This is a genomic window from Pseudolabrys sp. Root1462, from assembly GCF_001426945.1.
Taxonomy (GTDB): Bacteria; Pseudomonadota; Alphaproteobacteria; order Rhizobiales; family Xanthobacteraceae; genus Pseudolabrys.
Window position 1 is genome coordinate 595,746 of record NZ_LMFS01000001.1, and the last position, 881,197, is coordinate 1,476,942.

An 881,197-nucleotide genomic window follows, 5' to 3' on the forward strand; every position below is an offset into this window, starting at 1 on the left:
CTCGTCATAAAAAACACCGGAGAGAGCGCTCTCTCCGGTGTCGGTTGTTGGGGTGATGGCGTTACGTCCTGTTTCCTAGAAAGCTCCCAGCAGAACAGCGCCAACAAAAGCGAATACGGCGCACACAGCCAGGACGTTCAAGCGGAGAGCAAGGTTCACAAGCGCCTCCCTGGTTGTTTGACCGGAATCTATCAGGCCAATTGTGACATCCGAAGGATGTTGCGCTGCGAAAAAGCAAAAACGAAATAAAACGTCATGCGTTGCCGTCATGTCCGCGGCAAGCGTCTGAAACCGCGTCGCAAATGCGACCGCTGCCGAACCTTTCGGCAATGACGAGTGCAGTTCGCCCGCGCAATTGCCGACAAAGCAGCCGGTTTCGTCGCGTTGCACGTGGGCGCGAATGCTCCGTGCCCGCCCGAACTGCAAAAAATGCATGGGCGCATTCGCCCCGGCGGGCCGCGCAACCGGCACTTGACGCTGGCGAGAGGACTGACATACCGAGCAATCACCGCCGTTCGGCGTCAGGCCGTCGCTCGAATGGACGCGATCAAATCATACAATGCCGGCCTGGGAGGTTTCATGCGGTTCTTTCGAACGCTTGCCGTTGCCTTGCTCGTCGTCGGCGCCGCCGCGCTGTCGGTCCTTCAATCGCAAGCCGCTGACTGGCCAAGCCGGACGGTGCGCTTCATCATTCCGCTCGGACCGGGATCCGGCGCCGACATCACCGCGCGCATCCTCGCCGACAAGCTGCAGACCAAGTGGGGCCAGTCCGTCGTGGTCGAGAACCGCCCGGGCGGCGACGCCATGATCGCGATGAACGCCGTCATCGCCGCCAACGACGATCACGTGTTGCTGTTCGCGCCGGCCTCGACTTTCACCGCCCATCCGCTGCTGCACGACAAACTGCCTTATCAGCGCGATGCGCTGGTGCCGGTCGCCCGCGTCACCAATACGCTGATCGCGCTCGGCGTGCCGGCCGACCTCGGCGTTTCCTCGATCAAGGAACTGGTGGCGAAGATCAAGGCCGAGCCGGGCAAACTGAACTACGCCTCGGTCACCGGCGCGAACGACCTGTTGTTCGCCGCCTTCCTCAAGACCGAGAAGCTCGAGATGACGAAGGTGCCGTACAAGGATCCGGTCAGCGCGATCAATGACGTCGCGGAAGGCCGCATCCAGGCTTTCGTCGGCGCCTACGCGATCATGCGGCCGCGTGTGCAGCAGGGCAAAGTGAAGGTCATCGCGTTGACCAATGTGGACCACGCCAAGTCGCTGGACGACATCCCGACCGCGGCCGAAGCCGGCTATAAGTCGCTCGAACTCGACGGCCTTGTCGGCGTTCTCGGACCGAAGTCGGTCGCGCCCGACGTGCGCAAGAAGATCGCGAGCGACATTCGCGGCATCCTCGACGATCCGGCGATCAACGCCAAGCTGGTCGCCACCGGGCAGGTGGTCAATCCCGGCTCGCCTGACGAGTTCGCCGCGGCGCTCAAGGATCAGACCGACAAGGTCGCGGACATCGGCAAGATCCTCGGAATCAAGGCCGCCGAGTAGCGCAGGCGGTTTGTCGAAGACGCGTCACACATTTTGATCACCGGGCATGGCTCGTCGAAGACGGGCGTGAATGTCCGGTGATCGATGATGAGTGGCCCGATTTTCACTCGTGCCGATAACGTCGAAGCGCAGCGGCAAACGCTTTTAACGGTTCCTTAGCCTTACCGCTTTCCTGCGGGAACGCATTGAAGTCTCGTTAAAGATAACCGCCGCAATTTACCGGCCATGAAAGCCGGACCGCGTTTTTTCCTTGGCTGTGGCTTTGCTGTGCTGCTGGCGCTCGCCGGCTGCGGCCGCAGTTCGTTGTGGCAAGGCGAGCGCGCGGCCTGGCGCGGCGAAGCCGAAGCGCAATGCATGCAGTCGGGCGCCGTGAAGCTGAGTTCCGGCGTCGTGCGCATCGCGCCGATCGAAGGGCCGGGCGTCTGCGGCGCCGATTTCCCGTTGAAGGTCGCCGCGCTCGGCGACAGCGATACGGCGACCGGCTACGCCGACGCGCCGCCGCGGCCGCCGGGCGGCGTCGGCCGCGGCGCCATGCCGGACTGGTCGAATACGACCTCGCGTGCGCCGGTGACGAATTCGAATTACGCGCCGTCGCAAAGCGGCGAACAGATGCGCTGGATGCAGGGGCCGCCACCGGTCAATGCGCCGCAGAGCGGGGCGCCGCAATCAATCGCGCCGCCATCGGCCGCGCCCCAGGTGGGCGCGCCGCAGACCTATCAGCCGGCCTACAACGCCCCGCCCAGCTACGAGCCGCAATCGCGCGCGCCCGCTGGCGGTGCGCCGATGTCGATCTATCCGCCCGGCGTCAATTCGCCGCCGGCGGACGATGTCCCCGATGATGCCGAATTGCCGGATGGCGAGCCGATGCGGCAGCAGCCTGCGTATAATCGGCAGCCGTCGCGCAATCAGGCGACGTACAGTCCGCCGCCGCTCGGGCCGTCGCGCGGTTCGCGCTTCGATGCGCCGATCCGCACCGGCTCGATTGCTCCGGCGACGCTGACGCCGGCTGCGACCTTGTCCTGTCCGATCGTCTCGGCGCTCGATCGCTGGGTCAGCGGCGGCGTGCAGCCTGCGGCCTTACATTGGTTTGGTTCGCCGGTGGTGGAGATCAAGCAGATCTCGGCCTATTCCTGCCGCGGCATGGTCGGTGCGGGCACCAGCCATATCTCGGAACATGCCTTCGGCAACGCCCTCGACATCGCCGCTTTCGTGCTCGCCGACGGCCGCAAGGTGTCGGTGCAGACCGGTTGGCGCGGCTCGCCGGAAGAGCAGGGCTTCCTGCACGACGTGCAGCTTTATGCCTGCGAGACCTTCAACACCGTGCTGGCGCCCGGCTACAACGCCGCGCACTACAATCACATCCATGTCGATCTGATGCGGCGGGCCTCGGGCCGCAAGCCGTGCCGGCCGAACGCCATCCCCGGCGAGGTGGTCGCCGCCAAGGCGCGCGCCGTCTATGCCGCAAGACACGGCGGCAAGGACTACACCGGCTCGATCGGTGGCAGCGACAAGGACAAGCTGAAGAAGCTTATTGACGCGATCCCGGGTGCGGACGGCTACTATGAGGATGACGCCGAGGACGTTACCGGCTCGATCGGCGGCAAGGAGAAGGTGGTCATCCCGATGAATGACGACGATCCCGAGGAGGTCGCCAGGAGCGGCAAGAAGCCTCGGGGCTGGCCGGTCGTCATCAAGTCGCGTGCGGCCGCGACCACCAAGAACCCGGCCGACTTCTGACCCGGCGCCCGCTCACCGGTAGCCGGCGAGCACGCTGCGCGCGCCGAACATCCGCATGCCGTATTTCATCAGCGCCTTGCTGAACAAGAGCCGGATCGTCAGCCGCCGCAGCCACGGCCACGACGACGGTTGCGGCACGAACAGGCTGGCGTAGCGCGCCGACTGGCGGCGCTTGGCATCGACATGCGGCTTGAGCACCGCCTGATAAGCGGCAAAGGCGCGCGCGTGGTCCGGTTGGCGCTTGAGTTCGCGCGCCAGCACATAGCCGCCGGCCATCGCCATGTGCGAGCCCTGTCCGGCGAGCAAGGTCAGGCAGCCGCAGGCATCGCCGATCAGCGCGACCCGGCCGCGGTGCCACTGCGGCATCTCGATCTGCGTGGCGCTGTCGAAATAGATCGCGGCGCCGCCGTCATAGGCGTCGGCGACATCCTGCGCGATCCACTGCGCGCCCGCGACCTGTTGGCGCAGGAAGGCGAGGTGATCGGTACGGCGGAGGTCGATTTCGCCGTGGCGCAGGATGTAGGTCGCGTCGATGCGCTCGCGGTCCAGCGGATAGAACATCGCCATGCGGTCCGGCTCTTCGTAGATCTTGACCGTGTCGGTGATCGGGAAGCCGCTACGCGGCATATGGAAGGCGACGACGTAGAGACCGAGAAAGCGCGCGAATTGCGGCTCCGCGCCGAACACGAGTTCGCGCACCCGCGAATGCACGCCGTCGGCGCCGATCACGACTGCGACGTGCTCGCGCCCGCCGCCGTTGAACATGACCGTGACACCGTCGGCGTCTTCGCTCAGGCTTTCGATTAAGGTTGCGTAGCGGATGTCGACCTTGGCGCGGCGGGCCTCGTCGAGCAGGATGCGTTCGAGATCGGGCCGCCGCAAATAGGTGTAGCGGTTGTCGAGCGCCTCGCGCAGCCGATCGACCGGCGCGCGGCAATAGGGCGTGCCGGTGCGATCGACGAAAGCGAGCCACTCGATCGGGTAACGGATCTGGCGCAGCGCTTCGGTCAGTCCCATGCGCTCGGCGACGTCCCAGCCGGTGCCGAAGAAGTCCATCATGTAGCCTTCGGCGCGCGGGCCCGGCTCCTTCTCGACGACGATGGGGGTGAAGCCGTGGCGCTTGAGCTCGATAGCGCAGGTGAGACCGGCGATTCCGCCGCCGGAAATGAGCACGCGGGTGCGGTTCATGGTGCAGGCTCCATCCGCCGCCCCCGACGCCAGACCCTGCACTCTTAACGCTTAAAGCGCCGCATCGATCAACAGGGCCGCGAATAAAATGAGGCCGGCCTCGCGGTTCGAGCGGAACAGCATCAGGCACAGCGCCGGATCGTCGATGTCGATGCGCTTGACCTGCCAGGCGAGATGCCCGGCGAACAGGGCAAGGCCCGCCAGGGTGATCCAGCCGGCGCCGGCCATCAGGCAGGCGATGCCGATCAGCAGCACCGCCGCGGAATAGAAGATCGCCAGCGCGCGCTTGGTATTGGCGCCGAACAGCAGCGCGGTCGACTTGATGCCGATCATCATGTCGTCCTCGCGATCCTGGTGCGCGTAGATCGTGTCGTAGGCGATGACCCAGCAGATCGAGCCGGCGTAGAGGACGATCGGCGCCCAATCGAGCCGGCCGAACGCCGCCGGCCAGCCCATCAGCGCGCCCCAGGAAAAGGCGAGGCCAAGAAAGATCTGCGGCCAGTAGGTGATCCGCTTCATGAACGGATAGATCGCAACCACCAGCAGCGAGGCGAGGCCCGTCAGGATCGTAAAGCGGTTGAACTGCAGCAGCACGGCGAGTCCGACCAGCGCCTGCGCCACCATGAATGCCGCGGCTTGCTTCGCGGTGACCTGGCCCGATGGGATCGGCCGCGAGCGCGTGCGCTCCACTTTGCCGTCGAGATCGCGATCGACCAGGTCGTTCCAAGTGCAGCCGGCGCCGCGCATGGCAAAGGCGCCGATCAGGAACAGCACGATGTGCCAGCCGCTGGGCGAACGATCCATCGCCAGACCGGTCAGGCCGACCGACCACCAGCATGGCATCAGCAGCAGCCATGAGCCGATCGGGCGGTCGAGGCGAGCGAGTCTCAGATAAGGGCGGAAGGCGGCCGGCGCGCGCAGATCGACCCAGTTACCGGTCGCATCGGCGACGCGTCCGCCGCTGTCGGTCATTTGCCGAGCGCGCCGCCGCTGAGCGTATCGAAGGTGCCGCCGCGGCCGGTTTTGATGTTGCCGGAATCCGGCACCGGGGCGCTGAGGGCGTCGCTCAGGCTCGGGCCGCGCGGCTTCGGCGGGCCGGAAGCTGCCACTTCGCAGACGCGGGTGCGGATCTCGTTGGTCTTGCTGTGGCTCTTGGTGAGGTTGTCGACGATCTCTTTCGGGATCTCACACTTCGTCGCGTTGGTGCTGGCGTATTTCACCAGTTTGGCTTCCGACGCTGAGTAGTCGTTGAACAGCTTGCAGGCGACGGTCGGCGGAACCTTCTTCTTGCTGGCCTCCTGGATCAGGCGGCCTTTCTTGTCGGCCTCCTGGCGCAAGGCCATGAAGTCCTTGTAGCAGGGCGGCTCCTGCGGCTGCTGTGGCGCCGCCAGCGACGGACCGAAGCCGGTCGGCGGCGGGATGAAACCTTGCTGCGGCGCCGGAGCCGACGCGTTGGGCGCCGGCCAGGCACCCGATTGAGCCGGCTGTGACGGCGCGGGCCAGGCGGCGGCGGGCTGCTGCTGGGCAGACTCCTGCTGCGGAGCGGGCGCCTGCTGCTGGGCTGCCGGCGCGGGCCAGGCGGACGCGGGGGCTGCCTGCTGCTGGGGGGCCGGCGCAGGCCATGCGGTTTGCGCGGCGGCAGCGCCTGCAGCCAGCGGCGACAGGTAAACGGCAATGGTCAAAGCCCGGCACAGGCTCATGGACGGCTCCTTTCCCGGTCTTCGCTCAATTGACAAGCGAGGGACCGCGGACAGGCTTATAACAACCCATTGAATGCGTCGGGAAGGCGGCAATTTGCGTTAAATCGCCGCCGTGGCCGTTATTCCGCCCGCCGCGAGGTTTCAAAGCTAAGTTCGGACCAATCTCCACCATGCCCCGTTACGATTTCCGTACGCCGCGCATCTATGTCGATGCTGCTTTGGCGGCAGGCGCCGAAGTACCGCTCGACCGCGACCAGACGAATCATCTCTGCAACGTGCTGCGGCTCGCGGCTGGCGACGCCGTGCTGTTGTTTAATGGCCGGGACGGCGAATGGGGCGCGGAACTCGCGGGTGCCGGCAAGCGTACGTTCGCCAGGGTGGACCGGCAGCAGCGGCCGCAGCCGGCGCGGGCCGACCTCGATTTCCTGTTCGCGCCGCTCAAGCACGCCCGGCTCGATTACATGGTGCAGAAGGCCGTCGAACTCGGCGTCACGCGGGTGCGGCCGGTGCTGACCCAGCACACCCAGGTCACCCGCATCAATCTCGAGCGCATGCGGGCCAACGTCATCGAGGCGGCACAGCAATGCGGCGTGCTCGCGATCGCCGAGGTCGCCGAAGCTGTTCCACTCAAGACCGCGGTTGCCGCCGATCCCGAGCGGTTGCTGATCTTCTGCGATGAGGACGCCGAGGTCGCCGACGCGGTCGCGGCGCTGAGCGCGGCTGCCGCGTCGCCGCGGCCGCTCGCAGTGCTGGTCGGTCCGGAAGGCGGCTTTTCGGAAGCGGAACGGGCGCTGCTGTTGCAGCGGCCGAATATCGTGCGGCTGTCGCTCGGGCCGCTGATCCTGCGTGCCGATACGGCTGCGGTCGCGGCGCTGACATTGACACAGGCGGTGCTGGGCAACTGGCGCCCGTAGGCGGGCCTGCGTCACGCGCTTGAATGAGCGAAAAAGATTTCGGCGCGGCTGCCGGCAAATGCCGGCAGCCAACGCCGCAACGCCTGATGGCCAGTCAGTATGACGTCTCGATACGCAACGCCACGCGGCCAACGCGTTACGCCACTCACGGACAACGCATACAAACAAACGCGACGAGTACGCTACGAACGCACGGACAGACGCACACGAACGACGCGACATAAATTGACGACAAACGCAAACGACGCGGTCGCATGCGGCCACGCAACGCGCGAACAAGTTTTAATCGACGCAACAGACGGGACGCTACGGACGCCGCTCATCACGCAACGCGAGCGGCATCGACAAGGCGAATCCACAAACGCGACTCGATTCGAGTGCGCAGGATCATGGTGCGCTGCAAGTGGAGTCGCGAGTCCTGAGAGCACCGAATCTGTGGTCAACTCGGTGATGGCTTCGCCGAATCTGTGGCTAACGTCAGGCGTGGCGGCGAAGCATGGTACCCTCGTCTCAGCCGGCACCGGGCGGGCCGACTTTTTTCCATCTTTCCGCTGGCCGACGGCCTGCGCTAGGATGCTGCCTTAGTCGGAGTGTGGTTCATGATGACGTTCGATCGTTTTGCCCGGCGTGCGGGAATGGCGGCGATGGCCGCGCTGGTCGCGGCGGCCTTCGGTGGCGGCCCGGCGCAGGCGGCGAGCTGGCTGGAGAAGAATTTCTATCTCTCCGGTCCCAATTACGATGGCGACGTCCCGTCCTGCGAAGCGGCGCTTGGCACCATTTCCGACCGGTTCGAGACCAAGGAAAGCCGGTTCTGGAACTCGAACGCGCAGATCCTCGGCTACGAACGGGTCCGGCAGGTGGCATTCCGCCCCTGGGCCCGCGGCACCATCCCGCGCCGCTTCTGCCGGGCGGTCGCGACCGTCAACGACGGCCGCAAGCATGTGGTCAATTACTACATCACCGAGGACGGCGGCGACATCGGCGCCACCTGGGGCGTGACGTGGTGCGTGGTCGGCTTCGACCGCAACATGGCTTACAGCCCGGCCTGTAAGATGGCACTGCCCTGACGGCCGGTTGCTCGTTACCGAGACTGGTCGGACGCTCGCTGCAATGCAGCGACGCGCTGTGAAATAGCGCAATTTTGATCTTTGTTTGTTCTTGATATGTTCGAATATTGAGGCTAAACTGTGATGAAACTTTGCCCTGGATCAATTCGGGCTTTGTTCTTCCGAGGAACCGAGATGTCGTCAGGCCAATGGCGGTTGCGAAGGCTGGGGCAAGCGGCGCGCACCGTGGCGGTGGTCAGTACCTTTACGTTCCTGTTAGCAGTGGTTGCCTTCGCTCAGACCGACCGGCGGCAGAATGCGCCAGGACAGTTCGATTTCTATGTGCTGTCGCTATCGTGGTCGCCGTCATACTGTGAAGCAGCCGCCGAGCGCGGGAGCCGCCGCAACTCCGACCAGCAATGCGCCGGACGACCTTACGCTTTCGTGGTGCATGGGCTGTGGCCGCAGTACGACAAGGGCTTTCCGTCATACTGCAGAGTGCCGGCGCCGCGCCTCAATCGCGGCATCGTCAGCACCATGCTCGATCTGATGCCGAGCCCGCGTCTAGTTTATCACGAGTGGGACCGGCACGGCACATGTTCGGGATTGTCGGCCGGCGCCTATTTCGAAACGGTGCGCAAGGCGCGTTCGGTAGTGAAGATCCCGGAAGAATATCTTGATTCTGACAAGCCAGCGATGGTGTCGCCCGGCGACGTCGCCAGCGCATTTATCAAGGCCAATCCAGGCCTGTCGCACGACGACCTTGCCGTCACCTGCGACAGCAAACGACTGAGCGAAGTGCGCATCTGCATCGGCAAGGACTTTTCCTTCCGCGCCTGCCCTGAAACGACGCGCAGCGCCTGCCGCCGCGACAAGGTGGTGATGCCGGCGATCCGCGGCGGCTGAAGACTGTTGTTTATTCGTCTGCGCCTGCGTCGCCTCGATCGGCGGTTCGCCTCGTCACTCGACTGCGTTCAGCTTCGCTTGTTTCTGCGACCGCGTTAAACCGGCGCTAACGTTCGCCGCCATTGGCAGGGGACAGCGCGTGCCCTCGCGTCAATTGCCCTTAAATTTGAATCACGATTGACGCAGATTAACGCCGCTTTCTGGTACCGGTGGGCGCGGGCGGATGGATCGAGTCAGAAATTACGTCAGTTTCATTACGTGGTTCGTCGGTCTCAGCTACCTGGCGCTGTGGCCGCTGGCCGTGCCGTGCGCCGGCCTGACGATGGAGTCATGGCGGGATACTTGCCAGTCGCATTCCGCGCTCGTGTTGTCGCTCGGCCTGCACGTGATCGGTGCCACTGCTGCCAGTTGGGTGGTGTTGCGCTTGGGCTTATTTGGGCTGCGCCGGTTGTTGCGGATCGTGTCGCCAAAGGCGGAGCGCGGCGGTGCCTGGCGTCAGGCCCTTGCCGCATCGCTGAAGCAAAACCGCAAGCCGTTGCCGCCACCGCGCTGGGTTCCCCGCCGCCGCGAATTTGGCCTGCGCCGGGGTTCGCGTTGAAGCCGCCGCGATAATGGCGTAACCGGTCGTCAGCGCCGCCGCACCGATGAGCCGCCGTTGAATTACCGCCACGCCTTTCATGCCGGAAATGTCGCCGATGTGTTCAAGCACGCGGTGCTGTGCCGCATCCTCAGTTATCTCACCGAGAAACCGGCGGCCTTCCGCGTCATTGATACGCATGCCGGCGCCGGGCTTTACGATTTGTCGAGCGCAGAGGCGCTGCGCGGCGGCGAGTGGCAGGCCGGCATCGGCCGGCTGATGGCGGCGGTCGCCGCCGGCGATGTGCCGGAGCGCGCCGCGGCGCTGCTCAAGCCCTATCTCGACGTCATCGGCGCGCTCAACGAGCGCGGCTCTCTGAAGACCTATCCCGGCTCGCCGGCGCTGACCCGCGCCTTCCTGCGCGCCGAGGACCGGCTGATCGCCTGCGAGGTCGAGTCCAAGGCCGAGGTCCAACTGTCCCGCCATTTGCGTAATGACGCCCGCATCAAGGTGATCGGCATCGACGGCTGGTCGGCGATGACGGCCTATGTGCCACCGCCGGAACGCCGCGGTCTGGTGCTGGTCGATCCGCCGTTCGAAGAGGAGGCCGACTTCCATCGGCTGTCGCATACCTTGGGGCTGGCGCACCGCAAATGGGCCACCGGCATATATGCCTTATGGTATCCGATTAAGGGCCGCGGCGAGGCTGACGCCCTTAGCAAACGAATCCGCAAGCTCGGCATCGCCAAGGTCCTGCGGGCCGAGTTGTTAGTTTCCCCGGTCAAGGACCAGAGTCGCCTCAATGGCTCCGGCCTCATTCTGGTCAATCCGCCCTGGACGCTGGAAGGCGAGTTGCAGGCGATGCTGCCGGAACTGGCCCGGCTCCTTGAGCGCGAACCCGGCGGCGGCAGCGTCCGGATCGACTGGCTGGCCGGCGAGGCGGAGTCTGCTGCACCGCGCAACCGCTCGCCTCTCTCTCACTAATCTCTTTTCACGCGGACGGACTTGGTGTGTAGTTCGTCGGTTGGCAATGGCGTTCCGCCTCCTTGTGGGGGGCTCGGCGGAATAACTAGGCCCGGTCAGGCCAGAGATTTCTCCGTCCGTGAAAGCCGTGTCGATTCGCCGCGCGTGGGGCCGGCGATGAAGCAGTGCGGGAGGAACTTCTCGATGGCGCAGTCTGGTGTCGTCAAATTTTTTAATACCGAACGTGGCTACGGGTTCATCAAACCGGACGACGGCGCGCGCGATGTGTTTGTGCACATCACCGCGGTGGAGCAGGCCGGATTGAAGAGCTTGAACGAAGGACAGAAGATCACGTTCGACGTCGAGCCCGACAAGAAGGGCAAGGGCCCGAAAGCGGTCAACCTCATCGTGAGCTAGCCGGAGCCGGCATCGGCCGCTTGCGCCAGCGGCCGCCTTGTGCGGTAAAGGATCGTCAAGCGCGCACATTCCGTGCGCGTCAGCCGACAACGGTGCCATCAGCAGCGCGGGTCGAAGGCGGCCCGTGCGCGGGTGTCCTGCGGCAACGATGGAATGCGCCCATGATGATCCTGCGTCACAGCCAAGCCTCGCCCTTCGTGCGCAAGGTGAAGATCGCCGCCGAGATTCTCGGTCTTTCCGATAGAATCGAGCTGCGCGATGCCGACACGGCCGCGCCGGAGCCGGGCTTTCTCGGACAGAACGCGCTGGGCAAGATTCCGACGCTTGTGCTCGAGGACGGCACGACGTTGTTCGATTCGCCCGTCATCCTCGAATATCTCGATCATCTCGCCGGAGGCGGGCGCATTTTGCCTACGGAGCCGAAGGCGCGGTTCGGCGCCTTGCGTCTGCAGGCCTTGGGCGATGGCATTCTCGATGCAGCGCTGCTCATTGTTTACGAAGGTCGTTTTCGTAAGCCCGAGATGAAAGTGCAGAGCTGGATCGATCGTCAGTTGGGCAAGATCGATCGTGCGCTCGCCGTGCTCGAAGCGGCGCCGCCGGCGATCGGCGCGGCGCCGGATGTCGGGCAGATCACGCTCGCCTGTGCGCTGGGTTATCTCGATCTTCGGCTCGAGGGTCGCTGGCGCAACGAGCACCCGAAGCTGGTCGTCTGGCTCGATCAGTTCGCCGCGGGCGTGCCGGCTTTCGCCAAGACGAAGCCGGCCTGATTTCGGCGGACGTCGTGGCTCCTACGCTGCAATGAAAAAGCCCCGGCGTTCTGCCGGGGCTTTTAGTTTGCTCAGTCGCCGTCGCAGTAATCAGAAGCGGTAGTTCAGGCCCGCACGAACGATGTTCGTATGGTACTCGGAGCCAACGCCGGCGAGGCTCGGGCCGTCGCCGAGATCGACATACAGATATTCGATCTTGGCGGTCAGCGGACCCGAGATCGCCGCTTCGATGCCGCCGCCCAGGGTCCAGCCGCTCTCGTTGTCGCTCACCATGCCGATACCCGTCACCGTGTTGCTGACATCGCCGAACGCGGCGCCGCCGGTGACGTAAGGCAGGATCGAACCGGTCGAGCCCATGGCGTAGCCGATGCGGCCGCGGATGGTTGCCAGCCAGTTGTTGCGCACCGAAGCGCTGGTGTGGCTAAGCCAGTTCATGTCGCCTTCGAGGCCGAACACCCACGGGCCGCTCTGGAAGTTGTAGCCGAGCGTGCCGCCGACGAGACCGGCGGAGTTGCTGCCCGTGAACGAGCCGCCACCATTGATGCCGATGTAAGGGCCGCTCCAGTTATAGAACGAGACCGCCGGTGGCACATAGGCCGGCGCCTTGGTCACGGCGCGCGGCATGTCGGCGGCATGCGCCGATGCTGCCCCGAGCGCAACGATCGCAACTGTGGCGAGAAGAAACTTTTTCATGACGCACCTCATCAGAATGTGAAACCATCCGGACGGACGCGCCTGCGCCGTCCCCCGATGCAAATTGAAACGCCAATGAGATTGTTCAGTTCCGGGCCCTATCGGCGATTCGGCCCGATAAACACGAAACTCTGGGGCTGTTGCGCAGAGGCAACAAAAAACCCCGGAGCAAGCTCCGTGGTTCGTTGCAGTGTTTTTGTTTGACGCTGCTTAGAAGCGGTAATTGATGCCGCCGCGAACGATGTTGCTGCGGAAGTCGGTGGTCGAACCGACCGGCGCACCGGCATCCTGCAGATCGACATAGAGGTACTCGACCTTCGCCGACCAGGGACCGGCGATCGCGGCCTCGACGCCGCCGCCCAGCGTCCAGCCCGCCTTGGTCTCGGACGAGCTGCCGAAGCCGGTGGCCGAGGTCTTCACGTCGCCGACCGCGAGGCCGCCCGTTACGTAAGGCAGAAAACGATCGAAGGCGTAGCCGATGCGGCCTCGCGCAGTGCCGAGCCAGTTGTTCTTGGCTTCGCAGGAGATGCCGACGGCACAAGGCGCAGAACCCTTGAGGTTGCTCCAGTCAACGTCGCCTTCCAGACCGAACACGATCTGGTTCATCTGGTAGTTATAACCGACCGTGCCGCCGACGAGGCCGCCCGAGGTGTTGAAGTCGCCGCCGGACGAGAGCGGACCGCTGACCGAGGAGTGACCCCAGCCGCCACCGCCGTTGATACCGAGATAGAGGCCCGACCAGTTGTAGATCGGAGCAATGTAGGCCGGCGCCTTGGTTGGCATCGCCTGACGACGCGGCAGATCCGCGGCGTTGGCTGCGCTCAGCGAGGACACGATCGCCACCGCAGCGGCCGCGAAAACGAAACGCTTCATCTCAAACTTCTCCGTACGTGAAGCCCCAAAACCTGGCCGCACAGTATTCGGTTTTCAAATCGCGTCTAGTGCAAATAAGTCACAGATAACAACAAGTTAGAGTGAACTTTGAGACACGTCTCCGACAATCTAAAGTCACGGAGTTGTCTCAATCTGGACGAATGAAGGCCATGAAACATGCATGCGAATACTTGGGTACGGCTAAATTAACGCTCGATTTACAGCAAATCGGCCGCCCCACCTTATTCGGTAACTGATCGAGGCAAGAAAAAGGCTCCGGACCAGCGGTCCGGAGCCTGATCAGTGGTCAGAGGAGCGGGCCGCCCCGCATCTCCGTTAGAAGTGGTAATTCACCCCGACGCGAATGAAGTTCGTCTCCAGGCCATTGCTGGTGCCGGTGATCGAATACGCACGGTTGCCGAGATCGGCATAGAGGTACTCGATCTTCGCCGACCACTGCCGCGCGAGGCCGAGTTCGACGCCGAGGCCGAGGGCCCAGCCGACATGGGTCTTGGATTCGGAAAGAGCGCCGCTCTCGCCCTTGATACCGCCATAGGCCAGACCGCCCGTGCCGTAGAACAGGATGTTGTTCCAGGCCATGCCGATGCGGCCGCGCAGCGAACCGAACCAGGGGTTCGAGAACTTGTAGGGCGCGAAGGTGTCGTCGGCTCCGGAGAGCTGGAGATCGGTTTCGCCACCGAACACGAACTGGCCCTGCTGCCAGTTGTAGCCGCCGGTGAGGCCGCCGAGGACGCCGCTCGGCTTGGTATTGGTACCGGGAACGTCGCCCCACTGGTAACCAATCATGGCGCCGGCATACCAGCCGGCCCAGTTGTAGTAGGAGCCGGCCGCCGGCTGCGAATAGTACGGCGAGGGGCCACGCGGAATATCGGCGGCAGTCGCGGCGCCGGTCGCCGCAGCGGCCGCCAGCATGGTCAATGCCAGAATTTGCTTCTTCATCTTACTCTCCACCTACTCACGCGTCTTGCTCGCGACGCTCGTTCCACGCGCCTTGTCGCGCCGGCGCATCGCGTTGACCGTCAAGAATTGCCCGGGCCGTCGTTACCAAACTTGGACAATTTTCCGTCGCCGAGTTATCGCGCTTTGTCAGTTAAGCGGTTATTACCCGCTAACCCTGACGCCGCGTTATCCCTAAAGAACGGTTGCGCTTTATGCTTTCCGCGGCGTTTACCATGTCGGCTTCAGCCGCCGTGCTTGCAGGCAGCGCGCATTTCGGTTTTCCATCGGCAAATGCGGTATGGTTAAGAATCTTTCGAAGACGGGTTGAATCAAGCAGTGCGAAATCTTGAAAAGGATGCGCCAGGTGCGGCGCTGATTACCGGCGCAGCGCGCCGCATCGGGCGAGCCATCGCTCAGGCCCTATCGCGCCGGGGCTACGCTGTCGTGCTGCACGCCAACCATTCACGCGAAGAGGCTGAAACGCTCGCCGCTGCGATCGTGCGCGACGGCGGCCGCGCTACAGTCGTCGCGGGCGATCTCGCCGATGCAGCGGCGGTGTCGCGCATCGTTCCGGCTGCCGCGTCCTTCGGTAAGCTGACGCTGCTCGTCAACAATGCGAGCCTGTTCGACGAGGACGAGGCCGCGACCATGACGCGCGAGCGGTTCGAACGCACGCTCGCCGTCAATCTCACGGCGCCGCTCTTCCTGGCGCAAGCCTTCGCCGCCCAGGCGCCGCGCGACGCGTCGTCGTCCATCGTCAATATCGTCGATCAGCGGGTGCTGCGGCCGACGCCGAAATTCTTCTCTTATGCAATGAGCAAGTCCGCGCTCCACGCCGCGACCACGACGCTTGCGCAGGCATTCGCGCCGCTGCGCGTCAACTCCGTCGCGCCGGGCCCGACGCTGCCGAGTCCGCGGCAGAACGCCAGCCAGTTTGCCGAGCAGGCCGCGCTGATGCCGCTCGGACGGGGACCAGCGCCGGAGGAGATCGCGGCGGCGGTGGTCTACCTCGCAGACGCCCGCAGCGTTACCGGCGTGACAATTGCTGTGGATGGTGGTCAGCACCTCGCGTGGAAAACGCCGGATACCGACTTGATCGAATGAGCCGCGGAGTAGCCAACCAGCCCGCGCAGCCTATATTCCAGCCATGAGCGGCGGCAAGAAAGACATCGACCCGGCCAGCGAACTGCGCGAAGACGACGATGCGCCGACGCTGCCCGAGCTCGATCTCAGCGAACCCGAAGCCGAGGCCGGCACCTTGGCCCACGGCCGGGCCGCGATCGCGCGCGCCGTCAAGCATGCCCCGGCCGGCCCCGGCGTCTATCGCATGATCGATGCGAAAGGCGAGGTGCTTTATGTCGGCAAGGCCAAGAGCATCAGAAAGCGCGTCGCCAGCTATACGCGGCCGGTCGCTTATGACGCGCGTATCGCGCGGATGATCTCGGCGACGGTGTCGATGGAGTTCGTCTCCACGGCGACCGAGACCGAGGCGCTGCTGCTCGAGGCCAATCTGATCAAGCGCCTGCGGCCGCGCTTCAACGTGCTGCTGCGCGACGACAAATCGTTTCCCTATATCCTGATCACCTCGGATCACTGGGCGCCGCAGATTCTCAAGCATCGCGGTGCGCGGACGCGGCAGGGCCATTATTATGGTCCGTTCGCCAACGCCGGCGCGGTCAACCGCACCATCAACGCGCTGCAGCGCGCGTTCCTTTTGCGCTCTTGCTCGGATTCGTTCTTTGAATCGCGGTCGCGGCCCTGTCTGCTCTACCAGATCAAGCGCTGCTCGGGGCCGTGCACGCAGGAAATCGATTTCAAGGGTTACGCCGAACTGGTGCGCGAGGCGAACGCCTTTCTCGACGGCAAGAGCCGCACGGTGCAGCAGGAACTGTCGGCCGAGATGGAGCAGGCTTCGCAGGCGCTCGATTTCGAACGCGCCGCGATCTATCGCGACCGCCTTGCCGCATTGTCAGCGATCACATCGACGCAGGGCATCAATCCGCGCACGATCGAAGAGGCCGATGTCTTCGCCGTGCATCAGGAAGGCGGCTATTCCTGCGTCGAGGTGTTCTTCTTCCGCACCGGACAGAACTGGGGCAACCGCGCGTATTTCCCAAAGGCCGATCGTGCATTCGGTCCCGCCGAGGTGCTCAGCGCATTCCTGGCGCAGTTCTACGACGACAAGCCGCCGCCTCGGCTGATCATCGTATCGCATGATTTCGATGAACGCGCGCTGCTGGCCGAGGCGCTATCCGCCAAGAGCGCGCGCAAGGTCGAGGTGGCGGTGCCGCAGCGCGGCGAGCGCAAGGATCTGGTGATGCATGCGCTCGCCAATGCGCGCGAGGCGCTCGGCCGCAAGCTTGCCGACACGGCGTCGCAGCAGCGCCTGTTTGCGGCGCTGAAAGAAGCCTTCGGCCTGACGAAGCCGCCCCAGCGCATTGAAGTCTACGACAACAGCCATATTGCCGGCACCAACGCAGTCGGCGGCATGATCGTCGCCGGGCCAGAAGGCTTCCGCAAGAACCAGTATCGCAAGTTCAACATTCGCTCGGCCGAACTGACGCCCGGCGATGACTACGCGATGATGCGCGAGGTGCTGCAGCGGCGTTTCAAGCGGCTGCTGACCGAAAACCCGCGTACTTCCGTCGATGTCACGGCCGCCGCCGCGATGGCGGGCGCGGTCCCGCTCGATGGCGCAGAGGAACCCGCCGACTCCCCCTGGCCCGATCTGTTGCTGATCGACGGTGGGCAGGGGCAACTGCGCATTGCGCAGGAGACGCTCGCGGAAATGGGCGTAGCCGACGTGCCGCTGGTCGCTATCGCCAAGGGCCGTGACCGCGAGGCCGGGCGTGAAACCTTCTTCATGCCGGGCAAGACGCCGTTCAAGCTGCCGCCGCGCGATCCGTTGCTGTATTTTGTCGAGCGATTACGCGATGAGGCGCACCGCTTCGCCATCGGCTCGCACCGCACGCGGCGCAAGAAGGACATTCGCGAAGCCGGCCTTCAGGAAATCGAGGGGATCGGGCCCACCCGCAAGCGCGCCTTGCTTCACCATTTCGGGACGGTGAAGGCGATCGAGCGCGCCAGCCTCGCGGATCTGTCGCGAGTTCCTGGAATTAGTGCGGAGACGGCGCGGAAGGTTTATGAGTTCTTCCACGAAAAGGCGCCGGACCGAACCGGCACCTGAAGCCGGGAGGTGCCTTTGATCATCAAGAGTGAGGCCGACGTCACACCGGCCGTTCTCGAAGCCTACAGCAAGATCGACGATCCTCGGCTGCGGGAGATCGTTGCCGCGCTGGTCAAGCACCTGCACGCCTTTGCCCGCGAGGTTCATCTCACGGAAGAGGAATTCCATAAGGGTGCGGCGATCGTCGCGCGGCTCGGGCAAATGACCAATGCCACGCACAACGAAGTGGTGCTGATGTGCGGCTCTCTCGGCTTCTCGGCGCTGGTATGCCTCCTGAACAATGGCAATAACGGCCAGACCGAAACGACGGCGAACCTGCTCGGGCCGTTCTGGCGGCTGAATTCTCCGCGGACCGAGAACGGCGGATCAATCGTGCGCTCGCCGACGCCGGGCCCGGTGCTGTTCGTCACTGCTACGGTCAAGGACACGCAGGGCAGGCCGGTCGCCGGCGCTGAGGTCGATGTCTGGCACTCCTCGCCGGAGGGCTTCTACGAGCAGCAGGACCCCAGCCAGGCCGACATGAACCTGCGCGGCAAATTCATCACCGATGCGAGTGGGCAGTTCAGCTTCCGCAGCGTCAAGCCGGCAGGGTATCCGATCCCGATCGAGGGTCCGGTCGGCGATCTCCTGCGCCACGCCGGGCGGCACAATTACCGCCCCGCGCATCTGCACTTCCTGATCTTCAAGGAGGGTTTCAAGACCCACATCTCTCAAATCTACACACCGGACGACGATAAACTGGAAACCGACGTCCAGTTCGGCGTCACCCGCGCGCTGATCGGTAATTTCGTCCGCCACGACGGCCCCGCGCCCGCGGCGGACGTCGCCGGCGAGTGGTATTCCCTCGATCAGACTTTCGTCATGGAGGCCGGCCTCGCCAAGCTGCCGAAAGCCCCGATTCAGTAGCGGTAAAAGTCGCTTTTCGGCTGCATGCGAGATGATTGCGTGAAGCGGTTGACCTGATGGCGGTCGCGGTGTTCCTTGTCACCGACATGAATGCCACCCAAACCTCCAAGCTGCCGGCGCACCCGCTGTCGCTGCCGAATATTCTGACCTACGCGCGCATCGCCGCGGTGCCGGTCGTCGTCGGCCTGCTGTTCTGGCAGAGCCTGTTCGGTGGTGGATTGTGGCTGCGCTGGGTCGCGCTCGCGGTGTTCATCGCCGCCGCGGTGACCGACTTCTTCGACGGCTATCTGGCGCGGGCTTGGGGCCAGCAGTCGTCGCTCGGACGGATGCTCGACCCGATTGCCGACAAGCTGCTGGTCGCCTCGTGTCTCCTGATGCTGGCGGCGGGAACCACGATCCGCGGCTGGGCGCTGCTCGCCGCCATCATTATATTGTGCCGCGAGGTGCTGGTTTCGGGCCTGCGCGAATATCTCGCGGAACTGCGCGTTGGCGTGCCGGTAACGACGCTCGCCAAGTGGAAGACTTTCGGCCAGCTCATCGCCATCGGCTTCCTGATCGCGGGCGAAGCCGGCGAGAAGGTGCTGCCCTTTACGATCGAGATCGGCATCACGCTGCTGTGGCTCGCGGCGATTCTGACGCTCTACACGGGCTGGGATTACCTGCGTGCCGGCCTGCGACACATGATCGATGACTGAGCAAACGAGAATGGCGATCAAGCTACGCTATTTCGCCTGGGTGCGTGAACGCATCGGCAAGCCGGAGGAGGAGGTCGAACTCCCCGCCGCCGTTGTCACCGTCGGCGATCTGATGACCTGGCTCGTCGGCCGAGGCGAGGAATATGCATACGCCTTCGAGAACGCCAAAGTCATCCGCGCCGCCATCGACCGCCGCCACGTGAAGCCGCAGGCCGCGATTGCGGGCGCCAAGGAAATTGCCTTTTTCCCGCCGATGACGGGGGGGTGATCGCGCCAGCGTACGCCTCGGGATGACGAGAGGGGCGCGATCCACTAGATTATGGCCATGCCGGCCACAATTTCGGTCAAAGTCCAGCGCGAGCCCTTCGACGTCTCGGCCGAGACGGCGCTGCTGACGCGCGGTCGCACCGATGTCGGCGCCCTTGTCACTTTCACCGGCATCTGCCGCGGCGACGAGAACGGCCAGCCGATCGCGGCGCTGACGCTGGAACATTATCCCGGCATGGCCGAAGCCGAAATCGAGAGCCACGTCGCCGAGGCGGCGCGGCGCTGGCCGTTGGCCGGCGCCATCGTCATCCACCGCTATGGCCGAATCGCGCCCGGCGAGGACATCATGATGGTCGCGACGGCGTCATCGCATCGCGCCGCCGCCTTCGCTGCCGCCGATTTCCTGATGGCCTATCTCAAGACCCGGGCGCCGTTCTGGAAGCAGGTGGAGAAGGCGGGTGGAAAAAGCTGGGTCGAGGCCAAAGCCGATGACGATGCGGCGGCTGCGCGCTGGACCGGCCCCGCCGGCTCGAACGATCAGGCCGCCGAATAGCCGGAGAACGTCGATGATCCCGTTCGTGATGGCGGCAGTGGCGGCGATAGCGCTCACGGCTCGGCCGGCGCCGGCGGCGGAGGTGTCGTATTTCGACGTGACCAAGGGCGCGCATCCGCACGATGTCGCCCCGGCGCCGGACGGTACCGTCTGGTACACCGCGCAGCACCAGGGCGCGCTCGGCATTCTCGATCCGAGGACCGGCAAGGTGACACAAGTGTCGCTCGGCGCGGATTCGGCGCCGCATGGCGTCATCCTCGGACCGGACCGCGCTGCCTGGATCACCGATGGCGGGCTCAACGCCATCGTGCGCTATGACGCGACCACCAAAGCAGTGAAGGCGTTTCCGCTGCCGGCGGCATTCCCCAACGCCAATCTCAACACCGCGACTTTCGACCGCAAGGGCGTCCTCTGGTTCACCGGCCAGAACGGCGTCTATGGCCGCGTCGATCCGGCAACCGGCAAGGTCGACGCGTGGAAAGCGCCGAAGGGCGTCGGCCCCTACGGCATCACCACGACACCGAACGGCGAGATTTGGTACGCCTCGCTCGCCGGCGATCATATTGCCAAGATCGACACCGTGTCAGGCGATGCGCTGGTGGTGGCGCCGCCGCGCCCCGGCGTTGGGCCACGCCGCATTTGGTCCGACTCGAGAAACATCTTGTGGGTGAGCTTCTGGAACACTGGCGAGGTCGGTCGATACGATCCGCTCAACAAGGTGTGGCGTGTCTGGAAACTGCCGGATGCCGACAACGGCGCCTATGCCGTATTCGTCGATGACAAGGACAAGGTCTGGCTGTCGGACTGGAATGTGAACGCCATTGTGCGTTTCGATCCGGCGACGGAAAAGTTCGAGCGCTTCCCCAGCAACCGCAAGCGCTCTGACGTGCGCCAGATGCTCGGTCGGCCCGGCGAATTGTGGGCTGCCGAGTCCGGCACCGACCGCCTGGTTTTGATCAAGGACTAGCGGCGCGACGCGATGACACCGGGCGCCATCACCCGACGCAACATGCTGGCCGCGATGGCCGGCGGCGCGGTGGCGATGAGCGGAATTGCGCCGGCTGCGGCACTGACGCCGGTCCCGGTGCGCGATGCGCGCATCAACAAATTGATCGGCCAGGCGTCGCACCTGCCTTCGATCGCGATGCGCGTCGCCTTTATCTCGCACGCGCTGCTCGGCTCGCCCTATCGCGCTCACACCCTGGTCGGAGGACCGCGCCGCCCGGAGCGTCTGGTGGTCCGCGACGACGTGTTCGATTGCGTGACCTTTCTCGAGACCGTACTGGCGGCGGCGCGATCGCGCGATACGTCGCAATTGCCGTCGCAACTCCGCCTGATCCGCTACCGCGACGGCAGCGTCGAATGGCACGCGCGAAATCACTATTTCGCCGATTGGTGCGCGAACAATATCGCTAACAAGGTCTGTCGTCCGCTGGCGCTGCCGGGCAGCACGACGGTGAACAAACGGCTGACCTCGGAGCCGGGATTGCCGCCGCACCGCGTGGCGATGACCGCGCTGCCGGTTGGTGCCTTGTTCGAGCACAAGTTGCTGTTGGCGACCGGCGACATCATCGGCTTTATGTCACGGCGGCCCGGGCTCGATTATTTCCACTCCGGCTTCATCGTCGTCGACGACGCCGGCGGTCTGTGGCTGCGCCATGCCGCGGAGAGCCGCGGCCGTGCGCTCGACCAGCCGCTGCCGCGTTTCCTCCGCGACAATCGCACGCAGGCGGTGACGCTGCTGCGCGTGCGGGAACCTGTGCCCGGCCCTGTGCTTATATAAGCAGGGGCATCATTCAGAGATCAACTTAATGCGCGCTCTGACGGTCCAGCCCGGCAAGCCTCACTCCATCACACTTGAAAACGTACCGCCGCCGCCGGCAAGCGACGGAGCGGTGCTTGTGCGCACGTTGGCGCTCGGACTCTGCGGCACCGATCGGGAAATCATCGCCGGCGACTACGGCACGGCGCCGCCTGGCCAGGCCCGTCTCATCATCGGTCACGAGTCGCTCGGCCGCGTTGAAGAAGCTCCCGCCGATTCCGGCCTGAAGGCGGGAGACCTTGTCGTCGGGATTGTGCGCCGGCCGGACCCGGTACCATGTCCCGCTTGCGCCGCCGGCGAATGGGACATGTGTCGCAACGGCGGTTACACAGAGCGCGGCATCAAGGCGCGCAACGGCTATGGCAGCGAATATTTCCGCGTCGAACCGGAATTCGCCGTCAAGATCGAGGCGAAGCTCGGCGAACTGGGCGTGCTGATTGAGCCGACCTCGGTCGTCGCCAAGGCCTGGGAGCAGTGCCTGCGCATCGGCCAGCGCGCCGCCGCCTGGCGACCGCGCACGGCGCTGATTACCGGCGCCGGTCCGATCGGCTTGCTGGGTGCGATGATCGGTGCTCAGCACGGCCTCGACATTCATGTTTACGATCGCAACAAGGGTGGCGTTAAACCCGGTCTGACGCGCGACCTCGGCGCGACCTATCACAACGAGTTTCCTGATCTCGAGGCACTGCAGCCCGACATCGTGATGGAGTGCACCGGCGCCGCGCCCGTGGTGGAGGAGACGATCGGACGTGCCGCGGCGGCCGGCATCGTCTGTCTTGCCGGCGTATCGGCGGGCCACGAGATCACTTTCGATATCGGCGTGTTCAATCGGGCGATGGTGCTCGACAACCAGACCGTCTTCGGCTCGGTCAACGCCAATCACCGCCATTACGCAGCGGCGGCCGATGCGCTGGCAAGGGCGAACCGCGACTGGTTGTCGCGGCTCATCACCCGGCGCGTGCCTTTGTCGCGCTGGTCCGAAGCCTTCGAGCGGCGCGATGACGACATCAAGATCGTCCTGGAATTCGCCTCGCATTGATTACATTTGAGGTTGCATGAGTTTGCCCATCGAAGACTACGCCCTGATCGGCGACCTCGGCAGCGCCGCGCTGGTCGGGCGCGATGGTTCGATCGACTGGCTGTGCTGGCCACGATTCGACTCCGACGCGTGCTTCGCCGCGCTTCTCGGCACGCCCGAGAATGGCCGCTGGCTGATCGGATCCCACGATCCCACGGTCAAGGTGAGCCGGCGCTACCGGCCGGGCACACTCATTCTCGAAACACGATTCGAGACCAAGACCGGCGCTGCGACCTTGATCGACTTCATGCCGCCGCGCGACGGCAACTCGCACGTCATGCGCATGCTGGTGGGCGAGCGCGGCGTGGTCGATTTGCATGGCGAGCTGATTTTGCGCTTCGGCTACGGGGCAACCGTCCCGTGGGTGACCCGCATCGGCAAGCAGACGGCCCGCGCCGTGGCGGGGCCAGACATGGCGGTGTTGCACTCTTCGGTGCCTTTTCGTGGCGAAGGTTTCAGGACGGTCGGCGACTTCTCGATCAAGGCCGGAGATACCTACACCTTCAGTTTATCTTACGCCCTGTCGCATCTCGATATTCCCGAGCCGCCCGATGTCGAAGCGAGTCTCGAGCGCACGGAGTGTTACTGGCGCGACTGGTCGGCCACGAACAAGATCGACGGGCCGCACGAGGCCGCGGTGGTGCGCTCGCTGATCACCCTCAAGGCGCTGACTTATGCGCCTACCGGCGGCATGGTGGCGGCGCCGACCACTTCGCTGCCCGAATGCATCGGCGGCGTTCGCAATTGGGACTACCGTTTCTGCTGGTTGCGCGATGCGACGTTGACGCTGCTGGCCCTGATGAATGCCGGATATTACGACGAGGCCCAGGCGTGGCGCGACTGGCTGCTGCGGGCCGCCGCCGGCAGCCCGCGCCAGATTCAGATCATGTACGGCATCCGCGGCGAGCGGCGCCTGACGGAATGGACCGTGCCCTGGCTCGACGGTTACGAGAAATCGCAGCCGGTGCGGATCGGCAACGCCGCGCATTACCAGCTTCAACTCGATATCTTTGGTGAAGTCATGGACGCGCTGCATCAGGCGCGCACCGGCGGCCTCGGCCATCACGAAGCCGGCTGGGACCTGGAACGCGCATTGCTCGATCATCTGGAAACCATCTGGACTCAGCCGGACGAAGGCATCTGGGAAGTGCGCGGCGAGCGCCAGCACTTTACCTATTCGAAGGTCATGGCTTGGGTGGCCTTCGACCGCGCCATCAAGAGCGCAGAGATGCACAACCTACCAGGCCCGGTGGCCCACTGGCGCGCCGTGCGGCACCGCATTCATCGGGACGTCTGTGAGCAAGGCTATAACGCCGAACTCAACAGTTTCACGCAGGCGTACGGTTCGCGCCAACTCGATGCCAGCCTGCTGCTGCTGCCGGTGCTGGGTTTCCTTCCGCCCGAAGACCCGCGCATTCGAGGCACGGTCGAGGCGATCGAGCAGCGCCTCATGCGCGACGGGCTGGTCTTGCGGTATGACACGGGCGAAACGGACGACGGCCTGCCGCCGGGCGAGGGTGTATTCCTGGCCTGCAGCTTCTGGCTTGCCGATGCTTTGCTGATGCTCGGCCGGATCGATGATGCCGAGAATCTGTTCCAGCGGCTGCTGGCGCTGCGCAACGATCTCGGCCTTCTCAGCGAGCAATATGAGCCGCGCTCCGGCCGGCAGGTCGGTAATTTCCCGCAGGCCTTCTCGCATCTGGCGCTGGTCAATACCGCGAGCAACCTGTCGCATTATCGCAAGCCGGCGGAACAGCGGTCCGAACGGGCGGTGGCCACCAAAGGGCGGCCGCACGAAACTGTGCCATCTACCACAGGCTGATCGTCGGCAATCTCTATTGACCGCTGCGGTGCTGCCCGGGACAGTGCAGCGAACCGCGCAATCGATGACGCGGCCGTAACACGGATGGAAACAGGGAGGGCCGCGCGTGCTGCTCGACGTTCGAACCTACAAGATCAAGCCGGGCTGCATGGCGCCCCATCTCGAGCTCTACGGCAGGCTGGGTTATCCGGTGCAGCTGAAGTACCTCGGTGAGCCGCTATGCTTCGCACAGGCAGAAACCGGCGAACTCAACAGCATAGTGCACGTCTGGGTCTATGATAGCGCCGCCGATCGCGAGCAAAAGCGCGGGCGCATGGCGCAGGATCCCGATTGGAAGAATTACCTCAGCGAGAGCGCCAGGGCCGGCTATATCCTCGAGCAGAAGAATTCGCTGATGACGCCGACGGCCTTCGCGCCGCCGATTCCGAAGCGCAGCATTTAGCCCCTCGCGGGCCTGCCGCCGATCGTTTATAGAGGGCGCGTTCAGGCGACGGCGGGCCCGACCCGCGGCGATATCGGAGCTTTCCCTCATGCGTTCCAACGACGGCACCCGCACCGGCGGCGAAATCCTGATTGATCAACTGGTGCTGCATGGCGTGAAGCACGCTTTCTGCGTGCCGGGGGAAAGTTATCTCGCCGCGCTCGACGCACTGCATGACGCGCCGATCAAGCTGACGATCTGCCGGCACGAGAGCACCGCCGCGATGATGGCGGAGGCCGTCGGCAAGGCAACCGGCAGGCCGGGCATCTGTTTCGTCACGCGCGGTCCGGGCGCCACTAACGGGTCGGCCGGCGTCCACATCGCGCGGCAGGATTCGTCGCCGATGATCATGTTCGTCGGTCAGGTCGGCCGCGACATGCGCGAGCGCGAAGCGTTTCAGGAACTCGATTACCGTCAGGTGTTCGGCGGCATCGCCAAATGGGCGACCGAAATCGACGATGCGGCGCGCATTCCCGAGATCGTGTCCCGCGCATTCTTCACCGCCTGCAACGGCCGGCCCGGTCCGGTGGTGGTGGCGCTGCCGGAGGACATGCTGACGGACCGGGCGGTGGTGCCGAACGCCACGGCGTTCGAAGCCGTCGAGACCTGGCCGGGTCTCAATGACATGAGCCGGCTGCAGAAGATGCTGTGGGCGGCGAAAAAGCCGATCGCGCTGATCGGCGGCTCGCGCTGGTCGGAAGCGGCGAGCGCGGCGATGATGCGTTTTGCCGAACGCTTCGCGCTGCCGGTGGCGACGACGTTTCGCTGCCAGCCGCTGTTTGACGCGATGCATCCCTGTTACGCAGGCGACTTTGGCATCGGCCCCAATCCGAAATTGCTGGCGCGGGTCAAGGAGGCCGATCTGGTGCTGCTGATTGGCGACCGCATGAGCGAGATGTCGTCGCAGAGCTACACGCTGTTCGATATTCCCGTGCCGCAGATGAAACTGGTGCATGTGTTCCCGGGCTCGGAGGAGCTTGGCCGCGTCTATCATCCGGCGCTGGCGATCAACGCCTCGCCGACCGCGTTCTGTGCGGCGCTCGAAGGGTTGCAGCCGCCGAACGAGATTGCCTGGAAGGGCGCAGCCGACACCGCGCATGCCGATTTCCTCGCCTGGGGCGAGAAGGCGACGTCGCAGCCCGGCACGATCAACCTCGGCGAGGTGATGGTGTGGCTGCGTGACAACCTCGGGCCGGACGCGGTCATCACCAATGGCGCCGGTAACTTCGCCACCTGGATCAACCGCTTCTACCGCTTCCGCCGCAACAACACGCTGATCGCGCCGACCTCGGGCTCGATGGGTTACGGCCTGCCGGCGTCGCTGGCGATGAAGACACTCTATCCGGAGCGGACGGTGGTCTGCGTGGCCGGCGACGGCGATTTTATGATGACCGGCCAGGACTTCATGACCGCGGTTCAGTTTGGTCTCGGCATTATTGTCGTCCTCTGGGACAACGGCACCTACGGCACGATCCGCATGCATCAGGAGCGCGAGTATCCCGGTCGCGTTGTCGGCACCGACCTCAAGAACCCGGACTTCGTCGCTTACGCCAAGGCCTTCGGCGGCTTCGGCGTCCGCGTAGACAAGACCGCCGACTTCCCGGCCGCCTTTGCCGCCGCGCAAAAGTCTGGCCTGCCGTCGATCATCCACCTCAAGGTCGATGCCGAGCCGCTCACTCCTGGTTTGTCGATGAGCGCGATCCGGGAGAAGGCATTGTCGGGCAAATAATCGCAGGCGCCGGGCCGTCCACCGGTCCGGGCGCTTGCCAAGCTTGGGTGAATCACTATTCACTCATTCCGATGCCGTATCGCCGCACGGAAAATATCGTCCGCCGGCTCGCCGAGCGCGAGAAGACCATCCTGGACGCCGCCATGGCGCTGGCCGGCGAGGGCGGCATGGCGGCGGTGCAGGTCGCCGCGGTCGCAAGCCGGGCGGGGATCGCCGCCGGGACGGTCTATAGGTATTTCCCAACCAAGAACGACCTGGTGGCGGAACTGATCGCCGCTGTCGCCGGACGTGAACTCGAGGCCATGCAGACGGCGGCCGACGCCGCGCCGGGGCCCTTGTCGGCGCTGGCGTCGGCGATCGCGCGCTTTTCGGCCCGGGCGCTGGCCGAGCGGCGGCTGGCCTGGGCGGTCATCGGTGAGGCCGTGGATCCGCAAGTCGATGTCATGCGGCTCGACTTCCGTCAGTCGCTGGCCAACGAACTGGAGCGGCGCATCAACATAGCCATCGGCCTTCGTTTCCTGCCGGATCAGGACGCGCGGCTGGCGGCGCCGGCCATTGTGGGGGCGCTGATGGAAGGCCTGCTCGGGCCGCTGGCACCCGTCTATGAGGACGCCGCCGCGGCGCGCGAGGCCGTGCAGACGGTGACCCTGCTGTCGCTGCGGGCGCTCGGCGTCTTTGATGCGCGGGCGCGCGGTCTCGTAGCGCAGGTGGTGTTGCCCTGAGCCTCACGCCATCGCGTCTTCGGGCACTTCGGCGAGCGGCAGTTCGACGCGCTTGACGCCGGGCTCATCAGGGTCGTTGGTGCTGTGGAAGCCCAACTCGTCGCACATCTGCAGCATGGTGGTGTTTTCGACCAGCACCTGACCATGCACGGTCTTGAGGCCGTGCTCCTTGGCGTAGGCGATCATGTGCTTCATCATCAGCCAGCCGAGCCCGTGCCCCTTGAGATGCGAGCGCAGAAGGATGGCGAATTCGCCGGCCTTGCCGTCATCGTCGTCATGCAGCCGCACCACGCCGAGCATGCGGCCGTCGGCGTCGAGCGCGATGAAGGCCATGGCGTGGGCCGGATCGTAGTGCACCAGCTTGTCGATCATCTCAGGGGAGACTTCGCGCATCACGGCGAAGAAGCGCAGCCGCAGATCCGGCATCGTGACGTCGCTGAGAAAATCGGGATAGAGCGCGGCGTCCTCGGGCTTTAGCGGCCGGAAGAACACCATTTCGCCGTCGAGCAGTTTGACGTGGCGGCTGAGCATGTTCCTCCACAGGTCTCCGCCAATGCGGAGACCGGGTGTTGGTTCCTGTCTCAATCGGCAGTCATTCCTGCGCAGGCAGGAATGGGCGTCAAGCCGGACCGTCGCTAGTGCGACATCAGGACCGGGACGGTCATGCTCTCGAGGATACCGCGGGTGGCGCCGCCGAGGACAAATTCGCGCAGCCGCGAGTGGCCATATCCGCCCATCACGATCATGTCGGCACTGGAATCGGCGGCGTAGGACAGGATGGTCGAGGCGACATCGATATCGGGCGAGGTGATGCGCTTGACGTCTACCTTCAGCCCGTGTCGCGCGAGATGCTGGCCCAGATCGGCACCGGCAATTTCGTTATCCTTGCCGGCCTTGCTGCCGATGATCACGATTTCAATCTGCTTGGCCTTACGCAGGAAAGGCATGCTGTCGGCAACGGCGCGAGTCGCCGCCCGGCCACCATCCCAGCACACCATGACGCGGTCGAGCTTCAGGCCGCCTTTGTGGATGAAGGGGACGTGGATCACGGGTCGACCGGATTCGAACAGGGCGGCCTCGTCGATCACTTCGTCCTGGATGCCCTCGGCGGGATCGGCCTGGCCGACTACGGCAAGATCGAAACGCCGCGCGATGCGGGCGAACTGGTCGGCGGCGCCGGAGACGCTGGCGCTCACGACGCGCGTTTCCGCGGAGAGGCTGGAGCGCTTGGCGGCGGCTTCGAAACGCGCAATCGCGTCCTTGGCCTTCTTGTCGGCTTCATTGCGCTGCGCTTCGATGAATTCCGGCGGAATGCCGCCCATCACGGCGCCGGGAATGATCGGCTCATAGGATACTGCGATGCCGGCGACATGCGCCTCGAATGCTTCGCCGACCGCGACCGCGAAATCGCCTGCGGGATCCTTGGCGCCCAAGCCCAGATTGACGATGATATCCTTGATCATAATGACAGCCTCCCTTGCGACCTGCGCCCGTAATTGGCAGCTGGTTTATGCTCGGTTCTTTGCACGGCAGCTTTGACCAAGGTCAAATGCTACCGCGCTTTGCGTTGTCATGTCCGCCGCCAGCGCCGCGCGACCAATAGCACAGTTTCGTGAGATTGGCCGATTCCGGATTTCCGCTGCAGCGGTCTTGGCGCTACTTCTTCTTGCCGGAGGCGTCGAACTGCTTGAGATACGCCCAGAGGCTTTTTGCTTCGGTCTCGTTCTTGATGCCCGGGAAGATCATCTTGGTGCCCTTGATCTTGGCGCGGGGGTCTTTGATGTAATCAAGGAACTGTTCTTCGTTCCAGGTGATGCCGGAATTCTTGTTGGCGTCCGAGTAGGCATAGCCCGGCGCCGTGCCGGAATGACGGCCGTCGATGCCATTCAGTTCAGGGCCCACCTTGTTCTTGGCGTCTTCGCCGATCGAGTGGCATGGCAGGCATTTCTTGAAGGAATTCTCGCCGGCGGCAACATCCTGAGCGGCTGAATTTTGCACGGTCAATGCGAGCACCGCCGCTGCCATCACCGGGGCCCAGAAACAGGTCTTGCTCATTGCGTCTTTCCTCTCGCGGTTCGGGCGACAACAGGCCCTGGTTCGTTTATATTCCAATAGCTGAATGCTTCTGCCGGCGCCCTGTGTCAACCCGAGCGATTGGCTGATATCGTCGCTGATGACAGTTGCTGAGATATGACCTGAGACCGGAGACTTATTGATGTCGGTCAAAATGCCGGAAACCGATGCGGCAGTCCTGAGCCGCCGCGCCCAGATCGTCAAGACGCTGCGGACCATTGTGCCGGGCGAGGGCGTGATCGACCGCGAGCGCGAGATGAAGCCGTTTGAATCGGACGGTCTCACCGCCTATCGGCAATTGCCGATGGTCGTGGTGCTCCCCGAGACCACCCGACAGGTCGCGGAAATCCTCAAATATTGCCAGGACAACGGCATCAAGGTGGTGCCCCGGGGCGCCGGAACCTCATTGTCCGGTGGGGCTCTGCCCCTTGCAGACGGCGTGCTGCTCGGCATGGCCAAGTTCAATAAGGTCAGAGAGATCGATTTCGAGAACCGCGTCGCGGTCGTCGAACCCGGCGTCACCAATCTCGCGGTATCGAATGCCGTGGCGCATGCGGGCTTCTATTACGCACCGGATCCGTCGTCGCAGATCGCCTGCACCATTGGCGGCAACGTCGCGGAAAATTCCGGCGGCGTGCATTGCCTGAAATACGGCATGACGACCAACAATGTGCTCGGTTGCGAGATCGTGCTGATGACCGGCGAGGTCCTGCGACTCGGCGGCAAGCATCTCGATGCAGAGGGCTATGACCTGCTCGGCCTCGTCGTCGGCTCGGAAGGCCTGCTCGGTGTTGTCACCGAAGTGACGGTGCGCATCCTCAAGAAACCAGAGACGGCGCGCGCGGTGCTGATCGGTTTTCCGACGTCGGAACAGGCGGGCGCTTGTGTGTCGAAGGTCATTGGCACCGGCATCATCCCCGGCGGCATGGAGATGATGGATAAACCGGCGATCCACGCCGTCGAGCAATTCGTTCACGCCGGCTATCCGCTCGATGTCGAGGCGCTGCTGATCGTCGAACTCGACGGGCCGGCGGCGGAGGTCGATCACCTGATCGCTCGTGTCGAGGCGATCGCCAATGATTGTGGCGCGGTGTCATGCCAGGCCTCGACCTCGGAACAGCAGCGGCTTCTGTTCTGGGCCGGGCGCAAGGCGGCATTTCCGGCCGCCGGCCGCATCTCGCCGGATTATTACTGCATGGACGGTACCATTCCCCGGGCCAAGCTGCCGCTGGTGCTCAGGCGCATGAAGGAATTGTCGGAAAAATACGGGCTCGGCGTCGCCAATGTCTTTCATGCCGGCGACGGCAATCTGCATCCGCTGATCCTCTATGACTCCAACAAGCCTGGCGAACTCGATCGCGCCGAAGAGTTCGGCGCCGACATCCTGCGGCTCTGCGTCGAGGTCGGCGGCGTGCTCACAGGTGAGCACGGCGTCGGCGTCGAAAAACGCGACCTGATGCCAACGATGTTCTCCGAGATCGATCTCAATGCCCAACAGCGCGTCAAATGCGCGTTCGACCCCAAGGGGCTGCTCAATCCCGGCAAGGTGTTCCCGCAATTGCACCGTTGCGCCGAACTGGGTCGCATGCACATTTCGGGCGGCCAGGTGCCGTTCCCGGACCTGCCGCGGTTTTGACGTCAGTCATGTCCAATCGTTTTTGTCCCTGAATTGTCGAGACCCGTTCGTGACCGACGTCCTCAAGCCTGCCGATATCCATCAAGCCGAAGAAGCCGTGCGCTGGGCGGTTGGCAACGACAAGACCCTTGAGCTCGTCGGCTCGGGCTCGAAACGCGCGCTGGGCCGGCCGAGCCAGACCGATATCACGCTCGACCTATCGTCGTTCACCGGTGTCACGCTCTACGAACCCGACGAACTCATTCTGTCCGCGCGTGCCGGCACGCCGCTGGCCGAGATCGAAAAACTGCTCGACGATAACAACCAGCAGCTTGATTTCGAACCGATGGATTATGGGCCGCTGCTTGGCCAACCGGCGGGGCAGGGCACCATCGGCGGCGTCCTTGCGACCAACCTTGCAGGACCGCGCCGCATCAAGGCCGGCGCGGCGCGCGACCATTTTCTCGGCGTCACCGCCGTCACGGGCCGCGGCGAAGCGATCAAGTCCGGCGGCCGCGTCGTGAAGAATGTCACCGGCTACGACATGTGCAAGGTGCTGGCCGGCTCCTGGGGCACGCTCGCGGCGATGACCGATGTCACCATCAAGGTGCTGCCCAAGCCGGAGACCGAAGCGACGGTGGTTGTCGAAGGCCTGAATGACGGGCAGGCCTGCGCCGCGATGGCGGCGGCCCTCGGCTCGTCCTGCGATGTTTCCGCCGCCGCGCATCTGCCGGATCATGTGGCGTCCTATTTCGACGGTCTGCTGAAGGCGGAAGCCGCGACCGTGCTGCGGCTCGAGGGCGTGGCGCCCTCGGTCGCGCATCGCACCGGCATGCTCGCCAAGCTGCTGCAGTCGTTCGGTTACGTCGTGACGCTCGACGCAGCCGGTTCACAAAAGCTCTGGCGCAGCGTGCGCCAGGTGGCGCCCTTCGCTGCCGACAGCGCGCTGGCGCGGCCGCTTTGGCGCATCTCCACGCCGCCCGCGCAGGCGCACCGGTTGGTCGACCTCATCACACCGGCGGCGCAGATGTTCTACGACTGGGGCGGCGGTCTGGTCTGGGTGGCGATGCCGTTCGAGGGCGAGGCCGATGCCGGCTCGATCCGGCGCGCCGTGGTTGAGCTCGGTGGCCATGCCACGCTCGTCCGCGCGCCAGCCGCGCTGCGCGCCTCGCTCGACGTGTTCCAGCCGCAGGAGCCGGGGCTCGCGGCCCTGAGCAAGCGGGTGAAGGAAAGTTTCGATCCCAAGGCCGTGCTCAATCCCGGCCGCATGTGGGCAGGGGTATAAGAGACGTTATGCAGACCAATTTCTCGCTGGCCCAGCTCGCCAATCCGCAGATCGCCGAGGCGGATCAGATCCTGCGGGCTTGCGTGCACTGCGGCTTTTGCACCGCGACCTGCCCGACCTATGTGCTGCTCGGCGACGAGCTCGATAGCCCGCGCGGCCGTATCTATCTGATCAAGGAGATGCTGGAGAACGACCGGCCGGCGGATCGGGAGACGGTCAAGCATATCGACCGCTGCCTGTCGTGCCTGTCCTGCATGACGACCTGTCCGTCCGGCGTGCACTACATGCATCTGGTCGATCATGCCCGGGACCATATCGAGAAGACCTACAAGCGCCCGCTGGCGGACCGCCTGATCCGGTCGATACTGGCGCGTGTCCTGACCGACCAGAGCCTGTTCCGCCTCGCGGTGGTCGGCGGCAAGCTGGCGCGGCCATTCGCGGCGGCCTTAGCCGCTCTCGGCCTGTCGCGGCTCGCCGCCATGGTACGGCTGACGCCGGCGACGTCGCCGGCGCCGCCGTCGGACCGCACCCGCAAGGTGTTTCCGGCGGCGGGCGAGCGGCGAGGGCGCATCGCGCTCCTCGGCGGCTGTATCAATCCGGTGCTCAGCCCTTCGACCAACCAAGCCGCGATACGCACGCTCAACCGGCACGGCATCGAGGTCGTCATCGCCGAGGGTGAAGGCTGCTGCGGTTCGCTGACCCATCACATGGGCCGCGAGGAGCAGGCCTTTGCGCAGGCCCGCGGCACCATCGACGCCTGGATCCGGGAGATCGAGCGCGAACCGCTCGACGCCATCCTGGTCACCGTATCGGGCTGCGGCACCACGATTAAAGACTACGGCCACATGTTCCGGAACGATGAGGCTTATGCCGGCAAGGCGACGCAGATTTCAGCGCTGGCTCAGGATATCAGCGAGTATCTCGCTACGCTCGGACTTGCCGCTCAGGCAACGGCGCGGCCGCTCAACGTTGCCTATCACGCCGCCTGTTCATTGCAGCACGGTCAGAAGATAGTGCATGCGCCGAAAGATTTGCTTTCCAAGCTCGGCTTTGTCGTCAAAGATATCGGCGAGGGGCATTTGTGTTGCGGCTCGGCGGGCACCTACAACATTCTTCAGCCGGCCATCGCGGCCAGGCTGCGGGACCGCAAGGTCGCCAATATCGAACAGCTCCAGCCGGATGTGATCGCGGCCGGCAATATCGGCTGCATGACTCAGATCGCGTCCGGAACGTCGATACCGGTCGTCCACACGGTCGAACTGATCGACTGGGCGACCGGCGGCCCGGTGCCGGAGCCGCTCGCCCGACAAGGTATCAGCCTTGGCGAAGCCAGCGCCGGCTAGGGCGCGAGGTGGCCGAGGTGCGGGTGCGGCAGGGCGCAAGCCAAGTGACGGCTCCGGCAAACGGTCATCGGACAGGTTTGATGTAGGCCGCGGAATCAGTGGCCGCGGCATTTGATTGGATTAGCCCAAACCGATCGGAGGTCGATCATGGCGAAGAAGCGCAAGAAGGCTGCAAAGACGTCAAAGAAGAAGACCAAGAAGGCTGCACCTGCCAAGAAGAAGGGCATGGTGAAAACCAAGAAGAAGTCGGCAAAGAAGACCGCCAAGAAAGCCACCAAGAAGACCGCGCCGAAGAAGAAAGCGGCCCGCAAGGCTGCTCCCAAGGCCGCTTCCATGGCCGCCCCGAAGGCCGCGCCCGCGGTCTCGCCGCCGATGGGTTCGGCGCCGGTGATGCCGAGCTCCGACGGCCCGGGCGAGGGCAACTAGGCGGCGGGTCGTTCGCCTCAGCAAACATGAGACGGGCGGTTGCCGGCTGGCGGCCGCCCGTCATGCTTACGGATAACGTGGAAATTCGGCCCTCTGCCGTAAGCAAATCATTACCAAGGCCCGGCTACGATCGCGCATCCTAACGACGCGAGGACAGGCTCTTGGAGTTCTTGTGGGCCGCGCTGAAGCGCAATTTCGACCACCTGACGAATGTACTGTTCTCGGTCGGGTCGGAATTCTCGATCAATTCGCTGCTCTGTGCGCTGGCCATCGCCGCGACGTTTCTTATTTGGCAGCGTCTTCGCCGCGGCCGCCGCTTGCGCTTGCCGGCACTTCTGAGGGCGCTGTTCCCGCGCCGCATCCTGCGCAGTCCGTCCACCGTTGCCGATTTCGGCTTTTGTCTGTTCAACACATTCGTCTATGGCGGCATCTTCGGCCTGGCGGCGATCTCGTACCAGTTCCTGACCAACGGCGTGCTCGATGGGCTCGTCGCGGTGTTCGGCAAGCCCGCGCCATCGACCTGGCCGGTCTGGGCGTCGCGGTCTGCGATCACTGTGATGATGTTTCTCGCCTACGAGCTCGGTTACTGGATCGATCACTACCTGAAGCACCGCGTGCCGTTCCTCTGGGAACTGCACAAGGTGCATCACAGCGCCGAGGTCCTGACGCCGCTGACCACCTTCCGCATGCATCCACTCGACACCTACGTCTTTGGCAACATCCTGGCCGTGACTGCGGCGATCGCCAATGGCGTCGGCGCCTACATGTTCGGCGATACGACCTATCAATACGTGCTCTCCGGCAACAACATCATCCTCGTGGTTTTCATTCACGCCTATGTGCATCTGCAGCACACGCATGTGTGGATCGCGTTCCGTGGGGTTCTCGGTCGCCTGTTCATCAGCCCGGCGCATCATCAGGTCCATCATTCGACCAACCCGATCCATTTCAACAAGAACCTCGGCAGTTGCCTGGCGATCTGGGACTGGCTGTTCGGCACCCTGCATGTTCCCTCGAAGGCGCCCGAGAAGCTCACCTTCGGCGTCGAACCGAGCGAGGCCGGTGCGCACACGATCACCGGCGAGTTCATCGCGCCTTTCGGGCGCTCCTTCGCCGCGCTCGCCGCGATGATCCCGGGTTTGCCGCGGCGCACCCCGCCGCTGATCGCCGATAACGAGCGCTCCTGAGGCCCGCGGCGGCGCCAATTGCATCGCTGCGGCATGCCGCCTAGATTGCCTGCTCTGCGGCCTGCGGGCCCGCACCCAGAATGGCACCGTCCAAAAAAGCGAGAGGGAGACTCAATCCATGCCGCACAAAATTCTACTCATGGGCGCATCTTATGGGTCGCTGCTGGCCTCGAAGCTGCTGTTCGGCGGACATTCGATTCACCTGGTCTGCCTGCCGGCGGAAGCCGACCTCATCAATGCCGAAGGCTTCAAGGTGAAGTTGCCGATACGCGGCCGCGCCGAGCCGGTGCTGCTCGAATCGCGCAAGCTGCCGGGCAAGGTCACCGCCGGACCGGCGGCCGGCGTCAACCCGGCCGACTACGACCTCATCGGCCTGTGCATGCAGGAGCCGCAGTATCGCTCCGAGGGCGTGCGTCAGTTGCTCGACGCGGTCGGCAAATCGAAGAAGCCGTGCATGTCGATCATGAACATGCCGCCGCTGCCTTACATCAAGCGCATCCCGGGTCTGGACTATGAGCCGTTGAAGGCGGCTTACACCGACGCGTCGGTCTGGGACTCGGTCGACCCCAACAAGATCACGCTCAACAGCCCCGATCCGCAGGCGATTCGTCCGCCCGACGGCAAGGCCAACGAGCTCCTGGTGACGCTGCCGACCAACTTCAAATGCGCGCGTTTCACGGACGACAAGGATACCGCGCTGATCCGCCAGCTCGAGAAGGATGTCGATGCCGCACGCTTCGACGCGCCGGAAGGCAAGATCGAACTGCCGGTGAAGCTGAAAGTCTACGATTCGATTTTCGTGCCGCTTGCCAAGTGGTCGATGCTGCTTGCCGGCAACTATCGCTGCATCACAAAGGACGGCATGCGCACGGCGAAGGAAGCGGTGCATACCAACATCGAGGAGTCGCGTTCGGTCTACAATTTCGTGTTCGACCTGTGCGTAAAGCTCGGGGCTGCGCCGTCCGATCTTGTGCCGTTCGAGAAATATGCCGCCGCGGCGGAAAGCCTGTCGCGTCCGGCGTCGGCCGCCCGCGCCCTCTATAACGGTGCGCCGAACATCGAACGGGCCGACAAGCTGGTTCAGCTCATTGCCAAGCAGAAGGGGCTGAGCCATCCGGTCATCGATGCCGGCGTAGCGCTGGTTGACGAACTCCTGGCCGCCAACCGCAAGAAGGCGGCTTAGTCCCTCGAATCGGGTCCCGATACCGGAATGAATAAGCCGGCCTGTTGTAACAACAGGTCGGCTTTTTTATTTGTTTTATACGGCCGAGGGGGCGGGCGCCGTCCATGCCCTTAAGGAATCGATGACCACCATTCCGAAAAAGCCAGCAAAAATGGGCCAAATGACCGGTCTGGTTCGGGCTTTGCTTGTTTGAAATATGTGGCATCGGTGCAACACAGGTTTTTGAATCTCTGGAAAGTCGGCCCGTTCGCCTAATAAGGCAGCAACTGCCAATGTTTTTGGCTTGCTGATTTGCATGACTCCAGACGAAAAATATCCCAACGCGCGCCAAATTGCGTCAAGGCATCTACAGCATCGGCCGGGGGTATGGCCTGCTGAGAACGCAAAGGGGTGGTGTTGGTGGATCGGCGTTGCGTCGATCGAAATGCAAAGGGGCAGGGTCCTATGAAGAAGCTTTTGTTGTCAGCTCTCGCCGCGGTCGCTTTGTCCGCCGCGCCCGCGTTTGCCGCGGATATGCCAGTGAAGGCCAAGAAGGTCGTCGCTGCGCCCGCGCCGAGCATCTTCGATATCGCCGTCGGCGGCGTCGTGATGTCGGATTATAATTTCCGCGGCGTCTCGCAGTCGAACCGGGGCTTCTCGGGCGGCGCTTATTTCGAGCCGCAGCTCTCGATCGGTTTCGGCACGCTCTACGCCGGCATCGCGGCCTACGGCGTCAGCTGGCCGACAAATCTCGGCTTCACCGATCCGTCGGCTGAAGTCGATCTGTACGGCGGCTGGCGCAACACCTTCGGCGCCTTCTCGGTCGACCTCGGGTTCATCTACTATTACTACCCGAAGGAAACCTTCAACGGTTTCACCAGCGACAGCGATTTCTATGAAATCTACGGCAAGTTCGCCTACGCTATCACGCCGGACCTGTCGGTCGGCGCCAACGTCTTCTACACTCCGGACCTGCTGAACTACAGCCAGACCTTCAGCACCGTCGGCGTCGGCGGCGGCAATGTCGGCGCAACCTACGCATCGCTGACCGCCAAGTGGACGACGCCATGGACCTACAACGGTATCGGTTCGTTCATCAGCGGCGAACTCGGTCACTGGTGGATCGACGGCAGCCGCTTCGTCGCCGCTGGCTTCGGCCCCGCCGGCGCGGTTGCGGGTGGCGGTCTCGATCCGGACTACACCTACTGGAACGCCGGTATCGGCTTCACCTACAAGGCTCTGACCCTGGACCTGCGCTATCACGGCACCAACCAGAGCGACGACAAGTGCGCGGCGTTCCTGGCGACCAACTCGCCGAACTCGTCGAACCGCTGGTGCAGCGACACCTTCATTGCGTCGCTCAAGTTCGACACCACGCTCTCGGCCCTCAAGTAAGCCGAACGGCATCGGCCTTCACCGGCCAAAGCAAGACCTAAAGAAAACGGCGGTCCCGCAAGGACCGCCGTTTTTTCTTGCTTCGTCGTCAGACTGGGCGGGCGTGGCAGCCGATCCGGTCACTCCGCCGCGGCGAGCGTGCCCTCGCTAAGCCGGCCGCCCTCGGCATCGCGCTCGACATTGAGGCGGCGGCGGTGGAACGCGGCCAGCGTCGAGCGGTGGCCGATCGAGACGATGGTCGTTCCCGGCAGCCGCTCCTGCAGCAGGCGATAGACGCTGGCCTCCGCCGCCTCATCGAGCGATGCCGTGGCCTCGTCCAGAAACAGGTAATCCGGCTTGAGGAGGAGGGCGCGGGCGATCCCCAGGCGCTGCTGTTCGCCAAGCGACAGCATCCGGTTCCAGTGCGCCTCCTCCTCAACCCGTGCCGCCAGCGCCGGCAGGCCGGCGGCGGCGATCAGTTCGCCAATGGCCGCGTTATCGGCGCTGTCCGGTTCGAGCGGATAGGCCACCGCGGCGGCCAGCGGCGCGATCGGGAAGTACGGCCGCTGCGGCAGCATCATGATCTTGGCGTCCTTGGGCACATGGATGGTGCCGGAGCCGAACGGCCAGATCCCGGCCAACGCGCGGAAGAAGGTCGACTTGCCGGACCCGGAGGGCCCGGTGACCAGGACGCGGTCGCCGGCAGCAATCGTCAGGTCGCGGGCGGCGATCAACGGCGTGCCGTTCGGCAGCTTCACCGCCAGCTCCTTGATGGTGACGGCGCCGCCGTCGCCGGGTTCGACCGCGACCACCGGGGGCGTCACGGCCAGCGCCTGGGCGCTCGCGACCGAACGGTCGAAACCGTCGAGACGCTCGATGACGGCGCGCCAGTCGGCCAGGCTGCGATACAGCGTGACGAAGATCGACAGCGCATCCTGCACGCGGCCGAACGCATTGGCGGTCTGCATCAGGCCGCCGAGCTGCATGGCGCCGGCGAAGTAAGCCGGGCTCACCATGATGAACGGAAATACCACAGCCGCCTGCGAATAGGTGGCGGTGAAGAAGGTCAGCTTCTTCTGCCGCGACATGATGGCGAGCCAGTTCGACACCACATTGCCGAATCGCATCAGCAGCCGGTCGCGCTCGGCGGGTTCGCCTTCGAGCAGGGCGATCTGCTCGGCGTTCTCGCGCACTCGGACCAGGTTGAAGCGAAAGTCGGCCTCGTAGCGCTGCTGCTGGAAATTGAGCGCGATCAGGGGCCGGCCGATCAGATGCGTCAGCGCCGTTCCGATGACGGCATAGAACAGCGCGGCCCACAGCAGATAGCCGGGGATGTTGTAGTCGATGCCGAACAGATGCAGCGGCGCCGCCGCCGACAGATTCCACAGGATCACCATGAAGGAAAACAGCGTGACCAGCGAACTGAGTAACTGGATGCTGATCGACAAGGTGCTGGAGACGAACGAGGTGACGTCCTCGGCGATGCGCTGGTCGGGGTTGTCGGCCGCTTCGCCCGACAACTGCATGCGATAGTGATTGGCGCCGGCCAGCCACTCGTCGAGATAATGCCGTGTCAGCCAGCGTCGCCAGCGGATCTGCAGCCACTGGTTGAGATAGAGCTGATAAACGGCGAGGCCGACGAAAAGGGCCGCCAGAATTGTGAAAAAGCCAAGCTGGTAGACGAACGCATTCCAATCCTTGTTCTGCAGCGCATTATAGAAATTGGCGTTCCAGGAATTGAGCAACACCGTGATGCCGACGATGGTCAATTCGATGGCGATGACCGCGCCGAGCAGCAGGCGCCCGGCCCAGCGGTCCTCGGACCAGAAATAGGGGCTGGCGATGCGCCACACCGTGGCGAGCGTTGCAATGATGCCTTTCAAGGGAGCTCCTCTTAACGGCTAAACAGGCGGGCGAACGGCCGGCCGGCGGCTGTACGCTGGATTAGAACAGATTGGCTGATCTTCGCTGGCTTCTGCAAAATAAGGCTTCGTAACCATCGGCCCAGCATTGCCCAACATTGCGGCACACGGGATCGATCCATAGGATGGTCCAAAGGGTGGCTTTAGCGTGGCGGGACTGCCTGCAAGGCCACCCCCTACGATTACAATTATGTAACAACCAGTGCGAGTTGAGTGTGACTGACGAGGAATTGACCGGGCTGACCGCGATCGAAGCGGTCGAACACATCGCCAACGGCGACTTCAGCTCAGAGGAATACGTCGGCGCCTGCCTCGACCGCATCGCGGCGATCGACGGCGAGGTGCATGCCTTCGTGCATCTCGACCCGGACGCCGCGTTGGCTCAGGCGCGGGACGTCGATGAGCGCCGTCGTGACGGTCAGCCGATCGGCCTGCTGCATGGCATCCCGGTCGCCATCAAGGACATCTTCGACACCGCCGATTACCCGACCGAGTGCGGCACGGCCGTGCTCAAGGGTCGCCAGCCGGTGCAGGACGCGACGGCGGTGGCGCGCCTGCGCGAGGCCGGCGCCATCATCATCGGCAAGACGGTGACCACCGAATGCGCGTATTTCTCGCCCGGACCGACGCGCAATCCGCATGATCTGACGCGCACCCCCGGCGGCTCGTCATCGGGTTCGGCCGCGGCTGTGGCAGCGGCCATGGTGCCGCTCGCCGTCGGCTCGCAGACCAACGGCTCGATCATCCGGCCGTCGGCGTTCTGCGGCGTCTATGGCGTGAAGCCGAGTCACGGCCTGATCTCGCGCCACGGCGCCTTGATGCTGTCGCAGGCGCTCGATCATGTCGGTGTCATGGCGCGCTCGCTGGCCGATGCCGCGCTGATCCTCGAAGTGCTGGCCGGTTACGACGCCGCGGACAGCGATACGCGGCCGGTGGCCGCGCCCGATTATCTCGAACTCGTGGCCGACGTCCCGCCGGTGCAACCGCGCCTCGCTTTCGTGCGCACGCCGGTTTGGGACAAGGCCGATGCTGCGACACATGCGGCGTTCGCCGAGCTCGTCGCAAGCCTTGGCGATCAGGTGACCGAGATCGATTTGCCGGACGATTATGCTGCGGCCTGGGACGATCATCACGTGGTCATGGCGACGGATATGGCGCACAACCTCAATCCATTGCTGGAGCGCGGCGGCGATGTGTTGAGCCAGCAGTTGCGCGACCTGATGGCCGAGGGACGCTCCATACCGGCGGTGCGTTATCTCAAGGCCCGCCAGAACGCCAAGAGCTATGCTGCGGGGATCGACCACCTGTTCGACGACTTCGACGCCATCATCACGCCGTCGACGCCCGGCGTGGCGCCGGTCGGCGATGCCACCGGCAGTCCGGTGTTCAATTCACTCTGGAGCCTGACCGGCTTGCCGGCGGTGACGCTGCCAATGCTCGCCGGCGAGGGCGGCATGCCGCTCGGCGTTCAACTCATTGGCGCGGCGCGCGGCGATGCGAGGTTGCTCCGCACGGCGAACTGGCTGGTCGAACAGGTCGACAGTTAAGCCGGCGGGGTGCCGAGCCGATCCTTGAAGAAGGCGATGGTTCGGCTCCAGGCGAGGTCCGCCGCCGGCTTGTCGTAGCGGCTTGTGGTGTCGTTGTTGAAGGCGTGGTTGACGTTCGGATAGACGTAGACCGTGAACGTCCTGCCGGCGGCTTTCAGCGCCTCTTCGTAGGCCGGAATGCCGGCATTGATGCGGCTGTCGAGCCCAGCGTAATGCAGCAGCAGCGCGGCGTGGATCTTCGGCACGTCCGCCGCCGGCGGCTGCGCGCCGTAATAGGCGACCGCGGCTTTCAGGTCCGGCGAAAGCACCGCCACGCGGTTGATCATGCCGCCGCCCCAGCAGAAGCCGACGGCTCCGACCTTGCCGGTCGATTCCGCGTGCTTCTCCAAAAACGGCACGGCGGCGGCGATGCGCTGCGCGGTGTCGCCGAGATTGAGCGTCGCGATCATGTCGCGCGCTTTGTCTTCGTCCGACGGCGTGCCGCCGAGCGGCGACAGTGCATCGACTGCCAAGGCGAGGAAGCCATCCAGCGCTAGGCGCCGCGCGACGTCCTCGATGTGCGGATTGCGGCCGCGGTTCTCGTGGACAACGACGACCGCCGGCCGTTTGGCGCCGCCTTTCAGCCGCACCAGATAGCCCGACATGCGCGTGCCGCCGGCATCGTAAGATGCCGTTTCCGTTATCAGCCGAGAGTCGTTGGCGGGAACGGTCTCGGCCCGCGCATAGTTGTTCTGCAACAATGGCAGCAGCGCGAGAGCCGCGGCGGCCGATCCGGCGATTTCCGTCAGGCGATCAAGAAAGGTGCGCCGATCGATAATCCCATGGGTGAAGCTGTCATACAGATCGACGACACGTTGGTCGGTCAGGTGCTGATCCATGCAAGGCTCCCGGCTTCCGCAATTCTAACAAGATACGAAGGTTCGATGCGTTCAATGCTGCGTGAAATGCGCGCAGCGGCAAAATAAAAATGTCGTATCCGGGTCGTCCACTGCCGCCGGTGCAACGGCTTGACGCGAGAAGCCGCACGCGTCATTTCAAGGCCTCCTTCCCAGCGCGCCCGCGTCCGCGGGCGGCGCGATGCCCGGAGACGCCATGAGTTCCCATCGCCTGACCGCGAACCGGTTTGTCGTTGCCGCGGCGCTTTCGATCAGTGCGCTGGCGGGCGCGGGGTCGGCGGCGCTTGCGCAGTCATTTCCGTTTGGCCAGGTGCTGGTGCTCGACGCGCCGCGCATCGGCGCGCTCAAGCGTGTTCCGGTGATCACGACCGAGACGGATGGCACGGCAACGATCGACCTGTGGTGCAAGACTGTCCCCGCGCGGCTCACCGTGGAGGGCGCATCGCTCAAGGTCGAGACGGCGCCTCTGCCCGAAGCCATGCCGCAATACATGATGTCCGGGCAGTGCAGCGACGAGCGTCTGCAGGCCGATGTCGAGACCCTAACCGCCCTGACGCAGGTGACCCAATGGCAGCGCCGTGGCGATCATGTATCGCTCAGCGGACCGGATGGCGCGCCGGCCTTGCGCTTCAGTCTGTCGAGCCACTAGGGCTTATTCAGCCGTCGCGCGCGGCCGGGGAAACGGCCGGGCAGGGTGAGCTGCGAGGCGCTTGCCTGCGGCTTGACGAAAATCGCGATCACCTCCGGGTGACTGTCGTGAATGGCGCGCTCGAGCTTGTCGATCGCCTGCTCGATGTCCGGGGTTTCCAGGTCGTCCCTGAATTCGAGGCTGAGCGCGGCGATCACCTGGTCCGGCGCCATGTGCACGGTGAAGGCAATGTGCGCGCTGACGATGCCGTCGATCTCGCGCGCCGTCGTAAGAATGGCATCGCGCAGGAGCGGGCTGGCCGGCTCGCCGATGAGCAGGCCTTTGCTCTCACGGGCCAACGTCAGTGCCGTGACGCCGAGCACCAAGGCAATGCCGATCGAAGCCGCGCCATCGAATTCGGGTCTGCCGAAATAATCGGAAGCGAAGGTGCCGAGCGCCGCCAGAACCAAGCCAATCAACGCCGCAGAATCCTCGAACAGGACGATGAAGGCCGGCGGATCCTTGCTGCGGATCACCGCCTCAATGTAGCCGACGCCGCCTTTGGCGCGTCGGAATTCGCGCAGCGCGATGAACCAGCTCGCGCCTTCGAAAACCATGGCAAAGCCGATGACGATGTAATTCACATGGGCCGAGACGATCCCGGTCGGATGCAAAACATGCTGGACGCCTTCGTAGAAGGCGACCCCGGCGCCGAGCGTGAAAAGCAGCAGCGCGACGATAAAGCTCCAGAAGTAGAGTTCGCGACCGTAACCGAGCGGATGCGACGCATCCGGCGGGCGCGCTGCCTGCCGCATGCCGTAGAGCAGCAGGAGCTGGTTGCCTGTATCGACCACGGAATGGATGGCTTCCGACAGCATCGCCGACGAGCCGGTCAACCATGCGGCGACGAACTTGGTCAGCGCTACGAGCAGATTGCCCGCGGCGGCCGCGTAGACGACGGTTTTGGATTGCGAGGCGGCCATGGGGTTCCTGCGGACGGAACTCAACGCCCCGCTGTGCCAGTAGTTTCAAACAAAAGGCCCGGCTTTCGCCGGGCCTCTCCGATTCTTGAGGCAGGGCAGAAGTTACATCATCCCGCCCATGCCACCCATGCCGCCGCCGCCCGGCATTGCCGGCGCAGCTTCCCGCGGCAGCTCGGCGACCATCGCCTCGGTGGTCACGAGCAGACCGGCGATCGAGGCCGCATCCTGCAGCGCGGTGCGCACCACCTTGGCCGGATCGATGATGCCCTTGGCGACCATGTCGACATACTCTTCGTTCTGCGCATCGAAGCCATAGGTCTCCGACTTCTCGTCGAGGATCTTGCCGACGACGATCGAGCCTTCGACACCGGCGTTCTCGGCGATCTGGCGGATCGGAGCTTCCAGCGCCTTGAGCACGATATTGATGCCGGCCTGGACATCCGAGTTATCGTTGGTCAGCTTGCCGACCGCCTTCTTGGCGCGCAGCAGCGCGGTGCCGCCGCCCGGCACGATGCCTTCCTGCACGGCCGCGCGGGTGGCGTTGAGCGCGTCTTCGACGCGATCCTTCTTTTCCTTGACCTCGATCTCGGTCGCGCCGCCGACGCGGATCACCGCGACGCCGCCGGCGAGCTTGGCCAGACGCTCCTGCAGCTTCTCGCGGTCGTAGTCCGAGGTGGTTTCCTCGATCTGCGCCTTGATCTGCTGAACGCGCGCTTCGATCTCGGCCTTCTTGCCGGCGCCGTTGACGATCGTGGTCTTTTCCTTCTCGATCACGACCTTCTTGGCGCGGCCGAGCATCGAGACGGTAACGTTCTCGAGCTTGATGCCGAGGTCTTCCGAGATCAGCTGGCCGCCGGTCAGGATGGCGATGTCTTCAAGCATGGCCTTGCGGCGATCGCCGAAGCCCGGCGCCTTGACGGCCGCGACCTTGAGGCCGCCGCGCAGCTTGTTGACGACGAGCGTGGCGATGGCTTCGCCTTCGACGTCTTCGGCGATGATGATGAGCGGCTTGCCCGACTGCACGACGGACTCGAGCACCGGCAGCATCGACTGCAGGCCCGACAGCTTCTTTTCGTGCAGGAGGATGTAGGCATCCTCGAGCTCGGCGATCATCTTCTCGGCGTTGGTGACGAAGTAGGGCGAGATATAGCCGCGGTCGAACTGCATGCCTTCGACGATCTCGACCTCGGTCTCCATCGCCTTGGCTTCTTCAACCGTGATGACGCCCTCGTTGCCGACCTTCTGCATCGCCTGGGCGATCATCTTGCCGATCTGGGTGTCGCCATTCGAGGAGATGGTGCCGACCTGGGCGACTTCAGCCGAGGACGAGACCTTCTTGGCGCGCTTTTCGATGTCCTTGATCACGGCGGCGACCGCAATGTCGATGCCGCGCTTGAGGTCCATCGGGTTCATGCCGGCGGCAACCGACTTGGCGCCTTCGCGCACGATGGCCTGGGCCAGCACGGTCGCGGTGGTGGTGCCGTCGCCAGCCAGATCGTTGGTCCGCGAAGCGACTTCGCGCACCATCTGCGCGCCCATGTTTTCGAACTTGTCCTCGAGCTCGATCTCCTTGGCGACGGTGACGCCGTCCTTGGTGATGCGCGGGGCGCCGAAGCTCTTGTCGATGACGACGTTACGGCCCTTCGGGCCGAGCGTCACCTTCACGGCGTTGGCGAGGATGTCGACGCCGCGCAGCATGCGGTCGCGCGCGTCGCCGGCGAATTTTACGTCTTTGGCAGCCATGTGAACTCACTCCGATCGATGTTGAGATTGACCCTCATCCTGAGGAGCGTGCGCGGCACGCGTCTCGAAGGATGAGGCCGATAATTCATTGTCCTCGTCCTTCGAGGCGGCGCTTTCGGCGCCTCCTCAGGACGAGGTCTGGCGTCAACCGACGACGCCCATGATGTCGCTCTCCTTCATGATCAGGAGATCTTCACCGTCGATCTTCACTTCCGTGCCGGACCACTTGCCGAACAGCACGCGGTCACCGGCCTTGATGTCCATCGGCACGAGCTTGCCGGCTTCGTCGCGGCCGCCGGGGCCAACGGCGATGACTTCGCCTTCGGACGGCTTTTCCTGAGCCGTGTCCGGAATGATGATGCCGCCCTTGGTCTTCTCTTGGGCGGTGATGCGGCGCACAACCACGCGGTCGTGCAGCGGGCGGAACTTGGTCTTGGCCATGGGGGCCTCCTCGTTGACTAAAATCACTGGAGCGAAAATCGGCGGAGCCGCTTTTCTGCGTCACCTGAAGCCGGGACGGAAAGTGCAGGGTTGAGAACCCTTTAGCACTCTGTCGTTTAGAGTGCTAATTGCGCCTGCGGAGATATTGCCTTAAGGGTTGAGTGTCAAGTTTGGCCGACATAAGCGGTCGGACGGCCGCAATCCGGGCACAGGTGTTGGTTATTGACGATTTGCGGCTTTTGCTTGCACTCATTGTCAATGCCTCGCAATGTCGCCCCGCCCACGTGTTTTCCAGGAGTCCCGATGAGCTTTCTCTCCCACCAAGGTTCGTTTGGCCAAACCCGCTTCAACTTCGGCCTGCGGACAGCTTTGGTTCTCGGTGTGATGGCCCTCGGCATCGCGGGGTGTAGTACGACACCGAGCGCGCCGCCTGAACCGCCGGCACCGCCTGTAACGCCGACGCTGCCGCCGTCCTTCCCGCCGCAGGACCTGGTCGGCAACTGGGGTTTGGCCGCCTATCATCGCGATGAAGACCGTGTCCGCACCGAATCTGCCGCCGCGAGTCAGTGTCGTCAGCCTTACGTCATCACCGCCGGCCCGACCGGGGGCATCATGATGCACCTCGCCGACCAGTCGACGCCGTCCGAATTGCGCGTCAAGGGTGCGCCCGGCGGCAAGAACTACATCGGTCCGGCCGAGGATCCGCCGGGCAGCCAGCAGGACCGCGAAGTCTTGCAGTTCGACGGCCGCATCCTGGTCCTGCGCTGGATCGATCCGGAAGTGCAGGGCCGTTACGGCAACATGGTCTACGTGCGTTGCGGCGCCGAGGGCGGCAAGAAGAAGCCGGCCAGCAAGCCGCGGCCAAAGCCTGCGGCGAAGCCGAAGCCTGCCCCGGCGCGGTAGGCACTCGAGCGCGCACGTCCTATAGTGGTGATGGCCGGGCTTGTCCCGGCCATCTCGCTTAGGAGGGCACGGTGCCCGACTTGTCGGGATGCCCGGGACAAGGCCGGGCATGACAGTCTCTGGTACTGCGCGCGCTCATGACGCCCCTTCACAATTTCTTCTCCGGCCCCTGGCGCGCCGTGCCGGTGCTTGGCGTCACGCAGATTCTCGCTTGGGGCGGCATCTATTACACGCCAGTGCTGATCGTGCCGCTGATCGCCCGCGAGCACGGCTGGTCGATGTCGTTCGCCATGGGCGGCTTTTCCTTTGCCTTGCTCGCCGCCGGCCTGGCGGCGCCTTATGTCGGCCGCTCGATCGATCGCTTCGGCGGCCACGTCGTCATGACCATCGGTTCGCTGCTCGGCGCACTCGGTCTGGTGCTCATCACCGTTGCCGACAACCGCATCGCCTATGTCGCCGTCTGGATCCTGCTCGGCGTCGCTCTGTCGGCAAGCTTGTACGACGCCGCTTTCGCCTCGCTCGGCCGCATCTTCAGCGCCGCGGCGCGGCGGCCGATCACCGCGCTGACCTTGGCCGGCGGCTTTGCCTCCACGGTCGGCTGGCCGGCGACCCACTTTCTCACCGAAGCGGTCGGCTGGCGCGGCACCTACTGGATCTATGCGGCGCTGCTGCTTGTCATCGCCGCGCCGCTGCACGCCTTTCTGTTGCCGCGTGACCGCGTCGAAGCGAGCGCGCCGCCGGCCGCCGGCGCCAAGCCGCCCGACCGCGTGCTGCCGGCGCGTGGCGCGCCTTTCATTCTCGTCGCGGCGGGGTTTGCCATCTACGCCTTCGTGCCGTCGGGCCTCGCCGCGCATCTGCTGGCGATCTTCTCGCGCGCCGGCATTGACGGCGATACCGTGGTGTTGATCGGCGCGCTGTTCGGACCGGCGCAGGTCGGCGCCCGCGTTGTCGAATTCGCCTTCGGACGCAACCTGCATCCGTTGTGGATCGCGCGCATTGCGCTGACGACGCTGCTCGCCGCATTCGTGATGATCGGTGTGCTCGGCATCGCAACGCCGGTCGCGGCCACCTTCGCAGTACTGTTCGGCGGCGCCAACGGCCTCATTACCATCGCACGCGGCGCGGTGCCGCTGGCACTGTTCGGCGCGGCCGGTTACGGCCGGCTGATGGGAAGGCTCGCCTTTCCCTTCCTCATGGTGCAGGCGGCCGCGCCTTTGGTGATGGCGGTGGTGGTCGATCGCGCCTCCGACGCCGCGGCGCTGGCCATGGCCTCGGCCTTCGCCGCGGTCGGCCTCGTGTGCTTCGTCGTTATCCGGCGGCCGCGCTGAGCGCGCTCAGCCGAAGATCCGGTCGATGTCCTGCTGGGTCGCGTGACCGTCATCGCCGGCGAGCTTCGGTCCATTCAGCAGCCCGTCGTCAACACCTGTCGCCATCGCGAGCGGCTGCGCCGCCGCATGCGCACCGTTGCAGCGCGCGAGGATGGAATCGAGCTGGTGCTCCATCGCCGCCAGCATTCTGATCACTTTGCCGATGTGCTGGCCGGTGATGTCCTGGAAATTGCAGGCCTCATAGACCTTCACGATCTGATCCTGGATTTCCTGCGCCAGGCCGCGCTTGTAGTCGTCCTTCAGGCTTGCGGCGAGCGCGCGCGCATTGTCATCGGCGGTCTCGGCGAGGCTGAGGATTTGATTGGTCGCGGCGCGCATGTCGTCGACGGCAGCACCGAGTTCGGCGGCGGCACGAGCGAACTGGCGATCCTTGCCGTCGCCGACCAGGGCGCTGAGATCCTTCCGGTTGCGGGCGATCGCGTTCTGAACGACGGCGAGTTCGCGCCTCAGTCCGGACAGCGCGGTCGTCCGCTCGTCATCGGCGCCAGGCGTATGCGATGGCGTGGCCGACAGGCGCGGCGCCAGCATCGCTTCGATCCGGAAAGCCTTGCGCTGCACGGCGGGGTCCCTTTGCCACTCCGCCATAACGTCTAGCGTATGGTGAATTAACGGCGCGTTGCGGCAGTGCGATGCTCCTGAATTTGCCGTAGCGGCGGCAAGGATCGATTAACCACGACGTTTTCCATTTTACGAAAAATAAACGCTAGCGAAACGAAGCGGGCCGGCGAGCGCCGTAAAGCAGCGACGGCTTCTGGCTGATTTACCAATCGATGCTTGATTGTGAGACGGTGCGGGCGACGCCTTTTTTGTGTGCGGGTTAGCGTAATGCGTCAGCGTTCTTTATTGATCGGTTTCGTGCTGCTGGCGGGCGCCGCCCCGGCCTGCGCGCAGCAATACTACGTGGCCCAGCCTTATCCGCAGGGCTACCAGCCGCAGCAGTATTACGCCGTACCGGCATATCAGGCCGCGCCGGCGCAAGCGCCCCGGCGTGCCATGGCGCAGGCGCGGCCGGCGACGCCGCCGATGGTCGTCGTCGCTCAGCCGCAGCGTATGCGCAGCGAAATGGGCGGCGGCTTCATCGAGGCCATCTTCGGTAACGGCGGCGACCGTGATCCGGGCTATGCGCCGCTGCCGCAGCAGCAATACATCGCGCCGCCGCAGGCTGCTTACGGCAACCCCGGGTCCATGCAGCAGGTCTATGCCAGCACCGGCCCGGTCGCGGGCGAACCGCCGTCATCGCAGAATTATCCGATCAATCCGGTCTACGAGAAGCAGGAAGTCGCATACCAGACGACGGAAGAGCCGGGCACGATCATCATCGATACGCCGAACAAGTTTCTCTATCTGGTCGAGCCGAACGGCCGGGCGCTGCGCTACGGTGTCGGCGTCGGCCGGCCCGGGTTCATGTGGGCGGGCACGCATCACGTCTCGGCGAAAAAGGAATGGCCCGACTGGACGCCGCCGCCGGAGATGCTGGAGCGCCAGCCCTACCTGCCGCGTCATATGGACGGCGGCCCGACCAATCCGCTCGGCGCGCGCGCCATGTATCTCGGTTCGACGCTGTACCGCATTCACGGCTCGAATGAGCCCTGGACGATCGGCACCAACGTGTCGTCGGGCTGCATCCGCATGCGCAACGCCGACGTCATCGACCTCTATGGCCGGGTCAAGGTCGGCGCCAAGGTCGTGGTGATGTAGCCGTCAGGCGTCGCTCGAGTCGCCGCCGCCGAAATCGCCACCGAAGTCATCATTGTCGCCGCTATCGGCGACGTCGTAATCGCCACTGGTGTCGTTACCGCTGTTGTCGAACAGGCCGGCGCTGCGGTCGTTGCCGCCAACATCATTGAGCCCGGCGTCGCGCGACAGATCGCTGCCCGCCGCATTGTCATTGCCGCCCCAGGGATTGCTCGAGGTTGCGCCCTGATCGCGCGGCGCGTCGGCAAAGGCGCTGCCGCTGCGGTGACCGCCGAACATGCCGCCAAGCGCGTTGAACAGCAGCGAGCCGCCGATGACGCCGACCGCGGTCGACGCGGCCGTGCCGAGGAACGAACCGCCGCCGCCTTGCGGCGCGGCGTTGAACGGCGAGGCGGGCTGTCCTTGTCCGGCTTGCGGCGCGGATTGTGGCATCGCGCCGCCGGTGTTCCAGCGCGGATCGGGCGCGTTGCTGCCGCCGCCCGGCGACACGCTGGGTACTGAGCCCCGGCCCAAAGCGCTGCGCATGGAATCAAGGAAGCCGCCACCGGAGGGTGCAGTGGCGCCGTTGAGATCACGGATGCGCGCTTCGGCTTGCCTCAGCGCTTCATCCTGCACGAGCACGGTCTGCACCAGTGCGTAGAGTGCATGCGGCGCGCGTTGCGCGCCCGCTGCGATGGCGCGCTCGGCTTCGGCATCGCGCGGCGATGCCTCCAGCCGCGCGATGCGGTCGAACAGGTCGTCGATCAGTTGGCGTTCCTGCGGCGTCATAACCTTCCCTCCATCGGCGCGCATAGGATGCGCACTGAAGATCTAGGCAGTGTCGCCGCGGGCACCAGAGGGGTCGATCAAGGTAATCCCATGGGCGGCGAGCACGGCGGGAAAAGCATCCGAACTGAAAAAGGCGAATTCGTGCTCGCGCAGTGTCGTCAGCGAGTCGAGCGATGTTAGCTCGGCATCGACGAAGCCCGGATGACACATGACAAGGCCGCCATCGGGCAGGCCTTTGAGGAAACGCGGGAAAGTCGTGGCGAAATTGGCCTTGGCGCTGAAGGCGTAAACCCCGGCGAAGGCCGGGTTGGTGACGACGCCAAGACGGGTCGCCCGGCTGCGGAAGCCGAGGTTGAGGATATCGATGATCAGGCCCTTGCGGTCGTGCAGCGGCCGTGCGCCGCGCGGCCTGCCGCATTGGCGTACCCAGGCCCCCGGTACCGTCTCGGCTGCGACTTTGAGAAAGGCATCGCGCACTTGCGGCAAGAGCTGCACGTGCTGATGGCCGTCGAGATAGGCGGGCAATGAGCCGAAGGTCTCGACGAAGGCCTCGACCTGGGTCGCGATCTCGACCGTCAGCATCTCGACATCGAGCCGTCGCGTCATCGCCGCGCGCATCAGCTCGGGATGCGGGAGGAAAGCGCCGCCGCGCAGCGGCGCGAAGTTGGCGCTCAACGGCTTGAACGGCGCGGTCAGCGTGATGTGGAGGCCGATGGCGGCATTGCCGGCGCCATTGGCCTCGACCAGCGCGTCGGCCTCATCGCGGTCGATATGGCCCGCCGCCGTCATCACCGATGTGGCGTTGAGCCGGCGCGCCGCGATCAACTGGCGGATCGCGTTATTGACGCCCGGCGCGATGCCGTAATCGTCGGCGCAGAGCCAGATGCGGCGGACCCTTTTGCTCAATGCGGTACGACTCACTCAGCCGCGCGCGACGTTGCGTTGCGCGGCACTACGTCTTCTTCTTTGGTCTCTTTGATGGTGTGTTCGGCGACGAAATAGACCGGCCGGCCTTTGATCTCCGACAGCAGCTTGCCGATATACTCGCCGAGAATGCCGATCATCATCAGCTGCACGCCGCCCAGCACCATCATGCCGATGACCAGCGACGGATAGCCGGGCACGTCCTCGCCGAACAAAACGGTCTCCAGGAAAATCCAGAAGCCGAACAACAACGCGGAAGCGGCGATAATGGCGCCGAGCAAACTGGCGACGCGCAGCGGCGCCACCGAGAACGAGGTCAGGCCCTCGATCGACAGGCCGACCAGCGACCAGATGTTCCAAGAGGTGACGCCGTGCTCGCGGTCGGCCGGTTCGTAATCGACGCGCACCTGGCGGAAGCCGATCCAGGTCGACAGGCCTTTGAAGAAGCGGTTGCGCTCCGGCATCTGCCGCAGCGCCTCCGCCGCGCGCGGCGACAGCAGACGGAAGTCGCCGGCATCTTCCGGGATCTTGAGGCGGGCGCGCCAGTTGAGCAGCCAGTAGAACCAGTGCACGCCGGTGCGGCGCAGTAAGGATTCGTTCTCGCGGTGTGCCTTGGCCGTGTAGACGACGTCGTAGCCGTCATCGAGCCAGCGCGCGACCAGGGTTTCGATCAGGCTCGGCGGGTGCTGGCCGTCGGCATCCATGAACATCACGGCGCCAAGCCGGCAATGGTCAAGGCCGGCGAGCAGTGCGGCTTCCTTGCCGAAATTGCGCGACAGCGTCACCACCTGGACGTCGAGCGCAATGGCCGGCAGCGACAACGCCACCTCGCTGGAGCCGTCGCGGCTGCCGTCATCGACATAGACGACTTCGACGGGGAGGCCGTATTTGCTTTTGAGGAACCGCGCCACCTCGGCAACGCGTTCGTGCAGACCGGGCAGACCCTTGGCCTCGTTGTAGACCGGGACGACGATCGACAGCCCGCTTTTGGGCTCGGCGCGACCGCGCCTGGTCTGGCCGGTTCGGCTGGCCGATTTCGTGGTTTTTGCCGGCGTTTTAGGCACGCAATCCTCCGCTCATCGCGCGATCTATAGCGCATGACTTCGGCCTTGTCGCCCCGCCGCCGCGTCACCGGTCCGCACCGGGAACCGCCTTTTCGGGCAAGACCTTGGCCATCCGAGGTGGTATGGAGGCGGCATGAATTCGTCGCTCGAAAATCTCCGCGAACGGCTGCGCGTCGCCTGGGCCGAACGCGCCGTGGCCGTGAAAGCCATCAGCTTCGCGCTCATCGGCGTCGTCAACTCCGCGATCGATTTCGCGGTGTTTTCCTTCGCCTACTATTTCCTGGCGCTGCCGATCCTGGTGTCGAACAGCATGGCCTGGGTGGTCGCCGTCACCGCCTCCTATGTGATGAATTCGACTATCACCTTCGCCACCGAGTCCGGCCGCAAGCTGGCCTTCGACCGCTATTTCGGCTTTGCGCTGTCGCAGTTCGCCGGCTTCCTGGCCAACACGCTGACGGTGTGGTGCATCGTCGAACTCGCCCACATGCCGGCCTGGGGCGGCAAACTGGTGGCGATCTTCGTCAGCTTCGCCGTCAATTTCTCTCTCTCGCATTTCGTCGTGTTCAGAAAGCGCGAGACCGCCGAGTAACAAGCCCCGCGAGGGAGTTGCAGATGCGCCACGACGATAATCTGACGGCCGATCGGCCGACCTTCGTCACGCATCTCGAATGCTCGATGACCGGCGAGCGCCACGAGGCCGACCAGGTCCATAATTTGTCGCGCGCCGGCAAGCCGCTTCTGGTGCGCTACGACCTTGCCGGCGTGAAGAAGGCGCTGACCAAGGACGCGCTGGCCAACCGGCCGGCCGATCTTTGGCGCTATCGGGAATTGCTTCCGGTTCGGCGCAAGGAAGACATCGTCAGCCTCGGCGAGGTGATGACGCCGATGGTGCCGATGCCGAAACTGTCGAGGAAGCTCGGCGGCGGCGAGATCCTGGTCAAGGACGAAGGCCGGCTGCCGACCGGCTCGTTCAAGGCGCGCGGGCTCGTGATGGCGGTGTCGATGGCGAAAGCGCTCGGCATCAAGCACATGGCGATGCCGACCAATGGCAACGCCGGCGCGGCGCTCGCCGCCTATGCCTCACACTGCGGCATCAAGACGACGATCTTCTGCCCCGAGGACACGCCGGAGGTGAATGTCAGCGAGATCGCGTTGCAGGGCGCGACCGTGTACCGCGTCAACGGGCTGATCGACGACTGCGGCAAGATCGTCGGCGAGGGCAAGGCAAAGGTCGGCTGGTTCGACACCTCGACGCTGAAGGAGCCCTATCGCATCGAGGGCAAGAAAACGATGGGCCTCGAACTCGCCGAACAACTCGGTTGGGATGTGCCTGACGCGATTTTCTATCCGACCGGCGGCGGCACCGGCCTGATCGGCATGTGGAAGGCGTTCGACGAACTGGAGAAGATCGGCTTCATAGGCAGCAAGCGCCCGCGCATGATCGCGGTGCAGGCGGCCGGCTGTGCGCCGATGGTCAAGGCCTTCGACGAGGGCAAGGAGCACGCGCCGCGCTGGGAGAACGCGCACACCATCGCCTCCGGCATTCGCGTGCCACAGGCCGTCGGCGACTTCCTCATCCTGCGGGCCGTTCGCGAGAGCGGTGGCTTCGCCATTGCGGTGGAAGACCCGGCGATTGAAGTGGCGCTCGACGAGATGGCGCGCGAGGAGGGCTTCCTGTTGTGCCCCGAGGGCGCCGCGACCTACGCCGCCTACAAGCAGGCGCTCGCCGACGGTCGCATCAAGAACACCGACCGCGTCGTGCTGTTCAACTGCGCCAGCGGCCTCAAATATCCGCTGCCGAAAAGCGAGAAGAAGCTCGATCGCCTCAAGCCGATCGACTACGGGGCGCTCTGAGTCTTCTCGCCTTCGTCCGGTATCGGATCTCGAACGGATTCCGATCCGCCGCAGGTTTATGCCGCCGCTACGCGGCAGCTACGCCGCGGCTATGCAGTCCGCTGCATATTAAAGACCGTTTTATCGTTTCAGCCGCGCTGCCGCCTTCTAGGTTCACAGGCAATTGCGGCGCGATCGCGCAGGTGTTGTCGGTTCGATGAACCGCAAAGCGCGGCCGCCGCGTGACCTTTGGGGGCGTCACGGAGCCAGATATGCGTTGCCTGACCTTGGCCGTCATTGCCGTGACAGCAGGGATTGTTACCCCTTGCTTTGCCGAAGACTCCTTCACCCAAACCTGGCATCCGCTGAGCGAAAGCGCCTCGGCCAAAATCGCTGCGGATGCGCCGACCTATGACGAGTGCTTCCGGCTTGGCTGGATGCGCGGCGTCCACGTCGAACGCGACGAGTGGGATGACTTCTATCAGCAGTGCATGGAGGGCGAGGTGCCGTTCGAGAGCGGCATGGCGGTGGATTCGGTTAAACTCGAGCACGGCGAGCACCCGCCGCATTCCTGACCCCGGATGGCGCAAGACGAAAGCGTTCGGCGTCGCTCGAGGCGCCGGATGGCTTTCGTGCAGACCGGAAAATGGCCGCAGCACCATCGGGGCGCGGCAGGCGGGCCGCTGCCTTGCTGCCATCGACCAACCTTGCGCGCGCGGGTAAGTTGCGTCAGCCCGGCAGCACGGAAGGAAACCGCCATGGCCGCCCCACGAGTCTCCAAGACCAAGATCGGCAACCACGTGCTGAAGCCCGAGACCCTGATGCTCGGCTATGGCTACGATCCCATGCTGTCCGAAGGGGCGGTGAAACCGCCGGTGTTTCTGACGTCCACCTTTGTGTTCGGCTCGGCGGAAGAGGGCCGCGATTTCTTCGATTACGTGTCGGGCCGCAAGAAGCCGCCGGCCGGCACCGGCGCCGGTCTGGTCTATTCCCGGTTCAATCACCCCAACAGTGAAATTGTCGAAGACCGGCTCGCGGTTTACGAAGGCGCGGAATCTGCCATCCTGTTTTCTTCGGGCATGTCGGCGATTTCGACATCGCTGATGGCCTATGCGCGTCCCGGCGACGTGATCGTGCATTCGCAGCCGCTGTACGGCGGCACCGAAACCTTGCTGACCAAGACATTCGCGCAGTTCGGCATCAAGTCTGTGCCGTTTGACGACGGCGTCAGCGAAAAGGCCATTCGCGCGGCGCTTGCCGCGGCGCAAAAGCTGGGCCGTGTCGCGGTCGTGCTGGTCGAGACACCGTCCAATCCGACCAATACGCTTGTCGATATCGCCTTGGTGCGCCGTCTCGCCGATGAGGTCGGCGCGGCGCAAGGCCATCGGCCGATTATCGCCTGCGATAACACGCTGCTGGGACCGGTGTTTCAGCGCCCCCTCGATTTCGGCGCCGATCTGTCGCTCTACTCGCTGACCAAATATGTTGGCGGCCATTCGGATTTGATCGCGGGTGCCGCGCTCGGCAGCCAGGCGGTGATCGGACCCGTCAAGGCGCTACGCAGCGCGATCGGTACCCAGCTCGACCCGCATTCGTGCTGGATGCTCGGCCGTTCGCTCGAGACGCTGGCGCTGCGCATGGAGAAGTCCAATGCGAACGCGAAGATCGTCGCGGAATTCCTGCGCGATCACCCGCGGGTGGAGAAGGTGCACTACCTGCCGTTCCTCGGCGACGGCGCGGCCCGCGCCACCTATGAGCGCCAGTGCACCGGGGCAGGCTCGACCTTCTCATTCGATATCAAGGGCGGACAGGCGGAAGCCTTCGCCTTCCTCAATGCGCTCCAAGTGTTCAAGCTCGCTGTCAGTCTCGGCGGCACCGAGTCGCTGGCCAGCCACCCGGCGGCAATGACGCACTCAGGCGTGCCGGCGGAGGTGCGGGCCCGCATCGGCGTGCTCGAGACGACGATCCGTCTGTCCGTCGGCATCGAGCACCCGGACGATCTCGTCGCCGACATCGCGCAAGCGCTGGCCCAGGGCTGAGTGCGCCGGCACTGCCGCGATACTCTTACTTGTGTGTTGGGCGGCCGATGCTAAGCTTCCCGCAAATTCCGGGTTCACGGAAACTACAAATGGGGGGAACTATGGCACGCCATATCGGAACGCTCGCTGCGTTGTTCGCGGCCTATGTGATCGGCACCGCAGCGGCGCCGACGCAAGCTCAGGCGCAGGATTGCCAACGCGGCGCGCTTGACGCGGCGTATTGCGATGCCGATGGCGACATGGTGGCGGATACGCCGACCGATCCGAAGCAGCGCGTCAATCCTTCGGTTCTGGTATTTGCGTATACCCCGGTCGAAGACCCTGCCGTCTACGGCAAGGTCTGGGATGGCTTCATCAAGCACATGGAAAAAACGACCGGCAAGAAGGTCGTGTTCTTCCCGGTACAATCCAACGCCGCCGAGATCGAGGCGATGCGCTCGGGCCGCCTGCATATCGCGGGCTTCAACACCGGATCGAATCCGATCGCGGTGAATTGCGCCGGCTTCGTGCCCTTCGCCATCATGGGCGGGAAAAACGGCGAATTCGGCTACGAGATGGAAATCATCGTGCCGGCCGACAGCGCCATCAAGTCGCCGGCCGATCTGAAGGGCAAGAAGATCGCCTTCACCGAGCCGACCTCCAACTCCGGCTTCAAGGCGCCGTCGGCGATCCTGAAGGCGGATTTCAATCTGGAGAAGGACCGCGACTACACCGCGGCATTCTCCGGCAAGCACGACAATTCGGTGATCGGCGTTGCCAACAAGGATTATGAAGCCGCTGCCATCGCCAACGAGGTGATGTTCCGCATGTTCGCGCGCAACGTCGTGGACAAGGCGAAGATCCGCACGATCTACAAATCCGAGACCTTCCCGACGACCGGCTATGGCGTCGCGCATAATCTTGATCCGGCGCTGACCGAGAAGATCAAGCAGGCCTTCTTCACCTTCCCCTGGGAAGGCTCGGCGCTGAAGGCCGAGTTCAAGGAGCAGGACCGCTTCGTGCCGATCACCTACAAGAAGGACTGGAACGTCATCCGCAAGATCGACGCGGCGAACGGCGTGAAGTATTCGTGCAAGTAGCCAGTCCGGGCCCATGCTGCGCATCCGCGGACTGACCAAGCGCTACCGCACCGGCGATCTGGCGCTCGACAAGATCGATCTCGACGTCGCGCAGGGCGAGGTCGTCGCGCTGATCGGGCCGTCGGGCGCCGGCAAGTCGACGCTGATCCGCTGCATCAACCGGCTCGTCGAGCCGACCGCCGGCACGATCGCGCTCAACGGCGTCGAACTCACCACCTTGGGCAAGGGCGCGCTGCGGCGCGCCCGCCGCAAGCTCGGCATGATCTTCCAGGAATACGCGCTGGTTGAGCGGCTGACGGTGATGGAAAACGTGCTCAGCGGCCGGCTCGGCTATGTCGGCTTCTGGCGCAGCTACATGCGCAAGTTTCCGCAGGCCGATATCGACGAAGCCTTCCGGCTGCTGGCGCGCGTCGGCCTCGATCACATGGTCGACAAGCGCGCCGACGCATTGTCGGGCGGCCAACGGCAACGCGTCGGCATCTGCCGCGCGCTCATCCAGAATCCGGATCTGTTGCTGGTCGATGAGCCGACCGCCTCGCTCGATCCGAAGACGTCGCGGCAGATCATGCGGCTGATCACCGAGCTGTGCCGCGAGCGCAACCTGTCGGCCATCGTCAATATCCACGACGTGCAGCTCGCGCAGATGTTCGCCTCGCGCATTGTCGGCCTCAGGCAAGGCATCATCGTCTATGACGGAGCGCCGGACGGCCTGACGTCGGACGTCCTGACCCGCATCTACGGCGAGGAAGACTGGTCGGCGACCACCAAGCGATCGCCGGAAGCCGACGAGGACGCCGACCACGAAGAGCCTGGCGCGCTGGAGCCGGCGCCGCTCGATCGCGACCGTATGGCGGGGCTGACGTGACATGAGCGCCGCCAATGCAGCGTCCGCCGTGCCGCGGGTCTGGCGCAAGCCGCCGCTGATCAAGAGCGCGGCTCTGCGCTGGGGCATCGGCATCGCCGTGGCGCTCTATCTTGCCGCCGCCTTCGGCACCACCGAGGTGAACTGGGGCCGCGTCTGGGAAGGGCTGCCGCGCGGCGCGCGCTTCTTCGCCGCGTTCTTTCCGCCCGACTTCACCACGCGCTCGTCCGAGATATTTGACGGCATTCTCGAGAGCATCTGGATGACGGTGGTCGCCACGGCGATCGGCATCGTACTGTCGATTCCGGTCGGGCTCGGCGCAGCCAAGAACATCGCGCCGGCGCCGGTCTATTATATCTGCCGCGGCTTCCTGGCCGTGTCGCGCAGCTTCCAGGAAATCATCCTGGCGATCTTCTTCGTCAAGCTGTTCGGCTTCGGGCCGTTCGCCGGCGTGGTGACGCTGGCCTTCGCCACCATCGGTTTCTACGGCAAGCTGCTCGCCGAGGACATCGAGGACATGGACTCCAGCCAGGCCGAAGCCGTGCGCGCGACCGGCGCGAGCTGGCTGCAATGGGTCAATTTCGGCATCCAGCCGCAGGTGTTGCCGCGCATGCTCGGGCTGGCGCTGTACCGCGTCGACATCAATTTCCGCGAGTCGGCGGTGGTCGGCATCGTCGGCGCCGGCGGCATCGGCGCCACGCTCGACACCGCCTTCAACCGTTACGAATTCGATTCCGCCGCCGCCATCCTGCTCGTCATCATCGCCATCGTGATGCTGATGGAATATTTTTCCGGCTTCGTCCGGCGCTGGGTGCAGTGATGACGGTCGCGATCCGGGACGGCCTGAAAGTCTGGCAGCGGCGCGAGCGGGCCGCGCAGTTCGCCATCTGGGCCGCGTGGCTCGTCGGCGTCGCCGTCCTCGTGGTGAGCTGGAGCTTCATCAGCGAGAAGACGATCTGGCCGTTCGTGCTCGACGCGCCGCAACAGGCGGCCGATCTCGGCGTCCGCATGGTGCCGCCTGACTGGAGCTCTATCGGTCAACTGTGGCGGCCAATGTGGGACACCATCAACATGGCGACGCTCGGCACGCTCATGGGCGTGGCGCTGGCGGTGCCGGTCGCCTATTGCGCGGCGCGCAACACCACGCCGAGCGCCGTGCTGCGGCCGATCGCAATGTTCATCATCGTGGCGTCGCGGTCGATCAATTCGCTGATCTGGGCGCTGATGCTGGTGACGATCATCGGCCCCGGCGTGCTCGCCGGCATGATCGCGATCGGGCTGCGTTCGATCGGTTTCTGCGCCAAACTGCTTTATGAGGCGATCGAGGAGATCGACGAGTCGCAGGTGGAAGCGGTGCGCGCCACCGGCGCGAGCGCGGCGCAGGTCACGGCCTATGGCGTCGTGCCGCAGGTAATGCCGGCCTTCGCCGGCATCTCCGTGTTCCGCTGGGACATCAATATCCGCGAGTCGACCGTGCTCGGCCTCGTCGGCGCGGGCGGCATCGGCCTGCCGTTGAATTCGGCGATCACGACCTTGGCGTGGACCAAGGTGTCGCTGATTCTGCTGGTGATCATCGCCAGTGTCGTGCTCAGCGAGTGGGTCTCAGCCAAGGTCCGCCAGGCCATCATCTGACGCCGTGACGACCTAGAGCGCGGCTTCCAGCTTGGCGTACAGCGGGTTGTCCTTCGAGAACACGTAATCGAGGTCCGCGACCGCGACCGCTTCGGCGCCGCGCTCGCGCAGGAACGACGTCAGCGCATAGACTTCGGCGGGCGGGCAATGCAGCGTCAGCATGCCCGACGAGGTCGGTCCGCCGAACGGCGTCGCCACCCCGAATTTCGCTTTGGCGTCGTCGACCAGCTTGCCGTCGCAGGCGGCAAAGCGCGAGCGCACCTCGCGGAAGGCGCGGGCGCGCGCCTGCGCCGCGATGCGGTCGAGGATGACGCGCGCGGTGTCGCGCTGCTCAGCGGTCCATTCCGCCTTGCGCGAGGCGACGAGATTGGCCTGCGAGCGCAGGATGACGCCGTCATCGACGATCTTCAGCGCATTGGCCGCGAGCGTCGCACCGGTGGTGGTGATGTCGACGATCAGTTCGGCAGTGCCGGCGGCCGGCGCCCCTTCGGTGGCGCCGGCGCTCTCGACGATGCGATAGTCGATGACGCCGTGCGCGGAGAAGAACTCGCGCGTCAGGTTGATGTATTTGGTCGCGACCCGCATCTTGCGGCCGTGATGCTGGCGGAAGCCGGTGGCGACGTCGTCGATGTCGGCCATGGTGCGGACGTCGATCCAGGCCTGCGGCACGGCGACGATGACATTGGCAAAACCGAAGCCGAGCGGCTCGATGAGCACGACGCGCGCATCGGCATCGGCGATCTGCTCGCGGATCAGGTCTTCGCCGGTGACCCCCATGTGGACGCTGCCGGCGGCGAGTTGCGCGGTAATTTCCCCGGCCGAAAGATAGGCGACCTCGACGCCGTCGAGTCCGGCCACGGCGCCGCGATAGTCGCGAGCGCCGCGCGGCTTGACCAGTTGCAGTCCGGACCGAGCGAAGAACGCTTCAGCGTTTTCCTGCAGCCGCCCCTTGGCCGGCACGGCGAGAACGAGCGGCGCGGTCATTGGCCGCCTCCATAGATGGCGAGGCGTTCGATCCAGACCGAGAAGCCGACGGCCGGAATTGGCGCGGCGGCGCCCAGCCGCGTCAGCAGCCCGTCATAGCGTCCGCCGGCGACCAGCGGATCGCCGGTGCGACTGGGATCGGTGAGTTCGAAGACGAAGCCGGTGTAGTAATCGAAACCGCGACCGAAGGCCGTGGAGAACTGGACGCGCTTCAGGTCGATGTCGCGCGCGGCGAGAAACCCGTTGCGGCTTTCCAGCAGATCGAGCGCGGGCCCAAGTTCGCCGGCGAGATTGGCATCGGTGGCAAGCGCGCGCAGTTCGGCTGCGGCGTCGTCGGGATCGCCCGCGATGGCGAGGAAGCGCTCGATCAGGCCGCGCACGTCGCGCGGCAACTTGGTCGAGGCGCCGAGCGCGGATTGCTCGAGGAAGCGGTCGGCGATCTCGGCGACCGAGCGGCCGCCTACGGCGGTAATGCCGGCGATCGACAAAAGGTCAGTCACCAGTGCATGCGCGCCTTTCGGATCGGAGCCCGCCAGCGCGGCGAGCACGCCCTGATACTCCGGACGGCCATTGTTGCCACCGAGCATCAGGCGGTCGAGGTCCTGCGCCAGATTGGTCTTGCGGTTGAAATCCTTGATCAGGCGGCGCTTCCACGCCGGCGCCAAATCGAGCGCGGCGATCAGCGCGGCGAACAATGCGACGTCGCCGGTGCGGATATCCGGGATGGCAAGACCGTAACTGGCGGTGGTTTCCAGTCCGAGCGCGAGCATTTCCGCGTCAGCGGCGGCGTGATCGGTCCGGCCGAAACTCTCGATGCCGGCCTGCAGAAATTCTGCCGGGCCGTCGGCGCGGTGACGGAAGACGGGGCCGAGATAGGAGAACGAGGCCGGCTGGCCGGCGTTCGCCGATGCGAGGTAATCGCGCGACACCGGGATGGTGAGGTCGGGGCGCAGGCAGAGTTCGGAGCCGCCGGGCGCCGTGGTCAGAAACATGCGGCGGCGGATGTCCTCGCCGGACAGGTCGAGAAACGGCTCAGCCGGCTGCAGGATCGACGGCGACACGCGGGCATAGCCGGCGCGCTCATAGGAGGCGACGAGCGCTTCCGCGCGCGCATCCGGGGCACCCGCCCGCAGGCCCAATTGTTCGAGATTCGCGTCCATTTCCGTCCTGGATCCCACCACGTCGCCGGCCCTTTAGCACGTCAGGTTTAAGGTTTCGACGACGAAAGCCGGCCGCCGTTAACGGTGCGGCTCGGTAAACGTCTGGTGTCGTTAACAAATTTTCCGCGTTGGTCCGCCTTGGTAATTTTCCGCGGTGCCGGGCCGCTGGCCGGATAAATCGCTGCGTTGTGGGTAAGAAAATTTCAACGTAAGGCGGCTTCACTGGGTACAGGAGGCCAGTGTGCCGAGATGACCTATGTCGTGGCCCAAGAGGTGGTGGACGCTTTCTACGACGCTTTCGTGAAGCCGGATGGCGACAAGCTTGCCCAACTGGTTCACGACGACGTCCGCTGGACCACGCGCGGCCCGATCGGTGTCTTGAGCTTCTGCGGTACGCATCACGGCAAGTCGCAGGTTCTGGAACTGGCGACCCAGACACTTCCCACTGTGTTCAGCGACATCCGGTTGGTGCGCGAGTCGCTGGTCATCGAAGGCGACCGCGCCGCGGCCCTGAATTTTCAGACGGCGCGGCGGCGCGCCGACGGTCGCACCATCACTTATCGCTTCGCTCACTTCTTCCGCTTCAAAGACGACAAAGTGATCGAAACGATCACCATCATCGACAGCTTCAACGCCGCCGAGCAGGTGCTCGGCCATGCGCTGCCGATCGACAGCGCGAGCGCAGTCACGCCGCCCGACGCTCTGGCGGGCGAAGTCAACGATCTGGTGTTCCTGTGACGCTGGCGCCCGATGCAACGGAACACGTGGTCGATCGCTCGCTCATCGAGGCCTATTTCGACGCCTTCGCGGCGCGCGATACCGACACCTTCGCAACTTATCTGCATGACAACGTGCGCTGGATGATCAGCGGGCCGGTGGATGTCATCCCGTATTGCGGCGTTCATGTCGGCAAGGCCGCGGTCATCGACGTGATGGCGCGCCGGGCCCGCAATGTCCTGAAAGTCAGCAATGTCGTTCGCGAACATTTTCTGGTGCAGGGCAATCGCGGCGCCGCGCTGACGCGCATGACCGCGACGCTGACGGCGGACGGCCGCATCGTGAGCTACCGCATTGCCAACTTCTTCCGATTTCAGGACGGCAAGCTGATCGATAACGTGTCCTTGCTCGACAGTTTCGATGCCGCCGAACAGGTGCTCGGCCATTCCATCGATCTGGATGACGCGCCGCCGCTGGCGAACGGCAACATCGTCGTTCTCTGACACTTCGACACTGTGATGGCCGTCACGTCGCGACCGGGCGGCGCTGCGCTAGCATTCGTGCGGGACAAGCGCCGGTCCCGCCCCATCGATGGGAGATCGAGCATGCGCCATTTGTCCGCTATCGCCGTCGCGCTCTTCGCCGCAGCGCCTGCCATAACAACCGCGCTGGCCCTCGATATGCCGACCCGCAAGGCCGGTCTCTGGGAGTTGAAGCTGGACTTCGTCGGCCGCAACCTGCCGGGGCAGACCATGCAGCAATGCGTCGATGCCGCGACCGACAAACTGATGAACCAGGCTTTTGGCGGCACCACCAAGGAGGCCTGCAGCCGGCAGGACGTCTCCAACGCCGGCGGCGTCATGACTATCGACAGCGTTTGCAAGTTCGGTCCCGCCACCGTGACGACGCACTCGACCGTTTCCGGCAGCTTCGACAGCGCCTATTCGGTGGACGTCGAATCCTCGCGCGAGGGCGGCCCGCCGGTGCCCGGCGGGTCCAGGAATCACACCCGGATCGCGGCGAAATGGCTCGGACCATGCGCCAGCGGCCAGAAGCCGGGCGACATCATCATGGCGAACGGCATGAAAATGAATGTGCTCGAAATGGCGCCGCCCGCCGCGCCGCGCCGCTAGCTCAATGGTGCGCGGTTTCGGCAGCGCTTTCGGATTTGGCGGCGCCGCCGATGTCGTCGCGACCCGCTTTGTCGGGAACGGCTGAAGGCGCGACGGACGGGCTCGTTACGGTGCGCGGCTTCGGCGCCGACCCGGTCTGGCGTTGCATGGCCATTGGAATGGGATAAGCCCAGCGATCATCCATGGACCGACTCCCCACTTTATTGTTGGTTGGATCGGTGCGGATAATGCGCCGGAACGGGTTTCGTTCCGCGCGTCGTAACGGATTTCAGTTGCTGCAGCGTTACCGGTTTATGACGCGGTTATGAAATGGCACACGTCAGGAAGCGGCGCGCGCCAGCACCTTGCGCACGGCCTCGACAAGGTCAGCTTCGTTGACCGAAAACTGCGCCTCGGCCTGCTTCTTCAGATAATCCTCGCGGTCGCCAGCATTTTCGGCCGCCAGTTCGGCGCCGAGGATCAGATCCTTGATGACGACCTGGCCGGCCGCCTTTTCGTCCGAGCCCTGAATGATGGCGCAGGGACTGTTGCGCTTGTCGGCGTATTTGAGCTGCTGGCCGACATTGTTCTTCGGATTGCCGAGATAGAGTTCGGCGCGGATATTTGCCTGGCGCAGCGCGGAGACCATTTTCTGGTAATCGGCGACACGGTCGCGGTCGAAGATGGTGACGAGAACAGGACCGGGCGCGGGCTTGTTCGACAGTTTGCCGAGCGCGGTCAGCGCGGCCTGTAGCCGCGACACGCCGATGGAGAAGCCGGTGGCGGGCACCGGCTGGCCCATGAAGCGCGACACGAGGCCGTCGTAGCGGCCACCGCCGCCAACCGAACCGAAGCGGATCGGGCGGCCCTTTTCGTCCTTCACCTCGAAGGTGAGTTCAACCTCGTAGACCGGGCCGGTGTAATATTCGAGACCGCGGACCACCGACGAGTCGATGCGAACGCGGCCATCGTCGTAACCGGCGGCGTTGATCAGATCGGCGATGCCGCGCAATTCATTGACGCCGTCGAGGCCGGCATTCGAGCCCGAGACCAGCGCTTCCATCTGGTCGAGCATTTGCGGCACGTTGTGCGTCTCGACGCGCAGGAAGCCGAGCACGGTGTCGCAGGCTTTCTCGTCGAGACCGGCGCCCTTGGTGAAGTCGCCGCTGTCGTCCTTGCGGCCGGGGCCGAGGAGGTCGCGCACGCCGTCGAGACCGAGGCGATCGAGCTTGTCGATCGCGCGCAGCACGGTGAGGCGGCGTCCCGCATTGGCGTCACCGCCGAGGTCGATAGCTTCGAGGATGCCGTCGAGCACCTTGCGATTGGAGACCTTCACCACGTAATCGCCGCGCGGCACGCCGAGCGCTTCCATTGCATCGGCGGCCATCATGCAGACCTCGGCGTCCGCGGCCATGGTGCCGGCGCCGACCGTGTCAGCGTCGAATTGCATGAACTGGCGAAAGCGGCCGGGGCCGGGCTTCTCGTTGCGGAACACCCAGCCGAAGCGGTAGCTGCGATAGGGCAGCGCCAGGTGCTGGTAGTTCTCGGCGACGTAGCGCGCCAGCGGTGCGGTCAGGTCGTAGCGCAGCGACAGCCACTGCTCGTCGTCGTCCTGGAACGAGAACACGCCTTCGTTCGGGCGGTCCTGGTCGGGCAGAAATTTGCCGAGCGCGTCGGTATATTCGATGGCCGGCGTCTCGACCGGCTCAAAGCCGTAGCGCTCGTACACGCCGCGGATGGTCTCGACCATCATGCGCGTCGCGGCGATCTCGGCCGGGCCCCGGTCGGCCAGGCCGCGCGGCAGGCGCGCCTTGAGTTTCTGCGGCTTTTTGCCCGGTTTTGCGTCAGCCATATTTGCTTTGAATATCTGGTGGTGAATTTGCGCGGTGGTAGCAGCCGTTTCCCGCTTTGTCATTATCGTCAAAAGCGGATATCTCAGGGGTCTATCCGATCATCCGCCGCCCGGCGCGGCAGGAAGCGAGTGCACCCCCATGGCCTTGGCCCCGAAAATCGCATCGACCTCCGTCCCCAACGACCTCGAACCCTTCTGGATGCCGTTCACCTCGAACCGGGCCTTCAAGGCACGGCCGCGTATGGTCGCGAGCGCCAAGGGTATGCATTACTTCACGCCGGAAGGTCGCAAGATCATCGACGCATCGGCCGGCCTGTGGTGCACCAATGCCGGCCACAACCGCGATTCCATCGTCGCAGCGATCCAGAAGCAGGCGGCCGAGCTCGACTTCTCGCCGACCTTCCAGTTCGGCCACCCCAAGGCGTTCGAGCTGGCGAGCCGCATCGCCGCGCTGGCGCCGGGCGATCTCGACCACGTGTTCTTCTGCAACTCCGGTTCGGAAGCCGACGATACCGCGATGAAGATCGCGCTGGCCTATCATAAGGCCAAGGGCAACGCCTCGCGCGTGCGCTTCATCGGCCGCGAGCGCGGCTATCACGGTGTCGGCTTCGGCGGCACCTCGATCGGCGGCATGGTCGCCAACCGCAAGCAGTTCGGCACCTTGCTCCCCGGCGTCGATCATCTGCAATCGACCTATAACCGCGCCGAGCAGGCCTTCTCGGTCGGCGAGCCGGAGTGGGGCGAGCATCTCGCCGACGAGCTCGATCGTTTGGTGGCGCTGCACGATGCCTCGACCATCGCCGCCGTGTTCGTCGAGCCGGTGGCCGGTTCGACGGCGGTGCTGCCGCCGCCGAAGGGCTATCTCAAGCGCCTGCGCCAGATCTGCGACAAGCACGGCATTCTGCTGGTGTTCGACGAAGTGATCACCGGGTACGGCCGTCTCGGTCATGCCTTCGCCGCCGAGCGTTACGGCGTGGTGCCGGACCTCATCTGCTTCGCCAAGGGCATCACCTCGGGCTCGGTGCCGATGGGCGGCGTGATCGCGCGCAAGGGCATCTACGATGCCTTCATGAACGGACCGGAGCACGTCATCGAACTGTTCCACGGCTACACCTATTCGGCGCACCCGCTGGCCTGCGCCGCCGGCCTCGCCACGCTCGATCTCTACCGCGACGAAAATCTGTTCGAGCGCGCGCGCAAGCTCGAGCCGGTCTGGGCCGACGCGGTGATGAGCCTGAAGGGTCTCCCGGGCGTTCTCGACATTCGCGTCGTCGGTCTGATGGCGGGCATCGATCTCGCCAGCAAGCCCGACGCGGTTGGCAAGCGCGGTTACGACGCGATGGAAAGCGGCTTCCACGACCACGGTATCATGTTCCGCACGTCGGGCGATGCAATCGCCATGAGCCCGCCGCTGATCGTCACCGAAGAGCAGATCGACGAAATCATCTCCAAGGTGGCGGCGATCATCAAGCAGGGGGCGTAGCCCTCAGCCGCCTACCAAGGACGTCGTCATGGCCGGCCTTGTGCCGGCCATTTCGTTTTGGGGATGCCTTGCGGTACGTCAATGCGCCGGCCGGCGCGGCCGGTAGCGTCGCCGCATGCAAATACGGCGCATTCTCTTCCTCGCTCTGCTGCTGATCGCGGTCGCCGGCGGTGCTTATTGGTGGCAGGCGAGGGGCATCCCCCAGGTGACGGCGGTCGCCGCCGCGCGCGGCACCGCGGTCGAGATCGTCTATGCCACCGGCGGCGTCGAGCCGGTGCGCTGGGCCAAGGTGGCCAGCGTCATCCGCGATCGCATCGTCGAAATCTGCGACTGCGAGGGCAGGTCGGTCGCCAAGGGCGACGTGCTGGCGCGGCTCGACGACCGCGAAGTGCAGGCGCAGATGAAAGAGCTGCGCGCCCGCGAGGGCTTCCTCAAGAACGAGATGTCGCGCGTCAGCGCGCTGATCGAACGCGGCGCCGCGACCACGCAGGCCTATGAGCGCGCCGCCATGGATCTGCAACAGGTGCAGGGCCTCATCTCGGTGCAGCTCGAGCGCATCGCCGATTACACCATCGTCGCGCCGATGGCCGGCGTCGTGCTGCGCCGCGACGGCGAAATCGGCGAGATCGCCGAGGCCGGACAGATCCTGTTTCGCGTTGGCGTGCCGGCGCCCCTGCAGGTCGTGGCCGAGGTCAACGAAGAGGACATTCCGCGCGTCCAGCTTGGCCAACTCGTGCTGCTCCGCACCGATGCGTTTCCCGAACGCCGCCTCGAGGGCAGGATCAGCGAGGTCACGCCGATGGGCGACGTGACCGCCAAGACCTTCCGCATCAAGGCGGCGCTGCCGGCCGACACGCCACTGAAGCCGGGCATGAGCGTCGAGGCCAATATCGTTACCCGCGAGAAGGAGAATGCGCTGCTGCTGCCGACCGATACGGTGCAGGACAATGCGGTGTTCGTGATCGACGGCAGCCGCGCGCGCAGGCGCCCGGTGACGGTCGGCATTCGCGGTACGCGTGCGGTCGAGATCGTCGCCGGGATCGCGGAAGGCGAGCGGGTCGCCTCACCGGCGCCGGCTGGCCTCAAGGACGGTGCACGTCTGCGTGTGCTCGCCGCGCCATGAACCTCATCTTCGACATCGCCTGGACCCATGTGCTGGCTCGCCTGCGGCAGACCGGCGTCGCGATCGCGGGCGTCGCCACCGGCGTCGGCTTTTCCATCATGATGGCGTCGCTGATGCAGGGCTCGCAGGACGACTTCATCAAGCAGCTCGTCAATGCCATGCCGCATATCACCGTGTCGGACGAGCGCCGCGCCCCGCCGCCGCAGCCGGCCGAACGCTTCTATGACGCCGCCGAAATCCACAACCTGACGCCGGAGGCGCGCCGGCGCGGAATAAAGAATCCGCTTGCGACCATGGCGGCGCTGGAGCCGTGGCTGCCCGGCGGCATCGCGCCGACGGTTCGCGTGCAGGCGATCATCCGTTACGCCAGTCACGATGTCGCCACCGCCGTCGTCGCCATTGACCCGCGACGCGAGGCCTCGGTCTCCGATCTGCCGAAGCAGATGCGCGGCGCGACTCTGGCGGCGCTGTATCGCGCCACGAATGCAATCATCCTCGGCGATCGGCTGTCGGAGAAGATCGGCGCCCGCATTGGCGCCAACATCACGTTGCAGACCAGCGAAGGCGCGCGGATGAACGCGCAGGTCGTCGGCTTCTTCCATACCGGCGTGCGCTCCGTCGACGAAAGCACCGCCTATGTCCTGGTCAAGACCGGGCAGATCCTGGCGCAGCAGACCGGGCTGATCAACGAACTGCGCATCCGCCTCGGCGACCCGATGATCTCGCGCGAGATCGCCGACCGGGTCGAGCGCGAGACCGGCTACAAGTCGGTGTCGTGGCAGGAGGCGCACGAGGATCTCATGTCCTCGTTCGTCATCCGCAATCTCATCATGTTTACCGTGGTCGGCGCCATTCTGCTGGTGGCGAGCTTCGGCACCTACAACATAATCTCCACTATCACGCACGAGAAGGCGCGCGATATCGCCATCATGAAGTCGCTGGGCTTGAGCGAATTCACCGTGCGCTCGATTTTCGTTGTCGAGGCTTCCATCATCGGCGTCGCCGGCGCGGCCGTCGGCTTTGTGCTGGGCTATCTGCTGTGCGTCGGCTTGGGTTCGATCGAAATCAAGAGCCCGTTCCTCGACACCGATCGCTTGCCGCTTGCCTACAGCTATGTGCATTACCTGCTGGCGGGCATTGTGGCCTTGCTATCGTCGGTGGTCGCCGGCTATCAGCCGGCGCGCAAGGCGGCGCGTCTGCATCCGGTCGAAATCATCCGGGGTGCGACATGAGCATCGATGCCGCAACGCCGCTGATCGAGGCGCGCAAGGTGACGCGCATCCTGCCCGGCATCGTGCCGACGACTCTGGTGAGCGATGTCGATCTCGTCATCCGCCCGCACGAATTCGTCGCCATTACGGGACCGTCAGGGTCGGGCAAGTCGTCTCTGCTTTATCTGCTCGGCCTCCTGGACGTGCCGACGTCCGGCGAGGTGCTCATTGAAGGCAAGGTAACGACGGTGATGACCGAGGATGAGCGGGCGCTGGCGCGTCTGACCATGCTCGGCTTCGTCTTCCAATTCCACTTCCTGCTGCCGGAACTCACCGTGCGCGATAACGTCACGCTGCCGATGCGGGCGCTCGGGCGGCTGTCGCGGGAGCAAATGCTCGAACGCGCCGAGATGCTGCTGTCCTCGCTCGGTCTCGCCGACCACATGAAGAAGCGGCCGGATCAGCTATCGGGCGGTCAGCGCCAGCGCGTTGCCGTGGCGCGTTCGCTCGCCAACGAGCCGCCGGTGATCCTGGCCGACGAGCCGACCGGCTCGCTGGATTCCAAAGCCAGCGAGCAGGTGTTCGAGGTGCTGCAGGAACTGGTGGCGGTGCAGGGCAAGACCGTGGTCGCGGTCACCCACGATCTGGCGATGGCCGAGCGCATGGACCGCCAGATCGAACTGCTCGATGGCCGCATCATCTCGGATCACGCGCACCCGGCGGCGCAGGCACCAGCCTAGCGCGAAGCGAAAGACGGCTTCGGCAGCACGATCGCCCAGCCGATGGAGATCTGTCCGGGGCCGCGCCGATAGGGCAACGTGAATGACGGCTGCACCGCGGCGTCCGGCGCCACGCTGCGATAGGCCGGCGGCACGACGTTGAGATCGGCATCGGTCCAGACGATGACAGCCCCGCGCGACCGCAGATCGTTGAGGTCGATCCATGGCGCGCGCTCCGGCTTGCCGTCGATCAGCACCCGCGGATGGCTCGGCGCGTAATGCGCGATATTGCCGCCGTCCCACATCGTGCCGATGACATAAGCGAGCGTCTGGCCGGTCACCGCGCGATAGCGCAGCGCAATCTCGTCGGCCAGCGCGCTGCCGGGGAAGAACACCGCGCGATAGCGGTGATCGAAGCGCGGCAGGATTTCGTAGTTGGTGACGAAGGCGAGGGCGAGCATGACGAGCACGATCGCCCAGGTCAGGACGATGCGCGCCAGGCGGAAGCCGGCGATGGCATGCCGCGCCATCAGCACCAGCCACAGGCCGAGGAACAGCCACAGCGGATAGCCCCACATGGCGATGGCGCCGCGGCCGGAGACGAAACCGAGCACCAGCACGGCGACGAAAGGTCCAAAGGCCAGCCAGGTGACGATGCGCCGGTCGAAGGCGTCGGCGGTGCTGGGATCGAGCGGCGCCTCATCGGCCCGGCGCTTCGGGATGAACAGCGGCCCGGCGATCAGCAGCGACGGGATCAGGAAGAACAGTTGGCCGATGCCGAATTCGAACGGATGCAAGAGGTGATCGTACCAGCCGCGCGGCAAGACGGCGCGGTGCTCGGCATAGGCAAAGGGCAGGAAGTCGTTTTTCACCAGCCAGATGAGATGCGGTGCGGCGATGATCAGGGCGATCGCGGCGGCGATGTACGGGCCGGGCGTCTTGAGCGCCTTGCGCGCGTCCGGGTCGACCAGGGCGAACACCGCCATCGGCGCCACCAGGACGACGACGAAGTATTTCGCCCACAGCGAGATGCCGACGGCGAGGCCGAGCAGCGCCCAGTGGCCGATTTTGCCGCCGCGCAGGCCGCGGTGCAGCGCATAGCCGGCCAGCGCCCAGAACGGCAGCTGGATGACGTCGTGGTTGAACTTGGCGGCGGTGTAATTGAGGTAGTGCAGGCCGTCGACGATGAGGACGGCGACCAGCGCCCCGATCGGACCCACCAGCGGCCGGGCGGTGACGAAGACCAGGGCCAGCGCGGCGACGACGGCGATCTGGGCCAGCAGGTAATAGGCGTAGTCATGACCGATGGTCAGGTTTGCGGTCTCGACCAGCCACCACGGCAGCGGCGGCAATTTATCGTAGCCCAATTGCCACTCGCGGCCGTAGGTCAGCGCCTCGATCAGGTCGAGCGGCAGGTTCGGGTAGAGCAGGTCCGGCAGTACCGTCCAAACCACGGCGTGAATGCCAAGAATCGCCACCAGCGCGCGCTCCGGAGCGGCAGCGATCGTGGCGAGAATCGAAGTCGAGCGGGAAGCCTGCATCGGAGTGGAGTTCCGGTTGGGTCGGCCCTTGGGTCCGGACTTAGCCGCTTAGCCGGCGCGCGCCAAATGTGCTGGGGAAGGATGGCGAAGCGCCCCTACCATATCAGGAATTCCCGGTTGCACAGGCGCGCCGCCTCATGGACATTGGGGCGGGCGGATGCGAATCACCTGCCACCGCCCAGAGACTGCCCGACTGCACAGACCCTGGCCGAGGCTCCGCGGGATCCTGAATCGAATGCTTCGTCTCAGCGCCATCTTCATCGCGATCTGCATGGTGCTCGTCGCGGGCTCGATCGGCGTCGTGCTGTATTTCGGCGTCAATCTCGACGTCCGCACCGCGGCGATCATCGCGCTCGGCGCGCTCATCGTCATGGCGTTGTACAATTCGATCAGCAACCGGCTGCGCGACCGCGGCCTTCTCGGCGACCAGATCGCCGATCTGTCGCGCGGCACCGCCGACCTGTCGCGACAGATGGCCGAGATGTCGCGGCGCCTGGCCGCGGTGGAGAGTCGGGTCGAGCAGACCGTGAACCGCGCGCGCGGGGCGGTCGATCCGATCGCCGCCGAGATCGGTGAACTCGGCGGACTGGTGCGGCAACTGGCCGAGACAGTGGCCGCGCACGAGACCATGCTCGGCACGCCGAACGGCATGCAGCAGGCCGCGCGGGTGGAAGCGCCGATAGCTGCAGCCGCAGCGCCAGCCACTTCGTTCGAACCGGCTCCCGAGGCGCCGCTGGCGCTGAAGGAGACCGATGCCGTCAGCGGTCCGCTCCGCTTCCAGGGGATGTCGCGCGAGCAGATCAGCGAGATGGTGGCGAAGGCGGCCGACGCCAATCGCATCGACCTTTATCTGCAGCCGATCGTCACGCTGCCGCAGCGTAAGGTGCGCTTCTACGAAGCGCTGTCGCGGCTGCGCACCGAGGACGGCGAGATCATTCCCGCTGTCGATTTCGTCGACATCGCCGAAACCGCCGGGCTGATGCCCAAGATCGACAACATGCTGGTGTTCCGCTGCGTGCAGGTGGTGCGGCGGTTGCAGCTCAAGAGCCGCGACGTCGGGCTGTTCTGCAACATCAACGGCACGACGCTGACCGACGGCGTGTATTTCAAGCAGTTCCTCGATTTCATGCGGGCCAACCGCGCGCTTGGCGGTTCGCTGATGTTCGAGTTTACCCAGGCCGCCTATCGCGCCTTCGGCCCGATCGAACATGAAAGCCTCGCGGCGCTCGCTGACTGCGGCTTCCGCTTCGCCATGGATCACGTCACCGACCTGCGTTTCGAGCCAAAGGAACTGGCCGACCGTTCGTTCCGCTTCATCAAGGTGCCGGCCAACCTGCTGCTCAACCGCGCTGCCGCTGCGCAAAGCGACATTCAGGCCGAGGATCTCGCCGATCTTCTGGCGCGCAATGGCATCGACCTGATCGGCGAGCGCATCGAGAACGAAAGCACGGTGGTCGATCTGCTGGATTACGACGTGCGCTTCGGCCAGGGTTTCCTGTTCTCGGCGCCGCGCCCGGTGCGCGCCGAAGCGCTGCAAGGCGCGGCATCGCCGCCGGCGGCCGAAAATCCCGCCACCACCAAGACGCTCAGCGAATATCTCGCCGCCAACGCGCATACCGTCTGACGGATATCGAATTTGCCAAACCTCGAGCCCCATTTCTCGGCGCTTGCGTCCGCCTATGACGTGTTCCTGTCCGATGTCTGGGGCGTCGTGCACAACGGCGAAGTGTCGTTTCCTGACGCTTGCGACGCGCTGATGCGGGTGCGCGCGATGGGCAAGGTTGTGATCCTCATCACCAATGCGCCGCGACCGGGCGAAGCAGTAATCCGCCAGATCGATCATCTGCACGTGCCGCACGAAGCCTATGACGGCATCGTCTCCTCCGGCGACGTCACGCGCGACGTCATTGCGCACCGTAAGGGCCAGACCATCTGCCACATCGGCCCCGAGCGCGATCATTCGATCTTCAAGGATCTGCACGTCGAATTCGCGCCGCTGGAAAGCGCCGATTACATCGTCTGCTCGGGACTGTTCGACGACGAAGTCGAGAAGCCGGAAGACTATCGCGCGCGGCTCGAGATTGCGCTGAAGCGCAAGCTGTTCATGGTCTGCGGCAATCCCGATCTCGTCGTCGAGCGCGGCTCACGGCTGATCTACTGCGCCGGCTCGATCGCCGATCTCTATGCGACGATGGGCGGCGAAGTGCTCTACGCCGGCAAGCCGTATCGGCCGATCTACGACATGGCGCTGAAAAAGGCGGAAGCCGCGCTCGGCCGCAAGGTCGATATGACGCGTGTGATGGCGATCGGCGACTCCGTGCGCACCGATCTCAAAGGCGCGCGCGCCTTCGGCATCGACATGCTGTTCATTGCCGCCGGCATTCACGCCGAGGAATTCGGCGGCCGCGATACGCCGCAGCGCGATGCGATGAAGACGGTGTTCGCCGCGGCGGGCGAAGCGCCGACGGCGGTGATGAAACACCTCACCTGGTGATCAGGTGATCGGGGCCGGGTTGAACAGCGCCAGCTGATTGTACAGGCCCCACTTGTCGGTGCAGGTCTTGGTCCTGCCGCTGGCGACGTCGAGGATCAGGCGGAAGATCTCCCAGCCGACTTCTTCGATGGTGGCGTCGCCCGAGGCGATGGTGCCGGCATTGACGTCGATCAGGTCGGCCCAGCGCTGGGCCAGTTCGTTGCGCGTCGCCACCTTGATCACCGGCACCGACGACAGGCCGTAGGGCGTGCCGCGTCCGGTCGTGAAGATGTGCACATTCATGCCCGACGCCAGTTGCAGCGTGCCGCAGACGAAGTCGGAAGCGGGGGTGGCGGCGAAGATCAGGCCCTTGTCCTTGACGCGTTCGCCCGGCGCCAGCACGCCGCTGATCGCCGACGAGCCGGACTTCGCCGACGAGCCGAGCGCTTTCTCGACGATGTTGGCGAGGCCGCCCTTCTTGTTACCGGGGGTGGTGTTGGCCGAGCGATCGACGCCGCCCTTGTCGAGATAATCGTCGTACCACTGCATCTCGCGAATGAGGTCGCGCGCCACCTGTTCGTTGGCGGCGCGCGGCGTCAGCAGGTGGATGGCGTCGCGCACTTCGGTGACTTCCGAGAACATCACGGTGGCGCCGGCGCGCACCAGAAGGTCGGCGGCGAAGCCCAGCGCCGGGTTGGCGGTGACGCCGGAGAAGGCGTCGCTGCCGCCGCATTGCATGCCGACCACGAGATCGGCGGCCGGGCAGGTCTCGCGCTCGCGTGCGTTGAGCACCTTCAGCCGCTCGTCGGCCATGCGCATGATGAGTTCGATCATGGCGCCGAACGAGGTCAGGCTCTCGTCCTGCAGCCGCATGATCTCGTGATCGGCAGTCTTGCCGGCGGGCAGCAGACGCTCCGGCGCCAGCTTCTCGCAACCGAGGCCGACGACCATCACCTCGCCGCCGTAGTTGGGATGGCGGGCGAGGTTCTGCAGCGTGCGGATCGGGATTTCGGATTTCGGCGCGTTGATGGCAACGCCGCAGCCATAGACATGCGTCACGGCGACGACGTCATCGACGTTCGGGTATTTCGGCAGCAGTTCGTCCTTGATGCGCTTGAGCGCGATCTCCAGGGTGCCGGCGACGCACTGCACGCTGGTCGAGATGGCGAGGATGTTCTTGGTGCCGACGGTGCCGTCGGCGTTGCGGAAGCCCTCGAAGGTGAAGCCCTCGAGCGGCGGCAGGGCCGGCGGCGTGCGGGTGGCGAGTTCGAGGCCGTCGAGGCTGGGCGGCGCCGGCATGCGCACGCGGGCTTCCTCGACCCAGCTGCCGGCGGCGATGTCGTCCACGGCGTAGCCGATGACTTCGCCATAGCGGACGATGGGCTGGTCCTTGGGGATGTCGACCAGCGCGACCTTGTGGCCCTGCGGCACGTAGTCCCTGAGCGTCAGACCGTCGGGAAACCGCGAGCCGGCCGGCATGCCGAAGGCATTGGCGACGATGGCCACGTTGTCGGCGTCGTTGAGCTTGATATAGCGCGGCGCTTCGGCGGGCGGCTTTACAGGTATGGTCATCATACGTCTCCGGGCAGGCGTCCAATATAGCGCCTGCGCCGGATGAGGGAAGGCCGGGAGCTCGTGAGCCGGTTCGGCCTCATGGTGAGGAGCCTGCGGAGCAGGCGTCTTGAGCCATGGAGGCCGCCCATCCTTCGAGACGCGCACGTCGTGCGCTCCTCAGGATGAGGCGGATCGGATGTCTGGCAGAAGTGGCTTAAGCCGCCGGCGCGTCGACGGCGGGATCGAACACGGCGTCGATCTTGGACTTCAAGGTCTGCGCGTTGAACGGCTTGACGATATAGTTCGAGACGCCGGCCTTTTTGGCGGCAATGACGTTCTCGGTCTTGGATTCGGCGGTGATCATGATGAAGGGCGTCGCCGCCAGTTCTTCGTCGCCGCGCACCTGCTGCAGCAGGTCGTAGCCGGTCATCGGCTCCATGTTCCAGTCGGAAATGACGAGGCCGTATTTGCGCTCGCGCATCTTGGCCAGCGCCGCATTACCGTCATTGGCCTCGTCGATTTCGACAAAGCCGAGCTGCTTCAACAGATTGCGAATAATGCGGACCATCGTGGAATAATCGTCCACGACCAGCACCGGCATCGAATGATCGACAGCCATGACTCTAATCCACGCCCCCGTCGGGGCGTCCCCGTCGCTATGGTTGGCACTCTAAGGTTCGGCATTTGAATATCCGGTTAACTTGAAGGTTTGGTAACGGACTAATAACTCTTAACACTGTCCATACCCGGATGTGGCAGTTGCCTAAGGCTGGGGCGGAAGCGTAAAGACCGGCAACCTGCTGTAACATCGACCTTCTTTGGCCCAGAATTTGATCCGACCATGAGCGAAGTTTCGTCCGACCGGCCCTTTACCGTCGTGACCGACGGCGAGCCGGGCGCGCTTGCCGGCGCAGTGGTCGCCATCGGCAATTTCGACGGCGTGCATCGCGGCCATCGCCAGGTGATCGGCGCGGCGCTCGACCGCGCCGCCCAGTTCGGCCGCAAGGCGGCGGCGCTGACGTTTTCGCCGCATCCGCGCAAGTTCTTTCGTCCCGAGGTTCCGCTGTTCTCGCTGTCGAGCGAGCGCAACAAGCTGCGGCTGCTGGCGGCAACCGGGCTCGACGGCGCCATCGTGTTCCAGTTCGACGCCGCCTTTGCCGCAACCACGGCCGAGGATTTCGTGCGTCGGATCCTGGTGGAGAAGTTCGGCGTCGGCGGCGTGGCGATCGGCTACGACTTCCACTTCGGCAAGGGCCGTGCCGGCTCGCCGAACTTCCTGTCGTTCGAAGGCACGCGGCTCGGCTTTCCGGTTGATGTCGTGCCGCCGCTCGAGGACGAGGGCCGGCCGGTATCGTCCGGCTCGATCCGCGAGACGCTGGCCCAGGGCAAAGTGGTGGAAGCCGCCGAGCTGCTGGGCGCGCCATGGTTCATTTCCGGCGAGGTGATCCACGGCGAGAAGCGCGGCCGCGAGCTCGGCTTTCCCACCGCCAATATCCGGCTCGACCCGTCCTGCGCGCTCAAGCACGGCATCTACGCGGTGCGCGCCGATATCGACGGCCAACGTGTCGATGGCGTCGCCAGTTTCGGCACGCGGCCGATGTTCGACGACGGCGCGCCGCTGCTCGAGATCTTCCTGCTCGACTATGAGGGCGATCTCTACGGCAAGACGCTCGACGTCGCCTTCATCGGGTGGATCCGCCACGAGCAGAAATTCCCGTCGGTCGAGGCGCTGAAGAAGCACATGATGGCCGACGTGGCGCAGGCGCGCGCGGCGCTGCAGCGCTCCGGCAAGGCGTTTCCGCGGTTGGGGACTCTCTGACTGTCGTCCCGGCCGAGCGCAGCGAGAGCCGGGACCCATGGCCCCGCGCCGTCGATAGGGCGCGGCGGTATGAGTCCCCGCCTTCGCGGGGGACGACACCGCCATGATCCATCGCCCCTGTTATCAGGCCCAAGGTTGCCTTTGTCCCTTGATCCTTCCCCTGAGGAATGGAGCAGGCGCCGAAGGGATTGCGAGGCCTTTTCCGGGCTTCCCTAGGATTATGGACATTTAAGCGTGGCTGTCCTGCCGCCGCCGTTTACCCGGCCGAAGTCTTTGCGCGGCCATATGCGCCCTGCTAAACACCCCGCCGACCCCAGAAATTTGGCCGAAAAATCGAATGTCGAAGCCCGAACGCGATTATTCCGAGACCCTGTTCCTGCCGCAGACGGAATTTCCGATGCGCGCCGGCCTGCCGCAGAAGGAGCCCGAGCTGCTCAAGCGCTGGGAGGAGACGGACCTCTATGCCCAGCTCCGCGCCGAGGCCAAGGGCCGCGAGAAGTTCGTGCTGCATGACGGTCCGCCCTACGCCAACGGCAACATCCACATCGGTCACGCGCTCAACAAGATCCTCAAGGACGTGGTGACGCGCAGCCAGCAGATGCTGGGCTTCGACTCCAATTACGTGCCGGGCTGGGACTGCCACGGCCTGCCGATCGAATGGAAGATCGAGGAAGAGAACTACCGCTCCAAGAACAAGCAGAAGCCGAACTTCTCCGATCCGGCAGCGATGGTGGCGTTCCGCCAGGAATGCCGCGCCTATGCGCAGAAGTGGCTCGACGTGCAGCGCGAGGAGTTCAAGCGGCTCGGCGTCGAGGGCGACTGGGATCATCCCTATACGACGATGAGCTATCCGGCCGAGGCGCAGATCGCGCGCGAACTGATGAAGTTCGCCGCCAACGGTTTGTTGTATCGCGGCTCGAAGCCGGTGATGTGGTCGGTCGTTGAAAAGACCGCGCTCGCCGAAGCTGAGATCGAGTACGAAGATTACACCAGCGATACGGTGTGGGTGAAGTTTCCGGTCGTCAACGGCTCGGGCGACCTGGCGCAGGCCGCCGTGGTCATCTGGACCACGACACCGTGGACGCTGCCGGGCAATCGCGCCGTCTCGTTCTCACCAAAGATCAGCTACGGACTCTACAAGGTCACCGACGCTGCGCCGGAGAACTGGGCGAAGTTCGGCGATCTGTTCATTCTTGCTGAAAATCTCGCCGGCGAAGTGTTCAAGCAGGCCAAGGTCGCGGCCTATGACAAGATCGCCGACGTTTCGGCCGAGATGCTGGCGTCAATGACGCTGAAGCATCCGTTCGCCGGCAAAGGTTACGACTTCCAGGTGCCGCTGCTCGCCGGCGATCACGTCACCGACGACGCCGGCACCGGCTTTGTGCACACGGCGCCGGGCCATGGCCGCGAAGACTTCGAGGTGTGGATGGACAACAAGGCCGCGTTAGAGGCGCGCGGCATCAGTTCGGCCATTCCCTACACCGTCGATGAGAACGGCGCGCTGACCGCGCAGGCGCCCGGCTTCGAGGGCAAGCGCGTCATCAACGACAAGGGCGAGAAGGGCGACGCCAACAACACCGTGATCGCCGCGCTGGCCGACGCCGGCATGATCATCGCGCGCGGCCGTCTCAAGCATCAGTATCCGCATTCCTGGCGCTCGAAGAAGCCGATCATCTTCCGCAACACGCCGCAGTGGTTCATCGCCATGAACCAAGCCTTCGTCGGCGCGTCGTCGGTCGCCGCGATCGCGGCCACGCCGCAAGGCGTCGCGTCAAACGACCAGCGCACCTTGCGCGAACGCGCGCTGGACGCCATCGCCAAGACCCGCTGGGTGCCGGCCGCGGGCGAGAACCGCATCAACGGCATGATCTCGGGCCGCCCCGACTGGGTGATCTCGCGCCAGCGCGCCTGGGGCGTGCCGATCGCGGTATTCATCAAGGAAAAGCCGGACGGCACGGTCGATATCCTGCAGGATCCGGAAGTTGAACTGCGCATCGTCGAGGCGTTCGAGGCCGAAGGCGCCGATGCCTGGTACAAGGAAGGCGCGCGCGAGCGTTTCCTCGGGCCGAAACTGTCCGCCGATGCGTGGAAGAAGGTCGACGACATCTGTGACGTCTGGTTCGATTCAGGTTCGACGCACGCGTTCGTGCTCGACGATCCCGTGCATTTCCCGCAGCTTGCCGGCATCAAGCGCAAAGTCGATGGCGGCGACGACACCGTGATGTATCTGGAAGGCTCCGACCAGCATCGCGGCTGGTTTCATTCGTCGCTGCTCGAGAGCTGCGGCACGCGCGGACGTGCGCCGTTCGATGTCGTGCTGACGCATGGCTTCGTGCTCGACGAGAACGGCCGCAAGATGTCGAAGTCGCTCGGCAACGTCGTGGCGCCGCAGGATGTCATCAAGCAGTCCGGCGCCGATATCCTGCGCATGTGGGTCTGCGCGTCGGATTATGCCGACGACCTGCGCATCGGTCCTGAAATTCTCAAGACCACGGCCGATACCTATCGCAAGCTGCGCAACACGATCCGCTGGATGCTCGGCTCGCTGGCGCATTTCCATGACGACGAGCGCGTCAAGGCGGAGAACATGCCGGAGCTGGAGCGCCTGATGCTCCATCGTCTGGTCGAACTCGACGAGATCGTGCGCAAGGCCTACGCCGATTTCGACTACAAGAAGATCTTCGCGGCGCTGTCGGCCTTCATGACGTCGGATCTGTCGGCGTTCTATTTCGACATCCGCAAGGACGCCTTGTATTGCGATCCCTATTCATCGATGACACGCAAGGCGTCGCTCACGGTGATCGATTATCTGTTCCGCTGCACGGTGACGTGGCTGGCGCCGATGCTGTGCTTCACCGCCGAGGAGGCCTGGCTGTCGCGTTATGGCGCCGATGCCAAATCGGTGCATCTGGAGCCGTTCCCGAAGGTGCTGGCGGCCTGGCGCGACGACAAGCTGGCCGAGAAGTGGCGCAAGGTGCGCGCGGTGCGCCGCGTCGTCACCGGCGCCATCGAAATCGAGCGCGCGGGGAAACGCATCGGCTCCTCGCTCGAGGCGCATCCGATCGTGCATGTGTCGAACGGCGAACTCTACGAGGCGGTGCTCGATGTCGATCTCGCCGAGATCTGCATCACGTCGGCGCTGACCTTGGTGACCGACGAAGGCCCGGCCAATGCGTTCCGCTCGCCGGACGTGCCGGGCGTCGCCGTCATCTCCAATCTCGCCGAGGGCACCAAATGCGCGCGGTCGTGGAAGATCCTCACCACGATCGGCGCCGATCCGGAGTACCCGGACGTCAGCCCGCGCGACGCTCAGGCGCTGCGCGAGTGGGAGACGATGAAGAAGGCGGCGGAGTAACAATGGTCGTCCCCGCGCAGGCCGTGGCTCGCGCCTTGCCGAACTGCGACGACGCAGCGTATGGGTCCCCGCTTGCGCGGGGACGACGGTCTAAATGAATCTCAAATCCTATCTCGCCGGGCCGCTCACCGCTTTCGGCGTCACCGTCGCCGCGCTGGCCCTGGTCATCGACCAGGCCTCCAAGCTCTACCTCGTGTTCGTGCACGACCTCGACGCCAATCCGATCCGGCTCGGGCCGTTCTTCGACTTCGTGCTGACCCGCAACTACGGCATCAGCTACGGCCTGCTGCAGATGCCGGGCGAGGCCGGGCAGTGGGCGCTGGTCGGCTTCAAGCTGCTGGCGGTGCTCCTACTCTGGGTGTGGCTGGCCAAGGCCGAGGACCGGCTGACGGCGCTGTCGCTCGGCCTGATCATCGGCGGGGCGGCCGGCAATACCGTCGACCGCCTGCTCCATGGCTGGGTGGTCGATTTCGTGTTTTTTCACGTTTCCGGGGCAGGTTGGCAGTTCAAATGGTTCGTTTTTAACCTCGCCGACGTGGCCATCGTTGCCGGGGTGGCGGGTCTGCTGTATGAGTCCTTCTTCGGCGGACGTGCCGTAAAAGCGCCCTGATCCCAAGGCAATAGGCCGGGTCAGGTGAGTTTGGTGCCCAATCCGGCGGACACCCGAACAGAAGGGGCAAGTTCCATGATCGCTCGTCGCTCCTCCCGTCAGGCCGCTTTGGCGGCGCTGGTTCTCGGCTTCTCCGTTGCTGCGCTGGCCATGCCGGCGCGCGCCGCCGATGCCGGCGACGACCGGCCGTGGGATTCCAAGATGATCGGCAACCTTCTGGAAGGCCTCGGCCTGCAGTCGCCGAACAAGGATACGATCGTCTACCAGGAGCGCGCGCCGCTGGTCATTCCGCCGTCCACCGATCTGCCGACGCCGGAGAAGTCCGACGCCGCGATCGCCGGCAACCCGGCCTGGCCGAAGGACCCCGACATCGCCCGTAAGCGGGAAGAGGCCAAGCGCGCCCGCGTCGAGGCGATGAAGTCGGCAGACGCCAAGTTCCGTGACGAAAACCGAGTTCTCAACCCGAGCGAGATGACGCCCGGCGTCAGCGCCACCAATCGCATGCCGACCGTCGGCACCGGGAACCGCACCGCCGGCACCTTCAGCGAATCCAATCAGCGGCTGACGCCGTCGCAGCTCGGCTATAACGGCGGCATGTTCGGCAGCCTGTTCGGCGGCAAGAACGACGATGAACAGGCGCGCTTCACCGGCGAGCCGCCGCGCGCGTCGCTGACCGACCCGCCGGTCGGCTATCAGACGCCGTCCGCCGATCAGCCCTACGCCGCCGGCGGCGATCGGGACAAGGCGCCGAAGGCGACCAATTACCTGGAAAGCAAGGGCGGTGACATCCAGCACTGACGCGGACCTCGGCCCGCTGCGCGGGCCGCTCGCCGCATTCGTTGCTTGAGGGCCGCCGCGTTCCAGGACTCTGAGCTGTCGCAAGCGGGGCGACGCCACCTCTAACGCCATAGGGTCTGCTTCGTGGACTTCAGAAAATTCGTCGAACGCGCAGGCGCTGTGACCATGGCGGCTGCGGTTACGCTTTTGCTATGCCCGGCCGGAGCCGGCGCGGCCGAACAATCCGGGCCGAAGATCTCCGACTTCAAACTCGACAACGGTCTCGAACTCGTCGTCATCCCCGATCACCGCGCGCCGGTGATCACGCACATGATCTGGTACAAGGTCGGCGCCGCCGACGAGACGGCCGGCAAGTCGGGGCTCGCGCATTTTCTCGAACATCTGATGTTCAAGGGCACCGCCATGCACCCGGCCGGGCAGTTCTCGTCCGTGGTCGCGCGCATGGGCGGCCAGGAAAACGCTTTCACCTCGAGCGACTACACCGGGTATTACCAGCGCGTGCCGAGCGAGAAGCTCGAGGAAGTGATGGGCTTCGAAGCCGATCGCATGACCGGTCTCGTGCTGACCGACGCGGTGGTGCTGCCTGAGCGCGATGTCATCCTCGAAGAGCGCAATCAGCGCATGGAGAACAACCCGCGCGCCCGCCTCGGCGAGCAGATGGACGCCGCGCTGTTTCTGAATTCGCCCTATGGCCGGCCGGTGATCGGCTGGCGCCACGAGATGGAAGGGCTGACCAAGGACGACGCCATCGGCTTCTATCGCCGCTTCTACGGACCGAACAACGCGGTCGTGGTCGTGGCCGGCGATGTCGACCCGCAGCAGGCGCTGGCCTTCGCCAAGCAGACCTACGGCAAGCTCAAGCCGCACGCCGACATCGCGCCGCGCGCGCGCCCGCTGGAGCCGCCGCCGGCGGCGGTGCGTTCGCTGACATTGGCCGATCCGCGCGTCGAACAGCCGACGCTGCAGCGTTCGTATCTGGTGCCGTCGTTCCACACCGCCAAGCCTGGCGAATCCGAGGCGCTCGAAGTGCTGGCGCATATTCTCGGCGCCGGCTCGAACAGCCGGCTCTATCGCGCGCTGGTCGTCGACAAGCATGTCGCCGTGAGCGCCGGCGCCTATTACGATTCCTCCGCCTACGACATGTCGAAGTTCGGCGTTTACGGTGCGCCGGTCGAAGGCGTGAGCCTCACCGATCTCGAAAGCGCGACCGATGCGGTGATCGCCGAGGTCATCGACAAGGGCGTGACCGCCGACGAGCTCGACCGCTCGAAATCGCGGCTGGTGGCCGACGCCATTTATGCCCAGGACAATCAGGCGACCATGGCGCGCTGGTACGGCCAGGCGCTGATGACCGGCGCCACCGTCGCCGATGTGCAGTCGTGGCCGGATCGCATCCGCGCCGTCACCGCGGCGCAGGTGCAGAACGCAGCGCGGCAGTGGCTCGAAAGGATCCGTTCGGTGACCGGCTATCTGGTCAAGGACACGGGACCTGCCGTCAACAAGGCGGAGCGGACGGCGCCGGCCAAATCCGGCAGCACCGGGGAGAAGCGGTCATGATGCGGCTCCTGGGTTTCATCGGCGGCGCGCTGACGCTCGCGCTCGTTCAGGCCGCGCCGGCTGGCGCGATGACGATCGAGAAGATCGTCAGCCCCAAAGGCATCACCGCCTGGCTGGTGCGTGAGAAGGCCGTGCCGCTGGTTGCGCTGAACTATGCGTTCAAAGGCGGCGCGGCGCAGGATCCGGCCGGCAAGAGCGGCACCGCCAATCTGGTGGCCGACACGCTCGACGAAGGCGCCGGCGACCTCGACAGCAAGGCGTTTCACGACCGGATCGAGCGTCACGCCATCGAGCTGTCGTTCAACGCCTCGCGCGACGAATTCCGCGGTTCGCTGCGTGTGCTCAACGAGCATCGCGACGAGGCCTTCGATCTGCTGCGCAAGGCGTTGACCGAGCCGCGTTTCGAACCGTCCGCGGTCGAGCGCGTGCGCGGCCAGGAACTGGCGGGACTGCGCCGCGAGACCACCAACCCGAACAGCATCGCCGGCCGCATCTGGTGGGAGACCGCGTTCCCCGGCCATCCTTACAGCTTCGAGACCAAGGGTTCGCTCGAGACCGTGCCGGCGATCACGCCGGACGATCTGCGCGACTTCACCAAGCGCGTCTTCGCCCGCAACGGACTGACCGTCTCGATCGTCGGCGACATCGATGAGAAGACCGCCGGCGAGATGATCGACAAGGCCTTCGCCGCGCTGCCGGCGGCGAACGACCTCAAGCCGGTCGCCGACGTCAAGCCGAAGGGCCTCGGCCGGCGCATCGTCGCCGAACTCGACGTGCCGCAGGCCGTGGTGATGTTCGGCGGTCCCGGCCTTGGGCGCCACGATCCGGATTTCATGGCGGCCTATATCGTCAATCACATCCTCGGCGGCGGCTCGTTCTCGTCGCGACTCTACAAGGAAGTGCGCGAGAAGCGCGGCCTTGCCTACGGCGTGTCGGAGAACCTCGCCTGGTTCGACCACACCGCGCTGATCATGGGCGGCACCGCGACCCGCGCCGACCGAACCGCCGAGGCGCTGGCGATCATCGAGACCGAGACCAAGAAGATGGCCGAGGAGGGCCCGACCGCCGACGAACTCGCGGCGGCCAAGGACTATCTCAAGGGCGCCTATGCGCTGTCGCTCGACACCTCGTCGAAGATCGCGGCGCAGCTCACGCAGATCCAGCTCGACAGGCTCGGCATCGACTACATCCAGCGCCGCAGCGCCATGATTGACGCGGTGACGCTCGACGACGCCAAGCGCGTCGCCAAGCGGATCTACGGCAGCGGCATGCTGGTGACGGTCGCCGGCCGGCCGAAGGGGCTGGCCTCGAGCACGCAGTGAAACTTTTGTGGAGCGGACGCGTTAGGCCTCTCGGGTCTTCCCATTAACTCATTTCGGTCATGGCCGGGCATAGCCCGTCGAAGACGGGCCTCAACGCCCCTTTTGTCCCGGCCATCCACGTCTTATTACTTTTGTCCTGTGATGTAAGACGTGGATGCCCGCAACAAGCGTGGGTATGACGCTGGAGAATTCCAACCATGCCTCTGATCCAATCCATCGACAGCGCGCTTCACACCAACATCGGCCAGCACGGCGTCCCGACCGAGGCGCTGGACGCCGCGCTGGCGCGTACCGAGGCCGCGCTCGACTGGCTGCGCGCCCGCCATGCCGATGGCGGCCTGCCGCTGCTGCAACTGCCGGCAACCCACAGCGATCTGCCGGAATTGCGGGATCGCGCTGTCGCGCTTGCCGACCGCGCGACGGACATCGTGCTCTTGGGTACCGGCGGCTCCAGCCTTGGCGGCCAGACCTTGGCGCAACTCGCCGGCTACATGGTGCCGGGCGTCGGCGCGCTGCGCGCCGGACCGCGGCTGCACTTCATGGACAATCTCGATCCGGACTCGTTCGGCTCGCTGCTTAAGCACCTGCCGCTGCAGACCTCGCGTTTCGTCTCGATCTCGAAATCGGGAGGCACCGGCGAGACCTTGATGCAGACGATTGCCGTGCTGTCGGCGCTGCACGAGGCGAGCCTCGGGCCACGCATTCCGGACATTTTCCTCGGCCTGTCCGAACCGGCAAAGCCGGGCAAGAAAAACAGCCTGCGTGAATTGCTCGGTCAATACAAAGTACCGATGCTCGATCATCACACCGGCGTCGGCGGCCGCTTCTCGGTGCTCACCAATGTCGGCCTGTTGCCGGCGGCGATGCTCGGTCTCGACGTCGTGGCGATCCGCGAGGGCGCCTCGCTGGCGCTGAAGCCGGTGCTCGACAAGAGGCCGGCGAAGGAAGTGCCGGCCGCACTCGGCGCCGCGTTGTCGGTGGCGCTGGCCGAGACCAAGAACAAAGGCATCAGCGTCGTCATGGCCTATGCCGACAGGCTGGAGCGCTTCACCCGCTGGTACGTGCAGCTCTGGGCCGAAAGCCTCGGCAAGGACGGCAAGGGCACGACGCCGATCGGCGCGCTCGGCCCGGTCGACCAGCACAGCCAGCTGCAACTGTTCATCGCCGGACCGCGCGACAAGCTGTTCACCGTCATCACCACGGACCGCGCCGGCAAGGGCCCGCGCATGGACAAGAAACTGTCCGAGGTCGCCGGCGAGCCGGGCTTTGGCGGCAAGACGATCGGCGATCTGGTTGGCGCGCAAGGCCGCGCCACCGCGGAGACCTTGGCCAAGAACGGTTGCCCGGTTCGTACCATGCACGTGCCGCAAATCGACGAAGAGAGCATGGGCGAACTGTTGATGCATTTCATGCTCGAGACCATCATCGCCGCGCATCTGTTGGGCGTCGATGCCTTCGACCAGCCGGCGGTGGAAGAGGGCAAGGTGCTCGCCAAGAAATATCTGACGGCGTGACGCCATGCCCGCTTATGTCATCTCCGAAGTGCGCATCCTCGACGAGGATCTGATCCACAATTACCGCGATCGCGCTGCGGCCAGCATCGAGAAATACGGCGGCCGCTATCTGGTGCGCTCCGGAGCCGTGGAGCTGGTCGAGGGCGAGCGCGATCGCGACCGGCAATTCATCATCGTCGAATTTCCCGACATGGCGAAGGCGCGGGAATGGTACCGCTCGCCGGAATACGCTGCGGCGCTGGAATTCCGCTACGCCGCGCTCGACCGGACTTTGGTGTTTGCCGAAGGGGTCGGCGAGGGCTGAGGCTCTGTCATTCCGGGGCGCGCCGGCAGGCGCGAACCCGGAATTCCGGCGCAGCGCCTGCTTTTTTGTACGCGCCTCTGTTTTTAATCGCCTGCAGGGGATATGGATTTCCGGGTTCGCTTGCCGTGCAAGCGCCCCGGAATGACGAAGTCATGCACCGCGTCACGAACTCCATCAGCATCGACGACAGCGAACTCGAGGAAAGCTTCGTGCGGTCCTCGGGACCCGGCGGGCAGAACGTCAACAAGGTGTCGTCGGCGGTGCAGCTTCGCTTCGACGCGCGACGCTCGCCCTCGCTGCCGAACGACGTCGCCATCAGGCTGATGAAGCTGGCGGGCTCGCGGCTGACCAAAGACGGCGTCATCGTTATCGTCGCCCAGGAATACCGCGACCAGTCGCGTAACCGGGCTGAGGCCCGCGAGCGGCTGTTCGAGATGATCCGCCAGGCGGCGGTCAAGCCGACCGTGCGGCGCGAGACCAAGGTGCCGCGATCCGAGAAAAAGAAGCGGGTCGAGGGCAAAAAACGCCGTAGCGAGGTCAAGGCAGGGCGGGGCAAGGCGAGGTGGGATTAGTTCCGCCTCATCCTGAGGAGCCGCCGCAGGCGGCGTCTCGAAGGATGGGGCGGCCATGGTTCGAGACGCCCGCTTCGCGGGCTCCTCACCGTGAGGCAAGTCGGTCCACGGGATAACGGGCATACCCGCCCCCGCCGCCTCGCGGGGGACGCTTTAGGCCACTAGATTGGCCCCGATCCCCGAATCAGGCCTGATTTTCAATGCCCGTCCGCCAGCTCTCCGAAGCCGTCGTCAACCGCATCGCCGCCGGCGAGGTGGTCGAGCGCCCGGCCAGCGTCGTCAAGGAGCTGGTCGAGAACGCGCTCGACGCCGGCGCGCGCCGCATCGACGTGCTGACCGACGGTGGCGGCCGCCGCCTGATCCGCGTCACCGACGACGGCGCCGGCATGACGCGGGACGACCTCGATCTCTGCGTCGAGCGCCATGCCACCTCCAAGCTCGATGGCGACGATCTGCTGGCGATTCACACGCTCGGCTTTCGCGGCGAGGCCTTGCCCTCGATCGGCTCGGTGGCGCGGCTGACCATCACGACGCGGCACGCCAGCGAGCCGCATGCCTGGTGTCTGACGGTCGATGCGGGCGACAAATCCGAGATCAAGCCGGCGGCGCTGAGCCAGGGCACCACCATCGAGGTGCGCGACCTGTTTTATGCGACGCCGGCGCGGTTGAAGTTTTTGAAGACCGACCGCAGCGAAGGCGAAGCGGTGCGCGAGGTGGTGCGGCGGCTGGCGATGAGCCGGCCGGATGTCACCTTCACGCTGGCGGGCGAGGAGCGCGCGCCAGTCACCTGGAGCGCGGCCGGCGAGGAAGAGCCGCTGGTGCGGCTCGGCGACGTGCTCGGCGCCGACTTCCGCGCCAATGCCATCGCCATCGATGCCGAGCGCGACGGCGTGCGTGTGGCAGGCTTTGCCGGGTTGCCGACGCTGTCGCGCGCCAATTCGCTCGGCCAATATCTGTTCGTCAACGGCCGCCCGGTGCGCGACAAGCTGATGGTCGGCGCAGTGCGCGGCGCCTATGCCGATTATCTGCCGCGCGACCGGCATCCGGTTTTGGCCTTGTTCGTCACGCTGCCGACCAGCGAAGTGGACGTCAACGTGCATCCGGCCAAAACCGAAGTGCGCTTCCGTGACTCCGGTCTCGTGCGCGGCCTCATTGTCAGCGCGCTGAAACATGCGCTGGCGCGCGAAGGCCAGCGCGCGGCAACGACCGGCGGCGGCGCCACCATTGCCGCGTTCCGGCCGGTGTCGCGACGTGCTCCCTATGACTGGCGCAATTCGCCGTCACGCCCGACGCCATGGTCGCCGGCGCATGGCAATGTCGCGCTTGGCTTCGAAGACGCGCCGCAGGCGGCGTTCGATGTCGGCGGGCCGTCGGCCGACGCGCGGGTCGAAAGCTTCGCGCCGGCGCCCGATCTCATCGACAGGCCGCTTGGCGCGGCGCGGGCGCAGATCCACGAGACCTACATCGTCACGCAAACGCGTGACGGCCTGGTCATCGTCGATCAGCACGCCGCGCATGAGCGCATCGTCTATGAGCGCATGAAGGCGGCGCTGGAGAAATCCGGCATCGGCCGGCAGATCCTGCTCATTCCCGAGATCGTCGAGCTCGACGAAGCCGATGCAGCGCGGCTTATCGCACGCGCGGAGGATCTGGCGCGCTTCGGCCTCGTGCTCGAAACTTTCGGACCCGGAGCGGTAGCGGTGCGCGAGACGCCTTCGTTATTGGGCGACGTTGACGTGCGCGGCCTCGTCACCGACCTCGCCGAACATATGGCTGAGTGGGACGATTCTCTGCCGCTGGAGCGCCGGCTGCTGCACGTCTCGGCAACCATGGCCTGTCACGGCTCGGTGCGCGCGGGGCGGCGCCTGAAGCCCGACGAGATGAATGCGCTGCTGCGCGAGATGGAATCGACGCCGAATTCCGGCCAGTGCAACCACGGCCGCCCGACCTATGTCGAGCTCAAGCTGGGCGATATCGAGCGGTTGTTCGGCAGGAAGTAACGATCAGACGGCGCGCAGGAAAATCAGCTCGCTGTCGTCATAGGCTCGCCGTTCAAGTTCCTCGAAGCCTTCCGGCGCGGCGAACTTGGCGCTTGTCGCTTCCTCGACCACGACCAGGGCCTCCTTGACCAGCCAGCCGCCGTCGCGCGCCGAGATCAGCGCCTTTTCGGCGAGACCCTTGCCATAGGGCGGATCGAGAAAGACAAGCGTGAACGGCTCGATCGGATGCGCCGGCCCAAGCTTGGTGGCGTCACGGCGGAAGATGCGGCTGGTGCCGCCGAGCCCGAGCGACTCGGTGTTGTTGCGGAGCAAAGCGCGCGACTCGACGCCGTCGTCGACGAACAGTACATAGGCCGCGCCGCGCGACAGCGCTTCAATGCCGAGTGCGCCGGTGCCAGCGAACAGATCGAGCACCCGCGCGCCTTCGACCGGATTGTCGTAGCCATGCGCCAGGATGTTGAACAGCGCCTCTCGCAGGCGGTCTGCGGTTGGCCTCAGCCCTTCGCCCTTGGGGCCCGCGATCGGACGCGAGCGCAAGCGGCCGCCGACCACGCGCATTATTTCGATCTCGGATAGGCGGGTCGCGGACCGCTCTTGCTGCGGTCACGGCGCGGCGGCTTTTTCTTGAAGCGTCCGGTGGCGATCTTGTCGTTGGCGTTGCGGGCATCGGCTTCGGATTGTGGGCCCGATTTCATCCCGCGCTCCGGAGCACGTTGCGGCATACGGCCGTCGCGCCCGGGTACGCGCTTGTCGCGCAGTCCTTTGCCGTCCGGCTTGCGCGGCATCCGCTCGTCATCGCTCATCAGCGGCGCCGAGAAATCCGCGCCGCTCTCATGCACGATCTTCTCGCCAAGTTCGGCGCGCAGCGCCGCCGTCTCGACTTCCTTGACGCTGCCTTCCGGCAGGTCGCCGAGCATGAACGGCCCGTAGGACACGCGGATCAGTCGGTTGACCCGCAGGCCGAGCGACTCCATGACCTTGCGGACTTCGCGGTTCTTGCCTTCCCGAATGGCAAAAGACAGCCAGACGTTGGCGCCCTGCTGGCGCTCGAGCAGCGCTTCGATGGCGCCGTAGTGAATGCCCTCGATGGTGATGCCGTCGCGCAGTTTGTCGAGCGCGGCCTGGTCGACGCGGCCGTTGGCGCGCACGCGGTAGCGGCGCAGCCAGGCGGTCGAAGGCAGTTCGAGCGCGCGGGCGAGCCCGCCGTCGTTGGTCAGCAGCAGCAGACCCTCGGTGTTGATGTCGAGGCGGCCGACGCTGATCAGGCGCGGCAGCTTTTTCGGCAGCGCGCCGAATATGGTCGGGCGGCCCTCCGGGTCGGAATGCGTGGTCACCAGGCCGCGCGGCTTGTTGAAGAGGAACAGCCGGGTGCGCTCGCGGCGCGGCATCGGCTGGCCGTCGATGACAATGCGGTCGGACGGGGTGACGTTGAGGGCCGGCGAGGAGATCGGCTTGCCATTGACCGTCACGCGGCCGGCCTCGATCCAGGCCTCGGCCTCGCGGCGCGAGGCCAGGCCCGCGCGGGCCATGACCTTGGCGATACGCTCGCCGGATTTGTCGTTGCTGCTCTTGTCCGCCATGGTGGCCGCCTGATAGCAGACCCGGGGCCCGTTGTCCCGGGGCCGTCCGGAGCCGGAATGCCGTTGCCGTCGTTCATGCAACTCGCCCTCGAGGAAGCCCGCGCCGCGGCGGACCGCGGCGAGGTGCCGATCGGCTGCGTGATCGTCCGTGACGGCGCCGTGGTGGCGCGCGCCGGTAACCGGACGCTGGCGGACAAGGACCCGACGGCGCATGCCGAGCTCATCGCCATCCGCGTGGCGGCGGCCAGAATCGGCACCGAGCGGCTGACGGACTGCGACCTCTACGTCACGCTGGAGCCGTGCACGATGTGCGCGGCGGCGTCGTCGTTTGCGCGGATCAGGCGGCTGTATTTCGGCGCCACCGACCCGAAGGGCGGGGCGGTGGAAAGCGGCGTGCGCTTCTACGACAACCCCGCCTGCCACCACAGACCGGAGGTCTATGGCGGCATTGGCGAAGGTGAATGTGCTGCGCTATTGCGGGAATTCTTTGCGGCGCGCCGCTGAAGCAGCGCCTGCCGCCGCTCACACCGTGACGTCGAGCTGATGCGCCGAGCCGCTCGAGGGCGCGCGCTGCTGCTCGTCCTGCTGCTGCTGCTCCTGCTGCTGCGCGAGCTGCGCTGCAGCCGTCTGCGCGCTCTGATCGCGAAACGCTTCGTTGCGGCCCTGGGACGTGCCGCTGAACGGCGAAATCGCCTGGATCCCGATACTCGAGTCCGTCATGGCTTGACCTCCGATCGGTCAAACTAGACAGGCGCGTATAAAGGAACCACGGACGAAACCGTTCGGATTCGTATCAAATAAACAACTTATTGTCCGATTGTTTATTCGCCGGCGCCGGCTTGCCGCGCGAAGTCCCAGCCGGTCTCGGCGAGCGGGCGGATCAACTCGGCTCTCGCCGGCGCGAATTCGGACGTCGCGGTGCCGTCGCGGACGCGGCCGATGATGCCCTGCAGGATCGCGGCGATGCGGAAGAAGTTGTAGGCGAGGTAGACGTTGAGATGCGGCCGCGGGTCGAGCCCGGTGCGCGCCACGTAGTCGTCGACGTAATCGGCCATCGACGGGATGCCGAGGGCGCCGAGATCGTGGCCTTGCAGCGTCGCGGTGCCGGCGGCGGTGTCGGTCGGCGGCATGTGCCAGGCCATCAGGTGATAGGTGAAGTCGGCGAGCGGATCGCCGAGCGTCGATAGCTCCCAGTCGAGCACGGCGATGACGCACGGCTCGTCCTTGGCCATGATCAGATTGTCGATGCGGTAATCGCCGTGCACCAGCCGCACCGGGCCGGGTGGCGGCAGATGCTGCGGCAGCCATGCGATCAGCCGCTCCATCGGCTCGATCTTCTCGGTCTCCGAGGCACGATATTGTTTGGACCAGCGATCGACCTGGCGCGCGACATAGTTCTCGCCCTTGCCGAAGTCACCAAGGCCGAGCCCGGCCGGATCGAAGGAATGCAGGCGCGCGATGGTGTCGTTCATCGCGTCGTAGACCGCAGCGCGTTCGGCCGGTTCGGAGCCCGGCATTTGCGGCTCCCAGAACACGCGGCCGTCGGCGAAGCTCATGACGTAGAACGCCGTGCCGGCGATGGCTTCGTCGGCGCAATAGCAGAGCGGTTCGGCGACGGGAAAGCCTTGCGCGAAGAGCGCGCCGATGACGCGATATTCGCGATCCACCGCATGCGCCGACGGCAGCAGTTTGCCCGGCGGCTTGCGCCGCAGCACGTAACGCCGCGCCGGTGTCTCCAGCAGATAGGTCGGATTGGACTGGCCGCCCTTGAACTGCCGCGCCGTCAGCGGACCGGCGAAGCCGTCGATATGGACGGCGAGATAAGCGGCGAGCCGCGCCTCGTCGATGCGCAGCGCCGCCGGGGTTTCCTTGGTGCCGGAGAAGGCTTGCTGGCGGTCAATCGGCATGATGCGTCAGGCCGTGAAGAATGTGAGCAGGGCTTTTGCGGTCTCGTCCGGATTTTCCTCGGCGAGGAAATGACCGGAATCGATGGCGCAGCCTTCGACCTTGGTGGCCCACCGCCGCCAAGTGTCCAGCGGCCCGGAGGTCTCGCCCGGAATCCCGGCATCGCCCCAGATCGCCAGCATCGGGCAATCGATGGTCTTGCCGGCCTGGCGATCGGCATTGTCATGAGCGAGGTCGGTGGTGGCCCCGGCACGATAGTCTTCGCACAGGGCGTGGATGTGCGGCTCGACATAAGCGGCGCGGTAATGCGCCAGCGCTTCGGGCGCGAAGGCGGAAAGATTCCTGGCCTTGGTCCAGCTCGCCAGCGTCCACTCGAGATAGTCGATCGGCATCCGGCCGATCATCTGTTCGGGCAGCGGCGCCGGCTGCGCCAGGAACAGCCAGTGATATGTCTTCATCGCCATCTTCATGTCCATGCCGGCCCACATCTCGGCGGTGGGGATGATGTCGAGCGTGGCGAGCCGTTCGACGCGCGCGGCGTGATCGAGCGCCAGACGATAGGCGACGCGGCCGCCGCGGTCGTGGCCGGCGAGCATGAAGCGCTCATGGCCGAGCGCGATCATCAACTCGACCAGCGCCTTCGCCATCGAACGCTTGTCGTAGGGCGCGTGATCGCGGTTTGCTTCCGGTGCCGACGAGGCGCCGTAGCCGGGCAGGTCGGGAATGACCAGCGTGAAGCGCTCGGCCAGCGCCGGCGCCACGCGGTGCCACATCGCATGCGTCTGCGGATAGCCGTGGACCAGCAGCAGCGGCGGCCCTTTGCCGCCGACGCGTGCAAACAGTCGCGCCGCCGATGTATCGGCGTGGCGCGTCGCAAATTGCGGGAACAGATCGGGCGGCACTGTCATCGGACCTCCGGCTCAGGAGGATCAATTATGCCGAAAAACCAGCCCGATAACAGCGCTGAAGAGTTGGCAAAGCCCGGCAACGTGCCGGGCTTTGCAGCGGTCGGTCGCGGTGGCGGCTTAGTTGCCGCCCTCGAGGTCGCCCGGGTTGCCTTCACGCTGGAGCTGTTGGCGGATGAACGGATCGGGATCGGCGCCGATCACCTTGCCGTCCGACACGACAGTCGTACCGGCCGAAGGACCGTAGGCCGAAGCGAACGGCGAGGACGGTGCATAGTCATAGGACTGCGTCGCTTCCGCGCGATGACGGTTCGAGGCGGCGAGCGCGGGCGACGCAGCGACAACCGCGAGAACACCGGCGATCAAGATCTTCTTCATAGTCGACTCCAAAGCTGTGGTCTGCCCTTGGCCGGGAGTTAGTCAGACCACCGATGAAGTGAAGAGCATGGCGATGCATGCGAGATATGCGTGTGTTTGTTTACGCCGCGATTATTCCGACGTATCCCGGCGATACGCCGTCGTTGCGTGCGTGTTTTCGACGAAAGACGAATCCGCGCGCGTCTTTATTAACGAACTTGTTGTTCGCGCGTGATCGCTTGCCAGCCGATGTCGCGGCGGCAAAAGCCATCCGGCCAATCGATCTTGTCGACGGCGGCATAGGCGCGTGCCTGGGCTTCCGCCACGGTCTTGCCACGCGCACAGACATTGAGCACACGACCGCCATTGGCGACGATCGCGCCATTCTCTTTTTTGGTTCCGGCGTGGAATATCTCGACGCCGTCGAGCTGGGCGGCGGTATCGAGACCGCCGATCACGGTGCCTTTTTTGTAACTGCCTGGATATCCCTTCGCGGCCATGACCACGGTGAGCGCCGCATCGGGGTACCAACGCAGATCGAAATGCTTCAACTGTCCGTCGCGCGCGGCGATCAGCGCCGGTAACAAATCCGACATCATGCGCAGCATGATGACCTGGGTTTCCGGATCGCCGAAGCGGACATTGTATTCGATGAGCTGCGGGCCATCCTTGGTGATCATCAGGCCGGCAAACAGCACGCCCTTGAACGGCGCGCCGGCTTTCTTCAGCGCCTTGACCGTGGGGATGACGATTTCATCCATGACACGCCGGTTCATGTCTTCGGTCATGATCGGCGCCGGCGTATAGGCGCCCATGCCGCCGGTGTTCGGCCCCTTGTCGCCGTCATACACGCGCTTGTGATCCTGAGCGGAAGCGAGCGGCAACGCGGTGTCGCCGTCGCACAGCGCGAAGAACGAGGCTTCCTCGCCGACGAGGCAATCCTCGATGACGATCTCCCAGGCTTTCTCGCCGAGGCCGCCGCCGAACATCATGTCGATTGCGGCTTCCGCTTCTTCGACGCTCGCGGCAACGACCACGCCCTTGCCAGCGGCCAGACCATCGGCCTTGACCACGATCGGCGCGCCCTTGCTGCGGACGTAGTCCTTGGCGAGGTCGGCGCTCTTGAAGCGCTCATAGGCCGCGGTCGGAATGTTGTTGGCCTTGCACAGATCCTTGGTGAAGCCCTTCGAGCCTTCGAGTCGCGCCGCCCATTTGGTCGGGCCGAAGGTCTTGATGCCGGCCGATTCAAGATCGTCGACGATGCCGGCGACCAGCGGCACTTCCGGACCGACGACGACGAAGTCGATCTGGTTGGCCTTGCAGAACGCGATCACGGCTTTGTGGTCCGCGATATCGAGCGCGACGCATTCCGCCTCCTGCGCGATGCCGGCATTGCCGGGGGCGCAATAGAGCTTCGTCGCCAGCGGGCTCGCGGCGATCTTCCAGGCCAGCGCGTGCTCGCGGCCGCCGGAACCGAGAATGAGGATATTCATGACTGCCCCGTCCGAACCGGCTGCTTATTGCGGGAGTGCGGCGAACATAATTCGCTGTCATTCCGGGGCGCGGGACCGTTTCACGGGCGTCCCGGAATGACGAGTTCGTCGTTAGCGGGCGGAACCGCCGGGGACAAGGCCCAGCGGAGGCGGTATCGACAGGACTGTGGACTTAATCGATCGAGCGCTCGAAATGCGGGTGGGCGGTGCGCTCTTCCACGTGATGCACGTAATCCTGGAGGGTTTCGTAGTCGTGCATGCTGCCGATGCCGTGGAAGCGCAGTTCGGTACCGCAGGTCGGGCAGTGGATCCGGTCGCTGTGGACGACGCGCTGGAGGCGCTCGTGGAAGGTGGTGCGGCAGTCCCCGCAGCGGACCCTCACTTTGATGTTTTCGGCCTGATGTTCCAGTGGATTGGTCATGGCATCGCTCCCGGGGGCAGTATCGCCAGCGATTATTGACGAGACCTTATGGGGACGGCGGTCAGCGCGGTATTCCGGCGCAGGGCTGGAGCGCGTATATCGAATGCGATGCCGAGCTCCCGTCCCCCCACCGAAAGCCGCGCCGAGGCGCCTGTGTCCAATCTGATCGAATGGACCGTCTCGGAACTGTCCGCCGCGCTCAAGCGCACGGTGGAGGACGCCTATGGCTTCGTCCGAGTGCGCGGCGAGGTGTCGGGGTTCAAGGGACCGTCGCCGTCCGGGCACTGCTATTTCCGTCTCAAGGACGACCGGGCCGTCATCGAAGGCGTGATCTGGAAGGGCGTCTACGGCCGCATGCGCGTCAAGCCGGAAGAGGGCCTCGACGTCATCGCCACCGGCAAGCTCACGACCTTCCCCGGCTCGTCCAAATATCAGATCGTCATCGACAGCCTCGAGCCGGCCGGCGTCGGCGCGCTGATGAAGCTGCTCGAGGAGCGCAAGAAGAAGCTTGCCGCCGAAGGCCTGTTCGATGAGGCCCGCAAGCAGCTCATCCCGTTCCTGCCCGAGGTGATCGGCGTCGTCACGTCGCCGACCGGCGCCGTGATCCGCGACATTCTGCATCGCCTCGCCGACCGCTTTCCGCGCCATGTGCTGGTGTGGCCGGTGCGCGTGCAGGGCGAACAGTCGGCCGCCGAAGTCGCGGCCGCGATTGATGGCTTCAATGCCTTGCCGGAAGGCGGGCCGATCCCGCGTCCCGAACTGATCATCGTCGCCCGCGGCGGCGGTTCGCTCGAGGACCTGTGGTCGTTCAACGAAGAGATCGTGGTGCGCGCGGCCGCGGCCAGCATGATCCCGCTGATTTCCGCGGTCGGCCACGAGACCGACATCACGCTGATCGACTTCGCTTCCGACCGCCGCGCGCCGACGCCGACCGCGGCGGCGGAGATGGCGGTGCCGGTGCGTTCCGAGCTGCTGCAGACGCTGAACGGCCTGGCGTCACGCAAGCTCGCCTGCTGGCAGCGCGGCATGGAGCGGCTGAAGCGCGAACTGACCATGCTGACGCGGGCGTTGCCGAAGGACATCCTGGCCGATCCGCGGCAACGGCTCGACAGTCTGAGCGAGCGGCTGCCGCGCGCCTTGCGTGCCAACGCCCATGTGCATCACACACAGTACACCCGTGTCGCCACGAGGCTGTCGCCTCCGCTGCTGATCAACACCTTCGAGCGGCGCAAGGAGCGCTACGCCAGCCTCAACCAGCGGCTCAAGGCGAGTTTGCTGGCGAATGCGCAGGCGCACCATGCGCGCATCGAGCGCGCGAGGGAGCGCGTCACCGCCTTTGGCGAGCGCGGCAAGCGCGCCACCGCTGCGCTGCTGAAGCAGCATCACACGCGCATCGAGCGCGCCGAACGGCTGCTGGCCGCGTTCTCCTATCGCGAGGTGCTGAAGCGCGGCTTTGCTCTGGTGCGCGACGAGCACGGCCAGCCGCTGCGCGCGGCGGCGCAGGTGTCTGCCGGGGCGATGCTCGACATCGAGTTCGCCGACGGCCGAGTCGCCGCAACCGCGGAAGGCGGGCCGACCGTGGTGGTGCGGGAGACGGTGGTGACCGAAACCACCGTCGTCGAGGTGACACCGAAGCCGCCGGCCAAACCGAAGAAACCGCGCGACGAGGGCGGCGGCGGGCAGGGCAGTTTGTTCGGCTAGCGGAACGCGACGAAAGGTCGGCGTTTTCCGCCATTTTCGGGGGTTTCACTTGCGCTCCGGAGCGATTATCTTCGGTTTGTCCCTGCGCAATGCCTTCGGAGACCGCCCGTGCTCAACCGTTTCGATCCCAGTCAGCCGTCCGGCGGTGAGGCCGAGGTCAGATATCTCGACGGCGATTTCCGCGTCGTACGGCCCGGCAATTTCGTGCGCTGCGCGGTGACCGGCGCGCCGATCGCGCTCGACGAGCTCAAGTACTGGAGCGTCGATCGCCAGGAGGCCTACGCCACGCCCGAGGCGGTGCTGGAGCGCTATCGCGACGCGCCGCGGCCGTAACTCAGGCCTGTCGAGAATAACTCCGTTCGTCCCCGCAAAAGCCGGGACCAAGAACTCTTCTTTTATCTGGAAGGATGGATTCCCGCTTTCGCGGGAATGAACGGAGTGTGTTGCCGCGATCAGCGTAACGCGCGGGCGACGAGTTCGCGCAGCGCTTCCTTGTCATCCACCACCATCGTTACCGGCAGCACATGCGCCTTGGCCGCGAGCGCGGCGAGCGCCGGATCGCCGGTCATGCGCGCGTGATCCTTCTCGGTGGTGAGAAGCGCCAGCGCATCGTGCTCGGCCGCCATCACCATTTCGGCGGCTTCCTCGGCGTTGAAGCGATGATGATCGGCGAAGGCGCGGCGTTGCGCGATGGCGATGCCGGCCGCCTCGACCGTGGCGAAGAACTTGTCCGGATCGCCGATGCCGGCGAAGGCCAGCACCGGCCGCTGGCGCAGCGCGGTGACGGCCGCGTCGTCCGGCACCAGCCGGCCATGCAGTACCGGCCGCGCTCCGGCGCGCGAGACGACAAGCCGCGCGCTTTCGCCGCCATCGCCGACGACGAGCAGCGCATCGCAGCGCGCCATCTGCGCGGCGAGCGGCGCGCGTAAGGGGCCGGCGGGAAACACCTTGCCATTGCCGATGCCGCGGCGGCCATCGACCACGGCAATGGTCAGCGTCTTGACCAGCGACGGGTTCTGCAGGCCGTCATCCATGACGACGACGCCGGCGCCCATCGCCTTGGCGAAAGCGGCGCCGAGCGCGCGATCGCGCGCCACCACGGTCGGCGCGGCGCGCGCCAGCAGCAGGGCTTCGTCGCCGACCTTTGCGGCGCTGTCCTTGTCGGGATCGACCAGGTGCGGGCCTTGCACCGAGCCGCCATAGCCGCGCGTCAGGCAGAACGGCAGCGCGCCGAGCGCACCGAGCGCACCGAGCACGCCGAGCACGCCCAGCACGGTCGGCGTCTTGCCCGTCCCCCCGAGCGTGAAATTGCCGACGCAGATGACGGGAATGCCGGCGAGCGCGCCGCGCTTCGCCATGCGTTTGGCGGCGATCGATCCGTAAGCCAGCCCCAGCGGCGCCATGAGGCTCGATAGGAGCCCCGGCCGGCGCCACCAGAAGCCCGGCTCACGCATGGTCGCCTCGCTGACGCAGCATGATGAGATGCATCAGATAAGGATCGAGCGATTGCAGCGTGCGCGCAAGGGCGCCGCCGAGCGCATCGACCGTGGTGCGCGCCGCGGTGGCGACGCTGTCGCGCGTCTCGGCGCTCGACAGCATGGCGGCGAAAGCGGCGGTCAGCCGGTCGGCGTTATCGACCGGTTCGGCGCCGTGCGCGGCATCGAGCGCTTCGTAGATGTCGGCGAAATTCCAGACATGCGGGCCGTGCAGGATGGCGGCGCCGAGCTTGGCTGGCTCGATGGGGTTCTGGCCGCCATGCTCGACCAGCGAGCCGCCGACGAACACGGCGAGCGCCAGCCGGTAGATCAGGCCGAGTTCGCCCATCGTATCGGCGACGTAGATATCGGTGTCGGCCGCGATCGGCTCGCGGCGCGAGCGCAACGCCGCCTTGAGTCCGGCGCCATGCGCGAGCTGCATGATCTCCTCGCCGCGCTCAGGATGGCGCGGCGCGATGACGGTGAGCAGCCCGCGGAAATTGCCGCGCAGCCGCTGATGCGCCTCGAGCATCAGCGCGTCCTCGCCGGGGTGCGTCGAGGCGGCGGCGATCATCGGGCGGCCGCCGATGGCGTCGCTGAATGCCTGAAGCTTTGCGGCATCGGCCGGCGGCGCCGGCACGTCGAGCTTGAGATTGCCGGTGGTGACGACGCGCGGTGCGCCGAGTTCGCTGAGCCGCCAGGCATCGGCCGGCGTGCCGGCCAGACACAGGTCGAAACGGCGCAGCAGATTGGCGATCGTGCGCGGCAACCGACGCCAACTGTTGAACGAACTTTCCGACATGCGGCCGTTGATCAAGATCATCGGCACGCTGCGGCGTGACGTCTCGATCATGATGTTCGGCCACAGATCGGATTCGACCAGCAGCGTCAGGTCGGGTTGCCAGCGATCGAGAAAGCGCCGCACGAAGGACGGCGTGTCCAGCGGCACAAACTGATGGATGACGCCAGGCGGCAGCCGTCGCTCTGCCATTTCGCTCGACGTCACGGTGCCGGACGTGACCAGCACATTCACATGCTGCCCGGCGATGCGTTCGATCAGCGGCATGGCGCTAAGCAACTCGCCGACACTGGCGCCATGCAGCCAGACCAGCGGACCGTCCGGCCGTGCGTCCCGCGATTTGCCGTAGCGTTCGCCGAGACGCGCGGCGTTTTCCTTGCCGCGCTTGAGCCGCCGCGCCAGTAGCAGCGGTGTCAGCGGCGTCACCAGCCACGACAGCAGGCGGTAGCCGTGCAGGGTCAGGGTCAGGGTCGCGTCGCTCATGCCGCGGCGTCTCCGCTGGCGGCTTCCGCGATCTTCATCTTGCCGTCGACGATGGCATAGGCGCGGGCGGTCATGTCGTTGAGCGCCGCCTCGACTTCCTGACGCTTGGCTTCGACGGTGGCGCTGTCGGCGTCGCGCGGTACCAGGAAAGGTCCGCAGCCGCAGAACGCGACGCGCGAGAACGGCAGGTTGATGGCGCTCTTGTCCCAATTGTCGAGCTCGATGCGCCGGCTCGAGGCGAGCGCGATCGGATAGATCGGCCGGCCGGAATGCTGCGCCAGTTTGATGACGCCCATGCCGCAGACCCGCGACACTTTCGGCACGTCGGCGGTGAGCGCGACATTGAAGCCCTGCTCGAGCGCATCGAGCATCGCGGAGAACCCGGCGGCGCCGCCCTTACGGTGGAATTCGCCGTTATGCGCGCCGGAGCCGCGGATGGTCTCGATGCCGAGTTTCTCGGCGGCGCGCGCGTTGATCTCGCCATCGCGGTGGCGTGAGATGAGCACCTTGGTGCGATGGCTATCGTGGTTGCGCTTGATGAACGGCGCGAGGAAGTGCTGACCGTGCCAGAAGGCGACGATCGCCGGCATCTCGACTTCCTCGTACATGTGAGGCGGATCGCAAACGAGGTGGCTGGTCTTCCAGACCAGGCGCAAATAGTTCGCAGCCAGCGAGCCGGCGGCGGATTGGAATGCGGCCGATGCGACGATCCGCTTCATCAATGGCATCGGCACTCACTCTTCGTCAGCTTCGTAAAGTGGTTTCGTCGCGACAGCCGTCAGGCCTTTTCCGGCTTATCCGGGTCGAGCAGGCGGTGCATGTGCACGATGAAGTATCGCATCTGCGCGTTATCGACGGTCTGCTGCGCCTTCGACTTCCAGACGGCGTAAGCCGACGCATAGTTCGGATAGACGCCGACCAGGTCAACCTTGTCGAGATCCTTGAATTCCACACCGTCGAGGCTGGTCAATTCGCCGCCGATGACCAGATGGAGCAGTTGCTTGGCAGGTTGCGTCATTATTGTTCCTTCGGGGAAATCCCGGCGGGGACCTAATAGGCTACCGCAGGACCAGGCTGGACCCGTTCTACGCGAATTCGGGCAGGCGGTCCCGCATCAATTCAATGAGGGTACCATGGCGGGCGGGACCGGCGGCGATCAAGGCGCCGTGCGTCGTTTTCGGTTGATTATACCGCAGGCTCTGACCGGCAACATCGGTCAGAATGCCGCCGGCTTCGTGCACCAAAAGATCGGCTGCGGCAAGGTCCCAGTCGTGGCTGCCCGGTGTGGACAACGCGGCCTCGAACGCGCCCTCGGCGACCCGCGTCAGTCGCAGCGCCAGCGAGAAGACCTTGGCCTGGGGCTGCGCCTCCGGTGACACGGCCGCGAGTTGTTCGAGCACGCGCTTGGGTCCGGCGAGTCGCGCGCCGCTCAAGCCGGCACCGGGGCTGACGCTGATGGCCACGCCATTGCGGGTCGCGCCGCGTCCGGCGACGGCAAGAAACATCTCATCGGTCACCGGCGCGAACAGGGCAGCGAGTCGCGGCCGGCCCGCCTCGACCAGCGCGACCGACACCGTCCAGTCGTCCCGGTGCGTGATGTAGGCGCGCGTGCCGTCGATCGGATCGACGATCCAGGTTCGCGTCATCGCGCGCGCGGCCGGATCGTCCTCGGTTTCTTCCGACAGCCAGCCGGCCTCCGGCGCCAAAGCACCGAGCCGCGCCCGCAGGAAATTATTGACGGCGATGTCGCCCTCGCTCACCGGCGAATTGTCATGGCCCTTGGTCCAGCGCTTGAACTCGCCACGCGCCGTTTCGCGGGCGATCTCGCCCGCTTCGCGCATGATCAATTCAAGCGGCTCGCGCAGCGAAAGGACGTCACGTGCCGGCAACGGTCAAACCCTCCAGACGGATCGTCGGTGCGTTGATGCCGTATTTGAACACGAGATCGTTGGCCGGCGTCAGATTTTTGAACATGTCGATGAGGTGGCCGGCGATCGTGACTTCGCTCACGGCATAAGTGCGCTTGCCGTTCTCGATCCAGAAGCCGGACGCGCCGCGGCTGTAATCGCCGGTGACGCCATTGACGCCGCTGCCGATGAGGTCGGTAATGTAGAAACCATCCTTGATGTCGGCGATGAGATCTTCCGGCGACACTTTGCCGGCTTCCATGTGCAGATTGGAGGCCGATGGCGCCGGCGATGACGACACGCCGCGCGAGGCGTGACCGGTTGTGGTGAGGCCGAGTTCGCGCGCGGTGGCGCAATCGAGTATCCAGGTCGTCAGCACTCCGTCGTCGATCAGCGCCAGCTTCTTCCCGGCAACGCCCTCGCCGTCGAATGGATGCGAGCGTAGCCCGCGCTTTCGCAACGGATCGTCGATGATGCGAATGCCGTCGGCAAACAATTTGGCGCCCATCTTGTCGCGCAGGAACGAGGTCTTGCGCGCGATTGACGAACCGTTGATGGCGCCGGCGAGATGCGACACCAGCGAACCGGCGACGCGGGGGTCGAATACGACAGGCACCTTGCGCGTTGTCACCTTGCGCGGATTGAGACGCGCGATGGCGCGCTCGCCGGCGCTGCGGCCGATCGATTGCGGATTATCGAGATCCGACGCGTGGCGCGTCGAGGAATAATCATAGTCGCGCTCCATGCCCGTGCCCTCGCCGGCGATAGCCATTGCCGAGACGCTGTGGCTGGAGCCGAGATAGGCGCCGCGAAAGCCGTGGCTGGTGACCAGCACCATGCCGCCGATGCCGGCGGACGCCGAAGCGCCGCCCGACTTGGCGACGCCCTTCACGGCAAGCGCGGCTTCTTCGGCCTGGCGCGCCATGGCCTCGAGCTGGGCGACGGTCGGCAGGTTGCAGTCGATCAGATCGAGATCCGGAAACTCATGCGTGAGCTGCGCCGGATCGGCGAGCCCCGCGAACTTGTCCTCCGGAGCGACGCGCGCCATGGCGACGGCGCGCTCGGCAAGAACCTGGAAACCATCGCTGGCGGTGTCGTTGGTCGAGACCACCGCCTGACGTTTGCCGATGAGCACGCGCAGACCGAGATCGTCACCCTCCGAGCTCTCGCTCTCCTCGACCTGACCGTCACGCACTTCGATCGACTGCGACAGGCCGCGCACCGCGACGGCATCGGCGGCATCGGCGCCGGCCGCGATTGCGGCCTTCACCAGGCGCTCGGCGCGATCGGTGAGGGTGGACTGGTCGAACAGCGACTGAACGGGTGCGAGCATGGGTTCACTTTCGTAGGGCGTTGTCATTCCGGGGCGCGACCGTGGCAGGCGAACCCGGAATCCCGAAACAACCTCGTTTGTATCCGGATTCCGGGGCCAGCGCTAAAGCGCCCGCCCGGGAACGATGGACAGGCTTCAGATGGCGCTTGCGCCGGTCCGGTGCAACTCTATTGGCTCGATTTGTGCCGCCCACATCAACACCTCGTCAATCATGGTCGGCAACGCGGCGTCAAGCATGAGCCGCAATCCCCAGAGTGCTAACGCCGATTAACCGCGAAATTTAAGGGGTTTCGGACGTTCGTGCGGCAAAGTGGGCCTCAAGCGATACGGGCAATAAGCCCGACGCTGGGAGAGTTTGAGGCGTCAAATATGCGAAGTGGCGGGGGTCCCGCCGGGTCGAGCCGTCAGGAGCGGCTCGACCCGTTCGCCCTACCGGTGACGTTCGCGACAAGCGACGGCACGGCTGGGGTGCGGGTAGTCGAGATTTATCCTGAGCGCGTGGTCGTGCGGCGATCGCTGTCCGGTATGGTGATGGCTCTCAACATGCCGATCGCGGCCTATGAAGGGGTCGCGCTCAAACTGATCCGTGGCCCGCATGGCGGCGACGGAACAGCCGAAATCACGCTCGAGCACAAGGATCCCGGGCTGACGGTCGTGCTCTATGCGTCCGAGCACGGCGGTGGGGTCATGACCGAGTGGCAGAACTGGAGCGACGTGCTCGGCCTGCCGATGCTGGTCAACGACAACAAGGATGGCTGGCGCCGGATCGGCGAGGTGAGGGCGACGAAGGTGCGTCCGCGCCGCCGCCGTCACAGCGGGCTCAAGCGCCGCCGGCCGCTCTTTCTCGCGCGGCGCAAGGCAGGTTCCGCGCCGCACGCGATGGCGGTATATCGCGGAGAACACGAGATCATCGCAAGGAATTAGATAGCGTCTCCCGGGCGAGCGTCAGCGAGACCCGGGCCCTATAGCCACCGCGCCATCGACAGCAAAATGGATATGAGTCCCTGCGTCTTCGCGGGGACGGCAGTGGGAGTTATTTGCACTTCCTGAGCTTCACCAAACCGCCGCGCTGCTGGTTCATGTCGACGCGGTCGGCGTCGATGAGCTTGAGAGTGTAGCTCGTGTGCGCGTTGCTGATCTGCCCGGTGGTGAAGACATCAACGACGCTGAACTCGGTCGTGCCGTTCGGCCTCACGGTGCGGTTCCGGTAGGTCGGCACGCCGCTGCCGGTATCGGTGCGCTGATTGCCGTTGAACGTGATGACGCGCAGTTGGGCGCAGTCGACCGGGCCAGGTGCGGACGAGGTGCTGACGCCCCAGCGGCCGGAAATCGGGTAATTGTCGGCAAAGGCCGGCGTGGCCGCCAGAACGAAAGCGGCGAGGGCAGCGACGCGTCTGAATGATCCGGCCATGCGCCTGTCTAACACGACGACGGCGCCGGTGGTTTCAAAAAAACCCGGCGCGCTATGATTAACGAACCTTGTACGCCCTCAGGAACGTGCGCACGGCAATGCCGACGACATAGGCGATGCGCTCGTCCGTCGGCGGTGGGCCGAAGTTGAACAGCATCGGCTTTAGCATGGTGGCGTGGCAGGTCTCGATGAATTGCGCCGCCGCGATCTCATGGTCGTCGATGGCGAGGACGCCAGCTTCGGTCTGCGCCTTGAGATAGGCGGCAAGACTGGCAACGCCGCGGGCCGGGCCGGACTCATACAGCTTGCGCCCGACTTCCGGCATGCGCTCGGCGACTGCAATCACGGTGCGCCATGACGACAGGCGCTGCGGATTGCCGAGCGCCTTGACGAAGGCCTTGCCGCGGCGGAGCAGCACGGCCTCGACGTCGTGGTCGTCGTGGTCGAAGTCGAACACGCCGTCGAGCTGCATGATGCACTCGCCGCGCACCATGCCGTCGAACAGGTCGTCCTTGTCCTTGAAGTAGACGTAGAGCGTGCCCTTGGAGACGCCGGCCGCCTTGGCGATGTCCATCATGCTGGCGGCATCGAAGCCGCGCTCCAGGAAGACCTGGCGGGCACCATCGAGAATCTGGCGCCTCTTGGCGCTGTCATCAGCGTTGTCGCTTGGACGGTCCAGCAGGCTGGTGGCCTGAAATTCACTCATCACCGTACTCCCCGAGACGAATTCTATCGTCACGTCAGTCGTTTGCTGGGTTCCGGGCGGGTTGTCCCCCGACGAATCCGCTCGTTGCCCACAGAATTTTATATGGCGCAATCCATCGAAAGAATCAATGACCGAACCGTTCGGTCAATCTTGACAGGTGACGGATACCGGCGTATTTCCGACGTTGACCGAACGGTTCGGTCATTTGGAGCCATTCTATGTTGCAGCGCGCCAAGAACTCCGACGGGTCCCGGCTCAGCGTCGTGACCCCGGACCAGGCCGCCCCGGCCATGCCGGCGGGCGACGCCGCGGGGCACGCGGCTACCGCCAAGGAAAGCGGCAAGGAAAGCGGCAAGGAGGACGGCAAGCCAGGGCAGCCTGCAGCCAAAGGCGGCCTCGGCGCGGTGGTCAAGGCGAACCGCAAGCGCGTGCTCATGGGCGTCGGCGCCGTCGTCGCCGTCGCGGCGCTCTGGACCGGCTACAATTACGTGGCCATCGGCCGCTATCTGGTTTCGACCGACGATGCCTATGTGCGGGCCGATGCGACCACGCTCGCCGCCAAGGTTTCCGGTTACGTCTCGTCGATCGCGGTCGACGACAATGCCTACGTGCACGCCGGCGACGTGATCGCCCGCATCGACAACGGCGACTACCGTCTCGCGGTCGATGCCGCGCGCGACAAGGTTGCCACGCAGGATGCCACGGTCGAACGCATCGGCCGGCAGATCGACGCGCAGCAGGCGCTTGTCACGCAGGCGCAGGCGCAGTTGGTATCGGCGGAGGCGCAAGCCAAGCGCGCCGAACTCGAACTCGCGCGCCAGCAGAAGCTTGCCGGCAATGCCTTCGCCAGCCAGCAGACCCTGGAGCAGGCCGAGTCGAATCGGGATCAGACCGTTGCCGCCGTCGCGGCCGGTAAGGCGCAGGTCCTGGCCGCTCTCGCCAATGTTGATGTGCTCAAGGCGCAGCAGCTCGAGGCTTCGCGCACGCTCAACGAACTCAAGACCGCGCAGGCCAAGGCCGAACGCGACCTGAGCTTCACCGAAATTCGCGCGCCGATCGACGGCGTCATCGGCAACCGCGCCGCCAAGATTGGCGACTTCATGCAGACCGGCCAGCGCTTCGCCAGCCTGGTGCCGCTCGACGATGTCTATATCGACGCCAACTTCAAGGAGACGCAACTGACGCGTCTGCGCCCGGGCCAGCCGGTCGAAGTCAGCGTCGATGCGCTGCCTGAACACGATATCAGGGGCCAGGTGGAAAGCATGTCGCCGGCCTCGGGCTCGGTGTTCTCGCTGCTGCCGCCCGACAACGCCACCGGCAACTTCACCAAGATCGTTCAGCGCATTCCCGTGCGCATCAAGGTGCCGGCCGACGTCGCCAACCGCAAGCTGCTGCGTCCCGGCATGTCGGTGGTGGTGAGCGTCAATACCAAGTCGGCCTCGAATTCGTCCGTCGCGGACGGTGGCTCCTGGTTCGCGGCGCAAGCCGCGACGGCCGCTACCCGGTCCGCACAGATCGACCAGTCTCTCCGGCGGTAAGCGAAGCGTATCATGAGTACGCTTACCGCCAACGACGCGCTTCCGGTCGCCGCCCGTTCCCCGACAGGCGGTGCCGGAAGCGCGGAATCTCTCGCCGCCCGCAGGCGGCTGCTGGGCTTCGTCGTGATGTGCTTCGGCATGTTCATGGCGATCCTCGACATCCAGATCGTCTCGGCATCGCTGAGCGAAATCCAGGCCGGCCTGTCGGCGTCCGCCGACGAAATCCCGTGGGTGCAGACCTCGTATCTGATCGCGGAAGTGATCGCGATCCCGCTCTCGGGCTATCTGTCGCGCGCGCTCGGCACCCGCGTGCTGTTCACGGTTGCCGCCGCCGGCTTCACTTTGGCCAGCGTGATGTGCGGCCTGTCGTCCTCGATCAACAGCATGATCCTGTGGCGCGCGCTTCAAGGTTTCATCGGTGGCGGAATGATCCCCACCGTTTTTGCTGCCGCCTACATCATCTTCCCCGGTCCCCGGCAGAAGATGGTGGCTCCGGTGGTCGGGCTGATCGCAACCCTTGCCCCCACGATCGGCCCGACCGTCGGAGGTTACGTCACCGAAGCGATGTCGTGGCACTGGCTGTTCTTCATCAACATCGTGCCCGGCATCGCCGTGTCGCTGCTGGCCTGGATGCTGATCGACATCGACAAGCCGGATTACTCGTTGCTCAACCGCTTCGACTGGTGGGGCCTCCTTTCGATGGCCGGCTTCCTCGGCGCTGCCGAATATGTGCTAGAGGAGGGGCCGCGCAAGGGATGGTTCGACGAGGACGCCATCCTGATGCTGGCGGTGCTGTCGGTCGGCTGTGCCATTGCCTTCTTCGCGCGATCGCTGATGGCGAAGAACCCGATCGTCGATCTGCGTGCCTTCACCAATCGAAACTTCGCAGTCGGCAGCCTGTTCTCGTTCGTACTCGGCATCGGCCTTTACGGCCTGACCTATCTCTATCCGGTCTATCTGGCGCAGGTGCGCGGCTATAACGCGCTGATGATCGGCGAGACCATGTTTGTCTCCGGCGTCGCCATGTTCATGACCGCGCCGGTGGTCGGCCAGCTCACCCAGCGCGTCGATCCGCGCTACATCCTGATCACCGGCTTCCTGCTGTTTGCCATCGGCACCTGGCAGATGACCGGCCTGACCAAGGACTGGGACTTCTACGAACTGCTGTGGCCGCAGATTTTCCGCGGCGTCGGCCTGATGGCGGCGATGGTGCCGGTGACCAACACTGCGCTCGGCACGCTCGACCCGGCGCGGCTCAAGAACGCGTCGGGCCTGTTCAACCTGACGCGCAATCTCGGCGGCGCCATCGGGCTTGCCGTCATCAACACGCTGCTCAACGACCGCATGGACCTGCACCTCGTGCGCCTGCACGAAGCAGTCAACGGCGCCAGCGTTGCGGCGACCGAGACGCTCGATCAGTTGACGCAGAAATTCGGCGGCTCGGACGGTGCGCTGCAGGCACTCAAGCAGGTGTCGATGATGGTGCGCCAACAGGCGCTGGTGATGAGCTTCGCCGACGTGTTCTGGATGCTCACCGTCATGTTCGTGATGCTGGCGGCGATGGGCATCTTCATGCGCAAACCGCAGGCGGCCGGCGGTGGCGGCGGCGGGCATTAGCGATTAATCGACTGGCTGCTACGTGGCGCAGGTCTTCCGCGACCCACGTAGCAGGTGAGAAGCCAGTGCAGTTCGGCCGTTTGTGGCACCTGCTCAAGCTGAAGCAGGTCTCTGGTCTTCGGTCCGCGGAGGTACATCCGTCCTGGCGCAAATTGAGAGATGGAACAAAGCTCCCGGTCCACCCGTTCACAGCGCACATGGCCTCACGCCAATTGACCTGTTTGCGCGATTTCGTTGTTTGTTAGTTTATTGTTAGCCGCTTCATATTGCCGATCCTTTCTCCGAATTGCTCGTAATTACACATTTAGCGAGACCGCCGCACGGCTAATCCGTGTGATGACTCAACGGGCTATGACGAGCCGCGCATTCGATTCGAAGACTAGTCGCGAGGCCTGAGGCGACTGCTCGGCAAGCGATGCGTGCTCGACGGACAATCGTACCGCAACTGACAATAGTCGTCATGCAGCCCCACCTAATGTGGATGGCCTGCTGCAAGGGGTTACAGTGTGAACGTTAAAACAACCGCTGACGTGGCTTGGCGCGTCGTCCCGGCCGAAGGAAGCCTGACACGCGGGCAGACTTCTCCGGTCGGCCGTCTCGCGCCGATTGGTTTGGCGATTGTTCTCGTCTTGTTGCTCGCCTTTGCCCTGCTGTCCGCGCTTTTGACTTATCAGGTAGGTTCGGCCGCGAAACAGGCCAGCAGCCTGAGCGACATATTCAATGGTGCCCGCTACGACGTCGGCGCCGAAGAATCGCTGGAGCGCAAGTATCGGCTGGAGCCGAGTCCCGAAGTCCGCGGCCGGCACGCCACGGCTGCCTCTTCATTGGTCTCGGCGCTCGGCCAAGCGCACGACCTTGGCGATGCTGCCGACCGCGCGCTGGTAGACTCGGTCCTTACTACTCACCGGCAATATTTGTCGGCAATCGAGCACATGTTTGCCGCGGTTGATGCCGGCAACATCGAGCTCGCAACCAAAATCGATGGCGAAGAGGTTGATCCCTCATTCGCCGATATCGAGACCCGGATTGACGGCGCTGCGAACACTCACCGCGCGCTGGCCGAGAATAATCTCAACAAGCTCGCGACTGTTCAGGCAAGCGTTCTCATTGCCACCCCGATCGTGTTCATTGTCGGTCTTGGCTTGTTGGTTCTGTTTTGGCGGGCGCTGCAGGCCTACAGGAAACAGGCTATTCTCGCCATGACGAACGAAACCGCGGCCATTGCACGCCGCGAGAGGCGCTTTCGTGCCCTGGTTCACAGCTCTTCCGACGTCGTAATGATCTGCGCCGCCGATGGCATAATCACCTACGAAGGGCCGACGGCCCAAAGTGCATGGGGTTATGCCGTTGGTGCGCTTCTCGACACTCCGATCGCGGAACTGGTCCATCCAGACGACCATGCCGCTTGGCGGGATTTCTTCGGACAACTGTGTGGCTCGCCGGGGGCGACAAGAAGCGCGGAGCTTCGCCTCCGAAATGCCGGCGGGGTCTGGGCCGAGAGCGAAGTCACGCTGACGAATATGTTGGCCGATCCGGCCGTGCTGGGGCTGGTCGCCACGGCCCGCGACGTTACCGAACGCAAGGCGTTCGAAACGCAGCTTACCCGACAGGCACTTTATGATTCGCTGACGCTGCTGCCGAACCGAGTGCTGCTGCGCGACCGCATTGAGCAGACTCTTTCCCGTGCCAGTCGACTAAAAACGAAAATTGGCGTGCTCTTCCTGGATCTGGATAATTTCAAAGCCATAAATGACAGCCTGGGCCATCGAGTTGGCGATGAACTGCTTACCCAGGCCGCAACGCGCCTGCGCTCCTGCGTTCGGGAGGAGAGCACTGTGGCCCGGTTAGGGGGCGATGAGTTTGTTATTCTTCTGGAACACGTCTCAAGCGAAGTTGACGCGGTTCTTGTGGCCGAACGTGTCGAAAAGCAATTCAGTAAGCCATTCAAGCTGGCGGGCCGTGAATTCGTCGTTACGACAAGCATCGGAATCGCGCTCAGTGACGCAGGTCACGATGCCGAGAAAATAATGCGCGACGCAGACATCGCCATGTATTCGGCAAAAGGTCGCGGCAAAGCGCAACATATCGTGTTCAACGCCAGTATGCAGACCGATACCCTGGCGCGACTGGTGTTGGAGAATGACCTTCGCCATGCGATCGAGCGGCATGAACTGCGTCTGCACTATCAACCCATCGTTCGACTCGACACTGGAGAGGTCACGGAGGTCGAAGCGCTGTTGCGCTGGGAGCATCCAACCCGCGGCCTGCTCGCGCCAATGGTTTTCATTCCGCTCGCCGAGGAGACCGGCTTGATCGTCACGATCGGCGGCTGGGTGCTGAACGAGGCCTGCCGTCAGGTGGCGGCCTGGCAGGCCGACTTTCCGCGTGATCCGCCGTTGACGGTCAGCGTCAACCTTTCGCCGCGCCAGTTCCAGCAACCCAATCTGGTCCAGCAGGTCGGGCAGACGCTACGGGAAACCGGCCTTGATGCGCGCAGCCTCAAGCTTGAGATTACCGAAGGCACAATTATGCGCGATGTGGAGACGACCGCCGCCGCACTTTCAGGCCTTAAGGCCTTGGGAGTTCAATTGGCGGTCGATGACTTCGGCACAGGTTACTCTTCGCTGTCCTATCTCAGCCGGCTACCGCTCGATATCTTGAAGATCGATCGCTCATTCGTCAAAGGGATCGATCGCGGCGGCGAAGACACGGCCATTGTTCGTGCCATCATTTCGATGGCCAAATCGCTGCACCTGTCCGTTACCGGCGAGGGCATCGAAACCGCCGAACAGGCGGCATTGCTGCGGAAATGGGCCTGCGATCTCGGACAGGGCTTCTATTATTCACGACCACTCGAGGCGGCAAGTCTCGAAGCTTTGCTGGGAAAAATCGTTCTGCCGCGCGACCAGGAAGAAGTCGCATAACTATCGCCGGCAGTTCGGGATGCGATGCTCCGGCGCGACCGATCATTTACAATGCTGGCAGCGGACGTCGTCGATGAATTGACGTGCGGTCGCGTCATCCTGCCACCAGGAAATATTGCGATAATTTAATGTTCGGCCGCGTAAATGCGGCGAAGCCGTCTCCCAATTTCGTCAAATTTATGCGAGAGACGAGCATCGTTGCCACGGCGTTCGTCGTGGCTTTCACATGGGGGCGACGTCATCGAGTGCACGGCCTTGTTAAGGCCGGGCTCTGGGATCGCTCGCCATGAATTACCGATTGCTTGCCATCGCTGCGGCGCTGTGCACCTTCGCCGCGCCTGCACTTGCCGCCGACACCCATGACGTCAAGGGTCTCTATCTGCTGAGCGACTATCCGGCTGTCACGGTACAGCCGGGCGCGACGTCTACCATCAATATCAAGGTGCATAATTACGATATGGCGCCGGAGCGTTTGGCGCTGTCCGTCAACGGCGTGCCGAAGGGCTGGACCGCGACGCTGCTCGGCGGCGGTCAGCCGATCGCCGCGGCAATGCCGGCGGCGGACGACACGACTTCGATCGATCTCAGGCTCGACGTGCCGAAGGACGCGCAGATCGGCACGCAGACGATTACAGTGAACGCCGACGGTCCGACCTCGCATATCGCGCTGCCGGTCGCGGTGTCGCTCGCTAAGGAATTGCCGGCCAAACTGTCGCTGTCGTCGCAACTGCCGGAGTTGCGCGGCAATGCGCATTCGAGCTTCGAATATACCTTCACAATCAAGAACGACAGCGGCAAGAAGCTGCTGGTCAGCCTCGCGGCACAGGCGCCAAACAATTTCGACACCTCGTTCACCGAAGCCTATGGCACGCAGCAACTGACTGCGATCCCGGTCGATGCCGGCAAGACCAAGGACGTCAAACTCAAGGTCACGCCGCCCGACACCGTCGATGCCGGGCATTATCCGGTCAAAGTGAGTGTTGTCGCCGACGACGCCAAGGCGGCTTCCGAGGTCGCGCTCGACATCACCGGCCAGCCGAAGCTCTCGCTGTCCGGACGCGACGGCCTGCTCAGCGCCACCGCGACGGCCGGCAAGGAAGCGTCGATCCCGGTCGTGATCAGCAACACCGGCACGGCGCCGGCGGAAAACGTCAAGCTGTCCGGCAATGCGCCGAGCGGCTGGAAGGTGAGCTTCGAGCCGAAAAGCATCGAGCGCATCGCACCGAACCAGCATGCGCAGGTGCAGGCGCTGATCACGCCGCCGGCCAAGGCGATCGCCGGCGACTATGCTGCGGTGCTCAACGCCTCCGCCCATAGCGAGACCGGCAGCGCCAATTTCCGCGTCGCCGTTACCACCTCGACGATGTGGGGCATCGCCGGGGCCGGCCTGATCGGTGCAGCACTGCTGATCATGGTTGGCGCGGTTGCTCGTTTCGGACGACGCTAATGGACGCGGTCGTCATGCCCCGCGCCGGATCGGCCGTTTCGGCCGGGCCGGCGCAGACGGTGATCGCGGTGAACGGGCTCACCAAGCGCTACGACACGACCACGGCGGTCGACGGCATCACTTTCAACGTCGATGCCGGAGAGATCTTCGGTCTGCTCGGGCCGAACGGCGCCGGCAAGACCACGACCATCCTCATGCTGCTCGGCCTGAGCGACATCAGCGCCGGCACGGCGCGCGTCTTCGGCCACGATCCGATGCGCGAGCCGCTGCAGGTGAAACGGCTGATCGGCTATCTGCCGGACACGGTCGGCTTCTACGACAACATCAGCGCCGCCGATAACTTGCATTACACCGCGCGGCTGATCGGCATTGCGAAGGCCGAGCGTGCCGGCAAGATCGCCGCTGCGCTTGAGCGCGTCGGCCTCAAGGATGTCGCCAACAAGAAGGTCGGCGCCTTCTCCCGCGGCATGCGGCAGCGGCTCGGACTCGCCGAGATCGTGATGAAGGAGGCGCGCATCGCTATCCTCGACGAGCCGACCAACGGGCTCGACCCGCAGGCCAGCCTCGAACTGCTCGATCTGATCCGCTCCTTCAAGGCTCAGGGCATGACGGTGCTGCTGTCGTCGCATCTGCTCGACCGCGTGCAGAGCATCTGCGATCGCGTGGCGCTGTTCAACGCCGGCCGTATCGCGCTGATGGGCACGGTCGGTGAGCTCGGCGCTCAGGTGCTCGGCGGCGGCTTTGCCGTCGAGGTCGAAGCCGACGGCGGCGATCATCTGGCGAGGCGTCTGGCGGCTTTGCCCGGTGTGCGCCAGGTGACCGAGCCGGCGCCCGGCCGCTTCCGCATGATCTGCGACCGCGACCTGCGCGCCGAAGCCGCCGCTGAAGTGGTGGCGGGGAAGGGGCGGCTGACGCAACTGTCGCTCGACCGGCCGAGCCTGGAGACGATCTATACGCGCTACTTCCAGAGCCACGACAATCCCCGGGAGGTGCCGCATGCGGCGTGAAGGTTCGGCCCTGCGCGGCCTCGGCGTCGTGACGCTCAAGGAGTTGTCCGACCACATGACCAGCGCGCGAATGCGCGTGCTGGAATGGCTGGTGGTGCTGGTGGCGCTGGCGGCGGTCTATGCCGCGATCACCCAGGTGCGCGACGTGACGGCGGAAGATCCGTTCCTGTTCCTGCGCCTGTTCACGACGGCGCGCGAACCGTTGCCGTCGTTCACCGCCTTCCTCGGCTTTCTGGTGCCGCTGATGGCGATCGGCCTCGGCTTCGATGCGGTGAATGGCGAGCACTCGCGCCGCACGCTGTCGCGTATCCTGTCGCAGCCGATCTATCGCGACGCGTTGCTGTTCGGCAAATTCCTCGCCGGGCTGGCGACCTTGTCGGTGAGCCTGATCGTGCTGTGGCTGATCACCATCGGCCTCGGGTTGATCATGCTCGGCGTGCCGCCGGGCGCCGAGGAGATGGCGCGCGCCTTCATCTTCCTGCTGGTGACGATCGCCTACGCCGGCGTGTGGCTGGCGCTCGCCATGCTGGCCTCGATACTGTTCCGCTCCGCGGCGACGGCAGCCTTGGTGACGCTCGGCTTCTGGCTGTTCATCACGCTGATCTGGCCGGCGCTGTCGCCGGCGATCGTCACGGCGTTCGTGCCGAGCAATGACGAAGCAACCTTGGTGATCGCCGCACAGTCGCTGGCGCGGCTGTCACCATCGACGCTGTACGGCGAGGCGGTGATGGCGATACTGCATCCGGCGACGCGAACGCTCGGTCCGGTTTACGTCAGCCAATTGGAGGGCGCGGTGATGGGTTCGCCCTTGTCGCTGTGGAGCAGCGTCATGGTGGCCTGGCCGCAGATTGTCGGCCTGATCGCCGCGAGCATCCTCCTGTTCGTCGGCGGCTATGTCGCGTTCCAGCGGCAGGAGGTGAGGGCGTAACCTTCGGCGCCGCCATCGAAAGAGAACGGCCCGCGAAATCGCGGGCCGTTTCGTTTATTTGGCCTTCCCGTATCCGCCCGCGGTCGGCGTCTGGATGATCACCGCTTCGCCGGCGTCGATGGTGGTGTCGTCGCAGCCTTTGAGCCGCTCCATCGTCCCGTCCTTGCGGCGCGCCCAGTTCTCGCCGACCTGACCGGCCTCGCCGCCGGCCAAGCCGGGTGGCGGGACGCGGCGATGGCCGGAGAGGATGGTGCATTCCATCTTCTCGAGGAAGCGGATGGTGCGGCGGATGCCGTCCCCGGCGTGATACTGGCCCTTACCGCCGGAGTTCTTGCGGATGTGGAAGTCCTCGAGCAGGACCGGATATCTGAACTCGAGAATTTCCGGATCGGTCAGCCGCGTATTGGTCATGTGCGTGTGCACGGCGTCGGTGCCGTTGAAGCCGGGGCCGGCCGGCGAGCCAGAGCAGATCGTCTCGTAGTACTGATACTTGGCGTTGCCGAAGTTGAGGTTGTTCATCGTGCCTTGCGCCGCCGACAGCGCGCCGAGCGCGAGGAACAAGGTGTTGGTCACCGCCTGTGAGACCTCGACATTGCCGGCGACGACCGCGGCCGGATATTCCGGTGTCAGCATCGTCTGCTTCGGAATGACGATGTTGATCGGCCGCAGGCAGCCGGCATTCATCGGGATGTCGTCATCGACCATGACGCGGAACACGTAGAGCACGGCCGCGCGCGTCACCGGCTCCGGCGCGTTGAAGTTGGTCGGCTGCTGCGCCGAGGTGCCGGTGAAATCGACGGTGGCCTCGCGCTTCTTCTTGTCCACCGTGATCTTGACCTTGATCGCGGTGCCCTGGTCCATCTCGTAGCTGTATTCGGAATCGTGCAGGCGATCGATGACGCGACGCACGCTCTCGGCGGCATTGTCCTGCACGTGCTGCATGTAGGCCTTGACCACCGGCAGCGTGAACTGCGTCACCATCTTGCGCAGTTCGGCGACGCCCTTCTCGTTGGCGGCAATCTGCGCCTTCATGTCGTTGATGTTCTGGATCGGATTGCGCGCCGGATACTTCGCGCCGGTGAGCGCCGCCATCAGCTCCTTCTCGCGGAACTTGCCGCGATCGACCAGCTTGAAGTTGTCCATGTAGACGCCTTCCTGCTCGATCGTGGTCGCGTTCGGCGACATCGAGCCAGGCGAGATGCCGCCGACATCGGCGTGATGGCCGCGCGAGGCGACCCAGAACAGGATGTTCTTCTTCTTGTCGTCGAACACCGGCGTGCAGACGGTGATATCCGGCAAATGCGTGCCGCCGTTATAGGGCGCGTTGATGGCGTAGACGTCGCCGGGCGCGATCTTGCCCTTGTTGTCGCGGATGACGGTCTCGACCGAGCGGTCCATCGAGCCCAAATGCACCGGCATATGCGGCGCGTTGGCGACCAGCGTGCCGTCGGCTGCGAACACCGCGCAGGAGAAGTCGAGCCGCTCCTTGATGTTCACCGAATAGGCGGTGTTCTGCAGCGACACGCCCATCTGCTCGGCGATCGACATGAACAGGTTGTTGAAGACCTCGAGCATGATCGGGTCGGCATGGGTGCCGATCGCGGCGACGCGCTTCAGTTTCTTGATGCGCGCGAGCACGAGGTGGTTCTTCGCCGTCAGTTCGGCCTGCCAGCCGGGCTCGACGACAATGGTCTGGTGCGGCTCGATGATGATCGCCGCGCCCTTGACCTTGGCGCCGATCTTCAACTGGTCGCGGGTATAGACATTGGCCTGGTGCCATTCGCCTTGCGAGAAGAACCGCGTCTTCTTCGCCGGCTTCGGCAGCGCCGCCGCCGAGCGCCGCGCCGCTTTCTCGTTGAACTTGGCGCCGCCGCCGACGGCTTCGACCGAAACGGCTTCGATCACCATCTCCTTGTTGCGGTCGATGAAGCCGAAGCGCGCCTTGTGTGCCTTCTCGAACGCGCGCTGCATGGCGGGCAGGGTACCAGCCGTCACCACCAGCGCGGTGTCGGTGCCGGCGTAGCGGATATGCGCACGCACGATCAGCTTTGCCTTGGCGACGCCCTGGCCGGCGACTTCGGCCATGGCTTCCTTGCCGAGGCGCTTGGCCGTGCGCCCCAGCGCCGCGAGGCCCTTGGCGCCGAAGCCGAGTTCGATCGCCTGTTCGCGCGTGGCGCGAATGTCGGCGAGCCCCATGCCGTAGGCGGACAGTAGCGACGAGAACGGATGGATCAGCACCTTGGTCATGCCGAGCGCATCGGCTACCAGGCAGGCGTGCTGGCCGCCGGCGCCGCCGAAACAGTTCAGGGCATAGCGGGTGACATCGTAGCCGCGCTGCACCGAGATTTTCTTGATGGCATTGGCCATGTTCTCGACAGCGATCTTGATGAAACCGTCGGCAATCTCTTCCGCGGATTTGTCGCCGACATCCTTGGCCATGACGGCGAAGGCAGATTTCACCGCCTCGGCGTCGAGCGGCTGGTCCTGCTGTGGGCCGAAGATCTTCGGGAAGAAGTCGGGAATGAGCTTGCCGGCCATCACGTTGGCATCGGTAACGGCGAGCGGGCCGCCGCGGCGATAGCAAGCCGGGCCCGGATTCGCGCCCGCGGAATCCGGGCCGACGCGGAAGCGCGCGCCGTCGTAGTGCAGGATCGAGCCGCCGCCCGCGGCGACGGTGTGAATGAGCATCATTGGCGCGCGCATGCGCACACCGGCGACTTCGGTCTCGAAGGTTCGCTCGTACTCACCATCGAAGTGCGACACGTCGGTCGAGGTGCCGCCCATGTCGAAGCCGATCAGGCGGTCGAAGCCGGCCTGCTTGCCGGTCTCCGCCATCGACACCACGCCCCCGGCGGGGCCGGACAGAATGGCGTCCTTGCCCTGGAACAACTCGGCCGCGGTGAGCCCGCCGGACGACATCATGAACATCAGCCGCGCGCCTGACTCCTTTGTGTCGAGCGCGTCGGTGACGCGGGCCACATAGCGACGCAAGATCGGCGACAAATAGGCATCCACGACCGTGGTGTCGCCGCGGCCGACCAGCTTGATAAGCGGCGAAACCTCATGGCTCACCGACACCTGGGCAAAGCCCATGCCGCGGGCGAGTTCGGCGACGCGCTTCTCGTGCTCCGGAAAGCGGTAGGCATGCATGAAGACGATGGCGACGGCCTCGATGCCGTCAGCCTTGGCCGCCTCCAGCGCGGTGCGCGCGCTGTCGATGTCGAGCGCCTGCTCGACGGTGCCGTCGGCGCGCACGCGCTCATCGACTTCCGCCACGCGCTCGTACAGCATGTCGGGCTTGATGATGTGGCGGGCAAAGATCTTCGGTCGTGCCTGATAGCCGATCTTGAGCGCGTCGCGGAAACCCTTGCTGATGAGCAAAAGCACGCGGTCGCCCTTGCGCTCGAGCAGGGCATTGGTGGCGACGGTGGTGCCCATCTTCACGGCACTGACGAGCCCGGCCGGGATCGGCTCGCCAGTCCCGAGCCCGAGAAGATCGCGGATGCCTTGTACTGCCGCGTCGGCATAGGCTTCGGGATTCTCGCTCAGCAGCTTGTGTGCGGCCAAAGTGCCGTCGGGCCGCCGTCCGACGACGTCGGTGAAGGTGCCGCCGCGATCGATCCAGAAATCCCAGGCGCCGCGGGGCGCTCGGCCTGTGCTTTGGCCCGCGCCTTGCTTTGCAACCTGTTTTTTCGCAGCCTTCTTCTTCGCCGCCTTTAAAGCCATGTCGCCCTCCTTGCCTGACGCGAATAAACCAGAGCTGAAAAAAATCGTCAATAAATCGTTGACAATTTATCGGCGGTCGATACGCTTTTCCAAATCTCGCGAGGGGCTGGGATGACGAAGGCTGAGGGGTCAGCAAAGAGCGGCGCGGATTTGACGCTGGGACCGATCGTGTCGTCGGCGCATCTGGCGTCGGGCGCCTTGCCGGTACTGTCCGAGCTCGAATTCGGATTGATCCTGCTCGACCACGCATTTGAGCGGTGGATGGTGCGTTGCATGGCCGCCGCCGGCGTGCCCGACCTGTCGCCACTCGATGTGCTCGTCCTGCACACCATCGCGCATCGCGCCCGCGCCAAGCGCGTCGCCGACATTTGCCTCGTCCTCAATATCGAGGATACGCATCTCGTGACCTATTCGCTGAAGAAGCTCGACGGGTACAAACTTCTGGTGAGCGGCAAGAAGGGGAGCGAGAAAACCGTCAGTCTTACGGCCAGGGGTGAGGAGATGGTTCGCCGCTATCGCAAGGTCCGCGAGGCCTTGCTGGTCCAATCGGTGAAAAGCGCCGGTATGGACGAGAAGCGGCTGTCCGAAATCGCTGCGCTGATGCGGGCGCTGTCGGGTCATTACGACCAGGCGGCGCGCGCCGCTGCGAGCCTATGAGAATCAAGCGAATGATGAATCAAAACTCTAAACCGGATGCCGCCTGCGCGAATTGCGCCGGAACCGCACCTGCGGCCATCAGCAAAATGGAGATCGCATGATCCGCGTCGCATTGGACAAACTCTATTTGTGGTCGGGATACGCCGCCGGCTTCTTCCTGGTGGCGATCTTCGGCATCATGATGTTCATGTCGGTCGGCCGCGAATTCGACATCAACATTCCGGCGGGCGACGATTTCGCTTCATGGTGCATGGCGGCGATGGCATTCCTCGGCCTTGCCCATACCTTCAAGCGCGGCGAGATGATCCGCGTCGGCATCGTCGTGGAGAAAGTGACCGGCAAGAAGCGCTGGGCGGTCGAGGTGATCGCGCTGAGCGTCGCGACGGTCTTCACCCTGTATTTCGCCTGGTTCGCAGTGCGGATGACTTACGACTCGTTCCGTTTCCATGACATGTCGACGGGTGTCATTTCAGTGCCGCTGTGGATTCCGCAGCTCGGTTATTGCGCCGGTCTCATCATTCTCGCGATCGCGCTGATCGATGAGATGATCAACGTGCTCAAGGGTAACAAGCCGAGTTACGAGAAAGAGCCGCCGACTTCGCCGGACGAGTTCGTCGAGCTCGTCGCATCCGGAGGGGCGGGCTGATGTCGCTCCCCCTGGTCGACCTGGCGCTGGTTCTGCTGGTAGCGCTCATCTTCATCCTCGGCAGCGGCATCTGGATCGCGGTCGCGATCGGCATCGTCGGCTATATCGCGATGATCCTGTCGACCAGCGTTCCGGTCGGCTCGGTGCTGGCGACGACGGTGTGGAGTGCGAGCGCGTCGTGGACCCTCGCCGCGCTGCCGCTCTTCATCTGGATGGGAGAAATCCTGTTCCGCACGCGGCTGTCCGAAGAGATGTTTCGTGGCCTGTCGCCCTGGCTGCAGTGGCTGCCGGGCCGCCTCGTGCATGTAAACGTCATCGGCTGCGGCATCTTCGCCGCGGTTTCGGGCTCGTCGGCGGCGACCTGCGCCACCATCGGCAAGATCTCGCTGCCGGAACTGGAGAAGCGCGGCTACGACCCCGGCCTGAGCCTCGGCTCGCTTGCCGGGTCGGGCACGCTCGGCCTGCTCATTCCGCCGTCGATTCCGATGGTGGTTTATGCCGTGACCGCGAACGTCTCGGTGCTGCAGGTCTTCCTGGCGGGCTTCCTGCCGGGGCTGCTCGTGATGGTCTTGTATTCGGGCTATATTATGGGCTGGTCGCTGCTCAATCCGTCGAAGGTGCCGCCGCGAGATCCGCCGCTGCCCTTCCGCGAAAAGCTGCGGCAATCGACCAGGCTCATTCCATGTCTCGTGCTGATCCTTGCCGTGTTCTTTGCGTTGGTGCTCGGATTCGCCACCGCCACCGAATGCGCCGCTTGGGGTGTCTCGGGATCGCTGATCCTGGCGTGGTGGAGCGGCACGCTGACGCGAAAGACGTTCTTCGAAAGCGTCATGAGCGCGACGCGGCTCACATGCATGATCATGTTCATTCTCGCCGGTGCGGCCTTCGCCACCGCGGCGATGGCCTATACGGGGATTCCAGCGGCGCTGGCGGAGTGGGTGAAAGGTCAGAACCTGACGCCGAGCATGCTCGCGCTGTACCTCTCGGTCATGTACATCATCCTCGGTTGCCTCATCGACGGTATTTCGATGATCGTTTTGACCGCGGTTGTGGTGCTGCCGATGGTGCAGCAGGCCGGCCTCGACCTGATCTGGTTCGGCATCTACCTCGTTATTCACGTCGAGATGGCGCAGATCACCCCGCCGGTCGGGTTCAACCTGTTCGTGCTGCAGAACATGAGCGGCAAGGACACGATGACGGTGGCGAAGGCGGCTTTCCCGTTCTTCATTCTGCTTCTTGTCTCCGTGTTCATCATCACCGAATTCCCCCAGATCGCTCTCTTTCTGCCACGACTGGCTTTCCCGACCGGATGAGGGGGCTTGCTTCGGCGGGGCCGTTTTCTGCTAGGATTTGATCAATCAACAGCAAGGTGTGAGGCAACAATGACAAAACAGATAACCCGTACTGCCGTGCTCGGCCTGTTGGCGGCCGCTGCGCTCAGCGTGGCGCCGGCGGCGGCGCAGACCAAATGGAATCTGCCGGCCGCCTATCCGGCCGACAATCCGCACAGTGTCAATCTGACGATGTTCGCCAAGGACGTCTCCGACGCCACCAAGGGCAAGCTCGAGATTACGGTTCACCCGGGCGCATCGCTGTTCAAGGCGCCGGACATCAAGCGCGCGGTGCAGACCGGTCAGGCACAGGCCGGTGAAGTGCTGATCTCGATCCACGAAAACGAGGATCCGGTGTACGGCGTCGACGTCGTGCCGTTCCTTGCCACCAGCTTCGCCGATGCGAAGAAGCTGTGGCTCGCCTCCAAGCCGGTGATCGAGAAGAAGCTGGCGGCGCAGGGCCTGATGGTTCTGTTCGCTGTGCCGTGGGCGCCGCAGGGCATCTACACCAAGAAGGATCTCAACACGATCGAGGATATGAAGGGCCTTAAGTGGCGCGCCTATAACGTCGGCACCGCCAAGATCGGCGAGCTGGTCGGCGCCCAGTCGGTGACGATCCAGGCGGCGGAACTGCCGCAGGCGCTGGCCACCGGCGTGGTCAATTCCTTCATGTCGTCGGGCGGCACCGGCTACGACTCGAAGGCCTGGGAAACGCTGACCAACTTCTACGACGTGCAGGCATGGATCCCGAAGGACATCACCTTCGTCAACAAGGCGGCGTTCGACTCGCTCGACAAACCGACGCAGGAAGCCGTGCTGAAGGCCGCGGCGACTGCCGAAGCCCGTGGCTGGAAGATGTGGGAAGAGAAGGCCGGCTGGTATCTCGATCAGCTCAAGGCCAAGGGCATGAAGGTCATGCCGCCGAGCGATGCGCTTAAGGCGAGCCTGAAGAAGATTGGCGAGCAGCTCACTGCCGACTGGAAGAAGAAGGCCGGCGCCGACGGCGAAGCGATCCTCGCCGCCTACAACAAGAAGTAACTTTCGCCGCTATCCGAATGAAAAAAAACCGGCGCATGCGATCCGCATGCGCCGGCTTCAATTTGGAAGGTATTGCTCTGACTATAGCCGCCCCATCAGGAGCAGGACCAGCAGCACGATAATCACGAGGCCCAAGCCACCGCCGCCGTAATAACCGGTGCCGTAGAATGGACCGCCGCCGATGCCGGAAAAGCCGCCGAGCAGGGCGATGACCAGAATAATCAATATGATGGTACCGATAGACATCGCGCGATCTCCTTGGAAACGTTTGTTGCCTCACGGCCGTGAGGCCGTCCGCCTTAGTTCCGACGCGCCTGTCAACGGAACAAAGGGCTGAAAGTTCCCGTCGTTTTGACGAGATATGGACCCCTCATAAAAACAGCCCCCGGGATTGCACCCGGGGGCTGTCTGCTTGGCTCAGAAATCCTGAAAGATCAGCGATTTGCCTGCTGGTCGATCAGCGGCGTAATGCGGCGGACCGCAACGCGCCGGTTTTCAAGGGACGGGCCGTCGGTTTGCACCTTGAGGTATTGCTCGCCATAGCCCTGGGTCACCAGATTTTCCGGCGGCACCTGGAATTGCTGAGTGAGCGCCACCGCCACCGCTTCGGCGCGGCGGTCGGACAGGGACAGGTTGTCTTCCGGCTCGCCTACGGCATCGGTATGACCTTCAATCAGGAACACCTCGCGGGGGTTACGCGACACAGCCCGCTTGATGCCGTCGGCGATCTCGGCCAGCCGGCTAACCTGCTCAGGCCCCAATTGCCAAGAGCCGGTCTCGAAGTGCACATCGAGATCGACGCGTGGCATGTAAGCCCGCAGCGGCTCGCTGTAGCGCACCTCCTCGAGCGTATAACGACGATCGATGCGCTGGATCGGTGGCGCCTCGAAGATCGTGAAGATGGCGTCGCGCGAAGCGTTGTCGCCGTCGAGGATGTAACGCTCGCGCGGGCCTTGCCAGCGCGGCGGCGGCACGTCGACGAAGAAGCTCTGCCGTGGGCCGGTATAGCGATTGTCGATGATCACGACGTCGCGACCGTCATTGCGGCGAACGCGGCGCAGCAGCCGGCCTTGGCGGTCGGTCGTTGTGACAATCTGCGAGCCGTCGGGCCGCACGATGATGCTCACCGTATCTTCGCCGCGTCGTGACACGCGCACGTCGCGTGCATCAACAGCGAAGCGGTCGGCTTCGTTGTGACGGATGAAGGTGCGATCGCCTTGACGGACGATGGTCCGATCGCCCTCGGTGATGATGGTGCGATTGCCATCACGCACCTCACGGCGTTCGCGGCGCAAATCATCGACGCCGCGCGTCGGCCCCTGGTTGTCGCGGCGGATGAAATCGGCGGACGAGCGCGGTTGTGTCGGTGGCGGCGGCGGCGCTGCAGCCGATCCTCCAACCTGCACGGCGGCGCGACCGGCCAAACCGGCGGGCGCCTGAGTGGGCGGCGGCGGCGTTTGGGCTGACGGTGCCGGCGGGGCGCCTGCGGCGGCCGGCGGCGGCGAAGCGCCGTTTCTGGTTCGCGCAGCCGGAGCCGGTGCACCCGGTTGAGTTTGGGCAGCGGGTGGCGGAGGCGTGCCGGGCTGTGTCGGCGCAGCCGGCGGCGGAGGCGCAACCGACCTCCGCTGTGCGTCAGCGGGCGGCGTGGCCGAACTCGGCCGTGCAGCCGACGGCGGCGGCGCAACCGGCTTGGGCTGAGCGGCCGCAGGCGGCGGCGGCGCAACCGGCTTTGGCTGCGTGGCGGCGGGAGGCGGCGGCGCAACCGGCTTTGGTTGCGTGGCGGTGGGAGGCGGCGGTGCAACCGGTTTAGGCTGTGCAGCCGGCGGTGGCGGCGGCGCGGGACGCTGCACGGCCGGAGGCGGCGGCGTCTGCGGACGTTGAACGGCAGGCGGCGGCGGTGGCGCAGGTCGCTGCACGGCGGGCGGCGGCGGCGCCGGCGGGTGGGCGGCCGGCGGCGGTGTCGGTGGTGCGGGTGGTTTCGCGGCCGGCGGCGCAGGTGGTTTCGCTCCGGGGGCCGGCGGCTTCCTGTGTTCTTCTTTTTTCTTATCCTCCGGCTCTCCCGGCTGGGCAGGCGGCTGTGCCTGGGCGATCAGCAAGTCCGTCGGCGCGCGCTGAGCGTGTGCGCCCGGGATTATGTAACCCGCGACCGCGGTCATCGCGGTGCAGGCAAGCAAAAACGATCTGGCTGACGTCATCGTGGCAGGACTCCGGATTGAGGAATTGCGTCGCAACATCGGCTGGAAGCATGTTGCGTTTGATCGGACCGCAAGTGGGCCCAGCGAAATCTCCCGTTAACGCTGCCGGCATGATGCGGTTCCGCGGGTGAATTGCGACTGAACGAATTGCGGCTGAATTGTCGCCAACTTTTTTGCAATCGCGGCGATGCAACACTAATGTCGCGCCCGTGGAAGTTGGGAGTACGGCTTGCCGAGCGAAGATCAGGATCAGCGCCTTAACCGTGCGCTCGCCGCCTATCTGCGCCAGGAGATCCAGGCTCCGGCGCTGGCGATCGGCGATTTTCTCGATATCCTGAGCGAGGACGCGCGTCGTCTCGGCCGTGACGACATTCTGAGCGATCTCGATCGCATGCAGAGTGCCGCCGCGAAGCTCAACGCCTTCGTCGCCGCGGTGGTGGATCAGGGATCCGGCCACGGCCTCGGCGAAAACGATCACGAATTCAACCGCCGCCTGCGCCACGACCTGCGCACGCCGCTCAATGCCGTCATCGGCTACAGCGAGATGCTGATCGAGGATCTCAATGGTGCCGGCGACAACGGCTTGCGCGAGGATCTGACCAAGCTCAAGCAAGCCGCCGATCAGTTGCTCGGCCAGATCGACGCCATGGTCGCGCTCACACGCGCCGACGACGCGCCGATCGCGCGCGAGGAAAAGCTCGCCGGCCATGCGGGCATCGTCGCCGAGGTGCTGCGCACGGTGCAGCCTCTGAATGTCGGCGCCTCACATCTCATCGACCGGCAGAGCCGCATTCTCGTGATCGATGATAACGCGGCCAATCGCGACGTACTCGAGCGGCGGCTGACGCGCGAAGGTCACGCCGTCGTCACCGCTGCCGATGGCGCGGAGGGATTGAAGCGCGTCGGCGAGGGCGAGTTCGATCTGGTCCTGCTCGATCTCATCATGCCGGAAATAAGCGGTTTCGAGGTTCTCACCCGTCTCAAGGGCGACGAGCGCACAGCGCATATCCCGGTCATCGTCATCTCGGCGCTTGACGAGCTCGACAGCGTCGTGCGCTGCATCGAGGCCGGCGCCGATGACTACCTGCCGAAGCCGTTCGATCCGATCCTCTTGCGCACCCGCATCAACTCGTCGCTCGAAAAGAAGTGGCTGCGCGACCGCGAAAAGAAATTCATCGCCGACCTTGAGACCGAGAAGAAGAAATCCGAGACGCTGCTGCTCAACATCCTGCCGTCGAGCATCGTCAGCCGCATGCGTGAAGGCGAACTGAAGATCGCCGACCGTGTCCAGGAGTCGACCATCCTGTTCTGCGATCTGGCCGGCTTCACCGTCCTGTCCGGCACGATGCCGGCCGAGAGCGTGCTCGATTTCCTCGGCCGCATCTTCACCGTATTCGACGCCCTTTCCGCCGAGGCTGGCGTCGAGAAGATCAAGACCATCGGCGACGCCTACATGGCGGCGGCCGGCATCCCCGAGCCGCAGCCCGATCACGCCGAGCGCATCGTTGCGCTGGCGCCGCGCATGATGCGCGCCGTGCAGGACGTCGCCCGTGAGACCGGCCTCGCCCTCAACGCCCGCATCGGCATTCACACCGGGCCGATCGTCGCCGGCGTCATCGGTACGCACAAATTCGCCTATGACGTCTGGGGCGACAGCGTCAACACGGCGAGCCGCATGGAATCGCATTCGCTCACCGGCCGCATCCATCTGACCGACGCGACCCGGCGGGCGCTGAACGGCCGCTTCCCGCTGGAGCCGCGCGGCATCATCGAGGTCAAGGGCAAAGGCCCCATGGAGACGTATTTTCTGCTGGAGGAATGAGCGCGGCTGGCCTAAAGCTCGGGCCGAGCGCTGCCAAGTGGGGCTGATCGGTGCAGGCACATATGAAGCGGACATTGTCGCCGGAGGAAGAGCACGCCTTCCTGCGCGCGACCCTCGACTATATGCAGCACGGCGTCGCCATGTACGACGCCGACCACAAACTGGTCACCTGGAACGAGCGCTTCGTCGATTATCTGCAAATGCCCGAGGAATTCCTCGGCACCGACCGCACCTTCTCCGACTATATCCGCTATCTCGGCGCCCGCGGTGAATTCGGCGAGGATGCCGACATCGAGAAGGAGCTCGAGAAGCGCCTGAAGGTGCTGGCGACCTCGCATTCCTTCGAGCGCGTGCGGCCGGACGGCATGGTGATGGAAGTGCGGCGCGATCCGGTGCCGGGCGGCGGCTTCATCGCCATCTACACCGACATCACCGAGCGCAAGAAGCAGGAACTGGCGCTGCGCAAGGCAATGGAGGACGCCGAATCCGCCAATAAGGTGAAGTCGTCCTTCCTCGCCAATATGAGCCACGAGCTGCGCACGCCGCTCAATGCCATCATCGGCTACAGCGAGTTGCTGGCCGAGGACGCGCAGGATCGGGGCGACAAGGCGGCGCTCGGCGACCTGGAAAAGATCAGCGCCGCCGGCAAACATCTGCTCGGCCTGATCAATGAGATTCTCGATCTCTCCAAGATCGAAGCCGGCAAGATGGAGATCTATCTCGAGCGCGTCGATCTCCAGAAGGCGATAGCCGACGTCAAGACCATCGTCGATCCTATGATTGCCAAGAACGGCAACCGGCTGGTCATCGAATGCCCGGCCGATATCGGCAGCGTGCGGACCGACATCACCAAGATCAAGCAATGCTTGATCAACCTGTTGAGCAACGCCGCCAAGTTCACCAAGCAGGGCACCATTCTGCTCAGGCTGTCGCGCGACAAGGACGACCACGGCGTGGACCGCGTCCGCTTCGATGTTGGTGACAGCGGAATCGGCATGACTCCGGAGCAACTCGGCCGGCTGTTCCAGGCTTTCACCCAGGCCGATTCATCGACCACGCGCAATTTCGGCGGCACCGGCCTCGGCCTGACGATCACCCGGCATTTCGTGACGATGCTCGGCGGCACGATCGATGTCGTCAGCGAGCCTGGAAAAGGCACGACCTTCAGTATCGTGCTGCCCGATCGAGAAGGGGGCGAGGCGGCACCGACCGTCGCCGATGATCTCGGCCTGGCTCCGGAAGGCGTCGCTTCGGCGATCACCGTGCTGATCGTCGATGACGATCCGGCGGTGCACGATGTGCTGTCCGCGACGCTTGGGCGCGAGGGTTATGTGCTGCTGCACGCGCGCGATGGCGCCGAGGCTCTAGCGATCATGCGCAAGACGCCGCCCGACATCGTGACGCTCGACGTGCAGATGCCCAAGGTCGACGGTTGGTCGGTGCTCGGCATCATGAAATCGGAGCCGGCGCTGGAGAATATCCCGGTGATCATGCTCACGATCGTCGATGATCGCAATCTCGGCTTCTCGCTCGGCGCGTCGGAATTCATGACCAAGCCGATCGACCGCAACCGGCTGACGGCGCTGCTGCGCAAGCTGGCGCCGGCCAAGGCGGACGCCGTCATCCTCATCGTCGATGACGACCCGGATGTGCGCGAGGTTGTGGCCGCAACGGTCAAAGCCGCGGGGCTCACCCCCGCGCAAGCCGCCAATGGCCGCGAGGCGCTGGGCTGGCTCGCCAGCAACAAGGCACCGGCACTTATTTTGCTCGACCTGATGATGCCGGAGGTCGATGGCTTCGAGTTTCTCGAGAAGGCGCGCGAGATCGAGAGCCTGAACGAAGTACCGATCGTGGTTCTGACCGCCAAGGATCTCACCGAGACCGAACGCAGCATACTTGCCGAGCGCACCTTGCTGGTGTTGAGCAAGAGCGGCCAGCCGATCGGAACGCTGGGTACGGCGCTGTCGGCCCTTGCACGCCGGCATCACGACGCGGCACACCGTCATGATGGAAAGTAAGAAGGTACTGCGATGAAAGTTCTGCTGGTCGAAGACAACGAGATGAATCGCGACATGCTCTCGCGCCGCCTCGCGCGCAACGGTTATGAGGTGGTGATGGCGGTCGATGGCCAGCAGGCGGTGACCATGGCGGCTTCCGAAAATCCCGACATCATTCTGATGGATATGAGTTTGCCGGTGATCGACGGCTGGGAAGCGACGCGCCGCGTCAAGGCCGATCCGGCGACGCAGAAGATTCCGGTGATCGCCCTGACCGCGCACGCCATGGCCGAAGACGAGAGCAAGGCGCGCAACGCCGGCTGCGACGACTTCGACACCAAGCCAGTCGATATCCAGCGCCTGATCGGCAAGATGAAGGCGTTGCTCGACGGCGCGCCGTAGCCGCCGCGCGCGCTTAGGAAGAGCCCGAATTGGTGAGGGCCCGGTGATTTCCCACCGGGCCCTCGTCATCGTATCAGCCAGCCTATAAGCCGGGTTTTGTATGGCCTGCTGTCGTAAGCAGACGTGACGGCCATTCCTCTAGTCCGCCGGTTACCCGGCGTCTCAAGCAACCTACCCGAATGACTGGCCCGGACGGACCTAGAGCTTGCGCTCCTGCGTCATTCCTATTCGGTTTTGCTCCCGGTGGGGTTTGCCGTGCCGCTGTCATTGCTGACAACGCGGTGGGCTCTTACCCCACCGTTTCACCCTTACCTTGAGCCAATACACAACGCGGCCAAGGCGGTCTGTTTTCTGTGGCACTTTCCCTGAGGCCAACACGGCTTGCGCCGCGCCATCCCCGCCGGACGTTATCCGGCACCGTTCGTCCATGGAGCCCGGACTTTCCTCTCCGGCCGCCTTTCGGCATTGGCGCGGAGCGGCCGTCCGGCCGACTGACGCTTCAAGGAATGGAGACCCAACGTGCCGCCGTCAAGGCAGACGCCAAAGCGTGAAGGCAAAAAAAATCCCGGACCGGTCGAGGGGAGACCGGCCCGGGGGGTGCCTTGGGAGGCAAGTCAAGCGCGCCAACTGGAGGGAACGGCGCGCTATCTCAACATCTCGCAGGAGGTTCAGCCTTCGAGAATTCGCTTAGGCGGCAGCGCTTTTGCGCGGCGCGGGACGGTGAAAGCCGGTAAAAAAGCGCTTGATCGCGGCGGTCAGTTCGCCGGCGGCGGCGCGGGTCACTTCAGCGCGGGCGGCACGGGCCGCGGCAACGACGCGATTGATGTCTGCGGCGGAAGGATTGGCCGGAATATGGGAGGTATACATCTCTAGCTCCGAACGCCTGAGGGGCTGGTCTTTATTCCCCATGCGTTGACTGCATAGTATTATCTTTCATTGGAATTATAATCCGCTAAGATGGACATACATCTGTGAACGGATGGAACAGATATGGATGCCACATCTGACCTGCGGGTCTTTGTCCGCGTCATGGATCGCGGCAATTTCTCTCAAGCTGCCAGCGACTTAGGGATTACCCCATCGGCCGTCTCGAAGCTGGTATCGCGGCTCGAGGACCGGCTCGGTGTCAGGCTCCTGGAACGGAGCACTCGGCGCTTGGCGCTGACGCCCGAAGGCGAGACGTTCCTCGCCCGTGCCCGGCAGATCGTCGCCGATATTGAGGAAGCCGAAGCCGAGGTGGCACGGGTGCGCGGGGCGCCGCGCGGCAAACTGCGGATCAATGCCGGCACAGCATTCGGTTTGCACCAGCTGACGCGGGCGCTGCCGGAATTTCTCGCGCGCTATCCGGAAATCGACATTGAATTGTCGATCACCGACCGGCTGGTCGATCTCATCGATGAGCAGACCGACATCGCCGTGCGTTCCGGACACATTCCGGAAGGTCCCTTCGTCCAACGCAAACTGGCCGAACTCGAGCGCGTGATCTGCGCGGCGCCGTCCTATCTCGAAAAACGCGGCACGCCGCAGACGGCGGCTGACCTCAAAGCGCATGATTGCATCGTCGTCGCCGGCCCGGGACTCAATCGCTGGCCATTCAAGACGCGCGCCGGCATCGATGTCGTCGAAGTGCGGCCGCGCGTCACCACCGATAGCGCGGAGGCGGCGATGCGTATGGCGATCGAAGGCGCCGGCATCATTCGCCTGTCGGATGTCATTGTCGGCGATCCGCTCAAGAAGGGCGAGTTGGTGCCGCTGCTCACCGCGATCCATCACGTCGAGCCGTTTCCGCTCGCCGCGATCTATCCGACCGGACGCAACCGGCTGCCGCGGGTTGCCGTGTTTCTCGAATTTCTGCGCGAGCGTTTCGGACATGCGCCGTGGCGCATCGCCAATATGGCCGAAGCGCGCAGCAGCACCTAGGCGGCGCGGCTGCCGTTGCGATATTCGCTCGGCGTCGTCCCCATCAGGCGGCGGAAGCGGCGGTTGAAGGTAGACAGATCGTTGAAGCCGGCATCGTAGGCGATCGCCGCCACCGGTTCGTCGCCGGCGCAAAGCCTGAGCGCCGCGCGGCTGAGCCGGGTGCGCAGGATATATTGATGCGGCGTCAGGCCGACGACCTGCCGGAACGTGCGCAGGAAGTGATAAGGGCTCATCGCGGCCTCGCGCGCCAGCGCGGCGACGGTCAGTTTGCTGTCGGCCTCGGCTTCAATGCGACGCGCCGCCAGGCTGACGCGGCGCTCGTCGCGCGCGCTCGGCGTTGCTCGCCGCCGCGCCGGTGTCAGCAGCAAGGCGACGGCGCCGGAGAGCCGCAGCATGATCTCTTCAAAGGCGCCGCTGTCATGCCGGTCGCGCGCAGACTCTGCGGCGGCAAAGATCGGTGTGAGCTGTGGCAATGGCGGCAGGGCCGGGCGGTCGAACTTAGTCGTCGTTGCACCGGCTGCGGCCACCGTGTCCTCGAAGCATTGCGGCGTGATGTGGAAGGCGAGACAGCGATCGCCGGGCGCGTGCTCGTGGCCGCATTCGAAACAGGCGCCGGCATTGCCAAGCAGAAGTGAACCCGGCACCAGCACGGCGGAACCGGCGCGGGTGCGATATTGAAATGAGCCGTGCGTCACCAAGGCGATCGAGACGTCGCGATGCTGTTCCTCGAACGCCTTGTCGCGCGGGCCGCTGTCGCAAGCGACGTCGCGGACCTGCCAGCCCAAGCCTTCGGCGACGATATTGGTGGTGACGGCCATGAACTCGATCCAGCCCGTTGGCGAGGCGTTTTGGTGAAACGCCTCGCCGCAGAATAGCAATTTTTCCCAAGCACGACAAAGCCCGGGCGGTTAGCTCTGTGCTGTAAAGACGGAGCAATGCGATGGCCCTGCAAACTTCCCGATTCATCGAAACCTTGACGTCCGCCGGTCCGGCGCCGGACCGCGCCGACAAACTGGCGCTTTATGGGCAGTTCATCGGCGACTGGACGTTCGACGCCACCGTCAACAAGGACGACGGCACCCAGCATCGCGGGCAGGGCGAGATCCATTTCGCTTGGGTGCTCGACGGCCGTGCCATTCAGGACGTCTGGATCCTGCCCGGCATCTTTTACGGCTCGACCTTGCGGGTCTACGATCCGGGCATCGACGGCTGGCACATTCTGTGGAGCGATCCGCTGAAGCAACTCTACACGCGGCAGATCGGCCGCGCCCAAGGCCGCGATATCGTGCAACTCGGCAATGCCGATGACGCTCATATCCGATGGAGCTTTACCGAAGTCACGTCCGATTCTTTCCGCTGGCGCGGCGAACGCTCGGCCGACGGCGGCGCGACCTGGTTTCTGCAAGCCGATTTCCGCGCCCGACGCAACTGATCAACACGGAGGCAAGACATGTTCGACCATATTTCGATCGGGGTGCGTGATCTCGCACGCACGCGCCGCTTCTACGATGCGGCCTTGGCGCCGCTCGGCGCGACGTTGAAATACCAGCGCGATGACATGCTCGGCTATGGCCGCGACGAAATTCAATTGTGGATCGGTCCTGCGAAGCGGCCGGTGCCTGCCGACATGGAATCCGGTTTGCACTTCTGTTTCACCGCACCGAGCCGCGACAGTGTCGCCGCGTTCCACGCCGCCGCGCTGAAGACGGGCGGCACCGACAACGGCAAGCCCGGCCTGCGCAAAGACTATGGCGACAACTATTACGCCGCCTTCGTCATCGATCCGGATGGCTATAGGCTCGAAGCCTATTGCGGCAAGTAGCGGCGGTCAGCCGAGCGGCGGCGGCCGCGTGTCGACCAGTGCGCGCAAAGTCATCTGCGTCGACGGATCGGCGATGCCGTCGACGCGCGCCGGCCGGAAGTGGCGCTGGAAGGCGATGACGACATCGCGCGTCGTGTCGTCGTACTGGCCGGTCTCCTCGACGCCATAACCGTAAGCGGCGAGCATCCGCTGCAGCCGCGCCACACCGTCGCTGCGGTCGCCCGGGTGCAGCTTGACGCCGTCCATGTTGGCGGGTGCCGGGCGGACCCAGTGGCCGATGCCGGAGTCGCTCAGCAGTTCCCACGGAAACTTTTCGCCGGGGTCCTGCTTGCGCGACGGCGCGACGTCCGAATGCGCGAGCACACGGTCCGGGCTGATGGGGCCGCGCCGCGTGATGATCGCCTTGCAAAGTGAAATGACGGCGGCGGTCTGGCGCAACGGAAAGTCCGCGTAGCCGAATTCATGACCGGGATTGACGATCTCGATGCCGATCGAGCACGAATTGATGTCGGTCTCCCCGGCCCAGAACGACACACCGGCGTGCCAGGCGCGCTTGGTCTCGGGTACGCACTGGACGATGCGGCCGTCCTCAAACACGACGTAATGCGCGGACACCTTGGAGTCGGCCGACGTCAGCCGCTCGAGGGCGGCTTGGCCGGTCTGCATGCCGGTGTAGTGCAGGAGGATCAGGTCCGCGCGCCGACCGTCGGCGCGTTCGTCCCAATTTGGGGACGGCACGACATCGGCAACGACGAAAGAGTCCGGCTGAAAGGCGGCCATGGCCGGGAATAGTCCAGTTCGACAGGAGGTGAGGTGGGTTCTATTTGCCCTCGCCGCCGCGGAAATCAACCCGCGCCTCGTTTTGGCCCCGGAATCGAAACAAATCCTTAAGTTTAAGAGTGGCTTAATGGCGAACTCGCGCTGCGTCGGTCCTTTCTCGAAAGTTCCGTCGCGGGTCCGTCCATTAATGCCGCTTTTTGCCCATGATCGCCGCCGCAATCTCGTTCAGGAAGGCCAAAGCCTGCTGCAATGAGGTCCCGGCACTCGGCCGGGCGCGGTGGCACCTTGGCGGCCAAAGCCGGGGAAGCCGAAACAATTCGCGGGGATTGGCTCGAAGCATGATGGCGCTGCGCGACGATTCCCGGTTCGCCATGCCGCATATCGCGGTTCTCGAACGCCAGGCGGTCGAGTTCCTGGCGGTGCGCGACGGCGGCGTCTACATCGACGGCACTTTTGGCGCCGGCGGCTACACCCGCCTGATTCTCGATGCGGCGCCGGATGCGCGCGTCATCGGCATCGATCGCGATCAGAGCGCGGTGGCGCGCGGCGCCGATCTGGTCGAGGCGGCAACGGGCCGCCTCACTCTGGTCGAAGACCGCTTCTCCAATCTCGACGGGGTCGCCGGCGATTGCGGGGCGTCGGCGGTCGACGGCATCGTGCTCGATATCGGTGTGTCGTCGATGCAGCTCGACCAGCCGGAGCGTGGCTTTTCCTTCCGTTTCGATGGGCCGCTCGACATGCGCATGGGCGGCGACGGCCCCGACGCCGCCGACGTCGTCGCCGCGGCAAGCGAGCGCGACCTCGCCGACATCATCTACCGGCTCGGCGAAGAGCGGCATTCGCGCAGCGTCGCGCGCGCCATCGTCAAGGCACGCGCTGAAGAGCCGATCCGCACCACGGCACGGCTCGCCGCGATCGTCGCCTCCGTGGTCCGCGCCAAGCCGAACGAGATTCATCCGGCGACCCGCACGTTCCAGGCGCTGCGTATTTTCGTCAATGACGAACTCGGCGAACTCGCGGCCGCATTGCTCGCCGCCGAACGAATCCTAAAGCCGGGCGGCCGTCTGGCCGTGGTCTCGTTCCATTCGCTCGAAGACCGCATCGTCAAGTCATACCTTGCCTCGCGCGGCGAAACTCGTGCCGGTTCGCGCCATATGCCGGATGTCGCGCGCAACGAAGCGCGCTTCGTCACGCTGACCAAGAAGCCCGTCATCGCCGATGAGGACGAAGTCGCGCACAATCCGCGCGCGCGCTCGGCCAAGCTGCGCGCTGCCGAGCGCACCGCCGCACCGGCGCTTGCCGGCGATCTCGACGACCTGCTGCCGCCGCTGCCGCCCATCGACGACGTGATGAGAGGCGGCTGACATGATGCGTCTCGTGCACATCCTGGTCATCGCCGCGCTGATCTCGGCGGCAACCTACGTCTACAAGATCAAGTTCGATTCAACGCTGCAGGCCGAACGCGTCGCCAAGCTGCGCAACGAGCTGCGGCACGAACACGACGTCGTCGCCAACCTGCGCGGCGAATGGGCCAGGCTGCAGACGCCGGCGCGGATCCAGGGCCTCGCCGAACGCCATTTGAAGTTGCAGCCGATGCAGACCAATCAATTCGACACTTTCGATAATCTGCCGCCCCGTCCGCCTGAGGTGCCCCCGCAGGAGGATCCGATCGCCTCCATGATCGCGCCGGGCCAGAAGGCGCCGACGGAGACGACGGGCAGCATCGCTAACCGCGGAGTGACGCGATGAGCGCGGTAGACACCGGAGCACAAGCCGCACCGGCAAAGCGTGGCGAAACGCGACTGCAGCGCCTGTTTCGCACCATGCTGTACGGCGCCAACGTCGATCGCAACGTCAAGGCCAAGGCGCGCCTGCTGCTGGCCATGGTGGTCTTCATCGGTCTGTACGGAATCATCGCCGGCCGCCTGGTGATGTTCGCGGTCATCAGCGACGGTCATAGCGGCCGGCGCAGCGTCACCCAGGATGCGGTCGCCACCGCTCGTCCCGACATCATCGATCGTCGCGGCTCGATCATTGCCACCGATGTGAAGACGCCGTCGTTGTTCGCCGAGCCGCGCAAGCTGATCGACGTCGATGAAGCGGTCGAGCTTCTCACCGCGACATTGCCCGATCTCGACGCCAAGGAATTGCGCGAACGGCTGTCGTCGAACCGCGGCTTCGTGTGGCTCAAGCGCGAAATCACCGCCAAGCAGCAGAAGGAAATCTACAGGCTTGGCCTTCCCGGCATCGGCTTCCTCACCGAGAACAAGCGCATCTATCCGAACGGCCCGGTGGTCTCGCACGAGATCGGTCACGTCAACGTCGACAACCAGGGCATTGCCGGCATGGAGAAGTGGCTCGACGGGCAGGGGCTCGCCGCGCTGCACATGGCCGGTCTCGCCACCGATCGTTTGCAGCGGCCGGTCGAACTCGCGCTCGATTTGCGTGTGCAGTTCGCCCTGCGCGACGAACTGGTCAAGGCGCGCGAGAAGTTTTCCGCCAACGCCGCCGCCGGCGTTGTGCTGAACGTCAACACCGGCGAAGTGGTCGCCATGGTGTCGGAGCCGGACTACGACCCAAATAACCCGCGCGAGGCCAACGATCCGACCCGCATCAACCGGTTGACCACCGGCGTGTTCGAGATGGGCTCGACGTTCAAGATCTTCACCCTGGCGATGGGGCTCGACTCCGGGCGGGTTACGCTCAATTCCCAGTTCGATGGCCGCCAGACTTTGCGTTACGGCCGTTTCACCATCCATGACGATCATCCGCTGAACCGCATGCTCAGCGTGCCGGAGATCTTCACCTATTCATCGAACATCGGCGCCGCGCGCATGGCACTGTCGCTCGGCCCGGAATATCACCGCGCCTTCCTGAAGAAGATGGGCCAGCTCGACAGGCTGCGCACCGAAATTCCGGAAAGCGCAGAGCCGATCGTGCCGAAGCGCTGGGGCGAACTCAACACCGTGACGATCGCCTTCGGTCACGGCCTCTCGGTCGCGCCGCTGCAGGCGCTGATGGGCGTCGGCGCGGTCATGAACGGTGGTCTCCTCATTCCGCCGACCTTCCTGAAGCGAACACCGGAGGAGGCGCGCGCCCTGGCGACGCAGGTCCTCAAGCCCGAGACTTCGAAACAGATGCGCTATCTGATGCGCCTCAACTCGGAGAAGGGTACCGGCACCAAGGCCAACGTCGCGGGTTACTATATTGGCGGCAAGACCGGCACGGCAGAAAAGGTCATCAACGGCCGCTATGCCAAGAACAAACTGTTGACCGATTTCATCGCTGTCATGCCGGCCGACAAACCGAAATATTTGCTGCTGATCATGCTCGACGAGCCTCATGGAAGTAAGGAAACCTACGGCTTCGCCACCGCCGGCTGGAACGCCGCGCCCACGGCGGCCAAGGTGATTTCGCGCATCGGTCCGTTGCTCGACATGCAGCCGCGCTTCGATCTGCCCAACGCCGACCAGTTGATCCTGGCGAGCGACAAGGTGGTGCGGTGAACCTCGGCGATCTCTTACCCGAGGCCAAGATCGATCCGGGTTTCGCCGCTGTGGCGATCACCGGGGTCTCATCCGACAGCCGCAAGGTAAGGCCGGGCTTTCTCTTTATCGCCATTGCCGGCAACAAGGCCGACGGCGCGGAGTACGCTGCCAAGGCGGTGGAAGCGGGCGCCGTCGCGGTTGCCGCCGAGCATCGGCCGGCCGAACTGCCGACTCATGTGGTCTTTATCGAGGTCGGAAACGCACGGCGCACGCTGGCGATGGCGGCCGCGCGCTATTATCCGCGGCAGCCGGAGACCATCGCCGCCGTCACCGGCACCAGCGGCAAGACGTCGGTCGCCGCTTTCACGCGCGAGATCTGGACGACCCTGGGCTATCCGGCTGCCAGCATCGGTACCGTCGGTGTCGTTTCGCCGAAGGGCGAGATCTACGGTTCACTGACCACGCCAGATCCGGTCGACCTGCATCGGTCGCTCGATGAACTGGCGGGCGAGGGCGTGACCCATCTGGCGCTGGAGGCCTCCTCGCACGGGCTCGATCAGCACCGGCTCGACGGCATTCGCATCGCTGCCGGCGCCTATACCAATCTGTCGCGCGATCATCTCGACTATCATCCGACGCTGGAAGCCTATCTCGCCGCCAAGCTGCGGTTGTTCTCGGATCTGATCGCGGCGAACGGCACCGCGGTGATCAATGCAGATGACGCGCACGCGCCGCAGGTCATTGACGCAGCGGTCAAACGCGGCCTCAAGCTGATGACGATCGGCGAAAGCGGTGATGGCATTCGCATCGCCCGCGTCGCCATAGACGGGTTCGCCCAGCGCGTGACATTTGCACACGCCGGCGAGACCTATGACGTGAAGCTACCGCTGGTCGGCGCGTTCCAGGTCTACAATGCCGCCGTGGCGGCGGGGCTCGTCATCGCCACCGGCGGCAAGCCTGCATCCGTCTTCACCGCGCTTGCGAAACTCACCGGCGCCAAGGGCCGGCTTGAGCTCGCCGGTAGCTATCGCGGCGCGCCGATCTTCATCGACTATGCGCACAAGCCGGATGCACTGGACAAGGCGCTCGAGGCGCTGCGGCCCTATGCCAGCGGAAGGCTCGTCGTCGTGTTCGGCGCCGGCGGCGATCGCGATCCAGGCAAGCGTCCGATCATGGGCGAGGTGGCGCGTGCCGGGGCGGATCGCGTTATCGTCACCGATGACAATCCGCGCAGCGAGCAGCCGGGTGCGATCCGCGCTGCGATTCTTGCCGCCGCCCCTGGCGCCACGGAGATCGGCGATCGCGCCGAAGCGATCCGCGCCGGCATCGCCGGCCTCGAAGCCGGCGACGTGCTGTTGATCGCCGGCAAAGGACACGAGACCGGCCAGATCGTCGGCGGGAAGGTGCTGCCGTTCTCCGATCATGAGGCCGTCGCAAAGGTACTGAAGGACTTGGCGAGATGACCGCGCTTTGGACCCTTTCGGACATGGCCCGCGCGATGCACGCCGATACCACCGGCACGCCGGCATCCGATGTCACCGGCATTTCGATCGACACGCGCACGATCGCCAAAGGCGAAGCATTCTTCGCGCTCACCGATGCGCGCGACGGGCATGACTTCGTCGAAGCCGCGTTGCAGGCCGGCGCCGGCGTGGCCGTGGTCGCCCGCGAGCGGCGTTCGCGCTTCGCCGCCGATGCGCCGTTGTTGTTGGTCGATGACGTGCTCGAGGCGTTGCGTGATCTCGGCCGCGCCGCACGCGCCCGCACCGACGCCAGAATCGTCGCCGTCACCGGTTCGGTCGGCAAGACCGGTACCAAGGAAGCCTTGCGACTAGCGTTGTCAGCGGACGGCGCGACCCATGCCTCGGCGGCTTCATATAACAATCACTGGGGCGTGCCGTTGTCGCTGGCGCGCTGCCCGGCCGACGTCAAATACGCGATTTTCGAAATCGGCATGAACCACGCCGGCGAGATCACGCCTTTGGTGAAGATGGTGCGCCCGCACGTCGCCATCGTCACCACGGTCGAGCCCGTGCATCTGGAATACTTCGGCTCGGTCGAAAAGATCGCCGATGCCAAGGCCGAGATCTTTCTCGGCATCGAACCGGGCGGCGCCGCGGTGATCAACCGCGACAATGCGCAATATGAACGGCTGGCGGCGGCGGCCAAGGCGGCCGGCGTCAGCCGCATTGTCAGCTTCGGCGAACACGAATCCTGTGACGCGCGGCTGATGCGCTTCGCGCTGCGTCCCGACACCTCCTGCGTTCACGCCGATATCCTCGGCAACGAAGTGCATTACAAACTCGGCGCTCCGGGCCGGCATCTCGTCGACAACTCGCTCGCCGTACTGGCGGCGGTGTCGCTGATGGGCGCCGATCTCGCGCTCGCGGCGCTGGCGCTTCGCAAATTGCGGGCGCCGACCGGGCGCGGTGCGCGAATCGTTCTGCGCGTGAATGGCGGCACGGCGCTCCTGATCGACGAAAGTTATAACGCCAATCCGGCGTCGATGGCGGCGGCCATTGCGCTGCTCGGCCAGGCCGAAGTCGGCCCGCGTGGCCGGCGCATCGCTGTTCTGGGCGATATGCTGGAACTGGGCGGCGACGGTGCGGCCTTGCACCGGGCGTTGGCGGCCAATCTCGAGACCGGCCATATCGATCTTGTATATTGTTCTGGACCGCTGATGCATTCGCTGTGGGAGGCTCTTCCCTCGGGCCGCCGGGGCGGCTATGCCGGGACGGCGGCGGAATTGGAGCCTGCCGTGCTCGGCGCCGTGCGTCCTGGCGACGCGGTGATGGTGAAGGGCTCGTTCGGCTCCCGAATGGCTCCTATCGTCAAGGCGTTAGAACGAGTCTATGCGGGCAGCCCGGCGCCTGAGGCGGATGCCGGAGCCTGATCGAAGCTCCAGGGCGGCAATGCCTGACGATACAAGGCGACCTCGATGTTTTATTGGCTGACAGAACTTTCCGACAAGGTCTCGTTCTTCAACGTATTCCGTTACATCACCTTCCGGACCGGTGGTGCGGTCGTCACCGCCCTGGTGTTCGTCTTTCTGTTCGGCAGTCCGATCATCGACATGCTGCGCCTGAAACAAGGCCGCGGCCAGCCGATCCGCACCGACGGACCGCAATCGCACCTCGTCACCAAGAAAGGCACGCCCACCATGGGCGGGCTGATGATCCTGTCGGGACTGCTGGTCGCCACACTGCTGTGGGCGAATCCGATGAATCCCTATGTCTGGATCGTGCTCGGCGTCACGCTCGCTTTCGGCCTGATCGGCTTCTACGACGACTATCTGAAAGTGACCAAGCAGACCCATGCCGGGTTCTCCGGACGCACCCGCCTGCTCGCCGAGGCGTCGGTGGCGGTCCTCGCCTGCACCGCGATCGCCTATATCGGCAAGGGATCGATGGCGACGTCGCTGGCCTTTCCCTTCGTCAAGGAACTGGTGATCAACCTCGGCTGGATGTTCGTCATCTTCGGCGCCTTCGTCATCGTCGGCGCCGGCAACGCGGTGAACCTGACCGACGGCCTCGACGGCCTCGCCATCGTGCCGGTGATGATCGCGGCGGCGAGCTTCGGCCTGATCTCCTACGTGGTCGGCAACGCCCTGTTCTCCGAATATCTGCAACTGCACTACGTCGCCGGCACCGGCGAACTCGCGGTGGTCTGCGGCGCGGTGATCGGCGCCTCGCTCGGCTTCCTGTGGTTCAATGCGCCGCCGGCCTCGATCTTCATGGGCGACACCGGCTCGCTGGCGCTCGGCGGAATGCTCGGCACCATCGCGGTGGCGATCAAGCACGAGATCGTGCTCGCCATCGTCGGCGGCCTGTTCGTGCTCGAGGCGGTGTCGGTGATCGTGCAGGTGGTGTCGTTCAAGCTCACCGGCAAGCGCGTCTTCAAGATGGCGCCGATCCATCATCACTACGAGCAGATGGGCTGGACCGAACCGCAGATCGTGATCCGGTTCTGGATCATCGCCGTGGTGCTGGCGCTCGCCGGACTGTCTTCGCTCAAGCTGCGCTAGATGATCCCCGTCACCACCTTTGCTGACAAGAAAGTTGCCGTCTTCGGCCTCGGCGGCTCGGGGCTGTTGACCGCGAAGGCGCTGAAGGCGGGCGGCGCGCATGTCATCGCCTGGGACGATGCCGCGCTGAAGATCGAGCAGGCCAACGCCGCCGGCATCGAAACCGCCAATCTCGCCGATATCGACTGGTCGGACGTCGCCGCGCTGGTGCTCTCTCCCGGCGTCCCGCTGACCCACCCGACACCGCACTGGACGGTGCAGCGCGCCAAGCGCGAAGGTGCTGAAGTCATCGGCGACATCGAGCTGTTCTGCCGCGAACGCGCGGTGCAGGGCCCCGACTGTCCGCTGGTCGCGATTACTGGCACCAACGGCAAGTCCACGACGACCGCGCTCACCGCCCACCTGATCACACACGCCGGCCGCGACGCCCAAATGGGCGGCAACATCGGCACGCCGGCTCTGGCGCTCGAACCTTTCACGCCGGGCCGGCACTACGTGCTCGAAGTCTCGTCCTACCAGATCGATCTCGCGCCCTCGCTGCGGCCGACGGTCGGCGTTTTCATCAACCTGACGCCGGATCATCTCGACCGTCACGGCACCATGGAGAACTACGCCGCTATCAAGACACTGGTGGTTGCGCAGGTGGAGCCGGGCGGCACCGCCGTGCTTGGCGTCGACGATCAGTGGACCCGCGCCGCCGCGGACCGGCTCGAGCGCGCCGGCCGCAACGTCGTCCGCGTCTCGATCGAGAGCACGCTGCGCGATGGTTATTTCGCCGACGGCACCCGCATCATGTACAGCGTCGGCGGCAAGCCTTATCCGGCGGCGCAACTGACCGGCATCGGCTCGCTGCGCGGGTCGCACAATGCGCAGAACGCCGCCTGCGCGGTCGCGGCCTGCGTCGCCCTCGGCATCGACCTCACCGCGATCCAGAAGGGTCTCATCTCATTCCCCGGTCTGGCCCATCGCATGCAGACCGTCGGCCGCAAGAAGACCGCGGCCGGCGACATTCTCTATGTCAACGACTCGAAGGCCACCAATGCCGACAGCACGTCGAAGGCGCTGGCGAGCTTCCACGATATTTTCTGGATCGCCGGCGGCAAGCCGAAGGCCGGCGGTATCGAAAGTCTCTCGGAATATTGGCCGCGCATCCGCAAGGCGTATCTGATCGGCGAGGCGGCGGCGGAGTTCGCCCGGACGCTCGACGGCAAGGTTGATTACGAAATCAACGGCGTCTTGTCGGCCGCGATCGATGCCGCGACTCGCGACGCCGAGGCCGCGGGGCTGAAGGAAGCCGTTGTGCTGCTGTCGCCGGCCTGCGCCTCCTTCGACCAATACCCGAACTTCGAAGTGCGCGGCAAAGCCTTCGTCGATCTCGTGCTCGCGATCCCCGGCACAATCCCGGTCGGCTGACAGGGCTTCCTCTCTTCAATCGGCGGCTGTATCGTTCGCTTCACCGGGCAGGTGAGGGGACTATGGTGTGGCTTGAATTTCTGGCCGCCGCCGCGACCGCTGTCGGAGCCGATCAGGTTCTGAAGGCGCGCGTCCTTGCCGCTCCGCGCCTTGCGCCGGCGCCGTCACGGTGGGGCTACGTTTCGATCCGCTGCACGATCAATCGCCGCATCGCGCTCGTGTCGCAGTCGGACAGCGGCATCGCCATGGTGTGGGTGCTATGCGCCGCGCTGAGTTGCTTCGCGCTCGGTCAGGAGCCGCTCGCCGACAACGCCCTCGGCGCGACCGGCCTTGGTCTCGCGCTCGGCGGCATCACCGGCAACGTCATCGATATCCTGCGGCGGCGTGGCGTCGTCGACTTCATTGCGCTGGGCTCGTGGACGATCTTCAATCTCGCCGACGTCGCCATCCTTGGCGGCCTGGCGCTCGCCGCCGCATCATTGGTGTAGCCATGCTGCCGGTGCTGTTCGCCTGGCGCGGCATCGTCCTTCATAGCTTCCCCGTGATGATCTATGCCGCGCTGCTGACCGCGCTCATTGTCACCGTGCAGCTTGGCCAGGCCGCCGGTCTTGATCCTGACCGCATCGCAGCCGCCGTGCTCCTGTCTTACGTTCCGGCTTTCGCATGCGCACGCGCGCTCTATGTCGCGCGACATTGGGATCACTTCCGCGAGGATCCCATGCGGATGCTCCGGCGCTCGGAGGGCGGGCTGTCGCTGTTCGGCGGCATGTTCGGCATGTTTGCCGGGATCGCGCCGCTCTCCTGGATGTTCGGGCTGCCGCTCGCGCCGCTGTTCGACGCGCTGGTGCCGGGCGTGCTCGCCGGGCTCGCGGTCGCCAAGGTGGCTTGCGTGCTCAATGGCTGCTGCTGCGGCCACGAAAGCGATCACTGGTGCGCCGCCAAATTGCCGGATGAACGCGGCCGGTGGCGTCGGCGGTTGCCCGCTCCGTTTCTGGAGATGGGGTGGGCGCTTATCGTCTTCACGCTGGCTGTGGCAGCGCTGCAATCATCGCCGCGGCCGGGTTTGGTCGCCTGCGGGGCGCTCGCCTTGCATACGGCGGGGCGTATGGTCCTGCAGGGTCTGCGCGACGAAGGCGCCCGCGAAGACGCCGCCGTTCGTCGCAATTGTCTGATCCTGATGGCCGCGGCCGGGCTCACGGGTCTTTTCATTCTTCTGTGACCGCCGCCCGCCGGTCATTTGACATCACACGCAGTAATAGTATCGTTCCATCGATCTCTTCATAATTGCAATGAGCTTTCGGCCCGTTTTTCGTCCGCGCTGGTGGGGGAATTCATGACGGCGTCACTTCTTGCGATCGTGGCGATCGCGCTTCTTGCTCTTATTTCCGGTGTCTGTTTCGTAGGCTGTGTGTTGCAAACCGGCGGGCTCGGCGGCGATCCGGAGCCGCGGAAGTTCACCAAATACAGTGACGTCGATGTGCTGCAGAACACGTCCTGCGTCGCGTACTGGCCACTCGACGAAGCCTCGCCGGCCGATCCCAGTGGAATCATCAAGGCCCATGACGCCAAGGGCTCGAACAACGGCGAATACAAGCACAAGGGCAATGCGGCCGCGCTGTTTCCCTGTCCCGGCTTCGAGGTGTCACCCGGAGTCAACTCGGCGCAAGCCAACGGATTTCTCTCGTTGGGAGTCGAGTCGCTTCTGCCCGGCGACGCGAAGCAGCCGGGGAACGATCCCAACGTCCTGACGACGGGCATGCAGGCCGATGGCGCCTTCGTCACCGTGCCGCTGAGCAGCGTTATCAATCCGCCGCCGCCATTCACCATCGAAGCCTGGGCGCGTCCCGAATGGGCTGATGGTGGCCTGCCGACTTTGCATGTCCTTCTCGATGCCCGCGGCAATGTCGGCATGTCGCACGGCGGCTATGCGATCTGGGTCAACACGGATGGCAACTGGGAAGCTGTGGTCATCGGCACCGGCCCGTCCAATGCCGTTGTCACCGCAGACAAGGCGGCTCTGTCCACGGTCACGCATGTGGTGCTGACTTACGACGGGACGAATGCGACGCTGTTCACGAATGGCGTTCGTGCTCCGCAGTCCGCATCCTTGCCGATGGGGCAGACCTTCAGCCCCAACGCAACTGTGCCGCTGGTGATCGGTGTCGGTAATCCGTCCCTGCCGCCGCGCACGCAGCAGGGCGATCTCAACTTCTTCCCGCTGTTTCCGTTCAAGGGCACGATCCAGGATGTCGCGGTTTACAATGCTGTGCTGTCGGATGACGTCATCAAGCAGCATTTCGACGACGGCAGCGGTAAGACGACGTTGCCGGCGGGCTGATCGTGGCTTCCACACCGTGCGACTATGTGCGCAGTCCGCCCGGTGAAATCGTCAACGGTCTGCGGCGCGGCGATCTCGTGCTCATTCGCGGGGCCGGCTGGCTCGGCCGCGCCATCCGGCTCGGCGCGTGGCGGCGTTTCGGGCCGGAGTTTCCTCGCTACGGCTACTGGAGCCATGCCGCTCTCGTCGTGAATGACCACGGTCATCTGCTCGAGGTCCATGCGCGCGGCGTCGCGCTCTGCGACATTGAAAAATACCGCGACGTCGATTTTTGCCACGTTCGCCTGCCGCTCGGCGACCGTGCCCGCTACGATGCTTCGACCTTTGCCTGCGCCTTTCTCGGCCAGCGCTACGACATCTGGGGCTTCGTCCTGCTGGGCCTCTCCGTCACCCTCGGCGACGTTTTCCGGGTGCCGGACACTGGCAGGCCCGGCTGCGTGTCGCTCATCGTGCGGGCGCTCGAGCGGGCCGGGCTTTCATTCGACCGGCCGCCGGCCGACATGATGCCCGCCGATCTGGCCAGGCAATTCGGGGTCGTGCCCTGAACCATGAATGTCATCCCCGCAATAGCGGGCGGTCCTGACAAGCGGCGCTGCGATGAGGTCGAACGCCGGCTTTCGTAAGCAATGACAGCAGTTGTTAACCCTTCGCTAACCGTCCCGCGTCAGCTTGGGTCCTCACGGGGCCCCCGGAACGATCAATATGATTTCGCGCGCACAACGCACCCCAATCGGCGAGTGGTGGTGGACGGTCGATCGTCTGACCATCGCCGCGGTCGGCGCTTTGATGCTGGCCGGCATCGTGCTGTCGCTCGCCGCGTCGCCGCCGGTGGCCGGTCGCATCGGGCTGGAGCCGTTCTACTTCGTCAACCGCCACATCTTCTTCCTGTTTCCGACCATCGCCATCATGCTCGGCGTCTCGTTTCTGACGCCGCACCAGATCCGCCGCCTGGCCCTCATCGTTTTTGCCATCAGCCTCGTCATGGTCGCTGTGACGCCGATCTTCGGCCAGGAGATCAAGGGTGCCAAGCGCTGGCTGGTGCTGTTCGGCGTCAACATCCAGCCGTCCGAGTTTCTCAAACCCGCTTTCGTCATCCTGATCGCCTGGCTGTTCGGTGAATCGGCCAAGCGCCCGGAAATGCCGGCCAACACCTTCGCGCTGATCCTGCTGCTGACGGTCGTCGCACTCCTGGTGATCCAGCCCGACTTCGGCCAGACCATGCTGATCGTGCTGGTGTGGAGCGCGCTGTTCTTCATGGCGGGCATGCGTGTGATCTGGATGTTCGGCATCGCTGGCGCCGCGGGCTTCGGCCTGCTGGTCGCCTATTACACCGTGCCGCACGTGGCGACCCGTATTCAGCGATTCCTCAACCCGCAATCGGGTGACACCTTCAACATCGATGTGGCCACCGAAAGCTTCATGCGTGGCGGCTGGTTCGGTCAGGGTCCGGGCGAGGGCACCGTCAAGCGCATGCTGCCGGAAGCCCACACCGACTTCGTGTTCTCGGTGGCGGCGGAAGAATTCGGCGTCGTGCTCTGCCTGGCGTTGGTCTCGCTCTACACTTTCATCGTGGTGCGCGCGATGCTGCGCGCCATGCGTAACGACGATCCGTTCTGCCGCTTTGCCGCCGCGGGCCTCACCATGTTGTTTGCGACGCAGTCGGCGATCAACATGGCGGTGAACCTGCATCTGATACCGGCCAAGGGCATGACGCTGCCGTTCATTTCCTATGGCGGTTCGTCGATGCTGTCGCTGGCTTACGGCATGGGCATGTTGCTGGCGCTGACGCGCGAGCAGCCGCGCGGCGCCATGCTGACCGCGCCGGACGATTTGCTGCCGGCCGGGAGCAGACCCTGATGGCGCAGGCGGTTGCGCCGCTCGTGTTGCTGGCCGCCGGGGGCACCGGCGGCCATCTTTTTCCCGCGGAATCGCTGGCCGTGGCGCTCAACAAGCGCGGCGTCGCGGTCGATCTCGCCACCGATGTGCGCGCCGCGCATTTCGAATTTCCGGCGCGTAACGTCCATCTCATTCCCAGCGCGACGTTGCGCGGCCGCGACCCGGTGGCGCTGGCGCGTACGACCTTGATGCTCGCGCGCGGCGCGCTGAAGGCGTGGAGCGTTATCGGTCGCATCAGACCGGCCGTCGTCGTCGGCTTCGGCGGCTATCCGACGGTGCCGCCGCTCATCGCCGCGTCGTGGCGCGGCGTGCCGACCGTGCTGCATGAGCAGAACGGCGTCATGGGCCGCGCCAACCGCCTGCTGGCCTCGCGTGTCACCGCCATCGCCACCGGTTTCCGCGTGCTCGCCAAGGTGGACGATGCCGTGCGCGCCAAGATGACTTTCACCGGCAACCCGGTGCGGCCGCTGGTGATCGAAGCGTCGAAGGTGCCGTACGACGCTCCGCATGGCGACGGCACTTTGCGCCTGTTGGTGTTCGGCGGCAGCCAAGGCGCGCGTGTGATGTCGGACGTCGTGCCGCCGGCAATTGAAAAACTCGATGCGAGCTTGCGAGCGCGGCTGCACGTCGTGCAGCAGGCGCGGCCCGAGGATATCGACGCCGTCTCGGCTCATTATGAAAAACTCGGCGTCGCTCACACCTGCGCCGCGTTCTTTTCCGATTTGCCGGTGCGCATGGCGGCGGCGCATCTCGTCATCTCGCGCTCGGGCGCTTCGACCGTTGCCGAACTCTCCGCCATTGGCCGACCGGGCATTCTGGTGCCGCTGCCGCACTCGCTCGACCAGGATCAACTCGCCAACGCCGGAGTCCTGCAAGAAGCGGGCGGGGCGGTGCGCATCGTGCAGGCCGAGTTTACGCCGGAGCGTCTGGCCCGCGAGATCGTCGCCCTGGCGGCGGAGCCGGCGCGGCTCGCCGCCATGGCCGCGTGCGCCAAGAGCGCCGGAACCGTCGATGCCGCGGAGCGGCTGGCGGATCTGGTGATGAAAACCGCCGGGATTTGACATTTCGCGCCGCGCCCGGGAAAAGCCGTCCGTTACGGATAAACAGCTGAGGTCGTCATGAAACTGCCGCGCGAACTGGGACCGGTGCACTTCGTAGGCATCGGCGGCATCGGCATGAGCGGCATCGCCGAGGTGCTGGTCAATCTCGGCTATACCGTGCGCGGTTCCGACGTCTCGGAGAACGCCAACGTCAAGCGCCTGCGCGACAAGGGCGTCATCGTCGAGATCGGCCACAAGGCGGAGAACCTGGACAGCGCCGACGTCGTGGTCGTGTCGTCCGCGATCAAGCCGGACAATCCGGAGCTCGTCGCGGCGCGCGCCCAGCGCCTGCCGGTGGTGCGGCGCGCCGAGATGCTCGCCGAACTGATGCGGCTGAAATCCTGCGTCGCCATCGGCGGCACGCACGGCAAGACCACGACGACGTCGATGGTGGCGACCTTGCTCGATTCCGGCGGCTTCGACCCTACCGTGATCAACGGCGGCATCATCAACGCCTACGGCACCAATGCTCGACTCGGCGGCGGCGACTGGATGGTGGTCGAGGCCGACGAATCCGACGGCACCTTCCTCAAGCTGCCGGCCGACATTGCCATCGTCACCAATGTCGATGCCGAGCATCTCGATCATTTCAAGACTTTCGCCGCCGTGCAGGAGGCCTTCATCCACTTCGTGGAGAACGTGCCGTTTTACGGTTTCGCCGTGATGTGCACCGATCATCCGATCGTGCAGCGCCTGGTCGGCCGTATCGCCGACCGCCGCATCGTCACCTACGGCGAGAATCCGCAGGCCGATGTGCGCCTGACCGACCTCACCAACAGCGGCGGCACGCAGCGCTTCACCGTGCGGTTCCGCGACCGCGACGGCAAGGAAATACACGCCATCACCGGCCTCGAACTGCCGATGCCGGGACGCCACAATGCGCTCAATGCGACCGCCGCAGTGGCGGTCGCGCATTCGCTCGCGATCCCTGACGACAAGATCCGCAGCGCGCTCGCCCGGTTCGGCGGCGTCAAGCGGCGTTTCACCAAGGTCGGCGAGTGGAACGGCGCCACAATCATCGACGACTACGGCCATCACCCGGTCGAGATCGCCGCGGTGCTCAAGGCCGCGCGCGAGTCGACGGCGAACAAGGTGATCGCCGTGGTGCAGCCGCACCGCTATACGCGCTTGAAGAGCCTGTTCGAACCGTTCTCGACTTGCTTCAACGATGCCGATGCCGTGGTCGTCGCCAATGTCTATGCCGCCGGCGAAGCGCCGATCGAGGGCGCCGATCGCGATCATCTGGTGCAGGCCCTGCGCGCGCGTGGTCACCGTCAGGTGATCCCGCTCGACGGACCGGAGCAGCTCGCCGGCATCATCAAGGGCCTGGCGAAACCAGGCGATTATGTCGTCTGTTTGGGGGCCGGCTCGATCTCGCAGTGGGCCTACGCGCTGCCCGGCGAATTGAAAGCGCTGAGCTGAGGCCGCGTCACAGGCATTGCCGCGTGTACATGGCCACCGCGGATTCGTACTGACGATAGGCCGACTGCAAGCGCGCGAATTCCCTGGCGCATTTCTTGCGGCCCAGGCTGTCGGCGACGCAGGCGGTAAATTCCTCGTTCGCGGTATGCAATTGTGCCAGGATGTCATTGTAATCCCGGACGGCATCGCCGCATTCATCGGCTGCGGCGGCCGCCGGTAAAGCCAGCGTCAGCGCGAGAACAACGATACGGATCGCACGGGTCATGCGCTTCCTCCTTGCCCTGTTCGTGCAAGCCTGCCGCCGGCGCAACCACCGGCTCCACGAATTGGACCGCCCCTGCCGCTATGCTACAGGAACATCGACGGTCGGGGCCACCGGCGCGATCGCAAGTGATGTGAGATGACCTTTCCCGACCTCGTCCCCGACCTGAAAGCGAGAATGCCGGCGCTGCGCGGCCGCCTGTCGGCCAACCAGCCGCTCGGGCCGTTCACCTGGTTCCGGGTCGGCGGCCCGGCGCAGGTTCTGTTCGCGCCCGAAGATACCGAGGACCTCGCATATTTCCTGAAAAATCTGCCGGCTGATATCGCCGCCACCGTGATCGGCGTCGGCTCCAACCTGATCGTGCGCGACGGCGGCGTCGAAGGCGTGGTGATCCGGCTTGGCCGCGGCTTCAACGCGATCGACTGCAAAGGCGACACCGTGCGCGCCGGAACGGCGGCGCTCGACAAACGCGTCGCCGAAGCGGCGGCGAACGCCGGCATCGGCGGGCTCGAATTCTACTTCGGCATTCCCGGCACCATCGGCGGCGCCGTGCGCATGAATGCCGGCGCCAATGGCGGCGAGACCAAGGACGTGCTGGTGTCGGCGACCGGCGTGACACGTCAGGGCGAGATCGTCAGCTTCGACAATGCCGGCATGAAATTCCGCTATCGCGGCAACGGCCTCGATCCGTCGATCATCTTCACGCAGGCGACGTTCCGCGGTCAGTTGAAGAACGCTGAAGCGATCCGCGCCCGCATGTCCGAGGTGCAGCAGCATCGCGAAACGGCGCAGCCGATCCGCGAGAAGACGGGCGGTTCGACCTTCAAGAATCCGCCCGGCCACAGCGCCTGGAAAGTCATCGACGCGGCAGGCCTGCGCGGCTTTGCCATCGGCGACGCCCAGGTCTCGGAAATGCACTGCAATTTTCTGATCAATCGCGGCAGTGCCACGGCCGCCGATATCGAGAAGCTTGGCGAGACCATCCGCGAGCGCGTCCAGGCCCATTCCGGCATCGTGCTCGAGTGGGAAATCAAGCGTATCGGCGAGCCGGACTGACGGCGATCAGACGCCGCCGTTCGGCCCTTGCAGCTTCAGCAAGTCGAGCAGCGGCTCCGGTCCGACGCGCACCGCGCCGGAAAACGGATGCTCCTGCAGCGCGATCAGGCCGAGCGCCACGACCGCCGACACTGAAAACACGACGAGCGCGGCGATCTGCGGATTGCGCTTCTGCAGATGCACGACGCCGATTGCGACCTGCGTCATGATGCCGAGGATCAGCACGATCGACCATTTCAGTTCGCTGGTCGAATCCGACGCCAGCGACAGCCGCTCCGAACGGGCGCTGGATACCCGCACCGCGGCATTGATCATGGCGACGTTGACCGCGGTGCCGGCATTCGCCGCCATCGACGGCTCGCTCAGTTCACGCAACAATGCGTCGAACGCACGATCCACCGATGCCGCGCTGTCGCCGGTCGTCATTGCCGGCCATTCGTCGCGGGTGACGGCTTTGATATAGTCGGTCCAGTCGGCGCGGATCGCGGCCATGTCGGGCTTTGACGCGACGCTCAGCGTAAACACGTTGCGCAGTTCGGCCGCCTCGGTCTGCACCGCGCGGGCGGCCTGCCGGTTGCGGTCGGCGATGTCGCTGGCGAGAAAACCGGCCATCAGCGCGAACAGAATGGCGACCGCGCCGAAGAACGGCGGGGCCACGCCGTCGAACCGCCGTATCGAGGCCCCGAGCGACCGGCCGAAGGTGGCCCACACGATCAGCGCGCCGGTTGCGGCATAAAGCGCGGTCAATAAGGCAAATACCGCCGGGGCGGGCAGGTCGATCCAGCTTTCGATCACGCCTCACCTCGTCTTTAATATGAGCACCACCGCGTTTCGACGATCCGGGGTAGTTTGGCCGGAAATTTAACGGTGATCGTCCTATAGAGAGTGGGCAGTCTAATGCTTGATTCGGAGAGCCGCCATTAGCGCCCGGAAGCATGTCGCCGTTCTCATGGGTGGCTGGTCCGCCGAGCGCGAAGTATCGCTGCGCTCGGGCAAGGCCTGCGCCGATGCCGCCGAGCGCGCCGGCTATCGCGTCAGCCGCATCGATGTCGGCCGCGATGTCGGACAGGTGCTGAGCGCGCTCAACCCGGATTGCGCCCTCAACGTGCTGCACGGCCGGCCCGGCGAGGACGGCACCCTGCAAGGCTTGCTGGAAATCATCGGCATTCCCTACAGCCATTCCGGCGTGATGGCCTCCTCGGTGGCGATGCAGAAGGACGTGGCCAAGATCCTTCTGAAAGAAGCCGGCGTGCCGGTGCCGGGTGGCAAGGTCGTCGACCGCCTAGCAGCGGGCCGCGCGCATGTCCTGCCGCCGCCTTACGTCATCAAGCCGATCGCGGAGGGCTCCAGCGTCGGCGTCTTTATCGTACGCGAGGATCATGAGCATCCGCCGCAGGAATTGATGCGGCCCGACTGGAAGTATGGCGAGCGCCTGCTGGCCGAACCGTTCATTCCGGGCAAGGAACTGACCTGCGCCGTCGTCGCCGGCAAGGCGACGGGCGTCATCGAGATCGTCGCCAACACCAGGTTTTACGATTACGAAGCGAAATACGCCCCCGGTGGCTCGACCCATCTGTTGCCGGCGCCGATCGCGGACGAGGTCTATGAAGCCTGCCGCCGCTTCGCGCTCATGGCGCACCAGGCGCTCGGCTGCCGCGGCGTCAGCCGCGCCGACTTTCGCTACGACGACAGCAAGCCGGGCATCGCCGGGCTCGCCTGCCTGGAGGTCAACACTCAGCCAGGCATGACGGAAACCTCGTTGGTCCCCGAACTTGCCGCCCATGACGGCATGAGCTTCGAACAGCTTGTCGCTTGGATGATCGAGGACGCCTCGCTGGGGCGCTGAAGCCCGTCGCTCCTGACCACGTCATTGCGAGGCCCGGAGACCAGGAAGGGCGCCGGGTTTTGGAACCTCCAGTGCCTGAAATGCCACGACCGGCAGAAGTTACCGAAGTCTCAGCCCAATCCATCAAACTTTACTAATCGTTTACCAAATGGCCGGAAGACTAGGCCTGAGCGGCGCCTCGTGCGCCGCGCTGGGGTGGTGCGCCTTCGCCGAGGCGACGGACCCGCCACCCGTCGATGGATCAAACTTTGGAAGAACCGGTTGCGATGGATCGTCGGGGATACCTCGCTCAATCGCTGAACACGTACAACGCCCGCTCGCCGGGCCGGTGGCGGCGTCCGTTGCGCCGCTGGTTCACCACGCTTGTTTCGCTCGACGTGCCGCGCGGCGTCGGCTCCGCCGCGGTGGCGATGCTCCTGCTGGGCAGCGTTTGCTACGGCGTCGTCAAGGGTGAGCACACCGACGATATCGCCCAGAATTTTCATGACATTTGCGATGCCGCGGCCAACGCCGCCGGCTTCCGCATCGCCGAGGTGGCGCTCGCTGGCGAGCACGAACTCGGCCGCGACGACATCCTCAAGATTGCCGGCATCACCGAGCGATCCTCGCTGCTGTTCCTCGATGCGGCGCAGGCCCGGACGCGGCTCCTGACCAATCCGTGGATCGCCGACGCCACCGTGCTCAAGCTCTACCCCGGCCGGCTGCGCATCGAGATCAAGGAACGCCAGCCTTTCGCGCTCTGGCAGAAAGACGCACGCACGGCGCTGATTGCCGCCGACGGCACCGTGCTGGAGCCGGACGTGCCGGCGCGCTTCGCCAGGCTGCCGCTTGTGGTCGGGGCGGGCGCCGAACGTACGGCGCCGAATTTCCTCGAGCTGCTGGCCCACTATCCCGCGATCTCCGGGCAGGTCGGCGCAGCGGTGCTGGTCGCCGAGCGGCGCTGGAATCTACATCTGAACAACGGCGTCGAAGTGCTGCTGCCGGAGAATCACGCGGAAGCGGCGCTTCAGACCCTGATCGACCTCGATCGAGACAAGCGCCTGCTGTCGCGTGACATCGTGCTGGTCGATCTGCGCCTGGAAGACCGCGTCACCGTGCGGCTGTCCGATGCCGCGGCGGCGGCGCGCGCCGACGCACTCAAGGCCGCCGAAAAGGCTCGGAAGAAGACGCGCAAGGGGGGCGAAGCATGACCGTGCTGCGCTTCGGCCTGACGCCCAAGATGAAGCCGGTGTCGCCGCGCCGCAGCGCGGTCGTCGCCGGTCTCGATATCGGCACCAGCAAGGTCGTCTGCGTTATCGCCCGGCTCGAGCCACAGGCGCCGCAGGACGTGCTGCGCCGCCGCAGCCATGGCGTCCGCGTCCTTGGCTTCTCCCACGTCGCGGCCAGCGGCATGAAGGCCGGGCAGGTGGTCGATCTGGTGGAAGCCGAAGAGGTGGTGCGCCAGGCCATTGACGCGGCCGAAAGCACGGCCGGCGTTCAGCTCGAATCCGTGGTCGTTTCGCTGTCCGGCGGCCGGCTCGGCTCGGAACGCTTCATCGCCGACGTTGATCTCAACGGTACCGCCGTCACTGACGGCGATATCGCCCGCGTTCTGGCGGCCGCAAGCCATCATTCGGTGCGCGGTGGCCGTGCCGTGCTGCATTCGCTGCCCATCGGCTACGCCCTGGACTCCGCCAAGGGCATTCGCGAGCCGCGCGGCATGCTCGGCAACAGGTTCGGCGTCGACATGCACATGGTCACGGCCGATGTCGCGACCGTGCGCAATCTGATGCTGACGGTCGAGCGCAGCCACCTGGACGTCGAAGCCATGGTCGCCTCGCCCTATGTCGCGGGACTTGCCTGTCTTGCCGACGACGAGGCCGATCTGGGCTCGGCCTGCATCGATCTCGGCTCCGGGACGACATCGGTCGCGGTGTTTTCGGGCGGGCGTTTCGTCCATGCCGACGGCTTCGCCTTGGGTGCCCACCACGTCACTATGGACATCGCCCGCGGACTCAACACGCCAATCGCCAGCGCCGAGCGAATCAAGGCAATTTATGGCAGTGTTTTGAGCGGTGGTTCGGACGAACGCGACATGATCACGGTGGCCTCGGTCGGCGACGATGAGCGGGAGCCGCCGCAGTTCGTGTCGCGCGCCTCGCTCGTCCGCATCATCAAGCCTCGGGTCGAGGAGATTCTCGAATTGGTTCGTGACCGGCTGGCGACTTCTCCTTTCGCTGCCGAGACGCGTGCTCGCGTAATTCTCACTGGCGGCGGCGCGCAATTGCCGGGTCTTGCCGACCTGGCATCGCGCATCTTGCGCCGTCCGGTGCGGATCGGACGTCCGCTGGGTATCGCGGGGCTTCCCGAAGCGGCCAAAGGGCCGGCCTTCGCGGTGGCCGCCGGCCTGCTCGTGTATCCGCAGGCGGCGCATCTTGAACACTTCGAACCGCGGCGAACGCGGCAGTTGATGACGGGTACAGGCGGGTACATTTCACGGGTCGGACAGTGGCTGCGCGAGAGTTTCTGACCCTCGGTCTAACGCAAGGACGAATCTAACAAGCGGCCGGCGTGGCCGGAAACAATTCGGTGGCACACCGCGAGCGCCTGACGCGCTCGTTCAGCGGGCCACCCGTGCAATCGAGAGGCAGATGACATGACGATTAATCTGAAGATTCCGGACATTCACGAGATGAAGCCGCGCATTACCGTGTTCGGCGTGGGCGGCGCCGGCGGCAATGCCGTCAACAACATGATCGCGGCCGGTCTCCAGGGCGTCGATTTCGTCGTCGCCAACACCGACGCACAGGCGCTGACGCTGTCGAAGGCCGAGCGCATCATCCAGATGGGCACGCAGGTCACGGAAGGCCTGGGCGCCGGTTCGCAGCCGGAAGTCGGCCGCGCCGCTGCTGAAGAAGTGCTCGACGAGATCCACGACCATCTGTCCGGCGCCCACATGGTGTTCGTCACCGCCGGCATGGGCGGCGGCACCGGCACCGGCGCCGCGCCGGTGATCGCCAAGGCCGCGCGCGAGATGGGCATTCTCACCGTCGGCGTCGTGACCAAGCCGTTCCACTTCGAAGGCCAGCGCCGCATGCGCTTCGCCGAGACCGGCATCACCGAGCTGCAGAAGGTGGTCGACACCCTGCTGATCATCCCGAATCAGAACCTGTTCCGGGTCGCCAACGAGAAGACGACGTTCGCCGACGCCTTCGCCATGGCCGACCAGGTGCTCTACTCGGGCGTTGCCTGCATCACCGACCTGATGGTCAAGGAAGGTCTCATCAACCTCGACTTCGCCGACGTCCGCGCCGTGATGCGCGAGATGGGCAAGGCGATGATGGGCACCGGCGAGGCGACCGGCGAGAAGCGCGCGCTGACCGCGGCCGAAGCCGCGATCAACAACCCGCTGATCGACGACGCCTCGATGAAGGGCGCCCGCGGCCTTCTGATCTCGATCACCGGCGGCAAGGATCTGACGCTGTACGAAGTCGACGAAGCCGCCACCCGCATCCGCGAGGAAGTGGACGTCGACGCCAACATCATCGTCGGCGCCACCTTCGACGAAACCCTGGACGGCACCATCCGCGTGTCGGTGGTCGCCACCGGCATCGACAAGATCGGCCTCGTCAATCAGCCGCTGCCGGCTGAGAACGCGCTGAAGGAACTGGCCGGCAAGATGCGCCAGGAAACCAAGCGTATGGTCGAGCGTCCGGCGCTCAAGCCGCATAGCGGCATGAATGCCGGCGTCGCCGCGGTCGAGCAGGCCGCTCATGCCGCCGTCGCCGCTGCGCTGGCGCCGGCCCCTACGGCCATGTCGGCCCCGAGCACGATCGAAGACGTCTCGATCCGCCCGATGCCGATCAAGCCGTCGCTGTTCGAGCCGGCTCCGATGGAGGCGCCGCACGCTGAAGCCGACATGCCCGAGGCCTTCATTCCGCCGGCCCCGGAAATGGTGAAGCGGGCGCCGCGCATGCCGCGCATCGACGAACTGCCCATGCCGGCGCAGAACCAGATGGCCCCCCGGCCGGAAATGAGCGACGACCATCCGCAGAAGCAGCGCATGTCGCTGATGCAGCGGCTGGCGTCGGTCGGTCTCGGCAAGCGCGAGGAAGCGGAGCAGGCGCCGCCGCGTATGGCCCGCCCGATGCCGCAGTTCGAGCAGCCGCAGGCCCGCCCGACGGCCCGCAATCCGGAAGGTCGCTATCCCGATTCGCGGCCGGTCGATCCGGTGTCGGAATACGCGCGCCGGGCTCAGCCGCAGGGTCTCGACCCCCACGGCCGCACCGCGCCTGTGCATAACCCGGGAACCGAGGATCAGCTCGACATTCCCGCGTTCCTGCGCCGCCAGGCCAATTAACCAATCCGCTGCCCCGCCAGAGACTTATGGCGGGGCAGCCAACCTCGTGTCCGCGTGGTGGAAATTTATAAGTATTTGTTTTTATTGAATGTTTTAATTGCGTGGCCGCCGAGAATGGCGCCATCTCCCGCCTCCGAGTAACGTAAATCCCAGTCCGACCGTGCCTTCTTCCTTAAATTGCGGCAGAAAAGAGTAACAGTCGGTAAGAAACCGTGTTTTGGACGAACCCGGGCCACGGCCTAAGTTGCGGACGCGGCAGGGGCTTTTCGGTCTTTCGGGGGATCGCCCGCATCTGCTGAAGGTTTCGTGCGTGGGCTCGGCTGTGGCCTCGCGTTGGCTGAAGTGGGATTGCGAGAGGGCAGTTCCGCGGAAATGGGGTCGATGAAGGGCGCTAAGCAAACGACACTCCGTGACGAAGTTGCCGTCACCGGCGTCGGCGTGCATTCCGGCCGTACTGTCACGCTGAGCTTGCTGCCAGCCGATGACGACGCCGGTATCGTTTTCCAACGTGTTTCCGCTGACGGTTCGATCGAGCGCGAAGTCCGCGCCGACGTTCGCGCGGTTACGGCGACTGAATTTGCCACCGTGCTCGGCGATGCCAAGGGTCCGCTGTGCTCGACCGCCGAGCATCTGCTCGCCGCGCTGCGTGGTCTGCACGTAGACAACGTCGTCGTCGAGATCGACGGCCCCGAAGTGCCGATCATGGACGGCAGCGCCATGCCGTTCGTCGAGGCGCTCGATCAGGCCGGTCTCACCGACCGCGCATCGCCGCGGCGTTTCATCGAGGTCATCAAGCCGGTGCGCGTCTCGATCGACGGCGCGTTCGGCGAACTGCGGCCCTATGAGCATGGCTTCCGCGTCGAGGCCGAAATCGAATTCAATCATCCGCTGATCGGCAAGCAGGATCTGGCGCTCGATGTCACGCCGGACACCTTCCGCAACGAGATCGCGTGGGCGCGCACCTTCGGCTTCATGAAGGATGTGTCGAAGCTGTGGAGCGCCGGTTATGCGCTCGGCGCCTCGCTGGATAATACGCTGGTGATCAGCGACGACCGCGTTCTCAACCCGGAAGGCCTGCGTTTTGCCGACGAGTTCGTGCGCCACAAGGTGCTCGACGCCATCGGCGATCTGGCGCTGGCCGGCCTGCCGCTGATCGGCGCCTACAAGACGGTCCGTGGCGGTCACAAGCTGAACAACGCCGTCCTGACCGCGCTGATGGCCAATACCGCCGCATGGCGGGTGGTCGAGGCTCCGGTCGAGCGGCCGCGGGCCGCGCGCGGCCATGCCGAACTGGCGGTCGGCGTTCCGGCGGCGGCCTACGGCCCCGACGTCTCCTGAATCCCCACGGATCCCCAACGGGCGGCGGCCATATGTCGCCGCCTTATTCCCGGCCGATTGTCCCCCTAATTGCTTGGCCCGGCCGCTGTTTTTGCTTTAAATCGCAGCGTATCGAACGCGGGCCCCCGGCCCGTTAACGATATTGGTCACGAAGCCCGCAAACCGGCGGGGCGAGGGTTAAAATTGCGCCCATTGGCAGCGTCGACGGAAAAGCCTGGCATGAGTTTGCGTTCAACCACCACAGCCCGGTCTGGTTTCACCCGGCGCCTGACGCGCGGCGCGGTGCTGGTCGTTCTGGCCGTGAGCCTCGGTGCCTGCTCCAGCCTGAACATTTTCGGCAGCAAGGACGAAACCCCGCCCGACGAGCCGGCCGACCGCCTCTACAACGAGGGCCTGTTTCTTCTTAACAACAAGAAGGACACCAAGAAGGCGGTGGCGAAGTTCGAGGAAGTCGATCGCCAGCACCCCTATTCGGAATGGGCGCGCAAGTCGCTGCTGATGTCGGCCTATGCCCAGTACGAAGCCGGCAACTACGACGAATGCGTCACCTCGGCGAAGCGCTACATCGCGCTCCACCCGGGCAGCCCGGACGCGGCCTACGCCCAGTATCTGATCGCGGCCTCGTATTTCGACGAAATCCCGGACATCACCCGCGACCAGGATCGCACCGAAAAGGCGCTGTCGGCGCTCGACGAGGTGATCCGCAAATATCCGACCAGCGAATATGCCGTCAGCGCCAAGCAGAAGGTCGAGGTCGCCCGCGACCAGCTCGCCGGCAAGGAAATGCAGATCGGCCGCTATTACCTCGACAAGAAGGACTACACCGGCGCCATCAACCGCTTCAAAGTGGTCGTGACGCAGTACCAGACGACGCGCCAGGTCGAAGAGGCGCTGATGCGCCTGACCGAGGCCTATATGGCGCTCGGCATCACCCAGGAAGCACAGACCGCGGCGGCCGTGCTCGGCCACAATTTCCCGGACAGCCCCTGGTACAAGCACGCCTATGCGCTGGTGAAGAGTGGCGGGCTCGAACCTAACGAAAACACGGGTTCCTGGATCAGCCGCGCCTTCAAGAAGGTCGGCCTGGGCTGATTTCCAGTTATTCCGGGGCGACGCAGGCGCGGACCCGAGATCCAACCGGACCGCCACTGCGTGACGTCCGGGAATGACCGATTCACAGTGACACCGTTGGCCTTGTGCCCACCATCGCCGTCTTTAATGATGAGCACGAATCGGCAACATGCCGATGCAGTAACGGCCCTTAGGGTTCGACCATGCTCTCCCGTCTTTCGATCCGCGACATCGTCCTGATCGACCGGCTCGACATCGATTTCGCCGCGCACCTCGCCGTGCTGACCGGCGAGACCGGCGCCGGCAAGTCGATCCTGCTGGATTCCTTCGCGCTGGCGCTGGGCGGCCGCGGCGACCAGTCGCTGGTGCGCCAGGGCACCGAGCAGGGGCAGGTGACGGCCGTCTTCGAAGTCGGTCCGCGCCATCCCGCCCGCGCCATCCTCAAGGCCAACGATATCGCCAATGAAGACGCGCTGATCCTGCGCCGCGTCCAGCTCGCCGATGGCCGCACCCGCGCCTTCGTCAACGACCAGCCGGTCAGCGTTCAGGTGATGAAGCAGCTCGGTGCGGCGCTGGTGGAGATCCACGGCCAGCACGACGACCGCGCTTTGGTCGATGCCGCGACGCATCGCAGCCTGCTGGACGCCTTCGGTGGCCTCGATGACGAAGCGGCCAAGGTCGGCGCCTTGTGGGAGGCGCGCCGCGCCGCGCAGGAGGCGCTCGAAACGCACAAGGCCGACATCGAGCGCGCCCAGCGCGAGAGCGAGTGGCTGCGCCACGCCGTTCAGGAACTGGACAAGCTGGCGCCGCAGGCCGGCGAGGAAACAACGCTCGCCGAGCGTCGCACGGTGATGATGCAATCGGAGAAGGTGGCGCAGGATTTGCGCGACGCTTACGACGCCCTTGCCGGTTCGAATTCGGCGGTGCCGGCGCTGGCGGCGGCGGTGCGTCGCCTCGAGCGCCGCGCCACCCAGGCGCCGAGCCTGGTCGAGCCGTCGGTGAAGGCGTTCGACGTCGCGCTCAACGCGCTGGAGGAAACCCGCGGCCATCTCGAGGCCGCGCTGCGTGCCGCCGACTTCGATCCGGCCGAACTGGAGCGCAACGAGGAGCGGCTTTTCGCGTTGCGCGCAGCGGGGCGCAAATACAATGTGCCGGTCGATAATCTCGCCGCACTGGCCGCGAAATACAAAGACGACATTGGATTGATCGACGCCGGCGAGGCCAGGCTCAAGGCGCTGGACAGGGCCGCGGCAAAGGCCGACGCCGATTTCCGCGCCGCCGCCGACGCGCTGTCGAAGGCGCGCGTCAAGGCCGCCGCCAAACTCGACAAGGCGGTCAACGGTGAACTGCCGCCGCTCAAATTGGAGCGCGCCAAGTTCTCGACTCAGATCGACACCGACCCCAATGCGCCCGGCCCGAACGGCATCGACCGCGTCGAGTTCTGGGTGCAGACCAATCCCGGCACCAAGCCGGGCCCGATGATGAAGATCGCGTCGGGCGGCGAACTGGCGCGCTTCCTGCTGGCGCTCAAGGTGGTGCTGGCCGATCGCGGCTCGGCGCCCACGCTGGTGTTCGACGAGATCGACACCGGCGTTGGCGGCGCGGTGGCGGATGCCATCGGCATGCGGCTGGCGCGCTTGGGCAAGAACGTGCAGGTGCTCGCCGTGACCCACGCACCGCAAGTCGCGGCGCGCGCCGCGCGGCATTACGTCATCTCCAAGGATGCGCTCGACAAGGGCAAGCGCGTGGCGACGCGGGTCACCGAGGTGGCGGAGGATCACCGCCGCGAAGAAATCGCCCGCATGCTGGCCGGCGCCGAGATCACCAACGAGGCGCGCGCGGCGGCGGAACGTCTGATCAAGGCCGCGAGCTAGCCAATCCAGGGCGGAACCCCGGACCGCGATAATCCCCTTTCTTAGTCATGCCCGGCCTTGTGCCGGGCATCCACGTCTTTAGATTGCCGTCAAACAAAACGTGGATGGCCGGGTAAGCCCGGCCATGACGGAATCGAATGGCCAAGAAATCGACCCAGGTCCGCACCGATAAAACCCCCATCGAACTGCTCACCAGGAAGCAGGCCGCTGCCGAGCATGCGCGGCTCGGGCAGGAGATCGCCGGCCACGACAAGCGCTACTACCAGCTCGACGCACCCACCGTGTCCGACGCCGAGTACGATGAGCTGCGCAAGCGCTACAACGCCATCGAGGCGCGCTTTCCCGAATTGCGTACGCTGGAATCGCTGTCTTTGAAGGTCGGCGCGGCGCCGGCGCGCGGCTTTGCCAAGATCAAGCACGCCGTACCGATGTTGTCACTCGACAACGCCTTTGCCGAAGAGGATGTCGTCGATTTCGTCGGCCGCATCCGCCGCTTCCTGAGGTTGTCCGAGGAAGAGCCGATCGCGTTTTCCGCCGAGCCGAAGATCGACGGTCTGTCGATGTCGCTGCGCTATGAGAACGGTGAGCTGGTCACCGCGGCGACGCGCGGCGACGGCCAGGAAGGCGAGGACGTCACGGCGAACATTCGCACGCTCAAGGACGTGCCGCACAAGCTCAAGGGCCGCAACATCCCGCAAGTCACGGAAGTGCGCGGCGAGGTCTATATGACCAAAGCCGACTTCCTCAAACTCAACGAGCGGCAAAAGGAAGCCGGCGCGCAGATCTTCGCCAATCCGCGCAACTCGGCGGCCGGTTCGCTGCGCCAGAAGGATCCATCGATCACCGCGTCGCGGCCGCTCGGCTTCTTCGCCTATGCCTGGGGCGAAATCAGCGACATGCCCGCCGACACTCAATCCGGCATGATCAAGTGGTTCGAGCATTGCGGTTTCAAGACCAACCCGCTCACCAAGCTTGTCCGTTCGGTCGAGGAACTGATCGCCTTCCACCGAAAGATTGGCGAACAGCGCGCCTCGCTCGATTACGATATCGACGGCGTCGTCTACAAGGTCGACCGCATCGACTGGCAGGAACGCCTTGGCTTCGTGTCGCGCACGCCGCGCTGGGCCATCGCACACAAATTCCCGGCGGAACAGGCGACCACGACGCTCATCGGCATCGACATCCAGGTCGGACGCACCGGCGCGCTGACGCCGGTCGGCAAGCTGGAGCCGGTCGGCGTCGGCGGCGTCATCGTCCAAAATGTGACGCTGCACAACGAGGACTACATCAAGGGTATCGGCGGCGATGGCGAGCCGCTGCGCGAGGGCCGCGATATCCGTATCGGCGACACCGTGATCATCCAGCGCGCCGGCGACGTCATTCCGCAGGTGGTCGACGTCGTGCTCGACAAGCGGCCGAAGAACGCCAAGCCCTACAAGTTTCCGACCGAGTGCCCGGTGTGCGGCAGCGAGGCGGTGCGCGAGCACGATGCCGAAACCGGACGGCTCGACGCCGTGCGCCGCTGCACCGGCGGCTTCATCTGCAAGGCGCAGGCGGTCGAACATCTCAAGCTGTTCGCGTCACGCCGCGCCTTCGACATCGACGGTCTCGGCGAAAAGCAGATCGAGCTATTCCACGAGAAGGGCTGGCTGAAGGAGCCGGCCGATATCTTTTCGCTGGAGCGAAAGCATCGCAAGGAACTTCTGGAGGAAGAGGGCTATGGCGAGACCTCGGTGCGTAATCTGTTCGCCGCCATCGACGCGCGCCGCGAGATCGCGCTCGACCGTGTCATCTATGCGCTCGGCATCCGTCATGTTGGCGAGACCACGGCGCTGTCGCTCGCGCGCGGCTACGGCTCGTGGCAGTCGTTTCACGATGCGGCCTTGAAGGTGGCCAAGGGCGATGCAGAAGCCATCGCCGACATGGATGCGCTGGATCAGATCGGCGATACCGTCATCGAGGCGGTGACCGACTACTTCAAGGAGAAGCGCAACCTCGCGGCCGTCGAGCGGCTGGTGAAGCAGATCAAGGTGCTCGACGCCGAGAAGCCGAAGACCGACTCCAAAGTCGCCGGCAAGACGGTGGTGTTCACCGGCTCGCTGGAGAAGTTCACCCGCGACGAAGCAAAAGCTACCGCCGAACGTCTCGGCGCCAAGGTGTCGGGTTCGGTGTCGAAGAAGACGGATTACGTCGTCGCCGGGCCGGGTGCCGGCTCCAAGCTTGCCGAAGCGCAGAAGCACGGCGTCACGGTGCTGAGCGAGGATGAGTGGCTGGCGTTGATATCTTGATGCGCGTTTCACCCTCCTTCCAGAGGAGGGTAAGTAAAATTACAGCGCCCGCGTCGCGCGCTCCAGCCAGCTCTGCGTCGCCGGGTCGATCAGCGGCATAATCGCTTCGCGGACGCGTGCGTGATAATTGTTCAGCCAGTGCAATTCCTGGCTCGTCAGCAGCCGCGGATCGACGAGGCGGCGATCGATCGGTGCGAACGACAAGGTCTCGAATGCATTGAGCGGCTTTTCGCCGCCATCGGGCGAAGCGGCCGCGATCACCAGCACCAGGTTCTCGATGCGGATGCCGTAGGCGCCGGTTTTGTAATAGCCGGGCTCGTTCGACAGGATCATGCCGGGCTTGAGCGGCGTGTGGCCGAGCTTGGAAATGCGCGCCGGGCCCTCATGCACCGAGAGATAGCTGCCGACGCCATGGCCGGTGCCGTGATCGAAATCGAGACCCGCCTGCCACAGCGCGACGCGCGCCAGCGGATCGAGCTGCGCGCCGGTGGTGCCAACCGGAAACACTGCTTCGGCGATGGCGATGTGGCCCTTGAGCACGCGGGTGAAGCGGTCGCGCATTTCGTCGGTCGGCGTGCCGTTGATCACGGTGCGCGTAATGTCGGTGGTGCCGTCCTCATATTGTGCGCCGGAATCGATGAGGAACATTTCGTCAGAACCGATGACGCGGTTCGACGCGGAGGTGACGCGATAATGCACGATGGCGCCATTCGGTCCGGCGCCGGAGATGGACGGGAATGACACATCCTTCAGGAGGCCGCTATCGCGTCGGAAGGATTCAAGCGCGGCCACGGCCTCGATCTCGGTGAGCTTGCCGGACGGCATTTCGTGGTCGAGCCAGCACAGGAAGCGTGTCATCGCCGCGCCGTCGCGCAGATGCGCGGCGCGCGTGCCGGCGATCTCGGCATTGTTCTTTACCGCCTTCATCAGCGTGATCGGATCGGCACCGCGCATCACCTTGCCGCCGTTCTCCGAGACGATACGGGTCAGGGCGTCGGCGGCGCTCGCCTGATCGAGCAGCACGGTCTTGTCCTTGTACGTCGCCAGGTCGCGCGCCAGGTCGCCGGTGGCGTGAACGTCGGCGACTTCCTCCAGCGCGTGGCGCACTTCGTTCGACAGCTTTTCCGGTTCGATATAGAGCCGAGGGCGGCCGTCGCGCGGGATCGCGGCGAAGCCGAGCGCCAGTGGTGTATGCGCGACGTCGGAGCCGCGGATGTTGAAAGTCCAGTCGACGTTCTGCGGGTCCGAAACGATCAGCGTGTCGGCGCGCAGCTTTTGCAGTTCGTCCGTGATGCGAGCGAGCTTGTCGGCGGCGGCCTCGCCGGCGAGCGCCAGCGGACGGAGGGTCACCCGCGAATGCGGCGGCGCCGGCCGGTCGGTCCACAAGGCGTCGATCGGATTGTCCTCGACCGGGACCAACGTTGCGCCGGCCTTGGCGCAGGCCCGCGCGAAGCGTTCGGCGCTGTCGCTGGTGTGCAGCCAGGGGTCGAAGCCGATCTTGTCACCGGCCTTGACGTTGCTCTCGAGCCACACCGCCGGCGGGTTGTCGACGAAATGTTCGATCGTGAACACCGTGGTGTCGGCCTGGGATTGGACCTGCAGCGTGTAGCGGCCGTCGACGAACAGCGCGGCGCGCTCGGTGAGTACGATCGCCGCCCCGGCCGACCCGGTAAACCCTGTCAGCCAGGCCAACCGCTCCTCGCTCGCCGGCAGGTATTCGTTCTGCTGGCGGTCGGCGCGCGGCACCAGGAAGCCGTCGAGGCCGCGGCGCTTGAGTTCGGCGCGGAGGGCGGCGACGCGGCGGCTGCCTTGGGCGCCGTCGGCGGCGTCGTCGAATGTCTGGAAACGGGCTTCGAACATGGCTGGCACTCTAATCGTCCTGAATGTACCGGCAACGCGGGACGCCCGTGCTGCCGGCAAATGATGCATAGCCCGGCCCGCGGGCGGCGGTGGGTGAAAGTTTTGCAACGCCGCGCCGCCTCTTTGCGCAAGCTTGATGCGTGCCGGACCGCTCGTGACTCACATTTGTGCATTGCACTAAAATTGACACGCCGATGCCTTAAATATTGACGCCAGGTAAGGGCTTAGTCACTGATTTGTCAGGGCTTCTATGCAATGTCGTACGGTGTTCGCAGGCGCAATGTAGCTTATATTGCATTGCAACAGCGCGATTCGAGACCGGATCGCCGATGGAGAGTGACATGGTTGCCCTGACTTACAGCGAAGCCCCGGCCGTATCCGCCAAGAAGAGTGCGGCTGCCAAGGCTGCTCCGGCCACCGACATTCCGACCACGCAGAAGGGCTTCTTCGCCCGCTTCCTCGACGCGATGATGGAAGCGCGCATGAAGCAGGCGCAGCGCGAGATCCGCCTTTACGGCCGCCACCTCGGCGAGTGATCGGCTTCGCGCCGCGTCAGCGGCGGAGGATGAGCGTCGTCCAGCCTTCGAGGTCGCGACGGCGCTCAAGGTGCAGGCCCTGCGCCGCATAGATCGACCGCGCCGCATTGGCGTGGCTCGGCAGCAGTCCTGACAGCACGACGCGGCCGCCCGGCGCCACCAGCCGGGCAATCGGCGCCGCCAGCCGCGTCAGCGGCCCCAGCAGAATATTCGCAAAAATCAGGTCGTAGGGCGCGCCCCGCAATATCCGCGGATCGCGCGTGCCCGGCGCATGGGCGAGCGACACGAGCGGCCCGACCCGGTTGAGCCGGGCATTGTCGCGCGCCGCGGCGACCGCGACCGGATCGATATCGCTCGCCAGCGGCCGCGTATGGAAGATCTTCGCAGCCGCGATCGCCAGCACGCCGCTGCCGGTGCCGATATCCAGCACGTGAAACCGCCGCTTCTTCTTGGCCAGCATATCGAGCGCCATCAGGCAGCCGCGCGTGGTGCCGTGATGGCCGGTGCCGAAGGCGAGCGCCGCCTCGATCTCGATATTGAGGTCGTTATTCTTGAGCCGCTGCCGGTCGTGAGAGCCGTGGACGACGAAACGGCCGGCCCGGACCGGTGTCAGCCCGGCGAGGCTTTCGGCCACCCAGTCGCGCGTCTCCACCGTCTCGATGATCAGCGCCGCCGCGGCGTCCTCGCCGGCCGCGCTGGCCACCAGCCGCCGCAGCTCCGCCTGATCCGGCAGATCGGCGAAATGCAGCGCCACCTGCCAGGACCCGTCGTCGGCCTCGAACGAGGCGCAGGCGACCTCGTCGCCGTCCAGCATCTCGTCGAGCAGATCGGCGATGCGCCGCGCCGCCGTTTTGTCGGCGCAGACCAGACGGGCAACGGTGGTGGAATCGCTCGCGGGCAGGTTCATGCGCGGACATTCGCGCGGCGGCCGGAACTTGGCAACGCCCCATCCTTCGGCTCTGCCGGACGAGGCGGTGCGCTCAGTGCCGCTTGAAGTACTGCACCGCGCGCTCGTGCTTCTCGGCCGCCTTGCGCGAGGTGAAGGTGCCGAGGTTGCGGCGCTTGCCGGTCGACGGGTTCTTCTTGCGCGAATACAACCGGTAGCGGCCGTCCGCGAGCTTGCGGATCATGACGGACCTCCCTCGCATGCATTGCCCAGACCGGGCAACGGCGCGGGCCGCCGGCCGTTCCGATCAGCGGCCGTCGTAGTAATAATAGCGCTGCGGTGGCGGCACTTCGTAGCCATAGGCGCGCGGCACCACGAAATAGCGCTGCTCGACCGGGCGCGGCGGCGCCTGGAACAGGCCGCGCGGCCGGTCATAGACATAGCCCGTGCCATCGGCGGTTTCGCGGTAGCCGCTGATGACGCGGCCGCGGCGCTGCGCCACCGGCGGCGCGATCTCGGTGCCGGCGAGGTCGTCGGTCGAATAGGTCCGGTCGAACTCGGCATTGCCGGCGCGCACGCGCGCCGGCACGGAGCGCCGCGCCACCGCGGGCGCCGCATCCGGCACGGTGCCGGTGAGCACGACGCGCGTGTTCGCCATCTTGTTCTGCTTGACCAGCGCCCACAGCGTCGCCGCATGCGCCACCGACAGCCGCACGCAGCCGTGCGAATGGGCGAGGCCGTCGATCTTGTGATTGGTGCCGTGGATGGCGTGGCCCTTCATGGTGAAGAACATCGAATAGGGCATCGGCGCGTCGTCCCACTCCTTGGAGAAGTGGTCCTTCTCCATGCGGAACGGCTTGAACTCGCCCGACGGCGTGTCGTAGCGCCCGGCGCCGGTCGATACCGGCCAGGTGTGCAGCACCGCGCCATCCTCGCTCACGGTCATGGTCTGCGTCGATTTGTCGACGGCAATGAGGAGCGCGGCCTGCGCCGGCGCGGCGAAGGCGGCCATGGCGCAGCCGGCGAGCAGCGCGGCGAGCCAGGTGGCGGAACGGATACGCATTGAACTTTGAACTCCCGAGCCCCTCGGATCCGAGGAGCGGTACGATGGAAAGGCAGCGCGGCGGCATTGTGGCGCGGTGGCGCCGGGGCGGCCGCCGCGGATCACTAACGCGCGAGGCTCGGTTTTCGCCAGCCGTCGCGGGCCTTTTTTGCCGCGCTATGGTAACCGCAGGCGGCGAGCGGGGAACCGAGCCGCGCGGGGCGGATTAGCTCGTCTCCATCCCTGCCGCCCAGCCATGAAATGCTCCCCAGCCGTGAACAGCCCAAGCGTCAAACCGTCCAAGCCATCAATCGCAGCCGTGGATCCTCCAAGTCGTGAAAAACCGATGACGCCGCCTTCCATCCCGACCCGCACCGATGCCGCCGTGACCTGCGGCTGCGGCGGCATTGCCCGCATCACCGCCGTGGCGCCGATCCCGGACCGCGACGAGCGCATGCGCCACACCTATCACTGCCCCGATTGCGGCAAGGATCTCGTGTTCGAGGTGATGAAGAAGGGCGTGGGGTAGGGGCGGCGAGGGCAGGCCTGCTGCCCCCGCACCGCGCGTTCTACAAGGCGGCTTAGTTACCCAGCTCGAGCACCCAGTAGCGCCGGCCGTTGTCGCCGCGCGCCGAGGCGATGCCGTACGACGTGATGCCCTTGAGCAGCATGTTGGCGCGATGCCCGGCCGAGCGCGCCCATTGCTTGATGGCGCAATCCTGATCCTCGCAGCCGAACGACACGTTCTCCGCCGCCATGCCGCTGACCAGCCGGCCGACGCGCTGCTTGAAGCCGTCGTGATCCAGCCGCTCGCGCTTCGCCAGGCTGTGCGCGTGCTCATAGGCCGCGCCGGCCAGCGCGGCCGAGTGCGACAGCGGCGGCAGTCTGTGCTGCGCGCGGAAGGAATTGACATCGAGCGCGAAGGCGGACGTCGTCGCGCATGTCAGCAAGGTTGCGGCGAGCAGCGCGCGGCGCATCTCAGCCGACGCAGACATATTGCGTGCCGCTCATGCCGAGCCGGCGCGCCGCGCCGCGCGCCAGATCGAGCCGCGCGCCCTTGGCGTAGGCGCTGCCCCACGGGCCGGTGTCGTTGATGCGCACGGTGAGCGTGCGGCCATTGTGCGGATTGGTGACGTTCAGGCTGGTGCCGAGCGCCCATGTCCGCGCCGCGGCGGTGTTGCCGTTGGCGTCGAAGCGCTCGCCGCTCGCGGTGCGTTTGCCGGTGTGATAATAGCTGGCGAGAATTTCCTGCCCGGCGCAGTTGCCGGTCGGTTTGACATAGCGGTGCACCGAGCCCCAGCCCGCGGCATTGGCCGCCGTTGCGGTGATCAGTACTCCGGCCGCCAGGCCCAGTCCCAGTCCCATTCCCATCGCCAGACGCTTCATCGGCACATCCTCTCGTTGCCCCCAACCTCCCCGGAGGGAAGAAGGAGGGCAAACGGGGCGGGAAGATGGCGGGGGCTTTAGATAATGACGGACGACCTCACGCCGTCATGGCCGGGCTTGTCCTGGCCATTCACGCCTTCTTGCGTCCTGTCGCGCGCACGACCATAGGCCGCGTCGAACTAATGTCTCGCAGTAGGACGGCGCCGGCAGTCTGTGTTCGGGCGGAAGGAATTGAGATCGAGGGCGAAGGAGCCAGGAAGAAAAACGGAGGGGCTTTGCGCAACAGCAAAATTTTGAGGGAGACATTGCCGTCCTCCCGGGAGAGACATAAGTGACCTTCCAAGGAAGTCACGGGTGTCCTACGAATAAACACGCATGTCATACAGCACATATTACGAGTAGCACACAGTATTATCCAAGGTAGGCCCTAGTCAGATCTGACCTCCCTTATCGGCGCAGCGGCACTTGTTCTTACTATTTTGAGAGAGCATATCCGAACCATGGCAAACGCACAGAAACCCCTAGACGCTTCGGCTAAAGTGATTGCCCTTCCGACGAAGGCAAAGTCGGGGAAGCGTGCAGAAGACAAATGGTCACCCCAAGTTCTAAAATTTGGGTACACCGCACTACCGAATTTATTGCTGCGGGCGCAGGCCAAACTGGGAATAACTCCGACCCAATTCAATGTTCTCGCACAGTTGGTCGAGCATTGGTGGGATGCAGACAAATATCCATTCCCCGCCAAGGACACCATTGCGCGTCGGATCGGTAAAAGTCCAAGGCAAGTCCAGCGTTACATCACGGAGTTGGAAACGGCCGGCTATGTGAAGCGGATCGAGCGTTTTTCGGGTCGAAAATCACAAATTAACAACGGGTATTCATTCGCCGGCTTGATTAAAAAGCTAAAGTCCATTGAGCCGGAGTTCACAAAGGCTGCCGACCTAAAAAGGCAGAAAGCAAAAAAACTAGAGACTGCGGCAGCCAGCTGAATTTTTTCACTGCGGCGTAGCTCAACTGGATAGAGCGCCTGCTTTCTACCGATTCTCATCCTCGACAAGGGAGAATTTAGGGGCAGGAGAATGTGGGTTCAAGTCCCGCCGCCGCGCCCAATAGGCAATCGTTCCAATGACAATGCTGAATGACGATCAGTTTGCAGAAAAACACAGCATAGTGAATGAGCTGTTCATTAATACTGCGGATGACAACTATATTGCGGCGCGCTGGTGCTTCCATGAGAATCTAAATGTCGATTTCTTCTGGCTGGCCGTCCACTGCCTCGAAAAGTATCTCAAGGCGGCGTTGCTCCTGAATGGACATTCATCAAGGTCATATCGTCACGATATTATAAGACTGTACGAGGCCGTGAAGCCCTTGGCGCCAGAGCTATTGCCCAAGACATTAGTCAAGCCGTCCGACATGCCCATTAACGTTTGGCGCCAGGAAACGGTCGAGCAATTCGTCAGGCGCCTTTATCGAGATGGGCAAGCTGACAATCGGTATCAGTTGTATGGCTATAGCAGGCAAGCCGAAGATCTTTGGAAATTGGACCAACTTGTTTTCAGTGTGCGACGGCTTTGTCAGCCTTTGGAATTGCATTTCTTTGACGAAAAGATCGTCGGTCTGCCCGACGAAACACGACGCCAAAGAATGTCAAAGGATCACCCATGCTCGTGGGTGTTGCGTGCGAGGTTGGAAGAAACAATCGAAGGCAAACGCGGCACATCTTTGCAGCATGCGGCTTTAAATTGGAATCGTCCGTTTGCTCCCGAAAACTATAAGCATACTGAAATGGAATATCGATCTTCTGTTCAAAATCCGGTCCTTGTCCGACGCATCTACGACCCATTGGCAGGAGGCGCAGAAAATCTTGCTGATGCGGACAGGCTTTGGGATTGGGTGAAATCAAGTATCCAGTTGCCAAAGGATTTGATCGACGAGATTGAGATCGAACGAGAGAATATGAAAAATAAATATTCATGAAACGGTGCGGGAGGTTTCAGTGCCGATAGCTAATGACGCCGAACTGGCTCTATCCGTTGCGCATGCAAGTCGACTTGTACAAGATATTCAAGACTACTGCGGAAAAGCGCCGCGCCCCGGGTCGCAGTTCAGTTTTCCGCGCGGTCTAATCGGCACAGCTGAAGAATACCGCCAAACTTGCCCGGGCTATCTAGACCAGCGGCAGCAATCGAGTTGTGCCTACGGCTTTATGTATCTTGACGTTATTTGGTGGCTACTAGCGCGAACCGATTTGTCCGGAATAGCGAAAGAGATGGTAATAAAATCGGCAATCATCACCCTTTCTTCAATTCTGGAGGCCCTACTCGAAATTTCGGCTGGTGGAATTTTTGCCTCTATAAAGGGCGTAAAGCCCAGGTTAGATAGGGCATGTGAGAACAAATGGATTTCTGAGCAGGAGCGGGATAGTCTTAAGCAGTTATGGGATCATCGCAACAACGTCCACATTCGTCTTCTTGATACGCACGAATTTAACAAGTATCGGCCTGAGCATTTTAATGTGCCTCGCCAGGCCTTTGGCGTCCTGATGCAGAATTTGAAGCGCTGGCACGAACGTCGCGAGAGTGGAGAAGCGTTGAAATAGCCCTCACGCCCTCTCCACAAAACTATCGACCACCCGCTTCTCGCCCGCCTTGTCGAACGCGATGGTCAGCTTGTTGCCGTCCACGGCGGTGACGTTGCCGTTGCCGAATTTCAGATGAAACACGCGGTCGCCGGGCTTGAAGCTTGAGGCCGGGCCGGACGATTTGGCGATCAGTTCGCCTTCGATGGTCAGCGGCGCGCGGGGTTTGGTGTCGCGGCGCGGCGCCGTCCTGGGCGCAGACTTGGACGCAGACTTGGGCGGCGCGACGTCATCGCCGTACTCGTCATCCTGATTGAACACGCCGTCCGGCACATAACGCGGCGCGCCGTTTTCCGAGAAGCCGCCGGCGCCGCGGCGGCCCTGCGCGCGCTGCCAGCCGGGCGTGGTATATTTCGAGCCGAAGGCGCCGGCCTCGTCGAAGCGCGACGGGCCGTAGCCCGACATGCCGAAGCCGCCGGTGCCGCCGGCTGCTTCCTTCACCTCGACATGCTCGGCCGGCAGCTCATCGAGAAAGCGCGACGGGATGTTGCTCTGCCACAGGCCATGCACGCGGCGGTTCGTGGCGAAATAGATCCGGGCGCGCTTGCGCGCGCGCGTGAGGCCGACATGGGCAAGGCGGCGTTCTTCCTCGAGCCCGGCCTTGCCCTGTTCGTCGAGCGAGCGCTGATGCGGAAACAGGCCTTCCTCCCAGCCGGGCAGGAACACGGTGTCGAACTCCAGGCCCTTGGCGGAATGCAGGGTCATGATGCTGACCTTCTGCTCGCTGTCGCCCTCGGCCGTGTCCATCACCAGCGAGATGTGCTCGAGGAAGCCGGCGAGGTTCTCGAACTCCTCCATCGAGCGCACGAGTTCTTTCAGGTTTTCGAGACGGCCGGCGGCGTCGGCGGAACGATCCTTCTGCCACATCTCGGTGTAGCCCGACTCGTCGAGCACGATCTCGGCCAGTTCAGTGTGCGGCAGCGTATCCTTCTGCTTGCGCCAGCGCGCGAACGAGTCCATCAGCGCGCGCAGCGCGTTGCGCGGCTTCGGCTTCATCTCGTCGGTGGACGCCATGATGGCGGCGGCTTCGGCCAGCGGAATGCGTTGCTTGCGCGCGTAGTCGTGCAGCATCTGCAGGGCGGCGTCGCCGAGGCCGCGCTTGGGCGTATTGACGATGCGCTCGAAGGCGAGATCGTCGGCCGGCTGGGCGATGACGCGCAGATAGGCGAGGGCATCGCGGATTTCGGCGCGCTCGTAGAACCGCGGGCCGCCGATGACGCGATAGGGCAGGCCGAGCTGGATGAAGCGCTCTTCGAACTCGCGCATCTGGAACGAGGCGCGCACCAGGATGGCGATCTCGTCGAGCGGATGATCCTCGCCGCGGTCGCGGGCGTCGCGCTGCATCTGCTCGATCTCTTCGCCGATCGAGCGGGCCTCTTCCTCCGAGTCCCAGGCGCCGGTGACTTCGACCTTCTCGCCGTCGACGTCCTCGGTGTGCAGCGTCTTGCCGAGGCGGCCTTCGTTGTGCGCGATCAGGGTCGAAGCGGCGGCGAGGATGTGACCGGTCGAGCGGTAATTGCGTTCGAGGCGGATGACCTTGGCGCCGGGGAAGTCGTGATCGAAGCGCAGGATGTTGTCGACCTCGGCGCCGCGCCAGCCATAGATCGACTGGTCGTCGTCGCCGACGCAGCAGATGTTTTTCTGCGCGGGCGGCGCGGCGGTCTGCTCCCTCTCCTCGTCCTTCACGGGGAGAGGGTCGGGGTGAGGGGCAGCTTTGCTTTCATCCGGCGCGTCCCAAGTATCTTCAAGCGACAGCCCCCCCCCCCCCCCCCCCNTCAAGCGACAGCCCCTCACCCGCCTCGCCGCTGCGCGGCTCGGCACCCTCTCCCCGCAAGCGGGGCGAGGGAAGAGAAGTCGGCATCTGCGCCAGCAATCTGAGCCACAGATACTGCGCGACGTTGGTGTCCTGATATTCGTCGACGAGGATGAAGCGGAAGCGCTGTTGATATTGTTTGAGCACATCCGGGTTCTCGCGGAACAGGCGGATGCATTCGAGCAGCAGGTCGCCGAAGTCGGCGGCATTCAGCGTCTTCAGCCGCTCCTGATAGGCGGCATAGAGTTTCTTGCCCTTGCCGTTGGCGAAGGATGCGGCTTCGCCGGCCGGCACCTGCTCGGGCGTGAGGCCGCGATTTTTCCAGCCGTCGAGCATCATGGCGAAGACGCGCGCCGGCCAGCGCTTCTCGTCGATCTTCTCGGCCTCGATGAGCTGCTTGATCAGGCGGATCTGGTCGTCGGTGCCGAGGATGGTGAAGTCGCTGCGCAGGCCGACCATCTCGGCGTGACGCCGCAAGATCTTCACACCGATGGCGTGGAAGGTGCCGAGCCACGGCATGCCCTCGACGATGTCGCCGACCATGTGGCCGACGCGCTCCTTCATCTCGCGCGCCGCCTTGTTGGTGAAGGTGACGGCGAGGATCTGGCTCGGATGGGCGCGGCCGAGATTGAGGATGTGAGCGATGCGCGTGGTGAGCACGCGCGTCTTGCCGGTGCCGGCGCCGGCCAGCACCAGTACGGGCCCGTCGAGCGTCTCCACCGCCTCGCGCTGCTCGGGATTGAGCGCGGCGAGATACGGCACCTCGCGCTTGGCCTGGGCGCGCGCGGCGATGCCGCCGGCGGCAGGGCGTGCCGGCGCGGGCGCGGGTTCGAAGCGTTTGGGTTCGGCCATGGGGAATTCGATTCCTTCAAGGCCAAGATGGCACTCAGGGGCCGCAATTTCGAGGGCAGGCGGGCAAATTTACCGGCGGTTTCAGGCCGGAAATCAGCGGTTTAGGCGTGCTTGTGGATTATTTCGGCGCCGGCATCGCAATTCGCCGGCCGACGGCGGCCGGCATCTGCAGGGCGGCGTGGGCGCGGCGCACGCTCTCCAGCGCCGCCATGACCGCGGGCGGGAACGGCGCCACCTTCTTGGCCGTCATGTCGACATGCACGGTCATGGTCTCGCAGGTCGCCGAAACCCAGCCCTCCTCGGCATGCAGCAGTTCCTCGTAGACGTGGAAGCGCTTGGCGTCGAAGCCGATGAGCTGCGCGCTGATCCGCAGCGGCGTGCCTTGATGCACCTCGCGCAGGTAGCGCACATGGCTCTCGACCACCATGGTCGAATGCTGCGTTGCCTTGAGGTAGTCCGGACCGAGCCCGATCGGCAGGTAGAACTCGTCGATCGCGCGGTCGAACAGCACATTATAATAGGCGACGTTGAGGTGGCCGTTGTAGTCGATCCAGGCCGGCTCGATCGTCATCACCGATGACAGGAACGGTGCCGCGATCGGCGGTATCGGGTCGGACATCGGGCCTCCTGCCACGCAAAACGATCCCTATCTATAATAGAGTGTGCGGCACATCCACCCTGGGGCGCCGCGTCAAGAATTTGGGGCGACATGGCCAGAATTCCGATTGTCGGCGATATTCCAGGTTTGCGCGATCTGCCGGACTGGCTCGGCGACGCAGCCAATCTCACCGAACTGGCGAAGGGCTCGACGGTGTGGCTCNGCCGTCACGGGGCTCTCCCGTGCCGGCAAGACGGTGTTCATCACCTCGCTCGTCCACAATCTCCTGAGCGCCTTGCACAACCCGAACCACATGCCGCTCCTCAAAGCGGTCGGCGAGGGCCGCCTGCTGGCGGCGCAACTCGAGGCAGCCCGCGCGCGCACGCTGCCGCGCTTTCCCTATGCCGCCAATATCGAGGCGATGGCCGGCACGCCCGCCGTGTGGCCGGAGCCGACCGCCGACATCTCGGAGATCGGCGTCGATATCCGTTTCGCGCCGACCGGCTTCATCGGCCGGGCGCTCGGCCAGATCAGCGGTCATGCCGCGACGCTGAAACTGCGCATCGTCGATTATCCGGGCGAATGGCTGCTCGACCTGCCGCTGCTGTCGCAGAGCTATGCCGAATGGTCGCGCACGACGCTGGCGTTGTGGAAGCGCGGCCTGCGCGCCGAGCTGGGCCGCGATTACTTCACCTTTATCGCCGAGCATCCGGCGACCGAGACGGCCAGCGAAGCGGTGGCCAAGGAGGCGCACGATCTCTATCGCGCACTGCTCGTCACCGCGCGCGACAGGCATGGTCTCAGTTATCTGCAACCGGGCCGCTTCGTGCGGCCGGGCGTGCTGGCCGATGCGCCTTATCTGTGGTTCGCGCCGCTCGAAGCGCCGGAAGGCACCGACCGGTTTGCGTCCGGTTCGCTCGGCGCGCTGATGGCCGAGCGCTACGAGGTCTACAAACGCGAAGTCGTCGAGAAATTCTACGACAGCTATTTCCGCAATTATGCGCGGCAGATCGTGCTGGTCGATGTCCTCGGCGCGCTGCTGGCCGGCCGCGAGGCCTTCGAGGATACGCGGCTCGCCACCGAGGCGATCCTGCAAAGCTTCCGCTACGGCCAGCACAATATCCTGACGCGGCTGATCGGCGCCTCGCGCGTCGAGAAGGTGCTGTTCGCCGCGACCAAGGCCGATCACATTCCGGACAGCCAGCGCGAGCACATGAGCGCGCTGCTGCGCCACATGGCGGCGCTGCCGGTGCTGTCGGCGCGCGGCCGCGACGCCGATATCGACGTGATGTCGATCGCGTCGGTGGCTTCGACGGTTGAAGCGACGCAGCAGATCGACGGCCGCGAGGTCGAGGTCGTGGTGGGCCGCAAGGTTGGCGCCGCGAAGCAGGCGAAATTTCTGAGCGGCACCGTGCCGGTGCGGCCGCCGCGGCCCGATCAATGGGGCGCGCCTTTTCTCGAGGTGCCGGTGTTCGAGCCGCCATTGATCGACCCCGCGCCGGTCGATGGCATTCCGCACATCAATCTCGATTCGGCGCTCGATTATCTCATCGGAGACCGGCTGCAATGAGCGACGCACGCGAGCCGCAAGGCGGTCCTCAGGGCCGACCCTTCGTCATTGAAGAAGACGTCCTCGAGGCGGCATCGGCGCGGCCGTCGTCGCCGATGGTGTTCGCCACCGAGGAGACCGAGCGCGTGGTGCCACGCGAGCGCGCCGTGGTCGCGCCCCCTGCGCCGGCGCCGCGCAAGCGCGACGGCTGGAAGCGCGTCGGGTTCTGGGCGATCGGTGCCGCGATCGCCGGCTGGATCGGCGTTGACGCCTGGCAATGGATTTCGGACGCATTCGCGCGCGGCACGACGCAGGGCTGGGTGGCGACCGGGGTCGTCGGCATCGGCGTCGCCGGTGCGCTGCTGATCATCGGCCGCGAGTTGCGCAGCTTCTGGCGGCTGACCAGCGTCGAGGACAACCAGCGCCGGCTTACCAACAAGGCGTTGCGTCCGGCGGAGATGCGCGACGCGATCCGCGACGTGCTGGCCATCGTACCGAAAGACCGCGAGGTTGAAGCGGCGATCCAGAGCTATCAGCGCCAGTTGCAGCAGCATCACACGCCGGCGCAGCAGCTCGAGATGTTGTCACGCACGGTGATGGCGCCGCTCGATCGCCGCGCCGAAGCGGTGATCCGCCGCTCGACCGCGGGTGGCTTCGGCATCACCGCGGTGTCGCCGACGGCGTTCACCGACGTCGTGTTCTTCGTCGCCATGGCGGTGCGCATGGTGCGCGGCGTGGCTTCGGTCTACGGTCATCGGCCGACCGCGGCGGCCACGATTCATCTGCTGCGCCGGCTGACCATGGAAGCGGGCCGCCTCGGCGCTGTCGATCTTGCCGGCATGACGCTGACCCAGCATCTCGGCGGCGCTATCGCAGAGCGCATCGCCGCGGGAACCGCGGAGTCGATGTATGCCGGCCAGCGCATGGCCCGGATCGGCCTCATCACCATGGGCATGTGCCGGCCGGTGCCGTTCGAGGCCCAGGAGATGCCAGGGCTGTTTTCGTCGCTGATCGGGAACCTGTTCGGCCGCAAACCGGCGGCCGACCGATCGACGGGCGAAAAGTAATCCACAGCGGGACGCCCGCGTTAACCAATTCTTAACTAAGTCGGCTCCCCGCCGACCCGCTCGGCTATCCTCGCCTTGTTCAGGAGTGGCCAGGATGACGAGCCAGGTTGCGGCGGTCAAAAACGCGTTCCAGCAGATCGTTTCCCGCGATTTCAGCGTCGCGCGGTCGGTCTTGCGCGTGGGCGCCAAGGGCGCCTTCCTCGTCATGCTGGCGCTGATGATTGTGGCTTATGCCGTTTCGGTCAGCCAAAGCGCGCCGCCGCCGCCCGAGCCGCTGCCCGATTTCATCTATTCCTGACCGATTCCGCGGCGCGGCGGCCTCGCCGCCCCCAACCCTTGACGGCTGTGCCACGCCCGGACAGGTTGCGGCTGATGTCCGCCATCCAGCCGGGGCGTTGCCGTGACCGTCGATACCGTTGCCGAACAATCCAGTCCGACCCGTTTTTCCGCCGCCATCGCCGATCTGACGGCCGCTTTCGGCAACCGCGTCGTCACCTCGCGGGCGGTGCGTGAACAGCACGGCAATACCGTGACCTGGATCGCCAATCAGGCGCCGGACGCCGTGATCTATCCGCAATCGACGGAAGACGTGCAGCAGGTGGTGCGCATCTGCGCGAAACACAAAATGCCGATCATTCCGTTCGGCACCGGCTCGTCGCTCGAAGGTCACGTCAATGCGCCGCATGGCGGCGTCTCGATCGACTTCCGTGACATGAACAAGCTGCTCACGGTGCATGCCGAGGATCTCGATTGCGTCGTGCAGGCCGGCATCACCCGCAAGGAGCTCAACGAACAATTGCGCGACAGCGGGCTCTTCTTTCCGATCGATCCCGGCGCCAACGCCTCGCTCGGCGGCATGGCTTCTACACGCGCCTCCGGCACCAATGCGGTGCGCTACGGCACGATGAAGGACAACGTCCTGACCATGAAGGTCGTGCTGGCGAATGGCGAGGTGATCGACACCGCGCGCCGCGCCAAGAAGACCTCGGCCGGTTACGATCTGACGCGCCTGATGGTCGGCTCCGAAGGCACGCTCGGCATCATCACCGAACTGACGTTGAAACTCTCCGGCATTCCGGAAGCGATTTCCGGCGGGCGCTGCCCGTTCCCTTCGGTGGAAGCCGCGTGCAACGCCACCATCATGACCATCCAGAGCGGCATCCCGGTGGCGCGCATTGAACTGCTCGACGCCATGCAAGTGCGTGCGCTCAACCTCGGCTCCCAGATGGGCCTGCCGGAAACGACCTTGCTGCTGATGGAATTCCACGGCACCGAGGCCTCGGTGAAAGAACAGTCGGAGCGCTTCGGCGAGATCGCCGCCGAGTTCGGCGGTGGACCGTTCGTCTGGACGGCGCAGGCCGAGGAGCGCACCAAATTGTGGGAGGCGCGGCACAACGCGGCCTTTTCCAACTTCCAGCTTCGGCCGGGCGCGGCCATGGTCGCGACCGACGTTTGCGTGCCGATCTCGCGACTGGCCGAATGCGTGACCTTGACGCAGGCCGATATCGAGGAGAGCCGTATCATCGCGCCGATCGTCGGCCACGTCGGCGACGGCAATTTTCATCTCACCATGCTCGTCGATCTCAACGATCCGGATGAGGTCAAGCGGGCCGAGGCCCTTTCCGAGCGCCTGGTCAAGCGGGCGCTGTCGATGGATGGAACCGCGACCGGCGAGCACGGCGTCGGCCAGGGCAAGATGAAGTACATGGAAGCCGAGCACGGCGCCGCCGCCGTCGCGGCGATGCGCGCCATCAAGCAGGCGCTCGATCCGCTGAACATCCTCAATCCCGGCAAGATGCTGCCGGCGGGGTAAGCGTCGTCCCAGGCGTTGGCCCGATCCGCCTCATCCTGAGGAGTGCGCACTTCGTGCGCTCCTCAGGATGAGGCCGATCGAGGTCCGAACTCCGTTTGCCTCCCGACATAGATTTGCCAACGGAAACCGCGAATAATGCCGTATATTGAGGGGCGGTAAGGCGCGCCGGCCGGGGGGGCTGGCGTGCCGCGGGAGACGGCGTGCAAACGACTTTGCTCACAGTGGCGATTGCCATCATCCTCGCCGTGGTAGCGGCGCTGGTCGGCCCGCTGCTGATCGACTGGAACGGCTATCGCTCGATTTTCGAGACTCAGGCCAGCCATGTGGTCGGCGCGCCGGTGCGCGTCAGCGGCGCCATCGATCTCCGGCTTCTGCCGTCACCGCGGCTGACCCTCAACGATATCCAGATCGGCGCAGCCGATGGCAAACAAGCCGGCACGCCGGCGGCTAAAGGTGCTGACGAGACCATCAGGGCGCGTTCGCTCGGCATTGAGTTCGCGCTGGCGCCGCTGTTGCGCGGCGACTGGCGGGCCACCGAACTGACCGTGGCCGGCCCGCGCGTCAACCTGAGAACCGATGCCGCCGGTCATGTGCGCACGCCGGGGCTTTCATTCGCCTTCAATGCCGACGATCTCGCCATCGACAAGCTCAGCATCGAGGACGGCACTGTGACGGTGGCCGAGGCCGATGGCGCGACTTTGTCGCTCGAGCGCGTCTGGTTCAACGGCGAGGCGCGCTCGCTGCTCGGCCCGTTCAAGGGCGAAGGCGCGGCAACCATCGGCGGCGAACTCTATCCCTATCGGCTGTCGTCCGGGCGCTATGGCGAGGATGGCACGGTGAAGGTCCGCCTCAACGTCGATCCGGTCAATCGCCCGCTCAGCATCGAGACCGAGGGCGTCCTTACGCTCGCCGGCGTGCCGCAATTCGAGGGCACGCTCAAGCTCGCCAAGCCCGTCGGCATCGCGCCGAAGGCCGGCGGCAAGCTGACGCAGCCATGGCGCGTGACGTCGAAGCTCAAAGCCAATGCCCAGTCGGCGCTGCTCGAACAGGTCGAATTTCTCTACGGCCCGGAAGAGCAGGGGCTGAAGCTTACCGGCGTCGCCGACTTCAAATTCGGCAAAGCGCCGCGCTTTGAGGGCGTGCTGTCCGGGCGGCAGATCGACCTCGATCGCGTGCTGGCCGCCGAGAACGGCGCTCGTCCGCCGCCGGCGGCAGCGATCCGCGATTTGATCCAGCTCGGTGGCGGCGCCTTCGCGCCGTCCTTTCCGATCTCACTCGGCATCGGCATCGATCAGGTGACGCTCGGCGGCAACGTGGTGCAGAATCTGCGCGGTGATCTGTCGAGCGACGCCAGCGGCTGGAATCTCGATCGTTTCGAATTTCGCGCGCCCGGCTACACCCAGGTGAAGCTGTCCGGCCATCTGGCGGTGGACGCCGCCGGTGTCGCCTTCACCGGCCCGGCCGAGATCGACGCCAGCGATCCCAAGCTGCTAGCGGCGTGGCTTGAAGGGCGCAGCGACAAGGCGGCGCCCGCCGCGCCGATCGACATCAGCCCGTTGAGCATCCGCGGCGACGTCACGGTGGGCAGCGAGAAGGTCGCGATCGACGGCCTGAAGGCCACCTTCGACCGCAAGGTCGTGTCCGGCCGCTTCGCCTATACGTTTGCCTCACGCACCGCGCCGTCGAAGTTGGATGCCGCGCTCAACGCGCCCGATCTCGATCTCGACGCCACGCTCGGTTTCGGCATGGCACTGGTCTCCGGCTCGACGCTGGAGCGGCCGCGCGACATGACCATCGCCTTCGATATCGGACGCGCCAGCGTCGGCGGCTTCACCGGCCGCAACGCCAGCGCGCGTCTCAAGGTCGATGGCGACGGCCTGCAGATCGACAAGCTCAGCGTTGCCGATCTCGGCGGCGCCGCGTTTTCCGCCAGCGGCCGCATCGATACCCGCGCCGCGACGCCGCGCGGCAGCATCAATGTGGATCTCAATGCGCCGGACATGGCGCCGGTGTTCGCGCTGCTGTCGCGCTTTGCGCCGGCCACCGTCGGCGCGCTCAGTGCCAACGCGGCGGCGATGGCGCCGGCCAAACTGCAGGCGCGGCTCAATATCGACGGCGCGGCGCCGGCGGCGGTCGCCAAGCTCGCCGTGCAAGGCCGGCTTGGTCAGGTGCGTCTCGCGCTCAACGCGCAAGGCAATGCGGCAACCGATGTGCTCAGCCGCGGCGATCTGAAGATCGACGGCACGCTCGATGCCGATGACGGCAAGACGTTGCTGGCGATGCTCGGGCTCGACCGCGCGTTCGTCACCGATCCCGGACCGGCCTCGCTGAAGATCAATCTCAACGGGCCGGCGAGCGGCGACCAGCGTCTCGACGCGAGACTTGCGGCCAAGGGGTTCGAGGCCACGGCCAAAGGCACCGCGCAGCCCTTCGCCGCCGCGCCGACTGCGGCGCTGCGCACCACGATTGCGCGCGCCAATATTTCACCGATGCGCGGCCGCGGCGCTGTGGATGCGGCGGCGCTGCCGCTGACGTTCGACGGTCGGGTTGTTCTGAGCGGCGATCAGATTGCGGCAACGGATATCAATGCGGCGGTCGGTGGGGCGGCGGTGCGCGGCAAATTGGCGATGACGCTCGCGACGCCGCGCCGGCTGTCCGGCGACATCGAAGCCGACAATGCCGATGCCGGCGGTCTGCTGGCCGCCGCGATTGGCATGCCGTCAGTGGCGAAGGGCAACGACAAGTCGTGGGTGTGGTCGACCGAGCCGTTTACCGACGGCGTGTTCGGCAACTATGCCGGCAGTGTGTCGTTCAAGGCGCGGCGGCTCGATCTCACGTCGCAGATCGCGGCTCGTGAATTCCGCGCCAAGCTGGATTTTGCCGATCGCGCGCTCACCATCGGCGAGCTGGCCGGCGACATCGGCAGCGGGCGGCTCAGCGGCTCGATCGCCTGGCAGGACACCGATCTGGGTCTGAAGAGCGAAGCCAAGCTGGCGCTGAACGGCGCCGATGCGGCGGCGCTGTTGCCGGCGGGCCCGCGGCCGCCGGTCACCGGCAAACTCGATCTGTCCGCCGACATCCATGGCTCCGGCCTGAGCCCGATCGCGCTGATCGGCTCGCTGCAGGGCGAGGGCAAGGTGGTGCTGGTGGACGGCCAGCTCGCCGGCCTCGATCCTCGCGTTTTTGACACGTTGACACATGCGGTCGACCAGGGTGTCAGCCTCGACAACGAGCGCGTTGCAAACATTGTCACCAAGGCGCTCGACAGCGGGCGCTTGGCGGTCAAGCGCGCCGAACTCGATTACGCCGTGAGCGCGGGTCAATTGCGGCTCGCCAGGTCGCAGGTCGAGAGCGCCGCCGCCGATCTTGCCGTGACCGGTAATGTCGATCTCACCGACGGCACCGTCGATGCCCGGCTGGTGCTGTCCGGTCATGACCGAGAGTCAGGTTCCCGGCCGGACATCTTCCTCGCGCTCCGCGGCCCCGCCCCCGAGCCCTCGCGCAGTGTCGATGTCTCGGCGGTGACAGGCTGGCTCACCTTGCGGGCGGTCGACAACCAGGCGAAGCGTTTGAAGGCGTTGGAAGCGGCGCAACCGAAGCCAGAGCCGGTGCCGGCTCCCGTGGTGACGCCGCCTCAGCCACCGGCTCCGGCCGGCCGATCGGAAGCGCCCGACACCAGCGGATCGATCCCGGCGCCGCGCACGGCGCCAGTGGTCGCGCCTCCGGCGCCCCGCGCGGCACCAAAAAGAGAAATGGCGCCGGCTTTGCCAGCGCCACTCGATATCAAGCCGGCGCCGCAGCCCGGCCGAGCCGTCGACAGCCGTGGCGGTCCGACGTTGTTACTCAGCCCGCAGAACTGACGTCACCATGCGCGACGAGGGGGCATTGCGGACCGGCTCAGAGCCCGACCCCGCATCGCTTTGCGCGCGATAGAAATCGAGAACGAACAGGCGGATCGCCGACGACAGGTTGCCGTGATGGCGGCCGGTGTCGATCGTCGCCACGAGATCCGACAGCGTCAGATCGCGACGCGCGGCGATTTCCTTCAGGCCCTGCCAGAACGCGTCTTCGAGGCTGACGCTGGTCTTGTGGCCGGCAATGACGATGGAACGCTTTACAACTGGAGAACTCATGAGGGATCTCCCGTGCCAAGTTTGTGCCCGTCGAGGGTCCGGTCTCGCTGCTCGCGCCGTGCGGCATCGAGTTGCCGCAGATGCTGGGGGCGTCCATGAGCAAGGCGCTGCGCTTCTGCGTCCTGTTCGGCATCGCGCCGCTTTGCCCGTTTTCGCTCTCTGCGCAGGTTGACTACCTCAGCCATCTTTTACTCGTCACTCGCGTGGACCGTGAAAAATCTGCACTCCCACCACTCGGCAACGCATTCGAACCCAATCGGGGTGCGCAGTGCCGAGAGCGATTGAGAGCATTAATTGCGAAAGACTGTGGCGGAATTTCAATCTGCGCAGTTGATCATAATAATTCGTCGCCGTCATTTCCGGTATGACTTGCAACGGGTAGGGGAGCACGGACTTTTACACGGTAAATTGAAGTATAGTTCGAATGACTTCATGAAGTTATTTGGGATCATTAAATATATTCTACAGCGGCGGAACCAGCGCCGGACCGGCCCGAATATTAAAACAGCCGCGGCCAGTAAATTAGTATCCGGATACATTTACCGCTGGGCTGATTTTACATTCAGTGCCCTGAATGTTCGGCTCGAATAAACAGCGCGCCGCGAGGTTGCTGTTCCAAACCTTCGCGGAAGTTCCGCGACGGTCAGCGCGATACCGCGGTCATCTTCGCGTTATTCAACGCCTGGGTGTGTCATGCTCTCCGGACGCACGATGCGGTCGAAGTCGTCGCCGGTGACGTAGCCGAGCCGCGTCGCCTCTTCCCGCAAAGTCGTGCCGTTGGCGTGCGCGGCCTTCGCCACCTGGGTGGCCTTGTCGTAACCGATATGCGGCGCCAGCGCCGTCACCAGCATCAGCGATCGGTTCATCAATTCGGTGATGCGCTCGATGTTCGGCGTGATGCCGACGATGCAATTGGCGGTGAATGAATTGGCGGCATCGCCGAGCAGCCCGATCGATTGCAGCATCGCATTGGCCATCACCGGATTATAGACATTGAGTTCGAAGTGGCCCTGGCTGCCGGCGACGGTAATCGTGGTGTGATTGCCGAACACCTGACAGCACACCATGGTCAGCGCTTCAGACTGCGTCGGATTGACCTTACCGGGCATGATCGAAGAGCCGGCTTCGTTGCTCGGCAGGTTGAGTTCGCCGAGGCCGGAGCGCGGGCCGGATCCCAGAAGGCGGATGTCATTGGCGATCTTGAAAAGCGCGGTGGCTGCCGCATTGATGGCGCCGTGCGCGAACACGTAAGCGTCGTGGCCGGCCATGTGCTCGAACTTGTTCTCGGCGCTGACAAAAGGCAGGCCGGTCAGCGTCGCGATGCGCTTGGCGAAACGTTCGGCGAACTCCGGATGGGCATTGAGACCGGTGCCGACCGCAGTGCCGCCTTGCGCCAGCGGCATCAGTTCTTCTTGTGCCATCTTGAGCCGGGCGATCGACGATTTGACCTGGGCCGCGTAGCCCGAGAATTCCTGACCCAGTGTGATCGGCGTCGCGTCCATCGTGTGGGTGCGGCCGATCTTGACGATGCCTGAGAAAGCTTGGGTCTTGGCGTCGAGCGCCGCCTGCATTGCCGCCAGCGCCGGAATGAGGTGATGCGCGATGCGCATGGCGGCGGCGATATGCATCGCCGATGGGAAACTGTCGTTCGACGACTGGCCCATATTGACGTGATCGTTGGGATGCACCGGCTTTTTCGCACCAAGCGCGCCGCCCAGCGCCACGTTGGCGATATTGGCGATCACCTCGTTGACGTTCATGTTGGTCTGCGTGCCGGATCCGGTCTGCCAGACCACCAGCGGAAAGTGCGCGTCCAGTTTGCCGTCGGCGATGTCCTGCGCGGCCGCAACGATGGCATCGGCCTTTTCCGCATCGAGCAGGCCGAGGTCGCGATTGACCTCCGCGGCGGCCCGCTTCACCAGGCCGAGCGCGTGAATGATCTCGGCCGGCATGCGTTCGGTGCCGATCTTGAAGTTGCGCAGCGAGCGTTCGCTTTGCGCCCCCCACAACCGGTCGGCGGCAATGTCGAGCGGGCCAAAGGAGTCGCTTTCGGTGCGGGTCGTCGGGGACTGTCCGGATGATGTCGTCATGAAGCAAACCTATGCCGGCAGACGCCGCGAACAAGTCTGCGCGCGCTGGGAAAATTCGGCCGCGGCTATTTCTTGCGGAACCGGTCGAGACGGACGACCTCGCCGCCGCCCGACGGTTTGTCGGGATCGGGATCGGTCGGCTCGGCCGAACCGGTCGGCGTGATCGAAGGGACGGAAGCTGCCGTGTTGACGGTGGGTAAAGCCGTTGGTTTGGCCGCGGGCTTGGTGGATGGCTTGACCGGCGATTTTGTCTTCGGATCGTCGGACGGCGACGCCTTGCCATCGGTCGGGACCTCGGCTGGCCCGATGCGCGCCGGCTTCGCCGCGCCCTGCGCCGGCGCTTGGCCGTCGCCGATTTCCTCGAACTGCAGGCCGAACTGCACTGACGGATCGAAAAATCCGGTCACGGCGGCAAACGGCACGTAGAGTTTTTCCGGAATGCCGCCGAACGACATGCCGACCTCGAATCCCTGTTCCGTCACGGCCAGGTCCCAGAACTGGTACTGGAGAATGATTGTCATCTCTTCCGGATACTGACCGCGCAGGCGGTCGGACAGGCGGACGCCTTCGGCGCGGGTCTGAAAGGAGATGTAGAAGTGGTGGTCCCCCGGCAGGCCTTTTTTGGCCGCATCGGTGAGCACATTGCGGACGACGCCGCGCAGGGCCTGCTGGGTGAGAAGATCGTAGCGAATATGGTCGGCCATTGAAGTTCCGAGAGAGTACCGCACAGAGTCGGCCCCCACCTTAGCGCAGATGGTCGCCCTGCGGGAGGCGCTCGCCACCCGGCATCAACATATTGCGGCCATTGGATAAATCGGAAAGGAAGTGGAGGCTTCTGTTGCCAGGTGCCTCCGAACCCCGCCTAACGGAGCTTATCCCGTTAGGACTTGTAGGCTTGGTTTTTCAGGACCGCTTAGGCGGCCTGAGCAACCGGAGCATAGTTGTCGTTGGCAACTATGAGATAGGCCCGATAACGGCGGAACCATGCCGAGCGAAAGTATGCCCTTTACGCCCTCGTCGATCCTAGTTCGCCCCCGCCGGTGTCGCCCGCAAAGTCCCCCCTTACGGGAAAGACCGGCCCCGCTACAACGAACGGGTGTGCCTGGTATGGCGAGCGACACGGGTGGAGGCGCCGGGTACTGCCCCCGGGTCCGAAAGGTTTATTTCGACATCCGTTTATCGCCATAGACCGGGTTGCCCCGGCCTCATCAATATAGGCGGAAATCCTTGACGAAGTAAGGGCGGACCGCCGGCGCCGCGCAAGATTATTTCGGTAAAGGGCGTTTACGGCCCGAGGTTGAGACGGATAACCCCGGATAAACCAAGTCATTTCGAATTGGCTGCATACCGCAGCCGGGCAATCGCCCATTAACGGTCAGGGCACAGGGTGCGGTCATCCGATGCAGAAGGCGTCCGGTGAGTCCCATGTTTCGTGCCGTCCTCGATCTTGCCCGTTCTTTCGTCTGCGATCGGCGCGGCAACATCGCCATCACCTTCGCCATTTTGTCGGTGCCGATTGTGGTGTCGGTCGGCGCCGCGGTTGACTACAGCCTGGCCAACCGGACCAAGGCGGTGCTCGACTCCTATGCCGATGCAGCGGCGCTATCGGTCGTCAATATCAACGCGATGTCGATGACGGCCTCGGCCGCGCAGGCTTCGGCGGTCAAATTCTTCAAGGCGCAATCCGCGAACCTGAAGCGCGGCAGCGTGGGAACAGTCACCGCCACCGTGACCGACACGTCGAATGGGCGGGCCGCGGTCGTCAGCTACACCGCCTCGGTGCCGACGACCCTGGCCAATGTCGCCGGCATTCATCAGATCAACATCGCCGGTCAGGCAACCGCCAATTCGGCGCTTCCGACCTACATGGATTTCTACATGTTGCTCGACAACACGCCGTCCATGGGCGTCGGCGCCACGACGAACGACATCACGACGATGGTGGACAACACGTCGGATCAGTGCGCCTTCGCCTGCCATCAGTTGGACGCCTCGCCCAATGACTATTACGGGCTGGCGAAGTCGCTGGGCGTCACCATGCGCATCGACGTGGTGCGTAGCGCCACGCAACAGCTCATGGACACCGCCAACTCCAGTCAGGTCGTCTCCAACCAGTTCCGCGCCGGCGTCTACACCTTCGGCGCCAAGGCCGAGTCCATGGGGCTGACGAAAGTCGCGTCGCTGTCATCGAACCTGTCGCACGTGAAGTCGCAGGCGAGCGCGGTCGACCTGATGACGGTGCCGTATCAGAACTACGCCAGCGATACTGACACCAACTTCGATTCGATCCTCGCCGCCATGAACAATGAGATCGCGACGCCCGGCGACGGCTCGACACCGGGCAAACCGGAGAAAGTTCTGTTCTTCGTCTCCGACGGCGTGCAGGACGCCGCCACATCGAGCTGCCTGAAGACCACCGTGCAGGGTCAGGATCCGCAGACAGGCACCAAATACACGCGCTGTCAGGCGCCGCTGAACACCGCGACCTGCACCACGCTGAAGAATCGCGGCATCAAGATCGCCGTGCTTTACACGACCTATTTGGCGCTGCCGACCAACGGCTGGTACATGAGCTGGATCGACCCGTTCAACAAGGGGCCGTACGGTCCGTCGCCGAACAGCGAGATCGCAAAGAATATGGAGTCCTGCGCCTCGGACGGGCTCTATTTCGAGGTCAGCCCGACCCAAGGCATTTCCGACGCCATGACCGCGCTGTTTCTTAAAGCCTCGCAGCAGGCCCGGCTCAGCAAATAAGCCGGGACCCGCGAAGGCGTAAAGCCGGCGCGCTCTTCGGAGGCGCCGGCTGACGATTGTTTCAGGCGGCGGCCTGCACCTTGCCGCGCTCGAGTGAGGCGATCGCCTCGTCGATGGTCTGCACATCGCCGAAGATTGCATAGAATGCGCGCAACGAGGCGCCATGCTGCTCGTCGGTGTAGGTGGCGAGCGCGTCGGACACCATCGTGACCTTGAAGTTGAGCATCATGGCGTCGCGGGCCGAACTCTCGCAGCAGACCTGCGTGGCGGTGCCGCCGATCAGCAGATTGTCGATTCCGCGCGCGCGTAGATGGTTCTCGATATCGGACGAGCCCTGGATGAAGGCGCTGAAGCGCTTCTTCACGATCTGCGCATCCTCCGGCTTGGCCTCGAGTTCGTCCCAGAGCCGGTGGCCTTCGTGTGCCAGCTCCATTGTCTGGTAGCGGGTGTCACGCCGGGTCGGCGTCATGAGGTGGTCGTGGAAAACCGACCAAGAAGTGCGCGTGTCGTTGGTGGTGTTCTTGATCCACACGACGTGGCCGCCCTTTGCGCGCAGCGCCGCGGCCAGCTTGTTCACGTTGGGCACGATCTTCCGGGCGGCCGGCACTTCGCCCTGGAAGCCCGGCTTCATGAAGTAGTTCTGCATGTCGATGACGACGAACGCGGTCTTTGCCGGATCCATCACGTCGAAGGGGTGCGCGCGTCCGGTTCTTTTCGTGACGCCTTCGATCAAATCGGACGGCAGCGAGAATTCGTGCATGGTCAGCTCCTGTCATTGCGATTGCCGCGGCAGAACGGTGCTCTAACTCAAGCACGTTCCATGCCATTGATGCAAAATGATGCAGCGACGCGTCTGACCATGCGCACGCGCACGGTTCCGCTTTCGCTCAACGCAGACGTCGTAGAACGTCAGAGCATAGCGGCGAGCCGCTTGCCGAATGCTTGTGCATCGCCGCGCGCGTGCTGCTTATGAAGTGCGCCATGTGCCGATAATCGTAGCGTTGCTTGTCTCGCCGAAGGCTATGCGCCGAAGCGATGACGAATGGCCCGGTTGTTGCATTTCACAACGCAGCAGAAGAAGGACCATGACGATGATCGGATTGCCTCAAATGTTCCGCTCGCTGGCGACTGCCGGTGCAATTACAATCGCGGCAATCGGTTCGCCGTCCAGTGCAACCGCCGCCGATCTCGTCAAACTCAAGATGGCGGAGGTCGTGCGCTCGCAGTTCTACATTCCGATGTATGTCGCGCTCGGCAAGGGCTTCGTGAAGGAGCAGGGACTCGACGTCGAACTCGTCACCACCAACGGCGGCGACCGTGCCGGAGCGCTGGTGCTCTCGGGCCAGGCGGATTTCGGCCTCGCCGGCCCTGAGGTGCCGATCTACATCTACAACGGCGAGTCGGCCGACAAGCCGTACATCTTCTGCGCGCTGACGGCCACCGACGGTCTCTTTCTGGTGTCGCGCGAGAAGATCGAGAACTTCAAATGGTCGATGATCGACGGCAAGAAGATCATGGGCTGGCGCCCGGGCTCGACGCCGGAGCTCTATCTCGAATACGTGCTGAAGAAAAACGGCGTCAACCCCGACACGATCAAGAGTATTGTCACCAATATCGGTCCGGCGGCGCGCGATGGCGCCTGGATTGCCGGCGCCGGCGATTTCGCCATCTTCAACGAGCCGAATTTCACCAAGCTGGAGCAGGCCGGCAAGGCGCACCTGGTTGCCTCGATCGGCAAGGAAGTCGGCCGCGCCGACTACACCTTGTTCTTCGCCAAGAAGAGCTGGCTGGAGAAGAACCCGGGACTGGCGCAGAAGTGGACCAACGCCATTGCCAAGGCACAGGCCTGGGTCAAGACCGCGAGCGCGGATGATATCGCCGAGGTCATCGCGCCGTATTTTCCGTCGCTCAGCAAGGACGACAACATTGCCGTCGTCAATCGTTACCGGACGGTCGGCGTCCCGATCTGGGCGACGAGCACGATGCCGGACAAGGATGGTCTCGCCAAGGCGCAGGACATCATGGTCGAGGGCGGCGTGCTCACCGCGGACAAGAAGGTGCCGTTCGACAAGCTCGTGATTCCGACTTTCGCCGAAAAGGCGCTGGCCAGCCAGTAGCGATAGGCGAGGGAGACACGAGGATGTTACGCAATACGCCAATTCCCGCAGTCGAAATTCGCGACGTGACACTGAACTACTTCACGCCCGAACGCGAAACGCTGGCTTTGTCCAACATTACCCTGGATGTGGCCAAGGGAGAGTTCATCGCCCTTGTCGGCTCGTCGGGCTGCGGCAAGAGCACGTTGCTGACGCTGGTATCCGGCCTGATGCCGCCGTCGCGCGGCAGCATCAAGGTCGATGGCCTCGATGTGACGGCGCCGTCGCCCAGTGTCGGGTTCATGTTTCAGAAGGACACGCTGCTCGACTGGCGCAGCATCGTCGACAACGTCATGCTGGGCGCGGAGCTTCTGGGACTCGACCGACGTCGTGCACGTTTGCGCGCCGAAACCCTGCTGACCCGATACGGCCTCGGCGAGTTCATGCACAGCCTGCCTCATCAATTGTCAGGCGGCATGCGGCAGCGCGCGGCGCTGGCGCGAACCCTGTGCTGCGAACCGGATCTACTGCTGCTGGATGAGCCGTTCTCGGCGCTGGATTACCAGACGCGGCTGGCGCTGTCGGACGAGATCGCCGCCATTCTCCAGGCGGAAGGCAAGACCGTCATTCTGGTGACGCACGATATCGGCGAAGCGATCAGCATGGCGGACCGCGTCATCGTCATGAGCCGGCGGCCCGGCCGCATCAAGAGCGAGCATCAAATCTCGTTTCCGTCCTTCGGCGACAAGCGGCCGACGCCGTTCGAGGCGCGCAAGTGCCCGGAGTTCGCGCAATACTTCCAGACCATCTGGGACGAACTCGACCTGCACGAAGTCCACTGACCCTGTGAGGATACGATGAGCAGCGAAGCGTTGGTCGACAGCAAGATCGCCGGTCAGGGCCAGACCGCACCGAGCAGCCGCAGCGCCGCCTACGAAGCCTATCTGCGCGCGCTACGCTGGCGGGCCTGGTCGATCAATCTCTGGCAGATCGGTCTCGTGGCAGTTTTCCTGGTTGCCTGGGAGGTGGCGCCGCGCGCGGGCTGGATCAACCCGATGCTGACCAGCTATCCATCGGCGGTCGCCCGCACCTTCATGGCATCGGCGAGCGATGGGACTCTCCTGATGCACACCTGGGTGACCCTGTCGGAAACCATCATCGGTTTCGCGGGTGGCATGTTCCTCGGGCTGTTATGCGCGATCGCGCTGTGGTGGTCGGATTATCTCTACCGCGTGCTCGACCCGTTCATCGTCGTGCTCAACGCAATTCCGAAGATCGCGTTGGTTCCGATCTTCTACATCTGGCTCGGCGATGCCGCGTCGATCTATGCAATGGCTATTGCGGTCAGCGTGTTCGTCACCGTGCTGATGCTGTTCACGGGCTTCAAGGCCATCGACCCGGATAAGGTGAAGCTGGCGCGGCTGTTCGGCGCATCCAAGCGGCAGATTCTCGACAAGATCGTGCTGCCGGGTAGCGTGCCGACCATTATTTCGGCGTTGAAGGTCAATGTCGGTCTGGCGCTGGTCGGTGTCATCGTCGGCGAATTTCAGGCCGCGAAAGCCGGTCTTGGCTATTTGATCACCTACGGAAGCCAGATCTTCCAGATGAACCTCGTCATGACCGCGATCGTCGTCCTGGCGATGATCTCGACGGTGCTGTTCGCTGCTATCCAGGCAATCGAGGCGACGGTACTTCGCCGCCACGGTGTGTCGCGCTGAACTCAAGCTTTACCGGCGTGGCGCTCTTTGATCGCCGCGCCGAAGGCTTCGAACAGCGCGCGATTGATAGGGTTGGTCTGGGGATCGTACTCGGCGTGCCATTGCACACCGAGCGCAAAGCCCGGGGCTTCGGCGACGCGGATCGCCTCGATGGTGCCGTCGTCGGCCAGCCCTTCGACGATGATGCGTCCGCCAGGCTCGAGAATGCCTTGGCCATGCAGCGAGTTCACCCGGATGCAGTCGCTACCGAATATGCCGGCGAATACGCCGCCGGCTGTGAGATGGACGTTGTGCCGGTCTCCGAATACGACCGCCTGGTCGGGATGGATCTCGCCGTTCGGCAGCCGCGGCATGCGGTGATTGATACGGCCGGGCAGCTCACGGATTTCCGGGTGCAAGGTTGAGCCGAAGGCGACGCCCATTTCTTGGAAGCCGCGGCAAATGCCAAGCAGTGGCACGCTGCGCTCGACGCAGGTCTTGATGAGATCGAGGGCCAGCGCGTCGCGCGGCTCGTCATAGGGTTCGTAGCTCGTGTGGGCTTCCACGCCGAACCGCGTGGGATGCACGTTGGCGCGGGCGCCGGTCAGCACGATGCCGTCAACGACGTCGAGCAGGGCATCGACATCCGTGATTTCCGGCGAGCCGGCAAAGATCAGGGGTAGGGCGCCGACCACGTCATGCACGGCGCGCAGGTTGCGCTCGCCGACACGCTGTGCCGGAAACCGGTTTTCGGCCAGATGCATACTGCCGATAATGCCGACGACGGGCCGCTTCATGGATTTCGACTCGAATGATGACTTTATAGCACCTACCGCCTCAGATCGGCGAAAGCCTCGTCGAGCCGCGACAGCGCCTCAACAAGAATTGGTCGCGGCGTCGCAAGGTTGAAACGCAGCCAGGTGTCGCCGCCGGGCCCGAATTGCGGACCGGGGCTGGCGAAGATGCGGGCGCGCTCGGCAACGCGGGCGGCGACGTCGTCGGGCTTCAGACCGGTGCCGGAAAAATCGACCCAGGCGAGATAGGTGGAATCCAGCCGCATCGACCGCGCCCCCGGCGCCGCCTTCTCGATCGACGCGTTGAACAGGTCGCGGTTGCCTTCGAGATAGACCAGCAGGGCGTTGAGCCAGTCTTCGCCGGTCCGCCAGGCGGCCTCGGTGGCGATCATGCCGAACGACGGCAGCGAGGTGAGGTTGGCGGCCGCGACGCGAGCCTCGATCTTCTTGCGCAACACCGGGTTCGAGGTCACCAGCGCGCCCATATGCGCACCGGCGAGGTTGAAAGTCTTGGTGGCGGCGAAGCAGGAGATGAGACGGTCGGCGATCTCCGGCGCCGCGGTCAGCGTCGGCGTATGCTTGGCGTGGCTGAAGATCAGATCGCAGTGAATCTCGTCGGAGGCGAGATAGAGATTGCGGTCGGCACAGAACCGGGCGAGCGCCTTGAGCTCATCGGGCGACCAGACCGTGCCGCCGGGATTATGCGGGCTGCACAGGAACACGATTTTGGTACGCGGGGTGATCAGCTTTGCCAGAGCCTCGAGGTCCATCGCGTAACGGCCCTGCTGGTTGACGAGCTGGGCGTCAAGGATGCGGCGGTCATTGGCGAGGATGATCTTGCGGAAAGCATGATAGGCCGGCGGAAACAGGACGATCTCGTCGCCCGGTTCGCTGAGCGCCTGCAATACCATGCCGAGCCCGGCGACGATGCCGGGCACCGGCGTCACCCAGGCGGTGTCAATGGTGAGGCCGTGACGCCGTTTCAGCCATTGGGCGAGCGCCTCGGCCCAGCTCCCGGTGTCGGCATAGTAGCCATGCACACCGCGGTTGACCTCGGCCGTTAGCGCCGCGGTCACGCCGGATGGCGCAGCGAAGTCCATGTCGGCCACCCACATCGGGATGGCGTCCGGGGCGGTGATGCCGGAAAGCTTGGCGATATTGTCCCATTTCGACGAGTGGGTGCCGCGGCGCTCGATGATGCGGTCGAAATCAAACATGCGGCAGTCGCTCCCGAAAGGACAAGAAATGCAGTCTTTGATGAGCGCCGCCGGGCGTCGGGTCAAGGTACCTTTGCATGGCGGAAGCTTCCCGGAGCGCCGGCGGCGGGTTAAGTCGTAGGGGCGGTTTCGCCCGCGATTCCCCGCCTTTCCGGGACGTGCTCATGACCGATCTTGCCGAGCCTGACAGCGCCGTCGTCCGTCCCTCTCTGCTTGAACTGTTCCTGGCCTTCGCTCATGTCGCGCTGTCCGGCTTCGGCGGCGCGCTGCCGTGGGCGCGTCGCATGATCGTCGAGCGCAAGCGGTGGATGACCGCCGAGGAGTTCAACGAGGACTTCGCGTTATCGCAGTTTCTGCCGGGGCCCAACGTCGTCAATTTTTCGGTTGTGTTCGGTGCCCGCATCGCAGGCGCGGCCGGCGCGGCCGTGGCCTTCGTCGGCCTGATGGGGCCGCCGCTGGTGATCGTGACCATCCTCGCCGTGCTCTACCGTCACTATGGCGATCTCGAAGCGCTAAGCCGCATCCTGTCGGGCATCGGCGCCGCGGCAGCCGGCCTGATCGTGGCAATGACCATCAAGATGGCGCTGCCGCTGTTCCATCGGCGCATCGGCTGGCCGGCAGTCATCGCTATCATCGCCTTCATCGGTGTTGCGATCATGCGATGGCCTTTGCCGCTCGTGCTGGTCGTCCTCGCACCTTTCGCTTTCGCGCTCGCCTGGTTCTATCCGGCTGGCACGGTGAAACGATGAACGACGACAGTCCGCTCACCGCGCTCGCAAGTTATTTTGCGTTGCTCTCGCTGGTCGCCATCGGCGGCGCCGTCGCCGCGATCCCGGATATGCATCGCGTCGCCGTCGACACCATGCACTGGATGAACGACCGGCAGTTCACCGACAGCTTCGCGATCGCCCAATTGTCACCTGGGCCAAACGTCATGATCGTGGCGTTGATCGGCTATCACGTTGCCGGTCTTGCTGGCGCATCGGTGGCGACGGCGGCGATGTGCGGACCGACCTGCATCGTCGCTTATTTCGCGGCGCACACCTGGAATCGTTTCCGGACGGCTCGCTGGCGCATCGCATTGCAAGCCGCGCTCGTTCCGGTGTCGCTTGGCTTGATCGGTGCGAGCGCATTCGTGCTGGCGCGCGCTGCCGACAAGAACCTCGCCGCCGCCGCCATCACGATCACGACCGTTGTGGTCGCCATTTTCACGCGGATCAGTCCGTTGTGGTTGTTCGCGATCGCGGGACTGCTGGGACTGACTGGCTGGTTGTGAACTTGTCAAATTGTCGCACCTTGGCCGCGCCGGCCATGTGTTAGACGGCCTCCAGATACTGCGCTCAAGCAGGCGGAGAGGGCGACGATGGCGGAGGAGACAAAAACCTCCCGCTCGGGCGGGAGTGTTTTTCCATTGAAAATAAAGGGTCCGCGCGATTTTTTCGGTGGACTCGTGTTGATCGCCCTGGCCCTGTTCGCGCTATGGGCCGGCAGCGATTTGTCGGGTGTCAGCGGCTATTCCATGGGCCCCGGCACGGTGCCGCGACTTTTCGTCTCGCTGCTCATCCTGATCGGCGCGGTGGTCACCCTTACCGGGCTGTTTGTCGAGGGGCCGCCGCTGGAAAGCTATGCGCTGCGCGGGCCGCTGTATGTGGTCGGCGCCATCGTTACTTTCGCCTTGCTGATCCGCGGCGCGCGGTTCTCGATCTTCGGCGCCGGCATCCGCATTCCCGAATTCGGCCTGATCATCGCAACCTTCCTGGCCTTCATGATCGCGGTCATGGGCGGCACCAAGGTCCGGTGGGTGGAAAGTCTGATTGCGGCGGCGGCGATGACGGTGTTCTGCGTCGTCCTGTTCCGCTATCTGCTGCAACTGCCGTTCCCGCTCTGGCCTAGTTTTTAAGCAGGGACGAGGCAATGTCCGATCTTCTTTCCAATCTGTGGCTCGGCTTTTCGGTCGCCGGTCATCCCGTCAATCTCGGCTTCTGCCTTCTCGGCGCCCTTGTCGGCACGCTGGTCGGCGTGCTGCCGGGCATCGGCACCGTGGCGACGATCGCCATGCTGTTGCCGATCACCTTCGGCCTCGATCCGGTCGGCGCGCTGATCATGCTCGCCGGCATCTATTACGGCGCGCAATATGGCGGCTCGACCACGTCGATCCTAGTCAACATTCCCGGCGAAGCGACTTCGGTCATCACCTGTCTCGACGGTCACGAAATGGCCAAGCAGGGCCGCGCCGGCGCCGCCTTGTCGATCGCCGCGATCGGCTCGTTCATCGCCGGCTGCTTTGCGACCGTGCTTGTTGCCGCACTGGGTGAGCCGCTGACCAAAGTCGCGCTGGAATTCGGCCCCGCCGAATATTTCGCGCTGATGCTGCTTGGCCTCATCTTTGCGGTGGTGCTGGCGAAGGGTTCGGTGGTCAAATCCATTGCAATGGTGACGACCGGCCTGCTGCTGTCGACGATCGGCTCGGATATCGATACCGGCGTCGGCCGCATGACGCTCGGCATGCCGGAACTGCTTGACGGCATCGGCTTCACCAACGTGGCGATGGGCCTGTTCGGCTTCGCCGAGATCATCCGCAATCTGGAAGCTTCGGCGGTGAGCCGCGAAGTCGTCCAGAGCAAGATCAAAGGGCTGATGCCGACGCGCAAGGACCTGAGGGATTCAGCTTGGCCGATCGCGCGCGGCACCGTGCTTGGTTCGATCCTGGGCATCCTGCCCGGCGGCGGCGCGGTGGTGTCGTCCTTTGCCGCTTACACACTGGAAAAGCGCCTTGCGAAGGATCCCAAGCGCTTCGGCCATGGCGCCATCGAAGGCGTTGCCGGGCCTGAGTCGGCCAACAACGCCGCGGCGCAGACCTCGTTCATCCCGCTACTGACGCTCGGCATTCCGCCGAATGCCGTCATGGCGCTGATGGTCGGCGCCATGACCATTCACGGCATCATCCCGGGTCCCCAGGTGATGACCAAGCAGCCCGAATTGTTCTGGGGCATGATCGCCTCGATGTGGTTCGGCAATCTGATGCTGGTGATCATCAACCTGCCGCTGGTCGGGCTCTGGGTCCGCCTTTTGCGGGTGCCTTACCGCATTCTGTTCCCGTCGATCATCGTGTTCTGCTGCATCGGCATCTACTCGATCGACAACTCGGCGAGCGATGTCATCATCGCTGCGCTGTTCGGCCTGTTCGGCTACTGGCTGATGAAGCACGATTTCGAGCCGGCGCCTTTGGTGCTCGCCTTCGTGCTCGGTCCGCTGATGGAGGACAATCTGCGCCGTGCCATGCTGATCGCGCGGGGCGATTCATCGATATTCGTGACGCGGCCGATTTCGGCGGTGCTCATTGCCATATCGGTGGCGCTGCTGACGATCGCCATTCTGCCGATGATCCGCAAGCGGCGCGAAGAGGTGTTCGTCGAATCGGAAAACTGAAACGATCGAATCACTGCAACGCCGGGCCGATCCTCGATCGGTCCGGCGTTTCTTTTTGCCGGTTAGCGTTTGTTGCTGTCGCTCGATCCACCGCCGAACAGGATGCGCTGCGGGTTCTTCGCCAGGTCGGTGACAGCGCGGTCGATATTGGCGATCGAGCGGTGCAGATCGTTGCCGACGACGTTGATGTGTTTGTTGGCCGTATCGGTCACCTTGGTGATGCCTTCGGTGATCTCGGCGGTGCGGCGATCGAGATTTTCGGCCAGCATCGTCGTCTGCTTGTCCAGATTGGTCGTGAGCTTGTCGAGATTGGTCGCGACCCGGCTGGTGTCGGTCTTGAGGCTGACCGCAAGATCGTTGATCGAGCTCATCGCCTGAGCGCCGTTGACGACCAGGTCGTCGATCTTCTTGCTGTTGCGGGCCAGTGCGTCGGTGAAGGTTTCCAGATTCTTGATGGTGTTGCGCAGCGAGTCCTGGTTCTCGACGATGAGGGCGTCGGCCTTGGCCAAAGTCTCGCGCACCGCGGTGCCCATGTCGCCGGCGGTCGAAGCAGCGCGCAGCGTCGGCAGATCGCCGCGCTTGGCGCCCGCCAGCGCCGGCGCCGAGGCGGTGCCGCCCTTCAGCGACACCGAGGCGATGCCGGTGAGGCCGGCATATTCCAGCGTCACGACAGTGTCGGAGCGGATCGGTGTCGACGGCGCGATGGCGATGACGGCGGCGACCTCCGACGGCTTGTCTGTCAGTCGCATCTCCGTGACCTCGCCGACCCGGATGCCGTTGAACAGCACCGGACCGCCGACCCGAAGGCCGGACACCGAGCCTTCAAACACGACAAGGTACGGTTTGGTCTCCTTGCTGCCCCCGGCCGTGTGGATCCAGTAGACAAACCCGAACGCGGCGGCGATCACGGCGAACGTGAACAAACCGATCAATGCGAATTTCGCCCTATCTTCCATCGCTTAACTCCACATCATGCGCGCCGTTCAGTGACGCGCCGTCCTTTTATTGCTACCTGGAAATCGGTATGGGCCCGCTCGCCGTGGAAGTACTCTTTCAGCCACGGATGCTGCGACGCCAGCATCACGTCCATGTTGCCGGCCTCGACGATCTTTCCCTCACTCAGCACCGCGATGCGGTCGCATGTGCGATGCAGGCTGTCGAGATCGTGGGTGACCATGAACACGGAAATGCCGAGCGTTTCCTGCAGCGTCAGCAAGAGGTGATCGAATTCGGCGGCGCTGATCGGGTCGAGACCGGAGGTCGGCTCGTCGAGAAACAGGATTTCCGGGTCGAGCGCCAGGGCGCGGGCAAGCGCCACGCGCTTGATCATGCCGCCCGACAGTTCGGATGGATAATTTCGATAGACGTCCGGCTTGAGGCCGACCATTTCCAGTTTCGAGATTGCGATTTCGGTCGTCAGTTTCGGCGAAAGCCTTAAATATTCGCGGATCGGGAATTCGACGTTCTTTCCCGATGTCAGCGAGGAGAACAGGGCGCCTTGCTGAAACAGCACGCCCCAGCGCCGGTCGACGGCCTGACGTTCGGCCTGGCTGGCTTTACTCAGTTCGACGCCCAGCACCTCGATCGATCCGGCCTGCATCGGCAGCAGACCGATGATGGTGCGCGTCAGGACCGATTTGCCGGCACCCGATGCGCCGACGAAACCGAGAATTTCGCCACGCTTGAGATCGAGGTCGACGCCGTTCAGCACCCGGCGCGCGGCAAAATCGACCACCAGATCGCGAACCTTGATGACGGGATCGCCCGAACGCGTGGCCATGATCAGATCCCGACCGAAGCAAAGAAGACGGCGAACAGACCGTCGATGACGATGACGAGGAAGATCGACTTCACGACCGAGTCGGTGGTCTTGGCGCCGAGCGACTCCGCCGAGCCTTTGACCTGCATGCCCTCCATGCAGGCGACCAGGCCGATGATGAGCGCCATGAATGGGGCCTTGATCATGCCGACGGCGAAAGTCTGGCCGTTGATCGATTCATGCAGGCGCGACATGAAGATCTTCGGATCGATGCCGCCGTATAGCCACGCCACCAGGCCGCCGCCGTACAGCGCCGCCATCGAGCCGAGGAAGGTGAGGATCGGCACCGCGATCATCAGTGCGAGGATGCGCGGCAGCACCAGAACTTCGATCGGATCGAAGCCCATGGTGCGAAGCGCGTCGACCTCTTCGCGCATCTTCATCGAGCCGAGTTCGGCGGTATAGGCCGAGCCCGAGCGGCCGGCGATCATGATGCAGACGATCAGGACGCCCAGTTCGCGCAGCACCAGCACGCCGACCATGTCGACGACATAGATGTCGGCGCCGAAGGTGCGGAAATGGAAGATGCCCTGTTGAGCGATGATGGCGCCGATCAGGAACGTGATCAGCACGACAATCGGTACGGCATGCCAGCACACGCGCTCGAGGTGATTGATCATCGAGGTGAAGCGGAAGCGCCGGGGATGCGCGCATACGCTCAGGAACGCCACGATCAACTGGCCGGCGATCTGGAAAATCATCGTCAGATCGGTGAAGACCGCCATCATGGTGCGGCCGACGCTTTCGAAGGTGGCGACGATGCCGGTCTGCTTGTGTTTCAACGGCGTCAGCTTGTGCTCGCCGGCGCGTACCTTCTCGAACAGGTTGCGATAGTTGGGCTGCAGGCCGATGAGTTCGGTTTCGGCGCCCCGGCTGGACCAGACACGCAAGGTGCGCTCGATGAGCCAGGCGCCATAGGTATCCAGATGCTCGACGCGGGTGGCGTCGAACACGATGCGACGGATCTGGGTCTGGTCATGCTTGCCGGTGGCGTGGCTCGCGGCGTCGATCAGGGGTTCCAAAAGGCGCGCATGTTCCGCCGTCCAGTGCCCGGCGGCTTTCAGATCGAGGCCGTCGTCGCGCGACGGGCCATGGTCGAGGGTCGCTGCGGTCAAACGCGAGTCTCACAGTTGCGGAGGTCATGAACAGCCGCGGGCGCCCAAACGTGCCCGCAGACGTGGAAATTAACGCATTATTAAGGTTATGATATGCCGATTAACTTTTACGGTTAACGGCGGCTCGGAGGGAACTTGTTGTTTTTGCGAGCCTTTTTCGACCGTTGATAACGCGTGTAGGATCGTTGCCGGGCGGGGTAATCTTCCCCATGTTCTGACGAGTCGCCGAACCCAGAGCCCGCCGATGCGCCAGTACCTCGACCTGATGGACCATATCCTCCGCGACGGCGTTGAGAAGCGCGACCGCACCGGCACCGGCACGCGTTCGGTGTTCGGCTATCAGATGCGGTTCAACCTCGGCCAGGGCTTTCCGCTGCTGACCACCAAGAAGCTGCACCTGAAGTCAATCGTCCACGAGCTGCTATGGTTCCTCGCCGGCGATACAAACATCAAATACCTGAAGGATCACGGCGTCCGCATCTGGGATGAATGGGCGGATGAGCGCGGCGATCTCGGCCCGGTCTACGGCCATCAATGGCGCTCGTGGCCGGCCAAGGACGGTCAGACAATCGACCAGATCGCCAACGTCATTGCCATGATCAAGCGCAATCCGGATTCGCGGCGGTTGATCGTCACGGCATGGAATCCGGCCGACGTGGACAAGATGGCGCTGCCGCCATGTCACTGCCTGTTCCAGTTCTATGTCGCCGACGGCCGGCTGTCGTGTCAGCTCTATCAGCGCTCGGCCGACGTGTTTCTCGGCGTGCCGTTCAACATCGCATCCTATGCGCTCCTGACCATGATGGTCGCGCAGGTCACCGGCTACAAACCCGGCGACTTCGTGTGGACCGGTGGCGACACGCATCTCTATTTCAATCATATCGAGCAGGCTGAACTGCAATTGTCGCGTGCGCCGCGCGCGCTGCCGACAATGCGGATCAATCCGGACGTGAAGGATATCTTCGCCTTCCGCTACGAAGACTTTGTCCTCGAAAACTACGACCCGCATCCGCACATCAAGGCGGCTGTCGCGGTATGAGCGTCATCGTCCGTTCTGCGGTCCCGAGCGATGCTGCGCTGATCTTCGACCTCGTCCGCGAACTGGCCGAATACGAAAAACTCTCGCACGCCGTCGATGCGACGCCCGACATGATCGCCAATGCGTTGTTCGGCGAGGCGCCGCGGCTGTTCTGCGATATTGCCGAGTGGGACGGGAAGGCGGCCGGGCTCGCCATCTGGTTCCTGAACTTCTCAACCTTTCGTGGCCGTCACGGCATTTATCTCGAAGATCTGTTCGTGCGGCCGCACTATCGTGGCAAGGGACTCGGCAAGGCGCTGATGACGCGGCTCGCCGCGCGTTGCGTCGAACTGGGCTATGCCCGCTTCGAATGGTCAGTGCTGGACTGGAACGCGCCATCGATTGCGTTTTATCAGTCGATTGGCGCGGACGTGCTGCCCGACTGGAAGATCTGCCGGATGAGCGGCGATGCGCTGAGCGCCTTTGGCGGTGAGGCCAAGCGATGAACGCGCAGCCCGTTCACATCATTCTGGTTGCAGCCATTGGCGAGAACGGCATCATCGGCAGTGACGGCCAGTTGCCGTGGCGGCTGAAGTCGGACCTGCAGCACTTCAAGCGCGTCACCAGCGGCCGGCCCGTGGTGATGGGGCGCAAGACCTTCGAGTCGATCGGCCGGCCGTTGCCGAACCGCACCAACATCGTGATGACGCGTGACCTCCAATTTGCCGCTCCCGGCACGACACTCGCCACCAGTCTCGACGCCGCGCTGGCCATCGGCCGTGACGATGCACGGCGCCGCGGCATCCATGAGATCATGATCATCGGCGGCGGCGACGTGTTCGATAGCACGATGGCGATGGCCGACCGCCTCGAGATCACCCACGTGCACGCGAGCCCGAAGGGCGACGTTGCGTTTCCGGCGATCGATCCCGCGGTGTGGCGCGAAGCAGCGCGCCAGCATTACGATGCCGGGCCGGACGACGACGCCAGCTTCGACACCGTGACTTACGAACGGCGCTGACGACCCCTCGCGCTACGCCATCACCGAATAGCCGCCATCGACCGGGATCGCCGTGCCGGTGAGGAAGTCGGAGGCCGGCGACGCCAGGAACACCGCGATGCCGGAGAAGTCGTCGGGGAGGCCCCAGCGTGCGACCGGCGTGCGCGCCAGCACGCGCTCGTGCAGGCCGGGCACCTGCTCGCGGGCCTTCGCGGTCAGTTCGGTGTCGATCCAGCCGGGCAGGATCGAGTTGACCTGGATGTTGTCCTTGGCCCAGGCGACCGCGAAGGAGCGCGCCATCTGCACGATCGCGCCTTTGCTCGCGCCGTAAGGCGCGGCATAGGACGACGCGAAAATTGTCATCATCGAACCGATATTGATGATCTTGCCGCCGCCCACTTTCTTCATGTGGGGGTAGACCGCCTGGGAGCACAGGAAGGCGCTGGTCACATTGGTGTCCATCACCAGGTGCCATTCCGCCGCAGTCAATTGCTCCGGCGGCTTGCGGACGCTGGTACCCGCGTTGTTGATGAGGATATCGAGCCGGCCGAACTTGTCGGCTGTGGCATTGACCCCGGCGCGGCAGGACTCTTCCTTCAGTGCGTCAAGTTCGATGAAGTCAGCCTTGGCGCCGAGGCCTTTGAGCGCGGCGAGCGCTGCCTCCGCCTTGGCTTTGTTGCGCCCGGCAATCATCACCGTAGCGCCGGCCTGCGCCAGCCCCTTCGCCATGCCGAGACCGATGCCGCCATTGCCGCCGGTGACCAGGGCGACCCGGCCGGTCAAATCGAATGCTTTCGTCAAAACAGTCCTCCCGCGCGCTCTCGCTTTTGCTTTGTCACGACGGTCGGTATTTACCACACCCGGACGCGGACCGGGACGAGCGCGGCGAATGGCCGATTGATGGGCCGCGCATATGCCCGACATTCCGCCCGAAATGCGGCATGTCAGCGCGTTGTATCGAGCCCTTGCGTCCCCTATAACCCGTCCCAACTAAAGGCAGACCCGCCATTCGACGCGGCGTCGGGAGAGATTTTTCATGCCATGGAGCAATCAAGGCGGCGGGAGCGGCGGTAGCGGCGGCCCGTGGGGTTCGGGTGGCGGCGGCAAGAGCCCATGGGGCTCCAATCCGCAGACGCCCGGCGGCAAGCCGCCTGATCTCGAGGAGATGCTCCGTCGTGGCCAGGACCGGCTGCGCGGCGTGCTGCCTGGCAATATGGGCGGCAAGGGCATCGCGCTCGCTGCACTCGCCGCGGTCGTTCTTTGGGGCTTCTCGGGTTTTTTCCGCGTTGAGCCGGATGAACTCGGCGTCGTGCTGCGCTTCGGCAAGGAAGTGCGCGAAGTGCAACCGGGCCTGAATTATCACCTGCCTTATCCGATCGAGACGGCGCTGACGCCGAAGGCACTGCGCGTCAACAAGATCGACATCGGCATGCGCACCAGCGAAGACGTGCGCCGTGGCGCGACGGCTCGCGACGTGCCGGAAGAAAGCCTGATGCTGACCGGCGACGAAAACATCGTCGACGTCGACTTCTCCGTACTGTGGAAGGTTAAGCCGACCGGCGTCGGCGAGTATCTGTTCAACATCCAGAACCCCGAAGGTACGGTGAAGGCGGTCGCCGAAAGCGCGATGCGCGAAGTGGTCGGCCGTTCCGACATTCAGCCGATCCTCACCGGCGCGCGGCAGACCATCGAGAACGCCGTGCACGAACTGATGCAGAAGACGCTGGATAGTTACGGCGCCGGCATCGTGATCCAGCAGGTGCAGCTGCAGAAGGTCGATCCGCCCCAGCAGGTGATCGACGCGTTCCGCGACGTTCAGGCGGCGCGCGCCGACCTCGAGCGCGCCGTCAACGAGTCTCAGACCTATGCCAACCGCGTCCTCCCGGAGGCGCGAGGCAAGGTGGCGCAGATCACGCAGGCCGCCGAAGGCTACAAGTCGCAGACCGTGGCGGAAGCCACCGGTCAATCCGCGCGCTTCAACCAGATCTACGAGCAGTACAAGAAGGCGCCCGACGTGACGCGTGAACGTATGTATCTCGAGACCATGGAGCGCGTGCTCGGCGGCGCCGACAAGGTGATCCTCGATACCGGCGCCAACGGCTCTGGCAGTGTCGTGCCTTATCTGCCGCTCAACGAATTGTCGCGGCCGGCGCAACCGCGCGGCACGGGAGCCAAGCCATGAGACTGAATTTCATCGGCGGCGTCATCGCCGTCATCATCGCTGCCGTGCTCATCGTCGGCTATTCGTCGCTTTTCACGGTCTATCAGACGCAGCAAGCGCTGGTCGTCCGCCTCGGTGAGCCGAAGCGGGTCGTCAGCGAGCCGGGCCTGCATGCCAAGCTGCCGTTCGTCGACAGCGTCATCTTCGTCGACAAGCGCATCCTCGATCTGGAGGCGCCGGCGCAGGAAGTGATCGCTTCCGATCAGAAGCGTCTGGTGGTCGATGCCTTCGCGCGTTACCGCATCAAGAACCCGTTGCAGTTCTACCAGACCCTCGGCTCGGTGCAGGGCGCCAACTCGCAGCTCGCCATTCTCCTCAACTCGGCGCTGCGCCGCGTGCTCGGCGAGGCGACCTTCACCCATGTCGTACGCGACCAGCGCGCCGATCTGATGGAGCGCATCCTGCAGCTCGTCGACAAGGAAGCCACCAGCTATGGCATCCAGGTGGTCGACGTCCGCATCCGCCGCGCCGATCTTCCGGAGCAGAACAGCCAGGCGGTCTATCAGCGCATGCAGACCGAACGTCAGCGTGAAGCGGCCGAATTCCGCGCGCAGGGCGCTCAGCGTGCGCAGGAAATCCGCTCGCGCGCCGACCGCGAAGCGACCGTGCTGGTGGCGGAAGCCAATTCCCGGGCCGAGCAGATCCGCGGCGAGGGCGACGCCACGCGTAACCAGATCTTCGCCGAAGCCTTCAACAAGGATCCGGACTTCTTTGCCTTCTACCGATCGATGCAGGCCTATGAGGCGAGCATGAAGGCGGGCGACACTCGGCTAGTGCTGAAACCGGACAACAACTTCTTCCGGTTCTTCAACCAGCCTTCAGGCACGACGGCGACGCCGCCGACGGCGCCGAAGCCGGCCGCCCCGGCGCAATAACGACGTGCGCGGGGGGATGTCGGACTTTCTGGCCGCACTGGGGCTGGTCTTCGTGATCGAAGGCCTGATCTTTGCTGCGTTCCCCGGGCACGGCAAGAAAGCCTTGCAGAGTGTCACAGAGACGCCGGAAGGCACGCTCCGCGTCATTGGAATATCTTCCGCGGTAGTCGGTCTCCTGGTCGTTTGGCTGGTACGTGCTTAGGGCGGCGCGAGGCGCCGGCAGCCGGTTTTGAGCCAACTTCGGTGGCGGACGTCATTTGTCTGCCGTCGCCGCCCTTGAATCGCCGCTAATTCGGGGTCACCTTGTCGTTGACCCCTTTCCTGGAGAATCGACGCCAATGGGCGCCCCTTCGCTTCGTTTCAAGACGACTTTTGCATTCGTGCTGGCGGCCACGCTGGTGGCCCCATGGTTCGCGCAGCCGGCAATGGCGCGCGGACCGGAAGGCATCGCCGACGTCGCCGAGCAGGTGATCGACGCCGTCGTCAACATTTCGACCAAGCAGACGGTCGACCTGAGCAACGACAAGATGCCGCAACTGCCGCCGGGCTCGCCCTTCGAGGAGTTCTTCGAAGAATTCTTCAAGAACCGGCGCGGTCAGGGCGGCACACCGGGCGCCCCCGGCACTCCGAACGGCCAGCAGTCGCGCCGGGTGAACTCCCTCGGGTCCGGCTTCGTCATCGATTCGTCGGGTCTGGTCGTCACCAACAATCACGTCATTGCCGACGCCGACGAGGTCAGCGTCATCCTCAATGACGGCACTACGCTCAAGGCGACGCTGATCGGCACCGACAAGAAGACCGACCTCGCGCTGCTCAAGGTGGATTCGCCGAAGCCCCTCAAGGCGGTGAAGTTCGGCGACTCCGACAAGCTGCGTCTCGGCGAATGGGTGATCGCGATCGGCAATCCGTTCTCGCTCGGCGGCACCGTGACCGCGGGCATCGTGTCGGCGCGTAATCGCGACATCCAGTCCGGCCCTTACGACAACTACATCCAGACCGACGCCGCGATTAACCGCGGCAACTCGGGCGGACCGCTGTTCAACCTCGATGGCGAAGTCATCGGCGTCAACACCGCGATCATCTCGCCTTCGGGCGGTTCGATCGGCATCGGCTTCGCCGTGCCGTCGAAGACGGTGGTCGGCGTCATCGATCAGCTGCGCGAATTCAAGGAAGTGCGTCGTGGTTGGCTCGGTGTGCGCATCCAGCAGGTAACCGACGAAATCGCCGACAGTCTCAACATCAAGCCGGCCCGTGGTGCGCTGATCGCTGGAATCGACGACAAAGGCCCTGCGAAGCCCGCCGGCATCGAGCCCGGCGACGTCGTCGTCAAGTTCGACGGCAAGGACATCAAGGAGATGCGCGACCTGCCGAAGATCGTGGCGGAGACCTCGGTCGGCAAGGACGTTAGCGTCGTGATCATCCGCAAGGGCAAGGAAGAGACCAGGACCGTAAAGCTCGGCCGTCTCGACGACGGCGAGAAACAGGCGGCATTGACGCCGAAGAAGGACCAGCCCGAGGAGGACAAGACCTCAGTCAAGAAGGCCCTGGGTCTCGATCTTGCCAATCTCAACGATGCGTCGCGCAAGAAGTACAAGATTCAGGACAAGGTGAAGGGTGTGCTGATCACCGGCGTCGATCCGAACTCGCCGGCCGCGGAAAAGCGCCTGCAGCCGGGCATGGTGATCGCTGAGGTGCAGCAGCAGGCGGTGAGCAACGCCGCCGATCTGCAGAAGCGCATCGATCAGTTGAAAAAGGACGGCAAGAAGGCCGTTGTCCTCTTGGTGGTGTCGCCCGAGGGCGATCCGAGCTTTGTCGCCATCGGTCTGCAGTAATCGGCTCGCCGCTCAAAAATAAAAAGGCCGGGCGATTGCCCGGCCTTTTTTTCATTGGCATGGAGTTGGTCTGTTCAGACGGCGGCGAACTCGTCGCGGCGATAACCTTGAATATAGAGCAAGGCCGTGAGATCGCCGTGCTCGATGCGCGCGGGCGCTGCGGCCGCGACCTTCGGCTTGGCGTGATAGGCAACGCCGAGACCCGACTCGGTGATCATGGCGAGATCGTTGGCGCCGTCACCCGTCGCCATCGTCTCATGCTCCGCAAGGCCCAGGCGATCGCGCAGTTCGATCAGCGCCGCGCGCTTGCTGTCGCGACCGAAGATCGGCTCGCGGACAACCCCGGCAAGGGTTTGCCCGGCAATCTTGTCGCCGTCGATCTCCAGCGTATTGGCGCGCGCCTCGTCGAAGCCGATCATCGCGGCGATGCGGTCGGTGAACAAAGTGAAGCCGCCGGATACGAGGCAAGTATAGGCGCCATGCGCGCGCATGGTGGCGATGGCGAGACGACCGCCGGGCGTCAGCGTGATGTGGTGCTCGATAACCTCGTCGACCACGGCAGCGGGCAGGCCCTTGAGCAGCGCGACGCGCTCGCGCAACGCCGGTTCGAACTCGATCTCGCCACGCATGGCGCGTTCCGTGATGGCGGCGACGTGCTCCTTGAGGCCGACAAAGGCGGCGAGTTCGTCGATGCACTCCTGACCGATCATGGTGGAGTCCATGTCCGCGAGGAACAGCTTCTTGCGTCGTCCCGCCGACGGCTGCACCACGACGTCGACGCCGGGGGCGAGTTCGCGCAGCGCCTCGCCAAGGGCGCGTTGGTCGGCGTCGGGGCTTGCGCTAAAGGGGATGTCGGCGGCGCGGCCGGGGTCGAGCCAGACGGCTTCGCCGGCGGCCGGCAGGGCGGGGCGGACCCTCGCCAGCGTGGCGTGGTCGATCAGGGTCGAATTCGCGATCAGGGTCGCGACGAGAGATGTGGGTGAGGTCATAGGATGCCGGATCTCAAACAGGCGGTGCTTATCGCCGGTCCGACCGCCAGCGGCAAGTCGGCTTTGGCGCTGGCGCTGGCCGAGCGCCTCGGCGGCACCATCGTCAACGCCGATTCAATGCAAGTCTATGCCGGTTTGCGCGTCCTTACCGCCCGGCCGACGGCTGAGGAGGAATCACGCGCGCCGCACGTTCTCTACGGCCATGTCGATGCCGCCGAGATCTATTCGACCGGACGGTGGCTGCGCGAGACCGCCGGAGCCATCGCCGATGTTACCGCCGCTGGCCGCCTGCCGATCGTGGTCGGCGGCACCGGGCTTTACTTCAAGGTCCTGACCGAAGGTCTCGCCGCCGTGCCGGAGATCCCGGCCGAGGTCCGCAGCAGCGTGCGTGAGAGACTGGCGCGGGACGGCGTGTCCGCGCTGTACGCGGATTTGACGGTGCGCGATCCGGTCATCGCGGCGCGACTGATGCCGCTCGACCGCTCGCGCATCGCACGGGCGCTCGAGGTGGTGCTAGCGACCGGCCGCTCCCTGAGCGACTGGCACGGCGAGGGGACCCAACCGGCGCTGGCTCCCGAGCGCACGGTCCGCGTCTTCGTTACGCTGGGGCGCGCCGAACTGGTGTCGCGCATAGAGGCGCGCTTTGCCGCGATGCTGCAGGCCGGCGCCCGAGACGAGGTCCGGGCGCTCGCCGCGCGCAATCTGGACCCGCTGCTGCCGGCGATGAAGGCGCATGGCGTGCCGTGGTTGATCCGCCATCTCAAAGGCGAGATCTCGCTCGACGAAGCGTCGGCTGGTTCGATCATGGATACGCGGCGCTACGCCAAACGCCAGCACACCTGGTTTCGTGGCCAGATGAAGGACTGGCCCTTGGTCCCGGCCGATCAGGCACTGGCCCGGGTCCTCACCGATATCGGCCGCTGACAAATCTCAATTTATTTTATCAATCCAGTTTTGATGCGGTATATTTGGTAAATTCTACCTGTAGTTTATCTGTCTTTAATGTCGGCCATAGAAACTCGTTCAATCTACAGAGACTGAACGCGATTTCTGGAGTCGATGATCATGGCATCTCTTGCCTTCCGGACTATTTCAACCCGCATTGCAGTGACTTTTGCGCTGGTCGTGCCGATCGCCGTTTGGGCGCTGTCGGCCGAGACCTATCGTTCGGTCGAACTCTACAGCAAGGCGCAGAAGGCCGATCGTCAGAACACGGCGGCGAACGCCTTGATCATGGGTGTCTATGACATCCTGATCGAACGGGCCTATGTCACCAGCGCGCTGCAGGCGGCGAACCCGGCGAACGACGCCGCGATCAAGGACATTCAGAACCAACGCGCCGGCGCCAAAGCCAAGATCGACGCCGCATTCGAAGCGCTGCTCAAAGAAGATTTCCCGCGCAAGTCGGAGTTGGTCGCCGAATTCAACGAGGCTCGCCAGCAGGCCGAAGTTTATCGCAAGAAGTCCGATGAAGCGATCAAGCGGCCGAAAGCCGAGCGTGAGGCGGACACGATCAAAAATACCGTTCCGGCGCTATCGCACTTCGTCGGCGCCGCGCAGAAACTTTGGAATCGCGTGTTGAGCAGCACAAGCGCCATGGATCCGGAACTGGCGCGGCTCGCCGACATTCGTATCTATGCCTGGAACATGCGCGACATCGGCGGCAGCGAGCGTTCGACGCTGGCGCAGTCCTTGTCGTCGGGCAGTGCCATTCCCGCGGGCAATCTGCAGAAGATCCATATCATCCGCTCTCAAGTCGATCTGCTGTGGCGCCTGCTGCAGGCCTCGTTGATCGACGGCGAGCACGCTGCGGTGGCTGGCGGCGTCAAGGCGGCGACGGAAAGCTATTTCGGCAAGTTCAGATCGCTGTCCGACGAGATGCAGAAGATCTCGGCCGCCGGCGGCAAGTATCCGATAACGACCGATCAGTGGGTCGATACGACGACGCCGCTGCTGGCGACTCTGCTCGATGTCATGAACGGCGCCGGTGCGGCGAGCGAGGCCTACACGGCCAATCTCAAGAGCTCGAGCCTCAACATGGTCATCCTCAGCGGCATTCTGCTGGCCGCTTGCATCGCCATCTTTTTCGGCGCCATCGCCTTCTCGGTGATGACGGTGGCCCGGCCGCTGCGCGCGCTGACAAGGCCGCTTGGCGAAATAGCCGAAGGCAATTTTGCCGTCACCGTTCCGCACGTCGGTCGGATCGACGAGATCGGCCAGATCGCGGTTGCCGTGCAAGGCATGGCGGGCAGGGTGCGAGAGGCGCTGTTGCACATCAAGGTTGCGGCGCGCGAAGTCACGAACGCTTCGGTTGAGATCTCGACCAGCACGACCGATTTATCGCAAAGGACCGAAGAGCAGGCCGCGAGCCTCGAGGAGACGTCGGCGGCGATGGAGGAAATATCGTCCATCGTCAAAAAGAACGCCGAAAACGCCCGCGAGGCCAGCCGCTCCGCCGCGGAGACCCGGGACATCGCCGACAAGAGCGGTGCGGTGGTTGGCAAGGCAGTCGAGGCCATGGCCCGCATCGAGGACTCTTCCAAGAGTATCTCGGAGATTATCGTCGTCATTGACGAGATCGCGCGGCAGACCAATCTGCTGGCCCTTAACGCCGCGGTTGAAGCGGCGCGTGCCGGCGAGGCCGGACGCGGTTTCGCCGTGGTCGCCTCCGAGGTGCGTAGTCTGGCGCAACGGTCCTCTCAGGCCGCCAAGGACATCACTGCGCTGATCACCAAGTCGGGCGGGCAGGTCCAGGAAGGCGTTGAACTGGTCAATCGGGCCGGCGAGGCGCTGGGCCAGATCACCACGTCGATCCAGAAGGTGACCGCGCTTATCAACGACATCGCCAATGCCAGCGCCGAACAATCGAGCGGCGTCGACGAGATCAACAAGGCGATGACGCTCATGGACACCGCAACCCAGCAGAACTCGGCGCTGGTGGAAGAGAATGCCGCGACGGCGAAGGTCCTTGAGGAATCGGCCAGGGCTATGGATGGCCAGGTCGGCTTCTTCCGTATCGGCGCCGAAGACGAGGCCGACGCTGATGTGTCCGCAGCCGAGGACCGGTTGGCCGTGGCGCCGGCCACGCCGCGGTCTTCGCCGGCGGCCATTGGCAAAGCGGCGTAATTCCACCGTGCGCGGCGACCGATAGGCCGCTGCGCACGTCCTTCCGAATTTACAGCGAAATTCCGCGCTTAAGACTTCGTGGGCTTTGCGGCTGCACACCTGATGTGCAGCTGTGGTGCAAGAGCGCCTGCACCGTCGTTCGGCGCGCCGAATCTTAAAGTAGTTGAATATTCCGGCACATCGAAAAACACCAAAGGTACCGATCTACTATTATCGATGCGTTCAATTTTACCAAGGATATTGGCGGCGAATATCGCGTCTTCCGCATCCTTGTGAGAATGAACATGCTCAACCGAATGTCGGTCAATGTGCTCCTCAAGTCGGTCATCGGACTGATGGCGGGCACGATCATGGTCTTCGTCGCCTACAGCGCCTGGCAGTCGTGGCAGCAGTATCGGCACGCCAGCACCTTGTCGAAAGTGTCGGTGGCCTCGGCAAACCTCTTTACCGGCTTGCACAATCTGCGCGTCGATCGCTCGCAGTCGGTGCGAATGCTGAAGGCCGAAAAGGCTTCGACCGGAAGCAAGATGCTGGATGAGGTGCGTGCCGCCGAAATACCGGCGCTGAAGGCAGGGCTTGCGGCACTGCGCGAGGTCGATATGCCGGGCGTGCAGGATGACGCCGCCGCCCTGGCCGCCGCGTTGCAGAAGCTTGAGAAATTCCACGGCGAAGCAAATGCCGCCTTCGCTCAGGATTTCTCCGCCCGGCCGCCCGCAATTGCCGACGCCTATTTCGCCATGGACAGCGAGTTCATCGCGCTGCTCGACCGCATTTCGTCGAAGCTGGTCAATCACGTCAAACTTCAGGACTCCTACGTCGACCTGATGCTGGAAATGAAGCAACTCGCCTGGATGGCCCGTAACTCTGGCGGCGATGCTTCGGTTCTGATCTCCAATGCCGTGGCCGGTCTGAAAATGCCATCGGACACGATGACGACCTACAAGGCGAACATCGCGGCGACCGAAGCGTCGTGGCAGGCTATCGAAGGGATAGCCAATGGCATGTCGCTGCCCGCGCGGTTCAACGACGCGCTGCAGATCGCGAAGAAGGAATTCTTCGCGCCCGAATACAGCAAGATGCAGGTCGACACCTTGACCATGGCGCTCGCGGGGCAGAAGCCGCCGATCAGCTCCGAGGATTGGGTACGGGTGTCGGTCAGTAAGCTCGCCTCACTGCTGCGCGTCGCCGAAGTGGCGCTGTCCAGCGTCACCGAGTATGCCGGGGAGCAGGCTAGCAAGGCAGGCTGGATGCTGGCCATCCAGCTTGGCATTCTGGCGATCGCGGGTGTTTTGACCGCGGGCGTAGTATTGTTGCTCTCGCGCCGCGTCACCAAGCCGCTGCGTCAGATCCAGGACGGCATGATGAAGGTTGCCGAGGGCGACTTCAACGTGTCGCTGCCGACGATGAATGCCAAGGACGAAGTCGCACAGATCGTCAATGCGTCCGGCGTAATGATCGAAAAGGTCCGCCGCACCATCGTCGAGATCAAGGGCTCGTCACGTGAGGTGACGAACGCCTCGGCCGAAATCTCGCTGAGCACCGCCGACCTGTCACAGCGCACCGAGGAGCAGGCGGCCAGCCTGGAAGAAACCTCGGCGTCGATGGAAGAAATCGCCAATACCGTGCGTCGCAATGCCGAGAGCGCGCAGGAGGCGACGAAGTCCGCACGGGCTACCCGCGAGGTCGCCGATCGTGGCGGCGAGGTGGCCGGGCGTGCGGTCAAGGCGATGGCGCGGATCGAAGAATCCTCGCGCAAGATTTCGGACATCATCAGCGTCATCGACGAGATCGCGCGGCAGACCAACCTGCTGGCGCTGAATGCGGCGGTTGAGGCCGCGCGCGCCGGCGAGGCCGGCCGCGGCTTCGCGGTTGTGGCGTCCGAAGTTCGCAGTCTCGCGCAGCGTTCCTCCCAGGCGGCCAAGGACATCGCCGAACTGATCACCAACAGTACAGGTCAGGTGAAAGAAGGCGTCCAACTGGTCAATCAGGCGGGCAGCGCGCTCAACGAAATCGTCGAGTCGATCCGAACGGTGGCCGATGCCGTCGCCGAGATCGCCAGTGCCAGCTCCGAGCAGGCGACCGGCATCGATGAAATCAAAAGGACGCTCGACCAGATGGACGAACTGACGCAGCGAAACTCGGCGCTGGTCGAAGAGAATGCCGCTACCGCGCAGACACTGGAAAGCCAGGCCCGAACCATGAACGACCAGGTGTCATTCTTCCAGGTCGACGATTCTGCGGAGGTGCCTGTCGCTCAAGCAACGGCAGCCGTGATCCGCAAGCCGGAACAGCAATCCCAGATCAAGCCGCGGCGCAAGGCCGCGGCCTGATCCTACAACTGCCCAGCCGATTTTCTCCAGGAAAGAAACTGAAATGTTCGGACTGTCGATTCGCTCGGCTTTGATGGGTGCCTTTGCCCTCATGGGTCTCATCATCGTTGGCCAGGGCCTCTACGCTCTCAATCAGGTCTCCAAGGTCAACCGCTCAACGGTCGACTTCGCCACCAACTGGATGCCGTCCGCTAACACCGCGCTTAATCTTGGCCTGTCAGCGTCGCGCGCGCGTTTGGCGATCGCCAAGCATGTCATCTCCACCGATGACGAAATGGCGCAGACCGAGAAAGATATCCAGACTCAACTCGATGCCGTCGAACGCTACCGGAAGAAATACGAGACCCTGCTTTCTTCGCCGGAGGAGAAGGCGGCCTATGAGAGCTTCCTCAAGGACTGGGGTGAACATCAGAAGCAGTCCGAGGCAATGATCCAGTTGTCACGGCAGCACAAGCAGGTCGAGGCCGCGGCGAAGTTCAAGGCCATCGTCTCAACATTCCGCGCCGCGATGAATGATGTCGGCAAGCTGGTGGAAATCAACGAGACGGGCGCAGGCCAGTCGGCGGAGGCCGCGGCCACGACCTATAACCAGATCTGGTGGATGACGATCGTCATCATCGCTTGCGGCGCGTTGATCGCGTTAGCCGCCAGCGTGTTCGTTCTGGTCCATATCTGCCGCCCGCTCGGCGCCTTGACCGCACCGATAGCCGCGCTCGCTCAGGGTGACTTCCGCGTCAAGATTGCCGGCGTCGAACGCCGCGACGAAGTCGGCCAGATCGCGCAGGCGGTCAGCGATATGGCGGCGCGCGTGCGTGAAACCGTCGACAACATCAAGGGGTCGGCGCGGGACGTGACCAGCGCCTCTGCTGAAATCTCGAGCAGCACGACCGATCTGTCGCAGCGCACCGAAGAGCAGGCGGCCAGCCTGGAAGAGACCGCCGCGTCGATGGAGCAGATTTCCGCGACTGTGCGGAAAAACGCAGAGAACGCCGAGCATGCCAACCGGTCCGCGGCCAACACCCGTGAAGTGGCGAGCCGCGGCGGCGAAGTGGTGGCTCAAGCGGTCAGCGCGATGGCGAAGATCGAGGACTCCTCGCGCAAGATTTCCGACATTATCGGCGTGATCGACGAAATTGCGCGGCAGACCAACTTGCTGGCGCTCAACGCCGCGGTCGAGGCGGCACGCGCGGGAGAGGCCGGCCGAGGCTTTGCCGTCGTGGCGTCGGAAGTGCGCAGCCTGGCGCAGCGCTCGTCGCAGGCTGCCAAGGACATCAAGAGTCTGATCGGCAGCTCGAACGATCAGGTCAAGGATGGGGTCGATCTGGTGAACCGGGCCGGCACCGCGCTCAATGAGATCGTGGAATCGATCAGCGCCGTGGCATCGATCGTGTCCGAGATCGCGACCGCCACCAACGAGCAGGCCACCGGTCTCGACGAGGTCAGCCGGGCGTTGTCGCAGATGGACAGCGTGACCCAGCAGAACTCGGCGCTGGTGGAGGAAAATGCCGCCACCGCCAAGACGCTGGAGCAGCAGGCGCAGGCAATGCGCGAGCAGGTCGCCTACTTCCAGACCGGCGAGGCGGCGCAGGCTGCCCAGGCGTCATCCGCCGCGGCAGCTCGGCCCCGGCCGGCCAGGCAAGCTGCCCAAGCCCGCGCGGCCTGAACGCTCGCAGGCGTCCTTTTGACCGCCCAGGAACGGCGCTGACGTTCCTGGGCGTCGTTCGTTCTGGAGCCGCGGGCCGGGCCTTGCCGCCTTTAAGGTCCGGCAGTACGCTCCCACTTACCGCTTGACCGGGCAAAATCACGCCCCTATAAGGCGCGCAACGAAAGTTCGGACCTTGGACGCTATGCGCAACATTATTATTCTCGTAGGTACGGTTCGGACACTGGCTGGGTAGCCCGCGCGGCACCCACAGTGAGTGTCCGAACATGGCCCTTCGCGGGCCTTTTTTATTGGCCGCACGACAAAGCAGACAGAGACGAAAGAGAAGGAAGCCGACGATGACGAAGGAAACGGCATCGACCCGAGAAATGACCGGCGCGGAAATGGTGATCCAGGCGCTCGCCGACCAAGGCGTGAAGCACCTGTTCGGCTATCCCGGCGGCGCCGTACTTCCCATTTACGACGCGCTGTTCGCGCAGAAGGAAGTCCGACACATCCTCGTCCGTCACGAGCAGGGCGCGGTGCATGCCGCCGAAGGCTATGCGCGCTCGACCGGCAAGGTTGGTTGCGTGCTAGTGACCTCCGGACCCGGCGCGACCAACGCCGTGACCGGCCTGACCGACGCGCTGTGCGACTCGATCCCGTTGGTCTGCATTACCGGTCAGGTGCCGACGCATCTCATTGGCAACGACGCCTTCCAGGAATGTGACACGGTCGGTATCACGCGGCCGTGCACCAAGCACAATTACCTGGTCAAGCGCATCGAAGACCTGCCGCGCGTTCTGCACGAGGCGTTCCATATCGCGGCCAGCGGCCGCCCCGGTCCGGTGGTGGTCGATATCCCGAAAGACATTCAGTTCGCCACCGGCACGTACTCGGTGCCGAAAACGTTCCCGCATGCCGGCTATCATCCCAAGATCAAGGGCGACAGCGCTGCCATCAAGGCCGCCGTCGAACTGATGGCGCGGGCGAAGAAGCCGATCTTCTACACCGGCGGCGGCGTCATCAACTCCGGCAAACACGCCAGCCAACTGCTGCGCGAACTGGTCAAGACCACGGGCTTCCCCATCACCTCGACATTGATGGGCCTCGGGGCCTTCCCGGCTGCCGATCCGCAATGGTTGGGCATGCTCGGCATGCACGGTACGCTGGAAGCCAACATGGCGATGCATGATTGCGATGTGATGATCTGCATCGGCGCGCGCTTTGACGACCGCATCACAGGCCGCATCGACGCCTTCTCGCCAGGCTCGAAGAAGATCCACATCGATATCGATCCTTCGTCGATCAACAAGAACGTTCACGTCGATATCCCGATCGTCGGCGATTGCGCACATGTGCTCGAGGACATGCTGCATTTGTGGAAGTCGGAGAAGAAGCAGGCCGACAAGAAAGCGATCGGAGACTGGTGGAAGCAGATCGACAAGTGGCGTGGCCGCAAGTCGCTGGCCTATCGGCCGTCCAACGAGGTGATCAAGCCGCAATACGCCATTCAACGGCTCTTTGAGCTGACCAAGGACAAGGACACCTACATCACGACCGAAGTCGGTCAGCATCAGATGTGGGCGGCGCAGTTCTATCACTTCAACGAGCCGAACCGCTGGATGACGTCCGGCGGCCTCGGCACCATGGGCTACGGCCTGCCGGCCTCGGTCGGCGTGCAACTCGCACATCCCAAGTCGCTGGTGATCGACATCGCCGGTGAGGCATCGGTGCAGATGACGATGCAGGAGCTGTCGACGGCGGTGCAGTATCGCCTGCCGATCAAGATCTTCATCCTCAACAACAGCTACATGGGCATGGTCCGTCAGTGGCAGGAACTGCTGCATGGCAGCCGATATTCGGAGAGTTATTCGGAGGCCTTGCCGGACTTCGTCAAGCTCGCCGAGGCAATGCATGCCGTCGGCATTCGCTGCGAGAAGCCGGGCGATCTCGATCATGCGATCAAGGAGATGATCGAGATTGATCGCCCCGTGCTGTTCGACTGCGTCGTCGACCAGAAGGAAAACTGCTTCCCGATGATCCCGTCGGGCAAGGCACACAATGAAATGATCCTCGGTGACTCCGGCGTGTCTCTCGACGACGCCATCACCGAGGAAGGCAAGATGCTGGTTTAGGAAGGATACGTGTCGTGAACGCCAACGCGAACATCCCGTCGAGCACGTCGCATTATCCGAGCGCGCCGATGGCGCAGAAATCGGAAAGCCACACATTGTCGGTGCTGGTCGATAACGAGCCGGGCGTTCTCGCCCGCGTCATCGGTCTGTTCTCCGGTCGCGGCTACAATATCGAGTCGCTGACGGTGTCGGAGACTGAGCACGCCAAGCACCAGTCGCTTATTACCGTCGTTACTACCGGCACGCCGATGGTGATCGAGCAGATCAAGAACCAGCTCGACCGGCTCGTGCCGGTGCACCGCGTCGTCGATATGACGCTGTCGGGTCGTTCCATCGAACGCGAACTGGCAATGGTCAAAGTGAAGGGCAAGGGTGAGAATCGCGTCGAGGCGCTTCGTCTGGCCGATGCGTTCCGCGCTCGCGTCATTGACGCCACCACCGAGAGCTTCATTTTCGAAATCACCGGCAAGAGCGAAAAGATCGAGCAGTTCGTCGCGCTGATGCTGCCGCTCGGCCTGGTCGAGGTGTCGCGTACCGGAATCGTGGCGATCGCGCGTGGCCCGGACACGATGTAAATGCCGTACGACGTCTTCGCGGCGCTGGTGCTGTTCGTTTTCGTGACGGCATTCACGCCCGGACCGAACAACATCATGGTGACAGCCTCGGGCGTCAATTTCGGCTTCCTGCGGACCGTTCCGCATATGGCCGGAATCACCGTTGGATTTGTCGTGCTGGTGGTGGCCGCAGCCGCCGGGCTGGGCGCGGTTTTCGCCGCCGCGCCTGGGCTGCAAACCGTGCTCAAGATCGCCGGCGCGCTTTACATGCTGTGGCTGGCCTGGAAGGTGGCGAATTCGCGCCCTGCCGACAATACCGATGTTGATCTTGGCAGTCCGATGACGTTCTGGGAGGCGCTGGCCTTTCAGTGGGTCAATCCGAAGGCGGTGGTCATGGCTCTCACAGTGATTGCCATTTATGTGCGGCCGGAACACCGCCTCAACGACGTCCTGATCGTGCTCGCAGTCGAAGTCCTGGCCACGGTCGGCACCGTCGTCGCCTGGACCGGCTTCGGCGTCGCACTGCGCGGCCTTCTGGCCGATCCGCGCCACGCCAGAACCTTCAATATCGTCATGGCCTTACTGCTGGTCGTCAGCATCGTGCCAATGCTCCTCTAACGGGACCTTTTGGGCTTGTGGGCGCGTCCGGGGCGTCCTAGAAGCAGGGCCGAATTTCCGGTTAAGGCAACAACACCGAGTAGAGGAAAACCATGCGGGTTTATTACGATCGCGATGCCGACATCAACCTGATCAAGGGCAAGAAAGTCGCCATCATCGGCTATGGCAGCCAGGGTCACGCGCACGCGCAGAACCTGCGCGACTCCGGCGTCAAGGAAGTCGCGGTCGCGCTGCGCAAGGGCTCGCAGGGCGTCAAGAAGGCCGAAGGCGCCGGCTTCAAGGTCATGGAAGTCGCCGCGGCCGCCAAGTGGGCCGACGTGATGATGATGCTGACCCCCGACGAATTGCAGGGCGACATCTATCGCGAGCACCTGCATGCCAACATGAAAGAAGGCGCGGCACTGTTGTTCGCGCACGGTCTCAACGTGCATTTCAACCTCATCGAGCCGCGCGCCGATCTCGACGTGTTGATGGTTGCGCCGAAGGGCCCGGGCCACACCGTGCGTTCGGAGTACGCCCGCGGCGCCGGCGTGCCTTGCCTCATCGCGATCCATAAGGACGCGTCGGGCAACGCCCACGACCTCGGCTTGTCCTATGCTTCGGCGATTGGCGGCGGCCGCGCCGGCATCATCGAGACCTCTTTTAAGGAAGAGTGCGAGACTGACCTGTTCGGCGAGCAGGCCGTGCTGTGCGGCGGCGTGGTCGAGCTGATGAAGGCCGGCTACGAGACCTTGTGCGAAGCCGGCTACGCGCCGGAAATGGCCTACTTCGAGTGCATTCACGAAATGAAGCTGATCGTCGACCTGATCTATGAAGGCGGCATCGCCAACATGAACTACTCGGTGTCGAATACCGCCGAATATGGCGAATACGTCACCGGCCCGCGTATCATCACGCCGGAAACCAAGGCCGAGATGAAGCGCGTGCTGAACGACATTCAGTCAGGCCGTTTCACCCGCGACTGGATGCTGGAGAACAAGGTCAATCAGACCTCGTTCAAGGCGACCCGCGCCAAGCTTGCCGAGCACGGTGCCGAAGTTGTCGGCGCCAAGCTGCGCGACATGATGCCGTGGATCCGCGAACGCGCCATGGTGGACAAGAGCAAGAACTGATGTGCGCCTGGCGCATTGCGTTGATGACAGCGGCCGCCCTTACCGGGGCGGCCGTTTCTGCTCATGCCGGCGACCAAGGTGACCCCGAGCTGAGTTGCGACGGCAGCACCTACGAGATGGTGGAGTGCCTCCAGGCCAAAACGGCGCAGTGGGACCAGCGCATGAACGCTGCCTACCAGCGCATGCGCAATGCCGGCCCGGTCAAACAGCGCGAGCAGTTGCTGCAAGCGCAACGGCTCTGGATTCAATACCGCGACGCCAACTGCCTATATTATGGCCTCGGCGACGGCACCATCGCTCGCATCGAGGCCGGCGATTGCATGTATCAGATGACCAAGGCCCGCGCGCTCGAACTCGAGGGCAAGGAAGACCGCAACTAAGGCTTCGCCGAGCGATCGCTCAACCAGCGCGCCACTTCAGCGGGCGAACTGCCGGTGGATGCGCGCAGATTGGCCTCGCGCATCGTCGCGACGTCGATCTTTCCGACTAGCGGCTTGAGCGCGTCGATGAACGTCCTATCCTCGGCGCGCGAGGGTGACACCATCAGGATCGCGTCGTACGGCGGCAACGCCTGCTTGGGATCTTCCAGCACGACGAGGTCGTATTTAGCGATCAGGCCGTCGCTGGAGAAGGCGCTGATGACGTCGACGTCGCCATGCGCGGCCGCCGGATACATGAACTCCGGCTGCATCTGCTGTTGCGACGCGAAATTGAGGCCATAGGCGGCTTTCAACGCCCGCCACTCCGGCCGGGCGAAGAATTCGTAATCGCCGGCGATCTTCATCTGCGGCGCATGGCGGGCAAGATCGGCGATGGTGCGGATGCCGAGTTCTTCGGCGCGCTTGCGCGCCATCGCCAGCGCATACGCATTCTCAAAGCCGAGGCCGCCGACCATGGTGATGCCGTGCTTTTCCTTCACCCAGGCGCCGACTTCCGCGAGCACATCCGCGCGCGATTTGATGTCGGTGCGGCCCATGGCGTTAGCCCAGAGGGTGCCGGTGTATTCGACGTAGGCGTCGATCTCGTTGTTCGCCAGCGCATTGAAAATGACGCTTGAGCCAAGACCCTCGCGCCGAGACGTTGAGAGGCCGGCGGCGCCGATACGCTGCTCAAGGAGCGCGGCGAGAATGTATTGTTCGGTAAAGGTCTTGGAGCCAATGGAATACGTCGATTGGCCGCGTGCGAAATGCGGCGCCAGCGCCGCCAGCACGATGATAACCACGCCGCCGGCCCCGAGCGCGAATGTCCGCCGGTCGCGCCGTTCGACGCCCGCTTCCATCGCTGCGAGGCAACGATCCACAATCAGCGCCAGTGCCGCTGCGGCGAAGCATCCGAACAGCACGAACACCCAATTCTGCGTCTGCAGGCCGGCGAAAATGTAGTTGCCAAGGCTGGTCTGGCCGATTGGCGTCGACAAGGTTGCCGTGCCGATGACCCAGACCGTGGCGGTGCGGATGCCGGCCATGACCACCGGCATGGCGATCGGTAGATCGACCAGCCAGAAGGTCTTGCGCCGGGACAGACCGAGCGCGTAGCTCGCATCATGGACACCCTGCGGCACGCCGGACAGCCCGGTGACGGCGTTTCGCAGGATCGGCAGCATCGAATACAGCGCCAGTGCCAGCACCGATGGCAGGAAGCCTAGCGCCGAAAAGCCGAAGCCGAACGCCTTTTCGGTCAGCGCCGACAGCGCCAGCAGCAATGGATAGAACAATGTCAGCAGCGCCAGCCCTGGCACTGTCTGGATGATGCTGGCGGCGCCAAGCAGCAGCCCCCGTAGGCGAGGGCGGCGCAGCGCATAGACGGCGAGGGGCAGGCTGACGCCGAGGCCGAGCGCCATCGCCACCATGCTGACCAGCACATGACTGCCGAGAAAATCCGGCAGTCGCGCGAACGCTTCGGAAAATTGGGCGCCGAACATCTGCGACATATACTGCGATGGATCGCGTATGTATCGCAACCGGCAGATGCGGGCGCCGATCGCGCCCGGAGGCGGAGCGATGCCGATGACAGCGGATCTCGTCGTCCGTTCGCGAGGTTCTTGATGGCCTTCGCCACAGCGCTTTGCGGCAATCTGGCCGGGTGGCGCCATCACCAAGTCTGACCGCAAGGGTCCTCGGTCACGCAGGACCTCACAGTTTATCGAAAGCGCGGCCGCCCGCCGACCCATGTTCCGGACGATGAGGAGCCGTGCTCTACGTGGGGCTTTGCGGTTTGCATTACCGGCGTAAGCCGCTAGGTTGCGCCCGCTTGCGGGGAGAGACGTGAGGAACAAGGCATGGCGGGGACGACGACCGCAACAGCGGCGACCGACGAAGCGGCTGTGGCACTGAATGCCGTCGATGTGGCTTTCCGCCTGGCAGATGGCGCTATCTTTCGCGCGGTCAGCAACGCGACGCTGAATGTCGCCGACGGCGAATTTGTTTCCATTGTCGGGCCGACCGGTTGCGGGAAATCGACGCTGCTCAATATCGCCGCGGGTCTGTTGCCGCCAGCGGCGGGCGCCGTCAATATCTTCGGCAAGCGGCTTTCCGACCTCAATCGCCAGGCCGGCTATCTGTTTCAGGCCGACGCGCTGTTCCCCTGGAAGACGGCGCTGGAGAATGTCGCCATCGGTCTCGACATCGTCGGCGTGCCGCCAGCCGAGGCGCGGACGCGCGCGAAGGACTGGCTCGGCAAAGTCGGGCTTGGCGCTTTCGGCGATCGCTATCCGCACATGCTGTCCGGCGGCCAGCGCAAACGCGTCGGGCTCGCCCAAGTGCTCATTCGCGACCCGAAGATATTGTTGATGGACGAGCCGTTCGGGCCACTCGACGCGCAGACCCGGCAGATCATGGGCAACCTGCTGCTCGAGTTGTGGAGTGCCGACCGCAAGGCGGTGCTGTTCGTCACCCATGATCTCGAGGAGGCAATCGCGCTGTCCGATCGCGTCGTGATCATGTCGGCGGGGCCGGCCTCGCGCATCATCGGCGACTGGCACGTGAACCTGCCGCGGCCACGCGACATCTCCGAGATCAAGCTTAGCGCGGGGTTCCACGAGCTGCACCGCGACATCTGGCACATGCTCAAGGAAGAAGTCATCAAGGGCTACGCCCAGGCGGAGGGCCGCTGATGTCACGCGTAACGTTGCTTAGCCTGCAGATCGCCGTCGCTGTAATTTTCGTGGCCGCCTGGTACGTGTTCTCGACCTATCCGGTGTTCGGCCACATCCTGCTGCCGCCGTTCTTCTTTTCCAACCCTGTTGATGTGGTCAAACAGATCATCGCCTGGTTCGTCTCCGGCGTGATCTGGAAGCATCTCTGGGTGACCCTTGTCGAATCGATGCTCGCTTTCGTCATCGGCTCGGTCGGTGGCGTCCTGGTGGGCTTCTGGTTCGCGCGCCAGCCGCGCACCGCCGCGGTTTTCGATCCCTACGTCAAGATGGCCAACGCGCTGCCGCGCGTGGTGCTGGCGCCGATCTTCACGCTGTGGCTCGGCCTCGGCATCTGGTCCAAGGTCGCGCTCGGCGTCACGTTGGTATTCTTCATCGTGTTCTTCAATGTCTATCAGGGCGTCAAGGAAGTCTCGCCCACCGTGCTCGCCAACGCTCGCATGCTCGGCATGAAAGAGCGCCAACTCATGCGACACGTTTACTGGCCGTCGGCACTGTCCTGGATGTTCTCGTCGCTGCACACGTCCGTCGGCTTCGCCGTGGTTGGCGCGGTGGTCGGTGAATATCTCGGCGCCGCGGCCGGCCTCGGCTATCTCATTCAGCAGGCGGAGGGTGTGTTCGACGTCGCCGGCGTGTTCGCGGGCATGTTCGTGCTCGCGGCGTTCGTCATAGTCATCGACCTGATCGTCACCGTCGTCGAGAAGCGACTGCTGGTCTGGCGGCCGACCGTCGGCGAGTCCCGGCCTTAGACCTGTCCGCTATTGCAGGAGAACCGTGTCCTTCGGGTCCTGCGGCGGCGTCTTGATGGCGATCGCCTTGAGCGTCCGACCGTCCGGCTTGGTGCCGCCATGCGGCGTGCCCTTGGGAATGATCACGAGATCGCCGGGCTTCACGTGTACTTCCTTGTCGCCGAACCAGATCGTGCCGGTGCCTTCCAGGATGTACTGGACCTCGTTGGCGTCGCGATGCAGATGCTTCGGCACATTGCCGTCCTGCACGGCGACGGTCGCGCCATCGGCCGACACCAAGGTCTTTGAGCGCAGGCCGGTGGCCGAGGCCGCTCCCAGCGCCTCGCCGTTGAGATCGGTCACGTTGATGATCATGGGCGTGATCTCGGTGGCGGCGACGGCCGGCGACAGCACACGCATGCCGGCGGCGCCGGCAACGAATGCCGCGGCGACCGAACCAAGAAAGAAAATGCGGTTCATCGAAATTGCCTCCCGGTTTTGGTTTTTGTGCTCTTAAAGGCTATACCTGCGGTCAGGCATTCGCTAGGGCAGGACTTCTCAGGGCCGAGCTGGTACCCTATCTTGCGCCCGAAACGCCGTTTATGCGGTGTCGTTCAAGAAAATGAGGAGGAAACCGATGTCCAGGATTTTCCGGCGTGCCGTATCGGCCGCCGCGGCGCTCGTCGTTTCGACCGCTCTGATGGCCGGCGCAGCGCTCGCCCAATCCAAGATCACGCTCGCCGTCGGCGGCGGCTCATGCCTGTGCTACCTGCCGACCATGCTGGCCAAGCAACTCGGCGAGTACGAGAAGGCCGGCGTCAATGTCGATGTCGTCGACTTCAAGGGCGGCTCGGACGCGCTCAAGGCAGTGATCGGCGGCTCCGCCGACGTCGTCTCGGGCTATTTCGACCATTGCGTCAACCTTGCCGCCAAGGGCCAGCACCTGCAGGCCTTCGTGGTCTATGACCGCTATCCGGGCCTGGCGCTGGTCGTTTCGCCGAAGCAGACCGACAGCATCAAGTCGGTGAAGGACCTTGCCAACAAGAAGGTCGGCGTTTCGGCGCCGGGCTCCTCGACCGACTTCTTCCTCAAATATCTCCTGAAGAAGGAAGGCGTCGATCCGAACTCGGTCGCCGTCATCGGCGTCGGCCTCGGCGCCACCGCCGTGGCTGCGATGGAACAGGGCCAGATCGATGCTGCGGTCATGCTCGACCCGTCGGTCACCGTGCTGCAGGGCCGCAACAAGGGCCTGCGCATCCTCAGCGACACCCGCACCCAGCACGACACGCTCGGCGTGTTCGGCGGCGAATATCCCGGCGGCGCGCTCTATACCCGGGCCGACTGGATCGCCAGCCATGAGAAGGAAGTGCAGGCGATGACCAACGCCATCATCGCCACGCTGAAGTGGATCCATTCGCATTCGCCAGAAGAGATCGCCGACAAGATGCCGCCGGAATATGTCGGCAAGGACAAGGCGGGCTACATCGCGGCGCTCAAGAACACGATCCCGATGTTCTCGGAGACCGGTCGCATGGATCCGAAAGGCGCGCAGGCCGTGCTCGCCGTGTTCTCGCAGGGCTCGCCGGATGTCGCCAAGGCGAACATCGACGTCACCAAGACCTACACCAACAAGTTTGTCGATGAGGCTCACAAGAAGCTTGGCATGAAGTAACGCTTCGGCGACCATCAAACAGGCATGCGGAAACGGCGGGGAACTTCCCCGCCGTTTCTGTTATTGTACGCGGCATGAACCTCATCTCCATCCAGTCCCACGTCGTCTTCGGTCATGTCGGTAATTCGGCCGCCGTATTTCCCCTGCAGCGCATGGGGGTCGAGGTCTGGCCGATCCACACCGTGCAGTTCTCCAACCACACCGGCTATGGCGACTTCACCGGCGAGGTCTTCGGCGCCAAGCTGATCAGCGATTTGATCGCGGGCCTTGAAAAGCGCGGCGTGCTGCCGGAATGCGACGGCGTCCTGTCCGGCTACATGGGCAGCGCCGAGATCGCCGAAGCGATTCTCGAAGCGGTCGCCACCGTCCGCCGCGGCAATCCGTCCGCGCGTTATTGCTGCGATCCGGTCATCGGCGATGTCGGTAAGGGCGTCTTCGTGCATGAAGGGATTCCGGACTTCATCAAGAAGAAGGCGCTGCCGGCTGCCGACATCGTGACGCCGAACCAGTTCGAGCTTGATTTCCTTACCGGCCGGCCGTCAAAGACGCGCGCGCAAGCGCTGGATGCCGTCAAGGCGCTGCACGATCTGGGCCCGCACGCAGTCCTGGTGACGTCGCTGCATACCGACGAGACGCCGGAGGACGCAATCGACATGCTCGCCTCCGACGACACCGGCTGCTATTTGTTGCGGACGCCGCGTCTCCAGCTCGTCGCCAATGGCGCCGGCGATGCAGTGGCGGCGCTGTTCCTGGCGCATTATCTGCGGCAGGGCGGAGCCAAGGAAGCGCTGGCACGCGCAGGCAACAGCATCTTCGGCATCCTGCAGAAGACGCTCGACGCCGGCGCCGCCGAGATTCAGGTCGTGCTCGGCCAGGACGAGGTCGTCCAGCCGAGCAGCGAGTTCGACGTCGAACAGCTCGTCGCGCCGCCGTTGAAGGAGACCGAAAGGCAATTGTAATGCGCCGTCGTTTCATCACGCTCGATGTTTTCAGCCGCAAGCGCTTTGCCGGCAACCCGCTCGGTATGGTGTTTGAATCCGAGGGTCTCGACACGTCGGCGATGCAGACCATCGCTCGCGAGTTCAATTATTCGGAAACCGTGTTCATTGCGCCACCGCAGGACGGTGGTCATCGCGCCTCCATGCGTATCTTCACGCCGTCGTCAGAGTTGCCGTTCGCGGGCCATCCGACGGTCGGCGCTGCCGTGGGCCTGGCGCGTGCCTCGGGTGGCGGGGAGCAGAGCTTCGTCATCGCCGAGAAGATCGGGCCGGTCGCTTGCGACGTGCGCATGCACGACCCGGATACGGGCTTTGCCGAATTTAAATTGCCGCAATTGCCGCAGCCTGCCGGGGACCTGCCGGACGCCGCGACGTTAGCGGCGGGGGTCGGCCTCGACGCGGCCGATATAGACATCAAGGCGTTTCCGCCGTCCCGTTGGTCGGCCGGCGTGCCGTTTGCCGTGGTCGCTGTTCGCTCGCTAGCGGCGGCCGGCCGCGCCAAACCAAACGGCGAGGCCTTTACCCAGGCGTTCGGGCAGGGCGGGCCAGCCAAGGCCTATGTGGTGTGCGAGGAAGCCGCCGAGGCCGGCCACCAGCTCCACGTCCGCATGTTTGCGCCTGGCATCGGCGTTGCCGAGGACCCTGCGACCGGAAGCGCGCTGGCCGCATTCTCAGGGCTCTACGTCGCGCACAAACGTCCCGCCGACGGTGTGCACAAGCTCGCGATCGAACAGGGCTACGAGATGGGCCGGCCGAGCGTGCTGCACCTGTCGCTCGACGTCGAAGGCGGCAGCCTGCGCGAAGCTTCGATCGGCGGCGATGCCGTCGTCGTCACCGAAGGCGTTATCGAAGCATGACCGGCACGCCGCGAGTCGTCCACGTCGATCGCCTCGAACTTGTTTTCGAGCCGAAGCCCTGGGCCTTTGCCGACGCCAACCGCCGCAAGATCGACGCCGTCTTCGCCGAGGCACAAATCGAGAAGCCGGCGCTGTTCAATGGCCGCGTTCTCACCATGCACCGCTGCAGCATCGAGGATGGCGTCCTCAGCGGTGGCTTCCTGGAAACCGATTATGCGAGCTTCACCTACTGGATCGCTTCGGGCCGGCCCGAGGCTGGCATTTATGACTGTTTCGGCGCCGCCGCGGTGATGTCGGACGACGGCGCCTTTCTGCTCGGCGAAATGGCGGCGCATACTTACAACGCGGGCCAGATCTATTTTCCCTGCGGCACGCCGGACCGTAGCGACATCGTCGGCAGCACCGTCGATTTCGATTTCAGCGTCCGCCGAGAACTCAAAGAAGAGACGGGGCTCGATCCGGCCGACCTCACCGACGAGCCCGGCTGGACGCTGGCGATGGACGGCGAGGTGATCTGCGCCGTCAAGGTCATGCGCTCCATGCTCGCCGCCGAGACGCTTCGCGCACAGATGCTGCAGAACCTCGCCCGCGAGCGTCAGCCGGAACTGGCGGACATCAAGATCATCCGCGGCCCCGACGATTTCCATCCGAAGATGCGGCCCTTCGCCCGCATCTTTCTCGCCGCGCGTTTGGGCGGCTGAAGCGACCAGAGGCACTCATGAAGCTCGATCAGATCGCCAAGCGGTTCCGCATAGACAAACCGGAAGCATTCAAGCTGGCGGAGCACGATCCGGACGATACCGCGGGCCTGTCGGTCGACAAAGGCGAAGCGAAGGACCTGCTCAAGGAAGGCATCGAACGTCTTTCCGATCTCCAGGAAAAACTCTACGCCGATAATCGCTGGTCCGTTCTGATCGTGCTGCAGGCGATGGACGCCGCCGGCAAGGACAGCCTGATTGAGCACGTGATGAGCGGCGTCAATCCGCAGGGCGTACAAGTGTTCTCGTTCAAGGAGCCGAGCAAGGAAGAGCTCGATCACGATTTTCTCTGGCGGATCGCGCAGCGAGTGCCCGAGCGCGGCCGCATCGGTATCTTCAACCGCTCGCATTACGAGGAAGTGCTGGTGGTGCGGGTGCACCCTGAATATCTCAAGGCGCAGCGCCTGCCGAGCGTCGGCAATGGCCAGAAGAATTCGGATAAGGACATCTGGCATCAGCGCTTCGACGACATTCGCGGTTTCGAGAAGCATCTTGCCCGCAACGGCACGCTGATTCTAAAGTTCTTTCTCAACGTCTCACGCGGTGAACAGCGCAAACGCTTTCTCGACCGCATCGAGGAGCCCGGCAAGCGCTGGAAGTTCTCCACCGCCGACGTCAAGGAGCGCGCACTGTGGCCGAATTACATGGAGGCCTATGAGGAGATGATCCGCGAGACCTCAACCCCGGAAGCGCCGTGGTACGTCGTTCCAGCCGACCATAAGTGGTTCACGCGCCTGGTGGTTGCCGGCGCCATGGCCGATGCGCTGGAGAGCCTGAAGCTCGAATTCCCCAAGTTGGAAGGGGCGGCGCTTGAGGAACTGCAAAAAGCGCGTAAACTTTTGACTGAAGAGCGTGATCAATAACTTTTGAGCGGCGCGCGCTTTGCTGCCGCCATAATCTGCCAGCTATAGTGGAATCGGCTGCCATCGCGCAGGCGTGCGTGAGGAGCACAGCCACCCATCAGTGAGGCAGATCATGCATTACGCGCTCACGATCAACGGCAAACAATATGGCGTCGACGTCGATGACGACACCCCTCTGCTTTGGGTGTTGCGCGACACCGTCAAGCTCAAGGGCACCAAATTCGGCTGCGGCGCCGGCTTGTGCGGTGCCTGCACCGTCCATGTCGGCGGTCAGGCGGTGCGCGCCTGCCAGACGGCGGTGTCCGACGTCGGCAATAACGCGGTCACCACCATCGAAGGCATCGGCGACACGGCGATCGGCGCGCGGCTGCAGAAAGCATGGCTCGCGGTCGATGTCGTGCAGTGCGGCTATTGTCAGGCCGGGCAGATCATGTCCGCCGCGGCGCTGCTCGCTCAGAACAAGGCGCCCAGCGACGCCGACATTGACGCGGCGATGGACGGCAACATCTGCCGTTGCGCCACCTATTCGCGCATCCGCCAGGCCATCAAGCAGGCAGCCTCAGGCGCCGACTTTGGCGCCAATGGCCAACAGCGCAAGGGAGCCTAAGCCATGACGCTCCAGGATCAGTCTTTGGTGGACAATCCGTCTTTGCTGAATGTTGCCAAGCTGCCGGCTTCGCGCCGCGCGTTCCTCAAGGCCGGCGCCGCCGCCGGTGGCGGCCTGTTGCTGACGCTCACCGTTCCACAGCTCGTCAAGGCGGCCGCGGGCGCCGACTCCGGCAGCGCTTCGACACTTAACGCCTATGTAACGATCGCGCCGGACAACACCGTCACCATCATGTCGAAGAACCCGGAAATCGGGCAGGGCATCAAGACCATGCTGCCCATGCTGATCGCCGAGGAACTCGATGTGGCCTGGAGTCAGGTGCGCATCGACCAGGCGCCGCTCGATCCCGTAAAATACGGCAGGCAGTTTGCCGGCGGCAGCCAGGCGACGCCGCTGAATTGGGACCCGTGCCGCCGCGCCGGCGCCGCCGCGCGGCAGATGCTCGTGGCCGCGGCCGCGGCGCAGTGGAATGTGCCGGCGAGCGAATGTACGACGTCGGAGGGTCGCGTCCTGCACCAGTCGTCCGGCCGTTTGGTGACCTATGGCGCCGTGGCGGAGAAGGCGGCGGCGCTACCCGTGCCGAATCTCGGCAAGGTCGAACTGAAGGATCCGAAAAAATACGCCATCATCGGCCATTCGGTCCCGGGCTATGACAGCCCGAAGGTCGTCAAGGGCGAACCGCTGTTCGGCATCGATCATGAAGTGCCGGGCATGCTGTACGCGGTGTTCCAGAAATGCCCGGTCTTCGGCGGCAAGGTTGTGACCGCCAACGTCAACGATCTCAAGAAGCTGCCCGGCGTGCGCGATGCCTTCGTCGTCGAAGGCGGCAGCGACCTGCACGGGCTGATGCCCGGTGTCGCCATCGTCGCCGACAGCTGGTGGCGTGCCAGCAAGGCGCGGGAGAAACTGCAGGTTACATGGGACGAAGGCGCGACCGCCGCACAGAGCAGCGAGGGTTTTGCCAGGCAGGCCGCGGCGTTTCGCGACCAGCCGCCGCAGAATAGCCTGCGCAACGATGGAGATGTCGCGGCCGCGCTGTCACAGGCGGCGCAAGTGGTCGAGGCCGATTACCACTATCCCTTCATTGCCCATGCGCCGCTCGAGCCGATGAACTGCACCGCGCACGTCGAGGGCAACAAGGTCACCTTGTGGGCGCCGACGCAGAATCCAGGCCCTGGGCGAACGTTGGTCGCCAAGACGCTCGGTCTCGACGAGAGCAAAGTCATCGTCAATATGACGCGTTGCGGCGGTGGCTTCGGCCGTCGGCTCGACAGCGACTTCATGGCGGAGGCGGCGTGGATCTCCAAGGTCGCCGGTGCGCCGGTCAAGCTCGTGTGGAATCGCACCGACGACATGCAGCATGATTTCTATCGGCCGGCAGGCTGGCACTTCTTCAAGGCCGGCCTCGATGGCGATGGCAAACTGATGGCCTGGCAGCAGCACTTCATCAGCTTCGGCAAGAACGGCAACTATGCGCGTTCGGCCAATATGGAATCGACCATCTTCCCGGCCGGTCGCGTGCCGAACCTGTCGATGGGCGTCTCGCTGATGCCGCTCGGCGTGCCGACAGGGCCGTTGCGCGCGCCGGGTTCGAACGCGCTCGCCTTCGTGTTTCAATCGTTCATCGACGAATTGGCGCACAAGGCCGGCAAGGATCCGCTGCAATTTCAGATCGACCTGCTCGGCAAGGACGAATTGCTGCCGGGCCGCGGCGTTGGCTTCCACACCGGACGCGCCCGCGGCGTCATGGAAAAGGTGCGCGAGGTGTCCGGTTGGGGCCAACGCACGCTGCCCGCGCGCACCGGCATGGGCGTGGCGTTTTACTACAGCCACCTCGGCTACTTCGCCGAAGTGGTGGAGGCGGCTGTGGGCAATGACGGCCAGATAAAGATCAACAAGGTGTGGGCTGTTGGCGACGTCGGCAGCCATGTCATCAATCCGACCGCGGCCGAGAACATGGCGCAAGGCGGCGTGCTCGACGGTCTCGGCGAAGCGTTGAACCAGAAGATCACGATCGACAAGGGCCGCGTGGTTGAAGCGAACTTCGACTCGTTCCAGCCGTTGCGGCTGACACAAGCGGCACCGGTGGAAGTGCACTTCGTCACTACCGACAACCCGCCGACCGGGCTCGGAGAGCCGCCGTTGCCACCGGCGATACCGGCGCTGTGCAACGCCATCTTCGCCGCCACCGGCAAACGCATCCGCTCGCTGCCGATCGACACGGCGTTGCTGAAGGCGTGAGCCGCGACGACCGCGGCGGCGGCTTCGGCCGTCGCCGTCACCACACGCCCGGCACCAACCGGTAGCGCACCTTGTCGCAATAGGCCGCGTAGCCGGGCAAGTCGCGCTTGAGCACGCGCTCCTCGTCGAGCAACCGCCAAGCGAACACCGCGGCGAGCGGAATGACAATCAGCAGGCTCCAATATGAACCGAGCGCCAGCGGCGTCAGGCCGAACATCAGAAGCGCGCCGGAATACATCGGATGCCGCACATAGGCGTACGGGCCGGTGCTGATCACCGGCTGATCGGCGCCGGTTGTGATCGTCGCCGCCGCATAGCTGTTCACCGACAGCACGTAGCAGACCAGTCCATAGGACAGCATCACGGCGATGTCGGCGGCGATCACCAGCCAGGCCGGCACATGCGACCAGCCGAACAGGTGGTCGAGGCCGGGCAGGGCGAACAGCAGCACGACGCAGACCGACGCGGCGCTCATGATGATCTTCTGGCTCTTTTCGGTTTCCGCCGTCGGGCCAACCGCCAGCCGCCGCTCGACCAGCGCCGGATCGTACTTGAGGAAATACAGCGAGCCGCCGATCGTGAACGCCGCGAACAGCGCCCAATAGAGCCAGCCCTGCCAGTAGGTCAGGCTCAGCGATGGCAGCACGATGATGACGCCGAGGGCGACGATGAACTTGGCCGAGCTTTCCAGGGTACGGCGGCGCAACTCAGGGCTGGCTTGCGGGGCAGCGGGCATGGCGGGGGCTCCATCATCAGAACGCACACGACGGGCTCCGGTTTGGGGGGCTAAACCGTCAGCAATGCTGACCTAATACGCCGCTTGCCCCGGCCGCCTGCAATCGGCTAGAAACCCCGATATCCGGTAGCCGCTTAACGCGGGCTTTACCGGAATCCGCGACCGTCAGGGTCGTTATTGAGGGTACTTGAGCCAATGCCGACGCGGCAGACCATCTGCGCGATCGACCCGGTGGCCGCCAATCTGATTGGCAAGGCCAAGCCGGTGGCTACCCTCATTCTGGGCACGCTCCTTCTCCTTACCCGCCCCTGAGGGCCGGCTGGGCATTGCGCCTGGGCACTCGGGGGACGGCGGCAGATCAAGCACCCTGAAACGCGCCCCTCGGTCATGAACCCGCGGCGCAGGATCCAGAGAAGGACAATTCCAATGGCTACCCCGACCCAGTCCGATAAGGACCGCGTGGTTATCTTCGACACCACCTTGCGCGACGGCGAGCAGTGCCCCGGCGCCACCATGACCCACGAGGAAAAGCTCGAGGTCGCCGAGCTGCTCGACACCATGGGCGTCGACATCATCGAGGCCGGCTTCCCGATCGCCTCGGAAGGCGACTTCGCCGCCGTCAACGAGATCGCCAAACGCGCCAAGAATTCGGTGATCTGCGGCCTGTCGCGCGCCGCGCCCAAGGACATCGACCGCTGCGCCGAGGCCATCAAGCCGGCGAGGCGCAACCGCATCCACACCTTCCTGTCCACCTCGCCGGTGCACATGAAGTACAAGCTGCAGAAGGAGCCGCACGAGGTCTTCGAGATGGTGATCGCGCAGGTGACTCGCGCCCGCAGCCACACCGACGACGTCGAGTGGTCGAGCGAGGACGGCACCCGCACCGAGTTCGACTTCCTGTGCCGCTGCGTCGAGGCCGCGATCAAGGCCGGCGCCACGACCATCAACATCCCCGACACCGTCGGCTACACCACGCCGGAGGAATATCGCGACCTGTTCCGCCGCGTGATCGAGAATGTGCCGAACTCCGACAAGGCGGTGTTCTCGGTGCATTGCCATAACGACCTCGGCATGGCGGTCGCCAATTCGCTCGCCGGCGTCACCGGCGGTGCGCGGCAGATCGAATGCACCGTCAACGGCATCGGCGAGCGCGCCGGCAATGCCGCGCTGGAAGAGATCGTGATGGCGATCAAGACACGCAACGACGTGTTTCCGTACGCCACCAATATCGACGCCACCATGCTGACGCGCGCTTCCAAGCTCGTCGCGGCGGCGACGTCGTTCCCGGTGCAATACAACAAGGCCATCGTCGGCCGTAACGCCTTCGCGCATGAGAGCGGCATCCACCAGGACGGCATGCTCAAGAACGCGCAGACCTACGAGATCATGACGCCGGAATCGGTCGGCGTGAAACAGACCTCGCTGGTCATGGGCAAGCATTCCGGCCGCCACGCCTTCCAGCACAAGCTGGAAGAGTTGGGCTATCAGCTTTCGGACAACCAGTTGCAGGACGCCTTCGTGCGCTTCAAGGCGCTGGCCGATCGCAAGAAGCAGATCTACGACGAGGACATCGAGGCGCTGGTCGATGAAGAAATCGCCACCGCGCATGACCGCGCCAAGATCGTGTCGCTCACCGTCATCGCCGGTACCATGGGGCCGCAGACCGCGACGCTCACCATCGATATCGACGGCAAGCACACCACGCATCAGGCGACCGGCAACGGCCCGGTTGATGCGATCTTCAACGCCATCCACGCCATCGTGCCGCACGAGGCCAAGCTCGAGCTCTATCAGGTGCACGCGGTGACCGAAGGCACCGATGCGCAGGCGGAAGTTTCGGTGCGGCTGGCGGCGGAGGGCCGCTCCTTCACCGCCAAGGGCGCCGATCCGGATACCCTGGTGGCGTCGGCGAAGGCCTATCTCGGCGCGCTCAACAAGATGATGAGCAAGCGCGGCAAGATGCCGGGCGTGGAGAAGCGCATTCACGCCAACGAAGGCGTCTGAACCGCCCACTGTTTCATCGGAAAGCATGCTGCGCCGCGTCCAAATGTTGGGCGCGGCGTTTTGCTGTGCCGCGGTGCGACGATTGCGCCCGGGTGGGCAGGGGCTCGGGGCGGAGCTGGGGCCTTGCCGGGCTCCGGATTTGATGCGAACCTTTCGTCAAGAGCCGTCAAAGGCTTATAAATAACGGAGGGAACGTCGATGCGCTTGTGGATCGTCGCAGCCGCTGCGGCTGCTGTTGTTGCTGCCTCTGCTGCTCCCGCTGCTGCAGCTGACCCCATCGTCATCAAATTCAGCCACGTCGTCGCCCCCGATACGCCGAAGGGCAAAGGCGCCGAGAAGTTCAAGGAGCTCGCCGAGAAGTACACCGCCGGCAAGGTCAAGGTCGAAGTCTATCCGAACTCGACCTTGTACAAGGACAAGGAAGAGCTCGAGGCCCTGCAGCTCGGCGCCGTGCAGATGCTGGCGCCGTCGAATTCGAAGTTCGGCCCGATCGGCATCAAGGACTTCGAGGTGTTCGATCTGCCGTTCCTGCTCCCCAACCTCGACGCGCTGCGCAAGGTGACCGAAGGCCCGATCGGCAAGCGCATGCTCAAGCTGATGGATGCCAAGGGCATGGTCGGCCTGGCTTATTGGGACAACGGCTTCAAGCAGATGAGCGCCAACAAGCCGCTCAAGACGCCGGCCGATTACAAGGGCCTCAAATTCCGCATTCAGTCATCCAAGGTGCTCGAGGCGCAGTTCCGCATGCTCGGCGCGGTTCCGCAGGTTATGGCTTTCTCGGAAGTCTATCAGGCGCTGCAGACCGGCGTGGTGGATGGCCAGGAGAACACCTGGTCGAACATCTACACGCAGAAAATGCACGAAGTGCAGAAGTTCATCACTGAAACAAACCATGGCTATATCGGCTACGTCGTGGTCGTGAACAAGAAGTTCTGGGACGGCCTGCCGGCCGACGTCCGCCCGCAGCTCGAAAAGGCCATGGCGGAATCAACCCAGTTCGCCAATAGCCAGTCGGCCAAGGAAAACGACGAGGCCAAGGCCGAGATCATCAAGACCGGCAAGACCACGATCGTGACGCCGACCGCCGCCGAGAACGCCGAGATGCGCAAGACCATGGCGCCGCTCTACGAGGAAATGGGCAAGCGCGTCGGCAAGGAGCTGATCGACGAAGTCGTCAAGACCGTCGGCGGCCAGAGCTGATTGGAAACCGGAGCCGCGGCATCGCCCGCGGCTCCGTCCATTCGGCTCAGCGAGCGGATGGCGAAAGGGGCGCCGTCGGCTTATCCCTCCAATCCAGTTCCGATGTGCTCGTCGTGACGACGAGGCGATCCCCCGTCAGTGCACGAGGCGCCGATGTTCCTTCGCATCCTTGACCGGCTCGAGGAAATCCTGATCGCGACGCTGATCGCGGCGGCGACCATCATCATCTTCATCGCCGTCGTGCATCGCTACGCCGTGGGCGTTCCCTGGCTCTATCCTTATGTCTTCGGCATCAATCTGACCTGGGCGCAGGAACTGTGCATCTACATGTTCGTGTGGATGGCGAAGTTCGGCGCCGCCTACGGCGTGCGTACCGGCATCCATGTCGGCGTCGATGTCGCGGTCAACATGCTCAAGCCGGCGGGCCGCAAGCGCATCATCCTGTTCGGTCTGATGGCCGGCGCGCTGTTCACCGCCCTGGTCGGCACCATGGGCGCGCGCTTTGTCTATGAACTCTATCCGACCGGGCAGGTGTCGCCGGACATGGAGATGCCGCGCTGGATCATCTTCCTCGCGGTCCCGCTCGGTTCCTACCTGATGTGCTTCCGCTTCCTGCAGGTGGCATGGACGTTCTGGCACACCGGCGAACTGCCGCATCATGACCCCGGTCACGTCGAAGGCGTGGTCGAGAGCCCGTCGGCCGCAAGGGATCTTCGCGCCGAAGAGCTCGCCGACAACGCGCCGAGGGCCTGAGATGAACACCGCCATCATCTTCGGCCTGCTGATCGTGCTGATGCTCACGGGCATGCCGATCTCGATCGCCCTCGGTCTCACCGTGATGTCGTTCCTGTTCGTGATGACCACGGTGCCGATCGAGTCGGTGGCGCTCAAGCTGTTCACCGGCATCGAGAGCTTCGAGATCATGGCGATCCCGTTCTTCATCCTCGCCGGCAATTTCCTTACCCATGGCGGCGTGGCGCAGCGCATGATCAATTTCGCGGCGTCGATTGTCGGTCACTGGTATGGCGGCCTCGGCCTCGCGGCCGTCGTTGCCTGCGCGCTGTTCGCGGCGATTTCCGGCTCGTCGCCGGCAACCGTCGTCGCCATTGGCTCGATCCTCATTCCGGCCATGGTGCAGGCCGGCTATCCGAAGCGCTTCGGCGCCGGCGTCATCGCCACCTCCGGCGCGCTCGGCATCCTCATTCCGCCGTCGATCGTCATGGTGCTTTACGCGGTCTCGACCGGCGGCAGCGTCGCGCTCGATCCGGAAGGCAAGCGGGTGCTGTCGGCGTCCGTCGGCCAGTTGTTCATGGCCGGCGTGATTCCCGGGCTGATGCTCGCCTTCCTGCTCGGCATCACGACATTCTACCGCGCCTGGAAGAACGATTATCCGCGCTTGCCGCGCGCCGACTGGCGCGCGCGCCTCAAAGCGTTCCGCGAGTCGGTGTGGGGCCTGCTGCTGATCGTCATCGTGCTCGGCGGCATTTATGCCGGCCTCTTCACGCCGACCGAGGCGGCGGCGGTGAGTGCGGTGTATGCCTTCGTCATCGCCGTCTTTGTCTACCGCGACATGAGCCTGCGCGATGTGCCGAAGGTTCTGCTCTCGTCGGCCAATATGAGCGCGATGATCCTCTATATCATCACCAATGCGGTGCTGTTCTCGTTCCTGATGACCAGCGAACAGATTCCTCAGACCATGACGGCCTGGCTCAAGAGCAGCGGGATCGGCTGGGTCGAGTTCCTGATGATCGTCAACGTCATCCTGCTGGTCGCCGGCAACGTGATGGAGCCGTCATCGATCGTGCTCATCACCGCGCCGATCCTGTTTCCCATCGCCGCGAGCCTCGGCATCCATCCGGTGCATCTCGGCATTCTGATGACGGTGAACATGGAGGTCGGTCTTTGCCATCCGCCGGTCGGGCTCAATCTCTATGTCGCGTCCGGTATCGCCAAAATGGGCATTACCGAATTAACGATTGCGACATGGCCGTGGCTGATGACGATGCTGATTTTCCTCATCATCGTGACTTACGTTCCCGAATTATCGCTGTGGCTGCCGCGAATGCTCGGCATGTTGTAGGCGGATAAATTGTCGCACCGGTATGGCCGTATGTTCGTGCATGAACGCCGGTTCATGCACATTGCGATCATTTAATGTCTGTCCAATCATTAACTTGATAAGGCGCCGCAGGGTTTCTCTACTGGCCTCCGTTGAATGGCTATCACTCGAAGCTGTTCACCATGGAGGTGGCTTATGTTGAAGACTATTCTTGCCGGCGCGACTGCACTCGCGATTGCCGGTGGTTCGCTGGCTTACGCGCAGAAGGCGCCCGACGGTCCCAAAGGCGCCGAGCGCTGGCGCCCGACCGCGCAGGACATGGCGGCGTTCGGCGATGCCCGCATCGCCGCGCTGAAGGCCGGCCTGAAACTGACGCCTGACCAGGAGAAGAACTGGCCGGCAGTTGAAACGGCGATGCGCGATATGGCCAAGCAGCGCTCCGAGCGCTTTGCGGCGCGCGCCTCGGCTGACAAGCCGGCCGATCCGATTGAGCGCATGAGCGCGCGAGCCGACGCCATGACGCAGCGCGGTACGGCGCTCAAGAAACTCGCCGATGCCGCCGCGCCGCTCTACAAGAGCCTCGACGAAGGCCAGAAGCATCGCTTCATGATGCTGGCGCGTCTGGGCGGTGAGCAGCACCACGGCTGGCGCGGTCGCCATCATGGCGACGGTCCGCGTCACATGCGCCACCACGGCCCCCGTGGCGGCCAGGGCCCGATGGGCCCGGGCAGCGACGCACCGCAGCCGCAGTAAAAGCAGGCTAATTCCGCCAAGTGGGCGAGGCCTGGCTTTCTCCCGGAAGCCCGTCTCGTCCCAAGAACCGCCGGGGTCACCCCCCGGCGGTTTTTGCTTGAAAAATAAGAAGTTAGATCAGGGGCAAAGTCGGCTTTTCCGGCCCTTTGACGCTTGCCACGGCGGGATCGCTTTGCTACACGGGCCGCCTTGCTGATGGAGCCTGCTGGCCGTCGGCAATCCGGGCGCTTAGCTCAGTTGGTAGAGCAGCTGACTCTTAATCAGCGGGTCGTAGGTTCGATCCCTACAGCGCCCACCATTCACTCCGGATTGAGACCAATGGCCGGAAGGCCGCGAGAGGCCGGCGCCGCGGTCCCGGTCAGCTTTCCACGACCCACTTCATGACATGGACGCCGGCGAGGCAGAGTTCGCCGGTCGATTTGGTGACTTCGACCTTCGAGCGGCTGCGCGCTGCGTTTGCGTCGATCTCCTCGACCGTGTAGCGCGCCGTCAGCGTGTCGCCGATGAACACTGGCGCGATGAAGCGGATCTTGTCGTAGCCCAGCGATACCGACACCGCCTTGGCGCCGCGTTCGGCCGAGCGCTTCGACATCATCGAGGCGCAGGACGACAGCAGGCCGAGCACCAGACCACCGTGGGCGATGCGTTTGCCGAACGGCGATCGTCGGGCATAGTCGTCGTTGACGTGGATGGGGTCGAAGTCGCCGCTGATCGCGGAGAACATCGCGAGGTCGGTTTCGGTGACGGTCTTGGAGAATTCCGCGGTCTCGCCGACCTTGAGGTGACACTCAAACACGGGCTTTCTCCGGGATGAGATAGCCGGCGATCATCGCCGCCTGGGCCTGATACATCTGCACGCCGGTCGAGATGCGGCAGCCGCAGGCCTTGGCATGCGCCAGCAGCGGCGTGATCTCCGGCGCGGTGACGACATCGGCCACCACGATGTTCGGGTCGAGCTTGCCGAACTGCGCCGGCATGCTGGTGTCGGGCGCCATGCCCGTCGGGCTGGCATTGGCAATGAGATCATGGCCTTCCGCGACGGCGGCGCCGACCGTGAATTGGCAGTGGCTGTGCGCCTTGCCGAGACGGCTGGCGACGTCATTGGCCTTAACCGTGTCGAGATCGACGATGGTGATGGCGACCGCGCCGGCTTCGGCCAGCGCATCGATGATGGCGCTGCCGGCGCCGCCGGCGCCGAACACCAGCGCGCGCTTGCCTTTCGGCTCGAAGCCGGCCTTGCGCGCGGCGCCGACGAAGCCGACGCCGTCGAGCATGTCGCCCGCCCAGACATTGCCGCTCTCGCGGCGCACGATGTTGACAGCGCCGACGCGGCTGGCGCGCGGCGAGGGCTTCTCGACATGCGGCAGCGCCCGCAGTTTGTGCGGCACCGTCAGGATGAAGCCATCGCAGTTCACGGTGGCTTTCAGGCCGCGCACCACAGTGTCGAAGTCGGCCGGGCGCACGTGCATGGGAACGCACAGCGCGTTGTGACCGAGGGCGTGGAATTCGCCGCTGATGCCGGCCGGCGATTTCACCTGCGCGATGGGATCGCCGAGGATCGGGAACAGGCGGGTGGCGCCGTTGACGAAGGGCGCCTTGGATTGCGGGTCGGTCATTCGGCGGCCTTCGGCATGTCGAGACGCGGCGAGCGCTGCGGCCGCTGCCGTTTGATGAGATCGTCGGACAGGCGCAGCCGCCCGGGCTGGAACAGCCGCGCGTCCATGGTGGTGAGCTGCGGCGATATCGTCGGCTTGAAGCCCATGCGCGCGACGATGTCACGCTCGAGATCGACGCCCGGCGCGATCTCGATCAACTCGACGCCGGCCTCGCCAAGCTGGAAAACCGCGCGCTCGGTGATGTAGAGCACGCGCTGGCCGCGGCTGCGCGCATATTGGCCGCTGAAGGTGATTTGCTCGACCTGCTTGACGACCTTCTGGCCGTCGCCGTCCTGGTCGATCTTCATCCTGCCGCCAGGCCAGGCGAAGGCGCTCTTGCCGGCGGTGAAAGTGCCGCTGAACACCGCGGTCTTGGCATTCTGGCTGATGTTGATGAAGCCGCCCGGGCCGACGATGCGGCCGCCGAAGCGGCTGACATTGACGTTGCCGGCCTCATCGAATTCGGCAAAGGACAGGAAGGCGAGATCGAGGCCGCCACCGTCGTAGAAATCGAACTGGTAGGGCTGGTCGACCAGCGCCGCATAGTTGCGCGCGGCGCCGGCTTCGTTGCCGGAGGCGGGCGCGCCACCGATCAGCCCCTGTTCGTTGGTGAGGCATATATTGTCGAGGACGTCTTCTTCCGCCGCGATATTGGCGATGCCGGTCGAGATACCGGAGCCGAGATTGCAGATCGCGTCGGGGAACAGTTCGAGCGCCGCGCGCCGGGCGATGATCTTGCGGGCGTCGAGCGGCAGCACCGGGATATCGGACAGCGGGATCTTCAGTTCGCCGGCATAAGACGGGCTGTAATAGGTGTCGTAAGTCTGGCTCTGCTGCGGCTCGACGACGACGAGATCGACCAGGATGCCGGGGATCTTGACCTGCTTGGCCGGCAGCGTGCCGGCGCGCGCCATGCGCTTGACCTGGACGATGACGACGCCGCCGCAGCGCCGCGTTGCCTGCGCCTCGGACAGCATCTCGCCGAACACGGCTTCTTCTTCCATGGTGACGTTGCCGTCCTCGTCGGCGGTGGTGCCGCGCAGGAAGCAGACGTCGAAGTGGAACGGCTTGAAGAACAAATAGTCCTCGCCGCGAAAATTGACGAGCTCGACCAGATCCTCCCTGGCGCTCCGGCTCTGCCGGCCGCCGCTCTGCCGCGGATCGACGAAGGTGTGCAGGCCGGTCTTGGTCAGGAGCCCGGCGCGGCCGGCGGCGATCTCGCGCATCAACTGCGACAGCGCCCCCTGCGGCAGGGTGTAACCCTCGATCTTGTCGGCGAGCGCCAGGTCGGAGATTTTCGGCGAGTTGACGAAGGTGCCGGACACGACACGCTTGAGGAGGCCCTCGTGAGCCAGATGCCCGGCGCCGAGGCCCTTGCCGTTGCCGAGACCGACCGGATGCACCGCGGTGATGTTGGCCGGGGCACCTTCGGCAAGGAAGCGCTTCTCGAGCGCCGCCATCAACGCCTCCGGCACAGCGTGGCCGCCGCCCGAACCGCCGAACAGAACCGTGTCGCCGGACCGCACGATCCGGACCGCCTCGTCAGCCGTAACGCGTTGCACGGATAGTCTCCTCCTTCAGAACTGGCCCGGGAAGTGACAGGCCACGAAATGGCTGGGCCGAACCTCGGCGACCGGGGGCATTACCTGCGCGCAGATCGCCTGAGCGATCGGGCAGCGGGTGCGGAACGGGCAACCGGACGGCGGATCGACCGTGCTCGGCGGTTCGCCCTGCAGCGGCAGGCGCTGGCGCGCCGCCTCGATGGTCGCGTCGGGAATGGGAACGGCGGAAATCAGATAGCGCGTGTAGGGATGCAGCGGCTCGGCGAACAGCGTATCGGCCGGCGCGATTTCCATGACGCTGCCGAGGTAAAGCACGACGACGCGATCCGATATGTGCCGCACCACGGCGAGATCGTGGGCGATGAACAGGTAGGTGAGGCCGAAGCGTTCCTGCAGGTCGATCAGCAGGTTGATGATCTGCGCCTGGATGTTGACGTCGAGCGCCGAGATCGGCTCGTCGGCGATGATGAAGTCGGGCCGCACCGACAGCGCGCGGGCAATGGAAATGCGCTGGCGCTGGCCACCGGAGAACTCGTGCGGATAGCGAGTCGCGGCCTTCGGCGTCAGGCCAACGACATCGAGCAATTCGGCGATGCGCTCCCGCGTCTCCTTCTCGCTCTGCGTGATCTCGTGAAAGCGCAGCGGCTCGCCGAGAATGTCGCCCACGGTCATGCGCGGGTTGAGCGAGGCATAAGGGTCCTGAAACACCATCTGCATGCGCCGGCGCAGCGGCCGGATCTGCGCCTGCGAGGCGCGGGCGATGTCCTGGCCGTGGAACATCACCGAACCCGACGTCGGCTCATGGATGCGCGCCACGACGCGCGCCAGCGTCGATTTCCCGCAGCCGGATTCGCCGACGAGTCCGACCGTCTCGCCCTGCGCGACATCGAGGCTGACGCCGTTGATGGCATGCACCCACTTCTGCTTGCCGAACAGGGTGGTCTTCGGCAGCGGGAAGTGCTTGACGACGTTGCGCAGTTCCAGGAGGCGTTCGCCGCGCTTGATCACGGTCTCGCCGTGATGGCCTCCGGTGCGCGCCTTGGCTTCGGCCGGCGCGTCGCGGCTGGTTTCCGGAGGAGGCAGGTCCTGTCCGGCCTGGGTGACCCAGCATCGCGACTTGCGTCCGGGACTGATCTCCAGAAGCTCAGGATGCTGCTCGCATTTCTCGATGCGGAACGGGCAGCGCGCCGCGAAACGGCATCCCGCCGGCAGATTGAGCGGATCGGGCGGAGCGCCCTCGATGGTGACGAGACGTCTTTGCCCTGGCACATGGCGGTCGATGCGCGGCACCGCGTTGATCAGGGCCCAGGTGTAGGGATGGCGCGGGTCGGCCAGGATCTTGTCGGTCGGGCCTTCCTCGACGACCTCGCCGGCATACATCACGACGACGCGCGAGCAGACGCTGGCGATGACGCCGAGATTGTGACTGATCAGGACGATCGCGGTCTTGAAGTCGCGATTGAGCTCGACGATCAGTTCGAGGATCTGGGCTTGGATGGTGACGTCGAGGGCGGTGGTCGGTTCGTCGGCGATCAGCAGCTGCGGCTCGTTGGAGAAGCCCATGGCCAGCATGACGCGCTGGCGCATGCCGCCCGAGAACTGGTGCGGATAGCTGTCGACGGCGCGCTCCGGCGCGGTGATGCCCATGCGGCCGAGCAGTTTGATGGCGCGGTCGAGCGCCTGCTCTTCGGTCAGGCGGCCGTGCACCACCATGGTCTCGACGAGCTGGCGCGCGATCTTGAGAACCGGATTGAGCGATGTCATCGGGTCCTGGAAGACCATGGCGATGCCGGCGCCACGGACCTTGCGCAATTCCTCGAGCGACATCGTCACGATGTCGCGGCCGTCGAATTTGATCTCGCCGCTGACGATGCGGGCCGGATCCTCGATCAGGCGCATCAGCGACAGCGCAGCGACGGTCTTGCCCGAGCCGGATTCGCCGACGATACCGAGGGTCTCGCCGGGCGCGACCGAGTAATTGATGCCATCGACGGCGCGTACGACGCCTTCATCGGTGTAGAAATAGGTGCGCAGGTTGCTGACGTCGAGAATGCTGGCGGCGTCCTGCGGCGTCGTCGTATCGGTGGGCGCGATTTTGGTGAGGTCCTGCATCGCCATGCCTCACCAGCGCCGCGACTTCGGATCGAGCCAGTCGCGCACGCCGTCGCCCATGAAGTTGAAGCCGAGCACGATCGACAGGATGGCAAGGCCGGGGAAGGTGGCGACCCACCACTGCTCGATCAGTTCGCGGCCCTCTGACACCATGGAGCCCCATTCGGGGGTCGGCGGGACGACGCCGAGGCCAAGGAAAGACAGCCCGGCGAACGTAATGATGGCATTGCCGACGTCGAGCGTGACCAGCACGATCAGCGGACCGACCGAGTTCGGAATGATGTGGCGCAGGAGAATGCGCGCCGGGCTGTAGCCGACCACCACCGCGGCTTCGACATATTCCTGCGAGCGCTGCACGATGATCATGCTGCGCGCGAGGCGGGCGAATTTCGGCCACCACACCACCAGCATGGCGATGATGGTATTCGTGGCGCCGATGCCGAGCGCGGCGGCGATCGCCAGCGCCAGGATGATCGGCGGGAAGCACAGCACGAGGTCGGTGATGCGCATCACCACTTCCTCGGTCTTGCCGCGCGCATAGGCGGCGATGCCGCCAACCAGCGTGCCGAACACAGCCGCGACAAGGACCACGACGATGCCGGTGAACAGCGAGATGCGCGCGCCGAAGATCAGACGGGTCAGCACGTCGCGGCCCAGCATGTCGGTGCCGAGCCAGTGCAACTGCGACGGCGGCTGCAGACGCTTGGTGACATCGACGAGTTCGGGGGTGTAGGGCGTCAGCAGCGGCGCGAAGATCGCCACCAGCACCCAGAGCACGATGATTGCGGCGCCGATCCCCGGCAGTCCGTAGCGCCGGAAGTTGCGCCGCCACAGCGATTTCGGCTTGTCGACGGCGATGACGCCGGCTTGCGCGGTCACGCTCATCGGATCACCCGCGGGTCGAGCAGGGCGTAGCTGATGTCAATCAGCAGATTGATGATCAGATAGGTGACGGCGACGACCAGCGTGATACCCATGATCGCCGGGAAGTCGAGCGCTGCGGCACTGCGGAACGTGTAGCGACCAAGCCCGGGCCAGGAGAAGATCGTCTCGGTCATCACCGCGCCGGTCAGAAGGTTGGCATAGGCGAGGCCGCCGAGCGTCACCACCGGGATCAGCGCATTGGGCAGAATGTGACGCATCACGATCTTGCGCTCGCTCAAGCCCTTGGCGCGGGCGACGCGGACGTAATCCTGGTGCATGCATTCGAGGACGCTGGCGCGCGTCGTGCGCGTGATCAGGCCGAGCGTTGCCGCCGCGAGCACGATCGAGGGCAGCACGAGATGCGCCAGCGCGTCGCGGAACGTGTTCCAGTCACCGGCGAAAATACTGTCGATCAGAAACAGTCCAGTGACGTTGGGCGGCGCGAATGCGATCGGATCGAGACGCCCGGGCCCCGGCGCGATCTGCAGTTCGCCGTAGAAGATCGCCAACATAATGAAGGCAAGCCAGAACGTCGGCGACGACACGCCGATAAGCGAGACGAAGCGGGCGACGTGGTCGACCCAGGAATCGCGGCGCACCGCGGCGATGACACCGAGCGGCACGCCGATCACGGCCGATAGCAGGAAGCCGACGGTGGCGAGCTCGATGGTCGCCGGCGCGTAATTCTTGATGTCGTCGAGCACCGGGCGCTGCGACGCGATCGACATACCGAGGTCGCCGTGCGCCAGTTCCTTGAGGAAGATGAAATATCGCGTCCACAGCGGCTCATCGAGCGCCCATTTGGCGCGGAACGCTTTGAGGAAGTCCGGATTGGACGCGGCGAGATCGCCGAGTTGCGCCAGCGCCGGATCGCCGGGGACGGTGTTGGCAATGAGGAAGATGACGAGTGTGGCGAGCAGCGCCATCACCACCGCAAGGCCGAGCCGGGAAACGATATACCGCGGCATGACGTTACGATCCGCCAATTCGGTTGGCGGATGACGCCGAACACGGGTCCTGTACGCGTCTTTGGACGGTCAGTGCTCCCTCCCATAAAAGGCTTGTTTTACGCCTTTTAGATCGTTCTAAATTTTTGGTGACGGCTTGTCAAATCCCGCTTAGGATATCCGTCAATCACAACAGCCCCGCCGCACGACATGGTGCGATGCGTGGATGGGACGGAAGCCAAACCGGGCCAGCAGGCCGCCACATCATGAGTATAGCAGAAATCGAAAGCGACGCAGCCGATCGCCACCAGATGATGCGCGACACCGCGCGTCAATTTGCCGACCGCGAGATCAGGCCGATCGTCGCCGAGCTGGACGAAACCGAGCGGTTCCCCGCCGAACTCTACGCCAAAATGGCGCGGCTGGGCATGTTCGGCATCACTGTGTCGGACGAGCTGGGCGGCGCCGGCGCCGACGTCGTCGCCTACGCGCATGTGATGGAAGAATTGTCGCGCGGGTATGCCTCCGTCGCCGATCAGTGCGGCCTCGTCGAATTGGTGGGCACTTTGCTGTCAACCTACGGCACGCCCGAGCAGCAGCGCACGTTCCTGAAGCCGCTGCTCGCCGCCGAGCGCCGCTGCGCCTACGCCATCACCGAGGCCGAGGCGGGTTCGGATGTATCCGGCATCAAGACCACCGCGGTCGAAACCGCGGATGGCTGGCGGCTCAATGGCGGCAAGCTGTGGATACACAACGCGCCGGTCGCAGACTTCGCCGTGGTGCTGGCGCGCACCGCGCCGGAACTCGGCAAGCGCGGCATGAGCATCTTCATCGTCGAGCGCGATCGCAAAGGCTACCGCATCGGGCGGCAGGAACACAAAATGGGCCAACGCGCCTCGCAGGTCGGCGCGCTGCATTTCGACGATATCGAACTGCCGAAGAGCGCCTTGCTCGGTCCGCTCAACCGCGGCTTTCACATGATGATGAGCGTGCTCGACAAGGGCCGTGTCGGCATCTCCGCGCTCGCCGTCGGCATCCTGCAGGGCGCGCTCGATGCTTCGGTCGCGTACGCCAAGGAGCGGCGGCAGTTCGGCCAGGCCATCAGCGAATTCCAGGCGGTGCAATGGATGCTGGCCGATATGGCGAAGGATCTGCACGCGGCGCGGCTGATGACCTTGCATGCCGCTGCCGCGCTCGACAGCGGCGAGCGCGCCACGACGGAATGCTCGATGGCCAAATGCTTTGCCGCTGACGCTGCGGTAACGCACGCTGCCAATGCCGTGCAGGTGCACGGCGGCATGGGCTATATCCGCGGCATGGAAGTCGAACGGTTGTACCGCGACGCCAAGATCACCCAGATCTACGAAGGCACCAACCAGATCCAGCGCATGCTGATCGCGCGGCAGTTGCTGGCATGAGCGAGCGGCCGCGCGTCTTTATCACCGGCGGCCGGCGCGGCATTGGCCGCGGCGTCGCCTATGCCTTCGCCGAAGCGGGTTACGACGTCGCGATCAACGACATCGTCCGCGACGAAGCGGCCGAAGAGACCTTGGCGGGGCTGCGCCAGCGCGGCGCCGGCGCGGCGTTTATCGAGGGCGATATTGCCGATCTCTCCGGCCACCCGCGGCTGATCGATGCGGCCTGGGGTGCTTTCGGCAGCATCGAATGTCTGTTCAACAATGCAGGCATCACGTCGCGGGAGCGGGGCGACATGCTCAATCTGACGCCGGACAGCTACGACGCCGTCATGGGCATCAATCTGCGCGGGCCGTTCTTTCTGACGCAGAACGTCGCCCGCCGCATGGTTGCGGCCGCCGCCGGCCCGCATCCGCGCTCGATCATCAACATTTCTTCGGCCAATGCCACTTTGGTCGCGCCGGATCGCGCCGACTACTGCCTGTCCAAGACGGCCATTTCGATGATGACCAAGCTCTATGCCGTGCGCTTGGCGGAGGCGGGGATCGGCGTCTTTGAAATCCGCCCCGGCATCATCCGCACCGATATGACAGCGGTGGTGCGCGAGAAATACGACCGCCTCATCGGCGAAGGCGTGGTGCCGGCAAAGCGCTGGGGCGAGCCCGCCGACATCGGCAAGGCCGCAGTCACGCTGGCGTCGGGCAGCCTGCATTACAGTTCAGGCGACGCCATCCATGTGGATGGCGGTTTGCATATCCACCGATTGTAGGAGCGCGCGGCGTGCCGGCCAATGGCGGCTCAGCCTCACTTGCCCGCAGAGCGCCGCGCCGGCCGGGCGCGGTCGTTGATCGGCTGTCCGCTGGACGCGCGCACCACCAGTGTGGGTTCGAGCACGGTTTCACGGCGCGGCGCCTTGTGATCTGCGATACGGTCGAGCAGCATCTGCGCGGCGAGTTCGCCCATCGCCGTGGTATCGATGGCCACCGTGGTCAGCGCCGGGCTCCACAGCGCCGCCTCCCGGATGTCGTCGCAGCCGGTGACGGCAAAATCCCGCCCCGGCTCGATTCCCAATTGACGCAGGCCCAGCATCACGCCGAAGGCGACGACATCGTTGAAACAGGCCGCCGCTGTCGGCGGGTTCGGCAGTTTGAGCAGCGCCTTGATCGCCTCGGCGCCGTTCTCGCGCGTCGGCGTCGTGTGGATGATCAGTTTTTCGTCGAGAGCGATGCCGTGGGCGGCGAGCGCCTCGGCGTAACCGGCGCGGCGCTCCCAGCCGGTGGAGATCAGGTCGAGGCCGCCGACCATGGCGATGCGGCGGTGGCCGAGCGAGATGAGATGCTCCGTTGTCAGAACCATGCCGCGCCGGTGGTCGTTGCCGGCGAAGTCGAGCTTGGCGTCGCGCACATAGCGCGAAATCTGCACGCAGGGCATGTCGATCTTGTTCAGCCGGTGCAGCGCCTTGGCGGTGGTGCCGGCGGCGGGGCAGATGATGATGCCGTCGGCGTTGTATTCGCGCATCGTGTCGATGAACTGATCCTGCCGCGCCGTGTCCTCAGCCGAATTGCTGAGGAATACCGAATAGCCCATGCGGTTGAGCGCGCGCTCGATGGCGGCGGTCAGCTCGGCGAAATAGGGGTTGGCGAGTTCGTTGATGGCGACGCCGACGGTGTGGGTGCGCTGCGTGCGCAGGCTGGCGGCGCCGCGGTTATACACATAGCCGAGTGTGCGCATCGACTCGACGACGCGCTCACGCGTCTTTTCGGCGACCAGCGGGCTCTTGCGCAGCACCAGCGACACCGTCGCCGGCGACACGCCGGCGTGCTCGGCGAGATCGCGCAAGGTCAGGCGGCTGCGCGTACGGCCGGTTGGTTTAGGTCCCGATGCCATCGCTACTCACGATTCGCGCCGCGCCGGATGAAGTATCCGTCGCGGGTCCTATGAATTCGCAAGATGCCGGAGGTCGTCATGACAGAGGAAGTCACATTTACCGTCGCCAATTTCGTCGGCGAGATAATGCTCAATCGTCCGCAAAAGCACAACGCCATGACGCCGAAGATGGCCGCGGAACTGCAGGCTATTTGCGCCGCCGTCGATGCCGACGACGCGGTCAGCGTCGTTCTGGTCAAGGGCGCCGGTGAACGCGCGTTTTCCTCGGGCAGCGACCTCAACTCCCTAGCCGAATACCCGAGCGCCTGGGCCTTTCGCAACCGGGTCATCTACGAGAGCGCGATCCGCAACATCAAGAAGCCGGTGATCGCCGCGCTCAAGGGCTGGGTGCTGGGCGGCGGCGCCGAGATGGCGATGGCGGCCGATATCCGGGTCGCTGGCCGCAGCATGAAGCTCGGTTTTCCTGAAGTAACGCGCGGCTGGGTCGGCGGCGGCGGCGCCTCGCAGATGCTGCCGCGCATTATCGGCTACGGGCAGGCGATGCGGCTGTTGCTGACCGGCGAGCCGATCGACGGCGAGGAAGCCTACCGGCTCGGCCTTGTCGAGTTTCTGGTCGATGACGCCAACCTGGAAAGCGAAGCGCGGGCGTTGTGCGCGAAGATCGCCGGTTACAGCCCGGTGGCGTCGCAGTCGGTGAAGGCGGCAGTGCGCATGGCGCTGTCGTCGACCCTGGAGGCGGGCCTGCGCTACGAAAACGAGATGAATACGCTGTGCTTCTCGGCTGGCGATCATCTCGAAGGCATCAACGCCTTCCGCGAGGGGCGCAGCGCCGAGTTCAAGCGCTAGCTGCCACGTATCAAACGAAAAGGGCGGCCCGGTTAGGCCGCCCTTTGATTGCAAGCCTCGCTGCTCAGGCTTTCGGCTTGACGTCCTTGACGTCGAGCATCCAGCCCGCGGCGGTGAGCGGGAAGTCGCCGATCGTCTGACGCACCGCGATCTGATACACCGGCTGGAACAGGATGAAGTGGTTGGCCTGATCGACCAGCACCTTCTGCCAGTTCACCCACATGTCGGCGCGCTTCTTAGCGTCCTGTTCGACATAAGCTTGGAACGCCAGGTCGTAGACGTCCTTCGGCACCTCCCAGTGCACACGCTTGGCGACACGCTGCACAACGGCGGCCGCCCACAGCAGATTGTCCACCGCCGGCGGATTCCAGAAGGTCAGGACGCCGCCTTGCGACTTGCCGCCGGTGAAGGTGGTGCGCAGGTTGACCTGATCCATCGGCTTGAGCTGCGCCTTGATGCCGACCTGGGCGAGGTCGGATTGGATCTTCTGTGCGAGGTCCTGATAGGTCACACCCTGCACCGCGGCGTTGCCGTAGGAAATTTCGAACTCGAACCCGTCGGGATGACCGCCCTTGGCCAGCAGTTCCTTGGCCTTGGCCGGATCGTGGCGGAAGCCGATCTGTCGCGCGATTTCCTCGGTCGAGCCTTCGACGCCGATCGGCAGGAAATGCGCGGGGCGCAAAGCCGCGCCGCCGAGCATCGAGTTCTTGATACCGTCATAGTCGATGGCGTAGCCGATCGCCTGGCGGCATTCCTTGACGGCGAGCGCCTTGTTGAATTCCGGCTCCTGCGTCAGCGCCATGTAGACGAAGTCGAGACTCCTGAGCGGATCGAGGCGGACGTCCTTGTCGCCCTGGAGCGACTTGATCTGCTCGGGGATCAGGTTGAAAGCCGCATCGATGTCGCCGCGGCGAACAGCGAGCAATTGTGCCGCGCCGTCGCTGATGTGACGAATGACGATGCGCTCATAGGGCGGCTTGCCGGCCCAGTAGTGATCGTTGCGGACCAGTTGGATCTGCGCGTTTCGTTCCCAGGCTGCGATCTGGTAGGCGCCGGTGCCGGCCGACTTGGTATTCAGCCATTGCGTCGCCTTGTCGGCGGTCTTGGCATCGGCAGCCGCCGAGCCGCCATTGGCCTCGACCACGGCCTTTTCCATGACGACGAATTCCGGCGCCGCCAGCACCGTAAGGATGGGCTGTTCCGGCTTCTTCAGGATGATGTCGAAGGTGTTCTTGTCGACCGCGGCGACGTGATCAATGTTCTCGACGTATTGGGCGGGCTGATCTTTCAGGTTGAGCAGGCGCTCAAACGACCACTTCACGTCCTCGACCGTCATCGGCTTGCCGGAGGCGAACTTGACGCCGTCGCGTAAGGTGAAGCGCCAGCCTTTGCCGTCGGGCGTGCGGGCCCACTTGGTCGCCAGCGCCGGCTTGACGTTGATGTAATCGCCGGGCGCCATGGTGACGAGCGGCTCGTAGGCCGTGTTCACCGTCATCGGCGAGGTGTATTGCGCCAGCCGCGCCGGATCGAGGGTGATGGTGTCGCTGATGTCGATGCCGAGCACCAGCGTCGTCTTGCGCGTCTGCGCGAAGACCCGTGACGGCAGCAAACCCGTCAGCGCCGCTCCCCCGATGCCGAGAAGTTGCCCGACCTGACGGCGGTTGAGCCACATGCCTTTTTCGGATGCCATTAGTCCCTCCCTCACGAATTTTTTGTGTGCGGCTTGAAGCCTTTACCGCTTGCGTCACGGGTGGCTGCGCATGTTTGCAACAGCCCCCATTTCGGCTGTTTATCACGATTTAGATCGATTTAAAATGGGCAAACCACCGCCGTTCCGCGTGCAGCGCAGTAAGCACGCCCGGCGTGAGCCGTTTGGTTGCCTCGCGCGTCCTTGCGAAACAGGATACGGAATGCCGGCCGATGCGACCCGACTCGAACGCGAAGAACAGGAAGACTGAGTTGCGCAGTTACTCCGCCGCCGAAGTGAACGCCGCTCTCGATTATCCGCGCCTGGTCGAAGCCCTGCGCGCAGCGTTCAGACCAGGCGGCGAAGCGATGCCGGTGCGGCAGAGTTACGAGGTCGGCGTGCCCGGCGCGCCGGCGCATCTATTGACGATGCCGGCGTGGCAGCGCGGCAAGACGCTTGGCGTCAAGCTGGTCACGGTGTTTCCGCAGAATGCCGCAAAGGGCATCGGCGCGGTGTCCTCGCTCTATATGCTGTTTGATGGCGAAACCGGCGTGCCGCTGGCTATGATCGACGGCGAAGCGCTGACCAATCGGCGCACCGCCGCGGCGTCTGCGCTGGCCTCGTCGTATTTGTCTCGGCCCGACTGCAACGTCCTGCTCATGGTCGGCACCGGGCATCTCGCCGCGCATTTGCCGGCGGCGCATGCGGCGGTGCGGCCGATCGAGACGGTGCTGGTCTGGGGCCGGCACCCGAAGCGCGCGGCGGCGCTCGCGGACAAGCTCGGCAAAGAGGGAATGAACGCCAAGCCGGTCGCCGACCTGACGGCGGCGATGGGTCAAGTCGACATTATCAGTTGCGCCACGACCTCGACCGAACCGCTGGTGCTGGGTCGGCATTTGCGTCCTGGTACGCATGTCGATCTGGTTGGCGCCTTCACGCCGCAGATGCGTGAATGCGATGACGAGACCATTGAGCGGGCGCGCGTCTATGTCGATACCTATACCGGGACCAAAGCGGAGGCCGGCGACCTGCTGCAACCGATCGCCGCCGGCCGGTGGAGCGCCGACAAGATTTGCGGCGATCTCCACGAACTGACGAGCGGCGCCACCGCCGGTCGTCGTGATGCGAGCGATATCACGCTGTTCAAGTCGGTTGGCGCGGCCATTGAGGATCTCACGGCCGCAGCGCTCGTCGATGATATGCTCGGTAAGGCTGTAAATCAGCCCGGCGACGCAGGCCGAGCAGCCCCGATCTGACATCCTGATCCGGAAATTCTTACCGATGAAAAACGATCCCCGCAGTCACGGTCTTTGGGAACGCACCGCGCCGCCGCCCCCAGTGACACGCGCGCTCGACGGCGAGGTGACGGCGGACGTCGCGGTGATCGGCGCCGGTTTTACCGGCCTGTCGGCGGCGCTGCACCTGGCCGAAGACGGTATGAAAGTCGTCGTTCTTGAAGCGGCCGAGATCGGCTTCGGCGGTTCGGGCCGCAATGTCGGCCTGGTCAATGCCGGTCTTTGGGTGATGCCCGACGAGATCCCGGCCGTGCTCGGCGACACCTATGGTCCGCGCGTGCTCGACCTGCTTGGCGGCGCGCCGCGCGTCGTGTTCGATCTGATCGCTCGCCACAATATCCAATGCGAAGCGACACCGGTCGGCACGCTGCATTGCGCGGTCGGCGACGACGGCCTGGCCGAACTGAAAGAGCGGGCGCGGCAATGGCAGGCGCGGGGTGCGCCGGTGCGGCTGCTCGATGCCGCCGAGACCGCGCACAAGGTCGGCACCACGGCCTATACCGGCTCGCTGCTCGACGAACGCGCCGGCACCGTTCAACCTCTGGCCTATGCGCGCGGGCTGGCACATGCCGCGATCAAGGCCGGCGCGACGATCTACACGGAAAGTCCCGTTGTTGGCGCGGATGACGATGGCACGCAATGGCGGCTGCGCACGGCATCGGGCAGCGTGACGGCCCCCTGGGTGATCGTCGCGACCAACGCCTATACGATGGCGATGTGGCCGCAGTTGCGCGCCGAGCTCGTGCACCTGCCTTACTTCAATCTTGCGACGCGGCCGCTCTCCGACAATCTGCGTCGTTCCATTTTGCCCGAGCGGCAGGGCGCGTGGGACACCAAGGAGATCCTCAGCTCCTTCCGCTTCGATCAGGAAGGCCGCTTCATCTTCGGCAGCGTCGGCGCGCTGCGCGGCCCGGGCCTGCCGATCCATCGCAATTGGGGGCGCCGCGCCATGGCAAAGCTGTTTCCGCAGCTCAAGGACGTCGAATTCGAAACCGAGTGGTACGGCAAGATCGGCATGACCGTGGACAACGTGCCGCGCTTCCATCGCCTCGGCCGCAACGTCGTCAGCTTCAGCGGTTACAACGGCCGCGGTATCGCCCCCGGTACGGTGTTCGGCCGCTGTCTGGCGCAGCTCGTGACAGGCAAGATCGGCGATGCCGATCTGCCGCTGCCATTGACCGAGCCGCAAGCGGCGCCGTTGCGCGCCGCGAAGGAAGTCTACTACGAAGTCGGTGCGCAACTGGCGCATGTCGCCAGCGCCCGCTTCTGAGCCGTGAACGACGTCGCAGGCTGTCGCTGGCTCCGGGCATCGAGTTCGACATCTGGATGTTAGCTACGCGCTGGCGAGCCGTCCGCCGCGATGCCGGCGACTTTTAGCCGGCTCGATTATCCACGACGCTTCTAGCGACCCTGATAGGACGGTGTGCGCACAATCAGGCCATCGAGCGCTTCCGTCACCTTGATCTGACACGACAGCCGCGAATTGGCGCGGACGTCGAAGGCGGCATCCAACTCGGCGTCTTCGCTGGGTGAGGGCGGGCCGACCCGCTCGAGCCAGGCCTCATCGACATAGACGTGGCAGGTCGCGCAGGTGCAGCCGCCGCCGCATTCGGCGACAATGCTGCTGATGTCGTTGCGCAACGCAGTTTCCATCACCGAGGCGCCGAGTTCGGCGTCCACGGTGTGAACGGTGCCGTCATGTTCGATGAAGGTAATCTTGGGCATAATTGAACAACTCTCGTGCGTCGATGCGGGCAGGCGTTACGCCACGCCGAGTTTCTTCTGCAGGCTGGTTGATGACGTCGTGTACTGGAACACCAGCCGTTTCTCCGGATAGACGTAGTGGTGTACGCGCTGCGCGCACAGTGCACCCTCGTGGAAGCCGGACAGGATCAGCTTGAGCTTGCCCGGATAGGTGTTGATGTCGCCGATGGCAAAAATGCCGAGCCGGTTTGTTTCGAAGGTCGAGACATCGACCTTGATCAGTTCGTCGTCCATGTCGAGCTTCCAGTCGGAGATCGGACCGAGCTTCATGGTGAGTCCGAAGAAGGGCAGCATGGCGTCGCAATCGACACGCACGATATTGCCGTCCTTGTCCTTGATCGACGCGGCCGTGAGCTGGCCGTCGGCGCCTTCCAGTTCGGCGACCTGACCGATCCTCAAATCCATCGCGCCGCTGGCGACCAGCGCGCGCATCTTGTTGACGCTGTCGGGCGCGCCGCGGAAGTCGTCGCGCCGGTGCACCAGGGTGACGCGTTTGGCGATCGGCTGCAGGTTGAGCGTCCAGTCGAGCGCCGAATCGCCGCCGCCGACAATGAGCAGGTTCTTGCCGCGGAAATTCTCCATCTTGCGCACGGCATAGAAAACCGACTTGTCCTCGTAAGGTTCGATGCCGGCAATCGGCGGCCGCTTCGGCTGGAACGAGCCGCCGCCGGCGGCGATGATCACCGCCTTGCACTCGAAGGTTTTGCCGGCGTCGGTGGTGACGCGGTAGAGCGGATCGCCGATGTTCTCGATGCCGGTGACCATCTCCCCGAGATGAAACGTGGGATTGAACGGCTTGATCTGCTGCATCAACGAGTCGGACAGACCCTGACCGGTGATCTCGGGAATACCGGGAATGTCGTAGATCGGCTTCTCCGGATAGAGTTCGGCGCACTGGCCCCCGACCTTGCCGAGGATATCGACAAGATGCGTCTTGATGTCGAGCAGGCCGAGTTCGAACACAGCAAACAGCCCGCACGGTCCGCCGCCGATAATCAGAACGTCGGTCTTGATCGTTTCGCTCATCGGCTCTTACCCGGCCTTGGCCGGCTCCTTGCTTCGCGCGGCCGGCGCTATCATGCGCACGAGTTCGCTGAGGTTCTGCTCGGGCGACCGGCCCGTGGTGGTCAGGGTCGCGTCGGCCCTGGCATACAGCGGCTCGCGGCTGTTGAGAATGGAGATAAGGTCGTCCATGGCGCGCGAACTGTTGGCCATCGGCCGCATGTCGCCCTGCGCCATGACGCGCTTCATGTGCTCGTGGGGCTCCGCCCTGATCCAGACGGTGAAGCACGACGACAGCAGCATTTCCAGCGTGCCCGGCTCGGTGACGATGGAGCCGCCAGTCGCGAGCACGAAGCGGTCGTGGCGGTTGAGCACGTCTTCGAGCGCCTCCCGCTCGGCGCGGCGGAACGTTTCCTGGCCGAACATGTCGAAGATCTCGCTCAGCGTGGCGCCCGAGCGACGTTCGACCTCGCGGTCGAGTTCAATGAAGGGAGCGTCCATCTGCTCGGCGAGCAGGGCGCCCAGCGTGGACTTGCCGCCGCCGCGCAGGCCGATGAGCGCGATGCGATTGCGCTGCTCCGGCTGGTCGTTGCGTAATGAGCGGAAGCGTTCGGTGAGAATGCGGCGGGCCTCGACGAGGTCTTCCGGCGGCAACCGCTCGAGAAACTGCGTCAGCAGCACAAGGTCGAGCGGCGGATCGCTGCCGTCGTGCACGAGCTGGGTCACCGGCATGCCGATGGCCCGGGCGATGCGCCGCAGCAGCACGATGGAACAGTTGCCGAGCCCGGCCTCGAGCTGCGCGATGTAGCGCTCCGACACCTTGGCCTGCCGTGCCAGCACCTTGCGCGACATGGCGCGCTGGCTTCGCAGCATCCGGACGCGTTCCCCCAGCCGACGCAGGTAAGTGTCGGATTCGCGTGGGGGTTTCCTCGGTGCGGCGTTCGTGGCGGCCGGATTCATGGCCGATCCATACCATGCATTATAATGCTGAGGCAATCGCATTTCCGAACTATTATGAACTAAAATGTTGTCCGTTACCGGAAACGATGCTAGCGCTATGCAAAATAGTGCATGGCGCTGAACGCGTCCTGTTCGCAGGGAAGACACGCCGGGATGACCGACATCATCGATTATCGCACCGATCCCTCGCGCTACCGGCACTGGCGCATCGAGATCGACGGCAACGTCGCGTCGCTGATCATGGACGTCGATCCGGCCGGCGGCCTCAAGCCCGATTACGAACTCAAGCTCAATTCCTACGATCTCGGCGTCGACATCGAGTTGAACGACGCCGTGCAGCGGCTGCGCTTCGAACATCCCGAAGTGCAGACGGTGGTGATCAAGTCGGGCAAGGACAATGTGTTCTGCGCCGGCGCCAATATCCGCATGCTGGGCAAGTCATCGCATCAGTGGAAGGTGAACTTTTGCAAGTTCACCAACGAGACGCGGCTCGCCATCGAGGACGCCAGTGCCCATTCCGGCCAGAAATACATGGCGGCGGTGAGCGGCGCCTGCGCCGGCGGCGGCTACGAACTCGCGCTCGCCGCTGAACATATCATGCTGATCGACGATCGCCGCTCCGCCGTGTCGCTGCCGGAGACGCCGCTGCTCGCGGTGCTTCCCGGCACCGGCGGCCTCACGCGCGTCACCGACAAGCGCAAGGTGCGCCGCGACCGCGCCGATTTCTTCTGTGCGACCGAAGAGGGGCTGCGGGGGGCCAAGGCGGTCGAATGGAAACTGGTCGATGAGACGGTGCCGCCGTCGAAATGGCAGGACGCGGTCAAGGCGCGCGCCACTGAGCTCGCGAAGCAGTCGGATCGCCCGGTGGGCGCCAAGGGCATAAAGCTCAGGCCGATCGAGCGCACCATTGCCGAGGCCCGCGTCAGCTATGCGCATGTCGAGGTCGAGATCGAGCGCGACAAGTCAATCGCCACGATCATCGTCAAGGCGCCAACCGAGGCCGCGCCGGCGTCGGTGCAAGCGGTGCACGAGAAGGGCGCGGCGTTCTGGCCATTGGCCATGGCGCGCGAACTGGAAGACGCCATCCTGCACCTGCGGACCAACGAACCGACGATCAACCTCGTCGTTCTCAAGACCGAGGGCGATGCCAAAGCGGTGCTGAGCCACGACGACGTGCTGCTCGATGGCCACAATGACTGGCTGCTGCGCGAAATCCGTCATTATGTGAAGCGCGTGTTCAAGCGCCTCGATGTCACGCCGAAGACTTTGATGGCATTGGTGGAGCCCGGCTCGTGCTTCGCCGGCACGCTGGCAGAACTGGTTTTCGTCGCCGACCGCTCCGCCATGTTGATCGGTACCCGCGAAGGCGACAATCGCGCGCCTGCGGCGATCACGGTCGGCAAGGCGAATTTCGGGCCCTACCCGATGGGCAACGGGCTGACCCGCCTGCAGACGCGCTTCCTCGACGACGACAAGTCGCTCAAGGCGGCCGAAGCCAGGATCGGCGAGCCGCTCGAAGCCGACGACGCGATGGAGCTCGGCCTCGTTACCTTCACCTATGAGGATTTCGACTGGGACGATGAACTGCGCGTGATGATGGAAGAGCGCGCCTCGTTCTCGCCCGATGCGCTCACCGGCATGGAAGCCAATCTGCGTTTCGCCGGGCCGGAAACCATGGAAACCAAGATCTTCGGCCGGCTGACGGCCTGGCAGAACTGGATCTTCCAGCGCCCCAACGCCATCGGCGAGCAGGGCGCGCTGAAACTTTACGGCAGCGGCGTCAAGCCGACGTTCAATAAGGAAAGGGTGTAGTCATGAACATCGTCAACGTCGATTACGACGGCCTGATCCCGAACAATGTCGGCCTCAACTCCGATACGCGCGTCAAGCGCGCGCTGGAGAAATGGCATCCCGGCTACATCAACTGGTGGAACGACATGGGGCCGGAAGGCTTCCAGGAATCGCTGGTCTATCTGCGCACCGCGGTGTCGGTCGATCCCAAGGGCTGGGCCAAGTTCGACTACGTGCGGATGCCGGAATATCGCTGGGGCATTCTGCTGGCGCCACAGGTCGAAGACCGCAAGGTGCCGTTTGGCGCGCACAAGGGCGAGCCGGCCTGGCAGGAAGTGCCGGGCGAATACCGCGCGCTGCTGCGCCGCCTCATCGTCATCCAGGGCGATACCGAGCCGGCCTCGGTCGAGCAGCAGCGCCACCTCGGCAAGACCGCGCCGTCGCTCTATGACATGCGCAACCTATTCCAGGTGAACGTGGAAGAGGGCCGTCACCTCTGGGCGATGGTCTATCTGCTGCACAAGTATTTCGGCAGCGAAGGTCGCGACGAAGCCGATGCGCTGCTCGAGCGCCGCTCCGGCGACGCCGACACACCGCGCATGCTGGGCGCCTTCAACGAGAAGACGCCGGACTGGCTGTCATTCTTCATGTTTACCTACTTCACCGACCGCGACGGCAAGATGCAGCTCGAAGCGCAGGCCCAGTCCGGCTTCGATCCCCTGTCACGCACCTGCCGCTTCATGCTGACCGAGGAAGCGCACCATATGTTCGTCGGCGAGACCGGCGTGACCCGCGTCATCGAGCGCACCTGCGAGGCGATGAAGAATGCCGGCATGGAAGACCCGTACGACATCGCCGGCGTGCGCAAGCTCGGCGTCATCGATCTGCCGACCGTCCAGAAGAAGCTCAACCTGCATTGCTCGCTGTCGCTCGACTTGTTCGGCAACGAGATTTCGACCAATGCGGCCAACGCCTTCCATTCCGGCATCAAGGGCCGCTTCCGCGAGGAGCGGCTGAGCGGCGACGACCACAAGCTCGAGAACGACACCTATCCGGTGCTGCGGCTCAAGAGCGGCATTCTGGTCAATGAGGACGCGCCGGCGCTGTCGGCGCTCAACATGCGCCTGCGCGACGATTATCTGAAGGATTGCGAGCTCGGCGTTTCCCGCTGGAACAAGGTCATCGACCAGTACGGCATCAAGTTCCAGATGAAGCTGCCGCATCAGGCCTTCAATCGGCAGATCGGCGAGTTTTCCAAGATCAAGGCTGATCCGCAGGGCAATATCCTGAGCGACGCGCAGTGGGAGCAGCAGAAGGCCGACTATCTGCCGAACGACAATGACCGCGTTTACATCGAGAGCCTGATGCAGCCGGTCACCGAACCAGGCAAGTTCGCCTCGTGGATCGCGCCGCCCAAGGTCGGCATCGACAACAAGCCGGGCGAGTTCGAGTACGTGAAGCTGGCGTGACTTTGGCAACTTCATCCCGGCCAACGCCGCTCTCGCGGCCGCGAGCCGGGATCATATCCTCAGGGCTTAGTTCAGGCCGGTGGAATGGCGGCTACGGATCCCCGCCTTCGCGGGGATGCCCCTTACTCGAATGCCGCGATGACCTCTGCCGGTATCGGCGCCGTCTTGATCCGCTCGGGATCGTCCGGGTGCTTGATCGCCCATACCCGCGTCTCGTTGCCTTCATTGCGCAGGTCGCCGTCGAGAAAAATCTTGTGCTCGACAACCAAACTGGTGCGACGGAATTCGGCAACCCGCGACACCACCTCGATCTTGTCGCCGAATTTGACGGGTTTCATGAAATTCGCGCCGGCATCGACCAGGGCGATGCCGATGATGCCGTAATGCGGGTTGATGTCGTGCACCTTCACGCCGGTGGCGGCTTCGAACATCAGCCAGGTGTTGGTGTCGAAATAGGTGAAGAATTTCGGATTGAAGACGATGCCGGCGGGATCGCAATCGCCCCACGGCACTTCGAACGAACGGCGGTAGGTGAAAGACGGCACGCGTGAAAGTCTCCGGCCTGGCGGGGTGATGCGAGTGTAGCGGCTCAGTCGCGCCGTTTCGAGGTGTTGCCGCGGGCTTTCTTGCGCGGATCGGCCCATTCGGTCTGATTGTGCGCCTGGCGCTCGAAGGCGGTGGAGCGCCGCTGCCGCTTCAGCGAGGCCTTCGGCGCGATCGGCAAATGCGGCGCCTCGTCGAGCGCCACCATCAACCAGTCGAGATCCTCCTCCGGCGTCAGCCAGCGCTCGGGCGCGTAGCGCGTGAGCGCGAAGGGCCGCGAATATTCGAGCAGCGATTTCTTGCCGCCGGGCAGGCAGTATTCATGGACGTAGGACATCACGAGCTCGCGTGGCGAGCGGTAGACCGGATCGCGCCAGCGCAGCACCGGGTGGTTGGTCTTGCTGATCGCACCCCACAGGCCGCGCTCCCTGAACACGGTGATGATGTGGTCCGAGTCGCTCGGCAGCGCCCGCAGATCGATGAGCCAGGACGGCCGGCCGTGGAAGGCGAGCGCGGCGACGGCGAACACCGCGCCTTCCGAGCAATGCGCCACCTTGGCTTTCAACATGGTGCGCGGCGACATCGCGGTGTCGCCCGCGATGCCGAAATTGGCCGGTACCGCATCGATGAACGCCTGCACCTTCTGCGGCGTCTGTAGCCGCGCAAACAGCCGCTGCTCCTGCGGCGTCAGCAGGGCGGTGAGGCGCTTGCGGTAGGCGGGCGTGACCATGTCCGGGCAATCTAGGCGGTTCGGCGGGGCGATCGCGGCTCCGGGTCGGCAAGGTCCACAACTTCCTAGGCCGCGGAGGGCCCGCTGTTTTGCGCCGACAGGGCTTTTTGGAAATAAGATCCTGCGAATGCAGGCTATGAGGAACGCTCGTTCTTATTTCCCAGCTTGTATTGCCGTTTGACAGAATATCTTTCTATTTAGAGGGCATAGCCCAGTAGGCGGACCTGCCCATGTCCTCGATTTTCGCGACCATTCCCAAAACAGCGCCCTTTAGTGAAGAGGACGTCGCCCTGCTCAACCAGGTGGTCGGGCCTGCGAGCCCGATCCAGCGCGCCTGGCTGGCGGGCTTCTTGGCCGGGGTCGAGTCGGTGCAGGGCGGTCAGGCGGAAGCCGTCCAACCCGCCGCGCCGGCCAAACCGGCCGAGCCCATCACCATCGTGTTCGCCAGCGAGTCCGGCAACAGCGAGAAGCTTGCCTCCGACTTCGCCAAAAGCGCGCGCAAGAATGGCCTGAAGCCGACCGTCATCGACATGGCCGATCTCGAAACGGCCAATCTCACCGCCGCCAAGAAACTCATCGTCATCGCTGCGACCTGGGGCGAGGGCGAGCCGCCGGCGCGCGCCGTGCGCACCTACGGCACCCTGATGGCCGACGACGCACCGCGGCTCGACGGTGTCGAGTTCGGTGTGCTGGCGCTGGGCGACACCGCCTATGCGGAGTTCTGCGCAATCGGTAAGGCGATCGACGCCCGGCTCGAAGCGCTTGGCGGCAAGCGCGTCATCGACCGCGTCGATTGCGATCTCGATTTCGCGTCGCCGGCCGAAAAATGGATCGGCGATGCCATCAAGAAGCTGGCGCCGGAGGACTTAGGCCGCGGCCGCGTCATCGAGGTCGATTTCGGAGTCAAGCCTTCTGGCTCGCCGAACACCGAGATCGTCGAGGCCGAGGTCACCGAACTCATCAATCTCAATTCGTCGCGTTCCGACAAGGAGACGTTCCATCTTGCGCTGTCGTTCGACGGCCACGCGCCGAACTACAAACCGGGCGACTCGCTCGATCTCTATGCCGAGAATGATCCCGCTTACGTCGACGAGCTGCTCAAGATTGCGGGACTGACCTCCGACGCCAAATTGCGGGACGAGCTGATCCGCACGCGCGATGTCACCACCTTGTCGCTGAAGACGGTCGAAACTTATGCGACGCAGACCGGCCACACCTATGTCCGCAAGTTGCTCGAAGATGGCGACGCCAAGGCCTGGATCGTCGATCGCCAACTCATCGATCTGATGGCCGAATTCCCGACCGTGGTGACCGCCGATACGCTGCGGACGCTGACGCGACCGTTGGCGCCGCGCGCCTACTCGATCGCATCGTCGCGCACCGAAGTTGGCGACGAGGCGCATCTGCTGATTTCCGCGGTGCGTTACCGCAGCAAGGGCCGCGGCCGCAAGGGCGTCGCCTCGAACTACATCGCCGAGCGCGTCAAGCGCGGCGGCAAGGTGCGCGTCAAGCTCAAGCCGAACAAGCATTTCGGTTTGCCCGGGGCGGACAAGGACGTCATCATGGTCGGACCCGGCACCGGCATCGCTCCGTTCCGCGCCTTCGTGCAGGAGCGCCGCGCCACCGAAGCCAAAGGCCGCAACTGGCTGTTCTTTGGGGACCGCCAGTACACTCACGACTTCCTGTACCAGCTCGAATGGCAGGACGCGTTGGCCGATGGCTCACTGACGAGGCTCGATGTAGCCTTCTCCCGCGACACGCCGGAGAAGGTCTACGTTCAGCATCGCATTATCGAGCGGCGCAAGGAGCTTGTCGAATGGCTCGACAACGGCGCCTCGTTCTATGTCTGCGGCGATGCCAAGAGCATGGCCAAGGATGTCCGCGCCGCGCTGGTGTCGGCCTATGCCGACGTCAAGCAGCTTTCACCGGAAGCGGCCGAGCAGGCGGTGGCGCAGCTCGAGAAAGACAAGCGCTATCTCACAGATACTTATTGAGAAACTTTTGAGATGACTGACGAACTCTCGCGCAACGAATACATCAAGGAAGCCAGCGCCTATCTGCGCGGCACGCTCAAGGAAGGCCTTGCCGACAACGCCACCGGCGCCATCGTCGAAGACGACCAGCAACTCGTCAAATTCCACGGCATGTACCTGCAGGACGACCGCGATTTGCGGCCGGAACGCACGCGCAAGAAGCTGGAAAAGGCTTTCGCCTTCATGATCCGCGTGCGCATGCCGGGCGGCGTGGTCACGCCGCAGCAATATCTGGCGCTTGATCACATCGCCAAGACCCACGGCAACGATACCATGCGGCTGACGACGCGGCAGACGGTGCAGTTGCACGGCATCATCAAGTTCAATCTCAAGGCGACTTTGCGCGCGATGGACCACGTGCTGCTCGACTCGATCGCGGCCTGCGGCGACGTCAATCGCAACGTGATGTGCAATCCGAACCCGTATCAAAGCAGCGCGCATGCTGCGGCCATCGAACTCGCGCGCACCATCTCGACGCATCTGATGCCGCGGACGCCGGCCTATCGCGAGGTCTGGCTCGACGGCGAGCGGGTCGCCGGCGGCGAGGAGGAGGTTGCCGAGCCGATCTATGGCAAGACCTATCTGCCGCGCAAGTTCAAGACCGTGATCGCGGTGCCGCCGTCGAACGATGTTGATGTCTATGCCCACGATCTGGGCTTCATCGCCATTCTCGACGATAACGGTGCTGTCGGCGGCTGGAATGTCACTGTCGGCGGCGGCATGGGCATGACTCATGGCGAGACCGACACCTATCCGCGCACCGCGGACATGCTCGGCTTCTGCCGCACCGAAGACGCCGTGAAGGTCGCCGAAGCGGTGCTGACGACGCAACGCGACTGGGGCGACCGCAAGAACCGCAAGCACGCGCGGCTCAAATACACCATCGAGGATCGCGGCCTGGATAACTTCCGCGCCGAGGTCGAGAAGCGAGCCGGCATCACATTCGAAGCGGCGAAGCCGTTCAAGTTCACCTCCACCGGTGATCGTTACGGCTGGTCGCAGGGCGACAACGGCAACGGTCACCTCACTCTGTTCGTCGAGAACGGCCGCATTGCCGATCGTGCCGGCGCCTCCCAGATGTCGGCGCTGCGCCGTATCGCAAACATCCTCAAGGAGGTTCCGGGCAGCGACCTGCGCATGACCGCGAACCAGAACATCATAATCGCCAATGTTCCGACGGGGCGGCAGGCGGAGATTGAGACCATCGCGCGCGAGGCCGGTTTGCTGGCGCCATGGTCGGGCCTGCGCCGCAATTCCATGGCCTGCGTCGCGCTGCCGACCTGCGGTCTGGCGCTGGCGGAGAGTGAGCGCTATTTGCCGTCGTTGATCGATGCTCTCGATGAAAGCCTCGGCCGCCACGGACTGTCGGCGGACGACATCGTCATCCGCATGACCGGCTGTCCGAATGGCTGCGCGCGGCCCTATCTCGCCGAGATCGGTCTCGTCGGCCGTGGCCCGGGCCGCTATCACCTCTATCTCGGCGCGGCGTTCGATGGCTCGCGACTGTCGAAGCTCTATCTGCCGGATGTCGATCACGACGGCATTGTCGCCGCGCTCGAACCGCTGTTCGCGGCTTATGCGGCGAGCCGCGAGAAGGGCGAGCGCTTCGGCGATTTTGTCATCCGTGCCGGCTACGTCGCGAGGACCGGCAATGGCGCCGACTTCCACGCCAACATCGGCGCCCAGCGCCCGGCCGCTGCATAAATTTGCAGCGGTTGCGCAAATGCCGGGCAGCGCGGTTTTGGCGAAGGCGTAATGACTGCGAAATCAATCAGATACGGCGCGGCACAGGGATTGCTCCATTAGAGGCCGACGGCTTGCCGAGAAGAGGACTTCACGCGTGACGATGGCCCGCACACCAGAAGAGACGCGTCCCGGCCGCATGCCGGCTCTGGCCCGGCTGCCGGTGTTCTTTGCCCTGACCGGCAAGCGCGTGGTGCTGGCTGGCGGGTCGAACGCCGCGGCCTGGAAGGCGGAGCTGATGCTCGCCGCGGGCGCGCGCCTCGAGGTCTATGCCGAAGAATTTTCCGACGAGATGCAGGCCGTCGCCGCCGATACACGCGACGCCGCCATCACCCTGATAAATCGCGCCTGGATGCCGGACGATCTTGATGGTGCGGCGCTCGCCATCGGCGCGTTCGAGGATGAACAAGGAGCAGCGGCTTTTGCTAAGGCCGCGCACGACACTGGCGTGCCGGTCAACGTCATCGACAAGCCGGCCTTCTGCGACTTCTCGTTCGGGGCCATCGTCAACCGCTCGCCACTGGTGATCGGCATCTCGACCGACGGCGCCGCGCCGGTGTTCGCCCAGGCGATCCGCGCCAAGCTGGAAGCGCTGCTGCCGACCGGCTTTACCGCCTGGGCCGGCGCGGCATCGCGCTGGCGCGACAAGGTCAAAGCGTCGGGTCTATCTTTCGCCGGCCGCCGCAAGTTCTGGCAGGTATTCACCGCGCACGCGATGACCAATGCCGAGCACGCGCCATCGGATGCCGACTTCGAGCGTTTCGTTGCTGAGGTGAAAGGCCTCGGCGCGGCGGTCGAGAGCGGTACGGTCACTCTGGTGGGTGCCGGTCCTGGCGATCCGGAATTGCTCACGCTGCGCGCGGTGCGCGCGCTGCAATCGGCCGATGTCATCCTGTTCGACGATCTGGTGTCGCGCGGCGTGCTCGATTTCGCCCGCCGCGAGGCGCGCAAGCTGCTGGTCGGCAAGACCGGTTTTGGACCGTCCTGCAAGCAGGAGGACATCAACGTGCTGATGGTGTCGCTCGCCAAGCAGGGCAAGCGCGTCGTCCGCCTCAAGGGCGGCGATCCACTGATCTTCGGCCGCGCCGGCGAGGAGCTTGACGCCTGCGAAGCCAACGGCATCAAGGCCGAGATCGTGCCCGGCATCAGCGCGGCGCAGGGCGCTGCCGCTTCGCTCGGCCTGTCGCTGACCGACCGCAAGCATTCTCGGCGCCTGCAATACATTACCGGGCACGCACAGAACGGTCAGTTGCCGTCCGACATCGATTGGCGGGCGCTGGCCGATCCGGTCACCACCACGGCGATCTATATGCCGGTGCGCACGCTGGCATCGTTGGTCGCTCACGCGCAGGCCAATGGTCTCGACCCGCGGACGCCGGCGGTCGCCATTGCCCGCGCCACGCGGCCGGACCAGCAGGTGGTCCGCAGCGCCATCGCCGATCTGCCGGCGCGGCTTGCTGAGGCTCAGCTTCCGGGACCGGTGCTGGTAATGCTCGGCGCGACCGTCGGCGATCTCGCTGCCCGCGCTAACGGCCCAGCGCAACGCGCCGCGGTTTAAGCCAGAGCCTCTGTTGAGATCCTAGCGCAGGCTCAGCACATTGCGCGGCTTGGGCCGCGCTTGTGGTAGCTGTTGCTGTGGCGGCCTGCGCGAGGCCGAGGCACGGCGCGGCGCCTGGTGTGGACGGGCTTGCGGCATCGGCACCGCCTCGGCGTCAGACGCCTGGGCATGGGCTGATGTCGCGCTCGGCGCTTCGGCCCGCGGTGCCGGAGCCTGGGGCGGCGCGTCTACCTTTACCTCTGGTTTTACTGGAGAGGCCGGCGCCGCCAGCAGCGGCGGGTTCGGCGGCAGGAAAGTGTCCGGCGAATAGGCGTAGCTGTTGTACTGGTTGTTGCGGATCGGCTGGCTGGCGTCGCGGATGATGCGGTCGCCCTCGCGACGGTTCTCGTAGGCCACGCCGCGGCCCGAGAAATTCATGGCGTAGGTAGGTTTCTTTTCGACCATGGCGTCGGCGGCGACAACGGTGCGATCGAAGTCGCGCCGGTCGGTGGTCAGCCCGCGGTCGAGGAAGGCCGAGGCGAAGTTGGCGTTGAGCTTGATCGCCTGATTCATGTCCCGACTGGATTTGTCGAAATCACGCGTATCGTAAAAGGCGAAGCCGCGGTTGTAGAGCGCCAGCGCATAGTTGGGGTCGATCGCCAGTGCGGCATTGTAGTCGGCGATCGCGCGCTCCATGTCGCGCTTGTTACGCCAGGAGAAGCCGCGATTATTCAGGGCGCGGGCGTTCTTCGGCTCGAGCTTGACCGCCTGGTTGAAATTCTGGATGGCGCTGTCGAAATCGCCCTTGGCGTCGTAAGCCAGCCCGCGGCCGTTATAGGCGTCGGCGAAACTGGCATCGAGCTTGAGCGCGGCGTCATAGTCGGCGATGGCTCGGTCGAAATCGCGCTTCTCGACAAAGGCGTTGGCGCGGTTGAAGTAGGCGAGCAGATAACTGGTGTCGATCTTGATCGCCTCCGAAAATTCGGCGATGGTATGATCGATGTCGCCCTTGTTGCGTAAGGCGAAGCCGCGATTGTTGTGGGCGATGGCGTTGCCGGTGTCGATCTTCAGCGCGGCGTCGAAATCGGCGATCGCCGCGTCGGTTTCGCCGCGCAGGCCGCGCGTGGTGCCGCGGTCGGTGTAAGCGGCCGACGACTTCGGATCGAGCTTCACCGCCTGGTCGAAATCGGCGAAGGCATGCTCGACGTCGCCCTTCATGCGAAGCGCACGGCCGCGGCTCTGATAAGCCAACGCTTCTTTGGGCTCGAGCCGGATCGACTGGCTGAAATCGCCGATGGCGCGGTCATAGTCGCGCTTGTCGCGATAGGCGATGCCACGCCGGTAATAGACTTCGGCGGAATTGGGATCGTAGCGCAGCGCCTCGGTAAAGTCGGCGATAGCACGGTCGACGTCCTTGCGGTCGTAGCTGGCGCTGCCGCGCTGCTGGTAGGCCAGCGCGAACTTGCCGTCGATCTTGATGGCGTCGCTGAAGTCGGAGGTGGCGCGGTCGAGATCGTTCTTCAGCCGGTAGGCGATGCCGCGGTTGTAGAAAGCCAGTGCGTTCGTGCGGTCGTAGCGGATCGCCTCGGTGAGATCGATGATGGCCTTGTCGGCGTCACCGGTCGCGCCGAAGCTCAGGCCGCGGTCGTAATAGGCGATGGCGTAATCAGGCTTGAGCTTGATGGCGGCGCTGAAGTCAGTGATGGCGCGGGCGTAATCGCGCTTCGCCTGATAGGCACTGCCGCGGTTGTAATAGGCGACCGCATAGCCGGGATTGAGCTTGATAGCCTGGTCGAAACTGGCAATCGCCTGGTCGATCTGCCGCTTGTCGCGCTGCGCCAGGCCGCGGTTGTAGAACGCGAAGCTGTTGGCCGGATCGAGCTTTACCGACTGTTCGAAATCGGCCAGGGCGCGCTCGACGTCGCCGCGTGCGCCGTGAGCGACGCCGCGGTCGTTATAGGCCTGGGCGAAGCCGGGACTGAATTTGACCGCCTGAGAAAGATCGGCCAGCGCCTTGTCGAAATCGCGGACATTGGCATAGGCGTTGCCGCGGTTGTTGAGCGCGGCGGCGTCGGCCGGCGACAGTTTCAGCGCGCTCGAATAGTCGGCGGCGGCGCCGGCATAGTCGCCCTTGTCGTATTTGGCGTTGCCGCGGTTGTAGTAGGCGGCCGCGTAGCCGGTGTTGAGCTTGATCGCGTGATCGTAATCGGCGATGGCGCGATCGAGCTCGCCCTTGGCGGCATGGACGATGGCGCGGTTGTTGTAGAGCGGGGCGTATTGGCCGCTGATGGCGATGGCCTGGTCGAAATCGGCGATGGCGCGGTCGGTCTCGCCTTTGATGCCGAAGACGATGCCACGATCGTTGAAGGCCAACGCCTGGCCGGGGCTGAGGCGGACCGCCTGGGTCAGGTCGGCCAGCGCCTTGTCGTAGTCGCCCTGGCTCGCCAGGGCATAGCCGCGCGCGCTGTAAGCCACGGCGAGCTTGCCGTCGACGGCCAGCGCCTGATTGTACTGCTGGATGGCGCGGTCGAACTCGCGCTGCTCCTGGTAGGCGGTTCCAAGATTGTAGAAGGCCTGGGCGTTCTTCGGATCGAGCTTAACGGTCTGCTCGAAATCGGCGATGGCGCGATCGAACGATTCGCGGTCATAATAGGCGACGCCGCGGTCGTAATAAGCGAGCGCATCCTTGGGATTGAGCTTGATCGCGGCGCTGTAGTTCGTGATCGCCTTGTCGAGGTCGCGCTTCCGGTAGAAGGCGTTGCCGCGGTTGTAATAGGCCGCCGAAAAATTCGGGTTGATCTTGAGGGCGCGGTCGAAATCGGCGATCGCGCTGTCGTAGTCGTTCTTGGCGGCAACGGCGATGCCGCGGTCGTTATAGGCGAGTGCGAAGATCGGGCTGACCTGGAGCCGCATATCATCGTCCTGGGTGTCGCGATCGTAGCCGCGCTGGCCGCGGATGTCGCTGCCCCGCGGGCTGGCCGCGATTGCATAGCTCGGCGCCAGCTTCGCCGCCGCCTCGAAGTCGGCAATGGCATGGGAGTAATCGCGCTTTTCGTAGAACAGCACGCCGCGGTCATGCAGCGCGAAGGCGTCCTTGCCGTCGATCTTCAGCGCCTTCTCGAAATCTGCAAACGCCCGGTCGTTATTGCCTTTGTCGGCATTGGCGTTGGCGCGATTGTAATAAGCCGCCTCGTAGCTCTCGTTGAGCTTGATCGCCTCGCCGAAGTCGGCGATGGCGCGCTCGGTGTCGCCCTTGCGCCGCCAGGCGACGCCGCGGTTGTTGAAGGCGATGGCGTTCTGCGGGTCGAGTTTAAGCGCGGCGTCGAAATCGGCGATTGCCTTGTCGGGGTCGCCTTTGGCGCCATAGGCGATGCCGCGGTCGTAATATGCGCGTACCGCGGCTGGGTTGAGCTTGATCGCCTGCGTCAGATCCTGGATCGCGCGATCATAGTCGCGCTTGTCGTAGTACGCGGCGGCGCGGTTGGAGAAGGCCATGGCGAAGTTCGGATCGATCTTGGCCGCCTGGCTGAAATCCGCGACGGCACGCTCACGTTCGCCACGGGCACGGTAGGCAATGCCGCGGCCGTTATAGGCCGCAGCCAGCTTGCCATCGAGTTTGATGGCCTGACTGAGATCGGCGATAGCGCGCTCGTAGTCCGGCTTGCCGATATAGGCCTGGCCGCGTGCCAGATAAGCCTCGGCACTGCCAGGATTGAGCTTGATGACCTGGTCGAGGTCGCGGATGGCGCGGTCGTTGTAGCCGCCAGCCTGCAGGGTCTCTCCGCGGTTGAGTAGCGCCGCGGCGAAGCCCGAATTGATCGCAATCGCCTGGTCGAAGTCCTTCAAGGCTTTTTCGGTCTGGCCCTTGCTGCGCCAGGCGAGGCCGCGGCTGTTATAGGCGAAGTCGGAATGCGGATCGGCTTTGATGGCCCGATCGAAGTCGGCGATGGCGCGATCGAACTCGCCGCGCTCCTGATACAGCGTGCCGCGGTTGCTGAGGGCCAGCGCAAAGTTCGGATCGAGTTTGATCGCCTGCTCCAGGTCAGCGAGCGCCTTGGCCTGGTCGCCCTTGCGCAGCCAGAGCTCGGCCCGGCTATTGAAAACGCCGGCATAATTTGGGTTGAACTTGATCGCCTGCTCGTAGTCCTGAAGCGCGCGATCGATCTTGCCGCGCAGTGCGAAGGTATTGCCGCGCTCGGTGAAGGCGGCTCCGTATTTCGGATCGAGCTTGATCGCCAGGTCGTAATTGGTGATGGCGCGGTCGTAATCACCCTTGCCCTGGTAAGCATTGCCGCGATCGACGTAGGCGGCGGTGAATTTCGGGTCGAGCCGGATCGCCTGGTCGAAGTCGGCGACGGCGCGGTCGTAGTCGCGGCGCTCGCGATAGGCCAGGCCGCGGGCATGGGCGGCAATCGGATCGCGCGGGTCAAGCCGCACCGCCTGCGACAGGTCGGCGATGGCGCGGTCATAGTCGCGGCGTGCATAATTGGCGATGCCGCGGTTGTAGTACGCGACGCCGAAATTCGGGTTGAGCTTAATCGCCTGATCGTAGTCCTGCAGCGCGTGGGTGTCGTCGCCGAGGCTCTGATAGGCGAAAGCGCGGCCGTTATAGGCGGCGGCATTGTTCGGATCGAGTTTGATCGCCTGGCTGAAGTCGGTCACGGCGGCCTTGAAGTCGCGCTTGTCTTGATAGGCGAGTCCGCGGTTGAAATAGGTGCCGGGATAGTTCGGATTCGCCCTGATCGCCTGATCGAAGTCTGAAATGGCGCGATCGTACTGGCGCTTCTTCTGGAAAGCGTCGCCGCGATTGGCGAGAGCGGGCGCGTAGGCCGGGTCGATGCGCAGCGCCTGGTCGTAATCGGCGATGGCGCGGTCGCCATCGCCCTTGTTGCCGTAGGCGAGACCGCGCTGGTTCAGGGCGGCGGTGTAGTCCGGCTTGATGTTGATCGCCTGGTTAAAATCGCTGATGGCTCGGTCGTATTCGCGCTTCTCGTAGAGCGCCGCGCCATGTTCGTACCATGCCTGGGCGTTGTTCGTATCGAGCTTGATCGACTGCTCGAAATCGGCGACGCCGCGTTCCAGTTCACCGCGCGAGCGATAGGCGAGGCCACGGTTGAAGTAGGCGAGGGCGTTCTTACCGTCGAGCTGGATCGCCTGGCTGAAATCAGCGATCGCTCGCTCGGGATTGCCTTGTGCCCGTAGAGCCAAGCCGCGGTTGTAGTAGGCCTGGGCGTTCTTCGGATCGATCCTGATCGAGCGGTCGAAGTCCGCGATGGCATTGTCGTTGTCGCCGCGTGCGATATTGACGACGCCGCGATTGTAGTAGGACAGCGAGTCCTTGGGGTCGAGCTTGATCGCCTGCGACAGGTCGCTCAGCGCACGGTTATAGTCGCGCTTGGCGAAATACGAGACGCCGCGGTCGTAATAGGCAAGCGCGTATTCGCCATCAAGGCGGATCGCCTGATCGTAATTGCTGATGGCGCGGTCGTAGTCGTGTTTGTCGTAAAAGGCGTTACCGCGATTGTAGAAGGCCAGCACGTAGTTCGGGTTGAGCAGGACGGCCTGGTCATAGTCCTTGATGGCGCGATCGGTCTCGCCGCGGTTCCGGTAGGCGAGGCCGCGGTTGTTGTAGGCAAAGCCGTCGCGCGGATCGAGCAGGATCGCCTGGTCGAAATCCTGGATAGCGCGCTCGACTTGGCCCTTGGCCGAATAGGCGATACCACGGTCGTTCAGCGCCAGGATGAAATCGGGTTTCAGCCGGATCGCCTGATCGAAGTCCTGGATGGCGCGCTCGTAGTCGCGGATGTCGCGATAGGCGAGGCCGCGGCTGTGAAAGGCGACGGCGTCGGTGGCGTTGAGCTTGATGGCCCGGTCGTAATCGGGAATGGCGCGGTCGGGTTCGCCTTTGGCGCGGTAAGCCATGCCGCGGTTGTAATAGGCGATGTTGTCGTTGGCGTTGAGCTTGATCGCACTGTCGAGCGTGGCGATGGCGGCGTCATATTTGCGGCGATCATAATAGAGGTGGCTCAATGCCTTCAGTGCTTCGCCGTTGCGCGCATCGTACTTGATGGCCTGTTCGAAATCCCGCACCGCGCGGTCGCTGTCGCCGCGGTCGCGTAGCGCCAAGGCGCGATTGTAGAATGCGTCGGCGTTCTTTGAATCGAGTGCAATGGCCTCGTCGAAGTCCCGGATCGCGCCTTCGGCGTCGCCGCGGGAGCGCTTTTCCCTGCCGCTGTCCAGGAGCCCGGCGGCCTTCTTCTGTTGCTGGACGTTCTTGGTTTTGGCGAATTTCGCCTTGTTGCGCTGCGCGGTCGCGCGCTGCTTGGCGTTGTGCGATCCGGCAATGATGGCATCGCAGGCAGCGATGCGCTGTTCGGCGGTCGCGTCTCCCGCGCCGTCGCATTGTTTGATCTGATCGCGAGTCACGGCAGCAGCCGGCGTCGCCGCGATCGTGACGGCCACGGCCAGCGCGAGTTGCAGAGCGACGATGCGCACTCCAGAAATCATGGCGGCTTGTCTCAATTCCCCCGGGTGACCGGCCTTCATGACGAGGTCTTCCGCACGGGACGGAAGATCAGGGCAATCATGCAGTGAGCGGGATGGAGATGCGCGTAGAAGCCGCAATTAACATTAATCCGGCCGGTGCGGGTTAACGTTTCCGAAGTTGTCTATTAATGGAATAAATAACGCGCCGCCCGGGGTCGGCGCGGCGCGTTCATGAAGGTACAGTGAAGAGTTACTGCAGTTGTTGCTGTTGTTTTATCGCCGCGGCGCGCGCCGCGTTGGTGATTTCTTTCAGCACGTAATCCGGCGGCATGACGTAGGCGAGGACCTTTTCCTTCGGATAGGCCGACTGTCGCACCATATTGCCGCTATTGCCGGAAATCAGGATAGGGTTTCCCTGGCCGTCGGTGCCGCGGACGACTCCGACATGGCCATTCTGCGGGCCGCCACGACGCAGGATCGCGATGGCGCCGACGCGCGGCCCGTCAAGCTTCCTGCCGAATTCGAGGAACGAGCGCGCCGCGCGCGAGTGGGTACCCTTGGCGCCGGCCTTCTTGATCACGTAATTCATGAAGTCCGCGCACCAGAGCTGCGCCGGCAGGCCGAGCTGCTTGGCGTTAGCGCCACGATAGCGCAGCGCTTCGAGCAGGATCGAAGCGCCGCCCGGCACCTGCGCTGCCTGGTCGGCGGCCTCGGCGCGGCTGCGCGAGATCGTTTCGAGCGGCTCGACATTGGCGAATCGTTCGGCGCGCTTCGTCGTCGCGGCGGACGCTGCCGTTGCCATGGTGACGACCAAGCAGCAAATGAACACTGGTGCGTACGATCGTTTCATGATGTCCCAACCCGTCTTGCCGGGAAATCCCCCGTTATTCATTCCCCACGATGTCACAAGCGACGAGAAACCCGCCTGTGTTTTGTCATTTGTTATCCTTCACAAGGCTGCGGCACGACTGCAAGCGTGGACAGCGGTGGCGCGCTACACGTTTATCGAAATGGTTAATCAGCGCCCGGTATATGCGTCGTTTCGGGACGGCAGGGCGCGCGCCTGAGACAATTAGCCCGTTTGTTTATAAATTAGCGGATGTTGTAGCTGATCGGTATGACGATAGCGATGCGGCTGCCGGCTATGTCATCGGGGGGCGGCGGCAGAGGCGCGGCTCGTTCGATCATCGCCAGGGTCTCGCGATCGAGGATCTGCGAGCCGGAGCTGCCGACCACGCGCGCATTGTGCACGCCGCCCTGGCGATCGATGCTGAAGGCGAGCTTGACGACACCGCGGTCGCCGCGCGACTGCGCTTCCGCCGGATAACGCTTGTTGCGCTCGATCTGCGCGAATAGCCGCGATTTCCAATTCGGCAGCGCATTGGAGTCGCGGTTGGCGCCGGCGGCCGGAGCTGCGGCGCGCTCGGCGCGCTGGTCGGCCGAACTCGGAGCGGAAGCAAGTACGGCACGCCGCGGCTGAGGCTTCTTCTTGGCCTCCTTCTTCTTCGGGTCCGGCTTGTCTTCCGTCTTCTCGACAGGTCGCGGCGGCGGCAGCATCGCGAGTTCGGCCTGAGGCTCGGGCTTCGTCTCGACCGGTTTTTCGGGCGCGGGCTCGGCCTTGGCTTCTTCGATCCGTTTTTCCGGTTCGGGAATGGGCTCGGCCTTCTCGACAACCTCTTCCGGCTTGTCCGGCGCCTTGTCGACGCCGGTCTGCATCGGGCGGGCAACTGGATCCGGCGGCATGTCGGTCGGCGTCGTCTGCGGCGCGACCGCAACCGCAGCGAGGTCGAGCATGATCACCGGCGCATTCGCCACCTGATCGGCGTCGTCGCTCCAGCGCGCCAGCAGGGCTGCCGCGCCTCCGGCGTGGATGCCGAGGGCAGCGACGAAGCACAGGCTCCAGCGTGCGAGCGATCCGGGCTTCATCGGGATGGCGCCGCGTCGGCCTCGAGCCCGACCAGCGCGACATGGAGATAGCCGCCGCTGCGCAATTCGTTCATCAGCGTCATCAGCTCGCCATACGGCACGGTCTTGTCGGCACGCAGGAAGACGCGCTGTTGCCGGTCGCCGGCGGTGGCGCCGTCGAGCGCGGTCGTGAGCGATGAGCGCGCCACCGTGTCGTTGTTAAGCGCCAGCGACAGATCGGCTTTCAGCGTCAGGAAGAGCGGCTGATCCGGCCTCGGCGTCTTCTCGGCATTGGCCGACGGTAGATCGACCGAGACGTCGACAGTCGCCAGGGGCGCGGCGATCATGAAGATGATCAGCAACACCAGGATGACGTCGATGAACGGCGTGACGTTGATCTCGTGGATCTCGCCCAAGCCCTCGTCGCCGTGGTCGAGCCGCACCGCCATTGTGGTTTACTCCGCGGCGGCAACGCCGCGGCGCCGCCGGTCAAAAGCGCCGCGCTCGAGCTCGCGGCTGACAAGACGCATGATCGACGCGGTCGCATCGGCGTTGAGCCCGCGATAGCCGGCAATCCAGCGTGAGAAGAAGTTGTACATCACCACCGCCGGGATGGCGGCGACGAGGCCCAGCGCGGTGGCGAGCAGAGCCTCGGCAATGCCCGGCGCGACTACGGCGAGGTTGGTGGTGTGCGCCTTGGAGATGCCGATAAAGGCGTTCATGATGCCCCAGACTGTGCCGAACAGGCCGACGAAAGGCGCGGTCGCGCCGACGGTGGCGAGAATGCTGGTGCCGCGCATCATGGCGCGCCCCGCCGCCGCCTCGGCGCGCTCGAAGCGCGACGCGATGCGTTCCTTGACGCCGTCTGGCGAGACTGCGTGCGGCGCGGCCGTTTCCACCGATAACTGCAGTTCGGTGTCGGCCTCGCGCACCAGCGGCCCGACGCCGCCATTGGCGCCGATTTGGGCCCTGGCCTCGTCCCAAGTCCGGGCTGCGGCGATCGCAGCAATGCCCGCGCGGAGTCTGACGCTAGCACGCGTCAATTCGAGAAGTTTCGCCAGCCAGATGGTCCAGGTGAGCACAGATGCGAAGGCCAGGCCGATCATGACCGCTTTGACGACAATGTCCGCCGCCATGAACATGCCCCAAGGAGACAGATCGCGCGGCAATGTGATTGCCGCGGCGGGTGTCGCAGGCATCACCGGCGAAGTGACGGTAGGCGCGGACGTGGTGATCGCTGGTGCTGGAGTCGCTATGGCCGGGCCGGACGGTGGCGCCGTCTGCGCGGAAGTGGGCAAAGGGTGCATCAGCGCAACACACAACGACGCGGCGCATACGAAGCGACGGACCACGGCTGGCTTGACCGCTGTGAGTTCTCGAATAACCGACATTGTCATTCCACTGGGAGAAACGTGGGGCGACTGCCGATGCCAACGGCGTCATGCTAGCCGACCGATGGTCGCGACCCTATAGCAGCAATGTGATGGCGCAAACCCTTATTCGCGTACTTCGTGTAGATTTTAGCCATTCAAATCAGTGCTTTAGAAGAATTTCAAAGAACGAAGACGGGAGCTTCTGCCATGCCGAATGCGGCGGCTGGTCTGTCTTGCCCACTAATTGCGCCGCGAATTGCCGCCGTGCCATTGTCCCGCCGCCGTCCCTGGACGGCGCATCCAACCCAAGGAAACGTCTATGTCCTATTCGATGTCGCAAGCCCTGCTGCCGATCGTCACGATTGAGCTCGAGGCGCTCGCTGGGGTTATCGACAAGGCCGCGGCCCATGCCGCGGCCAAGAAGTGCGATCAATCCGTGCTGCTAGGCTGGCGTCTGGCGCCCGACATGTTCGCCTTCGTCCGCCAAGTCCAGGTGACCTGCGACCAGGCGAAGAACGGCCCGTCACGTCTCGCCGGCATCGATCCGCCGAAGTTCGAGGACAACGAAACCACGATCGAGCAGCTCAAGGCGCGCGTCGCCAAAACGCTGGCGCACGTCAAGACGCTCGACCCGGCCGCCATCGATGCCTCGAGCGAGCGCGACATCGTGTTTCCGCTGGGTCCGAAGAAAGGCAAGATGAAGGGCGTTGATTATCTCAACCACTTCGTGCTGCCGAACTTCTTTTTCCATCTTACCGCCTGTTACGCCATCGCGCGCAACTTCGGCGCCGACGTCGGCAAGCAGGATTTCCTCGGCAAGATCCCGCTGACTTTGGTTGAGTAACCACGGCGGGCCGGGGGGGCTGGTTCCCCTTTCAAACAAAAACCACCCCGGAGGCTTTCGCGTCCGGGGTGGCTTTGTCCGTTTGTCCGTAAACGAGAGGCTTATTCGCGGTACGAAACCCGCTGGCCTTCGTAGCCGCCGCCCGAGTAGCGTGCGCCGCCATCCGGACCGCAGTTACAGTTGACGCCGCGAACTTCGCGCCGTTCGTTGATCACTCGGGTACCGCCCTGAACGTAACGGTTGACCGTTTCGTTGCGGTTCACGACTTCGGTCCTGTTGGTGGTGTTGACCTTGTGCAAGGTGATGTTGCGCACCACCGTGTTCTGACGGTGCACCACCACTTCGCGATTGATCACCGGCTGGACGTGAACGACCAGTCGGTTTTCCTGGATCAGACGCGTCCGCTTCACCTCGCGGGTGTGGTCGACGTAACGCACGCGGGTGTTGACCCGGGGCGTCGCGGCGCGGAGCACCCGCTTGGTATTGTATTCGGAGTCCGGCCTGCGGCAGTTACAGACCGAGTCATAGTAGGTGCCGCCGGCGGCAGCCGCGGGTGTCGGGACGACATTCGCCAATCCGATCACCAACAGCGCACCGCCGATGAGTGAGGTGAGGTGTTTCATTTTGATACGCCCGTTAACCATATAAGTGATGCCGTCACCTGCGTTTTTTGCCTTGTTAACCATCTTTGTAAAGCAGTTTTTTACGCGGCCGGTCGCCGCGCATCATTTGTCGCAAGCCGTAGTGCGTGACTGTTTATTCTCGGCCCGTACAAACACCATTAGTAGCGGTGCCGCGACAACACCGGCGGCGACCGTTTGCATCGCGCGCCGATCGGAAGATGATGTTCGGAGCCAAACAGCGATCTCAGGCCGCTCAATCAGCCTTTGAGCTTGTCAATCGCGTTCAGCATTTGTGCCCGGTCCTGATCGAGCGTCACCCGGACGCTATCATCCTTGCCGAGGTGGCCCATCTCGCGCTGGTGCGCGACCGTGCCTTCAACCATCAGCGGCTTGAACCCGAGCTCGCGTAGGGTGGCGGCCGACTCTTCCATCTCCGCAGCGCGGCGCTCGCCGTGAACCGCCATGCGCTCGATGTTGTAGGTTGCCGTCTCGACCCAGTCGATGCCGGGATAGTTATTCTTCAGCGACACGGTAACTTCCTCGAGCAGGCCGGCGCGTTGCGCAGCGAGGAAGCACTCGTATGTCAGGGCCTCCATGCCCTTGATCATGACGCTGCGGATCATTTTGATCGCCGCCGCCTTGCCGGTCTCAGGGCTGGCGACTTTGAATTTCATCTCCAGTTCGTCGAGCAGTGGCGCAATCGCGTCGGCGTACGGCCCGGCGACCAAGAGCGGCGTCTGGTGGCGCTTGGGATGGATCGGGGCGATCACCGCGATATCGACATATCGCGCCTTGCCGGCGAGAAGTTTTTCGGTCGCCAGCTTGCGGCCGGGCGAGACTGAGTTGATGTCGAGGTAATACGGATTGCCGGCAAGATGCGGTTCGACCGATCGAGCGGCTTCAAGGCTCGAGGCAGCGGTCACCGCGGAGATAATGATATCGCTGTTGACGACCGCATCGGCTGCGGAATTGGCGAGCCGAACGCCGGCCTCCGTACCAGCAGCTTTCAGCTTCTCGCCTTCCGGCTTCGGAAACAGGATATCCCAGGCCGCGATGTCGGCAACGCCCTCTTCGCGCAAGCCGGACGCGATCGCCTGGCCGGCCTCGCCGAAGCCGATGAAGGATATGCGCGGGGTGTTGCGGCGGGTCATGCGACGGTTCTCCTTGCAGGCGAGGCTTTATAACATGTCGAGGGGCGTGGCGCGTTTCGGCGGCGGGAACCGCGCGTCGAGCGTCTTCAGGTCTTCGGCGCTCAGTTTCAAGTCGAGCGCAGCGATATTGTCATCGAGATGGCTGAGGCGCGTCGCCTTGGGAATGGTGACAACGCCGTCCTGTCGCATCAGCCAAGCCAGCGCGATCCGCGCCGGCGTTGCGCCATGGCGCCTCGCGACATCTTTCAGCGCCCCGTCGTCGAGCATGCGCGCTTGTTCGAGCGGCGAATAGGCCATGATCGGAATGCCGCGCTTGGCGCAGAACGGCATCAGATCGAACTCGATGCCGCGCCGCGTCAGGTTGTACAGAACCTGATTGGCCGCGCATTCCTGTGCGGTATCGAGCGCGGCGAGTTCGCGCATGTCGTCGATGTCGAAGTTGCTGACCCCCCAATCGAGGATTTTGCCGGCAGCCTTGAGCTCGGTGAAGGCAGCAACGGTTTCGCTCAGCGTCGGCCCGCCCCGCCAGTGCAGCAGATAGAGATCGAGCCGGTCGGTCTTGAGCCGTTTCAGGCTGCGCTCGCAGGCGGCGATGGTGCCACTTTTCGACGAGTTGCTTGGCAGCACCTTGCTGACGATGAAAAGGCCGTCGCGCCGGGAACCCACGGCGTCGGCGACTATGCTCTCGGCTTCGCCGTCACCATACATCTCGGCGGTGTCGATCAGCGTGATGCCGCGGTCGATGGCGGCGCGGACGGCTTTGACTTCATCGGCGCGGGCGCGCGTGCTTTCCCCCATGCGCCAGGTGCCGACGCCGAATTTCGGCATGGCGCGGCCGGAGGGTAGGGGAACTGTCGGTATATTCTTCATGCCGACGTTATACGCAATTTGAAGGCTGCGTATAACGTCGGAGAATGCACGGCAGCACGCCTACTTATGCGCAACCGCGGGCATGCCGTTGGTGTGGAACGACTCGATGGTCTTGAGGCCCCAGGCTTGACCCTTCTTGCGCTCTTCCTCGGTCCAGGTGATTGGCTTCCAATCTGGCGCCAGCACCAGCCGCGCGCCGGCATTTGCCACCTCGACACGGTTGCCGCCGGGCTCGTAGACGTAGAGGAAGAACGTCTGCTGCACCGCGTGTTTGTGCGGGCCGGTTTCGATGTGAACCCCGTTTTCCAGAAACACGTCCGCCGCGAGCAGGATCTCCTCGCGCGAGTTCAGCGCGTAAGTAATGTGATGGAAGCGGCCGGGCACGCCGGTGTGGTCGCGCGTATAGGCGAAATCATATGACTTGTTGGTCGCGGTCAGCCAAATGCCGGCTTCGCTGCCGTCGTTGAGTACGATGCGCTCGGTGAGCCGGAAGCCCAGATATTTCTCGAAGAACTGCCGGCATTCGGAAATGTTGACCGCGAGGCCGTTCCAGTGGTCGATGCGGCGCGGGTTGATGCCGCGGCCCGGGAAACGCTGCGCCTGGTTCTTCAGCGCCGGCTTGAGTTCCGGCGGCGCCTCGTACCATTCGGTATCGTAATAGAGTTCGATGACATGGCCGTCGGGATCCTTGCAGATGAAGGTCTTGCCGTGGCCGATGTCCCCGTCGCTCCAGCCGATTTCGAATGGCGTGCCTTTCAGCGCCGCCGCGCGCCGTTCCAGCGCCTGCGGTGAACGCGTGCGGTAGGCGACGTGCTTCATGCCGTTGGTGTTGGACGCGGTGAGCTTGAGCGAATAGCGCTCATAGTCGTCATAGGCGCGCAGATAAACGCTGTCGCCCTTTTCGGCGGCGACGGTCAACCCGAATACCTCGGTGAAGAAACGCACACTCGCATCGAACTTCGGCGTCAGCAGTTCAAGATGACCGAGATGGGCGATGTCCATGTTCGGTTCGGGCGGATAATTCTTTTCGGTCATCGAAGCCTCGCTTTTTGTCGGCGCGTTTTAGCGGCGTTCGAACGCCAGTACCAGATTGTTGGCCGGCATCGCGACTGTTTTGACAAGAGCCAAACCATTCTGCGCCGCAACATCGGCCACGGTTTCGAGGTCCCGGATGCCCCAGTCGGGATTGCGCCCCCGCAGAGAGGTATCAAATGCCTCGTTGCTTGGTGCCGTGTGGGCGCCGCCCCGTTTGTAAGGGCCATACGTCAGAAGGAGGCCCCCGGCTTTCAGGTGGCGGCCGGCGCCGCGCATCAGATTCTGGGCCACTGTCCACGGCGCGATATGGATGACATTGAAGCAGAGAACGGCGGCCAATGCCTGATCGGTATCCCGTTGTCCGAGCCATTCCCAGTCCGGCCGCATCAGGTCGATGCTTTGCGGGGCGCGCAGGTTGCCGAGCGCCGCGTCACGCCGGTACGCCTCGATCGAGATGCGATGCGACTCCACGATGTCGCTCGGCCAGAAGACCAGATGCGGCGCGCGCGCCGCGTAGGTGACGATGTGCTGGCCGGTGCCGCTGCCGATTTCGAGCACGGAACCGGTCTGGCCGGCGAGAAATTCCGCGATCGCGTCCCAGATCGGTTCGGCATTGCGATGGAAGGCCGGCGCGTCGAGCCGTCCGTCGACCGCAGCCGGCGGCGATCCGTTCTTGCCGAATTCGAACCGTGCTTCGGTCATCCTTGACGTCCTTCTCGGAACCGCGGGGCAACTCGGGTCTTAGAGGCATATGGCCACGAAACCCGAGATCGTCAAAAGCGCGGAGAAGCTCAAGGACAGCGCCGCCGATATGAAGGGCAGCACGGCGCGGATGGAGCGCAAGACCGCGCGCATGGAGGACAGTGCTGATCGGCGGGCCCAGCTTGCCGCCAACCGCACCGTTTTCGCTGCCGAGCGCACGTATGCCGCTTGGGTCCGCACCGGCCTGGTGTCCCTGGCGAGTGGCGTAGGCGCCAAGGCACTCCTCGAATCGGCGCTGCCGCACTGGATTATCGTGCTGACTGGCACGGTTCTGGTGATTTTCGCCGCGTTCTGTTTTGCCGCCGCGGTGTGGCGCAACCTTCAGCCGGGCCCGCCGCCCCCTGAGCCTGACGCCAAACGCATCAATTCCTGGATCCTCATCGTCGTGAATGGCTTCCTCGTCCTGGTGTCGCTCGCGGCCCTCACCGGGATCTGGTTCGGTCACGCCATTGGATGAGGTGAAGTGACTTTCGCCGTATTGTCTCGGTCATCGACCCGGGCGAAACTAGTCCCGTCCACGACGACGGAGACTGTGCATGAGCGAACCACCTATCTCCCGTGGCTTCCAGGGACGCGGCAATGCCGCGCGCAGTGCGCGCGTGCCGCCCGGTCAGCATCTGGTCGAGGACTTTCCGGTGCTTTCCGCCGGGCCGACGCCGCCGGTCGACCTGGCGAACTGGCAGTTGTCGCTCGACGATGGCGAAACGCCGCTCGCGCAATGGTCCTGGGCGCAGTTCATGGCGCTGCCGCAGACTGATCTCACCGTCGACATCCACTGCGTCACCACCTGGTCGAAGCTCGACACCAGATGGCGCGGCGTTTCGATCGATACGCTGCTGGAGGCCGCCGGCCTTTCCGAGCCCCCGCAGCCTTATGTGCTGGCGCATTGCGACGGTGGCTATACCACGAACGTTCCCGCCGAAGATCTGCTCGACGGCAAGGCGATGATCGCTTGGGAATATGACGGCGATGCACTGCATCCCGAGCATGGCGGCCCGGCACGGCTGCTGGTGCCGCATCTCTATTTCTGGAAGAGCGCGAAGTGGGTGCAGAAGCTGCAATTCGTCGATCCGGAAATCCCGGGTTTCTGGGAAGAGAACGGCTATCATATCTACGGAGATCCCTGGCGCGAGCAACGTTATGACGGTGACTGATACGCGGGGACCGATCGCGCCCGGCCTCGCGCCGAAGAAGCGGTGGCTCACCGCCACTGTGCGCGAGGTGACTATCGAGACGCCGCGCGTGCGCAGCCTCGTCCTCGACGTGCCGGGTTGGCCCGGCCATCGCGCCGGCCAGCATGTCGATGTGCGGTTGACCGCGCCCGACGGCTATCAGGCGCAACGCAGCTATTCGATCGCCTCGGCGCCGGCGGCCAATACGATCACGCTTACCGTCGAGATGCTGCCGGACGGCGAAGTGTCGTCCTATCTCGCCGGCGAGGTGCAGGTCGGCGACAAGTTCGAACTGCGCGGACCGATCGGCGGCTATTTCGTCTGGACGCCCGAGCTCGAAGGCCCGGTCTTTCTCGTTGCCGGTGGCTCCGGCATCGTGCCGCTGATGGCGATCCTCCGCGAGCGCGCGGCCAAAGGCGCGCTCTTGGGTGCGATGCAGCCGGCGCGGCTCATCTATTCCTCACGCACCTATGAAGACATTATTTATCGTGCCGAACTGGAGCAACTGGCCGGGCCGGGCACGGGCCTCGCCGTGGTCCATACCTTGACGCGGGGCACGCCCGCTGGCTGGACCGGGCTGGCCCGCCGCATCGACGCGATGATGCTGGCCGAAGCTGGTATCCCGCCCGATCAGATGCCGCGCATTTTTATTTGCGGCCCGACGCCGCTGGTCGAGACCGTTGCCTTCACGCTGCGCGAGCTCGGTCACAGCCTGAAGCTCATCAAGACCGAGCGATTTGGTCCGACCGGTAAATGATCATTGACCACGCCGTTGTCTAAACCAATGGTAACCACGTAAGATGGCGTGAGCGCACCTCGGGGGGCTTCATGATCATCGGTCTGTCCGTTCCGGCATTCACAATCATTCACGTCGTCATCACGTTGATTGCCATCGTCAGCGGTTTCGTCGTCGTCTTCGGCATGGTCGGCTCGCATCGGCTGCCGAGGACCACGGCGCTGTTCTGGACCATGACGGTGCTGACCACCGTCACTGGCTTCATGTTCTTTCTGTCGCCGACGCAGACGAAGGCGCTGACGCCGGCCGCCGCCACAGGAATCGTGGCGACCGTCATCTTCGTCATCGGGCTGTTCGCGCTTTATGTAAGGCACCTGTATGGCGCCTGGCGTTGGCTCTACACCTCGACCGCGACGATGTCGTTGTACCTTAACGTCTTCGTGCTGATCACACAGAGCTTCGGCAAGCTCACCATTCTCAACCCGGCGGTGACCCTGAAGTCGATGGTCGGTCCACCTTTCGGTCAGCCGGCGGATTTCCACTTTGCCATCGCCCAGGGCGTGACGTTGATGATCTTCGTCATGCTCGGCATTGTCGCCGCGTTGAAATTCCGTCGCGGACCGGGGCTGGCGGCCTGAGACCTCCCGGCATTACTGCGGCGGATCCGGCTCGAGTGCGCCGCCTAGCAATGGCGGTTCGCCCTGATCGAATTGCATTTCGAACAGCAGGTCCTTGTTTGGGCAGAAGCCGGGTGCGAAGGCGAAGGACATCGGCGCCTGGTCGAGCCAGGCCCGGCATTGCTCCTTCGATTTGCAGTTACGGCATTGATTGAGCGCAGTCAGAAAGGTCAGTTCTGACTGGGCGATAGACCGGCGCGACGGATCGACGCCAAGGCGCTGCATCAACTCGAACAGATAGGGCGCGTGCGTGCTTTTGCCGGTCATGACGTGGGAATTTTAGCGATGCGGCGCGGGCCCGGTCCATGATCTGGATCAAGGATGCAGAAGGCCAAAAAAAGAAGCCGCCGGAAACGGCGGCTTCGACCTCTTTGAGGAGGCGTGACGCTTACTTCAGCTGCGTCGAGATGCTGTCGAAGCCAGTGTTGAGCTTCGTGCCGATCGTGTTCACGGTAACAATGATCACCACCGAGATGCCGGCAGCAATCAGACCGTATTCGATCGCGGTCGCGCCGGACTGATCGGCGAGGAAGGCTTTAACAAGACGCATGGCGAACTCCTGTTGAAACTGTGGCGAGATTGTTATTACGGGAACCCAGAGTTCCCGCCCAGCCACTGGAAATGGTTACAGCGAATTAGCCATAAGGCCGCCATCACTTGCCCGCGCCGATTTGAATCGGCTTCGCGACAAACACAGCGACAATTCGAATCTGATCTGAGGAGGGCGTAATTCGTCTTGCGAGCCTGCCCGACGGCCCTGGCGATAGCGGACCATGCGTGGCACTCGGACAGCAGGTAACCATGGCGCTTAAAGTATCAGCACTGAGTAAAAAATAGCCGCCGGTTGATGATCGAAAACTAGGCAATTGCTTATAAAGTGATTTTAATCGCTCAAAATCAATAGGTTAAGCCGATTGTGACGGCTTGGCACAGAGCTTGCGATCTTATTGCGGCGCGAAGAATGCAAGTCAGGACGCGCGTCAAACGCAGGGGATCTCAACGAATGTACACAGTCGTTCATACGGCCGCCAAGCGGCCGACCGCCCGCAGGTGGCTCGCCGCCGCCGCGGGTCTTGCCATCGCGGCCACGGGAGCGATCTCGTCCGCCAAGGCTCAGGACACGATCAAGGTCGGTATCCTTCACTCGCTCTCGGGCACCATGGCCATCTCCGAGACCACGTTGAAGGACACGATGCTGTTCCTCATCGACGAGCAGAACAAGAAGGGCGGTCTGCTCGGCAAGAAACTCGAAGCCGTGGTCGTTGATCCGGCCTCGAACTGGCCGCTGTTCGCCGAAAAGGCCCGCGAACTGATCGCCAAGGACAAGGTCGCTGCCGTGTTCGGCTGCTGGACCTCGGTGTCGCGCAAGTCCGTGCTGCCGGTGTTCAAGGAACTGAACAACATCCTCTTCTACCCGGTGCAGTACGAAGGCGAAGAGTCCGAGCGCAACGTCTTCTACACCGGCGCCGCGCCGAACCAGCAGGCCATCCCAGCCGTCGACTATCTGATGTCGAAGGACGGCGGCGAAGTGAAGCGCTGGGTGTTGGCGGGCACCGACTACGTCTATCCGCGCACCACCAACAAGATCCTTGAGGCCTATCTGAAGTCGAAGGGCGTCAAGGAAGAAGACATCATGGTCAATTACACGCCGTTCGGTCACTCGGACTGGCAGACCATCGTGGCCGACATCAAGAAGTTCGGCTCGGCCGGCAAGAAGACTGCGGTGGTGTCGACCATCAACGGCGACGCCAACGTGCCGTTCTACAAGGAGCTCGGCAACCAGGGCATCAAGGCGACCGACATTCCCGTCGTGGCCTTCTCGGTCGGCGAAGAAGAACTCGCTGGTCTCGACACGAAGCCGCTGGTCGGCCATCTCGCCGCCTGGAACTACTTCGAGTCGATCAAGACTCCGGAGAACGCCAAGTTCATCAAGGACTGGCAGGCCTACACCAAGAACCCGAAGCGCACGACCAACGACCCGATGGAAGCCCACGTGATCGGCTTCAACATGTGGGTCAAGGCCGTCGAGAAGGTCGGCTCGACCGATCCGGACAAGGTGATCGACGCCCTCCCGGGCATCACCGCGCCGAACCTGACCGGTGGCACCTCGACCATGCTGCCAAACCATCACATCACCAAGCCGGTCTTCGTCGGCGAAATCAAAGGCGACGGCCAGTTTGACGTCGTCTGGAAGTCGAAGGGTCTGGTCCCGGGCGATGCCTGGTCGGACTACCTGCCTGGCTCGAAGGACCTCGAGTCCGACTGGGTCAAGCTGAAGTGCGGCAACTACAACACCGTCACCAAGAAGTGCGGCGGCTCGGCTTCGTGAGCCTGCGCCTCTAGCAACCGACAATCCGGGAGGCGGCCGTCAACCGCCGCCTCCCGGCACTGCCGAACAACAAGAAACGTCGCTTTCCTGCCGGGGATCGTGAATCAAATGCGCGGTTTGTTCGAACGTTTCGCTGTCGTGCTCGTGGTGTTCGGTGTGTTCGCCGCGCTGGTGACGACGGCCAGGGCGGGCGCCTACGAAGATGCGCTGCCGAAATTCACGCTGGATAGCTTCAGCGACACCGCCGACGCCATCGACGCCATCGCCGCGTCGGGCAGTCCGCTGGCGCCGCCGCTGCTGCAGGCGCTGAAGGACCAGCGCCTTCTGTTCAGCGCCAGCGCCAAGCAGGTGCTGATCAAGGCCGCCGACGGCAAACTGACCGACGCCGCGACCGGCCAGCCTTTCACCGCCGCGCCGCCGTCAGATCTCGACAACGTCCGTCTCAACAACCGTCTGCGCAATCTCACCGACGCCGCGCTCGGCGCGCTGACCTTAATGGCGCCCGATCCGGGAAAGCGCTACGGCGCCGCGCAGTCGGTGTTCAAGTCGCGCGATGCCACCGCGGCGGCAGCGCTCGACAAGGCGATCGCCGTCGAGAAGGACGCGGGCGTCAAGAAAACGATGCTCGAGGCGAAGGCTGCACTGACGCTTACCGACGCCGGGGCGGCCGCCGCCGACAAGGTTGCCGCCATCGCCATCATCCGCGACCGCGGCGACCAGGATTCGCTGGCGCTGTTGCAGAGTGTGCCGGCCGATGCGCCCAAAGAGGTGCTCGCGGCGGCAACCGATGCCAAGGCCAAGATCGAGCGCAACCTGGCGCTTTGGAATACCGTGCAGAACTTCTGGTACGGCCTGTCGCTCGGCTCGGTGCTGCTGCTCGCCGCCATTGGCCTTGCCATTACCTTCGGCGTCATGGGCGTCATCAACATGGCCCACGGCGAGATGGTGATGCTGGGCGCCTACGTCACCTACGTGGTGCAGGACGTCATCCGCGCCAGCTATCCGGGCCTGTTCGATTATTCGCTGGCCATCGCGCTGCCCCTCGCATTCCTGTTCTCGGCCATCGTCGGCATCATTATCGAGCGCTCGGTAATCCGCTTCCTCTACGGCCGGCCGCTGGAAACACTGCTCGCGACCTGGGGCATCTCGCTGGTGCTGCAGCAGGCGGTGCGCGCGGCCTTCGGCCCGACCAACAAGGAAGTGGGCAACCCGTCGTGGATGTCGGGGGCCTTCGATCTTGGCGGCATCCTGATCACCTATAACCGGCTCTGGATCATCGTCTTCACCGCCATCGTCTTCGTGGCGCTGCTCGCCATGCTGCGCTTCACCCGTCTGGGTCTCGAAATGCGTGCCGTGACGCAGAACCGGTCGATGGCCGCCGCTGTGGGCATCCGTACTGCAAGGATCGACGCGCTGACCTTCGGCCTCGGCTCCGGCATTGCCGGCATTGCCGGGGTGGCGCTTTCGCAGATCGACAACGTGTCGCCGAATCTCGGGCAGGGGTACATCATCGACTCGTTCATGGTTGTGGTGTTCGGTGGCGTCGGCAATCTGTGGGGCACACTCGTCGGTGCGCTGACGCTCGGCATCGCCAACAAATTCCTCGAGCCCTTTGCCGGCGCCGTGCTCGGCAAGATCGCCATCCTCGTCTTCATCATCCTGTTCATCCAGAAGCGGCCACGTGGCATGTTCGCGCTCAAGGGGCGGGCGATCGAAGCATGATGAAATCTCACGCCCTCATTCGCATGCTCGATCGCGGCGCGACTTTGTTTCTCGTGCTGCTCGGCGCTTTCGCCATCGCCATTCCCGCCCTCAATCTCCTGGTGCCGGCGGGCTCGGCACTCCATGTTTCGACCTATCTTGTGGCGCTGCTCGGCAAATATGTCTGCTACGGCCTGCTGGCGCTGTCGATCGACCTGATCTGGGGCTATGTCGGCATCCTGTCGCTCGGCCACGGCGCCTTCTTCGCGCTCGGCGGTTACGCCATGGGGATGTACCTGATGCGCCAGATCGGCACCCGCGGCGTCTATGCCGATCCGATCCTGCCGGACTTCATGGTGTTCCTGAACTGGAAGGAATTGCCGTTCTTCTGGTACGGCTTCAACCACTTCGCCTATGCGGCGCTGATGATCCTCTTGGTGCCGGGCCTGCTGGCTTTTGTCTTCGGATGGTTCGCCTTCCGCTCACGAGTCACCGGCGTCTATCTGTCAATCATCACACAGGCGATGACCTATGCGCTGCTGCTCGGCTTCTTCCGCAACAATTTCGGATTCGGCGGCAATAACGGCCTGACCGATTTCAAGGACATTCTCGGCTTCAACGTGCAGACGGAAGGCACCCGAAACGCGCTACTGGTGATCTCCTGCATCATGTTGGCGGTCTGCTTCCTGATCTGCCGCGCCATCGTCACCTCGAAGTTCGGCAAGGTGCTGGTCGCGATCCGCGACGCCGAGGCGCGCACGCGCTTCATGGGTTATCGCGTGGAGTCCTACAAGCTGTTCGTGTTCACGGTGTCGGCCTGCATGGCCGGTATCGCCGGCGCCCTCTACGTTCCGCAGGTCGGCATCATCAATCCGGGTGAATTCGCGCCCGCCAATTCGATCGAAGCGGTGATCTGGGTGGCGGTCGGTGGCCGCGGCACGCTCACAGGCGCGGTGCTGGGTGCGTTCGTCGTCAATTACGCCAAGACCTACTTCACCTCCGGTGTGCTGGCGCCGTACTGGCTGTTCATGCTCGGCGGGCTGTTCATCGGCACGACCTTGTTCCTGCCGCGCGGCATCGTCGGCACCTGGAACCACTGGCGTAGCGGTCAGAAGGAAAAGAGCGAGGCGGCACGGTCGGCCGACGCCGAGGACGGCATGCTGCCAACGGCTGGATCGCCGTCAACGCAGCCTAGCGCGGCGGAGTAGGGACCATGACCACAGTCGAGTTCAATGCCGAAACCACCTCCGCGCTGCTCTATCTTGACGGCATCAGCGTGTCGTTCGACGGCTTCAAGGCGCTGAATGAATTGTCCTTCGTCGTCGAGCCCGGCGAGATGCGCGCCATCATCGGCCCGAACGGGGCCGGCAAGACGACGATGATGGACGTCATCACCGGCAAGACGCGGCCTGACGCCGGCGACGTGTTCTTCGAGCAGGGCAAATACGATCTGTCGACGCTGGACGAGACCGAGATCGCCACGCTCGGCATCGGCCGCAAGTTTCAGAAGCCGACCGTATTCGAGATGCACACGGTCGAGGATAATCTGCAACTCGCTCTCAGGAACGATCGCAGCGTCAAGGCGACCTTGTTCTGGTCTTCGACGCCGGAGCAGGAGTCGCGCATCGACGAGGTGCTGGAGACGGTGCGGCTCAAGCATTTGCGCAGCCGCGTCGCCGGCTCGCTGTCGCACGGCCAGAAGCAGTGGCTGGAGATCGCCATGCTGCTGGCGCAGGACCCGAAGTTGCTGCTGGTGGATGAGCCGGTCGCCGGCATGACCGATGTCGAGACCATGCAGACCGCCGAACTGCTGCGCGAGATCAACAAGACCAAGACCGTGGTCGTGGTCGAACACGACATGGCCTTCGTCCGCGAGCTCGGCGTCAAGGTTACGTGCCTGCACGAGGGCTCGGTGCTGGCGGAAGGCTCGATCGATCAGGTCTCGACCAATGACCGGGTCGTCGAAGTGTATTTGGGGAGATAGCGCATGATCCGGAAAAGTGGGAACCGGTTTTCCGAATAGATCATGCGCAAAGAAAGATAAGCTATGCTCGAAGTCTCCAAAATCGACCTCTATTACGGCGCGGCGCAGGCCCTGCGCGGCATTTCGCTGAAAGCCGAGCCGGGCAAGGTGACCTGCGTGCTCGGCCGCAACGGCGTCGGCAAATCGAGCCTGTTGCGCGCTTTGGTTGGCCAGCGGCCGGTGAAGAACGGCAGCATCATGTTCGAGGGCAAGGACATCACCAAGCTGCCGACGGTCGAGCGCGCGCGAAGCGGCATCGCCTATGTGCCGCAGGGCCGCGAGATCTTCCCGCTGCTCACCGTGCAGGAGAATCTCGAGACCGGCTTTGCGCCGCTCGCCCGCGCCGACCGCAAGGTGCCGGACGACGTCTTCACTTTGTTTCCGGTGCTCAAGAGCATGCTCGGCCGTCGCGGCGGCGATCTGTCGGGCGGCCAGCAGCAGCAACTGGCCATCGGCCGCGCGCTGACCATGCGGCCGCGATTGCTGTTGCTCGACGAGCCGACCGAAGGCATCCAGCCGTCGATCATCAAGGACATCGGCCGCGCCATTTCCTACCTGCGCTCGCTCGGCGATATGGCGATCATTCTGGTCGAGCAATATCTCGACTTCGCCCAGGAGCTCGGCGACCATCTGGTGGTGATGGACCGCGGGTCTATCGTCTATGAGAGCGACAAGGCGGGCCTCGATGAGGGCGCGCTGCATCGGGCGATGGCGATTTAGTCTCTTCTTCGCCTCCTCCTTGTGGGGAGGTCGCCCGCCGCTCGAAGCTTGTGCGGGCGGATGGGGGTCGAACTGTGATACTCTGCTCACAACTATCACCCCCCTCGCTAACCCGCCCCCACAAGGGGAGCGGGGACAGGTCAGTGTTCGTGACTCAGACCTCACAGTCTCAAACGTTCCTCGCCAACCGCGCGACCGGCCACATCGGCCTGTCTGTCGTGGCGGCGGACGGTGTGACGCGGCGCGCGCAGGTGCATGAGCACGGTTCGTTGCGCGCGCGCTTTCCCAACACGCATGACGGTGCGCTCGAAGTCGTCATCGTCAACACCGGAGGCGGCATGACCGGCGGCGACCGCTTCACCGTCGACATGGCGGTGGGCGAGGGTGGCTCGCTCGTCGCCGGTACCACGGCGGCGGAGAAGATCTATCGCTCAACCGGCCCGGCCGCCGAACTCAATGTCACGCTCAAGGTGGGTGCCGGCGGCAAGCTCGCCTGGCTGCCGCAGGAGACCATCCTGTTCGACCGCGCCAAGCTGTTGCGCCGCATCGACATCGATCTCGCCGGCAACGCCACGCTGATCATGGTCGAAGCCGTGGTGTTCGGCCGCGCTGCCATGGGTGAGGCGATCGCCGACGGCTCTTTCCTCGACCACTGGCGCGTCCGCCGCGACGGCGGTCTCATCTACGCCGACACGGCCAAGCTCGACGGTGACATTGCCGGTCAGCTCGGCCGCCGCGCGGTCGCCGAAGGCGGCATCGCCATGGCGACGGTGCTGCTCACGCCGGGCGGTGCCAGCGAGCTCGAACGTGTCCGCGCCATCGGCGAAAACTTCACCGGCGAAGTCGGCATTTCGGCGTGGAATGGTGTGGCGGTGGCGCGCCTGATCGCCAAGGATGGTGCTACGCTGCGTCACGATATCATCGCGCTGCTCGCCGGCCTCGGCACCGCGGTGCCGCGGCTGTGGTTACAGTGACTTTCTTTTCGAGGATGAAATGAATCTGACGCCCAGGGAAAAAGACAAGATGTTCATCGCGCTCGCCGCCATGGTGGCGCGCAAGCGGCTGGAGCGCGGCGTCAAGCTCAACCATCCGGAAGCGGTGGCGTTGATCTCCGATTTCATCCTGGAAGGCGCGCGCGACGGCCGGACGGTCGCCGAGCTGATGCGCGACGGTGCCCATGTCATCACCCGCGCGCAATGCATGGAGGGCATCGCCGAGATGATCCATGACATCCAGGTCGAGGCGACTTTCCCGGACGGCACCAAGCTCGTCACTGTTCATGATCCGATTCGTTGAAAGGACTAGATCAATGAAGCGTCTTCTCGCTACCGTCGCCATTTTCGCTGCCGGCTCCGCGCCGGCCTTGGCCCATGTTGGCCACGGTGCCACGGGATCCTTCGCCCCCGGCATTGCGCATCCGCTGTCCGGCCTCGATCATATGACTGTGATGGTCGCGGTCGGCCTGTGGGCGGCGCTGAAAGACGGCCGCGCGCTGTGGCTGTGGCCGGCGACTTTCGTCGCGGTCATGCTGATCGGCGGCGCATTGGGTATGGCCCATGTCGCACTGCCTTTCGTCGAGCCGGCCATTCTCGCCTCGGTGGTGGCGCTCGGCATCCTGGTGGCGCTGGCCGTCGATCTGCCCGTCTGGGCCGGCGCGGCGATCATCGGCGCCTTCGCCCTGTTTCACGGTCACGCCCATGGTTCGGAAGTGGCGGAGAATATCGCTGGTTTCGAATACATGGCGGGCTTCGCCCTCGCCACTGCGAGCTTGCACGCGCTCGGCATCGGCTTCGCCAATTTCGCCACGCGCCATTCGCTGCGGCCGCTAGTTCGCGTCGCCGGCGCCGTCTGTGTCGTCGTCGGTGCAGGCCTCTACGGCGGGGTGATCTGATGATCCCCGGCGAGATGTTCATCCAGGACGGCGAGATCGAGCTCAACGCCAAGCGCAGGACCGTGACGCTGACCGTCGCCAACTCCGGGGACCGGCCTATCCAGGTCGGTTCGCATTACCATTTCCTCGAAACCAACCCTGCTCTGAAATTCGATCGCAAGAAGGCCCGCGGCATGCGGCTCGATATTGCCGCCGGCACAGCGGTGCGCTTCGAGCCGGGGCAGACGCGTGACGTGACGCTGGTCGCGCTCGCCGGCAAGAAGACGATCTACGGCTTCCGCGGCGACGTGATGGGGAAACTTTAGGCGCTCCCGAATGTTTTCCATCCTATCAACCCAGCGGGGAGGCCCTGATGAAGCAGACCTACATGGGCGGCTGCCAGTGCGGCAACGTCCGCTACGAAGTGGCGCTCGATCTCGATCAGCCGGTGATCGCGTGCAACTGTTCGCGCTGCGGCCGGCTCGGCTCGCTGTTGTCCTTCGCGCCAGCCAACGAGTTCAAGCTGATCTCCGGCGAGGGGCAGATGACGGAGTACCTGTTCAACAAGCACGCCATCCATCACCTGTTCTGCGCGACCTGCGGTATTCAGTCGTTCGCCCGGGGCGTCAATCCGAAGACCGGCGCGGAAATGGCCGCGGTGAACGCGCGCTGCCTGGACGGCGTCGATTTGGATGCGTTGAAGGTTCACAAGGTGGACGGGCGCAGCGCCTGATCGTGGCTCCGCGATCGGCAGTTCCAAAAGCCATAACGGGCGGACCGTCGTCCGCCCGTCTCAAGCTCTCGGATCCGTTTCCGGGCTGCACGCGTGAGCGCGCCAACCGGTACCCAGTTACTGAGAGCCAGGACCGGCAAGCTGGGACCGCATCATTGCCGACAACGCGTACGTTGCAAGCAGCGCTTACGTTCCACGCCCGCTCCGGCCATGGCGATCAATCCTGTTCGGCGAAGCCAAAGACGATTGATCCGGGGCCAAGCCTATTCCTCGCCGCCTGCATGGCAAGAGCCTGAAATCGCCGGTTGATAACTCTGGGGATTATTAAACAGCCGTGATGTTTGTTTGTTTCGCAACGCCGTCATTCGCTCGGAGCTGATCGATGTCCGTCAAGATGAAACGCAAGGCCTATGCCGACATGTTCGGCCCGACCGTCGGCGACAAGGTGCGGCTTGCCGACACCGATCTCATTATCGAGGTCGAGAAGGATTTCACCGTCTACGGCGACGAGGTCAAGTTCGGCGGCGGCAAGGTGATCCGCGACGGCATGGGCCAGTCGCAGATGACGAATAAACAGGGCGCGATGGATACGGTGATCACCAACTCGCTGATCCTCGACCACTGGGGCATCGTCAAGGGCGATATCGGCATCAAGGAAGGCCGCATCGTTGCGATCGGCAAGGCGGGCAATCCCGACATCCAGCCCGGCGTCACTATTGTCATTGGCCCGGGCACCGACATCATCGCGGGCGAAGGCAAGATCATCACCGCAGGCGGCTTCGACTCGCACATCCACTTCATCTGCCCGCAGCAGATCGACGACGCGCTCTATTCCGGCGTTACCACTTTGCTCGGCGGCGGCACCGGGCCCTCGCACGGTACTTACGCCACGACCTGCACGCCTGGGCCGTGGCACATCGGCCGCATGCTGCAATCCTTCGACGCCTTCCCGGTCAATCTCGGCATCGCCTGTAAAGGCAACGCCTCGCGCCCGGCGGCGCTGGAAGAGATGATCAAAGCCGGCGCCTGCGCCATGAAGCTGCACGAGGACTGGGGTACGACGCCGGCGGCGATCGACAATTGTCTCAGCGTCGCGGAGAAATACGACGTCCAGGTGATGCTGCATTCCGACACGCTCAATGAATCCGGCTTTGTCGAGGACACCATCAAGGCCTTCAAGGGCCGCACCATTCACGCTTTCCACACCGAAGGTGCCGGCGGCGGCCACGCGCCGGACATCATCAAGGTCGCGGGGCTGAAGAACGTGCTGCCGTCCTCGACCAACCCGACGCGGCCGTTCACGCGCAATACCATCGACGAACATCTCGATATGCTGATGGTGTGCCACCATCTCGATCCCTCGATCGCCGAGGATCTGGCGTTTGCCGAAAGCCGCATCCGCAAGGAGACCATCGCGGCCGAGGACATCCTGCATGACATCGGCGCCCTGTCGATGATGTCGTCGGACAGTCAGGCCATGGGCCGCATCGGCGAGGTCATCATCCGCACCTGGCAGACCGCGGACAAGATGAAGAAGCAGCGCGGCGCGTTGCCCGGCGAGAAGGGCGACAACGACAATCTGCGCGCCCGCCGCTACATCGCCAAATACACCATCAACCCGGCCATCGCGCACGGCATGAGCAAGGACATCGGTTCGGTCGAGAAGGGCAAGCTCGCCGATCTCGTCGTCTGGTCGCCGGCCTTCTTCGGCGTCAAGCCGGATATCGTGATCAAGGGCGGCACCATCGTGGCCGCGGCGATGGGCGATCCGAACGCTTCCATTCCGACGCCGCAGCCGGTGCACTACCGGCCGATGTTCGGCGCCTATGGCAAGTCGCTTACGGCTTCCTCCGTGGTGTTCGTATCGAAGGCTGCGGCGCGCTCGTCCCTGCGCAAGCAGCTCGGCTGTGAGAAAGAGTTCGTCGCCATCGACAACACGCGTAAGATCAACAAGAAGAGCATGGTGCTCAACGACGCGACTCCGAACATCGAGGTCGACCCGGAAACCTACGAGGTGCGGGCGGACGGCGAACTGTTGACCTGCCCGCCGGCCGAGAAGCTGCCGATGGCGCAGAGGTATTTTCTTTTCTAGTTGGCCCTTGTTCGGCCTCATGGTGAGGAGCGGCCGCAGGCCGTGTTTCGAACCATGGGCCGCGCCATCCTTCTAGAGGCAGCGCTGCGCGCTGCTCCTCAGGAGGAGGACAGAGCAGGACAAGCACGCCCATGACAGAGTAGAAGGCTTCATGCACCGCGTTCTCTCCATCGTCACTGACTACGACCGCGCTGCCGCGCGCGACCGCGTCGTGCTCGATGCCGATGATCGGCATCGCCGCCGCATCGTGTTGACAGGCGAGAAGGGCACGCAGGTGCTGATCGACTTTCCCGCCCCGGTGGCGATGCGTGACGGCGACGGCCTGGTGCTCGACGACGGCTCGATCATTGCCATTGCCGGTGCGCCGGAGCCGCTCGTCGAGATCGCCGCGCCCAATGCCTTCGAGACGGTGCGGCTCGCCTGGCATCTCGGCAATCGGCACACCGACGTGCAGATCGTCGGCGCCAAGGTGCGCATCCGCCGCGATCATGTGCTCGAGGAAATGCTGCGCGGTCTCGGTGCACATCTGACGCCGGTCGAGGCCGCATTCGATCCCGAGCCGGCGTCACCGCACGGCCACGACCATCAACATGGGCATGGTCATGGATGATGTGGTGCGCAAACGTGCTCTGACGGTGCGAAGCAACAAACTCCGTCCGTCCCCGCGAAAGCAGGGACCTACAGCGGAGGTCCATTCAGAACTGACTTCCCGCGTGCGCGGGAACGAACGGAGTTCCGCGCATCTGCTCCGCCTCATGGCCTGGCTCTCGCCGTCCTTCCCGGTTGGCGCGTTCTCCTATTCCAGCGGAATCGAGTGGGCGGTCGAAGCGGGGGACATTTGCGACGCCGCGACCCTGAAGGACTGGCTCTCGGTGATGCTGACGAATGGCGGCGGTTTCTGCGATGGCGTTCTCTTTGCGCACGCGCATCGCGCCAGCTTGAACGATGACGATAAGACGCTGCGCGACATCGCCGAGCTCGCCGCCGCGTTCGCGCCGTCGAAGGAGCGGCATCTGGAAACTACGGCGCAGGGCAATGCCTTCGTCGAGGCGGCGCGCGCCGGCTGGCCGTGCCCAGCCCTCGACAGGCTCAAGTCGGTGTGGATCGGCCCGGTGGCCTATCCGGTCGCGGTCGCCGTCACCGCCGCCGGTCACGGCATCGCGGCGGACGAGGCGCTGCCGGCCTATCTGCACGCGCTGGCGGCGAATTGGGTGTCGGCTGGCGTGCGGCTCATTCCGCTCGGCCAGACCCAGGGCCTGCATGTGCTGGCGGGCCTTGAGACCGCGATCATCGATACGGCAGAACGGGCCAGCGCCGCCTCGCTCGATGACATCGGTTCGTCCGCTTTTCGAGCCGATCTTGCCTCGGCGCGCCACGAGACCCAGTACACACGCCTGTTCCGGTCGTAATCGCCGGCAGCGTTGGTGTCCGCGGGGGCTATCCGCAAACAATCGCCTGTTTCTCGGCCCGCTGTGCGAACGATCTCGCCGGTTCCGCTTTGTCCACTGCGGGCGGGGCTAACCGGAATGAGGAATGTTCCATGACCAACAAATGGCTGCTATGTGCGACGACTGCCGTGGTTCTGATTGCCACGCCCGCTTTGGCGGCGAGTGAATTGCAACAAGGCTCGGGATCCTCCCAGGTCTCGGAACCGTCACAAGCCCAGCGGGACAATTCGCAGGATGCTATCGGCAAGGCGCTGAGGGACCGACGTCCGCCAGCCTCACCTTCCGACCAGTCGATGGACGACGGCGCCGCGCGAGATGGCGATCGCTCGGCAAGCGCCGGCCAGGACGAGCAAAGCTCGCACGGAGCGAGGATGGCACAGCGGCGTCTGCGTGCTGCCCTCAGGGAGGCTGGCTTCACCGACGTCCGGATCGTCGATGCCACTTATCTGATCAAGGCGAAGGATGAGAATGGCAATCCTGTCATGATGTCGATCAATCCGTCGGCAATGAGCCACCACGCGAGGAGCCGCGCGGAAACCAACGGCGTCGCCGAGAGCGGTGGCGGCTATGGCACCGAAGCGGTTGACGAAGCTCGCGGCGGGGATGGCGATTATGCTCAGGCGCGCAGCCGTGGTGGTCACGGCCAATGGGGTGGTAGCGGGCAAAATGCCTTTGAGCGTGCTTACGAGCGGGGCTTCCGCGCCGGATACAGCCGTGGTTTCGACAGCGCCCAACGGCGCTGATCGCAGCGCGGCCTTTGTCGCGCGGTGAACTGTCTGCACGACCTCACCCGCTCATAGCCTCCGACGCATGCCGGAGCAGCTAGGGCGGGTGAGCCGTTGTCCCGTAGGACGCTGAACGCGCGCGAAGGCGGGCGAGGGCACGGCTGCCGGCACCCGTCCCCCCGGGGCTTAGAGCAACGAGGTGATGGGGCGCTTGATCACTTGCGCCGCGCGGCGGAATGGCGGAAATGGGGTGCCGGATTCCCAGGATACGAAACGCATGAGCAAAGCGACGAGTCCCCATGGCCCACTCCGCGTCGGCGTCGGCGGGCCGGTCGGCTCCGGAAAGACGGCGCTGATGGATGCGCTGTGCAAGGCGCTACGCGACCGGTATCAGATCGCCGCCATTACCAACGATATCTATACGAAGTGGGACGCCGAATACCTCGTGCGCTCGGGCGCGCTTGATGCCGACCGCATCGCCGGCGTCGAGACCGGCGGTTGCCCGCACACCGCGATCCGCGAGGATGCCTCGATCAACCTCGCTGCCGTCGCCGATATGCGCGCGAAGTTTCCCGATCTCGATCTGATATTGATTGAGTCAGGCGGCGACAATCTCGCCGCGACCTTTTCGCCGGAACTCGCCGACATTACGATCTATGTGATCGACGTCGCTGCGGGCGACAAGATTCCGTCCAAGGGCGGGCCCGGTATCACACGCTCCGATCTGCTGGTCATCAACAAGATGGATCTCGCGCCTTATGTGGGCGCCTCGCTCGAGGTGATGCAGCGCGATGCAACGCGGATGCGCGGCAAGCGGCCCTTCGTCATGACCAATATGCGCGAGGGCAAGGACGTCGGCGGCATCGTCAAGTTCATCGAAGAGAAGGGCGGACTTGCTCATTAGACCCGTACGCAAACAAAACGGGGCGCCGCAATGGACGCCCCGTTCGCAGCCCCATCGGTGCCTGCGCCGCTCACTACCGATAGCGGCAGCGCCGACGGCCCCAATCGTCTTCCCAGCAGACGCGCGAACGGTGCCGATAATGCCGCTCTTCGGCATTGGCGCCGATCGCCGCACCTGTGGTGCCGCCGATCACCGCACCAACCGCGGCGCCTTCCGGACGTCCGGTCGCCGCGCCGCCGATAATGGCGCCTGCACCGGCGCCGACGATGGCGCCGCCAATCGCGTCTTGCGCGCTGGCGCCGACCGGCATCGAAATCAGCGCAGTCAGCATTGCAGCGCTAAGAATTGCCTTGCGCATGTTGTGCCTCCACAATGATTGTCTGAAGTTGCTTGAAGTCCGCCTTGAAAACGTTGCTGAAGAAAGTTGGTTCCATGGATAGAACATCGGCGCAGGAGCGCCTCGCCGCTGCGCTGCAGCGCATCGACGATTCGCAAGGCGAGGGCGCACGCGCCGTACTCACTGTCTATCGCGATGCGGCGCAGGCCGCCGCGGAAGCCAGCGATGCTAGAGCTCGCACCGGTACGTCGCTCGGCCCGCTGGACGGCGCCATCGTCACCATCAAGGATCTATTCGATGTCGCCGGGGAGGTGACGCGGGCCGGCTCGAAGGTGATCGCCGCCGAAGGCAAGGTCGCGGTCGAGGATGCGGTCATCGTGCAGCGTCTCCGCGCCGCCGGCGCGGTGATCGTCGGCAAGACCAACATGTCGGAGTTCGCCTTCACCGGCGTCGGCGCCAATCCGCATTTTGGCACGCCGGGTAATCCGGCCGACCGCGCCCGGGTGCCGGGCGGCTCGTCGTCGGGCGCCGGCGTCGCGGTCGCCGATGACATGTGCGAGATCGGCATCGGCAGCGACACTGGCGGCTCGGTCCGAATTCCGGCCTCGCTGTGCGGAGTCATCGGTTTCAAGCCTTCGAGGCAGCGTGTGCCGACCGTCGGGGCTTTTCCGCTGTCCTATTCGCTCGATTCGATCGGGCCGCTGGCGAAGTCGGTGGCGCAATGCGCCGCGGCCGACGCAGTCATGGCGGGCGAAGCGCCGTGGACGCTCGATGCCGCGCCGCTTGCCGGTCTACGCGTCGGCGTCGCTCAGGGACTGCCGCTGGAAAATCTCGACGACACCGTCGGCCGGCGCTTTCCCGAAGCGCTCGACCGGCTCGAGAAAGCTGGTGTGCGGCTGTCCTATGAGAAGTTGCCGATGTTCGACGACATGATGGCGCTGCAGATGCGCATCAGCATTCTCGTCGCCGAGGCTTACTCAGTCCACAGCGAGCGCATGACGCAGCACGCCGCTGGAGTTGATCCGGTCGTCGCGGCGCGACTGATCAAGGGCAAGGATATCGCGGCGCATGATTACATCAACGCCGTGCGCACGCGTCAGGCGCTGATCCGCGCCCTGGACGAGCGCATGCGCGATATTGATGTGCTGGTGATGCCATCGACCGCGACAGTCGCGCCGCGGCTCGACGAACTCGGCGAGCCGAAGGCCTTCCTGCAGCGCAACGCCATGCTATTGCGCAACACCACCATCGGCAATTTCTTCGATCTCTGCGGCGTTTCGATTCCGTTGCCGCGCGACGGCCTGTTGCCGACCGGCCTGATGCTGTTGGCGCGTAATGGCCACGACCGGCAACTGCTGCGTTTCGCTGCCGCTGTGGAGAAGCTGTTCGGCTAGATCCTTACAGCTTGCGCAGCGCTTCCATCAGCGCGCGATAGGGGGCGTCGCCGAGCTTGGCGCGCAGACCGGCCTCGTGGGTGTCGGCGAGCGCCATGGCCTGCTTCAACGTCGTCTGCCCCGTCGGTGTCAGGCGCAAGGCGTGGCGGCGGCCATCGGCACTCGATGGCAGGCGTTCGATAAGGCGGCGTTTCTGTAGGCGGTTGAGGAGCCGCACCAGCCGCGCCCGTTCGATCGCCAGTGTGTTGCCGAGTTCGGCTTGGGACAGGCCTTCATTGGCATTGATGACAGACAGCACAGAAAACTGCGCCGGGCTGATCTCAAGCGGCGACAGCGTACGGATGAAGTCTTGAAACACCCAGATCTGCAAACGGCGGATGAAGTAGCCGAGGTGGCCGTCGAGCGGGCCGAGGTCGCTGACGGCGCCGGCTCTGCGGCGGCCGGCCGCGGGCTTCTCGGCGGAAGCGCCGTCCTCGGCGACTCCGCCGCTGCTGGCCCGCATCGCGGTCGTCGCCCTGCTTGGCCCGGCCTTCTGCATCCGGCATTGCTCCCTGATGGCGGCGCGTCATAAGAGATGGCGCCTGTCCGATTATGGTGTTGACGGGAATTGTTGTCCTAGTCAACAATACGATCCAAATTTGGCGATCACGGGCGTCGCTCGGCCGGAAGCGGCCGGCGTTGCCCGTGTCCGCGTTGTGTGCCTGTCAAAGCCGGAATAAATCCGGCATCATCTATTGAAACCGGCCATCGTCGGCCAGGGGGAGGAAATGCCATGACCAACAAGACACCCAGGAACACTGCCGGCGTCAGCCGCCGCACCGTGACCGCCGGTCTCGGCGCGCTCGGTCTTACCGCGGGACTCGCGCCCTTTAACATCGCGCGCGCCGCCGGGCCGCTGAAGGTCGGCGTGCTGCTGCCGCGCTCCGGCTATCAGGCGGGCATCGGCCAGGACTGCCAGCGCGGCGTCGATATCGCGGCCGGCATTCTCAAGGATCTTGGCTATCCCGAACTCGAGATCGTCAATGCCGATACCGAAACCAATGTCGATGTCGCCCGCTCGCGCGCCGAGAAGCTGATCGGCGAGGGCGCCCAGCTACTGATGGGAGCGTTCGATAGCGGTCAGTCGAGCGCCATCGCGCAGGTCGCCGAGCAGAAGGGCATCCCCTTCGTCATCAATATCGCAGCCGCGCCGCCGATCACGGAGCAGGGCTACAAGTTCGTGTTCCGCAACTTCCCGACCGCGGGCATGATCCTGCGCGATGCCTTCGTCGACCAGAAGGAAATCTTCGAACTCACCGGTGCGTCGCCGAAGACTGCGGTGTTTATGCATGTCAACGACACCTTCGGCACGGCGATGGCCGGCGGCATCGGCGCGGTGATGCCGAAGTTCAACATGCCGTACAAGATCCTCGAGACCATCCCTTACGATCCGGCGGCGCGCGATCTCTCGGTCGAACTGGCCAAGGCCAAGGCGACCGGCGCCGAGATCCTGCTGATGGTCAGCCGTCTCAACGACGCTATCTTGCTGACCCGCGAGATGGTCAAGCAGCGCTGGTCGCCGACCTCGATCATGAGCATGGGTCCGGGCTGGTACGAAGACCAGTACCTCAAGACTCTCGGCAAGCTGTCGGACGGCCCGCTGAGCTTTGCGCCGTGGTACGATCCGAACAAGAAGCTGTCGAAGGCACTCGAGGCTGCGCTGGCAAAATCAAGCCCCGGCGTCAACCTCAACACCAACCACGTCTATACCTTCGAGGCGCTGCTGGTCGCCGCCGACGCCTACAAGCGCGCCGGTTCGACCGATCCGAAGGCGCTGGCCGACGCGATCCGCAAGACCGACATCAAGGACAATTCCTCGATCGGTCCTGGCATCTCGTTCGACGCCAAGGGCCAGAACGACAAGATCATCGGCGGCGGCATCCAGAACCGCGGCGGCAAGCTCGTCACCGTGGCGCCGAAGGAAGCGGCCAACGCCAAGCCGGACTGGCCGCTGAAGCCGTACAATCAGCGTTCGTAAGGCCTGGGGCTTTAAATATCGACGTCATGGCCGGGCTTGTCCCGGCCATCCACGTCTTGTCTTATGAAAAGTGCAAGTAAGTCGTGGATGCTCGGGACAAGGCCGGGCACGGCGGCGAAGGGGTCCGTATCGGGCCCGGCGTTCCAAGGATTTTGAGTTGCCCTTCGACATCTATCTCAACGTCGCCGTCGGCGGCATCCTGACGGGTCTGGTCTACGGCCTGATGGCGCTCGGCCTGTCTGTGATCTTCGGCGTCGTCCGCGTCGTCAATTTCGCCCATGGCGAGATGATGACGGTGGCGATGTATATCGCCGTCACCTTGTTCTCAGCGTTTCACCTCGATCCGCTGATCATGCTGGTGCCGATTGCGGCCACTCTCGGCGCGTTTGGCTACGCGTTGCAGGCCGGCGTCATCAATCCGTTCATCACACGGCCGGAGCACAGCCAGTTTCTCCTGCTGGTCGCAGTCGCCATCATCCTGGTCAACATCCTGCTCATCGCGTTCGGCCCGGACGCGAAGACCGTGCAGGTCTCCTACGCCTATGACAGCTATCAACTCGGCCCGCTGATCGTCGACGCGACCAAGGCTTATGCAGCGCTGGCGGCGCTGGTCGTTGCGGCGGCGCTGTTCTGCTTCTTCCAATATACGACGCTCGGGACGGCGATCCGCGCCTGCGCCGACAACTACACCGGCGCTCTGGTGGTCGGCCTCGACGTCAAGCATCTTTACGCGCTCACTTTCGCCCTTGGCTCGGCTTGCGTCGGCGCCGCCGGCGTCATGCTGGCGCTGATCGTCGACGTGACGCCGTCCATCGGCCCAGCCTATACCTTGCTCGCCTTCATCATCGTCATCACCGGCGGTCTCGGTTCGATGCCGGGAGCCTTGATCGGCGGGGTGATGATCGGGCTCACTGAAGCGTTGGCCGGGTTGCTGTTCACGCCGTCGGCCAAGAGCATGTTTTCGTTCGCCATCCTCGTTCTTGTGCTGCTGTTCCGGCCGCAAGGCATCCTCGGCAAGAAGGTCGCGTGATGCTGGGCCGCCTTACCGAAGGCCTGTCGGCCCGCACCCTCATTCTTCTCCTGTTGCTGCTTGCCGTAATGCTGGCGGCGCCATTCTTCGCCAGCGACTATCTGCTCACCGTGCTGATCCTGATCCTCTACTTCGCCTATGTCGGGCAGGCGTGGAACATCATGATGGGCTTTGCCGGACAACTGTCCCTCGGTCATGCACTCTATGTAGGCCTCGGCGCCTATACGGCGGCGGCACTCTACGTCCATTTCGGCATTGGGCCGTGGATCGGCCTCCTCATCGCCATTCCGATCGCCGCTTTGGCCGGCGCCTTCATCGGGTACCTGGCCTTCCGCTTCAAGGTCGGCGGCGTTTATTTCGCCATTCTGACGATCGCTTTCGCGGAATTCGCCCGCGTCGGTTTCGACCATCTGGCCTTCACCAAGGGCTCGTCCGGCCTGTTCCTGCCGGTGGCGCAATACTCGAAGAACGATCTCTGGCACCTGCGTGGTCAGCCGGTGATGTTCTATTACGTGCTGCTGGTCGCGGTGGTGGCGGCCTTCATCGGCTGCCGTGCGCTGCTGCAGAGCCGCATCGGCTACTTCTGGCTCGCCATCCGCGAGGACGAGGAAGCCGCGCGCTCAGCCGGCATCGATACGTTCCGCTACAAGATGATCGCGGTGGTCATTTCGGCGGCGATGACTTCGTTCGCCGGTGTCATCTACGCCTTTTATTACAACAACCTGTTTCCGGAGCAGGTCTTCCACATCTCGCGCTCGATCGAAATCATCCTCGGCCCGATCGTCGGCGGTGTCGGCACCTTGTTCGGACCGATCCTCGGCGCCTTCGTGCTGACGGGGCTCGCCGAGTCGCTGACCGAAGGCCTGCACGCCATCGGCATCGATATTCCCGGGGCCAAACAGGTTTTCTACGGCATCTGCCTGCTGTTCGTGATCATGGCCCTGCCGGACGGCGTATGGCCGTGGGTCAAGCGCCGGCTCGGCCTCGCGGAGCGAGCACCATGACCGCGCTTCTCAAAATCGAAGGCATCAGCAAGCGCTTCCGCGGCCTGCTCGCGGTGGACAAGGTCAGCTTCGAGGTGCCGCAGGGCGGCATCCACGCCGTGATTGGGCCAAACGGCGCTGGCAAGACCACGCTGTTCAACATGATTGCCGGCGTCCATGCGCCTGATGGCGGCGCCATCACCTTCGCCGGCGAACGCATCGACGGTCTGCCACCCAATCAGGTTTGTCAGCGCGGCATTGGCCGCACCTTCCAGATCGTAAGGCCATTTCCGGCGCTCTCGGTCGAGGACAATGTCATTGTGGGCGCGCTGATGCACCGTCGCGACGTGACGGCTGCGCGCGCTCACGCCCACGAGGTCATGCGTCGGCTTGATCTCTACGACAAGCGGGCACAGCGCGCCGCATCGATGACGCTACCGGACCGCAAGCGGCTCGAGGTCGCCCGCGCGCTCGCCACCGATCCGAAGCTGTTGCTGCTCGACGAGGTCATGGCCGGCCTGCGCCCGACCGAGACAGACCGCATCGTCTCTATCCTGCGCGACCTCAATCGGGACACCGGCCTGACCATCCTGCTTATCGAGCACGTCATGCGCGCCGTAATGGCGCTCGCCCAGCAGATCGTCGTGCTGCACCACGGCGCCAATATCGCCGAAGGCGCGCCAACCGACGTCGTACGCGACAAGGCCGTAATCGACTCCTATCTCGGCGCGGAGGCGGTCTGATGCTTCTCGTCGAAAACGTCGATGTCCACTACGGCGACGCGCAGGCGCTCGACGGTGTCACACTGGAGATTCCCGAGCGTGCCATCGTCGCCATCGTCGGTGCCAATGGCGCCGGCAAGACGTCGCTGATCCGCGCCATCGCCGGCATTAACAGGCCGACGCGGGGCCGCATTCTCTATCGCGGCGACAACATCGCCGGCCTGCCTAGCTACAAGGTCTGCAATCTCGGCATCGGCCAGGTCGCCGAAGGCCGCCAGGTGTTTCCGACCCTGACCATCGCAGAGAATCTGGCGATGGGGGCGATGATCCCGCGCGCCCGCGCCAACCGCGAGCGCAATCTCGAGCGCGTCTACGCGATGTTTCCTCGCCTTGCCGAACGCCGCGCGCAGGCGGCCGGCACCTTATCCGGTGGCGAGCAGCAGATGCTGGCGATCGGGCGTTGCCTGATGGGGGAGCCGGAGGTGGTGATGTTCGACGAGCCGTCGCTCGGCCTTGCGCCGGCGGTGGTGCAGCAAGTGCTGGCGACGGTGCGCGATCTCAATCGCGACGGGTTGACCTGCGTGCTGGTCGAGCAGAACGTCGCGGTGTCGCTCAAGCTGGCGAGCCACGCTTATGTGCTCGAGAATGGCCGAATTACCCTGTCCGGCACGGGCGAGGCGCTGCTCGGCGACGACCGCGTACGGCAGGCCTATCTCGGGATCTGAGGACTAGCGCCGCACCGAACCGTGACCGCGGCGGCCCTGACGCATCAGCAGATCGAGCGCGGCGACGCGCAGGCTCAGCGGATAGTGAGGATAGCTGGCGCGCAGAAGCTTGAGCGCTTCGGCGTCGGTGGCGGGGGAGTAGCGCATTACGCTGTCGGCCATGTGCCGGGCATCGGTGGCCGGGTCGGCGGAGCGGCGCGCGAGGGGAAGAGCTTCACCCATTTTCAGTCCTGTGCGCTGTCGAACCACAATCTGGACCCGGCTCTTCCAGTCTGCGGCTTGGATGTTAGGGATTGGTTAACAACGCAAACGGCCGACGGTTCCACACCGCCGGCCATTCAACAGCTAACTGATTCGCCTCGTACGCCGAAGCCGCAGTTTTAGGCTTACTTCAAGGGCTGACCGATGGTCACGGTCAGGCTGCCCACACCTTCGACACTGCATTCTAGCTTGTCGCCCGGCGCCAGGGCGCCGACGCCGGCCGGCGTGCCGGTCATGATGATGTCGCCGGCGGTGAGCTCCACCATTTTCGACAGGTCGGCGATGATCTCCGGCACATTCCAGATCATCTGGTTGATGTTGCCGTCCTGGCGGACCTTGCCGTTGCAGGACAGCGTGATGCGCGCTTCCTTCGGATGGCCGATCTCGGAGGCGGGCTTGATCGGGCCGCACGGCGCCGAATGGTCGAAGTTCTTGCCGACTTCCCACGGCCGTTCGAGCTTGCGCGAGGCGATCTGCAGGTCGCGGCGCGTGAGGTCGATGCCGACCGCATAGCCGAAAATGCAGTCATTGGCTTTCTCGACCGGAATGTTGCGGCCGCCGCTCTTGAGGCAGACGACCAGTTCCACCTCCTGGTGCAGATCCTTGGTCAGCGACGGGTAGGGCACGGTGCCGCCATCGCCGACCACCTCATCGGGAAACTTGGCGAAGTAGAACGGCGGCAAGCGCTCGTCCTGACCCATTTCGCGAATGTGTTCGACATAGTTGCGGCCGACACACCAGATGCGGCGGACCGGGAAGACCTTGGACGAGCCGGCAACCGCTATAGCGGCCTGCGGCGGCGCTGGGATGACGTAATCCGCGCTCATGGAGGGGGCCTTTTGCAAAGGGTGGAGGGACGGAACGCCGGAAGGCGCGGTCTCCGGTACCCTATTGTCCAAGCCCCGACAAGCGGCGGACTGAGCAGGGCCGCCGGGCTAGACCGTAACGACCCGGCGCAGCGCCGTACGCAGCACGGCGGCTTCTTCGCCGCCATAAGCCGCTTCAAATTCGGCCTGCGCCTTGAGCCAATGCACGCGAGCGGCTTCGAATTTCGTTTTGCCTTTGGCGGTCAGCGATACCTGCCGGATTCGCGCGTCGTCCCCGGCCGCGATCGCGACGAGCTTGTCGCGTTGCAGCGGTTTGAGGGCACGGCCGAGCGCTGTGCGGTCCAACACCAAGGCCTCGGCGAGGCGGCCGATGGTCATCGGCCCCAGGCGGGCGAGCCGGGACAGGATCGAATATTGCGAGCCGCTCAGTCTCGTGCTGGCCAGGTGCCGGTCGTAAACCTGGCTGAGATGCCGCGAAGCCTGGCGTAACGCGAGGTTATTGCAAGGGGTTTCGTCGAAGGCCGATTGTGCCGCCTGGAGCGCCGCTGCGTCGCTCTCAGCTTTGCCATCGGTTCTCTGCATGGCTCACATACCCGGTCTCTGTCTGCGTTCTCTTGCCCATAGGTGCATATGCAGCTAATTAGTTCAAGAGTTAGGTGCATATGCATATATTGAGGATCTGATGGACTCGCGGACCCGCATGCTGCTCGAAGCTCCCGTAGCGCCGACCATTATGCGGTTGGGCGCGCCCAATGTGCTGGTCATGCTGGTGCAGGCCTCGATTGGTTTGATCGAAACCTATTTCATCGCCAAGCTCGGTCTCGATCCGCTTGCCGGCGTCGCGATCGTCTTTCCGCTGGTGATGTTGCTGACCATGATCTCGGCCGGCGCCATGGGCGGCGGGATCATGTCCGCCGTGGCCCGCGCGTTGGGCGCCGGCGATCGAGCGCGCGCCAATGAACTGGTGTGGTCGGCGGTGGCGATCAGCATCCTGCTCGGTGCGGTGATTGCTGTGCTCGCGCTCGCCTTCGGACCGAAGCTCTATGCCTTGATGGGCGGCAAGGGCGGCTCGCTGGCTGCGGCCACCACCTATGCCGGTATCGTCTTTTCCGGCGCCATTCCGCTGTGGCTTTACAACTCGCTCGCTGCCGTCATCCGCGGCACCGGCAACATGATCTTTCCGGCATCAGTGATGGTCATCGGCGCGATTGTGCTGATCCCCCTGTCGCCGGCGCTGATCTTCGGCGTCGGTCCGTTTCCGCATTTTGGCGTCGCCGGCGGCGCCATTGCGGTAGTGGCCTATTACTTCATCGGCTGCTTCGTCTTCATTTGGTATCTTTGGTCCGGCCGCGGAATGTTGAAGCCGCCCCGTTGGCCGAAGCGGATCGCACGGGACCAGCTTTTCGACATTCTCAACGTCGGCGCAACGTCATCGATTGTCAGTCTGTCGACCAATATTTCGATTGCCACGGCGACCGGCTTGGCCGGTATCGTCGGAGCGGCAGCGCTCGCCGGCTATGGCACCGGCGCCCGGCTCGAATATCTCCTGGTGCCGCTGGTGTTTGGTCTTGGCGCGCCAGTGGCAGCCATGGTCGGTACGGCGGTCGGCGCGGGCAATCATGATCGCGCTTTGCGCGTCGCCTGGACGGGCGCGGCGATCGCCTTCGTCCTCACCGAAGCCATCGGCATCGCTGCCGCGTTGTTTCCCGCGACGTGGCTGACATTGTTCGGCGCCGAACGGGAGATGATCGCGACGGGCTCGGAATATCTCCGCGTCGTCGGGCCGACCTACGGTTTCTTTGGCGGCGGTCTGCTCTTGTATTTCGCCTCACAGGGCGCCGGTCGTGTCGGCGCCGCCATGGTAGTTGCCGTGGTGCGCGTCGCGATAGCCGCGGGGGGCGGCTATGCCGCGGTCGTGTGGTTCCACGGCGGCAGCATGGTTCTATTCGCAGTGCTGGCCGCAGCGCTCATGGTCTACGGACTGCTCAATGCCGTAGCGGTGGCGAGCGGCGTCTGGTTCCGCCACCGCGTGCCGGTCAGGCTGATGCCGCAATCGCTGCAAGCGGCGCCGGCTGCTCCTGATCCTTGAGCTGGAGCCGATAGAACGTGGCGTAGCGGCCGCCTTTGTTCAGCAATTCGTCATGGCGACCGGACTCGCTCGCATGACCACCTTCGACCACATAAATGCAGTCGGCGTGCGAGATGGTGTGCAGACGATGCGCGATCGCCAGCGTAGTCCGCCCTTTACATAGTCTGTCCATCGCTTCGCGCACGGCAAGTTCGCTCTCCGAGTCGAGCGCCGCGGTCGCCTCGTCGAGCAGGATGATCGGGGCATCCTTGATCAGCGCTCGGGCGATGGCGATGCGCTGGCGCTGGCCACCGGACAGCTGCAGGCCATGCTCGCCGACCGGCGTGTCATAGCCAAGCGGGAACGAGGTGATGAAGTCGTGCGCATAGGCGCCCTTGGCCGCGGCGACGATCTCGTCGTCGGTCGCGCCGGGTTTGCCGAAGGCGATGTTCTCGCGGACCGTCCCGCGGAACAGGAAGGTGTCCTGACCGACATAGGCGATTTGTTCGCGCAAGGAGCGCCGCGATACCTGCGTCACCTCCTGGCCGTCGATTTCAACGCGGCCGTCATGGGCGTCGTAGAAACGCATCAGGAGATTGAACACGGTCGATTTTCCGCCACCGGAGGGCCCGACCAGCGCAGTCAGTTTGGCCGGCTCGGCGACGAAGGACATGCCGCGAAGCACAGACTCCTCGCCGCGATAGGCGAATGACACGTCTTTGAACTCGATGCGACGCTCGGTAACGCGCAGCGGGGGCTTGTCGTCGTCGGCTGCCTCGCTCGGCGGGCTGTCGAGCACCTCGAACAGTACGCGCACGCCGACCAGCGCGCTGTTGAGTTCGATGTTGAGCCGCGCCAAGCGCTTGGCCGGCTCGTAGGCGAGCAGGAATGCTGTAATGAAGGAGAAGAACTGGCCCGGTGTCGCCCCGGTCTGCAGGACGCGGTAGCCGCCATAAACGATCGCGATCGCGATGGCGATGCCACCCAGCGTCTCCATCAGCGGACTGGCGCGCGCGCCGACGCGCGCCATCTTGTTGGCCTCATGCTCGACCGCGGCAACATGGCTGTTGAAGCGCGCGCGCATCGTGTCCTCGAGCGTGAAGGCCTTGACGATGCGGATGCCCTGCAGCGTCTCCTGCAAGGTCTCGAGGATGCGTGCACCGCCCTGGAACTGGGAACGGCCGATTTTGTAGATGCGTCGCACCATCTTGCGCAGCACCAGGAAGGCCGGCGGCGCGACGAAGAACGAGAAGAACGACAGCACCGGGTCCTGCACCACCATCACCGACACGAGGCCGATGAGGGAAAGCGCGTCGCGGCCGACCGACATCACCAGGAGATTGATCACCTGCGTCGCCGCGGCGGCGCCGGCGGAGAGCCGGGCGATGAATTCGGTGGAATGGCGGTTGGAGAAAAAGCCGAGGCCCTCGCGCAGCAGCTTGGCGAACACCGCGCGCTGATTGTCCGCGATGATGCGATTGCCGATTTGCGACAGGAACACCGTATGGCCGTAAGTCGCCAGGCCTTTCATGGCGAACAGCGCCACGGTGATGCCGCCGAGCACCATGATGCCGGGCAGATTGCGATTGACGTAGGTCTCGTTGATGACGTTGCCGATGAGGTAGGCGCTGAACGCCGTGCAGCCGGCCGAGATTGCCATCAGCACGAACGCGGCCGCGTATTTGCGCCAGTGCGTCATGCCCTGTTCGAGGAACAGCCGGCGAATCAGATTCCGGGCGCTGTAGCGCGGGTCTTCGGCGAGGTCGGACGGCTCATTCATGCGCCCTCTGTCGGGCATCGGTCGGGGCGCGTCAAGATGGCCGAATTGCCCGATTTATGCCGGCGTTACAGCCGAATTAGGCGCTCCTGAGGGCGAAAGAGCCGGTCAGGCGCGGTCGCTGAGCGCCCGGGCGGCGCTGGTCTGCAGCCGCTTCTCCCACGCCAGCGCGTGGGCCACGATGGTGTCGAGGTCCTGAAACTGTGGATGCCACGGCAGCGCCTTGCGGATCCGCTCGACATTGGCGACCAGGGCCGGCGGATCGCCGGGGCGGCGGCCTTCGATCTCCACAGGGAAATCGTGACCGGCTGCGCGCCGGACGGCATCGATGACTTCCAATACCGAAGCGCCGCGGCCATAGCCGCAGTTGAACGTGGCGCTGGCGCCGCCGCGCCGCAGATGGCCGAGCGCGGCCGAATGCGCCAGCGCCAGATCCGAGACGTGGATGTAGTCGCGGATGCAGGTGCCGTCCGGCGTCGCGTAGTCGGTACCGTAGATAGCCATCTTGGGCCGCTTACCGACCGCGGTCTCGCAGGCGACCTTGATGAGGTGGGTCGCCGCTGGCGTCGCCTGGCCGGTGCGGCCGCGCGGATCGGCGCCGGCAACGTTGAAGTAGCGCAGAATGACGAAGCGCAGGCCGTGAGCCTTGCCGGCGTCGTGCAGCATGATTTCCGACATCAGCTTCGACGTGCCGTAGGGCGAGATTGGATGCGTGACGGCGCTCTCGCTGATCGGCGTCTCTTCCGCGTTGCCATAGACGGCGGCGGTGGACGAGAAGATCATCTGGCGCACGCCGGACTCGATTGCGACATCGATCAGCGTGCAGGTGTTCATCGTGTTGTTGCGGTAGTACCCGAGCGGGTCGCGCACCGAGTCCGGCACCACGATCGACGCGGCGAAATGGATGATGGCGGTGACACCGTGCTGCTGGATGGTCTTCTTCACCAGCTCGCGGTCACCGGTCGAGCCCGCGACGAAAGGCACCGTTGCCGGGAATAGATAGCGGAACCCCGTCGACAGATTGTCGAGAACAACCACCGGTTCGCCTGAGTCGACCAGTTCGTGAACCATGTGGCTGCCGATATAGCCGGCGCCTCCCGTCACCAGAATTGTCATGACTGCCCCCGATTACAGTTAACGTCTTTACAGGGCAATCGTGAAAAGAGAGGTATCCGTAGAGAAACAAAACGCGAGTAATCGCCGCCATTGTTAACGCCCGGTAACCGGGCTATGAGGCCCATTAACTCTTGAGGCGCCGCGCGCCGGACCGGATGATGCGCGAAATTCTTTTCATCAAGACCTCCTCGCTCGGCGATGTGATTCATAATCTGCCGGCGGTGACGGACGCGCGCCGCGCGTTGCCGGACGCGCAGATTTCCTGGGTAGTCGAGGAAGCCTTTGCGCCGCTGGCGCGCCAGCATCCCGGCGTCGATGACGTCATTCCGGTGGCGTCGCGGCGCTGGCGCCAGTCATTGTGGTCGGCGGAGACCTGGCAAGAGATACGACAGACCTACGCAGCGCTTCGCATGCATCAGTACGACTACGTCATCGACACGCAAGGGCTGCTGCGCACCGGCGTGATCGCCCGCGCCGCGCACGGCGAGCGTCATGGCTATGATCGCGCCAGCATTCGCGAGTCGCTCGCCACATTATTCTACGACGTGCGTCACGCGGTGAGCCGCGACCTGCACGCGGTGGAGCGCAATCGCCGGCTGACCGCGCTGGCGCTGGGTTACGAGGTGAGCGGTGCGCCCGACTACAATCTGTCACGCGCGCGCCTCTCGGCGCCGGCGAAGCCCTATGTCATTTTTCTGCATGCGACGGCTCAAGCGAAAAAGGAATGGCCTGTAGAGCGGTGGATCGCGCTTGGGCAATCGCTGGCGCATGGCGATCTGTCGGTCGTGCTGCCCTGGGGCACGGAGGCCGAACGCAAGCGTAGCGAAAAGATTGCCGCTGCCGTGCCGAATGCGCGCGTGCCGGCCCGCGAGCCCCTCAATCAGGTGGCGCGTCTCGTGGCAGGCGCGCGTTGTGTGATCGGCGTCGATACCGGTCTGCTGCATCTTGCAGCGGCGCTGACGGTACCGCTCGTCGCCATCTTCGCCGGCAGTCAGCCGGGTCTCACCGGACCGGTCGGGTCCGGTCCTATCACAGTGCTTGGCGCCGATGGCGCGCCGCCGCGGCTCGAAGACGTCAAAGCGGCAGCGAACAGGCTGATCGTTGCCTGACGGCGACGTGTTTCACGCCGCGCAACTTTAGGCGGCGCCTGCGCGCAGCAGATCGTGAACGTGGATGATGCCGACAGGTTTGCCGGCTTCGACGACGAATAGCGCCGTCACCTTGGTGGCGTTGAGCAGTTCGAGTGTCTCGCTCATCAACTGATCGGGTCGCACGCTCTTAGGCGATTTGGTCATCACCGCATCGACACGGGCGTCGAGCAGGTCGTTGCGCATGTGCCGGCGCAAATCGCCGTCGGTGATGATGCCGACCAGCTTGCCCTGGGCGTCGGTGATGCCGACGCAACCGAAACCTTTGGCGGTCATGAGTACGAGGGCATCGGACATCTTCGTGCCGAGCGGCGCGAGCGGCACCGCCTCGCCCTTGTGCATAAATTCGCCGACGGTCTTGAGCTGCGCGCCCAGCTTGCCGCCAGGATGCAGATGGCCGAAGTCGATCGCCGTGAAACCGTGACTTTCGAGCAGTGCGATCGCCAGCGCATCGCCGAGCGCAAGCTGCATCAGCGCGGAAGTCGTCGGCGCAAGGTTATGCGGGCAGGCTTCGCGTGCCTGCGGCAATGTCAGCGCGACGTCGGCCGCGTTCGCCAAGGTGGATTCCGCATTCGCCGTCAGCGCGATGAGGCCAATGTCGTGGCGGCGCGAATAGTCGATGAGATTCTTCAGTTCGGCCGTCTCACCCGACCACGACAGGGCGAGGATCACGTCCTGCTTGGTGATCATGCCGAGGTCGCCATGGCTGGCCTCTGCCGGATGAACGAACGAGGCGGGCGTGCCGGTCGAGGCAAAGGTTGAGGCGATCTTGTTGCCGATGTGACCGGACTTGCCCATGCCGGTAACAATGACGCGGCCGGTCGCTGCCTTGATAAGGTCGATCGCGGCGGCGAAGGGCGCGCCAAGCCCGTCGCGCAGGCTCACTGTCAGCGCGGTGATACCGGAGCCCTCGGCGTCCAAGGTGCGCAGAGCGCTCTCGATCGCGGCCTGGGCCTGTTCGTTGCGCTTGTCGGCGGCCTGCGGCTTGGCCATGGTTGAATTTCCTTCCACGGGCGGACTTTACCTAGCACGTAACGGCGGACCTCGTCAGGCGCCGGCTGTGGATGCGTTAACGCGTTGATCCGCCTTCGGAAAGGACTTTTCTGACCGCGGCCAGAACACTGTCCACAGAAACCCCCGCGGTCGGGCGCTGGGCGACGGCCTCGTTGCCAATAAGGCGGGCCTGCTGGCGTGCCTGGTCGCCGGGCGGCTCGAGGATCGCGGCGACCGGATTGAGCGGTTTCCAATGCCACGGGCTGGTCGGGCCGAAAATGGCGACGGTCGGAGCGCCCAACGCCGCTGACACGTGCATCAGTCCGGAATCGTTGGTCACCGAGACGTCGGCCGCGGCCAGCGCCAGTACGGCGTTGCGCAGATCGTTGCCGGTGAGGTCGCGGACGCGTGGGCCCGCGGTCTCTGCGATCAGCCGCGCGGTGTCTTTCTCGGCAGGGCCGCCGAGCACCCAGACCGAGGCGGCGTCTGCGGCCAGCACCTTGGCCAGCGCCGCATAGTATTCGGGTGGCCACGCTTTGCCGGCGCCGACAGCGCCGGGGGACAGGGTAATGATTGGGCGGGGTTCGCCCGCGAGGCCGCGCAGCTCCCGCCAGCGCGCGAGTTCTCCGGCCGGCACCTTCAGTTCGGGCAGCGGCCATTCGGCCGGCAGTGGACTGCCTTTCGGCAGGGCCAAGGCTCCCATCTGGTCGATCATGCGGGGCAGTAAGTGTTCACCCCATCGGATGTCGTTGAGGAGGCCGAAGCGGGCTTCGCCGGCAAAGCCGGTACGAATCGGGATGCCGGCCATGGCCGGGGCCAGCGCCGCCTTCCACTTGCGCGACATGATCAGCGCCTGGCCGTACCCGTTACGGCGCAGCCGTACCGCGAGCTCGCGCTGGACCGCCCAACCCAGCCGCTTGCGGGGCTGGTCGGAGATTACCGCCTGGCGGACGCCGGGCATGTAGTCGGCCAGGGGCGCGCACAGGGTCGAGGACACCATGTCCACCGGCCGATCGGGCGCTTCCGCCTTGAGCAGGCGGACCACCGAATGGCAGCGCACGAAGTCGCCGATCCAGACGAACGGGACGATCAGGACCGGGCGGTCGGGGTGGGTGGGGTCGATGGTCATACGCTGTGGCGTTACCCTTGGCCGCGAGGGCCTGTCCAGCCGCATTTTTTACCGTGTGCAGAGGCATTTGGCCCCGGTCCACCCCGGCCATTTGCGCGTCCGCCCGGACTGGGGCAAAGGATGGCACGGTCAATCGGGCGGGTAAGAGCCTCCATGCTACTGGTCACCGGCGGGGCCGGCTTCATCGGGTCGAATATCGTGGCCAGCCTCAACGAGGCCGGCCGGACCGATGTCGTCGTCAACGACCTCCTGGGTTCCGACGCCAAGTGGCGTAACCTCGCCAAGCGCCAGATCGCCGATTTCGTGCCGCCGGCGGACCTCGCCAGGTGGCTCGACGGCCGCAAGCTCGAAGCCGTGATCCACATGGGCGCGATCTCCGCGACGACCGCGACCGACGGCGATGAAGTGATGGAAAACAACTTCCGCCTGTCGCTGCGTCTGCTCGACTGGTGCACGCAGACCGGCACGCCCTTCGTCTACGCCTCGTCGGCGGCGACCTATGGCGACCGCGACGCCAATTTCGTCGACGACTGGTCGCTCGAGGAATTGCGCAAGCTGCGGCCGATGAATCTCTATGGCTGGTCGAAGCACCTGTTCGATCTCGCCCTGGTCGATCGCGTTCTGAAGAAAGCGAAGTTGCCGCCGCGCTGGGTCGGGCTGAAGTTCTTCAACGTCTACGGGCCGAACGAGTATCACAAGGGCGCGATGGCCAGCGTGCTGTCCAAGGTGTTCGACAGCGCCAAGGCCGGTGAGCCGGTCAAGCTGTTCAAGTCGCACCGCGATGGCATCGCCGACGGCGAGCAGCGCCGCGATTTCATCTACGTCGACGACGTCGTCTCGGTGGTGCGCTGGGCTATGGATGGCTCTGGGAAAAACGGCATCTTCAATGTCGGCACCGGCAAGGCCGAAAGTTTCCGCGACATGATCGCCGCCATGTTCAAGGCAATGGGCCGCGCGCCGAACATCGAATATATCGACATGCCGATGTCGATTCGCGACCAGTATCAGTACTTCACGCAGGCCGATGTCGGCAATCTGCGCCGCGCCGGTTACAATGCCGGCTTCACACCGCTCGACAAGGCTGTCGCGCAATACGTGACCGGCTATCTCGATCAGGTCGACAGGTATAAATGAGTGCGTGATCCCGAAAAGTGGATAACGGTTTTCGGATAAGATCACGCGCAAGGAATGAGAATGTTCGACTTCGACAAACATCTCGCCGGCCTGTCGCAGCAGACGGTGCTCTGCATCGGCGATCTGATGCTCGACGAGTTCGTCTATGGCGATGTCTCGCGCATCTCACCGGAAGCGCCGACGCCGGTGATCGCTGTCAGGCGCACCGAGATCATGGTCGGCGGTGCTGGCAATGTCGCGCGCAACCTGGTGGCGCTCGGCGCGCGCTGCGTCTTCATCGGCGTGGTCGGCGATGACGAGGCCGGCAAGGCATTGACCGGCGCGCTGTCGCTGCATCCGCTGATCGAGTTCTACCTGGCAACCGACAACGAGCGCATGACGACGCGCAAGGTGCGCTTCGTCTCCGAGCATCATTCGGCGCACATGCTGCGCGCCGACTGGGAGATGGCTTCGCCCATCGCGCCCGCCGCGGAAGACGCGCTCATCGGCTACGCCATTGACGCCATTCCGCGCGCCGGCGCGGTGGTGCTGTCGGATTACGCCAAGGGCGCGCTGACGCCGAAGGTCGTGCGTGCCGTGATCGACGCAGCCAACGCGGCCGGCAAGCCGGTGATCGTCGATCCCAAGGGCCGCGACTATTCGATTTATCGCGGCGCGACCCTGATCACACCGAACCGCCAGGAACTCGCCGCCGCGACCAATACCGCCGCGCGCAGCGACGACGAGATCGCCGAAGCCGCGCTCGGCTTGAAGAATGCTTTGGGCGCGCAAGCCGTGTTGGTGACGCGCAGCGAAGACGGCATGACCTTGGTCAACGATGGCGGCGCGGTTCATGTGCCGTCTTATGCGGTGAAGGTGCGCGACGTCTCCGGCGCGGGCGACACCGTCGTCGCGGTGCTCTCCGCCATGCTGGCGATGGACGCCGATTTCGAAAGCGCCATGCGGGCTGCCAATGCCGCCGCGGCGGTGGTGGTCGGCAAGCGCGGCACAGCGACCTTGTCCGTCGATGAATTGCGCCACCGCATCCTGCCGCAAGCCTCGCTCGCCGCCGAAGACAAGATCGTGTTCGACTGGTCGCAGCTCGGCGAACATCTCGACCTGTGGCGTCGCCAGGGCCAGCGCATCGGCTTCACCAACGGCGTCTTCGATCTGCTACATCCAGGACACGTCAAGCTGCTCGCGCAGGCGCGCGCGGCCTGCGATCGTCTGATCGTCGGTCTCAACAGCGATGCCTCGGTGACGCGCCTGAAGGGCCCGACGCGTCCGGTGCAGAACGCGCAGTCGCGCGCCGAAGTGCTGGCCGCGCTCGAAGCTGTCGATCTCGTCGTGATTTTCGAGCAGGACACGCCGCGCGAATTGATCGCCGAGGTGAAGCCGAGCGTACTGGTCAAGGGCAGCGACTACACCCGCGAGCAGGTGGTCGGTCACGACATCGTCGAAGCGCTTGGCGGCGTCGTTGTGCTGGTCGATCTGGTACCCGGCCAGTCCACCACCTCGATGGTCGAGCGCTCGCGCGCGTCGAAGGGCCGCTGAAGCATTAGAGGACTTCGGTGATGCCGCGCCTGTCGGTTATCGTGATTGCCAAGAACGAGGCCGCCAATATCGGCGCCTGCCTCGACAGCGTTGCCTTCGCCGACGAGCGCATTGTCGTCGACGACAACAGCAGCGACGATACGCGCGCTGTTGCCGAAGCCGCAGGCGCGCGCGTCATCGTCCGCGCGCTCGACGGTTTCGGAGCGCAGAAGAATTTCGCATTGGCGCAGGCGAGTGGCGACTGGGTGTTCTCGATCGACGCCGACGAGCGCGTCACGCCGGCGCTCGCCGCCGAGATCGCGCAGGCGATCGGGCAGGGCGCGGCCGACGGCTACGAGCTGCCGCGGCTGTCGAGCTTCTGCGGTCGGCAGATGCGGCATTCCGGCTGGTATCCCGATTACGTGCTGCGGCTGTTCCGCCGAGGCAGCGCTCGCTTCTCCGACGATGCGGTGCACGAGCGCGTGATCTGCGACGGCAAGGTTGCGCGCCTTGCCAACGATCTCCTGCATGCCCCGGTCATGCGGCTCGAAGATGCTCTGTCACGCATGGACCGTTATTCGACCGCCGGCGCGGCGATGTTCACCACGCGCGGCAAGCGCGTGTCGTTCTCCAGCGGCATTACGCATGGCTTGTGGAGCTTCTTCCGCACCTACGTCCTGCGCGGCGGCTTCCGCGACGGCCGCGAAGGCTTCCTGCTCGCAGTCGCCAACGCGGAAGGCACCTATTATCGCTATATGAAAGCCTGGCTGGCGGGGCGCAAATCGTGACGGTGAAGGGCCTCATCTCTGTCATCGTTACGACCTATAACCGCGAGGACGCGCTCGCCGTGGTGCTGCGCTCGCTGGCGCGGCAGACCGATCGCGATTTCGAAGTGCTGGTGGCGGATGACGGGTCCGGCCCGGCGACGGCGACCACAGTCGAAACTTGGAAGGCCAAGGTCGGACATCGCGTCGAGCATGTCTGGCACGAGGACAAAGGCTTTCGCGCCGGCGAGATCCGCAATCGCGCGGTCCTTGCCGCGCGCGGCGAATACATTGTCTTCCTCGACGGCGATTGCATCGTGCGGCCGGATTTCGTCGCGCAGCATCGCAAGCTGGCGGAGCAGCGTGCCTTCGTCACCGGCAACCGCATTCTGCTGTCGCCGGATCTGACGGCGCGGGTGCTGCGCGACGGCCTCGAACCGGAAATCTGGAGCTTCGGCAAATTCATCTCCGAGCGCCTGCGTGGCGGCGTCAATCGCCTCTCGGCTTTATTGAAGCTGCCGCTCGGGCCGCTGCGGCAGATCCGCGCCAGGGAGTGGAAAGGCGCGCGCTCCTGCAACCTCGCCATCTGGCGCCGCGATCTCGACACCGTCGATGGCTTCGATGCCGATTACGCAGGCTGGGGCAAGGAAGACTCCGATTTGATCGTCCGCCTGCTCAATGCCGGCATCGTGCGCAAGGATGGCAACTTCGCCACCGGCGTCATTCACCTGTGGCACAAGGAGGCCGATCGCTCGGCCTTGCCGGAAAACGAGCGCAAGCTGGCGCAGTTGCTGAAGGGCCGCGACGTCCGCGCCAAGCGCGGCATGTCGTTGCTGAAGGCCAAGCCGATGCAGGTCACCGAAGGCGGCCCGGCATGACAAGCGCGGCCGGAGCGCTGGATCGCGCCAAGATCGTCAACGTCGTCGACGTGCTGGCGATTGCGCTGGCGGCCGCGCTGCCGTGGTCAACGTCGGCCGCCGGCATTCTGGCCGGCATGTGGGCGGTGACGCTGATCGCGCTGTTCGACGTGCGTGGCCTGCGCGACATGTTGATGTCGCCGGCGGGCGGCCTCCCGGTGCTGCTCGTGCTGTTCGGCGTCGCCGGCATGCTGTGGGCCGATGTCGGCCTAGCCGAGCGCTGGGAGGGCATAGGCTCGTTCATCAAGCTGCTCACCATTCCGCTGTTCTTCGTCCACTTCCAGCGCTCGGAGCGCGGACATTACGTCTTCGCCGCCTTCGCACTGTCCTGCGCGGCACTGCTCATCGTCACCGCGTTTGTCATGCTGATTCCGCCGCTTCCCGCCGAATGGGTCAAACCGGACAACGTGATCGTGCGCAACGCCGCCAGCCAGAGCGGCGAATTCGTGCTCTGCATGTTCGGTCTGTTTTATGTGGCGGCCGACCAGGTCGAGCGGCGGCGGTGGCGCCTGTTGCCCGGCATCGCGCTGTTCGTCGCCGGCATGTTGATCAGCATGTTCGCCCTGTCGACCGGACGGACGGCTCTGGTAACGATCCCGGTGCTGCTGGTGCTGTTCGTCGCCCGCCGCCTGACGCGCCGCAGCGCCACGCTGGTGCTCGCTTCCGCCGTCTTGGTCGCCGCGGTGGCATGGTTCTCGGCGCCTTACCTGCGCGAGCGCACCATCCAGGCTTGGACCGACGCGGAAGCCTATTTCGCGACCGATGCCCAGAATTCCTCGGGCGAAAGGTTGGAGTTCTATCGCAAGTCGCTGCGCTTTGTCGGTGAGGCGCCGTTGCTCGGCCACGGCACCGGCTCGATCCACCAGCTCTTTATTGTCTCGTCAGCCGGCAAAACTGGCGCAGAGGGGTCGGCGACCACCAACCCGCATAATCAAACTTTCGCTGTTGCGATCCAGATTGGTCTCCTCGGTGCGGCCGTCTTGTGGGCCATGTGGATCGCGCACCTGTTGTTGTTCCGCGGACTGGGCCTCGCGGCCTGGGTCGGGCTCGCCGTGGTCGCGCAGAACATCGTCGGTTCGCTGTTCAATTCGCACCTGTTCGATTTCCTGCAAGGCTGGATCTATGTGGTCGGCGTTGGCGTTGCCGGCGGCATGGTGCTGAAGCAGCGCGCGACAGCCGATCGAAAGATCGCGGCGTCATGAACCGCGTCGAGCTTCCCGCGAGACCGCGTATTCTGGTGATCGCGTTGCGCCGCCTTGGCGACGTGCTGCTGACGACGCCGCTGATCGCCAGTCTGCGCCGCGCCTGGCCAGACGCGACCATCGACGCGCTGGTGTTCGCCGACACCGCCGGGATTCTCGCCGGTAATCCGGATCTCAATGGCGTCATCGCCATGCCGCCGCGCCGCACCGTCGCACAGAGTCTGGCGCTCGCGGCAAAGCTCTGGCGCGGTTACGATCTGGCGATCTCGACGCAGTCCGGCGACCGGCCGACCTTCTTCGCGATCGTCGCCGGCCGCGGGCGCGTTGCTCCGGTGGAGGCGCGGGCGACGGGCGGCATCAAGTGTCGGTTTCTCGACCGAACTCTCGACATCGTCCCCGGCGTGCATCGCGTCGAAGAGATGCTGCGGCTCGCCGATGTGCTCGGCGTCGACCGCGAGCCGCATCTGGTGCCGCCCCGAGCCGCGCCATTCGACGGCATGCCCGACGGTCCCTATGCCGTCATCCATGCCGCGCCGATGTTCCGTTACAAGCAGTGGACCGCGTCCGGCTGGCGCGACGTCGCGCAGGCGTTGCGCGGGCGCGGCCTGACCGTGATCGCGACCGGCGGTCCGGCGGTGGAGGAGCGCGCTTATCTCGATGACGTCTGGCGCGGCATTGATGTGAAGCGCGTGGACGGCGCGCTGAACTGGGCGCAGCTCGCGGGCCTGCTGCGCCAAGCAAGTGTCTTCATCGGTCCCGACACCTCGGTGACGCATCTTGCCGCCGCCTGCGGCGCACCGACGGTGGCGCTGTTCGGGCCAACCGATCCGCGGCTGTGGGGACCGTGGCCAGTCGGCGGGCTCAGTGAGATGTGGCACGACACCGGAGCGGTGCAGCAGCGCGGCAATGTCTGGCTGGTGCAGCACGCTTTTCCATGCACGCCGTGCCAGCTCGAAGGCTGTGAGCGGCGGCTCGGCAGTTATAGCGCTTGCCTCGATGCGCTGTCGTCGCGTCAGGTCATGGTCGCGGTGGACGAAGCGCTAACGGTTCAGGCGGCCTTGCGGCCGGACGCGAAGCTGTAAAGCAGCGCGGCCACCAGCGCCCCGCCGACCGCTAGCGTCGCGATCTGAACCGCGATGCCGGTCCAGTACACGCTGGCCAGCGCCAGCACGCCGAGCACGATGTTGACGGCGAAGATCCGCGTCACGATCTGCATCACGGTGAGGCCGTTCTGCGTGGCGCGCTGATAGAAATGCGTGCGATGCGCGACCCAGAACTGCTCGCCGCGCACCATGCGGCGGCCCAGGGTGACGGTGGCGTCGGCGAGATAATAGAGCGGCAGCAGCAGGGCGGCGGCGATGTGGCCGCGGCCGGCGAGCGCGATCAGCATCCAGGCCAGCAGCAGGCCGATGGCGAGGCTGCCGACGTCGCCGAGAAACATCTTCGCCACCGGCTTGTTGAGCGGCGCAAAGCCGAGCATGGCGCCGCACAGCGCCAGCGCCACGCTGATCTCGAGGTCCGACGGGCCGCCGAACGTGCTGATCGCCAGGAGGAACAGCGTGATCGGGATGGTTTCGGCCGCGGTGATCCAGTCGATGCCGTCCATGAAGTTGGTCAGATTGACGAACCACAGCGCGCCGACGCCGAGCAGCACGCGTTCGATCCAGAATGGCAGCAGCGGCACGACGCGCACGTCGGCCGGCAGCGCTACCAGCACCGCGGCGACGGCGACGCCCTGCAGGATCAGCCGCGGCACGACGCCGAGCTGGGCGATGTCGTCCGCTGCGCCGACGATGGCAATGCCGGCGGCGGCGGCGAGCACGATCCACAATGACGGATCGTCAAGGAAGCCGGCGCGCAACGCGGTCGCCAGGGTGACGATGATCGTCGCGGCGATGACGCCGATGCCGGCGCCTTGCGGGGTTGGAGTCTTGTGCGACGAGCGGGCATTGGGCAGAGCCAGCGCATAGCGCTGCAGCACCGGCCGCAGCAGCAATAGCAGCAGATAGCAAATGACGGCAGCGGCGAGCGCGATGCCGGCGGCGATGGTGACGACGACAGGCCAGGTGATGATCGTCACGCCTGTCCCTCCGTGCGCTCGGCGGCTGCTTTGTCGGCCAGCAGCCTTTGGTACAGCGCGACGATCTCCCGCCCGACATGCGCGCTGGAGAATTCCTCGACCGCCATCTTGCGGCTCGCCGCGGCGAAGCGGCGGCGACGCTCGGGATCGTTCATCAGTGTCTCGATGGCCTTGGCCAGCGCTTCCGGATCGTCCACCGCGACGAGGAGCGCATTGATGTCCTGACGCGCGATCTCGCGGCAACCCGGCACGTCGGTGGCGATCAGTGCGCGGCCGCAGGCGGCGGCTTCGAGCAAGCTCTTCGGCAGACCTTCGCGGCGTGATGGCAGCACGCCGACATGCGACTGCGCCCACACCGTCGCGATGCCATCGACATGGCCGAGCACCACCAGATGGGGCCGGTGGCGCCAGTTCTCGATGACGGCATTCGGAATCGAGGCGGGGTTCGAAGGATCGGGACTGCCGGCGAGCAGCAGGCGGAAGTCGACGCCGCGCTCGGCCAGAATCTCATGCGCGCGCGCCAGCGGCCGCACGCCTTTGTCGTCGAGCAGCCGGCCGACGAAGCCGACGGTGAACAGGCCGTCGGGCTCGGGCAGCGGCGTCAGTTCGTCGGTGTCGATGCCGGAGCCGGGGATCAATGCGATGCGATCCTTCGGCACGCCCAGAGCCAGCACGGCCTCGCGATCGTCCGGGTTCTGCACCAGGACGGAAGTCGCGGGGCGGTTGAGCAGCCAGCGCATCAACGGCGCGGCGACGCCGCGTACCAGACGGGCTTTAAGTGTTGACGACGTGAAGGCGAAACCGAGGCCGGCAAAGGCGTTGAGCCTTGCCATCGGCAGTCCCAGCGCGGCAATCGAGCCGAGCACCGAGGGCACCAATGCAACATGGTGCACAAGATCGGGCTTGAGCCGGCGATAGAGCCGCCGGATTTCCCAAACCGTGCTAATCAGGACGAACGGGTTGAGGCTGCCGCGCCGCCACGCCACCGGGTGCAAAGTGAAGCCTTCGGCGAGAATGGCGCCGCCATGCTTGGCGACACGGGTCGCGACATGAACCTGATAGCCGGCCGCCTTCGCCGCCCGCGCCATCGGCAGGCGGTGCGACATGAAATACCAGTCTTCGGAGACGAGATAGAGAATGGTTTGCGCCATCAAACGGCTGCTTCACGCCGGTCAGCTTCGATGGCGCACCAATAGAGGACTCGCCCCGAGAATGGAAACGGCAACATCGACCCGTGCCTCGGTTGCCTCCACGGCCCATAACATATTGTTATAATTGTGCTATATTTCCCACTGCTGGGACAATCTACGGGCTTCCCGGAACGCGGCAGCCGGTCTATGGCGATGGCATGATTGGTACAATCCGCACGACGCGGCAGAACCGGATGGCGGGCTGATGTGCGGCATTGCGGGTTTTTATGACCGAGCGAGGCCGGGCGATCCCGCGGCGCTGGAACGCCGCGCGCAGGCCATGGGCGATGCCATTGCCTATCGCGGACCGGATAGCTGGGCGATCTGGTACGACGCCGAGGCTGGCCTCGGCCTGGCTCACCGCCGTCTTGCGATCGTCGATCTGACGCCGACCGGGGCCCAGCCGATGGTCTCGGCCGATAGCCGCTGGGTCATCTGCTATAACGGCGAGGTCTATAACCGCGACGAGGTCGCGCGCTGTCCGGAGCTTGCCGGCTTCGCCTTCCGCGGCACCTCGGACACCGAGGTCATCCTCGAGTCGGTTGCCAGACGCGGCATCGAGCGGACGCTCACCGACATCAACGGCATGTTCGCCATTGCGCTGTGGGACCGGCAGACCCGCACGCTGCATCTGATCCGCGATCGCCTCGGTATCAAGCCGATCTATTTCTCGTCGGACGAACGCGGCATTGCCTTTGCTTCGGAACTGAAGGCGCTGCGCGCCGGCGGTGTGCGCCTCGAGACCGATCCGCAGTCGGTCGGCAGTTTCCTGCGCTTTGCTTATGTGCCGGCGCCGTATTCGATCTTCCGCAACGTCACCAAGGTCATGCCGGGCGAGATCGTCTCGATCGCCGCCGACGGCAAGGTCGCACGCCGCATCTACTGGTCGCTCGGCGACATCGCCGCCGCCGGTATCGCCGATCCGTTCAGAGGCTCCGACGGCGAGGCCGAAGCTGAACTGCATAATCTGCTCGCCGACGCCGTCGCCGGGCAGATGATGTCGGACGTGCCGCTCGGCGCCTTTCTCTCCGGTGGCATCGATTCATCGACCGTCGTCGCCCTGATGGTGGCGGCGAAGCGCGGTCCGGTGCGCACTTTCTCGATCGGTTTTTCCGATTTGGGCTTCGACGAATCGCAGCACGCCCGTGCGGTGGCCGAGCATCTCAAGACCGATCATCGCGACCTGATGGTGACTGGCGAGGACGCGCTCAACGTCGTGCCGCAACTCGCCGAGATGTATGACGAGCCGTTCGCGGATTCTTCGCAGATCCCGACGCATCTGATTTCGAAGCTGACGCGCGAACATGTCACGGTGGCGCTGACCGGCGACGGCGGCGATGAAATGTTTGCCGGGTATAACCGTTACAATCTGGGGCAGGGCATCGCCGGGCGATTGTCGCGATCCCCGCGCGCCTTGCGTCAGGCCGCCGGCGCGCTGCTCGATGCCATGCCCGGCGCGCTGGTCGAAGCCGGCGTCGCGCTGTTGCCGGCAAGGGTCAGACCGCCGCAGCCGGTCGACAAGCTGAAGAAATTCGCCGCCGTGCTGCCGCTCGACGCCGAGGAAGCCTATCGCGTACTGGTGAGCCAGAACCGCGATCCGTCATCGCTGATGTTCGGCAAAGCCGAGCATGACGTACCGATGCCCGTGCTGCCGTCCGGCGCCGATGACTGCAGCGTCGAGCAGATGCAGCTTTGCGATCAAAGCACCTTTCTGCCCGACGACATTTTACAGAAGGTCGATCGCGCCTCGATGGCGGTGTCGCTCGAAGTTCGGCCGCCGCTGCTCGACCATCGCGTCGTCTCTTTCGCGTGGCGGCTGCCGCGGGCCATGCGCGTGCGTGACGGCGAGACCAAATGGCTGCTGCGCCGGGTGCTCGACCGCTACGTGCCGCGAGAGATGGTGTCGCGGCCGAAAATGGGCTTCGCCATTCCGCTGGCGGCGTGGCTGCGCGGGCCGCTGCGGCCCTGGGCCGAGGACCTGCTGGATCCGTCGCGACTTTCCGGCGGCCTGCTTGATGCCGCGCCGGTTCGGCGCCTCTGGGACGAACATCTGTCCGGCCGGCATAACCGGGCCTATGCCTTGTGGACCATTCTGATGTACGAGGCGTGGCGTCGGCGCTGGGGCGCGGCCTGAGCGCCACCGGCCTTGCGTTGCCGCCCGGGGCCATGTTCAACACGACCTTATGACCATGCATTCGCGCAAAATCTCGGTGATCGGCCTGGGCTATGTCGGACTTCCGGTGGCCGTTGCTTTCGCGCGCTCCGGGGCGACGGTCATCGGCTTTGACATCGACGCCCGGCGCGTTGCCGAGCTGCGCGAGGGGATCGATCTGACCCGTGAGGTCGAATCCGCGGATCTCAGGCAGGCGACGCTGAATTACACCACCGATCCCGCGGCGCTGAAGAAGGCCGATTTCCACATCGTCACCGTGCCGACGCCGATCGACGACAACCGCCGCCCCGATCTCGGCGCCATGCTGGCCGCATCGCGCACCGTCGGCGGTGTGCTGAAGAAGGGCGACATCGTCGTCTACGAATCGACGGTCTATCCCGGCGCGGTGGAGGAAGACTGCGTGCCGGTGCTCGAGGCTGCGTCAGGCTTAAAGTGCGGCGCCGATTTCACCGTCGGCTATTCGCCCGAGCGCATCAATCCTGGCGACAAACAGCATCGCTTCGAGACCATCACCAAGGTCGTCTCGGCGCAGGACGCACCGACGCTTGACGTCGTCGCCGCGGTCTATGGCTCTGTGGTGAAGGCCGGCATCCATCGTGCGCCGTCGATCAAGGTCGCGGAAGCGGCCAAGGTGATCGAAAATACGCAGCGCGATCTCAACATTGCCTTCATGAATGAATTGTCCGCGATCTTCCACAAGCTTGGTATCGATACCGGCGACGTGCTCGCCGCGGCGGCGACGAAATGGAATTTCCAGGCGTTCCAGCCCGGGCTGGTCGGCGGTCACTGCATCGGTGTCGATCCTTATTATCTGACGCACCGCGCCGAGAAGGCTGGTTACCGGCCGGAAGTGATCCTGGCCGGTCGGCATATCAATGACAGCATGGGGGCCCAGATTGCCCACGAATGCATGAGCCGGCTCAACGGCCGCGCGACGCATGGCGCGCTGGTCACGGTGCTCGGCTTGACCTTCAAGGAAAACGTCCCGGACACGCGCAACTCGAAGGTCATCGACATCGTGCGCACGCTCGAGCAGGGCGGCGTCACGGTGCAGATGCACGATCCGCTGGCCTCGCCCGAGCAGGCGCGCGAGGAATATCGCGTCGATCTGGTGCCGATGGACAGGCTCAAGCCGGCCGATGCCGTCATCTTCGCGGTGGCGCATGACGACTACATCGCGGGCGGCTGGCCGCTGGTGCAGCGGCTGCTCAAGGGCGGGACGGGTATCGTGTTGGATGTGAAGCGGCGGCTCGATCGCGTCGCCAAACCTGAAGGGATCGATCTGTGGCGGCTGTAGACAACGAGCCCATCCTGGTGACTGGCGCGGCCGGCTTCATCGGCTATCACGTGGCCACGGCGCTTCTCAAAGAGGGGCGCGTGGTGATCGGCGTCGATAATCTGACGCCTTATTACGATCCGAAGCTCAAGGAAGCCCGGCTCGCCGAATTGGCGAAACACAACGGCTTCAGTTTCATCAAGCTCGATCTTGCCGACCGCCAGGCGACCGCCGACCTGTTCGCGCAGTACAAATTCCCGCACGTCGTTCATCTCGCGGCGCAAGCCGGCGTGCGCTACTCGCTCATCGATCCGCACGCTTACGTCGATTCCAATCTGATCGGCTTCGTCAACGTGCTGGAAGGCTGCAGGCACAATGGCTGCGGCCATCTGCTCTATGCCTCGTCGTCGTCGGTGTACGGCAGCAACACGCACATGCCGTTCTCGGTGCACGACAATGTCGATCATCCGCTCAGTCTCTACGGCGCCTCGAAGAAGGCCAACGAGCTGATGGCGCATTCCTACTCGCATCTGTTCAAGCTGCCGACCACCGGGCTGCGCTTCTTCACGGTCTATGGTCCGTGGGGCCGGCCGGACATGGCGATGTGGATCTTCGCCTCGGCCATTCTCGCCGGCAAACCGATCAAGCTGTTCAACCACGGCAAGATGCAGCGCGACTTCACCTATGTCGATGACGTGGTGGAGTCGATCGTGCGGCTGGTGTCGCATGCGCCGGCCGGCAATCCGGAATGGTCGGGCGACCGTCCTGACCCCGGCTCGAGCAGTGCGCCGTGGCGGGTCTACAACATCGGCAACAACAACCCGGTCGAACTGCTCGATGTCGTCGAGTTGCTCGAGAAGTCGATCGGCAAGAAGGCAATCCGCGAACTGGAGCCCATGCAGCCCGGCGACGTGCCGGCGACCTATGCCGATGTCGATGCATTGATGAAGGAAGTCGACTTCAAACCGGCGACGCCGATCGCCGAAGGCATCGCGCGTTTCATCGACTGGTACCGCGCCTATCACGGCCTGAAGTAACGATCCCGTCCCGCATGCCGGGCTGACGGATAAGGTCGCACTGATCTCCGGTGGGACCGGGCCGATGCTGCCTGTCTGGCGGAATCCCTGCGTACCAAGGGCGATGTTCTGGGATGGGGCGACGCGGCGGCCATCCGCTTGGCTGCCTGTAACGCTCTGAATCAAAACGTGTTCAGTGCTTTACACAGGCGCGGTCGCCACGTTCCAGGGGGCGTGCTAGGTGACCCCGGGGTCAGAATACCAGCTGGGGACCAGCGTTCAGAATGTCACAAGATACCAACAATAATGCGCGGCCGTTGCGCGTCGGCGTCATCGGCGTCGGCGTCATGGGCAGCAACCATGCGCGCGTCTTCGCGGGATTGCCGGGCGTGCAGCTCGTCGGCGTCGCTGATCCGGATGCCAAGCAGGCCGATTTTGTCGCGCGCACTTTGAATTGTGCGGCCGTGCCCGACGTCACCGGTCTCCTGGACCTCGGCGTTGACGCGATCACCATTGCGGCACCGACGCATCTGCATCGGGACGTTGCGCTCGCGGCCATTGCGCGCGGCGTCCACGTCCTGGTCGAAAAGCCGATCGCCTCGACCGTCGAGGAAGGCCGCGAGATCATCCAGGCGGCGCGGCAGGCAGGTGTGACCTTGATGGTCGGCCATGTCGAACGCTTCAACCCGGCGGTCGAAGCGATCAAGGAAGCGATCCGCAACGAAGACATTCTGTCCATCGCCATCACGCGCGTCGGTCCTTTCCCGCCGCGCATGTCGAATGTCGGCGTCGTCATTGACCTCGCCGTGCACGATATCGATCTCATTCGCTGGTTCACCGACAGCGACATCATCGAGGTGCAGCCGCAGGTCTCGAGCGCGATCGCCGAGCGCGAGGATATCGCGTTGCTGCAGTTCCGCACGGCGTCGGGCGTGCTCGCCCACATCAACACCAACTGGATCACCCCGTTCAAGGCACGCAACGTCACCGTGGCGACCCGCCACAAATACGTGATGGGCGACTTGCTGACGCGGCAGGTGACCGAGTGCTTCGGCTTCCAGCCCGACGGCAGCTATTCGATGCGGCATCTCTCGGTCGGCCATGCCGAACCGCTGCGCGCCGAACTGCTGGCCTTCCTTCAGGCGATCCGCGGCGGCTCCGCTCCGGCCGTCACCGGCGAACAAGCGGTCGCCAGCCTCGAGATCGCTATCCAGTGTCTCGCCTCGAACAGCCGCGCCGTGTCGCCGTCGCGCGCCAAGGCGCAAAGCGCCGCGGCGGTTTGATCCTTCGCTCTTACGAAATCCGGTTATCTCATGAACCTTCGCAGCGAACTGCCAATGCTCCCTTTCATCGATCTCGCCGCTCAGCGCCGCCGGCTTGGGACGGCGGTCGACGAAGCGGTTGCGAAGGTGCTGAACCATTGCCAGTTCATCCTCGGCCCGGAAGTGCGCGCCTTTGAGGCGGAGCTGGCCGCTTTCAGCGGCGCCAAGCATGCCGTGACCTGCGCCAGCGGCACCGATGCGCTGGTGCTGGCGCTGCGCGCCTTCGGTGTCGGCCCGGGCGATGCGGTGATCTGTCCTTCGTTCACGTTCTGCGCCACCGCCGAAGTCGCGGTGCTGGTGGGTGCGACGCCGGTGTATGTCGATATCGACCCCGTTTCGTTCAACATCAATCCGGCGCACATCGCCGGCGCTGTTGAAACCGCGCGCGAGCAGGGGCTGACGCCGAAGGTGGTGATCCCTGTCGACCTGTTCGGCCTGGCGGCCGACCACGGCGCCATCGCGGCCGCGGCGAAGGCGCACGATCTTCTGGTTCTCGACGATGCCGCGCAAGGATTCGGCGCGACCTACAACAACCGCCGCATCGGCACCTTCGGCCATGCGACGGCGACCAGTTTCTTTCCGGCCAAGCCGCTCGGCTGCTACGGCGATGGCGGCGCGGTGATGACCGACGACGACAAGCTCGCCGATCTGATGCGCAGCATCCGCATGCATGGCCAGGGCAGCGACCGCTACGACAATGTGCGCATTGGTCTGGCCTCGCGCCTCGACACCATCCAGGCCGCGGTGCTCAGCGAGAAGCTCAAGATTTTCCCGGAAGAGATCGAAGCCCGCGATCGCGTGGCGCGGCGTTACGCCGAAGGGTTGCGCGATGTTGTCACCGTGCCGACGGTGCCGGCCGGCATGACCTCGGTCTGGGCGCAATATACCATCCGCCTCAAGCCGGGCGCCCGCGAGGCTTTTGCCGCGGCGCTCAAGGCCGAAGGGATACCGACCGCGATCTACTACCCGATTCCGCTGCACAAGCAGCAGGCCTACAAGCAGTATCCGGTCGGCAAGGGCGGCGTCGCGGTGAGCGAGGCGGTGGCGCACGAGGTTATCAGCCTGCCGATGCACGCTTATCTCGACGAAGCGACGCAGGATCGGATCATCGACGGCGTGCGCCGGGCGGTCGTCCGCTGAGCGCGCCGCGCACTTGCGCCGGGCCGCAAGGTCGGTCATTTTCAACCGGTGAGTGTCTCAACCAGCCCGTTGACCTGGCGTGACCAGAATATCCGCCTCCGCCGGCTCGAGGCCGAGGCAATTTTTATTCTGCGCGAGGCGGTCGCCGAATTCGCCAATCCGGTGATGCTGTATTCCATTGGCAAGGATTCGAGCGCGATGCTGCATCTCGCGCTGAAGGCCTTTGCGCCCGCCAGGCCGCCGTTTCCGCTGCTGCACGTCGACACGACCTGGAAATTCCGCGAGATGATCGCGTTCCGCGACGAGACCGCGGCGCGGCTCGGCATGGACCTCCTGGTTCATGTCAACGAAGAGGGGCTGAAGCGCGGCGTCTCGCCGGTTGTCTCCGGCTCGTCGCTGCACACCCAAGTCATGAAGACCGAAGCGCTGCGCCAGGCGCTGGAAAAGCATCGTTTCGACGTGGCGTTCGGCGGCGCGCGGCGCGACGAGGAGAAGAGCCGCGCCAAGGAGCGCATCTTCTCGCACCGCTCGGCGAGCCACGCCTGGGATCCGCGCAACCAGCGGCCGGAGCTGTGGCGCGTGTTCAACACCCGCATCCGGCCGGGCGAATCGATGCGCGTGTTTCCGCTGTCGAATTGGACCGAGTTCGACGTGTGGGACTACATCCGCGCCGAAGAGATCCCGGTCGTGCCGTTGTACTTTGCCAAGGAACGGCCGGTCGTCACGCGCGACGGCGCGCTGATCGTCGTCGATGACAACCGTCTGCCGCTTGAGGATGGCGAGACGCCGCAGATGATGCGGGTGCGGTTCCGCACGCTCGGCTGCTACCCGCTGACCGGAGCGATCCGCTCCGACGCCGATACCCTCGATGCGGTGATCGCCGAGATGCGTAGTGCGGCCAGTTCCGAACGCCAGGGCCGGGTCATCGATCGCGACGAAGCCGCGTCGATGGAAAGGAAAAAGCGTGAGGGCTATTTCTGATGAGCCCTTCGACGCTGCAAGCCCCCGAGATCGCAATGCGGCCGGCGCTGCGCTTCATCACCTGTGGCTCGGTCGATGACGGCAAGTCGACCTTGATCGGCCGGCTGCTCTACGAGCGGCAACTCATCCTGGACGACCAACTCAGCGCGCTGGAGCGCGACTCGCGCCGGCACGGCACGGCCGGCGAGGGCGTGGATTTCTCTCTTTTGCTCGACGGCCTCGAGGCGGAGCGCGAGCAGGGCATCACCATCGACGTCGCCTATCGTTACTTTGCCACGGCGCGGCGTTCGTTCATCGTCGCCGATACGCCGGGCCACGAGCAATACACGCGCAACATGGTGACCGGCGCCTCCAACGCCGACCTGGCGGTGCTGCTCGTCGATGCGCGCAAGGGTCTGCTCGATCAGACGCGGCGTCATGCCATCATCGCGGCGATGCTCGGCATCCGTCACATGGTGCTGGCGGTCAACAAGATCGATCTGGTCGATTTCGACCGGGCCGTTTTCGAAAGGATCGTCGCTGCCTTCAACGACTTCGCCGCGACCCTCGGCTTCAGGACCATCACCGCAATTCCGCTCTCAGCGCGGTTCGGCGACAACGTGGCCGAGAGAAGCCAACGCACCCCGTGGTACGCGGGTCCGCCGCTGATCGATCTTCTCGAACAGATCGATGTCGAGGACGACCGCTCCGGCAAACCCTTCCGCATGCCGGTTCAGTGGGTTAATCGCCCGGATGCCAGCTTTCGCGGTTTCTGCGGCACCATCGTCAGCGGCGCCGTGAAGGCTGGCGACGAAATCGTTGTCCTGCCGTCGGGCCGCGTCACGACCGTCAAGGAGGTCCTGGCTCCCGGCGCCGACGGCAAGGCGGAGACCGGCGACAGCGTCACCCTGACGTTGACGGAGGAAACCGATGTCGCCCGCGGCGACATGCTGGCGGCGCCGCGCGCGCGTCCGCAGGTCGCCGATCAGTTCGCCGCCCACATCGTGTGGATGTCGCCCGAGGCGCTGCTGCCCGGCCGTTCCTATCTGATGAAGGTCAACCATAATTCAGTGCTGGCGACGGTCACCGACCTCAAGCACCGCGTCGACATCCAGACACTCGCGCGACTCGCCGCCAAGACCTTGTCACTCAACGAAGTTGGCGTGTGCAACCTGTCGGTCGCCCGACCGATCGCGGTCGATGCCTATGCCGACAACCGGGACACCGGCGGCTTTGTTCTGATCGACCGCTACAGCAACGAAACCGTCGCGGCCGGCATGATCGACTTTGCGCTGCGCCGCGCGACCAACATTCACCGCCACGCCTATACGGTAAACAAGGCGTTCCGAACCGCCTTGATGCATCACAAACCCGCGGTGCTGTGGTTCACCGGCCTGCCGGGCTCGGGCAAGTCCACCATCGCCAACCTCGTCGAATCCGGCCTCCATGCGCGCGGCGCCCACACCATGCTGCTCGATGGCGACAATGTCCGGCATGGTCTCAACAATGATCTCGGCTTCACCGAGGCTGACCGCGTCGAGAATATCCGCCGTGTCGCCGAGGTTGCCAAGCTGATGACGGAGGCGGGCCTCATTGTCCTGTGCTCGTTCATTTCGCCATTCGCTGCCGAGCGGCGTCTGGCGCGCGAGATGGTGCAGACCGGCGAATTCATCGAGATATTCGTCGATACGCCGCTCGAGATGTGTATCGTCCGCGATCCGAAGGGGCTTTATCGCCGCGCGCTAGCCGGCGAGATCGCGAACTTCACGGGCATCGGGCAGCCCTATGAACGGCCGGAGGTGCCGGAACTGCATCTTCTGACGCCCGATCGCGATCCGGCCCAGTTGGCGCAGGACGTGATCGACGAACTGATCCGTATGAAGATCCTCTAAGCCTAGACGCGCTTATAGATATCTTCGATGCGCTCGATGTCGTCTTCGCCGAGATAGCTGCCGGTTTGTACTTCGATCAGTTCCAGCGGAATCTTGCCCCTGTTGGCAAGGCGATGGACGGTGCCAATCGGAATGTAGATCGATTCGTTCTCGTGCACGGCGCGGAGTTCGTCGCCGATCGTGACTTCGGCATTGCCGCGCACGACAACCCAATGCTCGGAACGGTGCCGGTGCCGCTGCAGCGATAGCATGCCGCCGGGACTGACGACGATGCGCTTGACCTGGAACCGGTCGCCCATGTCGATCGACTCGTAATAGCCCCACGGCCGGTGCACGCGCTTGTGTTCGGTGGCTTCCGGTTTGTCCTCGGCCTTCAACCGCGTCACAAGTTCGCGCACCTGCTGCGAACGGTCGCGCGGCACCACCATGACGGCGTCGGAGGTCGAGACCACGACCAGATCGCTGACGCCGATCAAGGTCGTCAGCCGCCCGTCGGAGTGAATGACACAATCCGCGGTATCCACGGCAATCACCGGGCCGTGCACGACATTGCCGCCTTCGTCTCGCGGCATGATGTCGAACAGCGCGTCCCAGCTCCCGATATCCGACCAACGGAAATCGCCGGCGATCACGGCGGCGCGGTCGGTCTTTTCCATGACCGCATAGTCGATCGACTTCTGCGGCGCGCGGGCGAATGCATCGGGGTCGAGCCGCAGAAAGCCCAGATCGTTGGTTGCCCCCGCCGCAGCAGCTTCGACGGCTTCGGCCATGCCCGGCTCCAGACGCGCCAGTTCGCTCATCAGGACATCGGCGCGGTACAGGAAATTGCCGGAATTCCACAAATAGCCGTCGCGCACGTAGCGCGCGGCGGTCGCCGCGTCCGGCTTCTCGACGAAGCGGCTGACGACGCTGACGCCGTTGCCGAGGTCGGCGCCGGGCAGGATGTAGCCGTAGCTGGTTTTCGGCTCGGACGGTTTGATACCGAAAGTGACGATCTGACCGTTCTCTGCGGCCGGACGTCCGGCGAGGCAAGTGGCGCGGAATTTATCGGTATCGAGAATGATGTGGTCGGCGGCGAGTGCCAGCACCAGCGCCTGCGGATGGCGCTGGCGCGCAATCGCCGTCGCCGCGGCAATCGCCGGGCCGGAATCGCGCCGGAGCGGTTCGATGACCACTGTCACGTCGATGCCGATCTCTTCGGCCTGCCGTTTGGCGAAGAAATGGAAGTTTGGTCCGGTGATCACGATGGGAGCCGCGAACATCGGATCGCTGACCCGAAGCAGCGTCTCCTGATAGGTCGAGCGCTCACCGACCAGCGGCAGGAACTGCTTGGGCAATGCGTCGCGCGACACCGGCCACAGCCGGGTGCCGGCGCCGCCGGCGAGGAGCACTGGGGTGATCGGCGAAATTGCGGGCACGGGCGTCTCGACGGTGATCGGCGGGTTATTCAGCCTGAGCTGTCTCGGTCAAGGCCATCTTGGCTTTGCGCGCAGGGGCCCTATGGTGGGCGCCGGATTCGCGCCCGGCGGCCCGCCTACGGGTATCGTATCGTCGGCCTTAAATCTACCTTGGTCGCCTTCGACTATTCCACGCGCCCGTACAGGTCTGTCCAGCCCGATGATCAAGCCCTTTCTGACTGTCGGCGGCTATACGCTCCTGTCGCGGGTGACGGGCTTTATTCGCGACATCATCATGGCGGCGGTACTCGGCGCCGGCCCGGTGGCCGACGCGTTCTTCGTTGCCTTCCGGCTGCCCAACCATTTCCGCGCCATCTTTGCCGAAGGTGCATTTAATGCCGCGTTCGTGCCGGCCTATGCCCGCGTGCGCGCGCAGGGCGGCGAGGCGCGCGCCGGGCTGTTCGCCGATCACATCTTCACCATCCTGCTAGCCTCGCAAATCGTCCTGCTGGTGTTGGCACTGCTGTTCACCCCGCAGGCCATCGACCTGCTGGCCCCGGGCTTCAGCGACGACACGAAGCGCTACGCGCTGGCGGTGGATCTCACGCGCATCACCTTTCCTTATCTGTTGATGATCACGCTAGTCACGCTGTACGGCGGCATCCTCAATGCGCTGCAGCGCTTCGCCGCGGCGTCGGCAGCACCGATCCTGCTGAACCTGTCGCTGATCGTGGCGCTGTTACTCGCCGTCTATTTTCCGACGCCCGGCCACGCCGCGGCCTGGGGCGTCGTCGTCTCCGGCGTCTTGCAGGCGCTGCTGGTCGGCGGCGACAGCTTCCGCCAGGGCGTGCTGGCGCGGTTGCGGCGCCCGGTGTTCGATGCCGACGTAAAGCAGTTCTTCCGCGCACTCGGGCCTGCAACGGTGGGCTCGGCCGGCGTGCAACTGGCGTTGTTCGCCGACACGATCATCGGCAGCTTGCTGCCGGCCGGCGCCATCTCGGCGCTGTATTACGCCGACCGCATCAACCAGTTGCCGATCGGCGTGATCGGCATTGCCGCCGGCACCGTGGTGCTGCCGGAAATGTCACGGCGCCTCGCCGCGGGCGATGACGCCGGCGCAGCCAATGCGCAGAATCGCGCCTTCGAATTCACCCTGTTGCTGGCGATGCCGTGCCTTGCCGCATTCATCGCCATCCCCGACCTCATCATGCGCGCGCTGTTCGTGCGCGGCGCCTTTACGATCGCCGATGCCGACGCCGCCGGCGCGACTCTGGCCGCCTATGCGGTCGGCCTGCTGCCGTTCCTCCTGATCCGCAGTGCGGTGGCTACCTTCTTTGCGCGCGGCGACACCGCGACGCCGGTGAAGGCGTCGCTGACGGCGGCGGCGGTCAATATCGGCCTGAAGGTGGTGCTGATGGGGCCGCTGGCGCAGATCGGCCTCGCGCTCGCCACCTCGATCGGCGCCTGGATCAACCTCACGCTGGTGGTCTGGCTGGCCCATCGCGCCGGTCATGCCCGGGTCGACGGCCGGCTGCGGCGATCGACGGCGAAGTTCTTGATCGCCGGTGCTACCATGACGGCAATCCTGTGGCTTGGCGCCGCGCCGACCGCGCGTCTGTTTCAGGGCTGGCCCGCCTCGGCGCTACTGACGCTTGCCACCATCGGTGTCGTCGGCGGTACGGTCTACGCCGTGATGATATTCGCCATGTTCGGGCGGAGCTGGTTGCTGGCTTTTCGTGCACGCCGTGGCGCGCGATAGGGCGCTTCGGCAGAAACGCAAGAATTCCCGGCGCTTTTCGTCCTCCACGTTGCGATTTGGCCACGGTGGACAGGCTGTTGCGACGCCGCTATGTCAGATGACCTCATCTGCGGCCGCGCGCGATTTCAGTGATGGACTGGCAATGAATCGAATCGAGATTCCGCTTTCCCGCTCCTTCGTCTCTTCGTTCGGTCGAGCCAGCCTGGTCATGGCACTGGCAGCTTTTCTCGCGGGTTGCGGCGAGGGGCAGAAGCAGCAGCAGGCCGGGCCGCCGCCGACGCCGGTTACGGTGGCGCCGCCCACAAAGCGCACGGTCACCGATTACGATGAATATGTCGGCCGCTTCATCGCGGTGAACAGCGTCGAAGTGCGAGCGCGTGTTTCCGGCTATCTCGACTCCGTAGATTTCAAGGACGGTCAGCTCGTCAAGGATGGCGACCTTCTTTTCACTATCGACAAGCGCCCCTTCCAAAACGCGGTCGCGCAGGCGCGCGCAACATTGGCGGCGGCGCAGTCCAATCTCGCCTTCACCGAAGCCGATTACACGCGCGGCCAGCAACTGGTGAAGGAAAAGACCATCACCGACCAGACCTTCGAGCAGCGGTCGCAGGCATTCCGCAACGCGCGCGCGGCGGTCAGCGGCGCCGAGGCGCAGGTGCGTACGGCAGAGCTCGATCTCGAATTCACCGAGTTGCGTGCGCCGATCCCGGGTCGCATTGGCGACCGCCGCGTCACGCCCGGCAACCTGGTAACGGGCGGCACCGGCGGCAACACGACGCTGCTCGCCACCATCGTCTCGACCGATCCGATCTACTTCGAGTTCACCTTCGACGAAGCGTCCTATCTGCGTTACGAGCGCAATGCCGGGACCGGCGCCGATATCGCCAGCCGCGGCGCCAGCGTACCGGTCGGCCTCAAGCTGATCGACGAGAAGGACTTCAGCCACGACGGCCGCATGGACTTCGTCGATAACGTCATCGACCGCACCTCCGGCACCATTCGCGGCCGCGCCGTGTTCGCCAATGCGAATGGCGTGTTCACGCCGGGCATGTTCGGGCGCGTCCGGGTGCCCGCGACGTCGCCTTACGAGGCACTGCTGGTGCCCGACACCGCCATCGGCAGCGAGCAGGCGCGCAAATACGTGCTCGTGGTCGATGCCCAGAACAAGACCGTGCAGAAATACGTCACGCTGGGCCAGCTCATCGACGGCAAGCTGCGCGTCATCAAGGAAGGGCTTGCCGCGGACGACAAGGTAATCGTCAACGGCATCGCCCGCGTCCGTCCTGGCCAAGCGGTGGCGCCGCAGCCGGAAGGGCAGGCCCAGCCCGGCGGCCAGCCGCCGGCGGCTGCGCCGGCGCCGGCGAAGTAGGGCGCCGCCATGCGATTGTCGCACTTCTTCATCGACCGGCCGATTTTCGCTTCGGTCATCTCGATCGTGATCATCATTCTCGGTGCGGTGTCGTTCGGCCGTCTGCCGGTCGCGCAGTATCCCGAGATCGCGCCGCCGACCATCAATGTCACCGGCCAGTTCCCCGGCGCCAGCGCCGAGATCGTCGCCGAGACGGTGGTGGCGCCGATCGAGCAGCAGATCAACGGCGTCGAGGGGATGCTCTACATCTCGTCGAACTCGACTGCCGACGGCCGTTTTTCGATCGCGGTGACGTTCGACATCGGCGTCAATCTCGATATCGCGCAGGTGCAGGTGCAGAACCGCGTCGCAACCGCGACGCCGCGCCTGCCGGCGCAGGTGCAGCAGATCGGTGTGACGGTCGCCAAGAGTTCGCCCGACATCCTGATGGTGGTGAACCTCTTCTCCAAGGACAAATCGCGCGACGCGCTTTACATTTCGAACTATGCCAACCTCCAGATCAAGGACGCGTTGACGCGCGTCGATGGCGTCGGCTCGATCACGGTGTTCGGCAGCCGTGACTACGCCATGCAGGTCTGGCTCGACCCGGACCGCATGCAGTCGCTCAACCTGACGGCCGGTGACGTAACCTCTGCGCTGCAGCAGCAGAACATCCAGGTCGCGTCCGGTGTGCTCAACCAGCCGCCGGTGGCGAACCAGCTTGCCTTCCAGATTGCGGTGCGCACGCTGGGGCGTCTGTCGACGCCCGAGGAGTTCGGCAACGTCGTCATCAAGCAGACGGCCAATGCGGTGATCCGCGTCAAGGATGTCGGGCGCGTCGAATTGATCGCGCAGGACTACACGTCGAACTCCTATCTCGACCGCTACGAATCCGTGGCGCTGGCGGTGTTCCAGCGGCCCGGCTCGAACGCGCTGACGACCGGCGACAACATCGTCAAGGCCGTCAAGGAAATGTCGAAGAGCTTCCCGTCTGGGGTCGACTACGGCATTTTCTACAATCCGACGCAGTTCATCCAGCAGTCGGTCGATGCCGTGATCTCGACCATCTTCGAGGCGGTGATTCTCGTCGTCCTCGTGATCGTGCTGTTCCTGCAGACCTGGCGCGCCGCCGTCATTCCGCTGCTGGCGATTCCGATCTCGCTGATCGGCACCTTCTTCCTGATGGGGTTGTTCGGCTTCTCGCTCAACAACCTGTCGCTGTTCGGCCTCGTGCTCGCGATCGGCATCGTGGTCGACGACGCCATCGTCGTCGTGGAGAACGTCGAGCGCAACATCGCCGAGGGACTGTCGCCGCGCGATGCCGCCTACAAGACGATGGACGAGGTCGGTACGGCGCTGATCTCGATCGCGCTGGTGCTGTGCGCGGTGTTCGTGCCGACGGTGTTCATCACCGGCATCTCCGGCCAGTTCTATCGCCAGTTCGCGCTGACCATCACCGCCGCCACCGTCATCTCGCTGACATGTTCGCTGACCCTGTCGCCGGCGATGTGCGCGCTGTTGTTGAAGCCGCACAAGGCCGCGCACGAGGAGCGCCGGTTCGAGAAGCCACTGCACGGCTTCTTCCGGCTGTTCAACCGCGGCTTCGACGCGCTGGCCAGCGGCTACAGCGGCCTCGTCAAGCGTATCGTGCGCTTCGCCGTGGTCATGCTGGTCGCCTATGTCGCCATCCTCGGCTTCGGCCTCAGCGAATTCCGCAAGACGCCGCAGGGCTTCATCCCGCAGATCGACCGCGGCATCCTCATCGTCGCCGCGCAACTGCCGCCGGGCGCCTCGCTCGAGCGCACCGACAAGGTGATGCGGCAGGCGACCGACATCATGCTCAAGACGCCCGGCGTCGCCGACGCTGTGGTTATCGTCGGCTTCTCCGGCGCGACCTTCACCAACGCGCCGAATGCCGGCGCCATGTTCATCGTGCTCGAGCCGTTCGAGGAGCGCGCCAAGGATCCGCGCAAATCGACGGCGGCGATCCAGGCGGCGCTGTTCCAGAAGCTCGGCGCGCTGCAGGAAGCCTTCATGATTGTGGTGCAGCCGCCGCCGGTGTCCGGCATCGGCAACGCCGCCGGCTTCCGCATGATGGTCGAGGACCGCAACGGCGCCGGCCCCGCGGCGTTGCAGGGCGCGATCTACGCCATGATGGGCAAGGCGGCGCAGACGCCGGGCCTCCAGCAGGTCTATTCCCTGTTCGAGACGTCGACGCCGCAGCTTTTCCTCGACATCGACCGCACCAAGGCTCAATTGCTCGGAGTCAACCTGGGCGACGTATTCCAGGCGCTGCAGGTTTATATCGGTTCGGCTTACGTCAACGACTTCAACCTGTTCGGCCGCACCTTCCGCGTCCAAGTCCAGGCGAGGGCCGACGCGCGCCTGCAGCCCAAGGACGTGCTGACGCTGCGCGTGCGCAATACGCAGGGCGGCACCGTGCCGCTCGGCTCGTTCACGACGGTGCGCGACATCTCCGGTCCATACCGGTTGCCGCGCTATAACCTTTATCCCGCCGCCGAGCTCGATGGCGCGCCGGCGCCGGGCTACAGCCAGGGGCAGGCGATTGAACTGATGCAGAAGCTCGCTGCGGAAACGCTGCCCGCCGGCTTCAGCTACGAGTGGACCACGCTCGCGTTCCAGCAATTGCGTGCCGGCAACACCGCGATCTTCGCCTTCGTGCTCGGCGTCGCTTTCGTGTTCCTGGTGCTGGCGGCGCAATACGAGAGCCTGACGCTGCCGCTCGCCGTCATCCTCATCGTGCCGATGTGTCTGGTCGCAGCCATTGTCGGAGTCGTGCTGCGCGGGCAGGACAACAACATTCTGACACAGGTCGGCTTCATCGTGCTGATCGCGCTCGCCGCCAAGAACGCGATTCTCATCGTCGAATTCGCCAAGCAGGTCGAGGACAACGGCAAGAGCCGGTTCGACGCCGCGGTCGAGGCCGCGCGGCTGCGCTTGCGGCCGATCCTGATGACGTCGCTCGCCTTCGTCTTCGGCGTTGCGCCGCTGGTGTGGGCGGTCGGCGCCGGCGCGGAACTGCGCCAGTCGCTTGGCACGGCCGTATTTTCGGGCATGATCGGGGTGACGGCGTTCGGCCTGATCTTCACCCCGGTGTTCTACGTGGTGTCGCGCTGGCTCGCGACGCGGTTTACCCGCAAGAAGCCGGCGCCGGCGGGGCCGGTACACTGATGCAAGGCCTACGGTAACAGCGCACAACTGGGAATAAGGAGCAGCATATGGCGATGACGAAATTTGGATTTGGCCAGCCGCTCACCCGCAAGGAAGACGACGCGCTGTTGCGCGGCGCCGGCTGTTACGTCGCCGATGTCGCGCCGGAGGGCACGTTGCATGCCGTCGTGCTGCGCTCGCCGCACGCCCATGCGCGCTTCACCATCGGCGACCTCGCGCCGATCAGGGCGATGAAGGGCGTCCGTCTGGTGCTGACCAGCGCCGATATCGCCGATCTTGGGCCGATGCCGACGCCTGGCGTTCTCGAAGGCGTCGCCATCGACGTGCCGTTCTATCCGGTGCTCGCGCGTGACGTCGTGCGCCATGTCGGCGATGCCGTGGCCTTCGTCGTGGCCGACACGCTCAATCAGGCCAAGGACGCCGCCGAAACGATCAGCATCGACTGGGAGCCGCTGCCGCACATCATCGGCGCGGTGGAAGCGCTGGCCAAAGGTGCGCCGCGGGTCTGGGCCGACCGGCCCAATCTGGTGTTCGAAACCAGCGCCGGCGATCAGGCGGCGACCAAGGCCGCCTTCGCCAAGGCCGCGCGTACGGTCTCGACCACGATCGTCAACCAGCGTCTCGTCACCAATTACATGGATACGCGCGGCGTCATCGCGGAATATGACGGCGACCGCTATACACTGACGCTCGGCAGCCAGGGCAGCCATATCATCCGCGACATCATCTGCGGTGCCGTGCTGAAGAAGCCGCTGGAGAAGATGCGCGTCATTACGCCGGATGTCGGCGGCGGGTTCGGCACCAAGCTGTTTCCCTACCGCGAATATGCGCTGGCCGCAGTCGCGGCGGAAAAGCTGCGCAAGCCGGTGAAGTGGATCGCCGATCGTTCGGAGCATTTCCTCGGCGACAGCCACGGCCGCGACAACATCTCGACCGCCACGATTGCGCTCGACGAGAGCGGCAAGTTCCTGGGCCTCGACATCGATATCGTCGCCGACATGGGATCCTACCTGTCGTGCTATGCGCCTTACATCCCTTGGCTCGGTGTCGGCATGGCGACGGGATCCTACGACATCCCGGTTGCTTACGTGCGTTTGCGCGCGGCCTATACCAACACGGTGCCGGTCGATGCCTATCGTGGCGCGGGCCGCCCCGAGGCGTCTTATCTGATCGAGCGGGCGGTCGATAACACCGCGCGTGAAATCGGCACGGCGTCGGATGCGCTGCGACGCAAGAACCTGATCAAGCCGTCGCAACTGCCTTACACCACGCCGACCGGCAAGGAGTACGACTCCGGCGATTTCGCCGGCGGGCTCAAGCACGCCCAGGAGTTGATCGACTGGAAGGGATTCGGCAAACGCGCGACGGCTGCCAGGCGCATTGGCAAGCTGCGCGGCATCGGTATTGCGACTTACATTGAGGCCTGCGGGAATAACGGTCCGGAAACCGCAACCATCACGCTCGACCGCGACGGCGGCGTCACCGTGCTGATCGGCACGCAATCGACCGGGCAGGGGCATCACACGTCCTACGCCCAGCTCGTCGCCGAGCGGCTCGATCTGCCGCCGGATCGCGTGCGCGTGGTCCAGGGCGATACCGACAGGATTGCCAGCGGCGCCGGCACCGGCGGCTCGAGCTCGATTCCCGTGGGCGGCGTCTCGGTCGATCGGGCCTCGCGCACTTTGGCCGACCAGCTCAAGGATCTCGCCGCCGACGCCCTCGAAGCCGCCGCCGGCGACATGGAAATCGCCGAAGGGACCGTGCGCGTCGGCGGCACCGACCGCGCGATTTCCTTTGCCGATCTCGCCGCGCACCCCAGGGCGACGCCGGAGAAACTGACCGCGGCCAAGGATTTCGGAACGGACAAGCCGACCTATCCGAACGGCGCGCACATCGCCGAGGTCGAAATCGATCCGGACACCGGCAAGACGACGATCATGAACTATGTCGTGGTTGACGACTTCGGCGCGACGCTCAACCCGTTGCTGCTGGCGGGTCAGGTGCATGGCGGTCTGGTGCAGGGCATCGGCCAGGCGCTCATGGAAGAAACGGTATACGACTCAGCGAGCGGCCAGCTCGTCAGCGCGAGCTTCATGGATTACGCGATGCCGCGCGCGCATGACGTACCGTCATTCGTCTTCGAAACGCGAAACACGCCGTGCAAAACCAATCCCCTGGGCGTCAAAGGCGCGGGCGAGGCCGGCGCTATCGGTTCATGCCCGGCGGTCATGAATGCCGTCATTGACGCCCTCGACCGCGCTTATGGCATCCGTCACATCGACATGCCGGCGACGCCGATGAAGGTGTGGACCCTGATCGACAAGGCGCGGAGTTTGCCTGCGGCATAAGGGCGCTTCCCTATCACACCAACGTGAACGCAAGCGCCACGGCGACCACCATAATTCGCGGGGAATATCCGGCTCTGACCGGGGTTTGCTTGCGTGGTGAAGTCGGCCGGCCCGTGCGGCCGTCTATCCTGAACGAGGGGTTTCTCATGAAGTTATCGACTTGGTTTGCGGCGGGTCTGGTTGCCACTGTCGCCATGGCCGCCACTGCGGTCGTTGCGCAGCAAGATCCGATCGCGACCCGCAAGGAACTGATGAAGGCCAACGGGCGCAATGCCGGCGTCATCGTCAAGATGGTCAAGGGCGAAGAAGCCTTTGATGCAAACAAGGTGAAGACCGCATTCGACCAATGGGACGAGACGGCCACGAAGTTTCCGTCGTTGTTCCCCGACAGCTCGAAGGACGGCGACACGCGCGCGCTTCCCGCCGTGTGGAGCGAACGGGCGAAGTTCGATGCCGCGATCGCCAAGTTCAAGAAAGACGTCGATGACAATCGAGCCCAGGCGATGAGCGGCGCGGACGGTCTCAAAGTCGCGCTGGCTGCGGTTGGCAAGAATTGCAGCGATTGCCACGAGACGTTCCGCAAAGCGCAATAAGTCGACGCGCCGTGCGCTGACTTGCAGGAGGGCGGCCGTCCATGACGCGCCGCCCTTTCGCTTGCCGGCGGGGAAGCTACACTGGGCGGCCTACCTCGGAGAACAGTGCATGGTCCGGAATCTGATAGGCCTCGGTGTCGCGGCCGGCGTCATTGCGATTGCGGCCTTCTGGTTTTTCACCGCGCCGAAGGTCGAGCCGGCCGCCGAATTCGCGACGGCACACAAGGCCGATCTCGTCAACGGCAAGACCATGTTCGATATCGGTGGCTGCGTGTCGTGCCACGCCAAGGGCAGGGATGACCGCACGCATCTCGGAGGCGGAGAGCCGCTCACGTCGCCGTTCGGTACGTTCTTCCCGCCGAACATCTCGTCCGATCCGAACGACGGCATTGGCCGCTGGACCGAGGCGCAGTTCGTCACCGCGATGCGTGACGGGACCTCTCCTTCGGGAGAGCACCTCTACCCGGCATTTCCGTATCCGTCGTATCGCCGCGTGACGACGGCGGACCTGCGCGATCTCTTCGCCTATCTGAAAACGCTGCCGCCGGTTCAGGGGCGCGCACCGGACCACAACCTGCCGTTCCCGTTCAATATCCGGCGCCTCGTCGGCGGCTGGAAGCTCCTGTTCCTCAACGCTACGCCGTTCACGCCGGACCCGGGAAGGAGCGCCCAATGGAACCGTGGCGCCTATCTCGTCAACGGACCCGGCCACTGCGCCGAATGCCACACAGCGCGTAACGCCTTAGGCGGCCTGTTGGACGGCGAGCGCTTCGCCGGCGGTCCCGACCCGGAAGGCAAAGGCTGGGTACCCAACATCACGCAGAAAGGCATCGGGTCGTGGTCGGAGAAGGATGTCGCCGATTTCCTGCAGTCCGGCATGACGCCGGAATTCGACTCGGCCGGCGGCGGCATGGCAGCTGTAATCCGCAACACCGCCCAGCTCACGGACGCGGATCGGCAGGCGATGGCGGTTTACATCAAATCGCTGCCGCCGATTGACGGGCCCGTCAGACCGGCGAAAAAATAGTGCGCGGTCGCGCCCGGCGCCGGAAAAGCCGGGACAAGCAAGGCGCGGAGGTCTATTCAGGAGGGGTCCATGCATGCCCCGCCGACCAATCTCCTGAAAGCCATCGCCTTCAAATTGATTTCCGCGCTGATGTTCGCGGCAATGTCGGCGCTGGTGCGGCATTTGAGTGACGTGGCGCCCGTCGGCCAGATCGTGTTTTTCCGCTCGGCCTGCGCCATTCCTCCGGTCCTGCTGATTTACGCCTTTCGCGGTGAACTGCTGACCGCTGTCCGCACAAATCGCTTCTTCGGCCATCTCGGCCGCGGCACTGTGAGCGTCTGCGGCATGTTCTCGAACTTCGCCGCGCTGGCGCGGCTGCCGCTGGCCGATGCGACCGCCATTCAGTTCTGTTCGCCGCTGATCACGGTCGGCCTCGCTGCCATCGTCCTCAAGGAGCGCGTCCGCGTCTTTCGCTGGACCGCAGTCGGGATTGGCTTTGTCGGCGTCATCGTCATGCTGATCCCGAATTTCGACCCCAAACACTACACCGCCGCGGGCGTCGGCACGGCGGCGGCGGTCGGATCGGTGCTGTCGATCATCTCGGCTTTCTGCAACGCGGGTGCGGTGGTCCAGACCCGTCGGCTGACGCAAAGCGAATCGACTTCGTCGATTGTGTTCTACTTTTCGCTGTCCTGTGCGCTCGTCGGCGCGGCAACGCTGCCTTTCGCCTGGTACACGCCGACCGCTTCCGAGCTGATGGGCCTGATCGCGATGGGGATCCTGGGCGGCGTTGCCCATATTTTCCTGACCGAGAGCTATCGCTACGCCACGGCGTCGGTCATCGCGCCATTCGACTACACGTCGCTGCTGTGGGCTCTCGCCATCGGCTACTGGTTCTTCGGCGAACTGCCGAGCGGCCTGGTCTATGTCGGCGCCTCGATCGTCGCCGCCGCGGGGCTGGTCGTCATCTGGCGCGAACGGCAGCTCGGCATCGCCCGGGCCCGCGAGGCGGAAGGGCCGCGCCGTCCTGAAATCTAGGCCGTAAAGGCCTTGAAGGTGATGATCGTGTAGGTGTCCTTGATTCCGGGGATGCAGTGCACCTTTTCGTTCACGAAGTGCCCGATATCGGTCGCGCTATCGACGTAGAATTTCACCAGCAGGTCATAGTCGCCGGCCGTCGAATAGATTTCCGAGGCGATCTCGGCTTCAGCCAGTTCGTTGGCCACTTGATAGGCCTTGCCGAGTTCGCATTTGATCTGGATGAAAAACGGGGTCATCGGGGGCTCTCTCCGGCCGGCGTGGCGTCGGCCGCAACACAGCAAAATCGCGTTAGCCTGGCAAGGCGCGGATTCACTGGAAATTCCGGCGCGGGGCAGGGCTGCGCTTGCCTTGGCCGGCGGCGCGGACTAGGTAGGATTGACGCAATCTCGTGGGGTGTCCGGCGCTGGCCGGACTGAGAGGTCGACGCTTCGGCCAACCCAACGAACCTGATCCGGGTCATGCCGGCGGAGGGATGAGAGATGCAGGAACCGACAGCCCCATTGCGCCAGGATGGCCAATCGCGGCAAATTGCATCGGCCGCCGACCTCACGGTAGCGGCCGACGGCGTGCTGGGCCGGCTGCGTGAGAAAGCGCCGCGCGTTCACTGCATCACCAATTCGGTCGCGCAGAACTTCACCGCCAACGTGCTGCTCGCGCTTGGCGCCATCCCGTCGATGACCTTGTCTCCGGTGGAGATCGGTTCCTTCGTCAAACGCAGCGACGCGCTGCTCGTCAATCTCGGGACGTTCGGGACCGAGCGGCGCGAGGCGACCTCGATCGCCGTCAACGCTGCTGTTCAGGGCGATTTGCCCTGGGTGCTCGATCCGGTGTTCGTCGATCGCGCGCCGCCGCGGGCGAGTTATGCGCGTGACTTGTTATTCCTTCACCCGACGGCGATGCGGCTCAATGCGCAGGAGTTCGCCGCGCTCGCCGAAACCGAAACCTCCGAGGAGGCGGTCGCCGCGTTCGCGCGCGAGCATCGCGTAACGGTCGGTCTGTCGGGTGCGAAGGATCTCATCGCCGACGGCTCGCGTGCGGTCACGCTCGCCAACGGCGACCCGCTGATGGCCAAAGTGACGGCGATGGGCTGCGCGGCGTCCGCCATGGTCGGCGCCTGCCTGGCGGTCGAGCGCGATGCGCTGATCGCGACATCGTCGGCGCTGCTGATCGCCGGCGTCGCGGGCGAGATTGCGGCGGAGACCGCGCAGGGCCCGGGCAGCTTCGCCGTCGGCATCCTCGACGCGCTGCACAGCATCGACGGCGCCGCGCTCGCGGCGCGCGCCCGCATCACCTGGAATGGATGACATTTGATGACGCTCGATCTTCGTCTTTATGCGCTTGCCGATCCGGCGGTTGCCGGAGGACGCTCCTTGCCGGCACTCGCGGCGTTGATCGCGGACAGCGTGACGCTGGTTCAGTTGCGCGACAAGCACGGCTCGACGCGCGTCATGATCGAAGAGGCGCGCGACATCGCTTCGGTTCTCAAGCCGCGGGGCACGCCGCTCCTGATCAACGACCGCGTCGATGTTGCGCTCGCCGCCAAGGCTGACGGCGTGCATGTCGGCTGGGACGATATCGAGCCGGCGGACGCGCGCCGGTTGCTTGGGCCCGATGCCATCATCGGTCTCAGCATCAAGTCGATGAAGGAGGCCGCCGCCGCGCCGCTCGATCTTCTCAATTACGTTGCGATTGGCGGCGTCTACGCAACAAGTTCGAAGGACAACATCGCGGCGCCGATCGGCCCCGGCGGCCTGCGCGAGATCGCCGCCGCCATTCGCGCGCGCAAACCCGGGATGCCGATTTGTGCCATTTCTGGCATCGATGCCAGCAATGCCAGCGAAGTCGTCGAAGCCGGTGCCGATGGCGTCGCGGTGATCTCGGCGCTGTCGATGGCAAAAGATCCGGCCGTCGCAGGAAAAGAGTTGCGAAACGTCGTCGATCTTGCGTTGGCAAAGCGGGGCTCCGCATGATCCCGGTTGCCGTCACCATTGCCGGTTCGGACTCCGGCGGCGGCGCCGGCATCCAGGCCGACCTCAAGACCTTTGCCGCCAACGAAGTGTTCGGCACATCCGTCATCACGGCTTTGACGGCGCAGAACACGCAAGGCGTCTCGGCGATCCACGATGTGCCGCTGGTTTTCATCGCCGCCCAGATCGAATCCATTTTTTCCGACTTCGACATTGCCGCGGTCAAAATCGGCATGCTGTCTCGCGCCGAGACCATCCGCGTCGTCGCCGCCGAGCTGCGCCGCCGCCAGGCCAAACACATCGTGCTCGACCCGGTGATGGTGGCGACCTCGGGCGACCGGCTGCTCGCCGAGGACGCGATCGTGGCGCTGCGCACCGAACTGATGCCGCTCGCCGAGATCGTCACGCCCAACCTGCACGAAGCCGCGGCGCTGACCGGCCAGCCGCTCGCCGGCAGCGAGCGTGAGATGGAAGCGCAGGCCCGCGCCATCCTCGCCTTCGGCCCCGGCGCGGTGCTGATCAAGGGCGGCCACGGCACCAGCGACGAGGCCGTCGATCTCCTGGTCGACCGCAGCGGCGCGGTGACGCGCCTTGTCGCCAGGCGCATCGCCACGAAAAACACCCACGGCACCGGCTGCACGCTGTCGTCGGCGATCGCCGCCAACCTCGCCAAGGGCGATAGCCTCACCGACGCCGTGCGCGCCGCCAAGGACTACGTCACCGCCGCCATCGCCGCCGCCGATCAGCTCGGCGTCGGCCACGGCCACGGCCCGCTCAATCACTTTTACAAAACCTGGAGTCCGTCATGACGACACGCCGCCATTTCGCTTTCGGCGCCGGCCTTGCCGCCACTGCGGCGCTCGCCGCGCCGAGCATCGCGCGGGCGCAGACTGTGAAGTGGCGCATGGTGACGTCGTGGCCGAAGCGCTTGCCGGGCCCCGGTATGTCGGCCGAGCGCGTCGCCGAGCGCATCCGCGCGCTGTCGAACGGCCGCCTCGACATCTCGGTGATGGCGGGGGGGGAGATCGTGCCCGCCTTCGGCGTGCTCGAGGCCGTCGGCGGCGGCGTCGCCGAGATGGGCCACACCGCCTCGTTCTACTGGCAGGGCAAGATGGCGGCCGCGGTGTTCTTCACCACCGTGCCGTTCGGCCTGACGCCGGCCGAGCACGTCGCCTGGGTCGAGGCCGGCGGCGGCCAGGCGCTGTGGGACGATCTCTACAAGCCGTTCGGCGTCAAGCCGTTCATGGGCGGCAACACCGGCGTCTGCATGGGCGGCTGGTTTCGCCGCGAGGTGAAGAGTTTGGCCGAACTGCGCGGCCTCAAGCTGCGCTCGCTCGGCCTCGGCGGCGAGGTCTACCGCCGTCTCGGCGCCACGCCGCAGACCACGCCGCCGGCCGAGATCCTGACCTCGCTGCAATCCGGCGTCATCGACGGCGCCGAATTCGTCGGCCCCGGCACCGACATCGCGCTCGGCCTCTACCGCGTCGCGCCGTTCTACTACTACCCCGGCTTCAACAAGCCGAACGGCACCGGCGAGGCCATCGTGTCGCTGAAGGCCTGGGAGGCGCTGGCGCCCGACCTCAAGGCCATCGTCGCCCATGCCTGCGCAGCGGAAGCCAACTACGCGCTGGCCGAGATGGAGCGGCTCAACGCCGAGGCGCTGGCGGTGATGATCAAGGACCACAACGTCAAGCTGACGGCGTTTCCCGGCGACCTGGTGGCGGCGGCGCGCACCGAGGCCGACGCCGTGCTCGGCGACATGGCTTCGCGCGATGCGGCGACCGCCAAGGTGCACGAGTCCTACAAGGCCTTCCGCGCCCGCGTATCCGACTGGTCGCGGGTGTCGATCGAGGCGGTGCTGCGCGCGCGCATCGGCTGAAGCGTCTCGCGTCCAACGGCCCGTCCGTGCCGCCGCAGGCCGCGCGCCGTCGCCGGTTGTAAAATCAAAATAAACAACGGGCGCCGATCGGCCGCGCCGAGAGGCGCCGTTGCGGAATAAACAACGCGGCCGGTATCGCCGTGTTTAATCCGGCAACAAAATAAACAACTCGAATTCTCATTTAACCGGCCCTTAACCACTCCTGGTCCATCTCTATTAACCATACGCGGCATTCAAGCGCGTATGCGTCTTTCGCCAGCCAGGGGGGCTGGCCCGCGGCGGCCTCCGGCCGAGGCGGTTGTCCAGGGTTCAGCGCCATGACCTGCCGGTCTGGCACAGATGGAGAATTCAGATGAAGCGTCTATCGATGACGATGTCGATCGGCCTGTTGGTTGCGGCGATGGCAGCGCCATCGTTTGCCGCCGATCTGCCGCGTCCTTCCTACAAGGCGCCGATCTACGCGCCGAGCTATTACAACTGGACCGGCTTCTACGCCGGTATCAACGCCGGCTACGGCTTCGGCAAGTCCGACTGGTCGGGCGCGGGCGGCACCGGTTCGACCAAGCCGAAGGGCTTCATCGGCGGCGTGCAGCTCGGCTACAACCTGCAGACCGGTTCGTGGGTCTGGGGCCTGGAAGCCGACTTCGACTACAGCGCCATGAAGGGTTCGGATTCGGGCGGCACCGGCGTGTGCTCCGGCGCGGGCTGCGAAACCAAGCTGAAGTATTTCGGCACCGGCCGCGGCCGCCTCGGCTACGCCGGCTGGGACCGCTGGCTGCCTTACGTCACCGGCGGCGTCGCCTACGGCAACATCAAGGCGACCCCGGCGTTCGGCGGCGACTTCTCCAAGGGCAAGGTCGGCTGGACCGTCGGCGGCGGCGTCGAATACGCCGTGTTCGCCAACTGGACCACCAAGCTCGAATATCTCTACGCCGATCTCGGCAGCATCTCGGGCGGCACCCCGGGCAACGACGTGACCTTCAAGTCGCACCTCGTTCGCGCCGGTCTCAACTACCGCTTCTGAGACCAGCCAAGACCTAGAGCGCAGAACGCGCTTCGAATGCGAAAAGGGCCGGGGAGAAACCCCGGCCTTTTTTTTGTTGGGGCGCAGCAGAGAAGCGCATGTTGCTGTCAATGCCGGGCTATGTCCCGGCAATCCATGAGGCCTGCCCCCACGCAAGTCCGTACGAACATCTATGCGGATGTTCATCATGGATGCCCGGGACAAGCCCGGGCATGACGGCGGGAGAAGAGCGTCGCACGCGAGCTGCTGATGGACTTGCGGAAAATAGTCCTTGACAGCGTGACGCTGCTCGGCTAGAAAGTGCGCATGCTGGCGGTTCGCGCCCGGTTGAGCTTTTGGCTCCCGGTCCGGCCGCCTTCGTTTTTTCAAACACATTGCTGAAACGGAGTGTCCCATGACTCGACCGGGTCGTGCCGGCGGACGTGCGTCCGCCGGCCGCAAACATCCCAAGACGCCAGCGCAGACGCGATCCAGGACGCCATCCAGGACACGGTTCAAGCGCCGTTCGCCTTCGCCGATGGTTTTCACCGACGAATTGCTGGCCGACGCCCGGCGCCGCTACGAACAGACGGCGGAGGCCAAGAGCGCCATCGGCGCTGACCTCGGCATTGCGCCCTCAACCTTCAGCAGTCTTGCCACGCGCCTTGGCTGGACGCGGTTCGCGCCGCCGCCGCGCGGCCTGGATGCGGCGGCACGGCTCACTGCGAAATCGCAGGCCCTGGTCAAGGCGGCCGCGGCGGCCGAACCCGCCTACGACGACATGCCGATGGACACGGCGGCCCTGGTCGCCTGGCTGCAGCGCGAAATTCAGGCGCAGATCGGCATCGTCAAGCAGCTTCGCGAACAGGAGCGGGCGGAGCCGCTGACCGACGAGGCCGCCATCCGGCTGGCCCGCATTCTGAGTTCGCTCGCCGATGCCCTGACCAAACTCGACCGCCATACCGCAGGCGCCGCATGCGGGCCTGTCGAGCCTGACGATCTTCCGGAGAACATCGATGACATCCGTATCGACCTTGCGCGGCGCATTGACGCCTTCATTGCAAGCCGCGCCAACGCTGGACTTCCTGATGACGCTGCCGCCGCGGCTGCTGACGGCTTTCAATGACGACTTCATCACCCTTGCTCACCTGCATCAGGAGCCGCCGCGCGTTGCCAACAATGGCGGGCCGTGGACGACCTGGCTGATGCTGGGCGGGCGCGGCGCCGGCAAGACGCGTCTCGGCGCCGAATGGGTGCGCGCGCAGGCGATGGGGGCGCCGCCTTATGCCGAGCAGCGCGCGCTCAACATCGCGCTGGTCGGCGAGACCGCGCATGACGCGCGCGAGGTGATGATCGAAGGGCCGTCCGGAATCCTGCGTCATTGCCCGCGCAGCGAGCGGCCGTCATGGACCTCGACGCGGCGGCGGCTCGAATGGCCGAATGGCGCGGTGGCGACCACGTTCTCCGCCGAGGATCCCGAACAATTGCGCGGGCCGCAATTCGACGCCGCCTGGTGCGATGAACTCGCCAAGTGGCGCGCGCCCGACGAGACTTTCGACAATCTGCAATTCGGTCTTCGGCTCGGCCCGCGGCCGCGCCAGTTGGTCACCACCACGCCGAAGCCGATTGCGCTGATCAAGCGGCTCGTGATCGATCCGCGCACGGCGGTGACGCGCGCCTCGACCTATGCCAATGCCGCGCATCTGTCGCCGGCCTTCATCGAGGCGGTGATCGGCCGCTATGCCGGCACGCGCATCGGCCGGCAGGAGATCGACGGCGAGATCATCGAGGACCGCGCCGACGCGCTGTGGTCGCGCGATATGATCGAAGCCGCGCGCATCGCGGCGGCGCCGGCGCTGATGCGCGTCGTCATCGGCGTCGATCCGCCGGCTTCGTCGCGGCAAGGTGCGGACGCCTGCGGCATCGTCGCCGCCGGCATCGACGAGGGCGGCCTAGTTTATGTGCTGGAGGACGCGACGGTGCAGGGCCTTGCGCCTTCGGGCTGGGCCTCGCGCGCGGTGGCGTTGTATCGGCGGCTGGAGGCCGATGCGATCGTCGCCGAGGTGAACCAGGGCGGCGACATGGTGCGCGCGGTGCTGCACCAGATCGATCGCGCCGTGCCGGTGAAACAGGTGCACGCGACGCGCGCCAAGCATGTGCGCGCCGAACCCGTCGCCACGATGTACGAGCAGGGGCGGGTGAAGCATGTCGGCGCCAGCTTTGCCGCGCTCGAAGACGAGATGTGCGACTTCGGCGTTGGCGGCCTGTCCGGCGGCGCCTCGCCCGACCGCCTCGACGCGCTGGTGTGGGCGGTGACGGAGCTGACGAAGCGCGCGGAGAGGCCGGGGCCGCGGATCAGGGCGTTGTGGGATGACCCGCTCGTGCCGCCGTGGACGGGGTTCAGGAGGTAGGGGTAAGGCGGCAGGGCGGCCGCGCCAACCAAAGCCGGTCATCCCCGCGAAAGCGGGGATCCAGTCTTAAGGGAGGATGGCCAATGAAGGTTATAGTATTGTCAAATCAAGGTGACCTGCTGTGGTCTTATGAAGACACAGAAGGTCGACCATCTGGTTGCACAAGCAATGGCTACCTACAAGATGGTAGTCAGCATAAAATAATTGCAGTACTCGCTGCCTCTGTCGTTGAAGCGAGCGCACAGTTACGCGGCACGGTTCTTGAGATAACCGATGTTGTAGCGGATGTTGGCGCGGCCCCCGCCGAGGTCAATCGTCGTATTCCAATATCCATCGTGTGGGATCGCGATGCGAGCCGGTAGTCTTTGATAAAATCCGCCGTAGTAACGGTGCTGGCCGCCACGACGATAGTCCTGGAAGTTGGCGTCATCCATGACGCGCACATTACACTGATGATCGCATTCGACGATGACTATGTCGCCCGCGCTTAGAAATTCTCGAGAGTGGATGAAGTTAGACATCGAGTGTGTTTCCTTTTTTAAACTGAACCACGCCGCAGAAATGCGGCGTGGCTCGGAGGACCTTGCGGCCGCTTCACGGTTTAGCGGCCGGGCTTGTGCTTCGTCGGATCGACGAGCTTGTATTCCATGCCCGGCTTCGGGGTCGGCGGAAGCGGCTCGCCACGGGTCACGGTGCGTTCGTTACCGGTCCCGCCGCCGCGGGGGCCAAGCTGCTCATACTGACCAGAACGAGGGGCTTCTTGGCCCGGCTTGTAAGTCCTTGACATTTCTATAGTTCTCCAAAATTTGGCGGCAGGATTGCCAACGAATTCGTACAACTATAATTGGACGGTTGTCCTTCGTCAAGTCGTGTGGTACAAAATCGTCAGATGCGGCGTGGCTGAAAAGCCGCGCCGTCTCGATTCAAGGGGAATTCGAAATGACGCTTGCCGCCAAACTTAAAGAACTCAGACTGAGAAAAAATAAGTCATTGCAACAGGTTGCTGATGAGGTCGGCGCTTCCAAGAACCACATATGGGACTTGGAGACTGGCAAGAGCAAAAACCCGTCAATCGAATTGCTGACTAAAATCGCGAAGTGTTTTGGAGTTAGCGTTTCTGAATTGATCGGCGAGAATCCAACGGGGCCGAGTGAAGACCCTGGTGTCGTGGCAATGTATCGCGAACTGAAAGAGCTCAGCCCAAAGGATCGCGAGGCAATCCAATTAATGATGGATCATCTTAAATCTCGTATTTCTGGCAGCGAAAAATGAAGGTCACTCGGCTCGACTTAGACGGTGCTGGCTCTCCGATGGCTCTAGTCACCAAGATTTTGAAAGTTGAGACCGAGCTAAGAGCGCCAATTCCGATCGAGGATCTAGCTCGTCAACTGGATATAGAAAAAATAAGAGCGCTTGAGACAGAAGGCTTCGAAGGCGGCCTTCTCACCGATGAAAATCGTCAGTTCGGCATCATTTTAGTCAATGAAGGCGTGACGGAGGGGCGGCGGCGCTTCACGATTGGCCACGAGCTAGCTCACTTTCTAATTATTTCTCACGTGCCGGTGACACCCGGGAAGTTCTTATGTTCGCGACGCGACATGCTCCAGTGGTCTGAGAAAGAAACGACCCGATACGCGCGGATGGAATTCGAAGCAAACGAGTTTGCGGCATTAATTTTGATGCCTCCTCCGTTACTTCGCAAACATATTGGGGGAAGGGCGCCAAATTTGGCGGATGTCGAGAAAATTTCGAAAGATTTTATTGTCAGCAAAGATGCCGCTGCGCGCGCCTATAGTCGTTGCCATCACGAGAATATAGCGTTGGCAGTTGCCAAAGATGGAAAGATTCTGCGCTATTATCCCGGTGTCAACTTTCCATTTATAACCGCGCCGATTGGAAAGCCTGTCCCCCGAGGTTCCGTTTTTCATCGGTCTTCGCTTAAGCAGCGTGTGTCCAGCGATATCGTGCAGACAACCGCTGATAACTGGATTGATGTAGAGTATGGCCAACGGGCGCCTGATCTCTACGAACAGGTCTATCTCCAAAAGAATGGCTTTGCTTTAATCCTGCTATGGTTGGAGAGAACTGAAGGCGAAGACGAAGATTTCGATCCCGACGAGAATCGGACGTCGAAACAGCGCCTTCAGGATCGTCAGGCGCGCTGGTCGCGATAAAAAGCCCCGGGCTCGTCGGCCCGGGGTTCTGCATTTCAGCACTGGGTCCCGGCTTTTAGCGCAAGACGCGCTTCGCGCTTTTGCGCGGGGACGAACGGTGTGAGCCTCGCCCGTCCCGTCCTTACTTCTTGAACGCGACGATCTTCTGCTTCTGCTCGCCGAGGCCGTCGATGCCGAGCGTGACGACGTCGCCGGCCTTCAGGAATTGCGGCGGCTTCATGCCGAGGCCGACGCCCGGCGGCGTGCCGGTGATGATAATGTCGCCCGGCTCGAGCACGAACATCTGCGAGCAGTACCAGACGATGAACTCGCAATCGAACACCATGGTCTTGGTGTTGCCGCGCTGGCGCGGCTCGCCGTTGACGTCGAGCCACATGTTCAGCGTCTGCGGGTTCTTCATCTCGTCCTTGGTGACGAACCACGGGCCGATCGGCCCGAAGGTCTCGCAGCTCTTGCCCTTGCCCCACTGGCCGCCGGAGCGCTCGATCTGGAAGTTGCGCTCGGAGACGTCGTTGGCGAGGAAGTAGCCGGCGATGGCGTCCTTGGCTTTCGCCTTGTCGAGATAGCGCGCGCGCTTGCCGATGACGATGCCGAGTTCGATTTCCCAATCGAGCTTCAGCGATTCCTTCGGCACGATGGTGTCGTCGTTCGGGCCGCAGATCGACGAGGTGTGCTTCCAGAAGATCACCGGCTCCTTCGGCACGGCGAGGCCGGCTTCGGCGGCGTGGTCGGAGTAGTTCAGGCCGATGGCGACGAAGTTGCGCACGTTGCCCATGCAGGGGCCGAGCCGCGGCTTGCCGGACACCGGCTTCATGCGGGCGAGGTTGAGCTTCTTGATCTTGGCGAGACCGCCGGAGGCGAGCATGGCGCCGTCGATATCCTTCACGACGCGCGACAGGTCGCGGATTTTGCCGTCCTCGCCGATGATGCCGGGTTTTTCGCGGCCGGCGGCGCCGTAGCGGACGAGCTTCATGAGACGATCTCCCTTGGGGGTAGGTTTGTTGTTCGAGCCGGATGGCGGGAGGCGGGACTATGCGATGGCCCGCCGCGCCGGGCAAGGGTGCGGGCGGCGCAGTCGTCAGGCGGCGAGCCGCTTGATGCCGGCGCGCGCGGCGCGGATCACGTCGGGCACCGCCGCGTCGTTGTTCGGCGCCATGATGTGCACGCCGGCGACCTGCGGGATGGCGGCGAGTTCGCCGATCAGGTCGACGGCGATGGCCTTGCCCTCGGCGACCGGGTCGGCGGCTTTCTCCAGCCGCTCGACATAGGCGTCGGGGATGATGGTGCCGAACAGCTTGTCCTTCATCCAGCGCGCCGATTTCGCCGAGCGCAGCGGCGCGATGCCGATGATGACCTTGAGCTTGTCGGCGATCCCGTGTTCGGCCAGCCGCGCCATGTAGCGGGCGGCGATGCCGGCATCCATGCAGAACTGGGTCTGGGCGAATTGCGCGCCGGCGGCGACCTTGGCGGCGAGGCCCTTCGGCTCCCAGCCGGCCGGCGGATCGATCGGGGAGTCGGCGGCGCCGAGCAGGAAGCGGGCGGTGCCGGCGACCTTGCGGCCGCTCGGCAGTTCGTTGCCGTCGCGCAGCTTGCGCGCGGTTTCCAGCAGTTGCCGGGCGTCGAGATCGAACACCGGCTTGGCGTCGGGCTGGTCGCCGGCCGACGGATCGTCGCCGCGCAGGATCAGCAGGTTGTGCACGCCGCTGGCCGCCGCGCCCATCAGTTCGCTCTGCAGCGCGATGCGGTTGCGGTCGCGGCAGGTGAGCTGGAGGATCGGCTCGATGCCGGCCTCGACCAGGATCGCCGCCGCCGACAGCGCGCCCATGTGCGGCCGGGCGCCGGCGCCGTCGGTGACGTTGACCGCGTCGGCGAGACCCTTGAGCGGCGCCGCCTTGGCCATCAGATCGGCGCGGTCGAACGACACCGGCGGCGTGATCTCGGCGGTGATGACGAAACGGCCGGCGTTGAGCTTCTGCTGCAAGGTGGTCATGGGCTCGGTCATGGCAGGGGAGTCGCAGAAATCATTGGACATGGCAATATGGAGTTGGCAAGCGCAGGGATGCCATGACTTTTCCGCTGCGGCCCACCCGACGGGGCCGCGGTGAATAGGGCAGGAGCGCCGGATGTCTTTAGTGCAATCCCTCGACGAGGCGCTAAGCGCCATCACCGACGGCATCATGCTGGTGGTGCCGCGCGAAGTCTGCGGCGTGCCGATGGCGGCGACGCGCGCGCTGATCCGCCGCGGCGTCAAGGATCTGCATCTGGTGGCGCTGCCCACCTCGTCGATGCAGGCCGACATGCTGATCGGCGCCGGCTGCGTCAAGACGCTGGAGACCAGCGCCGTCAGTCTCGGCGAACTCGGCGCCGCGCCGCGCTTCACCAGCGCCGTGCTCAAGGGGCAGGTCGCGATGAAGGACGCCACCTGTCCGGCGCTGCACGCCGCATTGCAGGCGGCGGAGAAGGGCGTGCCGTTCATGCCGCTGCGCGGGCTCATCGGCTCCGACGTGCTGAAATATCGCGATGACTGGAAGGTGATCGATTCACCGTTCGGCAATTCCGATCCGATCGTGCTGCTGCCGGCGATCAACCCGGACGTCGCGCTGTTCCACGCGCCGCTCGCTGACGAGTACGGCAATGTCTGGATCGGCCGGCAGCGCGAACTCGTCACCATGGCGCATGCGTCGAAACGCACCATCGTTACCGTGGAGAAGATCGAGAAGCGCAATCTGCTCGACGATCCGCTCTACGCCGCCGGCACGCTGCCGGGCTTCTATGTCGATGCCATTGCGGTCGCCGAGAACGGCGCCTGGCCGCTGCCGCTGCCGGATACGTACAAGGCCGATGGCGAGCACCTGGCGCTGTACGCCAAGATGGCGGCGAGCGAAGAGGGGTTTAGAGAGTATGTCGGAAAGTATGTCCTCGCGATGCAGGTAGCCTGACGAATTGTCGTCCCCGCGAAAGCGGGGACCCATACGCCGTTTACTCTCGATGGCGCGGTGGCTATGGGTCCCCGCCATAGGCGTTCTGGAAGAACGCCGTCCCTTGGACGGCTATGCGCGGGGACGACAGAAGAGAAATAGTGTTACCCATGACCTTCCTCCCCGAAGAGCTGCTCGCCGACCAGATCGCCAACTTCATCGGCGACGTGCGTCACGTCGCGGTCGGCAATGCCTCGCCGATTCCGGCGACTGCGGCGCTGCTGGCGCGCGAGCGCGGCAAGTTGCAGGGTTTGGGCCGGCCCTATGTGTCGCTGCTCGGCAGCGCCAAGAACACGTTCTGGACCGACGGCGGCCGCGAACTGTTCGACTGCGCCGGGCAGGGCCGCATCGATGTGTTCTTTCTGTCCGGCGGGCAGATCGACGGCGAAGGCAACATCAACCTGGTCGAGATCGGCGACCACGCTCATCCCAAGGTGCGCTTTCCCGGCTCCTACGGATCGGCCTATCTCTATTACGTGGTGCCGAAGGTCATTCTGTTCCGCACCGAGCATTCGCGGCGCACACTGGTGCCACGCGTCGATTTCATCAGCGCGGCGGGCAGGAGCGAGCCGAACGTCCACCGCACCGGCGGGCCGGTGGCGCTGATCACCAATCGCTGCCTGTTCACCTTCGCCGATGGCCGCTTCACGCTTGTGAGCGTGCATCCCGGCCACACGGTGGAAGAAGTGATCGAGCATACCGGCTTCGACTTCGAGCGACCGTCCGTGGTGCCGGAGACGCCGGCGCCGACCGACGAGACCCTGAAGCTGATGCGGGACAAGGTGGCGCCGCAGCTCGCGACGCTCTATCCGCAATTCACGGCCAAGGTGTTCGAGCACCGGGAAAGCGCGCTGCTCGGCTGATGGCGCCGCTGCCACTGGCGCCGGTCGTTGCACCGCACTAAATTCGGCCCATGTCCGATTCAATGTCCGATTCAACGCTTCCTGCCGCTTCCTCAGGTCCACTCCGCACCGCGACCGCCTGGCTGGCCTGGCCCGGGCTGCTGGCGATCTGCATCGCCATCATGGCCTATGGCTTCGCGGTGGAGATGCCGGCGCTGTTCTTCAACGTTGCCTATCTGCTGCTGGCGCTCGCGCTCTACGCGCTGGAGCAGACCATGCCGCACGAGCGGGTGTGGAATGAGAACGACGGCCAGACCTTCGCCAACATCGCGCATACGCTGACCAGCAAGGGCGTGGTGCAGGCGGCGGTGATCTTCTCCACCGTCATCGGCATCTCGACCTATGTGACGCCGGCATCCGAGCCGGGCTACGGCATCTGGCCGCGCACCTGGCCGATGGCGCTCCAGGTCATCCTCGCCATCGCCGCCGCCGAGTTCGGCCTCTACTGGGCGCACCGCATCGCGCATGAATGGCCGTGGCTGTGGCGTTTCCATGCCGTGCATCACAGCGTGACGCGGCTCTGGATCGTCAACACCGGGCGTTTCCATTTCGTCGACAGCTTCAAGAGCATCGCCATCGGCATGGCGATCCTGCTGGCGCTCGGCGCGCCGATGGAAGTGCTGATCTGGCTATCGGCCATCACCGCCTTCGTCGGCATGCTCACGCATTGCAACGTCGACATGAAGTTCGGGCCGCTGTCGTGGTGGTTCAACACGCCGGAACTTCATCGCTGGCATCACAGCAAGGACCTGCGCGAGGGCAACAAGAACTACAGCGAGAACATCATGCTGTGGGACCACGTCTTCGGCACGTTCTACAACGCCCGCGACTACCGCCCGCCGGTCGACATCGGCATTCAGGAGGAGATGCCGCCCGGCTTCCTCCAGCAGCTCGCCTGGCCATTCAAGCGGCGCTGAGTTTTGGCGCCGGCGCCTCAGTTTTTGTTGCGGTGCGAAAAACGCCGACGCTCATAAGTCCTCGTCATTCATCATTGCCCGTTGACGAGGCCGGGCGGTGTTCTGTTGCAGCGCCGGTTCCGTCCGCTGTGGCGGCCGGGACACAGGGCGAAACTATGTTGCTAAAGCGGGGGGTAGAAGGCGCCATTGCGGCAACAACGCGTTGCCAGCTAATGCGAGTCTCGTCACGATGTTCTCCATCAAGCGCCACGAAAACAGGGCGCGAACGGACGGGGGACGGCGAATGGCCAAGTTTCAGGGTAGGAAGAGAGCACTTCTTCTGAGCGGCGCGAGCTTCGGCTTGCTGCTGGCGGCGAGCGCCGCGGCCAATGCCGGCGGCTTTGCGCTGCGTGAGCAGAGTGCATACGGGCAGGGCGCTTCCTTCGCCGGCATCGCCGCCGGCGGCGCACTGTCGTCGATGTTCTGGAATCCGGCGACGATGACGCAGCAGAAGGGCCTGCAGTTCGAGCAGGTCTTCACCGCCGTCATGCCGTATGCGTCGCACTCGCCGAACTCGACCAGCACCTTCGCGGCCTTCGGCGGGGCGGGCGATTCCGGCGACGATGCGGTGGTGCCGGCCGGCTACATTTCGTGGCAGGCGACCGACCGCCTCTGGCTCGGCATGGCGATGAACTCGCCGTTCGGCCTGAGCGTCAGCTTCCCGGACCGCTGGGCCGGCCGCACTTACGCCGAGAACACGGCGCTGCGCACCTATAACTTTACGCCGACCGTCGCCTTCGAAATGAACAAGTGGATCAGCTTCGGCGCCGGCGTTCAGATTCAGTACGCCACCGCCGGCTTCACCAGCGGTCTGCCGGTGAACAACGCCGGCGTCTCGGGCGCCGCGTCGCTGACCAACACCGCCAATCTGCAGCTCAACGGCTGGGGCTACGGCTTCGTCGCCGGCGTGACGATAACGCCGACGCCGACCACCACGATCGGCATCGGCTATCGCTCGGCGATCAACCAGAAGGCCGACGGCAGCCTGTCGCTCCCGGCCGGCGGCATTTTCGGCGCGCCGCTTTCGACGCCGGGCGGCATCGAAACGACGCTCAACTTGCCGGACAGCCTGACCCTGGGTCTGCGCCAGCGCCTGACCCGGCAGTGGACGCTGTTGGCCGGCTTCGAGTGGACCAACTGGAGCCGGATCGGTACCTCGCAGATCACGCAGACCGCGAACGGCGCACCGGCCCGCATCGCCGGCACCGCCGTGACGATCCCGTTCGAGTACAAGGACGGCTACTTCTACTCGCTCGGCGCCGAATACGAATGGAACGAGCGGCTGACGCTGCGCTCGGGTATCGCCTACGAGAAGAGCCCGATCGTCGATCAGGTGCGCACGCCGCGCCTGCCGGACAACGATCGCTTCTGGCTGTCGGCCGGCCTGACCTACCGGGTCACGCCCAAGCTGTCGCTCGATCTGGCCTATTCGCACCTGTTCGTGAAGGACACGTCGGTCGCGCTCGGGCCGGGCACCGGCAACCCGTCTTCGTCCACGATCTCGTACTCCGGCTCGGTCGACTCGCATGTCGATATCGTGTCGCTCGGCATCCGCTACCGCTTCGACGATCCGGTCGTCCCGGTGAAGCAGGTCTATCACAAGTAAGCGCGGCACTTCCCCGCGAACGCGAAAAGGCCGGCAGCGATGCCGGCCTTTTTGATTCCTGACGGGTGCCGCGCTCAGAACGCGGTCGGGATCGTGCCGCCGTCGATCAGCAGGTTCTGTCCGGTGATGTAGCCCGCATGCGACGAGCACAGGAAGGCGCAGGCCGCGCCGAACTCCTCCGGCTGGCCGAAGCGGCGCGCCGGGATGGTGTTGATGCGCGCTTGCGCCGCCTCGTCGAACGACTTGCCGCTCGCCGCCGACGCCTTGGTCAGCACGCTCTTGAGCCGGTCGGTGTCGAAGGCGCCGGGCAGGATCGAATTGATGGTGACGTTCTTGTCGGCGACGGTGCGGGCGACGCCGGCGATGAAGGCGGTCAATCCGGCGCGCGCGCCCGACGACAGATCGAGACCGGCGAGCGGCGCCTTCACCGAGCTCGAGGTGATGTTGATGATGCGGCCGAAGCCGCGCGCCGCCATCGGATCGATGACCTTCTGAATGAGTTCGATGGCGACCACCATGTTGGCGACGACGCCATCGAGCATCATCTCGCGCGTCAGTTCGCGGAAGTTGCGCGGCGGCGGGCCGCCGTTGTTGTTCACCAGGATGTCGGGTGAGGGGCAGGCGGCGAACAGCGCCTTCTGGCCGTCCGGCGTGGCGACGTCGGCGACGACCGGGATGGCCTTGCTGCCGGTCGCCTTGGCGATCTCCGCGGCGGTGGCCTCGACGGTCCTGGCGTCACGGCCGTTGATCACGACCTCGACGCCGGCCTCGGCCAGCGCGAAGGCGCAGGCCTTGCCGAGCCCGCGGCTCGACGCGCAAACGATGGCCTTGCGGCCGGCGATACCAAGATCCATGGGATTTTTCCTCGACGCTCGAAGCAGGAGCTACACTGATAGGACACGGCGCCGTGGGGTCAAGCATGGCGTGGGGCCGCCTTTGCGGCATTGGCTAGCCTTCACCCTCCGCCTCCAGGGGAGGGTGAAGAGTAGCCCCCCTGTCGCCGAACTGTCGCAGAGGCTTGCTACGGCAAAAGCATGACCGGGCCAACGATTCGAGGGGCTTTCATGCTGCGCGATCCCGCCAAAGACGTCATGGAAAAAGCCTATGCCAAGTGGGCGCCGGTCTACGACATGCTGTGCGGCCCGGTGTTCCTCAACGGCCGGCGCGCCGCGGCGAAAGCGGCGCATGAAGTCGGCGGCCGCATCCTCGAGATCGGCGTCGGCACCGGCCTGTCGTTCGACGACTATGACCACACCACCGAAATCACCGGCATCGATATTTCCGAGCCGATGATCGCGCGGGCGCGCGAGCGCCTCGCCACCGGGCGCTATCCCTTCGTCAAGGAGCTGCGCGTGATGGACGCCAGCGCGCTGGATTATCCCGACGCGTCGTTCGACTGCGTCGTCGGCCAGTTCGTCATCACGCTGGTCGATAATCCGGAGCGCGTGCTGTCGGAATGCGCGCGCGTGCTGCGGCCCGGCGGCCAGATCATTCTCGTCAATCATCTTTATTCGGAGAAGGGCCTCGCCGCCGCGGTCGAGCGGCTGCTGGCGCAGAAGGCGCGCAAGCTCGGCCTGCGTCCCGAGTTTCCGTTCCAGCGTCTCGCCGACTGGGCTTCGCGTCACGGCGGCGCCGAACTGATCGAGCGGCGCAAGGTCAAGCCGTTCGGTGTTTATACGCTGGTGCGGTTCCGGCGGGCGGAAGCGCAGAGCGTCGCGGCGTAAGCGTCCTGTCTTGCTCTCCCCTCCCAGGGGAGGAAGAAACAACGTCGTCACACCACTGTCACATGACTTTGCTAATGGGCCGAGACATGAAGCAATACCTCCGAAAGGTCGCGCCGTGACGGACAACGCCACGCGGCGCTTTCGCGCGCTTTTCATCTCCGACGTTCATCTCGGCACCCGCGGTTGCCAGGCCGACAAACTGCTCGACTTCCTGCGCCATCACGAGGCCGACACCGTTTATCTGGTCGGCGACATCGTCGATGGCTGGGCGCTGCGCTCGTCCTGGTACTGGCCGCAGGCGCATAACGACGTGGTGCAGAAGCTGCTGCGCCAGGCGCGCAAGGGCGCGCGGCTGATCTACATCCCCGGCAACCACGACGAATTCCTGCGCGGCTATTACGGCACGCATTTCGGCGGCATCGAGGTGGTCGAGCACATCGTCCACGAAGGCGCCGACGGCAAGCGCTACTTCGTCGTGCACGGCGACATGTTCGATCTCGTCGTCACGCAGGCGCGCTGGCTGGCGCTGCTCGGCGACAAGGCCTACGACTTCGCCATCAAGGCCAATCGCGTGTTCAACGCGATGCGCCGCATCTTCGGCGCGCCGTACTGGTCGCTGTCGAAGTGGGCGAAGATGAAGGTGAAGAACGCCGTCAACTATATCGGCGCCTTCGAGAAGGCGCTGGCCAATGAGGCCAAGCATCACCAAGTCGACGGCGTGATCTGCGGCCACATCCACACCGCGGCGCTGCACGACGACTTCGGCCTGCGCTACATCAATTGCGGCGACTGGGTCGAGAGCTGCACCGCGGTCGGCGAAAATGCCGACGGCACCTTCGAAATCATCACCTGGATCCACGACGGCCGTCAGAGCGCGCCGCTCGAGATCGCGGCGCAAGCACAGGCGGCATAGCACACGATGAAAATTCTCATCGTGACCGACGCCTGGCATCCGCAGGTCAACGGCGTCGTGCGCACGCTCGGCCAGGTGGCGCAGGAAGCGACCAACTTCGGCGTACCCGTCGCCATCCTCAGCCCGGCCGAATTCCGCACCGTGCCGATGCCGAGCTATCCGGAAATCCGCCTGGCGCTGACCGGGCCGGGCGCCATGGAACGCCGGTTAGAGGCCATCGCGCCGGACGCCATCCATATCGCGACCGAAGGCCCGCTCGGCCATGCCATGCGCCGCGTCTGCATCCGCCGCGGCCTGCCGTTCACCACGAGCTTTCATACCCGCTTTCCCGATTACGTCGCCGAGCGCGTCACAATCGCGCCGAAGTGGTCGGGCGACCTGACCTGGGCGTGGCTGCGCCGCTTCCATTCGCAGAGCGCCGCGGTGCTGGCGGCGACGCCGACCCTGGTCGCCGAGCTGGAAGGCCGCGGCTTCCGCAACGTCAAGCTCTGGCAACGCGGCGTCGATGCGGCCTTGTTTCATCCCGAGCGCCAGCCGGCGCTTGGCGGCGGGCTGAGCGATCTGCCGCGGCCGATCTTTCTCACCGTCGGCCGCGTCGCGGTGGAAAAGAACCTCGAGGAATTTCTCAAGCTCGATCTGCCCGGCACCAAGCTCGTGGTCGGCGACGGTCCGGCGCGCGATCATCTGACGAAGAAGTATCCCGGCGCGGTGTTCGTCGGCGCCAAGCACGGCGCCGAACTCGCCGACATCTACGCGGCGGCCGATGTCTTCGTATTCCCGAGCCGCACCGACACCTTCGGTCTGGTGCTGCTCGAGGCGCTGGCGAGCGGCGTGCCGGTGGCTGCGTTTCCGGCGGCGGCGCCGCGCGACGTGATCGGCAGCGCGCCGGTCGGCTGTCTCGATGAGGATCTCAAGGCGGCCTGCCTCACGGCGCTCGCGCTCGACCGCGCGGCGTGCCGCGACTTCGCGCGCGGCCTGACCTGGGAAGCCACCGCCCGAACTTTCGTCAAGCACGTCACCGAAGCGACGCAGAAGCCGCGCCGGCGACGCGATCGCGACCGCGCGGCGGCCTGACCGGCGAGTTCCCTCGCATCCACAAGCCCAAAGGCGCGCTTGCCGCCCGGGAGTGCCGGGCGTAGCCTTCGCGCATGGGCCATATCGACCAGAAACTGCTGCCGACCGCCGCCGACGTCGAAGCCGCGGTCACGCGTCTCAAGGGCGTCGCGGTGCGGACGCCGCTGATCAACACGCCGGTGCTCGACGAGCGGCTTGGCGCGCGCGTGTTTCTCAAGGCCGAGATCCTGCAGCGCACCGGCTCGTTCAAATTCCGCGGCGCCTATAATCGCATTTCGCAAATTCCCGCCGAGCGCCGCGCCGCCGGCGTCGTCGCTTATTCGTCGGGCAATCACGCGCAGGGCGTCGCCGCTGCGGCCAAGCTGCTCGGCATGCCGGCGACCATCGTCATGCCGGACGACGCGCCGAAGGCCAAGCTCAGCCGCACCCGCGCTTTGGGTGCCGAGGTCGTGACATACGACCGCGTCGGCGGCGCCGACCGCGCGGCGATTGCCGAGCGCATCGTCAAGGAGCGCGGCGCAACGCTGGTGCCGCCGTACGACGATCCGCAGATCATCGCCGGGCAGGGCACCATCGGCGTCGAGATCGCGGAGGATCTCGACAGACTCGGCCTCAAGCCGGACATCGTCGTCGTCGGTGCATCGGGCGGCGGATTGGCCGCCGGCGTGTCGCTCGGCATCAAGTCGCGCGCGGCGTCGGCGCGGCTGTTCACCGCCGAGCCGAAGGACTTCGACGACACCTTGCGCTCGTTCGTGCGCGGCGAACGCGTCGCCAACGAGAAGATCACGGGCTCGATCTGCGACGCGTTGATGAGCAACACGCCGGGCGAGTGGACCTTCCCGATCAACAAGGAACTGATCGGGCAGGGCATTGCGGCGAGCGACGAGGAAGTCGCCACCGCGGTGCGTTATGCGTTCAACGAATTGAAGCTGGTGGTCGAGCCGGGCGGCGCCATCGGTCTTGCCTCGCTGCTGGCCGGCAAACTCGACGGCATCGTCGATATCCGCGGCAAGACCGTGGTCGCCATCCTGTCCGGCGGCAATGTCGATCCCGAGATGTACGCCAAGCTGATCGCGGGCTGAGGGCAAGTCAGCCTGCTCATTGTCATTCCGAAACTATGGAATCGGGGCTCGCGACCTCAAGGTCGCGCCCCGGAATGACCACGTGCACTTTTCGCGGGGACGAACGAAGCTTTTACGTAAACAGCGCGATGCGCTCGTCGTCGCTCAGCGACAGGATCGGCGCCAGCGGGTCGGCGACTTCGATCTTGCCGATCGTGAGCGGTGCGGCGCCCGGCGGCGTCGGCCGTTGCAACTGTTCGACCAGCGCCTCGATGGCGGTGATCGTCATGCCGGCGGAAGCGGCCGGCGCCATCTGCGTGATCGGCGGCGTCGGCAATTGCGGCGCGGGATGCGAAGCGTCGTCGCCGGCGATCGTCACCTCGGCCTCGACCGTCAGATCGTCGAGCCACAGTTCGTAGGTCTCGACTTCGCCGGCGGCGGCAATGCGGCCGGACTCGCCGGTGCTCGCTGGCGCGGTGTCGATCTTCGCTTGCGGCTTTACCGCAGGCGGCGCGATCTGTTCAGCCGCGGCCGCCGGTGCGGCTGCAACAACCGGTTCGAATGTCGCCGCGCTGGGCGCTGCGGCTGTTGGCTCGGCAACCACTGCCGGCGCTTCCGGCGCAGCCTTCAATTCCGGCGGCTCAGCCTTCAACTCAATCTTCGGCTCGGACTTTGCCTCAATCTTCGCCTCAACCTTCGGCGCAGCGACCGGCGGCGGCGACAACTCGCTCCACGCCGCGCGTTGCTCCGGTGCTTCGGCCTTGCCCGGCGCCGAGGCCGGCCTTGCCGCCTGCTGGGCGTGATAATCGAACTCGACCTTCGGAATGACGATCGCCTCGGGCGCCTTGGCGACCGGCGCGGCTTTCTCCGCCACCGGCGCTTCGGCGACGCGCGGCGTCTGCACCAGCGCGACCGGTGCGGCGGGCGCCGCGGCGAGCGGCTGCGGGATCGGCAATTCCGGTTGCTCCGGCGGCGGCACCGCGGCGAGCGCTTCGAGCGCGCGCAACTCGTCCGGCATCGTCACCAGCGCTTCGAGACGCGCCTGGGTGAAATCGATCAGCGCCGACAGGGTCGCTGCCTTGATGGCGCTCGGGCTGTTCTCGGTCTGCGGCTTCGCCGTGCGCAGCGTGTCGAGCAGCGCGCGCAGATCCTGACGGATGCGGTCGCCGTCGGCGGCCGGCTTCTGCGTGCGCGCCGTTTCCTCGAGCCGGTTCAGCGCCTCAAGCACGACTTCGGTATCGGCATGGCGATTGCGCCGGGCGTATTCCTGCAGGAAGGCGCGGCCGCGCGCGCTCGCGCCCAGCGCCTGACAGAACGACTGATAATCGTCCTCGGCAACCGTGGCCGCCGACGCCTCGCGTCGCAGCGCTGAGTTCTCGTTGGCCGACATCGAGGCCATGATGAGCGCCGTCCAGTCCCTGCTAGCCATAGGAAATTTCCACTCGGCCGTTTATCAATCATGCGACCTGATTCGGCCAGCGCTCCGCCGCCCTTGGCCACCGCTGAATTCCGTAGCTGAATCAAGGCACTGCCGGAGCCGAGCCCGCCGATGCGGCCTCACTTGCCTCTGCTGTCGAGCGACACCGGCTTTGCGGCGCGCAGCGCCGCGTTCTACGCCGCGCTGTTCATCCTCAGCGGCATCGTGCTGCCGTTCTTTCCGCTGTGGCTCAAGGCCAAGGGCGTCGAAACCGCGCTGATCGGCATCATCCTGGCGGCGCCGCAGCTCGTGCGCATCGTCGCCATTCCGCTGGCGACCGCCAATGCCGACCGCAGGGACGCCCTGCGCGGCACCATCGTCACACTGAGCGCGCTCAGCGTCGCCGGTTACGCGCTGGTGGCCTGGGCGGAGGGCGGTCTCGTCATCCTGTGCGCCTATGCCTTGACGGCGTTCGCGACGACGCCGGTGATGCCGCTGCTGGAGACCTACACCTTGCGCGGGTTGGGAGCGCGCGGCCGCGCCTATGGTCCGGTGCGGCTGTGGGGTTCGGTGGCCTTCATCTTCGGTCTGTTCGGCGCCGGTTTTGCCGCCGACGTGCTGTCGGCGCGCAGCCTGATCTGGCTGATCGTGGCGGCGAGCGCAGTCGCGCTGGCGATGGCGGTCAATCTCGTGCCGGTGTCGGCCGGCGAGCCGGAGTCGGCGGCGACGTCCCGCGCGCCGAAGCGCCTGCTGCGCGATCGCGCCTTCCTCGTCGTCGCGGTGTCGGCCGGACTGACGCAAGCGAGCCACGCCGTCTACTACGCCTTCTCCGCGCTCGACTGGCGCAATGCCGGTCTCGACGGCACGGCGATCGCCGCGTTGTGGGCGCTCGGCGTGATCGCCGAGATCATCCTGTTCGCCGTGTCGCACCGGCTGCCGGCATTCCTGACCCCGAGTTTATTGCTGATGATCGGCGGCGCCGGCGCCGTCCTGCGCTGGACCGTCATGGCCTTCGAACCGCCGGTGGCGCTGCTGCCGCTGTTGCAGCTTCTGCATGCGCTGAGCTTCGGCATGACGTATCTCGGCGCGCTGTTCTTCACGCATCGCCGCGCGCCGCCGGGGCAGGCGGCGACCGCGCAAGGTTATCTCGCTGTTGTGCTCGGCGTCACCGCGGCCTGCGCCACGGCCGCTTCGGGCTGGCTCTATGGCGCCTTCGGCGACAAGGCCTACGCCGCGATGGCGCTAGTGGCGGTCGTTGGCTGCGCTTATGGCGCTGTAGCGGAGCGCACGGCGCGTCGCATGGCTCGCGATGCGGCGTGAAGCGCGGCGTTCGCTGCGCGCTTCGGCGCGGCGGTCGACACGCTGGCGCGCCGGCGTCGTCTCGGCGCGGCGGGTTTCCGCGCGCGCGCCGCACTCGCTGACGATGCCGTGCATCGAGGCGCCCTGCATGTAGATCATCTTGCGCGACAGCCCGCCGTTGCGGTTGATCCAGCGGCGCACGTCCTTCGGATAGATATTCCACAAGGCCTGGGTGCCGGGCGCGCTCGTCACCGGCGTGCCATCGGAGTCGGGCATCCACGCGGCATGGAAACCAAACCGTGCGCGCGGCGTTGCACAAATACGCGAGCGCGGGATCAGGCCGAGAACCAGCGTGCAGGCCGACAGGCAGTTGCCGTCGATCATGACGCTCTCGCCCGACGAGCGCAGTACGGCGAAGGCTTGCAGGTAATGACCGATCTGGCCGCCGCGGTCTTCAGCGATGCGCATCGTTGCCGAAGCCGGCGTGGTCAAAACCGACGCCACGGCAATCGCACCTAGCAAAGTGCCTTTGAACCACATCCCCCGTCCCCGTCGTCGGCATGCGATATTGACTCAAGTGTAGACCGAACTGGGTGATGACGGAAAGGTTTGGTTAACCAAATTCAGGGGGAAGTTCGTGAACAAAATCAGGTATTTGAATTGAGGCCGAAGTTCCATTTTGGAACAGGTTGCGCGGCGGTCGGCTTGTTTGATCGTGCAGCGGCCCAATCCTCGGCGGCGGCGCCGACGCAATCCTCGGCCATTTGCAACAGCTTACGCGCCATCGCCGAGTCGGTCGTCGCCATGGCCATCTCCCGGCACAGGCCGGCATGCACCAGCAGGCGCTCGGCAATTTTCGAATATTGCGGTGGCATTGGCGCGATCCCTGACCGGGCGTGTTTTGCCGCAGGCGGCGCGAGCGCGCATTGACCAAACGCAAGGGTTGCGGGCCGGGATCTATCCCCAGAGCGCCGGCTCCGGCGGATCGACGCGGCTGCCGGTGTAATGCAGGCCCGGCGTGCGGTCGCGGGCCAGCAGCAGCGGACCGTCGAGGTCGGTGAAGCGGGCGCGCTGCGCCAGCAGCACCGCCGGCGCCATGGCGAGCGAGGTCGCGACCATGCAGCCGGCCATGATGATGAAGCCGGCCTGCGCCGCGGCTTCCGCCATGGCGAGCGCTTCGGTCAGGCCGCCGGCCTTGTCGAGTTTGATATTCACCGCGTCGTATTTGCCCTTGAGCGCGGCGAGTGAAGCGCGGTCGTGCACGCTCTCGTCGGCGCACACCGGGATCGGCCGGGCAATGCGCGACAGGGCATCGTCGCGGCCTTCGGGCAGCGGCTGTTCGACCAACACCACGCCGGCATCGGCGCAGGCCTTGAGATTGGCGGCGAGGCGATCCTCGTTCCAGCCTTCATTGGCATCGACCACCAGCGCGGCGTTCGGCGCGGCGGCACGCACCGCGGCGATGCGCGCCGGATCGCCGCCGTTAGTTTCATCGCCGCCGAGCTTGATCTTGAGCAGCGGACGCGCCGCCGCGGCGGCGGCCGCACCGGCCATGGTGGCCGGATCGGACAGCGAGATGGTGAAAGCGGTGGTGAGCGGGCCGGGTTGCGGCAGACCGGCGAGCTGCCAGACCCGGCGGCCGCTGCGCTTGGCTTCATAGTCCCAGAAGGCGCAATCGAGGGCGTTGCGCGCTGCGCCAGGCGGCATCGCGCCTTGCAGCCCGATTCGGTCGAGGCCCGCGTGCAGCGATTCGCGCATCGCCTCGAGCGCCGCGGTGACGCTGTCGATGCTCTCGCCGTAGCGGGCATAGGGCACGCATTCGCCGCGACCTGTCGTCTCACCGTCATCGACGGCGGCCATGACAACGACCGCCTCGGTCTTGGCGCCGCGGCTGATCGAGAACGAGCCGGCGATGGGAAACCGCTCGACTGTGACCGCAAGGCCAAGGGCAAGAGGGCGGCGAGGGGCCAAGGCGCAACCTTTCCGAGAAGGTCCAAAACGGGACGAAGTGGGGATATCCGGGCGGCGGGGGCCCGGTCAAACCCACGCCGGGGCTTAAATCGGCGCGAAGAGGCTGGCCGGGGGAGGGAATCGCCCTTATGTCCCTTATCCTGAGGGCTGGAGCGTTGCGGTGAAAAACGGTCAATTCCTGCGCGAAAACCTGCAAGGCGACCGGCTGGCGCTCACCGGCGCCGGCGTCTGGACCGCGGCCGACGCGCGGGCGCTGGAAGCGCAGATCGACCGCCTCGGCCGCAGCCACCCGGCCGTGAAGAGCGTCACCATCGACATGGCGCCGGTCGAGCGGCTCGACACTTTCGGCGCCTGGCTGCTGGAGCGGCTGGTCCGCGCCTTCGAGGCGCGCGGCGGCAAGGTCGAGGTCACCGGCCTCAAGGCGGATTATCGCGGGCTGATCGACGAGATGCGTGCGGTCAAGCTCGACGATCTCGACCGCCGCCGCGGCGGCACGCCGCTCAGCTACGCGCTGTCGTCGATCGGCGAGAACATCGTCTCGGTCGGACATTCCTTCGTCGCCATCGTCAACATGTTCGGCGCGCTGGTGACGGCGATCCTGCGCGTCCTCAAGCGGCCGCTGTCGTTCCGCATGACGTCGCTGATCCACCAGGTGGATATGGTGGCGTGGCGCGCGGTGCCGATCGTCCTGCTCATCACCTTCCTGATCGGCTGCATCATCGCCCAGCAGGGCCTGTTTCATTTCCGCAAGTTCGGCGCCGACGTCTATGTCGTCGACATGGTCGGCATTCTGGTGCTGCGCGAACTCGGCGTGCTGATCGTCTGCATCATGGTCGCCGGCCGCTCCGGATCGGCCTACACCGCCGAACTCGGTTCGATGAAGATGCGCGAGGAGATCGACGCGCTGCAGACCATGGGCTTCGATCCGATCGAGGTGCTGGTGCTGCCGCGCATCCTGGCGCTGATCATCGGCGTGCCGATCCTGACCTTCATCGGCTCGATGGCCGCGCTGTATGGCGGCGGGCTGGTGTGCTGGCTCTATGGCGGCATCGCGCCCGACATCTTCCTGTCGCGGCTCAAGGAGTCGATCGCGCTCAACACTTTCGAAGTCGGCATGATCAAGGCGCCGTTCATGGCGCTGGTGATCGGCGTCGTCGCCTGCGTCGAAGGCCTCGCGGTCAAGGGCTCCGCCGAATCGCTCGGCCGCCAGACCACCGCCTCGGTGGTCGAAGCCATTTTCCTCGTCATCGTCATGGATGGCCTGTTCGCCATCTTCTTTGCCTCGATCGGGATGTAAGCGATGGCGGCAGCGACAAACGGCGGCAGGGAAGTGGTGATCGAGGCGCGCGGCGTCGAAGTCGGCTTCGGCGATCGCCTGGTGCTCAAGGGCGCCGACCTCGACGTCTATCGCGGCGAGATCCTCGGCTTCGTCGGCGGCTCCGGCGCCGGCAAATCGGTGCTGATGCGCACCATCATCGGCCTCATCAAGAAGCGCTCCGGCACCATCAAGGTGTTCGGCAGCGATCTCGACGCGCTCGGCGACGACGAGCGGCGCGCCATCGAGCGGCGCTGGGGCGTGCTGTTTCAGCAGGGCGCGCTGTTCTCATCGCTGACGGTGATGGAGAACCTGCAGTTCACGGTGCGCGAAAACCTCAAGCTGCCGCAGCGCCTGATGGACGAACTGGCGGTGGCCAAGCTGGAGATGGTCGGACTCGACGCCAGCGTTTGCCGCAAATACCCCTCGGAACTCTCCGGCGGCATGACCAAGCGCGTGTCGCTGGCCCGGGCGCTGGCGCTCGATCCGGAGATCGTGTTCCTCGACGAGCCGACCTCGGGTCTCGATCCGATCGGCGCCGGCGACTTCGATACTCTGATCGCCACATTGCAACGCACTTTGGGGCTCACGGTATACATGGTAACGCACGACCTCGACAGTTTGAGCACGGTCTGCGACCGCATCGCGGTGCTGTTCGACGGCAAGGTGATCGCCGCCGGAACCATGGAGACCATGCTCAAATCCGAGCATCCGTGGATGAAAGAATACTTCCGAGGCAAGCGCGCGCGGGCCGCGATGGGCGCCCGCGCCGCGGCCCTGCCGGCTAGCAGCGGCTGAACTGGAGTCGTCGATGGAAACGAGAGCGAATTACGTATTGATAGGCGTGTTCACGCTGGCGGTGATCGCCGGCGTGTTCGGCTTCATCTACTGGTTCCAGAACATCGGCGGCACCGGCGAGCGTCTGTTCTACCGCATCGTGTTCGATGGCTCGGTGTCGGGGCTGCGCACCGGCGCGACCGTGTTGTTCAACGGCATCCGCGTCGGCGAAGTGACCGGCCTGCGGCTCGATCCGTCGAAGCCGAAGCAGGTAGTCGCGACGCTGTCGGTCGATAAATCGGTGACCGTGCGCGACGATACCGGCATCGGTCTCGAATTCCAGGGCCTCACCGGCATCGCCTCGGTGTCGCTGATCGGCGGCAACCCGTCCGCGAAGGTCGTCGCCGGCGCGGGCCAGGGCGAAACGCCGCCCTTGCTGGTGGCGCCGCCTGGCGCGACGCAGGACGTCACGCAGGCCGCGCGCGAGGTCATGCGCAAGCTCGACGATTTCATCTCCCAGAACCAGACCGCATTCCATGCGGCGCTGGAAAATATCCAGAAGTTCACCGAGTCGCTGTCGCGCAACTCGGAGAACATCGACAAGACTTTGGCCAATATCGAGCAGTTCACCGGCGCGCTGTCGCGCAATTCGGAGAACGTCGACAAGACGCTCGCCAATATCGAGAAGTTCAGCGGCGCGCTGGGCCGCAACTCGGATCGCATCGACAACATCGCCAAAGGACTCGAAGGCCTGACCGGCGGCGCGGACGGCAAGGGCGGCGACATCAACGAAGCGGCGCGCTCGATCAAGACGCTGGCGGACAATCTCGACAAGCGCACCGCGGAGCTGACGGTTTATATCGGCCGGCTGGCAAAGACAGGCACGCGCACGCTCTCGACCATCGACAAGGCGGCGAAGAATTTCGACGAGAACCCGAGCCGCCTGATCTGGGGCGGCGCGCCGCCGGACGAGAAGAGGAAGGAACAGCTGCCCACGCCGGCGCGGCGGTAGGCGGCCTCGCTTCTGCGTCACCTTCATCCAGACACTGGGCCCCGCTTTCGGGCGACTAAGTGAAATCACCGGAAACGAAAACGGGCGCCGCGAGGCGCCCGTTTCAATTTGTACTCGGCAGCATCCGCCGCGATCAGTCGAAGCGGCCGGCCGCGTGCGCCAGCATGGTGTAGACCTTGCCGGTTTCCGAGGTCAGGTAGGTGCGGGCGACCACCTGACCGCGGTCGTCGCGCGAGACTTCCTCGAGCAGCCGTTCGAACTCGCCGATGTAGCGATCGACCGTCTGCTTGAACTCGCGGTCCGACCGGTACTTGCGGCGGATCTCGTCGAACGCCTGCTGACCCTGCAGCGTGTAGAGCCGGCGGGTGAACACGTTGCGTTCGCCGCGCTTGTAGCGGTCCCACAGATCGGCGGCGGCTTCGTGGTCGATCATGCGGGCGATATCGACCGACAGTGAATCGAGCGACTCGATCGAATGCCGCGCCGTGCGGTCGTCGCCGCGGTTGTTGTCGCGGTCACGGCTGGTCTCGCGGACCGGCTCGCGGGCGTAGTCGCGCGACGGCTGCAGCGGCTGCTGATCGCCGTCATCGCGCGAGGCGCGGGTCAGCAGATCGCTGAGCCAGCCGCGGTTGCCGCTCGCCGCCGGCTGAGCCGGAACGGCTGGCGGAGCGGGCGGTTCGCTGCGCCGCGCCGGCGGCTGGGCGAAGTTTTCCGGACGCTGCGGCAGCGGCCGCGGCGCCGGCTCAGGGCGCGACGGCGGTTCGCGGCCGCCGATCACGGCGAGCGTCGGCTCCTCGCGCAGGCGGCGCTGCTGCGACACCGGCTCGACGGCGTCGAGATTGCGACCGTGACGGGCGACGATGCGGTTGAGTTCGGCCAGCGCCTCGATCTGATCGACGATGGCGCGGCGCATCTGCGCGGCGTTCTCGGCGGTCTCCTGCGGCAGCTCGAACACGCCGCGGCGCAGCTCGGTGCGGGTCGCCTCCAGCTCGCGCTGCATTTCGGCGGCCATCTGCTTCATGTCCTGCACGGTCTCGGCAAAGCGCTCGGTGGCCTCGCGGAACATGGTCTGCGTCTCGTCGGACGACTCTTCGTACATCCGGCGCATGCCCTTGGCCGCCTCGGCGAAACGCTCCTGCGCGTCCTGCACCAGCGACTGCGTCTCGTCGGAGGACTGCTCGTACATCCGGCGCAGGCCCTTGGCCGCTTCGGCGAAGCGTTCCTGGGCGTGCTGGAAGATCGACTCGGTCTCCGACGTGGTCTGCGAATAGACCTGATTCATGGTCTCGACGGTGCGGCGGCGCTCTTCTTCGGCGGTCTGGCGCACCAGCGCGTACTGCTCGGTGATGGCGCGGGTGCCATCGGCGCTCGAATCCGACACCACGCGGGCGACTTCGCGGGCGCGCGCCGAAGCCGCTTCGAGCGACTCGTCGAGCAGGCTGGCGAAGCGCTTGAGCCGCTGTTCGATATCGTCGGTGCGGATATCGAGCGTGGCGACCAGCGAGTCGATCTGCGAGCGGCCTTCGGCGACGTGTTCCTCGGTCTTGCGGTTGCTCGACGTGATGAGCTCCGCGGCCTTGGCCAGATCGCGGCCGTGCTCGTCGAACTGGGTGGCGAGCTGACTCAGGTCGTTGAGCGCATGCGCGGTCAGTTCGCGGAAGTTCACGATCGTCGTTTCGACGCGGTTGGTCGCTTCGTTGGTCGTGCCGTTGACCTCGGTCATGGCGGTGACGAACTCGGAGACGCGCAGCATCAGCGTGTTTTCCAGCGCGCTCATGTTCTCATGCGAGCCGGACAGCACTTCCTGCAGCATGATATTGGCTTCGCGCAGACGCTCGAACAGCGCGGTGGTGTCGTCGCTCACCATCTTGTGCGCTTCGAGCATCTCGCTGACGGTGGAAGCGGCGGTCGCGCGCGAGCGTTCGACAGCCTTCGTCGCGGTCTCCTGCAGGTCGTTGAGCGTGCGGGTCACCGAGTTGGCGGCGGTTTCGCCAGCGGTGTTGATCATGCGCGTGATCTCGGCGCTGTTGTCCATGACCGCGCGGCTGAAGGCGACGCCCTTGACGTCGAACTCGGCGATCGCCAGTTCGGTCGCCTTGCTGACGTCGGCGGCGAATTGCTGGCCCTTTTCGGTAATGGCGTGCAGCACGCCGCCGCTGCGGTCGGACAGCACCTCGGTCATCTCGCTGGTGCGCTGGGTAACCGTCTGCGAGATCTCCTCGGCGCGAGCGACGATGTTGCGGGCGATCTCGTCGCTGGCGTTGATCAGGCTGCGCTCGGCGCTCGACGCGCCCTGGCGGATCTGCTCGGTGGTGGTGGTCGCCAGCGCGGTGAGGGCGCTTTCGGCTTCCGCCGTGTTGGTCTTGATCGCGTCCGACAGTTCCTCAAGCCGCGCGTTGAGCGTGTCGGCGGCCGATTTCGTGCGGTTCTCGATCTGATCGGTGACGGTGACGGTGCGGTTGACCAGCAGGTCCTCGAAACGCTCGATGCGGACGTCGAGCGTGTCGGCGACTTCGATGGCCCGGGCGCCGAGCGTCTTGTCCATCTCGTCGACCTTGGCGGTGATCGCGTTGGCGACTTCGGTGCCGCGGGCGTTGATGACGCCGCTGACGTCGGTGATGCGCTTGTCCAGCGCGCCGATGATCTCGTTGCCGCCATCGGTGAGGGTGTTGGCCATGTCGTTGACGCGCGCGCCGAGCAGGTCTTCGAACTGCACCAGGCGCTTGTCGAGCGTCGTCGAAAGGACGTCGGCGCGGCCGGTGACGCGTTCGTCGAACGAGTCGAGATAGGCGCGCATGGCGTCGGCCACGTCCTGCGTGCGCTGACCGAGACGTTCGATCAGGGCGCCGCCATAGGTCTTGATGTTGTGGTCGAAATCCGTGACGTGACGGGTGATGAGCGTGCCGAGCGCGGCGGAGTCGCGCTCGATCTTTTCCGACAGCGCGGTGCCGTTGTTGTCGAACACCTGCTCGAAGGCCTTGAGGCGCTCGGCCAGCATGGCCTCGGTCTGCTCGTTGCGATTGTCGAGGCTCGCGGCGAGGAGATCGGCATTGCGCCGGAAGGTGTCGGCGACCGACTGGCTGCGCGCCGCCAGCGTCTCGTTGGTGCGGGTGCCGGTCTGCTCGATGAGGGCGACGATCTCGTGGCCGCGCGTGCCGATGTTCTGCACCAGCGCTTCGCTGTTGTCATTGAGCCGGCCCGCGATCTCGTCGGTGCGCTGCGACAACTGGTCGGCGATCTTGGCGCTGGTCTGCGCCAGCGCGTCGGTGAACTGCTGCGAGCGCGACGCCATGGTGTCGATGGTGCCGGAGGTCTTCTGCGCGAAGCCCTGCGCCACCTGATCGAGGCGGGTGCCCATCATCTGCTGCAGGCGCGCCGCCATCTCCGAGAACTCGTCGTGGATGTGGTCGGTCTTGAAGTTGAGGCTGTCGGCGAGGCGGTCGCTCGCCGAGGCGATCGCGGTGGTGGCGCGATCGCTGGTGGTTTCCAGGCGCTCGAGCAAGGTCGAACCGCGTTCGCCGAGGGCGTCGATCATCGAGTCGCCGGCATGGCCGAGCGCCAGCGTGATGTGCTCGCCCTTTTCGGTGAGCGAGCGGGTGACGCGCTGCGCCACCTCGTTGACCTTCTCGGCGACGAGATCGCCGACCGAGGTGATGTCGTGCGACAGGTCGAGATGCACGGCGCCGATCGCCTTGCGCACCTGGTCGGCCTGGCTGACCAGCGTGTCGCGCTGGTTGGAAAGTTCGGACAGCAAGTCGCGAATGCGGACCTCGTTGTCGTTATAGGCGCGCTCCAGCGCCGAAACCTCGTTGTGTACCAGCGCTTCGAGCTCGGCGGCGCGCGCCAGTGCGCGCTCGACGCCGTCGCCCATGGCGGTGACTTCGCGGCGGATGGCCTGACCGACGGAAACGATCTGATCGCGCGCGGCGGTCTCCGGCTGCGCAAGGCGCATGGTGACTTCGGCCATCGACTCGGCGACCAGACGCAGATCCTGCGAGCGGCTGAACAGATGGGCGAGAACGTAGAAGAAGACCACCGGCACGACGATCGCGGCGACAATGCCGGCGACGGTGGCGATGGCGACATTCGGCGTGCCGAGCAGCGAGGAAAGCTCGCCGCGCGACAGGAAGGCGAGCGCGGCGGCGCCGGCGGCCCAGGCGACGGAGAGGACGGTGGCGACGGCATAAGGCGCGCGGGCGCGGCGGCGGCGCAGACCCTGGAGCACAAGCCCGATGCTGGCGCGGTCGTCATTGGCCGGCGTGCGCGGCGTGCCGTCGGCATTGAGCCAGTGCGAGGAGCCTTCGGCTTCGCGGCCGGCACCGGTGTCGCGGATCGGCTCGGGATCGCGGAACAGGTCGGCGGTCGGCGGCGACTCGAACTCGAAGGTGTCAGGCTTGTCCTGCGATGCCGGGGCATCGACCCGCGGTTCGGTCCGCGGCGCGATGTGGACATTGAGCGCGTCCTCGAGCGCGGCCATCGCTTGGTCCGTTGCGTTCTTGGACTGCTGCGGGTTGTTCGCCATGTCGGATCGCCTCGTCGTTACGCTGACTAAAGTCGGTACTCACGGCCTGCCGGGGCAGGACCAAACTGAAATGCCCGACGCCGTGCACCGGCGGCAGGTCTCCGATCTCTTGGGGGCGCAATAGGTGCGAAGGTTCCATCTGTCCGCCAGGATTTCATCCTATCGTATTGGCAATTCGAAAGAAACGGCCGCCGGTAAGGATGTTTTAATCATCGTTAACGCGCCTTAACCACATCCTCCGCCGGCCTCGCGGTCGGGGCCAAGATGCGGCGCGATCAAGGAAATTTGGATGCGAGCCCCCCATGCGCCCCCCTGGCGACCTGATGCCCGCTTTGCGGCGGCTCTGTGGCGCGGAGGCTCCGAACCCGAGGCAGAGTTACGCCGGCCTTAACCACGACCGGCAAGTTGTGGCGCCGTCATAAACCGGACGGCCACCGCCATTTACCCGCCGTTGGGGAGGCTGCCGGCACACTCACGCCCGGTGCGCCGGGGCACACGGGGATACGGCATGAACAGCGCGGTACAGATCGACGAGGCGGTGCTCGATCGCAGCCATCTGGCGCGGATGACGCTCGGCAACCGCAGCCTGGAACACGAAGTGCTCGAACTGTTCGACCGCCAGGCCGAGCTGCTGGTCGGCCGCATGCGCAAGACCGACAGCGCCGGCGTGCTCGCGCTGGCGCATGCCCTGAAAGGTTCGGCTGCCGGTATCGGCGCCGGAGCGGTGGCGCGGGCCGCGGAAGCCACCGAACGCGCGGCGCGCGGCAGCGTCGAGGAATGCACGGCGGCGGTCGATCGTCTTGCCGAGGCGGTGACGCAGGCGCGGGCCTTCATCGCCCAGTTGCTGCGGCAAGCCGACCGGCAAGCCTGATCGCTGGCATTCGCCGCCGGATGATTATATAGAGGCCGCGCGCCGGATCCGGCGTTTCTTCCCACACAAAGCCGGCCTTTCCGCATGCCCAAGATCACGTTCATCGACTTCAGCGGCACCGCGCGCACCGTCGACGCCGAGAACGGCGCGACCGTGATGGAGACGGCGCTGCGCAACAACATCCCGGGCATCGAAGCCGAATGCGGCGGCGCCTGCGCCTGCGCGACCTGTCACGTCTATGTCGAGGAAGCCTGGCGCGCCGCCGTCGGCGAGCCGTCGCCGATGGAAGAGGACATGCTCGACTTCGGCTACGACGTGAAGCCGAATTCGCGGCTGTCGTGCCAGATCAAGGTGAGCGACGCGCTCGACGGGCTCGTGGTGCGTACGCCGGAGAAGCAGGCGTAAACCGCTTTCGGCACGACGGCCCGCTCATCGAACGGAGCCACAATGACCGATCAAAGCATCGAGACGACCTGCTGCATTGCCGGCGGCGGACCGGCCGGCATCATGCTCGGCTTTCTGCTGGCGCGCGCCGGCGTCGAGGTCACCGTGCTGGAGAAGCACGCCGACTTCTTCCGCGATTTCCGCGGCGACACGATCCATCCCTCGACGCTCGAGCTGATGCACGAACTCGGGCTGCTCGACGAATTCCTCACGGTGCCGCACGACGAAGTGCGCGAGCTGACCGCGCAGATCGGCGACGCGCGCGTCAAGGTCGCCGACTTCACGCATCTGCCGACGCGCTGCAAGTTCATCGCGCTGATGCCGCAGTGGGACTTCCTCGATTTTCTGGCGAAGCAGGGGCAGCGCTTCCCGACATTCGACCTGCGCATGGGCGCCGAAGCCGTCGATCTGATCGAGGAGGGCGGCCGCATTGCCGGCGTCCGCGCCAAAACCGCGGACGGCATGATCGACATCCGCGCCGATCTCGTCGTCGGCTGCGACGGCCGGCATTCGACGGTGCGCGAACGCGCCGGTCTCGCGGTCGAGGATCTCGGCGCGCCGATCGACGTGCTGTGGTTCCGCCTGTCGCGGCGCGACAGCGATACGCCGGAGACCTTCGGTCATCTCGAGGCCGGCCGCATGATGATCATGCTGAACCGTCGCGACTACTGGCAGTGCGCTTATGTGATTGCGAAGGGCGGCATCGAGGCGGTGAAGCGCGAGGGCCTCGCGGCGTTTCGCCAGAACGTGCTGGCGATGTCGCCGTTCCTCGACGACCGGATTTCCGAACTCGACGATTGGGACAAGATCAAGCTGCTGACGGTGGCGGTCGACCGTTTGAAAACCTGGCACCGACCCGGCCTGCTGTGCATCGGCGATGCCGCGCACGCGATGTCGCCGGTCGGCGGCGTCGGCGTCAATCTGGCGGTGCAAGATGCGGTGGCCACCGCGAACATCCTGGCGCAGGCGCTGAAGGAGCGCCGCGTCACGGCCGAGCTGCTGGCCGCGGTCGAAACGCGGCGGTCATTGCCGATGCGCGTCATCCAGCGCCTGCAGGTGTTCGTGCACAATCGCGTGCTCACGCGCGTGCTGGCGAGCCGCGGCCGCATCGCGCCGCCCTGGCCGGTCAAACTGCTCAATCGCTTTCCGCTGCTGCGCCGCCTGACGGCCTATATCATCGGCATCGGCGTGCGGCCGGAGCACATCAGGACGTCCGCGTCCGCGCGGTGACCCACCGCGCCGCCAGCACGGCGACGACAAACGGCACCAGCAACACGAGCCGGCTCTGATAGCGATCGACCGGATGCGAGAACACGCCGCAGACGACGGCGTTGGCGGCAAGCGCGGCGAATAGCGTCAGGCCGAGCGCGCGGGCTTCTGGCGTCAGGCCGAGGCGGCGGTGGAACAGCATGGCGAGCGCCAAGGCCGCGAGCGACAGATATCCCACCGGCACATGCAGCATGTTGAGCGGCGACACGTCGAAGCGGTCGGCCTGCTGGCGCGCCGCGAGAAACTCCGGATAGAGCCGCGGCAGGAATTCTTCGAGGGCGGCGTAGGTCGGCTGGTTGTCATCGACGCCCACCTCGGTTTCGAAGCTCATGAATTGCGAGATCGCCGCATTGACCGCGGTGATGGCGTGCGTCACCGGATATTCGGCGAGCGTGCCGGCGATGATGCGCTTGGCTTCCGGCTCATAGGCCTCCCAGCCGCCCATCTTGTAGAGCGGCGAGCCGCCCCACCACAGCCAGGAATCGGCATCCTCCTGGATCTCGCTCTTGTATTGGCAGAGCTGCAGCGTTTCGTCCGGACAGTGATCGGCGATATAACGGCTGACGATGCCGTCCTCGACCAGCCGGCCGAACAGGAAGCTGGCGCCGCCCGGCGTAAAGGCAAACTGGCCGGTGAGGATGACGTTCGACAGCGGACATAGCAGAACGCCGGCGGCGACGGCGCCGGCGGCGAAGGTCATACGCGCGCGCGGCAGCGCCAGCCACGCCACATGCGTCAAGGCCAATGCCGCCAGCACCGCGATCGCCATGCCGAGCGCGGCCATGTGGCTTGCCATGGCGAAGGCGGCGACGACGCCGCTGAGCCAGCGCTCCCAGGCAGTCAATTGCGCGTCGGCATAAGCGAGAAGATAGAGCGCCAGCACCAGGGCGGCGAACAGGATGTCCGGCATCAGTTGTCCGGCGAACCATGGCAGGCTGGTTGCGAGCGAGAGCAGCGCGACGATGCCGAGCGCCAGCCACGGCCGGCCGCCCAATCCGTTGACGCGCAAGGTTACGGCGAACAGCCACGCCATCAGCGCGGCTTGGGCGACGACGCAGGGCCAGAAGGCAAGGGGAATGCCGGCATCGAGAAACAGGCCGTACATCGCCGAGCGGCCGTTGGCGAGTTCGCGCAGCATCGGCGCGGTGAAGTAGCCGCCGGTGTCGGGGAAGACCAGCGGGAAGCCGTTCCAGACGGCCGGCACGAGCATCAGGGCGATCATCGCCGCGCCCGCGGCAACCCAGGCAACGACCGCACCGCGCGGCCCGGACAACCGCTTGCCGGCAAGCGGCTGGCGGTCGACGGCCTGGACATTCGTCATGCTGAATTCCCCAACGGCGTCGGCGTGAGCTTGCCGGTGCCCCGCGCCCCGGAAAATGACATAGCGCAATACACGGCGGGCAGACTACGCGCCGGCGTATGAACGCGAGCCGAATAAAATGGTTCACCGCCGGATCAGGCGGTCAGGTCGCCAGAATGTCGCGGGTGGTCGCGGTGCTGGCGGCGCTGCGCTGTTCGTAGAGCCGGACCAGGGCGAGCCCCACGGTGAAAACCGCCAGCCAGACGAGGCGCGCGCCGTAACGGTCATGCGGGTTGGCCAGCCCGCCGCAGACGAAAGCATTGGCCAGCAGCGCAAGGATGCAGACCAAAGCGAGGTCGCCGAACTCGCGCGGCAGCCGCCCGGTCCAGCCCATGAAGACGATGAACGGCAGAAACGCCATCGAGATCAGTGCGACCGGATAGTGGACGGCGTTGATCGCGGTGAACGAAATCTCGCCCTTCTGCTGCCTGGCCGCCCACATCGTCGCCTGCAACTGCGGCGCCCAGTCCTTGACGATGAAATAGGTGTGCCAGATCCAGTTCACGACGCCTTCGCCGGTGCGCACGGCGACGAGTTGCGCGGCCGTCGCTTCGATCGTCGTCTTGATGACGTCGAGCGGAAACTCCGCGACGCTGCCGAGCGCCACCCGCTCCATCTCGGCGCTCATGCCGGCGAAGCGGCCCAGCTTGTCGAAATCCTTGTCCGCCCAGAACCAGTCGTCGGCATTGTCGGGCAGCCGGTTCTTGATGGCGCAAAGCTTGATGGTCGGATCGGGACAATGCTTGTCGAGATATTTCGGCACAATGCCGGCCTGAAGCATGCGGCCGAAATACATGGAGAAGCCGCCGGGCGTCCAGGCGAGGCGCTGCACCAGGATGAAATCGGTGGCGAGGATGATGACGGCGCCGAGCGCGATGGCAAGCACGCCTTGCGCGACGCGCAGACGCGGCAGCCGCTTGCGATCGAACAAGGTCAGGACCAGCGAGGCGGCGGAAAGCAGGATCATCACCGCCAAGGTCGCGCTGTGGCTGGCGCAGGCGCAGGCGATCAGCGCGATGAAACCGTAGCGCTCGCCGCGCGTCAGCAACTCGGCGCGTGCCAGCAGCATATAGAAGGCGAGGACCGCCAGTCCGCTGTAGATGTCGGTCAACAGGATGGCGGTGATCCATGGCAGCGTGGTCAGAACCGACAGCGCGGCGATCAGACCGAGCAGCAGGAGCGGGCCGTCGCCATAGCCGTGGGTGCGCAGCGCCACCGCCAGCACCCAGATCGTCAACCAGGACTGGATCACCAGAACCGGCCAGAACGCCAGCGGCACATTGATCATCAGCAGCAGACCGTAGATCAGCGGCCGGTTGATCAGCAGCGTGCCTTCGTACCAGCGCGCCAGAAAGCCGCCGGTGTCGTATTCGAGCAGAGGAAAGCCGTTCCAGAGCGCCGGGGCGACCAGAAGCAGGGTCGAAAGCGCAACGGCAAGCGCCCAGTGCGCCTGGGTGCGGGTCATCGTCATTTTATGGCGTTCCGGCCAACTCGAAGCCCGGCTGGGGCTCGGCACATCCTGAAAACGCGGCCACTCATCAGGGAGAGTTGTGGCCGGGTCAAGGCTGCCGGCGGGTGGTTCGGCCGCAGCGAGCAAGGCTGGACCGGAGGCAGAAACCGGACGTCCGCGCCACGCGACACCTGCGGCAGATTGTCGCAGGTTAAGAAGCCTCACTTCATTCCAATTCCAAAGAATTTGGTACCGCGTTGAGGCCGGGCGACAAACAATTATGGCTAGAACTGTAAGTATTCAAAACAAGAATCCACAGTATCCGGCTAAATAGAATTCGCGATTTTAATTCCGGCGCGGCGCCTTAACAGTCCCCATCGCAAAGAACGGCGTCGGCAATTGAGTTTCGGCGCATCAATACATGCGCTGGGGGCGTGAATGGCGAACAGTAACAAGGGCGACGTGCGTCGCCGTATCGCGGCGGCGTTGATGGCCGGCGTTGCCGGGATCTCGCTGCCTGTGGCGGCTGTTTCGCGCGCCGGTGCCCAGGAAGCGGCGGTGCAACTGCAGACCCTCACCGTCGAAGGCAAGACTGAGTCGCCCTATGGTCCGGTCGAGGGCTACGTCGCGCAACGCGGCGCCACCGGCACCAAGACCGACACGCCGCTGAAGGAAACGCCGCAGTCAGTCAGCGTCGTCACCGCCGACCAGATGAAGGACCAGGGCGCCACCAATGTGCAGCAGGCGCTGCGCTATACGCCCGGCGTGATGGCCGACAGCTACGGCCCGGACTCGCGTGTCGATTCCTTCCAGATCCGCGGCATGAGCGCCGATACCTATCTCGACGGCATGCGCATCACGAACTCGTGGTGGAATTCGCAGCGGCTCGATCCCTACATGCTCGAGCGCATGGAGGTGCTGCGCGGTCCGTCGTCGGTGCTGTACGGCAGCACGACCACGGCCGGCCTGCTCAATCTCGTCAGCAAGAGGCCGCAGGAGAAGGAACTGCACGAAGTCGGCGTGCAGTATGGCAGCTTCAATCGCAAGCAGATCCAGACCGACCACACCGGCAAGCTCACCGCGGACGGGCAGTGGCTCTATCGCATCGTCGGCATCGGCCGCGACAGCGATTACCAGACCGATTACGTCAAGGATGACCGCGTCGTCGTGATGCCGGCGATCACCTGGCGGCCGACCAACCAGACCAACTGGACGATGATCGCCACCTACCAGAAGGACAAGACGGGCTCGTCGAACCCGTTCCCGCCGCATTCCGGCACGATCTTTTCCAACCCGAACGGACAGATTCCGATCAATCGCTTCGCCGGCGATCCGGCGACCGATCTCTATCAGACCGAGACGCTGTCGCTCGCCAGCCTGTTCGAACACCGCTTCAGCGACGCGTTCAAGGTGTCGCACAACATGCGCTACTCGGACATCGACGGCGCCTATCATACGGCCTACGTCTATCCCTGGTCTTATCTCGATCCGGCGCAGCGCACGGTGTCGCGCTATGTCGACTGGTGGGATGCGCACCGCAAGACCTTCACCTCCGACAGCAATGCCGAGCTGAAATTCTCCAGTGGGCCGCTGGCGCACAAGCTGCTTGTCGGCTTCGATTTCCGCCGCATGAACGAGAGCGGCCAGACCGGTGGCTATGTCGATGCGACGCCGTTCGATCTCTACGCGCCGACCTACAATTCGATCGCGGCGCCGACGATGACGCCGACTCCGGGACTGACGCAACGGCAGGCCGGCTTTTACGCGCAGGACCAAATGCGCTGGGGCGACCTCATCGGCGTGTTCGGGCTTCGCCACGACACCGCGACCAGCGACATCCAGGGGCTGGAACCGCAGACCGACCGCGCCTGGAGCGGCCGGGCCGGTTTGATGTACGAACTGCCGCACGGCATCACGCCCTACGTGTCCTATGCGCAGTCATTCGATCCGCAGTTCGGCTCGGCGCCTTACGGCAACGACCGCTGCCTCGACACTTCGAGTGGACTCTGCAAGCCGGTCTATGGCGAACAGTACGAAGTCGGCTTCAAGTACAGTCAGTCCAAGGATCTCGTCGTCAATGGCGCGCTGTTCGACATCACGCAGAAGAACCGCAAGACCTGGGACAGCACCTCGAACCTTGGCTATACGCAGATCGGCAAGGCGCGCATCCGCGGCGCCGAACTCGAGGTGCTGGCGACTGTCGCGCGCGATGTCGACCTGATCGGCGCCTACACCTATCTCGACGCCAGGGTCGAGGAGGGCGACAATGCCGGCAAGCACATCGAGACGGTGCCGCAGCATCAGGCTTCGCTATGGGCCAAGTACCGCTTCGCGCTGCTCGGCATCGACGGCTTCTCGCTCGGCGGCGGCGTTCGCTACATCGGTGCGGTGTGGGACGGCACCGACACCATTCAGACGCCCGGCTATACGCTGTTCGACGCGATGGCGTCGTGGGAGAACAAGAACTGGCGCTTCCAGATCAACGGCACGAACTTGACCGACAAGACCTACTTCACCGCCTGTCTGGCGCGCGGTGATTGCTTCTTCGGTTCGGGACGCACGGTGCTGGCGACCCTCACCTACAAGTTCGGCGCGCTGTCTTCGCGGTCCGACACGGCGCTGTCGCGATGAACGCGTCGGTTCGCTCGGCCCTGGTGCGGGTCCACCGCGTCACGGGCCTGTTTCTGGCGGCGTTTCTGTTCGTATCGGGTGTCACGGGAAGCCTGATCGCGTTCTGGCCTGAGCTCGATGCCGCGCTCAATCCGGAATTGTTCAGCGTGCGCGGCGCGGCGCCGGCGTTGCCGCCGGCCGTGCTGGCGGCGAAGGTCGAGGCCGCCGACCCGCGGGCGCAAGTGGTGTGGATGTCGGTCAATCCGGGGCCGGGGGAGCCGATCGGCGTGTTCGTTGCGCCGCGCACGGATCCGGCGACCAAGGCGCCTTACGACCTCAACTACAACCAGCTCGCACTCGATCCATCGAGCGGCGCCATCCTCGGCAAGCGCTTTTGGGGCGCCTGCTGCTTCGAGCGCAAGAACCTGATGCCGTTCCTGCATACGCTGCATTACACGCTCTATCTGCCGGAGCGCGTCGGCGTGTGGGTGATGGGGCTGATCGCGCTGTTGTGGTTCGCCGATTGCTTCGTCGCCATCGGCCTGACATTTCCGACGCGGCGGCCGTTTCTATCGCGCTGGGCCAATGGCTTTCGCATCCAGCGCGGCACCAGCGGCGGCCGCTTCATGCTCGATCTGCACCGCGCCGGCGGGCTTTGGCTGTGGCTGCTGCTGGCGATCCTGGCGATGAGCGGCGTTGCGCTCAATCTGGAGAAGGAAGTGTTTCGGCCGGTGGTCTCGTTCCTGCTGCCGGTCGACCGGGAGCCGGTGCCGCCCAAGGCGCCGGCGGATGCCAAGCCGCTGGGCTTTGCTGCGGTGCTGGCGCTGGCGGATCGCGATGCCGAACGGCTGGACTGGGGACGGCCCGGCGCGATCTATCATGACCTCGCAGCCGGCACCTATTTCGTCAGTTTCCAGCGCAGCCTGCTGGACCGCGGCGAGGGCATGGGCATCAACGGGCTCGTCTACAGCGCCGCAACCGGCGCGCTGGTCGAAGAACACGTCCATGGCTCAGGCCGCGTCGGCAACATCGTTCTGGACGCCCAATTCCCGCTGCACAGCGGCCGGCTGCTCGGCACGCCGGGGCGCGTCGTTATCTGCGTCGCCGGCCTCGTCGTCGCGGCGCTGTCGGGTACCGGCGTTCTGATGTGGTCGCGGCGGCGCCGCGCCAGGGCTCACCTGCGCAGCACGAGGCCGGCGCCCGTGCTATAAGAGGCGCATGTTCATCGGTTTCTTCAACGACCTCAAAGCCGCCGGCGTGCCGGTGACCCTGCGTGAATACCTCACGCTGATGGAGGCGCTCGACGCCGACCTCGCGTCGCGACGCGTCGACGACTTCTATTACCTGGCCCGCGCCACGCTGGTGAAGGACGAGCGCAACATCGACAAGTTCGATCGCGTGTTCGGCCACACCTTCAAGGGCCTGGAATTCCTGAGCGATGCGGCGCTCGAGGCCGACATTCCGGCCGAGTGGCTGAAGAAGCTCGCCGACAAGTTCCTCACCGAGGAAGAGAAGAAGCAGATCCAGGCGCTCGGCGGTCTCGACAAACTGCTCGAGACCTTGAAGCAGCGCCTCGCCGAACAGAAGGGTCGCCACCAGGGCGGCTCGAAATGGATCGGCACCGGCGGCACGTCGCCGTTCGGCAATGGCGGCTACAATCCGGAAGGCATCCGCATCGGCGGCGAGAGTACGCATCGCCGCGCCGTGAAGGTGTGGGACAAGCGCGAGTTCAAGGATCTCGACGACCAGGTCGAACTCGGCGCCCGCAACATCAAGGTGGCGCTGCGCCGGCTGCGCAAGTTCGCGCGCACCGGTTCGGCCGACGAGCTTGACCTCGACGGCACCATCCAGGGCACCGCGCACAAGGGCTATCTCGACATCCACATGCGGCCCGAGCGGCACAATGCGGTGAAGGTGCTGCTGTTCTTCGACATCGGCGGCTCGATGGACTGGCACATCAAGGCGACGGAAGAACTGTTCTCGGCGGCGCGGACCGAGTTCAAGCACATGGAGCATTTCTACTTCCACAACTGCCTCTATGAGAAGGTGTGGAAGGAGAACCAGCGCCGCTTCCAGGCGACGACGCCGACCTTCGACGTGCTGCACACTTATCCGCACGACTACAAGGCGATCTTCGTCGGCGATGCGTCGATGTCGCCATACGAGATCACGGCCGCCGGTGGTTCGGTGGAGCATCACAACGAGGAAGCCGGCGTCGTGTGGATGGACCGCGTGTTGCGCAACTATCCCTCGGCCGTCTGGCTCAACCCGATCCCGGAGAACGAATGGGCCTTCACCCATTCCATCGGCATGATGCGCCAGTTGATGGGCGGACGGATGTATCCGCTGACGCTCGATGGGCTGGACCGCGCGATGCGGGAACTGGTGCGGTAAGGTCGCGAATTTACAAACATTAACGGTGGGCACGCCGCGCGAGTGGTGTCCCGCTCCATTGCGCTCGATCAATGCAGCCTTGCCGGAGTCACGTATTTTGCCGGCATGCCGAATGACGAATCAGGCGCAAAGGTAAATCCGATGGTCCCCGTGGCAGGTGTGAGCGGCTCAACTCCGGTGCCGCCGCCGGTCGTGAGCTCGGCGGCGTGGCCGCGCGAAGGCTCCGTGCTGGCGTTCATCGCAGCCAATTGCGGGCAGTGCGAGCGCAACGAAGCCTGCGACATCACCGATGTGCCGGCGGAGCCGTGCCAGAATCTCCCCGACGCTGCGTCGAAGAAACCGGCCTAGGGCCGCCGGGCGGTCAGACGGCGACCGAATGCCGTTTCTGCGCTGCCGCCAGATAGCTGTCGAACACCGACGCGACGATGCGGACATAGGGCCGTCCGCCGGTCGTCACCGTGATGCGGGCGCCGTCGATGGTGATGAGACCTTGGGCGGCCAGCGTCTTGAGTTCCTCGTACTCGGAAACAAAGGCCGCCGGGCCGCCGAAGCGGTCGAGGTCGAGCGCCAGATCGCACATCAGGCGCTCGATGATCGTGGCGCGCAGCTTGTCGTCCTCGGTCAGCGCGAGGCCCTTGACGGTAGCAAACCGGCCGGCGGCGATGTGGCGGGCATAGCCGGCGGTGTCCGGTGCATTCTGCACGAAGCCCTGCGGCAGCTTGCCGATCGAGGAAGCGCCGACGCCGATCAGCGTGTCGGCATCGTCGCTGGTGTAGCCCTGGAAATTGCGGTGCAGCCGGCCTTCGCGCGCGGCAATGCTGAGTTCGTCCTTCGGCAGCGCGAAATGGTCGAGCCCGATGGCCTGATAGCCAAAGCTGGCAAACACCTCGGCGGCGACCGCGGCCTGTTCGAGGCGCTCGCCGGCACCCGGCAGCGCGGCGGTGTCGATCAGGCGCTGATGCGTCTTGAACCACGGCACATGCGCATAGCCGAACAGCGCCAACCGCTGCGGCTTGAGCGAGCAGGCCAGTTCGGCGCTGCGCGCCACGTCGGCGGCGGTCTGCGTCGGCAGGCCGTACATTAGGTCGAGGTTGAGATTCGCGATGCCGGCGTCGCGCAGCCAGCCGGCGACGCGTTCGCTGTCCTCGAACGGCTGGATGCGGCCGATGGCGCGTTGCACGTGCGGTGACGCATCCTGCAGACCGAGGCTGGCGCGGTTGACGCCGATCGCCTTAAGCGTCGCGACCAGCGGCCGGTCGATGCGGCGCGGGTCGAGTTCGATGGCGTGCTCCTTGAGTTCGCTCAAGTCGAACTGCGAGGCGAGTTGCGCGGCGATAGTCTCGAACCAGTGCGGGCCGAGAATCGACGGCGTGCCGCCGCCCCAATGCAGATGGGTCAAGCGAGCGCCGTTCAGCGATTCCAGCAGTTTGATTTCGGCGATGAGTTGTTCGGCGTAGGCATCGACCGGGCCGCGGCGGCGCACCGCGCGCGTGTTGCAGCCGCAGTAGTGGCACAGCTCAGTGCAGAACGGCACGTGGATGTAGAGCGAGATCCGCGAGCTTTGCGGCAGGGCGTCGAGCCATGCACGATAGACGTCAGGGGTAACGGCAGAAGTGAAGTGCGGCGCCGACGGGTAGGACGTGTAACGCGGCACATTGCGTTCGGCGAGCGCCAGCGCGCCGGTTACCTTGCCGCTTCCTGACGCGGGACCCATTGTTCGCCTTCCTTCCCGTAACTGTGCTTGACCGCCGCCCAGGCGATCATGTGCGAGCGACGTTCACGGTCGCCTTCGCCGGCATGAGCGGCGTAGGCGTGGTTGAACGCCTCGCGGTAGATGTCCTGGGCGTGGTCCGGAAGATGGGTGCGGACGCTGTCGGGCAGATCTCGATTGGCCGAATATGGCATGACGCAAACTTTCGAACGGCCCTTCGCCACCAGGACGAAGAGAGGTTAGCGGGGGCTCATCTGGCCTCCTTGCGCTAAATCAACTCGGGAGCCGTAAGTTCGGTTTCCGACAAAAGAAAAACGCCGGGCGAGGGCCCGGCGCTGGAAGGCAGAGGGAGAGCGAGCAGATCAGGCGGCGTTGGCGGCCTTGATCTCGGCGGGTTCCTCGGTGGCCTGCTGTGCCCGCTGCAGGCTCATCACCTCGCGCATGACGCGGGCGAAGTCCTTGCGGGCGGTTTCCAGCGCGCCCTCGACCACGGCACGATCGAGTTTTTCGCGCTGGAGCGCAGCGCTGAGTTCCTCGATCGCCTGCTCGGCGAGCTGCTTGTCGGTCGAACGTTCCTTGTTGATGGTGTCGACCTGGACCTTGAGCGCGGCGATGACGTCCTCGGCGCGGCCGAGCGCGGCTTCCTTGGCCGTGTAGGCGCGGGTGAGGGCGCCGCTGCGCTCGATGAGCGTGGCGCGGAGCTGCTCTGCGTCCTTGAACTCGCTTTCGCGGCGCAGCCGCTCGGCTTCCATTTCGGCCAGACGCGACTGCAGGCCGTCGCGCTCGCTGATCGAGTCGGTGAAGCGGCGGTCGAGATCGCGCAGTTCCTCGGCGCGCTTCTGCAGATGTTCGCGGGCTTCGACCAGAAGACTGTCGGTCACCGCGGTGCGGGCCTGCAGCGCCTCGTGACGCATGCGCTGGCTGGTGAGCTCGTGGTTGTGACGCTCCTGCATCTCGTCGAGGGCAGCGGCGAGGCGGCCGCGCTCGCCGTTGAGTTCGGTGAAGTTGCCTTCGACCTGGCGCAGCCGGCTTTGCGCCGCATTGAGCGCCTGTTCGGTCTCCGACAGCTTGCGCGCCAGACGCGCCGCGTCGGCGCTCATCTTGTCGAGCAGCGCCTGCTGCGTGCGCTTTTCGTCATCCGCCATCATCAGGCGCTGGCGCGCGGCGTTGATGTCGGCCTCGAGCGAAACGATCCGTTTTCCGAGCGTGGTGGCGCGCTCGTCGAGCCGGCGATTCTCGTCGCGCAGCACGGCGTTTTCGCCGGATTCATGCGCCAGTCGGCCTTCCAGATCGGCGATCTGCGCGCGCCGCGCCGCGACATCGATGGCGATTTCTGCTTTGGTCGCTTCGACCGTGCGCAGCACGTTCTGCGTCGTCGCCAGTTCCTGACGCAGCGCGCTGGCGTCCTGCTCGGAGTTTTGCAGTTTCTTCTCGAGGTCGGCGACCTCGTTGCGCAGCTTCCCGTAGGCGGTGCGCGTGTTGTTGAGAATGGTCTGAAGGCTGACCTTCTCCGACTTCTCCGCTTCCAGCGCGCGCAGGGTCTTGCTGACCGGATCGACCAGCTTGCCGACCGCGGCCTTGATCGTGTCGAGTTCGCCGATCTTGGCGTTGGCGTCGAGCAGCAGGTTGCGAAGTGTTTCGTTGTCGCCGCCGATTTGCGAGCCCAGCGCCGAGAACAGTTCCTCGTCCAGTTCAAGCGCGGCATCGGGCACTTCGGTAGCGGTCGGTGACGGCTGCGCTACTAGATCGATGGCGCTCGGCTTGCGGCCGAACAGCCCCCCGAATTTGCTCATTAAGGTGACCCCTATGCGCCGATGCGCCCGGCCAAAGCGACGCAGAATCACTTATTTACTATTCCTAACAGACTGTGAATTTCCAAGGGTAAACAAGAGGTTAACGGCGCCCGATCGGCGGGTAATATCGCTGATCGATCAGAGGCTTACTGCCCGTTAGAAAATTTGGCGACGATGCGGCGAAAATGCATCGAAATGCCTCGTCATGCGTTATTTGCACTGTGAATAAACTTGGACCGCTGCCATTCTGCCCCTCGACTCGGCGGCCCGAAGCAGACGACAAAGAGCCGCATTTCGCCGCAATTCCGCTTTTCCGGGAGACCGTAATGAACCGTATCTTGACCCTGGCCGCTGCGTTACTCGCGGCCGGTACGCTGACCCTGCAGTCCGCCCAGGCGGGCGGCCGTCACCATGTCGACAACCGCCTGAAGGCGGTGGCAATCGGCACCGGCGCGGCGACGACGGCCGGTTACTTCGCCATCAACAACTGGCACTGGAAGTGGCAGGACGGTACCTTCCCGACCCAGCTCGGCGCCATCGTCGGCACCACGCTGGCCTGCACCGCGATTTCGCCGATGATCGGCACCGTGGTCGTGAACCGCCCGCTGACTCAGCGCGAAGGTCATGTCCTGATCGGCTCGTGCATCGTTCCGATCATCGGCGGCTATCTGGTCAACGCCGCCTATGATGCGCACCCGGAATGGGAGCCGCAGACGGCGCCGGCGCCGCGGCACTGGAAGAAGAAGAGAAAGATGTAATTTTCGCGCGACCTGTCGCGTGACTGAAAACGCCGGCGCTCGATGAGCGCCGGCGTTTTGCTTGGCCCGGTCAGTGTTTGCGCGCGATGAAAAGACCTTCGCACAGGCGGAAGGTGAAGTCGTCGCCTTCGCCCTTCGGCTCGAGCACTTCTTTGACCGCCGGCGTGACCTCGCTCAGCATGGCGCGCAGCAGCCGCTTCATCGTATCGTCATAGCGCTGCGCCCAGCTCTTGAATTCCATCTTCTTGTAGATCTGTTCGTCGTGGCCGAGCACGAAGCCAGCATCCTTGATCGCGGCGCGCCATTCTTCCATGGTCCAGGCCCGCAGATGGCTCGGGTCGCGAAAACGCTCGAAGGCATTGACGTAATCGCCCACGATGCCCGGCGGCACGACATTATCGACCACCGCCAGAACCGCGTCCGGCTTGAGCACGCGATGGGCTTCGGTGAGAAATTCCGGAATTGAATCGAAGTGGTGCGGTGCGATCCGGCAGGTGACCAGATCGAAGCTGGCATCGTCGAACGGCAACTGTTCGGCCTTGGCGTAGGTCGTGCGGATGTTGGCGAGGCCGCGCTTGGCGGCCTCCAGCTTCACCATGTCGAGCATTTCCTGGGTGATGTCGGTGGCCCACACCCGCGCGACATGGGGTGCAAAGGTGTAGGCGACGTGGCCGCCACCGGTCGCGATGTCGAGGACACGCCAGTCTTTTTGCGGTGCGGTGAGGGTAACCAGGCGCTCGAGGCTCTTGCCGAGCGCGTGCGGCGTCGACGTCAAATAATGAGCGGCGGTTTTTCCGAATTGCTGCTGGACCAGAGTCTTGTTCATGGCATGACCCGCTGCGTTGGCGTGAACATGCGCCTCAATAGCCGGTCGCGAGTTCCGGAGATAGCCGGGTTTGCCGCAGACAGCTTTTCCAAAACTGGCGGAAAGGGCAGGGCAGCCCGCTGATCAGGACTTGTTATTCTGATCGTGCTGACCGCTCGCCATGTCGTCGTAGCCGGCGCGGTCGGAATAGAAGGCCAGCGCCATCAGGCCGCCGCCGATCAGCAACGAGAAAAAGACGCCGCCGATAATGGCGAAATAGCCGTACAGCGGAATGTCGCCGGCGAATTCAATCCAGGCGCTGCCGGCGAACCAGAGCGCCGCGACGAGAACCGCCAGAAGCGGGACGATGACGTACCATTTGCCCATGCTCATCATATAGGCGCTCGACCGGGGATTGTCACACAGGCGAGCAATGCAAAAGAAGATGCCCGGCCGCGAAAGCCGGGCATCCAAAGCCTTGATTAAACGACCACAATGACACGTCGGTCGTTACTTAGCAGCCGTTACTGGGCAGCCTTTACTTGGCAGTGCCCGTGGCCGGCGGGGTCGTGGTCGTGCTCGGCGACTTCATTCCGCCAGCGGTGCCGCCCATGCCGCCACCCGAACCGGTGGTCGTGGAGGTCGAGGCCGGCTCATAATAGGCGAACTTCGGCGCGTTCTTGAGCTGATCCTTGGTGTAGCTGACCTTGATCTTGTCGATCGAGGCCGAGTCAGCCTTGCGCGTCACCGAGATGTTCTCGAACGGCAGGGCGACGTCCTTCTGGCCGACGCCCAGGAAGCCGCCGACGCCGACAACGACGGCGCTGATCTTGCCGTCGGTTCCGACGATGAGATCGTTGATTTCGCCGATCGAGGCATTGTCTGGACCGTAGACCGAAGCGCCGATCAACTTCGAACCGCGCCAGTCACTCGACGGCTGGGTCTGCAGGAAATTGCCCGAGGCGGGGGTCGCCGAGGTGGTGGTGGTGGCGTGCGGCGCCGCGGACGTCGCGGGAGCGGTGGTGGATTGCGCGAAAGCCGGCGTCGCAAGAGCGGCAGTAAGCGCAGCAGCGATGATCGTGTGTTTTCTCATAAGTCATCCTCCTCAGTGTGGATGGGCGCATTGCAAAAATGGGAGCGTGCGCGTGTGCGCACACACTCAAAAGACAAACGCGGGAGCAAGCTCCCGCGTTCCAATCATTGTTGCGCTGTGAGGTGCGGCGATTTGTGCCGCGCTGCGAAACGACTCGAGTCAGACCTTGTCGGCTTCGCTTGTCACGGAACTTTCCGAAGCGGGCGCTTCGGCTGCCGGAGCAGGCGCCGGTGCTTCTTCGATCAGCGGCATGCCGCGGCGCAGAGTGGAACGCAGCGCGGCGACTTCGCTTTGCAGACGCGAATTGTCCTTGCGCGCCGCTTCGAGCGCGCCTTCGACGACCGCGCGTTCCATGCGCTCGCGCTGCAGGGCCGAGTTCAGGTCCTCGACGCGTTTCTCGATGTTAGTGCGCGACACCTGAACGTCGGCCTCGAGATGGCCATTGCGTTCGGTCAGGGCGGCGATCTTCTCATCGGCGCGGGCCAGCGCCGTCTCGCGCGCCTTGAGCGCCTTGGTCAGCGCGTTGTTACGCTCGGTCAGGGCGATGCGCGTCTGGTCGAGGTCCTTGACCTGCCGTTCGCGCTGCTCGTGCGCGGCTTCCATCTGTGTCAGGCGCTTTTCGGCATTGTTGCGCGAGATGGTGGCTTCGACCGACTTGCGATCGAAGGCGCGAACCTCTTCGGTACGGGCGATCAGGTTCTGGCGCGCCTCGGCAAGCAGGCGCTCGGCCGTCGCGGCGCGCGACTGCAGGGCGTCGAGCCGCATATTGAGGCTGTTGCGTTCGGCCTGATGCTGCTCCTTGGACTCGTCGAGCGCGGCGGACAGGCGGCCGCGTTCCGCATAAGCCTCGGCAAAGCTCGCCTCGACCTTGCCAAGCTGGGCGCGAGTCGCGGTCAGCGTGTTCTCGCTCTCGGTGAGGCGGCGGGTGAGGCGGGCGGTCTCGTTGAGCGCGGCGTCGATATTGGCTTGCAGCGCGCGCTTTTCATCCTCGAGCAGCGCCAGCGTCTCGCGCGCGGCGGCGAGTTCGCCTTCGAGTTCGACGATACGCTTTTCCGAGGCGTCGAGGTGCTCCTGCGCGGTGCGGCGGGCATCGCCCAGCGCGCGGCGCTGCGCCGTCTCCTGCGCCAACTGGCGCTCGAGTTCGGCGATCTGCGCGGTGCGGGCCGAGACGCTGTCGGACAGTTCGAGGCGGACGCTTTCCAGGCCGCGGTTCGACTCGCGGGCAAGTTCGAGATCCTCGCGCAGCTTCTCCGCCTCGGCTTCGAGCGCGGTCGCCTTGCGTTCGACCTGATAGTACTCGGTGCGCAACGTGTCGTAGGAGGCGCGCGATTCGTTCAGCATGTCGGACAGGCTGAGCGTCTGCGACTTTTCCTGCTCGAGCGCGCGCAGCGTGGCGTTGAACGGGATGACGATCTTTTCGAACGCCGATTTCAATTCGTCGAGTTCGCCGATCTTGCGGCCGGCGTCGTTGAGGAGATGCCGCAGCGCCTCGTTTTCCTCGCCGATGCGCGAACCGATGTCGGAGTAGCTCTCCGGCGCGATCTGGCGGGCGACGGGTTGCGCCGAGGGGGCGGTCACGGGCTCGCCGGGCAGGGCATTGCCATACCTGCGATCGGGCTCGTGCTCGCCGATTTTACGGCCAAACAGGTCCGACAGTTTCGCCATCACAACGCCTCCACCACACGACCGCGCAGGCGCCGGCCGTACATAATTCCAATCTTAAGATATTATAAACGATTGGGGATTGGAACATAAGCAAGCCCCTTTGGCCGGTCCGGGCGTGGCAGACCGCGATCATGGTTAACGGCGGATATCAGCTCAACACGGGGCCTTTATGGAATTGTCACAAAGCAAGACCGCCGATGGCGACAGCCCGGGCGCCGAGCCGGTTCCCGAATATACCTACCGGCCGTCGCTGCTCGGCGCGCCTTTCACCTTTCGTCTGACCGCGGACGGTCTGGCCTATCAGGCAGGGCGCCGCAAAGGCACCGTGCCCTATCGTGACATCCGGCGCGTGCGCCTGTCGTTCAAGCCGGCCAGCATGCAGTCGCGCCGCCTTGTCACCGAGATCTGGGCCGATGGCACGCCGAAGCTCCAGGTGGTGTCGTCGACCTGGAAGAGCATGATGGAACAGGTGCGCCAGGACCGGGACTATTCCGCCTTCCTGACCGAACTGCATCGCCGGATCGCGGCCGCCGGAACCGGAACGCGTTTCGAGCGCGGAAGCGTGCCGCTGCTCTATTGGCCGGGCCTGGTGCTGTTCGTCGCGGTCGGCCTCTCGCTCGCCGCGCTTGTCGTGCGCGGTCTGCAGAGCGGCACCATCGCCGGCGCTGCGTTCGTCGCCGCCTTCCTCGCCTTGTTCCTTTGGCAGGGCGGCAATTTCCTTCGCTTCAATCGCCCGGGTGTCTATCAGCCGGATGACTTGCCGCGCGATCTCGTGCCGTAGCCCGCTATCGCGTTCCGACTTCGAGCGTCTTCGGCGTAATGAAGCGCTCGAGCCGGCCGCATTGCGGATGCACCTTGCTCCAGTCATCGAACGCGAAGTCGATGATGACGAGCCCGGCGGTCGGCAGCTTCTCGCGCAGCATTTCGCGGGCATCGATGTCGCCGGATGCCACCAGCATCAGCGCGACCTCGTGCAGCGACGGATTGTGGCCGACGATCAGCAGCGAATGCGCGGGCGCCGGTGTGCCCAGGATGACGGCGAGCACGTCGTGCGGCGTGGCGGCATAGATCTGTTCGGAGGTTGTGGCGCCGGGCGCGCGCTTGAACGCGCTTGCCATGTATTTCCAGGTCTCCTGCACCCGTTTCGCCGGCGACAGCACGACCCGGTCGGGAACGAGCGCATGGGTTTCCATGTAGGCGCCGATCTTGCCGGCGTCCTTGCGGCCGCGCTCGATGAGGGCACGCGTCCGGTCCTCGAGGGTGGGGGCGGCCGGCTCGGTTTTTGCGTGGCGCAGAAGCAGAAGACGCCGCATAAGCAGTTCCAGTGGTTTTGGCGGGTCGCGGCCGGTTGCAGGGGATTGACCGGTGAGACCGGTTCGAATCTATGGCAGCTTAGCACCCCGCGGCGGCGCGGTGGCCGGCACCCCCGTGCCGGATCGCGACATAAAGACCTGTTCCTATGACCGAAACCGAGCCGACGGCGGCAACCTGGTACGAGGCGACGCGGATTCCGCGTCCCGACCAAGCCCGCCTGGGCTTCGATCTCGATATCGATGTCTGCGTCATCGGCGGCGGGCTCGCCGGCCTGACGGTCGCCCGCGAAGTGGCGCGGCGCGGCTGGTCGGTCGCGATCCTCGAAGGCGGCCGCATCGCCGAGGCCGCGTCCGGCCGCAACACCGGCTTCGTGCTGCCCGGCTTCTCCGAGAGTATCGACAACATGGTCGAACGCATCGGCGTCGACCATACCAAGCAGCTCTGGGCCCTGTCGGAGCAGGGCGTCGATTATGTCCGCCGCACCATCGCCGACAACGATCTGCCGGGCGTCGATCCGGTCGCGGGCTGGCTGCATGTCGACCAGACCGACAATGTCAAAGCCGTGCGCGCGCAGGTCGAACGGCTGCGCTGGCTCGGCGCCGATGTCGAGATGTGGCCGACCGAGCGCGTGCGCGCCGAAGTCGGCAGCGCCCGCTATTTCAACGCCGTGCATTTCCGCAACGCGTTCCACATTCACCCGCTCAATTACGCGCTTGGCCTGGCCGGACTTGCGGCCAAAGCCGGCGTGCGCATTTTCGAAGAGACGCCGGCGCTGTCGATCGATCCGGCAGGTGTGCGCAAACGCATCGTCACGCCGAACGGGCGGGTGCGCGCCTCGCATGTGGTGTTTGCCGGCAACGTCCAGCTCGGCAATCTGATGCCCACACTGGCGGCGACATTGTTGCCGGTGACCACCTACGTCATGGTGACCGAACCGCTTGGCGACAAGCTCGACGCCGTCATCAAGTATCGCGGCGCGATCAGCGACACCGATCGCGCCGACAACCACTATCGCATTGTCGGCGGCGACCGGCTCATGGTGTCGGGCCGCGTTCGCGTCTGGCAGGCCGATGCCCGCCGGTTTGGCACCGCGTTGTCCGCCGATATGGCCCGCAAGTTTCCGGAGCTCGGCCGCGTCGCCGTCGCCGATATCTGGTCGGGCACCTTGGGCCGCACCATCCACCGCATGCCCCAGATCGGCCAGATGGCCGACGGCGTCTGGGTGGCGAGCGGCTTTGGCGGCCACGGTCTCAATACGACGGCGATGGCCGGCGAACTGATTGCGCGCGGCCTTGTCGAAAACGACGACACCTGGCGGCTGTTTGCGCCCTATGAATTGGTCTGGGCCGGCGGGCGGATCGGCGCCACCGTGGCGCAGGGCCTTTATTGGTGGCGCAGCGCCGCCGAAGGCGTCGAACGCACGCTGTCGCGCCTGCGCGAACGCCGCCGTCTGGCCAAGGAGGCCCGCCGCGCCGCGGCCGCGGCGGCCGGGCCGGTGGTGCCGCCCGAGCGGTTGGCGGCGGTGACCCTGGCCGCCGCTCCCGTGGTCGCCGAGCCGGTCTTGGCCGAAACGCCGGTCGGCGAGCCGCCGGCCGGGCAGGGCGAGCGGCGGCGCAACCGCGGCAAGCGACGGAAGGGGAAAGCGGGGGCGACGGAGACCGGCTCCGCTTGACGGGTTCCACGATTGGCCGCAATAGAGCGCGCCAACCGGACCGGCAGATTCCTCAGCCGGCGAAAACCCCGAGCTTTCCCTCCATGCGAATCCTGAGCATCTGCGTCGCCGCGCTGCTGCTGTCCGGCTGCGTCGAATCCGACCTCGGTCCCGGCACACTGGCGTCGTCTGGCGCGTCGTCGCCGAAGCCGAAGGCCATCGTCGTCAGCGATTTCGTCGTGTCGTCCGACGTGCTGCTCATCGATCGCGGCTACACCGCGCGGCTCGAGCGCAAGATCGGCGCATTCCCGACCTTCGAGCGCAAGCCGCGCACCATCGACCGAGTCAACGACGAGATCGTCGCCACCGTGGTCGCGACCTTGCGTGAAGCCGGGCTCGAAGCGGCGCCGGGCGCCGAGGAGTCGCTGTCGGCATCGAGCGACGCCGTCATCGTCAAGGGCCGGTTGCGCCCGGCCGATGCCGGGGCCAAGAAGAACGAAGCCGGCATCGGCGGCGGTAAGAGCAACGTCACCGCCGATATGACGCTGTCGAAAGTCTCCGCACTGGGTCAGCGCGATCTTATGTCGTTCTCGGCCGGCGCCAGCGGCAAGCTGCCGTCCGGCAAGGCCGCGGCGGCGGACAATGCGACGATCGCCGGCGTGCTTGCCGCCGGTGACGGCGCCAAGGAAAAGCTGTCGCCGGATGTCGAGAGCGCGTCGCGCAAGCTCGGCCGCGCCATCGGCGACAAGATCGTCGCCTATGCGAAGGCGCAAGGCTGGTTGAACGCGGCCGGCAGCGACGACGTCGCCGCCAAACCGGCGGAGGAGAAGCCGGCGCCGGCCAAGCCCGCGCAAGCCAAGACGTCGCAGGCCGAAACCACGCATGCGGATACCGGCGATAAGGCGGAGGCATCGCCTTTGCCGGGCGACGAAGAACCGCAGATGGTGAAGCTGCCTGCGACCAAGCCGAAGAAGAAGCCGGCGGCGTAAGACGCGGCGCACGGGCGCCGAGATTCATTTGAGTGCTCGCGCGTTGTAGCTCGCCGCAACGGCGAGGCGCGCGACACGCGCATTGCGGCCGCGCGTTGCGCATTTCCGGCATCGGAATACTCCGAAATATATTGCGCCCCGCGCTGTTGATCTGGATCAAGGTATAGGCATAGCCCGCTCTGCACGGTGCTCGCCGGTCAACGACGTACCGCGAGCGCCAACATGCAGCATCACGATATTCCCGGCACCATCGTTTACGACGGCGCGGAGGCGCAGAAGGGGTATGCGCTGAACGCCATGTGCTACTCGTTCAACTCGGCCGCCAATCGCGACGAATTCAAGCGCGACGAAGACGCCTACTGCACCAAGTACGGCCTGAACGACGAGCAGCGCGCGGCGATCCGCGAGCGTAACGTTCTCAAGCTGCTGGCCGCGGGAGGTAATGTCTATTACCTCGCCAAGTTCGCCGGCATCCTCAATCTCAACGTCCAGGACCTCGGCGCGCAGCAGACCGGCATGAGCGTCGAAGCGTTCAAGGAAAAACTGGCGGCAGCGGGAAGGTAACGACCATGGCACAAATCGTCGGCGCAATCGCGACATCGCACATTCCGGCCATCGGCAAGGCGATCGCCGAGAACAAGCAGAACGACCCGTACTGGAAGCCGTTCTTCGACGGCTACGGCCCGGCGCTGTCCTGGCTGAAGCAGGCCAAGCCCGATGTCGTCGTCATGATCTACAACGACCACGGTCTTAATTTCTTCCTCGACAAGATGCCGACCTTCGCGGTCGGCGCCGCCGCTCAGTATCGCAGCGAGGACGAGGGCTGGGGCCTGCCGGTGCTCAACTCATTCCCGGGCGATGCGGCGCTGTCGTGGCATCTGATCGAGCATCTGGTGGCCGACGAGTTCGACATCACCTCGTGTCAGGACATGGCGGTAGATCACGGTTTTGCCGTGCCGATGAACCTGCTGTTTCCCAATGCCGGCGGCCAGTGGCCGGTGAAGACCATCCCGGTCTCGATCAACACCGTGCAGCATCCGCTGCCGACGCCCTTGCGCTGCTGGAAGCTCGGCCGCGCCATCGGCCGCGCCATCGAAAGCTATCCGAAGGACCTGCGCGTCGTGGTGTTCGGCACCGGCGGCCTGTCGCATCAGCTCGACGGCACCCGCGCCGGATTCATCAACAAGAAGTTCGACCTGTACTGCCTCGACACCATCGTGCGCGATCCGGAAGCGCTGACCAAATTGTCGGTGATGGACCTGGTGCGCGAAGCGGGCGCGCAGGGCGTCGAATTCCTCAACTGGATCACGATGCGCGGCGCGCTGCTCGGGCAGGTATCGAAGATCCACAGCAACTATCACATCCCGATCTCCAACACCGCCGGCGCGACGCTGGTCCTCGAGAACCGGACCGAAGCGCAGAGCCAGGCGGCGTAAGAGAAGACGTGCAAGGAATCGCATCATGAAGATTTGCGTCGCCGGCGAAGGTGCCTTTGGCAATAAACATCTTGAGGCGCTCGCCAAGATCGATGGCGTCGAAGTCGCGTCGCTGGTCGGCGGCGTGGCGGATGCCACCGAAGGCGTGGCCAAGAAGTTCAACATCCCGCACTGGACGCTCGACCTCGCCGAAGGCATGGCTCGGCCGGGCGTCGAGGCCGTCATCCTGACGACGCCGACGCCGCTGCATGCGCGCCAGGCCGAGCAGGCGATGCGCGCCGGCAAGCATGTGCTGGTCGAAATCCCGATGGCCGACAACATCGCCGACGCCGAGCGCCTGGTTCAGGTGCAGAAGGAGAAGGGCGTGGTGGCGATGGCCGGCCACGTGCGCCGCTTCAACCCGAGCCATCAATGGGTGCATCGCAAGATGGTGGCCGGCGAACTGAAGCTGCAGCAGTTCGCCGCGACGACCTATTTCTTCCGCCGCACCAACCTCAACGCGCTCGGCCAGCCGCGGAGCTGGACCGATCATCTGTTGTGGCATCACGCCTGTCACGCGGTCGATCTGTTCCTGTGGCAGACCGGCGAGGCGGTGGCCGAGGCGCAGGCGATCCAGGGGCCGATCCATCCCGAACTTGGCATCGCCATGGATATGGCGATCCAGCTCAAGGCGGCGTCGGGCGCGATTTTCACGCTGTCGCTGTCGTTCAACAATAACGGGCCGCTCGGTTCGTTCTATCGCTACATCTGCGACAACGGCACCTATATCGGCCGCTACGACGAACTGGTCGACGGCCATGACAAGCCAATCGATCTTTCCGGCATCGGTCCTTCGCTCAATGGCGTCGAGCTCGAGGATCGCGAATTCATCGCCGCAATCCGCGACAAGCGCGAGCCGGAATCGTCGCTGGCGAAATGCTTGCCGACCATGCGCGTGCTCGACCGTCTGGAGCGGCAGTTGCTCGGAGCCCAGGCGGTGGCGGCGGAGTAGGGCGGGCCGGCTAGCGCCCTTCGCGTCGTCCCATGAACGCCAGCCGCTCGAACAGGTGCACGTCCTGTTCGTTCTTGAGCAGCGCGCCATGCAGCGGCGGGATCAGCTTTTTCGGATCGCGCTCGCGCAAGGTCTCCGGGCCGATGTCCTCGACCATCAGCAGCTTGAGCCAGTCGAGCAATTCGGATGTTGACGGCTTCTTCTTGATGCCGGGCACGTCACGGATTTCGTAGAACAGCTTCAGCGCCTCGCTGACCAGACGCTGCTTGATGCCGGGATAGTGCACCTCGACGATGGCGTTCATCGTGTCCGGATCGGGGAAGCGGATGTAGTGGAAGAAGCAGCGGCGCAGGAATGCGTCCGGCAATTCCTTCTCGTTGTTCGAGGTGATGATGACGATCGGCCGGCGCCGCGCCTTCACCGTCTCGCCCGTTTCGTAGACATAGAACTCCATGCGGTCGAGTTCGAGCAGCAGGTCGTTGGGGAATTCGATGTCGGCCTTGTCGATCTCGTCGATGAGCAGGACCGGGCGCTCGTCGGCGACGAAGGCGTCCCACAGCTTGCCGCGCTTGATGTAGTTGCGGATGTCCTTGACGCGCTCATCGCCGAGCTGGCTGTCGCGCAGGCGCGAGACGGCGTCGTATTCGTAGAGGCCCTGCTGCGCCTTGGTGGTGGATTTGACGTGCCATTCCAGCATCGGCGCGCCGAGCGCCTTGGCGATTTCCAGCGCCAGCACGGTCTTGCCGGTGCCGGGTTCGCCCTTGACCAGCAGAGGCCGCTCGAGGGCGATGGCGGCATTGACCGCCACTTTCAGGTCGTCGGTCGCCACATAGGCGGAAGTGCCGTCAAAACGCATGGAATTCCTCGCTCTTGCGGGCCGACACTAGGGACGGGGCGGAGTGCGGGCAAGGGTGCAGGCGACGATGGGCGGGCAAAGCCGAACGGCTTGCAGGAGGCCGCTGACACAGGCGTGATGGCCGGGTGATCGCGGCGGCAATAGCGCCGGCGGTAAAAATGACTAAATAGGGGGACGGAAACAGTCACCCCCAGCCTCTGGCAGGTTCAAGAATGACAACAACCGACACCACCATCGATTTCCTGGCGCTCACTGACGCCGACTGGAAGAAGCGCCTGACCCCCGAGCAATATCGCGTCCTGCGTCACCACGGCACCGAACGGCCGGGTTCCTGCGCGCTGAACTTTGAAAAGCGCGCCGGCACTTTCTCCTGCGCCGGCTGCGGACAGCCGCTGTTCAAGTCGCACGAGAAGTTCGAGAGCGGCACCGGCTGGCCGAGCTTCACCGATCCGCTGCCGGGTTCGGTCGAGACCAGCGAAGACACGACTTTCGGCATGCGCCGCGTCGAGGTGCATTGCAGCCGCTGCCATGGTCACCTCGGTCACGTCTTTCCGGACGGGCCGCCGCCGTCGGGTTTGCGTTACTGCATGAACGGCGTGGCGATGGACTTCGCACCGGCCGAACAAGGCGCCTGATACGTCGCGCGTACTATTGATGATCCGCCCCGGCATCGCCGGGGCGGATTTTTTTGTGCCGGCGAGGGGCGTTTTCGTCCGGCAGATTTTGCCGAGGCGGCAAATTCAGGCCGGTGCCGAAGTCCGGCCCGTCTCATTAAGGCATTGAAATAGCTATATAAAACCCATGGCATGGCGATTGCCAAGGTCTCCCCGAGATCGTGCGCGCTTAAGGCCCGGAGGGGCGGCGCGGCAGGACGAGGAGAAAAAAGTATGGGTATCTTCGGCGCACTGACGACCGCGGTGACGGGCATGCAGGCCCAGGCATTCGCGCTCCAGAACATCTCCGGCAACATCGCCAACTCGCAGACGACCGCCTACAAGCGGACCGATACGAGCTTCACCGATCTGTTGCAGGACAACGTCCCGTCCAAGCAGGTCGCCGGCAGCGTCAACGCCAACTCCCAGCAGACCAATACGGTGCAGGGCGATGTGCAGAACGCCTCAGTGCCGACCTACATGGCGATCAACGGCGCCGGCTTCTTCGTCGTCGAAAAGCCCGACAGCTTCGCCGACGGACGCCCGAACTTCCCCGGCGTCGATCTCTACACCCGCCGCGGCGACTTCACGCTCGACCAGAACGGCTATCTGGTGAACGGCGCCGGCTACTACCTGATGGGCATTCCGATCGACGCCACCACCGGCAACCTCGCCGGCAGCGTGCCGCAGATGCTGCAGTTCCAGAACGGCTTCCAGCCGGCGCAGGCGACGACTGAAATCGACTATCGCGCCAACCTGCCTTCATACCCCAAGACGATCGACGCCGACTCGACGATCCCGGGCTCCGAGTTGCTCAACCCGGCGAACTTCACCGCCAACCCGATCAACGGCGCGCCGACGGTGGCGAAGATGATCGGTTACGGCGCCACGCTGCTGCCGGATGCGGCGGCCAAGCTGACCGGCTCCGCCGATTTGACGGCGCTGTCGTCCGCGGGCGGCACGCTGGATATTAACGGTACGACGTTCACGATCACGGCGGGCGATAACGCCGCGACGATTGCTGCGACGATCAATGCGCAGAGCGCGACCACCAAGGTCACCGCGGCGGTCGATGCGACCACGCACAAGCTGGTCCTCACCGGCACCGATGCCAGCACCAATATCTCGGTCGGCGGCGGCTCGACGCTGTCGGTGCTGACCGAACTCGGTCTTTCGGTCGGCACGACCAACGCCACCAATCTGGTGACGCAGGGCGCGGTCGCCACCGGCCAGACCATGACCTTCCAGGTCGGCTCCAACCCGCCGCTCACCGTCACTTTCGGCGCCGGCAACGTGATGACGATGGCCGACCTGAACGTGCAGCTTGCGACGCTAGCGGGCGGCACGGCATCGGCCGACCCCGCGACCGGCAATATTACCGTTGCCGCGGCCGCCAATACCGACACGATTACGGTCGGCGGCACCGCGACGGCGCGCAACTTCGGCATCAGAACCAGCTCCGCCTTGCCGTCGAACTCGACAGTGGTCGGTCAGGACGTGTCGACCTTCCTCAACGAGAGCATCGCCGGCGGCGCGGTGACCGCCTACGACGTCTCCGGCTCGGCCGTGAACGTGCAGTTGCGCTGGGCCAAGGTGGACTCCTCGGCGCTGGGCGCCGGTCACACCGACAAGTGGAATCTGTTCTATCAGACCGACCCCAACGCCACCGGCACTACGCCGGCGTGGAAGAACGCCGGCGTCGACTACACCTTCTCGGCCAACGGCTCGCTCAGCCCGTCGATCAACGCGATCACGCTCGACAACGTGTCGATCAGCGGCGTCAGCCTCGGCACCTTGCACCTCGTGCACTCGACCGGCGGCATTACGCAGTACTCCGACTCCAACGGTTCGGTGAAGGTCAACCAGCTGCAACAGAACGGCTACGCGGCCGGCGAACTGCAATCGATCGCCGTCAGCGACAAGGGCCGCATCACCGGCACCTACTCGAACGGCCGCACCATCGATCTCGCCGAAGTGACGCTGGCGAACTTCTCGGGCTCCAACGGCCTGAAGAAACTCGACGGCGGCGCCTTCGCCACCACGGCGGAATCCGGGACTCCTACTTACGGCGCGCCGGGCAAGATCGTCGGTTCGTCGCTGGAGGGATCCAACACCGATATCGCCGACGAGTTCACCAAGCTGATCGTCACGCAGCAGGCTTATTCGGCGAACACCAAGGTGATCACGACCACCAACCAGATGGTTCAGGATCTGCTCAACGTGATCCGCTGAGCGGCGGCGCGCGGGCGGTGATTTGTAGGAACGGCAGCCGGCCATGAGTCTGTCTCAGGCGCTTATCTCCGCGATATCCGGGCTGAATACCACTCAGTCCAGTCTGGCGCTGGTGTCGGCGAACGTCGCCAACGCCGGCACGCCGGGGTATGTGCGGAAGACGGCCAACCAGATCGCCACCGCCGCCAACGGAACGGCGGTGAGCGTTCGCGTCGCCTCCGTGCAGCGCGAACTCGACACCTACGTGCAGAAGCAGCTTCGCACCGAGAATGCCGGCGCGAGCTATGCCACGATCCGTGCGCAGTTCTACAGCCAGTTGCAGAGCGTTTACGGCCAGCCCGGCAGCGACACTGCGCTTGACACGGTGTTCAACAACTTCACCTCGTCGTTGCAAGCGCTGCAGGGCAGTCCAGACGATCCGTCGGCGCAGAGTTCGGTGGTGACGACGGCCCAGCTGCTGGCCCAGCAGCTGAACACGATGACGGAGCAGGTCCAGTCGCTGCGCGGGGCCGCCGAACTCGGCATCTCGGACTCGGTCGATCAGGCCAACGACGCGATGCAGCACATCGCCGACATCAACGCCCAGCTCGCCGGCGTCAATGTCGTCGATGCGTCGTCCACGCTGCTGATGGATCAGCGCGACAACTACATCGACAAGCTGTCGCAGTTGATGGACATCAACGTCATCCAGGGCAACAATAACCAGGTGACGGTCTATACCAACTCCGGCGTTCAGCTGGTTGGCACGGCTGCGTCCAAGCTGGCCTTCAATGCCCAGGGCACGGTGTCGGCCAATACGGTCTGGAACGCCGACCCGGCCAAGAGCGGCGTCGGCACGATCACGCTGACGTCGGCGAACGGCAGTTCGGTCGACTTGATCAAGACCAACGCCATTCACTCGGGCGAGATCGCCGGCTATCTGCAGATGCGCGACCAGGACCTGGTGCAGGCGCAAAATCAGCTCGACGCGCTCGCCGCCAGCATGTCCAGCGCGCTGTCGGACCAGACCACGGGCGGTACGCCCGTGACCTCGGGGTCGCAGAGCGGCTTCGACATCGACATCAGCGGTCTGTCGGCCGGCAATACCATTACCATCAACTACACCGATGGCCTCACTCATACGCCGCGCACTCTCACGTTGATGCGCGTCGACGATCCCAACGCTTTGCCGCTGTCGAACACCGCGACGACCAATCCCAACGACAAGGTTGTCGGTATCGATTTCTCCGGCGGCATGACGGCGGTCTACGGCCAGATCGCCTCGGCCATGGGCTCGACCGGCATGACGGCGTCGAACCCGTCCGGCAACACCCTGCGCATCCTCAACGACGGCGCCGGCAACATCGTCTCCGTCAATAACGTGACGGCGACGAAAACCGCGACGTCGCTGTCCGGCGGCTCGGCGCAGATGTCGTTCTTCACCGACGGCGGCTCGGCCTATACCGGCGCCATCGATGGCGTCGGCAGCCAGATCACCGGATTGGCCGGCCGCATCGCAGTCAATCAGGGCCTGATCGGCGACCCGTCGAAAGTGGTCAATTACGGAACGAGCGTCGCCTCGGGCGACAGCACGCGGCCGGACTTCCTCTACAAGCAGATGAGCAGCGCATCGCTGGTTTACCCGTCGAACACGGGTATCGGCACCGCCGGTTCGCCGTTCTCCGGGTCGCTCTCGACCTTCCTGCGTCAGGTCATCAGCGTGCAGGGCCAGAATGCCGATGCCGCGTCCAATCTGAAGCAAGGTCAGGATGTCGTGCAATCGGCGCTGCAGCAGCGCTTCAACGACGCCTCGGGCGTCAACATCGATCAGGAAATGACCAACCTCCTGACGTTGCAGAATAGTTATGCCGCGAACGCCCGTGTTCTGTCCGTGGTCAAGGACATGATCGACACCCTAATGAAGATTTGAGGTCGCTATGACCGTATCGTCCATCAACGGAACCTCGGCGGCGATGATCCAGTCGCTGGTGGGCCTGCGCAGCCAGCTCGACGACTTGAGCCGCCAGCTCAGCACCGGCCAGAAGTCCACCACCTTCGCCGGTCTCGGCAGTCAGCGCGGCGTCGCCGTGAGCCTGCGCTCGCAATTGTCGGCGATCAGCGGCTTCGACGCCACGGCGGCGAACGTCAACACGCGCATCAACGTGGCGAATACCGCCCTCACCAGCATGGCGGATATCGTAACCAACATGAAGGCTGCGATCGCGCAAAGCACCAATGTGAGCGGCATCAACGCCGCCAGCCAGACGCAGTCGACGGCGAAATATTCGCTCGACGGCGCGCTCGGTCTGCTCAATACCCAGGCCGGCGATCGCTACCTGTTCGGCGGCAAGGTCACCGACCAGCCGCCAGTCGAGAGTGCCGACACTGTTCTGAACGGCGACGGCACCCGCGCCGGTCTCGTCCAGACCATCAGCGAACGCAAGCAGGCCGATCTCGGCGCCAATGGGCTCGGCCGCCTGAACCTGACGAATTCGACCATCGACTCTGTGGAGATCACCGAGGACGCATCGACATTCGGTATGAAGCTGGCCTCCATTTCGACGGACATGACCAACGCGGTGGTGAGCGGCCCCGCTGGAGCGCCGCCAAGCGTTTCGGTGAATGTCGGCAGCGGCAATCCCAATGAGGGCGAAAGCCTGACCGTCCGCTTTAATTTGCCGGACGGTACCACCAGCAGCGTGACGCTGACCGCGACGACGAATTCGCCGCCGGGCGCCGGCCAGTTCACCATCGGCGCGTCGCCCAGCGACACCACAACCAACCTGACCGCGGCGCTGACGACGGCGATTCAGACCGTCGGCAATACCAGCCTGACAGCGGCCTCGGCGGTCCAGGCGTCGAACGAATTCTTTAATGCCGACGCCAATCACCCGCCGCTGCGCGTCGATGGCCCGCCTTTCGATACGGCGACCGGCCTCGTTAACGGCACATCGGCGAATACGGTGATTTGGTATACCGGCGATGCCGATCCCGGCTCGGCGCGAACGACCGCGAGTGCGCAGATCGACACGTCGATGACCGTCAATTACGGCATGCGCGCCAGCGAGCAAGGCCTGCGCTCGATCGTGCAGAGCGCCGCGACCCTGGCGGCGGTGACGATCTCCTCGAGCGATCCGAACGGCGTCGCGCTGAGCCAGGAGCTCAACACCCGCGTCAGTGGCCAGTTGAGCGGCCCGCCCGGGACCCAGACCCTGCAGGACATCCAGACCGACCTTGCCGGCGCACAGGTCTCCATCAATGCCGCGAAGACCCGGCACCAGCAGCAGACCAGCACGCTTCAGGAATACCAGAGCCAGATCGAAGGCGTTTCGAACGAAGAAGTCGGTGCCCAGATACTGACCCTGCAAACGCGGCTTGAGGCGAGCATGCAGGTGACCGCGCGGATGTATCAGACGAGTCTGGTGAATTACTTGCAATAGGCTCGGCGGCGTTCGTTACGCTCACGCCGCCTTTTCCTGACGGCGCTCCAAATGAAAAAGCCGCGGCCCGTGCCGCGGCTTTTTTGTCTTTGAGGCTTGGGAAGGTCAGGCGCGGCCGAGCAAGCCGGCAGCGAGCTCGCGATTGATGTGGATGAGCGCGCCGAGCTTTTCCGGCTGCGGATTGTCCATCACGTCAACGGTCTGCTTCATGACGAAGATGCCGATATTGGCGACGTTCTGGCGCAGTTCGCGCGGCAGCGGATTTTCCGGCCGCATGACCGAAGTCATGAGCACCGACCACAGTTTGCGGTTGTTCAGAAGCGCCGCGCCGAGCTCGAATTGCTTGGAGTCCCAGGAGTCGCGGATCGTTGCCAATTGTTGCGCCGCAAAGAGAAGCTTGTCGGCTTCCATCTCACGGGGCGTCGCGACTTGCTGGGCCACCTTGCCGTAGGCTTGCGCCGCTTGCGTCATTCATAAGCTCCTGCTCGTACTGAATCAGCTGCTTTGTCTGCTTCAGAGCTTTGTAAAGATCGCCCGTTAAGATATGATTATTGATAAGCTCTATTTGCGGCCAAGTACTTGGCGCGGCTTGAACAATATCCCGGACCAGCGCGAAGTAGGTACCGTGATGTTCCGCCGGGGTCTTCGACGTGTACATCAGCAGGATGGCCAGATAGATCCGCTTGGCCGGGGTGTCGGCCTGCTCCGCGGTCATGATGTCCTTTTCCCGCAGGATCGGCATCTTGCCGTCGATCAGGAATGTCGCTCGGCGGTCGGAGTTGGTGATGACGCACTCGCCGATCAGGATGCGCTCGCCGGGCTTGAGTTCGACTTTCAGGGCCATGACAGTTCCGAATCCGCGTTTGTTGCTGTGATGTTATAGCGCCTATCGCGGAGTTCTTCACGCCGGGTCAAAAAGAAAACGGCGGGGCCGAGGCCCCGCCGTTCCGACAGTTCGTGGAGCGGAAGCTCTTACTGGAAGAGCTGCAGCACCGCCTGGTCGGCCTGCGAGGCCATCGACAGCGCCGTGGTCGACAGCGACTGACGGGTCTGCAGGGCAAGCAGGTTGGCACCTTCCTGGTTCGTGTCGGCGAGGACGAGGTTGTCCGCGCCGGTCTGCAAGGTGTTGATCATCGACTTGGTGAAGTCCTGACGGTTCTGCACGGTCGACAGGTTCGAACCGAACGCCGAACCCTGCGACCGCAGCGTCGACAGCGCGCTGGTGAGCGTGCTGAGCACCGAGTTGATCGAGGTGTTCGAGTCGAAGTCCGAGTTCGCGGCATTGTTGATGCCGAGCGCCGTCGAGTTGATCGACAGCGTGTTGCCGTTCGCGTCCTTGGCCTGGATGTTGATGGCCGAGGAACCGGTCTCGTTCAGCGTCAGCTTCAGGTTATCGCCCGACAGCAGGTTGATGCCGTTGTAGGACGAGTCGGTGGCGTACTTGTCGAGCTGATCGCGCAGCGTGTTGAACTGCTGCACGAGGCCCTTACGCACGGTGTTGCCCGCGATGGTCTGCGTGTTCGAACCGCCCGTGCCGCCGTTGACCTGGGTGGAGGTCGCACCGACGACTGAGAGATCGGCGAGCGACAGGTTCGTGATGCGCAGGCTACCGTTGTCGTTGGTCGCCTTCACCTTGCCCGTCAGGCCGGCGTCGCCGTTGATGGCGGAAACCAGCTGGTCGACGGTCTTGACCGCAGCAACGCCAGCAGCCGTACCGGTGTTGGTGAGGGTGCCACCGAACACGGTCGAGGCATCCGGGCCGCCGAGGGTCAGCGCAGTGCCGCCCGCAGCGATTTCCTGGATCTCGAGCTTGCCGCCGTTGGCGACAGCCTGGAACTTGCTGTTCACCGCCGAAAGCTGGCTATTGATGCTCGTGACCGCGGCCGCGAGGCCGGTGCCGGCAGCGATCGACACCGCATCACCGTTGACGGTGAAGTTGTACGGGCTGGCCGGGGTGCCGGTGCTGGTCGAGGTGGTGGTGCCGAGGCCCAGACCGGTCACGGTCTGGTCGAGGGTGCCGGTGTCAGCGTTCGTCGTGGTGCCGAGACCGATGCCCGCAGCCGTCGCAGTACCGCCGGCGGCAGCCTGGCCGGTGATCGAAACGCTGTTCGAACCGTCGGCCTTGCCGCTGATGGTCATGCCGGTACCGTTGTTGGTCACCGTGAAGTTGCCGGCGCCGAAAGCGGTATCCAACTGCGACTGTACGTTGGTCACGGCGTTGGCAAGCGTGCCGCCCGTCGTGTTGTCGAGGTTGATCGCCTGACCGTTGACGTTGAAGGTGTACGTCTCACCGGCGCCGAGGCCGGTATACGCACCGCCCGCAACGGTCGCCTGATGAGCAACAGCGCCGGTACCGGCCTGGTTGCTGATCGTGACGTCGTTGGTGCCGTCTGCCTTGCCGGTGATCGAGAAGCCATCACCCGCGATGTTCGAGCCGACAGTGAAGGTGCCCGAACCGAAACGCGCATCGAGCTGAGTCTGGATCGACGCCTTGGCGTGAGCCAGCGTATCACCGGACTGAGAACCCGAGGTGGTGCTGTCCAGCGTGATGTCCTGGCCGTTGACCTTGAACGTGTAGGTCGCCGCACCCTGCAGACCGTCATACTTGCCGCTGTTGACGACCGCGGCAGCCGCAACGCTCGGAGCCAGATAGCTGGATGCGGCGGTGACGGCCGACTGCGTGCCGGCGGTGGCGATGCTGTTAACCGCGATGTTCACGGTGCCGGTAACGCCGCCGCCCGAGAACGACAGGTTCTTGACCGAACCGGTGCCGATCGTGGTGGAGTCGATCGAGTACGAAGCGCTCTGCCAGGACGAGTCCTGCAGCGCCTGGTTCAGGGTCGACTGCATCGACTGCACGGTCGACGTGATCGAGGTCAGACCGTTATTCGCGGCCTGGATGGTCTGAATGCCGTTCGACATCGAGTCGAGCAACGAGTTCAGATCGCCGGCGCGGCTCTGCAGCGACTGCGACGTGAAGAAGTTGATCGGGTTGTCGAGGGCCGAGTTGACCTTCTTGCCGGTGGCGAGACGGTTCTGCGTGGTCTGCATCAGCTGCGCGGTATTCTGCAGCGAGAGCAGGTTGGCCCGCACGCCGGCGGAGAGAGTGATACCGTTAGACATGTCTATACAACCTTTCTGGTTTGCCATTCTGGCGACTGAGCACGGGCCCACCTTCGACGGGCCCGCGCGTCAGCTCGAAAGGTCGCATAGGGAGTGTAACGGAAGGTAAAGTTCGAGGGTTAACCGCTTGATACCGCCGAAAAAACAGCTTCAATTAGACTGTCTTGTTTGTTCACCAGCCACTAACTTTCGTTAAGAGATTTCAGTCGGTGGCACGGTGGCGACAGGCAGCGATCCGTGCGTTTTTTGCCGGTGATCCGAATTACAGCGACCGGCTGACCGCCAAAGGCTGCGCTGCCTTGGGCGAGGGCAGGGTGGTGCGGCCGTTGGCGCCGTAGGTCGAGGGCGACTGCTTGCGTGCCAGTTCGCCGGAAACGCCGCGCACGATCCCTTCGGACACCGCATGGGCGGTGGCGAGCACGGTCAGATTGGTTTGCAAAAGCTTACGAAACGTCTCGTGCCGGGCCTGCAGGCGGGCCAGTGCTTCCGGCAGCGCCGCCGAGCAGACCGCCTTGGCCGCTCGGACGCGTTCGCTTTCGGTCGTATAGGCCCGCGCCAGGTCGGCCTTCTCGACGTCGAGTGCGATCGCGTCGCGCAAGCGGCCGCCGCGCACGCGCGTCGTCTCCTCGGCCACTGTCGTCTCGAGGCGGTCCATGATGGTGTTGAGTCGGTCAATGGCCGACGCCGCTTCTTCGGCGGTGGTGATGGGCGTGGGCTGAGTCACGGCGGCGGCCTGCTGATTCACGAGCGGATCTCCTGTTGGGCGAGCAAGGTGTTGTAAACGGCGCCGGCGATGCCGATGCCACCGGCCTTGGCGAAGTTGCGGGCATACTGGTCGGTCAGGAACGAGCGCCAGACGCCGGTGGCGCCGGTGCCGCCGAACGGACCCTCGCCGTCGGTCGCGGTGAACATCTGCTGGAACATGTTGTTGAGGAACACGGCCTCGAAATCTTCCGACGCCGCTTTCGCCTTGGCCTTGACCTGGTCAGGCGTCAGGTGCCGGCGCAAAGTGCTGCCGGTCGCCGACGGGTTGGCCTGCGCCTTGAGCGCGTCAATGGCCGATGCGCCGGGCGTCGGCATCGCGGTGGCGAGGCTGGCGCTCATCACATCACCTCGATATCGGCCTGGATCGCTCCGGCCGATTTGATCGCCTGAAGGATGGCGATCATGTCGCGCGGGCCAATGCCGAGCGCGTTGAGGCCGTCGACCAGTTGCTGCAGCGAAATGCCTTCCTTGACGACGGCGAGTTGCTTGCCGGTTTCCTGCACGCCGATGCGGGTGCGCGGCACCACCACGGTCTGCGCGCCGCGCGGCGCGAACGGATTTGGCTGGCTGACCTGCGGCGTTTCGGAGATCGTCACTGTGAGATTGCCTTGCGCCACCGCGACCATGGAAACGCGGACGTCGCGGCCCATGACGATGATGCCCGAGCGCTCGTCGATGACGATCTTCGCCGCAGTGTCCGGTTCGACCTGGAGCTGTTCGATCTCGGTGAGCAGGGAAATGACATTGCCGCGATATTGCTGCGGCACGGTGATGCCGACGGTGCCCGGGTCGAGCGATTCCGCGGTCGGCACGCCGATATAATCGTTGATCGCGGCGGCGATGCGCCGCGCGGTGGTGAAATCCGGATTGCGCAGCGCCATGCGCAGCTGGCTCTGGCGATTGAGATTGAAATCGATCTCGCGCTCGATCAGCGCGCCGTTGGCGATGCGGCCGACCGTCGGCACGCCGCGCGTGATCTTGGCGGCTTCGCCTTCGGCCTGGAAACCGCCGATGGCGAGCGATCCCTGACCGACCGCATAGACATTGCCGTCGGCGCCGAGCAACGGCGTGACCAGCAGCATGCCGCCTTGCAGGCTCTTGGCGTCGCCGAGCGACGACACCGTGACGTCGATGCGGGTGCCCTGGGTGGCGAAAGCGGGGAGGTTTGCGGTGACCATGACGGCGGCCACATTGCCGGTGCGCAGAGTCTGGTTGCGCACATTGACGCCGAGCCGTTCCAGCATCGCCTGCAGCGACTGCTTGGTGAACGGGATATTGTTGAGCGTATCGCCGGTACCGTTGAGGCCGACCACAAGGCCGTAACCAATCAACTGGTTCTGACGCACGCCTTCGATATTCGCCAGGTCCTTGATGCGCGATGTCGCCCCGGCGTGAGCCGAGGTGAAAAGGCATAAGGCTGCCGCCACGAGGACGGACCACTTTGTCGGCGTCATCACTGCTCCCCAATGTGACGTTTGACTATGATGAGTAATGCGAAGGTCGTGCCAACCCGGGGCCACGGCTTAAGGTGCTGACACGACGGGGCTTTTCGATTCGGCCTCGACCGCACGACGTGCGCTTAACCCGGCAGTAACCGTCCCGATCGGCAATATCTGCCGGGGCATTTACGGCCTATTAACCATGCGGGGCGCAGGTTCCATGACGTAGCGGGGCGTCGTGCGTCATGCGTCGTAGCGCGGGCGGGGAGCGCTCGCGTCACCATCGGGATCACCAAAGCGCCATGCGCATCACGGGAACGAAAGCGGCGTCGCTGTCGGCGACGCCCTCTGCCGCGCGGCGCGCGGGAGGCGGCGGCACCTTCACTCTCTCGGAAAGCGAGACGTCGGCGAGCACCTCCTCGGCCAGTGGCCTACGTTCGGTCGCGACGCTCGACAGCCTGCTGGCCCTGCAGGGCATCGACGACCTCCTCGAGCGCAAGAAGCGCGGTGCCGCCAAGGGCCGCCGGGCGCTCGATGTCCTCGATGAACTCAAGCTCGGCATGATCGACGGCTCGCTCGACACCGCTACGGTCGCTCGGCTGAAGGTCGCCTCCGAGGGGCTGACCGACAGCACCGGGGACACGGGCCTCGACGGCGTGCTGGCGGAAATCGACCTGCGCGTCGCGGTGGAACTCGCGAAAGCGGCCCGGCGCTAGCCCTCCGCCAGGCGGTTGCCGGACAGCCGTTTCGGCAAGTCATTGAACTTTCATGAAAATCAGGCAGTGGGACGCGGCTGCAACGTTGTTGTCGCTTGCCCGTGGCCAGTATATAAGCCTGCCACCTCGGGAGGGGACTTTCAGTACAATAAAAAGACGATGGGAGTCGGTGGGATGTTGGCGAAAGTTAAGCCTTATCGGCCGTCCGATAAGGAACCATTCATGAATGAGCGGCAGCGCGAATACTTCCGCGCCAAGCTGCTGCAATGGCGTGAAGACATCCTGAAGGAGGCGAAGGAAACCCTTCAGCACCTCCAGGAAGAGAACCAGAATCACCCGGATCTGGCCGACCGGGCCTCGTCGGAGACCGACCGGTCGATCGAGCTGCGGGCCCGCGACCGCCAGCGCAAGTTGATCGCCAAGATCGACGAAGCCCTGGGCCGGATCGAAGACGGTACCTACGGCTACTGCGAAGAGACCGGCGAGCCGATTTCGCTCCGCCGCCTCGAAGCACGCCCGATCGCCACGCTGTCGGTCGAGGCTCAGGAGCGCCACGAGCGCCGCGAGCGTGTTTATCGCGACGACTGATCGCCCAGCGGCTCAGCCAAATCGGAATTGCCCGGCCATCGCGCCGGGCATTTCTTTTGGCGAGTGCCCCTTAACGGCAGACGTGCCGGCGGCCATCGTAGCCCATATAGGTGCCGGTCGCGGGATCGAACGAACGATAGCGCGAGAAGCAATAGGACATCCAATCGCCGCGGCCGTAACCGGGTCCGACGATCGGGCCGTAATGGCCGGGCGGATAAAACACCCGCGGGCCGTAGAACAACGGCGGCGGGCCGCCATAGTAGTAGCCGTAATAGCCCGGGCCGTAGCCGTAATACCGTGGCTGCGAGGCGATAATGCTGCCGATGATGAGACCGCCGGCAATGCCGGCCGCGATACCGGCGCCGCCGCGGCCGCGATAACGAACGTCAACGACGTCGCTTGCGGTCGCGGACTTGAGCGCCGCGACACTCGATGGCACCGGCGCGGCGCCGACCGGCGTGGCCGTGCCGAGGACAAGGGCGGCAAGACTGAGCGCTGCCGACCAGCGGACAAACAGAGCGGTCGCCATAGCAGAATACTCCCTGTGCTCGATCCCCTATGTGCAGGGGTTGCCAAGGAATACTCGGCCGGCTACGGCGCGCGGCATTGATGAGGATCAAGAAGAGGTCGGGAATGGTGGCGGCGGTAACGGCTGAGGAGCCGCGGTCATTGCGCCTTATTCGCGCGGCGCCGACTTGCCCTACAGCAATGATCGTTGCTTCGGCCGCGCCCAAAAAACAAAAAAACCCGAGACAGGAATCGCGCGCGTACATCCGGCGTCGCAATACGTCTCAGGTTTTTCAAGCGCGCCGGCCGCGTGAGCGAGCCGGCGCAGAATTAGGAGAGCGCGATTTACGCGTTCTGCAGGTTGCCGGCGGCCTGCTTGCCGCGCTCGGTGACGATTTCGTACGACACCTTCTGGCCTTCCATCAGGCTGCTCATGCCCGCGCGCTCGACCGCCGAGATGTGAACGAACACATCGCGCGAGCCGTCATTCGGGGTAATGAAGCCGAAGCCTTTTTGGGTATTGAAGAATTTCACGGTACCGGTTGCCACAGGCAAGTTCCTTTGATTATCTATATAGGTTATCGCGCCGAGCGACGACGTCGCAGCGACGATCGAAACATTTCGTGTTTTTGAGGGTGGCGGCCGCGCCTTAAATGCGTACGGCGACAAAACCAAAAAAGATTTGTTCCAACGGACGCATCAATAGGCGCTTTTGCCTTGATTGTCAATGAACATAAACCAGGCCTGTCCGGCGGGCTTATCCCGGTAATGGACTGAAGATGCCGGCCGCCGCGTTACTTCGCTTCCGCGGTGGCGAGGCAGGGGTCGAGTACCGCATGATTGCGGTCGAGGCGCCGGTAGGCGCCGCTCATTTCAACCACATCGCCGACCTTCATGTCGTTGCTCTGATAGGCCACGCACATCACACGCAGGTCGGAACAGACGACGAGATACCAGAGCGCGCCGTCGGTTTTCACCAGGGTGAGGTTGCCGGTGACGGTCAGGTCGATGCGATCGCCTTGGTCGGGAACGCCCTCGGCCATTGCCCGCAATTCCTCGCAACGCGCCGGCGCCTTGGCCGGCATTTCGGCCGCCGAGAAGGCCGGGCGGTTGGTGAAGACATCGTCGGCGTGCGCCGGGCCGATCATCAACATCAAACCGAGCCATAGCCGCCGCATGCCGTCGCTCCCTCGCTTGCGTTCGGCCGGATAGGCGCGCCGGAATGCGTCGGCTTTATGTCTCCGTGTTCCCGAAACGAACACGGCCCTCGGCAGGGGAGCTACCGAGGGCCGTGTCTTGATCGTTGTCTTTGCCGCTCGCGAGACGACATAGACAACGCGGGAGCACTGAACAGGTGAGGGGCTATCTCTACGCCACAGGGCTTACGTCTCGGGACTGACGCAACGCCCCCTCACCACACGAAATTAGAACGGCAGGATCACATCCATGACCTGCTGGCCGTAGCGCGGCTGCTGCACGTCGGTGATCTGGCCGCGGCCGCCATAAGCGATGCGCGCCTGGGCGATCTTGGTTGAGTCGATGGTGTTGTCGCTTTCGATGTCTTCCGGCCGTACCACGCCGCCGACGATCAGCTCGCGGATTTCGAAGTTGACCCGGATTTCCTGGCGGCCCTCGATGACGAGATTGCCGTTCGGCAGCACCTGGGTGACGACGCCGGCGACGTTGGTCGACAGCGCTTCGGAGCGGTCGACCGAGCCCTTGCCTTCGCTCGACGAGGTGGAGTCGGCGGTGAACAGGCGGGTCGGCAGCGCGGAGTTGGCGATCGGCAGCTTGTTCTTGCCGAAGAAATTATCGACGCCGGAGTCTTCGTTATTGGCGCGGCTGCGCTTGGTGTCGTTGGCGATGTTGGCCTTGTCGGTGATGTTGACCTTGACCGTGAGGATGTCGCCGATCTGATGCGCGCGCTGGTCCTTGAAGAAGGCGCGCGAGCCGTTGCGCCACAGCGAATTCGGGTTGTAGGACGCTGCAGCCGCCGCAGGCATCGGCATCTGCACCGGCTTGTAGCCTGGCGCGGCAGTCGGGTTGTCGATGGCCGAGAGCTTCGGCTGCTCGCCGATGTTCTTCAGGCGGTCCAAGGCCGAACAGCCGCTCAACATCGTGGTCGCGAGCGCCGCGAAGGCCAAATGCCGCATCAACCTGGTCATCTTCATCTCAACTGACTTTCACTGGCGTTATCGATCAAATCTGGGACGAAGGCGCCTGCCGGTCGCCGTCGCCAACTCAACGCGTCACTGCCCGCTGTCCGCCGGCGCCGGGATATTGGCGGCCAGCCGCGGCGTACCGGATATCACGACGACGAGGCCGGGCCCGGCGACGACACCTTGCACCGTGCGCTTTGACTGCTCGTTCAGCACGGAGACGGTTTCACCTTCGGCGCCGGAGCCGAGCGCCTTGCCGCGCATCGTCAGCGTCAGGCCCGGCGCTTCGAATTTCAGCATCACCATCTCGTTGCGCAGCACGATCTCCGGCTTCGTCAGATCGGCCGAGCGCAGCGGCTGTCCGGGGCGCAGCGTGTTGCGCGCGGCCTGGCCGACGGCCTGATCGAGCCCGGCGATAGCGTCGCGGCCGACTTCGGCGCGGGGCCGGCGCTCGACGACGAGGTCGGCGGCTTTCACGACCGCGCCGCGTTCGATGGTGTGCGACACCATCACGGTCTCGACGGTGGCATAGGCGCGGCCGGTGAGGCGGAGGAGGCCGCGCTGGCCGTTGCCGGTCGGCACTTCGAGCGTGGTGTCGAAGCGGCCATTGCGGCTGTCGTAGCTGAGGCGGCCGACCTGGATGTCGCCCTGCGCCGAGAGGTCGACCTGGATGGTGCGCGGATCGCGGTCGAAATAGACGGTGATGTCGGCGGCGGGGCCGACGTTGAAACGGCCGGCGATGGCGCGGGCGAGCGTCTTCTCGATCTCGGCGATCGGGATTTCGCGGGCGGCGCGCGTCACCACCACATCGGCGGCGCCACCGGTGTCGAAGCCGACGAGCGCGTGCGGCCGAACCGCGGCAATGATCGTATCGACCGGAACGGTGCCGGTGGTGCCGAGATCCGGCGCGCGGAAGACCGGGATGTTGGCGACGATGCCGGCGTTCTCGATGAGGTCGCCGATGCGAACCACGCTCGAGGTCACGGTGACGTCGTGCTTGAGGTAGGGCCGCGCGGGCTCGGCGCTTTGCGCCAGAGCCGCGGTCGCCGCAGCCGCCAAGAGAGTGGCGGTGGTCAAGGTCCGGATCATGGTCTTGATCATGGCTTTGCCTCAGCGCATGAGGTTGGAGGTCGATTGCAGCATCTGGTCGGCCGCCGAAATGACCTTGGCGTTCATTTCGTAGGCGCGCTGTGCGGCAATCAGATCGGAGATTTCGCTCACGGCTTCGACGTTGGCCTGCTCGAGGTTGCCCTGCTGCAGATCGCCGAAGCCGTTGAGCTGCGGTGTGCCGTTCTGCGGCGAGCCCGAGGCCGGCGTCTCGAGATACAGGTTGTCGCCGATGCCCTTGAGGCCGGCCTTGTTGATGAACATCGCCAGTTCGATCTGGCCGACATTGGTCTGCGCCGTCTGACCGGGCAGGGTCACCTGCACCTGGCCTTGCGGATTGATCGTGATTGAAGTGGCATTTTGCGGAATGGTAATGCCGGGCTGCACCAGGTTGCCGGAGGCGGTGACGAGGCGGCCCTGCGCATCGAGCTCGAACGAGCCGTCGCGGGTATAGGCCGTGGTGCTGTCCGGCATCGTGATCTTGAAGAAGCCTTCGCCGCGGATGGCGAGGTCATAGTCCTTGCCGGTCTGCTGCAGCGTGCCTTGCGTCATCAGGCGCGGCGTGCCGACGGTCTTGACGCCGGAGCCGAGTTCGATGCCGGCCGGCAGGATGTTGCCCTGCGAGGAGGTCTGCGAGCCGACGCGGCTGACGTGCTCGTAGAGCAGGTCCTGGAATTCGGCGCGCTGCCGCTTGTAGGCGGTGGTGCGCATGTTGGCGATATTGTTGGAGATGACCTGGACGTTGAGTTCCTGGGCCATCATGCCGGTTGCGGCGGTGTGCAAGGCTCGCATGGTCTATTCTCCGTCCGCGTTAGTTCGGGACTTCGGCCAGCTTGTCGACGGCGCTGCGCGACAAATCGGCTTGAGCCTGAATCATGTTGGCGACCTGGGTGTAGGTGCGCGTGATCTCGATCATGCGTGTCATCTCGACGACCGAGCGCACGTTTGATTTCTCGACCGTCCCTTGCGAGAAGCGCGAGGTGGTGTCGGGCACGATGTTGACGCCGTTGGCGAGGGCGAAGTTGCCGGCGCCGGATTTCTGCAGTCCGCCGGGATTGTCGAAGCCGACCATGCGCAGCTTGCCGCGCAGCGACTCCCCGGTGGCGCCCGGCACGGTCACGCTGACAGTGCCGTCGCCGCTGATCTGGATCTCGCGGTCGTTCGGCTGGAACTGGATCGGGCCGTTCTCGCCGAGCACCGGGTTGCCGTCGCCGGTGACGAGCTGTCCCTGGGCATTGATCTGGAAGGCGCCGTTGCGGGTGTAGCGTTCGCCCTGCGGCGTCTGCACCGCGAAGAAGCCCTGGCCCTGGATGGCAACGTCGGTCGGGTTGCCGGTGCGTTCCATGCTGCCCTGGCCGAGATCGATCCAGGTGGCGCGATCGCGCACGAAGCTGACGCGGCTGTCGCGGCGCGACAGGTCGTCCATGTCGGAGCGCGCGACCTTGCCGATGAATTCTTCGAACAGCGTGCCGTCGGCCTTGAAGCCGGGCGTGTTCACGTTGGCGATGTTATTCGCCACGACATCGAGTTCGCGCCCGAGCGCGACCTGACGCGATAGTCCGACCAGCAGCGAATTCTGCATCGGTCATCTCCCCTTGATTCCGACGCTGCCCGCCCTCCCGAGGCTGACCCCGTCGTGTGTCGAAGCGCTTTGGCTCTCCCAAGCCTGACGCTTCTGGCGAACAAGGATTGCACCGACCGTGCCAACTCAAAAAACTTCGTTATTTCAATGGCTTGACGTTTTTGGGAGGTGTGGCGTCAAGGCAAAAAACACCATAACGGCCGATATGACCCGGCAATTCTTGCCGCTTCGGGAACTTGGGAAAGGTTCTGTTAACCATACCGCCCCTAACGTGGCGCCACCGGCACCAATGGTGGCGGCGAGGGGGCGGCTTGTCGGCGCCGAGGCGGCACGGGAAGCCGACGCGGCGGGCGTTGCCCGACGAATGGGATTTCAGGGGATCGGTAATGGCCAAGGCGGCGAAGAAGGAAGCGGAACCGGAAGCCGAAACCGATGAAGCCCCCAAGAAGAGCAAACTGCCGTCGAAGAAGGTGATGATCATCGCCGCGGCCGCACTTCTCGTGATCGGTGGCGGTGGCGTCGGGGCCTACATGTTTCTCGGTCACGGCGCCGAGAAGAAGGAAGAAGCCAAGAAGGAAGTGGTCAAGCCCGCGACCTTCGTCGATCTGCCGGACGTGCTCGTCAACCTGTCGAGCGCCGGCTCCGATCGCACCCAGTATCTGAAAGTCAAAGTCGTTCTTGAACTGCCGGACGCCGAATTGGTCCCGAAGATCCAGCCACTCATGCCGCGGGTGATGGACGCCTTCCAGACTTACTTGCGCGAATTGCGTCCGACCGATCTCGACGGTTCGGCCGGTCTCTACCGGCTCAAGGAAGAACTCACGCGCCGCGTCAATGTCGCGGTGGCGCCGAACAAGGTGACCGCGGTTCTGTTCAAGGAAATCGTCGTCCAGTAGCGCAAAGCGGGCGACGGACGCGACAGCAGCTTTCGACTTCAGGCAAGACGGCAAAGTCAGACGAATATGGCGGGCAACGATCAGATCGACCAGGAAGCGCTGAAGGCCGAATGGGGGCAGGCGCTGGAGGCCGAGCAGGGCACGGCCGGCGCTCCGCAGCATCCTGAAAGCGCCGCCGACGCCGCCGCCGCGCAATGGGCGGCGATGGTCGACGACACCGCCGGCTTCCAGTCCAATACCAAGGGCGGCGCCGAGCGCATCCTCAATCAGGAGGAAATCGACAATCTGCTCGGCTTCAGCCTTGCGGATGTGAACCTCAACGACAATTCCGGCATCCGCGCCATCATCGACTCGGCGATGGTGTCCTACGAGCGTCTGCCGATGCTCGAAATCGTCTTCGACCGCCTCGTGCGGCTGATGACGACCTCGCTACGCAATTTCACCTCGGACAACGTCGAAGTCTCGCTAGACCGCATCACCTCCGTGCGTTTCGGCGACTATCTCAACTCCATCCCGCTGCCGGCGATCCTCGCCGTGTTCAAGGCCGAGGAGTGGGACAATTTCGGTCTGGCCACCGTCAATTCGAGCCTCATCTATTCGATCATCGACGTCTTGCTCGGCGGCCGCCGCGGCGCCTCGGCGGTGCGCATCGAGGGCCGGCCCTATACGACGATCGAGACCAGTCTGGTCAAGCGCATGATCGAGGTCGTGCTCGCCGATGCCGAGCTCGCCTTCAAGCCGCTGTCGCCGGTCAAGTTCAACATCGACCGCCTGGAGACCAATCCGCGCTTCGCCGCGATCTCGCGGCCGGCCAACGCCGCGATCCTGGTGCGCCTGCGCATCGACATGGAAGATCGCGGCGGCAACATCGAATTGCTGCTGCCTTACGCGACCATCGAACCGATCCGCGCCACGCTTCTCCAGATGTTCATGGGCGAGAAGTTCGGCCGCGACCAGATCTGGGAAGGCCATCTCGCGACCGAAATCGGCCAGGCGGAGATCGGCGTCGACGCCGTGCTCTACGAGGAGCACCTGCCGCTTCGGCGGATGATGAAGCTCAAGGTCGGCGATACGCTGATGCTCGAACTCAAGCCCGACGCCACGGTGAAACTGCGCTGCGGCGACGTCACCTTGACGGAGGGCCGCATGGGCAAGGTCGGCGACCGCATAGCGGTGCGCGTCACCAAGAACCTGCGCAAGCCGCGCACCACCTTCGCCATGTTCGAGAAAGCCGACGAGAAAATCCGCATGGAGACGCAGTGATGTACCAATACGGCTACCTCATCGAAAGCATGGTGTCCGTGCTGCTTCTGATGACGATCCTTTACTGCGTGCGCCTCAACAAGCAAATCCGCCTGCTCAAGGCCGACGAGCAATCGCTGCGCGCCACCATCGGCGAACTCATCACCGCCACCGAGATCGCCGAGCGCGCCATCGGCGGGCTCAAGGCGACGATGCGCGAAGGCGAGCAGGCGCTCGGCGAGCGCATCAAGCGGACCGAGGCGATGTCGGGCGACCTGGAGCGTCAGCTTGTTGCCGGCGAACAGCTTCTCGGCCGGCTCGTGCGCATTACCGAAGCCGGCCGCCCCACCGAAGCCGTGTCGCCGCAGCCGGCGGTGCCGAACGCTTTCGCGGTGGCCGCCGCCGCGCAAGCCTTCGCCGAACGCTCGCGCGCGCGCCTGCAGGGTGACGGGCTCGCTGCATGATCAAGTTCGCCCGCGATTTTCGGCTCATTCCGATCGTCCTACTGGCGACGATCTCGCTGTTTGTGCTGAAGGTCACGGGCCTGGTGTTCGATGGCGGCTATACGCTCGGCGAGCGCATGCGCGCCCACGCCAATCCAGACGGCATTACGGTCACGACCCGCGACAGTGTTCCGGACTATCCGCGCATCGTTGTCGCCGAAGAACCGAAGATGCCCGATGTGCAGACTGCCGTGCAGCGCGGTCAGTGGGCGCCGGCGATGTTCAACTTCGGCGGCGTGCGCCGCGCGCCGAAGGATAGCGATGTCACCGGGTCGGTCGACGCCGACAAGACAGCAACGCTGCCGAAGATCGGCGACAAGAATGCCGACAACAACATCGTCACCGGATCGTCCGGCGGTGGCGGTCATGGCGCCAGTCCGCCGCCGCCCGCGGGACAGCCGCCGGCCGAGCCGCTGAAGACCAGCGAAACGCCCCCACCCGGCACCAAGCTCGAAGTCGGCAGCGATGCCGTGCCGCTGACGCCGGGCAAGATCAATTCGCCCGGTGAGCGGGCCATTCTCAATCGCCTGCAGGACCGCCGCGAAACGCTCGACAATCGCGACAAGCAGCTCGACATGCGCGAGAGCCTGATCAAAGCCGCGGAAAAGCGGCTCGAAGCCAAGGTCGGCGAACTGAAAGACGTCGAGTCCCGCATCAGGGTCGAGAGCAATGCGCGGGACAAGGCCGAGCAGGAGCGGCTCAAGGGTCTCGTCGCCATGTATGAGAACATGAAGCCGAAGGATGCCGCGCGCATCTTCGACCGGCTCGATCTCAAAATCCTCGTCGACCTCTCGACTGCGATGAAGCCAGTTACCATGTCCGCCGTGCTGGCGCAGATGACGCCGGAGGCTGCCGAACGGCTGACCGTCGAGCTCGCCACCCGGGCCAGCGCCTCCCGCGCGCAGGACACCGACAACCTGCCGAAAATCGAAGGCAGCGCGAGCCGGAATTGAGCGAATTAGGCGGTAACCGCCGACCGATAGGGCGGCCTTTTGGCCGAACGGTTAAGCCGACGTTAAACGCCCTTCCTTAGGTTTGGACCCGGCAAATCCGCCCTGTGGAAGACGGCATGAAGCCTCGTCCTGCCAGCGCCAAACCGCCTGCCCTGCGCGCGCTCGTCGTCGCGGGACGATGGGTCATGGCGGTCGCCTTCGTCGCGGTCGCCGCGCTGTCCCCGGCGTGCGCCGACGACGCAGTGAAGGGCGAAGTCAAATCCTCGATCGTCGGCGGCTATGGCCGGCTGGTGTTCCGCTTCGACGAGCCCGTCGATGCCAAGGTCCGTGTCGCCGGCGCGATCCTGGTGATCGAGTTCAAGAAGCCCGTTGCCGTCGCCGTCGAACGGCTCAACAGCAGCGCGTCGGAATATGTCAGCGCTGCGCGCAGCGATCCCGACGGCAAGGCGGTGCGCATCGCGCTCGCCGGCCGCTTCCGCGTCAACGTCATCCCGGCGGCCGAGCGACTGTTCGTGGACCTGCTGCCGGAGAACTGGTCCGGCTTGATGCCCGGCCTGCCGCAGGACGTGGTGGACGAGCTGGCGAACCGCGCCCGTGTCGCGGAGCTTGCCGCTCGCAAGGCGCGCGCCGCCAGCAAGGCGGATGCGATGCCGCCGATCCGCGTCAAGGTCGTCAAGCTGCCGACCTTCATGCGTTATGTATTCGATCTGCCCCCCGGCGCGAATGTCACGCCCGAGCTGGCCGATGGCAAATTCAAGCTGCACTTCAATCAGGCGCTGAAGTGGGATCTTGCCGATGTCGCCGCGACATTGCCGACGACGCTGAAGTCAGTGCGGCCGGAGGCCGAGTTCGATTCCGTCGCGGTGGTGTTTGCTCTCAACGGCTCACCGGAAACGCGCGCGTTCCGTGAGGACAACAGTTTCGTCGTCGACATCGGCCGCGATCTGAGTGCCGGCATCGCACAGCAATTGCCGGCGCAGCTCCCGGCTGCCGTCGTCGCGCCGGTCGCAGCGCAGATCACGCCGCCGGAAACTGTGCCGGCCAAAGACGCGGCGAAGGATAGCGCGGCTCCGGAGCTGCCGGCCTTGAAGGATGCTCCCTCGCTCAAGGATGCACCGCCGGCAAACGACGCGCCGCAACCGGCGCCGGCGCCGAAAGCCGAACTGCAGCGTCCCGCCGAGTCCAAGCTTGCGAGCGCGCCGTCGGTGAAGCCCGCGGAAACAGCTCCCGCGCCGACCCAGCCGACGATGGCAGTTGCCGCCAAGCCGCATGCTCCTGCTGAGGCCAAGCCCGCCGTCAAGGTCGTGGCGGCCGCTGCCGCAGCGGAGACCGACCAGGGTGGCGCGATGGCCGCGCTGGCGTCGGCTTCGAGCAACGATCTGCGGGTCAGCTTGCCTTTCGCGCAGCCGACGCCGGCGGCGATGTTTCGCCGCGGCGATACCCTGTGGCTGGTGTTCGACAGCGGCAAGAAGATCGACGTCTCGAAACTTTCGACCAGGTACGGCAGCATCGTGCGCCAGGCCACCTTCGAACGCGGTGGCAGTGGTGAGGGCATCGTGCGCTTGCGCCTGACGCGGCCGCAGATGGCGAGCCTGGAGTCCGATGACAACGGCTGGGTGCTGAAGGTCGGCGATGCGGTCGCCGCTCCGCCGGCGCCGCTGTCGATTTCGCGGGCCATCAACGGCAACAAGCGCGGCATTGTTATTCCGCTGCAGCAGGCCGGCACCTTGCATCAGCTCACCGATCCCGATCTCGGCACCCGCCTGATGATCGTGACGGCGCTGGCGCCGGCGCGCGGCATCATGCAGCCGCAGGATTTCGTCGAACTGCACGTCCTGCAGTCCATGCAGGGCGTCGCGCTGGCTCCAATCGCCGACGACGTCGCGGTCGATGTCAACGCCGAGCAGATCACCATTACGCGGCCCGGCGGCTTGTCGCTGTCGGCTGACAGCGTCGTGCAGCAGCAGCAGATGACGCCGAGTTTCCGCGAGGGCTCGTTCGACCCCGATGTGTGGCAGCATGACAAGACGGCGCCGTTCGAGCCGCGGCAGTCCGTGCTGATCGCGGCGGCCGCGGCAGCCGGCGAAGGCACCAAACGCGCGGCACGCTACAATCTCGCGCGCTTCTACATCGCCAACGACATGGGCGCCGAGGCGCAGGGCGTGCTCTCGATCGCACTCGGAGACAAGACCAACGCCGGCGACGATGTCACCGGCTCCACGCTGAAGGCCCTCGCCAATGTCATGATGCACCGTCCCGAGGACGCGCTGAAGGACATTGCCGATCCCGACATCGCCAACCAGCAGACCGCGCCGATCTGGCGCGCCGTGGCGCATGCGCGTCTCGGCCAATGGTCGCAGGCCCACGGCGAGTTCAAGGCGCTCGATGCGGCGATCGGCAAGCTGCCGATGGATCTGCAGCGCATGGTCATGCTCGACCGCATGCGCACCGACATCGAAGTGCGCGACTTCGACGGCGCCAACCGCATCGCCAACGATTTCGAGACCATCAAGGTGCCCGACGATATGGCCCCGGCGCTTGCGGTGCTCAAGGGCCGGCTGGCCGAAGGGTTCGGCCGCAAGGAAGAGGCGCTGGTGCAGTATCGCGCCGCCGTGATGTCGCCGAACCGCCGGGCCGCGGCCCAGGCGCGGCTGCGCGAGATCGACCTGATGTCGAAGAGCGGCGCCATGACGCGCAACGAAATGATCCACGAACTGGAAACGCTGACCACCGTGTGGCGTGGCGACGAGACCGAGACGCAGGGCCTGCAGATGCTGGCGCACCTCTACACCGAGGATGGCCGCTATCGCGACGCGTTCCACGTCATGCGCACGGCCCTGCTGGCGCATCCGAATTCCGCGCTGACGCGCAAGATTCAGGATGAGGCGGCGGCGACTTTCGACAGCCTGTTCCTCGGCGGCAAGGGCGACAGCCTGCCGCCGGTCGAGGCGCTGGCGCTGTTCTACGATTACCGCGAACTGACGCCGATCGGCCGACGCGGCGACGAGATGATCCGCAAGCTGGCGGAGCGCCTTGTGGCGGTCGATCTGCTCGATCAGGCGGCCGAACTGTTGCAGCACCAGGTCGATCACCGCCTGCAGGGCGCGGCGCGCGCGCAGGTCGCGACGCGGCTGGCGACGATCTACCTGATGAATCACAAACCGGACTATGCTCTGACGACGCTGCAGAAGACGCGCTCATCGGATCTGTCGAACGAACTGCGCGACCAGCGGCTGCTGCTCGAGGCGCGGGCGTTGTCCGACGTCGGACGCAACGAACTGGCGCTGGAAATCGTCGGCAGCATCGAGGGCCGCGAGGCCATGCGGCTGCGCGCCGACATCGAATGGTCGGCCAAGCACTGGCGCGCCGCGGCCGAGCAGCTCGAACTGATGCTGGGCGACCGCTGGAAGGATTTCCGCCCGCTCGACGATGCCGAACGCGCCGACGTGTTGCGCGCCGCCATCGGCTATTCGCTGAGCGATGAATCGATCGGGCTCATCCGCATGCGGGAGAAATACGCGGCCAAGATGGCCGGCACGCCGGACGCCCGGGCTTTCGATGTGGTGAGTGCGCCGATCGGCGCCGGCTCCGACGAATTCCGCTCCGTCGCCGGCAAGGTCGCCAGCATCGACACGCTCGATGCTTTCCTCAGCGATCTCAACAAGCGGTTCGGCGCGGGTCTGGAGAAACTACCCGAGCCCAAGAAAGCGGCGCCTGTGAGTGCTCCGCAATCGTCGCTGACCAAACCGGCCGCGCCGCAGACCGCGAAGGCCGATCCGGCGCCGACCGGTTCGATCCGTCGCCAGGCGCGCAATTAGCGCCTTTGGGCGATATCTAGTTTCCGTAACTCTGGATCAGCGAGCCGGCGACCAGACTCCAGCCGTCCACCAGCACGAAGAAGATCAGCTTGAACGGCAGCGAGACCGTCACCGGCGGCAGCATCATCATGCCCATCGACATCAGGATCGACGCGACGACGAGGTCGATGATCAGGAAGGGCAGGAACAGCAGGAAGCCGATCTCGAAGGCGCGCTTGAGTTCGGAAATCATGAAGGCCGGAATCAGCACGCGCAGCGACAACTGATCGGGCGTCGCCGGCGGCGGCTGCTTGGTCATGTCGATAAAGAGCTTGAGATCCTTCTCACGCACGTTCTTCTGCATGAAGGCGCGTAGTGGCACGGAGCCGCGTTCGAATGCCTGCTCGACGGTGATCTGATTGGCGACCAGCGGCTGGATGGCGCTGTCATAGGCCTGCTGCAGCGTCGGGCCCATCACGAAAGCGGTGAGGAAGAGCGCGAGCGCCATGATGACGGCGTTCGGCGGCGCGGTCGCGGTGCCGAGCGCGGTGCGAAGCAGCGACAGCACGACGACGATACGCGTGAACGACGTCATCATCACGAGGATCGACGGCGCCAGCGACAGCACCGTCAACAACGCGATCAGCTGGATGACGCGCTCGGTCAGGCCGTTGTTCTGCGGGCCGCCGAAATTGATGCTCACGTCCTGCGCGGCGGCTGGCGCTGCGAGGATGAGGAGGAACCCTGTTACACCAACCGCCACCGTCACAAGTTGACGAACTCGGCGGTCGGACACTGCTATCAAGTTTTTCCCGGAGGACGGCCGAGCAGGGAGGCCATCTCCTCCTCGAGGCTGTCATAGACAGACTTGCCGGCGGGCGCCGGCTTGGCGGTCGGGTTCGCACGCGGCATTTCGGGCTTGGCCGGCGCCAAAGTCGGCTCGATGCGCGGCTCAAACTTGGCGTCGAGCTTCGGCTCGGCCCGCGCTTCGATCTTCTCCGCAACCGGCTCGATGCGCGGATCGACGCGCAGCTTGTATTCGCGGCGCGGCACTTCGACCGGCTTCGGCGGCACCGGCGGGGCAGGTTGCGCGGCAAGCGGATCGGTCACCGCCGCGCGGCTTTCGACGGCGGGCGCGCGGCGCAGCGCGGCTTCGAGCTGCTGGGCCATTTCGGCGAGGTTGTGATCGGTCTGCGGCGCGGTGCCGGGCTCATACTCCGGCTGCGGCACGGCGGGAGCGACCTGAGGCGCGGCTTGCGGCGTCGCCATGCGCGGCGCTTCGTGGCGTGCGACGGGCGCAACCGGCGGCGCGGCCGGGGCAACGGGTGGGGCGACGTCCGGCGGCGCGAGACGGCCGGACAATTCAGCGGCGAGACCGGACAGGCTGTCAGACGAAGCCGGCCGCGGCCGGGCGCCCGGCTCCGGCGCATGCCACGGCTCTTCGGTCGCGGGCGCACGATAGGGCCGCGGCGGCGGCAGAGGCGCCGATTCGGTGACCGGCTGCAGCGGGAAACCGGTATCGAGCGCGGGCGCCTGGCGCAGCGCCGGCTCGGCCGGCCGCGGCGACGGTTCCGGCGTGCGCGGCGCGGCAGGCGCGGCGCGCACGATATTCTGTTCGACGACGACGTCGGTCGGTCCGCCGATCATCATCAGATGTTCGACATTGTCGCGGCGGATCAGCACCAGGCGGCGGCGGCCATCGACGGTGGCGGCATCAATCACCGCCAGCCGTGGTTGCCGGCCACGCGCACTGCCGCCGCCGAGGCGATCGGCAGCGAACCGGCGCACCAGCCAGGCCGTCAGGGCAATCAGCGCCAGCACCGCGGCAAAGGCGATGAAGAACTTCGCCGGGAGCGGCATTTCCGAGCCGAAGAGGTCGAACATCGATGCGCTCCGTGACTGTCAAGTCGCGACCTTGGGGCAAGGATCGCGTGAATAGTTAACGCAAACCGGCACGATCTGCCGCCCCGAGGACCAATAGAATCTTAACAAATTTACGGCCGCTTGGCATCTGGCTTCGTATTTCCAAATATCGAGCATGGTTAACCGGCCCGCTTTCTGGGGCCGGAACCGGCCTTTTACCATTCATTAACCATACGCCCGGCAAAGTCTGCCTAGTGGGCTTCGCGCCGCGAAGCAAGCGGGGCGATTCCTTAACGAACCGAGGGCGGCATGGCCATCACCGACGTTCCGATTTTCTCGATGCTGCGGACCCGGATGTCCTGGAACCAGGAGCGCCAGAAGGTGCTCGCCCAGAACGTCGCCAATGCCGACACACCAAATTACCGGGGCCGCGATCTCGTGGCGCCGAAATTCGCCGACTCGGTCGCCGTGTCGGCGCGTCCGGTGGACCAGGTGGTCCTGGCCGCCACTGAGCCGGGCCATATCGGCGGCACGTCAATGGGCGGCGCCAGCCAGTACGGCACGACCAAGGGCGGCTACGAGGTTCGGCCAACCGGCAACTCCGTCAACCTCGAGGACGAGATGATGAAGGTTGCCTCCAACCAGATGGAATACCAGGCCGCGACCGCGCTCTACACGCGCAGCCTCGGCCTGCTGAAGGTTGCGCTCGGCAAGAAGTAACGGCCGCCACCGAGGCACGAGGCGAGCAGGGAGAAGACCGATGGACTTCATGAAGACGATGACGATCGCGGCGTCCGGCCTCAAGGCGCAGGCGGGCCGCATGCGCGTCATTTCGGAAAACATCGCCAACGCCGACTCTGTTGCGCAGACGCCGGGAGCCGATCCGTACCGGCGCAAGATCGCCACCTTCAACACCGAACTCGATCGTTCGCTCGATGCGCGCGTCGTGTCCCTCGGCCGCGTCGCCAATGACAAGAGCGACTTCCGCATCAAATACGAGCCGGGCAATCCTTCGGCCGATGCCGATGGCAACGTGAAATATCCGAACGTCAATTCGCTGGTCGAAATGACCGACATGCGCGAGGCGCAGCGCTCCTACGAAGCCAACATCAACGTGATCAGCGCGACGCGCCGCATGATCCAGCGCACCATCGATATCCTCAAGGCTTGAGCCCGCATGATCCCGAAAAGCGAAAGCCGGTTTTCGGATCGGATCATGCGGCAAACAAACGGATAGCAAATCATGGCCAGTCCACTTTCCGCCGCCGGCGCTTACGCGAATATCGCCCGTCTCGCCACCAATCAGGCCGCATCGCTGCCGGGAGTCGGTGGCGCGGGGCAGACGAGCGAGACCAGTTTTGCCGCCGTCCTCAAGGACGCGATCGGGGCCGTGCATGAAAGCGGTCACAAATCAGACGTGCAGTCGCAGGAGATGGTGAAGGGGCGCGGCAACATGGTGGATGTCGTCACCGCGGTCTCAGAGACCGAAGTAGCGATCGATGCCGTGGTCGCCGTGCGCGACAAGGTGATCGCGGCATACGAAGAAATCATGCGGATGCCGATCTGAGTCGGGGCCGTCATGCTCGCGCGTGCGGGCATCCAGTAATCGCGTGTGTTCAATGTTTTGCGGGCGAAACAGCCCGCGCTTACTGGATCCTCGCTTTCGCGGGGGTGGCACGGAGAGTGGAATGACTGGTCCCGAAGTTCTCGACGTCGCGCGCGACGCAATTTACACGCTGATCATCGTGTCCGCGCCGGTCATGCTGGTCGGCCTTATCGTTGGCGTCGTCGTTTCGCTGTTCCAGGCGCTGACGCAGATTCAAGAGCAGACGCTCGCCTTCGTGCCGAAGATTCTCGCGATCTTCATATCGCTGCTGATCGCCCTGCCGTTCATGGCCGAGAAGCTGCAAATGGAAATGATGCGCATTGCCGCGCGAATCGTGACAGGGTGATGCGCGCTCCCAAAGGAGTTGGCGGTTCGTCCGAGCTCACCCGATGCAGATCAACATCTCCTTCCTTCCGGCGCTCGCGGCCGCATTTCTCCTGACCTTTGCCCGCATCGGCACCATGATGATGATGATGCCCGGGCTTGGCGAGAGCAACATGCCGTCGCGCGTGCGGCTGACGATCGCACTGGTGCTGACCGGGACGCTGCTGCCGCTGCACCAGCAGGCCTATACGGTGAGTCTCGATTCGTTCGGCCCCGTTCTGGTGATGCTGCTCCAGGAAATCGTCGTCGGCGCCGTGCTCGGTCTCACCGCGCGGCTGGCGCTGTCCGCGCTTCAGGTCGCCGGATCCGTCATCGCCCAGCAAATGGGCCTCGGCTTCGTCACCGCGGTCGACCCGACGCAGAATCAGCAAGGCCTGCTGGTCGGCAACTTTCTCACCGTGCTCGGCGTGGCCATCATCTTCGCCACCGACATGCACCATCTGGTGATCAAGGCGCTCAACGACAGTTACGTGATCTTCGCGCCGGGCGAGATACCGTTGTCGGGCGATGCGGCCAAGCACATCACGAATGTGATCGCCACGTCGTTCAAGATCGGCATCCAGCTCTCGGCGCCGTTTCTGGTGTTCGGGCTGATCTTCAATCTCGGCCTCGGCGTGATGTCGCGCCTGATGCCGCAGATGCAGGTGTTCTTCATCGGCATGCCGTTGTCGATCCTGCTCGGTCTCTTCCTGCTGGCTTTGGTGATTGCCGCCATGATGGGGACGTTCACCGGCTACATCGGAAGTGTGCTTCTCGAACTTGCGCCAGGCCAATAAGGGGTAGCGCATGGCAGAAGAAGCAGACCTTGAAGATAAAACAGAAGACCCCTCCCAAAAACGGTTAGACGACGCGCTCGAGCGCGGCAACGTCGTCAAGAGCCAGGAGGTCAATACCTGGTTCATCATTGCCGGCGCGACTTTGGTGCTGCTGTCGTTCTCGGGCGGCATGGGGCAGGGCCTCACCACGACGATGCGCGGCCTGATCGCCAATTCCTACGACATCAACGTCGATGGTCCGGCGATGCCGGCTCTGTTCCGTGAGATCGGTCTCGAGATGCTGGCGGCGGTCGGCATACCGTTCCTGGTGCTGATGCTGGCGGCGCTTGCCGGCAATCTCATTCAGCATCGGCTGGTCTGGTCTACCGAAGCGCTGTCGCCGAAGTTTTCGAAAATTTCGCCGCTCGCCGGCTTGAAGCGTCTGTTCTCGAAGCAGGCGCTCGCCAATCTCGGCAAAGGTATCGTCAAGCTGATCGTCCTCGGAAGCGTTATGACGGCGCTGATGTGGCCCGAGCGCGAACGCATGGAGGGCCTGGTCACCATGGACCCGGCGGCGCTCTTGCCTTTCACGCAGGTGCTGTCGCTGAAGATGATGGGGGCGGTGGTCGCGCTGCTCGCCGTGGTCGCCGGCGCCGATTATTTCTTCCAGTACCGGACCTGGTTCGGCAAGCTGAAGATGTCGCTTCAGGAACTGAAGGACGAAATCAAGCAGACCCAGGGCGACCCCTTCATCAAGGGCAAGCTCAAGCAGATCCGCGCGATGCGCGCCAAGCAGCGTATGTCGTCCGCGGTGCCGAAGGCCTCGGTCATCATCACTAACCCGACCCACTACGCGGTGGCGCTGCAATACGAACGCGGCATGGACGCGCCGCTCTGCGTCGCCAAGGGCGTCGATGCCATGGCGCTGCAGATCCGCAAAATTGCCACCGCGCACGACGTGCCGATCGTGGAAAACCCGCCGCTCGCCCGGGCGCTGCACGCCACAGTGGAGGTCGATCAGACCATTCCGCCCGAGCATTACAAGGCGGTGGCCGAGGTCATCAGCTACGTCATGAAGCTGCGGCGCGCGGTACGGCCTTAAAAGGCCCAGCCGGGAGCAAGAAATCGCGGTTAAGACCCATCAAAGGCAGGGATTTCCGGCATCCGGCCCTTGCGCGGATGGGGCCGCTTAAGGCAACTGAAAGACCATGGCACCCGAGCACGTGAGCGACCCGCGGCCGGCGCCCGCGCCGAATGACGGGCGGGGCAAGCGGCAGGCCTTCGACAAGAGCCAAAGCGCACCGCGCTCCGGCTCGGTCGGCATGGTTCTCCTTGTCGCGCTGCTTCTGATCGCGGCGGCGGCCGGCCTCATCTATATCGGGCCGTCGCACGCCGAGACTTACATCCTGATCATGCTAGCGGTCCTCGGTACTTTCGGGGTCTTCGCCTTGTTCGCGCTGGCCTCCGGCATCATGCGACTGTCGAGCCGGGAACAAAGCAACCCGCTGATCAAGCAGGTGATCGACTACGGTTTCGACGGCATCGTCGTCACCGATCAGGCGGGGCGCGTGTTCTACGCCAACGCCACCTATCTCGACCTGACCGGCGCCGCCTCGCCCGAGGACGTGCGGCCGATCGAACGGGTCTTCATGGGCGACCCGGAAGTCTCCGAAGCGATCTATCGCCTGCTCAAGGCGGCGCGCGAGGGCCGGCGGCTGCAGGAGGAAGTGCGTATCGCCGGTGCGCCCGGCGAAGCCGCGCGCTGGCTCAGGCTCAGGGTGCGGCCGCTCGGCGAGAACCGCCGCGATTCCAAGCTCGCGGTGTGGTCGATCGCCGACGTCACGCGCGAACGCGAGCGCCATGAAAACGTCTTCCAGGAACTGCAGCACGCCATCGATTATCTCGATCACGCGCCGGCGGGGTTCTTCTCCGTCGATGCCAAAGGCGCGATCGTCTATCTCAACGCCACGCTGGCCAACTGGCTCGATCAGGATCTGGCGCAGATCGGCGTCGGTGCCGGCGCCGGCTCGCTGACGCTCAACGACATCGTCGCCGGCGAAGGCGCCGCGCTGCTCACCACGCTCAATGCTGCGCCGGGTGAAGTCAAAATCGAGGTGCTCGATCTCGACCTCAAGACCCGCACCGGGCGGCCGGTGCCGGTGCGCCTGTTCCACAAGGTGGCTTACGGCGCCGATGGCACGCCCGGGGTCTCGCGCACGCTAGTGCTCAACCGCGGCAAGGATGGCGGCAAGGACGCGCAGCGCGACGCCGAAGTGCGCTTCATGCGCTTCTTCCAGAACACGCCGATGGCGATCGCCACCGTGGACAAGACCTGCCGGGTCGCTCGCAGCAATGCGCGCTTTGCCACCTCGTTCGAAGGCATGATCGGCGAGAACCGGTCCATTCTTTCCGTAGTCAATGAGCGAGACCGCTCGACGCTGGAGGCCGCGATCAGGCTCGCCGCCGGCGGGCAGGGCGACATTCCGCCGGTCGAGGCGCAACTGGCCGGCTCCGACGAGCGCTGGGCCAGCTTCTTCGTTTCGGCGGTGGAGGACAAGGACGGCGGCGACGGCGAAGCCGCCATCGTCTATGCGCTGGAGACCACGGCGCAGCGCACGCTGGAGAACAAGGTCTATCAACAGCAGAAGATGGAGTCGGTCGGGCAACTGGCCGGCGGCATCGCCCACGATTTCAACAACGTGCTGTCCGCCATCATGATGGCGACGGACTTCCTGCTGAACGCGCACAAGCCGACCGATCCGTCGTTCCAGGACATCATCCAGATCAAGCAGAACGCCAACCGCGCCGCGGCGCTGGTGCGGCAGTTGCTCGCCTTCTCGCGCAAGCAGACGCTGCGCCCGCAGGTGCTCGACCTTGGCGAGGTGCTGGGCGATCTCGGCATGCTGCTCAAGCGCCTGATCGGCGAGAAGGTAACGTTCGGCGGCGTGAAGCACGGCCGCGATCTCTGGCCCGTAAAGGCGGACCTGTCACAATTCGAACAGGTGATCGTCAACCTCGCCGTCAACGCCCGCGACGCGATGCCGGACGGCGGCACGCTCGGCATCTCGACGTCGAATGTGCTGGCGGCCGACTGCGCCAAATTCAATTACAAGGGCATTCCGGCGGCCGACTACGTGCTGGTCGAAGTCAGCGACACCGGCACCGGCATTCCGCCGGATATCATCGACAAGATCTTCGAGCCGTTCTTCTCGACCAAGGAGGTCGGCAAAGGCACTGGCCTCGGCCTCTCGACGGTATACGGCATCGTCAAGCAGACCGGCGGCTACGTCTACGTCGACTCACAGCCGGGCCGCACCACCTTCCGCATCTTCCTGCCGCGGCATGTGCCGGGCGTCGAAGAAAAGCCGGCTGCGCCGTCCATCGCGCCGGCGCTCGACGCGACCAAGTCCGCTGCCGAAAACATGGCGAAGCAGGCCGCGAGTCAGGCCAATGCCGACCTGACCGGGCAGGGCACGATTCTTCTGGTCGAAGACGAGGAAGGGCTGCGCGCGCTCAATGCACGCGGTCTTTCGTCACGCGGCTACACCGTGCTCGTGGCCGGCAACGGCGTCGAAGCGCTCGAAGTGTTTGAAGGCGAGGGCCCGGTCGACCTCGTTGTGTCGGACGTCGTCATGCCGGAGATGGACGGACCGACTTTGTTGCGCGAACTGCGCAACCGCGACCCAAAGGTCAAATTCATTTTCGTATCGGGATACGCCGAAGAAGCGTTCGCCAAGAACCTTCCCAGCGATCAACAGTACAACTTCCTCGCCAAGCCGTTTACGCTGAAACAACTCGTCGCCGAAGTGAAACGCACTCTGGCGGGCGAGTGACCGGCAATCAGTAACAGGCTTGGGCCAAGCGGATCTTGGTGAAGACGAATGTGGACACCGAGCAGCGGCCCGGCTGTGTCACGGTTTCAGCGGCCGGCGCGCGAAAGTAACTCTGTTCGGCCGCGGACGCAGTCGATGTCGCGCCGGACGCGGCGCTCGTCGCCGTGGCAGGCGCCGTGCTTTCTCGGGCGCCGTCGAATGGCGTCAGTTTGGCCTGCGCGGCGCCACCTGCCGCCAGCAGCAAGACAACGGGAAGAACATATTTCATCGCGCCTACTCCGGGGATGATGCTTTCTGTCGGGCGTAAAACGAAACCGACCGCCAGCTGGTTCCTCTGCGGGACGATGAATAAGCCGTGAGCGCTGAAACCTTTCGTAAAATCAAGGCCTCAGACAGGGTTACCAGCAGCCTGCGGCTTTGAGGCGCAGCGGTATCTTGAACCCTTACAATCGCCTAGCCGCATACCTATTCTCCTGCACGCCCATATCGGGCCGGGAGGAATGCACGACTATGAAGCGTCATCGCTGGCTGATCGCCTTTGCCGCGATCGCGACTGTTTTCACGCTGGCCGCTGCCGACTATGCCGACGCTCGCGCGGGCCGCGGCTTCTCGTCCGGCAGCCGTGGCGCGCGCACGTTCTCGGCACCGGCGGCAACGCCGACCGCGCCACGCGCGGCGCAGCCGCTGCAGCGTTCGACCACTCAGCCTTCAACCGCCGCGACCGGCGCGGCTGCTGCCGGTCAGGCAGCGCGGCCCGGTTTGTTCGGTGGCGGCATGCTTGGCGGCCTCGCCGCCGGCTTCCTGGGCGCGGGCCTGTTTGGCATGTTGTTCGGCCACGGCTTCATGGGCGGCATGGGCGGCTTTGCCTCGTTCCTCGGCTTGATCCTGCAGGTCGTGCTGGTGATCGTCGTGGCGCGGCTCGCCTTCGCCTGGTGGCAGCGCCGCAATCAGCCGGCGTTGGCGATGCAAGGCACGTCGCCTGATCCGGCCGCGGGCCGTGCCGCCTCCGGACTCGGTGGCGGCTTCGGCGGTCTGTTCGGTGGCGGTAGCGCTGCCGCCCCGGCCGGCGAGCCGATCACCATCGACAAGCAGGACTACGACGATTTCGAGCAGCTGCTGGCGGATGTCCAGGCCGCCTATTCGGCCGAGGACCTCAATGCGCTGCGCAGCAAGGTGACACCGGAAATGGTGTCCTACTTTGCTGAGGACCTCGCCGAGAACGCCGGCCGTGGCCTCGTCAATCAGGTCACCGACGTCAAGCTGCTGCAGGGCGACCTGGCGGAAGCCTGGCGCGAAGGCGGAGATGAGTACGCGACTGTCGCCATGCGCTTCATGCTGACTGACCGCATGATCGAGCGCGCCAGCGGTCGCGTCGTCGAGGGCGGTGAGCCGGCCGAAGCGACCGAACTCTGGACGTTCCGCCGCGGCCGTGGCGGCCCGTGGATGCTGTCGGCGATCCAGCAAGCCTGACGACTTCAGAGCTACGAATCATACAAGCGCGCGTCCGGAACCGGGCGCGCGCTTTTTCTTTGGCGTCAGACCCGGTCGGGGAGCATCGGATGCTTTTCGAACGTCACGCCGAGCAGCCCTTCGCGGCGCCAGACCACGCGGCATTCACGCCTGGGAAAGCCGTGCGGGGTGAGGAGAAGCGTGAAGCGATTGGGAACCGACTCCGGCCGCGGGGTCTCGATTCGCGCCCCGGTCTCGGAGACGTCGTGGACCGAGCACGGCCGAACGTGATTCGGCTCAAAGGCGATGGTCGCGGCAATGAAAAGCTGTCGGCGCTTGGCCCTGCGCTTCTCGTTGCGAACGGTTGACGCTGCTGGCTCGGGCACGAGGGGTGACCTTTCAGAAACTGACAAGGAACACCGATCGACGCGCGTATTGTGGAACCTTATGGTTACAAATTGCTGAAACCGGTCGCATCGCCGATGCGGTTTGTTGCGGTGCGATAGAACGACTTGCGGGGCCATGCCGGCGCGCACCGGCCGAGGTCGGCTCCTGGCTTCCCGGGTTACCCTTCGGCGTTGACGTTGCCGCGAATAACGTCTATTTGGCCCGCCGCAACTTGGTTTTCGGCCTCATCTTCGTTCGCTCCCGGCTTTGGGCTGCGCTTCAAGTGATCCCCCAAAACTCGGATAGTTGCCGCCGGCGCGAGGGGCGCGGGCGATCAACGCGGAGCGCGAAAGGAAACTACAATGGCTACCGGAACTGTGAAGTTCTTCAACACCCAAAAAGGCTACGGCTTCATTCAGCCGGACGATGGTTCGAAGGACGTGTTCGTCCACATCACCGCCGTTGAAAAGGCCGGCATGCGTTCGCTGGTCGAAGGCCAGAAGATCTCGTTCGAGATCGTCACCGAGCGCGGCAAGCAGGCCGCCGGCAATCTTCAGCCGGCCTGATCGGTCGACCGAATTTGAATACGGAGCCCGGCGGCAGCGCCGGGCTTTTTTATTGGCGGCGGCCTGCGACAAAACGCACGCGGAATAGGGGGATCGAACCGGTGTTAGCTACCGACAAGGCGCGGCCCGTCTGAGCCGCGTCGTAACGCCGGGAGGTCATGTCTATGCTGAAACGTCGTACCGCTGTCGTGATGGCGGCAGCGCTCGCCTTCGTCTTCGCCACGCCAGCCCTGGCGCAGCAGGCGACCATGAGTTTCTTCGTCACCAGTAACGGGGTAGGCAACGGCGCCAATCTCGGCGGCATCGACGGCGCCGACAAGCACTGTCAGACGCTCGCGGCAGCGGCCGGTGCCGGCGCCACGACGTGGCACGCCTATCTGTCGACGCAAGGGCAGGGCGCGGTGAATGCCCGTGACCGCATCGGCAAGGGTCCCTGGGTCAACGCCAAGGGTGTCACCATCGCCAAAGACGTCGCCGAATTGCATGGCTCCAACAACCTGACCAAACAGACGGCGCTGTCGGAAAAGGGTGACGTCATCAACGGTCGCGGCGATCAGCCAAACCGGCACGACATCCTCACCGGTTCGCAACCCGACGGCACTGCGTTTCCCGCCGACAAGGATATGACCTGCAAGAATTACTCGAGCGGCACTGAGGGCAGCGTCATGCTCGGCCACTCCGACCGCACCGGCCTCGACGACAGCGCGCCGGCCAAATCGTGGAACTCGTCGCATCCGTCGCGCGGTCCGGGCGGCGGTTGCACCCAAGCCGACCTGCGTTCGACCGGCGGCGACGGTCTCCTGTATTGCTTCGCTGTCAACTGAAGCGCGTATAAACAAGCACAACCGGTACAACGGACGGCCCCTGTGGCCGTCCGTTCTGCATGCAAATACCGCATCAAGCTGGCGCTATATTTTTAACGGTTGCGCCGGTATACCGGATCATCGATGGAATGCGAGGCTGCGCCGCTGACGGCGCGCAACGGTAAATGGCTGAGATCCAGAATGTCCTGCTGCTTGCAGGAGACGCGCTCCTTTATTTCGTCGCGCTGGCGACGCTGTTGCGCGCGCGGGATCGTATCGGCCTCGGTCCGTTTTTTTGCGCGCTCGGCGTGCTGCATTTCCTCGAGACCTATCTCGCCAGCATCTTCTACGTAACTCTGCCGCTCGGCATCGTCGCTTCGCCCGGTTCGACCGTGCTGTTCGCCGGCAAGCTGATGCTGCTTCTGCTGCTGTACATCCGCGAAGACGCCGTGATCGTCCGCCAGCCGATCTACGGCCTGTTGTTCGGCAACGTCCTGGTGTTCGCGCTCGGCTTCATCCTGCGCCATCACAGCGTGCTGCCGCTTGCCGAAGGACGCTCGGCCGACTTCGTCTTCCTCGACGAGATGGGCGGGCTGATGGTGTGGGGCACCGCGATCCTGTTTCTCGATTGCATCGTCATCATTCTGTTTTACGAGCGCACGCGCGCCTGGTTCGGCGGCCATGTATTCGCGCGCCTGCTGCTGTCGGGCGCGGCGGTGCTGACCTTCGATCAGGTGGCGTTCTTCACCGGTTTGAGTTTCCTGACCGGCGCGGGCCTGCCGGTGCTGATCGGCGGCTGGATCGCCAAGATGGGCGCGGTCGCACTCTACGCCGCGCTCGGCACGCTCTATCTCACGCGCTACGACCGGCCGCTCGGTCGCCGTGCCGCGCCGCGCATTCGCGACGTGTTGGATACGCTGACGTATCGCGAGCGTTATGAGAACCTGTTGGCGCGCACCGGCTGTGACGCATTGACCGGAACGCTCGACCGCCATTCGCTCGAAGCCTATGGCCGCCGCGCTGTCGACAGCGCCGCCGCTGCCGGGCGGCCGTTGTCACTGTTGCTGATCGACCTCGACCACTTCAAGGAATTCAACGACCGCCACGGCCACAGCGCCGGCGACCGCATGCTCAAACAGGTGGCGCACGAGATCATGACCGCGACGCGCATGTCGGATTTCACCTACCGGTTCGGCGGCGAGGAATTCGTCGTCATCGCCGACGGCCTGGAGAGCGAGGCCGCGTTTGAACTCGCCGAAGCGGTGAGGGCGGCGGTCGCCGCCACGCGCGCGGCGGGCGGCACCATCACGGTCTCGATCGGCATCGCCAGTTGCCCGCGCGACGCGGCCGGTTATGACGCGCTGTTCGAAGTCGCCGACAGGCGGCTGTATGAGTCGAAAATGGGCGGGCGGAACCGTGTCGTCGGTGCGTCCATGGCTTTCGCCGTGACGGCCGTGCGACCGGGTCGCGCCTGAGCGCGTTTCCGAGATGCGCACTGACGTGAGGGAGCATTAAGTCATGGCTTACGAACTCTATTACTGGCCCGGCCTGCAGGGCCGGGGCGAATTCGTTCGCCTCGCTCTCGAGGACGCCGGTGCCAAATACATCGACGTCGCGCGCGAGAAGGGCGGCATGAACCGCATGATGGCGATGATGAAAGGTGAGGGGGAGAAGCGCCCGCCTTTCGCGCCGCCGTTCCTCAGGAACGGCAAGCTGGTCATCGCCCAGGTCGCCAACATCCTGTTCTATCTGGGGCCGCGGGTCGGCCTCGCGCCGAAGGACGAGAACGCCCGGCTGTGGCTGAACGCGCTGCAACTGACGGTGACCGATTTCGTCAAGGAAGTGCACGACACCCACCATCCGATCGCGACCGGGCTCTATTACGAGGACCAGAAAGCCGAAGCCAGGCAATACGCTTCGCATTTCCTCAAGGAGCGCGTGCCGAAATATCTCGGCTATTTCGACGGCGTGATCGAACAGAGCGGCGGGCCGTATCTGCTCGGCCGGCGCATCAGCTACCCCGACCTGTCGCTGTTCCAACTGGTCGAAGGCTTGCGCTATGCGTTTCCGAACGCGGCGAAGAAGTTCGAGAAGAAGCTGCCGCGGGTAATCGAGGTGCATGACCGCGTCGCCGAGCGCGATGGCATCAAGGCCTACTGCGCGTCGGAGCGGCGCATTCCCTTCAACGAAGACGGGATCTTCCGGCACTATCCGGAGATGGACGCCTAGCGGTCAGCGCTTCTTCTTTTTCTTCTCGGCCGCGCACACATCGCAGCGGCAGCCGTCCGGACCGAAATACAATTCCATGTGCTCCTCGCCGTAATCGAGGGTGATCTCCTCGCCCTCGGCGATGTCGCGCACGGTGCGGAACATCAGACGGCCGCGGTTCGATTCGGCTTCGGTGTTCGGATCGCAGGAATGGTTGACGTAGCGCGCAATGTTGGAGCGCGCCGAGCCGTCGATGGTGAAGCGGTTGTCGATCTCGAACAGGTATTTGTTGGCGCGGCGCTTGTCGATCTCGCGCGCCTCCCGGGTCGGGATGCGGGTGCCGGTGTATTCGATCAGCAATTTGCCGGACGGGATATCGGCGGCCGCGAACAGGCCCAGCCCGGTGCGGGAGCGGCCGACGCGATAGAGCGCCGGCTTGTGCGGACGCGCGCTGGCTCTGGCTTTCGCCACGGGCGCTAGCGCCGGGTTTTGCGCGACTTGACGCTTTTCTTCGTCTTCTTGGCCGCCGTCGTCTTCACGGCCTTGCCCTTCGTCAGGCCCTTGGCCTCAAGACGCTTCTTGCGCCGCGCGTTGCGCTCGCGCGTCTCGGCGCGCTGCTTGGCCCGCCGCTTGCGGCAGCGGCTGCACTGGCAGTTTTCGAGGCCGATGACATTCTTCAGGTAATCGCGGCCGTAATCGTAGCAGATCTCGTCACCCGGCTCGATGTTCTTGATGGTGCGGATGAAGACGCGCTTGCCGCGGATGAAGGTGTCGGCGTTCGGATTGCACGAGTGGTTGAAATAGCGGGCGATGTTGCCGCGCTTGGCGCCGTCGATGGTCCACTTCGAGTTGACCTCGTACAGGTAGCGGTTGCCGCTCTTTTCCGCCTTCAACGCCGCATCGAGCCCCAGCATCTTGCCCCGATATTCGGAGATGGTGGTGCGCTTCTTGATGGGGCGGGTGGCGAAGATGCCAAGGCCCGTGCGGGAGCGGCCGAGGCGGAAGGGACGAGGAGCCATATTGTTGTTCTTGCTGATTCCAACGGGTGACGGCGATCAGCGAGATTGCAGATGAAGCGCGGAACGTCAATGGCGGCAGGCTCAAGCGCCGCCGCCCGGTTCCTCGGCTGTGGACGGCGCGGCTGGCCGCTTACCAGCGATGCCAGCCCCAGTGCCGATAATACGGCCCGTCATCTTCGTAATAGACCCGCGGCGGCGGCGTGACCACGTAAGTGGGCGGCGGCGGCGGGACGACGTTGCCCTTGGCCGTCATGCACTGGGCATAGGTCGTATCGAAGCGCTGCTGCAGCGAGCCGCCGGCCGCATCGGCCTTGCCAGCGCCGACGACGCCGCCGGCAACCAGGCCGGTGCCGGCGCCGATGGCAGCGCCCGCGCCCATGTTGCCGGACACCGAGCCGATGGCCGCGCCGGCGAGCGCGCCGAGCGCCGTGCCCACCGCGGCGCTGCCGACGGCCGCCTGGTTGGCCTCTTCGCCCGGCGATTTGTAGCCGATGGCCTGCTGCGCCGAGGCCTGGCAGTAGCGGTCGTCGCGCTGGAAGCTGTCATAGGACTTGCCCTTGCCGGGCATGACCGCGAGCGACGGCGCCGCCGGGCCGGGCGATGCGCAGCCGGCAAGGCCGAGGCAGACAACGCCGAGAACGGCCAGTTGGGACGTCTTCACCTTCATGGCGGCCCTCCGTGCATGAGCGCGCCGATTTAACAGCGGCGGCCGGCGAAGCAATAATTAAAAAACGCTCATGTTGGGGACAAGCGCTTTGGCGCACCGCGGCGGCATGCCGCGCCCTGCAGGCCGCGGTGGAGATGGCCGAGACCTATCTCAAATACGGCAAGGACCCGGTGCTGACCAAGATGGCCAAGGACATCGTCGGCAGCCAGAAGAAGGAGATCGCGGCGATGGACAAGTGGATGAAGGCGCGCGCCGGCAAGTGACGAAGCGGGGAGGCCGGCCTTAAGGCCGCGCCCGCCGATCGGGCGGCCCGGCAAAGTTTGCCCAACGCAATCGCGAAAATTAACGATCAATTTTAGCAAGTCCTCAAGCGGTGGCCGCTACACCGGTCGATGCCGGCGCGAAAGTATTTCGCGCCTCCCTCGACATCCCAGAAGGGTACGACCTCCAACCTCACCCGTTGGACCAGGAGCTCGTACACATGCGTCGTCTCATTGCCCGTTTCATCGCCGACCAGAGCGGCGGCACCGCCATCGAATACGGCCTGATCGCCGCCGGCATTTCGGTCGTCATCATCGCCACGGTGAACGGCATCGGCACCAAGCTGAATACCAAGTTCACGCTGATCTCGACGCAGTTGCGCTGACCGGCGCCGTCCGAACTTTCGTTATCGAAGCTCATGGAGGCGGTCATGATCGGCCGGCAGCCCTCGCCGAGGGCCGTCATTTGCGCGCGCTGCGGCGCGGCCAATGTCATCAAGGATTGGCACTGCGTGCCCGAGGAATTCTCGGTGAAGTGCCGCTGCTGCGACCGGCGCGCGATCTATCACGCCGCGGCGCTGAAGCCGGCCGAAGGCCCGGCGCCGCCGGAAGCGGCGCGGCGCGGCTTTGCGTCGTCCGGCGTGAGGCAGAGCGCATGAGCGCGATGCTGCGCGCGTGACGCGTTGGCGCCGTGCGGCGATCGTTCCGGATTCGATTGTCAAACAGCCCGCGCTGCCCTTGGCGCGCGCGTCGTCGTCCGTATTGTTTGTCGAGGCGCCGGGTTCGCCTGTCGTGCGCTTGAATTACAGAGCCCTCGAACGAGAGGGTGTGGCGCGCCATTTGACGCTGCCTTGCCTTGTGGTGCGCATCCTTTTGACGGGATGCGCCGCGCCAAACGGCGCGCCACGAAGCGGCGTCATCACGGCGCCGGGCCGCGCTTTCGGCGGCTGATCCGCTTTCGCGGGTAGCGCTCACCGTCAGCGAGCTCCTCGCGGCCGGTCTTATTGCCGGCGAGCGGTGCCCCGGCGCCGCCCGAGCCCGGAGGGTACGTCCTCCCCCGGCCGCGGGCGCCGCGCCGCCTTTGGCCGAAGCCGCTCTCGTTAAAGAGCGCCTCCGTCAACGGCCCTCCTTGCGGGGAGGCGGCTCCATCATCGAAACGCCTCGCGACGACGCCCTCTGCCGAGCCTGGCGAAAGGGATAAAAGCATAGGAAGGAAAGCGGGTCAAGGAAGTCAATGACGTTTCTTATGATCTTGCGCCGCGTAATGTCTTATGGTCTTATGGTCGTCCCGACGAGACTGGAGATCGACATGTCTGAAAAGCGTGAGCTTTTGTCTGGAACGATTGTCCGATTAGGAAAGCTCGCTCGGCCATTCGAGACAGTTGACGAATTGATAAATAGAATTTTGGACACGTACGAGGATGCGATCGAGGCGAATAGCGTCGATGATGTCGTGTCCGGTATTGAGGCTCGCGATTTCAATTGGAGGTCGCCGCCAGACTTAACGCATACGAAAATGCTTTCAGTCGAACTAAACGGAGTGAAGTTTCCGCGCGCGGAAACTACTTGGAATTCGATTTTGAATGAGGCGGTGCGAATCGCTGATCAAAAGGTTGCCGCGAAGGAAGAGTTAAAGCGTCTGATTTTGGTCAACTATGTTTCGGGTAAGAAGGAAGATGAGGGCTATCGATATCTTGATGATGTGAAAATCTCGGTCCAAGGCCAAGATTCAAATGCCGCCTGGCGGTGCGTTTCACACATCGCGGCGCGCCTGCGCTTGCCATTTGAGATCGTCTTTACTTGGCGTGTAAAGAAAGGTGCGGAATATCCCGGCGTTACCGGTCGGTTTGTTTATGATGGAAGCCGGCTAGCGCCGCGGTTGCCTGTGCCGACTTCAAGCCGCAGGGTTTCGTGATGAAAAAGGCGAAGAAAAAAGCAACTCAATCTGAATGGCTCATCTTCATCGACACTAATGTCTTTTTGGATTTTTATCGACTGGGTGAGGCGAGCGCAAAGCGAACTCTTGAGACGTTAAAACAGCATGATGTTGTTCTGATCACAACAGATCAAGTTTGGATGGAGTTTCTCAAAAATCGGCAAAAGGTAATTCTTGATACCATCAAGAATTTAACGAAGCCTACAGAGCAGGCGCTTCCGTCTGCGGTCAGTTATTTTAAAGCTGCCAAGGCGTTTTCAAGTAATCAATCAAAGTCGATTGAGTTGTACAAGAAGGTCATCATCGTCATCGAAAAAATACTAAAAAATCCTGCACGTTACGATGCTGTTTATCGCGACCTCAATAAGCTTTTCAGACGAAATTCAGAATTAAATTTAAAGCGGCCAGATAAAAAGCGATACGAAATTCGGCGGCTTGCTAGAAAAAGATTCAGTCTGGGTTATCCGCCACGTAAAGATGATACTCTGAGGTTTGGTGACGCTATCAATTGGGAGTGGATTATTTCGTGCGCCAATGCCGACGTCAAGAAGCGTAACGTAATCATCGTGTCTCGTGATGGTGACTACGGCCTGACTCGCGGGCAGGACACTTTCATCAATGACTGGTTGCAGATGGAGTTCAAGGAGCGAGTCAGCAGGAAGCGCAAATTGGAGCTCACATCAAGGCTATCAGTCGCGCTAAAGAAAATCGATGTGCAGGTTGCCGCGAAAGATGTCGCTGAAGAAGATCGCGTTGCTGATGAGACATTGCCGGAACTAGTTGCGCGGCCGACGCGGATTCGCATTCCTGCGTCGCAATTCGAGTCCGGCGAATGGCAAAGGCGTTTTCAAGAGGCTTTTAGTAAGTTGATGATCGAAAATTCCGCTGCGAAGTCGAAAGCCTAGTCTTGCAATTTTACAATAGATTTAGAGTGGCCTAGTACAGTGAGCGCTTTAACGAAAATTACCTCCCCATGAACGCCCCCGTATCCCCACCACTTCCCCCGTACTCCCATTCCCCGCTTTTCCCTCTTGGTCCGGACACCACCAAGTACCGGAAGATCACGTCGGAGGGCGTGCGGGTCGAGAAGGTGATGGGCAAGGACATGCTGGTGGTGGAGCCGTCCGCCATCAAGGCGTTGTCGGAAGCGGCGTTCGAGGACATCAACCATCTGCTGCGCCCCGCGCATCTCAGGCAGCTCCGCGCCGTGCTGGACGATCCGGAATCGACGGCGAACGACAAGTTCGTCGCCTACGATCTCCTCAAGAACGCCAACATCGCCGCCGGCGGCGTGCTGCCGATGTGCCAGGACACCGGCACCGCCATCATCATGGGCAAGAAGGGCCGGCTGGTGTTCACCGACGGCTCCGACGAGGCGGCGCTCGCCGAAGGGGCGCGCGATGCGTACCTGAAAAAGAACCTGCGCTATTCGCAGCTCGCGCCGATCTCGATGTTCGAGGAGAAGAACACCCGGTCGAACATGCCGGCGCAGGTCGAGATCTATGCCGAGGGCGAAGACGCCTACAAGTTCCTGTTCGTCGCCAAGGGCGGCGGCTCGGCCAACAAGACGTTCCTGTTCCAGGCGACGCCGTCGATCCTGACGCATGACCGCATGGTCGCGTTCCTCAAGGAGAAGATCCTGACGCTCGGGACCGCGGCGTGTCCGCCTTATCACCTCGCCATCGTCATCGGCGGCACCTCGGCCGAGCTGACGCTGAAGACGGTGAAGCTTGCCTCGACCAAGTATCTCGACAACCTGCCGACGCAGGGCTCGGAGGACGGCCACGCCTTCCGCGACACCGCGATGGAGCAGGAGATCCACAGACTGACGCAGTCGCTCGGCGTCGGCGCGCAGTTCGGCGGCAAGTATTTCTGCCACGACGTGCGCGTCATCCGGCTGCCGCGCCACGGCGCGTCGCTGCCGATCGGTCTCGGCGTGTCGTGCTCGGCCGACCGTCAGGCGCTCGGCAAGATCACCAGGGACGGCGTCTTCCTCGAGGAGCTCGAGCATCACCCGGCGCAGTATCTGCCCGAGGTCGATCAGGAGAAGCTCGGCGGCGAGGTGGTCAAGGTCGATCTGTCGCGGCCGATGAAGGACGTGCTGGCGCAGCTCTCGCAGTATCCGGTGAAGACGCGGCTGTCGCTCACCGGCACCATGATCGTGGCGCGCGATATCGCGCACGCCAAATTGCGCGAGCGGCTGGAGAGCGGGCAGGGCCTGCCCGACTATTTCAAGAACCATCCGATCTATTACGCCGGCCCGGCCAAGACGCCGGACGGCTACGCCTCGGGCGCCTTCGGCCCGACCACGGCGGGGCGCATGGACTCTTATGTCGATGCGTTCCAGGCGGCCGGCGGCTCGATGATCTCGGTGGCCAAGGGCAATCGCTCATCGCAGGTGCGCGATGCCTGCAAGAAGCACGGCGGCTTCTATCTCGCCTCGATCGGCGGTTCGGCAGCCAATCTCGCCGAGCACTGCATCAAGAAGGTGGAGGTGCAGGAATTCCCCGAGCTCGGCATGGAAGCGATCTGGAAAATCGAGGTGGTCGATTTCCCGGCCTTCATCGTCATCGACGACAAGGGCAACGACTTCTTCAAAGAACTGAATTTGGGCTGAGCGTTTCGCCCTTGTGAATCGCTTTGACGGCGCCGGGTGGTAACCATCCGGCGCCGTCTTGTTTTTGCGACAACCTGCGCATGCGGCGACGGTTAAACGCGTGCTGCACTGCGTTAACCGCCAATACGCAAAACCGGCGGAGCCGCTTGTGGACTCGCCGGTGGCCGTGCGACGCTACGGTCGCCTGATACCGTAATAAAAAACGCGCCTACCATACTGAAGATCAGAAGGACCACGCCGGATTGCGGACGACAGTATCGACTTCGACGCGCCCGACCTGGTCGCGCGCATCGAGCAGCTCAGCCAGCATCAACTGGATCATCTGCCGTTCGGCGTCGTGCTGCTGGACCGGCGCTGCGTCGTGCAGTTCTACAGCGCGACCGAAGCGCGCGAGAGCGGCTACGGCATGGAGCCGCTGGGCCGCGACTTTTTCGATGTCTCGCATTGCGACAGCAAGCGCGATTTCCGCGAACGGCTGACGCGGGCGATGGAGGCAGGCGCGGTCGATTTCGAGCTGGCGCTGCCGGGCGATCTTGCCAATCCGAACCGCGAAGTGCGCATCCGCGTGATGTCGGCGCGCAAGGGCGGTGTCTGGATGTTCATGGAGCGCGACCGGCCCTGAGGGCGGATCGCGGCGCCGCGCCGACAGCGCCGCGTCAGGCGCGGCGCGTCGGTGCGTGCCCCCTCGCGCTTACGCCGCCGGCCGACCGGCCTGAGCCTGAGTCGCCTGGGTGGCGCTGGCGTTGCGGTAATATTCGAGCACATAGACGCGGATCGCCGACGACATGTTGGCGTAGCCGCGCTGCGCGTCGATGCTCTGCAGCAGCACCGGCAGCGGTGTCCGCTTCACCTCGGCGATGAAACGAAGGCCGTCCCAGAACTGGTCTTCCAGCGACACGCTGGTCTTGTGACCGTGCAGTTCGATCGAGCGCTTGATGATCGCCGACTTGTAACCCAGTTCCGGGTCGGGCCGGGTGCGCTTCTGCGCAGGCACGGTGTGGTGGTCTTCTGACGCTTCCGACATTGCGACGGTCTCCTCGTGACACCTCTTCGCTGGACAGTCTTCGGCCCAGCCCCGGATGCATCGATAGGCGCATTCGCGATGTGGAATATTGAGCGATGTCAAAAACGCGTCACATAATTGACGGTCGTCAATCCGGGCGCGTCGTCTTCGGCGGCGTGCCGACCGCCGGCGCCTCGATCGTCGTGTGGCAGTTCAGGCATTCGAAGCGATCGAAATGCTCGATGTCGGTGCGGGATTTTCGGGCTTGCATCGCGATGCCGCAGAGAGGGCAGTGACGCAGCGGCGGACGATGGGGCATACCAATGAGACGGGCTGGAATTGCGATCTGGTATGATCGTCGATGCGAACGGTTCGCGCGTTGATAAATGTCAAATCGCGCCCATTCGCCGCGCAGCACTCAGTGAGCGCCGCTTCGCCGAACCGCAACTTCCGGTATTCTCAGGTGAGGGAACCGCTAGTTCAGGACGTTGACGACCGGCGCCGTCACGTCGTTCGGGCCGCTGTGGCCGGCGAACTGATAGAGCGACAGCGAGACGAGCGCGATCAGCACAATCGCCAAACCCAGACGCACGCATTGATCGGTGATGTTGGCTTGCATGATCGTCCCCTCAAACCGCGAGCAACGCCGGTCCCAAGCGTCGCGCGGGACCTCCCCAGGCCCCGGATGCGATTCTGCTTAAGTTCGAAAGCGGGCCGCTTGAGGACAGACGTGGGGCAATAGAGCGGCAGAGTGAACGGAGCGTTAATCCGGTACCGATAGCGCGGCAGCGAGGTACCGCGGTCTCAATCGACGATGCCGTCGCGGCTGTGGATCGTCATCATGGTTGCGGTGAGCAGCGCGATCAGCTTTTCCGCGCCGTCCTTCACCGCGAACACTTCGGCTTGCGACAAGGTCAGCGTGCGGCCGGCTTTGACGACGCGGCCGCGGGCGATGATGCGATCGCCGGACGCGGGGGCGAGCAGGTTGATCTTGAACTCGGCGGTGAGCACGCCGCTCCCGGCGGGCATGACGCTGAGCGCCGCATAGCCGGCGGCGCTGTCGGCGATGGCGCTCACCGCGCCGGCGTGGACGAAACCGTGCTGCTGCGACACGGCGGCCGAGGGTACCATGACGATCTCGACGAAGCCGGGCTCGACGTGTGTGAGTTCGGCGCCAAGCGTCGCCATCAGGCCTTGCTTGTCGAAACTCTGCTGAATGCGGCTGCGCGGCATGATCATTCCGGTACGGCCAAGAGGCCCGTACCATTAAAGCGCGACCACGCGCCGCCGGTAAAGCGGCGCACGTTCACGCGCAGCCCGTATCGAAGAAGGCGCCGGGCTAATTAAATGCCGGCCGCTTCCATGCTGCGCCGTCGCTCGATGTCGGAGGGGCTGCGGACCTGCCTGATGCGGTCGGCGACCCTTTTCCACATGGCGTGGCCGGAGATGTCGCCGGACTGTGCGAGTTCGGCCGCCCGCTTTTCCGCTTTGGTGACGGCGCCGCTGCGATGAAGCGCTTCGAAATGCCGGGAAAACATGTCAACGGCGTCCTGCTCGCTGGGTATCCACATCGGATCGCTCCTGGGCTGCTTTCGCGTCCCCGGGAAATGCACAAGCAGCGGCGCCGGTTCGGCCGGCAGAGCAGGTCTTCCGTTTGTTGGGAGGGCAGGGCGGCCGCGGAACGACTCACGACTCGCCTTTGCTCGGCCGCGCGGCGGGCGAGAAGTTCAGCGTACGAGAGCCTATTCTGGGGCCAGCTAAACGCCTGACGTTGTCGCGATGCGCCGAGGAGTGTTTTATCGTTCCTGCTTCGACGGCAAATCGTCTTTCGCCTCTTCTTCGGCGATGAGTCGTTCGAGTTGCCGCCGTCGCTCTTCGTCTGTCGTTTGCGCCAGCAGACGGCGGAAGCGCTCCAGATTCGCGCGGTGGACGAACTTATCCATGGCAAGCCTCCATGGCTGCGTGCATTACGGTATCAGGATATCCGGAAAGGCGGCTGTACGACAGTACTTCGGCGGTTTTTTCCAGATGCCGAATCGCCGGTCAATTCGACTGGGGTCGGAGGGCGACCGCCCGCAGGCCGGTATTGCAGGCCGAAAGTCCCGGTTTTTGGGGAGAATGGCCCGCCGTGATGGGCAGGGCGGCGACCGAGGTCAGGCCGGCGGCGCGATGCCGGACTCGCGGCGGTGATCGGTGTCGTCGGCCTCGGTTGAGACCTCGCACACCGGGCATTCGAAGGTACGCCATTCCCGGCCCTGAACGGCCGGCGAAATCCGGGCGAGCCACATCTGCGAGCCGCAGCGCGCGCAGATCGGACGGTCGATGTCCGGAGCGTTGGTCGAATTCGTCTGGGTCTTTGACATCGTCGTCCCTTCCTGCAGCTTGCTAGGCGGGCGTACACACTGTCTCTCGGCCACCGACGCAACGTGATGCTGTTCCGGCCCGCATGGCCGCCGCCAACTTGGCGATCGTCACAGCACGTCTCGACAAGGAACGTACCACGGCAAAGGTGACGGTTTTGTGTTTCACCGCATGAGCGACCTTTGAGCGCAGCGCGTGTGCCGCACCGCTTTTCCTGTGCCCGACACGCCGCCTCCGCGTAAGCCGTTGAACATTCCGCCGCTTTCGGCGTTAGCCCCGAGTTTCACACAAGGAGGAACCCATGGCTGACATCAAAGAGCACATGAAGGTCATCGGCAAGGACGGTGCGCCGATCGGCACCGTCGATCGTGTCGAAGGCGACCGCATCAAGCTGACCAAGAAGGACAGCGGCGCGGGTCATCAGGGCCATCACCATTACATCGATCGCAAGCTGGTCGGCTCGGTGGAAGGCGATACCGTGAAGCTGTCGGTCAATGCCTCGGCGGTGCCGGAGACCGAAGCCTCGGGCGCGAAAGTCTAAGGGGGAGGGCACATCATGGCGCAAGCGGCATGGAAACGACCCGGCTCTCCGATTGGCCGGAAGGGCCCGCGCAAGGCTCACCCGAAATATAAGCGGCGCCTCGGCGAGCGCTGGACGACCGAAGAGCTCCGACAGCTTCGCTCGCTGGCCCGGCAGAACACGCCGACCGGTGTGTTGAGCCTCAAGCTCGGCCGACCGCCGGCGGCGATCCGAAGCAAGGCGCAGCGCGAAGGCATTTCGCTGCGGCCCGTCAACCGCTCCCCGTACAATCGGCGGCGTCGCGGCTAGAACCTTTTGCGTGCGGCCGCGTTATTGGCCGAAGGCCTCGACCTCTAGCGACAAGGAGATGTCCGCGTCGATTAGGAAGGGCCGAGGAATAGAGCCCGGGTGTCAAAGCCCGGGCTCTTCTTGTTTGTGCGGACAGGAAAACGAATACGGGATCGTCCGCTGACGCAGGCCATGACAGGCGTCACGCCGCCAGCGACGGATTCCACAGCGCCATGATCTCGGCGGCATCGGCGATTTCGATCTGCTCCGAGAACCGGGTCTCGTACAGGGTCATCAGCGCATCGTGGCCGGCGTCCGACGAACTGCAGATGGCGTCGCGCACCACGATGGTACGGAAGCCGAGATCGACGGCGTCGAGAACGCTGGCGACGACACAGACGTCGGTCTCCGAGCCGGAGATGATCAGCGTATCGACCTTGCGCGCGGTGAGAAACGGCAACAGGTCCGACGCCGAGAATGCCGAATAGCGCGACTTGTCGACGATGGCGGCCGGCGGCACGTAGCGCGCCAGGGCCGGATCGAGTTCGATCAGGCCGGGGTCGATGCATTCGCGGGTCGCCGATTTCCAGCGCTTGTAATAGCGCCGCCACATGCCCGGCATGTCATCCGCGGTCTGCGGCGGAATGAAACGGGTGAACACGGTGCGCTGCGGGCAGTGCTGGACCAGCGCCGCGACGATCGGCAGCACGCGTGGCATCCACGGCGTCGGCCAGATGCCGTCCGCGCCGAACAACCGCTGCATATCGATGCACAGATGCACGGCATTGCTGCCGGGAACCGGCGGGTGTTTGTTCGGCGCGGCGGATGTCGACATCGGTCAAAGAAAAAGGGAGGGCGCTCCGTTGCCGAAGCGCCGCTCCATCAGGCTGCCTGCTGGTTAACGGCGGATGCCGCCAGCTTGCTCAGCAACGCATCCGTCTTCTTTTCTTCATCGAGGGTCTGCTGCAGAAGCTTCGCCGCTTCCTTCATGCCGAGCTGCTCCGCCCAGGCAACCAGCGTGCCGTAACGGGCCATCTCGTAATGCTCGACAGCCTGCGCACCGGACAACAGGCCGGCATCAAGCGCGGGCGAATCCTCGAAGTCTTCCATGACTTCTTCGCCTTCCTCGACCAGGCCGAGAATGGCGGGGCAGGTTTTGCCCTTCGGCGACTGTTCGATCAGCTTGAAGACCTGCTTCAGACGATCGACCTGGCCCTTGGTTTCTTCGACATGCTTTTCGAACGCGGCGCGCAGCTGGTCCGAGTTGACGGCCTTCGCCATCTTCGGCAGCGCGACGAGAATCTTGCGCTCGGCGTAATAAATATCCTTGAGGTTCTCGTGGAACAGATCTTCCAGTGTCTTGTTTTGACCGGACATAGGGTTACTCCTGCTGGTGTGGGGTCCGCTCCACAACGCGGTCTTTTCACGGGAGTTCCGTCCGCGGCGCGCGCAATGCGCTTTCGATGATCATTTGACAATCTGGCTGTCAAAAGCGGACTGCGACAACGGCGACGCGGAACTGCGGCGTCCTGCTCACGTTGCGACTCTTCAACCGATAAACAACGTGGGAGACGGCAATGGCGACCAAGCAGCACGAGAAGAACATCGAAACCGGTCAGCAGGGTACGCATGAGCCCTGGAAGCGCCCGGGTCAGGCCTCGCAGGACAGTTCAGTCAAGGCGCCGAAGAAAGAGGACCGGCAGGGCGATTTCGATCAGGTCAGCCAGACGAGCTGACAGCCGGCAACGCGGCGAGGCGCCAGGCCAACGGGCGAGGCGCTACGCCGGCGTTGAGGCGTCGCTGTCGTTCCGGCCACCGTCGCCTTTGGCGCCCGTCGACAGTTCGCAGACCGGACATTCGAAGGTGCGCCATTCGCGGCCTTCGGCCGTGATCGAGACGCGCGACAACCACATGCGGGAATCGCAGATTCCGCAAGTCGGACGATCGATGTCGGAAAGGTCGGCGGAATTGATCTGGATCTTTGGCAACGCAAGCCTCCTGCCATCCGGTCAGGCGGGAGCACACGTTGTCTCTCTGTCACCGACGCCCAGCTTTGCCGCTGCCGATGATGATACCAATGTAGGGCCGGTTCCCGAAATTTGAAGCGTCAAAAGACATGAAGCGGCGCAAATAGTTGGGGCTCGCTTCAACAGGATTTATCGAATCCAAACACCGCGGCGCCGTTATGTGTGCGGAAAACTATTGGCAAGACACCGATTCGTAAGTCTGTCCGGCGGCGTCGACCGTGCGGTGCTTCTCATCGCCGCATGCGAGGCAGCGGAATATCTGAATTTCGTATTTGTCGCCGAGATCCGGATGAGGCGACCGGCGCGCCAGCATCGCATCGCCACCGCAGTGGCCGCACGTCAAACGATCCTGGGCGCCATATGTATTCGGATGATCGATGATCATGACCCGCCGCCCCCTCTCTCCAGCACGAACACAACCGGTCTCGCAGCCACTGGCAGGTAGAGAAGGGCGCCAGCGTTCAGTGAAGCGTGGTTGAGATTCACAACAGAGTCGAGTGAAATCATCGGCGCCCGCAGGCCCGAGATCGCCAGGCCGAATTGTTTTGCGAATTCAGCGGCTGTTCGTTTGCCCGCATAGAAAACGACGATGGTATGCGGTTCGCCAGTTCGCCGATGCCTATAAAAAGAACAGCAATCCAAAGCCGATGATGGCGAGGGCCGCGCCAAGCAGCTTGCCCATCAGGATCGGATGAGCGAGCGCGTTGTTTTCGGCGTGCATCGCCGCCTTCTCGGCATGATCCATCTCGTGCGTCGGCGCCGCGCGCATCGCCCAGACATGAGACGTGTCGTCCTTGTTGAGATCTGCCTGCACCGCAATGAAGGCGATGAGGACACCGAGGAGCCCGACACCGAGAAAGCCGAGGAAGCGGAAGGCGGAATAAATAAGGACCGCCACGCCAAGGGCGGCAGCGATCTCATATTTCAGTTGCCTCTCCGTCGGCTGCATGACGCATTTATTGCGCCGACACAGGCAGCGGTAAAGAAAATTTCGAGGAATGCAGATGGCGCTGCCGAAAAAAAACAGGCGGCCGGATCAAATCAGTTGGGCTGACCGAGCTTATTCAATGCCGACGGCAGGTCGCACACCGGGCAGGCAAATGTCCGCTGTTCGCGATCCTTCGAGGGTCCGTGCAGGATTTGAACGAGCCACATCGGTGCGCCGCATTCGCCGCATGTCGGATGCTCGATGTCAGGCCAGTTCTTTGGGGTATATCGACTCTGCGGCACAGCAATCCCCTCGTTTCGAGCGGGAGCGCTGTCGCGTCTCTCAGCCACTGACGCCCAGGCACGCTGTGCCAGTGGTACTTTGACAATACCTCTGCACGGCCAAAGTTCAAAATTAACAATGACAGTCCCACTGACGCAGGTGGACGTTTAAAAACATGGCCCTGCGGCGGACTTTGCCGGTTGAGTATTAGAATTCAGAGCGCTTCGAGCCGAAAATGCCTACCGCCTCGGCGTAGGCCGACGAACCATTTCGCTCCAAGTGGTCATTCTTTCATCATGCAGAATCGAAAGAGGCCGCCGGCGGAACGGTCTCTTATGTCGCATGCGCAGCCTCCATCCAATCCGCAAGAACGGCGATCGCGTGACGAAGCGCAGCCCGGCCGATCGGCAAACCGTGAGCCGCGGAAACGCATCGCCGTAAGGAAGACGACCATGGAATATCTTTCACGCAGAACGCTTTTGGCGACGACCGCAGCCGCCGGCATTGCAACCGGGCTCTCGTCGCTCAGTGCCCAGGCGGCCGAAGGTCTGCCGCAGCCGCAGCGGCCGGGCCACGGCGGCAACGATCCGGGACCGCGCAATGTCGCGATCGACCGGCAGAACCCCGACATCCTGGTGCCGCCCGCCACCGACTCCGGAACGCTGCCGAACCTCGCCTTCTCGTTCTCCAACGCCCATGTCCGCGTCGGCACCGGCGGCTGGACGCGGCAGGTGACCAACCGTGAGCTGCCGATCTCGATGACGGTCGCCGGCGTCGACATGCGCCTCAACGCCGGCGGCATCCGCGAGATGCACTGGCACAAGGCGGCCGAGTGGTCCTACATGCTGTACGGCAAGGCGCGCATCACGGCGATGGACTTCGACGGCAAGCTGTTCGTCGAGGATGTCGGCGTCGGCGACCTTTGGTACTTCCCGCCGGGCGTGCCGCATTCGATCCAGGGCCTCGAAGGCGATGGCTGCGAATTCCTGCTGGTGTTCGATGACGGCGGCTTCGACGAGAACAACACCTTCCTCTTGAGCGACTGGATCAAGCACACGCCGCCGGAGGTGCTGGCCAAGAATTTCGGCATGCCGGCTTCGGTTTTCGCCAAGGTGCCGGCGCCGGAGGATCTCTACATCTTTGCCTCGGCGCCGCCGAAGCCGCTCAGCCAGGAAAACCCGCGCGGCGTGCCGACCATTCCCGGCAAGTTCAGCCACCGGCTGCTGGCGCAGAAGCCGGTCGCCGCCGGCAACAGCGGATCGGTTCGCATCGCCGACTCCTCGATCTTTCCGGCGTCGAAGACGATCGCGGCGGCTTATGTCGAGGTCTCGCCCGGCGCCATGCGCGAGATGCACTGGCATCCGAACAACGACGAATGGCAGTATTACATCGAAGGGCAGGGGCGGATGACCGTGTTCGCGGCGCAGGGCCAGGCCCGCACCTTCGATTATCGCGCCGGGGATGTCGGCTACGTGCCGTTCGCCACCGGGCACTACATCGAGAACACCGGCACCACGCCGCTGCGCTTTCTCGAAATCTTCAAGAGCGACTATTATGCCGACGTCTCGTTCAACCAGTGGCTCGCGGTGTCGCCGCCGGAACTGGTGAAGGCGCATCTCAATGTCGATCAGGCCGTGATCGACGGTCTGCGCACGACCAAGACGCCGATCGTGCCGGCCTGAGGGCAGGGCGGAAGGCGCGCGGAAAAATCGAAACCGCTCGCACAAATGAAGAGGCCGCCAACGGGGGCGGCCTACTTCTTGCGTTCGCTCTTGTGTTCGGGGCGAGCCTCGAGCGCGCTAATCTCCGACTCGAGTTGAACGACGAACTCCTTGAGCCGGTGTTCGGTATTGGCATCGATGCCGGTGGCGAAGCGTCGCCCTTTGATGATCTTCTCTCTTATCTCGGCGCAGCGGTCGCACATTGGCTTCCTCCCGTGAGTCACGGGATTGGGCCCGCAGCAACGCGACAACAGGTGGAACCTCATATAGTTCCGCGGAATGCGTATAAGAACGCACACTTTTCAAAGCGGGCGCTGCCGGTCCTTGGCCGGGCCCGGAAGGCGGAATCGCGGGCTTAGGCTCCGGTCGGCGCCCGAAATGCGCGCGGAACACCTGGGGCTTGATCTTGCTCAAAGCGAATTGTCTTAGCCTTGGCATTTTATAAACAGGGTACCCGGGGACCCCGGAGCCGGACGGCGTTGACGCATACGTCGCCTCGACTCCGGGGCTCTCTAGCCAGCCGTGGGGCCATGTGAAGCGACAGAAAAACGCCTCGGATGGTCCGAAACGAAAGAGGCCGCCAACTAGGGCGGCCTGAGTCTCACTTGGGAGGATGCTTCGCTTCTTCCTCAGCTATAAGCTTCTCGATCTGCCGGCGCTGCACATCGTCTTTCGTATCGACAAGTAGGCGCTTCAGATGATCTAAATTTGCGCGGTGCACGAACTTCTCCATGGGAACCCTCCATGGTCATTCCAAACATCAGCGATATTACTACGATACCGGGAATGCAAGGACCTTTGGTATCGCGTCGTGGTTCCTTCACTTCCCCTTCGAGCGGTCCCTCTGATCCCGCACACTCACGTTCCCGCAGTCCTCACATTTGAAAAAATCAATAAAACCTGGTCCTGAAAGTCGGGATACGTGGCCTGCTTCGAGCTGTAGTGCCCCGCCACAAGCTTGGCAGATTGGCTGATCTCGATTTTGTTGATCCAAAGGCCCATCCTGCAATTCTTTGGGCGGGAGTGCGGTCGCGTCTCCCAGTCAACGGGGGCCGAGAATAATGCCGGTGATAGTCCCCAATGCCACCAAGGGCACATGGTTCAATTTCAATCGCCGAGTTAAGGCCCTAGTCGCGTCCCGCGCTTTTGAAGATCGCTTTCGCCCGTCGAAATCTCACAAACCGGGCAATGAAAGGTCCGGTATTCCTTGCCCTCGCCGTCAGGCGCAATGCTGGCGAGCCACATCTTCGACCCGCAGGTCTGACAAATGGGGTGGTCGATCTCCGTCTTCTCGACAGCACTCTTCTGGGTGTGAGGAATAGCCAGTCTCCCAGTACTGGAGGATCTAATTCACACGGAAAGCATGGAAAAAGGCTACGCGTTGAGGATGGCAGGCGCAAGCCCGATCCGTTTGGGCGGTGGTAATCCGCCGCATAACGAGGTTCCACTTTGTTCTTCGTGGACGCAAATTTCTATTATACCGCCGAATTAAACTAGGTGCCTTCAGGATTTAAAACCAGCCAACGGTGGTCAAAAGAGCACAGTACCCAGCGGCCGAAAAGAACATATTGCGAACAGAGAACAAATAGAGTACAGTTTGATTCAACGTCGATCACGGCCTGCCGGGGGCGGGGAAAGCCCCATCCCTTCGTTGTCGGGGGTCGAATCTGAGCCCATATAGGAGCGACTCATGAGTCAGCCTGCCCTGCGTGTCGTCGAAGGATCATCCATGGATAAGTCGAAAGCCCTCTCCGCGGCGCTGAGCCAGATCGAGCGCCAGTTCGGCAAGGGCTCCGTGATGAAGCTCGGCAAGAACGACAAATCCATGGATGTGGAGACGGTTTCGACCGGCTCGCTCGGGCTGGACATTGCGCTCGGCGTCGGCGGCCTGCCGCGCGGCCGTATTGTCGAAATCTACGGGCCGGAATCGTCCGGCAAGACCACGCTGTCGCTGCACACCATCGCCGAAGCCCAGAAGAAGGGCGGCATCTGCGCCTTCGTCGACGTCGAGCACGCGCTCGACCCGGTCTATGCGCGCAAGCTTGGCGTCAATGTCGATGAACTGCTGATTTCGCAGCCCGATGCCGGCGAACAGGCGCTCGAAATCGCCGACACGCTGGTGCGCTCCGGCGCGGTGGACGTGCTGGTGGTCGATTCGGTCGCGGCCCTGGTGCCGCGCTCCGAACTCGAAGGCGAGATGGGCGATGTGCAGCCGGGTTCGCAGGCGCGCCTGATGAGCCAGGCGCTGCGCAAGCTGACCGCCTCGATCTCCAAGTCGCGCACCATGGTGATCTTCATCAACCAGATCCGCATGAAGATCGGCGTGATGTACGGTTCGCCCGAGACCACGTCGGGCGGCAACGCGCTCAAGTTCTACGCCTCGGTGCGCCTCGATATCCGCCGCATCGGCGCCATCAAGGACCGCGACGAGGTGATCGGCAACCAGACCCGCGTCAAGGTGGTGAAGAACAAGCTGGCGCCGCCGTTCAAGCAGGTCGAATTCGACATCATGTACGGCGAGGGCGTGTCGAAGACCGGCGAACTCATCGACCTCGGCGTCAAGGCCAATGTCGTGGAGAAGTCCGGCGCCTGGTATTCCTACGACAGCCAGCGCATCGGCCAGGGCCGCGAGAACGCCAAGGTGTTCCTCAAGCAGAATCCGGACGTCGCGGCGAAGATCGAAGCCGCCGTGCGCGCCAATTCCGGTGTCGTCGCCGAGGCCATCATGGCCGGTGAAGAAGACAAGGACGACGACGCCGCGGCCGAGGCTTGAAAAGCTCCGGGCACGCCGGATGATCGTGGCACTGCGCCACGCTCCGGCGCCGGTCTCGGCGGTAAGAACCTCTCCGTGACGGGAGAGGCGGCGACCGACGCAGAGCCGGCACAGGTGGCGACTTTGTCGCCGCTTGAAGCGCCCAAGCCTGTCAATCCGAAGGTTATCAATCAGGCGCCCGCTGACGAAGGTCAGATGGCTGCCGATGCGCCGGCCGCGATCGAGATGATCGAGCCGTCGACCGGGGAAGTCATCGTGCTGTCGCAGCACATGCCTGCAGCCAAGGCGAAAGCCGCGGTCGAGGAGCAGGTGACGCCGCTGGCCAAGCCGGAAAAGCGCAAGAACGCGAAACAGAAACTGAAGACCAAGCCCGCCGAGGACGAGACCACGCCGGATACGACGGCAACGGCAAAGTCCAACGCGGGTGCCAAGTCGGCCGAGGTGCTGGCCGCCAACGAGGCGCGAAAAGAGCGCAAGGCGGCGGCCAAGAACAAGGCCAAAGCGAAGGAAAAGCCCGCACGCGGCAACGACACTGCCAAGGCGAGCAAAGGCGGCGCCAAAGCGAAGAAGGGCCGCTAGACAAGAACTGACGTCACGGGCTCGAGGGTCCGTCAGGTTCAGGTTGTGCGTAAACGTTTGTCGCCCCCGTCGGCACCCGGCTGCATAAAGTGGCCGCCACCGAGGACGGGGGCGTCGGCGTTTTGTGGCCGCCGCTGCCGGCGAGCCGGCCCCGCGAGACCGTGCCGCCGCATGGCGCGGCGGGCCGACGCGTCGGGCGTCGAACCATGAAACGCCCGCGTGCGCGCGGCTGCCTGCGTCATCCTGTCATCGCCCTGCGGCGGTGCGGTCTCTTGCGTCAGGGCGCGGTCCTACCGACATTTTTCCTGACGATAACGGCACGGCACGTGGCACCCAGGGCGTCGGCGTTACGGCGCCTTGGCGGTTGCGCGTGCGGCACGAGGACCTGAATGAACTATTTCCGTACGGCGCTGTTGCTCGCGGGGCTGACCGCGCTGTTCATGGGCATCGGCTTTCTGATCGGCGGCTCGGGCGGCGCCATGATCGCGCTGGCGGTCGCTGCCGCCATGAACCTGTTCGCCTACTGGAACTCCGACAAGATGGTCTTGTCGATGCACGGCGCGCAGGCGATCGATCCGGCGGCGGCGCCCGATCTCTACGCCATGGTCGCGGAGCTGTCCCGCCGCGCCAACCTGCCGATGCCGCGGCTCTACGTCATGGACAATCCGCAGCCCAATGCGTTCGCGACCGGCCGCAATCCGCAGAACGCCGCGGTGGCGGTGACCACCGGGCTGCTGCGCTCGCTCGACCGCGACGAGATTGCCGGCGTCGTCGCCCATGAACTGGCGCACATCGCCAACCGCGACACGCTGATCATGACGATCACCGCGACGATTGCCGGCGCCATCTCGATGCTGGGTAATTTCGCGCTGTTCTCGGGGCTGTCCGGCAACCGCGACAACAACAACGGCTTCGGCCTGATCGGCACCATGGCCATGGTGATCCTCGGCCCGATCGCGGCGATGCTGGTGCAGATGGCGATCAGCCGCACCCGCGAATACGCCGCCGACGACCTCGGCGCGCGCATTTCCGGGCAGCCGCTGGCGCTGGCGTCCGCGCTCGGCAAGATCGCCAGCATCGCCCACATGGTGCCGAACGACACCGCCGAGCATCAGCCGGCGACGGCGCACATGTTCATCATCAATCCGCTATCGGGCGAGCGCATGGACAACCTGTTCTCGACCCATCCGGCGACCGAGAACCGTATCGCGGCGCTGCGTCAGCTCGCGGCGGCATCCGGCATGTACGCGGCCCCGGCGGCTGCTGCCGCCGGCCCGCGCCACGGTGTCTGGGGCGGCGGCCCGGCCGCGCGCGGCGGTTCGACGGGCGGCCCGGCTGGCGGACCCTGGGGCGGTCGCAGCAGCGGTCGCCGCGGCCCGTGGGGCTGAGGGCCGAGCGATCCCCGGCGTCTGCGTAGCGACCGGGGCGTCCCGACGGCCTCCCTCGACTCCGCTGCCCCCCGTCGCTAAATAGAACCCGGAAAAATCGAAGCCGGACGGGCCTTTATGCCCCCGGCCGGGTGCGCGAAGCCGGGGGGCTCGCCGCGCCCCGACAACACGGGGTTCCCGATCAGGGATTTGGGCGTTCGGACATGAGTGGCGTCAACGAAATCAGAAAAGGCTTCCTCGACTACTTCGCCAAGGCCGAGCACCGCGTGGTGCCGTCCTCGGCGCTGGTGCCGCGCAACGACCCGACCCTGATGTTCACCAATGCCGGCATGGTGCAGTTCAAGAACGTCTTCACCGGTGTCGAGAAGCGCGACTATGTCCGCGCCACCACCGCGCAGAAATGCGTGCGCGCCGGCGGCAAGCACAACGACCTCGATAATGTCGGCTACACCGCGCGGCATCACACCTTCTTCGAGATGCTCGGCAACTTCTCGTTCGGCGACTACTTCAAGGAACGCGCCATCGAGCTGGCCTGGACGCTGATCACCAAGGAGTTCGGGCTGCCGAAGGACAAGCTCTTGGTCACCGTCTATGCCGACGACGACGAGGCGCACGGCCTGTGGAAGAAGATCGCCGGCTTCTCGGACGACCGCATCATCCGCATCGGCACCTCCGACAACTTCTGGCAGATGGGCGACACCGGCCCGTGCGGCCCGTGCTCGGAAATCTTCATCGACCAGGGCCCGGCGCTGCAGGGCGGTCCGCCGGGTTCGCCGGACGAGGATGGCGATCGCTTCCTCGAGTTCTGGAATCTCGTGTTCATGCAGTACGAGCAGATCGAACCGGGCAACCGCGTGCCGCTGCCGCGTCCGTCGATCGATACCGGCATGGGGCTCGAGCGCATCGCCGCGATCATGCAGGGCGTGCACTCGAACTACGACACCGATCTGTTCCGCTCGCTGATCGAAGCCGTCTCGCACGCCATCGGCCGCGGCCCGACCGACGACAACCGCGCGTCCTACCGCGTCATCGCCGATCATCTGCGCGCCTCCGCGTTCCTGGTCGCCGACGGCGTGCTGCCGTCGAACGAAGGCCGCGGCTATGTGCTTCGCCGCATCATGCGCCGCGCCATGCGACACGCCGAACTCTTGGGCGCGCGCGATCCCCTGATGTTCAAGCTGGTGCCGGCGCTGGCCCGCGAAATGGGCCAGGCCTATCCGGAGCTGACGCGCGCCGACGCGCTGATCACCGAGACGCTCAAGCTCGAGGAGACGCGCTTCCGCAATACGCTCGCCAAGGGCCTGTCGATCCTCGACGACGCGTCGAAGTCGCTCAAGAAGGGCGACATGTTCGACGGCGAGACCGCGTTCACGCTGTACGACACCTACGGCTTCCCGCTCGATCTCACGCAGGACGCGCTGAAGACGCGCGGCATCTCGGTCGATATCGCCTCGTTCTCCGATGCCATGGAGCGCCAGCGCGCCAAGGCGCGCGAGAGCTGGAAGGGCTCGGGCGATGCGGCCAGTGAAGCCATCTGGTTTCCGCTGCGCGAGCGGCTCGGCTCGACCGAATTCCTCGGCTATGAAACCGAGAGCGCCGAAGGCGTCGTCGCGGCGCTGATCAAGGACGGTAAGGAAGTCGCTGCGCTGAAGGCCGGCGACACCGGCCAGATCGTGCTGAACCAGACGCCGTTCTATGGCGAGTCCGGCGGCCAGGTCGGCGATACCGGCGAGATGCGCGCGAGCGGCGTCAAGATCGCCGTCACCGACACCCAGAAGAAGCAGGGCGACTTGTTCGTCCACGACGTCAAGGTGGTCGAGGGCACGGTGAAGGCCGGCGATCCGCTGCTGCTGGAAGTCGATCACAGCCGCCGCGCCGCCATCCGCCAGAACCATTCGGCGACGCATCTGTTGCACGAGGCGCTGCGCCTGGTGCTGGGCGATCACGTCGCGCAGAAGGGCTCGATGGTGTCGGCCGACCGGCTGCGTTTCGATTTCTCGCACCCCAAACCCGTGACCGCGCATGAACTGGCGCAGGTCGAGGAGATCGCCAACGACATCGTATTGCAGAACGCGCCGGTGACGACGCGGCTGATGGCGCTCGATGACGCGCGCGCCTCCGGCGCCCGCGCCTTGTTCGGCGAGAAATACGGCGACGAAGTGCGCGTTGTGGCGATGGGCGAGGGTTCGGGCAATACGCTCGGCTGGTCGGTCGAATTGTGCGGCGGCACCCACGTCAAGCGCACCGGCGATATCGGTTTCATCACCGGATTGACCGACAGCGGCGTCGCCGCCGGCGTGCGCCGCCTCGAGGCGATGACCGGCAAGGCCGCGCGCCATTTCGTCAACAGGGAACTCAACATCGCGCGCCACGCTGCCGCCGAACTGAAGGCGCCGCTCGAGGACATGCCGGCGCGCATCACGGCGCTGCTCGACGAGCGCAAGAAGCTCGAGCGCGAGTTGACCGACGCCAAGAAGAAGTTGGCGATGGGCGGCGGTGCTGGCGCTTCGAGTGGGGCGCCGGCCGACATCCGCACCGTCGGCGACATCAAGCTGATGGCGCGCGCCGTGACCGGTATCGACATCAAGGATCTCAAGTCGCTCGCCGACGAAGGCAAGAAGCAGATCGGCTCCGGCGTCGTCGCGCTGGTCGCGACCAGCGAGGACGGCAAGGCCGGCATCGTCGTCGGCGTCACTGCGGATCTCACGTCGCGCTTCAACGCCGTCGATCTGGTGCGCAAGGCTTCCGAAGCGCTCGGCGGCAAGGGCGGCGGCGGCCGGCCCGACATGGCGCAGGCCGGCGGCCCGGACGGCGCCAAGGCCGAAGCGGCGCTCAAAGCGGTCGAGGCAGCACTGGCAGGCTGATGAGCGGGGCCTTCACCGTCTCGCGCTTTTCCGACCCGGCGCGGGCCGATGAGCTGCTCGCGCTGGTTCAGGCTGCGTTCGGCAGGCTCGACATCGATCCGCCGTCCGGTGTGCTGAAGGAAACCGTCGCGGACTTCGTCACGCGGCTGCGATCCGAAACCTGCTTCGTCATCGAGCAGGATGGCCGCATCGCCGCCAGCGTGTTCTGCATCCGCCAAGATGACGCGCTCTATATCGGCCGGCTCGCCGTGGCGCCGGAGTTTCGGCGCCGCGGCCTCGCGAGCGCGCTGGTCGAAGCGGCCAAGGCCGAAGCGCGCCGCCTCGGCGCCCGGCGCATGACGCTGCGCGTGCGGATCTCCCTTGCGGACAATGTCGCGTTGTTTGAGCGTCACGGCTTCGCGATCGTGGCCGAGGACACCCATGCCGGCTATAGTGCGCCGACCCAGTACGCGATGGAGCTGGTGCTGGCGGAGTAGTTGATTGCCACGCGAGGCGATACAAGAGTGTCCACCCTCAGCACGCGGTTGCCACCATGATCGGCCACATCCATCTCACCCTCATCATGATCGCCGCGCTCGTCGCGGTCGCGAGCCCGGGACCCGCCGTGCTGGCGATCGCCGGCACCTCGATGAAGGCCGGGCGCCGCAGCGGCCTGATCTTCGCCTCCGGCGTGACGACCGGCTCGTTCACCTGGTCGATCGGCGCGGCGGCGGGCCTCTCGGCCGTGATGCTGGCGAACGCCTGGCTGATCGAACTGGTCCGGTATTTCGGCGCGGCTTATCTGCTGTTTCTCGCCTTCAAGTCGGCGCGCTCGGCGCTGACGCCGGGCGTGACGGAGCCGCAGGGCTTCGCCTCGGCGTCGCCGCGGCGCGCCTTCGTGCGCGGCCTGACGCTGCATCTCACCAATCCCAAGGCGATCCTGTTCTTCGGCTCGCTCTATTCCTTCGGCGTGCCGGCCGACGCCACGCTGGCCGATCTGGCGCTGATCGTTGTCGCCGTCGGCATCCAGAGCGCAGTGGTGCTGCACGGCTACGCGCTGTTGTTCTCGAACCCGGTCGTGGTTGCCAGCTATCTCAAGCTGAGACGCTGGTTCGACGGCGTGTTCGCCGTGGCCTTCGGCTACGCCGGCTACAAGATCCTGTCGGCCCGGCTTTAGTCCGGCGCGGCGATACCGGCGCGCGGCGGGTCCGGCTCGTGTATCCTGTGACGGTCGATTCGGGGCAGGGTAATGGCGCGTCGCCGGGCCAGAGATTTCCGTCAGCGGGTGAACCTCATCCTCGAACAGGGGCAGGTCGGCGATCCCGTCAGCGTCGTCATCGATCGCTTCCTCGTCCTGCTGCTGCTGGTCAATCTGTTCGCGGTCGCGCTGGAATCCGTCCCGTCGATCGAAGCCGGCTACGGCAGACTGTTCGCCGTCATCGAATATTTTTCGCTGGGCGTGTTCACCCTCGAATATATCGCGCGCATCTGGTCGTCGGTGGAACACCCGCCGCACCAACACCTGTCGCCGTCGCGGGCGCGGTTCAAATACATCCTCAGCGCGGCCGGCCTCGTCGATCTGGTATCGGTGCTGCCGTTCTGGATCGCCATCGTGACGCCGATCGACCTGCGCTTCGTGCTGGTGTTCCGCATGGTGCGGTTCTTCAAGTTCGCGCGTTATTCGCCGGCCATGCGGTCGCTCATCGACGTGCTGTACCGCGAGCGCCGCGCCCTGTTCGGCTGCCTGGTGATGACCGCGGGCGCGAGCCTCATTCTGGCGTCGCTGATGCACCTCGCCGAAGCCGAAGCCCAGCCCGAAAAGCTCGGCACCATTCCCGACGCGATGTGGTGGGCGATCGTGACCATCGGCACCATCGGCTACGGCGACGTCGTGCCGGTGACGCCGCTCGGCAAGGTGATCGCCACCATCGGCATTTTCACCGGCGTGGTCTTCCTGGCGCTGCCGGTCGGCATTATCGCCACCGCCTTTTCCGAGCAGATCCATCGCCGCGACTTCATCGTCACCTGGGGCATGGTCGCCAAGGTGCCGCTGTTTTCCGAACTCGATGCCAGCGAGATCGCCAACATCATGGAATTGTTGCGTGCCCAGGTGGCCGAGCCGGGCGAGGCGATCATCCGCGAGGGCGAGGTAGCGCATGCCATGTACTTCATCGCCGACGGCAAGGTCGAGGTGGCGCTGAAGAAGCGGGAGAATGCGGTCCTCGGCCCGGGCCAGTTTTTCGGTGAAGTGGCCGTGCTCAGGCGCGGCCGCCGCTCGGCCACCGCGGTCGCGCTGACGCGCGTCAGTCTCCTGGTGCTCGCGGCGCAGGATCTGCACGCGCTGATGCGCCGCGACGATCATATCGCGGCGCGCATCCAGGACACCGTCAAGAAACGCGTCGGCGAGGAAGTGCTCCCCAGCGACAGCGACGAGGTCTGACGCGCCCGAGGGCACGCCGGCGGAATCAGCGGCGGGCGAGCGGCGCGATGCGGTCGATGCGGTTGGTCCAGATGCCGCCGTCATAGCCGGCCGGAAGCGACCTGAACTGCGTCTCGTTATCGATGCCGCTGGCTCCATCGGTGCCGTCATACGGGCCGGCGACGAGCACGATCGACCCGACATGCTTCATGCGGCGCACGAACTTGTCCGGCCAGCCCCAGGCGAAGGGCGCGACGTTCGACGGCAGGATGATCAGCGAGTTGCGGCACTCCTTGGGCACGAAGCCCGACCAGCCGAACAGCAGATAGCGCAGCGCACAGGACTTGAGGGAGCGTATCGACATCACCGCGACGTCCGGCAGCTTGTCGTGGAATGACTGGATCGGTTTGTCGCCGCCGTAGACCATCAGCCGGTCGCGCGCCTCGGGCATGAGCGCGGCAAGCCGCGCCGCCAGCCGCTCGCCTTCGCTGGGGTCGTTGCTCTTGATGTTGATGAGGAAGCGCTGCTCGGGAAACGTGGCGAGGACCTCATCGAGCGACGGCATCAGGCCGACGCCCGTGCCGCGGAAGGGGAAGGTCTTGCCGCCGTCGGCCGTATAGCCGTAGCCGATATCGAGTTTCTTGAGCTCGGCGAGGCTGTGCTCACGCGTTACGCCGTGGCCTTCGGTGCGGCAGTCGAGCGTCCAGTCGTGGAAGATGGCGAAGCCGCCGTCGGTCGTCGGCTGCACGTCGAATTCGACGATATCGGCGCCGTCGGCGAAGGCGGCCTGCATCGAGGCAATGGTGTTTTCGAGATAGCGATGCTCGGGCGGATCGATGCGTGCCGCAGTGCAGGTCGTGTTGGTCAGCCCCTCGCGGTGATAGGTCTGCGCCAGGCCGCGATGGGCGAGCAGGGTCGGCCGTTCGCCCGACGGCTTCGCCAGCATGTTGGTATTCTTCAAGAAGCAGAAGGCGGCGAACAGCAGAGCCACCAGAGCCGCCCAGCGGAAAACTCGCATCATCGCTCGCCCTTGTTCGGGCTCTCTCCCTGGATGATGCCTGCGGCGGAATGACGGCGCATCGTACCCAACAAAGCGGCGCGGCGATGTGCCGCGCCGTTACGCATTCAGGCCGGCGGGCGCTCAGGCCGCCATCGCCGCTTTCAAATTCTCGTCGATCTTGTCGAGGAAGCCGGTGGTCGACAGCCAGCGCTGGTCGGGGCCGACGAGAAGGGCGAGGTCCTTGGTCATGAATCCCGACTGCACGGTGTCGATGCAGACCTTCTCCAGCGTCAGCGAAAAATTCATCAGCGCGTCGTTGCCGTCGAGCTTGGCGCGATGGGCGAGGCCGCGGGTCCAGGCGAAGATCGAGGCGATCGAATTGGTCGAGGTCTCCTGGCCCTGCTGGTGCTGGCGATAGTGGCGCGTCACCGTGCCATGCGCGGCTTCCGCTTCCACCACCTTGCCGTCCGGCGTCATCAGCACCGAGGTCATCAGGCCGAGCGAGCCGAAGCCCTGCGCCACGGTGTCGGACTGCACGTCGCCGTCGTAGTTCTTGCAGGCCCAGACATAGCCGCCCGACCACTTCAACGACGAGGCGACCATGTCGTCGATCAGGCGGTGCTGGTAGGTCAGTTTCTTGGCTTCGAACTTGTCCTTGAACTCGGCGTCGAACACCTGCTGGAACAGCTCCATGAAGCGGCCGTCATACTGCTTCAGGATGGTATTCTTGGTCGACAGGTAAAGCGGATAGCTGCGGTTCAGCGCGTAGTTCATCGAAGCGCGGGCGAAATCGATGATCGACTCGTCGAGATTGTACATCGCCATGGTGACGCCGGAGCCGGGCGCCTTGAACACTTCCTTCTCGATCACCTTGCCGTCGTCGCCGACAAATTTGAGCGTCAGCGTGCCCTTGCCGGGGAATTTGAAGTCGGTGGCGCGGTACTGGTCGCCATAGGCGTGGCGGCCGATGATGATCGGCTGGGTCCAGCCCGGCACCAGGCGCGGCACGTTCTTGCAGATGATCGGTTCGCGGAAGATGGTGCCGCCGAGGATGTTGCGGATGGTGCCGTTCGGGCTCTTCCACATTTCCTTGAGATTGAACTCCTTCACGCGGCCTTCGTCCGGCGTGATGGTGGCGCACTTGACGGCGACGCCGACTTCCTTGGTCTTGTTGGCGGCGTCGATGGTGATCTGGTCGCCGGTCGCGTCGCGGTTCTCGACCGAGAGGTCGTAATAGAGCAGGTCAACATCCAGGTAGGGATGGATCAGCTTGTCCTTGATGAGTTGCCAGATGATGCGGGTCATCTCGTCGCCGTCCATTTCGACGACGGGGTTCTTCACCTTGATCTTCGCCATTTTTCGGAACCACCTGTTGAGAGCCGGCATCGGCATCGCGGCCGCGCCGGCTCTATAACATCGACTTTTGTGACGTGAAAGCCGCGGTGGTTCATTGACTTAAGTCGCATGCGCCAGCGCGCCGTCGCCGCCAAAAGCAACAACCCGCCCGATGCTGCCATCGGGCGGGTTGACGTTGTCCCGTATCGCGGCCGCCTAGAGCGTGCCGAGCGCGTCGTTCAGCGTCTTGCTCGGCCGCATTGCCGCCGAGGTCTTATCGGTGTCCGGCAGGTAGTAGCCGCCGGTATCGACCGGCTTGCCCTGCGCGGCGATCAGTTCGGCGTCGATCTTGGCCTCGTTGGCCGCCAGCGTTTCCGCCAGCGGCTTGAAGCGCGCCGCGAGGCCGGAGCTGTTGTCGCGCCGGGCCAGCGCCTTCGCCCAGTAGAGCGCCAGGTAGAAATGGCTGCCGCGGTTGTCCAATTCGCCCACTTTGCGCGCCGGCGAGCGGTTGTGCTCAAGGATCTCGGCGTTCGCCTCGTCGAGCGTTTCGGCCAGGACCTTCACGTCCTCGTTGCCGCTGACCTGCGCGAGGTGTTCGAGCGAGGCGCCCAGCGCCAGGAACTCGCCCAGCGAATCCCAGCGCAGATAACCTTCGCCCTTGAACTGCTCGACGTGCTTCGGCGCCGAGCCGCCGGCGCCCGTCTCGAACAGCCCGCCGCCCTGCAGCAGCGGAACGATCGACAGCATCTTCGCCGAGGTGCCGAGCTCCATGATCGGGAACAGGTCGGTGAGATAGTCGCGCAGCACGTTGCCGGTCACCGAGATCGTGTCCTGGCCCTTGCGGATACGCTCCAGCGAGAACTTCGTCGCTTCGACCGGCGGCAGGATGCGGATGTCGAGCCCCCTGGTGTCCTCGTTCTTGAGGTATTTCTCGACCTTGGCGATAAGCTGCGCGTCGTGCGCGCGTTTGGCATCGAGCCAGAACACCGCCGGGGTGTTGGTCAGGCGCGCGCGACGCACCGCCAGCTTGACCCAATCCTGGATCGGCGCGTCCTTGACCTGGCACATGCGGAAGATGTCGCCGGTCTCGACCTTCTGGGTCATCAGGACTTTGCCGTCCTCGGCGACCACGTTGACCGTGCCGTCGGCGGGGATGCGGAAGGTCTTGTCGTGCGAGCCGTATTCCTCGGCCGCCTGCGCCATCAAGCCGACGTTCGGGACCGAGCCCATCGTCTTCGGATCGAACGCGCCGTTGGCCTTGCAGTCGTCGATGACGGCCTGGAACAGCGTCGAGTAGCAGCGGTCGGGGATCGCGGCGATGCAGTCGTGCAACTTGCCGTCGGGGCCCCACATCTTGCCCGACTCGCGGATCATCGCCGGCATCGACGCATCGATGATGACGTCGGAAGGCACGTGCAGATTGGTGATGCCCTTGTCGGAGTTGACCATCGCGAGGCTGGGCCGCTTGGCGTATTCGGCCTGGATGTCCGCCTTGATCGCGGCCTTCTCGGCCTCGGGCAGGGTTTCAATCTTGGCCATCATCTCGCCGACGCCGGTGTCGGGATTGACGCCGAGCTTGGTCAGGGTGGCGCCATGCTTCTTGAAGACGTCGGCGAAGAACACCGAAATGCAGTGTCCGAACAGGATGGGATCGGAGATCTTCATCATCGTGGTCTTAACGTGCAGCGAGAACAGGATGCCGTCCTTCTTCGCCGCCTCGATCGCATCGGCGTAGAAGGCGTCGAGCGCCTTCACGTTCATCACCGAGCAATCGATGACTTCGCCGGCCTGAAGCGGCGTCTTCGCCTTCAGTACGGTCACCGCGCCGTCCTTGCCGACAAATTCGATCTTGGCGTTGGTCGCCGCCGCAACGGTGGTCGCGACTTCCGAACCATAGAAATCGCCGCCCGTCATATGCATCACGCGGGTTTTCGATTCCTTGCTCCAGGCGCCCATCTTGTGCGGATGGCTGCGCGCATAGGCCTTGACGGCGCCGGCGGCGCGGCGGTCCGAGTTGCCCTCGCGCAGCACCGGATTGACCGCGCTGCCCAGCACCTTGCCGTAGCGGGCGCCGATTTCCTTGTCGGCCGGCGTCGCGTCGCTGTCGGGATAATTGGGGACGTCGTAACCCTTGCTCTGAAGCTCCTTGATCGCGGCTTTGAGTTGCGGGATCGAGGCGGAAATATTGGGCAGCTTGATGATGTTGGCTTCCGGCTTCATCGCCAGCTTGCCGAGCTCGGCGAGTTGGTCGTTGATCTTCTGCTCGGGTTTCAGCTTCTCGGGGAAGTTGGCGAGGATGCGGCCGGCCAGCGAAATGTCCTTGAGGGTGACCTTGACCCCGGCCGCGCCGACGAAAGCCTTGACGATCGGCAGCAGGGAATAGGTCGCGAGCGCCGGGGCTTCATCGACTTTTGTCCACATGATTTCGAGATCTGACATGCTTTGAACCCCAAGTTGAACGCTAGGTCGCGGTGCTGGTTGCGGCCCTATAGCATCCCGTTTTGGGGGGCGGAAGCCGCGCTTTCGCATGGTCTGGTAGGAGGTTATAGAGCGCGGGAACGGAGCTTTCTGCCATGCCCGGAGCCGGGACCGACAAGACCAAACGCTGGATCGAGCAGCCGGGACCCGTCGTGGTGCTGGTCGAGCCGCAAATGGGCGAGAACATTGGCGCCGCGGCGCGGGCCATGGCCAATTTCGGTCTCGGCCGCCTGCGTCTGGTCAAGCCGCGTCAGGGCTGGCCGAACGAGAAAGCCGTGACGATGGCCGCCGGGGCGGATCGCATCCTCGACGGCGCACTGCTTTATGAGACGCTGGCGGAGGCGGTGGCGGATTGCTCCTTCGTCATCGCCACGACCGCACGTCACCATGACCAGCACAAGCCCATCATCGATGCGGTCGAGGCGGCGCGCGAGATGGCGCCGCGCGTTTCGGCCGGCGATACCGTGGCGCTGGTGTTCGGCCGCGAACGCAATGGCCTGGAAAACCACGAGGTGGGGCTTGCCGACCGCATCCTGACGCTGCCGGTCAATCCGGCCTTCGCCTCGCTCAACCTGGCGCAGGCGGTAATCGTCGTCGCCTATGAGTGGTTCAAGCTCGCGGGCCGCGACGCCGTGCGCGAGGACGAGCCGCGGCGCTCGCCGCCGGTCGGCAAGCAGCAGCTTGGCGCCTTCTTCCGCGATCTCGAAAGCGAACTGGACAAGGTCGAGTTCTTCCGGCCCGCCGAGAAGCGCGAGACCATGACGATCAACCTGCACAACATCTTCACGCGGATGGAATTGACGCAGCAGGATGTCCGCACGCTGCACGGCGTGATCATGGCGATCGCTCATGGCCGCAAGGGGCCGGCGCGGGGCGGTACGCTCGATCCGCAGGCGGCCGAGGAGTTGCGCGGCATCATCGCCGACCACGGCGCCGGCACCGTGCTGCAGGAGCGTGCCCCGGTGAAGGGCCTCGCCCGGCTGCTCCGGCGCAATCCGACCGAGGCCGAACGCACGTTCTGGACCGCGCTGACCAACGACAGGCGTTTCGCCGGGCTCGGCTTCAAGCGACAGGTGCCACTCGGCCCGCATATGGCGGACCTGGTGTCGATCCCGCTGCGCTGCGTGGTCGAAATCGTGCCGGCGACGGAAACCGACACCGCGCGGGACATGCGGCCGGTCCGCCACGAGTGGCTCGCGGCCCGCAATTACCGCGTCATCACCATCGCGGCGGCGGACGTCGAGAAGGACGTGAAGGCGGTGCTGGATGATCTGGCGCCGCGCGTCAGCGCCGCGGACCAGGCATAGAGCGCGACAATTTCTCCGGTCATCCCCGCGAACGCGGGGATCCAGAGCCTTTTATCCCGATCGGCAAAGTAAGTACTGGGCCCCCGCTTTCGCGGGGGCGAGCGGAGTGTACGCTTAGAACGCGTCTTTCGCGCCGCTGGCCTTCACCGGCAGCTTCTTCAACGCCGCGGCCGAGCCCTCGCGCACCAGGCTGAAATCGCTGCCGACGGTCATGAAGCGGAAGCCGCGCTTGGCCATATCGAGCGCGCGCTGCGCGTCGCGGCAGTAGATGCCGGGAATCTTGCCGGCCTTGATGGCGGCGGCGCAGATCTTGTCGATCGCGGCGTTGACCGCCGGCGCCTCGATATCCTGGGCCTTGCCGCCCGACAACGCGGTGGAGAGGTCGTAGGGGCCAATGAACAGCGCATCGATGCCGGGCGTCGCCGCGATGACCTCGACGTTCTTAAGCGCCTCCGGCGTCTCGATCATGGCAAAGGTGAGGGTGCCGTCATTGGCCGCCGACAGGTAATCGGTCGCCGGCATCTGGCCTTGCAGCATGGTCGCACGCGGCGGTCCGAAGGAACGCTCGCCGAGCGGAAGGTACTTGGCGGCTGCAGCAAATTGCCGGGCGTCGTCGGCGTTGTTGATCATCGGTGCGATGATGCCCTCGGCGCCGAAATCGAGCGCCCGGCTGACCAGCGCGAAATCGGCGAGCGGGACGCGGACAAAGGGCGCGGAGCCTGCGTGATGGACGCCGCCGATACCGGCGATCAGCGAGGTGATGTCCCAGAGCCCGTGTTGGGCATCGAGCACGACCGCCGGGAAGCCTTCTCGGGCAATGGTTTCGGCCACGATGGGCGCGCCCATCATGCACCAGCCTGAGAACACGGTCTCACCCGCGCGGAGTCGGCGGGCGAGCGAGAAGGCAGCCATCGGCGCGTCCGCCTGCTTCAGCTCTTCTGGATCTGCGCGATCGCCTGCGCCAGAAGCTCGTTCATCTGGGCGCGGATCTGCTGCTCGGTCACGCCCTTGCCCTCGAGATCCTTGGCGACCTTCTTGAAGACGTCGTGATCGCCGGCTTCCTCGAAGTCGGACAGCACGACCTCCTTGGCATAAGCCTCGGCATCCGGCCCGGACTTGCCGAGCAGCCCCGCGGCCCAGAGGCCGAGAAGCTTGTTGCGGCGAGCCATCGCCTTGAACTGCAATTCCTCGTCATGCGCGAACTTCTTTTCGAAGCCTTCTTCGCGCTTGTCGAAAGTCGTCATGCCGCCCTCACGATTGACAGGATTATAATGCGCTTGCATATCGCCCGATTGGGGTCAAGGCAACCTGCGAGGCGGCTATTGCGGCAAAATTGCGAAGTGGAAAACGTCGCACCCCGTCGATTGTGCTGCCCGAACCATTGGGCTAGGTTGACCTCGTGGCCCAGCCGTTTTAGCGCAGAACGACATTCGTTTGCGTTAGATCGATTAGCCCGGATCACAGCCGCGGATCTTGACGCTTTTGATTTAAAAGGGAACCACGGCACCCATGGACATTCACCAACCACGGTACATCCCGATGAGCCGACGCCGCCGCATTTACGAAGGCAAGGCGAAGGTCCTCTATGAGGGCCCGGAGCCAGGGACGCTGATTCAGCATTTCAAGGACGACGCCACCGCCTTCAACGCCAAAAAGCACGAAGTGATCGAAGGCAAGGGCGTGCTGAACAACCGTATCTCGGAATACGTTTTCCAGCACTTGAACGATATCGGCGTACCCACGCATTTCATCCGCAGGCTCAACATGCGCGAGCAGTTGATCCGCGAGGTGGAAATCATTCCGCTCGAAGTGGTGGTGCGCAACGTCGCCGCCGGTTCGCTGGCGACCCGCCTCGGCATCGAGGAAGGCACGCAGCTGCCACGCTCGATCATCGAGTTCTATTACAAGAACGACAAGCTCAACGACCCGATGGTGTCGGAAGAGCACATCACCGCGTTCGGCTGGGCCTCGCCCCAGGAGATCGACGACATCATGGCGCTCGCCATTCGCGTCAACGACTTCCTGTCGGGCCTGTTCCTCGGCGTCGGCATCCGTCTCGTCGACTTCAAGATGGAAACCGGCCGGCTCTGGGAGAACGACGTGATGCGCATCGTCGTGGCCGACGAGATTTCGCCGGATTCCTGCCGGTTGTGGGACATCAAGACCAACGACAAGATGGACAAGGACCGTTTCCGCCGTGACATGGGCGGGCTGGTCGAGGCCTACACCGAAGTCGCCAAGCGCCTGGGCATCGTTGCCGAGGGCGAGCGGCCGCAGGGCACCGGACCGGTGCTCGTGAAAGGCTGAGGACGGCCGCTATTCGCTGGTCGTTGTGGTTTGCGTCATGCCCGGCCTTGTGCCGGGCATCCACGTCTTTTAGGTAGGTCGTGCCGGAAGTTGTGGATGGCCGGGACATAAGGGCGTTTACGCCCGTCTGCGACGGGCTATGCCCGGCCGTGACGAGATGCAAATAGGCGAATCATGAAAGCGCGCGTCACCGTTACCCTGAAATCCGGCGTTCTCGATCCGCAAGGCAAGGCGATCGAGGGTGCCCTGCGTTCGCTCGGTGTCGACGGCGTCGCCTCGGTGCGTCAGGGCAAGGTGTTCGATATCGAACTCGAGGGCGGCGACCCGAAAAAGGCCGAGGCGCTGCTCAACCAGGCCGCCGACAAGCTGCTGGCGAATACCGTGATCGAAAATTACCGTGTCGAGGTCATTGGTTAGGATCGAGGCACTGCCATGAAAGCCGCCGTCCTCGTCTTCCCGGGTATCAATCGCGAGCGCGATATGGCGCGCACGCTCCGGCTTGTTTCGGGGCAGGCGCCCAGCATGGTCTGGCACGCCGAGCGCAAGCTGCCGGCGGGCACGGATCTCGTCGTGGTGCCGGGCGGTTTCTCCTATGGCGACTACCTGCGCTGCGGCGCCATCGCCGCGCGCTCGCCGATCATGGATGCGGTGCGCGCCTTTGCCGCCAAGGGCGGGCTGGTGCTGGGCGTCTGCAACGGCTTCCAGATCCTGTGCGAATCGGGGCTGCTGCCGGGCGTGCTGATGCGCAACGAGAACCTGCGGTTCATCTGCCGCGACGTGTTCCTCAAGGTCGAGCGCTCGGATACGCCGTTCACGCGCGGCTACAATGCCGGGCAGGTGATCCGCGTGCCGGTCGCCCATGGCGAAGGCAACTACATCGCCGACGGCGAGACCATCGCGCGGCTGGAAGGCGAGGGCCGGGTGATATTCCGCTACTCGTCGCCGGACGGCATGATCGACCCGGACTGGAATCACAACGGCGCCATCAACGCCATCGCCGGTATCGCCAACGACCGCGGCAACGTGCTCGGCATGATGCCGCATCCGGAAAATCACGTCGAAGCCGATATCGGCTCGACCGACGGCCGCGGCCTGTTTGCCGGCCTGGCCAAGCAACTCGGCGCCGCCGCCTAAAAAGCCCTGAATTTCCTCTGGAAGCCTTGCATCAGGGCGTCTAAGTGGGGGAGGTCCGTGCTAGGCAGAACCTGGCCGCTGATCCAGGATTTCCATGCTCGCGAACAACGTCAAAATCACCCCCGAACTCGTCGCTGAGCACGGCCTCAAGCCGGACGAATATCAGCGCATTCTGGATCTGATCGGCCGCGAGCCGACGCTCACCGAACTCGGCATCTTCTCGGCCATGTGGAACGAGCACTGCTCGTACAAGTCCTCCAAGGTGCATCTGCGCGGCCTGCCGACCAAGGCGCCGTGGGTCATCCAGGGGCCGGGCGAGAACGCCGGCGTCATCGACATCGGCGACGGACTGGCCTGCGTCTTCAAGATGGAGAGCCACAACCACCCGAGCTACATCGAGCCCTATCAGGGCGCGGCCACCGGCGTCGGCGGCATTCTGCGCGACGTGTTCACGATGGGCGCGCGGCCGATCGCCTGCCTCAACGCCTTGAGCTTCGGCGCGCCGGAACATCCCAAGACGCGGCACCTCGTGTCCGGCGTCGTCGCCGGCATCGGCGGCTACGGCAATTCGTTCGGCGTGCCGACGGTCGCCGGCTCGGTGCGTTTCCACCGGCGCTATGACGGCAACATCCTCGTCAACGCCATGGCGGTCGGCCTCGCCGAGAAAGACAAGATCTTCTACGCCGCGGCGTCGGGCGTCGGCATGCCGATCGTTTATCTCGGCTCCAAGACCGGCCGCGACGGCATTCACGGCGCGTCGATGGCGTCGGCCGAATTCGACGACAAGTCGGACGAGAAGCGTCCGACCGTGCAGGTCGGCGATCCGTTCTCGGAAAAGCTGCTGCTCGAGGCCTGTCTCGAGATCATGGCCAAGGATTGCGTCATCGCCATCCAGGACATGGGCGCGGCGGGTCTGACCTCGTCGGCGACCGAAATGGGCGCCAAGGGTAATCTCGGCGTCACGCTCGATCTTGACAAGGTGCCGTGCCGCGAAGAGGGCATGACGGCCTATGAGATGATGCTGTCGGAGAGCCAGGAGCGCATGCTCATGGTGCTCAAGCCCGAGAAGGAAAAGGAAGCGGAGGCCATCTTCCGCAAATGGGGACTCGACTTCGCGGTGGTCGGCGAGACGACGCCGTCGATGCGCTTCATCGTCAAGCACCACGGCGAGGTGATGGCTGATCTGCCGATCAAGGAGCTGGGCGACAGCGCGCCGGAGTACAAGCGGCCTTTCGTCAGCCTGGAAAAGCCGGCGGCGATTGACGCCGGCGCCATCGAGCCGCCCGGCACCATCGCCGACGCGCTCGAGCGCCTCGTCGCAACGCCCGACCTGTGCTCAAAGCGCTGGGTGTGGGAGCAGTACGATCACATCATCGGCGGCAATACGGTGCAGCGGCCGGGCGGCGATGCCGCCGTGGTGCGCGTCCTCGACGGGCCGAAGGCTTTGGCGCTGACCACGGACGTGACGCCGCGCTATTGCGAAGCCAACCCGTTCGAAGGCGGCAAGCAGGCGGTCGCCGAATGCTGGCGCAACCTCACCGCGGTCGGCGCGACGCCGCTCGCCATCACCGACAATCTCAATTTCGGCAATCCCGAGCGGCCCGAGATCATGGGCCAGTTCGTTGGCTGCGTGCGCGGCATTGCCGAAGCCTGCAAGGCGCTCGACTTTCCGGTCGTGTCCGGCAACGTGTCGCTCTACAACGAGACCAACGGCAAGGCGATCTTGCCGACGCCGTCGATCGGCGGTGTCGGTGTCATCGCCGACTTCAAGAAGAGCGCGACGCTGGCGTTCAAGAAAGAAGGCGAGGCGATCCTCGTCATCGGCGAAACCACCGGCTGGCTCGGCCAGTCGATCTACTTGCGCGAGATTTGCGCGCGCGAAGAGGGCGCGCCGCCTCCGGTCGATCTGATCGAGGAACGCGAGAACGGCGAGTTCGTGCGCTCGCTCATTGTCGACGGCGCGGCCACCGCCGCTCACGATCTGTCCGATGGCGGATTGCTGGTGGCGCTGGCCGAGATGGCGATGGCCTCCGGCATCGGCGCCAGCCTCGATGCCGCACCCGACGACGTGCCGGCGCACGCTTACTGGTTCGGCGAGGATCAGGCGCGCTACATCGTGACGGTGCCGGTGCAGGCGGTCGATCTCGTCATGGCGCGGGCGCGCAAGGCCAGCGTGCTGGTGTCACGCATCGGCACGACCGGCGGCGACAAGCTCGCCATCAAGGATCAGCGTGCGCTCGCCGTTTCCGATCTCAACGAGCGTAGCGAACGCTGGCTCCCCACCTACATGGCCGGCCGGGACTAGGCCCGGCCTGTTGATAGGGTGCCATTATCGGCGGCCCCTCAGGGCCCCGATGCCGTTTTTCGCAATGTAAATTAAGACCGGCCGCAAGGTTTTCTTTAGCCTGCCCAATTACCCTACCGGTGGTTGTGCCATGCCGCCCTATTTGGCGTGCCGAGGCGCTGACCGTTTGCCGGGCCCTATTTGGCCCTTCCGTAACGTTCACCCACGGTCCGGAATTCAGCCATGACATTATCGATCTCGCCGCCGCGCAGCCTCGCCCGGTGGACCAACCGTTTCAGTCTGACCTCGCGCCTGACGCTGCTGGCGATCGTCACCATGGCGCTCGCGGTCGGTGTTTCGATCTGGACGTCGATCTCCATCACCAAGGGCGAGATGTATCGCCGCGCCCAGGAGGCGCTCGACATCAACATCAAGCTGCTCGACAGCGCGCTCACCGCCTATGGCGCGCCGCGCCGCGACGGCGACAAGTTCTATTTCGGCAATACGTTGATCAACAATAACTTCGAGGCTGTCGATCGCGTCAAGGCGATCGCCGGCGGCACCGCGACGGTGTTTATGGGCGATCAGCGCGTCGCGACCAACGTGGCGAAGCCCGATGGTTCGCGCGCGGTCGGCACCAAACTGGCGCCCGGTCCGGCCTACGACACCGTGTTCACGAAGAAGCAGACCTATCGCGGCGAGGCTAACATTCTCGGCACCGAATATCTGACGGTGTACGAGCCGATCATGGGCGGCAATGATGTGCTCGGCATCGCCTATGTCGGCGTCAAGAAGGCCGAGTTCTTTGCCGTTCTGCAGAGCCTGATGACGATGAGCCTGATCGGCGGTCTCGTTGTCATCCTGATCGCCGGGGCCGCGATGTTCTTCCTGGTGCGCCGGATCTTTGCGCCGGTCGGCTCGATGTGCAGCGACCTTGTCGCCATGGCCAGCCGCGCCTCGGGCGAGGTGCTCGACACCGCGCATATGAGCCAGATCGAGGAAATGCGGGCCGCCGTGACGGCGCTCGACGAAGCAACGCGCGCCAAGGAGCAGGCCGAGGCCGAAGCAGCGGCGCTGCGCGAGCGCGTCGAGGCGCAACGTCGGCACCGTGCCGATCAGGCCGCCCGCGCCGCCGACGAGCGCAGCCGCGCCGTTGCCGAGCGCGCCCATGCCATGGACGAAATCTCGGCGACGGTGAAGAAGAACGCCGGAGAGGCGGCCGAAGCCGACCGTGTGGCGACGCAAACCAGCGACGTCGCCGACCGCAGCGGCAAGATCGTGTCGAAGGCGATCGAGGCGATGTCGCGCATCGAACAGTCTTCGCACAAGATCTCCGACATCATCTCGGTGATCGATGAGATCGCGCGGCAGACCAACCTTTTGGCGCTCAATGCCGCGGTGGAAGCGGCACGCGCCGGCGACGCCGGGCGTGGCTTCGCCGTGGTGGCGACCGAAGTGCGCAGCCTGGCGCAACGCTCCTCGCAGGCGGCCAAGGACATCAAGCAACTGATCGGCTCGTCGTCCGAGCGCGTGAAGGAGGGTGTCGACCTGGTCAACAGCGCCGGTTCCTCGCTCGCCGAAATCGTCGATCAGATCCGCAAGGTGGCCGGCATCGTCTCCGGCATCGCGGTCGCCAATAACGAACAGGCGGCCGGCCTCGAGCAGATCAACCGCACGCTGACGCAGCTCGATCAGACCTCTCAGGACGCTACCGGCTGGGCGGACGAGGACGAGGCGGTCGCCGCCTGAGCGGCGATCGCCACTTCGCTCACTGCTGATTGCGCTCCATCACCCGGCGCAGAATGCGGCCCGCTGGCGTGATGCCGGGCGGCAGGCGACGATGCTCCGTCGTCGTGGTGGTCGTCGTCGTCGCGGCACCCGCGGCCGGCGCGGCGCCGGCGGGGATCGAATCGGCGATGTCGGCGAGCGAGGTCTGGCAGTTCGGCGACAGCTTGGCGGCGTTGCGCTGCAGACAGGCGAGCGCCTCCGGCCCGCCGGGCGGCACGCCCTTGCAATTGCGCGAATAGTCGGCGCGGCAGGTATTCCTGATCGCGCTCATCTGCGCCGCAGTCGGCGCCGGCGGTGCATCGGCGGTCGTCGCCGGAACTGGCGCCGCAGCCGCTGGCGCCGCGGCCTGCTTGGGCATCGTGGCGCCGACGGCAGCCTGGCAGCCCGGCGACAGACGCGCCGCGTTCTTCTGCAGGCATTGCAGCGCCTGCGCGCCGCCCGGCTGGACGCCGGAGCAGTTCGACATGAAATCGGAGCGGCAGGCCGACTTGATCGCCGATTGCTGGGCGGCGGTGACCTGTGGCGCGGCGGCGGTCGCCGCGGTCTTGGGCGCGGCCATGCTGGCCGCTGGCGGTTTAGCGGTGGCGATCGTCGGCGCCGGCGCGGCTGGAGCGGGTGCCGGCGCGGCAACGACCGGGGACGGCGCAGGGGCGGGCGGTGGCGGCGCTGCGGGCGCCGCGGCGGCCGCGGCCGGTGCGGGCTTCGGGATCGTGGCGCTCACGGCCGTCTGGCAGCCCGGCGACAGCTTCGAGACGTTCTTCTGCAGGCACTGCAGCGCTTGGGCGCCGCCGGGCTGCACGCCGGAGCAGTTCGACATGAAATCGGAGCGGCAGGAGGACTTGATCGCCGCCTGCTGTTCGGCGGTGACCTGGGCGAAGGCGCCCGGCATCAGCGCGAGGCTCATGACGCCGGCCAGCGCGGCTCCCAGGACGTGGTGCGTGTGCGGCATGTCGTTTCCCCTCCAAAGACCGCGAACCGCCGCGGCGGCGCGAGTGTTACGGCCGCAGTTATACGCCGCCTCCGATTGAGCCGGGACTGACATTTTTTGGGTGCAAATTCTGCGTAAGGGCTGCCGCTGGCGGGCAGGTTGCGTATGGTGGGCCCCAGGAGGACGGACAATATGGCAATGGATGCGGGCGAGATCGAGCGGCTGATCAAGGAAGGCATTCCGGACGCGCAGGTGACGATCCGTGATCTGGCCGGCGACGGCAATCACTACGCCGCCACCGTGCTGGCGCCGTCTTTTGCCGGAAAATCGCGCGTCCAGCAGCATCAGCTCGTTTACAATGCCCTGAAGGGCAATATGGGCGGTGTGCTGCACGCGCTGGCGCTGCAGACCGGGACGCCCTAGGCGGCCAATTTCTTCCAAAAGCCGAGAATTAACAGTCATTTCGTTCCCGTGCCGCCGACCCCCTTGGGGTGGCGCGGTGAACTGGGCTACATATATCCGTGACACCGGCAGGTGCTTCGCGCGGATCGGCCGCGACCCAAGCCGGGACGACTGGGCCGTCTAACCGAATTAACAAGGATTCCGCTGCCATGGGCATCGAGCAGTTCATCGATAACGAAGTGAAGTCGAACGACGTCGTGCTGTTCATGAAGGGCACGCCGCAGTTCCCGCAGTGCGGGTTCTCCGGCCAGGTCGTGCAGATTCTCGACCATCTCGGCGTTCCCTACAAAGGGCTCAACGTCCTCGAGTCGGCGGACCTGCGCGACGGCATCAAGGCCTATTCGAACTGGCCGACCATTCCGCAGCTCTACATCAAGGGTGAGTTCGTCGGCGGCTGCGATATCGTCCGCGAGATGTTCCAGGCGGGCGAACTGCAGCAGACGCTGAAGGAAAAGGGCGTCGCGGTCGCCGCCGGCGCCTGATCGCCGCCTCGCAACGAATACAGGCACCCTGAGCGCGCGCCCGCGCCTCAGGGTGTTTCTTTATGCGCTATCTTTGCGGAATGGCTTGATGGCTGTCATCACCTGATCGCGCATCCAGCGATGCGCCGGGTTCTGGTCGTAGCGCCGGTGCCAGTAGAGATTGATGTCAGGCACATCGACGGCGATCGGCGGCCGATAAATCGACAGTCCGAGCTCAGCCGCGACGGCCTTGGCGAACTGCACCGGCACTGTGGCGATCAGCCGGCCGCGCGCCACTGCCAGCCCAATGGCATGGAAGTGCGGCAATGTCAGCACGACCTGTCGCGCAGCACCGTGCTTGCGCAGTGCATCATCGACCGCCCCGGACATGCCGCCGTCGATCGAGCGCAGCGCGTGCGGCAGCCGGCAGAACAGCGCCAGCGGAATCTTGCCGCCCGCCTTGACACGGGCGGCACGGATGTCGGCGTGGCCGCGCGCGGCGATGACCACGAAGGGCGAGTGGAACATCAGCTCCTTCGAGACCCAGTCCGGCATGTCCAACGGGCGTTCGAGCGCCATGTCGATGACATTGTCGCGCAGCAACCGCTCGACGTCGCCGCTGGCGCTGTCGAGGAGGCGCAATTTGATGCCGGGCGCAAGCGCGGCGATGCGCTCGGCGAAACGCGGCATCAGTTGCATCGAGAACAGGTCGGCGCCGAATAAAGTGAACACACGATCGGCGTTCGATGGATCGAAGCGGGCGTCACCGGCTACCGTTTGCTCGATCTGCGCCAGCGCCTCGCGAATCCCTGAGGCGAGGGCCTCGGCCCGCGGCGTCGGCATCATGTCGTTGCCGCGGCGCACGAACAATTCGTCGCCGAGGATGTGACGCAGACGATTGAGCGCGCTGCTCATCGCCGGCTGGCTGAGACCGATGAGGTCGCCGGCGCGAGTCACGCTGCGCTCGCGCGCCAGGGCATCGAACACCCGCAGCAGGTTGAGATCGAAAGCGGCGAAGTTCATGGCGCGCTCAATTCACGGCCATAATGGGGCCCATACAATCATTGGATTTCATGCGCCGCCGCCCATCGCCTAGATCCGCCGCCATTCATCGTATCAAAGCCGCGCCGTTGGGCAATGCGCGCTGCTCGATGCGGACTTCATTCAAGGAGATGGTCGATGGCTTCCGCTTCCGCCCCCGAGTCGGTCTGGTTTCTCGATGGCCTGATGCGCATTCACGTCTCCGCCGGCAACGGCGGCCGTGACATAAGCCTGATCGAGCACACCGCGCCTTACCTGTCCTCGCCGCCGGTTCACGCGCATCGCGACGAGGACGAGATCTTTTACCTGCTGGACGGCGAGGTTCGTTTCGTCGTCGAAGGCCGGCCGGTCACCGCTGGTGCCGGCCAGAGCGTGGTGGCGCCGCGCGGCAAGCCGCACAGCTTCCAGGTGACGTCGCGCAACGGCGCGCGCTGGCTGGTGATCACCTGCGGCCGCAATTTCGAACGCCTGGTCCGGGCGATCGGCCGCCCGGCCGGCACCGACGACCTGCCGCCTGTGGCAGCGCCGACGGCGGCCGAGGCCGAGGCGCTCGGCGCCGCCTGCAGGGCGAGCGGCATCGATATCCTTGGCCCGCCGCTCGCCGCGGCGACGGACGTGGCCTGATCGCGGCCACGCGCGTCTCGCCGCAGCAGTGCTGGCCGCTGACGTCAGTGCGCCGCGGCGTGCGTTTCGCTGCGCGCCGCGATGCCATTCAGCGCTTCCATCGCATCGTCCGGCAATTCGAGTTCGGCGGCGGCGAGATTTTCGCGCAGATGTCCGACCGACGACGTGCCCGGGATCAGCAGGATGTTCGGCGAACGGCGCAACAGCCAGGCGAGCGCGACCTGCATCGGCGTGGCGCCAATGCGCTTGGCAACCTCCGACAAGGTCGATGACTGCAGCGGCGTGAAACCGCCGAGCGGGAAGAACGGCACGTAAGGAATGCCGTCGCGCGCGAGCGCGTCGATCATCGCGTCGTCGTCGCGGTGCGCCAGGTTGTACTGGTTTTGCACGCAAACGATGTCGCAGATGCTGCGACCTTCGGCGACCTGCGTCGCCGTGACGTTGCTCAGGCCGATGTGACGGATCAGCCCCTTGCGTTGCAAGTCGGCGAGCACCGTGAGCTGCGGCTCGATCGAGCCTTCGGCGGGACCGTGAATGCCGTGCATGCTGCGGAAGTTGACGACCTCGATCGCGTCGAGGCCGAGATTGCGCAGGTTGTCGTGCAGAGCCTGCGTCAGCTCTTGCGGCGACATGGCCGGAATCCACGACGCATCGGCGCCGCGGCGTGCCGAAATCTTGGTGACGATGACGAGATCGTCCGGGTAAGGGTGCAAAGCCTCGCGGATGGTCTGATTGGTGACGTGCGGGCCGTAGAAATCGGAAGTATCGATGTGATTGACGCCGGCGGCGATGGCTTCGCGCAGCACGGCACGCGCCGCGGCAGGGTCTTTTGGCGGGCCGAACACGCCGGGGCCGGCGAGTTGCATGGCGCCGTAGCCGAGACGGTTTACGGTGCGGTGGCCGAGTTTGTAGGTGCCGGCCTTATTGAGCGTGGTCATGGGCGATCTCCGTTGCATGTCAACGCGGAGATAGCCGCCCGGCCGTCCAACGATAATCCGGGCTAATCAGTACGAGCCGTGCGGAAAAGCGAACAATGCTTCAGCCGTGGTCGGCGGAGCTCGCGCCATAACGCGGCCGTGCCATGTCCAGGAAGCCGGACATAGCGCTCGAAACATAGGCGTCCTTGCGGCGGACGAATAGCGTATCGACCAGCGCGCGCTCGGGCGGCAACTCGTGCACTGCGATGAGGCCCTTCCGCCAGGCGTCGGCGACGACGCTTTTCGGCAGCAGACTCACGCCGACGCCCGCCGCTACGCAACTGACGATCGCATCGAGCGAACCGAATTCCAGCGGCCTTGCCGTGACGATTCCGATGTCGGCGAGATAGGACTCAAGCCGCTGGCGATAGGAGCATCCGATCTGGAAGACGATCGTCTTGAGATCCGGGTTCGCCACAAGCTCCGCAGGCGTGCGGATTGCGCGCGAGGTGATGAGGACGAGTTCTTCCTGGAAGATCGTCTCCTGATGAAGATCGGGATGCGTAACGGGTCCGGCGACGAAGGCGCCTTCGATCCGGCAGGCGATGACGTCGTCCAGGAGCTTGCGCGTCGTGCCGGTCGTGACGATGAGCTGGACGGCGGGGTGCGCCTTGGCGAACTGACTGAGCAATGGTGACAGCCGCAAGGCGGTGGTGGTCTCGAGACTGCCGAGGTGCAGCGGGCCGCTGGGGACGCCGTCGTCCTTCGCCGCCGTGGTGGCGTCCGCGAGCAGCCGGGTGATGCGTCCGACGAAAGGCAGGATCCGTTGTCCGGCCGGCGTCGTCAGGACGCCACGCGCGTGGCGTTGAAACAGGCTGACGCCGAGCTCCTCCTCCAGCGCCCGAATGCGCGCCGTGACATTGGACTGGACGGTGTGCAGCTCCTGCGCGGCCCGATTCATGCTGCCGTTGCGGGAAACCGCCTCGAAGACCCTGAGATCGGCGACGTCCATGGTCTCAATATCCTGTTCAGTGATAGCGAATGCCTACTATACCCATTTTCATAGATATGGCGAAGGGCCGCTCCCACCAGTAGCAACGGGAGGTCGCGGCCCTTAGGTAACAAACGCATCAAGGTAACTGTGGCGGTCTAGCGCGGCCATTCCCCATACATTGCAGGCCGGTCCCTATAAGCACGAAGGCAACCCGACTAAGTACCCGACACTGGGAGCCGTATTTCCTTTGTCAGCACAATCGGGCCGCCCAACGGGCCGCATTGTCGGCTGGTAAAAGCCGACGATGACCCCAAGCCCCCCTAAAGGGCGAGATCTAGAACACTCGCCCATTGCGTCATGTCAGAGTCCCAAATCATCAACACCCTAGAAACCAAGCGTAAGGCTATCGAGCGCGATCAAGGGCTATGAGAAGCAGATCGAGCTTGCCGCGATCTGGCCCATGTGAACGCCACTCTGGTCTATTTGCCGCTCCCGAGAGGCGCACCGAGTTCCCGGTCTATATGGAGACCTGAGGCTGTTTACGCCTCGGGAGGTCTCGCATTATGTAAGGCGGCGCTGGCCGCTGAGGGGCCGCTAGACACGGGGGAGCTTGCCCTGAGAGTCATCCGAGCCAAGGGGCTAGCCGAAGGCGGCGACCTGCTTCGGCGTCGATTGCGTTCCGTATCGTGCAAGCTCTAACGATGCAGGCGAAGCGGCGCACAATTAACAAGTTGTCGAGGCGCAAAGGTGGGACAATGTGGGGCTTAGTCAACAGGTAACGCAGGAGAGGTTTATGGCATTTTTTGTTAAGCTAACTTCTAGCCACGATAAGTCGCCAGTATTTGTCAATGTGGACGAGGTTCGGTTGTTTAAGCCGGTAGAAGGCCACACCAATATCATCTTTGATCGAGAACATGTAATCGGCGTACTAGAGGGAAAAGAGCAAATCATTGGAGCAATGGACCAGTCTCGGAAAGCAGGCATCGCGTCTGTTTAGAGGGCCTTGCATGCTGCCGTTATAACATAGGCACGGCATTGCTCAGGTGGCAGCGGCTTTCTGCAGCTCTTGCAACAGAAGACGTGTCTTCTTTTCAAATTCATGCTGCGCCTGTTCGCGGTCTAGTTTGAGTGGAAGTGGCAACCTCTGCTCTTCCTTGCCGAGCCATTCCCATACAAAACCGATCAGGCGCTGCCGCTCAGCAACATTCAGAGCGTGCATTGAGATGTCAGTTCTAATTTTATCGGCGGTTTCCTGAATGATCTTATCGTCGATGATGGCTAATAGCGCTATTTTTTGTAAGTCTTCCTTCAGTCGCGAGTAAAGCGATGGATTTTCCTGGAAGGTAACGCCGACTGCGCTCTCCATATCTATAAGGAGGGCATCGACGAGCTTTTGGTCCGGCCAAGAAATCTCGGCGCTTATTTGCTCACGTATTCTGGCGCTCCCAGCTTTGCGCTTGCGCGACCTGTAATCGAGCCAAAGGACGACAAGCGCCGCGATAATGACGACTGCGGCAATAATGCTGGTTCCAGTTGCGATCCAATCGTTCATTCGGCAACGGTCCCTTGTGCCCGGCCTAGATGAAGGCTGACAGCGACTAGCGTTGAAATTGCGACTGCAACAACGCAGAGAACCAACGAAAGTTTACTTCTTGCGAGATCGAAAGTATATCCTGACTCAAGCGTACTATTAATAAACATGCTAATTCTAATATAGTGAAATAGAGAAATAAAAGCAAATAAAAACGCGATACCTCGAAAGGCTATTATTACTTTTTTTCTCGTGATTTTAAAAGTCTTGAAGTGTTCATCGCATAGCCAATCCGGCAAACAAGCAAGGAACACCGCTACACCCACAAATGAAAGATCGGATATAAGTTTATCCGGGACATCGAAGTACTGACTTATCTTGACTGTGCTTACGAGTTTGTTGTCGGGTAAAAAGAACCACAAGGTCATGTAAGGCAGAGCGCTACCAAACATGGCAGCTAGCCAAATATAAAGGCGGTACGGTCCGCTCATTATAAGTATTCCCCCTAGAATCTTCAGGTCTTATGCCCGAATGCGAGATGTCACTTTAGCGTGAGTTGATGGAATTTGACAACCGAGCCCGCGCGGACGTTCAATTCCGTGTCGTTGCCAACACCCTTTCCAATTGCGGCGGACGCCGTGAGCGAGGGCAAGACCGATGGCACGATGAGCGAGCGCGCCGTTAGCTTCGCGGCGGTGATCGTCAAGCCAAGCCGCGTGGGCGGTATGGGTGAAGATACTGCGGCGAAACGCTGTGGTGCTAGCCATCCTCCTTGCCCTTGGTTTCGTCGGCCGTCGCCTCGCGGAGCTTATGTGCGATGGACGAGCGCGGTCTTACGCTGGCAATCCAGATCGCGCGAAACCTGCAACGCGCTGATGCCTTTGGCACCGTTCACGATGATGCAGATCGCGGCCAGCAAATCGACAAAGCTCATCTTGCGCGAGGCGAAGATGGTCCCGCTCGTGACAGAGAATTGCTTGCCGCAAGCCGAGCACTTGAAGCGGCGGCGTGGGATTTCGTAAGCGTCAACGTCGCCACACTGCGGGCAAACCGCTTCGCCATGCGTCTCAGGCCAGCGCAGCTTGCGGAAGGTCGCGTAAGCCTTGTCCTCGCCAGCGGCGTAGATCGCCTTCAGGCTGAGAGTCCGGGCTGCGGCCGAAAGGAGAAAGTGCGCGAAGAAACATAAAGCGTCCACCGGGTCTCTCCAGCACCCGGCCTTCAGGTAGATTCCTGCAACGTCCCCGATCTGGCTTTAGGCCGGGGATTAGTTGTTGCATTTGCTACGTGAGGCCGGGAATTCGCGCAGGGAAGTTGAAATTTCCGCCCGAAAGACGTGGTCTACCCGCTTAATATCTCTATTTCAGATAGCGCCTATCATAATAATTCAATTTTTATGATCGCTTTGGCCCCCCATTCTCATCCGGACCGATAGGTGAGGAATGGCCCATGAGCAGCGTCACAATCCGTCAACGCGAGCAGAACCCTGAAGCTGCGACCAGCTTATGGCGCTCGGTCATGTCGGCGTTCTGCGCCAGTCTGATCGGCATCGGGCTCGCGCGCTTTGCCTACACACCGCTGTTGCCGGCGATCATCGGCGCGCACTGGTTCGAGCCATCGGCGGCCGCCTATCTCGGTGCCGCCAATCTTGCCGGCTATCTCGCCGGCGCGTTGCTCGGTCGTCCGCTCGCGGCGCGGACGAGCACCGTCATCACTCTCAGAACGATGATGCTGCTGGCGACTACGGCATTCTTCGCCTGCGCCTTTCCCACCAGTTTTGCCTGGTACTTCGTCTGGCGCTTCGCCTCGGGTCTCGCCGGCGGCGCGTTGATGGTGCTGGCGGCGCCAACGGTGCTGCCGCATATCCCCGTGTCGCGCCGCGGTCTCGCCGGCGGCGCGATCTTCATGGGCGTCGGCGCGGGAGTCGTCGCGTCCGGAACGCTGGTGCCGCTGCTGCTGCAGCAGGGATTGCAGCAGACCTGGATTTGGCTCGGCGCGCTGTCCTTGCTCCTGACGGCGATCGCCTGGACCGGATGGCCAGGCGATGCCGAACCGGCCGCGGCGCCCAAGCCCAATGCGGCGCCGCCGCGCCAGCGTGTTCTCTGGGCGCTGTTTGCCGAGTACGGGCTGAATGCGGCCGGCTGGGTGCCGCACATGATCTTCCTCGTCGACTTCGTCGCGCGCGGCCTCGGTGAAGGCGTTCAGGTCGGCGCCGAATACTGGGTTCTGTTCGGCGTCGGCGCGACGGTCGGGCCGCTGCTCGCCGGCCACCTGGCCGACCGCGCCGGGTTCGGCCCGGCGCTGCGCTTTGCCTTTCTCATCGAAGCGGGCGCGGTGGTCATTCCGGCATTCGGTCTCGGCCAAGCCTGGTTGACGGTGTCGAGCATCATCGTCGGCGCCTTCGTGACCGGCACCGTGCCGCTTGTGCTCGGCCGCATCGGCGAGTTGTTGCCGCATCATCCGGCGCAGCAGAAGCAGGCCTGGAGTCTTGCAACAGCATGCTTCGCGCTCTGTCAGGCCGTCGCCGCCTATGCGCTGTCCTACGTGTTCGCACAGAGCAACGGCAATTATCGCCTGCTGTTCCTGATCGGCGGCGCGGCGATGGTGCTCGCGCTGGTGATCGATTTCATCGCGACGCTTGCCGCGCCGCGTTCCGCCGAGGCGGGCGAGTAAAAAAAGCGAAAGCGCAAAGGAGAAGCCTATGTCGTCGTCGATAACCGAGATCACCGGCGCCGAAATGCGCAAGGGCGACGGCAGCGCGCTCGACGCGCTGATCGATTTCTACCGCGCCTTCAATCGACACGACCTCGACGGCCTGGCGGCCAACTGGGCGGCGGGCGAGATCCCCAGTATGGACAATCCGATCGGCGGCATCCGCCGCGGCTGGCCGTCGATCCGCGATGGCTATGCCAGGTTGTTCGGCGGACCGGCGAAGGTCAATGTCACCTTCCATGATTTCACCAGCCAGAGCTGGAACGGCTGTCATCTCTTCGTCGGCCGCGAAAAGGGCAGGTGCGTGACGCCGACTGCGACTGTCGATCTGCGCATCCGCACCACCCGGTGGTTTGCGCAAATCGACGGCATCTGGCGGCAGGTGCATCACCACGGCTCGATCGAAGAGCCGACGCTGCTTGCCGACTATCAGCGGGCCATTTTCGGCGCGCCGCTCGACCGCCCGGCGTGACTAAGGGCGATGCAACAACAGCCTTACCGCGCCGCCGCCCCGATGTGACAGCCGGCGCCTTACGTCAGCCCGCCGCGACGTAACGGTACGCGCCGTCCTTGCGCTCGACCATGCCAATGCCCGGATAGGGCAGGTGGAAGCCGATGATCTTCGTCTTGTCGGTGGCGAGGCGATCGAGCAGTTTCTGGCGCGTCGCCACTGCCTGATCGGGCACGTGATCGGCCGCCGGCTTCCATTCCGGATGCGCGAATGAAATCGTCGGATGCGTCAGCGCGTCGCCAGTCACGATGAGACCGTCGCCGCCTTTCAGCGCCAGCGAGGCATGGCCCTGGGTGTGGCCGGGCGTCGAGACGATCTGCAGGCCGGGCACGATCTCGTCGCCGTCCTTGAACATCGCGACGCGGTCCTTGATCGCCGCGTAATTGCGCCGCGCGCCGGTAACGAAGCCGGCGCGCTCGGCCGGCAGGCCGCGCGTGGCGTTGTCGCCGTGCCAGAAATCCCATTCGGCGGCGCCGACGTGGAATTGCGCGTTCGGCAACATCAGTTCGTCGAATTCATCGACGGTGCCCCACAGGTGATCGGGATGGCCGTGGGTGAAGATCACTTTGGTGATCTTCGTCTTGTCGATGCCGGCGGTCTTGAGATTGTCCCACACCTTGCCCGCGGTCGGCATGAAGCGGTCGCCGGAGCCGGTGTCGATGAGGATGAGATCGCTGCCGTGCCTGACGAGCGTGACGTTGGTCGGCGCGTTATAGGTCTCGCCGGATTGTCCGGCGGCGGCGAGCATCGCGGCGCGTTCGGCCGGATCGGCATCGGCGGCGAGGAAGCTCACCGGCAGCACGAGGTGGCCGTCGCTGACGACAGTGACGTCGAAGTCACCATGCTTGAGCGCGGTCAGCGCGGCGACGGCGGGCAACGCGCCGAACGCGCCGAACGCTCCGAAGGCAGCCGTCCCGGCCAGCACCGCGCGGCGAGTGAGAAGGTTCATGTCATGGCCCCGGCAAATATTCAGAACCATGAATAACAAATCCCCCGCCTTTTGGGCAGGGGATCTGGAAGTCTTGTCGCTGAAAGCGAAGCGCGGTTAGCGCGAATAGTATTCCACCACCAGGTGCGGCTCCATCTGCACCGGGTAGGGCACATCCGACGGCGCCGGCACGCGGGCCATCTGGGCGCTCATCTTGCCGGTATCGACGCTGATGTAGTCCGGCACGTCGCGCTCGGCCAAGGCCTGCGCTTCGAGCACCAGGTTCATCTGCTTCGACTTCTCGCGGATTTCGATCACGTCGCCGACCTTGACGCGGTAGCTGGCGATGTTGACCTTCTTGCCGTTCACCTTGACGTGGCCGTGGTTGATGAACTGGCGGGCGGCGAACACGGTCGGCACGAACTTGGCGCGGTAGATCACCGCATCGAGGCGGCGCTCGAGCAGGCCGATCATGTTGGCGCCGGAGTCACCCTTCATGCGGATGGCTTCGTCGTAGATGCCGCGGAACTGCTTCTCGGAGATGTTGCCGTAGTAGCCGCGCAGCTTCTGCTTAGCCTTGAGCTGGACACCGTAGTCGGACAGCTTGCCCTTGCGGCGCTGGCCGTGCTGGCCGGGGCCGTATTCGCGGCGGTTCACCGGGGACTTCGGACGGCCCCAGATGTTCTCGCCCATGCGGCGATCGATTTTGTACTTGGATTCCAAACGCTTGGTCATCGCGTCCTCATATGATTCAAACTAAGGGTGAGGAAACGCGCCCTCCTTTGTCCCGGGTCACCCCGGAACCGACAGCCAAGTCCTTGAAGCGTAAGGGCTTGTCACGGGTCGCGAAACGCCGAACGGGCCCCTAGGGCCCGTCAGGTGGGTGGCTTTTAAGCGCGGCATCCCCCCATGTCAAATTTGTTGCGACAGCGAGCCGCAGGTATTTCCGGCGCCAAACGCGGGCTTTGATACCGTTTTGTCTTGCAGACGGCCGATTTTGGCCTACTTTCCCATCGTCAGGCCGGGCCCCTCTGGCAGTCATGCGACTGCGATGTCGGACTGAAATCTCGACGTGGGTCCGATATGCGCCAGGATAAGCCGTTTCAACAATCCCAATCCGGAAGGCCGTCCACCGGGCGGCCAGCACTCGTGCCTTGGCTGGCGATCGCCTTCATGGCGGGGCTGGCCATCACGGTCGTGCTGGTACCGCAGGCGTTGGTGCTCCCGGTCGTCAGCGTGGCTGCGCTGGCGTCCGCCGCCATCATTGCGGTGACCGCCTACGTGTCACCGCGGCTGGCGACGCTCAGGCCGATTAACGGCTGGGACATTGCGGGAGCGTTGACGCTGATCGGCTGTGCAGCGGCCATCTTTGGCGAAATCGAACCCTTGGTCGAATACTTCAAACCTGCACCGGAACGGAGCCCTTCGCGTGGTTGATTTTGCGCATCTGTTTACGCCTGAATCCCTAAGCGCCTTTGCCCAGGTCATCATGATCGACCTGGTACTGGCCGGCGACAATGCCGTCGTCATCGGTCTTGCCGCGGCCGGCCTTCCTCTCGACCAGCGGCGGAAGGCCATCATTGTCGGTATCATCGCCGCGACCGTGCTGCGCATCGGCTTTGCCGGCGTCGCCATCCAGCTTCTGCAAATCGTCGGCCTGCTGTTTGCCGGTGGCGTGCTGCTGTTGTGGGTGTGCTGGAAGATGTGGCGCGAATTGCGCTCCGGCGGCCACGAAGGCGAGGGCATGTTCAACGGTGATGTCAACGGCGCGGCTGCAACCGCTGCACCGCGCAAGACCTTCGCGCAAGCCGCCTGGCAGATTCTGATCGCCGACGTGTCGATGTCGCTCGACAACGTCCTCGCGGTCGCCGGCGCGGCGCGCGACCACCCGACGGCGCTGATCTTCGGTCTCGGCCTGTCGATCCTGCTCATGGGCGTCGCGGCAAACTTCATCGCCGGGCTGCTGACCAAGCACCGCTGGATCGCTTATGTCGGCCTCGCGATCATTCTCTATGTCGCGGGCGACATGATCGTTCGCGGCGCGCTCGAGATCCGCGCCGAGGCATTCACAGGCTGAAGCCAAAATGGCCAAGGGCCGCTGCCAACGGCGGCGGCGGCTCGCGGCCTGAGGTGAAGAAGATTCGCGGCGGTACTTTATCCGCCGCGACCTCGCGGTCGCGCAACAGATCGGCAACGCGCCGCGCGATCGCCGGCGCCGGATCGATCCAGTCGACTGGCCAAGGCGCGAGCTTGCGGAAGCGCTCCGTCAGCAACGGATAATGCGTGCAGGCGAGCACGACGGTGTCCGTCTTGCGGCCATCGGCATCGACGAAGCACGGCCCGATCTCGGCGGCGATATCGCCGTCGGCCACCGGCATGCCGGACAGCTGGAGTTCGGCGATGCTGGCAAGTTTCGGCGAGCCGACGGGGACAACGTCGCAGCCGGCGGCGAATTCGCGGATCAGTGCGTGGGTGTATTCGAGCGACACGGTGGCTTTGGTGCCGAGGACGGCGATGCGTTTCGACTTCGACTGCGCGCAGGCCGGCTTGATCGCCGGCACGGTGCCGACGAAGGGTACGGTGTAACGCTTGCGCAGTTCGGCCAGCGCCAGTGTCGAGGCAGTGTTGCAGGCGACGACGATGAGATCGGGCTTGTGCGCCGCGATCGCATCACCCATGACAGCGACGATGCGCTGGATCAGCGCGTCGGGCGGCTGATTGCCGTAGGGAAAGCCGGCGTCGTCAGCGACGTAGACGAAACGCGCGTCGGGACGCGCCGCGATGACTTCGCGGAAAACGGTGAGACCGCCGACGCCGGAATCAAAAATCAGCACGGCAGGCGCGGCGCTTCCTGAACGATTATTTAGATTCGGCATGAAACCGTAGAATAAGCCATGTTCATGCATCGGTGACAATAGGTCGCAGCCGGGAAGCCCATACTCGTCCGTTTTATTCCATGAATGGAGCACGTGCGTCGAACCATCGGCGACGCAATCCGTTTTCCTCTTGAAAGGGGCGACGAATACTCATTCTGGGATAGAAATCATGAAACTCAAGACAGCAGGATTGGCCATTGCGGCCTTCATCGCATCCGCCGGAGTTGCTTCGGCCGCGACGGTCACCAACGATCTCAATCTGCGTTCCGGTCCCGGCACCGGCTATCGCGTCGTCGATACCATGCCGGCCGGCGCTTATGTCGACGTCATCGGTTGCGGCGGTTCTTGGTGCCGCGTCAACTGGCGAGGCGCGGTCGGCTACGCCAGTGCCAGCTATCTAGCGGGTGGTGGTGGCGGTGCCGTTTACGCCGCCGAACCGGTCTATGTCGCGCCGCCGCCGGTAGTTAGCTTTGGCTTCGGATTCGGCAGCGGGCCGCGCTGGGGCCATCACGGCTGGCGCGGTCATCGCGGCGGCTGGCATCACGGCCACCACGGGCGTCATCGCTAGAAGCAATTTAGGCCTGACGCGCGGCCTCCCGCGCGTCAGGCCTACGGGTCTGCAATTATTCGCGGCCCAACCGGGCAGACATTTGATCCACGAAAACGTGAAAATCGGCGAGGGTGCGGCACCAACGATCGCTGCTTAAGTGACGAGAAAGCGGGGCGTCTCAACAGGACAGATGCCATGAAATACCGAATTCTCGCTCTCGCCACCGGTGTGCTTATGCTGTCGGCCGGCGCGGCGTCGGCAGCGACAGTGACCAACACTGTCAATCTGCGCGCCGGGCCGGGGACGTCATACAGCGTCATCGATACGCTGCCGGCCGGCGCCGATGTCGACGTTCTCAATTGCACCGGCAATTGGTGCCGTGTCAGTTGGGATGGTGCCGTCGGCTTTGCCAGTGCCAGCTATCTGGACGATGCCGGCACTTACGAGGCGTCGCCGGTCTATGCCCAGCCGATCTATTACGATTACGCCTTTGGCGGGCCGCGCTTCTATGGCTTCCACCGCGGCTATCACGGCTTCCACGGCTTCCGCGGCGGCTTCCATCGCGGCGGCTTCCGTGGTGGTTTCCACGGCGGCGGCTTCCATGGCGGAGGTTTTCACGGCGGCGGCCATTACGGCGGCCACCGTTAAGGTCGAAACGGCGGGGAGCGATCCCCGCCGTTCGTTGCTCAGGCTTCGTCGAACACCCGTTTGAAGATGGTGTCGACCTGGCGGAAGTGATGATCGAGGTCGAAATTGGCCTCAAGCTCCTTGTCGCTCAGCGCCTTCTTCACATCCGGGTCAGCCTTCAAGAGCGACAGGAAGTCGTTGCTCTCGCCGCGCCACACCTTCATTGCGTTGCGCTGCACCAGGCGGTAGGCGTCCTCGCGTGCGACGCCGGCCTTGGTCAGCGCGATCAGGATGCGCTGCGAGTGGATCAGGCCGCCGAGCCGGTCGAGGTTCTTCTGCATGTTGGCCGGATAAACCAGGAGCTTGTCGATCAGGCTGGAGAGACGGGCGAGCGCGAAATCGAGCGTCACCGTGGCATCGGGGCCGATCATGCGTTCGACCGAGGAGTGCGAGATATCGCGTTCGTGCCACAGCGCCACGTTCTCCAGCGCCGGCGTCACGTAGCCGCGCACCATGCGGGCGAGGCCGGTGATGTTTTCCGACAGCACCGGGTTGCGCTTGTGGGGCATCGCCGACGAGCCCTTCTGCTTTTCCGAGAAGAACTCTTCGGCTTCCAGCACTTCGGTCCGCTGCAGGTGGCGCACTTCGATGGCGAGGCGCTCCATCGACGAGGCGACGACGCCGAGCGTCGCAAAGAACATGGCGTGGCGATCGCGCGGAATCACCTGCGTCGACACCGGCTCGACCGCGAGGCCCATCTGCTTGGCGACGTATTCCTCCACGCGCGGATCGACCTGAGCGAAAGTGCCGACGGCGCCGGAAATGGCGCAGGTCGCGACTTCCTTGCGCGCTGCGACCATGCGCTCGCGACAGCGCGAGAACTCGGCATAGGCCTGCGCCATCTTCAGGCCGAACGTGGTCGGCTCGGCATGGATGCCGTGCGAGCGCCCGACGGTCGGCGTCAGCTTGTGCTCGAAGGCGCGGCGCTTGAGCGCGGCGAGCAGCGTGTCGATGTCCTTGATCAGGATGTCGGCGGCGCGGGTGAGTTGCACGTTGAGGCAGGTGTCGAGCACGTCCGATGAGGTCATGCCGGAGTGCATGTAGCGCGCTTCCGGTCCGACGATTTCCGACACATGCGTGAGGAAGGCGATGACGTCGTGCTTAACCTCGGCCTCGATGGCGTCGATGCGCTCGACGTCGAACTTCGCGTCCTTACCCTTGGCCCAGATGGTCGCGGCGGCTTCCTTCGGGATGACGCCGAGTTCGGCCATGGCGGAGGCGGCGTGCGCCTCGATCTCGAACCAGATGCGGAATTTGGTTTCCGGCGACCAGATCGCGGCCATCTCGGGGCGTGAGTAACGGGGGATCATCGTCTCAGCACTCGCAATGTTGTCTCCTCATCCTGAGGAGCGCGGCACGCGCGTCTCGAAGCATGAGGCCGAGGCGCTGCCGCAATGATGAAACACGGGCCTCATGGTTCGAAACGCCGCTGCGCGGCTCCTCTCCATGAGGGTCGCAGGTCTACGCCGCTTCACCGCGCGCCAGGCTGCCGGCCTGGCGGATCGCGGCGATGTTGTCTCTGTATTGACCACCTTTGAACACGGCCGAGCCGGCGACCAGCACATTGGCGCCGGCGCGCACCACGTCGGCGGCATTCGCCGCGGTGACGCCGCCGTCGACCTCGAGATCGATAGGCCGCCCGCCGATCATGGCCCGCAGGGCGCGGATCTTGTCGAGTTGCGACGAGATGAAGCTTTGGCCGCCGAAGCCCGGATTGACCGACATGACGAGAATGAGATCGACCATGTCGATGATATTTTCGACCGAAGAGGCTGGCGTGCCGGGGTTCATCACCACACCGGCCTTCTTGCCGAGCGCCCGGATCGCCTGCAGGGAGCGGTGCACATGCGGGCCGGCCTCGACGTGGACAGTGATGATGTCGGCGCCGGCCTTGGCGAAGGCCTCGAGATAGGGGTCGACCGGCGCGATCATCAGATGCACGTCGAAAATCTTCTTTGAAGCCCCGCGCACCGATTTCATCACATCGGGCCCGAAGGAGATGTTCGGTACGAAATGACCGTCCATGATGTCGACATGGATCCAGTCGGCGCCGGCAGCGTCGATGGCACGCACCTCGTCGCCGAGCTTGGCAAAATCGGCGGCCAGGATCGACGGCGCGATGAGGAGAGGGCGGGTCATAAGGCACATTTCTCCGGGACGGGGTTCGGGTATCACGGCGCTCAGGACCGGGCAAATTGCTTCCGGTCAGACGGCAGAAATTGCCGCTTTGCGCCCCGGTGGACCGCCGGCCCAAGGCCCATGCCTGTGGACAACTGCCTGATACGCCGCCGGAATTTTTCCGATCCCACAGTGGCAAAGCTCTTGCACCGGCATCGCGGGGCGAAGTGTGCCGGCTGTCCGGCGTTTCAGAGGAGTAGTGTAAATGTCCCTCTCCGTGGGCTCGGCGGCGACCGGCGCGTTGTCCTCCTGGCAGCAATTGCTGCAGCAGGGTGGCGCCAGCGGCGCAAGCAAGACCGGGCAATCCTTCGACCCCTTGTCTTTCCTCATGCCGGGAAGCGCCGACTCGTCGGCGAATGACGGTACGTCCTCGTCAGGCTCGGCATCGTCCCAGTCGCCTTTCAGCCAGGACATGATGGCTCAACTGATCGACCTGCAGCAGAAGGCCACTGCCGCTGGGTCTAACGGCGCCAGCGATCCGGGCAACAACAAGTTGTTCGCCAAGCTCGACACCGATGGCGATGGAAAGGTCAGCAAGTCCGAATTCGAGGCGGCAGGAGCGCAACACGGCATCAGCACGTCGCTTTCGGATGCGGTGTTCTCCAAGCTCGACGGCGATGGCGACGGCTCTGTCACGCAGGGCGAGCTCGCGTCCGCCGACAAGGGCCAGGCGCACCACAGCCATGGCCATGGTGGCATGGCGGGCGCGGGTGGGGCCGGTTCCGCCGACGGTGACAGCGACGATGCGTCATCCGACAGCAGTGGCGCCGATGGCGCCAAGACCGTCACCACCACCAATTCCGACGGCTCGGTGACGACGACGGTTACTTACGCCGATGGCAGCAGCGCCTCGACGACAAGCCCGCCGGCGGCGATGAATGCCGGCCAGGCCAGCTCCAAGGGGCCGGACGGCAATGGTTCGTCTGGCAATGGCGGCTCGGCCCTGATGAAAGAGCTGATGGCGTTGCAGAGCCACCTGATGAGCGTTGCGGGCTCGGCGGTCTCGGCCGTCATCTGACCATCGTGAGCAAGGTCAGGCCGGTCCGCGCATGAGCCGGGCCGGCCTTGTTGCGTCACGGTGGTGATTTCGACTGGCGCCGGACGATCGGCTTGAGCAGCGCCGGAAACAGATAGATCGGAAACTGCACCAGCGCGAAGTAGAACCAGGCTTGGTCGGGCAAAGTCGTGCCGATCGCAGCCATGATGGTGCCGAGATTGCGGAAGGCCGACAGCATGCCGACAACGGCGCCGACGCGGAAGCCGGCGCGGATGAAGGCTATGGCGCCGAGGCCGTAGGTGCCCAGCGCCAGCAGCACGGCGATGCCGAGCAGTGCGGCCGACCCGAGCGGGTCGGCCATCACGTGACGGGGCACACCGTCCATGGCGGCGATGGCGAAGACGAAGACCGCAAGCACGTTGAGCCCGTCGATGGTCTCCTTGTGCGCGTCGATCCGCTCCTGACCCGCGATACGGCGGATCACCATGGCGACCAGACCGGACACCAGCAGGAAGACCAGCAACTTGATGCCGAGATCGAGCGGCGAGATGAGCGACCCGCCGAGAAAGAGATAGCTCGTCGCCACGGTGGTGACCGGCGACAGGATGTTGCTGAGAATCACCGCCACCATGGTGAAGGCGACGTCGAGCCCCATCAGCGCCGCGAAGGCTGCCGACGACACGATCGGCGCGATGGCGAGGTGAAGGATCATGATGGTGTAGAGGTCGGGCGCCAGCTTCGGCAGGCCGATCAGCACCAGCACGCCGCCTGCCAGCAGTGGGACCGCGATCATGGCCCAGAGCGCGCCCGCCATGGCGAGGCCGGGCGCGCGCACGACTTGCCGCAATTTGTCGGGCTCGGTTCGCAGATAGGAGAACACCAGCAGCACGAACACCGTCTCGCCGAGGTGGGGCTTCACGTAAGCCGCCAGCGGCGGCACCGCGATGCCGAGGAAAATGGAGACGGCGAGGCCCGTCGTGCCCTGCCGGCCGATCCAGGCAAGCGCGGCCAGGGGCAAGCGCAGAAATGACATATCAGGTGAACTCCCGGCGGACCGCGCCTTGATAGCGCGGCGGGCGGACTTGATCCATATTCGAGAGCAAAGGTCCCGTTGTTTCGCCGGGCCCCCAGCGCTTCGTCGAAAAGGCCTATTACCGCCATGGCACGTACCGATGTGATTGTTCTCGGCGCCGGCATCGTCGGCACCTCAATCGCCCTGCAGCTCGCCAAGCGCAACATGGCCGTCGCCCTGATCGATCGCGCCAGCCCCGGCGAGCAAACCTCGTACGGCAATTCGGGCGTGATCGAGGGCTCGACGGTGATGCCGCCGGCGTTCCCTTCAAATTTCGGCGCACTGCTGCGGGTGGCACTGAAGCAGGGCAGCGACGCGAATTATCACCTCGGCTTCCTGCCGTGGGTCGCGCCTTGGCTGATGAGGTTTCGCGCGGCGTCGCAGCCGGCTGTGATGGAGGAGACGGCGCGGATCAACCGGCCGCTGTTTGCCCGGTCCATTGCCGAGCACGAGGCGCTGATGCTCGAATCCGGCGCCACGCAATATTTGCGGCGTAACGGCTGGATCAAGCTCTATCGCAGTGACGCGGCCTTCGCCGGCTTGCGCAGGGAACTGGACCTCGCGCGCGAACTCGGCGTGCCGGTCGAGACCATGGACGCCGACGGCGCACGCAAGCTCGAACCGTCGCTCAAGCCGGTCTTCAGGCACGCAACCTATTCGCCGGCGGCTGTCAGCCTGAGCGACCCGCTGGCAGTGACGAAAGCTTACGCCGCGCGCTTTGCCACGCTGGGCGGAGTCGTGCTCAAGGGCGATGCCTCGTCCTTGCACCGCTCGGGCAATGGCTGGCGCGCCGAAACCGCCGAAGGTCCAATCGACGCGCCGGAAGTCGTGGTGGCGTTGGGGCCGTGGGCGCCCGACTTGCTGGCGCAGTTTGGCATCAGGCTGCCGATGGGTTTCAAGCGCGGCTATCACCGCCGTTTCAAGACGGAAGAAAGCGCCCCGCTGACCCGTCCGGTGGTTGATGTCTTCAATGGCTATCTCATCACGCCGATGCGACAGGGCATTCGAGTCACCACCGGCGTGGAATTCGCCCCGCGCGATGCGGCGGCGACACCGGTGCAGTTCGACCGCCTGATGCCGAAGCTCGATGCGCTCTACAGGATCGGTCCGCGCGCCGAGGACCGCACCTGGCTTGGCTCGCGACCGTGCTTTCCGGATTCACGGCCGGTGATCGGCCGGGCGCCGGGCCAGAAGGGGATGTGGCTGGCCATCGGTCACGCGCACTGGGGGCTGACCCTCGGGCCAATCACCGGCCGGCTGCTGGGTGAGATGATGAGCGGCGAGACACCGTTTCTCGATCCGAAGGGCTTTGCCGCGGAGAGGTTTCTTTAGGGCGTTTGGCGTTGCGCCATGCGGCGCTGAAATGCCTAGGCCGCGGACGTTATTTTCTCGCGGCAGGTATAATGATCGCGGATGTGGCGGTTGAAATAGGTCCCTTTGGAAGTCGAACTGCTGAACGCTTGCGCGACCGACGGGGGAACCAGGTAATATTCATACACGCGGCCGCTGACGAAGGTTACCGTCAGGCGGCTGTGCTCGATTTCATACGCGATCGTTTTGACGACACTCGACGGCATGACATTCAAACGCCGGCGCGCCCAAAATGGTTGCAACGTCAACCGAACCGATCGCGCCACGCCGGTACCGTGCCCGCGAACGGCAACGCCGTTGCCTCATAAACGCCACGCGCCGCGGCGCGGGCCATCACATTGGCGGCCACCATGCCGAGTTCGGCAAGGCCGTAATACGGGTCGGCGAGCTTCTTCTTGCCCGTCGCGGCGGCGAATACCACATCACCATCGAGCGGCGAGTGAACCGGATAGATGGCGCGCGCCAACCCATCCTGCGCCATCACGGCGAGACGGTTACACTGTGCCTTGCTGAGCCTGGCGTCAGTGGCGATCATCGCGATCGTGGTGTTTTCCTGCGGTCCGCCTTTGGCGCGGATGGCGAGATCACTCTTGGAAAATCGCGGCGGCATGCCGCGGCCGCCGAATTCGTCGTTCTGCTCGAAAGGCGCCGCCCAGAAATGGGGTCCGTCTCCGACCACGGCAGTCCCCACGGCATTGATGACGACGATGGCGCCGACGGTGATGCCGCCGCGCGATTTCGCAGACGCCGAGCCTACCCCGCCTTTAAAGTTGACGGTGGTGGCACCGAGACCGGCGCCGACGCTGCCGAGCTTGAAATCCACCGAGGCGGTGCGCGCCGCCTGATAGCCGAACTCGCGGTAGGGCGGGTAGCGGCCCCAACCCTTGTCGCCACCGTTAAGCAGGTCGAACATGATCGCGCCCGGCACGATCGGTATGACCGCGTCGCGAATGCGGAAGCCGCGCCCCTGTTCGCGCAAATAAGCTTGCGTGCCGGATGGTGCGTCGAGGCCAAAGGCCGAGCCGCCGGACAGCACAATGGCATCGATGCTCTCGATCGTTTGCGCCGGCTCGAGCAGCGAGGTCTCGCGCGTCCCAGGTCCGCCCCCCCGCACGTCGATCGCGGCCGTGACGGGACCATCGAACAGGATGACGGTGGTGCCGGAAGCCAGTTTCTTGTCGTGGGCGTGGCCGACGCGCAGACCTTCGACATCGGTGATGAGATTGCGCATGACCGGGTGCCTCCTCAAGTGCGATCACTCGCATATCACAACTCCGCAACCCCCGTAACGATGCCCTTGCCATCGCCACATTGTCGGGGGCATATCCCCGGTCATGCACACCGACGTTTCCTACCTCGCTGCCCTCATCGCCGGGCTCGTGTCATTCCTGTCACCTTGCGTCCTGCCGCTTGTGCCGCCCTATCTCGTCTATCTCGCGGGCACTTCGCTCGAGCGCTTCGAAGCGCGTGAGCCGGAGCGGCGGGTCAAGCGGGAGACGGTGCTCGCGGCCGTGCTGTTCGTGCTCGGCTTCTCCACGGTATTCGTCGCGCTCGGCGCCAGCGCCAGCGTCATCGGCACGCTGATCCGCGCCTATTCCGAGCCGCTTGCCATCGTCGCCGGCATTCTGATCATCATCATGGGGCTGCATTTCCTCGGGGTTACCCCGATCGCGTGGCTCTACCGGCAGAAGAGGGTGGAGGTGGCCGCACCGGTAGGGCTATGGGGCGCCTATCTGATGGGGCTCGCCTTCGCTTTCGGCTGGACGCCATGCATCGGTCCGATCCTGGCGGCGATCCTGGCGGTCGCGGCGTCCGAACAGACGGTGAGCAAGGGCGCTAGCCTGCTGGCGGTCTATTCGCTCGGCCTCGGCATTCCCTTCGTCGCCGCGGCACTCGCGATCGAACCCTTCGCCGCATTTCTGGCGCGCTTCAAGAAGCACATGCACCGCGTCGAGCAGGCGATGGGCGCGCTCCTCGTGCTGACCGGCGTCGCCTTTCTCACCGGCAGCATCAACCTCCTGAGCATTTGGCTGCTGGAGACCTTCCCGGTGTTGGGGAAGATCGGCTGACCAAAGCGCTGCCGTTCGGGCCAAATGAAAACGCCCGCCCCGGAAAACCGGAGCGGGCGTCTTTTTATTTTCGCGTTGTGATGAGCGTCGAGCGACTTAGTTGGTCGCCGCCGGGTTCATCTCGACATAGGTGATCTTGCCGCTCGCGTCTTTCTTCCAGATGTACATGGTGTAGTCGAGACGCGTGATGTCGCCCTTCTTGTCGTAGGACAGCGGGCCGATCACGGTGTCGAACTTCATGCCCGAGTGCATCTTCTCGGCGACCTTCTTGGGGTCGTTCGACTTCGCCGCCTTGGCCGCTTCGGCCATGACCTGCACCGCCGCGTAGCTGTACAGCGTGTAGGCTTCCGGCTCGAACTTGGCAGCGCGGAACTTGGCCACAACCGCCTTGGCAGCCGGGTTGTTACGCGGATCCGGCGGGAAGGTCATCAGCGTGCCTTCGACGCCGGGGCCGCCAACCTGGGCGAACTCGTCGGTGGTGATACCATCGGCGCCCATCATCGGCGCCTTGATGCCCTGATCGCGCATCTGACGAACGATCAGGCCGCCTTCGGTGTGCAGGCCGCCCCAGTAGACGAGGTCGGCGCCCGCCGACTTGATCTTCGACACCAGCGCCGAGAAGTCCTTCTCGCCGACATTGATGCCTTCATAGAGCGCCGGCTTCATGCCGCCTTTTTCCATCGCCTTGATCGTTTCGTCGGCGAGGCCCTTGCCGTACGTGGTCTTGTCGTGGACGACGGCGATCTTCTTGCCCTTGAAGTTCTTCAGGATGTAAGCGCCGGCCACCGCGCCCTGCTGGTCATCGCGACCGCAGGTGCGGAACACGTTCCACATCTTGCGTTCCGTGATCTGCGGGTTGGTCGAGGCGGGGGTAACCGTGACGATGCCGTTTTCCTGATAGACTTCGGAGGAGGGCATGGTGACGCCGGAGTTGAATGCGCCGACCACGAACTTGACGCCGTCAGCGGCGAACTTGTTCGCGACCGACACGCCCTGCTTCGGATCGGAGACGTCGTCGCCGAACTGAAGGGTGATCTTCTGGCCATTGATGCCGCCGGCGGCGTTGATGTCGTCGACCGCCTGTTGCGCGCCGTTCTTGAGTTGCGCACCGAAGGCGGCGTTTGCCCCGGTGATCGGTCCCTGCACGCCGAACTTGACTTGCGCGGAGGCAGTTCCGGCGATCGCAACGGCGAAGCCGAGTGCGAGGCCGAGTGTCGTGATCCTCTTCATTCGCTTTTTCCCCTTCAACAAAAACTATGAACTTGATCCGGCATTCTACTTAGCTGGGGCAATCCTACGTCAACGCGGATTTCTGCGCCAGCGCAAAGCACCGGCCGGCTCGTTGATCCAGCGATACTGAGTGAGCATCTGCGAGACGCGGGCGGCCCGAAAGCCCAAGAATCCGAAGACCATAAGCAGCGCGGTATCGACCAGATAGTAATGGATCGACAGAAGCGTGCCGCCGAAGAGGCTGAAATGAATAAACCGCACGGCGCAGCCCAGGATCAGACTATAGAAAAATACCTGCCATACCGGGCGCCAGGTCTGCGCAATGGCGCGCCCGGACAGCCAGGCCGCGCCGCAGCCGAGGATGAGCGTCACCAGGATAAACGTCCAGAGTGAATCTTCCTCATAAAGAATATGGAAAATCGAGGAGGGTGACGTGTGAAGGTCCATCACGCGCCTCCCTCGAGGTAGGCTTGTTTGATTTCCGGGCGCTCGAGGAGCTCCTTGCCGGTGCCGGACAAGGTAATCAGTCCGTTGACCATGACGTAACCGCGATGCGCGAGTTTGAGCGCGTGATAGGCGTTCTGCTCGACCAGGAAGACGGTCAGTCCATCCAGGGCGTTGAGCGTCCTGATGGCGTCGAAGATCTGCCGCACGATTAACGGCGCCAGGCCGAGCGAAGGCTCGTCGAGCAGCAACAGCCGCGGCCGCGCCATCAGCGCGCGGGCGATGGCCAGCATCTGCTGTTCGCCGCCCGACAGCGTGCCGCCGCGCTGGCCGATGCGCTGCTTCAGGCGGGGAAACAAGGTGAGCATGCGCTCGAGGTCGCGATCGAATTCGCTCTCGTCCGCCACCAGCGCGCCCATCTGCAGGTTTTCCAGCACGGTCATGCGCGAAAAGATGCGGCGGCCTTCCGGCGATTGTGCCAGCTTGAGGCGCGCGATCTCGTGCGTCGGCAGCCGCGTAATGTTCTGGCCGTCGAACTCGATGCTGCCTTCGCGCGCCCGCGGGTTGCCGCAGATCGTCATCATCAGCGTCGATTTGCCGGCGCCGTTGGCGCCGATCAGCGTGACGATTTCACCTTGATTGACGTCGAGGTCGACGCCCTTGAGCGCCATCACGCGGCCGTAGAAGGTCTTGACGCCGCGAACGGCGAGGAGGGTGCTCATAGGCCCACCTCCGCCTCAACCTTTTCGACATCCTCGTCGTCGACGCCGAGGTAAGCCGCGATCACCTTCGGATCGTTTCGAATTTCCTCGGGCGTGCCGTCGGAAATCTTGACGCCGTAGTCGAGCACGATGACGTGGTCGGAAATCTCCATCACCACCGACATGTCGTGCTCGATCAGCAGAATCGACAGACCGTACTGGTCGCGGATCGACAGCAGCAATTCGTTAAGCTCGGCGCTTTCGCGGGCGTTGAGGCCGGCAGCCGGCTCATCGAGACACAAAAGAACCGGGTCGGTGCACATAGCGCGGGCGATCTCGAGACGGCGCTGCGCGCCATAAGGCAGGTCACCCGCCGGGTCGTCGGCGCGGTCGATGAGACCCACGCGGTTCAGCCACTCCCGCGCGCGATCGACGGCAGCGCTTTCGGCGCGGCGGTAAGACGGGAAGCCGAGCACGCCAAGCAAGGTATAACCCGATTGGACCATCAGGCTGTTGTGCTGGGCAACCAGTAAGTTCTCCAGCAACGTCATGCCGGCGAACAAACGGATGTTCTGGAAAGTGCGGGCGACGCGTGCCTTTTGCGTGACCAGAAAATCCGGCATGCGCTCGAGCTGAAACAGCGACCCGTTGGCTGTCGTGATATGGCGCTTGCCGCGTTCGGTGAGACTATCGAGCTCATCCCAGACAGTCGCGTCGCCGTGGCGCAGGGAAATGCGCCCTTCGGTCGGCTTGTAAAAGCCGGTGATACAGTTGAACACCGTAGTCTTGCCGGCGCCGTTCGGGCCAATCAGTGCGGTGATGTCGCCTTGACGTGCGTGCCATGAAAGATTGTCGACGGCGACCAGGCCGCCGAAACGCATGGTGAGATGCTCGACGTTGAGCAGAATATCGCCGCGGCCCGCCATCAGCCGTGCCCTTCCTTGACGAGATCGCTGGAGATCGCCTTGCGTTCCTTCAGGAAGATCGACGGCTCGCGCGTCGAAATCAGACCTCGCGGCCTGAAGACCATGATGATGACCATGCCAAATCCGAACAGCAGCATGCGGTACTGGGTCGGATCGAAGGATGGGCCGAAGATCTGCTTGAGGAAATCGAGATCGCGCATGATCTCGGTGCCGCCGATGAAGAGGATCGCGGCGATGGCCACGCCGACCTGACTGCCCATGCCGCCCAGCACCACGATTGACAGCACCGTGGCCGATTCGAGGAAGGTGAAGCTCTCCGGCGAGATGAAGCCCTGACGAGCAGCGAAGAACGAGCCGGCGAAGCCGCCGAACATCGCGCCGATGGCGAAGGCCGTCAGCTTGGTGTTGGTGGTGTTGATGCCCAGCGAGCGGCAGGCGATCTCGTCCTCGCGCAGCGCTTCCCAGGCGCGGCCGACTGGCAGCCGTCGCAGGCGGACGGTGACGAAGGCAGTAAGAAAGGCGAGCGCCAGGATCAGATAGTAGAGAAATAACGTTCGATAGACCGGCGTGAACGGCAGGCCGAAGACCGCGGCAAAGCCGTCGTCGTCGGCGGTGAACGGTAGGCCAAAGAAACTCGGTCGAGGAATGCCGCCGATGCCGGCGTAGCCGTTGGTCAGGTCGACATAGTTGATGAGAACCATTCGGATAATCTCGCCGAAGGCGAGTGTGACGATGGCGAGATAATCGCCGCGCAGCCGCAGCACCGGAAAGCCGAGCAGGATGCCCCAGAACGACGACAGAATGCCGGCGAGAGGCAACAGGATCCAGAAAGAGAAACCGAAGTTCTTGGCGAGGAGCGCATAGGAGTAGGCGCCAACGGCGTAGAAGGCGACGTAGCCCAGGTCGAGCAGGCCGGCGAGGCCGACCACGATGTTGAGGCCCCAGCCGAGCATCACGTAAATCAGGATCTGGATGCCGAAATTGTCGACCCATTTCAGCGCGCCGCTGAAGCCGGTAAGGCCCATCGCCAGTACGGGATAGACGATGGCAAAGCCGATAGCGAAGGGAGCGAACCAGCGACCAATCAACAAGAGCCACGAAGGAGCAGTGGCGGCTACCGGACGTATGCGGCGCTGGGCGAGCCGTGGCGCGATAACCAGCGCCATCAGCAAACGGCCGACGCCCACAATGGCGACGATCGTGAACAGCAAGCCCCAGCGCGTATGCAGCACGAGCTTATTGTCGATATTGCTGACGGTCTCGAAGCCGATCAGCGGAAGCAGAACGCCGAACGTGATTGCCGCGGCGAGGCAGGCCTCCTTGACGGCGTGGACGAAGTCCACGCCAGTGCTTTGCGCGGACTTTTCCATATCAGACCTTCTCGACATCGGGGCGGCCGAACAGACCTTGCGGCAAGAATATCAGCGTGATGGCCAGCACGGAGAAGGCGGCAACGTCCTTGTAATCGATGGTGAAGTAGGCCGACCAGAAGGTCTCAATCAGACCGATAAGCAGGCCGCCGACCACGGCGCCCGGCAAGGAGCCGATGCCGCCGAGTACGGCCGCGGTGAAGGCTTTGACGCCCGGCACGAAGCCGTCGGAGAAGCTCACCACGCCGTAATACATCAGGTACATCGTGCCGGCCACGGCGGCGAGCGCCGCCGCGATGACGAAGGTCATCGAGATCGTCCGGTCGACGTTGACGCCGACCAGCGCCGCCATTTTCTGATCCTGCTCACAGGCGCGCTGCGCGCGGCCGAGCCTGGTCTTGGCGACGAGGTACCAAAACGCCGCCAGGAGGACGGCGGTGATGCCCCAGATGATCAGCTGTTTATAAGACAGCGCGACCGCGTAGTTGTTGCTGTCGAGCAGGATGAATTCGCCGCGCACCATCGGGGGGATCGCTTTGTTGCGCGGGCCCTGCGTGACCTGGACGAAGTTCGACAGGAAGATTGACATGCCGATCGCCGAGATCAGCGGCGCGAGGCGGAAGGATCCACGCAATGGCCGGTAGGCCAGGCGCTCGATGACCCAGTTCACTCCGGAGGTGAACAGCATGGCCACGATCAGCACGATCAGCAGCGCCACGGTGATGGAGGCGATACCCAGCCATGTCGTAACAAAGAGAAAAGCGATCATCGCGACAAAAGCCGACACCATGAACACGTCGCCGTGGGCGAAGTTCACCATGCCGATGATGCCGAAGACCATCGTATAGCCGATGGCGATCAATCCATAGATGGACCCGAGTGTGATGCCGTTAATGAGCTGCTGGAGGAATACTTCCATGCACTTGCCCGCCTCTCCGAAGGGACGGCCCGGCTGCCGTCCATTTCGCCCCTGAAATGCTTAACAGGGCGCAGCCTAAGCGGCAACGCCGAGTTCCGGCATGTTATTAAGTCATTCGTCGCAAGCAACGTGCCAAAAGGAGAACGTTCTCCCGCGCTGCGGCGAGGGGTGCGGGATCGGTCCCGGTAAAGAGGTGGACATAATACCAAGCCGGCGGTCGACCACGAAGGTCGTCCGCCGGCTCGGTTACTTAGGCTAGCCTTTGCTTACGGAAGCATCGGCCGGAATACGGCGATGCGAACAATCAGTGCAGGCCGCCGAAAACCCAGATCAGTGCCAGGATCGGCAGCGGCACGCCCACAAGCCACAACAACAAATAACGTCCCATTGGTCAGCTCCTTCGTCCTCAGAATTGCTCAACAAGGGAACTGCCGGCGCCGCCGTCGGTTCCCGAGAGGACGGCGCGCGGAAATACTGGAACCAAACCGCGCGTGCCGTGTTGCATCGGCTGTCCCGGATCAGCCGTCGGCGCAGCGGCACGCGTTGCGCGCAAGCGGCCTTCGGACGTTGCCACGAGCTCTGGCGTAAGTCGGACCCGTCGTCGGGCAGTCGCTCGGCGTGGCGTGCCCTGCATTAAGCTTGACGAAGGCGCTTAACTGCCGCCGCCGGTAAGGTAAAAATTCGGTTTCTTTTGAACGTGGCATTTGAAACGCTTACCCATGAGACCACGAGATCATGGGAGCGGCACATGCGTAAGGTTTCTGCGGCCACCGTCGCGACGATCATGGCGATCGCGCTCTATTTCACGCTTTTCTGGGGTTATGACGCGTTGCGTGTCCTGACCTCGCCAACCTACGGCCTCGATGACGTCTGGCGTTCGCAGTTCGTCTTCGGCATCGGCAGTTATTTCAAGCTATCGCCGGTGGGCTTGATGAAGCTCGCGGCCTTCTTCGGTGCGATGAAACTCGCCGTCGCGCTGGCTTGCGCCGTTCATGTCGCCGATCGGCTGCGCAGCCTCGCCGGCGGTACGGCCAATTCCGATATCCTCGAAGGCGGGCTTATCGTCGTCGTCGCCGTCAGTCTGGCTTCCGTCGGGCCGTCGGTGTGGTCGCAACATGCCGAGTTGTTGCGCGAGCAGGTGCTGCAACTGTTGCTGGCCGCGCTGGCCGTTGGTCTCTGCATCGTCGAGCGCAGCTTTGCGCCCCGCAGCGGCGCTCCCTCGATCGCCGCGCTACGGGTCGAACGGCTGTCGGCCTCGCACTAACGCGACGATGGCCGGCTCAAGGGCCGGCCATACTCGCCGCGGGCGGGTCGACGATCCGGCGCAGATCCTGGCGCAATCCAGCTGCCATCAGCACCTCGGCCATGATGAACATGGGGCCGATGAACGCCTGAAACAGATTATCGACCAGCGCCGGCCGACGTCCTTCGAAGACATGGCCGACGAGCTGGAAGACCCAGCCGCCCACAAAGAAGACGGCGAACACGATCCAGGCGAGGGCGCTGCCGGCCGACGCCGCGATCCATTCCGCGGCAAGGAGCATCGGCACCATAATTGCCGCCATGGCGATGCCGATACTGCGATCGAGCGCAATCCAGCCGATCAACGCGCCGACCGCGACAAGGGTCGCCAGCGATAGTCCGCTCGTTAAACGCACCAGGGCCAGTGGCACCAGGATCGCGAAAACGATCGCCGGTATGCCGATCAGATGGGTGAGGCGGTTGCGCGGGTCGCGGTGATAACTCGCGTAGACGCCGAGCTGGCGCGCGAAAAAGCCGTTGACCATGGCATTTCTCCCTGGCCGGCCTGTCCCGGCCTGGCGCCGATCATAGCGAGCCCGCGGAGAAATGCAGCGCAGATCGATGGGGTGCTGCTATTTTTTCAACTCGGCAATGATCGCGGCCACTTCCTTGAAGGCGTGGTTGGATGCCGGCACACCGCAATAGATCGCTTGCTGCAGCAGGATCTCCTTAATGTCGTCTGGCGTGAAGCCGCCTTCGGTCAGGGCGGCCCGCACATGCATGTTGAACTCGTCCCAGTGGCCGAGCGCCAGCATCGTGCCGATCACCAAAATGCGGCGTGTGCGCTCGTCGTAATGCGGCCGGGTCCATACTTCGCCCCAGGCGGCACGGGTGATGAAGTCCTGGAATTCACTGTTGAGCGGCGTCTTGTTGGCGTTGGCGCGATCAACCCAGGCGGCGCCAAGCACCTTGCGGCGCTTGGCCATCCCGGCATCGTAACGATCTTTCTCGTCCATATCCGTCTCTCAGTCCTTGAGGAAATCGAGCACGGCCTTGGTGTAGGCGGCCGGCTGTTCGACATTGGCGATGTGCGCGGCGTCGAAGCTGACCACGCGCGCGCCCTTGATCTGCGTGGCGATAATTTCGCCCTGCGCGGGCGGTGTAGCCTGATCCTGCGCGCCGACGATGACCAACGTCGGCGCCGTGATCGAGGGATTGGACGCACGGAAATCCATGTCGCGGATCGCCTCGCAGCAGGCGATGTAGCCCGCCTTGTTGGAGGTGAGAAAGATCTCCTTCATGCGGGCGATGGTCTGCGGCGCGGCGGCGCGGAAGCCAGCGGTGAACCAGCGCTCCATGCTCGGATCGGCCAGCTTCTCGATCGGGTTGTCGCGCAGGAAGCGGATACGATCTTCCCATGGCTTCTTGTCGGCATAAAAGAAGTTGGTATTGGACAGGATAAGCTTGCCGATGCGGTCGGCAGCGTTGGCCCCGAGCCATTGCCCGACCATTCCGCCCATCGACAGTCCGCACCAATGGGTCTTGTCGATGCCGAGCTTGTCCAGAATGCTCAGCACATCGCGGCCCAGGCGCTCCATCGAGTACGGGCCGGCCGGAGCCTCCGAGCCGCCATGGCCGCGGCGGTCGTAGCGGATGACACGGAAATGCCGAGCCCATTCGCCGACCTGGTCGTCCCACATGTGAAGATTGGTGCCGAGCGAATTCGACAGCATCAGCGCCGGTGCGCTGTCGCTGCCAGAGATCTCGACGTTGATGCGGCAGCCATCGTCGGTTGTGATGAGCGGCATGAAATTTCTCCGGTGACGCGGGGAACAGGATTAATGCCCCCGCTGCGATGCTGCAAAGCCCTTTTCAGCGGGCGCAGGAAGCCTTAAGTCGTTCCTCTGGACCGGCGTGCGGTCCGTCGAGAAGGAGAGAGCGGCCATGGCGATGACAATGACGGGTGAAGTGCAGCTTCCGGCGACCCGCGAGGTGGTCTACGCGAAGCTCAATGACCCGGAGGTCCTCAAGGCCTGCATCCCCGGCTGCGAGACCCTGACCCTGACGTCGCCGACCGATTTCGAGGCCGTGGCCGTCACCAAGATCGGCCCGGTCAAGGCGCGCTTCAAAGGTAAGGTGCACCTCACCGATCTCGACCCGCCGAACGGCTACAAGATCTCCGGCGAGGGCGACGGCGGCGTTGCCGGCTTCGCCAAGGGCGGCGCGACCGTGACCTTGACCGAGAAGGACGGCGGCACGCTGCTGACCTACAACGTCGAGGCGCAGATCGGCGGCAAACTCGCTCAGCTCGGCCAGCGGCTCGTCAATGGCGCGGCCAAGAAGACCGCCGATGATTTCTTCAAGAATTTCGCGGCCAATGTCGGCGGCGCGCCGGCAGCCTGATCCGCCGTCGATCGAAAAAAAAGCCGCCCGAAACGGGCGGCTTTTTACTTTAGCTCGGCTTCCGGTCCAGTTATGGACACGGGTGACGGTAACCGTCGTAGCCGAGATAGGTCCCGGATGCCGGGTCATACGACTTGAAGCGCTGCATGCAGTAGCCGGTGGCATCGCCGCCGACATAACCGGGCTCAGCTTCATAATAGACGGGACCCGATCCGTAGTAGGGGCGTTGCGCAGCCAGCGCACCGCCAATAATGGCCCCGGCCGCGAGGCCGCCGATCACGGCGCCGCCGCCGCCCCAACCGCCTCGGTGATGATGATATCCGCCGCCGTGGCGACGCCACTGCGCATCAGCGGGACTGACCGCTGCGACCGTTGTCGCTGCCACGATGAGCGCGGCAATCGTCGCTGTGAGTTTCGTACGCATAATGCAACCTTTCGTCGATAGTGACACTGTTCTGCGACGTTAAGTGCCTTGCCGGCTCTGCGTTCCGTGAAATCACCGTAAGGGTGGGAAAAACATCGGCTTTCGACGCAATACGCTAATTGTGCATCGCAACCATGCTCGCTTTGCGCCGATTTAAGGTCGGAACTGCTTGACCGGCGCGCTTCCAGGGGTTCAAGTTAGTCTGGTTCAAATGCGGATTCCGGTTCGAAATCGGCGTGCATTTGAAGGTATGAGCCGGCGTCAGGCGTGACGAAGGCTAAAAGCGGGGCCTTGGTCCCCAGTTTTGGGAGGAAGTCATGGCGCAAGTGTCCATGACGGTGAACGGCAAGCCCGTCACCGGTGATGTCGAACCACGAACCCTGTTGGTACAATTTCTACGCGAGAACCTCCGGCTCACCGGAACCCATGTCGGCTGCGATACGTCGCAGTGCGGCGCCTGCGTCGTGCATGTTGACGGCATTGCCGCGAAGTCCTGCACGACCTTGGCCGTTCAGTGCGAGGGTCAGTCGATCACGACCATCGAAGGTCTCGCCACGGCCGACGGCAAGCTGCATCCGATGCAGGAAGCCTTCCGCGAGAACCACGGCCTGCAGTGCGGCTATTGCACCCCGGGCATGATCATGGCTGCGCTCGACATCGTGCGTCGCAATGGCCACGAACTCGACGAACACACCATCCGCGAGCAGCTCGACGGCAACATCTGCCGCTGCACCGGCTACCACAACATCGTCAAGGCGATTGAAGCGGGCGCGCGGGCGATGGCGAAATAGCGCCGACGCCGCCGCGAGCTTGGCTACCGAACAACGTCGATAAGAAGACAATGGGAGGAAGCTGCCAATGACCGCCAATGGGATCGGGGTGCCGGTGCGCCGGAAGGAAGACTTCCGCTTCATCACCGGGCAGGGCCAGTACACCGACGACGTGGTGCGGCCCGGTGAAACCCGCGCGGTGTTCGTGCGCTCGCCCCACGCCCATGCCAAAATCAGGAAAATCGACGTCGCCGCCGCCAAGGCGATGCCGGGCGTCGTCGATGTCCTGACCGGCGCCCAGCTTGCCGGCGACAAGGTCGGCAACCTGATCTGCGGCTGGATGATCCACTCCAAGGACGGCACGCCGATGAAGATGGCGCCGCATCCGGCGCTGGCGGCGACCACGGTCAATCATGTAGGCGATGCGGTCGCGGTGGTGATCGCCGAGACGACCGCGCAAGGCAAGGACGCCGCCGAGAAGGTCGTCGTCGATTATGAAGTGCTGCCGGCGGTGGTCGACCCGTCCAAGGCGCAGGCCAAGGGCACGCCGCAGATCCACCCCGACGTTCCCGACAACACGATCTATCAGTGGCACCTCGGCGATCAGAAGGCGGTCGAGGCCGCATTCAAGGCGGCCAAGCACATCACCAAGCTCGACATCGTCAACAACCGGCTGGTGCCGAACGCGATGGAGCCGCGCGCGGCGCTGGCCGACTATGATGCCGGCAATGACTCGCTGACTTTGTGGAACACGTCGCAGAACCCGCACGTCGCGCGTCTCGTCATTTCGGCCTTCGTCGGCATCGCGCCGGAGCACAAGCTGCGCGTGATCGCGCCGGATGTCGGCGGCGGCTTCGGCTCGAAGATCTTCATCTATCCGGAAGAAGTCGTCTGCCTGTGGGCCTCGCGCAAGGTGAAGCGGCCGGTGAAGTGGACGTCGGAGCGATCGGAAGCCTTCCTGACCGATGCGCATGGCCGCGACCATGTCACCCATGCCGAGCTCGCGCTCGATTCCAACGGCAAAATTCTCGCCCTTCGCGCGCGCACCATCGCCAATCTCGGCGCCTACATGTCGACCTTCTCGTCGTCGGTGCCGACCTATCTCTATGCGACGCTGCTGTCAGGCCAATACGACATCCCGCAGATTTATTGCGAGGTCGATGCGGTCTATACCAATACGGTGCCGGTCGACGCCTATCGCGGCGCCGGTCGTCCCGAGGCGACGTTCGTCGTCGAACGACTGGTCGAAGTGGCGGCCCGCCAGCTCGGCCTCGATCCGACCGATCTTCGCAAGCGCAATTTTATCAAGAATTTCCCGCACCAGACGCCGGTGATCATGTCTTATGACGCCGGCGACTATAATGCGTCGCTGAAGAAGGCGATGGAGCTTGCCGACGTGAAGAGCTTCGGCAAGCGCAAGCGCGAGAGCGCGCGCCACGGCAAGATCCGCGGCATTGGCTATTCGACCTATATCGAGGCCTGCGGCATCGCACCGTCGCAGGCGGTCGGCTCGTTAGGGGCCGGCGTCGGCCTGTGGGAGAGCGCGGAAGTGCGCGTCAACCCGACTGGCTCCGTGGAAGTGCTTACCGGCACCCACGCGCACGGCCAAGGCCATGAGACGACGTTCGCCCAATTGGTGTCGGAACGCCTCGGCATTCCGTTCGACAGCGTATCGATCGTCCATGGTGACACTGACAAGGTGCAGTTCGGCATGGGCACGTATGGCTCGCGCTCCGGCGCCGTCGGCATGTCGGCGATCGTCAAGGCGCTCGACAAGATCGAAGCCAAGGCCAAGAAAGTCGCCGGCTTCATGATGGAAGCCTCCGAGAACGACATCGAATTCAAGGACGGCAAGTTCACCGTCAAGGGCACCGACAAGTCGGTCGGCTTCGGCGATGTCGCGCTCAATGCCTATATCGCCCACAAATTCACGGGCGCCGAACTGGAGCCGGGCCTCAAGGAAACCTCGTTCTACGATCCCACCAACTTCACGTTCCCGGCCGGCTGCCATATCTGCGAAGTCGAGATCGATCAGGAGACCGGCAAGACCGATATCGTCAACTGGGTCGCGGTCGACGACTTCGGCACCGTCATCAATCCGATGATCGTCGAGGGCCAGGTGCATGGCGGCATCGCGCAGGGCGTCGGTCAGGCGCTGCTCGAGGGCGCGGTTTATGACGCCAACGGGCAACTGGTGACCGGCTCGATGATGGACTACACCATGCCGCGCGCCCACGACCTGCCGTCGTTCCACGTCGGGCTGACCGAGACCAAGTCGCCGTCGAATCCGCTCGGCATCAAGGGCTGCGGCGAGGCCGGCGCGATCGCCGCGCCGGCGGCGGTTATCAACGCTATCACCGACGCGCTCGGGACCGAAGATATCGCCATGCCGGCTACCGCCAATGCGGTGTGGGCGGCCATGCAACGCACGTCGCCGAAGGCGGCATAAAATAGAAACGCCTAAGTGGCGTAACGAATGAAGGACGGAGAGACTGATGTATAATTTCACCTTTCATCGCCCGACCACGGTGCGGCAAGCGGCCGGTCTGCTGGCGCGCAATCCGGAAGGCAAACTGCTGGCCGGCGGGCATTCGCTGCTGCCGGTGATGAAGCAGCGGCTGGCGCAACCGTCGGCGCTGGTCGACCTATCCCAAGTCGAAGGCATGACCGGCGTCGAGCTGAAGGGGCGCTCGGTAGTCATCGGCGCGATGACGCGTCACGCCGACGTCGCCAAGTCGGACGTGCTCAAGGAAGTGTTGCCGGGGCTGGCCTCGGTGCCGGGCTCGATCGGCGATCCGCAGGTGCGTAACCGCGGCACCATCGGCGGCTCGATCGCCAATAACGACCCGAACGCCGACTATCCGGCGGCCTGCCTCGGCCTTGGCGCCACCATCATCACCAACAAGCGCCGCATCGCGGCCGACGACTTCTTTACCGGCATGTTCTCGACCGCGCTCGAAGACGGCGAGATCATCGTCAAGGTGTCGTTCCCGATCGCCAAGAAGGCGGCTTACGAGAAGTTCAAGCATCCGGCCTCGGGCTTTGCGCTGGTCGGCGTGTTCGTCTCGAAGCGCGGCCCGGATATCCGCGTTGCCGTCACCGGCGCCGGCTCGAACGGCGTATTCCGCGTCAAATCGTTCGAGGAGGCACTGGCCAAGCGCTTCTCGCCAAAATCGATCGAGGGCATGACCATTCCCGCTAATGGCATGAACTCCGACATTCACGCCACGCCGGAATATCGTGCTCACCTGGTTGGCGTGCTGGCGAAGCGCGCTTTGGCCAAGGCGACCGCGTAACGCCTGATCGGCCGGTTCACAAAGAAAGGACGGCCTTCGGGCCGTCCTTTTTTATTTGGTCTGCCGACCGTCGTTTCACGTCACGCCCGCGCGCGGCAGGGTAAGGGTGGCGGCCAGTCCACCCCCTTTTGCTTTTGCGATCACCAAACCACCGCCATAGAGCTCGGCCAGTTCGCGGGCAATCGGCAGGCCGAAGCCGAAGCCCGGCGCGCTTTCATCCAGCCGGGTGCCCGGCTGCACGACTTTGGCGATGTCGGCGTCGGACAGGCCCGGGCCGTCGTCCTCGATGGTCAGTTGGATCATCGGCCCGGACGCAACGGCTCGCATAGTGATGCGGCTCTGCGTCCATTTGAACGCATTGTCCACGAGGTTACCGGCCATCTCGTCAAAGTCCTGCTGCTCGCAAGCGATCGCCAGCGAGGGATCGATGTCCGTCGTCGCCGCGATGGCTTTTCCGGCATGGATCTTCTGCATGGCATCGACGATGTCCCGCAGCCGCTGGGCGAGCGGTGTGCGCACGCGGGCCGGGCCGCTCAAGGCGGCCATGCGCGCGCGGCCGAGATGGTGGCGGATACGGCGTTCCATCAAGGCGACCAATTGTGCGGCCTCTTGCTGGTCGTCTGCGCCGTGTTTGCGGCCGGTGAGGGCGAGGGACAAAGTCGCCAGCGGCGTCTTCAAGCCGTGCGCGAGATTGGCGACATGAGCGCGGGCGCGATCCAGGTTGGCGGCGTTTTCGGCGAGCAGTGCGTTGAGCTCGCTGACGAGAGGCGCGACTTCGCGCGGCTGATCCTCCGGCAGGCGCTCGCTGGCGCCGTTGCGTACGTCAACGATGCTGCGGCGCAGCGTTTCGAGCGGGCGCAAGCCGAGCCGCACCTGAAAGATCATGGCCAACACCAGCGCTGCGCCGAGGATCAGCAGCGACACCGCCAGTGTCGTCATGGCTATGCGAAGAGGCACAAACACAGCGGCGCGCGGCGCCGATGCAATGATGGTGATCGGTATGTCGCCGGCCAGTGTTTCGAAGACCCGGAAATGCAACGGCATGCCGTCAGATGCGCGCCCATCGGCCGGCCGCACGCCGTCGAGCGTCACGTCCTCGAGGCGCGGCGGTCTCGGCGGCGGCTTTGGCGGTTTTGGCGGCATATTAGGCAATGCGATGTCCGCGCCATCGAGCGCCTGCGAGCGTAGCGTGTTGGCGGGTCCGATGATCTGCCAGTACCAGCCGCGGCCCGGGCGATCGAACGGCGGGCCGTCGGTGGCGCCGCTGATGGCGATGCGGCTGCCGCCTGCGGATTTCACGACCGACGACAAAAAGATGATCTGGGTGTCGAGCCGCTGATCGATCTGACTCTGGACGAAATGGCGCAGCACGAAGCCGATGGCGACGGTCGCGACGATCAGCGCCAACGCGATGAATACGCCGGCGCCGAGCAGAAGCCGACGGCTGAGTGAAGTGCTGCGCGCCATCATGCCGCCCCGCCGCCGACGAGACGATAGCCGCGGCCGCGTACGGTTTCGATGGCATCCTTGCCGATCTTGCGGCGCAGCCTGGCGACGATCACCTCGAGTGAGTTGGAGTCGGTGCCGGCGTCGCCCTCATAGACTTTCTCCGACAGTTCGGTGCGGTCGACGACGATCCCCTTGCGCATGATGAGGCATTCGAGCACCCGCCACTCGAGAGCGGTGAGCTTCAGCGGCAAGCCGTTTAATTCGAACAGGCCGGTTTGAGCTTCGAAGGAGAGGGCGCCACATTCGATGCGGGGCGAGGCATGACCGGCTGCACGCCGCACCAAAGCGCGCAAGCGCATGACCAGTTCTTCGATACGGAACGGTTTGGTCAGGTAGTCGTCGGCGCCGGCCTTGAAGCCATCGACCTTGTCGGTCCAGCCATCGCGCGCCGTGAGGATGAGCACCGGCAACTGCCGGCCATTGGCGCGCCAGGCACGAAGCACCTTGGCGCCGGGAATCTTCGGCAGCCCGAGGTCGAGCACGGCGGCATCATAGAATTCGGTGTCGCCGAGATGCAGACCGTCCTCGCCATTGGCAGCGATATCGACGGCGAAATTCTCGTCGCGGAGCGCGCCGGCGATTTCGCGCGCCAGCAGAGCATCATCTTCAATCAGGAGTATTTTCATTGCGGCACTGGGCATCCCGCGCAGAGGCGTAGGTCCGCCACCTTAACTCAACCTGAACCGTTCGGTTCAGGCTGGCGCAGGGAGCGATGCGTAAGGTCGAGCCAACAGTTACCCAACAGGAGAGAACGATGACCGACAATAATGCTTCTGAACAAACACAGGCGCCAGCTTTAGGCGCCGCCGCGCGGCCGCGTCGCCGAAACGTCTTGATCGGCGCCGCATTGGTCGGAGCGATTGCCATTGGCGCCCTCGGCGGCGCTGGCGCGACCCGGCTGGCGCACCGGTTCATGCCGCAGCAGGTCATGCTGCTGCAGCCTGCCGCCATCGGCCAGATGAAGGCCGATACGATGGTTGCGGCCAAAGGCAAGGTTGCCGAGCTGTTCGGCAATAAGTTTGTGCTCGATGACGGCTCGGGCCGCGCCCTGGTCGATACCGGGCCGCGAGGCGACCGTGCCCCCTTCGCCGACAAGGACGAGACGGTGACGGTGCAGGGCCACTTCGATCGCGGTCAGATCCACGCTCAGTTTCTGGTGCGCGCCAACGGCGAGATCGTTGCGTTCGGGCCCCCGCGCCCGCCGCATGGTCCCAAGGGTCCGATGGAGGCGCGTCGCGGCCCGCCGCCGCCGCCGGAAGGTGGTCCCGGTGCCCCGCCGCCCCCCGCTCCGCCGGCGCGCTGATAAATCTGCAACGTTGTAACGACGCGCCGCCTCGACGGCGCGTCGTTTTTTGTTCCAGCTCGACTGGATCGAAGGAGGCCGCTCCGGCCTTTTGCGGCCGCAGTGATCGCCCTTCTTATTGAACGATGAGTCGAACTTCGTTCTCCGTCAACGCGCGGGCAGCTAGGGTGCGGCGTTCGAGTCAGGCACCAGCAGGACGAATTTTGTATCCGGCCGATCGGTCGGCGCGAAACTGTGCTGCGTATAAACAAGCGCGCCATCCTGCGGATGCGTAAAGGCGCGTCTGCCGCCTTCGCGGCCTAGCACGGTTTGCGCCTGCCATTCGGCATCAAACAAGGCGCTGTCGCGGCGCAATCCGTCGACCAGGTCGCGCAAACGCGGATCGTTGAGGCTGCGGCTGTAGTCCGCGCGGAATTCGGCCAGCAAGCGTCGGCCGCGGTTCTGCCAATCGTCAATCAGGCGCCGCGCCGCGGGCGCGACGAAAACAAAGCGCAAGAGATTGCGTTGATGATCGGCGTCGAGCCAGCCGACAAACAGATGCGCCGCGGCACCGTTCCAGCAGCAGGCGTTCCAGAGGCGATCGAGCCCGTAAGCCGGATGAGTTGCGGCGCTGACGGCCGCTTGGAGTGAAGCGGGCGCATTGGCGCTTTCATCGCGCTTAGGCGCACGCGGATCTCGCCGGTCGGCGAGCTCGAACAGATAGTCGCGCTCGGCCGGTGTCAGCGCCAGTGCCTCGGCCAGCCGGCCGAGTGCATGGGCGGAGAACTGCACGTCGCGACCTTGTTCGATGAAGGTACACCACGTCGCGCTGATGCCGGCACGCGCGGCGAGCTCCTCGCGGCGCAGGCCAGGCGTACGCCGGCGGCCCGCCGCGGGCTCGGGGGCGAGGCCTTCGCGATGGGTCCGGACGAACTGTCCGAGAAGACGGCGGCGGTCGGGATCGGTCATCGTGGCGAAGATCCGTCCATGGCAATTTTTATACCAGGATAAATGGTTTCTTGTACCAGTCTAATGAACGGGCGAGAGTTCGAAGGCAAGCAAGGAGCAAGCAATGTCACGAGCCCATGAAGCCGTCGTCGGTGATCAGTTCGGCCCCCGGGCCAAGGCCTATGTCGAAAGCGCGGTGCACTCCGCGGGGCAGGACCTCGACGCCCTCGAGGCGCTGGCTGGCGCGGCGCGGCCCTCCCATGCGCTCGATCTCGGCTGCGGCGGCGGCCACGTCGCCTATCGGCTGGCGAAGCATGCGCAGCGCGTGACGGCGACCGACCTGTCGAGCGAAATGCTCGCCGCCGTCCGCGCCACGGCGCAGGAGAAGGGCCTCGCCAATATCGATACGCAACAGGCGCCGGCCGAGAAGCTGCCTTTCGCGGACGGTACCTTCGATTTTCTCGGCTGCCGTTATTCGGCGCATCACTGGCGTCACTTCCCTGTCGGCATCCGTGAGGCGCGCCGTGTTTTAAAAGCGGGCGCCCAGGCCGTGTTCATCGACGCCTATGCGCCCGGCGAGCCATTGTTCGATACGCATATTCAAGCGGTCGAACTGCTGCGCGATACCTCGCATGTGCGCGATTACACAGTTGCCGAATGGTCGGCTGCGTTGGAAGCCGCGGGATTTTCGATGCGTTCGCTGCGCACCTGGCAGTTGCGCATGGACTACCCGGTGTGGATCGCGCGCATGCGGACGCCGGAGGACAATGCGCGGGCGATCCGCGCGCTACAGCTCGCCGCTTCCGCCGAGGTACGCGCGCATTTCGCCATCGAAGCGGATGGCTCTTTCATGCTCGATATTATGATGGCCGAGGCGGTTGCCGCTTAGGCGCGCATCCGCTGCGGGACGTACCAACGGAAGCTACCGCGTCCCGCGGCCTTGGCCGCATAAAGAGCCGTGTCGGCCTTATTGAGCGCCTCGGGCGAGCGGCAGCCGCGCAGGGCGGTCAGCCCGATCGAAACGCCAACCTGGATGCGCCGGCCACCATGGTGCATCGGCGGCGCCATGGACGCGATGATCTTGCGGGCAAGCAGTGTCGCGCTGTTGCGCCCGCCGGCATCGACGAGAACTGCAAATTCGTCACCACCCAGCCGCGCCACCAGCTCATCAGGTCCGCATACATGGGCGAGGCGCCTTGCCGCCTCCTTCAGGCACTCGTCGCCGACCGCATGGCCGAGCGAGTCATTGACGGATTTGAAGCCATCGAGATCGAGTAGCAGCAACGTGCCGTCGGTGTCGCGTGCCCCGTCGTCGGCGCAGGCGGCTGAGAGCCGCCTGTTGAACTGGATGCGGTTGGCGAGACCGGTGAGATCGTCGAATTCGGCGACATAGCGCAGGCGCCGCCAGCGCTCGACCTCATCGGTAATATCCTGCTTGAGGCCGAACAGCCGGACCGGCCGGCCGCCAGCGCATTCGACAGTCGCAGTGATGCGGATAAAGCGGCGGCCGCCGCTCGGTGTCTCGATGGCGGTGTCAAGGTTGAAGCCGGTGCGCTCGGCGATGGCGCGGCTGCGGATCGCTTCCAAGGTCTTCAATGACTCGGCCGGATAGCGGATCAGAGACTGGCGGCGCTTGAGCGGACGGTCGCGCGCGATATCGAACATATCGTAGGTGCCGCCGGACCACTGCAACGTCTCGGTCTCCAGGTCGCATTCCCACAGGCCGAGGCGGGCGGCGGCAGAGGCGCGCTCGAACACCTCACGGCTGCGCGCCATCGCAGACTCATAGTGGCCAATCGTGCGCGCCTGCGCCTCGATGACGGCCGTCAGCCTTGCGACAGCCGCGGCGGTCTGCTCGTGCGAGTATGGATCGATATCGGCAATAGCCGATGTGTTCGCGGTTGCCCGCCGATCGATGGTCGACATTGTTTCCCCCAGCAAGGTCGAGGTTAAGCCAGGGGGATTAACGTTAGGTAGCGGCCACCGGCAGCAAAGTTCCCTGGGCAGTGCCGTTATGGGAGATCCGCATTCCGGCGAATCGCTCGCGATACTCGCCCGGCGTCATGCCCGTGTGGCGCTTGAACAAAGCGCGGAAAAAGGCAACGTCGTCATAGCCGATCTTGCTGCTGACCGACTGTATCGACGTGGCCCCGTGCTCCAGCATATCCTTGGCGGCCCAGACCCGCAGCATTTGCACATAAGCGCGCGGCAGCCGGCCGGTCGCCGCCTTGAAGCGGCGGATGAAGTTGCGTGGCCCCATGCCCGCGCGCGCGGCCAGGCTTTCGATCGAGATATCGGTGCCGAGCTGCTGGTGCAAAAAATCCTCGACTTGCTTGATCCGTTCGTCGCTGTGCGGCCGCGACAGCGGCGTGACCGCATAGCCGGATTGCCGATGACGCGGCATGCCGATCAGCAGCGATTTCGCGGTTTGCAGGGCGATCTCATGGCCGCAGAATTTCTCGACCAGATAGAGGCTGAGATCGAGCGAAGCGTAGACGCCGCCCGAGCACAGCAGCCGGCTGTCCTCGGTGACGAAATGCTCGGGCTCCCAGCGCACCGTCGGGTACAGCTCACGCAAAGTGTCTGCCACGGCCCAGTGCGTGGTCGCTTGCTTGCCGTCCAGCAAGCCGCTCTCGGCAAGGAAGGCGACGCCGGAGCAGATGCCGGCCATATAGGCGCCGCGCGCGTACCACTTGCGCAGCCACGGCAGCAGCTTCGTCTGCCGGGCAATCCGCTCCTGAACGTCGAGGCCGGATGCGGGCACGATGATGATGTCGGCGCGCTTGATGTCGCCGATGCCACAATGCGGCACTAGCTTCACGCCGCAGAGACTGGGAACAGGACGACCGTCGAGTGAGGCGACCTGTACGCAAAACCGCGGCTGCGCGGTTTCTCCGCGCAGCATGTTCCAGAGATTGCCGGCGGAATGAAACACCTCGAGTGGACCGATCGTTGTCGAGGGATAGCCTCCATCGAGCATCAGGATGACGACATCGAGGGCGGGCGCGCTGTCGTCAACACGGGGCGTCGCCGCTTTGGCCTTGCGCGTCACGTTCTTTCGTTTTCCGGCCATGCTAAAGTCTCCTTCGCACGACGAATGCGCCGCCGCGGCGATCCGCGGCGGCGGCTTGATCAGGCGACAGCGGTCATCGGGTCGATGATCTCGCGGACTTCCGATACTTTGTTGGCGGGGAAGCCCGAGAGCTTGGCGTGCTCCTGGACGGACGCTTCGCTTTCGGCGAGGTAGATGCAGAAGGTCTTGTCGTCGACGACGTAGGATTGCACCCACTGCACTTTACCGGCGAGCTGTGCGAGCGCGTCGTTCGACTTGGCGGCTGCTCCTTGAAGCTGATCGCCGTTCAGTTGCCCGACCCCCGGGATATTCCGTTCGATGACGTAGCGTTTCAGGTTTTTCATGTCGTTCACTCCGTTGATTTCGACGGGGTGAAATTGGCCATTTTGCCGTCAGCGCCCAGATGGCAATTGTGCCATTATACGGGGGCGGAAGTGACAAGGCCAGCCTAGCGCCAACGCGCTGCATTTGACTCAAAAAAAGCCTCCCCGGAGGGGAGGCCGTCTTTCGTTTGAGATGCACGATCGCGCTAGTGCGACATCGAGTGCGCGGACTTGGCCGGGTCGTGATCCTTGTACACATTCGGATCGTCCGGACCCGACACATCCAGCACGCCGGCGAGACCCCGTTCGACGCGGCTCAGGGCGTGGTCGACCAGCATGAATTTGCCGGGCACCTGCAGCTTGAATTCGACGACGCCGGCGCCGCCGGGCGGCACGGTGATCGTCTGCACGTCGCGCAGAGGCGGCGTCGTGAGCGAGCCAAGGTTGTAGTAGCGGTCGAACACTTCGCCGATGACGTGGAATGACGATGTCTTGTTCGGTCCGCCGACGCCGAAGAAGATGCGCACGGTCTCGCCGACCTTGGCTTTCAGCGGCATGTCCTTGGCGAGCGCCAGCGCCGCGCCGTTGAACACGAAGTATTCCGGTTTCTCGTCCAGCAGCTTGTCGTAGCTCTCGGTGAGCTCGCCTTTGGCGCCGACCTTCTGCTCAGTGTAGATCTCGCCCTGCATCACATAGAACTCGTGATCGACCTTGGGCAGGCCGCCTTCCGGCTCGACCAGGATCATGCCGTACATGCCGTTCGAGATGTGCTGGGCCGCCATCGGCACCGCGCAGTGATAGACGTACAGTCCGGGATTGGCGGCGACGAACTCGAAGCTGCGCGCTTCGCCGGCGGCTGCTTCGGTGGCCTTGGCGCCGCCGCCGGGACCGGTGACGGCGTGGAAGTCGACATTGTGCATCATCGCCGAGTTGTCGTCGTTCTTCAGGTGCACTTCGACGGTATCGCCGACGCGAACGCGGACAAACGGACCCGGGACCTTGCTGTTGAATGTCCAGTAGCGATAGGTCGCGCCGTCGGCGAGATTGCCGGTTACTTCGACCGTGTCCAGTTCGACCTTGACGCGCTGCGGGGCCCGCATGCCGATCGGTGGCGGCAGATCAGTCGGATCGCGCACGATAGATACGGCTCCGTCGGACTTTGTGATCTTGGTCCGGGTATGTGCGAGCGGGATCGGGCCGCGCGCCGCGCTGGCTTGATAGGACACGGGTTGAACCGGCCCGAGCGATGCCGCCGTTGCCGACGTGTCCAACAGCCGCGCCGCTTGAAAATGCGGGGTGAAGATGGTGGAGCCGAGCAGGATGGCGGCGCTGGTGCCGAGTGCCACGGTTAACGAGCCGAACAGGACCCGGTCGTTTTTGTCTTTCGCAAGCCGCATGATTGTCTCCTGACGTTCTTGTCGCGGCGGAAGTTCGTCGCAAGCAAGTGCACCCTATGGATGCGGTTCAGGAGTCGGTTGATGCAGCGCAACAGCGCGACGGTTTCGGGTAGGGATAAGCCCTTAGGACTTATACGTAACTTTTGAAGCGGCAAGGAGCGTGATGCTCCTACGGTTCGCGCTGAACTTAGCGCCGTCTGTGCGGACTAGTAGAATGTGCGAGAGCTTTTGAATTAACGTTCGAGCTCTTTCAGTAAATCGTGCAGGTCGAGGGGCCGCGTAAACATTTGCAGCGAGCCATCCGGCTTCTTCGGCCATTGCTCCTGCGGCCGGTCCCAGTAGAGCTCGACGCCGTTCTCGTCCGGGTCGCGCAGGTACAGCGCTTCCGAGACGCCGTGATCAGAGGCGCCGTCGAGCGGGATCTTGGCAACGATCAGCCGCTGCAGGGCGTCGGCCAGAGCCTTGCGGGTCGGATAGAGGATGGCGGTGTGGAACAGACCGGTTGTGCCGGGAGGCGGCGGCGAGCCGCCTTTGCTCTCCCAGGTGTTGAGGCCAAGGTGGTGATGGTAGCCCCCGGCCGAAATGAAGGCGGCCCCCGGATAGGTGGTGGTCAGTGTGAAACCGAGCACGCCGCAGTAGAAATCGAGGGCGCGCTGCAGGTCGGCCACCTTGAGGTGGACATGGCCGATCCGGGCCCCGGCGTCGATCGTCGGGAAGCGGACCGGGCCGTTCTGGGTATCGGTGGCGCTGGTCATGGTCTGACGTCCAATCTGCCGTAAGATGATGGCTGCCATCCCGAATTTGCTGCGGCAGGCGGCTGTTTCGGCTGGTTTGGCGGTCCCTGTGCCATTACATGTAGGCCGGCACGCCGATCCGATAAAGTGTCAGCGAGGGTACCGACGAATGGCCGTTACACCGCTTCCCGAGAGCATCGATGCCACGCTGGCGCTTTTGGCCAAGGCCGATTACGTGGCCGACCGGTCGCTAGCGACTGTGCTCTATCTGGCGCTCAAGATGGGGCGACCGCTGTTCCTGGAGGGCGAGGCGGGCGTCGGCAAGACCGAGATCGCCAAGGTGCTCTCCTCCGCACTGGGCCGGCGGCTGATCCGCCTGCAATGCTATGAAGGCCTCGACGTTTCTTCCGCCGTTTACGAATGGAATTACGGCGCTCAGATGATCGCTATTCGCATGGCGGAGTCGCAGGGCGAGGGCGATCGCGCGCGGCTGGAGCACGACGTGTTTTCCGCGCAGTACCTGATCAAGCGGCCGCTGCTGCAGTCGCTCGAACCCGATCCGGCCGGGCCGCCGGTGCTGCTGATCGATGAACTCGACCGCACCGACGAAGCCTTCGAGGCGTTCCTGCTCGAAGTGTTGGCCGATTTCCAGGTCACCATTCCCGAACTCGGCACCGTGAAAGCCGACCAGCCGCCGATCGTCATCGTCACGTCGAACCGCACCCGCGAAGTCCACGACGCCTTGAAGCGCCGCTGTCTCTATCACTGGGTCGGCTATCCGAGTGCCGAGCGCGAACTCAACATTCTGCGCGCCAAGGTGCCGGGCATCGCCAAGAAGCTGTCGCAGCAGGTGGTCGCCTTCGTTCAGGCGTTGCGCAAGGAAGACCTGTTCAAGTCGCCGGGCGTCGCCGAGACTCTGGATTGGGCCGGCGCGCTGACCGAACTAGATGTGGTCGCGCTCGATCCCGCGACCGTGTCCGATACGCTCGGCGTGCTGCTGAAATATCAGGACGACATCGCGCGGCTCGACGATACCAAGGTGAAGGCGCTCCTCGACGAGGTGAAGTCGGAGTTGAGGGCGGCGGAGTAAGTCGCAATGCAAGCCACGGTCATCAATGCCGCCGACGCGCCGCAGCCCGTTGGTGGATATGCTCAGGCGGTGGACCTGAAGAAGTTCAGCCGTCTGCTGGTGATCAGCGGACAGATACCGGTGCGCGCCGACGATGGCTCTGTTCCGGCCGATTTCACAACGCAGTGCCGCCTCGCCTGGGGCAATGTCATCGCGCAGTTGCGCGCGGCGGGCTTGGCGGTCGAGAACCTGATCAAGGTCACGATCTTCCTGTCCGATCGCCGCTATGCGGCGGAGAACCGCGCGGTCAGGCAGGAGGTTCTTGGTGAACACCCTGTCGCGCTTACCGTGATCATCACCGGCATCTTCGATGAGAAATGGCTGCTCGAGATCGAGGCCATGGCAGCGGAATGACAAACACTGCACCGCAGGAGACGGAAGGCCGTCTCGCCGAGAACATCGTCTACTTCGCGCGCGCCTTGCGCGCAGCGGGATTGCCGGTCGGCCCCGGCGCGGTGCTCGATGCGCTGGAGGCAGTGAATGTCGCGCGCATCGGCACCAAGGACGATTTCTACTGGACGCTGCACGCCGTATTCGTGAAGCGGCACGAGCACACGATCCTGTTCGATCAGGCCTTCCGCATCTTCTTCCGCCGCCGCGGCTATATCGATAAGCTGATCGCTTCGATGCTGCCCGACACGCTGCCGACCGCGCCGAAGCAGCCCGAGGCCGGCGCCCAGCGCATTCAGGAAGCACTGTTTGCCGGCACCAACAAGGGCAAGATGGAAGAGCAGGAGGTCGAGATCGACGCCCGCCTTACCGTGTCCGACCGCGAAGTGCTGCAAAAGAAAGATTTCGCGCAGATGACCGGCGCGGAAATTGCCGCGGCGAAGGCGGCCATTGCACGCCTGACGCTGCCGCTCGACGAGGTGAAGACGCGGCGCTTGCGACCCGCGCACCACGGCCGCCTCATCGACATGCGGCGCACGCTTCGCTCCAGCATGAAAGCGGGCGGCGCGCTGATCGATCTGAAATATCTCGGACCGCGCGTGAAGGAGCCGCCGATCGTGGCGCTGCTCGATATCTCCGGCTCGATGAGCCAGTACACGCGGCTGTTCCTGCACTTCCTGCATTCGATCACCGATGCGCGCAAGCGTGTCACGACCTTCCTGTTCGGCACGCGGCTGACCAACGTGACGCGCTCGATCCGCCAGCGCGACCCCGACGAGGCGCTCGCCGCCTGCGGCGCGCATGTCGTGGACTGGTCGGGCGGCACGCGAATCGCCACGTCGCTGCACGATTTCAACAAGCACTGGGCGCGGCGCGTGCTCGGGCAGGGCGCGGTGGTGCTCTTGATCACCGACGGGCTCGAGCGCGACGCCGACGATACGTTGGGCTTCGAAATGGACCGGCTGCACCGCTCGTGCCGTCGGCTGATCTGGCTCAACCCACTGCTGCGTTTCGACGGATTCGAGCCGCGGGCCAAGGGCGTGAAAACGATGCTGGCGCATGTTGACGAACTGCGGCCGGTGCACAATCTGGAGTCAATGACGACCCTGGTGCGGGCGCTGTCGGGCAGCGCGGACAAGGGCTACGATACCAAGGCGATGCTGCGGAAGGTCGCCTAGCAAGGAGAAGTCACATGCTTGGTCGCGATGAAGACATCCTCAGGGCCGCGGAAGACTGGTCGAAGGCCGGTCGCGGCGTGGCGCTGGCGACGGTGGTCGAGACCTGGGGCTCGGCGCCGCGGCCGGTCGGCTCCAACCTCGTCATCGACGAGGAGGGCAACTTCCTCGGCTCGGTGTCGGGCGGCTGCGTTGAAGGCGCGGTGGTGACCGAAGCGATCGACGTCATCGAAAGCGGCAAGCCGAAGACGCTGGAATTCGGCGTCGCGGACGAGGCGGCGTGGAAGGTCGGATTGTCCTGCGGCGGCACCATCCGGGTGTATGTGGAGAAGGTGAGCTGACGTGAAACTCGATCTGCTGCACACGCTCAATGCCGAACGCGCCGCGCGGCGCGCCGTGGTGGTCGTTACCGATACCGAGAGCGGCACGCAGCGCCTGGTGAAGGCCGCTGACGTCGCGAAGGATCCGCTCGCCGATGTGCTGGACAAGCGCCTGCGCATGGCCAAGAGCGGCATGGAGGAGACCGCGCAAGGCCGTGTCTTCCTCACCGTGCATGTGCCGTCGCCGCAGCTCGTCATCACCGGCGCGGTGCATATCTCGCAGACCTTGGCGCCGCTCGGGCAGATGCTCGATTACGACGTCACCATCGTCGATCCGCGCACCGCCTTCGCCACGCCGGAGCGTTTCCCTGGCGTCAAGGTGCTGGCGGAATGGCCGGATGCGGCGCTGCCGCCGCTTAACGTCGATCATTACACCGCCTTCGTCGCGCTGACGCATGATCCGAAGATCGACGATCCGGCGCTTCTGTATGCATTGTCGCGCGACTGCTTCTATATCGGCGCGCTCGGCTCGCGGAAGACGCATGGCCGAAGGCTCGAGCGTCTGAAGGCGCAAGGCGTGTCGGATGCGGCGCTGGCGCGCATCCACGCGCCGATCGGGCTCGCCATCGGCGCGGTGTCGCCGGCCGAGATCGCGGTGGCGATCATGGCCGAGATCACGATGCGGCTGCGCGTGAAGCAGGACAAGGCGGAAGCGGCATGAAATTCGGTCCGGTCGCCCCCAGGGAGGCGCGCGGCGCTACGGCGGTGCATTCGATCCGTCAGGGCGATCTCGTACTCAAGAAGGGCACCGTGATCGGCGACGCCGAGATCGCCGCTCTCGAGGCAGCCGGCATCAAGGACATCGTGGTCGCGCGCGTCGAAGCGGGCGACGTGTCCGAGGACCAGGCCGCGGCCGACATTGCCGCAGCCGTGGCGGGCGACGGCGCCCGTACCGATCGCGCCTTCACCGGACGCTGCAATCTGTTCGCCGAAAAGGCCGGCGTGCTTGTGATCGACATCGATGCCGTTAATCGCCTCAACCGCGTCGACGAAGCGGTAACGCTGGCGACGCTCTCTGCCTATAAACCCGTGGTCGAAGGCGAAATGATCGCCACGGTGAAGATAATTCCCTTCGCTGTCGCAGAAAACGCGCGCGATCGAGCGGTGGCGGAAGCGGCCAAGGCCAGGCCGGTGATCCGCATTGCACCCTACGTCGTGCGCAAAGTCGGCGTGGTATCGACCGAGCTGCCAGGGCTGTCGCCCAAGGTCATCGACAAGACGCTGAGGATTACCGAGGCGCGGCTGGTGCCGGCGGGTGCGACCATCGTCGCCGAACGCCGCGTGCCGCACGAACACGCCGCGCTGACGCGCGCCATCGACGAGGTGCGCAAGGCCGGTGCCGAAATGGTCATCGTGTTCGGCGCCTCGGCCATTGCCGATCGCCGCGACGTCATTCCGATGGCGATCGAAAGCGCGGGCGGTGCCGTCGAGCATTTCGGCATGCCGGTCGATCCCGGCAACCTGATGCTGATCGGCCGCATCGAAGGTCTCTCGGTAATCGGCGCGCCGGGCTGCGCGCGTTCACCGAAGGAAAACGGTTTCGACTGGGTGCTGATGCGGCTGCTCGCCGGGCTCGAAGTGTCGCGCGACGACATCACCGGCATGGGTGTCGGCGGCCTGCTGATGGAAATCGTGACGCGGCCGCAGCCGCGCGCCGAACCAGCGGTTCAGGAGGGGCGCAACGTCGCGGCCCTCGTGCTCGCGGCAGGCCGTTCAACCCGCATGGGCGCCGTCAACAAGATGCTGGCCGAGATCGGCGGCAAGCCGCTGGTGCGCATCGCCGCCGAACAGGCGCTGGCCTCGCGCGCCAAGCCGGTCATCGTCGTCACCGGTCATGAGCATGAGAAGGTTGAGAAGGCGCTCGGCGATCTGCCGGTGCGTTTCGTGCACAATCGCGACTATGCCGAGGGGCTCGGCACCTCGCTGCGCACCGGCATCGCTGCCGTTCCGCCGCAGGCCGATGGCGCCATCATTTGTCTCGGCGATATGCCGCAGGTCGACAGCGGGCTTATAAACAAGCTGCTGGCGGCTTTCGATCCGGAGAGGGGCGCCCTGGTCGTGGTGCCGTCAATCGACGGCAAGCGCGGCAATCCGGTGGTGTGGTCGCGGCGATTCTTTAATGAATTGATGTCGATCACCGGCGATGTCGGCGCCCGCCACCTGATCGGTCAATATGCCGAGGCGGTGGTCGAAGTGCCGCTGAAAGGCGAGGCGGCGCTGACCGACGTCGATACCCCCGAGTCGCTCGACGCGGTCAAGGCCGAAATCGAACGCGCTTGAGATTCGAATCATTGATCGGAACACGCGACTCGCGATTGATCCGCTCAGGACTTTGAGCGGAGACCTCGGGCGACCGATGTCGGACACCTACACGCCTGCCATGCGCATGGTCGTGATCGCGAGCCTGTTGTTCGCCATCGCGACGATGACGTTCGTCACGGTCACTGTCGCGCGCGCCGCGGGCGCGCTGGCGGTCGGCTCGTGCGGCGCGTTCGGCGAAGCATACGACTTTGAATCGGTGAATGCGGCGCGCGAGAGCGCAATGGCCAAGTGCCAGGGCGAAGCCTGTCGTGTGGTGGCGACAACGTCAAAGCGGAATTGTGCCGCCTTCGCCGTCGACTACGCCAATCCGTGCGGCGCCTTCGGCTGGGGCCGGGGTGCCAAGCTCGGAGCCACTCAGAACGCTGCGCTGCAGGCTTGCTACCGCGAAGGCGGCAAGGAATGCGTGATCCGCACGTTTTTCTGCGACGCCAGGGGCTGAAGACGGCCGCCCGGCTGCGCCAAGCTTTTGATCTTGAACGACTGTTACGGGGTGCTGCGGCTCATGTCCGCAGCCTTGCGCCTCGCCGCGACTTGTCGTAAATATGACTGACTAGTCAGTCATATTTTAATGTCACGAAGGGCGGCGGTCGCGGCATGGCCAAGCGCAAAAAAGCAGCAAAAGGCGCCGGAACGAGCGGCCCGCCGACGAAGAAGGGCGGCGCCGCGGCGGCGGCGGGTCGCGAGCGTAAAATCGAAATTCCGCCAGCGGGCCGGGCTGCGCGCAGTGCAGATCGCCGCGAGGCCATCCTCGCCGCAGCGCTTGATGAATTTTCGGAGCGAGGGTTCGAGGCGGCGCGGCTGGATGACGTCGCCAGGCGCGCGAGCATCGCCAAGGGCACGATCTATCTCTATTTCCGAGACAAGGAGACGCTGTTTCAGGAATTGCTGCGGACGATGCTCACGCCGATCATCGGCGGCTTCGAGGCGCTCGGCCAGGCCGACGTCCCGGCCAAGCAACTGGCCGAGCACATGCGCGACGTCTTCGTCAAAGAAGTTTTCGAGACGCGACGCAAGGACGTCATCCGGTTGATGATCTCGGAAGGCCGGCGCTTTCCCAAGCTCGCCGAGTTCTATTATCGCGAGGTGCTGTCGCGCATATTCGAGGCGCTGCGCGCCATTCTGAAGCGCGGCGCAGAACGTGGCGAAGTGCCGGAGCAGCTCGTTGAATTCCCGCAACTCATGGCCGCCCCCGGCCTTGTCGCCATCGTGTGGACCGGCCTGTTTGCAGATCTCGCGCCGCTCGATGTGCGCAGGATGATGCAGGCCCATATCGACATTCTATTTGCTCCGAGGAGTCTGTCATGACATTCCGTTATGCCGCCCTCATGATGGCGGCGCTCGCGCTTGCGGGCTGCGCCAAGAGCGACGACCGCCAATTGCAAGGCTGGGTCGAGGCCGAAACCATCTTTGTGTCGCCGGACGAGCAGGGGCGGGTCGAAGAACTGAAGGTTCGCCAGGGTGACAAGGTCACAAAGGGCGACCTCCTGTTCACGCTCGATGACGACATGCAAAAGGCCGATGTGCAGGTGCGTGAGGCGGCACTGGCGTCGGCCCAGCAGGGATTTGCTCGCGCCCAGGAGCTTCTGAGGACAGCGGCCGGCACGCAGAAGACCATGGATGACGCCAAGGCGGCGTTGCAGCAGGCGCAGGCCAACCTCGATGCGGCGCAGACCCGCCTGACGCGGCGGCGGCAACTGAGCCCGGTTACCGGCTCGGTCGAAGAGGTCTATTACCGGCCGGGTGAAACCGTGCAGCCCGGCAAGCCGGTGGTCGCGCTGCTGCCTCCCGCCAATCTCAAGATCCGCTTCTTCGCGCCGGAGCGGGAGCTCGCCGCCATCCAGATCGGCGAGAGCGTGGGCGTCACCTGCGACAGCTGCGCGACCGGTCTCACGGCCAAGGTGACCTTCATTGCCCGCAGCGCCGAGTACACCCCGCCGGTGATCTACAGCCTCGAGGAGCGTGCCAAGCTCGTCTATCTGATCGAGGCCCGGCCGGATGATCCGTCCAAGTTTCGCGTCGGTCAGCCAGTCACCGTCACACGTGGGGTCGCGCCATGAATGCCGGCCTTGCCAAGGCCGATGACGGCCGCGACGTCGTCATCGACGTGCAGCATCTGACCAAGCGCTTCGGCGGCCGTGCCGTGGTGCGCGACGTCTCCATGCAGGTCAAGCGCGGCACCATCTACGGCTTTCTCGGGCCGAACGGCTCGGGCAAGACGACCACCATCCGCATGTTGTGCGGACTGCTGACGCCGGATGAAGGCACCGGCACCTGCCTCGGCTACGACATTCGCACCGAGACGGACCGGATCAAGCGCAAGGTTGGTTACATGACCCAGCGTTTCAGCCTCTATCAGGACCTCTCGGTGCGTGAAAATCTCGAATTCATTGGCCGCATCTACGGCCTGGCGAAGCCGCGCGCCGCGGCGCGGGCCGCGATCAAGCGCCTCGACCTGTCGGGCCGTGAAGAACAATTGGCCGGCGAACTCTCGGGAGGCTGGAAACAGCGCCTCGCGCTAGGGGCCTGCACCATGCCGAGCCCGCAGCTTCTCCTGCTCGATGAGCCCACCGCAGGCGTCGACCCGAAGGCGCGGCGCGAGTTCTGGAACGAGATTCACGCCTTGGCCGCCGATGGTCTCACCGTGCTGGTCTCGACCCACTACATGGACGAAGCCGAGCGCTGTCACGAGATCGCCTATATCGCTTATGGCGAACTCCTCGTTCGTGGCACGGTTGCCGAAGTCATCGCGGCGTCGCATCTGACGACCTATGTCGTCTCGTCGCGCAACGCGGGCGGCCTCAGCGCTCTCGGCCACGAGCTCGAGCACAAGCCCGGCATCGACATGGTGGCGCCGTTCGGCACCAGCCTGCACGTTTCGGGGCGAGATGCGGCGGCGTTGGAGGCGGCCATAAGCTCCTACAAGACGCGCGGCGATCTCGAGTGGCAGCGTTCGGAAGCATCGCTTGAAGACGTCTTCATCGATCTGATGAGCCGGGCGAAAGACAATTTCCAATGAACGGGCTCATTCCCACCGAAGAGCCCCGGCGGATGCGCGGCGACGGCTTCTGGCGCAAAACCTGGGCCATGCTGGTCAAGGAGTTTATCCAGCTCAAGCGCGACCGAGTCTCCTTCATCATGATCGTGACGATTCCGCTCGTGCAGCTTCTGCTGTTTGGCTACGCCATCAACACAACGCCGCGCGACTTGCCCACCGCGGTGCTGCTGCAGGAATCGAGCGATGTCGGCCGTTCCATCCTCGCGGCGCTCAAGAACACACGTTACTTCAAGGTCACAGAACTGCCGCGCAGCGAAGCGGAGCTCGATCGCTTGCTCGCCTCCGGCAAGGTCCTATTCGGCGTCGAGATCCCCGCGAATTTCGAGCGCGACCTGCGCCGCGGCGATATGCCGGCGATGCTGGTGGCGGCCGACGCGACCGATCCGGTGGCCGCCAGTTCCGCGTTGAGCGCACTCGGGCGTCTGGTGCAGACGGCGCTGGCGCATGATTACGCGATTCCGCAGGCCGCTTCCGCGCCGTTCGAGATCAGAACGCATGCGCGTTACAACCCTGCAGCCAAGACCGAACTCAATATCGTGCCGGGTCTCGTGGGCACCATTCTCACCATGACCATGCTCATCTATACGGCGCTGTCGGTGACGCGAGAGATCGAGCGTGGCACGATGGAAAACCTGTTGGCCATGCCGATCACGCCGATCGAGATCATGCTCGGCAAGATCATTCCTTATGTGCTTGTCGGCTTCGTGCAGGCCGCCATGATCATCGCCATCGGCGTATTCCTGTTCGGCGTCCCGATGCTCGGCAATCTTGGCGTGCTCGCTGCGCTCAGCACCTTGTTCATCGCCACCAATCTGTCGATCGGGTACACGTTTTCGACCGTGGCGCAGAATCAGTTGCAGGCGATGCAGATGTCGATCATGTTCTTCCTGCCAAACATTCTGCTGTCGGGGTTCATGTTTCCCTTTGCCGGCATGCCGACATGGGCGCGCTGGGTCGGCGAAGCGCTGCCATTGACCCATTATCTGCGCATCGTGCGTTCGATCATGCTCAAAGGCGCGACGGTGACCGATCTGCACTATGATGCCGCGGCGCTCGCCGTTCTGATGCTGGTCGCCATGACGATCGCCGTGACACGCTTCCGGCGGACGCTGGACTGATCGGTTCTAGATCAATTGTCGCTTGGCGGCCGTGGCGGCATCGCCCGTATTCGGCGTGCCGGTCGGTTCGATGAGCAACAGGTGAGCTTCTTCACGGGCGACCGGCCGGTGTTCGACACCCTTGGGAACGATAAACATCTCACCGGGGCCGAGCGTGACCGTGCGGTCGCGGAGCTCGATGTCGACGCGGCCCTTGAGTACCAGAAAGAAGTCGTCGGTATCGGGATGTGAATGCCATTTGAACTCGCCGAGAACCTTCACGACCATGACATCGTGGCCGTTGAAGGTGGTTACGGTTCGCGGCGACCAATGCTGATCGAACGTGGCAAGTTTCTTACTGAGATTGATCGCCTGATCCATCGTCCCGGTCTCCAGCATCCGATAACCCAGGCCGAATCATAGCGGCATCAGAGCCGCTGCGCGAGGCCGAGGCGAACATAGGGACTCGAATAGCCGTCGGTGTCGCGCCCATAGCCTATCGCGAGCGACCATTCGATTTCTTCGGTTCTCATGCTGGTAACGTGGAGGCCAATGCGAGTTTGGCCATAGCCGTCGGCGCCGAGATATTGCAACTCGGGCCCGACATAGAAATTTTCATCATTGAGCAGTTCGCCGGTCACCCGCCAGCCATAAGCGATCCGCGCGGAATGGCTGGTGGCCAGCGTCGACAGCGAAGCGTCGCCAGTGATCAAGGTGCGGGGCGTTGCTTCCCACCACAGTTCGGCGGCAAAGCGCAGACCGAAATTGCGCCCGCGCAGACGATTGTCGATATCGTCCGGCCACAGCCAATGCGTCTGCCATTCGGGGCCGAAGAAGAATTTCATCTCGGCGTCGCCACGCTTGATGCGGAATCCGGGCATCGCCTGGGTTTGCCACGCGGCGCCACGAACCTCCTGGCCGGGCATGTTGCCGGGCCAGTAGCGATAGACGCCGGCATTCATGACAAGCTTGAGCATCAGACCGTCGCGGTCGAAGCCGGCAGGGGCGAACAGGAAACCGGAGTAGGCGAAGACGCCGTTGCGCCACAGGTCGCGACCCGAGAACTCCATGACTTGCGAATATTCTTCCTGGGCCGACAGACGCCCCGCCGGCCACAGAATGCACATCAGGAAGGCCGCGGCGATGGGCATCGCCGCGCGAACGCGCCTTCGGGAACGCATGGCGGCCCCCAGACCGCTGACACAACTCGACCACAACTACAGCGTGCTGTCGGCGGATGTCCACAACGCGCGCTGTTCGCGTTATGGTTGTGGGCGCCGCGCTAGGCCGCTGCCGGGCCGCGGACCAGCCGGCGCGGCGGGCCGCCCAGGGTGCGGTGGATCATCGCCGAGAAGGCGGAGGCGCTGGCATAGCCGACTGCACTCGCGGTCTCGGCGACCGAGGCGCCGTCGGACAGCCGGGCCAGGCCGTCGATGGCGCGGAGGCGGGCGCGCCATTCCGCGAAGCTAAGGCCAGTTTCGTGCCGGAACAGCCGCGCCAGAGTGCGGCGGCTGGCGCCGGCTTTTTCGGCCCAGCGGTCGAGATCGTGGTCGATCGCCGGGTCGTCGAGCAGGGCGTGAGCAACACGTAGTGCCCGTTCGTCCTGCGGCATCGGCACCTCAAACCGCCGCGCGTCGAGGCGGCCGAGTTCGGTGAGGATGAGCCGGGCAATGGCGCCGCCACGATCGGTCTCGCCGTAGTCCACCGGCTCCTCGAGCAGAGCCAGGATGAGCTCGCGCAGCAAGCCGGAAATCTCCGCCAGCACTGGCGCCGGCGGCAAGGTTCGGCACAGCTCGGGGTCGATATAGACCGTGCGCATCTCGACCTTGCTGCGCATCCGGACGCTGTGCGGCAATTGCGGCGGCAGCCAGACCGCCCGCGCCGGCGGCAGGATCCAGGCTGCCTCGGCGGTTTCCACCCGCATGACGCCGCTGGTGGCGTGCAGGAGCTGGCCGCGGCGATGAATGTGCAGGGGAATATGCTCGGTGGCGCCGCAGGTCTTGGCCATCACCGCGACCGGGCGCGGCGCGTTGTCCATATTCGGACGATATTCCGGCTGAAGGCTCATGAGTGTCACCTTGGCACGTTCGCGACGAAAATCGACCGAACATCGCCAAAAGGCAAGCGCTATAGTAGCGGGGTAATCGAGGCGATTCCGCCGGAAAGTGATGCCAATGACCCCCGCCGCCGCCATGACCGATGACGCCGCCCGCCTGCGCTCCATTTCTTTCCTCAACATTGCGCACGGTTTCGACCACTTCGTGCTGCTGATCTACCCGACGGTGGTGATCGGCCTCGAGGCGGTCTATAGCCGGCCCTATAGCGAACTGATCGTGCTCTCGAGCGCGGCTTTCCTTGCCTTCGGCATCTTCTCGCTGCCCGCGGGCTGGCTCGCCGACCGCTGGAGCCGCCGTAACATGATGGGCGCCTTCTATCTCGGCTGCGGCGTATCGCTGATCGCGGTGGCGCTGGCGCCGAACCTGATCGTGCTGTCGGTGGCGATGTTCGCGCTCGGCATCTTCGCCGCGATCTATCACCCTGTCGGCATGGCGATGCTGATCGAGGCTTCAGGGGCGAAGGGGCGCACGCTCGCCTTCAACGGCGTGTGCGGCAATCTCGGCGTGTCGCTCGCCGCCGGCGTGTCCGGCGCGCTGGCCTACTGGATCAGCTGGCGCTCGGCATTCTACGTGCCGGCCGTCCTGCTGCTGGTGACCGGCGTCGTCTATCTGCGCATGACGCCGGACGATCGTCACCACGCCAGCAAGCGCCAGTCGAAGCCGGCGATCGCGCTGACGCCGAAGCTGATGGCCATGCTGTTCGGCCTGTTCCTGATCATTGCGCTGAGCGCCGGCCTGGTCTTCAACGTGCTAACCATCGCGCTGCCGAAGATCGTGGACGAGGGCATGGTCAAGGATGTGCCGCTGGTGCTGGTCGGCAGCGTCGCCACCGCGGTGCTGCTGTGCGGCGCGCTGGCGCAACTCGCAATCGGCCGGCTGGTCGAGTGGTTTGCGCCGCATTACCTGTTCGCGGTCGTCACCGCGCTGGGCTTCCTCGGCAATCTGTGGGCGTCCTACGCCGACGGCATTCCGCTGATGATTGCGCTCGCTATCGCCATCGCCGCGATCTATGCGCAGGTGACGGTGAACGACATGATCCTGGCGCGCTATACGGCGGACGCCTGGCGCGGGCGCGTCTATGCCGTCCGCTATTTTACGCTGTTCATTTCGTCCGCCATCGCGATCGGCATGATCGCGTTCCTGCACAAGACCGGCGGCTTCGGCCTGGTGCTCGGCGCCAACGCCGCGGTGGCTTTCCTGATGTTCCTGTCGACGGTCGCGCTGGTGGTAATGATCGTGAACATCGAAGGCCGGCAGGTCGAGATGCAGCCCGCGGAATAAGACCGGCGGCCTTCATCGGCGTGTTGTTTCAATGTGCGGATATCGCGCCTGCGGGCCGGTATCCGCACATTGCATTTGAGGGCCGCAACGCGAATAGCCGCGCGGCAAATTGGCGCGCCATCTTTGCTGAGAAGGGCCTTGATCGGCCGTTGTCCGCTAATTGGGCGGAGAATTTCCGTGCGCGCGCGCCGCTCACGCGAGTAAATCATTGTCCGCCGAGTTGAACCTTCAGCGGTTTTTATTTTTTCTTCGATCGCGGCCTTGCCCAGCGGTGATGGGACGGCAAAGGTTGCACCAATCGATAACCGCAGGAGCCGCCATCATGCGCTTTGTGAGTCAAAGTTCTGTTCGCCGCACCATCGCCGCCATCGTGGCTGCTTGCGCCATCGTAATCAGTGCCGCGGGTCCGGCCGCGGCGCAGAGCCGCATCCTCAACGTCTCCTACGATCCGACGCGCGAACTCTATCGTGCCTATGACGCGGCCTTCACCAAGCACTGGAAAGAGAAGACTGGACAGACCGTGGCGGTACAGCAATCGCATGGCGGCTCCGGCGCGCAGGCGCGCGCCGTCATTGACGGCCTCGAGGCCGATGTCGTGACGTTGGCGCTCGAAGCTGATATCGACGCCATCGTCGCCAAGTCCGGAAAGATCGCGGCCAACTGGCGCAGCCGCCTGCCGAACAACAGCGCGCCTTACACGTCGACCATCGTCTTCCTGGTGCGTAAGGGCAACCCGAAGGCGATCAAGGACTGGGACGATCTCATCAAGCCCGGCGTCGCGGTGGTCACGCCGAATCCGAAAACTTCCGGTGGTGCCCGTTGGAATGTGCTCGCGGCCTGGGCGTGGGCGCGCGACAAATTCGGCGGCGACGAGGCCAAGGCGCAAGGCTACGTCAAGGATCTGTTCGGCCACGTGCCGGTGCTCGACACCGGCGCGCGCGGCGCCACCACCACCTTCGTGCAACGCCAGATCGGCGACGTTTTGCTGGCCTGGGAGAACGAGGCCTTTCTCGCGCTCACCGAGCTTGGCCCCGACAAGTTCGAGATCGTCGTGCCATCGATCTCGATTGTCGCCGAGCCGCCGGTGGCGCTGGTCGACGAGAATGCCAAGAAGCACAAGACCACCGAGGTGGCGCAGGCCTATCTGGAATACCTCTACAGCGCCGAGGGCCAGAAGATCGCCGCCAAGAATTATTACCGCCCGGCGAAGCCGGAAATGGCCGAGGCCGAAGACCTGAAACGATTTCCCAAGCTGAAGCTGGCGACCATTGCGGATTTCGGCGGCTGGAAGGAAGCCCAGCCCAAGTATTTCGGCGACGGCGGAATATTCGATCAAATCTACCAGCCGAAGTAGTATTGCAGAATGTCAACGGCCTATTCATGGACCTGGAAGCGACCCAGCGTCATCCCGGGCTTCGGGGTGACGTTCGGCTTTGCGCTGACCTATCTGAGCCTGATCGTTCTTATCCCGCTTGCCGCGCTGATCGTGCGCAGCACCTCGCTTGGCTGGGCCGAGTTCTGGCATCTGGCTTTCGATCCGCGCACGCTGGCGGCGCTGCGTGTCAGCTTCGTTACCGCGCTGATCGCGGCGGTTATCAACAGCGTGTTCGGCCTGGTGCTGGCCTGGGTGCTGGTGCGCTACCGGTTTCCAGGCAAGCGTCTGATCGACTCGATGATCGACCTGCCATTCGCTCTGCCGACAGCAGTGGCGGGCATCGCGCTGAGCACGCTCTATGCGCCGAACGCCTGGGTCGGCGGTCTACTGGCGCCCTATGACATCAAGATTGCCTATACGCCCGTCGGCATCGTCGTGGCGCTGATCTTCATCGGGCTGCCGTTCGCGGTGCGCACCGTCGAACCGGTGCTGGCCGACCTCGACAAGGAGTTGGAGGAGGCGGCGGCGACTTTGGGTGCGCGGCGGCTGCAGACCGTGTTGCGCGTGGTGCTGCCGCAACTGGTGCCGGCGATCCTCACCGGCTTTGCGCTGGCGCTCGCGCGCGGCATCGGCGAATACGGTTCGGTCGTCTTCATTGCCGGCAATATTCCGTTCGTGTCGGAAATCGCGCCGCTGCTCATCGTCATCCGGCTCGAGGAGTTTAACTACGGTGCGGCGACGGCCGTGGCGGCGTTGATGCTGATGATTTCCTTCGCCATGCTGCTGACCATTAACCTCATCCAGGCCTGGAGCCGCCGGAGGTTCGGTCATGCAGTCTGAAGGGCGGCATCACACCGTCGCGCCGGCCACCAGCGAATCGACCCCGATGCGCGGCACGCTGATCGCAATTGCGCTCATATTCTTCGCGCTGTTCCTGCTGCTGCCGCTGGTGCTGGTGTTCACCGAGGCGCTGCGCGCCGGGTTGCCCGGTTTCATCAAGGCGATCAACGAGCCCGATGCGCTGGCGGCGATCCGCCTGACCTTGCTGGTCGCCGCCATTTCAGTGCCGGCCAACATGGTGTTCGGCATCGCCGCCGCCTGGGCGATCGCCAAATACGAATTCAAAGGCAAGAGCTTCGTCATCACGCTGATCGACCTGCCGTTCTCGGTGTCACCGGTGATCGCGGGTCTCGTTTATGTACTTCTGTTCGGCGCGCAAGGCTATTTCGGCGGCTGGCTGAGCAACCATAATATCGAGATCATCTTCGCGCTGCCGGGCATCGTGCTGGCCACCATGTTCGTCACCTTTCCCTTCGTCGCCCGCGAACTGATCCCATTGATGCAGGAGCAGGGCACCGGCGACGAGGAAGCGGCACTGTCGCTCGGCGCCAGCGGCTTCAAGACTTTTCTCTATGTCACGCTGCCTAACGTCAAATGGGCGCTTCTCTATGGCGTACTGTTGTGCAATGCGCGGGCCATGGGTGAGTTCGGCGCCGTTGCCGTGGTGTCCGGCAAGATCCGCGGCTTTACCAACACCATGCCGCTGCATGTCGAAATTCTCTACAACGAATACGCGTTTACGGCGGCCTTCGCAGTCGCGTCCCTGCTCGCCATGCTGGCGCTTCTGACGCTGGCGGTGAAGGCGCTGCTCGAATGGCGCTACGGCGACCAGAGCGCTGCCGGCAGCGGACGCCATTAAGGACGGCTCATGGAAATCCGCATCGACATGTGCGCAAGCAGTTCGACCGCTACCCGGCGCTGCACGGCGTGTCGCTCGATATCCGCTCCGGCGAACTGATCGCGCTGCTCGGGCCCTCCGGCTCGGGCAAGACAACGTTGCTGCGCCTGATCGCCGGACTGGAATGGCCGACCACGGGCTCGATCTTCTTCGGCGGCGACGATGCGTCGGGCATGGATGTGCAGGAGCGCAACGTCGGCTTCGTGTTTCAGAGTTACGCGCTGTTCAAGCACATGACGGTCGCGGACAATATCGGCTTCGGCCTGCGCGTGCGGCCGCGGTCAAGCCGGCCGCCGACCGCGGAAATCCGCCGCCGCGCCAGCGCATTGCTCGATCTGGTGCAGCTATCGGGCCTTGAGAACCGCTTCCCGGCGCAATTGTCCGGCGGCCAACGGCAGCGTGTGGCGTTGGCCCGGGCGCTGGCAATCGAGCCGCGCGTCTTGCTGCTCGACGAACCGTTTGGCGCGCTCGACGCCAAGGTACGCCGCGAACTGCGACAATGGTTGCGTGAACTGCACGACAAGACCGGACACACCACGGTGTTCGTGACGCACGATCAAGAAGAGGCGCTCGAACTGGCCGATCGCGTCGTGGTCATGAGCCAGGGCCGCATCGAGCAGGTCGGCACGCCGGACGAGATCTACGACCGGCCGAATTCGCCGTTCGTGTTCTCTTTCATCGGTGAGGCCAGCGAATTGCCGGTCACCGTGGCGAACGGCCGCGTCAGTATCGACGGCCAAGCCATCGATCTCGGCGCCGCCGGCGCAGCCGACGGCCCGGCGCGGCTGCTGATGCGGCCGAACGGCATCGATGTCGTAGACGAGCGTCCCGGCACGATCGCCGGTGACGTCGTTGCCGTGCGCCGCAGCGGCGGCTGGCGGCGTGTCGAACTGCTGATTGGCGCCGGCCGGCATCGCGTCGAGGTCGAACTGCCGATCGACGGGGCGCAAGCTTTGAGCGAGCGGCTGCATATCCTGCCGCGGCACTGGCAGCTTTATCCGTCGGAAGCCTCCTGACACCGCCGCCGCAAGCGACCGCTGCGGCATCAAGAGCCGCGGGGCGCGGCCAGGATCGGGAACGGGCAGGCGCTTTCGAAGGCGCGCGCGGCGCGCAGCACCAGTGCATCGTTGCGGGGCGGGCCGACGATCTGCAGCGCCATCGGCAAGCCGTCTGCAGCAAAACCGCAAGGTACGGAGGCGGCTGGCTGCTGCGTCAGGTTGAACGGATAGGTATAGGGCGACCAGTTGATCCATTCGTCGCCGAAGCGGCCGCCAGTCGGCGTGACGCGGCCGGCCTCGATCGCGGTCGTCGGCATCTGCGGCGTCAGCAGGAGATCGTAGCGCTCGTGGAACCGCAGCATGTGCTGCGTCAGTTCGTTGCGCTGCGTGTGCGCGGCCAGATAATCCGCGAGTGAAATGCGCCGGCCGATATCGGCCATGTTGCGCAGGCCTTCATCCATCTTGTGCCGCTCGGCCACCGGCACCGCGTCGACGATGGTCGCGGCGACCGCGTACCAGATGTTCTTCTCCATCTCGATCGGTTCGGCAAAACCGGGATCGACCTCCTCGACATGAGCGCCCAGGTCCGCGAACATCTGTGCCGCCTGTCGCGTCGACGTTTCGATTTCCGCATCGAGCTGTGTGACGTAGCCGAGCCGCGGTGAGAAGGCGATGCGCAGTCCGCGCACGCCGTCACCAAGTCCGATGCGATAATCGGGAGCAGGTGTGTTCCAGGCGGTGCTATCGCGCATGTCGGGCTGGCCGATGATGCTGAGCATCAGCGCCGCGTCCATGACTGTGCGCGTCAGCGGGCCTTGATGTGCGAGCACGGTGAAGGCCGACGCCGGATAGGCCGGCACGCGGCCGTAGCTCGGCTTGATACCGAAGGTGCCGCAGAAGGCAGCGGGAATGCGGATCGATCCGGCGCCATCGGTGCCGAGATGAAGCACACCGAGATTGAGCAGCGCCGCCGCCACGGCGCCGCCGGACGAGCCGCCGGTGGTGCGGTTCAAATTCCACGGATTGCGCGTGATGCCGGTGAGCGGCGAATGACAGGCGCCGATCCAGCCGAACTCCGGCGTCGTCGTCTTGCCGAGGATGACGGCGCCTTGCTCCTTCAGTCGCGCCACCGCCGGCGCATCGTGCGGCGCCGGTGCGTCGGGCGTGGTGAGCGAGCCCTTGCGCGTCGGCCATCCTTTGACGTCGATGATGTCCTTGATGGTTGCCGGCAGGCCGTCGGCAAGGCCGATCGGCTCGCCCTTCGTCCAGCGGGCTTCGGAAGCTTGCGCCGCGGCGAGCGCGCCTTCGGCATCGATCCCCACGAAGGCGTTGATAGCGGGCTCGAAGCGTTCGATCCGCTCGAGCGCGTCGCGCGTCACCTCGAGCGGTGAAAGGTCGCGACGGCGATAAAGTCGAAGCAGTTCGGCGGCATTCAAGTCTGAAATGGCCGCCATCTGCGCGCTCCGTTAAAGCCGTTCGATCAGGGCCATCGCCGCCGCCGGCATCTTCACTTTGGCTTCGTGGATGAAATAGATGAATACATCGCGGGGCTTCTTCTCGGCGGCCTTCTTGTCGATGCGCGGCAGATCGGCCGGCGCGCCGCCCTTGAGCCAGGTGTTGGCGCGCGCCGCCCATTGATCGAGCGCCTTCGGCGGATAGCCTGCCTTCAGCGTCTCGTCGCCCTTCTGCAGGCGCGCGTAGACGAAGTCGGAGGTCACGTCGGCGATCTCGGTATAGCTCTCGTGTTCGGCGTAGCAGATAGCCACATTGGCCCTGCGGGCGAGTGCGATGAATTCCGGCGTCTTGAAGGTGTCGTTGCGCACTTCGACGACGTGGCGCAGCGCCTTGCCGTCGAACGTCGCCGGCAGGAGATCGAGGAAGGCGCCGAAGTCGGCGGCATCGAATTTCTTATGCGGCGCAAATTGCCAGAGCAGAGGCCCGAGTTTGGGGCCGAGTTCGGTGACGCCGGATTCCAGAAAGCGGGTGATGGATGGCCCGGCTTCAGCCAGAACGCGACGATTGACCGCATACCGCGGCCCCTTCAGCGAAAACACGAAGCCGTCCGGAACTTCCGACGCCCATTTGCGGAAGCTTGCCGGCTTCATCGTCGAATAAAACGCTCCATTGACCTCGATCGAGGTCAGATGCTGCCCGGCGTATTCCAGTTCACGCGATTGCGGCAGGCCTTTGGGGTAAAACACGCCGCGCCAGGGCTCGTAAGTCCAGCCGCCGACACCGACATAGATGCGCGAGGGGTAGTTTTTCATTAAGGTTTTCGTCACGTTATTTTCACAATGCCGGACTATACAGGTTTCCAAGCGGCGGCTGGATTGCGTTTCGTATGATCCCCGCCCGACGGCCACGATGGGATAGACGACGGCGGATGTAACCGCGTTCTATCTTGTCCGTGGTCGTTCTCATTTGGTGCAGCCTAGCCCGCAGGCCGTCGCCCTTCCACCCGGTTTCTTCATCCGTATTCATTGCGCCGGCGCCGCGGCGATCAGGCGCGCATTGTCGGCGCGCAAGGCGGCGTTCTCGTCTTCCAATCCCTTGATGGTGTGAAACAGTCGCGCCGTGGACAGTTGCAGGAAATAGAATCCGAAAGTCGGATTCTGAAAATAGAGCTGCATGACGTGGTCGTAAGCGATCGCCAGCGTCTCGCCGCTCTCAAGGCATTCGACGGTCGCGGTGCGGGACTTGCCCGGCTCGAGCAGACCGAGTTCTCCGAGGATACCGCCGGCGCCGATCTCGACATTGCGCTCGACCACGCGGAAGCGGCCGGACATGATGAAATGCAGTTCGGTTGCCGCCTCACCTTTGCGAAACAGCACCGCCCCCGTCTCGAAACGGCGGCTGGTGGTGAACGGCTTGAGCCAATCCATGTTGAGGTCGCCGGCGGCCGCCTCGTTGACCTGCCGGATCAGCTTCTTCATCTGGAACAGACGCAGCGAATTGATGGGCAGCAGAATGCAATTGAGAATGAGCGTCGGATAGACCGACGCCATCGACGACCAGAGGATGAACAGGCAGTTGGTCGTCATCGCCACGATGCGCAGCGGGATCATCGTCTTCATCAGGTAGCCGATGATGTTGAGGATGACGGCCGCAGCCGAAACGACCATGACGAAACTGATATCGCTGAACGAGGTGGGAAAATGCATGAGGCGGGAGTTCCGGCGTAAGCGAGTCCGCCTCAAGTCTGCCAACCGCGCACTGGCGCCGCAATAGAGAAAGGCCCGGGATTGCTCCCGGGCCTTCGCATTCGTTTCGAGGTTGGCGAGGACTTTTAGAAGTCCATTCCTCCCATGCCGCCCGGCATACCGCCCGGAGCGCCGCCACCGGCGCCCTTCTTCGGCGGCAGTTCGGCGACCATCGCTTCGGTGGTGATCAGGAGGCCCGCGACCGAAGCCGCGTTCTGGATCGCCGCACGCACGACCTTCGTCGGGTCGATGATGCCCTTGGTCATCATGTTCCCGTATTCGCCGTTCTGCGCGTCGAAGCCGTAGGCGTACTGGTCCTTCTCGAGGACCTTGCCGACGATGACCGAACCGTCTTCACCCGCGTTGAGCGCGATCTGACGGGCCGGAGCCTGGATCGCCTTGCGGACGATCTCGACGCCGACCTTCTGGTCGTCGTTCTGCGTCTTCACCTTCTTCAGCGCCTCGGTGGCGCGGAGCAGGGCGATGCCGCCGCCCGGCAGGATGCCTTCCTCGACCGCGGCGCGGGTCGCGTGCATCGCGTCATCGACGCGATCCTTGCGCTCCTTCACCTCGACCTCGGTGGCGCCGCCGACGCGGATCACCGCGACGCCGCCGGCCAGCTTGGCCAGACGCTCCTGCAGCTTCTCGCGGTCGTAGTCCGAGGTGGTTTCCTCGATCTGCGCCTTGATCTGCTGCACGCGCGCCTCGATGTCGGCCTTCTTGCCCGAACCGTTGACGATCGTGGTGTTTTCCTTGTCGATCGACACCTTCTTGGCGCGGCCGAGCATGTTGATCGTCACGTTCTCGAGCTTGATGCCAAGATCTTCCGAGATCGCCTGGCCGCCGGTCAGGATCGCGATGTCCTGCAGCATGGCCTTGCGGCGATCGCCGAAGCCCGGCGCCTTGACGGCCGCGACCTTGAGGCCGCCGCGCAGCTTGTTGACGACGAGGGTGGCGAGCGCTTCGCCTTCGATGTCCTCGGCGACGATCAGCAGCGGCTTGCCGGTCTGCACGACCGCTTCGAGCAGCGGCAGCAGTTCCTGGAGACCCGACAGCTTCTTTTCGTAGATCAGGATGTAGGGATCTTCCATCTCAACGCGCATCTTGTCGGCGTTGGTGACGAAGTAGGGCGAGATGTAGCCGCGGTCGAACTGCATGCCCTCGACGACGTCGAGTTCGGTGTCGAGCGACTTGGCTTCCTCGACGGTGATGACACCCTCGTTGCCGACCTTCTTCATGGCTTCGGCGAGGAACTTGCCGATTTCCACGTCGCCGTTGGCCGAGATGGTGCCGACCTGGGCGATTTCCTCGTTCGAGGTCACCTTCTTGGAGTTGGCCTTGAGGTGCTCGACGATCGCATCGACGGCGAGATCGACGCCGCGCTTGAGATCCATCGGGTTCATGCCGGCGGCAACCGCCTTCGAACCTTCCTTGACGATGGCCTGGGCCAGCACGGTCGCCGTCGTGGTGCCGTCACCGGCGAAGTCGGCCGACTTCGAAGCGACTTCACGCACCATCTGCGCGCCCATATTTTCGAACTTGTCCTCGAGCTCGATCTCCTTGGCGACGGTGACGCCGTCCTTGGTGATGCGCGGGGCGCCGAACGACTTGTCGAGCACGACGTTACGGCCCTTCGGACCGAGCGTGACCTTCACGGCGTTGGCGAGGATGTCGACACCGCGCAGCATGCGGTCGCGCGCGTCGACGGAGAATTTGACGTCTTTAGCAGCCATTGTTTCGTTTCCTTCAGGTTTTGATCCTCATCCTGAGGAGCGCCAGAACGACGCAACTCGAAGGATGAGGCCGATGATTCGCTGCTCTCGTCCTTCGAGACGCCTGCCTGCGGCAGGCCTCAGGACGAGGGCTTCTTACGCGGCCTTCTTCTTCGAAGTCGCGGCGCCTTCGATGACGCCCATGATGTCGCTTTCCTTCATGATCAGGAGATCCTGACCGTCGATCTTGACCTCGGTGCCCGACCACTTGCCGAACAGCACGACATCGCCAACCTTGACGTCGATCGGGGTGAGCTTGCCGCTTTCGTCGCGGCCGCCTGGACCGACGGCGATGATCTCGCCCTGGCTCGGCTTTTCCTGCGCGCTATCGGGAATGATGATGCCGCCGGCGGTCTTCTGCTCGGCATCGATGCGCTTGACGACGACACGGTCGTGAAGCGGGCGGAACTTCATGGCAGTCCTCCTAAAGAGTTGAGTTATCTGACGTTTCCGGTGACCGGTGAAACTCCTCTCCCGGCCACCTTGGAGGCCAGATGGGCGAGGAGTTTTCGACCCGCAAGGGGCGTCTGCAAGATTTTTAGCACTCATCTTTGGCGAGTGCCAACAAAATCGCTAAGCCTCTGAATTTAAATGTTTAATAGACAGGCTGGCGGGAGCGCTCGCCCGGCTTTGAGAATGACGGCAACGGAGCCTACTGTTAGCCGCTTCGGCTGTCTGCTGCTAACGCATTGATTATAAACAATTTGTTCACCGATTCAGCTTGCAATGAACGATGCCGGGACTGGAAACTTATCGTCCGCTTCATCAACGGAGGACGGAATGGGTTCGACGGTTTCGAAGGACTTCGAGAAGCAGGTTCAGGGCTACGGACTGACCACGGCGCATATTCTGTATCGTCGGCCGGACCATCGCTGGCTGCTGCAAAGCTATGTCTGGCAGGCCTACGATCTGTTTCCGAAATTCCCCGAGTTGCAGAGGTTTCTCGATTTCTGGCAGGAGCGGCTCGAAGGGCCGCTGCATTCCGTCCAGGTCGCGCACTGCAAACTGATCAAGCCGGCCGAGATGAAGGCGATCAACGGCGAGTTCGTGCTGCATTAGACAAGCAAGGCGGTGCCGCTAAGTGCTCCGCTGCGGCCGTCCGCATGAGCGGCCGACCGTATGCTCTTGTGTATCCGTATCGGGCACCGATCCCGGTCGTTCCGTTTTCACGGGTCCGACCGTGGAATCCCGATCCATCAACAAACGTCATTGTACTCATTTGCAAAAGTGCGCACGCTGCAGCCGGTGCCATGTTGCCGGAGTCCCGGCGCCTCCCCATCTGAACTGTCCGGACCGGCATAGCGTCCGCCGACGCTGATCTTTCACCAGACCGATTCCAATCCACTTTCATTCCGCGGACTTTCTCTTTGCAGAACCAACTCGCGCGCTACGGGCTGCTGCTCGGCAATTTCGCCACCGGCCTGTCGGTACTGGCGCCCGCCGGCATGCTGGCGATCCTCGCAGAAGGCCTCAATGTCGGAATCCGCGAGGCGGGACTGCTGGTGACGTTCGGCGCCATCATCCTGTGCTTCGGCTCACCGGTGATGGCCTGGCTGACGACGCGGATCGGCCGCCGCGCGCTGCTGGTGACGACGTTGGCGGTGATGGCGGCCGGGCAGGCTGCCATGGCGCTCGCGCCGAACTACGGCACTGTGCTGGCTTTCCGGCTGGTGACGCTTGCCATCGCCGCAGTGTTCACGCCGCAAGCGGCGAGCACCATCGGCCTGCTGGTGTCAGATCGCGCGCGCTCCGGCGCGATCACATTCATCTTTCTCGGCTGGTCGCTGGCCGTTGCGGCAGGCATGCCGTTGATCACATTGATCGCGGCCTACGCCGGATGGCGCGGCGCTTTCGCTTTTTCAGCATTCGCGTCGTTCGTGCCCTGCGTCCTGCTCGCCTTTGGCCTTCCGCGCAAGCTGTTCGGGCCGGCGCTGTCGCTCGGCAGCTTCACCGGGCTGCTGCGCAACACCAAAGTCCTCATGCTGCTCGCCATCACCATCCTGTTCATCGGCGGCCAGTTCATGGTGTTCGTCTATCTCGGACCGCTGCTGAACCGTCTGACCGGCGCCAGCCACGAAACTGTTGGTCTGATCTTCGCGCTCTATGGCGTGATGGGGTTCATTGGCAATGTCACGGCGACGCGGATCGTCGGCCGACTCGGCGGCTGGAAGACGTCGGTTATTTTCCTGGCCTGCAATCTGTGCGGGCTTGCGCTTTGGACGGCCGGCTCCGGCGTACTGGTGCTGATGGCCGCCGGCGTCGTCTTCCTCGGCCTCGGCTTTGCCGCCACCAATTCGATCCAGCAGGCGCGCCTGGTGCAGACCGCGCCCGAACTCGCCAGCGCCTCGGTCGCGCTCAATACCAGCAGCGTCTATGTCGGCCAGGCCATCGGCTCCGGCCTTGGCGGGGTGATGTACGCTGCCGGCATGCTGCGCGAGCTCGGCATGGTCGGTGTGGTGTTCGTCGGCATCGCGATCGCAATCTGGACGCTGACGCGCGACCGCGTCGCGCGGCCGGCGTCGTCGTGATCACGGCCGCACGCGCCTGATCAGCGTTTCGACCGCCGGCAACATCTGGCCGACGACGATACGATAACCCTCGGCATTGTAATGCGCACCGTCGCGGGCGCGGTGCCGTCCCGGCGCAACCTTCCACGGCACATAGAGCGCGTGGTGCCGGACGGCGACGTGCGAGAGATCGACACCGCCATAGCGGATGACCAGCACTTCGATGTGGCGGCGGTTCAAGGTCTCGATGATGGTACCGAGTCGCTTCTCCATTACCGCGCGCGGCACGCCCATGCGAAGATCGTTGACGCCGAACTCGACGATGCAGATTGCGGTGTCGGGATCGATCGCGAGATCGAGGCGCTTCAGCGCGCCTTGCGTCGTATCGCCGGCAACGCCGGCATTGCTGACCACGACGTCATAACCCTTGGCGCGCAAGACGCGCTGCAACTGCGCGGGGTAGGCGTCGTCGCGCTTGATCAGATAGCCGGAGGTGGCGCTGTCGCCGAATGCGACGATAGCGATCGGACGCGATTGCGCCGGCCAGACGGTGACACACCACAACAGGCTACCGAATGCGACGAGCCAGATGTGTTTCAGCATATCAAGATACCGGCGAGCGACGTTTGCGAGACGACGGCGGTCGCGGCGGGGTAAGCGAAATATGAATCAGATACCGAATACATCGAGAGTTGTTTCATCGCTATTTAATCGGTTTGCGATCATATCGCTCGGTTTAAAGAGAGAGCGTTATGTCCGCCAAGGCCGCGCCGGAAAAGTCCCTATCGATTCTCGCCGAAGATCTTGCCAGTCTTGCCGCAGAACGCGCGCCGGACAAGCGCGTCGAACTGTTGCGGCGCATCGCCTTGGCGTATGCAACGTACGCCGAGCCGACTCTGACGGCAGAGCTTTATCTCTTCAACGAGGTCGTTTCCAAGCTCATCGACAAGCTCAGCGGTGCCGATCGCGCCGCGGCGTCGGCCTCGCTTGCCGGCATGGTGCGCTTGCCCGTCCAGATCGTCCGCAGGCTGGCAACCGACGCCGATATCGACGTCGCGCGGCCGATGATCCGCGACTACAAGGCGGTGCCCGAAGGCGTTCTCGTCGACGTCGCGCGGACCGGTTCGCAGGATCATCTCCGCGCCATTGCCGGGCGGGATGAGGTGACACCGCCCGTCACCGAGGTCGTCGCCGAACGCGGCGATGCCAGCGTGGTGCGCATCCTGGCGGGCAACAATGGAGCGCGGTTTTCCGATGCCGGCATGCGCCGCATGATCGCGCGGGCGGGGAACGATGTCGATCTTCAGGCTCTGCTGGTCGATCGCAAGGATCTCTCGCTTGCGGCGGTCGAGCGCCTTCTGCCCATCGTCACCGAGGAGCTGGCGCGCCGGTTGTGCGAGAGGACGCCGACCTTGAATGAAGCCGCGGTGCTGCCGCATCTGGCCGAATGGCTCGCCGACCGCAGCAGAAATGCCGAACAGACCCGCGCCTACGCCGCCGGGTTGCGCAACGGCGACCTGCGGCCTTGCGATGTGTTTTGCGAACTGTTCGCGCAAGGCCGGCTCTATGACGCTTCGGCGGTGCTGGCATCGCTGCTCAACCTGGGTTGCGATTATACGTTCGGCGTTCTCGCCGGTAGTAGCCTGCAATCCGCGTTGCTGCTGATGCGAGCTGCCACGCTGCCATGGGTGGTGGTCGACTGCTTCCTGAAAATGCGGCAGACAAAGACCGAACTGCATCGCTACGGGTCGACACCGACGCGGGTGGATTACCTCGCACTCGACGCCGGTGCCGCCCAGCGCGTCGTTCGCTTCGCCAAAGTGCGGCAGTCCGCCGGCGCCGCACTGGTTTGACATCGTCAAGTCAGAACGCCGACCACCGCGCCCATCAGGCAGGTCGAGAGCGTGCCCGATACGATCGACTTCGGCCCCAGCGAAATGATGTCGGGGCGGCGCTCCGGGGCCATGATGTTGAGGCCGCCGATCATGATGCCGAGCGAGCCGAAATTGGCAAAGCCGCACATCGCGTAGATCATGATCAGCCGCGAGCGGTCGTCGAGCGCGCCGGCCGGCAGCTTGGCAAGTTCGAGATAGGCGATGAATTCATTGAGCACTGTCTTGATGCCCATCAGCGAACCGGCGGTGACGGCCTGATCCCACGGCACGCCCATCAGCCAGCACACCGGCGCCATGACCAGGCCAAGCAAACGCTGCAGCGTGATGGCGCCGCCGGCGACGTCGGGCAGCAGGCCAAGGATGGCGTTGGCCAGATGCACGAGCGCGACGAGCACGATCAGCATGGCGATGATGTTGAGCAGCAGTTCGAGGCCGGCCGCGGTGCCCCGTACCACGGCGTCCATGCTGGAATCCGCGATGTGACCGATATCGACCGCACCGACATCGGTGCGGTCGGTCACCGGCACCATCAGTTGGCTGATCAGCAACGCGGCCGGCGCGCTCACGACCGAGGCGACAAGGAGGTGACCCGCGACTCCGGGCACCACATCGCGCAGAATGGTGGCGTAAAGTACGAAGACGGTGCCGGCGATGCCGGCCATGCCGCCGGTCATCACCATGAACAATTCGCCACGCGTCAGCCGCGACAGATAAGGGCGGATGAACAGCGGCGCTTCGACCATGCCGAGAAAGACATTGGCCGCGGTTGAAAGGCCGACGGCGCCGCCGACGCCGAGCGTTCGCTCGAGCAGAAAGGAAAAGCCGCGCACGATCGGCGGCAGGATGCGCCAGTAGAACAGCAGCGTCGTCAGTACGCTGGTCACCAGCACGACGGGCAGGCCCTGGAACGCCAGAATGTACGCGGAGCCGGGCGCCTTCAGATCGAACGGCAGCGGGCCGCCGCCGAGGTAGCCGAAGACGAGCGATGTGCCGGCGCGCGTGGCGTCGCCGACGGCGTCGACCGCGCGCGTGAGCGCGGCGAAGGCGGTGACGAGCAGCGGCACCTTCAGCAGCAGCAGGGCGACGACAAAGGTGACGAGAAGCGCCGCGCCAGCGCTCTTCAAGCTCACCGCGCGGCGGTTCTCGCTGACCGCCCAGGCCAAAGCCATGAGCACGACGACGCCGAGCGCCGACTGCATTTGCAGCATCGAAGTTTTCCCCTCGCGGCGGCAGGTCTTCCGCCCGCCGCGCGGGGTAAAGAGCGCGCCTCAGCCTCTCCCGACGAACGGCATGGTATTGGCCATCACGGTCATGAACAAGACGTTGGCGTCGAGCGGCATGTTCGCCATGGTGACGACCGCGGCGCCGACATTGTCGGCGCTCATGCGCGGCTCCTGGATCGACGTGCCGTTCGGCTGCAGGACGCCCTGGCCTTCGGCCATGCGCGCGGTCATGGGCGTGATGGCGTTACCGATATCGATCTGGCCGCAGCAGATGTTGTATTTGCGGGTGTCGAGCGAGGTCGATTTGGTCAGCCCCGTCACCGCGTGCTTGGTTGCGGTATAGGCCACCGAATAAGGCCGCGGCGCATGCGCCGAGATCGAGCCGTTGTTGATGATGCGGCCGCCCTGCGGGTTCTGGTCCTTCATGATCTTGATGGCTTCCTGGGTGCACAGGAACATCCCGGTCAGGTTGGTATTGACGACGTTCTGCCAGGTCTCGAACGGCAGTTCTTCGAGCGGCACCGGCGGCGCGCCGATGCCGGCGTTGTTGAACAGCACGTCGAGGCGGCCGAAGCTGGCCTTGGTCTTGGCGAAGAGGTCGAGGATCGACTGGCGCTGCGACACGTCGGTCGGCACCGCGAGCGCCTGCTGGCCGATGGCATTGATCTCGCCGGCCACCTGATCGAGCGGCTCCTTGCGCCGGCCGGCCAGCACCAGATTGTAGCCGGCCTTGGCCAGCGCGGTGGCGACGGCCTTGCCGACGCCGGTGCCGGCGCCGGTGACGAGAGCGATTTTGGCGGTCATTGGACGGTCCTTCCCCGACGATTGTTTGTTGTGCGGCCTGCCTAGCACAATTGAGGTCCGTCGCCACAGGCCCAAGGTGCGCGGGCGAGGTGCGCAGGAGCTATGCAGTGACCTGGGGAATGACGGCCGTCAGCCGGCCAGTGAGGCCGGGTGGTCGTGGTTGCGGTAGGCTTCCGGCGACTTCAGCCGCGCGGTGATGCGGTCCGCCGTTGTCGGGCGGCCGAAGCGATAGCCCTGCATCTGGTGGACGCCGGCAGCGCGCAGGAACAGGTGCTGGTCGGCGGTCTCGACGCCTTCGGCGGTGACCTTCATGCCGAGGCCGCGGCCGAGCGAAACCACGGCGTGGACGATGGCGGCGGCGTCGGCGGCCTTCTCGATCGACAGCACGAAGCTGCGGTCGATCTTGAGCTTGTCGAACGGGAAGCGGCGCAGATAGAGCAGCGATGAATAGCCGGTGCCGAAGTCGTCGAGGGCAAGGCGGACGCCGAATGCCTTCAGCCGCCGCATCGCGGCTTCAGTGGTTTCGATATTGCCGATCAGCACGCTTTCGGTGATCTCGAGTTCGAGACGCGCCGGATCGAAGCCGGTTTCGCTCAAGGTACGCTCTACCGTGTCGGCAAAGTCCGCGCGGCGGAACTGCAGCGGCGAGACGTTGACTGCCACCGTCAGCTCCGGCCAGGCGAGCCCGTCGGTCATTGCCTGGCGCAGCACCCAGGCGCCGAGTTCGACAATGAGGCCGGAATGTTCAGCCAGCGCGATGAATTCCACCGGCGAAATCTCGCCGCGGGTCGGATGGGTCCAGCGGCACAAGGCTTCGACGCCGAGCATGTTGTCGCCGCTCTTGTCCACGATCGGCTGATAGACCAAGCGGAGCTGGCTGTTCTGGATGGCGTCGCGCAGATCGCCTTCGAGCAGCTTGCGCTTGGACAGATCGGCGTCCATCGCCGCGTCGTAGATGCAGGCGCGGTTGCGGCCTTCGTTCTTGGCGCGGTACAGCGCCATGTCGGCGTAGCGCATGACGTCCGCGGCACCGGCGCAATGCTGGTCGATGACGGAGATGCCGATCGAGGCGCCGATAACGATGTTCTGCCCGGCGATATTGTAGGGCGCGCAGATGCTGGCGATGATGCGCTGCGCCAGCGTCATCATCATCGTGACGTCGCCGCCGATGGTGGAGAGGACCGCGAATTCGTCGCCGCCGAGACGGGCCACCAGATCGCCGCCGCGCAGCGTATGCGACAGGCGCAAGGTCACGTTGCGGATGAGTTCGTCGCCCACCGGGTGGCCGAGCGTGTCGTTGACGTCCTTGAAGTGGTCGAGATCGATATAGAACAGCGCCGCCGGAATCTTGGTGGCCGAGACCTCCTCGATCACCGCCTCGAGGCGCTCCGAGAAGAAGATGCGGTTGGGCAGGCCGCACAGCGGATCGTGCATCGCCAGATGGCGCAGGCGGTTCTCACCGGCGGCAATGGCGACGGCGGTGCGGCGCATGTAGCGCAGCACGAAGGCCCCTAACAGGGCGAAGCCGGCGAGGGCGACGGCGATGAACGGCACGACGCTGTGCACGATTTCGGCACCGGGTTGTTTCGGCGTCCAGGTCAGCCGCGCGATCCGCGAGCCATCCGGCGCCGATACGTCGTAAGCGAAATCGCCGGCCGGCGTGGGACCGCGGTCGAGTGTGCGCAGGTGGTCGAGGCCAAGTTGGCCCGCGAGCGCACCGAGCGTGTCGGCATTGAGGAATTTCACCGACACCAAAATCGGCGCATCGGTATCGGCGGCAAAGCTGCTGTCGCCGACGGCGGCGGCGGCGACCGCGGCCGGCTGGCCCATCACCAGACGCAGCACCGCCGCCTGGGCCTGGGGGCCGCGCTCGGTCGGGTTGGCGTCGGTCAGGCGGATCGAGGAGGGCATCGAGGCGCGGCGGCCGCGCATGAACTCCAGCAGGTCGGTGAACTCCGGTGCTGCGGTGTCGAGCGATGCGTGATCGACGGTGTAGCGGCCGACGCGCGAATAGAGCGGGCGGTTGTCCTTGTCGAAAACGAAGACGTAGTCGTGTTTGAAGAAAGTGGTCAGCCAGCCGCCGGCCCGCTGGTCGGCCCAGGCCGGATCGTAGTGCTGCCGGATACTGGCCAACGCGCCTTGCGAGGAGGCGACGCTGTCGAGTTCGCTCAAGGTGCGGTGGCCGAAATTCTGCAGCGCCGTGGACAGTAACTGGCGCTCCTGCGCCGCCGCCACCTCGTCGGCGCGCTGTGCGGAGGACAGCACGGCGACGACGATGCAAACGATCGCGACAGCGACGATGACGCCGATCGGGACAACGACGCTCAACCGCGCGCGGTCCCAATTGCTGAAGGTCGGGTCGTCGGTGTGTCTCGCGTGGACCGGCGAACGCAAACAGATACCCCTAAAACACTCTGCCCGCTGGACAATTGGGCGGAATGTAGGGGCTAAAGCTTGCCAATCGCTTTCATTTTGCCATTTTGGCGATGGCGCCGGAGGGAAAGGACGGAATTCGGTGAGCGGGCTTAATCGGAGGTAAAAACGTCCTCTATGGGGCGATAAATATCCGCTTATGGCCTGTTATTAAGGCCCGGACGCCTCAGCCCGGAGTCCGATAGGGCGGGCGGGGAATGGCGATGTGGGCGGCGCGAAGGGCGCCGGACCAACGTTCCCGCAGGTCCTGGAAGTAGGGTTCGCCCGGCTCGATGCGATAGTTGACCTCGGAGTCGCAGACATCGCGCCGCGCCACCACAAGGTCGATCGGCAGGCCGACGCCGAGATTGGAGCGCATGGTGGAGTCCATCGAGATCAGCCCGATCTTGAGCGCGTCATAGAGATCGGTGTCGTAGGAAATGGCGCGGTCGAGCACCGGCTTGCCGTATTTGTGCTCGCCGATCTGAAGGTACGGCGTGTCGGTGGTGCACTCGATGAAGTTGCCGGCGGAGTAGATCATGAACATGCGCAGGCGTCCGCCCCTGACCTGGCCACCGAACAGGAAGGCGACGTCGTGATCGACTGACGCCTCGGCCAGCGCCTTGCCGTCGATGCCCTGGACGATGCGGACCGCCTTGCCGATGCGCTGCGCCGCCTGAAACATGGTCGGCGCATTCATCAAGGTTTCGAGTTCGCCGGTTTCGGCGTTCTCCATGCCCTCGGTCAGCATCGAGCGCACGGTCTGCGACAGCGACAGGTTGCCGGAGGAGGCGAGCGCCATGATGCGTTCGCCGGGCTCGTTATAGATGTGCAATTTGCGGAAGGTCGAGACGTTATCCAGGCCGGCATTGGTGCGCGTATCGGCGATCATGACGAGGCCGTCGCGCACGAGAATACCGCAGCAATAGGTCATGGGCTTGATCTTTGAGATGGGGACAGGCGGGAGCCGCCGCCGGACGTTCGGTTCGCCTTCTCGGGCAACTTGCTCACCCGGTCAATAGCGTGTGCATGGCCCGTCACGATTGTGACTGGGATTGTGCCTGCCATGTCGTCGGCGCCACCCGGACCGAGACATTCATGGTTTCGCGGCCGCCGCCATGACGCGTGCCGCGAACCGGCGCGGCGCCGAGATAATCGAGGCCGACGGCGACGCGGACATGCGCCTCGGTCGGCGAAAGTCCGTGCGTCGGGTCGAAGCCGACCCAGCCGAGGGTGTCGATATAGGCTTCGGCCCAGGCGTGGCCGGCGCCCTGCGCGCCCTTGTCGTCGGTGCGGCAATAATGTCCGCCGATGTACCGCGCCGGGATGCCGAGGTGGCGCGCGGCGGCGATGAAGATGTGAGTGCCGTCCTGGCAGACGCCGCGCTTGAGCTTGAATGCCTCGGCGGCGGTGGTCGCGACGGTGGTCTGTTCGGTGTCGAAGGCGAAGTCCTCGTTGAGCCCCGCCATCAACGCGTGCAGCAGGCCCAGCGTGTCGCCGCCGGCCTTGGCGCGCGTCGCTTCGGCGAATTCGATGATGGCGGCGTCGGCGACGGTCAGCTCCGTATCGCGCAGGTACAGCGCCGGCGGAAAGCGTTCGACCGCGCCGCGGACGATGCCGCTGGTGTCCTGGGTATCGACCTCGCCCTCGACCAGGATCGACAATTCATCGAACGGCCCCTCGGCGGTGAAGGAATGGCTGATATTGCCGAAGGCGCCTTCGCGCTGGTGTAACTGGCAGTCCACCGACAGATCGATGCGCCAGCTGACGACATACTGGCCGTCGTGATTGCGCGGCGTGAGGCGCAGCACCTGCGTCACGGTCTTGGGCGGCGCGTCGTACAGATAAGTCGTGGTGTGAGATATCCGGATTCGCATGAGGCCTTCAGGGCGCGCGGGTCAGGGGCGAAAGCCTAGCCCAGCCGGTCGGGGCGGAACAGGGCGCCTCACTGCAGGAACTGCTCCGTGATGGCCAGTCCCAAGCGATTGTTTTCCGTGATGAATTCACCAATGAATTCATGCAGGCCGCGCTGGAAAATACCGTCCATCTTGCTGTTTTGCAGGCGGGTGCGCACGCCGCGCGCCTGGCGCTGTGCCGGACCCTGCCGGCCGTAATAGGTGGCGATGGCGTCCAGATTGCGAACGATGGCCTCGTAGCAGGAGGCCAGCGAGCGCGGCATTTCCTCCTTGAGGATCAGGAGATCGGCGACCAGCCAGGGCTTGAGGCTCTCGCGATAAACCCAGTGATAGGACGTCAGCGCCGACACCGAGCGCAGGATCGCCGCCCACTGGAAGTAATCGAGCGGCCCGCCGACGCGTTCATTGTCCGGCAGCAGCAGATGATATTTGACGTCGAGGATGCGCGCGGTGTTGTCGGCGCGCTCCATGTAGACGCCGAGCCGCGAGAACCAGTAGGCGTCGTTGCGCAGCATGGTGCGGTAGGCCGAGCCGTCGAAGCGCAGCGAGGATTCCTGGACCCAGCGCAGGAAGCGCGAGGTTTCCTCGCGCGACGATGGTCCGTTGCCGAAGCGCTTGAGTTCGAGCCAGGTGCCGTTGATGGCGTCCCACATCTCGCCGGTCAGCGCGGTGCGCACCGCGCGCGCATTGCCGCGCGCCATCTCGAAACAGTTGCGGATCGACGATGGGTTGGCGGTGGAGAAGGCAAGATAGTCGGTGACGTTCTCTTCGGTCGCCGTCTCGTAGTGCTTGAAGAAGCTCGACGCGCAGCCGGCGGTGAGCACGGCGGATTCCCACTCGTTGCCGGTGCCGACATAGGCGAGCGGCAGAGCGGAGAGGCGCTGCGTGGCGTCGAGAATGCGCGCCAGATACTCGGCGCGTTCGACATAGCGGGACAGCCAGTACAGGTTATCGGCGGTGCGAGAGAGCATGGTTACAGGTCGTCCCGGCCAAGCGAGTGAAACGAGCGCGAGCCCGGGCCCATCCGCCGCGCCCTAGCGAGAGATCTCGGGATCTGAGTCGCCGCTGTCGCGGGCACGAATGAAACGTCGGTCGGTGTCCTCATTTATCCAGCACCCACGTATCTTTCGTGCCGCCGCCCTGGCTCGAATTGACCACCAGCGAGCCTTCTTTCAGCGCGACGCGCGTGAGCCCGCCGGGCACGATGCGCACGCCTTTCTTGCCGGTCAGCACGAAAGGCCGCAGGTCGACGTGGCGCGGCGCCACGCCCGCTTCGACGCAGGTCGGCGAGGTGGACAGCGCCAAGGTCGGCTGGGCGATGAAATTGGCCGGTGCGCTTTTCAGCTTGGCGCGGAACTGCTCGATCGCAACCTTGCTGGCGGAAGGCCCGATCAGCATGCCGTAACCGCCGGAGCCGTGGACTTCCTTGACCACCAGCTCGGGTAGATGATCGAGCACATAGGACAAATGCTCGGGCTCACGGCAGCGCCAGGTCGGCACGTTCTTCAACAACGGTTCTTCGTCGAGATAGAACTTCACGATGTCCGGCATGAAGGAATAGATCGCCTTGTCGTCGGCAATGCCGGTGCCGACCGCGTTCGCCAGCGTGACATTGCCGGCGCCGTAGGCCGACATCAGCCCTGGCACGCCAAGGATCGAGTCGGGTCGGAAGGCAAGGGGATCGATGAAGTCGTCGTCGACGCGGCGGTAGATGACATCGACACGCTGCGGCCCTTGCGTGGTGCGCATATAGACGACCTCGTCCTTGACGAAGAGATCGCGGCCTTCGACGAGCTCGACGCCGAGCTTGTCGGCGAGGAAGGAATGTTCGTAGTAGGCGGAGTTGTAGACGCCGGGCGTGAGCAGAACGACATTCGGCTCTTTCGATGTCGACAGCGGCGCCACCGACTTCAGCGAGGCGAGCAGCTCGTCCGGATAGTTCTCGACCGGCGCGATGCGGTGGCGCGAGAACAATTCGGGGAATAGCCGCATCATGATCTCGCGGTTCTCCAGCATGTAGGAGACGCCGGACGGCGTGCGGGCATTGTCCTCGAGCACATAGAAGGTGTCGGCGTCGACGCGAATGATGTCGATGCCGGCGATATGAACATAGATGTCGTGCGGCACGGTCTGCCCGTTCATTTCCGGTCGGAAGGCCGGATTCCGGAAGACCATGTCCTCGGGCAGGATGCCGGCGCGCAGGATGTCGCGCGCGCCGTACACATCCTTGATGAACATGTTGAGCGCGTTGACGCGCTGGGTGAGGCCCTTCTCCAGCCGCCGCCATTCGTCGGCCGACATGATGCGCGGGATGACGTCGAACGGGATCAGGCGCTCGGTGGCGTCGGCCTCGCCATAGACGGCGAAGGTAATGCCGATGCGGCGGAAGATCAGTTCGGCTTCGCGCCGGCGATAGTCGAGGACGTCCGGCGGGACTTCCTTGAGCCAGCGATCGAGTTCGCCATAGGCGGGGCGGATGGCTTCTCCATCGTGGCCCTTCATCTCGTCGAAGGCGACACCCATTCCAACGTCCCCCAGCTTCGGCCCGGCAATCGTGGGGCCTGCCCCGTAAAGAGCAAAGTTCGCGCCAACCCGATGCGGCGCTCGCTAACGCGCTCGGCGGCCTGCGGTTGCCTAGCTTTTAGGCGGGATGACCAGCAAGCAGGCGTCCGGCCAAGTGTACATGACGTCTCAGCTTTTGGCGCGGTTCGTCAGTCGCCGGTCGGCCTTCCGGGGCGGACCGATACCGCAGTGCACTCTTGAGTTGTGAAATGGTCGGCCGCCCGCCGGTCTCGTTACCGGATGCGGGGCCGGCCGGATACGGAGCCGATGCAAGCGACGTTGCTGCCGCCGCCTTCGGCCTCAAGTCAGCGCGCTGTGGCATCGCGATCAAGGGGACGGTGTCGAACGGCGTCGCCAGCCGCTTGGCTTGTTCGTGTTCTGGCCGAAAACGTGGCGAGCCAGCCTTCCACACGCTGCTCCGCTCTGCATGGCGCGGTGCTTCCGGTCGCCGCTGGATCATGCTTTATACGGGCCCGGCAGCCGCGGCCGAGCAAGCCGGCGGCGCAGAGGGAGTTCTCATGACCGTCGACATTGTCACCGCGGCCGTGCTGGTGATCGGCGACGAGATTCTCTCTGGCCGCACCAAGGACAAGAACATCGGTTACATCGCCGATTACTGCACGGCGATCGGTATCGATCTGAAGGAAGTGCGCGTCGTCTCGGACGACGAAGCGGCGGTCGTCGATGCGCTGAATGCGCTGCGCGCCAAATACACTTACGTGTTCACCACCGGCGGCATCGGCCCGACGCATGACGACATCACCGCCGACTGCGTCGCCAAGGCATTCGGCGTCGAACTCGAATTCCATCCCGAGGCGGTCGCGATCATGAAGGAGCGCCTGGCCAAAACCGGCGGCGAACTCAACGAAGCGCGCATGCGCATGACGCGTATTCCGAAGGGCGGCGCGCTGGTCCACAACAAAGTGTCGGGCGCGCCGGGTTTCTGGATCGGCAACGTCATCACCATGGCGGGCATTCCCGCGGTGATGCAGGCCATGCTCGACGAGGTCGGGCCGAAGTTGAAGACCGGCGTCAAGATGCTGTCGACGTCGATCCGTGCGGACGCCAAGGAAGGCGATGTCGGCACCGAGCTCGCCGCCGTCGCCAAGGCCTATCCCGACGTCATCATCGGCAGTTATCCGTTTACGGACGAAAACAACGGACCGAACACCAACATCGTCATGCGTTCGCGCGATGCCGCGCGCCTCCAGGAGGTGCGCGGCGCCGTGGAGGCCATGCTGGCGACGGTGCGGGCGCGGCTCGCCGCCTCGGCCTGACCGAGGCCGCCGCTCCGGAACGTTGCCGGCATATACGAGTTCGCCTTCCGATGGCCTGCAATCGATCTATGATTGCAGGTGAGGAGACTCGGCATGGGCACTCTGGTTTTGCTCGATTTGATGGGTGGCGTCGCCTTGCTGCTCTGGGGCCTGCACATGGTCCAGAGCGGCATCACGCGCGCCTTCGGTCCCGATCTGCGTCGGCTTCTGTCCACGGCGCTCGCCAATCGCTTCGCGGCGTTCGGCGCGGGGCTCGGCCTGACGGCGCTTTTGCAGAGCAGCACGGCGACCGGACTGATGACCGCGTCCTTCGCCAGCGAAGGCACCGTGAGCCTCGTCGCGGCGCTCGCCATCATGCTCGGCGCCAATGTCGGCACCACGCTGATTGTCCAGGTCCTCGCCTTCAACGTCACGGCGGTGGCGCCGGTGCTGTTCGTCATCGGCCTTGTCGCTTTCCGCAGTGGCGGCCGCCACTGGATCAAGGATCTCGGCCGCGTCGCGATCGGGCTCGGCTTGATGCTGCTCGCGTTGCATATCCTCATCGACGGCCTGGCGCCGGCCGAGAACGCGCCGGCGGCGCGTGCAGTGCTCGGCGCCATCACCGGGGACCCGGTGCTATGCGTCGTCATCGCCGCGGCGCTGACATGGGCCGCGCATTCCAGCGTCGCGACCGTGCTGCTGGTCATGTCGCTCGCTTTTTCGAATTTTATCGCGCCGCAGGCCGCGCTGGCTCTTGTGCTCGGCGCGAACCTCGGCAGCGCCATCAATCCTGTGTTCGAAGGCGGCCGCCGCGACGATCGCGCCAGCCACCGGCTGCCGGTCGGCAATCTCATCAACCGGATTGTCGGTGTGGTACTGGCATTGCCGTTCCTGCCGATCATCGCGACGGCGTTTGCCGCCTGGCAGCCCGACGTGGCGAAGATGACGGCGCAATTCCACATCGCCTTCAATGTCGTGCTCGCCGCGTTGTTTATAGGGCTGCTCGATCCGCTGGCGGCGCTTCTGATCAGAATGTTGCCGTCGCCGCCGAAGGCGCAGGATCAATCGGCGCCGCGCTATCTCGACGAGAGTGCGCTCGGCACGCCATCGCTGGCGCTCGCCGATTCCGCACGCGAAACATTGCGCATGGGCGATTTCGTCGAGGTGATGCTGCGCCAGGTGATGCAGGCGATGATGACCGGCGACCGCGCGATGGTCGCGGAGGTTAGCCGCACCGACAATATCGTCGATCGGCTCGATGAAGCGATCAGGCTCTACGTCACCAAACTGACGCGCCAGCAACTTGATGACAATGAGGCCAGGCGCGCGATGGAAATCATCTCCTTCGCCATCAACCTCGAGCATATCGGCGACATCATCGACAAGAACCTCAGTGAACTCGCCGCCAAGAAGATCAAGCGCCGCATCGAGTTCTCCGGCGACGGCGCCGCCGAACTCGCCGCGTTCCATGCTCGCATCCTCGAGAGCCTGAAGCTCGCCTTCAGCGTCTTCATGACCGGCGACCGCGCCCAGGCGCAGCAGTTGATCACCGAGAAGACGACGATCCGTAACGCGGAATTGGCCGCCGCCGAGCGCCACTTCGAGCGCCTGCGCGAAGGCCGGCCCGAGACCATCGAAACGACGTCGCTGCATCTGGATGTGTTGCGCGATCTCAAGCGCATCCACTCGCACATCTGCTCGGTGGCTTATTCGGTGCTGGAGGAGGGTGGCGGCGGGGCGCAAGCGCTGGCCGAGAGCGATCCCATTACCCTTTTGTCGCCAAATGGGCGGCCGCAGCCACTCTGACGCCGCCGGGCGGGTTCCAACGAAGCATGGGGATGGCCGCCCTGGCGCCGTTCGACTTCGCGTAAAACTGGGCTAGAACCGGCTCTCAACGGCCTTTGCCCGTCATCAAGAAAGCGATCTCAGAGAGCGAAGCATGAGCGACGCCCCGCGCCCCGACAAAGTTTTTCCCGTCTCCTGGGACCAGTTTCACCGTGACACCCGGGCGCTGACCTGGCGGCTGCACGAAGCGGGGCCTTTCGAAGCCATCGTCTGCATTACCCGCGGCGGCCTGGTGCCGGCGGCGATCGTGGCGCGCGAACTCAATGTGCGCATCATCGAGACCGTCTGCATCGCCAGCTATCACGACTACAAGAACCAGGGCGACATCCGGGTGATGAAGGGCGTCGGCCCGGAGATCACGTCGATGCGCGCGCAGGGCAAGGGCGTGCTGATCATCGACGATCTGGTCGATACCGGAAAAACGGCGCGCATGGTGCGCGAGATCTTGCCGGCGGCGCATTTCGCCACTGTCTATGCCAAGCCGATGGGCCGGCCGCTGGTCGACACCTACATCACCGAGGTGTCGCAGGACACATGGATCTATTTCCCGTGGGACACCGCGTTGTCCTACGCGCCGCCGATCCGCGCCGGCGGCGACTGAGCGTCAAGCTGACTCATCACCGATGCATCGAGCAAAGCGCCGTCGCGAGGATGGCGCTTTGCTGACGACGCTTATTTGACGACGCGCACCGCGCCGCGCGCGGCGCTGGTGGCGAAAGCCGCATAAGCGCGCAACGCCGTCGTCACCTTGCGCGGACGCTTTGCCGCCGGATGCCACGCCGCCGCACCGCGCTGCTCCATTGCCGCGCGACGCTTCGTAAGTTCGGCCTCCGGCACATCGAGATGCACCCGGCGGTTCGGAATATCGAACTGGATCATGTCGCCTTCTTCGACGAGACCGATCAGGCCGCCCTCGGCGGCTTCCGGCGAGACGTGGCCGATCGAGAGGCCCGAACTGCCGCCCGAGAAGCGGCCGTCGGTGATCAGCGCGCAGGCTTTGCCGAGGCCCTTCGATTTCAGATAGCTGGTCGGATAAAGCATCTCCTGCATGCCGGGCCCGCCCTTGGGGCCTTCGAAGCGGATCAGCACGACGTCGCCGGCCACGATCTTGCCGCCGAGAATGCCATCGACGGCGGCGTCCTGGCTTTCGAAGATGCGCGCCGGCCCCGAGAAGGTCAGCAGGCTTTCATCGACGCCCGAGGTTTTGACGATGCAGCCGTCGGTGGCGAGATTGCCGTACAGCACCGCGAGGCCGCCGTCCTTGGAGAAGGCATGGGCGACGTCGCGGATGCAGCCGGTCTGGCGATCGGTATCGACATCGTCGTAGCGCTCGGCCTGGCTGAACGCCGTCTGCGTCGGCACGCCGCCGGGCGCCGCGCGGTAGAACTCGCGCACGCTGTCGCTCTTTGCGGTCACGACGTCCCAGCGCGCCAGCGCGCTCTCCAGACTGTCGGCATGCACGGAGCCGACCTTGGCATGGATGAGACCGCCGCGGTTGAGTTCGCCGAGAATGCCCATGACGCCGCCGGCGCGATGCACGTCCTCGAGATGAACGTTGGCGACGGAGGGCGCGACCTTGCACAGCACCGGCACGCGGCGCGACAGCCGGTCGATGTCCTTCATCGTGAACGGCACTTCGCCTTCATGCGCGGCGGCGAGCAGATGCAGCACGGTGTTGGTCGAGCCGCCCATGGCGATGTCGAGCGTCATCGCGTTCTCGAAGGCCTCGAAATTGGCGATCGCGCGCGGCAGCACGCTGGCGTCGTCCTGCTCGTAATGACGGCGCGCCAGATCGACGATGAGATGGCCGGCCTCGACGAACAGCCGCTTGCGGTCGGCATGGGTGGCGAGCACCGAGCCGTTACCCGGCAAAGCGAGGCCGAGCGCCTCGGTCAGGCAGTTCATTGAGTTGGCGGTGAACATGCCGGAGCAGGAGCCGCAGGTCGGGCAGGCCGAGCGCTCGATCGCGGCGACGTCGGCGTCGCTGTAGGAGGTGTCGGCGGCGACCACCATGGCGTCGACCAGATCGACGGCGCGCGCCTTGCCCTTCAGCGTCACCTTGCCGGCTTCCATCGGGCCGCCGGAGACGAAGATCGTCGGGATGTTGAGGCGCAAGGCGGCCATCAGCATGCCGGGCGTGATCTTGTCGCAGTTGGAAATGCACACCAGCGCGTCGGCGCAATGCGCGTTGACCATGTACTCGACGCTGTCGGCGATCAATTCGCGCGAGGGCAGGCTGTACAGCATGCCGTCGTGGCCCATGGCGATGCCGTCGTCGACGGCGATGGTGTTGAACTCCTTGGCGACGCCGCCGGCGGACTCGATTTCGCGCGCCACGAGTTGGCCGAGATCCTTGAGGTGGACATGGCCCGGCACGAACTGGGTGAAGGAATTGGCGACCGCGATGATCGGCTTGCCGAAGTCCTCGTTCTTCATGCCGGTCGCGCGCCAGAGGCCGCGGGCGCCCGCCATGTTGCGGCCGTGCGTCGTGGTGCGGGAGCGATAAGTGGGCATGTCGTTTCCTCGGCTTTACGGCGTGATCGGAGTGCGGTTTCGCTGCTGGTTTTAGACTTCATGCAGGACTTCCGCCGGGTTTGGCAAGTGTTTGGCAGGCCCATCCTCGCAGAGCAGCCGGTCGCCCGGCGCGCCGCAGATCGGCGCTGGCGGCGGCCGCGTTCGCCCGCTAGGATCGCGCGACCATTCACCAGGACGCTGGCCATGACCGCCGCCGCCACAGCGCTTGCGCAGGACCTCGCCTCGCGCGTCGTCCATCCGAAAGACATGGCCTGGCAGCCGACGCGCTTTCCCGGCTGCTACACCAAGCCGCTGATGGTAGACAGGAAGAGCGGGCTGGCGACGCTGCTATTCAAGATGGATCCCGGCGCCGAACTGCCCGACCACGAGCACGTGCTGATCGAGCAGACCTATGTGCTCGAGGGTTCGCTCGCCGACAAGGAAGGCCCTGACGCCGGCATCGAGGTAAAGGCCGGCGAGTTCGTCTGGCGCCCGGCCGGCAGCCGGCACGCGGCGTGGTCGCCGAACGGCGGCATCTTCGTCGCCATCTTCCAGATCCCCAACAAGTTCTACGAGAAGGACGGCCGCGTCACCGACTCCTCGGGCAAGGACTGGGACGAACTGTGGGGCGATTTATTACTGAAGTGAGTTGATGCCGCCGTCCGCGCCGGATGTTCTCCGCCGTGACGGCGGATAACGAGATGTGCGGACGTGCTGGAACCGGTAGACAGACCGGACTTAAAATCCGTTGGGCGTAAGCCCGTGAGGGTTCGACTCCCTCCGTCCGCACCACTCTCGTCGCAAACGACAGATCCCAGCCTCAAAACTCGCCGGTCTTCTTCTGCGCCGGCTCGCGATCGGGAAACGCCCGCTCATCCTGGCGCTCGCGCTCGCTGTCCTCGCGGCGCTGGCGATCCTGCGCCGGGGTCTCGGGCTTGCCGTTCTGATCGGGGAGGGGCTGCGGCACGGGTGCTTTCGGCATCGATGGTTCTCGTGTGAGGGCTGGCGAGAAAACGAACGAGCGGGCGCAGCGTTCCGTCGCGCGTCCGGCGCCGCAGCGTATTGCCTTATCCCGGCCGCGAAACCTAAAATCCGGCGCGACGCCCTGCCGGTTTCGCGTGTCTTCCATACCGCTTTCGGTCAAGCTCCTTCCATGAAGCACAAAGAAGAGTCGTTTCTCACGCGGGTGCGGCGCAGCCTTCCCGGGCTGTCGCCGGCCGAGAAGCGGCTCGGCGATTTCCTGTGCGATTTTCCCGGCGAGGTCGCCAGCTACTCCGCCCAGGAGCTGGCCGGACTGGCGCATGTGTCGAAGGCGACCGTATCGCGCTTCATCCAGCGTCTCGGCTATGAGGATTACGAAGCGGCGCGCCGCCATGCGCGGCTCGAAAAGCAGAGCGGCTCGCGGCTGTTCCTGATGGCGGCCGGCAGCGACGGCACGCAGACCGTCGCGGCGAACATCGCGCAGGGCATCGCCAATCTCGAGGGCACATTCTCCGGCATCGGCGAGACGCAAATCACCGGTGCGGCGACGGCGCTGCTCAAGGCGCGCAAGGTCTGGGTGATCGGCTTTCGCGCCAGCGCGCCGTTCGCCACTTATCTGCAATGGCAACTGACGCAGGTCATCGAGAATGTCGTCGCCATTCCCGGCGCCGGCCAGACGTTCGGCGAGCATCTCGCCAGCATCAGGAAGAACGATGTCGTCGTGTTTTTCGGCTTGCGGCGGCGCGTTGCGCAGACCGACAGATTGCTGAAACAGATCGATAACCTCGGCGCCAAGGTTTTGTACGTCACCGACGAAAGCGCCGACTTCAACAAGCGCGTTGCCTGGCACTTCCGGTGTCAGACGCTGACGCCCGGACCGCTGTTCAACCACACCGCCGTCATGGCGCTGTGCCATCTGCTCATCACCCGGAGCATCGAAATCGCCGGCGCCGAGGGGCGGGTCCGGCTGCGCAATATCGAAGCGCTCAACGACGCCCTCGACGAACTCTAACTCTTTTTAACGCGCCGCCACGGGAGGCGGTCTCCGGGCCGCCGCCGAAGAATCCGGCAGGGGGCGGCGCAATTATGGGCTTTGTGAAACTATAGTTTCATGTACCATATATTGGTCCGTTAGTTTCGGGTGCCCCCGCGGGGGGCGCCGGGCCCGACACAAGAGGGGACGTCACGGCAATCCGGCGCGCCCGACGGCGCACCGCACGGCGTACAGTCACAGCTCATAGGGGAATGGACCATGGCGACTGAAGGCATGCACTCCTCCGGTCTCTCGACACCGGTCACGCGGCAGCTCGAAGCGGCATTCAACAAGATCGAGGTTACCGGCGCTCACAAGCAGATCCTGGCGCTCGTGCTGATCGGCTGCCTGTTCGACAGTTTCGAGCAGAACACGATCGGCGTCGCCGGCCCGCTGCTGCGGCAGCACTGGGGCCTGAGCGGCGCCGATATCGGCCTGCTCAACACCATCACCTTTGCCAGCGCGGCCATCGGCCGTCTGATGTCGGGCATTCTCGGCGACCGGTATGGCCGGCGGGTCATGCTGACGTTCAACCTGCTGCTGTTCTCGCTCGGCTCGGCCGCCTGCGCGCTGGCGCCAAGCTTCGCCACGCTCTGCATCGCGCGCGCTGTCGTCGGCTTCGGCGTCGGCGGCGAGATCTCGACCGCCGTGACGATGCTGTCCGAGTTCTGCTCGGCCAAGTTTCGCGGCACGGCCGCCGGGCTGGTGAACGTCGGCGCCGGCGGGTTCGGCAACTTTCTCGCGCCCGCATTCGGTCTGATGATTTTCATGACCTTCCCGGGCGAGAATAGCTGGCGCTGGCTGTTCGCCGTGCTGGCGATTCCGGCGCTGCTGACCGTGTTCTATCGCCGCTACGTGCCGGAGACGCCGCGCTTCCTCGCCTCGCGCGGTCGTTATGACGACGCGAACAAGGTGTTGTCGACCTTGGCGTCCGGCTCGCTGCGGCCGCGCAATCTCGTCGTGCAGCCGTATCTTAGCGCCGAACCGGCCGCGGCCTCCGATGCGAAAGGCTCCTGGACGGAGTTGTTTAAAGCGCCTTATCTCGGCCGCATCATTCCAGTGTCGATTGCTATCCTGATGAGCTACGGCGCCCAGCTTTCGGTGCTGACGCTGATGCCGGTCATCTTCGTGTCGATGGGCTACACGCTACAGGGCAGTTTGCTCTACGCCATGATTATTCAGAGTGGCAGCGTGGTGGGCGCCATCGCCGCATCGACCTTCGGCTATTACCTGCCGCGCAAGCTCGTGCTTACCGTCGGCGCGGCGCTGGCTTGTGTCGCGGCGATCTCGATCGTTTATCTCGGCGGCAATATTTATATGGTGCTTCTGCTCGGCGCGGTCTTCCAGTTCTTTGTTATGCTGCTCAACACCTCGATCTGGATCTACACACCGGAGCTGTTCCCGACGCGCATTCGCGCCTTTGGCGTCGCATTTGTGTTGGCGACGGGTTCGGCCGCCGGCTCGTTCGTGCCAACGATCTCCGGCGTACTGTTCGACAGATATGGAATGGTCGGGGTTTTCGCACTGGCGGCGGCGATGTACGCGGTGTTCGTCGCCTGCATCCAGATGGGCCCCGAGACCTACGGGCGCTCCATGGAGGACATTACGCAGCCGGCGAGCACGGAAACCGAAGTGGCGCGGGCCGCCGGAGAAGCCGTGAAAGCATGATGCGCCACCTGCTGTTGATCAATCCCAACAGCTCGCTTGCGACCAGCGCGATGATGCAGGCCATCGCGCAGGACGTGGCGAAGGGCGAAGTCGCCGTGGCGGTGGCCACGGCGATGCGTGCGCCGCCGATGATCGTGACCGAGGCGGCCCTCGAAGCGGCGGCGGGAGAGGTCGTTGAGATCGGCCTGCGGCATCAAGCGGGCTGCGCCGGCATCATTATCAGCGCCTTTGGCGATCCCGGCCTCGAGGCGTTGCGCGAGCGTGTCGGCGTTCCGGTGTGGGGTATTTGCGAGTCGTCGATGCTGGCGGCCTCGCGCGGCGGCCGGCGCTTTGCCGTCGCGACGACGACCCCTGGACTGAAGGATGCCATCGAGCGCCGTGCCGGTGACGCGGGGGTCGGCGATCTGCTGACCTCGGTGCGCTGCACGGAGGGCGATCCGGTAGCGCTCGCCGGCGATGCCGCGGCCATGCTCGATGCCCTCGCGGCGATGGTGCGGCTCTGCGTGGAGGAGGACGGCGCAGCAGCCGTCATCATCGGCGGCGGGCCGCTGGGCCAGGCCGCCGAGAAGCTGCAGGGCATGTTCGCGACCCCGGTGATCGCCCCGATCCCGTGCGCGGTGGCCGCCTGCCTCGGCCATCGGATCTGACGGGCGAGCCGGTCTCGATTGCGCCCCGAATGATGGTTTACTATGCAGCGAAGATGACGAATCTCCTGTCCGATCGACCGCGACCCCGGATCGCCGCCTTGGCGGTGCTGGCCTGCGCCGTGACCTTGTCCGCCTGCTCATCGAGCGGGCCGCAGGAGGACAGACTCGGCTCGTTCCTGGTCGCGCCGGGCAAATTCATTCTGTACGATTGCGATCAGCTCAATGCGACGGCGGCTGGCTATGCCGGGCGGCGGGAAGTCCTGCGCAAGGCCATGGCCGACGCCGACAAATCGCCGGCGGGCGGGGTGGTCAACTTTCTCGGCTACCGCACCGAATACAGCCAGATCGAAGGCAACCTCGCAGAAGTTCGCCGCGAGGCGGCCTCCAAGAACTGTACGCTGAAGGCCCCGGCGCCGCCTGCGGCTGCCCCGGCGGTGCCCCCGGCGCCGAAGCGCCGGACGCGCTAGTCACTTTCAGCCCGGCGGAACTTTTCTGCGATTTGGAACTTAGTGCCCGGAGGCCGCACTGCCGCGGCTAAAATGGGGGCCATAATGGGCATCAGCTTGCTCATCAGCATTCTCATCACCTTCCTGGTGATCGTGCTGGTACTTTATCTCATCAACATGCTGCCGATCGACGGCCGGGCGAAGCAAATCGCGCGCATCGTCGTCATTATCATCGGCGTGCTGTCACTCCTGAAATACCTCGCCGTCTTCTAGCGCACCGCTTACCGCTCAGTCAGGGCGGATCATCACCAAAGTGCCATCGGCGAGGCCAAGCAGCAGCGCCGGTGGCGCCTGCTCGCGTGCGATGACGCCGATATCGGTGCGCGCGTCGGACGGCAGTTTGACGCTGGCGATGTCCTGAGCGACCGGCTTGAAGGTCACGATCCGCAGGGTGGCGCGATCGAAAGATGGAATCGCGAGATCGGGCGTGCCGTCGCCGTCGAAGTCGCCGACCGCGCTCATGCCGAGGGCGCGCGTGCCGGCGACATGGTTGCTGAAGCCGTCGAGGCTCGGCCCGCGCCGCAGGCGGCCATCCGCATAGGTCCACAATTCAAGTGCGCCGATTGAATGCGGCTGCCGCACCACGGCGATGTCCGGCTTGCCGTCGCCATCGAAGTCAGCGATGCCGGCCGGGTTTTCCCAGCGGCGAGGGCCGCCGAGTGGCGGCGTCTCTGCGACAATCTGGTAGTGGCCCTTGCGTTGCGCGATCACGGCGATAGCCGAGCCGCGCGCGAGATATGACTTGATGACGACGATCTCGTCGCGGCCGTCGCCGTCGAGATCGGCGAGCCGTGGCGTCAGGTCCTCGAATACAGCGTCGTCGCCGACGGCGACGGTGTCGGTCTTGCCGTCGGCGGTCAGGATCATCAGGCTGCCGGCTTCAACCGCGTCGCCGAGAATGTTGTGACCGTAACGCTCGGTGGGGGAGGCGAACCAGACGCGCGCGATGTCACGCGAGCCGGTGACGACCCGGCCGTCCGGCAGCGCGTTTTCCGGCGGCGGCTGATGCGCGGTGTCGACAAACCTCAGCCTGACGTGGCCGCCGTCCCAATCAACGCCGTACCAAAGGCCGCCGGCATCGATGCGCGGCTTGCCATCGACCGTTTCGATGGCGGTGACGCGTGCCGGCGTATCGATTTGCTCGGCGCGCCATTCGGCGCCGTGCGCTGCCGATGACAGGCCCAGCAGCGCCACAACCATCCATCGCATTCGGTCTTCCTATAACTCGAGCCTGCGCAGCCGCAGTGCATTGCCGACGACGCTAACCGAGGAAAGCGCCATTGCTGCGGCGGCAATGATCGGCGACAGCAGGAGACCGAATACCGGATAAAGGATACCGGCGGCAATCGGCACGCCAGCCGAGTTGTACAGGAAGGCGAAGAACAGGTTCTGCCGTATATTCGACATCACGGCGGCGGAAAGCGCGCGCGCTTTGACGATTCCCATCAGGTCGCCCTTGAGCAGCGTGACGCCGGCGCTCTCGATCGCGACATCGGATCCAGTGCCCATGGCGATGCCGACCTGCGCCGCGGCGAGCGCGGGAGCGTCATTGACGCCATCGCCGGCCATGGCGACGACGCGGCCCTCGCGTGTCAGCTTTTCGATCACGGCGCTCTTCTGATCGGGCAGCACCTCGGCTTCCACCTCGGTGATGCCGAGGCGCTTGGCAACCGCCTGTGCGGTGGTGCGGTTGTCGCCGGTCAGCATGACGACGCGGATATTGTCGGCGGCGAGCGCCTTGAGCGCCTCGGCCGTTGTTGCTTTCACCGGATCGGCGATGGCGATGACGCCCGCCGGCTTGCCGTTGACGGCGAGGAAGATCGCGGTGGCGCCATCATTGCGCTGCGCCTCGGCGACGTCGTGCAGCGCCGACGTATCGATGCTCAATTCCTTGAGGAAGGCCGGCGAACCGAGTGCGATGCGCTTGCCGCTCACCATGCCGATGACGCCCTTGCCGGCCGGCGAGTCGAAGCCGCGCACCGGCGCCAGTTCGAGCTTTCGCTCGTTCGCCGCCTTGGCGATCGCCGCGGCGAGCGGATGCTCGCTGCCGCGCTCGACGGATGCCGCGATCTGCAGCACCTGCGCTTCATCGAAGCCTTCGGCCGGGATTACGGCGACGACCTTCGGCTTGCCTTCGGTGAGCGTGCCGGTCTTGTCGATGACCAGCGTATCGATCTTCTCCAGCCGCTCGAGCGCTTCGGCGTTCTTGATCAGGATGCCGGCCTGTGCGCCGCGGCCGACGCCGACCATGATCGACATCGGCGTGGCAAGGCCGAGCGCGCAGGGGCAGGCGATGATCAGCACGCTGACGGCGGCGACCAGGCCGTAGCTCAGCCGCGGCTCGGGGCCGAACATCGCCCAGGCGCCGAACGCGATCAGCGCCACTGCGATGACGGTCGGCACGAAGTAGCCGGCGACCTGATCGGCGAGCCGCTGGATCGGCGCGCGCGAGCGCTGCGCCGTCGCCACCATCTGCACGATTTGCGACAGCAGGGTATCGCGGCCGACCTTGTCGGCACGCATGACGAAGGAGCCCGAGGTGTTGATGGTGCCGCCGATGACGCGGGCATCCTTTTCCTTGCTCACCGGCATCGACTCGCCGGTGACCATGGATTCATCGACCGAAGAGTGGCCTTCGAGCACGGTGCCGTCGACCGGCACCTTGTCGCCGGGGCGGACGCGTAATTTGTCGCCGGACTGCACGGCGTCGAGCGAGACTTCCTCGTCGCTGCCGTCGTCCTTGATACGCCGGGCCGTCTTCGGCGCCAGATTGAGCAGCGCCTTGATGGCGCCCGAGGTGGCTTCGCGGGCGCGCAGTTCCAGCACCTGGCCGACCAGCACCAGCACGGTGATGACGGCGGCGGCTTCGAAATACACGGCGACCGTTCCGGCGTGGCTGCGGAACGCCGCCGGGAAAATGCCGGGCGCGAAGGTGGCGACGACGCTGTAGATGTAGGCGACGCCGGTGCCCATTGCGATCAGCGTGAACATGTTGAGGTTGCGCGTGACCAGCGATTGCCAGCCGCGCACGAAGAACGGCCAGCCGGCCCACAGCACGACCGGCGTGGCGAAGGCGAACTGGATGTAACTGGAGAGTTTGGGGTCAACCCAGCCGTGGCCGCCGACGATGTGCGCGCCCATTTCCAGCACGAACACCGGCAACGTCAGCACCAGGCCGATCCAGAAGCGCCGCGTCATGTCGGCGAGTTCGGGGTTGGGGCCGCTGTCCGCGGTGGCGATTTCCGGTTCCAGCGCCATGCCGCAGATCGGGCAGGAGCCGGGGCCCTGCTGCCTGATTTCCGGGTGCATCGGGCAGGTGTAGATCGCGCCCTCGATCACCGGCTCCGGCGCGCGGTCGCCGAGATATTTCGCGGGGTTGGCGATGAACTTGGTGCGGCAGCCCGGACTGCAGAAATAATAGGTGTGGCCTTCATGACCGAAGGTCAGGTTTGTGGCGTGCGGATCCACCGTCATCCCGCACACCGGATCCACGACGCCGCCTTCGGCCGCGCCATGCGCTTGGCCGTGGTGGCTGTGATCGTGGCCGTGGTGATGGTGGTCGGTCATGGCGCGCCTTCGTGTCTTGGACTTGCGGTTTATACCCTAGGGGGGTATATAGACCCCATGGCAAAGCACAGCAAGCCCGATCCCGCGACCCATCGCACGGCGGCCCATAAGGACGATACGCTCAAGCGGCTCGGACGCCTCGAAGGCCAGGTGCGCGGCATCGCGCGCATGATCGAGGAAGATCGCTACTGCATCGACATCGTCACGCAGATCGCCGCGGCGCGCGCCGCCTTGCGCAAGGTCGAAGAGGAAATCCTGCGCGAGCATGTGGCGCATTGCGTCGAACACGCCATCGCCTCCGGGGACAAGGCGGACCAGCGCCGCAAGGTCGCGGAGCTTATGGACGTCATGGGTCGGGCGGGAAGGTAGTTCTTACCGCGTCGAACATCCCACCATGCTGTACAGCGGACAGGTGCCGAATACCGCGGTGAGTAGCGGCACGACGCCGATCCAGCCGACCCAGGCCCAGCTTGTGCCCGGGGCGATAAGCCCAAGCGCAAATGCGATCAGCGCAATGCCGACGACAATGCGCACGACGCGATCGATCATTCCGACATTCATGGTCATGAGCAACCCTCCAACCACCAAGCGCTGCAGGTTAGGATGCGCTCATGCCGCGGCGTTGATGTGGATCAAAGAGCGCAAAAGGTATGTCATTGCCGGTTTGTCCCGGCAGTCCATGAGGCCAGACGTCTGAGTCTAATGTCTCGGCTCAGCCGAAACGCTGCCGCGCCAGTTTGGCGCCATCGCCGAGCGCCTTGAGTTTGGCCTCGGCGATATTCCGATGCATCGGCGCCATGCCGCAATTGGTGCAGCACACGATGCGCTCCTTCGGCACGTATTTCATCACGTCGGCGATGACGGAAGCGACCTTGTCCGGCGTCTCGACGATGTCGCTGGCGACGTCGATGACGCCGACCAGCAAATCCTTGCTCTCAAGCAGCGACAGCAGGTTGAGCGGCACCCGCGAATTGATGGCCTCGAGCGAGATCTGCTTGACGCGGCTCTTCGCCAGCGCCGGGAAGATCTTTTCGTATTGTCGCCATTCCTCGCCGAGCGAGTTCTTCCAGTCGATATTGGCCTTGATGCCGTAGCCATAACAGATGTGTACGGCGGTGGTGCATTGCAGGCCGTCGATTGCGCGATGAAGGGCCTCGATGCCCCAGGTCGGGACTTCGTCCATGAACACATTGAACGCCGGCTCGTCGAACTGGATGACATCGACGCCGTCCTTTTCCAGGGCCTTGGCCTCGGCGTTGAGCAGGTCGGCGAAGGCGAACGCCATCTTCACCTTGTCGCCGTAATGCGCATCGGCAATAGTGTCGGAGATCGTCATCGGCCCCGGCATGGTGATCTTCAGCTTGCGCGTCGTGTGGGCGCGGGCGTGGCGCGCTTCCGCCTCATGGACGCGGCCCTTGAGCGTCAGCTTGCCGCGCACCACCGGCACCATCGCCTTGTAGCGGTCGGCGCGGATGCCCATCTCGACCTTGTTGACGGTATCGATGCCCTCGACATAGTCGAGGAAGCCGTGCACGAAATGCTGGCGGGACATCTCGCCGTCGCAGACGATGTCGATGCCGGCGTCTTCCTGCATCTTGATCATCAAAAGCGTGGCGTCGAGTTTGCCTTGCGCCAGCTCGGCACCGTCGAGCCGCCACTTCGGCCACAGTTTGTCGGGCTCGGCGAGCCAGGACGGCTTAGGCAGGCTGCCCGCGATGGTCGTCGGAAAAAGCATGAATCCTCCCTGTTATTATTGGCGCACGATCTCGTCGATCGCGCGCGTGCCGCGCCTCATGCGCCGACGGTGGCCGTCAGCTCCGCCGCCATTTATAGACCCAGTCGTAGCGCTTGAGCAGCCGTTCGCCGCCGAGCATGCGCATCACGATATTGCGCACTGTGGCTTCCGGGCCGGTGCGGCCGTAGATCGAGCCTTGCTTTCGCGCGGTTGCCTGTGCGCGTGCGGTGCGGCCGCGGCGAAGCTTCTCATAGGCGCGAAGTCCCGCTTCCGGATCCTCGCTGTGCTCCTTGAGTTTATCGGCCAGCACCGCGGCGTCCTCGATCGCCATGCCGGCGCCCTGCGCCAGGAAAGGCAGCATCGGGTGGGCGGCATCGCCGATCAGCGTGACGGGGCCCGTGCCACCGGAGAATGGCGTCGCGCGGTCGAGCAGGGCCCATTTGAGCCAGCGGTCGGGAATGCGGATCAGGTCGCGCACCGACTCCGCCCAACTGAAAGGCGCGAAGTGGCGGAGAATTTCATCGCGATTGCCTGGCGCATTCCAGCCGGACTCGTTCCAGTCGTCATGGATGATGCCGACAATGTTGATGAGTTTGCCGCCCTTGACGGGGTAGGCGACAAGATGGGCGTCGAGACCGAGGAACAGATGCACGACCGGGGCGCGGATCGGTTCGGGCGCGGCGTCGGCCGGAATCAGCGCGCGCCAGGCGGTGCGGCGAGAGAAGGCGGGCTTGCGTTGAGCACGCCAGCGTTCGCCGACGGCGGACCAGATGCCGTCGGCGCCGATCAGCACGGCGCCGCGCTCATCGACCACCTGCTTGCCGCGATAGGCCTGCACGGTGACGCCGTTCGAATGCGTGGCGAAGTCGTCGAAGCGGTGGCCGAGCTTGATCTCGATGTCGCTCATGTCGCGGGCGCCGTCTTCGAGCGCGGCCTGCAAGTCGCCGCGATGCATGACCCAGAATGGCGCGCCGTAACGGCGTTCTGCCACGTCGCCGAGCGGAATGCGGGTGATCTCGCGTCCCGAACCGCCGGCCATCACCCGGATCATCTGCGGCTTGACGGCGAATGGCTCAAGCCGGTCGCGCAGACCAAGTTCGAACAGGATGCGGGTGGCGTTCGGCGAGAGTTGCAGCCCGGCGCCGGTCTCTTCGAGTTTCGGTGATTGTTCGAGCACGCTGGCGCGGAAGCCGGCCCGCGACAGCGTCATAGCGGCGGTCAATCCGGCGATACCGGCGCCTGCAACAATGACGTGACGCGAGGGCGCCAAGGTGCGGCCCCGGCCCTAGGCCGCGGCCAGCCGATAGGCGCATTCCGCAGGAATGGCGGCGTGCGGATCGAGCGACGCGTTGTGGCGATAGAGCGTCGAGCAATAAGGACAGATGATCTCGTTCTCGTCGCCCATGTCGCAAAAGACATGCGGGTGATCGTAAGGTGGTGTGGCGCCAACGCACATGAACTCCTTGGCGCCGATTTCAATGACCGGCACGCCCGGATCGTTCTGGAAATGGGGGACGACGTGTTCCGCCATGGCCGACTTTGCCTTCACCTGTAAGAGACCGATTTGCCGCGCACCATAGCGACAGGCTCGCCATATATCTAGCACTCATCATTCGTTAGGCTTGGCGGCAGAATCAGCGGAACCGCGTTGATTCATTTGAGTTTTTCTCTTGTTGGTGGGCCGGGCGACGGGGCACGCGGCCGTTATCCCCAGGCGGGCGCGTTACCGCTGCGGAGGCGAGCAGGACGAATGCGCGACGCGGATGGATTCGCTCCCGAACAGGTGCAGAAGCGCCTTGCGCGCCAGCATCGGCTGGCGCCGGTATTGCTAATTGCGGCGGTGCTGGCGGCCGGGGCCGCTTTTGTGCTGCCGCGCGCCTTCGAAGCCGGCCATCTTTTCGCTATCGAGGACGATCCGGCGGCGATCGCGGATCGCGCGCTCGAGCAGAACTTCAACAGCACGGTCGCCAATCATGAGATCGAGGCGGCACTGACGGCCAAGGACTCCGACCTCGCGAAGAGCTTCGTTGATCTCGCCGCCGAGCGGAAGGTCGCCGTCGAGCCGAGCCTTGTCGAGAAGACGAGCGCCGCCGTCGCTGAGGATGCGAGCGCGGGGCATGCGGCGCAGAGTTTCGCCTACGGTCTCGTCACCGGCGAACCGAGCGACGTGGCGGGCTTCGCTGGCACCGCGCTCGGGGATCTGTTCGTGTTCGGCGACATCCGCGATGCGGTGCGCGAAGGCTCGCGGCTGGCAACCGGCCAACAGGCCGATGAGCTCGTCCTCGGGCTCGCCTGCGTCGGCCTCGCGATCACGGCGGGCACCTACGCGACACTTGGCGCGGCGGCGCCGGTGCGCGTCGGCCTGACGGCCGCCAAGGTGGCGCGCAAGACCGAGCGGCTGAGCGCCGGGCTCATCGCGCGGATGTCGCGCATGCTGCGCGGCGTTGTCGATTGGGCGGCGATCAAGCGCGCGGCGACGAGTTTCTCGATTACCGAGCCGCAGGTGGCGGTTCGCGCCGCGCGCGATGCGGTCAAGGTCGAGCGCGCCGAAGGCCTTCTTGATCTCGGCCGCGACATCGGCCGCGTGCAGGCCAAGGCCGGCACGCAGGCGGCGCTCGACGGACTGAAGATCGCCGAGAGCCCGGTGGAGATGGCGCGCGTTGCCAAGCTCGCCGAGAAGTCCGGCAGCCGCACCCGCGCCATTCTCAAGACCGCCGGCCGCGGCGCCATCGCGCTGTCGCTCGCCACCTTCAACCTCACCAGTTGGATCGTCAGCGCGCTGTTCACGCTTCTGATGTTCGTCGCCTCGCTCAAGAGCATGACCGAGCGCGGCGCGCGCCGTTATTTCCGCTGGCGCAAGCGGCGGCGCGTGCAGCGCGAGGCCGATGCGACGTTTCCGGCGTGACCCGCCTCAGACCATGCCGCCATTGGCGCGCAGCGTCTGGCCGTTGACCCAGCCGCCGTCCGGGCCGGCGAGGAAGGAGACGACGTTGGCAATGTCGTTGGGCTGGCCGAGCCGTTCCATGGGATTGGTCTTCGACAGGCGGTCGATCAATTCGGGCGACTTACCGTTGAGGAACAGTTCGGTAGCGACGGGGCCGGGTGCGACCGCGTTGACGGTGATATCCTTGCCGCGCATTTCGCGCGCCAGGATGAAGGTCATGACCTCGACCGCCGCCTTGGTGGCGGTGTAGGCGCCGTAGGTTTCGAGCCGCGTGCCGACGACGCTGGTTGAGAGATTGATGATGCGGCCCCCCTTGCGCAGGCGCTTCGCCGCTTCGCGCATGCCGTTGAAAGAGCCTTTCAGGTTGACCGCGATGTGGCGGTCGAACATCGCGTCGGTTGTGTCGGCGATGGGAGCGAGCTGCAGGATACCGGCATTGTTGACGAGCACGTCGATGCCGCCGAACGACGATTCAGCCTTGTCGAACAAGGCCGTCATTGCTGCGCTGTCGGCAACGTCGCCCTGCACGGCGATGGCATTGCCGCCAGCGGCGGTTATCCTGCTCGTGAGCGCGTCAGCCGATGCCTTGTCCTTGGCGAAGTTGATGACGACGGCAAAGCCGTCGCGCGCCAGACGGTCGGCGATGGCGGCGCCAATTCCGCGTGCGGCGCCGGTGATGATAGCGGTGCGAGATGAAGTCATGGGAGCCTCGTTGCGTGTGGGATGAATGGTGGGGTCAGTCGCGGGCCCGATAGGCGTCGGGCACGACAAAGACCTGATCGGCGCGGGTGTAGCCGCCGTCCTTGACCTCCTCGATCAGGACCATGGTGTGCGGCCGCGCCGCTTCGCTGAAATAGCCGGCGAGGAGATCGGTGACGCGATGCGCAAGCTCGGCCTTCTGGGCGCGGGTGAGGGCGGCTTCCGGCAGCTTGAAATTGGCAAAGGGCATGGGTCGAACCTCCTGTGGGGTGATGGCTTCCCCCTGAGCTAGTTCGATCCCCCGGCTGAATAATCAGGCCAAAATTGCCAAAACTGTTCGAAATATGCGAACAATGGCGCTGGAGAAGTTTCATGGACAGGTTTGACGCGATCCGGCTGTTCTGCCGGCTGGTCGAGCGCCGCAGCTTCACCGCCGCGGCAGCCGATCTCGGCCTGCCGCGCTCCACCGTCACAGAGGCGGTCAAGCAAATGGAGGCGCGGCTTGGCGTGCGGCTTGTGCAGCGCACGACGCGGCGGGTCGCCCCGACGCCCGACGGCGAGGCTTATTATCGCCGCTGTCTTCAAATCATCGCCGATGTCGAGGAGGCCGAGGCCGCCTTCACCGGCGGCAAGCCCAAGGGCCAGCTTCGTATCGACGTGTTCGGTATGCTGGCGCGGTACTTCCTTATTCCGGGGCTGCCGCGCTTCCTCGCCGAATATCCCGACATCCAGCTTCATATCGGCGAGGGCGATCGACTGGTCGATTTGATCGCCGAAGGCGTGGACTGCGTGGTGCGCGCCGGCGAACTGCGCGACAGCAGCATGATCGCTCGGCGCATCGCGCTGCTCGAAGAAGTGACCTGCGCCAGCCCGGACTACCTCGCGCGTTACGGCACGCCGCGCACCCTCGACGATCTCGAAGGCCACCGCATGATCGCCTTCATCTCGCCGGTGACTAAGTCCGCGTTCCCGCTCGAGTTCACCGTCGGCAGCGAACTGCGCCACATCATGCTGCCGGCCACGGTCACGGTGAATGGCGGCGAAACCAGCCATGCTCTGGCGCGGCTCGGCCTCGGCCTCATCCAGGTGCCGCGCTACAACATCGAGGCCGACCTCGAGGCCGGCCGCCTCGTCGAGGTGTTGCCGCAGCATCCGCCGTCGCCGACGCCGGTCTCGATGCTCTATCCGCATAGCCGGCAGTTATCGCCGCGGTTGCGCGTCTTCATGGATTGGGTCACGAAGGAATTCGCCGAGCGCCTGCCGCGGCGCGCTGCGACCTGATCGTCGGCGGTTTTCAGAATGGACATTCGCGCATGCCCAGCTTCAAGAACGGTGACGTCGAAATCGCTTATCTCGATCAAGGCGAGGGCGACCCGATCGTCCTGGTGCATGGCTTTGCCTCGACCAAGGAGATGAACTGGGTCAATCCGAGCTGGTTCACGACGCTGACGCGTGCCGGCTACCGCGTTATCGCGCTCGATGATCGCGGCCACGGCGCCTCTGCCAAGCTTTACGATCCGGCAGACTACGACACCGAGAAAATGGCCGACGATGTCCGCGCGCTGATGGATCATCTCGGCATCGCGCGCGCCGACGTCATGGGTTATTCGATGGGCGCGCGCATCACCGCATTCCTCGCGCTGAGACATCCGGAGCGCGTGCGCTCCGCCATCCTGGGCGGCCTCGGCATGCACTTGATCGACGGCGTCGGGCTGCCGACCACCATCGCCGATGCGCTCGAGGCGCCGTCGCTCGCCGACGTCACCGATAAGCAGGGCCGCACCTTCCGTGCCTTTGCTGATCAGACCAAATCGGACCTGCGGGCGCTCGCCGCCTGTATCCGCGGCTCGCGTCAGGTCATGAGCCGTGAGGAGTTCTCGTCGCTGAAGCCGCCGGTCCTGATCGCCATCGGCACGAAAGACGATGTGGCCGGCTCGGCCCACGACCTCGCGGCACTCATTCCGAGGGCCAAGGCGCTGGATATCCCGGACCGCGATCACATGCTTGCGGTCGGCGACAAGGTCTATAAGGCCGGCGTTCTGGAATTTCTTAACCAGCGCCCCTGATTGTGGCGCCATCCGTCACCTCAAGAAAAAGCGCGTCTGTTCTTCGCGTGTCCTCTGGCAACGAATGTGCTAAGGATTATCTGAGGGGTTGAGAGGCATTCGGAGAATAATATTCTATGGCGCTGCATCAGACCCGGGCCAAGGCCCTCAACACCGTCGATCCTGTCTGGGCCCGCGTTCGCACCGAAGCTGAAGATATCGTGCGCCGCGAGCCAGAGCTCGCGAGCTTCATCTACGAAACCATCCTGCATCACGACTCGCTGGAGACTGCGGTCGCGCATCGCGTCAGCCAGCGCCTGGAACATGCCGACGTGTCGAGCGACTTGATCCGCCAGGCCTTCAGCGATGCGATCGAGGACCAGCCGTCGCTCGGCGAAGACTTCCGCGCCGACATCGTCGCGACTATCGACCGCGATCCGGCCGCCAACCGCCTCATCGAGCCGGTGCTGTATTTCAAGGGCTTCCACGCCATCCAGACCTACCGCCTAGCGCACTGGCTGCTCGGCAAGGGCCGCAAGGATTTCGCGCTGTATCTGCAGAGCCGTTCGTCGGCGGCGTTCCAGTGCGACATCAATCCGGCGGCCAAGATCGGCCGCGGCATTTTCCTCGATCACGCCACCGGCCTCGTCGTCGGCGAAACCGCGGTGATCGAAGATAACGTTTCGATCCTGCACGGCGTCACGCTCGGCGGCACCGGTAAAGAACACGAGGATCGTCACCCGAAGATCCGCCAGGGCGTGATGATCGGCGCCGGCGCCAGCATTCTCGGCAACATCGAGGTCGGGCGCTGCGCCCGTGTCGCCGCAGGCTCCGTGGTGATCAAGCCGGTGCCCAACAATGTCACCGTGGCGGGCGTTCCGGCCAAGGTGGTCGGCGAGGCGGGCTGTTCCGAGCCGTCCCGGTCGATGGACCAGATGCTGTCCGGTATTTTGCTCGACGGCTGAAAGGAGAGCTTTCCGGCTTTGATGGGATCAAAGCCGGCGCTCTAGCTTCTTGTTTTGACGTGTATTCTTCACGCGAACCGGTGTCCGCTTCGCTCGAAAACGCTTTGGTGTCCTGCCGGGTTGCTTTGCGACGTCCAATCGGGCAACTAGCCTGAACAACCGATTTGTCAGGGAGTTGTCCGGTGGACGTCCAGGAAGTCTCGAAACTCGACGCCTATCTGAAGAAGATCTTCGGCAACCCGACCATTCGCGTCGTGCCGAAGTCCGACGATGTGGCTGAAGTCTTTGCCGGCGAGGACGATCTCGGCGAACTCACCACCGACGAGGACGAAGGCGAGAAGTCATATAACTTCCGCATGGTGATCCAGGTGTCGAACGATCCGGCGATGCAGCCGATCCCGACGCTGAATGCCTATCTGCGGAAGAAATTCGACAACGACAAAATTCGCGTCGTGACGCGCCCGAAGAAGATGGATTCGCTCGAGGTTTATATCGGCGAAGACTTCCTCGGCGTGCTGTTCCTCGAAGCCGAGCGCGGCCGCAAGTCCTACATTCTCGAGCTGCCGATCCTCGACTTCGATCTCGAAGACATCGGCGAGTAAGTCGTCAGGCGGCAGGCCGCCAGCGCGCCAGCAGCTTGTCGATGCCGGCGGCGACCGATTTCCAGTCGTTCAACCACTCGCGCGGAAAGCGGAACGTCACGTCGGCCGAGCCGACGCGTTTCTCCAGCAGGCAGATGCCGGAATTGCCGATACCGTGGCGCGAGCAGCGCGCCACGAAGCGATCGGGCGCGGTGCGTTCATAGACCAGGTCTTCGCCGGCATAGGGCGTGTCGCCGCGGAACGGATGCACCACGAGACCTTCCGGCGCTTCGGCCGGCGCTTTGGCCAGATAACGCGGATAGATCGTTCGCACGCGTTCGCTGACCGGCAGGGCGCCGTCGTCGACGACGATCAGCGCGAACAGGCGCTCATTGGGATTGACCGGCTGGCCGTCGATAACCTTGAGCGAGGGATCGGGCGGCATCAGCGATGGCCATAGATAGGCGACATCGACGCGGCTCTGCGATCCGGCATGGCGCTCGCTCGGAATGCGGACCGCGGCCGGTTCGATGTTGAAAACCGTGCCGCCGACCGTGATCGGCATCGACGGCGCATCGACCGCGACCGGGGCATCGGGCCAGCGCGGCCACAGCACGTAGGCGACATAGGCCGCCGCGAACAGGCACACCGCCACGAAAAAGGTGACCGGCGCGAACAGCGGGCCCGCATGCGGATGGCGCCGGCCCCGGCGGCGCGAAACGGGGTGGTGCGCGATGGTGGCCATGGCGGGGTCTCGGCAGCTCAACGGGGGTCGATCCCTCCCAAGTGCCACGGCCTTGGTTAACGATTCGTGAAGGGGGTTAACCATCCGTTAAGGATTGGCTGGCGAGCCCGCGATCCAACTGGTTACTTGCGGGCCGGTCACGCGTTGAGGCGTTCATGAGTCCGCATTCCGTGCAGATGTTTGTAGTCCTGGCTTTCGGCTTTGCCATGGCCGGACTGTTGAGCTCGGCCTACCAGCTCGCCACCAGCCGGCTGCCGAGCTTCACGCTGCTGACCACCGGTCCCAGCGTCCAGGCCCTCGCTGCCGTGCCGCTGCTCATCGTCGCCGCGCCGTTCCTGATCATGCGCAACACGCTGATGGGCTCGCGCCATGAAGGCCGCCGCTTCCAGTTCGTGTTCATCGCCACGCTGATCGCCGGCTTCTGGAGCCTGATGTCTGGCCAGGTGCTGGTTATGAGCTTGCGCGCCTGCGGCGTCGTTTAGGCCATTCCGCGTTCCGGCACTGCGAACGCGATTTCGAAATCTGTTCCAACGCTCTTCCATTTTTCGCGGCTCATAGGCTAACTCGCGCTCCAAATAGGGAGTGCGACATGCCGATTTACGAACTTAACGGACAGGGGCCGGAGTTTCCCGGCGCGGGCGAATACTGGGTGGCCGAGACCGCGGTGCTGATCGGCCGTATCCGGCTCAAGCGGCAGTCGAGCGTCTGGTTCGGCGCGGTGCTGCGCGGCGACAACGAATGGATCGAGCTCGGCGAGCGCTCGCAGATCCAGGACAACTGCACGCTGCACACCGACATGGGTTATCCGATGACCATCGGCAAGGACTGCGTCATCGGTCATCAAGTCATGCTGCATGGCTGCACCATCGGCGACAATTCGCTGATCGGCATGAACGCCGTCGTGCTCAACGGCGCCAAGATCGGCAACAACTGTCTGGTCGGTGCCGGCGCGCTGGTCACGGAAGGCAAGACCTTCCCCGACAACTCGATGATCGTCGGTTCGCCGGCTCGCGCCATCCGCACGCTCGACGACAAGCTGATTGCGATGATCCGCGGCGGCGCCGAGCATTACGTCAAGCGTTCGAAAGAATATGCCGAAGGCTTGAAGCGCATCGGCTAATCGCTTCTTTAAAAAAGTGCGGCCAGCCTTGGGGGAGGGCTGGCCGCGCGCGTTTATTTCAAATGCTAAGCGGCGTTCTTATTTTGCTCCGAACATTTTCGACGGGCATCTCACACTAGCTCTCCTTCTTGAGATAACTGACAACTTGCCGCTGCGCTCCAGTCGGGCCTCCTTCACCTCCGCCGGGCTTTCAATGCCGTGCGTACGCAGATCTTCTGCCAAGTCGTCATTGGATATGTGAGCCTGCCGTCGCGCGGCGTTGTCCACCCGTCCCCGTTCGATAAGCTTGGTGCTGTGGCCCTTGATTAGGTTGCTCAGACTGGGCCAATCCCGTGAATCATAAGAAAGCAGCCAGTGGGCGACGACGAGCGTTAGGGTGCCGGCGAGCGACGCGATAAATGGGGCCGTGCCTGATATGGCCCTGCTGGCAATAGAGCCAATTATAATGAGTAGAATGATATCGAATGCGGTCGCGGAGCTCAGAAATCGCTTCTTCGCTATCCGGACGTAGAGAATAAGAACGGCGAATACGACGACGGCGCGGGCACAACTCTGAAGGACGCTGAGCTCTTGCGCTTTGTCGGCGGAAAGACCCAGCACCGCGTCCAGCGCCTGCGCAGGCCAAAACCAATCGATCTGCATTCGGAGCGACGAACCTGGTTTGACTTCAAATCGAAGCGGGCCGATGGCCCCGAGCGTCGCTATAATGGGCTGGTGCCTAATATCGTTCCGCGATATATCTATTGAAATGCGGAATGGGGTCGCAGCTTGCGCGGGAACCGCGGCTGGGCGAACGCGTTAATTAGAGATTTATTGGCAGGTATCCATTTTTGCCGACACCTTTCGATCCTCAGCTGTTGCTCGACGCCGTGGTCGACTACGCGATCTACATGCTCGATGTAGACGGTCGTGTGATTAGTTGGAATGCAGGCGCCGAGCGGCTGAAACAATATTCTCTGGATGAGATTTTCGGTCAGCATTTCAGCAAGTTCTATACAGAAGAGGATCGGGCCGCAGGCGTGCCGGAAATCGCCCTTGGGACCGCGGCTGAAACTGGCCGGTTTCATGCGGAAGGATGGCGGGTCCGCAAAGACGGATCTCGCTTCTGGGCGATGGTTGTCATCGATGCCATCCGCAAAGAGACTGGTGAGCTGGTCGGATTTGCCAAAATCACGAGAGATATTACGGACCAGTTCGCGGCACGCCACGAGCTTTCCGAGAGTGATGGGCGCTACCGCCGGTTGGTCGAATCTGTCGTAGACTACGCTATCTTTCAGCTTGACCCGACCGGCCATGTTGCGACCTGGAACGTCGGGGCAGAGCGGATTAAAGGATATCAGCCCGCCGAAATTATCGGCAGGCATTTCAGTGCATTTTATACTGAAGAGGATCGGGCGGCCGGCATTCCCGCGAGCGCACTCGAAACGGCGCGAAGACGTGGCCAGTACCACGCCGAAGGCTGGCGACTAAGGAAAGATGGGTCAAAATTCTGGGCCCTCGTTGTCATCGACCGTATCGACGATGATGATGGGAATTTCGTTGGCTTCGCCAAAGTTACGCGCGACATGACGGAACGTTATGAGGCGCAACGTGAACTCAAGGCTGTGCAGGAGCAGCTCGCAGCCGCACAAAAGATGGAGGCGATAGGGCAGCTAAGCGGCGGCATTGCCCACGACTTCAATAATCTTCTGATGATTGTGATTGGCAATCTGGAGATGGCGCAGACGCAGGCCGGCAAACTTGGCGGTGCCTCGCTGTCGCGGTCTCTTCAGAATGCTATGCGCGGCGCGCGCCGAGCAGCGGCGCTCACAAGTCGCTTGCTCGCATTTTCTCGGCGGCAGGCTCTCGACCCAAAGCCCATTGATCTCAACAAATATCTTTCGAACGTTGCCGAGTTCCTCCAGCGGACTCTGGGCGAAAACATCGAAATTGAGGCCGCTGGCGCTGCAGGACTTTGGACGATCGAGGCCGATCCTACCCATTTGGAGTCGGCTATCGTCAATCTGGCGGTCAACGCACGCGACGCAATGCCGGAGGGCGGTAAACTCACCATCGAGGCGTCAAACGTCTATGCTGATGACGAGTATGCTCGCCTCAATCCCGAAGTGACACGCGGTCAATACGTCGCCATCTCGGTAAGTGACAACGGGGCGGGGATGGACGCAGAGGTTTGCAATCGCGCGTTCGAGCCGTTCTTTACGACCAAAGAACCTGGGCAAGGAACGGGTCTCGGCCTCAGCCAGGTTTATGGTTTCGTGAAACAGTCGGCCGGTCATATTAAAATATACAGCGAGCCCGGCGAGGGAACGACTGTCAAAATTTATCTTCCGCGTTTGTTCGGCGATGTTCTGGATGATCAAGATGCCGATACCGCGCCGGTCCGATCTAATGACGGCGAAAGCATCTTGCTGGTCGAAGACGACAACGATCTCCGCTCATATCTGTCGGAGGCTTTGGGGACTCTCGGCTATAATGTGATTAGCTGTGGTGATGCGCGATCGGCCAAAGCTGTACTGGCCAGCGACCGGCGCGTCGATTTACTGCTGACTGACATTGTTATGCCGGGGCAGAATGGCAAGCAGCTTAGCGACGACGCACGTCAGTTGAGGCCTGATTTGAAGGTCGTCTATATGACCGGCTACTCCCGGAACGCGGTTGTCCATCATGGCCGCTTGGATCCGGGCGTTAATCTGATTCAAAAGCCCATCTCACAAGCGGAGCTTGGGCGGAAAATACGCGCCGTGCTGGGCTATCCCGCTGCCTAGGCGAACGAGTGCTCTCGTAAACATCTGACGGCGATCTCCGTCACGCACGCTTCTGCAAGGCCTTGGTATTGAGGCCCCTGCTGCCTTCCATAAAAGTGCGGCCAGCCTTGGGGGAGGCTGGCCGCGCGCGTCCCGGTCTGGGGACGGGGAGGGTGGGGACGTGACCGGGGACGCGTATCCCTACCGAGTTCGTTTCAGTTCAGACGAAGCTCCCCGCTTCGTCGTCAGCGCGCCGACACCGTGGCCGGAGCATTGCGCGGTTCGCCAAGCGCGACCCAGATGTTCTGATCGGACTGCGACTGCCGCTTGATGAATTTGTAGCCGGTCTGTGTCCAAGGCAGGATCTGCGCTTCCTGATTGTCGAGCACGAATTCGCCGCGGTCCGTCTTCACCGTCAGTACGGCATGGCCGTCGTCATTCTTGTCGCGCACCACGGTGACTAGCAGCGCCTCGCGCGGCCAGCCGGCCTTGATCAGCATGTGGCGCTTGAGCAGGACATAGTCCTCGCAGTCGCCATAGCCGTCCTCGCCCATGTTCCAGCGCTCGACCACGCCCCAGTGCTCGATGTCGGTCATCGGCTTGATGGTCTGGTTGACCCAGTTGTTGACCTTGATCAGGTCGTCCCAGGTCTTCGCAGTCATGACGATGTCGCGCGGGGCCGATGCCTTGGTGACGCATTCGCCCTTGTATTCGTGACAGAAATCGACCCAGCCGATCGGCGCGCGGGTTGCGGGGCCGACTGCGGCATAGATCGCGCTCTGCGTCGCGACGCCGGCGTTGAGCGAGGCGAGCCGCTCCCCAGCGGCGCTCGTCAACGTCGAGAAAGCCAGAACAGCGGCGGCGATCGCCACAGTATTGGCAAGGCGAATGACGCCTTTGCTTGAGGTATTCATGGTGTTGTCCCTTCCCAATCCGTCCGGGGCCAACACTCGCAAAGATGATTTGCGTCGCCGCTAAGTAGAACGGCGCAGTTTAAATCGCTCTGTAGTAAAACAAGAGATGAATACTTCTAAATGTGAAGACGAATTCGAATAAAATCCGAGTATTCGGCTTTTGATTAAAAGTCGAAGCATTAGCCGCATTTTGCCTGATAAATCGCGCACAAAGACGTCGTTGGTTGAAGCGCCTTAACCCTGTGGCTGCGGCTCCGAAGCCGAAAGCCGGGGCTTTCCCCAGGCAAATCAAGGCTTCGGATGGGTTCGAAATCGGCGCAAGTTTAGCGATCACCGTGAAGACGAATTCACCATGCCGCAACGTCGCCGAATGCGCGCCGCAGCACCGAGCGACTTTCGCCGTGCTGCGACGAAGGGGGCGGGCAAAGAAAAACGCCGTGGCGGGACCACGGCGTTTGCTGAAGTCGCAAGGCAGCGGGCGACTACTCGCCGGTGACGTTGTCTTCGATGAAGTCCGGGTGCTGCAGCCGGTTGAATTCGATGGCGAAGCCGTCGTCGATGTGACGGACGACGCGGCCTGCCGTCTTGCCGATGGTCACGGCCGAGCCGACCGGCGGCAGCATGTCGCGCGGCAGCGCAACCGCCGCGCCCGAGGCCGAGAGGTCGATGACGCGGCAGCCGATATTCTGGCCGTTCGGCAGGATCAGGCGGGCGCGCGGGTTCTTCGGCGTGAAGCGGCCATGGCGGCGGTCTTCCGGCAGATTGAGCATCTGCCGGTTGGCGAGCCAGGTGAGCTGGGCGGCGAGCTTGTCGCGCTTGCGCGGCGTCGCCGAGATCGTCATGGCGAAGCCGTTCTCGATGAGCCGGGCGATCTGGCCTTCGAGCCGGCCGAGATGATCGACATAGGCAATGACGCGTTCGCCGGGCTGGCCGACGACCGGCGCGATCAGGGCCATGCCGCCCGGCGACATATTGACGACCTGACAGGGATATTCATTGCGGTCGGCCAGCATATAGCGGCCAAGCAGGTTCACCTTGACGCGCTGATGCCGCCGGCGTTCTTCGGCAAGCGGCAGAATTCTCACTTTTGTCAGAGGCAGCGCCATGGGGAGGCAAGCTCAAATAGAGCTGGTATCTGGAAGCTCGAACCTATGGCGGTTGTCTTAACGGTTCGTTATCCGACTTTCTCCGGTGGAACTTCGCGGCCGCCGCTATAGACGACGAAACCGTAGCGTCGGCGGCCAGCCTCGCTCGATGCGGGCGGCTCGGTTTCGGTCAGTAGGGGCGCCTGTGCCGGCGCCAGCGTCAGCCCCGCGCCGAAGCCGTCGATCTCAGGTCCGATATGGCGGAGCGCGGTGAGGCTCAGTTCGGTTACCGGCTTGCTGCCAAGCCAGTAGGGCGGCGACAGCGGCGCCAGCACGCCGAGCCCGCGGATGCGGGCGTGACCCGTATGAGCGAGCGGCAGCATCAGCATTTCGAGATCGACCTCGGCGCCGTCGGCTGTGCGGCCGACGAGGCCCATGACGGCGCCGACCTTCTCGGCGGTGATGGTTTCGGTCAGCTTCGCGAGCGTCTTCTGATCGCTCTCGCGCCACAAGGCGGCCAGGCTCTCGCCCTTGATCTCGCGATTGAACAAGGCACAGACGCGGGTACCGGCGAGGCGGAACCGCCAGGTCTCGACGAAGTCTGCGGCCAGGATAATGGTGTCGCCCAGCGCACGGCGTATGGCCGCCGGATCGATCTCGGCGCGCTCCGGCGCCGGGCGCGAGCCGCGCCGCTCGTTCCAGTGCGCGTAGACGGCCTGCGAGGATGGATGTTTCATGACGCGGCACCCTGTTCCGTCGCGACACGCTTGCCATCCTCTCCTGTGCCCGATCGGGACAATGACGGCGGCAAATCGTTGCGACAGGGTGTGCTGAGCAGGGCGCGTGCCGAGGCGCCCGCGGCGGTCACTCCGCCCCGCATTAGCGTTAAAATCGCGAAAGGTGCGCTTGCGGCTCAACGGTTAAGGCCTTAACTCACGTCTGGCCCTCGAAAGTTCCCCCGGTGCAACGCGAACCGCTGTTCAATCTCCCCGCCGTCATCGTCGCTTTGCTCGGCGTGCTGGCCTTCATCCACGGCGTGCGTGAGTGGGTGCTGACGCAGGATCAGGACATTCACGTCCTCATCGATTTTGCCTTCATCCCGGCGCGCTATGACTCTTCGCCGGTGCTCGGCGGCGCCGTGCCTGGCGGCACTGGAGCGGCCATTTGGAGCTTCGTGACTTATTCATTCCTGCACGGCAGTTGGATGCATCTGGGCGTCAATGCGGTGTGGCTGATGGCCTTCGGCACGCCGGTGGCTCGGCGTTTCGGCACGATGCGCTTCCTAGCGTTCTACGCGGTGACCGCCGTGGCCGGCGCCGGCATGCATCTGCTCACCAACGCCGGATCGGTCGCGCCGATGATCGGCGCATCCGCTTCGATCTCCGGCGCGATGGCGGCGTCGATGCGCTTTGCCTTTCAGCGCGGCGGTCCGCTCGGCGGCATGTGGCGCACCAACGACGAGGACGCCTACCGCGTCCCGGCATTGTCGCTGATCGGCGTCTTGAGCGACGCACGCGTGCTGCTTTTCGTCGGCGTCTGGTTTGGCGTCAACATCCTCTTCGGCATGTGGTCGACGCCGGTGTTCGGCGGCGAAGATCAGGCCGTCGCCTGGCAGGCGCATATCGGCGGCTTCCTAGCGGGGCTTCTGCTGTTTTCGTGGTTCGACCCGGTTCGCAGCGATCTCAATCCGCGCGAAGATATTGCATTGCATTGAACCGATTTTTCGCGCTGCAGCGCAATGTGTGCGTCAAGTTCGCGCTTGACGGAACAGCCGTGCCGGCCTGATCGTTACATTGGACCCGGGACTCGAAGCGTCGCGCGTGGTCATCGAGCTTCCGGGATAGTCAGGAGGCTGTCATGAACGTCAAGACGATCCTGGCCGCAAAGGGCGGCGACATCATCAGCATCGAGCCGACGGCGACGCTCGCCGCGGCGGCGAAGCTGCTCAGCAAACATCGTATCGGCGCGGTGGTCATCCGCGGCGCCGGCGGGCGTCTTGCCGGTATTTTGTCGGAGCGCGACATCGTGCGCGCGCTGGCCGAAAGCGGAGGGGCGGCACTCGACTTCCCCGTCGGGCAGGTGATGACGCGCAGCGTGATGACCTGCGGCGAGAACGATTCCATCGCCGAGTTGATGGAGCGTATGACCGCCGGCAAGTTCCGCCATCTGCCGGTGTTGAAGGCCGAGCAACTCGTCGGCGTCATCTCGATCGGCGACATCGTCAAGATGCGCGTGCAGGAGATCGAGACCGACGCCGCGGCCATGCGCGATTACATCCAGACCGCCTGATGTGAGAGGCGGCGCAGGGGCAACGGCGGCTTACTTGCCGCCGCTGTTTGCGTTCGCGTCGTAAGGTTGCGACAGGCTGTCGAGCGCCTCGGTGACGTTTTCGAGCGCCTTCTCGGCGGCTTCGACGCCGACGGCGATGGCATCCTTGTTGCGGTGGAAGTCGAACCAGCCGATCGGACCGAGCCGCGGGCTGATCAGAACGTCGGGCGGATCGCCGGCGAGCCGCGCGCGCGTGATGCGATCCTGCATCACGTTGAAGGCTTCGACCATCACCGTCGGAATGCCGGGCCGGCCGTGATCGCCAAACAATTTTCGGCGCAGCGATTTCTCGCGGCCGAACACGGCGCGCAGGCCGTGAAGCTGATCGCCGGGCGGCGGAGGCTCGTCGCTTTGATCTGAGCCATGATCGGCGATGATGGTGCCGCGACCGAACAAATCGGCATTGAGATTGACCGCGATGACGACCCGGGCGCCCAGCGCGCGCGCCGCCGACACCGGCACCGGATTGACCAGCGCGCCATCGACCAGCCAGCGCCCACCGATTTTCACCGGCGGGAAAATGCCGGGCAGGGCGTAAGAGGCGCGCAACGCGTCGGCCAAGCGGCCGCGCGTCAGCCAGATCTCGTGACCGGTATTGAACTCGGTGGCGATGGCGGCAAAGCGCACCGGCAATGTTTCGATGCGCGTGTCTTTGAGCTGCTCGTTCATCTTGCCGGCGAGGCGGCCGCCGCCGATCAGGCCCGAGCCCGACAGGCTGATGTCGAGATAGCTGAGGATGCTGCGCACCGACAGGCTGCGGGCCCATTCCTCGAGGTTGTCGAGTTGACCCGCCGCATAGCAGCCGCCGACCACGGCGCCGATCGACGTACCAACGATCACGTCGGGGACGATGCCGTGGGCGGCCAAAGTCCGGATGACACCAATATGCGCAAAGCCGCGCGCCGCGCCGCCGCCGAGGGCGAGACCGATGCTCGGGCGCACCTTGTCAGGCTTGTCGGGAGCCGCGGTCGCATCGGCGGCGCGGTCGCCGCCATTCTTGCGCGCAAAGAGACCTTCAAACACCAAGTCAAATCTCCATCGGGCACGGCCATATTGTCCGGCCGGGCGCGCCACGGCGACAAGGAATTCGCTGCCGCATGGCGAAGACGGGAGTCGTGTGACCGTCCCGTGACACGTTCAGCGTGCGCCTCTGCGATTACCGTAAGGTTAAGCCCCCGTTCAAGGTAACTCTCCAAACGTTTGGGAGTTCAATACTTTAAGATGAGGGGGCGGGGCTACTTCGTCGGCCGAAACATGGAAAACATCTGATCGACAACGGAATATTGGTCGGCATAGCCGCAACGGGCAATCGGGCGCATGGCAGCCGTGTCCAAAATGCCGTCCTTGAGGAAGCGATCGTCGATGTGCACGCCGACCACCTGGCCGAAAACGACGTGGCAATCGAGCGGCGAGCCGTCGAGCGCGTCCATCTTGACGATCTTGAGCATCTTGCATTCCAGCGCGCAGGGGCTCGCGGCCACGCGCGGCGGTTTGACCATGCGGCACGGGGACGGCGCCAGGCCCGCCCGCTCCATCTCATTGACGCCGCGAACGACCGGCGCCGAGGTGTCGTTCATCTGTTCGCGCAGGTCGTAAGTCGCGAGGTTGCAGACGAACTCGCCGGTCTCCTCGATGAAGGCGACGGAGTCCTTATGGCCCTCGCTCGAGAACATCACCATGTTCGGCTTGCTGAAGATACCGTTGAAGAACGAGTAAGGGGCGAGGTTAACTTCGCCCTTGGCGTTCATCGACGTGATCCAGCCGATCGGACGCGGCGCGATGATCGCCTTGAATGGATCGTGGGGCAGTAAAGTGCGATCGCGCTTCTCCGGTTCGTAGAACATCAGCGGGCGGCTCCTTGATAATGAGTGACGATCCTGTCGAGGCTGGGCCGGTCGCGATCTTCCGGCGCTTTGGTGGTGCTGCCGATATAGACGAAGCCGGCGATGCGCTCCTGGTCGGTGAGGCCAAGCACCGTCATCGCCGCACGGTCGTAAGCCGGCCATTCGGTCAGCCAGCTCGCGACATAGCCAAGGGCATGGGCGGCTGTAACGAGGTTCATGCAGGCGGCGCCCGCCGACAGTTGTTGCTCCCATTCCGGGATCTTGGCGTGAGGCGCGGCGCGGCTGACTACCGCCACCACCAACGGGGCGCGGGCAAAACGCCGGCGCTCGAACTCGAGCTGGTCGCCGGTCGCATCCGGATGGGACACTTGAAACACCGCGGCAATCTGGTCTCCCGCGGCGTGACGGGCATCACCGGCAAAGACCACGAAACGCCATGGCGCCAGCTTGCCGTGATCAGGCACGCGGGACGCTATCGTCAGCAGCGTGTTGAGATCGGCATCGGACGGACCGGGGCCGGCCATCTCGATTGGCTTTACCGAACGGCGGGTTTTGAGGAGTTCTAATGCGTCAGGCATGAAGGGCTTTCGGGAAGGGCGCAGCAAAGAAGGCCGCGCGGGAGCAGCGGAGCACGAACAGCAAATAGTCAGGAAGCGGCGCCAACGCAATCGTCCCGCGCCGCTGAAATTAGCGACCCCCCGGCAGGGCCATCGTCTTCCTGGCCGCCGTGCCCGCTTGGTGGCGCTTTGCCGTGTTCGCCTGTGCGTCGATATCGCGATTATCGATGCCGGTCGATGATCGCATGTTGTCGCCGCGATGGATTGAGGTCCGCATTCTCAGACGGCAACGCGTTCGGCGCTCCGCCAACTCGCACTATCGCAGGACCTCGTATCGGCTCCTGGTGTGGCGACTGAAAGCCGTATTTATAAATTCATCTGCTGGTTTGAGCGCGGGCGATAAATCGGGGTGGTGGTGACGGATCGCTTGTCTGCCGTCTATTTATTCTACGGTCGGGTGTCGCGTCGCGGTCCTGCTCGCGATTCGGTTGTCTTGTATTTAGCTACCGTCGTTTTGCTCGGCTCTGCAACGCAGGAGATTCTTGTTTGTACTAGACAACCGACGATAATTATAAATACCGAAATACCTAAGAAACATGGCGCTTCGTAAACGAAATTCAATCTAAAAAATCGACGCTATAAACATATTCTATAGAACTCGCTGTTAATTTTATCGACGGGTCGCGACTGCGGCCCGCGCTGCCGGGTCTCCGTGAGTGATGTCATTTCTTGAAATCGATGCGGTCCTTTTCAGGGGCGCGCGTCGCACGGGAGCGGCTGTTTTGAAGGATGCATCCATGAATCAAGTTGTATCGTCGGAAATAACAAGCGCCCCGCCGAATGCCTGGGGCAATGTCGGTACGGCTGACGCCGCGGGCGGAGTTGCGCAGACGCAGTTTATCAGCTTCGCCATTGGCGACGATCAATATGGCGTCGACATCATGGCGGTTCGCGAGATCAAGGGCTGGAGCGACATTGCCCACTTGCCCAAGCAGCCTGAATATGTGCGCGGCGTGCTCAATTTGCGCGGCGCCATCGTCCCGATTGTCGACCTGCGCTGCCGTTTCGGCCAGGGGCTGACTGAGACCACGCCGCTTCACATCGTCATCATCGTTCAGATCGAGGGCCGTCAGGTCGGACTGATCGGGGATCGCGTGCTCGATATCGTGTCGGTCGATGCTGCGCAGATCCAGAAGGTGCCGCGCGCCGGTGACGGTCCACAAGCCGATTTCCTGTCCGGCATCGTGTCGCATGACAACGTCATGATCGCGCTGATCGATCTGGCACATCTGCTTCCGGCGGAAGACCGGGCCGATCGTTGAGTTGAATCGGCTGCCGCGTCCCACCCATCAACATAATGCGTTCATCTTCCTAGAAAGGGAATATCATGTTGCGACTTTCGAACATCAGTATCGGCGTCAAGCTGTCCATCATGAGTGGCATCGGTGTTTTGCTGGTCTGCCTCATGATGGGTGTCGGTATGTACACCGATAGCTCCGTCAAGGCGTCCCAGGCGTATGCAAACGGTCAGGAGATTGTCGTCGCTGACCTCAAGAAGATCGAGGCCACCTTCGTGCTGGCCCGCCTGTCGATGCGAAACATCCGTCTTGCCGAGACCGAGGCCGAGTTGAAGGCCGCCAATAATCTCGCGGCGTTGCAGAAAGACGTCAATGCCTTGGCCGAAAAAGTCGCGGGGGAGCTTCGAGTGCCAGCCAACCGCGAACGCATGCAGAATGCCCGGCGGCAGATGAACGCCTATATCGATGGCGCGACCAAGATGATCGTGCCGATGCAGGCCGAGGTCATCAAGATCTCGACCGCAAACCCTGAGCGTGTCAGCCAACTTCACCATGAAATGTCGGGCATTCAGAAGGATAAGCTCGACCCCGAAGTAGCGACTGCGGTTAAGCTGATGGAAGAGATCATCCATATTGCCGAGGGCCGTGTCGTTGAAGAGAATGAAGCCGTCAGTCACACCAAGGCGTTTGCCGAGAAAATCAACCTGTCGATCGGCATCGCGGTTATCGTCATCCTCCTCGGCTCTGCGGTGTTCGGGGCCAAGACCATAGCGCGGCCGCTGCGTGCCTTGGTGGAGCCGTTGGCCGCTGTGTCTGCCGGCAACTTTACGGTCGCTGTGCCCGGCACTGGTCGTAAGGACGAAGTTGGCCAGATTGCCGATGCCGTCCAGAGCATGGCCCAGAAGATGAGCCAGACCATTGCCGAGATCAAAGCGTCTGGCCGCGAAGTCACTAACGCCTCGGCCGAAATCGCAACCTCGACGACCGACCTGTCGCAGCGCACCGAGGAGCAGGCGGCGAGCCTGGAGGAAACCTCGGCTGCGATGGAAGAGTTGGCCGCCACCGTGCGCAAGAACGCGGAGAACGCCCAGCTCGCCAATCAGGATGCGGCTACGACTCGCGAGGTCGCGGATCGCGGCGGGCAGGTCGTCGCCAAGGCGGTCGACGCCATGGCGCGGATCGAGGAATCGTCGCGCAAGATCTCCGACATCATCGGTGTCATCGATGAGATCGCGCGGCAGACCAACCTGCTGGCGCTCAACGCCGCGGTGGAAGCGGCGCGCGCCGGTGAAGCCGGTCGTGGCTTTGCCGTCGTGGCGTCGGAAGTGCGCAGCCTGGCGCAGCGTTCGTCGCAGGCGGCAAAAGACATCAAGGACCTGATCACCAACTCGAATGGTCAGGTGAAGGATGGTGTCGATCTGGTCAACCGTGCCGGCGAATCGCTCAACGAAATCGTCGAGTCGATCAACAAGGTCGCCGTGGTGGTCTCCGAGATCGCCAATGCGTCGGCTGAGCAGGCCACCGGCATTGATCAGATCAACAAGGCGCTCACCCAGATGGACGAGGTGACGCAGCAGAACTCGGCGCTGGTCGAAGAAAACGCGGCCACCGCCAAGACGCTCGAGCATCAGGCCAAGGCCATGGACGAGCAGGTGTCAGTGTTCCAGATCGACGGCGGCCACGAAGGCCATGCGACTCCGACGCCAATGAAGGCCAGTGCAGCGGTTGCCAGGCCGGCTGTTGCGAGGCCTGTTGCCGCCCGGTCTGCCCCTGGCAAGCCGAAGCCGGCAAGCGATGCGCGCGAGATGCAGGCGTCTCTGGCCACCGCCGTCGGTCAGGATTGGCGAGAGTTCTAGGCGCTGGGCCACGTGGCGACGGGATTTTGGTCCCGGGACTCAGGGGACGAGCGGCCGGTCGCCGGCTGCTCGCCCCCGCAATTCATGCGGCTTGAAATCGCCTCGATTCCAGCCGAAAACCGCGTCATGAACGGCGAAATTCGATTGGCCGGACAAGGCCGCCCGCCGCGTGCGAGGCGGCCTGTCCCGTTTTACTGGACGTTTGCGCTGGTTCTGGCCGTCGCGGCGGCGGCCGTGCCCGGCCGCGTCCTCGCACAGGCTGGCAATTCCAGCTCGCTGTTCTCCGCTTCGCCCTCGCTTGGCGCCTTCCCGCCGGCGCCCGCGCCCGGGCGCGGCGGCGATGGCTTCGGCTCGAGCGGCGTATTGGCGCCGCCGACGCATGGTCAGATGCTGATGCCTCCGCCGCCGACGCCGATGGTGCCGGCCGGGCAGGTGGCGCTGGCGCTGTCGGCCAAGTTCGGCACGGAAGCCGCGCCCATTACCGGCGGGCTGACCTGGCGCGTTTACGGCGCCAAACCGCAGCCCGACGGCAACTTTCCACTGATCCGCGAGGACAAATCGGCGGCGCCGACCTTGGTGCTACCGGCCGGCCCCTACATCGTGCATGTCGGCTTCGGCCTCGCCAATGCGGTGAAGCCGATAACCTTGCGTGGCGCTACCGTACGCGAGGAATTCGATTTGCCGGCCGGTGGCCTGCGCATGGAAGGCAAGGTCGGCGACGCGCGCATTCCGGCGGCGCAGATTTCGTTCGACGTCTTCAAGGGCAGCCAGTTCGAGCCCAGCGATCGCCGGCCGATCGCCGAACACATCGCCAGCGGCGGCGTGGTCGTGGTGCCGGAGGGCACGTATTACATCGTGTCGAATTACGGCGACGCCAATTCGGTGGTGCGCTCGGACATCCGCGTGCAGGCTGGCAAGCTCACCGATGTCGTCGTCAATCACCGGGCTGCGATCATCACGCTAAAGCTGGTGAACGAGAAGGGCGGTGAAGCGTTAGCCAACACGGCGTGGTCGGTGCTGACGCCTGGCGGCGACGTGATCAAGGAATCGATCGGCGCCTTCCCGCGCGTCGTCTTGGCCGAGGGCGAGTACCGCGCCATCGCCCGCAACGAAGGCAATGTCTTCGAGCGGGAGTTCAAGGTCGTCACCGGCGTGGACGGCGATGTCGAGGTGCTGGCCAAGTAGCGCTAAGCGGAAAGGGCGTTGTGAATTCTTCGACGACCAATGATCGCCAAGATGACGTTAATGCCGCGGCCTTGCGGTCCTTCGCCGCGCTCGATCCGACGACGATCGCGCTGCTGCTCGATGTCGACGGTACGCTGATCGATATCGGTCCGTCGCCGTTCGAGGTCGACGTCCCCCGAACCCTGATAGCCTCGCTCGAACGTCTCTACGATATGACCGGCGGCGCCCTGGCCTTGGTCAGCGGCCGGCCGATCCGCGATCTCGATCTGTTGTTCACGCCGCTCAAGCTGCCGGCGGTCGGCGGTCACGGTGCCGAGATGCGCCTCGCGGACGACGGGCAGGTCGCGCGCATCGAGGATCTGCCGCAGGCCATGCGCACGCGGCTTATCGCGGCGGCCGATCCTGCTACCGGCGTCGAGTTCGAGGACAAGGGCTATTCGGTGGCGCTCCACTATCGCAAGGCGCCTGAGCACGAAGATCGTTTGCGCACGCATGTCAGCGAAAGCCGCGCCGCATTTCCGGCCGAGGCGACGGAAGTGCTGCCGGGCAAGATGATGATCGAAATCAAGCGGCCCGGCATCGACAAAGGCGGCGGCGTGCGCGAATTGATGCGTCACATGCCATTCCGCGGCCGTATGCCGGTATTCATCGGCGACGATGTGACCGATGAAGCGGCGTTTGCCGCTTTGGCGGGCTTCGGCGGCAAGGGCTACTCGGTCAGCCGCGAAATTGCCGGCCTTAGCGGCATATTTTCGGCGCCGGATGACGTCCGCCGCGCGTTGCAGCAACTCGCCGCGATGAAGTGAACCTCTTGGCTTGTCAGGCGTTATTGCTCTGACGTTTGCCATATCAGTGCATATTTTACATAACTTGGCTGCGCGGGGCGGCGCGGCGGCGTGGAGGGGAAACTTTGTCGCGACTCGTGGTGGTATCCAACCGTGTCGGCATTCCGGATGGCAATGCGCGCGCAGGCGGTCTGGAAGTAGCGATCAGGCCGGCGCTGAAGAAGCGCGGCGGCATTTGGTTCGGCTGGAGCGGCAAGGTGGCCGACGGCACCCCAGGTCCCGCCAAAACCGTCCATCAAGACAAGGTCGACTATGTTACCGTCGATTTGCCGCAGGACGATTACGATGAGTTCTATAATGGCTTCGCCAATCGCGTTCTGTGGCCGATCCTGCATTATCGCCTCGACCTTGCGGAGTTCACCCGCCGCGACCTGAGCGGTTACTTCCGCGTCAATCAGTTCTTCGTCGAGAATCTCGAGAAGTTTCTGCGCCCGGACGACGTCATCTGGGTGCACGATTATCATTTGATGCCGCTCGCGCAGATGCTGCGTGAGCGCGGTCACAAGAATCGCCTCGGCTTCTTCCTGCACATCCCTTGTCCGCCGCCGGAGATTTTGACAGGATTGCCGAACCACGAGCGCGTGGTCGCGGGCTTGTGCAGTTACGATCTGGTCGGCTTCCAGACAGAAAACGACGCCAATAACTTCTCGCGCTATCTCGCCAACGAAGTCGGCCTGAAGAGAGCGGGCGACAGCAGCTTCCATTACGAGGATCGCTCCGTCACGGTCGGCATCTTTCCGGTGGGCGTCGAAACCGAGGCGTTTTCGCGGATGGCGGCGCGGGCCGTCGGGTCTCAATTCGTCAACAAGGTGATGGCGAGCATGTCGGGCCGCGCGCTGATCATCGGTGTCGATCGGCTCGATTACAGCAAAGGCATCCCCGAACGCCTCAATGCCTTCGAGCGCTTTCTCGCCAACTTCGCCGACTGGCGGGGGCTGGTGACCTATCTGCAGATCACGCCGCGCAGCCGGACTGACATTCGCGAATATGCAGATATCGGCCGATTGGTCGGCGAAGCCGTCGGCCGCATCAACGGCACCTTCGGGGAGGCGTCATGGACGCCGCTGCGTTATATCAACAAGGCCCATAGCCGGACCGCGCTTGCCGGCCTGTACCGCTCGGCGCGCGTCGGCCTGGTCACGCCGCTGCGCGACGGCATGAACCTCGTCGCCAAGGAATATATCGCTGCGCAGGACGCGGACGATCCCGGCGTGCTGGTGCTGTCCCGTTTTGCCGGGGCAGCGCGCGAATGCGGCGCAGCGTTGCTGGTGAATCCCTACGACTCCGAAGGCGTGGCCATCGCCATCAACCGCGCGCTGGGCATGCCGGTTGAAGAGCGGCGCATGCGCCACCAGGCCAATTTCGCCATGCTGGTCAAGAATGACCTGAGCCAGTGGGCGGAGCGGTTCCTCGGACTCCTCGATGGCGTCTCGAGCACCGATCCGGCGGCCGAGATGTTGGATCCGCCGATGCGGCGGATCGCCCGGCAAGGCTGACGGACTGCGGGGCGGACATTGACATAGGTCAGGGGCGCCAGCCGTCTTCACGATAGGATGTCACGTCGATAACCCACCCAAGGCGTCCCACCGATGACGAGATTTCGCGCGGCGCTCCTCCTGCTGCCCTCGGGACTGATCGCTCTGCTGGCCGTGCCATCCGCCTCCCGCGCGGCCGATGCGGCGAATGGCGGGGTTTTGGCGAAGCGCTGGTGCGCGGGCTGCCATGTGGTGTCGGCCGATCAAAACAGCGGCAATACCCAAGTCGCCCCGTTCTCCGCGATCGCCAAGAAACCCGGTTTCGACGCCGCGCAGCTCGCGCTGTTTCTGCTCACGCCGCATCCGAAAATGCCCGACATGGGCCTGTCGCGTAGCGAGGCGGCCGATCTGGCCGCCTACATCGCGGCGCAGAAATAGGCTCGGGCCGGGGACGCTCTCCGCCACAGTAGAAATTTGCCCGATACCCTGCTTTATCTTGGCGGTGAGTTGAGGGGCGATGACATGGTGCCTGATTCCGCACCGATGTCGGGCGAGGCCGGCTTTGCAACGTCCGAAGCAATAACCGCACTGTGCGAACAGCCGCGTTTTCCGCGCGCGATCCGGGCGACGGCCTCCGGCCTGTCGTCGATGCATCACGGCCGCCATCTGCTGAATTGGCTGATGGACGACCGCGGCCGCATGCTGCTCGGCTATCTGGCGATCTACCTGCATGCGACGCGCGACCCGCGCGATTCCTCGTCCGGCCTGACGCCGACGCGCATCAAGGCGCTGTGTACCGAGTTCGACGTCTGCAGCCCGGGCCGCGCCGGCGCCATGTTGTCGTTGATGCGCTTCTCCGGCTATCTCACGCCGGATATCGACATCATCGACCGGCGCCAGCGCCGCCTCGTGGCCACCGACAAGCTATACGCACTGCTGCGCTCGCGCCTGAAGCTGCACTATACGGCGATGGCGCCGCTGTTCGCCGACGGCGAGGCGATGCTGGCGGCGCTCGACGACAAGATCGTCGATGGCGCGCTGGTGGCAGCTATGGTCAAGCGCTATCGCGCCGGGTTCAGGCTCGTCTCCGCGGCGCCGGAGCTCGGTCTGTTCGGTGAGCGCAACGGCGGCATGCTCATTCTCGCCAGCCTGATTGCCGCCGGACAGGAGGACGACACTGTGCCGCCGTCACGCCCGGTGCCGATCTCGATCGCGGCGCTGGCGCGTCGTTTCGCGGTGTCGCGGCCGCATGTGCTCAAACTGATCCGCGAAGCGGAAGAGCGGGGCTTCCTTGAACGGCCGGGTCCCGACCTGAGGGTCGTCGTTCTCAAGCCAGCGTTGATCGACGCGACGCAGCGCTTCTTCGCTGCGTCGTATCTGTTCCTGGCGGACTCCATGCGCGAAGCGATGGCAGTCAGCGAACGCCGGCGTAAGGCGGGCTAGGGCTGCGCGCGCAGATCAGCCGGCCGCGCGCTCGCGCTTGACGTCGGGCGGCGGTACTTCCTCGGTCAGCAGCTTCAACGCGTCGTCCAGGCTCATCACTTCGTTCTTGTCCGAACCGAGGCGGCGGATCGACACCTGCCGGGTCTCGGCTTCCTTCTTGCCGACGACCAGCAGCACCGGGACCTTGGCCAGCGAGTGTTCGCGCACCTTGTAGTTGATCTTCTCGTTGCGCAGGTCGGCATCGACGCGCAGGCCGGCCTTGCGCGCCGCCGCCGTGACGTCGGCGGCGTAGGCGTCGGCATCCTGCGTGATGGTGCAGACGATGGCCTGCTTCGGCGCCAACCATAGCGGCAGGTGGCCCGCGTAATGCTCCAGCACGACACCGAGGAAGCGCTCTAGTGAGCCGCAGATCGCGCGGTGTACCATCACCGGAGTCTTCTTCGAGCCGTCGGGCGCGATGTAGAAGGCGTCGAAGCGCTCCGGCAGGTTGAAGTCCACCTGCGTGGTGCCGCACTGCCAGTCGCGGCCGATGGCGTCACGCAGCACATATTCGAATTTCGGCCCGTAGAAGGCGCCTTCACCGGGATTGATCGCGGTCTTGATGCGGTTGTTGCCCTGGGCGATGGTCTGCAGCACGTTCTGCATTACGGTCTCGGCGTGATCCCACGCCGCGTCGGTGCCGACTCGCTTTTCTGGCCGGGTCGACAGTTTGACGACGAGATCGCCCTCGAAGCCGAAATCGGCATAGGTCGAGAGAATCAGGTCGTTGATCTTGAGACATTCCTCGGCGAGCTGATCTTCAGTGCAGAAGATATGGGCGTCGTCCTGGGTGAAAGCGCGCACGCGCAGCAGGCCGTGCATCGCGCCCGATGCCTCATAGCGATGCACGATGCCGAACTCGGCGAGGCGAATGGGCAGTTCGCGATAGCTCTTCAGGCCGTGCTTGTAGATCTGCACATGGCCGGGGCAGTTCATCGGCTTGATGGCGAACCAGCGCTTGTCTTCCGCGTCGTCGCCCGCCGACTGGGCCGCGAACATGCTCTCGCGATACCATTGCCAGTGGCCGGAGGTCTCCCACAGCGACTTGTCGAGCATCTGTGGCGCGTTGACTTCCTGGTAGTCACCTTTGAGGCGCCGCCGCATATAAGCGATGATCTCCTGGAAGATGGTCCAGCCATTGGCATGCCAGAACACGGTGCCGGGACCTTCCTCCTGAAAATGGAAGAGGTCCATCTCGCGGCCGAGTTTGCGGTGGTCGCGCTTCTCGGCCTCTTCCATCTGCTTGAGGTAAGCGTCGAGTTCTTCCTGCTTGGCAAACGCTGTGCCGTAGATGCGGGAGAGCATCGGATTGTTGCTGTCGCCGCGCCAGTAGGCACCGGCGACCCGCATCAACTTGAACGCGTTGCCGATCTTGCCGGTCGAGGTCATGTGCGGCCCGCGGCACAGATCGAACCAGTCGCCTTGCTTGTAGATCTTGATCGACTGGTCTTCCGGAATGGCGTCGACCAGTTCGACCTTGAACAGCTCGCCCTTGCCGGTGAAGACCTGCTTGGCCTTGTCGCGCGACCACACTTCCTTGGTGAAGGGTTTGTCGCGGGCGATAATCTCCTTCATCTTCTTTTCAATGACGGGCAGATCGTCCGGCGTGAACGCTTCGTTGCGCGCGAAGTCGTAATAGAAGCCGTTCTCGATCACCGGACCGATGGTCACCTGGGTGCCGGGCCACAATTCCTGCACGGCTTCGGCCAGCACGTGCGCGGCATCGTGGCGGATCAGCTCCAGCGCGCGCGGGTCGTCGCGCGACACGAATTCGATGCGCGCGTCCTTCTCGATCGGGTCGGCGAGGTCAGCGAGGTTGCCGTCGAGCGCCATCGCCACGGTGCGCTTGGCCAGCGAGGGCGAGATGCCCTTGGCGATGTCGAGGCCGGTGATGTTGTCGGGGTAGTCGCGGCGCGCGCCGTCGGGAAAGGTCAGGGCGACCATGTCGTCTTCTCCTGTTGCTCACTCCCGCGAACGAGCGCGGGTAAGCGGATGTGGATTCGGGGAGGGATATAGCAGGCTGCTTTGCCGGCGCAACCGGGCCGGCCTGTTTGATCCAGCGCAACGCCGGCCGGGGCCTGCCGTCGTAGCCGTATGTCATGAAAACCGCCGGTTTACGCCCCGCGCTGCTGGCTGCGCTGTTGGTCCTCGCGGTACCCGCCGTGGCGCAGCAGCGGCCTGCGCCCGGTGACGTCATCGATACGATCGCCCAGTACACCGGGATGACCAATGACGCGGTCAGCCTCGCCCTCAAGGACAATGCGGCGGCACTCGGCCGGCTGACCGACGCGGTTGTCGCCGTCCAGATCGCCCAGCAGTTCCTGGACGCGCGCGACGCCGAGATTGCCACCACCGTGCTCAATCAGGCGACCGATTCCGCCGCCGAAGCCCTGTTGCCGCCGCCGCTGATGACCGCGATCAAGGCCGTGCGTCTCTACAAGTCGATGCTCGAAGCCGTGCGCGATCTGGTGTTCATCCCCAAGCTCGATGCGGGCCTTTATGCCGCCTATCGGGCCAATCGGGCGCAGAACCAGGACGTCATCAATTCCTTCTCCTATGCGACCAGCCAGAGCCTCGGTGGCGGCTACTTCGCCGTGAAGCCGAAAATGGTCGAGGACTACATCAGCAAGTACAAAGGCTGGGACAAGGATTTGATCGGCGAGCCGATGCGCCGCCGCGCCGAGCGCCAGGTCGACCGCTTCTGGATGACGCGGCTGGAAGCGACCTATCAGCAGGAGAAGGTCAAGCCGGAGAAGCAGGCGATCCTCGCCGCCATCTGGGCGAGCGTGAAAGACATCACCGACCAGCTCAAGGCGCCGGCCGGGATTGGTGCCGGGCTGTTTCCCGATCCCGGCGCGGAGCTTCCCGGAGGCTGGTGGTGGGCGAAGAGCGCCGGCGCGCAATACAAAGGGCCGGCGCCGCTGCCGCAAAGCTACACGCCGACGTGGATGCAGACCATCGAACTGAGCACCGTTCAGGGATATGTCTTCAAGCCTTATAAGGGCGGTGGCGGGTCATGGTGCCGGCCGGAGCGCAACGGCAAATGCGATCTGCCGTACCAACGAATCAGCATTACGATTTCGGACTGGACGATGCATGGCGGCGATAAGCCCTGCACCTTGTCGCTGCAATCGACGCTGAAGGATTCTCCGGCGCTCTATAAACGGCTGTCGGACCGTGCCGTGAGTTCGGTCGGGCACAATCCGGAGCAGAATGGAATCCAGTTCTGCCTCAAGAACTTTTCCGTTTCCCTGAACGATACCGCGCTCAATGGAGCGTCGCCCGATCCGGCGATCACCCGTCATTTCGCCAACGTCATCGTGCGCAAGATCAACGCGCAAGGCGTCGGCAAGGCAACGGTTGGCACGGAGTAACCGGCCCCGTCAGGCGCGGGCCAGACACTCTCTTACCCAGCCCAGCGCGCGCCCGTCGATGACGAGCAGCGAGGCGGCGATGATGACGGCGCCGACGATTTCGTTGGTGGAGAACGGCTCGCGGAGGATGAAGACGCCGAGCAGGATGGTCGTCACCGGGATCAGCAGCGTCACCAGCACGACGTTCACCGCGCCGGAGCGGTTGAGGATGCGAAAGAACAGGATGTAGGCGAGCGCCGTCGATAAAGTCGCAAGTCCGGCGAGCGCCGCCCAGGTCGTGATACCGGGCAGCGGCAGCGTCCACGGCCGGTCGATCAGCGCGGCCGCAACCGCCATCACCGGCGTCGAGCAAATGAGCTGGCCCGTCGCTGACGTAATCGGCGGGATGCCCTTGAGCGCGCGGCGGCCCCAATAGCCGGCGAAGCCGTAACTCAGGGCCGCGCCGAGGCAGAGCACGATGCCGAATATCTGGTCGGATGCGTTCAAGCCCGGCGCGCGCAGCACGGCGACGCCGCCGACGCCGAGCAGCACGCCGGCAACGCGCCGGCCGGTGAGGCGCTCCTCGCCGGCGGCCGCCATCACCAGGACGGCGAACAGTGGCGTCGTTGCGTTGAGCACGGCGGCAAGGCCGCTGGAGATGACTGTCTGCGCGATGAGAAACAGCGAGAACGGTATGACGTTATTGACGAGTCCCATGACCGCGAAGGGAAACCAGTCAGCCGTGCGCTTCGGCAGCGAACCGCCAAGCGGCCCGATGACGACGAGAAGACACAGCGCGCCGAAACCGACGCGGGCGAGCGCGACCGTCAGCGGCGGCAGTTCGCGCAGCGCCACACCGTTGAAAAAGAACGAGCCGCCCCACAGCACCGATAAAACAACGAGCAGCAGCCAGTCCTGGCGGTGCATCGGCATCGGGTCGATGGTGGTTCGCATGGTGATGGCTTTCGAGCAGCAGCGCGTGCGGTGTGCCGCGCCCCGATGCGGCTGGCCACCCGGTTCCTGCACTACGGCTCGGACTGCGTGCCGCGCCAGCGGCCGTAGCGCCAGGGTGTCCACCAGTTCGCCTGCGCCGGCAGGACCTTCGGTACGAAATCGAGCCCTTGGGTGCCGAGGGGATTGCAGCGCAGGATCCGCGCCAGCGCCATCCAGCCGCCGGCCCATAGGCCAAAGCGGCTTATTGCTTCGTCCGCATATTCCGAACAACTTGGCAGATGGCGGCAGCGCGGGCCGATGAGTGGTGACAACGTATAACGGTAGACGGTCACTAAGCCGCGGCCGAGCGTGCGCGGAATTTGCGCCAGAGGATTGGGTTCGCGGTTCGAATGATGGTCGTTCAAGCAGAAGGCCTTCGCGCGCGAGAGTCGCGCGAGCGTCTTAGCAAAGTTCCATAGCAGAGTTCCATCGTCTTGGAACTGCTCAGGTTTCGAGCAATTTGGGGCAGGGATAGCGACCTTTTTGCACTAGCGGGAATCTCGCCGACGAGTATTAAATAAGACATCGGGGGTTCTGTGACAGACAATTGACGAAGCGCAAATAAGCGCTCTCTTCCAGCGCTTACGCTGTTGTCGCGACCAAGAACCTCGAAACGAGATGGAATCCACCGCTGCTACAATGCAGCGATTGGGTTCAGGTTCCGCGCCGTGCGAAACTTTTTCGTTCGTCGCGGCAGAAGGGGAAAGATGCGAAGTTCCCTCAAGCTGATTGGCACCACGTCTGGCGCACTGGTCGTCGCCGCTCTGTTCGCCGCGGGCGTGACGACGCCAGCCGGCGCCGACAACCGGGCTTTACCGATGCGCTTCGAGTTGCGCATGGAAGGTCCGGCGGCGCAGTGCGGCGCAGCGTGCGGAACTTATGTCTCCGCCACCGGCGCCATTACCGCGGATACCCCGCGCGACTTCAAGAGCTTTATAGAAACTGCGGCGGTGCAGGGCCACGATCTCAAGGGCGCGACGGTCGTGATGGATTCGGACGGTGGTTCGGTGCTCGGCGCGATCGCTCTCGGCCGGGAAATCCGCACCGCCAAACTCTCGACCATGGTTGGCCGCGTCGTCGATCTGGCCGACGAACCGAGAGGATCGAAGGTTCCGCGCGCGAAACTCTCGCCATATGCGGATTGTGAATCGATGTGCGCATTCGTGATGCTCGGCGGCATCAAGCGTACGGTGCCGGCCGAAGCCCGCGTCATGGTGCATCAGATCTGGCTCGGCGATCGCCGCGAGGATCCGACGGCGGCCAGTTACTCGGCGGAAGATCTGGTTCTGGTGCAGCGCGATATTGGCCGGCTGGCAAGGTTCACCGAGGACATGGGCGCCTCGATGGATCTGCTCGATCTGTCGCTGCGCATCCCGCCCTGGGAGCCGCTGCATGTGATGTCGCGCGAAGAGCTGACGCAGACCCGGCTCGCCACCGAGGGCCCCGCCATGCCGGAAATGGCCGCCGTGGCATCGAACTCAGCGAACACAGCCGCGGCGACGACCGCCGCCCCGCCGCTTGCGCCGGCCCGGCCGGATCGCCCGATGACAAACGGTTCGAAGCCTGCGGTCAAGTCCCTGCCGATCAGCGAGCGGAGCTGGGGGCTGGTCAATCGCGATGGCGGCATGATGCTGGCGCGGCGCCATCCGTTGACGGTCGAAGGCGACCAGATCGGCAGCTTCGATCTGATCCTGTCCTGCGGCGTCGGCGACAAATTCGAGATGAGTTATGTGGAGCGCCGCTATGCCGGCGACGGTCTGGCGCTGCCCGCCCAACTCGAGGGAGTCACGCTACGCATCGGCAAGACCCGTGCTGCGTTGAAGATCGTCGCCAGTGGACGACAGGATCAGATGCTGCGGACGCTCGCCGTTGGCCAGGTGTCCGCCGATGTCGTCCGTAAATTTTCCGCCGGTTTCCGTTCGGTCGTGGTCGAAACCAACAGCGACGACGCGGTGACGGTCATCAGGATCGGCAACACGGGCGCGCCGCAGCATTTCCCTCAGCTGGCGGCAGCCTGCAGCAAGCCGATCGGCGAACATGCCGAAGCCGCGATGGTGCAAAGGACCGGCGGCATGGCGGCGGGGCAGTAATCGGGCCAACAGAACGAAATTATTCGGCCGCCTGCTTGGCGCCGCCCGTCTTCGCCTCGATTTCGTCGACAGCTTTGACGACCGCGTCGAAGGTCAGCATGGTCGAGGCGTGCCGCGCCTTGTAGTCGCGGACAGGTTCGAGAACGGCGATTTCCGCCCATTTGCCGGTCGGCGGCGGCCCGTTTTCCTTCAGCATCTTGCGCACGGTCTCGCGGACTTCGCGGAGTTCGTCTGGCGTCGCGCCTATGACATGGCGGGCCATGATCGACGAGGAAGCTTGGCCGAGCGCGCAGGCTTTGACGTCATGGGCGAAATCCGTGACAGCGCCGCCGTCCATCTTCACGTCCACGGTGACGGTCGAGCCACACAGCTTGGAATGGGCGGTCGCGGTAGCGTCCGGGGCATCCAGACGCCCCAGTCGCGGTATATGGGCGGCCAAATCGAGGATTCTCGCGTTATAGACGTCATTCAGCATGGAATTGGACCCGGAAGCCATGCAATTCGGCCAGTCATCCGGCACGTTGCCTGGTGCGTACAAAGCAATATATAGGGGGCGGCCCGCCGGTACGAGAAGGGTTCTCGGCAGCAGAGCCCATGGTTCCTTGCTATAAGGGCCATGCAGAATGGGATTGCGGCGTCCGACCGCCCGAGGGGGCGGGAAGCGCGGCCACCCCGGTGACACTCCCGGCGCTGCCCCTTGAAGGCATGCCCCGGTCGAACGGAGACCGTAATGGACGCCAAGAGCAAGATTGTGAAGCCCTGGGACAAACAGGGCCTGTCCGACCATGTCAGTGCCGCGCCGACCCCGGCCGGACCGCGCCCGTCGCGCGAGGAGGCGGAGGCCGCCGTGCGTGTGCTCATCGCCTATGCCGGCGACGATGCCAAGCGCGAGGGCGTTCTCGACACGCCGAAGCGCGTGGTCGACGCCTATGAGGAGCTGTTTCAGGGCTATCGCGAGTGTCCGGCCGAGGCGCTTGACCGGACCTTCTCCGAAACCTCTGGCTACGACGACTTCGTGCTTGTGAAGGACATCACCTTCAACTCGCACTGCGAGCATCACATGATGCCCTTCTTCGGCAAGGCGCATGTCGCCTACAAGCCGACCGAGCGCGTCGTGGGTTTGTCGAAGCTGGCGCGGCTGGTCGATGTCTATGCCAAGCGGCTGCAGACGCAGGAAAACATGACGGCGCAAATTGCCACTGCGCTGGAAGAGGTGCTCAAGCCGAAGGGCGTCGCCGTGATGATCGAGGCCGAGCACACCTGCATGTCGCTGCGCGGCGTCACCAAGCCCGGCTCGATGACGCTCACCACGCATTTCTCCGGCACATTCCGCGACGACCCGAACGAACTCGTCCGGTTCATGTCGCTGGTGCGCGAGAAGTAGCTCCGGCTTCTCTCGCCGCTGCAAAGTGCTTTAATTGCCGGGTGAAAGCCCGGCAATTTCATATAGGCAATCGGATTCTGTCGCCATGGCTTCCACGCACGACATCGAAGAAGGCCTCGCGCTTCTTCCCAAATTCGACGCCAACGGCCTCGTCACCGCCGTGGTGACCGACGCTGGCAATGGCGACGTTCTGATGGTGGCGCACATGAACGCCGAGGCGCTGGCGAAAACCATCGAAACCGGCGAGGCTTGGTATTTCAGCCGCTCGCGCAAGAAGCTCTGGAAGAAGGGCGAGACCTCCGGGCACGTCCAGCGTATCCAGGAGCTGCGGGTCGATTGCGATCAAGACGCGCTGTGGCTCAAGGTCGTGCAGGAAGGCGAGGGCGCCTGCCACACCGGTCGGCGGTCATGCTTCTATCGGGCCGCGCCGCTCGGGCAGACCGGTACCGTGAAGCTCGAATTCCGCGACGCCGAGCGCCAGTTCGACCCGGCCGCCGTTTACAAGGAATAGTCGACTCCTATCGGGGAATCGGATATTTCTATCAGTGAACGGGAGAGACTGACGCGAAAGTGTAACAACTTGAGCGTTGGCGCCGAAGGAGCAACCGCCCCGGAATCTCTCAGGCAAAAGAACCGTTCATCAGGACTTCGACCTCTGAAGAGTGAAGCCCACAAGGCTTCCGCCGACGGTGAAAGTCGTTCTCGGCAATGATGCCGGACGATGAAGCTCTCAGGCCAATGACAGAGGGGGCACGCGAGACGTCTGCGGACGCTCGCGCGCGCCTGTCAGAAGGACCTGAGCCATGTCCCAAGCAACTAACAACATCACCAGCAACGATTTCGATGTCATCGTCCTTGGCGGCGGCGTCGTCGGTATCAACACCGCCTATTTCAACCTGAAGAACGGCAAGTCGGTCTGCGTCATCGACCGCCAGCCGGAAGCCGGTCTTGAGACCAGCTTCGCCAATGGCGGGCAGGTTTCGGTCAGTCACGCCGAACCGTGGGCCAATCCGTCGGCGCCGCTGAAGGTGCTGAAGTGGCTATTCAAGAGCGATGCGCCGCTCCTATTCCGGCCGCGCATGGACGTGCATCAGTGGCTGTGGATCGCTAAATTTCTCGTCGATTGCCTGCCGCAGCGCGCCAGCCGCCACACGGCCGAGATCGTCAAACTTGCGACGCAGAGCCGGGCGCTGATCCAAACCGTGCGCCGTGACGAAGGCTTTCATTACGACGAGCGCACCAAGGGCATCTTGCATTTTTATCGCGATGCCAGGGAGTTCGAAGCAGCAATCCCGGTCGCAGAGCTGATGCGGCAATACGGCTGCAACCGTACAATCATCGACGCCGACAAGGTGGTCGAGATCGAACCAGCCTTCGCCGATAGGCGTCGCGAAATCGCCGGGGCGACCTACACGGCGGAAGACGAGAGCGGCGACGCCTTCAAGTTCACGCAGAATCTGGCGCGGGTCTGCGAAAAGCTAGGCGGAGTTTTCAACTACAGCACCCAGGTCACCGCCCTGGGCTTTGATCGCGGCGCGAACAAGGTCACGAGCGTCGAAGTGGTTGGCCCCGAGGGTTACAAGACGTTGCGGGCGCGTGATGTGGTGGTGAGCATGGGATCTTGGTCGGCGCCCTTTCTGCGCCCCTACGGTATCAATCTCAATATACAACCGGCCAAGGGCTATTCGGTGACGATCCCGACGGACGGCTCCAACATGGCACCAGTGACGAGCCTCACCGACGACGAATACAAACTTGTTTATTCAAATCTCGGCGATCGGCTGCGCGTCGCCGGTACGGCGGAACTCTCGGGCTATTCGCGCGACCTGAACCGTACGCGCTGCCAGGCGATCATCGATAACGTGCGCAAGCTGTTTCCGCGCGCCGGCAACTTCGAGGCCGCGACGTTCTGGAGCGGACTGCGGCCCACCACACCGTCAAACATTCCTTATGTCGGGCGTACGCGCTTTCCGAACCTGTGGCTCAACACCGGCCATGGCACGCTGGGCTGGACGCTCGGTGCGGGTTCCGGCTTCCGTGTTGCCGCGATGATCACGGACGGCAAGGGACCGGTTGCGGCTTGAAAACGCTCGAATAAACTAAAAAACGGCCGGTATCAAACGTGATGCCGGCCGTTTCGGTGCGTCGCGGAACTCATTTGGCGCCGGGACATGCGGCAGCTGAAACGCGGCTGCGACGGTATCATTTTGGTCCAATGGCTCGAGAGTGCTTGCCGATGTGCTTGAGGCTGATAAGCTTCCTGCATGGCGACGGGTCGTATGACTGCGTTCGGGTCCAGTAGCGTGCCAAGGCGCTTTTGCCTGGTGCTGGTCAAGCCGTCGCACTACGACGATGACGGTTACGTCATCCAATGGCTGCGTTCTCCAATCCCGTCGAATTCGCTCGCCTCACTTTATGGCCTGGCGAAAGATTGCGCCGAGCGGCGCATCTTCGGTGATGACGTTTCCATCGACATTCATGCTTTCGACGAAACCAACACCCGCATTCGTCCGGACCGCATTGCCACGATGATCGAGGAAGCCGGCGCCGGCATGGTGATGCTCACCGGTGTGCAGTCGAACCAGTTTCCCCGCGCGCTCGATCTGGCGAAGCCTCTGCGCGCACGCGGGATTCAGGTTGGCATCGGAGGCTTTCATGTCTCCGGCGTGCTCGCGATGCTCAATGGCATCGATGCCGATCTCGACCGTGCCAAAGCTATGGGCGTGTCGCTGTTCGCCGGCGAAGCGGAAGGCCGTCTTGAAGAGACCTTGAGCGATGCCTACGCCGGCACGCTCAAGCCGCTCTACAATTACATGGACGATCTGCCCGGCATCGAGGGTACACCAATCCCGTTGATGGCTGCCGAGCGGGCGCAGCGTACGGCCGGCCGCACGACGTCGTTCGATGCGGGAAGGGGCTGTCCCTACCAGTGTTCGTTCTGCACCATCATCAACGTGCAGGGACGCAAGTCACGTCGCCGCTCGCCGGACGACATTGAGCACATCGTGCGCGTTAATTACGCGCAGGGGCTGCGCTCCTTCTTCATCACAGACGACAATTTCGCTCGCAATAAGGACTGGGAAGCGATCCTCGACCGTATCATCTACCTGCGTGAGGTCGAAAAATTCAATCTGGGGTTCATCATCCAGGTCGATACGCTGTGTCACAAGCTGCCGAACTTCGTCGAGAAGGCGGCGCGCGCCGGCGTCAGGCGCGTCTTTATCGGGCTGGAAAACATCAACCCGGACAATCTGCTCGGCGCGAAGAAGCGGCAAAACAAGATCACCGAATATCGCACAATGCTGCTTGCCTGGAAGAAGGCGGGCGTCATCACCTATGCCGGTTATATCCTAGGTTTCCCCGGCGATACGTATGACTCGATCATGCACGATATCGACGTGATCAAGCGGGAACTGCCGGTCGATCTGCTGGAATTCTTTTATCTCACTCCGCTGCCCGGCTCGGAGGATCACCTCAAGCTGAAGAGAGTGGGAGCCTGGCTCGATCCCGATCTCAACAAATACGATCTCAACCACATCTGCACCCCGCATCCAAAGATGTCGCGCGAGGAGTGGGACCGCGCCTACAAGGATGCTTGGCAGCGGTACTACACCATCGAGCACATCGAGACGATTTTGCGCCGAGTGGCCTCGACCAAGGCCAATGCCTCGAATGCGCTGTTTCTGATCTCGTGGTTCACAGGCTCGATCAATATCGAGCACATCCATCCGCTCGAGGGCGGATTCATGCGCCGGCGTTATCGGCGCGACCGCCGCCCGGGAATGCCAATAGAGCCCGCCTGGCTGTTCTATCCGAAGCACTACTGTAGCGTCGTGAGCCGGCTGGTCCGCTGGACCGTGCTTTATTTGAAGCTCCGCCGCATCTATCTGCGCATCAAGAAGGATCCGCAGCGCTACGCCTACACTGATCTGGCTATGACGCCGGTCCAGGATGATGAGCTCGAAACGCACGAGCTGTTCAACAGCGGCGCGGCGCAGGCTTATGTCGCGCGCGCAAAGCACATCAAGGACGCGCAGGACGGTCACGCGCATGAGCCCGCGGTGGCGGCGGAGTAATCTCTGGACTTTACGGAAGGGCGCGCCGCCCTGAATGGCGGCTACTTCGCGATCCTCGCAAGCAGCGCCTGCGCCCGGACGAGGTGAGGGCGGTCGAACATCTTGCCGTCGATTCCAACCGCGCCAGCACGAGGATTAGCGGCGAAGGCGGCGATCACCGCCTTGGCCTTCTCGATCTGCTCGGTGCTGGGCGTGAATACCTCGTTGATCACCGGCACCTGCGCCGGATGGATGGCGAGGCGGCCGACAAAGCCGTCGCGCCGCGCAGCGACGGTGTCTTGGCGCAAACCTTCCGAATTGCGGAAATCGACATAGACCGTCTCGATCGCCGGCATTTTCGCGGCCGCGGCGCCGAACAGGCAGATCGAGCGCGCAAGGCGATAGGGCTCGGTGAGAAAGCCGTTGTCGTCGCGGTTCGATTCGGCGCCCAGCTCGGCGGAGAGATCCTCCGGCCCCCAGGTCATGCCGATCAGCCGCTTGCTCGTATCCTTGAAGGTGCCGGCGAGAAAGAGTCCGGCCGCCGATTCCACATTCTGCGCCAGCACCTTGACTGTGCCCTCGGCGAGCCCGGCGATCGCTTCTTGCGCGCTGAGCTTGGCGTCGAGATGAACGACGCTGGCACCGCCTTCGGCCTTGGGAAACAGCACGGCGTCCGGCTTGCCCGGCACGATGGCTTCTAGATCGGCGTCGGTCATGCCGGTGTCGAGGCCGTTGATGCGCACGAACATCCGCGGACGCTCGGCTTTGGCGCTGTGCGCCTTCAAGTACTCACGGGCGGCCTGGCGCGCCGCCGGCTTGCGTTCCGGCGTGATGGAATCTTCCAAGTCGATGATCACGACATCGGCGCCGGATGCCATCGCCTTGTCGAGCTTGGCGCCGGCATCGGCGGGGACGAAGAGGAGGGAACGCATGGGGTCGAATCCTCGGAGGTTGATCAGTTTCCGCTCGTCCCCCTGCAAAGCGAGACCAGTGATGAATGTTTCTGGATTCCCGCTTTCGTGAGAATGAGCGGAGTTCTGGGCGGCCGACTCGTTTGTTGGTGAGGCGTTACTTCGGCCGTTTGATGATGAAGGCGTTGCGGTGGCATTCAGCCACCAGCTTGCCGTCCTGCTTGAAGGCCTTGTGGTGGAATTCGACGATGCCGGCGTTCGGTCGCGACTTGGATTCCCGCTTGCTCACCACCACGGTGGTGCAGTTGATGGTGTCGCCCTCGAACAGCGGGTTGGGGAATTTGACCCCGTCCATGCCGAGATTGGCGATCGTGGTGCCGACTGTCATGTCGGAAACCTGGATGCCGATCATCAGGCCGAGCGTGAACAGCGAGTTCATCAGCGGCTGACCCCATTCGGTCTCGGTCTCGCAGAAGTGCCGGTCGATGTGCAGCGGCTGCGGGTTGAGCGACATGTTGGAGAACAACATGTTGTCCATCTGGGTGACGGTTCGGGTGTAGCGGTGCTCGTAGAGCTTGCCGACTTCCATGTCCTCGAAATACAGGCCGCCGCGCTTGTGCCGCTGGATCGCATCCGTCATCGCTGTTCTCCTTCGGAAGGCTTGGGCGCCGGGCGCCGTTAACCCTTCATTTACCATAATTACCCAAGGTCAACAGGTTCAGTCCCGCCCTGTCGGCCGTACAGAACCGGTGCCGCTCATAGGCCCCGGGCAAACCCGAGGCAAGTCGATGGCCGTCGATCGCGTCGCCAATGGCCTCGCACCGCAAATCAGCGGCGCGATACGGCAGGCTGCGCAGTCCACGGGCATCAGCTTCCAGTATCTGCTCACCACCGCCCAGATCGAATCGAATCTCAACCCGTCGGCGCAGGCGTCGACCTCGTCGGCCCAAGGCCTTTATCAGTTTATCGATCAGACCTGGCTCGGCACCGTCAAGCAGGGCGGCGCGGCCTTCGGCATGGGCCAGTATGCCGACGCCATCTCGCAGACGGCGGATGGGCAATATCAGGTGGCCGACCCGGCGATGCGCTCCGCCATCATGAAGCTGCGCACCGATCCGGCGGCGAGCGCCATGATGGCCGGCGTGCTGGCGCGCAACAATGCCGAGCAGCTCTCCGCTACGATCGGGCGGGCGCCGACCGAAGGTGAACTATATACTGCTCACTTCCTCGGGCCGGACGGCGCCGGGCGGTTGATCAATGCCGCCACCGGCAATCCGAACGCCAACGCCGCGACGATGTTTCCGGCGGCGGCCGCCGCCAACCGGCCGATTTTCTACCACCGCGACGGTTCGGCCAAGAGCGTGGCCGACGTCTATGACCGCCTGACGGGTAAGTTCGACACCGCGCGGGTCGCGGTGATGCGGCCGCCAGGTGACATTCCTAACGTGACGAATGTGACGTCAACGCCTGCCACGACGACGGCGGCCCCGATCTCGTTCGCCAATCTCTATGCGCCGGTACCCAGCACGCTGCGGTCGCTGTCGTCGCCAGTCCCTGACACCGCCGGCGTGACCCAAGCCTTGGCGTCGGCCGACAATCGCCCGCCGCCGCAGACGACGCGGCCGATGTTCCAGGACATGTTCAGCGATCCGACGCGCGGCGCAGTGGCACGCACGGTGGCCTCGCTGTGGACCGACCAGAGCGCGACGGGCCAAACGGCTTCGTCGTCAGTCGCGCCGGTGGCGACGAACGGTCAGAGCGCTGAGCAACCGGTGCGGACGCTTGAACTGTTCACCGACGGCGCCGCCAATGTGCGCGGCATGTTCACAGGCCGCGGCTAGCGGATCGTTGATCGCGCAGCGCTTTCCGGCCGATCGTCGTTAACGTCTTCTCAACACCTATGGTGAACGCTTTGTTAAGTCTCGACGACTAGACTTAAAACGTCACCGCCGTGTTCCGGTGATTGTTGTAGCGTCTGGTCGTGTCATGATTGTACGTCAGTTTCTTCAGTGGCTGCGCCACGCGTCCCCCGGCGAACGTGCCGAGGCGACTTCCGCGTTGGCCCGCGCCTATCTCCACTCCGATCTATCACCCGCTGATCTTTCCGCCGCCGAAGGCGCGATGATCATGCTGCTGGACGATCCATCGCCCTTGGTACGCGGCGCGCTCGCGCAGGTGTTCGCCTCGGCGCAGAAGGCGCCCCCGGTCGTGGTCCACGCGCTCGCCGCTGATCAGCCGGATGTTGCCATCCCTGTGCTGTCGCGCTCGCCGCTCCTGAGCGACGAGGACCTGGTGGATCTCTTCGCCACCGCACAGCCCGACGCCCAGGTGGCGATCGCCAGCCGGGCGATGCTGACATCGCCGCTCGCCGCGGCCATCGCCGAGGTCGGCTGCGCGCAGGCTTGCCTCACGTTGCTCGAAAACCCTGACGCCAGCATCGCGGTCTTCTCCGTCGATCGTATTGTCGAGCGGTTCGGCCATTTGTCGGCGATCCGCGAGAGCCTCATGGACCGCGACGATCTGCCGATGGCGACGCGCCAGGCGCTGCTCGCCAAACTGTCGCAGACCTTGGCCGGATTCGTTACCGCACGGCATTGGCTCGGCTCCGAGCATGCCGAATACGCCGCGCGCGAAGCCTGCGAGAAGGCGACCGTCGCACTCGCCGCCGATACGCCTTACGAGGAAATCTCCGAACTGATGCGCCATCTGCGGCAGAGCGGCCAGCTCACCGCCGGCATGGTGCTGCGGGCGCTGCTGTCCGGCAACGTCGTGCTGTTCGAGGAGGCACTTGCCGAATTGACCGGTATGCCCATCGAGCGGGTCTCGGCCTATATTCAGGACAAGCACATTTCCGGATTCCGCGCGATCTACGCCAAGGCCGGGTTGCCGGATACGGCTTACCCGGCGTTCCGCGAGGCCATCGCCGCGCTGCGCGACGGCATTCTTCTCGGCGAGACCGGAGGCGTATCGCATCTCAAGCGTCGCATGGTCGAGCGCGTGCTCGACGCCTGCGCGGCCGAGCGGCGCGACGATATGGCCTCGCTGCTCGCATTGCTGCGCCGCTTCGCCGTTGAGGCTGCACGCGAGGAAGCGCGCATGTTCTGTGACGACCTGGTGGCCAACGATCAAGTGGCATTCATGCCCCACATCGACGAGCCGCGGCTGGTGGCGTGATGCGAACTGTGCTGCCGGCTAGCCGGTGATTTGTTCGATGATGTCGGGCCGGCCTTTGTTTTCCTCGACGAGGAAGTGATCGGTGACCTCGCGCAGTTTGTGATTCAACTGTGCCGCCAACTCGACCGCATCGGACCGTGAATACTCGCGATAGATTGCGCGCACTGCGTCGACATGCTGGTTGATCAGCGTCAGCGGAATGCGCTGTGGCGTCGGTGTGAATTCGATCAGCCGGCACAGGCTGTCGGCGACTGCGGCAACCGCGGGAAAACCGAGTGTCGCGGCCTGGCCTTTGATGTCATGGGCGCCGTGAAACAGCGCCATTTTATTACTCTCGTCGATGCCGCGCTGGACGATTGTGTTGCGCGCCTTATCGAGGCGCTCGCATTCGTCGTCCATCCAGTCGGGAAAATCGCCGGACAATTCCGCCAGCGCCCGTTCCGCGCGCGCCACCGGGTCTTCCTCGCCAGCTTCGAGCGGCGTGTCCGACGCGTAGCCGCGCAGCTTGTTTTCCGGCCGGATGACCTCATGGTCGCCGTAGGTCGTGATCGCAGCCGTATTCTTTTTGAACGGCATGTTACTGGCCCTTGTCAGCGAACTTTCTCGAACAGCGTGGAATTCTTGATGACGTCAGCCTTGCCGCCCTTCCGGCGCTCCGGGCCCGTGTAGGTCGACACAGTGCTGCGCCGGCGATCGGGGCCGAAGTACGTCTTGGTCTTGATGAACGGCCGCGGATTGACGATGACACTGACGATGCGCTCGTACAGGCCCTTGGCCGAAACCGGCTTGGCCAGAAATTCGGTGATGCCGGCGTCGCGGGCGGCGGTGACGCGGCGTTTCTCGGAATGGCCGGTCATCATGATGATCGGGACGTAAGGGTTCGCATTGCCGCCGGGCTGCCGGATCATCTGGGTCAGTTCTAGGCCGTCAAAGATTGGCATCGCCCAATCGGTGATGACGATGTCGGGCACGAAGTGGTTGAAGGCCTCCAGCCCGGAGGCGCCGTCTTCGGCCTCGTAAACCTCGCGGGCGCCGAAGCCGTGCAACAGCGTACGCAGGATGCGCCGCATGTGCGCGTTGTCGTCGACGACGAGGAAACGCAGGCTTTTGAAGTCGATACGAAGCATGGAACCTTGCGGCCACGGACGTCACGGGCCCGTCGGCTTGCGGTGGCTCAGGCTACGGTTTTACGGTTAATGGACAGTTTCGGGTGCTGGACGTCCCTCCATCGGGCGGCCGCTTGGCGGTGAAGACCTTGTGCATCAAGCCCTTATTGGGGGCTGGTCATTGGCGCCCGGCGGTCTAAGCTTGGTCGGACGACCCTTAACCGCTCCAACCGAACGGTCCCGCCATGAAGACAATCCTCATTCCGACCGAAGATCACGACGCCATGCCCGCGGTCTTCGAAGGAGCCCGGCTGATTGCCCGGATTTTCGGCAGCTACATGGAGGGTTTTGCGGTTCGTCCGTCGCCGGGGACCTATGTGACGGTCGAGCCGGTCTCGAGTCTGGCCATTTCCGGGGTGTTCGAAGCCGACACGGCCAAGGCCAAGGCCGAGTTCGAGAAATTCATGGCGGCGAACAATGTGCCGCAGGGCGGGAGTGAGGTGCCGGCGATCTATTCCTATGGCTGGCCACGCACCGACGCGCTGGAGGATGCCTTTATCGGCAGCTATGGCCGGGTGTTCGATCTCATCGCGCTGGGCCGCCCCGGCGCGGCGCCGGAAAATCCCCGTATGCCGCCGCTCGAAGCGGCGCTGTTCGACAGCGGCAAACCGGTGCTCATTGTGCCGAAACAGGTTCCGAAAGTGATCGGTCGCAACATTTTGATCGCCTGGAACGGCTCGACCGAGCAGGCTCACACCAACGAATTCGCCATGCCGCTGCTGCAGCGCGCCGACAAGGTAACCGTGTTTTGGGTATCGGGCGGGGCATCGGACGGCCCGTCGGTCGAGGAGGCGGCACAACATCTGCGCCGCAATGGCGTTAAGGCCGAACCGCTCGCGCTCAGGCGCGGCGATCGCACCTCGGGCGAGGCCATCGGCGAACTCACGCTTGAGCATGCCGGGTCGCTCGGCTGTGACCTGGTGGTCAAGAGCGCCTATACGCAAAGCCGGTTTCGACAAATGATCTTCGGCGGCGCCACCCGCCATATTCTCGCCAAGGCGACGATACCTGTGTTGATGGCACACTAGACGAATTCACCGTTTCATCGAAACGGCGGGCTCTCTAGGTTTCTTGTATTGTAGCGTTTCCGGTCGGCGGTCCGGCTCCCACTTCGCCCGGAAGCGCTCTCGCGGACGGTCAGGCACACGGAATTGTCTTCTCAAAACCCCAACCGGGACAAAAGCGCGTCTGACTCCGTCGCGTCACCCGCCAAATCTCCGGCTTTCTTCGCCATCTTCCCCTCCATCATGCTGCCGATGTTTCTGGCCGTGGTGGATCAGACCATCATCGCCTCGGCTCTGCCGACGATCGCCGCGGCGATGGGGGAGGTGGAGCGCGCCTCCTGGATTGTAATTTCCTACCTGATCGCGGCGACGATCGCGGCGCCGGTCTATGGGCGCCTCGGTGACTCATTCGGCCGGCGCAAGGTCATGTACTTTGCCCTCGGCATATTTATCGTCGCGTCGGTACTTTGCGCGCTGGCGAACAGCATCCTGACGCTGACCGCGGCCCGGGTTCTCCAAGGTCTCGGCGGCGGTGGCCTGATGACCTTGTCACAGGCTCTGGTCGGCGAGGCCATTCCGCCCCGCGAACGCGCGCGCTATCAGGGGTATCTTGCCGCCGTCGCGGTCTGCGCGAATAGCTTCGGGCCGGTCGCCGGCGGCTTTTTGACCGAGAGCTTCGGTTGGCAATGGATCTTTCTGATCAACGTGCCGATCGGCGCCGTCGCGCTTTTTCTGGTGACGCGGATGCCGCATCCGACCCGCGACCGCCTTCCTTGGCGTGCCGACCCCGGCGGCGCGGTGCTGTTTGCGATCTTCGTTGCGACCACGCTGCTGGCGCTCGAGCAGGTGCAGCATGCCGACCTGTCCAGCCTGCCGCTGGGCGGCATCATGCTGGCGGTTGGTGTTGCCGCGCTGATCGTTCTGGTGTGGCACGAGAACCGCGCCTCGTCGCCACTGATCCCGCTGTCGTTGCTGCGCCAGTCGGCAATCTGGCACAGCGACGCCATGGCTGCTTGCCATGGCGCGGCGCTGGTTTCCCTCATCACCTTCATTCCGGTTTATCTCGAAGTCGTCCGCGGCTTCACCCCGTCGACAACCGGCGCGGTGCTGGTGCCGCTGACAATCGGCATCGGTGTCGGCTCGCTGTTGACGGGACGCCTCGTCAATTCGACCGGGCGGCTGATGATCTTCCCGGTGGTCGGGCTGGCGATTGCAACACTCAATTTCATGGCGTTGGCGCTGTTCGCCGATCGCCTCGGAATCGCGATGCTGTCGGTGCTGCTGCTCATTAACGGCCTTGCCATGGGAACCGTGATGGGCGTGGTGCAGGTCAGTGTGCAGAACGCCGCCGGCCAGTTGCGCCTCGGCGAGGCGGCGGCGTCGGTACAATTCTCGCGGTCGATCGGCGCCGCGTTCGGCACCGCGCTGGTCGCGACCGTTCTGTTCGCGGTCTTGGCCATCAACAATCCGGAGGCGGCGCAGGTCTTCGCCGCGATGTTCGAGCACGCCAAGACTGCCGGCGCCGGCCTGTCGATCGATCAGCGTTTTGCGATCCAGGCCGACATCACATTCGCCTTCCGCGCCGCGTTCATGATGATGGCGCTGTTCACAACCGCAGGCTTCTTCCTGTCGCTAACCAATCCGCAGAAGCGAATCTAGAAGCCGAACTGCTCGGCGAGAATGCGTTCGTCGAGATTGTGACCGGGATCGAACAGCATATAGAGAGAGATGGCGTGGTCCATGCTCACATCGACGCGGCGTACCGAGCGTACTTCGTCGTGATCTGCGACCGCCGCGACGGGACGCTTTTCGGCTTCGAGGACTTCGATCGTGACCTTGGCTTTGTCGGGCAGCAATGCGCCGCGCCAGCGCCGCGGCCGGAATGGCGAGATCGGGGTCAGCGCCAGCAGCGGCGCGTTGATCGGAATGATCGGGCCTTGCGCCGAAAGGTTATAGGCCGTCGAGCCCGCCGGCGTCGCCACCAGGACGCCGTCGGCAACCAGATCGGCGAGACGCTCCTTGCCGTCGATAAGAACGCGTAGCCGCGCCGCCTGCGCGCTCTGCCGGAACAGCGAGACCTCGTTGATGGCGCGGTGTTCGTGGATGCCGCCATCGTGGCCGTATGCCTGCATCACCAACGGGTGGATGGTGGTGCGGTGCGCAGCCGCAAGCCGCTCATGCAGGCCGTCCACGGAATATTCGTTCATCAGAAAGCCGACCGTGCCCCGATGCATGCCATAGATCGGTTTGCCCGATTTCATTAACCGGTGCAGCGTCTGCAGCATCAGCCCGTCGCCGCCCAGCGCGACGATGACATCGGCATCCGCCGGATTGGCATTGTCATAACGCGCCTCGAGCTGCGCGATGGCGGCACGTGCTTCGGGCGTCGGGCTTGCCACGAAGGCAATGCGCTTGAAAGATGAGGCCGGCGAATTCATCGTTGGCTCTTGTCAGTCGTGTTTACGCAAGGCCTTCGTGCGCATCGCTTTCCGGCGATCCTTTATACGATATGGGCGGGTCTTGTCGAGGCGGGGCTCACCGGGGTCTGTTCTTGACCGGCGCCAGACAAGCGAATTCCGGAATCTGGAAGCGCCGCCGATACTGACCTGGCGACAGTCCTGTGGTCCGTTTGAAGAGGCGGCGGAAGAAGGCGGGATCTTCGTAGCCGACGCGCCACGCGATTTGATCCGCGGCTTCGTCGGTGCGCTCGAGACGGCGCTTGGCGTCCTCGACGCGCAGCCGCTGCACGTAGTCGATGGGCGTGTATCCGGTCGCGGCGGTGAAGCGCCGCTTGAAGGTTCGCTCGGCGAGCCCCGAGCGGCGGATCATGGTCTCGACCGGACTGGCGACGGAGAAACGCGTCGCGAGCCAGTCCTGCGCCGCGACGACAAGGGCGTCGCCGTGATGGCGCGGTCCTTCGAAGACGATATAGGGCGCAAGGCCGTCGTGATGCCATTGCAGCGCGAAGAACCGCGCCACCGTTTGCGCGGCGGTCGCCCCGACATAGCGTGCGATCAGGTAGAGCACGAGATCGTGCCAGGTCATCGACGCTCCGGAGGTGACGAATTCCTGACGCTTGCCGGAAATCATCAGCACGCGCTCGGGATGGATCGGCACGTTCGGGAACGTCCGTCGAAAGGCGTCGGCATAGCCGAAGTGAACGGTCGACTCGACGCCGTCGAACAGGCCGGTCTCCGCCAGCAGAAATACGCCCGAACACGCCGAACACAGAACGGCGCCGCGGGCGTTCTGGGCCCGCAGCCACTCGACCAGTTCGGGATAACGGCCGGTTCTCCACACGCCGCCGCGCAGGACTACCGACGGTACGATGACGATATCGGTCTGCGTGACGTCGGCGACCGCGTCGCCGGCGGCAATCGCGAGACCGCTCGCCAGCGCCACCGGCCCTTTGGAGGCCGCGACGATTTCCACCTTGAACGGGGGATGACGCGGCACCGCCGGGTCGGCGCCCAGAGAGCAGGGAGAAGGAATTGAGAACGTCGAACAGTCCGGTGATGCTCGAGACGGCGCCGTCCGGCAGCGCAACGAGGCTGACGAGCAGCGGGCGTTCGGACCTGACCATCGGGCATCGGCTCCCAGTCGGGCGTTGGCACAAACGAACCGGTTTTGGCGAACCTGCCACTCAAATCCCGGGCCGGCAACGGCCACAACGCCGCGCAGCGCGGACATGGGTCCGCACCAGCGATGGAGCAGACGATGGCACTCGACGAAGCCAAATTGAACGAACTGATGAGCCGATTGGTCGGCGATATTTCGGCCGGCTATGGCGGCGTCATGGTGGCGCTGGGCGACAAGCTCGGCCTCTACAAGGCCATGGCCGGCGCCGGCCCGCTGAGCTCGCAGGAGGTCGCCAGGCGCAGCGGCTGCGCCGAGCGATACGTGCGCGAGTGGCTCAATTCGCAAGCCGCCGGCGGCTACGTCGCCTATCATCCGCGCAGTGCCACCTATGAATTGACGCCCGAGCAGGCCTTCGCACTCGCCGACGAAACCAGCCCGGTCTACATGCCGCCGGCCTGGCAGGTGGTCGCGTCGATGTGGGCCGACGAGCCGAAATCGCGCGAGGCGATCCGCGCCGGCAAGGGCGTCGCCTGGGGCGATCACGACGAGCGGCTGTACTGCGGCGTGGCCTCGTTCTATCGCAACGCCTACCGCGGCAGCCTGCTGCAGCAATGGCTACCCTCCCTCGACGGCGTCGTTGGTAAACTGGAGCGTGGCGCGCGTGTCGCCGATGTCGGCTGCGGCTTCGGCCACTCGACGGTGCTGATGGCGCAGGCTTTCCCGAATTCGCGCTTCTTCGGCTTCGACTATCACGCGGGCTCGGTCGCGGCCGCGACCGAAACGGCGCAAGAGGCCGGTCTGGCCGACCGCGTCAGTTTCGCCCGGGCCGACGCCACGGCCTATCCGGAGCAGGGCTACGATCTCATCTGCTTCTTCGATTGCCTGCACGACATGGGCCGCCCGGTCGAAGCGGCAGCCTATGCCGCCAAGGCTTTGGCGAAGGACGGCGCGGTGATGCTGATCGAACCGCTGGCCGGCGATCGCGTCGAAGACAACCTCAACCCGGTCGGGCGGCTTTACTACTCCGCCTCGACGACGATGTGCTGCGCGCACGCCATCTCGGAGAAGGGCACCCATGTGCTTGGCGCGCAGGCTGGCCGCGGCCGTCTCGCCGACGTCTTCAAGGCGGCCGGCTTCTCGCAGTTCCGCGAGGCGATGCAGACGCCTTTCAACCTGGTGCTGGAGGCGAGGCTCTGACCGCTGAGCTCACGGCATTGAAGCAAGATCGCCCGGGCGCAGGCGCCCGGCGATCTTGCAGTGTCACACCCGGTTTCGACGAATGAGAATCAGTACGTTCCGGTGCCGTCGATCACGGCTTTGAGCTCGACATATTCCTTGCACGTGGTGTTGCCGCACAGCGCGTTGACCTTGGTGAGGAAGTCCTTGGCCTTGAGGCGGTTGCCTTGTTCGGCCTGCCACATGCCGTAATACGACCAGGTGCGAGTATGATTCGGGTCGGCCTTGAGCGCGGCCTCGTACCAGATCTTCGATTGCTCGTAGTGACCCATACGGCGGTTGGCGTAGCCGATGTAATTGGCGACGTCGGCGTTGTCGTCGCGGCCGAGAGCATGCATCGCACTGATGCCTTTCTCGTATTGGCCGGCGAGGATCATATCGCGGGCGTCACGATAGCCTTTGAGGAACCGGGCCTGCGCGATCTGCCGATCCTGTTCTTCGATGGCGCTGCCTTTCTTTTCCTTTTTCTTGTCGTCGGAAGGGGTGTCGGTACCGGCGGCATAAATGGGCTTGAGGCCGACCGCGGTCACGATCAGCGCGGCCGAAGCAATCACGGAGAATTGGCGGAAGAGGTGGGTGAGCGTCATGGTCAAGACCTCATGGGTGAACTGGCGCGGCCGCAAAGATACGACGGATCTGGCGGTCCCGTGAAAAACAATTCGTGAGCAGCTTTATTCCGGGCCGCTTCCAAGGCACGGGGCTGGCTTGGCGCCGGAACAGGGGGGTGAACCTGAACGGCGCATAACAGCGCATCTCAGATCACGTTCAGTGGCAAGGGCTTAAGACCCTGGACATCAACCGGCTTCCGCCGGTTTGCCGCGTAATTTTCGGGTGAAGCGGCCACCCGGCCACAGGACCGAGACATGTTCAAGACCATCAGCGCCGCCGCCATCGCCCTCAGTCTCATTGCCGCCCCGGCCTTCGCCCAAGGCGCCGGCTCCACGACCACCACGACGCCGGTTTCGACCCCCGCCAAGCCGGTCGTGCACAAGGCCCACAAGCACGTCGCGTACAAGCATGTGGCGAAGAAGCATGTTGCCAAGAAGCACGCGGCGACAAAGCACATCGCGCACAAGCACGTCGCGAAGAAGCATCTCGCCAAGAAGCATCTGAAGCTGAAGTCGGCGAAGGCCATCAAGTCCGCCAAGCCGAAAGCCGCGATCTAATTCCGGTTTCGACCAGGCGATCGAAGCGGCGTGGCTCGTCATGAGCCGCGCCGCTTGACTCGTGTCGCGGTTCCAGTGAAAACTTCCAGCCGTGCTGGTTCCCCGGGTCGCACCGGGGACGAAAGAGGGAACACGGCCTTTCGCGCCCGCAGGCGCGACAATCCGTGGCTGCCCCCGCAACTGTAAGCGGCGAGCCCGCGTTCAGATGGCCACTGGGACCTCTCCCTGGAGAACATTCTCCTCGAAGAACCTGGGAAGGCCGGACGCAACAGGCAAGGACCCGCAAGCCAGGAGACCTGCCAGCACAGTCACCCAACCGGTGGACGGGCGGTCCATACGGAGCGGCACTTCGCAGCGGTGACGTCAATGCCGGTGCGATGGTCTGTTGGACATTCAAATTTCAACGACATCGGCAGGTGAACGTCACGGGCGTCGAGTAGTCCAGCGTTCTCATGTCCTTCGCACCGGGTTTGGTCTCACCCGGAGTGTCCGTTCGCTGAACGGACGCCAACGAAGGAATGTGCGTTATGGGGGCTCGTTTTCATCTTTTGGTCGCGACGGCTGCGGCGGCCATCGTCGCGGCGCAAGCCGCGCGGGCGCAATCACGCTCACAATCAGAGCCGATTCAGCTTCCCGAGGTCTCGGTTAGCGCGACAGGCATTGCGACGCCGCTCGATCAGATCGCCAGCTCGGTGACGGTCATCACTGCCGACGACATCGCGCGCACGCAGCGCCGCACACTGCCGGACGTTCTGAACAGCGTGCCCGGGGTCAACGTGGTGCAGACCGGCGGCCCGGGCGGGCAGACCGCGATCTTCATGCGCGGCACCAGCGCGCAGCATGTCAAAGTGCTGCTCGACGGCATCGACATTTCCGACCCGAGCACGCCCAACGGCGCGGTCGATCTTGCCCATATCGTGACCAGCGACATAGACCGTGTCGAAGTGCTGCGGGGTCCGCAGAGCAGCCTGTACGGGGCCAACGCCATCGGCGGCGTTATCTCGATCACGACCAAGCGCGGCAAGGGCCCAGCCAAGGCGACTGCGACGCTCGAAGGCGGTTCGATGGGTACCTTCAATCAGTCAGCCGCGGTCAGCGGCGCGAAGGACCGCATCGACTATGCTTTCAATGTCACGCATCTGCGCTCCACCAATATCAACGTGACGCCCAGCTATGTGCTGCCGACGGGGCAGGCGGCCAATCCGAACTCCTACGATAACATGAGCTATGCGAGCCGGCTCGGCGCGCAGCTCAACGACGACCTGCGCGTTAATCTCACCGGCCGCTACGTCGATGCCAAGCTCCTGTACTCAAACGACGACTTCAGTGTGTTTCCGTCGGCGCCGTTCGCGCAGCGGTCCGATTACCGCAGCAAGTCGTTTTACGGCCGGGCTGAGGCGGTCTGGGCAACATTGAACGACCGTGTCGTCCACACTTTCGGCGTCAACGTCACCGATGCACGCCGTAGTAATCAGGATCCGAACGGCACGCCGCCGCAGACTTATAACGGCACTCGGACCTCGGTCGATTGGCGCGGCAATATCAAGCTGGCGCCGGACCACACCCTGGTTATGGGCGCCGAGCGCTCGGACGAGCGCGCCGATGGCAAGACCATGGGCACGTTCCCGGCGGTACCGCTGGATTTTTCCGGAAAAAACGGCAACACCGCTGGCTACGTCGAATTGCAGTCACGGATTGCGGAGCGCTTTTCGGTTGCGGCCAACGCACGCGTCGATGACGACGATCAGTTCGGCAGTCATTCGACCTGGCGTATCGCGCCCGCCTTCCTGGTGCCGGTGACCGAAACCAAGCTGAAGGCAACCTACGGCACCGCATTCAAGGCGCCGACTTTGTACGAGCTCTATGGCGTCGGCGATTTCGGCTATGTCGGCAACCCGAATCTCAAGCCGGAAACCAGCAAGGGCTACGATGTCGGCTTCGAACAACCATTGTTCGGCGGGCGGCTGCGCTTCGGCGCGACCTACTTCCACAACGACATCACCGACCTGATCAACAATGTGTTCACGCCGGTCAATACCTACGTCAATGTCGGCAAGGCCAAGACCACCGGCGTCGAGACCTTCGTCGAACTCAAGGTCAACGAGCAGTGGCGCTTCCACGCCGACTATACCCGTACCGATGCCACGGACGAGACCACCCATAGCCAGCTTCTGCGGCGGCCCAAGCACAAGGCCGATTTCTCGGTCTACTACCAGCCGACCGAGGCCTTCGGTGTCTCGGCGACTGTGGTTTATGTCGGTCCGTGGGACGATTTCGACCGGCAAGGCCTGCTGACGGCGCCGCAGACGACGCCCGGCTACACCGTGGTCAATCTCGCCGCCAATTACGTCATCAACCCGCAGGTCACCCTGTTCGGCCGCGTCGATAACCTGTTCGACAAGCGCTACGAAGTTCCGGTCGGCTGGCAGGCGCCAGGCGCCAGCGTCTTCGGCGGTGTCAAGGTATCGACCAACTAGAGCGGCAAAACCGCCGGTGGCGCGCGGCGCGGGTGCCGCGCGTCGCTCCCGGCGTTTTGCTAGGCTGCTGCGGTTGATTCCATGGGGGCGAAACCATGACACGACCGTTGCTGCTTGCAGCCGCGCTGGTTGTTGCCATTGCAACTGGTCAGGCGCGCGCCGACGATATTCTCGATGCGATCGATCAGAGCCGCAAAGCCTATCAGGCAGGTGACCTGGCGACTGCCAAGCAGTCGCTCGATCTCGCTTCGCAATTGATCGCGCAGAAGAACGCCGAAAGTTTCGCCACGCTTTTGCCGGAGCCACTGGCGGGCTGGAAAGCCGATAAAGCGCAGACCAACGCCGTCGGCACCGCGGTGTTCGGCGGCGTCTCGGCAGCGAGCCGGACTTACAGCAACGACAAAGGCGATACGGTAGATATTTCGATCAGCGGAGACTCCGCGCTGTTGATGCAGTTCGGCCCGGTTCTAAGTAATCCGGCGATGGCCGGCGCGCTCGGAAAGCTGATCCGTATCGGCGATCAGCGCGCCGTGCAGAACCAGGACGGCGACCTGATGATGGTTGTTGGCAACAAGGTGCTGATCAACGTGCAGGGCTCGGCGGACGCGGCCACCAAAATAGCCTATGCCAAAGCCATCGACGTGGCGAAGCTGGGCAAGCTGTAGCGTCTGCCGTCACGGCAGCGGCGACCACATCACCGGCACGAGCTCGTAACCGCTACCGGCGCGAAGCATGTGACCGCAGGCCGGAAACGGAAAATGATAAGCCGAGACCAGCATGCGGTCGGCGGCGGCGCGATCGAGCATGCGACGCCGTGCTTTCACGGCCATCGGGCCGTCCATGTCAAAGGTCGGTTGCCAGTCGGGGTTCCTGGCGAAGAGATACGGATTGCGCACCGTGTCGCTCATCACCAGCATCGACTGGCGGTCCGAGTGCAGGGCGAAGGCGGTGTGGCCGGGCGTGTGGCCATATGCCGGGATCGACACAATGCCGGGCAGCAGTTCGGCGCCGGGCGTGTAGCGCCGCACCTCTCCGGCAATGTCCTTGAATATGCGGCCGGCGTTGAGGAAATATTTGTGCACCGTACCGGTGGCGCGCGACAGGTTCGCCTCGTTCATCCAGAACGCCCATTCCGGTTCCGGTACCAGGATCTCGGCCTTGGTGAAGACCTTGTCGCCGTCCTTGGTCTTGATCCCATTGATGTGATCGGGATGGAAGTGCGAGATGACGACGACATCGATGTCGTCAGGCTTGATCTCGGCGGCGGCGAGATTGGCGCTCATCAGGCCGGCGGTGTCGGTGATCTGGCCGGCGCTGCCGGTGTCGATGAGCACCAGTTTGGCGCCGGTGTTCACCAGCAGCGCCGTGATGGAAATCGGCAGCACATTGGGTTTGAGGAATGCGCGGGCGAGGGCACCGTTGACCGCGTGTGCGCCGGCGTTCCGCACGAAGCCATTGCCGATCGGCGAGTACCAAATGCCGTCGTACAGCGCAGTCAATTCGAAGGCACCGAGGTTGTAGCGGTAGACACCGGGGCCCTGCGCCCGGGCGAAGGGGGCGGCGGCTCGCGCCGTGGCCGGCATCATGGCGGCGACCGCACCTACAGACGCAGCCGTTGCATGCTTGAGGAATGTGCGACGCGTGGAATGAGGCGTGGTCACCATGGAACACGGTCCGCAGGTCAGTGCGCGCGCCGAAATTCCGCGCCGATTGACAGGTTACAAGCCGCTGTGGTCGAAACCAAGAGCGGGCGTCTCAAAGGGGGATCACGAATGCGATGGCTGGTCTTGCTCGCGGCGATGTTAGTCGCCGGTTGCGCGAGCGATGATGTGGGGCCGAGTCCGGCTGAGTTGAAGGCACGCTGGGACGCGCAGAACGTCTTGCCGCAGAACTACAAGGCCGATCTTGTGGCCTTCATGCGCACCTACCTCAACGATCCGCGCCACGTACGTAATGCATCGGCGACCAAGCCTGTGCTGAAAAGCCTGGGTGACGACGATCGCCAGCGCTACGTCGTTTGCGTGCGCTATCGCGAGCGGAAATCGAATGGAAATTACGGCTCACCGAAAGACGGCTTTGCGACCTTCGTGTCGGGCAGGCTCGATCGTTATGTCGATACCCAGAAGGACGTAGCTCCGCTGTGCAAGGACGCACAGTTCGAAGCATTTCCGGAACTTGAGAAGCTCTAGCGTCCAAAGCCCGCTCATGCGCCATGCGTTTCAGGCGCGGCTTCGGCGAACGACAAATACTCATAACCGCCGGGCATTACAAAGCCCGACGGTCCGTCGTTTCCGGTCGCGGTAGAAAGAGGCCTCGGGCTACGAGGTCACTTTACCTTAAGGTTCTCCGCGGACGTCTTGCCGCGGTTCTCGACGAGTTCAAACTGAACGGTCTGACCTTCATTCAGCGTGCTAAGTCCGGCGCGTTCGACCGCCGAGATGTGTACGAACACATCCTTCCCGCCTTCTTGGGGCTGGATGAAGCCATAGCCCTTCGTCGGATTGAACCACTTTACGGTGCCCTGAGGCATGCTAGATCTCCGAGGTATTACGAAGTAACGCTTCAGTCTGGCACAGTCCACAAGCGGCGAACAAGGTCTTCGATTGCCTGATGGGCGCACCGGTTGAGTTATTTTTGGGCGACGATACGGGGCCGGCAATCGGCCGCGTGGTGCCGGATGAGAGGATTGAACTCCCGACCTTCGGTTTACAAAACCGCTGCTCTACCGCTGAGCTAATCCGGCGCTGTCCGGTGCAGCCGCTCCGATACCGGAATCGTGCTGACAAATCAATTGTGTGGTCGCCCGGTGCGCCTCGTTATGACGCCTTATGGACGGCTATGAGCGCCTTCCAGGCAATCAGCTAAAATTCTCGGCAATGCACCCCGGAAAACCCGCGCTGCGACAATTTTGCGCTCCACTAACCTCGTTGGGGGCGAGAAAAAACCCCCGCAGCGTTGCCGCTGCGGGGTGTCATTGACGCGCTTGAGCCGAAACCCTGAACGCGGGCTCACATTTGAGTAATGTCGCGGTCCTTGGTCTCGGGAAGGAAAATCAGGGCCACGACGAAACTCATCGCCGCGACCGCGATCGGATACCAAAGGCCCGAGTAGATGTTGCCGGTCGCTGCCACGATCGCGAAAACGGTGGCCGGCAGGAAGCCGCCGAACCAGCCATTGCCGATGTGGTAGGGCAGCGACAGGCCGGAGTAGCGGATCCGGGTCGGGAACAACTCAACCAGCCAGGCCGCGATCGGGCCGTAGACCATGGTCACATAGACGACCAGGATCGCGAGCAGCAGGACCGTCATCGGATAGTTGATGTCGTTCGGGTCGGCGGAAGCCGGGTAGCCGTGCGCCTTCACCGCCGCGGTGATTGCCGCCGGCAGATTCGGCGTCTCGGCCGTGAGCTCGGTGTCGCCGATCTTCACGCTGGCGCGGGTGCCAGCCGGGGCCGCCACGTTGCCGTAGTTCACCGACAGGTTGACCAGCGTCGACTTGATCACGTCGCAGGCCGTGGTGAAGGTCTCGGTTCCCGTCGCCTTGAACTGGAACGAGCACTGCTTGGGATCCGCGGTCACGGTGACCGGGGACGCCGCCAGCGCCGCTTCCAGTTTCGGGTTGGCGAAGTGGGTGATGCCCTGGAACAGCGGGAAGTAGGTGATGACCGCGAGCGCGAAGCCCGCGAGCATGATCGGCTTGCGGCCGATCTTGTCCGACAGCCAGCCGAACAGGATGAAGCACGGCGTGCCGATCGCAAGCGCGACCACGATCATGATCTGCGCAGTGACCGCCGGAACCTTGATGGTCTGAGTCAGGAAGAACAGCGAATAGAACTGTCCGCCGTACCAAACGACCGCTTCACCAGCCGTGGCGCCGAGCAGCGCGAGGATCGCGATCTTGGCGTTCGACCACTGGCCAAAGGCTTCCGATAGCGGGCGCTTCGACGCCTTGCCTTCCGCCTTCATCTTCTGGAACAGCGGCGACTCGTTGAGCGAGAGCCGGATCCAGATCGACACGATGAGGAGGATGGCCGACAGCAGGAACGGCAGGCGCCAGCCCCAGTCGCCGAAAGCCTGTTCGCCCATCGCGGTGCGGATGCCCAGGATCAACAGCAGCGCCATGAACAGGCCGAGCGTGGCTGTGGTCTGGATCCACGAGGTGTAATAGCCGCGCTTGCCCGGCGGTGCATGCTCGGCGACGTAGATCGCCGCGCCGCCGTACTCGCCGCCGAGCGCCAGGCCCTGCACCAGACGGAACGCGATCAGCAGGATTGGGGCCATGATGCCCAAGGTGGCGTAGCCGGGCAACAAGCCGATGAAGAAGGTGCCGACGCCCATCAGCGTCATGGTGACGAGGAAGGTGTATTTGCGGCCGATCATGTCGCCGAGGCGACCGAAGATCAGGGCGCCGAACGGGCGCACGGCGAAGCCGGCGGCGAAGGCGAGCAGGGCGAAGATGAAGCCGACGTTCGGCGGGACATTGGCGAAGAAGTACTTTGCCAGGAACACGCCGAGCGTGCCGTAAATGTAGAAATCGTACCACTCGAACACGGTGCCGAGGGACGATGCGAAAATGACCTTCCGTTCTTCGGCAGTCATTCCGCGCGAAGTAAAGCCTGTTGCGGTCGTCGTTGTCATAGGCGTTTCCCCAATTGACGCGAGCAGCGTCGGTTATCGGGGCGCCTTGTTCGTTGATTCTGTTATGCCGCCCCAAGGCATCGATACGCCCGCGTCCGGAACCGCGTCTTTGCCTCTCAGGTCGTACGCCAAAAGGCTAGATATGTTCATCTAAAGCATTGAAATAAATATATTATACCAACATTACGGTATCGTAATCTTCCATGAAATTTACGGGAAATTTATGCGCAATATGGCTCGCCTTTCCTGTCAGAGGGTGAGCGCGAGCCTTTCGAGAAGGTCGATGAGCCAAGCGGCGGCCTGAAGGACCGAGAGCCGCTGGGCCAGCTTGCTCCTGCGGAAGGTCTCGTTGAGCAGTTTTAGCGCTCGCTTGTAGCCAGGGTGCGCACGCGCGCCGTCGCCGAGACTGTTCAGCCTGGCAATTAGCTCTTCACGACGGGTCTCAGTCTCGTCGTAACGCTGCCGGAAGCCGCCGCGCATGGCAGTCACAGTTCCGTTTGTCGATGAGTTCCGGTTCGGCATCGAGTTAACTTTAACCGCAAAGCCGAAGCGTAACTACCGCTTTATCCCGTTGCGCAATCGCATATCGCAATCGTGATGATCGCAGTCATCCACGACTCGGTGCAATTAATGTTACCCCGCGATAGCGCGCGGCATCGTAAAGCGTTCGTATAAAATGCGCCGAGAAACATTGATCGATTGGATCATTCGTGATGCGCGCATTATTGGCCCTTGCCGCCGCGGCTGCCTTCGGAATCGCGGGCAACAACGCCGACGCGTCCGAATGGCGGAGCCATCACGTTGCCTATTATCCGTCGAACGCAGCGCGCCCGCCGCAGGTCATCGTTTACGATATCGAACCTGAACCCGGCATTCGCGCCTATTGGAGGCGGCCGTGGCAGGGCCGTCACTATTATCCGTTCACCGGCAAGAAGCCGAAGGTCGGACGGCTCGAGAATCTCAACGCCAAATATCCCGCGCCGAAGCCGGCGCCGAGCTATTACCGGGAATGGTCGACGCTGTCGCTTTATCCGCCCCGCGTAACACTGCCCCCTGCCGATGTCGCACCGCCTTACGCGCCCCTCATGCCGTCGAAGTAACGCCCATGTCTCTGTTGCAGCCGCTGTCGCACAAAATCGCCGTGCTTGTTCTTGCCGCCGCTGCTCTGGCAAGCGGTGACGCCCGTGCGCAATATTACAGTTCGGCTCCTCCGGGCCAGCCGCCGCTTTATCCTGACGTGCAGCAGCAACGGGGGGCCCAGCCCTTTGCCATCGAAGTGGCGCCGGGAACATATGTCATTCAGCGTCCTGATGAAGCACCGACGCATCGGCAGCGTATGCATCGCGCGGCGCCCGCAGCCAAGCCGCTGCGTACCCGCAACGATCCGCGCCTAATCGAGGAACTGCATCAGCGCACCGCGGGGAGAACGTCCGCGGTGAACACCACGAAGGTCGTGCGCCACAAACCCAAGGTGGTTGAGACCACCCGCTATGTCGATGATCCGCCGCGGGTCGTCGAGCGCTACACAGTGGTCGACGACGCCAAGGGCGAGAAGAAAGTGGTGGCTGAAGCGGCGCCGAGCGAGAAGAAACGCAAGGGCGGCGAGAGCGAAAAGCGCGTCATCCAGGCTGATGCTGAGATTACCATTCTCGGTCCCGATCGCATGACCATTCAGCTCTATCGCAAAGGCGAGCGCGGCAAGGCGAGCGCGCGCCTTTACTGACAGACTCAAGAGATAGTGGGCGGCGGCGGCGGGCTGGGGGGCCCGCCGTTTGCTTTTCAGGCCTGTCGGCCAATGCGGCTGGCGACGTACAGCGACAGCACGGCGGCGTTCGAGACGTTGAGACTCTTGATCTCGCCTGGCAAGTCGATGCGCGCGACGTGATCGCAGATTTCGCGCGTCAGTTGGCGCAGGCCTTTGCCTTCGGCGCCGAGCACCAGCGCAAGCGGCTGGCTCAATATCAGCTCTGACAGGTCGGCATCGCCGCTGGAATCGAGGCCGACGACCAGGAAGCCGCGCTCCTTCAGCGTGGTCAGCCCGCGCCCCAGATTCTGCACGGTGATCAGCGGCACATATTCGAGGGCGCCGGAGGCGGCTTTCGCCAGGGCGGCCGTGGCATCCGGCGAGTGACGCTGTGTGGTGACGATGGCGGTGGCGGCGAAGGCCGCGGCCGAGCGGAAGATGGCGCCGACATTGTGCGGGTCGGTGATCTGGTCGAGCACCAGTATGGTGCCGCGCGCGGGGACGTCCTCGAGCGCAGGCGAGGGCAGGGGATCCGCCTCGAGGTAAAGGCCCTGATGAACGGCATCCGGCAACAGCCGGTCGTCGATTGCCGAGGGCCGCACGATTTCCGGCGCCAGCGTGCCGGCGATGCCTTCGTCGGCCAGGCGTCGGGCGGCATTATCGGTCGCAAGGAACTTCCGCAACTTGCGAGCCGGGTTGCGCAACGCCGCAGTGACCGGATGCCAGCCATAGAGGATGACGGGCTCGTCGCCCTCGGGAGCGGCCCGCAGATCCTCGCGGCGGGCACGGGTAAAGCGTTCCCGACGATCGACCTGCTCATGGGTGGCGCCGGGCTTCCGGCCGCCTTTATTCTGAGATGAATTCATGGGGCTGAGCTTTAGAGGATCGGGGCGGGGGCGAACAGCGTCCCGTAGCAACTTTCCTTGAAGCCTCCATTGACTTCCCGGCGGCCCCTGCCCATAACCCCAGCCATTCATCACCGCCCGGTGCGAAACCCCGTTTCGCTATGGGGATCAATGGACTAGGCGGGCGGCGCGACAGGTGCCGGGGCGCAAGCCTGATGAACGCGAGCTTGGGGGAGAGTGTCCCGAGCGGCAAAGGGGGCGGACTGTAAATCCGCTGGCTATGCCTTCGTAGGTTCGAGTCCTACCTCTCCCACCACCCCGTCATAAGACGCTGATTTTACGTACAAAGTCGCCCGCTCGGGCGCGGGCGAAGCGTACTGACTGGCGGTCAGGGCGATCCGCGTACTTGCACCCGCCCCACATGGTGCCAAAGCCTTCGAATGCTCTTGGCCCTCGCCGAGGCGTGTTTAGCCGTGTTGGGCAACGTCGCGGACCTTCCCGATATCGAGCAATCGCATGACGGCGCGTTCGTAATAGGGCTCGGTGGCGCCGATGCGGATCTTGCGCAGGAAGTACTTTTCGAAGGCGATCTTCGCCACATGAACCCAGCGGCCGCTCGATGACCAGTTCACGTTGCGTGGCGGGTTCTGCGGCATGGCGACGAAGGCGACTCCCGAGTCGCCGAAATCGGCGAGGCAGATGGCGTTCCAGGTCGCCTCATTTGTCGGCTGCTCGTTGCGCAGCAACTGGCCGATATTGAGCGCCGTCGCCGTCACCATCGACTCGATCATGAAGCCGGTCTTCGGCACACCAACCGGCACCGGCGTTTGCTCCAGCGGCGGAATGGCGATGCAGACGCCAACGCCGAACACGTTCGGATATCTCGGATTGCGCTGGTGCTTGTCGACGATGACGAAGCCGCGCGGGTTCGACAGGCCTTCGATGTTGCGCAGCGCCGCGATGCCGCGGAACGCGGGCAGCATCATCGAGAACTTGAAGGGCAGTTCGTGTGCCTTCTTCGGCTTGCCGTCGTCGTCCACTTCGGTGACGAAGGCCTTGTCCGGTTCGACCTTGTCCACCTTGGCGTTGGTCACCCACTTGATGTGACGTTGGCGCATGGCGGATTCGAGCAGACCTTTGGTGTCGCCGATGCCGCCGACGCCGAGATGGCCGATGTAAGGTTCGGCAGTGACAAAGGTCATCGGCACCTTGTCGCGGATGCGGCGCTGCCGCAGATCCGCGTCCATGATCATGGCGAATTCATAGGCTGGGCCGTAGCACGACGCGCCTTGCACGGCGCCGACGACGATAGGGCCGGGGTCCTTGCAGAAGGCCTCCCAGCGACCGTTGGCGGTCACCGCGTGATCGACATCGCAGATGGACTGGGTGTTGCCATTGGGTCCGAGACCCTCGATTTCGTCGAAGGCGAGTTCGGGACCGGTGGCGATGACGAGATAATCGTAAGCCAGCGAAGTGCCATCACCGAGTTCGACGCGATTCTCTTGCGGATGCACTCGGCTGGCGCCGGCGCCGTTGAAGGCGACGCCGTGGCGCGGCAGTACCTCGTTGAGGTCGATTGTGATGTCGTTCTTCTTGCGCCAGTTGACGGCAACCCAAGGATTGGACGGGGTGAACTGGAAGAACGGCTTGTTCGACACCAGGGTGACGCGGTCTTCCGCGCGAATGGCGGCCTTGAGCTCGTAAGCACAAGAGACGCCCCCAATTCCACCACCCAAAACGACGATATGAGCCATGATTTCCTCCGGGTTGAGACGATGCCGGCCCGTTGGTCGGGCTCTTCGGTGCGTATTTAGCTTCGCTTATGAAGACATGGCGCTGGGCGTCACGCCTTGATCTTGATCAGTCCGGCGGCCGGAGAGCGGCGACCTGGATTATCGGTCGGAAGACGGCGCCGCGCAGCTGAATGCCGCGCCAGGCTTCAGTCCGAGCTTGCGGAAGACGGACGCGGCCGGGCAGAAGCCGGTGAAAGCCGCCTGCAGCATGTTCAGCCCGACGAAAGCCGTCAGGAGCAACCAGTAGGCGCTGACGAAATGTGCCAGCGCGAGGCTGAGCAGAATCATAGTGCCGGCGATGGCGAAGACCGCGCGATCGACGTTCATTGATATCTCTCCTTCGGACCAACCACACCCACCGCAAAACCTGTGCCTGAAGAGTTTCGCCGGCGCGCGCGAAGAAAGCTCGTGCCAGAATGGTCGCCGGCATTGACGATATATACGAACATTCGTATATTCGCAATATAGAATATAAGGCTCTGCAAATGTCGCTTCGAACGGACAAAATGGTGGCTGCCGCGGACGAGGCGGGGGCACTCCTCAAGGCGTTGTCGCACCCCTATCGGCTGATCATCGTGTGCCAGTTGATCGACAAGGCGCGCTCGGTCGGCGAACTCGCTGATCTGCTGAAGATCCGCGACTCCACGGTATCGCAGCACCTGGCGCTTCTGCGCAAAGACGGGCTCGTGGACGCCCGCCGCGACGGTCAGACCGTCTGGTATTCGATCGGCAGCGAACCCGCCCGGCAGGTCATCGGAACTCTTTACGGAATCTACTGCGCCCCCCGCACCAACAGTCGACCGAAAAAGCCGGCTTCCCGCAAGGCAAAGCGGTAGCGCTTGCGCAAGGTCAATGCTGCCGATGCGCTGGCGCGCTATCGGAACGACAATTCCAGCACGAGGACATGCGGGTCATGTACGGCAAGACGTTGATCGCGGTTGCGATGATGCTGGCGGCGCAGGAGGCCTATGCCGCCGACACTTACACGGTCGCACCGCGTGTCGTGGCCGATGAGAAGGCTGTCTTTGCCACGGTAGAGACCGCGAACGTCACCTTGGCGCGCGCCCGCATCGGCGGAACGGTGGCGCAACTCTCGGTGAAGGAGGGCGATCACGTCGAACAAGGCCAGCTCGTTGCCACCGTCGGCGACGAGAAGCTTGCCTTGCAGATGCACTCGCTCGATGCCCAGATCCAGGGCCTCGAGGCGCAGGTGGCGCAGGCCAAGTCGGATCTGGATCGCGCCGAAGGTTTGTTCACCAGCGGCACGATTCCGAAAACGCGGCTCGACGAGGCGCGCACCGCCTTCAACGTCGCCTCCAACGCGCAGCGTTCGCGGGTCGCCGAACGCTCGGTGATCGAGCAGCAGCTCAGCGAAGGCAAAGTATTCGCGCCGGCCGCAGGCCGCGTCCTCAAGGTGCCGGTGACGGCCGGCGCGGTGATCATGGCCGGCGAAACGGTCGCCAGCATCGCCGAACAGAATTTCGTGCTTCGGCTGCGTGTGCCGGAGCGACACGCTCGATTCCTCAAGAATGGCGACACGGTGCGGATCGACGGTGAGGGACTGGGCAGCGATGGCGCTCGGTTCGGCACGATTGCGCTCATCTATCCGCTGATCGAGGACGGCCGCGTCGTGGCCGACGCCCGCGTGGCCGGTCTCGGCGACTATTTTGTAGGCGAGCGCATCCGCGTCTGGGTATCCGGTGGCGACCGCGAAAGCTACATCGTCCCGGGGTCCTTCATCATCACCCGTTTCGGCATCGATTACGCCCGCGTTCAACGCGAAAGCGGGCAAGCCGTTGACGTCCCGGTACAGCGCGGGCGCGAACAGCCGCGGCCGGATATGAAGGACGCCTTGGAAATCCTGTCGGGTCTGAAACCCGGCGACGTTCTGGTGCGCCCGTGAATCTGGGACTGTCGGGACGTCTGACCCAGGCGACGATCCGCTCGCCGCTTACGCCGCTGTTCCTGCTGGCGGCCCTCGCTGTCGGCATCGTTGCGCTGTTGACCATTCCGCGCGAGGAAGAGCCGCAGATCAGCGTGCCGATGGTCGACATCATGATCAACGCTGACGGCCTCAAGGCGCCGGATGCCGTCGAGCTCGTCACCAAGCCGCTGGAATCGATCGTCAAGGGCATCGACGGCGTCGAGCACGTCTATAGCCAGACCGTCGACGACCGGGTCATGGTCACGGCACGATTTCTCGTCGGCACCAAGTCGGATGACGCCATCGTGCGTGTCCATGAGAAGATTCGCGCCAACATCGAACGAATTCCGGTAGGCATCGCCGAGCCGGTGATCGTCGGCCGTGGCATCAACGACGTCGCCGTCGTTGTCCTTACGCTGTCGCCGAAGGCGGAGGCTGCGTCGCGTTACACCGACAAAGACTTGTTCGCGCTGGCGCGTCAGTTGCAATTCGAGTTGATGAAGACCGACAATGTCGGTCTCACGTACATTTCTGGCGGCAACGCGCAGCAGATCCGAGTCGAGCCAGATCCCGAAAAACTGTCGCTCTACGGCGTCACGTTGCAGCAGCTCGTTGCCAAGGTCCGCGACGCCAACCGGTCGTTTCAGGCCGGCGCCGTGCGCGACGCCGGCGCGATGCGCACCGTCAGCGCCGGGCAAACCTTATCCGGCGTTCCCGACATCGGCCTGTTGCTGTTGACGACCCGCGACGGCCGTCCGGTCTACGTTCGCGACGTGGCTACCGTGGTGATTGGGCCGAGCCCCAAGGAGCATCGCGTCTGGATGGACATGCCGGAAAAGGGCGGGCAATGGTCGCGAGTCCCGGCGGTGAGCGTCGCTTTCGCCAAGCGGGCCGGGGCCAATGCGGTGGTCGTTGCCGAAGATCTGCTCGGCCGGCTACAGGACGTGAAGCAGCGGCTGGTGCCCGACGACGTTTTAGTCACGCTGACGCGCGACTATGGCGAGACCGCGAGCGAGAAGGCCAACGAACTGCTGTTTCATCTCGGCCTCGCCACGGTATCGATCGTAATACTGATCGCGTTCGCTATCGGCTGGCGCGAGGCGCTAGTGACGTTGGTTGTCATCCCGACCACGATCCTGCTGACGATGTTTGCCGCCAAGATCATGGGCTACACAATCAACCGTGTCAGCCTGTTCGCGCTCATCTTTTCAATCGGCATTCTCGTCGACGACGCCATCGTCGTGATCGAGAATATCGCGCGGCACTGGGCGATGCGCGACGGGCGCAGCCGAATGCAGGCGGCCATCGAGGCGGTCGCCGAAGTCGGCAATCCGACCGTGGTGGCGACGCTCACCGTGATCGCCGCGCTCCTGCCGATGCTGTTCGTCTCCGGACTAATGGGGCCTTACATGGCGCCGATCCCGGCCAACGCCTCGGCGGCGATGCTGTTCTCGTTCTTCGTCGCCATGGTGGTCGCGCCCTGGCTCATGGTGCGCCTGCAGCCGGAAGGATCGGCACTGCATGTCCACGGGGGCGCACATGGGGAGGGCGCTCTCGGCAGGTTCTATCGCCGGATTGCGACGCCCATCGTGCGAAGCCGGCGTTCGGCGTGGACGTTCCTCATTGCCGTCGGCATCGCGACTTTGGCCGTCTGCCTGCTGTTCGTGACCAAAACCGTGACGGTCAAGCTGTTGCCCTTTGATAATAAATCGGAGATTGCCGTCGTCCTCGACCTCAAGGAAGGCTCGACTCTCGAGGATACCGAACGCACCTTGTTCGCCGTCGCTGACGTGGTTCACTCGCTGCCGGAAGTCCGCTCGGTTGAGACCTATGCCGGCACCCCGGCCCCGTTCAATTTCAACGGGTTGGTGCGTCATTATTACATTCGCGAGCAACCTGAGCTCGGCGAACTGCATCTCAACCTCGCTTCGCGGAGCGATCGCAGCCGTGCCAGCCATGACATTGCGCTCGACCTGCGCGAACGCCTCAAGGCCGTCGTTCTGCCGCCGGGCGCGGTGCTGCGCGTGGTCGAGGTGCCGCCCGGACCGCCGGTGCTCGCCACCTTGCTGGCGGAGGTCTATGGGCCGGATTCGGACACGCGTCGCACGACCGTGAATGAACTCAAGAAGATCTTCGCCTCGGTGCCGTATATCGTCGATATCGACGACTCGATTGGCGAGCCGCAGCCCCGACTCCGCATCTCAATCGACCAGGATCGGCTGGAGTATTTCGGCGTCGAGCAGCGCGATGTTTACGACACTATTGCCGCCCTGTTTGGCGGTGCCTCGGTCGGCTATTCGCACCGCGGCGAGGGCCGCGATCCGATCGAGATCGTCGTTCGGTTACCGAAAAGCCGGCTGTCGTGGAACGACACGCTCGCTTCGACGCCGGTCGCCGCCAATACCGTGCCGGGCAACAAGACCGTGGTCGAACTCGGGGACGTGGTCCACGTGACGAAAGAGGCCGGCTCTCCAACGATCTTCCGTCGCGACGGCCGCTTCGCCGATATGGTGATGGCTGAATTGGCAGGCGCCTATGAAGCGCCAATCTACGGCATTCTGGACGTGAACAAACTCGTGGAAGCGCATAATTGGGGCGCGCTCGGCAAGCCGGAGATTCGCTTTCACGGCCAACCCGAGAACGAGGGCAAGACCGCGCTGCTGTGGGACGGCGAGTGGGAAATCACTTACGTGACCTTCCGTGACATGGGCGCCGCCTTCATGGTCGCCATCCTCGGCATCTATATTCTTGTCGTCGCGCAGTTTGGCAGCTTCAAGCTGCCGCTGGTCATCCTGACGCCTATCCCGTTGACGCTTATCGGCATCGTACTCGGGCACGCGATGTTCCGCGCGCCGTTCACGGCGACCTCGATGATCGGGTTCATCGCACTCGCCGGCATCATCGTCCGCAATTCGATCCTCCTGGTGGATTTCATCCATCACGGCGCCGGGCAGGGTAAGACCTTGCGTGAAGTGCTGGTCGAGGCCGGCGCGGTGCGCTTCAAGCCGATCCTGCTGACGGCGCTCGCTGCCATGATTGGCGCCGCGACCATCCTGCTGGACCCGATCTTCCAAGGGCTGGCGATCTCGCTGCTGTTCGGCCTGGCGTCCTCGACGCTGCTGACCGTGCTTGTAATCCCGGCAATCTACGTCGTATTGCGGGACCCGGACCGAGCGACCTGATCAGGCGCGTGCACGTCCCGAGCGGCTTGCCGGAGTTACGCCGTGGCTCGCTCGCCGACCGCCGCGATCATGATCATCTCGACCTTCAGGGAAGGGCTTGCCAGCGCGGCGCTGAAGCAGGCCCGCGAGGGCGGCGCGATGCCGCTCACCCAGTCATCCCAGACTTCGTTCATTTCGGCATAGCCGACCATGTCCGCGAGGACGACGGCGACGAACAGCAACTTGCTCTTGTCGCTGCCGATCTCGGCCAGACGGCCGTCGGCTTTTGCCAGCAACTGCCGCGTCTGTTCGGCGACGCTGAGCGCGCCGTCATAGGGCGTCTGCGGCGTCACGGCAAAATAGCCGGTTCCGTTGTGGGCCACGGCGATGCTGGCGCGCTTGCCAATGCCGAAGCGCTCGATCAGCGCGTCGGCGCCGGACGGAAGCATGGACGTCATTGTCGGCAACTTTCTTAAGCAGGGAGAGGGAGCGTCATCCCGCGATCGGCACGACGGCGTCGGGCAGCCAGCTCAGATGGCACTCGTCGCCTTCCTTGATGATCACGATGTCGGCGCCGAGCACGCGGCAGCGCAGTGTCCGCTTCTCGGTGTGGCCCATCAGCAGGGCGTTGTCGCCATAATTGACGATCGTATCGACCTTGATACGCACGTTCTTCCGCCCTTCGAGCGGTTGGCGCGACAGCTTGATGTGCTCGGGGCGGATGAGCAGGGTCACCGCCTGGCCGTTCTTGAGCGCGGCGTCCGGCTTGTAGTCGCACTGACCGAGTTCTGCGGCGTCAGCTTTGCCGGCAGCAGCATCGGTGACGGTCGCTTCGACCAGGTTGCTTTCGCCGACGAAGCCGGCGACGAATTTGGTCTGCGGCCGGTGATAGATGTCCAGCGGCGTTGCCGCCTGTTCGATGCGGCCCTTGTCGAAGACGACGATGCGGTCCGACATCGACATCGCCTCGGACTGGTCGTGCGTGACGAATACCGTGGTGACGCCGAGCGCGCGCTGGATGCGCTTGATCTCGATCTGCATCTGTTCGCGCAGGTTCTTGTCGAGCGCGCCGAGCGGCTCGTCGAGCAGGAGCAGCGACGGCTCAAACACAAGCGCGCGCGCGAGGGCCACGCGCTGCTGCTGACCGCCCGACATTTCCTTCGGATAGCGGTCGCCAAGATCCTTGAGGCCGACAAGATCGAGCATCTCGGCCGCCTTGCGCAGGCCTTGCGCCTTGGCCTGGCCACGCATCTGCAGTGGGAAATAGACATTCTCCCGAGCTGTCTTGTGCGGAAACAGGCCGTAGTTCTGGAACACGATGCCGATATTGCGCTCGTGCGGGGCCATTGCCGAGATCGAGCGCCCGTCAATCATGACGTCGCCCGTCGTCGCTTTCTCGAAGCCGGCGACGATCATCAGCGTCGTCGTCTTGCCAGAGCCGCTGGGGCCGAGGAAGGTGACGAACTCGCCCTTCTCGGCGGTGAGGTCGATCTTCGACAGCGCCGTGACGGTGCCGTAGATCTTCGAGACGTCGGTGAGCCGCAGATAGCTGGTCATGATTGATTTTCGGCAGTTGAGAGGGCCTGGGCGGCCGGGGCCGGAGTCACGCGGCTGCGCAGCGATTTCAGAAGCGGCGGCAGCACGATGCCGGCGAGCACGAGAGCGAACAGCAGCGTCGAAACCACGGCGATGACCGGGTCGGCCTCCTGACGGATACTGTCGAACATCTTTCGCGGCAGCGTCTCGGCATTGCGGCCCGAGATGAAGATCGCCACCACCGTTTCGTCGAACGACTGGATGAAGGCGAACAGCGCGCTGATGATGAGGCCGGGTTTGAGGATCGGCAGCGTGACGTGGATGAAGGTGCGGACCGGGCTGGCGCCAAGGCTCTGCGCCGCCCGCTCAAGGGTGCGGTCGAAGCCCTTGAGGTTAGCCGACAGGACCAGGAAGGCGATCGGCACCGACAGGCAAGTGTGCGCCAGGATGACGCCGAGATGGGTCTGCACCAGGCCGAACATGCCGAGATAAGAGTAGTAGCCGACGGCCATGACGATGTGTGGCACCGCCAGCGGCATCAGCAGCATCACGTCGGCGAAGCTCTTGCCGGCGAAGCGGTGGCGCACCAAAGCGAATGTCGCCGGCACCACCAGGATCATGGTCAGCACCGTGGTGCCGGCGGCGATGATGATGCTGTTCCAGGTCGGTCTCAGCCAGCGCATGTCAGTGAAGTATGCGTGGTAGTAACCGAACCAGTAGCCCGGCGGTGGGAATTGCAGCGACCGTGCGTTGGAGAACGACATCGGCACGACGATGACGAGCGGCGCCACGACGAAAACGACCGCTATAATGCCGAGGGTGATCAGCAACCGGTTCATCGTCAGCCCCACAATTTGTCGAGGCCGAAGCGGCGGTGATAGATCGTCAGGATCACCAGGGTGATCAGCAGCAGGATGATCGCCATGGCCGAGCCGCGGCCGAAGGCGAGGAATTCCTCGATCTCGGTACCGATCAGACCGGCTATCATTTGCTCACGCGGTGAGCCGAGCAGCACCGGCGTCACGTAGAAGCCGAGGCAGATGACGAAGACCAGAACAGAGCCGTTGGCGATGCCGGGGGCGGTTAGCGGCAAGTAGACGTGACGAAACAGGGCCGCGCCGCGCGCGCCCAGGCTCTGCGCCGAGCGGATCAGCACCGGGTCGATCTTTCGCATCACCGAGTAGATGTTCATGATCATGTACGGCGCCAGGATATGGACCATCGCCAGCGTCGAAGAGAAACGTGTGAACAGGAGATGCGGCGGTTGCTCAATGCCGATCGCTTTGAGGAACCCGATGATCGGCCCACTGTCGCCGAGCAGCACCATCCAGGCATAGGTGCGCACCAGGAAGCTGGTCCAGAAGCTCATGGTGACCAGCGTCAGGATCAGCATCGCCGTGCGCGGCGAACTGCGGGTCATCAGGAAGGCGAGGGGGTAACCGACCAGAAGGCAAACGGCGGTGACCAGGGCGGCGGTCGCAAACGTATTGACGAAGACGCGCTGGTACAAAGCGCCGGTGAGCACGCGCTCGTAGTTGGCGAGCGTCAGGCGTGGTTCGGTGAAGCTCATGAATACGACGTTCGCGAGCGGCACCAGAAAGAACACGGCCAGATAGATGGCGAGCGGCGTCAGCAGCAGCCAGGGCCAGAGGTTCGGTCTTTCCGCGAGCTTGGCGATTGTCGCCTGCATTATTGCTCCGTTATCCCTTGATCTAAGCGGTCCGGACGCTATTGGCGTCCGGACCGTGCTTTGCATTGAGGCGTCAGGCCGCCAGCCATTCCTCGAAGCGGCGTGAGATGTCGGCGGGATCGGCGCCGAGTTTGGCGATGTCCTGATCGAAGATCTGAGGCCGGTTCTCTTTCGACGTCGGCATGCGCGAGGCCTTGTCCGCCGGGATGAACTCGTTGGCGGCCGGGTTCATCGGACCGTAGGATGCCTGCGTGACGAAGCCGGCCAGCGGCTTCGGCGAGGTCGCAAACTCGATGAACTTGCGCGCGGCGGCGGCGTTGGGCGTGCCCTTGGCGACGACCCAATAGGCGACATCGGTCTCGCCTTGGTTCCAGGTCATGCCGAGCGGCGCGCCGGTGTCCTGCGCGGTGAAATACTGGCTGTGCCAGATGCCGATCATGTTGACCTCGCCGTCGCGCAGGATCTGCGCCGACTGATTGCCGGCAGTCCACCACACGCGCACATGCGGCTTGATCTTGTCGAGCGATTTGAAGGCTCGGTCGACGTCGAGGGGATAGAGCTTGTTCATCGGCACGCCGTCCGCGAGCAAGGCCAGCGGCAATACGCGCACCGGGTAGCGCTGAAGAGAGCGCGGCCCGGGAAACTTGGCGACGTCCCAGAAATCCTTCCAGTCCTTCGGCCCGCCGTTCGGGTACTTGTCCTTGCGATAGCCGATGATCGTTGCGAAGGCATGCGAGGCGACGCCGTTCTCGAACACCGCACCTTTATAGGGCTCGGTCGTCCACGGCTCGATGAGCTTGACGTCGTTGGCGCGGATCAACTCCCCGCCACCGAGTGTGGTGATGTCGAATTCGTAGGTTCCGGTTTTGACCTGCGCTGCGAGTTTCGCAAACGATACCGGCGAAACGGTACGGATTTCGATGCCCGTCTCCTTTGTAAACGGGTCAAACAGGTTGGCCCGCGCGGCGACTTCCCAGGGCCCGCCCCAGGTGTTGATGTAAAGGGCCTTGGCTTGCGCACGCGCGATATGCGGCGCGAAGACGGCGGCGCCGAGCGCGGCGCCGGACGCCTTGATGAAACTACGGCGATTGGGCGCAATCAGGCCTTTAGATCCCGGCCGGTAGATTGTCATTTCCTACTCCCCTCGTGGTGTTACGCGAAAGTCGCTTCATAGAGACGTAGCCAGTTGCCGTGCGTGATCTTGGCGACCTCTTCCGGCGAGAAGCCAACGCTGCGGAGGCCGTCAGGAATGATCTTGATGTCTTCGACTTTGGGGAACCACTCCGGCGGCGGCTGCTTGCCTGGCTTTGAGGCCGAGCCGGCGCCGTAATCGACGCCGCGCGTCCAGCGGCCCTGCCGCATCCACGCATAGTCCGGCGCAGTGAAGTTATGGCTGCGGTCGGTGCCAATGGCGACGGAATCGATGCCGGCGATCTCGACGGTCTTGGCAACCATCGTGCACCAGTTTTCGATGGTCTTGCAGTAGAAGTCACCAGTGATGTTGCGGTAAGTGGCGCAACCGATCACGCCCTTGGTCTCGCGCAGCGCCTTGAGCACGTCGGTCGACTTATTTCGCTTGTGCTCGAACACCGCTTGCGCGTTCGCGTGCGTCACCGCGATGGGCTTTGACGACGCTTCGATGGCGTCGAGCGTTGTGCGGTCGCCGACATGGCTGCAATCGACCAGAATGCCGGCCTTGTTCATCTCGCGCACGACTTCCTTGCCGAAGCGGGCGAGTCCAGAGTCCTCGGTCTCGTAGCAACTGCCGCCGAGTTCGTTCTGGTTGTTGTAGGTAAGCTGCACGACGCGCACGCCGAGTTCGGCGAACAGTTCGACGAAGCGGATGCGTCCTTCGAACAAGTTGGAGTTCTGGAAGCCGAGGATTACCGCGACCTTGCCGGCTTCGCCGATGCGCTTGACGTCCGCCGACGTGAGGGCGATTTCCGCGACATCGGCGTTTTCCCGAACCAGGTCGCGCCACCGGCCGAGCGAGTCGAGCGATTCAACGGTGCCTTCCCAGAAGCCACAGGTAACGACGACGCCGCCGACTTTGCCGGCCTGCAGCGCCTGAATGGCCGCCCGGTCGAAATGTCCACACTGCAAACCGTCAATGATCATGGGCCGACGCTTTCTTTCTTGGACTCTGAATTGAGAGGCGCGATGAGGAAGCTCAGATCGGTCTCGTCGTCGCTGTCCTTGCGGCCGATGATCGAGCCGTCGTCATTGACGATGACCGGACCGGCGTGGCGTCGCGACACGACGCTATCGGGCGCAAGCGCCGTCTGGGCGATAGCGTAGATGCGCCACCACAAGTCGGCGTCGATGGCGACGCCGTTTTGGAGGAGGTCCCACAACAAGGGTTCGTCCTGATCGATCTTGCCCGTCGATGCGGCTGCCGTGGCAGTCAAAGTCGGCTGTCCGTTGTCGCTGAAGGCGACCCGAAGGCCACTGCGAGCCGCAAGATCGGCGGCGACGCGCAGCTCAGCCGCATCTGCGGCATTCGTTACAGTTATGGTGGCGCGGCCGTGACGGGCCGCCAGTTCGCCAAGCAGGTCGATGACGGTTGGAATGATGAACCAGGCAGGCTGGCCTGCCGCATCGAGGGTCAGCGTGTCGCCCGCCTCGGCGGCGATCGACACGCGCGATGGATCGGCTTTCTTGAGCTCTGCCCAGCGCTTCTCGAGCAGAGCGAATCCGCCAAGGCCGAGCCTCTGCGAATACATCACCACGTCCTGCACCATCAGGAAGAAGCCTTTGGGCTGGCCGGACAGCGAAAAAACGCGCTCGGTCATCATGCGCATTTCGCGCGGCATGATGCGCAAGGTCAGGTCGGTCGGCGCGCAGTTCATGAATGAGGCTCCGGAGGATAGGCCCAGACGCCTTCCTTGCCGGCGCGGATCTCGTCCGGCGTCGGCGCGCCGTGATAGAGCACGCCGCGCAAGTTGCGGCGGAGGAAGTCGCGGGTCTTGTCGACGCCGTGCAGGCCGGCATTCATCAGCCGTACCAGGTCGATCGGCGTGAAACTCTCGGCGTTAATGTTGGCGATCGGCGTGTGATAGGCCATGGCGCGAAGCGCTTGAATGCGTGCCACCAGATAGCGGTGCGCGGGGTGACGCATCAGGAAGCGGGCGACCGACAGCGTCGCGTCGGGCTCGGCGGTGAGGTCGGCGAGCAGGCCTTGAACGCCGCCGCAGATGTCGAAGCCGAGGTCGAGCGCTTCGGGCGCCTCGATACGGGCGCCGCGGCGCGGTTCTTCCGCCGTCTCGGATTTGTACCAGACGTATTTGTACGCATCGGGAGCCGACATATCGATGTCGAGCGCCCATTGATACTGTGCCTTGATGAGCGCGATCAGCTCGGCCACGCTTTGCGATGGCTGGACGGTCACTTCGTCGGCGCCGGTTACCGTGGTGGCCAACGCGTCTGCGGTTTCCGGCACCAGTTCGATCAGTAACGAGTTGAAGGTTTCAAGCGCCTCGGGTTTGACCTGCGTCTCGAGACGCCGCGCGATGGCGTGAAGGGGATAGCTCTCCTGCCGGCCGGCGACCAGTCCGGTGTCGCGCAGTTCGACGAGAGCGGAGGCAATCATCTCGAGATCGTCGGCGATATCGGCGCTGTTGGTGATGGTCTCATAGACGACGCGGTCTTCACGGCGAAAATCGATGGCGCGGCGGACCAGGCCGAGCAGTGTTTCGGCGCGCGCATCACCTTTTCGGACGGGCAGAGCGGCCGCCTTCGCGATTGCTTCCTCGCGCGCCGCCAGCCAGCTGCCGATCAGGCGCGGATGGCGGTGAATGAAGAAGATGAGGCCAAGCGCCGAGCCATTGCCGACGCCGAGGAATCGGCGCAGTGCTGGATCGAGCGGCACCGCTTTATCCGATTTCAATTTGGCAAGGTGCTCGACAAGATCGCACGAATATTCGCGCATCAGATAGGCGGCGACCATCTGCGCCTGCAATACACCTCCGAGCGCATGGTCGGTGCCGAGCGACGGAAACGAACGCGTACCGAAGGTACCGTTGCCGTCGAGGCCGGTATTGCGCATCAGGTAACAGACCTGCGCCAGCATCTCCACCGACGGCTGCTCCCCCGCGGCGAGCGCGTCGAGCGTCTGATCGAAGATGCGCATCGAGCGGTTGGCGCGCGCCCAGACCAATGACTTAGGCGTAGCACGGCCGCGATACAGCTTGGGCAGTTCGCGCCGCGCCAGTTCGACGTCGGCATCGCTGGCCGGCCCTTCATTGAGCGTGCCCATCATGTCCCAGGCGCGGCCGATGATACGGCCGGTGCGCGCGGTGCGGCTCGGGGGAAACGAGAAGGCGATAAACGAGAATTGCTGCGTCGGCGTCTTGATCGAATAAATCACGGTGCCATTGGCATTGGCATCGACGTCGAAGCGTTCCTGACGGATGTCCCAACGCTCCCGCAGCATGCGGTTCATCAGTGAACGCGTGATGCTCATGCGGCTCGGCTGCAGGGCTGCGAGCCGCTCCGGACGCATCAATTCAGTGGCGGGGCGGGGGCGGGGGGCTGCCTTCGGCGTGCTGGGCGTGTTCGGTGCCGTCATCGTCGTCTCAACGCAATCCCTGCTGCAACCGGGTGACATCCTCGGCGGCGCGCAGCAGCGGGGCCTTGAACTGTTCGAGCTGGAAACGGGTCGCCGGCATTACCAGCGAGACGGTCGCGGCGCAGCGGCCCTGCAGGTCGAACACCGGCGCGGCGATGGCGCGGACGCCGGCCTGGGTGTAGCCGCTCGACAGCGCGTAGCCATTGAGACGGGCCTCGGCGATGATCTCGTCGGCGGCGAGCTCCTCGCCGCTTTCCTTCAGCCGGCGCAAGGTCGCCTCGTCGGCAAAGGCGGTGAGGATGCGGCCGGAAGCCGAGCCTTCGAGCGACATGGTCGTGCCGATCTTCTGCTCGGCGCGCAGCACGCTGTCGGATTCGACGCGCGACACGATGCAGGGCTGACCGCGATCGAGCACGGCAAGCGAGGCGGTTTCCTTCACCTCGTGGACGAGGTTCTGCAGGATCGGCAGCACGCGGGTGCCGAGATCCGCTTGTTCGAGCGCCGCAGCGGCAAACCGGCACAAGTGCATCGACAGCCGGTAGCGGGATTGATCGTCCTGTTCGATGAGGCCGGCTTCGGACAGCGTCAGCAGCCGCTGGTAAGCGGTCGGCCGCGAAAGGCCAAGCGAGGTCGCAATTTCCTGCAGCCGCATACCGCGCGGGCTTTTCGCCAGCACTTCCAGCACCGCGATGGTCTTCAGCGCGGTTGAAAGGGGGCGAACGCCGCCTTCATCAGATATTCTATTTGAATACGTGGTATCCATTTGAGATACAGCATTGGCAAAACCTTGATCTGAGTCAACAGGGCTTGCTCAATATTTTTTACAAGTTGGATAGCTTCGGCTAGGTGACTGAGCGTGCTAGCGAAACTCCGGTACTTTAGGACTCGGAGCGGTGCAGCCCCGCTGCGGAAGGCCGTCGCGCCTCCGGAGAGTCGCGCGGCGAGCCCTGAGATGTGAGGACGAGGACATCGTGGAAACGGACTTCGACATTGGCGCCCGGCTGAAGGCGATGCGCTCGGCCTCGGCGCTGTCGCAGCGGCAGCTCGCCGAGCGCGCCGGCGTGCCGCATGCGCAGATTTCCAACGTCGAGAAGAACAAGGTCAGCCCGTCGGTCGCGACCTTGCGCAAGATTTTGGGCGGCCTCGGCGTCAGCATGGCCGACTTCTTCGAGCCGGAGCGGCAGTTGCCGTCGGGCCCGTTTTTCAGGGCGGATGAGCTGGTCGACCTCACTTCCAAGGTGGCCGCGAGCGCCATCGGGGACGGCACCGGCCGCATGACCTTTCGCCAGGTCGGCGATGCCCGCGCCGTCAACCTGCAGATTCTCCACGAGGTTTACGAACCCCAGGCCGACACTGGCGAGACCCGCCTGCAGCACGCCTCCAGTGAAGGCGGCTATGTCATCGAGGGCGAGCTCGAGGTGACGGTCGGCGACGAGGTGCAGGTGCTGAAAGCCGGCGAGGCTTACCTGTTCGACAGCCGAATCCCGCACCGGTTCCGAAACGTCTCGGCCGGCCGGACTGTGGTCATCTCGGCCTGTACGCCGCCGTATCTGTAGGGAAACTGGCCAAGATACTGAGCAGCCGTTGCTCAAAATATTGAGCAGTGCTAAGGCCGAAGCGTCTCTCCTCCCAGAAAGGCGGTTTTCCATGACGGCATCGGCACAACTACTTCAGCGTCAGAAGGCGGCGGTGGCAGGCGGTATCGCGACCCGCGCTATCTTTGCGCAGAGCGCCAAAAACGCCGAACTCTGGGACGTCGACGGCAAGCGCTATATCGACCTCGCTGCCGGCATTGCGGTCAACAATACCGGGCATCGCCACCCGAAGGTGATGCAGGCGGTGCTCGCCCAGACCGAGCGCTTCACGCACACCTGCTTCAACGTGGCGCCGTTCGAGGATTACATCCGCCTCGCCGAGCGGCTCAACGCGCTGGTGCCGACCGGCGCCGAAAACCGCACCATGCTGGTGACGACCGGCGCCGAAGCGGTCGAGAATGCCGTGAAGATCGCGCGCGCCGCGACGAAGCGGCCGGGCGTCATTGCTTTTTCCGGCGCCTTCCACGGCCGCACCATGCTCGGCATGGCGCTGACCGGGAAAGTGCAGCCCTACAAGAAGAGCTTCGGCCCGTTCCCGTCCGACATCTTTCATGCCGCGTTCCCGAATGCCTACACCGGCCCGAGCGTCGAGGAAGCCATCGCCAGCCTCGAGCGCCTGTTTGCCTCCGATATCGATCCCGAGCGCGTCGCCGCGTTCCTGATCGAGCCGGTGCAAGGCGAGGGCGGCTTCAACGTCGCCTCGCGCGACTTCCTGGTGAAGCTGCGCGAGATCGCAGACCGCCACCGCATTCTGCTGATCGTCGATGAAATCCAGACAGGCATGGCGCGCACCGGCCGCATGCTGGCCATCGAGCATTCCGGCGTGCGGCCTGACCTGGTCACCATGGCCAAGGGGCTGGCCGGCGGCTTCCCGCTGTCCGCGGTCACAGGCCGCGCCGAACTGGTGGATACGGTTCATGCCGGCGGGCTTGGCGGCACCTTCGCCGGCAATCCGCTCGCGGTTGCCGCAGCCAACGCCGTGCTCGACGTGCTCGAGGAAGAACAACTCTGCGCCCGCGCGACGGTGATCGGCGACAAGATCACGGAACGTCTGCGCACCATCGCGGCGCGTCAGGGCAATGAACGTATCGGCGATGTCCGCGGTCTCGGCGCCATGGTGGCGTTCGAACTGGTCGAGGATCGCGCCAGCAAGGCGGCGGCGCCGCAACTGACCAACGCTGTCATCGCCGAGGCGGAAAAACGCGGCGTCATCGTGCTGCCCTGCGGCACCCGCGCCAATGTCGTGCGCCTGCTGCCGCCACTGACCATCGAGGACGACACGCTCACCGAGGCGCTCGATCTCCTCGAGGCGGCCATCGAAGCCGCCTTGTCGCAGCCATAAGACTGCGGCAGGGTGCGCGATAGCAACTCCGATCTGGTGAGTGTGGAATGAACGGCGCCGATCTTCTTTGCGATGTCTTGCTCGCCAATGACGTTGACGTTTGCTTTGCCAATCCAGGCACCTCGGAGATGCATTTCGTCGCGGCGCTCGACCGCAAGCCGCAGATGCGTTGCGTGCTCGGCCTGTTCGAGGGCGTCGTCACCGCGGCGGCCGATGGCTATGCGCGCATGGCTGACAAACCGGCGGCGACCTTGCTGCACCTCGGGCCCGGGCTCGCCAACGGGCTTGCCAACCTGCACAACGCGCGACGAGCCCGTACGCCGATCATCAATGTCGTCGGCGATCATGCGACTTATCACCTGAAGTACGACGCGCCGCTGACCAGCGACATCGACAGCCTGGCGCGGCCGATGTCGCAGTGGGTCGGGCGTGCCACCAGTGCCGACGATGTACGCGGCAAGGCCGAAGCCGCCTATGTCGCCGCCGTGCGCGAACGGGGCGTCGCCACGCTGATCCTTCACGCCGACGCCGCGTGGGGCGAGGCGACGGCGCAGACGCCGAGCCCGGTCACCTTGCCGACACAGCCGGACTTCTCGCGTGACGCGCTGAAGGCGGCGGCGCAGGTGCTCAAAGGCGGCGGCAGGACTGCGCTCATTCTCGGCGGCCGCGCCATGCGCGCCGACGCGCTCGATCTTGCCGGCCGCATCAGCGCGGCGACCGGCGCGGCGCTGTTCACGCAGCGCGCCGCGCGCTGGGAGCGCGGCGCCGGCCGTGTCACGCCGCAGGCCGTGCCGTATCCGATCGACCTCGCGGTCGAGGCGTTCAAATCCTTCTCGACTGTCATTCTCATCGGCGGGCGAACGCCGGTGGGTTTCTTCGCTTATCCGGGCAAGCCCGGCGATCTGCTGCCGCAAGGCTGCGAGGTGATCGAGCTTGCGGGGGTCGAGCACGATCTTTTTGCCGTGCTCGATGCGCTGGCGGGCGAAATCGGCGCGGTGACGACGAAGCCGGCCGGCATTCATGACTTCACCGCGCGCGATCTGCCGACGCCGACGGGAAAACTGACGCCTGACGCGATGTCGATGATGGTGGCGCGGGCGTTGCCGGAAGGCGCGATCCTCGTCGAGGAAATCCTGACTTCGATCGGCAAGCTCGGATCGCTGGCGCCGACCATGGCGCCGCACGATCATCTGCCGCTGACCGGCGGCTCGATCGGTATCGGCATTCCGCTGGCCGCCGGCGCGGCGATTGCCTGTCCCGACCGCAAGGTCGTCTCGTTACAGGCCGACGGCAGCGGCATGTACACGGTGCAGGGCCTGTGGACGCAGGCGCGCGAGCGCGCCAACGTGCTGACCATCATCGCTTCGAACCGCGGCTATTCGATCCTCAAGGGTGAGATGCGCAACGTCGGCGTCAATGATTTCGGCCGCAATGCGCGGCGCATGCTCGACATCGACGACCCGGCGCTCGACTGGTGTGCGCTGGCGAAGGGCATGGGTGTCGAAGCGGTCCGCGCCGAAAGCTGCGAAGACTTCGCGCGCGCCCTGACGCATGGCCTGCGCCAGAACGGGCCGTTCCTCATCGAAGCGATCCTCTGATCGCCGGCGATTAACGAACGCCGAGGAATCCCAGCAGGGCGCGATTGAAGACGCTGGGCTGCGCGATACCGGGAATGTGACCGGCCGACGCAATTTCCACGAACTGAGATCCGGAAATCGCGTCGCGCATGCGCGCCATCGTTTCCGGCATCTTGCCGTCGTCCTTGCCGGCGATCAGTAGCGTCGGCACCGCGATGCGCGGCAGCACGTCGGCATAGGCATAATTCTGCAGCGCCCGGGCACAGGCCTCAAATCCGGCGAACGGCGTCTCGGCGATCATGCGCCGCACGACGTCGGCGCGGCCATCTTTCACTTGATCGGATGTGAACCAGCGCCCGACAGTGGCATCCGCGAAGGCACTCATGCTCTCGCGCCGCGCCATCTCGATGCGCTCTTCCCAGCCGGCCGCACCGGCGGGCGCCGTCGCAGCCTGGCCGTCACAGAGGACCAGCCTTTCGATTCGCTGCGGCTGATCTTTGTAAAGCTGCAGGCCGGTCGGCACGCCCATGGACAGGCCGACAAAGGTGCATCTGGCTATGCCGAGATGATCGAGCAGGGCGGCAACGTCGCCGCCGAGTTGCTCGAAAGTGCAGGGCGCGGATGGCACGCTCGATCCGCCATGGCCGCGCTGGTCATAGCGGAGCACGCGGAAATTCGGAGCGAGCGCCGCCGCCTGACCTTCCCATAAGGACAGGTCCGTGCAGATCGAATTGCTGAACACGATCCACGGTGCGCCTTCGCGCCCGTCCACCTGAAAGCGGATCGAGACGCCGTCCCGTGTGAATGTGTTGGTCCCGCTCATTCCAAGAACTCCGGCATTTCAGGCGCCCACCGACGGCGCCAATTTTCATTGCCGTTTGACACAACATCGCCAGCACGCAAAAATCAATGACCTAGTTTATGAAGCCAATATGTTTCCGCTCCTCATTGGAGCGGGACCGGGGAGGATCTCATGATCGTGTGGCCAAGAGCGTTCGTTGTTGCCTGTGCGCTTGTCGCTGTCAGCGCGGCGACAGCGGCGCAGGCGGATGAGGTCGCCCTGAAGTCGGCAACCAATGGCGACGCGACAATCAGCTATTACGCCCAGGGCAAAGGCCCGTTGATCCTGTTCATCGCCTCGACCGGGCGCGGCACCGAAGAGTTTGGCGACCTGGCGAAACGGCTCGCCGAGCGCGGCTATCGCGTGCTGCGGCCCGAGCCGCGCGGCATCGGCGCCAGCAAGGGGCCGATGACAGGCGTGACCTTCCACGACTTTGCCAAGGATTTCGCTGCTGTCATTCGCAATGAAGGTGGCAACGCTATCGTCGCCGGCCATGCCTATGGCGGCTGGATCGCGCGCACGCTGGCCACCGATCATCCGGAACTGACGCGTGGTGTCGTTCTGGTGGCGGCCGGCGCCAGCAAGTGGCCAAAGGAGCTGAGCGACGCCATCACCATGATCAACGACCCGGCCTCGACGCCAGACCAGCGCCTTGCCGGCCTGCGCCTCGCATTCTTCGCGAAGGGCAACGATCCGACGGCGTGGCTCGAAGGCTGGCACGGCGATGTCACCAAAAGCCAACGCGAAGCCGGCAAGGCAACCAAGCGTGCCGATTGGTGGGCGGCGGGCAAAGCGCCGATCCTCGACCTGCAGGGCGGCGCCGATCCGTTCCGCCCCGCGGAGTCGCGGCAGGAGCTCAAGGCCGAATTCGGCGACCGCGTCACGGTCGCCGTGATCGACAATGCCAGCCACGCGTTGCCGGCGGAAAAACCGGCCGAAACGGCGAACGCGATTGCCGACTGGGCGGATCGGCTCGGCAAGTAACGCCGCCGCGACCGCCTTCAGCGGCCGACGAACACCGGCTTGCGCTTCTCGACGACGGCGCGGGTCGCTTCGCGCGCGTCTTCGGTCGCCATCAGGCGCGTGCTGTATTGCTGCTCGCGCGCATAACCGTCTTCCACCGGCATGTACTCGACTTCGTTGAGCGCCTGCTTGCCGAGGCGCAGCCCGAGCGGCGCCTTCTGCGCGATGACCTTGGCGAGGCGATCCACCGCGGCACCGAGCTCGGCGGCCGGCACGACTTCATCGACGAGGCCGACGCGGTAAGCTTCCGCCGCGGTGATCGGCTGACCGGTGAAGAACATCCGGCGCAGCATGCCCTGCGGCACGAGACGGCCGATATGGGCGCCGCCACCGCAGCGGCCGACATTGATTTCCGGCAGCCCGAACGTTGCGGTGTCGCTGGCGATGCGCATGTCGCACAGCGAAGCGATGACGCAGCCGGCGCCGAGGGCGGGACCGTTGACCGCGGCGATCACCGGCACCGCGGAATGGCGGATGGCGCTGAAGCAGCGGCGGATGATGGCGGCGCGCTTCGGATCTTCCTCCACCGTTGCGGCGAGGAATTCATTGAGATCGAGGCCGGCACAGAAAGCGCGCGTACCCGCCGAACCGAACACGATGCAGTTGATGTCGTGCCACTCTTTCGAGCTTTCGAACACGTCGCCGATTTCGCCATAGAGCTGCATCGTCAGCGCGTTGACGGGCGGGCGATCGAGGGTGACGCGGGCAATCCGGTCGGCTTTCTCGATTCTCAGTGTCATCCTCGGCGTTCCTTGGCTTGTGACCGCGCGGAAGGCGGCGGCTGTTGCCTTGTTCTATACAGAAGGCGGGCCGGCGGCGCAGCTAAAAACTAGGTCTATGCTCTTTCATTTACACTGGTAACTATGGTCTGTTCGCGGGCTGCGGTTGATTGACAGGCCTATAAAAGCTAATAAGCTATGCTTTACAATATTAGAGGAAACATGCCCCCTCAGGAAGACGATGCGGCCGAAAATGTCCGCATGATCCGCGATAGCACGCGCGCCGTCGTTGCCGCAGATGGCGATCTTAGCCGCATTCGCGCCCAGCGCTTTCAGCAGTCCGGTTTCGATCCCGCGATTTTCGCAACCATGGCGGAGATGGGCTGGCTGACATTGCGTCTTCCGGAGCAGGCGGCCGGGCTTGGTCTGGGCATGGCGGAATATTGCGCGCTGACCGAAGAGCTGGGCGCCGGGCTGGTGCCGGAGCCGCTGATCGGCGCGGCGCTGGCGCATCGGATGACCGGCGCGGACCTGGCCGAGGCCGGAATTTGCGTTGCGGCGTGGCAGGACGATGCCAACAGCCTGGGCTGGCGCAAATTGCGCATTGATGGCGGACGCATCACCGGGACCAAGCGCTTCATCCCCGATGCGACGGGCGCCGACAGCTTCGCGGTCGCCACCGCGGGCGGCGTCGCCATCGTGGCGAAGGATGCATCCGGCGTTCGTCTGGACTCCGAGTGGACGCAGGATGGCTGCAGCCTCGGCACGCTCGACATGACCGGCGCCGCGCCGCTCGCGGTTCATGCCGCCGATGCCGTCGATGACGCGCTCGACGAGGCGACGCTCGCCACCGCCTCGTATCTGTTCGGCCTGTCCGGGCGCGTGTTCGCCATGACCATCGACTATCTCAAGACCCGCCGGCAATTCGGTCAGCCGATCGGCAGCTTCCAGGCGCTGCAGCACCGCGCCACCGACGTGAAGATTCAGCTCGAGCTGGCGCGCGCCTCCATCGCATCGGCCGCCGCGACGCTCGATGCCGGCGCCGCGAGGGCGGCGCGCAGCGCCGCGGTCTCGCGCGCCAAATGCCGCGCCAACGACACCGCGCTGCTGGTGGCGCGCGAGACGATCCAGATGCACGGCGCCATCGGCTTCACCGACGAGTACGACGCTGGCCTGTTCGTGCGCAAGGCGATGACCTTGTGCAACCGGTTCGGCTCGTCGGCCGTGCACCGCAGGCGCTTCGCCGCGTTGCTGAAGGAGGCGGCGTGATGACGTTCGCCCCGAGCGAAGACCTGCGCGACATGCCGGACGACGAATTCCGCATGCTGGTGCGGCGCTTTGCCGAAGAGAATTATCCGAAGGACATGCCGCGGCATTCGCAGCGCCGGCTGCACTGGCGCGAGGTCAAGCCGTGGTATCTGGCGCTGTCGAGGCGCGGCTGGCTGTGCCCGAACTGGCCGCGCGAGCATGGCGGCATGGGGCTGTCGGCGGCCAAGCAACTGATCATGATCGAGGAGTTCGGCCGGCACGGATGCGCCCGCGTCAACGACATCGGCATCGTCATGCTCGGTCCGCTGCTGATCCATCACGGCAGCGAACAGCAGAAGGCACACTTCCTGCCGAAGATCCTGTCGGGCGAGCATATCTGGGCGCAAGGCTACAGCGAACCCAACGCCGGCTCCGATCTGGCGGCGGTGCGCACCGAAGCCGTGCTCGACGGCGACGAATGGGTGATCAACGGCCAGAAGACGTGGGCGACGCTCGGTAACGACGCCAACTGGATCTTCATTCTGGCGCGAACCGACAAGACCGTTAAGAAGCAGGCGGGCATCAGTTTTCTGCTGGTGCCCATGGATGCCCCGGGCGTCACCGTGCGGCCGATCGAGAACCTCGAACTGTTCGACGAGTTCAGCGAAATCTTTTTCGACAATGTCCGTATCCCGAAGGGCAATCTGGTCGGCGAGGTGAATGGCGGCTGGACCATCGCCAAGGCGTTGCTCGGCCACGAACGGGTTTTCATCGGCGCGCCGCGGCTGTCGGCCAATGCGCTGGCGCAGTTGCGCGCGCTGGCGGAGCGGACGGGCGTGGCCGGCGATCCGGCGTTCGAGGATCGCTTCGTGCGGCTCAAGCTCGACCTCGACGATCTCGCCGCGTTGTTCGAGAGCTATGTCGAGAAGCTGCGCCGGGGCGAAACAATCGGCGCCGACGTGTCGATCCTGAAGATCTTCCAGAGCGAGCTGTTCCAGCGCATCTCCGAGGAGATGCTTCAAGTCGCCGGCGAGACCGCTGGCCTGCGCGAGCCGCTCGACGGCGATGCGCGGCTGCATGCCGCGGGCGCCTATCTGATGGCGCGGCCGACCACCATCTTCGGCGGTTCGAGCGAGATCATGCGCAACGTGTTGGCCAAGGCCGTGCTCGGCCTGCCGAATTAAGGAATACCCTTGGAATGACGGTTCGTCCCCACAAGCCGCGTGTCGCCATGCTTTGCGCGCTGGCGCCCGATCTTCGCGCAGCACTGGCCGATCGGCTGGATCTGGTGGCGCCGGATATGCTGCCGCAACTTTCCCCCGATGATCGCAAAGCCATCAACGGCGCGGTGACCATGGCGATGCAGGGTGCGCCAGCGGCGATGCTCGATCTGCTGCCGTCGCTCCGGACGCTGGCGAGCTGCGGCGCCGGCCTGGAAAAATTCGATGCCCCGGCGCTCGAGGCGCGCGGCATCGCGCTTCATCCGACGCCGCATGTCATGACCGAAGACACCGCCGACATGGCGGTGGCGCTGGTTTATGCCGTGGCGCGCGACATCGTTGCCGGCGACGCTTACGTGCGGAGCGGACAGTGGAAGAACGGGCGGCGCAGCCGGACCACACGCGTTGCCGGCCAGCGCGCCGGCATCGTCGGTCTCGGCCGCATCGGCCGTCGCGTCGCCGATCGTCTGGCCGGCGTCGGTCTCAAGGTGAGCTATCACGGTCCGCGCGCGAAAGCCGGCGTGCCTTATGCCTATGTCGGCGACATTGCAAAGCTCGCCGCCGATGTTGACTTCCTGGTGATGACCTGTCCGGGCGATGACTCGACGAAGCACATCGTCAATCGCGACGTGCTGCGTGCGCTTGGGCCGCAAGGCTTTCTCATCAACGTGTCGCGCGGCTCTGTCGTGGATGAGGAGGCGTTGCTCGAGGCGCTCGAAGCCAGGACGATCGCTGGGGCAGGGCTCGATGTGTTCGCTCAGGAGCCGGTGCCAAATCCGCGCTTCCTCGCATTGTCAAACGTCGTCCTGCAGCCGCACGCCTCGGTGCTGACCGACGACAATCTCCGTGAGTTGGTTGACGAGGTCTGCCGCATCCTCGGCGCACAACTGCATTAAATCATAAACATGATTTATTGACATTAGATACGCGTCACCGGTACTGTTCAGCGAAATACACGGGAGGATGAGCTTGAAACTGCACTGGTCGCCGCGCTCGCCTTTCGTGCGGAAAGTCATGATCGTTCTGCACGAGACTGGTCTCACCGATCAGGTGAAGTGCGTCCGCTCGCCGGTGGCGGTGGCCGCCGTGCCGAATCCCGACGTTCTCATCGACAATCCGCTCGCCAAGATTCCGACTCTGGTGCTCGACGACGGTCGCACGCTCTTCGATTCCGCGGTGATCTGCGAATATCTCGACGCCATTACGCCGCAGACGCAGCTCATGCCGCCGGATCTCGACGGTCGCTTCGAATGCCTGCGCTGGCAGGCGCTCGGCGATGGCCTGATCGACGTGCTGCTGTTCTGGCGCATCGAGATGGCGCGCGGCGACAAGGCCAGTCAGATCATTTCCGACGGTTACGACGTCAAGGTTCGCGCTTCGCTCGCTTGTCTCGAGAAGGAAATGCCGCAGCTTGCCGCGCGCGGTTTCGGTCTCGGCCATGTGGCGATTGCCTGCGCGCTCGGCCAACTCAATTTCCGCTTCGCCGGCTGCGGCTGGGAGGCGAAGCATCCGCGGCTTGCCGCTTGGTACGACGCGCTGCAATCGCGTCCGTCGATCGCCGCCACGGTGGTGCAGGACGACGACAAGCTGGCGATGGGCGACATCGTGATGCCGCTGCGCTTCGAGGCGGCGTGATGACGGGGCCGCTGTCCCATATTCGCGTGCTCGATCTCAGCCGTATCATGGCCGGGCCGTGGTGCGGACAGGTGCTGGCCGACCTGGGCGCCGATGTGATCAAAATCGAGCGCGCCGGCGTCGGCGACGACACGCGTCGCTGGGGCCCGCCATATCTCAAGGATAAGAACGGCGCCGCGACCAAGGAGTCGGGTTATTACCTGTCGGTCAATCGCGGCAAGCGCTCGGTCGAGCTCGATCTCGCCAGCGCCGAAGGGCAGGAGATCGCCCGCGCCATCGCGGCGGAGTCGGACATCCTGCTCGAGAACTTCAAGTCGGGCGACCTCGCGCGCTACGGCCTCGGCTATGACGACCTCAAGAAGATCAATCCGCGGCTGATCTATTGCTCGATCACCGGCTTCGGCAGCGACGGACCGAAAGCCAAGGACGTCGCCTACGATTTCATGATCCAGGCGATGGGCGGCCTGATGAGCGTGACCGGCGAAGCCGACGGCGTGCCCGGCGGCGGGCCGCAGAAGGTCGGCGTGCCGATCATCGATATCGTCACCGGAATGTACGCCACCGTCGGCGTGCTGGCGGCGCTGGCACGGCGCAACGAGACCGGCGTCGGTGACTTCATCGATCTCGCCATGCTCGATGTCTCCACCGCGATGCTCGCCAACCAGGCGATGAACTATCTGGTGTCGGACGTGGTGCCGGTACGCCGCGGCAACAAGCACCCCAACATTCAGCCGCAGGATGTGTTCGCCGTGAAGGATGGCCACATCGTTCTCGCGGTCGGGAACGACGAACAGTTCGTGCGTTTTGCCGCCACCATCGGCCGGCCGGAACTGGCGACCGACGAGCGCTTTCGTCTCAACGAGTCGCGGGTCCGCAACCTCCCGGAACTGATGACGATCGTCGGCGAGCGGCTGATGCAGGACACAGTCGATGCCTGGCTCGGCGCGTTCCGCGCTGCCAACGTGCCGTGCGGGCCCATCAACACCATCGATCGCGTCTTCACCGAACCGCAGACCGTGCACCGCCAGATGCTGCGTCATCTGCCGCATCCGCTGGCCGGCACGGTGCCGCAGGTGGTGAGCCCGCTGCGGTTTCAGAATTCTCCGCTGAGCTTCGACGCGGCGCCGCCGTTGCTCGGCGCGCATACGCAGGAAGTGCTGGCCGAACTCGGGATCGGCAAGGTGAAGCCAGACGGCGCGTGAGACGCAACGTCGAGCTTTGACGGACTAAACAAAGAACTGGAGAGCCTTCCTTGGCCACAACGGCGCGCATTCCCCTACCCGAACCCGACACGATGACGCCGGAGCAGCGGAAGGTCCTCGACGCGGTGCTGAACGGGCGTCGCGGCGCGCTAATCGGTCCGCTGCGCGCCGCGCTGCATAATCCGGCTCTGGCCGATCGCTGGCAGCAGCTCGGCGAAATCCTGCGCTTCAAGACGGTGTTCCCACCGGCGCTCAACGAACTGGCGGTGCTGGTCACGGCGCGGCGCTGGAACTCCGAACTCGAGTGGGTCATCCACGCCAAGGCGGCGCGCGAGGCCGGGCTGGCCGAGCCCATCATCGAAGCAATCCGCGACAGCCAATCGCCGGTGTTCGACGATGAAGCCTATCGCGAGGTCTACGATTACGTCCGCGCGCTGCAGAACGACGGCACGGTGTCGGACGCCTGCTATGACGCGATCGTCAAGCGCTGGGGCCCCGTCGGCGTCGTCGAGCTGACGGCTCTTACCGGCTACTACGTGATGGTGTCGCTGACCTTGAACGCGCACCGCATTCCGCTGCCGGAAGGGCACAAGCCCGAACTTTATCCGGACGGCACGAGCGATCCGACGCTGACGCCCATTCCGGCGTCGGCGAACGTCGCCGGCCGCTAACAAGAAAACTGAAGGGAGATTCCATCGTGAGCGCTGAAACGATCATCACTTGCGCGGTAACCGGATCGAGCCTCACGCCCTCGATGTCGCCTTATCTGCCGATCACACCCGAGCAGATCGCCAAGGATTCGATCGACGCCGTCCGCGCCGGAGCATCGGTGGTGCATCTGCACGCCCGCGACCCGAACGATGGCCGCCCGACCAACGATCTTGCGGTGTGGAAGGAGTTCGTACCGGCGATCCGCGCCAACTGCGAGGGGATCATCAACATGTCGGCATCGCGCGGCGCCACCGCGGACGAGCGCGTCTCGGCGGTGCTGGCGCTGCGTCCCGAGATCGCCACGGTGATCGTCGGCTCGATGAATTACGGCCGGTTCCGCAAGGCCGAGGACCAGAAGGCCGTCGAGTTCAAATACCAGTGGGAACGCGAGCTGCTGAGCGGCCCCGACGCCTACGAGGTCGTGACCTCCAACACCTTCGGCAAGATCGGCCGCATGATCGACATGCTGATCGACGCCGATATCGCCATGGAATTCGAGTGCTACGACGTCGGCCATCTCTACATCCTCGACTATCATTTGCAGTCGAAGAAGGTGAAGGGGCCGATCATCGTCCAATTTCTGACCGGCATCCTTGGCGGCATTCCGTCCGAGGTCGATCACCTGGTTCATCTGCGGCAGACGTCGGAGCGGCTGTTCGGCCGTGACTGCGTCCTGTTCACCCACGGCACCGGGACGCGCAACATGCGCGCTGCCGCGACCGGAGCGCTGATGGGCACGCATGTCCGCATCGGTCAGGAAGACAACCTGTTCGACAAGCCCGGCGTATTGTTCAAGTCGAACGCCGCGCAGGTCGAGAAGGTCTCGCGCATTCTCGACGATCTCAATTGCAAGATCGCGACGCCGGCGGCGGCACGCAAGATCCTCGGCCTCGGCGAGAGGGTGGCGCTGCCGTGATCCGTTCCTGGCAGATCGGCGAGGCGAGGGTCGTCGGCCTGACCGAATATTTCGGTCCGGTCCACGTCCCGAACCTGCTGTTTCCGGCCATGGATCACAATGTGCTGCGCGCGCTGCGGTCGCAGTTCGAAGGCGTGCACTGGTTCGAGGCGGTCGATCGCCTGGTGATCGGTTTCCAGATCTGGATCCTGCATTGCGCCGGGCGCGTGATTCTGATCGACACCGGAGTCGGCAATCAGAAGTCGCGCGCCACGCCGCGAGCCAACAAGCTCAACACCGTCGCGCCGGCCTGGCTGGCGGCCGCCGGTGCCAGCCCGGACCAGGTGACCGATGTCGTCATGACGCATCTGCACAGCGATCATGTAGGCTGGAATACGCAACTTGATGGCGAGCGGTGGGTGCCGACCTTTCCCAAGGCGACCTATCACGTTCCCAAGGACGACTACTCCTGGTTTCGCGAGTTCAATCTCAGCGGCAGAGCCAAGGACGGCGGTTCGTTCTTCGACAGCGTCGAGCCGATCGTGGAAGCCGGCCTGGCGCAGTTCGTATCGCCGGGTGACCGGGTCGCCGGATGTCTCGATGCCGTCGCCGCATTCGGTCATACGCCGGGACAATTAAACTACTGGCTGCAGTCGGGCGGCAGAACGGCAGTTTTCGCCGGCGATGTGCTGCATCATCCGATCCAAATCTATCGCCCGGCGTGGAATACCATCGTCGATATCCAGCCGGAGATCGCCGCACCGACGCGCGCTGCATTTCTCGAGCGGGTTGCCGACAGCGGCACGCTGGTCTTGCCTTGTCACTTTGGTCCGCCGAATTGCGGCTTCATTCGCCGCGATGGCGATGGTTACGCCTTCGCGCCGGCGGGCGGCGAGCCGTCGTCCGGGCTGTCGGCGCAGGACCCGTGGTCTGGCCATGCGCCCTGACAGCATTTGCCGCCTGGAAAATATCTGCCGACGGACGGTCGAAGACCGCCGGACGCAGTTGCCTGCAACACAGTATGAGCTATAGATATAGCTTATAAGACCAAGAGAGCCTTGAAGCTCCGATCACGCTGCCGCTGACACCGAGCACGAGGAAACAGGGAGGAAACAACTAATGGATCGCCGACAAGTCACATGGGGTCTTGCCGCTGCTGCTGCGACAGCGGCCGTCGGGCCGTTCGGATTGAGCCGGGCCCGCGCCGCGGTCAGCGCCGATCTCGTCGCCGCCGCCGAAAAGGAAGGCAAGGTCGTCTGGTATACGACGATGATCGTGAACCAGGCGGTGCGTCCGATCGCCGACGCGTTCATGAAGAAATATCCGAAGATCAAGGTCGAGTTCACGCGCGCCGGCAGCGGCGATACCGCGCTGAAGATCATCAACGAACATCAGGCCGGCCGCATGATGGGCGACGTGTTTGACGGCACGGCGACATTCTCGTCGATCATGCCGGCAGGCGCCGTGCAGACGTACAAAGCGGCTGAATCGAGCGCCTATCCGGACGAACTCAAGGATCCGGACGGATACTGGACCGCGCTCAACCTCTATTTCCTCACCGCTGCCTACAACACCAATCTGGTCAAGCCGGATCAGGTGCCGAAGTCCTATGACGACCTGCTCAATCCGAAATGGAAGGGCCAGATGGTGTGGTCGACCGTGCCGGAGCCGGTCGCGGCGCCGGGCTTCCTCGGCAACATGCTGCTCCTCAAAGGCGACAAGGGCGGCATGGAATACATCGACAAGCTGGCGGCGCAGAAGGTCACCAACATGTCGTCGTCGCAGCGCACCGTGCTCGACCGCGTCATCGTCGGCGACTTCCCGCTCGGCCTGATGGTGTTCAACCATCACGTCGATATCTCCAAGGCCAAGGGCGCGCCGATCGAGTGGCTGCATATGGAGCCGCTGGTCAGCGCCGCGAGCCTGGTCGGCCTGATCAAGGACGGTCCCAATCCGAACGCCGGCAAGCTGCTGATCGAATACATGTTGTCGGAGGAGGGGCAGAAGGTGCTCGCCAGCACCAGCTATCTGCCGGCGCATCCCAAGGTCCCGGCGACGATCCCGACCTTGCTGCCGACCGGACCGAAGCCGTTCAAGTACACGATGATGTCGCCGAAGATCGTCGACGCCAATCTCAAGACCTGGATCAAGCTGCTGAACGAAAAATTCGGCTGATCGCTGAGTTCGTGACGCTCATCCGCGGCGGGCGCCGGGCCCGCCGTGGATCCTATTTCCGATGTGACATCCTACCGCTGGCGACAGCGCACGATGGAGGCCAGACTGAGCGTACTCACGCCAAGCGCGACGGTTGAGCGTAAGGGTATCAGCCAGACGTCGCTGCTCGCCCTGATCATCGGCGTCATTATCGCGGTGCTGGTGCTGCCGCCGGCGATCATCCTCGTCGTGCGCTCGGTCGCGATCACCAGTGCCGACGCGACGGTCGGCGGCTTCACGCTCGAGCATTTCGCCCGCTTCATCCGCAATCCGGAGTTGCTGCATACGCTGTCCAATTCGCTGATCTTCGCGGTGTGCTCGACGATCATCGGCTTGCTGTTCGGCGGCTCGCTGGCCTGGCTGGTGGAGCGCACCAATACCCGGTTCAAGGGGCTGGCTTACGTCACCACCATCATTTCGATGGGGACGCCCTACATTCTCTACGTGAGCGCCTGGCTGTTCCTGCTCGGCCGCTCCGGACCGTTCAACGATCTCTATCGGCAGATCACCGGCGGTTTCCGGCCGCTGTTCGACCCTTATTCGCTCGGCGGCATGATCCTGATCGAGGGTTTCCTCTGGTCGCCGCTGGTCTTCCTGCTGATGTCCTCGACCTTCCGCGCCGCCAACGCGGAGATGGAAGAAGCCGCGCGGATGAGCGGCGCCACGGTCTTCCGCACCATCTGGACGATCTCGATCAAGATGGCAAAGCCCTCGATTCTGGCGCTGGCGCTGTTCGTCTTCATCCGCGCCATCGAGGCCTTCGAGGTGCCGGTGCTGGTCGGCATGCCCGGCAAGGTCAATGTGCTGACCACCGAAGTCTATCAATCGATCAAGGAGACCATCCCGCCCGACCTTGGCTATGCCAGCGCCTATTCGGTGGTGCTGCTCGCGGTCGTGGCCGTTCTTCTGCATTTCTACGGCCGGCTGTCGCGCAACGCCGGGCGCTATTCGACGGTCACCGGCAAGGGCTACCGGCCGCGGCAGTTCGACCTCGGCGGCTATCGCTGGATCGGCGACTTCCTGGTCCTGTTCAATTTCTGCATCGTGCTGCTGTTGCCGCTGCTGGCGCTGCTGTGGTTGTCGCTGCTGCCCTACATGCGTGCTGTGAGCTTTGCCGCCATCGGCAATTTCAGCCTGCACAATTATGCGGTCGTTCTGACGTCGGACTATTACCGCACGCTGGCGATGAACACGCTGACGGTCGGCGCGGTCGCGGCAACGCTCGGCATGATCCTGTCGTTCTTTGTCGGCTGGCTGAGCGCGCGGCGGCGGCCGGGCGGCCAGATCCTCGATCAACTCGCCACTGTGCCGCTGGTATTCCCCGGCGTCGTCATGGGCGTCGCCTTCCTCATGATCCTGCTCAACGTGCCGCTGCCGATCTACGGCACGATCTGGGCGCTGATCATCGCCTATGTCGTGCGTTATCTGCCGTACGGGTTGCGCTACACCTACACCGGCGTGTTGCAGATCCATAAAGAACTCGAGGAAGCCGCCGGCGCCAGTGGCGCGACGCCGTTGCAGGCGCTGCGCCGGATCATCGCGCCGCTGCTGTCGCCGGCGATCATTTCAGGCTGGCTGTTCATCTTCCTGATCGCGACCAAGGAGCTCGCCGTCGCCGTGCTGCTGGCGGGCCCGAGTTCACAGGTGGTCGCGGTCGGCATGTACGATCTGTGGGTGAACGGGCAGGGCGGTGAACTGGCGGCGTTCGGCCTGATCTGGGCCACGATCATGGCGCTGGTGGCGTCGATCTTCTACTTCGTCGCCGAGAAGAGCGGCCGCGGCGGCCTTCGCTGACCGCGCGCGTGGATAGGGATGAGACGATGCTGAAGCTGGAACACCTGACCAAGGTCTATGCGGCGCTGCCGAGCGAATATGCCGGCGGCATTCGCGACGCCAATATCGACCTGGCGCCGGGCACGTTCTTCACGCTGCTCGGACCCTCCGGCTGCGGCAAGACCACGACGTTGCGCTGCATCGCCGGCCTCGAAACGCCGGACACGGGCCGTATTACCGTCGATGGCCGGCCGTTGTTCGACAGCGATCGCGGCATTTCGGTGCCGCTGCACCGGCGCAATATCGGCATGGTGTTTCAGTCTTATGCGATCTGGCCGCATATGTCGGTGTTCGAGAACGTGTCGTTCCCGATGCGCGTGTCGAAGACGCAGCGCTACAGCACCGCGGAGATCGCCAAGGCGGTGGACGAGGCGCTGGAAAGCGTCGGCCTCGGCGGCTACGCCAAGCGCTCGGCGACCCAGCTCTCGGGCGGTCAGCAGCAGCGTGTCGCGCTGGCCCGCGCCATCGTGCACCGGCCCAAGCTGCTGCTGCTCGACGAGCCGCTGTCCAATCTCGACGCCGCCTTGCGCGAAGACATGCGGACCGAGCTCAAGCGTCTGCAGCGCGAGCTCGGCGTTACCGCGGTCTATGTGACGCATGACCAATCCGAGGCGCTGGCGATGTCCGACACCATCGCCGTCATCGCCAAGGGTCGCATGATGCAGGTCGGCTCGCCGCGCGACATCTATTTCCGGCCGGCCAATGAGTTCGTTGCCAGCTTCATCGGTCACACCAATATCCTGCGCGGGCGGATCGACGGCTCGGCGGGCACGGTCGCGTTGGACGGCGGCGGCACCTTGCGCTGCCGGACGGAAGGCGAGGTCGGCCCCGACGTGGCGATTTCCATTCGGCCGGAAGACATCGCGCTGGCAAAGAAGGCAGCGCCGGCCAATGGCGACGGCATGAACGTTCTGCCCGGCGTGGTGACGTCGGCGAGCTTCCTCGGCAACGTCGTGCATTACGAAATCAAGGCCGGCAGCGGCAGCAGCACGTTCCGCGTCGAAGGCGAACCGGCGATGCCGTTCGACACCGGCGCCGAGGTGGTCATGTCGTTCCGTCCGGAAGACACGCTCGCTGTGCCGCGCAGTTAGGCCGATGTTTTACGATCCCCGCAGCGAGCCGCACGGACTGCCGCATAATCCCTGGAACGCGCTGATCTCGCCGCGCCCGATCGGCTGGATTTCGACGCTGTCGGCTGACGGCATCGCCAATCTCGCCCCATACTCGTTCTTCAACGCCGTGTCCGGCAGTCCGCCGTTCGTCATGTTCTCGTCGACGCCGCGCAAGCACTCGCTGACCAATATCGAGGCGACCGGCGAATTCGTCGTCAATGTTGTCGGCTCGCATTTGCGCGAACAGATGAACCAGACCTCCGCGGTCTATCCCGCCGAGGTCGACGAGTTCGAGAGGGTCGGGCTCGTCAAGGCGCCGTGCCGCAATGTGCGGGCGCCGCGCGTTGCCGCAGCGCCGGCGGCGATCGAGTGCATTCTCTATCAGACCATCCCGCTCAAGCCGAAAAGCGGCCTGGCTTCGGCGACGACCATTGTGATCGGCGAGGTGGTGGGCATCCATATCGACGATGCCATACTCACCGACGGCCTGGTCGACACCACGCGCCTGAAGCCGGTGGCCCGGCTCGGCTACATGGATTACTCGGTGACTGACGAGGTCTTCGAGATGCTGCGTCCCGATTTCCAGTTCGCCGGGAGGCCCGATGCCGATCACTGACGCCATGGTCCGCCAGACCGCCGAAGACCTATACTCGTGGGCGCTGCGCAAGGTGCCGGACGACACTAAGGCCGCGCTGGCGCGGGCGATGGAGAAAGAGACCAAGGAAGCGGCAAAGCAGACATTGAAGCTGCAACTGCGCAGCGCCGAGCTGGCCGAGCAGCGCGACAAGTTCGTCTGTTCCGACAGCGGCGTGCCGGTCTATTTCGTCAAGATCGGCAGCGCCGCGCCGCTGCAGTGCGACTTCAAGACCGCCATCCGCCAGGGCTACGAGCATCTGGTCGAGACCATCGACCCGCCGATCCTCAAGCACGTCACCAATCCGTTGACGCTGGAGCGCGGTTATCACGGCAAGGACATGCCGATCGTCAGCTACGATTTCGAGAGCGGGCTCGATTATGTCGAGATGACCTGCTCGCCGAAGGCGCTCGGCTCGGGCCGCTGGGCGGCGCTCGAACTGTTCACCTTTCCGTCGCTGGAAGAGATCGAGACTTACATTCTCGACGTCGCCATCAAGGCCGGCGCCCAGCATTGCCCGCCGGTGATCATGGGCGTCGGCATTGGCGGCACCTTCGATCACTGCGCATCGCTGGCGAAGAAGCAGACCTTGCGGCCGCTCGGCACTACCAATCCGGAGCCGACCCTGGCGGCGATGGAAGAGCGGCTGACCCGCGCGGTGAACAAGCTCGGCGTCGGTCCGATGGGCACCGGTGGCGATACCACGGTGCTCGGCGTTCACATCGATTACGCATCGGGGCATGGCTTCACGCCGGTCGCGGTGTGCTTCAATTGCTGGATCAACCGCCGCACCCGCGCCAGGCTCTACGGCGACGGCCGCATCGAGCGCATGGAGTAGGGCGATGACCGGGACCGTCGAGCACGATCTCAGGCTGCCGCTGTCGGAGGCGGACGTCCGGGCGCTTCGGGTCGGCGACATCGTCTATGTGAGCGGCGAGATCCACAGCACGGCCGGCATTCCGACCCATGTCCGCATGCTCGAATGCCTGGAGCGCGGCGAGGCATTGCCGTTCGATCTCAGGAACGGCGCGCTGTTCCATCTTGGCAGCTACAATATCGAGGACGCCAACGGCGATCTTCAGATCCTGTACATGAACCCGACCACCAGTACGCGCTTCAACGATCTGATGCCGAAACTGATCCCGGCGCTCGGGCTGCGCGCAACCGGCGGCAAAGGCGGACTCGATGCGCGTTCGGCACAGGCGATGAAAGAGGCGGGCTGCGTCTATCTGTCATTCCTCGGCGGCGGCGCGCCGATCCTGACCGACGCCGTGAAGCGAGTCACCGGCATCGGCTGGCGCGACATGATCTCGCATTACCGTCTGGTGCGTATCGAGGTCGAGCGGCTGGGGCCGCTGACGGTGGCCATCGATGCCCATGGCAACAGCGTCTATGACGACACGATCAAGGCGATGCAGGAAAAGCGCGCCTCGATCCTCGCGGAGCTGCGCGCCGATCGCGAGCGCAGCTAGCGGACCGCGCCCTTCCGGCGCAGCGCGCCGATCTCGTCGGCCGACAGGCCGAGCATGTCGGTCAGCACCTCATCGGTGTGCTCGGCGAACACCGGCGGCGGCAGCTTCGCACCCGTCTCAGTCGCCGAGAAGCGGATCGGGTTGGCGACGACCCGTACGGTGCCGACCTTGGAGTGCTCGACGGTTTGCAGCAGCCCACGATGTTGCACCTGCGGGTGTTCGAACACGTCCTCGAAGGTGTTGAGCGGGCCGCTCGGCACGCCGACCTTTTCCAGCGCGGCGTACCAGTTGTCGGCGGTGTCGCGTTTCAAGCATTCCGCCAGAATCGGCACCAGCGTATCGGCATTGCGCACGCGTTCGAGGTTGGTGACGAAGCGGGGATCGTCGGCGAGTTCGGGACGGCCAAGCAATTCGGTGAAACGGCGGAACTGGGTGTCGTTGCCGACGGCGATCATGATCGGGCGGTCGGCGCAATCGAAGCTCTGCCACGGGCAGGTGATCTGCGAGGCGGTGCCGTTGCGCCGCGGCAGCTTGCCGGACGACAGGTAGTTCATCGCCATGTGCGAGGCGGCATGGATCTGGGTGTCGAGCAGGGCGATGTCGATGAACTGGCCCTCGCCGGATTGCGTGTCGCGGTGATTGAGCGCGGCGAGAATGGCGACCACCGCGTAGAGCCCCGCGGTGATGTCGGAGATCGAATAACCGACGAGCGCCGGGCCGGCGCCGGGTTTGCCGTCCGGAATTCCGGTCATGCTGAGCAGGCCGCTCATGGCCTGAAAGATCGGGTCATAACCCGGCAGGGGACTCAAAGGCCCGGTCTGGCCGAACCCGGTGATCGAGCAATAGATGAGGCGTGGATTGCGCGCGGCGACGGATTGATAATCTAGGCCAAACCGGGCGAGGTTGCCGACCTTGAAGTTTTCGATCAGCACGTCGGCGCTGTCGATCAGACGGAGGATCAGTTCCTGGCCTTCGGGTGTGCCCATGTCGATGGCGATCGACTTCTTGCCGCGGTTCATCGCCATGAAGGACGAGGTTTCGCCGGTCGGCTGGCCATCCGGTCCGAGGTGCGGCACGCCCATGCGGCGCACGTCGTCGCCGCCCTTAACGTGTTCAACTTTGATGACTTCCGCGCCGAGATCGGCGAGCATCTGGGCGGCCCATGGCCCGGCGAAAACGCGGCTGAGATCGAGCACCTTGATATGCGACAGGTTGCCCGGCACGACAGCTCCTCCCGGCCCGGCGAAGTACGCCGGGCTCAATTATCATATTAAGCTAGTTTTATGAGTAATAAGCAGTAGGCCGAGCCTGTCAATTGATTAAAAGCTAGTTTTTCCGGCGGGAATTCACTATTTTTCGCGGACGATAGCGGACCCCAAATGACGGGTCGAAACGACGGGCGGCGTCACCTCATGGACCACAAGATCCTCGACAATCGCACCGCTGAAGCGCTGCGCAAGAGTTCGGTCGCTCGCTATCTGCAACTGTCGAGCCTGTTTCGTCGCCGCATTGAAACCGGCGAATGGCCGGTCGACAGCAAGATCCCGACCGTCAAGGAACTCGCCGATCAATGCGGCGTCGCCAGCATGACGATCCGTCAGGCGCTCGATCTGCTCGAGGCCGATGGCCTCATCGAGCGCTTTCGCGCCAAAGGCACGTTCGTCAAGAAGCAGCCGCAGCGCGACCTGTGGTGCAAGGTGCACACCGACTGGACCGGCCTGCTGCTCGCGCGTGAAAACGCGGTGATCGAGATCCTGTCGGACGAGCGCAATGTGCAACTGCCGCCGTATCATGGCGATGCAGGCATTGCCGCGCCGGCTTACCGGCATCTGCGCCGGCGGCATTCGCGCAATGGCGTCGCCTTCCTGCTGGCCGATGTCTTTGTCGATGAGCGCATCTGTCCGCTGATCCCGGAGAGCGCCTTCACCACGGCGACAGCGATGCGTCTGGTGGCCGATATCGCCGACCAGAAGATCGTCGATGCGCGCCAGGAACTGACCATCGGCGCCGCCGATCTCGAAACGTCGTCGCGGCTCAACATTCCGCTCGGCGAGGCCGTCGCCAAGGTGCAGCGCGTCGCGGTCAACCAGGACGGCTATCTGATCCTGGTGGCGAACGGCATCTACCGCGGCGACATGGTGCGGATCGAGATGAAGCTGCGCTAGCGCGGCGTCAGGTCGGCGAGAACCGCGTCGGCTTCAGGATCGCGACGGTCTGGTGCGTGAACGATCCGGCGTTCATCTTGAGGAATTCCTGCCAGGCCGGGTCGGCGGCGAGATTGTCGCGGCGTGTTTCGCGGTCGGCGAGGCTGTCATAGGCCCACAGGTGGACGACCTGGTTCAACGTCCCGATCTCTGTGACGTAGAAGCCGAGCAAGCGGCCGAGATGCCGCTTCTGCACCGGCAGCGCGTAGGTCTCGTAGCGCTCGAGATACTTCGCCGTCGTCCCGTGGTTCAGGGTGTAGGTGCGCTGTTCGACGATCATCGTTTTGGTCCTTTTGGGCTGGACGACAACATCAGGTCACAGGCGAAGGCAGCGGCGCGCCCGAAAAGTGCGCCTTGACGTTGGCGAAGACGAGAGCGCCGATCGCCCGGCGCGTTTCCTCGGTGGTGCTGGCGATATGCGGCTCGACCACGACGTTGGGCAGGGCGAGCAGCGCGTCGGAGACGTTCGGCTCGTTGGGGAAGACGTCGAGCGCCGCCGCCTTGATGGTGCCGCCGGTCAGCGCCGCGACCAGCGCGTCTTCATCGACGACGGAGGCGCGCGCGATGTTGACGAGCATGCCGCCGGGTCCGAGCGCCTTGAGGAACGCGGCATTGACGAGGCCCGCGGTTTCGGGGCCGCCGGGGCAGGTCAGAATGACGAAATCGACGTGGCTCGCCATCGCCACCGGATCGGCGAAATAGCGATAGGGCAGGTTCGGCTTTTCCCGCGGTCCGCTGTAGGAAATCTCCATGTTGAACGCGGTGGCGCGCTGCGCCGCCACCTGGCCGATGCGGCCGAGGCCGACAATGCCGAGCTTCTTGCCGAACACCCGCGTCGAGTTCGGCATGATGCCTTTGGTCTTCCAGTGGCCGTCGCGGATATAGCGATCGCCGGCGACGATCTTGCGCGCCAAAGCGAGCAGCAGGCCGATCGCATAATCGGCGGTGTCTTCGGTCAGCACGTCGGGCGTGTTGGTGACGCGGATGCCGCGCTGCCTGGCCGCCGCCAGATCGACCTTGTCGGTGCCGACGCCGAAAATTGAAATGATCTCAAGCTTGGGCAAGGCCTGCATCAGCGCGGCATCGGCGCCGACCGCGCTGCGCGAGACGACGCCGCGGATCCGCGGCGCGACCTCGGCGAGGAAGGCGTCGCGGTCCTTGGCCTGCCACAGCCGGTGCGTGGTGAAGTCGCGATCGAGCTCGTCCATCAGCACCGGTTCGAGCGGTGCGGTCATGAGAATGTCGGCGGGCACGGTGTGATGCACTCCCTGATGCGGCGGCAAAAAGATTCAACGCGGCTTGTTGGTGACGTTGGTGAGCGTCGCGCCACCGGCGATCAGGCCGCTGCGGCGCCGTTCGTCGGCGACGATGCCCTGGGCGGTCTGCAATACGCGCTCGATGTCGGCGCGCGGCACGAAGCAGATGCCGGTCTCATCGGCGACGACGAGATCGCCGGGAGCGACAGCAACACCGGCGATCGTCACCGGCACGTTGACGCCTTCGGTCTCGATGCGCCATTTGCCGGTGGCCGGCGTCGTGCCTTTGGCCCACACCGGCAGCCCGATGGAGCGGCTGGCTTCGATATCGCGCACCAGGCCATCGACGATAATGCCGATCTCGCCCTGACGCTGGGCGACGGTCGCCATCAGGCCGCCGAGGCTGGAGGCATTCTCGATGCCCTGGACGACCAGCACGTCGCCGGATTGCGCGATGTTGTGCGCTTCGATGTCGCCGAGACGGTTGTCCTTGCGCGCGACGGCCTCGGCGACGGATCCGCTCCGCGCGCGGTTCTTCACCGTCAGGGCAGGGCCGGCGATGCGGGCATTCGGAATCGACGGCTTGAGGATGAAGGCGCCGACCGTGCCGCTGAGGCCAAGCAGGTCCATCGCGTCGGAGACATTGCCGGTGAGGTCGGGCAGCGCCAGATAGGCGGCGATGACGTCGGGCGCGATCGGACCGTGTCGCGGACCGATCGCGGAGGCGGGCAGTCGTCCAACCGGCGGCGGCATGGTCATGAGGCGTAACGCCCTTCAGGCAACCCGCAGACGCCGGGCCTGGCCACGAACACCGCGCCGGCGTGCGGCTCGGCGGCCAGTTGCTCGGGCGTGAGGCGCTGCTTGGCGGTGGTGATGTAGAGTTCGTCGAAGTTGCGGCCGCCGAAGGTGCAGGAGGTGGGCTGCGACACCGGCAGTTCGATGACGCGGTCGATGCGGCCGTCCGGCGTATAGCGCGTCACGCGCCCGCCGGCGTATTCAGCGTTCCACAGGCACCCCTCGGCGTCGATCTGCGAGCCGTCAGGGCGACCCTTCCAACCTTTCATATCGGAGAACAGCCGGCGGTTACGCAACGCGCCGCTGCCGATGTCGTAATCATAGACGTGAATCACGTGGCGATAGGTGTCGGCGAAATACATCAGCTTGTCGTCGGGCGTAAAGGCGATGCTGTTCGGGACGATGATGTCGTCGGCGACGTGCCGGCAATCGCCGGCCTGTAATTGCCACAGCGCGCCGGTCGGCAGACGCGCCTTGTCGTTCATGGTGCCGACGATGAAGCGGCCGGCGCGGTCGCAGCGCCCGTCGTTGAAGCGGTTGTCCGGTTTGTCGGTTTCGGGCGCCGCCAGCGCCGGGCCCAAGGTGCCATCGGCGCGCAGCACGCTGATGCTGCGCGTCATGGCAACGAGCAGATCGTCGCTCGTCGTCAGGCAGAGGCTGCCGGTGATTTCCGGCAGCGGGATCGACGTGGTCTCGCCCGTTGCCGGATCGTAGATGCGAGCCGCGGGCGCGCGGCTGTCGACATAGAAGAGCTTCTGTCGCCGGTCGCACCACACTGGCGACTCGCCGAGGATGGAGGCCGGGCCCTGCAGAACGTCGGCTGTCAGTCTTGCTGGTGTGCTCAAAACAGAACCTTCCGTCGCCGTGAATGATGGACCACTAGTGCTTGGCCATGAATTTGAGGAGCAGCGCGTTGAATTCGTCCGGCTTCTCCCAAGCGATGGAGTGACCGGATTCCGGCACCATGGCCCACTCATGATTGGCGACGTGGCCGACCCAGAGCTTCATCAGGCTCGGCGGTGCGAGCAGGTCGGCGCCAGCGGCGACGACCAGCGTCGGCGCCTTGATGGTCTCGAGCTTGGCGAAGGTGTTCGGCTGCCGCATCGGCTGCGATTTCACGCCGTGCTGCGATTCCGAGTGATGTTCGATCGCCAGCCATTCCTCGACGCCCTTCGGATTGACGGCGCGGTAGGACGGACCGACCTCGCGATAGCTGGCGTTCTGCTTACGGATTTCCGGAATTTCGATGCGCTTGATGGCGTCCTGAACCGGCGCCTCCCGCACCGCGCCGGTGCTGGCGCCGACGACAAGGCCACGCAGGCGTTGCGGCTGCCAGGCCGCATAATCCAGCGCGACGAAGCCGCCGCCGGCGACGCCGACAAGATAGAAGGGCTTCAGTTTGAGGTGCGCGGCGAGCGCTTCGAGATCTTCGCTGACGCTGCCCGGCTGCGGACCGGTGTCCGCCGGCGTGCTCTGGCCGCGGCCGCGGCGATCGAAAGCGATAACGCGATAGGCGGCTTTGATCAGCGGCTCGAATTGATAGCGCCAGCTTTCGCTAGTGCCGGTATTGGCATGAAGCATGACGACCGGCGTGCCGTCGCCGCCGCTGTCGAGATACCAAAGATGCACACCCGGAAGATCGACGAACTGGCCTTTGACGGACGAGGGAATGGGGGCCGTGGTGCCGGTCTCGGCTGCGACAACCGGCGACGCAAGGAAGGCGCCGGCGACGCAGGCCGCCAGGACAGACATTTTGATTGTCATTTTTCGTTTCCTCCGAAGCTCCAAGTCCTAGCCCTCGACTGTTGTAAAATCAACACTCAATCGGGCAGGCCGGCCTTGCGTGGTCGTCAGGAGGCGGGGCCGGACGACTTCTCTTTTTCGACGTTCTCGACGCGGCGGGCCACATCGAGAATCTTGTTGAGCATGTCGTCGAACTGCACACGCTCCTTCGCGCTCAGGGCGCCGAGGAAGATTTCGTCGCGGTCGAGCGCGGCGTCGAACAGGCCCTGGAACAACTTGCGGCCCTTGCCGGTTAGCGAAAGGCTGACCGGCTTGCCCTTGATGTCGTGCGTCCCGGTGACGAAGTTGCGCTCGGTCAGACCGGCGACGATGCGGCTGATCTGGCCGCGGTCGACGCCGCTCTGACGCGCCAGTTGGTTGAGGCCGAGCGGGCCGTAGCCCGCGAGCAGGGCGATGGTGCGCCATTCACCCAAAGTCACATCGAATTCACGGCGGTAGCGCGCGGCGGCGCTGCGCGAAATCGTGTTGGCGACGACATGAAGCCGATAGGCCAGCAGATCACGGATGGTCGACGACTTGGTCGCGCCGCGCGCGAAGTCTTCGTCATTCTTCTTTCTGCTGGAAACAGCAGCGCCTTTCCCGGCGTTGGCGGTTCGCGTGGTGGTGGGCGCCATTCGGTCCTCGTCTCGAACTTGTGTCTCGTATCTCACCCGAGGTCTTGCCCGAGTGCCGGCGTCGACCGGGAGCAAGCCTGGCCCGGCAGGGCAAGCGATATGCTGCGCGCCGGCCGCGCCGTCAACGTGTTGTTTGTTCGGCCGCCGCATCCCTTTCCTTGGGGGTGCGGCAACAAAGGCCGTTTCCGCTGTTGACAATACAACACCTAGCCGGAATAGTCCGCCCCGGCAACACGGCCGGTCGCGCACCCGGCTGAGCCCGATATTCATAAAAGTCGATCCTCTGCGGCGGAGCGACGATCAAGCGCAAGTGTCTGGGAGGATGGAGAATGTCTCTTACGATCGTGAAATCCTGTGCCGTCGGCGGACTGGCCGCGGCGCTTTTCATCGGAACCGCGGCGCCGTCTTTCGCGGTCGATCAGGCGCTGATCGAGGCCGCGAAGAAAGAGGGCACCGTCGTCTGGTACTCGACTTTGATCGTCAACCAGCTCGTGCGGCCGGTCGCCGAGGCCTTCCAGGCAAAATATCCCGGTATCACCGTGAAGTATTCGCGCACGCCCGCGGGTGAGATGGCGCTGAAGCTGCAGAACGAAATTCGCGCCAACAGCGTGCAGGCCGACGTGTTCGACGCCAATTCGGCGTTCTTCCGCGCCATGCCGCTCGAAAATCTCGTCGAATACAAGCCCGAGGCGGCGGCGCATTATCCGGACGATTTGAAGGACCCGAAGGGCCGCTTCACGGCCGTGAACGTCTTCACCATGGCGACCGGCATCAACACCAATCTGGTGGCCGAAAAGGATCGTCCGAAGTCCTATGAGGACCTGCTCGACCCGAAGTGGAAGGGCAAGATGGCCTGGACCACCGACCTGACGCCGAACGGCCCCCCGGGCTTCATCGGCAACATCCTCGTCACCATGGGCGAGGAGAAGGGCATGGCCTATCTCGAGAAGCTGGCCAAGCAGGACATCGCCAAGGTGCCGGCCAGCCAGCGCGTCGTGCTCGATCAGGTGATCGCCGGCCAGTACGCGATCGGCCTGATGATCTTCAACAATCACACGGTCATTAGCGCCGCAAAGGGCGCGCCGACCACCTGGCTCAAGATCGAGCCGCTGATCAGCACCGGCAATTACGTCGGCATCATCAAGAACTCGCCGCATCCGAACGCCGCCAAGCTGTTCGAGGAGTTCATCCTGTCCAAGGAAGGACAGACGGTGTTCCAGAAGGCCAGCTATCTGCCGGCCGATCCCGATGTTCCGGCCGACGATCCGTCGCTCAAGCCGAAGCAGGGCGGCTACAAGGCCACCACGATCACCAACGAGATGGCGCTCGAGCAGCTCCCGCGCTGGACCGAGATTTACAAGAAGCTGTTCCCGTAAATCATGACGACCTCGACTTATAACGACACGCAGGACAAAGGCGGCCGGACCAAGGTCCGGCCGCCGCGAATTTTCGGCATTCTGCGCGAGCCGGTTGGCTTGGTGTCGCTGCTGATGATCGTGGTGCTGGCGCTGCTGGTAGTGCCGCCGATCCTCATTCTCATTCAACTGAGTTTCGCGGATATCGCCGACAACGGCGCGATCAAGGGTTACACGCTCGCCCACTACAGCGCGCTGTTCTCAGGCGCGAAATTCTTCGGCGTGCTGTGGACGACCATCGTCTTTGCCGCCTTCGCGACTGTGATCTCGCTCCTGTTCGGCGGCATTCTGGCCTGGCTGGTCGAGCGCACCAATACGCCGTTCAGGCGGCTGGCTTATCTGACCGCGATCGTCTCGCTCGGCACACCCTATGTACTGTACGTGATGGCCTGGCTGTTCCTGTTCGGCCGGACCGGACCCGTCAATCAGCTCTATCATTGGCTGACCGGCAACACCGGCGATCTGCTCAACGTCTATTCGCTCTGGGGCATGGTGCTGATCGAGGGCTTCCTGTGGTCGCCGCTCGTCTTCCTGCTGATGTCCGCGACTTTCCGCATGTCCAATGCGGAGATGGAAGAGGCGGCCCGGATGAACGGCGCGTCGGTCTGGGACACGATCTGGCATATCTCGCTCAAGCTGGCGCGGCCGGCCGTGCTCGCGCTCGCCATGTTCGTGTTCATTCGCGACATCGAGGCCTTCGAGGTGCCGGCGCTCGTCGGTATTCCCGGCGATGTGAAGGTGTTGACCACCGACATCTATCTCGCCATCCGCGAATTCCCGCCCAATCTCGGCCATGCATCGGCGTTTTCCGTGATCATGCTGATCCTGGTGTCGGTGCTGCTCTATTTCTACGGCCGAATCTCCAAGCACGCCGAACGCTACGCCAGCGTCACCGGCAAGGGTTACCGGCCGCGGCCGTTCGATCTCGGCAGCGCGCGCGGCATTGCCGGCGTCATCGTGCTGTTCAACTTTGCCGTGGTGCTGGCACTGCCGCTGTTGGCGTTGTTCTGGATGGCGTTGACGCCGTTCATCGCGCCCGTCGGCTGGACTGTGATGAAGTCGGTGTCGCTGGCCAATTTCATCGTGGTGCTGACGTCGCCGTCTTATCTCTCGCTGGCCACCAATACGCTGATCGTCTCGATCACGGCCGCGACGGGTGCGGTTCTGCTCACTGCGGTTTGCGGCTGGCTGGCGGCGCGGCGCAAGCCGGGCGGCACCATCGTCGATCAACTCGCAACCATGCCGCTGATCTTCCCGGGTATCGTGCTCGGCGTCGCGTTGCTCAATCTGTCACTGCGGTCGCCGATCCCGATCTACGGCACGGTGTGGCTGATCGGCATCGCCTATCTCATTCGCTACATGCCTTACGGCATGCGCTATTCCTACAACGGCGTTCTGCAGATCCATAAGGAGCTGGAGGAGGCGGGCGTCGCCTCCGGCGCCGGCATCTGGCAGGTGCTGGGGCGGGTCATCGCGCCGCTGCTGTCGCCGGCCCTCGTGGCGGCCTGGCTGTTCATCTTCCTGATCTCCTCGCGCGAGCTGTCGATTGCCATCCTTCTGGCGGGACCGAATTCGCAGGTCATCGCGGTGTCGATGTTCGACCTCTGGCAGAACGGCCAGGCGGGTGAACTGAGTGCCCTGGGTCTGCTGTGGACCCTGCTCATGGTGCTGGTCGCCAGCGCCTTCTATTTCCTCGAGCGGCGGCAGTCCGCCAAGACGTTCGGTTAGGCCATCATGAATCAATTCGGTTTGGACGTTAACGGCCTCAGCAAGATCTACGCGAATGTAGAGGGCATCGCCGGCGGCGTGCGTAATGCGACCTTCCAGTTGCCGCCCGGTACCTTCTTCACGCTGCTGGGCCCCAGCGGTTGCGGCAAGACGACGACGTTGCGCTGCATTGCCGGGCTCGAGCGGCCGGACACCGGCGTGGTGCGCGTCGGTGACAGGACGTTCTTCGATTCCGAACGTCACGTCGACGTCGCGCTCAACCGGCGTCAGATCGGCATGGTGTTCCAGTCCTACGCGATCTGGCCGCATATGTCGGTGATCGAGAACGTGTCGTTCCCGCTGCGCGTCGCCAAGGACCGCAGCTACAGCCGCGAGGAAATCCGTTCGATGAGCCTGAAGGCGCTGGCGACGGTGGATCTCGAAGGCTTCGCCGATCGCTCGGCGACGCGGCTGTCAGGCGGCCAGCAGCAGCGCGTGGCGCTGGCGCGGGCCATCGTCCGCGAGCCGAAATTGCTGCTGCTCGATGAGCCGCTGTCGAATCTCGACGCCGCGCTGCGCGACAACATGCGCAAGGAGCTCAAGCGCCTGCAGCGCCAGATCGGCGTCACGACGGTCTATGTCACCCATGACCAGGCCGAGGCGCTGGAAATGTCCGACCAGATCGCCGTGCTCAGTGCCGGCGACGTGGTGCAGATCGATACGCCGGACGGCATCTATTTCCGGCCGCGCAATCGCTTCGTCGCCAGCTTCGTCGGCAACACCAATATCTTCGACGGCACCGCCGAAGGCGGCGGCGAGACCGGCGCCGTGGTGCCGGTTCGCGTCAAGTCGGGCGAGGTGATCCGGGGCAGGGCCAACCGTCCGGTCAGGACCGGCGATGTCGTGACCATGTCGGTGCGCCCGGAGTCGATCCGGCTGTCGAGCGCCGCAGCGCCGGACGATCGTGGCGCCAACCGTTTCCGCGGCCAGGTCGAGAACCGCGGCTTCGTCGGCAACCTCAACCGGTACGACGTGCGCTGCGGCAACGAGCTGATTGTCGCCAATACCGGGCCGCGCACGGCCATCGCGCCGGGCGAGACGGTTTTCATCGAGTTCGACGCCGACGACGCCATCATTCTGGCGGACGACTAGGCGGCCTGAGCCGAAAGCGTTGAGCATCATGTCCAGTAGCGCGATGTCCGATTCATCGATCGTCATTTGCGAGTGCTTCGCCCGCGACGGGCTGCAGCACGAGACCGTCGCTGTCACGACGGCGCAGAAGATCAAGCTGATCGACACGTTCACCGCCGTCGGCTTTCCGCGCATCGAGGCAACGAGCTACAGCCATCCCGGCCGCATCCCGATGTTTGCCGATGCCAGCGAGGTTCTCGCCGGCATCTCGCGCAAGGCGGGCGTCTGGTACAAGGCGACCTGTCCGAACGCCAAGGCCGTTGATCGCGCCGTTGCCGACCTCGATGCCGGTCACGGCGCCAACGAATTGAGCCTGCTGATCTCGGCCACCGAGGCCCATACCGAGCGCAATCTGCGCACCACGCGCGCCGGCCAGTGGCAGCGCGTCGAGGAGATGGTGGCCGGCGCGGGTTCGCGCTTCCGCCTTGTCGGCGTGATTTCGGTGGCGCTGGGCTGCCCGTTCGAGGGCGATGTCGATCCCGATGTGGTCGCTGCCGACGTGCGCCGCTTCGTCGATCTCGGCGTCGGCATCGTCGCCATCGGCGACACGACCGGCTTGGCGACGCCGCGCCGGGTGAGGGCACTGTTTGAGCGGCTGCGCCGCGAGGCGCCGCAGGCGACTCTTGTCGCGCATTTCCACAACACGCGCGGCAGCGGTCTCGCCAATGCGGTGGCGGCTTACGAAGCCGGCTGCCGCTATTTCGATACGTCGTTCGGCGGCGTCGGCGGTCATCCCGTCACCATTCAGTATGGTCAGGGTCGCACCGGCAACGTCGCCACCGAAGATCTCGTCAATCTGTTCGAGAGCGAGGGCGTTTCCACAGGGCTCGATCTCGACCGCATGATGCAATCCTCGAAGCTGTGCGAGGACATCCTCGGCCGTCCGCTCGATAGCATGGTGGCCCGCGCCGGCCTCGGGCCCGTTCGTACCAAGGGAAAAGTCGATGCCTGATACCGCCGCACAAGACGTGCTGCTGACCGAAGACCGCGGCGCGGTGCGCATCGTCCGCCTGAATCGGCCGGACAAGATGAACGCGCTCAACACCGCGCTGACCCAGGCGTTGCTCGACGCATTGCTCGCCGCCGATGCCGACGCCAACGTGCGTGCCGTGGTGCTGTGCGGTGCTGGCCGCGCGTTCTGCGCCGGCGCCGATCTCGCCGAATTCAAGGACCTGACGCCGGATCAGCAGGACAAGGTGACGGCGCGCGCCGATCTCACCTGCCGCACCCAGTCGATGCTGCAGAAGCTGTCCAAGCCGGTGGTCGCCGCCGTGCACGGCGTCGCGATGGGCGGCGGCGCCGGTCTCGCCATCGGCTCCGACATGGTGGTGGCGGCGAGCGACGGCGTGCGCTTCGGTTATCCCGAGCTCAAGCATTCGATCGTGCCGGCGCTGGTGATGACCGGCCTCGTGCATAATCTCGGCCGCAAGGCGGCCTTCGAACTGGTCAGCCTGGGTCGCATTCTCAACGGCGCCGAACTGATCGATCTCGGCATTGCCAACCGGCTGGCGCCCGCCGAGGAGGTGGAGAGCGAAGCGGTGAAGATCGCCGAGCAGTGGGCGGCCGCCAATCCGCGCGCCATGGCCGCGGCGAAGTCGCTGTTCTATCGCGTCGCCGATCTGCCCTATGACGCGGCGATGGCCGCCGGCAAGGACGTCAACGCGCTGATGCGGTCGTTCCGCGAGGGTGGCAAATGAAGCCGCTCGCCGGTCTGACGATCCTCGACTTCTCTCGCGTTCTCGCCGGGCCGATGGGCACGCAGATTCTCGCCGAGCTCGGCGCCGAGGTGATCAAGGTGGAGATGCCTGGTACCGGCGACGAGACCCGCCAGTTCGAGCCGCGGCTGCCGGGCGGGCAGAGCGGTTACTTCTTCGCGTTCAATCGCAGCAAGAAGTCGATCACGCTCAACCTGAAGAGCGAGAAGGCGCGGCAGCTCGCCCGCGACCTCGCGGCGCAGGCCGACCTCGTGGTGGAGAACTTCCTGCCCGGCGCGATGACCAAGATGGGTCTCGGTTACGAGGCGCTCTCCGCACTCAATCCGCGGCTGGTCTACATTTCAAATACCGGCTTCGGCCAGACCGGGCCGTATCGCGACCGCAAGGGCTACGACACCATCTTCCAGGCATTGTCCGGCATCATGGCGCTGACCGGCTATCCCGACGGGCCGCCGGCCAAGGTCGGCGTGCCGATCTCCGATCTGACTTCGGGGCTGTGGGTGGCGATCGCCGCGCTGAGCGGGCTGATGGGCCGGCACGGCACGGGGAAGGGATGTCATATCGATCTCGCGATGATGGACGTGCAAGCGAGCCTGCTGACGATCGCCGCGTCACGCTATTTCGCCACCGGAGAAGATCCGCAGCGCACCGGCACCGAGCATCTCGGCCGCGTGCCGTCGGCCGCCTTCGAGTGCAAGGACGGCGACTGGATCCACATCAGCGGCAGCGACCAGCATTGGCCGGCAATCTGCGAGGTGCTCGGTCTGGGCGCTCTCGCCGCCGATGCCGAGTTGAAGAAGAACGCGGCCCGCGTGGCCCGGCGCGGCGAAGTGATGGCGGCCATGGGCGCTGCGATCGCCGGCCGCGACCGCAACGAGCTGGCCGAAGCCCTGCGCGCGCGTGACGTGCCGGCCGGGGAGGTCTTCACCGTCAAGGAAGCCCTTTCCGATCCGCATCTGCAGGCGCGCGGTGCGGTCGGTACCTTCACGCATCCAACTGAAGGCGAGTTCAGGGGCTTGCGCACGCCGATCCGCTTCAACGGTCTGGACGATCCTGAGATGGCGCCGCCGCCGATGCTCGGTGAATCCACCGACATCATCCTGCGCGATCGCCTCAAGCTGTCGGCTGAAGCCATCGCAGCGCTGAAATCCGAGGGCGCGATATGACCACTGAACAGCCGCGTCTGGTGAAACTCGAAACCGGTGCCGACGGCATCGCCACGGTGACGCTCGACCGCGCCGCGGCGCGCAACGCGCTCAATCTGCCGATGTGCGGCGAATTGCGCGAGGCGTTCGCGACGCTTGATCGCGATCCGGCGGTGCGCGTCGTGCTGCTGACGGCGAACGGCCCGGTGTTCTGCGCCGGCGCCGATCTCAAGGAACGTCAGGGCAAGGATGAAGCCTGGGTGCGCCAGCGCCGCGAGGCATCGTTTGCGGCCTATGAGACCATCGAGAAGTGCCGCAGGCCTGTGGTCGCTGTGGTGCAGGGCCCGGTCGTCGGTTCCGGCGGCGAGATCGCTATGAGCTGCGACTTCATCGTCGCCTCGACCAAGGCGAGCTTCCGCTTTCCCGAACCGCAATGGGGCACGGTCGGCGCGACCCAGCGCCTGCAACGCGTCATCGGCAAGAGCCGCGCCAAGGAGTTATTGTACACCGGGCGCGAGATGCCGGTGAGCGAGGCGCATACGCTCGGGCTCGTCGCTCGTGTCGTCGAGCCTGAGGCGCTGGAAGAGACCGCGCGAGCGATCGCTGCGGCAATCGCCAAGGCGCCGGCGTTGGCGATGGAACTGACCAAGCAGGCGATCGACCTTGGCGCCACGACCGATCTGGCCAGTGGCATCCGTATCGAGATGGCCGCGATCGAACACAATCTGGCGAACGGCGACTGGAAGCGCGGCGTGGCCGCCTTTGCCGATACGGTCGGCAAGGGCAAAGCGCAGGACGACAAGGAATGATGGAGCTGTCGCAGATTTGCCCGACCACCACGCCGGTGGCGCTGGCGCGGGCCGCTACCATCGCGCCGGACATCGAGGCCGTGGTCGCGTCCGATGGCCGTATCACCTACGCGCAATTGCAGGACGAGGTCGCCCGCATCGCCTCGGCGCTGGCCGCGCTCGGCGTCAGGCGCGGCGACCATGTCGGCCTGTGCCTCGGCAACAGCGGCCGCTGGGTCGCGATCTTCCTTGCGATCGGATCGCTCGGCGCGGTGACCGTCCCGGTCAATACCCGCTTCAAGGAAAGCGAGATGGCCTTCGCGCTGAAGCAATCGCGCGTTCGCTATCTCATCACCGCGTCGTCGTTCCTCAAGATCGATTTCATCGCCATGCTGCGGGCGATCTGCCCCGGCATCGACGGCACATTGCCGGATGCCGCCTTGCCGGATCTGCAGGGCGTCGTCGTCATCGGCGATAGCGCGCCGAAAGCGGCCATTACCTGGGATAACCTTCTGGCGCTCGGCGGCGCGCCGGTAGCGCCGCAATGCCAATCCGACGACGTGCTGCTCATTCAATATACATCGGGCACCACGTCGTTCCCGAAAGGCGTGATGCTGACCCACGCCAATATGCTGGGCAATGCCTTCTTTTCCGGCGGTCGCATCGGCTTCCGCGCCGGCGACCGCCTGCACAGTGCGCGGCCGTTCTTCCACGTCGCCGGCTCGACCTTGTCCGTTCTGTCGGCGCTGCAGCACGTCATCACGCTGGTGACGATGGATCGCTTCGAGCCCGGCGAGGCGTTGCGGTTGTTCGAGGAGGAGCGCTGCACGCATTTCTCGGGCAACGACACCATGGCGCTGATGCTGCTCAATCATCCCGACCGGCCGCGCCGCAAGCTCTATTTGCGCGGCGCCTGGTGCGCCGCGTCGCAGCCGGTGGTGCGCCGCGTCATCGACGAACTTGGCGCGCGCGACTGCGTCGTCGGCTACGGCCAGTCGGAGGCTTCGCCGAACATTTCGCAATCGGCCTGGTGGGAGCCGGAGGAGGTGCGCGTGTCGGGTCGCATGCGGCCGCAGCCCGGCGTAGCCGTGCGCATCCGCGATCCCGAAACCGGCAAGGATTGTCCCCCCGGCGTCGCCGGCGAGATCGTGGTTCGCGGCTGGAACGTGATGCGCGGCTACTTCGATCGGCCGGAGGAGACCGCGGCGGTGCTGTCCCCCGACGGTTGGCTGTCGACCGGCGATCGCGGCGTGCTCGGCGAGGACGGGCGGCTGGAGTTCGTCGGCCGCCTCAAGGACATCATCCGTGTCGGCGGCGAGAACGTCGCACCATCGGAAGTCGAGAACATGCTGCTGACGCACCCGTCGGTGAAACAGGTGCAGGTGGTCGGCGTCGCCGATCCGCGGCTGGTCGAAGTGCCGGTGGCCTTCGTTATCGCCGGCGACGATGCCGCGCTGACGCCAGACGCCGTCATCGCCTGGTGCAAGACCAACATGGCCGGCTTCAAGGTGCCGCGCCATGTCTGGATCGTGCCGGACTTCCAGATGGCCGGCATGACCGAAAGCTCCAAGGTAAAGAAGAAAGACCTCGCCGCCCACGCCGAGAAGCTGCTGGCGGCATCGCGGGAGACGGCGTCGTGAAGATCGAGACGGCGCTGACCCGGCTGCTCGGCATCGATCTGCCGATCGTGCAAGCCGGAATGTCCTGGGCGTCGTCGAACGCCGCTTTGCCGCTCGCGGTTTCGAAGGCCGGCGGCCTCGGCGTCATCGGCGCCGGGCCGATGCGGCCGGACGATCTGGCAAAAGCGATCGACGATGTGCGCGCCGGCACCGACCGGCCGTTCGCCGTCAACCTGCCGCTGTATCGCAAGGGCGCTTCCGAGATCATCGATCTGCTGATCGACAAGCGCATTTCCATCGTCGTCGCCTCGCAAGGCGGCACCAAGCAGTATCTCGATCGCTTCAAGGCGATCGGCACGACCTGCATCCACGTCGTCGCCAGTGTCGAGCATGCGCAAAAGGCGATCGACTCCGGCGTCGACGCGGTCGTTGCCGTCGGCGGCGAGGCAGGCGGCCACCCGCCGCCGAGCCTCGTGGCGACGCAGGTGCTGGTGCGCGCCATCGTGCGCTCGGGGTGCAAGGTGCCCGTCATCGCATCCGGCGGCTTCGCGGACGGCGCCGGACTTGCCGCAGCGCTGGCGCTCGGCGCCGGCGGCGCCAATTTCGGCACACGCTTTATCGCCACGCCGGAAGCCAATGTCACCGATGCCTATAAGCAGGCCGTGCTGGCCGCGGGCATTGGCGATACCCGCACCGTCGGCCGCGAGATCGGCATGATCCGCACGCTGCACAACGAATTCACCGACGACATGGAGCGCCTTGAGGCCTCCGGCGCGGCGCTCGATCAGCGCAAGGTGATGTTCTCGGCTTCGACGCTGAAGGACGCGGCGTTCGACGGCAACGTGGCGCGCGGCAAACTCGAGGCCGGCCAGTCCGTCGGCCTGGTCGATGATATCGTGCCGGCCGGCGAACTGGTGCGCCGTATTGCCGAGGAATACGTCGATGCCGTGCGCGGGCTGCCGTTGCCGGCCTAGCGCTACGCCTGCGTAGCCTCGAAGGCGGCGAGCGCATGCTGGCGCATGCCGCTGACCGGCTCGACCGGCTGGCGGGCGCGCTCGTCGATGCTGATCAGCGCGTCGCGCTGTCTGGCCGACGACAGATGCGGACCGAGATCGCGCAGCAGGCCGTCGGTCACGCCGTAGAGCCAGCCGTGCAGATGCAGTTTCTGGCCGCGGTTCCAGGCCTTCTCGACCGTCGGGATCGCCGCGATGCGACGCACCTGCATCTCGACATTGAGTTCGCACATCCGGTTGATGCGCGCCTCCGGATCGGGGATGGCGTCGAACAGGCTGCGGTGCTTGCGGTACAGCATGGTGATCGGCTGCAGCCAGTGATCGACCAGCGCGGTGCGCTCGTCGCCGAGCGCGCGCTGGATGCCGCCGCAGCCGTAATGGCCGCAGACGATGACGTGCTCGATGCGGAGGATCTCGATGGCGTATTCGAGCACCGAAAGCAGGTTCATGTCGCTGGTGTGCACCATGTTGGCGATGTTGCGCTGGACGAAAACCTCGCCCGGGTCGAGGCCTAGCACATCGTTGGCGGTGACGCGGCTGTCGGAGCAGCCGATCCATAACAGCTTCGGATTCTGGATGCCGGCCATGCGCACGAAATAACCGGGATCGTCGCGCGTCTTGGCCTGCGCCCAAGCGACATTGCGATCGAACAAGTGATCGAGGCACATGGCGTCACCGCCTCAGGCTGTCACGGTCCGATCGTTCGCGGCTCGAGCCGTGGCCCACCAGGCCTTTTGCTGCCAGCCAGCGCAAAACATCGGCCTGCGACACCTCGCATTCGTCGGCCATGCCGCCGGCGAAATGCCGCCACTGGTCGAGGTTGCGATAGGGCACACCGACAATGAGCGGAATGTCGAGCAGCACCGCGCGGCCGAGCACGTCACGCAGACCGCCGCCTTCGGCTTCGACTTTGCCGAACTTGTTGAGGACGATGAGGTCGAGATCCTGGTCGAGCGCGTCGACCAGCAGTCCCGCCGCGTCGACCAGCCGGCTGTGATCGAGCCGGCAGCCGCGCGCCGCCGGTCCGCGTTCCTCGGACAACTGGAAACGCGTGCGCGAGTACAATTCCTCGACCGCCATGTCGCATTTGGTGCGGCCGGGCACGTCCGTGTTGATCTGCACGAGACCTGCGATGGTGACGCCGTCGTCGCGCAGCCGGTAGGCGGTGTCGGCGATCAGGCGGTCGGCGGCAAAGCCGTCGGAGTAGGTCACCGCGAGGATGTTATGAGAGGCCGAGGCCATGGTGCCGTCCTATGCGTGCAGCGCGCTGGCGAAGGCGCGCTTCAGGTAGATCGCCGCCGGATCGACCGACTGGCCGATCTGCCCGAGCAGGGTGACCCATTCCTCTTCCGAAGCGGCGTCGGAATAGCGCCGGACCGCGGCCTGGCTGAAGGTGGCGAGGTCCATGCCTGCGCTCTCGGCGCGGTCGGACATCGCGGTGAGCAGCGCCAGATCGCCGACGCTCACGATGACTTCGGCGGCGGCTGCGTCGTCGGTCAGTTGTCGTATGATGTCGCCCAGCAGCATGGCTGTCTCCGTTAATTCACGCGGTGGTCGGCGGCGCCGGCCAGCGCGATGCCTTCGATCTGCGCCGCCGACACCAGCCGCGCGATGTATTGTGCCTGGGCGCGGTGCATGACGCTGTCGCGCAGATAGCCGGCGATGCGCTCAGCCACCGCCTCGAAGGGCAGGGTGCGGCCGTCGTGGCGGCGCGCGAGTTGGATGATGTGCAAGCCGTAACGGGTGGCGACCGGCGTGGCGCTGATTTCGCCAGGCGACATTGCGGCGAGCGCCTCGGCGAATTCCGGCGTCACCTGATCGGCGGTGAGCTGGCCGAGATTGCCGCCTTGTGCCGCCGACGGACAGCGCGAATGCGTACGCGCCAAATCGGCGAAGCTCTCCGGTTTGCCGCGCAAGGTCGCAAGCGCCGCCTCGGCATCGGCTTGCGCCTGGGCATAGGCCGCTTCATCCGCCGGCAGCGCGGCGAACAGGATATGCGCCGCCTCGTAAATGTCGGGGGAGGCGAACCGCGCCTTGTTGTTGTCGTAGTAACGCTGGCAGGTCGCTTCGTCCGGCTCCGGCACCGCGACCTCGTGCTCGACCACGCCGCGCATCAGCGCTTCGTCATCGGTCTCGCGACGGCCGTCCTCGGTCAGCGGCTCCGGCGTCAGGCCGAGCGCTGCCGCGCGCTGCAGCAGCAGTTCGCGCACGACCAGCGCCCGCGCCGCCTGTTGCCAGGCGGCGGCGGGCTTGTCGGCGGGGTGGTTCTGCATTTCGCGGATAATATCGTCACGCCCAATTGTGACGCCGTTGACGCGCACGGGCACCGGCTTGGGCGCGCTCTTGCCGGCAACGTTCACTTCGATCGAGACCGACATGATGCTTACTCCGCCGGAATCATCGGGCGCCGCGTACGCACGACCTGGTAGCCGCGACGGCCGAGATACCAGACCGGCGCGCTCCAGATGTGGACGAGGCGCGTGAACGGGAACAGCAGGAAGATGGTCATGCCGAGGAACAGGTGCGCCTTGAAGATCGGGTGCACGTCGGCGATCAGCGCCGAGACGCCCGGCTGCAAGGTGAGGATGCCCTGCGCCCAGGTCATGAACTTCACCATCTCATGGCCGTCGAGATGATGCAGCGACACATAGATGGTGCCGAGCCCGAGGATGAGCTGCGCGTAGAGAATGAGCAGAATGGCGATATCGCCGAATGACGACGTGGTGCGGATGCGGGCGTCGAACAGGCGGCGGTGCACCAGCAGCGTGATGCCGACGAAGCAGGCGACGCCGGCGACGCCGCCGATGCCGATCGCCATCCATTGCTTGAAGGTATGCGAGATGCCGAGGGTGTCGAACACCCAGATCGGCGTCAGCAGCCCGACTAGGTGGCCGGCGAAGATCAGGAGGATGCCGACATGGAACAGGTTGGAGCCCCAGGTCAGTTGCTTGCGCCGCAGGAGCTGGCTCGATCCCGAGCGCCAGGTGTATTGCTCGCGGTCGAAGCGCACGAGGCTGCCGAGCAGGAACACGGTGAGGCAGAGGTAAGGGTACCAGCCGAAGACGATGTGATTGATCATGTCACGCATGGTCGTTTCCTTACGAACGCGGGCGTTGGGGCATGTCGGGAGCAGGGCGCATGGCGCCGCGCACGCGGGCAACGATGCCGTCCTTGCAGCCGTCGCCGGAGCCGGGACCGAAATTGACCGGCTCGTCCTCCCAGGCGGCATCGAGGGCCGCGAGGTCGTTGGCGTCGGGGTCCGGCAACTGCAACAGCGCCGAGACTTCGGCGTCTTTCGGCTTCGCCGTGGACAGTGCGACCAACGCACGGAACGCCGCTTCGTAAGCGGAGTCACGCTTGCGCAGCCGCTCGGCTATCGCGGCGAAGATATGCGCCGGCTGGCCAAGCGTCTCGCAGGCCTCCTTGAGCGGCCGGGTGGCGAGGTATTCAAGGAACAGCGGCAGGAAGTCGGGCAGCTCGGCCGCGCTCATATAGAGACCGGCCTCTTCGTACTGGCCCTTGAGGTCGATCATGGCCTGGCCGCGGTCGCGGCTTTCGCCGTGAACGTGCTCGAACAGATGCAGCGACAGCGAGCGCGTGCGATCGAACAGCAGCACATAGCGCTCCTGCAGGTCGTAGAGATCGCCGGTACCGATGTCGTCTACCAGCGCCTGCAGATCGGTGCGCACGCGGCGAGGGATGAGCGAGTCAGCGGCGAGCACGGTGCCGATCACGCCCGACACGCTCTGGATCTCGGCGGTCGGATAAGTCAGCAGCGCGGATAGTGCCTTGAGGGTGAGATTCATCACACCACCTCCATCGGAGTCTTGGCGCGCTTCGGCGTGCCGAACAGATTGGTCTCGGACGAGCCGCCGGAGCAGCCATTGCCGAACGAGAAGCCGCAGGAGCCGCGCATGTCGTAGGCATCCTCGTTGATCTCGCGGTGGGCCGTGGGGATGACGAAACGATCCTCGTAATTGGCAATCGCCATCACGTGATACATGTCGTCGATCTGCTGGCCGGTGAGGCCGACGCGTCTGGCGATGTTTTCGTCGATGACACCGTCGATCGTCTTCGCCCGCATGTAGGCGCGCATCGCCAGCATGCGTTCCAGACCGAGCGCCACCGGCTCTTCCTTGCCGGCGGTCAGCAGGTTGGCGAGATACTTGAGGGGGATGCGCAAGGAGCGCACGTCCGGCATCTCGCCGTCATGGCCGATCTTGCCGGCCTGCGCTGCCGACTGGATGGGCGACAGCGGCGGCACGTACCAGACCATCGGCAGCGTGCGGTATTCGGGATGGAGCGGGAAGGCGACCTTCCACTCCATCGCCATCTTGTAGACGGGCGAGCGCCGCGCACCTTCGAGCCAGTTCTCGCTGATTCCGTCGCGACGCGCCTGCTCGATCACCTTCGGATCGTGCGGGTTGAGAAACACGCCGAGCTGGGCGTCGTAGAGGTCCTGCTCGTTCGGCACGCTGGCCGCTTCCTCGATGCGATCCGCGTCATAAAGCACGACGCCGAGATAGCGGATGCGGCCGACGCAGGTCTCCGAGCACACCGTCGGCTGGCCGGCCTCGATGCGCGGGTAGCAGAAGATGCACTTCTCGGATTTGCCGCTCGACCAGTTGTAATAGATCTTCTTGTAGGGGCAGCCGGACACGCACATGCGCCAGCCGCGGCACTTGTCCTGATCGATGAGGACGATGCCGTCTTCCTCGCGCTTGTAGATGGCGCCCGAAGGGCAGGCCGCCGCGCAGGTCGGGTTGAGGCAGTGCTCGCACAGCCGCGGCAGGTACATCATGAAGGTGTTTTCGAACTGGCCGTAGATGTCCTTCTGCACGCCCTCGAAATTGACGTCCTTCGAGCGCTTGGCGAACTCGGTGCCGAGGATTTCCTCCCAGTTCGGACCCCACTCGATCTTCTCCATGCGCTCGCCGGTGATCAGCGATCGCGGCCGTGCCGTCGGCGAGGCCTTGAGCTCCGGCGCGTTCTGCAGGTGCTCGTAATCGAAGGTGAACGGCTCGTAGTAGTCGTCGATTTCCGGCAGGTCCGGGTTGGCGAAGATGTTCGCCAGCACCCGCCATTTCGAGCCGATGCGCGGTTCGATCTTGCCGTTCTTCTTGCGCCGCCAGCCGCCGTTCCAGCGGCTCTGGTTCTCCCACTCCTTGGGATAGCCGATGCCGGGCTTGGTCTCGACGTTGTTGAACCAGGCATATTCCATGCCCTCGCGGTTGGTCCACACGTTCTTGCAGGTGACGGAACAGGTGTGGCAGCCGATGCATTTGTCGAGGTTCAGCACCATCGCGATTTGTGCGCGGATTTTCATTCTGCGGCCTCCAGTTTGGTCTCAGGCGCATTTTTAGGCGCGACGGTGAGCGGTTCGGGCTGATCGGCGGTCGGCTTGTCGAGCCAATCGACGGTTTTCATCTTGCGGATGATGACGAATTCATCGCGGTTGGTGCCGATCGTTCCATAGTAGTTGAAGCCGTAGGCCTGCTGGGCATAGCCGCCGATCATGTGCGTCGGCTTGACGACCACGCGCGTCACCGAGTTATGGATGCCGCCGCGCTGGCCGGTTACTTCCGAGCCGGGCACGTTCACGATCTTTTCTTGTGCGTGATACATCATGCACATGCCGTCTTTGACGCGCTGCGAGACGACGGCGCGTGCGACCAGTGCGCCGTTCGAGTTGTAGGCCTCGATCCAGTCATTGTCGGCGATGCCGACCTTCTTGGCGTCGTTCTCGCTGATCCAGACGATCGGCCCGCCGCGCGACAGCGTGAGCATCAACAGGTTGTCGGTGTAGGTGGAGTGGATGCCCCACTTCTGATGCGGCGTGATGAAGTTGAGGACGATCTGCTTTTCGCCATTCGGCTTGGTATCGATCACCGGCTTGACCGCCTTGAGATCGACCGGCGGGCGATAGACGCACAGCGCTTCGCCGAACGCCCGCATCCACAGATGATCCTGGTAAAGCTGCTGGCGGCCGGACAGGGTGCGCCATGGGATCAGTTCGTGGACGTTGGTGTAGCCGGCGTTGTAGCAGACCTTCTCGGACTCCAGGCCGGACCAGGTCGGCGCCGAGATGATCTTGCGCGGCTGGGCCACCACGTCGCGGAAGCGGATCTTCTCGTCTTCCTTCGGAATGGCGAGATGGGTGTGGTCGAGACCGGTGGTCTTCCCCAGCGCGTCCCAGGCCTTGACCGCGACTTCGCCGTTGGTCTCCGGCGCCAGCGACAGGATCACTTCGGTGGCGTCGATGTCGGTGTCGATGCGGGCGAGGCCCTTGGTCGCGCCTTCCTCGGTCACTTCGCCGTTGAGGCGCTTCAGCAGTTCGACCTCGTGCTCGGTGTTCCAGGCCATGCCCTTCACGCCGTTGCCGAGCTTCTGCATCAGCGGGCCGAGCGCGGTGAAGCGCTTGTAGAGGTTCGGATAGTCGCGCTCGACCACTGTCACCGCCGGCATGGTCTTGCCGGGGATCGGATCGATTTCGCCTTTCTTCCATTCCTTGACGTCGAGCGCCTGCGCGATCTCGCCAGGCGAGTCGTGCTGGATCGGCGTCATCACCACGTCCTTCTCGACGCCCAGCACTTCGGGCGAGACGCGCGAGAACGCCTTGGCGATGGCCTTGTAGATCTCCCAGTCGCTCTTGGCCTCCCACACCGGGTCCACCGCGGACGTCAGCGGATGGATGAAGGGATGCATGTCGGAGGTGTTGAGATCGTTCTTTTCGTACCAGGTGGCGGTCGGCAGCACGATGTCCGAGTAGACGCAGGTCGTGGACATGCGGAAGTCGAGCGTCACGAGCAGATCGAGCTTTCCTTTCGGAGCGTCGTCGTGCCAGGCGACTTCCTTCGGCTTCTTCTTGCCGGTTTCGCCGAGATCCTTGCCTTGCACGCCATGGGTGGTGCCGAGCAGGTGCTTGAGGAAATATTCGTGGCCCTTGCCCGAGGAGCCGAGCAGGTTGGAGCGCCACACGAACATGTTGCGCGGCCAATTGTCGGGATGGTCCGGGTCCTCGCAGGCCATCTGCAGCTCGCCGGACTTAAGCCCCTTGGAGACGTAGTCCTTGGGCTCCAGGCCCGCGGCCTGCGCCTTGGCGGCGAGGTCCAGCGGGTTCTGCCTGAGCTGCGGTGCCGATGGCAGCCAGCCCATGCGCTCGGCGCGCACATTATAATCGATCAGCGCGCCGTCCCACGGACCGGCAGGCGCCGTCGGCGACAGGATCTCCTCGACGCCGACAGTCTCGTAGCGCCACTGATCGGTGTGAGCGTAGAAGAAGGACGTCGAATTCTGCTGGCGCGGCGGCCGGCCCCAGTCGAGGCCGAAGGCCAGCGGCAGCCATCCGGATTGCGGCCGCAGCTTCTCCTGTCCGACGTAATGCGACCAGCCGCCGCCCGACTGACCGACGCAACCGCACATCACCAGCATGTTGATGGCGCCGCGGTAGTTCATGTCGCAGTGGTACCAGTGGTTCATGGCGGCGCCGATGATGATCATCGAGCGCCCCTTGGTCTTCTCGGCGTTGAGGGCGAATTCGCGCGCCGTGGTGATGATCTGGTCGCGCGGCACGCCGGTGATCTTCTCGGCCCAGGCCGGCGTATAGGGCACGTTCTCGTCGTACGACTTGGCGACGTGCGCGCCGCCGAAGCCGCGGTCGATGCCGTAATTGGCGACGAACAGGTCGTAGACGGTGGCGACCAGCTTCTCGCCGTCCTTGAGCGCGACGAGCTTGGCGGGGACCTTGCGTGTCAGCACGCTCGGATGGTCGGTGCCGGCGAAGTGGTCATGCTCGCGGTTGCCGAAATAGGGGAAATCGACATCGGCGAGTTCGTCACGGTCGTCGGCGAAGGAGAGTTGCAGCTTGGTGGCTTCGCCGTCGGACTTCTTCTCCTCGAGATTCCACTTGCCCTTCTCGCCCCAGCGGAAACCGACGGAGCCGCGCGGCGCGACGATGCTCTTGCTCGCTTCGTCGAATGCGACGGTCTTCCACTCGGGATTGTTGGTTTCGCCGAGGTCGCCGGTGAAGTCGGAGGCTCGCAACAGCCGCCCGGGCACCAGCCTACCGTTCTGCTTCACGAGCTCCACCAGCATCGGCATGTCGGTGTACTGGCGGACATAGTCGCCAAAGTAGGGGACCTGCCGGTCGATGTGGAATTCGCGCAGAATAACGTGGCCCATCGCCATGGCGAGCGCGGCGTCGGTGCCTTGCTTCACCGAGATCCACAGATCGGCGAACTTGGAAGCTTCCGAATAGTCCGGGCAGATGACGACGCTCTTGGCGCCGCGGTAGCGCGCCTCGGTATAGAAGTGAGCGTCCGGCGTGCGCGTCTGCGGCACGTTGGAGCCCCACAGGATCAGGAAGCCCGAATTGTACCAGTCGGCGCTCTCGGGCACGTCGGTCTGCTCGCCCCAGGTTTGCGGCGAGGCGGGCGGCAGGTCGCAGTACCAGTCGTAGAACGACATGCAGACGCCGCCGAGCAGCGACAGGTAGCGCGAGCCGGCGGCATAGGAGACCATCGACATCGCCGGGATCGGTGAAAAGCCGATGACGCGGTCGGGGCCGTGCTTCTTCACGGTATAGGCGTTGGCCGCGGCAATGATTTCGGTGACTTCGTCCCAGGTGGCGCGCACGAAGCCGCCGAGGCCGCGCTTGGAGACGTAAGCTTCGCGTTTCGCCGGCTCTTCGACGATGGAGGCCCAGGCCGCGACCGGCGTGCGCACGACGCGCGCCTCGCGCCAGAGCTTGAGTAGCCGCGAGCGCACCAGCGGATATTTCACGCGGTTGCCGGAGTATAGATACCAGGAGTAGCTGGCGCCGCGCGAGCAGCCGCGCGGCTCATGGTTCGGCAACTCCGGCCGCGTGCGCGGATAATCGGTCTGCTGCGTCTCCCAGGTGACGATGCCGCCCTTGACGTAGATCTTCCACGAGCAGGAGCCGGTGCAGTTGGCGCCGTGCGTCGAGCGAACGATCTTGTCGTGCTGCCAGCGCTTGCGATAGCCGTCCTCCCAGCGCCGGTCTTCGTGGGTGAGGATGCCGTGGCCGTCGGAGAACGGCTCGTCGCCGCGATTGAAGAAGGTCAGTCGATCGAGGAAATGGCTCATAGTTCTACTGTCCTTGTCATTCGGCGGGTTGTGCGGCGGCGGGCGGACGCGGTGCGGACGGCGGCAATGCGATGCGGTGCTCGACGTCGTAGAGCAGGCCGCCGCGGCGCGTGTAGAACCACCAGGTGGCGGCGAGGCAGGTGACGTAGAAGGCGAGGAAGCCCCACAGCGCGGCCTGCACGCCGCCGGTCATGGTGATCGAGGTGCCGTAGGCCTTCGGGACGAAGAAGGCGCCGAAGGCCGCGATCGCCGAGGTGAAGCCGGTGATCGCCGCCGATTCCTTCTCGGCCTGACGCAGCCGCGTGTCGCGATCCGCGGTCGGCATCAGCCGGTCCATCTCCTTGCGCATGATGTTGGGGATCATCTGGAAGGTCGAGGCGTTGCCGACGCCGGCGGCGAAGAACAGCACCAGGAACATCGCGAAGAAGCCCCAGAACGCGTAGGGCTGATCCTTGATGCCGAGGAAGTAGAGGACGCCGAGTACGCCCACCATCATCATGATCCAGACCCACATGGTGACGCGGCCGCCGCCGAACTTGTCGGAGACCCAGCCCGTTGCCGAGCGCGACAAGGCGCCGACCAGCGGACCGACGAAGACGAAGGCCAGCGCATCGACCGCCGGGAACTGCGTCTTGGCCAGCAGCGGAAAGCCGGCGGAGTAGCCGATGAACGAACCGAAGGTGCCGGTGTAGAGCCAGCACATCACCCAGTTGTGCTTGCGCTCGAAGATCACCGCCTGCTCGCTGAACGATGCCTTGGCGGACGCGATGTCGTTCATGCCGAACCAGCAGGCGAAGGCGCTGGCGGCGATGAACGGCACCCAGATGAAGCCGGCATTCTGCAGCCACAGCTTTCCGGTCGCGCTGATCGGCTGCGGATCGCCGCCGAGCCAGCCGAACACGCCGGCCGTGATGACGATCGGGATGACGAACTGCACGACGCTGACGCCGAGATTGCCGAGGCCGGCATTCAGCGCAAGGGCGTTGCCCTTCTCCGCCTTCGGGAAGAAGAAGGAGATATTGGCCATTGACGAGGCGAAGTTGCCGCCGCCGAGACCGCAGAGCAGCGCGAGGCCGAGGAAGATGAAGTAGGGCGTCTCGGGATGCTGCACGACGTAGCCGATGCCGACCGCGGGGATGATCAGCGACCAGGTCGCCAGCGTGGTCCACAGGCGGCCGCCGAAGATCGGCACCATGAAGGAGTAGAAGATCCGCAGCACCGCGCCGGAAATGCCCGGCAGCGCCGCCAGCCAGAACAGCTCATCGGTGGTGAACTTGAAGCCGACCGCCGGCAGCTTGGCGACCACCACCGACCAGACCTGCCAGACCGCGAAGGACAGCAGCAGCGCCGGGATCGAGAGCCACAGATTGCGGCGGGCGATGGCCCGGCCCGATGTCTCCCAGAAGGTTTTGTCTTCCGGGCGCCAGTCGGTGAGGATCTTGCCGGAGAGCGCACCGATGTGTTCGGGCTTGTGGATCTCCTGCATCTCGGGCAGTTCGGGCAGCTTCTGCAGCGCCGCGCCGACGACGCCGCGCTCCATCTGACGGATGGCGAGATGCATCCAGATCAGCGCGCCGGTGACCAGGACGAACAGCAGCATGAAGCAGCTCGTCTGAATGCCGGTGAGATCGTTGAGCGCGCCGAAGGCGATCGGCAGCACGAAGCCGCCGAGCCCGCCGATCATGCCGACGAGGCCGCCGACCGAGCCGACATTCTTTGGATAGTAAACGGGGATGTGCTTGTAGACGGCGGCCTTGCCCAGCGCCATGAAGAAGCCGAGCACGAACACGGTGACGATGAACGGCGTGAACCCCATCTCCATGTGGAACGAAATCGGCCCGCTGATGGTGCGCACGACGTAGTCCGTCGGCGGGTAGGACAGGATGAAGGTGCAGAGCACGCTGACCAGAAAGGTCCAGTACATCACGCGCCGCGCTCCGTAACGGTCGGAGAGGTGGCCGCCGTAGACGCGGAAGAGACTGGCCGGCAACGAGAACATGGCGGCCGCCATACCCGCGGTCTTGATGTCGACGCCGTAGACGGCGATCAGATAACGCGGCAGCCACAGCGACAGCGCCACGAAGGCACCGAACACGAAGAAGTAATAGAGTGCGAAGCGCCAGACCTGGATGTTCTTCAAGGGCGCAAGCTCGAGCCAGGCGCTGGTCGGCTTCTCGCCGCGCGCGCGGCGGGCGCGCAGCACCGGATCGTCGTCGGTGGTGAACCAGTAGACGACCGCCATCACCGCAATGCCGACGGCCCAGACCTGCGCCGTCACCTGCCAGCCGTAGGCGACCAGCACAAAGGGCGCGACGAACTTGGTGACCGCGGCGCCGACATTGCCGGCGCCGAAGATGCCGAGCGCCGTGCCCTGTTTCTCCGTCGGATACCAGCGCGACACGTAGGCGACACCGACCGCGAAGGAGCCGCCGGCGATGCCGACGCCGAGCGCCGCCAACAGCATCTGCGGATACGTCTGCGCGTAGGACAGCAGGAAGGTCGCCACCGCTGCCGCCAGCATGGTGACGGTGTAGACGACGCGGCCGCCGTACTGGTCGGTCCAGATGCCCAGCGCCAGCCGGATCAGCGAACCGGTGAGGATTGGCGTGCCGACCAGAAGGCCGAACTCGGTCTCGTTGAGATTGAGCTGCTGTTTGATCTGGACGCCGATGATGGCGAAGATGGTCCAGACGGCGAAGCACACCGTGAACGCGATCGTGGACATCCACAGCGCCCGGCTCTGGCCGGGGGTGGCCGTAGTAATTTGCGTTGGCATGACGAACCCCGTCTTGAATATCGACGGGATCAGGAAGCCTCATCTTACCAATGGCCACTTTGCGTTTGATCAACTCGACTTGGCGACTCTCAGAATTAAAACGTAATTGATCTTCGATATTCTTTGAGTTGACTAAAGCAATAGTGTCACTTGACGTGCATCAAGAGAAACTTAGGCTATAAGGAACTACGGCGCGCCATTGGATAAGCGCGACCTGGAGAACTCACGAATGCCAGTTCGTCTTGCTGATACCCCCGCGATTCGTGCGTTGCCGCTGTTCAGCGAGATGTCCGAGCAGAGCTTCGCCGAGATGATGGATCGATCGATGCTGCAGCGCTTTCCGGCGCGCGCGGACATCATCAGGGAAGGCGAGATGCCGGATTTTCTCTACGTTGTCGTCGAAGGCACTATCGATCTGTTCGCGACCCGCGACGGCGTCGAATCGACGATCGACATTCTCTATCCAGTATCCAGCTTCATTCTCGCAGCCGTCGTTCGCGACGAGCCTTATCTGAAATCGGCGCGCACGCTGGCGCCGTCGCAATTGCTCATGGTGCCGTCCCAGGTCGTGCGCGACACCTTCACCCGCGATGCGGCATTTGCGCGCGGCATCGTCGGCGAACTGGCCGCGCGCTATCGCAGCGTGACGCGCGTGCTGAAGAACGACCGTATGCTGAGTTCGACCGAGCGGCTCGCCAGTTGGGTTCTCAGTTCGGCGCGGCGGGCGGGCCGCGACTCGTTCGAGTTGCCGCTGGAGAAGAGGAAGCTTGCCTCTTATCTCGGCATGACGCCGGAAAGTTACTCGCGCGGCATGACCGCGCTCGAGCAGCACGGCGTCAGCAGCCACGGCGCCACGATCACGGTTACCGATGCCGCTCGGCTCAAGGAGTTCGTGCGGCCGGCCATGAATGAAGACATCTGACGGATAGAGTCTGCGGCGCTGCCGACCCGGCCTGATCTAGATCAATATGTCGCGCGCACGATCGGCGTCTTCCTTTCTTGCCACGTGTGCCGGGACAACAGACATGACCAATGCAGCTCTGGAACGCCGCCGCCGCTATGCCGGCCCGGCACTCTTTTCTTACGGCTTCCGCATCTTCTTTCTCAGCGCCGCGATCTGGGCGGCGGGCGGCATTCTGCTGTGGCTGCCGGTCTATCTAGGGCTGCTGCCGTTCTCGACGAACTTCTCGGCGCTCGATTGGCATATCCATGAGATGCTGTTCGGCTATGCCGCGGCCGCCATTGCCGGCTTCCTGCTGACCGCTATCCCGAACTGGACCGGCCGGCTGCCGGTCAATGGCGCACCGCTCGCGGCGCTGGCCTCGCTCTGGCTCGCCGGTCGCATCGCCATGCTGGCCTCCTCAAGTCTCGGTCCTGCGCTCACCGGCATCGCCGATGCCGCATTCCTCGCCGCGCTGGCGTTCGTCTGCGCGCGGGAGATTATCGCCGGCAAGAACTGGCGAAATCTTCGTGTTCTCGCCGTCGTCACTCTTCTTTTGGCGTCGAACATTTTCTTTCACGTCGAAAATTTCGTGAGCGGCGCCGCCGACTACAGCATCCGCCTGGCGTTGGCCGCCGTGATTGTGCTGATCGCGCTCGTCGGCGGCCGTATCGTGCCGAGCTTCACCAATAACTGGTTGTCTCGGAACAATCCTGGCCGCTTGCCGAAACCGTTTTCGCGGTACGACGCAGTGACATTGGCATGCACTGCCGCTGCGCTGGCGGCGTGGGTCATTGTCCCGGCGGCCATCGTCACCGGCTGGGCGATGCTGCTCGTCGGCGTGATGCAGACGGTTCGTCTCGCGCGCTGGGCCGGTGATCGGACGACCGCTGACCGGCTCGTTCTCGTGCTGCACGTCGCCTATGCCTTCGTGCCGCTGGGCTTCTTGTTGAATGGGCTTTCGATTGTCGCTGGTCTGCCGGCGAGCGCGGGCATTCACGCCTGGGCGGCGGGGGCGGTTGGGCTGATGACGCTGGCCGTCATGACGCGCGCTTCGCTCGGCCACACCGGTCATGCCTTGCAGGCAGGGCCGGCGACGCAGGCGATCTACGGGCTGGTCTTTGCCGGCGCGGTGTTGCGCGTCGTCGCGGCGTTGTCCGGCAATGTTCTGTTGCTGGAAAGCGCCGGGGTGTTGTGGCTGGGAGGCTTCCTGCTTTTTGCCCTTGCTTACGGCCCGATATTGGCGCGCCAGCGGCCCGCCTGGGCGGAAGCGCGCTGCTGACCGGCTTGTCGCGCCGCCTGGGCGGGTAGGCCTATTCCTTTGCCATTGGCAAATGGCATCTCATATTATAGAAATTCTGGCCTCCCGGTACACCGGTGGGCCGAGGTGGTGCCGCTGCCCGAATAGCTGGGGGAAGACGCTCTGATGGCTGGGTCCAACAAGCTCAACGGCGCGCAGGTGATCGTCGACTATCTGATCCAGGAGAAGGTGCCCTATGCCTTCGGGCTTTGCGGGCACGGCAACATCCAGTTCATCGACGCCCTGTATGAGCGTTCCTCCGACATCAAGGCGATTTCGACACATCATGAAAGCGTCGCCGGCTTCATGGCGGACGCCTATTACCGGGTGAAGCGCAAGCCGGTCGCGACCTTCACGTCCTGCGGCCCCGGATCGGCCAACCTGCCGATCGCGCTGGCCACGGCCTATCTCGACTCGGTGCCGTTCCTGGCGGTGACCGGCAATGTGCCGACCAGCCAGTTCAATCGCGGCGCGTTCCAGGAAATGTACCGGCAGAACCAGGCCGACTTCCCCTCGACCGTGCGCAGCGTTTGCAAGCGCGTTTATCAGCCGACCCGCGGCGAGATGGTGCCGCTCGCGGTGCGACAAGCATGGAAGACCATGGTCACGGGCCGGCCGGGTCCGGTGGTGCTCGACGTGCCCTTCGATGTGTTCATGGAAGCGGCGGCGGAAGAGGCGCCCAATCCGGAAGAGTGGAGCGCCAATATTTCGAGCCGCTGCGGCGCCGATCCCGAAGGCGTCATCAAGGCCGTCGACATGCTGCTCAGCGCCGAGCGGCCGGTCATGCTGGTCGGCCAGCAGATACGCCATGGCGACGCGGCCGCGGAGTTGAGGATGCTCGCCGAGCGGCTGCAGATTCCGGTCGCGGCGTCGATGAGCGGCCTCGGCGCGCTCGACACCCATCATCCGCTGGCGCTCGGCATGGTCGCGCGCGGCGGGCATTATCAGGCCAACCACGCCACGCGTCAGGCGGACGTGCTGATGTCGCTCGGCGCCCGTTTCGACGACCGCACATCGAGCTCATGGATTCCGGGCTACTCCTTCACCATCCCGCCGACCAAACTCATCCATGTCGACATTGATCCGGAGGAGATCGGCCGCAACTATCCGGTGGCGCTCGGCCTGATGGCCGATCTGCGCACCTTTTTGCGTCAGATTCTCGCCGAACTCGATCGCCGCACCGACACGACCAAGAAGCTCGACGCCCGCAAGAAATGGCTGGCCGAGATCGACGGCTACCGCAAGGAGTGGGACAAGTTCGTCGCGCCCGGTTTCACCGATGACAGCCAGCCGATCAATCCGCAGCGCGCCGCCTTCGAAATCGACCGCGCCTTGCCGGAAGACGCCATCCTCGTCAGCGACATCGGCGTGCATCACAACTGGTTGCTCGGTTACTGCAAGCCGCGCCGGCCGGATTCGCTGATCGGCTGCATGGGCTTCGGCTCGATGGGCTTCGGCGTCGCCGGCGTGCTGGGCGCCAAGTTCGCGGCGCCCGACCGGCCCTGCATTTCGGTCTGCGGCGATGGCGCTTTCTTCATGCATGCCAACGTGCTCGGCACGGCGGTCGAATACAATCTGCCGGTGGTCTGGGTGGTGTGGAACAATTACGCCTACGCCTCGATCCGCGGCCTGCAGCGCGGCTACCTCAACGGCCGCGAACTCGCCACCGACTTTCACGATCCGCTCACCGGGCAGCGCTACAATCCGGACTTTGCGGCGATGGCGCGTTCGGCCGGCGTCGAGGGCGTGCGGGTCGATCGCGCCGCCGATGTCGGCGACGCCATCCGAAAAGGCATTGCAGCCAACAAGCCATACCTCATTGACGTGGACATCGCGGCCGATACTAATCCGGCCGGTGCCGGCGTATGGGAACTGCCGGGTCTCGGCACCAGCAAGCCGTCGATCGGCACGCGCTATATCCCCGGCAACTGATCGGCAGGGTCGCCTTTGGCATCGTCCTCGGTTTTCGATGAGACTTATGACGTCGTCGTGATCGGAGGCGGCAACGCTGCGCTGTGCGCCGCGATCACCGCGCGGCGGGCAGGGCGCAGCGTCATCGTGCTCGAGGGCGCGCCGGAATTCTATCGCGGCGGCAACACGCGCCACACCCGCAACCTGCGCTGCTCGCATGACGGCACCGCGCCGACCATGACCGGGCCATACGAACCCGGCGAATTTCTCGACGACCTCTACCGCGTCACCGGCGGCCAGACCGACAAGGCGCTGGCCGAACTGACCATTGCCAAGTCGCGCGAACTGCTCGGCTTCATGGACGACGTCGGCGTCCGTTTTCAGCCGCCGCTCGGCGGCACTTTGAGCCTGGGCAAGACCAACGCCTTCTTCCTCGGCGGCGGCCGCGGCATGCTCAACGCGCTCTATCGCAAGGCGGAGGATCTTGGCGTCATCTGCCTGTACGACGCCAAAGTGACCGGCCTCACCATCGAGAACGGTTATTTCGTTTCCGCCAATGTCGATTTCGAAGGCGCGAGCCGCATCGTGCGCGGCAAAGCGCTGGTCGCCGCGGCCGGCGGCTTCGAATCCAACATCGAGTGGCTGAAGGAATACTGGGGCGACGCGGCCGACAACTTCATCATCCGCGGCACCAAATTCAACCGCGGCGACGTGCTGCGTCTGCTGCTCGATGCCGGCGTCAAGCCGGTCGGCGATCCGACGCAGTGCCACGCCATCGCGCTCGATGCGCGGTCGCCGAAGTTCGACGGCGGCATCGCGACGCGCCTCGACAGCATCGTCTTCGGCGTCGTCGTCAACCGCGACGCTCAGCGTTTCTATGACGAAGGCGAGGATGTCTGGCCCAAGCGCTACGCCATCTGGGGGCGCCTGATCGCCCAACAGCCCGACCAGATCGCCTATTCGATCATCGATTCCCGCTCGATCCGGCTGTTCATGCCGTCGATCTTCCCGGCCATTGAGGCGGGCAGCATCGGTGAGCTGGCGGGCAAGCTGTCACTTGACGTCGCGGCCCTGGAAAAGACCGTGGCGGAGTTCAACGCCGCAGTGCGGCCGGGAACCTTCGATCACACCGTGCTCGACGATTGCCGCACCCAAGGTCTGGCGATCGAGAAGACCCATTGGGCGCGGACCATCGACCATCCGCCGTATTACGCCTATCCGCTGCGGCCGGGCATCACCTTCACCTATCTCGGCGTGCGGGTGAACGAGGAGGCGCGCATGCAGATGGCGGACGGCACGCCATCGGGCAACATGTTCGCGGCGGGTGAAATCATGGCGGGCAACGTGCTGGGCAAAGGCTATCTTGCCGGCATCGGAATGACGATTGGCGCCGTGTTCGGGCGGCTCGCGGGCGAGGGAGCCGCTTTGCATGCACGCAACTAGTTCGCTGCGGGAAGCCGATCGTCTGATGACGATCTGCAACGCCTGCCGCTACTGCGAAGGCTTGTGCGCGGTGTTTCCGGCGATGGAAATGCGCCGCACCTTCGCCGACGGCGATCTCAATTATCTCGCCAACCTCTGTCACCAGTGCGGCGCCTGCTATACCGACTGCCAGTATTCGCCGCCGCATGAATTCAGCGTCAACATCCCGGCAACTCTGGCTGCCGCGCGCAACGACAGCTATGCGCATTATGTCTGGCCGGGCTTTCTCGCCGGCGTGTTCAACCGCAACGGCCTGCTGGTGACGCTGCTGACCGCGGCGAGCCTCGCCGTTTTCGTCGTCGGCTTCGTCGTGTGGGTCGATCCTGCGGCGCTGTTCGCCACGCATGGCGGCGACTTCTACAAGGTGATGCCGCACAACGCGATGGCCGGCATCTTCGGCGTGGTGGCGCTGTATGCGATCCTTGCCTTCGCCATCAGCCTGACGCGGTTCTGGCGCGACATCAACGGCAACACGCCGATCGGCCTGCGCGACTTCGGCCGCGCGCTGATCGACACTTTCCACCTGACCTACCTGCATGGCGGCGGTGGCGGCTGTACCAGCGAAGACAAGAGGCCGTCGCCGTCACGCCGAATGTTTCACCACTTCACCTTTTATGGCTTCATGCTCTGCTTTGCGTCGACTTCGGTGGCGACGCTGTATCACTACGCGTTCGGCTGGCACGCGCCTTACGGCCTGCTCAGCCTGCCGGTGATCCTTGGTACGGTCGGCGGCATCGGCCTGTTGATCGGTCCGGTGGGGCTGTACGCGCTATCAGCGCGCCGCGATCCGATTCTGACGGACGTCAAACGACGCGATATGTCCACCGCCTTTATCGTCATGCTGTTCCTGGTGGCGCTGACGGGGCTTCTGCTGTTGATGTTGCGTGACAGCGCCGCGATGGGCATCCTGCTTGCGGTGCACCTCGGTACGGTACTGGGCCTGTTCCTCAGCCTGCCATACGGCAAGTTCGTGCACGGGCTGTATCGCTTCCTGGCGCTGGTCAAATACGCGGCCGAGCGCCGGCAGGGCACCTTCGTCGAATGAATCGCTAACTGTGCTGTCGCTTATTTCGACGCCTTGAGCACGTCGCTGGCGCCGAATGCTTGCGAGAGAGACTTGGCCGCAGCGGAAAGGGTCTTGGCCCGGCTTTGCAGGCTCTGGATCGACAGCCGCCACACTGGCCCTGAAATGCCGATGGCGCCGGTCACCTGGCCGCTGAAGTCGTAGATGGGCATCGCCGCGCAGCGCACCTCGCTGTTGAACTCGCCGTCGTCAAAACCAATGCCGGCGTCGCGGATCGCTTCGATATCGCGGCGCAGCCGGTTCTTGTCGGTGATGGTGGCGGGCGTCAGCGGCTCGAGCGAGACGCGATCGAGATAGTGTTCGAGTTGCTCCGGCCTGAGCGCGGCGAGGATCACCTTGCCGAGCGCGGTGCAATAGGCCGGCCGCACCACGCCAGCGCGTTCGGTCAACTGAAACGCACCCGGGCCGGGCGTACGCGCCAGCACGACGACGGCGTCGCCGACGCGCGCGGCGAAATGCGCGCTCTCGCCGGTTTCATGCGCGAGCTGCTCGAGCACGGGTGTCGCCATGCTCACCATTTCCATCTCGTCGAGCGCGCTTGCCGCCAGAGCAAACAGCGGCCGACCGATGCGATAGCGCTTGCTGTCCTTGATCTGGCGGATGTAGCCCAGCGACACCATGGTCTTGACCAGATGGAACGTCGTCGAATTGTGCAGGCCGACGCGCTTGCTCAGGTCGGCGAGGCCAATGCCTTCGCGGTTGCGTGCGACTTCCTCGAGGATCGAGAAGGCGCGGGCGATCGACTGGACCCCGCCTCCGGCGCGTTCGGGGGCGTCGGCGCCGTCGTCGGCGCGCTCGACATTATCGACCACCTTCTTGACCGCCGGTCCGGTATCGCCGGGCCGGGACGGGGCCGCCTTCTTCAGTCTTGCGGGAGTTCTCAAACGCCTGCCTCCGGCGGATAGGGCGATGGTCTTAAGCGTTCTACAATGTCGCAGGCCATTTTCAAAGGTTGGCGGCGGCGATGACGTCGGCCCACACCGGCAGCGGCCGCGCCTCATACGGCTTGTTCCAGGCGGCGCAATTGCCGGCGTCGATGATCTGGACCGGCAGGATGATCTCGCCCGGCATGCTTTCGCCCCTGAGGTGGCGGACGGTGGCCTCGACGGCGATGGCGCTCATCGCCATCGGATCGAAATTGGCGGTCGCCAGCATGCGCCCGGCCTCGATCTCGGTGATCGCATCCGGGATGGCATTGATGCCGACCATCGGCGGCAGCCGGGCGACGCCCACTCCGGTCATCGCGTCGATGACACCGAGCGCCATGTGGTCGTTGGCGCTCAGCACCGCGTCGATGCCTTTCAGCTTATCGGCGGCTGCGAGCCAGGCTTGTCTCGCCACATCGCGCAAATACTCGCCGCGCAGCGACGCCCGGACCTTCACGCCAGGATATTCGGCAAGCGTGTCCTGAAAGCCGATGAGGCGGTCGCGGCTGGTCGGCGAGGCGCTGGCGCCCTCGATGATGACGATGTCGCCGCGTCCGGCCAGCTTCTCGAACAGGTAGCGCGCGATGTCCCGCCCGAGCGCGCGGTCGTCCGAGCCGATGAAACAGACGCGCTGTCCGGCGGTCGTCTTCGACACGATGTTGAACAGCGGAATCTTCGCGGTATCGAATTGCAGGATGGCCTCGTTCACCGCGGTCTCATGCACCGGCACGAACACCACGGCGTCGGGCTTGTCGCGGATCGCCCGGCCGATCAGCGCGATCTGCTCATCGACATTGTCTGGTTTTTCCGGAACGTAATGCGTGACGCTGGCGCCGAGCCGCGCCGCCGTGCGGTCGGCGCCGATGCGCGCCGACTGGTAGCCGGGATTGACGAGGTTCTTCGTAAAAACGGCGATGCGCGGCGGCATGCGGACGCTCAAGCCCCGTTGAATTGCACGATGTTGAGCCCGGCGTTCGGATCGGTCACGTACATCAAGCCATTCTTGTCGACGAAGCAGTCGGCCGACTGCACGACCTGTGGCCGGTTCGGGCGTGGATCCATCATCTTCGCCGGATTGGGCGGCACGTAGAAACCGACCTCGCGCGGCTGGAACTGGTTGGCAATGTTGAACACGCGCACGCCGGCATTGTAGAACGTGGCGAAAATCAATTCCGAACTCTGGAACGAGCCGGGCCGGTTCTCGTGCATGTTATGCGCACCGAAGAAGCCGCCCTTGGCGCAATAGTCGTCCTCCGCCGGCATCGGCATGGTGGCAATGCTGACCGGATTGTGCGGCGCGCGGATATCATAGACCCAGATGTAGCGCAGCCCGTCGGCGCAGTTGTTGGTGGACGGTTCGTCCGCGACCACCAGCAGATTGCGGTCCGGCAGCGGCAGGGGCGAATGCGTGCCGCCGCCGAATGGCGGATCGGTGTTGCGGTGGGCGATGATGCGCGGCTTTGCCTTGTCGGCGATGTCGATAACGGTGAGGCCGCCGTCGCGCCAGGCGCCGAAGGCGAGGTCGCCGGCGACCAGCGCATGATGCAGGGCATAGCGGCGGTTGGACGCCCAGGCCGGCGTTTCGCCGCCGCCGCGCCACATGCCGGGGATCCAGCAACGGCCGACGACATGAGGCTTGCGCGGATCGGCCATGTCGATGATCGCGAGTATATGATCGGTGAAGTCGTGGAAGTGGATCGAGGCATAGGCGTAACGGCCGCCGACATACCAGAGGCGATGCGGACCGACGCCCTCGACTGGCATGAAGCCGATCTCGGTCGGCTTGTCGGGCTTCGATATATCGTAGACGCGGATGCCGGGCGTGAACTGGTTGCCCGTGGCCTTCATCTGCTCGGCCCAGGAGCCGCCGAAGTAAGCCTTGTCGGTTTGGAATTGCTGCATGTGCCAGACACTCGGCGCATTCACCGCCAGCAGCAGGTCATCATGGGTCTGCAAATGCAGCGCGCGCGTGCCCGGCGGACAGGCGATGAAGTCGACTACCTTCGGGTTCTTCGCGTCGCGCACGTCGAGCGTGGTGATGCCGTTGGAGAAGCCGTGACCGACATAGGCGTAGCCGCGGTGCACCATGATCTGCACGCCGTCGGCGTGGCCGTTCATGTCGGTGTGGCTGACGAACGAAATGTTGCGGGACGGTTGCGAAGCCATGGCGGTTTCCGGCGCACGAAGAGGGAGCAAAGCGACGAGGACGGCGCCGCGGCCGCAGCGGCCCGTAAGCGGGCCCGTGCGGACCGGGGCGGCGTGCCCGCCAAGGCTAGCATCGCGTATTCAGTATTGGCAAATGCCAACTCACAATGTGGGATAATTGTTGACTCCCCGCGCGGGTTCGCCAGAGTAGGGGAACAGGACAGAGTGACGTTCGCCGGCCGGGGTCACAAACAAAAGTGACGGTTCACGTGGGTGGGGAGCAAGCAGGCGCGGGAGCGGCGGCGCGCGCGATAGCGAGCGCGGTGCATCGCCATGACGCAGGCAAATCGCCCCGGTCATCTCGGCGGTCTCACGCGTTCCGCGCGCTGGCCGGACGGCGGAGACCTGCTAACGTGCCGTTCGACGCCAACAACCTTCAAGAACACCGCCCGATGTTGACGCTCCGTCAGATCGAAGTCATTCGCGCCATCATGGTGACCGGCACGGTTGGCGGGGCCGCGCGGCTGCTCAACGTGTCGTCGCCGGGTATCAGCCGCGTGATGAAGCACGCGGAGACATCAGTCGGGGTCAAGCTGTTCGATCGCCAGGGCGGCCGTTACTCACCGACCAGCGAAGCTCATGCCATCTTCGATCAGATCAACGGCGTCTACGACAAGATCGAAGACCTGGAATTCGTCATTTCACGAATCAAGCGCGGGGCCGACAGCGAGCTCAAGGTCGCCTCGGTGCCCAGCATTGCCAATGTCATGGTGCCGCGGGCGCTGGCCAATGTGCGCAAGGCGTTTCCCAATCTGCTGATCGACTGCGACATCCTCAAGATCGAGGACGCCGTCGATTACCTTCTGCTGGGCAAGGGCGAACTGGTTGCGCTGAGCTCGAGGATCGAGCATCCGATGCTGACCTGTGCGCCCCTGGCGCGAGGACAGCTTAAATGCATCGTGCCGGCGGATCACCCGCTCGCCAGACGCGCAGAAGTCCCGGCGGCGGAAATCGCCAAGTACCCGTTGATCGGCGTCGATCCGAACGATCCCTACGGACGGATCATGGCCGATCTGTTCGCCAGGCACTCGTTGAATTACGAAGTGACCATTCGCGCCCGCTTCGGCTCGACCGTCTGCGCCCTGGTCACGCAAGGTCTCGGCGTGGCGATCGTCGATGAGTTCACGCTGGCGGCCAACAACTGGCCGCAGGTCCGTGTTCTCGACATCGCCGAGCCGACGGTATTCCAGACCTACATTGTGCACCGCAAGGACGCGCCGCTGTCGCGTTACGCGGCCTTGTTCATCACTGCGTTGCGCGAGCATATGGAAAGCCTGGCCGCGCCGGTTGTGCCGCGGCGCGCTCAAGCCGCGGGCGTCCGCGAGGTGCGCCGAAGATAACCTGATGTTGGGTTTCGACAACGTTTTGATTGTTGACCTCGTGCGGCGACGCCGCAATGGTCTGACAATCAGAGACTGGTCCGGGATCAAGGACCGCCTGATCTAAACGCCGGGGTAACACCGGCGCGACTTTAAACCACCTGAGGGGAGATGCTCATGCTTCGCACTGGATTGCTTGTATCGCTCGTTGCCGCCGGTATCGGACTGGCCGGGACGGCGCACGCACAGCAAAAGACCGTTTACATGCCGGCGATCCTGGAATTGTCCGGGGCCGGCGCCGTTTCCGGCACCAATTTCCGCGACGGCATGCTGATGGCCATCGACGAGATCAACAAGGCCGGCGGCATCCTCGGCCACAAGATCGAGACGCCGGTGCTCGACACCCAGAGCGATGCCGGCACCTCGCGCGCCCAGCTGCAGAAAGTGCTCGACAACAATCCCTATGTCGTCTTCGGCCCGGTGTTCTCCGGCTCGGTCCTGGTGACGCAGTTGATGACGCTGAAGGCCGAGATTCCGGAAATCGTGGGTGGCGAAGCGGCGGCGATCACCCAGAAGAACAACGCTTATGTGTTCCGCACTTCGTTCGGCCAGCAGTTCAGCATGCCGAAGATCGCCAACTACATTCACGACAGCATCAAGGCCAAGAGCGTGGCCGTGGTCTGGGTCAACAACGACTTCGGCAAGGGCGGCCGCGACAACTTCACCAAGGAGATGAAGGATCGCGGCATCAACATCGCCGCCGACATCTCGACCGAGGTCGGCCAGGCGGACTTCTCGGCTGACGTCGTCAAGCTCAAGGGCGCGAATGCCGATGCCGTCTTCGTCTATCTCAATGAAGAAGAGAGCGCGCGCTTCCTCAAGGAAGCCAAGAAGCAGGGCATCAAGGCGCCGCTGATCGGCGAAACCACGCTGCTCGGCCAGAAGGTGATCGATCTCGCCGGCGGCGCCGCCGAAGGCGTCCAGGGCCATGTCGGCCTGACCGTCGATGCCCCGATCAAGGCGGTGCAGGACTTCGCCGCCAAGTTCAAGCAGCGGTTCAATTATGTCTGCGACCATAACGGCATCAAGGGCTACACCGGCGTCTACTTCGTCAAGTACGTGACCGAGAAGATCGGCAAGTTCGACAGCAAGGCCTTCGCGGAGAAGGCGCACGGCATCACCATCACGCCGAAGGACGAGCCGGGCATCCTGATGGAAGCGATGTGGGACAAGAACGGCGACATCGACCGTGAAAGCTTCCTTGGCGAGGTCGTCGACGGCAAGCAGAAGATCGTCAAGACGCTGCCGATGCTGAGCAAGAAGTAATCGCACGTCGTCGCAACGTTTCCGCCCGGCGCGCGACGCCGGGCGGAACCTGACGGGCTCCGTATCATGGCCTCGTTTATCCAGCTCCTGGTCTCGGGTCTCGCGACCGGAGCGATCTATGCGCTCATCGCCATCGGCTTCACCCTGCTGTGGCAGACGTCGCAGACGATCAATTTCGCCCAGGGCGAATTCGTCATGTTGCCGGCGTTCTTCGTCCTCGCGGCGATGAATGTCGGCGCCCCGTACTGGCTGGCGGCGCTGATCGGCATTGCACTCTCGGTCGTCGTCCTCGGCGTGCTGTTCAAGGCGGTCATCGTCGACCCGATGATGAGGCATGGCGTGCTGCCGCTGGTGATCACGACCATCGCGCTGTCGCTGTTCCTCAAGGAGAGCGTCAAGGATTTCTATTCGTCGCAGGCGCAGCCGTTTCCGGCGCCGGTCGCGCCGCGCGACCTGCATTTCCTCGGTGCGGTGGTGTCGCTGCAGAGCGTCGTTGTGCTCGCCGTCGCGGTGCTGACCGTCGTCGCGCTGCATCTCCTGCTCAACAAGACGCGGCTCGGCCGCTGCATGCAGGCGACCGCGCAGAATCCGACGGTGGCGCGGATCCTCGGCATCCCGGTCGGCCGCATGGTGCTCTACACCTTCCTGATCAACGGCGCGCTGGTGGCCATCGCCTCGCTGCTGATCAGCCCGATCTATCTCGCCAAGTTCACCAATGGCGAGGCGCTCGGCATGGCGGCCTTCATCGCCGCCATCATCGGCGGCTTCAACCAGGTGCGCGGCGCCATTCTGGGCGGTCTCATTCTCGGGGTGCTCGACAATCTGTCGGCCGCCTATCTGTCGTCGCAATATCGCGGCGCGTTTCCGCTGGTCATCCTCATCGCGGTGATCCTGTTCCGGCCGCAAGGCCTGCTCGGCCGTGTCGAGGAGCGCGCGGTATGAGGCGGCTCGGACCTTCGGCGTTGGCGATCGCCGGCGTGGTGGCGATCGGATTGCCGTTCCTGCTCAAGCCGTTCGGCGTCTATCTCATTTCGATGTGGGCGGTGCTGACCATCGCCGCCATCGGCCTTAACCTCACGCTCGGCTATGCCGGGCAGGTGTCGATGGCGCAGGGCGCCTTCGTCGGCATCGGCGCCTATACGGTCGCGCTTTTGACGGCGGCGGGCTGGCCGTTCTTCGTCGCGTTCATCCTCGGCGGCGCATTGTGCTTTGTCATCGGCTGGCTGCTCGGCTATCCGGCGCTGCGCGTGCAGCACCATTATCTGGCTTTCGTCACGCTGGCGTTCAACACGCTGGTCTTCCTCGTCCTGCGCAACGAAGAGTGGCTGACGCGCGGCAGCTACGGCATCGCCGGCACCGATCGGCCGAGCCTGTTCGGGTTTTCGACCGACAATGCGCGGGCGTTCTATTTCGTCTGCCTGGCGATCCTGGTGCTGCTGTCGGCGGCGACCTGGTGGATGATGCGTTCGCCCTGGGGCAGGGCCTTCGTGGCATTGCGCGAAAATCCGATCCGCGCGCTGTCGCTCGGTCTCGATACGCGGCGCTACACGTTAATGGCCTTCGCGCTCGGCTCGACGCTGGGCGGGCTTGCCGGCGGACTCTATGCGCCGCTGGTGCAGTTCATCGAGCCGGGTTCGTTCTCGCTGAACATGTCGTTCAATCTTCTTCTGATGGTGATTGTCGGCGGCAGCGGGCGGTTCTTCGGCCCCTTCGTCGGCGCGCTGATCGCCGTGCTGCTGCCGGAATGGATGCGGATCGCCGAAGGCTACTATCTCATCGTCTACGCCATGCTGGTGATGGTGCTGATGGTGTTCTGTCCGACCGGCGTCCTCGGCCTGTTCGAAAAGGCGTTCAGACCGAAGAAAGCGCCGCCGCCGGCACCCGCGACGCTCAAGGCGGAGGTCACGCGATGACGGCCGTCCTCGAAGTCAACAATCTCAGCAAGCGCTTCGGTGGCATCGTCGCGGTCGACAACGTGTCGTTCACGGTCAATGACGGCGATATCCTCGGCATCATCGGGCCGAACGGTTCCGGCAAGTCCACGCTGTTCAACTGCGTGCTCGGCCAATTGCTGCCGAGCGACGGCACCGTGCGCATCGACGGACAGGAATCGACCGGCATGCGGCCGTGCGATCTCAATCGTCTCGGCGTCAGCCGCACATTCCAATTGCTGCAGGTCTTTCCGCAATTGTCGGTGCGCGACAATCTCATTCTCGCCGGCCAGGAGCATCAGGGCTCGATGACGTCGCGGCTGTTCGGGCGGCCCGATGCCGGGCTCGGCGATGCGGCGGACCAGATGATCGAGTTTTTCCGCCTGTCGCATCTCGCCGAGGAGCAGGCCGGCATGCTGAGCTACGGCCAGCAGAAGCTGCTCGACGCCGCGATGGCCTTCATGGCCGGCCCGCGTCTGGTGCTGCTCGACGAGCCGGCCGGCGGCGTCAACCTCACCATGCTCGGCTTGTTGCGCGAGCGGCTGCAGGCCTATCACGCCGAACGCAAGGCCACCTTCGTCGTGATCGAGCATCAGATGGAATTCGTCATGGCGCTGTGCACGCGCGTGCTGGTGCTGGCGGAAGGGCGGATCATCGCCGAGGGCGCGCCGGAAGAAGTGCGGCGCAACCCCGCGGTGATCGAAGCCTATCTCGGTCATTGAGGGCGGCACGATGAGCAGCAGCGACGCCATCCTTGAGATCGACGATGTTTATGCCGGCTACGGCAAGATGACGATTCTCAACGGCACCACGGCGCGCATCCGCCGCGCCGCCATCACCACCGTCATCGGCCCGAACGGCGCCGGCAAGTCGACTCTGTTCAAGACGATCTACGGTCTGCTGCCGGTGCGCACGGGCTCGATCGGCTTCGACGGCCGCGCCACGACGAATTTCCAGCCGCGCCAGGTGCTCGACGCCGGCATGGCCTACATCCCGCAGGGCCGCAATATCTTCCCCGAGCTCAGCGTGCGCCATAACCTCGAGCTCGGCGGCGTCGCCTTGGCCGATCAGTCGCAGTTGCCCGAGCGCATGGAGCGCATCATGCAGCGCTTTCCGATGCTGCGCGAGAAGGCCGACACCCAGGCCTCGACCTTGTCGGGCGGCCAGCAGAAGCTGCTCGAGGTCGCGCGCGGCCTGCTGCTCGATCCGAAGCTGATCCTGATCGACGAGCCGTCGATCGGCCTGTCGCCGCTGATGGTGCAGGAGGTGTTCGCCATTCTCAAAGGCCTGCGCGACAAGGGCGTCACCATCCTGCTCATCGAGCAGAACGCCAAGCAGGCGCTGCAGATGTCGGATTACGGCCTGGTGCTGGAGCAGGGCCAGACCCGGATCGAGGACACCGCGGCCAATATCCTCCACGACCCGCGCATCGCCCAACTCTTCCTGGGCGGCGGACTGGCGGCCGCGGCGTCCTGAGCGGGCCCGGCCGGGCGTTTCCGCGCGGCCGGCGCCTGGCATACATAATTATTGTCGGCCCGGCCGGCCGCTGAGACCGGTCGCCTCATTAGGGTGCCGGTAGGGTGAAAACGCCTGATTGGCGGCCGGTTTACGGACGCCTCTGATTAAATCACTCAAATACCGCCAAAATCGCAGTTTGATAGGCTTTCGCTATTGCGAAATGTTATCGGGAGATCATGTTTTGATAGGGATTATCGATCAATCCATCGAAACAGGGTTCTTGATCGATAATTTGAAAGGATTCTAATGCGGTTAAACGCAGGAAAAGCGGTTCGACAGCATGAAAACGACACCCGGGTGGGACGCAAATCTGGCGGCGGAAATCATCGGTCGCCATAAGGATACCGAGGGGCCGCTGCTCCCGATCCTGCACAGTCTGCAGCATGCCTTCGGCTATATCCCCGAACCGGCCGAGCCGATGGTGGCCGAGGCGCTCAATATATCCCGCGCCGAGGTGCACGGCGTCGTCACCTTCTATCATGACTACCGCCACGCGCCGGCCGGCCGCCACGTGCTCAAGCTTTGCCAAGCGGAAGCCTGCCAGGCTTGCGGCAGCGATGCGCTGGCCGCCCGCGCCGAAGAGAAACTCGGCGTGAAACTCGGCGAAACCTCGGCGGACGGCCGGGTCACGCTGGAACCGGTTTACTGCCTCGGTCTTTGTTCTGTATCGCCGTCGGCGATGATCGATGGCCGCATCGTCGGCCGGCTCGACGCCAACAAGCTCGATGCCTTGCTCGCGGAGACGTCTCGATGAGCGCGATCCGCATATATGTTCCCGGTGACGCTGCGGCGGTGGCCTGCGGCGCCGACGACATCGCGAAGACCATTCGCGATCTGGCCGCCCAGCGCCGCATCGACGTGCAGATCGTCCGCAACGGTTCGCGCGGCATGCACTGGCTCGAGCCGATGCTCGAAGTGACGACGCCGGAAGGCCGCATCGCTTACGGCCCGGTCGAAGCCGGCGATGTCGAGAGCGTGTTCGACGCGATGCTGGGCAATGGCCAGGCTTTGGGCGGCGAGCACAAGCTGCGCGTCGGCAAGCCCGAAGACCACCCGTTCATGAAGAAGCAGACGCGGCTCACCTTCGCCCGCTGCGGCATCGTCGATCCCCGCTCGCTGGAAGACTACTGCGCTCATGGCGGCTATCGCGGCCTCAACAAGGCGCTGGCCAAGCCCGCCAATATCGTCAACGAGGTGACCCAGTCCGGCCTGCGCGGTCGCGGCGGCGCCGGCTTCCCGACCGGGATCAAGTGGAAGACCGTCGCCGACACCAAAGCCGATCAGAAATACATCGTCTGCAACGCCGACGAGGGCGACTCCGGCACCTTCGCCGACCGCATGATCATGGAAGGCGATCCCTTCGTGCTCATCGAGGGCATGACGATTGCAGGCATCGCCGTCGGTGCCACCAAGGGTTACATCTATATCCGCTCCGAATATCCGCATGCCATCGACGTCATGAACGATGCGATCAGCGCGGCGCGGCGCGGCGGTGTGCTCGGCGCCAAGGTCTGCGGATCGGACTATGTCTTCGATCTCGAAGTCCGCGTCGGCGCCGGCGCCTATGTCTGCGGCGAAGAAACGGCGCTGCTCGATTCACTCGAAGGCAAGCGCGGGCAGGTGAGGGCGAAGCCGCCGCTGCCGGCGCACAAGGGCCTGTTCGGCAAGCCGACCGTCATCAACAACGTGCTGTCGCTCGCCACCGTCCCGATCATCATGGACAAGGGTGCCGAGTTTTATAAGAACTTCGGCATGGGCCGTTCGCGCGGCACCATGCCGATCCAGCTCGCCGGCAATCTCAATTACGGCGGCCTGTTCGAAACCGCGTTCGGCATCACGCTTGGCGAACTGGTCGATGATATCGGCGGCGGCTGTTTCACCGGCCGCCCGGTCAAGGCGGTGCAGGTCGGCGGCCCGCTCGGCGCCTACTTCCCGCGCGCGCTGTTCGACACGCCGTTCGATTACGAAGCCTTCGCCGCCAAGGATGGCCTGATCGGCCATGGCGGCATCGTCGTTTTCGACGACAGCGTCGATATGGCCAAGCAGGCGCGCTTTGCGATGGAATTCTGCGCTATCGAATCCTGCGGCAAGTGTACGCCGTGCCGCATCGGCTCGACGCGCGGTGTCGAAACCGTCGATCGCATCATGAAGGGAATCGAGAGGACCAAGAATCTCGAAGTCCTCACCGATCTCTGCAACACCATGAAATTCGGCTCGCTCTGTGCGCTCGGCGGCTTCACGCCGTATCCGGTGATGAGCGCGCTCACCCATTTCCCCGAAGACTTCGGCGGCGCCCCGCGCCTCGAAGCCGCTGAATAAGGAGACCCCTCATGTCTCTCATCCACGAAATCGATTACGGCACGCCGAAGTCCAAATCCGAGAAGATGGTGACGCTGACCATCGACGGCGTCGAGGTCACGGTGCCTGAAGGCACCTCGATCATGCGCGCCGCCATGGACATGGGGACGCAGATCCCGAAACTGTGCGCGACCGATATGGTCGATGCCTTCGGTTCCTGCCGTCTCTGTCTCGTCGAAATCGAGGGCCGCGCCGGCACGCCGGCGTCGTGCACCACGCCGGTGGCGCCCGGCATCGTCGTCAAGACGCAGACCGATCGCCTGCATCAGATCCGCAAGGGTGTGATGGAGCTCTACATCTCCGACCATCCGCTCGACTGCCTGACCTGCTCGGCGAACGGCGACTGCGAATTGCAGGACATGGCCGGCCAGGTCGGCCTGCGCGACGTGCGTTACGGCTATGAGGGCGAGAACCACGTCTTCGCCAAGACGCCCGAGGGCCTCAATCCGAACTGGCTGCCGAAGGACGAGTCGAATCCCTACTTCACCTACGAGCCGTCGAAGTGCATCGTCTGCTCGCGCTGCGTTCGCGCCTGCGAGGAAGTGCAGGGCACTTTCGCGCTGACCATCGCCGGCCGCGGCTTCGGTAGCCGCGTCGCCGCCGGCATGGAAGAATCCTTCCTCGGTTCGGAGTGCGTGTCCTGCGGCGCCTGCGTCCAGGCCTGCCCGACCGCGACGTTGAACGAGAAGAAGGTGATCGAGATCGGCAAGCCCGAGCACTCGGTCGTCACCACCTGCGCCTATTGCGGCGTCGGCTGCTCCTTCAAGGCGGAAATGCGCGGCGAGGAAGTCGTGCGCATGGTGCCGTGGAAGGACGGCGAGGCCAATCGCGGTCATTCCTGCGTCAAGGGCCGCTTCGCCTGGGGTTACGCCACCCACAAGGAGCGCATCCTCAACCCGATGATCCGTTCCTCGATCCACGAGCCGTGGAAGGAAGTGAGCTGGGACGAGGCGATCGCCTACACCGCCTCCGAGTTCAAGCGCATCCAGAACAAGTACGGCCGGTCCTCGGTCGGCGGCATCACCTCGTCGCGCTGCACCAACGAAGAAACCTTCCTGGTGCAGAAGCTGATCCGCGCCGCCTTCGGCAACAACAACGTCGATACCTGCGCCCGCGTCTGCCACTCGCCGACCGGCTATGGCCTCGGCCAGACCTACGGCACCTCGGCCGGTACGCAGAACTTCGACTCGGTCGAGGACAGCGACGTCATCATCGTCATCGGCGCCAATCCGGCGGCGGCGCATCCGGTGTTCGCCTCGCGCATGAAGAAGCGCATCCGCCAGGGCGCCAAGCTCATCGTCATCGATCCGCGCCGCACCGAAATGGTGAAGTCGGCGCATATCGACGCCGCCTATCATCTGCCCCTGCTGCCCGGCACCAACGTCGCCATGCTGACCGCGCTGGCGCATGTCATCGTCACCGAGAAGCTCTACAACGAGAAGTTCATCCGCGAGCGTTGCGACTGGGATGAATTCCAGCACTGGGCGGAGTTCGTCTCGCTGCCGCAGAACTCGCCGGAGTCGGTCGCCAAGGCGACCGGCGTCGCGGCCGAACAGATCCGCGGCGCGGCGCGTCTTTACGCCACGGGCGGCAACGGCGCGATTTATTACGGCCTCGGCGTCACCGAACATTCCCAGGGCTCGACCGCCGTCATGGGCATCGCCAACCTGGCCATGTGCACCGGCAATATCGGTCGCAAGGGCGTCGGCGTGAATCCGCTGCGCGGCCAGAACAACGTTCAGGGCTCGTGTGACATGGGTTCGTTCCCGCACGAACTGTCCGGCTATCGTCACATCTCGCTCGATGAGCCGCGCCAGATGTTCGAGAAGGATTGGGGCGTCACGCTCGAGAAGGAACCGGGCCTGCGCATCAACAACATGCTCGACGCCGCCGTCGATGGCTCGTTCAAGGGCATCTACATCCAGGGTGAAGACATCCTGCAGTCGGATCCGGACACCAAGCATGTCGCCGCCGGTCTGGAGGCGATGGAATGCGTCGTGGTGCAGGATCTGTTCCTCAACGAAACCGCGCGCTACGCCCATGTCTTCCTGCCGGGCTCGACCTTCCTGGAGAAGAACGGCACCTTCACCAATGCGGAGCGCCGCATCCAGCTGGTGCGCCGGGTCATGTCGCCGAAGAACGGCTATGAGGACTGGGAGATCACCTGCCTCATCAGCAACGCGCTCGGCTATCCGATGCACTACGATCATCCGTCGCAGATCATGGACGAGATCGCGCGCCTGACGCCGGGCTTCGCCAACGTCTCCTTCAAGATGCTGGAGGAACGCGGCTCCGTGCAGTGGCCGTGCAACGACAACGCGCCGGAAGGCTCGCCGATCATGCACGTCAACGGCTTCGTGCGCGGCAAGGGCAAGTTCATCGTCACCGAATACGTGGCGACCGACGAGAAGGTCGGTCCGCGCTTCCCGCTGCTGCTGACCACCGGCCGCATTCTGTCGCAGTACAACGTCGGCGCCCAGACGCGGCGCACCGACAACTCGCTGTGGCATGCCGAGGACGTGCTCGAAATCCATCCGCAGGATGCCGAGGACCGCGGCGTCAAGGAAGGCGACTTCGTCAAGCTGGCGAGCCGCTCGGGCGAAACCACCTTGCGCGCGGTCGTCACCGACAAGGTGGCGCCGGGCGTGGTCTACACCACGTTCCACCACCCGGACACGCAGGCCAACGTCATCACCACGGACTACTCCGACTGGGCCACCAACTGCCCCGAATACAAAGTCACCGCGGTGCAGGTGTCGCCGTCCAACGGCCCGACGCCGTGGCAGGAGGAATACGAACGCTTCTCCAAGGAGACGCGGCGTATCGTTCCGGCGGAAGCCGCGGAGTAAGCCGTGCCCGGACCGGTCCGCACCGTCGAACGGCTGGCCTGGCGGGCAGGGCGCTTTACGTCCGGCGAGCGCGCGATCTCGGAAGAGACGGCGGTCGCCTTCACCTATAACGGCACCACTTACGCCGTGATGATGGCGACGCCGCAGGATCTCGAGGACTTCGCCGTGGGCTTTACGGTGACCGAAGGCCTCGTCGCGTCGCCCGACGAGATCGAGCGCATCGAAGTGCTCGAACTGGAGGCCGGCATCGAACTGCAGATGCGCCTCAACGAGTCGCGTGCCGGTGCGCTGGCGGCGCGGCGGCGCTTTCTCGCAGGTCCCACCGGCTGCGGCCTATGCGGCATCGAATCGCTGACCGAGGCGATGCGGCCCCTGCAACCGCTGGCCGATCATGTTGCCGTGTCGCCGCGCGACATCATGCGGGCGATGGCGGCACTGCCCGATTTGCAAACCATCAATCAGCAGACGCACGCCGTGCACGGCGCCGCGTTCTATCGTCCCGCGGATGACGGCCTGATCATGCGCGAGGATGTCGGCCGTCATAATGCGCTCGACAAGTTATGCGGCGCCTTGCTGCGCGACGACATTTCGCGGCAAAGCGGTTTTGCGCTGGTGACCAGCCGGCTTTCGATCGAGATGATCCAGAAGGCGGCGACCGTCGGCATTCCGATCCTGGTCGCCGTATCGGCGCCGACCGCGCTCGCCGTGCGCGCCGCCGACAGCGTCGGCATGACGTTGGTTGCGGTGGCGCGGTCCGACGGATTCGAAGTGTTCACGCACCCGCAGCGCATCAAGGAAGAGCGGAGCCTCCATGTCGTCGCCGGCTAAGTCACCCGACAAACTGGTCTATATGGCCAACCAGATCGGCAAGTTCTTCGCCACGCAGAAACCGGGCGGCGATGTCGATGGTATCGCCACCCACATCCGCAAGTTCTGGGATCCGCGGATGCGCGGCGCGATCTTCAGCCATCTCGATGCCGGCGGCGCCGGGCTCGATCCGCTGCCGCTCAAGGCGCTGCAGAAGCTGAAGGCCGACGAGACCGCGAAGGCCTGAGCGATTCACCAGTCCTCTGCTCGTGAACATGCGCTTCGCGTCATCCTGACGCAGTCGCGTGGGCGGTTTCCCATGGCGTGACGGCGCCGGCGCGCCGGGTCCTCGCGTCTGCTCATCTTGTCATACACTCCTACAACTGCCATGGTTCGCGTCCTGTCGGTGCAGCCTGCTCGCGTCAAAGAAGCGGGCGCCCGGCGCGGGACGACATGGGCGAGGAGGAGACGTGATGATCTCAGTGAAGACGCGTGCCCGGACGGCCATCGGCATGGCGGCCGCGGTTCTCGGTGGTCTGGCCATCGTGCTCTCGAACGGGCTGCCGGCGGCCGCGCAGGATACGGTGCGCATCGCGCTGCCGACCAAGACTTATTATCCCACCATCATCTCGGAAGCGGCGCTGCGGCATAAGCTGTTCGAGAAGGAAGGCATCAAGGCCGAACTCACCGTTTATCGCGGCGGTGCGGAAGCCTTCGAAGCGGTGGCGGCGGGCGCCGCCGATCTAACCGTCGGCTCGACCGCGATCGTTGCCGCCGGCATCCGGAAGGGCGTGCATACCCAGGCCGTCGCCGGCGCCGGCATGGGCTACACCGGCTGGTACCTGATGGTGAAACCGGATTCGCCGATCAAGGACGTCAAGGATCTCGACGGCAAGAAGGTCGGCATCACGTCGGCCGGCTCGGCGAGCGACATCATCGCGCGCTGGACCATGGCCGACAAGAAGATCAAGTTCACCGCGGTGCCGCTCGGCGGCGGCGGGCTGGTGCCGAACATGCTGTCCGGCAACGTCGATGCCATCGTGCTGTATTCGCCGCTCAGCTTCAAAGTGCTGCAGGAGAAGACCGGGCGGGCCCTGATCGATTACGGCCAGGCGATGCCCGAGCATCTCAGCGGCGTATGGATCGCCTCCGACAAGGTGATCAAGGAAAAGCCAGCGATGGTGCAGAAGGCGGTCAATGCGCTGTTCGGCGCGATGATTGCACTGAGGAATGACAAGGCGGGGGCGATCAAGCTGATCGCCGAAGTCGACGAGATTTCGCCGCAGATTGCCGAAGCGGAGCTCGAGGGCAACATCCTCAAATTGTCCTCGGACGGCGAAATGAAGAAAGAGTGGGTCGAGCGCGGCCTCGACATGGCCAAGCTCGTCGGCATGACGGATCTGGCGCCGATCGACGAGATCTACACCACCAAGTTCAAGGCGGTGCCGACCAAGTAGCGCGCGGTCCGGGACATCATCCATGAGCAGGACGGCAACGACCCTGATCCGGCTCGCGATGCTCATCGTCTTCCTCGGCGCGTGGGAGGTTCTGCCACGCGCCGGGATCGTCAATCCGATGCTGCTGCCGCCTTTGTCGCAGGTGCTCGCCGTGCTCGGTGACATCCTGGCGCGCAGCGATTTCCGCGAGGCGATGGCGGTGACCGCGGCCGAGGTCGTGGTCGCCTTCGTCATCGCCGTGCCGATCGGCGGCGCGCTCGGCGTGCTGCTTGCCGAGAACGCCTATCTCGGCGCCATCTTCCGGCCGATGCTGTTCTACGTCTTCAGCATCCCGAAATCGATTTTCCTGCCGATGTTCATCCTCGCCTTCGGCATCGGCTTCGGCCAGAAGGTCGCCTACGCCACGTTCTCGACGGTGTTCATCGTCATCATGAGCGCCGGCGCTGCCGTGGAGTCGGTGAAGGCGGAGTACATCCTGGTCGCGCAGTCCTACGGCGCGAGCCGGGGGCAGATCCTGCGCCGCATCTATGTGCCGAGCATGATGCCGATCTTGCTCGAGGCGGTGCGCATTTCGATGATCTTTAACTTCACCGGCGTCATGATCGCGGAGATGTATGCCTCGCGCACCGGCGTCGGCCACATGATCGCGAACTGGGGCGAGAATTTCATGCTGCCGCAGTTGTTCGCCGGCGTGATCGTGCTGGCGCTGGCGGCGATGGCCTTTAACGAACTGATCCGGTCACTGGAGGCGAGATGCAGCAGGTGGCGCAGCTGAAGCCGAATCCCGGACCGGCGCGGGCGAACGCCGTCGAGGTGATTGGCGTCAGCCATGTCTATCACGGACGCGAAGGCGCGGTGCCGGCGCTAACCGATATCGACATGACGGTGCCGGCCGGCCGTTTCACCGTCATCGTCGGGCCGTCCGGCTGCGGCAAGACTTCGCTGCTGATGATGCTGGCCGGGCTGCGTACGCCGACGTCCGGCACCATTCTCTGCGACGGCCGGCCGATCCCGTCGCCCGATCCGCAGCGCGTCGGCGTCGTGTTCCAGGAGGCGAGCCTCTATCCGTGGCTGACTGCGGTGGAGAATGTCGAGTTTCCGCTGGCTCTGAAGGGTGGACCGCGCGGCGAGCGGCGCGCGCGCGCCGAGGCGATGCTCAAGCTGGTCGGTCTCGACAGCTTCGGCGGGCGCTATCCGCACGAGTTGTCCGGCGGCATGAAGCAGCGGGTCTCCATCGCCCGCGGTCTGGTGCAGGATCCGCCGGTGCTGCTGATGGACGAACCTTTCGCCGCGCTCGACGAGCAGACGCGCATGACCATGGGCCATGAACTGCTGCGCATCTGGGATGAGACCAACAAGACGGTGGTGTTCATTACCCACAGCCTGACCGAGGCGGTCTATCTCGCCGACGAGGTGCTGGTGATGTCGGCGCGGCCGGGCCGCATTCTCGACCGCGTCGCCATCGATCTGCCGCGGCCGCGCACCTATCAGATGATGGCGACCGACAAGTTCGGTCAGTTGCGCGAACGGATCTGGCAGCAGATCCGCGCCAAGGAGTAGGGCGCCATGAACCGGCCGTCGCCGCGCACCGTTCGCCGCCTCATCGGCCTGGCCGTACTGGTGCTGTGGGAGGCGGTGCCGCGGCTCGGCATCCTGCCGGAATTGTTCGTGCCGCCGCTGACCAAGACGCTCGTCGTGTTGTGGAGCGACCGGCTGATCTATCTGTCCGGCCTCATGGTGACGCTGTACGAGGTCGCCTTCGCCATGCTGATCGCATGTGGCGCCGGCATTGCGCTCGGCGCCGTCGTCGGCGGCGTCGCCGTCGTCCGCAACCTGATGCTGCCGGTGGTGTCGAGCCTCTACGCCATTCCGATCGTGATCCTGTATCCGATCTTCACCGCCTGGTTCGGCATCGGCTCGGAATCGAAAATCGCCTTCGCCGGCGTCTACGGCTTCTTCCCGGTGATGCTGTCCACCGCCGCCGGCATCCGCACCATCGACGAGCAGTATCTGCTCGCCGCGCGCAGCATGGGCGCGACGCTGCCGCAGCTGATCGCCCGCGTCATCATTCCGGCGGCGATCCCGACGGTGCTCGCCGGCCTGCGCCTCGGCGGCGCGCTGACGATCATCGGCGTCGTTGTCTCGGAGATGCTGACCTCGGCCAGCGGCATCGGCTATCTCGTCACCATCAACCGCACTATTCTCGACAGCCCGCGCGTGTTCGCCGCCATCATCGTGGTGCTGCTGCTGTCGATCATGTTCGATGTCGCGGTCCGCGCCATCGAGCGCCGCACCCTGGCCTGGCAGAACGCCGGCCGCCGGGTGGCCTCGACAGAGGACGTTCGCGCCGCGCGCCTGCCGGCGCCGGCGACCGCCTAGTTACAAGCATCGCAATTCGTGGAGTCGTCATGGCTGAGAAACTGTTTCCCACCACCGTCGTCGGCAGTTATCCGCAGCCGGACTGGCTGGTCGATCGCAAGATGCTGTCGAAGGTGGTGCCGCGCGTGCGCATGAAGGAGATGTGGCGCGTGGCGGACGAATGGCTCGAACAGGCGCAGGACGATGCCACCATCGTCGCCATCCGCGCGATGGAGCGCGCCGGCATCGACGTCATCACCGATGGCGAGATGCGCCGGGAGAGCTACTCAAATCGCTTCGCCACCGCGCTCGACGGCGTCGACATCGCCAATCCCGGCTTCGTCAAGGCGCGCTCCGGGCAGCAGACGCCCGTGCCGCGGATCGTCGGTAAGGTGCGGCGCAACGGCCCGGTTGAGGTCCGCGACATGCAGTTCCTGCGCGCCAATACCGACCGCATCGCCAAGATCACGCTGCCCGGCCCGTTCACGATGAGCCAGCAGGCCAAGGACGAGCACTATAAGGACGCCGAAGCGCTGGCGATGGACATGGCGGCGGCGGTCAACGAAGAGGCGCACGATCTGGTGCGCGCAGGGGCCGACGTCATCCAGCTCGACGAGCCCTGGGTGCGCAACGATCCGGACAGCGCCCGCCGTTACGCGGTCAAGGCGATCAATCGAGCGCTCGAAGGCATCAAGGTGCCGACCGCGGTGCATCTGTGCTTCGGTTATGCCGCCGTGGTGCCCGGCGAGACCAAGCCGAGCGGCTACTCTTTTCTCGCCGAGCTTGCTGACACCACGGCGACCATGATCTCGATCGAAAGTGCGCAGCCGAAGATCGATCTCGGCGTGCTGGCCGATCTGGCGCCGAAGAAGATCATGCTCGGCGTGCTCGACCTGTCCGACATCGTGGTCGAGACGCCGCAGCGGGTGGCCGAGCGGATCCGGCTCGGCCTCAAGCATGTCAGCCCCGATCGCCTGATCCCGGCGCCGGACTGCGGCATGAAGTATCTGCCGCGCGAAGTCGCGTTCGGCAAACTCAAGGCCATGGTCGAGGGCGCTGCCCTGGTGCGGGCCGAGTACACCTGATTGGGGGGCTCCTGCGCCCTTGCCTTGATCCCCGGCCTCCGGTAGCAGTCGAGGACGGCTAACCGCCGGCCGGCGCACAGCCCGCCGGCGCCCTGGCGCAGCGGATTATGCCGCTACGCCAGCGAGTTGCGGGTGTAGCTCAATGGTAGAGCAGCAGCCTTCCAAGCTGAATACGAGGGTTCGATTCCCTTCACCCGCTCCAATTTTTTCAATCGCCTAGTCCGCGTTAGGCCGCCGCGTTGATACTCACGGGGCTGTTGGGGTTGCCGGGCGTCAGTCGCGCGACACCGACAGTCCAGAGAGAAGCGGAGCATACGCGGCGAGCTTGCGGGATACGAACTCGGTGAAGAGCTGCACGCGCTTCGTCTTGCGTGTCTCTCCCTGTGTGAGAAGCCAGGCCGTTCCGTACATGTGCAGCTCGGTGCCCGGCACCCTCACCAGCAGAGGGTCGGCATCGCCAATGAAACACGGCAATGTCGTGATCCCGAGCCCTTGCCGGACCGCCGCGAGTTGCGCCTCGGCGTCCGTGGTCCTGAACGGAACTCCTCTGGTGCGTACCTCGCCCTCGCTGGCCCAATCCGGAATGCCATGAACGCTGATGACAATCCACCGGATGGGATCGGGCGCACCCGCACGCCATGCGGCCAGTCGATCGCGGGAGATGTAGACCGCGCCGAACACCTCCGGTCCCTTCAGGCCGTGAAGATTGAGCGGCAGGGTTTTGCGGTCGTAGACGACGCGGATCGCGACGTCGGCCTCCCGGTTTGTCAGATTTGCCAGCTCGCCGGACGACAGGATTTCCATCTCGATGTCCGGATGCAGACGCGCGAAATCGGCGAAGTCCGGCATAAGCAGGTGCGTCGCGAAGGGCGGTGCCAGCGTCACGCGCAGAAGCCCACGTACGCTCTGATCGCGACCGAAAACGCGCGTCTCGAGCTGGTTCGACGACGTTTCCATCTGGTTCGCGAGTTCGAGGACCTCCTCGCCCGCCGCCGTCAGGCGGTAGCCGGAAGGCAGCTTTTCGAACATCTGCGCACCGAGGTGTTCCTCGAGCTGAGCGATGCGTCGCAGCACGGTTGAGTGATTCACACCGAGGCGTTCGGCGGCGGCCCGTACGGAGCCTCCGCGCGCGACGGCCAGAAAATAACGAATGTCGTCCCAGTCCATGATGGTGCGTGCCCGCACCGCTTGGTGCCGTTCAAAGCCCTTTCTAGCACGTCAGGACGAGATAGGGACCAAATTTCAGCGTGCCCAGCGCGTAGCCGGTTGAATTTCGCACCACCGATGTGCGTGGTTCCGCACTCAAAGCCACACGCCTCAAGTCCCATCTTGCGGTCTCGGGGCCAGCCCGAACAATCAAGGACGGACAGAGAAATCATGGGAAAGCTAGACGGTAAGGTTGCAGTCATCACGGGTGGATCGAGCGGCATGGGGCTGGCGAGCGCCAAACGGTTCGTTGAGGAAGGCGCGTACGTTTTCATTACCGGTCGTCGACGGGAAGTGCTCGATGAGGCGGTCAAGCTGATCGGCCGGAACGTGACGGCCGTGCGCGGCGACGCGTCCAATCTAGACGACCTCGACCGCCTGTTCGACACGGTCCGGCGTGAAAAGGGCAAGATCGACATCCTGTTCGCGAGCGCCGGCACCGGCGAAGCCGTGCCATTGGGCGAGATTACCGAGCAGCATTTCGACGCGACGTTCGGCCTGAACACGCGCGGCACGCTATTCACGGTGCAAAAGGCGTTGCCGCTGTTCAACGATGGCGGATCGATCTTCATGACCGGGTCCGTTGCCTCGCTGAAAGGTTTTCCCGGTTACAGCGTGTATGCCGCGAGTAAGGCAGCGTTGCACGCATTCGCACGCGGGTGGCTCAACGAGCTGAAGGGCCGGAATATCCGGGTGAACGTGGTGCACCCGGGCCCGATCGCCACACCGATGCAGGACCAGGTTCTCACCCCGGAGGCGAAGCAGATGTTCGAATCCCTGATCCCGCGGGGAACGATGGGACGTCCCGAGGAAATTGCGACGGCTGCGCTGTTCCTTGCTTCGGACGATTCCAGCTTCGTGAATGGGCTGGAGTTGTCTGTCGATGGCGGCTTCTCGGCGATCTGAATCCGCGCCGGATGGCAGAATTGGCTGATCGGCCGGCTATCCAAGCAAAGGTCGCCGCACAGCAGAACGGATGACCCGGCGTCGTTGAAGGCCGGGGAATCAATGTCCGTAAACGTCGCAGAGCATTAAGAGCCACCCGTGCTCGTCGAATGCTCAAATGCATAGGAAATCCCAATGTACGATAAATCGAAGCAATCCGAGTTGATCCGGTTCGCACGAGTCGAAGCCGGCGCCACCGTCATCGACGTTTACCCGGGCGATGGCGACTGGACCCGTCTCTTCTCGGACGTCGTGGGACCCGGAGGACGGGTCTATAGCTTCGTGCCGGCCGAGGTCGCCCATTTCAAGAACGATCCGGTCGGCCGCATGCGGACGCTTGCGAGGGAGCCAGGCCGCGAGAATGTCGAAGCCGTCTCGGCTGATCTCATGACCATGCCGGAGGTCACGCAGCCGGCCGATGTCGTGTGGTTGCACCTATTCTATCATGATCTCCACACCGCGTTGATTCAGGGCAGGGGCGCAACGGCGGCCCGCTTCAATAGAGCTGTGTTCGAGCGGCTGAAGCCCGGCGGATCCTATGTCATCGTCGACCACGCCGCCGTCGCAGGGGCGGGTACGAGCGACGCCCAGTCGCTGCATCGGATCGATCCCGCGTCCGTTCGCGAGGAGGTGGAGGCGGTCGGCTTCATGCTGGAGGCGGAAAGCACCATGCTCGCGAACAAGGACGATCGGCACTCGATCAAGGTGTTCGATCCCTCGATCAAGGGTCAGACCGATCGCTTCGTCTATCGTTTCGTGAGGGTCTGACAGGTCCCGGCACCGCTTCGGCGCTTCGATACGCCGGCATTGAACAAGATCGCCAATCCGAAGCCGGCGAGACGGCGGCGCCTCTGGCGCTGAAATACGCCGATCTCAAGCACGGTTTCGGAAGCGATCGAAATTCGAAGCCCGGCTGCGGGGGGAGACAGCCGGGCTTTCTTGATCACGCACACGCGGGACCAACGCATAGACCGGAACGGGGTCGCCGGTACTATGCTAGCGGCTGTCGCCGATCCGTTGTCGAGGAAGGTTCCAGTACCTGCGGTCCGCGCGCCTGATCGCGCTGGCCTGTCTTGGCAGCCTCGATGATCCGCCTGGCGATAAGTTCGCGCGCCGTATCGGCGGTCGCCGGCTGGCTCAGCGAGCTGCACGCCTCATCGAATGCCGCGCCTATGGCGTGGGTTGCGTTGTCGTCGAAGTAGAAATTGTCGGTCGAAGTGGATCTCATGGAAGCCTCCCGTATGACGGGCGGGGAGCACTACACGTCTCTCAGTCACCGAAGCCCAAAGGTGTGCCGGCGATGGGTCAATCTGCAACGCCGGGAAAACGATAACTGTACTATAAAGACCACTTTTCAGATTATTACGGCGATGGACTGCGTGAAATCCGCGGCAACTTGCCACGCGTTCGTGATGGTACAATTGCCGCCGGGAACCGGCGGGCTTGTTTGAGCGTGCGCAAAGGCGCATCAATAAAGCGGCGCGGCATCGCGCCTAGTTGAATACCTCTGGACAAAGTGATGAGGCCATCATGGCGCGCTCTCGGAAATCCGGTCCGGTCAAGCGGCCAGGTTCTGTCAAACGACGCAGCAAATCGAAGTCGCCAGCCGACAAGGCGCTGTCGTTCAACCCGGCGATGTTTCTGGCAACGGCGGCGCCCGGCCGGGAAATTTCCGAATACTCGAAGAACGATATTATTTTCTCGCAGGGCGACGATGCAGACTCCGTCTTTTACATCAAGAAGGGGAAGGTCAAGGTCGCCGTCTTGTCGAAAGACGGAAAAGAAGCGGTGATCGCGTTGCTCGGGCCGGACGAGTTTACCGGAGAGGGCTGCCTGATCGGACAGACCAAGCGTTTGTCGACGGCAACGGCGTTGACGGAATGCGAGGCCATGCGGGTGACGAAGGCCGAGCTGCAGCGCGTTCTTCATGAGGAGCCGACGTTCGCCAAGATGTTCGTCGCGCATGTCCTGACGCGCAATGCTCGCGTCGAGGAGGACCTAGTCGATCAGCTCTTCAACTCGACGGAAAAGCGGCTGGCGCGCATGCTGCTGCTGCTGGCCAACTTCGGCAAGGAAGGCCGGCCCGAGCCGATTCTCGCCAAAATCAGCCAGGAGACTCTGGCGGAGATGATCGGCACGACGCGCTCCCGCGTCAGCCATTTCATGAATAAATTCAGGAAACTTGGCTTCATCAATTACAACGGGCACCTTGAAGTGAATAGCTCCCTTCTGGGAGTGCTTCTGGCCGACCAGCCGCGCACGGTTGGCCCGGGTTGAGTCTCGGATCGTTCTTTGATGACATTACTTTTGACGCCGGCCCGCCAGCGAGAGACTGATTGCCGTACATGACGTCCTCCGCAGGAAACATCCGCCCCGTCCTCGATCACGTCGTCGTCAATGTTCGGTCCCAGCTCGACGACGCCGTGGCGCAATTCAACCGGCTCGGCTTTCAGCTTACCGAACGTGGCCATCATTCGCTCGGTTCGAGCAACCATCTCGCGGTGTTTCGTGAAGGCTATCTCGAACTGCTCGGCTTCATGCCGGGCAACGAGGGCAAACGACCCGACCTGATGGCGCATCCGGCCGGGCTGACGGGGCTCGCCTTCAAGGCTGAGGATCCGGCGCGGGTCTATGCGACGATGCAAGCCCGCGGCGTGCCGGTGAAGGAGCCGATGTCGTTCCAGCGGCCGGTGACGGCGCCCGACGGTTCGACAGCGCAGGCGCGATTCACCGTCATCGTCATGCCGCCGGAGGTGGTGGCCAACGGCCGCACATTCTTCTGTCACCATCACACGCCGGAGCTGGTGTGGCGGCGCGAGTGGCAGACGCACCGCAATGGCGCGGTCGGCGTCGCCGAATTCGTCATCGCCTCGAACGAGCCGGCGCGCACCGCGGCGCTCTATGAAGCGATGTTCGGTCCCGGCCTGACCACACCGGTTTCCGGCGGCCTGTCGTTCAAGGCCGCAGCCATGACGGTTCTCATCTTGCGGCCGGACGCCGTCGCCGAGCGCTACTGCGGCGCTGCGCTGGTCAGTCCGGATGGGTCTGACCGCATGGTGGCGCTCGGTATTGCCGTCACATCGCTTGCGGCGCCGCGCGCGGTGCTGGACGGCGAGGGCATTCCCTATGCGTCGCTGCCCTCGGGCGGCATCGTCGTGCCGCATGCCGACGCCGGCAACGTTGCGCTCGCCTTCGTTGAGCGCGGGTGACGGGACAGGCTGCGGGCCGACGCGCGCCATCGACAGGGCACGGCGTACGGGTCGGCCGTCGCATTGGAGCAATGACGCCGCCGCCATTGACCCCGGCTTCCGCCGCGGCCTATCGAGATACTCCCGCCGCTTCCGCTCGCTTCGAAAGGTTCGCCATGGCCTTCATCAATCCGTCGCCCTTCACCACGCGGCCCGAGATCGAAGGCACCTTCGGCGTCGTCGCCTCGACGCACTGGATTGCGACCGCGGTCGGCATGTCGATCCTGGAGAAGGGCGGCAACGCCTTCGACGCCGGCTGCGCCACGGCCTTCACGCTGCAGGTGGTCGAGCCGCATCTCAACGGTCCGGGCGGCGACGTGCCGGTCATTTTGCACGATGCACGCCGCGACAAGACCGAAGTGATCTGCGGGCAGGGCCCGGCACCGGCGGGCCTGAGCATCGAACATTGCCGTTCCCTTGGCCTCGATCTCGTGCCCGGCACCGGCCTGCTGGCCGCCTGCGTGCCCGGCACCTTCGACACCTGGATGCGGCTGTTGCTCGACTACGGCACCATGACCCTGGACGAGGTGCTGGCGCCGGCGATCTCTTACGCGCGTAACGGTCATCCGCTGGTCGAGCGGGCGAGCGCCACCATCGACACCGTCAAGGATCTGTTCCGCGAGCACTGGCCGACCTCGGCCGCGGTCTACATGCCCCACGGCAATGTGCCGGCGCCTGGCACGATGTTCACCAACACCGTTTTCGCGGGCACCTATGAGCGCATCATCCGCGAGGCGAAAGCCGCGGGCGGCGGTCGCGAGCAGCAGATCGAAGCGGCCCGCAGGAGCTGGTCGCAAGGCTTCGTCGCCGAGGCGATCGACCGTTTCTGCCGCACGCAGGCGGTGATGGACGTCACCGGCGAACGCCATCACGGCGTCCTCAGCGGTCAGGACATGGCGACGTGGCAGTCCACCGTCGAGGAGCCGATCAGCTACGACTACGGCCGCTACCGGGTGCTCAAGGCCGGGCCGTGGACGCAAGGCCTGGTGGCGTTGCAGCAACTGGCGCTGCTCAAGGGCTTTGAACTGAGCAAGCTCAAGCCGACCGATCCCGAGTTCGTCCATCTGATCGTCGAAGCCTCGAAGCTGGCTTTCGCCGATCGCGAGGCGTTCTACGGCGATCCGAAATTCGTCGAGGTGCCGGTCGAGACCTTGCTGTCGGACGCTTATAATAAAGAGCGCCGCGCGCTGATCGGCGAGCGGGCGTCGATGGAATTGCGGCCGGGCACCATCGAAGGCTTCGGCGGCAAGGTCGATGCCCGCGTCTCCAGCGCCGAGCGCGTTGCGGTCGGCGCCTCGGGCGCCGGCGAGCCGACGGTCGGCCGTCTCGGGCAGGTGCGCGGCGACACCGTGCATTTCGACATCGTCGACAAGGACGGCAACATGATCGCCGCGACGCCGTCGGGCGGCTGGCTGCAGAGTTCGCCGGTCATTCCCGAACTCGGTTTCTGTCTCGGCACCCGGGCGCAGATGTTCTGGCTCGACCCGAGCCATCCCGCGGCGCTTCTGCCGGGCAAGCGGCCGCGCTCGACCTTGTCGCCGTCCATGGCGCTGCGCGACGGCAAGCCCTACCTGGCCTGGGGCTCGCCCGGCGGCGACCAGCAGGACCAGTGGATTCCGCAGTTCTTCCTGCGCCACGCCGACTGCGGCATGAACCTGCAGGAGGCGATCGACGCCCCGGCCTGGCACAGCGAGCATTTCCCGCAATCGTTCTGGCCTCGGCAGTCGCGGCCCGGCGTGCTGGTGGTGGAGAACCGGCTGCCCAAGGCCACGATCGACGAGTTGCGCCGGCGCGGCCATATCGTCGAAGTCGGCGACGACTGGTCCGAGGGGCGCCTGGTCGCGGCCTCGCTGGATGGGGTCAGGCGCCGGGCGGCGGCCAATCCGCGCGGCATGCAGGGCTATGCCGCCGGCCGGTAAGGCGGCGGGGGCGGCAGGTGCGGATTCGGCCGGCAGCCCCCGGTCTGTGCCTGAATCCGGCCCGAATCCTGTCCGTTTCTGCCCTTGCAAAGCCGCGCACGATCATGCATGAAGTCGCGGCGGCGGACCCTTCTATGGTCCGCCGCTTCCGCTTCCGGAGGGGTGTAGCTCAGCTGGTAGAGCACCGGTCTCCAAAACCGGGGGTCGCGGGTTCGAACCCTGCCGCCCCTGCCAAGGCGGCCCGGCTTCTTTCCCGGCTTTTCGAGCCGGATTGAGCCGGCCCCTTGCAGGTCCAAACGGAAACGGTTGTCGGGCGAGGGAATAGAGCGGCAATTTCGCTCCCGCATACTTAGATACTTCGGCGTCACTGGATGAAACAGGCCGCCACGACTTGATGTTAGGATTGAACTGAATGGCAACGTCTCCGTTCAAGTTTCTTCAGGAAGTGCGTGAGGAAACGCGCAAGGTCTCGTGGCCTTCGCGCAAGGAAACAATGATCACGACCGCCATGGTGTTCGTCATGGTCGCCGTCGCGTCGATATTCTTCCTGGTTGCCGATCAAGTGATCCGGCTGGCCGTGACCTTCGTCCTTGGTCTCGGCGGCTGATAGCTCAAGGCCATTGCAGCAATGAACGATACCGCCACCACCGCCACGACGCGCCCGAAGCGCTGGTACATCGTGCACGCCTACTCGAATTTCGAGAAGAAGGTTGCCGATTCGATCCGCGAACAGGCCAAGCAGCGCGGCCTCGAGGACCACTTCGACGAAGTGCTGGTCCCGACCGAAACCGTCACCGAAATGCGGCGCGGCCGCAAGGTGAACTCGGAACGCAAGTTTTTCCCCGGCTATGTGCTGGTGAAGATGGCGCTGACCGACGAGGTCTTCCATCTCATCAAGAACACGCCGAAGGTCACCGGCTTCCTCGGCGCCGACAACAAGCCGATGCCGATTTCGGATGCCGAGGCGACGCGCCTCCTGCAGCAGGTGCAGGAAGGCATCGAGCGGCCGAAGCCGTCGGTGTCCTTCGAGGTCGGCGAGAACGTGCGCGTGTCGGACGGCCCGTTCGCGTCGTTCAACGGCGTCGTCGAGGAAGTCGACGAAGCGCGTTCGCGCGTCAAGGTCGCGGTGTCGATCTTCGGCCGCGCCACGCCGGTCGAACTGGAATTCGGTCAGGTCGAAAAGGTCTGATCGTTGCGAGGCGGCCGGGATCGCCCCGGCTGCGACAAGCCAGATGTGGAAGGTGAGGCGGCTTAGCCGGCTGTCAAAAACCGCACCACTAACGGAGAGAGAGTATGGCTAAGAAAGTCACTGGATTCCTCAAACTGCAAGTGCCTGCCGGCGCTGCCAACCCGTCGCCGCCGATCGGTCCGGCGCTGGGTCAGCGCGGCCTCAACATCATGGAGTTCTGCAAGGCGTTCAACGCGCAGACCCAGAAAATGGAAAAGAACATGCCGATCCCGGTGGTCATCACGACCTACCAGGACCGCTCGTTCACCTTCGAACTGAAGACCCCGCCGGTGTCCTACTTCCTCAAGAAGGCCGCCAAGCTTGAATCCGCGTCGAAGACGCCGGGCCGCGACATCGTCGGTTCGGTGACCAAGGCGCAGATCAAGGAAATCGCCGAACAGAAGATGAAGGATCTCAACGCCAACGATATCGATGCGGCGATGAAGATGATCGAAGGTTCGGCCCGGTCCATGGGTCTCAAGGTGGCGGAGTAAGGGTCATGTCAGGCAAGCGCACGACTGAAATCAAGAAGGGCATCGATCCGGCCAAGGCTTATCCGATCACGGAAGCCGTCAAGCTGGTCAAGGAACGCGCCAAGGCGAAGTTCGACGAAACGATCGAGGTCGCGATGAATCTCGGCGTCGATCCTAAGCACGCCGACCAGATGGTCCGCGGCGTCTGCAACCTGCCGAACGGCTCGGGTCGTACCGTGCGCGTCGGCGTGTTCGCGCGCGGCGCCAAGGCGGAAGAGGCCAAGGCGGCCGGTGCCGACGTTGTCGGTGCGGAAGATCTCGTCGAGATCGTCAACGGCGGCAAGATCGACTTCGATCGCTGCATCGCCACGCCGGACATGATGCCGCTGGTCGGCCGTCTCGGTAAGGTGCTCGGCCCACGCGGCATGATGCCGAACCCGAAGGTCGGCACCGTGACCATGGACGTCGCCGGTGCGGTGAAGGCTTCGAAGGGCGGCTCGGTCGAGTTCCGCGTCGAGAAGGCCGGCATCGTTCAGGCCGGCGTCGGCAAGGCGTCGTTCTCGGAAGAGAAGCTGGTGCAGAACATCATGGCGTTCGTCGATGCCGTGAACAAGGCGAAGCCCGCTGGCGCCAAGGGCACCTACATCAACCGGGTCGCGGTCTCCTCGACCATGGGCCCGGGCGTGAAGGTCGATACTTCGACTCTCGCGGCGCCGAAGGCGTAAGCGATACCGCAACGCGGTATCTGGAAATTGGAAAGGCCGGACCTCGCGTCCGGCCTTTTCATTTGCGGCCTGCCTCAATTGACCGAATCACAGGCCGGTGCATTCTTCGCACAGGCTGTGAGGATCCGGGGCGTGCTGGGCTACTTCAAGCGTGAGACCTACAAGGATGTCGAGCTGGTGCGGATGTCCAACGGGGACTATTGCCTCGTTCGCCCGCTTGGCTTGGTCCCCGGCGGCAAGGGGATGCGCCATCAGGAAAACCTGTTGCGGCTGACGCCATCGGGCATCGCCTCGAAGCTGTGGGCGGTGCTGCGTCATCGTTTCAGCGCCGCGCTGGTGGCCGAGGCGACGCGCGAACTGGCGCGTCAGCCGATCGCCGCACGGCGGTCCGATCATTCCGGCGGCGCTCAATAGCCGCGACGGCGAGACGAACGCCGCATCATCCGCTTACGCTTCGGCCCAGCTGATCTGCGCCGGCTGTCGCGCGACCGCGGCCGGGAACGCGACCGGATGGCCGACGATGATCGGCGCGACGGGCATATAAGAAGCGGGAAGCTTCACCGCAGCCTTGCCCTCCGGCGTGCCGAGCCAGGATTGGGCAAAGCCGATCCAGCACGAGCCGAGACCGCGTCCGCGCGCCGCCAGCATCAGATTCTGCGCCGCCAGCGTGCAATCGATCGTCGCCCATGGGCCTTCGCTGCGGCTCGAAATCACGATCAGCGCCGGCGCGTGATAGAAAATGTGGAAGGTCTGGTCCGACAGAATCTCGCTGAAATGATGCGACAGCAGGCCGGCCGGCGTGGTGCGCAGTATGTGCGCCTTGGCTTCCTGCGAGATGCGGTCGAGCAGCGGCTGGCCGCGCACCACCGTGAAGGTCCACGGCTGCTCGTTCATCGCGCTCGGCGCCTGGATCGCCGCGTCGATCAGCGCGCGGATTGTGGCGTCGTCAACGGCGTCGGGTTTGTAGGCGCGCACGGCGCGGCGCGTGGCAATCGCTTCGTTGAGGTCCATGGCTCGGCTCCGCACATCTGCCGACGGGAAGCTTCGTCAGTAGCAGGAGCGGCGTCGCACCATCTTGAGCGACATCAAATCGCGCGGGAAGGCGGCGCGGCTCAGGCTTTCTTCGCCTCGGCGCTCGCCATCTCGCGCATCGGCGCCCGGCTGAGTTCGTTGCCGGCGTCGATCGCCTTGCGCATCAGGCGCATCAATTCCTTGCCTTCTGCCGCCGTCAACCCACGCATCATTGAACGCTGCGCGGCCTGAACCGCGGGTTCGACTTGCCGCAGCATTTTGTCGCCGGCCGCTGTGATCGAGAGTTCGTGGGCGCGGCGATCGCGCGGGCTTGGCGTGCGGACGACGAGTCCCTTTTGCGCCAGCCGGTCGATGACGCCCGTGATGGTGGTGCGGTCATAGGCGATGGTCCCGGCGAGCGTCGCCTGGTCCATCCCCGGATGAGCCGCGATCGCCACCAGCGCGGCATACTGAACCGGTGTCAGATCGAATCCGGCTTCCTCCATCTCGGCATGAAACACGGCGACCGCGATCTGCTGGAAACGGCGGGCGAGGTGCCCCGGTTTATCGTTGAGATCCTTCACCCGATCCTCCTGCCGCTATTTGACAAGCATACTGATCATCAGCATACTTCGCAATAAGCAAAGCGCGAGCCTTCGGGGAAGGCCGGGGAGGTGACATGCAATTCCATCTCAATGGTTTCGAGCCCGGCGATCCGGAGATCGCCGATACGGCGCAGCGCTATCCGGAGTCTGGCGCGAAAGGCGCGTTGCCCGCGGAAGTCGATGTTCTTGTCGTCGGCTGCGGCCCGGCCGGTTTGACGCTGGCCACGCAACTGGCCGCCTTTCCCGACATCAAAACCGTCATCGCCGAACAGAAGACGGGCCCGCTGCTGCGCGGCCAAGCCGACGGCATCGCCTGCCGCACCGTCGAAATGTTCGAGGCCTTCGGCTTCAGCGAGAAGGTTCTGAAGGAGGCGTGCTGGATCAACGAAACCACGTTCTGGAAGCCCGACGACCGGCAGCCCGCGAACATCGCGAGTTCCGGCCGCATTCAGGACGTCGAGGACGGCCTCTCCGAGTTTCCGCATGTCGTGCTCAACCAGGCGCGGGTGCATGATTTCTATCTCGACGTCATGCGCAAATCGCCGGCGAAGCTCGAGCCGCATTACGCGCGGCGCCTGATCGATCTTCACATCGACACAGCCGGCAACGACCCTCATCGCGTCACCGCGCGCTTTGAGCGCGTCGATGAAGCGCACCAAGGCGAGATCGAAACCATCAAGGCGCGTTACGTCGTCGGCTGCGACGGCGCACGCAGCCAGGTGCGCAAATCGATCGGCCGCACGCTCGAGGGCGACTCGGCCAACCACGCCTGGGGCGTTATGGATGTGCTCGCCGTGACCGATTTTCCCGACGTGCGGATGAAGAGCCTCATTCAGTCGGCTGCCGACGGCAGCATCATCATCATTCCGCGGGAAGGCGGCTATCTGTTTCGCATCTATGTCGAAATGGACAAGCTGGATGAGGGTGAACGGGTGGGCAATCGTAACATCGCTGCCGATCAGGTCATCGCCGCAGCGCGTCGCGTCTTCAAACCCTATACGCTCGACGTCAAGGAGGTCGCATGGTGGTCGGTCTACGAGATCGGGCAGCGGCTGTGCGACAAGTTCGACAACGTCGAAGACGGTGCGGCGGATGAACTGCCGTGCGTGTTCATCGCCGGCGACGCCTGTCACACGCACTCGCCGAAGGCCGGGCAGGGCATGAACGTGTCGATGCAGGACGGCTTCAATCTCGGCTGGAAGCTGGCGTCGGTGCTGCGTGGCCGCGCCAAACCCCAGTTGCTGCACACTTACTCCGGCGAACGCCAGGCGGTGGCCAAGGAACTGATCGACTTCGATCGCGAATGGGCGAAGGTGATCTCGTCATCGAAGGGCGCGGATCCCGCCGAGACGCAGCGCTACTTCGTCCAGCACGGCCGTTACACCGCCGGCACCGCGACACGCTATCGTCCGGCTTTGCTGACCGGCGAGCCGACGCACCAGCATCTCGCCAAGGGCCTGACCATCGGCACACGGTTCCACTCAGCGCCGGTGATTCGCGTTGGCGATGCCATGAAGATCGAGCTTGGTCACACCGTGAAAGCCGACGGCCGCTGGCGGCTGTTCGCCTTTGCGCCGAAGGGCGATGCCGGACAGGCCGGCGGCCGGCTTCGCGCGCTGTGTGACTTCCTCGCCACGGCGGCGGAGTCGCCGATCAGGAAGTACACGCCGGCCGGCGCCGATATCGACGCCGTTTTCGACGTGCGGGCGATCGTGCAGCAAGGCCACCGCGATGTGGCGATCAATGCGATGCCGCCGTTGCTGCTGCCGGCGAAGGGCAAGTTCGGGCTGCGCGACTACGAAAAGGTTTTCGCACCGGATCTCAAGGGCGGCCACGACATCTTTGACATGCGCGGCGTGGACCGCGCGCAGGGCTGCCTAGTTATTGTGCGTCCGGACCAGTATGTCGCCCATGTCTTGCCGATGCATGCATACGAAGAGCTTGCGACATACTTTGATGGCTTCATGTTGACGGCCTGATCCGGCGCATGGGTCAGTGACGTTGACGCATCGCTATGCAAATTTGCTGCGTGAGTCCCGCAGCCGTTGCGAAATTGTCGTAACTTGCCGAGCGCCGTGAAATTTTTTTCTGTGCTTCGATCGTGTCGACTCTGTTGTCATCATCCGCCGAAGGTCTGACGAAAATCTGTCGACCTCTGCCTTGTTCTTGGCTTCTCCCTCCCTAGATCGATTCCACTTGTCGCCCCGCGGGGGTGGCGGGCTTCGACTTTCTGTTCCGGTGGGAACGACAGGTGCGATGTCTTTGACGAAAGGCATCCTTGGAGGGGTCTATGGCGGCTTTCTCGATCAAGGTGAATGGCAAATCCCATTCCGTCGATGTACTACCCGATACTCCGCTGCTTTGGGTGTTACGCGACAATCTGCAATTGACCGGCACCAAGTTCGGTTGCGGCATTGCCCAGTGCGGCGCCTGCACCGTGCAAATGGATGGCAGCCCGTTGCGGTCCTGCTCGATGCCCGTGTCCGGCGTAGGCGACAGCGAAATCACCACGATTGAAGGCATGGCGGGTCCGGAAACGGAGGCCGTGCAGAAAGCCTGGGTCGCGCGCGAAGTGCCGCAGTGCGGCTATTGCCAATCCGGGCAGGTGATGAGCGCGGTCTCGCTGCTCCAGTCGGTCAAGGAGCCGACCGACGAGGACATCGATCTCGCCATGAACGGCAACATCTGCCGTTGCGCGACTTATGTCCGCATCCGCGCCGCCATCCACGATGCCGCGAAGACCCTGAAGGGCTGACGCCATGACAATTCATCAGACCGATCTGTCGCGCCGTTCCATCCTCAAGGCGGCTGCGGGCCTCACCATTGCATTCTATTTGCCGCCGCTGGCCAAAGCACAGACCGCAGCGGCGCCGGCCGGCCCGTTTGCGCCGAATGCCTTCGTGCGCATCGGCACCGACAACACCGTGACCGTGTTGTCCAAGCACATCGAGATGGGGCAGGGCCCGTACACCGGTCTCACCACCATCGTCGCCGAAGAGCTCGACGCCGATTGGGCGCAGATGCGCGTCGAGGGTGCGCCCGCGAACAACAAGCTCTACAACAACCTCGCCTTCGGCCCGATCCAAGGCACCGGCGGCTCCAGCGCGATTGCCAACTCGTTCGAGCAACTGCGCAAGGCGGGGGCCAGCGCCCGCGCCATGCTGGTGCAGGCGGCCGCCGAGCAATGGAAGGTGCCGGCCGACGCGATCACGGTGACCAAGGGCGTCGTCAAGCATGCGGTGTCGAATCGTCAGGCCACGTTCGGCGAACTGGCGCAGGCGGCGGCGAAGTTGCCGGTGCCGACCAATGTGACGCTGAAGAAGCCGGAAGACTTTACGCTCATCGGCAAGGAAGGCGCGATCACCCGCCTCGATATTCCCGACAAGACCAACGGCAAGGCGCGCTTCACCATCGACATCAACGAACCGGGGATGCTCACCGTGCTGGTCGCGCATCCGCCGCGGTTCGGCGGCAAGGTCGCCAGCTTCGACGATGCCGAGACCCGCAAGATCCCGGGTGTGGTCGATGTGAAAGCGCTGTCGTCCGGCGTTGCCGTTTACGCCAATGGCATGTGGCCGGCGATGAAGGGCCGCGAGGCCTTGCGCGTGACCTGGGACGAGAGCGCGGCGGAAAAGCGCGGCACCCCTGAATTGCTCGCCGAGTATCGCGCGGCGGCGGACAAGACCGGCATCATCGCTGGCCGTGAAGGCGATGCGGTCGGTGCCCTGGCCAAGGCCAGCGCAAATTCGGCGGCAAAGGTCGTCAAAGCCGAATACGTATTCCCGTATCTCGCCCATGCGCCGATGGAGCCGCTCAACGGCTTCATCAATTGGGATGGCGAGCGGGCGGCAGCCAAGTATGGCTGTCAGTTCCAGACCGTGGACCAGGGCGCCATTGCCAAGGTGCTTGGCCTCAAACCTGAGCAGGTGACGATCGACATGCTGCTCGCCGGCGGCAGTTTCGGTCGCCGCGCCCAGGCGACCGCCGAACTTGCCATCGAACTTGCGGAAGCTGCCAAGGCCATCGGTCCGAACAAGCCGATCAAACTGGTGCGCACGCGCGACGACGATATTCGCGGTGGCTATTATCGTCCGATGTTCCTGCATCGCATGAAGGGCGCGGTCGAGAACGGCAAGATCGTCGCCTGGAGCGACACCGTCGTCGGCCAGTCATTCATGGCGGGCTCTGCGTTCGCCGGCATGATCAAGGACGGCGTCGACCCGACGCAGGTCGAAGGCTCGAACGAACTGCCGTATACGGTGGAGAACTTCCAGTGCGATCTGCATACCGCCGATGTCGGCGTGCCGACGTTGTGGTGGCGCTCCGTCGGTCATACCCACACCGCTTATGCGGTCGAAAGCTTCATTGACGAATTGTTGCAGGAGGCCGGCAAGGACCCGGTCGCCGGCCGGCTCGAACTGATGACCAAGGACAAGAGCAAGCGTCTCGCCGGTGCGCTGAAGGCCGTTGCCGAACTCGCCAAGTGGAACGGGCCCGAGGTCGGCAACGGCCGCGCACGCGGTGTGGCGGCGGTGGAGAGCTTCGATACCTTCGTCGCGCAGATTGCCGAAGTGTCGATCGGCAAAAATGGCGAGCCGCGCGTGCATAAAGTCTGGTGCGCGGTCGATTGCGGCGTTGCCGTCAATCCGGACGTCATCCGCGCGCAGATGGAAGGCGGCATCGGCTTCGGCGTCGGTCACATTCTTTATGCGGACCTGCCGCTCGACGGCGGCCGCGTGGTGCCGAAGAACTTCGACTCGTACCGGTCGTTGCGCATCAACGAGATGCCGGAGGTCGAAGTCGTCATCGTCAAGTCGAGCGAAAAGCCAACCGGCGTCGGCGAGCCCGGTGTGCCGCCGGTCGGTCCGGCGATTGCCAATGCGATGGCGCGGCTCGGCGTGCAGCGTCCGCGCAGCCTGCCGATGGTGCCGGCCGGGAGGAATGCCTGATGCGTTCGTCGGTGATGTATGCCGCCGCTTTGATCGTCGGCGGTCTTTGCGCGGCGGCGCCCATGCTGGTCGCGACCAATGCGGTCGATCGCGCGGTCGCCGCTACGGCCAAAGACGGACTTGAGCCGGTCGAGAGCTTTAACGCGATCAAGGACCAGCGCGCACGTTCCGTGGCGCTGTTTGAAGAGGCGGGCAAGGTCATCCAAAGCCCGCGCTGCCTCAATTGCCATCCGGCCGGCGATCGCCCGACGCAGACCGAGGCCATGCGGCCGCATATCCCGCTGGTCGTGCGCGGCCCCGATGGTTTCGGCGCCGAAGGCGGCCTGCGCTGCGGCACCTGCCATCACGCCACGAACTTCGACCCCGCCAATGTTCCGGGCCACCCGGAATGGCACCTCGCGCCGATCGAAATGGCCTGGCAGGGCAAGTCGCTTGGGCAGATCTGCGAGCAGCTCAAGGATCCGAAGCGGAATGGCGGCATGGATATGGCCGCCCTGGTCCACCACATGGCCGAGGACAGCCTCGTCGGCTGGGGCTGGCACCCGGGCGGGGACCGGAAACCGGCGCCGGGAACCCAGGCCGAGTTCGGCCAGCTGTTCAAGGCGTGGGTCGAGAGCGGGGCAGTCTGCCCCGGTTGAGGGCCGCAATTTCCCCCTTGGCAACCCCGGCCAAAGGGACTAAACCAACCCCCGAGGGCGTGCCGGCCCATTTGTCGGCACGCCTTTGCGCGTCTCTCAAACTCAGTGGTGAACGGACAGCATTCCTTTTAGAGAGCCATATTGGTCATCTGGAAGGGGCTAACCGGCGTCATTTGAGCTTGCGAACGCGGACCTGTCCAAGACTGCCGGTGCCGATGGCCTCAGGGCCTGACGCTTAATCCCTCCTAAGGGGGCCAGCACAGACGGGGATGAGACCCGAATTTGCCCGGTCGCAAGGCCGAGCCAAGACGGTTCGAACCTCGGATACTGACGTTCGCGAAAGCTGCGTCAGGGGCAGGCTTCATGGTTGTCCTGCCTGACTGCGTCCACTCGTGGCGCCGATAGCGGGATGGCCGGATGTAACCCGGCGGTTCCCGCAACGTGCGGAAGCCGCCAAACCGGAAAGAGCTTGCAGTGGATCGAGCGGCAAAAAAAGAGTCCATCACCGAGCTGTCCGAGGTCTTCAAGACTTCGGCTGTCGTCGTGGTGGCTCACTATGCCGGCCTCACCGTCGCCCAGATGCAGCAGCTGCGCAGGCAGATGCGGCAGGCTGGCGGTTCGGTGAAGGTCGCTAAAAACCGTCTCGCCCAAATCGCTCTCAAGGACACCGACGTCGCTTCGATCGCGCCCCTTCTGAAGGGGCCGACGGTTCTTGCTTACTCCAAGGACCCGATCGCAGCGCCGAAGGTTGCAACCGATTTTGCCAAGGCGAACGAACAGTTCGTCATTCTCGGCGGATCGATGGGCAAAACTGCCCTGGACCAGAACGGTGTGAAGGCGCTCGCCTCGCTGCCGTCGCTGGACGAACTGCGTGCCAAGATCCTCGGCCTCCTCGTGGCGCCGGCGACCAAGATCGCGCAGCTCACCAACGCTCCCGCGGCCAAGGTCGCGCGCGTTGTCCAGGCTTATGCCTCCAAGGGCGAAGCGGCCTGACGGCCTACTCCAACAACCCAACTGGTTCGAACCTAATAGGAACTGAAAAATGGCTGACCTGCAGAAGATCGTCGACGACCTGTCGAGCCTGACCGTCCTCGAAGCGGCGGATCTGGCGAAGATGCTGGAAGAGAAGTGGGGCGTTTCGGCTGCCGCCGCTGTTGCGGTTGCCGGCCCGGCCGGCGCTGGCGCCGGCGCTGCTGCCGCTGAAGAGAAGACCGAGTTCACGGTCGTTCTCGCCTCGGCAGGCGACAAGAAGATCGAAGTGATCAAGGAAGTGCGTGCGCTCACCGGCCTGGGCCTCAAGGAAGCCAAGGACCTGGTCGAAGGCGCGCCGAAGACCGTCAAGGAAGGCGTTGCCAAGGACGAGGCCGAGAAGATCAAGGCCACGCTCGAAAAGGCCGGCGCCAAGGTCGAGCTCAAGTAACCGCAGGTTACTCGAGCGACATCCCCGGGCGCGCGTCAGCGAGGCTTGGGGATCGCTACAAGCTTAGATCCCCGGACGGGCGCGAGCCGCGCCCGGGGGTCGCAAAACGCTGAAGGCTGCTTATCTACCGGAGGTGTATGGTTCCATGGGAGCCACCATTTCCGACAAAAACACTCGATATTCCTAAGGCTTAGAAGCCTCGCGGATGTCGGATCGGCAAGCGGCACCGGCCCCTTTTTGATCGGGGCTGCACGCTGGCAAAACGTGAGCCGCCCGCAAGAGTGGTCACGACGAGACTGACTTGAACGTTTCGACGGTTCGGTAACTGGGCTTCGGCCTCAGGGTTCCGAATCGCATAGAAGAACCGGGTAGCCCCCGACGCCTGTCCTGATTGCCGCGATGGAATGCGGCTTTTCGGAGAGGCGCCCGCGCTTACCCCCGAAAACATACGAGAGAAAACAAACGATGGCGCAGACGTTCACCGGTCGCAAGCGCGTACGCAAATTTTTCGGGTCCATCAAAGAAGTTGCGGAGATGCCGAACCTCATCGAGGTTCAGAAGGCATCCTATGATCAGTTTCTGATGGTCAACGAGCCGGAAGGCGGCCGCCTCGACGAAGGGCTCCAGGCCGTATTCCGCTCGGTGTTTCCGATTTCGGATTTCTCCGGCGCGTCGATGCTCGAATTCGTCAAGTACGAGTTCGAAGCTCCGAAGTACGACGTCGACGAGTGCCGCCAGCGCGGCATGACCTTCGCTGCGCCGCTCAAGGTGACGCTGCGTCTCATCGTGTTCGATATCGACGAAGAGACGGGCGCCAAGTCGGTCAAGGACATCAAGGAGCAGGACGTCTACATGGGCGACATTCCGCTCATGACGTCGAACGGCACCTTCATCGTCAACGGCACCGAGCGCGTCATCGTCTCGCAGATGCACCGTTCGCCGGGCGTGTTCTTCGATCACGACAAGGGCAAGACCCATTCGTCGGGCAAGCTCTTGTTCGCCGCCCGCATTATTCCGTATCGCGGTTCCTGGCTCGACATCGAGTTCGACGCCAAGGACATCGTCTATGCGCGTATCGACCGCCGCCGCAAGATTCCGGTGACGTCGCTGCTCTATGCGCTCGGCCTCGACGGCGAGGAAATCCTGCGCACCTTCTACAAGCACGTCACTTACAAGCGCACCAAGGACGGCTGGCGCGTGCCCTTCGATGCCAACCGCATGAAGGGCTACAAGGCGATCAACGATCTCGTTGACGCCGACACCGGCAAAGTCGTGGTCGAAGCCGGCAAGAAGCTCAGCGTGCGTCAGGCCCGCCAGCTCGCCGAAAAGGGCCTCAAGGCCCTGCGCATGACCGACGAAGAGCTCATCGGCCACTACATCGCCGAAGACCTCGTCAACACCAAGACCGGCGAGATCTACCTCGAAGCTGGTAGCGAGATCGACGAGAAGAACCTCAAGGTTCTGATCGAAGCCGGTTACAAGGAGCTGCCGCTCCTCGACATCGACCACGTCAATGTCGGCGCCTACATCCGCAACACGCTGTCGGTCGACAAGAACATGACGCGTGAAGACGCGCTGTTCGACATCTACCGCGTCATGCGTCCCGGCGAGCCGCCGACGGTCGACACCGCGGAAGCGATGTTCCGTTCGCTGTTCTTCGACTCCGAGCGCTACGATCTTTCGGCAGTCGGCCGCGTCAAGATGAACATGCGTCTCGAGCTCGACGCGCCGGACACCATGCGCGTCCTGCGCAAGGAAGACATCCTGTCCGTCATCAAGACGCTCGTGGACCTGCGCGACGGCCGCGGCGAGATCGACGACATTGACAACCTCGGCAATCGCCGCGTGCGTTCGGTCGGCGAGCTCATGGAGAACCAGTACCGCATCGGTCTGCTGCGCATGGAGCGCGCGATCAAGGAGCGCATGTCGTCGGTCGATATCGACACCGTCATGCCGCAGGACCTGATCAACGCCAAGCCGGCGGCTGCCGCGGTGCGCGAGTTCTTCGGCTCCTCGCAGCTCTCGCAGTTCATGGACCAGACCAACCCGCTCTCGGAGATCACCCACAAGCGCCGTCTCTCGGCGCTTGGCCCGGGCGGTCTGACCCGCGAGCGCGCCGGCTTCGAAGTCCGCGACGTGCATCCGACGCATTACGGCCGCATCTGCCCGATCGAAACGCCGGAAGGCCCGAACATCGGTCTGATCAACTCGCTCGCGACGTTCGCGCGCGTGAACAAGTACGGTTTCGTCGAGACGCCGTACCGCAAGGTCAAGGACGGCCGCGTCACCGACGAAGTCATCTATCTGTCGGCGGTGGAAGAGGGCCGTTATTCCGTCGCTCAGGCCAATGCCTCGATCGATGCCAAGGGCAAGTTCACCGAAGAGATGATCATCTGCCGTGGCGGTTCGAACCGTGACGTTCACCCAATCCCGCGGGACAAGGTGGACTTCATGGACGTGTCGCCGAAGCAGCTCGTTTCGGTCGCCGCGGCGCTCATCCCGTTCCTCGAGAACGACGACGCCAACCGCGCGCTGATGGGCTCGAACATGCAGCGCCAGGCGGTGCCGTTGGTTCGCGCCGAGGCGCCGTTCGTCGGTACCGGCATGGAAGGCGTCGTCGCCCGTGACTCGGGCGCATCGATCGCCGCGCGCCGCGCCGGCATCATCGACCAGGTGGACGCCACCCGTATCGTCGTGCGCGCCACCGGCGAGACCGACCCGACCAAGCCGGGCGTCGATATCTACCGGCTGATGAAGTACCAGCGCTCGAACCAGTCGACCTGTATCAACCAGCGTCCGCTGGTGAAGGTGGGCGACCGCGTCGAGAAGGGCGACATCATCGCGGACGGTCCGTCGACCGACCTCGGCGAACTCGCGCTCGGCCGCAACGTGCTGGTCGCGTTCATGCCGTGGAACGGCTACAACTTCGAGGACTCGATCCTTCTTTCCGAGCGCATCGTGAAGGAAGACGTGTTCACCTCCATCCACATCGAAGAGTTCGAAGTGATGGCGCGTGACACCAAGCTCGGTCCGGAAGAAATCACCCGCGACATTCCCAACGTCTCGGAAGAGGCGCTGAAGAATCTCGACGAAGCGGGCATCGTCTATATCGGCGCCGAAGTGCACGCCGGTGACATCCTCTGCGGCAAGATCACGCCGAAGGGCGAAAGCCCGATGACGCCGGAAGAAAAGCTTCTGCGCGCCATCTTCGGCGAGAAGGCTTCCGACGTTCGCGACACCTCGCTCCGCGTGCCTCCGGGCGTGCAGGGCACCGTCGTGGAAGTCCGCGTCTTCAACCGTCATGGTGTCGAGAAGGACGAGCGCGCGCTCGCCATCGAACGCGAGGAGATCGAACGTCTCGCCAAGGACCGCGACGACGAGCAGGCGATTCTCGACCGTAACGTTTACGGCCGTCTCGCCGAACTGCTCGAAGGCCGCCAGGGCATTGCCGGCCCCAAGGGCTTCAAGAAGGACTCCAAGATCACCCGTGCGGTGCTCGACGAGTACCCGCGTTCGCAGTGGTGGCAGTTCGCCTCGCCGAACGACAAGCTGATGGCCGAGATCGAAGCGATCCGGAAGCAGTACGACGAGTCGAAGAAGCTGCTCGAGCAGCGCTTCCTCGACAAGGTCGAGAAGCTGCAGCGCGGCGACGAACTTCCGCCAGGCGTGATGAAGATGGTCAAGGTCTTCGTCGCGGTGAAGCGCAAGATCCAGCCGGGCGACAAGATGGCCGGCCGTCACGGCAACAAGGGCGTGGTCTCGCGCATCGTTCCGATCGAGGACATGCCGTTCCTCGCCGACGGCACGCATGTCGATATCGTGCTCAACCCGCTCGGCGTGCCGAGCCGCATGAACGTCGGGCAGATCCTCGAGACGCATCTGGGCTGGGCTTGCGCCGGGCTCGGTCTCAAGATCGGGCAAGCGGTCGATCACTACAACTCAGCCAACGGCAAGCACGACTCCAAGCCGCTCAAGGAGATGCTCAAGAAGGTCTACGGCGATGACGAGACGATCAAGTCGCTCGACGAGGACGGTCTGATCGAACTCGGCACCAACCTGCGTCACGGCGTGCCGATTGCGACGCCCGTGTTCGACGGCGCCAAGGAAGCCGACATCGAAAGCATGCTCGAGCTTGCTGGGCAGAACCAGTCGGGTCAATCCGTCGTGTTCGACGGACGTACCGGCGAAGCTTTCGATCGTAACGTCACGGTCGGCTACATCTACATGCTGAAGCTGCACCATCTCGTGGACGACAAGATCCACGCGCGTTCCATCGGTCCGTACTCGCTGGTCACCCAGCAGCCGTTGGGCGGCAAGGCGCAGTTCGGCGGCCAGCGTTTCGGCGAAATGGAGGTCTGGGCGCTCGAGGCTTACGGCGCCGCCTACACGTTGCAGGAAATGCTGACGGTGAAGTCGGACGACGTCGCCGGCCGAACCAAGGTGTACGAGGCGATCGTGCGCGGCGACGACACGTTCGAAGCGGGTATTCCCGAGTCGTTCAACGTGTTGGTCAAGGAAATGCGTTCGCTTGGCCTCAATGTCGACCTGTACAACTCCAAGGCCCCGAGCCACGGCACGGGACCGACGGCGGAAGCCGCCGAATAACAAGTGCGATTGCCGGGCCCGTCACGGACGCGGCCCGGCGTTCACGCCTTTGTTTTGAATTTGCGGCCGGCGGCATGCCGGCATAGCGGAGAAGAATATGAACCAAGAGATCATGAATCTTTTCAGCCCGACGACTCCGGCTCAGGTCTTCGACCAGATCCGGATCTCGATCGCGAGCCCTGAGAAGATTTTGTCGTGGTCCTACGGCGAAATCAAAAAGCCCGAAACGATCAACTATCGTACCTTCAAGCCCGAGCGCGACGGCCTGTTCTGCGCCCGCATCTTCGGGCCGATCAAGGATTACGAGTGCTTGTGCGGCAAGTACAAGCGCATGAAGTACAAGGGCATCATCTGCGAAAAGTGCTCGGTCGAAGTGACCTTGTCGCGCGTGCGTCGTGAGCGCATGGGCCACATCGAACTGGCCGCGCCGGTCGCGCACATCTGGTTCCTGAAGTCGCTGCCGAGCCGCATCGGTATGCTGCTCGACATGACGCTCAAGGATCTCGAGCGCATCCTGTACTTCGAGTACTACGTCGTTCTCGAGCCGGGTCTCACCCCGCTCAAGGACCGTCAGCTGCTGTCCGAGGACGAGTACCTCAAGGCGCAGGACGAGTTCGGCCAGGATTCCTTCACCGCCGCGATCGGCGCCGAAGCGATTCGCGAAATGCTCAAGGGCATGGACCTGGACAAGCTCCAGGCCGAGCTGCGCGTTGAGCTGACCGAGACCGACAGCGACATCAAGAAGAAGAAGCTCGCCAAGCGTCTCAAGCTGATCGAGGCGTTCGTTCAGTCCGGCAACAAGCCGGAGTGGATGATCCTGACCGTGGTGCCGGTGATCCCGCCGGACCTGCGTCCGCTCGTTCCGCTCGACGGCGGCCGCTTCGCCACGTCGGATCTCAACGATCTCTATCGCCGCGTCATCAACCGCAACAACCGCTTGAAGCGGCTGATCGAGCTGCGCGCGCCGGACATCATCATCCGCAACGAAAAGCGCATGCTGCAGGAAGCGGTCGATGCGCTGTTCGACAACGGCCGTCGCGGCCGCGTCATCACCGGCGCCAACAAGCGTCCGCTGAAGTCGCTCGCCGACATGCTCAAGGGCAAGCAGGGCCGGTTCCGCCAGAACCTGCTCGGCAAGCGCGTCGACTATTCGGGCCGTTCGGTGATCGTGGTCGGTCCCGAGCTCAAGCTGCATCAGTGCGGCCTGCCGAAGAAGATGGCGCTCGAACTGTTCAAGCCGTTCATCTACTCGCGGCTCGACGCCAAGGGTCTGTCCACGACCGTGAAGCAGGCCAAGAAGCTGGTCGAGAAGGAAAAGCCGGAAGTCTGGGACATCCTCGACGAGGTGATCCGCGAGCATCCGGTGCTGCTGAACCGCGCGCCGACCCTGCATCGCCTCGGCATCCAGGCCTTCGAGCCGGTGCTGATCGAGGGCAAGGCGATCCAGCTGCATCCGCTGGTCTGCGCCGCGTTCAACGCCGACTTCGACGGCGACCAGATGGCCGTGCACGTTCCGCTGTCGCTCGAAGCGCAGCTGGAAGCGCGCGTCCTGATGATGTCGACCAACAACATCCTGCATCCGGCGAACGGTCAGCCGATCATCGTGCCGTCGCAGGACATCGTGCTCGGCCTCTACTATCTGTCGCTGATCCGCGAAGGCTCGCCCGGCGAGGGCAAGATCTTCGGCGACATGGCCGACATCGAGCACGCGTTGAACGTCAAGGCGATCACGCTGCACTCCAAGATCAAGTATCGCTGGGAAGGCGTCGACGCCGAAGGCAACATGGTCCGCAAGTGGTACGAGACCACGCCGGGCCGCGTGCTGCTCGGTGCGGTGCTGCCGAAGAACGTCAAGGCGCCGTTCGACATCGTCAACAAGCTCATGACCAAGCGTGAGATTTCGGGGATGATCGATACCGTCTACCGCCACTGCGGTCAGAAGGAGACGGTGATCTTCTGCGATCGCATCATGGCGCTCGGCTTCTATCACGCGTTCAAGGCCGGCATTTCGTTCGGCAAGGACGACATGGTGGTGCCGGCTTCGAAGTGGGGCACGGTGGAGAAGACCCGTGAACTCGCCAAGGAGTTCGAGCAGCAGTACAACGACGGTCTCATCACTCAGGGTGAGAAGTACAACAAGGTCGTCGACGCCTGGTCGAAGTCCACCGACGCCATCGCCGATGCGATGATGAAGGAGATCTCGGCGGTCCGGAAGGACAAGGATGGCCGCGACATGCAGATCAACTCGATCTACATGATGGCCCACTCCGGCGCCCGCGGGTCGCCGGCCCAGATGCGTCAGCTCGCCGGCATGCGCGGCCTCATGGCCAAGCCGTCGGGTGAGATCATCGAGACGCCGATCATCTCGAACTTCAAGGAAGGCCTGTCGGTTCTCGAGTACTTCAACTCGACCCACGGCGCCCGTAAGGGCCTCGCGGACACCGCGTTGAAGACCGCGAACTCCGGCTACCTGACCCGCCGTCTCGTCGACGTGGCGCAGGACTGCATCATCACCGAGCCGGACTGCGGCTCGACCAACGGCATCGCGGTCCGCGCCATCATCGACGCGGGCACGGTCGTTGCGCCGCTGGCGATCCGTATTCTCGGCCGTACCACGGCAGAGGACATCAAGGATCCGACCTCGGGCGACGTGGTGATCAAGGCCAACACGCTGCTGACCGAGCCGGAAGTCGATCGGGTCGTTAAGTCGGGCGCGCAGGAAGTGAAGATCCGCTCCGTGCTCACCTGCGAAACCAAGATCGGCGTCTGCGGTGCGTGCTACGGCCGCGATCTGGCGCGCGGTACTCCGGTCAACATGGGCGAGGCGGTGGGCGTCATCGCCGCCCAGTCGATCGGCGAGCCGGGCACCCAGCTCACCATGCGTACGTTCCACATCGGCGGCGCCGCTCAGATCAACGAGCAGTCGTTCATCGAGTCGAACTTTGACGGCAAGATCGTCATCAAGAACAAGAACATCGCCCGCAACTCCGAAGGGCAGACGGTGGCGATGGTTCGCAACATGGTGGTGGCGGTGGTCGATCCCGACGGGACCGAGCGTGCGCACCATCGTATTCCTTACGGCGCGCGCATGCGCGTCGACGAGGGCGACCAGATCAAGCGCGGCCAGCGTATCGCCGAGTGGGATCCCTACACCCGTCCGATCCTCACCGAAGTCGACGGCACTGTCGATTTCGAGGACATGGTCGACGGCCTGTCGATGTCCGAACAGCTCGACGAGTCGACCGGCATCGCCAAGCGCGTGGTCATCGACTGGCGCACGGGTTCGTCGCGCAACCAGGCGGATCTCCGTCCGGCCATGGTCGTCAAGGGCAAGGATGGCAGCATCCTCAAGCTCGCTCGTGGCGGCGAGGCGCGCTATCTGCTCGCGGTCGATGCGATCATCTCGGTCGATCCGGGCAGCAGCGTGAAGGCGGGCGACGTCATTGCGCGTATCCCGACCGAAAGCGCCAAGACGCGCGACATCACCGGCGGTCTGCCGCGGGTGGCGGAGCTGTTCGAAGCACGCAAGCCGAAGGATGCGGCGATCATCGCCGAGATCGGCGGCACGGTGCGGTTCGGCAAGGACTACAAGAACAAGCGTCGCATCACCATCGAGCCGGCCGACAAGTCGCTTGAGCCCAAGGAGTATCTGATCCCGAAGGGCAAGCACATCCACTTGCAGGATGGCGACGTGCTCGAGAAGGGCGATTATATCGTCGAGGGCAATCCCGCTCCGCACGACATTCTCGCCATCAAGGGTGTCGAGGAACTGGCGGCTTACCTGGTCAACGAAATCCAGGAGGTCTATCGGTTGCAGGGCGTTATGATCAACGACAAGCACATCGAGGTGATTGTTCGCCAGATGCTGCAGAAGGTCGAGATCACCGACGCCGGCGAAACCGATCTCCTGGCGAGCGAGCAGGTCGATCGCAGCGATTTCGATGCGATCAACCTCAAGGCGGTCGAGGAGGGCAAGAAGCCCGCCGTCGGTCACCCGGTGCTGCTCGGCATCACCAAGGCGTCGCTGCAGACCCGGTCGTTCATCTCGGCCGCGTCGTTCCAGGAGACCACGCGCGTCCTCACCGAAGCCGCGGTCAACGGCAAGGCGGATACGCTCGACGGCCTCAAGGAGAACGTCATCGTCGGCCGCCTCATCCCGGCGGGCACCGGCGCCATGATGAACCAGCTGCGCGAAGTCGCCATGAAGCGCGACGCGCTCATCCTGGAAGAGCGCGAGAAGGATGCCGCCAAGCAGGCGGCGACCCCGATCGAAGCTCCGGCGCTGCCGCCGGCGGAATAAACCAGGCGCGCAGCCTGCGTTTATTTGGCTCTGACAAGATCAAAGGCCGCCCTCCGGGGCGGCCTTTTCATTTGTGCCGCAGTGCGAAGCGCGATTGCCCGCGATTGCCTATGACGGAGCGGCTTTCAGAAAGAATTCAGAAAGGGCCCACTGAATTCAGCGCGGCGTTCAGGACTTTGGCCGGCGGCAACGTCAGGATGGCGCTTCCCATTATCGGAGAGACTCAATGAAGCACGTCCTCGTTGCGCTTGCTGCCGCTGTGACCTTCACCACCATCCTGGCCGGCAGTCCGGCCCGCGCCGATTCCGACGACGTCAAATGGGTCGGTCAGTGCGTCAAGGACAACAAGGACGAGGGACAGACGGTGGAAGTGATCACCGCCTACTGCACCTGCATGAACAACAAGATGTCGTCGAACGAGACGCGCACCATCACGCAGTGGGAAAAGAGCCACAAGACGGAGATGGAAGCCTGCTCGACCCAGGCCGGCTGGAAGGGGCGCTGATCGCGCGCCCGCCCGCTCATGTCCCGCAGCGCCGTGCTCAGCCTGGTCATCGTCTTGCTGGCCGCCATCCCACGGGCGGACGCCGAGACGCTGCTTGAGCGCGGCGACTATCTCGTCAATCACCTGATGAGTTGCAGTAACTGCCATTCGCCGCGCGGGCCGGGCGCGGCGAGCCGTGCTCTGTCGGGCGGCGTGCAGGTGTTCGACGAGCCGTGGTTTCGCGTCAAAGGTGCCAATATCACGCCGGACCGTGACACCGGCATCGGTACCTGGAGCGACGATGACATCAAGCGGGCGATCACGCTGGGGGTGCGGCCGAACGGCACGCCGCTCGCCGAAGCGATGCCGTCGGCCTTCTTCCGCATCCTGACGCCGCGCGATCTCGATGCCCTTGTCGCTTACCTGCGGTCGGTGCCGGCCGTGCGCAACGAGGTCACGGCGCCGGTCTATAAGGCCGCGGTGCCGCCGTCGCCGGCTTACCCGCCGGCGGTCAAACGCTTCAGCGATGCCGATCTCGGTGACCCGGCAAAGCGCGGGCTTTATCTATCGACCGTCGCCCACTGCATGGCCTGCCATGCCCGCACCTCGGAGGAGGTGCCGGCCGACTACATCAAAACCCTCGGCAAGGGCGGACGCGCCTTCAAAGGCCCGTGGGGCGAAACCCGCTCGGCCAATATCACGTCGAGCCGCACCGCCGGCATCGGAGCCTGGAGCGACGCCGAGCTCAGGCGCGCGCTGACCGAGGGCGTCACGCCCGACGGCCGCAAGCTCCGGCCGCCGATGAGCGATCACGTCGCCTATTACCGGACCTGGAACGCCGGCGACCTCGACGCCCTGGTTGCCTGGGTGCGGACGATCCCACCCCTCGAGTAAAGCCGTCCAGGCCGACCGTCAGACGGACGCCTCGGGAGGCGGCCGCGGTATCCTGCGGTCAGGCACGGTCGGCTCCGCGGACCCGCACGCGACACGATTCGCAATTTCGTCTCCGAATCCGTCGATTCGAGCTCGATCCTGAATCATCGTCATCGGCCGGCCGCCTTTGGCGGGTCGATCTGGCTACCGGTCTGGGCTTGGTCGTCCAGTGGCCCAGTCGGGCGCCGGCTGAGGTCTGTGCGCAGCCCGCGCGGATAGAACGGGCAGGGGGCGCCGCGATTCTCGACCGCGCCGACAAAAAATACCGTGATATCAATACCCTAGACTACAGGACCGTTCGTCGTTGGCACCCGGGCCCGGACGGCGGCGCGGCGGCGAAAGCCCCACCTTGCGCCGGAACGCCAGCATGATCATATCCTGTTTCGAGCCGGCCATTTCGCGATGCAAAGCTGCGCAGGAGCCGCTGTTTTCAAGGCTTTTTCGCCTTGACTTCAACCGACCCTGCCGATACACACGCCCATCTTTTCGACAGGCGGTGAGCTTCGTCTGATCGGAACGGCCGCCCGGGCATTCCTTTGAAATCCCATCTGGTTTTTCTCGGATTCCTGGCGCCTTCGCCTCGATCAAAGAAGCTCAAACGCTGTCGCTGACAGCCACTGTCAGTTCATGTGTACGGCCACGCCGCTTTCGCAGGAAAGCGACGGCGTCCGTCAGAACGGGAAGGCGCCCCCGCTGGTTCAGCGGATGGCGCGATTTCGTTTTGCGTGCGGTCAACGCACGGAAGAAGAACATGCGGCCGGCGGCCGTGTGACGAAACCGATGCCGGGCTTTGCGGCCCAGTTAATTCCGGACCTTGTGGGTCCATCACGTAACGAAGGCGAACGATGCCGACGATCAACCAGTTGATTGCGAACCCGCGCCACCCGCTCAAGGCGCGCAACAAGGTGCCGGCGCTGCAGGCGTCCCCGCAGAAGCGTGGCGTTTGCACCCGCGTCTATACGACCACGCCGAAGAAGCCGAACTCGGCGCTTCGCAAGGTGGCCAAGGTTCGCTTGACCAACGGTTTCGAAGTCATCGGCTACATCCCGGGTGAAGGTCATAACCTTCAGGAGCACTCGGTCGTCATGATCCGCGGCGGCCGCGTCAAGGATTTGCCCGGCGTCCGCTATCACATCCTGCGCGGCGTGCTCGATACGCAGGGCGTCAAGAACCGTAAGCAGCGCCGTTCGAAGTACGGCGCGAAGCGTCCGAAGTAGGGGTTACCGATATGTCCCGTCGTCACGCAGCAGAAAAGCGCGAAATCACGATCGATCCGAAGTACGGGTCCGCGGTCGTGTCGAAGTTCATGAACGCCGTCATGTATGACGGCAAGAAGTCGGTCGCCGAGACGATCGTCTATGGCGCGCTCTCGACCATCGAGACCAAGACCAAGGCGAACCCGCTGACCGTGTTCCAGCAGGCGCTGGACAATGTGATGCCCTCGATCGAAGTCCGGTCGCGTCGCGTCGGCGGCGCCACCTACCAGGTGCCGGTCGAAGTCCGCACCACCCGTCGTCAGGCTCTCGGCATCCGCTGGATCATCAATGCCGCTCGCGATCGCAACGAGCGCACAATGACCGAGCGTCTCTCGGCCGAACTGCTCGACGCCTCGAACAATCGCGGCAACGCGGTCAAGAAGCGCGAAGACACTCATAAGATGGCGGAAGCCAACCGGGCCTTCTCGCACTACCGCTGGTAAAAGCGGCCAAAGAATTCAGGAACGACTGCTATGCCTCGCGTCCACGCAATCGAGAACTACCGCAACTTCGGCATCATGGCCCACATTGATGCGGGCAAGACGACGACGACTGAGCGGATTCTCTATTACACCGGCAAGAGCCACAAGATCGGCGAGGTGCATGAAGGCGCCGCGACGATGGACTGGATGGAGCAGGAACAAGAGCGCGGCATCACCATTACGTCGGCCGCGACGACTGCCTTCTGGAACGGCAAGCGCCTCAACATCATCGACACTCCCGGCCACGTCGACTTCACCATCGAAGTGGAGCGTTCGCTGCGCGTGCTCGACGGCGCCGTCGTCGTGCTCGACGGCAACCAGGGTGTCGAGCCGCAGACCGAAACCGTCTGGCGCCAGGGCGACAAGTATCGCGTTCCGCGTATCGTCTTCGCCAACAAGATGGATAAGACGGGCGCCGATTTCTACAAATGTCTGCAGGACATCATCGACCGCCTCGGCGCCAAGCCGGTTGCGATCCAGCTGCCGATCGGCGCTGAGAACAATTTCGTCGGCATGGTCGATCTCGTTCTGATGAAGGCCTATCTCTGGAACAACGAGGCGCTCGGCGCCAAGTTCGACACCATCGATATCCCGGCCGACCTCGTCGACAAGGCGAAGGAATACCGCGAGAAGCTGGTCGAAGCCGCCGTCGAACTCGACGATGCCGCGATGACCGATTATCTCGACGGCAAGGAGCCGGATGTCGAGACGCTCAAGAAGCTCATCCGCAAGGCGGTGATCACCGGCGCGTTCTATCCGGTGCTGTGCGGTTCGGCGTTCAAGAACAAGGGCGTGCAGCCGCTGCTCGACGCGGTCGTCGACTATCTGCCGTCGCCGCTGGACGTGCCCGCGATCAAGGGCATCAATCCGGACAAGGAAAACGAAGAGACGACCCGTGAGCCGAAGGACGACGCGCCGCTGTCGCTGCTCGCCTTCAAGATCATGGACGATCCCTTCGTCGGCACCATCACGTTCTGCCGCATTTATTCGGGCACGCTGAACAGCGGCACCGGCGTCATCAACTCGACCAAAGAGCGCAAAGAGCGCATCGGCCGCATGTTGTTGATGCATGCCAACAACCGCGAAGACATCAAGGAAGCCTTTGCCGGCGACATCGTCGCGCTGGCCGGCCTGAAAGAGACCCGCACGGGCGACACGCTGTGCGATCCTGACAAGCCCGTCATCCTCGAGAAGATGGAATTCCCCGAGCCGGTCATCGAAATCGCCATCGAGCCGAAGTCGAAGGCGGATCAGGAAAAGCTCGGCGTCGCGCTGGCAAAGCTGGCGGCGGAAGATCCGTCGTTCCGCGTTTCGACCGACCAGGAGAGCGGCCAGACCATTCTCAAGGGCATGGGCGAACTGCATCTCGACATCAAGGTCGACATCCTCAAGCGCACCTACAAGGTCGATGCCAACATCGGCGCGCCGCAGGTTGCCTATCGCGAGAAGATCACCAGGGCGGCGGAAGTCGATTACACGCACAAGAAGCAGACCGGCGGTTCGGGCCAGTTCGCTCGCGTGAAGATCATTGCCGAGCCGACCGAGCCGGGCGTGCCGTTCGAATTCGAGAACGAGATCGTCGGCGGCGCGGTGCCGAAAGAATTCATCCCGGGCGTCGAGAAGGGCCTCGAGTCGGTTCTCAGCTCGGGCGTGCTCGCCGGCTTCCCCGTGGTCGACCTCAAGGTCCGCCTCGTGGACGGCAACTATCATGACGTCGACTCGTCGGCGCTGGCCTTCGAAATCGCGTCGCGCGCCGCTTTGCGCGAGGCGCTGCAGAAGGGCAAGGCGGTTCTGCTCGAGCCGATCATGAAGGTCGAAGTGGTGACCCCGGAAGACTATACCGGTTCGGTCATCGGCGATCTGAACTCGCGGCGTGGCCAGATCCAGGGCCAGGACATGCGCGGCAACGCCAACGTCATCAACGCGATGGTGCCGCTTGCCAACATGTTCGGTTACGTGAACAACCTGCGTTCGATGTCGCAGGGCCGCGCGACCTTCACCATGCAATTCGATCACTATGCTGAAACGCCGGCGAATGTGTCGGCGGAAGTGCAAAAGAAATTCGCCTAAACGGCGACAGATAAACCTGAAAGTTCTGAACGGAGAGCTCCATGGCCAAAGAAAAATTCAACCGCAATAAGCCGCACTGCAACATTGGCACCATCGGTCACGTTGACCATGGCAAGACGTCGCTGACGGCGGCGATCACCAAGGTGCTGGCTGAAACCGGCGGCGCGACGTTCACCGCCTACGACCAGATCGACAAGGCGCCGGAAGAGAAGGCGCGCGGCATCACCATCTCGACCGCGCACGTCGAATACGAGACGACGAACCGCCACTACGCGCACGTCGACTGCCCCGGCCACGCCGACTACGTGAAGAACATGATCACCGGCGCCGCGCAGATGGACGGCGCGATCCTGGTCGTCTCGGCCGCTGACGGCCCGATGCCGCAGACCCGTGAGCACATCCTGCTCGCTCGCCAGGTCGGCGTGCCGGCGATCGTCGTGTTCATGAACAAGTGCGACATGGTCGACGACCCGGAACTGCTCGAACTCGTCGAGCTCGAAGTCCGCGAGCTTCTGTCGAAGTACCAGTTCCCGGGCGACAAGATCCCGATCATCAAGGGCTCGGCCCTGATGGCGCTGGAAGGCAAGGAGCCGAAGCTCGGCCACGACGCCATCCTCGAGCTGATGAAGGCTGTCGACGAATACATCCCGCAGCCGGAGCGTCCGGTTGACCTGCCGTTCCTGATGCCGGTCGAAGACGTGTTCTCGATCTCGGGCCGCGGCACCGTCTGCACCGGTCGCGTCGAGCGCGGCATCGTCAAGGTCGGCGAGGAAGTCGAAATCGTCGGCATCAAGCCGACGCAGAAGACCACCGTCACCGGCGTCGAAATGTTCCGCAAGCTGCTCGATCAGGGCCAGGCCGGCGACAACATCGGCGCGCTGCTGCGCGGCACCAAGCGTGAGGAAGTCGAGCGCGGCCAGGTTCTCTGCAAGCCGGGTTCGGTCAAGCCGCACACCAAGTTCAAGGCTGAGGCGTACATCCTCACCAAGGAAGAGGGCGGCCGTCACACTCCGTTCTTCACCAACTATCGTCCGCAGTTCTACTTCCGCACCACCGACGTGACCGGTGTCGTGCATCTGCCGGCCGGCACCGAAATGGTGATGCCGGGCGACAACATCGCGATGGAAGTGCACCTGATCGTGCCGATCGCGATGGAAGAGAAACTGCGCTTCGCCATCCGCGAAGGCGGCCGCACCGTCGGCGCCGGCGTCGTGGCGTCGATCATCGAGTAAGCAAGTCGCTGTGGCCCCCGCCCGAACAGGGCGGGGGCTCGGCAATCCTGAATGGCGCGGGCGAATTGCTTTCCGTGTCCGGGCGGGACAACGAGCAGGTAGCGAATACTGGATCATCCGTTTGAACGGATGATGACAGTCAGAGAGACAAACAAATGAACGGCCAGAATATTCGGATCCGGCTCAAGGCGTTCGACCATCGCGTGCTCGATGCGTCGACGCGCGAGATCGTCAACACCGCCAAGCGCACCGGCGCGCAGGTGCGTGGGCCGATTCCGCTGCCGACGCGTATCGAGAAGTTCACCGTGAACCGCTCGCCGCACGTCGACAAGAAGAGCCGTGAACAGTTCGAGATGCGCACGCACAAGCGTCTCTTGGACATCGTCGACCCGACGCCGCAGACCGTGGACGCGCTGATGAAGCTCGACCTCGCCGCGGGCGTCGACGTCGAGATCAAGCTTTAAGGCCGGGTGAGGACCACAAAGATGCGTACGGGTGTCGTCGCACAGAAATTGGGTATGACCCGGCTGTTCACCGAGGCTGGTGAACACGTGCCGGTCACGGTACTGCAGCTCGCGCAGTGCCAAGTCGTGGCCCATCGTTCCAAAGACAAGGACGGTTACGTCGCGCTGCAGCTCGGTTCGGGCCCGCGTCGCGCCGGTAACATGAGCAAGGCCGACCGCGGCTACTTCGCCAAGGCGAAGGTTGAGCCGAAGCGCAAGCTGGCGGAATTCCGCGTCAGCGAAGATGCGCTGATCCCGGTGGGCGCCGAAATCACCGCCGACCACTTCGTCGAGGGTCAGTTCGTCGACGTCTGCGGCATCTCGGTCGGTAAGGGCTTTGCCGGCGGCATGAAGCGCTGGAACTTCGGCGGTCTGCGCGCTTCGCACGGTGTGTCGATCTCGCACCGTTCGATCGGTTCGACCGGCGGCCGTCAGGACCCGGGCAAGACCTTCAAGAACAAGAAGATGCCGGGCCACATGGGCGTCGATCGCGTGACCACCTTGAACCTCAAGGTCGCCAAGATCGACATCGAACGCGGCCTGATCATGGTTCACGGCGCGGTGCCGGGCGCCAAGGGCGGCTGGATCACCGTGCGCGACGCGATCAAGAAGCCGATGCACAAGGATGCGGCCAAGCCGGGCAAGTTCCGTGCGGCCAATAGCGCCGAGGCGCCGGCTGCTGAAGCCTCCGCCGATAAGGAGGGCGCATAACATGGATATGAAGATCACCACTTTTGAAGGCAAGGAAGCCGGCTCGGTGAGCCTGTCGGACGAGATCTTCGGTCTCGAGCCGCGCGCCGACATCATTCAGCGCTGCGTCAACTGGCAGCTCGCTCGCCGCCAGCGTGGCACGCACAAGACCAAGGATCGCTCCGAGGTCTGGCGTACCGGCAAGAAGATGTACGCGCAGAAGGGCACCGGCGGCGCTCGTCACGGTTCGGCTCGCGTTCCGCAGTTCCGCGGCGGTGGCCGTGCATTCGGTCCGGTCGTGCGTAGCCATGCGATCGACCTGCCGAAGAAGGTGCGGGCGCTCGCGCTCAAGCACGCTCTGTCGGCGAAGGCCAAGGACGGCGCGATTGTCGTCGTCGACAAGGCCTCGCTGAACGAAGCCAAGACCAAGGCGCTTGCCACGCAGTTCGGCAAGATGTCGCTGGCCAACGCGCTGATCATCGACGGCGCCGAGCTCGAGGCGAACTTCGCGATCGCGGCGCGCAACATTCCGAACATCGACGTGCTGCCGATCCAGGGCATCAACGTCTACGACATCATGCGGCGTAAGACTCTCGTCCTCACCCGGGCGGCGGTCGACGCGCTGGAGGCGCGGTTCAAATGAGCACCAGCGACACCCGTCATTACGACGTCATCGTCTCCCCCGTGATCACCGAAAAGGCGACCATGGCGTCGGAGTTCAACAAGGTGACCTTCAAGGTCCGTCGCAACGCCACGAAGCCGCAGATCAAGGAAGCGGTCGAGAAGCTGTTCGACGTGAAGGTCAAGAGCGTCAACACGCTTGTCCGTCAGGGCAAGATCAAGGCGTTCAAGAACAAGCTCGGACAACAGTCCGACGTGAAGCGCGCGATCGTGACCCTCGAAGAGGGCCACCGCATCGACGTGACCACGGGTCTGTAAGAGGTCGGCGATGGCACTTAAAACATACAATCCGACGACCCCGAGCCAGCGGCACCTGATCAGCGTCGATCGTTCGACGCTGTACAAGGGCGCGCCGGTCAAGGCGCTGACCGAAGGTCAGCACTCGTCGGGCGGCCGCAACAATTCGGGCCGCATCACCTCGCGCTTCCGCGGCGGTGGCCACAAGCAGGCCTATCGCAAGATCGACTTCCGCCGTGCCAAGAAGGACATGGTGGCGACGGTCGAGCGCCTGGAATATGACCCGAACCGCACCGCGTTCATTGCGCTGATCAAGTACGAAGATGGCGAGCTCGCCTACATCCTGGCGCCGCAGCGTCTCGGCGCCGGCGACAAGGTCATCTCGGCCGACCAGGCGGACGTGAAGCCGGGCAACGCAATGCCGCTCGGCGCCATTCCGGTCGGCACCATCGTTCACAACGTCGAACTGAAGATCGGCAAGGGCGGCCAGCTCGCGCGTTCGGCCGGCACCTACGTGCAGATCGTCGGTCGCGATGGCGAGTACGTCATTATCCGCCTGTCGACGTCGGAACAGCGCCTCGTTCACGGCCGCTGCATGGCGACCATCGGTGCGGTGTCGAACCCCGACAACATGAACACGACGATCGCCAAGGCGGGCCGTCAGCGCTGGCGTGGCCGCATGCCGCACAACCGCGGCATCGTCATGAATCCGGTCGATCATCCGCACGGCGGTCGTACCAAGGGCGGCAAGCACTGGGTTACCCCGTGGGGCAAGCCGACCAAGGGCGCCAAGACCCGCAAGAACAAGCGCACCACCAAATTCATTATGGTCAGCCGTCACGACCGTAAGAAGCAGCAGCAGTAGGATTTGCAGCGATGACCCGTTCAGCCTGGAAAGGCCCGTTCGTTGACGGCTTTCTGCTCAAGAAAGCAGAAGCCGCTCGCGCGTCCGGCCGCCACGACATGATCAAGATCTGGAGCCGGCGCTCGACCATCCTGCCGCAGTTCGTCGGTCTGCATTTCACCGTCTACAACGGCCAGAAGCACGTGCCGGTGATGGTGTCGGAAGAAATGGTGGGTCACAAGTTCGGCGAATTCGCGCCGAGCCGTACCTTCCACGGCCACAGCGCCGACCGTAAGGCGAAGAAGGCCTGAGGATAGAGAAATGGGCAAGCGTTCACGCGATCGGGATCTCCCGAACAATGAAGCCAAGGCTGTGACCCGGAATATCCGGATCTCGCCGCAGAAGCTCAATCTCGTCGCGCAGATGATCCGCGGCAAGAAGGTCGCGGGTGCGCTCGCCGACCTCGAATTCTCGCGCAAGCGCATCGCCAAGGATGTGCGCAAGTGCCTGGAGTCGGCGATCGCCAACGCCGAAAACAATCACGACCTCGACGTCGACGATCTCATCGTCGCCGAGGCTCACGTCGGAAAGTCGCTCGTCATGAAGCGCTTTTCCCCGCGCGGCCGCGGCCGTGTCGGTCAAATTCTGAAGCCGTTTTCGCATCTGACGATCGTCGTTCGTCAGGTCGAAGCCGCGGCCGAAGCCTGAGGAGGCTGTCAGTGGGTCAAAAAATCAATCCGATCGGTCTGCGCCTCGGCATCAACCGCACCTGGGATTCGCGTTGGTTCGCCAACAAGACCGAGTACGGCACGCTGCTGCACGAGGACATCAAGATCCGCGCGGCTCTGATGAAGGAGCTGAAGCAGGCGGCCGTTTCGAAGATCATCATCGAGCGGCCGCACAAGAAGTGCCGCGTCACCGTTCACTCGGCCCGCCCGGGCGTCGTGATCGGCAAGAAGGGCGCCGATATCGAGAAGCTGCGCAAGACCGTTGCGAAGCTGACCGACAGCGATGTCGTCATCAACATCGTCGAAATCCGCAAGCCGGAACTCGACGCGCAGCTGGTCGCTGAATCGATCGCCCAGCAGCTCGAGCGCCGCGTTGCGTTCCGCCGCGCCATGAAGCGCGCGGTGCAGTCGGCGATGCGTCTCGGCGCCGAAGGCATCCGTATCAACTGCTCGGGCCGCCTCGGCGGTTCGGAAATCGCGCGCATGGAGTGGTATCGCGAAGGTCGCGTTCCGCTGCACACGCTCCGCGCCGACGTCGATTACGGCGTCGCCACCGCCTTCACCACGTTCGGTACCTGCGGCGTCAAGGTCTGGATCTTCAAGGGCGAAATCCTTGAGCACGACCCGATGGCCCAGGACAAGAAGCTCGCCGAAGGCGATTCCGGCCGTCCGTCGCGCCGCGAAAACGCGTAACGAGATAAAGTCATGCTGCAGCCAAAGAAAACCAAGTTCCGCAAGGCGTTCAAGGGCCGTATCCACGGCGTCGCCTCGTCGGGCGCCACCCTGGCCTTCGGCCAGTTCGGTCTCAAGGCTCTCGAGCCGGAGCGCGTCACCGCGCGCCAGATCGAAGCCGCCCGCCGCGCCCTGACCCGCTTTATGAAGCGCGCCGGCCGCGTCTGGATCCGCGTGTATCCGGACGTGCCCGTGTCGAAGAAGCCGATCGAAGTGCGCATGGGTAAAGGCAAGGGCTCGCCCGAACTCTGGGTCGTGCGCGTCAAGCCGGGCAAGATCCTGTTCGAGGTGGATGGCATCAGCCAGGCCATCGCCAAGGAAGCCTTGACGCTCGCTGCGGCCAAGCTTCCGGTCAAGACCCGTTTCATCGAACGCATCGCCGAGTGACGACCATGAAATCCGCCGACGCACGAGCGATGACGCTCGACCAGATCGATGACGAAGTGCTCAAGCTCAAGAAGGAGCAGTTCAACCTGCGCTTTCAGCGGGCCACCGGGCAGCTCGAGAACACCGCGCGCGTGCGCGTCATTCGCCGCGACATCGCGCGGCTGAAGACGATCGCCGCGCAGAAGCGGGGAGGCGACACCCCGGCCGTCAAGGCCGAGGCGCCGAAAACCGCCAAGCCCGCCGCGAAGTCGCGCCGCCTGAAGGCGTCGCGTTCGTCGCCGGCGCGTGAACCGGCTCGTGCGATCGCGCACAAGTCGAACAAGACTAAGAAGAAGTAAGGGGTCAAAGATGCCGAAGCGTACCCTTCAGGGTGTCGTCGTCAGCGACAAGCAGGCCAAGACCATTGTCGTTCAGGTCGACCGGCGCTTTGCCCATCCCACCATGGGCAAGGTTGTTCGTCGTTCGAAGAAGTACCACGCGCACGACGAGAAGAACGAGTTCAAGGTCGGCGACAAGGTGTGGATCGAAGAGCGTCGCCCGCTTTCCAAGCTCAAGTGCTGGGAAGTGATCCGCGGCGAGAAGCGAGCCAAGGTTTGAAGCGAAGCGCTTCCGGCGCTTCGTCGAAGTGAGACGAACAGGATTAACGGCGTCCGCGGCACTAAAGCCGCCCGCCCGCAAGGAATGAGAGCCGCATCATGATTCAGATGCAAACCAATCTCGACGTCGCCGATAATTCCGGTGCGCGCCGCGTCATGTGCATCAAGGTGCTTGGCGGATCGAAGCGTAAGTACGCCACCATCGGCGACATCATCGTCGTCTCGGTGAAGGAAGCGATCCCGCGCGGGCGCGTAAAGAAGGGCGAGGTCATGAAGGCCGTCGTCGTTCGCATCCGCAAGGACATCAAGCGCGCCGACGGTTCGGTGATCCGCTTCGACCGCAACGCCGCGGTGCTGATCAACGCCCAGAGCGAGCCGGTCGGCACCCGTATCTTCGGGCCGGTGCCGCGCGAACTTCGCGCCAAGAACCACATGAAGATTCTTTCGCTCGCCCCGGAGGTGCTGTGATGGCTGCCAAGATCCGTAAAGGCGACAAGGTGATCGTGCTCACCGGCCGCGACAAGGGTCGCACCGGCGAGGTGATCGAAGTGCGTCCCGGCGAAAACCGCGCTTTGGTGCGCGGCGTCGCGATGGTCAAGCGCCACCAGCGCCAGACCGCGCAGAGCCAGGGCGGCATCATCTCCAAGGAAAGCGCGGTCGACCTGTCGAACCTGGCGATCGCGGACCCGAAGGACGGCAAGCCGACCCGGGTTGGTTTCAAATTCATCGGCGAGGGCGCTGACCGCAAGAAAGTGCGTGTTGCCAAGCGCTCGGGAGCGGAAATCGATGGCTGATACTCAGACTGAACAACCGAAGAAGCCGAAGGCCGCCAAACCGGCGAAGCCGGCCGGCGATGAAGCGCCGAAGGCCAAGAAGGCCCGCGTGCCGTCGGACTACACCGCGCGTCTGCGCACGCACTACGACAAGGTCGTGCGTGAGAAGATGGCGAAGGAGTTCGGCTACGCGAACCCGATGCAGATCCCGCAGATCACCAAGGTCGTGCTCAACATGGGCATCGGCGAGGGTGTCGCGGACCGCAAGAAGGTCGAGAACGCCGCCGCCGATCTGGCGCTGATCGCCGGTCAGAAGCCGGTTGTCACGCGCTCGCGCAAGTCGATCGCGAACTACAAGCTGCGCGACGGCCAGGCGATCGGCTGTAAGGTCACGCTGCGCAAGGCGCGCATGTACGATTTCATCGACCGTCTGGTGAACATCGCGCTGCCGCGTATTCGCGACTTCCGCGGCCTCAACCCGAAGAGCTTCGATGGCATGGGCAACTACAGCCTTGGCATCAAGGAATACACCGTGTTCCCGGAAATCGACTTCGACAAGGTCACCGATACCTGGGGCATGGACATCACCGTGTGCACCACCGCGCGTAACGACGACGAAGCGCGCGCGTTGCTCGCGGCATTCAACTTCCCGTTCCGGCAGTGAGAGACGATTAACGTCCCTCATACGCGGAACCGCAAGGAGCAGACTAGATGGCTAAGACGAGTTCGGTCGAGAAGAACAAGCGCCGGCGCCGTATGGCGAAAAAATTCGGGCCGCGTCGCGCGCGCCTGAAGGCGATTGTGCAGAACAAGGAGCTTCCGATGGAGGAGCGGTTCGCCGCGACTCTCAAGCTCGCTGAGCTGCCGCGCAATTCGGCGAAGGTTCGCATTCATAACCGTTGCGAGCTGACGGGCCGTCCGCATGCGTACTACCGCAAGCACAAGCTGAGCCGTATCGCGCTGCGCGACCTCGGCAACAAGGGCCTGATTCCGGGCCTCGTGAAGTCGAGCTGGTAAGGGGGCCGAGATGGTAAACGATCCAATCGGCGATATGATCACACGCATCCGCAATGCGCAGATGCGCGCCAAGTCCAAGGTTTCGATGCCGGGCTCCAAGCAGCGCGAGCGCGTTGCCGAAGTGCTCAAGGCCGAAGGCTACGTCCGCGGTTATGCCGTGGTCGCTCACGCCAACGGCCGCAGCGAGCTCGAAATCGAACTCAAGTATTTCGACGGCGCCCCGGTGATCCGCGAAATCGAACGCGTCTCGAAGCCTGGCCGCCGCGTCTATGCGTCGGTCAAGAACCTGCCGCGCATCAACAACGGTCTCGGCGTTGCCATCGTCTCGACGCCGAAGGGTGTCATGGCCGATCACGCCGCGCGCGACGCCAATGTTGGCGGCGAAATTCTCTGCACGGTGTTCTAATGTCACGAATTGGCAAAAAACCGGTCGCTGTCCCGTCTGGCGTCACCGCCAGTGTCGAAGGTCAGACCGTCAAGGTGAAGGGCGCCAAGGGCGCGCTTCAGGTTGCCTTGCCGGATGACATCATCGTCTCGATGGACAAGAACGCCATCAAGGTGGCGCCGCGAAACGAGACCAAGCGCGCGCGTTCGATGTACGGCACGGCGCGTACGCTGGTGTCGAACCTGATGGTCGGCGTCAGCAAGGGCTTCGAAGAGAAGCTTGAAATCAACGGCGTCGGTTACCGCGCCGCGGTGCAGGGCAAGAACCTGCAGCTGCAGCTCGGCTACTCGCACGACGTCGTGTTCCCGATCCCGGCCGGCATCGCCATCGCGACGCCGAAGCCGACGGAAATCGTGATCACCGGCATCGACAAGCAGGCCGTCGGCCAGGTCGCTGCCGAGATCCGCGACTTCCGCGGTCCGGAACCGTACAAGGGCAAGGGCGTCAAGTACGCCGATGAATTCATCTTCCGCAAGGAAGGCAAGAAGAAGTAAAGGGCTCGAGCCATGTCGAAAGCTAATGTCCGGACCGCGCGGCGGACGGCGTCGGTTCGGCGCAAGATCAAGCAGGTCGCCACCGGGCGCGCGCGCCTCTCGGTGTTCCGCTCGTCGAAGCATATGCACGTGCAGCTCATCGATGACGAGAAGGGCGTGACTGTCGCGTCCGCCTCGACTCTCGAAAAGGATGTGCGCGGCAACCTGAAGACCGGTGCCAATATCGAGGCAGCCAAGACGGTCGGCAAACTGATCGCCGAGCGCGCCAAGAAGCAGGGCATCAAGGACGTCGTGTTCGATCGCGGCGGCTACATCTATCACGGCCGCATCAAGGCCCTTGCTGAGGCTGCCCGCGAGGGCGGGCTCAACTTCTAAACGCATTCGTACAGACGAACGGATTTATTAGATGGCACAAGAACCCCGCAGAGATCGCGAGCGTGGCCACGGTCGTGAAGAGCGCGATAGCGAGTTCACCGACAAGCTGGTGCACATCAATCGCGTCGCCAAGGTCGTGAAGGGCGGCAAGCGCTTCGGTTTCGCGGCGCTCGTCGTCGTCGGCGACCAGAAGGGCCGCGTCGGCTTCGGTCACGGCAAGGCGCGCGAAGTGCCGGAAGCGATCCGCAAGGCGACCGAGGCCGCCAAGCGCTCGCTGACCCGCGTCGCGCTGCGCGAAGGTCGCACGCTGCATCATGACGTGTACGGCCGCCACGGCGCCGGCAAGGTCTACCTGCGCGCGGCGCCTCCGGGCACCGGCATCATCGCCGGCGGTCCGATGCGCGCCGTGTTCGAAACGCTCGGCATGCAGGACATCGTGGCGAAGTCGGTCGGTTCGTCGAACCCCTACAACGTGGTGCGCGCGACTTTCGATGCGCTCAAGCACCAGGACTCGCCGCGCTCCGTCGCCGGCCGCCGCAACCTCAAGGTCTCGGCCTTGCAGGCGCGTCGCCGCGAAGGCGCCGACGAAGTCGCGGCCGACTGATCAGGTAAGGAATTAGGCCATGGCTACCGCGAAGAAGACCGTCAAAGTGCAGCAGATCGCCAGCCCGCTGCGCTGCCATTTCGACCAGCGTCAGACCCTGATCGGGCTCGGCCTCAACAAGGTCGGCCGCGTCAAGGAGCTGCCGGACACGCCGCAAACGCACGGCATGATCCGCAAGCTGCCGCACCTAGTGCGGATCGTCGAAGAGACGAAGTAATTTCATTCGTCGTCGCGACAGGCGGCGAGGGACGATCGAAGGACTAGAACGATGAAACTCAACCAGATCGCCGATAATGCCGGCGCCCGCAAGAAGCGCATGCGCATCGGCCGCGGCATCGGCTCGGGCATGGGCAAGACCGGCGGACGCGGTGGCAAGGGCCAGACCGCGCGCTCGGGCGTGCGCATCAAGGGCTTCGAAGGCGGCCAGATGCCGCTGCATCGCCGCCTGCCGAAGCGCGGCTTCCGCAACACCGCGTTCCAGGCCAAGCTGAACGAGATCAGCATCGGCAAGCTGCAGGCCGCCATCGATGCCGGCAAGCTCGACGCCAAGTCGGCGATCGACGTCGACGCGATGGTCAAGGCCGGCCTGATGCGCCGCGCCAAGGCCGGCGTGAAGGTGCTCGGTAACGGCGAACTCAAGGCCAAGATCGAGCTGGCCGTCTACGGCGCCACCAAGTCGGCGGTCGAGGCGATCGAGAAGGCGGGCGGGTCGGTCAAGATCCTGAAGCCCGCCATCGCCGAGGATGACGGCGAACCGCGCGGCAAGAACAAGCGTCGCGCCGCCAAGGAAGCGAAGTAGAATAGAGGCTTGGCCTCGTCCGCCGGCGGCGGGCGGGGCCTTCGCCTGACTACCGGTTTCGCGGCCAGCGCCTATCTAAAGGTCACGGGCGGACCCAGGTTAAAAGACGCAGCGCTGCTCCTCCCTCATCCGGGGAGCGCGTGGAAGCGGCGGCAGGAGCGAGCGAATGGTTTCGGCAGCGGAACAACTGGCAGCCAATCTCAACTTCGGCGCGCTCGCCAAGGCCGACGAACTGAAGAAGCGTATCTGGTTCACCGTCGGCGCGCTGCTCGTCTACCGTCTCGGCACCTATATCCCGCTGCCCGGCATCGATCCGGCCGCCTGGGCGCAGCTGTTCAACAGCCAGTCGGGCGGCATTCTCGGCATGTTCAATATGTTCTCCGGTGGCGGTATCCACCGGATGGCGATCTTCGCCCTGAACATCATGCCGTACATCTCCGCCTCGATCATCGTGCAGCTGATGACGACGGTGTCGCCGCAGCTCGAAGCGCTGAAAAAGGAAGGCGAGGCCGGCCGCAAGGTCATGAACCAGTACACACGGTATCTCACCGTGATTCTGGCGGCGTTCCAGTCCTACGGCATCGCCGTCGGTCTGCAGGGCACCGGCAGCGTGGTCAGCCAGCCGGGCGTGTTCTTCCTGATCTCGACCACCCTGACGCTGACCGGCGGCACGATGTTCCTGATGTGGCTCGGCGAGCAGATCACCGCGCGCGGCATCGGCAACGGCATCTCGCTGATCATCCTGGCCGGCATCGTCGCGGAACTGCCGGCGGCCATCGCCAATACTCTCGAGCTCGGCCGTCAGGGCGCGATCTCGACCGGCCTCATTCTGGTGATCATCATCATGGCGGTCGTCGTGATCGCCTTCATCGTGTTCATGGAGCGCGCGCAGCGCCGCCTGCTGATCCAGTATCCGAAGCGCCAGGTCGGCAATCGCATGTTCGAGGGGCAGTCGTCGCATCTGCCGCTCAAGCTCAACACCTCGGGCGTCATCCCGCCGATCTTCGCCTCGTCGCTGCTGCTGCTGCCGACGACGGTCGCCAACTTCAATGCCGGCTCGGGCCCGGAATGGCTGACGACGGTAACGACGCTGCTCGGCCACGGCCGGCCGTTGTTTCTGGTGCTGTATCTCGCGCTGATCCTGTTCTTCTCGTTCTTCTACACGGCGGTCGTGTTCAACCCGACCGAGACCGCGGACAATCTGAAGAAGCACGGCGGCTTCATCCCCGGCATCCGCCCGGGCGAGCGCACCGCCGAGTACATCGACTATGTGCTGTCGCGCATCACGGTAGTCGGCGCGCTTTATCTCGCGATCGTCTGTCTGATACCGGAGATCCTGATCTCCTACGCCGCGGTGCCGTTCTATTTCGGCGGCACATCGCTGCTGATCGTCGTGTCGGTGACGATGGACACCGTGGCGCAGATCCAGGGCTATCTGCTGGCGCATCAATACGAAGGTCTGATCAAGAAATCGAAATTGCGGGGGCGCAATAGATGAGACTGATCTTGCTCGGCCCGCCGGGGGCGGGGAAGGGCACGCAGGCGCAGCGGCTGGTGGACAAGTACGGCATCGTGCAACTGTCGACCGGTGACATGCTGCGTGCGGCGGTCGCGGCCGGTACGCCGGTCGGCCTGAAAGCCAAAAGCATCATGGAAGCCGGGCAACTGGTGCCGGACGAGGTGGTTGTGGCGATCATCGCCGACCGCATCGATCAGCCCGACGCCCGCAAGGGTTTTGTGCTCGACGGGTTCCCGCGGACCGTTCCGCAGGCCGAGGCGCTCGACAAGCTGCTCGCCGAACGCGGTCTAAAACTCGACGCGGTGATCGAACTCAAGGTCGATGAGGGCATCCTCATCACGCGGATCGAGACCCGCGTCGCCGAGATGACGGCCCGGGGCGAGAAGGTCCGCTCGGACGATAATCCGGAAGTTCTGAAGGGCCGCCTGGCGGCCTACCGCACCCAGACCGCTCCGTTGGCGGGTTACTACGACGCCAAGGGCGCCCTGAAGGGGGTCGATGGCATGGCCCCGGTGGACGCGGTGACCGCGGCCATCGACGGTATCCTAAAACCTTCCGGTTCGACCGCTGCGGCGGCCGGGCAGGCGTCTAGCAGAGGTTGACGAAGCCCTCATGAATCCATTAATAGAGTGCGTATCCAAGAGTTTGGCGCGATACCGGTTCCCCGGAGGGCGGGGGACGGGTGTCGTCTTCCGTTTTGTCTAACCCCTTCTGGGGAAACAAGAATTCGCTGCCGCGAGGCGGCCGGCCGGTAACAGGAGAGAGCATCCGTGGCTCGTATCGCGGGCGTCAATTTGCCCACCAATAAGCGCGTCGTCATTGCGTTGCAGTACATTCATGGCGTCGGTCAGAAGATCGCCAAGGACATCGTCACCAAGCTGAACCTGCCGGCCGAGCGCCGGGTGTCGCAGCTGACCGATGCCGAGGTGCTTCAGATCCGCGAGCTCATCGACCAGGAATATTTGGTCGAGGGCGATCTGCGCCGCGAGACGGCGATGAACATCAAGCGCCTGATGGATCTGGGCTGCTATCGCGGCCTGCGTCACCGCAAGGGCCTGCCGGTCCGCGGTCAGCGCACGCACACCAACGCGCGCACGCGCAAAGGCCCGGCGAAGACCATCGCCGGCAAGAAGAAGACCGCCTAACCGATCTGAACGCGCCCGCGCCGCTTGACGGCTGGCGGGCTTTAACGGGCCGACAGGCCACAAAAGGACTGATTGACTATGGCGAAAGAAGCCACCGCCCGCGTCCGCCGGCGCGAACGCAAGAACATCGCGTCGGGCGTCGCTCACGTGAATGCGTCGTTCAATAACACCATGATCACCATCACCGACGCGCAGGGCAACGCGATTGCCTGGTCGTCGTCCGGCACCATGGGCTTCAAGGGCTCGCGCAAGTCGACGCCCTACGCCGCGCAGATGGCCGCGGAAGACGCCTCGAAGAAGGCGCAGGAACACGGCATGCGCACGCTCGAGGTCGAAGTGTCCGGTCCGGGTTCGGGTCGTGAGTCGGCGTTGCGCGCGTTGCAGGCTTCGGGCTTCACCATCACCTCGATCCGCGATGTGACGTCGATCCCGCACAATGGTTGCCGGCCGCGCAAGCGCCGTCGGGTGTAATTGATTTTGTAAGGCGGACGCTTGGGATTTCCCGCGTCCGCTTCCGCCGCTTATTTTCCCCCATACGGCGGGTGGGGTGCGCTGGGCAGGCCCAGCGACGCTCATCAACGAGCGACGCTCTAAACGGGTGAACACGTGATTCAGAAAAATTGGCAGGAATTGATCAGGCCGAACAAGCTCCAGGTGACCGCCGGCAGCGATCCGGCGCGCTTCGCTACGGTCGTTGCCGAGCCGCTCGAGCGCGGTTTCGGCGTGACGCTGGGCAACGCCCTGCGCCGCATTTTGCTGTCGTCGCTGCAAGGCGCGGCGGTCCAGTCCGTCCACATCGACGGCGTGCTGCATGAGTTCTCCTCGATCGCCGGCGTGCGCGAGGACGTCACCGACATGGTGCTCAACATCAAGGACATCGCCATCAAGATGCAGGGCGAAGGCCCCAAGCGCATGGTGGTGAAGAAGCAGGGTCCCGGCACCGTGACCGCCGGCGACATCCAGACCGTCGGCGACATCACCGTGCTCAACCCCGATCTGATCCTGTGCACCCTTGATGAGGGCGCCGAGATCCGCATGGAGTTCACGGTCAACACCGGCAAGGGCTATGTCGCCGCCGAGCGTAACCGTCCGGAAGACGCGCCGATCGGTCTGATCCCGGTCGACTCGCTGTATTCGCCGGTGCGCAAGGTTTCGTACAAGGTCGAGAACACCCGTGAGGGCCAGATCCTCGACTACGACAAGCTGACGATGACCATCGAGACCAACGGCGCGGTGACGCCCGAGGATTCGCTCGCTTACGCGGCGCGCATCCTGCAGGACCAGCTCAACGTGTTCGTGAACTTCGAGGAGCCCCGCAAGGAGCAGGCCGCGGAAACGATCCCGGACCTCGCCTTCAACCCGGCCTTCCTCAAGAAGGTCGACGAGCTCGAGCTGTCGGTGCGTTCGGCCAACTGTCTCAAGAACGACAACATCGTTTACATCGGCGACCTGGTTCAGAAGACCGAAGCCGAGATGCTGCGCACGCCGAACTTCGGCCGCAAGTCGCTCAACGAGATCAAGGAAGTGCTGGCGCAGATGGGCCTCCACCTCGGCATGGAAGTGCCGGGCTGGCCGCCGGAAAACATCGAAGAGCTCGCCAAGCGCTTCGAGGATCATTACTAGGAGTTTCCCGGACCGGGCGTCGCCCGGTCCGGCTTTTTGTGCCGCCTTCCGCGGCGTGCCGGAATAGTCCGGTGCAAACAGGATAGAGGCAGGGAGTTACGCGATGCGTCACGGTAAAGTTTATCGCAAGTTGGGAAGGCACTCTTCGCATCGCATGTCGATGCTGGCGAACATGGCCGCGTCCCTGATCAAGCACGAGCAGATCGTCACGACTCTGCCGAAGGCCAAGGAATTGCGCCCGATCGTCGAGAAGCTCATCACGCTCGGCAAGAAGGGCGATCTCGCCGCCCGCCGCCAGGCGATCTCCGAGCTGCGCGACATCGACATGGTCAAGAAGCTCTTCGACAAGCTGGCGCCGCGCTACAAGGACCGTCACGGCGGCTATACCCGCATCATGAAGGCCGGTTTCCGCTACGGCGACAACGCCGCGCAGGCCGTGATCGAGTTCGTCGATCGCGACGTCGATGCCAAGGGTCTCAACTCGGGTCCGGTGCAGGCGACACAGAACGAAGAAGCCAACGCCTCGGCGTAATGCGCGGCTTCGTGACATTGATATCGAGGGCGGCGCTTGGCGCCGCCCTTTTTATTTGGAGCGCCGCGCCCGGCATGGCCGATACCAAAACCGACCAGGCGTTGATCGCGGCGGCCAGCCGGGGCGACGCCATTGCGGTCCAGCAGCTGCTGGGTGAGGGCGCCAGCGTCGACGCGAGGGACGGAGAAGGCCGCACGGCGCTGCTCGCGGCAACCCATGCCGCTCCCGGCGTCGGCACCGAAGCTGCGCGGTTGCTGATCGCGGCGGGAGCCGACGTCAACGCCAAGGACCGGATCGAGGACAGTCCCTACCTCTACGCGGCCGCCGAAGGTCGTAACGATATCCTGCGGCTGACGCTCGACCATGGCGCCGACCTCAAGAGCACCAATCGCTATGGCGGCACCGGCCTGATCCCGGCCGCCCATCATGGCCACCTCGAAACCGTGCGCATGTTGCTCGGCACGGCGATCGACAAGGATCACGTCAACAAGCTCGGCTGGACGGCGCTGCTCGAGGCGATCGTGCTGGGTGACGGCGGGCCCGTTCACACTGAGATTGTCCGTGAATTGGTGCGGGCCGGTGCAACTGTAACCATCGCCGACCGCGATGGCGTGACGCCGCTCGCCCATGCGCGCCGCCGCGGCTATGCGGCCATCGTCGCGATCCTCGAAAGCGCCGGGGCGCGGTGAGGGGGCCGGGGTCGCCCGGTGTTTAAAAAGCTTCGCCTGTGATGGCAGTCACATCGGCAACCCGGTATTGTGATATCCGACGCGCACGCAAAGAAGGCGTTGATTCACTCCCGGGGGACTTTTCGATGATCACATCCAAGTCGCGGCGCGCATTCGGCGCGGCCGCCGTGTTTGTTTTATCGGCGCTGGCCACATCGGCCGCGCAGGCGCAGCCGAACGGCGATCTGGTCGCGCGCGGCGGCTACCTCGTCAACACCATCATGACCTGCCAGAACTGCCACACGCCGATGGGGCCGAACGGCCCCGACTTCTCGAAGGCTTTCTCCGGCGGTCTGTCGTGGGATGAGCCGCCGTTCAAGGTGACGGCGGCGAACATCACCCAGGACAAGGAGACGGGCATCGGCTCGTGGACTGATGCGCAGATCAAGCATCTGCTGCGCACCGGCCAGCGGCCGAACGGCGTGCACATCGCCGCGGTGATGCCGACGGGCTTTTACAAGATCGTGACCGAACGCGACATGGACTCCATCGTCGCCTATCTGCGCACGATCAAGCCGATCAGCAACAAGGTGCCGGATCCGGTTTATAAATTCCCGGCGCCGCCGCAGACCCCGCCGGGCGCAGAGAAGCCCTTCACCGAAGACATGCTCAAGGACAAGGTGAAGAACGGCTTCTATCTCGCCACGATCGGCCATTGTTTCGAATGCCACACGCCGATGGGGCCGAAGGGGCACAACTGGGCGACCTACGGCATGGGCGGCTTCGAATTCCCCGGGCCGTGGGGCAAGTCGGTGTCGCGCAACATCACTTCGAGCAAGGCCAAGGGCCTCGGCGACTGGACCGACGCGCAGATCAAGACCGCGATCACCAAAGGTATTGCCAAGGACGGCGAGAAGCTCAAGCCGCCGATGGGCTATCCGTACTACGATCACATGAAAGGCGAGGATATCGACGCCGTGATCGCCTACCTGCGCACGGTGCCGGCGAAGGAATAGCCTCTGTTATTCCGGGGCGCCGCCTATCAGCGCGTTTACGCGCGTCATCAACGCGCGATCGCGCCGCCCGGCATCCGCCGTGAGTCCATCGAGGTCGGATGAGTTGTTTATTCACAGCGGTGCCTGCTAGATTCGACGAAATCTAAAGAAAATCAGGCAACACAGGCACTTAGGTGGTGCTCATTGGAATAAACAACCGGCAGATGGATGGTTGTGAATAACATCAAAAACAACTGATTCCGGAATTGCTAATTCCCTAGCGCAGTCCGAAGCTCCACAAGGCTGCAACTAGGGGGGGGAATTATGTATCGAGGGGTCGCTGTTCTTGTTGTGTCTTTGCTCTTGAGCGCATGCGGTCACGGGCCGACACTGTCTCTATCCGACACAGTTGGCGGGAGACTCTTGGTCCCGCCGCGAGCCGGGATAAAGGTGGGTTCGCTGTACTATGCGCGGGAAGAGCCGACCAGAAGTCTGGAGCGGCCCGCAAATCTTATTCGCCTATGCGACGCGAGTTTGGCGCCTTATGGCATCGCGCCGAACGGCCCTAATCCTTCGGCGGACATTGATCTGTTGCGAAAATTCGAACTGTCAGGTTCACTCGAAGGAATCAAGAATGACTTCTTTAGCCTCGGTCTATCCGGCTCCTTAAGCGACTATTTTGGATTCACGCTCACGAACGCTACCTACACGGACATCTCTGAATCTCAGGCAAATACGATATTCAACAGTCGCGCCTTCAAAAGTGACTGCAAGGAGTGGCGCGGCAATGTCCAAGGACAAAATTGGGGCGTCTATCAAGTTCAGACTATCTACGAAGGCACGTTAAAATTCGAAAGGAAGCCGATTAACTTTAGTCTTGATGCGAACGCAAGCGCCAAGATCGCTTCATTTGAGCCGAAACTTAAGCTCGCGCTGAAGAGGGAAGCGAACACTCAGTTGTCCGGCAAAGGGCTAGTGGCAGTGTTTGTCCCGATTTATAGGAATCAGGATTGAGGCGAGAATATGAGGCGAATAAGAAGGCGTGAGTAACCTCACGCCTTCTTCGCGGAGTCAGCAGTGCGGTTGAGCCTTTCTTCGGCAAACTGAGCCTGACAGGTGCATTCGACGATTCATCAGATTTCTTATCAGTTTCCCCGCACCAGCTTCCTGATCTTCTCTGCGTCCTTCGGCGTCGCCGGGCTGTAGATCACCAGGCCAAGATCGGGCCGTCCGGCGACGGCGAAGGACGAGAACTCCAGCCCGACGCTGCCGCCGCGCGGCAATTGCATCTGCTTGGTGCCTTCGCCGAAATCCCGCACGTCGTTCTCGCGCCACATCGCCGCGAAGTCCGGGCTTTGCGCGCTGAGCTCCGACACCAGCATCCTGACCTGATCGGAAGCGCCGAGGCGTGCCGCGTCGGCGCGGAAGGCGGCGACGACGAAGCGGGCAACATCCTCCCAGCTCGATTGTCGGGCGCGGCTCTGCGGATCGCCGAAGATGATGCGCAGGATGTTGCGCTTGCCGGGCGGTAGCTTGCTGTAATCGGTCAGCACAGCCGCCGCCGCCTTGTTCCAGGCGATGACATCCCAGGTTGGGGTCTTGACGATGGCCGGATTGAGCTCAAGCGCATCGAGCACTTTTTGCAGGCGGGGCGAAACGCCGTCGCTGGTCTGATACTGCACCTCCGGCGGCCGGCCGAGGCCGAGCAGGAACAGATGCTCGCGCTCGACCTGCGTCAGCATCAGGGCGCCGGCGATGCGGTCCAGCACGTCGGCCGATGGCGCGCCGCCGCGGCCTTGCTCGAGCCAGGTGTACCAGGTGGCACTGACATGGGCGCGCTGCGCAACTTCCTCGCGGCGCAGGCCCGGCGTGCGCCGGCGCGTCAGCGGCAGGCCGAACGCCGCCGGATCGAGGCGGGCACGACGGTACTTCAGGTAGTTTCCCAGCCGGTTGTCGGCGTCCGCGATCGTCATCCTGTTAGCCGTTATACCCGTATAAAGTCACGTATTTACCCGGATATTGATACGCCCATATTGCGCTCCGGACAATCTGGAGAGCTTCCCATGCGTGTTTTCGTTACCGGCGCCACTGGCTTCGTCGGCGCCGCCGTCGTCAAAGATCTGATTGGGGCGGGCCATTCGGTGCTGGGTCTGGCGCGCTCGGACAAGGGCGCTGCCGAGCTCAAGGCCATGGGCGCCGATTTCCATCAGGGCTCGCTGGAGGATATCGACAGCCTCAAAGCCGGTGCCAAGGCGGCGGATGCGGTGATACACACCGCGTTCAACCACGACTTCAGCCGCTTCGTGCAAAGCTGCGAGGATGACCGCCGTATCGTCGAAGCACTGGGCGATGCGCTGGCCAGCACGGCCAAGACCTTGATCGTCACCTCGGGCGTCGGCGTGGTGGATGGATTCGCCACCGAAGACAGCGAGCCGGGCCAGCACGCGCGCGCCGCCTCCGAACACGCGGCGGCCGCCGTCGCATCGCGCGGCGTGCGCACGATGATCGTGCGCCTGCCGCAGGTGCATGGCGATGGCGATCATGCCTTCGTGCCGCTCACCATCAATCTCGCGCGCGAGAAGGGGCAGGCGGTTTATATCGGTGACGGCGCCAATCGCTGGGCGGCGGTGCATCGCTTCGATGCGGCGCGTGTCTATCGGCTGGCGCTAGAGAAGGGCACGTCGTTCCGCTATCACGCCGTGGCCGAAGAGGGCGTGCCGTTCCGCGATATCGCCGAAATCACCGGCCGCCGACTGAGCATTCCCGTTGTCAGCAAGACCAAGGACGAAGCTGCGGCGCATTTCGGCTGGTTCATTCACTTCGCGGCCGCCGACATGGCAGCTTCGAGCGCCAAAACGCGGGCGGAGCTCGGCTGGAATCCGGCAGGGCCGAAGCTCCTGCCGGATATGGATCGCCCGATCTACTTCCAGCAGTAGGCAAAAAATCACCAGCCGGGCAGGCATCGCGCATGATGCCCGTCGCGGCCGGTGAGCCTCATTGCGAATTACCAACCCTTCAGCACGATCTTGCCGATGGTGGTGGCGCTTTCGATCTGGGCGTGCGCCTTGATCAGGTTGGCGGCGTTGATCGGCGAGATTTCCTGCGCCGCCGTGGTGACGAGCAGGCCGCCGTCGATCATCGCCGACACCTCGTTGAGCAGCTTGTGCTGGCCGATCATGTCCGGCGTCTGGAAGACGGCGCGCGTGAACATCAGTTCCCAGTGTACCGAGGCCGACTTGCGCTTGAAGGGTGTGACCTCGAGCGGGCCCGGATCGTCGATCAGACAGAGCTTGCCGAAGGGCGCGATGATGTCGGGCATCTGCGGCACGCTCTTGGCCGAGCCGGAGACGCCGGCAATCAGCGCGACCTCCGGGTGGCCGATGGCCTTGAGCTGATCCGCCAGCGGCTTGGAATGGTCGATGACGTGATCGGCGCCGAGCTTGAGGCACCAGTCGCGCGTCTCCGGGCGCGAGGCGGTGGCGATGATGGTCAGCGCCGTGAGCTTACGGGCGAGCTGGATCAGGATCGAGCCGACGCCGCCGGCGCCGCCGACGACCAGGAGCGCGCGGCCGTCCGGGGTCTTGCCCGGCACGACGCCGAAGCGGTCAAACAGCATTTCCCAGGCGGTGATACTGGTCAGCGGCAGCGCCGCGGCCTGCGCGAAGGCCAGCGATTTTGGCTTCCTGCCGACGATCCGCTCATCGACCAGGTGGAATTCACTGTTGGTGCCGGGCCGGGCGATCGAGCCTGCGTAAAACACCTCGTCGCCGGCCTTGAACAGCGTGACGTCGGCGCCGACGGCCTCGACGACGCCGGCGGCGTCATAGCCAAGGACCTTGGGCAGTTCGCCGGGCCCGGGCTGGCCGCGCATGCGCACCTTGGTGTCGACCGGGTTCACCGAGATCGCCTTGACGGCGACCAGCAGGTCGCGCGGGCCGGGTGTCGGCTTGTCCGCGGTAAAATCGATCAGGCAATTCGGATCAGTGACGGGCAGGGACTTCTGGTAACCGACGGCTTTCATGGGATGCTCCGGGCGGGGTCCTGATACCTACCCCATGGGCCATCCCGCGGCGCCGCGCAAGATACGGGACAAGGCAGTCCGCAACGGGTTTTTGCCCGCAAAATCGGCCTATTTCCCGCCGATATCTTCATTCGGGGCGCGGGGCGGCCTATATCGGGGGAGGTCCCCCCGCCGGAGAGATTCGTCCATGAAGTCGTGCTTGCCCGTCCGTGCTTTCCTGACGCTTTGCCTGGGTGCCTTGGCGCTGGCTGCGGCCCAGCCGGCCGCCGCCCAGCTGCAGACGCCGGACCGTCGCGTGCCGTCGGCTAACGATCTGCGGCTGTCTTATGCGCCCGTCGTCAAGCACGTCGCGCCGGCGGTCGTGAACGTCTATGCCGCGCGGGTGGTGCGGAACCGAAATCCCTTCTTCGACGATCCGGTGTTTCGCCGCTTCTTCGGCGTGCCGGATGGCGCCGGCGGCAGCCAGATCCAGCGCGCCCTCGGCTCCGGCGTCATTGTGGATCCCTCGGGCCTGATCGTCACCAATGTGCACGTCATCGAAGGCGCCGACGAGATCAAGGTCGCGCTGCCCGACAAGCGCGAGTTCGAAGCGACTGTCGTGCTCAAGGATCAGCGCACTGACCTTGCCGTGCTGCGCATCAAGCACGACAACGATCGCTTTCCTTTCCTCGAACTCGGCAATTCCGACGCGCTCGAGGTCGGCGACGTCGTGCTTGCCGTCGGCAATCCATTCGGCGTCGGCCAGACCGTGACGCATGGCATCGTCTCGGCCTTGGCGCGCACCGATGTCGGGTCCAGCAACTACCAGTTCTTCATCCAGACCGACGCCGCGATCAATCCCGGCAACTCGGGCGGTGCGCTGGTCGATCTCGACGGCAAGCTGATTGGCATCAACAACATGATCCTGTCGCGCTCGGGCGGCTCGCAGGGTATCGGCTTTGCCATCCCATCCAACATGGTGCGCGTCGTCGTCGCTTCCGCGAAGAGCGGTGGCAGTGCCGTGCGCCGGCCGTGGCTCGGCGCGACCTTGCAGACGGTGACGCCGGACATCGCCGACAGCATGAGCCTCAAGCGTCCGTCGGGCGCGCTGATATCCAGTATCATGCGCGATGGCCCGGCCGCGCGCGCCGGCCTGAAAGTCGGTGATGTCATCGTTTCGATCGACGGCCAGGAGGTCGATGACAGCAACACCTTCGACTATCGCTTCGCGACGAAGCCCCTCGGCGGCAGCGCCAAGCTCGGCGTCATCCGCGCCGGTCGCGACATGGTCTCGAATATCGCGCTGGAAACCGCGCCGGATTCGCCGCGCGATGAAATCACCATCCAGTCGCGCTCGCCGCTGTCGGGGGCGAAGGTGGCGAATTTGTCGCCGGCGCTGGCCGACGAACTGCAGCTGAAGAACATCGATCAGGGCGTCGTCATCCTCGAAACCGATAACGGCTCCTATGCCAGCAATCTCGGCTTCCAGCGCGGCGACGTAATCGAGGAGGTCAACGGCACGCATATCGCCAAGACGCGTGACCTGGAAAGCGCCACGAAGACGCCGAACCGCGCCTGGCGCATCGTCATCGTCCGCCGCGGCCAGAAGATCTCCGCGATGTTCGGAGGCTAGGCATGGCGGTGCGCGGCAAACAGAGCGGACCGTCGCTATTCGCCGCCGCCGGCCTCGACAAAGATACGCCGCGGCCGCTGGCTGACCGCTTGCGCCCGCAAAAGCTCGATGAGGTCGTGGGGCAGGATCACCTGCTCGGACCGGACGGCGTGCTCACGCGCATGCTGGGGACACGCTCGCTCGGTTCGCTGATCTTCTGGGGCCCGCCGGGCACCGGCAAGACCACCGTGGCGCGGCTTCTGGCGCAGGCGACCGATCTGCATTTCGAGCAGATCTCGGCGATCTTCACCGGCGTTGCCGACCTGAAGAAGGTGTTCGAGGAAGCGCGCCGCCGCCGCGAACTGGGGCAGGGCACGCTGCTGTTCGTCGACGAGGTGCACCGCTTCAATCGCGCCCAGCAGGACTCGTTCCTGCCGGTGATGGAGGACGGCACTATCGTTCTGGTCGGTGCCACGACCGAGAACCCGTCCTTCGAACTCAATGCCGCTCTTCTGTCGCGCGCGCGCGTGCTGGTATTCAAGTCGCTCGGACCGGAGGCGGTCGAGAGGCTGCTGGCGCGCGCCGAGGAAATCGAAGGCAAGCCGCTGCCGCTCGACGAGAACGCGCGGCTGATGCTGGCCGGCATGGCCGACGGCGATGGCCGCGCTTCGCTTACCTTGGCGGAAGAAGTCTGGCGCGCCGCGCGGCCGGGCGAGGTGTTCGACGGCATGAAGCTGCAGGAGATCGTGCAGCGCCGCGCCCCGATCTACGACAAGTCGCAAGATGGCCATTACAATCTGATCTCGGCGCTACATAAATCGGTGCGCGGTTCCGATCCCGATGCGGCGCTTTATTATCTCGCCCGGATGCTGGACGCCGGCGAGCCGCCGCTCTACATCGCGCGCCGCGTCGTGCGCATGGCGATCGAGGATATCGGCCTCGCCGATCCGCAGGCGATGATCATCGCCAATGCGGCCAAGGATGCGTTCGATTTTCTCGGCAGTCCGGAGGGTGACCTGGCGATTGCGCAGGCGGTGATCTATTGCGCCACCGCGCCGAAATCGAATGCCGGCTACAAAGCCTACTGCGCCGCCAAGGCTGTCGCCAAGAGCGCCGGTTCTCTGGTGCCCCCGAAGCACATCCTCAACGCCCCGACCAACCTGATGAAGGACGAGGGTTACGGCCGCGGCTATGCCTACGATCACGATGCCGAGGACGCCTTTTCGGGACAGAACTACTTTCCCGATGCGCTGCCGCGCCAGCAGTTCTACAACCCGCCGGAGCGCGGATTCGAGCGCGAGATCAAGAAGCGACTGGACTATTGGGCGAAGCTGCGCAGGGACAGAGGCGGGGAATGAGGTTTCTCAGGGGGCTTGCGACCGTGGTGCTGTTGGTGGCGGCGGCCCCAGCGATTGCGGGCGAAGCCGTCACCGGCCGCTGGGGCGACGATACCTCCTGCCGAGCGCTATTCTTTTCGGCCGATGCCCCGCTGACGGTGACGGATTACGCCGTTCGCTGGCAGGCCGACTCCTGCCGGATCGGACGGATGTACAAGACCGGCGATACCGTGCACATCCAGGCGCTGTGCTGGGATCTGGCCGGCGAGCGCTCGGTGCCGGTGTCGCTGCGGCCGCATGGCGGCCGGATTGCGGTGACCTGGGATCGCGCGCGCCGCGCCGATGTCCGTGAGGAATTGATGAGCGCGCCTGCGATCGACCTCGACGCTTATTTCAAGCGCGTCGGCTATGACGGGCCGCGCGATAGTTCGCTCGCGACCTTGCGCCGGCTGCACGAACTGCATCCGCAATCGATCCCGTTTGAAAACCTCGACCCGCTGCTCGGCCGCCCGGTCAAGCTCGATCTCGGCAGGCTGCAGGCCAAGCTCGTCGCCGGCGGTCGTGGCGGTTATTGCTTCGAGCATAACACGCTCATGGCCGCGGTGCTGCGGGCGCTCGGCTACACCGTCAAGGAAGCGACGGGGCGCGTGCGCTGGGGCGTGCCGGAAGGCGTGCGGATGCCGCGCACGCACTGCCTGCTTCTCGTCGAGGCAGAGGGCGGACGCTATCTCACCGATGTCGGCTTCGGCGGCAATGTTCTCACCGGCCCGCTGAAGCTCGCATCGCGCGACGCGCAAGCGACGCCGCATGAGGAGTTTCGTCTGGTCGATGAGGACAACGGCATTGTCGCCCAGGAAGCCCTGATCGGCGACCAATGGATGCAAACCTACGCTTTCGATTTTACCGAGGCGCATCCCGCGGATTTCGAGCTCGGTAACTGGTACACGTCGGCCCATCCGAACTCGATCTTCGTCAACGGCTTGCTCGGCGCGCGCGTCGAGCGCGGCCGGCGTTATGGTTTGCGCGATAATCAACTCGCGGTCCACACATTGGGCGGCGCGACGGAAAAGACGACGTTGAAGAGCGCCGGCGAACTGCGTGATGCGCTCACCGATCTGTTCAAACTGAGGCTCGAGGGCCTCACCGGGCTCGATGACAAACTTGCCCGCCTTGCGGAGAAAACGTCATGAAGCGCGGCGGCAAAAGCGGACCCCGGCAACCGGGTGGCGGCAAGCAGACGGCAGGCTCGCGGAAAAAACGCAGCCCGCCCGGCAGAGGCGGCCGCCAGGACCGCTTCGGCGGACGCAACGACAAGCCACGTCTCGCCGAAGAGCGCGGGCCACGCAGCGACCGTCCGCGCGGCAAGCCCGTCCGATCGGCGCGGGTCGAGGATCGGCCGCGCCCGTCATTGCGCGACACGCGCGAGACGATGCCGGCCAAGCCGGTGCCCACCATCTCGCCCGCGCTGGCCGCGGCCACCAAGGTTCAGACCGTCACGGTGACGGCGGATGAAAACGGCATGCGGGTCGATCGCTTCTTCGAAGCGCGATTCCCCGGATTGTCGTTCAGCCACATCCAGCGCATCGTCCGCAAGGGTGAGGTTCGCGTCGACGGCAAGCGCGTCGAAACCAAGTCGCGACTCGAAGCGGGTCAGACGGTACGCATTCCGCCGCTGCAACTGGCGGCGCCGCGCGTGCGCGAAGACTCGCCGCAGGTTCTGAAGGATCGCGAATATTTGCGGTCGATCACCTTGGCCGAGGACGACGATGTGCTCGTCCTCAACAAGCCGATGGGGCTGGCGGTGCAGGGCGGTTCCGGTACGACGCGTCATGTCGACGGATTGCTGGAAGCCTTGCGCGGCCCGGGCGTTGACGCACAGCGGCCGCGTCTGGTGCATCGTCTCGACAAGGATACCGCCGGCTGTCTGCTGGTCGCCAAGACGCGCTTTGCCGCCGCAGCTCTGGCCAAGACCTTCCGCACCCGTTCGGCGCGCAAGATCTATTGGGCGCTGGTTGCTGGCGTGCCGAAACCGAAACAGGGCCGCATTTCCACCTATCTCGCCAAGCAGGAGATGGAGGAAGATTCATTCATGCGGGTCGCCAAGCATGGCGAAAAGGATGCCGTGCACGCCGTCACGTATTACGCCGTGGTGGAGACCTCCGCGCAGAAACTCGCCTGGGTGTCTCTGAAACCGGTGACCGGCCGGACCCACCAGCTTCGCGCGCACATGGCGCATATCGGCCATCCCATTGTCGGCGATCCGAAATATTTCAACATCGAGAACTGGGAATTCCCCGGCGGGCTCCAGAACAAACTGCACCTGCTTGCGCGGCGCATTGTCGTCCCGCATCCGCGCGGCGGCACGATCGACGTTTCGGCGCCGCTGCCGCCACACATGGAGCAGTCCTGGAATCTGCTTGGCCTCGACCCCGACCGGTTCGATCCGATCGTCGATGCCCCGGACGAGGATTAACACGAAGCGGTGAGGCATCTTCCGAAAAGGCCGGCGCGTCCTTACGTTGCCATCATGCGCCGCCAGATAATCACCATGGTTTTGTTGTTGTCGGGACTGCTTGCCGCGGCGCCGGTGGTGCATGCGCAATCGTTGGACAATCCCTACAACATTCTGAAGCCCGAACCCGGTGCGGCGCCACATCACAGGCCGCAGCCCAGGCCCGAACCGTGGCTGCCGCCGAAATATCAGTCGCCCCGCGACGCCCGGCTGTATCGCTCGCCGCCGGCCGTGGTTCCGCCGGCGCCGGGGGCCGATGTGCCGCCGGCTATTGTCGTTCCGGAGACCGGCCGCGTCTTGCCGAATATTCCGACGCTGTCGCCGTCTGGTCCCAACGGGATCGAGACTGGCCAGGATCGCGCGGTTCGCTGCGCCAACCAGCTCGGCACCTATGGCGCCCAGGCCGGCAACCCGTCGGCTTATCTCGGCTCTTGCGTCACGCAGTAGCGCGTCTAGATCTCATCCTTGACCTGCGCATAGGACAGCACGGCGAACAGCGCGGTGCCGCCGACCATGTTGCCCGCCAGCACCGGCAGCATGAACTTGACGATGGCCTGCCACCACGCCCAGTCGCCGGCGATGACCAGCATGTAGGCTTCGAGCGAACCTGCGACGATGTGCGTGAAGCCGCCGGCGGCGATCAGATAAGTCATCAGCGTAATGACCGCGAATTTGCTGCTCTCGGCGCTCGGAAGCATCCACACCATCGAGGCGATGAGAAAGCCCGAGGCGATGCCGGCAAAAAACATGCGCGTCATGCCGAGCTCGAGCAGCGCGCGGCTGACCGTCACCATGCCGTGCATCAATTCGGAGGACAGCACCGGCGTCAGGCTGAAAAACAGCGCGGCGACCAGGGTGCCCACGAGATTGGCGGCAAGCACGATCGCCCACAGCCGCGCCATGCGCCAGAGCGTTACTCTATTGAGGTCCTTCAGGACCGGCAGGACGGCTGTGATTGTGCTCTCGGTGAACAATTGCTGCCGCGCCAGGATCACGACGAGGAAGCCGACGCTGTAGCCGAGATGCGTCACCAGCGGCTTCCACGGCGCGTCGGGCAGATGCGTTTCAAGGATCGCCTCGGCGACAACGGAGAGGCTGATCGACAATCCGGCAGCGACACCCGACCACCACAGCGAGGTCGCTGGCCGCTCCATTTCCTCATCGCCGAGGCGGCGCACCACTTCGTAAATCACAGGCGAGCGCGGCGTCGATAATTCCTCGACGTCGCGGACTTCGCTCTCGCTGATGCCGCGGCCGTGCTTCGAGGCCGGAGATGTCCGCTTCGCCATGTTCGTGGTCCGCCGGTGGGGAGAAGTTCCGCTGACAACGCGCCCTCCAAGCCGGAGTTCCTCCCCGGAACGCATCATCGCCGCTTGACAGGCAACCAAATGGTTGCATATTGTCATCATGGATCTGGTGTTCAAAGCCCTGGCCGATGCGAGCCGGCGAGACCTTCTCGACCGGCTGCGTGCCGACAACGGCCAGACGCTGAACCAGCTCTGCGCCGGCGTGCCCGGCATGACCCGACAGGCGGTGAGCAAGCATCTCGCCCTCCTGGAGGAGGCGAACCTGATCGCGACCGTAAAGCGCGGCCGCGAGAAGCTGCACTATCTCAATCCGGTGCCGATCCACGAGATCGCGGAGCGCTGGATCGGCAAGTTCGAACGCTCGCGCCTTGACGCGTTGAGCGAGTTGAAGAAGGCGTTGGAGAGTGGCGATGAGTAAACCGACATTTGTCTACGTGACCTACATCCGCACCACACCGGAAAAGCTGTGGGCGGCGCTGACCGATCCGGTAACGGTCGAGAAATTCTGGCTCGGCGTCAGGGTCGAATCCGATTTCAGGACCGGCTCGCCGTGGATGCTCAAATTCACCGACGGTCGCACCGCCGATACCGGCGAGATCCTCGAAGCCGTGCCGGCGAAGCGGCTGGTCATTCATTGGCGCAACGAGTTCAAGCCGGAGCTGAAAGCCGCCGGCTTCACTCGCTGCACCATGGAGATCGAGCTTGCCGACTACTATCCCGACTTCGGCGGCCGGGCGGTCAAGCTCACCATCACGCACGAAGCCGAAACGGCGCAGGGCGCGCCGATGATCGAAGCCGTGTCCGGCGGCTGGCCCAAGGTTATCGCCAATCTCAAGTCGCTTCTCGAGACCGGCGATATTGCGTTTTCCGGGAAGGTGTCAGCATGAACGCAACTGCAAATTCGAAGCCGAGCTTCGTCTACGTCACCTATATTGCCACCAGTCCCGAGAAAATCTGGCAGGCGCTCACCAAACCGGACATCAGCGAAAAATACTGGTTCGGGTACCGCGTGCAGGCTGATGGCGGAAAGGGCGGCCGCATGACGGCGCACAATCCCGCCGGCAAGCTCGCCCATGACGATCCGATCATCGAAAGCGATCCGCCGAAGAAGCTGGCCTATGCCTGGAAGCCGCTATACCGCGACATGACGGACGAACGCGCGTCGCGAGTGACTTTCACGCTCGAACCGTTCAAGGGGCAAACCAAACTGACCATCGTCCATGACGAGTTCGACGAGGGCTCCAAGCTGTTCGAGATGATCTCGGCCGGCTGGCCGGCGGTGCTGTCGTCGCTGAAGAGCTTCCTGGAGACCGGGAAGGGCCTCGATCCGTCCTGGAACGAGGAGGCGCAGAAGCGCGCCGCTGCCGAGGCCTGACGATGGTGGACGTCGCCAGGTTCAAGCCGAAGACGGTCTACGTGATCTACATCGCCGCCACGCCCGAGAAGGTGTGGCAGGCACTGGTGGATGCGGAATTCTCACGCCAGTACTTCTTCGGTTTTGCCGTCAAGGTCGAGCCGCGCACGGGCGGCGCCTTCCGCATCCTTTATCCGGACGGCGGCGTTCATGGCAGCGGCGAGGTGCTCGACTGGTCGCCGCCGCGCCGGCTGTCCTGCACCTGGCTGATCGAGGGCATGCCGCCCTTCGACCAGATGCCGGAATGCATCGTCACTTATGACATCGAACCGGCGGGCAAGGCGGTGCGGCTGACCATGACCGAATCCCATTCCTGGGACGTGCCGGACGCCATCCTGGCCGGCGGCCGGTCGGGCTGGCCGGCGGTGCTGTCCAACCTCAAGTCGCTACTTGAGACCGGAAACACGCTGACGTTGGACCAGCAGGGGCCGCCGCCAGGCATGATCGAAGCGGTCAACAAGGCTGTGGCCGAAAAGCCGTGGCTTGCGGAATAGATTACCTCCGGAAGGGTTGATTGCTGAACGCCCCCTGAGCGTTGCTAGGAGTTTGTCAACGGCTCACTCCTATACCGTGCGGACAAGGGGGACCGGCCGGGGATTCATGGACGCGTCAGCAAGCACCAGAATCGACGATATCGCTGCCGCCATGGCGGCGGCACAACCGGTTGCCGTGACGCGATGGACCGCGCGGCTGGCCGATCCGGAGCATGAGCGCACCTTTCGGCTGCAGCGATTTCCCGACGATCGTCGGCGTCTCTTCATCGTGATGTCGCTGGCCTCGGCCACCGGCGCGCTGATCTTTCTCGGCCGGCTTTACGCCCATGTCTTCCAGGGCCAGGCCACGGAGTGGCTCTATCCGCCGCTGGTCTCGTTCCTCCTGCCGCTGATTTCGATGGCCATCTTTTTCCGGATGCGCACGCCGGAGAAGCTGGAAATCACCGTGCTCTGCGTCTGCACCTGCGGGATCACTATTCGCCTGCTGATGCTGACGTTTCAGCCCGGCACGCTGGCAATGTGGTTGCCGCTGATGGTGACCATCATCTTCATCATCTATCTTTATCTGCCGGTGCGCTTCGTGCTGGCGGTGGCGCTGGCGACCATATTTTCCATCGTGGCGCCGGTCTGGTGGGGACTTCTGGCGCAAACGGCGGTGCCAGGCGTTGAAATCTATCGCGGCGTCCTGTGGATGCTGCTCGCCAACGCGCTTGGCCTGACCGCGGCCAATGCCTTGCATCGCAGCCAGCGCTCGGAATTCGCGCAGAAGCTGGTGCTGCAGCAACTCCTGTCCACCGACGCGATGACCGGTATCGCCAACCGCCGCCGCTTCGACGAGACGCTGGCGCGCGAATGGCGCCGCTGTCAGCGCAATTCCGTGCCGCTGTCGCTGCTGATGATCGATGTCGATCACTTCAAGGCCTACAACGATCACTGCGGCCATCCGCAGGGCGATGCCTGCCTGCGCGAAGTCGCGCATCTGCTGACGGATACGGTTCGCCGTCCCGGCGATCTTGTCGCGCGTTATGGCGGCGAGGAATTCGTCTGTCTGCTCGCCGACGTCGGCTCGGCCGGCGCTCTGGCCGTCGCCGAAAAGATCGCCGCCGCGCTCAAGGATGCGTGGATCGATCATCCGCGTTCGCCGGCGGGACCGCGGCTTACGCTGAGTATCGGCATCGCCACCGCCAGACAGCCGTCGGGGGCCCCTGAAGGCCTCGTCGCCTATGCTGACGAATTGCTTTACGCGGCGAAAGCGGCAGGACGAAATCAGATCAAGGTCGGTCAGCTGCCGACCAAGCCGGCGATCGCCCGCGCCGCGTGAGCGGTCGCCGCGCCACGGCCTGCTCGAACAATTCAGAAATCGGGTCGGCGGATCCTGCCGGAGTCGTTAGTTACCGCGCAGCTTTAACGCATGCCGGAGTAACCAATGACCCAACAGGGCACTCGCATCATCATCCGCAACCCATTCGGCACCGCCGATGTTCCGGCGCCGGACGGAAGCGACGTGACTGCATTCGCGGCGACGGCGACGCTTGCGGGCGGGGCCGATGACGTCAACGCATCGGCGTGGGCTGCAGAACTTCACTCCGACCCGCTCGAAGGCGCGTGGTCCAGCCGCTGGAACGGTGGCGCCGATCCGACCATAGCCGGCGATGCACCCGAGAAATGGAAGCAGGGCAGGGCCGAAGTTCGCGTGAACGGCGACCGGCTCTATTTGCGTTTCGACTGGGATGGCGGCCGCCGCCATGGCCTGATCGAGGCCGTATGTGAAGACGGCGGCCGGCTCGTTGGCAAATACATCAACCTGACCGATCCCGGCATTCAGCGGCCATGGGTCGGTCGCATCGTCGACCTGACGCGCATCGACGGCTGCTTCCCGCACGGCCGGCTGGATTTCCGCCGCTAATAGGCGCTTGCCTGGTCGAGGGCGGCGATGTCCGCGCGCGACAGGTCGAGCTTCGCCGCGCCGAGGATGTCGTTGAGCTGGTCGAGGCTGGTTGCCGACGCGATCGGCGCGGAAATGCCCGGCCGCGCCATCAGCCAGGCGAGGGCGACTTGAGCCGGCGTCGCGGACTTCGCCTTGGCGACTTCGTCGAGCGCCTTGAGCACGGCGACACCACGCGCGTCGAAATAGTTTTTCACTTTGCCGCCGCGCGTCGGGCTCTTCTCGGCATCCGCCTTTGTTTTGTACTTGCCGGTGAGAAAGCCGGCCGCGAGCGCATAGTAGGGAATGACGCCGAGCTTCTCCGCCGCCACGATCGGCGCGTAGTCGCGTTCGTAGCCGGCGCGGTCGTAGAGATTGTAGTTCGGCTGCAAGGTCTCGTAACGCGGCTGACCCTGGCGGCTCGCCTCGAGCGAAGCCTTCAGCCGCGCCGGCGTCAGGTTCGAGGCGCCGATGGCGCGCACCTTGCCGGCCTTGATGAGCTGTCCATAGGCTTCGAGCGTTTCCTCGACCGGCGTCACCTCGTCGTCGAAATGGCTCTGGTAGAGATCGATGGTCTCGACCTGCAGGCGCTTGAGCGACGCATCCGCGGATTGGAGGATGTAGTCCTTCTTCAGGCACTTGCCTTGGCCCATGTCGGAGCCGACCTTGGTCGCGATCACCATCTTGCCGCGCTTGCCGGATTTCTTCATCCAGTTGCCGATCACGGTTTCGGACTCGCCGCCGGTATGGCCGGGCACCCAGCGCGAATAGCTGTCCGCCGTGTCGATGGCGTTGAAGCCGGCGTCGGCGAAAGCATCGAGCAGGCGGAACGACGTCGCCTCATCCGTGCTCCAGCCGAACACGTTGCCGCCGAGCATCAGCGGCGCGATGGACAGGCCGGATTGGCCGAGGGGGCGATGTTGCATGGAGAGACCTTCTTCCGCCTCATCCTGAGGAGGCCGCAAAGCGGCCGTCTCGAAAGATGGGGCGGCCACATGGTTCGAGACGCCCGCTTGCGCGGGCTCCTCACCATGAGGCCGGTGTGGCGTCGATGACAAGCCCGGCCATGACAGAGGAGGGTTGTCGGCTCAGCGCAGGCCCGCGTTGATTTGACCGAGCACCGCGGAGCCCGGGCACAGTTCCTTCTCGCCGAGCTTGTTCAGCGGTTCCTCGACGGTGTCGAGATGGGCGTGGAGGTCTTGCGCCTCCTTCTCGACGAATAGCAGACCGGTGACGATCTGACCCTTGGCCGCATGATGCTGCAGGAAGCCGAGCGCGGCGGCGCGGTCGTGCACCTCGTAGTCGGCGTCGAGCTTGCGCAACGCGATCCGCGAGCCGTCGTGCTGCTCGACGATTTCCACGGTGCCGGGCTCCTGCTGCAGGCCGATCGGCATGCGGGTCGAGATGAAGTCGAGCCGGTTCACCGCCTCGTTGTGCTCGCGCACGAAATCGAAGCTCTTGGTCGAACCGGCGTGGTTGTTGAAGGCGACGCAGGGGCTGATGACGTCGATGAAGGCGGCGCCCTGATGCGCGATGGCCGCCTTGATGATCGGCACCAGTTGCTCCTTGTCGCCGGAGAAGGAGCGGGCGACGAAGGAAGCGCCGAGTTGCAGAGCCATGGCGACCATATCGATGGAATTGTCGGTATTGGTCACGCCGCGCTTCGACTTCGAGCCGCGGTCGGCGGTGGCCGAGAACTGGCCCTTGGTCAGGCCGTAGACGCCGTTGTTCTCGACGATATAGGTCATGTTGACGCCGCGCCGCAGGCAATGCGCAAACTGGCCGAGGCCGATCGAGGCGCTGTCGCCGTCACCCGACACGCCGAGATAGATCAGGTCGCGGTTGGCAAGGTTGGCGCCGGTCAGCACCGACGGCATGCGGCCATGCACCGAGTTGAAGCCGTGCGAATTGCCGAGGAAATAGGTCGGCGTCTTCGACGAGCAGCCGATGCCGGATATCTTGGCGACGCGGTGCGGCTCGATGGCCAGTTCGAAGCAGGCCTGAATGATGGCGCCGGTGATGGAGTCGTGGCCGCAGCCCGCGCACAAGGTCGATACCGTGCCCTCGTAGTCGCGGTGGGTGTAGCCGAGCTCGTTTTTCGGCAGGCCCGGGTGATGGAATTTCGGCTTGGCGAGATAGGTCATGAGGCCACCTTTGCGGGCTTCATCGTCATCTGGTCGAGGTGATCGCCGATCGCCTTGGCGATGAAGCGGGCGGTGATCGGCGTGCCGTCGAAATGCAGGATCGGCACCAGCCGCACCGGGTCGATGCCGCATTCGTTGACGATCAGCGAACGCATCTGCGCGTCGCGGTTCTGCTCGACCACGAAGATGAAATCGTGGTCGGCGACGAAGGAGTTGACAGAGGAGTGGAACGGGAAGCCGCGTAGCCGCATGCGGTCGATGGCGTGGCCGCGGCTCTCGATCATGTGGATGGCTTCGTCCATGGCCGGCGCGGTCGAGCCGAAATAAAGGACGCCGTATTTGGTCGGCTTGGCCGCATTGGCGATCAGCGGCTTCGGCACGACGTCCTTCGCCGTCTCGAACTTGCGCAGCAGCCGCTGCATGTTGTCGACATAGGGCGCGCCTTCCTCGGTGTATTTGGCGTAGCGGTCGCGTGAGGTGCCGCGGGTGAAGAACGAGCCTTTGGTCGGGTGGGTGCCCGGATAGGTGCGGTAGGGGATGCCGTCGCCATCCACGTCGAGATAGCGGCCGAAGTCCTTGCCGGCTTCCAGTTCCTCGGCCGTCATCACCTTGCCGCGGTCATAGACCTTGGCGTCGTCCCAAGTGAAAGGCCGGGTGAGGTGATGGTTCATGCCGATCTCGAGATCGAGCATGACGAAGACCGGCGTCTGCAGCCGGTCGGCGAGATCGAAGGCCTGCGCGCCCATCTCGAAGGCCTCGGCCGGGTTCTCCGGAAACACCATGATGTGCTTGGTGTCGCCGTGCGAGGCATAGGCGCAGGAGATGAGGTCGCATTGCTGCGTGCGCGTCGGCATGCCGGTCGAGGGGCCGGCGCGCTGCACGTCGAAAATCACCGCCGGGATTTCCGCAAAGTAGGCAAGGCCGATGAACTCCTGCATCAGCGAGATGCCGGGGCCGGAGGTAGCGGTGAACGCCCGCGCGCCGTTCCAGGCGGCGCCGATCACCATGCCGATCGAGGCCAGTTCGTCCTCGGCCTGGATGATGGCGTATTTCGCCTTTTTGGTCTGCGGATCGACGCGCAGCTTGGCGCAGTGCTTGGTGAAGGCGTCCGCCAGCGACGACGACGGCGTGATCGGATACCAGGCGCACACCGTGGCGCCGCCATAGACGGCTCCTAACGCGGCCGCGGCGTTGCCTTCGACGAAGATTTTGTCGCCGACCTTGTCGGCCTTGCGCAGCTTGAGGCCGATCGGGTGCGGCAGATTGAGGATGGCGTAGTCGCGGCCGATGTGCAGCGCCTTGATGTTGGGCGCGATCAGCTTGTCCTTGCCCTTGTACTGCTCGGTGATCAGCTTTTCGACCGCAGCGACGTCCATGTCGATCAGCGCGGTGAGGACGCCGATATAGATGATGTTCTTAAACAGCTGCCGCTGCCGCGGATCGGTGTATTCGCGGTTGCAGATCGCGGTCAGCGGCACGCCGATCACGGTGATGTCGTCGCGGAATTTCGAAGCCGGGTAGGGCTTGGTGGAGTCGTAGAGCAGGTAGCCGCCGGGCTCGATCGAGGCGATATCCTTGTCGAAGGTCTGCGGGTTCATCGCCACCATCAAATCGGTGCCGCCGCGGGCGCCGAGGTGGCCGTCCTCCGAGACGCGGACTTCGTACCAGGTCGGCAGGCCCTGGATGTTCGACGGGAAGATATTGCGCGGCGCCACCGGAATGCCCATGCGCATGATGGCGCGGGCGAACATCTCGTTGGCGCTGGCCGAGCCGGAGCCATTGACGTTGGCGAAGCGGACGACGAAGTCGTTTATGCGGCTGAGCGGCGCGGCGGTCGGCATGACGTTCCTGCGTGTGTCATTTCCAGCAGATATTTCTGCATGTCCCAGGCGCCGGTCGGACAGCGTTCGGCGCACAGGCCGCAATGCAGGCAGACGTCCTCGTCCTTGACCATGACGCGGCCGGTCTTGAGGCCGTCCTGCACATAGAGATCCTGGGTGAGGTTGAGCGCCGGCGCCTTGAGATGCTGGCGCAGTTCTTTCTCGTCAGCGTTCGGCGTGAAGGTGATGCAGTCCATCGGGCAGATATCGACGCAGGCATCGCACTCGATGCACAGCTGCGCCGCGAACACCGTCTGTATATCGCAGTTCAGGCAGCGGCCGGCCTCCTTCAGGGCCAGGTCGACGTCGAAGCCGAGTTCGACCTCGGCCTTGATGTCCTTGAGCGCGATCGCCTTGTCGCGCAGCGGCACCTTGTAGCGGTGGTCTGGCTCGATGGCATTGTCATAGGACCATTCGTGGATGCCCATCTTCTGGCTGACCACCTCGACGGCGGGCAGGGGCCGGTCAGCGATGTCTTCACCGTTGAGCATCTTGTCGATCGACACCGCGGCTTCGTGGCCATGCGCCACCGCCCAGATGATGTTCTTCGGGCCGAAGGCGGCGTCGCCGCCGAAGAACACCTTGGGATGCGTCGAGCGGAAGGTGACGGCATCGACCTTGGGCATGTCCCAGTCGCCGAACTCGATGCCGCAGTCGCGCTCGATCCACGGGAAGGCATTTTCCTGGCCGACCGCGACCAGCACGTCGTCGCAGGGGAAATGCTGATCGGGTTCGCCCGCCGACACCAGCTTGCGCCGGCCCTTGGCATCGAACTCCGCCTTCACCTTCTCGAAGGTAATGCCGGTGAGCTTGCCGTTCTCGTGGGTGAATTCCTTCGGCACCAGGTAATTGTGGATCGGAATGCCTTCGTGCTGGGCGTCTTCCTTTTCCCAAGGGCTCGCCTTCATCTCCTCGAAGCCGGAGCGCACCACCACCTGCACATCGTCGCCGCCGAGACGGCGCGCCGAGCGGCAGCAGTCCATCGCAGTATTGCCGCCACCGAGCACGATGACGCGCTTTCCGATCTTGCTGATGTGACCGAACGACACCGACGACAGCCAGTCGATGCCGATATGGATGTTGGCGGCCGCTTCCTTGCGGCCGGGAATGTCGAGATCGCGGCCGCGCGGTGCGCCGGTGCCGACGAAGATGGCGTCGAAGTTTTCTGCGAGCAGCTTCTTCATCGAGTCGATGCGCGTGCCGCCGCGGAATTCCACGCCGAGATGGAGGATGTACCCCGTCTCCTCGTCGATGACGCTGTCGGGCAGGCGGAATTTCGGGATCTGCGAGCGGATCATGCCGCCGGCTTTATGATCGCCATCGAACACCACGCACTCGTAACCGAGAGGGGCGAGATCGCGCGCCACGGTGAGCGAGGCGGGGCCGCCGCCGACCAGAGCAACCTTCTTGCCGTTCTTGCGCTGCGCGGGCTTGGGCAGGCGCGCCGTGATGTCGTCCTTGAAATCGGCGGCGACGCGCTTGAGGCGGCAGATCGCCACCGGTTCGGCTTCGACGCGGCCGCGCCGGCAGGCGGGCTCGCACGGGCGGTCGCAGGTGCGTCCGAGAATTCCCGGAAACACGTTCGACTGCCAATTGATCATGTAGGCGTCGTCGTAACGCCCGTGCGCGATCAATCTTATATATTCGGGAACGGGCGTGTGTGCCGGGCAGGCATATTGGCAATCCACGACCTTGTGGAAGTACTGCGGGTCGGAAATGTCCGTGCTTTTCATCGCGTCCTCGATACGCGCTTCACGCGACGTCACTCTGGCGCCGCACCCGCGCGCAGCCGCTCGCTGCGGCCGTCTCCCCCGGGCCGGTCTCGTTAGTCTGGACCGACTCCGTGAAGTCATCATATGACTTAGAATAAATTTAGGCTACGGCCTGGGGGTGCGTCGCTGGGGGCAACTGGCCGGGCCGGTTGACGGCGCCGGAACACGGCGGGCAGAGGCGGGGGAACGGTGCAATCCGCCCGGGGATGCTTAATTGTGCCCCGCGCCATGGCTGTTTTTCTCGCCCGACCTGCGGTAAGGGGACGCGGCTATTGCGTCGCACAAATGTGGCGCGCCTGTTCACGAGATTGTTAGCCGAATGACGATGAAGCTGATCCTGTTCGATGTCGACGGAACGCTGGTGGACAGCCAGCACATGATCTGCGCCGCCATGACGCAGGCCTATGCGGCGCAGGGGCTTGTCTGTCCGGCGCCTGAGGCAGTGCGCGCCATCATCGGCCTGTCGCTGCCGCATGCCTTCCAGCAACTGTCACTGGGGCAGGATCATCCGATCGACGGTCTGGTCGCCGCCTACAAGGATACGTTCTCGACGATGCGCGCCGCCGGCGTGTGGAAGGCGGCGCTGTATCCCGGCGCAGCCGCCGCGCTCGCAACCTTGCGGCAGCGCGAGGATGTCGTGCTCGGCATTGCCACCGGCAAGTCGCGCCGCGGCGTTGCGGCGATGGTCGAGCAACATGGCTGGGACGATATTTTCGTCACCGTCCAGACGTCCGACACCTCGCCGTCGAAACCGCATCCGGACATGGTGCTGTCGGCAATGCGCGAGACCGGCGTCACCCCGGAGAATACGGTGATGATCGGCGATACCGCCTTCGACATGCAGATGGGACGCGCCGCCGGTGCGAACGCCATCGGCGTCGCCTGGGGCTATCACCCGGTGGCCGATCTGCATGACGCCGGCGCCCATGCCGTGGTCGATGACTTTGCGGCGCTCGATCCGGCGCTGACGCGTCTGTGGTCGGAGACATCGGTTGCTTCATCGTCCGCCAAGGCGAGGGCCGATCATGCGTGATCTGCTCGAGGACATTTTCGAGAACCAACCGGCCGATCCGATGGTGTCGGCGCGGCAGGGTGCCAAGCAGGCGTTGCGCAAGCGCTTCTACACGGAAGCACAGCGCGGCGAAGCGACGGAAGAAGGCTACCCGTTATTGCTCGATGGCAAGCCGGTGAAGACCCCGGCACGGCGCACTTTGGCGGCGCCGTCGGCCGCGCTCGCGGATCTGATTGTCAGCGAGTGGGACGCGCAGGCGACCGAGATCGATCCGGCGAGTATGCCGTTGACGCGGCTCGCCAACGTGGTGATCGACGGCATTGCTCCCGCGCCGCAGCCGGTGATCGACGAGATCGCGAAATATCTCGGCTCCGATCTTGTCTGTTACCGCGCAGACGAGCCGCAGGGTCTGGTCGCGCGGCAGAATGAATTGTGGGATCCGGTGCTCGATTGGGCGCGCGATGAGCTGGGCGCGCGCTTCGTGCTGATCGAAGGCATTGTGTTCGCCGAGCAGCCGGCGGAATCGATTGTCGCCGCGCGCAACGCGATCCCCAGCGAGCCGTGGCGGCTCGGCGCGGCGGCGTCGATCACCAGCATCACCGGGTCGGCGCTGATTGCGCTGGCGCTCAATGCGCGCGCTTTCGACGCCGAACGCTTATGGGCCGCGGCGCATGTCGATGAGGACTGGCAGATGACGCAATGGGGCCGCGATGAGATGGCCATCGCGCGCCGCGCTGCGCGTTTTGCCGAATACGAAGCGGCGGCGAGCGTATTGCGGCTGTCGCCGTAGCGCGTCGTTCCGGTCGGGTGCCAGATACCGTATGCGCGTTATTGATACTATAAATATCGTCGATTTATCGAGCCGATAATCTCGTGCGGAATTGGCATTTTGCCGCGCTCTGCGGCTTGTTTAATATTTCCATCGCGGCGATGGATTACAAGAATTCACTCAAATACAACCTAGATTAGTGGTGTCATTAAACCGTCGTTAAGTCGGCGAGCAGTATGTTTTTATTCACGCGTAAGTTGATCATTCGATCGAAATGGGGGTGTTGGCGCGGTGCGCGCGCCATAGGTGCGTGCCTGAATGTCGGAGTGTTTTCCAATGTCTTTAATGGCCAATTCCCTTCTCGGAGACCTTGAGGACGCGCTCACCACCGGGACACCGGAGCGACGGACCGAAACCCTGCGGCGTGTCACCGATCTGTTTCTTGGCCAAGCCGATAGGCTCAACGACGAGCAGGTTCGGGTTTTCGACGACGTGCTCGTTCACCTGATCATGCGTGTCGAGACCAGAGCGCTGGTTCGGCTCGGCGGCCAGATGGCGCATATTGAGAACGCGCCGCTGGAAATGATCCGAAATCTGACCCGTCACGACGAGATCGCGGTTGCTGGACCGGTGCTGACGCATTCGCCACGGCTCGGCGACGCCGATCTGATCGACGTCGCCAGATCGCGCGACCAGGACTATCTGCTCGCCATCTCTCACCGGACCGCGCTGTCGGAAGATCTTACCGACGTTCTGCTCAAGCGAGGGCAGGTCGCCGTTGCCCATGCGCTGGCGCAGAACCGTGGCGCGCGCTTCTCCGAGGATGGCTTTGCCGATCTCGTCAGGCGTGCGGAAGGCGACGACTCGCTCGCTGAATGGGTCGGGAAGCGCCTCGACATCCCGCTCAATCTGCTGCGCCGCCTACTGGCCCAGGCGACTGCGATCGTGCGCTCCAAGCTTCTTGCAGCCGCACCGCCGGAACGGCGCGCCGATATTCAGTTGGCGTTGGACGAGATCGCCAGTCGCATTACACTCGAGGCCGAGAGGCCGCGCGACTACACTGCGGCCAACGGCGCGGTGTTCGAGCTCAATCGCCAGGGGCAATTGACCGAAGCTGCCTTGCTCGGTTTCGCCAACGACCAGCGTCAGGACGAAGTTGTCGCGACCCTTGCCTTGTTCTGTGGCGTCTCCACCGAGATCATCGAGAAGCTCATGCAGGGCGTCAGCGCCGAAGGCCTCATTGTCGCCTGCAAGGCGTCCAAGCTGAGTTGGCCGACTGTGGCTGCCATTCTAAATGTACGCTTCAGCCACCATGCGCTTACCGACGGAGAATTGGCCGAAGCCAAGACCTCGTTCCTGCGCATTTCGCAGAGCGTAGCGCAGCGGACGCTCCGTTTCATGAAGGTGCGTGACGTCACAGGCGCGATGCCGGGCGCCGCGGCCAATTAGAAAAGGGCGGATGCTCATCGCATCCGCCCTTCGTCGTCGTCACTCAATCAGCGATTAGAACTCGCGGGCGATTGCCGCATCGACCGAGTAGCGGCCGCCGCCGCGCAGCACGAAGGACAGCGCGACGATGCCCCACAGCAGCGGGTATTCGTAGCCGCCATCGGTCCAGAAGTAGCCGGCGGGCAGATGCACGGTGACGACCGCCACCGCCATCAGGCCGGTCACCAGCGCCGCCACCGGACGGGTGAGGAAGCCCGCGGCGAGAAAGAGACCGCCGAAGAATTCGATCACGCCGGCGACCAGCGCCAGCGAGGCCGGCAGGCCGAGCTTGGCGGCAAAGAATTGGCCGGTGGCTTCGACGCCGTAGCCGCCGAAAGCGCCGAACAGCTTCTGCGCGCCGTGCGGCACCAGCGCGAGGCCGGCCGCGATGCGGACCAGCGGCTCGCCGAGCGGGGCGAGGGCGCTGGTAACGGGGGCCAGCGCCGGGATGATCGGGCGGACGGTCGAGGGAGTGTTGGAATAGGTCGCGGTGGTCATGGTCGCCTCCAGCAGGGTTTGAATTCGTGGGGCCGGGGCGGTGATCCGCCCGGTTCATGGCGAGAGATCTAGGCCATATATCGAAATGCAACAATCCGTGTTATTGGAACAAGACTGTTGCGATATATGGGACAATCATGGACCGCCTCGCTGCACTCGAAGCCTTCGCCAAGGTCGCGGAAACACAGTCCTTTTCGGAGGCCGCCCGGCGGCTGCGCTCGTCGAAATCGGCCGTCAGCCGTCATGTCGCGGCGCTGGAGGCCGATCTCGGCGCCCGGCTACTCCACCGCACCACGCGCTCCCTGACCCTGACCGAGGCCGGCCGCAGCTATTACGAGCGCGCCAGCCGCATCCTCGCCGACCTCCAGGAGGCCAATGCCTCGGTCACTCAGTTGCAGGCCGCGCCGCGCGGCCGTCTGCGCGTCAACGCGCCGATGAGCTTCGGCTTCCTGCATCTCGCCGCGGCGCTCGGCGATTTCCTCAGCCTCTATCCGGAAGTCGAACTCGACGTCACCCTGACCGATCGCTTCGTCGATCTGGTCGACGAGGGCGTGGATGTCGCGGTGCGCATCGGCAGCCTCACCGATTCAAGCCTGGTGGCCCGGCGGCTCGCCGTGATCCGCCGCGTACTCTGCGCCAGCCCGGATTACCTGAAAGCGCGTGGCGTTCCGAAAACGCCCGACGACCTCAAGTCGCATGACTGTCTGAGCAACACCAACATCACCATCACGCGCGAATGGCGCTTCATTCACCCCGACGGCACACCATGGCCGGTCGAAGTCAATGGCCGCATGAGCGCCAACAATGGCGACATGCTGCGCGTTGCGGCGCTGCGCGGTCATGGCTTCGTGCATCTGCCGACATTCATCGTCGGCGAAGATCTCAAGGCGAGCACGCTGGTCAGCGTGCTCGAGCCTTACATCAGCCAGGACCTGACCCTGAACGCGGTCTATCCGACGGCGCGGCATCTGTCGCCGAAGGTGCGCGCCTTCGTCGATTTCCTGTCACAGCGCTTCGGGCCGAAACCGTATTGGGATGAATGATGTCTTTCGCCGCTCCCCCGTGTACGGGAGAGGCGGAAACATTCATGCCGCCGCCAGCGCATGCGCGGCCAGAATCTCGACGCAGGCCTTGGCCGCTTCCTGACCCTTCACCTTGAAGTGCTCGGTGAAGAAGCGCCGATGCTCCGCCGTCTCCTGGAAATGGTGCGGCGTCAGCACGGCCGACAATACCGGAACGCCGGTCTCGAGCTGCACCGACATCATGCCGTTGAGCACGGAGGAGGCGACGAAGTCGTGGCGATAGATGCCGCCATCGACGACGAAGGCGCAGCCGAGGACCGCGGCATAGCGCCCGGACTGCGCCAGCCGTTTGGCGAACAGCGGGATTTCATAGGCGCCGGGCACATCGAAGACTTCGGCCTCGCAGCCGCCCTGGCTCAAAGCGCCGAGCTCGGCTGTGAACGCGTTCACGCATTGATCGACGATATCGGCGTGCCAGCGGGCGCGCAAAACGGCGATCTTCTTTTTCCCGGTATAGGTCTTCTGATCCATGGCCCTTCCTCTGTCACACGACGGATTCAGGGCGCGATGCAAAGCGCAACGCCCGCCTCACGGCGGGTGCCTTGCACGTTCTCTTCCATCCGGACTTTAACCGTCGGCTCCGGAGTCGCACCGGATCTGCTGACCCTGCCGCTGGCAGGCGCTCGCGGGCTTGGGAGAAACTCCCTTACCGCCGGTGGGGACTTTCACCCCGCCCTGAGAACTGTCGCGGCCATCTATTGGCATGAGACCCGGGCCTGTCAATCGAGGCCGGGCACCGTCGACCTGTGATACCCTGCGCGCATGGCACGGGGGCCCGCATGAAAATCACGCTCGATCTGTCCAAGCTGGTCGAGGACGGCAAGCTGACGGCGGAGGAGGCGGCGCGGCTCAAGGAGCTGGCGGCGCACGAGACCGGTTCGCTGGCCGTCAACATTCTCATCGGCTTCGGCGTCGTTTCGATCGCCGCCGGCGCGGTGGCGCTGCTGCCGTCGGCGCCGACCGTCATCGCCGTCGGTCTCGTCATGTTCGCGCTCGGCCTTGCGGTGGTGCTCAACAACGTCACGCAGTGGGCGGTGTTCGGCCAAATCTGCCTGGTCACCGGCGCGCTGATGTTCTCCGGCGGCGTCATCGGCCAGGCGGAAGGCTCGGTGGCATCAATGCTGATTGTCACCGCGGCGCTGGCAGCAGCCGCGATCGCCGCGCGCTCCAGCCTGCTCGCCGCGCTCGCCGTGATCGCGCTGTCGGCGACGCTCGGCGCGCGCACCGGCTACGAGCATGCAACTTATTCCCTGGCCATCTTCGAGCCGAGCCTCACCATCGTGTTGTTCTCGGCGCTGGCGACGTTCGCTTATTGGGGCTCGCTGCGCCTCAGGGCGGATTACGAGCGGCTCGCCATCATGGTGGCGCGTACCTCGATCCTGCTCGTCAATTTCGGCTTCTGGGTCGGCTCGCTGTGGGGCGATCCGCTGTTCCTGCTGCGCGGCTTCAAGGATCACAACCCGATCGAGATGATGAGCAACATCGTCATCCCGGCGTATGTATTCAGCATCGGCTGGGCGGTGGTGCTGATCGGCGCGGCGATGTGGGCGGTGACGGTGAACCGGCGCTGGCTCATCAACACCGCCGCCGCCTTCGGCGCCATCCATTTCTATACGCAGTGGTTCGAGCGCCTCGGCGCCACGCCGGTGTCGGTGCTGCTCGGCGGCGTCTTGATGCTGGCCATCGCCTTCGGCCTGTGGACCTTCAACAAGCACATGCGCGCCATTCCGGAAAAGGAAAAGGCCGCCGCGTGACGCGGGGCTGAAGGCTGCACTCACTCGGGCGCTTGCGAAGACCTGGCGTCTCGACCGATGCGGCCGAGGTGGGTGAGGCCGAAGCCGGCCGCATATTTGAGGCCGTAGCCGAGCAGCCGATCGAAGCCGATATGCGCGGCCCAGATCAGCGCCAGCGCCGTGATCAATTTATCGGCGGCAAAGAAACCGGCGACGCCAAGCGCCGCCGGTCCAATGAGCGTATGCGCGCAATTATAGGCAATAGCCCCGGCGCGCGGGCCGGCGAGATAGCCGAGGAAGCTGAGATCGGGCGCCAGAAAGAGCACGGCGAAGAGCCACCATGACTCACCGGTTGCGCGGTAAAGCACAGCCGCCACGATGAGCACCGCGGCGCCTTCCGCGCGCAGCAGCAGGCGCGGCACGCCGCTGACCATACCTGTCACGCCCATCGTCCCCGCCGGCCTCAATGCCCGTCGGGCGAGCCCCTGCGGCCGATTTCGTACAGGAACCAGACGCGCTTTTCGGCGGCGTCGATATAGTTCTCCAGCAGGCTCGCGGTGGCGACGTCTTCATGTTCGTCGCACAGGCCGTGCGCCTCGCGCATCGCCTTGACGACGGCTTGATTGTCCTCGCGCAATTCGGCCAGCATGTCTTCCGGCGACACATAAGGCGCGTCGTTGTCGGCAATGCGCGTCTTCTTGGCGATGTCGCCGATCGAGCGCAGAGTGTTGCCGCCGATCTTGCGCACGCGCTCGGCGAGTTCGTCGGTGGTGGCGAAAATTTCCGCGGCCTGCTCGTCGAGCAGCAGGTGATAGTCGCGGAAATGCGGGCCGCTGATGTGCCAGTGGAAGTTCTTGGTCTTCACATAGAGCGCGAAGGAGTCGGCGAGGATCGCATTGATGGCGCCGGAGATGTCCTTGCGGGCGTTGTCGCCGAGATCGCTCGGGGTTTTCAGGCGCGGAGTGGTGGGAGGAGCCATGACGCAGATCCTTATGTTTTTTCGGACTGGAACCACGGCGATAATAGTCCGGAACCTCGAAAGTTCCATGACCACTTGGGACTGGCTGCTACCGCCTTATGGCTGGTCGCCCTATACGCAAGGCTAGTTGCGCAGCGCGCCGGCGGCCGCCGCCACCTGAGTCATCAACTTGGCCCAGTCGCCGCTGGCGTCCTGCCGGAAGACGCGCATGGTCTCGTACCACGGCGTATCGTCGCGCGAGATCATCCAGCGCCAGTCCGAGATCACCGGCACCAGCGTGAATACCGGCCGCGCCAGCGCGCCGGCCAGATGCACGATCGAGGTGTCGCAGCCGATCACCAGGTCGAGGTTCTGAATCACTGCCGCGGTGTCGAGGAAGAGCGGCGCCTTGGCGTCGTTGTCGGCATCGACGGTTTTGATCTGATCGCGGAACGACACGCCGCGGATCTGCTCCAGCGGCGCGCCTTTCTGCAGCGCGATCAGTTCGACATTCGGCAGGTCGGCGACTGCCTTGAAAGCGGCGAGCGGAATGTCGCGGCGCGAAGTTTGCGTGCGGTCGGCGTGACCCGGCGCCCAGTTGATGCCGATGCGCAGTCCTTTCGTCGGTCCAAGCGTCTCGCGCCACTTCTCGATCAACGCCGGTTCGGCGGCGAGATAAGGCGTTGCCCCCGGCATGGTGTCCGGCGTGATCTGCATCAGGCCCGGCACGCTCATCAGCGGCGCCCAGCGCAGCGGCTTGTCGCTTTCGCGCAGCTCGTCTTCGCTGGTGGCGATCGTCACGCCCTTGAGCGTCGACAGCAGCGCCTTCAGGCCCGGCCGCACCAGCAGCGTCACGTCATGGCCTTGCGACGCCAGCCATGGAGCTAGTCGCCCGAACTGGATGGTATCGCCGAGGCCTTGCTCGGCGACCAGCACGATGCGTTCGCCGTCGCGCTTCTCGCCGTGCCAGCGCGGATCGGGCAGGGCCTTGTAGGTCGGCTTCGCCAGTTGGCCGCGGTGGTCGTAATCGGCAAAGCCCGCCGGCCAGTCGCCGAGCATCATCTTGATCTGGCCGCGCGCGGCGAAGGCCTCATGCATGCGCGCGGAGTATTTGATCGCCTGGTCGTAGGACGCGATGGCTTCGGCGAAGCGCCGGCTCTCGGCGGCGCCCTGCGCCAGCTCGATGAGGCCGAGATCCTTCAACACCTGGCCGCGGTTCATGTAGATGCCAGGTTCGCCCGGCGCGCAGACGATGGCCTTGTCGTAGTCCTTGAGCGCCTCGGCCGGGCGGCCGATCGACTCGTAGAGCGCGCCGCGGTTGAGCAGGTCGGTAGCCGAGGCCGGATCGAGCTCGAGCGCGCGGTCGAAGCTCTTCAACGCCTCCATCGGCAGGCCGGCATCGACCAGGATGCTGCCGCGGTTGCCGTGGGCGGCGGCGAGGTTGGGGTCCAGGGCGATGGCCTGGTCGATCGCCTTGATCGCCTCGAGCGGCTCGCCGAGCCGGTCCAGCGCCTGGCCGAGCACATTGTACATCTTGGCGGTGGCCGGGCCGAACTTGATGGCGCGGCGCACGACATCGACGCCTTCCTTGTACTGGCCTTCGGCGCAGGCGACCACGGCGCAGTAATACAGCGCTTCGGCGTGCTCGGGATTGATCCGCAGCACCTCCATATACCGCTCCATCGCCGGACGCAGTTGGCCCTGGCGGTGGTGAAACAGGCCCTGTTGCAGGATCTGGGCGATGGTCTGCGGCGCGGTGTTCGGCTCGGTCATGTCCGGGCTTCTAGGGGGGATTGGCGGACCGTTCAACCGTCGTCCCCGCGAAAGCGGGGACCCATAATCGCTGCCTCGAATAATTCTCTCAGACAGGGGATATGGGTCCCGGGTCTCCTTTCAGTCGCCCGGGACGACAATCACTGGCCTTTTGCAGCGCAACCAAGCCTGTGACATTCTCCCCGGAACACCACGGCCAGGGACTGAGACGACCCCATGAAAGACATCCTCGACAAACTCGACGAGCGGCGCGCCGAGGCCCGCCTGGGCGGCGGCGACAAGCGCATCGAGGCGCAGCACAAGCGCGGCAAGCTGACCGCCCGCGAGCGCATCGAACTCCTGCTCGACAAGGACTCGTTCGAGGAAATCGACATGTTCGTCGAGCACCGCTCCGCCGACTTCGGCATGGAGAAGCAGAAGATCCCCGGCGACGGCGTCGTCACCGGCTGGGGCACCATCAACGGCCGCACCGTCTACCTGTTCTCCAAGGACTTCACCGTGTTTGGCGGCTCGCTGTCGGAAGCGCACGCGCAGAAGATCATGAAGGTGCAGGACATGGCGATGAAGGCGCGCTGTCCGATCATCGGCGTGTTCGACGCCGGCGGCGCCCGCATCCAGGAAGGCGTCGCCGCGCTCGGCGGCTACGGCGAAGTGTTCAAGCGCAACGTCATCGCCTCCGGCGTCATTCCGCAGATCAGCGTCATCATGGGGCCGTGCGCCGGCGGCGACGTCTATTCGCCGGCCATGACCGATTTCATCTTCATGGTGCGCGACACCTCCTACATGTTCGTCACCGGCCCCGACGTGGTGAAGACCGTGACCAACGAGGTCGTCACGGCGGAAGAACTCGGCGGCGCCTCGGTGCACACCGCCAAGTCCGGCGTCGCCGACGGCTCGTTCGAGAACGACGTCGATTGTCTTCTGCAGATGCGCCGGCTGATGGACTTCCTGCCGTCGAACTTCGAAGCCGGCCCGCCGACCTGGCCGAGCTTTGCCGACATCGACGCGATCGACGAGTCGCTCGACACTTTGGTGCCGGACAATCCGAACAAGCCCTATGACATCAAGGAGCTCATCACCAAGGTGGTGGACGAGGGGGATTTCTTCGAACTGTCGGCGGCCTACGCCAAGAACATCGTCATCGGCTTCGGCCGCGTCGCCGGCTCGACCGTCGGCTTCGTCGCCAACCAGCCGATGGTGCTGGCCGGCGTGCTCGACAGCGACGCCAGCCGCAAGGCGGCGCGCTTCGTGCGCTTCTGCGACGCTTTCAACATTCCAATCGTCACCTTCGTTGACGTGCCGGGCTTTCTTCCCGGCACCGACCAGGAATATGGCGGTCTGATCAAGCACGGCGCCAAGCTGCTGTTCGCTTACAGCCAGTGCACCGTGCCGCTCGTCACCGTCATCACGCGCAAGGCCTTCGGCGGCGCCTATGACGTGATGGCGTCGAAGCACGTTGGCGGCGATCTCAACTACGCCTGGCCGACGGCGCAGATTGCGGTGATGGGCGCCAAGGGCGCGGTCGAGATCATCTTCCGCGGCGGCACGCCAGAGCAGATCGCGGCGCAGACCAAGCAATACGAAGACCGCTTCCTGTCACCCTTCGTCGCCGCCGAGCGCGGTTATATCGACGACGTCATCATGCCGCACTCGACGCGCAAGCGCATCGCGAGGGCGCTGGCGATGCTGAAGAACAAGCACGCCGAGATGCCGCGAAGGAAGCACGATAATTTGCCGGTGTGATCGCGCCGCCGAGGCATATGACGAAGCAGGGCTGAGGCGCGCGGACCGCGCCGCCGCCTTCACCCCCACCGGCTCGCCTTGCGGCCCTTGTCGGTGAGCAGCCCGCGGAAGAAGAGTTCGATGCTCTTGTCGAAGGCGGCGCGCGGCGTCAGCCCGGTCTGCGCCAGCACCGCGGGGTCGTGCACGCCCTTGATGATCTGAATCCAGTACGCCGTGACGAAGGGGATGTCGGTGTCCGGCCGCACCATGCCCTCTGCGATGCCTTCGCGGAGCAGCAGGTTGAACACGATCGGAATATTGTTTTCCTTGAGCGTGTCGATCTCGCGCGCCAGCGCCGGCGCATGGCGATGCAGGTCGTCGAGAAAGTTCGGCCCGAGCGGTCCGAATTGAGCGCCGATGATGCCGAGCACGGCCTCGAACTTGACCGGGAACGCATCGCCCTTGCTCATCGCGGCCTGCACCTGCCGCCGGATCGTCGCGCCGGTGGCGGCGATGATGGCGCTGACGATCGCGTCCTTCGATGGGAAGTGGATATAGATCGTCTTCTTGCTCATGCCGAGCGCGAAGGCGAGCTGGTCCATCGTCAGGCCGCTGTAGCCGTCACGCAACAGCAGTTCGCGCGTCGTGGCGATGATGCGGCCCGCCGGTCCGTCGTCGAGGTCAATCGGGGGAAGGGGCGACGGATCCGGCACGGCTCTCGGAATGGGTTACGAAGTGACGGTCTCCCGCGGGCGCGAGGCCGCGGCGCGTGGCTGCGCCCCTAGCACATGTTCGAGGTAATTGGCGAGTTGCGCAAGATCGCCCGGCCCGCCGCGCGCGGCGACAACCTGATCGGGACGAATGAGCACCCAGCCGGGCGGACTGATGTGGTAGCGGTCGCGCACCTCGCCATGCCAGTCGCTTTCCGGGCCGAGGCGCAGCACGGTGAGATCGCCGGCGAAAGCGTCGGTGATGCCGCCGAGCGACAGCGTCTTGTCGGGCTCCTCGAAGACCAGCAGCGTGTGGTGCGGACCGCTCAGCGTGCGCCACAGGCTGGCCTCGGCGTTGTTGGCGTCGATGTAGCGGGCGTCGCGGGCGCGGCTGCCGACATCGGTGCGCCGCCAGCGGCGCGGCTGCGTGGCGAAAGAGACGAGCGGACCGTCCTGATAGACGATCTCGGTTTCCGACAGTTCGATCTGCAGCGCGCGCTGCGCCGCGGGAATGTTGCCGGCGAGACTCACCGCGACGTCCCGCAGCATGCGGGCAATGCCGCTGCTGGCGAAGGCGGCGTGCAGCTTCTGCGCGGCGCCGGCGATGACAGCGCGTGCGATCGGCCTGCGTTCGGCTTCGTAGCTGTCGAGCAGCAGCGTGCTGTCGCCTTTGCCGCGCAGCACGGCGGCAAGCTTCCAGCCGAGATTGACCGCGTCCTGGATGCCGGTGTTCATGCCCTGGCCGCCGGCCGGGCTGTGGATGTGGGCGGCATCACCGGCGAGAAACACGCGGCCGTCGCGATAGCGCAACGCCAGCCGCTCGTTGATGCGGAAAGTGGAGAGCCAGCTTGGGCTGTGCAGCCGCAGGCCCGGCGGTCCGTGAAGGTCGATGTGGCCCTGCAATTCTTCGACGGTGCAGGGCGCATCGTTCTTGTCGTCCTTGCGCACTGCAAAGATGCGCCAAGTCGCTTCCTCGAACGGAAACATCGCGACGGTGCCGCCGCCATGCCACCAGACATAGATGCTCTGATGATCGAGATCGCCGTCGATCCGAACGTCGCCGAGCAGGTAGGTCTGTGGTTCGGTGTAGCCTTCGAACTCGATGCCGAGCGAACGGCGCACGAAGCTGCGGGCGCCGTCGGCACCGACTAGATAGACGGCGCGCACGGTCTCGGCGCGACCGTCATGCGCGCGCAGTTCGGCGGTCACGCCGGTCTCGTCCTGCTTGAAGCCGACGAGCTCGACGCCGCGCTCCACCGTCAGGCCGAGTTCGGCGGCGCGTGCGGTGAGAATGGATTCGGTGACGCCTTGCGGCAGCAGCAACGGGTAGGGATAGGGACTGTCGATGCCGTCGCCGACTTTGAGTGTCGCCAGTTGCCGCTTGCCGTCGCCGATGCGCAAGGCATTGAGGCGGACGCCTGCGGCGACGAAGCGGTCGATGACGCCGAGCCCGGCCAGCGCCTCGAGGCTGCCGCTCCACATCGCGAGTGCCTTCGACACCGTGGCCGGTACCGGCGCCTGGTCGATCAGGCGCACCGGAACGCCGTAGCGGCGTAGCGTGACGGCGAGCGTCAGGCCGGTCGGACCGGCGCCCGAGATCAGAACCGGCAGTTCACAGTCGGAAGTCATCGAATCCCCACGAAAATGGCAGGAAAGACATGACGCGGACGGAGCGTCGCAATGTTCGGGGCGTCTGGGCCCGCCAGTCAAAGCGAGCTCTCATCCGTGGAAACTATAAATACCATAATAGTTTCTAGAGTTTCGACCGTCAAGTGGTATTTTTGTGTGGAGGCAAACGTGCTGTCGCCGCGACACACGCATTGAGGAAAAAATCCTCCATCACTGTCGACTTCATTCCCAACCTATATAATCCTATATTCGTTCCATCCGTCGAGGGGCGCTGTCACGAGGCGTCGTGGAAGCGGGGTGGAATGCGGTGCCCGCGGGCTGGAGGAAACACACCTCCGGCGCTCGGGCGGCGCCGGGGTTCCGCCCGGGGGCACAAGGACCCCCCGCGAGGAGCTCGCTGACGGTGCGCGCTACCTGCCGAAAGGCAGATCAGCCGCCGAAAGCGCGGCCCGGTCGCCGGCAAGACACCGCCATGGAGCGCCGCGGGGCGCAGGTTTCTCCGATCGCAAGGAGAAACCTCGCACCCACAAGGTGCGATCCTCTATGGGCGCCTCGCGGCGCTCCATTCCCTCATCGTCACGATGAGGGGCAGGCGACAGGGGAAGTCCGGCGCACCCGGCGCCGCGCAAACAACACGGGCGCTGGCGCGTGCGCGCCGAATGCTTCCGCAAAATTCCGTTCCGAACGGGCCGCGCGGAGCCCGCGGCCGGAGCGAGCGATTGTGATTGGCGAAAGCTTCGCCGCGTCACTAGCCTGACGGCAAAGAGAGTCGCTCATTCGACAGGAGTTGCTCATGTCGCTCGCAAACACCAGCCGCTTCGCGGTCGTCAAACCCGGTCAGACTTATCTCGGCAAGCAGGGCGTCGTTTACGGCGCCGGCGCCTCGAAGGAAACCGTCGGCGCCGAAAAGATCTGCATGAACGTGATGCCGATGCCGCCCGGCAAGCGCGCCAAGGCGCATTACCACGACAAGATCGAGACCATCGCCTATCTGCTCGAGGGCGAGTGCGCGGTCTATTACGGCGACGGCCTCGAACACCGCGTCATGGTGCAGGCCGGCGATCATGTCTTCTGCCCGGCCGATGTGCCGCACGCGCCGTCGAACGAAAGCGGCAAGCCGTGCACCTGGCTGGTCGTGCATTCGGCCGGCTCCGACCAGGAAGGCATCGTCATGCTGCCGGAGCTCGACAAGGTGCTGGTGGAGAAGCTCGGCGCCGCCTAGCCGGCGCTTCGGAGGCTGCGATGCTTCGCCTGTTCGCCGCATGTCTGCTTGTCGCCGCGTCGCCGACGCTCGCCTTCGCTTTCGAAGGCGAGAACCTGCTGGTGTCGCTGCCGGATGGCTACAAGGTCGATTTCCAGAAACGGCAGGGCAAGGCGCAGATCACCGAGATGGTGCCGAAGGCCGAGACCGTGAACAGCTGGACCGAGATGCTGACGGTGCAGGTTTTCTACGGCCTCAAGTCGACGCCCGAGCAGTTTCGCGATCGCATCGCGGCGCTGTGGAGCCAGTCGTGTTCGGGCGCCGAAAGCGCGCCGATCATGAGCGCGGTGGAAAGCGGCTATCCGGTGACGATGTGGCTGGCATCCTGTCCGCTCAACAAGGACACCGGCAAGGCGGAGTTCACCTTCATGAAGGCGATCGCCGGCAAGGACAGCTTCTACGTGGTGCAGAAGGCGTTCAAGTTCACGCCGTCGAAGGAGCAGACGGCGACCTGGACGCAGTATCTCAGGAAAGTCGGGGTCTGTGACACGCGCGTGGCGGAGCGCGCCTGTCCCGCCGGAATCAAATAGGCGCGCGGGTCCGCTGCCCGCGCGCCTGATTGCGTCATCGCATCGCTCACGCCGTCTTCAGCCGCGGCACCAGCCGGAGCGCGTTGTCACGCTCGATCATCTTGATCTGGTCGGGTTTGAAGAAGTCTTCCAGCGGCTTGATGTATTCGGCGGCGCGGCGATAGGGGTAGTCGGTGCCGAACACGATCTGCGAGGCCGGCACCATCTTGGCGAGCGCGGCCAGCGTCACGTCGTTCGGGATCGCCGCCGTGTCGTAGTAGAAGCGGTTGATCTGCTTTTCGATCTGCGCGCGCGTCACCTTGCCCGCATAAGGCGGCCGGGCGATCGATTGCACGGTGAAGCGTTCGTAGAACGCGGTGATCGAACCGCCACCATGCGACCAGATCCAGTTGATGTCGGGATATTTCTCGCCGTAGCCGGAGAAGATCACGGTGAAGATCGAGCGCGTCGTGTCTGTGCCGAATTCGATCAGGGCAGGGTCGATATCGCGCACCAGGTTGACGCAGCAATTGGCCGCGGTCGGGTGGGTGTAGACGGTGGCCTTGCGGCGGTTCAGCTCCGCCCAGACCGGCTCGAACTCTTTGTAGCCGAGCCACTTGTCGCCGTAGCTCGTCATCACGCCGACACCGTCGACCTTCAACGTGTCGAAGGCGTATTCGATCTCCTTGAGGCTTTCGTCGACATGCGGCAGCGGCAGCATCGCCCAGGTGCCGAAACGGCCGGGGTGATTGCTTTCCAGCTTCTTGGCGAATTCGTTGGACTCGCGGGCGATGCGCGTGGCGGTCGGGGCATCGAAGGGCGAAGCCTGCGGCGTGGTCGGCGAGGTGATGGCGACGCCGACACCGCCTTTGTCCATGTCCTCGAGCGTCTTCTCGACCGTCCAGTTGGTCACCGGCGGCGAGTCGAGCTTGGCGCTCTTGAGCGCGGTGATCCAACTCGGCGATGCGATGTGGTGGTGCACGTCGATGATGCTGCCCTTGGCCTGCGCATAGGCCTTCGGCAGAAAGCCTGCGAGTGGCGCGGCGGTGCAGGCGAAGGCGGCAGCGCCGCCGGCGAGAAATGCGCGGCGCGACAGAGCACGACCGTGTTGCGATCCGCACGAGCAAACCGATTGAAACTGCGACAAGGCCGTGCGCATGAGAGCCTCCCTGAAACGGCCGGACGGTGGCCGGCCTTGTTGTGGCCAGGAAGGCTAGCGCCTCATCCGGCTTCGGCAAAGGCAATTGCATGCTGCGCCGCGGCGTTGGCCCAACAGTTGCATCCAACTTTTCCGCTAGACGGATGGATGGGCCGTTGACCTTATGATTTTGGTATCTGTGCTATGGCTGTGGCGAAGCGACAAGCCGCGGAATGACGAGGGGTAGGGCGATGAGCCTGCAAAGCGTGGATCGCGTCTCCATTCATGTTCTCGTGGACAATGCGACGGACATGCTGTCCTCAACGCCGTCCTTCGTCGAAACGGAAACCGCGGGTTTGCGGCGCCGCGGCATCCCTCTCACATCCGCCAAATGCCTGTGCTGCGCCGCGCATGGCCTGTCCTGCCTTGTCACGGTTGAGAAGGACGGCGAACGCCGCACGCTGCTGTTCGACACCGGTCCGGAGGACTACGCTTTCGAGCGCAATGTCACCCGGCTTGGCGCGGATCTCGGCGCGGCCGAGGCGATCATGCTCTCGCACGGCCATTGGGATCATGCCGGTGCGATGCTTCTCGCGCTGACGATGATTCGCGGCCGCAATGGGGGGAAGCGCGTGCCGTTCTACGGTCACCCGGATATGTTCCGCACCCGCGGCTTCATTCAGCCGGATGGCAGCGTCCGGCCGATGGAAGATGTGCCGTCGCCCGAGAACCTCACATCCTTCGGCGCCGATCTCGTCCTGACGCGTGACGAGACGATGCCGCTGGACGGCTTGTTCTATGTCAGTGGTGAAATCCCGCGTGTCACGCCCTTCGAGCGCGGCTATCCGGGGCAGATGCGGCGCACCGCAGACTTGAGCGGTTGGGAGAAGGACGAACTCCTCATGGACGAGCGTTTCCTGGCGGTGAACGTCGCCGGCAAGGGCTTGGTCGTGCTGTCGGCCTGTTCGCATGCCGGCATTATCAATGTTTGCCACTCGGCGCGGGCGCGGTTTCCCGATGCGCCGCTCTATGCCGTGATGGGCGGACTGCATTTGTCCGGTGGCAACGAAGCCATCATCGACGACACGGTCAAGGCGTTGCGTCCGTTTAACCTGTCGGTCATCGCCGCCGGGCATTGTACCGGCTGGCGCGCCATGACGGCGCTGGCCAATGCGTTTGGCGAATCCACGCTCGCGCCGTCCGCCGTCGGCAAGCGCTATACATTCTGAGCGGATCGTCGGGGCGGAACATGAGCACAAAATCCAAAACAGCCACCGCGAAGGCCGGTCGCAAGGAGCGGTCGGTGATGAGCCCCGCAGCGCCGCTGGGCTTCGTGAGCATCCTGCGGCGCGAATTGCCGACGATCTGCGGCCTCGCCACGACCGCCGTGGTCTACGGCCTCGGCCAGCGCTGGATGCACGATTTCTCCAACCTTGCTTTCACCGCGGCGGTGTTCGTCGGGCTGTTCACGGTGATGGTCTGGTGCGCCTTCGGCGTCGTCCGCCACGCCGAGGCGCTGGCGCAGTATTGCGGCGAGCCGTACGGCACGCTGATCCTCACCATGTCGGTAGTCGCGATCGAAGTGACGATCATGGCGACCGTGATGCTGACCGGCGATCCCAATCCGACCCTGCCGCGCGACACCGTCTATGCGGTGGCGATGATCGTGCTCAACGGCATGGTCGGCGCCTCGGTCATCGTCGGCGCGCTGCGGCACAAGCAGCAGCAATACTCATTGCAGGGCGCGGTGGCGTTCCTAGCGGTGATCACCAGCCTGTCGGTGATCTCGCTCATCATTCCGACCTTTACGAAATCGACGCCCGACAGTTCGGTCACGCCGATGCAGGCGGTGGCCTTCGCGATCCTGACGACGTTGCTCTACGGCGGCTTCCTGCTGATCCAGACCATGCGGCACCGCACCTTCTTCATGGAAGCCGATGCGGTGGAGGAGGCCGGGCACGAGGGCGGCGCGCCGGTCTATCCGGCCTGGACCCATGCACTGCTGCTGGTCCTGACGCTGCTGCCGGTGGTGCTGTTGGCGGAGCCGCTGGCGCTGATCGTGGATTTCGGTCTCGAAAAATTGCACGCGCCGGCGCCGCTCGGCGGCATCGTCATCGCCATCCTGGTGCTGTCGCCGGAAGGGTTGTCCTCGCTCAGGGCGGCCTCGCAGAACCATCTGCAGCGCTCGGTCAATCTGTCGCTCGGTTCGGCGCTGTCCACCATCGGGCTGACCATCCCGGCCATGTTGCTGATCAGCCTCATCACCGGCACGCCGTTGCAACTCGGCCTGGCGCCAGCCGATGCCATTCTGCTTGGCGTCACCTTGATGATCGCGCAGATGACGTTCTCCGGCGCGCCGACCAACATCCTGCTCGGCGGCGTTCACCTCGTGCTGTTCGCGACATTCGTGGTGCTGATCTTCAGCCCATGACGGGAGCGCCTAGCGGAAGCCGCCGCCGCCGTTCACATAGACGGTGTCGGCCGTCATGTATTCGCAGGCGTCCGAGCACATGAACAGCACCAGTTCGCCGATCTCCTCCGGCCGGCCGAAGCGTTTCATCGGCACGTCGGCGAGCATCTGCGCCTTCAGTTCCGGCGATGTCTGGGACGCGATCTGGAAATTGGTGTCGAGCGGGCCCGGCGAGATCGACAAGGCGCGGATGCCCTGGGTGGCGAATTCGCGGGCCACGCCCATGGTCATGGTCACGACCGCGCCCTTGGCCGAGGCATAATGCACGCTCGAGCCGCCGCCGCCGCGCCGATGCGCCATGCTGCCGACATTGACGATGACGCCGAAGCGGTTGGCGAGCATATGCGGCAGCACGGCCTGCATGGCGTAGAACGTGCCCTTGACGTTGAGGTCGAAGGTCGCGTCGAACAGGTCGTCGTCGATGTCGAGGAATTTGGCGCGGCGCATGGCCGAGCCGGCGGAATTGAACAGGAACTGCACGCTGCCGAAATCGCCGACCGCCAGTTCGATCATGTTGTTGACCGCGGCGCGCTCGGTGACGTCGATGCCCAGCGCCAGCGATTTGCCCTTATAGGCGGCGTCGATCATCTCGACCGTTTGCGCCACCGCCGCCTCGTCGATATCGGCGCACACCACGTTGGCGCCTTCGCGGGCGAAGATCAGCGCGGTGGCGCGGCCGATGCCGCTGCCGGCGCCGGTAATGACGATGGTCTTGCCCTTGAAGTAGTCCGGCGATTTCGGCATGGGGTGGCAGCTCCGCTGGTCGGTCCGGCGGCTATTGTCGGCAATGATCCTGACGGTAACAAGTCTGCCGGCACGCGGGGTCCGTGCTAGTCTGCAGCATCGTCGCGGAGGGGTGGGGTATGGATCGCTCGATGATCAGCAAGCTGATTTGTGTCGTCTTGGTCGCGGCGATCATGCTGCCGCTCGGCCGCTGGGTCTATCCGCATATCAGCCAAGCGTTGAACGGGACGCAGTTCGAAGCGCTCGAGGCCGTCGTCGGCGCCAGCCTCGGCTTCGGCCTGTCGTCGTTTTTCGGCTAGCGAACGCACGCAAAACGAGGCCCCGGTGATTACCACCGGGGCCCTTGGTTCGTCGTTACGTTGACTCGTTACTGAGCCGGAGCTGCCGGCGGGGCCGGGCGAGTCGGAACGGCCGGCGACGTGGTGCCTGAGCCGGTGGTGCTCGGCGGGTTCAGCGACGCGGGCGGCGTGCCCGGAGTCGTTGCGGCCGGGGTGTTCGCGGTCACCGGGGTGCCGCTGTCGGTTCCGGTGTGCCAATTGCCGAGGACGAGGATCGCAATCAGAATTACTGCCGCGAGGCCTCCGATCCAAGCCCAAGTGGTGCCGGACGCGGCGCGTTCGTTGCGTTGCAACACGGGGTCATTGAGCCGCGTGTTAAGACGCGGGTCGTCAAGGCGCGGATCGCTCATGGCTGTCTCCTTGGTTTCCTGCGGCGGGGAAGTCGCCTTGCGATGAGAACGTTTACCCGGCGCGAAAGTTTCAACTGCCGATGGAACTCGCAGGTGCCATGCGTGGCCGAAGGTGCTATAGCGCCTGCGGTCGCTTCGGCCGCTCGCCCGGGTCTCATCACGAATAAAAACACATGCGCCTGACGAAGTTGGCGATCGCGGTCGCGCCGATCCTGTTCGTATTGCTGTGGAGCACAGGCTTCATCGGCGCGCGATACGGCTTGCCTTACATCGAGCCGATGACGTTCCTCGCCGTGCGCATGAGCTTCGTGGTTCTCGCCATGCTGCCGATCGCGCTGATGAGCGGCGCGCGCTGGCCGAATGCGGTGGAAAGCGGCCACAGCCTCGCCATCGGCATTCTCGTTCATGGCATTTATCTTGGCGGCGTCTTCATCGCGATCTCGCAGGGCGTGCCCGCGGGCATTTCAGCGCTGATTCCCGGGCTGCAGCCGATCCTGACCTCGACCATCGCAAACCGATTCATGGGCGAGAAGGTGACGTCGATGCAGTGGCTCGGCCTCTTGCTGGGCCTTGGCGGCGTAGCGCTGGTGCTGCACGACCGGCAGATGGTGGCCGAAGCGAGCGTGTTCGGCTGGGCGGCGAGCGTCATCTCGCTGATCGGCATCACGCTCGGCACGCTTTATCAGAAGCGGCACAGCAGCAATATCGACTGGCGCACCGGCAACGTCGTGCAATATCTCGGCGTCGCGGTGTTCTTCTGGATAATCAGCTTTGTGTTCGAGGACCGCGTTATCCACTGGACCGGCGAACTGGTATTCGCCATCGCCTGGCTGGTGTTGGTGCTGTCGATCGCCACCGTCGCGCTGATGTACTGGCTGATCCGCCGCTCGCCGGCGACCGGCTTTGCCAGCCTGTTCTATCTGGTGCCGGCCACCACCGCGCTGTTGGCCTTCGTGCTGTTCGGCGAGAAGCTCGATGCGGTCTCGATCGTCGGCATGCTGATCTGCGCCGCCGGCGTGCTGATCGTCAATCGCGGCGGACGAGCGAAACCGGCGGCGAGCAACGTCGCGGCATCGACACTCAAGGACTAGCTACTTTCGCTCCAGCACCATCTGGGTCTGCGTCACCAGCGCGCAGAGCCGGCCGTCACCGCGGGTGATCTTCGTCTGCCAGACCATGGTGCTGCGGCCGCGATGCAGCGGCGTGCATTCCGCATAAGCGGTGTCGCCGAGCGGGATGGCGGCGAAGAAGTTGGTCTTGCTCTCGATCGTCGTGGTCGACTGGCCCGGCTTGAGATTGGCCGAAGTCGCGGTGCCGCCGAGGTTGTCCGCAAGCGCCATGATGGCGCCGCCGTGCATGATATCGAAGCGGTTGTTGAGCTCCTCGCGCACCGGCAGTTCGGCGGTGACCTTCTCGGCCGAAATATGGGTGATCTTGACGCCGAGGAATTTGGCGAAGGCCGGCTGGGTGAGGGCGCGCTCGTTGATATCGGACATTTGCGGATGGCTCCGGACCGGGGCGTGCCGGCACATCGCGCCGGACGCAAGAGAGAAGGGCGCGATCCGATGGACCGCGCCCTTCTATACTCAAACCCAAATCGATCTGTCGCGACCTATTTCGGCTGCGGCGCAATGCGGATATAGGGCCGCGGCTGCTTGTAGCCGCCCGGCCAGATCTTCTTGGCTTCTTCGTCGCTCACCGCGCCGGTGATGATGATGTCGTCGCCCTGTTTCCAGTCGGCCGGAGTGGCCACGCGATGCTTGGCGTTGAGCTGCAGCGAGTCGATGACCCGCAGGATCTCGTTGAAGTTGCGGCCGGTGGTCATCGGATAGACCAGGATCAGCTTGATCTTCTTGTCCGGGCCGACGACGAAGACATTGCGGACGGTCTGGTTGTCGGCCGGGGTGCGGCCTTCCGAGGTGCCGCCGGTCGCCGCCGGCAGCATGCCGTAGAGCTTGGCGATCTTGAGATCGGTGTCGCCGATCATCGGATAGTTCGGCGCGAAGCCGACGATCTCCTTGATGTCCTCGGCCCAGGTCTTGTGGTTGGACACCGGATCGACCGACAGGCCGATGATCTTGGTGTTGCGCTTGTCGAACTCCGGCTTCAGGCGCGCCATGGTGCCGAGCTCGGTGGTGCAGACCGGCGTGAAGTCCTTCGGATGCGAGAACAGCACGGCCCAGGAGTCGCCCAGCCATTCGTGAAAGCGGATTTTGCCTTCGGTGGTGTCAGCTTTGAAATCAGGCGCGATATCGCCAATGGCCAAAGTCATGGGGAACCTCCAAATCGACAGGGTCGGTGTTCGTGTTCCTAATATAGGTCCTAAGCTGGACGGGGAAGGGGCGGCTCCGGAATTAGGATGTCGCAGCTTCTGCGACGGGCTCCGGTAGCATAAAGCCGCGGCCGGCCTGGTCCGGCGAGTAACGAATTTTCAGGGCGCAGCCGGCTTGTAGCCGTCGGTCAGGGTGCCGAGGAACGCCACGATATCGTCGATTTCGCCGTCGGTGAGGGCGGGTTTGTCGCCGGGCATGCGGCCGAAAGGCGGCTCGTTATTGATGTTGGCCCGGTAGCGTTGCGGCAGGTCATCGAACTTGCCGGCGGTACCGTCTGCATTGCGCGGGTACCAGCGCCCCGGGTCGGTGTCGCGCGTGGCGTAGAATGCCACCGCATCGCGCAGGCTGGTCATCGCGCCGTTATGGAAGAAGGTCTTGCGCAGCGCCACGTTGCGCAGGGACGGTGTCCGAAACAGACCACAATACTCATCGTGGCCTTTCAGATCGGTGCGCAGCGGTCCGCAGACGCCGAGATCGAAAAACTTGGGATCGGCATTGGCTTCGATGGCGCGGTTGCGCGGCACCCCGATAGCGATCATGCCGAAGTCGGAGAATTGCGGCGCGCTGCCGTCGCTCGCTCGCTCGCTGCGGTGACAGTTACCGCAGTTGCCCTTGTCCTCGTCGTTGAACAGTTGGAGGCCGCGCATTTCCTGTTCGGAGAGCTTCGCCCGGCCGGCGAGGTAAGCGTCATATTTGCTCGAGTAAGGATAGAACTCGGCCGGGCTTTGCTCATAGACCGACAGCGCTGTGGTCGCCGCGTTGAACGCTTTGTGCGGTTCGGCAAAGACATCGGCGCCGAACAGCCGTTTGATGTCGTCGGCGTAAGGCGCGGCTGCGAGTTTCATGGCCACGGCCGCTTCGTCGGCATTGGCCATCTCGAATGGCGCCAGCAGCGGAATGCGCGCCTGATCGTTGCCGCGGTCGGCGCGGCCGTCCCAGGTCAGTCCGCCGGTCGGGCCGTTGTCGATGCTCGCGTCGCCCTCATCCTCGGATTCGTAATAGTGCTCCGTGAACTGCGGTGCCGCCTGAAGATATTTCAGCGACGGCGCGGCACGGAATCCGGTCTGTCTTCCATCCTTGCCACCCGGCTGAATCGCCATCGCATTGTTGGGGGCGAAGGCATTGTTCGGGTAGTGGCACGAGGCGCAGGCCATGGTGCCGGAGGCCGATAGCGAAGCATCGTTGAAGATTTTGCGGCCGAGCGCTTCGAGCGCGGCGGCCCGCGCGTAGGCTTGCTGCCGCGTCATCCCGCTGTCGCTCTGCGCGCTAGCGCCGCCACAGGCGAATACCGCCATGGCGACAAGCAGACTGTGCAGGCAGGTTCTGGCGATCGTCACGGTGCACCTGGTGAGGCCCGACGTTACCTTGAGCACGCGCGGATGACAGTTTTCTGACGGCGATGTCCAGGCTGGGCATAAATGCATGGCTTCATGCAACTGCCATATAACGCCACCTATGATGGCGCGGGGACGATCTTCAGGAGCCAATAGCCATGCCGCCGTCGATGCCAGCCAAAGCCCTGTCTCTCGTGATTGCGATGACCTTACCCGTGGCGGCCGTCGCGCCGGCCCGTGCGCAAACGCCGGCTCCGGCGATCAACGCGATCGACACCGTGGTCGTAATCTATGCCGAGAACCGGTCATTCGATAATCTCTATGGGGCCTTTCCGGGCGCCAATGGCTTGCAGAACGTGACGCCCGAGAACTCGCGGCAGCTCGATCGCGACGGCAGCGTGCTCAAGGAATTGCCGCCGGTCTGGAATAACCTCACCGCCAAGGGCGTGACGCCGGTGGTGACGCAGGCGCAGACCGAGCATATGGCCAATGCGCCATTCGCCATCGACGATCCGAAGGGGCTCAACACGCAGCTCGGCGTCGTTACCCACGACCTGTGGCATCTATTCTATCAGAACCAGATGCAGATCAATGGCGGCAAGAACGACAAGTTCGCCGCCTATGCCGATGCCGGCGGTCTGGTGATGGGCCACTATGATGGCTCCAAGCTGCCGCTGTGGAAGGTCGCCAAGGATTACGTGCTGGCCGACAATTTCTTCCAGGGTGCGTTCGGCGGCTCGTTCCTCAATCACTTCCAGCTCGCCTGCGCCTGCACGCCGCGCTATCCGGACGCCGACAAGAGCCCGGCCAAGGGCATCATTGCCGCGGTGGAGGCCGATGGCGTGTCGCTCAAGCTCGCCGACAATTCGCCGAAGTCGGCGATCGATGGCATTCCGAAATTCGTCAACAACGGCCAGATCTCACCGGACTTCTATGCCGTCAACACCATGCAGCCGCCGTATCAGCCGAGCGCCAACAAACCGGCGCCGGAAGGCGACAAGCGCTTTGCCGATCCGTCAAAGCCAAACACCTTGCCGCCGCAGCATGACGTCACCATCGGCGATCTCTTGTCGCTCAAGGGCGTGAGCTGGGCCTGGTATGCCGGCGCCTGGCAGGCGGCGCTCGACGGGCAGAACGCCACGCCGGTGCCGAACTTCCAGTTTCATCACCAGCCGTACAATTATTTCGTCCAGTACGCCCCCGGCACGGCGGCGCGCGAGGAGCATCTGAAAGATGCCGGCATGAACGGCGTCGCGTTCATCAAGGCGATCGACGAAGGCAAGCTGCCGCAGGTGACCTTCTACAAGCCGCAGGGCAACCTCAACTCCCATGCCGGCTACACCGATGTGATGTCCGGCGATGAGCACATGGCCGACGTCATCGCGCATCTGCAGAAGAGCCCGCAATGGGCTCATATGCTGATCGTGCTGACTTACGACGAGAACGGCGGCTTCTGGGATCACGTCGCACCGCCGAAGGCCGACCGCTGGGGCCCGGGTTCGCGCATACCGGCGATCATCGTGTCGCCTTATGCCAGGAAAGGCACTGTCGATCACACGCAGTCCGACACGACCTCGATCCTGCGCTTCATCACCAAGCGCTACGATCTGCCGGTCTTGCCCGGTCTGCTGGAACGCGACGCGGCGCTGAAGGCCAACGGTCATCCGCCGATGGGCGATCTGACCGAGGCGCTCGATCTGCCGCGCTGACCCTCGGTATCGCGTTACGAGGCCGGCGCGGCACCGGTTTGCCGCGCCGCCGTCCCGGGCCTAGATTTGGCGAGAGCCAAGGGCCCGGGCGCGCCGCATGAACGTCGATCAGCTTCTCTACCGCCTGGCACTTGCGCTCGGCATCGGCCTGCTGGTCGGTCTCGAGCGCGGCTGGAAGACGCGGGATATGCAGCCGGGCTCGCGCGCCGCCGGCGTGCGCACCTTCACCTTGTGCGGTCTGCTCGGCGGCATCGTCGCGGCGCTGGCGCAGGCGATGGCCTCGCCGGTGGCGGCCGGCCTCGTGCTCGGCTTCGGCTTCGCCGTCTATGCCGCGATCTTCGCGCTGCTCGAACGTGACGCCGACCGCGCCGCCGGCAGCTATTCGGCCACCACGATCATCGCCGGGCTTCTGACCTTCATGCTCGGCGCCTTCGCCGTCATCGGCGACATGCGCATCGCCGCGGCTGTGGCGGTGGCGGCGACCGGCATACTGGCGATCCGCTCGGAGATTCACGGCTGGATCAGCCGCATCACCTGGCCGGAGCTGCGCTCGGCGCTGGTGCTGCTGGCGATGACCTTCATCATCCTGCCGATCATTCCCGACACGACGGTCGGCGGCGCCAACGGCGTCAATCCGCGCGAAGTCTGGCTGATCGCCATTGTGCTCGCCGGCGTATCGTTCCTCGGTTATGCCGCGGTCAAGGTGCTGGGCTCCGAGCGCGGCATCCTGTTCGGCGCGCTGGCGGGCGGTCTGGTGTCATCGACCGCGGTGACGGTGACCAGTGCGCGACGTGCCACTGCGGGTGAAACAGCTCCGCGCCTGCTGGCGGCCGGCGTCGCGCTGGCGACGGTCGTGTCGTTCCTGCGCGTCATCGCGGTCGCCGCGGCGTTGCAGCCCATCTTGCTGCCGCTGATCGCACCGGCGCTGGTGTTCGCAGCGGTGGTCGCGGCCGGCTATGCCGTCGTCACCATCTACTGGCGCGGCGCCGCCGATGGCGGTCAGGTGTTGCCGGGCGCGTTCAGCAATCCGTTCAGCTTCTGGCCGGTGGTCGGCTTTGCCGTGCTGCTTGGCGCAGTCATTGTCGCCGGCCGGTTCATCGCCGAGACCTTCGGCGCCGGTGGTGCCTTCATCGGCGCGGCGGCGATCGGCCTTGCCGACGTCGATACGGTGACGGTGGCGATGAGCCGGCTGGTGCCGGCGCCGCTCAGTACGTTCAGCGCCAGCATGGCGATTCTGGTCGCCGTCGCCAGCAACACGGCCAGCAAGCTCGCCCTCGCCATCGCGCTCGGGCGAGGGCGCTTCGCCACGGAAGTGGCGGCCATGACGGTGCTGTGCTGGATCGCGGGCGCGCTTGGCCTGTGGGCGGCGGTCGCTGTGGGGTATTCCGTCCCGCATTGACATTTTATTGCAGTGCCGCAGAGTGCTCCGGTTCGGCCTGGCGGGGGAAATTCGGTTACATGTTCAAGCGCATACTGATCGCCAACCGCGGTGAAATCGCCTGCCGGATCATCAAAACCGCGCGCAAAATGGGCATCGAGACGGTCGCTGTCTATTCCGAGGCGGACAAGGACGCGCTCCATGTCGAGATGGCCGATACCGCCGTCTTGATCGGCCCGCCGCCGGCGGCGCAGAGCTATCTCATCATCGATAAGATCGTCGCGGCCTGTCAGGAGACCGGCGCCGAGGCCGTCCATCCGGGCTACGGCTTCCTGTCCGAGCGCGAAGCGTTCCCCAGGGCGCTCGAGGCCGCCGGCATCGTCTTCATCGGCCCGAACCCCAAGGCCATCGCCGCCATGGGCGACAAGATCGAATCCAAGAAGGCGGCCGCGGCCGCCAAGGTCTCGACGGTGCCCGGCTATCTCGGCGTCATCGAGGACGAGAAGGAGGCGGTGACGATCGCCAACGAGATCGGCTACCCGGTGATGATCAAGGCTTCCGCCGGCGGCGGCGGCAAGGGCATGCGCATCGCCTGGTCGGAGAAGGAAGTCGCCGAAGGCTTCACGCGCTCGCGCTCGGAAGCCAAGTCGTCGTTCGGCGACGACCGCATGTTCATCGAGAAGTTCATCACCGATCCGCGCCACATTGAAATCCAGGTGCTCGGCGACAAGCACGGCAACGTCATCTATCTCGGCGAGCGCGAATGCTCGATCCAGCGCCGCAACCAGAAGGTCATCGAGGAGGCGCCAAGCCCGCTGCTCGATGAGGCGACGCGCAAGAAGATGGGCGAGCAGGCCGTCGCGCTGGCGAAAGCCGTCGGCTACGACTCCGCCGGCACCGTCGAATTCGTCGCCGGCCAGGACAAGAGCTTCTTCTTCCTCGAGATGAACACGCGCCTGCAGGTCGAGCATCCGGTCACCGAACTGATCACCGGCATCGATCTCGTCGAGCAGATGATCCGCGTCGCCGCCGGCGAGAAGCTGTCGATCAAGCAGAGCGACGTGAAGCTCAAGGGCTGGGCGGTGGAATCCAGAGTCTATGCCGAGGATCCGTATCGCAACTTCCTGCCATCGACCGGCCGCCTGACGCGCTATCGCCCGCCGGCCGAGCGCGTCAGCGACGGCATCACCGTGCGCAACGACACCGGCGTCTATGAAGGCGGCGAGATATCGCTGTTCTACGACCCGATGATTGCCAAGCTGGTGACGCACGGCCCGACGCGCGCCGAGGCCATCGCCGCGCAGGGCAATGCGCTCGACGCCTTCGTCGTCGACGGCATCCGCCACAACATTCCGTTCCTGTCGGCGCTGATGGCGCATCCGCGCTGGAAGTCGGGCAATCTCTCGACCGGCTTCATCGCCGAGGAATTTCCCGAAGGCTTCCACGCGCAGACGCCGGAAGGCGAGCGCGCCGACGTCCTGGCGGCGGTCGCCGCCGCCATCGACCACGTCTATGGCGAGCGCAAGCGCCAGATCTCCGGGCAGATGAACGGCCGCACGGTGACGCGCGAGGCCAATCGCGCGGTATGGCTCGGCGACAAGGAAATGCGTCTCGAGGTCAAACGCGAGAATGGCACCATCGGTGTCAGGTTCGCCGGCAGATCTGATGACGGCAAGGGTGCTGTGATGCACCTGGAGTCCGACTGGAAGCCGGGCGAGCCGCTGTGGGGCGGCACCATCGATTCCAAGCCGGTGGCCGTCCAGGTGCGCACCATCGCCAATGGCTTCGCGCTGTCTTATCAGGGCGTCGAGACCCGGGCTTATGTCTACACCGAGCGCGAAGCGGCTTACGCGCGGCTGATGCCGGTGAAGCAGGCGGCCGACACGGGTAAACTGGTGCTGTGTCCGATGCCCGGCCTCGTCGTCTCCATCGCGGTCAAGGAAGGCCAGGAAGTGAAAGCCGGCGAGACCGTCGCTGTGGTCGAAGCGATGAAAATGGAAAATGTGCTGCGCGCCGAGATCGACGGGACGGTGAAGAAGATCAACGCCAAGCCCGGCGACAGCCTGGCGGTGGACGCGGTGATCCTGGAGTTCGCCTAGTTCTCAGTCCGGGGCGCTGCGCAGCGGCGAACCGGAATCCCGCGCGTTTCGCCGTTATTTCGTCGTGACATGCGCGCTGCGCAGGAAGCCCTTGGCCAGCGCGTGGTAGATGCCTTCCGGGCAGACCAGCCGCGAGCAGGCATAGGCGATGATCGACGCCGTCATCACCGGCACCACCATGGCGTGGTTGTCGGTCATCTCGGTGACAATGACGAATGCGGTGATCGGCGCCTGCACCACACCGGCGAAATAGGCGACCATGCCAAGGATCATGATCGGCGCGATCGGCGCGCCGTGAAACAACTGCGCCACTTCGCTGCCGATGCCGGCGCCGACCGCAAGCGACGGCGCAAAGATGCCGCCGGGGATGCCGCTGACCGCGGTCAGCGCGGTCGCCAGAAGCTTCAGGATGCCGAAGCTGTGCGGCAGCGCGCTGCCGCTCTCGAGCGCAGCTTTGACCTGCTGATAGCCAGTGCCGTACACCATGTCGCTGGACACGATACCACACAGTGCGACGCCCAGCCCGCAGAGTCCGGCGAGCAGCAGCGGCTGCTTCTTGAACGCGCCGCCGACGATGCCGGGAATGCCGCGCGCCATCGCGATGACGAAGCGGCTGAACAGCCCGCCGGCCAGGCCGCCGATCACGCCGCAGATCGGCACGGCCAGCCAGTCAGTGCCATGTTGGAGCATCGTCTGCGTGCGGCCGAAATAGGTGTAGTCGCCGACCAACGCGAGCGTGGTGAGGCCGCCGGCGATCACCGCCGAGATGATCAGACCGCTGGCGCGCGTCTCGAAACTGCGGCTCATCTCCTCGATACCGAAGACGATGCCGGCGAGCGGCGTGTTGAAGGCGGCGGCGACGCCGGCGGCGGCGCCGGCCAGCACAAGGCCCGGCTGACGGCGCGGCGACATGCCGCCGACGGTGAACATGATCGAGGCGCCGACCTGGACGGTCGGTCCCTCGCGGCCCGACGAAGCGCCGCATAAAAGGCCGAGCAGCGTGAGCAGGATCTTGCCGACGGCGACCCGCATCGACACCAGGCGCTTGCGCGCGGCATAGTCGGTGAGCTGGCGCGCCGCGATCGCCTGCGGAATGCCGCTACCTTGCGAATTCGGGAAATATCGATTGGTCAGGAATACGGTGAGCATGAAGCCCAGCGGCGTCACCGCCAGCGAGGCATAACGCCAATGTCCGATCAGCAGCGCGAACAGGTGCTGCACCTGATCGGCCAGATAGGCGAGCAGCACCGCCGCACCGCCGACCATGACGCCGCCGGCGAGAAACAGGAAACGTCTTCGCCAACGCGCTGATGTGACCTTCAGGAGACGAAGGTGGCGGCTGGAGCGGATCAATTGCATTGGCTGACACCGGATCGGACGAAAGGCTGACGGATTGGGCCCGGCGCGACCCTCAGGTGCTGTAGGTCAGCCTTCATGGCGAGGCAATAGCCAATTCTCTGGCCCCCGCGGCAGGAACCGTGCTTCGGCGGCGCGCGTTGAGCCGGTGATTTATCCGAGGGAGTTCGCCATGCCGCCGACCCGCAAGCCGCGCCAGCAGCCCGATCTCGAGACCAACACCGCCCCCGACCTGATCGACGAGGATCGCCGCCGCGATCTGCCGGAGACGCGGCCGGACACGCTCGGTGAGCGCGCCGAACGCGGCGAGGAAGTCCCGGCCGGCGGCGGCTTCACGCCGACCGAAGATGGCGGCAATCCGCAGCACCCGGTGCATGACGAGGACGAAGAGGACATGATGCCGGAGGATTACGAGCGCGAGATCGACCGCCTGGATGGCGCCGTCGACAAGCGTATCCCCTGAGCGGGCTCTTCAGCGTCGACCTGTGTCTGGTATGCTGACGGCGTGACGCTCTATTTCGCCTACGGTTCGAACATGCACCGCGCCGCTATGGAGGCGCGCTGCCCGGCAGCCGCGGCCCTCGGGCCGGCGCGGCTTGAGGGCTATGAATTTTTCATCGGCATTGACGGCTGGGGTTCGGTGCGACGGATGCCGGGGCAGGTGGTGCACGGCGTCCTTTGGCGACTGACGCCGCGCAACCGTGCTGTGCTCGACGCCTACGAGCTGCTGCACCAGGGCTTATACAATGTGCGGATGCTGCCGGTTCGCCATGGCAGCCACACCACGCAGGCGATGGTCTATCTGTTGCGACGCGCTGCGAGCGGACGGCCCAAGCCGGGTTACGCCGAGATGTGCGCCAGCGCGGCCCGCGAATGGGGTTTGCCGCAGCGTCATGTCCGTGACATCGGCCGCTGGTCAATCTCGCGCTGGACCGGCAGCCGCCGGATGGCCGGGGGAGAGGCGTGAGATGATCGAAGAGGTCGTTGTCCATCTCATCGTCCACGGCCGTGTGCAGGGTGTCGGCTATCGCGCCTTCGTCGAACGTGAAGCGACACGGCGCGACCTGCAGGGTTGGGTGCGCAACTGCGCCGATGGCACGGTCGAGGCGTTGCTGACCGGCAATGCCGCGGTGGTCGAGGACATGATCGCTGCCTGCCGCCGCGGCCCCTTCGGCGCGCGTGTCGATGCCATCGAGCGCGCGCCGGGCCACGCTTCCGCCTTGAAGGACCGCCGGCCGGGTCAGGCGTTCTCGGTGCTGCCGACAATTTGAACGCGCGCCGGGCGCGGCTGGCGTTTTCGGAATTGCCGGCGACCCCACAGCCACAGCCCGGTGCTCAGCAGGATCACCAGCGCCGCCGAGGTGATGACGTTCAGCATCGGCGCGATCATGCCGCTCCAGTTGCCTTCGTGAAGGAGCCGCGGCCAGTTGCGCTCGAACGGCTTGAGGCCGTCACGCCCTACCGCGAACACGCGCATCTCGCCATTGTCGTTGACGCGCGCGGCCAGCGTGCCGCCGAGCGGCCGGATCCAGGTCACCTGGCCGAGGTCGTATTGCGCGCCGACGATGCGGAGCGCTTCGCTCAGCGCCACCGGCGGTCCGGCGGCGCGGGCCGGCGGCCCAGTGAATGTGATGCCGAAAGCGAGTGCCAGACCGGTCAGCGGGGACAGGATCAGGAGCGGCAGCACGAACCAGCCGGCCGCCTTGTGCCAGCCCGACACAGTGTTGCGAATGCGCGGCCAGCCCATCAGCACGCCGAGCAGGATCATCATCAGCATGGCGATGGTCGAAACCGTCACCACCCAACGCAGATCGTAGATGAAATGCTCGTGCATGCGCCGCGCGCTGCCGAACATCGTTGCCAGCGCGCCCGGTGCGGCGACGCGTTCGTTGCGCGCCAGATCGATCGTCATCTGCTGCCCGCGTTGCGCACCGCCGATCGACAATGTGCCGTCATGGCCGCGCACGACGATTGACCGCGCCCTGCCGTCGGGGTCGTGCTTGGCCAGCGCCGCGCCCACCGAGCTCGGCGTTACGGCCGGGCTGTTCACGCCCATCGCCATCGGCTCGAACGAAAGGATCAACCCGGTGACGATGACGACGGCGAACGGTATCGACAAGATCACGGCGATCCAGCGGTGAAAACGCAACAGCCAGAATTTGAGCATGATGACGTACCTCAAGAAGACTCGTCTGCTTGAGTAACGCTAGGCGCAGCGAAATCCTGCGGCTTGATCTCACGCAAGAGATAGCTGTCATGTCGCGATTGCCCTAACGGGATACGCTTCTGCCGCGAAATACCGCCGCGAGCGCGCGCAGCAACGCGTTCGCGCGGGCATCGACGGTGCGGGCGTAAAGCACCACGCTCGATCTACCGAGCGAGGGCAGCTTGAGGCTCGCGCCGACATCCATGAGCCCCGGTGGCGCGATGCGGTCAGCGAGCGGCGCAACGGCGAGGCCGGCTTCGACCGCCGCTGTGATGGCGGTGACGCCGCCGCCGGTAAAGGCCTCGACCCAATCAACCTTCGCCTTGTCGAGCGTGCGGATCGCATGATTGCGCACGCCGCACGGCGCCGCCAGCATCGCGAGGCGGAGCGGTTCGCCGGGCCGTTGACGAAAACTCGGTGCCGCGAACCAGCCGAAGGCATCTTCGACGAGTGTCTCGCCGCCGCGACGATGACGCTCACGCCGCACGACGACGGCGTCGAGTTTGCCGGCCTCGAACGCATCGACGAGATCGCCGGAGAGACCGATGCGAACGTCAAGCCGCAGAGTGCTGTCGAAGCCGGCAATGCGCGCGATCAGCGGTGTGAGGTCGGGGCCCGCCACGTGATCGCTGAAACCGATGGTGAGGCGGCGCGTCTGCGACTCGCCCGGATGCAGCGCGCGGTCATGGGCGGCGAGCAGGTCGCGCGCGCGGGCAAGAAAGGTCGTGCCGTGTTCGGTAAGCCGCACCGAGCGCGGCGTGCGCTCGACCAGTTTGTGTCCGAGCCGGTCTTCCAGTCGCTTCAGCTTCAAGCTGATCGCCGACTGCGTCATGCCGACCGTTTGCGCGGCGCGGGTAAAGCTCGCCAGATCGGCAATCAGGGTAAAGGCGCGCACGGCGTCGATATCGAGCGCGGGAGCATGATTTATCATCGTTATCACTGTTATCACGAGTCATGACGTTTATAAATCATAGCCACGACGCTAGATGTCGTCCATCGCATTCGATGGAGAACGCCCATGCCCCTGATCACCGTGACGCTGTCGAGCCCGCACCCGAAAATGCCTGCCAAGGCGGCGGTCGCCGCCGAGGTCAGCCGCCTGTCCTCGACCATCCTGCACAAGGACCCGAAGGTGACCGCCATCATCGTCACCACCGTGCCGCCGGAGGACTGGTTCTGCGGCAGCCGGTCGCTCGCCGAACAGAAGCTCGCCAGCGTGTGGCTCGATATTCACATCACCGACGGCACCAACACCAAGGATGAGAAGGCGGCCTTCATCGCCGAGACCTACGCGGCCTTCGGCCGGCTGCTGGGTCCGCTGCATGAGGAGAGTTATGTGCACGTCCACGACGTGCGCGACGACGCTTACGGCTTCGGCGGGCTGACGCAGGGCCGGCGCTATATCGCGCGTCAGCTCGCGGTGTCTGGCTCTCGCGCCGCCTGAGCATCGGCGGTGGCGCCGAACAGCTCTTCAAACGCCTGCCGGAAACTCATGTCGAATTCCGGCAGGCTCACCGTGTGGCCAAGATCCGCCAGGCTGGTGACGCCGTAGCGCTGCACGCTGACGCCGCAGGGTACGATACCGCCGAAGTGGGAGAGGTTGGGTTCGACGTTGATGGCGACGCCATGCAACGTCACCCAGCGCGACACGCGGATGCCGAGCGCGGCGATCTTGTCCTCGAAGCCGTCGCCCTTGTCCGGCCGCTTCACCCAGACGCCGATGCGGTCCTCGCGGCGCTCGCCGCGGACGTTGAAGGCGGCCAGCGTGCGAATGATCCATTCCTCGAGCGAGGCGACGAAGCGCCGCACGTCCGGTCCGCGCCGCCGCAGATCGAGCATGACGTAGCCAACCCGCTGGCCGGGGCCGTGATAGGTCATCTGGCCGCCGCGACCCGAATCGAACACCGGGAACCGCGCCTCCAGCACGTCCGCGCGGTTCGCGGAGGTGCCGGCGGTGTAAAGCGGCGGGTGTTCGACCAGCCAGACCAGCTCGGGGGCGTCGCCGCGCGCGATCGCCGCGGCGCGGGCTTCCATGAAGGCCACGGCGTCCGGATAGGGCGTCAGGCCGTCGGAAATCAGCCATTCCACCGGTGGCGCGCCGGCCGGCGCCGGCATCCCGGTTTTGAGTTCGTCGCGCACGTTAATCACCGGTTAACCATAGCATGGTGACCTCAGGGTACCCGGCCATTGGGGGGCGGGCGTCACAGGAATTTGGGAACTTGGCCACATTCAACAAGGTTTCGGTCGACATTACTGTCGTGCTTGGCACGACCACCATGCCGATCCATCAGGTGCTCCGGCTCGGCCGCGGCGCCATCATCGAACTCGACGCCAGCGAGGACGACGCCGTCAAGGTTTTGGCCAACAACCTGCCGGTGGCGCAGGGAACGGTGGTGGTCAATGGCAACCGCATCGCCGTCGAAGTCGGCGAATTGCTGCCGCGCGCGCCGGACATGCGCTGATTCCGGCTGCTGTCGTAACGGCTTGAGAGCCTGAGGAAAATCCCCTCCGGCCAGGCCGGAAAGGCGCCTCGGGTCTTGTATGGCTAATCCCTATTTGTTAGAGGGTGCGCCGCTGAGCGCGGTTCATGGGGTTCATGACCGAGGTTCAGGTTTGCGGCCGTGGCGGAATTGGTAGACGCACTGCCTTGAGGTGGCAGCGGGTAAAACCGTGGAAGTTCGAGTCTTCTCGGCCGCACCAATTTGACCGGTTTTCGAAACCGGTGACATGCCCTGAAAATCCGATCACCCGGCAGCCGGCCTAGCTTCGTGCGGCCGGTCGGCTGGGCTTGAGGCGCTGATAACCGGCGCGGATCTGCTGGCGCAGCCAATCCTGGCGGGCGTCGCGGTCATTTCTGGCGTGCCAGACCATGTAGGTCGAAATCGTCCCCACGTTGATCGGTACCGGGCGCTTCATCAGCTTGTAAGAGGAGGTGAATGCGTCCGCAGCAAGCTGGGTGAAGACGCCGATCAGGTCGCTCGACGCCAGCAATTGCGGCACCGCTGAGAAGCTGGAAACGATGGTCTGGGCGCGACGCTTCTTGCCGTGGCGCTGCAACAGATCGTCGAAGATCGCCGAGGTGCGGCCGCGGCCCGTCACGACGAGATGCGGATGGCTCAGCACCGCGTCGATCGTGAATTTCGTCTGCGTGACCGGGTGGTCGGGTCGGAATACGCAGAATAGCCGCTCCGCGCGCAGCACCTCGTGGCGGCAGTGACGCGGAATCTCGTCGAACCAGCCGAGGCCGACATCCGTTTCCTCGTTCTCGAGCAAACGAATCGCCTCCGACCGCGCCGCGGTGATGATCTGCACGTCCATGGCGGGCGCCGATTGGCGGATGCGTGCGAGCAGAGGCGGCAGCACCGCGAGATTGAGACGGTCCGGCATGCTGATCCTGAACATGCCGCGGTCCACCATGGGATCGAAGCCATCCTGGTGAAATAGCGACTTGGCGGTCAGGGCCAGCACTTCCTGAACCGACGCGCGCAGCATCTCGGCGCGCGGCGTCGGCATCATGCCCTTGCCGGTCGGCACCAGCAGATCGTCGCCGAGCAGCTTGCGCAGCCGCGACAGCGAATTGCTCACCGCTGGCTGCGTGCGACCCAGCCGTTTGGCCGCGCGAGTCACGCTGCGCTCGTCGATCAGCGCCTCGAGAACACGGAGTAGATTGAGGTCGAAGGTTTGCAGGGACATGACACTTGCGCTATTCACTGGATTTATGGATCGTATTTACACTATCGATTAGGAAAATAGCTAGTCGTCGGCTTAGTGAAGGGTTCGGTGCGGCTCGGCGGGCTGGAGTAGGCGGCGCATTAACGCAGCGTCATACCGGTTTGGCGCGCGAGGCTTCGCCTAAGGGAGCGTCGCGGAGCCTTCGCCAAAAGAGTAGTGTGGGAGAAGCGCTAATTCACTCGGAGCTTGAATACGCGGTTCATGCCGCGTAGGCGAAAGCACCGCAAAAGACACCAAGGGTAAAAAGAGGAGGAGGCGTATGAGGCAATTCGTAAAATTCGCAGCCGGTATGGCAATGGCGGGCCTGATCGCAGGCGGCGCTTACGCGCAGGATACCGTCAAGGTCGGCCTGGTCATTTCGATGACCGGCTCGCAGGCGTCCACCGGTAAGCAGATCAAGGCCGCCGTGGACCTCTATATGAAGGAGCACGGTGACACCGTTGCCGGCAAGAAAGTGCAGGTTATCCTGCGCGACACCGGCAGCGTCCCGGACAACGCCAAGCGCCTCGCCCAGGAACTGATCGTGAACGACAAGGTCAGCGTGGTCGCCGGCTTCGAAGTGACCCCGGCGGCGATGGCCGTGGCGCCGCTGTCGGCCGAGGCCAAGGTTGTCGAACTCGTCATGGCGGCCGGCACGGCGTCGATCACCGAAAAGTCGCCGTACATTGTGCGCACCAGCTTCACGCTGCCTCAGTCCTCGGCGATCATGGCTGACTGGGCCGCGAACAATAACATCAAGAAGGTCGTGACCATCGTGTCCGACTACGCTCCCGGCGCCGACGCGGAAAAATGGTTCATCGACACGTTCAAGAAGAACGGCGGCCAGATTCTCGAAACGATCAAGGCGCCGCTTGCCAACCCGGACTTCGCGCCGTTCCTGCAACGCGCCGCCGACGCCAAGCCCGACGCCATCTTCGTCTTCGTGCCGTCGGGGCAGGGCGCGACGTTCATGAAGCAGTACACCGAGCGCGGCCTCGACAAGGCCGGCATCAAGGTCATCGGCACGGGCGACGTCACCGACGACGACTTGCTGCCGCAGATGGGCGATGCCGTCATCGGCGCCGTCACTGCGCACATGTATTCGGCCGATCACGACAGCGCGATGAACAAGAAGTACGTCGCCGACTTCACCAAGGCTGCAGGCTTCCGCCCGAACTTCATGTCGGTCGGCGGTTATGACGGCATGCACCTCATCTACGAAGCGCTGAAGAAGACCGGTGGCAAGGCCGACGGCGACAGCCTGATCGCGGCGATGAAGGGCATGAAGTGGGAAAGCCCGCGTGGTCCGATCTCGATCGATCCGGAAACCCGCGACATCGTGCAGAACATCTATATGCGCAAGGTCGAGAAGAAGGGCGGCCAGCTCTACAATGTCGAATTCGAGACGTTCAAGGACGTCAAGGATCCGGCCAAGATCAAGAAGTAATCGCCGTTGTCGAAAGGGGCGCACGGAGCCATCTTCGTGCGCCCGTTTTCCTGATCCGGTTTCTCTGCCGATATCCGGCGAAAGCGTGTCTCTCTCATGCTGACGATCCTTTTCGACGGAATTGCTTATGGCATGCTGCTGTTTGTGCTGGCATGCGGCCTTTCCGTGACTCTTGGGTTGATGAATCTCGTCAACCTCGCGCACGGCGCCTTCGCCATGGCCGGCGGCTACGCGCTCGTCATTCTGGTCAACAATCTCGGCGTGCCGTTCTGGGTTTCGGTCATCTGCGCATTCTTCGTGAGCGCCGCCATCGGCTTCGTCATGGAAAAGGCGTTCTACGTTCACATCTATCGCAAGCCCCATCTCGACCAGGTGCTGTTCACGATCGGCCTGGTTTTCATGGCGGTTGCGGCGGCCGACTATGCGATGGGATCGTCGCAGGTCTTCGCCCGCATTCCCGACGCCCTGCAGGGCCAGATCCACGTCTTCGGCATCGGCATGGGCCGCTACCGGCTGATGATTATCGTGATCTGCGGTGCCCTGGCGCTCGGGCTGCAATATGTTCTCGTTTACACCCGCTTCGGCAGCCGCTTGCGCGCCGCCGTCGATGACCAGCGCGTCGCGCGTGGGCTCGGCATCAATGTCGGCAGCATCTTCGCGCTGACCTTCGCTTTTGGCTCGGGGCTGGCCGGTCTCGGCGGCGCGCTCGGTACCGAGATTCTCGGTCTCGATCCGACGTTTCCGCTCAAGTACATGATCTACTTCCTCATCGTCGTCACCGTCGGCGGCACCTCGAGCATCACCGGGCCGTTCCTGGCGTCGCTGCTGCTCGGCATCGCCGATGTGGCCGGCAAGTACTATGTGCCGAAGCTCGGCGCCTTCGTCATCTACACCATCATGATCGTCGTTCTGATCTGGCGGCCCCAGGGCCTCTTCGCGCGGGCAGGCAGCAAATGAGCGAGCAGACGCCCACTGCCAAACGCGCCGCACAAGGTATTCTCGCCCGCGCGCGCTGGCATCCTCTTGAATTTGTCTTCTGGATCGTGGCCTTCAGCGTTATCTGGCTGCTGCCGAACAAGCATCTCATTCTCACCGAGATCGCCTGGCTGGCGCTGTTCGCGCTGTCGCTCGATCTGATCCTTGGCTATGCCGGCATTCTTTCGCTCGGCCACGCCGCGTTTTTCGGCGTCGGCTCCTATGCGGCCGCGCTGCTCGCCAAGCATGGCATCATCACCGAGCCGGTGCTGGCGCTGATAGCCGCCGGTCTGATTGCAGCCGTGGTCGGCTTTGCCACCAGCTTCTTGATGTTGCGTGGCGCGGATTTGACGCGGTTGATGGTGTCGCTCGGCATTGCCTTGGTGCTGCGCGAACTCGCCAACAAGTTCAGCGAGCTGACCGGCGGCGCCGACGGCTTGCAGGGCGTGACCATGGAGCCCATTCTCGGCCGTTTCCGTTTCGACATGTTCGGTCACAACGGCTTCATCTATAGCCTTGTCGTGCTGTTCGTGTTGTTTCTGATCGCGCGCCGGCTCATGGCGTCGCCGTTTGGCCTCTCCTTGCTGGCGGTCAAGGACAATCCGCTGCGCTCACGGGCCATCGGCATCAGCGTGGATGCGCGTCTGGTGGCGATCTATACGATCGCGGCGTTCTACGCCGGCGTTGGCGGCGGGCTGCTGGCGCAGACCACGGCATTCTCGTCACTGGATGTGTTTTCATTCGACCGTTCGGCTGATCTGTTGCTGGTGCTTATCATCGGCGGCACCGGCTATCTCTATGGCGGGCTGATCGGCGCCGTGATCTTCAAGGTCATGCAGGACTATCTGGCGCAACTGACGCCGCAGTACTGGCCGTTCTGGATCGGCCTGGTTCTGGTCATCCTGGTGATGGTCGGTCGCGACCGGATGCTGCGCTGGACCGAACCGGTGCGCGCCTTGGCCAACCGGCTCGACTGGCGCGCCAAGGGGCAGGCGTCATGACCGTCGTTCTTCAGACCACGCATCTCGTCAAGCAGTTCGGCGGCCTGACCGCCACCGACGACGTCTCGATTCAGTTCGAGGCCGGCGCGCGGCATGCGCTGATCGGCCCGAACGGAGCCGGCAAAACGACCCTGATCAATCTCCTGACGGGCATGCTCAAGCCGACCTCCGGGCGCATCGTTCTCAACGGCGTCGACATCACCGATGCTTCGCCGCAGAAGCGCGTGCGGCTCGGCATGGTGCGCACCTTCCAGATCAATCAGTTGTTTCCCGATCTGACGCCGCTCGAAACCATCGGCCTTGCCATCTCCGAAAGCCGCGGCGACGGCGCCGATTTCTGGCGCGTCGCCGGCACCAAGCCGGGCCTGAACCAGGAAATCGCCGATATCATCGACCGTTTCCGTCTTGCCGACGTGATGAACACCCGAACCTCTATCCTGCCTTACGGCAAGCAGCGGCTTCTGGAAATCGCGGTGGCTATTGCGTGCAGACCGAAAGTGCTGCTGCTCGACGAGCCGGCGGCGGGCGTGCCGGACGAAGAGCGCCACGAGATTCTCAGCAGCATCGCGGCGCTGCCGAAGGACGTCACCGTGGTTCTGATCGAGCACGACATGGATATTGTATTCTCGTTCTCGGAGAAGATCTCGGTGCTGGTGAATGGCGGCCTCTTCACCGAAGGTCCGGCCGCCGAGGTCGCGCGCGACCCACGCGTCAAGGCTGTCTATCTCGGAGAGAGCCTCGATGCCTGACGTTCTCAAGGTCGATAATCTGTCGGCGGGTTACGATCAGGCCATCGTCCTGCGCGGTCTCTCGTTCAGCATACCCGCTGGCAAGTCGCTGGCGGTGCTCGGCCGTAACGGCGCCGGCAAGACGACGCTCATCAATTCGATCGTCGGGGTTACGCGCTACCGCGGCGGGACCATCGCCCTCGACGGCAAGGATATCACGCGGCTGCGGCCGGATCAGCGGGCGCTCGGCGGCATCGGCTGGGTGCCGCAGGAGCGCAACATCTTCAAGTCGCTCACGGTCGAGGAGAACCTCACCGCGATCGCCAAGGAAGGGCCGTGGACGCTCGAGAGCATCTACGCGATGTTTCCGCGGCTCAAGGAGCGCCGCACCAACATGGGCGGCCAGCTTTCCGGCGGCGAACAGCAAATGCTGGCGATCGGCCGCGCGCTCATTCTTAATCCGCGCATCATCCTGCTCGATGAGCCGATGGAAGGTCTGGCGCCGATCCTGGTCGAGGAATTGCTCGGCGCGCTGCAGCGGATCATTCGCGAAGAAAAGATATCGGCCGTTCTGGTCGAGCAGAATGCCAAGAAAATTCTTGGCATCGTCGATCATGCCGTGATCCTCGAACGCGGCCAGATCGTCCACGCCAGCAGCAGCGAAGCCTTGCGCAACGATCACGCGACGCTGGAGGCCTATCTCGGCGTCGCCAAGGCGGAAGCGGTCACCGCGTCGTAGTCTGGCGGGCTCAGATTGCTTCGATGCGGATCGGCTTGGCGCCTTCGTACAGCACCGCGCGGCCGAACTCGTAGAGCTTGTCCATGCCGGACGTCAGCGTGATGAAGTGGTTGCCGGCGAGTTGACCGAGCTTCGAGGCAAAATGCACGGCGCCATAGGCCAGCAGGATCTCGGTCTCACTGATGCCGCCCGGATAGACGATCATCTGGCCCGGATGCGGATAGCTGGTGTGGTTCTCGTAGGTGAGGCCGAGATCGGTCTCGCCGAGAGGCACCCAGACGCCTTCGCCGCTCCAGCGCACATGGATGACCTTCTGCTCGTAGGGCAGCAGCTTCTTGAACACCGCGACGGTTTTGGGCGCCAGTTCGGTCTCGAACTTGGCGTCGAACACATAAGAACCGGCGGTAATGCGAAGCTTGTCCATCCGTGACTCCTTGTTTCGTCGGCGGGCAATAGCATGGCCCGGCGCGAGCGGGAATGCTGCCCCGGTCAGAGGCGCCTGACAATCATGAGCGGCCGCGATCAGCGGTTGAAAATCTCATTGATCTCGTATGCGGACGCGACGGCGTGCTTCTTCTTGCCAGCCAGCTTGCCCATGAACCCGTCGTCGGTTTCGCTCGCGGCGTGCGCATGCTTGTGAGCGTGATGGCCTTTCAGGCTCGCCTTGATGACGCGCGGCCAGCCTTGCGACCGTGCCGCGGCGATTTGTTCCGGTGTGCGCTCCGGTACCGTGGCAGGTCGATCGCCCGCCGGGATCGCCTGAACGATCTTGTAGCCGTTGGCCTTGAGCTCCTTGAGCAGCATCGGCACCGCCATCGCCGTGGCGGGATGAATGTCGTGCAGCAGCAGGACGCCGCGGTGACCCTTGGCCTCGATGCGACGCATGGCACGCTCGACGATCTGCGCCGGCTTGATGCCGTGGAACCAGTCATCGGCAACCTCGTCGGCGCTCCACACCGCCAGCGACCGGGAGGCGGCGAAGGCTTCCACCTGCCGTGAACGCGCGAGGCCGGGTACGCGGAAGAACGGCGCCACGGCGCGGTCGTCGCCGATGGCGGCCTTCACTGCAACGATGCCGCCGTCGATTTCGCGCGTGAGTTGCTCGTCATCCATGCGGCCCATCGAGAACGGGTGATGCATGCTGTGCGTGCCGATGACATGGCCGGCGTTGTAGATGCGGCGAAGCGTATCCGGATAGGCGCGCGCCATCTGGCCGACGATGAAATAAGTGACCTTGACGCACTCGGCGTCGAGCGCGTCGAGCACGCGATCGGTGTAGGGCGGCAGCGGACCGTCATCGAAGGTGATGACCACTTCGTGGTCTTCGAGCGGCAGGCTCTCGCGGTACTGCATGGTGCCGATGTGCGGGAACGCATCGGGCGCGACCGTGATGGTGCGGCTGGTGCCGAGCGCGCCAGGATGGGCGCAGGCGAGAGCGGTTTTCGTGGGCTCAGCTTTCTTCGGCTGTTCGGGGGCCGCTTGCGGCGCTGCGTCTTGCGCCTTGGGCTCTTGCTTTGCCGCCGGCTCGGCGACGGCAGGCTGCGCCGACGTCATCGCCTGGATCTGTTCTTTGGCCGGCTCCTCGGCCTGCGCCGACGACACTGCGATGGCCAGCCCGGCGGCCAGCGCAAAAGTCCATACAAATCGTGACATCGAACCCCGCCTAAAGCCCCCGTGCCCGTCCCTCGCGCTCTGCGGCGCGTCGGTTTCGGGCCTTCCATTTGCACGCTAGCGGGCGGCGTATGAACCGAAAATTAACCGGCGAACATGTCCACAGGCTTGTTTTGCCGAGGATTTCTCCGCGGTGCGGCAAAAAGGAAACACCCGGTGTCCGCGGCCTGCCTCAATTTGTGACGGCGGCGGAGGCTGCACGACGTGGACGATCGAATAGCCGCGGACCTTCAGTTCGCGCAGCAGCTTCGGCAGCATGCGCGCGGTCTGGGCCTTGGTGTCGTGCAGCAGGACGATGCCGCGCCCGACTTGGTCGATGCGGGCGAGCAGCAATTGCAGTTCGGCCTCCGGCGTCATCGGATTCCAGTCGCTGGCCCAGACGTCGGCACCGAATACGACGATGCCGCGGTCCTGCATGCGGTCCAGCAAAGGCTGGTTCGAGGCAAATCCGGGAAAGCGGAAGAACGGCGTTGAGGGCTCCCTGCGCGCCACGCCGTGGAGCGCCAGCTCGTCGCGGGCGATGCCGCGATCAATCTCCGCCTCGGCCTTGGCGAGCGGCATGTGCGCCAGGAGCGGATGCGAATAGGTGTGGTGGCCGATCGAGTGGCCCTCGGCGTATTCGCGGCGGACGATCTGCGGGTGGGCATCGGCGTTGCGGCCGACCAGGAAGAAAGTGGCGCGCACGCATTCGGCTTTCAGCGCCTCGAGCACCTTCGGGGTGGTGGTCGGCCATGGCCCGTCGTCAAAGGTGAGCACCAGTTCCTTGTCCGCGAGCGGCAGAGTATCGGGGAAGTGCTTGCGGCCGACGCGTGGCGTCGTCGCGGCGTTGACTACCAGGGTGCGCGCGGTCCCGAGCGCATCCGGCCGGCCCGGGCAGTCGGCTGCCGAAGCGGCCGCCGGCGACAACGTCTCGAGAAATGCCGCAGCGAGCAGGGCAGCGATGGCGGCGCGCATGGTGGTTGCACCTGGTTCGACATGGACGAGTGCGGCGCGCGACGCAGTGGCGGCGCGCTATCGTCATCCGCCTTTAAGATTGCGCCGTCCGCCGCGTCAAGCGTACAAGCGCAATCGCCCACGTCTTGTCGCCGGGCGGGGCTTTAGCGACACACGACGTTCGTCAAGTTCAGCCAGAAAGCTCCCCGTGCGCCCTGGTGGGTGCCGGCGAGCGGGGACCGTCCATGACCGAAGCAGCAACGATCGACCCGGTCCGTCCGCTGCCGACGCTCCGCGACGACGATGGCGCCATCCGCCCGGAATTCGTCGCCGAAGCGGCTCGCGCCCTCGAAGCCGGTGATGTCGAGACCCTGCGCCAACTGGTCGACGATCTGCACGAATCCGACCTCGGCGCGCTGGTCGAAGCCCTCGAGCCTGACCAGCGGCCGCGGCTGGTCGAACTGCTCGGCATCGATTTCGACTTCACGGCGCTGACCGAACTCGACACGGCGGTGCGCGAGGAAATCCTCGACGAACTCGACGCCGAGACGGTGGCGGAGGGCGTCCGCGAGATCGAATCCGACGATGCCGTCACCATTCTCGCCGACATCCCGAGCGACGAACGCAGCGAGATCCTCGAGCACCTGCCGCTGGACGAGCGGCTGTCGCTGACCCGCAGCCTCGATTATCCGGAATTCTCCGCCGGCCGGCGGATGCAGACCGAATTCATCGCCGTGACCCCGGACTGGGATGTCGGGCGGGCGATCGATTACATGCGGGAGACCGCCGACCTGCCGGATCAGTTCTACGAACTCTACGTCGTCGATGGCGCCGGGCACTTCCTCGGCGCGGTCCCGCTCAACCGGCTGCTGCGGGCCAAACGTCCGGTCTTGGTCGCCGATCTGATGGACGAGAAGCGGCGGCGCGTGCTGCCGACCGAGACCCAGGAAAACGTCGCGCATCTGTTCCAGCGCTACGACATGGTTTCGGTGCCGGTGGTCGACGAAGCCGACAGGCTGGTCGGCGTTGTGACCTTCGACGACGTCGCCGACGTCATCCAGGAAGAAGCCGACGAGGACATCAAGGCGCTCGGCGGCGTCCCGGCCGACGAAGAGCTCTCTGACTCGGTCTGGACCATCGCGCGCTACCGGTTCAGCTGGCTGCTGGTCAATCTCGCCACCGCTTTCGTCGCGTCCTCGGTGCTCGGCCTGTTCGAAGGTCAGTTGCAGCAGATGGTGGCGCTGGCCGTGCTGGCGCCGATCGTGGCGAGCCAGGGCGGCAACGCTACGACCCAGACTATGACCGTTGCGGTGCGGGCGCTTGCAACCCAGCAACTGAACGAGGCCAATGCCCGCTGGGTCGTGCTGCGGGAGCTTATGGTTGGGGTCTTGAACGGTTTCGCCTTCGCCATCATCACCGGCATTGCCGCCTATTTGTGGTTCGACGTAGCGGGCCTGGGCATCGTCATCGGGCTGGCGATGATCTGCAACCTGGTGGCAGCCGCAGCGGGCGGCATTCTCATCCCGCTCGGCCTGCACCGGCTCAGGATCGATCCGGCGGTAGCATCGAGCCCTTTCGTCACCACCGTGACCGACGTGGTCGGCTTTTTCTCGTTCCTGGCGATCGCAACCCTATGGTTCGGCCTGCGTTAGAAGCCTCGGAGGCCTGGTTACGTTTCGTTCACCCTCTTTGCTGACCCGCCCTTAACGCTATCGCCTTATTGGTGGTGCGGGGATGCCGCGAAAGTCGCGCGGGGAGTAGTGCGTTTGGGCGACGTCGACGAGGGTGCGCCGGGCTTCGGCCCGGCATTCCGAAAATTGGGCTGGTTGCGACCTCGCGCGATGCGGGCAGGTCGCGGCGCGCCCGCGCGGGGCGCGATGCGGCGCTGGCTGTCGGCGCCGCGCGGCGTTGTGCTGCTCGCGCTGCTGACGCTGGGCGTCGCGCTGGTCAGCACCGCTGTCGGTTACGAAATCGCGCGTCACAGCGACGAGAACCTCTGGGCCGAGCAGCGCACGGCGCTGCGCAACGCCACCAGCGAAATCCGCACCATGTTCGCGCACGGCCGCGACATCGACCAGCGCTTCGTTCGCATGATCGAGAACAGCGCGCGGCTGCCGGATTTGAAATTCGAACTCGCGCCATCCGATGACGGCCGTGAGGTACAGCCGGTGATCGACGGCGACGGCCGCATTGCAGGGTTTTTCACCTGGCAAAGAACTGCGCCGACCACGGCGGCGATGGGCGCGCTGATGCCTTACATCGCAGCGCTGATGATAGTTCTGATCGCCTTCGCCATCTATTCGCTATGGCACCTTGGCCTCGCCGCCCGCGACCTGAGCGAAACCGAGGCGCTGGCACAACGCGCCGCCGATCAGGACAAGCTCACCGGAATGCCCAATCACGCCAAGATGGTTGAGCTGCTTGATCTGGCACTGGCCGAACGCGAGCCGGGCGAAACCACGAGCTTCGTCGTTTTCGAACTCGACGGTATGGCCGACGTCACCGCCAACTTCGGCGTCCTCGGCAGCGACGAACTCATCATCGCGGTGGCCGATCGCATCCGTGAGGCGGCGCCGCCCGAAGCCATTTGCGGACGGATCGGCAGCGACGAATTCGCCATGCTGATGACCACGGCCGATAACGTCGATGTCGACGCCATGGTCGCCGCGGTGCTGGAGAGCATTGCACGGCCGCACTGGCTGGAAACCGTTGTCCGTGTCAGCGCGCATGCCGGTTTTGCCCAGGCGCCTCACCATGCGGCGACCCGCGGCGAGCTGACGCGCCGGGCCGAACTGGCGCTGCGTGCCGCGGCCGGCAAGGGGCCGGGCAGCCGGGTCGCCTTCGACGCACCGCTCGACAAGGTCTCGACCGACCAGAAATTCATCCAGCGCGAATTGCCGCGCGCCGTCAGCGCCAACGAACTCGAGCTGCATTATCAGCCGATCATCTCCGCCCATGGCGGCCGCATTGTCGGCGTCGAGGCGCTGCTGCGCTGGACGCATGCCACCCGCGGCCCGATCGGCCCGGCGATCTTCATTCCGATTGCCGAGCAGATGGGCCTCATGGACACGATCGGCGCCTTTGTGTTGCGCCGCGCCTTGCAGGAAGCCAAGCGCTGGCCGGATCTGTATATCGCCGTCAATCTGTCGCCGCTCCAAGTGCGCGACGGCTCGATCGTCGAGGTGGTGCGCTCGGCGCTCGAGGACAGTGGCGTGCCGCCGTCGCGGCTGATGCTGGAAATCACCGAAGGCGTGCTGGTCGACAATCCGGATGAGATGGTACGCCGCATCGAGGATCTGCACGGGCTCGGCGTACGGGTCGCGCTCGACGATTTCGGCTCGGGCTATTCGAACCTCGGCTACCTTCAGCGGTTTCCGCTCGACAAGCTCAAGATCGATCGCAGCTTCGTCACCGCCTTGGGCGCCTCCGCGAATGGCGGCGTCATCATCCAGGCCATCGTCGCGCTGGGTCGCGCGCTCGGCCTGTCGATCCTCGTCGAGGGGGTCGAGACCGAACAGCAGCGCGTGCTGTTGCGGCTCGCCGGTTGCGACGAGATGCAGGGCTTCCTGTTTGCCAAGCCCGCGCCGGCCGCCGCGATCGACCGCTTGCTCGCCCAGCAGAAGCGCGGCGGCGGCATGACGGTACCGGAAGGGCCGGCGGCACAGAGTGCGTGATTTTCTGTCGTGATCGCCTTGCCCGGCGAAACGAAGACGCGGCCGCCGTCCGGTCATACGACGGAAAATTCCGGATTTATTCTTCGTTTCGCCGCCACCCTGAATGTGTCTAGAGTTGCCGCACAATAAATCGCGGAGGCAACCCCATGATCCCCAATGCCTGGTCGGGCTTCGATTTCGGGCTCGGCGACGATGCCGACATGCTGCGCAAGTCCGTCAGCGACTTTGCGCGCGACCGCATCGCGCCGCGCGCCGACGAGATCGACCGCAGTAATATATTTCCGCGCGATTTGTGGCCGGAGATGGGGGCGCTCGGCCTGCACGGCATTACGGTGAGCGAGGAGTATGGCGGCTCGGCGCTGGGGTACCTGGCGCATTGCGTGGCCATGGAGGAAGTATCGCGCGCTTCCGCCGCGGTGGGCCTGTCCTATGGCGCGCATTCCAATCTCTGCGTCAACCAGATCAATCGCAACGGCAGTGAAGCGCAGAAGCGCAAATATCTCCCCAAGCTTGTCTCCGGCGAACAGGTCGGCGCATTGGCGATGTCGGAGCCGGGTGCCGGGTCCGATGTGGTGTCGATGAAGACGCGCGCCGACAAGGTCGGCGACCGCTACGTGCTCAACGGCTCGAAGATGTGGATCACCAACGGGCCGGTGGCCGATACACTCGTGATCTATGCCAAGACCGATCGCACCGCGGGTGCGCGCGGCATCACCGCCTTCATCGTTGAGAAGGGGTTCAAGGGCTTTGCCCCGGCGCAGAAGCTCGACAAGCTCGGCATGCGCGGCTCCGATACGTCCGAACTTGTCTTCACCGATTGCGAGGTGCCCGAAGAAAACGTCCTCGGCGTCGAGGGCAACGGCGTCAATGTCCTGATGTCCGGCCTCGATTATGAGCGCGTCGTGCTCGCCGCCGGTCCGCTCGGCATCATGCAGGCCTGCATGGACGTCGTGATCCCTTACGTCCACGACCGCCAGCAGTTCGGGCAGGCCATCGGCCGATTCCAGTTGATTCAGGCCAAGCTCGCCGACATGTATGTGACGATGAACGCGGCCAAGGCTTACGTTTACGCGGTGGCGAAGGCCTGCGACGACGGCCGCACCACGCGCGAAGACGCCGCCGGCGCCATTCTCTATGCCGCCGAACGCGCGACCTGGATGGCGCTGGAGGCGATCCAGTGTCTGGGCGGCAATGGCTACATCAACGACTTCCCGACGGGCCGCCTGCTGCGCGACGCCAAGCTGTACGAGATTGGCGCGGGCACGAGCGAAATCCGCCGTATGCTGATCGGCCGGGAGATCTTCGAGAAGACGCGGTGACCTGAGGGAGCGTTCGGGAATGCAAGTGACGGTGCAGCCTTTCCTGATGTTCGACGGCAAGGCCGAGGAAGCGATGAATTTCTATGTATCGCTTTTTCCCGAGGGCCGGGTCACCGACATCAGCCGCTATGGCCCCGGCGAGCAGGGCAAGGAAGGTTCGGTCAAGGTGGCCAAATTCACGCTCGCCGGTCAAAGCGTGATGTGCATCGACAGTCCGGTGAAGCATGCCTTCACCTTCACGCCCGCGTTCTCGTTCTTCGTCGACGTCACGTCCGAGTCGGAACTGCGCCGCTTCGCGGCCGAATTGGGCGAGCGTGGCGGCGTATTGATGCCGCTCGCCAATTACGGCTTCAGCCGGCTCTTCACCTGGATCAACGATCGCTTCGGCGTCTCCTGGCAGCTCAACCTGCCGTGAGGTGACGCCCGTCGCGCTCAGCGATGCACGGAAACCGCCTGCGCGCGTCGGTGACGCGCCAGCGCGTGCTCGATCAGCACATCCATCAATTTATCCTGCGGCAGGCCGCTCGCCTCCCAGAGTTTGGGATACATGCTGATATTGGTGAAGCCGGGCAGGGTGTTGGCCTCGTTCACCAGGATCCGCTCGCCGCTGAGGAAGAAATCGATCCGCGCCATGCCTTCGCAGCACAAGGTCTTGAAGGTCTTGATCGCAAGCGTCTTGAAGGTCTCGCTCTGCTGCTTTGACAGCTTCGCCGGCACGACGAGTGCGGCGCCCGCGGCGTCGATGTATTTGGCGTCGTACGAATAGAAGCCGTGCTTGCTGTCCGGCACAATTTCTCCAAGCTCGGATGCGTGCGTCTCGCCTTTGCCGTCCTCGAGCACCGAACATTCGATTTCGCGCACCGCGGGGATGTTCTCCTCGATCAGGATCTTCCTGTCGAAGCGGAAGGCCTGCTCGCAGGCCGCCTTGAATTCTTCCGCCGAGGTCGCGCGGGAGACGCCAACCGACGAACCCATATTGGCGGGCTTCACGAACAACTCAGCGGTGCCGACGGCGCGGACGGCGTCGTCATAGGTCGGCAGTGTGGAGGCGGTGACCGACAGGAAGCGCGACGTGGGCAGGCCGGCGTCACGGATCAAGCGCTTGGCGACATCCTTGTCCATCGACACAGCCGATCCCACCACACCCGAGCCGACATAGGGCACGTCGGCGAGTTCAAGCGCGCCCTGGACCGTGCCGTCCTCACCATGCGGGCCGTGCAGCACGGGAAAGACCGCATCGATGGCCGGCAATTCGCGGCCTGCGTCTCCGGTGACCTGGGTGAGCACGGCGCGTCCGTGGCCGCCCGGCAGGAACGTCAGTTGCGGGCCCGATTCCGGCACCGTGAGCGGTGAGGCCCCGGTTCCGGCGCCATTGCCGGCGTCGGCGGCGATCCAGCGTCCATCGCGCGTAATGCCGACGAGAACCGCCTCATAGCGGTCAGGATCGAGCGAGCGGAGGACGTTGGCGGCCGAAGCCCGTGACACATCGTGCTCGGCCGAACGGCCGCCGAACAGGATGGCGACTCTGAGCTTTTTGCCTTGCATATCAACGACTCCCCGGTTGGCCGGACCTTTAGCCATGGGGCGCCAAAGCGCAAGGCCGCGGTCGCGGCGGGACCGTTAACCTTCGCTTTCCCGAATCGGCTCATCCATTGACCGACCAGAGCTCAGCCAGTGGAGGTCCGCATGATGCGTGTGCGATTGAAGGCCGACGGCCGGATCGTGGAAATCGCGCCCGACGGCAGCGAGGTCACGCTCGAGCACAGGGATCCGGCGGCCTTCGTGCGTCAGGTGCGTACGCGCTGCGGGCTGACGCAGGCGGCTTTCGCGGAAAAGATCGAGGTGCCGATCGAGACCGTGCGCAATTGGGAGCAGGGCAAGCGCAATCCGCGCGGGCCGGCGCGGGCGCTGTTGAAGCTGATCGACAAGGCGCCGGAAGCGGCCTTCGCCGCGCTCGGCGGCAGGCGCTAGACCCTTACGGGCCGCGCCTCGGGGCGGTAGCGGGCAATCCGCATCAGCACGTACATCGCCGCCAGTGTGCCGATATAGGCGACGATCTGCAGCGCCGTCGGCTGTGACACGTAGCCGATCAGCGTGTGCATGAGCTGGCCGAACAGGCTCTTCTCGCTCAAGAGCCATGATGTATCCCACACCGTCTCGCCCATACGGTCGATGACGCCGGCGTTGTAGAGAAACTGCGCCGATTGCGCGGCCATGCCGGCGGCGAGCAGGGCGATCAGCCAGCTGGTCACCGAGAAAATATAACGCTGCGGGATGGCGAGCAGGCCGGCATAGGTCAAAGCGGTGAAGGCCGCGCCGGCGACGATGCCGAGCACGCCGCCGCTGAGCAGCGACAGGCCCGACGTGCCTTGCGCGAAGATGCCGTAGAGGAACAGCACGACTTCCGAGCCTTCGCGCAACACCGCGAGGCCGACCACCACGGCGAGGGCGGTGAGCGGCTTGGCGCCTTCGCTGACTTCGCTGCCAATCTGACGCATTTCGGCGGCGATCTCGCGGCCGTGCCGCGCCATCCAGGCGTTGTGCCACATCAGCATGACGACGGCGACGCCGAGCACGGTGGCATTGAACAGTTCCTGGCCCGCGCCTTCGAACGCCTGCGAAATCGCGCCCGCGAACAAAGCCACGACGCCGGCGCCGAGAATGCCGGCGCAGACGCCGATCGCGATCCAGCGGCCGCGGCCGATCACGCCGCGCGTTGCCGCCATCACGATGCCGATGATGAGACCGGCCTCGATGACTTCACGAAAGACGATGATCAGGGCGCCGAGCATGGTGTTTCTTCAGCCGTTCATGACGCGAGTGCAACTTATTCCGAACTGCGGCGCAGGCCGCAACTCCGGTATCTCCCGCAGGTGGAGCTATTCGGCGATGACGACGCCCTTGGCGGTATCCTCGTGGAATTCGCCGAAGAAATCGTAACGACCGGGCTTGAGCGGTCCGATGCGCACGGTGGCCTTGGAGCCGCCCGGGATAACCTTCTCGACCTTCAGAGAGTTGCTCTCGAACTCTTCCGGCGTGTCATCGCTGTTCACGACGGTGATGGCGACGCGCTTGTTGGCCGGCACCTTCAGCTCGCTCGGCGTGAACTTGTGGTCCTTGATGGTCAGGGTGAAGTCGTCGGCCGCCTGCGCGGCGGCGGGCGCGAGGGCCACGAAGGCGGCAAGAGCGGCAGCGGTGAGAAAGGTGCGCATGATGGTCCCGGTTTTGCTTCGTCGGGCTCACAAAAGCATTAAAGCGATCCGATGCAAGTCCTTATTTTTACTCTTGAATTATTCCAATGTGAGAAGGCGGCCCAATCGCTTGACCGGCCGGCCGATGTTGCGGGGGCGCCGTAACATTACAAATTGTGCAGGTTCGGCCGCCGTGCCGCCGGGCCGGCCTGCACTGGCGGCGGTTGGCAGGGGCCGCGGCAGGGGGCATTCTCCCGGCCCGCGGTCGTCCGCCCCTGCCGGAGAGTTTCGTTTATGCAATACGTCGATGCCAATGGTGCCCACATCCCGCAGATCGGCCTCGGAACCATGCAGTTGACGGGGGAGGCCGGGACCAAGGCCATCCGGACTGCCCTCGATCTCGGTTACAGGCACCTCGATACCGCGAACTTCTACGGCAATGAAAAAGAGAACGGCGCGGCACTGCGGGCCTCCGGGGTCAAGCGCGACGACGTCTTCATCACCACCAAGGTGCGCGAGAGCGACGCCCGCCCCGACGCCTTCGCCCGCAAGGTCGATGAGTGCCTTGCCAACCTGCAACTGCCCTATGTCGATCTGCTGCTGATCCATTGGCCGAGCAAGGAGGTGCCGATCGCCGACACCATCGGCGCGCTGTGCAAGGCGAAGAAGGACGGCAAGGCACGGCATATAGGTGTTTCCAACTTCACCGTGGCATTGCTGGACGAGGCCTGGAAGGCGACCAGCGAGCCGCTGGTCTGCAACCAGATCGAGGCCCATCCCTTCATCAACCAGGACAAGGTGATCGACGCCTGCAAGCGGCGCGGCATGGCGGTGGTGGCCTATGTGCCGATCGCCCGGGGCAAGGTGCCCGGGGCCGAGGCGCTGGAACGCATCGGCAAGGCCCATGGCAAGAGCGCCGCGCAGGTGTCGCTGCGCTACCTGGTCGAGCGCGGCATGGTTTCGATTCCGCGTTCCTCCAATCCGGAGCACCTCAAGGCCAATCTCGACGTGTTCGATTTCAAGCTCAGCGCCGCCGAGATGGCCGAACTGAAGAAGCTGAACGATACGAACATGCGCGTGGTCAATCCGCCGCATTCGCCGCAATGGGATACGCCGTAACCGCGGAGGTCCAGATGCAAACGGTCGAGGCCAACGGCTTCAAGATCCCGATCATCGGCCTGGGAACCTGGGAATTGCGCGGGCGCGATTGCGCGCGTCTGGTGGAGCAGGCGATCCGTCTCGGCTATCGCCATATCGACACCGCGCAGATGTACGGCAACGAGGCGGAAGTCGGCGACGGCGTGCGCGCCTCGGGTCGGCGTGCCGAAGTCATGGTGACGACCAAGATCGCACGCACCAACCTGGCGCCGCACGACGTCGAGCATTCGGTCAAGGAGAGCCTCGGCAAATTGCGGATCGACGAGATCGATCTGTTGCTGATCCACTGGCCGAACGATCGCATTCCGCTCGCCGAGACACTCGGCGCCATGGCGAAGCTGAAACAGGCCGGTTACGTCAAGCAGCTCGGTGTATCGAACTTCACCGTGGCGCTGCTCGATGAGGCGACCAAGGTGAGCAGCGAGCCGCTGGTGTGCAATCAGATCGAGTATCACCCGTTCCTCGACCAATCGAAAGTGATGGCCGCCTGCAAACAGCACGACATCGCGGTCGTCGCCTATAGTCCGATCGCGCGCGGCTCGGCCAAGGGCAACGAGGTGCTCGAACGGATCGGCCGTGCCCATGGCAAGAGCGCAGCGCAAGTGTCGCTGCGCTGGCTGGTGCAGCAGGACGTCGTCGTCATCCCCCGCACCAGCAAGCTCGAACGCCTCGCGGAGAATTTCGCGATCTTCGGCTTCACCTTGTCGGATGCCGAAATGGCAGAGATCGCCGGCCTGTCTCAAGCCGGCAAGCGGATCGTCAATCTGGCCTGGGCCCCGGCGTGGGATTGAACGAAATTGTTATCACCGCTTCGGCAGGCACATGGCGTCCTTCTGCGGGACGATAGGGACAAGCCCGGCCATGACGGGTTAATGCTGGAGCCATGACCATCGCCAACGACACCGCGCTCGTCCTGTTCTCCGGCGGGCAGGACTCCACCACCTGTCTCGGATGGGCGCTCGATCGTTTCGCCCGGGTCGAGACGGTCGGCTTCAATTACGGCCAGCGCCATGTGATCGAGCTGGAGATGCGGCCACGCCTGCGCGACTTGATCGCCGGCATCAAGCCGGCCTGGCGAGAGCGGCTGGGCGAAGACCACCTGATCGCCCTCGATGCGCTGTCCGCCATTTCGGAAACGGCGCTGACTCGCGAGACGGCGATCGCCTTTGCCGACGGCGGCCTACCCAACACCTTCGTGCCGGCGCGCAACCTGGTGTTCTTCACCTTCGCCGGCGCGCTGGCTTACCGGCGCGGCGCCCGGCACATCGTCGCCGGCATGTGCGAAACCGACTATTCCGGCTACCCCGATTGCCGTGACGATACGGTCAAGGCCATGCAGGTCGCGCTCAGCCTCGGCCTCGACCGCCGCGTCACCATCCACACGCCGCTGATGTGGGTGGACAAGGCCGGAACCTTCGCCATGGCGCGCGAGATCGCGGGGCAGGCATTCCTCGACCTCATTGTCGAAGAAACCCATACCTGCTACCTCGGCGACCGCTCGCACCGTCATCCTTGGGGTTATGGCTGCGGGGCGTGTCCGGCCTGCGAACTGCGGGCACAGGGCTACGCCAAGTTCTGCGCCGACGGTCCTGCCTGACCGATTTCAAATTTATAGACAACGAACCGACCGCCTGACCTGCCATGCCGATTGAAAATCGCAAGAATATCGAAGGCGCCATCTTCCTCGCGCTGTTCTGTCTCACCGTTCCGGCCGCCAACTGGATGATCGGCCATGTCGGCACCGTCTGCCCGGCGGATAGCCCGTGCCTGGTGCCGGTGGCGCCGGGCCTGCTGGCCCCATCTGGCGTCCTGATGATCGGCGCGGCGCTGGTCCTGCGCGATCTGGTTCAGCGCCGCCTCGGCGTGGAGTTCGGCCTCGGCGCCATCATCGCTGGCGCGCTGATCTCGGCGGCCATCGCGCCGCCGGCGCTGGTCACCGCATCGGCGGCGGCGTTCCTTCTTTCGGAAGCGGCTGACTTCGCCGTCTATACGCCGCTCGCGCGTCGCCGCCTGGTGCTGGCGGTGGTCGCCTCCGGCATTGTCGGTCTGGTGATCGACTCGATCGTGTTTCTTTGGCTGGCCTTCGGCTCGCTCGATTTCCTCGCCGGCCAGATCGTCGGCAAGGCCTGGATGGTGCTACTGGCGATCCCGCTGGTGGCCTATATTCGGCGCCGCGACGCGCGCCTCGGCCTCTCTCCAGCTTAATCTGACGGGAACACCCATGACGACGACGCCCCACATCGCACCCATGACCATGACCGCGTCGCCCGTCGCGGCCAACCCCAAGACCCTCGACGTGCTGCGCACCGTCACCACCGGCACCGTCACGACGATGCTGCTGAAGAAGGGCATCCGCCATGCCTGGATGAAGGGCGCGATGCCGTTCGGCTTCACCGGCAAGCGCATCGTCGGTCCGGCCTTCACCTTGCGCTTCGTGCCGGTGCGCGAGGATCTGGCGACGCCGGCAAGCTGGCTCAATCCGATCTCGACGCGGTCGGCCATCGAGGCCATGCCGGACGGCTGCATCTGTGTCGCCGACGCCATGGGCGTCACCGGCGCGGGCATCTTCGGCGACATCCTCTGCATGCGCATGGTCAAACGCAACGTCGCGGCGCTGATCACCGACGGCGTGATGCGCGACAAGCACGGCGTGCTCGGCACGGGCCTGCCGGTGTGGTGCCAGGGTGTCGCGGCGCCGGCTTCGGTCAATCAGCTCACCTTCGTCGGCTGGAATGAGCCGATCGGCTGCGGCGGCGCGGCGATTTTTCCGGGCGACATCATCGTCGCGGATGACGACGGCGCGGTGGTGATCCCGCACGACCTCGTCGAATTCGTCACGCATGAAGGCGCCGAGCACGAATTGATGGAGAGCTGGCTGGTGCAGGAAGTGGAGAAGGGCGCCAAGCTGCCCGGCCTCTATCCGCCCAACGACGAGAACAAGGCGCGCTACGAAGCCTGGAAGAAGTCGCGCTGAGGCGCATGGCGTCTTGGATGTGATACGGTCCCCGTCGCGATCGCAGCGGGCCCGTCATGTTCTTTATACTCTCCAAAACCGTCACCGTTCTGCTGCTGCCGTCGAGCATCATTCTGCTCGTCGGCCTCATCGGCATGGCGCTGATGGCAACCGGCCGGCGCCGCGCCGGCATCCGGTTCATGCTCGCCAGCATCGTGCTGCTGCTGATCGGCGGCGTTTCGCCGCTCGGCGCTTATCTGACGCATGTCCTCGAGGCGCGGTTTCCGCAATGGGAGAAGACCGGCGGCCCGGCGCGCGGCGCGCCTGACGGCATCGTCGTCCTCGGCGGCGGCATTTCCTCGGTCCTGTCGCGGCAAATCGGCAGCGGCGTGGTCAGCGCCGACGGCGGCCGCATCGTCGCGCTGGCGCATCTGGCGCGGCTCTATCCGGAGGCGCGCATCATCTATTCGGGCGGCGACGCCAGTCTGGCCGGCAACAAGCCGCCCGAGACCGACTATGTCGGCTCGCTGCTCGACGATTTCGGCCTGGCGCGCACGCGGGTCGCACTGGAAACGCGGTCGCGCAACACCGCCGAGAATGCCGCATTCACCAGCGAGATAGCCCGCCCCAAACCGGGCGCACGCTGGCTGCTGGTGACGTCGGCGCAGCACATGCCGCGAGCGGTGGGCAGTTTCCGCGCAGTCGGCTTCGACGTCGAGGCCTATCCGGCGGCCTGGCGTACCGATCCGCGGTTGTCGCTGTGGCCGAGCCTTGCCGTCGGGCACAACCTCGACAGGCTCGACAGCGCGGCGCGTGAATGGCTCGGCCTCGTTGTTTATCGGCTCAGCGGCCGGACCTCGGCGCTGTTTCCGGCGCCGTGAACATCGCTGCCAGTCACCAAAGATTGTCGGATCTGCAAACCGGCGGTAGCATTTTTGTTGTCAGGGCGATTCGTGCGCCCGAGGTCGCGTCAGCGTTCTCGCGCACCATCCGCGTCGTTGCTTCACGCGTGATGCCTTTTGTCGAAAAGGGGATCGGGCCATGGCCTCCAACAATGCGCCCGTCGATCGTCCGTCGGAAGCGGACGCGGCGGATTTCTATGCCGATTTCGGGCTCAGCGGACACTGGGGCGAGCGCGTCATCACCGCGGTTGCCGCGGCGCTGGCGATCACCATCGTCGGCGCCGTCGCGCTGCTGATGGGGATGTCCTAGACGCTCAGGACGCGTCGGCGATCTCGGTATCGAAGGCGCGGCGTGAAGGCGACGCGAACTGCCGCCGCCACATCACGATCACCACCGCGATCGTGCTGATGCCGAAGACGACCGGTCCGAGAAACCAGCCGAGATAGCCGAGCGCGAAGAAGAACGCGCGCTGGCCGCGGTTGAAATGCAAGCCGGCTTCCTCGCACAGCCGCGCGGCGCGGTAGATGAAGTTGCGCGCCGGCGCGGTGTGACGGTCGGCAGGCGGCGGCGCCGCCCCGACCATGATGGCGAGGTAGTTGAACAGCCGGTACGACCAAGCGAACTTGAAGAAGGCATAGACCAGGATCACGGCGAGCCCGACGATCTTGGCTTCCCACATCTCCGGCGTGTTGGCGACGCTGAACGGCAAGAGTCCCATGACGTGAAGGATCTGGTCGCTGGCGCGCAGCATCGACAGCGCGCCGCCGATGGCGATCAGACTGGTCGAGGCGAAGAACGCGGTACCGTTCTGCAGCGCCGCCGTTACCTGGGAATCGACGATGCGTACCTCGCGGGCGATGAGTTGATCGATCCACTGTTCGCGGTAGGTGTGCATCATCGCGTTCAGGCTCTTCTTGCCGCGCGCGGTGGTTTCGATGGCGACCGAGTAGCCGAGCCAGGCGAAAAGGAACAGCGCGAGGGCGAGAGCATCCGGCAGGCTGAACGCGAGCATGCGGGCAAATCCTTGATGGGCAGTCCTTGATGAGCAAACCCTGAGCGGGACGGCGAGGGGCGCATTGCCGCCGGTCCGCGACACCGGCTAGTCTAGAGCCTTACGAGCGACAAGGCGCGAGGAAAGTCACGAATGCCGCAGAATATCACCGTCACCTACAAGGAGCTGTGCGCCGCCGCCGAGCGCGAGATCGAGACCCTGGAGACGGCCGAGGCCGTCGCGCTCGCCGGCCGCGACGACGTGGTGCTGGTCGATATTCGTGACATCCGCGAGCTGCAGCGCGACGGCAGGATCCCGGGCGCGTTCCATTGTCCGCGTGGCATGCTCGAATTCTGGATCGACCCGACCGGCTCGTATCACAAGCCGGTTTTCGCGCAGGACAAGAAGTTCGTGTTCTTCTGCGCCGGCGGCATGCGATCGGCGCTGGCGGCGCAGACCGCGCACCGCATGGGGCTCAAGCCGGTGGCTCATATCCGCGGCGGCTTCGGCGCCTGGAAAAAGGCGGGCGGTCCGGTTGAGAACCCGGAGCCGAAAGCCGGTTAGGCGAGCCGGCGGAATGATCAGCGCCGCTTCTGGACGGCATCTCCAAAATTCATTTGCCGGCTTCCGGTGGCTTCCGCACCATGCGGCGACTCGGGCAGAGGGGCCTCGCCATTGAAGCTGATCATCGGAAACAAGAATTATTCGAGCTGGTCGCTGCGGCCTTGGATCGCCATGACAGTGGCCGGCATCCCGTTCGACGAAGTGCTGATCCCGTTCGAGACTGATGAATTCAAGAAGACGGTCACGGGCGTTTCCGGCACCGGCAAAGTGCCGGTGCTGATCGACGGCGATGTCCGTGTCTGGGAATCGCTGGCGATCCTCGAATACCTCGCGGAGAAGTTTCCCGCGGCCGGCCTGTGGCCGAAGGACGCCGCCGCGCGGGCGCACGCCCGCGTCGTGGCCAACGAGATGCATGCCGGCTTCCAGCCGTTGCGTAATCATCTGCCGGTGAATTTCGCCCGCCGTGTCATCAAGCGCGATCTGCCGCCGCCGGTTCAGGACAATGTCCGCCGCATCGAGGCCTTGTGGGCGGATTGCCGCGCGCGCTTTGGCACGGCGACGGATCGGCCGGGGCCCTTCCTGTTCGGGGCCTTCGGTAATGCCGACGCGATGTACGCGCCGGTGGTGTCGCGGTTTCACACTTACGCCGTTGACGTAACGCCGCAGACACGCGCCTATATGGATGCGGTCATGGCGCTGCCGGCTTTCAAGGCCTGGGAGGCCGCCGGAGTTGCCGAGCCGTGGCTGTTTGCGGAAGACGAAGTCGATTGGCCGGTGGTGCACCGCGCCGACGCGAAGTGATCGGACAGTAAAAGACAAGCGAGCGAAGGATTTCCATGTCTCTCACTCTGGTTATCGGCAACAAGAACTATTCGTCGTGGTCGATGCGGCCCTGGATCGCGATGAAGGCCGCCGGCATTCCGTTCAAGGAAGTGCTCATTCCGCTGTATCGCGAAGGCAGCGCCGAGGAGATCCTGAAATACTCGCCGGCCGGCAAGGTGCCGATCCTGCATGACGGCGATCTCAAGGTCTGGGACTCGCTGTCGATCCTCGAATATCTCGCCGAGAAATTTCCCGATGCCGGTCTATGGCCGAAGGACGCCGCGGCGCGCGCGCTGGCGCGTTCGGTCTCGGCAGAGATGCACTCGGGCTTCCAGGCGCTGCGCCAGCATTGCACCATGAATCTATGGCTGCCGCCGAAGCCGCGGCCGATGCCGGACGAAGTCTTTTCCAACATGAAGCGCATCGAGACCATCTGGGCGGATTGCCGCGCGCAATACGGACAAGGTGGGCCTTTCCTGTTTGGTACGCGCTTCGGCAACGCCGACGCGATGTATGCGCCGGTGGTGGCGCGCTTCCGCAATTACGGACTGCCGGTCGGCCCGGCCACGCGGGCCTATATGGATGCGGTGCTGGCGATGCCGGCGTGGAAGGAATGGGAAGAGGCCGGCGCCAAGGAGACCTGGATTCTGCAGCACAACGAGCCGGACTGGCCGCTGGTGCGCGGCGTCAAAGTCGAATAGCAGATTTCGCAACCAAAGTTCCATTCATGCGTTGATCACCCAGTGGGGCGGAACCGGCTTTTCAGCCGGTTCTCGCGCTTTGGGCGGATCGGATGCATGCTGCTGAAACCGGATCACAACGTCTGGCGCATCGCGCGCGCTCATCGCGCCGCCATGCTGGTGGACGGCGCGAATTATTTCGCCGCCGTGCGCAGCGCCATGATCAAGGCCGAGCATTCGATCCTGGTGGCCGGCTGGGACATTCACAGCCGGACCCGGCTGGTGGGGCCCTCGGGCCGTGCCGACGACGGCTATCCCGAAACCTTCGCCGAGTTCCTCGTCGCGCTGGTGACCGAGAAGCCGCAGCTCGTCGTGCGGCTGCTGCTGTGGGACTTTTCCGTGCTCTATGCGGCCGAGCGCGATCCGTTTCCGACGGCGACGCTGCAATGGGCGACGCCGCACAACATCCGTTTCTGCCTCGACGACTGCGTTCCGGTCGGCTCCTCGCAGCACCAGAAGCTGGTCGTGGTTGACGACAAGGTCGCCTTTTCCGGCGGCCTCGATCTCACGGTGCGGCGTTGGGATACCAACGCCCACGCCGTCGACGATCCGAACCGCGTGGATCCGGCCGGCAAGCCGTATGGCCCGTTCCACGATGTGCAGATGGTGATCGACGGAGCGGCCGCCGAGGCGCTGGGCGACTTGCTGCGCAACCGCTGGGCCTGCGCCGCGCTCGAACAGGTGCCGGTCGTCCGCAGCAGCGGCGATCCGTGGCCGGACAACGTGGCGCCCGATTTCACCGACACCGACATCGGCATCGCGCGCACCGAGCCGCGGTTCGACGGACGGGAGGAGGCACGGGAGGTCGAGCGGCTGTTTTTCGATGCGATCGATGCTGCCGAGCGCACGATCTATATCGAGAACCAGTTTCTCACCGCGCTGCCGGTGGCCGAACGCCTGGCCCGGCGGCTGCGCGAAAAGCCGAAGCTGGAGGTGCTGATCGTTTCGCCGCAGACCCATGTGTCGTGGCTCGAGGCGCAGAGCATGCGCGTCGGCCGTACCCACTTTGCCGCGGTGCTGGACGAATTCATCGGCAACCGGGTGGCGCTGCTGCATCCCGAAGTCGGGGCCGGCGACAAGTCCGTCAACACCATGGTGCACGCCAAGGTCATGATCGTCGACGACCGCATCCTGCGCGTCGGCTCGGCCAATCTCAACAACCGCTCAATGGGCACCGACACCGAATGCGATCTCGTCATCGTTGCCGACGGCGAGGACCAACGCCGCGCCGTCCGCCGGCTGCGTGACACGCTGATCGGCGATCACTGCGGCGCCAGAGCAAATGAGGTCGCCGAAGCACTCGAAGGCCACAACGGAAGTTTGACTGCCGTCGCGCAGAACCTCTCGCGCAACGGTCATCGGCTGACGCCCATTGTGGACGACCCGACCTTGTCGCCCGAAGCTTTCGCTTTGATTCAGAACGTCGCCGATCCGGAAAGGCCGATCGGTGCCGAGGAATTCGTCAGCAATATGTTCGGAGGTTACGTGCCGCCTCGCAACTTCTCGACCGTCGTCAAAGCCGTCGTGGCCGGTCTCATTATCGTCGCTCTCGCGCTGGTGTGGAACTTCGTGCCGCTCGCAGATCCGCAGTCGGTCAAGGCGGCTTTCTCCGAGATATCGGATAGTCGGTGGGCGCCGCTCGCGGTCATTGGCGTCTTCGTCGTCGCCGGTTCGCTGATGTTTCCGGTCACGGTGCTGATCGCGGCAACCGCCGCCGCCTTCGGGCCATGGCTGGGCTTTTCCTATGCCGCCATCGGCGCGCTGGCGAGCGCACTGGTGACCTATGGCGTCGGCGCCGCGATCGGCAAGAAGACGATGCAGGATCTGCTCGGTCCCAGGCTCAACCGCGTGCGCCGGAAAATCGCCTCGCGTGGTGTCATCTCCGTCGCCACCATTCGTCTGGTGCCGGTGGCGCCCTTTGCTTTGGTCAATCTCGCGGCCGGCGCCAGCGCCATCCCGGTGTTCGACTATATGGCCGGCACCATGCTTGGCATGCTGCCGGGCATGGTCATGATCTCGGCGGTCGGCAACCAGTTTGCGCGAATTCTCACATCGCCGTCGCCGACCGACATCGCGATCCTTGCCGTCGCCGTCATCGCCTGGGTTGGCCTGTCGATCGGCGTTCAGGCGGCCGTGTCGCGATACTGGAGCGGCAGCCGGTGAGGGGAGCGGAGAAGCCGGCCGACTGCGTGCGCGTGATGACGTGGAATATCCACGGCACCCTCGGCCGCAATCCACGTTTCGATCTCGTGCGCGTCGTTGATCTCATTCGCCGCTGGGATCCCGACATCGTCGCCTTGCAGGAAGTCGATTCCCGCCGCGCTCTGGCGGATGCCGCGAACCCGTTCGAGTATCTCGCCGGCGCCGTCGGCGTGTACGGCATCGGCGCGATCTCGCTGACTGGCGCCGATGGCGATTATGGGCAGATGCTGATTTCGCGCTTTCCGGTCAGCCATCAGGAGATCCGCGATATCTCGTTCGGCGAGCGCGAGCCGCGCCGCGCCATTCGCGCCGAGATCGCGACGCCACTCGGTCCCCTGACGGTGGTCGCCACTCATCTCGGGCTCAGCATCAGCGAGCGGCGGCGCCAGGCGGCGATGCTCCTCGAGCTTGCCGCCGGCAACGCGCCGGCGATCATCGCCGGTGATTTCAACGACTGGTTCTGGCCGGGTTCGGTCCGCGCCGTGCTGTCGCGTATCCTGGCAGGGCGCACGCGCTTTCGCACTTTTCCGGCGGCATTTCCGCTGTTGCGTCTGGATCGAATTTACTGTCGGCCGCGTGTTGCCTTGGTCCGCAGCTACGTCGATCGCAGCGCCCGCGCGCTGTCGGATCATCTGCCGGTGATTGCCGATCTGCGGCCCGGCATCCAATAGAAAAAGCAAAAGCCCGGCGGGGGGTGCCGGGCTTCTGCCTTGTAACTCGCCGTTGGCGCTTACGCGCTTAGCGGTCGAGCGCTTCCTTGATCTTGTCCTTGGCGCCGCCGACGGCGTTCTGAACCTTGCCTTCAACCTGATCGGCCTTGCCTTCGCCCTTGAGCTTGGCGTCGCCGGTTACCTCACCAGCGGTTTCCTTAACCTTGCCCTTGGCCTGCTTGAAGCTGCCTTCGATACGGTCTCTGTTCATTTGTTTCCCTCGTATGTTGGCGTGAACTCGCGAAGACAACGCGGCCAGTCCCCATCGTGTTCCGCGTATCAGGTATCTCGATGCGGAGGCTTGGTGCGACACAAAGCCTCGCAGCGGCGATGGCCGTTGCGAGGCTTACGCGTGGATGACGATTGATTACTTCGCCAGATCCTTCGCCTTGGTCTTGCCGTTATCCGTCGACTTGTCGTTCGGGTTCGCGGTGCTCGAAGCGCCGCTGCCGGTGGTGGCCGACGGCGTGGTGGCCGAGCCCGAGCCCATGGTCTTGGTCGAGTTCGACTGCGTGCCGCTCTTCGGCGCCATGCCGCTGTCGGTCGGCTTCTTGTTGATGTCGGCGTTGTTTTCCGACTGGGCCTGCTGGTCCGTCTTCACTTTCGACGAGCCCTTCATATCGGCCGAGCCCTTGGTCTGCATGCCGCTCTTGCCGTTGCTGCCTTCCGAAGTCGGCGCAGCGTTGAGGCTGCCGGGATTGGTCGTGGCCGCGCCCGAAGTGCTGGTCTGAGCATGCGCAAGCGACATGCCGGCAATCAGCGCCGCAGCGGCGGTCAGGGTAGTAAGCGTTTTCATCTTCATCCTCCTGTTAAATTTTTAGGTGCCAGAGAGACACTGCCCGATAACGAGCGACGGAACGGTGATGTTCCGGGAACTTATTAATTTACGGAACAAAGGGCCGCGAAAAAGAGACGCAGCACGACTCCATGTCGCGCTGCGTCATGTCATTGGACATACGCGCAGGCTCAGGCGTCGAGCACTGCAACGATCTCGCGCGTTGCGGGATCGATGACGACGATGGTGTCGCCGACCAGGATGTAATCGAAGCCGCGCCATTCCGGATAAACGGTCACGACTTCCGCCGGCAGCGGGTGGTAGCGCACGCTCTCTGGAATGCGCGTGCCGACGCGGACCTCGACGTTCAAGCGGACGGGCTCGACCTTCTGCTGCTTGATCACCGTTGTGATCTTGCTGCGCTGCTCGGTCGTCAGGTTGGCGTGCGAACCGGCCGCGCCTTGCCCGCTGGTCGACGGCGCCGCTTTGGCCGCGTTGGCGTTCGCGTCGGCCGGAGCTGAGCCTTTCATCTCGACCTTGGTATTTTCATTGGTGCCGGGCTTGAGACCCGACGGCGCCTGGCCGGTGGTCTCCGGCTTGAGAGCCGGGCTGTGCTGGCCGGCATTCATCGGCGGCGCGGTTTTTTCGGCCGGGGCGTTCTGCTGCGCGGCAGGGGCGGGCTGCGCCGACGGCTGCTGGGCATAGGCCGCGCTGAGGCCGAGGGCGAGGACCGCGGCGGCACTGCAAAGAAAACGAGCCTTGGGCATGTCGATGTTCCTCTCTGATGGCCCCCGAAGTCTTCAGTGACGCCCTACGAACGCCCAATGGTCCGACCCGTTCCCCTGAGGGGACTGCGACCCGCCATTGCCACGCGGCCCAACGGGGCGCCATTGCCTTGCCGGTTCCGCCGGGGCACCTTGCGGGCCAAACGAATGCGGCGGCGATTCCGCCGACCCGGAGGCGCCACCTTGACCATCCTGTCGTCGTCGATCGACCTCTCATCGGCGGAATTCGCAAACAACGCCCAGCGCATGCGCGCTCTGATCGAGGAACTGCGCCAGCGTCGCGCCGAGGCTGCGCTCGGCGGCAACGAGAAGGCGCGGGCGCGCCACGTCGGCCGCGGTAAGCTGTTGCCCCGCGATCGCGTCATGAACCTGATCGATCCCGGCTCGCCGTTTCTCGAGATCGGGGCGCTGGCCGCCTATGGCATGTATGACGACGCCATCCATGGCGCCGGCATGATCGCCGGCATCGGCCGCGTCGAAGGCCGCGAAGTGATGGTCGTGTGCAACGACTCGACCATCAAGGGCGGCACCTATTACCCGATGACGGTGAAGAAGCATCTGCGCGCCCAGGAGATCGCGCGCGAGAACCGGCTGCCCTGCGTCTACCTGGTCGATTCCGGCGGCGCCAACCTGCCGCACCAGACCGAAGTGTTCCCCGACCGCGAGCATTTCGGCCGCATCTTCTATAATCAGGCGACGTTGTCGTCGTTGCGCATCCCGCAGATCGCGGTGGTGATGGGCTCGTGCACCGCGGGCGGCGCCTACGTGCCGGCGATGTCGGACGAGACCATCATCGTCAAGAACCAGGGCACTATCTTCCTCGGCGGCCCGCCGCTGGTGAAGGCGGCGACCGGCGAGGTGGTGAGCGCCGAGGATCTCGGTGGCGGCGATCTGCACGCGCGCAAGTCCGGGGTCGCCGATCATCTGGCGCAGGACGATCACCACGCGCTGTCTCTGGCGCGCCGCATCGTCGCCAATCTCAACACCCGCAAGGACGTCGACATCGCGCTGTCGAACCCGCGCGATCCGCTCTACGACGCCGCCGAACTTGACGGCGTGGTGCCGGTCGATCTCAAGAAGCAATACGACATCCGCGAGGTGATCGCGCGGCTGGCCGATGCCAGCGAGTTCGACGAGTTCAAGCAGCTCTACGGCACGACTTTGGTCTGCGGTTTCGCCCGCATTCACGGCATGCCGGTCGGCATCATCGGCAACAACGGCATTCTGTTCTCGGAGAGCGCGCTCAAGGGCGCGCACTTCATCGAGCTGTGCTGCCAGCGCCGCATTCCGCTCTTGTTCCTGCAGAACATCGTCGGCTTCATGGTCGGCCGCGATTACGAAGCCGGCGGCATCGCCAAGGACGGCGCCAAGCTCGTCACCGCGGTGGCCTGCGCTCAGGTGCCGAAGATCACCGTCATCGTTGGCGGCTCCTACGGCGCCGGCAATTACGGCATGTGCGGCCGGGCTTACTCGCCGCGCTTTCTGTTCACCTGGCCGAATGCGCGCATTTCGGTGATGGGCGGCGAGCAGGCGGCCTCCGTGCTCGCCACCGTCAAGCGCGACAATATCGAGGCGTCGGGCAACACGTGGTCGCAGATCGAGGAAGAGGAATTCAAGGCGCCGATCCGCGACCAGTACGAGGAAGAGGGTAATCCCTATTACGCCAGCGCGCGGCTGTGGGACGACGGCATCATCGCGCCAAGCGAGACGCGGCGTGTGCTGGCCTTGGCGTTCAGCGCCGCGCTCAACGCGCCGGTGCCGGAGACGCGGTTCGGGGTGTTCAGGATGTGAAGCGGATAGGGGAACCGCCGGCTCCGTTTTGAGGTAGAGCGTCGGATATTACTTGCCAATCCGCCATTGTCTCGGTCCGGGCGGCGCGTTACCCCTTCCGCAACTGCGCCCCTGCAGACCGCGATCGTGCTCCATGCCCAGCGCTCCCAAAAAACCACCCGGCCATTCCTGGGACGTCTACTTCGTCTATCTCGAAGACGGCGAGGACGACAGCATGCAGGTGGAAGGCTGCTGGACGGCGGAGGAGGCGATCGCCAAGGCGCGCGACGCGCTCAACGCCTACGCCAAGAGCGACGACGACAAGGACCAGTTCGAGATCGTCGCGGTCATTCGCTCCGATGCGGAAATCTAGGTCGGGCGGCGACAGACACGAGCCTTACGGTCTAGAATGAGCGCATGAAACGATCCGGCCCGTCAGGGCCCCATAAAAACCCATTTCATGCCCCTAATCGGCGCTGCGCGGGCGGCGCAACCCGGATACTCCCATGAGGCTGATGCGGACGAGGTGGATTGGCGTGGCGGCTGCCGCCGTCATGAGCGGGCAGGTGGCCTGCGCTGCTGCGGCGCCGCGGCATGAAGACACTTCGGCTGCGCGGATCAAGGCGATCGTCGAGAAGATGAAAACGCTGGCGCCCAACGAGCGCGCCGAGCAGCGCTGCAACGCCAAGGCGCTTGGCGTCATCACCCGCGAGCAGAAGGGCTTCAGGCCGGACGAGATCATCGCCTACGCCTTCGCCGATGTCGCCATCGACAAGGACCGGGTGGTGGCGCGCGGCGCCGCCTTCCGCAATCGCGGCGAATGGTACCGGCTGTCCTATCAGTGCCAGACGGCGGACGAAGGGCTGTCAATCGTGTCGTTCAGCTATACGATGGGCAGCCGCGTGCCGAAGGATCAGTGGGCCGAGCATTTTCTCGTGCCGCAGTGACGCCTTTGGCTTCCGTTGTCCGTGGAGCCGCTTCCAGTGCCCTTCAAATCCGCCCTCATTGTCGGTGCCGGCTCCGGCCTGTCCGCCTCGCTCGCCAAACTGATGCTCAAGGACGGTATGCAGGTTGCGCTGGCGGCGCGGTCCACGACCAAGCTCAAGGAGTTTGCCGACCTGACCGGCGCCCGCACCTTCGAATGTGATGCGGCGCAGGTCTATGACGTCGAGAAGCTGTTCGGCGATCTCGACGCCGCCCGGCTGACGCCCGACGTCGTGGTTTACAATCCAAGCTACCGCGTGCGCGGGCCGCTGCTTGAACTCGATCCGGCCGAGGTCGAGAAAACCCTGGCGATCACCGCCTTCGGCGGCTTCCTGGTGGCGCAGCAGGCGGTGCAACGGATGCTGCCGAAAGGTGAGGGAGCGCTTCTGTTCACTGGCGCGTCGGCCAGCGTCAAAGGCTATGCGCAGTCGGCGCCTTTCGCCATGGGCAAGTTTGCGCTGCGCGGACTGGCGCAAAGTCTCGCCCGCGAACTCGGACCGCAGGGCATTCACGTCGCGCATTTCGTGATCGATGGCGGCATCCGCAGCACGCGGCGGCCGCCCGATCCCGACAAGCCGGATGCCATGCTCGATCCCGACGCCATTGCCGAGACCTACATGCAGACGCTAAAGCAGCCGCGCAGCGCCTGGAGCTTCGAGGTCGAGCTGCGCCCCTGGGTCGAAAAATTTTGAAGGCCGCCATGCTGCGCTGGTTGTCTGCCGCACTCGTCATGGGCGCATTGGCGCCGCTGGTTGCACTCGCGCAGGCGCCTGACACCAGGCCCGCCGATGCCAAGCCTGCCGAGACCAAGCCTGCCGAGACCAAGCCTGCGGAGAGCAAGCCGGCGACGCCGAAGGTCTATATCCCCGGCCTCGAGCAGTTCATGAACGTCATCCTCACCGAGCACAACAAGCTCTGGTTCGCCGGCCGCGCCCGCAACTGGCCGCTGGCGGCCTACGAACTCGGCGAGATCAAGGAAGTGATGAGCGATGTGCAGGACTTCGTGCCGGTATTCAAGAGCCTGCCGCTCGCCGACATGATGGACGCCGTCATCGTCAAGGAGATCGCCGATCTGGAGAAGGCGATCGAAGCCAAGGACCCGAAGGCTTTTGCCGCCGGCTTCGATCGGCTCACCGCCGCCTGCAACGCCTGTCACCAGGGTACCGAAAACGGCTTCATCGTCATCAAGCGGCCGACGCGGCCGACCTTCACCAATCAGGACTACCGCCCGCATGACCGGCAGCGCTGAACTGGCTGAACTCGCGCCCACCGGCACGCTGCGCGGCGGCGTGGTGGTTGCGCCCGTCAAATCGGTATCCTTCGCGGCCAAGGACGGCGATGGCGCCGCGCAAGGCGTGCCGGTCGATCTGCTGCGGGCCATCGCGGCCGATCTCGGCGTGCCGCTGGCGTTGACTGAATTCCCGAATTCCGGACAACTGACCGACGCCGTCGCCGAAGGCCGCAGCGACATCGGCTTCATGCCGCGCGATGCGGCGCGCGAGGCGCGCGTCGCTTTCGGTCCGAGCATCTACCTGATGGCGAGCACCTATCTGGTGCCGGCGGGCTCCGGCATTCACTCCATCGACGAGGTCAATCGTGCTGGCGTGCGCATCGTCGCCATCGCCAACACCACGACGGCGCGCAGTGCACGGCGCACCGCGCCGCTCGCCGCGGTCGAGGAGGTCGCCGGCGTCGATATCATGGTGGCGATGGCGCAGCGCGGCGACGGCGATGCCTTCGCGCTGTCGCACGATTCCTTTCTCGGTTTGCTGCCGCACCTGCCGGGAGCGCGCATTTTGCCCGGACAGTTCCAGGAAACCGGCGTTGCCGTCGCTGTTCCGAAAGGGAGGCCGCGCGCGCTGTCGCTCGTCACGCGCCTCATCGAGGAAGCCAAAACATCGGGCGTCTTGCGCCGCGCGTTCGATGCCGCGGGATTTGCCGAACTGCCGCTGGCACCCCGCGCAAGCTGACGCGTTATCGTGGCGTCGTCGAGCGTGCTGGTGTGATCGTAACACCCTGCATGAGCGCGCATCTGCCTTGCGGAACTCGCGCGAGCGCTAGCGCATTGATCTGTTAAAGTCTCGAGTAACGGGGCGAAACCATTGCATCAAGCGCAAGGAGTTAGCCATGACCTATCGCGTTTACAGCGGCCCGAAGGGCGCGCCCGATCCGTCGCCGATCGAAAAACAGAAGATGCTTTACAAGGAGTTCATCTCGCTCGATGAGGCGCTGTGGTGGGCCAACCACCTGTCGCGCCGCGATCGCGTGGCGCTGTCGATCGAAGGCGACGACGGCACCCGTATGGATCGCCGAGCCATCGGCGCGGCGATCGCCGTCGCCCCGCAGGCCCGATCGGCCTGACGACCGTCACAGCACCTGTTCGAAACGCAGAAAGCCCCGCCGGTTCCGGCGGGGCTTTCTCGCTCTCTACGTGTTCTTTAGATTAGCCGCGTGGTTCGGCCGGCCGCACGGCGCGGTCCGCCTGGACATTGGCGGTAACGCGGTTCCACTGATGCCGCGCGCCCTCGCTGAGTTCGTGCCATTTCACGCTGACCACATCCCAGTTCACCATCGGCCGCGAGGCGGTGACGGAAGTTCCGGTCGTGACGTCGCCCGTGGCAGTGTTGCCGTTGCCGCTGTCGTAAATGTAGGCGCCGCCGATGGTCAGCAGCGCCCCCAGGATCATGCCCAAAAACAATCGCATTGCTCGCGCCCTCCGAAGGGTTGGCTCATCGCACACGAACGTCCGGCGGGCCGCCGAAGTTCCCTAAAATTGTATCGGACTGGCCCCGCCGGGGCCTCCGCGGACGGTCCTGCGGCATTTGCATAGAAACACCGCGCATAGCCGCCGGTATGATTTTAACTAGCTGAAATAGCTAGTCTTTTTCCCGAAAAAACTTCCCACCTTCGGGTAAATTGCTGCTATATTAGAAATATGAGTACACAGTCGCAGAAGGCCGCCCGCCGGCCGGCCAAGTCCTCCGGTCGCAGCGTCAAGAAGGTCACCAAATCGGCGCGGACTTCCGAAAAGAAGTCCAAATCGTCGCGGGCACGGGCGACCGCGCGGACATCGCGCGCCGCCACCGTCGGCACCGCCAAATCGCCTCGCAAGAACGGCGCCAAGATGGCGACCGCGACCAAGCCGGCGGTAAAGCAGTCCGCGGCCAAGCCGGCGACCACCAAGACTATGATCAAGCCCGCGACCAAACCGGTCGAGAAGCCGGCGGCCAAGTCAGTCGCCAAGCACGTTTCCAAGATCGCGGCGAATATCGCGGCCAAGGCCGCCGCCAAGGAGGCGCTGAAAGCGCGCCAGGCGGAACAAGAAACTTTGTCGGAAAGCGCGCTGGTCGCGCTGACCATGATCCGTACGTTCTCCCCGCCGGTGCAGCCGGTTCAGGCACCGGAACCCGCACCAGTGAACACCGCATACAAGTACAAGGTCGGCGACGCCGTCTATTTCACGTCGCCGAGTTTCGGCCGCGCCGCCGCCAGCGGCGCTTATACGGTGATCAAGGTGTTGCCGTCGGACGGCGAAGATCGCCAGTACCGGATCAAGAGTTCGGTCGAGGCGTTCGAACGCGTCGCCAAGGAAAGCCAGCTCGAGCGCATCTGACGCGCGAGGGCTGCTGCTGCCATCCTCCCATGAGCAAGCTCGCGCGGCGCATCCGCCGCCGCTTTCGGCTATACTCGCCCGCGCATTGAATCGCAGCGGAGAGGGTGGCGATGCCGATCTACATCACGCAGGGGCGTTATACGCGCGACGCCATCAAGGGCATGCTGATCAAGCCCGAGGATCGCGCCGAGGCGGTGTCGCGCCTGCTGGCTAAGGTCGGCGGCCGCCTGGTCGGCTACTACGTCACCTTCGGCGAATTTGATTTCCTCCTCATCGCCGAGGCACCTGACAACACGCAGATGGCGGCGGCGCTGCTCGCCGCCGGAGCCGGCGCCGGCGTCACCGATCTCAAGACCACGGTGGCGATGACGTCGATCGAGGCCAAGGGCGCCTTTGCCGCGGCATCCGATCTCGCGCCCGGCTTCAAGTCCGCCGGCGGCGTCTAGCGCCATCAAATTTCAGAAAACCGCTGACAATCCGCTCCGGCGCGACCTAGTATCGCCGCCGGCGACGCCCATTCGTGCCGCCGATAACAAAAGACGGGGAGGACATCCTTGATGCGCGCCACCTTGCGCCTGTTCGCGCTGATCGTTGCCGCTTGCTGTGCGGTTCCGGCAGCGGCCGACACCTATCCGAGCCGGATCGTGAAAATCATTGTGCCGTTCGGCGCCGGCGGCCCAGCCGACGTCTATGCCCGCGTGCTGGCCAAATATCTGTCCGACGAAACGGGCCAGTCCTTCGTGGTCGAAGACCGGCCCGGCGCCGGCTCGCTGATCGGCACCGATGCCGTCGCGAAGTCGCCGGCCGATGGCTACACGCTGCTGCTGATGTCGAACACCCACACCACCAATGAATCGCTGATCCCCGACAAGCCGTTCAAGCTGATGCGCGACTTCGTGCCGGTCGCCAGCATCAATTATTCCGACCTGATCATGGTGGTGCACCCGTCGGTGCCGGCGAGCAACGTCGCCGAGTTCATCGCGCTGGCGCAAAAGGAGCCCGGCAAGCTGAATTATGCCTCGTCGGGACCGGGCACGCCGTATCACATGGCCGGCGAGCTGTTCAAAGCCATGAGCCACACCAACATCGTCCACGTGCCGCACCGCGCCTCCGGCGACGCGCGCAACAGCGTGCTGGCCGGCACCGTGCAGATGATGTTCGACGCCGTCACGACGATGACCGCGCTCGCCAAGGACGGCAAGGTCAAGGCGCTCGCCACCACCGGCCTCAAGCGTAACCCGCTGACGCCGGATCTGCCGACGGTCGCCGAGACCGTGCCGGGCTATGAGGCCACCATCTGGCTCGGCCTGATGGCGCCGAAGGGCACGCCGCCGGAGGTCATCGCTTTCCTCAACAAGGCGGTGAATAAGGCGATCGAGCTGCCGGCGGTGAAGGAAGCCTGGCTGAAGCAGGGCGCCATCCCCATGCCGATGACGCCGACCGAGTTCGAGGCCTACCTCAAGAAGGACATCGACAAATGGGCCGAGGTCGTGAAGGTGTCCGGCGCGACCGTCCGCTGAGCTGAGGTTTAGAGGGGATCGGGTCGCGAAATTGCCTGTTCCTGGCCGCAATTTGAGGGCAGGAGGTGCTTCCGGCTATCATGACGCCGGAAGCGGAGCGGGCGAGGAGTGCCGATACCATCATGACTGTCCTACAACGGCTCATCGTGCCCGGTGTTGTGCTGGCGGTCGGTCTGGCCGGCGTTTTTGTCGTCGCCGACGCGCTCAGCCGCAATGACCGCGCCGCCGAGCGCCGGGCGCTGCTGGCGCGCAGCGACGATCTCACCGCCCGGGCGCTGGCGTCGGGATCGGCGCTCGGCTGCCTCGACGCCGCCGCCGGCGACGCCACCGAAACCGCCTGCGAAGCCGCCGTGTTCGCCTCGCCGCAGGCCACCGCCGCGGCGGTCGCCTATATCAGCGCGCGCCTCGAGCTGCTGGCCGACGCCAAAGCCATGGAAAAGGCGATCCCGGACGTCGCGCCGCGCTTCGCCGGCACCCGCCGCGCCATCGAGCTCGACCGCTTCGGCATCGCGGCGCACGTCCTGAGCGAACGCGACGGCTGCACGGCGGCGCAATGCTCCGGCTTCGCGCTGGTCGCCGACGCCAACGTGCTCAAGTCGAACATCAAGGCGCAGATTTTCGACCAGTACGTCTCGCGCCACGCCGCCGCCTGGAACGCGCCCGCTGCGGCCCGCCCGGCCGCGCCGGAGGTGTCGCAGGCCGTGCCGCCGGCGGTCCTGCCGGGGACCTTGCCGCAGACCGCATCGGCACAGCCGTCGGCCGAGGCGCGTCCGGTATCGTCGAAATACGATTTCCCCTCCGCCGCCTCGATCCCGCCGGTCAGCATCATGAACTCCGAGCCGCCGCTGTCGAAGGAAGCGGCCGCCGCCAAGGCCGAAGCCTTGGTCAAGGCCGCGCCGGGCGACAAGACGCCGCCGCTGCCGGTCGAGCCTTCCAAGACCCCGGTGCCGCCGAAGCGTCCACAGGCGGCCAACGAACCGGCGGACATTGCCCCGGCACGCTAGTATCGTCTCGCCGTCAACCGGGCCACCGCATGTTCAAATCCGTCCTCATCGCCAATCGCGGCGAAATCGCCTGCCGCATCATGCGCACCGCCAAGCGGATGGGCATGCGCACCATCGCGGTCTATTCGCAGGCCGACGCGAACGCGCTGCACGTCAAGCTCGCCGATGAGGCGCACCTGATCGGCCCGGCGCCTGCGGCGCAGAGCTACCTGGTGATCGACAAGATCATCACCGCCGCCAAGGCGTCGAAGGCCGAATGCATCCATCCCGGCTACGGCTTCCTCTCCGAGAACACCACGTTCGCCAAAGCCTGCGCCGACAACGGCATCGTCTTCGTCGGCCCGCCGCCATCAGCAATCGAGGCCATGGGCCTCAAGGATCGCGCCAAGGCGCTGATGGAGAAGGCCGGCGTCCCGGTGGTGCCCGGCTATCACGGCGACAAGCAGGACGCGGCGTTCCTCAAGCGCAAGGCCTACGAGATCGGCTATCCGGTGCTGATCAAGGCGGTGGCCGGCGGCGGCGGCAAGGGCATGCGCCGCGTCGACAAGCACGCCGACTTCGACGACGCGCTCGAAGGCGCGATGCGCGAGGCGCAGAATTCGTTCGGCGATGCCCGCGTGCTGATCGAGAAATACGTCACCGCGCCGCGCCACATCGAGATGCAGGTGTTCGCCGACAGCCACGGCAACGCCATCCATCTCAACGAGCGGGATTGCTCGCTGCAGCGCCGCCATCAGAAGGTCATTGAAGAGGCTCCGGCGCCGGGCATGAGCGCGGCGTTGCGCGCCGAGATGGGCGCCGCCGCCGTCGCCGCGGCGAAGGCCGCCGGCTATGTCGGCGCCGGGACTATCGAGTTCATTGCCGACGGCGCCGGTGGCCTGAAAAGCGGCGGCTTCTGGTTCATGGAAATGAATACGCGGCTGCAGGTCGAACATCCGGTGACCGAAGCAATCACCGGCCTCGATCTGGTCGAATGGCAATTTCGCATTGCCGATGGCGAGAAGCTGCCGCTAGCGCAGGCAGAGGTGCCGCTCGACGGTCATGCCGTCGAGGCGCGGCTTTATGCGGAAGATCCGGAGCGCTCGTTCCTGCCGTCCACCGGCAAGTTGATTGCGCTGGAATTTCCCAGGGGCGAGGGGCTGCGCGTCGATACCGGGGTCGAGGCCGGCGACGAGGTGACGCCGTTCTACGACCCGATGATCGCCAAGCTCATCGCCCATGCATCGTCACGCGAGGCGGCGCTGGATCGTCTTGCCGATGCGCTCGAAGCCACCACCGTGATCGGCCCGCGCAGCAATGCCGGCTTCCTCAGCCGGCTGTGCCGGGCGCCGGATTTCCGCGCCGGCGCCTTCGATACCGGCTTCATCGATGCGCATCTCGCCGATCTCGGCGCCGGGCCGCAGCCGCTCGATCACGAGGCCATTGCCTTCGGCGCCCAGGCGCTGATCGAGCGTGAGCGCGAACTGCTGTCGGAACGAACCGCCAGCTATGACTCGCCGTGGGACGCCGATGACGGTTTCCAGTTGTCCGGCACGCGCCGGCTGATCGTTCCCATCGTCGCCGAGGGCCACAAGCTCAACGCCGAAGTCGTCTATGAGGCCGGCGAGGCCAAGGTCAGCGTCGAAGGTGCTGCGCCCGCCGCCGATGCCACGGCGATCGCGACCGACGATGCGGTCTTCGTGCTGCGCCACGGCCGCCAGACGCGGCTCGCGGCGCGCGATCTCAGTCTCAGCGAAGACAGCGAGGCCAGCGGCGGCGGGCTCATCCGCGCGCCGATGCACGGCAAGGTGCTGGCGCTGCTGGTGGAGCAGGGCGCCTCGGTGGCGCGCGGCCAGCGTCTTGCCATCATCGAGGCGATGAAGATGGAGCACACGCTCACCGCGTCGATCGACGGCACCGTCGCCGAAATCGCCGCCTCGGTCGGCGCGCAAATCGCCGAAGGCGCCAAGGTGATGGTCATTACGGGATCGGCAAACGGGGGGGAATGACGGACATGACTGCCGCGACCTTGTCGACCGACAATGCGCCGTCTCTCATACGGCTTCATTATCTTTGGTACGTCGCTGGCGCGCTCTGCGTCATGGTCGCCGCGATCGTGAGCCGTAACATCTGGTTCCTCAACTGGGTGCACGTGATGTGCGGCATCCTGTGGACCGGCATCGACCTGTTCATGGGCTTTGTTCTCGGACCCATCATGCGGACTCTGGACATTTCGGTCCGCAAGCAGATCCTGCTCAAGCTGACGCCGCGAACGCTGTTTCTGATGCCCACGCTCTCGATCATCACCGGCACGGCGGGCTGGTTTCTGGCCGTCGAGCTCGGCTTTACCGCGCTGCAATGGCCGCAAATCGCCTGGGTCTATGCCGCGCTGGTGCTGGTGACGCTGATGACCATTCAGGGCCTGGGCTATCTGCTGCCAACCAATTTGCGCGTCTGTTTCGAATTGCAGAAGGCGCAGCCGGACGGCGCAAAAATTCGTCGGCTGATGAGCGGTTATTTCTACGCTGTCGCAGCGCAGGGGACAATGCAGGTCGCGATCATCGTCGTCATGGCCAAGTTCGTTTCCGGGATTTGATCGTCGAAGTCCCGGCCGTTATTTGTTCGGATATCTGAAATGCCGCTGCACTTGATCAAACTATCGGTTGGAACCGACTCCATCGCCGACCTGCAAGGCTGGATCGACGACAAGATCAAGGCGCAGAAGAAGCGCGGCGTGAAGAAGCCCGAGCGCATCCACACCACGCGCATGGTGCCCAAGCGCGCCGACGAGCTCAAAGACGGCGGTTCGATCTACTGGGTGATCAAGGGCCAGATCCTGTGCCGCGAGACCATCCTCGACGTGCAGCCCTTCACCGACAAGGACGGCATCCATCGCTGCAAGCTGGTGCTCGATCCCAAATGTATCCCGGTCGAGCCGCGGCCGCGTTCGGCTTTCCAGGGCTGGCGTTACCTCGAGGACAAGGAAACGCCGCGCGACCTCACCAAGGCCGCCAAGGGCGCGATCCACATGCCCGAGGACATGCGGCGCGAGCTGATGCAGTTGGGCCTGCTGTAGCCCGTTCCGTCGTCTCCGCGCATAGCCGCTCGTCCGGACGACTTGACAGTATTTGATCCTAGGATTATAAACGTTCTCGTCCAATCCTGCCGGGGGCGTCAGCTAGAGGCGTCTTGATGATGGCATCGGATGCGGTGCCCGCGGG

The 881,197-nt window shown here is 64.4% G+C and carries 872 protein-coding genes, 8 tRNA genes, 2 other RNA genes, 6 pseudogenes and 4 riboswitches; of the genes and pseudogenes, 557 read left to right on the forward strand and 331 right to left on the reverse strand.

Annotation, left to right across the window (positions count from 1 at the left end):
* Nucleotides 1-75: 75 nt before the first annotated feature.
* Entirely contained in the window at nt 76-435 is a 360-nt protein-coding gene (locus ASD45_RS23305; RefSeq protein ID WP_056910095.1) for a hypothetical protein, read from the reverse strand.
* Between the two features lie 144 nt (nt 436-579).
* On the opposite strand from ASD45_RS23305, the gene ASD45_RS02840 reads away from it, so the two are divergent.
* Both ASD45_RS02840 and ASD45_RS02845 read left to right on the forward strand, forming a co-directional pair.
* The gene (locus ASD45_RS02840) at nt 580-1,551 is read left to right on the forward strand and encodes a tripartite tricarboxylate transporter substrate binding protein (RefSeq protein WP_162249383.1); all 972 of its coding nucleotides are present in this window, start codon (nt 580-582) and stop codon (nt 1,549-1,551) included.
* A gap of 225 nt (nt 1,552-1,776) precedes the next feature.
* The gene (locus ASD45_RS02845; RefSeq protein WP_056910097.1) at nt 1,777-3,288 is read left to right on the forward strand and encodes an extensin family protein; all 1,512 of its coding nucleotides are present in this window, start codon (nt 1,777-1,779) and stop codon (nt 3,286-3,288) included.
* 12 nt (nt 3,289-3,300) lie between these two features.
* On the opposite strand, the gene ASD45_RS02850 is transcribed toward ASD45_RS02845, so the two are convergent.
* The 3 genes from ASD45_RS02850 to ASD45_RS02860 are packed head-to-tail and all read right to left on the reverse strand — an operon-like array spanning nt 3,301 to nt 6,176.
* Complete coding sequence (locus tag ASD45_RS02850) at nt 3,301-4,476, reverse strand: FAD-dependent monooxygenase (protein WP_056910098.1); 1,176 nt, start codon at nt 4,474-4,476, stop codon at nt 3,301-3,303.
* Nucleotides 4,477-4,527: 51 nt separating this feature from the next.
* Nucleotides 4,528-5,448, reverse strand: a complete 921-nt coding sequence (gene ubiA / locus ASD45_RS02855) for a 4-hydroxybenzoate octaprenyltransferase (protein WP_056910099.1) — start codon at nt 5,446-5,448, stop codon at nt 4,528-4,530.
* The gene (locus tag ASD45_RS02860; protein ID WP_056910100.1) at nt 5,445-6,176 is read right to left on the reverse strand and encodes a hypothetical protein; all 732 of its coding nucleotides are present in this window, start codon (nt 6,174-6,176) and stop codon (nt 5,445-5,447) included. The genes ubiA and ASD45_RS02860 overlap by 4 nt, the downstream gene beginning before the upstream one ends.
* Before the next feature lie 170 nt (nt 6,177-6,346).
* Here ASD45_RS02860 and ASD45_RS02865 point away from each other — a divergent pair, with 170 nt between their 5' ends.
* The 7 genes from ASD45_RS02865 to ASD45_RS02895 all read left to right on the forward strand — a co-directional run bounded on the left by ASD45_RS02865 (nt 6,347) and on the right by ASD45_RS02895 (nt 11,766).
* Nucleotides 6,347-7,090, forward strand: coding sequence for a 16S rRNA (uracil(1498)-N(3))-methyltransferase (locus ASD45_RS02865; protein ID WP_056910101.1), 744 nt, complete (start codon nt 6,347-6,349; stop codon nt 7,088-7,090).
* A 599-nt stretch (nt 7,091-7,689) separates the two neighbouring features.
* Complete coding sequence (locus tag ASD45_RS02870; protein WP_056910102.1) at nt 7,690-8,157, forward strand: hypothetical protein; 468 nt, start codon at nt 7,690-7,692, stop codon at nt 8,155-8,157.
* Nucleotides 8,158-8,331: 174 nt separating this feature from the next.
* The gene (locus ASD45_RS02875; protein ID WP_056910103.1) at nt 8,332-9,042 is read left to right on the forward strand and encodes a ribonuclease T2; all 711 of its coding nucleotides are present in this window, start codon (nt 8,332-8,334) and stop codon (nt 9,040-9,042) included.
* A 223-nt stretch (nt 9,043-9,265) separates the two neighbouring features.
* Nucleotides 9,266-9,640 carry a hypothetical protein gene (locus ASD45_RS02880; RefSeq protein ID WP_056910104.1) on the forward strand — a complete coding sequence of 125 codons (375 nt, stop codon included), beginning with the start codon at nt 9,266-9,268 and terminating at the stop codon, nt 9,638-9,640.
* A gap of 57 nt (nt 9,641-9,697) precedes the next feature.
* On the forward strand, nt 9,698-10,603 hold the full coding sequence (rlmJ, locus tag ASD45_RS02885; RefSeq protein WP_056910105.1) for a 23S rRNA (adenine(2030)-N(6))-methyltransferase RlmJ: 906 nt from the start codon (nt 9,698-9,700) through the stop codon (nt 10,601-10,603).
* Between the two features lie 183 nt (nt 10,604-10,786).
* Nucleotides 10,787-10,999, forward strand: coding sequence for a cold-shock protein (locus tag ASD45_RS02890; RefSeq protein ID WP_056910106.1), 213 nt, complete (start codon nt 10,787-10,789; stop codon nt 10,997-10,999).
* 161 nt (nt 11,000-11,160) lie between these two features.
* On the forward strand, nt 11,161-11,766 hold the full coding sequence (locus tag ASD45_RS02895) for a glutathione S-transferase family protein (RefSeq protein ID WP_056910107.1): 606 nt from the start codon (nt 11,161-11,163) through the stop codon (nt 11,764-11,766).
* A 90-nt stretch (nt 11,767-11,856) separates the two neighbouring features.
* Here the strand turns inward: ASD45_RS02895 and ASD45_RS02900 are convergent, their stop codons facing one another.
* The 3 genes from ASD45_RS02900 to ASD45_RS02910 all read right to left on the reverse strand — a co-directional run bounded on the left by ASD45_RS02900 (nt 11,857) and on the right by ASD45_RS02910 (nt 14,292).
* Nucleotides 11,857-12,459: an outer membrane protein gene (locus ASD45_RS02900; protein WP_056910108.1), complete on the reverse strand. Its 603-nt coding sequence runs from the start codon at nt 12,457-12,459 to the stop codon at nt 11,857-11,859.
* 210 nt (nt 12,460-12,669) lie between these two features.
* A complete protein-coding gene (locus ASD45_RS02905; RefSeq protein WP_056910109.1) occupies nt 12,670-13,332 on the reverse strand; it encodes an outer membrane protein in 663 nt (220 codons plus the stop codon).
* 336 nt (nt 13,333-13,668) lie between these two features.
* Nucleotides 13,669-14,292, reverse strand: a complete 624-nt coding sequence (locus ASD45_RS02910; RefSeq protein WP_056910110.1) for an outer membrane protein — start codon at nt 14,290-14,292, stop codon at nt 13,669-13,671.
* 336 nt (nt 14,293-14,628) lie between these two features.
* On the opposite strand from ASD45_RS02910, the gene ASD45_RS02915 reads away from it, so the two are divergent.
* From ASD45_RS02915 to ASD45_RS02975, 13 genes are all read left to right on the forward strand, one after another.
* Entirely contained in the window at nt 14,629-15,396 is a 768-nt protein-coding gene (locus tag ASD45_RS02915) for an SDR family oxidoreductase (RefSeq protein ID WP_200949624.1), read from the forward strand.
* A 43-nt stretch (nt 15,397-15,439) separates the two neighbouring features.
* Complete coding sequence (gene uvrC / locus ASD45_RS02920; protein WP_082540611.1) at nt 15,440-17,479, forward strand: excinuclease ABC subunit UvrC; 2,040 nt, start codon at nt 15,440-15,442, stop codon at nt 17,477-17,479.
* A 15-nt stretch (nt 17,480-17,494) separates the two neighbouring features.
* Nucleotides 17,495-18,385, forward strand: a complete 891-nt coding sequence (locus ASD45_RS02925) for a dioxygenase (RefSeq protein WP_056912557.1) — start codon at nt 17,495-17,497, stop codon at nt 18,383-18,385.
* An 86-nt stretch (nt 18,386-18,471) separates the two neighbouring features.
* Nucleotides 18,472-19,080, forward strand: a complete 609-nt coding sequence (gene pgsA, locus ASD45_RS02930) for a CDP-diacylglycerol--glycerol-3-phosphate 3-phosphatidyltransferase (RefSeq protein WP_056912558.1) — start codon at nt 18,472-18,474, stop codon at nt 19,078-19,080.
* A 16-nt stretch (nt 19,081-19,096) separates the two neighbouring features.
* Nucleotides 19,097-19,348: a molybdopterin converting factor subunit 1 gene (moaD, locus tag ASD45_RS02935; RefSeq protein ID WP_056912559.1), complete on the forward strand. Its 252-nt coding sequence runs from the start codon at nt 19,097-19,099 to the stop codon at nt 19,346-19,348.
* Nucleotides 19,349-19,405: 57 nt separating this feature from the next.
* The gene (locus ASD45_RS02940) at nt 19,406-19,900 is read left to right on the forward strand and encodes a molybdenum cofactor biosynthesis protein MoaE (RefSeq protein WP_056912560.1); all 495 of its coding nucleotides are present in this window, start codon (nt 19,406-19,408) and stop codon (nt 19,898-19,900) included.
* A 13-nt stretch (nt 19,901-19,913) separates the two neighbouring features.
* The gene (locus ASD45_RS02945) at nt 19,914-20,867 is read left to right on the forward strand and encodes a hypothetical protein (RefSeq protein WP_056910113.1); all 954 of its coding nucleotides are present in this window, start codon (nt 19,914-19,916) and stop codon (nt 20,865-20,867) included.
* 12 nt (nt 20,868-20,879) lie between these two features.
* On the forward strand, nt 20,880-21,683 hold the full coding sequence (locus ASD45_RS02950) for an N-acetylmuramoyl-L-alanine amidase-like domain-containing protein (RefSeq protein ID WP_082540612.1): 804 nt from the start codon (nt 20,880-20,882) through the stop codon (nt 21,681-21,683).
* A 28-nt stretch (nt 21,684-21,711) separates the two neighbouring features.
* The gene (locus ASD45_RS02955) at nt 21,712-22,761 is read left to right on the forward strand and encodes a glucose 1-dehydrogenase (protein WP_056910115.1); all 1,050 of its coding nucleotides are present in this window, start codon (nt 21,712-21,714) and stop codon (nt 22,759-22,761) included.
* Nucleotides 22,762-22,777: 16 nt separating this feature from the next.
* A complete protein-coding gene (locus tag ASD45_RS02960; protein ID WP_056910116.1) occupies nt 22,778-24,622 on the forward strand; it encodes a glycoside hydrolase family 15 protein in 1,845 nt (614 codons plus the stop codon).
* Nucleotides 24,623-24,728: 106 nt separating this feature from the next.
* Nucleotides 24,729-25,064, forward strand: a complete 336-nt coding sequence (locus ASD45_RS02965) for an NIPSNAP family protein (protein ID WP_056910117.1) — start codon at nt 24,729-24,731, stop codon at nt 25,062-25,064.
* An 88-nt stretch (nt 25,065-25,152) separates the two neighbouring features.
* Nucleotides 25,153-26,832, forward strand: a complete 1,680-nt coding sequence (locus ASD45_RS02970; RefSeq protein ID WP_056910118.1) for a thiamine pyrophosphate-binding protein — start codon at nt 25,153-25,155, stop codon at nt 26,830-26,832.
* 71 nt (nt 26,833-26,903) lie between these two features.
* A complete protein-coding gene (locus ASD45_RS02975; RefSeq protein ID WP_056910119.1) occupies nt 26,904-27,554 on the forward strand; it encodes a TetR/AcrR family transcriptional regulator in 651 nt (216 codons plus the stop codon).
* A 3-nt stretch (nt 27,555-27,557) separates the two neighbouring features.
* Here the strand turns inward: ASD45_RS02975 and ASD45_RS02980 are convergent, their stop codons facing one another.
* The 3 genes from ASD45_RS02980 to ASD45_RS02990 form a co-directional block, all read right to left on the reverse strand.
* Nucleotides 27,558-28,085 carry a GNAT family N-acetyltransferase gene (locus ASD45_RS02980; RefSeq protein ID WP_056910120.1) on the reverse strand — a complete coding sequence of 176 codons (528 nt, stop codon included), beginning with the start codon at nt 28,083-28,085 and terminating at the stop codon, nt 27,558-27,560.
* 104 nt (nt 28,086-28,189) lie between these two features.
* Nucleotides 28,190-29,017, reverse strand: coding sequence for a universal stress protein (locus tag ASD45_RS02985; protein ID WP_056910121.1), 828 nt, complete (start codon nt 29,015-29,017; stop codon nt 28,190-28,192).
* 193 nt (nt 29,018-29,210) lie between these two features.
* Nucleotides 29,211-29,579 (reverse strand): cytochrome c family protein, encoded by a 369-nt coding sequence (locus ASD45_RS02990; RefSeq protein WP_244485427.1) that lies wholly within the window; start codon nt 29,577-29,579, stop codon nt 29,211-29,213.
* A gap of 190 nt (nt 29,580-29,769) precedes the next feature.
* Between ASD45_RS02990 and ASD45_RS02995 the strand changes: the two genes are divergently transcribed.
* The 7 genes from ASD45_RS02995 to ASD45_RS03025 all read left to right on the forward strand — a co-directional run bounded on the left by ASD45_RS02995 (nt 29,770) and on the right by ASD45_RS03025 (nt 38,040).
* A complete protein-coding gene (locus ASD45_RS02995; RefSeq protein ID WP_056910123.1) occupies nt 29,770-31,263 on the forward strand; it encodes an FAD-linked oxidase C-terminal domain-containing protein in 1,494 nt (497 codons plus the stop codon).
* A 49-nt stretch (nt 31,264-31,312) separates the two neighbouring features.
* On the forward strand, nt 31,313-32,527 hold the full coding sequence (gene glcE, locus ASD45_RS03000; protein WP_056910124.1) for a glycolate oxidase subunit GlcE: 1,215 nt from the start codon (nt 31,313-31,315) through the stop codon (nt 32,525-32,527).
* An 8-nt stretch (nt 32,528-32,535) separates the two neighbouring features.
* On the forward strand, nt 32,536-33,870 hold the full coding sequence (gene glcF / locus ASD45_RS03005) for a glycolate oxidase subunit GlcF (protein WP_056910125.1): 1,335 nt from the start codon (nt 32,536-32,538) through the stop codon (nt 33,868-33,870).
* A gap of 147 nt (nt 33,871-34,017) precedes the next feature.
* Nucleotides 34,018-34,296, forward strand: coding sequence for a hypothetical protein (locus ASD45_RS03010; RefSeq protein WP_056910126.1), 279 nt, complete (start codon nt 34,018-34,020; stop codon nt 34,294-34,296).
* Nucleotides 34,297-34,457: 161 nt separating this feature from the next.
* Nucleotides 34,458-35,483: a sterol desaturase family protein gene (locus ASD45_RS03015; protein ID WP_056910127.1), complete on the forward strand. Its 1,026-nt coding sequence runs from the start codon at nt 34,458-34,460 to the stop codon at nt 35,481-35,483.
* Nucleotides 35,484-35,601: 118 nt separating this feature from the next.
* Nucleotides 35,602-36,666 carry a hypothetical protein gene (locus ASD45_RS03020; RefSeq protein ID WP_056910128.1) on the forward strand — a complete coding sequence of 355 codons (1,065 nt, stop codon included), beginning with the start codon at nt 35,602-35,604 and terminating at the stop codon, nt 36,664-36,666.
* Nucleotides 36,667-37,110: 444 nt separating this feature from the next.
* Nucleotides 37,111-38,040: a TorF family putative porin gene (locus ASD45_RS03025; protein WP_056910129.1), complete on the forward strand. Its 930-nt coding sequence runs from the start codon at nt 37,111-37,113 to the stop codon at nt 38,038-38,040.
* Between the two features lie 119 nt (nt 38,041-38,159).
* Here the strand turns inward: ASD45_RS03025 and ASD45_RS03030 are convergent, their stop codons facing one another.
* A complete protein-coding gene (locus ASD45_RS03030) occupies nt 38,160-39,902 on the reverse strand; it encodes an ABC transporter ATP-binding protein/permease (protein WP_056910130.1) in 1,743 nt (580 codons plus the stop codon).
* 254 nt (nt 39,903-40,156) lie between these two features.
* Here ASD45_RS03030 and ASD45_RS03035 point away from each other — a divergent pair, with 254 nt between their 5' ends.
* Nucleotides 40,157-41,488: an amidase gene (locus ASD45_RS03035; RefSeq protein ID WP_056910131.1), complete on the forward strand. Its 1,332-nt coding sequence runs from the start codon at nt 40,157-40,159 to the stop codon at nt 41,486-41,488.
* Here the strand turns inward: ASD45_RS03035 and ASD45_RS03040 are convergent.
* Nucleotides 41,485-42,366 (reverse strand): dienelactone hydrolase family protein, encoded by an 882-nt coding sequence (locus tag ASD45_RS03040; protein WP_056910132.1) that lies wholly within the window; start codon nt 42,364-42,366, stop codon nt 41,485-41,487. The two genes, ASD45_RS03035 and ASD45_RS03040, sit on opposite strands and share 4 nt — an antisense overlap.
* A 214-nt stretch (nt 42,367-42,580) precedes the next feature.
* Here ASD45_RS03040 and ASD45_RS03045 point away from each other — a divergent pair, with 214 nt between their 5' ends.
* Nucleotides 42,581-43,033, forward strand: a complete 453-nt coding sequence (locus ASD45_RS03045; RefSeq protein ID WP_056910133.1) for an META domain-containing protein — start codon at nt 42,581-42,583, stop codon at nt 43,031-43,033.
* Here ASD45_RS03045 and ASD45_RS03050 read toward each other — a convergent pair.
* The 3 genes from ASD45_RS03050 to ASD45_RS03060 all read right to left on the reverse strand — a co-directional run bounded on the left by ASD45_RS03050 (nt 43,030) and on the right by ASD45_RS03060 (nt 46,179).
* Complete coding sequence (locus ASD45_RS03050; RefSeq protein WP_056910134.1) at nt 43,030-43,995, reverse strand: cation diffusion facilitator family transporter; 966 nt, start codon at nt 43,993-43,995, stop codon at nt 43,030-43,032. The two genes, ASD45_RS03045 and ASD45_RS03050, sit on opposite strands and share 4 nt — an antisense overlap.
* A 102-nt stretch (nt 43,996-44,097) precedes the next feature.
* On the reverse strand, nt 44,098-45,738 hold the full coding sequence (groL, locus tag ASD45_RS03055) for a chaperonin GroEL (RefSeq protein WP_056910135.1): 1,641 nt from the start codon (nt 45,736-45,738) through the stop codon (nt 44,098-44,100).
* 144 nt (nt 45,739-45,882) lie between these two features.
* Nucleotides 45,883-46,179, reverse strand: coding sequence for a co-chaperone GroES (locus tag ASD45_RS03060; RefSeq protein WP_056910136.1), 297 nt, complete (start codon nt 46,177-46,179; stop codon nt 45,883-45,885).
* Nucleotides 46,180-46,482: 303 nt separating this feature from the next.
* On the opposite strand from ASD45_RS03060, the gene ASD45_RS03065 reads away from it, so the two are divergent.
* A complete protein-coding gene (locus ASD45_RS03065) occupies nt 46,483-47,082 on the forward strand; it encodes a hypothetical protein (RefSeq protein ID WP_244485182.1) in 600 nt (199 codons plus the stop codon).
* 137 nt (nt 47,083-47,219) lie between these two features.
* Complete coding sequence (locus ASD45_RS03070) at nt 47,220-48,410, forward strand: MFS transporter (protein ID WP_056910137.1); 1,191 nt, start codon at nt 47,220-47,222, stop codon at nt 48,408-48,410.
* A gap of 6 nt (nt 48,411-48,416) precedes the next feature.
* On the opposite strand, the gene ASD45_RS03075 is transcribed toward ASD45_RS03070, so the two are convergent.
* Nucleotides 48,417-49,028, reverse strand: a complete 612-nt coding sequence (locus ASD45_RS03075) for a protein phosphatase CheZ (RefSeq protein ID WP_056910138.1) — start codon at nt 49,026-49,028, stop codon at nt 48,417-48,419.
* 435 nt (nt 49,029-49,463) lie between these two features.
* Here ASD45_RS03075 and ASD45_RS03080 point away from each other — a divergent pair, with 435 nt between their 5' ends.
* Nucleotides 49,464-50,168, forward strand: a complete 705-nt coding sequence (locus tag ASD45_RS03080) for a L,D-transpeptidase (RefSeq protein ID WP_244485429.1) — start codon at nt 49,464-49,466, stop codon at nt 50,166-50,168.
* 3 nt (nt 50,169-50,171) lie between these two features.
* Here ASD45_RS03080 and ASD45_RS03085 read toward each other — a convergent pair whose 3' ends face one another.
* From ASD45_RS03085 to ASD45_RS03095, 3 genes are read right to left on the reverse strand one after another with little or no spacing between them, the layout of a single operon-like run.
* Entirely contained in the window at nt 50,172-50,933 is a 762-nt protein-coding gene (locus ASD45_RS03085) for a DUF2076 domain-containing protein (RefSeq protein WP_056910140.1), read from the reverse strand.
* 42 nt (nt 50,934-50,975) lie between these two features.
* On the reverse strand, nt 50,976-51,839 hold the full coding sequence (locus tag ASD45_RS03090; RefSeq protein WP_056910141.1) for a ChbG/HpnK family deacetylase: 864 nt from the start codon (nt 51,837-51,839) through the stop codon (nt 50,976-50,978).
* Nucleotides 51,840-51,850: 11 nt separating this feature from the next.
* Nucleotides 51,851-52,837: a glycosyltransferase family 2 protein gene (locus ASD45_RS03095; protein WP_056912561.1), complete on the reverse strand. Its 987-nt coding sequence runs from the start codon at nt 52,835-52,837 to the stop codon at nt 51,851-51,853.
* A gap of 217 nt (nt 52,838-53,054) precedes the next feature.
* Between ASD45_RS03095 and ASD45_RS03100 the strand changes: the two genes are divergently transcribed.
* The 8 genes from ASD45_RS03100 to phnE (ASD45_RS03135) all read left to right on the forward strand — a co-directional run bounded on the left by ASD45_RS03100 (nt 53,055) and on the right by phnE (ASD45_RS03135) (nt 60,366).
* A complete protein-coding gene (locus ASD45_RS03100; RefSeq protein WP_056910142.1) occupies nt 53,055-53,510 on the forward strand; it encodes a GtrA family protein in 456 nt (151 codons plus the stop codon).
* A gap of 23 nt (nt 53,511-53,533) precedes the next feature.
* On the forward strand, nt 53,534-54,775 hold the full coding sequence (locus tag ASD45_RS03105) for a threonine synthase (RefSeq protein ID WP_056910143.1): 1,242 nt from the start codon (nt 53,534-53,536) through the stop codon (nt 54,773-54,775).
* 251 nt (nt 54,776-55,026) lie between these two features.
* Nucleotides 55,027-55,329 carry a hypothetical protein gene (locus ASD45_RS03110; RefSeq protein WP_056910144.1) on the forward strand — a complete coding sequence of 101 codons (303 nt, stop codon included), beginning with the start codon at nt 55,027-55,029 and terminating at the stop codon, nt 55,327-55,329.
* A gap of 183 nt (nt 55,330-55,512) precedes the next feature.
* Nucleotides 55,513-56,793, forward strand: coding sequence for a cystathionine gamma-synthase family protein (locus ASD45_RS03115; protein ID WP_056910145.1), 1,281 nt, complete (start codon nt 55,513-55,515; stop codon nt 56,791-56,793).
* Between the two features lie 101 nt (nt 56,794-56,894).
* Nucleotides 56,895-57,872 carry a phosphate/phosphite/phosphonate ABC transporter substrate-binding protein gene (gene phnD, locus ASD45_RS03120; RefSeq protein ID WP_056910146.1) on the forward strand — a complete coding sequence of 326 codons (978 nt, stop codon included), beginning with the start codon at nt 56,895-56,897 and terminating at the stop codon, nt 57,870-57,872.
* A 13-nt stretch (nt 57,873-57,885) separates the two neighbouring features.
* On the forward strand, nt 57,886-58,737 hold the full coding sequence (gene phnC, locus ASD45_RS03125; RefSeq protein WP_056910147.1) for a phosphonate ABC transporter ATP-binding protein: 852 nt from the start codon (nt 57,886-57,888) through the stop codon (nt 58,735-58,737).
* Nucleotide 58,738: 1 nt separating this feature from the next.
* Nucleotides 58,739-59,554, forward strand: a complete 816-nt coding sequence (phnE, locus tag ASD45_RS03130; protein ID WP_056910148.1) for a phosphonate ABC transporter, permease protein PhnE — start codon at nt 58,739-58,741, stop codon at nt 59,552-59,554.
* Nucleotides 59,554-60,366 (forward strand): phosphonate ABC transporter, permease protein PhnE, encoded by an 813-nt coding sequence (gene phnE / locus ASD45_RS03135; RefSeq protein ID WP_056910149.1) that lies wholly within the window; start codon nt 59,554-59,556, stop codon nt 60,364-60,366. Before phnE (ASD45_RS03130) ends, phnE (ASD45_RS03135) begins: the two co-directional genes overlap by 1 nt.
* A gap of 12 nt (nt 60,367-60,378) precedes the next feature.
* On the opposite strand, the gene hisG is transcribed toward phnE (ASD45_RS03135), so the two are convergent.
* Entirely contained in the window at nt 60,379-61,350 is a 972-nt protein-coding gene (gene hisG, locus ASD45_RS03140; RefSeq protein ID WP_056910150.1) for an ATP phosphoribosyltransferase, read from the reverse strand.
* Nucleotides 61,347-62,510 (reverse strand): ATP phosphoribosyltransferase regulatory subunit, encoded by a 1,164-nt coding sequence (locus ASD45_RS03145; RefSeq protein ID WP_056910151.1) that lies wholly within the window; start codon nt 62,508-62,510, stop codon nt 61,347-61,349. The genes hisG and ASD45_RS03145 overlap by 4 nt, the downstream gene beginning before the upstream one ends.
* A 249-nt stretch (nt 62,511-62,759) precedes the next feature.
* On the opposite strand from ASD45_RS03145, the gene ASD45_RS03150 reads away from it, so the two are divergent.
* From ASD45_RS03150 to ASD45_RS03160, 3 genes are all read left to right on the forward strand, one after another.
* Nucleotides 62,760-63,248, forward strand: coding sequence for a nuclear transport factor 2 family protein (locus tag ASD45_RS03150; RefSeq protein WP_056910152.1), 489 nt, complete (start codon nt 62,760-62,762; stop codon nt 63,246-63,248).
* Complete coding sequence (locus ASD45_RS03155; protein WP_056910153.1) at nt 63,245-63,730, forward strand: nuclear transport factor 2 family protein; 486 nt, start codon at nt 63,245-63,247, stop codon at nt 63,728-63,730. The genes ASD45_RS03150 and ASD45_RS03155 overlap by 4 nt, the downstream gene beginning before the upstream one ends.
* Before the next feature lie 102 nt (nt 63,731-63,832).
* Nucleotides 63,833-64,360: a DUF3617 family protein gene (locus ASD45_RS03160; RefSeq protein WP_056910154.1), complete on the forward strand. Its 528-nt coding sequence runs from the start codon at nt 63,833-63,835 to the stop codon at nt 64,358-64,360.
* A 1-nt stretch (nt 64,361) separates the two neighbouring features.
* Here the strand turns inward: ASD45_RS03160 and ASD45_RS03165 are convergent, their stop codons facing one another.
* Both ASD45_RS03165 and hisS read right to left on the reverse strand, forming a co-directional pair.
* The gene (locus tag ASD45_RS03165) at nt 64,362-64,544 is read right to left on the reverse strand and encodes a hypothetical protein (RefSeq protein ID WP_056910155.1); all 183 of its coding nucleotides are present in this window, start codon (nt 64,542-64,544) and stop codon (nt 64,362-64,364) included.
* 135 nt (nt 64,545-64,679) lie between these two features.
* A complete protein-coding gene (gene hisS / locus ASD45_RS03170) occupies nt 64,680-66,191 on the reverse strand; it encodes a histidine--tRNA ligase (protein WP_056910156.1) in 1,512 nt (503 codons plus the stop codon).
* Between the two features lie 139 nt (nt 66,192-66,330).
* Here hisS and ASD45_RS03175 point away from each other — a divergent pair, with 139 nt between their 5' ends.
* The 4 genes from ASD45_RS03175 (at nt 66,331) to ASD45_RS03190 (ending at nt 70,748) form a co-directional block, all read left to right on the forward strand.
* Nucleotides 66,331-67,674: an aspartate aminotransferase family protein gene (locus ASD45_RS03175; protein ID WP_056910157.1), complete on the forward strand. Its 1,344-nt coding sequence runs from the start codon at nt 66,331-66,333 to the stop codon at nt 67,672-67,674.
* Nucleotides 67,675-67,789: 115 nt separating this feature from the next.
* Entirely contained in the window at nt 67,790-68,797 is a 1,008-nt protein-coding gene (locus ASD45_RS03180) for an efflux RND transporter periplasmic adaptor subunit (RefSeq protein ID WP_056910158.1), read from the forward strand.
* Nucleotides 68,794-70,029, forward strand: coding sequence for an ABC transporter permease (locus ASD45_RS03185; RefSeq protein WP_056910159.1), 1,236 nt, complete (start codon nt 68,794-68,796; stop codon nt 70,027-70,029). Before ASD45_RS03180 ends, ASD45_RS03185 begins: the two co-directional genes overlap by 4 nt.
* Complete coding sequence (locus tag ASD45_RS03190; protein WP_056910160.1) at nt 70,026-70,748, forward strand: ABC transporter ATP-binding protein; 723 nt, start codon at nt 70,026-70,028, stop codon at nt 70,746-70,748. The genes ASD45_RS03185 and ASD45_RS03190 overlap by 4 nt, the downstream gene beginning before the upstream one ends.
* Here the strand turns inward: ASD45_RS03190 and ASD45_RS03195 are convergent.
* Complete coding sequence (locus tag ASD45_RS03195) at nt 70,745-72,268, reverse strand: glycosyltransferase family 39 protein (protein WP_056910161.1); 1,524 nt, start codon at nt 72,266-72,268, stop codon at nt 70,745-70,747. The genes ASD45_RS03190 and ASD45_RS03195 overlap by 4 nt on opposite strands.
* Nucleotides 72,269-72,503: 235 nt before the next feature.
* Between ASD45_RS03195 and ASD45_RS03200 the strand changes: the two genes are divergently transcribed.
* Together ASD45_RS03200 and ASD45_RS03205 are read left to right on the forward strand one after the other, a co-directional pair.
* Nucleotides 72,504-73,892, forward strand: coding sequence for an EAL domain-containing protein (locus tag ASD45_RS03200; RefSeq protein WP_056910162.1), 1,389 nt, complete (start codon nt 72,504-72,506; stop codon nt 73,890-73,892).
* Between the two features lie 12 nt (nt 73,893-73,904).
* Nucleotides 73,905-74,762, forward strand: a complete 858-nt coding sequence (locus ASD45_RS03205) for a TIGR01459 family HAD-type hydrolase (RefSeq protein WP_156380692.1) — start codon at nt 73,905-73,907, stop codon at nt 74,760-74,762.
* On the opposite strand, the gene garD is transcribed toward ASD45_RS03205, so the two are convergent.
* Both garD and ASD45_RS03215 read right to left on the reverse strand, forming a co-directional pair.
* Nucleotides 74,763-76,313, reverse strand: coding sequence for a galactarate dehydratase (gene garD, locus ASD45_RS03210; protein WP_056912562.1), 1,551 nt, complete (start codon nt 76,311-76,313; stop codon nt 74,763-74,765). It lies immediately after the preceding gene.
* 196 nt (nt 76,314-76,509) lie between these two features.
* The gene (locus ASD45_RS03215) at nt 76,510-76,914 is read right to left on the reverse strand and encodes a response regulator (RefSeq protein ID WP_056910164.1); all 405 of its coding nucleotides are present in this window, start codon (nt 76,912-76,914) and stop codon (nt 76,510-76,512) included.
* 222 nt (nt 76,915-77,136) lie between these two features.
* On the opposite strand from ASD45_RS03215, the gene ASD45_RS03220 reads away from it, so the two are divergent.
* From ASD45_RS03220 to mutL, 10 genes are all read left to right on the forward strand, one after another.
* Entirely contained in the window at nt 77,137-78,114 is a 978-nt protein-coding gene (locus ASD45_RS03220; protein ID WP_056910165.1) for a bifunctional riboflavin kinase/FAD synthetase, read from the forward strand.
* A gap of 337 nt (nt 78,115-78,451) precedes the next feature.
* Nucleotides 78,452-81,469, forward strand: a complete 3,018-nt coding sequence (ileS, locus tag ASD45_RS03225; RefSeq protein ID WP_056910166.1) for an isoleucine--tRNA ligase — start codon at nt 78,452-78,454, stop codon at nt 81,467-81,469.
* 94 nt (nt 81,470-81,563) lie between these two features.
* Nucleotides 81,564-82,079, forward strand: a complete 516-nt coding sequence (lspA, locus tag ASD45_RS03230) for a signal peptidase II (protein WP_056910167.1) — start codon at nt 81,564-81,566, stop codon at nt 82,077-82,079.
* 75 nt (nt 82,080-82,154) lie between these two features.
* Nucleotides 82,155-82,877 carry a hypothetical protein gene (locus ASD45_RS03235; protein WP_156380693.1) on the forward strand — a complete coding sequence of 241 codons (723 nt, stop codon included), beginning with the start codon at nt 82,155-82,157 and terminating at the stop codon, nt 82,875-82,877.
* Nucleotides 82,878-83,042: 165 nt separating this feature from the next.
* A complete protein-coding gene (locus ASD45_RS03240; protein WP_056910169.1) occupies nt 83,043-84,434 on the forward strand; it encodes a pitrilysin family protein in 1,392 nt (463 codons plus the stop codon).
* Nucleotides 84,431-85,756: a pitrilysin family protein gene (locus ASD45_RS03245; protein ID WP_056910170.1), complete on the forward strand. Its 1,326-nt coding sequence runs from the start codon at nt 84,431-84,433 to the stop codon at nt 85,754-85,756. Before ASD45_RS03240 ends, ASD45_RS03245 begins: the two co-directional genes overlap by 4 nt.
* 197 nt (nt 85,757-85,953) lie before the next feature.
* Nucleotides 85,954-87,270, forward strand: coding sequence for a hypothetical protein (locus ASD45_RS03250; RefSeq protein WP_056910171.1), 1,317 nt, complete (start codon nt 85,954-85,956; stop codon nt 87,268-87,270).
* Nucleotides 87,271-87,274: 4 nt separating this feature from the next.
* Nucleotides 87,275-87,574: a DUF1330 domain-containing protein gene (locus tag ASD45_RS03255; RefSeq protein ID WP_056910172.1), complete on the forward strand. Its 300-nt coding sequence runs from the start codon at nt 87,275-87,277 to the stop codon at nt 87,572-87,574.
* Nucleotides 87,575-87,726: 152 nt separating this feature from the next.
* A complete protein-coding gene (gene arfB, locus ASD45_RS03260) occupies nt 87,727-88,146 on the forward strand; it encodes an alternative ribosome rescue aminoacyl-tRNA hydrolase ArfB (protein ID WP_056910173.1) in 420 nt (139 codons plus the stop codon).
* Between the two features lie 200 nt (nt 88,147-88,346).
* Nucleotides 88,347-90,146, forward strand: coding sequence for a DNA mismatch repair endonuclease MutL (mutL, locus tag ASD45_RS03265; RefSeq protein ID WP_056910174.1), 1,800 nt, complete (start codon nt 88,347-88,349; stop codon nt 90,144-90,146).
* Between the two features lie 3 nt (nt 90,147-90,149).
* On the opposite strand, the gene rsmD is transcribed toward mutL, so the two are convergent.
* Nucleotides 90,150-90,704: a 16S rRNA (guanine(966)-N(2))-methyltransferase RsmD gene (rsmD, locus tag ASD45_RS03270; protein ID WP_056910175.1), complete on the reverse strand. Its 555-nt coding sequence runs from the start codon at nt 90,702-90,704 to the stop codon at nt 90,150-90,152.
* Nucleotides 90,704-91,702 (reverse strand): annotated as a pseudogene (locus ASD45_RS03275) (pseudouridine synthase); the annotation flags it as partial. The gene rsmD and the pseudogene ASD45_RS03275, both read right to left, overlap by 1 nt.
* Nucleotides 91,703-91,783: 81 nt before the next feature.
* On the opposite strand from ASD45_RS03275, the gene ASD45_RS03280 reads away from it, so the two are divergent.
* Nucleotides 91,784-92,230, forward strand: coding sequence for a nucleoside deaminase (locus tag ASD45_RS03280; RefSeq protein ID WP_056910177.1), 447 nt, complete (start codon nt 91,784-91,786; stop codon nt 92,228-92,230).
* Between the two features lie 18 nt (nt 92,231-92,248).
* Here the strand turns inward: ASD45_RS03280 and ASD45_RS03285 are convergent, their stop codons facing one another.
* The 6 genes from ASD45_RS03285 to ASD45_RS03310 form a co-directional block, all read right to left on the reverse strand.
* Entirely contained in the window at nt 92,249-92,446 is a 198-nt protein-coding gene (locus ASD45_RS03285; protein ID WP_056910178.1) for a hypothetical protein, read from the reverse strand.
* Nucleotides 92,447-92,547: 101 nt separating this feature from the next.
* Complete coding sequence (locus ASD45_RS03290) at nt 92,548-93,633, reverse strand: phosphotransferase family protein (protein WP_056910179.1); 1,086 nt, start codon at nt 93,631-93,633, stop codon at nt 92,548-92,550.
* 6 nt (nt 93,634-93,639) lie between these two features.
* Nucleotides 93,640-94,539 (reverse strand): alpha/beta hydrolase, encoded by a 900-nt coding sequence (locus ASD45_RS03295; protein ID WP_056910180.1) that lies wholly within the window; start codon nt 94,537-94,539, stop codon nt 93,640-93,642.
* A gap of 117 nt (nt 94,540-94,656) precedes the next feature.
* Nucleotides 94,657-94,914, reverse strand: coding sequence for a hypothetical protein (locus ASD45_RS03300; RefSeq protein ID WP_056910181.1), 258 nt, complete (start codon nt 94,912-94,914; stop codon nt 94,657-94,659).
* Between the two features lie 188 nt (nt 94,915-95,102).
* Nucleotides 95,103-96,386 carry a phosphoribosylamine--glycine ligase gene (purD, locus tag ASD45_RS03305; protein ID WP_056910182.1) on the reverse strand — a complete coding sequence of 428 codons (1,284 nt, stop codon included), beginning with the start codon at nt 96,384-96,386 and terminating at the stop codon, nt 95,103-95,105.
* 172 nt (nt 96,387-96,558) lie between these two features.
* On the reverse strand, nt 96,559-96,807 hold the full coding sequence (locus ASD45_RS03310; RefSeq protein ID WP_056910183.1) for a zinc ribbon domain-containing protein: 249 nt from the start codon (nt 96,805-96,807) through the stop codon (nt 96,559-96,561).
* Between the two features lie 108 nt (nt 96,808-96,915).
* Between ASD45_RS03310 and xseA the strand changes: the two genes are divergently transcribed.
* Entirely contained in the window at nt 96,916-98,508 is a 1,593-nt protein-coding gene (xseA, locus tag ASD45_RS03315; protein ID WP_056910184.1) for an exodeoxyribonuclease VII large subunit, read from the forward strand.
* 108 nt (nt 98,509-98,616) lie between these two features.
* On the forward strand, nt 98,617-98,841 hold the full coding sequence (locus tag ASD45_RS03320; RefSeq protein WP_056910185.1) for a DUF2093 domain-containing protein: 225 nt from the start codon (nt 98,617-98,619) through the stop codon (nt 98,839-98,841).
* A gap of 119 nt (nt 98,842-98,960) precedes the next feature.
* Here ASD45_RS03320 and lpxK read toward each other — a convergent pair whose 3' ends face one another.
* The 6 genes from lpxK to ASD45_RS03350 form a co-directional block, all read right to left on the reverse strand.
* Nucleotides 98,961-99,962 carry a tetraacyldisaccharide 4'-kinase gene (gene lpxK, locus ASD45_RS03325; protein WP_056910186.1) on the reverse strand — a complete coding sequence of 334 codons (1,002 nt, stop codon included), beginning with the start codon at nt 99,960-99,962 and terminating at the stop codon, nt 98,961-98,963.
* Nucleotides 99,955-101,265, reverse strand: coding sequence for a 3-deoxy-D-manno-octulosonic acid transferase (locus tag ASD45_RS03330; protein ID WP_056910187.1), 1,311 nt, complete (start codon nt 101,263-101,265; stop codon nt 99,955-99,957). The genes lpxK and ASD45_RS03330 overlap by 8 nt, the downstream gene beginning before the upstream one ends.
* Nucleotides 101,262-101,993 (reverse strand): lysophospholipid acyltransferase family protein, encoded by a 732-nt coding sequence (locus ASD45_RS03335; protein ID WP_056910188.1) that lies wholly within the window; start codon nt 101,991-101,993, stop codon nt 101,262-101,264. Before ASD45_RS03335 ends, ASD45_RS03330 begins: the two co-directional genes overlap by 4 nt.
* A 50-nt stretch (nt 101,994-102,043) precedes the next feature.
* On the reverse strand, nt 102,044-102,283 hold the full coding sequence (locus ASD45_RS03340) for a DUF4170 domain-containing protein (RefSeq protein WP_056910189.1): 240 nt from the start codon (nt 102,281-102,283) through the stop codon (nt 102,044-102,046).
* A gap of 67 nt (nt 102,284-102,350) precedes the next feature.
* Nucleotides 102,351-103,154, reverse strand: a complete 804-nt coding sequence (locus tag ASD45_RS03345; RefSeq protein ID WP_244485184.1) for a 3'(2'),5'-bisphosphate nucleotidase CysQ — start codon at nt 103,152-103,154, stop codon at nt 102,351-102,353.
* Nucleotides 103,141-104,505 (reverse strand): TldD/PmbA family protein, encoded by a 1,365-nt coding sequence (locus ASD45_RS03350; protein WP_156380694.1) that lies wholly within the window; start codon nt 104,503-104,505, stop codon nt 103,141-103,143. The genes ASD45_RS03345 and ASD45_RS03350 overlap by 14 nt, the downstream gene beginning before the upstream one ends.
* A 369-nt stretch (nt 104,506-104,874) precedes the next feature.
* On the opposite strand from ASD45_RS03350, the gene ASD45_RS03355 reads away from it, so the two are divergent.
* Nucleotides 104,875-105,429, forward strand: a complete 555-nt coding sequence (locus ASD45_RS03355) for a DUF6101 family protein (RefSeq protein ID WP_156380695.1) — start codon at nt 104,875-104,877, stop codon at nt 105,427-105,429.
* 109 nt (nt 105,430-105,538) lie between these two features.
* Here the strand turns inward: ASD45_RS03355 and ASD45_RS03360 are convergent, their stop codons facing one another.
* Nucleotides 105,539-105,916, reverse strand: a complete 378-nt coding sequence (locus ASD45_RS03360; protein WP_056910192.1) for a hypothetical protein — start codon at nt 105,914-105,916, stop codon at nt 105,539-105,541.
* Nucleotides 105,917-105,974: 58 nt separating this feature from the next.
* Nucleotides 105,975-106,622, reverse strand: a complete 648-nt coding sequence (locus ASD45_RS03365; protein ID WP_056910193.1) for a TetR/AcrR family transcriptional regulator — start codon at nt 106,620-106,622, stop codon at nt 105,975-105,977.
* A 218-nt stretch (nt 106,623-106,840) separates the two neighbouring features.
* On the opposite strand from ASD45_RS03365, the gene ASD45_RS03370 reads away from it, so the two are divergent.
* The 6 genes from ASD45_RS03370 to ASD45_RS03395 all read left to right on the forward strand — a co-directional run bounded on the left by ASD45_RS03370 (nt 106,841) and on the right by ASD45_RS03395 (nt 116,083).
* Complete coding sequence (locus ASD45_RS03370; protein WP_056910194.1) at nt 106,841-108,160, forward strand: HlyD family secretion protein; 1,320 nt, start codon at nt 106,841-106,843, stop codon at nt 108,158-108,160.
* A gap of 12 nt (nt 108,161-108,172) precedes the next feature.
* Nucleotides 108,173-109,777 (forward strand): DHA2 family efflux MFS transporter permease subunit, encoded by a 1,605-nt coding sequence (locus tag ASD45_RS03375; RefSeq protein WP_056910195.1) that lies wholly within the window; start codon nt 108,173-108,175, stop codon nt 109,775-109,777.
* Nucleotides 109,778-110,283: 506 nt separating this feature from the next.
* Nucleotides 110,284-112,701: an EAL domain-containing protein gene (locus ASD45_RS03380; protein ID WP_156380696.1), complete on the forward strand. Its 2,418-nt coding sequence runs from the start codon at nt 110,284-110,286 to the stop codon at nt 112,699-112,701.
* A gap of 286 nt (nt 112,702-112,987) precedes the next feature.
* Nucleotides 112,988-114,148 carry an NEW3 domain-containing protein gene (locus tag ASD45_RS03385; protein WP_056910197.1) on the forward strand — a complete coding sequence of 387 codons (1,161 nt, stop codon included), beginning with the start codon at nt 112,988-112,990 and terminating at the stop codon, nt 114,146-114,148.
* On the forward strand, nt 114,148-115,155 hold the full coding sequence (locus ASD45_RS03390; protein WP_244485186.1) for an ABC transporter ATP-binding protein: 1,008 nt from the start codon (nt 114,148-114,150) through the stop codon (nt 115,153-115,155). Before ASD45_RS03385 ends, ASD45_RS03390 begins: the two co-directional genes overlap by 1 nt.
* Complete coding sequence (locus ASD45_RS03395; RefSeq protein WP_056910198.1) at nt 115,145-116,083, forward strand: ABC transporter permease; 939 nt, start codon at nt 115,145-115,147, stop codon at nt 116,081-116,083. Before ASD45_RS03390 ends, ASD45_RS03395 begins: the two co-directional genes overlap by 11 nt.
* A 54-nt stretch (nt 116,084-116,137) precedes the next feature.
* Here the strand turns inward: ASD45_RS03395 and ASD45_RS03400 are convergent, their stop codons facing one another.
* Nucleotides 116,138-119,809 (reverse strand): hydantoinase B/oxoprolinase family protein, encoded by a 3,672-nt coding sequence (locus ASD45_RS03400; RefSeq protein ID WP_082540916.1) that lies wholly within the window; start codon nt 119,807-119,809, stop codon nt 116,138-116,140.
* Between the two features lie 111 nt (nt 119,810-119,920).
* On the opposite strand from ASD45_RS03400, the gene ASD45_RS03405 reads away from it, so the two are divergent.
* The 4 genes from ASD45_RS03405 to ASD45_RS03420 all read left to right on the forward strand — a co-directional run bounded on the left by ASD45_RS03405 (nt 119,921) and on the right by ASD45_RS03420 (nt 123,481).
* Entirely contained in the window at nt 119,921-120,466 is a 546-nt protein-coding gene (locus tag ASD45_RS03405) for a winged helix DNA-binding protein (RefSeq protein WP_056910199.1), read from the forward strand.
* Between the two features lie 97 nt (nt 120,467-120,563).
* On the forward strand, nt 120,564-121,112 hold the full coding sequence (locus tag ASD45_RS03410; protein WP_056910200.1) for a TRAP transporter small permease: 549 nt from the start codon (nt 120,564-120,566) through the stop codon (nt 121,110-121,112).
* The gene (locus ASD45_RS03415) at nt 121,109-122,425 is read left to right on the forward strand and encodes a TRAP transporter large permease subunit (RefSeq protein ID WP_200949718.1); all 1,317 of its coding nucleotides are present in this window, start codon (nt 121,109-121,111) and stop codon (nt 122,423-122,425) included. The genes ASD45_RS03410 and ASD45_RS03415 overlap by 4 nt, the downstream gene beginning before the upstream one ends.
* A gap of 69 nt (nt 122,426-122,494) precedes the next feature.
* The gene (locus ASD45_RS03420; RefSeq protein WP_056910202.1) at nt 122,495-123,481 is read left to right on the forward strand and encodes a TRAP transporter substrate-binding protein; all 987 of its coding nucleotides are present in this window, start codon (nt 122,495-122,497) and stop codon (nt 123,479-123,481) included.
* An 81-nt stretch (nt 123,482-123,562) separates the two neighbouring features.
* Here the strand turns inward: ASD45_RS03420 and ASD45_RS22910 are convergent, their stop codons facing one another.
* Nucleotides 123,563-123,727, reverse strand: coding sequence for a DUF3309 family protein (locus tag ASD45_RS22910; protein ID WP_082540617.1), 165 nt, complete (start codon nt 123,725-123,727; stop codon nt 123,563-123,565).
* Between the two features lie 188 nt (nt 123,728-123,915).
* Complete coding sequence (locus tag ASD45_RS24200; RefSeq protein WP_348271212.1) at nt 123,916-124,905, reverse strand: OmpA family protein; 990 nt, start codon at nt 124,903-124,905, stop codon at nt 123,916-123,918.
* A 1,000-nt stretch (nt 124,906-125,905) separates the two neighbouring features.
* Between ASD45_RS24200 and ASD45_RS03435 the strand changes: the two genes are divergently transcribed.
* From ASD45_RS03435 to ASD45_RS03445, 3 genes are all read left to right on the forward strand, one after another.
* The gene (locus ASD45_RS03435; protein WP_082540619.1) at nt 125,906-127,498 is read left to right on the forward strand and encodes an adenylate/guanylate cyclase domain-containing protein; all 1,593 of its coding nucleotides are present in this window, start codon (nt 125,906-125,908) and stop codon (nt 127,496-127,498) included.
* Nucleotides 127,499-127,560: 62 nt separating this feature from the next.
* On the forward strand, nt 127,561-129,516 hold the full coding sequence (locus ASD45_RS03440; RefSeq protein WP_156380697.1) for a response regulator: 1,956 nt from the start codon (nt 127,561-127,563) through the stop codon (nt 129,514-129,516).
* A 12-nt stretch (nt 129,517-129,528) separates the two neighbouring features.
* Entirely contained in the window at nt 129,529-129,897 is a 369-nt protein-coding gene (locus ASD45_RS03445; protein ID WP_056910204.1) for a response regulator, read from the forward strand.
* Between the two features lie 69 nt (nt 129,898-129,966).
* Here ASD45_RS03445 and rnpB read toward each other — a convergent pair.
* Together rnpB and ASD45_RS03450 are read right to left on the reverse strand one after the other, a co-directional pair.
* An RNA gene (gene rnpB / locus ASD45_RS16670) (RNase P RNA component class A) lies at nt 129,967-130,392 on the reverse strand.
* 192 nt (nt 130,393-130,584) lie between these two features.
* Nucleotides 130,585-130,764 carry a hypothetical protein gene (locus tag ASD45_RS03450; protein WP_056910205.1) on the reverse strand — a complete coding sequence of 60 codons (180 nt, stop codon included), beginning with the start codon at nt 130,762-130,764 and terminating at the stop codon, nt 130,585-130,587.
* Nucleotides 130,765-130,887: 123 nt separating this feature from the next.
* Here ASD45_RS03450 and ASD45_RS03455 point away from each other — a divergent pair, with 123 nt between their 5' ends.
* Nucleotides 130,888-131,817, forward strand: coding sequence for a LysR family transcriptional regulator (locus tag ASD45_RS03455; RefSeq protein WP_056910206.1), 930 nt, complete (start codon nt 130,888-130,890; stop codon nt 131,815-131,817).
* Here ASD45_RS03455 and ASD45_RS03460 read toward each other — a convergent pair.
* On the reverse strand, nt 131,814-132,635 hold the full coding sequence (locus ASD45_RS03460; protein WP_056912569.1) for an AraC family transcriptional regulator: 822 nt from the start codon (nt 132,633-132,635) through the stop codon (nt 131,814-131,816). The genes ASD45_RS03455 and ASD45_RS03460 overlap by 4 nt on opposite strands.
* A gap of 122 nt (nt 132,636-132,757) precedes the next feature.
* Here ASD45_RS03460 and ASD45_RS03465 point away from each other — a divergent pair, with 122 nt between their 5' ends.
* The gene (locus ASD45_RS03465; protein WP_056910207.1) at nt 132,758-133,249 is read left to right on the forward strand and encodes a hypothetical protein; all 492 of its coding nucleotides are present in this window, start codon (nt 132,758-132,760) and stop codon (nt 133,247-133,249) included.
* Between the two features lie 18 nt (nt 133,250-133,267).
* Complete coding sequence (locus tag ASD45_RS03470) at nt 133,268-133,639, forward strand: VOC family protein (protein WP_056910208.1); 372 nt, start codon at nt 133,268-133,270, stop codon at nt 133,637-133,639.
* A gap of 6 nt (nt 133,640-133,645) precedes the next feature.
* Here the strand turns inward: ASD45_RS03470 and ASD45_RS03475 are convergent, their stop codons facing one another.
* Nucleotides 133,646-134,419, reverse strand: coding sequence for an N-acetylmuramoyl-L-alanine amidase (locus tag ASD45_RS03475; RefSeq protein WP_056910209.1), 774 nt, complete (start codon nt 134,417-134,419; stop codon nt 133,646-133,648).
* Nucleotides 134,420-134,757: 338 nt separating this feature from the next.
* Here ASD45_RS03475 and rsmH point away from each other — a divergent pair, with 338 nt between their 5' ends.
* The 14 genes from rsmH to murC all read left to right on the forward strand — a co-directional run bounded on the left by rsmH (nt 134,758) and on the right by murC (nt 150,100).
* Complete coding sequence (gene rsmH / locus ASD45_RS03480; protein ID WP_244485190.1) at nt 134,758-135,783, forward strand: 16S rRNA (cytosine(1402)-N(4))-methyltransferase RsmH; 1,026 nt, start codon at nt 134,758-134,760, stop codon at nt 135,781-135,783.
* 1 nt (nt 135,784) lies between these two features.
* On the forward strand, nt 135,785-136,168 hold the full coding sequence (locus ASD45_RS03485; RefSeq protein ID WP_056910210.1) for a hypothetical protein: 384 nt from the start codon (nt 135,785-135,787) through the stop codon (nt 136,166-136,168).
* Complete coding sequence (locus ASD45_RS03490; protein ID WP_056910211.1) at nt 136,165-137,925, forward strand: penicillin-binding protein 2; 1,761 nt, start codon at nt 136,165-136,167, stop codon at nt 137,923-137,925. Before ASD45_RS03485 ends, ASD45_RS03490 begins: the two co-directional genes overlap by 4 nt.
* Nucleotides 137,922-139,370, forward strand: a complete 1,449-nt coding sequence (locus ASD45_RS03495; RefSeq protein WP_056910212.1) for a UDP-N-acetylmuramoyl-L-alanyl-D-glutamate--2,6-diaminopimelate ligase — start codon at nt 137,922-137,924, stop codon at nt 139,368-139,370. Before ASD45_RS03490 ends, ASD45_RS03495 begins: the two co-directional genes overlap by 4 nt.
* Entirely contained in the window at nt 139,367-140,800 is a 1,434-nt protein-coding gene (locus ASD45_RS03500; RefSeq protein ID WP_056910213.1) for a UDP-N-acetylmuramoylalanyl-D-glutamyl-2,6-diaminopimelate--D-alanyl-D-alanine ligase, read from the forward strand. Before ASD45_RS03495 ends, ASD45_RS03500 begins: the two co-directional genes overlap by 4 nt.
* A 45-nt stretch (nt 140,801-140,845) precedes the next feature.
* Nucleotides 140,846-141,931 (forward strand): phospho-N-acetylmuramoyl-pentapeptide-transferase, encoded by a 1,086-nt coding sequence (mraY, locus tag ASD45_RS03505; RefSeq protein ID WP_056910214.1) that lies wholly within the window; start codon nt 140,846-140,848, stop codon nt 141,929-141,931.
* A complete protein-coding gene (gene murD / locus ASD45_RS03510) occupies nt 141,932-143,344 on the forward strand; it encodes a UDP-N-acetylmuramoyl-L-alanine--D-glutamate ligase (protein WP_056910215.1) in 1,413 nt (470 codons plus the stop codon).
* A gap of 62 nt (nt 143,345-143,406) precedes the next feature.
* Nucleotides 143,407-143,832, forward strand: a complete 426-nt coding sequence (locus ASD45_RS03515) for a signal peptidase II (RefSeq protein ID WP_056910216.1) — start codon at nt 143,407-143,409, stop codon at nt 143,830-143,832.
* Nucleotides 143,833-143,834: 2 nt separating this feature from the next.
* On the forward strand, nt 143,835-144,563 hold the full coding sequence (locus ASD45_RS03520) for a prolipoprotein diacylglyceryl transferase family protein (RefSeq protein ID WP_056910217.1): 729 nt from the start codon (nt 143,835-143,837) through the stop codon (nt 144,561-144,563).
* A 114-nt stretch (nt 144,564-144,677) separates the two neighbouring features.
* The gene (locus tag ASD45_RS03525) at nt 144,678-145,682 is read left to right on the forward strand and encodes a LamG domain-containing protein (protein ID WP_056910218.1); all 1,005 of its coding nucleotides are present in this window, start codon (nt 144,678-144,680) and stop codon (nt 145,680-145,682) included.
* Between the two features lie 2 nt (nt 145,683-145,684).
* Nucleotides 145,685-146,227 (forward strand): hypothetical protein, encoded by a 543-nt coding sequence (locus ASD45_RS03530; RefSeq protein ID WP_056910219.1) that lies wholly within the window; start codon nt 145,685-145,687, stop codon nt 146,225-146,227.
* Nucleotides 146,228-146,384: 157 nt separating this feature from the next.
* Nucleotides 146,385-147,539 carry a putative lipid II flippase FtsW gene (gene ftsW, locus ASD45_RS03535; RefSeq protein ID WP_056910220.1) on the forward strand — a complete coding sequence of 385 codons (1,155 nt, stop codon included), beginning with the start codon at nt 146,385-146,387 and terminating at the stop codon, nt 147,537-147,539.
* On the forward strand, nt 147,539-148,639 hold the full coding sequence (gene murG / locus ASD45_RS03540; RefSeq protein ID WP_056910221.1) for an undecaprenyldiphospho-muramoylpentapeptide beta-N-acetylglucosaminyltransferase: 1,101 nt from the start codon (nt 147,539-147,541) through the stop codon (nt 148,637-148,639). The genes ftsW and murG overlap by 1 nt, the downstream gene beginning before the upstream one ends.
* A 57-nt stretch (nt 148,640-148,696) precedes the next feature.
* Entirely contained in the window at nt 148,697-150,100 is a 1,404-nt protein-coding gene (murC, locus tag ASD45_RS03545; RefSeq protein WP_056910222.1) for a UDP-N-acetylmuramate--L-alanine ligase, read from the forward strand.
* Between the two features lie 7 nt (nt 150,101-150,107).
* Here murC and ASD45_RS03550 read toward each other — a convergent pair whose 3' ends face one another.
* Nucleotides 150,108-150,365: a hypothetical protein gene (locus tag ASD45_RS03550; protein WP_056910223.1), complete on the reverse strand. Its 258-nt coding sequence runs from the start codon at nt 150,363-150,365 to the stop codon at nt 150,108-150,110.
* A 135-nt stretch (nt 150,366-150,500) separates the two neighbouring features.
* Between ASD45_RS03550 and murB the strand changes: the two genes are divergently transcribed.
* Entirely contained in the window at nt 150,501-151,418 is a 918-nt protein-coding gene (gene murB / locus ASD45_RS03555) for a UDP-N-acetylmuramate dehydrogenase (RefSeq protein ID WP_056910224.1), read from the forward strand.
* A gap of 6 nt (nt 151,419-151,424) precedes the next feature.
* Here murB and ASD45_RS03560 read toward each other — a convergent pair whose 3' ends face one another.
* Complete coding sequence (locus ASD45_RS03560; protein ID WP_056910225.1) at nt 151,425-152,213, reverse strand: DUF4239 domain-containing protein; 789 nt, start codon at nt 152,211-152,213, stop codon at nt 151,425-151,427.
* 124 nt (nt 152,214-152,337) lie between these two features.
* Here ASD45_RS03560 and ASD45_RS03565 point away from each other — a divergent pair, with 124 nt between their 5' ends.
* From ASD45_RS03565 to ligA, 8 genes are all read left to right on the forward strand, one after another.
* Complete coding sequence (locus tag ASD45_RS03565; RefSeq protein ID WP_056912571.1) at nt 152,338-153,264, forward strand: D-alanine--D-alanine ligase; 927 nt, start codon at nt 152,338-152,340, stop codon at nt 153,262-153,264.
* A 266-nt stretch (nt 153,265-153,530) separates the two neighbouring features.
* Nucleotides 153,531-154,454: a cell division protein FtsQ/DivIB gene (locus ASD45_RS03570; RefSeq protein ID WP_056912572.1), complete on the forward strand. Its 924-nt coding sequence runs from the start codon at nt 153,531-153,533 to the stop codon at nt 154,452-154,454.
* Nucleotides 154,451-155,773, forward strand: a complete 1,323-nt coding sequence (gene ftsA / locus ASD45_RS03575; protein WP_056910226.1) for a cell division protein FtsA — start codon at nt 154,451-154,453, stop codon at nt 155,771-155,773. The genes ASD45_RS03570 and ftsA overlap by 4 nt, the downstream gene beginning before the upstream one ends.
* Nucleotides 155,774-155,899: 126 nt before the next feature.
* A complete protein-coding gene (ftsZ, locus tag ASD45_RS03580; protein ID WP_056910227.1) occupies nt 155,900-157,603 on the forward strand; it encodes a cell division protein FtsZ in 1,704 nt (567 codons plus the stop codon).
* A gap of 381 nt (nt 157,604-157,984) precedes the next feature.
* Nucleotides 157,985-158,941: a UDP-3-O-acyl-N-acetylglucosamine deacetylase gene (gene lpxC / locus ASD45_RS03585; protein ID WP_056910228.1), complete on the forward strand. Its 957-nt coding sequence runs from the start codon at nt 157,985-157,987 to the stop codon at nt 158,939-158,941.
* A gap of 219 nt (nt 158,942-159,160) precedes the next feature.
* Complete coding sequence (locus ASD45_RS03590; RefSeq protein WP_056910229.1) at nt 159,161-160,033, forward strand: outer membrane protein assembly factor BamD; 873 nt, start codon at nt 159,161-159,163, stop codon at nt 160,031-160,033.
* 182 nt (nt 160,034-160,215) lie between these two features.
* Nucleotides 160,216-161,886, forward strand: a complete 1,671-nt coding sequence (gene recN / locus ASD45_RS03595) for a DNA repair protein RecN (protein ID WP_056910230.1) — start codon at nt 160,216-160,218, stop codon at nt 161,884-161,886.
* A 137-nt stretch (nt 161,887-162,023) separates the two neighbouring features.
* A complete protein-coding gene (gene ligA / locus ASD45_RS03600; protein WP_056910231.1) occupies nt 162,024-164,174 on the forward strand; it encodes an NAD-dependent DNA ligase LigA in 2,151 nt (716 codons plus the stop codon).
* A 39-nt stretch (nt 164,175-164,213) separates the two neighbouring features.
* Here the strand turns inward: ligA and ASD45_RS03605 are convergent, their stop codons facing one another.
* Nucleotides 164,214-166,034, reverse strand: coding sequence for an aminopeptidase P family protein (locus ASD45_RS03605; RefSeq protein ID WP_056910232.1), 1,821 nt, complete (start codon nt 166,032-166,034; stop codon nt 164,214-164,216).
* A gap of 341 nt (nt 166,035-166,375) precedes the next feature.
* On the opposite strand from ASD45_RS03605, the gene ASD45_RS03610 reads away from it, so the two are divergent.
* Entirely contained in the window at nt 166,376-166,570 is a 195-nt protein-coding gene (locus tag ASD45_RS03610; protein WP_056910233.1) for a hypothetical protein, read from the forward strand.
* Between the two features lie 16 nt (nt 166,571-166,586).
* Here ASD45_RS03610 and ASD45_RS03615 read toward each other — a convergent pair whose 3' ends face one another.
* From ASD45_RS03615 to ASD45_RS03620, 3 genes are all read right to left on the reverse strand, one after another.
* Nucleotides 166,587-167,477, reverse strand: a complete 891-nt coding sequence (locus tag ASD45_RS03615) for a 50S ribosomal protein L11 methyltransferase (RefSeq protein ID WP_056910234.1) — start codon at nt 167,475-167,477, stop codon at nt 166,587-166,589.
* Between the two features lie 73 nt (nt 167,478-167,550).
* The gene (locus ASD45_RS23785; protein ID WP_156380698.1) at nt 167,551-167,700 is read right to left on the reverse strand and encodes a hypothetical protein; all 150 of its coding nucleotides are present in this window, start codon (nt 167,698-167,700) and stop codon (nt 167,551-167,553) included.
* A gap of 63 nt (nt 167,701-167,763) precedes the next feature.
* Nucleotides 167,764-168,519, reverse strand: a complete 756-nt coding sequence (locus ASD45_RS03620) for a L,D-transpeptidase (protein ID WP_056910235.1) — start codon at nt 168,517-168,519, stop codon at nt 167,764-167,766.
* 325 nt (nt 168,520-168,844) lie between these two features.
* On the opposite strand from ASD45_RS03620, the gene ASD45_RS03625 reads away from it, so the two are divergent.
* Nucleotides 168,845-169,027: a hypothetical protein gene (locus ASD45_RS03625; RefSeq protein ID WP_056910236.1), complete on the forward strand. Its 183-nt coding sequence runs from the start codon at nt 168,845-168,847 to the stop codon at nt 169,025-169,027.
* 52 nt (nt 169,028-169,079) lie between these two features.
* Here the strand turns inward: ASD45_RS03625 and ASD45_RS03630 are convergent, their stop codons facing one another.
* Together ASD45_RS03630 and ASD45_RS03635 are read right to left on the reverse strand one after the other, a co-directional pair.
* Nucleotides 169,080-169,493, reverse strand: a complete 414-nt coding sequence (locus ASD45_RS03630; protein WP_082540621.1) for a CAP domain-containing protein — start codon at nt 169,491-169,493, stop codon at nt 169,080-169,082.
* Nucleotides 169,477-169,884, reverse strand: a complete 408-nt coding sequence (locus tag ASD45_RS03635; RefSeq protein WP_200949626.1) for a septal ring lytic transglycosylase RlpA family protein — start codon at nt 169,882-169,884, stop codon at nt 169,477-169,479. The genes ASD45_RS03630 and ASD45_RS03635 overlap by 17 nt, the downstream gene beginning before the upstream one ends.
* A gap of 500 nt (nt 169,885-170,384) precedes the next feature.
* On the opposite strand from ASD45_RS03635, the gene ASD45_RS03640 reads away from it, so the two are divergent.
* The 4 genes from ASD45_RS03640 (at nt 170,385) to ASD45_RS03655 (ending at nt 172,486) form a co-directional block, all read left to right on the forward strand.
* Nucleotides 170,385-170,873, forward strand: coding sequence for a helix-turn-helix domain-containing protein (locus ASD45_RS03640; protein ID WP_056910238.1), 489 nt, complete (start codon nt 170,385-170,387; stop codon nt 170,871-170,873).
* A 10-nt stretch (nt 170,874-170,883) separates the two neighbouring features.
* Nucleotides 170,884-170,993 (forward strand) — tRNA-OTHER (locus tag ASD45_RS03645).
* A 16-nt stretch (nt 170,994-171,009) separates the two neighbouring features.
* Nucleotides 171,010-171,864 (forward strand): HEPN domain-containing protein, encoded by an 855-nt coding sequence (locus ASD45_RS03650; protein ID WP_056910239.1) that lies wholly within the window; start codon nt 171,010-171,012, stop codon nt 171,862-171,864.
* A gap of 19 nt (nt 171,865-171,883) precedes the next feature.
* Nucleotides 171,884-172,486: a hypothetical protein gene (locus tag ASD45_RS03655; RefSeq protein ID WP_156380699.1), complete on the forward strand. Its 603-nt coding sequence runs from the start codon at nt 171,884-171,886 to the stop codon at nt 172,484-172,486.
* A 3-nt stretch (nt 172,487-172,489) separates the two neighbouring features.
* Here ASD45_RS03655 and ASD45_RS23860 read toward each other — a convergent pair.
* From ASD45_RS23860 to ASD45_RS03665, 3 genes and pseudogenes are all read right to left on the reverse strand, one after another.
* Nucleotides 172,490-174,299, reverse strand: a 1,810-nt coding sequence (locus ASD45_RS23860) for a 3'-5' exonuclease (protein ID WP_210168888.1), incomplete at its 5' end; no start/stop codon positions are given.
* A 1-nt stretch (nt 174,300) separates the two neighbouring features.
* A pseudogene (locus tag ASD45_RS23865) lies at nt 174,301-175,190 on the reverse strand (UvrD-helicase domain-containing protein); the annotation flags it as partial.
* 118 nt (nt 175,191-175,308) lie between these two features.
* A complete protein-coding gene (locus tag ASD45_RS03665) occupies nt 175,309-175,809 on the reverse strand; it encodes a thioesterase family protein (RefSeq protein WP_056910241.1) in 501 nt (166 codons plus the stop codon).
* A 1,545-nt stretch (nt 175,810-177,354) separates the two neighbouring features.
* Here ASD45_RS03665 and ASD45_RS03675 point away from each other — a divergent pair.
* From ASD45_RS03675 to ASD45_RS03690, 4 genes are all read left to right on the forward strand, one after another.
* Nucleotides 177,355-178,404: a TIGR01620 family protein gene (locus ASD45_RS03675; protein WP_056910243.1), complete on the forward strand. Its 1,050-nt coding sequence runs from the start codon at nt 177,355-177,357 to the stop codon at nt 178,402-178,404.
* A 94-nt stretch (nt 178,405-178,498) separates the two neighbouring features.
* Nucleotides 178,499-178,702: a hypothetical protein gene (locus tag ASD45_RS03680; RefSeq protein WP_056910244.1), complete on the forward strand. Its 204-nt coding sequence runs from the start codon at nt 178,499-178,501 to the stop codon at nt 178,700-178,702.
* A gap of 102 nt (nt 178,703-178,804) precedes the next feature.
* Nucleotides 178,805-180,217 carry an FAD-linked oxidase C-terminal domain-containing protein gene (locus ASD45_RS03685; protein ID WP_056910245.1) on the forward strand — a complete coding sequence of 471 codons (1,413 nt, stop codon included), beginning with the start codon at nt 178,805-178,807 and terminating at the stop codon, nt 180,215-180,217.
* Nucleotides 180,218-180,417: 200 nt separating this feature from the next.
* Entirely contained in the window at nt 180,418-184,077 is a 3,660-nt protein-coding gene (locus ASD45_RS03690; protein WP_082540624.1) for an AsmA family protein, read from the forward strand.
* On the opposite strand, the gene ASD45_RS03695 is transcribed toward ASD45_RS03690, so the two are convergent.
* Together ASD45_RS03695 and ASD45_RS22920 are read right to left on the reverse strand one after the other, a co-directional pair.
* Nucleotides 184,057-184,350 carry a ribbon-helix-helix domain-containing protein gene (locus ASD45_RS03695; RefSeq protein WP_056910247.1) on the reverse strand — a complete coding sequence of 98 codons (294 nt, stop codon included), beginning with the start codon at nt 184,348-184,350 and terminating at the stop codon, nt 184,057-184,059. The two genes, ASD45_RS03690 and ASD45_RS03695, sit on opposite strands and share 21 nt — an antisense overlap.
* Complete coding sequence (locus ASD45_RS22920) at nt 184,347-184,535, reverse strand: DUF4169 family protein (protein WP_082540625.1); 189 nt, start codon at nt 184,533-184,535, stop codon at nt 184,347-184,349. The genes ASD45_RS03695 and ASD45_RS22920 overlap by 4 nt, the downstream gene beginning before the upstream one ends.
* Here ASD45_RS22920 and ASD45_RS23665 point away from each other — a divergent pair.
* Nucleotides 184,446-184,718, forward strand: a complete 273-nt coding sequence (locus tag ASD45_RS23665) for a hypothetical protein (protein WP_162249369.1) — start codon at nt 184,446-184,448, stop codon at nt 184,716-184,718. The genes ASD45_RS22920 and ASD45_RS23665 overlap by 90 nt on opposite strands.
* Before the next feature lie 303 nt (nt 184,719-185,021).
* Here the strand turns inward: ASD45_RS23665 and fumC are convergent, their stop codons facing one another.
* From fumC to ssrA, 3 genes are all read right to left on the reverse strand, one after another.
* Complete coding sequence (fumC, locus tag ASD45_RS03700) at nt 185,022-186,440, reverse strand: class II fumarate hydratase (RefSeq protein ID WP_056910248.1); 1,419 nt, start codon at nt 186,438-186,440, stop codon at nt 185,022-185,024.
* 65 nt (nt 186,441-186,505) lie between these two features.
* The gene (locus tag ASD45_RS03705) at nt 186,506-187,144 is read right to left on the reverse strand and encodes a ClpXP protease specificity-enhancing factor SspB (RefSeq protein WP_056910249.1); all 639 of its coding nucleotides are present in this window, start codon (nt 187,142-187,144) and stop codon (nt 186,506-186,508) included.
* 120 nt (nt 187,145-187,264) lie between these two features.
* Nucleotides 187,265-187,683: a transfer-messenger RNA gene (gene ssrA / locus ASD45_RS22925) on the reverse strand.
* Between the two features lie 182 nt (nt 187,684-187,865).
* Between ssrA and ASD45_RS03710 the strand changes: the two genes are divergently transcribed.
* Nucleotides 187,866-189,194, forward strand: coding sequence for a TadE/TadG family type IV pilus assembly protein (locus ASD45_RS03710; protein ID WP_056910250.1), 1,329 nt, complete (start codon nt 187,866-187,868; stop codon nt 189,192-189,194).
* A gap of 61 nt (nt 189,195-189,255) precedes the next feature.
* Here the strand turns inward: ASD45_RS03710 and ASD45_RS03715 are convergent, their stop codons facing one another.
* Nucleotides 189,256-189,954, reverse strand: a complete 699-nt coding sequence (locus ASD45_RS03715; RefSeq protein WP_056910251.1) for an isochorismatase family cysteine hydrolase — start codon at nt 189,952-189,954, stop codon at nt 189,256-189,258.
* Nucleotides 189,955-190,279: 325 nt separating this feature from the next.
* On the opposite strand from ASD45_RS03715, the gene ASD45_RS03720 reads away from it, so the two are divergent.
* From ASD45_RS03720 to ASD45_RS03730, 3 genes are read left to right on the forward strand one after another with little or no spacing between them, the layout of a single operon-like run.
* Nucleotides 190,280-191,311 carry an ABC transporter substrate-binding protein gene (locus ASD45_RS03720; RefSeq protein WP_056910252.1) on the forward strand — a complete coding sequence of 344 codons (1,032 nt, stop codon included), beginning with the start codon at nt 190,280-190,282 and terminating at the stop codon, nt 191,309-191,311.
* A gap of 23 nt (nt 191,312-191,334) precedes the next feature.
* Complete coding sequence (locus ASD45_RS03725; RefSeq protein ID WP_056910253.1) at nt 191,335-192,132, forward strand: ABC transporter ATP-binding protein; 798 nt, start codon at nt 191,335-191,337, stop codon at nt 192,130-192,132.
* Between the two features lie 15 nt (nt 192,133-192,147).
* Nucleotides 192,148-193,008, forward strand: a complete 861-nt coding sequence (locus tag ASD45_RS03730; protein WP_056910254.1) for an ABC transporter permease — start codon at nt 192,148-192,150, stop codon at nt 193,006-193,008.
* Nucleotides 193,009-193,010: 2 nt separating this feature from the next.
* On the opposite strand, the gene ASD45_RS03735 is transcribed toward ASD45_RS03730, so the two are convergent.
* Together ASD45_RS03735 and ASD45_RS03740 are read right to left on the reverse strand one after the other, a co-directional pair.
* Nucleotides 193,011-193,784, reverse strand: a complete 774-nt coding sequence (locus ASD45_RS03735) for a gamma-glutamyl-gamma-aminobutyrate hydrolase family protein (protein WP_056910255.1) — start codon at nt 193,782-193,784, stop codon at nt 193,011-193,013.
* A gap of 32 nt (nt 193,785-193,816) precedes the next feature.
* Entirely contained in the window at nt 193,817-194,998 is a 1,182-nt protein-coding gene (locus ASD45_RS03740) for a MalY/PatB family protein (protein WP_056910256.1), read from the reverse strand.
* 164 nt (nt 194,999-195,162) lie between these two features.
* Here ASD45_RS03740 and ASD45_RS03745 point away from each other — a divergent pair, with 164 nt between their 5' ends.
* The 4 genes from ASD45_RS03745 to ASD45_RS03760 all read left to right on the forward strand — a co-directional run bounded on the left by ASD45_RS03745 (nt 195,163) and on the right by ASD45_RS03760 (nt 198,427).
* Complete coding sequence (locus tag ASD45_RS03745) at nt 195,163-195,747, forward strand: chromate transporter (protein ID WP_056910257.1); 585 nt, start codon at nt 195,163-195,165, stop codon at nt 195,745-195,747.
* The gene (locus ASD45_RS03750; protein ID WP_056910258.1) at nt 195,744-196,274 is read left to right on the forward strand and encodes a chromate transporter; all 531 of its coding nucleotides are present in this window, start codon (nt 195,744-195,746) and stop codon (nt 196,272-196,274) included. The genes ASD45_RS03745 and ASD45_RS03750 overlap by 4 nt, the downstream gene beginning before the upstream one ends.
* Nucleotides 196,275-196,448: 174 nt before the next feature.
* Nucleotides 196,449-196,898 carry a tripartite tricarboxylate transporter TctB family protein gene (locus tag ASD45_RS03755; RefSeq protein WP_244485192.1) on the forward strand — a complete coding sequence of 150 codons (450 nt, stop codon included), beginning with the start codon at nt 196,449-196,451 and terminating at the stop codon, nt 196,896-196,898.
* A gap of 14 nt (nt 196,899-196,912) precedes the next feature.
* Nucleotides 196,913-198,427: a tripartite tricarboxylate transporter permease gene (locus ASD45_RS03760; RefSeq protein WP_056910260.1), complete on the forward strand. Its 1,515-nt coding sequence runs from the start codon at nt 196,913-196,915 to the stop codon at nt 198,425-198,427.
* Between the two features lie 62 nt (nt 198,428-198,489).
* Here the strand turns inward: ASD45_RS03760 and ASD45_RS03765 are convergent, their stop codons facing one another.
* From ASD45_RS03765 to ASD45_RS03775, 3 genes are read right to left on the reverse strand one after another with little or no spacing between them, the layout of a single operon-like run.
* Nucleotides 198,490-199,383, reverse strand: coding sequence for an MlaD family protein (locus tag ASD45_RS03765; protein WP_056910261.1), 894 nt, complete (start codon nt 199,381-199,383; stop codon nt 198,490-198,492).
* Between the two features lie 14 nt (nt 199,384-199,397).
* A complete protein-coding gene (locus tag ASD45_RS03770; protein ID WP_056910262.1) occupies nt 199,398-200,207 on the reverse strand; it encodes an ABC transporter ATP-binding protein in 810 nt (269 codons plus the stop codon).
* A 2-nt stretch (nt 200,208-200,209) separates the two neighbouring features.
* A complete protein-coding gene (locus tag ASD45_RS03775) occupies nt 200,210-201,361 on the reverse strand; it encodes an ABC transporter permease (RefSeq protein ID WP_056910263.1) in 1,152 nt (383 codons plus the stop codon).
* A gap of 244 nt (nt 201,362-201,605) precedes the next feature.
* On the opposite strand from ASD45_RS03775, the gene ASD45_RS03780 reads away from it, so the two are divergent.
* The 3 genes from ASD45_RS03780 to ASD45_RS03790 are packed head-to-tail and all read left to right on the forward strand — an operon-like array spanning nt 201,606 to nt 203,400.
* On the forward strand, nt 201,606-202,400 hold the full coding sequence (locus tag ASD45_RS03780) for a thymidylate synthase (RefSeq protein WP_056910264.1): 795 nt from the start codon (nt 201,606-201,608) through the stop codon (nt 202,398-202,400).
* Nucleotides 202,397-202,885 (forward strand): GNAT family N-acetyltransferase, encoded by a 489-nt coding sequence (locus ASD45_RS03785; RefSeq protein ID WP_056910265.1) that lies wholly within the window; start codon nt 202,397-202,399, stop codon nt 202,883-202,885. Before ASD45_RS03780 ends, ASD45_RS03785 begins: the two co-directional genes overlap by 4 nt.
* Complete coding sequence (locus tag ASD45_RS03790; RefSeq protein WP_056910266.1) at nt 202,882-203,400, forward strand: dihydrofolate reductase; 519 nt, start codon at nt 202,882-202,884, stop codon at nt 203,398-203,400. Before ASD45_RS03785 ends, ASD45_RS03790 begins: the two co-directional genes overlap by 4 nt.
* Before the next feature lie 12 nt (nt 203,401-203,412).
* Here ASD45_RS03790 and ASD45_RS03795 read toward each other — a convergent pair whose 3' ends face one another.
* Nucleotides 203,413-204,180, reverse strand: coding sequence for a glucose 1-dehydrogenase (locus ASD45_RS03795; RefSeq protein ID WP_056910267.1), 768 nt, complete (start codon nt 204,178-204,180; stop codon nt 203,413-203,415).
* A 235-nt stretch (nt 204,181-204,415) separates the two neighbouring features.
* Between ASD45_RS03795 and hflK the strand changes: the two genes are divergently transcribed.
* From hflK to ASD45_RS03815, 4 genes are all read left to right on the forward strand, one after another.
* On the forward strand, nt 204,416-205,561 hold the full coding sequence (hflK, locus tag ASD45_RS03800; protein WP_056910268.1) for an FtsH protease activity modulator HflK: 1,146 nt from the start codon (nt 204,416-204,418) through the stop codon (nt 205,559-205,561).
* Complete coding sequence (hflC, locus tag ASD45_RS03805; RefSeq protein ID WP_056910269.1) at nt 205,558-206,475, forward strand: protease modulator HflC; 918 nt, start codon at nt 205,558-205,560, stop codon at nt 206,473-206,475. The genes hflK and hflC overlap by 4 nt, the downstream gene beginning before the upstream one ends.
* A 16-nt stretch (nt 206,476-206,491) precedes the next feature.
* Complete coding sequence (locus ASD45_RS03810; protein ID WP_056910270.1) at nt 206,492-206,677, forward strand: DUF2065 domain-containing protein; 186 nt, start codon at nt 206,492-206,494, stop codon at nt 206,675-206,677.
* Nucleotides 206,678-206,813: 136 nt separating this feature from the next.
* Nucleotides 206,814-208,307 carry a DegQ family serine endoprotease gene (locus ASD45_RS03815; protein ID WP_056910271.1) on the forward strand — a complete coding sequence of 498 codons (1,494 nt, stop codon included), beginning with the start codon at nt 206,814-206,816 and terminating at the stop codon, nt 208,305-208,307.
* Between the two features lie 74 nt (nt 208,308-208,381).
* Here the strand turns inward: ASD45_RS03815 and serB are convergent, their stop codons facing one another.
* Nucleotides 208,382-209,296 (reverse strand): phosphoserine phosphatase SerB, encoded by a 915-nt coding sequence (gene serB, locus ASD45_RS03820; protein WP_056910272.1) that lies wholly within the window; start codon nt 209,294-209,296, stop codon nt 208,382-208,384.
* Between the two features lie 3 nt (nt 209,297-209,299).
* On the opposite strand from serB, the gene miaA reads away from it, so the two are divergent.
* The 9 genes from miaA to ASD45_RS03865 all read left to right on the forward strand — a co-directional run bounded on the left by miaA (nt 209,300) and on the right by ASD45_RS03865 (nt 221,196).
* Nucleotides 209,300-210,220, forward strand: a complete 921-nt coding sequence (gene miaA / locus ASD45_RS03825) for a tRNA (adenosine(37)-N6)-dimethylallyltransferase MiaA (protein ID WP_056910273.1) — start codon at nt 209,300-209,302, stop codon at nt 210,218-210,220.
* Between the two features lie 141 nt (nt 210,221-210,361).
* Nucleotides 210,362-212,422 carry a methyl-accepting chemotaxis protein gene (locus tag ASD45_RS03830; RefSeq protein ID WP_162249384.1) on the forward strand — a complete coding sequence of 687 codons (2,061 nt, stop codon included), beginning with the start codon at nt 210,362-210,364 and terminating at the stop codon, nt 212,420-212,422.
* Nucleotides 212,423-212,706: 284 nt separating this feature from the next.
* Nucleotides 212,707-214,752, forward strand: coding sequence for a methyl-accepting chemotaxis protein (locus ASD45_RS03835; protein ID WP_162249385.1), 2,046 nt, complete (start codon nt 212,707-212,709; stop codon nt 214,750-214,752).
* Between the two features lie 43 nt (nt 214,753-214,795).
* The gene (locus tag ASD45_RS03840; protein ID WP_056910276.1) at nt 214,796-216,415 is read left to right on the forward strand and encodes a methyl-accepting chemotaxis protein; all 1,620 of its coding nucleotides are present in this window, start codon (nt 214,796-214,798) and stop codon (nt 216,413-216,415) included.
* 338 nt (nt 216,416-216,753) lie between these two features.
* Nucleotides 216,754-218,532 carry an acetolactate synthase 3 large subunit gene (locus tag ASD45_RS03845; RefSeq protein WP_056910277.1) on the forward strand — a complete coding sequence of 593 codons (1,779 nt, stop codon included), beginning with the start codon at nt 216,754-216,756 and terminating at the stop codon, nt 218,530-218,532.
* A 68-nt stretch (nt 218,533-218,600) separates the two neighbouring features.
* Complete coding sequence (gene ilvN, locus ASD45_RS03850) at nt 218,601-219,107, forward strand: acetolactate synthase small subunit (protein WP_056912574.1); 507 nt, start codon at nt 218,601-218,603, stop codon at nt 219,105-219,107.
* A complete protein-coding gene (locus tag ASD45_RS03855) occupies nt 219,108-219,704 on the forward strand; it encodes a LysE family translocator (RefSeq protein ID WP_056910278.1) in 597 nt (198 codons plus the stop codon).
* Between the two features lie 92 nt (nt 219,705-219,796).
* A complete protein-coding gene (ilvC, locus tag ASD45_RS03860; protein ID WP_056910279.1) occupies nt 219,797-220,816 on the forward strand; it encodes a ketol-acid reductoisomerase in 1,020 nt (339 codons plus the stop codon).
* Nucleotides 220,816-221,196: a lysozyme inhibitor LprI family protein gene (locus tag ASD45_RS03865; protein ID WP_056910280.1), complete on the forward strand. Its 381-nt coding sequence runs from the start codon at nt 220,816-220,818 to the stop codon at nt 221,194-221,196. The genes ilvC and ASD45_RS03865 overlap by 1 nt, the downstream gene beginning before the upstream one ends.
* Here ASD45_RS03865 and ASD45_RS03870 read toward each other — a convergent pair.
* Nucleotides 221,193-222,746 (reverse strand): glycine betaine ABC transporter substrate-binding protein, encoded by a 1,554-nt coding sequence (locus tag ASD45_RS03870; RefSeq protein ID WP_056910281.1) that lies wholly within the window; start codon nt 222,744-222,746, stop codon nt 221,193-221,195. The two genes, ASD45_RS03865 and ASD45_RS03870, sit on opposite strands and share 4 nt — an antisense overlap.
* A 348-nt stretch (nt 222,747-223,094) precedes the next feature.
* On the opposite strand from ASD45_RS03870, the gene ASD45_RS03875 reads away from it, so the two are divergent.
* Nucleotides 223,095-223,928: an ABC transporter ATP-binding protein gene (locus tag ASD45_RS03875; protein ID WP_056910282.1), complete on the forward strand. Its 834-nt coding sequence runs from the start codon at nt 223,095-223,097 to the stop codon at nt 223,926-223,928.
* Nucleotides 223,928-224,716, forward strand: coding sequence for an ABC transporter permease (locus ASD45_RS03880; protein ID WP_056910283.1), 789 nt, complete (start codon nt 223,928-223,930; stop codon nt 224,714-224,716). Before ASD45_RS03875 ends, ASD45_RS03880 begins: the two co-directional genes overlap by 1 nt.
* A gap of 9 nt (nt 224,717-224,725) precedes the next feature.
* Here ASD45_RS03880 and ASD45_RS03885 read toward each other — a convergent pair whose 3' ends face one another.
* Entirely contained in the window at nt 224,726-225,175 is a 450-nt protein-coding gene (locus ASD45_RS03885) for a cupin domain-containing protein (RefSeq protein WP_056910284.1), read from the reverse strand.
* A 220-nt stretch (nt 225,176-225,395) separates the two neighbouring features.
* Between ASD45_RS03885 and ASD45_RS03890 the strand changes: the two genes are divergently transcribed.
* From ASD45_RS03890 to ASD45_RS03920, 7 genes are all read left to right on the forward strand, one after another.
* The gene (locus ASD45_RS03890) at nt 225,396-226,367 is read left to right on the forward strand and encodes an ABC transporter substrate-binding protein (RefSeq protein WP_244485431.1); all 972 of its coding nucleotides are present in this window, start codon (nt 225,396-225,398) and stop codon (nt 226,365-226,367) included.
* 74 nt (nt 226,368-226,441) lie between these two features.
* The gene (gene pdxY, locus ASD45_RS03895; protein ID WP_056910286.1) at nt 226,442-227,326 is read left to right on the forward strand and encodes a pyridoxal kinase PdxY; all 885 of its coding nucleotides are present in this window, start codon (nt 226,442-226,444) and stop codon (nt 227,324-227,326) included.
* On the forward strand, nt 227,326-228,222 hold the full coding sequence (locus ASD45_RS03900; RefSeq protein WP_056910287.1) for a PhzF family phenazine biosynthesis protein: 897 nt from the start codon (nt 227,326-227,328) through the stop codon (nt 228,220-228,222). Before pdxY ends, ASD45_RS03900 begins: the two co-directional genes overlap by 1 nt.
* Nucleotides 228,219-228,923 (forward strand): NUDIX hydrolase, encoded by a 705-nt coding sequence (locus ASD45_RS03905; protein WP_056910288.1) that lies wholly within the window; start codon nt 228,219-228,221, stop codon nt 228,921-228,923. The genes ASD45_RS03900 and ASD45_RS03905 overlap by 4 nt, the downstream gene beginning before the upstream one ends.
* Nucleotides 228,924-228,940: 17 nt before the next feature.
* Nucleotides 228,941-229,843 (forward strand): polyphosphate kinase 2 family protein, encoded by a 903-nt coding sequence (locus ASD45_RS03910; protein ID WP_056910289.1) that lies wholly within the window; start codon nt 228,941-228,943, stop codon nt 229,841-229,843.
* A 112-nt stretch (nt 229,844-229,955) separates the two neighbouring features.
* The gene (locus ASD45_RS03915) at nt 229,956-230,450 is read left to right on the forward strand and encodes a (2Fe-2S)-binding protein (protein WP_056910290.1); all 495 of its coding nucleotides are present in this window, start codon (nt 229,956-229,958) and stop codon (nt 230,448-230,450) included.
* 3 nt (nt 230,451-230,453) lie between these two features.
* Entirely contained in the window at nt 230,454-232,691 is a 2,238-nt protein-coding gene (locus tag ASD45_RS03920; protein ID WP_082540630.1) for a molybdopterin cofactor-binding domain-containing protein, read from the forward strand.
* Between the two features lie 37 nt (nt 232,692-232,728).
* Here ASD45_RS03920 and ASD45_RS03925 read toward each other — a convergent pair whose 3' ends face one another.
* On the reverse strand, nt 232,729-233,427 hold the full coding sequence (locus ASD45_RS03925; RefSeq protein WP_056910291.1) for an isoprenylcysteine carboxylmethyltransferase family protein: 699 nt from the start codon (nt 233,425-233,427) through the stop codon (nt 232,729-232,731).
* 426 nt (nt 233,428-233,853) lie between these two features.
* Here ASD45_RS03925 and ASD45_RS03930 point away from each other — a divergent pair, with 426 nt between their 5' ends.
* From ASD45_RS03930 to ASD45_RS03955, 6 genes are all read left to right on the forward strand, one after another.
* Entirely contained in the window at nt 233,854-235,431 is a 1,578-nt protein-coding gene (locus ASD45_RS03930) for a 2-isopropylmalate synthase (RefSeq protein ID WP_056910292.1), read from the forward strand.
* Between the two features lie 198 nt (nt 235,432-235,629).
* A complete protein-coding gene (locus tag ASD45_RS03935) occupies nt 235,630-236,631 on the forward strand; it encodes a TRAP transporter substrate-binding protein (RefSeq protein ID WP_056910293.1) in 1,002 nt (333 codons plus the stop codon).
* 153 nt (nt 236,632-236,784) lie between these two features.
* On the forward strand, nt 236,785-237,384 hold the full coding sequence (locus ASD45_RS03940) for a TRAP transporter small permease (RefSeq protein WP_056910294.1): 600 nt from the start codon (nt 236,785-236,787) through the stop codon (nt 237,382-237,384).
* 1 nt (nt 237,385) lies between these two features.
* Nucleotides 237,386-238,711, forward strand: a complete 1,326-nt coding sequence (locus ASD45_RS03945) for a TRAP transporter large permease subunit (protein WP_056910295.1) — start codon at nt 237,386-237,388, stop codon at nt 238,709-238,711.
* Between the two features lie 174 nt (nt 238,712-238,885).
* Nucleotides 238,886-239,443: a Spy/CpxP family protein refolding chaperone gene (locus ASD45_RS03950; RefSeq protein ID WP_082540631.1), complete on the forward strand. Its 558-nt coding sequence runs from the start codon at nt 238,886-238,888 to the stop codon at nt 239,441-239,443.
* 222 nt (nt 239,444-239,665) lie between these two features.
* Nucleotides 239,666-239,741: transfer RNA gene (locus ASD45_RS03955), tRNA-Lys, on the forward strand.
* A gap of 60 nt (nt 239,742-239,801) precedes the next feature.
* Here ASD45_RS03955 and ASD45_RS03960 read toward each other — a convergent pair.
* The 6 genes from ASD45_RS03960 to ASD45_RS03985 are packed head-to-tail and all read right to left on the reverse strand — an operon-like array spanning nt 239,802 to nt 246,664.
* The gene (locus ASD45_RS03960) at nt 239,802-240,239 is read right to left on the reverse strand and encodes a MaoC family dehydratase (protein ID WP_056910296.1); all 438 of its coding nucleotides are present in this window, start codon (nt 240,237-240,239) and stop codon (nt 239,802-239,804) included.
* A complete protein-coding gene (locus tag ASD45_RS03965) occupies nt 240,232-241,059 on the reverse strand; it encodes a shikimate dehydrogenase (protein ID WP_056910297.1) in 828 nt (275 codons plus the stop codon). Before ASD45_RS03965 ends, ASD45_RS03960 begins: the two co-directional genes overlap by 8 nt.
* Nucleotides 241,056-242,660 carry a CoA-transferase gene (locus tag ASD45_RS03970; RefSeq protein WP_056910298.1) on the reverse strand — a complete coding sequence of 535 codons (1,605 nt, stop codon included), beginning with the start codon at nt 242,658-242,660 and terminating at the stop codon, nt 241,056-241,058. Before ASD45_RS03970 ends, ASD45_RS03965 begins: the two co-directional genes overlap by 4 nt.
* 15 nt (nt 242,661-242,675) lie before the next feature.
* Nucleotides 242,676-244,778: an ABC transporter ATP-binding protein gene (locus ASD45_RS03975; protein ID WP_056910299.1), complete on the reverse strand. Its 2,103-nt coding sequence runs from the start codon at nt 244,776-244,778 to the stop codon at nt 242,676-242,678.
* A 3-nt stretch (nt 244,779-244,781) separates the two neighbouring features.
* A complete protein-coding gene (locus tag ASD45_RS03980) occupies nt 244,782-245,657 on the reverse strand; it encodes an ABC transporter permease (RefSeq protein WP_056910300.1) in 876 nt (291 codons plus the stop codon).
* The gene (locus tag ASD45_RS03985; protein WP_056910301.1) at nt 245,654-246,664 is read right to left on the reverse strand and encodes an ABC transporter permease; all 1,011 of its coding nucleotides are present in this window, start codon (nt 246,662-246,664) and stop codon (nt 245,654-245,656) included. The genes ASD45_RS03980 and ASD45_RS03985 overlap by 4 nt, the downstream gene beginning before the upstream one ends.
* A 245-nt stretch (nt 246,665-246,909) precedes the next feature.
* Between ASD45_RS03985 and ASD45_RS03990 the strand changes: the two genes are divergently transcribed.
* Both ASD45_RS03990 and ASD45_RS03995 read left to right on the forward strand, forming a co-directional pair.
* A complete protein-coding gene (locus ASD45_RS03990; protein ID WP_056910302.1) occupies nt 246,910-248,061 on the forward strand; it encodes an acyl-CoA dehydrogenase family protein in 1,152 nt (383 codons plus the stop codon).
* Complete coding sequence (locus tag ASD45_RS03995) at nt 248,058-248,828, forward strand: 3-ketoacyl-ACP reductase (protein WP_056910303.1); 771 nt, start codon at nt 248,058-248,060, stop codon at nt 248,826-248,828. The genes ASD45_RS03990 and ASD45_RS03995 overlap by 4 nt, the downstream gene beginning before the upstream one ends.
* A 35-nt stretch (nt 248,829-248,863) precedes the next feature.
* Here ASD45_RS03995 and ASD45_RS04000 read toward each other — a convergent pair whose 3' ends face one another.
* Nucleotides 248,864-249,946, reverse strand: coding sequence for a LacI family DNA-binding transcriptional regulator (locus ASD45_RS04000; RefSeq protein WP_056910304.1), 1,083 nt, complete (start codon nt 249,944-249,946; stop codon nt 248,864-248,866).
* A 78-nt stretch (nt 249,947-250,024) separates the two neighbouring features.
* On the opposite strand from ASD45_RS04000, the gene ASD45_RS04005 reads away from it, so the two are divergent.
* On the forward strand, nt 250,025-250,792 hold the full coding sequence (locus ASD45_RS04005; RefSeq protein ID WP_056912576.1) for an enoyl-CoA hydratase/isomerase family protein: 768 nt from the start codon (nt 250,025-250,027) through the stop codon (nt 250,790-250,792).
* Nucleotides 250,793-250,856: 64 nt separating this feature from the next.
* Here ASD45_RS04005 and ASD45_RS04010 read toward each other — a convergent pair whose 3' ends face one another.
* Nucleotides 250,857-252,482, reverse strand: coding sequence for an ABC transporter substrate-binding protein (locus tag ASD45_RS04010; RefSeq protein WP_056910305.1), 1,626 nt, complete (start codon nt 252,480-252,482; stop codon nt 250,857-250,859).
* Between the two features lie 230 nt (nt 252,483-252,712).
* Here ASD45_RS04010 and ASD45_RS04015 point away from each other — a divergent pair, with 230 nt between their 5' ends.
* Nucleotides 252,713-253,735 carry an ornithine cyclodeaminase family protein gene (locus ASD45_RS04015; protein WP_244485193.1) on the forward strand — a complete coding sequence of 341 codons (1,023 nt, stop codon included), beginning with the start codon at nt 252,713-252,715 and terminating at the stop codon, nt 253,733-253,735.
* A gap of 25 nt (nt 253,736-253,760) precedes the next feature.
* Nucleotides 253,761-255,044, forward strand: a complete 1,284-nt coding sequence (locus tag ASD45_RS04020; protein WP_056910306.1) for an FAD-binding oxidoreductase — start codon at nt 253,761-253,763, stop codon at nt 255,042-255,044.
* Nucleotides 255,045-255,175: 131 nt separating this feature from the next.
* On the opposite strand, the gene ASD45_RS04025 is transcribed toward ASD45_RS04020, so the two are convergent.
* The 3 genes from ASD45_RS04025 to ASD45_RS04035 are packed head-to-tail and all read right to left on the reverse strand — an operon-like array spanning nt 255,176 to nt 257,542.
* On the reverse strand, nt 255,176-255,499 hold the full coding sequence (locus ASD45_RS04025; protein WP_056910307.1) for a 2Fe-2S iron-sulfur cluster-binding protein: 324 nt from the start codon (nt 255,497-255,499) through the stop codon (nt 255,176-255,178).
* A 36-nt stretch (nt 255,500-255,535) separates the two neighbouring features.
* The gene (locus ASD45_RS04030) at nt 255,536-256,564 is read right to left on the reverse strand and encodes an NAD(P)/FAD-dependent oxidoreductase (protein WP_056910308.1); all 1,029 of its coding nucleotides are present in this window, start codon (nt 256,562-256,564) and stop codon (nt 255,536-255,538) included.
* A gap of 6 nt (nt 256,565-256,570) precedes the next feature.
* Nucleotides 256,571-257,542, reverse strand: a complete 972-nt coding sequence (locus ASD45_RS04035; protein ID WP_348271213.1) for a helix-turn-helix transcriptional regulator — start codon at nt 257,540-257,542, stop codon at nt 256,571-256,573.
* A gap of 111 nt (nt 257,543-257,653) precedes the next feature.
* Between ASD45_RS04035 and boxC the strand changes: the two genes are divergently transcribed.
* Both boxC and boxB read left to right on the forward strand, forming a co-directional pair.
* Nucleotides 257,654-259,312 (forward strand): 2,3-epoxybenzoyl-CoA dihydrolase, encoded by a 1,659-nt coding sequence (boxC, locus tag ASD45_RS04040; RefSeq protein WP_056910310.1) that lies wholly within the window; start codon nt 257,654-257,656, stop codon nt 259,310-259,312.
* A 2-nt stretch (nt 259,313-259,314) separates the two neighbouring features.
* Entirely contained in the window at nt 259,315-260,760 is a 1,446-nt protein-coding gene (gene boxB / locus ASD45_RS04045) for a benzoyl-CoA 2,3-epoxidase subunit BoxB (protein WP_056910311.1), read from the forward strand.
* A 122-nt stretch (nt 260,761-260,882) separates the two neighbouring features.
* On the opposite strand, the gene ASD45_RS04050 is transcribed toward boxB, so the two are convergent.
* Both ASD45_RS04050 and ASD45_RS04055 read right to left on the reverse strand, forming a co-directional pair.
* The gene (locus ASD45_RS04050) at nt 260,883-261,305 is read right to left on the reverse strand and encodes a thioesterase family protein (protein WP_056910312.1); all 423 of its coding nucleotides are present in this window, start codon (nt 261,303-261,305) and stop codon (nt 260,883-260,885) included.
* A gap of 44 nt (nt 261,306-261,349) precedes the next feature.
* Nucleotides 261,350-262,033 carry a hypothetical protein gene (locus tag ASD45_RS04055; RefSeq protein ID WP_056910313.1) on the reverse strand — a complete coding sequence of 228 codons (684 nt, stop codon included), beginning with the start codon at nt 262,031-262,033 and terminating at the stop codon, nt 261,350-261,352.
* A gap of 230 nt (nt 262,034-262,263) precedes the next feature.
* On the opposite strand from ASD45_RS04055, the gene ASD45_RS04060 reads away from it, so the two are divergent.
* The 3 genes and pseudogenes from ASD45_RS04060 to cysG all read left to right on the forward strand — a co-directional run bounded on the left by ASD45_RS04060 (nt 262,264) and on the right by cysG (nt 267,367).
* Complete coding sequence (locus ASD45_RS04060; protein WP_056910314.1) at nt 262,264-264,027, forward strand: flavodoxin domain-containing protein; 1,764 nt, start codon at nt 262,264-262,266, stop codon at nt 264,025-264,027.
* 24 nt (nt 264,028-264,051) lie between these two features.
* Nucleotides 264,052-265,770 (forward strand): annotated as a pseudogene (locus ASD45_RS04065) (NADPH-dependent assimilatory sulfite reductase hemoprotein subunit); the annotation flags it as partial.
* A 142-nt stretch (nt 265,771-265,912) separates the two neighbouring features.
* Complete coding sequence (gene cysG, locus ASD45_RS04070; protein ID WP_056910316.1) at nt 265,913-267,367, forward strand: siroheme synthase CysG; 1,455 nt, start codon at nt 265,913-265,915, stop codon at nt 267,365-267,367.
* Nucleotides 267,368-267,388: 21 nt separating this feature from the next.
* Here the strand turns inward: cysG and ASD45_RS04075 are convergent, their stop codons facing one another.
* On the reverse strand, nt 267,389-273,841 hold the full coding sequence (locus ASD45_RS04075) for a tetratricopeptide repeat protein (protein WP_056910317.1): 6,453 nt from the start codon (nt 273,839-273,841) through the stop codon (nt 267,389-267,391).
* Nucleotides 273,842-274,082: 241 nt separating this feature from the next.
* Nucleotides 274,083-274,634 (reverse strand): TIGR02594 family protein, encoded by a 552-nt coding sequence (locus tag ASD45_RS04080; RefSeq protein ID WP_244485195.1) that lies wholly within the window; start codon nt 274,632-274,634, stop codon nt 274,083-274,085.
* Between ASD45_RS04080 and ASD45_RS23670 the strand changes: the two genes are divergently transcribed.
* Nucleotides 274,633-274,899 carry a hypothetical protein gene (locus ASD45_RS23670; protein ID WP_162249370.1) on the forward strand — a complete coding sequence of 89 codons (267 nt, stop codon included), beginning with the start codon at nt 274,633-274,635 and terminating at the stop codon, nt 274,897-274,899. The two genes, ASD45_RS04080 and ASD45_RS23670, sit on opposite strands and share 2 nt — an antisense overlap.
* 25 nt (nt 274,900-274,924) lie before the next feature.
* Here ASD45_RS23670 and ASD45_RS04085 read toward each other — a convergent pair whose 3' ends face one another.
* Genes ASD45_RS04085 through exbB form a run of 3 tightly spaced genes read right to left on the reverse strand, consistent with a single transcriptional unit; the run spans nt 274,925 to nt 277,044 of the window.
* Entirely contained in the window at nt 274,925-275,758 is an 834-nt protein-coding gene (locus ASD45_RS04085) for an energy transducer TonB (RefSeq protein ID WP_056910319.1), read from the reverse strand.
* The gene (gene exbD / locus ASD45_RS04090; RefSeq protein ID WP_056910320.1) at nt 275,755-276,186 is read right to left on the reverse strand and encodes a TonB system transport protein ExbD; all 432 of its coding nucleotides are present in this window, start codon (nt 276,184-276,186) and stop codon (nt 275,755-275,757) included. Before exbD ends, ASD45_RS04085 begins: the two co-directional genes overlap by 4 nt.
* Nucleotides 276,187-276,192: 6 nt before the next feature.
* A complete protein-coding gene (exbB, locus tag ASD45_RS04095; protein WP_244485197.1) occupies nt 276,193-277,044 on the reverse strand; it encodes a tonB-system energizer ExbB in 852 nt (283 codons plus the stop codon).
* Nucleotides 277,045-277,429: 385 nt separating this feature from the next.
* Between exbB and ASD45_RS04100 the strand changes: the two genes are divergently transcribed.
* A complete protein-coding gene (locus tag ASD45_RS04100; RefSeq protein ID WP_056910322.1) occupies nt 277,430-277,954 on the forward strand; it encodes a DUF1993 domain-containing protein in 525 nt (174 codons plus the stop codon).
* Nucleotides 277,955-278,055: 101 nt separating this feature from the next.
* Here the strand turns inward: ASD45_RS04100 and ASD45_RS04105 are convergent, their stop codons facing one another.
* The 5 genes from ASD45_RS04105 to ASD45_RS04125 all read right to left on the reverse strand — a co-directional run bounded on the left by ASD45_RS04105 (nt 278,056) and on the right by ASD45_RS04125 (nt 282,335).
* Nucleotides 278,056-278,577, reverse strand: a complete 522-nt coding sequence (locus ASD45_RS04105) for a hypothetical protein (protein ID WP_056910323.1) — start codon at nt 278,575-278,577, stop codon at nt 278,056-278,058.
* Between the two features lie 257 nt (nt 278,578-278,834).
* Complete coding sequence (locus ASD45_RS04110) at nt 278,835-279,728, reverse strand: DUF1932 domain-containing protein (protein WP_056910324.1); 894 nt, start codon at nt 279,726-279,728, stop codon at nt 278,835-278,837.
* 27 nt (nt 279,729-279,755) lie between these two features.
* Complete coding sequence (locus ASD45_RS04115; protein WP_056910325.1) at nt 279,756-280,598, reverse strand: aldo/keto reductase; 843 nt, start codon at nt 280,596-280,598, stop codon at nt 279,756-279,758.
* A 60-nt stretch (nt 280,599-280,658) separates the two neighbouring features.
* Nucleotides 280,659-281,633, reverse strand: a complete 975-nt coding sequence (locus ASD45_RS04120; RefSeq protein ID WP_056910326.1) for a catechol 2,3-dioxygenase — start codon at nt 281,631-281,633, stop codon at nt 280,659-280,661.
* Nucleotides 281,634-281,660: 27 nt separating this feature from the next.
* Nucleotides 281,661-282,335 (reverse strand): DUF938 domain-containing protein, encoded by a 675-nt coding sequence (locus tag ASD45_RS04125; protein ID WP_056910327.1) that lies wholly within the window; start codon nt 282,333-282,335, stop codon nt 281,661-281,663.
* A gap of 49 nt (nt 282,336-282,384) precedes the next feature.
* Here ASD45_RS04125 and ASD45_RS04130 point away from each other — a divergent pair, with 49 nt between their 5' ends.
* The 4 genes from ASD45_RS04130 to ASD45_RS04145 all read left to right on the forward strand — a co-directional run bounded on the left by ASD45_RS04130 (nt 282,385) and on the right by ASD45_RS04145 (nt 284,941).
* Nucleotides 282,385-282,852: a DUF202 domain-containing protein gene (locus ASD45_RS04130; RefSeq protein ID WP_056910328.1), complete on the forward strand. Its 468-nt coding sequence runs from the start codon at nt 282,385-282,387 to the stop codon at nt 282,850-282,852.
* A 79-nt stretch (nt 282,853-282,931) separates the two neighbouring features.
* Nucleotides 282,932-283,549, forward strand: coding sequence for a sulfite oxidase-like oxidoreductase (locus tag ASD45_RS04135; protein ID WP_056910329.1), 618 nt, complete (start codon nt 282,932-282,934; stop codon nt 283,547-283,549).
* Nucleotides 283,536-284,324 (forward strand): ferredoxin reductase, encoded by a 789-nt coding sequence (locus ASD45_RS04140; protein ID WP_082540637.1) that lies wholly within the window; start codon nt 283,536-283,538, stop codon nt 284,322-284,324. The genes ASD45_RS04135 and ASD45_RS04140 overlap by 14 nt, the downstream gene beginning before the upstream one ends.
* 71 nt (nt 284,325-284,395) lie before the next feature.
* On the forward strand, nt 284,396-284,941 hold the full coding sequence (locus ASD45_RS04145; protein ID WP_056910330.1) for a hypothetical protein: 546 nt from the start codon (nt 284,396-284,398) through the stop codon (nt 284,939-284,941).
* Between the two features lie 12 nt (nt 284,942-284,953).
* Here ASD45_RS04145 and ASD45_RS04150 read toward each other — a convergent pair whose 3' ends face one another.
* Nucleotides 284,954-285,247 (reverse strand): DUF6455 family protein, encoded by a 294-nt coding sequence (locus ASD45_RS04150; protein ID WP_056910331.1) that lies wholly within the window; start codon nt 285,245-285,247, stop codon nt 284,954-284,956.
* A gap of 121 nt (nt 285,248-285,368) precedes the next feature.
* Nucleotides 285,369-285,530 carry a Flp family type IVb pilin gene (locus ASD45_RS04155; RefSeq protein ID WP_056910332.1) on the reverse strand — a complete coding sequence of 54 codons (162 nt, stop codon included), beginning with the start codon at nt 285,528-285,530 and terminating at the stop codon, nt 285,369-285,371.
* Between the two features lie 453 nt (nt 285,531-285,983).
* Here ASD45_RS04155 and urtA point away from each other — a divergent pair, with 453 nt between their 5' ends.
* The 15 genes from urtA (at nt 285,984) to ureG (ending at nt 299,525) form a co-directional block, all read left to right on the forward strand.
* Nucleotides 285,984-287,309, forward strand: coding sequence for an urea ABC transporter substrate-binding protein (urtA, locus tag ASD45_RS04160; protein WP_056910333.1), 1,326 nt, complete (start codon nt 285,984-285,986; stop codon nt 287,307-287,309).
* Between the two features lie 108 nt (nt 287,310-287,417).
* Nucleotides 287,418-289,031, forward strand: coding sequence for an urea ABC transporter permease subunit UrtB (urtB, locus tag ASD45_RS04165; RefSeq protein ID WP_056910334.1), 1,614 nt, complete (start codon nt 287,418-287,420; stop codon nt 289,029-289,031).
* Nucleotides 289,031-290,218: an urea ABC transporter permease subunit UrtC gene (gene urtC / locus ASD45_RS04170; protein WP_056912579.1), complete on the forward strand. Its 1,188-nt coding sequence runs from the start codon at nt 289,031-289,033 to the stop codon at nt 290,216-290,218. Before urtB ends, urtC begins: the two co-directional genes overlap by 1 nt.
* 5 nt (nt 290,219-290,223) lie before the next feature.
* Complete coding sequence (urtD, locus tag ASD45_RS04175; protein ID WP_056910335.1) at nt 290,224-290,994, forward strand: urea ABC transporter ATP-binding protein UrtD; 771 nt, start codon at nt 290,224-290,226, stop codon at nt 290,992-290,994.
* Between the two features lie 63 nt (nt 290,995-291,057).
* Entirely contained in the window at nt 291,058-291,753 is a 696-nt protein-coding gene (urtE, locus tag ASD45_RS04180) for an urea ABC transporter ATP-binding subunit UrtE (RefSeq protein WP_056910336.1), read from the forward strand.
* Between the two features lie 149 nt (nt 291,754-291,902).
* On the forward strand, nt 291,903-292,727 hold the full coding sequence (locus tag ASD45_RS04185) for an urease accessory protein UreD (protein WP_244485200.1): 825 nt from the start codon (nt 291,903-291,905) through the stop codon (nt 292,725-292,727).
* Nucleotides 292,728-292,746: 19 nt separating this feature from the next.
* Nucleotides 292,747-293,049 (forward strand): urease subunit gamma, encoded by a 303-nt coding sequence (locus ASD45_RS04190; RefSeq protein WP_056910338.1) that lies wholly within the window; start codon nt 292,747-292,749, stop codon nt 293,047-293,049.
* 13 nt (nt 293,050-293,062) lie between these two features.
* On the forward strand, nt 293,063-293,644 hold the full coding sequence (locus ASD45_RS04195; protein WP_056910339.1) for a HupE/UreJ family protein: 582 nt from the start codon (nt 293,063-293,065) through the stop codon (nt 293,642-293,644).
* Complete coding sequence (locus ASD45_RS04200; RefSeq protein WP_056910340.1) at nt 293,644-293,949, forward strand: urease subunit beta; 306 nt, start codon at nt 293,644-293,646, stop codon at nt 293,947-293,949. The genes ASD45_RS04195 and ASD45_RS04200 overlap by 1 nt, the downstream gene beginning before the upstream one ends.
* 47 nt (nt 293,950-293,996) lie before the next feature.
* The gene (locus ASD45_RS04205; RefSeq protein WP_056910341.1) at nt 293,997-294,356 is read left to right on the forward strand and encodes a GFA family protein; all 360 of its coding nucleotides are present in this window, start codon (nt 293,997-293,999) and stop codon (nt 294,354-294,356) included.
* A 382-nt stretch (nt 294,357-294,738) separates the two neighbouring features.
* On the forward strand, nt 294,739-296,448 hold the full coding sequence (gene ureC, locus ASD45_RS04210) for an urease subunit alpha (protein WP_056910342.1): 1,710 nt from the start codon (nt 294,739-294,741) through the stop codon (nt 296,446-296,448).
* Between the two features lie 151 nt (nt 296,449-296,599).
* The gene (locus ASD45_RS04215; protein ID WP_056910343.1) at nt 296,600-297,058 is read left to right on the forward strand and encodes an urease accessory protein UreE; all 459 of its coding nucleotides are present in this window, start codon (nt 296,600-296,602) and stop codon (nt 297,056-297,058) included.
* A gap of 91 nt (nt 297,059-297,149) precedes the next feature.
* The gene (locus ASD45_RS04220; protein ID WP_056912580.1) at nt 297,150-297,857 is read left to right on the forward strand and encodes an urease accessory protein UreF; all 708 of its coding nucleotides are present in this window, start codon (nt 297,150-297,152) and stop codon (nt 297,855-297,857) included.
* Between the two features lie 131 nt (nt 297,858-297,988).
* Entirely contained in the window at nt 297,989-298,639 is a 651-nt protein-coding gene (locus tag ASD45_RS04225) for a hypothetical protein (RefSeq protein ID WP_056910344.1), read from the forward strand.
* 259 nt (nt 298,640-298,898) lie between these two features.
* Nucleotides 298,899-299,525, forward strand: a complete 627-nt coding sequence (gene ureG, locus ASD45_RS04230; RefSeq protein ID WP_056910345.1) for an urease accessory protein UreG — start codon at nt 298,899-298,901, stop codon at nt 299,523-299,525.
* Nucleotides 299,526-299,598: 73 nt separating this feature from the next.
* Here the strand turns inward: ureG and ASD45_RS04235 are convergent, their stop codons facing one another.
* Nucleotides 299,599-299,883 (reverse strand): glycine zipper domain-containing protein, encoded by a 285-nt coding sequence (locus ASD45_RS04235; protein ID WP_056910346.1) that lies wholly within the window; start codon nt 299,881-299,883, stop codon nt 299,599-299,601.
* A gap of 74 nt (nt 299,884-299,957) precedes the next feature.
* Here ASD45_RS04235 and ASD45_RS04240 point away from each other — a divergent pair, with 74 nt between their 5' ends.
* The gene (locus ASD45_RS04240) at nt 299,958-301,256 is read left to right on the forward strand and encodes an amidase (RefSeq protein WP_056910347.1); all 1,299 of its coding nucleotides are present in this window, start codon (nt 299,958-299,960) and stop codon (nt 301,254-301,256) included.
* Nucleotides 301,257-301,260: 4 nt separating this feature from the next.
* Here the strand turns inward: ASD45_RS04240 and ASD45_RS04245 are convergent, their stop codons facing one another.
* Complete coding sequence (locus tag ASD45_RS04245; RefSeq protein ID WP_056912581.1) at nt 301,261-301,758, reverse strand: MarR family winged helix-turn-helix transcriptional regulator; 498 nt, start codon at nt 301,756-301,758, stop codon at nt 301,261-301,263.
* A gap of 270 nt (nt 301,759-302,028) precedes the next feature.
* Between ASD45_RS04245 and ASD45_RS04250 the strand changes: the two genes are divergently transcribed.
* The 5 genes from ASD45_RS04250 to ASD45_RS04270 all read left to right on the forward strand — a co-directional run bounded on the left by ASD45_RS04250 (nt 302,029) and on the right by ASD45_RS04270 (nt 306,733).
* On the forward strand, nt 302,029-303,273 hold the full coding sequence (locus ASD45_RS04250) for an ABC transporter substrate-binding protein (RefSeq protein ID WP_056910348.1): 1,245 nt from the start codon (nt 302,029-302,031) through the stop codon (nt 303,271-303,273).
* Between the two features lie 157 nt (nt 303,274-303,430).
* Nucleotides 303,431-304,303: a branched-chain amino acid ABC transporter permease gene (locus ASD45_RS04255; RefSeq protein ID WP_056910349.1), complete on the forward strand. Its 873-nt coding sequence runs from the start codon at nt 303,431-303,433 to the stop codon at nt 304,301-304,303.
* Nucleotides 304,303-305,307 (forward strand): branched-chain amino acid ABC transporter permease, encoded by a 1,005-nt coding sequence (locus ASD45_RS04260; protein ID WP_056910350.1) that lies wholly within the window; start codon nt 304,303-304,305, stop codon nt 305,305-305,307. The genes ASD45_RS04255 and ASD45_RS04260 overlap by 1 nt, the downstream gene beginning before the upstream one ends.
* Nucleotides 305,304-306,029: an ABC transporter ATP-binding protein gene (locus ASD45_RS04265; RefSeq protein ID WP_056910351.1), complete on the forward strand. Its 726-nt coding sequence runs from the start codon at nt 305,304-305,306 to the stop codon at nt 306,027-306,029. Before ASD45_RS04260 ends, ASD45_RS04265 begins: the two co-directional genes overlap by 4 nt.
* The gene (locus ASD45_RS04270; RefSeq protein ID WP_056910352.1) at nt 306,029-306,733 is read left to right on the forward strand and encodes an ABC transporter ATP-binding protein; all 705 of its coding nucleotides are present in this window, start codon (nt 306,029-306,031) and stop codon (nt 306,731-306,733) included. Before ASD45_RS04265 ends, ASD45_RS04270 begins: the two co-directional genes overlap by 1 nt.
* Before the next feature lie 3 nt (nt 306,734-306,736).
* Here the strand turns inward: ASD45_RS04270 and ASD45_RS04275 are convergent, their stop codons facing one another.
* The 3 genes from ASD45_RS04275 to ASD45_RS04285 all read right to left on the reverse strand — a co-directional run bounded on the left by ASD45_RS04275 (nt 306,737) and on the right by ASD45_RS04285 (nt 308,403).
* A complete protein-coding gene (locus ASD45_RS04275; RefSeq protein WP_056910353.1) occupies nt 306,737-306,955 on the reverse strand; it encodes a hypothetical protein in 219 nt (72 codons plus the stop codon).
* Nucleotides 306,956-307,119: 164 nt separating this feature from the next.
* On the reverse strand, nt 307,120-307,821 hold the full coding sequence (locus tag ASD45_RS04280) for a fumarylacetoacetate hydrolase family protein (protein WP_056910354.1): 702 nt from the start codon (nt 307,819-307,821) through the stop codon (nt 307,120-307,122).
* A 108-nt stretch (nt 307,822-307,929) separates the two neighbouring features.
* Nucleotides 307,930-308,403, reverse strand: coding sequence for a MarR family winged helix-turn-helix transcriptional regulator (locus ASD45_RS04285; protein ID WP_082540638.1), 474 nt, complete (start codon nt 308,401-308,403; stop codon nt 307,930-307,932).
* 100 nt (nt 308,404-308,503) lie between these two features.
* Here ASD45_RS04285 and ASD45_RS04290 point away from each other — a divergent pair, with 100 nt between their 5' ends.
* A complete protein-coding gene (locus tag ASD45_RS04290; RefSeq protein ID WP_056910355.1) occupies nt 308,504-309,910 on the forward strand; it encodes an MATE family efflux transporter in 1,407 nt (468 codons plus the stop codon).
* On the opposite strand, the gene ASD45_RS04295 is transcribed toward ASD45_RS04290, so the two are convergent.
* The gene (locus ASD45_RS04295) at nt 309,858-311,669 is read right to left on the reverse strand and encodes an ABC transporter ATP-binding protein (RefSeq protein ID WP_056910356.1); all 1,812 of its coding nucleotides are present in this window, start codon (nt 311,667-311,669) and stop codon (nt 309,858-309,860) included. The two genes, ASD45_RS04290 and ASD45_RS04295, sit on opposite strands and share 53 nt — an antisense overlap.
* A gap of 105 nt (nt 311,670-311,774) precedes the next feature.
* Nucleotides 311,775-312,782, reverse strand: coding sequence for a UDP-glucose 4-epimerase GalE (gene galE / locus ASD45_RS04300; protein WP_056910357.1), 1,008 nt, complete (start codon nt 312,780-312,782; stop codon nt 311,775-311,777).
* Between the two features lie 158 nt (nt 312,783-312,940).
* On the opposite strand from galE, the gene waaC reads away from it, so the two are divergent.
* Entirely contained in the window at nt 312,941-313,891 is a 951-nt protein-coding gene (gene waaC, locus ASD45_RS04305) for a lipopolysaccharide heptosyltransferase I (protein WP_056912582.1), read from the forward strand.
* 27 nt (nt 313,892-313,918) lie between these two features.
* Here the strand turns inward: waaC and ASD45_RS04310 are convergent, their stop codons facing one another.
* Both ASD45_RS04310 and waaF read right to left on the reverse strand, forming a co-directional pair.
* The gene (locus ASD45_RS04310) at nt 313,919-314,923 is read right to left on the reverse strand and encodes a KpsF/GutQ family sugar-phosphate isomerase (protein ID WP_056910358.1); all 1,005 of its coding nucleotides are present in this window, start codon (nt 314,921-314,923) and stop codon (nt 313,919-313,921) included.
* A 76-nt stretch (nt 314,924-314,999) separates the two neighbouring features.
* Complete coding sequence (waaF, locus tag ASD45_RS04315; RefSeq protein WP_056910359.1) at nt 315,000-316,052, reverse strand: lipopolysaccharide heptosyltransferase II; 1,053 nt, start codon at nt 316,050-316,052, stop codon at nt 315,000-315,002.
* A 153-nt stretch (nt 316,053-316,205) separates the two neighbouring features.
* On the opposite strand from waaF, the gene rfaD reads away from it, so the two are divergent.
* The 6 genes from rfaD to ASD45_RS04345 are packed head-to-tail and all read left to right on the forward strand — an operon-like array spanning nt 316,206 to nt 322,663.
* Complete coding sequence (gene rfaD, locus ASD45_RS04320; RefSeq protein WP_056910360.1) at nt 316,206-317,186, forward strand: ADP-glyceromanno-heptose 6-epimerase; 981 nt, start codon at nt 316,206-316,208, stop codon at nt 317,184-317,186.
* 60 nt (nt 317,187-317,246) lie between these two features.
* Nucleotides 317,247-318,719: a D-glycero-beta-D-manno-heptose-7-phosphate kinase gene (gene rfaE1 / locus ASD45_RS04325; RefSeq protein ID WP_056910361.1), complete on the forward strand. Its 1,473-nt coding sequence runs from the start codon at nt 317,247-317,249 to the stop codon at nt 318,717-318,719.
* 20 nt (nt 318,720-318,739) lie between these two features.
* Nucleotides 318,740-319,486, forward strand: a complete 747-nt coding sequence (locus ASD45_RS04330; protein WP_056910362.1) for a glycosyltransferase family 2 protein — start codon at nt 318,740-318,742, stop codon at nt 319,484-319,486.
* The gene (locus tag ASD45_RS23315; protein WP_056910363.1) at nt 319,483-320,340 is read left to right on the forward strand and encodes a glycosyltransferase family 2 protein; all 858 of its coding nucleotides are present in this window, start codon (nt 319,483-319,485) and stop codon (nt 320,338-320,340) included. The genes ASD45_RS04330 and ASD45_RS23315 overlap by 4 nt, the downstream gene beginning before the upstream one ends.
* Nucleotides 320,337-321,581 carry an O-antigen ligase family protein gene (locus ASD45_RS04340; protein ID WP_056910364.1) on the forward strand — a complete coding sequence of 415 codons (1,245 nt, stop codon included), beginning with the start codon at nt 320,337-320,339 and terminating at the stop codon, nt 321,579-321,581. The genes ASD45_RS23315 and ASD45_RS04340 overlap by 4 nt, the downstream gene beginning before the upstream one ends.
* Complete coding sequence (locus ASD45_RS04345) at nt 321,578-322,663, forward strand: glycosyltransferase family 9 protein (protein WP_056910365.1); 1,086 nt, start codon at nt 321,578-321,580, stop codon at nt 322,661-322,663. Before ASD45_RS04340 ends, ASD45_RS04345 begins: the two co-directional genes overlap by 4 nt.
* Here ASD45_RS04345 and ASD45_RS04350 read toward each other — a convergent pair.
* Nucleotides 322,630-323,661 carry a glycosyl transferase gene (locus ASD45_RS04350; RefSeq protein WP_244485202.1) on the reverse strand — a complete coding sequence of 344 codons (1,032 nt, stop codon included), beginning with the start codon at nt 323,659-323,661 and terminating at the stop codon, nt 322,630-322,632. The genes ASD45_RS04345 and ASD45_RS04350 overlap by 34 nt on opposite strands.
* On the reverse strand, nt 323,658-324,812 hold the full coding sequence (locus ASD45_RS04355) for a glycosyltransferase family 4 protein (RefSeq protein WP_056910366.1): 1,155 nt from the start codon (nt 324,810-324,812) through the stop codon (nt 323,658-323,660). Before ASD45_RS04355 ends, ASD45_RS04350 begins: the two co-directional genes overlap by 4 nt.
* A 244-nt stretch (nt 324,813-325,056) precedes the next feature.
* On the opposite strand from ASD45_RS04355, the gene asnB reads away from it, so the two are divergent.
* From asnB to cysN, 7 genes are all read left to right on the forward strand, one after another.
* The gene (gene asnB / locus ASD45_RS04360) at nt 325,057-326,985 is read left to right on the forward strand and encodes an asparagine synthase (glutamine-hydrolyzing) (protein ID WP_056910367.1); all 1,929 of its coding nucleotides are present in this window, start codon (nt 325,057-325,059) and stop codon (nt 326,983-326,985) included.
* A 49-nt stretch (nt 326,986-327,034) separates the two neighbouring features.
* Nucleotides 327,035-328,321, forward strand: a complete 1,287-nt coding sequence (locus ASD45_RS04365) for a nucleotide sugar dehydrogenase (RefSeq protein WP_056910368.1) — start codon at nt 327,035-327,037, stop codon at nt 328,319-328,321.
* Nucleotides 328,309-329,337: an NAD-dependent epimerase gene (locus ASD45_RS04370; RefSeq protein WP_056910369.1), complete on the forward strand. Its 1,029-nt coding sequence runs from the start codon at nt 328,309-328,311 to the stop codon at nt 329,335-329,337. The genes ASD45_RS04365 and ASD45_RS04370 overlap by 13 nt, the downstream gene beginning before the upstream one ends.
* A 263-nt stretch (nt 329,338-329,600) precedes the next feature.
* Entirely contained in the window at nt 329,601-330,599 is a 999-nt protein-coding gene (locus tag ASD45_RS04375) for a Gfo/Idh/MocA family oxidoreductase (protein ID WP_056910370.1), read from the forward strand.
* A gap of 54 nt (nt 330,600-330,653) precedes the next feature.
* Nucleotides 330,654-331,778 carry a DegT/DnrJ/EryC1/StrS family aminotransferase gene (locus ASD45_RS04380; protein ID WP_200949630.1) on the forward strand — a complete coding sequence of 375 codons (1,125 nt, stop codon included), beginning with the start codon at nt 330,654-330,656 and terminating at the stop codon, nt 331,776-331,778.
* 48 nt (nt 331,779-331,826) lie between these two features.
* Complete coding sequence (gene cysD / locus ASD45_RS04385) at nt 331,827-332,759, forward strand: sulfate adenylyltransferase subunit CysD (RefSeq protein WP_082540640.1); 933 nt, start codon at nt 331,827-331,829, stop codon at nt 332,757-332,759.
* On the forward strand, nt 332,759-334,630 hold the full coding sequence (gene cysN, locus ASD45_RS04390; protein ID WP_056910372.1) for a sulfate adenylyltransferase subunit CysN: 1,872 nt from the start codon (nt 332,759-332,761) through the stop codon (nt 334,628-334,630). The genes cysD and cysN overlap by 1 nt, the downstream gene beginning before the upstream one ends.
* Before the next feature lie 2 nt (nt 334,631-334,632).
* On the opposite strand, the gene ASD45_RS04395 is transcribed toward cysN, so the two are convergent.
* A complete protein-coding gene (locus ASD45_RS04395) occupies nt 334,633-336,048 on the reverse strand; it encodes a mannose-1-phosphate guanylyltransferase/mannose-6-phosphate isomerase (protein WP_056910373.1) in 1,416 nt (471 codons plus the stop codon).
* Between the two features lie 199 nt (nt 336,049-336,247).
* Between ASD45_RS04395 and murJ the strand changes: the two genes are divergently transcribed.
* The 7 genes from murJ (at nt 336,248) to ASD45_RS04430 (ending at nt 347,311) form a co-directional block, all read left to right on the forward strand.
* Nucleotides 336,248-337,786, forward strand: a complete 1,539-nt coding sequence (gene murJ, locus ASD45_RS04400; protein WP_056910374.1) for a murein biosynthesis integral membrane protein MurJ — start codon at nt 336,248-336,250, stop codon at nt 337,784-337,786.
* A 208-nt stretch (nt 337,787-337,994) separates the two neighbouring features.
* Nucleotides 337,995-339,155, forward strand: coding sequence for an efflux RND transporter periplasmic adaptor subunit (locus ASD45_RS04405; RefSeq protein ID WP_056912585.1), 1,161 nt, complete (start codon nt 337,995-337,997; stop codon nt 339,153-339,155).
* 9 nt (nt 339,156-339,164) lie between these two features.
* Nucleotides 339,165-342,326 (forward strand): multidrug efflux RND transporter permease subunit, encoded by a 3,162-nt coding sequence (locus tag ASD45_RS04410; protein ID WP_056910375.1) that lies wholly within the window; start codon nt 339,165-339,167, stop codon nt 342,324-342,326.
* 47 nt (nt 342,327-342,373) lie between these two features.
* The gene (locus tag ASD45_RS04415; RefSeq protein ID WP_056910376.1) at nt 342,374-344,674 is read left to right on the forward strand and encodes a xanthine dehydrogenase family protein molybdopterin-binding subunit; all 2,301 of its coding nucleotides are present in this window, start codon (nt 342,374-342,376) and stop codon (nt 344,672-344,674) included.
* Nucleotides 344,632-345,267: a cytochrome c gene (locus ASD45_RS04420; protein ID WP_210168889.1), complete on the forward strand. Its 636-nt coding sequence runs from the start codon at nt 344,632-344,634 to the stop codon at nt 345,265-345,267. The genes ASD45_RS04415 and ASD45_RS04420 overlap by 43 nt, the downstream gene beginning before the upstream one ends.
* A gap of 109 nt (nt 345,268-345,376) precedes the next feature.
* On the forward strand, nt 345,377-346,294 hold the full coding sequence (locus ASD45_RS04425; protein WP_056910378.1) for a cytochrome c: 918 nt from the start codon (nt 345,377-345,379) through the stop codon (nt 346,292-346,294).
* A gap of 69 nt (nt 346,295-346,363) precedes the next feature.
* On the forward strand, nt 346,364-347,311 hold the full coding sequence (locus tag ASD45_RS04430) for a DMT family transporter (RefSeq protein ID WP_056910379.1): 948 nt from the start codon (nt 346,364-346,366) through the stop codon (nt 347,309-347,311).
* On the opposite strand, the gene ASD45_RS04435 is transcribed toward ASD45_RS04430, so the two are convergent.
* Entirely contained in the window at nt 347,308-347,550 is a 243-nt protein-coding gene (locus tag ASD45_RS04435) for an Lrp/AsnC ligand binding domain-containing protein (RefSeq protein WP_056910380.1), read from the reverse strand. The two genes, ASD45_RS04430 and ASD45_RS04435, sit on opposite strands and share 4 nt — an antisense overlap.
* A 143-nt stretch (nt 347,551-347,693) precedes the next feature.
* Nucleotides 347,694-347,804, forward strand: a riboswitch (TPP riboswitch).
* Here ASD45_RS04435 and thiM point away from each other — a divergent pair.
* From thiM to ASD45_RS04470, 7 genes are all read left to right on the forward strand, one after another.
* A complete protein-coding gene (gene thiM, locus ASD45_RS04440; protein ID WP_056910381.1) occupies nt 347,794-348,618 on the forward strand; it encodes a hydroxyethylthiazole kinase in 825 nt (274 codons plus the stop codon). Its footprint overlaps the riboswitch before it by 11 nt.
* 6 nt (nt 348,619-348,624) lie before the next feature.
* A complete protein-coding gene (gene thiE, locus ASD45_RS04445) occupies nt 348,625-349,284 on the forward strand; it encodes a thiamine phosphate synthase (protein ID WP_056910382.1) in 660 nt (219 codons plus the stop codon).
* Nucleotides 349,281-350,090, forward strand: coding sequence for a bifunctional hydroxymethylpyrimidine kinase/phosphomethylpyrimidine kinase (gene thiD, locus ASD45_RS04450; protein ID WP_056910383.1), 810 nt, complete (start codon nt 349,281-349,283; stop codon nt 350,088-350,090). The genes thiE and thiD overlap by 4 nt, the downstream gene beginning before the upstream one ends.
* On the forward strand, nt 350,087-351,160 hold the full coding sequence (locus ASD45_RS04455; protein WP_056910384.1) for a TRAP transporter substrate-binding protein: 1,074 nt from the start codon (nt 350,087-350,089) through the stop codon (nt 351,158-351,160). The genes thiD and ASD45_RS04455 overlap by 4 nt, the downstream gene beginning before the upstream one ends.
* 352 nt (nt 351,161-351,512) lie before the next feature.
* Nucleotides 351,513-352,184, forward strand: coding sequence for an outer membrane protein (locus ASD45_RS04460; protein ID WP_056910385.1), 672 nt, complete (start codon nt 351,513-351,515; stop codon nt 352,182-352,184).
* 517 nt (nt 352,185-352,701) lie between these two features.
* Nucleotides 352,702-353,289, forward strand: a complete 588-nt coding sequence (locus tag ASD45_RS04465; protein WP_056910386.1) for a hypothetical protein — start codon at nt 352,702-352,704, stop codon at nt 353,287-353,289.
* On the forward strand, nt 353,252-354,574 hold the full coding sequence (locus ASD45_RS04470) for a terminase family protein (RefSeq protein ID WP_056910387.1): 1,323 nt from the start codon (nt 353,252-353,254) through the stop codon (nt 354,572-354,574). Before ASD45_RS04465 ends, ASD45_RS04470 begins: the two co-directional genes overlap by 38 nt.
* A 245-nt stretch (nt 354,575-354,819) precedes the next feature.
* Here the strand turns inward: ASD45_RS04470 and ASD45_RS04475 are convergent, their stop codons facing one another.
* Together ASD45_RS04475 and ASD45_RS24150 are read right to left on the reverse strand one after the other, a co-directional pair.
* Nucleotides 354,820-355,095 carry a DUF1883 domain-containing protein gene (locus ASD45_RS04475; RefSeq protein WP_056910388.1) on the reverse strand — a complete coding sequence of 92 codons (276 nt, stop codon included), beginning with the start codon at nt 355,093-355,095 and terminating at the stop codon, nt 354,820-354,822.
* An 80-nt stretch (nt 355,096-355,175) separates the two neighbouring features.
* Complete coding sequence (locus tag ASD45_RS24150; RefSeq protein ID WP_056910389.1) at nt 355,176-355,361, reverse strand: YjzC family protein; 186 nt, start codon at nt 355,359-355,361, stop codon at nt 355,176-355,178.
* Nucleotides 355,362-355,513: 152 nt separating this feature from the next.
* Here ASD45_RS24150 and ASD45_RS04485 point away from each other — a divergent pair, with 152 nt between their 5' ends.
* A complete protein-coding gene (locus tag ASD45_RS04485) occupies nt 355,514-355,846 on the forward strand; it encodes a helix-turn-helix transcriptional regulator (RefSeq protein WP_056910390.1) in 333 nt (110 codons plus the stop codon).
* Nucleotides 355,843-356,748 (forward strand): ImmA/IrrE family metallo-endopeptidase, encoded by a 906-nt coding sequence (locus ASD45_RS04490; protein WP_056910391.1) that lies wholly within the window; start codon nt 355,843-355,845, stop codon nt 356,746-356,748. The genes ASD45_RS04485 and ASD45_RS04490 overlap by 4 nt, the downstream gene beginning before the upstream one ends.
* Nucleotides 356,749-356,869: 121 nt before the next feature.
* Here ASD45_RS04490 and ASD45_RS04495 read toward each other — a convergent pair whose 3' ends face one another.
* Together ASD45_RS04495 and ASD45_RS22940 are read right to left on the reverse strand one after the other, a co-directional pair.
* The gene (locus ASD45_RS04495) at nt 356,870-357,721 is read right to left on the reverse strand and encodes a fumarylacetoacetate hydrolase family protein (protein WP_056910392.1); all 852 of its coding nucleotides are present in this window, start codon (nt 357,719-357,721) and stop codon (nt 356,870-356,872) included.
* Nucleotides 357,722-357,826: 105 nt separating this feature from the next.
* Nucleotides 357,827-358,750 carry a methylenetetrahydrofolate reductase gene (locus ASD45_RS22940; protein ID WP_056910393.1) on the reverse strand — a complete coding sequence of 308 codons (924 nt, stop codon included), beginning with the start codon at nt 358,748-358,750 and terminating at the stop codon, nt 357,827-357,829.
* Nucleotides 358,751-358,871: 121 nt separating this feature from the next.
* Between ASD45_RS22940 and ASD45_RS04505 the strand changes: the two genes are divergently transcribed.
* The 4 genes from ASD45_RS04505 to ASD45_RS04520 all read left to right on the forward strand — a co-directional run bounded on the left by ASD45_RS04505 (nt 358,872) and on the right by ASD45_RS04520 (nt 363,190).
* A complete protein-coding gene (locus tag ASD45_RS04505) occupies nt 358,872-359,687 on the forward strand; it encodes a CoA-transferase (RefSeq protein WP_056910394.1) in 816 nt (271 codons plus the stop codon).
* Between the two features lie 149 nt (nt 359,688-359,836).
* The gene (locus ASD45_RS04510; protein ID WP_056910395.1) at nt 359,837-360,589 is read left to right on the forward strand and encodes a CoA-transferase; all 753 of its coding nucleotides are present in this window, start codon (nt 359,837-359,839) and stop codon (nt 360,587-360,589) included.
* Nucleotides 360,590-360,639: 50 nt separating this feature from the next.
* The gene (locus ASD45_RS04515; RefSeq protein WP_200949632.1) at nt 360,640-361,545 is read left to right on the forward strand and encodes a sterol desaturase family protein; all 906 of its coding nucleotides are present in this window, start codon (nt 360,640-360,642) and stop codon (nt 361,543-361,545) included.
* Nucleotides 361,546-361,828: 283 nt separating this feature from the next.
* Nucleotides 361,829-363,190, forward strand: a complete 1,362-nt coding sequence (locus ASD45_RS04520; RefSeq protein ID WP_056910396.1) for an outer membrane protein transport protein — start codon at nt 361,829-361,831, stop codon at nt 363,188-363,190.
* 74 nt (nt 363,191-363,264) lie between these two features.
* Here ASD45_RS04520 and ASD45_RS04525 read toward each other — a convergent pair whose 3' ends face one another.
* Entirely contained in the window at nt 363,265-364,044 is a 780-nt protein-coding gene (locus tag ASD45_RS04525) for an SDR family oxidoreductase (protein WP_056910397.1), read from the reverse strand.
* Nucleotides 364,045-364,254: 210 nt separating this feature from the next.
* Between ASD45_RS04525 and ASD45_RS04530 the strand changes: the two genes are divergently transcribed.
* The 4 genes from ASD45_RS04530 (at nt 364,255) to ASD45_RS04545 (ending at nt 367,983) form a co-directional block, all read left to right on the forward strand.
* A complete protein-coding gene (locus ASD45_RS04530; protein WP_056910398.1) occupies nt 364,255-364,914 on the forward strand; it encodes a class I SAM-dependent methyltransferase in 660 nt (219 codons plus the stop codon).
* Between the two features lie 115 nt (nt 364,915-365,029).
* The gene (locus ASD45_RS04535) at nt 365,030-365,827 is read left to right on the forward strand and encodes a UDP-2,3-diacylglucosamine diphosphatase (protein ID WP_056910399.1); all 798 of its coding nucleotides are present in this window, start codon (nt 365,030-365,032) and stop codon (nt 365,825-365,827) included.
* A 6-nt stretch (nt 365,828-365,833) separates the two neighbouring features.
* A complete protein-coding gene (locus ASD45_RS04540; protein ID WP_056910400.1) occupies nt 365,834-366,901 on the forward strand; it encodes a glycosyltransferase family 1 protein in 1,068 nt (355 codons plus the stop codon).
* A gap of 74 nt (nt 366,902-366,975) precedes the next feature.
* On the forward strand, nt 366,976-367,983 hold the full coding sequence (locus ASD45_RS04545; RefSeq protein ID WP_056910401.1) for a threonine/serine dehydratase: 1,008 nt from the start codon (nt 366,976-366,978) through the stop codon (nt 367,981-367,983).
* A gap of 112 nt (nt 367,984-368,095) precedes the next feature.
* Here ASD45_RS04545 and ASD45_RS04550 read toward each other — a convergent pair whose 3' ends face one another.
* Nucleotides 368,096-369,391: a hypothetical protein gene (locus ASD45_RS04550; RefSeq protein WP_156380707.1), complete on the reverse strand. Its 1,296-nt coding sequence runs from the start codon at nt 369,389-369,391 to the stop codon at nt 368,096-368,098.
* A gap of 120 nt (nt 369,392-369,511) precedes the next feature.
* Between ASD45_RS04550 and ASD45_RS04555 the strand changes: the two genes are divergently transcribed.
* Nucleotides 369,512-370,699: an MFS transporter gene (locus ASD45_RS04555; RefSeq protein WP_056910403.1), complete on the forward strand. Its 1,188-nt coding sequence runs from the start codon at nt 369,512-369,514 to the stop codon at nt 370,697-370,699.
* Here ASD45_RS04555 and ASD45_RS04560 read toward each other — a convergent pair.
* The 3 genes from ASD45_RS04560 to dgcA form a co-directional block, all read right to left on the reverse strand.
* The gene (locus ASD45_RS04560; RefSeq protein ID WP_200949634.1) at nt 370,622-371,182 is read right to left on the reverse strand and encodes a hypothetical protein; all 561 of its coding nucleotides are present in this window, start codon (nt 371,180-371,182) and stop codon (nt 370,622-370,624) included. The two genes, ASD45_RS04555 and ASD45_RS04560, sit on opposite strands and share 78 nt — an antisense overlap.
* Nucleotides 371,183-371,325: 143 nt before the next feature.
* Nucleotides 371,326-371,553: a hypothetical protein gene (locus ASD45_RS04565; protein WP_056910404.1), complete on the reverse strand. Its 228-nt coding sequence runs from the start codon at nt 371,551-371,553 to the stop codon at nt 371,326-371,328.
* 82 nt (nt 371,554-371,635) lie between these two features.
* Nucleotides 371,636-372,649: an N-acetyl-D-Glu racemase DgcA gene (dgcA, locus tag ASD45_RS04570; RefSeq protein WP_056910405.1), complete on the reverse strand. Its 1,014-nt coding sequence runs from the start codon at nt 372,647-372,649 to the stop codon at nt 371,636-371,638.
* A 160-nt stretch (nt 372,650-372,809) separates the two neighbouring features.
* Between dgcA and ASD45_RS04575 the strand changes: the two genes are divergently transcribed.
* From ASD45_RS04575 to ASD45_RS04585, 3 genes are read left to right on the forward strand one after another with little or no spacing between them, the layout of a single operon-like run.
* A complete protein-coding gene (locus ASD45_RS04575; protein WP_056910406.1) occupies nt 372,810-373,946 on the forward strand; it encodes an MlaE family lipid ABC transporter permease subunit in 1,137 nt (378 codons plus the stop codon).
* A 3-nt stretch (nt 373,947-373,949) separates the two neighbouring features.
* A complete protein-coding gene (locus tag ASD45_RS04580; protein WP_056910407.1) occupies nt 373,950-374,762 on the forward strand; it encodes an ABC transporter ATP-binding protein in 813 nt (270 codons plus the stop codon).
* 13 nt (nt 374,763-374,775) lie between these two features.
* Entirely contained in the window at nt 374,776-375,753 is a 978-nt protein-coding gene (locus tag ASD45_RS04585) for an MlaD family protein (protein ID WP_056910408.1), read from the forward strand.
* A 133-nt stretch (nt 375,754-375,886) separates the two neighbouring features.
* Here the strand turns inward: ASD45_RS04585 and ASD45_RS04590 are convergent, their stop codons facing one another.
* Nucleotides 375,887-380,275, reverse strand: coding sequence for a hypothetical protein (locus tag ASD45_RS04590; protein ID WP_056910409.1), 4,389 nt, complete (start codon nt 380,273-380,275; stop codon nt 375,887-375,889).
* Between the two features lie 508 nt (nt 380,276-380,783).
* Between ASD45_RS04590 and ASD45_RS04595 the strand changes: the two genes are divergently transcribed.
* The 3 genes from ASD45_RS04595 (at nt 380,784) to ASD45_RS04605 (ending at nt 382,820) form a co-directional block, all read left to right on the forward strand.
* Nucleotides 380,784-381,146, forward strand: a complete 363-nt coding sequence (locus ASD45_RS04595) for an Hpt domain-containing protein (RefSeq protein WP_056910410.1) — start codon at nt 380,784-380,786, stop codon at nt 381,144-381,146.
* 84 nt (nt 381,147-381,230) lie between these two features.
* Nucleotides 381,231-381,551, forward strand: coding sequence for a 2Fe-2S iron-sulfur cluster-binding protein (locus tag ASD45_RS04600; protein ID WP_056910411.1), 321 nt, complete (start codon nt 381,231-381,233; stop codon nt 381,549-381,551).
* Between the two features lie 42 nt (nt 381,552-381,593).
* The gene (locus tag ASD45_RS04605) at nt 381,594-382,820 is read left to right on the forward strand and encodes an FAD-dependent oxidoreductase (protein WP_056910412.1); all 1,227 of its coding nucleotides are present in this window, start codon (nt 381,594-381,596) and stop codon (nt 382,818-382,820) included.
* Here ASD45_RS04605 and ASD45_RS04610 read toward each other — a convergent pair.
* On the reverse strand, nt 382,795-384,180 hold the full coding sequence (locus ASD45_RS04610; RefSeq protein ID WP_056910413.1) for a hypothetical protein: 1,386 nt from the start codon (nt 384,178-384,180) through the stop codon (nt 382,795-382,797). The two genes, ASD45_RS04605 and ASD45_RS04610, sit on opposite strands and share 26 nt — an antisense overlap.
* Nucleotides 384,181-384,322: 142 nt before the next feature.
* Nucleotides 384,323-385,690, reverse strand: a complete 1,368-nt coding sequence (locus tag ASD45_RS04615; protein WP_156380708.1) for a hypothetical protein — start codon at nt 385,688-385,690, stop codon at nt 384,323-384,325.
* A 417-nt stretch (nt 385,691-386,107) separates the two neighbouring features.
* Between ASD45_RS04615 and ASD45_RS04620 the strand changes: the two genes are divergently transcribed.
* The 4 genes from ASD45_RS04620 to ASD45_RS04635 all read left to right on the forward strand — a co-directional run bounded on the left by ASD45_RS04620 (nt 386,108) and on the right by ASD45_RS04635 (nt 391,021).
* Nucleotides 386,108-388,300 carry a TonB-dependent siderophore receptor gene (locus ASD45_RS04620; RefSeq protein ID WP_056910415.1) on the forward strand — a complete coding sequence of 731 codons (2,193 nt, stop codon included), beginning with the start codon at nt 386,108-386,110 and terminating at the stop codon, nt 388,298-388,300.
* The gene (locus ASD45_RS04625; RefSeq protein WP_056910416.1) at nt 388,297-389,490 is read left to right on the forward strand and encodes a PepSY-associated TM helix domain-containing protein; all 1,194 of its coding nucleotides are present in this window, start codon (nt 388,297-388,299) and stop codon (nt 389,488-389,490) included. Before ASD45_RS04620 ends, ASD45_RS04625 begins: the two co-directional genes overlap by 4 nt.
* A 7-nt stretch (nt 389,491-389,497) precedes the next feature.
* Entirely contained in the window at nt 389,498-390,673 is a 1,176-nt protein-coding gene (locus tag ASD45_RS04630; protein ID WP_056910417.1) for a VWA domain-containing protein, read from the forward strand.
* Nucleotides 390,674-390,814: 141 nt separating this feature from the next.
* On the forward strand, nt 390,815-391,021 hold the full coding sequence (locus tag ASD45_RS04635) for a hypothetical protein (protein WP_156380709.1): 207 nt from the start codon (nt 390,815-390,817) through the stop codon (nt 391,019-391,021).
* Between the two features lie 13 nt (nt 391,022-391,034).
* On the opposite strand, the gene hemN is transcribed toward ASD45_RS04635, so the two are convergent.
* The 3 genes from hemN to ASD45_RS04650 all read right to left on the reverse strand — a co-directional run bounded on the left by hemN (nt 391,035) and on the right by ASD45_RS04650 (nt 394,177).
* Complete coding sequence (hemN, locus tag ASD45_RS04640) at nt 391,035-392,387, reverse strand: oxygen-independent coproporphyrinogen III oxidase (RefSeq protein WP_056910419.1); 1,353 nt, start codon at nt 392,385-392,387, stop codon at nt 391,035-391,037.
* The gene (locus tag ASD45_RS04645) at nt 392,357-392,578 is read right to left on the reverse strand and encodes a ChaB family protein (protein WP_056910420.1); all 222 of its coding nucleotides are present in this window, start codon (nt 392,576-392,578) and stop codon (nt 392,357-392,359) included. Before ASD45_RS04645 ends, hemN begins: the two co-directional genes overlap by 31 nt.
* Before the next feature lie 168 nt (nt 392,579-392,746).
* Nucleotides 392,747-394,177, reverse strand: a complete 1,431-nt coding sequence (locus ASD45_RS04650) for a hypothetical protein (protein WP_056910421.1) — start codon at nt 394,175-394,177, stop codon at nt 392,747-392,749.
* A gap of 326 nt (nt 394,178-394,503) precedes the next feature.
* Here ASD45_RS04650 and ASD45_RS04655 point away from each other — a divergent pair, with 326 nt between their 5' ends.
* The gene (locus tag ASD45_RS04655; RefSeq protein ID WP_056910422.1) at nt 394,504-394,935 is read left to right on the forward strand and encodes a hypothetical protein; all 432 of its coding nucleotides are present in this window, start codon (nt 394,504-394,506) and stop codon (nt 394,933-394,935) included.
* Between the two features lie 70 nt (nt 394,936-395,005).
* Here the strand turns inward: ASD45_RS04655 and ASD45_RS04660 are convergent, their stop codons facing one another.
* The 4 genes from ASD45_RS04660 to ASD45_RS04675 all read right to left on the reverse strand — a co-directional run bounded on the left by ASD45_RS04660 (nt 395,006) and on the right by ASD45_RS04675 (nt 398,498).
* Nucleotides 395,006-395,761 (reverse strand): methyltransferase domain-containing protein, encoded by a 756-nt coding sequence (locus ASD45_RS04660; protein ID WP_056910423.1) that lies wholly within the window; start codon nt 395,759-395,761, stop codon nt 395,006-395,008.
* A 123-nt stretch (nt 395,762-395,884) separates the two neighbouring features.
* A complete protein-coding gene (locus tag ASD45_RS04665; protein ID WP_156380710.1) occupies nt 395,885-396,133 on the reverse strand; it encodes a hypothetical protein in 249 nt (82 codons plus the stop codon).
* A 145-nt stretch (nt 396,134-396,278) separates the two neighbouring features.
* Entirely contained in the window at nt 396,279-396,833 is a 555-nt protein-coding gene (locus ASD45_RS04670) for a PRC-barrel domain-containing protein (RefSeq protein WP_056910425.1), read from the reverse strand.
* Between the two features lie 159 nt (nt 396,834-396,992).
* The gene (locus tag ASD45_RS04675; RefSeq protein WP_056910426.1) at nt 396,993-398,498 is read right to left on the reverse strand and encodes a hypothetical protein; all 1,506 of its coding nucleotides are present in this window, start codon (nt 398,496-398,498) and stop codon (nt 396,993-396,995) included.
* Between the two features lie 169 nt (nt 398,499-398,667).
* Here ASD45_RS04675 and ASD45_RS04680 point away from each other — a divergent pair, with 169 nt between their 5' ends.
* Entirely contained in the window at nt 398,668-399,279 is a 612-nt protein-coding gene (locus ASD45_RS04680) for a hypothetical protein (RefSeq protein ID WP_056910427.1), read from the forward strand.
* 4 nt (nt 399,280-399,283) lie between these two features.
* Here the strand turns inward: ASD45_RS04680 and ASD45_RS04685 are convergent, their stop codons facing one another.
* Nucleotides 399,284-399,811 carry a histidine phosphatase family protein gene (locus ASD45_RS04685; protein WP_056910428.1) on the reverse strand — a complete coding sequence of 176 codons (528 nt, stop codon included), beginning with the start codon at nt 399,809-399,811 and terminating at the stop codon, nt 399,284-399,286.
* 146 nt (nt 399,812-399,957) lie between these two features.
* Here ASD45_RS04685 and ASD45_RS04690 point away from each other — a divergent pair, with 146 nt between their 5' ends.
* The 5 genes from ASD45_RS04690 to ASD45_RS04710 all read left to right on the forward strand — a co-directional run bounded on the left by ASD45_RS04690 (nt 399,958) and on the right by ASD45_RS04710 (nt 404,879).
* Nucleotides 399,958-401,484 carry an FAD-binding oxidoreductase gene (locus ASD45_RS04690; RefSeq protein ID WP_056910429.1) on the forward strand — a complete coding sequence of 509 codons (1,527 nt, stop codon included), beginning with the start codon at nt 399,958-399,960 and terminating at the stop codon, nt 401,482-401,484.
* 83 nt (nt 401,485-401,567) lie between these two features.
* A complete protein-coding gene (locus ASD45_RS04695; protein WP_056910430.1) occupies nt 401,568-402,452 on the forward strand; it encodes a hypothetical protein in 885 nt (294 codons plus the stop codon).
* Nucleotides 402,453-402,674: 222 nt separating this feature from the next.
* On the forward strand, nt 402,675-403,016 hold the full coding sequence (locus ASD45_RS04700) for a protocatechuate 4,5-dioxygenase subunit alpha (protein WP_056910431.1): 342 nt from the start codon (nt 402,675-402,677) through the stop codon (nt 403,014-403,016).
* 5 nt (nt 403,017-403,021) lie between these two features.
* On the forward strand, nt 403,022-403,888 hold the full coding sequence (locus ASD45_RS04705; protein WP_056910432.1) for a class III extradiol dioxygenase family protein: 867 nt from the start codon (nt 403,022-403,024) through the stop codon (nt 403,886-403,888).
* Between the two features lie 25 nt (nt 403,889-403,913).
* Entirely contained in the window at nt 403,914-404,879 is a 966-nt protein-coding gene (locus ASD45_RS04710) for a Gfo/Idh/MocA family oxidoreductase (RefSeq protein ID WP_056910433.1), read from the forward strand.
* A gap of 10 nt (nt 404,880-404,889) precedes the next feature.
* Here ASD45_RS04710 and ASD45_RS04715 read toward each other — a convergent pair whose 3' ends face one another.
* Nucleotides 404,890-405,735: a MoxR family ATPase gene (locus ASD45_RS04715; RefSeq protein WP_056910434.1), complete on the reverse strand. Its 846-nt coding sequence runs from the start codon at nt 405,733-405,735 to the stop codon at nt 404,890-404,892.
* A gap of 212 nt (nt 405,736-405,947) precedes the next feature.
* On the opposite strand from ASD45_RS04715, the gene msrB reads away from it, so the two are divergent.
* The 4 genes from msrB to ASD45_RS04735 all read left to right on the forward strand — a co-directional run bounded on the left by msrB (nt 405,948) and on the right by ASD45_RS04735 (nt 412,039).
* The gene (gene msrB, locus ASD45_RS04720; protein ID WP_056910435.1) at nt 405,948-406,370 is read left to right on the forward strand and encodes a peptide-methionine (R)-S-oxide reductase MsrB; all 423 of its coding nucleotides are present in this window, start codon (nt 405,948-405,950) and stop codon (nt 406,368-406,370) included.
* Between the two features lie 252 nt (nt 406,371-406,622).
* Nucleotides 406,623-408,620 carry a flagellar hook-basal body complex protein gene (locus ASD45_RS04725; protein WP_056910436.1) on the forward strand — a complete coding sequence of 666 codons (1,998 nt, stop codon included), beginning with the start codon at nt 406,623-406,625 and terminating at the stop codon, nt 408,618-408,620.
* Between the two features lie 43 nt (nt 408,621-408,663).
* Nucleotides 408,664-410,529 (forward strand): flagellar hook-associated protein FlgK, encoded by a 1,866-nt coding sequence (gene flgK / locus ASD45_RS04730; protein WP_056910437.1) that lies wholly within the window; start codon nt 408,664-408,666, stop codon nt 410,527-410,529.
* A 7-nt stretch (nt 410,530-410,536) separates the two neighbouring features.
* Nucleotides 410,537-412,039 (forward strand): hypothetical protein, encoded by a 1,503-nt coding sequence (locus ASD45_RS04735; protein WP_056910438.1) that lies wholly within the window; start codon nt 410,537-410,539, stop codon nt 412,037-412,039.
* Between the two features lie 105 nt (nt 412,040-412,144).
* On the opposite strand, the gene flaF is transcribed toward ASD45_RS04735, so the two are convergent.
* From flaF to ASD45_RS04765, 6 genes are all read right to left on the reverse strand, one after another.
* Nucleotides 412,145-412,510: a flagellar biosynthesis regulator FlaF gene (flaF, locus tag ASD45_RS04740; protein WP_056910439.1), complete on the reverse strand. Its 366-nt coding sequence runs from the start codon at nt 412,508-412,510 to the stop codon at nt 412,145-412,147.
* The gene (flbT, locus tag ASD45_RS04745; protein ID WP_056910440.1) at nt 412,452-412,883 is read right to left on the reverse strand and encodes a flagellar biosynthesis repressor FlbT; all 432 of its coding nucleotides are present in this window, start codon (nt 412,881-412,883) and stop codon (nt 412,452-412,454) included. The genes flaF and flbT overlap by 59 nt, the downstream gene beginning before the upstream one ends.
* Before the next feature lie 128 nt (nt 412,884-413,011).
* Nucleotides 413,012-415,162, reverse strand: a complete 2,151-nt coding sequence (locus tag ASD45_RS04750) for a flagellin (protein ID WP_056910441.1) — start codon at nt 415,160-415,162, stop codon at nt 413,012-413,014.
* 262 nt (nt 415,163-415,424) lie between these two features.
* Nucleotides 415,425-415,907 carry a hypothetical protein gene (locus ASD45_RS04755; protein WP_056910442.1) on the reverse strand — a complete coding sequence of 161 codons (483 nt, stop codon included), beginning with the start codon at nt 415,905-415,907 and terminating at the stop codon, nt 415,425-415,427.
* Nucleotides 415,904-416,266 (reverse strand): flagellar assembly peptidoglycan hydrolase FlgJ, encoded by a 363-nt coding sequence (flgJ, locus tag ASD45_RS04760; protein ID WP_056910443.1) that lies wholly within the window; start codon nt 416,264-416,266, stop codon nt 415,904-415,906. The genes ASD45_RS04755 and flgJ overlap by 4 nt, the downstream gene beginning before the upstream one ends.
* Nucleotides 416,266-417,381: a flagellar basal body P-ring protein FlgI gene (locus tag ASD45_RS04765; protein ID WP_056910444.1), complete on the reverse strand. Its 1,116-nt coding sequence runs from the start codon at nt 417,379-417,381 to the stop codon at nt 416,266-416,268. Before ASD45_RS04765 ends, flgJ begins: the two co-directional genes overlap by 1 nt.
* Before the next feature lie 287 nt (nt 417,382-417,668).
* Between ASD45_RS04765 and ASD45_RS04770 the strand changes: the two genes are divergently transcribed.
* Together ASD45_RS04770 and dksA are read left to right on the forward strand one after the other, a co-directional pair.
* Entirely contained in the window at nt 417,669-418,082 is a 414-nt protein-coding gene (locus ASD45_RS04770) for a flagellar assembly protein FliX (RefSeq protein ID WP_056910445.1), read from the forward strand.
* Between the two features lie 174 nt (nt 418,083-418,256).
* Nucleotides 418,257-418,670, forward strand: coding sequence for an RNA polymerase-binding protein DksA (gene dksA / locus ASD45_RS04775; RefSeq protein WP_056910446.1), 414 nt, complete (start codon nt 418,257-418,259; stop codon nt 418,668-418,670).
* Nucleotides 418,671-418,740: 70 nt separating this feature from the next.
* Here dksA and ASD45_RS04780 read toward each other — a convergent pair whose 3' ends face one another.
* The 7 genes from ASD45_RS04780 to flgF form a co-directional block, all read right to left on the reverse strand.
* Entirely contained in the window at nt 418,741-419,199 is a 459-nt protein-coding gene (locus ASD45_RS04780) for a BA14K family protein (RefSeq protein WP_056910447.1), read from the reverse strand.
* A gap of 323 nt (nt 419,200-419,522) precedes the next feature.
* Nucleotides 419,523-419,726: a cold-shock protein gene (locus tag ASD45_RS04785; RefSeq protein ID WP_056910448.1), complete on the reverse strand. Its 204-nt coding sequence runs from the start codon at nt 419,724-419,726 to the stop codon at nt 419,523-419,525.
* A gap of 245 nt (nt 419,727-419,971) precedes the next feature.
* Nucleotides 419,972-420,355: a hypothetical protein gene (locus tag ASD45_RS04790; RefSeq protein WP_156380711.1), complete on the reverse strand. Its 384-nt coding sequence runs from the start codon at nt 420,353-420,355 to the stop codon at nt 419,972-419,974.
* A gap of 246 nt (nt 420,356-420,601) precedes the next feature.
* The gene (gene flgH / locus ASD45_RS04795) at nt 420,602-421,342 is read right to left on the reverse strand and encodes a flagellar basal body L-ring protein FlgH (protein WP_244485206.1); all 741 of its coding nucleotides are present in this window, start codon (nt 421,340-421,342) and stop codon (nt 420,602-420,604) included.
* Nucleotides 421,343-421,426: 84 nt separating this feature from the next.
* Entirely contained in the window at nt 421,427-422,437 is a 1,011-nt protein-coding gene (gene flgA, locus ASD45_RS04800) for a flagellar basal body P-ring formation chaperone FlgA (protein WP_082540647.1), read from the reverse strand.
* Between the two features lie 9 nt (nt 422,438-422,446).
* Nucleotides 422,447-423,235, reverse strand: coding sequence for a flagellar basal-body rod protein FlgG (flgG, locus tag ASD45_RS04805; RefSeq protein ID WP_056910451.1), 789 nt, complete (start codon nt 423,233-423,235; stop codon nt 422,447-422,449).
* Nucleotides 423,236-423,254: 19 nt separating this feature from the next.
* The gene (gene flgF, locus ASD45_RS04810) at nt 423,255-424,025 is read right to left on the reverse strand and encodes a flagellar basal-body rod protein FlgF (protein WP_056910452.1); all 771 of its coding nucleotides are present in this window, start codon (nt 424,023-424,025) and stop codon (nt 423,255-423,257) included.
* 386 nt (nt 424,026-424,411) lie between these two features.
* On the opposite strand from flgF, the gene fliL reads away from it, so the two are divergent.
* The 5 genes from fliL (at nt 424,412) to ASD45_RS04835 (ending at nt 431,437) form a co-directional block, all read left to right on the forward strand.
* Nucleotides 424,412-424,921 (forward strand): flagellar basal body-associated protein FliL, encoded by a 510-nt coding sequence (gene fliL, locus ASD45_RS04815; RefSeq protein WP_056910453.1) that lies wholly within the window; start codon nt 424,412-424,414, stop codon nt 424,919-424,921.
* Between the two features lie 66 nt (nt 424,922-424,987).
* On the forward strand, nt 424,988-426,184 hold the full coding sequence (gene fliM / locus ASD45_RS04820) for a flagellar motor switch protein FliM (RefSeq protein WP_056910454.1): 1,197 nt from the start codon (nt 424,988-424,990) through the stop codon (nt 426,182-426,184).
* The gene (locus ASD45_RS04825; protein WP_156380712.1) at nt 426,184-426,627 is read left to right on the forward strand and encodes a DUF6468 domain-containing protein; all 444 of its coding nucleotides are present in this window, start codon (nt 426,184-426,186) and stop codon (nt 426,625-426,627) included. The genes fliM and ASD45_RS04825 overlap by 1 nt, the downstream gene beginning before the upstream one ends.
* Nucleotides 426,624-427,619: a hypothetical protein gene (locus ASD45_RS04830; protein WP_056910456.1), complete on the forward strand. Its 996-nt coding sequence runs from the start codon at nt 426,624-426,626 to the stop codon at nt 427,617-427,619. Before ASD45_RS04825 ends, ASD45_RS04830 begins: the two co-directional genes overlap by 4 nt.
* 116 nt (nt 427,620-427,735) lie before the next feature.
* Entirely contained in the window at nt 427,736-431,437 is a 3,702-nt protein-coding gene (locus ASD45_RS04835) for a tetratricopeptide repeat protein (protein WP_156380713.1), read from the forward strand.
* A 16-nt stretch (nt 431,438-431,453) separates the two neighbouring features.
* Here the strand turns inward: ASD45_RS04835 and fliP are convergent, their stop codons facing one another.
* Nucleotides 431,454-432,185, reverse strand: a complete 732-nt coding sequence (fliP, locus tag ASD45_RS04840) for a flagellar type III secretion system pore protein FliP (RefSeq protein WP_244485433.1) — start codon at nt 432,183-432,185, stop codon at nt 431,454-431,456.
* A gap of 32 nt (nt 432,186-432,217) precedes the next feature.
* Entirely contained in the window at nt 432,218-433,300 is a 1,083-nt protein-coding gene (locus tag ASD45_RS04845; RefSeq protein ID WP_056910458.1) for a flagellar biosynthetic protein FliO, read from the reverse strand.
* Between the two features lie 288 nt (nt 433,301-433,588).
* On the opposite strand from ASD45_RS04845, the gene flgB reads away from it, so the two are divergent.
* The 7 genes from flgB (at nt 433,589) to ASD45_RS04880 (ending at nt 439,857) form a co-directional block, all read left to right on the forward strand.
* Complete coding sequence (gene flgB, locus ASD45_RS04850) at nt 433,589-433,999, forward strand: flagellar basal body rod protein FlgB (RefSeq protein WP_056910459.1); 411 nt, start codon at nt 433,589-433,591, stop codon at nt 433,997-433,999.
* Nucleotides 434,000-434,039: 40 nt separating this feature from the next.
* Nucleotides 434,040-434,450: a flagellar basal body rod protein FlgC gene (gene flgC / locus ASD45_RS04855; RefSeq protein WP_056910460.1), complete on the forward strand. Its 411-nt coding sequence runs from the start codon at nt 434,040-434,042 to the stop codon at nt 434,448-434,450.
* A 72-nt stretch (nt 434,451-434,522) separates the two neighbouring features.
* A complete protein-coding gene (fliE, locus tag ASD45_RS04860) occupies nt 434,523-434,846 on the forward strand; it encodes a flagellar hook-basal body complex protein FliE (RefSeq protein WP_056910461.1) in 324 nt (107 codons plus the stop codon).
* A gap of 121 nt (nt 434,847-434,967) precedes the next feature.
* Nucleotides 434,968-435,231 carry a flagellar biosynthesis protein FliQ gene (gene fliQ, locus ASD45_RS04865; protein WP_056910462.1) on the forward strand — a complete coding sequence of 88 codons (264 nt, stop codon included), beginning with the start codon at nt 434,968-434,970 and terminating at the stop codon, nt 435,229-435,231.
* A gap of 43 nt (nt 435,232-435,274) precedes the next feature.
* Nucleotides 435,275-436,045 carry a flagellar biosynthetic protein FliR gene (fliR, locus tag ASD45_RS04870; RefSeq protein ID WP_056910463.1) on the forward strand — a complete coding sequence of 257 codons (771 nt, stop codon included), beginning with the start codon at nt 435,275-435,277 and terminating at the stop codon, nt 436,043-436,045.
* Nucleotides 436,046-436,055: 10 nt separating this feature from the next.
* Complete coding sequence (flhB, locus tag ASD45_RS04875; RefSeq protein ID WP_056910464.1) at nt 436,056-437,126, forward strand: flagellar biosynthesis protein FlhB; 1,071 nt, start codon at nt 436,056-436,058, stop codon at nt 437,124-437,126.
* 106 nt (nt 437,127-437,232) lie between these two features.
* Entirely contained in the window at nt 437,233-439,857 is a 2,625-nt protein-coding gene (locus tag ASD45_RS04880; RefSeq protein WP_082540648.1) for a response regulator, read from the forward strand.
* A gap of 7 nt (nt 439,858-439,864) precedes the next feature.
* Here the strand turns inward: ASD45_RS04880 and ASD45_RS04885 are convergent, their stop codons facing one another.
* Entirely contained in the window at nt 439,865-440,125 is a 261-nt protein-coding gene (locus ASD45_RS04885; protein WP_056910465.1) for a hypothetical protein, read from the reverse strand.
* A 242-nt stretch (nt 440,126-440,367) separates the two neighbouring features.
* On the opposite strand from ASD45_RS04885, the gene ASD45_RS04890 reads away from it, so the two are divergent.
* The gene (locus ASD45_RS04890; protein ID WP_056910466.1) at nt 440,368-441,327 is read left to right on the forward strand and encodes a TIM44-like domain-containing protein; all 960 of its coding nucleotides are present in this window, start codon (nt 440,368-440,370) and stop codon (nt 441,325-441,327) included.
* Nucleotides 441,328-441,392: 65 nt separating this feature from the next.
* Here the strand turns inward: ASD45_RS04890 and ASD45_RS04895 are convergent, their stop codons facing one another.
* On the reverse strand, nt 441,393-441,692 hold the full coding sequence (locus ASD45_RS04895; protein ID WP_056910467.1) for a PilZ domain-containing protein: 300 nt from the start codon (nt 441,690-441,692) through the stop codon (nt 441,393-441,395).
* A gap of 363 nt (nt 441,693-442,055) precedes the next feature.
* Between ASD45_RS04895 and ASD45_RS04900 the strand changes: the two genes are divergently transcribed.
* The 4 genes from ASD45_RS04900 (at nt 442,056) to ASD45_RS04915 (ending at nt 445,291) form a co-directional block, all read left to right on the forward strand.
* Nucleotides 442,056-442,259, forward strand: a complete 204-nt coding sequence (locus ASD45_RS04900) for a cold-shock protein (protein ID WP_056910468.1) — start codon at nt 442,056-442,058, stop codon at nt 442,257-442,259.
* 158 nt (nt 442,260-442,417) lie between these two features.
* Nucleotides 442,418-443,083 (forward strand): hypothetical protein, encoded by a 666-nt coding sequence (locus ASD45_RS04905; RefSeq protein WP_056910469.1) that lies wholly within the window; start codon nt 442,418-442,420, stop codon nt 443,081-443,083.
* Between the two features lie 164 nt (nt 443,084-443,247).
* The gene (locus tag ASD45_RS04910) at nt 443,248-444,537 is read left to right on the forward strand and encodes a GGDEF domain-containing protein (protein ID WP_056910470.1); all 1,290 of its coding nucleotides are present in this window, start codon (nt 443,248-443,250) and stop codon (nt 444,535-444,537) included.
* 43 nt (nt 444,538-444,580) lie between these two features.
* Nucleotides 444,581-445,291, forward strand: a complete 711-nt coding sequence (locus tag ASD45_RS04915) for a glutathione S-transferase (RefSeq protein ID WP_056910471.1) — start codon at nt 444,581-444,583, stop codon at nt 445,289-445,291.
* Between the two features lie 3 nt (nt 445,292-445,294).
* Here ASD45_RS04915 and ASD45_RS04920 read toward each other — a convergent pair whose 3' ends face one another.
* The 3 genes from ASD45_RS04920 to ASD45_RS04930 all read right to left on the reverse strand — a co-directional run bounded on the left by ASD45_RS04920 (nt 445,295) and on the right by ASD45_RS04930 (nt 446,956).
* Nucleotides 445,295-445,741 carry an SET domain-containing protein gene (locus ASD45_RS04920; protein WP_056910472.1) on the reverse strand — a complete coding sequence of 149 codons (447 nt, stop codon included), beginning with the start codon at nt 445,739-445,741 and terminating at the stop codon, nt 445,295-445,297.
* Nucleotides 445,742-445,746: 5 nt separating this feature from the next.
* On the reverse strand, nt 445,747-446,289 hold the full coding sequence (locus ASD45_RS04925; protein WP_056910473.1) for an SET domain-containing protein: 543 nt from the start codon (nt 446,287-446,289) through the stop codon (nt 445,747-445,749).
* Nucleotides 446,290-446,419: 130 nt separating this feature from the next.
* Complete coding sequence (locus ASD45_RS04930; protein WP_056910474.1) at nt 446,420-446,956, reverse strand: glycine zipper family protein; 537 nt, start codon at nt 446,954-446,956, stop codon at nt 446,420-446,422.
* Between ASD45_RS04930 and ASD45_RS24155 the strand changes: the two genes are divergently transcribed.
* From ASD45_RS24155 to ASD45_RS04965, 7 genes are all read left to right on the forward strand, one after another.
* Nucleotides 446,890-447,219, forward strand: a complete 330-nt coding sequence (locus ASD45_RS24155; protein WP_082540925.1) for a DUF305 domain-containing protein — start codon at nt 446,890-446,892, stop codon at nt 447,217-447,219. The two genes, ASD45_RS04930 and ASD45_RS24155, sit on opposite strands and share 67 nt — an antisense overlap.
* Nucleotides 447,220-447,437: 218 nt before the next feature.
* Nucleotides 447,438-447,602 (forward strand): Flp family type IVb pilin, encoded by a 165-nt coding sequence (locus ASD45_RS04935; protein ID WP_082540926.1) that lies wholly within the window; start codon nt 447,438-447,440, stop codon nt 447,600-447,602.
* 45 nt (nt 447,603-447,647) lie between these two features.
* The gene (locus ASD45_RS04940) at nt 447,648-447,875 is read left to right on the forward strand and encodes a hypothetical protein (RefSeq protein WP_156380715.1); all 228 of its coding nucleotides are present in this window, start codon (nt 447,648-447,650) and stop codon (nt 447,873-447,875) included.
* A gap of 650 nt (nt 447,876-448,525) precedes the next feature.
* Entirely contained in the window at nt 448,526-449,131 is a 606-nt protein-coding gene (locus ASD45_RS04950) for a hypothetical protein (protein ID WP_156380716.1), read from the forward strand.
* Nucleotides 449,131-450,057, forward strand: a complete 927-nt coding sequence (locus ASD45_RS04955; RefSeq protein ID WP_056910479.1) for a PIN domain-containing protein — start codon at nt 449,131-449,133, stop codon at nt 450,055-450,057. Before ASD45_RS04950 ends, ASD45_RS04955 begins: the two co-directional genes overlap by 1 nt.
* 68 nt (nt 450,058-450,125) lie before the next feature.
* On the forward strand, nt 450,126-451,769 hold the full coding sequence (locus ASD45_RS04960) for a fumarate hydratase (protein WP_056910480.1): 1,644 nt from the start codon (nt 450,126-450,128) through the stop codon (nt 451,767-451,769).
* A 337-nt stretch (nt 451,770-452,106) separates the two neighbouring features.
* The gene (locus ASD45_RS04965; RefSeq protein ID WP_056910481.1) at nt 452,107-452,391 is read left to right on the forward strand and encodes a hypothetical protein; all 285 of its coding nucleotides are present in this window, start codon (nt 452,107-452,109) and stop codon (nt 452,389-452,391) included.
* Nucleotides 452,392-452,460: 69 nt separating this feature from the next.
* Here the strand turns inward: ASD45_RS04965 and ASD45_RS04970 are convergent, their stop codons facing one another.
* The 7 genes from ASD45_RS04970 to ASD45_RS04985 all read right to left on the reverse strand — a co-directional run bounded on the left by ASD45_RS04970 (nt 452,461) and on the right by ASD45_RS04985 (nt 455,135).
* Nucleotides 452,461-452,793, reverse strand: a complete 333-nt coding sequence (locus tag ASD45_RS04970; protein ID WP_082540651.1) for a ribbon-helix-helix domain-containing protein — start codon at nt 452,791-452,793, stop codon at nt 452,461-452,463.
* Between the two features lie 127 nt (nt 452,794-452,920).
* Nucleotides 452,921-453,190, reverse strand: a complete 270-nt coding sequence (locus ASD45_RS23320; protein ID WP_156380717.1) for a hypothetical protein — start codon at nt 453,188-453,190, stop codon at nt 452,921-452,923.
* A gap of 57 nt (nt 453,191-453,247) precedes the next feature.
* The gene (locus ASD45_RS23325) at nt 453,248-453,391 is read right to left on the reverse strand and encodes a hypothetical protein (RefSeq protein ID WP_156380718.1); all 144 of its coding nucleotides are present in this window, start codon (nt 453,389-453,391) and stop codon (nt 453,248-453,250) included.
* Between the two features lie 185 nt (nt 453,392-453,576).
* The gene (locus ASD45_RS04975) at nt 453,577-454,005 is read right to left on the reverse strand and encodes a PaaI family thioesterase (RefSeq protein WP_244485207.1); all 429 of its coding nucleotides are present in this window, start codon (nt 454,003-454,005) and stop codon (nt 453,577-453,579) included.
* 110 nt (nt 454,006-454,115) lie between these two features.
* Complete coding sequence (locus ASD45_RS04980) at nt 454,116-454,343, reverse strand: hypothetical protein (protein WP_056910483.1); 228 nt, start codon at nt 454,341-454,343, stop codon at nt 454,116-454,118.
* Nucleotides 454,344-454,568: 225 nt separating this feature from the next.
* Nucleotides 454,569-454,715 carry a hypothetical protein gene (locus ASD45_RS23790; RefSeq protein WP_164488355.1) on the reverse strand — a complete coding sequence of 49 codons (147 nt, stop codon included), beginning with the start codon at nt 454,713-454,715 and terminating at the stop codon, nt 454,569-454,571.
* A 210-nt stretch (nt 454,716-454,925) separates the two neighbouring features.
* On the reverse strand, nt 454,926-455,135 hold the full coding sequence (locus ASD45_RS04985; protein WP_056910484.1) for a hypothetical protein: 210 nt from the start codon (nt 455,133-455,135) through the stop codon (nt 454,926-454,928).
* Between the two features lie 299 nt (nt 455,136-455,434).
* On the opposite strand from ASD45_RS04985, the gene ASD45_RS04990 reads away from it, so the two are divergent.
* Both ASD45_RS04990 and ASD45_RS04995 read left to right on the forward strand, forming a co-directional pair.
* Nucleotides 455,435-455,674 carry a DUF2171 domain-containing protein gene (locus tag ASD45_RS04990; RefSeq protein ID WP_056910485.1) on the forward strand — a complete coding sequence of 80 codons (240 nt, stop codon included), beginning with the start codon at nt 455,435-455,437 and terminating at the stop codon, nt 455,672-455,674.
* 15 nt (nt 455,675-455,689) lie between these two features.
* Complete coding sequence (locus ASD45_RS04995) at nt 455,690-455,962, forward strand: hypothetical protein (RefSeq protein WP_082540652.1); 273 nt, start codon at nt 455,690-455,692, stop codon at nt 455,960-455,962.
* A gap of 181 nt (nt 455,963-456,143) precedes the next feature.
* Here ASD45_RS04995 and ASD45_RS05000 read toward each other — a convergent pair whose 3' ends face one another.
* Nucleotides 456,144-456,776: a cysteine hydrolase gene (locus ASD45_RS05000; protein ID WP_056910486.1), complete on the reverse strand. Its 633-nt coding sequence runs from the start codon at nt 456,774-456,776 to the stop codon at nt 456,144-456,146.
* Between the two features lie 47 nt (nt 456,777-456,823).
* The gene (locus ASD45_RS05005) at nt 456,824-457,318 is read right to left on the reverse strand and encodes a ferritin-like domain-containing protein (protein WP_056910487.1); all 495 of its coding nucleotides are present in this window, start codon (nt 457,316-457,318) and stop codon (nt 456,824-456,826) included.
* 200 nt (nt 457,319-457,518) lie between these two features.
* On the opposite strand from ASD45_RS05005, the gene ASD45_RS23330 reads away from it, so the two are divergent.
* The gene (locus ASD45_RS23330) at nt 457,519-457,677 is read left to right on the forward strand and encodes a hypothetical protein (RefSeq protein ID WP_156380719.1); all 159 of its coding nucleotides are present in this window, start codon (nt 457,519-457,521) and stop codon (nt 457,675-457,677) included.
* A 42-nt stretch (nt 457,678-457,719) separates the two neighbouring features.
* Here the strand turns inward: ASD45_RS23330 and ASD45_RS05010 are convergent, their stop codons facing one another.
* From ASD45_RS05010 to ASD45_RS05020, 3 genes are all read right to left on the reverse strand, one after another.
* Nucleotides 457,720-457,929: a hypothetical protein gene (locus ASD45_RS05010; protein WP_056910488.1), complete on the reverse strand. Its 210-nt coding sequence runs from the start codon at nt 457,927-457,929 to the stop codon at nt 457,720-457,722.
* Nucleotides 457,930-458,140: 211 nt separating this feature from the next.
* Entirely contained in the window at nt 458,141-458,353 is a 213-nt protein-coding gene (locus ASD45_RS05015; protein WP_056910489.1) for a hypothetical protein, read from the reverse strand.
* Between the two features lie 234 nt (nt 458,354-458,587).
* A complete protein-coding gene (locus tag ASD45_RS05020) occupies nt 458,588-458,917 on the reverse strand; it encodes a hypothetical protein (RefSeq protein WP_056910490.1) in 330 nt (109 codons plus the stop codon).
* A gap of 713 nt (nt 458,918-459,630) precedes the next feature.
* Between ASD45_RS05020 and ASD45_RS05025 the strand changes: the two genes are divergently transcribed.
* The gene (locus ASD45_RS05025) at nt 459,631-460,860 is read left to right on the forward strand and encodes an oxalate decarboxylase family bicupin (RefSeq protein ID WP_056910491.1); all 1,230 of its coding nucleotides are present in this window, start codon (nt 459,631-459,633) and stop codon (nt 460,858-460,860) included.
* A gap of 71 nt (nt 460,861-460,931) precedes the next feature.
* Here the strand turns inward: ASD45_RS05025 and ASD45_RS23335 are convergent, their stop codons facing one another.
* Together ASD45_RS23335 and ASD45_RS24160 are read right to left on the reverse strand one after the other, a co-directional pair.
* Nucleotides 460,932-461,102: a hypothetical protein gene (locus ASD45_RS23335; RefSeq protein WP_156380720.1), complete on the reverse strand. Its 171-nt coding sequence runs from the start codon at nt 461,100-461,102 to the stop codon at nt 460,932-460,934.
* A gap of 398 nt (nt 461,103-461,500) precedes the next feature.
* Entirely contained in the window at nt 461,501-461,632 is a 132-nt protein-coding gene (locus ASD45_RS24160) for a hypothetical protein (RefSeq protein WP_280136398.1), read from the reverse strand.
* A 957-nt stretch (nt 461,633-462,589) separates the two neighbouring features.
* On the opposite strand from ASD45_RS24160, the gene recA reads away from it, so the two are divergent.
* The 7 genes from recA to ASD45_RS05060 all read left to right on the forward strand — a co-directional run bounded on the left by recA (nt 462,590) and on the right by ASD45_RS05060 (nt 470,922).
* Entirely contained in the window at nt 462,590-463,672 is a 1,083-nt protein-coding gene (gene recA / locus ASD45_RS05030) for a recombinase RecA (protein WP_056910492.1), read from the forward strand.
* A 75-nt stretch (nt 463,673-463,747) separates the two neighbouring features.
* Nucleotides 463,748-464,251, forward strand: a complete 504-nt coding sequence (locus tag ASD45_RS05035) for a hypothetical protein (protein WP_056910493.1) — start codon at nt 463,748-463,750, stop codon at nt 464,249-464,251.
* A gap of 389 nt (nt 464,252-464,640) precedes the next feature.
* On the forward strand, nt 464,641-465,639 hold the full coding sequence (gene htpX, locus ASD45_RS05040; protein WP_056910494.1) for a zinc metalloprotease HtpX: 999 nt from the start codon (nt 464,641-464,643) through the stop codon (nt 465,637-465,639).
* 203 nt (nt 465,640-465,842) lie between these two features.
* A complete protein-coding gene (alaS, locus tag ASD45_RS05045; RefSeq protein ID WP_056910495.1) occupies nt 465,843-468,503 on the forward strand; it encodes an alanine--tRNA ligase in 2,661 nt (886 codons plus the stop codon).
* Nucleotides 468,503-468,979 (forward strand): GNAT family N-acetyltransferase, encoded by a 477-nt coding sequence (locus ASD45_RS05050; RefSeq protein ID WP_056910496.1) that lies wholly within the window; start codon nt 468,503-468,505, stop codon nt 468,977-468,979. The genes alaS and ASD45_RS05050 overlap by 1 nt, the downstream gene beginning before the upstream one ends.
* A gap of 56 nt (nt 468,980-469,035) precedes the next feature.
* Nucleotides 469,036-469,659, forward strand: a complete 624-nt coding sequence (locus tag ASD45_RS05055) for a LysE family translocator (protein ID WP_056910497.1) — start codon at nt 469,036-469,038, stop codon at nt 469,657-469,659.
* A gap of 72 nt (nt 469,660-469,731) precedes the next feature.
* Entirely contained in the window at nt 469,732-470,922 is a 1,191-nt protein-coding gene (locus ASD45_RS05060) for a cyclic nucleotide-gated ion channel (protein ID WP_082540653.1), read from the forward strand.
* 25 nt (nt 470,923-470,947) lie between these two features.
* On the opposite strand, the gene ASD45_RS05065 is transcribed toward ASD45_RS05060, so the two are convergent.
* The 3 genes from ASD45_RS05065 to ASD45_RS05075 form a co-directional block, all read right to left on the reverse strand.
* Entirely contained in the window at nt 470,948-471,922 is a 975-nt protein-coding gene (locus ASD45_RS05065; protein ID WP_056910498.1) for a glycerophosphodiester phosphodiesterase family protein, read from the reverse strand.
* Nucleotides 471,923-472,042: 120 nt separating this feature from the next.
* Nucleotides 472,043-473,257 carry an NADP-dependent isocitrate dehydrogenase gene (locus ASD45_RS05070; protein ID WP_056910499.1) on the reverse strand — a complete coding sequence of 405 codons (1,215 nt, stop codon included), beginning with the start codon at nt 473,255-473,257 and terminating at the stop codon, nt 472,043-472,045.
* A gap of 195 nt (nt 473,258-473,452) precedes the next feature.
* Nucleotides 473,453-475,675, reverse strand: a complete 2,223-nt coding sequence (locus ASD45_RS05075) for an NADP-dependent isocitrate dehydrogenase (protein ID WP_056910500.1) — start codon at nt 475,673-475,675, stop codon at nt 473,453-473,455.
* Between the two features lie 134 nt (nt 475,676-475,809).
* On the opposite strand from ASD45_RS05075, the gene ASD45_RS05080 reads away from it, so the two are divergent.
* Nucleotides 475,810-477,021, forward strand: coding sequence for a TrmJ/YjtD family RNA methyltransferase (locus tag ASD45_RS05080; protein WP_056910501.1), 1,212 nt, complete (start codon nt 475,810-475,812; stop codon nt 477,019-477,021).
* 114 nt (nt 477,022-477,135) lie between these two features.
* Here the strand turns inward: ASD45_RS05080 and ASD45_RS05085 are convergent, their stop codons facing one another.
* Nucleotides 477,136-477,933: an aldolase/citrate lyase family protein gene (locus tag ASD45_RS05085; RefSeq protein ID WP_056910502.1), complete on the reverse strand. Its 798-nt coding sequence runs from the start codon at nt 477,931-477,933 to the stop codon at nt 477,136-477,138.
* A gap of 17 nt (nt 477,934-477,950) precedes the next feature.
* A complete protein-coding gene (locus ASD45_RS05090; RefSeq protein ID WP_056912592.1) occupies nt 477,951-478,265 on the reverse strand; it encodes a DUF1476 domain-containing protein in 315 nt (104 codons plus the stop codon).
* Nucleotides 478,266-478,530: 265 nt separating this feature from the next.
* Between ASD45_RS05090 and purC the strand changes: the two genes are divergently transcribed.
* From purC to ASD45_RS05115, 5 genes are all read left to right on the forward strand, one after another.
* Entirely contained in the window at nt 478,531-479,328 is a 798-nt protein-coding gene (gene purC, locus ASD45_RS05095; protein WP_056910503.1) for a phosphoribosylaminoimidazolesuccinocarboxamide synthase, read from the forward strand.
* Between the two features lie 174 nt (nt 479,329-479,502).
* Complete coding sequence (purS, locus tag ASD45_RS05100; RefSeq protein WP_056910504.1) at nt 479,503-479,745, forward strand: phosphoribosylformylglycinamidine synthase subunit PurS; 243 nt, start codon at nt 479,503-479,505, stop codon at nt 479,743-479,745.
* Between the two features lie 15 nt (nt 479,746-479,760).
* Entirely contained in the window at nt 479,761-480,462 is a 702-nt protein-coding gene (purQ, locus tag ASD45_RS05105) for a phosphoribosylformylglycinamidine synthase subunit PurQ (RefSeq protein WP_056910505.1), read from the forward strand.
* Between the two features lie 94 nt (nt 480,463-480,556).
* Nucleotides 480,557-482,767, forward strand: coding sequence for a phosphoribosylformylglycinamidine synthase subunit PurL (gene purL, locus ASD45_RS05110; protein ID WP_056910506.1), 2,211 nt, complete (start codon nt 480,557-480,559; stop codon nt 482,765-482,767).
* A gap of 222 nt (nt 482,768-482,989) precedes the next feature.
* Nucleotides 482,990-484,495, forward strand: coding sequence for a methyl-accepting chemotaxis protein (locus tag ASD45_RS05115; protein ID WP_056910507.1), 1,506 nt, complete (start codon nt 482,990-482,992; stop codon nt 484,493-484,495).
* 19 nt (nt 484,496-484,514) lie between these two features.
* Here the strand turns inward: ASD45_RS05115 and ASD45_RS23340 are convergent, their stop codons facing one another.
* The gene (locus tag ASD45_RS23340; RefSeq protein WP_056910508.1) at nt 484,515-485,483 is read right to left on the reverse strand and encodes a hypothetical protein; all 969 of its coding nucleotides are present in this window, start codon (nt 485,481-485,483) and stop codon (nt 484,515-484,517) included.
* 171 nt (nt 485,484-485,654) lie between these two features.
* Here ASD45_RS23340 and ASD45_RS05125 point away from each other — a divergent pair, with 171 nt between their 5' ends.
* Together ASD45_RS05125 and grxD are read left to right on the forward strand one after the other, a co-directional pair.
* A complete protein-coding gene (locus ASD45_RS05125; protein ID WP_056910509.1) occupies nt 485,655-485,885 on the forward strand; it encodes a BolA family transcriptional regulator in 231 nt (76 codons plus the stop codon).
* Between the two features lie 188 nt (nt 485,886-486,073).
* Complete coding sequence (gene grxD / locus ASD45_RS05130) at nt 486,074-486,406, forward strand: Grx4 family monothiol glutaredoxin (protein WP_056910510.1); 333 nt, start codon at nt 486,074-486,076, stop codon at nt 486,404-486,406.
* Between the two features lie 60 nt (nt 486,407-486,466).
* Here grxD and ASD45_RS05135 read toward each other — a convergent pair whose 3' ends face one another.
* Nucleotides 486,467-487,408: a LysR family transcriptional regulator gene (locus ASD45_RS05135; RefSeq protein ID WP_056910511.1), complete on the reverse strand. Its 942-nt coding sequence runs from the start codon at nt 487,406-487,408 to the stop codon at nt 486,467-486,469.
* Nucleotides 487,409-487,564: 156 nt separating this feature from the next.
* Between ASD45_RS05135 and ASD45_RS05140 the strand changes: the two genes are divergently transcribed.
* Nucleotides 487,565-488,050, forward strand: a complete 486-nt coding sequence (locus ASD45_RS05140; protein WP_056910512.1) for a cupin domain-containing protein — start codon at nt 487,565-487,567, stop codon at nt 488,048-488,050.
* Nucleotides 488,051-488,094: 44 nt separating this feature from the next.
* Here the strand turns inward: ASD45_RS05140 and ASD45_RS05145 are convergent, their stop codons facing one another.
* Together ASD45_RS05145 and ASD45_RS05150 are read right to left on the reverse strand one after the other, a co-directional pair.
* Nucleotides 488,095-488,988: an aldo/keto reductase family oxidoreductase gene (locus ASD45_RS05145; protein WP_056910513.1), complete on the reverse strand. Its 894-nt coding sequence runs from the start codon at nt 488,986-488,988 to the stop codon at nt 488,095-488,097.
* 100 nt (nt 488,989-489,088) lie between these two features.
* Nucleotides 489,089-489,979, reverse strand: coding sequence for a LysR family transcriptional regulator (locus ASD45_RS05150; RefSeq protein WP_056910514.1), 891 nt, complete (start codon nt 489,977-489,979; stop codon nt 489,089-489,091).
* Nucleotides 489,980-490,754: 775 nt separating this feature from the next.
* On the opposite strand from ASD45_RS05150, the gene ASD45_RS23345 reads away from it, so the two are divergent.
* Complete coding sequence (locus ASD45_RS23345; RefSeq protein WP_156380721.1) at nt 490,755-490,958, forward strand: hypothetical protein; 204 nt, start codon at nt 490,755-490,757, stop codon at nt 490,956-490,958.
* 42 nt (nt 490,959-491,000) lie between these two features.
* On the opposite strand, the gene ASD45_RS05155 is transcribed toward ASD45_RS23345, so the two are convergent.
* The 3 genes and pseudogenes from ASD45_RS05155 to ASD45_RS05160 form a co-directional block, all read right to left on the reverse strand.
* On the reverse strand, nt 491,001-491,513 hold the full coding sequence (locus tag ASD45_RS05155) for a hypothetical protein (protein ID WP_056910515.1): 513 nt from the start codon (nt 491,511-491,513) through the stop codon (nt 491,001-491,003).
* The gene (locus ASD45_RS23350) at nt 491,510-491,983 is read right to left on the reverse strand and encodes a hypothetical protein (RefSeq protein WP_156380722.1); all 474 of its coding nucleotides are present in this window, start codon (nt 491,981-491,983) and stop codon (nt 491,510-491,512) included. Before ASD45_RS23350 ends, ASD45_RS05155 begins: the two co-directional genes overlap by 4 nt.
* A 111-nt stretch (nt 491,984-492,094) precedes the next feature.
* Nucleotides 492,095-492,687 (reverse strand): annotated as a pseudogene (locus tag ASD45_RS05160) (IS1595 family transposase); the annotation flags it as partial.
* A gap of 251 nt (nt 492,688-492,938) precedes the next feature.
* Between ASD45_RS05160 and ASD45_RS05165 the strand changes: the two are divergent.
* Both ASD45_RS05165 and ASD45_RS05170 read left to right on the forward strand, forming a co-directional pair.
* A complete protein-coding gene (locus ASD45_RS05165) occupies nt 492,939-494,162 on the forward strand; it encodes a YbfB/YjiJ family MFS transporter (RefSeq protein WP_056910516.1) in 1,224 nt (407 codons plus the stop codon).
* A 28-nt stretch (nt 494,163-494,190) separates the two neighbouring features.
* Complete coding sequence (locus ASD45_RS05170; RefSeq protein ID WP_056910517.1) at nt 494,191-494,673, forward strand: nuclear transport factor 2 family protein; 483 nt, start codon at nt 494,191-494,193, stop codon at nt 494,671-494,673.
* A 64-nt stretch (nt 494,674-494,737) separates the two neighbouring features.
* Here ASD45_RS05170 and ASD45_RS05175 read toward each other — a convergent pair whose 3' ends face one another.
* Together ASD45_RS05175 and rpsD are read right to left on the reverse strand one after the other, a co-directional pair.
* The gene (locus ASD45_RS05175) at nt 494,738-495,661 is read right to left on the reverse strand and encodes an MBL fold metallo-hydrolase (protein WP_056910518.1); all 924 of its coding nucleotides are present in this window, start codon (nt 495,659-495,661) and stop codon (nt 494,738-494,740) included.
* Nucleotides 495,662-495,757: 96 nt separating this feature from the next.
* Nucleotides 495,758-496,375 (reverse strand): 30S ribosomal protein S4, encoded by a 618-nt coding sequence (gene rpsD, locus ASD45_RS05180; protein WP_056910519.1) that lies wholly within the window; start codon nt 496,373-496,375, stop codon nt 495,758-495,760.
* A 348-nt stretch (nt 496,376-496,723) separates the two neighbouring features.
* On the opposite strand from rpsD, the gene ASD45_RS05185 reads away from it, so the two are divergent.
* Complete coding sequence (locus tag ASD45_RS05185; RefSeq protein ID WP_156380723.1) at nt 496,724-497,077, forward strand: hypothetical protein; 354 nt, start codon at nt 496,724-496,726, stop codon at nt 497,075-497,077.
* On the forward strand, nt 497,070-497,717 hold the full coding sequence (locus ASD45_RS05190; protein ID WP_056910521.1) for a TerC family protein: 648 nt from the start codon (nt 497,070-497,072) through the stop codon (nt 497,715-497,717). The genes ASD45_RS05185 and ASD45_RS05190 overlap by 8 nt, the downstream gene beginning before the upstream one ends.
* On the opposite strand, the gene murI is transcribed toward ASD45_RS05190, so the two are convergent.
* Nucleotides 497,707-498,516 carry a glutamate racemase gene (murI, locus tag ASD45_RS05195; RefSeq protein ID WP_056912593.1) on the reverse strand — a complete coding sequence of 270 codons (810 nt, stop codon included), beginning with the start codon at nt 498,514-498,516 and terminating at the stop codon, nt 497,707-497,709. The two genes, ASD45_RS05190 and murI, sit on opposite strands and share 11 nt — an antisense overlap.
* A 169-nt stretch (nt 498,517-498,685) precedes the next feature.
* Here murI and ASD45_RS05200 point away from each other — a divergent pair, with 169 nt between their 5' ends.
* Together ASD45_RS05200 and ASD45_RS05205 are read left to right on the forward strand one after the other, a co-directional pair.
* Nucleotides 498,686-499,084: an SH3 domain-containing protein gene (locus tag ASD45_RS05200; RefSeq protein ID WP_082540658.1), complete on the forward strand. Its 399-nt coding sequence runs from the start codon at nt 498,686-498,688 to the stop codon at nt 499,082-499,084.
* Between the two features lie 177 nt (nt 499,085-499,261).
* Complete coding sequence (locus tag ASD45_RS05205; protein WP_056910523.1) at nt 499,262-499,714, forward strand: SH3 domain-containing protein; 453 nt, start codon at nt 499,262-499,264, stop codon at nt 499,712-499,714.
* Between the two features lie 38 nt (nt 499,715-499,752).
* Here ASD45_RS05205 and purB read toward each other — a convergent pair whose 3' ends face one another.
* Together purB and rpe are read right to left on the reverse strand one after the other, a co-directional pair.
* The gene (purB, locus tag ASD45_RS05210) at nt 499,753-501,063 is read right to left on the reverse strand and encodes an adenylosuccinate lyase (protein WP_056910524.1); all 1,311 of its coding nucleotides are present in this window, start codon (nt 501,061-501,063) and stop codon (nt 499,753-499,755) included.
* Between the two features lie 151 nt (nt 501,064-501,214).
* Nucleotides 501,215-501,901 carry a ribulose-phosphate 3-epimerase gene (gene rpe / locus ASD45_RS05215; protein ID WP_156380724.1) on the reverse strand — a complete coding sequence of 229 codons (687 nt, stop codon included), beginning with the start codon at nt 501,899-501,901 and terminating at the stop codon, nt 501,215-501,217.
* 235 nt (nt 501,902-502,136) lie between these two features.
* Between rpe and ASD45_RS05220 the strand changes: the two genes are divergently transcribed.
* Entirely contained in the window at nt 502,137-502,949 is an 813-nt protein-coding gene (locus ASD45_RS05220; RefSeq protein WP_082540659.1) for an EF-hand domain-containing protein, read from the forward strand.
* Nucleotides 502,950-503,004: 55 nt separating this feature from the next.
* On the opposite strand, the gene ASD45_RS05225 is transcribed toward ASD45_RS05220, so the two are convergent.
* Nucleotides 503,005-503,961 carry a hypothetical protein gene (locus ASD45_RS05225; protein ID WP_056910527.1) on the reverse strand — a complete coding sequence of 319 codons (957 nt, stop codon included), beginning with the start codon at nt 503,959-503,961 and terminating at the stop codon, nt 503,005-503,007.
* A 126-nt stretch (nt 503,962-504,087) separates the two neighbouring features.
* On the opposite strand from ASD45_RS05225, the gene ASD45_RS05230 reads away from it, so the two are divergent.
* On the forward strand, nt 504,088-505,332 hold the full coding sequence (locus ASD45_RS05230) for an FAD-dependent oxidoreductase (protein WP_056910528.1): 1,245 nt from the start codon (nt 504,088-504,090) through the stop codon (nt 505,330-505,332).
* A 35-nt stretch (nt 505,333-505,367) separates the two neighbouring features.
* Here the strand turns inward: ASD45_RS05230 and ASD45_RS05235 are convergent, their stop codons facing one another.
* Together ASD45_RS05235 and ASD45_RS05240 are read right to left on the reverse strand one after the other, a co-directional pair.
* Nucleotides 505,368-505,577 (reverse strand): KTSC domain-containing protein, encoded by a 210-nt coding sequence (locus ASD45_RS05235; protein ID WP_056912594.1) that lies wholly within the window; start codon nt 505,575-505,577, stop codon nt 505,368-505,370.
* Between the two features lie 38 nt (nt 505,578-505,615).
* Nucleotides 505,616-506,602 (reverse strand): P1 family peptidase, encoded by a 987-nt coding sequence (locus ASD45_RS05240; RefSeq protein WP_056910529.1) that lies wholly within the window; start codon nt 506,600-506,602, stop codon nt 505,616-505,618.
* Between the two features lie 103 nt (nt 506,603-506,705).
* Here ASD45_RS05240 and ASD45_RS05245 point away from each other — a divergent pair, with 103 nt between their 5' ends.
* Nucleotides 506,706-507,440 carry a cytochrome c biogenesis protein CcdA gene (locus tag ASD45_RS05245; RefSeq protein WP_056910530.1) on the forward strand — a complete coding sequence of 245 codons (735 nt, stop codon included), beginning with the start codon at nt 506,706-506,708 and terminating at the stop codon, nt 507,438-507,440.
* Nucleotides 507,441-507,536: 96 nt separating this feature from the next.
* Here ASD45_RS05245 and ASD45_RS05250 read toward each other — a convergent pair whose 3' ends face one another.
* From ASD45_RS05250 to ASD45_RS05275, 6 genes are all read right to left on the reverse strand, one after another.
* Entirely contained in the window at nt 507,537-508,670 is a 1,134-nt protein-coding gene (locus ASD45_RS05250) for a branched-chain amino acid ABC transporter substrate-binding protein (protein ID WP_056910531.1), read from the reverse strand.
* Between the two features lie 69 nt (nt 508,671-508,739).
* Nucleotides 508,740-509,090, reverse strand: a complete 351-nt coding sequence (locus ASD45_RS05255; RefSeq protein ID WP_156380917.1) for a DUF6867 family protein — start codon at nt 509,088-509,090, stop codon at nt 508,740-508,742.
* 26 nt (nt 509,091-509,116) lie between these two features.
* Nucleotides 509,117-509,836, reverse strand: a complete 720-nt coding sequence (locus ASD45_RS05260; protein WP_056910533.1) for an ABC transporter ATP-binding protein — start codon at nt 509,834-509,836, stop codon at nt 509,117-509,119.
* Complete coding sequence (locus tag ASD45_RS05265; protein ID WP_056910534.1) at nt 509,833-510,741, reverse strand: ABC transporter ATP-binding protein; 909 nt, start codon at nt 510,739-510,741, stop codon at nt 509,833-509,835. Before ASD45_RS05265 ends, ASD45_RS05260 begins: the two co-directional genes overlap by 4 nt.
* Nucleotides 510,741-512,111: a high-affinity branched-chain amino acid ABC transporter permease LivM gene (gene livM, locus ASD45_RS05270; protein ID WP_056910535.1), complete on the reverse strand. Its 1,371-nt coding sequence runs from the start codon at nt 512,109-512,111 to the stop codon at nt 510,741-510,743. The genes ASD45_RS05265 and livM overlap by 1 nt, the downstream gene beginning before the upstream one ends.
* A gap of 1 nt (nt 512,112) precedes the next feature.
* Nucleotides 512,113-513,030, reverse strand: coding sequence for a branched-chain amino acid ABC transporter permease (locus tag ASD45_RS05275; protein WP_056910536.1), 918 nt, complete (start codon nt 513,028-513,030; stop codon nt 512,113-512,115).
* A gap of 748 nt (nt 513,031-513,778) precedes the next feature.
* On the opposite strand from ASD45_RS05275, the gene ASD45_RS05280 reads away from it, so the two are divergent.
* Nucleotides 513,779-514,294 carry a hypothetical protein gene (locus tag ASD45_RS05280; protein ID WP_056910537.1) on the forward strand — a complete coding sequence of 172 codons (516 nt, stop codon included), beginning with the start codon at nt 513,779-513,781 and terminating at the stop codon, nt 514,292-514,294.
* Nucleotides 514,295-514,310: 16 nt separating this feature from the next.
* Here ASD45_RS05280 and ASD45_RS05285 read toward each other — a convergent pair whose 3' ends face one another.
* From ASD45_RS05285 to pcaD, 3 genes are all read right to left on the reverse strand, one after another.
* On the reverse strand, nt 514,311-514,817 hold the full coding sequence (locus tag ASD45_RS05285; protein ID WP_056910538.1) for an Mpo1-like protein: 507 nt from the start codon (nt 514,815-514,817) through the stop codon (nt 514,311-514,313).
* An 87-nt stretch (nt 514,818-514,904) separates the two neighbouring features.
* Nucleotides 514,905-515,288, reverse strand: coding sequence for a 4-carboxymuconolactone decarboxylase (pcaC, locus tag ASD45_RS05290; protein ID WP_056910539.1), 384 nt, complete (start codon nt 515,286-515,288; stop codon nt 514,905-514,907).
* Between the two features lie 9 nt (nt 515,289-515,297).
* The gene (gene pcaD, locus ASD45_RS05295; protein ID WP_056910540.1) at nt 515,298-516,080 is read right to left on the reverse strand and encodes a 3-oxoadipate enol-lactonase; all 783 of its coding nucleotides are present in this window, start codon (nt 516,078-516,080) and stop codon (nt 515,298-515,300) included.
* Nucleotides 516,081-516,216: 136 nt separating this feature from the next.
* Between pcaD and ASD45_RS05300 the strand changes: the two genes are divergently transcribed.
* Nucleotides 516,217-516,675 carry a carbon monoxide dehydrogenase subunit G gene (locus ASD45_RS05300; protein ID WP_056910541.1) on the forward strand — a complete coding sequence of 153 codons (459 nt, stop codon included), beginning with the start codon at nt 516,217-516,219 and terminating at the stop codon, nt 516,673-516,675.
* 70 nt (nt 516,676-516,745) lie between these two features.
* Here ASD45_RS05300 and ASD45_RS05305 read toward each other — a convergent pair whose 3' ends face one another.
* Complete coding sequence (locus ASD45_RS05305) at nt 516,746-517,099, reverse strand: BA14K family protein (RefSeq protein ID WP_056910542.1); 354 nt, start codon at nt 517,097-517,099, stop codon at nt 516,746-516,748.
* Nucleotides 517,100-517,416: 317 nt separating this feature from the next.
* Between ASD45_RS05305 and ASD45_RS05310 the strand changes: the two genes are divergently transcribed.
* The 3 genes from ASD45_RS05310 to ASD45_RS05320 all read left to right on the forward strand — a co-directional run bounded on the left by ASD45_RS05310 (nt 517,417) and on the right by ASD45_RS05320 (nt 521,165).
* Nucleotides 517,417-517,890 (forward strand): (2Fe-2S)-binding protein, encoded by a 474-nt coding sequence (locus tag ASD45_RS05310; protein ID WP_056910543.1) that lies wholly within the window; start codon nt 517,417-517,419, stop codon nt 517,888-517,890.
* A 67-nt stretch (nt 517,891-517,957) separates the two neighbouring features.
* On the forward strand, nt 517,958-520,318 hold the full coding sequence (locus tag ASD45_RS05315; protein WP_056910544.1) for a xanthine dehydrogenase family protein molybdopterin-binding subunit: 2,361 nt from the start codon (nt 517,958-517,960) through the stop codon (nt 520,316-520,318).
* 46 nt (nt 520,319-520,364) lie between these two features.
* Nucleotides 520,365-521,165 carry a xanthine dehydrogenase family protein subunit M gene (locus ASD45_RS05320; protein WP_056910545.1) on the forward strand — a complete coding sequence of 267 codons (801 nt, stop codon included), beginning with the start codon at nt 520,365-520,367 and terminating at the stop codon, nt 521,163-521,165.
* 75 nt (nt 521,166-521,240) lie between these two features.
* Here ASD45_RS05320 and ASD45_RS05325 read toward each other — a convergent pair whose 3' ends face one another.
* Together ASD45_RS05325 and ASD45_RS05330 are read right to left on the reverse strand one after the other, a co-directional pair.
* Nucleotides 521,241-522,635, reverse strand: a complete 1,395-nt coding sequence (locus ASD45_RS05325) for a HAMP domain-containing sensor histidine kinase (protein WP_156380725.1) — start codon at nt 522,633-522,635, stop codon at nt 521,241-521,243.
* Nucleotides 522,632-523,300, reverse strand: a complete 669-nt coding sequence (locus tag ASD45_RS05330; protein ID WP_056910547.1) for a response regulator transcription factor — start codon at nt 523,298-523,300, stop codon at nt 522,632-522,634. The genes ASD45_RS05325 and ASD45_RS05330 overlap by 4 nt, the downstream gene beginning before the upstream one ends.
* 206 nt (nt 523,301-523,506) lie before the next feature.
* On the opposite strand from ASD45_RS05330, the gene ASD45_RS05335 reads away from it, so the two are divergent.
* Complete coding sequence (locus tag ASD45_RS05335; RefSeq protein WP_056910548.1) at nt 523,507-523,977, forward strand: hypothetical protein; 471 nt, start codon at nt 523,507-523,509, stop codon at nt 523,975-523,977.
* Nucleotides 523,978-524,139: 162 nt separating this feature from the next.
* Here the strand turns inward: ASD45_RS05335 and ASD45_RS05340 are convergent, their stop codons facing one another.
* Nucleotides 524,140-524,925, reverse strand: a complete 786-nt coding sequence (locus tag ASD45_RS05340) for a helix-turn-helix transcriptional regulator (RefSeq protein ID WP_056910549.1) — start codon at nt 524,923-524,925, stop codon at nt 524,140-524,142.
* 103 nt (nt 524,926-525,028) lie between these two features.
* Between ASD45_RS05340 and ASD45_RS05345 the strand changes: the two genes are divergently transcribed.
* Nucleotides 525,029-525,793, forward strand: a complete 765-nt coding sequence (locus tag ASD45_RS05345) for a methyltransferase domain-containing protein (RefSeq protein ID WP_056910550.1) — start codon at nt 525,029-525,031, stop codon at nt 525,791-525,793.
* Here the strand turns inward: ASD45_RS05345 and ASD45_RS05350 are convergent.
* From ASD45_RS05350 to ASD45_RS05370, 5 genes are all read right to left on the reverse strand, one after another.
* Nucleotides 525,790-526,830, reverse strand: coding sequence for a diguanylate cyclase (locus ASD45_RS05350; protein WP_156380727.1), 1,041 nt, complete (start codon nt 526,828-526,830; stop codon nt 525,790-525,792). The two genes, ASD45_RS05345 and ASD45_RS05350, sit on opposite strands and share 4 nt — an antisense overlap.
* A gap of 43 nt (nt 526,831-526,873) precedes the next feature.
* Nucleotides 526,874-527,977 carry a helix-turn-helix domain-containing protein gene (locus ASD45_RS05355; protein WP_082540661.1) on the reverse strand — a complete coding sequence of 368 codons (1,104 nt, stop codon included), beginning with the start codon at nt 527,975-527,977 and terminating at the stop codon, nt 526,874-526,876.
* Between the two features lie 59 nt (nt 527,978-528,036).
* Entirely contained in the window at nt 528,037-528,321 is a 285-nt protein-coding gene (locus ASD45_RS05360; RefSeq protein WP_244485208.1) for a DUF4242 domain-containing protein, read from the reverse strand.
* Nucleotides 528,322-528,506: 185 nt separating this feature from the next.
* Entirely contained in the window at nt 528,507-529,697 is a 1,191-nt protein-coding gene (gene nirK / locus ASD45_RS05365) for a copper-containing nitrite reductase (RefSeq protein WP_082540662.1), read from the reverse strand.
* A gap of 233 nt (nt 529,698-529,930) precedes the next feature.
* Complete coding sequence (locus tag ASD45_RS05370; RefSeq protein WP_056912599.1) at nt 529,931-530,452, reverse strand: VOC family protein; 522 nt, start codon at nt 530,450-530,452, stop codon at nt 529,931-529,933.
* Between the two features lie 148 nt (nt 530,453-530,600).
* Between ASD45_RS05370 and ASD45_RS05375 the strand changes: the two genes are divergently transcribed.
* The 11 genes from ASD45_RS05375 (at nt 530,601) to ASD45_RS05425 (ending at nt 540,000) form a co-directional block, all read left to right on the forward strand.
* Entirely contained in the window at nt 530,601-531,521 is a 921-nt protein-coding gene (locus ASD45_RS05375; RefSeq protein WP_056910551.1) for a MoxR family ATPase, read from the forward strand.
* A 6-nt stretch (nt 531,522-531,527) separates the two neighbouring features.
* Entirely contained in the window at nt 531,528-531,914 is a 387-nt protein-coding gene (locus tag ASD45_RS05380) for a RidA family protein (protein ID WP_056910552.1), read from the forward strand.
* Nucleotides 531,911-533,128 (forward strand): VWA domain-containing protein, encoded by a 1,218-nt coding sequence (locus tag ASD45_RS05385; RefSeq protein ID WP_056910553.1) that lies wholly within the window; start codon nt 531,911-531,913, stop codon nt 533,126-533,128. The genes ASD45_RS05380 and ASD45_RS05385 overlap by 4 nt, the downstream gene beginning before the upstream one ends.
* Nucleotides 533,129-533,142: 14 nt before the next feature.
* Nucleotides 533,143-533,466, forward strand: coding sequence for an XdhC family protein (locus ASD45_RS05390; RefSeq protein WP_056910554.1), 324 nt, complete (start codon nt 533,143-533,145; stop codon nt 533,464-533,466).
* Nucleotide 533,467: 1 nt separating this feature from the next.
* Nucleotides 533,468-534,166: an XdhC family protein gene (locus ASD45_RS05395; protein ID WP_056910555.1), complete on the forward strand. Its 699-nt coding sequence runs from the start codon at nt 533,468-533,470 to the stop codon at nt 534,164-534,166.
* Entirely contained in the window at nt 534,163-535,785 is a 1,623-nt protein-coding gene (locus ASD45_RS05400; RefSeq protein WP_056910556.1) for a molybdopterin-binding/glycosyltransferase family 2 protein, read from the forward strand. The genes ASD45_RS05395 and ASD45_RS05400 overlap by 4 nt, the downstream gene beginning before the upstream one ends.
* 76 nt (nt 535,786-535,861) lie before the next feature.
* Nucleotides 535,862-536,266 carry a DUF4189 domain-containing protein gene (locus ASD45_RS05405; protein ID WP_082540663.1) on the forward strand — a complete coding sequence of 135 codons (405 nt, stop codon included), beginning with the start codon at nt 535,862-535,864 and terminating at the stop codon, nt 536,264-536,266.
* Between the two features lie 155 nt (nt 536,267-536,421).
* Nucleotides 536,422-537,132 (forward strand): TetR/AcrR family transcriptional regulator, encoded by a 711-nt coding sequence (locus ASD45_RS05410; protein WP_082540664.1) that lies wholly within the window; start codon nt 536,422-536,424, stop codon nt 537,130-537,132.
* Nucleotides 537,129-537,884 carry an efflux RND transporter periplasmic adaptor subunit gene (locus tag ASD45_RS05415; RefSeq protein ID WP_056910557.1) on the forward strand — a complete coding sequence of 252 codons (756 nt, stop codon included), beginning with the start codon at nt 537,129-537,131 and terminating at the stop codon, nt 537,882-537,884. Before ASD45_RS05410 ends, ASD45_RS05415 begins: the two co-directional genes overlap by 4 nt.
* A complete protein-coding gene (locus ASD45_RS05420) occupies nt 537,881-538,843 on the forward strand; it encodes an ABC transporter ATP-binding protein (protein ID WP_056910558.1) in 963 nt (320 codons plus the stop codon). Before ASD45_RS05415 ends, ASD45_RS05420 begins: the two co-directional genes overlap by 4 nt.
* Entirely contained in the window at nt 538,840-540,000 is a 1,161-nt protein-coding gene (locus tag ASD45_RS05425; protein ID WP_082540665.1) for an ABC transporter permease, read from the forward strand. Before ASD45_RS05420 ends, ASD45_RS05425 begins: the two co-directional genes overlap by 4 nt.
* A 6-nt stretch (nt 540,001-540,006) precedes the next feature.
* On the opposite strand, the gene ASD45_RS05430 is transcribed toward ASD45_RS05425, so the two are convergent.
* The 3 genes from ASD45_RS05430 to ASD45_RS05440 form a co-directional block, all read right to left on the reverse strand.
* Nucleotides 540,007-540,360 carry a cupin domain-containing protein gene (locus ASD45_RS05430; RefSeq protein ID WP_056912603.1) on the reverse strand — a complete coding sequence of 118 codons (354 nt, stop codon included), beginning with the start codon at nt 540,358-540,360 and terminating at the stop codon, nt 540,007-540,009.
* A gap of 47 nt (nt 540,361-540,407) precedes the next feature.
* Nucleotides 540,408-541,160 carry a cellulose biosynthesis protein BcsS gene (gene bcsS / locus ASD45_RS05435; protein WP_082540666.1) on the reverse strand — a complete coding sequence of 251 codons (753 nt, stop codon included), beginning with the start codon at nt 541,158-541,160 and terminating at the stop codon, nt 540,408-540,410.
* A gap of 101 nt (nt 541,161-541,261) precedes the next feature.
* Nucleotides 541,262-542,047 carry a helix-turn-helix transcriptional regulator gene (locus tag ASD45_RS05440; RefSeq protein ID WP_082540667.1) on the reverse strand — a complete coding sequence of 262 codons (786 nt, stop codon included), beginning with the start codon at nt 542,045-542,047 and terminating at the stop codon, nt 541,262-541,264.
* A 106-nt stretch (nt 542,048-542,153) separates the two neighbouring features.
* On the opposite strand from ASD45_RS05440, the gene ASD45_RS05445 reads away from it, so the two are divergent.
* From ASD45_RS05445 to ASD45_RS05465, 5 genes are all read left to right on the forward strand, one after another.
* Nucleotides 542,154-543,377: an MFS transporter gene (locus ASD45_RS05445; protein ID WP_056910560.1), complete on the forward strand. Its 1,224-nt coding sequence runs from the start codon at nt 542,154-542,156 to the stop codon at nt 543,375-543,377.
* A 322-nt stretch (nt 543,378-543,699) separates the two neighbouring features.
* Complete coding sequence (locus ASD45_RS05450) at nt 543,700-544,731, forward strand: sulfate ABC transporter substrate-binding protein (RefSeq protein ID WP_056910561.1); 1,032 nt, start codon at nt 543,700-543,702, stop codon at nt 544,729-544,731.
* Between the two features lie 9 nt (nt 544,732-544,740).
* Entirely contained in the window at nt 544,741-545,592 is an 852-nt protein-coding gene (gene cysT, locus ASD45_RS05455; RefSeq protein ID WP_056910562.1) for a sulfate ABC transporter permease subunit CysT, read from the forward strand.
* Complete coding sequence (gene cysW / locus ASD45_RS05460) at nt 545,582-546,451, forward strand: sulfate ABC transporter permease subunit CysW (RefSeq protein WP_056910563.1); 870 nt, start codon at nt 545,582-545,584, stop codon at nt 546,449-546,451. Before cysT ends, cysW begins: the two co-directional genes overlap by 11 nt.
* A gap of 29 nt (nt 546,452-546,480) precedes the next feature.
* On the forward strand, nt 546,481-547,506 hold the full coding sequence (locus tag ASD45_RS05465; RefSeq protein WP_056910564.1) for a sulfate ABC transporter ATP-binding protein: 1,026 nt from the start codon (nt 546,481-546,483) through the stop codon (nt 547,504-547,506).
* 29 nt (nt 547,507-547,535) lie between these two features.
* Here the strand turns inward: ASD45_RS05465 and ASD45_RS05470 are convergent, their stop codons facing one another.
* The 5 genes from ASD45_RS05470 to ASD45_RS05490 form a co-directional block, all read right to left on the reverse strand.
* Nucleotides 547,536-548,942, reverse strand: coding sequence for an amidase (locus ASD45_RS05470; protein ID WP_056910565.1), 1,407 nt, complete (start codon nt 548,940-548,942; stop codon nt 547,536-547,538).
* A gap of 12 nt (nt 548,943-548,954) precedes the next feature.
* Nucleotides 548,955-549,755 (reverse strand): DUF72 domain-containing protein, encoded by an 801-nt coding sequence (locus tag ASD45_RS05475; RefSeq protein ID WP_056910566.1) that lies wholly within the window; start codon nt 549,753-549,755, stop codon nt 548,955-548,957.
* Between the two features lie 210 nt (nt 549,756-549,965).
* A complete protein-coding gene (locus ASD45_RS05480) occupies nt 549,966-550,649 on the reverse strand; it encodes a cyclic nucleotide-binding domain-containing protein (protein WP_244485210.1) in 684 nt (227 codons plus the stop codon).
* Nucleotides 550,650-550,774: 125 nt separating this feature from the next.
* Nucleotides 550,775-552,421, reverse strand: coding sequence for a chaperonin GroEL (groL, locus tag ASD45_RS05485; RefSeq protein ID WP_056910567.1), 1,647 nt, complete (start codon nt 552,419-552,421; stop codon nt 550,775-550,777).
* A 135-nt stretch (nt 552,422-552,556) separates the two neighbouring features.
* Nucleotides 552,557-552,874 (reverse strand): co-chaperone GroES, encoded by a 318-nt coding sequence (locus tag ASD45_RS05490; RefSeq protein WP_056910568.1) that lies wholly within the window; start codon nt 552,872-552,874, stop codon nt 552,557-552,559.
* Nucleotides 552,875-553,240: 366 nt separating this feature from the next.
* Here ASD45_RS05490 and ASD45_RS05495 point away from each other — a divergent pair, with 366 nt between their 5' ends.
* Together ASD45_RS05495 and ASD45_RS05500 are read left to right on the forward strand one after the other, a co-directional pair.
* Nucleotides 553,241-553,519 carry an usg protein gene (locus tag ASD45_RS05495; RefSeq protein ID WP_056910569.1) on the forward strand — a complete coding sequence of 93 codons (279 nt, stop codon included), beginning with the start codon at nt 553,241-553,243 and terminating at the stop codon, nt 553,517-553,519.
* 308 nt (nt 553,520-553,827) lie between these two features.
* A complete protein-coding gene (locus ASD45_RS05500) occupies nt 553,828-554,988 on the forward strand; it encodes an MFS transporter (RefSeq protein WP_056910570.1) in 1,161 nt (386 codons plus the stop codon).
* Here the strand turns inward: ASD45_RS05500 and ASD45_RS05505 are convergent, their stop codons facing one another.
* Nucleotides 554,989-555,570 (reverse strand): GDSL-type esterase/lipase family protein, encoded by a 582-nt coding sequence (locus ASD45_RS05505; RefSeq protein WP_056910571.1) that lies wholly within the window; start codon nt 555,568-555,570, stop codon nt 554,989-554,991.
* Nucleotides 555,571-555,719: 149 nt separating this feature from the next.
* Here ASD45_RS05505 and ASD45_RS05510 point away from each other — a divergent pair, with 149 nt between their 5' ends.
* Nucleotides 555,720-556,820 (forward strand): DUF2336 domain-containing protein, encoded by a 1,101-nt coding sequence (locus ASD45_RS05510; protein ID WP_056910572.1) that lies wholly within the window; start codon nt 555,720-555,722, stop codon nt 556,818-556,820.
* 5 nt (nt 556,821-556,825) lie between these two features.
* On the opposite strand, the gene ASD45_RS05515 is transcribed toward ASD45_RS05510, so the two are convergent.
* From ASD45_RS05515 to ASD45_RS05545, 7 genes are all read right to left on the reverse strand, one after another.
* The gene (locus ASD45_RS05515; RefSeq protein ID WP_056910573.1) at nt 556,826-558,070 is read right to left on the reverse strand and encodes a nucleoside transporter C-terminal domain-containing protein; all 1,245 of its coding nucleotides are present in this window, start codon (nt 558,068-558,070) and stop codon (nt 556,826-556,828) included.
* A 60-nt stretch (nt 558,071-558,130) separates the two neighbouring features.
* Nucleotides 558,131-558,889 (reverse strand): SDR family oxidoreductase, encoded by a 759-nt coding sequence (locus ASD45_RS05520; protein WP_056910574.1) that lies wholly within the window; start codon nt 558,887-558,889, stop codon nt 558,131-558,133.
* A 129-nt stretch (nt 558,890-559,018) separates the two neighbouring features.
* A complete protein-coding gene (locus ASD45_RS05525) occupies nt 559,019-561,217 on the reverse strand; it encodes an EAL domain-containing protein (protein ID WP_056910575.1) in 2,199 nt (732 codons plus the stop codon).
* A gap of 271 nt (nt 561,218-561,488) precedes the next feature.
* On the reverse strand, nt 561,489-562,235 hold the full coding sequence (locus ASD45_RS05530) for a hypothetical protein (protein ID WP_056910576.1): 747 nt from the start codon (nt 562,233-562,235) through the stop codon (nt 561,489-561,491).
* A 103-nt stretch (nt 562,236-562,338) separates the two neighbouring features.
* A complete protein-coding gene (locus ASD45_RS05535; RefSeq protein WP_056910577.1) occupies nt 562,339-563,178 on the reverse strand; it encodes a transglutaminase family protein in 840 nt (279 codons plus the stop codon).
* A gap of 68 nt (nt 563,179-563,246) precedes the next feature.
* Nucleotides 563,247-564,188: an alpha-E domain-containing protein gene (locus tag ASD45_RS05540; RefSeq protein WP_056910578.1), complete on the reverse strand. Its 942-nt coding sequence runs from the start codon at nt 564,186-564,188 to the stop codon at nt 563,247-563,249.
* Nucleotides 564,189-564,318: 130 nt separating this feature from the next.
* On the reverse strand, nt 564,319-565,740 hold the full coding sequence (locus tag ASD45_RS05545) for a circularly permuted type 2 ATP-grasp protein (RefSeq protein WP_056910579.1): 1,422 nt from the start codon (nt 565,738-565,740) through the stop codon (nt 564,319-564,321).
* A 557-nt stretch (nt 565,741-566,297) separates the two neighbouring features.
* Here ASD45_RS05545 and ASD45_RS05550 point away from each other — a divergent pair.
* The 3 genes from ASD45_RS05550 (at nt 566,298) to gpt (ending at nt 569,481) form a co-directional block, all read left to right on the forward strand.
* Nucleotides 566,298-567,056, forward strand: a complete 759-nt coding sequence (locus ASD45_RS05550; RefSeq protein WP_056912605.1) for a molybdopterin-binding protein — start codon at nt 566,298-566,300, stop codon at nt 567,054-567,056.
* A gap of 93 nt (nt 567,057-567,149) precedes the next feature.
* Nucleotides 567,150-568,841: a Na/Pi cotransporter family protein gene (locus tag ASD45_RS05555; protein ID WP_056910580.1), complete on the forward strand. Its 1,692-nt coding sequence runs from the start codon at nt 567,150-567,152 to the stop codon at nt 568,839-568,841.
* A 133-nt stretch (nt 568,842-568,974) separates the two neighbouring features.
* Nucleotides 568,975-569,481, forward strand: coding sequence for a xanthine phosphoribosyltransferase (gpt, locus tag ASD45_RS05560; protein ID WP_056910581.1), 507 nt, complete (start codon nt 568,975-568,977; stop codon nt 569,479-569,481).
* 71 nt (nt 569,482-569,552) lie between these two features.
* On the opposite strand, the gene ilvD is transcribed toward gpt, so the two are convergent.
* Nucleotides 569,553-571,394 carry a dihydroxy-acid dehydratase gene (gene ilvD, locus ASD45_RS05565; protein WP_056910582.1) on the reverse strand — a complete coding sequence of 614 codons (1,842 nt, stop codon included), beginning with the start codon at nt 571,392-571,394 and terminating at the stop codon, nt 569,553-569,555.
* Nucleotides 571,395-571,598: 204 nt separating this feature from the next.
* On the opposite strand from ilvD, the gene ASD45_RS05570 reads away from it, so the two are divergent.
* Entirely contained in the window at nt 571,599-572,042 is a 444-nt protein-coding gene (locus ASD45_RS05570) for a cupin domain-containing protein (RefSeq protein ID WP_056910583.1), read from the forward strand.
* A gap of 57 nt (nt 572,043-572,099) precedes the next feature.
* Nucleotides 572,100-572,186 (forward strand) — tRNA-Leu (locus ASD45_RS05575).
* 28 nt (nt 572,187-572,214) lie between these two features.
* On the opposite strand, the gene ASD45_RS23355 is transcribed toward ASD45_RS05575, so the two are convergent.
* Complete coding sequence (locus tag ASD45_RS23355; protein ID WP_156380728.1) at nt 572,215-572,376, reverse strand: hypothetical protein; 162 nt, start codon at nt 572,374-572,376, stop codon at nt 572,215-572,217.
* 171 nt (nt 572,377-572,547) lie between these two features.
* Between ASD45_RS23355 and ASD45_RS05580 the strand changes: the two genes are divergently transcribed.
* The 5 genes from ASD45_RS05580 (at nt 572,548) to ASD45_RS23360 (ending at nt 576,442) form a co-directional block, all read left to right on the forward strand.
* Complete coding sequence (locus ASD45_RS05580; RefSeq protein ID WP_056910584.1) at nt 572,548-573,387, forward strand: MurR/RpiR family transcriptional regulator; 840 nt, start codon at nt 572,548-572,550, stop codon at nt 573,385-573,387.
* Between the two features lie 240 nt (nt 573,388-573,627).
* Complete coding sequence (locus tag ASD45_RS05585; RefSeq protein ID WP_056910585.1) at nt 573,628-575,076, forward strand: MFS transporter; 1,449 nt, start codon at nt 573,628-573,630, stop codon at nt 575,074-575,076.
* Nucleotides 575,073-575,723: an aspartate/glutamate racemase family protein gene (locus ASD45_RS05590; protein WP_056910586.1), complete on the forward strand. Its 651-nt coding sequence runs from the start codon at nt 575,073-575,075 to the stop codon at nt 575,721-575,723. The genes ASD45_RS05585 and ASD45_RS05590 overlap by 4 nt, the downstream gene beginning before the upstream one ends.
* A 53-nt stretch (nt 575,724-575,776) precedes the next feature.
* Entirely contained in the window at nt 575,777-576,190 is a 414-nt protein-coding gene (locus ASD45_RS05595) for a hypothetical protein (RefSeq protein WP_156380729.1), read from the forward strand.
* An 84-nt stretch (nt 576,191-576,274) separates the two neighbouring features.
* Nucleotides 576,275-576,442, forward strand: coding sequence for a Thivi_2564 family membrane protein (locus tag ASD45_RS23360; protein ID WP_162249371.1), 168 nt, complete (start codon nt 576,275-576,277; stop codon nt 576,440-576,442).
* A gap of 15 nt (nt 576,443-576,457) precedes the next feature.
* On the opposite strand, the gene ASD45_RS05600 is transcribed toward ASD45_RS23360, so the two are convergent.
* Both ASD45_RS05600 and ASD45_RS05605 read right to left on the reverse strand, forming a co-directional pair.
* Nucleotides 576,458-577,438, reverse strand: coding sequence for a VCBS repeat-containing protein (locus ASD45_RS05600; protein WP_082540671.1), 981 nt, complete (start codon nt 577,436-577,438; stop codon nt 576,458-576,460).
* A gap of 9 nt (nt 577,439-577,447) precedes the next feature.
* Entirely contained in the window at nt 577,448-579,796 is a 2,349-nt protein-coding gene (locus ASD45_RS05605) for a heavy metal translocating P-type ATPase (RefSeq protein ID WP_056910589.1), read from the reverse strand.
* Nucleotides 579,797-579,853: 57 nt separating this feature from the next.
* Here ASD45_RS05605 and ASD45_RS05610 point away from each other — a divergent pair, with 57 nt between their 5' ends.
* Nucleotides 579,854-580,165, forward strand: a complete 312-nt coding sequence (locus ASD45_RS05610) for a metal-sensitive transcriptional regulator (RefSeq protein WP_082540672.1) — start codon at nt 579,854-579,856, stop codon at nt 580,163-580,165.
* A 3-nt stretch (nt 580,166-580,168) separates the two neighbouring features.
* Here ASD45_RS05610 and ASD45_RS05615 read toward each other — a convergent pair whose 3' ends face one another.
* From ASD45_RS05615 to ASD45_RS05630, 4 genes are all read right to left on the reverse strand, one after another.
* Nucleotides 580,169-580,363 (reverse strand): DUF2892 domain-containing protein, encoded by a 195-nt coding sequence (locus tag ASD45_RS05615; RefSeq protein WP_056910590.1) that lies wholly within the window; start codon nt 580,361-580,363, stop codon nt 580,169-580,171.
* Nucleotides 580,364-580,508: 145 nt separating this feature from the next.
* Nucleotides 580,509-581,531: a methionine synthase gene (locus tag ASD45_RS05620; protein ID WP_056910591.1), complete on the reverse strand. Its 1,023-nt coding sequence runs from the start codon at nt 581,529-581,531 to the stop codon at nt 580,509-580,511.
* 76 nt (nt 581,532-581,607) lie between these two features.
* Nucleotides 581,608-582,801: an FAD-dependent monooxygenase gene (locus tag ASD45_RS05625; RefSeq protein WP_082540673.1), complete on the reverse strand. Its 1,194-nt coding sequence runs from the start codon at nt 582,799-582,801 to the stop codon at nt 581,608-581,610.
* A gap of 15 nt (nt 582,802-582,816) precedes the next feature.
* The gene (locus tag ASD45_RS05630) at nt 582,817-583,062 is read right to left on the reverse strand and encodes a zinc-finger domain-containing protein (RefSeq protein WP_056912607.1); all 246 of its coding nucleotides are present in this window, start codon (nt 583,060-583,062) and stop codon (nt 582,817-582,819) included.
* A gap of 219 nt (nt 583,063-583,281) precedes the next feature.
* On the opposite strand from ASD45_RS05630, the gene ASD45_RS05635 reads away from it, so the two are divergent.
* Nucleotides 583,282-584,436, forward strand: a complete 1,155-nt coding sequence (locus ASD45_RS05635) for a hypothetical protein (RefSeq protein WP_082540674.1) — start codon at nt 583,282-583,284, stop codon at nt 584,434-584,436.
* A 6-nt stretch (nt 584,437-584,442) separates the two neighbouring features.
* Here the strand turns inward: ASD45_RS05635 and ASD45_RS05640 are convergent, their stop codons facing one another.
* Nucleotides 584,443-585,177 (reverse strand): SDR family oxidoreductase, encoded by a 735-nt coding sequence (locus ASD45_RS05640; RefSeq protein ID WP_056910593.1) that lies wholly within the window; start codon nt 585,175-585,177, stop codon nt 584,443-584,445.
* Between the two features lie 34 nt (nt 585,178-585,211).
* Nucleotides 585,212-585,424, reverse strand: a complete 213-nt coding sequence (locus ASD45_RS05645) for a 4-oxalocrotonate tautomerase family protein (protein WP_056910594.1) — start codon at nt 585,422-585,424, stop codon at nt 585,212-585,214.
* Between the two features lie 122 nt (nt 585,425-585,546).
* Between ASD45_RS05645 and ASD45_RS05650 the strand changes: the two genes are divergently transcribed.
* The 4 genes from ASD45_RS05650 to ASD45_RS23955 all read left to right on the forward strand — a co-directional run bounded on the left by ASD45_RS05650 (nt 585,547) and on the right by ASD45_RS23955 (nt 588,786).
* A complete protein-coding gene (locus tag ASD45_RS05650; RefSeq protein WP_056910595.1) occupies nt 585,547-586,455 on the forward strand; it encodes a LysR family transcriptional regulator in 909 nt (302 codons plus the stop codon).
* Between the two features lie 32 nt (nt 586,456-586,487).
* Entirely contained in the window at nt 586,488-587,240 is a 753-nt protein-coding gene (locus ASD45_RS05655) for an alpha/beta fold hydrolase (protein WP_056910596.1), read from the forward strand.
* A 116-nt stretch (nt 587,241-587,356) separates the two neighbouring features.
* Nucleotides 587,357-588,184, forward strand: a complete 828-nt coding sequence (gene cysE, locus ASD45_RS05660; RefSeq protein ID WP_056910597.1) for a serine O-acetyltransferase — start codon at nt 587,357-587,359, stop codon at nt 588,182-588,184.
* A gap of 182 nt (nt 588,185-588,366) precedes the next feature.
* Nucleotides 588,367-588,786, forward strand: coding sequence for a DUF3126 family protein (locus ASD45_RS23955; RefSeq protein WP_244485212.1), 420 nt, complete (start codon nt 588,367-588,369; stop codon nt 588,784-588,786).
* Nucleotides 588,787-588,790: 4 nt separating this feature from the next.
* Here the strand turns inward: ASD45_RS23955 and ASD45_RS05675 are convergent, their stop codons facing one another.
* Nucleotides 588,791-589,510 (reverse strand): hypothetical protein, encoded by a 720-nt coding sequence (locus ASD45_RS05675; protein WP_056910598.1) that lies wholly within the window; start codon nt 589,508-589,510, stop codon nt 588,791-588,793.
* 155 nt (nt 589,511-589,665) lie between these two features.
* On the opposite strand from ASD45_RS05675, the gene ASD45_RS05680 reads away from it, so the two are divergent.
* Together ASD45_RS05680 and ASD45_RS05685 are read left to right on the forward strand one after the other, a co-directional pair.
* Nucleotides 589,666-589,992 (forward strand): hypothetical protein, encoded by a 327-nt coding sequence (locus ASD45_RS05680; RefSeq protein WP_056910599.1) that lies wholly within the window; start codon nt 589,666-589,668, stop codon nt 589,990-589,992.
* A gap of 107 nt (nt 589,993-590,099) precedes the next feature.
* Nucleotides 590,100-590,630: a gamma carbonic anhydrase family protein gene (locus ASD45_RS05685; RefSeq protein WP_056910600.1), complete on the forward strand. Its 531-nt coding sequence runs from the start codon at nt 590,100-590,102 to the stop codon at nt 590,628-590,630.
* A 78-nt stretch (nt 590,631-590,708) separates the two neighbouring features.
* Here ASD45_RS05685 and ASD45_RS05690 read toward each other — a convergent pair whose 3' ends face one another.
* Nucleotides 590,709-591,272 (reverse strand): YetF domain-containing protein, encoded by a 564-nt coding sequence (locus ASD45_RS05690; protein WP_056910601.1) that lies wholly within the window; start codon nt 591,270-591,272, stop codon nt 590,709-590,711.
* A gap of 188 nt (nt 591,273-591,460) precedes the next feature.
* Between ASD45_RS05690 and ASD45_RS05695 the strand changes: the two genes are divergently transcribed.
* On the forward strand, nt 591,461-593,395 hold the full coding sequence (locus ASD45_RS05695) for a PAS domain S-box protein (protein ID WP_280136399.1): 1,935 nt from the start codon (nt 591,461-591,463) through the stop codon (nt 593,393-593,395).
* Nucleotides 593,396-593,619: 224 nt separating this feature from the next.
* On the opposite strand, the gene ASD45_RS05700 is transcribed toward ASD45_RS05695, so the two are convergent.
* The 3 genes from ASD45_RS05700 to ASD45_RS05710 all read right to left on the reverse strand — a co-directional run bounded on the left by ASD45_RS05700 (nt 593,620) and on the right by ASD45_RS05710 (nt 596,110).
* Entirely contained in the window at nt 593,620-594,288 is a 669-nt protein-coding gene (locus ASD45_RS05700) for a transglutaminase-like cysteine peptidase (RefSeq protein WP_056910603.1), read from the reverse strand.
* A 482-nt stretch (nt 594,289-594,770) separates the two neighbouring features.
* Complete coding sequence (locus tag ASD45_RS05705; protein ID WP_056910604.1) at nt 594,771-595,394, reverse strand: PilZ domain-containing protein; 624 nt, start codon at nt 595,392-595,394, stop codon at nt 594,771-594,773.
* Between the two features lie 68 nt (nt 595,395-595,462).
* Nucleotides 595,463-596,110 carry a PAS domain-containing protein gene (locus ASD45_RS05710; RefSeq protein ID WP_056910605.1) on the reverse strand — a complete coding sequence of 216 codons (648 nt, stop codon included), beginning with the start codon at nt 596,108-596,110 and terminating at the stop codon, nt 595,463-595,465.
* 224 nt (nt 596,111-596,334) lie between these two features.
* Between ASD45_RS05710 and ASD45_RS05715 the strand changes: the two genes are divergently transcribed.
* The gene (locus tag ASD45_RS05715; RefSeq protein WP_056910606.1) at nt 596,335-597,087 is read left to right on the forward strand and encodes a rhomboid family intramembrane serine protease; all 753 of its coding nucleotides are present in this window, start codon (nt 596,335-596,337) and stop codon (nt 597,085-597,087) included.
* Nucleotides 597,088-597,230: 143 nt separating this feature from the next.
* The gene (locus tag ASD45_RS05720) at nt 597,231-597,662 is read left to right on the forward strand and encodes a CBS domain-containing protein (protein ID WP_056910607.1); all 432 of its coding nucleotides are present in this window, start codon (nt 597,231-597,233) and stop codon (nt 597,660-597,662) included.
* 30 nt (nt 597,663-597,692) lie between these two features.
* Here the strand turns inward: ASD45_RS05720 and ASD45_RS05725 are convergent, their stop codons facing one another.
* From ASD45_RS05725 to ASD45_RS05735, 3 genes are all read right to left on the reverse strand, one after another.
* Nucleotides 597,693-598,643: a patatin-like phospholipase family protein gene (locus tag ASD45_RS05725; protein ID WP_056912610.1), complete on the reverse strand. Its 951-nt coding sequence runs from the start codon at nt 598,641-598,643 to the stop codon at nt 597,693-597,695.
* 293 nt (nt 598,644-598,936) lie between these two features.
* Nucleotides 598,937-599,545, reverse strand: a complete 609-nt coding sequence (locus ASD45_RS05730) for a flavin reductase family protein (protein ID WP_056910608.1) — start codon at nt 599,543-599,545, stop codon at nt 598,937-598,939.
* Complete coding sequence (locus ASD45_RS05735; RefSeq protein WP_056910609.1) at nt 599,545-600,123, reverse strand: nitroreductase; 579 nt, start codon at nt 600,121-600,123, stop codon at nt 599,545-599,547. Before ASD45_RS05735 ends, ASD45_RS05730 begins: the two co-directional genes overlap by 1 nt.
* A gap of 776 nt (nt 600,124-600,899) precedes the next feature.
* Here ASD45_RS05735 and ASD45_RS05740 point away from each other — a divergent pair.
* From ASD45_RS05740 to ASD45_RS05770, 7 genes are all read left to right on the forward strand, one after another.
* A complete protein-coding gene (locus tag ASD45_RS05740) occupies nt 600,900-601,424 on the forward strand; it encodes a chemotaxis protein CheW (RefSeq protein WP_082540676.1) in 525 nt (174 codons plus the stop codon).
* Between the two features lie 65 nt (nt 601,425-601,489).
* Complete coding sequence (locus ASD45_RS05745; protein ID WP_056910610.1) at nt 601,490-603,256, forward strand: methyl-accepting chemotaxis protein; 1,767 nt, start codon at nt 601,490-601,492, stop codon at nt 603,254-603,256.
* Between the two features lie 234 nt (nt 603,257-603,490).
* The gene (locus ASD45_RS05750; protein WP_348271214.1) at nt 603,491-604,441 is read left to right on the forward strand and encodes a hypothetical protein; all 951 of its coding nucleotides are present in this window, start codon (nt 603,491-603,493) and stop codon (nt 604,439-604,441) included.
* A gap of 20 nt (nt 604,442-604,461) precedes the next feature.
* A complete protein-coding gene (gene otsB / locus ASD45_RS05755; RefSeq protein WP_056910611.1) occupies nt 604,462-605,247 on the forward strand; it encodes a trehalose-phosphatase in 786 nt (261 codons plus the stop codon).
* A gap of 104 nt (nt 605,248-605,351) precedes the next feature.
* Nucleotides 605,352-606,782, forward strand: coding sequence for an alpha,alpha-trehalose-phosphate synthase (UDP-forming) (otsA, locus tag ASD45_RS05760; protein ID WP_056910612.1), 1,431 nt, complete (start codon nt 605,352-605,354; stop codon nt 606,780-606,782).
* A 93-nt stretch (nt 606,783-606,875) separates the two neighbouring features.
* The gene (locus tag ASD45_RS05765) at nt 606,876-607,199 is read left to right on the forward strand and encodes a cytochrome c552 (RefSeq protein WP_056910613.1); all 324 of its coding nucleotides are present in this window, start codon (nt 606,876-606,878) and stop codon (nt 607,197-607,199) included.
* Nucleotides 607,200-607,283: 84 nt separating this feature from the next.
* The gene (locus ASD45_RS05770; RefSeq protein WP_156380730.1) at nt 607,284-608,204 is read left to right on the forward strand and encodes a hypothetical protein; all 921 of its coding nucleotides are present in this window, start codon (nt 607,284-607,286) and stop codon (nt 608,202-608,204) included.
* A gap of 15 nt (nt 608,205-608,219) precedes the next feature.
* Here ASD45_RS05770 and thrS read toward each other — a convergent pair whose 3' ends face one another.
* On the reverse strand, nt 608,220-610,187 hold the full coding sequence (gene thrS / locus ASD45_RS05775; RefSeq protein WP_056910615.1) for a threonine--tRNA ligase: 1,968 nt from the start codon (nt 610,185-610,187) through the stop codon (nt 608,220-608,222).
* A 155-nt stretch (nt 610,188-610,342) separates the two neighbouring features.
* Here thrS and ASD45_RS05780 point away from each other — a divergent pair, with 155 nt between their 5' ends.
* Nucleotides 610,343-611,617: a hypothetical protein gene (locus ASD45_RS05780; RefSeq protein ID WP_056910616.1), complete on the forward strand. Its 1,275-nt coding sequence runs from the start codon at nt 610,343-610,345 to the stop codon at nt 611,615-611,617.
* A gap of 9 nt (nt 611,618-611,626) precedes the next feature.
* Here ASD45_RS05780 and ASD45_RS05785 read toward each other — a convergent pair whose 3' ends face one another.
* Together ASD45_RS05785 and yidD are read right to left on the reverse strand one after the other, a co-directional pair.
* On the reverse strand, nt 611,627-612,550 hold the full coding sequence (locus ASD45_RS05785; protein WP_244485216.1) for an EamA family transporter: 924 nt from the start codon (nt 612,548-612,550) through the stop codon (nt 611,627-611,629).
* A 71-nt stretch (nt 612,551-612,621) separates the two neighbouring features.
* The gene (yidD, locus tag ASD45_RS05790) at nt 612,622-612,954 is read right to left on the reverse strand and encodes a membrane protein insertion efficiency factor YidD (protein ID WP_056910617.1); all 333 of its coding nucleotides are present in this window, start codon (nt 612,952-612,954) and stop codon (nt 612,622-612,624) included.
* A 342-nt stretch (nt 612,955-613,296) separates the two neighbouring features.
* Here yidD and ASD45_RS05795 point away from each other — a divergent pair, with 342 nt between their 5' ends.
* A complete protein-coding gene (locus ASD45_RS05795; protein ID WP_056910618.1) occupies nt 613,297-614,679 on the forward strand; it encodes a hypothetical protein in 1,383 nt (460 codons plus the stop codon).
* A 19-nt stretch (nt 614,680-614,698) separates the two neighbouring features.
* On the opposite strand, the gene ASD45_RS05800 is transcribed toward ASD45_RS05795, so the two are convergent.
* Complete coding sequence (locus ASD45_RS05800) at nt 614,699-615,154, reverse strand: iron-sulfur cluster assembly scaffold protein (RefSeq protein ID WP_056910619.1); 456 nt, start codon at nt 615,152-615,154, stop codon at nt 614,699-614,701.
* Nucleotides 615,155-615,409: 255 nt separating this feature from the next.
* Here ASD45_RS05800 and folE point away from each other — a divergent pair, with 255 nt between their 5' ends.
* From folE to ASD45_RS05820, 4 genes are all read left to right on the forward strand, one after another.
* Nucleotides 615,410-616,063 carry a GTP cyclohydrolase I FolE gene (gene folE / locus ASD45_RS05805; protein WP_056910620.1) on the forward strand — a complete coding sequence of 218 codons (654 nt, stop codon included), beginning with the start codon at nt 615,410-615,412 and terminating at the stop codon, nt 616,061-616,063.
* An 85-nt stretch (nt 616,064-616,148) separates the two neighbouring features.
* Nucleotides 616,149-616,574, forward strand: coding sequence for a phosphoribosyl-AMP cyclohydrolase (gene hisI / locus ASD45_RS05810; protein WP_056910621.1), 426 nt, complete (start codon nt 616,149-616,151; stop codon nt 616,572-616,574).
* A gap of 29 nt (nt 616,575-616,603) precedes the next feature.
* Nucleotides 616,604-616,709: riboswitch (glycine riboswitch) on the forward strand.
* 157 nt (nt 616,710-616,866) lie between these two features.
* Complete coding sequence (locus ASD45_RS05815; protein WP_056910622.1) at nt 616,867-618,147, forward strand: D-amino acid dehydrogenase; 1,281 nt, start codon at nt 616,867-616,869, stop codon at nt 618,145-618,147.
* Between the two features lie 219 nt (nt 618,148-618,366).
* Nucleotides 618,367-620,139, forward strand: a complete 1,773-nt coding sequence (locus tag ASD45_RS05820) for a radical SAM protein (RefSeq protein WP_348271215.1) — start codon at nt 618,367-618,369, stop codon at nt 620,137-620,139.
* Nucleotides 620,140-620,180: 41 nt separating this feature from the next.
* Here ASD45_RS05820 and ASD45_RS05825 read toward each other — a convergent pair whose 3' ends face one another.
* A complete protein-coding gene (locus tag ASD45_RS05825) occupies nt 620,181-621,050 on the reverse strand; it encodes a CoA ester lyase (protein WP_056910624.1) in 870 nt (289 codons plus the stop codon).
* A gap of 136 nt (nt 621,051-621,186) precedes the next feature.
* Nucleotides 621,187-621,669 (reverse strand): MaoC family dehydratase, encoded by a 483-nt coding sequence (locus tag ASD45_RS05830; RefSeq protein WP_056910625.1) that lies wholly within the window; start codon nt 621,667-621,669, stop codon nt 621,187-621,189.
* Nucleotides 621,670-621,817: 148 nt separating this feature from the next.
* On the opposite strand from ASD45_RS05830, the gene ASD45_RS05835 reads away from it, so the two are divergent.
* Together ASD45_RS05835 and ASD45_RS05840 are read left to right on the forward strand one after the other, a co-directional pair.
* A complete protein-coding gene (locus ASD45_RS05835) occupies nt 621,818-622,870 on the forward strand; it encodes a transglycosylase SLT domain-containing protein (protein ID WP_056910626.1) in 1,053 nt (350 codons plus the stop codon).
* A gap of 145 nt (nt 622,871-623,015) precedes the next feature.
* The gene (locus ASD45_RS05840; protein ID WP_056910627.1) at nt 623,016-624,203 is read left to right on the forward strand and encodes a DUF2336 domain-containing protein; all 1,188 of its coding nucleotides are present in this window, start codon (nt 623,016-623,018) and stop codon (nt 624,201-624,203) included.
* Between the two features lie 18 nt (nt 624,204-624,221).
* Here the strand turns inward: ASD45_RS05840 and ASD45_RS05845 are convergent, their stop codons facing one another.
* Both ASD45_RS05845 and ASD45_RS05850 read right to left on the reverse strand, forming a co-directional pair.
* On the reverse strand, nt 624,222-624,779 hold the full coding sequence (locus ASD45_RS05845) for an Hpt domain-containing protein (RefSeq protein WP_056910628.1): 558 nt from the start codon (nt 624,777-624,779) through the stop codon (nt 624,222-624,224).
* 14 nt (nt 624,780-624,793) lie between these two features.
* A complete protein-coding gene (locus tag ASD45_RS05850) occupies nt 624,794-625,330 on the reverse strand; it encodes a response regulator (protein WP_056910629.1) in 537 nt (178 codons plus the stop codon).
* A 224-nt stretch (nt 625,331-625,554) separates the two neighbouring features.
* Between ASD45_RS05850 and ASD45_RS05855 the strand changes: the two genes are divergently transcribed.
* Together ASD45_RS05855 and ASD45_RS05860 are read left to right on the forward strand one after the other, a co-directional pair.
* Complete coding sequence (locus ASD45_RS05855) at nt 625,555-626,397, forward strand: universal stress protein (RefSeq protein ID WP_056910630.1); 843 nt, start codon at nt 625,555-625,557, stop codon at nt 626,395-626,397.
* A 123-nt stretch (nt 626,398-626,520) separates the two neighbouring features.
* Complete coding sequence (locus ASD45_RS05860; protein WP_056910631.1) at nt 626,521-628,032, forward strand: MFS transporter; 1,512 nt, start codon at nt 626,521-626,523, stop codon at nt 628,030-628,032.
* Here the strand turns inward: ASD45_RS05860 and ASD45_RS05865 are convergent.
* Together ASD45_RS05865 and ASD45_RS05870 are read right to left on the reverse strand one after the other, a co-directional pair.
* Nucleotides 628,029-628,811, reverse strand: coding sequence for an NAD kinase (locus ASD45_RS05865; protein ID WP_056910632.1), 783 nt, complete (start codon nt 628,809-628,811; stop codon nt 628,029-628,031). The genes ASD45_RS05860 and ASD45_RS05865 overlap by 4 nt on opposite strands.
* Nucleotides 628,812-628,908: 97 nt before the next feature.
* Nucleotides 628,909-630,063 (reverse strand): helix-turn-helix domain-containing protein, encoded by a 1,155-nt coding sequence (locus ASD45_RS05870; RefSeq protein ID WP_244485218.1) that lies wholly within the window; start codon nt 630,061-630,063, stop codon nt 628,909-628,911.
* A gap of 15 nt (nt 630,064-630,078) precedes the next feature.
* Here ASD45_RS05870 and ASD45_RS05875 point away from each other — a divergent pair, with 15 nt between their 5' ends.
* The gene (locus ASD45_RS05875; RefSeq protein ID WP_056910633.1) at nt 630,079-631,149 is read left to right on the forward strand and encodes a class I SAM-dependent methyltransferase; all 1,071 of its coding nucleotides are present in this window, start codon (nt 630,079-630,081) and stop codon (nt 631,147-631,149) included.
* A gap of 89 nt (nt 631,150-631,238) precedes the next feature.
* Here the strand turns inward: ASD45_RS05875 and ASD45_RS05880 are convergent, their stop codons facing one another.
* Complete coding sequence (locus ASD45_RS05880; protein ID WP_082540931.1) at nt 631,239-631,775, reverse strand: tetratricopeptide repeat protein; 537 nt, start codon at nt 631,773-631,775, stop codon at nt 631,239-631,241.
* A 276-nt stretch (nt 631,776-632,051) separates the two neighbouring features.
* Between ASD45_RS05880 and ASD45_RS05885 the strand changes: the two genes are divergently transcribed.
* The 3 genes from ASD45_RS05885 (at nt 632,052) to ASD45_RS05895 (ending at nt 635,496) form a co-directional block, all read left to right on the forward strand.
* The gene (locus ASD45_RS05885; protein ID WP_056910635.1) at nt 632,052-632,354 is read left to right on the forward strand and encodes a hypothetical protein; all 303 of its coding nucleotides are present in this window, start codon (nt 632,052-632,054) and stop codon (nt 632,352-632,354) included.
* A 78-nt stretch (nt 632,355-632,432) separates the two neighbouring features.
* Nucleotides 632,433-632,673, forward strand: a riboswitch (cobalamin riboswitch).
* Nucleotides 632,674-632,881: 208 nt separating this feature from the next.
* Complete coding sequence (locus tag ASD45_RS05890) at nt 632,882-634,831, forward strand: TonB-dependent receptor (protein WP_162249387.1); 1,950 nt, start codon at nt 632,882-632,884, stop codon at nt 634,829-634,831.
* A gap of 95 nt (nt 634,832-634,926) precedes the next feature.
* Nucleotides 634,927-635,496, forward strand: a complete 570-nt coding sequence (locus ASD45_RS05895; protein ID WP_156380731.1) for a hypothetical protein — start codon at nt 634,927-634,929, stop codon at nt 635,494-635,496.
* Nucleotides 635,497-635,505: 9 nt separating this feature from the next.
* Here ASD45_RS05895 and ASD45_RS05900 read toward each other — a convergent pair whose 3' ends face one another.
* Nucleotides 635,506-636,495, reverse strand: a complete 990-nt coding sequence (locus ASD45_RS05900) for an MBL fold metallo-hydrolase (RefSeq protein WP_082540678.1) — start codon at nt 636,493-636,495, stop codon at nt 635,506-635,508.
* Nucleotides 636,496-636,603: 108 nt separating this feature from the next.
* Here ASD45_RS05900 and ASD45_RS05905 point away from each other — a divergent pair, with 108 nt between their 5' ends.
* Complete coding sequence (locus ASD45_RS05905; protein ID WP_056910639.1) at nt 636,604-637,020, forward strand: hypothetical protein; 417 nt, start codon at nt 636,604-636,606, stop codon at nt 637,018-637,020.
* Nucleotides 637,021-637,157: 137 nt separating this feature from the next.
* On the opposite strand, the gene ASD45_RS05910 is transcribed toward ASD45_RS05905, so the two are convergent.
* The 4 genes from ASD45_RS05910 to ASD45_RS05925 form a co-directional block, all read right to left on the reverse strand.
* Nucleotides 637,158-637,361, reverse strand: coding sequence for a cold-shock protein (locus ASD45_RS05910; protein ID WP_056910640.1), 204 nt, complete (start codon nt 637,359-637,361; stop codon nt 637,158-637,160).
* 138 nt (nt 637,362-637,499) lie between these two features.
* Nucleotides 637,500-637,574 (reverse strand) — tRNA-Thr (locus tag ASD45_RS05915).
* A gap of 265 nt (nt 637,575-637,839) precedes the next feature.
* A complete protein-coding gene (locus ASD45_RS05920) occupies nt 637,840-639,429 on the reverse strand; it encodes an MFS transporter (RefSeq protein WP_056910641.1) in 1,590 nt (529 codons plus the stop codon).
* 288 nt (nt 639,430-639,717) lie between these two features.
* The gene (locus ASD45_RS05925) at nt 639,718-639,948 is read right to left on the reverse strand and encodes a hypothetical protein (RefSeq protein WP_056910642.1); all 231 of its coding nucleotides are present in this window, start codon (nt 639,946-639,948) and stop codon (nt 639,718-639,720) included.
* Nucleotides 639,949-640,181: 233 nt separating this feature from the next.
* Here ASD45_RS05925 and ASD45_RS05930 point away from each other — a divergent pair, with 233 nt between their 5' ends.
* Together ASD45_RS05930 and ASD45_RS05935 are read left to right on the forward strand one after the other, a co-directional pair.
* The gene (locus ASD45_RS05930) at nt 640,182-640,568 is read left to right on the forward strand and encodes a hypothetical protein (RefSeq protein WP_056910643.1); all 387 of its coding nucleotides are present in this window, start codon (nt 640,182-640,184) and stop codon (nt 640,566-640,568) included.
* Between the two features lie 14 nt (nt 640,569-640,582).
* The gene (locus ASD45_RS05935; protein ID WP_156380732.1) at nt 640,583-641,191 is read left to right on the forward strand and encodes a hypothetical protein; all 609 of its coding nucleotides are present in this window, start codon (nt 640,583-640,585) and stop codon (nt 641,189-641,191) included.
* A 56-nt stretch (nt 641,192-641,247) separates the two neighbouring features.
* Here ASD45_RS05935 and rlmB read toward each other — a convergent pair whose 3' ends face one another.
* Entirely contained in the window at nt 641,248-642,078 is an 831-nt protein-coding gene (gene rlmB / locus ASD45_RS05940; protein WP_056910645.1) for a 23S rRNA (guanosine(2251)-2'-O)-methyltransferase RlmB, read from the reverse strand.
* Nucleotides 642,079-642,288: 210 nt separating this feature from the next.
* On the opposite strand from rlmB, the gene ASD45_RS05945 reads away from it, so the two are divergent.
* Nucleotides 642,289-642,373 (forward strand) — tRNA-Tyr (locus ASD45_RS05945).
* Between the two features lie 151 nt (nt 642,374-642,524).
* Here the strand turns inward: ASD45_RS05945 and ASD45_RS05950 are convergent.
* A complete protein-coding gene (locus ASD45_RS05950) occupies nt 642,525-643,811 on the reverse strand; it encodes an FAD-dependent oxidoreductase (protein WP_056910646.1) in 1,287 nt (428 codons plus the stop codon).
* A 138-nt stretch (nt 643,812-643,949) separates the two neighbouring features.
* On the reverse strand, nt 643,950-644,177 hold the full coding sequence (locus ASD45_RS05955; protein WP_056910647.1) for a DUF2892 domain-containing protein: 228 nt from the start codon (nt 644,175-644,177) through the stop codon (nt 643,950-643,952).
* Between the two features lie 158 nt (nt 644,178-644,335).
* Here ASD45_RS05955 and ASD45_RS05960 point away from each other — a divergent pair, with 158 nt between their 5' ends.
* The 3 genes from ASD45_RS05960 to ASD45_RS05970 all read left to right on the forward strand — a co-directional run bounded on the left by ASD45_RS05960 (nt 644,336) and on the right by ASD45_RS05970 (nt 648,956).
* Complete coding sequence (locus tag ASD45_RS05960) at nt 644,336-644,686, forward strand: metalloregulator ArsR/SmtB family transcription factor (protein WP_056912614.1); 351 nt, start codon at nt 644,336-644,338, stop codon at nt 644,684-644,686.
* Between the two features lie 68 nt (nt 644,687-644,754).
* Nucleotides 644,755-645,753 (forward strand): efflux RND transporter periplasmic adaptor subunit, encoded by a 999-nt coding sequence (locus ASD45_RS05965; protein ID WP_056910648.1) that lies wholly within the window; start codon nt 644,755-644,757, stop codon nt 645,751-645,753.
* Nucleotides 645,750-648,956, forward strand: coding sequence for an efflux RND transporter permease subunit (locus ASD45_RS05970; protein WP_056910649.1), 3,207 nt, complete (start codon nt 645,750-645,752; stop codon nt 648,954-648,956). The genes ASD45_RS05965 and ASD45_RS05970 overlap by 4 nt, the downstream gene beginning before the upstream one ends.
* Nucleotides 648,957-648,991: 35 nt before the next feature.
* Here the strand turns inward: ASD45_RS05970 and ASD45_RS05975 are convergent, their stop codons facing one another.
* From ASD45_RS05975 to ASD45_RS06015, 10 genes and pseudogenes are all read right to left on the reverse strand, one after another.
* Nucleotides 648,992-649,393: a RidA family protein gene (locus ASD45_RS05975; protein WP_244485219.1), complete on the reverse strand. Its 402-nt coding sequence runs from the start codon at nt 649,391-649,393 to the stop codon at nt 648,992-648,994.
* Nucleotides 649,394-649,427: 34 nt separating this feature from the next.
* Nucleotides 649,428-650,492 (reverse strand): ABC transporter ATP-binding protein, encoded by a 1,065-nt coding sequence (locus ASD45_RS05980; RefSeq protein WP_082540680.1) that lies wholly within the window; start codon nt 650,490-650,492, stop codon nt 649,428-649,430.
* The gene (locus ASD45_RS05985) at nt 650,489-651,310 is read right to left on the reverse strand and encodes an ABC transporter permease (protein WP_056910652.1); all 822 of its coding nucleotides are present in this window, start codon (nt 651,308-651,310) and stop codon (nt 650,489-650,491) included. The genes ASD45_RS05980 and ASD45_RS05985 overlap by 4 nt, the downstream gene beginning before the upstream one ends.
* A gap of 2 nt (nt 651,311-651,312) precedes the next feature.
* A complete protein-coding gene (locus tag ASD45_RS05990; protein WP_056910653.1) occupies nt 651,313-652,161 on the reverse strand; it encodes an ABC transporter permease in 849 nt (282 codons plus the stop codon).
* 73 nt (nt 652,162-652,234) lie between these two features.
* On the reverse strand, nt 652,235-653,188 hold the full coding sequence (locus tag ASD45_RS05995; protein WP_348271238.1) for an ABC transporter substrate-binding protein: 954 nt from the start codon (nt 653,186-653,188) through the stop codon (nt 652,235-652,237).
* Nucleotides 653,187-653,240 (reverse strand): annotated as a pseudogene (locus ASD45_RS24205) (hypothetical protein); the annotation flags it as partial. The pseudogene ASD45_RS24205 and the gene ASD45_RS05995, both read right to left, overlap by 2 nt.
* Before the next feature lie 73 nt (nt 653,241-653,313).
* Complete coding sequence (locus tag ASD45_RS06000) at nt 653,314-654,279, reverse strand: membrane dipeptidase (RefSeq protein WP_056910655.1); 966 nt, start codon at nt 654,277-654,279, stop codon at nt 653,314-653,316.
* A complete protein-coding gene (locus tag ASD45_RS06005; protein ID WP_056910656.1) occupies nt 654,276-655,010 on the reverse strand; it encodes a hypothetical protein in 735 nt (244 codons plus the stop codon). Before ASD45_RS06005 ends, ASD45_RS06000 begins: the two co-directional genes overlap by 4 nt.
* On the reverse strand, nt 655,007-656,623 hold the full coding sequence (locus ASD45_RS06010) for a hypothetical protein (RefSeq protein ID WP_244485220.1): 1,617 nt from the start codon (nt 656,621-656,623) through the stop codon (nt 655,007-655,009). The genes ASD45_RS06005 and ASD45_RS06010 overlap by 4 nt, the downstream gene beginning before the upstream one ends.
* A 112-nt stretch (nt 656,624-656,735) precedes the next feature.
* Nucleotides 656,736-657,491, reverse strand: coding sequence for an IclR family transcriptional regulator (locus tag ASD45_RS06015; protein ID WP_056910658.1), 756 nt, complete (start codon nt 657,489-657,491; stop codon nt 656,736-656,738).
* A 208-nt stretch (nt 657,492-657,699) separates the two neighbouring features.
* Between ASD45_RS06015 and ASD45_RS06020 the strand changes: the two genes are divergently transcribed.
* The 3 genes from ASD45_RS06020 to ASD45_RS06030 all read left to right on the forward strand — a co-directional run bounded on the left by ASD45_RS06020 (nt 657,700) and on the right by ASD45_RS06030 (nt 661,263).
* Nucleotides 657,700-658,284, forward strand: coding sequence for a cupin domain-containing protein (locus tag ASD45_RS06020; RefSeq protein WP_082540681.1), 585 nt, complete (start codon nt 657,700-657,702; stop codon nt 658,282-658,284).
* A gap of 91 nt (nt 658,285-658,375) precedes the next feature.
* Complete coding sequence (gene gabT, locus ASD45_RS06025) at nt 658,376-659,665, forward strand: 4-aminobutyrate--2-oxoglutarate transaminase (protein ID WP_056910659.1); 1,290 nt, start codon at nt 658,376-658,378, stop codon at nt 659,663-659,665.
* Between the two features lie 47 nt (nt 659,666-659,712).
* The gene (locus tag ASD45_RS06030; protein ID WP_056910660.1) at nt 659,713-661,263 is read left to right on the forward strand and encodes an acetolactate synthase large subunit; all 1,551 of its coding nucleotides are present in this window, start codon (nt 659,713-659,715) and stop codon (nt 661,261-661,263) included.
* Between the two features lie 10 nt (nt 661,264-661,273).
* Here ASD45_RS06030 and ASD45_RS06035 read toward each other — a convergent pair whose 3' ends face one another.
* Nucleotides 661,274-662,065 carry an alpha/beta fold hydrolase gene (locus ASD45_RS06035; protein WP_056910661.1) on the reverse strand — a complete coding sequence of 264 codons (792 nt, stop codon included), beginning with the start codon at nt 662,063-662,065 and terminating at the stop codon, nt 661,274-661,276.
* A 150-nt stretch (nt 662,066-662,215) separates the two neighbouring features.
* Here ASD45_RS06035 and ASD45_RS06040 point away from each other — a divergent pair, with 150 nt between their 5' ends.
* Nucleotides 662,216-663,067, forward strand: a complete 852-nt coding sequence (locus ASD45_RS06040; RefSeq protein WP_056910662.1) for an alpha/beta hydrolase — start codon at nt 662,216-662,218, stop codon at nt 663,065-663,067.
* A gap of 17 nt (nt 663,068-663,084) precedes the next feature.
* On the opposite strand, the gene ASD45_RS06045 is transcribed toward ASD45_RS06040, so the two are convergent.
* Nucleotides 663,085-663,846, reverse strand: coding sequence for an enoyl-CoA hydratase-related protein (locus tag ASD45_RS06045; RefSeq protein WP_056910663.1), 762 nt, complete (start codon nt 663,844-663,846; stop codon nt 663,085-663,087).
* Between the two features lie 201 nt (nt 663,847-664,047).
* Between ASD45_RS06045 and ASD45_RS06050 the strand changes: the two genes are divergently transcribed.
* The 14 genes from ASD45_RS06050 to ASD45_RS06115 all read left to right on the forward strand — a co-directional run bounded on the left by ASD45_RS06050 (nt 664,048) and on the right by ASD45_RS06115 (nt 678,001).
* Nucleotides 664,048-665,094, forward strand: coding sequence for an acyl-CoA dehydrogenase family protein (locus ASD45_RS06050; protein ID WP_056910664.1), 1,047 nt, complete (start codon nt 664,048-664,050; stop codon nt 665,092-665,094).
* Nucleotides 665,094-666,257 carry an acyl-CoA dehydrogenase family protein gene (locus tag ASD45_RS06055; protein ID WP_056910665.1) on the forward strand — a complete coding sequence of 388 codons (1,164 nt, stop codon included), beginning with the start codon at nt 665,094-665,096 and terminating at the stop codon, nt 666,255-666,257. The genes ASD45_RS06050 and ASD45_RS06055 overlap by 1 nt, the downstream gene beginning before the upstream one ends.
* Before the next feature lie 14 nt (nt 666,258-666,271).
* A complete protein-coding gene (locus ASD45_RS06060) occupies nt 666,272-667,189 on the forward strand; it encodes an NAD(P)-dependent oxidoreductase (protein WP_082540682.1) in 918 nt (305 codons plus the stop codon).
* Between the two features lie 67 nt (nt 667,190-667,256).
* Nucleotides 667,257-667,928: a glutathione S-transferase family protein gene (locus ASD45_RS06065; RefSeq protein WP_200949637.1), complete on the forward strand. Its 672-nt coding sequence runs from the start codon at nt 667,257-667,259 to the stop codon at nt 667,926-667,928.
* Nucleotides 667,928-669,130 (forward strand): CaiB/BaiF CoA-transferase family protein, encoded by a 1,203-nt coding sequence (locus ASD45_RS06070; RefSeq protein ID WP_056910667.1) that lies wholly within the window; start codon nt 667,928-667,930, stop codon nt 669,128-669,130. The genes ASD45_RS06065 and ASD45_RS06070 overlap by 1 nt, the downstream gene beginning before the upstream one ends.
* Nucleotides 669,131-669,180: 50 nt before the next feature.
* A complete protein-coding gene (locus tag ASD45_RS06075; protein ID WP_200949639.1) occupies nt 669,181-669,801 on the forward strand; it encodes a carboxymuconolactone decarboxylase family protein in 621 nt (206 codons plus the stop codon).
* Nucleotides 669,802-669,827: 26 nt separating this feature from the next.
* The gene (locus ASD45_RS06080; protein WP_056910669.1) at nt 669,828-670,757 is read left to right on the forward strand and encodes a 3-keto-5-aminohexanoate cleavage protein; all 930 of its coding nucleotides are present in this window, start codon (nt 669,828-669,830) and stop codon (nt 670,755-670,757) included.
* Nucleotides 670,754-671,683 (forward strand): MBL fold metallo-hydrolase, encoded by a 930-nt coding sequence (locus ASD45_RS06085; protein ID WP_056910670.1) that lies wholly within the window; start codon nt 670,754-670,756, stop codon nt 671,681-671,683. The genes ASD45_RS06080 and ASD45_RS06085 overlap by 4 nt, the downstream gene beginning before the upstream one ends.
* Before the next feature lie 172 nt (nt 671,684-671,855).
* Complete coding sequence (locus ASD45_RS06090; RefSeq protein ID WP_056910671.1) at nt 671,856-672,911, forward strand: extracellular solute-binding protein; 1,056 nt, start codon at nt 671,856-671,858, stop codon at nt 672,909-672,911.
* A 93-nt stretch (nt 672,912-673,004) separates the two neighbouring features.
* Entirely contained in the window at nt 673,005-674,744 is a 1,740-nt protein-coding gene (locus ASD45_RS06095) for an iron ABC transporter permease (RefSeq protein WP_082540683.1), read from the forward strand.
* A gap of 26 nt (nt 674,745-674,770) precedes the next feature.
* Entirely contained in the window at nt 674,771-675,874 is a 1,104-nt protein-coding gene (locus tag ASD45_RS06100; protein WP_056910672.1) for an ABC transporter ATP-binding protein, read from the forward strand.
* Nucleotides 675,875-675,878: 4 nt separating this feature from the next.
* Nucleotides 675,879-676,511, forward strand: a complete 633-nt coding sequence (locus ASD45_RS06105) for a flavin reductase family protein (protein ID WP_056910673.1) — start codon at nt 675,879-675,881, stop codon at nt 676,509-676,511.
* Nucleotides 676,498-677,367: a fumarate hydratase gene (locus tag ASD45_RS06110; protein WP_056910674.1), complete on the forward strand. Its 870-nt coding sequence runs from the start codon at nt 676,498-676,500 to the stop codon at nt 677,365-677,367. Before ASD45_RS06105 ends, ASD45_RS06110 begins: the two co-directional genes overlap by 14 nt.
* Nucleotides 677,368-677,371: 4 nt before the next feature.
* A complete protein-coding gene (locus tag ASD45_RS06115) occupies nt 677,372-678,001 on the forward strand; it encodes a fumarate hydratase C-terminal domain-containing protein (protein ID WP_056910675.1) in 630 nt (209 codons plus the stop codon).
* On the opposite strand, the gene ASD45_RS06120 is transcribed toward ASD45_RS06115, so the two are convergent.
* Nucleotides 677,998-679,224, reverse strand: a complete 1,227-nt coding sequence (locus tag ASD45_RS06120) for a CaiB/BaiF CoA-transferase family protein (RefSeq protein WP_056910676.1) — start codon at nt 679,222-679,224, stop codon at nt 677,998-678,000. The two genes, ASD45_RS06115 and ASD45_RS06120, sit on opposite strands and share 4 nt — an antisense overlap.
* A 189-nt stretch (nt 679,225-679,413) precedes the next feature.
* Between ASD45_RS06120 and ASD45_RS06125 the strand changes: the two genes are divergently transcribed.
* Entirely contained in the window at nt 679,414-680,166 is a 753-nt protein-coding gene (locus tag ASD45_RS06125; protein ID WP_056910677.1) for a GntR family transcriptional regulator, read from the forward strand.
* Between the two features lie 7 nt (nt 680,167-680,173).
* On the opposite strand, the gene ASD45_RS06130 is transcribed toward ASD45_RS06125, so the two are convergent.
* The 6 genes from ASD45_RS06130 to ASD45_RS06155 form a co-directional block, all read right to left on the reverse strand.
* On the reverse strand, nt 680,174-680,485 hold the full coding sequence (locus tag ASD45_RS06130) for an NIPSNAP family protein (protein WP_056910678.1): 312 nt from the start codon (nt 680,483-680,485) through the stop codon (nt 680,174-680,176).
* 31 nt (nt 680,486-680,516) lie between these two features.
* A complete protein-coding gene (locus ASD45_RS06135) occupies nt 680,517-681,440 on the reverse strand; it encodes a 2-hydroxyacid dehydrogenase (RefSeq protein WP_056912618.1) in 924 nt (307 codons plus the stop codon).
* A gap of 54 nt (nt 681,441-681,494) precedes the next feature.
* Nucleotides 681,495-682,220 carry an RraA family protein gene (locus ASD45_RS06140; RefSeq protein ID WP_056910679.1) on the reverse strand — a complete coding sequence of 242 codons (726 nt, stop codon included), beginning with the start codon at nt 682,218-682,220 and terminating at the stop codon, nt 681,495-681,497.
* A complete protein-coding gene (locus ASD45_RS06145; RefSeq protein WP_200949641.1) occupies nt 682,217-683,101 on the reverse strand; it encodes an SMP-30/gluconolactonase/LRE family protein in 885 nt (294 codons plus the stop codon). Before ASD45_RS06145 ends, ASD45_RS06140 begins: the two co-directional genes overlap by 4 nt.
* A 34-nt stretch (nt 683,102-683,135) precedes the next feature.
* Nucleotides 683,136-684,020 (reverse strand): alpha/beta hydrolase, encoded by an 885-nt coding sequence (locus tag ASD45_RS06150; protein WP_056910681.1) that lies wholly within the window; start codon nt 684,018-684,020, stop codon nt 683,136-683,138.
* 86 nt (nt 684,021-684,106) lie between these two features.
* Nucleotides 684,107-684,673, reverse strand: a complete 567-nt coding sequence (locus ASD45_RS06155; protein ID WP_156380733.1) for a MarR family winged helix-turn-helix transcriptional regulator — start codon at nt 684,671-684,673, stop codon at nt 684,107-684,109.
* Between the two features lie 329 nt (nt 684,674-685,002).
* Between ASD45_RS06155 and ASD45_RS06160 the strand changes: the two genes are divergently transcribed.
* The 9 genes from ASD45_RS06160 to ASD45_RS06200 are packed head-to-tail and all read left to right on the forward strand — an operon-like array spanning nt 685,003 to nt 695,227.
* Nucleotides 685,003-686,049, forward strand: coding sequence for an extracellular solute-binding protein (locus tag ASD45_RS06160; RefSeq protein ID WP_056910682.1), 1,047 nt, complete (start codon nt 685,003-685,005; stop codon nt 686,047-686,049).
* A gap of 3 nt (nt 686,050-686,052) precedes the next feature.
* The gene (locus tag ASD45_RS06165; protein WP_082540685.1) at nt 686,053-687,816 is read left to right on the forward strand and encodes an iron ABC transporter permease; all 1,764 of its coding nucleotides are present in this window, start codon (nt 686,053-686,055) and stop codon (nt 687,814-687,816) included.
* Nucleotides 687,817-687,822: 6 nt separating this feature from the next.
* Nucleotides 687,823-688,947, forward strand: a complete 1,125-nt coding sequence (locus ASD45_RS06170; RefSeq protein ID WP_056910683.1) for an ABC transporter ATP-binding protein — start codon at nt 687,823-687,825, stop codon at nt 688,945-688,947.
* A gap of 28 nt (nt 688,948-688,975) precedes the next feature.
* The gene (locus ASD45_RS06175; protein WP_244485222.1) at nt 688,976-689,938 is read left to right on the forward strand and encodes a hydroxymethylglutaryl-CoA lyase; all 963 of its coding nucleotides are present in this window, start codon (nt 688,976-688,978) and stop codon (nt 689,936-689,938) included.
* Nucleotides 689,931-690,683, forward strand: coding sequence for an enoyl-CoA hydratase/isomerase family protein (locus ASD45_RS06180; protein ID WP_056910685.1), 753 nt, complete (start codon nt 689,931-689,933; stop codon nt 690,681-690,683). The genes ASD45_RS06175 and ASD45_RS06180 overlap by 8 nt, the downstream gene beginning before the upstream one ends.
* Nucleotides 690,680-691,867 (forward strand): CaiB/BaiF CoA-transferase family protein, encoded by a 1,188-nt coding sequence (locus ASD45_RS06185; protein WP_056910686.1) that lies wholly within the window; start codon nt 690,680-690,682, stop codon nt 691,865-691,867. The genes ASD45_RS06180 and ASD45_RS06185 overlap by 4 nt, the downstream gene beginning before the upstream one ends.
* Nucleotides 691,864-692,655, forward strand: a complete 792-nt coding sequence (locus tag ASD45_RS06190) for an enoyl-CoA hydratase/isomerase family protein (protein WP_056910687.1) — start codon at nt 691,864-691,866, stop codon at nt 692,653-692,655. Before ASD45_RS06185 ends, ASD45_RS06190 begins: the two co-directional genes overlap by 4 nt.
* The gene (locus ASD45_RS06195) at nt 692,652-694,274 is read left to right on the forward strand and encodes an AMP-binding protein (RefSeq protein WP_200949643.1); all 1,623 of its coding nucleotides are present in this window, start codon (nt 692,652-692,654) and stop codon (nt 694,272-694,274) included. The genes ASD45_RS06190 and ASD45_RS06195 overlap by 4 nt, the downstream gene beginning before the upstream one ends.
* Complete coding sequence (locus ASD45_RS06200) at nt 694,271-695,227, forward strand: nitronate monooxygenase (protein ID WP_056910689.1); 957 nt, start codon at nt 694,271-694,273, stop codon at nt 695,225-695,227. The genes ASD45_RS06195 and ASD45_RS06200 overlap by 4 nt, the downstream gene beginning before the upstream one ends.
* 2 nt (nt 695,228-695,229) lie before the next feature.
* On the opposite strand, the gene ASD45_RS06205 is transcribed toward ASD45_RS06200, so the two are convergent.
* The 9 genes from ASD45_RS06205 to ASD45_RS06245 are packed head-to-tail and all read right to left on the reverse strand — an operon-like array spanning nt 695,230 to nt 707,147.
* The gene (locus ASD45_RS06205; protein WP_082540686.1) at nt 695,230-695,934 is read right to left on the reverse strand and encodes a carbonic anhydrase; all 705 of its coding nucleotides are present in this window, start codon (nt 695,932-695,934) and stop codon (nt 695,230-695,232) included.
* A 4-nt stretch (nt 695,935-695,938) separates the two neighbouring features.
* Nucleotides 695,939-696,508: a DUF2478 domain-containing protein gene (locus ASD45_RS06210; RefSeq protein WP_056910690.1), complete on the reverse strand. Its 570-nt coding sequence runs from the start codon at nt 696,506-696,508 to the stop codon at nt 695,939-695,941.
* Between the two features lie 9 nt (nt 696,509-696,517).
* Nucleotides 696,518-696,793, reverse strand: coding sequence for a hypothetical protein (locus ASD45_RS06215; protein ID WP_056910691.1), 276 nt, complete (start codon nt 696,791-696,793; stop codon nt 696,518-696,520).
* 11 nt (nt 696,794-696,804) lie between these two features.
* On the reverse strand, nt 696,805-697,644 hold the full coding sequence (locus ASD45_RS06220; RefSeq protein ID WP_200949645.1) for a peptidylprolyl isomerase: 840 nt from the start codon (nt 697,642-697,644) through the stop codon (nt 696,805-696,807).
* Between the two features lie 5 nt (nt 697,645-697,649).
* Nucleotides 697,650-698,354 carry a respiratory nitrate reductase subunit gamma gene (gene narI / locus ASD45_RS06225; RefSeq protein WP_056910692.1) on the reverse strand — a complete coding sequence of 235 codons (705 nt, stop codon included), beginning with the start codon at nt 698,352-698,354 and terminating at the stop codon, nt 697,650-697,652.
* A gap of 10 nt (nt 698,355-698,364) precedes the next feature.
* A complete protein-coding gene (gene narJ, locus ASD45_RS06230; RefSeq protein WP_056910693.1) occupies nt 698,365-699,072 on the reverse strand; it encodes a nitrate reductase molybdenum cofactor assembly chaperone in 708 nt (235 codons plus the stop codon).
* The gene (narH, locus tag ASD45_RS06235) at nt 699,072-700,592 is read right to left on the reverse strand and encodes a nitrate reductase subunit beta (protein ID WP_056910694.1); all 1,521 of its coding nucleotides are present in this window, start codon (nt 700,590-700,592) and stop codon (nt 699,072-699,074) included. Before narH ends, narJ begins: the two co-directional genes overlap by 1 nt.
* Nucleotides 700,589-704,371 (reverse strand): nitrate reductase subunit alpha, encoded by a 3,783-nt coding sequence (locus ASD45_RS06240; protein WP_056910695.1) that lies wholly within the window; start codon nt 704,369-704,371, stop codon nt 700,589-700,591. The genes narH and ASD45_RS06240 overlap by 4 nt, the downstream gene beginning before the upstream one ends.
* A gap of 16 nt (nt 704,372-704,387) precedes the next feature.
* Entirely contained in the window at nt 704,388-707,147 is a 2,760-nt protein-coding gene (locus ASD45_RS06245; protein WP_082540687.1) for an MFS transporter, read from the reverse strand.
* Nucleotides 707,148-707,376: 229 nt separating this feature from the next.
* Between ASD45_RS06245 and ASD45_RS06250 the strand changes: the two genes are divergently transcribed.
* The 5 genes from ASD45_RS06250 to tcuB all read left to right on the forward strand — a co-directional run bounded on the left by ASD45_RS06250 (nt 707,377) and on the right by tcuB (nt 713,825).
* Entirely contained in the window at nt 707,377-708,069 is a 693-nt protein-coding gene (locus ASD45_RS06250; RefSeq protein WP_082540688.1) for a helix-turn-helix domain-containing protein, read from the forward strand.
* Between the two features lie 103 nt (nt 708,070-708,172).
* A complete protein-coding gene (locus ASD45_RS06255; RefSeq protein ID WP_056910698.1) occupies nt 708,173-709,369 on the forward strand; it encodes an NnrS family protein in 1,197 nt (398 codons plus the stop codon).
* A gap of 144 nt (nt 709,370-709,513) precedes the next feature.
* Nucleotides 709,514-711,319, forward strand: a complete 1,806-nt coding sequence (locus ASD45_RS06260; RefSeq protein WP_056910699.1) for a thiamine pyrophosphate-binding protein — start codon at nt 709,514-709,516, stop codon at nt 711,317-711,319.
* Between the two features lie 15 nt (nt 711,320-711,334).
* On the forward strand, nt 711,335-712,741 hold the full coding sequence (gene tcuA, locus ASD45_RS06265; RefSeq protein WP_056910700.1) for an FAD-dependent tricarballylate dehydrogenase TcuA: 1,407 nt from the start codon (nt 711,335-711,337) through the stop codon (nt 712,739-712,741).
* Nucleotides 712,728-713,825 carry a tricarballylate utilization 4Fe-4S protein TcuB gene (gene tcuB, locus ASD45_RS06270; RefSeq protein ID WP_056910701.1) on the forward strand — a complete coding sequence of 366 codons (1,098 nt, stop codon included), beginning with the start codon at nt 712,728-712,730 and terminating at the stop codon, nt 713,823-713,825. Before tcuA ends, tcuB begins: the two co-directional genes overlap by 14 nt.
* Nucleotides 713,826-713,845: 20 nt before the next feature.
* On the opposite strand, the gene ASD45_RS06275 is transcribed toward tcuB, so the two are convergent.
* The 3 genes from ASD45_RS06275 to ASD45_RS06285 all read right to left on the reverse strand — a co-directional run bounded on the left by ASD45_RS06275 (nt 713,846) and on the right by ASD45_RS06285 (nt 716,956).
* Complete coding sequence (locus tag ASD45_RS06275; protein ID WP_244485224.1) at nt 713,846-714,748, reverse strand: IclR family transcriptional regulator; 903 nt, start codon at nt 714,746-714,748, stop codon at nt 713,846-713,848.
* A 61-nt stretch (nt 714,749-714,809) separates the two neighbouring features.
* Nucleotides 714,810-715,718, reverse strand: a complete 909-nt coding sequence (locus tag ASD45_RS06280) for a sugar ABC transporter substrate-binding protein (RefSeq protein ID WP_056910703.1) — start codon at nt 715,716-715,718, stop codon at nt 714,810-714,812.
* An 8-nt stretch (nt 715,719-715,726) separates the two neighbouring features.
* On the reverse strand, nt 715,727-716,956 hold the full coding sequence (locus ASD45_RS06285) for a hypothetical protein (protein WP_056910704.1): 1,230 nt from the start codon (nt 716,954-716,956) through the stop codon (nt 715,727-715,729).
* A 431-nt stretch (nt 716,957-717,387) separates the two neighbouring features.
* Between ASD45_RS06285 and ASD45_RS06290 the strand changes: the two genes are divergently transcribed.
* From ASD45_RS06290 to ASD45_RS06370, 17 genes are all read left to right on the forward strand, one after another.
* A complete protein-coding gene (locus ASD45_RS06290; protein WP_056912622.1) occupies nt 717,388-718,335 on the forward strand; it encodes a LysR family transcriptional regulator in 948 nt (315 codons plus the stop codon).
* Nucleotides 718,336-718,491: 156 nt separating this feature from the next.
* A complete protein-coding gene (locus tag ASD45_RS06295; RefSeq protein WP_056912623.1) occupies nt 718,492-719,640 on the forward strand; it encodes an ABC transporter substrate-binding protein in 1,149 nt (382 codons plus the stop codon).
* 66 nt (nt 719,641-719,706) lie between these two features.
* A complete protein-coding gene (locus ASD45_RS06300) occupies nt 719,707-720,582 on the forward strand; it encodes a branched-chain amino acid ABC transporter permease (protein WP_056910705.1) in 876 nt (291 codons plus the stop codon).
* Nucleotides 720,579-721,553 carry a branched-chain amino acid ABC transporter permease gene (locus tag ASD45_RS06305; RefSeq protein ID WP_056910706.1) on the forward strand — a complete coding sequence of 325 codons (975 nt, stop codon included), beginning with the start codon at nt 720,579-720,581 and terminating at the stop codon, nt 721,551-721,553. The genes ASD45_RS06300 and ASD45_RS06305 overlap by 4 nt, the downstream gene beginning before the upstream one ends.
* On the forward strand, nt 721,550-722,293 hold the full coding sequence (locus ASD45_RS06310) for an ABC transporter ATP-binding protein (protein WP_056910707.1): 744 nt from the start codon (nt 721,550-721,552) through the stop codon (nt 722,291-722,293). The genes ASD45_RS06305 and ASD45_RS06310 overlap by 4 nt, the downstream gene beginning before the upstream one ends.
* Before the next feature lie 10 nt (nt 722,294-722,303).
* On the forward strand, nt 722,304-723,047 hold the full coding sequence (locus tag ASD45_RS06315) for an ABC transporter ATP-binding protein (protein ID WP_056910708.1): 744 nt from the start codon (nt 722,304-722,306) through the stop codon (nt 723,045-723,047).
* A gap of 322 nt (nt 723,048-723,369) precedes the next feature.
* Complete coding sequence (locus ASD45_RS06320) at nt 723,370-723,843, forward strand: formate dehydrogenase subunit gamma (protein ID WP_056910709.1); 474 nt, start codon at nt 723,370-723,372, stop codon at nt 723,841-723,843.
* Complete coding sequence (locus ASD45_RS06325; protein ID WP_056910710.1) at nt 723,840-725,408, forward strand: NADH-quinone oxidoreductase subunit NuoF; 1,569 nt, start codon at nt 723,840-723,842, stop codon at nt 725,406-725,408. The genes ASD45_RS06320 and ASD45_RS06325 overlap by 4 nt, the downstream gene beginning before the upstream one ends.
* An 11-nt stretch (nt 725,409-725,419) precedes the next feature.
* A complete protein-coding gene (gene fdhF, locus ASD45_RS06330; protein WP_056910711.1) occupies nt 725,420-728,296 on the forward strand; it encodes a formate dehydrogenase subunit alpha in 2,877 nt (958 codons plus the stop codon).
* Between the two features lie 3 nt (nt 728,297-728,299).
* Entirely contained in the window at nt 728,300-729,124 is an 825-nt protein-coding gene (gene fdhD, locus ASD45_RS06335) for a formate dehydrogenase accessory sulfurtransferase FdhD (protein ID WP_056910712.1), read from the forward strand.
* A complete protein-coding gene (locus ASD45_RS06340; protein ID WP_056910713.1) occupies nt 729,108-729,350 on the forward strand; it encodes a formate dehydrogenase subunit delta in 243 nt (80 codons plus the stop codon). Before fdhD ends, ASD45_RS06340 begins: the two co-directional genes overlap by 17 nt.
* 226 nt (nt 729,351-729,576) lie before the next feature.
* Nucleotides 729,577-730,560, forward strand: coding sequence for an ABC transporter substrate-binding protein (locus ASD45_RS06345; RefSeq protein ID WP_082540690.1), 984 nt, complete (start codon nt 729,577-729,579; stop codon nt 730,558-730,560).
* A gap of 22 nt (nt 730,561-730,582) precedes the next feature.
* The gene (locus tag ASD45_RS06350; protein WP_056910714.1) at nt 730,583-731,335 is read left to right on the forward strand and encodes an ABC transporter permease subunit; all 753 of its coding nucleotides are present in this window, start codon (nt 730,583-730,585) and stop codon (nt 731,333-731,335) included.
* Nucleotides 731,314-732,120, forward strand: coding sequence for an ABC transporter ATP-binding protein (locus ASD45_RS06355; RefSeq protein WP_056910715.1), 807 nt, complete (start codon nt 731,314-731,316; stop codon nt 732,118-732,120). Before ASD45_RS06350 ends, ASD45_RS06355 begins: the two co-directional genes overlap by 22 nt.
* Before the next feature lie 6 nt (nt 732,121-732,126).
* Nucleotides 732,127-732,939: an ABC transporter permease gene (locus tag ASD45_RS06360; protein WP_056910716.1), complete on the forward strand. Its 813-nt coding sequence runs from the start codon at nt 732,127-732,129 to the stop codon at nt 732,937-732,939.
* 29 nt (nt 732,940-732,968) lie between these two features.
* Nucleotides 732,969-734,003 carry a uroporphyrinogen decarboxylase family protein gene (locus ASD45_RS06365; protein ID WP_056910717.1) on the forward strand — a complete coding sequence of 345 codons (1,035 nt, stop codon included), beginning with the start codon at nt 732,969-732,971 and terminating at the stop codon, nt 734,001-734,003.
* A 128-nt stretch (nt 734,004-734,131) separates the two neighbouring features.
* Nucleotides 734,132-734,205 (forward strand) — tRNA-Gly (locus ASD45_RS06370).
* A 71-nt stretch (nt 734,206-734,276) separates the two neighbouring features.
* Here the strand turns inward: ASD45_RS06370 and ASD45_RS06375 are convergent.
* The gene (locus tag ASD45_RS06375; protein WP_056912625.1) at nt 734,277-735,173 is read right to left on the reverse strand and encodes a LysR family transcriptional regulator; all 897 of its coding nucleotides are present in this window, start codon (nt 735,171-735,173) and stop codon (nt 734,277-734,279) included.
* Nucleotides 735,174-735,380: 207 nt separating this feature from the next.
* Here ASD45_RS06375 and ASD45_RS06380 point away from each other — a divergent pair, with 207 nt between their 5' ends.
* Together ASD45_RS06380 and ASD45_RS06385 are read left to right on the forward strand one after the other, a co-directional pair.
* Nucleotides 735,381-736,115, forward strand: a complete 735-nt coding sequence (locus tag ASD45_RS06380; protein WP_056910718.1) for an SDR family oxidoreductase — start codon at nt 735,381-735,383, stop codon at nt 736,113-736,115.
* A gap of 174 nt (nt 736,116-736,289) precedes the next feature.
* Complete coding sequence (locus ASD45_RS06385; RefSeq protein ID WP_056910719.1) at nt 736,290-736,922, forward strand: class I SAM-dependent methyltransferase; 633 nt, start codon at nt 736,290-736,292, stop codon at nt 736,920-736,922.
* A gap of 223 nt (nt 736,923-737,145) precedes the next feature.
* On the opposite strand, the gene ASD45_RS06390 is transcribed toward ASD45_RS06385, so the two are convergent.
* Nucleotides 737,146-737,382, reverse strand: coding sequence for a hypothetical protein (locus ASD45_RS06390; RefSeq protein WP_056910720.1), 237 nt, complete (start codon nt 737,380-737,382; stop codon nt 737,146-737,148).
* 407 nt (nt 737,383-737,789) lie between these two features.
* Between ASD45_RS06390 and ASD45_RS06395 the strand changes: the two genes are divergently transcribed.
* The 9 genes from ASD45_RS06395 (at nt 737,790) to ASD45_RS06435 (ending at nt 744,161) form a co-directional block, all read left to right on the forward strand.
* The gene (locus ASD45_RS06395; RefSeq protein ID WP_056912626.1) at nt 737,790-738,431 is read left to right on the forward strand and encodes a Crp/Fnr family transcriptional regulator; all 642 of its coding nucleotides are present in this window, start codon (nt 737,790-737,792) and stop codon (nt 738,429-738,431) included.
* Between the two features lie 68 nt (nt 738,432-738,499).
* Complete coding sequence (locus tag ASD45_RS06400) at nt 738,500-739,363, forward strand: VOC family protein (protein ID WP_056912627.1); 864 nt, start codon at nt 738,500-738,502, stop codon at nt 739,361-739,363.
* Between the two features lie 155 nt (nt 739,364-739,518).
* A complete protein-coding gene (locus ASD45_RS06405; protein ID WP_056910721.1) occupies nt 739,519-741,321 on the forward strand; it encodes a gamma-glutamyltransferase family protein in 1,803 nt (600 codons plus the stop codon).
* Nucleotides 741,322-741,479: 158 nt separating this feature from the next.
* Nucleotides 741,480-741,555, forward strand: a tRNA-Trp gene (locus tag ASD45_RS06410).
* 178 nt (nt 741,556-741,733) lie between these two features.
* The gene (gene secE / locus ASD45_RS06415; RefSeq protein WP_056910722.1) at nt 741,734-741,928 is read left to right on the forward strand and encodes a preprotein translocase subunit SecE; all 195 of its coding nucleotides are present in this window, start codon (nt 741,734-741,736) and stop codon (nt 741,926-741,928) included.
* 21 nt (nt 741,929-741,949) lie between these two features.
* Nucleotides 741,950-742,510 carry a transcription termination/antitermination protein NusG gene (nusG, locus tag ASD45_RS06420; protein ID WP_056910723.1) on the forward strand — a complete coding sequence of 187 codons (561 nt, stop codon included), beginning with the start codon at nt 741,950-741,952 and terminating at the stop codon, nt 742,508-742,510.
* Nucleotides 742,511-742,614: 104 nt separating this feature from the next.
* On the forward strand, nt 742,615-743,043 hold the full coding sequence (rplK, locus tag ASD45_RS06425; RefSeq protein ID WP_056910724.1) for a 50S ribosomal protein L11: 429 nt from the start codon (nt 742,615-742,617) through the stop codon (nt 743,041-743,043).
* 5 nt (nt 743,044-743,048) lie between these two features.
* Nucleotides 743,049-743,747, forward strand: coding sequence for a 50S ribosomal protein L1 (gene rplA / locus ASD45_RS06430; RefSeq protein ID WP_056910725.1), 699 nt, complete (start codon nt 743,049-743,051; stop codon nt 743,745-743,747).
* Nucleotides 743,748-743,774: 27 nt separating this feature from the next.
* On the forward strand, nt 743,775-744,161 hold the full coding sequence (locus ASD45_RS06435; RefSeq protein ID WP_210168890.1) for a hypothetical protein: 387 nt from the start codon (nt 743,775-743,777) through the stop codon (nt 744,159-744,161).
* Nucleotides 744,162-744,194: 33 nt separating this feature from the next.
* Here ASD45_RS06435 and ASD45_RS06440 read toward each other — a convergent pair whose 3' ends face one another.
* Nucleotides 744,195-744,758, reverse strand: coding sequence for a nitroreductase (locus ASD45_RS06440; protein ID WP_056910727.1), 564 nt, complete (start codon nt 744,756-744,758; stop codon nt 744,195-744,197).
* Nucleotides 744,759-744,859: 101 nt separating this feature from the next.
* Entirely contained in the window at nt 744,860-745,342 is a 483-nt protein-coding gene (locus tag ASD45_RS06445) for a MarR family transcriptional regulator (protein ID WP_056910728.1), read from the reverse strand.
* 95 nt (nt 745,343-745,437) lie between these two features.
* Between ASD45_RS06445 and ASD45_RS06450 the strand changes: the two genes are divergently transcribed.
* The 44 genes and pseudogenes from ASD45_RS06450 (at nt 745,438) to ASD45_RS06665 (ending at nt 785,133) form a co-directional block, all read left to right on the forward strand.
* Entirely contained in the window at nt 745,438-747,342 is a 1,905-nt protein-coding gene (locus tag ASD45_RS06450; protein WP_056910729.1) for an FAD-binding monooxygenase, read from the forward strand.
* A gap of 311 nt (nt 747,343-747,653) precedes the next feature.
* On the forward strand, nt 747,654-748,118 hold the full coding sequence (locus ASD45_RS06455; RefSeq protein WP_056910730.1) for a (2Fe-2S)-binding protein: 465 nt from the start codon (nt 747,654-747,656) through the stop codon (nt 748,116-748,118).
* A gap of 4 nt (nt 748,119-748,122) precedes the next feature.
* Complete coding sequence (locus tag ASD45_RS06460; RefSeq protein ID WP_056910731.1) at nt 748,123-750,312, forward strand: xanthine dehydrogenase family protein molybdopterin-binding subunit; 2,190 nt, start codon at nt 748,123-748,125, stop codon at nt 750,310-750,312.
* Nucleotides 750,313-750,374: 62 nt separating this feature from the next.
* The gene (locus ASD45_RS06465; RefSeq protein WP_056912628.1) at nt 750,375-750,950 is read left to right on the forward strand and encodes a hypothetical protein; all 576 of its coding nucleotides are present in this window, start codon (nt 750,375-750,377) and stop codon (nt 750,948-750,950) included.
* A 474-nt stretch (nt 750,951-751,424) separates the two neighbouring features.
* On the forward strand, nt 751,425-751,943 hold the full coding sequence (rplJ, locus tag ASD45_RS06470; RefSeq protein WP_056910732.1) for a 50S ribosomal protein L10: 519 nt from the start codon (nt 751,425-751,427) through the stop codon (nt 751,941-751,943).
* Nucleotides 751,944-751,992: 49 nt separating this feature from the next.
* A complete protein-coding gene (gene rplL / locus ASD45_RS06475) occupies nt 751,993-752,370 on the forward strand; it encodes a 50S ribosomal protein L7/L12 (RefSeq protein WP_056910733.1) in 378 nt (125 codons plus the stop codon).
* Nucleotides 752,371-752,835: 465 nt separating this feature from the next.
* Nucleotides 752,836-756,975, forward strand: coding sequence for a DNA-directed RNA polymerase subunit beta (gene rpoB / locus ASD45_RS06480; protein WP_056910734.1), 4,140 nt, complete (start codon nt 752,836-752,838; stop codon nt 756,973-756,975).
* A gap of 97 nt (nt 756,976-757,072) precedes the next feature.
* Nucleotides 757,073-761,275 (forward strand): DNA-directed RNA polymerase subunit beta', encoded by a 4,203-nt coding sequence (rpoC, locus tag ASD45_RS06485; RefSeq protein WP_056910735.1) that lies wholly within the window; start codon nt 757,073-757,075, stop codon nt 761,273-761,275.
* 226 nt (nt 761,276-761,501) lie between these two features.
* Entirely contained in the window at nt 761,502-761,780 is a 279-nt protein-coding gene (locus ASD45_RS06490; RefSeq protein ID WP_056910736.1) for a hypothetical protein, read from the forward strand.
* Nucleotides 761,781-761,798: 18 nt separating this feature from the next.
* Nucleotides 761,799-762,653 (forward strand): c-type cytochrome, encoded by an 855-nt coding sequence (locus ASD45_RS06495; RefSeq protein ID WP_082540692.1) that lies wholly within the window; start codon nt 761,799-761,801, stop codon nt 762,651-762,653.
* Between the two features lie 884 nt (nt 762,654-763,537).
* Nucleotides 763,538-763,909: a 30S ribosomal protein S12 gene (rpsL, locus tag ASD45_RS06500; protein ID WP_056910737.1), complete on the forward strand. Its 372-nt coding sequence runs from the start codon at nt 763,538-763,540 to the stop codon at nt 763,907-763,909.
* A gap of 11 nt (nt 763,910-763,920) precedes the next feature.
* Nucleotides 763,921-764,391 (forward strand): 30S ribosomal protein S7, encoded by a 471-nt coding sequence (gene rpsG, locus ASD45_RS06505; protein WP_056910738.1) that lies wholly within the window; start codon nt 763,921-763,923, stop codon nt 764,389-764,391.
* 30 nt (nt 764,392-764,421) lie between these two features.
* A complete protein-coding gene (gene fusA, locus ASD45_RS06510; protein WP_056910739.1) occupies nt 764,422-766,500 on the forward strand; it encodes an elongation factor G in 2,079 nt (692 codons plus the stop codon).
* Between the two features lie 41 nt (nt 766,501-766,541).
* Nucleotides 766,542-767,732 (forward strand): elongation factor Tu, encoded by a 1,191-nt coding sequence (gene tuf / locus ASD45_RS06515; RefSeq protein ID WP_056910740.1) that lies wholly within the window; start codon nt 766,542-766,544, stop codon nt 767,730-767,732.
* Nucleotides 767,733-767,887: 155 nt separating this feature from the next.
* A complete protein-coding gene (gene rpsJ / locus ASD45_RS06520) occupies nt 767,888-768,196 on the forward strand; it encodes a 30S ribosomal protein S10 (RefSeq protein ID WP_056910741.1) in 309 nt (102 codons plus the stop codon).
* A gap of 21 nt (nt 768,197-768,217) precedes the next feature.
* Complete coding sequence (gene rplC / locus ASD45_RS06525) at nt 768,218-768,946, forward strand: 50S ribosomal protein L3 (protein WP_056910742.1); 729 nt, start codon at nt 768,218-768,220, stop codon at nt 768,944-768,946.
* A gap of 1 nt (nt 768,947) precedes the next feature.
* Entirely contained in the window at nt 768,948-769,568 is a 621-nt protein-coding gene (gene rplD, locus ASD45_RS06530) for a 50S ribosomal protein L4 (RefSeq protein ID WP_056910743.1), read from the forward strand.
* Complete coding sequence (locus ASD45_RS06535) at nt 769,565-769,864, forward strand: 50S ribosomal protein L23 (RefSeq protein WP_056910744.1); 300 nt, start codon at nt 769,565-769,567, stop codon at nt 769,862-769,864. Before rplD ends, ASD45_RS06535 begins: the two co-directional genes overlap by 4 nt.
* 10 nt (nt 769,865-769,874) lie before the next feature.
* A complete protein-coding gene (gene rplB, locus ASD45_RS06540) occupies nt 769,875-770,708 on the forward strand; it encodes a 50S ribosomal protein L2 (RefSeq protein ID WP_056910745.1) in 834 nt (277 codons plus the stop codon).
* 11 nt (nt 770,709-770,719) lie between these two features.
* Nucleotides 770,720-770,998 (forward strand): 30S ribosomal protein S19, encoded by a 279-nt coding sequence (gene rpsS / locus ASD45_RS06545; protein ID WP_056910746.1) that lies wholly within the window; start codon nt 770,720-770,722, stop codon nt 770,996-770,998.
* Nucleotides 770,999-771,008: 10 nt separating this feature from the next.
* Nucleotides 771,009-771,395, forward strand: coding sequence for a 50S ribosomal protein L22 (rplV, locus tag ASD45_RS06550; RefSeq protein ID WP_056910747.1), 387 nt, complete (start codon nt 771,009-771,011; stop codon nt 771,393-771,395).
* 11 nt (nt 771,396-771,406) lie between these two features.
* Nucleotides 771,407-772,108: a 30S ribosomal protein S3 gene (gene rpsC, locus ASD45_RS06555; RefSeq protein ID WP_056910748.1), complete on the forward strand. Its 702-nt coding sequence runs from the start codon at nt 771,407-771,409 to the stop codon at nt 772,106-772,108.
* Nucleotides 772,109-772,120: 12 nt separating this feature from the next.
* Complete coding sequence (gene rplP / locus ASD45_RS06560; RefSeq protein WP_056910749.1) at nt 772,121-772,534, forward strand: 50S ribosomal protein L16; 414 nt, start codon at nt 772,121-772,123, stop codon at nt 772,532-772,534.
* Nucleotides 772,531-772,722: pseudogene (rpmC, locus tag ASD45_RS23960) on the forward strand (50S ribosomal protein L29); the annotation flags it as partial. The gene rplP and the pseudogene rpmC, both read left to right, overlap by 4 nt.
* A 160-nt stretch (nt 772,723-772,882) precedes the next feature.
* Nucleotides 772,883-773,131 carry a 30S ribosomal protein S17 gene (rpsQ, locus tag ASD45_RS06570; protein WP_056910750.1) on the forward strand — a complete coding sequence of 83 codons (249 nt, stop codon included), beginning with the start codon at nt 772,883-772,885 and terminating at the stop codon, nt 773,129-773,131.
* A 98-nt stretch (nt 773,132-773,229) separates the two neighbouring features.
* Nucleotides 773,230-773,598 carry a 50S ribosomal protein L14 gene (gene rplN / locus ASD45_RS06575; RefSeq protein WP_056910751.1) on the forward strand — a complete coding sequence of 123 codons (369 nt, stop codon included), beginning with the start codon at nt 773,230-773,232 and terminating at the stop codon, nt 773,596-773,598.
* Complete coding sequence (rplX, locus tag ASD45_RS06580) at nt 773,598-773,924, forward strand: 50S ribosomal protein L24 (protein ID WP_056910752.1); 327 nt, start codon at nt 773,598-773,600, stop codon at nt 773,922-773,924. The genes rplN and rplX overlap by 1 nt, the downstream gene beginning before the upstream one ends.
* Nucleotides 773,917-774,567 carry a 50S ribosomal protein L5 gene (rplE, locus tag ASD45_RS06585; RefSeq protein WP_082540693.1) on the forward strand — a complete coding sequence of 217 codons (651 nt, stop codon included), beginning with the start codon at nt 773,917-773,919 and terminating at the stop codon, nt 774,565-774,567. The genes rplX and rplE overlap by 8 nt, the downstream gene beginning before the upstream one ends.
* 47 nt (nt 774,568-774,614) lie before the next feature.
* Entirely contained in the window at nt 774,615-774,920 is a 306-nt protein-coding gene (gene rpsN, locus ASD45_RS06590; protein ID WP_056910753.1) for a 30S ribosomal protein S14, read from the forward strand.
* A 10-nt stretch (nt 774,921-774,930) separates the two neighbouring features.
* Nucleotides 774,931-775,326: a 30S ribosomal protein S8 gene (gene rpsH / locus ASD45_RS06595; protein ID WP_056910754.1), complete on the forward strand. Its 396-nt coding sequence runs from the start codon at nt 774,931-774,933 to the stop codon at nt 775,324-775,326.
* Nucleotides 775,326-775,859: a 50S ribosomal protein L6 gene (rplF, locus tag ASD45_RS06600; RefSeq protein WP_056910755.1), complete on the forward strand. Its 534-nt coding sequence runs from the start codon at nt 775,326-775,328 to the stop codon at nt 775,857-775,859. The genes rpsH and rplF overlap by 1 nt, the downstream gene beginning before the upstream one ends.
* 12 nt (nt 775,860-775,871) lie before the next feature.
* Nucleotides 775,872-776,234 (forward strand): 50S ribosomal protein L18, encoded by a 363-nt coding sequence (rplR, locus tag ASD45_RS06605; protein ID WP_056910756.1) that lies wholly within the window; start codon nt 775,872-775,874, stop codon nt 776,232-776,234.
* 31 nt (nt 776,235-776,265) lie between these two features.
* Nucleotides 776,266-776,838 (forward strand): 30S ribosomal protein S5, encoded by a 573-nt coding sequence (gene rpsE / locus ASD45_RS06610; protein WP_056910757.1) that lies wholly within the window; start codon nt 776,266-776,268, stop codon nt 776,836-776,838.
* A 19-nt stretch (nt 776,839-776,857) separates the two neighbouring features.
* Nucleotides 776,858-777,055 carry a 50S ribosomal protein L30 gene (gene rpmD, locus ASD45_RS06615; protein WP_056910758.1) on the forward strand — a complete coding sequence of 66 codons (198 nt, stop codon included), beginning with the start codon at nt 776,858-776,860 and terminating at the stop codon, nt 777,053-777,055.
* 51 nt (nt 777,056-777,106) lie between these two features.
* Nucleotides 777,107-777,637, forward strand: a complete 531-nt coding sequence (gene rplO / locus ASD45_RS06620) for a 50S ribosomal protein L15 (RefSeq protein ID WP_056910759.1) — start codon at nt 777,107-777,109, stop codon at nt 777,635-777,637.
* 166 nt (nt 777,638-777,803) lie between these two features.
* Nucleotides 777,804-779,135, forward strand: a complete 1,332-nt coding sequence (secY, locus tag ASD45_RS06625; RefSeq protein ID WP_056910760.1) for a preprotein translocase subunit SecY — start codon at nt 777,804-777,806, stop codon at nt 779,133-779,135.
* On the forward strand, nt 779,132-779,758 hold the full coding sequence (locus ASD45_RS06630) for an adenylate kinase (RefSeq protein ID WP_056910761.1): 627 nt from the start codon (nt 779,132-779,134) through the stop codon (nt 779,756-779,758). The genes secY and ASD45_RS06630 overlap by 4 nt, the downstream gene beginning before the upstream one ends.
* A gap of 168 nt (nt 779,759-779,926) precedes the next feature.
* Complete coding sequence (rpsM, locus tag ASD45_RS06635) at nt 779,927-780,301, forward strand: 30S ribosomal protein S13 (protein ID WP_056910762.1); 375 nt, start codon at nt 779,927-779,929, stop codon at nt 780,299-780,301.
* Nucleotides 780,302-780,379: 78 nt separating this feature from the next.
* A complete protein-coding gene (gene rpsK / locus ASD45_RS06640) occupies nt 780,380-780,772 on the forward strand; it encodes a 30S ribosomal protein S11 (protein ID WP_056910763.1) in 393 nt (130 codons plus the stop codon).
* Between the two features lie 135 nt (nt 780,773-780,907).
* Complete coding sequence (locus ASD45_RS06645) at nt 780,908-781,924, forward strand: DNA-directed RNA polymerase subunit alpha (protein WP_056910764.1); 1,017 nt, start codon at nt 780,908-780,910, stop codon at nt 781,922-781,924.
* Between the two features lie 103 nt (nt 781,925-782,027).
* Entirely contained in the window at nt 782,028-782,456 is a 429-nt protein-coding gene (rplQ, locus tag ASD45_RS06650; RefSeq protein WP_056910765.1) for a 50S ribosomal protein L17, read from the forward strand.
* Between the two features lie 74 nt (nt 782,457-782,530).
* Complete coding sequence (locus ASD45_RS06655) at nt 782,531-783,145, forward strand: ankyrin repeat domain-containing protein (RefSeq protein ID WP_056912631.1); 615 nt, start codon at nt 782,531-782,533, stop codon at nt 783,143-783,145.
* 125 nt (nt 783,146-783,270) lie between these two features.
* Nucleotides 783,271-784,140, forward strand: coding sequence for a c-type cytochrome (locus tag ASD45_RS06660; protein WP_056910766.1), 870 nt, complete (start codon nt 783,271-783,273; stop codon nt 784,138-784,140).
* A gap of 429 nt (nt 784,141-784,569) precedes the next feature.
* Nucleotides 784,570-785,133 (forward strand): hypothetical protein, encoded by a 564-nt coding sequence (locus ASD45_RS06665; protein WP_156380736.1) that lies wholly within the window; start codon nt 784,570-784,572, stop codon nt 785,131-785,133.
* Between the two features lie 131 nt (nt 785,134-785,264).
* On the opposite strand, the gene ASD45_RS06670 is transcribed toward ASD45_RS06665, so the two are convergent.
* Complete coding sequence (locus tag ASD45_RS06670; RefSeq protein ID WP_056910768.1) at nt 785,265-786,092, reverse strand: helix-turn-helix transcriptional regulator; 828 nt, start codon at nt 786,090-786,092, stop codon at nt 785,265-785,267.
* A gap of 90 nt (nt 786,093-786,182) precedes the next feature.
* Here ASD45_RS06670 and ASD45_RS06675 point away from each other — a divergent pair, with 90 nt between their 5' ends.
* Entirely contained in the window at nt 786,183-787,055 is an 873-nt protein-coding gene (locus ASD45_RS06675) for an SDR family oxidoreductase (RefSeq protein ID WP_056910769.1), read from the forward strand.
* A 68-nt stretch (nt 787,056-787,123) separates the two neighbouring features.
* Here the strand turns inward: ASD45_RS06675 and ASD45_RS06680 are convergent, their stop codons facing one another.
* Nucleotides 787,124-788,140 (reverse strand): zinc-binding alcohol dehydrogenase family protein, encoded by a 1,017-nt coding sequence (locus ASD45_RS06680; protein ID WP_056910770.1) that lies wholly within the window; start codon nt 788,138-788,140, stop codon nt 787,124-787,126.
* A gap of 229 nt (nt 788,141-788,369) precedes the next feature.
* On the opposite strand from ASD45_RS06680, the gene ASD45_RS06685 reads away from it, so the two are divergent.
* Genes ASD45_RS06685 through ASD45_RS06705 form a run of 5 tightly spaced genes read left to right on the forward strand, consistent with a single transcriptional unit; the run spans nt 788,370 to nt 794,027 of the window.
* Complete coding sequence (locus tag ASD45_RS06685) at nt 788,370-789,752, forward strand: DegQ family serine endoprotease (protein ID WP_244485435.1); 1,383 nt, start codon at nt 788,370-788,372, stop codon at nt 789,750-789,752.
* A gap of 2 nt (nt 789,753-789,754) precedes the next feature.
* Entirely contained in the window at nt 789,755-791,089 is a 1,335-nt protein-coding gene (locus ASD45_RS06690) for a replication-associated recombination protein A (protein WP_056910772.1), read from the forward strand.
* Complete coding sequence (locus ASD45_RS06695; protein ID WP_200949649.1) at nt 791,086-792,258, forward strand: arylamine N-acetyltransferase; 1,173 nt, start codon at nt 791,086-791,088, stop codon at nt 792,256-792,258. Before ASD45_RS06690 ends, ASD45_RS06695 begins: the two co-directional genes overlap by 4 nt.
* Nucleotides 792,255-793,541 carry an RluA family pseudouridine synthase gene (locus tag ASD45_RS06700; protein ID WP_056910773.1) on the forward strand — a complete coding sequence of 429 codons (1,287 nt, stop codon included), beginning with the start codon at nt 792,255-792,257 and terminating at the stop codon, nt 793,539-793,541. Before ASD45_RS06695 ends, ASD45_RS06700 begins: the two co-directional genes overlap by 4 nt.
* 54 nt (nt 793,542-793,595) lie before the next feature.
* Complete coding sequence (locus tag ASD45_RS06705) at nt 793,596-794,027, forward strand: hypothetical protein (protein WP_056910774.1); 432 nt, start codon at nt 793,596-793,598, stop codon at nt 794,025-794,027.
* A 5-nt stretch (nt 794,028-794,032) separates the two neighbouring features.
* On the opposite strand, the gene ASD45_RS06710 is transcribed toward ASD45_RS06705, so the two are convergent.
* Nucleotides 794,033-794,869 carry a formate/nitrite transporter family protein gene (locus tag ASD45_RS06710; protein WP_056910775.1) on the reverse strand — a complete coding sequence of 279 codons (837 nt, stop codon included), beginning with the start codon at nt 794,867-794,869 and terminating at the stop codon, nt 794,033-794,035.
* Nucleotides 794,870-794,987: 118 nt separating this feature from the next.
* Here ASD45_RS06710 and ASD45_RS06715 point away from each other — a divergent pair, with 118 nt between their 5' ends.
* The 6 genes from ASD45_RS06715 to ASD45_RS06740 all read left to right on the forward strand — a co-directional run bounded on the left by ASD45_RS06715 (nt 794,988) and on the right by ASD45_RS06740 (nt 798,701).
* On the forward strand, nt 794,988-795,305 hold the full coding sequence (locus ASD45_RS06715; RefSeq protein WP_056910776.1) for a helix-turn-helix domain-containing protein: 318 nt from the start codon (nt 794,988-794,990) through the stop codon (nt 795,303-795,305).
* Nucleotides 795,298-795,774: an SRPBCC family protein gene (locus tag ASD45_RS06720; protein WP_056910777.1), complete on the forward strand. Its 477-nt coding sequence runs from the start codon at nt 795,298-795,300 to the stop codon at nt 795,772-795,774. Before ASD45_RS06715 ends, ASD45_RS06720 begins: the two co-directional genes overlap by 8 nt.
* Nucleotides 795,771-796,262, forward strand: a complete 492-nt coding sequence (locus ASD45_RS06725) for an SRPBCC family protein (protein ID WP_056910778.1) — start codon at nt 795,771-795,773, stop codon at nt 796,260-796,262. Before ASD45_RS06720 ends, ASD45_RS06725 begins: the two co-directional genes overlap by 4 nt.
* Nucleotides 796,263-796,267: 5 nt before the next feature.
* Entirely contained in the window at nt 796,268-796,795 is a 528-nt protein-coding gene (locus ASD45_RS06730; protein ID WP_056912633.1) for an SRPBCC family protein, read from the forward strand.
* 106 nt (nt 796,796-796,901) lie between these two features.
* The gene (locus ASD45_RS06735) at nt 796,902-798,116 is read left to right on the forward strand and encodes a GGDEF domain-containing protein (protein ID WP_056910779.1); all 1,215 of its coding nucleotides are present in this window, start codon (nt 796,902-796,904) and stop codon (nt 798,114-798,116) included.
* A gap of 105 nt (nt 798,117-798,221) precedes the next feature.
* Complete coding sequence (locus tag ASD45_RS06740) at nt 798,222-798,701, forward strand: hypothetical protein (RefSeq protein WP_056910780.1); 480 nt, start codon at nt 798,222-798,224, stop codon at nt 798,699-798,701.
* Here ASD45_RS06740 and ASD45_RS06745 read toward each other — a convergent pair.
* From ASD45_RS06745 to ASD45_RS06760, 4 genes are all read right to left on the reverse strand, one after another.
* Nucleotides 798,698-799,645 (reverse strand): aldo/keto reductase, encoded by a 948-nt coding sequence (locus tag ASD45_RS06745; protein WP_056910781.1) that lies wholly within the window; start codon nt 799,643-799,645, stop codon nt 798,698-798,700. The genes ASD45_RS06740 and ASD45_RS06745 overlap by 4 nt on opposite strands.
* A 162-nt stretch (nt 799,646-799,807) precedes the next feature.
* Entirely contained in the window at nt 799,808-800,863 is a 1,056-nt protein-coding gene (locus tag ASD45_RS06750) for a 2-oxoacid:ferredoxin oxidoreductase subunit beta (protein ID WP_056910782.1), read from the reverse strand.
* Nucleotides 800,860-802,704, reverse strand: coding sequence for a 2-oxoacid:acceptor oxidoreductase subunit alpha (locus tag ASD45_RS06755; protein WP_056910783.1), 1,845 nt, complete (start codon nt 802,702-802,704; stop codon nt 800,860-800,862). Before ASD45_RS06755 ends, ASD45_RS06750 begins: the two co-directional genes overlap by 4 nt.
* On the reverse strand, nt 802,674-804,476 hold the full coding sequence (locus tag ASD45_RS06760; RefSeq protein WP_056910784.1) for an FAD-dependent oxidoreductase: 1,803 nt from the start codon (nt 804,474-804,476) through the stop codon (nt 802,674-802,676). The genes ASD45_RS06755 and ASD45_RS06760 overlap by 31 nt, the downstream gene beginning before the upstream one ends.
* Before the next feature lie 358 nt (nt 804,477-804,834).
* Here ASD45_RS06760 and ASD45_RS06765 point away from each other — a divergent pair, with 358 nt between their 5' ends.
* The 3 genes from ASD45_RS06765 (at nt 804,835) to ASD45_RS06775 (ending at nt 807,745) form a co-directional block, all read left to right on the forward strand.
* Nucleotides 804,835-805,548 carry an HAD-IA family hydrolase gene (locus ASD45_RS06765; protein WP_348271216.1) on the forward strand — a complete coding sequence of 238 codons (714 nt, stop codon included), beginning with the start codon at nt 804,835-804,837 and terminating at the stop codon, nt 805,546-805,548.
* The gene (locus ASD45_RS06770) at nt 805,541-806,317 is read left to right on the forward strand and encodes an ATP12 family protein (RefSeq protein ID WP_056910785.1); all 777 of its coding nucleotides are present in this window, start codon (nt 805,541-805,543) and stop codon (nt 806,315-806,317) included. Before ASD45_RS06765 ends, ASD45_RS06770 begins: the two co-directional genes overlap by 8 nt.
* 324 nt (nt 806,318-806,641) lie before the next feature.
* A complete protein-coding gene (locus ASD45_RS06775) occupies nt 806,642-807,745 on the forward strand; it encodes a DUF2336 domain-containing protein (protein WP_162249388.1) in 1,104 nt (367 codons plus the stop codon).
* Between the two features lie 54 nt (nt 807,746-807,799).
* Here ASD45_RS06775 and ASD45_RS06780 read toward each other — a convergent pair whose 3' ends face one another.
* Entirely contained in the window at nt 807,800-808,282 is a 483-nt protein-coding gene (locus tag ASD45_RS06780; RefSeq protein WP_056910787.1) for a DoxX family protein, read from the reverse strand.
* 137 nt (nt 808,283-808,419) lie between these two features.
* On the opposite strand from ASD45_RS06780, the gene ASD45_RS06785 reads away from it, so the two are divergent.
* Entirely contained in the window at nt 808,420-809,325 is a 906-nt protein-coding gene (locus ASD45_RS06785) for a LysR family transcriptional regulator (RefSeq protein ID WP_056910788.1), read from the forward strand.
* A gap of 42 nt (nt 809,326-809,367) precedes the next feature.
* Here ASD45_RS06785 and ASD45_RS06790 read toward each other — a convergent pair whose 3' ends face one another.
* On the reverse strand, nt 809,368-809,835 hold the full coding sequence (locus ASD45_RS06790) for a 6,7-dimethyl-8-ribityllumazine synthase (RefSeq protein WP_056910789.1): 468 nt from the start codon (nt 809,833-809,835) through the stop codon (nt 809,368-809,370).
* A 73-nt stretch (nt 809,836-809,908) separates the two neighbouring features.
* A riboswitch (FMN riboswitch) is annotated at nt 809,909-810,051 on the reverse strand.
* A 92-nt stretch (nt 810,052-810,143) separates the two neighbouring features.
* Between ASD45_RS06790 and ASD45_RS06795 the strand changes: the two genes are divergently transcribed.
* Complete coding sequence (locus ASD45_RS06795) at nt 810,144-811,118, forward strand: hypothetical protein (protein ID WP_056910790.1); 975 nt, start codon at nt 810,144-810,146, stop codon at nt 811,116-811,118.
* A 20-nt stretch (nt 811,119-811,138) separates the two neighbouring features.
* On the opposite strand, the gene ASD45_RS06800 is transcribed toward ASD45_RS06795, so the two are convergent.
* The 3 genes from ASD45_RS06800 to ASD45_RS06810 all read right to left on the reverse strand — a co-directional run bounded on the left by ASD45_RS06800 (nt 811,139) and on the right by ASD45_RS06810 (nt 813,828).
* Entirely contained in the window at nt 811,139-811,546 is a 408-nt protein-coding gene (locus tag ASD45_RS06800; protein WP_056910791.1) for a DUF4260 domain-containing protein, read from the reverse strand.
* A gap of 14 nt (nt 811,547-811,560) precedes the next feature.
* The gene (locus tag ASD45_RS06805; RefSeq protein ID WP_056910792.1) at nt 811,561-812,076 is read right to left on the reverse strand and encodes a DNA starvation/stationary phase protection protein; all 516 of its coding nucleotides are present in this window, start codon (nt 812,074-812,076) and stop codon (nt 811,561-811,563) included.
* 123 nt (nt 812,077-812,199) lie between these two features.
* Complete coding sequence (locus tag ASD45_RS06810; protein WP_056910793.1) at nt 812,200-813,828, reverse strand: tetratricopeptide repeat-containing glycosyltransferase family protein; 1,629 nt, start codon at nt 813,826-813,828, stop codon at nt 812,200-812,202.
* A gap of 216 nt (nt 813,829-814,044) precedes the next feature.
* Between ASD45_RS06810 and ASD45_RS06815 the strand changes: the two genes are divergently transcribed.
* On the forward strand, nt 814,045-815,571 hold the full coding sequence (locus ASD45_RS06815) for an acyl-CoA carboxylase subunit beta (RefSeq protein ID WP_056910794.1): 1,527 nt from the start codon (nt 814,045-814,047) through the stop codon (nt 815,569-815,571).
* A 59-nt stretch (nt 815,572-815,630) separates the two neighbouring features.
* Here ASD45_RS06815 and ASD45_RS06820 read toward each other — a convergent pair whose 3' ends face one another.
* Both ASD45_RS06820 and ASD45_RS06825 read right to left on the reverse strand, forming a co-directional pair.
* Nucleotides 815,631-816,263: a TetR/AcrR family transcriptional regulator gene (locus ASD45_RS06820; RefSeq protein ID WP_056910795.1), complete on the reverse strand. Its 633-nt coding sequence runs from the start codon at nt 816,261-816,263 to the stop codon at nt 815,631-815,633.
* 15 nt (nt 816,264-816,278) lie between these two features.
* A complete protein-coding gene (locus tag ASD45_RS06825) occupies nt 816,279-817,889 on the reverse strand; it encodes an FAD-dependent monooxygenase (protein ID WP_056910796.1) in 1,611 nt (536 codons plus the stop codon).
* Between the two features lie 793 nt (nt 817,890-818,682).
* Between ASD45_RS06825 and ASD45_RS06830 the strand changes: the two genes are divergently transcribed.
* Nucleotides 818,683-819,111, forward strand: a complete 429-nt coding sequence (locus ASD45_RS06830; RefSeq protein WP_056910797.1) for a cupin domain-containing protein — start codon at nt 818,683-818,685, stop codon at nt 819,109-819,111.
* 20 nt (nt 819,112-819,131) lie between these two features.
* Nucleotides 819,132-819,680: a hypothetical protein gene (locus tag ASD45_RS06835; RefSeq protein WP_056910798.1), complete on the forward strand. Its 549-nt coding sequence runs from the start codon at nt 819,132-819,134 to the stop codon at nt 819,678-819,680.
* Between the two features lie 46 nt (nt 819,681-819,726).
* Here ASD45_RS06835 and ASD45_RS06840 read toward each other — a convergent pair whose 3' ends face one another.
* Nucleotides 819,727-820,818: an amidohydrolase family protein gene (locus ASD45_RS06840; RefSeq protein ID WP_056910799.1), complete on the reverse strand. Its 1,092-nt coding sequence runs from the start codon at nt 820,816-820,818 to the stop codon at nt 819,727-819,729.
* 230 nt (nt 820,819-821,048) lie between these two features.
* Between ASD45_RS06840 and ASD45_RS06845 the strand changes: the two genes are divergently transcribed.
* On the forward strand, nt 821,049-822,026 hold the full coding sequence (locus ASD45_RS06845) for an MBL fold metallo-hydrolase (protein WP_056910800.1): 978 nt from the start codon (nt 821,049-821,051) through the stop codon (nt 822,024-822,026).
* A gap of 20 nt (nt 822,027-822,046) precedes the next feature.
* Entirely contained in the window at nt 822,047-823,228 is a 1,182-nt protein-coding gene (locus tag ASD45_RS06850) for a calcium:proton antiporter (protein ID WP_244485226.1), read from the forward strand.
* Nucleotides 823,229-823,237: 9 nt separating this feature from the next.
* Here ASD45_RS06850 and ASD45_RS06855 read toward each other — a convergent pair whose 3' ends face one another.
* The gene (locus ASD45_RS06855; protein ID WP_056910801.1) at nt 823,238-824,011 is read right to left on the reverse strand and encodes an SDR family oxidoreductase; all 774 of its coding nucleotides are present in this window, start codon (nt 824,009-824,011) and stop codon (nt 823,238-823,240) included.
* 119 nt (nt 824,012-824,130) lie between these two features.
* On the opposite strand from ASD45_RS06855, the gene ASD45_RS06860 reads away from it, so the two are divergent.
* Nucleotides 824,131-824,310, forward strand: coding sequence for a hypothetical protein (locus ASD45_RS06860; RefSeq protein ID WP_056910802.1), 180 nt, complete (start codon nt 824,131-824,133; stop codon nt 824,308-824,310).
* Between the two features lie 68 nt (nt 824,311-824,378).
* On the opposite strand, the gene ASD45_RS06865 is transcribed toward ASD45_RS06860, so the two are convergent.
* Complete coding sequence (locus tag ASD45_RS06865) at nt 824,379-824,699, reverse strand: hypothetical protein (RefSeq protein WP_056910803.1); 321 nt, start codon at nt 824,697-824,699, stop codon at nt 824,379-824,381.
* Nucleotides 824,700-824,872: 173 nt separating this feature from the next.
* Between ASD45_RS06865 and ASD45_RS06870 the strand changes: the two genes are divergently transcribed.
* Nucleotides 824,873-825,790: a DMT family transporter gene (locus ASD45_RS06870; RefSeq protein WP_056910804.1), complete on the forward strand. Its 918-nt coding sequence runs from the start codon at nt 824,873-824,875 to the stop codon at nt 825,788-825,790.
* Here the strand turns inward: ASD45_RS06870 and ASD45_RS06875 are convergent, their stop codons facing one another.
* The 3 genes from ASD45_RS06875 to ASD45_RS06885 form a co-directional block, all read right to left on the reverse strand.
* Nucleotides 825,791-826,195, reverse strand: coding sequence for a PaaI family thioesterase (locus tag ASD45_RS06875; RefSeq protein WP_056910805.1), 405 nt, complete (start codon nt 826,193-826,195; stop codon nt 825,791-825,793).
* 116 nt (nt 826,196-826,311) lie between these two features.
* The gene (locus tag ASD45_RS06880; protein WP_056910806.1) at nt 826,312-826,971 is read right to left on the reverse strand and encodes a peroxiredoxin; all 660 of its coding nucleotides are present in this window, start codon (nt 826,969-826,971) and stop codon (nt 826,312-826,314) included.
* Nucleotides 826,972-827,130: 159 nt separating this feature from the next.
* Nucleotides 827,131-828,327 carry a cytochrome c peroxidase gene (locus ASD45_RS06885; protein WP_056910807.1) on the reverse strand — a complete coding sequence of 399 codons (1,197 nt, stop codon included), beginning with the start codon at nt 828,325-828,327 and terminating at the stop codon, nt 827,131-827,133.
* A 242-nt stretch (nt 828,328-828,569) separates the two neighbouring features.
* Here ASD45_RS06885 and ASD45_RS06890 point away from each other — a divergent pair, with 242 nt between their 5' ends.
* The 3 genes from ASD45_RS06890 (at nt 828,570) to ASD45_RS06900 (ending at nt 833,552) form a co-directional block, all read left to right on the forward strand.
* Nucleotides 828,570-830,075 (forward strand): acid phosphatase, encoded by a 1,506-nt coding sequence (locus ASD45_RS06890; RefSeq protein ID WP_244485437.1) that lies wholly within the window; start codon nt 828,570-828,572, stop codon nt 830,073-830,075.
* Nucleotides 830,076-830,172: 97 nt separating this feature from the next.
* Nucleotides 830,173-831,474: a DUF4010 domain-containing protein gene (locus tag ASD45_RS06895; RefSeq protein ID WP_056910808.1), complete on the forward strand. Its 1,302-nt coding sequence runs from the start codon at nt 830,173-830,175 to the stop codon at nt 831,472-831,474.
* A 59-nt stretch (nt 831,475-831,533) separates the two neighbouring features.
* On the forward strand, nt 831,534-833,552 hold the full coding sequence (locus ASD45_RS06900; RefSeq protein ID WP_056910809.1) for an acetyl/propionyl/methylcrotonyl-CoA carboxylase subunit alpha: 2,019 nt from the start codon (nt 831,534-831,536) through the stop codon (nt 833,550-833,552).
* Between the two features lie 54 nt (nt 833,553-833,606).
* Here the strand turns inward: ASD45_RS06900 and ASD45_RS06905 are convergent, their stop codons facing one another.
* Nucleotides 833,607-834,911 carry a chloride channel protein gene (locus ASD45_RS06905; RefSeq protein WP_056910810.1) on the reverse strand — a complete coding sequence of 435 codons (1,305 nt, stop codon included), beginning with the start codon at nt 834,909-834,911 and terminating at the stop codon, nt 833,607-833,609.
* A gap of 169 nt (nt 834,912-835,080) precedes the next feature.
* Between ASD45_RS06905 and ASD45_RS06910 the strand changes: the two genes are divergently transcribed.
* From ASD45_RS06910 to ASD45_RS06920, 3 genes are read left to right on the forward strand one after another with little or no spacing between them, the layout of a single operon-like run.
* Nucleotides 835,081-835,371: a hypothetical protein gene (locus ASD45_RS06910; RefSeq protein WP_056910811.1), complete on the forward strand. Its 291-nt coding sequence runs from the start codon at nt 835,081-835,083 to the stop codon at nt 835,369-835,371.
* Between the two features lie 42 nt (nt 835,372-835,413).
* Nucleotides 835,414-835,875 carry a gamma-glutamylcyclotransferase family protein gene (locus ASD45_RS06915; protein WP_056910812.1) on the forward strand — a complete coding sequence of 154 codons (462 nt, stop codon included), beginning with the start codon at nt 835,414-835,416 and terminating at the stop codon, nt 835,873-835,875.
* Nucleotide 835,876: 1 nt separating this feature from the next.
* Entirely contained in the window at nt 835,877-836,179 is a 303-nt protein-coding gene (locus tag ASD45_RS06920) for an acylphosphatase (protein ID WP_056910813.1), read from the forward strand.
* On the opposite strand, the gene ASD45_RS06925 is transcribed toward ASD45_RS06920, so the two are convergent.
* A complete protein-coding gene (locus tag ASD45_RS06925; RefSeq protein ID WP_056910814.1) occupies nt 836,149-837,075 on the reverse strand; it encodes a PepSY-associated TM helix domain-containing protein in 927 nt (308 codons plus the stop codon). The genes ASD45_RS06920 and ASD45_RS06925 overlap by 31 nt on opposite strands.
* A gap of 103 nt (nt 837,076-837,178) precedes the next feature.
* Entirely contained in the window at nt 837,179-838,045 is an 867-nt protein-coding gene (locus ASD45_RS06930; protein WP_056910815.1) for a LysR family transcriptional regulator, read from the reverse strand.
* A gap of 87 nt (nt 838,046-838,132) precedes the next feature.
* Here ASD45_RS06930 and ASD45_RS06935 point away from each other — a divergent pair, with 87 nt between their 5' ends.
* Entirely contained in the window at nt 838,133-838,558 is a 426-nt protein-coding gene (locus ASD45_RS06935) for a 4-oxalocrotonate tautomerase family protein (protein WP_056910816.1), read from the forward strand.
* On the opposite strand, the gene lipB is transcribed toward ASD45_RS06935, so the two are convergent.
* On the reverse strand, nt 838,525-839,262 hold the full coding sequence (gene lipB / locus ASD45_RS06940; RefSeq protein ID WP_200949651.1) for a lipoyl(octanoyl) transferase LipB: 738 nt from the start codon (nt 839,260-839,262) through the stop codon (nt 838,525-838,527). The two genes, ASD45_RS06935 and lipB, sit on opposite strands and share 34 nt — an antisense overlap.
* Nucleotides 839,263-839,333: 71 nt before the next feature.
* Here lipB and ASD45_RS23965 point away from each other — a divergent pair, with 71 nt between their 5' ends.
* Together ASD45_RS23965 and ASD45_RS06950 are read left to right on the forward strand one after the other, a co-directional pair.
* Nucleotides 839,334-839,576: a FliM/FliN family flagellar motor switch protein gene (locus tag ASD45_RS23965; protein ID WP_056910817.1), complete on the forward strand. Its 243-nt coding sequence runs from the start codon at nt 839,334-839,336 to the stop codon at nt 839,574-839,576.
* 153 nt (nt 839,577-839,729) lie between these two features.
* Nucleotides 839,730-839,814, forward strand: a tRNA-Leu gene (locus tag ASD45_RS06950).
* 60 nt (nt 839,815-839,874) lie between these two features.
* Here ASD45_RS06950 and ASD45_RS06955 read toward each other — a convergent pair.
* Nucleotides 839,875-840,807, reverse strand: a complete 933-nt coding sequence (locus ASD45_RS06955; RefSeq protein ID WP_056910818.1) for a LysR family transcriptional regulator — start codon at nt 840,805-840,807, stop codon at nt 839,875-839,877.
* Between the two features lie 298 nt (nt 840,808-841,105).
* Between ASD45_RS06955 and ASD45_RS06960 the strand changes: the two genes are divergently transcribed.
* From ASD45_RS06960 to ASD45_RS06980, 5 genes are all read left to right on the forward strand, one after another.
* Nucleotides 841,106-842,272 carry an ABC transporter substrate-binding protein gene (locus ASD45_RS06960; RefSeq protein ID WP_056910819.1) on the forward strand — a complete coding sequence of 389 codons (1,167 nt, stop codon included), beginning with the start codon at nt 841,106-841,108 and terminating at the stop codon, nt 842,270-842,272.
* 96 nt (nt 842,273-842,368) lie between these two features.
* Nucleotides 842,369-843,229, forward strand: a complete 861-nt coding sequence (locus ASD45_RS06965) for a branched-chain amino acid ABC transporter permease (protein WP_056910820.1) — start codon at nt 842,369-842,371, stop codon at nt 843,227-843,229.
* Nucleotides 843,226-844,248 carry a branched-chain amino acid ABC transporter permease gene (locus tag ASD45_RS06970; protein ID WP_056910821.1) on the forward strand — a complete coding sequence of 341 codons (1,023 nt, stop codon included), beginning with the start codon at nt 843,226-843,228 and terminating at the stop codon, nt 844,246-844,248. The genes ASD45_RS06965 and ASD45_RS06970 overlap by 4 nt, the downstream gene beginning before the upstream one ends.
* A complete protein-coding gene (locus ASD45_RS06975; protein WP_056910822.1) occupies nt 844,245-844,997 on the forward strand; it encodes an ABC transporter ATP-binding protein in 753 nt (250 codons plus the stop codon). Before ASD45_RS06970 ends, ASD45_RS06975 begins: the two co-directional genes overlap by 4 nt.
* Nucleotides 844,990-845,715, forward strand: coding sequence for an ABC transporter ATP-binding protein (locus tag ASD45_RS06980; protein WP_056910823.1), 726 nt, complete (start codon nt 844,990-844,992; stop codon nt 845,713-845,715). Before ASD45_RS06975 ends, ASD45_RS06980 begins: the two co-directional genes overlap by 8 nt.
* Before the next feature lie 10 nt (nt 845,716-845,725).
* Here the strand turns inward: ASD45_RS06980 and ASD45_RS06985 are convergent, their stop codons facing one another.
* From ASD45_RS06985 to ASD45_RS06995, 3 genes are all read right to left on the reverse strand, one after another.
* Nucleotides 845,726-846,139, reverse strand: a complete 414-nt coding sequence (locus ASD45_RS06985) for a DUF3830 family protein (RefSeq protein WP_056910824.1) — start codon at nt 846,137-846,139, stop codon at nt 845,726-845,728.
* A 98-nt stretch (nt 846,140-846,237) separates the two neighbouring features.
* Nucleotides 846,238-847,368 (reverse strand): polysaccharide deacetylase family protein, encoded by a 1,131-nt coding sequence (locus ASD45_RS06990; protein WP_056910825.1) that lies wholly within the window; start codon nt 847,366-847,368, stop codon nt 846,238-846,240.
* Nucleotides 847,369-847,443: 75 nt separating this feature from the next.
* The gene (locus ASD45_RS06995) at nt 847,444-848,340 is read right to left on the reverse strand and encodes a polysaccharide deacetylase family protein (RefSeq protein WP_082540698.1); all 897 of its coding nucleotides are present in this window, start codon (nt 848,338-848,340) and stop codon (nt 847,444-847,446) included.
* A gap of 224 nt (nt 848,341-848,564) precedes the next feature.
* On the opposite strand from ASD45_RS06995, the gene mgtE reads away from it, so the two are divergent.
* From mgtE to ASD45_RS07015, 4 genes are all read left to right on the forward strand, one after another.
* Nucleotides 848,565-849,971: a magnesium transporter gene (mgtE, locus tag ASD45_RS07000; RefSeq protein WP_056912638.1), complete on the forward strand. Its 1,407-nt coding sequence runs from the start codon at nt 848,565-848,567 to the stop codon at nt 849,969-849,971.
* A gap of 225 nt (nt 849,972-850,196) precedes the next feature.
* The gene (locus ASD45_RS07005; protein ID WP_162249389.1) at nt 850,197-851,993 is read left to right on the forward strand and encodes a GGDEF domain-containing phosphodiesterase; all 1,797 of its coding nucleotides are present in this window, start codon (nt 850,197-850,199) and stop codon (nt 851,991-851,993) included.
* A 146-nt stretch (nt 851,994-852,139) separates the two neighbouring features.
* A complete protein-coding gene (locus ASD45_RS07010) occupies nt 852,140-853,312 on the forward strand; it encodes an isovaleryl-CoA dehydrogenase (protein ID WP_056910827.1) in 1,173 nt (390 codons plus the stop codon).
* Nucleotides 853,313-853,331: 19 nt separating this feature from the next.
* The gene (locus tag ASD45_RS07015) at nt 853,332-853,727 is read left to right on the forward strand and encodes a VOC family protein (RefSeq protein ID WP_056910828.1); all 396 of its coding nucleotides are present in this window, start codon (nt 853,332-853,334) and stop codon (nt 853,725-853,727) included.
* Nucleotides 853,728-853,744: 17 nt separating this feature from the next.
* On the opposite strand, the gene ASD45_RS07020 is transcribed toward ASD45_RS07015, so the two are convergent.
* Complete coding sequence (locus ASD45_RS07020) at nt 853,745-854,857, reverse strand: D-alanine--D-alanine ligase family protein (RefSeq protein WP_056910829.1); 1,113 nt, start codon at nt 854,855-854,857, stop codon at nt 853,745-853,747.
* Nucleotides 854,858-854,998: 141 nt separating this feature from the next.
* Here ASD45_RS07020 and ASD45_RS07025 point away from each other — a divergent pair, with 141 nt between their 5' ends.
* Nucleotides 854,999-855,283, forward strand: coding sequence for a helix-turn-helix domain-containing protein (locus ASD45_RS07025; RefSeq protein ID WP_056910830.1), 285 nt, complete (start codon nt 854,999-855,001; stop codon nt 855,281-855,283).
* On the opposite strand, the gene ASD45_RS07030 is transcribed toward ASD45_RS07025, so the two are convergent.
* Both ASD45_RS07030 and ASD45_RS07035 read right to left on the reverse strand, forming a co-directional pair.
* On the reverse strand, nt 855,280-856,104 hold the full coding sequence (locus ASD45_RS07030) for an FTR1 family protein (protein WP_056910831.1): 825 nt from the start codon (nt 856,102-856,104) through the stop codon (nt 855,280-855,282). The genes ASD45_RS07025 and ASD45_RS07030 overlap by 4 nt on opposite strands.
* Nucleotides 856,105-856,191: 87 nt before the next feature.
* Nucleotides 856,192-856,524, reverse strand: a complete 333-nt coding sequence (locus tag ASD45_RS07035) for a cupredoxin domain-containing protein (RefSeq protein WP_056910832.1) — start codon at nt 856,522-856,524, stop codon at nt 856,192-856,194.
* A gap of 273 nt (nt 856,525-856,797) precedes the next feature.
* On the opposite strand from ASD45_RS07035, the gene ASD45_RS07040 reads away from it, so the two are divergent.
* The 7 genes from ASD45_RS07040 to ASD45_RS23365 all read left to right on the forward strand — a co-directional run bounded on the left by ASD45_RS07040 (nt 856,798) and on the right by ASD45_RS23365 (nt 861,826).
* Nucleotides 856,798-857,622, forward strand: coding sequence for an aldo/keto reductase (locus ASD45_RS07040; RefSeq protein ID WP_056910833.1), 825 nt, complete (start codon nt 856,798-856,800; stop codon nt 857,620-857,622).
* Between the two features lie 14 nt (nt 857,623-857,636).
* A complete protein-coding gene (locus tag ASD45_RS07045) occupies nt 857,637-858,452 on the forward strand; it encodes an aldo/keto reductase (protein WP_056910834.1) in 816 nt (271 codons plus the stop codon).
* A gap of 92 nt (nt 858,453-858,544) precedes the next feature.
* On the forward strand, nt 858,545-859,258 hold the full coding sequence (queC, locus tag ASD45_RS07050; RefSeq protein WP_056910835.1) for a 7-cyano-7-deazaguanine synthase QueC: 714 nt from the start codon (nt 858,545-858,547) through the stop codon (nt 859,256-859,258).
* Nucleotides 859,259-859,302: 44 nt separating this feature from the next.
* Entirely contained in the window at nt 859,303-859,866 is a 564-nt protein-coding gene (locus ASD45_RS07055; protein WP_056910836.1) for a VUT family protein, read from the forward strand.
* A 49-nt stretch (nt 859,867-859,915) separates the two neighbouring features.
* Entirely contained in the window at nt 859,916-860,635 is a 720-nt protein-coding gene (locus ASD45_RS07060) for a ribonuclease activity regulator RraA (protein WP_056912639.1), read from the forward strand.
* Between the two features lie 56 nt (nt 860,636-860,691).
* Nucleotides 860,692-861,495: a YdcF family protein gene (locus tag ASD45_RS07065; protein WP_056910837.1), complete on the forward strand. Its 804-nt coding sequence runs from the start codon at nt 860,692-860,694 to the stop codon at nt 861,493-861,495.
* A gap of 160 nt (nt 861,496-861,655) precedes the next feature.
* Nucleotides 861,656-861,826, forward strand: a complete 171-nt coding sequence (locus tag ASD45_RS23365) for a hypothetical protein (RefSeq protein ID WP_156380737.1) — start codon at nt 861,656-861,658, stop codon at nt 861,824-861,826.
* Between the two features lie 4 nt (nt 861,827-861,830).
* On the opposite strand, the gene ASD45_RS07070 is transcribed toward ASD45_RS23365, so the two are convergent.
* A complete protein-coding gene (locus ASD45_RS07070; RefSeq protein ID WP_056910838.1) occupies nt 861,831-862,529 on the reverse strand; it encodes a DUF599 domain-containing protein in 699 nt (232 codons plus the stop codon).
* Nucleotides 862,530-862,661: 132 nt separating this feature from the next.
* Between ASD45_RS07070 and ASD45_RS07075 the strand changes: the two genes are divergently transcribed.
* The 5 genes from ASD45_RS07075 (at nt 862,662) to ASD45_RS07095 (ending at nt 867,507) form a co-directional block, all read left to right on the forward strand.
* Nucleotides 862,662-863,072, forward strand: coding sequence for a rhodanese-like domain-containing protein (locus tag ASD45_RS07075; RefSeq protein WP_056910839.1), 411 nt, complete (start codon nt 862,662-862,664; stop codon nt 863,070-863,072).
* A 111-nt stretch (nt 863,073-863,183) separates the two neighbouring features.
* A complete protein-coding gene (locus ASD45_RS07080) occupies nt 863,184-863,873 on the forward strand; it encodes a glutathione S-transferase family protein (RefSeq protein WP_056910840.1) in 690 nt (229 codons plus the stop codon).
* 35 nt (nt 863,874-863,908) lie between these two features.
* Nucleotides 863,909-864,595 carry a glutathione S-transferase family protein gene (locus ASD45_RS07085; protein ID WP_056910841.1) on the forward strand — a complete coding sequence of 229 codons (687 nt, stop codon included), beginning with the start codon at nt 863,909-863,911 and terminating at the stop codon, nt 864,593-864,595.
* A 96-nt stretch (nt 864,596-864,691) separates the two neighbouring features.
* Nucleotides 864,692-866,797 carry a VTT domain-containing protein gene (locus ASD45_RS07090; protein WP_056910842.1) on the forward strand — a complete coding sequence of 702 codons (2,106 nt, stop codon included), beginning with the start codon at nt 864,692-864,694 and terminating at the stop codon, nt 866,795-866,797.
* Entirely contained in the window at nt 866,794-867,507 is a 714-nt protein-coding gene (locus tag ASD45_RS07095) for an endonuclease/exonuclease/phosphatase family protein (protein WP_244485228.1), read from the forward strand. Before ASD45_RS07090 ends, ASD45_RS07095 begins: the two co-directional genes overlap by 4 nt.
* A 67-nt stretch (nt 867,508-867,574) precedes the next feature.
* Here ASD45_RS07095 and ASD45_RS07100 read toward each other — a convergent pair whose 3' ends face one another.
* From ASD45_RS07100 to ASD45_RS07110, 3 genes are all read right to left on the reverse strand, one after another.
* The gene (locus ASD45_RS07100; protein ID WP_056910844.1) at nt 867,575-867,757 is read right to left on the reverse strand and encodes a CsbD family protein; all 183 of its coding nucleotides are present in this window, start codon (nt 867,755-867,757) and stop codon (nt 867,575-867,577) included.
* Nucleotides 867,758-867,913: 156 nt separating this feature from the next.
* Nucleotides 867,914-868,342 (reverse strand): hypothetical protein, encoded by a 429-nt coding sequence (locus tag ASD45_RS07105; protein ID WP_156380738.1) that lies wholly within the window; start codon nt 868,340-868,342, stop codon nt 867,914-867,916.
* A gap of 170 nt (nt 868,343-868,512) precedes the next feature.
* On the reverse strand, nt 868,513-869,088 hold the full coding sequence (locus ASD45_RS07110) for a DUF1236 domain-containing protein (protein ID WP_056910846.1): 576 nt from the start codon (nt 869,086-869,088) through the stop codon (nt 868,513-868,515).
* A 165-nt stretch (nt 869,089-869,253) separates the two neighbouring features.
* Between ASD45_RS07110 and ASD45_RS07115 the strand changes: the two genes are divergently transcribed.
* The 7 genes from ASD45_RS07115 to ASD45_RS07145 all read left to right on the forward strand — a co-directional run bounded on the left by ASD45_RS07115 (nt 869,254) and on the right by ASD45_RS07145 (nt 874,221).
* A complete protein-coding gene (locus tag ASD45_RS07115) occupies nt 869,254-870,897 on the forward strand; it encodes a carboxyl transferase domain-containing protein (RefSeq protein WP_280136400.1) in 1,644 nt (547 codons plus the stop codon).
* A gap of 133 nt (nt 870,898-871,030) precedes the next feature.
* Entirely contained in the window at nt 871,031-871,249 is a 219-nt protein-coding gene (locus ASD45_RS07120; RefSeq protein ID WP_056910848.1) for a hypothetical protein, read from the forward strand.
* Between the two features lie 163 nt (nt 871,250-871,412).
* Nucleotides 871,413-871,823, forward strand: coding sequence for a DUF930 domain-containing protein (locus ASD45_RS07125; protein ID WP_244485230.1), 411 nt, complete (start codon nt 871,413-871,415; stop codon nt 871,821-871,823).
* A gap of 36 nt (nt 871,824-871,859) precedes the next feature.
* Complete coding sequence (locus tag ASD45_RS07130; protein WP_056912641.1) at nt 871,860-872,552, forward strand: SDR family NAD(P)-dependent oxidoreductase; 693 nt, start codon at nt 871,860-871,862, stop codon at nt 872,550-872,552.
* Nucleotides 872,553-872,560: 8 nt separating this feature from the next.
* Entirely contained in the window at nt 872,561-873,109 is a 549-nt protein-coding gene (locus ASD45_RS07135; protein WP_156380739.1) for a hypothetical protein, read from the forward strand.
* Nucleotides 873,093-873,830 (forward strand): transporter substrate-binding domain-containing protein, encoded by a 738-nt coding sequence (locus tag ASD45_RS07140; RefSeq protein WP_056910850.1) that lies wholly within the window; start codon nt 873,093-873,095, stop codon nt 873,828-873,830. The genes ASD45_RS07135 and ASD45_RS07140 overlap by 17 nt, the downstream gene beginning before the upstream one ends.
* Before the next feature lie 157 nt (nt 873,831-873,987).
* Entirely contained in the window at nt 873,988-874,221 is a 234-nt protein-coding gene (locus ASD45_RS07145) for a hypothetical protein (RefSeq protein WP_056910851.1), read from the forward strand.
* An 82-nt stretch (nt 874,222-874,303) separates the two neighbouring features.
* On the opposite strand, the gene ASD45_RS07150 is transcribed toward ASD45_RS07145, so the two are convergent.
* Nucleotides 874,304-874,564, reverse strand: a complete 261-nt coding sequence (locus tag ASD45_RS07150) for a hypothetical protein (protein WP_082540700.1) — start codon at nt 874,562-874,564, stop codon at nt 874,304-874,306.
* 711 nt (nt 874,565-875,275) lie between these two features.
* Here ASD45_RS07150 and ASD45_RS07155 point away from each other — a divergent pair.
* From ASD45_RS07155 to ASD45_RS07185, 7 genes are all read left to right on the forward strand, one after another.
* Nucleotides 875,276-875,473, forward strand: a complete 198-nt coding sequence (locus tag ASD45_RS07155) for a hypothetical protein (protein WP_056912642.1) — start codon at nt 875,276-875,278, stop codon at nt 875,471-875,473.
* Nucleotides 875,474-875,583: 110 nt separating this feature from the next.
* Nucleotides 875,584-875,919, forward strand: coding sequence for a GYD domain-containing protein (locus ASD45_RS07160; protein ID WP_056910853.1), 336 nt, complete (start codon nt 875,584-875,586; stop codon nt 875,917-875,919).
* A gap of 111 nt (nt 875,920-876,030) precedes the next feature.
* A complete protein-coding gene (locus tag ASD45_RS07165; RefSeq protein WP_056910854.1) occupies nt 876,031-876,993 on the forward strand; it encodes a tripartite tricarboxylate transporter substrate binding protein in 963 nt (320 codons plus the stop codon).
* A 122-nt stretch (nt 876,994-877,115) separates the two neighbouring features.
* The gene (locus tag ASD45_RS07170; RefSeq protein WP_156380740.1) at nt 877,116-877,997 is read left to right on the forward strand and encodes a hypothetical protein; all 882 of its coding nucleotides are present in this window, start codon (nt 877,116-877,118) and stop codon (nt 877,995-877,997) included.
* Nucleotides 877,998-878,026: 29 nt separating this feature from the next.
* The gene (locus tag ASD45_RS07175) at nt 878,027-879,985 is read left to right on the forward strand and encodes a biotin carboxylase N-terminal domain-containing protein (RefSeq protein WP_056910856.1); all 1,959 of its coding nucleotides are present in this window, start codon (nt 878,027-878,029) and stop codon (nt 879,983-879,985) included.
* Between the two features lie 5 nt (nt 879,986-879,990).
* Entirely contained in the window at nt 879,991-880,572 is a 582-nt protein-coding gene (locus ASD45_RS07180; protein WP_162249390.1) for a hypothetical protein, read from the forward strand.
* A 39-nt stretch (nt 880,573-880,611) separates the two neighbouring features.
* Entirely contained in the window at nt 880,612-881,052 is a 441-nt protein-coding gene (locus tag ASD45_RS07185) for a DUF1489 family protein (RefSeq protein WP_056910858.1), read from the forward strand.
* Nucleotides 881,053-881,197 lie beyond the last annotated feature (145 nt).

Excerpts from the sequence above, each read along its gene's own strand:
- ASD45_RS23305 (WP_056910095.1), bottom strand. The coding sequence starts at position 435 with ATGCATTTTTTGCAGTTCGGGCGGGCACGGAGCATTCGCGCCCACGTG.
- ASD45_RS02840 (WP_162249383.1), top strand. The coding sequence starts at position 580 with ATGCGGTTCTTTCGAACGCTTGCCGTTGCCTTGCTCGTCGTCGGCGCC.
- ASD45_RS02845 (WP_056910097.1), top strand. The coding sequence starts at position 1,777 with ATGAAAGCCGGACCGCGTTTTTTCCTTGGCTGTGGCTTTGCTGTGCTG.
- ASD45_RS02850 (WP_056910098.1), bottom strand. The coding sequence starts at position 4,476 with ATGAACCGCACCCGCGTGCTCATTTCCGGCGGCGGAATCGCCGGTCTC.
- ubiA (WP_056910099.1), bottom strand. The coding sequence starts at position 5,448 with ATGACCGACAGCGGCGGACGCGTCGCCGATGCGACCGGTAACTGGGTC.
- ASD45_RS02860 (WP_056910100.1), bottom strand. The coding sequence starts at position 6,176 with ATGAGCCTGTGCCGGGCTTTGACCATTGCCGTTTACCTGTCGCCGCTG.
- ASD45_RS02865 (WP_056910101.1), top strand. The coding sequence starts at position 6,347 with ATGCCCCGTTACGATTTCCGTACGCCGCGCATCTATGTCGATGCTGCT.
- ASD45_RS02870 (WP_056910102.1), top strand. The coding sequence starts at position 7,690 with ATGATGACGTTCGATCGTTTTGCCCGGCGTGCGGGAATGGCGGCGATG.
- ASD45_RS02875 (WP_056910103.1), top strand. The coding sequence starts at position 8,332 with ATGTCGTCAGGCCAATGGCGGTTGCGAAGGCTGGGGCAAGCGGCGCGC.
- ASD45_RS02880 (WP_056910104.1), top strand. The coding sequence starts at position 9,266 with ATGGATCGAGTCAGAAATTACGTCAGTTTCATTACGTGGTTCGTCGGT.
- ASD45_RS02890 (WP_056910106.1), top strand. The coding sequence starts at position 10,787 with ATGGCGCAGTCTGGTGTCGTCAAATTTTTTAATACCGAACGTGGCTAC.
- ASD45_RS02895 (WP_056910107.1), top strand. The coding sequence starts at position 11,161 with ATGATGATCCTGCGTCACAGCCAAGCCTCGCCCTTCGTGCGCAAGGTG.
- ASD45_RS02900 (WP_056910108.1), bottom strand. The coding sequence starts at position 12,459 with ATGAAAAAGTTTCTTCTCGCCACAGTTGCGATCGTTGCGCTCGGGGCA.
- ASD45_RS02905 (WP_056910109.1), bottom strand. The coding sequence starts at position 13,332 with ATGAAGCGTTTCGTTTTCGCGGCCGCTGCGGTGGCGATCGTGTCCTCG.
- ASD45_RS02910 (WP_056910110.1), bottom strand. The coding sequence starts at position 14,292 with ATGAAGAAGCAAATTCTGGCATTGACCATGCTGGCGGCCGCTGCGGCG.
- uvrC (WP_082540611.1), top strand. The coding sequence starts at position 15,440 with ATGAGCGGCGGCAAGAAAGACATCGACCCGGCCAGCGAACTGCGCGAA.
- pgsA (WP_056912558.1), top strand. The coding sequence starts at position 18,472 with ATGAATGCCACCCAAACCTCCAAGCTGCCGGCGCACCCGCTGTCGCTG.
- ASD45_RS02940 (WP_056912560.1), top strand. The coding sequence starts at position 19,406 with ATGCCGGCCACAATTTCGGTCAAAGTCCAGCGCGAGCCCTTCGACGTC.
- ASD45_RS02945 (WP_056910113.1), top strand. The coding sequence starts at position 19,914 with ATGATCCCGTTCGTGATGGCGGCAGTGGCGGCGATAGCGCTCACGGCT.
- ASD45_RS02950 (WP_082540612.1), top strand. The coding sequence starts at position 20,880 with ATGACACCGGGCGCCATCACCCGACGCAACATGCTGGCCGCGATGGCC.
- ASD45_RS02955 (WP_056910115.1), top strand. The coding sequence starts at position 21,712 with ATGCGCGCTCTGACGGTCCAGCCCGGCAAGCCTCACTCCATCACACTT.
- ASD45_RS02960 (WP_056910116.1), top strand. The coding sequence starts at position 22,778 with ATGAGTTTGCCCATCGAAGACTACGCCCTGATCGGCGACCTCGGCAGC.
- ASD45_RS02970 (WP_056910118.1), top strand. The coding sequence starts at position 25,153 with ATGCGTTCCAACGACGGCACCCGCACCGGCGGCGAAATCCTGATTGAT.
- ASD45_RS02975 (WP_056910119.1), top strand. The coding sequence starts at position 26,904 with ATGCCGTATCGCCGCACGGAAAATATCGTCCGCCGGCTCGCCGAGCGC.
- ASD45_RS02980 (WP_056910120.1), bottom strand. The coding sequence starts at position 28,085 with ATGCTCAGCCGCCACGTCAAACTGCTCGACGGCGAAATGGTGTTCTTC.
- ASD45_RS02985 (WP_056910121.1), bottom strand. The coding sequence starts at position 29,017 with ATGATCAAGGATATCATCGTCAATCTGGGCTTGGGCGCCAAGGATCCC.
- ASD45_RS02990 (WP_244485427.1), bottom strand. The coding sequence starts at position 29,579 with ATGGCAGCGGCGGTGCTCGCATTGACCGTGCAAAATTCAGCCGCTCAG.
- ASD45_RS02995 (WP_056910123.1), top strand. The coding sequence starts at position 29,770 with ATGTCGGTCAAAATGCCGGAAACCGATGCGGCAGTCCTGAGCCGCCGC.
- glcF (WP_056910125.1), top strand. The coding sequence starts at position 32,536 with ATGCAGACCAATTTCTCGCTGGCCCAGCTCGCCAATCCGCAGATCGCC.
- ASD45_RS03010 (WP_056910126.1), top strand. The coding sequence starts at position 34,018 with ATGGCGAAGAAGCGCAAGAAGGCTGCAAAGACGTCAAAGAAGAAGACC.
- ASD45_RS03020 (WP_056910128.1), top strand. The coding sequence starts at position 35,602 with ATGCCGCACAAAATTCTACTCATGGGCGCATCTTATGGGTCGCTGCTG.
- ASD45_RS03025 (WP_056910129.1), top strand. The coding sequence starts at position 37,111 with ATGAAGAAGCTTTTGTTGTCAGCTCTCGCCGCGGTCGCTTTGTCCGCC.
- ASD45_RS03040 (WP_056910132.1), bottom strand. The coding sequence starts at position 42,366 with ATGGATCAGCACCTGACCGACCAACGTGTCGTCGATCTGTATGACAGC.
- ASD45_RS03045 (WP_056910133.1), top strand. The coding sequence starts at position 42,581 with ATGAGTTCCCATCGCCTGACCGCGAACCGGTTTGTCGTTGCCGCGGCG.
- ASD45_RS03050 (WP_056910134.1), bottom strand. The coding sequence starts at position 43,995 with ATGGCCGCCTCGCAATCCAAAACCGTCGTCTACGCGGCCGCCGCGGGC.
- groL (WP_056910135.1), bottom strand. The coding sequence starts at position 45,738 with ATGGCTGCCAAAGACGTAAAATTCGCCGGCGACGCGCGCGACCGCATG.
- ASD45_RS03060 (WP_056910136.1), bottom strand. The coding sequence starts at position 46,179 with ATGGCCAAGACCAAGTTCCGCCCGCTGCACGACCGCGTGGTTGTGCGC.
- ASD45_RS03065 (WP_244485182.1), top strand. The coding sequence starts at position 46,483 with ATGAGCTTTCTCTCCCACCAAGGTTCGTTTGGCCAAACCCGCTTCAAC.
- ASD45_RS03070 (WP_056910137.1), top strand. The coding sequence starts at position 47,220 with ATGACGCCCCTTCACAATTTCTTCTCCGGCCCCTGGCGCGCCGTGCCG.
- ASD45_RS03080 (WP_244485429.1), top strand. The coding sequence starts at position 49,464 with ATGGCGCAGGCGCGGCCGGCGACGCCGCCGATGGTCGTCGTCGCTCAG.
- ASD45_RS03085 (WP_056910140.1), bottom strand. The coding sequence starts at position 50,933 with ATGACGCCGCAGGAACGCCAACTGATCGACGACCTGTTCGACCGCATC.
- ASD45_RS03100 (WP_056910142.1), top strand. The coding sequence starts at position 53,055 with ATGAATTCGTCGCTCGAAAATCTCCGCGAACGGCTGCGCGTCGCCTGG.
- ASD45_RS03105 (WP_056910143.1), top strand. The coding sequence starts at position 53,534 with ATGCGCCACGACGATAATCTGACGGCCGATCGGCCGACCTTCGTCACG.
- ASD45_RS03110 (WP_056910144.1), top strand. The coding sequence starts at position 55,027 with ATGCGTTGCCTGACCTTGGCCGTCATTGCCGTGACAGCAGGGATTGTT.
- ASD45_RS03115 (WP_056910145.1), top strand. The coding sequence starts at position 55,513 with ATGGCCGCCCCACGAGTCTCCAAGACCAAGATCGGCAACCACGTGCTG.
- phnD (WP_056910146.1), top strand. The coding sequence starts at position 56,895 with ATGGCACGCCATATCGGAACGCTCGCTGCGTTGTTCGCGGCCTATGTG.
- phnC (WP_056910147.1), top strand. The coding sequence starts at position 57,886 with ATGCTGCGCATCCGCGGACTGACCAAGCGCTACCGCACCGGCGATCTG.
- phnE (WP_056910148.1), top strand. The coding sequence starts at position 58,739 with ATGAGCGCCGCCAATGCAGCGTCCGCCGTGCCGCGGGTCTGGCGCAAG.
- phnE (WP_056910149.1), top strand. The coding sequence starts at position 59,554 with ATGACGGTCGCGATCCGGGACGGCCTGAAAGTCTGGCAGCGGCGCGAG.
- hisG (WP_056910150.1), bottom strand. The coding sequence starts at position 61,350 with ATGACCGCGCCGCTCGTTCTCGCCGTGCCGGCCAAGGGGCGGCTGCAG.
- ASD45_RS03145 (WP_056910151.1), bottom strand. The coding sequence starts at position 62,510 with ATGGACGCGAATCTCGAACAATTGGGCCTGCGGGCGGGTGCCCCGGAT.
- ASD45_RS03150 (WP_056910152.1), top strand. The coding sequence starts at position 62,760 with ATGACCTATGTCGTGGCCCAAGAGGTGGTGGACGCTTTCTACGACGCT.
- ASD45_RS03160 (WP_056910154.1), top strand. The coding sequence starts at position 63,833 with ATGCGCCATTTGTCCGCTATCGCCGTCGCGCTCTTCGCCGCAGCGCCT.
- ASD45_RS03165 (WP_056910155.1), bottom strand. The coding sequence starts at position 64,544 with ATGGATGATCGCTGGGCTTATCCCATTCCAATGGCCATGCAACGCCAG.
- hisS (WP_056910156.1), bottom strand. The coding sequence starts at position 66,191 with ATGGCTGACGCAAAACCGGGCAAAAAGCCGCAGAAACTCAAGGCGCGC.
- ASD45_RS03175 (WP_056910157.1), top strand. The coding sequence starts at position 66,331 with ATGGCCTTGGCCCCGAAAATCGCATCGACCTCCGTCCCCAACGACCTC.
- ASD45_RS03180 (WP_056910158.1), top strand. The coding sequence starts at position 67,790 with ATGCAAATACGGCGCATTCTCTTCCTCGCTCTGCTGCTGATCGCGGTC.
- ASD45_RS03185 (WP_056910159.1), top strand. The coding sequence starts at position 68,794 with ATGAACCTCATCTTCGACATCGCCTGGACCCATGTGCTGGCTCGCCTG.
- ASD45_RS03190 (WP_056910160.1), top strand. The coding sequence starts at position 70,026 with ATGAGCATCGATGCCGCAACGCCGCTGATCGAGGCGCGCAAGGTGACG.
- ASD45_RS03195 (WP_056910161.1), bottom strand. The coding sequence starts at position 72,268 with ATGCAGGCTTCCCGCTCGACTTCGATTCTCGCCACGATCGCTGCCGCT.
- ASD45_RS03200 (WP_056910162.1), top strand. The coding sequence starts at position 72,504 with ATGCTTCGTCTCAGCGCCATCTTCATCGCGATCTGCATGGTGCTCGTC.
- garD (WP_056912562.1), bottom strand. The coding sequence starts at position 76,313 with ATGACCATACCTGTAAAGCCGCCCGCCGAAGCGCCGCGCTATATCAAG.
- ASD45_RS03215 (WP_056910164.1), bottom strand. The coding sequence starts at position 76,914 with ATGGCTGTCGATCATTCGATGCCGGTGCTGGTCGTGGACGATTATTCC.
- ASD45_RS03220 (WP_056910165.1), top strand. The coding sequence starts at position 77,137 with ATGAGCGAAGTTTCGTCCGACCGGCCCTTTACCGTCGTGACCGACGGC.
- ileS (WP_056910166.1), top strand. The coding sequence starts at position 78,452 with ATGTCGAAGCCCGAACGCGATTATTCCGAGACCCTGTTCCTGCCGCAG.
- lspA (WP_056910167.1), top strand. The coding sequence starts at position 81,564 with ATGAATCTCAAATCCTATCTCGCCGGGCCGCTCACCGCTTTCGGCGTC.
- ASD45_RS03235 (WP_156380693.1), top strand. The coding sequence starts at position 82,155 with ATGATCGCTCGTCGCTCCTCCCGTCAGGCCGCTTTGGCGGCGCTGGTT.
- ASD45_RS03240 (WP_056910169.1), top strand. The coding sequence starts at position 83,043 with ATGGCGGCTGCGGTTACGCTTTTGCTATGCCCGGCCGGAGCCGGCGCG.
- ASD45_RS03245 (WP_056910170.1), top strand. The coding sequence starts at position 84,431 with ATGATGCGGCTCCTGGGTTTCATCGGCGGCGCGCTGACGCTCGCGCTC.
- ASD45_RS03250 (WP_056910171.1), top strand. The coding sequence starts at position 85,954 with ATGCCTCTGATCCAATCCATCGACAGCGCGCTTCACACCAACATCGGC.
- ASD45_RS03255 (WP_056910172.1), top strand. The coding sequence starts at position 87,275 with ATGCCCGCTTATGTCATCTCCGAAGTGCGCATCCTCGACGAGGATCTG.
- arfB (WP_056910173.1), top strand. The coding sequence starts at position 87,727 with ATGCACCGCGTCACGAACTCCATCAGCATCGACGACAGCGAACTCGAG.
- mutL (WP_056910174.1), top strand. The coding sequence starts at position 88,347 with ATGCCCGTCCGCCAGCTCTCCGAAGCCGTCGTCAACCGCATCGCCGCC.
- rsmD (WP_056910175.1), bottom strand. The coding sequence starts at position 90,704 with ATGCGCGTGGTCGGCGGCCGCTTGCGCTCGCGTCCGATCGCGGGCCCC.
- ASD45_RS03280 (WP_056910177.1), top strand. The coding sequence starts at position 91,784 with ATGCCGTTGCCGTCGTTCATGCAACTCGCCCTCGAGGAAGCCCGCGCC.
- ASD45_RS03285 (WP_056910178.1), bottom strand. The coding sequence starts at position 92,446 with ATGACGGACTCGAGTATCGGGATCCAGGCGATTTCGCCGTTCAGCGGC.
- ASD45_RS03290 (WP_056910179.1), bottom strand. The coding sequence starts at position 93,633 with ATGCCGATTGACCGCCAGCAAGCCTTCTCCGGCACCAAGGAAACCCCG.
- ASD45_RS03295 (WP_056910180.1), bottom strand. The coding sequence starts at position 94,539 with ATGACAGTGCCGCCCGATCTGTTCCCGCAATTTGCGACGCGCCACGCC.
- ASD45_RS03300 (WP_056910181.1), bottom strand. The coding sequence starts at position 94,914 with ATGAAGAAGATCTTGATCGCCGGTGTTCTCGCGGTTGTCGCTGCGTCG.
- purD (WP_056910182.1), bottom strand. The coding sequence starts at position 96,386 with ATGAATATCCTCATTCTCGGTTCCGGCGGCCGCGAGCACGCGCTGGCC.
- ASD45_RS03310 (WP_056910183.1), bottom strand. The coding sequence starts at position 96,807 with ATGACCAATCCACTGGAACATCAGGCCGAAAACATCAAAGTGAGGGTC.
- xseA (WP_056910184.1), top strand. The coding sequence starts at position 96,916 with ATGCCGAGCTCCCGTCCCCCCACCGAAAGCCGCGCCGAGGCGCCTGTG.
- lpxK (WP_056910186.1), bottom strand. The coding sequence starts at position 99,962 with ATGCGTGAGCCGGGCTTCTGGTGGCGCCGGCCGGGGCTCCTATCGAGC.
- ASD45_RS03330 (WP_056910187.1), bottom strand. The coding sequence starts at position 101,265 with ATGAGCGACGCGACCCTGACCCTGACCCTGCACGGCTACCGCCTGCTG.
- ASD45_RS03335 (WP_056910188.1), bottom strand. The coding sequence starts at position 101,993 with ATGCCATTGATGAAGCGGATCGTCGCATCGGCCGCATTCCAATCCGCC.
- ASD45_RS03340 (WP_056910189.1), bottom strand. The coding sequence starts at position 102,283 with ATGACGCAACCTGCCAAGCAACTGCTCCATCTGGTCATCGGCGGCGAA.
- ASD45_RS03350 (WP_156380694.1), bottom strand. The coding sequence starts at position 104,505 with ATGCTCGCACCCGTTCAGTCGCTGTTCGACCAGTCCACCCTCACCGAT.
- ASD45_RS03355 (WP_156380695.1), top strand. The coding sequence starts at position 104,875 with ATGCGAAGTGGCGGGGGTCCCGCCGGGTCGAGCCGTCAGGAGCGGCTC.
- ASD45_RS03360 (WP_056910192.1), bottom strand. The coding sequence starts at position 105,916 with ATGGCCGGATCATTCAGACGCGTCGCTGCCCTCGCCGCTTTCGTTCTG.
- ASD45_RS03365 (WP_056910193.1), bottom strand. The coding sequence starts at position 106,622 with ATGAGTGAATTTCAGGCCACCAGCCTGCTGGACCGTCCAAGCGACAAC.
- ASD45_RS03370 (WP_056910194.1), top strand. The coding sequence starts at position 106,841 with ATGTTGCAGCGCGCCAAGAACTCCGACGGGTCCCGGCTCAGCGTCGTG.
- ASD45_RS03375 (WP_056910195.1), top strand. The coding sequence starts at position 108,173 with ATGAGTACGCTTACCGCCAACGACGCGCTTCCGGTCGCCGCCCGTTCC.
- ASD45_RS03385 (WP_056910197.1), top strand. The coding sequence starts at position 112,988 with ATGAATTACCGATTGCTTGCCATCGCTGCGGCGCTGTGCACCTTCGCC.
- ASD45_RS03390 (WP_244485186.1), top strand. The coding sequence starts at position 114,148 with ATGGACGCGGTCGTCATGCCCCGCGCCGGATCGGCCGTTTCGGCCGGG.
- ASD45_RS03395 (WP_056910198.1), top strand. The coding sequence starts at position 115,145 with ATGCGGCGTGAAGGTTCGGCCCTGCGCGGCCTCGGCGTCGTGACGCTC.
- ASD45_RS03400 (WP_082540916.1), bottom strand. The coding sequence starts at position 119,809 with ATGGCTTTAAAGGCGGCGAAGAAGAAGGCTGCGAAAAAACAGGTTGCA.
- ASD45_RS03405 (WP_056910199.1), top strand. The coding sequence starts at position 119,921 with ATGACGAAGGCTGAGGGGTCAGCAAAGAGCGGCGCGGATTTGACGCTG.
- ASD45_RS03410 (WP_056910200.1), top strand. The coding sequence starts at position 120,564 with ATGATCCGCGTCGCATTGGACAAACTCTATTTGTGGTCGGGATACGCC.
- ASD45_RS03420 (WP_056910202.1), top strand. The coding sequence starts at position 122,495 with ATGACAAAACAGATAACCCGTACTGCCGTGCTCGGCCTGTTGGCGGCC.
- ASD45_RS22910 (WP_082540617.1), bottom strand. The coding sequence starts at position 123,727 with ATGTCTATCGGTACCATCATATTGATTATTCTGGTCATCGCCCTGCTC.
- ASD45_RS03440 (WP_156380697.1), top strand. The coding sequence starts at position 127,561 with ATGAAGCGGACATTGTCGCCGGAGGAAGAGCACGCCTTCCTGCGCGCG.
- ASD45_RS03445 (WP_056910204.1), top strand. The coding sequence starts at position 129,529 with ATGAAAGTTCTGCTGGTCGAAGACAACGAGATGAATCGCGACATGCTC.
- ASD45_RS03450 (WP_056910205.1), bottom strand. The coding sequence starts at position 130,764 with ATGTATACCTCCCATATTCCGGCCAATCCTTCCGCCGCAGACATCAAT.
- ASD45_RS03455 (WP_056910206.1), top strand. The coding sequence starts at position 130,888 with ATGGATGCCACATCTGACCTGCGGGTCTTTGTCCGCGTCATGGATCGC.
- ASD45_RS03460 (WP_056912569.1), bottom strand. The coding sequence starts at position 132,635 with ATGGCCGTCACCACCAATATCGTCGCCGAAGGCTTGGGCTGGCAGGTC.
- ASD45_RS03465 (WP_056910207.1), top strand. The coding sequence starts at position 132,758 with ATGGCCCTGCAAACTTCCCGATTCATCGAAACCTTGACGTCCGCCGGT.
- ASD45_RS03470 (WP_056910208.1), top strand. The coding sequence starts at position 133,268 with ATGTTCGACCATATTTCGATCGGGGTGCGTGATCTCGCACGCACGCGC.
- ASD45_RS03475 (WP_056910209.1), bottom strand. The coding sequence starts at position 134,419 with ATGGCCGCCTTTCAGCCGGACTCTTTCGTCGTTGCCGATGTCGTGCCG.
- rsmH (WP_244485190.1), top strand. The coding sequence starts at position 134,758 with ATGATGGCGCTGCGCGACGATTCCCGGTTCGCCATGCCGCATATCGCG.
- ASD45_RS03485 (WP_056910210.1), top strand. The coding sequence starts at position 135,785 with ATGATGCGTCTCGTGCACATCCTGGTCATCGCCGCGCTGATCTCGGCG.
- ASD45_RS03490 (WP_056910211.1), top strand. The coding sequence starts at position 136,165 with ATGAGCGCGGTAGACACCGGAGCACAAGCCGCACCGGCAAAGCGTGGC.
- ASD45_RS03500 (WP_056910213.1), top strand. The coding sequence starts at position 139,367 with ATGACCGCGCTTTGGACCCTTTCGGACATGGCCCGCGCGATGCACGCC.
- mraY (WP_056910214.1), top strand. The coding sequence starts at position 140,846 with ATGTTTTATTGGCTGACAGAACTTTCCGACAAGGTCTCGTTCTTCAAC.
- murD (WP_056910215.1), top strand. The coding sequence starts at position 141,932 with ATGATCCCCGTCACCACCTTTGCTGACAAGAAAGTTGCCGTCTTCGGC.
- ASD45_RS03515 (WP_056910216.1), top strand. The coding sequence starts at position 143,407 with ATGGTGTGGCTTGAATTTCTGGCCGCCGCCGCGACCGCTGTCGGAGCC.
- ASD45_RS03520 (WP_056910217.1), top strand. The coding sequence starts at position 143,835 with ATGCTGCCGGTGCTGTTCGCCTGGCGCGGCATCGTCCTTCATAGCTTC.
- ASD45_RS03525 (WP_056910218.1), top strand. The coding sequence starts at position 144,678 with ATGACGGCGTCACTTCTTGCGATCGTGGCGATCGCGCTTCTTGCTCTT.
- ftsW (WP_056910220.1), top strand. The coding sequence starts at position 146,385 with ATGATTTCGCGCGCACAACGCACCCCAATCGGCGAGTGGTGGTGGACG.
- murG (WP_056910221.1), top strand. The coding sequence starts at position 147,539 with ATGGCGCAGGCGGTTGCGCCGCTCGTGTTGCTGGCCGCCGGGGGCACC.
- murC (WP_056910222.1), top strand. The coding sequence starts at position 148,697 with ATGAAACTGCCGCGCGAACTGGGACCGGTGCACTTCGTAGGCATCGGC.
- ASD45_RS03550 (WP_056910223.1), bottom strand. The coding sequence starts at position 150,365 with ATGACCCGTGCGATCCGTATCGTTGTTCTCGCGCTGACGCTGGCTTTA.
- murB (WP_056910224.1), top strand. The coding sequence starts at position 150,501 with ATGACCTTTCCCGACCTCGTCCCCGACCTGAAAGCGAGAATGCCGGCG.
- ASD45_RS03570 (WP_056912572.1), top strand. The coding sequence starts at position 153,531 with ATGGATCGTCGGGGATACCTCGCTCAATCGCTGAACACGTACAACGCC.
- ftsA (WP_056910226.1), top strand. The coding sequence starts at position 154,451 with ATGACCGTGCTGCGCTTCGGCCTGACGCCCAAGATGAAGCCGGTGTCG.
- ftsZ (WP_056910227.1), top strand. The coding sequence starts at position 155,900 with ATGACGATTAATCTGAAGATTCCGGACATTCACGAGATGAAGCCGCGC.
- lpxC (WP_056910228.1), top strand. The coding sequence starts at position 157,985 with ATGAAGGGCGCTAAGCAAACGACACTCCGTGACGAAGTTGCCGTCACC.
- ASD45_RS03590 (WP_056910229.1), top strand. The coding sequence starts at position 159,161 with ATGAGTTTGCGTTCAACCACCACAGCCCGGTCTGGTTTCACCCGGCGC.
- recN (WP_056910230.1), top strand. The coding sequence starts at position 160,216 with ATGCTCTCCCGTCTTTCGATCCGCGACATCGTCCTGATCGACCGGCTC.
- ligA (WP_056910231.1), top strand. The coding sequence starts at position 162,024 with ATGGCCAAGAAATCGACCCAGGTCCGCACCGATAAAACCCCCATCGAA.
- ASD45_RS03605 (WP_056910232.1), bottom strand. The coding sequence starts at position 166,034 with ATGTTCGAAGCCCGTTTCCAGACATTCGACGACGCCGCCGACGGCGCC.
- ASD45_RS03610 (WP_056910233.1), top strand. The coding sequence starts at position 166,376 with ATGGTTGCCCTGACTTACAGCGAAGCCCCGGCCGTATCCGCCAAGAAG.
- ASD45_RS03615 (WP_056910234.1), bottom strand. The coding sequence starts at position 167,477 with ATGAACCTGCCCGCGAGCGATTCCACCACCGTTGCCCGTCTGGTCTGC.
- ASD45_RS23785 (WP_156380698.1), bottom strand. The coding sequence starts at position 167,700 with ATGATCCGCAAGCTCGCGGACGGCCGCTACCGGTTGTATTCGCGCAAG.
- ASD45_RS03620 (WP_056910235.1), bottom strand. The coding sequence starts at position 168,519 with ATGCGTATCCGTTCCGCCACCTGGCTCGCCGCGCTGCTCGCCGGCTGC.
- ASD45_RS03625 (WP_056910236.1), top strand. The coding sequence starts at position 168,845 with ATGACGCCGCCTTCCATCCCGACCCGCACCGATGCCGCCGTGACCTGC.
- ASD45_RS03630 (WP_082540621.1), bottom strand. The coding sequence starts at position 169,493 with ATGTCTGCGTCGGCTGAGATGCGCCGCGCGCTGCTCGCCGCAACCTTG.
- ASD45_RS03635 (WP_200949626.1), bottom strand. The coding sequence starts at position 169,884 with ATGAAGCGTCTGGCGATGGGAATGGGACTGGGACTGGGCCTGGCGGCC.
- ASD45_RS03640 (WP_056910238.1), top strand. The coding sequence starts at position 170,385 with ATGGCAAACGCACAGAAACCCCTAGACGCTTCGGCTAAAGTGATTGCC.
- ASD45_RS03650 (WP_056910239.1), top strand. The coding sequence starts at position 171,010 with ATGACAATGCTGAATGACGATCAGTTTGCAGAAAAACACAGCATAGTG.
- ASD45_RS03665 (WP_056910241.1), bottom strand. The coding sequence starts at position 175,809 with ATGTCCGACCCGATACCGCCGATCGCGGCACCGTTCCTGTCATCGGTG.
- ASD45_RS03675 (WP_056910243.1), top strand. The coding sequence starts at position 177,355 with ATGAGCGACGCACGCGAGCCGCAAGGCGGTCCTCAGGGCCGACCCTTC.
- ASD45_RS03680 (WP_056910244.1), top strand. The coding sequence starts at position 178,499 with ATGACGAGCCAGGTTGCGGCGGTCAAAAACGCGTTCCAGCAGATCGTT.
- ASD45_RS03695 (WP_056910247.1), bottom strand. The coding sequence starts at position 184,350 with ATGAGTTCTCCAGTTGTAAAGCGTTCCATCGTCATTGCCGGCCACAAG.
- ASD45_RS23665 (WP_162249369.1), top strand. The coding sequence starts at position 184,446 with ATGAGCAAGGCGCTGCGCTTCTGCGTCCTGTTCGGCATCGCGCCGCTT.
- ASD45_RS22920 (WP_082540625.1), bottom strand. The coding sequence starts at position 184,535 with ATGGCTGAGGTAGTCAACCTGCGCAGAGAGCGAAAACGGGCAAAGCGG.
- fumC (WP_056910248.1), bottom strand. The coding sequence starts at position 186,440 with ATGACGACATCATCCGGACAGTCCCCGACGACCCGCACCGAAAGCGAC.
- ASD45_RS03705 (WP_056910249.1), bottom strand. The coding sequence starts at position 187,144 with ATGGCCGACCATATTCGCTACGATCTTCTCACCCAGCAGGCCCTGCGC.
- ASD45_RS03710 (WP_056910250.1), top strand. The coding sequence starts at position 187,866 with ATGTTTCGTGCCGTCCTCGATCTTGCCCGTTCTTTCGTCTGCGATCGG.
- ASD45_RS03715 (WP_056910251.1), bottom strand. The coding sequence starts at position 189,954 with ATGCACGAATTCTCGCTGCCGTCCGATTTGATCGAAGGCGTCACGAAA.
- ASD45_RS03720 (WP_056910252.1), top strand. The coding sequence starts at position 190,280 with ATGACGATGATCGGATTGCCTCAAATGTTCCGCTCGCTGGCGACTGCC.
- ASD45_RS03725 (WP_056910253.1), top strand. The coding sequence starts at position 191,335 with ATGTTACGCAATACGCCAATTCCCGCAGTCGAAATTCGCGACGTGACA.
- ASD45_RS03730 (WP_056910254.1), top strand. The coding sequence starts at position 192,148 with ATGAGCAGCGAAGCGTTGGTCGACAGCAAGATCGCCGGTCAGGGCCAG.
- ASD45_RS03735 (WP_056910255.1), bottom strand. The coding sequence starts at position 193,784 with ATGAAGCGGCCCGTCGTCGGCATTATCGGCAGTATGCATCTGGCCGAA.
- ASD45_RS03740 (WP_056910256.1), bottom strand. The coding sequence starts at position 194,998 with ATGTTTGATTTCGACCGCATCATCGAGCGCCGCGGCACCCACTCGTCG.
- ASD45_RS03745 (WP_056910257.1), top strand. The coding sequence starts at position 195,163 with ATGACCGATCTTGCCGAGCCTGACAGCGCCGTCGTCCGTCCCTCTCTG.
- ASD45_RS03750 (WP_056910258.1), top strand. The coding sequence starts at position 195,744 with ATGAACGACGACAGTCCGCTCACCGCGCTCGCAAGTTATTTTGCGTTG.
- ASD45_RS03760 (WP_056910260.1), top strand. The coding sequence starts at position 196,913 with ATGTCCGATCTTCTTTCCAATCTGTGGCTCGGCTTTTCGGTCGCCGGT.
- ASD45_RS03765 (WP_056910261.1), bottom strand. The coding sequence starts at position 199,383 with ATGGAAGATAGGGCGAAATTCGCATTGATCGGTTTGTTCACGTTCGCC.
- ASD45_RS03770 (WP_056910262.1), bottom strand. The coding sequence starts at position 200,207 with ATGGCCACGCGTTCGGGCGATCCCGTCATCAAGGTTCGCGATCTGGTG.
- ASD45_RS03780 (WP_056910264.1), top strand. The coding sequence starts at position 201,606 with ATGCGCCAGTACCTCGACCTGATGGACCATATCCTCCGCGACGGCGTT.
- ASD45_RS03785 (WP_056910265.1), top strand. The coding sequence starts at position 202,397 with ATGAGCGTCATCGTCCGTTCTGCGGTCCCGAGCGATGCTGCGCTGATC.
- ASD45_RS03790 (WP_056910266.1), top strand. The coding sequence starts at position 202,882 with ATGAACGCGCAGCCCGTTCACATCATTCTGGTTGCAGCCATTGGCGAG.
- hflK (WP_056910268.1), top strand. The coding sequence starts at position 204,416 with ATGCCATGGAGCAATCAAGGCGGCGGGAGCGGCGGTAGCGGCGGCCCG.
- hflC (WP_056910269.1), top strand. The coding sequence starts at position 205,558 with ATGAGACTGAATTTCATCGGCGGCGTCATCGCCGTCATCATCGCTGCC.
- ASD45_RS03810 (WP_056910270.1), top strand. The coding sequence starts at position 206,492 with ATGTCGGACTTTCTGGCCGCACTGGGGCTGGTCTTCGTGATCGAAGGC.
- ASD45_RS03815 (WP_056910271.1), top strand. The coding sequence starts at position 206,814 with ATGGGCGCCCCTTCGCTTCGTTTCAAGACGACTTTTGCATTCGTGCTG.
- serB (WP_056910272.1), bottom strand. The coding sequence starts at position 209,296 with ATGACCTCACCCACATCTCTCGTCGCGACCCTGATCGCGAATTCGACC.
- miaA (WP_056910273.1), top strand. The coding sequence starts at position 209,300 with ATGCCGGATCTCAAACAGGCGGTGCTTATCGCCGGTCCGACCGCCAGC.
- ASD45_RS03830 (WP_162249384.1), top strand. The coding sequence starts at position 210,362 with ATGGCATCTCTTGCCTTCCGGACTATTTCAACCCGCATTGCAGTGACT.
- ASD45_RS03835 (WP_162249385.1), top strand. The coding sequence starts at position 212,707 with ATGCTCAACCGAATGTCGGTCAATGTGCTCCTCAAGTCGGTCATCGGA.
- ASD45_RS03840 (WP_056910276.1), top strand. The coding sequence starts at position 214,796 with ATGTTCGGACTGTCGATTCGCTCGGCTTTGATGGGTGCCTTTGCCCTC.
- ASD45_RS03845 (WP_056910277.1), top strand. The coding sequence starts at position 216,754 with ATGACGAAGGAAACGGCATCGACCCGAGAAATGACCGGCGCGGAAATG.
- ilvN (WP_056912574.1), top strand. The coding sequence starts at position 218,601 with ATGGCGCAGAAATCGGAAAGCCACACATTGTCGGTGCTGGTCGATAAC.
- ASD45_RS03855 (WP_056910278.1), top strand. The coding sequence starts at position 219,108 with ATGCCGTACGACGTCTTCGCGGCGCTGGTGCTGTTCGTTTTCGTGACG.
- ilvC (WP_056910279.1), top strand. The coding sequence starts at position 219,797 with ATGCGGGTTTATTACGATCGCGATGCCGACATCAACCTGATCAAGGGC.
- ASD45_RS03865 (WP_056910280.1), top strand. The coding sequence starts at position 220,816 with ATGTGCGCCTGGCGCATTGCGTTGATGACAGCGGCCGCCCTTACCGGG.
- ASD45_RS03870 (WP_056910281.1), bottom strand. The coding sequence starts at position 222,746 with ATGTCGCAGATGTTCGGCGCCCAATTTTCCGAAGCGTTCGCGCGACTG.
- ASD45_RS03875 (WP_056910282.1), top strand. The coding sequence starts at position 223,095 with ATGGCGGGGACGACGACCGCAACAGCGGCGACCGACGAAGCGGCTGTG.
- ASD45_RS03880 (WP_056910283.1), top strand. The coding sequence starts at position 223,928 with ATGTCACGCGTAACGTTGCTTAGCCTGCAGATCGCCGTCGCTGTAATT.
- ASD45_RS03885 (WP_056910284.1), bottom strand. The coding sequence starts at position 225,175 with ATGAACCGCATTTTCTTTCTTGGTTCGGTCGCCGCGGCATTCGTTGCC.
- ASD45_RS03890 (WP_244485431.1), top strand. The coding sequence starts at position 225,396 with ATGGCCGGCGCAGCGCTCGCCCAATCCAAGATCACGCTCGCCGTCGGC.
- pdxY (WP_056910286.1), top strand. The coding sequence starts at position 226,442 with ATGAACCTCATCTCCATCCAGTCCCACGTCGTCTTCGGTCATGTCGGT.
- ASD45_RS03900 (WP_056910287.1), top strand. The coding sequence starts at position 227,326 with ATGCGCCGTCGTTTCATCACGCTCGATGTTTTCAGCCGCAAGCGCTTT.
- ASD45_RS03905 (WP_056910288.1), top strand. The coding sequence starts at position 228,219 with ATGACCGGCACGCCGCGAGTCGTCCACGTCGATCGCCTCGAACTTGTT.
- ASD45_RS03910 (WP_056910289.1), top strand. The coding sequence starts at position 228,941 with ATGAAGCTCGATCAGATCGCCAAGCGGTTCCGCATAGACAAACCGGAA.
- ASD45_RS03915 (WP_056910290.1), top strand. The coding sequence starts at position 229,956 with ATGCATTACGCGCTCACGATCAACGGCAAACAATATGGCGTCGACGTC.
- ASD45_RS03920 (WP_082540630.1), top strand. The coding sequence starts at position 230,454 with ATGACGCTCCAGGATCAGTCTTTGGTGGACAATCCGTCTTTGCTGAAT.
- ASD45_RS03925 (WP_056910291.1), bottom strand. The coding sequence starts at position 233,427 with ATGCCCGCTGCCCCGCAAGCCAGCCCTGAGTTGCGCCGCCGTACCCTG.
- ASD45_RS03930 (WP_056910292.1), top strand. The coding sequence starts at position 233,854 with ATGGCTACCCCGACCCAGTCCGATAAGGACCGCGTGGTTATCTTCGAC.
- ASD45_RS03935 (WP_056910293.1), top strand. The coding sequence starts at position 235,630 with ATGCGCTTGTGGATCGTCGCAGCCGCTGCGGCTGCTGTTGTTGCTGCC.
- ASD45_RS03940 (WP_056910294.1), top strand. The coding sequence starts at position 236,785 with ATGTTCCTTCGCATCCTTGACCGGCTCGAGGAAATCCTGATCGCGACG.
- ASD45_RS03945 (WP_056910295.1), top strand. The coding sequence starts at position 237,386 with ATGAACACCGCCATCATCTTCGGCCTGCTGATCGTGCTGATGCTCACG.
- ASD45_RS03950 (WP_082540631.1), top strand. The coding sequence starts at position 238,886 with ATGTTGAAGACTATTCTTGCCGGCGCGACTGCACTCGCGATTGCCGGT.
- ASD45_RS03965 (WP_056910297.1), bottom strand. The coding sequence starts at position 241,059 with ATGACCGACCCGCAATCCAAGGCGCCCTTCGTCAACGGCGCCACCCGC.
- ASD45_RS03975 (WP_056910299.1), bottom strand. The coding sequence starts at position 244,778 with ATGGCGATGCAGGACCTCACCAAAATCGCGCCCACCGATACGACGACG.
- ASD45_RS03980 (WP_056910300.1), bottom strand. The coding sequence starts at position 245,657 with ATGAGCGTGACCGCGCAAGCCGGCGTCATCGCCGTCGACAAGCCGAAA.
- ASD45_RS03985 (WP_056910301.1), bottom strand. The coding sequence starts at position 246,664 with ATGCCGCGGTATATCGTTTCCCGGCTCGGCCTTGCGGTGGTGATGGCG.
- ASD45_RS03990 (WP_056910302.1), top strand. The coding sequence starts at position 246,910 with ATGAGTATAGCAGAAATCGAAAGCGACGCAGCCGATCGCCACCAGATG.
- ASD45_RS03995 (WP_056910303.1), top strand. The coding sequence starts at position 248,058 with ATGAGCGAGCGGCCGCGCGTCTTTATCACCGGCGGCCGGCGCGGCATT.
- ASD45_RS04000 (WP_056910304.1), bottom strand. The coding sequence starts at position 249,946 with ATGGCATCGGGACCTAAACCAACCGGCCGTACGCGCAGCCGCCTGACC.
- ASD45_RS04005 (WP_056912576.1), top strand. The coding sequence starts at position 250,025 with ATGACAGAGGAAGTCACATTTACCGTCGCCAATTTCGTCGGCGAGATA.
- ASD45_RS04010 (WP_056910305.1), bottom strand. The coding sequence starts at position 252,482 with ATGGCATCCGAAAAAGGCATGTGGCTCAACCGCCGTCAGGTCGGGCAA.
- ASD45_RS04015 (WP_244485193.1), top strand. The coding sequence starts at position 252,713 with ATGCGACCCGACTCGAACGCGAAGAACAGGAAGACTGAGTTGCGCAGT.
- ASD45_RS04020 (WP_056910306.1), top strand. The coding sequence starts at position 253,761 with ATGAAAAACGATCCCCGCAGTCACGGTCTTTGGGAACGCACCGCGCCG.
- ASD45_RS04025 (WP_056910307.1), bottom strand. The coding sequence starts at position 255,499 with ATGCCCAAGATTACCTTCATCGAACATGACGGCACCGTTCACACCGTG.
- ASD45_RS04030 (WP_056910308.1), bottom strand. The coding sequence starts at position 256,564 with ATGAGCGAAACGATCAAGACCGACGTTCTGATTATCGGCGGCGGACCG.
- ASD45_RS04035 (WP_348271213.1), bottom strand. The coding sequence starts at position 257,542 with ATGCGATTGCCTCAGCATTATAATGCATGGTATGGATCGGCCATGAAT.
- boxC (WP_056910310.1), top strand. The coding sequence starts at position 257,654 with ATGACCGACATCATCGATTATCGCACCGATCCCTCGCGCTACCGGCAC.
- boxB (WP_056910311.1), top strand. The coding sequence starts at position 259,315 with ATGAACATCGTCAACGTCGATTACGACGGCCTGATCCCGAACAATGTC.
- ASD45_RS04055 (WP_056910313.1), bottom strand. The coding sequence starts at position 262,033 with ATGGTCACGCCCGCCTACCGCAAGCGCCTCACCGCCCTGCTGACGCCG.
- ASD45_RS04060 (WP_056910314.1), top strand. The coding sequence starts at position 262,264 with ATGTCCTCGATTTTCGCGACCATTCCCAAAACAGCGCCCTTTAGTGAA.
- cysG (WP_056910316.1), top strand. The coding sequence starts at position 265,913 with ATGGCCCGCACACCAGAAGAGACGCGTCCCGGCCGCATGCCGGCTCTG.
- ASD45_RS23670 (WP_162249370.1), top strand. The coding sequence starts at position 274,633 with ATGGTGACGACCAAGCAGCAAATGAACACTGGTGCGTACGATCGTTTC.
- ASD45_RS04080 (WP_244485195.1), bottom strand. The coding sequence starts at position 274,634 with ATGGCAACGGCAGCGTCCGCCGCGACGACGAAGCGCGCCGAACGATTC.
- ASD45_RS04085 (WP_056910319.1), bottom strand. The coding sequence starts at position 275,758 with ATGAAGCCCGGATCGCTCGCACGCTGGAGCCTGTGCTTCGTCGCTGCC.
- exbD (WP_056910320.1), bottom strand. The coding sequence starts at position 276,186 with ATGGCGGTGCGGCTCGACCACGGCGACGAGGGCTTGGGCGAGATCCAC.
- exbB (WP_244485197.1), bottom strand. The coding sequence starts at position 277,044 with ATGCACCCTTTGCCCACTTCCGCGCAGACGGCGCCACCGTCCGGCCCG.
- ASD45_RS04100 (WP_056910322.1), top strand. The coding sequence starts at position 277,430 with ATGTCCTATTCGATGTCGCAAGCCCTGCTGCCGATCGTCACGATTGAG.
- ASD45_RS04105 (WP_056910323.1), bottom strand. The coding sequence starts at position 278,577 with ATGAAACACCTCACCTCACTCATCGGCGGTGCGCTGTTGGTGATCGGA.
- ASD45_RS04110 (WP_056910324.1), bottom strand. The coding sequence starts at position 279,728 with ATGACCCGCCGCAACACCCCGCGCATATCCTTCATCGGCTTCGGCGAG.
- ASD45_RS04115 (WP_056910325.1), bottom strand. The coding sequence starts at position 280,598 with ATGAAGAATATACCGACAGTTCCCCTACCCTCCGGCCGCGCCATGCCG.
- ASD45_RS04120 (WP_056910326.1), bottom strand. The coding sequence starts at position 281,633 with ATGACCGAAAAGAATTATCCGCCCGAACCGAACATGGACATCGCCCAT.
- ASD45_RS04125 (WP_056910327.1), bottom strand. The coding sequence starts at position 282,335 with ATGACCGAAGCACGGTTCGAATTCGGCAAGAACGGATCGCCGCCGGCT.
- ASD45_RS04130 (WP_056910328.1), top strand. The coding sequence starts at position 282,385 with ATGGCCACGAAACCCGAGATCGTCAAAAGCGCGGAGAAGCTCAAGGAC.
- ASD45_RS04135 (WP_056910329.1), top strand. The coding sequence starts at position 282,932 with ATGAGCGAACCACCTATCTCCCGTGGCTTCCAGGGACGCGGCAATGCC.
- ASD45_RS04140 (WP_082540637.1), top strand. The coding sequence starts at position 283,536 with ATGACGGTGACTGATACGCGGGGACCGATCGCGCCCGGCCTCGCGCCG.
- ASD45_RS04145 (WP_056910330.1), top strand. The coding sequence starts at position 284,396 with ATGATCATCGGTCTGTCCGTTCCGGCATTCACAATCATTCACGTCGTC.
- ASD45_RS04150 (WP_056910331.1), bottom strand. The coding sequence starts at position 285,247 with ATGACCGGCAAAAGCACGCACGCGCCCTATCTGTTCGAGTTGATGCAG.
- ASD45_RS04155 (WP_056910332.1), bottom strand. The coding sequence starts at position 285,530 with ATGCGTCTTGTTAAAGCCTTCCTCGCCGATCAGTCCGGCGCGACCGCG.
- urtA (WP_056910333.1), top strand. The coding sequence starts at position 285,984 with ATGTACACAGTCGTTCATACGGCCGCCAAGCGGCCGACCGCCCGCAGG.
- urtB (WP_056910334.1), top strand. The coding sequence starts at position 287,418 with ATGCGCGGTTTGTTCGAACGTTTCGCTGTCGTGCTCGTGGTGTTCGGT.
- urtC (WP_056912579.1), top strand. The coding sequence starts at position 289,031 with ATGAAATCTCACGCCCTCATTCGCATGCTCGATCGCGGCGCGACTTTG.
- urtD (WP_056910335.1), top strand. The coding sequence starts at position 290,224 with ATGACCACAGTCGAGTTCAATGCCGAAACCACCTCCGCGCTGCTCTAT.
- urtE (WP_056910336.1), top strand. The coding sequence starts at position 291,058 with ATGCTCGAAGTCTCCAAAATCGACCTCTATTACGGCGCGGCGCAGGCC.
- ASD45_RS04190 (WP_056910338.1), top strand. The coding sequence starts at position 292,747 with ATGAATCTGACGCCCAGGGAAAAAGACAAGATGTTCATCGCGCTCGCC.
- ASD45_RS04195 (WP_056910339.1), top strand. The coding sequence starts at position 293,063 with ATGAAGCGTCTTCTCGCTACCGTCGCCATTTTCGCTGCCGGCTCCGCG.
- ASD45_RS04200 (WP_056910340.1), top strand. The coding sequence starts at position 293,644 with ATGATCCCCGGCGAGATGTTCATCCAGGACGGCGAGATCGAGCTCAAC.
- ASD45_RS04205 (WP_056910341.1), top strand. The coding sequence starts at position 293,997 with ATGAAGCAGACCTACATGGGCGGCTGCCAGTGCGGCAACGTCCGCTAC.
- ureC (WP_056910342.1), top strand. The coding sequence starts at position 294,739 with ATGTCCGTCAAGATGAAACGCAAGGCCTATGCCGACATGTTCGGCCCG.
- ASD45_RS04215 (WP_056910343.1), top strand. The coding sequence starts at position 296,600 with ATGCACCGCGTTCTCTCCATCGTCACTGACTACGACCGCGCTGCCGCG.
- ASD45_RS04225 (WP_056910344.1), top strand. The coding sequence starts at position 297,989 with ATGACCAACAAATGGCTGCTATGTGCGACGACTGCCGTGGTTCTGATT.
- ureG (WP_056910345.1), top strand. The coding sequence starts at position 298,899 with ATGAGCAAAGCGACGAGTCCCCATGGCCCACTCCGCGTCGGCGTCGGC.
- ASD45_RS04235 (WP_056910346.1), bottom strand. The coding sequence starts at position 299,883 with ATGCGCAAGGCAATTCTTAGCGCTGCAATGCTGACTGCGCTGATTTCG.
- ASD45_RS04240 (WP_056910347.1), top strand. The coding sequence starts at position 299,958 with ATGGATAGAACATCGGCGCAGGAGCGCCTCGCCGCTGCGCTGCAGCGC.
- ASD45_RS04245 (WP_056912581.1), bottom strand. The coding sequence starts at position 301,758 with ATGCGGGCCAGCAGCGGCGGAGTCGCCGAGGACGGCGCTTCCGCCGAG.
- ASD45_RS04250 (WP_056910348.1), top strand. The coding sequence starts at position 302,029 with ATGACCAACAAGACACCCAGGAACACTGCCGGCGTCAGCCGCCGCACC.
- ASD45_RS04260 (WP_056910350.1), top strand. The coding sequence starts at position 304,303 with ATGCTGGGCCGCCTTACCGAAGGCCTGTCGGCCCGCACCCTCATTCTT.
- ASD45_RS04265 (WP_056910351.1), top strand. The coding sequence starts at position 305,304 with ATGACCGCGCTTCTCAAAATCGAAGGCATCAGCAAGCGCTTCCGCGGC.
- ASD45_RS04270 (WP_056910352.1), top strand. The coding sequence starts at position 306,029 with ATGCTTCTCGTCGAAAACGTCGATGTCCACTACGGCGACGCGCAGGCG.
- ASD45_RS04275 (WP_056910353.1), bottom strand. The coding sequence starts at position 306,955 with ATGGGTGAAGCTCTTCCCCTCGCGCGCCGCTCCGCCGACCCGGCCACC.
- ASD45_RS04280 (WP_056910354.1), bottom strand. The coding sequence starts at position 307,821 with ATGAGCGCGGATTACGTCATCCCAGCGCCGCCGCAGGCCGCTATAGCG.
- ASD45_RS04285 (WP_082540638.1), bottom strand. The coding sequence starts at position 308,403 with ATGCAGAGAACCGATGGCAAAGCTGAGAGCGACGCAGCGGCGCTCCAG.
- ASD45_RS04290 (WP_056910355.1), top strand. The coding sequence starts at position 308,504 with ATGGACTCGCGGACCCGCATGCTGCTCGAAGCTCCCGTAGCGCCGACC.
- ASD45_RS04295 (WP_056910356.1), bottom strand. The coding sequence starts at position 311,669 with ATGAATGAGCCGTCCGACCTCGCCGAAGACCCGCGCTACAGCGCCCGG.
- galE (WP_056910357.1), bottom strand. The coding sequence starts at position 312,782 with ATGACAATTCTGGTGACGGGAGGCGCCGGCTATATCGGCAGCCACATG.
- waaC (WP_056912582.1), top strand. The coding sequence starts at position 312,941 with ATGCGCGAAATTCTTTTCATCAAGACCTCCTCGCTCGGCGATGTGATT.
- ASD45_RS04310 (WP_056910358.1), bottom strand. The coding sequence starts at position 314,923 with ATGGCCAAGCCGCAGGCCGCCGACAAGCGCAACGAACAGGCCCAGGCC.
- waaF (WP_056910359.1), bottom strand. The coding sequence starts at position 316,052 with ATGACCATCGACCCCACCCACCCCGACCGCCCGGTCCTGATCGTCCCG.
- rfaD (WP_056910360.1), top strand. The coding sequence starts at position 316,206 with ATGCTACTGGTCACCGGCGGGGCCGGCTTCATCGGGTCGAATATCGTG.
- rfaE1 (WP_056910361.1), top strand. The coding sequence starts at position 317,247 with ATGTTCGACTTCGACAAACATCTCGCCGGCCTGTCGCAGCAGACGGTG.
- ASD45_RS04330 (WP_056910362.1), top strand. The coding sequence starts at position 318,740 with ATGCCGCGCCTGTCGGTTATCGTGATTGCCAAGAACGAGGCCGCCAAT.
- ASD45_RS04340 (WP_056910364.1), top strand. The coding sequence starts at position 320,337 with ATGACAAGCGCGGCCGGAGCGCTGGATCGCGCCAAGATCGTCAACGTC.
- ASD45_RS04345 (WP_056910365.1), top strand. The coding sequence starts at position 321,578 with ATGAACCGCGTCGAGCTTCCCGCGAGACCGCGTATTCTGGTGATCGCG.
- ASD45_RS04355 (WP_056910366.1), bottom strand. The coding sequence starts at position 324,812 with ATGGCGCAAACCATTCTCTATCTCGTCTCCGAAGACTGGTATTTCATG.
- asnB (WP_056910367.1), top strand. The coding sequence starts at position 325,057 with ATGTGCGGCATTGCGGGTTTTTATGACCGAGCGAGGCCGGGCGATCCC.
- ASD45_RS04365 (WP_056910368.1), top strand. The coding sequence starts at position 327,035 with ATGACCATGCATTCGCGCAAAATCTCGGTGATCGGCCTGGGCTATGTC.
- ASD45_RS04375 (WP_056910370.1), top strand. The coding sequence starts at position 329,601 with ATGTCACAAGATACCAACAATAATGCGCGGCCGTTGCGCGTCGGCGTC.
- ASD45_RS04380 (WP_200949630.1), top strand. The coding sequence starts at position 330,654 with ATGCTCCCTTTCATCGATCTCGCCGCTCAGCGCCGCCGGCTTGGGACG.
- cysN (WP_056910372.1), top strand. The coding sequence starts at position 332,759 with ATGAGCCCTTCGACGCTGCAAGCCCCCGAGATCGCAATGCGGCCGGCG.
- murJ (WP_056910374.1), top strand. The coding sequence starts at position 336,248 with ATGATCAAGCCCTTTCTGACTGTCGGCGGCTATACGCTCCTGTCGCGG.
- ASD45_RS04405 (WP_056912585.1), top strand. The coding sequence starts at position 337,995 with ATGGCACTGGCAGCTTTTCTCGCGGGTTGCGGCGAGGGGCAGAAGCAG.
- ASD45_RS04410 (WP_056910375.1), top strand. The coding sequence starts at position 339,165 with ATGCGATTGTCGCACTTCTTCATCGACCGGCCGATTTTCGCTTCGGTC.
- ASD45_RS04415 (WP_056910376.1), top strand. The coding sequence starts at position 342,374 with ATGGCGATGACGAAATTTGGATTTGGCCAGCCGCTCACCCGCAAGGAA.
- ASD45_RS04425 (WP_056910378.1), top strand. The coding sequence starts at position 345,377 with ATGGTCCGGAATCTGATAGGCCTCGGTGTCGCGGCCGGCGTCATTGCG.
- ASD45_RS04430 (WP_056910379.1), top strand. The coding sequence starts at position 346,364 with ATGCATGCCCCGCCGACCAATCTCCTGAAAGCCATCGCCTTCAAATTG.
- ASD45_RS04435 (WP_056910380.1), bottom strand. The coding sequence starts at position 347,550 with ATGACCCCGTTTTTCATCCAGATCAAATGCGAACTCGGCAAGGCCTAT.
- thiM (WP_056910381.1), top strand. The coding sequence starts at position 347,794 with ATGCAGGAACCGACAGCCCCATTGCGCCAGGATGGCCAATCGCGGCAA.
- thiE (WP_056910382.1), top strand. The coding sequence starts at position 348,625 with ATGACGCTCGATCTTCGTCTTTATGCGCTTGCCGATCCGGCGGTTGCC.
- thiD (WP_056910383.1), top strand. The coding sequence starts at position 349,281 with ATGATCCCGGTTGCCGTCACCATTGCCGGTTCGGACTCCGGCGGCGGC.
- ASD45_RS04455 (WP_056910384.1), top strand. The coding sequence starts at position 350,087 with ATGACGACACGCCGCCATTTCGCTTTCGGCGCCGGCCTTGCCGCCACT.
- ASD45_RS04460 (WP_056910385.1), top strand. The coding sequence starts at position 351,513 with ATGAAGCGTCTATCGATGACGATGTCGATCGGCCTGTTGGTTGCGGCG.
- ASD45_RS04465 (WP_056910386.1), top strand. The coding sequence starts at position 352,702 with ATGGTTTTCACCGACGAATTGCTGGCCGACGCCCGGCGCCGCTACGAA.
- ASD45_RS04470 (WP_056910387.1), top strand. The coding sequence starts at position 353,252 with ATGACGCTGCCGCCGCGGCTGCTGACGGCTTTCAATGACGACTTCATC.
- ASD45_RS04475 (WP_056910388.1), bottom strand. The coding sequence starts at position 355,095 with ATGTCTAACTTCATCCACTCTCGAGAATTTCTAAGCGCGGGCGACATA.
- ASD45_RS24150 (WP_056910389.1), bottom strand. The coding sequence starts at position 355,361 with ATGTCAAGGACTTACAAGCCGGGCCAAGAAGCCCCTCGTTCTGGTCAG.
- ASD45_RS04485 (WP_056910390.1), top strand. The coding sequence starts at position 355,514 with ATGACGCTTGCCGCCAAACTTAAAGAACTCAGACTGAGAAAAAATAAG.
- ASD45_RS04490 (WP_056910391.1), top strand. The coding sequence starts at position 355,843 with ATGAAGGTCACTCGGCTCGACTTAGACGGTGCTGGCTCTCCGATGGCT.
- ASD45_RS04495 (WP_056910392.1), bottom strand. The coding sequence starts at position 357,721 with ATGAAGCTCGTCCGCTACGGCGCCGCCGGCCGCGAAAAACCCGGCATC.
- ASD45_RS22940 (WP_056910393.1), bottom strand. The coding sequence starts at position 358,750 with ATGACCGAGCCCATGACCACCTTGCAGCAGAAGCTCAACGCCGGCCGT.
- ASD45_RS04505 (WP_056910394.1), top strand. The coding sequence starts at position 358,872 with ATGTCTTTAGTGCAATCCCTCGACGAGGCGCTAAGCGCCATCACCGAC.
- ASD45_RS04510 (WP_056910395.1), top strand. The coding sequence starts at position 359,837 with ATGACCTTCCTCCCCGAAGAGCTGCTCGCCGACCAGATCGCCAACTTC.
- ASD45_RS04515 (WP_200949632.1), top strand. The coding sequence starts at position 360,640 with ATGTCCGATTCAATGTCCGATTCAACGCTTCCTGCCGCTTCCTCAGGT.
- ASD45_RS04520 (WP_056910396.1), top strand. The coding sequence starts at position 361,829 with ATGGCCAAGTTTCAGGGTAGGAAGAGAGCACTTCTTCTGAGCGGCGCG.
- ASD45_RS04525 (WP_056910397.1), bottom strand. The coding sequence starts at position 364,044 with ATGGATCTTGGTATCGCCGGCCGCAAGGCCATCGTTTGCGCGTCGAGC.
- ASD45_RS04530 (WP_056910398.1), top strand. The coding sequence starts at position 364,255 with ATGCTGCGCGATCCCGCCAAAGACGTCATGGAAAAAGCCTATGCCAAG.
- ASD45_RS04540 (WP_056910400.1), top strand. The coding sequence starts at position 365,834 with ATGAAAATTCTCATCGTGACCGACGCCTGGCATCCGCAGGTCAACGGC.
- ASD45_RS04545 (WP_056910401.1), top strand. The coding sequence starts at position 366,976 with ATGGGCCATATCGACCAGAAACTGCTGCCGACCGCCGCCGACGTCGAA.
- ASD45_RS04550 (WP_156380707.1), bottom strand. The coding sequence starts at position 369,391 with ATGGCTAGCAGGGACTGGACGGCGCTCATCATGGCCTCGATGTCGGCC.
- ASD45_RS04555 (WP_056910403.1), top strand. The coding sequence starts at position 369,512 with ATGCGGCCTCACTTGCCTCTGCTGTCGAGCGACACCGGCTTTGCGGCG.
- ASD45_RS04565 (WP_056910404.1), bottom strand. The coding sequence starts at position 371,553 with ATGCCACCGCAATATTCGAAAATTGCCGAGCGCCTGCTGGTGCATGCC.
- ASD45_RS04580 (WP_056910407.1), top strand. The coding sequence starts at position 373,950 with ATGGCGGCAGCGACAAACGGCGGCAGGGAAGTGGTGATCGAGGCGCGC.
- ASD45_RS04585 (WP_056910408.1), top strand. The coding sequence starts at position 374,776 with ATGGAAACGAGAGCGAATTACGTATTGATAGGCGTGTTCACGCTGGCG.
- ASD45_RS04590 (WP_056910409.1), bottom strand. The coding sequence starts at position 380,275 with ATGGCGAACAACCCGCAGCAGTCCAAGAACGCAACGGACCAAGCGATG.
- ASD45_RS04595 (WP_056910410.1), top strand. The coding sequence starts at position 380,784 with ATGAACAGCGCGGTACAGATCGACGAGGCGGTGCTCGATCGCAGCCAT.
- ASD45_RS04600 (WP_056910411.1), top strand. The coding sequence starts at position 381,231 with ATGCCCAAGATCACGTTCATCGACTTCAGCGGCACCGCGCGCACCGTC.
- ASD45_RS04605 (WP_056910412.1), top strand. The coding sequence starts at position 381,594 with ATGACCGATCAAAGCATCGAGACGACCTGCTGCATTGCCGGCGGCGGA.
- ASD45_RS04610 (WP_056910413.1), bottom strand. The coding sequence starts at position 384,180 with ATGACGAATGTCCAGGCCGTCGACCGCCAGCCGCTTGCCGGCAAGCGG.
- ASD45_RS04615 (WP_156380708.1), bottom strand. The coding sequence starts at position 385,690 with ATGACGATGACCCGCACCCAGGCGCACTGGGCGCTTGCCGTTGCGCTT.
- ASD45_RS04620 (WP_056910415.1), top strand. The coding sequence starts at position 386,108 with ATGGCGAACAGTAACAAGGGCGACGTGCGTCGCCGTATCGCGGCGGCG.
- ASD45_RS04625 (WP_056910416.1), top strand. The coding sequence starts at position 388,297 with ATGAACGCGTCGGTTCGCTCGGCCCTGGTGCGGGTCCACCGCGTCACG.
- ASD45_RS04630 (WP_056910417.1), top strand. The coding sequence starts at position 389,498 with ATGTTCATCGGTTTCTTCAACGACCTCAAAGCCGCCGGCGTGCCGGTG.
- ASD45_RS04635 (WP_156380709.1), top strand. The coding sequence starts at position 390,815 with ATGGTCCCCGTGGCAGGTGTGAGCGGCTCAACTCCGGTGCCGCCGCCG.
- hemN (WP_056910419.1), bottom strand. The coding sequence starts at position 392,387 with ATGGGTCCCGCGTCAGGAAGCGGCAAGGTAACCGGCGCGCTGGCGCTC.
- ASD45_RS04645 (WP_056910420.1), bottom strand. The coding sequence starts at position 392,578 with ATGCCATATTCGGCCAATCGAGATCTGCCCGACAGCGTCCGCACCCAT.
- ASD45_RS04650 (WP_056910421.1), bottom strand. The coding sequence starts at position 394,177 with ATGAGCAAATTCGGGGGGCTGTTCGGCCGCAAGCCGAGCGCCATCGAT.
- ASD45_RS04655 (WP_056910422.1), top strand. The coding sequence starts at position 394,504 with ATGAACCGTATCTTGACCCTGGCCGCTGCGTTACTCGCGGCCGGTACG.
- ASD45_RS04660 (WP_056910423.1), bottom strand. The coding sequence starts at position 395,761 with ATGAACAAGACTCTGGTCCAGCAGCAATTCGGAAAAACCGCCGCTCAT.
- ASD45_RS04665 (WP_156380710.1), bottom strand. The coding sequence starts at position 396,133 with ATGAGCATGGGCAAATGGTACGTCATCGTCCCGCTTCTGGCGGTTCTC.
- ASD45_RS04670 (WP_056910425.1), bottom strand. The coding sequence starts at position 396,833 with ATGAGAAAACACACGATCATCGCTGCTGCGCTTACTGCCGCTCTTGCG.
- ASD45_RS04675 (WP_056910426.1), bottom strand. The coding sequence starts at position 398,498 with ATGGCGAAACTGTCGGACCTGTTTGGCCGTAAAATCGGCGAGCACGAG.
- ASD45_RS04680 (WP_056910427.1), top strand. The coding sequence starts at position 398,668 with ATGGAATTGTCACAAAGCAAGACCGCCGATGGCGACAGCCCGGGCGCC.
- ASD45_RS04685 (WP_056910428.1), bottom strand. The coding sequence starts at position 399,811 with ATGCGGCGTCTTCTGCTTCTGCGCCACGCAAAAACCGAGCCGGCCGCC.
- ASD45_RS04690 (WP_056910429.1), top strand. The coding sequence starts at position 399,958 with ATGACCGAAACCGAGCCGACGGCGGCAACCTGGTACGAGGCGACGCGG.
- ASD45_RS04695 (WP_056910430.1), top strand. The coding sequence starts at position 401,568 with ATGCGAATCCTGAGCATCTGCGTCGCCGCGCTGCTGCTGTCCGGCTGC.
- ASD45_RS04700 (WP_056910431.1), top strand. The coding sequence starts at position 402,675 with ATGCAGCATCACGATATTCCCGGCACCATCGTTTACGACGGCGCGGAG.
- ASD45_RS04705 (WP_056910432.1), top strand. The coding sequence starts at position 403,022 with ATGGCACAAATCGTCGGCGCAATCGCGACATCGCACATTCCGGCCATC.
- ASD45_RS04710 (WP_056910433.1), top strand. The coding sequence starts at position 403,914 with ATGAAGATTTGCGTCGCCGGCGAAGGTGCCTTTGGCAATAAACATCTT.
- ASD45_RS04715 (WP_056910434.1), bottom strand. The coding sequence starts at position 405,735 with ATGCGTTTTGACGGCACTTCCGCCTATGTGGCGACCGACGACCTGAAA.
- msrB (WP_056910435.1), top strand. The coding sequence starts at position 405,948 with ATGACAACAACCGACACCACCATCGATTTCCTGGCGCTCACTGACGCC.
- ASD45_RS04725 (WP_056910436.1), top strand. The coding sequence starts at position 406,623 with ATGGGTATCTTCGGCGCACTGACGACCGCGGTGACGGGCATGCAGGCC.
- flgK (WP_056910437.1), top strand. The coding sequence starts at position 408,664 with ATGAGTCTGTCTCAGGCGCTTATCTCCGCGATATCCGGGCTGAATACC.
- ASD45_RS04735 (WP_056910438.1), top strand. The coding sequence starts at position 410,537 with ATGACCGTATCGTCCATCAACGGAACCTCGGCGGCGATGATCCAGTCG.
- flaF (WP_056910439.1), bottom strand. The coding sequence starts at position 412,510 with ATGACGCAAGCGGCGCAAGCCTACGGCAAGGTGGCCCAGCAAGTCGCG.
- flbT (WP_056910440.1), bottom strand. The coding sequence starts at position 412,883 with ATGGCCCTGAAAGTCGAACTCAAGCCCGGCGAGCGCATCCTGATCGGC.
- ASD45_RS04750 (WP_056910441.1), bottom strand. The coding sequence starts at position 415,162 with ATGTCTAACGGTATCACTCTCTCCGCCGGCGTGCGGGCCAACCTGCTC.
- flgJ (WP_056910443.1), bottom strand. The coding sequence starts at position 416,266 with ATGAGCGCCAGCCTCGCCACCGCGATGCCGACGCCCGGCGCATCGGCC.
- ASD45_RS04765 (WP_056910444.1), bottom strand. The coding sequence starts at position 417,381 with ATGACGCCGACAAAGTGGTCCGTCCTCGTGGCGGCAGCCTTATGCCTT.
- ASD45_RS04770 (WP_056910445.1), top strand. The coding sequence starts at position 417,669 with ATGCGCATCACGGGAACGAAAGCGGCGTCGCTGTCGGCGACGCCCTCT.
- dksA (WP_056910446.1), top strand. The coding sequence starts at position 418,257 with ATGTTGGCGAAAGTTAAGCCTTATCGGCCGTCCGATAAGGAACCATTC.
- ASD45_RS04780 (WP_056910447.1), bottom strand. The coding sequence starts at position 419,199 with ATGGCGACCGCTCTGTTTGTCCGCTGGTCGGCAGCGCTCAGTCTTGCC.
- ASD45_RS04790 (WP_156380711.1), bottom strand. The coding sequence starts at position 420,355 with ATGCGGCGGCTATGGCTCGGTTTGATGTTGATGATCGGCCCGGCGCAC.
- flgH (WP_244485206.1), bottom strand. The coding sequence starts at position 421,342 with ATGACCAGGTTGATGCGGCATTTGGCCTTCGCGGCGCTCGCGACCACG.
- flgA (WP_082540647.1), bottom strand. The coding sequence starts at position 422,437 with ATGATCAAGACCATGATCCGGACCTTGACCACCGCCACTCTCTTGGCG.
- flgG (WP_056910451.1), bottom strand. The coding sequence starts at position 423,235 with ATGCGAGCCTTGCACACCGCCGCAACCGGCATGATGGCCCAGGAACTC.
- flgF (WP_056910452.1), bottom strand. The coding sequence starts at position 424,025 with ATGCAGAATTCGCTGCTGGTCGGACTATCGCGTCAGGTCGCGCTCGGG.
- fliL (WP_056910453.1), top strand. The coding sequence starts at position 424,412 with ATGGCCAAGGCGGCGAAGAAGGAAGCGGAACCGGAAGCCGAAACCGAT.
- fliM (WP_056910454.1), top strand. The coding sequence starts at position 424,988 with ATGGCGGGCAACGATCAGATCGACCAGGAAGCGCTGAAGGCCGAATGG.
- ASD45_RS04825 (WP_156380712.1), top strand. The coding sequence starts at position 426,184 with ATGTACCAATACGGCTACCTCATCGAAAGCATGGTGTCCGTGCTGCTT.
- ASD45_RS04830 (WP_056910456.1), top strand. The coding sequence starts at position 426,624 with ATGATCAAGTTCGCCCGCGATTTTCGGCTCATTCCGATCGTCCTACTG.
- ASD45_RS04835 (WP_156380713.1), top strand. The coding sequence starts at position 427,736 with ATGAAGCCTCGTCCTGCCAGCGCCAAACCGCCTGCCCTGCGCGCGCTC.
- ASD45_RS04845 (WP_056910458.1), bottom strand. The coding sequence starts at position 433,300 with ATGTTCGACCTCTTCGGCTCGGAAATGCCGCTCCCGGCGAAGTTCTTC.
- flgB (WP_056910459.1), top strand. The coding sequence starts at position 433,589 with ATGGCCATCACCGACGTTCCGATTTTCTCGATGCTGCGGACCCGGATG.
- flgC (WP_056910460.1), top strand. The coding sequence starts at position 434,040 with ATGGACTTCATGAAGACGATGACGATCGCGGCGTCCGGCCTCAAGGCG.
- fliE (WP_056910461.1), top strand. The coding sequence starts at position 434,523 with ATGGCCAGTCCACTTTCCGCCGCCGGCGCTTACGCGAATATCGCCCGT.
- fliQ (WP_056910462.1), top strand. The coding sequence starts at position 434,968 with ATGACTGGTCCCGAAGTTCTCGACGTCGCGCGCGACGCAATTTACACG.
- fliR (WP_056910463.1), top strand. The coding sequence starts at position 435,275 with ATGCAGATCAACATCTCCTTCCTTCCGGCGCTCGCGGCCGCATTTCTC.
- flhB (WP_056910464.1), top strand. The coding sequence starts at position 436,056 with ATGGCAGAAGAAGCAGACCTTGAAGATAAAACAGAAGACCCCTCCCAA.
- ASD45_RS04880 (WP_082540648.1), top strand. The coding sequence starts at position 437,233 with ATGGCACCCGAGCACGTGAGCGACCCGCGGCCGGCGCCCGCGCCGAAT.
- ASD45_RS04885 (WP_056910465.1), bottom strand. The coding sequence starts at position 440,125 with ATGAAATATGTTCTTCCCGTTGTCTTGCTGCTGGCGGCAGGTGGCGCC.
- ASD45_RS04890 (WP_056910466.1), top strand. The coding sequence starts at position 440,368 with ATGAAGCGTCATCGCTGGCTGATCGCCTTTGCCGCGATCGCGACTGTT.
- ASD45_RS04900 (WP_056910468.1), top strand. The coding sequence starts at position 442,056 with ATGGCTACCGGAACTGTGAAGTTCTTCAACACCCAAAAAGGCTACGGC.
- ASD45_RS04905 (WP_056910469.1), top strand. The coding sequence starts at position 442,418 with ATGTCTATGCTGAAACGTCGTACCGCTGTCGTGATGGCGGCAGCGCTC.
- ASD45_RS04910 (WP_056910470.1), top strand. The coding sequence starts at position 443,248 with ATGGCTGAGATCCAGAATGTCCTGCTGCTTGCAGGAGACGCGCTCCTT.
- ASD45_RS04915 (WP_056910471.1), top strand. The coding sequence starts at position 444,581 with ATGGCTTACGAACTCTATTACTGGCCCGGCCTGCAGGGCCGGGGCGAA.
- ASD45_RS04925 (WP_056910473.1), bottom strand. The coding sequence starts at position 446,289 with ATGGCTCCTCGTCCCTTCCGCCTCGGCCGCTCCCGCACGGGCCTTGGC.
- ASD45_RS24155 (WP_082540925.1), top strand. The coding sequence starts at position 446,890 with ATGCGCAGCCGGCAAGGCCGAGGCAGACAACGCCGAGAACGGCCAGTT.
- ASD45_RS04930 (WP_056910474.1), bottom strand. The coding sequence starts at position 446,956 with ATGAAGGTGAAGACGTCCCAACTGGCCGTTCTCGGCGTTGTCTGCCTC.
- ASD45_RS04935 (WP_082540926.1), top strand. The coding sequence starts at position 447,438 with ATGCGTCGTCTCATTGCCCGTTTCATCGCCGACCAGAGCGGCGGCACC.
- ASD45_RS04940 (WP_156380715.1), top strand. The coding sequence starts at position 447,648 with ATGATCGGCCGGCAGCCCTCGCCGAGGGCCGTCATTTGCGCGCGCTGC.
- ASD45_RS04950 (WP_156380716.1), top strand. The coding sequence starts at position 448,526 with ATGTCTGAAAAGCGTGAGCTTTTGTCTGGAACGATTGTCCGATTAGGA.
- ASD45_RS04955 (WP_056910479.1), top strand. The coding sequence starts at position 449,131 with ATGAAAAAGGCGAAGAAAAAAGCAACTCAATCTGAATGGCTCATCTTC.
- ASD45_RS04960 (WP_056910480.1), top strand. The coding sequence starts at position 450,126 with ATGAACGCCCCCGTATCCCCACCACTTCCCCCGTACTCCCATTCCCCG.
- ASD45_RS04970 (WP_082540651.1), bottom strand. The coding sequence starts at position 452,793 with ATGTCGGAAGCGTCAGAAGACCACCACACCGTGCCTGCGCAGAAGCGC.
- ASD45_RS23325 (WP_156380718.1), bottom strand. The coding sequence starts at position 453,391 with ATGCAAGCCAACATCACCGATCAATGCGTGCGTCTGGGTTTGGCGATT.
- ASD45_RS04975 (WP_244485207.1), bottom strand. The coding sequence starts at position 454,005 with ATGCCGCGCAGCCGCATTCAGCAGAGTTTCGACAAGCAAGGCCTGATG.
- ASD45_RS04980 (WP_056910483.1), bottom strand. The coding sequence starts at position 454,343 with ATGTGGATACCCAGCGAGCAGGACGCCGTTGACATGTTTTCCCGGCAT.
- ASD45_RS23790 (WP_164488355.1), bottom strand. The coding sequence starts at position 454,715 with ATGGATAAGTTCGTCCACCGCGCGAATCTGGAGCGCTTCCGCCGTCTG.
- ASD45_RS04985 (WP_056910484.1), bottom strand. The coding sequence starts at position 455,135 with ATGTCAAAGACCCAGACGAATTCGACCAACGCTCCGGACATCGACCGT.
- ASD45_RS04990 (WP_056910485.1), top strand. The coding sequence starts at position 455,435 with ATGGCTGACATCAAAGAGCACATGAAGGTCATCGGCAAGGACGGTGCG.
- ASD45_RS04995 (WP_082540652.1), top strand. The coding sequence starts at position 455,690 with ATGGCGCAAGCGGCATGGAAACGACCCGGCTCTCCGATTGGCCGGAAG.
- ASD45_RS05000 (WP_056910486.1), bottom strand. The coding sequence starts at position 456,776 with ATGTCGACATCCGCCGCGCCGAACAAACACCCGCCGGTTCCCGGCAGC.
- ASD45_RS05005 (WP_056910487.1), bottom strand. The coding sequence starts at position 457,318 with ATGTCCGGTCAAAACAAGACACTGGAAGATCTGTTCCACGAGAACCTC.
- ASD45_RS23330 (WP_156380719.1), top strand. The coding sequence starts at position 457,519 with ATGGCGACCAAGCAGCACGAGAAGAACATCGAAACCGGTCAGCAGGGT.
- ASD45_RS05015 (WP_056910489.1), bottom strand. The coding sequence starts at position 458,353 with ATGATCATCGATCATCCGAATACATATGGCGCCCAGGATCGTTTGACG.
- ASD45_RS05020 (WP_056910490.1), bottom strand. The coding sequence starts at position 458,917 with ATGCAGCCGACGGAGAGGCAACTGAAATATGAGATCGCTGCCGCCCTT.
- ASD45_RS05025 (WP_056910491.1), top strand. The coding sequence starts at position 459,631 with ATGGAATATCTTTCACGCAGAACGCTTTTGGCGACGACCGCAGCCGCC.
- ASD45_RS23335 (WP_156380720.1), bottom strand. The coding sequence starts at position 461,102 with ATGTGCGACCGCTGCGCCGAGATAAGAGAGAAGATCATCAAAGGGCGA.
- ASD45_RS24160 (WP_280136398.1), bottom strand. The coding sequence starts at position 461,632 with ATGGAGAAGTTCGTGCACCGCGCAAATTTAGATCATCTGAAGCGCCTA.
- recA (WP_056910492.1), top strand. The coding sequence starts at position 462,590 with ATGAGTCAGCCTGCCCTGCGTGTCGTCGAAGGATCATCCATGGATAAG.
- htpX (WP_056910494.1), top strand. The coding sequence starts at position 464,641 with ATGAACTATTTCCGTACGGCGCTGTTGCTCGCGGGGCTGACCGCGCTG.
- alaS (WP_056910495.1), top strand. The coding sequence starts at position 465,843 with ATGAGTGGCGTCAACGAAATCAGAAAAGGCTTCCTCGACTACTTCGCC.
- ASD45_RS05050 (WP_056910496.1), top strand. The coding sequence starts at position 468,503 with ATGAGCGGGGCCTTCACCGTCTCGCGCTTTTCCGACCCGGCGCGGGCC.
- ASD45_RS05055 (WP_056910497.1), top strand. The coding sequence starts at position 469,036 with ATGATCGGCCACATCCATCTCACCCTCATCATGATCGCCGCGCTCGTC.
- ASD45_RS05060 (WP_082540653.1), top strand. The coding sequence starts at position 469,732 with ATGGCGCGTCGCCGGGCCAGAGATTTCCGTCAGCGGGTGAACCTCATC.
- ASD45_RS05065 (WP_056910498.1), bottom strand. The coding sequence starts at position 471,922 with ATGATGCGAGTTTTCCGCTGGGCGGCTCTGGTGGCTCTGCTGTTCGCC.
- ASD45_RS05070 (WP_056910499.1), bottom strand. The coding sequence starts at position 473,257 with ATGGCGAAGATCAAGGTGAAGAACCCCGTCGTCGAAATGGACGGCGAC.
- ASD45_RS05075 (WP_056910500.1), bottom strand. The coding sequence starts at position 475,675 with ATGTCAGATCTCGAAATCATGTGGACAAAAGTCGATGAAGCCCCGGCG.
- ASD45_RS05080 (WP_056910501.1), top strand. The coding sequence starts at position 475,810 with ATGCCCGGAGCCGGGACCGACAAGACCAAACGCTGGATCGAGCAGCCG.
- ASD45_RS05085 (WP_056910502.1), bottom strand. The coding sequence starts at position 477,933 with ATGGCTGCCTTCTCGCTCGCCCGCCGACTCCGCGCGGGTGAGACCGTG.
- ASD45_RS05090 (WP_056912592.1), bottom strand. The coding sequence starts at position 478,265 with ATGACGACTTTCGACAAGCGCGAAGAAGGCTTCGAAAAGAAGTTCGCG.
- purC (WP_056910503.1), top strand. The coding sequence starts at position 478,531 with ATGGACATTCACCAACCACGGTACATCCCGATGAGCCGACGCCGCCGC.
- purS (WP_056910504.1), top strand. The coding sequence starts at position 479,503 with ATGAAAGCGCGCGTCACCGTTACCCTGAAATCCGGCGTTCTCGATCCG.
- purQ (WP_056910505.1), top strand. The coding sequence starts at position 479,761 with ATGAAAGCCGCCGTCCTCGTCTTCCCGGGTATCAATCGCGAGCGCGAT.
- purL (WP_056910506.1), top strand. The coding sequence starts at position 480,557 with ATGCTCGCGAACAACGTCAAAATCACCCCCGAACTCGTCGCTGAGCAC.
- ASD45_RS05115 (WP_056910507.1), top strand. The coding sequence starts at position 482,990 with ATGACATTATCGATCTCGCCGCCGCGCAGCCTCGCCCGGTGGACCAAC.
- ASD45_RS23340 (WP_056910508.1), bottom strand. The coding sequence starts at position 485,483 with ATGCCGCACACGCACCACGTCCTGGGAGCCGCGCTGGCCGGCGTCATG.
- ASD45_RS05125 (WP_056910509.1), top strand. The coding sequence starts at position 485,655 with ATGGCAATGGATGCGGGCGAGATCGAGCGGCTGATCAAGGAAGGCATT.
- grxD (WP_056910510.1), top strand. The coding sequence starts at position 486,074 with ATGGGCATCGAGCAGTTCATCGATAACGAAGTGAAGTCGAACGACGTC.
- ASD45_RS05135 (WP_056910511.1), bottom strand. The coding sequence starts at position 487,408 with ATGAACTTCGCCGCTTTCGATCTCAACCTGCTGCGGGTGTTCGATGCC.
- ASD45_RS05140 (WP_056910512.1), top strand. The coding sequence starts at position 487,565 with ATGGCTTCCGCTTCCGCCCCCGAGTCGGTCTGGTTTCTCGATGGCCTG.
- ASD45_RS05145 (WP_056910513.1), bottom strand. The coding sequence starts at position 488,988 with ATGACCACGCTCAATAAGGCCGGCACCTACAAACTCGGCCACCGCACC.
- ASD45_RS05150 (WP_056910514.1), bottom strand. The coding sequence starts at position 489,979 with ATGGACGTCGCCGATCTCAGGGTCTTCGAGGCGGTTTCCCGCAACGGC.
- ASD45_RS23345 (WP_156380721.1), top strand. The coding sequence starts at position 490,755 with ATGGCATTTTTTGTTAAGCTAACTTCTAGCCACGATAAGTCGCCAGTA.
- ASD45_RS05155 (WP_056910515.1), bottom strand. The coding sequence starts at position 491,513 with ATGAACGATTGGATCGCAACTGGAACCAGCATTATTGCCGCAGTCGTC.
- ASD45_RS23350 (WP_156380722.1), bottom strand. The coding sequence starts at position 491,983 with ATGAGCGGACCGTACCGCCTTTATATTTGGCTAGCTGCCATGTTTGGT.
- ASD45_RS05165 (WP_056910516.1), top strand. The coding sequence starts at position 492,939 with ATGAGCAGCGTCACAATCCGTCAACGCGAGCAGAACCCTGAAGCTGCG.
- ASD45_RS05170 (WP_056910517.1), top strand. The coding sequence starts at position 494,191 with ATGTCGTCGTCGATAACCGAGATCACCGGCGCCGAAATGCGCAAGGGC.
- ASD45_RS05175 (WP_056910518.1), bottom strand. The coding sequence starts at position 495,661 with ATGAACCTTCTCACTCGCCGCGCGGTGCTGGCCGGGACGGCTGCCTTC.
- rpsD (WP_056910519.1), bottom strand. The coding sequence starts at position 496,375 with ATGACCAAGCGTTTGGAATCCAAGTACAAAATCGATCGCCGCATGGGC.
- ASD45_RS05185 (WP_156380723.1), top strand. The coding sequence starts at position 496,724 with ATGCGCCAGGATAAGCCGTTTCAACAATCCCAATCCGGAAGGCCGTCC.
- murI (WP_056912593.1), bottom strand. The coding sequence starts at position 498,516 with ATGCCGAATCTAAATAATCGTTCAGGAAGCGCCGCGCCTGCCGTGCTG.
- ASD45_RS05200 (WP_082540658.1), top strand. The coding sequence starts at position 498,686 with ATGAAACTCAAGACAGCAGGATTGGCCATTGCGGCCTTCATCGCATCC.
- ASD45_RS05205 (WP_056910523.1), top strand. The coding sequence starts at position 499,262 with ATGAAATACCGAATTCTCGCTCTCGCCACCGGTGTGCTTATGCTGTCG.
- purB (WP_056910524.1), bottom strand. The coding sequence starts at position 501,063 with ATGATCCCCCGTTACTCACGCCCCGAGATGGCCGCGATCTGGTCGCCG.
- rpe (WP_156380724.1), bottom strand. The coding sequence starts at position 501,901 with ATGTGCCTTATGACCCGCCCTCTCCTCATCGCGCCGTCGATCCTGGCC.
- ASD45_RS05220 (WP_082540659.1), top strand. The coding sequence starts at position 502,137 with ATGTCCCTCTCCGTGGGCTCGGCGGCGACCGGCGCGTTGTCCTCCTGG.
- ASD45_RS05225 (WP_056910527.1), bottom strand. The coding sequence starts at position 503,961 with ATGTCATTTCTGCGCTTGCCCCTGGCCGCGCTTGCCTGGATCGGCCGG.
- ASD45_RS05230 (WP_056910528.1), top strand. The coding sequence starts at position 504,088 with ATGGCACGTACCGATGTGATTGTTCTCGGCGCCGGCATCGTCGGCACC.
- ASD45_RS05235 (WP_056912594.1), bottom strand. The coding sequence starts at position 505,577 with ATGCCGTCGAGTGTCGTCAAAACGATCGCGTATGAAATCGAGCACAGC.
- ASD45_RS05240 (WP_056910529.1), bottom strand. The coding sequence starts at position 506,602 with ATGCGCAATCTCATCACCGATGTCGAAGGTCTGCGCGTCGGCCACGCC.
- ASD45_RS05245 (WP_056910530.1), top strand. The coding sequence starts at position 506,706 with ATGCACACCGACGTTTCCTACCTCGCTGCCCTCATCGCCGGGCTCGTG.
- ASD45_RS05250 (WP_056910531.1), bottom strand. The coding sequence starts at position 508,670 with ATGAAGAGGATCACGACACTCGGCCTCGCACTCGGCTTCGCCGTTGCG.
- ASD45_RS05260 (WP_056910533.1), bottom strand. The coding sequence starts at position 509,836 with ATGAGCACCCTCCTCGCCGTTCGCGGCGTCAAGACCTTCTACGGCCGC.
- ASD45_RS05265 (WP_056910534.1), bottom strand. The coding sequence starts at position 510,741 with ATGGCGGGCCGCGGCGATATTCTGCTCAACGTCGAGCATCTCACCATG.
- livM (WP_056910535.1), bottom strand. The coding sequence starts at position 512,111 with ATGGAAAAGTCCGCGCAAAGCACTGGCGTGGACTTCGTCCACGCCGTC.
- ASD45_RS05275 (WP_056910536.1), bottom strand. The coding sequence starts at position 513,030 with ATGGAAGTATTCCTCCAGCAGCTCATTAACGGCATCACACTCGGGTCC.
- ASD45_RS05280 (WP_056910537.1), top strand. The coding sequence starts at position 513,779 with ATGCGTAAGGTTTCTGCGGCCACCGTCGCGACGATCATGGCGATCGCG.
- ASD45_RS05285 (WP_056910538.1), bottom strand. The coding sequence starts at position 514,817 with ATGGTCAACGGCTTTTTCGCGCGCCAGCTCGGCGTCTACGCGAGTTAT.
- pcaC (WP_056910539.1), bottom strand. The coding sequence starts at position 515,288 with ATGGACGAGAAAGATCGTTACGATGCCGGGATGGCCAAGCGCCGCAAG.
- pcaD (WP_056910540.1), bottom strand. The coding sequence starts at position 516,080 with ATGCCGCTCATCACAACCGACGATGGCTGCCGCATCAACGTCGAGATC.
- ASD45_RS05300 (WP_056910541.1), top strand. The coding sequence starts at position 516,217 with ATGGCGATGACAATGACGGGTGAAGTGCAGCTTCCGGCGACCCGCGAG.
- ASD45_RS05305 (WP_056910542.1), bottom strand. The coding sequence starts at position 517,099 with ATGCGTACGAAACTCACAGCGACGATTGCCGCGCTCATCGTGGCAGCG.
- ASD45_RS05310 (WP_056910543.1), top strand. The coding sequence starts at position 517,417 with ATGGCGCAAGTGTCCATGACGGTGAACGGCAAGCCCGTCACCGGTGAT.
- ASD45_RS05315 (WP_056910544.1), top strand. The coding sequence starts at position 517,958 with ATGACCGCCAATGGGATCGGGGTGCCGGTGCGCCGGAAGGAAGACTTC.
- ASD45_RS05320 (WP_056910545.1), top strand. The coding sequence starts at position 520,365 with ATGTATAATTTCACCTTTCATCGCCCGACCACGGTGCGGCAAGCGGCC.
- ASD45_RS05325 (WP_156380725.1), bottom strand. The coding sequence starts at position 522,635 with ATGATGGCGCGCAGCACTTCACTCAGCCGTCGGCTTCTGCTCGGCGCC.
- ASD45_RS05330 (WP_056910547.1), bottom strand. The coding sequence starts at position 523,300 with ATGAAAATACTCCTGATTGAAGATGATGCTCTGCTGGCGCGCGAAATC.
- ASD45_RS05340 (WP_056910549.1), bottom strand. The coding sequence starts at position 524,925 with ATGACCGATCCCGACCGCCGCCGTCTTCTCGGACAGTTCGTCCGGACC.
- ASD45_RS05345 (WP_056910550.1), top strand. The coding sequence starts at position 525,029 with ATGTCACGAGCCCATGAAGCCGTCGTCGGTGATCAGTTCGGCCCCCGG.
- ASD45_RS05350 (WP_156380727.1), bottom strand. The coding sequence starts at position 526,830 with ATGTCGACCATCGATCGGCGGGCAACCGCGAACACATCGGCTATTGCC.
- ASD45_RS05355 (WP_082540661.1), bottom strand. The coding sequence starts at position 527,977 with ATGGCCGGAAAACGAAAGAACGTGACGCGCAAGGCCAAAGCGGCGACG.
- ASD45_RS05360 (WP_244485208.1), bottom strand. The coding sequence starts at position 528,321 with ATGAAAAACCTGAAACGCTACGTCATCGAACGGAATATCCCGGGGGTC.
- nirK (WP_082540662.1), bottom strand. The coding sequence starts at position 529,697 with ATGCGGCTTGCGAAAGACAAAAACGACCGGGTCCTGTTCGGCTCGTTA.
- ASD45_RS05370 (WP_056912599.1), bottom strand. The coding sequence starts at position 530,452 with ATGACCAGCGCCACCGATACCCAGAACGGCCCGGTCCGCTTCCCGACG.
- ASD45_RS05375 (WP_056910551.1), top strand. The coding sequence starts at position 530,601 with ATGGCCGTTACACCGCTTCCCGAGAGCATCGATGCCACGCTGGCGCTT.
- ASD45_RS05380 (WP_056910552.1), top strand. The coding sequence starts at position 531,528 with ATGCAAGCCACGGTCATCAATGCCGCCGACGCGCCGCAGCCCGTTGGT.
- ASD45_RS05385 (WP_056910553.1), top strand. The coding sequence starts at position 531,911 with ATGACAAACACTGCACCGCAGGAGACGGAAGGCCGTCTCGCCGAGAAC.
- ASD45_RS05390 (WP_056910554.1), top strand. The coding sequence starts at position 533,143 with ATGCTTGGTCGCGATGAAGACATCCTCAGGGCCGCGGAAGACTGGTCG.
- ASD45_RS05400 (WP_056910556.1), top strand. The coding sequence starts at position 534,163 with ATGAAATTCGGTCCGGTCGCCCCCAGGGAGGCGCGCGGCGCTACGGCG.
- ASD45_RS05405 (WP_082540663.1), top strand. The coding sequence starts at position 535,862 with ATGTCGGACACCTACACGCCTGCCATGCGCATGGTCGTGATCGCGAGC.
- ASD45_RS05410 (WP_082540664.1), top strand. The coding sequence starts at position 536,422 with ATGGCCAAGCGCAAAAAAGCAGCAAAAGGCGCCGGAACGAGCGGCCCG.
- ASD45_RS05415 (WP_056910557.1), top strand. The coding sequence starts at position 537,129 with ATGACATTCCGTTATGCCGCCCTCATGATGGCGGCGCTCGCGCTTGCG.
- ASD45_RS05420 (WP_056910558.1), top strand. The coding sequence starts at position 537,881 with ATGAATGCCGGCCTTGCCAAGGCCGATGACGGCCGCGACGTCGTCATC.
- ASD45_RS05425 (WP_082540665.1), top strand. The coding sequence starts at position 538,840 with ATGAACGGGCTCATTCCCACCGAAGAGCCCCGGCGGATGCGCGGCGAC.
- ASD45_RS05430 (WP_056912603.1), bottom strand. The coding sequence starts at position 540,360 with ATGGATCAGGCGATCAATCTCAGTAAGAAACTTGCCACGTTCGATCAG.
- bcsS (WP_082540666.1), bottom strand. The coding sequence starts at position 541,160 with ATGCGTTCCCGAAGGCGCGTTCGCGCGGCGATGCCCATCGCCGCGGCC.
- ASD45_RS05440 (WP_082540667.1), bottom strand. The coding sequence starts at position 542,047 with ATGAGCCTTCAGCCGGAATATCGTCCGAATATGGACAACGCGCCGCGC.
- ASD45_RS05445 (WP_056910560.1), top strand. The coding sequence starts at position 542,154 with ATGACCCCCGCCGCCGCCATGACCGATGACGCCGCCCGCCTGCGCTCC.
- ASD45_RS05450 (WP_056910561.1), top strand. The coding sequence starts at position 543,700 with ATGCGCTTTGTGAGTCAAAGTTCTGTTCGCCGCACCATCGCCGCCATC.
- cysT (WP_056910562.1), top strand. The coding sequence starts at position 544,741 with ATGTCAACGGCCTATTCATGGACCTGGAAGCGACCCAGCGTCATCCCG.
- cysW (WP_056910563.1), top strand. The coding sequence starts at position 545,582 with ATGCAGTCTGAAGGGCGGCATCACACCGTCGCGCCGGCCACCAGCGAA.
- ASD45_RS05470 (WP_056910565.1), bottom strand. The coding sequence starts at position 548,942 with ATGGCGGCCATTTCAGACTTGAATGCCGCCGAACTGCTTCGACTTTAT.
- ASD45_RS05475 (WP_056910566.1), bottom strand. The coding sequence starts at position 549,755 with ATGAAAAACTACCCCTCGCGCATCTATGTCGGTGTCGGCGGCTGGACT.
- ASD45_RS05480 (WP_244485210.1), bottom strand. The coding sequence starts at position 550,649 with ATGCATTTTCCCACCTCGTTCAGCGATATCAGTTTCGTCATGGTCGTT.
- groL (WP_056910567.1), bottom strand. The coding sequence starts at position 552,421 with ATGGCTGCTAAAGACGTCAAATTCTCCGTCGACGCGCGCGACCGCATG.
- ASD45_RS05490 (WP_056910568.1), bottom strand. The coding sequence starts at position 552,874 with ATGAAGTTCCGCCCGCTTCACGACCGTGTCGTCGTCAAGCGCATCGAT.
- ASD45_RS05495 (WP_056910569.1), top strand. The coding sequence starts at position 553,241 with ATGGGTTCGACGGTTTCGAAGGACTTCGAGAAGCAGGTTCAGGGCTAC.
- ASD45_RS05505 (WP_056910571.1), bottom strand. The coding sequence starts at position 555,570 with ATGCTGAAACACATCTGGCTCGTCGCATTCGGTAGCCTGTTGTGGTGT.
- ASD45_RS05510 (WP_056910572.1), top strand. The coding sequence starts at position 555,720 with ATGTCCGCCAAGGCCGCGCCGGAAAAGTCCCTATCGATTCTCGCCGAA.
- ASD45_RS05515 (WP_056910573.1), bottom strand. The coding sequence starts at position 558,070 with ATGCTGCAAATGCAGTCGGCGCTCGGCGTCGTCGTGCTCATGGCTTTG.
- ASD45_RS05520 (WP_056910574.1), bottom strand. The coding sequence starts at position 558,889 with ATGACCGCCAAAATCGCTCTCGTCACCGGCGCCGGCACCGGCGTCGGC.
- ASD45_RS05530 (WP_056910576.1), bottom strand. The coding sequence starts at position 562,235 with ATGACCTATTGCTGCGGTATTCTCGTGCGCGACGGCCTCGTCATGATC.
- ASD45_RS05535 (WP_056910577.1), bottom strand. The coding sequence starts at position 563,178 with ATGCGAATCCGGATATCTCACACCACGACTTATCTGTACGACGCGCCG.
- ASD45_RS05540 (WP_056910578.1), bottom strand. The coding sequence starts at position 564,188 with ATGCTCTCTCGCACCGCCGATAACCTGTACTGGCTGTCCCGCTATGTC.
- ASD45_RS05545 (WP_056910579.1), bottom strand. The coding sequence starts at position 565,740 with ATGGGTGTCGCCTTCGACGAGATGAAGGGCCACGATGGAGAAGCCATC.
- ASD45_RS05550 (WP_056912605.1), top strand. The coding sequence starts at position 566,298 with ATGACCGTCGACATTGTCACCGCGGCCGTGCTGGTGATCGGCGACGAG.
- ASD45_RS05555 (WP_056910580.1), top strand. The coding sequence starts at position 567,150 with ATGGGCACTCTGGTTTTGCTCGATTTGATGGGTGGCGTCGCCTTGCTG.
- gpt (WP_056910581.1), top strand. The coding sequence starts at position 568,975 with ATGAGCGACGCCCCGCGCCCCGACAAAGTTTTTCCCGTCTCCTGGGAC.
- ilvD (WP_056910582.1), bottom strand. The coding sequence starts at position 571,394 with ATGCCCACTTATCGCTCCCGCACCACGACGCACGGCCGCAACATGGCG.
- ASD45_RS05570 (WP_056910583.1), top strand. The coding sequence starts at position 571,599 with ATGACCGCCGCCGCCACAGCGCTTGCGCAGGACCTCGCCTCGCGCGTC.
- ASD45_RS23355 (WP_156380728.1), bottom strand. The coding sequence starts at position 572,376 with ATGCCGAAAGCACCCGTGCCGCAGCCCCTCCCCGATCAGAACGGCAAG.
- ASD45_RS05580 (WP_056910584.1), top strand. The coding sequence starts at position 572,548 with ATGAAGCACAAAGAAGAGTCGTTTCTCACGCGGGTGCGGCGCAGCCTT.
- ASD45_RS05585 (WP_056910585.1), top strand. The coding sequence starts at position 573,628 with ATGGCGACTGAAGGCATGCACTCCTCCGGTCTCTCGACACCGGTCACG.
- ASD45_RS05590 (WP_056910586.1), top strand. The coding sequence starts at position 575,073 with ATGATGCGCCACCTGCTGTTGATCAATCCCAACAGCTCGCTTGCGACC.
- ASD45_RS05595 (WP_156380729.1), top strand. The coding sequence starts at position 575,777 with ATGACGAATCTCCTGTCCGATCGACCGCGACCCCGGATCGCCGCCTTG.
- ASD45_RS23360 (WP_162249371.1), top strand. The coding sequence starts at position 576,275 with ATGGGCATCAGCTTGCTCATCAGCATTCTCATCACCTTCCTGGTGATC.
- ASD45_RS05600 (WP_082540671.1), bottom strand. The coding sequence starts at position 577,438 with ATGCGATGGATGGTTGTGGCGCTGCTGGGCCTGTCATCGGCAGCGCAC.
- ASD45_RS05605 (WP_056910589.1), bottom strand. The coding sequence starts at position 579,796 with ATGACCGACCACCATCACCACGGCCACGATCACAGCCACCACGGCCAA.
- ASD45_RS05610 (WP_082540672.1), top strand. The coding sequence starts at position 579,854 with ATGGCAAAGCACAGCAAGCCCGATCCCGCGACCCATCGCACGGCGGCC.
- ASD45_RS05615 (WP_056910590.1), bottom strand. The coding sequence starts at position 580,363 with ATGACCATGAATGTCGGAATGATCGATCGCGTCGTGCGCATTGTCGTC.
- ASD45_RS05620 (WP_056910591.1), bottom strand. The coding sequence starts at position 581,531 with ATGCTTTTTCCGACGACCATCGCGGGCAGCCTGCCTAAGCCGTCCTGG.
- ASD45_RS05630 (WP_056912607.1), bottom strand. The coding sequence starts at position 583,062 with ATGGCGGAACACGTCGTCCCCCATTTCCAGAACGATCCGGGCGTGCCG.
- ASD45_RS05635 (WP_082540674.1), top strand. The coding sequence starts at position 583,282 with ATGCGCGACGCGGATGGATTCGCTCCCGAACAGGTGCAGAAGCGCCTT.
- ASD45_RS05640 (WP_056910593.1), bottom strand. The coding sequence starts at position 585,177 with ATGACTTCATCTCGCACCGCTATCATCACCGGCGCCGCACGCGGAATT.
- ASD45_RS05645 (WP_056910594.1), bottom strand. The coding sequence starts at position 585,424 with ATGCCCTTTGCCAATTTCAAGCTGCCGGAAGCCGCCCTCACCCGCGCC.
- ASD45_RS05650 (WP_056910595.1), top strand. The coding sequence starts at position 585,547 with ATGGACAGGTTTGACGCGATCCGGCTGTTCTGCCGGCTGGTCGAGCGC.
- ASD45_RS05655 (WP_056910596.1), top strand. The coding sequence starts at position 586,488 with ATGCCCAGCTTCAAGAACGGTGACGTCGAAATCGCTTATCTCGATCAA.
- cysE (WP_056910597.1), top strand. The coding sequence starts at position 587,357 with ATGGCGCTGCATCAGACCCGGGCCAAGGCCCTCAACACCGTCGATCCT.
- ASD45_RS05675 (WP_056910598.1), bottom strand. The coding sequence starts at position 589,510 with ATGGCCACCATCGCGCACCACCCCGTTTCGCGCCGCCGGGGCCGGCGC.
- ASD45_RS05680 (WP_056910599.1), top strand. The coding sequence starts at position 589,666 with ATGAGTCCGCATTCCGTGCAGATGTTTGTAGTCCTGGCTTTCGGCTTT.
- ASD45_RS05685 (WP_056910600.1), top strand. The coding sequence starts at position 590,100 with ATGCCGATTTACGAACTTAACGGACAGGGGCCGGAGTTTCCCGGCGCG.
- ASD45_RS05690 (WP_056910601.1), bottom strand. The coding sequence starts at position 591,272 with ATGCAGATCGATTGGTTTTGGCCTGCGCAGGCGCTGGACGCGGTGCTG.
- ASD45_RS05700 (WP_056910603.1), bottom strand. The coding sequence starts at position 594,288 with ATGAATACCTCAAGCAAAGGCGTCATTCGCCTTGCCAATACTGTGGCG.
- ASD45_RS05705 (WP_056910604.1), bottom strand. The coding sequence starts at position 595,394 with ATGGCGCTGCCTCTGACAAAAGTGAGAATTCTGCCGCTTGCCGAAGAA.
- ASD45_RS05710 (WP_056910605.1), bottom strand. The coding sequence starts at position 596,110 with ATGAAACATCCATCCTCGCAGGCCGTCTACGCGCACTGGAACGAGCGG.
- ASD45_RS05720 (WP_056910607.1), top strand. The coding sequence starts at position 597,231 with ATGAACGTCAAGACGATCCTGGCCGCAAAGGGCGGCGACATCATCAGC.
- ASD45_RS05730 (WP_056910608.1), bottom strand. The coding sequence starts at position 599,545 with ATGTTCTACGAACCGGAGAAGCGCGATCGCACTTTACTGCCCCACGAT.
- ASD45_RS05735 (WP_056910609.1), bottom strand. The coding sequence starts at position 600,123 with ATGCCTGACGCATTAGAACTCCTCAAAACCCGCCGTTCGGTAAAGCCA.
- ASD45_RS05740 (WP_082540676.1), top strand. The coding sequence starts at position 600,900 with ATGAATCAAGTTGTATCGTCGGAAATAACAAGCGCCCCGCCGAATGCC.
- ASD45_RS05745 (WP_056910610.1), top strand. The coding sequence starts at position 601,490 with ATGTTGCGACTTTCGAACATCAGTATCGGCGTCAAGCTGTCCATCATG.
- ASD45_RS05765 (WP_056910613.1), top strand. The coding sequence starts at position 606,876 with ATGACGAGATTTCGCGCGGCGCTCCTCCTGCTGCCCTCGGGACTGATC.
- ASD45_RS05770 (WP_156380730.1), top strand. The coding sequence starts at position 607,284 with ATGGTGCCTGATTCCGCACCGATGTCGGGCGAGGCCGGCTTTGCAACG.
- thrS (WP_056910615.1), bottom strand. The coding sequence starts at position 610,187 with ATGGTCGCCCTGACCTTTCCCGACGGCGCGCGCCGCGACTACCCCGAC.
- ASD45_RS05780 (WP_056910616.1), top strand. The coding sequence starts at position 610,343 with ATGAAAACCGCCGGTTTACGCCCCGCGCTGCTGGCTGCGCTGTTGGTC.
- ASD45_RS05785 (WP_244485216.1), bottom strand. The coding sequence starts at position 612,550 with ATGCGAACCACCATCGACCCGATGCCGATGCACCGCCAGGACTGGCTG.
- ASD45_RS05795 (WP_056910618.1), top strand. The coding sequence starts at position 613,297 with ATGCGAAGTTCCCTCAAGCTGATTGGCACCACGTCTGGCGCACTGGTC.
- ASD45_RS05800 (WP_056910619.1), bottom strand. The coding sequence starts at position 615,154 with ATGCTGAATGACGTCTATAACGCGAGAATCCTCGATTTGGCCGCCCAT.
- folE (WP_056910620.1), top strand. The coding sequence starts at position 615,410 with ATGGACGCCAAGAGCAAGATTGTGAAGCCCTGGGACAAACAGGGCCTG.
- hisI (WP_056910621.1), top strand. The coding sequence starts at position 616,149 with ATGGCTTCCACGCACGACATCGAAGAAGGCCTCGCGCTTCTTCCCAAA.
- ASD45_RS05815 (WP_056910622.1), top strand. The coding sequence starts at position 616,867 with ATGTCCCAAGCAACTAACAACATCACCAGCAACGATTTCGATGTCATC.
- ASD45_RS05825 (WP_056910624.1), bottom strand. The coding sequence starts at position 621,050 with ATGCGTTCCCTCCTCTTCGTCCCCGCCGATGCCGGCGCCAAGCTCGAC.
- ASD45_RS05830 (WP_056910625.1), bottom strand. The coding sequence starts at position 621,669 with ATGACGGATGCGATCCAGCGGCACAAGCGCGGCGGCCTGTATTTCGAG.
- ASD45_RS05835 (WP_056910626.1), top strand. The coding sequence starts at position 621,818 with ATGGCCGTCGATCGCGTCGCCAATGGCCTCGCACCGCAAATCAGCGGC.
- ASD45_RS05840 (WP_056910627.1), top strand. The coding sequence starts at position 623,016 with ATGATTGTACGTCAGTTTCTTCAGTGGCTGCGCCACGCGTCCCCCGGC.
- ASD45_RS05845 (WP_056910628.1), bottom strand. The coding sequence starts at position 624,779 with ATGCCGTTCAAAAAGAATACGGCTGCGATCACGACCTACGGCGACCAT.
- ASD45_RS05850 (WP_056910629.1), bottom strand. The coding sequence starts at position 625,330 with ATGCTTCGTATCGACTTCAAAAGCCTGCGTTTCCTCGTCGTCGACGAC.
- ASD45_RS05855 (WP_056910630.1), top strand. The coding sequence starts at position 625,555 with ATGAAGACAATCCTCATTCCGACCGAAGATCACGACGCCATGCCCGCG.
- ASD45_RS05865 (WP_056910632.1), bottom strand. The coding sequence starts at position 628,811 with ATGAATTCGCCGGCCTCATCTTTCAAGCGCATTGCCTTCGTGGCAAGC.
- ASD45_RS05870 (WP_244485218.1), bottom strand. The coding sequence starts at position 630,063 with ATGTCCGCGCTGCGCGGCGTTGTGGCCGTTGCCGGCCCGGGATTTGAG.
- ASD45_RS05875 (WP_056910633.1), top strand. The coding sequence starts at position 630,079 with ATGGAGCAGACGATGGCACTCGACGAAGCCAAATTGAACGAACTGATG.
- ASD45_RS05880 (WP_082540931.1), bottom strand. The coding sequence starts at position 631,775 with ATGACGCTCACCCACCTCTTCCGCCAATTCTCCGTGATTGCTTCGGCC.
- ASD45_RS05885 (WP_056910635.1), top strand. The coding sequence starts at position 632,052 with ATGTTCAAGACCATCAGCGCCGCCGCCATCGCCCTCAGTCTCATTGCC.
- ASD45_RS05890 (WP_162249387.1), top strand. The coding sequence starts at position 632,882 with ATGGGGGCTCGTTTTCATCTTTTGGTCGCGACGGCTGCGGCGGCCATC.
- ASD45_RS05895 (WP_156380731.1), top strand. The coding sequence starts at position 634,927 with ATGACACGACCGTTGCTGCTTGCAGCCGCGCTGGTTGTTGCCATTGCA.
- ASD45_RS05900 (WP_082540678.1), bottom strand. The coding sequence starts at position 636,495 with ATGGTGACCACGCCTCATTCCACGCGTCGCACATTCCTCAAGCATGCA.
- ASD45_RS05905 (WP_056910639.1), top strand. The coding sequence starts at position 636,604 with ATGCGATGGCTGGTCTTGCTCGCGGCGATGTTAGTCGCCGGTTGCGCG.
- ASD45_RS05910 (WP_056910640.1), bottom strand. The coding sequence starts at position 637,361 with ATGCCTCAGGGCACCGTAAAGTGGTTCAATCCGACGAAGGGCTATGGC.
- ASD45_RS05920 (WP_056910641.1), bottom strand. The coding sequence starts at position 639,429 with ATGACTGCCGAAGAACGGAAGGTCATTTTCGCATCGTCCCTCGGCACC.
- ASD45_RS05925 (WP_056910642.1), bottom strand. The coding sequence starts at position 639,948 with ATGCGCGGCGGCTTCCGGCAGCGTTACGACGAGACTGAGACCCGTCGT.
- ASD45_RS05930 (WP_056910643.1), top strand. The coding sequence starts at position 640,182 with ATGCGCGCATTATTGGCCCTTGCCGCCGCGGCTGCCTTCGGAATCGCG.
- rlmB (WP_056910645.1), bottom strand. The coding sequence starts at position 642,078 with ATGAATTCATCTCAGAATAAAGGCGGCCGGAAGCCCGGCGCCACCCAT.
- ASD45_RS05950 (WP_056910646.1), bottom strand. The coding sequence starts at position 643,811 with ATGGCTCATATCGTCGTTTTGGGTGGTGGAATTGGGGGCGTCTCTTGT.
- ASD45_RS05955 (WP_056910647.1), bottom strand. The coding sequence starts at position 644,177 with ATGAACGTCGATCGCGCGGTCTTCGCCATCGCCGGCACTATGATTCTG.
- ASD45_RS05960 (WP_056912614.1), top strand. The coding sequence starts at position 644,336 with ATGTCGCTTCGAACGGACAAAATGGTGGCTGCCGCGGACGAGGCGGGG.
- ASD45_RS05965 (WP_056910648.1), top strand. The coding sequence starts at position 644,755 with ATGCGGGTCATGTACGGCAAGACGTTGATCGCGGTTGCGATGATGCTG.
- ASD45_RS05975 (WP_244485219.1), bottom strand. The coding sequence starts at position 649,393 with ATGACGTCCATGCTTCCGTCCGGCGCCGACGCGCTGATCGAGCGCTTC.
- ASD45_RS05980 (WP_082540680.1), bottom strand. The coding sequence starts at position 650,492 with ATGACCAGCTATCTGCGGCTCACCGACGTCTCGAAGATCTACGGCACC.
- ASD45_RS05985 (WP_056910652.1), bottom strand. The coding sequence starts at position 651,310 with ATGAACCGGTTGCTGATCACCCTCGGCATTATAGCGGTCGTTTTCGTC.
- ASD45_RS05990 (WP_056910653.1), bottom strand. The coding sequence starts at position 652,161 with ATGCAGGCGACAATCGCCAAGCTCGCGGAAAGACCGAACCTCTGGCCC.
- ASD45_RS06000 (WP_056910655.1), bottom strand. The coding sequence starts at position 654,279 with ATGATCATTGACGGTTTGCAGTGTGGACATTTCGACCGGGCGGCCATT.
- ASD45_RS06005 (WP_056910656.1), bottom strand. The coding sequence starts at position 655,010 with ATGAACTGCGCGCCGACCGACCTGACCTTGCGCATCATGCCGCGCGAA.
- ASD45_RS06010 (WP_244485220.1), bottom strand. The coding sequence starts at position 656,623 with ATGAGCATCACGCGTTCACTGATGAACCGCATGCTGCGGGAGCGTTGG.
- ASD45_RS06015 (WP_056910658.1), bottom strand. The coding sequence starts at position 657,491 with ATGGATACCACGTATTCAAATAGAATATCTGATGAAGGCGGCGTTCGC.
- gabT (WP_056910659.1), top strand. The coding sequence starts at position 658,376 with ATGACGGCATCGGCACAACTACTTCAGCGTCAGAAGGCGGCGGTGGCA.
- ASD45_RS06030 (WP_056910660.1), top strand. The coding sequence starts at position 659,713 with ATGAACGGCGCCGATCTTCTTTGCGATGTCTTGCTCGCCAATGACGTT.
- ASD45_RS06035 (WP_056910661.1), bottom strand. The coding sequence starts at position 662,065 with ATGAGCGGGACCAACACATTCACACGGGACGGCGTCTCGATCCGCTTT.
- ASD45_RS06040 (WP_056910662.1), top strand. The coding sequence starts at position 662,216 with ATGATCGTGTGGCCAAGAGCGTTCGTTGTTGCCTGTGCGCTTGTCGCT.
- ASD45_RS06045 (WP_056910663.1), bottom strand. The coding sequence starts at position 663,846 with ATGACACTGAGAATCGAGAAAGCCGACCGGATTGCCCGCGTCACCCTC.
- ASD45_RS06050 (WP_056910664.1), top strand. The coding sequence starts at position 664,048 with ATGCCCCCTCAGGAAGACGATGCGGCCGAAAATGTCCGCATGATCCGC.
- ASD45_RS06055 (WP_056910665.1), top strand. The coding sequence starts at position 665,094 with ATGACGTTCGCCCCGAGCGAAGACCTGCGCGACATGCCGGACGACGAA.
- ASD45_RS06060 (WP_082540682.1), top strand. The coding sequence starts at position 666,272 with ATGACGGTTCGTCCCCACAAGCCGCGTGTCGCCATGCTTTGCGCGCTG.
- ASD45_RS06065 (WP_200949637.1), top strand. The coding sequence starts at position 667,257 with ATGAGCTTGAAACTGCACTGGTCGCCGCGCTCGCCTTTCGTGCGGAAA.
- ASD45_RS06070 (WP_056910667.1), top strand. The coding sequence starts at position 667,928 with ATGACGGGGCCGCTGTCCCATATTCGCGTGCTCGATCTCAGCCGTATC.
- ASD45_RS06090 (WP_056910671.1), top strand. The coding sequence starts at position 671,856 with ATGGATCGCCGACAAGTCACATGGGGTCTTGCCGCTGCTGCTGCGACA.
- ASD45_RS06095 (WP_082540683.1), top strand. The coding sequence starts at position 673,005 with ATGGAGGCCAGACTGAGCGTACTCACGCCAAGCGCGACGGTTGAGCGT.
- ASD45_RS06100 (WP_056910672.1), top strand. The coding sequence starts at position 674,771 with ATGCTGAAGCTGGAACACCTGACCAAGGTCTATGCGGCGCTGCCGAGC.
- ASD45_RS06105 (WP_056910673.1), top strand. The coding sequence starts at position 675,879 with ATGTTTTACGATCCCCGCAGCGAGCCGCACGGACTGCCGCATAATCCC.
- ASD45_RS06110 (WP_056910674.1), top strand. The coding sequence starts at position 676,498 with ATGCCGATCACTGACGCCATGGTCCGCCAGACCGCCGAAGACCTATAC.
- ASD45_RS06115 (WP_056910675.1), top strand. The coding sequence starts at position 677,372 with ATGACCGGGACCGTCGAGCACGATCTCAGGCTGCCGCTGTCGGAGGCG.
- ASD45_RS06125 (WP_056910677.1), top strand. The coding sequence starts at position 679,414 with ATGGACCACAAGATCCTCGACAATCGCACCGCTGAAGCGCTGCGCAAG.
- ASD45_RS06130 (WP_056910678.1), bottom strand. The coding sequence starts at position 680,485 with ATGATCGTCGAACAGCGCACCTACACCCTGAACCACGGGACGACGGCG.
- ASD45_RS06135 (WP_056912618.1), bottom strand. The coding sequence starts at position 681,440 with ATGACCGCACCGCTCGAACCGGTGCTGATGGACGAGCTCGATCGCGAC.
- ASD45_RS06140 (WP_056910679.1), bottom strand. The coding sequence starts at position 682,220 with ATGACCATGCCGCCGCCGGTTGGACGACTGCCCGCCTCCGCGATCGGT.
- ASD45_RS06150 (WP_056910681.1), bottom strand. The coding sequence starts at position 684,020 with ATGACAATCAAAATGTCTGTCCTGGCGGCCTGCGTCGCCGGCGCCTTC.
- ASD45_RS06155 (WP_156380733.1), bottom strand. The coding sequence starts at position 684,673 with ATGGCGCCCACCACCACGCGAACCGCCAACGCCGGGAAAGGCGCTGCT.
- ASD45_RS06160 (WP_056910682.1), top strand. The coding sequence starts at position 685,003 with ATGTCTCTTACGATCGTGAAATCCTGTGCCGTCGGCGGACTGGCCGCG.
- ASD45_RS06165 (WP_082540685.1), top strand. The coding sequence starts at position 686,053 with ATGACGACCTCGACTTATAACGACACGCAGGACAAAGGCGGCCGGACC.
- ASD45_RS06170 (WP_056910683.1), top strand. The coding sequence starts at position 687,823 with ATGAATCAATTCGGTTTGGACGTTAACGGCCTCAGCAAGATCTACGCG.
- ASD45_RS06175 (WP_244485222.1), top strand. The coding sequence starts at position 688,976 with ATGTCCAGTAGCGCGATGTCCGATTCATCGATCGTCATTTGCGAGTGC.
- ASD45_RS06180 (WP_056910685.1), top strand. The coding sequence starts at position 689,931 with ATGCCTGATACCGCCGCACAAGACGTGCTGCTGACCGAAGACCGCGGC.
- ASD45_RS06185 (WP_056910686.1), top strand. The coding sequence starts at position 690,680 with ATGAAGCCGCTCGCCGGTCTGACGATCCTCGACTTCTCTCGCGTTCTC.
- ASD45_RS06190 (WP_056910687.1), top strand. The coding sequence starts at position 691,864 with ATGACCACTGAACAGCCGCGTCTGGTGAAACTCGAAACCGGTGCCGAC.
- ASD45_RS06195 (WP_200949643.1), top strand. The coding sequence starts at position 692,652 with ATGATGGAGCTGTCGCAGATTTGCCCGACCACCACGCCGGTGGCGCTG.
- ASD45_RS06205 (WP_082540686.1), bottom strand. The coding sequence starts at position 695,934 with ATGTGCCTCGATCACTTGTTCGATCGCAATGTCGCTTGGGCGCAGGCC.
- ASD45_RS06210 (WP_056910690.1), bottom strand. The coding sequence starts at position 696,508 with ATGGCCTCGGCCTCTCATAACATCCTCGCGGTGACCTACTCCGACGGC.
- ASD45_RS06215 (WP_056910691.1), bottom strand. The coding sequence starts at position 696,793 with ATGCTGCTGGGCGACATCATACGACAACTGACCGACGACGCAGCCGCC.
- ASD45_RS06220 (WP_200949645.1), bottom strand. The coding sequence starts at position 697,644 with ATGTCGGTCTCGATCGAAGTGAACGTTGCCGGCAAGAGCGCGCCCAAG.
- narI (WP_056910692.1), bottom strand. The coding sequence starts at position 698,354 with ATGCGTGACATGATCAATCACATCGTCTTCGGCTGGTACCCTTACCTC.
- narJ (WP_056910693.1), bottom strand. The coding sequence starts at position 699,072 with ATGAATCTCACCCTCAAGGCACTATCCGCGCTGCTGACTTATCCGACC.
- narH (WP_056910694.1), bottom strand. The coding sequence starts at position 700,592 with ATGAAAATCCGCGCACAAATCGCGATGGTGCTGAACCTCGACAAATGC.
- ASD45_RS06240 (WP_056910695.1), bottom strand. The coding sequence starts at position 704,371 with ATGAGCCATTTCCTCGATCGACTGACCTTCTTCAATCGCGGCGACGAG.
- ASD45_RS06245 (WP_082540687.1), bottom strand. The coding sequence starts at position 707,147 with ATGCCAACGCAAATTACTACGGCCACCCCCGGCCAGAGCCGGGCGCTG.
- ASD45_RS06250 (WP_082540688.1), top strand. The coding sequence starts at position 707,377 with ATGCCAGTTCGTCTTGCTGATACCCCCGCGATTCGTGCGTTGCCGCTG.
- ASD45_RS06255 (WP_056910698.1), top strand. The coding sequence starts at position 708,173 with ATGACCAATGCAGCTCTGGAACGCCGCCGCCGCTATGCCGGCCCGGCA.
- ASD45_RS06260 (WP_056910699.1), top strand. The coding sequence starts at position 709,514 with ATGGCTGGGTCCAACAAGCTCAACGGCGCGCAGGTGATCGTCGACTAT.
- tcuB (WP_056910701.1), top strand. The coding sequence starts at position 712,728 with ATGCACGCAACTAGTTCGCTGCGGGAAGCCGATCGTCTGATGACGATC.
- ASD45_RS06280 (WP_056910703.1), bottom strand. The coding sequence starts at position 715,718 with ATGCCGCCGCGCATCGCCGTTTTTACGAAGAACCTCGTCAATCCCGGC.
- ASD45_RS06285 (WP_056910704.1), bottom strand. The coding sequence starts at position 716,956 with ATGGCTTCGCAACCGTCCCGCAACATTTCGTTCGTCAGCCACACCGAC.
- ASD45_RS06290 (WP_056912622.1), top strand. The coding sequence starts at position 717,388 with ATGTTGACGCTCCGTCAGATCGAAGTCATTCGCGCCATCATGGTGACC.
- ASD45_RS06295 (WP_056912623.1), top strand. The coding sequence starts at position 718,492 with ATGCTTCGCACTGGATTGCTTGTATCGCTCGTTGCCGCCGGTATCGGA.
- ASD45_RS06300 (WP_056910705.1), top strand. The coding sequence starts at position 719,707 with ATGGCCTCGTTTATCCAGCTCCTGGTCTCGGGTCTCGCGACCGGAGCG.
- ASD45_RS06305 (WP_056910706.1), top strand. The coding sequence starts at position 720,579 with ATGAGGCGGCTCGGACCTTCGGCGTTGGCGATCGCCGGCGTGGTGGCG.
- ASD45_RS06310 (WP_056910707.1), top strand. The coding sequence starts at position 721,550 with ATGACGGCCGTCCTCGAAGTCAACAATCTCAGCAAGCGCTTCGGTGGC.
- ASD45_RS06315 (WP_056910708.1), top strand. The coding sequence starts at position 722,304 with ATGAGCAGCAGCGACGCCATCCTTGAGATCGACGATGTTTATGCCGGC.
- ASD45_RS06320 (WP_056910709.1), top strand. The coding sequence starts at position 723,370 with ATGAAAACGACACCCGGGTGGGACGCAAATCTGGCGGCGGAAATCATC.
- ASD45_RS06325 (WP_056910710.1), top strand. The coding sequence starts at position 723,840 with ATGAGCGCGATCCGCATATATGTTCCCGGTGACGCTGCGGCGGTGGCC.
- fdhF (WP_056910711.1), top strand. The coding sequence starts at position 725,420 with ATGTCTCTCATCCACGAAATCGATTACGGCACGCCGAAGTCCAAATCC.
- ASD45_RS06340 (WP_056910713.1), top strand. The coding sequence starts at position 729,108 with ATGTCGTCGCCGGCTAAGTCACCCGACAAACTGGTCTATATGGCCAAC.
- ASD45_RS06345 (WP_082540690.1), top strand. The coding sequence starts at position 729,577 with ATGATCTCAGTGAAGACGCGTGCCCGGACGGCCATCGGCATGGCGGCC.
- ASD45_RS06350 (WP_056910714.1), top strand. The coding sequence starts at position 730,583 with ATGAGCAGGACGGCAACGACCCTGATCCGGCTCGCGATGCTCATCGTC.
- ASD45_RS06355 (WP_056910715.1), top strand. The coding sequence starts at position 731,314 with ATGCAGCAGGTGGCGCAGCTGAAGCCGAATCCCGGACCGGCGCGGGCG.
- ASD45_RS06360 (WP_056910716.1), top strand. The coding sequence starts at position 732,127 with ATGAACCGGCCGTCGCCGCGCACCGTTCGCCGCCTCATCGGCCTGGCC.
- ASD45_RS06365 (WP_056910717.1), top strand. The coding sequence starts at position 732,969 with ATGGCTGAGAAACTGTTTCCCACCACCGTCGTCGGCAGTTATCCGCAG.
- ASD45_RS06380 (WP_056910718.1), top strand. The coding sequence starts at position 735,381 with ATGGGAAAGCTAGACGGTAAGGTTGCAGTCATCACGGGTGGATCGAGC.
- ASD45_RS06385 (WP_056910719.1), top strand. The coding sequence starts at position 736,290 with ATGTACGATAAATCGAAGCAATCCGAGTTGATCCGGTTCGCACGAGTC.
- ASD45_RS06390 (WP_056910720.1), bottom strand. The coding sequence starts at position 737,382 with ATGAGATCCACTTCGACCGACAATTTCTACTTCGACGACAACGCAACC.
- ASD45_RS06395 (WP_056912626.1), top strand. The coding sequence starts at position 737,790 with ATGTTTCTGGCAACGGCGGCGCCCGGCCGGGAAATTTCCGAATACTCG.
- ASD45_RS06400 (WP_056912627.1), top strand. The coding sequence starts at position 738,500 with ATGACGTCCTCCGCAGGAAACATCCGCCCCGTCCTCGATCACGTCGTC.
- ASD45_RS06405 (WP_056910721.1), top strand. The coding sequence starts at position 739,519 with ATGGCCTTCATCAATCCGTCGCCCTTCACCACGCGGCCCGAGATCGAA.
- secE (WP_056910722.1), top strand. The coding sequence starts at position 741,734 with ATGGCAACGTCTCCGTTCAAGTTTCTTCAGGAAGTGCGTGAGGAAACG.
- nusG (WP_056910723.1), top strand. The coding sequence starts at position 741,950 with ATGAACGATACCGCCACCACCGCCACGACGCGCCCGAAGCGCTGGTAC.
- rplK (WP_056910724.1), top strand. The coding sequence starts at position 742,615 with ATGGCTAAGAAAGTCACTGGATTCCTCAAACTGCAAGTGCCTGCCGGC.
- rplA (WP_056910725.1), top strand. The coding sequence starts at position 743,049 with ATGTCAGGCAAGCGCACGACTGAAATCAAGAAGGGCATCGATCCGGCC.
- ASD45_RS06440 (WP_056910727.1), bottom strand. The coding sequence starts at position 744,758 with ATGGACCTCAACGAAGCGATTGCCACGCGCCGCGCCGTGCGCGCCTAC.
- ASD45_RS06450 (WP_056910729.1), top strand. The coding sequence starts at position 745,438 with ATGCAATTCCATCTCAATGGTTTCGAGCCCGGCGATCCGGAGATCGCC.
- ASD45_RS06455 (WP_056910730.1), top strand. The coding sequence starts at position 747,654 with ATGGCGGCTTTCTCGATCAAGGTGAATGGCAAATCCCATTCCGTCGAT.
- ASD45_RS06460 (WP_056910731.1), top strand. The coding sequence starts at position 748,123 with ATGACAATTCATCAGACCGATCTGTCGCGCCGTTCCATCCTCAAGGCG.
- ASD45_RS06465 (WP_056912628.1), top strand. The coding sequence starts at position 750,375 with ATGCTGGTCGCGACCAATGCGGTCGATCGCGCGGTCGCCGCTACGGCC.
- rplL (WP_056910733.1), top strand. The coding sequence starts at position 751,993 with ATGGCTGACCTGCAGAAGATCGTCGACGACCTGTCGAGCCTGACCGTC.
- rpoB (WP_056910734.1), top strand. The coding sequence starts at position 752,836 with ATGGCGCAGACGTTCACCGGTCGCAAGCGCGTACGCAAATTTTTCGGG.
- rpoC (WP_056910735.1), top strand. The coding sequence starts at position 757,073 with ATGAACCAAGAGATCATGAATCTTTTCAGCCCGACGACTCCGGCTCAG.
- ASD45_RS06490 (WP_056910736.1), top strand. The coding sequence starts at position 761,502 with ATGAAGCACGTCCTCGTTGCGCTTGCTGCCGCTGTGACCTTCACCACC.
- ASD45_RS06495 (WP_082540692.1), top strand. The coding sequence starts at position 761,799 with ATGTCCCGCAGCGCCGTGCTCAGCCTGGTCATCGTCTTGCTGGCCGCC.
- rpsL (WP_056910737.1), top strand. The coding sequence starts at position 763,538 with ATGCCGACGATCAACCAGTTGATTGCGAACCCGCGCCACCCGCTCAAG.
- rpsG (WP_056910738.1), top strand. The coding sequence starts at position 763,921 with ATGTCCCGTCGTCACGCAGCAGAAAAGCGCGAAATCACGATCGATCCG.
- fusA (WP_056910739.1), top strand. The coding sequence starts at position 764,422 with ATGCCTCGCGTCCACGCAATCGAGAACTACCGCAACTTCGGCATCATG.
- tuf (WP_056910740.1), top strand. The coding sequence starts at position 766,542 with ATGGCCAAAGAAAAATTCAACCGCAATAAGCCGCACTGCAACATTGGC.
- rpsJ (WP_056910741.1), top strand. The coding sequence starts at position 767,888 with ATGAACGGCCAGAATATTCGGATCCGGCTCAAGGCGTTCGACCATCGC.
- rplC (WP_056910742.1), top strand. The coding sequence starts at position 768,218 with ATGCGTACGGGTGTCGTCGCACAGAAATTGGGTATGACCCGGCTGTTC.
- rplD (WP_056910743.1), top strand. The coding sequence starts at position 768,948 with ATGGATATGAAGATCACCACTTTTGAAGGCAAGGAAGCCGGCTCGGTG.
- ASD45_RS06535 (WP_056910744.1), top strand. The coding sequence starts at position 769,565 with ATGAGCACCAGCGACACCCGTCATTACGACGTCATCGTCTCCCCCGTG.
- rplB (WP_056910745.1), top strand. The coding sequence starts at position 769,875 with ATGGCACTTAAAACATACAATCCGACGACCCCGAGCCAGCGGCACCTG.
- rpsS (WP_056910746.1), top strand. The coding sequence starts at position 770,720 with ATGACCCGTTCAGCCTGGAAAGGCCCGTTCGTTGACGGCTTTCTGCTC.
- rplV (WP_056910747.1), top strand. The coding sequence starts at position 771,009 with ATGGGCAAGCGTTCACGCGATCGGGATCTCCCGAACAATGAAGCCAAG.
- rplP (WP_056910749.1), top strand. The coding sequence starts at position 772,121 with ATGCTGCAGCCAAAGAAAACCAAGTTCCGCAAGGCGTTCAAGGGCCGT.
- rpsQ (WP_056910750.1), top strand. The coding sequence starts at position 772,883 with ATGCCGAAGCGTACCCTTCAGGGTGTCGTCGTCAGCGACAAGCAGGCC.
- rplN (WP_056910751.1), top strand. The coding sequence starts at position 773,230 with ATGATTCAGATGCAAACCAATCTCGACGTCGCCGATAATTCCGGTGCG.
- rplX (WP_056910752.1), top strand. The coding sequence starts at position 773,598 with ATGGCTGCCAAGATCCGTAAAGGCGACAAGGTGATCGTGCTCACCGGC.
- rplE (WP_082540693.1), top strand. The coding sequence starts at position 773,917 with ATGGCTGATACTCAGACTGAACAACCGAAGAAGCCGAAGGCCGCCAAA.
- rpsN (WP_056910753.1), top strand. The coding sequence starts at position 774,615 with ATGGCTAAGACGAGTTCGGTCGAGAAGAACAAGCGCCGGCGCCGTATG.
- rpsH (WP_056910754.1), top strand. The coding sequence starts at position 774,931 with ATGGTAAACGATCCAATCGGCGATATGATCACACGCATCCGCAATGCG.
- rplF (WP_056910755.1), top strand. The coding sequence starts at position 775,326 with ATGTCACGAATTGGCAAAAAACCGGTCGCTGTCCCGTCTGGCGTCACC.
- rplR (WP_056910756.1), top strand. The coding sequence starts at position 775,872 with ATGTCGAAAGCTAATGTCCGGACCGCGCGGCGGACGGCGTCGGTTCGG.
- rpsE (WP_056910757.1), top strand. The coding sequence starts at position 776,266 with ATGGCACAAGAACCCCGCAGAGATCGCGAGCGTGGCCACGGTCGTGAA.
- rpmD (WP_056910758.1), top strand. The coding sequence starts at position 776,858 with ATGGCTACCGCGAAGAAGACCGTCAAAGTGCAGCAGATCGCCAGCCCG.
- rplO (WP_056910759.1), top strand. The coding sequence starts at position 777,107 with ATGAAACTCAACCAGATCGCCGATAATGCCGGCGCCCGCAAGAAGCGC.
- secY (WP_056910760.1), top strand. The coding sequence starts at position 777,804 with ATGGTTTCGGCAGCGGAACAACTGGCAGCCAATCTCAACTTCGGCGCG.
- ASD45_RS06630 (WP_056910761.1), top strand. The coding sequence starts at position 779,132 with ATGAGACTGATCTTGCTCGGCCCGCCGGGGGCGGGGAAGGGCACGCAG.
- rpsK (WP_056910763.1), top strand. The coding sequence starts at position 780,380 with ATGGCGAAAGAAGCCACCGCCCGCGTCCGCCGGCGCGAACGCAAGAAC.
- rplQ (WP_056910765.1), top strand. The coding sequence starts at position 782,028 with ATGCGTCACGGTAAAGTTTATCGCAAGTTGGGAAGGCACTCTTCGCAT.
- ASD45_RS06655 (WP_056912631.1), top strand. The coding sequence starts at position 782,531 with ATGGCCGATACCAAAACCGACCAGGCGTTGATCGCGGCGGCCAGCCGG.
- ASD45_RS06660 (WP_056910766.1), top strand. The coding sequence starts at position 783,271 with ATGATCACATCCAAGTCGCGGCGCGCATTCGGCGCGGCCGCCGTGTTT.
- ASD45_RS06670 (WP_056910768.1), bottom strand. The coding sequence starts at position 786,092 with ATGACGATCGCGGACGCCGACAACCGGCTGGGAAACTACCTGAAGTAC.
- ASD45_RS06675 (WP_056910769.1), top strand. The coding sequence starts at position 786,183 with ATGCGTGTTTTCGTTACCGGCGCCACTGGCTTCGTCGGCGCCGCCGTC.
- ASD45_RS06680 (WP_056910770.1), bottom strand. The coding sequence starts at position 788,140 with ATGAAAGCCGTCGGTTACCAGAAGTCCCTGCCCGTCACTGATCCGAAT.
- ASD45_RS06690 (WP_056910772.1), top strand. The coding sequence starts at position 789,755 with ATGGCGGTGCGCGGCAAACAGAGCGGACCGTCGCTATTCGCCGCCGCC.
- ASD45_RS06695 (WP_200949649.1), top strand. The coding sequence starts at position 791,086 with ATGAGGTTTCTCAGGGGGCTTGCGACCGTGGTGCTGTTGGTGGCGGCG.
- ASD45_RS06700 (WP_056910773.1), top strand. The coding sequence starts at position 792,255 with ATGAAGCGCGGCGGCAAAAGCGGACCCCGGCAACCGGGTGGCGGCAAG.
- ASD45_RS06705 (WP_056910774.1), top strand. The coding sequence starts at position 793,596 with ATGCGCCGCCAGATAATCACCATGGTTTTGTTGTTGTCGGGACTGCTT.
- ASD45_RS06710 (WP_056910775.1), bottom strand. The coding sequence starts at position 794,869 with ATGGCGAAGCGGACATCTCCGGCCTCGAAGCACGGCCGCGGCATCAGC.
- ASD45_RS06715 (WP_056910776.1), top strand. The coding sequence starts at position 794,988 with ATGGATCTGGTGTTCAAAGCCCTGGCCGATGCGAGCCGGCGAGACCTT.
- ASD45_RS06720 (WP_056910777.1), top strand. The coding sequence starts at position 795,298 with ATGAGTAAACCGACATTTGTCTACGTGACCTACATCCGCACCACACCG.
- ASD45_RS06725 (WP_056910778.1), top strand. The coding sequence starts at position 795,771 with ATGAACGCAACTGCAAATTCGAAGCCGAGCTTCGTCTACGTCACCTAT.
- ASD45_RS06735 (WP_056910779.1), top strand. The coding sequence starts at position 796,902 with ATGGACGCGTCAGCAAGCACCAGAATCGACGATATCGCTGCCGCCATG.
- ASD45_RS06740 (WP_056910780.1), top strand. The coding sequence starts at position 798,222 with ATGACCCAACAGGGCACTCGCATCATCATCCGCAACCCATTCGGCACC.
- ASD45_RS06745 (WP_056910781.1), bottom strand. The coding sequence starts at position 799,645 with ATGCAACATCGCCCCCTCGGCCAATCCGGCCTGTCCATCGCGCCGCTG.
- ASD45_RS06750 (WP_056910782.1), bottom strand. The coding sequence starts at position 800,863 with ATGACCTATCTCGCCAAGCCGAAATTCCATCACCCGGGCCTGCCGAAA.
- ASD45_RS06755 (WP_056910783.1), bottom strand. The coding sequence starts at position 802,704 with ATGCCGACCGCCGCGCCGCTCAGCCGCATAAACGACTTCGTCGTCCGC.
- ASD45_RS06760 (WP_056910784.1), bottom strand. The coding sequence starts at position 804,476 with ATGAAAAGCACGGACATTTCCGACCCGCAGTACTTCCACAAGGTCGTG.
- ASD45_RS06765 (WP_348271216.1), top strand. The coding sequence starts at position 804,835 with ATGACGATGAAGCTGATCCTGTTCGATGTCGACGGAACGCTGGTGGAC.
- ASD45_RS06770 (WP_056910785.1), top strand. The coding sequence starts at position 805,541 with ATGCGTGATCTGCTCGAGGACATTTTCGAGAACCAACCGGCCGATCCG.
- ASD45_RS06775 (WP_162249388.1), top strand. The coding sequence starts at position 806,642 with ATGGCCAATTCCCTTCTCGGAGACCTTGAGGACGCGCTCACCACCGGG.
- ASD45_RS06780 (WP_056910787.1), bottom strand. The coding sequence starts at position 808,282 with ATGACCACCGCGACCTATTCCAACACTCCCTCGACCGTCCGCCCGATC.
- ASD45_RS06785 (WP_056910788.1), top strand. The coding sequence starts at position 808,420 with ATGGACCGCCTCGCTGCACTCGAAGCCTTCGCCAAGGTCGCGGAAACA.
- ASD45_RS06790 (WP_056910789.1), bottom strand. The coding sequence starts at position 809,835 with ATGGATCAGAAGACCTATACCGGGAAAAAGAAGATCGCCGTTTTGCGC.
- ASD45_RS06795 (WP_056910790.1), top strand. The coding sequence starts at position 810,144 with ATGAAAATCACGCTCGATCTGTCCAAGCTGGTCGAGGACGGCAAGCTG.
- ASD45_RS06800 (WP_056910791.1), bottom strand. The coding sequence starts at position 811,546 with ATGGGCGTGACAGGTATGGTCAGCGGCGTGCCGCGCCTGCTGCTGCGC.
- ASD45_RS06805 (WP_056910792.1), bottom strand. The coding sequence starts at position 812,076 with ATGGCTCCTCCCACCACTCCGCGCCTGAAAACCCCGAGCGATCTCGGC.
- ASD45_RS06810 (WP_056910793.1), bottom strand. The coding sequence starts at position 813,828 with ATGACCGAGCCGAACACCGCGCCGCAGACCATCGCCCAGATCCTGCAA.
- ASD45_RS06815 (WP_056910794.1), top strand. The coding sequence starts at position 814,045 with ATGAAAGACATCCTCGACAAACTCGACGAGCGGCGCGCCGAGGCCCGC.
- ASD45_RS06825 (WP_056910796.1), bottom strand. The coding sequence starts at position 817,889 with ATGACTTCCGACTGTGAACTGCCGGTTCTGATCTCGGGCGCCGGTCCG.
- ASD45_RS06830 (WP_056910797.1), top strand. The coding sequence starts at position 818,683 with ATGTCGCTCGCAAACACCAGCCGCTTCGCGGTCGTCAAACCCGGTCAG.
- ASD45_RS06835 (WP_056910798.1), top strand. The coding sequence starts at position 819,132 with ATGCTTCGCCTGTTCGCCGCATGTCTGCTTGTCGCCGCGTCGCCGACG.
- ASD45_RS06840 (WP_056910799.1), bottom strand. The coding sequence starts at position 820,818 with ATGCGCACGGCCTTGTCGCAGTTTCAATCGGTTTGCTCGTGCGGATCG.
- ASD45_RS06845 (WP_056910800.1), top strand. The coding sequence starts at position 821,049 with ATGAGCCTGCAAAGCGTGGATCGCGTCTCCATTCATGTTCTCGTGGAC.
- ASD45_RS06850 (WP_244485226.1), top strand. The coding sequence starts at position 822,047 with ATGAGCACAAAATCCAAAACAGCCACCGCGAAGGCCGGTCGCAAGGAG.
- ASD45_RS06855 (WP_056910801.1), bottom strand. The coding sequence starts at position 824,011 with ATGCCGAAATCGCCGGACTACTTCAAGGGCAAGACCATCGTCATTACC.
- ASD45_RS06860 (WP_056910802.1), top strand. The coding sequence starts at position 824,131 with ATGGATCGCTCGATGATCAGCAAGCTGATTTGTGTCGTCTTGGTCGCG.
- ASD45_RS06865 (WP_056910803.1), bottom strand. The coding sequence starts at position 824,699 with ATGAGCGATCCGCGCCTTGACGACCCGCGTCTTAACACGCGGCTCAAT.
- ASD45_RS06870 (WP_056910804.1), top strand. The coding sequence starts at position 824,873 with ATGCGCCTGACGAAGTTGGCGATCGCGGTCGCGCCGATCCTGTTCGTA.
- ASD45_RS06875 (WP_056910805.1), bottom strand. The coding sequence starts at position 826,195 with ATGTCCGATATCAACGAGCGCGCCCTCACCCAGCCGGCCTTCGCCAAA.
- ASD45_RS06880 (WP_056910806.1), bottom strand. The coding sequence starts at position 826,971 with ATGACTTTGGCCATTGGCGATATCGCGCCTGATTTCAAAGCTGACACC.
- ASD45_RS06885 (WP_056910807.1), bottom strand. The coding sequence starts at position 828,327 with ATGGCGGTATTCGCCTGTGGCGGCGCTAGCGCGCAGAGCGACAGCGGG.
- ASD45_RS06890 (WP_244485437.1), top strand. The coding sequence starts at position 828,570 with ATGACCTTACCCGTGGCGGCCGTCGCGCCGGCCCGTGCGCAAACGCCG.
- ASD45_RS06895 (WP_056910808.1), top strand. The coding sequence starts at position 830,173 with ATGAACGTCGATCAGCTTCTCTACCGCCTGGCACTTGCGCTCGGCATC.
- ASD45_RS06900 (WP_056910809.1), top strand. The coding sequence starts at position 831,534 with ATGTTCAAGCGCATACTGATCGCCAACCGCGGTGAAATCGCCTGCCGG.
- ASD45_RS06905 (WP_056910810.1), bottom strand. The coding sequence starts at position 834,911 with ATGCAATTGATCCGCTCCAGCCGCCACCTTCGTCTCCTGAAGGTCACA.
- ASD45_RS06910 (WP_056910811.1), top strand. The coding sequence starts at position 835,081 with ATGCCGCCGACCCGCAAGCCGCGCCAGCAGCCCGATCTCGAGACCAAC.
- ASD45_RS06920 (WP_056910813.1), top strand. The coding sequence starts at position 835,877 with ATGATCGAAGAGGTCGTTGTCCATCTCATCGTCCACGGCCGTGTGCAG.
- ASD45_RS06925 (WP_056910814.1), bottom strand. The coding sequence starts at position 837,075 with ATGCTCAAATTCTGGCTGTTGCGTTTTCACCGCTGGATCGCCGTGATC.
- ASD45_RS06930 (WP_056910815.1), bottom strand. The coding sequence starts at position 838,045 with ATGATAAATCATGCTCCCGCGCTCGATATCGACGCCGTGCGCGCCTTT.
- ASD45_RS06935 (WP_056910816.1), top strand. The coding sequence starts at position 838,133 with ATGCCCCTGATCACCGTGACGCTGTCGAGCCCGCACCCGAAAATGCCT.
- ASD45_RS06955 (WP_056910818.1), bottom strand. The coding sequence starts at position 840,807 with ATGTCCCTGCAAACCTTCGACCTCAATCTACTCCGTGTTCTCGAGGCG.
- ASD45_RS06960 (WP_056910819.1), top strand. The coding sequence starts at position 841,106 with ATGAGGCAATTCGTAAAATTCGCAGCCGGTATGGCAATGGCGGGCCTG.
- ASD45_RS06965 (WP_056910820.1), top strand. The coding sequence starts at position 842,369 with ATGCTGACGATCCTTTTCGACGGAATTGCTTATGGCATGCTGCTGTTT.
- ASD45_RS06970 (WP_056910821.1), top strand. The coding sequence starts at position 843,226 with ATGAGCGAGCAGACGCCCACTGCCAAACGCGCCGCACAAGGTATTCTC.
- ASD45_RS06975 (WP_056910822.1), top strand. The coding sequence starts at position 844,245 with ATGACCGTCGTTCTTCAGACCACGCATCTCGTCAAGCAGTTCGGCGGC.
- ASD45_RS06980 (WP_056910823.1), top strand. The coding sequence starts at position 844,990 with ATGCCTGACGTTCTCAAGGTCGATAATCTGTCGGCGGGTTACGATCAG.
- ASD45_RS06985 (WP_056910824.1), bottom strand. The coding sequence starts at position 846,139 with ATGGACAAGCTTCGCATTACCGCCGGTTCTTATGTGTTCGACGCCAAG.
- ASD45_RS06990 (WP_056910825.1), bottom strand. The coding sequence starts at position 847,368 with ATGTCACGATTTGTATGGACTTTTGCGCTGGCCGCCGGGCTGGCCATC.
- ASD45_RS06995 (WP_082540698.1), bottom strand. The coding sequence starts at position 848,340 with ATGCGCGCCGCCATCGCTGCCCTGCTCGCTGCGGCATTTCTCGAGACG.
- mgtE (WP_056912638.1), top strand. The coding sequence starts at position 848,565 with ATGACCGAAGCAGCAACGATCGACCCGGTCCGTCCGCTGCCGACGCTC.
- ASD45_RS07005 (WP_162249389.1), top strand. The coding sequence starts at position 850,197 with ATGCGGCGCTGGCTGTCGGCGCCGCGCGGCGTTGTGCTGCTCGCGCTG.
- ASD45_RS07010 (WP_056910827.1), top strand. The coding sequence starts at position 852,140 with ATGATCCCCAATGCCTGGTCGGGCTTCGATTTCGGGCTCGGCGACGAT.
- ASD45_RS07015 (WP_056910828.1), top strand. The coding sequence starts at position 853,332 with ATGCAAGTGACGGTGCAGCCTTTCCTGATGTTCGACGGCAAGGCCGAG.
- ASD45_RS07020 (WP_056910829.1), bottom strand. The coding sequence starts at position 854,857 with ATGCAAGGCAAAAAGCTCAGAGTCGCCATCCTGTTCGGCGGCCGTTCG.
- ASD45_RS07025 (WP_056910830.1), top strand. The coding sequence starts at position 854,999 with ATGATGCGTGTGCGATTGAAGGCCGACGGCCGGATCGTGGAAATCGCG.
- ASD45_RS07030 (WP_056910831.1), bottom strand. The coding sequence starts at position 856,104 with ATGCTCGGCGCCCTGATCATCGTCTTTCGTGAAGTCATCGAGGCCGGT.
- ASD45_RS07035 (WP_056910832.1), bottom strand. The coding sequence starts at position 856,524 with ATGCGCACCTTTCTCACCGCTGCCGCTCTTGCCGCCTTCGTGGCCCTC.
- ASD45_RS07040 (WP_056910833.1), top strand. The coding sequence starts at position 856,798 with ATGCAATACGTCGATGCCAATGGTGCCCACATCCCGCAGATCGGCCTC.
- ASD45_RS07045 (WP_056910834.1), top strand. The coding sequence starts at position 857,637 with ATGCAAACGGTCGAGGCCAACGGCTTCAAGATCCCGATCATCGGCCTG.
- queC (WP_056910835.1), top strand. The coding sequence starts at position 858,545 with ATGACCATCGCCAACGACACCGCGCTCGTCCTGTTCTCCGGCGGGCAG.
- ASD45_RS07055 (WP_056910836.1), top strand. The coding sequence starts at position 859,303 with ATGCCGATTGAAAATCGCAAGAATATCGAAGGCGCCATCTTCCTCGCG.
- ASD45_RS07060 (WP_056912639.1), top strand. The coding sequence starts at position 859,916 with ATGACCGCGTCGCCCGTCGCGGCCAACCCCAAGACCCTCGACGTGCTG.
- ASD45_RS07065 (WP_056910837.1), top strand. The coding sequence starts at position 860,692 with ATGTTCTTTATACTCTCCAAAACCGTCACCGTTCTGCTGCTGCCGTCG.
- ASD45_RS23365 (WP_156380737.1), top strand. The coding sequence starts at position 861,656 with ATGGCCTCCAACAATGCGCCCGTCGATCGTCCGTCGGAAGCGGACGCG.
- ASD45_RS07070 (WP_056910838.1), bottom strand. The coding sequence starts at position 862,529 with ATGCTCGCGTTCAGCCTGCCGGATGCTCTCGCCCTCGCGCTGTTCCTT.
- ASD45_RS07075 (WP_056910839.1), top strand. The coding sequence starts at position 862,662 with ATGCCGCAGAATATCACCGTCACCTACAAGGAGCTGTGCGCCGCCGCC.
- ASD45_RS07085 (WP_056910841.1), top strand. The coding sequence starts at position 863,909 with ATGTCTCTCACTCTGGTTATCGGCAACAAGAACTATTCGTCGTGGTCG.
- ASD45_RS07090 (WP_056910842.1), top strand. The coding sequence starts at position 864,692 with ATGCTGCTGAAACCGGATCACAACGTCTGGCGCATCGCGCGCGCTCAT.
- ASD45_RS07100 (WP_056910844.1), bottom strand. The coding sequence starts at position 867,757 with ATGAACAGAGACCGTATCGAAGGCAGCTTCAAGCAGGCCAAGGGCAAG.
- ASD45_RS07105 (WP_156380738.1), bottom strand. The coding sequence starts at position 868,342 with ATGAAAACGCTTACTACCCTGACCGCCGCTGCGGCGCTGATTGCCGGC.
- ASD45_RS07110 (WP_056910846.1), bottom strand. The coding sequence starts at position 869,088 with ATGCCCAAGGCTCGTTTTCTTTGCAGTGCCGCCGCGGTCCTCGCCCTC.
- ASD45_RS07115 (WP_280136400.1), top strand. The coding sequence starts at position 869,254 with ATGCGGCGGCGATTCCGCCGACCCGGAGGCGCCACCTTGACCATCCTG.
- ASD45_RS07120 (WP_056910848.1), top strand. The coding sequence starts at position 871,031 with ATGCCCAGCGCTCCCAAAAAACCACCCGGCCATTCCTGGGACGTCTAC.
- ASD45_RS07135 (WP_156380739.1), top strand. The coding sequence starts at position 872,561 with ATGCTGCGCTGGTTGTCTGCCGCACTCGTCATGGGCGCATTGGCGCCG.
- ASD45_RS07140 (WP_056910850.1), top strand. The coding sequence starts at position 873,093 with ATGACCGGCAGCGCTGAACTGGCTGAACTCGCGCCCACCGGCACGCTG.
- ASD45_RS07145 (WP_056910851.1), top strand. The coding sequence starts at position 873,988 with ATGACCTATCGCGTTTACAGCGGCCCGAAGGGCGCGCCCGATCCGTCG.
- ASD45_RS07150 (WP_082540700.1), bottom strand. The coding sequence starts at position 874,564 with ATGCGATTGTTTTTGGGCATGATCCTGGGGGCGCTGCTGACCATCGGC.
- ASD45_RS07160 (WP_056910853.1), top strand. The coding sequence starts at position 875,584 with ATGCCGATCTACATCACGCAGGGGCGTTATACGCGCGACGCCATCAAG.
- ASD45_RS07165 (WP_056910854.1), top strand. The coding sequence starts at position 876,031 with ATGCGCGCCACCTTGCGCCTGTTCGCGCTGATCGTTGCCGCTTGCTGT.
- ASD45_RS07170 (WP_156380740.1), top strand. The coding sequence starts at position 877,116 with ATGACTGTCCTACAACGGCTCATCGTGCCCGGTGTTGTGCTGGCGGTC.
- ASD45_RS07175 (WP_056910856.1), top strand. The coding sequence starts at position 878,027 with ATGTTCAAATCCGTCCTCATCGCCAATCGCGGCGAAATCGCCTGCCGC.
- ASD45_RS07180 (WP_162249390.1), top strand. The coding sequence starts at position 879,991 with ATGACTGCCGCGACCTTGTCGACCGACAATGCGCCGTCTCTCATACGG.
- ASD45_RS07185 (WP_056910858.1), top strand. The coding sequence starts at position 880,612 with ATGCCGCTGCACTTGATCAAACTATCGGTTGGAACCGACTCCATCGCC.